This is a genomic window from Phycisphaerales bacterium (genome assembly GCA_016716475.1).
GTDB lineage: Bacteria > Planctomycetota > Phycisphaerae > UBA1845 > Fen-1342 > JADJWG01.
In genome coordinates, this window is the sequence record JADJWG010000002.1 from 402,179 (window position 1) to 1,324,924 (window position 922,746).

The 922,746-nt window shown below is 64.7% G+C and carries 730 protein-coding genes, 11 tRNA genes, 1 other RNA gene, 11 pseudogenes and 1 CRISPR repeat array (1 of these 754 running past the window's edge); of the genes and pseudogenes, 341 read left to right on the top strand and 412 right to left on the bottom strand.

Annotated elements, in window-relative coordinates:
- From IPM18_09360 to IPM18_09400, 9 genes are all read left to right on the top strand, one after another.
- A protein-coding gene (locus IPM18_09360) for a restriction endonuclease subunit S (GenBank protein ID MBK9119791.1) crosses the window boundary here: on the top strand, positions 1 to 1,155 show its 3' portion. It extends 84 nt beyond the left edge of the window; the window shows 1,155 of its 1,239 coding nt (coding positions 85–1,239); its start codon lies beyond the left edge, outside the window; its stop codon occupies positions 1,153 to 1,155.
- The gene (locus tag IPM18_09365; GenBank protein ID MBK9119792.1) at positions 1,122 to 1,271 is read left to right on the top strand and encodes a hypothetical protein; all 150 of its coding nucleotides are present in this window, start codon (positions 1,122 to 1,124) and stop codon (positions 1,269 to 1,271) included. The genes IPM18_09360 and IPM18_09365 overlap by 34 nt, the downstream gene beginning before the upstream one ends.
- A gap of 26 nt (positions 1,272 to 1,297) precedes the next feature.
- Positions 1,298 to 1,510, top strand: coding sequence for a hypothetical protein (locus tag IPM18_09370; protein MBK9119793.1), 213 nt, complete (start codon positions 1,298 to 1,300; stop codon positions 1,508 to 1,510).
- 86 nt (positions 1,511 to 1,596) lie between these two features.
- A complete protein-coding gene (locus tag IPM18_09375) occupies positions 1,597 to 2,511 on the top strand; it encodes a phosphatidylinositol kinase (GenBank protein MBK9119794.1) in 915 nt (304 codons plus the stop codon).
- Positions 2,508 to 3,290, top strand: coding sequence for a DNA-binding protein (locus tag IPM18_09380; GenBank protein MBK9119795.1), 783 nt, complete (start codon positions 2,508 to 2,510; stop codon positions 3,288 to 3,290). Before IPM18_09375 ends, IPM18_09380 begins: the two co-directional genes overlap by 4 nt.
- The gene (locus tag IPM18_09385; GenBank protein MBK9119796.1) at positions 3,208 to 6,342 is read left to right on the top strand and encodes a type I restriction endonuclease subunit R; all 3,135 of its coding nucleotides are present in this window, start codon (positions 3,208 to 3,210) and stop codon (positions 6,340 to 6,342) included. Before IPM18_09380 ends, IPM18_09385 begins: the two co-directional genes overlap by 83 nt.
- A gap of 103 nt (positions 6,343 to 6,445) precedes the next feature.
- The gene (locus IPM18_09390; protein ID MBK9119797.1) at positions 6,446 to 7,078 is read left to right on the top strand and encodes a hypothetical protein; all 633 of its coding nucleotides are present in this window, start codon (positions 6,446 to 6,448) and stop codon (positions 7,076 to 7,078) included.
- Positions 7,079 to 7,254: 176 nt separating this feature from the next.
- On the top strand, positions 7,255 to 7,470 hold the full coding sequence (locus tag IPM18_09395) for a helix-turn-helix domain-containing protein (GenBank protein ID MBK9119798.1): 216 nt from the start codon (positions 7,255 to 7,257) through the stop codon (positions 7,468 to 7,470).
- On the top strand, positions 7,460 to 7,723 hold the full coding sequence (locus IPM18_09400) for a helix-turn-helix domain-containing protein (GenBank protein MBK9119799.1): 264 nt from the start codon (positions 7,460 to 7,462) through the stop codon (positions 7,721 to 7,723). The genes IPM18_09395 and IPM18_09400 overlap by 11 nt, the downstream gene beginning before the upstream one ends.
- A 206-nt stretch (positions 7,724 to 7,929) precedes the next feature.
- Here the strand turns inward: IPM18_09400 and IPM18_09405 are convergent.
- Positions 7,930 to 8,002: transfer RNA gene (locus tag IPM18_09405), tRNA-Thr, on the bottom strand.
- Between the two features lie 416 nt (positions 8,003 to 8,418).
- Between IPM18_09405 and IPM18_09410 the strand changes: the two genes are divergently transcribed.
- Positions 8,419 to 9,951: a DUF3365 domain-containing protein gene (locus tag IPM18_09410; protein ID MBK9119800.1), complete on the top strand. Its 1,533-nt coding sequence runs from the start codon at positions 8,419 to 8,421 to the stop codon at positions 9,949 to 9,951.
- 147 nt (positions 9,952 to 10,098) lie between these two features.
- Entirely contained in the window at positions 10,099 to 10,380 is a 282-nt protein-coding gene (locus IPM18_09415; GenBank protein ID MBK9119801.1) for a hypothetical protein, read from the top strand.
- A gap of 55 nt (positions 10,381 to 10,435) precedes the next feature.
- Here the strand turns inward: IPM18_09415 and IPM18_09420 are convergent, their stop codons facing one another.
- The 6 genes from IPM18_09420 to IPM18_09445 form a co-directional block, all read right to left on the bottom strand.
- A complete protein-coding gene (locus tag IPM18_09420; GenBank protein MBK9119802.1) occupies positions 10,436 to 11,245 on the bottom strand; it encodes an abortive infection family protein in 810 nt (269 codons plus the stop codon).
- A 66-nt stretch (positions 11,246 to 11,311) separates the two neighbouring features.
- A tRNA-Pro gene (locus IPM18_09425) sits at positions 11,312 to 11,386 on the bottom strand.
- 405 nt (positions 11,387 to 11,791) lie between these two features.
- Entirely contained in the window at positions 11,792 to 13,117 is a 1,326-nt protein-coding gene (locus IPM18_09430) for a class I tRNA ligase family protein (protein ID MBK9119803.1), read from the bottom strand.
- Entirely contained in the window at positions 13,069 to 14,820 is a 1,752-nt protein-coding gene (locus IPM18_09435) for a class I tRNA ligase family protein (protein ID MBK9119804.1), read from the bottom strand. Before IPM18_09435 ends, IPM18_09430 begins: the two co-directional genes overlap by 49 nt.
- 146 nt (positions 14,821 to 14,966) lie before the next feature.
- Complete coding sequence (locus tag IPM18_09440) at positions 14,967 to 16,226, bottom strand: terpene cyclase/mutase family protein (protein ID MBK9119805.1); 1,260 nt, start codon at positions 16,224 to 16,226, stop codon at positions 14,967 to 14,969.
- A 94-nt stretch (positions 16,227 to 16,320) separates the two neighbouring features.
- A complete protein-coding gene (locus tag IPM18_09445) occupies positions 16,321 to 16,695 on the bottom strand; it encodes a metallopeptidase family protein (protein MBK9119806.1) in 375 nt (124 codons plus the stop codon).
- 89 nt (positions 16,696 to 16,784) lie between these two features.
- Here IPM18_09445 and sppA point away from each other — a divergent pair, with 89 nt between their 5' ends.
- From sppA to lptC, 5 genes are all read left to right on the top strand, one after another.
- Positions 16,785 to 17,807 carry a signal peptide peptidase SppA gene (sppA, locus tag IPM18_09450; GenBank protein ID MBK9119807.1) on the top strand — a complete coding sequence of 341 codons (1,023 nt, stop codon included), beginning with the start codon at positions 16,785 to 16,787 and terminating at the stop codon, positions 17,805 to 17,807.
- A 24-nt stretch (positions 17,808 to 17,831) separates the two neighbouring features.
- Positions 17,832 to 18,410 (top strand): aminodeoxychorismate/anthranilate synthase component II, encoded by a 579-nt coding sequence (locus IPM18_09455; GenBank protein ID MBK9119808.1) that lies wholly within the window; start codon positions 17,832 to 17,834, stop codon positions 18,408 to 18,410.
- A 53-nt stretch (positions 18,411 to 18,463) separates the two neighbouring features.
- Positions 18,464 to 19,039 (top strand): hypothetical protein, encoded by a 576-nt coding sequence (locus tag IPM18_09460; protein MBK9119809.1) that lies wholly within the window; start codon positions 18,464 to 18,466, stop codon positions 19,037 to 19,039.
- Positions 19,040 to 19,148: 109 nt separating this feature from the next.
- Positions 19,149 to 19,688 (top strand): HAD hydrolase family protein, encoded by a 540-nt coding sequence (locus IPM18_09465; GenBank protein ID MBK9119810.1) that lies wholly within the window; start codon positions 19,149 to 19,151, stop codon positions 19,686 to 19,688.
- Positions 19,689 to 19,740: 52 nt separating this feature from the next.
- Entirely contained in the window at positions 19,741 to 23,004 is a 3,264-nt protein-coding gene (lptC, locus tag IPM18_09470) for an LPS export ABC transporter periplasmic protein LptC (GenBank protein ID MBK9119811.1), read from the top strand.
- A 59-nt stretch (positions 23,005 to 23,063) separates the two neighbouring features.
- Here lptC and IPM18_09475 read toward each other — a convergent pair whose 3' ends face one another.
- Positions 23,064 to 25,982, bottom strand: coding sequence for a hypothetical protein (locus IPM18_09475; protein ID MBK9119812.1), 2,919 nt, complete (start codon positions 25,980 to 25,982; stop codon positions 23,064 to 23,066).
- 458 nt (positions 25,983 to 26,440) lie between these two features.
- Here IPM18_09475 and IPM18_09480 point away from each other — a divergent pair, with 458 nt between their 5' ends.
- The gene (locus IPM18_09480) at positions 26,441 to 27,022 is read left to right on the top strand and encodes a DUF308 domain-containing protein (GenBank protein ID MBK9119813.1); all 582 of its coding nucleotides are present in this window, start codon (positions 26,441 to 26,443) and stop codon (positions 27,020 to 27,022) included.
- On the opposite strand, the gene IPM18_09485 is transcribed toward IPM18_09480, so the two are convergent.
- The 3 genes from IPM18_09485 to IPM18_09495 all read right to left on the bottom strand — a co-directional run bounded on the left by IPM18_09485 (position 27,005) and on the right by IPM18_09495 (position 30,694).
- A complete protein-coding gene (locus IPM18_09485) occupies positions 27,005 to 28,210 on the bottom strand; it encodes a hypothetical protein (protein ID MBK9119814.1) in 1,206 nt (401 codons plus the stop codon). The two genes, IPM18_09480 and IPM18_09485, sit on opposite strands and share 18 nt — an antisense overlap.
- Positions 28,211 to 28,315: 105 nt before the next feature.
- Positions 28,316 to 29,326 (bottom strand): substrate-binding domain-containing protein, encoded by a 1,011-nt coding sequence (locus IPM18_09490; GenBank protein ID MBK9119815.1) that lies wholly within the window; start codon positions 29,324 to 29,326, stop codon positions 28,316 to 28,318.
- Between the two features lie 114 nt (positions 29,327 to 29,440).
- On the bottom strand, positions 29,441 to 30,694 hold the full coding sequence (locus IPM18_09495) for an ABC transporter permease (GenBank protein ID MBK9119816.1): 1,254 nt from the start codon (positions 30,692 to 30,694) through the stop codon (positions 29,441 to 29,443).
- Between the two features lie 175 nt (positions 30,695 to 30,869).
- Here IPM18_09495 and IPM18_09500 point away from each other — a divergent pair, with 175 nt between their 5' ends.
- Positions 30,870 to 32,693 carry a glutamate mutase L gene (locus tag IPM18_09500; protein MBK9119817.1) on the top strand — a complete coding sequence of 608 codons (1,824 nt, stop codon included), beginning with the start codon at positions 30,870 to 30,872 and terminating at the stop codon, positions 32,691 to 32,693.
- Between the two features lie 44 nt (positions 32,694 to 32,737).
- Here IPM18_09500 and IPM18_09505 read toward each other — a convergent pair whose 3' ends face one another.
- The 6 genes from IPM18_09505 to IPM18_09530 all read right to left on the bottom strand — a co-directional run bounded on the left by IPM18_09505 (position 32,738) and on the right by IPM18_09530 (position 39,055).
- The gene (locus IPM18_09505) at positions 32,738 to 32,995 is read right to left on the bottom strand and encodes a transposase (protein MBK9119818.1); all 258 of its coding nucleotides are present in this window, start codon (positions 32,993 to 32,995) and stop codon (positions 32,738 to 32,740) included.
- Positions 32,992 to 33,351: a transposase gene (locus IPM18_09510; protein ID MBK9119819.1), complete on the bottom strand. Its 360-nt coding sequence runs from the start codon at positions 33,349 to 33,351 to the stop codon at positions 32,992 to 32,994. Before IPM18_09510 ends, IPM18_09505 begins: the two co-directional genes overlap by 4 nt.
- Before the next feature lie 79 nt (positions 33,352 to 33,430).
- On the bottom strand, positions 33,431 to 33,811 hold the full coding sequence (locus IPM18_09515; GenBank protein MBK9119820.1) for a transposase family protein: 381 nt from the start codon (positions 33,809 to 33,811) through the stop codon (positions 33,431 to 33,433).
- Positions 33,812 to 34,014: 203 nt separating this feature from the next.
- On the bottom strand, positions 34,015 to 35,757 hold the full coding sequence (locus IPM18_09520; GenBank protein MBK9119821.1) for a hypothetical protein: 1,743 nt from the start codon (positions 35,755 to 35,757) through the stop codon (positions 34,015 to 34,017).
- A 39-nt stretch (positions 35,758 to 35,796) separates the two neighbouring features.
- Complete coding sequence (locus tag IPM18_09525) at positions 35,797 to 36,417, bottom strand: response regulator transcription factor (GenBank protein MBK9119822.1); 621 nt, start codon at positions 36,415 to 36,417, stop codon at positions 35,797 to 35,799.
- A complete protein-coding gene (locus IPM18_09530; GenBank protein MBK9119823.1) occupies positions 36,404 to 39,055 on the bottom strand; it encodes a PAS domain S-box protein in 2,652 nt (883 codons plus the stop codon). Before IPM18_09530 ends, IPM18_09525 begins: the two co-directional genes overlap by 14 nt.
- Before the next feature lie 144 nt (positions 39,056 to 39,199).
- On the opposite strand from IPM18_09530, the gene IPM18_09535 reads away from it, so the two are divergent.
- Together IPM18_09535 and IPM18_09540 are read left to right on the top strand one after the other, a co-directional pair.
- Positions 39,200 to 39,547 carry a winged helix-turn-helix transcriptional regulator gene (locus IPM18_09535; protein ID MBK9119824.1) on the top strand — a complete coding sequence of 116 codons (348 nt, stop codon included), beginning with the start codon at positions 39,200 to 39,202 and terminating at the stop codon, positions 39,545 to 39,547.
- Between the two features lie 90 nt (positions 39,548 to 39,637).
- Entirely contained in the window at positions 39,638 to 42,208 is a 2,571-nt protein-coding gene (locus tag IPM18_09540) for an FAD-dependent oxidoreductase (protein MBK9119825.1), read from the top strand.
- On the opposite strand, the gene IPM18_09545 is transcribed toward IPM18_09540, so the two are convergent.
- The 9 genes from IPM18_09545 to IPM18_09585 form a co-directional block, all read right to left on the bottom strand.
- Complete coding sequence (locus IPM18_09545) at positions 42,201 to 43,646, bottom strand: phenylacetate--CoA ligase family protein (protein MBK9119826.1); 1,446 nt, start codon at positions 43,644 to 43,646, stop codon at positions 42,201 to 42,203. The genes IPM18_09540 and IPM18_09545 overlap by 8 nt on opposite strands.
- Positions 43,643 to 46,105: a glycosyltransferase gene (locus tag IPM18_09550; GenBank protein ID MBK9119827.1), complete on the bottom strand. Its 2,463-nt coding sequence runs from the start codon at positions 46,103 to 46,105 to the stop codon at positions 43,643 to 43,645. The genes IPM18_09545 and IPM18_09550 overlap by 4 nt, the downstream gene beginning before the upstream one ends.
- A gap of 1 nt (position 46,106) precedes the next feature.
- Entirely contained in the window at positions 46,107 to 47,525 is a 1,419-nt protein-coding gene (locus tag IPM18_09555) for an O-antigen ligase family protein (protein MBK9119828.1), read from the bottom strand.
- Entirely contained in the window at positions 47,516 to 48,778 is a 1,263-nt protein-coding gene (locus IPM18_09560; GenBank protein ID MBK9119829.1) for a glycosyltransferase, read from the bottom strand. The genes IPM18_09555 and IPM18_09560 overlap by 10 nt, the downstream gene beginning before the upstream one ends.
- Positions 48,775 to 49,971, bottom strand: a complete 1,197-nt coding sequence (locus tag IPM18_09565) for a glycosyltransferase family 9 protein (protein ID MBK9119830.1) — start codon at positions 49,969 to 49,971, stop codon at positions 48,775 to 48,777. Before IPM18_09565 ends, IPM18_09560 begins: the two co-directional genes overlap by 4 nt.
- Entirely contained in the window at positions 49,968 to 51,182 is a 1,215-nt protein-coding gene (locus IPM18_09570; protein ID MBK9119831.1) for a glycosyltransferase family 4 protein, read from the bottom strand. The genes IPM18_09565 and IPM18_09570 overlap by 4 nt, the downstream gene beginning before the upstream one ends.
- Positions 51,183 to 51,369: 187 nt before the next feature.
- Positions 51,370 to 52,218 (bottom strand): inositol monophosphatase, encoded by an 849-nt coding sequence (locus IPM18_09575; GenBank protein MBK9119832.1) that lies wholly within the window; start codon positions 52,216 to 52,218, stop codon positions 51,370 to 51,372.
- Entirely contained in the window at positions 52,218 to 54,404 is a 2,187-nt protein-coding gene (locus IPM18_09580; protein MBK9119833.1) for a YidC/Oxa1 family insertase periplasmic-domain containing protein, read from the bottom strand. The genes IPM18_09575 and IPM18_09580 overlap by 1 nt, the downstream gene beginning before the upstream one ends.
- Positions 54,405 to 55,460 carry a Gfo/Idh/MocA family oxidoreductase gene (locus tag IPM18_09585; GenBank protein ID MBK9119834.1) on the bottom strand — a complete coding sequence of 352 codons (1,056 nt, stop codon included), beginning with the start codon at positions 55,458 to 55,460 and terminating at the stop codon, positions 54,405 to 54,407.
- 223 nt (positions 55,461 to 55,683) lie between these two features.
- Between IPM18_09585 and IPM18_09590 the strand changes: the two genes are divergently transcribed.
- From IPM18_09590 to IPM18_09600, 3 genes are all read left to right on the top strand, one after another.
- Entirely contained in the window at positions 55,684 to 57,468 is a 1,785-nt protein-coding gene (locus IPM18_09590; protein ID MBK9119835.1) for a proline--tRNA ligase, read from the top strand.
- The gene (locus tag IPM18_09595) at positions 57,468 to 58,733 is read left to right on the top strand and encodes a serine hydrolase (protein MBK9119836.1); all 1,266 of its coding nucleotides are present in this window, start codon (positions 57,468 to 57,470) and stop codon (positions 58,731 to 58,733) included. The genes IPM18_09590 and IPM18_09595 overlap by 1 nt, the downstream gene beginning before the upstream one ends.
- A 254-nt stretch (positions 58,734 to 58,987) precedes the next feature.
- Positions 58,988 to 59,155: a hypothetical protein gene (locus IPM18_09600; GenBank protein ID MBK9119837.1), complete on the top strand. Its 168-nt coding sequence runs from the start codon at positions 58,988 to 58,990 to the stop codon at positions 59,153 to 59,155.
- A 116-nt stretch (positions 59,156 to 59,271) separates the two neighbouring features.
- On the opposite strand, the gene IPM18_09605 is transcribed toward IPM18_09600, so the two are convergent.
- Together IPM18_09605 and IPM18_09610 are read right to left on the bottom strand one after the other, a co-directional pair.
- The gene (locus IPM18_09605) at positions 59,272 to 60,513 is read right to left on the bottom strand and encodes an insulinase family protein (GenBank protein ID MBK9119838.1); all 1,242 of its coding nucleotides are present in this window, start codon (positions 60,511 to 60,513) and stop codon (positions 59,272 to 59,274) included.
- A 138-nt stretch (positions 60,514 to 60,651) separates the two neighbouring features.
- Positions 60,652 to 61,035 carry a PilZ domain-containing protein gene (locus IPM18_09610; protein ID MBK9119839.1) on the bottom strand — a complete coding sequence of 128 codons (384 nt, stop codon included), beginning with the start codon at positions 61,033 to 61,035 and terminating at the stop codon, positions 60,652 to 60,654.
- Positions 61,036 to 61,440: 405 nt separating this feature from the next.
- Between IPM18_09610 and IPM18_09615 the strand changes: the two genes are divergently transcribed.
- The 4 genes from IPM18_09615 to IPM18_09630 all read left to right on the top strand — a co-directional run bounded on the left by IPM18_09615 (position 61,441) and on the right by IPM18_09630 (position 66,051).
- Entirely contained in the window at positions 61,441 to 62,661 is a 1,221-nt protein-coding gene (locus IPM18_09615; GenBank protein ID MBK9119840.1) for a matrixin family metalloprotease, read from the top strand.
- 3 nt (positions 62,662 to 62,664) lie between these two features.
- Positions 62,665 to 63,801, top strand: coding sequence for a hypothetical protein (locus tag IPM18_09620; GenBank protein MBK9119841.1), 1,137 nt, complete (start codon positions 62,665 to 62,667; stop codon positions 63,799 to 63,801).
- A gap of 180 nt (positions 63,802 to 63,981) precedes the next feature.
- The gene (locus tag IPM18_09625; protein ID MBK9119842.1) at positions 63,982 to 65,094 is read left to right on the top strand and encodes a response regulator; all 1,113 of its coding nucleotides are present in this window, start codon (positions 63,982 to 63,984) and stop codon (positions 65,092 to 65,094) included.
- A gap of 273 nt (positions 65,095 to 65,367) precedes the next feature.
- Positions 65,368 to 66,051, top strand: a complete 684-nt coding sequence (locus IPM18_09630) for a DUF1579 domain-containing protein (protein ID MBK9119843.1) — start codon at positions 65,368 to 65,370, stop codon at positions 66,049 to 66,051.
- Positions 66,052 to 66,228: 177 nt separating this feature from the next.
- Here IPM18_09630 and IPM18_09635 read toward each other — a convergent pair whose 3' ends face one another.
- Both IPM18_09635 and xseB read right to left on the bottom strand, forming a co-directional pair.
- Positions 66,229 to 67,056 carry a ComF family protein gene (locus IPM18_09635; GenBank protein MBK9119844.1) on the bottom strand — a complete coding sequence of 276 codons (828 nt, stop codon included), beginning with the start codon at positions 67,054 to 67,056 and terminating at the stop codon, positions 66,229 to 66,231.
- 46 nt (positions 67,057 to 67,102) lie between these two features.
- Positions 67,103 to 67,396: an exodeoxyribonuclease VII small subunit gene (xseB, locus tag IPM18_09640; GenBank protein ID MBK9119845.1), complete on the bottom strand. Its 294-nt coding sequence runs from the start codon at positions 67,394 to 67,396 to the stop codon at positions 67,103 to 67,105.
- Between the two features lie 348 nt (positions 67,397 to 67,744).
- Here xseB and IPM18_09645 point away from each other — a divergent pair, with 348 nt between their 5' ends.
- Positions 67,745 to 69,154 (top strand): hypothetical protein, encoded by a 1,410-nt coding sequence (locus IPM18_09645; GenBank protein ID MBK9119846.1) that lies wholly within the window; start codon positions 67,745 to 67,747, stop codon positions 69,152 to 69,154.
- 79 nt (positions 69,155 to 69,233) lie between these two features.
- Here IPM18_09645 and IPM18_09650 read toward each other — a convergent pair whose 3' ends face one another.
- The 6 genes from IPM18_09650 to IPM18_09675 all read right to left on the bottom strand — a co-directional run bounded on the left by IPM18_09650 (position 69,234) and on the right by IPM18_09675 (position 74,241).
- Positions 69,234 to 69,887: a hypothetical protein gene (locus IPM18_09650; protein ID MBK9119847.1), complete on the bottom strand. Its 654-nt coding sequence runs from the start codon at positions 69,885 to 69,887 to the stop codon at positions 69,234 to 69,236.
- A 19-nt stretch (positions 69,888 to 69,906) separates the two neighbouring features.
- Positions 69,907 to 70,530, bottom strand: coding sequence for an ATP-dependent Clp protease proteolytic subunit (locus IPM18_09655; GenBank protein MBK9119848.1), 624 nt, complete (start codon positions 70,528 to 70,530; stop codon positions 69,907 to 69,909).
- Positions 70,531 to 70,565: 35 nt separating this feature from the next.
- Positions 70,566 to 71,204, bottom strand: a complete 639-nt coding sequence (locus IPM18_09660) for an ATP-dependent Clp protease proteolytic subunit (GenBank protein ID MBK9119849.1) — start codon at positions 71,202 to 71,204, stop codon at positions 70,566 to 70,568.
- 57 nt (positions 71,205 to 71,261) lie between these two features.
- Entirely contained in the window at positions 71,262 to 72,719 is a 1,458-nt protein-coding gene (gene tig, locus IPM18_09665) for a trigger factor (protein ID MBK9119850.1), read from the bottom strand.
- A 130-nt stretch (positions 72,720 to 72,849) separates the two neighbouring features.
- Positions 72,850 to 73,053 carry a hypothetical protein gene (locus IPM18_09670; GenBank protein MBK9119851.1) on the bottom strand — a complete coding sequence of 68 codons (204 nt, stop codon included), beginning with the start codon at positions 73,051 to 73,053 and terminating at the stop codon, positions 72,850 to 72,852.
- 63 nt (positions 73,054 to 73,116) lie between these two features.
- A complete protein-coding gene (locus IPM18_09675) occupies positions 73,117 to 74,241 on the bottom strand; it encodes a hypothetical protein (GenBank protein MBK9119852.1) in 1,125 nt (374 codons plus the stop codon).
- A 292-nt stretch (positions 74,242 to 74,533) separates the two neighbouring features.
- Here IPM18_09675 and aspS point away from each other — a divergent pair, with 292 nt between their 5' ends.
- Positions 74,534 to 76,333: an aspartate--tRNA ligase gene (aspS, locus tag IPM18_09680; protein ID MBK9119853.1), complete on the top strand. Its 1,800-nt coding sequence runs from the start codon at positions 74,534 to 74,536 to the stop codon at positions 76,331 to 76,333.
- A 21-nt stretch (positions 76,334 to 76,354) separates the two neighbouring features.
- On the opposite strand, the gene IPM18_09685 is transcribed toward aspS, so the two are convergent.
- The 3 genes from IPM18_09685 to IPM18_09695 all read right to left on the bottom strand — a co-directional run bounded on the left by IPM18_09685 (position 76,355) and on the right by IPM18_09695 (position 80,019).
- Positions 76,355 to 77,395, bottom strand: a complete 1,041-nt coding sequence (locus IPM18_09685) for a MoxR family ATPase (GenBank protein ID MBK9119854.1) — start codon at positions 77,393 to 77,395, stop codon at positions 76,355 to 76,357.
- A gap of 62 nt (positions 77,396 to 77,457) precedes the next feature.
- A complete protein-coding gene (locus IPM18_09690) occupies positions 77,458 to 78,651 on the bottom strand; it encodes a polysaccharide deacetylase family protein (GenBank protein ID MBK9119855.1) in 1,194 nt (397 codons plus the stop codon).
- 12 nt (positions 78,652 to 78,663) lie between these two features.
- Positions 78,664 to 80,019: a glycosyltransferase gene (locus IPM18_09695; GenBank protein ID MBK9119856.1), complete on the bottom strand. Its 1,356-nt coding sequence runs from the start codon at positions 80,017 to 80,019 to the stop codon at positions 78,664 to 78,666.
- Positions 80,020 to 80,545: 526 nt separating this feature from the next.
- Between IPM18_09695 and infB the strand changes: the two genes are divergently transcribed.
- The 12 genes from infB to IPM18_09755 all read left to right on the top strand — a co-directional run bounded on the left by infB (position 80,546) and on the right by IPM18_09755 (position 96,313).
- Positions 80,546 to 83,341, top strand: a complete 2,796-nt coding sequence (gene infB, locus IPM18_09700; GenBank protein MBK9119857.1) for a translation initiation factor IF-2 — start codon at positions 80,546 to 80,548, stop codon at positions 83,339 to 83,341.
- Positions 83,342 to 83,359: 18 nt separating this feature from the next.
- Complete coding sequence (locus IPM18_09705; GenBank protein MBK9119858.1) at positions 83,360 to 83,641, top strand: DUF503 domain-containing protein; 282 nt, start codon at positions 83,360 to 83,362, stop codon at positions 83,639 to 83,641.
- Between the two features lie 51 nt (positions 83,642 to 83,692).
- Entirely contained in the window at positions 83,693 to 84,223 is a 531-nt protein-coding gene (rbfA, locus tag IPM18_09710; protein ID MBK9119859.1) for a 30S ribosome-binding factor RbfA, read from the top strand.
- A 2-nt stretch (positions 84,224 to 84,225) separates the two neighbouring features.
- The gene (locus tag IPM18_09715; GenBank protein ID MBK9119860.1) at positions 84,226 to 85,332 is read left to right on the top strand and encodes a hypothetical protein; all 1,107 of its coding nucleotides are present in this window, start codon (positions 84,226 to 84,228) and stop codon (positions 85,330 to 85,332) included.
- Positions 85,333 to 85,411: 79 nt separating this feature from the next.
- Positions 85,412 to 89,035 (top strand): hypothetical protein, encoded by a 3,624-nt coding sequence (locus tag IPM18_09720; protein MBK9119861.1) that lies wholly within the window; start codon positions 85,412 to 85,414, stop codon positions 89,033 to 89,035.
- Entirely contained in the window at positions 89,032 to 90,051 is a 1,020-nt protein-coding gene (locus tag IPM18_09725; protein ID MBK9119862.1) for a KpsF/GutQ family sugar-phosphate isomerase, read from the top strand. The genes IPM18_09720 and IPM18_09725 overlap by 4 nt, the downstream gene beginning before the upstream one ends.
- Before the next feature lie 197 nt (positions 90,052 to 90,248).
- A complete protein-coding gene (locus IPM18_09730) occupies positions 90,249 to 91,817 on the top strand; it encodes a DUF342 domain-containing protein (GenBank protein ID MBK9119863.1) in 1,569 nt (522 codons plus the stop codon).
- The gene (locus IPM18_09735; GenBank protein MBK9119864.1) at positions 91,786 to 92,244 is read left to right on the top strand and encodes a hypothetical protein; all 459 of its coding nucleotides are present in this window, start codon (positions 91,786 to 91,788) and stop codon (positions 92,242 to 92,244) included. The genes IPM18_09730 and IPM18_09735 overlap by 32 nt, the downstream gene beginning before the upstream one ends.
- A 55-nt stretch (positions 92,245 to 92,299) precedes the next feature.
- Complete coding sequence (locus tag IPM18_09740; GenBank protein MBK9119865.1) at positions 92,300 to 93,145, top strand: protein-glutamate O-methyltransferase; 846 nt, start codon at positions 92,300 to 92,302, stop codon at positions 93,143 to 93,145.
- Between the two features lie 52 nt (positions 93,146 to 93,197).
- Positions 93,198 to 94,262: a chemotaxis response regulator protein-glutamate methylesterase gene (locus tag IPM18_09745; GenBank protein ID MBK9119866.1), complete on the top strand. Its 1,065-nt coding sequence runs from the start codon at positions 93,198 to 93,200 to the stop codon at positions 94,260 to 94,262.
- A gap of 77 nt (positions 94,263 to 94,339) precedes the next feature.
- Positions 94,340 to 95,119 carry a ubiquinone/menaquinone biosynthesis methyltransferase gene (locus IPM18_09750; protein ID MBK9119867.1) on the top strand — a complete coding sequence of 260 codons (780 nt, stop codon included), beginning with the start codon at positions 94,340 to 94,342 and terminating at the stop codon, positions 95,117 to 95,119.
- 312 nt (positions 95,120 to 95,431) lie between these two features.
- Entirely contained in the window at positions 95,432 to 96,313 is an 882-nt protein-coding gene (locus tag IPM18_09755; protein ID MBK9119868.1) for a PEP-CTERM sorting domain-containing protein, read from the top strand.
- A 171-nt stretch (positions 96,314 to 96,484) separates the two neighbouring features.
- Here the strand turns inward: IPM18_09755 and IPM18_09760 are convergent, their stop codons facing one another.
- From IPM18_09760 to IPM18_09785, 6 genes are all read right to left on the bottom strand, one after another.
- Positions 96,485 to 97,423: a hypothetical protein gene (locus IPM18_09760; protein ID MBK9119869.1), complete on the bottom strand. Its 939-nt coding sequence runs from the start codon at positions 97,421 to 97,423 to the stop codon at positions 96,485 to 96,487.
- Between the two features lie 243 nt (positions 97,424 to 97,666).
- Complete coding sequence (locus tag IPM18_09765; protein MBK9119870.1) at positions 97,667 to 98,050, bottom strand: YraN family protein; 384 nt, start codon at positions 98,048 to 98,050, stop codon at positions 97,667 to 97,669.
- 27 nt (positions 98,051 to 98,077) lie between these two features.
- Positions 98,078 to 98,566, bottom strand: a complete 489-nt coding sequence (gene rplS / locus IPM18_09770) for a 50S ribosomal protein L19 (protein ID MBK9119871.1) — start codon at positions 98,564 to 98,566, stop codon at positions 98,078 to 98,080.
- 22 nt (positions 98,567 to 98,588) lie between these two features.
- On the bottom strand, positions 98,589 to 99,371 hold the full coding sequence (trmD, locus tag IPM18_09775) for a tRNA (guanosine(37)-N1)-methyltransferase TrmD (protein ID MBK9119872.1): 783 nt from the start codon (positions 99,369 to 99,371) through the stop codon (positions 98,589 to 98,591).
- A 34-nt stretch (positions 99,372 to 99,405) separates the two neighbouring features.
- Positions 99,406 to 99,660: a 30S ribosomal protein S16 gene (gene rpsP / locus IPM18_09780; protein ID MBK9119873.1), complete on the bottom strand. Its 255-nt coding sequence runs from the start codon at positions 99,658 to 99,660 to the stop codon at positions 99,406 to 99,408.
- Between the two features lie 273 nt (positions 99,661 to 99,933).
- The gene (locus tag IPM18_09785) at positions 99,934 to 100,908 is read right to left on the bottom strand and encodes an NAD(P)-dependent oxidoreductase (protein ID MBK9119874.1); all 975 of its coding nucleotides are present in this window, start codon (positions 100,906 to 100,908) and stop codon (positions 99,934 to 99,936) included.
- 347 nt (positions 100,909 to 101,255) lie between these two features.
- On the opposite strand from IPM18_09785, the pseudogene IPM18_09790 reads away from it, so the two are divergent.
- The 5 genes and pseudogenes from IPM18_09790 to IPM18_09810 all read left to right on the top strand — a co-directional run bounded on the left by IPM18_09790 (position 101,256) and on the right by IPM18_09810 (position 105,482).
- A pseudogene (locus tag IPM18_09790) lies at positions 101,256 to 101,751 on the top strand (GNAT family N-acetyltransferase).
- Positions 101,751 to 102,980, top strand: coding sequence for an HpcH/HpaI aldolase/citrate lyase family protein (locus tag IPM18_09795; GenBank protein MBK9119875.1), 1,230 nt, complete (start codon positions 101,751 to 101,753; stop codon positions 102,978 to 102,980). The pseudogene IPM18_09790 and the gene IPM18_09795 overlap by 1 nt, the downstream one beginning before the upstream one ends.
- Positions 102,977 to 103,456, top strand: coding sequence for a GNAT family N-acetyltransferase (locus tag IPM18_09800; protein ID MBK9119876.1), 480 nt, complete (start codon positions 102,977 to 102,979; stop codon positions 103,454 to 103,456). Before IPM18_09795 ends, IPM18_09800 begins: the two co-directional genes overlap by 4 nt.
- Complete coding sequence (locus IPM18_09805) at positions 103,453 to 103,860, top strand: EVE domain-containing protein (GenBank protein ID MBK9119877.1); 408 nt, start codon at positions 103,453 to 103,455, stop codon at positions 103,858 to 103,860. The genes IPM18_09800 and IPM18_09805 overlap by 4 nt, the downstream gene beginning before the upstream one ends.
- Positions 103,861 to 103,886: 26 nt before the next feature.
- Positions 103,887 to 105,482, top strand: coding sequence for a citrate lyase subunit alpha (locus IPM18_09810; GenBank protein MBK9119878.1), 1,596 nt, complete (start codon positions 103,887 to 103,889; stop codon positions 105,480 to 105,482).
- 106 nt (positions 105,483 to 105,588) lie between these two features.
- Here IPM18_09810 and IPM18_09815 read toward each other — a convergent pair whose 3' ends face one another.
- Positions 105,589 to 107,229 carry a methylmalonyl-CoA mutase gene (locus IPM18_09815; GenBank protein MBK9119879.1) on the bottom strand — a complete coding sequence of 547 codons (1,641 nt, stop codon included), beginning with the start codon at positions 107,227 to 107,229 and terminating at the stop codon, positions 105,589 to 105,591.
- Between the two features lie 261 nt (positions 107,230 to 107,490).
- Between IPM18_09815 and IPM18_09820 the strand changes: the two genes are divergently transcribed.
- From IPM18_09820 to IPM18_09845, 6 genes are all read left to right on the top strand, one after another.
- Positions 107,491 to 108,369 (top strand): serine/threonine-protein phosphatase, encoded by an 879-nt coding sequence (locus IPM18_09820; protein MBK9119880.1) that lies wholly within the window; start codon positions 107,491 to 107,493, stop codon positions 108,367 to 108,369.
- A gap of 276 nt (positions 108,370 to 108,645) precedes the next feature.
- Entirely contained in the window at positions 108,646 to 108,870 is a 225-nt protein-coding gene (locus tag IPM18_09825; protein ID MBK9119881.1) for a ferredoxin, read from the top strand.
- A gap of 234 nt (positions 108,871 to 109,104) precedes the next feature.
- Positions 109,105 to 109,836 carry a hypothetical protein gene (locus tag IPM18_09830; protein ID MBK9119882.1) on the top strand — a complete coding sequence of 244 codons (732 nt, stop codon included), beginning with the start codon at positions 109,105 to 109,107 and terminating at the stop codon, positions 109,834 to 109,836.
- Positions 109,833 to 111,308, top strand: a complete 1,476-nt coding sequence (locus IPM18_09835) for a RimK family protein (GenBank protein MBK9119883.1) — start codon at positions 109,833 to 109,835, stop codon at positions 111,306 to 111,308. Before IPM18_09830 ends, IPM18_09835 begins: the two co-directional genes overlap by 4 nt.
- Entirely contained in the window at positions 111,305 to 112,540 is a 1,236-nt protein-coding gene (locus IPM18_09840; GenBank protein ID MBK9119884.1) for a glutamate--cysteine ligase, read from the top strand. The genes IPM18_09835 and IPM18_09840 overlap by 4 nt, the downstream gene beginning before the upstream one ends.
- Before the next feature lie 148 nt (positions 112,541 to 112,688).
- Positions 112,689 to 113,399 (top strand): peptidylprolyl isomerase, encoded by a 711-nt coding sequence (locus IPM18_09845; protein ID MBK9119885.1) that lies wholly within the window; start codon positions 112,689 to 112,691, stop codon positions 113,397 to 113,399.
- A gap of 42 nt (positions 113,400 to 113,441) precedes the next feature.
- Here IPM18_09845 and IPM18_09850 read toward each other — a convergent pair whose 3' ends face one another.
- The 14 genes and pseudogenes from IPM18_09850 to IPM18_09915 form a co-directional block, all read right to left on the bottom strand.
- The gene (locus IPM18_09850; GenBank protein MBK9119886.1) at positions 113,442 to 114,785 is read right to left on the bottom strand and encodes a hypothetical protein; all 1,344 of its coding nucleotides are present in this window, start codon (positions 114,783 to 114,785) and stop codon (positions 113,442 to 113,444) included.
- A gap of 141 nt (positions 114,786 to 114,926) precedes the next feature.
- Complete coding sequence (locus IPM18_09855) at positions 114,927 to 116,303, bottom strand: glycosyltransferase (GenBank protein ID MBK9119887.1); 1,377 nt, start codon at positions 116,301 to 116,303, stop codon at positions 114,927 to 114,929.
- Positions 116,304 to 116,519: 216 nt separating this feature from the next.
- A complete protein-coding gene (locus IPM18_09860; protein MBK9119888.1) occupies positions 116,520 to 117,107 on the bottom strand; it encodes a heme-copper oxidase subunit III in 588 nt (195 codons plus the stop codon).
- Positions 117,108 to 117,167: 60 nt separating this feature from the next.
- The gene (locus IPM18_09865; GenBank protein ID MBK9119889.1) at positions 117,168 to 117,578 is read right to left on the bottom strand and encodes a cytochrome C oxidase subunit IV family protein; all 411 of its coding nucleotides are present in this window, start codon (positions 117,576 to 117,578) and stop codon (positions 117,168 to 117,170) included.
- Positions 117,579 to 117,607: 29 nt separating this feature from the next.
- A complete protein-coding gene (locus tag IPM18_09870) occupies positions 117,608 to 118,501 on the bottom strand; it encodes a cytochrome c oxidase subunit 3 (GenBank protein MBK9119890.1) in 894 nt (297 codons plus the stop codon).
- Positions 118,502 to 118,530: 29 nt separating this feature from the next.
- Positions 118,531 to 120,216: a cbb3-type cytochrome c oxidase subunit I gene (locus tag IPM18_09875; protein ID MBK9119891.1), complete on the bottom strand. Its 1,686-nt coding sequence runs from the start codon at positions 120,214 to 120,216 to the stop codon at positions 118,531 to 118,533.
- Between the two features lie 170 nt (positions 120,217 to 120,386).
- A pseudogene (gene coxB / locus IPM18_09880) lies at positions 120,387 to 121,322 on the bottom strand (cytochrome c oxidase subunit II).
- 68 nt (positions 121,323 to 121,390) lie between these two features.
- Entirely contained in the window at positions 121,391 to 122,299 is a 909-nt protein-coding gene (locus tag IPM18_09885) for an SCO family protein (GenBank protein ID MBK9119892.1), read from the bottom strand.
- On the bottom strand, positions 122,296 to 122,718 hold the full coding sequence (locus IPM18_09890) for a hypothetical protein (protein ID MBK9119893.1): 423 nt from the start codon (positions 122,716 to 122,718) through the stop codon (positions 122,296 to 122,298). The genes IPM18_09885 and IPM18_09890 overlap by 4 nt, the downstream gene beginning before the upstream one ends.
- On the bottom strand, positions 122,711 to 123,943 hold the full coding sequence (locus IPM18_09895; protein MBK9119894.1) for a quinol:cytochrome C oxidoreductase: 1,233 nt from the start codon (positions 123,941 to 123,943) through the stop codon (positions 122,711 to 122,713). Before IPM18_09895 ends, IPM18_09890 begins: the two co-directional genes overlap by 8 nt.
- Before the next feature lie 3 nt (positions 123,944 to 123,946).
- The gene (locus IPM18_09900) at positions 123,947 to 125,233 is read right to left on the bottom strand and encodes a DUF3341 domain-containing protein (GenBank protein ID MBK9119895.1); all 1,287 of its coding nucleotides are present in this window, start codon (positions 125,231 to 125,233) and stop codon (positions 123,947 to 123,949) included.
- Complete coding sequence (gene nrfD / locus IPM18_09905; GenBank protein ID MBK9119896.1) at positions 125,230 to 126,699, bottom strand: polysulfide reductase NrfD; 1,470 nt, start codon at positions 126,697 to 126,699, stop codon at positions 125,230 to 125,232. The genes IPM18_09900 and nrfD overlap by 4 nt, the downstream gene beginning before the upstream one ends.
- 44 nt (positions 126,700 to 126,743) lie before the next feature.
- Positions 126,744 to 129,860: a TAT-variant-translocated molybdopterin oxidoreductase gene (locus IPM18_09910; protein ID MBK9119897.1), complete on the bottom strand. Its 3,117-nt coding sequence runs from the start codon at positions 129,858 to 129,860 to the stop codon at positions 126,744 to 126,746.
- A gap of 92 nt (positions 129,861 to 129,952) precedes the next feature.
- Positions 129,953 to 130,624: a cytochrome c3 family protein gene (locus IPM18_09915; protein ID MBK9119898.1), complete on the bottom strand. Its 672-nt coding sequence runs from the start codon at positions 130,622 to 130,624 to the stop codon at positions 129,953 to 129,955.
- 255 nt (positions 130,625 to 130,879) lie between these two features.
- Between IPM18_09915 and IPM18_09920 the strand changes: the two genes are divergently transcribed.
- Positions 130,880 to 131,767 (top strand): hypothetical protein, encoded by an 888-nt coding sequence (locus IPM18_09920; GenBank protein ID MBK9119899.1) that lies wholly within the window; start codon positions 130,880 to 130,882, stop codon positions 131,765 to 131,767.
- On the top strand, positions 131,764 to 132,555 hold the full coding sequence (locus tag IPM18_09925) for an ABC transporter ATP-binding protein (protein MBK9119900.1): 792 nt from the start codon (positions 131,764 to 131,766) through the stop codon (positions 132,553 to 132,555). The genes IPM18_09920 and IPM18_09925 overlap by 4 nt, the downstream gene beginning before the upstream one ends.
- Before the next feature lie 136 nt (positions 132,556 to 132,691).
- Here IPM18_09925 and IPM18_09930 read toward each other — a convergent pair whose 3' ends face one another.
- Positions 132,692 to 134,233 carry a glycosyltransferase family 39 protein gene (locus IPM18_09930; GenBank protein MBK9119901.1) on the bottom strand — a complete coding sequence of 514 codons (1,542 nt, stop codon included), beginning with the start codon at positions 134,231 to 134,233 and terminating at the stop codon, positions 132,692 to 132,694.
- Between the two features lie 74 nt (positions 134,234 to 134,307).
- Positions 134,308 to 134,835 carry a hypothetical protein gene (locus IPM18_09935; GenBank protein ID MBK9119902.1) on the bottom strand — a complete coding sequence of 176 codons (528 nt, stop codon included), beginning with the start codon at positions 134,833 to 134,835 and terminating at the stop codon, positions 134,308 to 134,310.
- Between the two features lie 146 nt (positions 134,836 to 134,981).
- Here IPM18_09935 and IPM18_09940 point away from each other — a divergent pair, with 146 nt between their 5' ends.
- Both IPM18_09940 and IPM18_09945 read left to right on the top strand, forming a co-directional pair.
- Positions 134,982 to 136,517, top strand: a complete 1,536-nt coding sequence (locus IPM18_09940; protein MBK9119903.1) for a SpoVR family protein — start codon at positions 134,982 to 134,984, stop codon at positions 136,515 to 136,517.
- A 128-nt stretch (positions 136,518 to 136,645) separates the two neighbouring features.
- Entirely contained in the window at positions 136,646 to 138,823 is a 2,178-nt protein-coding gene (locus IPM18_09945; protein ID MBK9119904.1) for a hypothetical protein, read from the top strand.
- 173 nt (positions 138,824 to 138,996) lie between these two features.
- Here IPM18_09945 and IPM18_09950 read toward each other — a convergent pair whose 3' ends face one another.
- A complete protein-coding gene (locus tag IPM18_09950; protein ID MBK9119905.1) occupies positions 138,997 to 141,042 on the bottom strand; it encodes an elongation factor G in 2,046 nt (681 codons plus the stop codon).
- A 256-nt stretch (positions 141,043 to 141,298) separates the two neighbouring features.
- Between IPM18_09950 and IPM18_09955 the strand changes: the two genes are divergently transcribed.
- Positions 141,299 to 142,462, top strand: coding sequence for a ChaN family lipoprotein (locus tag IPM18_09955; GenBank protein ID MBK9119906.1), 1,164 nt, complete (start codon positions 141,299 to 141,301; stop codon positions 142,460 to 142,462).
- Between the two features lie 22 nt (positions 142,463 to 142,484).
- Here the strand turns inward: IPM18_09955 and IPM18_09960 are convergent, their stop codons facing one another.
- Entirely contained in the window at positions 142,485 to 143,138 is a 654-nt protein-coding gene (locus tag IPM18_09960) for an HAD family hydrolase (GenBank protein ID MBK9119907.1), read from the bottom strand.
- Between the two features lie 89 nt (positions 143,139 to 143,227).
- On the opposite strand from IPM18_09960, the gene IPM18_09965 reads away from it, so the two are divergent.
- Positions 143,228 to 144,478, top strand: coding sequence for a hypothetical protein (locus IPM18_09965; GenBank protein MBK9119908.1), 1,251 nt, complete (start codon positions 143,228 to 143,230; stop codon positions 144,476 to 144,478).
- 188 nt (positions 144,479 to 144,666) lie between these two features.
- On the top strand, positions 144,667 to 144,906 hold the full coding sequence (locus IPM18_09970) for a hypothetical protein (GenBank protein MBK9119909.1): 240 nt from the start codon (positions 144,667 to 144,669) through the stop codon (positions 144,904 to 144,906).
- Between the two features lie 135 nt (positions 144,907 to 145,041).
- On the opposite strand, the gene pdxA is transcribed toward IPM18_09970, so the two are convergent.
- From pdxA to IPM18_09990, 4 genes are all read right to left on the bottom strand, one after another.
- A complete protein-coding gene (gene pdxA / locus IPM18_09975) occupies positions 145,042 to 146,103 on the bottom strand; it encodes a 4-hydroxythreonine-4-phosphate dehydrogenase PdxA (GenBank protein ID MBK9119910.1) in 1,062 nt (353 codons plus the stop codon).
- Positions 146,100 to 146,786, bottom strand: coding sequence for a riboflavin synthase (locus IPM18_09980; GenBank protein ID MBK9119911.1), 687 nt, complete (start codon positions 146,784 to 146,786; stop codon positions 146,100 to 146,102). The genes pdxA and IPM18_09980 overlap by 4 nt, the downstream gene beginning before the upstream one ends.
- Positions 146,787 to 146,988: 202 nt before the next feature.
- Positions 146,989 to 147,417 carry a hypothetical protein gene (locus IPM18_09985; GenBank protein MBK9119912.1) on the bottom strand — a complete coding sequence of 143 codons (429 nt, stop codon included), beginning with the start codon at positions 147,415 to 147,417 and terminating at the stop codon, positions 146,989 to 146,991.
- Between the two features lie 32 nt (positions 147,418 to 147,449).
- Positions 147,450 to 147,992 (bottom strand): hypothetical protein, encoded by a 543-nt coding sequence (locus IPM18_09990; GenBank protein ID MBK9119913.1) that lies wholly within the window; start codon positions 147,990 to 147,992, stop codon positions 147,450 to 147,452.
- Positions 147,993 to 148,191: 199 nt separating this feature from the next.
- On the opposite strand from IPM18_09990, the gene ychF reads away from it, so the two are divergent.
- From ychF to IPM18_10015, 5 genes are all read left to right on the top strand, one after another.
- Entirely contained in the window at positions 148,192 to 149,253 is a 1,062-nt protein-coding gene (gene ychF, locus IPM18_09995; GenBank protein ID MBK9119914.1) for a redox-regulated ATPase YchF, read from the top strand.
- A gap of 37 nt (positions 149,254 to 149,290) precedes the next feature.
- Positions 149,291 to 152,098 (top strand): DUF2961 domain-containing protein, encoded by a 2,808-nt coding sequence (locus IPM18_10000; GenBank protein MBK9119915.1) that lies wholly within the window; start codon positions 149,291 to 149,293, stop codon positions 152,096 to 152,098.
- Positions 152,099 to 152,887: 789 nt separating this feature from the next.
- Entirely contained in the window at positions 152,888 to 153,655 is a 768-nt protein-coding gene (locus tag IPM18_10005) for a hypothetical protein (protein MBK9119916.1), read from the top strand.
- A 30-nt stretch (positions 153,656 to 153,685) separates the two neighbouring features.
- Positions 153,686 to 154,105, top strand: coding sequence for a YjbQ family protein (locus tag IPM18_10010; protein MBK9119917.1), 420 nt, complete (start codon positions 153,686 to 153,688; stop codon positions 154,103 to 154,105).
- 329 nt (positions 154,106 to 154,434) lie between these two features.
- Positions 154,435 to 155,166 carry a PEP-CTERM sorting domain-containing protein gene (locus IPM18_10015; protein MBK9119918.1) on the top strand — a complete coding sequence of 244 codons (732 nt, stop codon included), beginning with the start codon at positions 154,435 to 154,437 and terminating at the stop codon, positions 155,164 to 155,166.
- Positions 155,167 to 155,283: 117 nt separating this feature from the next.
- On the opposite strand, the gene IPM18_10020 is transcribed toward IPM18_10015, so the two are convergent.
- Together IPM18_10020 and IPM18_10025 are read right to left on the bottom strand one after the other, a co-directional pair.
- Entirely contained in the window at positions 155,284 to 156,693 is a 1,410-nt protein-coding gene (locus tag IPM18_10020; protein ID MBK9119919.1) for a VanZ family protein, read from the bottom strand.
- Positions 156,694 to 156,908: 215 nt separating this feature from the next.
- Entirely contained in the window at positions 156,909 to 157,646 is a 738-nt protein-coding gene (locus IPM18_10025; GenBank protein ID MBK9119920.1) for a hypothetical protein, read from the bottom strand.
- Positions 157,647 to 157,934: 288 nt separating this feature from the next.
- Here IPM18_10025 and IPM18_10030 point away from each other — a divergent pair, with 288 nt between their 5' ends.
- The 6 genes from IPM18_10030 to IPM18_10055 all read left to right on the top strand — a co-directional run bounded on the left by IPM18_10030 (position 157,935) and on the right by IPM18_10055 (position 165,036).
- The gene (locus tag IPM18_10030) at positions 157,935 to 159,359 is read left to right on the top strand and encodes a sugar transferase (protein MBK9119921.1); all 1,425 of its coding nucleotides are present in this window, start codon (positions 157,935 to 157,937) and stop codon (positions 159,357 to 159,359) included.
- 170 nt (positions 159,360 to 159,529) lie between these two features.
- On the top strand, positions 159,530 to 160,381 hold the full coding sequence (locus IPM18_10035; GenBank protein ID MBK9119922.1) for an ABC transporter permease: 852 nt from the start codon (positions 159,530 to 159,532) through the stop codon (positions 160,379 to 160,381).
- Between the two features lie 3 nt (positions 160,382 to 160,384).
- Positions 160,385 to 161,704, top strand: a complete 1,320-nt coding sequence (locus IPM18_10040) for an ABC transporter ATP-binding protein (protein MBK9119923.1) — start codon at positions 160,385 to 160,387, stop codon at positions 161,702 to 161,704.
- Positions 161,698 to 162,615, top strand: a complete 918-nt coding sequence (locus IPM18_10045; protein MBK9119924.1) for a class I SAM-dependent methyltransferase — start codon at positions 161,698 to 161,700, stop codon at positions 162,613 to 162,615. Before IPM18_10040 ends, IPM18_10045 begins: the two co-directional genes overlap by 7 nt.
- 15 nt (positions 162,616 to 162,630) lie before the next feature.
- A complete protein-coding gene (locus tag IPM18_10050) occupies positions 162,631 to 163,677 on the top strand; it encodes an NAD(P)-dependent oxidoreductase (GenBank protein MBK9119925.1) in 1,047 nt (348 codons plus the stop codon).
- A gap of 24 nt (positions 163,678 to 163,701) precedes the next feature.
- Positions 163,702 to 165,036 carry a hypothetical protein gene (locus tag IPM18_10055; GenBank protein ID MBK9119926.1) on the top strand — a complete coding sequence of 445 codons (1,335 nt, stop codon included), beginning with the start codon at positions 163,702 to 163,704 and terminating at the stop codon, positions 165,034 to 165,036.
- On the opposite strand, the gene IPM18_10060 is transcribed toward IPM18_10055, so the two are convergent.
- The 5 genes from IPM18_10060 to IPM18_10080 form a co-directional block, all read right to left on the bottom strand.
- Positions 165,009 to 167,144, bottom strand: coding sequence for a glutamine synthetase III (locus tag IPM18_10060; GenBank protein ID MBK9119927.1), 2,136 nt, complete (start codon positions 167,142 to 167,144; stop codon positions 165,009 to 165,011). The genes IPM18_10055 and IPM18_10060 overlap by 28 nt on opposite strands.
- 243 nt (positions 167,145 to 167,387) lie before the next feature.
- A complete protein-coding gene (locus IPM18_10065) occupies positions 167,388 to 167,744 on the bottom strand; it encodes a PilZ domain-containing protein (protein ID MBK9119928.1) in 357 nt (118 codons plus the stop codon).
- A 219-nt stretch (positions 167,745 to 167,963) separates the two neighbouring features.
- Positions 167,964 to 168,233 (bottom strand): hypothetical protein, encoded by a 270-nt coding sequence (locus IPM18_10070; GenBank protein MBK9119929.1) that lies wholly within the window; start codon positions 168,231 to 168,233, stop codon positions 167,964 to 167,966.
- Between the two features lie 74 nt (positions 168,234 to 168,307).
- Positions 168,308 to 170,341 (bottom strand): BatA and WFA domain-containing protein, encoded by a 2,034-nt coding sequence (locus IPM18_10075; GenBank protein ID MBK9119930.1) that lies wholly within the window; start codon positions 170,339 to 170,341, stop codon positions 168,308 to 168,310.
- Between the two features lie 144 nt (positions 170,342 to 170,485).
- Positions 170,486 to 171,394 carry a DUF58 domain-containing protein gene (locus IPM18_10080; GenBank protein MBK9119931.1) on the bottom strand — a complete coding sequence of 303 codons (909 nt, stop codon included), beginning with the start codon at positions 171,392 to 171,394 and terminating at the stop codon, positions 170,486 to 170,488.
- A gap of 208 nt (positions 171,395 to 171,602) precedes the next feature.
- On the opposite strand from IPM18_10080, the gene IPM18_10085 reads away from it, so the two are divergent.
- Entirely contained in the window at positions 171,603 to 174,623 is a 3,021-nt protein-coding gene (locus tag IPM18_10085) for a hypothetical protein (protein ID MBK9119932.1), read from the top strand.
- Positions 174,624 to 174,679: 56 nt separating this feature from the next.
- Here the strand turns inward: IPM18_10085 and IPM18_10090 are convergent, their stop codons facing one another.
- The 3 genes from IPM18_10090 to IPM18_10100 all read right to left on the bottom strand — a co-directional run bounded on the left by IPM18_10090 (position 174,680) and on the right by IPM18_10100 (position 179,287).
- Complete coding sequence (locus IPM18_10090; protein MBK9119933.1) at positions 174,680 to 176,776, bottom strand: PAS domain S-box protein; 2,097 nt, start codon at positions 176,774 to 176,776, stop codon at positions 174,680 to 174,682.
- Entirely contained in the window at positions 176,694 to 177,920 is a 1,227-nt protein-coding gene (locus tag IPM18_10095; GenBank protein ID MBK9119934.1) for a PAS domain-containing protein, read from the bottom strand. Before IPM18_10095 ends, IPM18_10090 begins: the two co-directional genes overlap by 83 nt.
- Positions 177,921 to 178,135: 215 nt before the next feature.
- Entirely contained in the window at positions 178,136 to 179,287 is a 1,152-nt protein-coding gene (locus IPM18_10100; protein MBK9119935.1) for an acyl-CoA dehydrogenase family protein, read from the bottom strand.
- A 241-nt stretch (positions 179,288 to 179,528) separates the two neighbouring features.
- Here IPM18_10100 and IPM18_10105 point away from each other — a divergent pair, with 241 nt between their 5' ends.
- Together IPM18_10105 and IPM18_10110 are read left to right on the top strand one after the other, a co-directional pair.
- Positions 179,529 to 179,951 carry a YjbQ family protein gene (locus IPM18_10105; GenBank protein MBK9119936.1) on the top strand — a complete coding sequence of 141 codons (423 nt, stop codon included), beginning with the start codon at positions 179,529 to 179,531 and terminating at the stop codon, positions 179,949 to 179,951.
- Between the two features lie 81 nt (positions 179,952 to 180,032).
- Positions 180,033 to 181,904, top strand: a complete 1,872-nt coding sequence (locus IPM18_10110) for a Na+/H+ antiporter NhaC family protein (protein ID MBK9119937.1) — start codon at positions 180,033 to 180,035, stop codon at positions 181,902 to 181,904.
- A gap of 17 nt (positions 181,905 to 181,921) precedes the next feature.
- On the opposite strand, the gene IPM18_10115 is transcribed toward IPM18_10110, so the two are convergent.
- The 4 genes from IPM18_10115 to IPM18_10130 all read right to left on the bottom strand — a co-directional run bounded on the left by IPM18_10115 (position 181,922) and on the right by IPM18_10130 (position 186,039).
- The gene (locus IPM18_10115; protein ID MBK9119938.1) at positions 181,922 to 184,153 is read right to left on the bottom strand and encodes a CPBP family intramembrane metalloprotease; all 2,232 of its coding nucleotides are present in this window, start codon (positions 184,151 to 184,153) and stop codon (positions 181,922 to 181,924) included.
- Positions 184,150 to 184,935 carry an ABC transporter ATP-binding protein gene (locus IPM18_10120; protein ID MBK9119939.1) on the bottom strand — a complete coding sequence of 262 codons (786 nt, stop codon included), beginning with the start codon at positions 184,933 to 184,935 and terminating at the stop codon, positions 184,150 to 184,152. Before IPM18_10120 ends, IPM18_10115 begins: the two co-directional genes overlap by 4 nt.
- 248 nt (positions 184,936 to 185,183) lie before the next feature.
- Entirely contained in the window at positions 185,184 to 185,744 is a 561-nt protein-coding gene (gene amrA, locus IPM18_10125; protein ID MBK9119940.1) for an AmmeMemoRadiSam system protein A, read from the bottom strand.
- A 178-nt stretch (positions 185,745 to 185,922) separates the two neighbouring features.
- The gene (locus IPM18_10130) at positions 185,923 to 186,039 is read right to left on the bottom strand and encodes an LPXTG cell wall anchor domain-containing protein (protein ID MBK9119941.1); all 117 of its coding nucleotides are present in this window, start codon (positions 186,037 to 186,039) and stop codon (positions 185,923 to 185,925) included.
- A 424-nt stretch (positions 186,040 to 186,463) separates the two neighbouring features.
- Here IPM18_10130 and IPM18_10135 point away from each other — a divergent pair, with 424 nt between their 5' ends.
- The 5 genes from IPM18_10135 (at position 186,464) to IPM18_10155 (ending at position 191,265) form a co-directional block, all read left to right on the top strand.
- On the top strand, positions 186,464 to 187,993 hold the full coding sequence (locus tag IPM18_10135) for a hypothetical protein (GenBank protein ID MBK9119942.1): 1,530 nt from the start codon (positions 186,464 to 186,466) through the stop codon (positions 187,991 to 187,993).
- Between the two features lie 64 nt (positions 187,994 to 188,057).
- On the top strand, positions 188,058 to 188,357 hold the full coding sequence (locus tag IPM18_10140) for a hypothetical protein (protein MBK9119943.1): 300 nt from the start codon (positions 188,058 to 188,060) through the stop codon (positions 188,355 to 188,357).
- A 222-nt stretch (positions 188,358 to 188,579) separates the two neighbouring features.
- Positions 188,580 to 189,476 (top strand): S-methyl-5'-thioadenosine phosphorylase, encoded by an 897-nt coding sequence (gene mtnP / locus IPM18_10145; protein ID MBK9119944.1) that lies wholly within the window; start codon positions 188,580 to 188,582, stop codon positions 189,474 to 189,476.
- Between the two features lie 38 nt (positions 189,477 to 189,514).
- On the top strand, positions 189,515 to 190,738 hold the full coding sequence (locus IPM18_10150) for a DHH family phosphoesterase (GenBank protein ID MBK9119945.1): 1,224 nt from the start codon (positions 189,515 to 189,517) through the stop codon (positions 190,736 to 190,738).
- Positions 190,735 to 191,265 (top strand): hypothetical protein, encoded by a 531-nt coding sequence (locus IPM18_10155; GenBank protein ID MBK9119946.1) that lies wholly within the window; start codon positions 190,735 to 190,737, stop codon positions 191,263 to 191,265. The genes IPM18_10150 and IPM18_10155 overlap by 4 nt, the downstream gene beginning before the upstream one ends.
- 32 nt (positions 191,266 to 191,297) lie before the next feature.
- Here IPM18_10155 and IPM18_10160 read toward each other — a convergent pair whose 3' ends face one another.
- Together IPM18_10160 and frr are read right to left on the bottom strand one after the other, a co-directional pair.
- Entirely contained in the window at positions 191,298 to 192,356 is a 1,059-nt protein-coding gene (locus IPM18_10160; protein MBK9119947.1) for a hypothetical protein, read from the bottom strand.
- Positions 192,357 to 192,508: 152 nt separating this feature from the next.
- Positions 192,509 to 193,075 (bottom strand): ribosome recycling factor, encoded by a 567-nt coding sequence (frr, locus tag IPM18_10165; protein ID MBK9119948.1) that lies wholly within the window; start codon positions 193,073 to 193,075, stop codon positions 192,509 to 192,511.
- 179 nt (positions 193,076 to 193,254) lie between these two features.
- Here frr and IPM18_10170 point away from each other — a divergent pair, with 179 nt between their 5' ends.
- Together IPM18_10170 and IPM18_10175 are read left to right on the top strand one after the other, a co-directional pair.
- On the top strand, positions 193,255 to 193,497 hold the full coding sequence (locus tag IPM18_10170; protein ID MBK9119949.1) for a hypothetical protein: 243 nt from the start codon (positions 193,255 to 193,257) through the stop codon (positions 193,495 to 193,497).
- A gap of 147 nt (positions 193,498 to 193,644) precedes the next feature.
- Entirely contained in the window at positions 193,645 to 194,493 is an 849-nt protein-coding gene (locus IPM18_10175; GenBank protein ID MBK9119950.1) for an ABC transporter substrate-binding protein, read from the top strand.
- A 71-nt stretch (positions 194,494 to 194,564) separates the two neighbouring features.
- On the opposite strand, the gene ilvD is transcribed toward IPM18_10175, so the two are convergent.
- From ilvD to IPM18_10260, 17 genes are all read right to left on the bottom strand, one after another.
- On the bottom strand, positions 194,565 to 196,412 hold the full coding sequence (gene ilvD / locus IPM18_10180) for a dihydroxy-acid dehydratase (GenBank protein MBK9119951.1): 1,848 nt from the start codon (positions 196,410 to 196,412) through the stop codon (positions 194,565 to 194,567).
- Positions 196,397 to 197,530, bottom strand: a complete 1,134-nt coding sequence (gene leuB / locus IPM18_10185; protein ID MBK9119952.1) for a 3-isopropylmalate dehydrogenase — start codon at positions 197,528 to 197,530, stop codon at positions 196,397 to 196,399. The genes ilvD and leuB overlap by 16 nt, the downstream gene beginning before the upstream one ends.
- Before the next feature lies 1 nt (position 197,531).
- Positions 197,532 to 199,115 (bottom strand): citramalate synthase, encoded by a 1,584-nt coding sequence (locus IPM18_10190; protein MBK9119953.1) that lies wholly within the window; start codon positions 199,113 to 199,115, stop codon positions 197,532 to 197,534.
- Complete coding sequence (locus tag IPM18_10195; protein MBK9119954.1) at positions 199,112 to 199,684, bottom strand: 3-isopropylmalate dehydratase; 573 nt, start codon at positions 199,682 to 199,684, stop codon at positions 199,112 to 199,114. The genes IPM18_10190 and IPM18_10195 overlap by 4 nt, the downstream gene beginning before the upstream one ends.
- Positions 199,681 to 201,087, bottom strand: a complete 1,407-nt coding sequence (locus IPM18_10200; GenBank protein ID MBK9119955.1) for a 3-isopropylmalate dehydratase — start codon at positions 201,085 to 201,087, stop codon at positions 199,681 to 199,683. Before IPM18_10200 ends, IPM18_10195 begins: the two co-directional genes overlap by 4 nt.
- 11 nt (positions 201,088 to 201,098) lie before the next feature.
- Complete coding sequence (locus tag IPM18_10205; GenBank protein ID MBK9119956.1) at positions 201,099 to 202,715, bottom strand: 2-isopropylmalate synthase; 1,617 nt, start codon at positions 202,713 to 202,715, stop codon at positions 201,099 to 201,101.
- Between the two features lie 114 nt (positions 202,716 to 202,829).
- A complete protein-coding gene (gene ilvC / locus IPM18_10210; protein ID MBK9119957.1) occupies positions 202,830 to 203,858 on the bottom strand; it encodes a ketol-acid reductoisomerase in 1,029 nt (342 codons plus the stop codon).
- Between the two features lie 126 nt (positions 203,859 to 203,984).
- Positions 203,985 to 204,263, bottom strand: a complete 279-nt coding sequence (locus IPM18_10215) for a hypothetical protein (protein ID MBK9119958.1) — start codon at positions 204,261 to 204,263, stop codon at positions 203,985 to 203,987.
- Positions 204,260 to 205,957 carry a biosynthetic-type acetolactate synthase large subunit gene (gene ilvB / locus IPM18_10220; protein ID MBK9119959.1) on the bottom strand — a complete coding sequence of 566 codons (1,698 nt, stop codon included), beginning with the start codon at positions 205,955 to 205,957 and terminating at the stop codon, positions 204,260 to 204,262. The genes IPM18_10215 and ilvB overlap by 4 nt, the downstream gene beginning before the upstream one ends.
- Before the next feature lie 398 nt (positions 205,958 to 206,355).
- A complete protein-coding gene (locus IPM18_10225; protein ID MBK9119960.1) occupies positions 206,356 to 207,726 on the bottom strand; it encodes a metal ABC transporter permease in 1,371 nt (456 codons plus the stop codon).
- On the bottom strand, positions 207,726 to 209,246 hold the full coding sequence (locus IPM18_10230; protein ID MBK9119961.1) for a metal ABC transporter permease: 1,521 nt from the start codon (positions 209,244 to 209,246) through the stop codon (positions 207,726 to 207,728). The genes IPM18_10225 and IPM18_10230 overlap by 1 nt, the downstream gene beginning before the upstream one ends.
- Positions 209,247 to 209,260: 14 nt before the next feature.
- Positions 209,261 to 210,007: a metal ABC transporter ATP-binding protein gene (locus tag IPM18_10235; GenBank protein ID MBK9119962.1), complete on the bottom strand. Its 747-nt coding sequence runs from the start codon at positions 210,005 to 210,007 to the stop codon at positions 209,261 to 209,263.
- Between the two features lie 106 nt (positions 210,008 to 210,113).
- Positions 210,114 to 211,181 carry a zinc ABC transporter substrate-binding protein gene (locus IPM18_10240; GenBank protein ID MBK9119963.1) on the bottom strand — a complete coding sequence of 356 codons (1,068 nt, stop codon included), beginning with the start codon at positions 211,179 to 211,181 and terminating at the stop codon, positions 210,114 to 210,116.
- A gap of 215 nt (positions 211,182 to 211,396) precedes the next feature.
- Positions 211,397 to 212,011: a superoxide dismutase gene (locus IPM18_10245; GenBank protein ID MBK9119964.1), complete on the bottom strand. Its 615-nt coding sequence runs from the start codon at positions 212,009 to 212,011 to the stop codon at positions 211,397 to 211,399.
- Positions 212,012 to 212,224: 213 nt separating this feature from the next.
- Positions 212,225 to 213,052, bottom strand: coding sequence for an indole-3-glycerol phosphate synthase TrpC (gene trpC / locus IPM18_10250; protein MBK9119965.1), 828 nt, complete (start codon positions 213,050 to 213,052; stop codon positions 212,225 to 212,227).
- A gap of 211 nt (positions 213,053 to 213,263) precedes the next feature.
- Positions 213,264 to 213,413, bottom strand: coding sequence for a hypothetical protein (locus IPM18_10255; protein ID MBK9119966.1), 150 nt, complete (start codon positions 213,411 to 213,413; stop codon positions 213,264 to 213,266).
- A gap of 2 nt (positions 213,414 to 213,415) precedes the next feature.
- Positions 213,416 to 215,020 (bottom strand): sodium-dependent transporter, encoded by a 1,605-nt coding sequence (locus tag IPM18_10260; GenBank protein MBK9119967.1) that lies wholly within the window; start codon positions 215,018 to 215,020, stop codon positions 213,416 to 213,418.
- Between the two features lie 327 nt (positions 215,021 to 215,347).
- Between IPM18_10260 and IPM18_10265 the strand changes: the two genes are divergently transcribed.
- The 3 genes from IPM18_10265 to IPM18_10275 all read left to right on the top strand — a co-directional run bounded on the left by IPM18_10265 (position 215,348) and on the right by IPM18_10275 (position 217,532).
- Positions 215,348 to 216,262 carry a DUF502 domain-containing protein gene (locus IPM18_10265; protein MBK9119968.1) on the top strand — a complete coding sequence of 305 codons (915 nt, stop codon included), beginning with the start codon at positions 215,348 to 215,350 and terminating at the stop codon, positions 216,260 to 216,262.
- Between the two features lie 28 nt (positions 216,263 to 216,290).
- Positions 216,291 to 216,668, top strand: coding sequence for a nucleotide pyrophosphohydrolase (locus tag IPM18_10270; GenBank protein ID MBK9119969.1), 378 nt, complete (start codon positions 216,291 to 216,293; stop codon positions 216,666 to 216,668).
- A gap of 342 nt (positions 216,669 to 217,010) precedes the next feature.
- Positions 217,011 to 217,532 (top strand): PEP-CTERM sorting domain-containing protein, encoded by a 522-nt coding sequence (locus IPM18_10275; protein ID MBK9119970.1) that lies wholly within the window; start codon positions 217,011 to 217,013, stop codon positions 217,530 to 217,532.
- A 92-nt stretch (positions 217,533 to 217,624) separates the two neighbouring features.
- Here the strand turns inward: IPM18_10275 and IPM18_10280 are convergent, their stop codons facing one another.
- Positions 217,625 to 218,269 carry a sugar transferase gene (locus tag IPM18_10280; GenBank protein ID MBK9119971.1) on the bottom strand — a complete coding sequence of 215 codons (645 nt, stop codon included), beginning with the start codon at positions 218,267 to 218,269 and terminating at the stop codon, positions 217,625 to 217,627.
- 223 nt (positions 218,270 to 218,492) lie between these two features.
- Between IPM18_10280 and IPM18_10285 the strand changes: the two genes are divergently transcribed.
- Positions 218,493 to 218,564 (top strand) — tRNA-Gly (locus IPM18_10285).
- 238 nt (positions 218,565 to 218,802) lie between these two features.
- Here the strand turns inward: IPM18_10285 and IPM18_10290 are convergent.
- The 5 genes and pseudogenes from IPM18_10290 to IPM18_10310 form a co-directional block, all read right to left on the bottom strand.
- Positions 218,803 to 219,744, bottom strand: a complete 942-nt coding sequence (locus IPM18_10290; GenBank protein ID MBK9119972.1) for a WD40 repeat domain-containing protein — start codon at positions 219,742 to 219,744, stop codon at positions 218,803 to 218,805.
- A gap of 220 nt (positions 219,745 to 219,964) precedes the next feature.
- Positions 219,965 to 220,918 (bottom strand): annotated as a pseudogene (locus tag IPM18_10295) (hypothetical protein).
- Between the two features lie 81 nt (positions 220,919 to 220,999).
- Positions 221,000 to 221,887 (bottom strand): annotated as a pseudogene (locus IPM18_10300) (serine/threonine protein kinase).
- 103 nt (positions 221,888 to 221,990) lie between these two features.
- Positions 221,991 to 222,611, bottom strand: a complete 621-nt coding sequence (locus IPM18_10305; GenBank protein MBK9119973.1) for a sigma-70 family RNA polymerase sigma factor — start codon at positions 222,609 to 222,611, stop codon at positions 221,991 to 221,993.
- Positions 222,612 to 223,542: 931 nt separating this feature from the next.
- Positions 223,543 to 226,146 carry a hypothetical protein gene (locus IPM18_10310; protein MBK9119974.1) on the bottom strand — a complete coding sequence of 868 codons (2,604 nt, stop codon included), beginning with the start codon at positions 226,144 to 226,146 and terminating at the stop codon, positions 223,543 to 223,545.
- A gap of 464 nt (positions 226,147 to 226,610) precedes the next feature.
- On the opposite strand from IPM18_10310, the gene IPM18_10315 reads away from it, so the two are divergent.
- Entirely contained in the window at positions 226,611 to 227,972 is a 1,362-nt protein-coding gene (locus IPM18_10315) for a PQQ-dependent sugar dehydrogenase (GenBank protein MBK9119975.1), read from the top strand.
- Between the two features lie 37 nt (positions 227,973 to 228,009).
- Here the strand turns inward: IPM18_10315 and IPM18_10320 are convergent, their stop codons facing one another.
- Positions 228,010 to 228,696 carry a response regulator transcription factor gene (locus tag IPM18_10320; protein MBK9119976.1) on the bottom strand — a complete coding sequence of 229 codons (687 nt, stop codon included), beginning with the start codon at positions 228,694 to 228,696 and terminating at the stop codon, positions 228,010 to 228,012.
- 362 nt (positions 228,697 to 229,058) lie between these two features.
- On the opposite strand from IPM18_10320, the gene IPM18_10325 reads away from it, so the two are divergent.
- Entirely contained in the window at positions 229,059 to 230,159 is a 1,101-nt protein-coding gene (locus IPM18_10325) for a family 10 glycosylhydrolase (GenBank protein MBK9119977.1), read from the top strand.
- Between the two features lie 16 nt (positions 230,160 to 230,175).
- On the opposite strand, the gene IPM18_10330 is transcribed toward IPM18_10325, so the two are convergent.
- Positions 230,176 to 231,024, bottom strand: a complete 849-nt coding sequence (locus tag IPM18_10330) for a hypothetical protein (GenBank protein ID MBK9119978.1) — start codon at positions 231,022 to 231,024, stop codon at positions 230,176 to 230,178.
- 139 nt (positions 231,025 to 231,163) lie between these two features.
- Positions 231,164 to 233,353, bottom strand: coding sequence for a BatA domain-containing protein (locus IPM18_10335; protein ID MBK9119979.1), 2,190 nt, complete (start codon positions 233,351 to 233,353; stop codon positions 231,164 to 231,166).
- 154 nt (positions 233,354 to 233,507) lie between these two features.
- Here IPM18_10335 and IPM18_10340 point away from each other — a divergent pair, with 154 nt between their 5' ends.
- The 4 genes and pseudogenes from IPM18_10340 (at position 233,508) to dprA (ending at position 236,266) form a co-directional block, all read left to right on the top strand.
- Positions 233,508 to 233,972: a hypothetical protein gene (locus IPM18_10340; GenBank protein MBK9119980.1), complete on the top strand. Its 465-nt coding sequence runs from the start codon at positions 233,508 to 233,510 to the stop codon at positions 233,970 to 233,972.
- A gap of 8 nt (positions 233,973 to 233,980) precedes the next feature.
- Positions 233,981 to 234,388: pseudogene (locus IPM18_10345) on the top strand (alpha/beta fold hydrolase).
- A gap of 25 nt (positions 234,389 to 234,413) precedes the next feature.
- On the top strand, positions 234,414 to 234,857 hold the full coding sequence (locus IPM18_10350) for an alpha/beta hydrolase (GenBank protein ID MBK9119981.1): 444 nt from the start codon (positions 234,414 to 234,416) through the stop codon (positions 234,855 to 234,857).
- A 161-nt stretch (positions 234,858 to 235,018) separates the two neighbouring features.
- The gene (dprA, locus tag IPM18_10355; GenBank protein MBK9119982.1) at positions 235,019 to 236,266 is read left to right on the top strand and encodes a DNA-protecting protein DprA; all 1,248 of its coding nucleotides are present in this window, start codon (positions 235,019 to 235,021) and stop codon (positions 236,264 to 236,266) included.
- 33 nt (positions 236,267 to 236,299) lie between these two features.
- On the opposite strand, the gene IPM18_10360 is transcribed toward dprA, so the two are convergent.
- A complete protein-coding gene (locus IPM18_10360; GenBank protein MBK9119983.1) occupies positions 236,300 to 237,766 on the bottom strand; it encodes a hypothetical protein in 1,467 nt (488 codons plus the stop codon).
- Positions 237,767 to 239,281: 1,515 nt separating this feature from the next.
- Here IPM18_10360 and IPM18_10365 point away from each other — a divergent pair.
- From IPM18_10365 to IPM18_10380, 4 genes are all read left to right on the top strand, one after another.
- On the top strand, positions 239,282 to 243,208 hold the full coding sequence (locus tag IPM18_10365; protein ID MBK9119984.1) for a hypothetical protein: 3,927 nt from the start codon (positions 239,282 to 239,284) through the stop codon (positions 243,206 to 243,208).
- Between the two features lie 275 nt (positions 243,209 to 243,483).
- On the top strand, positions 243,484 to 243,948 hold the full coding sequence (locus IPM18_10370) for a hypothetical protein (protein MBK9119985.1): 465 nt from the start codon (positions 243,484 to 243,486) through the stop codon (positions 243,946 to 243,948).
- Positions 243,949 to 245,364: 1,416 nt separating this feature from the next.
- A complete protein-coding gene (locus IPM18_10375) occupies positions 245,365 to 245,991 on the top strand; it encodes a helix-hairpin-helix domain-containing protein (GenBank protein MBK9119986.1) in 627 nt (208 codons plus the stop codon).
- Complete coding sequence (locus IPM18_10380) at positions 245,960 to 246,943, top strand: class I mannose-6-phosphate isomerase (protein ID MBK9119987.1); 984 nt, start codon at positions 245,960 to 245,962, stop codon at positions 246,941 to 246,943. Before IPM18_10375 ends, IPM18_10380 begins: the two co-directional genes overlap by 32 nt.
- 20 nt (positions 246,944 to 246,963) lie before the next feature.
- Here the strand turns inward: IPM18_10380 and IPM18_10385 are convergent, their stop codons facing one another.
- A complete protein-coding gene (locus IPM18_10385; GenBank protein ID MBK9119988.1) occupies positions 246,964 to 247,977 on the bottom strand; it encodes a 2-hydroxyacid dehydrogenase in 1,014 nt (337 codons plus the stop codon).
- Positions 247,978 to 248,223: 246 nt separating this feature from the next.
- On the opposite strand from IPM18_10385, the gene IPM18_10390 reads away from it, so the two are divergent.
- Both IPM18_10390 and IPM18_10395 read left to right on the top strand, forming a co-directional pair.
- Positions 248,224 to 248,511 carry a hypothetical protein gene (locus IPM18_10390; protein MBK9119989.1) on the top strand — a complete coding sequence of 96 codons (288 nt, stop codon included), beginning with the start codon at positions 248,224 to 248,226 and terminating at the stop codon, positions 248,509 to 248,511.
- Positions 248,512 to 248,586: 75 nt separating this feature from the next.
- Positions 248,587 to 249,069, top strand: a complete 483-nt coding sequence (locus tag IPM18_10395) for a GNAT family N-acetyltransferase (protein ID MBK9119990.1) — start codon at positions 248,587 to 248,589, stop codon at positions 249,067 to 249,069.
- Positions 249,070 to 249,087: 18 nt separating this feature from the next.
- On the opposite strand, the gene IPM18_10400 is transcribed toward IPM18_10395, so the two are convergent.
- Positions 249,088 to 251,583 carry a M6 family metalloprotease domain-containing protein gene (locus tag IPM18_10400; protein MBK9119991.1) on the bottom strand — a complete coding sequence of 832 codons (2,496 nt, stop codon included), beginning with the start codon at positions 251,581 to 251,583 and terminating at the stop codon, positions 249,088 to 249,090.
- A gap of 590 nt (positions 251,584 to 252,173) precedes the next feature.
- On the opposite strand from IPM18_10400, the gene rpmH reads away from it, so the two are divergent.
- Positions 252,174 to 252,308 carry a 50S ribosomal protein L34 gene (rpmH, locus tag IPM18_10405; protein ID MBK9119992.1) on the top strand — a complete coding sequence of 45 codons (135 nt, stop codon included), beginning with the start codon at positions 252,174 to 252,176 and terminating at the stop codon, positions 252,306 to 252,308.
- A 7-nt stretch (positions 252,309 to 252,315) separates the two neighbouring features.
- Here the strand turns inward: rpmH and IPM18_10410 are convergent, their stop codons facing one another.
- Positions 252,316 to 253,059: a NeuD/PglB/VioB family sugar acetyltransferase gene (locus IPM18_10410; protein ID MBK9119993.1), complete on the bottom strand. Its 744-nt coding sequence runs from the start codon at positions 253,057 to 253,059 to the stop codon at positions 252,316 to 252,318.
- A 212-nt stretch (positions 253,060 to 253,271) separates the two neighbouring features.
- On the opposite strand from IPM18_10410, the gene IPM18_10415 reads away from it, so the two are divergent.
- A complete protein-coding gene (locus IPM18_10415) occupies positions 253,272 to 253,823 on the top strand; it encodes a hypothetical protein (GenBank protein MBK9119994.1) in 552 nt (183 codons plus the stop codon).
- A gap of 625 nt (positions 253,824 to 254,448) precedes the next feature.
- On the opposite strand, the gene IPM18_10420 is transcribed toward IPM18_10415, so the two are convergent.
- From IPM18_10420 to bamA, 8 genes are all read right to left on the bottom strand, one after another.
- Positions 254,449 to 257,433, bottom strand: coding sequence for a hypothetical protein (locus IPM18_10420; GenBank protein ID MBK9119995.1), 2,985 nt, complete (start codon positions 257,431 to 257,433; stop codon positions 254,449 to 254,451).
- Between the two features lie 53 nt (positions 257,434 to 257,486).
- Positions 257,487 to 259,304: a glycosyltransferase family 1 protein gene (locus IPM18_10425; protein ID MBK9119996.1), complete on the bottom strand. Its 1,818-nt coding sequence runs from the start codon at positions 259,302 to 259,304 to the stop codon at positions 257,487 to 257,489.
- A gap of 48 nt (positions 259,305 to 259,352) precedes the next feature.
- Positions 259,353 to 259,502, bottom strand: coding sequence for a hypothetical protein (locus IPM18_10430; protein ID MBK9119997.1), 150 nt, complete (start codon positions 259,500 to 259,502; stop codon positions 259,353 to 259,355).
- Between the two features lie 15 nt (positions 259,503 to 259,517).
- A complete protein-coding gene (locus IPM18_10435; protein ID MBK9119998.1) occupies positions 259,518 to 260,780 on the bottom strand; it encodes an AI-2E family transporter in 1,263 nt (420 codons plus the stop codon).
- Positions 260,780 to 261,196: a hypothetical protein gene (locus tag IPM18_10440; protein MBK9119999.1), complete on the bottom strand. Its 417-nt coding sequence runs from the start codon at positions 261,194 to 261,196 to the stop codon at positions 260,780 to 260,782. The genes IPM18_10435 and IPM18_10440 overlap by 1 nt, the downstream gene beginning before the upstream one ends.
- 25 nt (positions 261,197 to 261,221) lie before the next feature.
- The gene (locus tag IPM18_10445; protein ID MBK9120000.1) at positions 261,222 to 262,622 is read right to left on the bottom strand and encodes a hypothetical protein; all 1,401 of its coding nucleotides are present in this window, start codon (positions 262,620 to 262,622) and stop codon (positions 261,222 to 261,224) included.
- A gap of 90 nt (positions 262,623 to 262,712) precedes the next feature.
- Positions 262,713 to 265,526, bottom strand: a complete 2,814-nt coding sequence (locus tag IPM18_10450; protein ID MBK9120001.1) for a hypothetical protein — start codon at positions 265,524 to 265,526, stop codon at positions 262,713 to 262,715.
- A 78-nt stretch (positions 265,527 to 265,604) separates the two neighbouring features.
- On the bottom strand, positions 265,605 to 267,968 hold the full coding sequence (gene bamA, locus IPM18_10455) for an outer membrane protein assembly factor BamA (protein ID MBK9120002.1): 2,364 nt from the start codon (positions 267,966 to 267,968) through the stop codon (positions 265,605 to 265,607).
- Positions 267,969 to 268,152: 184 nt separating this feature from the next.
- On the opposite strand from bamA, the gene IPM18_10460 reads away from it, so the two are divergent.
- Positions 268,153 to 268,902, top strand: coding sequence for a gamma-glutamyl-gamma-aminobutyrate hydrolase family protein (locus IPM18_10460; protein MBK9120003.1), 750 nt, complete (start codon positions 268,153 to 268,155; stop codon positions 268,900 to 268,902).
- A gap of 19 nt (positions 268,903 to 268,921) precedes the next feature.
- On the opposite strand, the gene IPM18_10465 is transcribed toward IPM18_10460, so the two are convergent.
- Entirely contained in the window at positions 268,922 to 269,719 is a 798-nt protein-coding gene (locus IPM18_10465) for a hypothetical protein (protein ID MBK9120004.1), read from the bottom strand.
- A 52-nt stretch (positions 269,720 to 269,771) separates the two neighbouring features.
- A complete protein-coding gene (locus tag IPM18_10470; GenBank protein ID MBK9120005.1) occupies positions 269,772 to 271,175 on the bottom strand; it encodes a methanol--corrinoid methyltransferase in 1,404 nt (467 codons plus the stop codon).
- 294 nt (positions 271,176 to 271,469) lie between these two features.
- Here IPM18_10470 and IPM18_10475 point away from each other — a divergent pair, with 294 nt between their 5' ends.
- The 8 genes from IPM18_10475 (at position 271,470) to IPM18_10510 (ending at position 278,418) form a co-directional block, all read left to right on the top strand.
- A complete protein-coding gene (locus IPM18_10475) occupies positions 271,470 to 272,105 on the top strand; it encodes a corrinoid protein (GenBank protein MBK9120006.1) in 636 nt (211 codons plus the stop codon).
- Between the two features lie 88 nt (positions 272,106 to 272,193).
- Positions 272,194 to 273,318 carry a hypothetical protein gene (locus tag IPM18_10480; GenBank protein MBK9120007.1) on the top strand — a complete coding sequence of 375 codons (1,125 nt, stop codon included), beginning with the start codon at positions 272,194 to 272,196 and terminating at the stop codon, positions 273,316 to 273,318.
- 137 nt (positions 273,319 to 273,455) lie between these two features.
- Positions 273,456 to 274,604 carry a Flp pilus assembly complex ATPase component TadA gene (tadA, locus tag IPM18_10485; protein MBK9120008.1) on the top strand — a complete coding sequence of 383 codons (1,149 nt, stop codon included), beginning with the start codon at positions 273,456 to 273,458 and terminating at the stop codon, positions 274,602 to 274,604.
- A gap of 131 nt (positions 274,605 to 274,735) precedes the next feature.
- On the top strand, positions 274,736 to 275,944 hold the full coding sequence (locus IPM18_10490; protein MBK9120009.1) for a type II secretion system F family protein: 1,209 nt from the start codon (positions 274,736 to 274,738) through the stop codon (positions 275,942 to 275,944).
- Between the two features lie 8 nt (positions 275,945 to 275,952).
- Complete coding sequence (locus IPM18_10495) at positions 275,953 to 277,101, top strand: type II secretion system F family protein (protein ID MBK9120010.1); 1,149 nt, start codon at positions 275,953 to 275,955, stop codon at positions 277,099 to 277,101.
- The gene (locus tag IPM18_10500) at positions 277,098 to 277,508 is read left to right on the top strand and encodes a hypothetical protein (GenBank protein ID MBK9120011.1); all 411 of its coding nucleotides are present in this window, start codon (positions 277,098 to 277,100) and stop codon (positions 277,506 to 277,508) included. Before IPM18_10495 ends, IPM18_10500 begins: the two co-directional genes overlap by 4 nt.
- Positions 277,505 to 278,008, top strand: coding sequence for a hypothetical protein (locus tag IPM18_10505; GenBank protein MBK9120012.1), 504 nt, complete (start codon positions 277,505 to 277,507; stop codon positions 278,006 to 278,008). Before IPM18_10500 ends, IPM18_10505 begins: the two co-directional genes overlap by 4 nt.
- Complete coding sequence (locus IPM18_10510) at positions 278,005 to 278,418, top strand: hypothetical protein (protein ID MBK9120013.1); 414 nt, start codon at positions 278,005 to 278,007, stop codon at positions 278,416 to 278,418. The genes IPM18_10505 and IPM18_10510 overlap by 4 nt, the downstream gene beginning before the upstream one ends.
- A gap of 27 nt (positions 278,419 to 278,445) precedes the next feature.
- Here IPM18_10510 and IPM18_10515 read toward each other — a convergent pair whose 3' ends face one another.
- From IPM18_10515 to IPM18_10530, 4 genes are read right to left on the bottom strand one after another with little or no spacing between them, the layout of a single operon-like run.
- Positions 278,446 to 278,898, bottom strand: a complete 453-nt coding sequence (locus tag IPM18_10515) for an ATP-dependent Clp protease ATP-binding subunit (GenBank protein MBK9120014.1) — start codon at positions 278,896 to 278,898, stop codon at positions 278,446 to 278,448.
- A gap of 42 nt (positions 278,899 to 278,940) precedes the next feature.
- Positions 278,941 to 279,510 carry a hypothetical protein gene (locus IPM18_10520; GenBank protein MBK9120015.1) on the bottom strand — a complete coding sequence of 190 codons (570 nt, stop codon included), beginning with the start codon at positions 279,508 to 279,510 and terminating at the stop codon, positions 278,941 to 278,943.
- Positions 279,507 to 279,770, bottom strand: a complete 264-nt coding sequence (locus IPM18_10525) for a hypothetical protein (GenBank protein MBK9120016.1) — start codon at positions 279,768 to 279,770, stop codon at positions 279,507 to 279,509. Before IPM18_10525 ends, IPM18_10520 begins: the two co-directional genes overlap by 4 nt.
- A gap of 43 nt (positions 279,771 to 279,813) precedes the next feature.
- Positions 279,814 to 280,536, bottom strand: coding sequence for a YggS family pyridoxal phosphate-dependent enzyme (locus tag IPM18_10530; GenBank protein MBK9120017.1), 723 nt, complete (start codon positions 280,534 to 280,536; stop codon positions 279,814 to 279,816).
- Positions 280,537 to 280,636: 100 nt separating this feature from the next.
- On the opposite strand from IPM18_10530, the gene IPM18_10535 reads away from it, so the two are divergent.
- Together IPM18_10535 and IPM18_10540 are read left to right on the top strand one after the other, a co-directional pair.
- Positions 280,637 to 282,493: a DNA integrity scanning protein DisA nucleotide-binding domain protein gene (locus IPM18_10535; protein ID MBK9120018.1), complete on the top strand. Its 1,857-nt coding sequence runs from the start codon at positions 280,637 to 280,639 to the stop codon at positions 282,491 to 282,493.
- The gene (locus IPM18_10540) at positions 282,490 to 283,200 is read left to right on the top strand and encodes an RNA pseudouridine synthase (GenBank protein ID MBK9120019.1); all 711 of its coding nucleotides are present in this window, start codon (positions 282,490 to 282,492) and stop codon (positions 283,198 to 283,200) included. Before IPM18_10535 ends, IPM18_10540 begins: the two co-directional genes overlap by 4 nt.
- On the opposite strand, the gene IPM18_10545 is transcribed toward IPM18_10540, so the two are convergent.
- Positions 283,197 to 283,919, bottom strand: coding sequence for a hypothetical protein (locus IPM18_10545; GenBank protein ID MBK9120020.1), 723 nt, complete (start codon positions 283,917 to 283,919; stop codon positions 283,197 to 283,199). The genes IPM18_10540 and IPM18_10545 overlap by 4 nt on opposite strands.
- A gap of 182 nt (positions 283,920 to 284,101) precedes the next feature.
- Here IPM18_10545 and IPM18_10550 point away from each other — a divergent pair, with 182 nt between their 5' ends.
- Together IPM18_10550 and IPM18_10555 are read left to right on the top strand one after the other, a co-directional pair.
- Positions 284,102 to 287,083 carry a hypothetical protein gene (locus IPM18_10550; protein ID MBK9120021.1) on the top strand — a complete coding sequence of 994 codons (2,982 nt, stop codon included), beginning with the start codon at positions 284,102 to 284,104 and terminating at the stop codon, positions 287,081 to 287,083.
- A gap of 100 nt (positions 287,084 to 287,183) precedes the next feature.
- Positions 287,184 to 287,672: a hypothetical protein gene (locus IPM18_10555; GenBank protein ID MBK9120022.1), complete on the top strand. Its 489-nt coding sequence runs from the start codon at positions 287,184 to 287,186 to the stop codon at positions 287,670 to 287,672.
- 228 nt (positions 287,673 to 287,900) lie between these two features.
- Here the strand turns inward: IPM18_10555 and IPM18_10560 are convergent, their stop codons facing one another.
- From IPM18_10560 to IPM18_10570, 3 genes are all read right to left on the bottom strand, one after another.
- Positions 287,901 to 288,641, bottom strand: a complete 741-nt coding sequence (locus IPM18_10560) for a PHP domain-containing protein (GenBank protein MBK9120023.1) — start codon at positions 288,639 to 288,641, stop codon at positions 287,901 to 287,903.
- Positions 288,642 to 288,829: 188 nt separating this feature from the next.
- The gene (gene nth / locus IPM18_10565) at positions 288,830 to 289,579 is read right to left on the bottom strand and encodes an endonuclease III (protein ID MBK9120024.1); all 750 of its coding nucleotides are present in this window, start codon (positions 289,577 to 289,579) and stop codon (positions 288,830 to 288,832) included.
- A gap of 104 nt (positions 289,580 to 289,683) precedes the next feature.
- The gene (locus IPM18_10570) at positions 289,684 to 290,538 is read right to left on the bottom strand and encodes a hypothetical protein (GenBank protein ID MBK9120025.1); all 855 of its coding nucleotides are present in this window, start codon (positions 290,536 to 290,538) and stop codon (positions 289,684 to 289,686) included.
- A gap of 137 nt (positions 290,539 to 290,675) precedes the next feature.
- On the opposite strand from IPM18_10570, the gene IPM18_10575 reads away from it, so the two are divergent.
- On the top strand, positions 290,676 to 291,812 hold the full coding sequence (locus IPM18_10575; GenBank protein MBK9120026.1) for a glycosyltransferase: 1,137 nt from the start codon (positions 290,676 to 290,678) through the stop codon (positions 291,810 to 291,812).
- A gap of 87 nt (positions 291,813 to 291,899) precedes the next feature.
- Here IPM18_10575 and IPM18_10580 read toward each other — a convergent pair whose 3' ends face one another.
- A complete protein-coding gene (locus tag IPM18_10580) occupies positions 291,900 to 293,096 on the bottom strand; it encodes a hypothetical protein (GenBank protein ID MBK9120027.1) in 1,197 nt (398 codons plus the stop codon).
- 248 nt (positions 293,097 to 293,344) lie between these two features.
- Here IPM18_10580 and IPM18_10585 point away from each other — a divergent pair, with 248 nt between their 5' ends.
- Positions 293,345 to 294,082, top strand: a complete 738-nt coding sequence (locus tag IPM18_10585; GenBank protein MBK9120028.1) for a TVP38/TMEM64 family protein — start codon at positions 293,345 to 293,347, stop codon at positions 294,080 to 294,082.
- A 23-nt stretch (positions 294,083 to 294,105) separates the two neighbouring features.
- Here IPM18_10585 and IPM18_10590 read toward each other — a convergent pair whose 3' ends face one another.
- Positions 294,106 to 295,347 (bottom strand): class I SAM-dependent rRNA methyltransferase, encoded by a 1,242-nt coding sequence (locus IPM18_10590; protein MBK9120029.1) that lies wholly within the window; start codon positions 295,345 to 295,347, stop codon positions 294,106 to 294,108.
- Between the two features lie 304 nt (positions 295,348 to 295,651).
- Here IPM18_10590 and IPM18_10595 point away from each other — a divergent pair, with 304 nt between their 5' ends.
- A complete protein-coding gene (locus IPM18_10595) occupies positions 295,652 to 296,059 on the top strand; it encodes a methyltransferase domain-containing protein (GenBank protein ID MBK9120030.1) in 408 nt (135 codons plus the stop codon).
- 198 nt (positions 296,060 to 296,257) lie between these two features.
- Here IPM18_10595 and IPM18_10600 read toward each other — a convergent pair whose 3' ends face one another.
- Positions 296,258 to 297,865: a peptide chain release factor 3 gene (locus tag IPM18_10600; GenBank protein ID MBK9120031.1), complete on the bottom strand. Its 1,608-nt coding sequence runs from the start codon at positions 297,863 to 297,865 to the stop codon at positions 296,258 to 296,260.
- A gap of 217 nt (positions 297,866 to 298,082) precedes the next feature.
- The gene (locus IPM18_10605) at positions 298,083 to 299,207 is read right to left on the bottom strand and encodes a PA0069 family radical SAM protein (GenBank protein ID MBK9120032.1); all 1,125 of its coding nucleotides are present in this window, start codon (positions 299,205 to 299,207) and stop codon (positions 298,083 to 298,085) included.
- Between the two features lie 335 nt (positions 299,208 to 299,542).
- Between IPM18_10605 and IPM18_10610 the strand changes: the two genes are divergently transcribed.
- On the top strand, positions 299,543 to 301,015 hold the full coding sequence (locus tag IPM18_10610; GenBank protein MBK9120033.1) for a B12-binding domain-containing radical SAM protein: 1,473 nt from the start codon (positions 299,543 to 299,545) through the stop codon (positions 301,013 to 301,015).
- Between the two features lie 125 nt (positions 301,016 to 301,140).
- Here the strand turns inward: IPM18_10610 and IPM18_10615 are convergent, their stop codons facing one another.
- The 6 genes from IPM18_10615 to murQ all read right to left on the bottom strand — a co-directional run bounded on the left by IPM18_10615 (position 301,141) and on the right by murQ (position 312,231).
- A complete protein-coding gene (locus IPM18_10615; GenBank protein MBK9120034.1) occupies positions 301,141 to 302,844 on the bottom strand; it encodes a family 10 glycosylhydrolase in 1,704 nt (567 codons plus the stop codon).
- Between the two features lie 198 nt (positions 302,845 to 303,042).
- On the bottom strand, positions 303,043 to 304,710 hold the full coding sequence (locus IPM18_10620; GenBank protein ID MBK9120035.1) for an FG-GAP repeat protein: 1,668 nt from the start codon (positions 304,708 to 304,710) through the stop codon (positions 303,043 to 303,045).
- A gap of 91 nt (positions 304,711 to 304,801) precedes the next feature.
- Positions 304,802 to 307,891, bottom strand: coding sequence for an N-acetylmuramoyl-L-alanine amidase (locus tag IPM18_10625; protein MBK9120036.1), 3,090 nt, complete (start codon positions 307,889 to 307,891; stop codon positions 304,802 to 304,804).
- Positions 307,892 to 308,117: 226 nt separating this feature from the next.
- On the bottom strand, positions 308,118 to 309,332 hold the full coding sequence (locus tag IPM18_10630; GenBank protein ID MBK9120037.1) for a family 10 glycosylhydrolase: 1,215 nt from the start codon (positions 309,330 to 309,332) through the stop codon (positions 308,118 to 308,120).
- Positions 309,333 to 309,370: 38 nt separating this feature from the next.
- Entirely contained in the window at positions 309,371 to 311,326 is a 1,956-nt protein-coding gene (locus tag IPM18_10635) for a hypothetical protein (GenBank protein ID MBK9120038.1), read from the bottom strand.
- Positions 311,323 to 312,231 carry an N-acetylmuramic acid 6-phosphate etherase gene (gene murQ, locus IPM18_10640; GenBank protein ID MBK9120039.1) on the bottom strand — a complete coding sequence of 303 codons (909 nt, stop codon included), beginning with the start codon at positions 312,229 to 312,231 and terminating at the stop codon, positions 311,323 to 311,325. Before murQ ends, IPM18_10635 begins: the two co-directional genes overlap by 4 nt.
- A gap of 278 nt (positions 312,232 to 312,509) precedes the next feature.
- On the opposite strand from murQ, the gene IPM18_10645 reads away from it, so the two are divergent.
- The 4 genes from IPM18_10645 to IPM18_10660 all read left to right on the top strand — a co-directional run bounded on the left by IPM18_10645 (position 312,510) and on the right by IPM18_10660 (position 318,564).
- On the top strand, positions 312,510 to 313,649 hold the full coding sequence (locus IPM18_10645) for an N-acetylmuramoyl-L-alanine amidase (GenBank protein MBK9120040.1): 1,140 nt from the start codon (positions 312,510 to 312,512) through the stop codon (positions 313,647 to 313,649).
- A gap of 330 nt (positions 313,650 to 313,979) precedes the next feature.
- On the top strand, positions 313,980 to 315,014 hold the full coding sequence (locus IPM18_10650) for a prepilin-type N-terminal cleavage/methylation domain-containing protein (GenBank protein ID MBK9120041.1): 1,035 nt from the start codon (positions 313,980 to 313,982) through the stop codon (positions 315,012 to 315,014).
- Positions 315,015 to 315,228: 214 nt separating this feature from the next.
- On the top strand, positions 315,229 to 316,233 hold the full coding sequence (locus IPM18_10655) for an N-acetylmuramoyl-L-alanine amidase (GenBank protein MBK9120042.1): 1,005 nt from the start codon (positions 315,229 to 315,231) through the stop codon (positions 316,231 to 316,233).
- Between the two features lie 90 nt (positions 316,234 to 316,323).
- Positions 316,324 to 318,564, top strand: coding sequence for a PQQ-binding-like beta-propeller repeat protein (locus tag IPM18_10660; GenBank protein ID MBK9120043.1), 2,241 nt, complete (start codon positions 316,324 to 316,326; stop codon positions 318,562 to 318,564).
- A 39-nt stretch (positions 318,565 to 318,603) separates the two neighbouring features.
- Here IPM18_10660 and IPM18_10665 read toward each other — a convergent pair whose 3' ends face one another.
- The 4 genes from IPM18_10665 to IPM18_10680 form a co-directional block, all read right to left on the bottom strand.
- On the bottom strand, positions 318,604 to 320,676 hold the full coding sequence (locus IPM18_10665; GenBank protein MBK9120044.1) for a phosphodiester glycosidase family protein: 2,073 nt from the start codon (positions 320,674 to 320,676) through the stop codon (positions 318,604 to 318,606).
- Between the two features lie 70 nt (positions 320,677 to 320,746).
- The gene (locus tag IPM18_10670; GenBank protein ID MBK9120045.1) at positions 320,747 to 321,586 is read right to left on the bottom strand and encodes an insulinase family protein; all 840 of its coding nucleotides are present in this window, start codon (positions 321,584 to 321,586) and stop codon (positions 320,747 to 320,749) included.
- Between the two features lie 92 nt (positions 321,587 to 321,678).
- Positions 321,679 to 322,011, bottom strand: coding sequence for a hypothetical protein (locus IPM18_10675; protein ID MBK9120046.1), 333 nt, complete (start codon positions 322,009 to 322,011; stop codon positions 321,679 to 321,681).
- Entirely contained in the window at positions 322,011 to 323,615 is a 1,605-nt protein-coding gene (locus tag IPM18_10680; GenBank protein ID MBK9120047.1) for a phosphomannomutase/phosphoglucomutase, read from the bottom strand. The genes IPM18_10675 and IPM18_10680 overlap by 1 nt, the downstream gene beginning before the upstream one ends.
- 91 nt (positions 323,616 to 323,706) lie before the next feature.
- Between IPM18_10680 and IPM18_10685 the strand changes: the two genes are divergently transcribed.
- A complete protein-coding gene (locus tag IPM18_10685; GenBank protein MBK9120048.1) occupies positions 323,707 to 324,828 on the top strand; it encodes a hypothetical protein in 1,122 nt (373 codons plus the stop codon).
- A gap of 109 nt (positions 324,829 to 324,937) precedes the next feature.
- Here the strand turns inward: IPM18_10685 and IPM18_10690 are convergent, their stop codons facing one another.
- The 11 genes from IPM18_10690 to IPM18_10740 form a co-directional block, all read right to left on the bottom strand.
- Positions 324,938 to 328,171 carry a thrombospondin type 3 repeat-containing protein gene (locus IPM18_10690; protein MBK9120049.1) on the bottom strand — a complete coding sequence of 1,078 codons (3,234 nt, stop codon included), beginning with the start codon at positions 328,169 to 328,171 and terminating at the stop codon, positions 324,938 to 324,940.
- Positions 328,172 to 330,905: 2,734 nt separating this feature from the next.
- On the bottom strand, positions 330,906 to 332,528 hold the full coding sequence (gene groL / locus IPM18_10695) for a chaperonin GroEL (protein ID MBK9120050.1): 1,623 nt from the start codon (positions 332,526 to 332,528) through the stop codon (positions 330,906 to 330,908).
- 332 nt (positions 332,529 to 332,860) lie between these two features.
- On the bottom strand, positions 332,861 to 333,226 hold the full coding sequence (locus IPM18_10700; GenBank protein MBK9120051.1) for a hypothetical protein: 366 nt from the start codon (positions 333,224 to 333,226) through the stop codon (positions 332,861 to 332,863).
- 515 nt (positions 333,227 to 333,741) lie between these two features.
- Positions 333,742 to 334,038, bottom strand: a complete 297-nt coding sequence (gene groES, locus IPM18_10705; GenBank protein ID MBK9120052.1) for a co-chaperone GroES — start codon at positions 334,036 to 334,038, stop codon at positions 333,742 to 333,744.
- Positions 334,039 to 334,356: 318 nt separating this feature from the next.
- Positions 334,357 to 336,411, bottom strand: a complete 2,055-nt coding sequence (locus tag IPM18_10710; GenBank protein MBK9120053.1) for a Zn-dependent oligopeptidase — start codon at positions 336,409 to 336,411, stop codon at positions 334,357 to 334,359.
- 109 nt (positions 336,412 to 336,520) lie between these two features.
- A complete protein-coding gene (locus IPM18_10715) occupies positions 336,521 to 336,979 on the bottom strand; it encodes a hypothetical protein (protein MBK9120054.1) in 459 nt (152 codons plus the stop codon).
- Positions 336,980 to 337,103: 124 nt separating this feature from the next.
- The gene (locus IPM18_10720) at positions 337,104 to 338,384 is read right to left on the bottom strand and encodes a hypothetical protein (GenBank protein ID MBK9120055.1); all 1,281 of its coding nucleotides are present in this window, start codon (positions 338,382 to 338,384) and stop codon (positions 337,104 to 337,106) included.
- Positions 338,385 to 338,430: 46 nt separating this feature from the next.
- The gene (locus tag IPM18_10725; GenBank protein ID MBK9120056.1) at positions 338,431 to 339,789 is read right to left on the bottom strand and encodes a tryptophanase; all 1,359 of its coding nucleotides are present in this window, start codon (positions 339,787 to 339,789) and stop codon (positions 338,431 to 338,433) included.
- A 69-nt stretch (positions 339,790 to 339,858) separates the two neighbouring features.
- Positions 339,859 to 341,445 (bottom strand): hypothetical protein, encoded by a 1,587-nt coding sequence (locus IPM18_10730; protein MBK9120057.1) that lies wholly within the window; start codon positions 341,443 to 341,445, stop codon positions 339,859 to 339,861.
- Positions 341,446 to 341,567: 122 nt separating this feature from the next.
- On the bottom strand, positions 341,568 to 342,464 hold the full coding sequence (speB, locus tag IPM18_10735) for an agmatinase (protein MBK9120058.1): 897 nt from the start codon (positions 342,462 to 342,464) through the stop codon (positions 341,568 to 341,570).
- 79 nt (positions 342,465 to 342,543) lie between these two features.
- Complete coding sequence (locus IPM18_10740) at positions 342,544 to 343,098, bottom strand: arginine decarboxylase, pyruvoyl-dependent (protein MBK9120059.1); 555 nt, start codon at positions 343,096 to 343,098, stop codon at positions 342,544 to 342,546.
- A 572-nt stretch (positions 343,099 to 343,670) separates the two neighbouring features.
- Here IPM18_10740 and IPM18_10745 point away from each other — a divergent pair.
- Genes IPM18_10745 through IPM18_10765 form a run of 5 tightly spaced genes read left to right on the top strand, consistent with a single transcriptional unit; the run spans position 343,671 to position 346,815 of the window.
- The gene (locus tag IPM18_10745; protein MBK9120060.1) at positions 343,671 to 344,513 is read left to right on the top strand and encodes a sugar phosphate isomerase/epimerase; all 843 of its coding nucleotides are present in this window, start codon (positions 343,671 to 343,673) and stop codon (positions 344,511 to 344,513) included.
- Entirely contained in the window at positions 344,513 to 345,397 is an 885-nt protein-coding gene (locus IPM18_10750) for a homocysteine S-methyltransferase family protein (GenBank protein MBK9120061.1), read from the top strand. Before IPM18_10745 ends, IPM18_10750 begins: the two co-directional genes overlap by 1 nt.
- Positions 345,394 to 345,981, top strand: coding sequence for a guanylate kinase (gene gmk, locus IPM18_10755; protein MBK9120062.1), 588 nt, complete (start codon positions 345,394 to 345,396; stop codon positions 345,979 to 345,981). Before IPM18_10750 ends, gmk begins: the two co-directional genes overlap by 4 nt.
- The gene (locus IPM18_10760; protein ID MBK9120063.1) at positions 345,978 to 346,205 is read left to right on the top strand and encodes a DNA-directed RNA polymerase subunit omega; all 228 of its coding nucleotides are present in this window, start codon (positions 345,978 to 345,980) and stop codon (positions 346,203 to 346,205) included. Before gmk ends, IPM18_10760 begins: the two co-directional genes overlap by 4 nt.
- Before the next feature lie 43 nt (positions 346,206 to 346,248).
- Positions 346,249 to 346,815 (top strand): phosphopantothenoylcysteine decarboxylase, encoded by a 567-nt coding sequence (locus IPM18_10765; GenBank protein MBK9120064.1) that lies wholly within the window; start codon positions 346,249 to 346,251, stop codon positions 346,813 to 346,815.
- An 8-nt stretch (positions 346,816 to 346,823) separates the two neighbouring features.
- Here the strand turns inward: IPM18_10765 and IPM18_10770 are convergent, their stop codons facing one another.
- Entirely contained in the window at positions 346,824 to 348,839 is a 2,016-nt protein-coding gene (locus IPM18_10770; GenBank protein MBK9120065.1) for a Cache 3/Cache 2 fusion domain-containing protein, read from the bottom strand.
- 448 nt (positions 348,840 to 349,287) lie between these two features.
- On the opposite strand from IPM18_10770, the gene IPM18_10775 reads away from it, so the two are divergent.
- Positions 349,288 to 352,827 carry a DNA polymerase III subunit alpha gene (locus IPM18_10775; GenBank protein ID MBK9120066.1) on the top strand — a complete coding sequence of 1,180 codons (3,540 nt, stop codon included), beginning with the start codon at positions 349,288 to 349,290 and terminating at the stop codon, positions 352,825 to 352,827.
- A 16-nt stretch (positions 352,828 to 352,843) separates the two neighbouring features.
- On the opposite strand, the gene selB is transcribed toward IPM18_10775, so the two are convergent.
- The 9 genes from selB to IPM18_10820 form a co-directional block, all read right to left on the bottom strand.
- Positions 352,844 to 354,772, bottom strand: a complete 1,929-nt coding sequence (gene selB / locus IPM18_10780) for a selenocysteine-specific translation elongation factor (GenBank protein MBK9120067.1) — start codon at positions 354,770 to 354,772, stop codon at positions 352,844 to 352,846.
- Between the two features lie 69 nt (positions 354,773 to 354,841).
- Positions 354,842 to 356,104: a metallophosphoesterase gene (locus tag IPM18_10785; protein ID MBK9120068.1), complete on the bottom strand. Its 1,263-nt coding sequence runs from the start codon at positions 356,102 to 356,104 to the stop codon at positions 354,842 to 354,844.
- 54 nt (positions 356,105 to 356,158) lie between these two features.
- Positions 356,159 to 357,184 carry an extracellular solute-binding protein gene (locus tag IPM18_10790; protein MBK9120069.1) on the bottom strand — a complete coding sequence of 342 codons (1,026 nt, stop codon included), beginning with the start codon at positions 357,182 to 357,184 and terminating at the stop codon, positions 356,159 to 356,161.
- A 12-nt stretch (positions 357,185 to 357,196) separates the two neighbouring features.
- Positions 357,197 to 358,816, bottom strand: a complete 1,620-nt coding sequence (locus IPM18_10795; protein MBK9120070.1) for an ABC transporter permease subunit — start codon at positions 358,814 to 358,816, stop codon at positions 357,197 to 357,199.
- Between the two features lie 176 nt (positions 358,817 to 358,992).
- Entirely contained in the window at positions 358,993 to 362,076 is a 3,084-nt protein-coding gene (locus IPM18_10800) for a lamin tail domain-containing protein (protein ID MBK9120071.1), read from the bottom strand.
- A gap of 305 nt (positions 362,077 to 362,381) precedes the next feature.
- Positions 362,382 to 363,113, bottom strand: a complete 732-nt coding sequence (truB, locus tag IPM18_10805; GenBank protein MBK9120072.1) for a tRNA pseudouridine(55) synthase TruB — start codon at positions 363,111 to 363,113, stop codon at positions 362,382 to 362,384.
- 40 nt (positions 363,114 to 363,153) lie between these two features.
- The gene (locus IPM18_10810) at positions 363,154 to 363,744 is read right to left on the bottom strand and encodes a DUF192 domain-containing protein (protein MBK9120073.1); all 591 of its coding nucleotides are present in this window, start codon (positions 363,742 to 363,744) and stop codon (positions 363,154 to 363,156) included.
- Positions 363,745 to 363,836: 92 nt separating this feature from the next.
- The gene (locus tag IPM18_10815) at positions 363,837 to 364,673 is read right to left on the bottom strand and encodes a sulfite exporter TauE/SafE family protein (GenBank protein MBK9120074.1); all 837 of its coding nucleotides are present in this window, start codon (positions 364,671 to 364,673) and stop codon (positions 363,837 to 363,839) included.
- On the bottom strand, positions 364,673 to 365,716 hold the full coding sequence (locus IPM18_10820; GenBank protein MBK9120075.1) for a hypothetical protein: 1,044 nt from the start codon (positions 365,714 to 365,716) through the stop codon (positions 364,673 to 364,675). The genes IPM18_10815 and IPM18_10820 overlap by 1 nt, the downstream gene beginning before the upstream one ends.
- 165 nt (positions 365,717 to 365,881) lie before the next feature.
- On the opposite strand from IPM18_10820, the gene IPM18_10825 reads away from it, so the two are divergent.
- The 3 genes from IPM18_10825 to trpE all read left to right on the top strand — a co-directional run bounded on the left by IPM18_10825 (position 365,882) and on the right by trpE (position 369,779).
- Positions 365,882 to 366,523 (top strand): tyrosine-protein phosphatase, encoded by a 642-nt coding sequence (locus IPM18_10825; protein MBK9120076.1) that lies wholly within the window; start codon positions 365,882 to 365,884, stop codon positions 366,521 to 366,523.
- Between the two features lie 158 nt (positions 366,524 to 366,681).
- On the top strand, positions 366,682 to 368,070 hold the full coding sequence (locus IPM18_10830; protein ID MBK9120077.1) for a hypothetical protein: 1,389 nt from the start codon (positions 366,682 to 366,684) through the stop codon (positions 368,068 to 368,070).
- A gap of 134 nt (positions 368,071 to 368,204) precedes the next feature.
- The gene (gene trpE / locus IPM18_10835; GenBank protein ID MBK9120078.1) at positions 368,205 to 369,779 is read left to right on the top strand and encodes an anthranilate synthase component I; all 1,575 of its coding nucleotides are present in this window, start codon (positions 368,205 to 368,207) and stop codon (positions 369,777 to 369,779) included.
- 49 nt (positions 369,780 to 369,828) lie between these two features.
- On the opposite strand, the gene IPM18_10840 is transcribed toward trpE, so the two are convergent.
- From IPM18_10840 to IPM18_10870, 7 genes are all read right to left on the bottom strand, one after another.
- On the bottom strand, positions 369,829 to 370,266 hold the full coding sequence (locus IPM18_10840) for a hypothetical protein (GenBank protein ID MBK9120079.1): 438 nt from the start codon (positions 370,264 to 370,266) through the stop codon (positions 369,829 to 369,831).
- A 105-nt stretch (positions 370,267 to 370,371) separates the two neighbouring features.
- Positions 370,372 to 372,696, bottom strand: coding sequence for a DUF4340 domain-containing protein (locus IPM18_10845; protein ID MBK9120080.1), 2,325 nt, complete (start codon positions 372,694 to 372,696; stop codon positions 370,372 to 370,374).
- 6 nt (positions 372,697 to 372,702) lie between these two features.
- A complete protein-coding gene (locus IPM18_10850; protein ID MBK9120081.1) occupies positions 372,703 to 374,892 on the bottom strand; it encodes a Gldg family protein in 2,190 nt (729 codons plus the stop codon).
- Positions 374,883 to 375,602, bottom strand: coding sequence for an ABC transporter permease (locus IPM18_10855; protein MBK9120082.1), 720 nt, complete (start codon positions 375,600 to 375,602; stop codon positions 374,883 to 374,885). The genes IPM18_10850 and IPM18_10855 overlap by 10 nt, the downstream gene beginning before the upstream one ends.
- Positions 375,599 to 376,348: an ATP-binding cassette domain-containing protein gene (locus tag IPM18_10860; GenBank protein MBK9120083.1), complete on the bottom strand. Its 750-nt coding sequence runs from the start codon at positions 376,346 to 376,348 to the stop codon at positions 375,599 to 375,601. The genes IPM18_10855 and IPM18_10860 overlap by 4 nt, the downstream gene beginning before the upstream one ends.
- Positions 376,349 to 376,549: 201 nt before the next feature.
- Positions 376,550 to 378,661 (bottom strand): thioredoxin domain-containing protein, encoded by a 2,112-nt coding sequence (locus IPM18_10865; protein MBK9120084.1) that lies wholly within the window; start codon positions 378,659 to 378,661, stop codon positions 376,550 to 376,552.
- 259 nt (positions 378,662 to 378,920) lie between these two features.
- Entirely contained in the window at positions 378,921 to 379,790 is an 870-nt protein-coding gene (locus IPM18_10870; GenBank protein MBK9120085.1) for a hypothetical protein, read from the bottom strand.
- A 307-nt stretch (positions 379,791 to 380,097) separates the two neighbouring features.
- On the opposite strand from IPM18_10870, the gene IPM18_10875 reads away from it, so the two are divergent.
- On the top strand, positions 380,098 to 381,435 hold the full coding sequence (locus tag IPM18_10875) for a hypothetical protein (GenBank protein MBK9120086.1): 1,338 nt from the start codon (positions 380,098 to 380,100) through the stop codon (positions 381,433 to 381,435).
- 184 nt (positions 381,436 to 381,619) lie between these two features.
- On the opposite strand, the gene IPM18_10880 is transcribed toward IPM18_10875, so the two are convergent.
- From IPM18_10880 to gltB, 4 genes are all read right to left on the bottom strand, one after another.
- Positions 381,620 to 382,255: a hypothetical protein gene (locus IPM18_10880; protein ID MBK9120087.1), complete on the bottom strand. Its 636-nt coding sequence runs from the start codon at positions 382,253 to 382,255 to the stop codon at positions 381,620 to 381,622.
- A gap of 195 nt (positions 382,256 to 382,450) precedes the next feature.
- Positions 382,451 to 383,062 (bottom strand): hypothetical protein, encoded by a 612-nt coding sequence (locus IPM18_10885; protein ID MBK9120088.1) that lies wholly within the window; start codon positions 383,060 to 383,062, stop codon positions 382,451 to 382,453.
- A gap of 355 nt (positions 383,063 to 383,417) precedes the next feature.
- On the bottom strand, positions 383,418 to 384,917 hold the full coding sequence (locus IPM18_10890) for a glutamate synthase subunit beta (protein ID MBK9120089.1): 1,500 nt from the start codon (positions 384,915 to 384,917) through the stop codon (positions 383,418 to 383,420).
- Entirely contained in the window at positions 384,910 to 389,460 is a 4,551-nt protein-coding gene (gltB, locus tag IPM18_10895; GenBank protein MBK9120090.1) for a glutamate synthase large subunit, read from the bottom strand. The genes IPM18_10890 and gltB overlap by 8 nt, the downstream gene beginning before the upstream one ends.
- Positions 389,461 to 389,951: 491 nt before the next feature.
- Here gltB and IPM18_10900 point away from each other — a divergent pair, with 491 nt between their 5' ends.
- The 9 genes from IPM18_10900 (at position 389,952) to IPM18_10940 (ending at position 399,003) form a co-directional block, all read left to right on the top strand.
- Positions 389,952 to 390,458 (top strand): hypothetical protein, encoded by a 507-nt coding sequence (locus IPM18_10900; GenBank protein MBK9120091.1) that lies wholly within the window; start codon positions 389,952 to 389,954, stop codon positions 390,456 to 390,458.
- A gap of 30 nt (positions 390,459 to 390,488) precedes the next feature.
- Positions 390,489 to 391,316 (top strand): hypothetical protein, encoded by an 828-nt coding sequence (locus IPM18_10905; protein ID MBK9120092.1) that lies wholly within the window; start codon positions 390,489 to 390,491, stop codon positions 391,314 to 391,316.
- The gene (locus IPM18_10910) at positions 391,313 to 392,347 is read left to right on the top strand and encodes an RluA family pseudouridine synthase (protein MBK9120093.1); all 1,035 of its coding nucleotides are present in this window, start codon (positions 391,313 to 391,315) and stop codon (positions 392,345 to 392,347) included. Before IPM18_10905 ends, IPM18_10910 begins: the two co-directional genes overlap by 4 nt.
- Before the next feature lie 43 nt (positions 392,348 to 392,390).
- Positions 392,391 to 393,902 carry a D-alanyl-D-alanine carboxypeptidase/D-alanyl-D-alanine-endopeptidase gene (gene dacB, locus IPM18_10915; GenBank protein MBK9120094.1) on the top strand — a complete coding sequence of 504 codons (1,512 nt, stop codon included), beginning with the start codon at positions 392,391 to 392,393 and terminating at the stop codon, positions 393,900 to 393,902.
- 130 nt (positions 393,903 to 394,032) lie between these two features.
- A complete protein-coding gene (locus IPM18_10920; protein MBK9120095.1) occupies positions 394,033 to 394,662 on the top strand; it encodes an OmpH family outer membrane protein in 630 nt (209 codons plus the stop codon).
- A complete protein-coding gene (gene lpxD, locus IPM18_10925) occupies positions 394,659 to 395,732 on the top strand; it encodes a UDP-3-O-(3-hydroxymyristoyl)glucosamine N-acyltransferase (GenBank protein MBK9120096.1) in 1,074 nt (357 codons plus the stop codon). The genes IPM18_10920 and lpxD (IPM18_10925) overlap by 4 nt, the downstream gene beginning before the upstream one ends.
- Positions 395,704 to 397,014 carry a UDP-3-O-[3-hydroxymyristoyl] N-acetylglucosamine deacetylase gene (gene lpxC, locus IPM18_10930; GenBank protein MBK9120097.1) on the top strand — a complete coding sequence of 437 codons (1,311 nt, stop codon included), beginning with the start codon at positions 395,704 to 395,706 and terminating at the stop codon, positions 397,012 to 397,014. The genes lpxD (IPM18_10925) and lpxC overlap by 29 nt, the downstream gene beginning before the upstream one ends.
- A gap of 41 nt (positions 397,015 to 397,055) precedes the next feature.
- Entirely contained in the window at positions 397,056 to 397,943 is an 888-nt protein-coding gene (lpxA, locus tag IPM18_10935) for an acyl-ACP--UDP-N-acetylglucosamine O-acyltransferase (protein MBK9120098.1), read from the top strand.
- A complete protein-coding gene (locus IPM18_10940) occupies positions 397,936 to 399,003 on the top strand; it encodes a Gfo/Idh/MocA family oxidoreductase (GenBank protein MBK9120099.1) in 1,068 nt (355 codons plus the stop codon). The genes lpxA and IPM18_10940 overlap by 8 nt, the downstream gene beginning before the upstream one ends.
- A 77-nt stretch (positions 399,004 to 399,080) precedes the next feature.
- On the opposite strand, the gene pckA is transcribed toward IPM18_10940, so the two are convergent.
- Positions 399,081 to 400,727: a phosphoenolpyruvate carboxykinase (ATP) gene (pckA, locus tag IPM18_10945; protein ID MBK9120100.1), complete on the bottom strand. Its 1,647-nt coding sequence runs from the start codon at positions 400,725 to 400,727 to the stop codon at positions 399,081 to 399,083.
- A 219-nt stretch (positions 400,728 to 400,946) separates the two neighbouring features.
- Between pckA and IPM18_10950 the strand changes: the two genes are divergently transcribed.
- From IPM18_10950 to IPM18_10960, 3 genes are all read left to right on the top strand, one after another.
- Positions 400,947 to 401,036, top strand: a tRNA-Ser gene (locus tag IPM18_10950).
- A gap of 274 nt (positions 401,037 to 401,310) precedes the next feature.
- Positions 401,311 to 401,913, top strand: coding sequence for a sigma-70 family RNA polymerase sigma factor (locus IPM18_10955; GenBank protein MBK9120101.1), 603 nt, complete (start codon positions 401,311 to 401,313; stop codon positions 401,911 to 401,913).
- Between the two features lie 49 nt (positions 401,914 to 401,962).
- On the top strand, positions 401,963 to 405,823 hold the full coding sequence (locus tag IPM18_10960) for a protein kinase (protein MBK9120102.1): 3,861 nt from the start codon (positions 401,963 to 401,965) through the stop codon (positions 405,821 to 405,823).
- 55 nt (positions 405,824 to 405,878) lie between these two features.
- Here the strand turns inward: IPM18_10960 and IPM18_10965 are convergent, their stop codons facing one another.
- The 10 genes from IPM18_10965 to hisG form a co-directional block, all read right to left on the bottom strand.
- Positions 405,879 to 406,901, bottom strand: a complete 1,023-nt coding sequence (locus IPM18_10965; protein ID MBK9120103.1) for a DUF1559 domain-containing protein — start codon at positions 406,899 to 406,901, stop codon at positions 405,879 to 405,881.
- Between the two features lie 19 nt (positions 406,902 to 406,920).
- Positions 406,921 to 407,508: a sigma-70 family RNA polymerase sigma factor gene (locus IPM18_10970; protein ID MBK9120104.1), complete on the bottom strand. Its 588-nt coding sequence runs from the start codon at positions 407,506 to 407,508 to the stop codon at positions 406,921 to 406,923.
- A 139-nt stretch (positions 407,509 to 407,647) separates the two neighbouring features.
- A complete protein-coding gene (locus tag IPM18_10975) occupies positions 407,648 to 408,439 on the bottom strand; it encodes an amidohydrolase family protein (protein MBK9120105.1) in 792 nt (263 codons plus the stop codon).
- Between the two features lie 167 nt (positions 408,440 to 408,606).
- Positions 408,607 to 409,887, bottom strand: coding sequence for a histidinol dehydrogenase (gene hisD, locus IPM18_10980; GenBank protein MBK9120106.1), 1,281 nt, complete (start codon positions 409,885 to 409,887; stop codon positions 408,607 to 408,609).
- 1 nt (position 409,888) lies between these two features.
- Positions 409,889 to 411,160: a phosphoribosyl-ATP diphosphatase gene (gene hisE / locus IPM18_10985; protein ID MBK9120107.1), complete on the bottom strand. Its 1,272-nt coding sequence runs from the start codon at positions 411,158 to 411,160 to the stop codon at positions 409,889 to 409,891.
- The gene (gene hisF, locus IPM18_10990) at positions 411,141 to 411,929 is read right to left on the bottom strand and encodes an imidazole glycerol phosphate synthase subunit HisF (protein MBK9120108.1); all 789 of its coding nucleotides are present in this window, start codon (positions 411,927 to 411,929) and stop codon (positions 411,141 to 411,143) included. The genes hisE and hisF overlap by 20 nt, the downstream gene beginning before the upstream one ends.
- A complete protein-coding gene (gene hisH / locus IPM18_10995) occupies positions 411,923 to 412,561 on the bottom strand; it encodes an imidazole glycerol phosphate synthase subunit HisH (protein MBK9120109.1) in 639 nt (212 codons plus the stop codon). The genes hisF and hisH overlap by 7 nt, the downstream gene beginning before the upstream one ends.
- Positions 412,558 to 413,148 (bottom strand): imidazoleglycerol-phosphate dehydratase HisB, encoded by a 591-nt coding sequence (hisB, locus tag IPM18_11000; protein ID MBK9120110.1) that lies wholly within the window; start codon positions 413,146 to 413,148, stop codon positions 412,558 to 412,560. Before hisB ends, hisH begins: the two co-directional genes overlap by 4 nt.
- Before the next feature lie 102 nt (positions 413,149 to 413,250).
- Entirely contained in the window at positions 413,251 to 414,387 is a 1,137-nt protein-coding gene (locus IPM18_11005; GenBank protein MBK9120111.1) for a histidinol-phosphate aminotransferase family protein, read from the bottom strand.
- A gap of 12 nt (positions 414,388 to 414,399) precedes the next feature.
- A complete protein-coding gene (hisG, locus tag IPM18_11010; protein MBK9120112.1) occupies positions 414,400 to 415,275 on the bottom strand; it encodes an ATP phosphoribosyltransferase in 876 nt (291 codons plus the stop codon).
- Between the two features lie 403 nt (positions 415,276 to 415,678).
- Here hisG and IPM18_11015 point away from each other — a divergent pair, with 403 nt between their 5' ends.
- Positions 415,679 to 417,208, top strand: a complete 1,530-nt coding sequence (locus tag IPM18_11015; GenBank protein ID MBK9120113.1) for a phenylalanine--tRNA ligase subunit alpha — start codon at positions 415,679 to 415,681, stop codon at positions 417,206 to 417,208.
- Positions 417,196 to 419,052, top strand: a complete 1,857-nt coding sequence (locus IPM18_11020) for a phenylalanine--tRNA ligase subunit beta (GenBank protein ID MBK9120114.1) — start codon at positions 417,196 to 417,198, stop codon at positions 419,050 to 419,052. Before IPM18_11015 ends, IPM18_11020 begins: the two co-directional genes overlap by 13 nt.
- 148 nt (positions 419,053 to 419,200) lie before the next feature.
- On the opposite strand, the gene IPM18_11025 is transcribed toward IPM18_11020, so the two are convergent.
- Entirely contained in the window at positions 419,201 to 420,118 is a 918-nt protein-coding gene (locus tag IPM18_11025) for a rhomboid family intramembrane serine protease (GenBank protein ID MBK9120115.1), read from the bottom strand.
- A gap of 484 nt (positions 420,119 to 420,602) precedes the next feature.
- Here IPM18_11025 and IPM18_11030 point away from each other — a divergent pair, with 484 nt between their 5' ends.
- Positions 420,603 to 423,413, top strand: coding sequence for a DUF1854 domain-containing protein (locus IPM18_11030; protein ID MBK9120116.1), 2,811 nt, complete (start codon positions 420,603 to 420,605; stop codon positions 423,411 to 423,413).
- A 19-nt stretch (positions 423,414 to 423,432) separates the two neighbouring features.
- Here IPM18_11030 and hemW read toward each other — a convergent pair whose 3' ends face one another.
- Positions 423,433 to 424,575, bottom strand: coding sequence for a radical SAM family heme chaperone HemW (hemW, locus tag IPM18_11035; protein ID MBK9120117.1), 1,143 nt, complete (start codon positions 424,573 to 424,575; stop codon positions 423,433 to 423,435).
- Between the two features lie 138 nt (positions 424,576 to 424,713).
- Between hemW and IPM18_11040 the strand changes: the two genes are divergently transcribed.
- From IPM18_11040 to IPM18_11060, 5 genes are all read left to right on the top strand, one after another.
- Positions 424,714 to 425,166 (top strand): FHA domain-containing protein, encoded by a 453-nt coding sequence (locus IPM18_11040; GenBank protein ID MBK9120118.1) that lies wholly within the window; start codon positions 424,714 to 424,716, stop codon positions 425,164 to 425,166.
- A gap of 52 nt (positions 425,167 to 425,218) precedes the next feature.
- Positions 425,219 to 425,923 (top strand): hypothetical protein, encoded by a 705-nt coding sequence (locus IPM18_11045; GenBank protein MBK9120119.1) that lies wholly within the window; start codon positions 425,219 to 425,221, stop codon positions 425,921 to 425,923.
- A gap of 126 nt (positions 425,924 to 426,049) precedes the next feature.
- Positions 426,050 to 427,324, top strand: a complete 1,275-nt coding sequence (gene aroA, locus IPM18_11050) for a 3-phosphoshikimate 1-carboxyvinyltransferase (GenBank protein MBK9120120.1) — start codon at positions 426,050 to 426,052, stop codon at positions 427,322 to 427,324.
- 237 nt (positions 427,325 to 427,561) lie between these two features.
- Positions 427,562 to 429,325 (top strand): 30S ribosomal protein S1, encoded by a 1,764-nt coding sequence (locus IPM18_11055; protein ID MBK9120121.1) that lies wholly within the window; start codon positions 427,562 to 427,564, stop codon positions 429,323 to 429,325.
- Between the two features lie 263 nt (positions 429,326 to 429,588).
- On the top strand, positions 429,589 to 431,166 hold the full coding sequence (locus tag IPM18_11060; GenBank protein MBK9120122.1) for a sulfatase: 1,578 nt from the start codon (positions 429,589 to 429,591) through the stop codon (positions 431,164 to 431,166).
- A 63-nt stretch (positions 431,167 to 431,229) separates the two neighbouring features.
- Here the strand turns inward: IPM18_11060 and IPM18_11065 are convergent, their stop codons facing one another.
- From IPM18_11065 to IPM18_11100, 8 genes are all read right to left on the bottom strand, one after another.
- Positions 431,230 to 432,348 (bottom strand): amidohydrolase family protein, encoded by a 1,119-nt coding sequence (locus IPM18_11065; protein ID MBK9120123.1) that lies wholly within the window; start codon positions 432,346 to 432,348, stop codon positions 431,230 to 431,232.
- A gap of 344 nt (positions 432,349 to 432,692) precedes the next feature.
- The gene (locus tag IPM18_11070; protein ID MBK9120124.1) at positions 432,693 to 434,087 is read right to left on the bottom strand and encodes an amidohydrolase family protein; all 1,395 of its coding nucleotides are present in this window, start codon (positions 434,085 to 434,087) and stop codon (positions 432,693 to 432,695) included.
- Between the two features lie 43 nt (positions 434,088 to 434,130).
- Positions 434,131 to 435,402, bottom strand: coding sequence for an amidohydrolase family protein (locus IPM18_11075; GenBank protein ID MBK9120125.1), 1,272 nt, complete (start codon positions 435,400 to 435,402; stop codon positions 434,131 to 434,133).
- On the bottom strand, positions 435,392 to 438,385 hold the full coding sequence (locus IPM18_11080; GenBank protein MBK9120126.1) for an amidohydrolase family protein: 2,994 nt from the start codon (positions 438,383 to 438,385) through the stop codon (positions 435,392 to 435,394). The genes IPM18_11075 and IPM18_11080 overlap by 11 nt, the downstream gene beginning before the upstream one ends.
- Complete coding sequence (locus tag IPM18_11085) at positions 438,382 to 439,908, bottom strand: amidohydrolase family protein (GenBank protein ID MBK9120127.1); 1,527 nt, start codon at positions 439,906 to 439,908, stop codon at positions 438,382 to 438,384. Before IPM18_11085 ends, IPM18_11080 begins: the two co-directional genes overlap by 4 nt.
- Positions 439,909 to 440,001: 93 nt before the next feature.
- Positions 440,002 to 441,417, bottom strand: coding sequence for an amidohydrolase family protein (locus tag IPM18_11090; GenBank protein MBK9120128.1), 1,416 nt, complete (start codon positions 441,415 to 441,417; stop codon positions 440,002 to 440,004).
- A gap of 122 nt (positions 441,418 to 441,539) precedes the next feature.
- Positions 441,540 to 442,754 (bottom strand): amidohydrolase family protein, encoded by a 1,215-nt coding sequence (locus IPM18_11095; GenBank protein MBK9120129.1) that lies wholly within the window; start codon positions 442,752 to 442,754, stop codon positions 441,540 to 441,542.
- An 8-nt stretch (positions 442,755 to 442,762) separates the two neighbouring features.
- The gene (locus IPM18_11100) at positions 442,763 to 444,217 is read right to left on the bottom strand and encodes an amidohydrolase family protein (protein MBK9120130.1); all 1,455 of its coding nucleotides are present in this window, start codon (positions 444,215 to 444,217) and stop codon (positions 442,763 to 442,765) included.
- Positions 444,218 to 444,493: 276 nt separating this feature from the next.
- Between IPM18_11100 and IPM18_11105 the strand changes: the two genes are divergently transcribed.
- The gene (locus IPM18_11105; GenBank protein ID MBK9120131.1) at positions 444,494 to 446,599 is read left to right on the top strand and encodes a hypothetical protein; all 2,106 of its coding nucleotides are present in this window, start codon (positions 444,494 to 444,496) and stop codon (positions 446,597 to 446,599) included.
- 29 nt (positions 446,600 to 446,628) lie between these two features.
- Positions 446,629 to 447,831 carry a tetratricopeptide repeat protein gene (locus IPM18_11110; protein MBK9120132.1) on the top strand — a complete coding sequence of 401 codons (1,203 nt, stop codon included), beginning with the start codon at positions 446,629 to 446,631 and terminating at the stop codon, positions 447,829 to 447,831.
- A 111-nt stretch (positions 447,832 to 447,942) separates the two neighbouring features.
- Here the strand turns inward: IPM18_11110 and IPM18_11115 are convergent, their stop codons facing one another.
- Entirely contained in the window at positions 447,943 to 450,165 is a 2,223-nt protein-coding gene (locus IPM18_11115) for a hypothetical protein (GenBank protein ID MBK9120133.1), read from the bottom strand.
- Positions 450,166 to 450,920: 755 nt separating this feature from the next.
- On the opposite strand from IPM18_11115, the gene tal reads away from it, so the two are divergent.
- Positions 450,921 to 452,036 (top strand): transaldolase, encoded by a 1,116-nt coding sequence (gene tal / locus IPM18_11120; GenBank protein MBK9120134.1) that lies wholly within the window; start codon positions 450,921 to 450,923, stop codon positions 452,034 to 452,036.
- A gap of 14 nt (positions 452,037 to 452,050) precedes the next feature.
- Here the strand turns inward: tal and pepF are convergent, their stop codons facing one another.
- The gene (gene pepF / locus IPM18_11125; protein ID MBK9120135.1) at positions 452,051 to 453,940 is read right to left on the bottom strand and encodes an oligoendopeptidase F; all 1,890 of its coding nucleotides are present in this window, start codon (positions 453,938 to 453,940) and stop codon (positions 452,051 to 452,053) included.
- Between the two features lie 235 nt (positions 453,941 to 454,175).
- Here pepF and IPM18_11130 point away from each other — a divergent pair, with 235 nt between their 5' ends.
- The 3 genes from IPM18_11130 to IPM18_11140 all read left to right on the top strand — a co-directional run bounded on the left by IPM18_11130 (position 454,176) and on the right by IPM18_11140 (position 457,185).
- On the top strand, positions 454,176 to 455,360 hold the full coding sequence (locus IPM18_11130) for a PQQ-dependent sugar dehydrogenase (protein ID MBK9120136.1): 1,185 nt from the start codon (positions 454,176 to 454,178) through the stop codon (positions 455,358 to 455,360).
- Positions 455,357 to 456,007 carry a hypothetical protein gene (locus tag IPM18_11135; GenBank protein MBK9120137.1) on the top strand — a complete coding sequence of 217 codons (651 nt, stop codon included), beginning with the start codon at positions 455,357 to 455,359 and terminating at the stop codon, positions 456,005 to 456,007. Before IPM18_11130 ends, IPM18_11135 begins: the two co-directional genes overlap by 4 nt.
- Positions 456,008 to 456,117: 110 nt before the next feature.
- Entirely contained in the window at positions 456,118 to 457,185 is a 1,068-nt protein-coding gene (locus IPM18_11140) for a hypothetical protein (protein ID MBK9120138.1), read from the top strand.
- 205 nt (positions 457,186 to 457,390) lie between these two features.
- Here IPM18_11140 and IPM18_11145 read toward each other — a convergent pair whose 3' ends face one another.
- The 5 genes from IPM18_11145 to IPM18_11165 all read right to left on the bottom strand — a co-directional run bounded on the left by IPM18_11145 (position 457,391) and on the right by IPM18_11165 (position 462,931).
- Entirely contained in the window at positions 457,391 to 459,376 is a 1,986-nt protein-coding gene (locus IPM18_11145; GenBank protein ID MBK9120139.1) for a DUF2961 domain-containing protein, read from the bottom strand.
- Between the two features lie 179 nt (positions 459,377 to 459,555).
- The gene (locus tag IPM18_11150) at positions 459,556 to 460,917 is read right to left on the bottom strand and encodes a DUF2029 domain-containing protein (GenBank protein MBK9120140.1); all 1,362 of its coding nucleotides are present in this window, start codon (positions 460,915 to 460,917) and stop codon (positions 459,556 to 459,558) included.
- Positions 460,907 to 461,635 (bottom strand): polyprenol monophosphomannose synthase, encoded by a 729-nt coding sequence (locus IPM18_11155; GenBank protein MBK9120141.1) that lies wholly within the window; start codon positions 461,633 to 461,635, stop codon positions 460,907 to 460,909. The genes IPM18_11150 and IPM18_11155 overlap by 11 nt, the downstream gene beginning before the upstream one ends.
- 50 nt (positions 461,636 to 461,685) lie before the next feature.
- Positions 461,686 to 462,387, bottom strand: a complete 702-nt coding sequence (locus tag IPM18_11160; GenBank protein ID MBK9120142.1) for a glycosyltransferase family 2 protein — start codon at positions 462,385 to 462,387, stop codon at positions 461,686 to 461,688.
- 43 nt (positions 462,388 to 462,430) lie between these two features.
- Positions 462,431 to 462,931, bottom strand: a complete 501-nt coding sequence (locus tag IPM18_11165) for a hypothetical protein (protein MBK9120143.1) — start codon at positions 462,929 to 462,931, stop codon at positions 462,431 to 462,433.
- A gap of 258 nt (positions 462,932 to 463,189) precedes the next feature.
- On the opposite strand from IPM18_11165, the gene IPM18_11170 reads away from it, so the two are divergent.
- From IPM18_11170 to IPM18_11180, 3 genes are all read left to right on the top strand, one after another.
- On the top strand, positions 463,190 to 464,368 hold the full coding sequence (locus tag IPM18_11170) for a rhomboid family intramembrane serine protease (protein MBK9120144.1): 1,179 nt from the start codon (positions 463,190 to 463,192) through the stop codon (positions 464,366 to 464,368).
- 94 nt (positions 464,369 to 464,462) lie between these two features.
- Complete coding sequence (locus tag IPM18_11175; protein ID MBK9120145.1) at positions 464,463 to 465,239, top strand: motility protein A; 777 nt, start codon at positions 464,463 to 464,465, stop codon at positions 465,237 to 465,239.
- Between the two features lie 13 nt (positions 465,240 to 465,252).
- On the top strand, positions 465,253 to 465,996 hold the full coding sequence (locus IPM18_11180) for an OmpA family protein (protein ID MBK9120146.1): 744 nt from the start codon (positions 465,253 to 465,255) through the stop codon (positions 465,994 to 465,996).
- Positions 465,997 to 466,028: 32 nt separating this feature from the next.
- On the opposite strand, the gene nusA is transcribed toward IPM18_11180, so the two are convergent.
- The 5 genes from nusA to IPM18_11205 form a co-directional block, all read right to left on the bottom strand.
- Complete coding sequence (nusA, locus tag IPM18_11185; GenBank protein MBK9120147.1) at positions 466,029 to 467,549, bottom strand: transcription termination factor NusA; 1,521 nt, start codon at positions 467,547 to 467,549, stop codon at positions 466,029 to 466,031.
- Between the two features lie 354 nt (positions 467,550 to 467,903).
- Positions 467,904 to 468,506 carry a hypothetical protein gene (locus tag IPM18_11190; GenBank protein MBK9120148.1) on the bottom strand — a complete coding sequence of 201 codons (603 nt, stop codon included), beginning with the start codon at positions 468,504 to 468,506 and terminating at the stop codon, positions 467,904 to 467,906.
- Positions 468,496 to 469,017: a hypothetical protein gene (locus IPM18_11195; GenBank protein MBK9120149.1), complete on the bottom strand. Its 522-nt coding sequence runs from the start codon at positions 469,015 to 469,017 to the stop codon at positions 468,496 to 468,498. Before IPM18_11195 ends, IPM18_11190 begins: the two co-directional genes overlap by 11 nt.
- The gene (locus IPM18_11200) at positions 469,017 to 471,176 is read right to left on the bottom strand and encodes a PDZ domain-containing protein (protein MBK9120150.1); all 2,160 of its coding nucleotides are present in this window, start codon (positions 471,174 to 471,176) and stop codon (positions 469,017 to 469,019) included. The genes IPM18_11195 and IPM18_11200 overlap by 1 nt, the downstream gene beginning before the upstream one ends.
- A gap of 162 nt (positions 471,177 to 471,338) precedes the next feature.
- Positions 471,339 to 472,355 (bottom strand): LD-carboxypeptidase, encoded by a 1,017-nt coding sequence (locus IPM18_11205; GenBank protein ID MBK9120151.1) that lies wholly within the window; start codon positions 472,353 to 472,355, stop codon positions 471,339 to 471,341.
- A gap of 183 nt (positions 472,356 to 472,538) precedes the next feature.
- Here IPM18_11205 and IPM18_11210 point away from each other — a divergent pair, with 183 nt between their 5' ends.
- Positions 472,539 to 473,591, top strand: a complete 1,053-nt coding sequence (locus tag IPM18_11210; GenBank protein MBK9120152.1) for a tRNA-dihydrouridine synthase — start codon at positions 472,539 to 472,541, stop codon at positions 473,589 to 473,591.
- Positions 473,592 to 473,621: 30 nt separating this feature from the next.
- Here the strand turns inward: IPM18_11210 and IPM18_11215 are convergent, their stop codons facing one another.
- Positions 473,622 to 475,802 carry a hypothetical protein gene (locus IPM18_11215; protein MBK9120153.1) on the bottom strand — a complete coding sequence of 727 codons (2,181 nt, stop codon included), beginning with the start codon at positions 475,800 to 475,802 and terminating at the stop codon, positions 473,622 to 473,624.
- A 149-nt stretch (positions 475,803 to 475,951) separates the two neighbouring features.
- Between IPM18_11215 and dgt the strand changes: the two genes are divergently transcribed.
- Positions 475,952 to 477,004 (top strand): dNTP triphosphohydrolase, encoded by a 1,053-nt coding sequence (gene dgt / locus IPM18_11220; GenBank protein MBK9120154.1) that lies wholly within the window; start codon positions 475,952 to 475,954, stop codon positions 477,002 to 477,004.
- Positions 477,005 to 477,089: 85 nt separating this feature from the next.
- On the opposite strand, the gene IPM18_11225 is transcribed toward dgt, so the two are convergent.
- The gene (locus tag IPM18_11225) at positions 477,090 to 477,653 is read right to left on the bottom strand and encodes a DUF4920 domain-containing protein (GenBank protein MBK9120155.1); all 564 of its coding nucleotides are present in this window, start codon (positions 477,651 to 477,653) and stop codon (positions 477,090 to 477,092) included.
- 229 nt (positions 477,654 to 477,882) lie between these two features.
- Between IPM18_11225 and IPM18_11230 the strand changes: the two genes are divergently transcribed.
- Positions 477,883 to 479,274, top strand: coding sequence for a DUF839 domain-containing protein (locus IPM18_11230; GenBank protein MBK9120156.1), 1,392 nt, complete (start codon positions 477,883 to 477,885; stop codon positions 479,272 to 479,274).
- A 117-nt stretch (positions 479,275 to 479,391) separates the two neighbouring features.
- Here the strand turns inward: IPM18_11230 and IPM18_11235 are convergent, their stop codons facing one another.
- From IPM18_11235 to IPM18_11245, 3 genes are all read right to left on the bottom strand, one after another.
- Positions 479,392 to 480,387, bottom strand: coding sequence for a polyprenyl synthetase family protein (locus tag IPM18_11235; GenBank protein MBK9120157.1), 996 nt, complete (start codon positions 480,385 to 480,387; stop codon positions 479,392 to 479,394).
- A 129-nt stretch (positions 480,388 to 480,516) separates the two neighbouring features.
- Positions 480,517 to 481,407, bottom strand: a complete 891-nt coding sequence (locus tag IPM18_11240) for a universal stress protein (protein ID MBK9120158.1) — start codon at positions 481,405 to 481,407, stop codon at positions 480,517 to 480,519.
- Positions 481,408 to 481,463: 56 nt separating this feature from the next.
- Positions 481,464 to 481,733 (bottom strand): YhbY family RNA-binding protein, encoded by a 270-nt coding sequence (locus IPM18_11245; protein ID MBK9120159.1) that lies wholly within the window; start codon positions 481,731 to 481,733, stop codon positions 481,464 to 481,466.
- Positions 481,734 to 482,093: 360 nt separating this feature from the next.
- Here IPM18_11245 and IPM18_11250 point away from each other — a divergent pair, with 360 nt between their 5' ends.
- On the top strand, positions 482,094 to 483,938 hold the full coding sequence (locus IPM18_11250; protein MBK9120160.1) for a DNA topoisomerase VI subunit B: 1,845 nt from the start codon (positions 482,094 to 482,096) through the stop codon (positions 483,936 to 483,938).
- 75 nt (positions 483,939 to 484,013) lie between these two features.
- Here IPM18_11250 and IPM18_11255 read toward each other — a convergent pair whose 3' ends face one another.
- From IPM18_11255 to IPM18_11285, 7 genes are all read right to left on the bottom strand, one after another.
- On the bottom strand, positions 484,014 to 486,329 hold the full coding sequence (locus tag IPM18_11255) for a glycoside hydrolase family 65 protein (protein ID MBK9120161.1): 2,316 nt from the start codon (positions 486,327 to 486,329) through the stop codon (positions 484,014 to 484,016).
- Positions 486,330 to 486,444: 115 nt separating this feature from the next.
- Positions 486,445 to 487,902, bottom strand: a complete 1,458-nt coding sequence (locus tag IPM18_11260) for a cysteine--tRNA ligase (protein MBK9120162.1) — start codon at positions 487,900 to 487,902, stop codon at positions 486,445 to 486,447.
- Positions 487,903 to 488,117: 215 nt separating this feature from the next.
- Entirely contained in the window at positions 488,118 to 489,116 is a 999-nt protein-coding gene (locus IPM18_11265; GenBank protein MBK9120163.1) for a hypothetical protein, read from the bottom strand.
- The gene (locus IPM18_11270; protein MBK9120164.1) at positions 489,106 to 489,738 is read right to left on the bottom strand and encodes a hypothetical protein; all 633 of its coding nucleotides are present in this window, start codon (positions 489,736 to 489,738) and stop codon (positions 489,106 to 489,108) included. Before IPM18_11270 ends, IPM18_11265 begins: the two co-directional genes overlap by 11 nt.
- A 241-nt stretch (positions 489,739 to 489,979) precedes the next feature.
- Complete coding sequence (locus tag IPM18_11275; protein ID MBK9120165.1) at positions 489,980 to 490,888, bottom strand: hypothetical protein; 909 nt, start codon at positions 490,886 to 490,888, stop codon at positions 489,980 to 489,982.
- A gap of 168 nt (positions 490,889 to 491,056) precedes the next feature.
- A complete protein-coding gene (locus IPM18_11280; GenBank protein ID MBK9120166.1) occupies positions 491,057 to 492,334 on the bottom strand; it encodes a hypothetical protein in 1,278 nt (425 codons plus the stop codon).
- A 248-nt stretch (positions 492,335 to 492,582) separates the two neighbouring features.
- Positions 492,583 to 494,034, bottom strand: a complete 1,452-nt coding sequence (locus IPM18_11285; protein ID MBK9120167.1) for a DUF5009 domain-containing protein — start codon at positions 494,032 to 494,034, stop codon at positions 492,583 to 492,585.
- A gap of 177 nt (positions 494,035 to 494,211) precedes the next feature.
- Here IPM18_11285 and IPM18_11290 point away from each other — a divergent pair, with 177 nt between their 5' ends.
- The 3 genes from IPM18_11290 (at position 494,212) to IPM18_11300 (ending at position 498,646) form a co-directional block, all read left to right on the top strand.
- Positions 494,212 to 495,972, top strand: coding sequence for a sodium:solute symporter (locus tag IPM18_11290; GenBank protein ID MBK9120168.1), 1,761 nt, complete (start codon positions 494,212 to 494,214; stop codon positions 495,970 to 495,972).
- Positions 495,973 to 496,004: 32 nt separating this feature from the next.
- On the top strand, positions 496,005 to 496,886 hold the full coding sequence (ispE, locus tag IPM18_11295) for a 4-(cytidine 5'-diphospho)-2-C-methyl-D-erythritol kinase (GenBank protein ID MBK9120169.1): 882 nt from the start codon (positions 496,005 to 496,007) through the stop codon (positions 496,884 to 496,886).
- Between the two features lie 167 nt (positions 496,887 to 497,053).
- Positions 497,054 to 498,646 (top strand): hypothetical protein, encoded by a 1,593-nt coding sequence (locus tag IPM18_11300; GenBank protein ID MBK9120170.1) that lies wholly within the window; start codon positions 497,054 to 497,056, stop codon positions 498,644 to 498,646.
- Between the two features lie 130 nt (positions 498,647 to 498,776).
- Here the strand turns inward: IPM18_11300 and tyrA are convergent, their stop codons facing one another.
- Positions 498,777 to 499,934 (bottom strand): bifunctional chorismate mutase/prephenate dehydrogenase, encoded by a 1,158-nt coding sequence (gene tyrA, locus IPM18_11305; protein ID MBK9120171.1) that lies wholly within the window; start codon positions 499,932 to 499,934, stop codon positions 498,777 to 498,779.
- Between the two features lie 169 nt (positions 499,935 to 500,103).
- Here tyrA and aroC point away from each other — a divergent pair, with 169 nt between their 5' ends.
- On the top strand, positions 500,104 to 501,264 hold the full coding sequence (gene aroC / locus IPM18_11310; protein ID MBK9120172.1) for a chorismate synthase: 1,161 nt from the start codon (positions 500,104 to 500,106) through the stop codon (positions 501,262 to 501,264).
- A gap of 59 nt (positions 501,265 to 501,323) precedes the next feature.
- Here the strand turns inward: aroC and IPM18_11315 are convergent, their stop codons facing one another.
- The 3 genes from IPM18_11315 to IPM18_11325 all read right to left on the bottom strand — a co-directional run bounded on the left by IPM18_11315 (position 501,324) and on the right by IPM18_11325 (position 503,461).
- Positions 501,324 to 502,175 (bottom strand): hypothetical protein, encoded by an 852-nt coding sequence (locus IPM18_11315; protein ID MBK9120173.1) that lies wholly within the window; start codon positions 502,173 to 502,175, stop codon positions 501,324 to 501,326.
- Between the two features lie 91 nt (positions 502,176 to 502,266).
- The gene (locus IPM18_11320) at positions 502,267 to 503,022 is read right to left on the bottom strand and encodes a hypothetical protein (protein MBK9120174.1); all 756 of its coding nucleotides are present in this window, start codon (positions 503,020 to 503,022) and stop codon (positions 502,267 to 502,269) included.
- A 52-nt stretch (positions 503,023 to 503,074) separates the two neighbouring features.
- Positions 503,075 to 503,461 (bottom strand): response regulator, encoded by a 387-nt coding sequence (locus IPM18_11325; protein ID MBK9120175.1) that lies wholly within the window; start codon positions 503,459 to 503,461, stop codon positions 503,075 to 503,077.
- Positions 503,462 to 503,587: 126 nt separating this feature from the next.
- Between IPM18_11325 and IPM18_11330 the strand changes: the two genes are divergently transcribed.
- Positions 503,588 to 504,727, top strand: coding sequence for an MCE family protein (locus IPM18_11330; protein MBK9120176.1), 1,140 nt, complete (start codon positions 503,588 to 503,590; stop codon positions 504,725 to 504,727).
- Between the two features lie 438 nt (positions 504,728 to 505,165).
- Positions 505,166 to 505,636, top strand: coding sequence for a hypothetical protein (locus IPM18_11335; GenBank protein ID MBK9120177.1), 471 nt, complete (start codon positions 505,166 to 505,168; stop codon positions 505,634 to 505,636).
- Positions 505,637 to 505,667: 31 nt separating this feature from the next.
- Here the strand turns inward: IPM18_11335 and IPM18_11340 are convergent, their stop codons facing one another.
- From IPM18_11340 to IPM18_11350, 3 genes are all read right to left on the bottom strand, one after another.
- Positions 505,668 to 506,066 carry an integration host factor subunit beta gene (locus tag IPM18_11340; GenBank protein ID MBK9120178.1) on the bottom strand — a complete coding sequence of 133 codons (399 nt, stop codon included), beginning with the start codon at positions 506,064 to 506,066 and terminating at the stop codon, positions 505,668 to 505,670.
- A 268-nt stretch (positions 506,067 to 506,334) separates the two neighbouring features.
- Complete coding sequence (gene lon / locus IPM18_11345; protein MBK9120179.1) at positions 506,335 to 508,923, bottom strand: endopeptidase La; 2,589 nt, start codon at positions 508,921 to 508,923, stop codon at positions 506,335 to 506,337.
- A complete protein-coding gene (locus tag IPM18_11350) occupies positions 508,920 to 509,345 on the bottom strand; it encodes an Hsp20/alpha crystallin family protein (GenBank protein ID MBK9120180.1) in 426 nt (141 codons plus the stop codon). Before IPM18_11350 ends, lon begins: the two co-directional genes overlap by 4 nt.
- A 179-nt stretch (positions 509,346 to 509,524) precedes the next feature.
- Here IPM18_11350 and IPM18_11355 point away from each other — a divergent pair, with 179 nt between their 5' ends.
- The 3 genes from IPM18_11355 to IPM18_11365 all read left to right on the top strand — a co-directional run bounded on the left by IPM18_11355 (position 509,525) and on the right by IPM18_11365 (position 513,004).
- Positions 509,525 to 510,415, top strand: coding sequence for an N-acetylmuramoyl-L-alanine amidase (locus IPM18_11355; protein MBK9120181.1), 891 nt, complete (start codon positions 509,525 to 509,527; stop codon positions 510,413 to 510,415).
- 39 nt (positions 510,416 to 510,454) lie between these two features.
- Complete coding sequence (locus IPM18_11360; GenBank protein MBK9120182.1) at positions 510,455 to 511,831, top strand: M28 family peptidase; 1,377 nt, start codon at positions 510,455 to 510,457, stop codon at positions 511,829 to 511,831.
- Between the two features lie 69 nt (positions 511,832 to 511,900).
- Positions 511,901 to 513,004, top strand: a complete 1,104-nt coding sequence (locus IPM18_11365) for an aminopeptidase (GenBank protein MBK9120183.1) — start codon at positions 511,901 to 511,903, stop codon at positions 513,002 to 513,004.
- On the opposite strand, the gene IPM18_11370 is transcribed toward IPM18_11365, so the two are convergent.
- Complete coding sequence (locus tag IPM18_11370) at positions 512,980 to 513,354, bottom strand: hypothetical protein (GenBank protein MBK9120184.1); 375 nt, start codon at positions 513,352 to 513,354, stop codon at positions 512,980 to 512,982. The two genes, IPM18_11365 and IPM18_11370, sit on opposite strands and share 25 nt — an antisense overlap.
- Positions 513,355 to 513,525: 171 nt before the next feature.
- Here IPM18_11370 and IPM18_11375 point away from each other — a divergent pair, with 171 nt between their 5' ends.
- Both IPM18_11375 and IPM18_11380 read left to right on the top strand, forming a co-directional pair.
- A complete protein-coding gene (locus IPM18_11375; protein ID MBK9120185.1) occupies positions 513,526 to 514,740 on the top strand; it encodes a metallophosphoesterase in 1,215 nt (404 codons plus the stop codon).
- Positions 514,730 to 517,774 (top strand): AAA family ATPase, encoded by a 3,045-nt coding sequence (locus IPM18_11380; GenBank protein MBK9120186.1) that lies wholly within the window; start codon positions 514,730 to 514,732, stop codon positions 517,772 to 517,774. Before IPM18_11375 ends, IPM18_11380 begins: the two co-directional genes overlap by 11 nt.
- Positions 517,775 to 517,782: 8 nt before the next feature.
- Here the strand turns inward: IPM18_11380 and IPM18_11385 are convergent, their stop codons facing one another.
- Together IPM18_11385 and IPM18_11390 are read right to left on the bottom strand one after the other, a co-directional pair.
- Positions 517,783 to 519,186, bottom strand: coding sequence for a protein kinase (locus tag IPM18_11385; GenBank protein MBK9120187.1), 1,404 nt, complete (start codon positions 519,184 to 519,186; stop codon positions 517,783 to 517,785).
- A 46-nt stretch (positions 519,187 to 519,232) separates the two neighbouring features.
- Complete coding sequence (locus IPM18_11390) at positions 519,233 to 519,820, bottom strand: sigma-70 family RNA polymerase sigma factor (protein ID MBK9120188.1); 588 nt, start codon at positions 519,818 to 519,820, stop codon at positions 519,233 to 519,235.
- Between the two features lie 246 nt (positions 519,821 to 520,066).
- Here IPM18_11390 and IPM18_11395 point away from each other — a divergent pair, with 246 nt between their 5' ends.
- Positions 520,067 to 521,698, top strand: coding sequence for a hypothetical protein (locus IPM18_11395; protein MBK9120189.1), 1,632 nt, complete (start codon positions 520,067 to 520,069; stop codon positions 521,696 to 521,698).
- Between the two features lie 51 nt (positions 521,699 to 521,749).
- Here the strand turns inward: IPM18_11395 and IPM18_11400 are convergent, their stop codons facing one another.
- The 9 genes from IPM18_11400 to IPM18_11440 form a co-directional block, all read right to left on the bottom strand.
- Complete coding sequence (locus tag IPM18_11400; GenBank protein MBK9120190.1) at positions 521,750 to 522,778, bottom strand: iron ABC transporter permease; 1,029 nt, start codon at positions 522,776 to 522,778, stop codon at positions 521,750 to 521,752.
- A gap of 4 nt (positions 522,779 to 522,782) precedes the next feature.
- Positions 522,783 to 523,475, bottom strand: coding sequence for a hypothetical protein (locus IPM18_11405; GenBank protein MBK9120191.1), 693 nt, complete (start codon positions 523,473 to 523,475; stop codon positions 522,783 to 522,785).
- Positions 523,475 to 524,089, bottom strand: a complete 615-nt coding sequence (locus IPM18_11410; GenBank protein MBK9120192.1) for a hypothetical protein — start codon at positions 524,087 to 524,089, stop codon at positions 523,475 to 523,477. The genes IPM18_11405 and IPM18_11410 overlap by 1 nt, the downstream gene beginning before the upstream one ends.
- 213 nt (positions 524,090 to 524,302) lie before the next feature.
- Positions 524,303 to 524,503, bottom strand: a complete 201-nt coding sequence (locus IPM18_11415; protein MBK9120193.1) for a Flp family type IVb pilin — start codon at positions 524,501 to 524,503, stop codon at positions 524,303 to 524,305.
- Between the two features lie 476 nt (positions 524,504 to 524,979).
- Positions 524,980 to 526,050 (bottom strand): DUF4349 domain-containing protein, encoded by a 1,071-nt coding sequence (locus IPM18_11420; protein MBK9120194.1) that lies wholly within the window; start codon positions 526,048 to 526,050, stop codon positions 524,980 to 524,982.
- On the bottom strand, positions 526,050 to 526,607 hold the full coding sequence (locus IPM18_11425) for an RNA polymerase sigma factor (protein ID MBK9120195.1): 558 nt from the start codon (positions 526,605 to 526,607) through the stop codon (positions 526,050 to 526,052). The genes IPM18_11420 and IPM18_11425 overlap by 1 nt, the downstream gene beginning before the upstream one ends.
- 100 nt (positions 526,608 to 526,707) lie before the next feature.
- On the bottom strand, positions 526,708 to 527,052 hold the full coding sequence (locus IPM18_11430; GenBank protein MBK9120196.1) for a hypothetical protein: 345 nt from the start codon (positions 527,050 to 527,052) through the stop codon (positions 526,708 to 526,710).
- Between the two features lie 18 nt (positions 527,053 to 527,070).
- Positions 527,071 to 527,364 carry a hypothetical protein gene (locus IPM18_11435; GenBank protein MBK9120197.1) on the bottom strand — a complete coding sequence of 98 codons (294 nt, stop codon included), beginning with the start codon at positions 527,362 to 527,364 and terminating at the stop codon, positions 527,071 to 527,073.
- A 56-nt stretch (positions 527,365 to 527,420) separates the two neighbouring features.
- Complete coding sequence (locus IPM18_11440) at positions 527,421 to 527,657, bottom strand: hypothetical protein (GenBank protein ID MBK9120198.1); 237 nt, start codon at positions 527,655 to 527,657, stop codon at positions 527,421 to 527,423.
- Between the two features lie 229 nt (positions 527,658 to 527,886).
- On the opposite strand from IPM18_11440, the gene IPM18_11445 reads away from it, so the two are divergent.
- The 3 genes from IPM18_11445 (at position 527,887) to polA (ending at position 532,869) form a co-directional block, all read left to right on the top strand.
- The gene (locus tag IPM18_11445) at positions 527,887 to 529,227 is read left to right on the top strand and encodes a GTPase (protein ID MBK9120199.1); all 1,341 of its coding nucleotides are present in this window, start codon (positions 527,887 to 527,889) and stop codon (positions 529,225 to 529,227) included.
- Between the two features lie 173 nt (positions 529,228 to 529,400).
- The gene (locus IPM18_11450) at positions 529,401 to 529,862 is read left to right on the top strand and encodes a VOC family protein (protein MBK9120200.1); all 462 of its coding nucleotides are present in this window, start codon (positions 529,401 to 529,403) and stop codon (positions 529,860 to 529,862) included.
- A 241-nt stretch (positions 529,863 to 530,103) separates the two neighbouring features.
- Positions 530,104 to 532,869: a DNA polymerase I gene (gene polA / locus IPM18_11455; protein ID MBK9120201.1), complete on the top strand. Its 2,766-nt coding sequence runs from the start codon at positions 530,104 to 530,106 to the stop codon at positions 532,867 to 532,869.
- 89 nt (positions 532,870 to 532,958) lie between these two features.
- Here polA and IPM18_11460 read toward each other — a convergent pair whose 3' ends face one another.
- The 8 genes from IPM18_11460 to IPM18_11495 all read right to left on the bottom strand — a co-directional run bounded on the left by IPM18_11460 (position 532,959) and on the right by IPM18_11495 (position 539,309).
- Positions 532,959 to 534,587: a hypothetical protein gene (locus tag IPM18_11460; GenBank protein MBK9120202.1), complete on the bottom strand. Its 1,629-nt coding sequence runs from the start codon at positions 534,585 to 534,587 to the stop codon at positions 532,959 to 532,961.
- Positions 534,588 to 534,728: 141 nt separating this feature from the next.
- A tRNA-Arg gene (locus IPM18_11465) sits at positions 534,729 to 534,802 on the bottom strand.
- A gap of 235 nt (positions 534,803 to 535,037) precedes the next feature.
- On the bottom strand, positions 535,038 to 536,345 hold the full coding sequence (locus tag IPM18_11470; protein ID MBK9120203.1) for a type II/IV secretion system protein: 1,308 nt from the start codon (positions 536,343 to 536,345) through the stop codon (positions 535,038 to 535,040).
- A 68-nt stretch (positions 536,346 to 536,413) separates the two neighbouring features.
- Positions 536,414 to 536,785: an STAS domain-containing protein gene (locus IPM18_11475; protein ID MBK9120204.1), complete on the bottom strand. Its 372-nt coding sequence runs from the start codon at positions 536,783 to 536,785 to the stop codon at positions 536,414 to 536,416.
- Positions 536,786 to 537,093: 308 nt separating this feature from the next.
- Entirely contained in the window at positions 537,094 to 537,369 is a 276-nt protein-coding gene (locus IPM18_11480; protein MBK9120205.1) for a hypothetical protein, read from the bottom strand.
- Between the two features lie 537 nt (positions 537,370 to 537,906).
- Positions 537,907 to 538,386: a PaaI family thioesterase gene (locus IPM18_11485; GenBank protein MBK9120206.1), complete on the bottom strand. Its 480-nt coding sequence runs from the start codon at positions 538,384 to 538,386 to the stop codon at positions 537,907 to 537,909.
- A 10-nt stretch (positions 538,387 to 538,396) separates the two neighbouring features.
- Positions 538,397 to 538,759 (bottom strand): hypothetical protein, encoded by a 363-nt coding sequence (locus IPM18_11490; GenBank protein ID MBK9120207.1) that lies wholly within the window; start codon positions 538,757 to 538,759, stop codon positions 538,397 to 538,399.
- Positions 538,704 to 539,309, bottom strand: coding sequence for a DUF134 domain-containing protein (locus tag IPM18_11495; GenBank protein MBK9120208.1), 606 nt, complete (start codon positions 539,307 to 539,309; stop codon positions 538,704 to 538,706). Before IPM18_11495 ends, IPM18_11490 begins: the two co-directional genes overlap by 56 nt.
- Positions 539,310 to 539,630: 321 nt before the next feature.
- Here IPM18_11495 and IPM18_11500 point away from each other — a divergent pair, with 321 nt between their 5' ends.
- Both IPM18_11500 and IPM18_11505 read left to right on the top strand, forming a co-directional pair.
- Entirely contained in the window at positions 539,631 to 540,452 is an 822-nt protein-coding gene (locus IPM18_11500) for a prolyl oligopeptidase family serine peptidase (GenBank protein MBK9120209.1), read from the top strand.
- Entirely contained in the window at positions 540,343 to 541,065 is a 723-nt protein-coding gene (locus IPM18_11505; GenBank protein ID MBK9120210.1) for a prolyl oligopeptidase family serine peptidase, read from the top strand. Before IPM18_11500 ends, IPM18_11505 begins: the two co-directional genes overlap by 110 nt.
- Positions 541,066 to 541,117: 52 nt before the next feature.
- Here the strand turns inward: IPM18_11505 and IPM18_11510 are convergent, their stop codons facing one another.
- Together IPM18_11510 and IPM18_11515 are read right to left on the bottom strand one after the other, a co-directional pair.
- Complete coding sequence (locus tag IPM18_11510; protein ID MBK9120211.1) at positions 541,118 to 541,348, bottom strand: hypothetical protein; 231 nt, start codon at positions 541,346 to 541,348, stop codon at positions 541,118 to 541,120.
- 8 nt (positions 541,349 to 541,356) lie between these two features.
- The gene (locus IPM18_11515) at positions 541,357 to 541,698 is read right to left on the bottom strand and encodes a hypothetical protein (protein ID MBK9120212.1); all 342 of its coding nucleotides are present in this window, start codon (positions 541,696 to 541,698) and stop codon (positions 541,357 to 541,359) included.
- Between the two features lie 46 nt (positions 541,699 to 541,744).
- Between IPM18_11515 and IPM18_11520 the strand changes: the two genes are divergently transcribed.
- Entirely contained in the window at positions 541,745 to 541,942 is a 198-nt protein-coding gene (locus IPM18_11520; GenBank protein ID MBK9120213.1) for a hypothetical protein, read from the top strand.
- On the opposite strand, the gene IPM18_11525 is transcribed toward IPM18_11520, so the two are convergent.
- Positions 541,936 to 543,267 carry a hypothetical protein gene (locus IPM18_11525; protein ID MBK9120214.1) on the bottom strand — a complete coding sequence of 444 codons (1,332 nt, stop codon included), beginning with the start codon at positions 543,265 to 543,267 and terminating at the stop codon, positions 541,936 to 541,938. The genes IPM18_11520 and IPM18_11525 overlap by 7 nt on opposite strands.
- Before the next feature lie 129 nt (positions 543,268 to 543,396).
- On the opposite strand from IPM18_11525, the gene IPM18_11530 reads away from it, so the two are divergent.
- Positions 543,397 to 544,275, top strand: coding sequence for an SDR family oxidoreductase (locus tag IPM18_11530; protein MBK9120215.1), 879 nt, complete (start codon positions 543,397 to 543,399; stop codon positions 544,273 to 544,275).
- Between the two features lie 701 nt (positions 544,276 to 544,976).
- Here the strand turns inward: IPM18_11530 and IPM18_11535 are convergent.
- From IPM18_11535 to IPM18_11580, 10 genes are all read right to left on the bottom strand, one after another.
- Positions 544,977 to 546,236, bottom strand: coding sequence for a serine hydroxymethyltransferase (locus IPM18_11535; protein ID MBK9120216.1), 1,260 nt, complete (start codon positions 546,234 to 546,236; stop codon positions 544,977 to 544,979).
- Positions 546,237 to 546,284: 48 nt separating this feature from the next.
- Positions 546,285 to 546,872 carry a hypothetical protein gene (locus IPM18_11540; GenBank protein MBK9120217.1) on the bottom strand — a complete coding sequence of 196 codons (588 nt, stop codon included), beginning with the start codon at positions 546,870 to 546,872 and terminating at the stop codon, positions 546,285 to 546,287.
- Between the two features lie 102 nt (positions 546,873 to 546,974).
- Positions 546,975 to 548,750, bottom strand: coding sequence for a hypothetical protein (locus IPM18_11545; protein ID MBK9120218.1), 1,776 nt, complete (start codon positions 548,748 to 548,750; stop codon positions 546,975 to 546,977).
- 186 nt (positions 548,751 to 548,936) lie between these two features.
- Complete coding sequence (locus tag IPM18_11550; protein MBK9120219.1) at positions 548,937 to 549,671, bottom strand: SDR family oxidoreductase; 735 nt, start codon at positions 549,669 to 549,671, stop codon at positions 548,937 to 548,939.
- Positions 549,655 to 550,431 (bottom strand): tRNA pseudouridine(38-40) synthase TruA, encoded by a 777-nt coding sequence (gene truA, locus IPM18_11555; protein ID MBK9120220.1) that lies wholly within the window; start codon positions 550,429 to 550,431, stop codon positions 549,655 to 549,657. The genes IPM18_11550 and truA overlap by 17 nt, the downstream gene beginning before the upstream one ends.
- A gap of 95 nt (positions 550,432 to 550,526) precedes the next feature.
- Entirely contained in the window at positions 550,527 to 552,788 is a 2,262-nt protein-coding gene (locus IPM18_11560; protein MBK9120221.1) for a polysaccharide biosynthesis tyrosine autokinase, read from the bottom strand.
- Between the two features lie 73 nt (positions 552,789 to 552,861).
- Entirely contained in the window at positions 552,862 to 557,970 is a 5,109-nt protein-coding gene (locus IPM18_11565) for a tetratricopeptide repeat protein (protein MBK9120222.1), read from the bottom strand.
- Positions 557,971 to 558,013: 43 nt separating this feature from the next.
- Positions 558,014 to 558,844, bottom strand: coding sequence for a hypothetical protein (locus tag IPM18_11570; protein MBK9120223.1), 831 nt, complete (start codon positions 558,842 to 558,844; stop codon positions 558,014 to 558,016).
- A 20-nt stretch (positions 558,845 to 558,864) separates the two neighbouring features.
- Complete coding sequence (locus IPM18_11575; GenBank protein MBK9120224.1) at positions 558,865 to 559,851, bottom strand: exosortase/archaeosortase family protein; 987 nt, start codon at positions 559,849 to 559,851, stop codon at positions 558,865 to 558,867.
- A 51-nt stretch (positions 559,852 to 559,902) separates the two neighbouring features.
- Positions 559,903 to 561,459: a polysaccharide biosynthesis/export family protein gene (locus IPM18_11580; GenBank protein ID MBK9120225.1), complete on the bottom strand. Its 1,557-nt coding sequence runs from the start codon at positions 561,457 to 561,459 to the stop codon at positions 559,903 to 559,905.
- Positions 561,460 to 561,951: 492 nt separating this feature from the next.
- On the opposite strand from IPM18_11580, the gene IPM18_11585 reads away from it, so the two are divergent.
- Positions 561,952 to 562,674, top strand: a complete 723-nt coding sequence (locus IPM18_11585) for an acetyltransferase (GenBank protein MBK9120226.1) — start codon at positions 561,952 to 561,954, stop codon at positions 562,672 to 562,674.
- A gap of 353 nt (positions 562,675 to 563,027) precedes the next feature.
- Complete coding sequence (locus tag IPM18_11590; protein MBK9120227.1) at positions 563,028 to 563,669, top strand: hypothetical protein; 642 nt, start codon at positions 563,028 to 563,030, stop codon at positions 563,667 to 563,669.
- 79 nt (positions 563,670 to 563,748) lie between these two features.
- On the opposite strand, the gene purU is transcribed toward IPM18_11590, so the two are convergent.
- Positions 563,749 to 564,603: a formyltetrahydrofolate deformylase gene (purU, locus tag IPM18_11595; protein ID MBK9120228.1), complete on the bottom strand. Its 855-nt coding sequence runs from the start codon at positions 564,601 to 564,603 to the stop codon at positions 563,749 to 563,751.
- Between the two features lie 104 nt (positions 564,604 to 564,707).
- Here purU and IPM18_11600 point away from each other — a divergent pair, with 104 nt between their 5' ends.
- The 3 genes from IPM18_11600 to IPM18_11610 all read left to right on the top strand — a co-directional run bounded on the left by IPM18_11600 (position 564,708) and on the right by IPM18_11610 (position 569,103).
- Positions 564,708 to 565,274, top strand: a complete 567-nt coding sequence (locus tag IPM18_11600; GenBank protein ID MBK9120229.1) for a GNAT family N-acetyltransferase — start codon at positions 564,708 to 564,710, stop codon at positions 565,272 to 565,274.
- Positions 565,275 to 565,595: 321 nt separating this feature from the next.
- On the top strand, positions 565,596 to 567,668 hold the full coding sequence (locus IPM18_11605; protein ID MBK9120230.1) for an agmatine deiminase family protein: 2,073 nt from the start codon (positions 565,596 to 565,598) through the stop codon (positions 567,666 to 567,668).
- 67 nt (positions 567,669 to 567,735) lie between these two features.
- Positions 567,736 to 569,103 (top strand): 50S ribosome-binding GTPase, encoded by a 1,368-nt coding sequence (locus IPM18_11610; protein ID MBK9120231.1) that lies wholly within the window; start codon positions 567,736 to 567,738, stop codon positions 569,101 to 569,103.
- Between the two features lie 456 nt (positions 569,104 to 569,559).
- Here IPM18_11610 and IPM18_11615 read toward each other — a convergent pair whose 3' ends face one another.
- Entirely contained in the window at positions 569,560 to 571,740 is a 2,181-nt protein-coding gene (locus IPM18_11615; GenBank protein MBK9120232.1) for a VacB/RNase II family 3'-5' exoribonuclease, read from the bottom strand.
- Positions 571,741 to 572,027: 287 nt separating this feature from the next.
- Here IPM18_11615 and IPM18_11620 point away from each other — a divergent pair, with 287 nt between their 5' ends.
- The 3 genes from IPM18_11620 to IPM18_11630 all read left to right on the top strand — a co-directional run bounded on the left by IPM18_11620 (position 572,028) and on the right by IPM18_11630 (position 574,243).
- Positions 572,028 to 572,501 (top strand): amino acid-binding protein, encoded by a 474-nt coding sequence (locus tag IPM18_11620; protein ID MBK9120233.1) that lies wholly within the window; start codon positions 572,028 to 572,030, stop codon positions 572,499 to 572,501.
- Between the two features lie 57 nt (positions 572,502 to 572,558).
- Positions 572,559 to 573,062 carry a DUF2752 domain-containing protein gene (locus tag IPM18_11625; protein ID MBK9120234.1) on the top strand — a complete coding sequence of 168 codons (504 nt, stop codon included), beginning with the start codon at positions 572,559 to 572,561 and terminating at the stop codon, positions 573,060 to 573,062.
- Positions 573,063 to 573,196: 134 nt separating this feature from the next.
- On the top strand, positions 573,197 to 574,243 hold the full coding sequence (locus IPM18_11630; protein ID MBK9120235.1) for a hypothetical protein: 1,047 nt from the start codon (positions 573,197 to 573,199) through the stop codon (positions 574,241 to 574,243).
- Between the two features lie 107 nt (positions 574,244 to 574,350).
- Here the strand turns inward: IPM18_11630 and IPM18_11635 are convergent, their stop codons facing one another.
- Positions 574,351 to 575,445, bottom strand: coding sequence for a tetratricopeptide repeat protein (locus IPM18_11635; GenBank protein MBK9120236.1), 1,095 nt, complete (start codon positions 575,443 to 575,445; stop codon positions 574,351 to 574,353).
- A 158-nt stretch (positions 575,446 to 575,603) separates the two neighbouring features.
- Here IPM18_11635 and IPM18_11640 point away from each other — a divergent pair, with 158 nt between their 5' ends.
- The gene (locus tag IPM18_11640; protein ID MBK9120237.1) at positions 575,604 to 576,503 is read left to right on the top strand and encodes an SPFH domain-containing protein; all 900 of its coding nucleotides are present in this window, start codon (positions 575,604 to 575,606) and stop codon (positions 576,501 to 576,503) included.
- A gap of 102 nt (positions 576,504 to 576,605) precedes the next feature.
- Positions 576,606 to 576,794, top strand: a complete 189-nt coding sequence (locus IPM18_11645) for an Arc family DNA binding domain-containing protein (GenBank protein ID MBK9120238.1) — start codon at positions 576,606 to 576,608, stop codon at positions 576,792 to 576,794.
- A gap of 57 nt (positions 576,795 to 576,851) precedes the next feature.
- On the opposite strand, the gene IPM18_11650 is transcribed toward IPM18_11645, so the two are convergent.
- A complete protein-coding gene (locus IPM18_11650) occupies positions 576,852 to 577,523 on the bottom strand; it encodes an ABC transporter ATP-binding protein (GenBank protein ID MBK9120239.1) in 672 nt (223 codons plus the stop codon).
- A gap of 301 nt (positions 577,524 to 577,824) precedes the next feature.
- Between IPM18_11650 and prfA the strand changes: the two genes are divergently transcribed.
- Positions 577,825 to 578,925 carry a peptide chain release factor 1 gene (gene prfA, locus IPM18_11655; GenBank protein MBK9120240.1) on the top strand — a complete coding sequence of 367 codons (1,101 nt, stop codon included), beginning with the start codon at positions 577,825 to 577,827 and terminating at the stop codon, positions 578,923 to 578,925.
- A gap of 127 nt (positions 578,926 to 579,052) precedes the next feature.
- Here the strand turns inward: prfA and IPM18_11660 are convergent, their stop codons facing one another.
- The 13 genes from IPM18_11660 to IPM18_11720 all read right to left on the bottom strand — a co-directional run bounded on the left by IPM18_11660 (position 579,053) and on the right by IPM18_11720 (position 595,916).
- Positions 579,053 to 581,590: a cytochrome c3 family protein gene (locus tag IPM18_11660; GenBank protein ID MBK9120241.1), complete on the bottom strand. Its 2,538-nt coding sequence runs from the start codon at positions 581,588 to 581,590 to the stop codon at positions 579,053 to 579,055.
- Positions 581,587 to 583,665: a Ni/Fe-hydrogenase cytochrome b subunit gene (gene hybB, locus IPM18_11665; protein MBK9120242.1), complete on the bottom strand. Its 2,079-nt coding sequence runs from the start codon at positions 583,663 to 583,665 to the stop codon at positions 581,587 to 581,589. Before hybB ends, IPM18_11660 begins: the two co-directional genes overlap by 4 nt.
- On the bottom strand, positions 583,653 to 584,495 hold the full coding sequence (locus IPM18_11670; GenBank protein MBK9120243.1) for a 4Fe-4S dicluster domain-containing protein: 843 nt from the start codon (positions 584,493 to 584,495) through the stop codon (positions 583,653 to 583,655). Before IPM18_11670 ends, hybB begins: the two co-directional genes overlap by 13 nt.
- A gap of 13 nt (positions 584,496 to 584,508) precedes the next feature.
- A complete protein-coding gene (locus IPM18_11675; protein MBK9120244.1) occupies positions 584,509 to 585,231 on the bottom strand; it encodes a hypothetical protein in 723 nt (240 codons plus the stop codon).
- 351 nt (positions 585,232 to 585,582) lie between these two features.
- Positions 585,583 to 586,275, bottom strand: a complete 693-nt coding sequence (locus IPM18_11680; protein ID MBK9120245.1) for a Fe-S cluster protein — start codon at positions 586,273 to 586,275, stop codon at positions 585,583 to 585,585.
- Positions 586,272 to 587,468, bottom strand: coding sequence for a cysteine desulfurase (locus IPM18_11685; protein ID MBK9120246.1), 1,197 nt, complete (start codon positions 587,466 to 587,468; stop codon positions 586,272 to 586,274). The genes IPM18_11680 and IPM18_11685 overlap by 4 nt, the downstream gene beginning before the upstream one ends.
- 2 nt (positions 587,469 to 587,470) lie before the next feature.
- The gene (locus tag IPM18_11690) at positions 587,471 to 588,172 is read right to left on the bottom strand and encodes a cobalamin biosynthesis protein (GenBank protein MBK9120247.1); all 702 of its coding nucleotides are present in this window, start codon (positions 588,170 to 588,172) and stop codon (positions 587,471 to 587,473) included.
- Positions 588,169 to 588,954, bottom strand: a complete 786-nt coding sequence (locus IPM18_11695; protein MBK9120248.1) for an ATP-binding cassette domain-containing protein — start codon at positions 588,952 to 588,954, stop codon at positions 588,169 to 588,171. Before IPM18_11695 ends, IPM18_11690 begins: the two co-directional genes overlap by 4 nt.
- 368 nt (positions 588,955 to 589,322) lie before the next feature.
- Positions 589,323 to 589,883, bottom strand: coding sequence for an inorganic diphosphatase (locus IPM18_11700; GenBank protein MBK9120249.1), 561 nt, complete (start codon positions 589,881 to 589,883; stop codon positions 589,323 to 589,325).
- 5 nt (positions 589,884 to 589,888) lie between these two features.
- Complete coding sequence (locus tag IPM18_11705) at positions 589,889 to 592,612, bottom strand: glycoside hydrolase family 38 (protein MBK9120250.1); 2,724 nt, start codon at positions 592,610 to 592,612, stop codon at positions 589,889 to 589,891.
- 271 nt (positions 592,613 to 592,883) lie between these two features.
- Positions 592,884 to 593,864: a D-glycerate dehydrogenase gene (locus tag IPM18_11710; GenBank protein ID MBK9120251.1), complete on the bottom strand. Its 981-nt coding sequence runs from the start codon at positions 593,862 to 593,864 to the stop codon at positions 592,884 to 592,886.
- A 136-nt stretch (positions 593,865 to 594,000) separates the two neighbouring features.
- Complete coding sequence (locus IPM18_11715) at positions 594,001 to 594,555, bottom strand: hypothetical protein (protein MBK9120252.1); 555 nt, start codon at positions 594,553 to 594,555, stop codon at positions 594,001 to 594,003.
- A gap of 119 nt (positions 594,556 to 594,674) precedes the next feature.
- Positions 594,675 to 595,916 carry a hypothetical protein gene (locus IPM18_11720; protein ID MBK9120253.1) on the bottom strand — a complete coding sequence of 414 codons (1,242 nt, stop codon included), beginning with the start codon at positions 595,914 to 595,916 and terminating at the stop codon, positions 594,675 to 594,677.
- A 147-nt stretch (positions 595,917 to 596,063) separates the two neighbouring features.
- On the opposite strand from IPM18_11720, the gene IPM18_11725 reads away from it, so the two are divergent.
- From IPM18_11725 to IPM18_11735, 3 genes are read left to right on the top strand one after another with little or no spacing between them, the layout of a single operon-like run.
- Positions 596,064 to 596,636: a DUF4416 family protein gene (locus IPM18_11725; protein MBK9120254.1), complete on the top strand. Its 573-nt coding sequence runs from the start codon at positions 596,064 to 596,066 to the stop codon at positions 596,634 to 596,636.
- Positions 596,633 to 597,763 (top strand): undecaprenyl/decaprenyl-phosphate alpha-N-acetylglucosaminyl 1-phosphate transferase, encoded by a 1,131-nt coding sequence (locus IPM18_11730; GenBank protein MBK9120255.1) that lies wholly within the window; start codon positions 596,633 to 596,635, stop codon positions 597,761 to 597,763. The genes IPM18_11725 and IPM18_11730 overlap by 4 nt, the downstream gene beginning before the upstream one ends.
- Positions 597,763 to 600,129: an O-antigen ligase family protein gene (locus IPM18_11735; GenBank protein MBK9120256.1), complete on the top strand. Its 2,367-nt coding sequence runs from the start codon at positions 597,763 to 597,765 to the stop codon at positions 600,127 to 600,129. The genes IPM18_11730 and IPM18_11735 overlap by 1 nt, the downstream gene beginning before the upstream one ends.
- A gap of 192 nt (positions 600,130 to 600,321) precedes the next feature.
- Here IPM18_11735 and IPM18_11740 read toward each other — a convergent pair whose 3' ends face one another.
- Positions 600,322 to 600,828, bottom strand: coding sequence for a hypothetical protein (locus IPM18_11740; protein MBK9120257.1), 507 nt, complete (start codon positions 600,826 to 600,828; stop codon positions 600,322 to 600,324).
- Positions 600,829 to 601,197: 369 nt separating this feature from the next.
- Between IPM18_11740 and IPM18_11745 the strand changes: the two genes are divergently transcribed.
- From IPM18_11745 to IPM18_11755, 3 genes are read left to right on the top strand one after another with little or no spacing between them, the layout of a single operon-like run.
- A complete protein-coding gene (locus IPM18_11745) occupies positions 601,198 to 601,347 on the top strand; it encodes a hypothetical protein (GenBank protein ID MBK9120258.1) in 150 nt (49 codons plus the stop codon).
- The gene (locus IPM18_11750) at positions 601,344 to 601,886 is read left to right on the top strand and encodes a transposase (GenBank protein MBK9120259.1); all 543 of its coding nucleotides are present in this window, start codon (positions 601,344 to 601,346) and stop codon (positions 601,884 to 601,886) included. Before IPM18_11745 ends, IPM18_11750 begins: the two co-directional genes overlap by 4 nt.
- Positions 601,789 to 602,433 (top strand): transposase, encoded by a 645-nt coding sequence (locus IPM18_11755; protein MBK9120260.1) that lies wholly within the window; start codon positions 601,789 to 601,791, stop codon positions 602,431 to 602,433. Before IPM18_11750 ends, IPM18_11755 begins: the two co-directional genes overlap by 98 nt.
- Positions 602,434 to 602,964: 531 nt before the next feature.
- Here IPM18_11755 and IPM18_11760 read toward each other — a convergent pair.
- The 5 genes from IPM18_11760 to IPM18_11780 all read right to left on the bottom strand — a co-directional run bounded on the left by IPM18_11760 (position 602,965) and on the right by IPM18_11780 (position 608,432).
- On the bottom strand, positions 602,965 to 603,381 hold the full coding sequence (locus tag IPM18_11760; GenBank protein MBK9120261.1) for an IS5 family transposase: 417 nt from the start codon (positions 603,379 to 603,381) through the stop codon (positions 602,965 to 602,967).
- 135 nt (positions 603,382 to 603,516) lie between these two features.
- Entirely contained in the window at positions 603,517 to 603,741 is a 225-nt protein-coding gene (locus IPM18_11765) for a transposase (protein MBK9120262.1), read from the bottom strand.
- Positions 603,735 to 604,916, bottom strand: a complete 1,182-nt coding sequence (locus IPM18_11770; protein ID MBK9120263.1) for an RHS repeat-associated core domain-containing protein — start codon at positions 604,914 to 604,916, stop codon at positions 603,735 to 603,737. The genes IPM18_11765 and IPM18_11770 overlap by 7 nt, the downstream gene beginning before the upstream one ends.
- A 364-nt stretch (positions 604,917 to 605,280) precedes the next feature.
- On the bottom strand, positions 605,281 to 606,549 hold the full coding sequence (locus tag IPM18_11775) for an RHS repeat-associated core domain-containing protein (GenBank protein MBK9120264.1): 1,269 nt from the start codon (positions 606,547 to 606,549) through the stop codon (positions 605,281 to 605,283).
- A gap of 407 nt (positions 606,550 to 606,956) precedes the next feature.
- Positions 606,957 to 608,432 carry an RHS repeat-associated core domain-containing protein gene (locus IPM18_11780; protein ID MBK9120265.1) on the bottom strand — a complete coding sequence of 492 codons (1,476 nt, stop codon included), beginning with the start codon at positions 608,430 to 608,432 and terminating at the stop codon, positions 606,957 to 606,959.
- Between the two features lie 260 nt (positions 608,433 to 608,692).
- On the opposite strand from IPM18_11780, the pseudogene IPM18_11785 reads away from it, so the two are divergent.
- Positions 608,693 to 609,930, top strand: a pseudogene (locus tag IPM18_11785) (ISL3 family transposase).
- A gap of 584 nt (positions 609,931 to 610,514) precedes the next feature.
- On the opposite strand, the gene IPM18_11790 reads toward IPM18_11785, so the two are convergent.
- The gene (locus tag IPM18_11790) at positions 610,515 to 611,906 is read right to left on the bottom strand and encodes an RHS repeat-associated core domain-containing protein (protein ID MBK9120266.1); all 1,392 of its coding nucleotides are present in this window, start codon (positions 611,904 to 611,906) and stop codon (positions 610,515 to 610,517) included.
- A 526-nt stretch (positions 611,907 to 612,432) separates the two neighbouring features.
- Here IPM18_11790 and IPM18_11795 point away from each other — a divergent pair.
- The 10 genes from IPM18_11795 (at position 612,433) to dnaB (ending at position 619,259) form a co-directional block, all read left to right on the top strand.
- Positions 612,433 to 612,504 (top strand) — tRNA-Gln (locus IPM18_11795).
- A gap of 63 nt (positions 612,505 to 612,567) precedes the next feature.
- Positions 612,568 to 613,536, top strand: a complete 969-nt coding sequence (locus IPM18_11800; GenBank protein ID MBK9120267.1) for an NTP transferase domain-containing protein — start codon at positions 612,568 to 612,570, stop codon at positions 613,534 to 613,536.
- Entirely contained in the window at positions 613,536 to 614,480 is a 945-nt protein-coding gene (locus tag IPM18_11805) for a ribose-phosphate pyrophosphokinase (GenBank protein MBK9120268.1), read from the top strand. The genes IPM18_11800 and IPM18_11805 overlap by 1 nt, the downstream gene beginning before the upstream one ends.
- 58 nt (positions 614,481 to 614,538) lie before the next feature.
- A complete protein-coding gene (locus tag IPM18_11810; protein MBK9120269.1) occupies positions 614,539 to 615,186 on the top strand; it encodes a 50S ribosomal protein L25 in 648 nt (215 codons plus the stop codon).
- A gap of 2 nt (positions 615,187 to 615,188) precedes the next feature.
- Positions 615,189 to 615,812, top strand: a complete 624-nt coding sequence (locus tag IPM18_11815) for an aminoacyl-tRNA hydrolase (protein ID MBK9120270.1) — start codon at positions 615,189 to 615,191, stop codon at positions 615,810 to 615,812.
- On the top strand, positions 615,809 to 616,345 hold the full coding sequence (rpsF, locus tag IPM18_11820) for a 30S ribosomal protein S6 (GenBank protein ID MBK9120271.1): 537 nt from the start codon (positions 615,809 to 615,811) through the stop codon (positions 616,343 to 616,345). The genes IPM18_11815 and rpsF overlap by 4 nt, the downstream gene beginning before the upstream one ends.
- Positions 616,346 to 616,423: 78 nt before the next feature.
- Positions 616,424 to 616,915 carry a single-stranded DNA-binding protein gene (locus IPM18_11825; GenBank protein ID MBK9120272.1) on the top strand — a complete coding sequence of 164 codons (492 nt, stop codon included), beginning with the start codon at positions 616,424 to 616,426 and terminating at the stop codon, positions 616,913 to 616,915.
- An 80-nt stretch (positions 616,916 to 616,995) separates the two neighbouring features.
- Positions 616,996 to 617,244: a 30S ribosomal protein S18 gene (gene rpsR / locus IPM18_11830; protein MBK9120273.1), complete on the top strand. Its 249-nt coding sequence runs from the start codon at positions 616,996 to 616,998 to the stop codon at positions 617,242 to 617,244.
- A gap of 61 nt (positions 617,245 to 617,305) precedes the next feature.
- Positions 617,306 to 617,830 (top strand): 50S ribosomal protein L9, encoded by a 525-nt coding sequence (gene rplI / locus IPM18_11835; GenBank protein ID MBK9120274.1) that lies wholly within the window; start codon positions 617,306 to 617,308, stop codon positions 617,828 to 617,830.
- Positions 617,760 to 619,259 carry a replicative DNA helicase gene (gene dnaB, locus IPM18_11840; protein ID MBK9120275.1) on the top strand — a complete coding sequence of 500 codons (1,500 nt, stop codon included), beginning with the start codon at positions 617,760 to 617,762 and terminating at the stop codon, positions 619,257 to 619,259. Before rplI ends, dnaB begins: the two co-directional genes overlap by 71 nt.
- A 50-nt stretch (positions 619,260 to 619,309) precedes the next feature.
- Here the strand turns inward: dnaB and IPM18_11845 are convergent, their stop codons facing one another.
- Positions 619,310 to 621,952 carry an AMP-binding protein gene (locus IPM18_11845; GenBank protein MBK9120276.1) on the bottom strand — a complete coding sequence of 881 codons (2,643 nt, stop codon included), beginning with the start codon at positions 621,950 to 621,952 and terminating at the stop codon, positions 619,310 to 619,312.
- 175 nt (positions 621,953 to 622,127) lie between these two features.
- Here IPM18_11845 and IPM18_11850 point away from each other — a divergent pair, with 175 nt between their 5' ends.
- From IPM18_11850 to IPM18_11890, 9 genes are all read left to right on the top strand, one after another.
- On the top strand, positions 622,128 to 623,756 hold the full coding sequence (locus tag IPM18_11850) for a hypothetical protein (protein ID MBK9120277.1): 1,629 nt from the start codon (positions 622,128 to 622,130) through the stop codon (positions 623,754 to 623,756).
- 52 nt (positions 623,757 to 623,808) lie between these two features.
- Positions 623,809 to 625,854, top strand: a complete 2,046-nt coding sequence (locus IPM18_11855; GenBank protein ID MBK9120278.1) for a glycosyltransferase family 4 protein — start codon at positions 623,809 to 623,811, stop codon at positions 625,852 to 625,854.
- 137 nt (positions 625,855 to 625,991) lie between these two features.
- The gene (gene gcvT / locus IPM18_11860; protein MBK9120279.1) at positions 625,992 to 627,086 is read left to right on the top strand and encodes a glycine cleavage system aminomethyltransferase GcvT; all 1,095 of its coding nucleotides are present in this window, start codon (positions 625,992 to 625,994) and stop codon (positions 627,084 to 627,086) included.
- Positions 627,087 to 627,248: 162 nt separating this feature from the next.
- The gene (locus IPM18_11865; protein MBK9120280.1) at positions 627,249 to 629,021 is read left to right on the top strand and encodes a hypothetical protein; all 1,773 of its coding nucleotides are present in this window, start codon (positions 627,249 to 627,251) and stop codon (positions 629,019 to 629,021) included.
- A 139-nt stretch (positions 629,022 to 629,160) separates the two neighbouring features.
- Positions 629,161 to 630,885 carry a DUF2961 domain-containing protein gene (locus IPM18_11870; GenBank protein ID MBK9120281.1) on the top strand — a complete coding sequence of 575 codons (1,725 nt, stop codon included), beginning with the start codon at positions 629,161 to 629,163 and terminating at the stop codon, positions 630,883 to 630,885.
- 184 nt (positions 630,886 to 631,069) lie between these two features.
- Positions 631,070 to 632,377: an LPP20 family lipoprotein gene (locus tag IPM18_11875; protein ID MBK9120282.1), complete on the top strand. Its 1,308-nt coding sequence runs from the start codon at positions 631,070 to 631,072 to the stop codon at positions 632,375 to 632,377.
- Between the two features lie 103 nt (positions 632,378 to 632,480).
- Positions 632,481 to 632,660, top strand: coding sequence for a hypothetical protein (locus IPM18_11880; protein ID MBK9120283.1), 180 nt, complete (start codon positions 632,481 to 632,483; stop codon positions 632,658 to 632,660).
- A 129-nt stretch (positions 632,661 to 632,789) separates the two neighbouring features.
- Positions 632,790 to 634,037 carry a hypothetical protein gene (locus IPM18_11885; GenBank protein MBK9120284.1) on the top strand — a complete coding sequence of 416 codons (1,248 nt, stop codon included), beginning with the start codon at positions 632,790 to 632,792 and terminating at the stop codon, positions 634,035 to 634,037.
- Positions 634,038 to 634,141: 104 nt separating this feature from the next.
- Positions 634,142 to 635,326: a hypothetical protein gene (locus IPM18_11890; GenBank protein MBK9120285.1), complete on the top strand. Its 1,185-nt coding sequence runs from the start codon at positions 634,142 to 634,144 to the stop codon at positions 635,324 to 635,326.
- Positions 635,327 to 635,338: 12 nt separating this feature from the next.
- Here the strand turns inward: IPM18_11890 and IPM18_11895 are convergent, their stop codons facing one another.
- The 28 genes from IPM18_11895 to IPM18_12030 all read right to left on the bottom strand — a co-directional run bounded on the left by IPM18_11895 (position 635,339) and on the right by IPM18_12030 (position 663,045).
- Complete coding sequence (locus IPM18_11895) at positions 635,339 to 635,647, bottom strand: hypothetical protein (GenBank protein MBK9120286.1); 309 nt, start codon at positions 635,645 to 635,647, stop codon at positions 635,339 to 635,341.
- A 12-nt stretch (positions 635,648 to 635,659) separates the two neighbouring features.
- On the bottom strand, positions 635,660 to 636,514 hold the full coding sequence (locus tag IPM18_11900; GenBank protein ID MBK9120287.1) for a FliA/WhiG family RNA polymerase sigma factor: 855 nt from the start codon (positions 636,512 to 636,514) through the stop codon (positions 635,660 to 635,662).
- The gene (locus IPM18_11905) at positions 636,511 to 636,822 is read right to left on the bottom strand and encodes a hypothetical protein (GenBank protein ID MBK9120288.1); all 312 of its coding nucleotides are present in this window, start codon (positions 636,820 to 636,822) and stop codon (positions 636,511 to 636,513) included. The genes IPM18_11900 and IPM18_11905 overlap by 4 nt, the downstream gene beginning before the upstream one ends.
- Before the next feature lie 413 nt (positions 636,823 to 637,235).
- Entirely contained in the window at positions 637,236 to 640,424 is a 3,189-nt protein-coding gene (flhA, locus tag IPM18_11910; protein MBK9120289.1) for a flagellar biosynthesis protein FlhA, read from the bottom strand.
- A 302-nt stretch (positions 640,425 to 640,726) separates the two neighbouring features.
- The gene (flhB, locus tag IPM18_11915; protein MBK9120290.1) at positions 640,727 to 641,791 is read right to left on the bottom strand and encodes a flagellar biosynthesis protein FlhB; all 1,065 of its coding nucleotides are present in this window, start codon (positions 641,789 to 641,791) and stop codon (positions 640,727 to 640,729) included.
- 21 nt (positions 641,792 to 641,812) lie between these two features.
- Complete coding sequence (locus IPM18_11920; GenBank protein MBK9120291.1) at positions 641,813 to 642,625, bottom strand: flagellar biosynthetic protein FliR; 813 nt, start codon at positions 642,623 to 642,625, stop codon at positions 641,813 to 641,815.
- A gap of 19 nt (positions 642,626 to 642,644) precedes the next feature.
- On the bottom strand, positions 642,645 to 642,899 hold the full coding sequence (locus IPM18_11925) for a flagellar biosynthetic protein FliQ (GenBank protein ID MBK9120292.1): 255 nt from the start codon (positions 642,897 to 642,899) through the stop codon (positions 642,645 to 642,647).
- A gap of 25 nt (positions 642,900 to 642,924) precedes the next feature.
- The gene (gene fliP, locus IPM18_11930; protein ID MBK9120293.1) at positions 642,925 to 643,779 is read right to left on the bottom strand and encodes a flagellar type III secretion system pore protein FliP; all 855 of its coding nucleotides are present in this window, start codon (positions 643,777 to 643,779) and stop codon (positions 642,925 to 642,927) included.
- Positions 643,779 to 644,519 carry a flagellar biosynthetic protein FliO gene (locus tag IPM18_11935; protein MBK9120294.1) on the bottom strand — a complete coding sequence of 247 codons (741 nt, stop codon included), beginning with the start codon at positions 644,517 to 644,519 and terminating at the stop codon, positions 643,779 to 643,781. The genes fliP and IPM18_11935 overlap by 1 nt, the downstream gene beginning before the upstream one ends.
- A 58-nt stretch (positions 644,520 to 644,577) precedes the next feature.
- Positions 644,578 to 645,444 (bottom strand): flagellar motor switch protein FliN, encoded by an 867-nt coding sequence (gene fliN / locus IPM18_11940; GenBank protein ID MBK9120295.1) that lies wholly within the window; start codon positions 645,442 to 645,444, stop codon positions 644,578 to 644,580.
- A 43-nt stretch (positions 645,445 to 645,487) separates the two neighbouring features.
- Positions 645,488 to 646,018, bottom strand: coding sequence for a hypothetical protein (locus IPM18_11945; GenBank protein MBK9120296.1), 531 nt, complete (start codon positions 646,016 to 646,018; stop codon positions 645,488 to 645,490).
- A gap of 187 nt (positions 646,019 to 646,205) precedes the next feature.
- Positions 646,206 to 646,406 (bottom strand): flagellar FlbD family protein, encoded by a 201-nt coding sequence (locus tag IPM18_11950; GenBank protein ID MBK9120297.1) that lies wholly within the window; start codon positions 646,404 to 646,406, stop codon positions 646,206 to 646,208.
- A gap of 53 nt (positions 646,407 to 646,459) precedes the next feature.
- A complete protein-coding gene (locus IPM18_11955) occupies positions 646,460 to 648,142 on the bottom strand; it encodes a flagellar hook-basal body complex protein (GenBank protein MBK9120298.1) in 1,683 nt (560 codons plus the stop codon).
- 37 nt (positions 648,143 to 648,179) lie between these two features.
- The gene (locus tag IPM18_11960) at positions 648,180 to 648,776 is read right to left on the bottom strand and encodes a hypothetical protein (GenBank protein ID MBK9120299.1); all 597 of its coding nucleotides are present in this window, start codon (positions 648,774 to 648,776) and stop codon (positions 648,180 to 648,182) included.
- Positions 648,777 to 648,861: 85 nt separating this feature from the next.
- A complete protein-coding gene (locus IPM18_11965) occupies positions 648,862 to 650,142 on the bottom strand; it encodes a flagellar hook-length control protein FliK (GenBank protein MBK9120300.1) in 1,281 nt (426 codons plus the stop codon).
- 50 nt (positions 650,143 to 650,192) lie between these two features.
- Positions 650,193 to 650,882, bottom strand: a complete 690-nt coding sequence (locus tag IPM18_11970; protein ID MBK9120301.1) for a hypothetical protein — start codon at positions 650,880 to 650,882, stop codon at positions 650,193 to 650,195.
- Positions 650,883 to 650,925: 43 nt separating this feature from the next.
- Complete coding sequence (locus IPM18_11975; protein ID MBK9120302.1) at positions 650,926 to 651,393, bottom strand: flagellar FliJ family protein; 468 nt, start codon at positions 651,391 to 651,393, stop codon at positions 650,926 to 650,928.
- A gap of 92 nt (positions 651,394 to 651,485) precedes the next feature.
- Positions 651,486 to 652,865 (bottom strand): FliI/YscN family ATPase, encoded by a 1,380-nt coding sequence (locus tag IPM18_11980; GenBank protein ID MBK9120303.1) that lies wholly within the window; start codon positions 652,863 to 652,865, stop codon positions 651,486 to 651,488.
- Positions 652,862 to 653,605 carry a hypothetical protein gene (locus tag IPM18_11985; GenBank protein ID MBK9120304.1) on the bottom strand — a complete coding sequence of 248 codons (744 nt, stop codon included), beginning with the start codon at positions 653,603 to 653,605 and terminating at the stop codon, positions 652,862 to 652,864. The genes IPM18_11980 and IPM18_11985 overlap by 4 nt, the downstream gene beginning before the upstream one ends.
- Positions 653,606 to 653,628: 23 nt before the next feature.
- The gene (gene fliG, locus IPM18_11990) at positions 653,629 to 654,669 is read right to left on the bottom strand and encodes a flagellar motor switch protein FliG (protein MBK9120305.1); all 1,041 of its coding nucleotides are present in this window, start codon (positions 654,667 to 654,669) and stop codon (positions 653,629 to 653,631) included.
- 1,012 nt (positions 654,670 to 655,681) lie between these two features.
- The gene (locus IPM18_11995) at positions 655,682 to 656,452 is read right to left on the bottom strand and encodes a hypothetical protein (protein ID MBK9120306.1); all 771 of its coding nucleotides are present in this window, start codon (positions 656,450 to 656,452) and stop codon (positions 655,682 to 655,684) included.
- A gap of 92 nt (positions 656,453 to 656,544) precedes the next feature.
- Positions 656,545 to 656,853, bottom strand: coding sequence for a flagellar hook-basal body complex protein FliE (gene fliE, locus IPM18_12000; GenBank protein MBK9120307.1), 309 nt, complete (start codon positions 656,851 to 656,853; stop codon positions 656,545 to 656,547).
- Positions 656,854 to 656,885: 32 nt separating this feature from the next.
- Complete coding sequence (gene flgC / locus IPM18_12005) at positions 656,886 to 657,284, bottom strand: flagellar basal body rod protein FlgC (GenBank protein MBK9120308.1); 399 nt, start codon at positions 657,282 to 657,284, stop codon at positions 656,886 to 656,888.
- Positions 657,281 to 657,718 carry a flagellar basal body rod protein FlgB gene (gene flgB, locus IPM18_12010; GenBank protein ID MBK9120309.1) on the bottom strand — a complete coding sequence of 146 codons (438 nt, stop codon included), beginning with the start codon at positions 657,716 to 657,718 and terminating at the stop codon, positions 657,281 to 657,283. Before flgB ends, flgC begins: the two co-directional genes overlap by 4 nt.
- A gap of 152 nt (positions 657,719 to 657,870) precedes the next feature.
- Positions 657,871 to 659,274, bottom strand: a complete 1,404-nt coding sequence (locus IPM18_12015) for a sigma-54-dependent Fis family transcriptional regulator (GenBank protein MBK9120310.1) — start codon at positions 659,272 to 659,274, stop codon at positions 657,871 to 657,873.
- A gap of 15 nt (positions 659,275 to 659,289) precedes the next feature.
- Entirely contained in the window at positions 659,290 to 660,165 is an 876-nt protein-coding gene (locus IPM18_12020; protein MBK9120311.1) for a sensor histidine kinase, read from the bottom strand.
- Between the two features lie 45 nt (positions 660,166 to 660,210).
- Positions 660,211 to 660,678 (bottom strand): hypothetical protein, encoded by a 468-nt coding sequence (locus IPM18_12025; protein ID MBK9120312.1) that lies wholly within the window; start codon positions 660,676 to 660,678, stop codon positions 660,211 to 660,213.
- A 27-nt stretch (positions 660,679 to 660,705) separates the two neighbouring features.
- Positions 660,706 to 663,045, bottom strand: coding sequence for a tetratricopeptide repeat protein (locus IPM18_12030; protein MBK9120313.1), 2,340 nt, complete (start codon positions 663,043 to 663,045; stop codon positions 660,706 to 660,708).
- Positions 663,046 to 663,329: 284 nt separating this feature from the next.
- Here IPM18_12030 and IPM18_12035 point away from each other — a divergent pair, with 284 nt between their 5' ends.
- The 3 genes from IPM18_12035 (at position 663,330) to IPM18_12045 (ending at position 665,919) form a co-directional block, all read left to right on the top strand.
- Positions 663,330 to 664,820: a sensor domain-containing diguanylate cyclase gene (locus IPM18_12035; GenBank protein ID MBK9120314.1), complete on the top strand. Its 1,491-nt coding sequence runs from the start codon at positions 663,330 to 663,332 to the stop codon at positions 664,818 to 664,820.
- A gap of 71 nt (positions 664,821 to 664,891) precedes the next feature.
- Positions 664,892 to 665,668, top strand: a complete 777-nt coding sequence (locus IPM18_12040) for a ParA family protein (GenBank protein ID MBK9120315.1) — start codon at positions 664,892 to 664,894, stop codon at positions 665,666 to 665,668.
- A 177-nt stretch (positions 665,669 to 665,845) separates the two neighbouring features.
- A tRNA-Ile gene (locus IPM18_12045) sits at positions 665,846 to 665,919 on the top strand.
- A 290-nt stretch (positions 665,920 to 666,209) separates the two neighbouring features.
- On the opposite strand, the pseudogene IPM18_12050 reads toward IPM18_12045, so the two are convergent.
- The 6 genes and pseudogenes from IPM18_12050 to IPM18_12075 form a co-directional block, all read right to left on the bottom strand.
- Positions 666,210 to 667,367: pseudogene (locus tag IPM18_12050) on the bottom strand (tyrosine-type recombinase/integrase).
- A 2-nt stretch (positions 667,368 to 667,369) separates the two neighbouring features.
- Entirely contained in the window at positions 667,370 to 667,711 is a 342-nt protein-coding gene (locus IPM18_12055; GenBank protein MBK9120316.1) for a helix-turn-helix transcriptional regulator, read from the bottom strand.
- Positions 667,701 to 667,874 carry a hypothetical protein gene (locus IPM18_12060; GenBank protein ID MBK9120317.1) on the bottom strand — a complete coding sequence of 58 codons (174 nt, stop codon included), beginning with the start codon at positions 667,872 to 667,874 and terminating at the stop codon, positions 667,701 to 667,703. The genes IPM18_12055 and IPM18_12060 overlap by 11 nt, the downstream gene beginning before the upstream one ends.
- Before the next feature lie 578 nt (positions 667,875 to 668,452).
- Entirely contained in the window at positions 668,453 to 668,839 is a 387-nt protein-coding gene (locus tag IPM18_12065) for a hypothetical protein (protein ID MBK9120318.1), read from the bottom strand.
- Positions 668,840 to 668,925: 86 nt separating this feature from the next.
- Positions 668,926 to 669,711: a hypothetical protein gene (locus IPM18_12070; protein ID MBK9120319.1), complete on the bottom strand. Its 786-nt coding sequence runs from the start codon at positions 669,709 to 669,711 to the stop codon at positions 668,926 to 668,928.
- A complete protein-coding gene (locus IPM18_12075) occupies positions 669,708 to 669,929 on the bottom strand; it encodes a hypothetical protein (GenBank protein MBK9120320.1) in 222 nt (73 codons plus the stop codon). The genes IPM18_12070 and IPM18_12075 overlap by 4 nt, the downstream gene beginning before the upstream one ends.
- Before the next feature lie 313 nt (positions 669,930 to 670,242).
- Here IPM18_12075 and IPM18_12080 point away from each other — a divergent pair, with 313 nt between their 5' ends.
- Positions 670,243 to 670,911, top strand: coding sequence for a hypothetical protein (locus tag IPM18_12080; protein ID MBK9120321.1), 669 nt, complete (start codon positions 670,243 to 670,245; stop codon positions 670,909 to 670,911).
- Between the two features lie 48 nt (positions 670,912 to 670,959).
- On the opposite strand, the gene IPM18_12085 is transcribed toward IPM18_12080, so the two are convergent.
- The 8 genes from IPM18_12085 to IPM18_12120 all read right to left on the bottom strand — a co-directional run bounded on the left by IPM18_12085 (position 670,960) and on the right by IPM18_12120 (position 682,201).
- The gene (locus tag IPM18_12085; protein ID MBK9120322.1) at positions 670,960 to 671,490 is read right to left on the bottom strand and encodes a hypothetical protein; all 531 of its coding nucleotides are present in this window, start codon (positions 671,488 to 671,490) and stop codon (positions 670,960 to 670,962) included.
- On the bottom strand, positions 671,490 to 671,786 hold the full coding sequence (locus tag IPM18_12090; protein ID MBK9120323.1) for a hypothetical protein: 297 nt from the start codon (positions 671,784 to 671,786) through the stop codon (positions 671,490 to 671,492). The genes IPM18_12085 and IPM18_12090 overlap by 1 nt, the downstream gene beginning before the upstream one ends.
- A gap of 708 nt (positions 671,787 to 672,494) precedes the next feature.
- The gene (locus tag IPM18_12095) at positions 672,495 to 672,728 is read right to left on the bottom strand and encodes a hypothetical protein (protein ID MBK9120324.1); all 234 of its coding nucleotides are present in this window, start codon (positions 672,726 to 672,728) and stop codon (positions 672,495 to 672,497) included.
- Positions 672,729 to 673,146: 418 nt separating this feature from the next.
- Positions 673,147 to 674,568, bottom strand: a complete 1,422-nt coding sequence (locus IPM18_12100) for a beta-lactamase family protein (protein MBK9120325.1) — start codon at positions 674,566 to 674,568, stop codon at positions 673,147 to 673,149.
- Positions 674,569 to 674,613: 45 nt separating this feature from the next.
- Positions 674,614 to 676,044, bottom strand: coding sequence for a beta-lactamase family protein (locus IPM18_12105; protein ID MBK9120326.1), 1,431 nt, complete (start codon positions 676,042 to 676,044; stop codon positions 674,614 to 674,616).
- 63 nt (positions 676,045 to 676,107) lie between these two features.
- On the bottom strand, positions 676,108 to 678,006 hold the full coding sequence (locus IPM18_12110; GenBank protein MBK9120327.1) for a hypothetical protein: 1,899 nt from the start codon (positions 678,004 to 678,006) through the stop codon (positions 676,108 to 676,110).
- 201 nt (positions 678,007 to 678,207) lie between these two features.
- The gene (locus IPM18_12115) at positions 678,208 to 681,516 is read right to left on the bottom strand and encodes a serine/threonine protein kinase (GenBank protein ID MBK9120328.1); all 3,309 of its coding nucleotides are present in this window, start codon (positions 681,514 to 681,516) and stop codon (positions 678,208 to 678,210) included.
- 61 nt (positions 681,517 to 681,577) lie between these two features.
- Complete coding sequence (locus tag IPM18_12120; protein MBK9120329.1) at positions 681,578 to 682,201, bottom strand: sigma-70 family RNA polymerase sigma factor; 624 nt, start codon at positions 682,199 to 682,201, stop codon at positions 681,578 to 681,580.
- 160 nt (positions 682,202 to 682,361) lie between these two features.
- Between IPM18_12120 and IPM18_12125 the strand changes: the two genes are divergently transcribed.
- From IPM18_12125 to IPM18_12135, 3 genes are all read left to right on the top strand, one after another.
- Entirely contained in the window at positions 682,362 to 683,078 is a 717-nt protein-coding gene (locus tag IPM18_12125) for a hypothetical protein (GenBank protein ID MBK9120330.1), read from the top strand.
- 99 nt (positions 683,079 to 683,177) lie between these two features.
- Entirely contained in the window at positions 683,178 to 684,590 is a 1,413-nt protein-coding gene (locus tag IPM18_12130; protein ID MBK9120331.1) for a DUF1080 domain-containing protein, read from the top strand.
- Between the two features lie 122 nt (positions 684,591 to 684,712).
- Complete coding sequence (locus IPM18_12135) at positions 684,713 to 685,306, top strand: YkgJ family cysteine cluster protein (protein ID MBK9120332.1); 594 nt, start codon at positions 684,713 to 684,715, stop codon at positions 685,304 to 685,306.
- 101 nt (positions 685,307 to 685,407) lie between these two features.
- Here the strand turns inward: IPM18_12135 and IPM18_12140 are convergent, their stop codons facing one another.
- From IPM18_12140 to IPM18_12155, 4 genes are all read right to left on the bottom strand, one after another.
- Positions 685,408 to 685,737, bottom strand: coding sequence for a hypothetical protein (locus tag IPM18_12140; protein MBK9120333.1), 330 nt, complete (start codon positions 685,735 to 685,737; stop codon positions 685,408 to 685,410).
- 186 nt (positions 685,738 to 685,923) lie between these two features.
- Entirely contained in the window at positions 685,924 to 687,267 is a 1,344-nt protein-coding gene (locus tag IPM18_12145; GenBank protein MBK9120334.1) for a Gfo/Idh/MocA family oxidoreductase, read from the bottom strand.
- 88 nt (positions 687,268 to 687,355) lie between these two features.
- Entirely contained in the window at positions 687,356 to 688,294 is a 939-nt protein-coding gene (locus IPM18_12150) for a TIM barrel protein (GenBank protein ID MBK9120335.1), read from the bottom strand.
- A 159-nt stretch (positions 688,295 to 688,453) separates the two neighbouring features.
- Positions 688,454 to 690,475 carry a S9 family peptidase gene (locus IPM18_12155; GenBank protein MBK9120336.1) on the bottom strand — a complete coding sequence of 674 codons (2,022 nt, stop codon included), beginning with the start codon at positions 690,473 to 690,475 and terminating at the stop codon, positions 688,454 to 688,456.
- A 323-nt stretch (positions 690,476 to 690,798) separates the two neighbouring features.
- Here IPM18_12155 and IPM18_12160 point away from each other — a divergent pair, with 323 nt between their 5' ends.
- The 5 genes from IPM18_12160 to fahA all read left to right on the top strand — a co-directional run bounded on the left by IPM18_12160 (position 690,799) and on the right by fahA (position 695,511).
- A complete protein-coding gene (locus tag IPM18_12160) occupies positions 690,799 to 690,957 on the top strand; it encodes a hypothetical protein (protein MBK9120337.1) in 159 nt (52 codons plus the stop codon).
- Positions 690,958 to 691,090: 133 nt separating this feature from the next.
- Positions 691,091 to 691,855, top strand: a complete 765-nt coding sequence (locus IPM18_12165) for a sugar phosphate isomerase/epimerase (GenBank protein MBK9120338.1) — start codon at positions 691,091 to 691,093, stop codon at positions 691,853 to 691,855.
- A gap of 167 nt (positions 691,856 to 692,022) precedes the next feature.
- A complete protein-coding gene (locus IPM18_12170; GenBank protein MBK9120339.1) occupies positions 692,023 to 692,733 on the top strand; it encodes a PTS sugar transporter subunit IIA in 711 nt (236 codons plus the stop codon).
- Positions 692,734 to 692,912: 179 nt separating this feature from the next.
- Positions 692,913 to 694,109 carry a peptidylprolyl isomerase gene (locus IPM18_12175; GenBank protein MBK9120340.1) on the top strand — a complete coding sequence of 399 codons (1,197 nt, stop codon included), beginning with the start codon at positions 692,913 to 692,915 and terminating at the stop codon, positions 694,107 to 694,109.
- A gap of 109 nt (positions 694,110 to 694,218) precedes the next feature.
- Positions 694,219 to 695,511: a fumarylacetoacetase gene (gene fahA / locus IPM18_12180; protein MBK9120341.1), complete on the top strand. Its 1,293-nt coding sequence runs from the start codon at positions 694,219 to 694,221 to the stop codon at positions 695,509 to 695,511.
- A gap of 118 nt (positions 695,512 to 695,629) precedes the next feature.
- On the opposite strand, the gene IPM18_12185 is transcribed toward fahA, so the two are convergent.
- Positions 695,630 to 695,791: a hypothetical protein gene (locus tag IPM18_12185; GenBank protein MBK9120342.1), complete on the bottom strand. Its 162-nt coding sequence runs from the start codon at positions 695,789 to 695,791 to the stop codon at positions 695,630 to 695,632.
- Between the two features lie 196 nt (positions 695,792 to 695,987).
- Here IPM18_12185 and IPM18_12190 point away from each other — a divergent pair, with 196 nt between their 5' ends.
- From IPM18_12190 to IPM18_12200, 3 genes and pseudogenes are all read left to right on the top strand, one after another.
- Positions 695,988 to 697,151, top strand: a complete 1,164-nt coding sequence (locus IPM18_12190) for a hypothetical protein (GenBank protein MBK9120343.1) — start codon at positions 695,988 to 695,990, stop codon at positions 697,149 to 697,151.
- 629 nt (positions 697,152 to 697,780) lie between these two features.
- Positions 697,781 to 699,011, top strand: a pseudogene (locus tag IPM18_12195) (ISL3 family transposase).
- A gap of 75 nt (positions 699,012 to 699,086) precedes the next feature.
- Positions 699,087 to 699,764 (top strand): redoxin domain-containing protein, encoded by a 678-nt coding sequence (locus tag IPM18_12200; GenBank protein MBK9120344.1) that lies wholly within the window; start codon positions 699,087 to 699,089, stop codon positions 699,762 to 699,764.
- A 99-nt stretch (positions 699,765 to 699,863) separates the two neighbouring features.
- Here the strand turns inward: IPM18_12200 and IPM18_12205 are convergent, their stop codons facing one another.
- From IPM18_12205 to rlmN, 6 genes are all read right to left on the bottom strand, one after another.
- A complete protein-coding gene (locus tag IPM18_12205; protein ID MBK9120345.1) occupies positions 699,864 to 700,424 on the bottom strand; it encodes a hypothetical protein in 561 nt (186 codons plus the stop codon).
- A 91-nt stretch (positions 700,425 to 700,515) separates the two neighbouring features.
- Positions 700,516 to 701,676, bottom strand: a complete 1,161-nt coding sequence (locus tag IPM18_12210; GenBank protein MBK9120346.1) for an ABC transporter permease — start codon at positions 701,674 to 701,676, stop codon at positions 700,516 to 700,518.
- A gap of 18 nt (positions 701,677 to 701,694) precedes the next feature.
- Entirely contained in the window at positions 701,695 to 702,756 is a 1,062-nt protein-coding gene (locus IPM18_12215; protein ID MBK9120347.1) for an FtsX-like permease family protein, read from the bottom strand.
- Positions 702,757 to 702,845: 89 nt separating this feature from the next.
- Positions 702,846 to 703,559 (bottom strand): ABC transporter ATP-binding protein, encoded by a 714-nt coding sequence (locus tag IPM18_12220; GenBank protein ID MBK9120348.1) that lies wholly within the window; start codon positions 703,557 to 703,559, stop codon positions 702,846 to 702,848.
- A 48-nt stretch (positions 703,560 to 703,607) separates the two neighbouring features.
- Positions 703,608 to 705,221, bottom strand: coding sequence for an efflux RND transporter periplasmic adaptor subunit (locus IPM18_12225; protein ID MBK9120349.1), 1,614 nt, complete (start codon positions 705,219 to 705,221; stop codon positions 703,608 to 703,610).
- An 862-nt stretch (positions 705,222 to 706,083) separates the two neighbouring features.
- Positions 706,084 to 707,268 (bottom strand): 23S rRNA (adenine(2503)-C(2))-methyltransferase RlmN, encoded by a 1,185-nt coding sequence (gene rlmN, locus IPM18_12230; GenBank protein MBK9120350.1) that lies wholly within the window; start codon positions 707,266 to 707,268, stop codon positions 706,084 to 706,086.
- A 73-nt stretch (positions 707,269 to 707,341) separates the two neighbouring features.
- Here rlmN and IPM18_12235 point away from each other — a divergent pair, with 73 nt between their 5' ends.
- The 16 genes from IPM18_12235 to IPM18_12310 all read left to right on the top strand — a co-directional run bounded on the left by IPM18_12235 (position 707,342) and on the right by IPM18_12310 (position 723,103).
- Complete coding sequence (locus IPM18_12235; protein MBK9120351.1) at positions 707,342 to 708,418, top strand: branched-chain amino acid aminotransferase; 1,077 nt, start codon at positions 707,342 to 707,344, stop codon at positions 708,416 to 708,418.
- A 62-nt stretch (positions 708,419 to 708,480) separates the two neighbouring features.
- On the top strand, positions 708,481 to 708,864 hold the full coding sequence (locus IPM18_12240) for a hypothetical protein (GenBank protein ID MBK9120352.1): 384 nt from the start codon (positions 708,481 to 708,483) through the stop codon (positions 708,862 to 708,864).
- A gap of 514 nt (positions 708,865 to 709,378) precedes the next feature.
- Positions 709,379 to 709,681 carry a hypothetical protein gene (locus IPM18_12245; GenBank protein ID MBK9120353.1) on the top strand — a complete coding sequence of 101 codons (303 nt, stop codon included), beginning with the start codon at positions 709,379 to 709,381 and terminating at the stop codon, positions 709,679 to 709,681.
- 44 nt (positions 709,682 to 709,725) lie between these two features.
- Complete coding sequence (locus IPM18_12250; GenBank protein MBK9120354.1) at positions 709,726 to 710,133, top strand: hypothetical protein; 408 nt, start codon at positions 709,726 to 709,728, stop codon at positions 710,131 to 710,133.
- 64 nt (positions 710,134 to 710,197) lie between these two features.
- Positions 710,198 to 710,998, top strand: coding sequence for a flagellar basal-body rod protein FlgG (flgG, locus tag IPM18_12255; GenBank protein MBK9120355.1), 801 nt, complete (start codon positions 710,198 to 710,200; stop codon positions 710,996 to 710,998).
- A gap of 39 nt (positions 710,999 to 711,037) precedes the next feature.
- Positions 711,038 to 712,090, top strand: a complete 1,053-nt coding sequence (gene flgA, locus IPM18_12260; GenBank protein MBK9120356.1) for a flagellar basal body P-ring formation protein FlgA — start codon at positions 711,038 to 711,040, stop codon at positions 712,088 to 712,090.
- Between the two features lie 24 nt (positions 712,091 to 712,114).
- Positions 712,115 to 712,903, top strand: a complete 789-nt coding sequence (locus tag IPM18_12265) for a flagellar basal body L-ring protein FlgH (GenBank protein ID MBK9120357.1) — start codon at positions 712,115 to 712,117, stop codon at positions 712,901 to 712,903.
- An 81-nt stretch (positions 712,904 to 712,984) separates the two neighbouring features.
- Positions 712,985 to 714,100 (top strand): flagellar basal body P-ring protein FlgI, encoded by a 1,116-nt coding sequence (locus IPM18_12270; protein MBK9120358.1) that lies wholly within the window; start codon positions 712,985 to 712,987, stop codon positions 714,098 to 714,100.
- Positions 714,101 to 714,109: 9 nt separating this feature from the next.
- Positions 714,110 to 714,526: a hypothetical protein gene (locus IPM18_12275; protein ID MBK9120359.1), complete on the top strand. Its 417-nt coding sequence runs from the start codon at positions 714,110 to 714,112 to the stop codon at positions 714,524 to 714,526.
- Positions 714,523 to 715,086: a flagellar export chaperone FlgN gene (flgN, locus tag IPM18_12280; GenBank protein MBK9120360.1), complete on the top strand. Its 564-nt coding sequence runs from the start codon at positions 714,523 to 714,525 to the stop codon at positions 715,084 to 715,086. The genes IPM18_12275 and flgN overlap by 4 nt, the downstream gene beginning before the upstream one ends.
- Before the next feature lie 10 nt (positions 715,087 to 715,096).
- Positions 715,097 to 716,800: a flagellar hook-associated protein FlgK gene (flgK, locus tag IPM18_12285; GenBank protein MBK9120361.1), complete on the top strand. Its 1,704-nt coding sequence runs from the start codon at positions 715,097 to 715,099 to the stop codon at positions 716,798 to 716,800.
- Between the two features lie 18 nt (positions 716,801 to 716,818).
- The gene (locus IPM18_12290) at positions 716,819 to 718,732 is read left to right on the top strand and encodes a hypothetical protein (protein ID MBK9120362.1); all 1,914 of its coding nucleotides are present in this window, start codon (positions 716,819 to 716,821) and stop codon (positions 718,730 to 718,732) included.
- 243 nt (positions 718,733 to 718,975) lie between these two features.
- A complete protein-coding gene (locus IPM18_12295; GenBank protein MBK9120363.1) occupies positions 718,976 to 719,419 on the top strand; it encodes a flagellar assembly protein FliW in 444 nt (147 codons plus the stop codon).
- 202 nt (positions 719,420 to 719,621) lie between these two features.
- The gene (gene csrA, locus IPM18_12300; protein MBK9120364.1) at positions 719,622 to 719,870 is read left to right on the top strand and encodes a carbon storage regulator CsrA; all 249 of its coding nucleotides are present in this window, start codon (positions 719,622 to 719,624) and stop codon (positions 719,868 to 719,870) included.
- A gap of 84 nt (positions 719,871 to 719,954) precedes the next feature.
- Complete coding sequence (locus tag IPM18_12305; protein ID MBK9120365.1) at positions 719,955 to 721,376, top strand: flagellin; 1,422 nt, start codon at positions 719,955 to 719,957, stop codon at positions 721,374 to 721,376.
- 308 nt (positions 721,377 to 721,684) lie between these two features.
- A complete protein-coding gene (locus IPM18_12310; protein MBK9120366.1) occupies positions 721,685 to 723,103 on the top strand; it encodes a flagellin in 1,419 nt (472 codons plus the stop codon).
- A gap of 256 nt (positions 723,104 to 723,359) precedes the next feature.
- Here IPM18_12310 and IPM18_12315 read toward each other — a convergent pair whose 3' ends face one another.
- The 4 genes from IPM18_12315 to IPM18_12330 all read right to left on the bottom strand — a co-directional run bounded on the left by IPM18_12315 (position 723,360) and on the right by IPM18_12330 (position 728,167).
- The gene (locus IPM18_12315; GenBank protein ID MBK9120367.1) at positions 723,360 to 724,484 is read right to left on the bottom strand and encodes a citrate synthase; all 1,125 of its coding nucleotides are present in this window, start codon (positions 724,482 to 724,484) and stop codon (positions 723,360 to 723,362) included.
- On the bottom strand, positions 724,468 to 725,355 hold the full coding sequence (locus tag IPM18_12320) for an isocitrate lyase/phosphoenolpyruvate mutase family protein (protein ID MBK9120368.1): 888 nt from the start codon (positions 725,353 to 725,355) through the stop codon (positions 724,468 to 724,470). Before IPM18_12320 ends, IPM18_12315 begins: the two co-directional genes overlap by 17 nt.
- Before the next feature lie 58 nt (positions 725,356 to 725,413).
- Positions 725,414 to 726,700, bottom strand: coding sequence for a citrate synthase (locus IPM18_12325; protein ID MBK9120369.1), 1,287 nt, complete (start codon positions 726,698 to 726,700; stop codon positions 725,414 to 725,416).
- 114 nt (positions 726,701 to 726,814) lie between these two features.
- Complete coding sequence (locus IPM18_12330) at positions 726,815 to 728,167, bottom strand: MmgE/PrpD family protein (protein MBK9120370.1); 1,353 nt, start codon at positions 728,165 to 728,167, stop codon at positions 726,815 to 726,817.
- 90 nt (positions 728,168 to 728,257) lie between these two features.
- Here IPM18_12330 and rsgA point away from each other — a divergent pair, with 90 nt between their 5' ends.
- Positions 728,258 to 729,430, top strand: coding sequence for a ribosome small subunit-dependent GTPase A (gene rsgA, locus IPM18_12335; protein MBK9120371.1), 1,173 nt, complete (start codon positions 728,258 to 728,260; stop codon positions 729,428 to 729,430).
- 144 nt (positions 729,431 to 729,574) lie between these two features.
- Positions 729,575 to 731,287, top strand: coding sequence for a murein biosynthesis integral membrane protein MurJ (gene murJ / locus IPM18_12340; GenBank protein ID MBK9120372.1), 1,713 nt, complete (start codon positions 729,575 to 729,577; stop codon positions 731,285 to 731,287).
- A gap of 3 nt (positions 731,288 to 731,290) precedes the next feature.
- On the opposite strand, the gene IPM18_12345 is transcribed toward murJ, so the two are convergent.
- The 3 genes from IPM18_12345 to mutM all read right to left on the bottom strand — a co-directional run bounded on the left by IPM18_12345 (position 731,291) and on the right by mutM (position 734,546).
- Positions 731,291 to 731,707: a FliM/FliN family flagellar motor switch protein gene (locus IPM18_12345; protein ID MBK9120373.1), complete on the bottom strand. Its 417-nt coding sequence runs from the start codon at positions 731,705 to 731,707 to the stop codon at positions 731,291 to 731,293.
- 78 nt (positions 731,708 to 731,785) lie between these two features.
- Positions 731,786 to 733,720: an asparagine synthase (glutamine-hydrolyzing) gene (gene asnB, locus IPM18_12350; protein ID MBK9120374.1), complete on the bottom strand. Its 1,935-nt coding sequence runs from the start codon at positions 733,718 to 733,720 to the stop codon at positions 731,786 to 731,788.
- Positions 733,721 to 733,727: 7 nt separating this feature from the next.
- Positions 733,728 to 734,546 (bottom strand): bifunctional DNA-formamidopyrimidine glycosylase/DNA-(apurinic or apyrimidinic site) lyase, encoded by an 819-nt coding sequence (gene mutM / locus IPM18_12355; protein ID MBK9120375.1) that lies wholly within the window; start codon positions 734,544 to 734,546, stop codon positions 733,728 to 733,730.
- A gap of 157 nt (positions 734,547 to 734,703) precedes the next feature.
- Between mutM and IPM18_12360 the strand changes: the two genes are divergently transcribed.
- The 8 genes from IPM18_12360 to IPM18_12395 all read left to right on the top strand — a co-directional run bounded on the left by IPM18_12360 (position 734,704) and on the right by IPM18_12395 (position 741,242).
- Positions 734,704 to 735,570: a hypothetical protein gene (locus IPM18_12360; protein MBK9120376.1), complete on the top strand. Its 867-nt coding sequence runs from the start codon at positions 734,704 to 734,706 to the stop codon at positions 735,568 to 735,570.
- A 30-nt stretch (positions 735,571 to 735,600) separates the two neighbouring features.
- On the top strand, positions 735,601 to 735,801 hold the full coding sequence (locus IPM18_12365; protein ID MBK9120377.1) for a hypothetical protein: 201 nt from the start codon (positions 735,601 to 735,603) through the stop codon (positions 735,799 to 735,801).
- A gap of 70 nt (positions 735,802 to 735,871) precedes the next feature.
- Entirely contained in the window at positions 735,872 to 737,230 is a 1,359-nt protein-coding gene (locus IPM18_12370; protein MBK9120378.1) for a radical SAM protein, read from the top strand.
- Positions 737,231 to 737,298: 68 nt separating this feature from the next.
- The gene (locus tag IPM18_12375; protein MBK9120379.1) at positions 737,299 to 737,895 is read left to right on the top strand and encodes a rhodanese-like domain-containing protein; all 597 of its coding nucleotides are present in this window, start codon (positions 737,299 to 737,301) and stop codon (positions 737,893 to 737,895) included.
- On the top strand, positions 737,895 to 738,524 hold the full coding sequence (locus tag IPM18_12380; protein MBK9120380.1) for a hypothetical protein: 630 nt from the start codon (positions 737,895 to 737,897) through the stop codon (positions 738,522 to 738,524). The genes IPM18_12375 and IPM18_12380 overlap by 1 nt, the downstream gene beginning before the upstream one ends.
- A 27-nt stretch (positions 738,525 to 738,551) precedes the next feature.
- Positions 738,552 to 738,854 (top strand): MTH1187 family thiamine-binding protein, encoded by a 303-nt coding sequence (locus IPM18_12385; GenBank protein MBK9120381.1) that lies wholly within the window; start codon positions 738,552 to 738,554, stop codon positions 738,852 to 738,854.
- An 89-nt stretch (positions 738,855 to 738,943) separates the two neighbouring features.
- Positions 738,944 to 739,444, top strand: a complete 501-nt coding sequence (locus IPM18_12390) for a hypothetical protein (protein ID MBK9120382.1) — start codon at positions 738,944 to 738,946, stop codon at positions 739,442 to 739,444.
- Between the two features lie 94 nt (positions 739,445 to 739,538).
- Positions 739,539 to 741,242 carry a M3 family oligoendopeptidase gene (locus IPM18_12395; protein MBK9120383.1) on the top strand — a complete coding sequence of 568 codons (1,704 nt, stop codon included), beginning with the start codon at positions 739,539 to 739,541 and terminating at the stop codon, positions 741,240 to 741,242.
- Positions 741,243 to 741,352: 110 nt separating this feature from the next.
- Here IPM18_12395 and IPM18_12400 read toward each other — a convergent pair whose 3' ends face one another.
- The gene (locus tag IPM18_12400) at positions 741,353 to 742,426 is read right to left on the bottom strand and encodes a hypothetical protein (protein ID MBK9120384.1); all 1,074 of its coding nucleotides are present in this window, start codon (positions 742,424 to 742,426) and stop codon (positions 741,353 to 741,355) included.
- A gap of 653 nt (positions 742,427 to 743,079) precedes the next feature.
- Here IPM18_12400 and IPM18_12405 point away from each other — a divergent pair.
- The 4 genes from IPM18_12405 to IPM18_12420 all read left to right on the top strand — a co-directional run bounded on the left by IPM18_12405 (position 743,080) and on the right by IPM18_12420 (position 746,369).
- Entirely contained in the window at positions 743,080 to 743,520 is a 441-nt protein-coding gene (locus IPM18_12405; protein ID MBK9120385.1) for a hypothetical protein, read from the top strand.
- A 1,036-nt stretch (positions 743,521 to 744,556) separates the two neighbouring features.
- Positions 744,557 to 745,114 carry a DedA family protein gene (locus IPM18_12410; GenBank protein ID MBK9120386.1) on the top strand — a complete coding sequence of 186 codons (558 nt, stop codon included), beginning with the start codon at positions 744,557 to 744,559 and terminating at the stop codon, positions 745,112 to 745,114.
- A gap of 32 nt (positions 745,115 to 745,146) precedes the next feature.
- The gene (locus IPM18_12415; protein ID MBK9120387.1) at positions 745,147 to 745,923 is read left to right on the top strand and encodes a DUF502 domain-containing protein; all 777 of its coding nucleotides are present in this window, start codon (positions 745,147 to 745,149) and stop codon (positions 745,921 to 745,923) included.
- Positions 745,924 to 746,060: 137 nt separating this feature from the next.
- Positions 746,061 to 746,369, top strand: a complete 309-nt coding sequence (locus tag IPM18_12420; protein ID MBK9120388.1) for a hypothetical protein — start codon at positions 746,061 to 746,063, stop codon at positions 746,367 to 746,369.
- Here the strand turns inward: IPM18_12420 and IPM18_12425 are convergent.
- Positions 746,341 to 747,069 (bottom strand): hypothetical protein, encoded by a 729-nt coding sequence (locus IPM18_12425; protein MBK9120389.1) that lies wholly within the window; start codon positions 747,067 to 747,069, stop codon positions 746,341 to 746,343. The two genes, IPM18_12420 and IPM18_12425, sit on opposite strands and share 29 nt — an antisense overlap.
- Positions 747,070 to 747,226: 157 nt before the next feature.
- Here IPM18_12425 and IPM18_12430 point away from each other — a divergent pair, with 157 nt between their 5' ends.
- The 18 genes from IPM18_12430 to IPM18_12515 all read left to right on the top strand — a co-directional run bounded on the left by IPM18_12430 (position 747,227) and on the right by IPM18_12515 (position 768,596).
- Positions 747,227 to 747,439: a hypothetical protein gene (locus tag IPM18_12430; protein ID MBK9120390.1), complete on the top strand. Its 213-nt coding sequence runs from the start codon at positions 747,227 to 747,229 to the stop codon at positions 747,437 to 747,439.
- 124 nt (positions 747,440 to 747,563) lie between these two features.
- Positions 747,564 to 747,830: a hypothetical protein gene (locus tag IPM18_12435; protein ID MBK9120391.1), complete on the top strand. Its 267-nt coding sequence runs from the start codon at positions 747,564 to 747,566 to the stop codon at positions 747,828 to 747,830.
- 511 nt (positions 747,831 to 748,341) lie between these two features.
- Positions 748,342 to 749,703, top strand: coding sequence for a sigma 54-interacting transcriptional regulator (locus tag IPM18_12440; GenBank protein ID MBK9120392.1), 1,362 nt, complete (start codon positions 748,342 to 748,344; stop codon positions 749,701 to 749,703).
- Between the two features lie 601 nt (positions 749,704 to 750,304).
- Positions 750,305 to 751,633 (top strand): DNA integrity scanning protein DisA nucleotide-binding domain protein, encoded by a 1,329-nt coding sequence (locus tag IPM18_12445; protein ID MBK9120393.1) that lies wholly within the window; start codon positions 750,305 to 750,307, stop codon positions 751,631 to 751,633.
- A gap of 650 nt (positions 751,634 to 752,283) precedes the next feature.
- On the top strand, positions 752,284 to 753,282 hold the full coding sequence (locus IPM18_12450) for a sigma-70 family RNA polymerase sigma factor (GenBank protein ID MBK9120394.1): 999 nt from the start codon (positions 752,284 to 752,286) through the stop codon (positions 753,280 to 753,282).
- A 287-nt stretch (positions 753,283 to 753,569) separates the two neighbouring features.
- On the top strand, positions 753,570 to 755,204 hold the full coding sequence (locus IPM18_12455; protein MBK9120395.1) for a hypothetical protein: 1,635 nt from the start codon (positions 753,570 to 753,572) through the stop codon (positions 755,202 to 755,204).
- Positions 755,205 to 755,514: 310 nt separating this feature from the next.
- Complete coding sequence (locus IPM18_12460) at positions 755,515 to 755,790, top strand: hypothetical protein (protein MBK9120396.1); 276 nt, start codon at positions 755,515 to 755,517, stop codon at positions 755,788 to 755,790.
- 31 nt (positions 755,791 to 755,821) lie between these two features.
- On the top strand, positions 755,822 to 756,076 hold the full coding sequence (locus IPM18_12465; protein ID MBK9120397.1) for a DUF2934 domain-containing protein: 255 nt from the start codon (positions 755,822 to 755,824) through the stop codon (positions 756,074 to 756,076).
- Between the two features lie 64 nt (positions 756,077 to 756,140).
- Positions 756,141 to 756,461 carry a hypothetical protein gene (locus IPM18_12470; GenBank protein MBK9120398.1) on the top strand — a complete coding sequence of 107 codons (321 nt, stop codon included), beginning with the start codon at positions 756,141 to 756,143 and terminating at the stop codon, positions 756,459 to 756,461.
- Between the two features lie 103 nt (positions 756,462 to 756,564).
- On the top strand, positions 756,565 to 757,449 hold the full coding sequence (locus IPM18_12475) for a SpoIIE family protein phosphatase (GenBank protein MBK9120399.1): 885 nt from the start codon (positions 756,565 to 756,567) through the stop codon (positions 757,447 to 757,449).
- A gap of 11 nt (positions 757,450 to 757,460) precedes the next feature.
- Positions 757,461 to 758,606, top strand: coding sequence for an ABC transporter permease (locus IPM18_12480; GenBank protein MBK9120400.1), 1,146 nt, complete (start codon positions 757,461 to 757,463; stop codon positions 758,604 to 758,606).
- Positions 758,606 to 759,445: an ATP-binding cassette domain-containing protein gene (locus tag IPM18_12485; GenBank protein MBK9120401.1), complete on the top strand. Its 840-nt coding sequence runs from the start codon at positions 758,606 to 758,608 to the stop codon at positions 759,443 to 759,445. Before IPM18_12480 ends, IPM18_12485 begins: the two co-directional genes overlap by 1 nt.
- Positions 759,442 to 760,554: an MCE family protein gene (locus IPM18_12490; protein ID MBK9120402.1), complete on the top strand. Its 1,113-nt coding sequence runs from the start codon at positions 759,442 to 759,444 to the stop codon at positions 760,552 to 760,554. Before IPM18_12485 ends, IPM18_12490 begins: the two co-directional genes overlap by 4 nt.
- Positions 760,555 to 760,556: 2 nt before the next feature.
- Positions 760,557 to 761,267 carry a hypothetical protein gene (locus IPM18_12495; protein ID MBK9120403.1) on the top strand — a complete coding sequence of 237 codons (711 nt, stop codon included), beginning with the start codon at positions 760,557 to 760,559 and terminating at the stop codon, positions 761,265 to 761,267.
- Between the two features lie 656 nt (positions 761,268 to 761,923).
- On the top strand, positions 761,924 to 763,183 hold the full coding sequence (locus IPM18_12500; protein ID MBK9120404.1) for an efflux RND transporter periplasmic adaptor subunit: 1,260 nt from the start codon (positions 761,924 to 761,926) through the stop codon (positions 763,181 to 763,183).
- A 3-nt stretch (positions 763,184 to 763,186) separates the two neighbouring features.
- Positions 763,187 to 766,627 (top strand): efflux RND transporter permease subunit, encoded by a 3,441-nt coding sequence (locus IPM18_12505; protein ID MBK9120405.1) that lies wholly within the window; start codon positions 763,187 to 763,189, stop codon positions 766,625 to 766,627.
- Between the two features lie 49 nt (positions 766,628 to 766,676).
- The gene (locus tag IPM18_12510) at positions 766,677 to 767,138 is read left to right on the top strand and encodes a hypothetical protein (protein MBK9120406.1); all 462 of its coding nucleotides are present in this window, start codon (positions 766,677 to 766,679) and stop codon (positions 767,136 to 767,138) included.
- 66 nt (positions 767,139 to 767,204) lie between these two features.
- Positions 767,205 to 768,596 (top strand): alpha/beta hydrolase, encoded by a 1,392-nt coding sequence (locus tag IPM18_12515; GenBank protein MBK9120407.1) that lies wholly within the window; start codon positions 767,205 to 767,207, stop codon positions 768,594 to 768,596.
- A 29-nt stretch (positions 768,597 to 768,625) separates the two neighbouring features.
- Here IPM18_12515 and IPM18_12520 read toward each other — a convergent pair whose 3' ends face one another.
- Both IPM18_12520 and IPM18_12525 read right to left on the bottom strand, forming a co-directional pair.
- Positions 768,626 to 768,955 carry a hypothetical protein gene (locus IPM18_12520; protein ID MBK9120408.1) on the bottom strand — a complete coding sequence of 110 codons (330 nt, stop codon included), beginning with the start codon at positions 768,953 to 768,955 and terminating at the stop codon, positions 768,626 to 768,628.
- Positions 768,956 to 769,071: 116 nt separating this feature from the next.
- A tRNA-Lys gene (locus IPM18_12525) sits at positions 769,072 to 769,144 on the bottom strand.
- 223 nt (positions 769,145 to 769,367) lie between these two features.
- Here IPM18_12525 and IPM18_12530 point away from each other — a divergent pair.
- The 3 genes from IPM18_12530 to IPM18_12540 are packed head-to-tail and all read left to right on the top strand — an operon-like array spanning position 769,368 to position 772,123.
- Entirely contained in the window at positions 769,368 to 770,150 is a 783-nt protein-coding gene (locus IPM18_12530; GenBank protein MBK9120409.1) for a phosphoribosylformylglycinamidine synthase subunit PurQ, read from the top strand.
- Between the two features lie 54 nt (positions 770,151 to 770,204).
- Entirely contained in the window at positions 770,205 to 771,392 is a 1,188-nt protein-coding gene (locus tag IPM18_12535) for a permease (GenBank protein ID MBK9120410.1), read from the top strand.
- On the top strand, positions 771,389 to 772,123 hold the full coding sequence (locus tag IPM18_12540) for a hypothetical protein (protein ID MBK9120411.1): 735 nt from the start codon (positions 771,389 to 771,391) through the stop codon (positions 772,121 to 772,123). The genes IPM18_12535 and IPM18_12540 overlap by 4 nt, the downstream gene beginning before the upstream one ends.
- 144 nt (positions 772,124 to 772,267) lie before the next feature.
- Here the strand turns inward: IPM18_12540 and IPM18_12545 are convergent, their stop codons facing one another.
- A complete protein-coding gene (locus IPM18_12545) occupies positions 772,268 to 772,969 on the bottom strand; it encodes a GPP34 family phosphoprotein (GenBank protein MBK9120412.1) in 702 nt (233 codons plus the stop codon).
- A 231-nt stretch (positions 772,970 to 773,200) separates the two neighbouring features.
- Here IPM18_12545 and IPM18_12550 point away from each other — a divergent pair, with 231 nt between their 5' ends.
- The 3 genes from IPM18_12550 to IPM18_12560 all read left to right on the top strand — a co-directional run bounded on the left by IPM18_12550 (position 773,201) and on the right by IPM18_12560 (position 775,978).
- Positions 773,201 to 773,677 carry a hypothetical protein gene (locus tag IPM18_12550; protein MBK9120413.1) on the top strand — a complete coding sequence of 159 codons (477 nt, stop codon included), beginning with the start codon at positions 773,201 to 773,203 and terminating at the stop codon, positions 773,675 to 773,677.
- A gap of 122 nt (positions 773,678 to 773,799) precedes the next feature.
- A complete protein-coding gene (locus IPM18_12555; GenBank protein ID MBK9120414.1) occupies positions 773,800 to 775,368 on the top strand; it encodes a 9-O-acetylesterase in 1,569 nt (522 codons plus the stop codon).
- A 154-nt stretch (positions 775,369 to 775,522) separates the two neighbouring features.
- A complete protein-coding gene (locus tag IPM18_12560; protein MBK9120415.1) occupies positions 775,523 to 775,978 on the top strand; it encodes a GNAT family N-acetyltransferase in 456 nt (151 codons plus the stop codon).
- 16 nt (positions 775,979 to 775,994) lie between these two features.
- Here IPM18_12560 and IPM18_12565 read toward each other — a convergent pair whose 3' ends face one another.
- The 5 genes from IPM18_12565 to IPM18_12585 all read right to left on the bottom strand — a co-directional run bounded on the left by IPM18_12565 (position 775,995) and on the right by IPM18_12585 (position 781,757).
- Positions 775,995 to 776,348, bottom strand: coding sequence for a YbaB/EbfC family nucleoid-associated protein (locus tag IPM18_12565; GenBank protein ID MBK9120416.1), 354 nt, complete (start codon positions 776,346 to 776,348; stop codon positions 775,995 to 775,997).
- A 43-nt stretch (positions 776,349 to 776,391) separates the two neighbouring features.
- Positions 776,392 to 777,948: a DNA polymerase III subunit gamma/tau gene (dnaX, locus tag IPM18_12570; protein ID MBK9120417.1), complete on the bottom strand. Its 1,557-nt coding sequence runs from the start codon at positions 777,946 to 777,948 to the stop codon at positions 776,392 to 776,394.
- Between the two features lie 126 nt (positions 777,949 to 778,074).
- An RNA gene (gene ffs, locus IPM18_12575) (signal recognition particle sRNA small type) lies at positions 778,075 to 778,172 on the bottom strand.
- A 272-nt stretch (positions 778,173 to 778,444) separates the two neighbouring features.
- On the bottom strand, positions 778,445 to 780,679 hold the full coding sequence (locus IPM18_12580; protein ID MBK9120418.1) for an agmatine deiminase family protein: 2,235 nt from the start codon (positions 780,677 to 780,679) through the stop codon (positions 778,445 to 778,447).
- A 307-nt stretch (positions 780,680 to 780,986) separates the two neighbouring features.
- Entirely contained in the window at positions 780,987 to 781,757 is a 771-nt protein-coding gene (locus IPM18_12585; GenBank protein ID MBK9120419.1) for a prolyl oligopeptidase family serine peptidase, read from the bottom strand.
- 227 nt (positions 781,758 to 781,984) lie between these two features.
- Between IPM18_12585 and IPM18_12590 the strand changes: the two genes are divergently transcribed.
- From IPM18_12590 to IPM18_12600, 3 genes are all read left to right on the top strand, one after another.
- Entirely contained in the window at positions 781,985 to 783,124 is a 1,140-nt protein-coding gene (locus tag IPM18_12590; GenBank protein ID MBK9120420.1) for a Re/Si-specific NAD(P)(+) transhydrogenase subunit alpha, read from the top strand.
- Positions 783,124 to 783,453 carry an NAD(P) transhydrogenase subunit alpha gene (locus IPM18_12595; GenBank protein MBK9120421.1) on the top strand — a complete coding sequence of 110 codons (330 nt, stop codon included), beginning with the start codon at positions 783,124 to 783,126 and terminating at the stop codon, positions 783,451 to 783,453. Before IPM18_12590 ends, IPM18_12595 begins: the two co-directional genes overlap by 1 nt.
- Positions 783,454 to 783,684: 231 nt before the next feature.
- Positions 783,685 to 785,112, top strand: coding sequence for an NAD(P)(+) transhydrogenase (Re/Si-specific) subunit beta (locus IPM18_12600; GenBank protein ID MBK9120422.1), 1,428 nt, complete (start codon positions 783,685 to 783,687; stop codon positions 785,110 to 785,112).
- A gap of 97 nt (positions 785,113 to 785,209) precedes the next feature.
- On the opposite strand, the gene IPM18_12605 is transcribed toward IPM18_12600, so the two are convergent.
- Entirely contained in the window at positions 785,210 to 785,986 is a 777-nt protein-coding gene (locus IPM18_12605) for a hypothetical protein (GenBank protein MBK9120423.1), read from the bottom strand.
- Positions 785,987 to 786,482: 496 nt separating this feature from the next.
- Between IPM18_12605 and IPM18_12610 the strand changes: the two genes are divergently transcribed.
- Entirely contained in the window at positions 786,483 to 787,271 is a 789-nt protein-coding gene (locus IPM18_12610; GenBank protein ID MBK9120424.1) for a UvrB/UvrC motif-containing protein, read from the top strand.
- Positions 787,272 to 787,381: 110 nt separating this feature from the next.
- Here IPM18_12610 and IPM18_12615 read toward each other — a convergent pair whose 3' ends face one another.
- Positions 787,382 to 787,735 (bottom strand): HU family DNA-binding protein, encoded by a 354-nt coding sequence (locus tag IPM18_12615; GenBank protein MBK9120425.1) that lies wholly within the window; start codon positions 787,733 to 787,735, stop codon positions 787,382 to 787,384.
- Between the two features lie 236 nt (positions 787,736 to 787,971).
- Complete coding sequence (locus IPM18_12620) at positions 787,972 to 789,093, bottom strand: LOG family protein (protein MBK9120426.1); 1,122 nt, start codon at positions 789,091 to 789,093, stop codon at positions 787,972 to 787,974.
- 198 nt (positions 789,094 to 789,291) lie between these two features.
- On the opposite strand from IPM18_12620, the gene IPM18_12625 reads away from it, so the two are divergent.
- Positions 789,292 to 790,818: a glycosyltransferase gene (locus IPM18_12625; GenBank protein MBK9120427.1), complete on the top strand. Its 1,527-nt coding sequence runs from the start codon at positions 789,292 to 789,294 to the stop codon at positions 790,816 to 790,818.
- 17 nt (positions 790,819 to 790,835) lie between these two features.
- On the opposite strand, the gene fliM is transcribed toward IPM18_12625, so the two are convergent.
- From fliM to rny, 5 genes are all read right to left on the bottom strand, one after another.
- Positions 790,836 to 791,852 (bottom strand): flagellar motor switch protein FliM, encoded by a 1,017-nt coding sequence (gene fliM, locus IPM18_12630; protein ID MBK9120428.1) that lies wholly within the window; start codon positions 791,850 to 791,852, stop codon positions 790,836 to 790,838.
- 137 nt (positions 791,853 to 791,989) lie between these two features.
- Entirely contained in the window at positions 791,990 to 793,066 is a 1,077-nt protein-coding gene (locus IPM18_12635) for a hypothetical protein (protein ID MBK9120429.1), read from the bottom strand.
- A 118-nt stretch (positions 793,067 to 793,184) separates the two neighbouring features.
- The gene (locus tag IPM18_12640; protein ID MBK9120430.1) at positions 793,185 to 794,597 is read right to left on the bottom strand and encodes a PEP-CTERM sorting domain-containing protein; all 1,413 of its coding nucleotides are present in this window, start codon (positions 794,595 to 794,597) and stop codon (positions 793,185 to 793,187) included.
- A gap of 243 nt (positions 794,598 to 794,840) precedes the next feature.
- Positions 794,841 to 796,154, bottom strand: coding sequence for a xylose isomerase (gene xylA / locus IPM18_12645; GenBank protein ID MBK9120431.1), 1,314 nt, complete (start codon positions 796,152 to 796,154; stop codon positions 794,841 to 794,843).
- A gap of 123 nt (positions 796,155 to 796,277) precedes the next feature.
- On the bottom strand, positions 796,278 to 797,996 hold the full coding sequence (rny, locus tag IPM18_12650; GenBank protein MBK9120432.1) for a ribonuclease Y: 1,719 nt from the start codon (positions 797,994 to 797,996) through the stop codon (positions 796,278 to 796,280).
- A 639-nt stretch (positions 797,997 to 798,635) separates the two neighbouring features.
- Here rny and IPM18_12655 point away from each other — a divergent pair.
- The 3 genes from IPM18_12655 to IPM18_12665 all read left to right on the top strand — a co-directional run bounded on the left by IPM18_12655 (position 798,636) and on the right by IPM18_12665 (position 800,982).
- A complete protein-coding gene (locus IPM18_12655) occupies positions 798,636 to 799,094 on the top strand; it encodes a hypothetical protein (GenBank protein ID MBK9120433.1) in 459 nt (152 codons plus the stop codon).
- A gap of 49 nt (positions 799,095 to 799,143) precedes the next feature.
- Positions 799,144 to 800,064 (top strand): helix-turn-helix domain-containing protein, encoded by a 921-nt coding sequence (locus tag IPM18_12660; protein ID MBK9120434.1) that lies wholly within the window; start codon positions 799,144 to 799,146, stop codon positions 800,062 to 800,064.
- A 102-nt stretch (positions 800,065 to 800,166) separates the two neighbouring features.
- Positions 800,167 to 800,982, top strand: a complete 816-nt coding sequence (locus IPM18_12665) for an OmpA family protein (GenBank protein ID MBK9120435.1) — start codon at positions 800,167 to 800,169, stop codon at positions 800,980 to 800,982.
- Between the two features lie 150 nt (positions 800,983 to 801,132).
- On the opposite strand, the gene IPM18_12670 is transcribed toward IPM18_12665, so the two are convergent.
- The 5 genes from IPM18_12670 to IPM18_12690 all read right to left on the bottom strand — a co-directional run bounded on the left by IPM18_12670 (position 801,133) and on the right by IPM18_12690 (position 806,436).
- Complete coding sequence (locus IPM18_12670; protein MBK9120436.1) at positions 801,133 to 802,476, bottom strand: thioredoxin domain-containing protein; 1,344 nt, start codon at positions 802,474 to 802,476, stop codon at positions 801,133 to 801,135.
- Between the two features lie 167 nt (positions 802,477 to 802,643).
- Complete coding sequence (locus IPM18_12675; GenBank protein ID MBK9120437.1) at positions 802,644 to 803,144, bottom strand: hypothetical protein; 501 nt, start codon at positions 803,142 to 803,144, stop codon at positions 802,644 to 802,646.
- 63 nt (positions 803,145 to 803,207) lie between these two features.
- Positions 803,208 to 804,194 (bottom strand): type II secretion system protein, encoded by a 987-nt coding sequence (locus IPM18_12680; GenBank protein ID MBK9120438.1) that lies wholly within the window; start codon positions 804,192 to 804,194, stop codon positions 803,208 to 803,210.
- A 293-nt stretch (positions 804,195 to 804,487) separates the two neighbouring features.
- Positions 804,488 to 805,687: a hypothetical protein gene (locus IPM18_12685; protein MBK9120439.1), complete on the bottom strand. Its 1,200-nt coding sequence runs from the start codon at positions 805,685 to 805,687 to the stop codon at positions 804,488 to 804,490.
- Positions 805,684 to 806,436 (bottom strand): hypothetical protein, encoded by a 753-nt coding sequence (locus tag IPM18_12690; GenBank protein ID MBK9120440.1) that lies wholly within the window; start codon positions 806,434 to 806,436, stop codon positions 805,684 to 805,686. The genes IPM18_12685 and IPM18_12690 overlap by 4 nt, the downstream gene beginning before the upstream one ends.
- Positions 806,437 to 806,721: 285 nt before the next feature.
- On the opposite strand from IPM18_12690, the gene IPM18_12695 reads away from it, so the two are divergent.
- Positions 806,722 to 808,230: an asparagine--tRNA ligase gene (locus tag IPM18_12695; protein MBK9120441.1), complete on the top strand. Its 1,509-nt coding sequence runs from the start codon at positions 806,722 to 806,724 to the stop codon at positions 808,228 to 808,230.
- Between the two features lie 5 nt (positions 808,231 to 808,235).
- On the opposite strand, the gene IPM18_12700 is transcribed toward IPM18_12695, so the two are convergent.
- Together IPM18_12700 and IPM18_12705 are read right to left on the bottom strand one after the other, a co-directional pair.
- The gene (locus IPM18_12700; protein MBK9120442.1) at positions 808,236 to 809,408 is read right to left on the bottom strand and encodes an N-acetylmuramoyl-L-alanine amidase; all 1,173 of its coding nucleotides are present in this window, start codon (positions 809,406 to 809,408) and stop codon (positions 808,236 to 808,238) included.
- A 49-nt stretch (positions 809,409 to 809,457) separates the two neighbouring features.
- Entirely contained in the window at positions 809,458 to 813,126 is a 3,669-nt protein-coding gene (locus tag IPM18_12705; protein MBK9120443.1) for a PD40 domain-containing protein, read from the bottom strand.
- A 781-nt stretch (positions 813,127 to 813,907) separates the two neighbouring features.
- Here IPM18_12705 and IPM18_12710 point away from each other — a divergent pair.
- Positions 813,908 to 815,581: a Na/Pi cotransporter family protein gene (locus IPM18_12710; protein MBK9120444.1), complete on the top strand. Its 1,674-nt coding sequence runs from the start codon at positions 813,908 to 813,910 to the stop codon at positions 815,579 to 815,581.
- Positions 815,582 to 815,623: 42 nt separating this feature from the next.
- On the opposite strand, the gene IPM18_12715 is transcribed toward IPM18_12710, so the two are convergent.
- Complete coding sequence (locus IPM18_12715) at positions 815,624 to 815,830, bottom strand: hypothetical protein (protein MBK9120445.1); 207 nt, start codon at positions 815,828 to 815,830, stop codon at positions 815,624 to 815,626.
- 479 nt (positions 815,831 to 816,309) lie between these two features.
- On the opposite strand from IPM18_12715, the gene cas1 reads away from it, so the two are divergent.
- From cas1 to cas5u6u, 6 genes are read left to right on the top strand one after another with little or no spacing between them, the layout of a single operon-like run.
- Entirely contained in the window at positions 816,310 to 818,106 is a 1,797-nt protein-coding gene (gene cas1, locus IPM18_12720; GenBank protein MBK9120446.1) for a CRISPR-associated endonuclease Cas1, read from the top strand.
- Between the two features lie 4 nt (positions 818,107 to 818,110).
- Complete coding sequence (cas2, locus tag IPM18_12725) at positions 818,111 to 818,401, top strand: CRISPR-associated endonuclease Cas2 (protein ID MBK9120447.1); 291 nt, start codon at positions 818,111 to 818,113, stop codon at positions 818,399 to 818,401.
- 29 nt (positions 818,402 to 818,430) lie between these two features.
- On the top strand, positions 818,431 to 821,115 hold the full coding sequence (cas3u, locus tag IPM18_12730; GenBank protein MBK9120448.1) for a type I-U CRISPR-associated helicase/endonuclease Cas3: 2,685 nt from the start codon (positions 818,431 to 818,433) through the stop codon (positions 821,113 to 821,115).
- Positions 821,112 to 822,101, top strand: coding sequence for a type I-U CRISPR-associated protein Cas8c (gene cas8c / locus IPM18_12735; GenBank protein MBK9120449.1), 990 nt, complete (start codon positions 821,112 to 821,114; stop codon positions 822,099 to 822,101). Before cas3u ends, cas8c begins: the two co-directional genes overlap by 4 nt.
- On the top strand, positions 822,098 to 823,216 hold the full coding sequence (gene cas7u, locus IPM18_12740; GenBank protein ID MBK9120450.1) for a type I-U CRISPR-associated protein Cas7: 1,119 nt from the start codon (positions 822,098 to 822,100) through the stop codon (positions 823,214 to 823,216). The genes cas8c and cas7u overlap by 4 nt, the downstream gene beginning before the upstream one ends.
- 7 nt (positions 823,217 to 823,223) lie before the next feature.
- Positions 823,224 to 824,756: a type I-U CRISPR-associated protein Cas5/Cas6 gene (gene cas5u6u, locus IPM18_12745; protein ID MBK9120451.1), complete on the top strand. Its 1,533-nt coding sequence runs from the start codon at positions 823,224 to 823,226 to the stop codon at positions 824,754 to 824,756.
- 170 nt (positions 824,757 to 824,926) lie between these two features.
- Positions 824,927 to 826,167: a CRISPR direct-repeat array (repeat unit 36 nt; unit sequence GTTTCCGCGGCTCTCGAGCCGCGGTCCCATTGAAGC).
- 26 nt (positions 826,168 to 826,193) lie between these two features.
- Here cas5u6u and IPM18_12750 read toward each other — a convergent pair.
- The 3 genes from IPM18_12750 to IPM18_12760 all read right to left on the bottom strand — a co-directional run bounded on the left by IPM18_12750 (position 826,194) and on the right by IPM18_12760 (position 828,750).
- Positions 826,194 to 826,499, bottom strand: coding sequence for a hypothetical protein (locus tag IPM18_12750; protein MBK9120452.1), 306 nt, complete (start codon positions 826,497 to 826,499; stop codon positions 826,194 to 826,196).
- 169 nt (positions 826,500 to 826,668) lie between these two features.
- Positions 826,669 to 827,001 carry a hypothetical protein gene (locus IPM18_12755; GenBank protein ID MBK9120453.1) on the bottom strand — a complete coding sequence of 111 codons (333 nt, stop codon included), beginning with the start codon at positions 826,999 to 827,001 and terminating at the stop codon, positions 826,669 to 826,671.
- 93 nt (positions 827,002 to 827,094) lie between these two features.
- On the bottom strand, positions 827,095 to 828,750 hold the full coding sequence (locus IPM18_12760) for an MCP four helix bundle domain-containing protein (protein ID MBK9120454.1): 1,656 nt from the start codon (positions 828,748 to 828,750) through the stop codon (positions 827,095 to 827,097).
- A gap of 97 nt (positions 828,751 to 828,847) precedes the next feature.
- On the opposite strand from IPM18_12760, the gene IPM18_12765 reads away from it, so the two are divergent.
- On the top strand, positions 828,848 to 829,183 hold the full coding sequence (locus IPM18_12765; protein MBK9120455.1) for a transposase: 336 nt from the start codon (positions 828,848 to 828,850) through the stop codon (positions 829,181 to 829,183).
- A 121-nt stretch (positions 829,184 to 829,304) separates the two neighbouring features.
- Entirely contained in the window at positions 829,305 to 829,589 is a 285-nt protein-coding gene (locus IPM18_12770; protein MBK9120456.1) for a transposase, read from the top strand.
- Positions 829,590 to 829,917: 328 nt separating this feature from the next.
- Here the strand turns inward: IPM18_12770 and IPM18_12775 are convergent, their stop codons facing one another.
- Complete coding sequence (locus IPM18_12775) at positions 829,918 to 830,169, bottom strand: helix-turn-helix transcriptional regulator (protein ID MBK9120457.1); 252 nt, start codon at positions 830,167 to 830,169, stop codon at positions 829,918 to 829,920.
- Positions 830,166 to 830,303 carry a hypothetical protein gene (locus IPM18_12780; GenBank protein MBK9120458.1) on the bottom strand — a complete coding sequence of 46 codons (138 nt, stop codon included), beginning with the start codon at positions 830,301 to 830,303 and terminating at the stop codon, positions 830,166 to 830,168. The genes IPM18_12775 and IPM18_12780 overlap by 4 nt, the downstream gene beginning before the upstream one ends.
- 105 nt (positions 830,304 to 830,408) lie before the next feature.
- Between IPM18_12780 and IPM18_12785 the strand changes: the two genes are divergently transcribed.
- On the top strand, positions 830,409 to 831,410 hold the full coding sequence (locus IPM18_12785) for an IS256 family transposase (protein MBK9120459.1): 1,002 nt from the start codon (positions 830,409 to 830,411) through the stop codon (positions 831,408 to 831,410).
- A complete protein-coding gene (locus IPM18_12790; protein ID MBK9120460.1) occupies positions 831,380 to 831,688 on the top strand; it encodes a transposase in 309 nt (102 codons plus the stop codon). The genes IPM18_12785 and IPM18_12790 overlap by 31 nt, the downstream gene beginning before the upstream one ends.
- A gap of 272 nt (positions 831,689 to 831,960) precedes the next feature.
- Here the strand turns inward: IPM18_12790 and IPM18_12795 are convergent.
- Positions 831,961 to 832,034, bottom strand: a tRNA-Val gene (locus IPM18_12795).
- Between the two features lie 468 nt (positions 832,035 to 832,502).
- On the opposite strand from IPM18_12795, the gene IPM18_12800 reads away from it, so the two are divergent.
- From IPM18_12800 to IPM18_12815, 4 genes and pseudogenes are all read left to right on the top strand, one after another.
- Positions 832,503 to 832,913, top strand: coding sequence for a GreA/GreB family elongation factor (locus IPM18_12800; protein ID MBK9120461.1), 411 nt, complete (start codon positions 832,503 to 832,505; stop codon positions 832,911 to 832,913).
- A gap of 162 nt (positions 832,914 to 833,075) precedes the next feature.
- Positions 833,076 to 834,976, top strand: a pseudogene (locus tag IPM18_12805) (DUF4914 family protein).
- Positions 834,977 to 835,036: 60 nt separating this feature from the next.
- The gene (locus IPM18_12810) at positions 835,037 to 836,257 is read left to right on the top strand and encodes an anion transporter (protein ID MBK9120462.1); all 1,221 of its coding nucleotides are present in this window, start codon (positions 835,037 to 835,039) and stop codon (positions 836,255 to 836,257) included.
- A gap of 132 nt (positions 836,258 to 836,389) precedes the next feature.
- Positions 836,390 to 838,012, top strand: coding sequence for a hypothetical protein (locus IPM18_12815; protein ID MBK9120463.1), 1,623 nt, complete (start codon positions 836,390 to 836,392; stop codon positions 838,010 to 838,012).
- A gap of 108 nt (positions 838,013 to 838,120) precedes the next feature.
- Here the strand turns inward: IPM18_12815 and IPM18_12820 are convergent, their stop codons facing one another.
- From IPM18_12820 to acs, 3 genes are all read right to left on the bottom strand, one after another.
- Entirely contained in the window at positions 838,121 to 840,142 is a 2,022-nt protein-coding gene (locus IPM18_12820) for an MCP four helix bundle domain-containing protein (protein MBK9120464.1), read from the bottom strand.
- A 414-nt stretch (positions 840,143 to 840,556) separates the two neighbouring features.
- Positions 840,557 to 841,549 (bottom strand): amidohydrolase family protein, encoded by a 993-nt coding sequence (locus IPM18_12825; GenBank protein ID MBK9120465.1) that lies wholly within the window; start codon positions 841,547 to 841,549, stop codon positions 840,557 to 840,559.
- A gap of 165 nt (positions 841,550 to 841,714) precedes the next feature.
- Positions 841,715 to 843,685 (bottom strand): acetate--CoA ligase, encoded by a 1,971-nt coding sequence (gene acs / locus IPM18_12830; protein MBK9120466.1) that lies wholly within the window; start codon positions 843,683 to 843,685, stop codon positions 841,715 to 841,717.
- Positions 843,686 to 844,038: 353 nt separating this feature from the next.
- On the opposite strand from acs, the gene gatB reads away from it, so the two are divergent.
- Positions 844,039 to 845,517 carry an Asp-tRNA(Asn)/Glu-tRNA(Gln) amidotransferase subunit GatB gene (gatB, locus tag IPM18_12835; GenBank protein ID MBK9120467.1) on the top strand — a complete coding sequence of 493 codons (1,479 nt, stop codon included), beginning with the start codon at positions 844,039 to 844,041 and terminating at the stop codon, positions 845,515 to 845,517.
- Between the two features lie 30 nt (positions 845,518 to 845,547).
- Here the strand turns inward: gatB and IPM18_12840 are convergent, their stop codons facing one another.
- Positions 845,548 to 847,482 carry a hypothetical protein gene (locus IPM18_12840; protein ID MBK9120468.1) on the bottom strand — a complete coding sequence of 645 codons (1,935 nt, stop codon included), beginning with the start codon at positions 847,480 to 847,482 and terminating at the stop codon, positions 845,548 to 845,550.
- Between the two features lie 163 nt (positions 847,483 to 847,645).
- Here IPM18_12840 and IPM18_12845 point away from each other — a divergent pair, with 163 nt between their 5' ends.
- On the top strand, positions 847,646 to 848,746 hold the full coding sequence (locus tag IPM18_12845; GenBank protein MBK9120469.1) for a potassium channel protein: 1,101 nt from the start codon (positions 847,646 to 847,648) through the stop codon (positions 848,744 to 848,746).
- A 17-nt stretch (positions 848,747 to 848,763) separates the two neighbouring features.
- Here IPM18_12845 and IPM18_12850 read toward each other — a convergent pair whose 3' ends face one another.
- Entirely contained in the window at positions 848,764 to 851,754 is a 2,991-nt protein-coding gene (locus tag IPM18_12850; protein ID MBK9120470.1) for an FAD-binding protein, read from the bottom strand.
- A gap of 117 nt (positions 851,755 to 851,871) precedes the next feature.
- Between IPM18_12850 and IPM18_12855 the strand changes: the two genes are divergently transcribed.
- Complete coding sequence (locus IPM18_12855; protein ID MBK9120471.1) at positions 851,872 to 852,489, top strand: hypothetical protein; 618 nt, start codon at positions 851,872 to 851,874, stop codon at positions 852,487 to 852,489.
- 46 nt (positions 852,490 to 852,535) lie between these two features.
- Here IPM18_12855 and IPM18_12860 read toward each other — a convergent pair whose 3' ends face one another.
- Complete coding sequence (locus IPM18_12860; protein MBK9120472.1) at positions 852,536 to 854,152, bottom strand: hypothetical protein; 1,617 nt, start codon at positions 854,150 to 854,152, stop codon at positions 852,536 to 852,538.
- A 276-nt stretch (positions 854,153 to 854,428) separates the two neighbouring features.
- Between IPM18_12860 and IPM18_12865 the strand changes: the two genes are divergently transcribed.
- Both IPM18_12865 and IPM18_12870 read left to right on the top strand, forming a co-directional pair.
- Positions 854,429 to 855,475, top strand: a complete 1,047-nt coding sequence (locus IPM18_12865) for a hypothetical protein (GenBank protein MBK9120473.1) — start codon at positions 854,429 to 854,431, stop codon at positions 855,473 to 855,475.
- Between the two features lie 51 nt (positions 855,476 to 855,526).
- Positions 855,527 to 855,673, top strand: coding sequence for a hypothetical protein (locus IPM18_12870; protein MBK9120474.1), 147 nt, complete (start codon positions 855,527 to 855,529; stop codon positions 855,671 to 855,673).
- A gap of 51 nt (positions 855,674 to 855,724) precedes the next feature.
- Here IPM18_12870 and lpxD (IPM18_12875) read toward each other — a convergent pair whose 3' ends face one another.
- Positions 855,725 to 856,795 carry a UDP-3-O-(3-hydroxymyristoyl)glucosamine N-acyltransferase gene (lpxD, locus tag IPM18_12875; protein ID MBK9120475.1) on the bottom strand — a complete coding sequence of 357 codons (1,071 nt, stop codon included), beginning with the start codon at positions 856,793 to 856,795 and terminating at the stop codon, positions 855,725 to 855,727.
- A gap of 321 nt (positions 856,796 to 857,116) precedes the next feature.
- Here lpxD (IPM18_12875) and IPM18_12880 point away from each other — a divergent pair.
- Positions 857,117 to 857,203 (top strand) — tRNA-Ser (locus IPM18_12880).
- Positions 857,204 to 857,437: 234 nt separating this feature from the next.
- Here the strand turns inward: IPM18_12880 and IPM18_12885 are convergent.
- From IPM18_12885 to IPM18_12895, 3 genes are all read right to left on the bottom strand, one after another.
- Positions 857,438 to 857,956, bottom strand: a complete 519-nt coding sequence (locus tag IPM18_12885) for a hypothetical protein (protein MBK9120476.1) — start codon at positions 857,954 to 857,956, stop codon at positions 857,438 to 857,440.
- 110 nt (positions 857,957 to 858,066) lie between these two features.
- Positions 858,067 to 859,614 carry a hypothetical protein gene (locus IPM18_12890; GenBank protein MBK9120477.1) on the bottom strand — a complete coding sequence of 516 codons (1,548 nt, stop codon included), beginning with the start codon at positions 859,612 to 859,614 and terminating at the stop codon, positions 858,067 to 858,069.
- A gap of 216 nt (positions 859,615 to 859,830) precedes the next feature.
- Positions 859,831 to 861,684 carry a hypothetical protein gene (locus tag IPM18_12895; GenBank protein MBK9120478.1) on the bottom strand — a complete coding sequence of 618 codons (1,854 nt, stop codon included), beginning with the start codon at positions 861,682 to 861,684 and terminating at the stop codon, positions 859,831 to 859,833.
- Here IPM18_12895 and recQ point away from each other — a divergent pair.
- Positions 861,650 to 863,860 (top strand): DNA helicase RecQ, encoded by a 2,211-nt coding sequence (recQ, locus tag IPM18_12900; GenBank protein MBK9120479.1) that lies wholly within the window; start codon positions 861,650 to 861,652, stop codon positions 863,858 to 863,860. The two genes, IPM18_12895 and recQ, sit on opposite strands and share 35 nt — an antisense overlap.
- Positions 863,861 to 863,976: 116 nt before the next feature.
- Here recQ and IPM18_12905 read toward each other — a convergent pair.
- A pseudogene (locus IPM18_12905) lies at positions 863,977 to 865,640 on the bottom strand (NAD-dependent malic enzyme).
- Positions 865,641 to 865,812: 172 nt separating this feature from the next.
- Here IPM18_12905 and IPM18_12910 point away from each other — a divergent pair.
- The 5 genes from IPM18_12910 to IPM18_12930 all read left to right on the top strand — a co-directional run bounded on the left by IPM18_12910 (position 865,813) and on the right by IPM18_12930 (position 875,921).
- Entirely contained in the window at positions 865,813 to 868,299 is a 2,487-nt protein-coding gene (locus IPM18_12910; GenBank protein MBK9120480.1) for a carbamoyltransferase HypF, read from the top strand.
- Between the two features lie 355 nt (positions 868,300 to 868,654).
- On the top strand, positions 868,655 to 872,233 hold the full coding sequence (gene nifJ, locus IPM18_12915) for a pyruvate:ferredoxin (flavodoxin) oxidoreductase (protein MBK9120481.1): 3,579 nt from the start codon (positions 868,655 to 868,657) through the stop codon (positions 872,231 to 872,233).
- Between the two features lie 98 nt (positions 872,234 to 872,331).
- Positions 872,332 to 873,321 carry a dihydroorotate dehydrogenase-like protein gene (locus IPM18_12920; GenBank protein ID MBK9120482.1) on the top strand — a complete coding sequence of 330 codons (990 nt, stop codon included), beginning with the start codon at positions 872,332 to 872,334 and terminating at the stop codon, positions 873,319 to 873,321.
- A 358-nt stretch (positions 873,322 to 873,679) separates the two neighbouring features.
- Positions 873,680 to 874,648, top strand: coding sequence for a hypothetical protein (locus tag IPM18_12925; GenBank protein MBK9120483.1), 969 nt, complete (start codon positions 873,680 to 873,682; stop codon positions 874,646 to 874,648).
- Positions 874,649 to 874,835: 187 nt separating this feature from the next.
- Positions 874,836 to 875,921 carry a hypothetical protein gene (locus IPM18_12930; GenBank protein ID MBK9120484.1) on the top strand — a complete coding sequence of 362 codons (1,086 nt, stop codon included), beginning with the start codon at positions 874,836 to 874,838 and terminating at the stop codon, positions 875,919 to 875,921.
- A 21-nt stretch (positions 875,922 to 875,942) separates the two neighbouring features.
- Here the strand turns inward: IPM18_12930 and IPM18_12935 are convergent, their stop codons facing one another.
- From IPM18_12935 to IPM18_12990, 12 genes are all read right to left on the bottom strand, one after another.
- The gene (locus IPM18_12935) at positions 875,943 to 876,716 is read right to left on the bottom strand and encodes a histidinol phosphate phosphatase (GenBank protein ID MBK9120485.1); all 774 of its coding nucleotides are present in this window, start codon (positions 876,714 to 876,716) and stop codon (positions 875,943 to 875,945) included.
- Between the two features lie 478 nt (positions 876,717 to 877,194).
- Positions 877,195 to 878,493, bottom strand: coding sequence for an AAA family ATPase (locus IPM18_12940; protein MBK9120486.1), 1,299 nt, complete (start codon positions 878,491 to 878,493; stop codon positions 877,195 to 877,197).
- 555 nt (positions 878,494 to 879,048) lie between these two features.
- Complete coding sequence (locus tag IPM18_12945; GenBank protein MBK9120487.1) at positions 879,049 to 879,474, bottom strand: hypothetical protein; 426 nt, start codon at positions 879,472 to 879,474, stop codon at positions 879,049 to 879,051.
- Positions 879,475 to 879,580: 106 nt separating this feature from the next.
- Entirely contained in the window at positions 879,581 to 879,724 is a 144-nt protein-coding gene (locus IPM18_12950) for a hypothetical protein (protein ID MBK9120488.1), read from the bottom strand.
- 50 nt (positions 879,725 to 879,774) lie between these two features.
- Complete coding sequence (locus tag IPM18_12955; GenBank protein MBK9120489.1) at positions 879,775 to 880,023, bottom strand: hypothetical protein; 249 nt, start codon at positions 880,021 to 880,023, stop codon at positions 879,775 to 879,777.
- Between the two features lie 23 nt (positions 880,024 to 880,046).
- Positions 880,047 to 880,376 carry a restriction endonuclease gene (locus IPM18_12960; GenBank protein MBK9120490.1) on the bottom strand — a complete coding sequence of 110 codons (330 nt, stop codon included), beginning with the start codon at positions 880,374 to 880,376 and terminating at the stop codon, positions 880,047 to 880,049.
- 61 nt (positions 880,377 to 880,437) lie between these two features.
- Positions 880,438 to 881,049, bottom strand: coding sequence for a restriction endonuclease (locus tag IPM18_12965; GenBank protein ID MBK9120491.1), 612 nt, complete (start codon positions 881,047 to 881,049; stop codon positions 880,438 to 880,440).
- Complete coding sequence (locus tag IPM18_12970; protein ID MBK9120492.1) at positions 881,046 to 881,999, bottom strand: site-specific DNA-methyltransferase; 954 nt, start codon at positions 881,997 to 881,999, stop codon at positions 881,046 to 881,048. Before IPM18_12970 ends, IPM18_12965 begins: the two co-directional genes overlap by 4 nt.
- Before the next feature lie 183 nt (positions 882,000 to 882,182).
- A complete protein-coding gene (locus IPM18_12975; protein ID MBK9120493.1) occupies positions 882,183 to 882,557 on the bottom strand; it encodes a hypothetical protein in 375 nt (124 codons plus the stop codon).
- A 299-nt stretch (positions 882,558 to 882,856) separates the two neighbouring features.
- Positions 882,857 to 885,814, bottom strand: a complete 2,958-nt coding sequence (locus IPM18_12980; protein ID MBK9120494.1) for a mechanosensitive ion channel family protein — start codon at positions 885,812 to 885,814, stop codon at positions 882,857 to 882,859.
- Between the two features lie 271 nt (positions 885,815 to 886,085).
- On the bottom strand, positions 886,086 to 887,075 hold the full coding sequence (locus IPM18_12985) for an electron transfer flavoprotein subunit alpha/FixB family protein (GenBank protein ID MBK9120495.1): 990 nt from the start codon (positions 887,073 to 887,075) through the stop codon (positions 886,086 to 886,088).
- A 75-nt stretch (positions 887,076 to 887,150) separates the two neighbouring features.
- Entirely contained in the window at positions 887,151 to 887,945 is a 795-nt protein-coding gene (locus IPM18_12990) for an electron transfer flavoprotein subunit beta/FixA family protein (GenBank protein ID MBK9120496.1), read from the bottom strand.
- A gap of 249 nt (positions 887,946 to 888,194) precedes the next feature.
- Here IPM18_12990 and metF point away from each other — a divergent pair, with 249 nt between their 5' ends.
- The 5 genes from metF (at position 888,195) to IPM18_13015 (ending at position 893,541) form a co-directional block, all read left to right on the top strand.
- Complete coding sequence (gene metF, locus IPM18_12995) at positions 888,195 to 889,091, top strand: methylenetetrahydrofolate reductase [NAD(P)H] (protein MBK9120497.1); 897 nt, start codon at positions 888,195 to 888,197, stop codon at positions 889,089 to 889,091.
- Positions 889,092 to 889,209: 118 nt separating this feature from the next.
- Positions 889,210 to 889,596, top strand: a complete 387-nt coding sequence (locus tag IPM18_13000) for a VOC family protein (GenBank protein ID MBK9120498.1) — start codon at positions 889,210 to 889,212, stop codon at positions 889,594 to 889,596.
- Positions 889,597 to 889,732: 136 nt separating this feature from the next.
- Complete coding sequence (locus tag IPM18_13005; protein MBK9120499.1) at positions 889,733 to 891,202, top strand: carboxypeptidase regulatory-like domain-containing protein; 1,470 nt, start codon at positions 889,733 to 889,735, stop codon at positions 891,200 to 891,202.
- A 388-nt stretch (positions 891,203 to 891,590) separates the two neighbouring features.
- Positions 891,591 to 892,670 (top strand): ATP-binding cassette domain-containing protein, encoded by a 1,080-nt coding sequence (locus tag IPM18_13010; protein MBK9120500.1) that lies wholly within the window; start codon positions 891,591 to 891,593, stop codon positions 892,668 to 892,670.
- A gap of 79 nt (positions 892,671 to 892,749) precedes the next feature.
- The gene (locus IPM18_13015) at positions 892,750 to 893,541 is read left to right on the top strand and encodes a hypothetical protein (GenBank protein ID MBK9120501.1); all 792 of its coding nucleotides are present in this window, start codon (positions 892,750 to 892,752) and stop codon (positions 893,539 to 893,541) included.
- A gap of 174 nt (positions 893,542 to 893,715) precedes the next feature.
- Here the strand turns inward: IPM18_13015 and IPM18_13020 are convergent, their stop codons facing one another.
- The 3 genes from IPM18_13020 to IPM18_13030 all read right to left on the bottom strand — a co-directional run bounded on the left by IPM18_13020 (position 893,716) and on the right by IPM18_13030 (position 896,301).
- A complete protein-coding gene (locus IPM18_13020; GenBank protein MBK9120502.1) occupies positions 893,716 to 894,306 on the bottom strand; it encodes a carbonic anhydrase in 591 nt (196 codons plus the stop codon).
- Positions 894,307 to 894,611: 305 nt separating this feature from the next.
- On the bottom strand, positions 894,612 to 895,274 hold the full coding sequence (locus tag IPM18_13025) for a class I SAM-dependent methyltransferase (GenBank protein MBK9120503.1): 663 nt from the start codon (positions 895,272 to 895,274) through the stop codon (positions 894,612 to 894,614).
- 49 nt (positions 895,275 to 895,323) lie between these two features.
- A complete protein-coding gene (locus IPM18_13030; protein ID MBK9120504.1) occupies positions 895,324 to 896,301 on the bottom strand; it encodes an aldo/keto reductase in 978 nt (325 codons plus the stop codon).
- A 153-nt stretch (positions 896,302 to 896,454) separates the two neighbouring features.
- Here IPM18_13030 and IPM18_13035 point away from each other — a divergent pair.
- From IPM18_13035 to IPM18_13065, 7 genes are all read left to right on the top strand, one after another.
- A tRNA-His gene (locus IPM18_13035) sits at positions 896,455 to 896,528 on the top strand.
- A gap of 420 nt (positions 896,529 to 896,948) precedes the next feature.
- On the top strand, positions 896,949 to 897,872 hold the full coding sequence (locus tag IPM18_13040; GenBank protein ID MBK9120505.1) for a prepilin-type N-terminal cleavage/methylation domain-containing protein: 924 nt from the start codon (positions 896,949 to 896,951) through the stop codon (positions 897,870 to 897,872).
- A gap of 287 nt (positions 897,873 to 898,159) precedes the next feature.
- The gene (locus IPM18_13045; GenBank protein ID MBK9120506.1) at positions 898,160 to 898,447 is read left to right on the top strand and encodes a hypothetical protein; all 288 of its coding nucleotides are present in this window, start codon (positions 898,160 to 898,162) and stop codon (positions 898,445 to 898,447) included.
- Positions 898,444 to 898,902 (top strand): PEP-CTERM sorting domain-containing protein, encoded by a 459-nt coding sequence (locus tag IPM18_13050; protein ID MBK9120507.1) that lies wholly within the window; start codon positions 898,444 to 898,446, stop codon positions 898,900 to 898,902. The genes IPM18_13045 and IPM18_13050 overlap by 4 nt, the downstream gene beginning before the upstream one ends.
- A 254-nt stretch (positions 898,903 to 899,156) precedes the next feature.
- Positions 899,157 to 901,487: a hypothetical protein gene (locus IPM18_13055; protein ID MBK9120508.1), complete on the top strand. Its 2,331-nt coding sequence runs from the start codon at positions 899,157 to 899,159 to the stop codon at positions 901,485 to 901,487.
- A 193-nt stretch (positions 901,488 to 901,680) separates the two neighbouring features.
- Complete coding sequence (gene hisS, locus IPM18_13060; protein ID MBK9120509.1) at positions 901,681 to 903,129, top strand: histidine--tRNA ligase; 1,449 nt, start codon at positions 901,681 to 901,683, stop codon at positions 903,127 to 903,129.
- Positions 903,126 to 905,009 carry an aromatic amino acid lyase gene (locus tag IPM18_13065; GenBank protein ID MBK9120510.1) on the top strand — a complete coding sequence of 628 codons (1,884 nt, stop codon included), beginning with the start codon at positions 903,126 to 903,128 and terminating at the stop codon, positions 905,007 to 905,009. The genes hisS and IPM18_13065 overlap by 4 nt, the downstream gene beginning before the upstream one ends.
- 80 nt (positions 905,010 to 905,089) lie before the next feature.
- Here IPM18_13065 and IPM18_13070 read toward each other — a convergent pair whose 3' ends face one another.
- The 5 genes and pseudogenes from IPM18_13070 to IPM18_13090 all read right to left on the bottom strand — a co-directional run bounded on the left by IPM18_13070 (position 905,090) and on the right by IPM18_13090 (position 913,385).
- Complete coding sequence (locus IPM18_13070; GenBank protein ID MBK9120511.1) at positions 905,090 to 906,343, bottom strand: SpoIIE family protein phosphatase; 1,254 nt, start codon at positions 906,341 to 906,343, stop codon at positions 905,090 to 905,092.
- Between the two features lie 641 nt (positions 906,344 to 906,984).
- Positions 906,985 to 907,401: pseudogene (locus tag IPM18_13075) on the bottom strand (ATP-binding domain-containing protein).
- The gene (locus IPM18_13080; protein MBK9120512.1) at positions 907,325 to 908,812 is read right to left on the bottom strand and encodes a UvrD-helicase domain-containing protein; all 1,488 of its coding nucleotides are present in this window, start codon (positions 908,810 to 908,812) and stop codon (positions 907,325 to 907,327) included. The pseudogene IPM18_13075 and the gene IPM18_13080 overlap by 77 nt, the downstream one beginning before the upstream one ends.
- A gap of 454 nt (positions 908,813 to 909,266) precedes the next feature.
- The gene (locus IPM18_13085) at positions 909,267 to 912,242 is read right to left on the bottom strand and encodes an adenosylcobalamin-dependent ribonucleoside-diphosphate reductase (GenBank protein MBK9120513.1); all 2,976 of its coding nucleotides are present in this window, start codon (positions 912,240 to 912,242) and stop codon (positions 909,267 to 909,269) included.
- Positions 912,243 to 912,629: 387 nt separating this feature from the next.
- Positions 912,630 to 913,385 carry an SIMPL domain-containing protein gene (locus tag IPM18_13090; protein ID MBK9120514.1) on the bottom strand — a complete coding sequence of 252 codons (756 nt, stop codon included), beginning with the start codon at positions 913,383 to 913,385 and terminating at the stop codon, positions 912,630 to 912,632.
- Between the two features lie 268 nt (positions 913,386 to 913,653).
- Between IPM18_13090 and IPM18_13095 the strand changes: the two genes are divergently transcribed.
- The 4 genes from IPM18_13095 (at position 913,654) to IPM18_13110 (ending at position 921,161) form a co-directional block, all read left to right on the top strand.
- Positions 913,654 to 914,847: a hypothetical protein gene (locus IPM18_13095; protein ID MBK9120515.1), complete on the top strand. Its 1,194-nt coding sequence runs from the start codon at positions 913,654 to 913,656 to the stop codon at positions 914,845 to 914,847.
- A gap of 46 nt (positions 914,848 to 914,893) precedes the next feature.
- The gene (gene lpxI / locus IPM18_13100) at positions 914,894 to 915,784 is read left to right on the top strand and encodes a UDP-2,3-diacylglucosamine diphosphatase LpxI (GenBank protein ID MBK9120516.1); all 891 of its coding nucleotides are present in this window, start codon (positions 914,894 to 914,896) and stop codon (positions 915,782 to 915,784) included.
- Between the two features lie 330 nt (positions 915,785 to 916,114).
- Entirely contained in the window at positions 916,115 to 919,342 is a 3,228-nt protein-coding gene (locus IPM18_13105) for a hypothetical protein (GenBank protein MBK9120517.1), read from the top strand.
- Between the two features lie 163 nt (positions 919,343 to 919,505).
- On the top strand, positions 919,506 to 921,161 hold the full coding sequence (locus tag IPM18_13110) for a hypothetical protein (GenBank protein ID MBK9120518.1): 1,656 nt from the start codon (positions 919,506 to 919,508) through the stop codon (positions 921,159 to 921,161).
- Positions 921,162 to 921,285: 124 nt separating this feature from the next.
- On the opposite strand, the gene IPM18_13115 is transcribed toward IPM18_13110, so the two are convergent.
- Positions 921,286 to 921,771 carry a bacterioferritin gene (locus IPM18_13115; GenBank protein ID MBK9120519.1) on the bottom strand — a complete coding sequence of 162 codons (486 nt, stop codon included), beginning with the start codon at positions 921,769 to 921,771 and terminating at the stop codon, positions 921,286 to 921,288.
- A 263-nt stretch (positions 921,772 to 922,034) separates the two neighbouring features.
- On the opposite strand from IPM18_13115, the gene IPM18_13120 reads away from it, so the two are divergent.
- Complete coding sequence (locus tag IPM18_13120; protein ID MBK9120520.1) at positions 922,035 to 922,736, top strand: hypothetical protein; 702 nt, start codon at positions 922,035 to 922,037, stop codon at positions 922,734 to 922,736.
- Positions 922,737 to 922,746 lie beyond the last annotated feature (10 nt).

A 922,746-nucleotide genomic window follows, 5' to 3' on the forward strand; every position in this document is an offset into this window, starting at 1 on the left:
CTCACGCCCGACGCATACCGCCCATCAGGCGTTCCACTGCTTCGAGGCGTGAACGTCAATCATGGTCGTTTTCACGATGACGACTTCGTCTTCATCAGCGAGGAAGACGCAGACAGGCTTGCGAAATTCGAGTCGTTCCCTGGGGACGTGCTGCTGGTTCACAAGGGTACACTTGGTCAGATCGGCCTGATGCCGCATCAGCGGCGATATCCACGGTACATCATGGGTAACAGCATGCTCCGCGTACGCTGTCATCCGGAGCGCCTTGTGCCGGAGTTCTTGTACTATTGGTTTTGTTCCCCAGCCGGACAGCACCACCTGTTCAGCCGCGTTTCGCAGGTTGGCGTTCCACAGATACAGCGCCCGCTGAGCACTTTGCGCGAGGCGAGACTGCCCGTCCCGCCGCTGCGCGAGCAGCGGGCGATCGCGCACGTTCTGGGCTCGCTGGACGACAAGATCGAGCTGAATCGGCGGATGAATCGGACGCTGGAGCAGATGGCGGCGGCCATCTTCAAGGCGTGGTTCGTGGACTTCGAGCCGGTCAAGGCCAAAGCCGCCGGCGCGACGCGCTTCCCCGGCATGCCCCAGCCCGTCTTCGACCAGCTCCCCACCACCCTCGTCGACAGCGACCTCGGCCCGATTCCGGAGGGGTGGGAGGTTGTCGCGCTATCCGCGTTGATCTCGCTTATTGGCGGCGGTACGCCCAAACGCAAGGTACCGGAGTATTGGGGCGGGAGCATTCCTTGGTTCTCAGTCAGAGATGCGCCCGACGAGCATGACGTTTGGGTGATCGACACTGAGGAGAAGATCACTGAGGCAGGTATCGACAACAGCTCGGCCAACATTGTGCGGCCGGGCACGACGATTATTTCTGCACGAGGAACTGTGGGTCGACTTGCGCTCACCGCAGTTCCAATGGCGTTGAACCAGTCATGCTATGCAGTCCAAGGTGTGACTAACGTCGGTGACTTCTTCACGTATTTCACGCTTCGGCATGCCGTGGCTGAGCTACAGACGCGAGCCCATGGGTCCGTCTTCGATACCATCACACGGACCACTGTGACACGCTGGTCCGCCTTCGGCCCGGCGACGGCGTGCTTCGGGCATTTGAGGACGTCGTGGTGTCGATCCTTGACCTCATGCGGGCGAACCTGATGGAGGCCCGCACGCTCGCGGCGATCCGCGACGCGCTGCTGCCGAAGCTGATCAGCGGCCAGGTGTCGCTGCAATCAAGTGAGAACGTGTGCATAGCGGGTGGTCAGGGTGACTGACCCGCGACAGACAAAGGAGCTGATGCATGAAGGTCAGGATCAAGGAATTCGACGTCGCGATGGAGCTCAAGAACAAGGGCATGGAACTGGAAATCCGTGACACGAATGACAACTTTCTCGGCGACCTGGTCGTGACGAAGACCAGCCTGATCTGGTGCAAGGGCAAGACCGGCCGCAACAACGGCCAGAAGATGAAGATCGAGAAGTTCATCGAACTGATGGAGCAGAACGGCGCGTGATGAGCGAGGCTGCTCAGCCGAAGCCGATCAGCGGCGCGGTGCGCGTGAACGCCGCCCGCGCGGCGGTCGAGGAGGTGGCGTAGCGGATGTACCCGGTGATCGCCGTCAACCCGGCCTTGGCCGTGAACTTGGAGCCGCTCGGCACCAAGCGGAAGTACTGGTACCGCGACGGCTCGCGGCGGATGCTGTTCAAGGCCGAGGAACGCGGGACGGGCGAGGATTGGGCCGAGAAGCTGGCGTGCGAATTGGCGGCGCTGCTGGCGCTACCCCACGTGACCTACAACCTGGCCGAGGAGCTCGACAGCCAGACGCCGGGCGTCGTATGCGAGAGCTGCGCGCCGCCGCCGAGGTCGCTTCACCTCGGGAACCAGTTGCTGCTGGCGCTCGACCCGAGTTACCCGGCGGCAGAGGGTCAGCGGTACAAGGTGCGCGCGCATACGGTCGGTGCGGTAGCTGACGCCCTGCGACTGATCCAGCCGCCGCCAGAGGCATGGATGGCCGATGTGCCCGCCGGCATCGCGTCGGCGCTCGACGTGTTCACGGGCTACGTCATACTCGACGCCTGGATCGCAAACCAGGACCGACATCACGAGAACTGGGGCGTGCTGATGATCGACAAGCAGCTCCACCTGGCGCCGACGTTCGACCACGGCGCGTCCCTGGCCCGCAATCTGACCGATGAGGAGCGGAAGGACCGGCTTACGACGCGCGACCGTGGCCGGCAGGTCGGCGCGTTCGTACGGCGCGCCCGCTCGGCGTTTTTTGCGGACCCGACGGCCAGTCGGCCGTTGACCACGCTTGAGGCCTGGCGAGCTTTCGCGACAATTGCGCCGCCGGCCGCGGCGACCTGGCTTGCGAGGCTGGAGCAGATCGATGAGGGTATGATCAACGGGGCAGTGGATGAGATTCCCCTGGCCCGTATGTCGCGGATCTGTCGAGACTTCACGATCGCCGTATTGGCCGAGAACCGGCGGCGGTTGCTAGCGGAAGAGGCCGAATGACCAGCGCAGTGTTTATTGCATGGCGAAGCGGCGAGCCGGACGCCGGTCGGTGGGGACCGGTCGGGCGCGTGGAACGCGCCGGGGACGGGTATCGGTTCGCGTACACCAAGGGTGCAGAGTCGCTGGCCGGATTTCGGCCGTTTCCGGAAATGCCGGATCTCCGAGCAGTCTATGAGTCCGACGAGTTGTTTCCGTTATTCGCAAACCGCTTGCTGGCGCGCTCGCGGCCGGAGTACGAGGCTTTCCTGACGTGGGGTGGTTTCGATCCAGGGGATCCGCCGGACCCACTGGCGCTGTTGAGCGTGACCGAAGGACGGCGACAAACGGACTCCATCGAAGTGTTCCCGTGCCCCCAGCCCGGCGCGGACGGCTGCTATGTGAGCAAGTTCTTCCTGCACGGCGTGCGTTGGATGCCGGAGGGGGCGCGCGAGCGTATCGCGAAGCTGCGACCCGACGAGCAGTTGGGGCTGATGATCGACATCTCAAACCCGTTTGACCCGCATGCTGTCGCGGTGCGCACCTGCGACACGGTCGATCGGTACATGATCGGCTACGTGCCGCGCTATCTGGCCAAGGAGGTTTGGGACTTGGCTAGTGAATGTGGCACGCAGTCAATCGATCTGCACGTGGTCCGCGTCAATCCCAACGCGCCGCTGCAACAGCGTGTGCTGTGCCGGATGAGCGCGTGCTGGCCGGATGGCTTTCAGCCGTGCAGCCGCGAGGAGTTCCAGCCGATCGTCGCAGCGCACACGGGAACTCCGGGAGGCCTGCGTGCATGAGCAGGCTGTCGAAAACGCGGCGCTGAGCTGGTTCCAGTCGCTGGGCTACGACCTAAGGCACGGCCCCGAGATCTCCCCGGGGGCGCCGGGAGCCGAACGGCCCGACTATGAGCACGTCGTCCTCGAGCCGCGGCTGCGGGCGGCACTCAAGCGGATCAACCCGCAGTTGCCGGCGGATGCGATCGACCAGGCCGTGCGCGTTGTGGCCCGGCCGCCGGAGCCGACGCTGGAGCAGAACAACCGCTGGTTCCACCGCCTGCTGACCGATGGCATCGACGTCGAGTATCGCACGAAGGAAGGGGAGACACGCGGCGACAAGGCGTGGCTGGTCGACTTCGCCGACCCCGGCCGCAATGACCTGCTCGCGGTCAACCAGTTCACCGTGAAGTGCGGCAACAGCACGCGCCGGCCCGATATCGTCGTGTTCATCAACGGACTGCCGATCGCCGTGATCGAGTTGAAGGATCCGACGGACGAGCAGGCCGACGTCTGGAAGGCGTTTCGCCAGCTTCAGGACTACAAGCAGAACATCCCGCCGTTGTTCTACTACAACGAGCTGATGGTCATCAGCGACGGCGACACGACGCGCATCGGGTCGGTCACGGCGGGCTCGGATCGCTTCGCGCCGTGGAGGTCGATCGAGGATTGCCGCCAGCCGGGGCAGCCACACCTGGAGGCGGCGATCAAGGGGCTGTTCGCGCCGGAGCGGCTGCTGGACTACCTGCGGCACTGCATCACGTTCGAGGAAGACGAGCGCTCGGGCGCGATCGTGAAGAAGATCGCCGGCTATCACCAGTTCCGGGCCGTGCGGGCAGCGCGGGCGGCGGTGAAGACGGCGCTGAAGGCCCCCGCAGGCAACGGCGACGGGCGCGGCGGCGTGATCTGGCATACGCAGGGGTCGGGCAAGAGCCTGACCATGCTGATGCTGTCCGGGGCGCTGATCGGCGACGCCGAGCTGGCGAACCCGACGATCGTGGTCGTCACCGATCGCAACGACCTGGACGATCAGCTCTTCGGCACATTCGCCGGCGGCCGGGCGCTGCTGCGGCAGGCTCCGGAGCAGGCCGAGAGCCGGGATGACCTGGCGGCGCGGCTCAACCGCGCCTCGGGCGGCGTGATCTTCACGACGATTCAAAAGTTCGAAGAGCGCGGCGGACCGCTCAGTCAGCGGGCGAACATCGTTGTTCTGGCGGACGAAGCCCATCGCAGCCAGTACGGCTTCCTCGATGGCGGCGCGCGGTGGATGCGCGACGCGATCCCCAATGCGACGTTCGTCGGCTTCACCGGGACGCCGCTGGAGCGGGATGACCGCAGCACGCCGGCGGTGTTCGGCGAATACGCGGACATTTACGACATCCGGCAGGCGATCGTCGACAACGCCACGGTGCCGATCTACTACGAGATGCGGCTGGTGAAGCTTCTGCCGGACGAAGCCGGGATCGCTGAGGCCGAGCAGAAGCTACAGGCCGCCGCGGATGCAGACCGGGATGGGCGGGCTGTGCCGGACGACATCGAGGTGCCGCTCGAGGAGCTCGTCGGCGCGCGCGAGCGGCTGAAGCTCGTGGCCAGGGAGATCGTCGAGCACTTCGAGAAGCGGCGTGAGGCCATCGATGGCAAGGGGATGGTCGTCTGCATGAGCCGCAGCATCTGCATGGATCTGCACGACGAGATTGTCGCGCTGCGGCCCGATTGGGATGCGGCGGATGACGACGCCGGTTTCGTGAAGGTCGTCATGACGGGATCGGCCGCGGAGGGCGAGCGCGTCGCGCGCCATGCTCGTACGAAGGCGCGGCGCGAGGCGCTGGCGCGCCGCTTCAAAAGCCCGGAGGATGACCTGCGGCTCGTCATCGTTTGCGACATGTGGCTGACCGGTTTCGACTGTCCGCCCATGCACACGATGTACCTCGATAAGCCCCTGGCCGGCCACAACCTGATGCAGGCGATCGCCCGCGTGAATCGTGTGTTCGGCGACAAGCCGGGTGGCGTCGTGGTCGATTTCCTCGGGATTGCCGATCAGCTCCGCGACGCAGTGCAGACGTACACGCAGGCGGGCGGCGAGGGCAGCCCGGTCGTGGAGATCCAGAACGAAGCCGTTCCCGTGATGCAGAAGCAGTACGAAGCGCTGCGGGACTTCTTCAACGGCTTTGACTACAGCGCGTTCGTGGGTGGCGATGAGGCGGCGCAATTGCGGGCCGTGACTGCTGGCGCGGACTACGTGTTCGATCAAAACGAGGGCAAACGCCGGTTCATGACCATGGTCGCGGCCCTGTCGCGGGCCTTTGCGCTGTCCGTCCCGCGGCCAGAAACGGAGGCGATCCGCGATCACCTGGCGTACTTCCAGGCGGTACGGGCCGCTATCCGAAAGCGGCTGGCGGACGACGGGCCTCCGCCACCGCCGGATGCGCGGGCCGCTGTGCGGCAGGTGATTTCTGGAGCGATCGTTTCGGATGGCGTCATCGATCTGTTCCAGGCCGCGGGGCTGCCGGACCCGAACGTCGGCATCCTGTCCGAGGACTTCCTCGAGCGGCTCGCCGCATTGCCGCACAAGAACCTCGCGCTCGAGACACTGCGGAAGCTGCTGAACGACCAGATCCGGGCCCGGGAACGCGTGAACATCGTGCAGTCGCGGACGTTTCGCGAGTCGCTAGAGGCCACGCTTACGCGGTACACCAATCGTGCCGTGAACACGGCCCAGGTGATCGAAGAGCTGATCGGATTGGCCCGCACGATTCGCGAGGCCATGCAGCGCGGCGAGGAACAGGGCCTCAGCGAGGACGAGGTGGCGTTCTATGATGCGCTGGCGGACAATGAATCTGCCCGTGACGTGATGAAGGACGACACGCTCAAGCTCATCGCCCGCGAGCTCGCCGATCGCATTCGCGCCAAAGCGTCCCTCGACTGGACGCAGCGCGAAACGGTACGGGCCGACATGCGGCGCACGGTGCGACGGCTGCTCAGCAAGTACGGCTATCCACCGGATGCGCAGGAAGCGGCGACGCTGCTGGTAATCCGCCAGGCGGAACTGATGGCGGAGAGCGTCGCGAGTGACTGAGCTGCGAATCGCGGCTGTGGGATAGGTTGGCCGCCGACACGGCACGCTTCCCAACGTGCCTTCCCGCGCCGAATCTCCTTGGGACCGGTATGGGAACCGGATTATGGCGAAGGATCCGCAGGTTCATCACGGGCGGCCGCCGGAGACGTGGCTGTGGGATGCGCGCCCGCTTGAGAACGACTCCTGGGGGAACATCCGCGGCTTTGATGATGGCCTCACCGCCGGGGATTTCGCTGACATGCGGCTGTGGCTAAAGCCGGCACCACGTCCGCTGACGAACGAACCGCCGATCTACCGCCCGGCGCACGCGCCGTTGCCGCCGATGTATGGCGACGGCGGCGTGCGGCGCTGTTACCGGCCGACCGAAGATGACGTGGAACTCGTGAAGCGAGTATACCCCGACGTCGGCAACCCCGCGGCGCCGCCTTGGATGCGGATCGAAGCCGACCTGATCGCGACGCGCCGTTCCCCGGCGGAGCTCGTGTCGATGAACGCGCCCGCCCTGTTGCGGCTGCTGCCAGTGCCCGCGGCGAAGCCCGCTCGGAGACGCCGCGGGGCGACGACGAGCGAGAAGAAGCACGACCGGATCATCGAGGCCTGGGCGACCGGCCGCTATCGCACCTATGCCGACTGTGCTCGAGAGCTCGGCGAGGGATTCGACGCTGACGAGGTCCATAACGCCGTCGACCGCGAAGCTGCGCGGCGTCGCCGCGATCGGCGGCGAGGTACCGACTAGCGCGTCAAGCCCGCCCACCTGGTTCGGTCGGTCGGTTCCCCTCTGTTCTACACCATTCCCGTCTCTTTCCGGCAAGCGACCGACGCCCGTCCGACACACGGCGGTCGTCGGTCGGAATCTCCCTTTACGCTCCACGCGACGACACGAACGAAGCTGCTGCGTGCAGGAGGACGGCCATGCCAAGGCTGCTGACATTGCGGGACGTCGCCCGGGCGCTCGGGTTGAGCGTGCGGAAGGTGCGTATGGACGCCGCGGCCGGAAGGTTCGCACCGGAGTTGGTGCGGTTCGGTCGGGCGGTGCGGGTACGCGAGGCCGAGTTGGCGGCGTGGATCGACGCCGGGTGCCCGCATCGAGACCAGTGGCAGAAGAGGGAGAACCACGATGGCAGATGAGAAGACGAATCACGGCGAGCAAGAGCTGGATGTGAACGCGGCGGAGGGTGTGGTGGAGTCGGTTCCGCGGCTGGCGCTGCGGGCGAAAGATGCGGCAATGGCTTTGGGTATCGGCGCGAGGTTGTTGTGGAGCATGACCAACAGGAACGAGATCCCGCACATCCGCATGGGCAAGGCTGTCCTCTACCCGGTGGATGCCCTGCGAGCCTGGCTCACGGCGGGATCGGAGATCAAGAAGGGTGGGCGCCGATGAGTCGCCGGCTGAACGTCGCAAAGCTGTCCCAGTTGCAGTGCGACATCCTGAAGTGGTTGTACGCCCGGCACGTCGAAAACGGTAGCCCTGCCAATGGTGGACGCATCCGCTGGGCGGTCGACGGCGACGCCGACCGGGGCGCGCAAGTCTTTGACACACGCGGAGAAAGGCGACGCCGCGCGAGCGAGCGCGGCATCGGGCGGGAAAGCCACCGCGGGGACTCGAACCCCGAACCTGCGGTTTACAAAACCGCTGCTCTGCCAATTGAGCTACGGTGGCGCGCGACTTAACCCAATCGCTTCGCGGCACTTACGACCACGGCCGAGGCGGTGGTCGCATTTCGACTTCCGGGGTGCCAGCGGAGCTGGGTCGGATGAGTCTACCACCGGAGCGAGCGTGACGACAAGGGCGGTTTGACCCGTGGCAGGAGCGGCGCACCCGAGCAACGGGAGTGCCAATCCACGCGCCTGGGGGACTGAGACGAGCTGCGGTGGCACGGATCGGTTCCCTGGTATGACTAGCTGTGCACCCTTGTGAGGGTCCACCGCCACCCTTGCTCTTAACACGATGGCCTACCACCACTTGCCGCCGACGCACAGGCAGCGGGCCCGTGATGAACCGCGCGCTTCCTGCGTCCGATGATACTGGGGCGATGATGCGCCCGGCCGGCGCATCCCTGGCCCAGGAGGCCGACGATGGATTTTCGGATGAAGGTCGTGCTGGTCGGGGTGGCGCAGCTTGTGCTGCTGGCGGCGATGCTGTTCTGGGCCTACGCGCACCGGACGCGCGCAGCAATTCTTGAGCAGTACGTGTCCAATGCCCGCGGGGTGCTGCTGACCGTTGAATCCACGCGCGAGGAGATGGGCGAAAAGTGGGCCTCGGGAGTGTTTACGATCGACCAGTTACGCGAGTGGGTCGCAACGGGTGAGATGGGTAAGGTGATGCAGGCGGTGCCGGTGGTGACGGCGTGGCGGGCTGCCCAAGCGAAGGCCACGGAGGGGGGTTACGAGTTCCGGGTGCCGAAGTTCAACCCGCGCAACCCGAAGAACGAGCCGGACGCCGTTGAAGCGCAGGTTTTACGCCTCCTCGAAGAGCAAGAGCTCTCCGAGCACTATGTCGTGGACCAGCAATTGAACGCCGTGCGATACTTCCGACCGATTCGGCTGACGAGCGATTGCCTGTATTGTCATGGTGATCCGGCGACCTCAGCGGACTTGTGGGGGAATACAGACGGCCGGGATCCCACAGGCGGTCCCATGGAGAACTGGAAAGCAGGGGAGGTGCACGGGGCGTTCGAAATCGTGCAATCGCTGGACGAGGCGGACCGGGCCATCACGGCGGCCCTCTGGAAAGGAACCGGGATTGTCGCGCTGCTGGTGATCGTGTCGGGTGGGGTATTGTTCCTGGCCGTGACCCAGCTTGTGGTGCGGGCTTTGATCCGTCCTGTGCAGCGAATCGCCTGCGATCTGGACGTCGGGGCGGACCAGGTCAAGGACGCCTCACAGGAAGTTGCGAGCGCGGCAGCGATGCTTGCGGAGGGTGCCAATGAGCAGGCGACGCAATTGGACGAGGCCACGAAATCTCTGGAGCAGGTGGCGGAGATGAGCCGGTCGAACGCTGCGCGAGCAGAGGAGGTGCACTCGCTGAGCGGACAAGCGCGCGCGGCCGCCGTAGCGTGCGATGGGACGATGCAACAGCTCGACGGGGCCATGGGCGGAATCGGCGAATCGGCGGCCGCGATCAGCAAGATCATCAAGGTCATCGAGGAAATCGCCTTCCAGACGAATCTGCTGGCGCTGAATGCGGCCGTTGAGGCGGCCCGAGCGGGCGACCATGGGAGGGGGTTCGCCGTCGTGGCCCAGGAAGTGCGCAACCTCGCGCAGCGGGTGGCGCGGTCCGCCGGGGAGACGACGGCGCTGATCGAGAACGCGATTGCGCGTGCGCGGGAAGGGCAGGACGTATCGAGCCAGGTGATCGCGGCCTTGGGGGCGATTAATGGGCAAGTCGGTCGGGTTTCGGAGCTGGTGGGCGGGATCGCCGAGGCCAGTGCGGGGCAGGCTCGCGCCGTGGATGATCTCAGCCAGTCCGTGCTGCACATGAACGGCGTGACGCAGCAGAACGCGTCGGCATCCGAGGAGTCGGCCGCGGCGGCGGAGGAGCTGTCGGCTCACGCGCTGGTCCTGAAGGGTATGATTGAGACGCTGGTGCGAACGGTGGGGGCGCGGTAGCGCGGTCAGAATGACCCCGCGCCCTGCTCCTCCAGGTTGAAGACGTGGTTGTACACCGCGCCGCCGCTAACCTGTGACCAGCCCCACAACTCGATCAGGGGCTCGGAGGGGATCACGCGGCTGGACGAGGGGGACATCGACCGGGCTATGGCCCTCTTCGATTTTGCCCAGCACGCGGCAGACGTTGGGCGCGGTTCAAACTCGGCCACGCGGCGCGAGATCTTCGACGCGGTGAGTTTGAACCGTACCCTGAGCGACGCAACTCTTTGTATCCAAAAGAGAAAGCCCTTCGACCTGCCGGCCGGAGGGCTCGTTTTGAGCAAGACTCGCGGTGACAGTAGGGCAGTTGAACTCATCGTTCGGGGAATTCGGGCGTGGGAGCTTGAGATGCGGGTTTTGCTGGTTCGTGAAACCGTGAAAGGCGCATGACGACAAAACGCCCGCGGACCGAATCGTGCATCCGGAGTCGGGCAAGCGCACATGATCAGAACGGGATATCGGAATTCTCCGAGCTTGCTGCTTCCATTGCGGGACGTTCGGCGTGATCTACCCGTTGTTCGACGGAGCGGATGAAGTTCACGACAGCTACGACGTGGTTGAAGATCAGGAGCGATTCGTCGTAGTTGAGCATCGGGTTCGGATGCGCAAGGCTCTGGTTATTCCGAACGCGGTTGAAGGCGTCCATCGTGCTTTGGGCGTAATTCAGGATCTTCAAGGTCATGTCGGAATGAACGTGACGGCTACCCTTGAGATACTTCAGGTACTTGCCGAGCACGCTGTGCGCGGGCTCGTCGCGCGTGCCCCGAACGCCTCGCTTCTCGCACACCTGGCGCACGAGCGAAACAAAAAAAGTATGGAGCCGATCAAGCCCAGTCTCTGGCTGGTTGGAGTCGATCGCCTGTCGCACGCACCGTGTCAGCGCCGCAAACGTGGCATCGCTCGTATCGGCACCGACCTGCTCCAGCACGGGGGCGCTCTGCTTTAGCCGAACTGCGATGCGCTGGCACGCGTCCAGCAATTCCGACGAAGGCGGATCGGTGAGGGTGCGGGCATGAGTCACGAGGGCATCGACGAGTGTACCGACCACATGATTCGGCTCGGCCCTGAAGAACGCTCGTAGGCGTTTCGCCTTCGAAGACCCCTTCCTGGAATAGTCGTCGGTGCAGATGTTCCGCGCGACGGCTTCTTGGATGAACTCCCTGAACGTCTCGTTGGAAAAGTCCAAGACGTACCCCGAGCTCATGCGAAAGGCCTGCTCGATTTGCTGCCGCTCAGAATTCGAAAGGTCTGCCATATCGCGGTCACGGCTCTTATGGCGGATGGTCGGCCTTTCACCTTCCCATGAATTCCGTGAAAGAAATCGGAGTGACAGGATTTGAACCTGCGACCTCTGCGTCCCGAACGCAGCGCTCTAGCCAGGCTGAGCTACACTCCGTGCATGCCGCGCGGTCTTTGGGGACCATCGCCGAGCCAAGTATGGTAACAGACCGTTGTGGGGATGCAAGGTGATTCGAGGTCACGGTCAACGTGTTTTCTGTGCCGGGCAGTCAGAAGGGCCCGTTCTTACGTATTCATTATGGGCCTTGGACGTATGAATCGGGTCAGGTTGCGAGTGTCCGCACGGTCGGTGCCTTGCCCACCCTGAGCCCACTCTTTCACGCGACGGTGGTGCCAAGCTGCCACCATCCATGGCGCGCGAAACCGGCAAGCTGCCGGCGCTCCCCGAGTCACGGCCGGTGCGGGTATCCGTCCTGCCCGCGCCACCCACGTTGATGTGTGGGGCAGTGGCCTGCACCCCCCAGGCCAGCAGCACACTCCTCTCGCAGCGCCGGTACCGGGGTCAGGCAAGGTCCGCCACGTTACGTTCGAGGACAGCGAGTTTCTGACGCAATTCGGCGAGGCGGGTGCGTTCCTGCTCGACGACGGCCGCGGGGGCCTTGGCGACAAATCCCTCGTGGGCGAGTTTTCCGGAGAGGCGCTCGATGTGACCACGGAGCTCGTCGACCTCGCGCGTCAGGCGGGTTCGCTCCGCGTTGAGATCCATCAGGCCGGCGAGCGGCACGAAGACCTCCACGCCGACCAGGACCTGGGCGGCGGATTCCGGCGGCTTGGCGACGTCGGTGCCGATCTCGACGTTCTCGCAGCGGCCGAGGCGTTCGAGCACGGTCTGCTGGGATCGCAGGGCCGAGACCAGCTTCTCCTCGGCGCGGATGACGGCGCGCGGCAACTTGCCCACGGCGGGAGTCTTCGCGGCCGCCCGGCTGGTATTCACGCGGGCCAGCAGATCACGCAGGGTGCGGATGATGTCGCGCAAGGCGTCGATCTCGCGCTCGACGGCGGTGTCGCGCGGGAGCTCGGCCGCGACAGGCCAGCAAGTGCGGATCAGGGCCGGAGTACCGATGGTGAGGACGGCGATGCCACGGTGGGGAACACGCGCGTTGAGTTCCTGCCAGAGCGCTTCGGTGATGAAAGGCAGTACCGGGTGGCAAAGCCGCAGGATGTGATCCAGCACCAACGCGAGCACCTGCCGGGCGGAGTCGGCGGAGTCGTCGTGGCGCGGCGCGACATGGCCGTCGTCCCGGCGCGTGAAGAGCCGGGGCTTGACGAGCTCGACGTACCAGTCGCAGAAATCACCCCAGAAAAAGTCGTAGAGCGTGCTGACGACATCGTTGAGCTGATAAGCGGCGAAGCGGCGGTCGATCTCCGCGGTGGCGCTGGCCAGCCGTGAAAGAATCCAGCGGTCCTCGGTCGCCAACGTGGTGGGGTTGAGCGGCTGCGGTGTGGTACCTTCGAGATTCGGAAAGATGAAGCCGGTCGCAACCTGCCAGAGCTTGTTGCAGAACGCCCGGCCGCCATCGAACCGCTCGGAGGTGTTGACCGTGCGCCCGTCAGGCGTGGTGATGGGCTTCACCGGGAGCCGGACGTCCTGGGTTTCGGTGGCCATGCCGGCCATGGTGTAACGGAGCGCGTCGGTACCGTAGAGTGCGATGATGTCGAGTGGGTCGACCCCGTTGCCGAGGGACTTGGACATCCGGCGTCCCTGACCATCCTGGATGACGGGGTGGATGTAGACGTGCTGGAAAGGCACGCGGTTGAGGAAGTACAGCCCGGTGATGATCATCCGCGCGACCCAGAGCGTGATGATGTCGCGGCTGGTGACGAGCACACTGGTGGGATAGAAGTAGTCCAGGTCGGTGAGGGATCACCTTCGGTGATGCCGCGGCCGTAATTGTCGGGCCAGCCGAGCGTGCTGAAGGGCCAAAGCGCGGAGCTGAACCAGGTGTCGAGGACATCGGGGTCGCGCTGAAAGCCGCGTTCTTCGCACCACGCGATAGCGTCGTCGTGGCGGACTTCGCCGCGCTCGCCCGGTGCAGCGCAGACCATGATGCGCACGAGGCGGTCACCGCGCTCGAGCTCGGCGCGCAGGGCGCGCCAACCGGCGCCGTTCTCGCTGTCGAGGTGGTGCCACCGCTGGCCGGTCGCGAGGTCGGCCACAGAGAGGATCGCCGAGTACTCGGCGCGGTCGAACAGCGCGGCGCATTGGGGCGTGGAGGGTGCGAGCAACTCGCTGAGCCGAAGATCGCCGCTCCACACCGGAATCCTATGTCCCCACCAGAGTTGCCGGCTGATGCACCAATCGCGCTTCTCGCCGAGCCAGTCCAGCAGCGTCTTCGCGTAGCGCTGCGGGTGGAACTGCACGCGGCCGTCGCGCACGGCTTCCATCGCCAGCTCCGCCAGGTCGCCCATGCGCAGGAACCATTGCTCGCTGAGCAGCGGCTCGATCGGCGTCTTGCTGCGGTCGCTGTGGCCGACATCGTGCTCGATGCTCTCCACCTTCTCCATCAGGCCCAGGGCTTCAAGATCGGCTACGACCTGCTTGCGGCACTGTTCGCGGGAGAGTCCGGCGTAGGGGCCGCCGTGCTCGGTAATCCGGCCATCGGGTGTCAGGATGCTGAGCATGGCCAGCTTGTTGCGCAGCCCGCACTCGTAGTCGCGCGGGTCGTGCCCGGGGGTCACTTTCACAACGCCGGTGCCGAGCTCCATCTTGGCGAGCTGGCCGTCCGCGATAATCGGGATGGGGCGGTTCAACAACGGCAGGACACAGTTCTTGCCGACTAGGTGGCGATAGCGAGCGTCGTCGGGATGCACGCAGATGGCGGTATCGCCGAGCATGGTTTCCGGCCGGGTTGTGGCAATCACCACGTAATCGATCGTTTCGCGCGCCTCCGGGGCGGATGCATCGTGACCTTCGATCGGGTAGCGGTAGTGCCAGAAATGCCCTTTGACTGTCTCGTGGATGACCTCGTCATCGGCGACCGCGGTCTGGAGATGCGTGTCCCAGTTCACCAGGCGTGTGCCGCGGAAGATCAACCCGGCCTTGAACCACTGGAAGAAGACCTCGTAGACGGCCTTGGCGCAGATTTCGTCGAGTGTGAAGCGCGTCCGGTCCCAGTCGCAGGAGAAACCCATCTTGCGAAGCTGTGCCAGGATGCGACTGCCATAATTCTCCTTCCACTCCCAGATGCGCGACACCAACCCGTCGCGGCCCAATTCGTGCCGGGTGAGATTTTGTTCTTCCTTGAGGCGGCGCTCGACGACTGCCTGGGTCGCGATGCCGGCGTGGTCGGTACCCGGCATCCAGAGGGCCTCAAACCCGCGCATGCGGTGATAGCGGATGAGCACGTCCTGGCATGTTTCGTTGATCGCGTGGCCGAGATGCAGCGAGCCGGTGACGTTGGGCAGCGGAATGTCAATGACGAAGGGTTTCCGGTCGGGATTGGGTACAGCCCGGAAGTGGTCGCCCTCTTCCCAGAAGCGATAAATGTCGGCTTCCAACGTGTGCGGATCGTAGCCACCGCCCGTGCTCATACCGGCTCCCATGGGGTCATTGCCCGGGTCAGACTCTACATCGGATGCGCGTTTTCCCGCGGACACCGCGCGTCCAACTTCCCGGCCGTGCGAAGGTCCCTAGTGTACCTTGGTTCGCACCGTCCGCCAGCCGACGCCACCGCAGCTCAGTTGCCGGTGCCGGCCGAGTCGTTGGTGCGCGGCGCGGCGGTGGGCTGGGTGGTCGGGGGGGGACTCACCGGCTCCACGGTGTGCTCCGCGGGGTAGGCGGCGTGGAGTGCGAGCAGTGCATAGGCGGTGGTCAGCGGCGTCAGCCCCTCCATGTACCGATCGGCTTCGTTGATCCAACTGCCGTCGGGCTGCTGCAGGGTTGCAAGCTTGGTGACCAGTTCATGGCGCCAGGTGTGGGTGCGGCCACGGTTGTCCGTAATGGTGGGTGCGCCCCAGGCGTGCAGAGCGCGGGCGAAGACGTGATAGTAATAGAAAAGACCCTCGCGCGACTGGCGCTCGGGCATGTTAGGGTTGTAGTCGAGCGTCCAGTGCGCTTTCATCCAGTCGAGTGCGGCCCGGACGCGTGGGTCGTCATGCTCCAGACCGGCATACAGCAGACTCTTGAAAGCGGCATAGGTCATGCTGCCGAAAGCACGATGCTCCGTACGACCAGCCACTTCGAGTGGGCCTGCGCGCGTCTCGCCCCCGGCGTGGGGGGAATAGATGAAGCCCCCCTGGGTCGAGCCGCGGGCGAATTCCTGATCATTGTACTCCCCGTGCATCTGGCACCGTTGGATGAAGATCAGGGCCTTCTGAAAAGCCGGATCATCGGGCGGCAGTCCACTGTCATGCAGGGCTTCGAGCAGCATCTGCGTGTTGGAGAGGTCGGGCCGGCCGTGGTTACCGTAACCCGCGCCGCCGTACCAGGGGTGGTCGGAGGAGTAATTTTCGCTCTCATCCCACTGCAAGTCCTTGAGATAGGTCTGGAGGCGCGTGATTGGTTCTGCGTGGCGCGCGTCCCCGAGGGCCGCGAGCATCATCAGGGCCACAGCACTCTCGTAGTTCTTGAGCAGGCCTTCCGCCGAGTACAGGCCCCCCTCCGGGCGCAGGAAACCCAGCACAAAGGTGACGCCGCGCTGTACGGCCGGGTGGTTCGGGCCGATGCGGGGGTCACGCGCGAGGGCTTGCACACTGAGTGCGGTGATTCCGGGGCCGGTACGGCTCTCCCAGCCGCCGTCGGGCTCCTGGGCAACGAGGAGGAAACGGGTGCCGCGCTCGATGAGCCGCCGGGCTTCGTCACGGTAGCGGGCATCTTCGAGATCGGCCATCGGCTGGGTGGTGGGGGCTTGCGCGACGGTTGGCGCTGTGATTGTGGCGGCGAGGCCCAGGGCGAGTATGCATGAAAGACGGCCCGGGTGCGGGAGGTTCAGGAACATCTTTGACCTCACGGTAAGCGGGGTAAGAGTACCGGCGTGGCCGCACGGTGTGCTGAGCGGCGCCGGCGGCAGGTACACAGTGGGGAAACAGGCATCAGGCGTAGCCCAGTTCGTCGAGCCGATCCTCATCCAGGCCGAAATGGTGGCCGAGTTCGTGGAGGACGGTAATCCGGATTTCCTCGACCAGCTCATTCCAAGTATCGCACATTTCGCAGAGGTTGTCGGAGAAGATCAGGATGCGGTCCGGGATCGGCGTGGGAGCAAGATCGGGGCCTTTTTCCTCGAGCGGGACACCGAGGTACAGCCCCAGCAGGTCCTCCGGAACGTCTTCCTCCCGCATCAGGCGTTCCGAGGGGCGCGAATGCACCTCGATCAACACATTTTCCAGGTAGGGCTGGAAGTCGGCCGGCACCTCGTCCAGGGCATGTTGAACAGCGCGGTCGAAATCGGCGGGGCTTACGCGTATCATTCCCGGTTTCCAAGCAATGCGCTTCGGGCGCCGGCCCGAGTCCGAGAGAGTATAGAGTACCGGCCCGGGTGTGCCAGTTGGAGTGAGCCATGGTCCTGCGGTCTCGCAATCGTTCCGTGTATGGCGTAATGGGGGGGGCCGCGCTCGCCCTGCTCGTGCTCAGCACCCCCGGCTGTGGCCCTACCTCGTTCCTGATCACCCCGGTCTCGGCCCGACAGCCGTTACAGGAAGAGGTCGTGATTCGTGAAAGCTTCTGGTCCGGGTCGAAGATCGTGCTGCTCGATGTCGATGGCGTGATCCAGAGTGGCCGGCCGATGTCACTGCTGGGCACAGGCGGCGAAAACCCGGTGTCGCTGTTCGTAGAGAAGCTCGACAAGGCGGCGGCGGACGATCGTGTGAAGGCGGTGGTGTTGCGGATCAACTCGCCGGGCGGCGCGGTGACCGCGACGGATGTGATGCACGCGGAATTACAGCGTTTCCGGGAGCGGACCGGTAAGCCGGTCGTGGCGGCCCTGCAGGATGTGGCCGCGTCGGGGGGCTACTACCTCGCCTGTGCGAGTGACCGCATCTACGCGCACCCGACCACGGTGACGGGCAGCATCGGTGTGATCATGCTCTCCCCCAACTTTGCCGGGACGATGCGGAAGATCGGCATGGAGATGAACACGATCAAGAGCGGCGAGCAGAAGGATATGGGCTCGCTCTTCCGCGAGATGTCGAACGAGGATCGGCTGATCTTCCAGGGGCTGATCGACGCGATGTACCAGCGCTTCCTCACGGTCGTGGCAGCGGGGCGGCCGAACTTGACGGAGGAGGAACTACGGCCCCTGGCGGATGGCCGTGTCTATCTCGGCGCCGCTGCGCATGAGCTGGGGCTGGTGGACGAATTGGGCACGTTGCGGGATGCCTTGCGGGCCGCGCGGGAGCTGGCCGAACTGGGTGATGCCAAGCTGCTGGTCGTGCGGTATGCACGTCCGCTGGATTACCGCCCGAACATCTACGCGCAGCAGGATCCCCCCCCCGTGCAGGTTGGGCCGGTCGGCATCGAACTGCCGGAGTGGCTCCGGGGAGGCGCGCCGCAGTTCCTGTACCTGTGGGCGCCGGGCTTCTGAGGGTGTTGAGGGAGTACGCACGTCATGATCGTGCTGATCGATAATTACGATTCGTTCACCTACAACCTCGTGCAGCGCATTGGCGAACTGAATCTCGGGGTCGAGATGCGCGTCTATCGGAACGACCAGATCACAACCGACCAGATCGACGCGGAAAAGCCCTCCCACATCATCATTTCTCCGGGGCCCTGCACCCCGCGCGAGGGCGGCGTCAGCAACGATGTCATCCGGCGTTTCTCCGGACGCGTGCCGCTGCTGGGGGTCTGTCTCGGACACCAGTGCATCGCCTACGCTCACGGGGCGGAGGTCGTGCGGGCACAACGGCTGATGCATGGCAAGACCAGCATGATTCGCCACGACGGAGCCGGTATTTTCCGGGGATTGGAAAACCCGTTTGAAGCCACGCGCTACCACTCGTTGATCGTTGCAAATGGCACACTCCCGCAGGAATTCGTCGTTACGGCCACCTGCGAGGACGACCCCACGGAGATCATGGCTCTACGGCACCGCACACACCCGACGTACGGCGTGCAATTCCACCCGGAGAGCTTCCTGACGCGCGAGGGCAGCAAGCTGCTTGCGAACTTCATTCGGTTCGGGTAACCGTACGAATCGGCGTAGCCGCGGGATGCGTGCCCGCCACCGGAGGCCTCGGTATGGTGCTCTACCTCCGCTTGTGGATCGTTGCTGGCGTCTCGCTGGCTGTACTGGGAGCGTGCGGCTGCAGTGACCGTCGTACCCGCGTCGGGGTGATTCCTTCGGATGAAATGCCGAACCTGCCGGAGCGGGGTTCCGCGATCGGCTTCCAGGTTGGCGTCGAGGGGGCTTCTGTGCCAACCCGTGACCTTGTGGGAAAGCGCCTGCTCGAGCCGGTTGAGCCCACACCCGAAGAACGCGCCATCCTCGGTGACACAGGGGATCCCTACGCCTTCCTGTTCTTCCCGCCCCCGCCGCAACCCGGCCCCAACGTTTGGGCGGAGACGGGCGGTGCGACGGTCTACGCCGCCGGGCGCGCGGCAGTCTACGGTGTCGGTGACACGCGACGGGTCTCCATGGCGGGCCCCTCCCAGGGAGCGGTTTACCTGGCCAGTCCCAACGGGCGTTCTGTGTCGATGGCGGGCTCGGAAGCGGGAACGATAGTTCACGTTGGGCCACAGGAGGGTGGGGCTGCGGTGGCTTCAGACCCGACCACGCACCCGCGGGTGGGCGTGGAGCGGCGTCCGCACCGATGATGGCGGGGTTGGTTCGGGGGGCCATGCGGCTATCGGTGTGCGCGCCAAGGGCATATACTCTGCGACCAGCGCGGTGAAAGGTCGCCGCCACGACGGAGAGACCGCATTCGTGACTCCTACCCGCGGGCCGGCCGGCATTCGCGCCGTGTGCTTCGACGTTGATGGAACGCTCACCGATGGACGGATCTGCGTGGACGATTTGGGCCGCGGAATGCGGCTCTTCGATGTCCACGACGGGTTCGCCATGGCGTGGTACCGCGACCTCGGCGGAATCCTCATCCTCTGCTCTGGCAAGACCTCGGATGCGGTTGCGGCTCGGGCACGGGAATTGCGGATCACGCACGTCGTGCAGGGCAGCCGAGACAAGGTGGCGGACCTGACACCCGTGCTGGCTCAGCTTGGCCTTGCTTGGGATGAACTGGCGGCAATCGGCGACGATTTGCCGGAACTGCCGTTGATGCGGAAGTGTGGTTATGCGGTTGCGGTGGCGTCGGCTGCCGCGGAGGTGCGGGCCGCGGCGGATTTCGTGACCACACGTCCGGGCGGGCGTGGCGCCGTGCGCGAGGCGCTCGAGCACATCCTGCGAGCTACCGGTCAGTGGGCGCAGGTGCTGCGGCACTACGGGGTCGAAGCGGGCACGCCTTCATAAGTGCGCGGACCAGTCTCCCCACGCGGCCGTCACAACGGAGAGAGCAAGCGCCATGGTGCGACATCTGGTACTGGGAGTTTCATCGGTAGCCGTAGTGGTGCTGTTGTACCTGGGCTACAACGCCATGTTGGGCGAGCCGCAAGTCATTCCAGATCGGCAGGACCTGGTCGCGACCTTGCCCGAAGCGGGCGGCGCGGAGGGCGAGGCCATCCAGGTGCGCGGGGCCACGATTCCCGGTGGTGGGGGCGTGGTGTACCGGCGTTTTGATCCGCGCACCGGGCGGGTGGATGAGATCCTCGAATGTGTCGACTGGCAGGCCGTGCCCGGCGAGCGTAACCAGATTCAGTTGACACGCCCCGAGTTGTCCATGCTGTTGGGGTCGGGCATGGAGGTGAAAGTGACAGCGGCCACCGGGCGAATCATCGGCGACCGCGCCGACGAGCAGATGCGCCCGCGCAACGGCGTGCTGGAGGGCGGGGTGCGGCTGGTGATCGATACGGCGCGCGGGGCCGAAAGGACGCCGGCGGCGGAGCGTCCCGACGACCTGATTACGATTACGATGGAAACGCTGCAATTCGATTTGGAGGGTGGTGACCTGCAAACCGAAGCACGGGTAGTGCTTGACAGCAAACAGGTCCGCATCGTGGGGACCGGCCTGCACCTGGTCTGGAATGAAGATGACAACCGCATCGATGCACTGACGATCCGGCAGGGGGAAGAGTTTATCCTTCGCGGGGGGGATCTGCTTGGCCTGACCGGTGGCCGCGAGCGTGCCGAAAAATCCACTCCAGGCGAGCCGGCTACCGTTCGACTTGATACGCGACGCCGTCCAGAGCGTCCCAGTACAGCGTACGTTTGCACGCTCGAAGGCGGGATCGTGGCGAAGCAGGTCCGGGGAGGAGTGGAAGTCGGCGGGCTCGACGCGGAACGGCTGGAGATTCTGTTCGACGTGGGCTCCGGGCCCGATCGTCTGCTCGGCCGTGACGAAGCTACGCCCGGACTGGGTATGCCGCACAGCACGACGGCGCAAGCGCCTACCACACTGCCGGTCGCGACGCCGGCGGAGAGCGAACCAGGCGCGCCGGCTGCTCCGCTCGCGGCGCGCACCGAGCAGCAGGAGCTGGTGCTCAAGTGGTCCGGGCCACTCAGGATGGTGCCGATCCCGGGCCGACCGGAAGGTGGAACCATGCGGCGGCGCTTCACGGCAAGTGCGGCGCCCGGTGGCGTCGTGCGGCTCGCGCAGCGCGCCAGTTCGGCACTGTGCAGCTCAGTCACCTACCACGAGGATACGGAGCGTGTCTGGCTGCGGCCCACACCGGCGGGCCGGGTCGAATTCACCCTGGGGGATGGTGTGACGGCCGCGGCGCAGAGTGTCTACCTGGAGCGGGCGACCGGGTTGATCAAGCTGGTCGGGGATGTGGAGTTGCGCTCTGAACGTGGGCTTAAGGGGCAGGCGCGGACGGCGCGGATTGTGTGTGCCCTGTGGGCGGAATTGCGGCTCGTCAAGCAGGATGCCGCGGTAGCGGTGCCCGAGGATGCGGAACTGCTCGGAACGCAGCGGATCGAGTCGGCGCGATTTGTCGGTACCGTGAGCATCGAGACCGGTGGGCAGAAACTGATGTCGGACGAGCTGACGGTCGTATTTCGCCCCGGAATGGATGGCCTCGGGTTCGAACAGGCGCTGGAATCGGCCTTCGCCTTCGGCAACGTGCACCTGGCGAGCGCGGATGGACGCCTGACATGCCTTTCCCTGGCACTGGATTTTGCCGTCAGCCCCGCGGGTGAGGTGTTTCCGACGGCGATGGACGCCTTTGGCCGCGTGCAGATAGCGCGGGGCGCGGCGCAGGTCAACGGACAGCGGGTCCTGACGACCATGGGGCCGCCGTTGCAGGGTGCCGCGCGCGGCGGCTTCGTGCTGCGCGAACTGCGTGTACTGGGTGCGGCGGAACTGCTCGATCCCGAGAATAAGGTTGCGGCCCGCGGCGAGACACTGACAGCCACCTTCCGGGGAGAAAACGAGTTGCAGGCGGCGACCGTGCTGGGTACGTCGACCGTGTCCGCTCTGGTGTATTCCGAACCCTATACGGTGCGCGGTGAACTGATTGCACTCGACGGCGTGGACCAGGTGCTGAGTGTCGATGGACCGTCTCGTCTGTCGTTTCGTTCCGAACGAGGTTTGCAGGGTGAGCGCCGCAGCGGTACCCAGCGGGTGGTGGTCACCGCGCAGGAATCGCTGCGCATCGATGGCCGACAAAACCTGATTCGCTTCGCGGGCGACGTGGTGGCCGTGAGTGGTGGTGAGACTCTCCGGGGGAAGACGCTGTCGCTGTTGCTGGAGGACGTCGAAGAAGCGACACCGGTTGCCACGCAACCGCAGCAGCCCCAGAATCTCAGCGAGGTGTGGCAAACGCTCGCGCGTGCGTTGGAGCGATCGCCCGGCCGCAGTGGTGACGAGCCGCTTTCCTTCACGACGGGTGACGGCCGTCGGACGCGCAAGGAACTGGTTCGGATGCGGGCGGATGCGGCAGTCGTCGAGAGTGTGACCACGGAAGCGGGCCGCCCCTTGCCGGTGATGGAGGCGAGCATTCGGGCACCACTGCTTGACCTGGACGTCGTCAACAGGGTGATCGTCACGGAGGGGCTTACGCAGTTGCTGATGCTCGATCGGCGGGCGGGGGTCACCAGTCCGCAGGCCGGCACCACGGCACGTGAAGTGGTGGGCGTGCCCGCGGCACTGATCAGCGACGGCCCAAGCCAGACGGCTATGCAATGCTACGGACGGATGACCTACACACTCGGGCCCGAGGGGCCGGAGCGGCGGGATACGGTGGTCTTCGAGGATCAGGTGCTGTTCGTGCATCGCACGGGTCGCGAAATGATCGAACTGGGCACCATGCTGCCGGCGGTTGTGGAGCAGCCCGAAGTGCTGGACAAGATAGACAGCCGCAGCGTGACGCTTGAGTGTGACCGGCTCGAAGTGTGGTTTCACACGCAGGAACGTGCCAACGGGGGAGTGCCGGCCGCCGGAGGGCTGACCGGCGCGCCGCTGCGGCTGGTCGCACTGAACGCCGACGGCAACGTGTACCTGCGCGACGTACAGGATCCGACAGTACGGGAAGTGAACGCGATGCAGATCGAGTTCGACCGCCCAACGAACCAGATCACGGTACTCGGTCCGCCGGAAAGTGAAGCACGCATTATTGTCGAGGATCGGGCCCTCGCACGGTTCCAGGTCCACTCGGGTCAAAAACTGGTCCTGAATCTCGCGGACGGCACGATCCGCTCGGACCGCATCGGGGGCGAAGTGCGGCAGTAGGGGGGCGCCGCCGCGGGCCTTGCGCCGGGGGCGCAAGGCCAGTGGTGACGCGGGTGCCGCTAGATCCCGAGCAAATCGAACTCTTGCACGGGGTAATCCGCCAGGCGCGCATCGAGTACCAGCACGGCCCGCCCGGTAAACGGCCGGTTGGGTGTTGAACGGTACGTGACCTCTGGCAGGAAGATCACGCCGAGCACACGATCGGCGACGGGACCCTCCGTCGCAGGGGTCTCCGGCACCTCGCGCAGCAGCGTGAGGAACTCATCGAAGTACTCGGGCCGCACGATCAGCAGGTCGCGCGTTTGGCCGTCCTTCTCGTAGCGCAGCGCGGCCGCGGCCTGGCGATCCCAGTTGAGGTAGTTGTTGAATGTGGTGTCATCATCGTCGAAGTCACCTATGAAACGCGAACCGGGCAGGGGTTGGGTGCCGGCCGGCAGTGTCAGCAGGAAACGCTCGGGAGTGCATGCCACGCCGGGGATACCGGTGAGCCGCGCGAGGTCGCTGTTGGAGAGGTGCGGCAGGCGTTCGAGGTAGTCGTCGCGGACCTCAGCCCAGCGATAGTGCGGACCGGCGAGCGGCGGGGTGTAGACGTGCGCCGTGGCTCCGTTCGGAAGCTCGGGGACGGTCTTGAGACCGGCAATGGGGCGGTTCTCGAAGTCGACGATGTGTATGCCGAATCCCCAATCTCCACCGCCGCGCTCCAGCTTGACCGCGAGCGAGTTCCATCCGGCACGCAATTGGGCATGCTGAGCGATCATGTAAGGACGGTTTTGATCCTCCCAGCGTGCCACCGCGTAGTAGCGGCCCTCGGTAAGTTGCCGGCCGTTGCACCAGAGCTTCGCGCGATCGTTGTAACCTGCCCAGATCCGCACTTCCTGATCGGCTGGCACATGGACAAACGCCCGGGCGTACACGACGCACTTCTCGGGGGCGGCTGGCATCGTCGTGCCGAGATCGACAAAGTCCTCGCTGCCAGCCACCATGCGAGTGCTGCCGAAGGTTCCGGCGCGCCCGGCGACGAATGCGTCGGCCTCTGGAATAGCGAGTGATTCCAGTACGGATTCGCGATTCCAGCGGGCGCGCAGGAAATCAAACCAGTCCGGTACGGGTGTCGGCGGTGGATGCAGGGCGATGCGCGGCGGGTTGGCAGCGCGGGCTTCCTGCTGCGTCAGCGCACTCCTCCATTCGCGTTCGATCTGTGCAAGCTGGCGTTCCGTGAAGTGCCCTTGGCCGCGCAGCCATTCCGCGAGTTCGTCTGCGTCGTTCGTATCGGTGTCCGGTGGTGCGAGCAGGGGGGTCACCGTCCAGGTGTCGATAAAGGCCGCGGACTCGACCGGATCACTCGCGCGCCGGCGTTGATACTGGGCATGGCTCACGTAGTAACGCATCGAGGAGCGGTGGCCGCAACCCATGTTGACGATCGGCTGCTTACCGCAGCCGTCGCTGTCGTGTGTGACCGGGTAGCCGGGGCTGGATTCGCTGAAGATGCTGACCCAATCGAATTGGTGGTTCCATTCGTGCAGAAACACTTCCCAGCCGCGCTGGGCACCGATCTGTGCCCCGCCCGCGCCGTCCACGCCACAGTCCACACCGCCAGCGTGACTGGAACCGTACGCGGCCGTACCGATGGAGTACTGGTACTGGCCGGGATGTCGCAACACAACCTCGTCACGAGGCAGAAAGATCCAGCCGGCCTGCATGACCCACGGGGGATCGTCCGGACCGGCGATGTGGTAGGTGGTCTGGAGTCGCCAGGCGCCCAGCGAGGCGCCGTAAACCTGTTGTTCGACGTACCGCCAGTCGCGCTGGATGGCGTCGATATCCTCCTGCGAAAGCGGGCCCGTACCGGGAAAAGTGCCGGTCTCATCCCGCGGCAATGCGTACGGGTAAATGGCCATGAGAACGTGTTCGACATTCGCGTTGCCGTTGTCGCCAAGAAATCCGGCCCGCTCCATCAGGGGGGCCCACTCGGCGATCGGCCGCCGACAGTATTCGAGCGCTTCGGCCAGCCGGTAGGTTGCATCTGCGTGTGTCGGGTTGGCCGCAACCGCGAGACGGAACTCCTCGGCGGCATCGCGCCAAAGGCCCCACGCACCGGCGAGCAGTCCGCGGCGATAGTGGGCTTCGAACTTCGCCGCCGCCGCTTCGGCCGTGGGGGCAGCGGCTTGTGGTGGTGGTGTGGCGCGCAATTGCTTCAGGCGCGCCCAGCGTGTGCCGAAGCGGGCGGAGTCTGCGAGCAGGGGGCGCTTGGCTTCATCCGCCTGCTCCGCGGCAGTCGTGAACTGCGCGAGTGCATCAGCCCATTGATGATCGCCGCACAGCAGCCAGGCATTTAGAAAAGCGGCGACGGCCGGCTCCGTGGCGCGGGCGGCGGCAGCGGCGAGATCACCGGCGTACTCGTCGCCCAGGTCATCCCAACTACGATCGGCAAAGATGCGATAGCCCAGGGAAAGGTGGGGGCGGTCAGCGCGTATGGTAATCCGGAGAGTGCGCGGCGGTTTGCCGTCCTTAAAGAGCGTGCGTGGTATGACGAAGTAGCTGTCGTAGGCGCGCTGCGGCCCCGCCGGTGGGCGGATGCGCCAAGTGCCGACTTCGTGATCGTCGACGCTGACGGTGAGGTCCGGTGGTGGAGCGTTGCTGTCCACCGTGCGGCAGAGGACCAGGTGCGCCCAGGCGGGTCCCGCCCGCCACTCGGCTGGGCGGAGAACGAATTGCTCTTCGCCGGTGACTTCGCGTCCGATGGCAGGACCGGGGCTACCGTCGCCATAGGACAGACTGGTTGTCACCAGCGTTCCCAGGGCCTCATAGGAAACGGCGGCCTCGCTGGCGCGGTCGCCGACGATGATCTCGCCGGAGGGAATCCAGCGAAAATCGCGGTTGAGATCGGCGGGTGCAAGCACCGTCGCGGTGGCGATTCCGACGAGTGCGAGGGTCCGAAGGGTCAAGTGCTTGGGGGAGAGGGGGGTGAAGCGTTTCATTTCGGGTACTCCTAGCGGGCCTCAGATCCCGAGAAGGATAGCCGGATATCGGGCCCGGCGAAAGACTGGAGCGATCCCAGAACCTTTCCTCACTCACAGGGTCGGGTTGGGGTTGTGTCGAGTATCTGCAGCAAGCAACCCCACGCCCGAACTCCCCCGCAGGGGCGCGGAGTATCTGGGATTGCGGCTAACCTCCGTTGGTGATGCGAGGTGCCGGAGACTGCGGGTACCGTACAATGCCCTGCAGGGTGGCTTGGGTCGCCCGTGAATGTGGGAATGTTCTGGTGGGTACCACTGTGGCAGCCGGCCAGTCCTATCCGGTTCGCTGTGGAAACTGTGGCGAGACCAGTCTCGTCTTGCCGCATTGGTGTGGAATGTCCGTGCAATGCCCACACTGCGCGGTCACCTTTAAGGTCCCGGCAGCGACCACGGATGGGACTCCTTCGCTGGCGAGGATCATGCCGCCGGATCTGAGCGGACGGCCCGGTTTTCAGTTTGCATGCCCGCGCTGCGAGTCCGTACTCGAGGCGGATGGATCGCAGGTGGGCAGCACGGCGACTTGCCCAACCTGTGCGGCACGGCTGACTGTGCCGCTTGTGGATCGGGCCGGGCGGGCCGGACCGGTGCAGATACACGATGAGGATGCGCAGGATCCGGTGCCGATGCACGCTTATGCTGCGAGTGGCCAGGATGCTCCGCGCATCGTGCGGCGCGGGGGCGACGTGCTCGAGATCGAGTGTGCCCGTTGCCGGGCGAGTAATTCGATCGATGCCCATCATTGCCGAGCGTGCGGGGTGCCCTTCACGATGGAAGGCGTCACCGTCCGGGGGCGCAGTCTGCGGAGCGACCTCGGCACGCTGTCGGTGCTGCTCGGATTCCTCTCGATCCCGCTGGCGATGTTACTCGTGGTAGGGATTGCGGCCGTCGTCCTGGGCATCGCGAGCTTCGCGCGCAGCGGTCGGCTGCAGCCCGGGGCCCTCTTCGGGATGGTGCTGGGCAGTCTCAGCACGCTGGCAGGGCTGCTACTCCACGGCCTGTGATACGTGGCGCGATTGTCGCTCGGATTCAGAGATGCCCGCCGGCCAGCCCGTGGCGTGGGCAATCCAATCGGCCACACGAGCGCTCGCGTGCGCATTCTCCAAGGGGCGCACGAGGGCATCGAGCTGGGCGCGCATTGTCTCCTGCCACGTCGGATCACGCAGGAGCTGGGCGGCGACGACAGCGATGGGGCGCGTGTCGGGGATCCACGGCATGAACTCGGGCACGATGAATGCGTTCGCGAGGATGTTGACCTGGGAGAAGGGTGGCGGCTTGACAGCCAGCCAGCCGAGCCAGCGATGCAGTCGGCCCCAGAACGCGCCGACGTCATACAACACGATCATGGGTTTACGGTGGTACGCGACTTCGAGCGTGGCGGTGCCGGAGGCCACCAGCACCAGATCCGCAGCGGCAAGCAGTGTCGGATTCTGATCGACCAGGATGTCGGCTGCGAAGCCACCGGCGTGGATGATCCGGCGCAGCAGGGGCACGCGCTCCTGCGAGGTGCTGGAGACGAGCGCGTGGACCCCGATCCCGACGGTTTGCAGTTGACGCAAGACGCGCAGTTGCAGGGGCAGGATGCGCTCAATCACGTGGCGGCGCGACCCCGGGAGGAGGGCGACGATCGGCCGGCCACTCCCCGCGCGGCGAAGCTGCGCAACGATCTCGGGAGTGGGCGCGGTGCGGCGCAGCGATTCGAACAGCGGGTGCCCGACGTAGGTGGCCGGAACCAGCGCGCGGCGAAAGTAGGCCTCTTCAAAGGGCAGGATGCACGCGACGCGTTCGACGTCGGTCGCGAGCCGACGGTTGCGGTAAGCCCGTGAGGCCCAGGTCTGCGGCGCGATGTAGTACAACACACGGTAGCCGCGGCGTCGGGCGAGACGCGCGAGCGGGAGATGCAGAGCAGACGAGTCCATCAGGATGACGAGGTCCGGCGGGAGGCGCTCCCAGGCCGCGATGATGGCGCGGCGGGCTTCCCAGGCACGACCCAGGACTCGGAAAATGCCGCTGAGCATCGCGGCGTGGGCGGCGAAATCGTAGACGGTTTCCACCTTGGCCGCGCGCAGCCGCGGGCCGGTCAGGCCATAGAAATCCAGGCCGCTGAACCGCGCGCGCAGCTCCGTGACGAGAGCGGCGGCATGCAAGTCGGCCGAGTCTTCGGCTACCGAGATGAAGATGCGAACGGCCATGGGCTCGGGCTTCTGAAATGCTGGAGAAGGAAGGATGATCGCGGAGAAGGGGCGCGGCTCGCCGCCCTGGGCGCATTCCTCCGCGGCCGAAGGTCACCGTAACCACTACTTCTCAATGACCTGCTCACCACCCTTGGCGATGTTCTCCTTCGTGTAGACCCGGGTGGGCAGCAGCGTGCGTTTCTCGATCGACTCACTCTTGTCGCCACGGAGTATCCGCACCGCGAGATCGAGCCCCAACTCGCCCGGTGTCGGATAGGCCACGGTGGCCGTCAGTTCACCACGCTGCACCCATGCGATACCCTCGTCCGGGAGCGCATCAATCCCGATGAAGTACAGTTCGTCGGCGCGACCGGCACGGCGGGCCGCCTGGTAGGCGCCGTGGGCCATGGGATCGTTGTGGCCGTAGACCAGGTCAATCTCGGGCGTTGCCTTGAGCGCATCCTGCATGATCGAGAACGCGCGGTCCTTCTTCCAGTCGGCATCCAGCCCGCCGATGATTTTCAAGCCCGGCTCGCGCTTGACGATCTCGTGGAAACCGTCGCGCCGCTCTTGGGCGGGGGTAGATGCAAGGCCCCCGCAAATCTCATAGATCACGCCCTGCGCTTGGCCCGGGCCGCCGAGAAGTGTGACCGCGACGCGTCCGGCCGCGCGGCCGATGGCCTTGTTGTCGCCGCCGACAAAGGCCGCATAGCCGTCCCAGTTCACATCTCGATCGAGCACGATGACAGGAATGCCCGCCTCGGTGGCTTCGCGAACGACGCCGGTGAGGCCGGGCGATTCCTTCGGACTGATGAGGATGGCGTGGACACCGCGGCGAATGAAGGTACGGACATCGGCAACCTGCTTCTCGGTCTTGTCGTCGGCGTCGAGGATGTCGAGTTGTACGTTGGGGTAGTGCTGCTTCGCGTGTTGTTCAAGGCGGCGGTTGAATTCGACGCGCCAGGGCTCCTTCACCGTGCATTGCGAGAAGCCGACGATGAAGCGCTCCCCGGTACGCGGTTGCGCGGGCTGGGGAGCCGTGCGTGTCTCTTGAGGGCCGCTGGCGACGAGGGCCAGCGGCAGGGCGCAGGCGAGTGCGGTCAGGGTGGCTGTGAACACGGGACGGCGGATCATGGCGAACCTCCGGCAGGGTAGTCGTGCCGTGGCCGGTCCGGTCCGGCACTGAGCAGTATTGGAACCCGAAAGGGGGTCGCTGTGAACTGCGCGGGACCGGTTGTCGGGTGGATGTCACAAGGGGCGGCGGGGTCGCAGGTAGCGCCATAGGTTAGGCCCGCTGCCGGACTGCATGACCGCGGCCACAACGATGATGACACCCTTCAGGATGTCCTGGATCTCGCTCGAGACCGCCCGGAGCTGGAGGATGTTGGTCAGGTAGCCGAAGATCATCACGCCGACGAGCGTACCGACGATCGAGCCGCGCCCGCCTTGCAGCGTGGTCCCGCCGATCACCACGGCCGCAATCGCGTCGAGTTCCTTCATCTGGCCCGCGTCGGCTTTGCCCTGTGCGTATTGGGCGCAATACAGCACCGCAGCGAGCCCGGCGAGCAGCCCGCTCGCCGCGTACACGAAGATCTTGACACCGCCGACGGGGACTCCAGCCAGGCGTGCGGCCTCCTCGTTGCCGCCAGTCGCGTAGACGTATCTCCCCAAAGGCAGCTTGTGCAGCAGGAATGCCGCCGCCGCCCACACCCCCAGCATGAAGAGTCCCTGCACCGGCAGGAGTTTCAGCTCGAGCTCCCGGCCGGAGCGCAGCGTCTCCCGTCCAACCGTCAGTATGGTGGCCCCGAGTTGCTCGAAGGACTCCGGTGCGCCCGGGCCCCCGTTGACTGCGACTTGAATCGTGTGCACGCGGCCGCCCTGGCCGGCGACATACTTCGCGAGCCCGACGGCTGCGATCATCATGGCAAGCGTCACGATGAAGGGTTGCAGTCCCGTGCGGGCGATGACGGCGCCGTTGAGGAATCCGAGCAGAGCGCCCACCAGCGGCACCACGATAAGGATGCCCAGAGTTCCGTAAGCACCGCCGAGCAGGCCGCGTCCCGGCGGCAGCAGGAACAGCACTGCGGCCAGCGCAGCGCAGGCCAGGGCCAGCAGCGCCCGAATGCCGGGAGCAAGGCGCAGGGCGCGCAGCAGGCCGAAAGCTGCGAGTCCGGTGAAGAGTGCGACGGCCGGCCAGGCGAGGTGGTGGGCGCGGCCGAGGTGCAGGTCGCTGTCATTCGAATGCATGAGCAGCATCGCGCAAACGACGGTGCAGAGTGACAGCACGCTGCCGACGGACAGGTCGATCCCCCCGGAGAGAATGACGAGGGTCATGCCGACGGCGAGGATGCCGTTGACGGCCACGTTGGCGAGCACGTCCCGTTGATTCGCAATCGTCAGGAACTGCGGGTGTACCACGCTGCCGATGACGAACAGGGACAGCAGCCCGCCGAAGAGGGTTGCGACCCGCAAGACACCAGCCCAGCTCACGCGCTGCTGCATCGTTGCTCCCGTAGCTGTTCACAGGATAGCCGCGGTGCGGCGGTCCGAGAATGCCGTGGGTCGGCCGCTTGGACGCGCGCGCCACTGACCCTACAATGCCGCGTCCGGTCGGCAGCGCGGTGTGTCGGCCGCCCACGGATCGAGCAGAAACCCGGGCAGGTAGGAAACGCCGGTTATGGCAGAGCAGGAATTCCGTACGATTCTCGCAACCGATTGCGGTTCGACGACCACGAAGGCCATCCTGATCGAGCTGCGTGAGGGCGAGTACCGCCTGATCTCGCGCGGCGAGGCGCCGACGACGGTCGAAGCCCCGGCGGAAGACGTCACTCGCGGAGTGTTGAATGCCGTCGGGGAGATCGAGGACCTGACCGGTCGCAAATTCGTGCAGGACGACCGGATCTGGATGCCGCGCGCGGGCGAGAACGGCTGTGACGCCTATGTCGGCACGAGCTCAGCGGGGGGCGGTCTGCAGATGATGGTCGCGGGTGTCGTGAAGTCGATGACGGCCGAGAGTGCCGCGCGGGCGGCCCTCGGTGCCGGGGCGATCGTGATGGATGCGCTCGCGACGAATGACGGGCGGCTCAATCACGAGCGGATCGAGCGCATCCGCTCCATGCGGCCGGACATGATCCTGGTGTCGGGCGGCACGGACGGCGGGACGATCAAGCACGTCGTGGAAATGGCGGAGATCATCGGGGCAGCCGATCCGAAGCCGCGATTTGGGGTGGGCTTCAAGCTACCGGTGATCTTTGCGGGTAATGACAAGGCCCGCCCGGATATCGACCGGATCCTCGGCTCCAAGGCCGCCCTGTATCTCACTGAGAATCTGCGGCCGACGCTGGAACGGGAGAATCTCGGCCCGGCCCGCGACAAGATCCATGACCTGTTTCTCGAACACGTGATGGCCCAGGCACCGGGTTACGGCAAGCTGATGACGTGGACGAGTGTGCCGCTGATGCCCACTCCTGGTGCGGTCGGGTTGATCATGCAGCTCATCGCGCAGCGCGAGGGTATCCAGGTGGTGGGTGTGGACATCGGGGGTGCGACGACCGACGTGTTCAGCGTCTTTCGCGCTGTCCAGGAGGACCCCGGCAGTGAGAAGATCTTCAACCGGACGGTCAGCGCCAACCTCGGCATGAGCTACAGCATCTTCAACGTGGTGGCCGAGACGGGTTTCGATAACATTGTGCGGTGGGTGCCGCTCGAGCTGGACGAGCGTGACATCCGCAACCGCATCCGGAACAAGATGATCCGGCCGACCACCATCCCGCAAACGCTCGACGAACTGATGATCGAGCAGGCGATCTGCCGCGAGGCGCTGCGACTGGCCTTCATCCAGCACAAGCAGATGGCCGTCGGACTCAAGGGGGTGCAGCAGCAGCGCACGATTGCCGACGCATTCAGCCAGGAGCTTTCCGGCCAGACACTCGTGAACATGATGCAGCTTGACATGCTGGTCGGATCCGGTGGCGTGCTTTCACACAGCCCGCGGCGCGTCCAAAGCGCGCTGATGATGCTCGACGGTTTCCAGCCGGAGGGCTTCACGGAGTTGACCGTCGATTCCATCTTCATGATGCCGCAACTCGGTGTACTGAGTACCGTCCACGAAAAAGCGGCGCTCGACGTCTTCGGCAAGGACTGCCTGATTCGGCTGGGGTGGAGCATTGCGCCGCGCGGCACGGCCCGCCGCCAGGGGCAGCCCTGCATGACGGTGAAGCTCGCCGGTGGCGGCCGTAACGAAAGTTTCGAAGTCGCATTCGGCGACCTCAAGGTGGTGCCGCATGCGGAAGGGGAGCGGCTGCATGTGACCGTGACGCCGGCGCGGGGCTTCGACGCGGGCGGAGGGCCGGGCCAGGTCGTGGAGCGTGAGCTTACCGGTGGCACCGTCGGCCTGATGCTCGATGGGCGTGGTCGACCCCTGGCGATTCCGGCAGAAAAAGCCGAGCGGGTGCGGACCCTCATGACATGGAACCAGGCGCTGGATATGTACCCGCAGTAGCGGCTGGGCGGGGCCGCGTCAGCGCAATTCTTCCGGCCTCCTCGCTATTTTGTGTGGGTAACCTGAGCTGCCCAGTGCTTCTTGATCGTCTTGGCCGCCTTGATCATGGCCGGAATCCGGCTGTGGGTGGCCCAGAAGTACCACTGCTTGAGCAGCGGTTCAGCCTCTTCCACGGTGTCGCAGGCGAAGAGATCCTGGAAGACACTCTTCATGTGCGTGGCCCGCACGGTCGCCAGCTTGCTGGAGCGCAACTCGTCAAAGACGCGGGCCTGCTTCTCGGTGCGGTTCCAGTCGTTCTTCAACCAGACGTAACGCGTGCCCTTGAGTTCCGGGTGTGTCCGCTGTTCCTCACGCCGGACCTGATCGACCGCAGCCCCAGCAGCTTCATCAGGTGGAAGTTGTCGAAGGTCAGTTGGGCCTCCGGGAACTGCTCGCGCAGACCGTTGATGAACGCCGCCGACATGTCCAGGCAGGCCTCCTCAATCTGCTCGGCCCGCCCGCCGTGAGCCTCCAGGTCGCGCTTGAACGCCGCGACGGTCCGGGCATCCTTGCCTTCGGTGGCGAACAGCACCCGGCTTGGCTCGTTGCCCAAATCCATGAACACGCTGATGTAGTTGTGGCCGCGCCGGGGGAAGTCGTCCACGCCGATGGCGGTCACCGGCGAGAAGTCCGCCGCGCGCGGGCCCGCTCGACATAGTGCTGCAAGACCCGCCACACCCGCGTGTCGTGCTCACCGATCAGAACGGCCACCTGCGCGGCGTCATGCCGCCCTGCACCAACATCAGGATGAACGCCTCCATCAGCAGCGTAAAACCCGAACCCGGCCGCGACCACGGCACTTCAACCGTCTTGACCCCGTGGTCCGGACACTCGACCCGCGGTTGCCGGGCGTGCAATAGCGTCTTGTGCTGAAAGAAGTTCAGGTGCCGCCAGGTCCGCTCCGTGCTGTCGTAGGCCCCGCAACCGGCGCGTCCGCACTCCGGGCAAGCGAAGCGGCTGCCGGAAGGGGAAGTCCAGCCAGAGTTCCAGCTGCTGCCGGTCCCCGGAAAACTCGATCTTGCTGACGACCCACGGCTCGGCCAGCCCCAATGCCACCCGGAACAGCTCCTGCATCTGATCGCGCATCACTCGGCTTCCTTGCAGTCTGGCCGCGAACTCTCCGGCGGCTTCCTTCTCACCGGAGGGAAAGAAGCCGGGGTTCAGGGGCAGAGCCCCTGGCGGGGGTTTGGGGCGGAGCCCCATCGGATGCCGCTGCGGCCGCCTGATCCGCCGCATCCTCTCCGACCGCCGCCCGATCGAAAAGCGCCAGACCCCGCACAACTTACGTCACCAAGCTCACGGTCTTACCCACACAAAACAGCGAGGAGCCTTCTTCCGCGGGCGTGCTGCTGGGCGATACACCAGCCGGATCGAAGGGAATCGCGTGCAGTACGGCGCGCTCGCCGCTGCGCGGGGTGAACGTCCATTGAATTTCCTGGCCGAGGATGCCGTGCATTTCCGGCCGCCTACGCAGGCGCTGCAGCAGCTCGGCATTCGCGCGGCGCTCGCCCCCATCCCCGGTCTCGATCAGGAGGTAGCCCGGCCGTCCCTGGCGCAATTGCCAGATGAGGTTGTCCACATCGTCTGGGTCCTCGTACCACGGTTCCCAGGCCGCTTGGGTGTAGAACGCGACGCGTTTCGCGCCGCTGCCAGAAATCATTCGCCGTCCGGCCACGGTCGCGTCGATCTCACACAAGTCGCGGGCAATGTGGGGGTACATGCGATCGGCGTAGTTGGGGGTTCGCAGGCCATAGAGCGCGAGCGGAAGAAACAGGAGCGCGCACAGCCCTGCCCCGATCCATGCCTGGCGCAGCTCCGCGAGCAGTGTATAAATGCGCGCCAGCAGCAGGGCTGCAAACGGCGTCAACAGGACGACGATCGGCAGGGTATGCCGCGGTGCGAGGTAGCCGAAGCGTTCGAGCAGCAGCATCAGCACGAGAAAGTGACCGGCGATGCACAAGGTGAGGCCGGCGAGTGGCCCGCGCAGCCAGAGGCGCCGCAGGTTCCACAGCGGTGGCAGTGCCAGCAGCGGAAGCAGCACCCGGCCGCCGCGGAGCGTCTCGTAGAACACCCATGGCGCAAGCAGGTACCAGGGGACCGCGCGGGTTTCGAGCCGGGCAAGTTCGAGGCCCGCGCCGCCGTGCTCATCGAATAGGGCGGAAGTGTGCGCGCCCCCGGCAGCGCCCAGGACATCTTCGATGGATTTCTTCGGAGAGAACTGCCCGACGGTTGCCCAGAATGGCACTGCCAGGAGTGAGAAGCCGAGGAGCAAGGCCGCGGCACGCGTACCCACACGCACGGCGGGCTGTGTGCGCAGGGCGAGCGCAAGAGCTCCCAGACCCGCGAGGGCCGGAATCACGCCCTCTTGCCGCGTCAGGAATGCAAGGCCGGCGCACAGACCGACAAGCAGCGCGGCATGATGCTGGTGGAGTCCGAGCAGTCCCCAGGCGGCGGCGAGAAAGAAGGCAAGGTGGAGCTGGTCGGACATCACGTCGGCCGCCAGGGCAATGTGATGGTCAAGCAGGGTTGCCGCGAGCAGCGCAAAGAGCGCCGCCAGACGCGCGTCGACGGGCAGTTCAAGCCGGCGCACGAGGCGCAATGTCAGGGCCCCGCTGAGCGCAACGACGGCGAGCCCCGCCAGGAGCGCGACAAGCTGTCCGCAGTACTGCCAGGTCCACGGAGAATCCGGTGCTCCGAGCAGGGTGGCAAGGCGGAACGTGCCGAGCAGCAGTGCCGGGTAGAGGGGATGCTGGACCGCTTCTGGTGACCTGAGAAATGCCCAGCCCTCCTGCTGCAAGCCCTGGGCATACCAGCAGAACGTGACACCGTCGCGCGCGATGGACGGCAGGTTCGTGGCCGTGCCCACGCCACGCCGCGGCGAGGAGCAACACCAGCACAACACCACGCCGAAAGGCGGTTTGCGATAGGCCGGGTTGTGCAGTGACGATGTGCATGCGGTGATCAAACCAACAGTGGCGCGGTCGGGGTGGCCGCTCGCGGTGGACCGGCTTGCGGGAATGCCCATCGCGTGGCGCTTGGGTTCTCGCAATCGTGCGGCACGGCGTCAGGTGCGCGCGGTCTCGAGTGCGAGCACGATACGGGTGAGGGCCGCGGCACTGTTGACTCCCATCTTCTGAAGGATCCGTTTGCGATGGACTTCGACGGTACGCTCGGCGATGCTGAGTTCGTTGGCGATGGCCCGATTGATGCGGCCGGTCACGATAAGCCCGAGCACCTCGCGCTCTCGGGGAGTCAGCAACTGCATGCGGCGGACGGTTTCCTGCCGTGCGGCGCGTAAATCACGCGTGGCGCGATCCGCGGCAATCGCTGCCCGGACGCGCTCGACGAGGAGCTGGTCGTTGACCGGCTTTTCCAGAAAGTCGAATGCGCCGGCTTTCATCGCCTGAACTGCCATCGGTATGTCACCGTGGCCGGTCAGCAGGATTACCGGCGGATGCAGGGGGTCGCGGGCGAGGCAGGCCTGGAGCTCGAGGCCGCTCATGCCCTGCATGCGCACATCGAGCAGCAGGCAGCCGCGGCGCTGGACGTCATACGAGCCAAGGAAGGACTCGGCGGACGGGAAGGTGGCTACCTGCAGGCCGGCGGCTTCAAGCAGGAAACGGAGCGCCTCGCACAGGGCCTCGTCATCGTCGATGACAAAAACAGTCGCGTCAGATGGGCGCATCGGGCTCCTCCGCGGCGCGTGGTAGCACGAAGCCAAACGTGGCGCCGCCTTCCGGCTCCGGGCGGGCCCAGATGTGGCCCCCGTGAATTTCCTCGATAATCGTACGGCTGATCGACAGTCCGAGGCCAGTGCCGGTTGTCCGCGTGGTGAAGAACGGTTGGAAAAGATGCGGGCGCACCACATCGGACAGCCCGCTGCCGAAGTCGCGCACCGTGACCTCGACGCCACGGTGGATCACCGCGGCGCTCACCAGTACGCAGCGTTGCGGCGGGGGTGTGGTGCGCATCGCTTCGATGCTGTTGTGAACCAGGTTGAGTACAACCTGCGTAATGAGACTCCGGTCGATGCGGACACGTGGGAGAGTGGTGTTGATCTCCAGCCGTAGTTCGGTGCGTTCGCCGCGCGCGGCAAGGTCGGCGAACCCAAGTGCTTCCTCGAGCACCGGTACCAGCGCGGTGGCCTGCAAGTGGGGCTGCGCCTTGCGGACAAACGACTTGAGACTGCGGACGAACTCGCCGGCGCGTTCGGCCTGCTGGGCGATCCGCGTGAGTGTACTGCGCGCATCGTCGGGATTCCATGGACCGCTCGCCAGGCGCGTGAGAGCTCCGCGAGCGTTGTACAGCACGGCCGAAAGAGGTTGAGCAAGCTGGTGCGCCAGTCCCGAAGCCATCTCGCCGACCGTACTCACGCGGGCGACGTGGGCCAATTGGGCCTGCTGCCGACGGGCTTCGGCTTCGGCCTGACGCTGCTCGGTGACATCGAGTGCGGTGCCGAGCAAGGCAGGATTTCCGTGATGATCGATCGGTGCGGCTGAGAAGTCGAGCCGCCGCTCTTCGCCCGTGCGCGTTACCACCGCGAGTTCGTAACGGTCCACCTTGCCGGGACCAGTGCGCCAATGGTTGATGCGATCGGCCACGGGTTGACGCAGCGCAGGACGTACGTGGTCGATGATCGGGATGCGTAGAAACTCGTCCCGGCTGTAGCCGAGGAGCTGGAGCGTTGCCGGGTTGGCGTACACGGCGTAATCGCCCTCAATGATGACGACCAGGAGCGGCAAGGTCGCGGCGAGCGTGCGGAACATCGACTCACTTTCACGCAGCCGGGTTTCGGTGCGGCTGCGCTCGGCAAGCTCAGCGCGCAGTCGTTGGTTGGCCTCAGCCAGTTCGCGGGTGCGCTGCTGAACCAGTTCTTCAAGCTGCGCCCGGTAGCGTTGCAACTCGGCTTGCGCGAGTTTCTGCTCGTGGATGTCGCGCGCTACGCCTACGAAGCCAGTTACCACTCCAGCTTCGTCACGTAGCGCCTTGGTGTGCCAACCCAGCCAGCGCCAACCCTCAATTGTCCGGGCACGCTCCTCGACATAGCAGTAGTAGGGGGGGTGGCGTGCGGTTTCCAGTCCGGCGAGCGCGGCCGGCAGATCCTCCGGATGAATCAGTCCGAGGTAGCCGCTGGTCAGCAACTCCGCTTCGGTCTTGCCAAAGGTCCGACAGTAGGAGGGGCTGACGTAGACCATTTGCCCGGCCGCATCGAGTCTGACGACCAGTTCCGCCTGGTTTTCCACCAGCAGGCGGTGAGTCTCTTCGCTCACGCGCAGAGCGGCCTCGGCTTCCTTGCGATCGGTGATGTCGAGGCGCGTACCGGTGAGGCGCCGCGCCGTGCCGTCGGGGTTTCGCTCGGCGACACGGCCGCGCGCCAGCACCCAGCGGTATGCACCCGAGCGGGTCCGCACCCGGTGTTCGGATTCGTACTCATCCGGCCCCCCAAAGATCGAGGCATTCATGCGAGCCCCCACCTGCTCGATGTCATCCGGATGCAGTTGGGCTTGCCAGTCGTGCCCGAGGTGCTCGAACTCCGCGCGCGTATAGCCGAGCATTTCGGCCCAGCGGTTGTTAAATACGATCTCGCCGGTTACGAAGTTTTGATCCATGAACCCGAGATTGGCGCCTTCGAGCACCACTTCGAGTCGCGCTTGGCTCTTGCGTAGCGCCTCTTCGGCCTGTCGGCGGGCCGTGACGTCAAGGACGGCGATCTGGATCTTCTGCGCAGAACTGGGCGACCCCGCGACCCCCAGGGCCCCGCGTGCTTGCAGGCAGATCCAGGTGCCCCCCTGGGTACGCACGCGCACCTCGATATCGAAGTGTCGAACCTCACCCCCAAGTAAGTCGGCTTCCACCGCTGTCACGAACGAGATGTCATCGGGATGCACGTACTCGCGCCAATGGACAAGCAGCCGCCGCGTTTCTTCGTGCGAGTAACCAAGCAGATTCCGGAAGCTCTCCGTATAAGTGAGTCGACCGGTTGCGAGGTCACGTTCAATGTAGCCGAGGCGCGCCGCCGCCAGGACGGCGTGGTCGAGGGGGGCTTCCCGGTCGCCTTCAGAGTGGGATGCCCCGGTGACGGTACTGTTCCAGGCGTGAAACGCTGCGGCAAAGACGGCAGTTTGTGCGTCCGCATGGGGTCCGTGCAGGCACGCGCTCGCCAAGTCTCCCACCGAAGCTCCGAGCAGGGCCAATTCGTGCCCTAACCGGGAGGCGGCACGTTGATCCGCGGCAAGGTTCGCCTGGGTTGCCGCCGTGAGCAGGTCCGAAAGGGTGCGGCGGGTGGCGGTTAGGCGCAGGTTGTTGCGATCCGCCTGGTCCATCGGCAGAGATCTCTTTGGCGGGGGAGCAACCCGCCCGGGTGGAAACATAATCGGGGCGAGGAACGAGGGCTATCGTAGGTCAGAATTTCGGATTCGCATTGTGCCTGGTTTGCATATATCATGAGATCATGATACAATGTATGTATGATAGATCTCAACCACTTGGCCCATGAACAAAACACCGGGGGTGAACCGATCCCCCCGGCCCGTCTGGCCGCCGCGGCGCACCTACTGCGTGTGCTTACACACCCGGACCGCTTGCGCATCTGCGAATTGCTTTTGCACAAGCGAGCCTCGGTTGGTGAGCTTGCGCTGCACATGCAACGCAAGCAGAACGTCGTGAGCCAACATCTTAATCAGATGCGGGCTTATGGAATTGTCGCGCCGGAGCGCGCCGGCCGGACGGTCTATTACCGCGTTACGCATCCGGGACCCTCCTGGCTGCTGGCATGTATTCGAGCGCATGACCTGCCACCCGCAGATCAGTCGTAGTGCGTAGTGCTCGGTTGGGGCTATCCCGGAAGAGCAGTTTCAGCACGAAAGCAATCTGCCGCCGGAGTGGCAGCACAGGGAGTACACACCATGAAAATCGTGATTGTTGGTGGGGTAGCCGGTGGAGCCACAGCCGCAGCGCGAGCCCGACGACTGGATGAAGCGGCGGAGATCGTCATGTTCGAGCGGGGGCACGAGGTGTCGTTCGCAAACTGTGGCCTGCCGTACCACATCGGCGGCGAAATACCGCAGCGCGCGGCACTGCTCGTGCAAACCCGGGCGGGCCTGGCGGCCAGGTTCCGGTTGGACATTCGCACACGCACGGAAGTGGAACATATCGATGCCGCTGGTCAACGTGTGCGTGTGAGAGATCTTGAAAGTGGCCGTACATACGAAGAGTCATACGACCGGTTGCTGCTTTCGCCGGGTGCGGCCCCGTTGCGACCACCCATTCCTGGGGTCGAACACCCCGCGATCCATACACTGCGCAACATGGCCGACATGGATCGCATCAAGGGCAGCGTTGATGCGGGTGCGCAGCGGGCGCTCGTCGTCGGGGGCGGCTTCATAGGGCTCGAGATGGCGGAGAACCTGCGTCGTCGAGGCCTGGAAGTGGCGCTGGTCGAACTGTTGCCGCAGGTGATGCCGCCCTTCGATCCAGAGGTCGCGGCCCGGCTGCACCAGGAACTGGCTGCGAACGATGTACAACTCTACCTCGAAGACGGCGTGACCGCCTTTGAGGATGCAGAGGGTGGTGTGCGAGCTACGTTGCGGAGCGGAGCCCGCCTGGAGGTCGACCTGGTCGTGCTTGCGGTCGGTGTACGGCCGGATACCGGGCTAGCGCGGGCTGCTGGGTTGAAGCTGTCGGAGCGCGGCGCGCTCCTCGTGGATGAGGTGATGCGCACGAGCGATCCGTATATTTTCGCGGTCGGCGACGCTGTGCAGGTGGAGGATGCGGTGCTCGGGGGACCCGCGTATCTGCCGCTCGCCGGTCCCGCCAACCGGCAGGCCCGCATCGCTGTCGATGCGATGCTCGGTCGTGCGAGCCGCTACCGTGGCGCACAGGGCACGAGCGTCGTTCAACTGTTCGACGTGACCGCCGGTATCACCGGGGCGTCGGAGAAGGTCTTGCGGCAGCGGGGCGTGCCCTATCAGAAGGTGTATGTCCAGCGCGCACACCACGTGACCTACTACCCCGGCGCACAGAGCATGATGATCAAGCTGTTGTTCGCCCCTGAGGATGGCCGCGTGCTTGGTGCGCAGCTTGTCGGCGGAGCAGGCGTCGACAAGCGCCTCGACGTACTGGCGACGGCACTGGCGGCGGGGTTGACCGTACATGATCTGGAGGATCTCGAGCTGGCGTATGCGCCACAGTTCGGTGCGGCCAAGGATCCGGTCAACATTGCGGGCAACGTGGCCGTGAATGCACTTCGTGGAGAAGAGGAATTCGTCGATCCAGCGGTACTCGACGAGGCCGGCCGCACGGCCTATACGCTTTTGGACGTGCGCGAACAGGCGGAGTTCGAGGCCGGACACATTCCCGGGGCGTGCTGGGTGCCGCTGGCCACGCTGCGCGCGCGATTGGGCGAGCTGCCGAGTGCTAAGCCGCTGGCGGTGTATTGCGGCGTGGGACAGCGGGCGTACTACGCAACACGCATCCTGCGGGCTCATGGACTGCGCGCGTGCAACGTAGCGGGCGGCTTCGCGCTCTGGTCGCTCATCCATGCACCTCGCCCGAAGCCACGGCCATTGCACCGCCGCCCCTTGTCGACCTTGACTGCGAGCACGTCACCGAGCGGTGTCGCAAGCGAGGAGAGCGGCTGCTGCGTCGGACCGGCCACGACCGTGAAGAACAGTGCGGTGGCGGTGGTGACCCGTGCGGCGGCGCGCACGGAGCCGCACACAGCGAGCGTCACCAAGTCACCTGGGCAGATCGAGCTTGACTTGCGCGGGCTGCAATGCCCCGGACCGCTGGCGGCGCTCGCCGCGGCCGCGCGCGCAGCCGCACCCGGGGCACTGCTGCGCGCCCGGGCGGATGACCTCGGGTTCTGCGGCGACGTCGATGCGTGGTGCGCGCGCAGTGGGCACAAGCTCGAGTCGACACACCGGGACGGCCGGGAGTTCGTGGCGGAAATACGCTTGCATACTGGGGCTGATGTCGCACCGGCCGGGAGCCCGGCGGCCGCAAACAGCACCCGGAAAACGTTCGTCGTCTTCTCCGGCGACCTCGATCGGGTCATGGCCGCGCTGGTCATCGCGAATGCAGCGGCTGACATGGGCGACGAAGTGACGCTGTTCTTTACGTTCTGGGGTCTCAACGCGCTGCGGAAAGAAGCGCCGCCGCCGACGAAGAAGGCGCTGCTCGACCGCATGTTCGGCTGGATGATGCCGCGGGGAGCGCAGCGGTTGGTGCTATCCAAAATGCACATGGGCGGCATGGGTACGGCGATGATGCGGCACGTGATGCGCAAGAAGGGCGTCGCGGACCTGCCGACGCTGCTCGCCAGCGCGCAACAGAAGGGTGTGCGTCTGATCGCATGTTCGATGTCGATGGAGGTGATGGGATTGCAGCGCGAGGAACTGATCGATGGTCTCGAGATCGCCGGGGCCGCGCGGTATGTGAATGAGGCGAGTCAGTCGGGCGTCAATCTCTTTATCTGACGCCGGCGTGTGAGTTGCGTTCCTGCCTGGCCGGCTGCGGCGCGGCAGTCACAGGTGAAAGAGTTTCCGGTGTGACGAAGGCACCCGGGCCCAGCGTGGGTGCGACGGCGGAAACGACATACCGTCGTTTGCCGGACGGGTCCGGCGGGATTTCGTCAACGAGTCGCACCTTGGCGCACACGTCGGGTCCGAAGAGCTGGCGATAACGTTGGGCGACGCGGTCGCATGTGGCCGCGTCGAAGCCAGGGCCGGGCACGAGCAGGATCTCAAATTCGGTTAGGGTGTGCTGCCAGGTCTTGAAGGCCATGATCCCCGGCTCGTCGCGCAGTACGTGCGACGTCACCGCGCCGTGGCAGAGCCGACCACCGGGCAGCACGATGAAGCCGGTGATCTTGCCGCCGGTGAGCTGCATCGTCGGGAAAGGCAGGCCGCAGAGGCAGGGCTCAGCATCGAGCTGGCCGGCATCACCGACGCGATAACGGATCAGCGGCTGTGCCCGTGTGTTGAGGGGGGTACACACCAATTCCCCGACGGTGCCGGGCGGAACGAGGGTTCCGGCGCTCAGCACCTCGACAAGGATGTGCGGTGTCAGCAGGTGCATGCGGCGGGCGGGGCAATCGTGTGCAATCAGGCCAACTTCACGGTTACCGTACTCTTGCGCAACAGCGCAACCGAACACGCTGCGCACGCGGTTGAGGTGTTCGGCAGTGGCCTCCTCTCCGGTCAGCACGACCAGTTTCAGATCGGGCCAGACGGGGGCGTGTTGTTCCGCCGTATATTCGGCGAGCACTGCAAGCGCACTGGGGTAGCCGTACAACACGGCCGGCCGAAAGCGCTGCAGGGCGGCGAGGTGCGCGGCGAGATGCGCAGGTGCGAGCGAAAAGGCATCCAGCAGGCGTTCGTTCAGGAAGGCATCGCGCCAATGCCGCAGATGTGAGCCACGACGCTCCAGCGGTGCGCCCCAGAAATGGACCCGCCGTGCACCCACGGATACCCCGAAGCGACTCTGCATGAATAGGCGCGCCGCCCGGTCCTGTGTCTGGCGCTTGCGATCGATGAAGAAGTGCAGCGTGTCACCCGTCGTTCCGCCACTGGATGAGGGTTGCAGGCCACCGGGTACGTTTCGATAGGTCATGTCCGGTGCATGGGTGCGCACCGTGGCCTTGTCGAGCACGGGCAGGCGGGCGAGTTCCGTATATGGATCGTCACCGTGTGGATCCAGCCGACAGCGGCCGAAAAGAGTGCTGTAGTAAGGCAGCCGGGCGACCGCGAACGCCAGCAGTTTACGCAGCGCGACCGCCTGCTCAATGGCGACCGTACGCGGGGCGCAGTCTGCGAGCGACTGGAGGCGGCGCACTTCGCGCAGTGTGTCGCGGCCCTGCAGCCACTCGTGCAGCGGATAGGTCACGGACTCGACAAGCCATGGGGCAAGCTTCACCGGGAATCTCCGATGGGCGCCAAGACCGGTGGGGCGGGTGCGGTGATGGTTGAGCACGCGGCCCGAATTGCACTGCGCTGTGCAGGGTGCGGAACGGTGTCCTCGGCAGGCGACGAGTAAACCCGGGGTGCGACCCCCGGCAGTACCGCTGCATACACCCGGGATAGCGCAGTGGCCGTTCGCGCGGGACCATACTGATCGCGGATGTGTTGATGGCACGCCGCGGCGGCACGGGCACGGTACTTTGGGTTGGTTGCGAATGCTGCCATGTACTTGGCGAGCACCGTCGCATCCCCGGGGGGAACAAGTGGTGCAAGCCATTCACCGTCGTGGGCAGCCAGTGGCGCGAAGATTTCGGGTAACGCGCCGACGGCTGTGGCGACAAGTGGTAAACCCGCGGCGGCGGCTTCGAGCACCACATTCGGTGCACCTTCACAGTGGCTTGGGTGGACGAAGCAGTCTGCGGAAGCAAAGAGCGCCGGACGTTCGGCCGGGGCGATCGGCCCGAGCCAGTGGGTGTGGGTGGTGAGTTCAAGTGCGGCCGCCTGGCGCTGCCAGGCGCCGAGTTCTTCGGGTGTGGCGGGACCGGCGATGAGCAACTCGCAGGGAATGTGGCGCTCCTTGAGCAGACCGCCGGCCACCAGCAGGTCGGTCAGTCCTTTCGCCCGGGTGAGCGGCCCGAGGAACAGGAAGCGGCACGGCCGGTCGGGTGGTGTGGTGGAGGCGCGCGGGGCTGCGGCGAGCAGGGCCGGGTCGTACGCGTTGGGCACAATGTACCAGTGCGCACACGGGCTGTAGCGCCAGAGACGTTTACGCCAACCGGAACTGAGCACGATGACCGCATCCGCCCAAGCGAGGCCGGTGCGCGCCAGCAGTCGGCGCCCGGGACCCAGCGCGGCGAGGAAATCGGCAAACCCTCCACCGCGGATGTGCAGTGCTACGCGCGTGCCGGTGGTGTGTGCAATTGCGACATCCAGCAGGTTGCGCCAGAACGTGAAGCCGCTGCACGTGTGGATGTGGAGTAGTGCGATGGGCTCGGACCGCAAGCGGTGCCACAGGGTGTGCAGCGCCCGGACGTGACGCGCCATGGCCGTGCAACGACCGAGGATCCAAGGGGTACGACCGCTGTCTGTGCTGCGCTGGGTCGTCGGCAGGAGTGCGAGGTCGAAGTCCGCGGACAACGGGCCACGGAGCAGGTTTTGAATCGATGTGACCATGCCGCCGGTTTGTGGGGGCGCAGGGCCGAGCATCAGGATGCGCGCGCGAGCCGGCTGGGTGTTACTTCGGTTCGGACCGCAGCGTGTGAGGGCATGATGGTAGAACGCTTCGTAGCGCCCAACCATCGCCGTGTTGCTGAAACGCGCCTGCGCCTCCCGCTGAGCATGGGCAGCGCGGCGCAAGGCCGCACCCGGATCGCCCAGCGACTGATGCAGGGCGGCCGCAAGTGCTGCGGGGCTCGCCGGCGGCACTAGCAGCGCAGTGTCCGGCGACCGGAGCAGCAAGTCCGTGTGCGGAGCGTCATCCGGCGAAGCGGAGGGCAGCGCGCCGACGTCACCGACGGCTGTCGCAACGATCGGTACACCCTGTGTCATGGCTTCGAGCACGACGTTCGGCATACTCTCGCTACGGCTGCTCAGGCAGAAGACATCGGCGCCCGCGAGGAGTTTCCAGGCGTCAGGCTGGGGTCCGCACCAATGTACGTGTGTTTCCAGTTGGAGCGTCTCTACTGCCGTCGCGACACGTACCGCGTAGGCCCGGTCGATCACGCCGCCGACGAGCAGGAGCCGGGCACGCGGCCAGTCGCGCCGCAGTCGTGAGAATGCGAGCAGCAGGTCAAGCGTGCCCTTCTCGGGCCGGAGATTACCGATGCTCAGCAGGACGGGGCCGTCGAGTGTGCAACCGGCCAGTGCCGCGAGCGCTTGCCGCGCTGGTCCGCGCGGCAGTGCGGGCAGATCCAGGCCGTTGGGGAGGTGCACCGCGCATGCGGCGAGTCGGGGGTGGAGTCGGGTGCGCAGAGCCTGCGAGTTGAGGCCGATACCGGCCACCCAGCGATCGAGCGTGCGGGCCAGCAGGTGGTGTCGTGACGGTGACCCGAGCGGCCAACCGTGCCAGACATGAACCACCGTCCGGCCCTGCCACTTCGCGGGGAGGAAGCTGGCAACCAGGGCGGCACAACTGTGGGCATGCACAAGATTGATACGGTCGGTAGCCAACCAACGGCCCAGTCGCACAGGCAGGGACAGATCGCGGCCCTGACTCTCGGCGGCCCGCACCGTGACGCCGGCCGCCGCCAGCGGGTTGCAGTCGATGCCGGGCGTGCGCAGGCAGTACACGAAGACGGCCTGCCCGCGCGCCGCGAGCCCGTGCGCCAGGCGACGCAAGCAGTGTTCGGAACCCCCGCCCGCCAGGGTATCAATGACAAGCGCGATTCGCAGCGGGCGCGGGTTGGGGGCATTCATCTTAACGGCTCCCGCCCAGGGCGGGCATGGGCGGACACGGGGCGGGCCATGTCGCTGCCGGTGCAGATTTCGAAGTGGAGGTTGTAGTGTCGGACTCGGGCTGCTGCGCATCCGCAGCGCTTGTGGCCACGACGTGCCGTGCCACGTTGCGCAGGCAGAGCGACAGTCCCACCAGCAACCAGAAATCCTCCGAAAAAACGCGCGTCGTGAACATGGCACAGGCGAGGTAACCGAGCAAGGCGGCGCGCAGGGCCATGGCGTGCCAGCCGAGATGGAAACCGCAGCGGCGCCCCAGGAGTTGCACCTCCTGGTAGGGGGGCACCCGGTGGGCGGTGTACCAGACGCGCTGGAGTGCGATGACCGTGGCGGCGATCATCAGTCCCCAGATGGACAGGCCCAGCCAGCCGAACTCGGCCAGGCATGCCGCAACGGTGTTGTGCGCGCTGCGCGGCACCGTCAGCCCTGGTACGTAGCGCTGCACGGTCTCATGGAAGTTACCGACGCCGATGCCGAGGGGATAGTCGCGTGCCATGCGGACGGCGGCGTGCCAGTAGTCGATGCGCCGGATCGCAGATGGATCATCACGCCAGGTGCTGACGCTTGCCATACGGTCCCACCAGGCGGGGTCAGTCAATTGAATCGCGAGCAGGGTGCCGATGCCCACGGCGACCACGCCGCGGAGCCGATAGCCGCGGGGTAGGGCGAGGACGCCCGTCAGTGCGATCACGATCAGTCCCGCAAGCGCATTGCGTGTACGGGTCGCGATCAGGGCATTGACGGCGAATGCGCCGGCCAGCAGGAGTGCCCCGCGTCCCAGCCACGTGCGGGCCATGAAGAAAGCCGCACCGATCAAGGGTAAACTCGCAACGAGATGGACCGCCAGACCGCTTGACTCGGCGAAGTCGGGACCGCCGAGCCCACCGGTCAGCCGGCCGCCGATCGTGCGACCGACGCCGCCGGTGGCCTGGTATCCGATGTAGGCCACCCCCGTGACCCAGGCGAGAATCACCAGTTGGAAATGGGCGGGCGTTTGAATGCAGCGCAGCAGGAGGAACAGGACCACCATTAACTTGAGATACTTCTCGACAAGATACAGACCACGCTCGCTCGTGCTCTGGCCCCAGACGAGACTCCCTACCACCAGCACGCCGAAGAGCAGCGCCAGCAGATAGCCCGGCGGGAACTGCTGCGCGCCGTGTGTCATGCGCGGCTGACGAACGATGACGCCGATGAGAATCGCACAGGCGACGATGAACGAAGTGCGCAGATTCAGCGCGGCTACGCTGGCACCCCACCACTGCGTCTCCGGATTTAGGTGGTAGACGAGGACATAGAGCGCAAGCCCCACCGCCGGCTGCAGCAGGGCGGCCGCCAGCCCACTGAGGTAGCACGCCCAGAACGCGATGGCGGTCAGCGACATGTCACCTCCCGTGCGGGCGTGGGGTAGCGGGACACAGTCGCACTGCAGGTCATGGTCGCCGAGGGCAATGCCGGCCGGCCGGCGGCGTCTCGCAACAACTCGAACAGTGCGAGGCCGAGCATCTCCCAATCATGCGCGCTGCGTACCCAGCGTTGACCACTGAGACCGAGCCGGGCGGCGCGTACCGGGTTTGCCAGCAGATTCTCCAGTTCGCGTATCCAGTCACCCGGACGGCGAGCGACGCGGAACTCGATACCAGGACGACCGGTCAGCCCCGCCACAGCCCGCGGGGAAGCGACCACGGGGCGGCCGGCTGCACACGCTTCGAGCACCTTGTTCTTCACGCCGGAACCCAGGCGAGTCGGTACGACCACCACGCTCGCCCGTGCAAGGTAGGGGCGCACATCGGGTACGTTGGGGTGGATCTCAATCCCGGGATGAAAACTCAGACGGAGTACCTCGGCGGTCGGATCGCGCCCGACGATCAGCAGGCGGCGGGGCGCCTTGGCGGACACGATCTGCGGCCACACGGTGCGCACGAAATGGCCGATACCGTCACTATTCGGGGGATAGTCCAACGCACCGATGAAAGCGAGTGTGCCGGCTTCAGGCGCGACGTGTGTGACATCGAGGTCCGAGTACGTGACGCCGTTCGTGAGCACGTGCAGACGTTCAAGCCGCGCCCAGCGACGACCCCAGAGCGCGTCTACATCTGATGCCACAACAGTCGCCGCACACCGATGACCCACGGCGCTCTCATACCGAGCATAGCGTGCGGCCTGCCGGGCGATGTGCAGCCAGCGCCAGGCGTTGTGCCAGCCCAGGCGGCGCACGGTGGTAACGACCAGTTCATCGACCGGATCCCAGACGGCGGGAACACGCAGGCAATCCACGTATTGCCCGACGGTTGCTCCGCCCAGCAAGGCGACATCGAAGTGGTCCAGGCGGGCGTGCATCTGAAGCCAGGCGGCTATGGCGGTGTTCGTGCCGAAATGTCGCCGCGCGCTGCGGAGGCCCGCGGCCGGGCTCCGCTGCGGTTCGGGACCAGCCGCGCCAACTGCTGCGACCACGGTCACACCTGCCGGCCAGGGAACATCCGGCGGCGGTGCCACCGGCAACAAGACTGTGCAGCGTGCATGGCGCGCCAGTTGTGCCAGGTAGTGGTAGCGGCGCAGGCGGCCGCCGCCGTTGAGTGGCCAAGGCGCATGCCTGGCAACGATCAGCACCCGGAGGGGGCCGCGCCGGACGCTCATGCGAGCACCGGCAGAACGCAGGTGGGTGTCGCAGGACTGCTGGAGGAGGATGCGGTACCCGGCGAAGTCCAGCGCTCGACCGCGTTGAGCACACGCTCCAGTTCGATCCTGTCCATGCAATGGGGTGATATGTCGCACGTGCGGCGGTAGCATGGCGCGCAGGGCGCACTGGTAATGATGGCCTCCCCGCGGCCAAAGAAGTCGATTTCCTGCGCACAGGTCGGCCCGAACAGGGCAATGCATGGTACCGCGAGCGCGATGGCTACGTGCATCGCCATCGTGTCGCCGGTGACGATGGCCTGGCAGCGCTGTAAGACGGCGGCGAATTCCAATTCGCCGTGTTCCGTACCGGTGTCAATCACGCCGATGCAGCGCTCTGCGAGGACGTGGTTCAGCACACGCTCCTCGGGACCGCCGAGCAATGCGACTTTCCAGCCGGGGCGCACAACGAGGTGCCGTGCCAGGGCCGCGAACTGGTCGGGCGACCAGGTCTTGTTGGCGAAGACCTGGCCGGCGCCGGTGTTGAGACCGATGACGGTGTCCGTCGGCTGTACGCCCCAGCCGCTCCAAAGTTCGGTTGCGCGCATCTGCTGGACCGCGGTGGGGTACAGGCGATAGCGGTCTCCGTGGTAAGGGAGGCCCACGGCCGCGTGGATCAGGGCCGCATAGCTCAGCGTGTTGTGCCGAAACTTGAGTTCATCATCCAGCCCAAGGCGGAAGTATTCAGCCGCTTCAACATTCAGCGGGTAGGTTGCCCCGGAGGCACTGAGACCCATGCCGAGCTTCTCAGACGCGCGGACCCGCATGGCGAGCGCCGTCGGGCCCGGTTCCTTGTCGAGACTCAGACATAGATCGAACTGTTCGTACTCGACGTGGCATACGGTCTCCGTGTCGAAGGGCAGAAGCCGATCGATCAGCGGGTGTCCACGCAGCATCCGCACGCCGGCCGGGCGCGTGATCCAGGTGACGTGGCTCTGCGGCCACTGGCGCTTGAGACTCGGCAGCAGCGCGGTCGTGCGGATCACATCGCCGAGTGCACCGAGCTTGAGAATCAGGATTCGATGGCCTTGGGCAGAGTACTGGCGGCAGGCCGGCGGGCAGACGCCTTGAATCCCGACGGCACAGGGTCGATCGCCGCGATAATGGCGGCATTCAAGCCGCAGCGGCAGGTGGAGCGGCGGAGAAGTCTTCACGGAGCGCCCTCCGCGGTGGCGGAGGTGGTGGTGGGCTCCGATGGCGCAGCGCCAAGCAGACAGTGCTCATACACCCTGCAGAGCGCCGCAGCGGTCTGCTCCCAGGCGAACAAACTACTGCGCGCGTGCCCGGCGGCGACCAACTCGGCGGTACGCGCCGGTTCAAGCGCGCGCCTGATTGCGACCGCGATGTTCGCCGGTTCGTCGGGATCACAGAATTCGGCCGCGGCCCCCGCGACCTCGGGCAGACTACTGCTGCTCGACGCGACCACGGGCACCCCGGCGGCAAAGGCATCAAGTACCGGCAAGCCGAAGCCCTCGCAGAAGCTGGCGATCACAAGCGCCGCGGCCCCGCTGAAAAAAGCCGGCAACTCCGCGTGCGGCACGAAGCCGAGCGTGCGCACCTGCCGTGCGACACCAAGTTCATGCGCCAGTTCCTCCAGGCGTTGCCGCACGGGCTCGGGTTCGCAGCCGAGCAATACGAGGTTCAAGTTGGTGCGTAACTCGGCCTGCAGGCGCGCAAAGGCCGCGATCGTCCCGGCGGCGTTTTTGCGCGGTGTGCCCCCTCCGAATGAGAGCAGCCAGCGCTGTGAGAGCTGGTAGGCATCGCGCAGGGCCTGCACGCGCAGCGAAGGCACTCCGAGCGAGAATTCCTTGGCCAGTCGGGCATCGGCTGCCCAGGGCACGACCGACACGCGCTCGGGGGGGACATCGAACTCGCGGCACAGGTCGTCGCGTGTCGCCGCGGAGGGCGTCACGACGTGAGCTGCCCGGCGAATGCCACGCTGCAATCCACGGTGAAACGCCCGCCGTGCTTCGGGTGACAGTTCTTCGGGCCGGAGCAGTGGTACGAGGTCATGCACCGTGAGGACGAATGGCACCGGACACCAGGCCGGAGCCAGGTTGGCGGGGAAGTGCAGCAGGTCGAGGCGGTCCCACCAGGCCGCCATCGGCAAGCGGAGCTGAAACCACGCGTCCAGGCGGTCGCCCCGCAATTCGATTTCCCGCATCACGACGTTGTTGCGCTCCCATACCTCCGGGTGCGCGGCCCGCACCGGCGGGCTCAGGGGACGCTGGTGGTACAGGTGGAATTGCCACTCGGGTCGCAACGCCGACACATGTCGGTAGGCATCAAGCAGATTGCGGCCGGTGCCGCGGGGGCGGTCGGCGGTGAGCGTGCGGGCATCCAGTCCGATGCGATACACGGCCATCGTGGAAGATCCGCTCGCATGAGGGGCGAAGCGAGCATGGCCGCACGGCGCGCGCCTAGCGGTGTGCTCGCGGGAACCTGTACAGGTGTCCTATCGGCAGGGGGATGCGACCCGATTCCGGGTGACTGCCCGTAGCGCGCGAGAGCCGGGCGGGGGCGCAACGGTTGCGCCGCGTGGACCCGGGGCGCTAGGTGACGGATACGTTGGGGAGCAGGGTAGTGGCGGCGGCAGCGGTGGTCGCCAAGGCGGGAAGCTCTTCGCTGCGGTAGGTCGCGACATCGCGCGGGAAGATTGGCAGACCATCCGGTGCGACTAGCAGTCCACCACCCGCGTGGACCAGTACCCACCCGGCGGCGAGATCCCAGAGGCGCGGATTGTCGGCGAACATGCCATCGAGTTCACCCGCGGCGACGTAGGCGAGGTGCAGGGCGACGGAGCCGAAATTGCGGCAGACATACGTGCGATGCCAGTGCTGGGCCGTGTCCGCGTGCGGTCCGGAAGCAGTCGAAGGGATGCCGACTACCGGCCGCGGGTTGTAGCTTGTGGGGCGCGGAGCGGCTGGGGGCTGGGGTGTGCCGTTGATGCACAACGGACCGGTGGCAGTCGCGGAGTAGCAGACGTCGCGCTGCGGGTCATACACGGCGCCGGCCACTGGCAGGCCCTGCGACAGGACGCCCACCGAGCACGCGTAGTGCGGCAAGCCGCGTACGAAGTTTCGCGTTCCATCGATCGGGTCGATGACCCAGCAGAAGCGGTCGTGGGTGGGTGCCGGCGGGGCGTCGTCCTCCCACCGGAGGATTTCCTCGGTCACGAACGCGTCCGCCGGGCGAGCGCGCCGCAGCAGCGCGACGATCGCGGCCTGTGCCGCTTCGTCCGCTTCGCTTACCTCGCTACGATCGTTCTTGAGGTGCACGGCGAGCGGGCGGCGAAAGTAGTCGCGCGCCACCGCGCCGCCGGTACGGGCGGCCTCTTCGGCCAGAGCCCGCAGCAGAGCGGGCTGGGCCGCTTCGTTCTGTTCCAGGTCGACACCGGGCATCAGGGCTTCTTCTTGTTCTTCTTGGGGTTTTGTGTTTCGAGTTGCGTCTTGGAGACCTCGTCGGCCTTGCGCTGAAGCTCTTCGGCCTGTTCCGCGATATGGCGGAAGAAGCGCGAAAGCGGTCCGGCCTTACGGGGCGCCTGGTCGGTGGGCGCCCCCGCGGTGGCGCGCTCCGCCCGGGCCTGCTTCTCCCGGTCGATCTGGCGGCGGATCAGCAGCGATTCGCCGATGCCGAAGATGTTTGTGAACATCCAGTAGAGCACCAGCCCCGAGGGCATGCGGTAAAACATGATCGGGAACAGGATCGCCATCAGGTACGCGATCATCTGCTGCTGGCGAATCTGCTCCTCCGGCGTCATGCCGCCCGCGCGCTTGGGTTGCGGATTCGCCTTGGCGGCTTCCATGCGGGCCTTGAGATGGGGCTTGGGCATGTACTTCTGCTGCAGCCACATGCTGAAACCCATCAGGATCGGCAACAGGTTGAGGGAGTTGAACGTGAAGGCGGTGCCGATGAGTGGCAGCCAGCCCAGGATCGGCAGCGCGACGGGGCTGCCGAAGTCGATCAGGGCATCGGGGGCGGAAAGGTCCGTGATCCAGAGCGTGAACGGCGCATGCCGCAGGTTGACGTTCGTGTTGAGGGCGGTGTAGAGCGCGATCAGGATCGGCATCTGCAGGAAGAGCGGGATGAAAGCGAGGATGCTGCCGAAGGGGTTCACGCCCTCTTCACCCCACATCTTCATCATCTCGCGGTTGAGCGACTGTGGATCGCTCTTGTACTTCTCCTTCAGCGCCTCCATTTTCGGCTGAATACGGGCCATCGACTCCTGCATCCGGAACATCGATTTCTGCTGGAAGACGGTTAACGGATGCAGGATGCCGCGGACGATGATGACGACGAACAGGATTGCCACCCCGTAGTTGTGCACAATGCCATGAATCGCGGCCATCAACCAGATCATCAACTCTTCGAGCCACAGGAATGTGCAGGCGCAGCGCATGTCAGCCGACATGGCCAGGTGGTAATGCAGCCCGAGCTTGTCGGCGTAGACGGGGTTGGCGGCGCCGGCGTTCTTCGCGTCCTTCGGTCCGGCGTAGACTTCAAACGGGAAATGCAAGGTCTGCCCGGGGGCGATTTCCATCGGCCGCAAGACCAGGCGCGCGAGCAGGTCCCCGCTCTCCTTCGCCTGGTGCGGGTCGAGCACCAACCCGAGCGCCCCGATGACAAACGTCGGATCGCCATTCGGCGTCGTGTTCACCGGTCGGGTGAACACGGCAAAATACTTGTTCGCGACGGCGGTCCACAGCAGTGGCCCCTTGTCCGCCTCGAGCAGGCGCAGCGAACCGCGCTCGCGGTCCAGGGTCGCGGTTTTGAGATCGCCCCACGTGCGCGGCCGGCCCAGTTCGACACCCGGCCCGCTGCGGAACGCGGCCATCAGCCGCCGCATGTCCCAGATCGGGTCTTCCCGGCGGATGCCGACGGCGGCATCCTGTTCGATCCGGAAAGACTGTGTCTGTGTGCCTTCGTTCGTGATCGTGAGTTCGACGTCGAACACCGGCTTGTCCGGCCGCAGGCGATAGAGCTTGTTCAGCAACAGGCCACCGCCGTCCGCGGCGCGCAATGTCAGACTGTAGCGGGCGAAAGTGCTGTCGTGCTCCTGCAGCGCCCAGGGCACGTCGAACAGGCGTAGCTCGACTTCTTCACGCGTACCCACCAGTAGACGATTCGTCGCGAACGAGGCCCGGATCCGGCTGCCGTCACTGGCGGGTTGCAACAACTGGTAGGGGGCATCTTCTTGCGGGGCGTTGCGGAAAAGGAAGCGCCCGTCCGGGGCGCGCTGGGTGATTTCCAGCGTGGTGATGCCGGCGCCGAACGGTGTCAGTTCCAAGCGCAGCGCGTTACCCGGCTGTCCGCCCAGGACAACGGTGGGGCTCTCCTGACCTGGTTCAAGGGCGTAGCCGGGGGCGCTCTCCGGCCGCCCGGGCAACGTCGCGAGACCGGGCGCGGGGGCGGTGGCGGCGATGCCGGTGTCCACTTCCCCCCCAGGTTGTGTGCTGGGGGCCGTGGTCGTCTGCTGTTGCGACGGCGGATCAAGGGGGTAGAGGTAGTTGATGACCCACTGGTAGGCGATGAAGACCATCATCGCCGCCAACATGGCAACCACGATACGGCGCGACTCGTCGGACATTTAGGCCTGCCTGCTTGGGGCGGGGGAGGTCGAAGTTGACGGGGCGTAGACATCATCGAAAGCCACAACCTTGCCGGTGGCCGCGGAGCGCCGAATCGCATCGAGCAGGCGCATCAAGCGCAGCGTTTCCCGCGGCTGGACGGCCGGTGGGTTTCGACCCGCGAGTACCGCCGCGACGTTCTGGTAAAACGCCCGCCAGTCACTCGGCAAGTTTTTCACGGGGGTCGAGCGGGCCTTCCCGCGGGCATTGTGGGTGTAATACTGGCTACCATCGGGGTCGTAGCGGAAGCCGCCCTGGGACCCACTGAGCAGCCATTCCACCTGGAGTGGCGGGTGCGCGTTCTGGGAGAACTCCACCTGCGCGACGACACCATTCGCGGTCCGGAGGATGGCGAGAAACTGGTCATCCGCATCGCGCGTCCAGCGCCGTGCCCGCAGGTCGCCGTACACATCCACCACGGGAGCGGGCAACAGCTGCAGCAACTGGTCGAAATAGTGAGCGCCGAAATCGAGCAGCGCACCACCACCATACGCCGCCTCACTGCGCCACCCCGGCCGGTAGCTCTTCACCCCGAAGGTCTGCATCAGGTCGGACCAGAACCACCGCAACAGCCGGATGTTCTGTAGCTCGCCGAGGCGTCCCGAACGCACCATGCGGGCGACGGTGAGAAAGTCGCTGTCCCAGCGACGGTTCTGAAAAGTCAGGAGCTGTTTCTCGGCCCCTTCGGCCGCGGCGAACATCCGGCGGGCATCGGACTCGGTCTGGGCGAGCGGTTTCTCGCACACCACGTGCTTGCCGGCTCGGAGGGCCGCGAGCGTCGGCTCAACATGCGCATGCGACGGGGTGGCGACAACGACGAGATCCAACTCGGGATCCGCGAGGAACGGTTTCAATTCGCCAAAGGCGCGACAGCCGTAGTCCTGCTCTGCGACCGCCCGTTGGGCCGGGGTGATGTCGCAGACACTACGCAGCACGAAGCCACGCAATTCGCGCAGGGTGGCGGCGTGCCAGACGCCCATGGCACCGAGACCGACGATTCCCACCTTGATTGGCATAGTGCGCCTTGTCTCTACCCTGGGGGGTAACTCGTGCCGAAGGTCCCCTCGACTTCCGGCCAGGAACGGGTCATTGTAGGCCAACGGCCGCCCACTGCAATTGGGCAGTTCCGGGGGGTAGCGGCCGTTCGACCAGTTTCACCCGAGCCGTGCGACACCTTTGCAACCCTCCGGACCAGACGGCACAATGGCCGCTTTCGGCCGCTTCCCCTGGAGAATGCCCATGCGCTGGCGGAACTTCCTGATTCCGACGACCAAGGAAACCCCCAAGGATGCGACGGCCGCGTCGCACATCCTGATGCTGCGTGCCGGGCTCATCCGGCAACTGGCCGCCGGGGTCTACTCGTACCTGCCGCTTGGTCTGCGCGCACTCCACAAGGTCGAGAAGATCGTACGTGCGGAGATGGACCGGGCCGGTGCCATCGAGCTGCGCATGCCATGCCTCACACCCCTGTCGCTGTGGAACGAGACCGGGCGCAGCGTGGGCATGGGGGACGTGCTGCTGCGGATCGCCGGACCGGAAGGTGACTGGCGAAGCGGACTGGTGCTTGGGCCGACGCACGAGGAGGTCATCACGGAGATTGCGCGGGCCTATCTGAAGAGCTACAAGCAGATGCCGTGCAATTTGTACCAGATTCAGCTCAAGTTTCGCGGCGAGGCCCGGCCGAAGAGTGGCGTGCTGCGGACGCGTGAATTTCTGATGAAGGACGCGTATTCGTTTCACGACACGAAGGAGTCGCTCGACACCGAGTACGACAACATGTATCGCACCTACTGCCGGATCTTCGGTCGCGCCGGTCTACCTTACCTTGCGGTCGAGGCGGACACCGGGGCCATGGGGGGCGATACCTCGCACGAGTTCATGGTGCTGACCGAGGCGGGCGAGGACCAGGTCGCGCTGAGTGCTGACGGCAAGTACGCCGCCAACCTCGAACGGGCCGCGGCCGCGCCGCCGGCCCCGGCGGACGACGTGCCGCTCGCGCCGCTCAGGGAGATTCATACACCGGGGGTGGGGTCGATCGAGGCGGTCTGCAAGCTGCTCGGCACGCAGCCGGAGCAGATGGTCAAGACTCTGATCTACACCGCGCTGGTTCCGGCGGGGCACGAGCAGACCGCTCGGCAGCAGTGCCTCGTGGTTCTGGTGCGCGGCGATCACGAGGTCAACGAGGTGAAGCTTCACAAGGTGGCCGGCATAGCGCTCGAGCTGGCGACGCCGGCGGTTATCAGCGCGCTCACCGGAGCCGCCGTGGGCTTCGCGGGCCCACAGGGTCTGCTCGAACGGATCGATGGCCTGATCATCGACCGCGAGGTGACCGTGCTGCGGAACGCGATCACGGGCGCCAACAGGACTGATTACCATGTCACCGGGCTGAATCCGGGGCGCGACTTCCCGCTGACGGGTGAGAAGGTGACGGTCGCGGATGTGCGTTGCGTGGTCGATGGCGACTTTGCACCGCATGGCAGTGTCCTGCACCTGCGCAAGGCGATTGAGATCGGCCACGTCTTCAAGCTCGGCACGAAGTACAGCGCTGCGCTCGAAGCGACCTACCTCGACCCGCACGGCAAGGCGCACCCGCTCATCATGGGCTGCTATGGGATCGGGTTGAACCGCATCATGGCGGCTGCGGTGGAAGCCCACCACGACGAACATGGCATAATCTGGCCGGTGTCCATCGCGCCGTTTGAGGCGCTGGTGATCGCGCTCGATCCACGTGACGAGGAAGTGATGCGGATCGCAAGCGAGTTACATGCCGGTCTAGAGGCCGCGGGTGTAGACGTGCTCTTCGACGACCGGGACGAACGCGCGGGGTTCAAGTTCAAGGATGCGGATCTGATCGGTGTGCCGTATCGTGTGGTGGTGGGTCGTAAGAGTCTTGATGCGGGTGGGGTAGAACTCAGCAGGCGGCGCCTCCCCGGTGAACGCACGATCGTCCCCGTGGCGGATGCGCTCTCGCAGGTGCGCGCGCAAATCGCCGCAGAACATGCCCGTTTGCAGGAGTCAGCGTGATGAAGATGCCACCCCGGGCCGGCCTGGGTCTGTCGGGCCTCATTTTCCTGCTGTTGATCAGTTGTGCCGCGCCGGCACCGCGAACGGAGCCGGGGGCGAGGCCCCCGGTGCACACCGACGAACGGGCTGCGACGGTGCCCGCGGATTCGGGCTGGCGCGATGTCAGTGCGCTGCTCGAAGAAATCCGCATGCGCTACGAGCTGCCGGCACTCGGTGCGGCCCTGGTGCGTTCTGATGGGCTGATTGCATTCGGTGTGACCGGCGTTCGCCGGAACGGTGACCCGACCCCGGTTGCACCGGATGACCCGTTCCACATCGGTTCCTGCTGCAAGTCCATGACGGCCACGGTCGTGGCGCGCCTGGTGGAACAGGGTGTGCTATCGTGGGACACGACACTCGGTGAGGTGTTCGGCGAGCAGGTCCCCGATCTGCACGCCGACTACCGCCCGGTGACGCTCTGGCAACTGGTTCGTCATCATGGTGGTGCGCCGCAGGAGCTCACGCTCGATGGACTCTGGGCGCGGCTGCTCGGCCGGGCGGGGTCGCCGACCGACCAGCGGCTGGACCTCGTTCGCACGGTGCTGTCCAACCCGCCGGCCGTCACCCCGGGCACACAACCGCTGTATGCGAATGCGGGTTACACACTCGTGGGGGCCGTGGCCGAAGCGCGCACCGGTGTGCCTTGGGAGGAACTCGTGCAACGGCTCCTGTGCGAGCCGCTCGGCATCACGACGGCGGGTTTCGGTGCGCCGGGCACCCTCGACGGCGTGAACGCGCCGTGGGGGCATCGGCGCCTGTCGAGCAACCTGATGCCCATGCCGCCGTCGCCACTGGCTGACAACCCACCGGCACTGGCGCCTGCCGGCACCATGCATCTTTCGCTGCCTGACTGGGCCCGCTTCGTTGCGCTGCATTTGGCTGCGTACCGTGCAGACTCCCGGGAAACACTGCTATCGCCTGGGGCCGTGCGTAGTCTGCACGAGCCCTTTGACTCCGCGGATGGCAGTTTTGCCGCGGGTTGGGCCGTCACCACGCGTCCGTGGGGCGGCGGCACTGTTCTTACCCATGCTGGCACGAATACGCTGTGGTTCGCGGTGGTATGGCTTGCCCCGCAACGCGATATCGCCGTACTCGTCGCGACGAATCTCGGTGGTGATGAGGCGCCACGCGCCTGCGACGATGCGGCTGCGGCTCTACTCCGGTTATGGAGCGTGGAACTGCTTGCCGCGCGTGGAAGCTGGCACGGGCCACCAGGCCAGCCGTAATGTTGCACCTGCGAAAACACTCATGACGAAATCGCGCACGATTGTGCGCGGCATGCGGAAATCGTCGGCGAATCGGGCGGTTTTTCTTGCTCAGACAGATGCGCGCGGTCTATACTCCCGAACTGGCGGTCACTGTCCGTATCAGCGCCCTGAAATGGACGCCGTATTCCGGCAGCACCGAGGACCGTCGAACACGCAAGCGTAGAAGTTGCGGTCGGGCTGCTAGCACGTGTTCTTTGACTGGAGGTAATGACATGTATCGCACGCAAATGCAACTGGTGAAGCTGATGACCCTCGTCAGTGCCGGCGGAGTCTTAGGCGCATGGCTGCTGCGCTGCGACCGTGCAGCGCTGAATTTTCAGCGTGGGTTTTGGTGGGGACTTGGCGACAGCATCTCGGATGCGATCGTCGCCCTGACCTGAACGCCGGTTCAAAGCCAGTGGAGGGCGAAACCGCTCTCCAGCGCTAGTGACGAATAGCGGCCGGGGCCCGGGGCTCCGGCCGCTGTCGTGAACGGATCACAAGGTGGGGCAGGCCGTTACGCCGGCCAGTCGCGGGGACCACAACTCAGCAGCAGTCCGTCGCCGGTAATAGGGTAGGACGCGAGGTAGCGTTTCAATGAATCCGGTGTGACCTCTGCGACTGCCGCCAGCCGCGCGTCCGGCGTCAGGGGGCGCTGGTAAGTTTCGACATCGTCGATGAGTTGCATGATGCGCGTACGTGGATTCTCCGCTTCCAGTGCGAGTTGTGTACGCCGCTGGTTCTTCACACGCTGCACCTCATCGGTCGTGAAACCATGTTCGGCAACATCCGACGCCTGCGCCCGCAGGGCGGCGAGCATTTCGGCGCAGCGTTCGGGTTCCCCGTCCGCGTAGAGGGCGAGGACGCCGTAATCGCGGTAGGCAATCCAGGCGGCGCCGGCATTCGTACACAGCCCCTTTTGCACAATATTCCAGTAGCACCGCGAGTTATGGCCGCCGAAGAGTCCACAGAAGGCCTCGATGGTTTCCTCGGAGACGTGGCCCCGCGGTACGGCTGGGTACAGCAGGATCAGCGACTGCTGCTTGAAGCGATCGAGCTTGAGCTTGCGCACGCCCGTCGCAAGCGCAGGTGGCGCAGGGCCACTCCCGTTCCCCACCGGGGAGCGCTGCCAATCGGCACAGTGTCGCCCGGCAGCAGCGAACACCTCCTCGGCCTGTGCGGCTCCGGCCACGACCAGTCGCAAGTGGTTGGACGCGTAACGGCGCCGGTGATAGGACACGAGCGTGTCTCGCGGTAGACCGGTGATGGTGGCTTTTTCACCGAGGATCTCGTGGCCGAGCGCGTGGGAGCCAAAGACGACTTCGTGGACGAAGTTCCAGACAAGTCGATCGAAGTTGTCATCGCTCATCGCAATTTCTTCGAGGATTACATGACGCTCGGTCTCGAAGTCGGGCGCTGGCAGACTGGGTCGCATCATGTCCGCGAGCAGTTCGATCTGATCCGCGAGGCGGGGCCGAGGCACCCAGCCGTAGTAGACGGTGTGTTCCTTGCTCGTGTACGCGTTGTAGATTGCCCCGAGTTCGTCGAAGCGCACGTTGATCGCGCGGCAGTCGCGCCGCGCGGTGCCTTTGAAACACATGTGTTCAAGAAAGTGGCTGACACCGTGCTCGTGTGGTTCCTCGTCACGCGACCCGGTCGTGGCGACGAATGCCGCTGCCACCGACCGCACCCGGGGCATGGTTTCGCACAATACGCGGAGTCCGTTCGGCAATTCGTGTTCGGTAAAGCAGGATGACATGGCCGCGGATTGTAGCCGGGGATGCTCCGGCCCGGGAGGGGACTCCACCGCCCGCTGCGTCATACCCCGTGACGGCGTGCCGCGGTTGTCCAGCGCGTGCGGTGTGGCCGCGAGCGCAGCCGCTTCACAGCCGCTCAGCTAGTCAGCGTTGCTTTCCGGCGGGAAAAGGAACTCGACGCCAATCAGGTACCCAACATGGGCCTGGGTACAGTGACGAACGATGGCGTGGCCGTAGCAACTCATTTCCGGCTGGTGGATTGCGAGTGAGATCTTCGTGTCGCGGTCAACCGGTCGGCGGGCGCGCATGGCGAGTCCATGGGGGCTGAGGTTATGCAGGGTCGCGAGGACATGGCGTTCGCCATAGCACTGCTCGGGTAACCAGACTTCCACGGTTCCGGGGAATGGCCAGCGTTCTTCCCGTCGGCTACCGGGCGCACACTTCGGGATCGCCTTGACGCGATTCGTCTCGATCAAGTCTTCAATGACCTGCGGGGAGATCTTCAGAATCTTCTCAGCGTCCATCGTGTATCCTCGGCAGCCCTGGGGCGGGTCCCGTACTGGCGACACTGTTGGTTCTATCGGGTCGTAACCGGGCGCTCATCAGTGCCGACCGGTAGTGGATTCAGGACGGGTCCGGGAGCGGTTGCGGTTGCTTATGGGGCGGGGTGGCGGGGGCGCAAACTCGGACGCAATCGGCGGGCGCGCCGTGTGGCATCCTCTCCAAGTGCTTTATCACCCTGTTGTGGTCGGGAGCCAGGTCAGCGACGGACTGCTCATAAACCCGACGTGAGTGAGCGATACCAACATCAGCCATTTGTCGGCCCCGTATGACGGGCTCCGGTGTCCGCAACTGTACGGCCGGTCCTAGCCCGAAGGAGATTCGACCCCCAGCCGCTGCATGTCTGCACCCACCCGTTGGAGATGGACATGCAGTTACCCCGCTTGGTGAAATGGAGCATCCTGCTGGTCACTCCCGGTGTCCTGCTGGGCGGCTGCCCTGGTAGCGACCTGGGCACGGAGCCCGCGCTTCCGCCGGTCGTGGCCGGTACAACCGCGACCAATCCGATCCCCGTGGGTGATGTCGCCACCGCCCCCATTCCTGTGGGAACGTCGGCCGCACCGCGCCGCGTCACCGGTTCCGTCGGTCCCCTGGGTGACTACCTGCTTTATGACCTCGGTACGGCCCGCGGTGGCGAGCGCTGGCTTGTGCGGCCACAGTCGGGAAGTGCGTCTCTCGCGTTCCTGGTCGTGCTGCTGGATGAGAATTTCGAGCTACTGTATCGCGAAATCGTCTCGCCCGGTACGCCGCTGGAGCACGTCGCGCGCTTTGATACCGGGACACTGTACCTCGGCGTCGCTTCGCCCTACACGAGCCGGGGTGGTGAGTTCGCTCTCGATATCCTCCGGCAACCTGGCGTGGATATCCCAGCGCCGCGGCCGCAAATCGTGTACCTCAATTTTGCCGGCGGCTCCAATGTGAAGGTGCACCGCAAGGATGCCACGTCCTTTACGCCTTTCGATGGGGCGATGCTCGGCAGTGCCTATGCCGGTGCAACCGACCTCATCAAGTCCGAGATCTACACGGCCATGCAGGAGGACTACACCGGCTATCATGTGATCTTCGTGACCTCCGACGATGGGCCGCCACCGGCTGGACCGCATTCGACACTGCACTTTGGCGGTTCGGACCCGCGGTTACTCGGTCTTGCGGACAATGTGGACCAGTACAACGCAGAGCTGCAACAGAATGCTATCATTTACGTGAAAAGCTTTGAGGACTTCTCCGTCATGCGGCTCACCGAAATTGAGATGGCCCGCATGGTGGCGAACGTCGCGAGCCACGAAATCGGCCACCTGCTGGGCTTGTTTCACACTCAGGTGCCGGCAGACTTGATGGATACGACGGGTTCGGCCTGGGACCTCGCCGGCACACAGGAGTTCTCGCAGGCGGCGCTCGAAGCTTCTGTCTTTCCGGTAGGTTTCGCGAACAACCCGCGGCGGCTCGAGGAGACTGTCGGTCGTCAACCGGTGGATCCGGCGGCTAAGGCGAAAGTCATTGCGAAGGCGCAGCGTTTCAAGGAATTGCGGAAGCTGGTCGCGGAGGAACTGCGGTGTCGTTGCGGGACCTGCCTCGACCTGGATGAGTAATGTATGAACACCGCATGGGAGGCGACCAGGAGTCGCCGCGCATCTGTTTTACTGGCGGCTTTGTTCCTCGTGCTTGGCGGGCTGGTGGGTGGTTGCCCGCAACCCGTTGACCCTAATGACAGCGTCGGCGGTACGCCGCCGGTGCTCGACACGGCCAACAACAGTACGATCCGCAGCGCGGTCCCTCTGCCTCTCAGCGATCGCGACTCCTTCCGGTTTCGCGGGAACATCTCGGGACGCAGCGATGCGGACGTATATGCACTCGGAACGCTGGCACCGGGGGACCGCATCGTCATTGATGTTCGCGCGGTCAGCGGCAATCTTGACGCGGTGGCAGCGATTTTTGACAGCCGCGAATTCCTCGTGGCCTACAACGATGACCGCAACCCCGACGGAAGCAACACAAATCCCTATCTCGACATCACACTGCGTGGCGACGAAGGGACGTATTTTCTCGGTGTCATCGGTTATCCCAACACCGACACCTCGGGCGACTATGAAGTGCTGGTGCAGCTTGAACGCAGCGCCGGACTGCCGTCCACGGCGGGTCAAGTCGTCTACCTCAACTGGGCGGGTGGCAGCGATGTCTTCGTCCCCAACGTCGGGACTTTCAACCTGGGACCCTTCAATGCCGCTGACGTCGGCTTTGCGGCGGCATTGACCACCCGCATGAAGACGCGTGTGCAGGAAATCGTCGCCAACCGTTACGCCGGCTACAACCTGGTCCTGCGCAACTCGGATGAGCACGCCGTGCCGGACGGGCCGCACTCGACGATTTTCTTCGGCGGACTCAACTCGCGCGCCTTTGCGATTGCGGAGAAAGTCGACACATTTAATACGGACCCGGCAGACCGGGCGATCATCTTCACGCAGGGTTTCGCCTCGGCTTTTCGGATCAATCCCACCTTCGAAGAGATGTGCCAGGCCATCGGCAACACGACGGCCCATGAGATCGGGCATCTACTCGGACTGGTCCACACGGCCGACTGCAACGACCTGATGGACACGACCTGTTTCAACGAGCGATTGTTGACACCACAGGAGTTCACGACGGCCCGTCTCGACACCTCGGTCTGGCCGTTCGGGTTTCAGCCGGCCGAGGAGATCCTCGGGTGGTTGCTGGGGTGGATCGGATTGTAGCGCACGCAGCGTGCGCGATAAAGGGACCAGATCTTGCCCAGATTCACACAAGTCAGGGGAAACCGCACAATCAGCATGGGTTTCTCTGGATCCAGGTTGTCGCCGGTACTCGGTGATTCGCATGCTTGGTGCAGATGATCTGATTCCGCCCCAAGGTGTCACTCTGATGGGGGCTCGCTCATGGCCAAGCTGAAGCTCGAAGACGAGGTGCTCGACCGACTCCTCGACATCCTCGATGCACATGAACGCAACACGTCTGCGCGAGCTGCCGATCATGAGCGCTTCAGTTATCGCAATCGCGTGCGAATCGAGATCGAGACCGGGCGCGACACGCATATTACTTGGACAGTGCCGTGCCGCAGCATCAGCCAGTCCGAGCTACGGCTGCTGGTGGGTACGGTGGTGAACCAGGCGACCCGCTGCCGTATCGATCTGATCACGGTGCACAATAGTTGGCAGACGGTAACCGGGGTCGTCGAAGATTGTCGCTACATCCAGGGCGCGCAGGGTATCCACGAGATCGCCGTTCGATTCGACCACCTCTTGGATCCCGCCTCGTTTTCACGGAATGCCGTCCGTACCCGTGTCCTGCTGGCCGACGACAGCCCCACGGCGCGCCGGCTGCTGGCACAGTGGCTGAAACCCCTCAACGTGGAAGTGGTGGAGGTCGATGATGGGGCCGCGGCCGTGCATGCTGCCCTGGGTGAGCCGTTCGACGTCATCCTCATGGATGTGGAGATGCCGGGCGTCGGTGGCCTGCACGCCGTGTCGATGCTGCGAAGCAAGGGCTATGTGCGGCCGGTTGTGGCCGTCACCGCGCTGAGTGACCCGGCGGACCGCGAGCGCTGTTTCCAGGCCGGGTTCGACGATTTTCTGGCGAAACCTCCCAGTCGTGAGGAACTCGCACGGGTCGTGCAGCACGCGCGCCCCGAGCCACTGGTGAGCACGCTGTTGCACGAAGCCGAAATGGCCCCACTGATCGACGCCTTCGTACACGATCTGCCCGAGCACGTGGCGCGCCTTGAGTCGGCCCTGGCGACCGCGAACATGCACGACCTGGCGGTGGAAACCCGCCTGCTGAAAGGCGAAGCCGGCGGGTATGGATTTGAGCCCATCACGGTGTGTGCGACCGCCCTCGAGCGCGGCCTGCGGGCGGGAGCCGCCCCGGAAGAGGTGCGACGGTTGCTGAGCCAGCTCGTACGTGTGTGCCTGGCGGCGCGGCCGGCTACGCTCGGGGGTGTCGCCCGCCGCGAAGGAGCATCGGAGGTCGTGGATGCTGGGGCCACGGCCTGATGCGTGGAACTTGAGGACCCAAGCCGCGGTTCTGAGCACGCCGTGACCGGGCACGGTATTGCCGCCACTCGTGGACCCGCTCGTCTTGGCGTCCTGATTCATCGCTCACATTTCTTTGGAAGGGCGGTACTCGCCAACCCGACACCGCGGAGATCTCCGCGCGTGAGAACGGCATCTGTCAGGCCCCCAGAAGTATTTCTTTGCTTGTGATTCTCTGAGCAGGTACGATTGCGGCGTTTCGGGTTCCGAATTCTCTTGTGGAGGATGAATCTCATGGTACGCAACGTTCGTATTGTGCTTGCGAGTCTTGGCGTGCTCGTGCTGACAGCGGCGGCCGTGACCGTCGCCCAGTCATACGGTGATGACAAGCCACGGTCCGGCAGCGGCCAGGAAAACATGCCACTTCCGCCGGGCATGACCGAGGCCGACATGAAGGCGATGATGGAAGCCGCGACCCCCGGACCCATGCACGCCCATCTGGCTAAGTCGCTGGGGGTGTGGGAGGGCCGGTTGCAATGCTGGATGGAGCCGGGTGCGGACCCCACGATCACCGAGTGTACGAGCACGTTGACCGCGCTGTTGGACGGTCGCTTCGTCATGTGCGAGGTCGCGGGCGACATGGGTGGCATGGGTCCTTTCAAAGGCATCGGACTGTACGGCTATGACAACGCGGCCAAGAAGTTCCAGAGCGTCTGGCTCGACAGCATGGGCACCGGCATGGCTTATGGCACGGGTGAGTTGTCTGAGGATGGCAAAATGCTGACCTGGGCGATCTCGTACCACTGCCCGGTGCAGAAGAAGGAGGTCTCGATGCGCCAGGTCGAGCGTTACACCGGCAAGGACAGCATGACGCTGGAATTCTACGGCCCGGATATGAAGACCGGTAAAGAGCACAAGATGATGGAGATTTCATACACTCGTAAGGCCGGTGCACCGACGGCCAGCGCAGGACGCTGATACCCTCAACCGAGCTTCCCAGGCGGACTCTGGTGGGCACCGACGTAACCGGTGCCCACTGTCCATTTGTGCTTACGGACGTAATGCCACGGTCGGAGGAGTGGGGGCGCTCTGAGAATGAGTACACGCGTGCTCGCGCGCAGCTGCAACCCACAGGGTCTCGGCATGCGTGTGTCGCTACGCGGTGCTGGGGGCGGTGCTGCTGCGCGGGTCGCCGGGGGCAGCCGGGCGGGCGACTACGGCGGCATAGATCCGCCGCGCTCCCGCGCGCCGCAGTACCTTGGACACTTCCACAACCGTCGCCCCCGTGACGAGCAGATTGTCGATGATACACACCACACGACCGGACACATCGGGCTTCGGCCAGGGCGGCAGGTACCACGGCGCCGGTCCGAAGCAGCCCCGCACATTCTCAAAGCGTGCGCTCTTCGTCGGCTGCGCGGTCTGGCTGGGCCCATGCTTCGCGCGGCGCACCAACCGGACGACCCGGACCCCGATTCGCCGGCCGAGTTCTACCGTGAGGACGGCGGCATGATCACAAGGCCGCTGCGAGCGGCGCAGCCAGTGCATCGGCACCGGCACAAGTGTGTCGATCTCCGTACCCCAGGGCGCATTTTTCAGGGCGGTCGCCAGCAGATCCACCAGGAATGACACTGGCCGCTCATCCCCGCGGTACTTCAGGCCGGTGAGCATGCTGCGCAACACAGGCGTATAAGGCCCGACGCGCACGACCCCGGCGAGATTCCAGAAGTACTCCGTGCGGCAGCGCGCGCAGCCGTCGGAATGGATCGCCGCGGGGGGCACGGTGCGGCCGCAGTGCGCGCAGGCCGGCGCTGCGAGATAAGCCGTCGCCGCCACACGGCAGGTTGGGCAGACCACCCCTTGCTCGCACGGGATCCAGGCGGCACACGCGGCACAGGTCTGTGGGAGGACCGCATCGAGTACAGCGCTGGGGAACGACCGCAGCCATGGCACACGCATTGCCCAGTCAAACCGCGTAGCCATGTGCCCAATCCCCGTCGCAATGGTTGTGCGCTTGCGGCCGCGCCGCTCAAACGTCGTCCGGCGAGTCCGAATCACCGGACTCGCCCTCTGTTCCCCCCGCATCCGGCGGGGCCACGAAATCGCTGAGTTCCGCCCGCCCGGTGGCGTCGAGCTGGATTTTCTGAATTCGTAGCTCGGCGGTCTCGAGGATTTGTCGACAGTGGGCCGCGAGCTGCATCGCCTCTTCATAGCGTGCGATGGATTCTTCGACACCGATTTCACCGGCCTCCATCGCTTCGACGATGGCATCGAGCCGGGTCAGGGCCTCTTCGAACTTGAGCTTGCGGATGGATTTGTTCATGCGTGCCTCGTGCCGAGCCGGCCGGAAACGGGCAGACGCGTTCGCGACCTCAGCCCGCAAGCCACCATGATCGTGCGGCACCGGTTGGGGTCAAGAGGTAAGTTGACGGGATCGTGGTGCGTTGGGGCCAGGATGACCCTGCGGCATGGGGGATAAGCCTAGGGTACGCGTCCGGACCCGCCGGGGCGAGATTCGGTTTTGACAACCGCCCGGGCTTCTTTCATACTCGCTCGCCGCGACTTGCGCGGGCTTCACGGCCAGTGCGGCTGTGCGTCCCTGCCGGGTTAACGGCCGCGCCGGGTGGTTTCTCTGGCGCGTTTCACAGCGGGCATGTGAAGGAGTTGATGAATGGCCGGTCGTCCCGTGTCGGTGCAGGGCTCATCGAGTGGCCTGCTGTACGGTCTGATCACGTTCGCGATCCTGACCGTGATCGCCCTGGCTCTTTTCATCCTGCAATTCACCGGCAACCAGAAGCTGCGGAGCGAAGCCGAGGGGCTGCGCCGGCAGTTGGCGGCGGCCGGCCAGGCGCCCTCGTACTACCTCAACGAGGCGCAGGCCCGCGGTGTGGGTGCTGTCCAGGTCATGGGCGACGACCTGCGGGCCCTCGCGACGTTGATCAGCGGTAATCCCGAAGACCTGCGGCCGCGGTTGGCGGACCAGGTTCAGCAGACGCTCGTGGGAGTTGCGGCCGCACACCCGGGGCAGATCAACCCGGGCGATACGCTGCTGACCGTGGTGGGCAACCTTGCGACGTCGCTTCGTCAGGCCCGTGACCAGGCGGAGAGCTTCCAGATCGTCATGCGCGATTTAGAAGCGGACAAGGAGAGTTTGACGCAGCAAATGCGCACGCGCGATATGGAGTTCGGCACCGCGGTCAGCACGTTGGGCGCCCAGTTGCAGCAGGCCCAGCAGGAAAAGACCACCGCGCTCGGCCAGAAGGATCAGCAGCTCGCCGCCCTCCAACGCGAGGTTGACGCCAGCAACGCCCAGCTCCAGACACTGATCCGCGAGGGCAACACGCGCGTGCGTGATTTCGAGATTCTGGTGGGCCAGCGCGACACGCAGATCGCCGCTTTGCTCGACCAGATCCGGCAACTCAAAGGCCCCGGCGCGCTCGATCCGCGCTCGGTGCTGACGAAGGCGGACGGCCGCATCGAGCGGGCGATACCCGGCAGCGACATCGTATACATCAACCTCGGATCGCGTGACCGGGTGAAGGCGGGCATGGGCTTCGAGGTCTACTCGCCGACGCGCGGGGTTTCGGACTCGCTGCGGGGGCATGCCTCGCTCGAAGTGGTGACGGTCATGGAGATGAGCGCCGAGTGCCGGGTCACGCGGCGTGATCCGATTCAGCCGATTCTCGAAGGCGACACGGTTGTCAACATCGCGTACGAGCGTAACCGCAAGCCGAAATTCGTAGTGCGGGGTGATTTCGACCTCGATTTTGACGGCAACGTGGACATCAATGGTGTGGACCAGGTGATCGCGATCATCCGTGAGTGGGGCGGTCAGGTCGTCGAAGAGATCGACGAGTCGGTCGATTACGTGATTGTTGGCGTGGCGCCGGGTGGGCCAGACGTGGCCGCGACGGTTGGTGCGAGCGCAGCCGTGCGAGAACAGGCGATCCAGGCGGAGTTGGCCCGCTCTCGATATCGCGGGTTAATCGAGCGGGCACAGAAAACCGGCATCCCCGTGATCACACAGAACCAGTTCCTGTACCTGATGGGGTATAGCGGTCCCGGGTCGGTCACGCCGTAAAGCAGCGCTGAGTCGACGGGCAAAGCCCTGAACCGACAGGAGAGAGTCTGGAAGGGGGGTGCGGACCTAACCGATTCCCCTACGGCGATGGGGGCAATTGGACCCGGCACACGCTTTGCGCCGACACCACCCGTTTCGTGAGGTAGTCGACGAAAGTCACACGAACGGTCACTTCGGGGTTCGCCGGTGGGGCGGCGGGCCAGGGGCAACGGATGGTGTAATGCCCCGTCAGTAATTTACCGTGCCAGTACTTCCCGCATTCGTCGACCGGGATGAAGTACTCACCCAGCAGTTGGCCGCCTGGAGCCGCGAGGTCATAAAGCTGGATGCGGATGTCGCCCGCGACTTTCACGACGTCGCCATCGCGGTCGATCGGGCGGAGATAGACCGTCACACCGTCGTCGCCCGGCTGGCCGTCGTAATTGGCGCCGCCCGTCAGGCGATCAATGACGATTTCCTCGGGGTAGAACACACGCCGCAGGTCGTCTTCGGTTATGGAGCGGGCTACCCGGAGCTGGCTGTGCAGTTCGGCGATGGTCGCCTGCTGAGCGACAAGCTGTTGCGATTGCTGCTGGTTGCGGGTTCGCAGGTCAGCGAGTTCGCGCTGGACGGGATCTTCGCCCGTGGCGACACAGCCCGTGACCAGCCAGGCGGTGCCGCTGGCGAACATGACCCCCCAAGCCAGACCGGACCAGCGGGAGCGCGCCCCTGGGCTGGTTGCCGCCGTGTCCACGCCGAACCTCCTTGCTGCGCTACTCGACCGGGGGGGCCGAAGTCGTTTCGGGCATGGCCTTGAGAATCTTGTCGGCCAGACCGTACGACACCGCCTGCTCCGCGTCCATCCAATTGTTGCGGTCGCAATCGTCGGTGATTTGTTCCAGGGTCTTGCCCGTGTGCCGCGCCAGAACCTCGTAGAGCTGCTTCTGCGTCCGGACCATCTCGTCAATCTCGATCTTAATGTCGGTCGCCGTGCCCCGCGAGCCGCCCAACGGCTGGTGGATCATCACCCGGCCGTGCGGCAACACGAAGCGTTTGCCGGGCGTCCCGGCCGCAGCGAGCACGGCCGCCATACTGGCTGCCATGCCAATGACGTAGGTTGCCACGGGGCAGGGGAGGAACTGCATGGTATCGTAGATGCCCATCCCGCTGTACACCGCGCCGCCGGGCGAGTTGATGTACAGGTGGATATCCGCTTTGCGATCCTCGTTGGCGAGGAACAGCATCTGGGCAATGACCACGTTCGAGAGGTGGTCCGACACCTCGTCGCCCAGGAAGATGATGCGGTCCTTGAGGAGCCGCGAATAGATGTCGTAAGCTCGCTCCGCCCGACCCTCGCGCTCCACCACGATCGGGATTAACGTTTGCGCTCTCGTCATGCTTTGGCCGCCTTTCACTGCCTGCCCCGGGCGGGTCATTTCTTTTTCTTTTCCAGCCGGCTTTCTTCGAGGATCTCGTCGATCAAGCCGTACTCCTTGGCCTCGGCCGCGCTCATGTAGCGATCGCGCTCGATATCCCGGGCGACTCGCTCCTGCGGCTGCCCGGTGTGCTCCGAGAGGATCGCCAGCATGGTCTGCTTCACGCGCATGATCTCGTCGGCCTGGATGCGCATGTCGGCCGCCTGCCCGCCGATGTAACCCCACGGCTGGTGAATCATCACCTTTGCGTGTGGCAGCGCGAAGCGCTTGCCCTTCGTGCCGGCCGCGAGAATCAGAGCCGCGCCACTCGACGCGCCCCCGACGCAATACGTTGCGATCTCGCAGTTCAGGAACCGCATGGTGTCGTAAATCGCCAGCGTGTCGTCGATGTCGCCGCCCGGGCAGTTGATGTACAGGTGGATGTCCTGGTCGCGCTTGATCGACTGCAAGTACAGCATGCTCTTGATCACGTGCGAGCAGACCGTGCTGCCATTGATCGTAATCTGCGGGTCCAGCGGCAGGTCCAGAAAAATAATGCGGTTCTCCAGCAGGAGCTCGTTCAGCCCCATCTGCCGCCAGGCCTGCATCCCGCCTCCCTGGGCCTTGAAGCGCTCGTGGTCCGGCCAGTACGCCATGCGTTCTCCTTGTCCGGCCGCGGGCCCGGTGGGCGCCCACGGCAGCCGACCCGTGACCTAAGCCGGCTCGCTCGCCGGCGCCGCTGCGGCCACGTCCTGAATATCGGCCTCGGCCAATAACTCGGCCACACACTTACCATGCCGCAGCTCTTCAACCAGTTGGTCGAGCAGACCGCGGGTCTGCAGATCATCGCGGATGCGGTCGAAGCGCTGCCCGTAGCTGCGGGCGATCCGGGCAATCTCCGCGTTCACCTCTTCATCGGTCACTTCGATGCCGCGGTCTTCCGCAATCTTGGCCATGATGAAGGCCAGCTTCAACTCGGTTCGGACCTCGTCCTGGGCCGACGTCCGCAGTGCGTCGATCCGCGCTTCCACCTCGGACATCGGGATGCCGCGCTGGTGCAGGTCGATCACCTTGCGCATGACCGCCCGGTCCACCTGGCGGGCGGAGAAACCCTCCGGCAGGTCGAGCTGCGTTTTCTCCAGCAGGTACTGTTCCACCTGCCCGCGCCGCGCGCTTTGCACCAGCCGGTCGCGCTCTGCCTCGAGCTGGTCCTTCATGTAGCTCAGTGCTTCGGCTTCATTGTCGAAGCCCCAGTCCTTGAGAAAGGCGTCGAGTTCCACCGGCACCAGCCGCTTCACCTCGTGGATGCGGAAGGTGAAGGTGCCGGACTTGCCGCGCAGGTCGGTGCGTTCGTAGTCGTCCGGAATCGTGCACTCGGTTTCACGCACCTCGCCTGCGGCCGCACCACGCAGCGCTTCGCCGAGATTCATCAGCGTGACCCCGTCCAGCCGGGACGGCCGCACGCCGAGGACGACGTTATCCTCGGTTTTCACCTCCTGCCCGTCCACGGTCAGCGTCACGTCGGCGATGACCTGGTCGTCCGACTCGGTGGCAGGGCCGCTCACCGGTTCCATGCGCCCCTGGATCTTCCGCCGCTTGAGCAGTTCCTCGGCGGCCATTTCGTCCGTGATCGTGACGGTGGGATTGCGGACCGGGATGCCCTTCAATTCCGGCAACTCGAATTGCGGGCGCAGCTCAACCTCGCACACGTAAGTAAAGTCGCCGTCTTCCGGCAACTTGAACGTCGTGAGCGCCTGGCCGATGTCGACCAGCTTGTCACCACCTTCGGCGGCAATCCGGAACAGCGGATCACCGAGCGGCTCAATCTTCTCTTTGTCCACCGCCGCGTAGAACGACTGCCCGACCACCATGGTCTTGAGGGATTCACGCACATCCGCCCCGAAACGCTTCTCGACGAGTTGCCGCGGCGCGCGGCCCTTGCGGAAGCCGGGCACGAACGCGTCGTGCATCAGTTCGTCATAATTGTGCTGCATGTGCGCGGTGATCACTTCGGCAGGGACCGTGACGGTCAGCTCCTTACGGAGCATACCGACGTCCCGGGCAGTCGCCTGCACGGCGCTCTTCAGCTCCTCGAGCAGCTTCTCTGAGCGCGCCTCGTATTTCTCCAGCGCTTCCGGGTCCACGCCCGGAACCTGGCCGATTGAATCCATACCTGTCTCCGTCTGACTGTTGCGGATTACATCCGCCGATGAGGTCGCGGCTCGGGCGACCCCCGAGGCCGAAGGGGCGACGCGGAGGACTTCCGGTGGCACCCGCGAAATTGTCACGCTGGCGCGAAACTCAGAAGAAACCGCCGCTGCTCTGCAAAGGTTGCAACGCGCCGCCGAGCAGGAGACTGACGATCAGCGACAGCAGAGACGCGAGGAAGCTGGTAAACAGACTCGCGAAGTCCACCAGTTCGAAGCCCTGCAGGATGCCGAGCGTAGTTCCGCTCGAGCAGGCCGCGATCAGCCAGCGCTGTTTCCGATGCCAGAGTGCCAGCATTGCACACACTCCTCGCCGCGGACATTGCCGCAGCGTGTTCGAATCATAGTCCGTTCGCCGGACTCACCGCTTGATCAATTCGACGTTGGCCCGCGGCAGGATGGCCTCGGCGCCGTCTTCGAAACGGACCTTCAGTACGCGTACCTTGGTTTCGCTTGGCAGTCGGACCAGTTCAACCGGCAGATCCACGCACTGCCCGATCCGTCCGAAGTAGGGGTCCCGGATCGCTCGTAATGGTGTACCTACTTGCAGGACGCTGTCCTCTTCCCCACCCACGGCCGCTGCGGCCGCCTTTTCATCCAGTGGGATGATGACTTCGGGGCGGATCACCCCCGCGCGGATCTGCGTCGCCCCGTTGATGCTGGCCGACAGCCCGGTCCTTTTCTTCAACAGCTCGAAGGTCCCGTGTGCCATCCCGATACGACCGAAACCTTCGGTGATGACCAGCGTCACACCCAGCGATTCCTCGCCAGTAATGGCGACACCCAGCTCATAGCCGAGGAAGTCACGCAGATCCGCATCGTTCAGACCACCGCAGACAATTCCGCAAACCCCCGTCTCTGCTGCGGCTCGGACGGCTTCAGCCGTCACCAGACTGCCTCCGACGATGATCTTGCCGGCGTGCTGGGGCCGGATACGGTCTGCGTCCAGGATGTCGTCCGGCGACTCCGTGACGAGCACCAGTTCCCCGTGGGTCTCCCCCCCTATGCCGAAGATGCCCTGAATGAAGGTCCCGGTGATTTCCACCGTGGCCGACTCCTCGGGCTGGACCGCAACCACCCGGCCGCGCGCGAAGGCAGTCTTCCGCAGGGCGGTGGGCTTGCCGCGGATAATCACTTGGCCGGTGATCTTGGAGATGGATTCAAGCGTGCCTTCGATGGGGGAGCGGATCTCGCTCTTGAATAAGCCGAAGAATCCCTTCGTGCGCGCAAACGGCTCATTTTCTCCGAGTGCTTCGCCCTCGCGCTTGAGCATGATTTCAGGCAATTCCTCAGGTGAAATACCGAGTTTGCCAACGACATTGATAGGTCGCACCTCGCCGGGAAGGTCGGTCTGTGCAACCACATCGGTGCCCGCGACCTCCTGGCCGACCTTGACCAGCACCTGTCCCTTCAACGGTAGCCGGCGCACCTTGCGGATGACCGTGCATTCGGCGACGGAGAGACCCGGTGTATACGCGTAACCCATGCTGATTCCTGAAAAGCTGCGGGGCGGCCCGCTGTGCCCGGGCGCTAGGATGCCTGCCACTAGGCCGGGATGTTACGGTAAACGCTCCGTCGGGGGTGTCAAGGTGCCTGCCGGCGGAGCCACCAATCGCCGTGCGCCGGATCGCAATGTGCCGGATTCGAACGGTACGGTGACGGCAACCGGGCGGGAGCGGCCCGGTGGCCCGGTGGCGGGCCGATTTGACCCGGGCGCGCAGCGCTCTGTACGATCCCTTGCTTCTGCGCCGTGAACCCGGCGCAGCGGAGGTCCTCGCGTGCCCGTGCCCTATAACGAACGAACCTGTTACTGCGGTGAGGTCGGCACTGATCGCGTCGGCCACCCCGTCATCCTGACGGGCTGGGTGGACGTCTATCGCGACCATGGCGATCTGATCTTTATCGATCTGCGCGACCGCACCGGTGTGGTTCAGTTGCGCAGCGACCTTGCCACCGACCCGTCCGCCCACGCCGTCGCCAAGCGCGTGCGAACCGAGTTCTGTATCGCCGCGCGCGGTGAGGTGGGCCGCCGCCCGGAGGGCCTCGCGAATCCGAAGCTCAAGACCGGGGCCGTCGAAGTCTACGTGCGCGAGATCGAAATCCTCAGCACCTCAGAAACGCCCGTGTTCGAGCTTGACGACGAGATCGACACCAACGAGGAAACCCGCCTGCAGTATCGCTTCCTGGACCTGCGCCGCGAGCCGATGCAGCACGCGCTGATCCTGCGGCACAACATCACCAAAGCGATCCGCGACTATTTCCACGCCCACGGCTTCATCGAGGTCGAGACTCCGTTCCTCACCAAGAGCACGCCGGAAGGCGCCCGCGACTTCCTCGTGCCCTCTCGCGTGGCGCGCGGCACGTTCTATGCACTGCCGCAGTCTCCCCAGCTCTTCAAGCAACTCCTCATGATGAGCGGGTTCGACCGCTATATGCAGATCGTCCGCTGCTTCCGCGATGAAGACCTGCGGGCGGATCGCCAGCCGGAGTTCACCCAGCTCGACATGGAGATGTCCTTCGTCCAGCCGGAGGACGTGATGAACATCGTTGAGGGCTGCCTCGTGGCCGTCATGCGGGCAGCGCTCGGCGTGGAGATCACGCGCCCGTTTCCGCGCATGAGCTATGACCAGGCCCTGCGCGAGTACGGCGTGGATCGGCCGGACACGCGCTATGACCTGAAGATCCTCGATGTCACCGCGGCCGTAGAGCCGCTGGAATTCCGCGTTTTCAAGGATGTGCTTGCGGCCGGGGGTGTCGTGCGCTGTATCCGCGTGCCGGAAACCGCCGGTCTGACGCGGAAGGACACCGATACGCTGACGGAGGACCTGAAGGGCATCGGTGCCGGCGGTTTACCGCTGGTGAAGGTGGCCACCGAGGGCGGCGCGGTCGTCTTCCAGACGGGCGTGGCCAAGTTTTTTACGCCGGAGGTCACAGCCGCGGTCGTGACCATGACCGGGGCGCAGCCGGGCGACACGCTGCTGTTCGCAGCCGACCGGGAAACGAACGTCTGCAAGTACCTCGGCTGGCTACGGGAGACGCTGGCGAAGCGTAAGGGACTGATCCCGGCGGGACGCTGGGATTTCCTGTGGGTGCATGAGTTCCCAATGTTTGAGTTTCACGAGGAGGACGGGCGCTGGTACGCGGTGCACCATCCGTTCACGGCACCGCGGGACGAGGATGTGGACCGGTTGGAGAGCGACCTCGGTGGCTGTCGTGCGAAGGCCTACGACGTCGTGCTCAACGGGCTGGAAATCGGTGGTGGCAGCGTGCGGATTCACCGCGCGGATGTGCAGCAGCGCGTCTTCCAGATCTTGAACATGTCGCCGGAGGAGCAGGAGGCGAAGTTTGGCTTTCTACTCCGGGCGCTGCGGTTCGGGCCGCCACCGCATGGCGGGATCGCGCTGGGACTCGATCGCATCGCGATGCTTTTGGCCGGCATGAGCAGTATTCGCGACGTGATTGCGTTCCCTAAGACGGCGCGGGCGACCTGCCTGTTGACGGACGCTCCGAGCACCGTGGCTCAGACGCAGCTCGACGAACTCGGTCTACGCATTACGGCGCCGCCGGAGAAGAAGTAAGTAACCCCGGCACGGCGCAGACTACGCTTGTGAGACATCCGCCGGCGGCTTGGGCTCATACCGTGGCACGGTGGGCTCCGGCACGGTTTCCACGAGCTTCTGCACGATGCGAACGGAGTCGAGCCCCTGGGCCTGCGCCGCGAAATTGCAGGCGAGGCGATGCCGTAGCACGGGAAGCGCGACGGCCCGAATATCGTCGAGACTCACGCTGTAGCGTCCGGCCATGGCCGCCACTGCCTTGCCACCCCAGATGAGACATTGCCCGGCGCGCGGACCCGCTCCCCAGTCGATGTACTTCTTTACGAAGTCCGGCGCGCCGGCGTCCGCCGGCCGCGACGCGCGCGTGAGCCGCACGGCATAGTCAATGACGTACTCTGTGACAGGGATGGCCGCGATGAGTTTCTGCATATTGAGGATCTGCCGGTCGCTCAGCACGGTGCGGAATTCCGGCAATTCGCTCTGTGTCGTGCGGGCCAGGATCTTCTGTTCCTCTTCCAGAGTGGGATAATCCACGAAGATGTTGAACATGAAGCGGTCGAGCTGCGCCTCCGGCAGCGGGTAGGTGCCCTCCTGCTCGATGGGGTTCTGCGTGGCGATGACGAAGAAGGGGTTGGGCAGCGGGTAGGTTTCGGAGCCACTGGTGACCTCGCGCTCCTGCATCGCCTGGAGCAGGGCGGCCTGGGTCTTGGGTGGTGTGCGGTTGATCTCGTCGGCGAGCACGATGTTTGCGAAAAGCGGGCCGCGGACGAAGCGGAACTGCCGTGTGCCGTCGGGCAGTTCGTCGATCACCTGCGTACCGGTGATGTCCGATGGCATCAGGTCCGGGGTAAACTGCACGCGTTTGAAGGACAGGGAGGTGATGCGCGCCAAGGCGGAAACCATCAGCGTCTTTGCCAGGCCGGGGACGCCCACCAGCAGGCAGTGTCCGCGTGTCAGCACGGCCGCGAGCATCTGCTCGATCACGGCGCGCTGTCCGACGATGTGCTGGGACAGTTCGGTGAGGATCAGTTCCTTGGAGCGGTGGAACTGCTCCAGCAGGGTTGCGAAGGATTCCTTGGCCATCACCCCTCAGCATAACGGATGACCGGGGTCCTCGCAGCAGCGGGGCCGGTGTTACGCGGAAGTCAGTCGCGGCCGGCACTGCGGGCCCCGACGCGGCCGCGCAGGTTGTCCAGCACGTTCATGAAGTTGATGAACGAGTCGTAGGGGGAGTCGTACGGGTTGAAGTAGCTATGCACCGCTCCGTCGCCCTGGGTCTTGGTGCACATGTAGTAGAAGTGGTCGGAGGTCTGCAAGCGGCGCCAATCGTGCAGCAGGGCCTCGTCGCCGCGCTGTTTAACGAGCGGTTCGAGCCGGTACAGCTCGTGCAAGGCGTTCGACTGCATCGCGTTGCCCAGCCACGCCGACAAATCGCGCTCCGTATCCGCCCACGAGATCATGTGCGGGACGTCGTATTCCCCGGCTGATTCAAACGCCGCGGCACATTCACCCGGCGTGCGGAAATCGTTATCGGGCCGTGCCAGCACGGCGGTCGGCAGTTCACGCAGGAAGTCGAAGATGCCGGTTTCGGCCGACTGGTGCTCGCCGAAAGTCTCGTAGTCGAGGAACAGGTTTACCACGGAGCCGGCCCCGTTCACCTGGTCGATCCAGTGGGCGAATTTTGCGGGGGTCAGCGGCCATTCCGGCCAGGCCCGCTCACTGAAGCGGAAGGCGATGTCGTCCGACAGGCGGTAGTTCTTCAGGAGCAGCCGCACGTCGGGCCGCTGCGGCGGGTGATAAAGGAAAGTCGGCGTGCGATAGCCGAGCAGGTGGTCCGCCCCTTCGCACAGAACCGCCCCGAAGCCCAATTCGGCCGCCACCCGGGCCACTTCGTTGTTGTAGATCAATTCGGTGTTGCGAAAGACACGCGGCTCATACCCGAACAGGCGGCGCATAAGCTGCCGGTGCTGGGTGACCTGCTCCTCGAATTCGGCCCGCGAGTAGAGGAAGCTCAACGAGTGGTAGTACGTTTCGGCGAGGAACTCGACGCAGCCGGTTTCCGCCAGCCGCCGGAATGAATCGATTACCTCGGGCACATGGCGCTGGAACTGTTCTATTGCGACACCGCTGACCGAGAAGGCCACTCGGAACCGGCCCTCATGCCGCTCGAGCGTCTCCCGCAGGACGGCATTCGCCGGCAGGTAGCACCGCGTGGCCACCTTCCGCAGGATCTCCAGATTGGCCGGATTGTCGAAGTAGTCCGCGCCGCGGTCAAAAATACTGAACCGCCGCAGGCGGAAGGGCTGGTGAACTTGAAAGTAGAAGCATACGGAGGCCATCGGGACCTCGCCTCAGTCGCGCCAGGCGCCGGTAGCCGCTTCATACACCTTGATGCAATTGCGCGCCGCGTCGACCCAACTGAAGCGCTTGACCTCGAAGCCGCCGTGGTCGCGCAGCGCGGCTTGGAGTGGTGGATGCCGTAAGACGGCCACAATCTTGTTGGCCATTTCGTCGACATCCCAGAAGTCGACTTTCAGTGCGTGGGTGAGCACCTCGGCCACTCCGCTCTGCTTGGAAATCAGGACCGGCACATCGTTGGAAAGGGCCTCGAGCGGCGTCAGTCCGAAGGGCTCCGACACCGACGGCATGACGTACAGGTCGGCCATGCGATACACCCGCCGTACGTCATTCCCCCGCAGGAAACCGGTGAAGAGCACCTTGTGGCCGATGCCCATTTCCGCGGCCAGCTCGATCATGCGGCGAATCATGTCCCCGCTGCCTGCCATGACAAAGCGGACATTATCCATCACTTCGAGTACCCGCTTCGCGGCGGCGAGGAAGTACTCCGGACCCTTCTGCATCGTGATGCGGCCAAGAAAGAGCACGATCTTGTCGTCCCGCGTGATGGGCGGGAGATCGACGGTGGGCGCATCGCCGTTGTCGTCGATGGCGTTGTACACCACTTCGACCTTGCGCGGATCAACGCCGTAGTGCCGCAGGATGATGTTGCGGGTGAGGTGGCTGACGGCGATCACGTTGGTCGCGGCGTGCATGCCGGCGCGCTCGATGTCGTAGATGCGCTGGTTGACGTGTAACCCGGTGCGGTCGAACTCCGTGGAGTGCACATGCACCACCAGCGGCTTGCCGGATTCCTGCTGTACCGCGATGCCCGCGAGAAACGTCATCCAGTCATGCGCATGAATCAGGTCGAACTGCTCGCCCTCGGCCGCGGCGCACGCGAGGGCCGCGTAACGTTCGATCTGGGCAAACAGGTCGCCACCATAATTGTCGCCCGGACCCCCCCCGAGGGTCGGGTCTGCGACCGTGCCGCGCCGCCGCCGCACACGCCGTGAAGGGGTCCCGCCCGGTGCCATGCGGCCGCCGGGAGTGCCTTCGTCGTCGTCGGTTTCCTCACCTTCTTCCGGGCGGGCATAGGGGGTTAGCCGGGCAGGCACGGCCCGGAACTGGGTGTGCTGGAACATGCTTTCCAACGGACCCACGGCACCGCGCCGCCGGGCGTGGGCTGCCGCCGTGGCCGGCGAAAGGATCTGCACGTGACTGTCGCCGGTATTTTCCACCGCCCGCGGCAGGACGAAGAGTACTTCGATATCAAGCTTGTCAAGCGCGCGAGTCAGCCCGAAACAAGCGGTTCCAAGGCCGCCACTGATAAACGGCGGAAACTCCCACCCCAGCATGAAGACCTTCATCGCGACCTCGCACGTTCCACAGGCACAGCCAGGAGTGCCGGTGTCGTCCTTGCTCCGCGGCTGCCCCCAATGCGCGGGTCGCTTGGGGTCTAGAAACTGTCTGGCCCGAGCGGGGGTTGGCCACCGTGGGCTTGACAACCAGCGTTGGCAGCGTAGCAATGGGGAACCCATGTGTCAACGTGCCGATAACGGACCCACCAGCGGCCTGTACCCGACCTACGTGCAGTCCGGGAGCGGTTCTGAAACACATTTATTCGCATTACCCAGTGCCGGGCGCTAGCGTAACCTCCAAACGGAAGATATGTTATGGACCCAGCGGCTGTGGTTGGCTTGACGGTTACCACGGCCCGCCCCCAAGCAGGGATGTCGTGCGAGGTCGCGGCACACGCGACTGACCGGGTATCGCCCGCGCATTTTCGGTTTGCGGGGGCGAGCATCCTGTGTGGACGTTGAGGACATGATCGCGGTGGTGCCGTGGTTCTGAGCCACGCGCCGCGGAGCCTTTGCCTGTTGGACGGAGTGTTGTGTGGCGTCGACGCTGAGAGTGCACTCGCTAGCGAAGGAACTCGGAGTCCCCAGTAAGGCCATCATCGAGAAGTGCCGCGCTGAAGGTGTGGAACTCAAGAACCACATGGCAGCGATCTCGATTGGGCTGGCGGAGTCGATCCGCGAGTGGTTTAGCGTGGGCGTAGACGTGACCACCGTCGAGGTTGCGCAGCCGGTCGATGTTGAAGAGGCCCGTCGCGCGCGCCGCCGCAGACAGCGCGAAGACGAAGCGGCTGGCATCGAACCCGAAGTGGCTGCGGGCGACGAAGAGAGTGATACGACCGCGATTTCCAGCGCGGAGAGCGAACTCGACGAAGCGGCTGCCATCGAGGCGGAGGTCGCGATTCCCGAAGCCGCGGCGGTGGAACCCGAGGTTGAACCGGAGACGGATCAAACACTTGTTGCTGCCGCTGAAATCCCATCGGTCAGTCCGACGGAAGTATCGGATTCTGAATTCGTAGTCGAGCATGTCGCCGACCAGCCGGTCACGCTTGAAATTGCGGTGGATGAAACCGGACCGGATGAGGTCGATGACTCGACCCCACCCACCGAACAACGTCCCGCCGCGGCTGTTCCGGCGCGCCCGACAGAACCGATCCGTCCGGCGGGTCCACAGGTCGTGCCGCTGCCGGCCGAGCTGCGCGGCCCCAAGGTGGTGCGGATCGAGGCCCCCGAACCGGTGCGTGCTCCACGGCCCCGACCCGTGCCGCGCGGCCCCGGCGGTCCGGCCGCCCCCGGTGTTGCAGCCACTACAACGACTGCCACGCCCCCCCGACGTCGCGGCAAGGGGCGCAAGGCGGAGGAAGAAGAAGCGGCCCGCGCACGGGCGCGAAGCCCCCGGCGTCACGGAGGGGCGACGGATGTCGACCAGCGGCTGCGTGAATGGCGTGACCAGGACCTGCTGGAGCGCAAGGAGCGCTTGGCCAGTGTAACCGGACAGGGGCTCGCCCAACGGCGTGCCGCGGAACGTCGTCGTCAGACCGGTAGTACCACCGGCCCGCAATCACGCAAAGACCCGGTCGTTATCACGGCCCCGCTGAGTCTCAAAGAGTTTTGTTCAACCGCTGGTGTGCCGTTTGCGGCGCTCTCTCAGCGCTTGATGGAGCACACGGGTCAGCTCTGGACGATCAACCAGCAGATCGATGCGGAGACGGCCGAGATGCTCGTGCTCGATCTCGGCCTGGGTGTGTCGATTGCGCGGGCCAAGACCGCTTACGAGCAACTGCGGGATGAGTTTGACAGCCGGGAACGCAAGCACCTTAAGCCGCGGCCGCCAGTGGTGGCCATGCTCGGCCATGTCGACCACGGCAAGACGTCGCTGCTCGATGCCATTCGGCGGACACGCGTCGCGGCGGGTGAGGCCGGCGGCATCACGCAGCACATCGGGGCATATCGTGTCACTCGCGACGGCTGGGACGTGACTTTCGTCGATACCCCCGGCCACCAGGCCTTTACGGAGATGCGAGCCCGCGGCGCCAACCTGACGGACGTGGTCGTGCTTGTCGTGGCCGCCGACGATGGGGTCATGCCGCAGACCGCCGAGGCCATCAACCACGCCAAGGCGGCCGGTGTGGCCATCGTGGTGGCGTTGAACAAGATCGACCTGCCAGGTGTGGATCTGAACCGCATTTATGCGCAGTTGTCGGAGCACGAGCTGACGCCCGCAGAATGGGGCGGCTCGACCGACGTGCTCAAGACCAGCGCCACCTCCGGTCAGGGGGTGGACGAACTGGTGGGCCACCTGAGCACCCTGAGCGAGTTGCTCGAATTGACGGCCGACGCGACAGTCCCAGCCCGGGCTACCGTGATCGAAGCGCAGATGCGGGAGGGCCGGGGCGTGGTCGCACAGGTCCTCGTGCGAGAGGGCACGCTGAAGGTCGGTGATATCGTCGTCTGCGGACCCGGCTCCGGCCGGGTGCGTTCGCTGCGTGATGATCGTGGTCGCACGGTGAAGGCGGCGATGCCCGGCAGCCCAGTGGAAGTCTCCGGCCTGGATGAGTTGCCGATCGCCGGCGATGACCTCTTCCAGGTGGATCAACTGGCCCGTGCGAAGTCGATTGCGGAAGAGGTCCGTGAACAGCGGCGCACGGCGGGCCTGGCTCAGACGCTCAAGCCCAAGACGCTTGAGGATCTCATGCGGGGCGATACCGACACCGAGGTGCCGGCGCTCAATGTCATTCTCAAGGCGGACGTGCAGGGCTCTGTCCAGGTGTTGCGGCAGACGCTGGCGGATTTCCCGGCCGACAAGGCCCGCCTGACGATTCTGCATGCCGCGGTCGGCGCCATTACCGAGGCGGACGTGCAGCTTGCACGCGCTTCGGGTGCGATCGTGATCGGTTTCCATGTGGTCGCGGAGGACCGCGCCGCATCGCTGGCGGATCAGCTCGGCGTCGAAATCCGCAATTACCGCGTGATTTACGAACTGCGGGATGACCTCCACAAGGCGCTGGCGGGCCTGCTCGCCCCGATCGAGAAAGAGGAAACCCGCGGCACGATCGAAGTGCGGCAGGTATTCAACGTCTCGCGTATCGGAACGATCGCCGGCTGTCTCGTGACCGACGGGGTGGTGCATCGCAACCACCGCGTGCGCATCGTGCGTGACGGACGCGTGATTTCGGAGGGCCGCGGGATCGCATCGCTCAAAAGGTTCAAGGACGATGCCCGCGAAGTTCGGGCCGGGTTCGAATGCGGCGTCAAGATCGAGGGTTTCGACGACGTGAAGCCGGGCGACATCCTCCAGGCCTACGAGATCACGCAGATTGCGCAGGAGCTGTAGGCCGCGCGCGGGGCAGGCATGATTGTGGGTGTATTACGGGTTCGGTTGGGAATCCTGGAGGCGCGGTCCCTGAAGGATAAGCGGCGCGTGACGAAAAGTCTCAAGGAACGCCTGGGGGCACGGCACAACGTGTCGATTGCCGAAGTGGCTGATCTTGACCATCGGCAGGCCGCGACTTTCGGAATCGCCCTCGTCGGCAACGAAGCGCGATTTGTCGAGAGTTGCCTGGCTAAGATCGTGGAGGAGTTGCGGGTGTATCCGCACGCCACGCTGCTCGACTCCGACATCGAATTGCTGTAACGCCTGGTGGCCGGGCTGGTTGGGCCCCTCCGCCAAGACCGAAGGAACCTCGTGAGTCGCCGTACCGTACGCATCGGTAGTCTGATTCGCCAGATCATTGCGGAGGCAATCCGCACGCACCTGAGCGATCCGCGGATACCAACCATCACGTCGATTCTGCGTGTGGAGGTAAGCGAAGATCTTTCCGTCGCGAAAGTCTTCGTCAGTGTGCTTGGCACGGATACCCAGCGGAAGCTCGCCGTCGAGGCGCTCCAGTGTGCCGCCGGTCGGCTGCGCCGCCTGCTCGCGCCCGAACTGAGTTTGCGAAAAGTGCCCCAACTCGTGTTTGAGTCCGACACCTCCGTACAGGTGACCTTCGACACAATCAGTGCGATTGATGATGCGATGCGGGATCTGGGGCAGTTGCCGGTGTGGGAAGCGGAAGATGCCGACACGGGTACGGATGGCGGCCCTGCATCGGACGACCCCCTGGTCGGCGCCGATGAGACGGACGCATCCGGTTTGCCGCTGCGCCCGGGGGGAGTGCCAGCGCCAGCCCCGCGGTCCGTCGGTCGCGTGGACGCTGGAAAGGAGGACGTCTGACGATGCGGGGTGCCACCGAATGCGCCAAACGGCTCAAGACTTTCTACGCGGGTCTGCGCTCCAAGCTCGGGAAGGTACGTCCACCCGCGCCAACCGATCCCATCACGGAGCTGATTCTTGGCATCCTGTCGCGGGATGTACCCGAGAGTCGCGCCGCGGATGGGTTGGAGCGGCTCCGTGCCATTGTCGTCGATTACAACGAACTGCGCGTCATCCCGCCGATCGAGCTAGCGGACGTTTTGCATGATTTCGCCGACGCCCGCCTGAAGTGTGAAGACCTTTCCCGCGCGCTCAACACGATTTTTGCCCTCGAGCACATCGTATCGCTCGACCGTGTCGCCACGCTTCCCCGGAAGGAGATGCTTGCCTACCTCGAGCGTATCGACGGGCTAGAACCATATACGCGGGCGCGCATCCGCCTGCTCGGCTTCCAGCAGCCGGCCGTACCCCTGGACGAAGCCATGTGGGCACTCGTCCGCACCGCGGAAATCGTGGATGCACGTTGCCCGCTTGAAGAAGCTCAGCAATTCCTCGAGCGTCAGACCGCCGCCGAGGAGCTGCTCGAATTCGTCGGACTGCTCCGCCGCCAGGCCTGGAGCGAGCATGGAGCGCTGGTGAAAAGCGGCGTTGTTCAGCGTATCCAGAGTGTCCCCCCCGACCGCACCACGCGGAATATGCTCTTGATGTTGACCGGGGCCCCATCCGTGCTCGATGTGGCCCTGTCGGACGAAGATGATTTACTGCCGTCCACACCGATCGAAGATGCGACTGAGGGTGAAGATCCCAAGCCGCCCGGCCGTCCGAAAGGCGCGCGCCGTGCCCGCCAGGAAGTAACGCCCGCAGAGTCCGCTCCGGGTGCGCCAAGGCCGCGCAAGAGTGCTCGGCAACCGACGCCGGCCGAGGGTAAGCCGACGGTTAAGGCCAAGCGCACACCGCGTGAACCTGCGCGCAAACCCGCCGGGACTCAGCGTGCACCTGCGACCAGCACCGCCGTACCGAAAGCGCCCGCCCGAAAGGGGGCGCGCAAGTCGGCGCCTGCGCGGACCGCATCCAAGTCCACCCCCCGCAAGGGCCGGGGGCGGTCGACCGCCAAGGCGCGCGGCTCCTGAGCAGCAGCCCTCACGGCCACACCAGTACGGCTTGCGCCGCCGCTGCTGTGGCCGCATCCCCAGCAGAGGAGTTGGCCGAATGATGCTCTGCGGAGCGCGGTGGCTGGTGGTGCGGGGGCTAGCATTGTGGCGCGGCCGAACGTGCCTGTCCGGGGTCACCGTGCTTGGGCTGGCTCTGGCGACGGGGGGGAGCGCCCAGACCGTGGAATTTGCCGTCGAGGCAGAGCACCGCCTTGTACCCCTGGCGGAAATTCGCCCTCATCCACAACCGGCGTCCGCTCCTGCCGTCGCGCCGGATACAGCAATTGTGCAGCGCCTGGCGCGGGTCGAGCAGGAGATCGCGGCCGGCCGCTTCCTGGAAGCGGATGCCGAACTTGCCCCCTTGCTCGAATTACCCGGCGAATTACGGGCAGAGGCCCTTGTGGTCTGGGCTGAGTTGCGGCGCAAGGCCGGGCGATGGGGTGAAGCTCGCCTGGCCGCCGAACATGCTGTCCATCTCGCTCCGCACCAGGTCCGGGCGTGGCTGTTGCTCGCGGAGTTGGCGCGGGCAGCGCAGTTACGCACGCCAGCCATCGCCTACTACCGAGCGGCCGCTCTGGTCGAACCGCCTGCAAGCCAGGCGAATGGGCCAGAGGCCGCGCTGCGCGTCCGCGCCTGGCTGGATTTGGGGGTCGTACTGGAGGAAGCGGGTTATCTGTTGGCTGCGTCCGAAGCGCTGGAGCGTTTTGATGAGGCGGTACGCGGCGCCCCGCCCGCAGTACAGCACGAGCCCACTTTGATCCAAGCCCTCGAGGCCTTTCCTTACGGCGCCTTGGAGCGGCGGCTCGCCCTCTACCGCAACCTGGCACGGCCGGCCGCACAGGCCACCGCCGTGGAGACGGCGGTGCGCACCTGGCCTGCGGAACCCGCGCTCGAACGCTTGTACGTGCTGACGCTGATGGAAGTCGAGCGGGCTGGTGAGGCCTTCGACTATTGCCGTGAACGGCTCGTAGCGTCGTCTGAAACGGCGGACGGGAGCGTGGATTTCGCTCTACTGCCGCTGGCGGTGGAAGCGGGCCGGGTGGCGAGTAGACTGAATGGCTGGGTCAGTGAACTCACAGCCGCTGTGGAGGAAGAGCGGCACTTGACGTTGGCGGTGCAGGTTGCCTCGCGGCTGGCGGCGGCAGGCGAAGATGAATCAGCGATCCGACTTTGGGCAACGCTAGCACGGGCGCGCCCCGCAGACCCCGAGATTGCGTGGGCCCATGCGACGGCGTTGCTGGGGGCCGGTGATCTGGTGGCGGCACTTGACGCATTGGCGGACCACCTGCGCGCCGCCGGCACCGACGCGGCGTTGCCGCCGGCACGGCTCGCGGCGTGGATGGCCCGCTTCGACCTCGCGACGGCATTCCTAGAGCAGGTCGCGGACATCGCGGCCCGCCCCGACGCCGATGCCCCGCTTTATGCGGTGCTGGGGATGACCGCCACCGCGGCTGAGCAGGTGGAACTTGCCGAGCAGCTCTTTCGTGCCGGGCTCAGCGCGGGGGGGGAGACGGCCCTGGTGCGTGCTGCCTGGGCACAGTCGTTGGCGCGGCATTACCGTTGGGAAGAAGCGCTCGCACAAGCGGAAGCGGCATTGAGCGAGGAACCGGACTTCGCGCCAGCGCACTTCGTGCGTGGATTGGCCTTGCAGGCGTTGGACCGGTTTGAGGAGGCCGAGGGCGCCCTGCGCGAGGCCTACGACGCGCAGCCCCGCGACGCGGATTACGCCCTCGAGTTGGCGCGCCATTACCGGCGGAGCGAACAGTGGCTGGCAGCGCGCTACTTTCAAGAGGCCTGGAATCGCGATCGCACGCGCGGCGAAGTCCTGGAAGAGCTGATCGACAGCTATCTTGCCGGCGGCAAGCCCCTGGTTGCACGCAGCGTGGCGGGCGAGGCCGACGCGGCGGGTGTGGCCGAAGATGTACGACATCGCATTCGGATCCGCTTCCAGTTCCTCGATGCGTGGGGTTCGGCCGCGCATCTGCAGGCCCTGCGCGACCACCAGGCCGCGTTTCCGAGCGACGACCGTGGTGCGATCGCACTCGCCATCCTGTTGTACGAAACAGGCGCGGGCGAGGAAGCGGACGCGCTGGTGGGGCGGCTAGCATTCCAGGCCCCGACGGATGAACGGTACTTCGAGTTGCGCCTGCACCGCAGTTTACGGCGCTTCGAAATCGACGCCGCCATCGCGCTGCTGCAGGAAGAGGTGCGACGGTACCCGCGGCGGCCGGCGCTGTGGCGCTCGCTCGCGAATACGTACCTGCTGGCGTTCCGGTTGGAGGATGCGCGCGGCGCGCTGGAACGTGTGCGGATCCTGAGCACGGCGGGGGAAGAGCGTGTGGCGGCGGGTCTGCAACTCGTCGATCTCGCGCGTCTGCTGCAGGGGGTGGATGCGGCCCTGCAATTGCTCGACGCGCTGGCCGCGGAGGAGCCGGACCTGGCCGTTTGGCCAAGGGCGCGGATACGTCTGCTGCTTGCCGCGGACCGCCACGCCGCCGCAGTTGAGTTGGCGCGGGCGCGCCTCGCAGCGGCCACCGCGCTGTATGAGCAGCAGAGCGCCGACTTGCAGGCCGCGACCCAGGCACTCAGCGCGGCGGATGACGAGACTGCCCGTGTCCGGCAGGTTCGTGTGGTACAGCAGCTTCAGCAGGAGCTCGGACAGACCGTGCGCGTGCTCTACGAGCGGCGGGGCGAGTTCGCGCAGACCGCCATCCAAGCGGGGCAGGCCGCAGTCCTGTTGCCATTGGCGCGGGCCTGGTTATCCGAGCAGCCGGGCCAGTGGCTGCTACAGGTGTGGTTGATCGAAGGATTGCTAGCCGTTGGGGACGTCGATGCGGCGACCGAACAAGTGGGCGAATTAGTGCCGCGCACCACGGAGGATGTGCTCCAGGCACTGATCTGGCGTGGTCGTTGCCTCGCCAAGCAGGGCCGGGGCGAAGAAGCGGCAAATGATCTGCTCGAACTGCTGAACGAGCCCTTCTCGGCCGAGAACGCGCTGCTGCGCGCGCAATTACGCCGTGAGGCGGTCCGCTTGCTCTTGGAGCAGGAGGCGATCGAGCGGGCTCATCAACTTGCCCAGACGTGGCTTGCGGCAGACTCGACGGGCGACCCGACCGAACGGCTGGAATTGCTGGAATTGGCATACTTAACGAGCGCCGGTGCTCCCGAGCGAGACGCCCCCCTGGCTCTGCTGCGCGAGCTGCACAACCGGCAACCGGATCATCCTGGGTGGAACAACGATCTGGGGTATCTGCTCGCCGATCGTGGCGAGAACCTTGCGGAAGCACTGGAGATGACCCGTCGGGCGGTAATCGGTGATCCCTTGAACGCCGCTTTCCTCGACAGTCTTGGCTGGGTCCACTACAAGCTTGGCGAATTCGCTGCCGCGCGGGAGTTGCTCGCCCGGTCGGTGCGCGTCGATGATACGGAATCCGCCGTCGTGCTCGATCACCTCGGGGATGCAGAATTCCGCCTGGGTAATCGGGCCGCCGCGCAGGAGGCCTGGCGCCGCGCGCTCGCGCGGGCGGATGCGGAGTCCGCCGATTCAGTGCCGGACCGGCAGGCCGAGGGAGTTGAGCTGCGCGCGGCGTTGTCGCAGAAATTGGCCGCACTGTCCGAGGGTCGGCAACCCGCAGTGGCGCCAGTGGGCACCGCTCCGAACAAGGAGTCCGCGCTACCGTGAAGACGGCGCTTGAAATCGCCCGGCAGGTCGTGTGCGACGAGGCCGTTGCGCTGCAGCAGTTGGCTGACGGCCTCGGCGCGGAGTTCGAAGAGGTTGTAGAAACGCTGCATGGCCTGACGACGGAAGGGCCGCATGGCGCGGCGGGGCTCGTGCTCGTCAGCGGTCTGGGCAAGAGTGGCAATATAGGCCAGAAGATCGCGGCGTCGCTGACGAGCACGGGCACGCCGGCGGTGTTCATGCACCCGGTCGAGGCGCTGCACGGCGACCTCGGCATCGTAACGCCGCGCCATTCCCTCATCGCCCTTTCCCGCAGCGGGGATACGGATGAGATCGTGCGTTTCGTGGCCTACTTTCGCCGTCTGGGCGGACCCGTCATTGGGCTGACGCAGCGGCGGGTCTCGCGACTCGCGGAACTGTGCCAGCACCTGATCCTGCTGCCGGATGCGCCGGAAGCTGGGCCGCTCAGTCTTGCACCGACAACGAGTTGCGCGTTGATGCTGGCCGCCGGCGATGCACTCGCGATGGGGCTGCTGCACCGCCGCGGATTCCAGGCCGAGGACTTCGCACGGTACCACCCCGAGGGTGCGCTGGGCCGTCGCCTGCTGCTGCGCGCCCGCGATCTCATGCATGGCGGGACCGCGCTGCCCGTGGTCGCGGCCGATTGCTCCTTCGCGGAGCTTGTCATGGAGATGACGCGGAAGCGACTCGGTTTGGCGCTCATCGTAGGGTCCGATGGCCGTTTGCTTGGCACTTTTACCGACGGTGACCTGCGGCGTATTTTCGAGCGTGTTGCGAATCCGCGCGCCCTCGATGCCCGGGCCGCCTTCACGCAGAGCCGCCGCACGGCCGATGCGCCTGCAGTGCATGTCTCGTGGATCCAGCCGGAACACCTCGCCGTGGATTGCCTGCGCATCATGCGCGAAAGCCAAATCACCAGTCTCATCGTGACGGATGCCGAGGAACGACCAGTCGGTGTCCTGCGCTGGACGGACCTGTTGAGCGCCGGGCTGGGGTAAGCCCTCGAAGCACGGATGACGTCCGACCTTGTGTTATCGGGCCTGGCAGGCCCGATCCGCTGCGATTCGGGCAAGAACCACACCCTTTATCCAACACGGGGCGGAATTCAGGTCGATGAATACCCTGAGGCGCGCAACGGCGCGCTCCGAGTGGCTCCCGGGTTGCCGGTGTTTCGGGCAGAACCTGCGAGGTTGCGGTGACAGACGTAGCCCGCCAGAGCAGTACGCTTTTGATCGACGTGTCGGCGGACCGGCTTCACGCCTACATGCGCCTGGCGCTGCCGCCCACGGCCGGTCTGAGCGTCACCCTGGAGGACGTGCTCGCCGAGGTCGAACGGCGCGGCATTCTCGCGGGAGAGGATCTCTCGGCGCGCGCCGCCGAGTTCGTGCAAAGCGTTGCTACGGCCGTGGCCGCGGCGGCCTCGGGCGAGAGTGCTCCTCCCATCGAACCGGTGTTGCTTGCCCAGGGAGTGCCCGCCGTAGAAGCAGTCGATGGTCGCTTCGAACCTAACGAAGAAGTGCTCGGAGGCGGCAAGCCGTGCGAGCAGGCAGATCAGGTGGACTACTTCGCGTTCAACACGATCGTAACCGTCGCGGCGGGAGCACGGTTGGGGCGCGTGATACCACCCGAGCCGAGCCAGGTAGGCCGGGACGTGTACGGGCGCGAACTACGGCCGCGCTGCGCGCGGGGGACGGCCGTGCAGATCGGCAGCGGGATCGTGACCGAGGGTGAAGGCGCGGTAGAGTGCCTGGCCGCAACACCGGGGCGTTTCGTTGAGCGTTTCGGCCGGATCAGTGTCGATCCGGTCCTTGAGATCCCAGGGGATCTGGATTTCGACACCGGCAACATCGACTCCTGTGTAGATGTGCATGTGCGTGGAACCGTGCGGGCCCGGTTTTCGGTACAAACCGAGCGTGACCTGTACGTTGACAAGGTGCTGGAAGCCGCCCATGTTCGCACTGGGGGACAGCTCTTCGTGCGCGGGGGGGTCTTCGGCAACGAGCAGAGCGGCAGCATCGACGTGGGTGGCAATGCCACCGTGCACCTGCTGAACGAAGCGGTCCTGAACGCTGGTGGGGATCTGCTGATTTCCCGGGAAATCCTGAACAGCCGTGTGACGCTCCGCGGCCGACTGGTGGCACCTCAGAGCACCATCATCGGCGGCACACTCTACGCCCGCTGTGGCGGCGAGGTGTGCGTGCTTGGTAGCGATGCCGCCGTCACGACACCGCTCAGCATCGGAATCTCGGTGAACGTCCTGCGCCACATACGCCAACGTGAAATCCAGATCCGCACCTTGCAGAAGTCCGCCGAGCAGATCCGCGAGACACTTAAGCCGCTGATCGCGAACCTGAAGCGGCTCAACCCGGCCCAGCGTGAGCGTGCCACCGAACTGATGGCGCGGGCGGACGAGTTTGAGTTCGAAGTGGACCGGATTCGCACCGAAGTGGACCAACTGCGCGCCCAGCACGCGCCACCCGAACCCGCCACCTTGCTGATCCAGGAGCTCGCGCATCCCGGCGTGACCCTGACCGTCGATGCACGTGAAGTGGCACTCCACGATCGTTTGCACGGCCCGGTTCGCATCGAGATTCGCCCCGTTCAAGGGGCGTCCGAAGTGGTAGCCGTCAACCAGCGGACCGCTTCCGTCACCGTCTTACCAAGCTGCGAGACCGATCTGAACTTGCCTCCGACCGAACCTTTGCCGAAGGAAGTGTCTCAGGAGAAGCCGCATGACGTTGTCGACCGCCCGCCGGCCGCTTGACCGGCTCGTGCTGGATGTGCTCGGTGATCTGGCGTTCATGGTTACCGACGATGGTGCGCCCGACTTGCTGCCCGGCACGGTATGGATGCATGGACGGATCCACTACGCCGGACCGGCTGCTGGCACGTTGGAGTGCTGGTGCACCCGCGAGTTTGCGACGCGCCTGGCTGCGAACCTGCTGGGTCTCGAACCCGGTGACGGGGAAGCACAGGTACGGGCGCCCGATGCGTTGCGCGAGTTCATGAATGTGCTGTGTGGGCAGACTGTGACCACGTGGCACGGCACGGAGCACGTTTTTGACCTGTCGATTCCCGAGGTGACGGAGTGTGTGGACGCCCCGGCGCTGCCGATCGGGGAGCAGTCCGACCGCGGGCGCCTCTCGGTCGAGGGTGAGCCGCTGCTGTTCGTCCACACGGTGACTGAATAGTCGCGGAGCAGGTGCGTACATGCGAAGTCGGAGTCGATCTGCGGAAGTGGCGACGATGACAACGGTTGGAGAACGGGAGCTGTCCCCGGCCGAGTACGAGTTGTTTCGTGCGCTCGTGTACGAAAAATCGGGGATCAATCTTGGTGATCAGAAGCAGCAGCTTGTCCGGGCCCGCCTGGGCAAGCGGCTGCGCGCCGGGGGCTTCGACTCCTACCGGGACTACTACGAGTTTGTCGCGCGGGATTCAAGCGGTGACGAACTCTGCCTACTGATCGATGCGATCTCAACCAATACTACGCACCTCTTTCGGGAGAAACAGCACTTCGACTTCGTTGCCCGTACCGTACGCGGCTGGCTCGACGATCGTCGTTGGCGCCAGGACAACGATACCCTGCGGGTGTGGAGTGCCGGCTGTTCCTCCGGCGAGGAGTCGTACTCTCTTGCCATGACCCTCGACGACGTCCTGGGCAGAACGCTGGCGTGGAAACTTCTCGCCACCGACATTTCCACCAAGGTGCTGGCGCGCGCCAAGGCCGGCAAGTACGAGGCCCATCGGCTTGGTACCGTGCCGCCAGTCTTCCGGCAGCGCTACTTTGCACCGACCGCCGAACGCGACCCGGGCCTCGCGCAGATCGTTCCGGCCCTGCGGGAGCGGATTACCTTCACCCGTCTCAACCTGATGGATCCGACCTTCCCGTTTCGGCGCGGGTTCCATTTCATCTTCTGCCGCAACGTGATGATCTATTTCGATCGCCCGACCCAGGAGGGGCTTGTGCAGCGCTTCGTGCGGCACCTGCGGCCAGGCGGCTACCTGATGATCGGCCACTCGGAGAGTCTTAACGGACTGAACCACGGGCTGCGTTACGTTCAGCCGACGGTGTACCAGCGGGGCAGGGACTGAACCCCACGCCGGATGGGGGCCGCGCTGCCGCCGTCCGCAGGAGTGGTGAAACGTGCGCAGCGCTGGTCCGCTACGGATTCTGGTCCTGGCCGAAACGTCCCTTTTTGCCCGGGGACTGGCGGCCGCCCTGGAGCGCGCTTGTGGTTTGAACGCGCTCAGCGGGCGTGGTTTGCTCTCCGAGCTGCGTGGCCAGCTCACACGCTTCCATCCCGATGCGATTGTGCTCGATCTGGATCTGCGCGCCAGCGACGCGCTCGACCTGCTGGAAAACCTTCAGACCCATTACCCGGTACCCGTGCTGGTCACCGCCGCGGGGGATGGTGCGAGTATCCGGCGGGCGCTCGTTGCGGGCAACCTGGGAGCGGTGGACCTGCTGCGCCGTCCGCCGCGCCTTGACGCTGCCGCGCTCGATGTTTTCGCCGCCGAAGTCGCTGGCCGGCTCCTCGGGGCAGCACGTCACTGGCGACCAGTGCTTCCGACTGCCGGTGGGCGTCCGACCCGGTCGTCGGCACTCGATCCCGCCCGGTACGTAGTGGGCATCGGGGCCTCGACGGGTGGCACCCGCGCCCTGGAAGTCCTGCTTGAAGCGGTCCCTTCGGATTTCCCACCGATTGTCATCGTTCAACATCTACCGGCCAGTTTTACGCGCTCCTTCGCCGAGCGGCTCAGTGCGAACAGTGCCGTCGCCGTCGCCGAGGCCGCCGGTGGCGAATGGCTCGAACCGGGGCGCGCCTTCGTCGCTCGTGGCGATACGCACCTCGTCGTGACGGGTTCCCGCGGCCGTTTTCAGACTGCCGCGGCCGGTCAGAATAAGCACCAGGGTCACTGTCCGAGCGTGGATGTACTGTTCGATTCGCTTGCCAAACAAGTCGGACGGCAAGGGGTAGGTGTGCTGCTGACCGGCATGGGGGCTGACGGAGCCGCCGGGCTCCTGCGCATGCGACAGGCCGGCGCTGTGACGATCGCACAGGACGAGCGGTCCTGCGTGGTCTACGGCATGCCCAAGGCCGCCATGCAGAACGGAGCGGCCCAGTGGGTTGCAACCCCAGCCGACATCCCGGCACTGATCGAGCGGGTGCTCGTGGGGGGGGCCGCACCGATCCCAGCCGGACCGTGACTTGTTCTTTGGGCGCGGGTACTTTCGCACACTGCGTGAGTGGCGGCGCGACCGGCCGCGCTCTATGAATACGGGGCATGGACCCGCAATTACCCCAACCGGAGCCGGTTCAGACCGACGCACCCGCCGTATGGGATCGGGCGGCTCTGCGCGACCCGCACCGCCAGGCCGACAAGCCCGCCCGCGTGGAGGCCATGTTTGATGCGATTGCGCCCACCTACGAACGTGTGAATCGCGTCGCAACGTTCGGGCGGGATGCGGCGTGGCGCCGGCGGGCGGTCGCGGCCGCGCGGGTTCAGCCGGGGGATGTTGTGCTGGACCTCTGCTGTGGGACGGGGGACATGATCCGGGCGTTCGCGGCGGGGGCGATCCGTCCGGCGCGCATCATGGGTGTGGACTTCTCAGCGGGCATGCTGTCTCAGGCGAAGGTGGGCCAACTGGGCCTGCCGGTGGAGTTGATTCGGGCAGATGCGTTGCAGTTGCCGTTGGATTCCGCGTCGGTCGATGTGATCAGTTGTGCATTCGGAGTGCGTAACTTCGGTCACCTGGGGGCGGGTTTGCTGGAAATGTACCGTGTCTCTCGACCTGGCGCGCGGATTGTGATCCTCGAATTCACGACGCCCGCGAATGCCGTCCTGCGCTGGTTTGTGAACACCTACTGTACCCTGGTGTTGCCGCGGATCGGCACGTGGCTGAGCGGAGATCGGACTGGGGCCTATCGTTACCTCCCCCGGTCGATCGAGACGTTCGAGACCACGCGTAGCATGTGCCGCCGGATGGACGATGCCGGCTTCAAGCAAGTCGCCGTCGAGACCCTGAACTTCGGCGGGGTTGCACTCTATCGTGCAGAGCGCTGAACCCGCAGGCAGCCGATAATACAGCCCAATTAGGCCCGAAAAACAAATGTCGTCATCTGGCTGGGACGGGGTGATCTGAAGCAGGGAACAGGGCCGGAGGTGAGTGGCAACGCTGGGGCAAATAGACAGTATCGGGTGGTGAGTTGCCACTTGTTTTCGATGTCTTGGTTCCGCTACGATGTGGAATGGTGTGAAGGCGAACGCCCACTGCTACTGCGTGGTGGCAGATGCGCGGTATATCGTCCCGTACAAGGTCGGTTCCTCGAACTCAATTCGCCGAGGATCCGCGTGGTAACCAGAGGAGAAGGACGCATGAAAAAATTCGAAATCAGTGTGGTGTTGTGCGCGCTGCTTGCTACCCCCGTGGTCGCCTGGGCGCAGGGCATCGTCTATGCCCACGACCTGCGTTTCGCGGCGCAGGCCAACCTGTTCTCGTTTCCGGCAAATGACCCGCTTACACAGACGCAGATCGGACCGGTCGGCGGCTTGAACTACACGACCTTCGCGATGGACTTCAACACGGCCGGTACAGCCCTGTACGCCCTCAATCATTTGCCCGGAGCGAATGCGACACAACTCGGCGTCATCGATATCACCACGGGCGTTTTCGCGGCCGGCCCCAGCATTACGGGCGCTGGTTGGGATACGGCCGGCACGACTCCGACCGGGCTCTCGGTTGACCCCACGAACGAGACCTTCTACGCCTCCAAGACCAATGAGCTCTTCACATTGAACCCTGTTACGGGTGTGGCCACCTCGGTCGGTACGTTTGCCCAGGTCACCGGCGCCCCGATTGGCACGGTCATCGACATTGCCGTGGATAACAACGGCCAGCTTTTCGCGCACGTGCTCGGTTCGACGGCGGGCGTGGGCGGTACGCTCTGGTCGATCGACAAGACGACCGCGATCGGCACGCTGGTTGGCGCCAGTGGTATCGTCACCAACTTCGCCCAAGGCATGGACTTTGACCCCACCACGAACATCCTGTACGCCGCGCTCTACACGAGCGGCGGAGCCGGCAGCTACGGCACCTGGAATACGACAACGGGTGCGTGGACGGAGATCCTGCCACTGTTGTCCTTCCCCGATCCGACGCCGAATGGTCGCGAGCTTGAGATCGCGATTCGGGTGCCGGAGCCGACGACGCTGAGTCTGCTTGTGCTCGGCGCGCTGGGTCTGCTGCGCCGCCGCTAAGCAGTGGCCATCAGCGAGTCTCTCCGCATTCCTGCTGAAGCCCCGGGCCTGATGGGTCCGGGGCATTTTTCATGGCGTGCCGGGCCGAGGGGTGCCGGACAATGAATAGAAAGGGCCCCAGCCGCAGCCGGGGCCCAAGCTTCGATCCATTCGGGTACGCTGAGTTCTGCGCTACCAGGAAATACCGTACTGCAGTTTCAAGCCACCGCGGGCGTTGTCACGCACGCCGTCAAGACCGATCTCGCTCGCGAACCGTACCGTGTGGTTGAACGCGCCCGTACTGCCGAGCTCCTGCACGACACCCAGTTCGAGAATGTTGTGGTTATGTTCGCCGTACAGGTCACTGCTGCGGTGCAGGTAATTGAGGAGCACCAGGGTCGAATCGGTCAACTGATAATCGAACCCGGGTCCGACACCCCACTGGAAGTGGCGCCGATCGAGTCCGTCACGATAGCCCAGTTCGCCATGGGCAGTTTCCACGAAGCCGGCCATATGCGCCCGAAACTTGGGGAAGAGCGTCTTCGTCAGCGTGCCGGTAAAGGTGCCGTCCACACCGCGTGACTGGTACCCAGTCGGAATGCGGATCGTAGCGGACCCGCCGAACGCGGGCAGCCAGTCCGTCTCGTGCCAGAATGTCCCGAACAGCGTTAGTGAACCCTCGGGAGCGCCCCGGCCGCCGTAGCCAAGTGGTTCCGAAAGCCCCAGTTCGAGGTGGAAATCGTCCGTAAGGCCGAACAGTAGCGACTGCTGCAATTCGAAGTGATCCTTGCGTCCCTTCGGGAAGGTGGCCCAGTGGCCGCTGGCGTAGATGGCGACCTGCCCAGCGCCGACGTCGGAGTAGGCCTCACGAATGTTGAAGAAGCGGTTTACGCCGAGGAACGGCCGCTGGGCCCGCTGTGTCGTTGCCGTCGTGGTGGCCGTTGTCTCCTCGGTAATAATGATCGTCTCGTCGGTAACGTCAGAATCGGATTCCTGTGCCGCGGAGTAGTAGGTGTGCGTCAGCGCCGGCCATGTGAACGGGCTGGTCACATCGGCAAGGGTAAACGTTCCGGTTAGCGCTGCGGCCACGCCCACTACGAATACACGAAGCTGCCCCAGATTGGTTTGCATAACTCGCTCCTTACTCAAAAGGCACTCGCTCGACACCCTGCACGCCGTCCGGGACGCTCGTTTGCCCCGTATCACGGCCATGCAGGAACTGACCACCCATCCGACCGCGCCAGGTCAGAGTTGCCAGCCCTCGTAACACGGCGATTTTAGGACCTGCTCCGGGGGCGTCAAGCGTATCCACAAGCTGGTCCGTCATGGCCTTTGTGCAGCACAGCAGGCACTGTGCTGCCGTCGGAGAACGTTTTATGCCGGGTGAAAAGCATCCGGATGATGCACGATCTCGGGTTCGCCCCCCTCGGCCAGGACAACGGCCACGACGTCGAACCGGCAGGGCCGATTCTCCCACCGTTTGTGCCGGAGGAACCAGGCGGCGGTGCGGGCCATCCGCACTTGTTTGGCCCCGCGGACGGCTTCTTCCGGGTTGGAGAGACGACGACTGCGCCGGGTTTTCACCTCAACGAAGACGACCGTGGTGCCGTCCCGCATGATGAGGTCGATTTCCCCCGTCGGCGTACGAAATCGCCGCGCCACAACCCGCAGGCCGGCGCGGCGGAGGTGCAATTCGGCCAGATGTTCCCCCCGGCGGCCCAGTTCGTCCCGGTCGGCCTGTGCAACTTGCCGTGCCATCACACGCCCCGTGGCGTGAAAGTATGCCTAGGACGGTGATCCTGCCAGGGCCGAGTCGGCTGTTTCCCGTTGCCCGCTCTTGGCGGCATCCACCGCATCCTGTGCCTCACGCAGGGCACGGGCCTTCTCCGCCCGCGCTGCCGCCGCCGCCGCCCGGGCCGCTGCCGATACGCGGCGCTCGCGCAACCGACGGGCCTTGCCGACGCGATCACGCAGGAAGTACAGCTTGCAGCGCCGCACCTTTCCGCTGCGGAGGGTGCGAATGGCTGCAATGCGGGGCGAGTGGATCGGGAAAGTGCGCTCGACACCTTCGTTCGCCACGATACGCCGCACAGTAAACATTTCGCTCAACCCCTGGCCGCGGCGTGCGATTACCGTGCCCTCAAAGTCCTGCAGGCGCTCCTTGGTGCCCTCAATGATTCGGATGGTTACGACGACGGTATCGCCGATTTCGAAATCCAATTCGGTACCGCGGCGATACTTGTTCTCAACGACGTCGAGGAGAGGGTGTTGCATGGAACGCCTCGCTTTCTAGGGCTTACCAGCGGGTACCGTACTCCCGCTGCCACTGCGGACCGGGTCCGTTGGCGAGCAAAGGGGTAAGGGCTTCCGCGAACTGGGCACTGACAAGATCGCCGCCGGAATCACCAAGCAGGTCGGGACGCCGGCGGCGTGTGCGCTGCTCTGCCTGGGCACGACGCCATGCTTCAATCTGACCGTGATGGCCGGATAGCAGCACGTCGGGCACGGAGAGGCCGCGGAACTCTCGCGGCCGGGTGTACTGGGGGTATTCAAGCAGGCGGTTCTGGAACGATTCGTCGGTGGTCGCAACCTCGTTCCCCAAGGCACCGGGCAGGAGTCGCACCACCGCGTCAATCATTGCCAGGGCGGCCGGCTCACCACCGGTGAGCACGAAGTCCCCCAAGCTGACCTCAATCGGCTGGAGTAGTTCGATGACCCGCTCGTCCACGCCTTCATAATGTCCGCAAATGAACAGGAGGCGTTCCGTGCCGGCCCAATCCGCTGCACAGGACTGGTCAAAGACGCGCCCCTGTGGGCTCATTATGATCCGCAGGGGACTACGGGGGTCGAGGGCCTCGACGGCAGCGACCGCATCCATCAGCGGTTGGCAGGCGAGAATCATGCCGGGCCCGCCGCCGAACGGCCGGTCGTCGACTTTCTGGTGCGGATCGTTCGAGAAATCGCGGAGTTGGTGGGTGTGGATTTCTACGCAGCCGGTTGCCTGCGCACGGCCGAGGATACTGGCCGTAAAATACGGCTGCAGTGTCTCGGGAAACAGCGTGATGACGTCGATGCGCATCGTCGTAACCAAGCCACAAGAACGATCTTCATGGTCACTGGGCCGGAATGCCCTGCTTCTTGAGCAGACTGGCTACCGTCTCGGTCGGCCGCGCTCCGACACTGAGCCAATAGCGCACCCGTTCGGCGTTGACCGAGAGTTGCGCGGACTGATCCTTGTTAGCGGGATCGTAGGTGCCCAAATCCTCGAGCACGCGCCCGTCCCGTGGATTCCGCGATTCCATCGCACTGATACGGTAGATCGAGCGGTGGACGCGTCCCAACCGCTTCAAACGCAGCTTCACTGCCATGATCTTCTCCGCCGGAGAGGGCTCGTTCGACGGCTGCTGCCCCGCGGGTCTATGCGCAGGGATCCCGGCGCTGCCCCAAAGCAACGCGGAGCCCCGTACTATAGCGACCCCTTCTGCGCTTGCCAAGACCCGTGGGCCGGAAACCATGTGACACAGAAGTGTTGCGCTATGGACGCCAGGCCCGATCCGCCCGCCCCCCCGGTACTGAGACGCCCCCCTGACCCCGACCGCTTGGTTTTCGCCGGTCTCCGGGTTTACCAGCTACGCGCAGGGCTAATGCACGGATTCAGCGGCGGTCACGACCGGCTGCACCCGTAGCGAGTTGGCCAACTCGGTCAATGCTGTTTCAACGGTGAACTGTGGCGACCACCCCAGCTCACGTCGCAGCTTGTCCGAATCACCTATCAGCGCATTCACCCTGGGATGGGCTGGGTCCTGCGGCAATTCCGTGGGCTCAATGCGCACGCCAAAGGCGGCCGCCAGTCTGGTGACTATGTCGCCACACCGCCACCCTTGTCCGCTGGCGATGTTGTACGTCTCGGCCGGCCGACCATCCTCAAGCAGGCGGACATAAGCCGTCGCGACATCGTTCACATGCAGCAGATCCCGCGTACAAGAAAGGTCCGGGAGCCAGAGCTGTGGACCGTGACTGCCAGCGTCCCACTGGGCAAGGCGGCGGGCAGCCGCCCCGAAGTATTGTCGGTCGGGCTGATGAGCACCTATTGCCACAAAGGGACGGGCGATTGTCACGTTAAGGTGGTAATCTCGGTAGAACGTGTGCGCGATAGACTCTGCGGCGCGCTTGAGCGAGCCAAAGGTAGTGACTGGAGCGGCGGGGGTGGTTTCGGGGAGTGCCTTCCCATCGTCGCCGGCCGTGCCGTAGATATCGCCTGCGCTCGCCAGCAACACCTTTGCCCGGGGGACCGTGCGGCGGACCGCATCAAGCACATTCGCCCACCCCGTGACGATGGCTTGGTAGGCGGCGAGGGGCTCTTCAGAGGTTTCGGCTGTGGAGGTGGGTCCGGCCAGGTGCAGAACGGCATCCGGGGCTATGCTGGCGATTGCCCGCGCCACATTGATGGCGTCCGTGACATCACAAACGAGTGCGCGTAAACCCTGTCGTTCATACGCCAATTTACGGGCTCGATTCCGGACACCGGCGACAACCTCGTAGCCACGTTCGCGCAGAAGCGTCAGGACATGGCTGCCGGTGAAGCCCTCAGCGCCGGTGAGAAAGACGGTGCGCACCTGGTAGTCCTCCGCTATCGCGTCCGAGAAACGGGCCGTCGCCAGACGGTGTGCGGGGCATGTCTCGGCCCCGGACGATCAGTCCTATCGGCATCTGCGCGGCACTGGTTGCGGTTGAAGCGCGCACGAGAATGACCTGCGGCGGGAACTTTACCGCTTTGTGTTAAATGACCCGCGCCCGAGTGCAGTGGTTCACGACCCTAACCAACCGGAACTCTGACCGTCTGAATACCGTTCTTTCAACCACGCAATACCCCCTCTGCGGCAGTTTCTGCGCGGAACGGCAGCGAACGCCGCCACTCCTCTGGCTCTTCACGCCGGGCGCACCACGCGAGTAAGATGCCTGCGTGGAGCTTATCACCGCGCACACGCCCGAGTGGCTACCCGTGGTCCGCGACCTGTTCCGGGAGTACGCAGAGTGGCTGGGAGTCAGTCTCTGCTTCCAGGGGTTCGAAGCTGAATTGGCAGAGCTACCGGGTGCCTATGCACCTCCGCGTGGTCAGCTTCTTTTTGGCACGCATGGGGCGCATAATCGTCGGTTGTGGCGCGCTGCGGCCGCTGGACAGGCACACCTGCGAAATGAAACGGTTGTATGTGCGTCCCGCCGCCCGTGGCCGCGGGGTGGGGCGAGCACTGGCGGAGGCGTTGATTGGGGAGGGGCGGGCAGCCGGGTACAAACGTATGCGACTCGATACGCTTCGAACCGCACCGCTTGCAGCGGCAAATGCGTTGTACGATCGGCTCGGTTTCAGCGAGATTCCAGCTTACTACCCGAACCCTTTGCCGGACGTGCGCTATCTGGAACTGGATTTGGAGGCGAGCTCCGCGGGAGGCAACCATTGATGGGAAGCGCAGAGGCGACAGCGGCGGCTGGAAGTTTGTTCGAAGCGGGGCGGCGTGGTGCGGAGGTGCGCTCCGACTGCTGGGTGGGCTTGGAGTTGCGCGGCTCAGGCGGAATCGAACTGGAGTTGCGCTCACGCGTAGCCGTGCTTTACGGTGACTCCCTCCGCGTGCAAGTCCGTGAGACCATGGCAGCGCTCGGTGTGCCGCACGCGCGCATCGAGCTCGAGGACGCGGGTGCGCTGCCATGGGTGCTGATGGCACGCCTGGAGGCGGCGGTTCGCAAGGCACGCGCAGCAGCCGGGCGTCCGCTCTGCGCGGATGACGGCGCGCCACCTGCCATCGAGCCAAGCGTCCGGCCAGTCCCGGAACGAGTGCGGCTGCGGCGCAGTCGGCTCTACCTGCCGGGCAACGAGCCGAAGTTCATGTTGAATGCCGGGCTTCATCGGCCGGATGGGCTGATTCTGGACCTTGAGGACAGCGTGGCGCCGGCGGTGAAAGAGGAAGCCCGACTGTTGGTGCGCAACGCGCTGCGGGTGCTTGATTTCGGCCCGGCGGAGCGGATGGTGCGCATCAACCAGGGGGATCGCGGGCTCGCAGATCTCGACTATGTCGTACCACACGGTGTCGATCTCATCCTGATCCCCAAGGTGGAGTCGTCCGAGGATGTGCGCTGTGTGGCTGAACGAGTGAGGGCGCTCGCGTCCGAGCACAAGTTAGCGCGTCCAGTGTTCCTGATGCCGATCATTGAGAGTGCGCGTGGCGTGCTTCGCGCGGAGGATATTGCGACGGCGGCCCCCGAGGTCGTGGCGTTGACCATCGGCCTGGAGGACTTTACCGCCGACCTCGGCATCACGCGGACCGAGGAAGGCCGGGAGAGCTTTCTGGCGCGGAGCCAGATCGTGCTCGCAGCCCGGAGCGCAGGTGTGCAACCCATCGACACGGTGTACTCCGACGTGGACAACGAGGACGGACTGCGGGCGAGTGTGCGCGAAGCGCGTGGGCTTGGTTTCGTCGGCAAGGGCTGCATCCACCCCCGTCAGATTCGCGTGATTCACGAGACCTTTACTCCGGCACCTGCTGAACTGGAGAAGGCCCGGCGTATCATTGCGGCCTTTGAAGAGGCGCAGTTGCGTGATGTCGGTGTCGTCACACTCGGCAGCAAGATGATTGACGCGCCCGTTGTGGCCCAGGCCTTCGCGGTCGTGCGCGCTGCGGAGGCGGCTCCGTGAGTGACACCGCCATCCGAATTCGCCGAGCCACGGCGGCAGACTGCGGTGCGCTAGCCGAGGTGCTCGCAGCGCTCGGCTTCGATCAACTCACGGCGCTGTCACAGGAGCAGCGCCAGGCACAAGTGGCGCGCCACATGGAGGCGCTGCTCGGCAACGAGTTCAGTGCAGTTTGGGTCGCAGAGGCACAGAGCAGCATCGTTGGCTACGCGGCCGCTCATTGGATTCCGGTCCTGGGGCTCGCCGGGCCGGAGGGTTATGTGAGTGAACTCTTCGTGCGCGCGGATTGGCGCGGGCGTGGTGCTGGTACAGCGCTGCTGGAGGTCGTCGAGCGTGCCGCCCGCGACCACGGCTGCGTACGACTGAGTCTCTTGAATCTGCGGGCACGCGCAGCTTACCGCCGCGGGTTCTACCCGCAGCGCGGCTGGGTGGAGCGAGATGCAGCCAATTTCGTTCGCCGACTGGAGGAGGCGCGGTGAAACGCTGGCTCGTGAAATCGGATCCGGAGGAGTACGCGGCCGGTGATCTGGAGCGTGACGGACGCGCGACCTGGGACGGTGTGAGCAACGCGCTCGCCCAGCAGCACCTGCGGGCCATGTCGGTGGGAGATGGGGTGCTCGTGTATCACACGGGCAAGGAGAAGGCCGTTGTTGCGGAAGCACGCGTCGCCGGTCCACCCGTGCCCGACCCGACGAATCAGGGGGGGAAGCTCGTGGTGGTAGAGCTCGCATTCATGCGCTGGTTGCCGCGGGCAGTACCGCTAGCCGAGATCAAAGCCGACCCGGCGTTCGATGATTTCGCCCTCGTCCGAATCGGCCGCCTTTCCGTGATGCCCGTGACGATCGCGCAGTGGAATCGCATCCTGAAGTTGACCAAGGTGTGAGAGTGAGGTCACCCGTGAAGGTGGAACTGGTCGAAAACGCGGCCGGGCGGTTGGTGCCTACGACGGTGAATGGGCGGGAGCAAGTCCCGTTTTGCGGCGTGGGCAAGCACACCCCCACGGGTCGCACTGCTGCGCCTGCGGTGCGCACCTGCAACAACTACCCTCCCGATGGCCGCAAGGTGACTGCCGAAGCGCGCCGGCTGCCGGGTGCGGAAGCGGAGATACGTGCCGTGGCAGCCCTGAAGGTTGCGCTGCAAACGGCCGGACTGCGCGACGGTATGACCATTTCGACCCACCACCACTTTCGAAATGGAGATCGCGTGGCCGTGCCGTTGTTCCGTGCGGCGGCTGAATTGGGGGTGCGGGATCTGCGCTGGTTTCCGTCGGCTTGTTTCCCATGCCATGCCCCCCTGATCGAACTGCTCGAGTCAGGGGTCATCCGCTATGTCGAAGGCAGCATGAACGGCCCCCTCGGCGATTTCTGCAGCACTGGGCGGATGCGGGGTCTCGGCGTACTCCGCTCCCACGGTGGACGCTGGCAGGCGGTGCAGGACGGCGAAGTGCACATCGACATCGCCGTACTGGCAGCACCCACGGCCGACGCCTTCGGCAATGCGAATGGCGTACAGGGGCCTTCGGCCTGCGGGGGGCTCGGGTTCGGTCTCGTCGATTCGCTCTACGCGGACCATGTGATCGTGGCGACCGACAACCTCGTGCCGTTCCCGTGTGTGCCGTGGCAGATCCAGGGCAACCACGTTGACCAGGTTGTCGTGCTCGAATCCGTCGGCGATCCAGCCAAGATCGTCTCCGGCACGACCCAGCTCACCCGCAGCCCCGACCGGCAGCTGATTGCGGAACTGGCCGCAATATTCGTCCGTGCGGCCGGCCTCCTGCGCGACGGTTTCTCGTTCCAGGCGGGCGCGGGCGGCACGGCGTTGTCGTTCGCGCTCTACCTGCGCGAGTTCATGCGCCGGGAGGGCGTGCGGGCCCGCTTCATCCGCGGCGGCAGCACGCAGTACCTCGTGGAGATGCTTGCAGAGGGCCTGACCGACTACATCCTCGATGGACAAACCTTCGATCTCGCGGGTGTGCGGTCGATGGGCGCGAATCCGCGCCACGTCATGACAAGTCCCTTCACCAGTTACAACTGGCACGGCAAGGGCTGTTTCGCCACCTTTGTCGACATCGTTGTGCTCGGCGCGACCGAAGTTGATCTTGATTTCAACGCGAACGTGGTGACACACTCGGACGGCCGTCTGCTACATGGCATCGGTGGCTGGCAGAACTGTCTGGCGAGTCCCTGCGTGATCCTGCCGATCCCGGCTGTGCGCGACCGTATCCCCGTGATCGTGGACCGTGTCACCACGTTGTGCGGTCCCGGCGAGATGATCGATGTCGTGGTGACGGAGCGCGGCATCGCGATCAACCCGCGCCGGACCGACCTGCTCGACGCGACGCGCAACAGCGGCCTCCCGATCCGCCCGCTGGCGGAGATCAAGGCCGAAGTCGACCGGCTGTGTGGCGGCGCGCCCGCGAAGCCACCGCTGACGGAGCAGGTCGTGGCCGTGGTGAAGTGGGTGGATGGTACGGTGCTCGATGCAGTCAGAAGAGTGGGTGGTTAGCAGGGGGATCGCGGTGTATGGGGACCACGGGCCGTGGCACGGTGCGGTGACGTAGGGCTGGCGAAAATGGGTGCGCGACCGCGGTGGTCACGCTGCATGCGCCGTGCTACAGCTCCGGTCCGCCGTCGTACCGCCCGTACACGCCCACCAGGGTATCCATCATCTCACCCACGGTCGCGTGAGCACGCGCCGCGTCGATCAGTGCTGGCATGACGTTCTCGTCGTTCAGGGCGGAACGCCGCAGTCCCTCCAGCGCGGCCGCGTGCCGCCGCGCGTCGCGGCTACCCTTCAGTGCCCGTACCCGGGCAACTTGTTCGCGCTCCACCTCAGCGTCGATCTTCAGTAGCGGAATGCGTTCGTAATCGCCATCCACATACTTGTTCACGCCGATCATCACGCGCTCACCCCGGTCGAACTCCTGTCCGAACCGGTGCGAAGACTCTGCGATCAGGCGGCGGAAATAGCCCGCCTCGGTGGCCTGCAGAACGCCCCCGAAGGTGCGGTAGGTTTCGTCGATGATGCTCTGTGCCTGTCGTTCCATCTCATCGGTGAGCGCCTCCACGAACCAGCTCCCCCCGAGCGGGTCCACGGTCCGCGTCACCCCGGTTTCTTCCGCGATGACCTGTTGCGTACGCAACGCCACTTTCACCGCCTGCTCGGTGGGTAGTGCCAGGGTCTCATCCATGCTGTTCGTGTGCAGCGACTGCGTACCGCCGAGAACCGCGGCGAGCGCCTGATACGCGACGCGCACGATGTTGACGAGCGGCTGCTGCTCCGTGAGGGAGACACCCGCGGTCTGGCAGTGGCAGCGCAGCCACCAACTGCGCTCCTGTTCGGCGTGGAAGCGGTCGCGCGCAATGCGAGCCCACATACGCCGGGCGGCCCGGAGCTTGGCAACTTCCTCGAAGAACTCGTTGTGGATGTCCCAGAAGAAGCTGATACGGGGCAGGAAGTCGTCGGGGGCCAGGCCGCGCCGCAGCGACTCCTCGACGTAACACATGCCGTCTGCCAGTGTGAAGGCCAGCTCCTGCGGTGCGGTTGCGCCCGCCTCGCGAATGTGATAGCCGCTGACGCTGACCGTGTTCCACTGCGGCATGTGCCGGGTGCAGTATTCGATCGTGTCAATCACGAGTTTCACGCTCGGCGTCGGCGGAAAGACGAACTCGTTCTGAGCGTGGAACTCCTTGAGAATGTCGTTCTGCAGCGTGCCGCGCAAATCCGCAAGCGGGACGCCCTGTTCCTCGGCCACGCAAATGTAGAACGCCAGCAGAATCGCCGCCGGCGCGTTGATCGTCATGCTGGTACTGACCTGGGCGAGGTTGATCCCGTCGAACAGCACGCGCATGTCGTCGAGCGAACTGACCGCCACGCCGCACTTGCCGACTTCACCCAGCGACAGCGGATCATCCGAGTCACGTCCCATCAGCGTCGGCAGATCAAAGGCGGTGGAAAGTCCGGTTTGGCCATGTTCGAGCAGATATTTGAACCGCTGGTTGGTCTGGGCCGCTGTTCCAAAACCGGCGAACTGGCGCATCGTCCACGGCCGCTGGCGGTACATGGTCGGGTGCAGGCCACGCGTGAACGGGAACGCCCCCGGGGTGCCGATATCCTGCTCGCGGTCCCTGCCTGCCTGGTCGTCCGGACCGTAGACGCGGCGGATGGGTAGCCCCGACATGGTCGTGGGATCTCCGCCGGGGCGGCGTTGTGCGGGAGTCGGCGGTAGAGTGGGCGCCACTTCGGTGCTCATTCGATAGGTCTCCTGCGCGCAGACCACACGCGTTCGATGCCAGAAGGGTCAGGGGGCGGAATCGGGACGATCTCGGGCGATTCCGGCTGCTGCCCGGCGGAACATTCCTGCAATATACATTGTAGTGTCGCGCGGGGGGGTCGGGGTAATGTCGGTCATTCGGCTAAAGCCCAATGATGCCCTGACCGGGGCCGCGGAACCGCCGGCCGGTGGGTACGTGGCGGTAGTTGCCGTATACTGTCAATCGATGGAGGTTACGCGATGGGTCCGGTCGCGGCGGGTGCCGTGCCACAACCCGAGGGTGGGGACGCACATGTCGCCGTACCATTCGCGTGCGCGGAAATCTGGGGTGGCAACCGCTCGGTGGACCAACGCTTTGATCTGCCGGGTATCCGGGGGCGGATTTTTTCACAGCCGAGCGATGGCGGCCGGGGAGGCGACCTGCACTACATCTCACTCTGCAACTCCGGGTTGCTTTCCCGCATCTGCCTCGCGGATGTCGTCGGGCACGGTGCGCGCGTCGCACGGGCAGGCGATGTACTGCATCGCCTGCTGCGGCGGTACATGAACAGTGTCGATCAGCGGCGTGTGCTGCGCGATCTCAATCGGGCGCTCGAAGCCGAGCACCCGGATGAGATTACAACGGCATTGGCGCTGAGTTACCTACCCCCGACGCGGTTGCTGTCGGTGAGCTATGCCGGTCACCCGCCGGCCTGGCTTTACCGCGTCCGGACCCGCCGTTGGGAACCGCTCCGGCCCGCTACGGCCGGATTGCCGCGACACGGACTCCACGACCTGCCGCTCGGGGTGGACCCCAGTACACGGTTTACGCGGCGGATGCTGCGCGTCATCCCAGGCGATCGCCTGCTCGCGATCACGGACGGAGTACTGGAGGCGCCCGGGTCGGACGGCACCCTTTTCGGGGTGGCGCGCTTGCAGCGTTTCCTCGAATCTTCCGATGGGGCAGATGCAGACCTGCTGATCGACCGGCTGCGGACAGCGATTGTACAATTCAGCGGGAATCCGGCCCTGTCACACGATGATGTGACGATTCTGCTGCTCGAATTCATGCCTGGGCCGCCAGCCCTGGGAATCTGGCACATGGTTCGCAATCGACTGCTCCGTCGCCTGATGAGCTGAAGGGTCATGGGAAGGGGATCTGGGAACAGTGCGAAAGCGGCTGATCGAGGATGGTGGCGAGGTTGCAACGAGGGGGCACCGCCCAAGCAAAGGACATCACGGTTGACAATTCCTGCGGGTCGGATATCAAGGATTGTTGCAGGTATGCGCAGGGTGGCGCAAAGGAGCGCACCGCGGACCTGACGGAGCGGCCGGCCCTTTTTTACGGGCCCGGCCAGTAGTGGCGGCGTCTGACCCCCGTTCCAGGGTTCGGTCAGTGCGCAAGGAGTTGTGCGGATGTCGAAGTACAAGATTGAGATCGATCGGGACTTGTGCATCGGTGACGGCGCCTGCTGTGGCGAAGCCCCGAACGCGATCGAAATGGACGGGGATAACATCGCTATCGTGACCAACGTGGATTCACACACGCCCGAGGAATTGCTCGCGGCGGCGCAAATCTGCCCGGTCGACGCTATTATCGTGACGGACAACGAGACCGGCGAGCGGGTCCACCCGAAGTAGGTCCTGCGCTCCCGGTTCCCGACATACTCATTGTGAGCCCTACGTGCTTACCGTAAACGGTCACGGGCGCTGCTGTCCGCGGGTAGCCGAGTACTTGGCCGGAGCGTGGCGTCCGTCGTTCTGCGAGTTCGGCGTACGAGGCCGAGCGGTGGACGATGGGGGGGGGCGGCTGGAGTTCGGCCGCCGGTTGGCGGCGCCTGTGGCAAGCGGTGAAGGGCAGGTGTCCCTCCCGTGATGCGCGTCCTCAATCTGGATATCCAACCCCAACCGGACGATACCACCTGCGGGCCGACATGCTTGCATGCGGTCTACCAGTTTTACGACGATCGAATGGATCTGCATGACGTCATCGCGGGCGTACTGAGTCTGCGCGATGGCGGCACGCTCGCGGTGCTATTGGCCTGCCATGCACTGCAGCGCGGCTACCGAGCCACGATCTACACTTATAACCTGCAGGTCTTTGATCCTTCATGGTTCACACCGACGCCGCAGGATCTGCCTGCGAAGCTCCGGGCACAAGCTCGGGTGAAGTCCAGCGAGCGGCTGACCACGACGACCGACGGTTACCTCGAGTTTCTCCGGCTCGGGGGCCTGGTTTCCTTCGAACCGCTGACGCGAGGGCTGGTACTGCGACTGCTCCGGCTCGGCCGGCCGATTCTGACGGGTCTCAGCGCGACCTACCTGTACCAGGAGCCGCGCGAGGTCCCGGCGACGAACAAGCCGGACGACGTGGCGGGACTACCGGCCGGGCACTTCGTGGTATTGTGCGGGCACGACGAGGTGACGCACGAGTTGATGCTGGCCGACCCCTTGCACCCGAATCCGCTCTCCGCGAGCCACTTCTACCAGATGCACGTGGACCTGGTACTCGGCGCCATCCTGCTGGGTGTGGTAACCTACGATGCGAATCTGCTGATTCTGGAGCCGCCACTGTCGGCTTCCGGCCCCGCCGAGGAAAGGCCGTGACCACGCTCGTCGTGGTGGACAACCCGAAAACCTGGCATCTGAAACTCCCCGATGTCGCGGTGGTCTCCGCGCGCGCCTATCTCACCGACCCGCAATACAGCCAGCTCCGCGGCGTGAAGGTGTTCAACCTCTGCAAGTCGTATCGCTACCAGAGTGCGGGTTACTACGTATCGCTGCTGGCCATGGCGCGGCGCCACAAGGTGCTGCCCGGTATCGTCACCATCCAGGACATGAAGGCCCTCTCGATTACCCGGATCATGGCGGACGACGTCAGCCACGAGATCCAGCGCCTGCTCAAGCCGCTCAAGTCCGATGTCTTCGTGCTCAGCATCTACTTTGGGCGAAACCTCGCGCATCGCTACGATGAACTCAGCCAGCGGCTATTCCGGTTGTTCCCGGCCCCGCTGATGCGGATCGAGCTGGAGCGCCGCGACGGTGAATGGCGCGTGAGTAGTGTGCACCCCCTCGCGGCGAGCGACATACCCCCGGCGCATTACCAGTTCGTCGAAGAGGCCGCCCGCGCGTTCTTCCAGCGTAACCGCATGCCCACGCGCCAGCAGGACCGCTCGCGCTACGACCTTGCCATCCTGGTCAACCGTACCGAGCGCTTCGCCCCGTCGGACAAGGTCGCGCTGCGGAAGATCGAGGCCGCGGCGCGGCGCCACGACCTCACCGTGGAGTTCATCGAGCGCGACGACTACGGCCGGCTGGCGGAGTTCGATGCCCTGCTCATCCGCGAGACTACGGCGGTCAACCATCACACTTACCGCTTCGCGCGCCGCGCCGTCGCGGAGGGGCTGGTGGTGATCGACGATCCGGATTCGATCGCCCAATGTACGAACAAGGTCTATCTGGCGGAACTCCTGGGGCGCCACAAGATCGCCACTCCCAAGACTTTGATCGTGCATCGCGACAACGGCGAAGAAGTGCGTGCGGCCGTCGGTCTGCCCTGTATTCTCAAGCAGCCAGACAGCTCCTTCTCCCAGGGCGTTGTGAAGGTTGCCGACGAGATCGAGTTGGCAGCAGCCCTGGAGCGTCTGCTCGATTCCTCCGACCTCGTCATCGCGCAGGAGTTCATGCCGACGGAGTTCGACTGGCGCATCGGTGTGCTGGACCGCGAACCGCTCTATGCCTGCAAGTACTTCATGGCCAAGTCCCATTGGCAAATCGCCAAGAACGAAGCCGACAGCGTGCACTATGGTCCGGTCGAGGCCGTACCGCTCGACAGCGTGCCGCCGGTTGTGCTCAACACGGCCGTGCGTGCGGCACGCCTGATCGGCGACGGGCTCTATGGCGTCGACGTGAAGCACATTGGCAGCCGGGCCTACATTATCGAGGTGAATGACAACCCCACGATCGACGGCGGCAACGAGGACCGCATCCTCGGCGATGAACTCTACGACCGGTTGATCCGGGTCTTTGTGAAGCGGCTTCAAAGCCGAAGCAACGGTGCGTCCCGGAGCCCGGCGTGAGTGCCCCGTACCACCTGTTCCAGTGCTACGGCGTCGAGCTGGAGTACATGCTCGTGGACCGCGCGCGGTTGGCGGTCTGGCCGGGGGCGGATCGACTGCTCGCCGAAGAAGCGGGGCCGGGCGCTTCGGATGCGGAGCGTGGCGCGCTGGACTGGTCGAACGAACTCGTGGCGCACGTGATCGAACTGAAAACCGCCGGACCGGTGCCGGCACTCGCCGGCCTCGTGGAAGCGTTCCAGGAAGAGGTGCGCTACATCAACGAGCGGCTCGCACCGCACGGGGCCTGCCTCTTGCCGACCGCGATGCACCCGACCATGGACCCGCAGCGCGAAACGCGCCTGTGGCCGCACGCCTACAACGAGGTGTACGCAACATTCGACCGCATCTTCGACTGTCGCGGACATGGTTGGGCGAATCTGCAGAGCGCCCATCTGAACCTGCCCTTCGCCGATGATGCGGAGTTCGGCCGGTTGCATGCCGCTGTTCGCGTGCTGCTGCCAATTCTGGCGGCACTGACGGCCAGTTCACCCATCTGCGAAGGCCGCCTGACCGGCTTCCTCGACACGCGGCTGGAAGTGTACCGGCACAATGCGCGCCGTGTTCCGCGTGTCAGTGGCCAGGTTATCCCCGAGCAGGCGTTCACCTGGCAGGAGTACATGGAGCGCATTCTGGCGCCGCTCTACGAGGATCTCGCGCCCCACGATCCCGAGGGTGTCCTGCGTTACGAATGGATCAACGCGCGCGGCGCCATCGCCCGGTTCGACCGCCAGACGATCGAGCTGCGAGTCCTCGATACCCAGGAGTGTCCAGCCGCGGACCTCGCGGTGCTGGATTTCATCGTCCGTGTCCTGCGCGACCTCGTGGCCGAGCGCTGGGCGCCGCTCGACCTGCTGCAGAACTGGGAAGTGGCACCGCTCGCCGAGTTGTTCCTCGCGACGTTGCGAGATGCCGGCGCGACACCGCTGCGCACGCCCGGCTATGCGGAGCTCTTTGGGCTGGATCACGCCAGTGCGCCGACCGTCGGCGCGCTTTGGACACACTTGTTTGAGGCCGTGTACCCGGCCGCCGAGCGGGTTGCGCCGGCCTGTGCTCCGCTCCGGGTCATCCTGTCCGAGGGCTGTCTAGCGGCCCGGATTCGGCGCGCGCTGGGCGCTGCACCCGACGGAGCCATGATCGACGCGGTCTATCGCCGGTTGGCCGAATGCCTGCAAACGGGAAGCGTGTTTCAATAGACGCACAGGCGGGTGGGCGGCTAAACTCTTCCTCGATACAACCGAGTTGAAGCAGTGCGCCTTGGAGCCGGTCGTCCCGGTGGTCCCTAACCCGGACCGGTGAACAGGGTGGCTGCCGCGGAACCCGTGTCCCCCGGAGGAAGAGACGATGCGACAGACCCTGATCCTTGCGGCCGGCGTGGTCGCGCTCGCCATCGCAACCAGTGTGGCCGATGAGCCGCAGCCGGAGCAGAAACCGCAACCCGAGGAGAAGCCGTTGACCACGAACCCCGCCCCCAGCATCGACCAGATGCCGCCCGCCCGCGTGAAGCTGGAGACGACCCTGGGTGACATTGTGCTGGAGCTTGATGCCAAACGCGCGCCGCATTCCGTCAGCAACTTCCTGCACTATGTGAAGGACGGCCACTACGCGGGGACGATCTTCCACCGCGTCATACCGACCTTCATGATCCAGGGCGGCGGCTACGACGCCGATTTACGGGAAAAGGGCAAGCTGCGCGCGCCGATCAAGAACGAGTGGCAAAACGGCCTCAAGAACGTGCGGGGCAGCATCGCGATGGCACGAACCAACGCCCCGGACTCCGCCACGGCTCAGTTTTTCATCAACGTGGTTGATAATGCCGCTCTCGACATGGCTCGTCCGCAGACCGGCAACGCCGCCTATGCCGTCTTCGGCAAGGTGGTCGACGGCATGGACGTGGTGGACAAGATTCGCGATACGCCCACGAAGGAAGACGATCGTCTGCCGATGGGGCCGGTCGTGCCCGTCGAACCCGTCGTCATCAAGTCCGCCACGATCGTAGGAACGTACGATCTCGAAGCGCTGGATGCGGCGATCAAGGCGCAGGAAGCGAAATAGCGCATCCGTTGACGGGGGGGGGGCGGGCGGCAGGGGGATGCGTCACCGTGCAGCAGGCGCTTGTGACGCATCGTCGGGCGGACGGTCCAGATCCACATTGCCACCGAATACGGTGGCCGACAGGCCGGCTTCCTGCGCACGCAACAGCTCTTCTGCCGTATCGACGGGAACCTCAATGGATTCATCCCCGTGGAACCGCAGATAAGCGGCGACGTAGGATGCCGCGGACCACGCCTGGTACGCCTTGCCCATCGGTCGCCCGGTCACGCCATGCGCCCACTCGGTGAACTCCCATTCACGGTCGAGTCCGGTGCGACATAACTGTGCCAGCCGGTGGAGTGCATCCTCCGCCGCCGCGTGGTGACCGAGCCGGTCCAGAAACCGGACCCACAGCCCACCGACGAACGGCCACGTTCCGCCGTTGTGGTAGTGATCGGGGAGATTCTGCAGGTTCACGAGGAAATAGTCACGCCAATCGGGCTCGCCCGGCCGGATCGACGGGTAGAGTACACGCACGGGATAGGGTTGATCGACGCCGACCTGTTGAAGGAACTGCCGGACGCGGTCCGCCCGGTCGGGCGCCAGCACGCCGTATAGCGAAGCGATCACGTTCGCGAAGACATCGCAGCGCCAACTGAAACCGAATGGGGTGATCTGGGCGATCAGATATTGCGCTCGGCCTAGGTTGAACTGCGTGCGGGCGAAGGACTCGACGCTGTCGCGGATGGTCTCCGGCGTCGGCCAGAACTGCTCGTTCAAGATCTGCCGGACGCGGGCGGCGCGATTCAGCGACGCCTCGATGGGCAGGCCGAGTGCGGCGCGCAGGTTGGCGTAGTCCACGTTCGCACGGTACCACAGCACCTCGTCGTACAGCACGTTGTACGAGCGCGGAAACAGGTCCGTCCAATCCGACGCTTCAGGAATCTCGAGCAGGCCGCAGTTGTTTGAATCATGCGCCCGCAACCACCTCATCGTGTTGTCGAGCGCGACAATCTGACGCCGCGCAAACTCGAGGTCGCCAGTGACCCGGACGTAGTTCCACGCCGCAATGACGATCCACATGGCCCCGTCGATGCCGGCGATGTTGCCGATTCCACCGTACTCGGGTCGACCGGAGCCGACATCGACGTAGTTCGGCAGGTGGCCATCCTCGGTCTGGCTGTTGAGAATCGTTTCGAGGGACTGCCGTCCACAGGCCGTCAGTTCAGCGTCCTGGAGGGGCAGTGCCCACATCATGGTCATCGCGGAATCGCGGGCCCAGACGCTGCGGTAATTGCTGGCAGGTTGTTCATCGTGCGCGATGCTACAGGCGGAGAAACCGCGCGGTGTGACGTTCATCCGCAGCACTTCGCGAGCCCGGTCGAAGGCGTCATCAAGCATGGACATGCGGATCGGGCTCCTCTTGCCGCGGGGCACCTCATCGACCCGGGTAGAAAGCACTCTGCTCCGGGTCCCTTCGATCGGTCTCGCGGTACCGGCAATGGTAAGCCGCCCAGGCCGAAGGTCCAGAGCTTGGCCTGGGATCGGTCAGTTCGGCAGTCTGGGCAAGAGCACACCGGCGGAAGTCGCGGCGGAGCCGGCGGCCGTCGGTGTGGTGAACTCCAGACTGCCGATATGCTCCACGCGTGCCCGGCTCTCGCCGGTGCGCATGCGGAAACCCTGCAGCACGGCCAGAACCTGCTGGGCGATGCCCATCCAGGTGAAGCTCGCGCGGGCCTTGTGCGTGCCATAACGGGCGAGCTGGTGTGCAATACGCTCGTGCAGCAGGACCTGGCACAGGGCGTGACCATAGGCCTCGTGGTCGAAGGGGTTTGCGTAGATGGCCTCGAGCCCCCAGATCACCTGCTCCCACAGCCCACCCTCGGTCGTGATCACCGCCGGTGTGCCGCAGGCCATGGCCTCGACCGCCGTCATGCCGAACGGCTCGTACCGGCTGCTCAGCGCGAACACGTCTGCGAGCCGGTAGTAGTCCGCCAGTTCATCGTCGCCGATGTAGTCGTGGAAGTGAATTCGATCCGCGATACCCAGCTCGCTCGCGAGTGCTCTGAGCTCGCCGATCTGCTCCCGCTCGCGCGGTGTGGGGTCGGTCGATCCGGCTGCCAGCAGTAGCCGGGCGTCCGGCACGCGCTGGCACACCGGCACCATCGCCCGAATCAGCAGGTCATAGCCCTTGTTGGCCGCCATCCGCCCCAGCGCGAGGACGATCCGGCCTTCGTACCCGTGCTCGCGCTTCAGCGCTGCGCGACTCGCGATCGAGACGGGGTAGAACCGCGTGTCGTCGTAGCCGGGTGGCACAACGTAGATTTTGTCGCGCGGTACGTCGTAGGCGCCGCGCACCAGGATGTCGCGCTGCTGTGGTGTCGTCGCAATAAGCCCGTCGCACGCATCGTAGATGGCCTTCTCGTCCCGGATGCGCCGCTTGAAATTGTACTTGCGCTCATTCTCCGCCGGATCGCCGTCCATGTTGTCGCGCTTCCACGCGCCGATCGAGTGCGGCACGTGAATGTGGGGAACACCGAGCTGCTCACTCAGGGCCTGCCCGGCGAGCCCGGCATCCCAGTAGTGGGTCACGATTGAGGTGTACTTCAGCTTCTTCGCGTGGACGATGCTGCGCACGTGCTCCACCCATTCGGGAATGTGGTCACAGAGCGTCTCCTTGCCGATGAACGCATTTCCGCCACAGGGAAAGCGCAGAACGCGGCAGCGATCATCCAGCGCCTCGCTCTTGGGCTGCTGTTCGAAGCGGCGCGTCAGGATATCCACCGAATAGCCGAGCCGGGCCAGACATTTGCTCAGTTCCAGAACGTAGACCACTTGACCGCCGGTGTCGGGCTTGCCCAGTTCGGGCACTGCGGATACGTAGCCGTGAGTCGAAATCATCATAATGCGCGGCTTGGCTGACATGGGTGGGAGAACTCCTTATTCCTAGGCGCCCAAACGCAATGTCCGGAAGCCGCGGCGACGGGCCGATGAGGCCTGTGTCGGGCGGATGACAGGCGCCGCACCCAAGCATCGGAGGAGGGATCGAGCAAGTGGGTGCACAAACGGGCTTGGTTTCGAGAACAACTCCTCTTGCGGTGATTATAGCGACATCAGCGGAGATGGCGAGGCGTGGCGCGCTCAGCCGACGCGCAGAAACAGCGCGAACAGCATCAACAGCCACACCACGTCGAGGAAGTGCCAGTACCACGCACAGAATTGCAGCCCCTGCAGCATCGTTGGACGATACCGGCCGTGGAAACCACGCGCCAGCACGATCCCGAGCGGCACCAGGCCGCCGACGATGTGTGCCGCATGCAGGGCTGTCAGCAGGTAGAACGTCGCCGCGTAGAGGTTCAGGCCCGGTGCCAGGTCAGCGGACAGCGCCGTCAGCCAGTTCCACCCCTGGCTGATGAGAAAGCCCACGGCCAGTACGGCGGTCGTCACCAGTAGCATGCGCAGCCGCGGTTGTCGATCCGCGCGCGCGGCGCGCACCGCCGTGTGCAGTGCGGCGCTCGTCGCGAGCAGGAGGGCGGTGCTGATCCACAGACCGACGGCCGGCAGGGGCGGCGTCCCGGGCGGCGGCCAGACTGCGGCCCGCGCCCGCATGATGAAGTAGAAGGCGAGGGCCGCCCCGAGCCCCACGGCCAGCATGGCCACGACCAGCGCGAACAACAGCACGCGGGCTGAACGGTCACGATCATGAACCTGCGGCGAATGCGGATGCACGCCTGAAGGGTTCGGTGTGGAACCGTGTGGTGTCGGGTTGGAAGCCGTGCTCACAGTTCGTCATTCGGCCAGGTCGCGCGCGTAGCGGGCGTCGATCTCGGCTTCGGTGGCGCCCGCGTGGCGGTACTCGGCGATGTAGCCCCGGTACTGACCGCCATCCATCAGTGCGAACCCGACAAAGAGTGCCACGAAGGCCAGTGCGCTGATCAGGACCACTGCGATGAAGGGCTTCTCGTAGCGCAAGTGCATGAAGTAGAGCACCACCAGAGCGGACTTGATCGTGGCGATGATCATCGCCATCCACACGTTGCCGGCGGCACCGAGATCGATCAGCCACACCGAGGCGACCGTGATGACCGTCAGCACGAGCAGGGCCAGCAGCACCACGGCCATCACCCACAGGGGGATCAGGTGCATGACCTGCCCGGCACCGTGGCCGTGGCCGGCGGTCGTGGGGGGGGAAGGGTTCATCACGGGGCTCCTCGGTACGCCGCCGGCGGCTAGTGAATCAGGTACAGCAGCGGAAACAGGTAGATCCAGACCAGGTCGACCACGTGCCAGTACAACCCGACCATCGGCACGGGTGTGAAGTACGCGGGCGTGAAGCGCCCCAGACAAGCGCCCACCAGCAGCCAGCCGATCGCGATCATGCCGGCGACCACGTGGACGCCGTGCAGCCCGGTCATGACGTAGTAGATGCCGAAGAAGATGTGCATGTTCCGCACCTTCTCCTCGGCCGTCAGCCGCACGCTCTCGACGTCGGCCGGCAGGGCGCCCGTGGGGGCTGCCGCCGGCGCGGTAAAGGTTGCGCTGACGGCGTCGGGGTCGGCCGGCGGAGCGGCTTCTGCTTCGACCGGGGCGGCGGCCGGAGCCGGGGGTTCGGCATACGCTGCCACCGCGTCGAGTTCATGGCCATAACTGCCGCTGTAGGTCTTGGGGTTGAAGAGCTTGCCCCAGAGCAATCCCTTTTCGATCTTTTTCGAATACTCGATGTATTTCACCCCGAGGAACCCGGCCGCGCACAGCAGCGTCAGCGTGAGCATGGCGATGAGCGTCTGTCGCCGGCCGGTCTGAGCGGCCCACACGGCAGTGGCCATCGTGAAGCTGCTCACCAGCAGCACAACCGTGTTCACCGCCCCCCAAGATACACTCAGGTAGTGCCGTTTATACGCTTCGGTGAAGATCTCCGGGTGCTGCATCCGGAAGTATGCGTACGCGCAGAACAACCCGCTGAACATCAGGATTTCGGTCGCGACGAACAACCACATGCCGAGCGTAGCCGAATCGAACTGCTGCTGCGGCGTGTCGAAATGGTGCGCGAGGAACGGCGGGTGCGCCGTATGCGCATCGTGCTGCCCGGATGTGGCCGTGGAGGCCGGGGGTACGCTCGCCATGTCGCTCCTCACGCTCACGCAGTTCTTGCTCAATGACCGCCGCGGGCAGTCTTTCCCGGCAGTCGGGCCGTTTTTACATAGCCGTCGATCTGGGGGTCGTACTGGATATCGTCGTAGTCGTAGGGGTCACCGACCGTTGGTGTCGACGCGAAATTCTCGGTCGGTGGCGGCGAACTGCACTGCCAGTCCAGCGTCGCGCCACCCCACGGGTTCGCCGGTGCCCGCCGCCCTTCGAACAGGGAGTGTAGCAGGTAGATGGCTGTCAGGACGAAACCCGCTGCCATCAGGTAGGAGCCCACCGACGAAAGGATGTGCAGGAACTGGAACTCCGGCTGGTAGTGGTAGTACCGCCGCGGCATGCCGTGCGTGCCGAGGAAGAACTGCGGGAAGAACGTCAGGTTCGTGCCGATGAACACCAGCGCCCAGGCGATGATGCCCGCCGTCTCGTTGTACATCCGCCCGGTCATCTTCGGCCACCAGTGGTGGATGCCGGCAATCATCGCCAGCAGCGTGCTGCCCATCATCACGTAGTGGAAGTGCGCCACCACGAAGTAGGAGTCGTGCAGGTGCACGTCGGTCGCCAGTGCACCGAGGAACAGCCCCGTCAGCCCGCCGATGCCGAAGATGAAGATGAACGCCAGCGCGTACAACATCGGCGTCCGCAAAGAGATCGAGCCGCCGTGCATCGTCGCCAGCCAGTTGAAGACCTTCACCGCGGACGGAATCGAAACACTGTACGTGAGCAGACTGAAAATCGCGGTCAGCATCGTCGACTGCCCGCTGACGAACATGTGGTGCCCCCACACGAAGAAGCCGAAGATCGCGATCGCGATGCTGCTGAAAGCGATGAAGGTATAGCCGAAGATGTGCTTCCGGCTGAAGATCGAGATGATCTCGCTTACCACGCCCATGGCCGGCAGGATCATGATGTACACGGCCGGGTGCGAGTAGAACCAGAAGAAGTGCTGGTACAGCACCGGGTCCCCGCCCATCGCCGGGTTGAAGATGCCGATGTTCAACCCGTACTCCACCATCAGCAGCAGCACGGTGATCGCCAGTACGGGGGTCGCCAGGATCTGGATCACCGCCGTCGCATACAGCGCCCAGAGGAACAGCGGTAGCCGAAACCACGTCATCCCCGGCGGCCGCAGCTTGTGAATCGTGACGATGAAGTTCAGCCCCGTGAAGATCGAGCTGAATCCCAGGACGAATACGCCGATCAGGATCGGCAGCACACCACCGCCGATCGTCGTCGTAGTCGCGTAGGGCACGTAGAACGTCCAGCCCGTATCCACACTGCCCATGACGATCGAGACGACGGCCAGCACTGCGCCCAGCACCCACAGGTGGAAACTGGCCAGGTTGATCTTTGGAAACGCCAGGTCCTTGGCCCCCAGCATGATCGGCAGGACGAAGTTCCCGAGCGCCGCCGGAATGCCGGGGATGATCACGAGGAAGGTCATCACCGCGCCGTGCAGGGTGAAAAGCTTGTTGTAGTAGTCCGCGTCGACGATCACGCGCTCGGGCGACAGCAACTCCGTCCGCACCAGGATTGCGAACACCCCACCCAGGAAGAACGCGCCGAGGATCGCCACCAGGTACATCACGCCGATCCGCTTGTGATCGATCGTGAGCAGCCAGGACAGTATCCCGCTCGTACGGTTCAGGTAGTTGTCGCCGTCCACGCGGCCGATGCCGGGATCCATCGCACTCATGGCAACACCTGTCGGTTGTACGTCTGCGTTGCCACCCCGTCGGCCGGCGACGCCGGGTAGGCCGCCGCCGTATCCGGTCCGGCCTCCGCGGGGGCCTCTTCCGACTCCGTGGGGGGCGCCTCCTCCGACGCGCCATCACGCCCGGGCAGCGGCAACGCAGTACGGCCGCTGACTTCCTTGATGAACTCGATCAGGGCGGTGATGTCGCGGTCGGAAAGCGTCGGGAACGCGGACATGACACCCGCGTAGCCCTGGACGATTTTCCGCTGCGGGTACAGGATCGATTCGCGGATGTAGTTGTCGTCGGCGATGGCCGTCGTGCCGTCCGTGAATTGACGCTGAGACTCGTACAGCCCCTTGAAGGTGGGCCCGGTCCCACCCGAGCCGTCCACCGAGTGGCAGGTGGCACAGCGGCGCGTGTACAGCAAACGGCCGATGTCGGCGTAGGTCTGGTAGCGCTGGTCCCCGAACGGGTCCGAGGCGCGCGTCAGCCAAGCCAGCCAGGCGTCGTGGGAGTCATACACCCGTACCATCGCCAGCATGGTTGAGTGACTTGTGCCGCAGTATTCCGCGCACAGGGCCAGGTAATCGCCGGGCTCCGTCGCCTCGAAATGAATGCGGTTGTAGCGGCCGGGCACCGCATCCCGCTTGATGCGGAAGGCCGGAACCCAGAAGCTGTGAATGACGTCGGCGGATTCGAGCGTCAGCCGGATCGGCTGACCCTTCGGAATGTGCAGGTCACTGTCGGAGTGTCCACCGGGGTAGTTGAATTCCCAGCCCCATTTGTAGGCCCGTACGCGGATATCCATGCCGTCGGCCGCGGGCGTCATCATGGAGACGAATCCCTTGAAGCCGGCGTAGAACATGATCACCACGAGGATCAGCGGAATGATCGACCAGGTCAGTTCCAGCGCGGTGTTGTGCGTTGCCCGCCCCGTGGCGGGGGCCCCCGGCGAGCGCATCCGGTAGCGCCAGATGAAGTAGACCATGGCAGCCACGATCAGCACGAAGAAGAAGATCGAGACGCCCAGGATGAAGTAGAAGATGTTGTCGACCACCGGCGCGACCGACGAGGCCTGCGGAGGCATCCAGAGCGTCCGCTCCATGTCCTCCGGCGCGATGCGCATCTGCCGTAGCGCCGGCGTGGTCGCCAGCATGTTGCCCAGCCAGTCGGTCATAGGTCCGCCATCACCACCTTGGCCCGGCGGCGGCGTTCCCGCCACCAGAGCACGGTCAGAAAAATCCCCAAGGACACGGCCGTCATCCCGCCGCCCACCTGCGCCACGCGAAAAGCGGACAACGCATACCCCTCGCCATCGAAGTGGAAGCAGAACAGCATGATGTGGTCGAGCGGCGACCCGACCTTGCCTTCCGACGCCTCCACCAGCGAAAGACGCACGGTCCGCGGCTCATACGTCACGTTCACGAGGTAGCGGGAAATCCGTCCATCCGGTGTGCAGAGGATCAGCGCGGCGGCATGCGCCCATTCACCGCTCGACGGGTCAAAACGCACACCGAAGCCGGTCGTCTCCAGCACCGGGTCAATGCTCTGTTTGCGACCGACCAGAAAATGCCAGCCCTCCACCGCTTCCGGCCGATTGAAGTAGTCCAGGTAAGAGCGGCGCTTGGCGGCCGCGAGTTCCGGTGGTTCGAGCGGGTCAAAGCTGATCGTCAGGATGCGGTACTGCTGCCCGGGCTGCCAGTCCAAATCCCGGAGCGTATCCACCATGCTGTTGAGTTGCAGTGTGCAGAGCTGCGGGCAGCGATAATAGTTCAGTGTCAGTATGACGGGGCGCTTCCCATCGAAGTAATCACCCAGCTTCACAAGTTTGCCGGTGTGATCTCGGAAAGGGAGGTCCAGCGGCAATTGCGCACCGGTGTGCTCCGTGACTCCGACACCGACAAAGACCTCGGGTAGCGGCATGGTCCGATCCGGCGCCAGCCAGCGCGGATCACCCGGTTCTTCCGTTGTGGCGGTGGGCGGCTCGGTTGGCGCGACGTCCGCCGGCGGCGTTTGCGCAAGCAGCGGCGCACCCGCCCCAGCGGCCCATAGCGCCCACGCGAGCATCGGCACGGTGATCATTCGGTATCGGATGGCTGCGTCTCCGGCGCTTTGAGCGCGGCACCTGCTCCCTCCGGCCCAACCGACGTCTCGATCTTAGGTGGGAGCCGGGGGCCGGGATCGTCTTTCACTTCTTTTGCGTAGGCGGCCATGGCCTGCGTGATGGGGATCCGCACCCGGCCGGCCTCCTCGTCGAGCCAGCGGGGTTGGAAGAGTGTCTCGCTCTGGCGGGCCCGCAGATCGAGGATCTCACGCGGCTGCCGGGCGTAGAGCTTGTCCTCGTCCTCCAGTCGCTGGGCGTGGAGGTAGAGATACTGGGCGAACAATACGATCGCCAGCAGCAGCACGGTGCCGATCAGCCCCACCCACAGCGTGGTGCCGGCACTCGGATCCGGGGTCTCGGCCCCGTGACCTTTGGGATTGTGAGCGTGTTCAGACATTGGTAAACGACAAGGCCTCATGCAATCGTGGATCGCGTTCCGGCAGGAGGGAGACGCGGCCCATCGGTCGAACCATCGCACAGACGAACAGTCCGCCCAGCCCCACCAGCAGGGCGAAGTCGGACACGTGCAGCGGGCTGGTGGGGGACTCGGCCCCCATCGGCCGCGGCATGACGAGATAGTAGAGATCGAGCCAATGCATCGCGAGCAGCCACAGGCCAAACAGCATCAATGTGCCGACCCGCCGCTTTGGGTAGCGCGACATGAAGAGCAGGAACGGGGCCACGAAGTGGCCGAACAGCAGTACGAGACTGACGCCGATCCACCACGTGTCACCCTGCCGCGGTCGGTACCAGACGGTCTCCTCGGGGATGTTGGCGTACCAGATCAGCAGGTACTGAGAGAAGGCGATGTAGGCCCAGAACACCACGAAGCCGAAAGCCAGCTTGCCGATGTCATGGTAATGCTCGGTCGTGATCGACCGGGTCAGCAGGCCCGCCCGCTGCACCCAGTACACGACCACCGCCAACAGGGCAAAGAAGGCCACCACGGAGCCCGAGAAGTAATACACGCCGAAGATCGTGCTGAACCAGTGCGGGTTGAGCGACATCAGTGCGTCGAACGAGAAGAACGTCACCGTCATCGCGTAGACCAGCATCCCCCAGGCGCTGACCCGCTCCATCTTCCGCGTCAGGGCCACGTCGCCGCTCTGGTCCTGAGCGACCGAGGTGCGGAAGAAGAAGCGCGCCAGCAGCACGAACGACGCGAAGTACACGATCATGCGGATGATGAAGAACGGTGCGTTCAGGTAGGTCGCCTTGTGCTGCAGCAGGGCGTCCTTCGAGACGTGCTCGGCGTTGGCCCACTCGTACACCCCCTCCATGTGCAGCAGCACCGGCACCGCCAGCGGAATCGCCAGCACCGCCAGCACCGGCATCGTGTTCATGATCAACTCGGCCAGGCGGCGCACCGATACGCTCCAGCCCGCGCGGGTCAGGTGCTGGAGCATGACGAAGAACAGCGCACCGAGCGCCAGACTCAGCACGAAGCTGAAATTCAGCAGGTACGAGCGGAAGAAGACCGTCCAGCCATCGAGCACGCCGAACACGACACCCACCGCCACGCCCAGCAGCCCAACCACGGCCGCACCGCGCAGGACGCCACCCGCGCCGCCGGGCAGCGTTCGCACATCCATCACGGTCGCAGAAGAATTCGCGTGCGCCATCGGCTACCTCTGAATCCGCAGGGCTTCGCGCTGCTCGGGCGTCAGATCATCCGGGGAACCGGCTTCGGCCCGCTGCAAGGCGCGGACGTAGGCGACGATCGCCCAGCGGTCGGCTGGTGGGATCTGGTCGCCGTACGGGGGCATCGAACGTATGCCGTTCGCGATCGTGTTGTACAGGTGGCCATCGGGCCGCGCGACCACCGTCTCCATGAGCATCGAGGTGGGCTGCACCCACGAGTTCGTGTCGAGTTTCTGGGCCCGGGCGTGGACGATGCCCTCGCCTCGGCCGTCGATTCCGTGGCAGGGGGCACAGTAAATCATAAAACGTTGCTGCCCGCGCTCCAGGAATGCCAGATCCACGGCGACCTCTGCCGGGAAGCCGGTTCCGAAATCGGCCCCGATGCGCCCGGTCAGAAAGTATCGGCCGCCGTCCAGATCGCCCCGGGCGATCGTACCGGTCACGATGCCGCGGCTGGCCCGCTGGTCAGCGAAGAAGGTGTTGAGCTGCTGGCTCTTGAAGCGCTCCTGATTGTCCATGTCCTGGATGATGTGGATGCGCGGCTCGGTCGAACGTGAGACGCGCGCCTTCGCAACCACCAGCGGCGGAATCAGCAGCAGCGTCAGAATGAACAGTCCCACCACCTGGAACACCTTGGGAAAGCTCGTGGGTCCGGGCAGCTCCTCGATGCGCTCCGGGGCGGTGCCGCCGAGACTTTGCAGCAGTTGTACCGTTTTCTGCTCGTGAAACTTCGGATCGGCCGTTTCGATCGCCAGGAAAAACCGGTCGTTCGTCACGCGGCGGAAGCGGGCCGAGCCAAAGAGCGGGTTGTGGTGCCACGGCAGGTTGTTCAGAGCGAACATGCCGAAAACCGCCCCGAAGGCCGCCAGCAGCACCGTCGTCTCGAAGATGACCGGGATATTCGCCGGAAGACTGAACTCGGGTTTGCCGCTGACGAGGTAGTTGTAGCCCTGCAGAAAGGCCGGCAGATTGAGCCACGCGAAGAGGTCCGGACTCGTTGCGTTCGTGTACCACGCCAACAGCAGCCCATTCAGACAGCCGAACGCGCCCAGGGCAAAGACGATCCAGGGCAGCCGTGTCATGCGGATGCCCATCGCCTCGTCGATCCCATGCACCGGGAACGGCGAGAAGGTGTCCCACTTCCGGTAGCCGGCGTCGCGCACCTTTTCCGCCGCACCCAGCAAGGCGCCAGGCGATTCGAACTCGACCAGCAAGGCGCGCAGGGGGCGCGGTCCGGTGGGGGGGCCGACCTGGGGGGCGGGCGTGCTCACCGCTTATCCTCCTGCGGGCCGTCGTATTCATCCGGGTTGTAGTCGAACGACCGCGTCGTCGGCACATGGCCGGGTGCGTGTGGGTGCGGGTCGGCGTGTGGCATGATCGTCTTCACTTCGGCCATCGCGACCATCGGCAGAAACCGGCAGAAGAGCAGGAACAGGGTGAAGAACAGCCCGAAGCTGCCGGCCAGTGTCAGCCAGTCGATCAGCGTCGGCCAGTAGTAATGCCAGTTCGCCGGCAGGAAGTCCTCGGAGAGCGACGTCACCACGATCACGAAGCGCTCGAACCACATCCCGATGTTCACGGCCATCACGATGCAGAACATCACGACCAGGTTCTGCCGCGCCCACTTGAACCAGAAGAGCTGTGGCAGGATCACGTTGCACGTGATCATCGTCCAGTAGGCCCAGGCGTACGCGCCCAGCGCGCGGGTCTTGAAGATGTACTCCTCGTACTTGTTGCCGCCATACCAGGCGATGAACTTCTCCATCAGGTACGCGTAGCCCACGATCAGGCCGGTCACGAGGATGATCTTGCAGCAGTTCTCCAGGTGCCGCTTGGTGATGATGTTCTTGAGGCCGAACAGTTCCCGCGCCGGGATGGCCAGCGTCACCACCATCGCGAAGCCGCCGAAGATCGCCCCCGCCACGAAGTACGGGGGGAAAATCGTCGTATGCCAGCCGGGAAGCTGCGAAACCGCAAAGTCGAAACTCACGACCGAATGCACGCTCAGGACCAGCGGCGTCGCCAGGGCGGCCAGCAGCAGGTAGGCCCGCTCGAAGCGATGCCAGTGCCGTGAGGAGCCCGTCCAGCCGAGGGCAAACAGGCCGTAGAAGAACTGCCCCATCCGGCTCTTGGCTCGATCTCGCAGCGTCGCCAGGTCTGGAATCATGCCCACGTACCAGAACAGCAGCGAGACCGTCGCGTACGTGCTCACCGCGAACACGTCCCACAGCAGCGGGCTGCGAAACTGCGGCCACATGCCCATCTGGTTGGGCACGGGTGCCAGCCAGTAGGCCAGCCACATCCGGCCGACGTGAATCCCGGGGAAGATACCCGCACACATGACCGCGAAGATCGTCATGGCTTCGGCGAACCGGTTGATGCTGGTGCGCCACTTCTGGCGGAACAGGAACAGGATCGCCGAGATCAGGGTGCCGGCGTGGCCGATGCCGACCCAGAAGACGAAGTTGACAATTGCGAGACCCCAACTCGTGGGGTTGTTCACGCCCCAGACACCCACGCCGTTGACGGCGAGGTAGCCGATCGCGCCACCGAGCACGGCCAGGAGCGACACCGAGATGATGAACGCGATGTACCACGCGCGCGGCGGATGCGGCGCCTCCCACGGCCCGACGGCGACTTCCGTCAGGGTGGTGTAGTCGTGCCCGCCGGTGATCAGCACAGGCCGCTGCCCGGGGATCTCGCGGGTGTTGTCAAATTCGCCGCTGATTGCTGCCATCGTTCACCTGGAACCTCAGTCTATGCGACCTGTCCGCGTTGCGCTCAGGTGTGCTCCTGGACGTCGCCGTATCCGGTGGCCGGCTCATGCACAGGGTTGCGCAGCCGCGCCAGGTACGTCGTGCGGGGCTTGGTGTTCAGTTCCGCCAGTAAACCGTACGAGCGGCTGTGCGTCTGGAGTTTGGCCACGCGGCTCTCAGGGTCGTTCAGATCGCCGAAGACAATGGCCCCGGTCGGGCAGGCCTGCGCACAGGCGGGCGTGATCAGCCCATCTGGAATGCGTGACCACCCGTGGCGGTTTTTCATCTTGATTTTTGCCCGTGTGATCCGCTGGGTGCAGTAGGTGCACTTCTCCATGACGCCGCGTGTTCGGACGGTCACTTCCGGGTTGAAAACCATCTTCTCCAGGTCGCTCACGGGTTGCTTCTTCAGCTCGCCGGGGAAGATGTTCACGCCACCCTTGGTGGAGCGCTCCGTCGTGCCCTGCGACCGCGGATGATGCGGGCCGTGATGGTTGTAGAACCAATTGAAGCGGCGGACCTTGTAGGGGCAGTTGTTGGAGCAGTACCGCGTGCCGATGCAGCGGTTGTAGACCATCACGTTCAGCCCCTCGGTGTCGTGCACCGTCGCCGCCACCGGGCAGACCTGCTCGCACGGCGCATTCTCACAGTGCACACACGCCACCGGCTGGTGCACGACGCGCACGTTCGGTGCGGTGGGTTCTCCCTGGAAATAGCGGTCCACGCGAATCCAGTGCATCTCCCGCCCCATCGCCACTTCATCCTTGCCCACGACGGGGATGTTGTTCTCCGCCTGGCACGCGACCACGCATGTTCCGCAACCGATGCACGCCGACAGGTCGATCGTCATCCCCCACTTGTGATCGTTGTATGCACGTTCCTGCCAAAGCGATTCGAGTTGCGGCAGATGCACCACATGCGCGGCGAAATCGGGGTGTGACTGGTAGTGTTTCAGGGTCGCCTCGCGGAACAGTTCCGGAATGCGCCGCTGAATCTCCTTGTCGCCCACGGCGGACCGGATCGCGTGGTGATCCTGGGTGCCAACCAGTTTGTGCAGCCGCCCGGCCGGTTCAAGTCGCGCGCCACCGATACTGTACTGGCTAAGCGCTGACCGCAGCCGGAAGGTGTCGAAGCCGACGCCCTCCGCCACCGCCCCGGCGCCCGCTCCGCGACCGTAACCCAGTGGCAGGGTCACAGCCCCGACGGCATGTCCGGGCAGGATGTATGCAGCGATTTCCAGCTCGCGGCCGCCCACCAGCACGCGCACCACTTCGCCATTACGCCGCAGCCCCATCGTCGCGGCATCCGCCGGTGCGATCAGGGCGGCGTTGTCCCAAGTGAGTTTCGTGATTGGATCAGGCCACTCCTGCAGCCAACTGTTGTTGGCGAAGCGGCCGTCATGCACACTGTAGTCGGCGCAAAAGGCGAGCTCGAAGCCGTCGGTCATCCGGCCGGGCGCCGGCAATTCAAAGGACCGCAGTGCCGGTGTTTCCGTAATCCAGCCGCTGTTCGCCACTACGCCATCGTGCAGCGCCTCCCGCCAGGCCTCCTCGGAATCGGCCGCGCCCGCGGCAAGCTCACTCCGAAATGTCGTGCGCACCAGATCGTGTCCGCGGTTCTCCGGCAAGCCCAGCAGCATGGCGAGAACTTCCGCGGGCGTACGGCCGGCTTCGCTGCGCCCCTCGAACAAGGGTGCGATCAGCGGCTGCACGATGCTGGCCGTACCATCCCAAGCCCGGGCATCCGCCCACGCTTCGAGGTAGTGCAGTTCGGGCAAGTGCCACGCACAGGCCTGCGAGGTTTCGTTGTCGTACAAACTGAGGTGGATCGAAAGCGGGATCTGGAGGAAAAGCTCGCGGAACTGTGGGGTTGCCGGCGCATCCGCGAGCGGATTGCCGCCGAGGATCAGCAGAGTTCCGACTTCCCGTGCGATGACCTTGGATGCGAGTTCTTCCCACGCAGCGGCCATGTTCGGCGGGGCGGGTTCGGGCACGTAGGTGACCGTCTTGCCGGTCGCATCCAGCTTGGTATTGAGCGCATGTGCGACGGCATGCACCGCCCCCGGCTGGCCAGTACCAACGAGGACAACGGCCCTACCTTGGTGGCTGCGCAGGTCCGCCACGAGATCGTCGAACCGGGCCGGTGAGAGCGGCAGTTTCACCTCCGGCGCTGGGCCATCTGCGATGACATGATGCAGGTGCCGCGCCAGGGCTTCGATCTCGCTGGGCCGCAGCGGAACGCGCTCATCGGCGACGGAGCCCGTGACACTGTTCGTAGTCTCGAAGCTCCACAAGCGGCTCATCCGCCCATCCGTGGCGTGCCGCCCCTCGGCGAAGTCGGCTGCATACCGCACGGATGCCGGATGCCTGACGAGGAAATCCGCGTCCAGCGAAACGATGACGGCGGCGCGCTCCAGGTGGTGAATGGCCCGCAGCGGCCTTCCGAACGCGAGTATCGCGCCGTCAATCTCATGATCCCGCGCGAGCGGCTGGTACTCCACCCAACGGGCCTCTGGAAACGCGGCGGTAAACTCACGCCGCAACCGGCTGAAGGTCGGGGCTGGGGAGTGAGTCGCCAGCACGAACATGCCGGCCCCCGCGCCGCGCAGCGCCTGAAAATGTGGTCCAACCGCTCCGGTAAATTCGCGCCAGGAACGGGTGATGGCATCCACATTACTGCCCCGCAAGCGCCTTTCCACCAGCCGCGTGCTTCGATCCGGGTCGTACAGCGACAGGATGCTGGCCTGCTGAAACGTGTTGCTCCGCCCGCGGCTGAACGGGTGCTTGTCATTCCCGTCGACCTTGACCGGCCGGCCGTCGTAGCTCGTCGCGAGCAAGCCGGTGGCCACGCCGTCCAGTTCCAGCGCGGTGGCATACTCCACCGGTTCGCCCGGAATTCGGTTAACGGGCTGCTGTGTGGCGGGGACGATCAGTTCTTTGGGCCATCGGCACCCGGTAAGTCCCGCCAGTGCAAATGAAGCGCCCATGACCTGCAGGAACCGGCGACGGCTCGTCGAGGCCTTGAGTTCAGGCGCCAGGCCCGGGAACTCCGCCTCGACAAACTGCCGGAACTCGGGGGTATCCGCCAACTCATCGAGACTGCGCCAGTAGCCGGGAGTGTCATTTCGCGTAACAGCAGGCATGTTCTCGCCCGTTTGGAGACGGCCGGGTCGGCCGCGAGTCACCGGCCGCAGCCGGACGAATCATAAGTTGTCAGCAGTGCGACTCCGGTCGCTCAGCGGTGGCAAACAGAGCAGTTTTGCATGTATTCCAGATCGCGAATGTTGTACTTGTCGATCAGCCGGCGAGCCAGTTCCTGTCCCGCCGCGCCGGAGGGTGGCCGCCACTCCATGTCGGTCGCCGCGATTTCGTCCAGATCACGCAGTCGCGGTCCTGGATTGCGGTGACAGTCCAGGCACCAGCTCATGCTGAGCGGCTTCGCCTGGTAAACCACTTCCATGCGGTCAACACGTCCGTGGCACTCCACGCAGCCGACACCGCGATTCACATGGGCGGAGTGGTCGAAGTACGCGTAGTCCGGCAGATCATGCACTCGCACCCACGGAATGGGCAGACCGGTCTCATAGTACGCCTGTCGCAGCAGGGCCAGTTTGGGACTGGTCTGGCCGATGCCGTGTTGAGTAGAGTGGCAGTTGATGCAGGTTTGGGTGGGGGGAATCGCGGCGTGTGCCGCCTGCTCGACTGTGGAATGACAGTAGCGGCAATCCATGCCGAGTTCACCCGCGTGCAGTTTGTGGCTGAAGGGGATCGGTTGCACCGGAGCGTAGCCGACATCCGTCGCTTCGGTCGAGAAGCCGAACGTCACGATCCCGGCCGCGTAGGCCGGCGCGAGGAGCACGACGCCAAGCACTACCCAGCGAATACGATTGAACCACTTTGGAAACATGTACGTGGCGATGGAGCGACTCCCTTTCGTTTCGCCGCTGCAACCTGCGTGATGGTCCGCACACGGTGCCGCGGAATCAAGCCGCAGCAGTTTCACGAACAGGTTTTGCAAGCACTGAAACCCGGTCGAAACCGGACCTGCGCCAAGGTATTTCCGCTGCACCGAGCCCTCTGCAACGGAACGGCATTTATCGCGGTTCCGCGGGGTTCTTGTCAAGTAGTACGAGCGACAAGAGTAGCGATACAATCGCGTGCCATGTTGAACCGTTGGGTCGGAATATCGTCTGCCGCGCTGATGCTGCTCGCCAACGCGGCGATCTTTCAGCGCGATGTGCTCCCAGACTGGTTCGCCACCGATCCGCCCCGGGCGGATGCCTACACGCTGCAACCGGGTGAAGAGCGGCTGGCGCAGGTGGGCATTTTCGACGAGCGCGGGCGGCTGGTTGGGCGAAGCTGGACCCGCAGCCGCAGGCCGGTCTCGGCCGACATCGTCATTACTTCGACGACGACGCAGCTTCGGCCGGTGGCGCTACCGGGTGGAGTGACGAGCCCGCCGGCCCGTATCGAGACCGAGGTCACCCACAAGGTCGGCGTACGCGTTGTGGACGAGCTCAGTTTCCAGGTGTTCGGACTCGGCATGCCGATCGAATTGCGCGGCGAGACCATGCCCACCGGCGAGTTCCCGATCCTGTGGAAGGTGGGCCCTCAGTCCGGCAGCATCACGCTGGATACCACCGCGCCTGCGGCGTTGGGCGATGTCATTCGGCCGTTCGACCGTTTGCCGGAATTGTACGTGGGGCAGAGCTGGCGGCTGGAGCTGCTGAATCCGCTGAAACATGTCCTGCCGCAGCTCGAGGGCCGTACCCTGGGGCTCGAATCGGTGCTGGTACAGGTGACGGGTGAAGCGCGGATTGAGCATGGCGGCCGGACCGTGGATGTGTTTGTGGTCGAGGGTGGCGGGGCCACGGCCTACGTCGGGATGGACGGTACCGTGCTGCGGCAGGTGGTGCGCGTTCCCCTGCTGGGCCGCCTCGAATTGCTGGATGAGGAGTATGACGAGGAAGCTCGCATTCGCGCCACCTCGAACATTGCAGAGGACACCCGGCCGCACCGCAGGCGGGGGCGGCATGCGGAGCAGCGATGAGTGTTGCCCGGGAAGTCACGGTTCGCATCCGCGAGATGACCAAATCGTACGGGACCAATGTCGCGGTCGCGGACCTCTCGCTGGCGCTGTACGCGGGTGAAGTCTTCGCTTTCCTCGGCTTGAACGGCGCCGGCAAGACCACCACGCTCAAGGCGACAACCGGTCTCCTGCGTCCCGACCGCGGTTCGGTCGAGGTATGCGGTTACGACCTCGGACGTACGCCCGAGGCCGCTAAGCATCACATCGCCTACGTGCCGGACCAGCCCTTCATTTATGACAAGCTGACCGGTCGTGAGTTTATCCGGTTCACATGGGAGATGTACGGCGTGCCCGTGGACGAGGCCGAGGAACGGCTGACCGAGCTGCGGAGGCAATTCACACTCGACGGCTTCATCGATTCACTCTGCGAGACCTATAGCCACGGCATGAAGCAGAAAGTTGCCCTGGTGGCGGCCCTGATCCATGCTCCACGTGTCCTGATCGTCGATGAGCCGATGGTGGGCCTCGATCCTCGCACTGCCCGCACGACCCGTGATCTGTTCCGTGCCCTGGCGGACCGCGGTGGCACCGTCTTCATGAGCACGCATACGCTCGATGTGGCGGAACAGTCGGCGGACCGCATCGGTATCATCCACCACGGTCGGTTGCTCGCGCTCGGTACGCTGTCAGAACTTCGCTACCAGTCGCAGATGGATGGTCGGCTCGAGGACATCTTCCTTCGCCTCACCGACGAAACCACGGACGAGGCCCGTCCGAACGGTGACCCCGCCCATGGCTCTCCTGCGTAGCAGTTCTCCCAATGCTTCCGCGCGTCTTTGGGGAGTACTCGGGAAATTGCCTTGATTCTACAGATTCTCAACCCACCCAACCTTCCCGGCGAGGATGGGAAGGTACTGGGATCACATCAAGCGCATTCCCTTGGGCTCACTCTCCCCGCTCTGTGCTGTTCCCCGCCAGCCGGATTTCCCAGAACGGTGCACTCCTCTCGATGTAAAGTGGCGCTGCCACGATTTGCTCAACGTCCGCCGATGGTATGGCGATGACCCTCCCACCCGCGGCAAGGTGTGCCTGCCAGGCCTCCACCGTCACGCTCGGGAATCCGTCTCTCCCCAGTTCCGTCAATCCCCAGAAGATGCGCACCGCCGGTGCCGCGCCGCCCAGGTGTTGCGTGTTGGCGACCGGAAAGATGGTCGTGGTGTCACCCACAATCCAGCCCGCCGGCTCGGCGGCCGCGAGTGTCGCTCGGGCGAACGTACTTGCCGACATATCCCCGAGACGCCATGGCCGGAAAAAATGTGCGTACTCGTCACGGTAGGGGATGTCGCGCAGCGCCGCTCGCAGCAGGCCGCGCTGCTCGGCTATTCGGGGAAACACGGCATAGACGATCGGCGGCAACAGCGCGCTGATCACGAGCGCAACCGCCGTCGCCGGTGCGCAACCGTGTCGCCGACTCCACCGCAGGACAACATGCGCCCCGATGCCGCTCCACAGTCCAAGCAACGCCGCGACCGGCACGAAATAGGTGTAAAGGTCCACGATGTTGTATCGCGCTACGAACAACGCAATCAGCGCACTCTGCGGGATCAGCACCGCAGCGTAACGCTTGCGCCAACCCTGCCGCCATTGCACCAGCCCGACAACGGCAAGCAGCGCGGCGAGCGATGGAAAACAGTAGCCGAAGGTGAGTGCAACGATGCGCACGTGTCCGCTGGTGAAGCCGAAGTTCAGCACCCGATCACCCCAGCCAGGGTGCTCAGCCGTCCCCCCGAACACGGCCGATCGCAGGGTGAGCAGCACCTCGCCGGTCCGACTCGCCTCCGCAAGGATCATCCAGAGGTAGGGGGCTGCCCCGGCGGCCCAGGTCACACCACAGGTCAACAGCCAGTGCCACGCGATGCGCCCACGGGCAATTCTTTCGAGCAACAGGATCCCGTAGGTCGCGAGTGAGAGCACCCCCAGCATGTGATCCGCGACGTGCAGTCCGTTCACCAGGAACACCGCCGCCAGCCATCCCGCCTGTTGGGTCCGAGCAAAGCGGAGCAGCAGCAACCACTCAAGAATCAACAGGGCCGCGGCAATGGTGTAGGTCTCCGTGACCGCCGACATCTGCCAGTACGCATGCGCCAGCCCCATCGCGAAGGTTCCGCAAAGTGCTGCGAGTGGGCTCGCCGTCAGGCGGACGAGCAGTCCCGCGAGTAGCCCTGCCCCAACCGCGCCGAACACGGCCGACAGCAAGTTCAGCGCGTGCATCGGATGGACGCCCGGAATCTGGAGCGCTGCGCGTCCTAACCAATAATGCAGTGGGTGCGAGAGCGCGAGACCGAAGGGGTGAAACAGCTCCCCGGTAAGGATGCGGTATTGATGCAGCCCGGGATCCTGCCATTCGGCGCCGGGACTGGCGGTCAGCGTGTAAAGCAATAGGAACACAAGCCCGACTGACCCGCCGAAGCGCGTCGCCTGCCGCATGGCCGGCCGAACAGTCCCGGGGAGTAGTTCTGGTTGCCTGCCGCACCTTTGTAGCACGGACCGGATACCGGCTGTCACGGCACGACCTGCTGCTTCTGACGGTCAAAATCGGTGAGCGGCCGTCCGATGTAGGTCATGAATTGTCGCTCATCGACAAGGCCGTCTGTGCGCGTGACCACTTCACCGTCGGCATTGAGAAGCAGCAACAGGGGGGAGTCGCCGAGATTGAACCGCGATGACAGGAGGTCGCCGGGTTGCACGGCGATCTTGACGCGAATCGCCGTTTCGAGGGGCTCGCGTACCCAACGCTGGTTGAAAAGATGCAGCTCGTTGCGCTGATGAAGCGGATCGGTCGGCTTGAAGAGGTAGAGGAAGATCCGTTTGTTCGTCTGCCGGGCCTGCTCCTGGGCCTGCTCCAGCGTACCCTCGAACCACGGGAGTTCCGGCCCACCGGTGCTGATCCACTGGTTGAGCAGCACGAAGCCCGCGAGCAGGCCCAGGAACAGCAGCACACCCCAGGCCGGAGGACCCTTGCGTTTGGCGGCACGGTCGGCCGCCGGTGGGGTGCCGAGCGGGGGATGCTCTTGAACGGGTGCGTTCATGGGGTTGGTTCCTGGCGGCTGCGGACACGCGGCGGGCACGAATTCCGCCCAGTTCGATTAGTGTACCGTGGTTGCGGAAGCGGGCGGAGGAAAACGACGATAGAATTTTCGGACGATCCGCAGGTTCGAGTCCAGAGGAGTTCGTAGTGCTCAAGCCCTTTCCGCCCGAACTGGAGGAACAGCGCCGCATCATCGAAGATGTGGCGCGGGCCGAGGGACTCGACTTCTTCGACACGATCTTCGAGATCATCGATTTTGACCAGATCAACCAGATCGCAGCTTATGGCGGCTTCCCGCAGCGCTACCCCCACTGGCGTTTCGGCATGGACTACGAGCGCCTTCGCAAACAGCACGCCTACGGTCTCGGCCGCATTTACGAGATGGTCATTAACAATGACCCCTGTTACGCCTACCTGCTCTCCGACAACGAGTTCGTCGATCAGAAGCTCGTCATGGCACACGTCTACGGCCACTGCGACTTCTTCAAGAATAACATCTGGTTCAGCAAGACCAACCGCAAGATGATGGACGGGATGGCGAACCACGCCACGCGCATCTACCGCCACATCGACCGCCAGGGCTATGAGCGCGTGGAGCGCTGGCTCGACATCTGCCTGACGCTCGACAACCTGATCGATCCACACCTGCCCTTCATGAAACGATCGGAGGGGCCGCGCCGCCCGAGCCGCCCGACCCTCCGCGAGCAGGTCGAACGCGGTGTGCGCTTTCCTGCCAAGCCGTACATGGATCGCTACATCAATCCCCCCGAGCGGCTCCAGGCCGAGCGTGAGGCCGAGGAAAAGGCCGCCCAGGCCCGTCGGAAGGCCTTTCCCGCCGACCCACAGCGCGACGTGCTGGGCTTTCTGCTGCGCCATGCCCCCCTCGAAGACTGGGAGGGCGACTGCCTCTCGATTATCCGCGATGAGGCCTACTATTTCGCCCCGCAGGGCATGACCAAGATCATGAACGAGGGCTGGGCGAGTTTCTGGCACTCGCGGATGATGACCCGCTACCACCTGCGCGATCACGAGTTGATCACCTACGCGGATCATCACTCCGGGACACTGGCCACCTCCCCGGGCCGGTTGAATCCCTACAAGCTCGGCATCGAACTCTTCCGCGACATCCAGGATCGCTGGAACCGTGGCCGCTTCGGCAAGGAATTTGAGGAGTGCGACTCCATCGAGCGGCGCCGCACCTGGGACACCCAGCTCAATCAGGGCCGCGATAAGATTTTCGAGGTGCGCCGCATCCACAACGACGTCACCTTCATCGACGAGTTCCTGACGCCCGAGTTCGTCGACCGTTACAAGCTGTACCACTACCGCCGCGACCCGACGACCGGCCGGATGGTGGTCGTGAACCGTGACTTCAACACGATCAAGCAGACGATGCTCTTCATGCTGACCAATCACGGCCAGCCCTATATCTACGTGGTGGATGGCAACTACGCGAACCGCGGCGAGCTGTACCTTGCGCACAAACACATCGGGGTGGATCTTGACATGAAGTACGCCAGCGAGTGCCTGCGCTCCATCCAGTTGATCTGGCGCCGCCCCGTCCATCTCCAGGCCCGCATCAAGGACGACATGATACTTTTTTCCTGCCTCTCGGAAGAGGAGGTCAAGCACCAGAAGATCACCGCGGACTTGCCCAAGCCCGCCCATACCCACATCGTCTGATCGCCGGCCCCGCCCCCACACCGTCGGCGCACCGCCGTCGGCTTCTGACACGCCCGGGCGGCCCCTTTCCACCACCACCGGGCGCGATTACCCTCCACGACCAAAGCCCGTTTTGTGAAAGGATCCGCATGGCCGCGTCGCGCAGTTCGCAGACCCCCCCCGCGCCGTACCGTCACCAGCCCACCGGCTGGAATACCTGGGATTTTCAGGGTTTCAACCGCTTGGTGTACCTGAAGGCGGGCCGCACCATCGTCGTGGTGCAATTTTCCATCTGGGATGAAACGGTTCCGGCTCCCAAACCGCCGCCCGATCCCGAGCATCGCAAGATTGGGCGTCTGTACGAGCAGTTCCGCTGGGAGCATGTCACCCGTTTAGGCCCACATGCTCCCCTCGGCCTGCCCGCTGTCCTCAACTTCAAGGCCGGTGAGAGCGAGTACACCGCCGAGGCCCTTGATCGCAACGGCACCCTTGAACTGACCGTCACGCCACGCGTGCCATCGTCCCAGCGGATTGTCTTCCAGTTTCTGGCACCCGTTGGTGAGACCCCCGAACGCCTGAAGCCGAATCACGGCCGCTTTGCCGGTTGCGAGGTACGCTTCAAGGGCTGCCAATGGCCGCTCCGGTACTACGTCAACGTCGCCGAGCCCTATGCGATTGGTGAACCCGGTGCTGCCGCCACGATCTTCGTGAAGCCGCCCGGGGCGTCTGCGAGCAAAGGCGCCGGGACGGTGGCCGTTCTCCAGAAGAGCGCGCTGACCGGTGGTGGCGCCCTCGCCGAAGCCCCCGGCGCGATGATGCAGGCCATCTGCTGGAACACGCTGTACGACACGCGGCGCGGTCTCGTCTCCTCGCCGGTCAGTCGCGACTGGTGCTACGACTGGCGCGGCGTCCTGGTTTTCTGCTGGGATACATTCCTGGTCGGCACCTTCATGTCCTACGAAGCGCCGGAACTCGCCCGGCTGAACTTTGAGTCGGTCGTCGCCGCGATCGACGAACTCGGTCACGTCCCGAATTACTACATGGCCCACGGAGCCGCCTCGCGTGACCGCTCCATGCCCCCGCTCGGCAGCTACCTCATCTGGAAGACGCAGTGCGCCTCCCCGGATCGCGCCTGGCTCAGTCGCATCTACCCGCGCCTCGCGCGCTGGCATGGCTACTGGTTCAAGCACCGCGACGGCAACGGCAGCGGGTTGCTGTCCTGGGGTTCGAACGATGTGCCCTACGAGTTCCCGCAGTTGGTGCCTTACAACAACAAGCTCCAGCACACGCGGCAGTCCGCGATGTACGAATCCGGTCTTGACAACTCACCCATGTTCGACGGCGTGGACTTCGACGCCGAGAGCTGCTGCCTGCAACTCGATGATGTTGCGCTCAGCAGCTACTTCGCGCTGGACTGCGACGGCCTGGCGCGCATCGCCGAATTCCTTGGACACCGGGCCGAGGCCGCGCACTACCGCGCCGAGTACGCCCGCATTACGCAGCGCATCAACGAACACCTCTGGGACGAGCAGCACGGCCTGTACTGCAACCGCCACTGGGACGGTCGCTTCTCCGACCGCTGGTCCCCGACATCTTTCTTCCCGCTGCTGGCCGGCGTCGCCACGCCCGACCGCGCCGCACGCATGGTACGCGAGCACCTGCTGAACGAACGGGAGTTCTGGGGGCCATACGTCCTGCCTTCCATCAGCCGGAGTGATCCGGCCTACGCCGACAACGACTACTGGCGCGGTCGCATCTGGGGTCCGTTCAACTTCCTCGTGGCCGAAGGGCTGCGTCGCTATCGCTTTGATGCGGAGGCGGCCGAACTCGCCCGCCGGAGCTGCGAGATGTTCATGCGCGAATGGCGGAAGGACGGTGGCGTCTACGAGAACTACAACGCCGACACCGGTGAAGGGGCCGACGTCTGGAACGCCGCCCGGCTTTACCACTGGGGCGGCCTGCTGGCGTTCATCGCGTTGCAGGAGCTGGTGGACGTTGAACCGTCGGGTTACCTGCGGTTCGGCTCGCTGGAGTACCCCGCTGCGGAATTGCGCAACGTGCGGCTTGGCGGCAGCACGTTCGATATCGCACTGGGCGACGAGCTGCGCGTCACGCGCGGCGGAAAACCATACTTGCATTGTTCGACCCGTGCACTGGTGCGGCTGCCGCTGGGCGGAACGCCGGATGAACCCATCGAGCTGACCGCGGCCGGTCCGGGCAAGTTAACGCTCTTCAGCCACAAGGGGCCGCGGCGTCCCATGCGCCTGCCGGATGGCCGGCGGATCGAGCCGACTGGCCGCGCGCCGAAACTCGTCTGGAAGTGGTGATTCCGGCGGCAGTGCCACGAACAAAGTGGTCCGTTGGGATGGCACGGCTTGTCCGCCGCTCGAGATGGATGAGGTACGAGCGGTCGAAAGAGCGCGTGCCGCGCAGCACCGCGGCCGCTGCGCTGGGGAACGCCGCGGCCGCGAATGCACGGAGTCGCCGAGTGCGGTGAGGGCTATTCGTCCTCTTCGTCCGCGTGCTTGTACTGGGCGACAATCTGCTGCTGCACGTTGGGCGGCACCACGTCGTAGTGGCTGAACTCGATCATGAAGCTCCCCTGGCCACCGGTGACGCTCTTCAACTGCGAGGCATAACCGGCGACTTCGGCCAGCGGCACCTGCGCACGGACAACAACCTGGTTTCCGGGAAGCACGTCCTGCCCGAGGATCTGGCCGCGCTTGCCCGCGATGTCACGCGTGATGTCACCCATGTTATCAGCAGGGACGGTGATCTCCATGTTGACGACCGGTTCCAGCAGAATCGGCTTGGACTGGAGGAAGGCCTTCTTGAAGGCCTGCCGGCCGGCAACCTGGAAGGCGACGTCCTTGCTGTCCACCGGGTGGGTCTTGCCATCGACGAGGGAGACCTTCACGTCCACGACCGGGCAGCCGGCGATCACGCCCCGCTTCATCTGGTCACGCACGCCCTTGTCGACGCTGGGCCGGAAGGACTGATCAATGACGCCGCCGAAGATCTTGTCGATGTACTCGTAGCCAGCGCCGCGCTCGTTGGGTTCGAGGTCGATGAACACGCGGGCGAATTGACCCGCACCGCCGGTCTGTTTCTTGTGAGTGTACTCAACGTACTTGGCGCTGCCGGCGATCGTTTCGCGGTAGGGGATCTTGGGGATGTGTGTATCGACTTCGACCTTGAACTGGCGCTTCATCTTGCTGAGAAGCACGACGAGATGCTGGTCGCCGAGTCCGCGCATCACCAGCTCGCCGGTCTCCGTATCACGCAGCACCTCGAAGCAAGGATCTTCATCCGCGAAGCGGTGCAGGGCGGTACCGATCTTCTCGGTATCGCCGCGGGCCTTGGGCTCGATCGCGAGGGCGTACATCGGTGCGGGCCGCTTGGGCATCTCGATGGTGCCCTCGTCGGCCTTGCCGAAGATCACGTCCCCGATCTTGAAATCCAGCTTGGAGAAGGCCACGAGGTCACCGGCGGCGGCCACCGGCACTTCGTGGTGCGCCCCGCCGTGGAGCTTGAACAGGTGGCCTGGCCGCTGCCCCTTGCGCTCTCCGGACGTGAAGAACTGTCCATCCGCAGCCAGCGTGCCGCTGAAGACACGGGCAACGGAGTACTTGATGTTGCTCTTCGGATCCGAGGTGATCTTGAAGATCTGGGCGACGAAGTCCGCCGCCGGGTCCGCCGGTAGTGGCACTGCCACGCGATCCGCACCGGTGCCGCGGAGCAGTTCGCGCTGCTTGCCGACCGCGGGTGAAGGAGCGAATTTCACGATCGCATCCAGCAGTTCGGTGACGCCGACATCGCCACGGGAACTGACGAAGAGCACGGGCACGACATGGCCGGAGGCGACGGCGCCACCGATCGCAGGGCCGAGCTTGTCCTCGGGGATTTCACCACTGACGAGGAACTCCTCCATGAGGGCCTCATCCGTTTCCACGATGGCGTCCACGAGGGCCGTATGGCACTCCGCGACATTCAGCACGTCCGCAGTGCCGCCCGCCTTCTCGAGCACATCGATGACGGCCTTGCCGCCGCCGCTCGGCAGGTTGATGGGGTGGCACTCGGGGCCGAAGGTCTCAGTGATACCCTTCAGGAGTTCGACCAGGTCGACATTCTCGCCATCGATGCGCGTCACGACGATCATGCGGGCCAGTCCAAAACTCTTGGCCTGCTGAAACATCCGGCGCGTGTTCACGCCGATGCCTGACGTGGCAGAGATGACCACCGCCGCCGTGTCCACCGCCGCGAGCGCGGAGAATGCGGGCCCGGCATAGTCAGGCATGCCGGGGGCGTCGATCAGATTCAGCAGGTGTCCGTGGTGTTCGAGGTGCAGGAGACTCGAATCGACGGAGTGTTTGCGCTCTTTGGACTCGTCGTCGTAGTCGAGGAGACTGCTCCCATCGTCCACGCTCCCGAGCCGGGTGGTGAGGCCCGCCTTGAAGAGCAGGGCCTCCCCCAGCGTCGTCTTGCCGGCGCCGGCGTGCCCCACGAATGCGACGTTGCGAATCTTCTCGACTGCGAATGCACCCATGCAGTTGCCTCCAATCCAGCCGCAGGACCATGCGTGCTCGGAGATGAGCGAATCAGAGATTCTAAAGAAGCGGGCCGAAGTTGCAAAGGCGGCGGAGGCGGGTGCCGGCGTTTGGGCGCATATCGCACCACGGGCGCCACGGACTCCCGGTGGGGGCAAAGCGGGGAGCGGCCCTGTGTCCCGGTGGTGCTGCGCAGGTACACTCCTCCCCTGGTACCCCAGATTCCGCAGGTTTTCCGGTTCCGAAGGATGCCCCATGCAGTCTCGCACCGTGCTCCGGTTGTCGTTCGGGTTGCTTCCGATTCTGATCGTGGGCTGCACCGCCCCGCTGCCGGCCTCCGTCCGGTATGAGACGCACGGAAACGCAGCGCTGCTGGGCCAGTTCCAGGCCCGGGACGGGCGCAGTGGACGGGCCGTGTCGTTCGCGGAACTCGCGGCCCGCTGCCGAGCGTCTGACGTAATCCTGTTCGGGGAGGAGCACAACAACGTGGTCTGCAATCAGGTGCAGGCGCAGCTTGCGGCCGAATTGGCGGTGGCGGATCGGCCTCTGACCCTCGCGTTGGAATTCTTCGAGACGGACACGCAGGCGGCGCTGGATGCGTACTTGCGGGGACGGATTGTCGAGGGCGACTTCCAGGAACTCACGCGGCAGGGGTCCAGTTACCTGGTCTCGCACCGCCCGTTGATCGAGCTCGCGCGGCGCGAAGGGCTGCCGGTGCTGGCGGCGAATGCACCGCGGCGACTGGTGCGCGGATATCGTCGCTCGGGACAGGAATTCGATGCTTACCGGGCAGAGCTGGAGCCGGAAGTACAACAGTGGTTGCCCTCGGCGAATGATTACCTGCGGGGCGGCTACGAGCGGAACTTCAGTCTGATCATGGGGGGCGACGGGACGATCGCGGCCGAAAGCGACCACGACCGCTTGTACCGTGCGCAATTGCTGTGGGACGAAGCCATGGCTGAGAGCATTGCCCATCATCGGGCGCAGCATCGTGAACGCCGCGTGCTGTTGATGGTCGGCTCCTTCCACGTCGCGAATTTCGGCGGAACGGAGCGCAAGCTGCGTACGCGGCGACCCACCGACCGTATCCTGACCATCGTGTTCCGTGCGACGGTCGATGGACGGTTCCCGTTCGACGAGGAAGATCGCGGCGCTGCGGACCTCATCATCTATGGCATCACACCGCCCCCGGCGCCGCGCGCGCCCGATACCGCTTCACCGCACCCGCCGACCGCACCTGCCCCTGAACAGGCCGCCACGGCTTCACCGGCCGAAGTGCAACCATTGGACGAGGCGGACGCGCTCTATCAGCGGCTGCGCCAGGCATTGTTTGCCACGCCGCGCTGGCTACTGGCGCCACTCGTGCCGGGGAACGATGGCGATATTCCGGAGGCGTCGGAGCGGCCTGGGCCGCGCTGATGCGGTCCAATCGGGGCGGGCGCTAGGCGATCTGCTCGGGATGATCGACGATACAGTTGGCGCCGGCGGCCTCAAGATCCCCACGGGTGCGAAAGCCCCAGGTCACCGCAACGCACGGCGCGCCCGCCCGTGCCGCGGTCTCTACGTCAGTGGGCGTGTCCCCGATGAGCCACAGTTCGGAGGGCTGCACGGCGAGGGCGGCGCAAATTTCTTTTACGTGGTGGGGCGATGGCTTGCGGTGCTCCTCGCGCTCATACCCTTGAATCACCGCGAAGGTATTGTCCGGCCAGAAGCTGCGGACAATGCGGTTTGTGAGGGCGTGGGGCTTGTTCGAGAGCACAGCGAGTCGCAGCCCGCGATGTCGCAGTCGGTTCACCAACTCGGGGACGCCGGGATAGGGGCGGGTATGCCGCAGGATGCGCGTCCGATAGAATACACGGGCGAGTTCGGTCAGCCGCGGTGTCAGATGCGGGTGTGTAGCGCCCACGGCCCGCTGGCAGAGTTTGGGCATACCCTCTCCCACCATGTACCGATAGCGGTCGATGGAGTGGGTCGGCAGCCCGAGCAGTTCAAGGCAATGATTGAGGGCTTCGCCGAGGTCACGCAGCGAGTCCACGAGTGTACCGTCGAGGTCGAAACAGCAGGCGCGTGGTGCCGGGAGCGATTCCGGTGTCATTTACGTGCAACCCTCTTGAGGTCCATCTTTATAATTCCAATGGTTCCGCTGTTTCCGTCGGCCGCTCACTGGCTGTACCGGGAGTCCGCATGATGCAACGATATCGCCTTTCGCGACCGCTTGCCGTGGTTGTGGCGCTTTGGCTGGGAATCGGGGTGTTGGCGCAGGAGGAACCCGCGGCCCGGCCGAGCTATGCGCGGATGCTCAACATCGATGCTCTGCTCGACAACCATGCCCGGTTCCTTTCGCGGCGTTACAACCTGAGTGCCGAGCAGGATGAGTTCACCAAGGCCTACCTCAAGGCGAAAGCCGACGAGTTCCTGGCGCGGCATCGTGAGGATCTGTTCGATCTTGTCGATGCCCTGATGGCGCTGCGGAGCGGCGCGGCGATGTCGCAGGAGGAACTGTTGAACTGGGGTCATCGTGCTCTGCCGATCTTCGAAGAGGCAAAGGGCTTCATCATCGAGGGGAACGAAACGTGGCGCGGCATTCTCACGGAAGAGCAGAAGGTCCGCCACGATGAAGATCTGCGAGACATGTACGAAAACTTCGCGACGACGGAGGTCGCGTTGCAGCGGATTGTGACAGGACAAATGACGGTCGATGAGTTTCGCAGCGGTCCGCGGCCGCAGCCGCGGCCTCAGGGGGACAGCCCTGCGCCGAATCAGCCGCCGCTTACCGCCGGGACACCGACGGCGCCCACGCCGCGCCCCCCTCCTCCGAACACGCTACGTCCGGGCGGAACGGGCGAAACGCGCCCAGTACAACCGGGACCGCCGCGCGGCGGGAACACCGGGCCACCGCGCGGTGGGAATGTCGGGCCGCCCCGGGGACCCGGACCGCAGGCGCGCCCGGGGACGACGAACCTGGACACCTTTGAATCGCAATGGGATGCGTATGTGCGCGACTTTGTGGCGCGGTTTCAGCTGGATGAGGCCCAGATACAGCGTGCTCAGGCGATTCTCGATGACTGCAAGACCCAGGCCGCGCAGTACACCAGCCGACGCGAAGCCGAGATTCGTCGGCTCGATGACCGGCTGGTGGCACTGAACCAGTCGACCGATGCCAATCGCGGGCGCGAAATCGCGCGGGTCAACGAGCAGAAGACCCGGCTACTGAAGCCGATTGACGACATTTTCGAGCGTAGTCTGAAACCGCGGCTGGAACGTCTACCGACCCGGCAGCAGCGTGAGACCGCCGAGAAATCAGCCCAGCGGCCACCGACACCCGTGCAGCGCCCGGGAACCGGTGCAAGGCCGGCGCCCGTACGTCCGGCCCCACCGCCGCCACCGCCACCCCAGGAGGATCCGGTACACGAGGAATCCGGCGGTGAGGGGTAACGGCACAGTTCAGGTTTGCAGTCAGCGCAAACGCTGCGCCCCGTGGTTATGGATTGCTTCCGCCGGGGCAGGTCCGGGCGAAACTCCCGGCCGAATGGCGCCGATAGGTACAACGTATGTGGCGTGCTGGAGGCGGCCTGGAAGCAGGCGGGGTGCCGCATGCTGCACGCCGAGTGAAGGAGAACGTAATGCGCACGTGGTTCACACGCAGCAAATCGTGGTTGGTGTACATGTCTGGCGGCAGCGTACTGGCGCTGGAGGCGTGTGACCCGGCCGTCCGTGAGACGGTGCTCGGTGGAGTGGGGTCGGCGGCGACGTCGCTGGCAGGCAGCTTCATTCAGGCCTTCATCCAGTCACTCGTGACGGAACCCGAGGTTCCGACGACCGTGCAGGTGATCCTCGATCAATTCCAGATGATCGTGGCATAGCCCCACAGCTTTTTCCGCGTCGCGGAGGCGGACGGCGACCTGCTGTCCCACTCCGCGCCGGTGCGGAGTTCTGTGCAACGGCGACCGCGGCGGGTGCCCGCGGTCGCTTTGCTGCGCAGAAGGGGCAAGAGGGGATCAGACCGGGTCGGAGCGGGCGGTCACGGAGCCGGATTGGCGCTCCCGTCGGGCGATGGCAAGTTCGATAGCAAGCTCGATGGCAGCGCGCATGCTGCCGGCATGCGCGCGGTTGCGACCGGCAATATCGAAGGCCGTGCCGTGATCTGGACTGGTGCGGATCCAGTCGAGCCCAAGCGTCATCTGAGCGGCTTGGTCGAACGCGGCCATCTTGACGGGGATCAGTCCCTGATCGTGATACATGGCGACGAGGCCGTCGAAGCGCCGGCAGACTTCCGGCACAAAGGCCGTATCGGGCGGCAGCGGACCCGATACCCGGATGTTCGCGTTCCGTGCCAGGGTCAGTGCCGGCTCGATGATGCGACTCTCCTCATCGCCCAGCAGACCGTTCTCGCCGGCATGGGGATTCAGACCGAGCACTCCGATGTGCGGCCGTGCGATGCCGAACTGTGCGCGCAGGGCATGGTCGAGCAAGTCGATAGGTTGGTGCACAAGGCCGATGGTGAAACGGTTGCGCAGCTCAAAGAGCGGGATGTGATCGGAGGCCAGCGCCACACGCAGCGTCCCGGCCACAAAAAGCATGTTGAGGCGGCGGACCTCGCAGCGGCGCGCCAGATAATCGGTATGTCCGTGGAACCGGTGTTGCGCGAGGTGCCAGCTCTCTTTGCAGATGGGGGCCGTCACGAGGGCATCGATGGCGCCGGCTTGGAGATGGCGCACACCCTCTTCCACGAAGCGAAAGGAAGCATGGCCGGCCTGGGCATCGGGCCCGCGCTGCCCATTGATCCGTTGTGGGGTGAGATCGTCGAAGTCGGCTACCAGGACGCCAGTGCCGACGCGCACCCCTCGATCGAAGGGCTCACGCCACCAGAAGCGATTGAGTTCCGCCTGGTCCGCGACAAGCTCGAGTACGTCATGCAAGCCAAAAATCACGAAACGGGCCTGGGCGCGCAGCGCCGGGTCGGCCAGGGCCTTGACGATGACTTCCGGGCCTACCCCCAGCGGGTCGCCCATGCTCAAGCCGATCAACGGGCGGTCTGAACTGGTCGCGGGCAGTGTCATGGTACGTACCCGCCGGCCCGCAGGGCTTCCCAACTCACCCCGCCCCCGGTTTCGCCGGACGGTGCCTGCCCTGTCAGCCATGCCATGCGCCGCGCCACCAACCGTGCCAGAATATCGGACTCGACATTGAGCATGTCGCCGGGCTTTCGCTGTCCGAGCACGGTGCCATCCAACGTCGTCGGTACGAGCGCCACGGAAAAACGCTCGGCCCCCACCGCGACGACAGTGAGACTCGTGCCGTCGAGCGCGACCGAGCCCTTCTCGACGATCGTCGCGAGCAGTGGCGCGGGCACACGAGTCCAGAGGCACCACTGGCCGCCGGTGCGATCAACTTCGATGACCGTGCCAATGGCCTCCACGTGTCCTTGCACGAGGTGGCCGTCGATGGGATCGCCCAGCCGGGCCGAACGCTCAAGATTGACAGCGTCTCCCGGCCGCAGCCGGTGCAGCGTAGTCCGGGACCATGTTTCCGGGACCACGTCGAAGCCGGTGATTGTGCCGGATTGTGAAGCAGCCGTCAGGCAGGCACCGTTCACCGCAACGCTGGCACCGTGTCGCAGTCCGTCCGCGAGTGGGCCGAGGTCCACCTCGAGGCGATGAGCCAGCGCGCCACTCACGGTGCGGCGGGCGTTGGCCGAAACGGCCGTCACACGCCCGATATGCTGAATGATGCCGGTGAACATCGTGCAACCGCGGTCGGCTCATGAAGTCCAGTGGCGGGCCGCCCCACGGTGGGGCAGATCCCGGTCTGTGCAAAGGATATTAGACACCCCTGTGACAGGAGCGTGAAGCCGTGACCACGGACTTCCTTCAGAAGGCACGGGCCGGGCGCACCATAGATGGTGCGCCCGGCCCGGTGGACTCCAGGAATTGCAGTGGTGCGGCTCAGTTGCTAGTGCCTTCCCAGGCGTCGATGTAGATGCCCGGATTGTCGGCAATGGCGTCGAGCACCTCGCGCACGCTGTCAGGAATCACGATGGAATCGGGGTCCTGCTCCGCCCGTGCGATCAGGTCCTGCAGACTGGCGACGGTCGTAATCCCATTGGCCTTGATGAAATCGACCACCGCTTGGGCTTGTTCATCGGTGGCGGGTGGAAAATTCGCCTCGGTGACCTGCAGTGCGAGATCGGTAAGAATCTGGATGTCGTCGGGGTTCAGTGTGTGGAGCCGATCGCCCGCGATCTTGCCAGCGGCCTGGAGGAGGTTCGTGCCGCCCTGGTTGTTGAGGCGGGGATCCCCGAACGGGCATCCGCCGACCAATGTGCCCAGCAGGGCTGCGGCCGCCACTGCGGGTAGGATTTTTCGCCTGAGCATGAAGTCTCCTTCGTGAGTTGGGCCGTCTTCGGCTACGGCAGAATCGGGAGGATGTCCGTGGGGGTGAAATTGACGAACACCGCCCTGAGGTTGGCAATATCGACGCGCGCGGGGACCGTGTTGTTGGAATCGTCGAGGAAGGCGGCGAGCTCCGTGGGAGTTTGCAGGTCCTCCGCCCGCAGGAACTCAACAATCGCCAGGGCCGCGGTATCGGTAAACGCGACGTTGATGGTGCTCGACACCTCGCTGGCCCCGTCCCCGTAGAGCTGCACCTCGTCAGGGGTGAGTTTGCGGAGATCGGGTTCGACGACCTTGTTGTACGCCGTACGCAGTGTCCCGCCAAACTGGTTGGCCGTTCGCTCGCTGCGGAGCAGGCCATTGATCGTCAGCGGCGTGATGCCGAGGGCCTCAAGCTCCGTTCGTTTTTGCTGGGCGGTGAGACTGGTATCGTTGCGGATGCGATTGATCTCGCGGAGTGTCGCGGGGGTGGTGTCCGGGTAGAGCTCGGGCAAGCAGCCGGCAAGGGGGATTACGATGAGACCGAGTACCGCGAGTGAGCAAAGCCGTTGCAACACGGGGGCGTCCTTATTCGCAGGAGGTCGTCGGAACGCCGCTCGGGGCGTCCCGTGCGCCTGTGCGTTACCATAGTACCTTGTTATCATATATCGGACCGCGTGGCCCACAAGCTCCGGTGTTTCGGCTCGTCGCAGGGTGGTGTCTCCACGGCGCGGCGGGGCGTCTGGTGCCCACTGGGTCCGTGATCGGAGGCAGTTCATGCGCGTCGCGGTCGTTGGCTTCCCGTTTTCCGGCAAGACCTCTGTATTCACCGCACTATCGGGCTTGTCGGGCGCGCATTTGAAGGCGGCGGAAGAGAACCTCGCGGCGGTACATGTGCGTGAGCCCCGGCTGGATGAGCTGGAACGCATTTTTCAGCCGAAGAAGCGGACCGAAGCCACGATCGACTTCGTGGATCTGCCGGGGAGCACGGAAGGGGATATCGAGCGAGCAGGTTTCGAGCGGCATTTGCCGACACTGCGCCAGTGCGACGGACTGGTGGTGGTCGTGCGGGCGTTTGTCTCGGAAACCGTTCCCAAGCATCGGGACCGTATCAACCCGGCCGGGGACCTGCAGGAAATCCGCGACGAGATGCTCTTCGCCGATCTTGCCATCTGCGCGGGACGGGTGGAAAAGCTCGAGAAGTCGCTCACGCGGCCGAGCAAGGACCGCGACCTGCTGAAGCACGAGCTGGAATTGCTGCAACGCTGCCAGGCCGCACTGGAGGCGGGCGAACCGCTGCGCACACTGGTGCAGCCGGGGGCCGAGGAGAAGATGCTCCGCAGCTTCGGCTTCCTCACGCAGAAGCCGGTTACAGTGGTCGTCAACATCTCCGAGGCGGACATCGGTAAACCGCCTCCGTTTGTCGATCCGCACGCCGCGGATACGCTGGCCGTGTGTGCCACGCTCGAAGCCGAGTTGATGCAGATGGAAGCAGACGAGCGCCCCGCCTTCATGGCGGACTACGGGCTTGCAACGCTCGCACGCGACCGCGTGGTGCGCTCGTGTTTCGATGCCCTGGGAATGATCTTCATGCTGACCGCCGGACCGGAGGAGGTGCGCGCCTGGCCGCTCATGAAAGGCATGACGGCCGTGGAGGCCGCCGGCCGTATTCATACCGATCTGGCGCGCGGGTTCATCAAGGCCGAGACGATCGCCTACGCCGACCTGTTGGCGGCCGGCTCGATGCGTGATGCAAAGGCAGCGGGGAAGGTGCGGCTGGAGCCGAAGGGCTACGTTGTGCTGGACGGTGACATCATCACGATCAAGTTCAACGTGTGACAAGTCGGCCGGCGCCGGCGCGGAAGGAGGATTCGGCATGGTCGCGCCTATCCGCGTGTCGTGCATCCTGGCGTTGCTGGTGGCGGGGCATGGCCGCGCAGTGGGGCAGGAGGCGGTGACACAGGCCGAGCTCATCCGGCGGGTGGTCGACCTGGACCGGTTGGCTACGCCGCCGCCGGAGGGGGAGCGCACGCGGATGTTCTCCAGCTACGATCGGCGCTCCCAGATCGACGCTCAGGGTCGTTTCATCGACTGGGACGCGAACCACGACGCGGGGCAGTTCCTGCGGCGCACCGACGACGGTTGGGATGTGATGGCCGAGGTGGACGGACCCGGTGCGATTACCCGCATCTGGTCGGCGAATCCGCATGGGCGCATCCGTTTTGTGCTCGACGGCGAAATCGTCATCGACACGTCCTTCGGCGAATTGCTCAGCGGGCGGCTGGCACCATTCGAAGCACCCTTCACGGAACGTGGATTGAACTGCTACTTTCCCATCGGTTTCGCGCAGAGCGGTCGCGTCTTGGCGCGCGATTCGGGGGCTTACTACCACGTCAACGTGGTGGAGTTTCCCGCCGGTACACCGGTGGAACGGTTTTCGTTCACGCTGTCGGACGAGGCCCGTGGTGCCGTGGCCGATGTCGCCCGCGTCCTGCGTGACGGGTATGACCCCGTGGTGGCGGCCGGCCGACGGTTGATGCCGGTGACCGAGCAGAAGGATCTCGGCCCTGGGGAAAAGCTGGCGTGGGATCTGAAGGGCGGGGGCACGGTGCGCGCGCTGTACGTGGGACTGACGGATCGCACAGACCCGCGCGAGCCGTACGCGCTGCACCAGCTCGTGCTGCGGATGACCTTCGATGGCGCCGCCGAGCCGCAGGTCGAGGTGCCGCTGGTCGACTTCTTCGGCTCCGGATTCGAGCCCGTACCGTTTCGGAGTCTCGCGACAGGGACGGCTGCGAAGCTGGCGTTTCCGCTGCCGGACCGGCCGCTGGAAGAGCAGCGCTTTATGTATTGCTATTTCCCGATGCCCTACCGAGACGGCCTGCGATTGGAGATCGAGAACCTCAGCCGGACGCGGCGCGCCGTGGGGCTGGTGTTCCTGATGCGTGTTGATACGCGGACTCCGGCGCCTGATGCACTGCGCTTTCACGCGCGCTACCGGCGGGAAGATCCGTGCCAGGTGCTGGGCTATCCAGTCCTCGCGGTGCGCGGGCGGGGCCGGATCGTCGGCTGTGTCTTGAATGTCGACTGCCCACGGGCGGAGTGGTGGGGTGAGGGGGATGAGAAGGTGTGGATTGACGGCGAGGGGTTCCCGTCTTACTTCGGCACCGGGACCGAGGATTACTTCGGCGATGCCTGGGGGCTGCACGAGTTCACTCATCCGCTGGTCGGCGTCACGCGGGCGGCACCCTGGGGCAAGAACTCGGCCTATCGCTGGCACGTGCCCGATGCGATCAACTTCCAGAAATCCGCGGCCTTCACGCTCGAGAATTGGCAGCACGAGCGGCAGTGGGACACCTACTACGGGACACTGGCCTATTGGTACGCGACGCCCGATGCCGTTACAGCGGAGCTCTTCCCACGCCTGACGCTGGCGGAGTTGACGCCGCCGGGACTGCGCATCCCGGGGGCGATCGAGGCGGAGGACCACATCCTCAGTGCGAACTGGGGCAACGTCACAAGGCAGCAGCATGCGGGCGGCGCCGAACTTTCGGGTGAGGCGGCGGCAAACATCACGACTTCCGAGCCAGTTACGATCGGCTTACCGGTGGAGCAAGCGCGGACAGTGCGGCTGCAATTGCGGGTGAACCCCCGGCGACCCTTCGAGACGATCACCGTGACGTCGCCCACCGGACGCACAATCGGGACAGTGCAGTACGATCGGCGTCTGAGCGGCCTGTACGACGTGGGCATCGTACGGCTGGAGCCGGGTGTCAACCGGCTGACGGTGCAGTGTTCGCGCCCGGCGATGCTCGATTGCTGGGTGCTCAGCGATATACCGCGCAACCCCCGTGGGCCGGAGGGCGAAGATCTGGAATTGAGCACGGCCGAGGCGGTGACGTCCGAGGTGGAGTACGGGCGGTTGCCCTGGTCGGCGGGCGCGCAGCGGCGGCTTGTCTTTGCACGGGCGGGGGCGAGTGCGACATTTGCGTTGCCTGAGCAGGCCGAGGAGCGCACCGTGGTCCTACGACTGCACATCACACACGGCCCGGACGGCGGACGGTTCGACGTGCGTGTCAATGGTGTGGCCGTGGGGCGTGAACTCGCTACTTACACCGCGGTGGAACGGGTGGAACGGGTCCCCGTGGGAAGCGTAACCCTGCGCCGCGGGGCTAACTCGCTCTCGTTCCACAGCACGATACCCCCCACCCCCTCAGGTGTGAGTGTTTTGGGGCTCGATGCGGTCGACCTGCCACCAGCGGCGGGGCCGCATGTGCTCGAGTTCGAGGACTTCACCATCGCCGCAGAGGAGGAGGCCTTTGCCGAACGTCAGGGCATCGGAGGCGCGAGCGGCGAGGACCACTTGTGGTGCCGCGCTCGGCGCGTCGGGGCCAGCATTGCGTTCGACTTAACGCCGGCCCCAGGGCGGTATCGGTTAGCCCTGTTGCTGACACGCTCGTTTGACTACGGCATCGTGCAGGTGACACTCGATGGCGCGCCGCTTGGTGAACCCATCGATCTCTTCGCGACGCGCATCGAGCCCGGCCTGCGGGTCGAGCTGGGCGAACACGCTTTCGAGGACGGCCGGCCGCGGCGGCTGCGTGTCGAGGTTGCGGGGAAGGCGTCGGCGTCACCCGGCTACTATTTCGGATTGGATGGGCTGCAAATGGAGCCCATCCGATAACGTGAGTGTTCGTATGCTGGCGTCGGGTGGTTGGTGCCCAAGATTGTTGTGGATAAACTGAAAATACCGTGTTGTCCGCTCGGGGTCGTACGGCCGGTCGGCAAGCGGTGAAGAGGTTTTGCCATGTGGTGGTCATGTTGCCTCGGGGGGCGACCAAGCAGACGGGCGCGTACTCTGGGGGTGTTGCTGGGCTCACTGTTTCTTCCCGTTGCGTATGCATGGCAGGAAACGCCCACCGCAACCACGGCGCCGGCGACACAAGCGGCTCCCGCGTCGCAGCCCAGTCAACCGGACTTGGACACGATACGTGCTCTTATCCAGCGTGCGGCCAAAGCGGAAAACGAGCAAGAGCGGGAGGCCGCGTTGGCGGAATTACGGGCCATGTCGCAGCGGCGCAACGCGGAGCGCGGCGTATCGACTACGCCGAGCGCAGGCGTGTCGCCAGTGCCAGTACCAGGCGCGGATCCACAGGCCTCCTCTACCCAGGTGCAGCGTGGACAGGCCGTCACGAGCCCTGGTTGTGGACCAGGCGAAGCGGGGGCGCTCGATTTGACGCCGCCCCCGCCCGATCAGCCGCAACCGCGACTTGTATGTCCCGAACCGAAAGTGACACTGGAGCCCTTGTGGGCGAACGAGACCGCCGTTTTCGCATTCGTAGTTCGCAACGAGGGTGAAGGACCTTTGAACATCCGGCTCCGGGGCGGCTGAGGTGTCCGCATCCGCGGTCAGTCTGATCGCGAGATTGCTCCTGGCGCGGTCGAAACCCTTGAGTTCGAAGCGCGTGTCGGTATGCGTGCCGGCCCATTCACGAAGTCTTTCACGCTGCAATCGAATGATCGCAACCGACCCGGACTCGCCCTGACGGGTACGGTGCAGGTGCGTGCGGCGGTTCATTACGAACCGTTGGCCATCAGCTTTGGTGAACTGCCGCGGCGTGGCGGTCCACAGGAACGTTCCATCCGGATACGCCGGGGGGATGCGGGTCCGTTGAATCCGGAGCTGGTGACAAATCCTTCGCAATCGTTCGAGACCAGTATCCGGGAGATCGAGCCGGGCACTGAATACGAACTGACGGTCCGCGTCACGCCACCATGGCCGCAGGCCGGAGTGCGCGGGCAGGTCGTGCTGCGGACGGGCGTACCCCAGCAACCGCAAATCGCGGTGAGCGTGATCGGGACCGCACGCCCGGTCGCTCGAGTCATGCCGGCCAGTTTGCGCGTGGGGCCGGCGGTTCCTGCCAATGCACCGCGGGCGATTCGTGTGTTGTGGGATCCGGGTGAAGTGGGCACGATTACCGGGGCGCAGGCGACGGACCCGGCGATTGGCGTTCGCATCGAGGGTGAAGGCCTGCAGTTGCGGGTCGAAGTGGACATTCCAGAGGGCTACGCCCCGGCGCAGCCACTAGGGCAGAAGATCATCATCACCACGAATCACGCGGAAGTCCCGCGACTTGAAGTGCCATTGCTGGTTCTGCCAGCGCGTCCGGGAACGCCAGTGCCACCACCGGCATCGGTACGCCCGGCCGGCCTTGCACCGACTACCGCCGTCGATGAATAGAGTGCCGGCCGCGTCGGGAGCATGCGACGGATGAAGTCGTACCGTCAGGAGTTGTGGTTCGAAGTTCCAGCGCGCTGCGGCTTCGTCAATGTCACCGCACAGGTGGAAGAGGCGGTGCGCACGAGTGGGGTGCGCGAGGGGCTCGTGCTGGTCAACGCGATGCACATCACGGCCAGTGTATTCATCAACGATGACGAAGCCGGCCTGCACCGGGATTATGAGCGCTGGCTGGAACAGCTTGCGCCACATGCCCCCACGTCCCAATACCTGCACAATCGCACTGGGGAAGATAATGCTGATGCACATTTGAAGCGTCAGGTTATGGGACGGGAAGTTGTGGTGGCGATTACAGCGGGAAGACTGGACTTGGGGCCGTGGGAGCAGATCTTCTACGGCGAATTCGATGGACAGCGTCGCAAACGGGTCCTGGTGAAAGTGATCGGTGCGTGAGACGCCCAGGGGGCTGGTCGGTCTGTAGACGGTAGCGCTGGAGTTATCGCCCACTGCAGGGGAACTATGCCTTAGTCGTGTTGCGCGTTGACTTTACAACGTCGGGCGGGATATGCTGGGCTGGTGAGGAGTGCAGTAAGCCCTTTTCATTCTAGCATCCGTCGCGCGCCGGAGTAGGGGGGCAGGCGCGTGGGGCGGTGGTTGAATCGAACCAAGGACGGCGAGTTCCTCGCAGCGGGTCTGTTTCCCGCCAGCGGTATGTCAACGAAGTAAGCGCGTGTGCGCGGTGAGCAACCGGCACACCAGGATTTCAGGAGAGGAGCGAAGCGATGAGCAAGTGGCTGGCGATTGCCGTAATTACCGCGCTGACCGGCGCGGCCCAGGCGGCGATCATGTATCAGAATATCAATGAGACCGGCAGCCGGTACAATCCCGGCAATGGGACGCTCGGTACGCCGCGCGTAGCATTTGACGATGTGATGATCCCCGATGCGCGGCTGACAAATCCCGGAGACAATGCGCTGGAAGTAACGCGCATCACTTATGGGATTCGTCGCGCGGGTACGGCGCCCGAAGTGACGCTGAACCTCTATTACTCGACGGCGACGACGGGTACCGTGCTGCCCGATACCGAGCTCGATGTGCCGATCACACAGTTCGGTTCGGTCACCTTGCCCGCGCGGGTGGGCCAGCCGGGCTTTGTAACCGAGCTGGTGACAGTGGGTGATGGTGTGACGCCGCTCTTCACCGTAGCGCTGAACAACACACTGGTCGCCGGGTTCAATGGTTTCTTTGCCGGGCTCTCGTTCTCCAACGCAGACGCGAACAACGGCTGGCGCGTGACGAACGGACCGGATGGGAACATCAACTCCTTCTGGGTCTACGACACGGACGGCCCGTTCAGCGATCCGCCGACGGCACTTACGCGGCGGTTCGTGTTCGGCGGCGACAACCCCCCGCCGGGAACCATGTACCTGGTGGTCGAAGGCAACACAGTTCCGGAGCCCGCCTCCTTGGCCCTGCTGGCCCTCGGTGGCCTGGCACTGCTGCGTCGGCGGTAATTCCACCGCTGAGTTTCCCTGCGAAAAACAAGGGCGCCCCGATCTCCCTGCGAGATTGGGGCGTTCTTTTCATTGCCGTGCTGCTGTGCGTGTGGATACGCCTGCGACGGCTGGTGACTACGGGTGCGGATGGACCATGGAGGGCTGTACCGCGTGGTGGGGAGCGGGATGCAGGGAATCCCAGATACGGCACGCGAACAGCCAACCCAGTAGTGCCAGCACGAGTGGAGTTGTGTCGCCTGCGGCGCCCTGCAACAGCCGCACTGCGTGTACGGTGCCGAGCAGCCCCACCAGCAAGAGCATGGCCAATGCCCGGCCACGCTTGGCATCCAGGAACAAGCATAGCAAAGTCAATCCGACGAAAACCGCGAGCCGTTCACCGGCCTCCGACACGGCACGTGTAAACGAGTGCTCAAACGCGTGTGCGAAGGGTACCCAGGCAACACCGCTTGCAACCAACTTGGATGGCGGGGGTGTGGCGCGCCACTCCAGCACCAGAGTCCAGCCGGCGATCATGACGATGGCGGCCCACGCAAACCCGCGTAGTGCGGGGCAGTGGTAGACACTGCCATACATGACAGGTGACGATGGGACGGTGGCTGATGCGCCGGAGGTTGGCAAGGGGCGGACGAGAAATGTGCCCAGCAGGGCACCGGCGGTGCCTCCACAGGTCTGGATCAAAGCATGTGCACAACTGGAAACGTGGCCGGCAAAGGCGCACTGACTCGCTTCAAGCAGACAGGCGAGCCCACTGACCAGTGCGGCGCTGTGAATGGCCGTAGTGCGTGCGTCCAGCCCACGTACGCGGCGCGCTCCCGCAACCAGGAAACCGACCGCTCCGAACAGGATGAACCGGCGCAGCGTCGCCGCACCGAGCGGTTCGTCGAAACCCCAGACCGCCCGCCACGGCCCGGGCTGCCACGGCAGGGTCATCCATGCCGCGAGGGTCAGGATGGCAGCGGCCGCCAGCAGACTCCAGAGCCGGGCCGGATGATGCACGCGCCGGAAGGCGGCCTCGTGCACGGTCCGCAGCAGACGCTGCACGGGACTGGCCAGCAGCGCACCGACGAAAGCGGCGGCGGTGTTGACGATCACATCCACGGCGTTCGACGAGCGGATCGGCATGGCCTGTTGCAGCACTTCGGTCAAGTAACTCAGCGCGCCCGCGGCCATGGTGGCGAGCAGCAGATCGCTCCAGCCGCAACTGCCGCGGCGTCGGAGCAGCAGCCGCAACGCGATTCCGACCGGCAGATAGACGACGAAATTCGTGAGTAGGTCGTTGGCGTCGGAGCGCTCGAGCGGCAGGGTCCAAGTCCAGGTAGATGGGGGCACGATCCAGGGGCGCCGGCCCAGACCGAGGGGGCCCAGCGTGCCATAGACGATCAGGCCCAGACAGGCGAGGCAGAGGAGGCGAACAGCGCGCCGACTCAACACCGCCGGCTTGATTCGCCCGTCTACGACGCGGCGGGGGTCCGTGGCGCGGTCCCCCCACGCGCAGTTGGATTTCTTTGTATGGGTCGGACTCACCGCGTGCTGTCCCACTCCGGGGCTGCGGCCCATCCGCGGCGTGGGCGCAACGGACACAGCAGCAGTCCCTGAGGAGAGCTTACGAATCGTTGCGGTGAATAGCTACACTTGTTGCAGGATCGTGGTTCGGCCGGCCGGCCATGTATGTTGCTGCATGTTTTCTGGGACGGTCTGACAGACAGGTCACATGAATCCAGCTTTTCCGCGTGCTGGGATCAGCGTCGTGGTGGTGGGCTGTGGGGATCCAGGAACGGCTGATGCCAGCGGTGTGGCTGCGTGGTTGCCGGCTGCTGGTCGCGCAGCAGCAATGCGCGGATACATTCGAGGGTGTGCGACTCAAAACGCCGCTGGGCCTGAAAGAGTGCATCGCGGTTTCGCTGGTCGCCCTTGCTGGCGTCGAGGTCGGGTTCTTCGCCCTCATCGTCGAGGAATTGTGCCGACGCATGTAGTGTGGCGAGCAACGTAAGTGAGTCCACGTCGTATAGCACACCGATGACCGCGGCACTGTTAGGGCCGGTCCGGGTCGGGGCATGCAGCAGCAACAGACGCGCATTGAGCTTGCGGGCTGCGTCACGCACTGCGGTGAGATCCTGACCGAATGGCCGCGTGGCGAACGGATCGACGAAGAGGACATCGCGAATCGCGTCGACGCCGCGGAACTGCTGGGTCCAGTAGGACTGGTCACGCTGCCGGATGGCAACCAGCTCGATGCCGTCCTCAGTCGGGGCATAGCGTGCCACCGCGAGTGAGCAGGTGAAGCGGCCCGTCGTGGGTTCATCCACTAACAAGGTGTATGCGTTGTCGGGCGTGGGCGCGCCGGATTCGAAGGCCGCGACCATGACGGGACGGTCGTAAGCCGCGGGCGGCTTCTCGCCGGTACAGCCGGCGAGGACCAGTAGCGTGACAACAGCCAGCGCTGTGCCATGCGCGGATGTGGCATGTGACAAGGGCATGAGGCGCACTCCGTGCAATCGGAGACCGGGTCTCTCTGCTTGCTTTATCGGGAGGACTTGGGGCAGGCATGCGTAACTTTTCCACCTGGGGCGCAAAGTGAGGTTGTGGAATGTGATGCGCCGCCGCCGGCCGGCCGATAGAACCCGCGACGGTGTCGTTCCCGATCGGGCCACACACCGTTCTTACGGGACGCCATGGAACCGCTTGTGCTGACTTCCGCACCCTCCTCGGACTGCGCTGCAGCGGCAGCGCCTCTGCCGGTACGTCGGGAACGCCGCCAGCCAAGCTTGGCACGATTCCTGTCGGCCATGCCGGCCGGGTCATGGATTGCATTTGACTGGCTCATTATCGGGCTGGCAGCGGCCGCGATGTCCACCTGGCTCGTGAATGCCGACCTTGGATTCGAGTGGCTGGCAAACCGCTGGCTTGTGAGCTTGAGCTTTTGCGGTGGGGTGACACTCGCGGGTCTGGCGGTCGGTCTGTATGACCACGATACGCTGCTGTCGCGTAGCCGTCTGCTGGTGCGCCTGACGCTGGCGTTGGCGTTGGGTGTGATGGTGGCGTTCGCGCTGCTCTCGGTATTCTTCTATGCCTCATCCAGCCGCTGGGTCGCCCTGGCAGTGGTGCTTACCTACCTGCTGGTGGGTCTTCCACTGCGCCTCTGGACGCACGACACACTGACGCGTGCCCGGGTGCGGGTACTGTGCATCGGGGAGGGGGACTCGACGCGTAAGCTGGTGGCCTTGCTGGCTCGCAGCAATCGACCGCACTACGAGATTGTCGGGCATACCCGGCTGGCACAGGGAGCTTTGCGACTCGTGGCGGCCAACGTCGATGCGAAGGCGGCGCCGCGTTTTCGCACTACGGCCGAGCTGGCGTTCTCAGAAACCTGCCCCTACCTCGGCACCATCGACGACATCGAGGAACAGCTCATCGCGTATGAGATCGATGAGGTTGTCGTCGGCAGTGAACTGGCCCACACCGGCGCGGTCGGTCCGGCCGTGGCGACCTGCTTGCAACAACGCTGCCGCGTGACGGACCACGCTACTTTCGTCGAGTCGCTGCTCGGAGAAGTGCCGGTCGAGAACATCACGGCGGAGTGGTTCCTGCGTGCGGATGTGCAAAACCGCGGCAATTTCGAAGCGGTCAAGCGGTGTGGGGATGCGTTGGCAGCCGGTTTCGGTCTGTTGATCACGCTGCCGCTCTGGCCGCTGATCGCGCTTGCAATCCGGCTCGACAGCCGCGGACCGGCACTCTATCGGCAGGTACGGGTCGGGGCGCGGGGGCGCTGCTTCACGATCTACAAGTTCCGAACGATGCGGACCGACGCGGAAAAGGATGGTGTACGCTGGGCGGCCGCGAACGACGGACGGGTCACACGGCTTGGCCGGTTCCTGCGCAAGAGCCGGCTGGATGAGCTCCCGCAGCTCTGGAACATCCTGCGGGGCGACATGTCACTAGTTGGCCCGCGGCCGGAGCGGCCGGAGTTCGTCCACAATCTCGAGCAGTTGCTACCCCACTACCGCCTGCGGCACCTGGTCCGACCGGGGCTCACGGGCTGGGCCCAGATCCACTACGGGTACGGTGCGAGCGTGGCGGATGCGCACCGGAAACTGTGCTACGACCTGTACTACTTGAAGCACCGGTCGCTCGAACTTGACGTTGCGATCCTGATTCGCACGCTCGGGACGTTCGTGCTCGGCGCCCGCTGAGGACACCGCGGGTTATGCGGCGAGTGGCAACACGGCGCACTTATTGCCGGTTCAAGGGGGTGCGCAGGGGGCTCCGATAAGCCGGGTAGCCGCGGCTGCATCGCGGCTGCAGGCGGCGGGCGCGTTGGTCCGGCCGCAGGAGTGGCTTCTTGTCCGCAGTCGCACCACGGATGCCGAGCACTGCCGCTGCGGTGGCGCTGCGCGCTGCACCTGTCACGCACATCCGGCCGCAGCAGGGCTGGGCCGCGCCTGACCTGCCGGAACTGTGGCGCTACCGCGAATTACTGGTTTTCCTCGTGTGGCGTGACATCGCAGTACGTTACAAGCAGACGGTCATCGGGGCGGCTTGGGCAATCGTACAACCGGTCTGCACGATGGTCGTGTTTACTGTGATCTTCGGGGGGTTTGCGAAGCTGCCCTCGGATGGAGTGCCCTATCCCGTATTCGTGTATGCCGCGCTGCTGCCGTGGACCCTGTTCGCGGGTGCGGTGACCGCGTCGAGCCAGAGTCTTGTATCCCATGCGAACCTGCTCACCAAGGTGTACTTCCCGCGGCTCTTCATCCCGGCCGCGAGCACGGGGGTAGCGGTCGTGGATTTCGCGCTGGCGCTGCTGGTCTATGCCGGGCTGATGGCATGGTATGGCGTGGTGCTGACCCCGGCTGTCTTGCTGGTGCCGATCCTCGTGTTGCTGACGGCCGTGACGGCGCTCGGGGTGGGGCTGCTGTTCGCGAGCGTGACAGTGGTATACCGCGACTTTCGCATTGTCGTGCCGTTCGTCGTGCAGATGGGTTTATTTCTGAGTCCCGTGGTCTACACACTGTCAACCGTTCCGGAACGGTTTCGTTGGTTGGCGATGCTCAACCCGATGACGGGGATCATCGAGGGCTTCCGCAGCGCACTCTACGGCAAGCCACTGGCGTGGGGACTGCTCGGGGTGTCGACCGTGCTCGCAGTGCTGCTGCTGCTGGTGGGGGTCCTGAATTTTCGTCGCTCCGAGCGACGCTTCGCAGATGTGGTTTGAAGGATGAGCGTGCCCGCGATCCGAGTCCAGAACGTCGGGAAGCATTACCGCATCGGGACGCGGACCGCGCTGCGCCGGAACTTCGGCGAAGCGCTGCTGCACCTGGCGGCTGCGCCCTGGCGGCGCTGGCGGGCACTGGGCGAAAACGCACCCGCGGCCGAAACGCTGTGGGCTCTGCGCGGTGTCAGCTTCGATGTGCAACCGGGCGAGGTCGTGGGTCTCATCGGATCCAATGGGGCCGGCAAGAGTACCCTGCTGAAGATCCTCTCAAGAATCACGACACCGACCACCGGCGAGATCACTCTGCGGGGCCAGGTCCGCAGTCTGCTCGAAGTGGGGACTGGTTTCCATCCCGAGTTGACCGGGCGCGAGAACGTGTATCTCAATGGTGCGATCCTTGGTATGCGCAAGGCCGAGATCGACCGGCAGTTCGATGCGATCGTGGCTTATGCCGAGATCGAGCGGTTCCTCGATACGCCCGTAAAACGGTATTCGAGCGGCATGTATGTACGCCTTGCATTTGCAGTGGCAGCCCACTTGCAACCCGAGATCCTGATCGTCGATGAGGTCCTGGCGGTGGGGGACGCCGCGTTTCAGGCCAAGTGTCTGGGCACCATGGGCCGGGTGGCCAAGGCCGGCCGCACGGTGTTGTTCGTGAGCCACAACATGGCGGCGGTGCGCAGTTTGTGTTCGCGTGGCGTGGTTCTGCATCAGGGCCAGGTGGAGTACGACGGACCGATCGGCGAAGCCATGGACCGCTACCTTACGCGCGGAACAGCGCTTTCCGGGTGCGCGACCTTCACACCCGACGCAGCTCGCCAGGCGGAGATCGTCGCTGTGGAGGTGCGCGGCCCGAACAACCAGGCGACCGAGCTGCTGGATGCGGCCCGTGGCGGATCGCTGCGTTTGAGATATCAAGTGCGGGACTGGCCACTGGGCGCATACGTCGCCGTTCTCATCAGTACAGCTTCCGGCGTGGACGTCCTGTGGTCGTGCGACACGCGCGCGGTGGCGGCGCTGGAGCGCCCCAGACCGGCCGGCGAGTACGAGGGGATCGTTCAGATTCCCGCTGGGCTGCTCGCAGCGGGGCGCTACGTGGTGTCGGCCGGCATCAATGATCCGCGCCGTGATCGAACGTATGACTACCGCCAACGTTGCGTGCAATTCGAGGTCGTGGACAGTCACTCGTTGCTGGCCCAACTCGGTGTTCGCAGTCCGTGCCCGGTGGCGCTACCGCTGGAGTGGATGACCGAACCTGCCGGGGGCGCCGTCCCGCGCGCCCCATCCGATCGGTGTGTGCCGGTGGAGGTGGCAACATGGTGACCACAGCGGTGGCGGACTGGCGCGATTCGCGCGCCTTCGTGGGCCAACGCACGGATTGCGGTGTCTGCAACGTACCGTTGCGGCCCTATGCACGGATTGATGCTCGTTATCTCGGTGAGACGTTCTATTCCGCTGAGTTGCGCGCGTTGGTACCGTCGCTCGAGTATGCCCGCTGTTCGTGCTGCGGCAGTATTTGGGCCAGTGATGCCCGGCGTGACCCGGAATTGCTCGCGCGGCTCTATGGCGCGCTGCCAGAGGACTACTGGACAGCGCTCGCCCACCCCACGGCACTCTACCACCGGATTGATGACCTGCTGCAGGCGTATGCGCCCGGGCGGATCGTGTGTGATATCGGCTGTGGGGACGGGCGGCTGCTCCAGGCGTTGTCCGCGCGCTGGATCAAGCTTGGGATCGAACCTGGTGCCGTGGCCGTGCAGCGCTGCCGGGCGGCGGGTCTCGATGTGCGGCTTGGAACCCCCGCGCGTAGATCCGATCTGCCGCCCTGTGATGCCTTGACATGCATCGACACGCTCGAACACATGCCCGACCCCGCGGCGGAGTTGCAGGCCATGGTGCGGCTGCTCCGACCGGGTGGAGTACTGGTGCTATTCACGGGCGACCCAAGTCGCTGGACCGCACGCCTGGCAGGCCAATGGTGGGAGTACCTGCATTGTGTCGGTCACATCGCCGTGCTGAGCCGGGCCGCGTTGCGTGACCGGCTGCAAGCGGCGGGCTGCGAGGTGCGCCGGATGGAAACTGTGCCGCACGCGGGCGGTGTTGGCCTTACCGCGTGGTGGCGTCGCTGGCTGGAGAATCACTGGCGCTGCCGTCGTGGGCAGCGCTATCGACCCATGCCGTACTGTCACGACCACCAATGGGTCGTGGCCACCAAGCGTCCGACCGCGGATTGAGCGAAGGAGAGATCCATGCGAGTGCTCGTCACGGGTGGTCTGGGAACGATCGGAGCGGGGCTGATTCAGGAGCTGCGCGGCCGCGGGCGGGACGTCGTCTCTTGCGATCTGCACCATCAGCCGGACGAGGTCGGATTCAGTCTGCGAACGGACGTCACGGCGCCTCAGTACGCGCGCTGCGACGTCGGCGAGTTCCGCCAGCTTGAGCGTGTCTTCGATCGGATGGGACCGTTTGAGTACGTGTACCATTGTGCGGCCGAGTTCGGTCGCTGGAACGGCGAGGATTTCTACGAGACGCTATGGCGCACGAACGCGGTCGGCACGAAGAACTTGATCCGCCTGCAGGAGCGGCTGGGTTTTCGGCTGATTCACTTCTCGTCATCGGAGGTGTATGGCGACTGGCCGAATGTCATGGTTGAGTCGGTCATGGATGACTACGAAGTGAAGCAGCTCAACGACTACGCGATGACCAAGTGGGTGAACGAGATGCAGGTGCGCAACTCGATGGCCCAGTACGGCACCGAAAGCGTGGTGGTACGCCTGTTCAATACCTACGGGCCAGGGGAGTACTACAGCCCGTACCGCTCGGTCAATAGCCGTTTTTTGTTCTGCGCACTGCACGGCCTGCCGTGGACGGTGTTTCGCGGGCATGCCCGGACGTCGACCTACCTGGCCGACACGGTACGGACACTCACGAACATCAGCGAGAACTTCAAGCCAGGTGAAACCTACAACATCGGCGGCGACGCCCTGCACTCAATCGAGGAGCTCTCGAACGCCGTGTTGCAGGTCACCGGTGCCGATCCCGGACTGGTGCGCTACGCGGACAGCGAGATACTGACGACGCGCGTGAAGCGGGTGGATGTCGGCAAGTCCATTCGTGACCTTGGCCACACCAACAGTTACGGCCTGGTTGCCGGGCTGCAGCTTACCGCGGAGTGGATGCGGAAGGTGTATGAACTCCCACGGACTGGGCGGCCGGACCAGGTGGTTCCGCAATTCGTGTCGCGCTTCGATCCGGCCTGCGCCAGCGAGGTCCTCGCGGGGGCGGCCGGGCAATAAGAAGGGCTGCGAGGAGTTTCGCCGATGGCCGTGCCCCGCGTGCTGCTGTTGTCGAGTTCGGTGCCGGGCGCGCACGAGGTCGGTGGCATCATTCTGCGCGACCTGCTGCGGGAGTACCCCGCCGGGCGGGCGGCCGCCTTCCTGCTGGAGAGTCCGACTACTGCGCGGGTGTCGATCGAACCACCTGGGCTTGCTTGCGAGCGGTGGCAGTTGCCGTTCGTGCATGGGGCACCGTGGGGACCGGGGCGCTGGGGCGCGTTGCGCACCGCGCTGCACTATGCCTGGGCAGAGCACCTGGGACTCCGACCGGTACGCCGTGCGGCGTCCGCTTGGGGCCGTCGTCACGGCAGCACAATCTGCTGGGCCGTGCTCGATCATCCCCTGGTATACGACTTGGCCCGGTACGTTGCAGCGGATTTGGGGGTCCCGCTCGTCACGACGGTCTGGGATCCGCCAGAGAGCGTCGGCCTCAATGTGCGGCTGGATCGCTTCAGCCGGCAGCGTGCGCAGAGGGCATTCGACCGTACGCTGCGCGCTGCGCACCGCTGTGCGGTGATGAGCGAGGCGATGGCGGCACGCTACGAGCAGCTTTATGGCGTCGAGACGCTGATCATGCGGCACGGGCTCGCCCCGGAAATGCACCAGCATCCCGCTCCGGGATTGGCTGGCCGAAAGCAGCTCACGATCGGCTTCTGCGGCAGTCTCTACGCGCTGGACGAATGGCGTGGGCTGCTGGCGGCTTTACAGGCGGCCGACTGGACAATCGCCGGGCGCGAAGTGCGCATTCGTGTACTGGCCGGGGCCCTGCCGTTGCAGGTTGCGCATGCCACCCGGATCGAATGGCTGGGGTGGCGACCAGTGGCGGAGACGGTCCGCCTGCTCGCCGAGTGCGACCTGAATTATCTACCTTATTGGTTTGATCCGGCCCGCCGGGTGGCTGTGCAGCTCTGCTTTCCGACGAAACTCAGTACCTACTTCGCGAGCGGGCGTCCGGTCCTGTTTCACGGACCGACGGACGCCTCGGTCCCGTGCTTCTTTGAGCGTTTCCCCGCTGGATTCTGCTGCCCCTCTCAGGAACCGGAGGCGCTGCGTGCGATCTTGACACAGGCGGTAGAGGACGAGGCAGCGTACGCGGCGGCCTGTGACGCCGTCGTGCGCGCGCGGATGACGGAACTATCCCGCGAGGTATTCCACGCACGGTTCCGCACACTCGTCGGGGCGCCGCCCGCGCTTGCGGGTGACCAACAGGAGGAGGGCGGCTGCGCAAACCGGGAATCGGTTCGCGCTGCCGCCCAGGGACTGTCAACGTCCAGGCCTCGTGCCTGTGCCGCTCAGCGAACGAACAGCATTTCCGAATAGCGTGGCAACGTCCAGAGATCATCGGGGATGAGCTGCTCGAGCTGGTCAGATACTTCTCGCGCTTCCAGCATGGCCGGTACGAGTTTGTCACGGTTGTGCCGCGCGTGGTCCACACTGTCCTCACTGGAGTGTGCTTCGGCCTTCTGGACCGCCTTGGTGGCCTTGCGCAGCTTGCCGATCCACTCGGTGACGTCCTTGAGCAGCGACTTCGTGTCGGCGGCATCGATGTCGGCTTCCTTGGCGCCCTCGTAAGCCGCACCGAGTTCTGCCTGGTAACGGATGGCCGCGGGCAGCACTTCCCGATTCAGCATCGAGGTGAGTGTCCGGGCTTCGATCCCGAGGACGTTGTTATAAGTCTCGATCAGGACCGCGACGCGTGCTTCGAGTTCGCGACGTGAGAGGATACGGTGCTGCTCGAGCAACGCGATCGCCTTGTCAGATCCCAGGAGCGGCAAGGCATCGGCGGTCGAACGCAGGTGCGGCAGGCCGCGCTTCTCGGCTTCGACATGCCACTGCGTACTGTAATTGTCGCCGTCGAAGACCACCCGGCGGTGCTTCTGCACGACTTCCTGCAGGAGCTTCTTGGCGGCGACAAGGAGCTGTTCCTCCGAAGCATGCGTGCCGACGGTCTTTTCCAGCTCGTCAGCCATGTATTTCAGCGAATCCGCCACCATCGCGTTGAGGATCGTATTCGGCCACGCCACCGAGGAGTTGGATCCGACCGCGCGGAACTCAAACTTGTTGCCGGTAAAGGCGAAAGGACTTGTGCGGTTGCGGTCTCCACTGTGCCGGGGCAGCTGCGGCAGGGTGTGGGCACCGAGCTCGAGGGCGCCGCCCTTCTTCGTCGAAGTCGGTGCGCCGCGTTCGAGCTGTTCGAGGATGTCGCTGAGCATGTCGCCGAGGTAGATCGAGATGATCGCGGGCGGGGCTTCGTTGGCGCCGAGCCGGTGGTCATTGCCCGCGCTGGCGATACTGGCACGCAGCAGATCGGCATGCAGGTCCACTGCCCGGATCACGGCGCACAGGAACACCAGGAACTGCATGTTCGTGTGCGTTTCGTCCTGTGGGTCGAGCAGGTTGACACCGGTGTCCGTCGCGAGGGACCAGTTGTTGTGCTTGCCCGAGCCATTCACACCCGCGAAGGGCTTCTCATGCAACAGGCAGACGAAGCCGTGATGTTCGGCCGCCGACTTCAGAACCTGCATGACCAGCATCTGATGGTCGCAGGCGACGTTGGCGTTCTCGAAAGTGGGGGCGATTTCGTACTGGCCGGGGGCAACTTCGTTGTGCCGTGTCTTGATCGGCACGCCCAGTTCATACAGCCGCCGTTCGACCTCCGTCATGAAGGCCATCACCCGCTCGGGGATCGCTCCGAAATAGTGATCGTCGAGCTGGTGGCCCTTCGGGGCCGGGGTCCCGAGGATGGTGCGGCCGCAGAGCCGTAGGTCTTCACGTCGCTCGAAAAAGCTGCGATCGACGAGAAAGTACTCCTGCTCGCAACCGAGCGTAGTGATCACCTGCGAGACCCCCGCGTCCGTACCGAAGATGCGCAGGATCCGTAGGGCCTGCTCGCTGATCGCCTGGGTCGAGCGGAGCAGGGGGGTCTTCTTGTCGAGGGCCTCTCCGGTCCACGATACGAAGGCCGTCGGGATACACAACGTGGCGGAATCCGGCGTTTTGAAGATGAAGGCCGGACTGGTGGCATCCCAGGCGGTGTAGCCGCGGGCTTCAAAAGTTTCGCGGATGCCGCCCGAAGGGAACGAGCTCGCGTCCGGCTCGCCTTGAATCAGCTGCTCCGGCGAGAAGCGTTCGATGGCCCGGCCGTCGCCGGTGAGGGACAGGAACGCGTCGTGCTTCTCGGCCGTCGAGCCGGTAAGTGGCTGGAACCAGTGGGTGTAGTGCGTGGCGCCGTGTTCGAGGGCCCAGGCCTTCATCGCGGCCGCAACCACGTCCGCGATGGCCGGATCGAGGGGCAGTCCGCGCCGCATCGTGCGGAGGAGGCGTTCGCAGACATCCTCGGGAAGGCGTTGCCGTAGTGTGTCGCCGGCGAAGGTGAGGATACCGTACGTTTCGGAAAAAACGCTTCCTGATCCGTTCTCTGCACTCATCAGAGGGCCTCTTGTCTAGGGCGATTGCCCGACGCAGCGCTCGACCGGCGCTGCGCCTCATGGACGCCTGCAACAACACCGGGGTGCAGACACTTGCTGCAGCATGCGGAGTCGACCCGCGAACCGGTTCCCGCCCCGGAATCAAAGCGTGACAAAGTAGCGTTTCAGTCCAACCGGGACAAGCAGAATCTTACCACCCCGCCCGGCTAACCGGCTGTGCCGCCCGACCCGGGGCGGGTATACCTACTGGAAGGCGGGGGCTTGGGCCGTCCGCACTCCGATCTCAAAGCCATGTGCCAGCGTACGCCGGCTGTGAACGACCGTTCCGCACACGAAGACGGGGTCGCCGTGGGCGTGGGGCACCAGCGTCTCAACCCAGGTGCCGACCGGGGGGTTGACACTGAGCTGCAGCGAGATGCCGCGCCGGGAAATGTTGAGGGTCTCCCCCAGTACGGTGCGCACGTAGCCGGACTTCGGCTCGACCAGGTGGACGCGGCACGGCACACGGAATGGAACGCGTGTCTCACGGCGCAGCTCATGGCGCGGCTCGCCGTGCTGGGACGGTGAATAAGACGCAGTGGAGGCAGCGTGCGGGAGCATGGCGATCTCCGCCAGATGAGTGCCGACGTCGGGCTGCGTTCAAAGGGGTTCGCACCAGCGTGGACCCGGCTGAGATCGCCAAGTCCACACCGGTTTCTATCGGCGCAGAACAGGCGTGGGAATCAGTAGGGCGGCGGGGTAACGTGCCAGTGCCGGAAAGCACGCCGTCCCGGTGATGAATGCCACGGGCTGCCGCTTGTAGCGGCCGAGTACTTCGTGTCAGTTATGGGCTGTGGTGGTATCGCGGATGAGTTCAAGCGTGGCGTGTGGATCGAGCGCGAGGACGGTGAGCTCGCCATTGTCCTTTCGCAGTGTGATACGCCGCAGCCAGAACCGGTTGTGCTTCGCGTGTGCAAACCAGCTTCCCGTGGTCCGCATTTCCACCTTCTGGACGACGCCTTCGATGGCGTGTTGCCAGTCGCCTTCCCGACGATCGATGGTCTGCTGGATGCGGATCCGCTGGCCGGGCTTCAGATCCTCAAGCTTCATCCGTGATCACCTGCTTGGGAACATCGGGTCGTGGCCGGTCCGAGAACGGTAACGGCTCTCCATGAAGATTCAGCTTAGATCATCACACGCCGGTTGTAAATCCACCACTCGATGAGCAGCAAAACGAGCGCGAGACCCACGAACCAGCGCCACACCTCGGGCGTGGCGGCCTCGATCCCGGCAATCTGCTGGATCGGTACGGCAGCGCTCACATCACCGGCTGCCAACGGTCTGATGTCGCTTTCCCATTCATCTTCGAGATTTACTGCGAAGGTGTCCCGGCCCGGCAGGCCCCCTTCGACTCGATACAGCCCGACGCGGTCCGTGCCATTGAAGTAGGCCGCACCGAAGGTGTTCTCCCGCAGGGTCACGCGCCCGCCGTCCGGCCGAATGAGCTGCACGGTGGTGGCATCCGGCGGCATGGGAATCCGAAGGGTGTCACCGGGGCGGACCGGGCCGGTAGCGTCGGCCTCGCCACCACCGAGAAACCGGATGGCGTTGTACATGAATGTGCCGAAGGCAAGCGTACGCCACCAGCGGCTGCGTTCAACCGGGAAGGTCAGGACCAGCATCTGGCGGCCTTCGCGGGCATAGCGGAAGAGCACCGGCCCGGAGCGGCCTTCGATCAGGACCTGGGCCCCGGCGGGCAGATCCGTCAGGATGGCCTCGTCCACGGTGAGAAAGTCCAGTGACACGTAGCGCAGAATGGGGTGTGTCTCATCCCACCAGATCAGCGGCTGCGGGCCGGAAGTCCCGGTTGCGGTGAGTTCGGCGAACTTAGGCAGGATGCCGAGGAACATGTAATTGCCGAGGGGTAGCTGTTCAGGGGCATAACGGTCGAAGATGACCACATCGTACCGGGAGACCCCATCAACTTCGTGGTCCGCCCGAAAGGCCTCGTACCGTTCCGGGGTGTAGAAAGGGTACTCCTGGAGCGGCAAACCCTTGATGATCCAGTCGAGGAAGGGGTACTTGCCGTCCGTGACCACCAGGACACTCTGGCGCCTCGGCGGCGGAACGGCCACGTAGGCCACATTGTCCGCCGCGAGGGCATCAGCGCGCGACAGCCGGGCTTCAAGTACGGCACCGCGATCAAGTACGAGGTCAAAGGTGAGCGAGCGGGTGGCGCCATCGCCGGATTCGCGTGGCGTTCCATCCGGTTGATTGTAAGCAGCCGGGCCGAGCGTGACTGCGCGGGCCGATTGCAGGAGTCCGTCAATCAGGATGGAGACGTCAGTAGTGACGGTCTCGGGCCCGAAGTTCCGCACGGTGAGGAAGACGTTGAGCTGTTCCGGGCGCTCGTAATTCCGCTGGGAGCGTAGCGCAATGATACCCACGTTATCGGTCGCACTGCCCACCCGCACCAGTTGCAGGGCCGCTGCCCGGGCCGGTAGGTCCGCCAGGCGCGGAATGCGCCCATCGGAGAACAACACGAGCGTGGCAGGGTCATCCGCGGGGATCGGCAGGCCGGCGGCGGGGGCATCCTCCATCCCCGGGGTCAAGCGCGTCGGCGGGGCGAGGAACGCCTCGGCGAGGGTCAGGGCCTCGGCGAGGTCAGTGGGGGCGTCCGAGGGTTCGATGTCGGCGATACGCCCCGCGAGTTCGGCAGTGTTGGTGGTGAAGGGCGAGATGACCTGAGCCCGATCGGAAAAGGCGATGATCATGACTTGGGTATCCGCACGGGCGGCCCCGAAAGTCAGGAAGGAGCGCCAGGAGGAAGTACGCTGATTGAGGGTACGCAGGAAGCGACCGGCCTGTTCCTTGGCGAGTTCGAGGCGGGTGCGACCGTCCTCGAGGGCATTCATGGATGCGGAGCGGTCAATGAGCAGTACGACGCGACTGCTCGTCGGAATCTCAGATTTGACGATGGGACGGGCGAGCGCCAGCAGGGCGGCAGTCAGCACGAGCAATTGGAGCAGGAGGAGCAGGTTGCGTCGCAGGCGCTGAAAGGGGGCGTTGACCTGGAGATCCTGGACGGCGCGGCGCCAGAGCAGCGTGGATGGAACGAGGAGTTCTTTTCGGCGGAGCTTGAGGAAGTAGAGGATCAGCAGGGCCGGGACGACCAGGCCGGCGAGCGCGAGTGCGAACCAGGGATTCAGGAAGTTCACGCGTAACTCCACTCCCGGGCGGTGGGACCACGCCGCGGCGCCGGCGGCTTCCCGCGAGACCAGCGCCCATCATTGTAAATGGCGGGTGCAGGCGCGTCATCAGGGTACGCGCGGTGCCCGGAGCACACCGGTCGCGGCCCGCACTCAGCGGATGAGCCCGCGGTGGCGCAGGTACGACATGACGAGAACATCGAACTCGACGCGCGTGCTGGTAAACAGGTAGGTAATGCCACGGCGCGTGCAGTAGTCCTTCAGCTCCTGGCAGAAGGACTGGAGGTTCACCTTGTAGCGTTTCAGCAGCGCCGCGCTGATTGTCACCTCGGCAAGGTCGTCGTCCTCGACGTCACGCAGCCGCAGGTCACCGGTGAGGCCCGGGTCGACCTCCTCCGGTGAAAGTGTCTGGATGACGTACAGGTCGTAATCCCGACCGAGCAGGAAACGTAGCCCCTCGGCGTAGCCGCCCTTGTCCAGGAAGTCCCCGAGCACGATGACGACGCCCTTGTGCGTAACGCGCTTGGCGAAGCGTTTCGCGACGGCGGTGAAATCCGATGTGCCGCCATACTCGATTCGATCGAGGAACTGGATGACCTGCGAGACGAGGCGCCGGCCGCGGATGCCGCGCATTTCGTGGGCGAGCGTGCTGGAGTAGCCATAGAGACTTACGCGGTCGTAGTTGACCAGGCCTATGTAGGCGAGGGCGGCGGCGACGCGCTTGACGTAGAGCCCCTTGTGGGGCGTGCCCCAATCCATGCTCTTCGAGATGTCGAACAGCACGGTAACGCTGAGATCCTCCTCCTCCTGGAAGAGCTTCAGCAGCAGCCGTTCGAGCCGGGCGTAGATGTTCCAGTCGAGAAATCGCAGATCGTCGCCGACGACGTAATTGCGGTAGTCGGCAAACTCGACGCTCTCGCCCTTCTTCTTGCTGCGGCGTTCGCCCTTCATGCGACCGACGAAGATCTTGCGTGAGAGGATTTCAAGCTGTTCGAGCCGGGTCATGAACTCGGCGCTGAGCAACTCCTCCGGTTCGCGTGTGCGTGCGGGTCGTGTCGCCATCATGGTGATCCTCACCCGGGGGGGGCTGGAGAGGTTGTACCGTCGCGGCGGGTGGCCGGCCAGTCCCCGGGGTGGGAGGGCCGGGCGCGATTGACCGGCGGTGAAGGATGCGCGAGGATGGGGGGGCGCTGTCGGGGGCATGTAGCGGCCGTAGCGGTATAGCGGCTTGCCCTGAAACGGTTCACGCTGCCCGGAGGAGTCTGCCCATGTGGTTGTTGTCGACCTTGCTCGCCTTCGCCATTGCCACCCCGCCATGACTTCAGACGATCCGGCCTACGGTTTCGTCGATTCCTTCGACGCACCCGAACGAGCGACGCGCGATTGGTCGGTCTTCGCCGGCCAGTGGAAGTTCGAATCGGGCGCAGCACACCAGAGCGCTGCGACCTACGACGCGGGCGCTGCGCGGATGGCACAGCCGACCGGTCCCTACTACCTTGCGGTGCGCTTCAAGCCGACCTCGAACTTCAACGGCGGCGGGCTGTTCTTTGCGCTGCCGCAGACCGACCGCAAGCATGGCGGCATGATGGTGCGCTGCGATCCGGGCGGCCGCGTGCTGTGGGGCTGGTTCGACCATGGTGGCTCGTTCAACTATGACGCGGACGCCACGATCCCCGATCTGGGGGAAGTAGAGCAGGAACTGGCCGTCGCGGTGGATCCGACCCGCCTGGGCTTCAACATCTACCACGATGGCAGGCGTATTGCGACGAACATTCGCTCCTTTCATGTCGAGGGCCACGTCGGCATCCAGACCAGCGGGGGACCACACACCTTCACGCGGGTCGAGCTGCGTCCCGCGACGGCCGCGGAACTGGAGGGCATTACCTCCCCGGGGCACTACAGCGGCATCGTCGATCTGGTCGGCAGTGACACGGCCCTGTACACGCTGCGCCGCGGTCCGGATGTCATCACGCGGTTCGATGCACAGGGTACTGCCACGGGTCGACTCGCCGCGACGGACCTCCCCGGGGCGCCGGACGACCTCGCGCCGGTCGCGATCGCCTGGAATGCGCCGGCGGATGACCACGCCCCGGCCGAAATGTTGCTGCTGGTTGGCAATGGCACGACGGTCTATCGCGTGACGCGGGATCTCGCGCCGGTCGGTACGAAACCACTTATCCACGAGCCGGAGATGCTGGGGCGCGGAATTGCGGTCGGCCCCGGTGGGATGATCTTCGTGGCGGATGCCGCCCAGCCGGGGATACGGGTCTTCGCGGCCGATGGGACGCCGCGGCTGGCCTACGGCGAACAGGGTGGCATCGCGAGCTACGACGAACCCAATGCACGCTCGGCCGGAAAGTTCAAACAACCGCGTGGCATCGCGATCAATCAGGCGGGACAGATCGTGGTGACGGATCGGGAGAACTACACGTACGTGGTCTACCGCTACGACGTGGTGGCGAACGAGTTGCAATTCGAATCGAACGGGCCTTGGCTGCCTTATCCGGACGGCGTGCGGTTCGATCGCGAGGGTTACCTGCTGCTGTCCGGCATCTTCGAGTTCTATCGCAATTTCGGCGCGCTGCGTGTGCTGACACTCGACGGCTATGGGCAGCGGGTGTTCATCGGGCACAGCATTCGCGACCTGAGTGACCAGGTGCGGACGTGCGAGGGGCCCGGCGGTCAGTACTACATCGCAGATGCGAAGAAGGATCGCGTAGTGGTCCTGCCGCGCGATTTCGTGGAACCATTGCCGGAGTTCGAGTGGTTGCCGGATGGCGGTGTGAAGCTGGCGATGACGCGCGTGGACGGTACACCGATGGTCACGCTCAATCACTCCCGGCTGTCGGCCGAGGGGGGGCGCGTGCTCGTGCGCCAGAAAGAACCCGTCTGCGTGACGTGGCCGCCTCTGGCGGGTGAGGATCTGCTGACCTACCTGCTGCCACCGACGCCGCCCACCGGCCAACGCTACGTGATCGACATGCCGGTACTCGTCGCGGTCTTTACGCGCATGACGAACGAACGGGGTGAAACGGTCGAAGTCGCGGCCGAGGGGCTCGCCGAGCGGATGGCGCGAGAACTCGAGGTCGATCGTGAGTTCTATTGGCGCAACAGCTACTGCACGCTGAACAAGCAATTTGAGATCATGGTGATTGACGAGGTCGCGCCGCAAAACGTCGGCGCCTGGGTACCACCGACCGAAGGTCGGCAACTGGTGAACCAGGTGCGTCGGCAGCGCGGCGGGAGGGAGATCGACGTGGATCACAGTCTGGTCGTCATCCATCCGATGGCCGGTTATGACCCGGCGCGCACCGAGGATCCGGGCTATGTGGGCGGCGGTGGGCTCACCCCGTACGCGTACAGTGGCTACGCACTCTGGAACTACGGTCAGGGGTGGTTGATGGGACACGAGTGGGGGCATCAGTTGGATGCGTACTTCGAGAAGAGCGGATTCCACGACTGGTGGCTCAACCATCCGGATGGCACGGTGCATATCGGCCGGTACGGAGAACACTGGGACTGCAACGCCTTCCTTTGCCGGCGGGCTGATCGGATGAACTGGCTGCGATTCCGCTTCGGTACGTTGCGGCTGGTGGATGATCGAGACGAGGATGGCTTGCCGGATGACGATGCGACCCTGCCCATGGATGAGAGGAGATTTGGATCCGATCCGAAGAAGGCCGACACGGACGAGGATGGTTTAAGCGATCTCGACGAGTACATGGCGGGGACATTCAGTTCGTCGGATCCGACCAGGCCCGATACCACCGGCAACGGTGTCCGGGACGGTAAGGATCCGTACGCGGCCTTTGCGGTGCAGCCCCGGATCCCGGCCGTCAGCGCTGGCGCGGAGGGCTACCCGGCCGTCGCGACGCTGGCGCCGATCGGCCGCGTGCAGCGCTCGTGGAGTGACACGCGGGTCGCGGCGGGTTACGACACGGAGCACCTCTACCTTGCGCTGTGGTTTACGCAGCCGGTGCGGCATGTGTATGCCCCGTTGGATTGGCGGAACGACGGTTGGTTCATCGGTCGGGACAATGTCTACCACCGTGTCGATCTGGAGTGGGATGACACGGTTCCGCGGGTAGCGCGAACCGAGCGTTGCGAGGCGCGGGTGGTGGTGGAGCGCGAAGAGCACGTCTTGCAGCTCAAGATCCGGCGCGCGGCCGCCCGGGCACCGTTGCAGGCGGGGAGTTCGATCGGCCTGATTCTGCGGTTGGAAAACGGGCAGGGGACGGTCGGCTTCCTGCTCGATCCTTGGCAGATCCTTGGTCTCGAACTGCTGCCGTAGTTGGCCGAAGGCGTGCCCCCCGACCGCGGCGGGGGGCACGGTCGGGAGCCGCCGCGTCACCGCAGGGATGAGCTCGCGCGCTTCCCATCGAGCGCAGCTCGCATGGTTTCGAATAGTGCGCGGCGGTCGATCGGCTTGGTGGCGAAGTCGTCGCAGCCGGCTTGTAGGCAACGTTCACGGTCGCCGGTCATGGCGTGCGCCGTGAGGGCAATGATGGGGGCGTCGTAGCCCTCGGAGCGGAGTTTCCGCGTCGCGTTGTAACCGTCCAGCACCGGCATCTGCATATCCATCAGGATCACGTCGAAGGGGTGTCCCTGGGCACGGGCGGCAAGCGCCAACTCGACCGCGACCTGCCCATTCTCCGCAACCACCACGCGCGCCCCGGCCTTCTTCAGCAGGAAGCTGATCAGGCGCTGATTGTCGGGGCCGTCTTCCACGAGCAGCACGTTGCAGTCGAGCCGGACCACCGGATCACGCTGGACGGCCACATCTTTCGCCGCCTTGCACGACGGGCTTGCTGCGCCCGGCTGAACACGAGCGACGCCAGTGAGGGGACCCGTGGCGATGCGTACCGTGAAGGTGCTGCCTGCTCCCGCCGCGCTCGTGACGGTGACATCGCCCGCGAGGAGCTGCGCCAGGTGTCGGCTGATGGCCAAGCCGAGGCCGGTCCCGCCGAAGCGGCGCGCGGTGGACATGTCGGCCTGTGTGAAGGGTTGGAAGAGCCGGGCCTGCTGCTCTGCCGCGATGCCAATGCCGGTATCAATGATATCGAAACGCAGGGCCGGTGGCACAGATGCGGTCGCCGTTGCGGCGGCGGGCGGCTCTTCCAGTTGCAGAACGATGCGCACCGATCCGTGCTGCGTGAATTTGATCGCGTTGCCGACCAGGTTCACGAGAATCTGCCGCAGGCGCAGCGGGTCGGTGAAGATCCGCTCGGGTACGGGTGTCGCGTACTCGACGTCGAGCCGCAGTTGCTTGTCCGTCGCCCGGGAACAAAGGAGCGTCGTGACACCCTGGACAATCTCGACCGGGTCACAACAGACGCGCTCGATCTGGAACTGCCCTGCCTCGATCTTGGAGAGATCGAGCACATCATTGATGAGCGCCAGGAGATGGCGACCGTTCTCGATGACCGTCCGGAGGTGCTCGCTGGCGCGCTGACAGAGCCCGCAGTTGGTGTGCGTGTCACATGTCGGGCCACCGGTGACTTCTTCCGCCAGTACTTCGGCAAAGCCGATGATCGCGGTGAGGGGTGTGCGAATCTCATGGCTCATGTTCGCGAGAATCTCGCTCTTGGCGCGGGTGGCGCTCTCGGCCCGCTCACGTTCGCGTGTCAGTTGAGCGGCCGTGTGCTTCTCGTGGGCCAGCGATTCAACCAGCATCTTCATGGCTTCGCGGAGGTTCGTTTCGGCCTGCTTGCGCTCCGTGATGTTGTGTGCGAAAGCGCACTGCAGCGGCATTCCGTCATATTGCACGTGGTTCACGGATACTTCGACCGGGATCAGTTCACCATGCTTGCTCCGGTGCTCCGTTTCAAATCGCCGCGCCACGTGGGTGACGTGATCGTCCCAGCGGCGCGGCCAGTCCGCGGCCTGTTCGTGTGGGTCCACATCCCACACGTGCATCTGCAGCAGCTCCTCACGGCTGTAGCCCAGCGAGGTGCTGGCCGCGTCGTTGACCGCAATGAAGCGGCCATCTGGTGCGATCCAGAAGATCGCCTCGGCCGCGTGGTCGACCGTGAACTGTGTGAGGCGCAGGACCCGCTCGTGCTTCCGGATTTCGGTAATGTCGGTTGCTGCTCCCACGATGCCGTTCAGCTTGCCATCGGCATCGTTGTATGTGGCCATGTGAAAGATGACATTCCGGAGGGTTCCATCGGGCGCGTGCAATTCGCTTTCGTAGGTCTGCTGGCCACCCTCGGAGAGCAGGGCGGCGTCGGCGCGCTCATAGATTTCGGCGCTCTCCGGGGGGAAGAGCTCCCGCACGGAGCGGCCGATCGCCTGGTCGTGTGTCAGTCCGGTCCAGTCGGTCCAATAGCGGTTGAAACCGAGGTACCGGCCTTGCAAATCCTTATAGAAAATGGCACTCGGGATGGTGTCCAGCAGCGTCTCGATGAAGCTGAGATAGCCCGCGCTGGACGGCTTCGAGTTCACGCCGGGCTGTGATGTCCGTGAGTACGCCCTGGAGGTGCGTGACATGGCCGTGGACGTCCCGCCGCATCCAACTCTGCTCTTCGACCCAGCGCGTGCGACCATCGACTCCGACGATGCGGTACTCGAGCCGGTAGTGATCCTCATTCTGGGCCATGTAGAATCGCACTTCCTCCGCCACAACGCCCTGATCCTCGGGATGAATCACCGTGCAGAACGGTATGTGGTCCTCCAGAAACATGCGCGCCTTGAGGCCCAGTTGATCGACGTTGGCCGTGACGTATTCGACGGGCCAGCCCGGCTCATTGCGCCACAGGAACACGACCACCGGGCTGTGCTCGATGATCTGCTCGAGCTGTTGCCGGCGCGCCACCTCGGCATGCAAGGCATCCTGGGCGGCGCGTTCCGCGCGCACCCGCCGCGCGCTGTGCCCGGCCCCGAATCCGATGGCGACGACGCCGAGGAGGTACAGTCCGCCATGTGCCAGCAGCAACGCGCTGCGCTCCTGGTCAGCCCGCGCCCAGAGCGGCGCCATGGGGACCTCGACGGCAACCGCGCCGCGCACATCGCCCGAGGGCTGCCAATCCAGGTGGCAGCGGAGGCACTGCGTTTCAGCACGCAGAGGGCGCACCACCAGGAGTGCATCGCCTTCGGTCCGCCAGAGCATTTCGGAGGTTAGTGAACCGCCACCTTCCAATTGGGTCAGGGCGCGGTCCTCGGCGGCGCTGAGCGGCTGATGGCGTCCGATCGCACGTATGTGCGGTTGGAGCGTAGTATTGCCCTGAATCTCTAGCAGCGCGGCCTGCACTTCGGTGGTCATGCGGGCGGGATTCAGCAGGGTGAGTGGACGCCCCCCGCTCGTCATGGCACTGGAGTCCGGCATCCGGGAGAGAATCGGGTGTTGTTCGAAGTCAGGGTCGACGGGAATGTAAACCCCGCCGGGCTGGGTGGCCCAGCAGCGATTGGCGTGGTCTTCGGTCAGCCGCGCTTCGGCGAGCAGGTGGGCGGAATCGATGGCGCGCTCACGCTCGCGTGCGGAAGCAAAGAGAAACGATCCCCAGACCAGGCCAGTCCAGGCGATCAGTGCACCGGCCGTGTAAACCAGTAGGCGGTTACAGGGGTTGGAGGACAATCGCAGAACGGTCACACCCAGAACTCCACAGCGCGGCTTGGAGCAGCTTCGCGCCCCGCACAGGGAGTATCGACGGGGGAGGGGTTGCGCATCACCTGGGATGAAACGCGCTCACGGAGCAGGATGAAGCACGGGGTGTATCGGACGGTAGCAAGGAACAGGGGCGATAGTATGTTCTCGTGCGCCCCTGTGATGGAAAGGTGGGATACAGCGGGTGCGGCGGCGTGCGATCAGTTTCCACCGAGCAGTTCACGCGCGATGACGTAGCGCTGAATCTCGCTCGTGCCTTCATAAATCGTGGTGATGCGGGCGTCGCGGTAAAGCTGTTCCGCGCGACACTCCCGCACAAACCCGGTTCCGCCGTGAACTTGCACCGCACGGTAAGCGATTCGATTGGCGGCCTCGCTGGCGTAAAGCTTGGCCATCGAAGCTTCCTGGGTGAAGGGGCGGCCGTCATCCTTACAACTCGCGGCGTGCTCGACCAGCAGGCGGGCGGCCAGAATCTCCGTACGGCTGTCCGCGATCATCCACTGGATGGCTTGGAAATCCGCGATCGGTCGTCCGAACTGGCGGCGCTCGAGGGCATAGGCGGCCATCATGTCGAGGCAGGCCTCGCCGATGCCGGCGGCCTGGGCGCCGATACCAATACGGCCACCGTCGAGGGCCGCAAGTGCGATGCGCATCCCGTCGCCATGTTCTCCGAGCAGGTGCGAGCGCGGCACGAAAGCGCCGTCGAGATGCATCTCGGCGGTCTCGGAGCCACGGATTCCGAGCTTGCCTTTGATGGGGCGGCGCTGGACGCCGTCCTCGTGCGCGTCCAACAGAAACATGGAAAGGTCGCGGTGTGTCCCGGTCTGCGCGCCGCGGGCTAATACGACAAACCAGCGACCGCTCATGCCGTTCGTCACCCAGAATTTGGAACCGTGCAACCGCCAGCCGTCTGCAACGGGTTCGGCGCGAGTTTTCGCACTCGCCGGATCCGAGCCGGCGTCGGCCTCGCTGATGGCGAAGGCCGCGAGGTTGCCCGGTGTGGCGAGGCGGGCCTGAACCTCGTCCCGCAATTGCTCCGAGGCGAACATGCGCAAGGCCTCACACACCATGCTGTGTACAGCGAGGGTGACGGCTACCGAGGGCGAGGCATAGGCAATCTCACGGACGATGTGAGCGTAGGGCAACATCGGAATTTCGAGACCGCCGCATGTCTCGGGGATGCGTAGACCAAACAGTCCCATCTGGTAGAACTCGTCCAGACATTCGCAGCAGGAGCTTTCCTCAGCGTCCCACCGCCGGTCGCGCTCGATAAGTTCGGCGCGCGCGAAATCGCGCACGGCTTGGATCAGGATGCGGTGGTCATCGGTGAGGATATGGGGTACCGTCGTCATGGCCGAAAGCCCTGCTGAGAAAGGTGGCCGGGGTTCAAGGCACCCCCGTTCGCACAGCAGCAGCGTCACAGACGTCACGGCCTCGGGAGTGCATCACCTGCCGGAAGCATAGTAGCATGGCATATGGCAAGTGTCGTGCCCGCTGGGTGTAAATGCGCGACTGAACCGTTCCAATGTGCGAAATCGCGCGTCGTGCGGGCCCCCATGTCACAATCGCCCACCGAAGTGAGGAGCGCAGAATATGGTCCTAACCCACACCTTGGCTCTCCATACCGGTGGAAATACGGAGGTGCGTGACATCACGGCCGAGGTGACCGCGGCTGTCCGGGAAAGCGGGGCGCGCGCAGGCCTCGTGTGTGTTTTCGTGATCGGCTCGACGGCCGGCATCACGACAACCGAGGCCGAACCGGGGCTTCTGAACCATGACCTCCGGGCGTTTTTCGAACGCCTCGCCCCCGCCGACGGCCGCTACGTGCACGAGGCCACCTGGCACGACGACAACGGCCACTCCCATGTGCGGGCGGCCGCCGTTGGTCCATCCATCACCGTACCACTCGTGGAAGGGCGCCTCACGCTCGGCACCTGGCAGCAGATCGTGCTGATCGACTTCGACACGCGCCCCCGTGACCGCCACGTCGTGGTGCAGATCGTCGGCGAGACCTGATGGGCCACATGGCGCCGTGCCAGCCACGGGTCGTAAGCGTGGTTTGACGCATGCCGTCCCCAGCGTTAGCTTGCCGCCGCCATGCGGCCGAAGCTTGCAATCCCACCACAAACCGCCGCCCACATCAGCAGATGCTTCATCCCGGCTGCGCTTCTGCTTCTGCTGGCAATCCCGGCCGTTTACGGCCAGATCGGCGCTGTGGACGACGAGCCGATCGCGGTGCTCGAAACTCAGCCGTTGCGCATGGAACTCCCGGCGGCCGCACCCGGCGCACACTACGGCCTGCTGGTTTTCGCGCCGCCGCTCGTCGCGATTGTATTTGCATTGGTGGGGCGGCAGGTGATTCCGGCCCTGTTCATGGGGCTGTTCGTGGCTGCCTGGATGCTGGCCGCAGCGCCCACCTACGCCGGCGGTGGCAGCACACTGCTGGCGGCGGTGCGGCTTGCGACGGAGGAGTTCCTGATCGGGGCGCTAACCGATCCGGACCGTGCGAAGATCATCGTTTTCACACTCACGATCGGCGGGCTGGTCGGCATCATTGCAGCGAACGGCGGCACGACGGCACTGGTGGCGCGTGTCGTGCGTCATGCGCGGCGCCGACGGGATGGTCAGGTGCTGGGCTGGTTCTCCGGGCTGATCATCTTCTTCGACGACTACGCCAACTCGATGATCATCGGACCGACACTGCGCCCCTTGTGCGACCGGCTCGGAATCAGCCGCGAGAAACTGGCTTACCTGGTGGATTCCACCGCAGCGCCGGTCGCCTCGATCGCGCTGGTGGGCACGTGGATCGGGGTCGAAGTCGGCTACATTTACGACGGCCTGGCAGCCGTCACGGTACGCCCGCCATTTCTGGCCGATGCCACTCTCGATCGGGGCCTGGCATACAGCATCTTCATCGACAGCATTCCGTATCGCTTCTACCCCTTGTTGGCGCTTGCCTTCGTGTTCCTGGTCGGATGGCTGGGGCGCGACTTCGGGCCGATGCTGGCCGCCGAGCAGCGGGCCAGCTATGCAGCGCGTGGTGCTGCCGATGGGACCCTGCCAGGGGTTGATGACGCCGCGACCATTCCCGTCCTGCACGTGCGCAGCCGAGCCCCCGAACCGACTGTGGGTGTGCCGCCCGTGCGTATGTGGCTGGCGATTCTGCCGATTCTTCTGCTGATTGCGCTGACGCTCGGGCTGCTGTTCGCCACGGGCTGGGCGGCACTCGACGAGGGCGAGAGGGCGCTGACCGGCGTGGCCTGGGTGCGCGCGATCGTCACGAACGGCGATTCGGTCAACGCGATCCTGTACGGAGCGCTGGCTGCCGCGTTGTTGGCGGTGCTGCTTTCGCTGGTGACGGGGGCACTGGCCCTGAGCACGACGATCGATGCGGCGACAGCGAGTATGGCCCGCATGCTGCCGACGATTTGTGTACTCGTGCTGGCATGGTCGCTGTCCGCCGCAGTACAGCAACTCGAACTGGGCCAGGTGGCGCGGGAAGTGCTGCAAGCGGCTTCTTTCGACGTGCGGGCTTTGCCGGCGGTGGTCTTCATTACGGCCGCGCTGGTTTCGTTCGCCACGGGCACGTCCTGGGGGACACTTGGGATCCTGTGCCCGACGGCGATCACGACCGCGGCGGGGTTATTGAATGATGTATCCTCGGCGGAGGCCCTGCCGTTGTTCCACGCGACTGTCGGTGCGGTGCTGGCCGGCGCGGTTTTCGGGGATCATTGCTCGCCGATTAGCGACACCACCGTACTGTCGTCGCTCGCGAGTGAATGCCGGCTCGAGGCACATGTCTGGACCCAGATGCCGTATGCGCTCGTGGTGGCGGGGGTAGCGCTGGTTTGTGGCGAAGGACTGCGGTGGGCCGGCCTCGCGTCCCCGTGGATCGGCCTGCTGGCGGGCTTGGTCGTGCTCGTGGTGTGGCTGCGCGTGTTTGGCCGGCCGGTCGCGGGCGGCAACTGAGGCCAAGGGGGTACGGATCAGGTGGCGTCGGGTAAGACAGCCGCAGATTGCCAGTCGCCTCGCGGGTGACGCGGGAACAGGCAGAGTGCGATTCCGAGGAGGGTGAGTGCCGCCGCAACCACGACCCAGGAATCCGGCAGAAGCCCTTCGGCATCGATGGGGATCTTGAATGCTTCGACCAGCTCCTTGCCCTGAGGATGCGAGGGCAGCAAGCTGATCGCGTTGTGGAGCAGATGCGCCAGCACAGCCGGCCAGACCGAGTGATAGCGGAGGACCAGCAGCGCAAACAGGAGACCCAGCGCGGCCGTCACGACAAGCCGGTGGGCGCTGTGGTGATTCATCGCGAAAGCGACGGTCACGATCAAGACGGCCGCCACCTTGCCAACGCCGCTGCGCAGTCCATTGAGCGCGTAACCCCGGAAGAAAAGCTCTTCCGTGATGGCGGGAACAACAGCCATGAACAGCAGCAGCAATGGCAGCGGCAGCGCCATGAGCGCGGTCAAGAAGACCTCGGCCTCGCGTATGACCTCGGGCGGCAGCGTGAGCCATTGCTGCTGCCAGTTCTGCCAGGCCCGGGCCAGGATCCAGGTGGAGAAGCCGAAGCAGAGGGCCGCGACCCACGCTGCGAGGGGGGCGCCGCCGAGCGAGAACGTCGTGCTCAGCCGCACGCGCGTGTAGAGCGCGAATCCCACCGGCAGCAGGACCAGCAGCACGACCAGCAGGGCGGCAAAGCACCAGAAGAAGGCGGCCGTTCCGGCGATGCCGGGGATCTTAGCGAACTGCTGCTGCACGAGAAAATTCAGCGTGAAAGTCACCGCGAGCAGCAGCATGGCCTGCGCCGCGGTCGGTTGTGCCAGCGGTTTGAAGAAGCGCCGTTGGAAGATCGTCTTGATGGAACCGCTGTCTGCAAACAGCACCGCTTCCTGGCCGAAGAGCTTGGCCGCGATGGTGACGGCGGCCCCGGCGTAGAGCAGGGTCGAGGCGAGGACCCACGCCATGGCCACCACGTCGATACGGTCCATGAAGAGGTCGCGGGTCAGGATGACGACATTGGCAACCGGCATGATCAGGAGCGGACCGCTCAGCTCGGTGCCTGGCAGGATGCCGACCACCGCCGGAATCAGGGCGGCGATCATCACCGGCATGACGTAGTTTTGTGCTTCCTTGAAGCTGCGGGCGAAACTGCACACTGCGAGCAAGGCGGCGCTGAACATCACCGCGAGCGGAATCAGAACGAGCAAAACCAACGGAAGGACATGCAGGGGGATGGAGATGTTGCCACCACGGCTGAGGACTTCGCCGAGGCCGCCGAGGTAGACCGTGCCGCCGATCGAGAGCAGATTCAGCACGGCGCTCAACAAGGCAATCAGTGTTACGACGACGAACTTGCCCGCAATCAGATCGAGGGTCGGAACCGGAGCCACCATCAATGTTTCGAGCGTTCCGCGTTCGCGCTCGCCGGCGGTCAGGTCGATCGCGGGGTAGATGGCACCCGTGATCGTCATGATGATCAGAATCAGCGGTACGATCTGCCCAAGAATGGAGCCGCCGACCTTCTCGGCGGTAGCAACGGATTCCTGCCGCAACTCGAGCGGCTTGATGAAGGAAGGTGCGAGCCGGGCGGCCTCGAGCCGCGCCTGCAGCAGGGCCTGCCCGTAACGGGCCAACACGCCCTGCAACCCGGTGGCCGCGATCTGGCTGCGGATATCGCTGTCGTCGAACAGCAGGGTCATTTCCGTGGTGCGCAGCACCTGTCGCGGGGACGGCACAGGGTCGGCGAGCAGGCCGACATGCAGGTCACCATTGCGCAACAGCGCCTTGAGCCGCTCTGGTTCCGGGATGACCACAACTTCGTATGGCGGCGGCTGTCGTGCGACATCGGCCCGGGCGGCCTCTTCGGCGCTGCGCTCACGCTCGGCTGCGGCGGCAGCTTCAGGAGCCAATTCGCCGCTCCGCTCCGCTTCGAGGATCTCCTCGGCCGTGCGCCCGGTTGCGCCCGGGTGCCGAGCCGTATCCGTGTCGAGCAACGTGCGGAGCCACAAGCGCAGTTCCTCGCTGGGCACGGCGATTATGTAGGTCTGCTGCTTCAGGCGTGAGAATTGGAACTCGAACGCCTGGAGCGAGCCGAGCATTATGGCCGGGTAGAGCACCATCGGCACAAGGATCATCGCGATCAGCGTGCGCCGATCACGCAGCGTATCAATCAGCTCCTTGCGCCAGATCGTATTGATGCGCGTCAGGCGGTTCATGCGGCGCCCTCCCGGCGCCCAGGGCGTAGCGGTCCCGCGAGTACGGTGTCCTCGGCACCGACGAGGTGCAGGAAAACTTCGCTGAGGCGCTGCCGGCCGGTTTGCGCGCGCAGGTCGTCGAGCTCGCCTTCCGCCACCAGTCGCCCGGTATGAATCAGGCCCAACCGGCGGCACATTTTGTCGATCTCATCGAGGGCATGGGTGGAGAGCAGGATGGCCTTGCCCGCATCCGCCTGGGTCTGGATGAACTCGAGGATGAGCCGGTTGCTCAGCACATCGAGTCCCAGGGTCGGCTCATCCATGACGAGAATCGGTGGGTCCGCGATCAGCGCACGAGCGATGTTGGTACGTTGCTTCTGGCCCGTGGAGAGCGCACCGCAACGCAGCTTCAGGAAATCGCGCATGTCGAGCCAGTCGACGAGTTGCGCGATGCGCGCTTGTGCGACCGCACGCGGCAGGTTGTACAGCGTGGCAAAGTACTCAAGCATCTCATACGGCGTCAGGCGAGCATACAAGCCGGTATTGGCGGTCAGGTAACCGATGCGGCTCTTGACACGCTCGGGGAACGAGGTGACTTCCTCGTCCGCAATCCAGATCCGGCCCGCGGACGGCCGCAGCAGTCCACTGATCATCCGCAACGTAGTGGTTTTGCCGGCCCCGTTCGGGCCGAGCAGGCCGTAGATCTCGCCGGCGCGGACTTCGAACGAAATGCCGTTCACGGCAACCTTCTCGGTACCGTCGGGATTGGGGAAGATTTTGGTGAGGTCTTCGACCCGGATCATTGCAGTTCCCGTCGGCGTCGCACGCTTGAATACGGCGCGCCGGCGTCGCGCCCGACAGCCCCTTCCGGGGGGCAGTGCGGGGCATAGCGTAACGGATCGGCGCGGTCGCGGCGATGGTGTTTGTTTCGGCTCCAGCAGACGCGGTGGGCCGCCATGCTGCCGCGCACCTCGGCGATTCTATCGGTTGTGCTGGACCGTCACGCCAAGATCCCAGCAGTGCTCCCACGGATCAAGGCCCCGTGGAAGGGCTACTCCTCGTAGACACGCGTGGTAAAGCGTTGTACCTGCACGTCCGGCCGGCGCCAGGCGTCGGCCGCCAGACCGGCCTTTTCGGTGCAGCAGCGTGAAAGCAGTTCTTCCGCATCCCAGCCGAGTTCGGTGGCCACCTGGGGCAGGAAGAGGCCGCGCTGCGGGCCGCTGCAGATCAGCACTCCGTGCAGTCCGGGTGTAATTTCCGCCAGCGTGTGGACGGGTTCCGGGGGATTGAGGACGGAGACCGTGATCCTCAGGTCGGCGAGTTCATGCGGTTGCAGGGGTGGAAAGCGCGGATCGTGTGTGGCGGCCGTTACGGTGGCGCGCTGGATGGCTGTGGCGAGGGGGAGGTTGGGATCGAGCACACCCATGCAACCCCGCAAACGCGACCCTTTGTGCAGTGTCACGAACACGCCGTGATGGGGGTCGTGCGGTAAGGGCGCTGGAATATCCTCGGCGCGTTGCCCGTGTGCGATCCGGGTCAGGATGGCCCTGGCATAGGCCGCCCAGTCAGATGGAGGAACTGTGGCTGGAGTGTCGGGAACCGGCGGCATCATTAGACGGTCCCGCGAAAACAAGAGCTGCCGCCAGCGTAACGCGGCGGGCAACCGCTGCACCCTGATCCCGAACCTCATCTTCTTTGCAGGGAGGGGTTGGAGGAAGGGCGTAATCGGGCGGGAGTGACGCCCTTCTCCCAACCTCTCCCCCAAAGGGGAGAGGGTCTGGGGCAGCTTATTAGTAGTTTTCCTGCTTCTTCTTGACGATCCAGAGCACGACCACGATCACCAGCAGACCGATGATCAAGCCCCAGTTCCACAGCGGCAGGCCCATGAATTGCGCGAGCGTGTTCATAGACGTTGTTCCTTGGATGTGGGTCCTCAGCCGAATCAATCGGCTTCGGGACCTAAGTAAATCGACCGAAGTGGTGACTGTCAACGGGGGCGGCGTCCGGCACCGGCTGGGTGGCCCCGTGGCGTCGGCGGACCGGTCGTGTGCCTGACCCGCCGGCATCCCCAAGCATGGCACCGGGTAGGTGCCCCGCCGTACAGATGGGTGTAGATCGAATACCAAGTGTGGGAATGTGGGCTCGGGGGCTTGCAATCGGTCCTCAAGGTCCCTATATCCATGGCCGATAATATGCGGGGGGCAGGCGATCTGACCGGTGCCGTGAGCGCTGGTTGCGGTCTGGCCGATAGGAAGTTGGGTAGCGGTGCGGCTCGCACGGACTCCGTGTGTGCGGAGTTGCCGGGCCGGCTGAAAAACTGGAGGCATGTACATGGCGGGACGACGACGGAACGTCGCCTTGAGTCTCCTGTTCCTGATGGCCTGCAGTACGGGGCCGGTACTGGCACAAGAGGATGTGAACGCAGACGCGAACGAACTCGACCGTCTGCGTGCGCTGCTGGATGCCCAACAGGCGCGCCTGGCGACATTGGAGCAGCAACTCACTGCGCAGCAGCACCCGGATGTGGAGCGGATGCGCATCGACGAGATGCGCAAGCAGATTCGGGAGATTTTGAGTGAAACGGAGTTTCGCGAAAGTCTGATGCCGAGCACGGTGCAGGCGGGTTATGACAAGGGTTTCTACATTCGCAGCACCGACGACAAGTTTCTGCTGAAGATCTCGGGCATGATGCAGTTCCGTTATACGTATTACGGAACCCACCGCGACAACCGTTATCTTGCCCCGGGACTCAACCGCAGCCGCAGCCGGTCGGGCTTCGACATGCAGCGCACGCGATTGCGGCTTGCCGGCCACGTTTACTCGAAGGATCTGACCTACCTGCTCGAATTCGACATGAATCCGTCGACGAGCTACGACACACGACTGTTTTATGCGTACGTGAATTATCGCATCGCCGATGAGTTCCAGATCCGGGCCGGGCAGTTCCGCATGGCGAGCACCCGGGCAGACTACGCCTCGACCGCGACGATGCAGTTCGTTGATTACCCGATGATGAACGCCGTGTTCGGCCTGGGGAACGGGCTCGGCGTGCAGCTCTGGGGGCGCCTGCTCGAAGGCCGGGGCGAGTACTACCTGCAAGTGGTCAATGCCCTCAGCAACGCCGGCCGCGCCACGATCACGACCGACGAAACACGTGCCACCGCCGGTCACGACAACAATCCGGCGATTGTCTTTCGCACCGTCTGGCAACTGCTGCAGGGTTCCTGCATGCATCCCGACGATGCGGATCACTTCACGGCGCCGTGCGACCTCGGCTACCACACTTCGCCCGCGTTGAACATGGGCTTCCATTACGCTTTTGCTGAAGATTACGACACCGGACATCTCCGCATCCCCTTCCCGCAGCGCTCGTTTTTCCGCCGCGGCGGCTTCGGCCTGACGAACTCGAAGGGTTTGCAGATTCACCAGTTCGGAACGGATGTCGGCTTCAAGTATCGCGGATTTTCGCTTGTGGGTGAGTATGTGATGCGGTTGCTTGATGTGCGCGCCGGTGACAGCGCGCCCTTCGCGCCTCTTTATCAGCTCACGGGCGACGGTTCAACCAACGCCCAGCACGGCGGCTATCTCCAGGCGGGCTACCTCCTGCCACTGGAGGGCGCCCTGGCCCGCAAGATCGAGATTGTCGGGCGCGTCGGTGGGCTAGCGGCCGTGTCCGGTGGCAGTGAAGGCACCTGGGACTACGGTGCCGGCATCAACTACTACATCAAGGGCCACAAGGTGAAGCTCCAGGCGGACGTAACGAAGATTTACGAGGCGCCCACCACCGCCAGCTCCTACAGTCTCGCCAACGTCAATGACGATGCCCTGATCTGGCGAATTCAACTTCAAGTCGCATTCTGAGTCGGTGGTCATACCCGAATCCATGCTCGCGGCCGCGGGCCGCGCTTAAGCGGAGTCAAGGATCATGCAAACCAATCTGCGACGGCGTTTCACGCTGGGTCTGCTGACAAGTTCGGCGGCTGGTCTGCTCCTCTCGGGGCCGTTCGGCTGCACACTGTATGCGAACAACAGTGATTTTCAGGCGCTCTTCTCGGCCACCGGTGCGGCCGTCATCCGGGCGGTAGCGGGGAACGTCGACCTGGGCACGGACTTCAACGCGGCCGTGCGTGACCCGTTGACGGGCTTCGCAACCAGTGTCTGGAACAACTGGCTCGACAGCCGCATCGTGGACGATTTCCCAAACAACACGATCCTGCTGCGGTAAGTAGGAGAATTCGCGCCGCCCGTCCGTGCACACTTGGTGCGCGGACGGGCGGTGGCGCGCGCTGCACCCGGCGACTTCCCGGTCCTCCAACGCGACACATCTTGCAGGGCGGGCATATCTTGTATAATCCAAGTGACCGCGCCCCTATCCGTTGAGGCGTAGGGTTGGGCGGATGTGATGCCCCGAGACCGGGCCCGCGTTTCGCGCGCTGTCGGCGTCTGTTTGGAGGTGGTGATGCTCGGAATCATTGGCGGTACGGGCTTGGCGGAGGCGCTGTTCGGCGACGCCGACGGTGCCGTACACGATGTCGCGACGCCATTTGGCAAGCCGTCCGCTCCGGTGCGCATTGTCGAGTGGCATGGAATCCGGGTGGCGCTGCTGGCACGGCACGGTGATGGGCACAGCTTCAATCCTTCGCAGGTGCCATATCGCGCGAATATTTACGCGCTCAAGTCGCTGGGAGTGACGCACATTCTCGCCAGCGGGGCCGTCGGTTCGCTGAACCCGGAATACAAGCCGCGGGATCTTGTGCTTGTGGACCAGGTCATTGATCGGACGTTCCGCCGCATTCCCACTTTCTTCGATGACGGGTTGGCCGTGCATGTCGACTTCGCGGAGCCCTTCTGTGCTGAACTGCGATCCCTCCTGCAGGGTGCGGCCGGAGCAGTGTCGGCCACCGTTCACCCGACCGGAACGTACGTGTGCATGGAAGGGCCGGCTTTCAGCACGGTGGCGGAATCACGCCTGCACCAAGGGTGGGATGCCGACCTGATCGGCATGACTTGCATGCCGGAGGCGAAGCTGGCCCGCGAGGCGGAGATCGCCTACGCACTGGTGGCACTCGTCACGGACTTCGACTGTTGGCGCCCGCACGAGTCCGGGCAGTCCAGGCAGGCCTTGTTGGCGGAAATCATTGGGCACTTGCAGGCCGCGACGGCCAATGCGCTCGCGCTCTTGCGCGCGGCCGCAGAGAGCTACGCCCGGGCGCCCCTGGCACCGGGACCGATCCACACCGGACTTGACTTGGCGGTTTGGACAAAACACACGCACATCACGCGTGAAGTACGGTCGCGATACGGCATCCTGCTGGAACGGTTCTCGCAGGTGGCTGGGCGGTAGGTCGCTCCGCGGAGTCGGGCAAAGGGTTGGAGGTGTGGGTGTTGACGGCAGTGCCGCAGGAAACCGAGTGGATCATTCACCCGCCACACCCCGAACGTGATGCGTTTGCGCGGGCGGCGGGCATCCGCCCGCTGTTGGCACAACTGCTGCTCCAACGGGGCGTAACGCGCGCGGATGCGGTCGGATCATTTCTCGCACCGGAGTTCAAGGGCCTGCTGCCGCCTGCCGAACTACCTGGCGCCGTTGCCGCGGGGGCGCGGCTCGCGGCAGCGGCCCGCGCAGGTCGCCGGATCGTGATCTACGGCGACTACGACGTGGACGGCGTCACCGCCACGGCGATTCTCTGGCACACGCTACGTGCGGCGGGTGCGCAGGTCGCCTTTTACATTCCCAGTCGGCTGGAAGAGGGCTACGGGGTGAACGGGGAGGCCCTCGACCGATTGAAGGAGGAAGGCGCCGAGGTCGTGGTCACGGTGGACTGCGGTATCACGGCGGTGGAGGAGGCGGCACGGGCGCGGGCGCTGGGGTTGGAACTCATCATCACGGATCACCACCAGCCGCGCGCGGAGCATCCCGATGCGGCCGTGCTGGTGCATCCGACCGCCCTCGGCCGCTCGCGCAACCCCGACCTGTCGGGTGCCGGCGTGGCGTTGAAGGTCGCGTGGGCCTTGGCGCAGGACTTCTGTGGTGCGGAACGCGTCGCTGAACCATTCCGTACCTGCCTGCTGGATGCGACCGCGTTCGCGGCCCTGGGGCTGATTGCGGACGTCGTTCCTTTGACTGGCGAGAACCGGATTATCACGAGCTTCGGACTGCGGCGCCTGGCTGCCACCACCAATCCGGGGCTACGTGCGCTCATCGCCGTCGCGAAACTGACGGAGCGTGAATCTTTCGACGACTACGATGTCGGCTTCCGTCTGGCGCCGCGGCTGAATGCCATTGGGCGCATGGGCCACGCACGGCTCGCAGTGGAGTTGTTTACCCGCGCCGACGAGCGCCGCGCGCAGGAGATTGCGACGACACTCGATGGAGAGAATCGCAATCGACAGACGGTGGAGAAACAGATCGTCCGCGAAGCGGAGCGGATGGTCTCAGACCTGGGCTTCGACCGGGAGAGCTGTCGCGGCATCGTCCTCGCCAGCCCAACCTGGCACGCGGGGGTGATCGGCATCGTGGCGTCCCGACTCGTGGAGCGTTTCCGCCGGCCGACGGTTCTTATCGCGCTTGATGACGGGATGGGGCAGGGTCCGGCCGCAGCGTGAAGCACTTCCCGCTGCATGAGGTGCTCGCGGCCTGCGACGAACACCTTGAGAGTCACGGTGGCCATGCGATGGCCGCGGGCGTGCGCCTGCGGGCCGAGAAGGTTGCGGAATTCACCCTGGCTTTCCAGCGCGAGGCGAACCAGCGGCTGACGGCGGCCGATCTGAGGCCAAGACTGCGGCTGGATGATGAGGTGGCACTTGCGGATCTCGATGCGGCACTGGTGCGGATGATTCAACAGATGGCGCCGTTTGGTACGGACAACCCCCGGCCGCGGTTGGCCACCCAGGTTGTGGAACTCGTAGACCACCCGCGCATCGTGGGCAAGAGCGGGGCGCACCTCCAGTTCACAGTGCGTCAGAACGGGACGTTTCGCAAGGCCATTGCATTCGGGCGTGGGACGGAGGCCGAGACGCTCGGCGAGCACCGCGCGGTGCGCGTCGCTTTCGAACCGCTGATGAACGAATGGAACGGGCAGGAGCGCGTGGAACTGAAGGTTATCGACTGGAAGCCCGCCGAAGCGCGGTGAGCTCCACGCGTGTCCGGCGGCTCGCCCCTTCCTCAGGGTAGGGTGATTCCGCGTTCGCGGGCCTGGCGTTCGACTTCCTCAAGCTCTGCCGCCGATGCGGCATCCAGCTCGCGCGCCAGTCGTTGAACTTCGGCGACCTGGGCATCGGACACGCGGGCGCGCAGGTCGGGCCAGTGCGCGGCAATCACATCGCATAACTCATCGTCCTGGACGGCGTCGCCGAACGCGCGGCTGGTCAGCAGCGTTCCGAGATCGCGTAGCTTGACTGCACGCCGCAGGCGATCGTCGGCGCGGAAGGCCTCGATGTGCCGAGCGACGACCGGATGCGCGAGTAGTTCGTCGAAAACCCCGGCTTCCACCGCATCCCAGAACGCGGCGCGATCGGCCGTCGCCTCGCTGATGATGGCGAACGTCCGAATGCGTGGGACTGCGGCGAGCGGGTTGCGGTCCGCGACCCAGCGGCCGAACGGGTCGGAGTGGAGCATCAAGTGCCCCAAGGTATGTGCGTAGTAGGCCGCTGAAGCGATGCCCGGCGCGACATGTCGGAAACGCTCCGCAGTCAGTCGCAGCGTGCTGCTGAACAACGCGAACGTCCAGAGCAGGACACAAACCAGCAATACCGCCTCACCAACGCGTCCCAGCAGTCCACCGGCGCGATTGAACACGTACAGGTAGCGGTTTTTCTGCCAGGGGGCGGTGAGTCGCCGGCCCAACCAGCCCCCGAGAGCGGTGGGCGCGCCAAGGACGATCACAGTTGCAAGACCGAGCCCGACCAGTCCGCCGAACGGCAGGGCGAGCACTTGGCTCAGCGGTGTGCCCACGATCGGCAGGAGCGCGACACCGATCAGCAAGCCCGCCAGCCGGGCGGTCATGCCAATCAGTCCGCCCCGGGTAGGTATCCAGACGAAGATCAGCGCTACCAGTGAAGTAAACTTGACGGCCGGCCCTCCAAACGCGAGGGCGAGCAACAGCAACCCCACGAGCACAACGCGGAAAGTTCCAAGAAAGAAGCCCGTCCCGGCGTGTAAGGTGCCGGACTCGACGGACTCGTCCGCGTTCGGTGGTGCGGTTAGCGCTGGAGCAACGGGCATCGGGAGTGCTCCCGGTCATACGTTGGGCGCAGGCCGCACTACGGCGCGGGCGCGCACCTCTCCAATAGGATCGGTGACGGTGACAAATGACTTGATCCCCGCTGGATAGGGGGGTGGGGTGGACAGGTGACAGGGACGAGCTACGGCGGAGGTCAGACTTCCTGGATTTCCTTCGACTTCTCGTCCACGACGGCGTCGATCTTCTTGCAATACTCGTCGGTGAGCTTCTGGACCTGCTCTTGGCCGCGATCGGCATCATCCTCGGGCAGCGTCTTGGCCTTCTTTTCGGTTTCGAGGGCCTTGTTGGCATCGCGGCGGATATTGCGTACGGAGATCTTCTGCTGCTCGCCCAATTCTTTGACCCGTGCGATGAGCTTCTGGCGCCGGTCCCCGGAGAGTGCCGGCACGGGCAGGCGAATCATCTTGCCGTCGTTCTGAGGATTGATCCCAAGCTCGCTTTTCTCGATCGAGCGTTGGATGTCCTTGAGAGTGCCGGGGTCGAAGGGCTTCACAACGATGACGTTTCCTTCGGTGACGGCAATGCTCGCCAGTTCTTTGAGCGTCATGGTGGAGCCATAAGACTCGACCTCGACGCGCAAACTATCGACGAGGCCCGGGGTAGCGCGGCCGGTGCGCACGCCGCGCAGTTCTTGCCGGAGGAAGTCGAGCGCCTTGTCCATTTTGTCTTCGGTGTCGAACAGCACATCATCCAGCGGCATGCGAGTTCTCCTCGTCGAAGCCCGTATCTGCGTGGCAGAGAATAGCCCGCGCGCGAGCGGGACTCAAGCGGTGGCGGCGATTCGAGTTGAACGGAACGCGGCTTGCCGGAAGAGCAGGCAAGCCGGGCGTGTCTCGCGGCGCGGCCCGGCGGATCTTCAGGTGCCCCCGCGGAGGAGTGATGATGTCCAAGCAATTGCGGCGTGGAGACAATCGGAGCGGCTGGCGTTGGGGGCGTCCGCTCCTGGTAACGGTGAGTCTGGTCCTGTCCCTGGGGCTAACCGGCTGTGGGAGTGAGTTGTCCAAGGAGTTTCGAGCAGCCGCTATCGGTGGAATTGAGACGGGCGTCAATGCGATTGTCGGTGGCCTGCTCGACGGCTTGTTCACGATCGCCGATCCGGCGGGGCCGGAGGGTGTGCAATAGCTGGACCCGACCGCGTCGGGCCGGGTTGTTGCTCGGCGGGTTTCAGCTTCTTGGCAACGACCCATGGGCAGGGGATCGCTATACTCGCGTGTGTGGGCTGGCTCATCCCGATCTGGCTCGCCGCGCGGCCGCCCGGGCCGCAGCCCGATGAAGAAAGGCGGAGCGATGCTCGTACGGTTGGCCCACAGCCCCGATCCCGATGATGCGTTCATGTTCTACGGCCTGTCGCGCGGCGGTATCGATCCGGGTCCCTACCAGTTCGAGCACATCCTCGCGGATATCCAGACGCTCAACGAGAAAGCTCATCGCGGCGAGTATGATGTAACGGCCTTGAGCATACATGCGTTCCCGCACGTGGCCGACCGCTACATCCTGACTGCCTGCGGCAGCAGCATGGGCGACAACTACGGGCCCATGGTGGTGACGCCGGCACCGGCACGTATCGCGGACCTGGTCGGAAAGACGATCGCCGTGCCGGGTCTCATGACGACGGCCTATTTGACACTTCAGCTCCTGCTCGGTCCCGGCCGCATTACGCCCAAGGTGATCATGTTCGACGAGATCCCTGCGGAAGTGGCGGCCGGACGCGTGGATGCGGGTTTGTTGATTCACGAGGGCCAGCTAACGTATCGCCAGGCGGGCCTGCATCTGGTCGTGGATCTTGGGGTCTGGTGGATGGAGCAGACGGGGTTGCCGCTGCCGCTCGGTGGCAACGCGATTCGCCGCGACCTGGGCCCGGAACACTGTCGGCGCATTGCCGACATCATTCGCGCGAGCATCCAGTATGGCCTCGAGCACCGCAGTGCAGCGGTGAAGTATGCCCTGCAGTTCGGGCGCGGACTGGATGAGGCGCTCGCAGATCGTTTCGTGGGGATGTACGTGAACGAGTGGACGCTGGACTACGGCGAGCGTGGCCGGGAGGCGGTGCGTCGCCTGCTGCGCGCCGGAGCGGATGCGGGCCTGGTCCCCGATCCGGGCGAGATCGAGTTTCTCTAGACCGGCGGTGGCACCGTGCTGCTCGTGGGGGCGTGGCGGAAGTCGGTACTCCGCTGCCCACCTCCGTACGGCTATTCCTCGCGGAGTACGGCACCCGTTGTCGCTGAAGTCACGCGACCCGCATAGCGTGCCAGCCAGCCGCGGAGTTGCCGGTCCGGTGGACGGTACGCGGTGATGCGCTGCTCGATCTCCGCCGCGTCGAGTGCGACCTCCAGCCGGCAGTTCGGAATGTCGATCGTGATTCGGTCACCGTCGCGCAGGGCTGCAATAGGGCCACCGGCCGCCGCTTCCGGAGAGATGTGCCCGATGCAGGCGCCGGCCGTGCCACCCGAGAAGCGACCATCGGTAATCAGCGCGCAGCGGTCGTCGAGTCCCATGCCCTTGATGTAGCTGGTCGGCGCGAGCATCTCCTGCATGCCGGGCCCGCCGCGCGGCCCTTCGTTCCGAATGACGACGACGTCACCCGGCTGGACCTGCCCGCCGAGGATGCCGTCGCAGGCGGCCTCCTGCGATTCAAAGATCCGTGCCGGGCCCGTGTGCTTGAGCATTTTCGGCTGCACGCCGGCCGTCTTCACCACGGCACCCTCGGGGGCGAGATTCCCGTACAGGATGGAGAGGCCGCCGGTCGGGGCGTACGCATGCTCGACCGGCCGCACACAGTCGAACGGGTCGAACGCCTGTTCCTGAAGTGTGGCCAGGACCACCGGCCCCCGGTGTGACGCGGCGCCAGTGGTTTCGGCACCGCGCAGGGCCGCAAACGTGGCGGCCTGTTCAACACCGGCCGTGGCACGTTGCAGTCCGGTGGTTTGTACGGATCGGCCGTGCCGGCGCAGGTCGTGAGCGGCGATGTTCTCGTGCAGTGTTCGCCCAGTGACCGTCGGGCAGCCGGTTGCAAGCAGGCCCGGCACCCCGCGTTCGAGCTCGCCGAGCAGTGTCATGATGCCGCCCGCCGCCTGGAGGTCTTCGATATGATAGATTCGGCCTTCTTTGCCGGGTGAAGGGGCGATCTTGCAGATATTGGGCGTTTTCCGGGAGAGCTCGTTGATCCGGGCCAGGTCGTAGGGCACACCGGCCTCACGGGCAATCGCAGGGATGTGCAGGACGGTGTTGGTCGAACCGCCGATGGCCATGTCGAGGACCATCGCGTTGTCGAAGGCGGCCCGAGTCAGAACATCGCGCGCCCGCAGGTTGGCATGCACGAGCGCGACGATGCGCTCGGCTGCGGCACGGTAGAGCGCCTGGCGGTCGGCACTGGTTGCCAGGATCGTGCCATTGCCCGGCAGCGCGATCCCCAGGGCTTCGCACAGGCAGTTCATGCTGTTCGCCGTGAACAGGCCGCTGCACGAGCCGCAGGTCGGGCAGGCGGCGTCTTCGATGGCCTTGAGACCGGCGGCGTCGAGCTTGCCGGTCTGGAAGCTGGCAACGCCGGAAAAGGCGTCGATGAGATCGACCTTTCGACCATCGGGGAGTCGGCCGGCTTCCATCGGTCCGCCGGAGACGAAGATCGTGGGGATGTTGACCCGCGCGGCACCCATCAGCATTCCGGGCACGATCTTGTCGCAATTGGGGATGCAGAGCAGGCCATCGAAGCAGTGGGCTTCGACCATCGTCTCGATGCTGTCGGCGATCAACTCCCGCGAGGGTAGCGAGAACTTCATTCCGCCGTGGCCCATCGCGATGCCATCATCGACGCCGATGGTGTGGAAGACGAAGGGTACGCCTCCGGCAGCCCGGACGCACTGCTTGATGTACTGCCCGACCTCGGCGAGATGGGCGTGGCCGGGGATGATGTCCACATGGCTGCACGCGATCGCGATGAACGGCTTGTCGAGATCACCGTCCAGGAAGTTGCCGGTCGCCTTGAGCAGACTGCGGTGGGGCGTCCGTTCCATGCCCCGCTTGATCACATCCGAGCGCATGCCGATACCTCTGAAGTCACATTCCTTGTACCGGTGTCTCTGGTGCCGAGTGCCGCAACCACCATTTCCCCCAGCACAGTGGTAGAGAGACTCGGTTCCCCGGGTTGCGCGAGGTCCGCGGTACGGGCGCCGGATGCCAACACCGCCGCAACCGCCGCTTCGATCAATTCAGCCGCCGCGGTGCAATGCAGTGACCAGCGGTATAGCAGGGCGGCGCTGAGGATGGTGCCCAGTGGGTTCGCGCAGTCACGGCCGGCGATGTCCGGCGCGGAGCCGTGAATCGGTTCGTATAAACCCGGCCCGCTGTCGCCCAGCGACGCCGAAGGCAGGAGGCCCATCGAGCCCGCCAGCACAGAGGCCTCATCCGTCAGGATGTCGCCGAACATGTTCTCGGTGACGATAACATCGAAACGGGTCGGCTGCTGGATCAGGTACATCGCGGTTGCGTCCACCAGCAGATGTTCAAGCTGTAGATCGGGAAACTCGTGGTGGACGACGCGTTCGACCGTGGCCCGCCAGAGCCGTGAAGACTCGAGCACGTTGGCCTTGTCGACAGAAGTGAGCCGGCCGCGGCGCTGCCGTGCGAGCCGGGCCGCCACCCGGGTGATCCGTTCGATCTCCCCGGTTGAGTAAATCATCGTGTCGTACGCCTCGGTGCCAGTCGGATGGGGCCGTCGGCCGCGCGTGCCGAAATACAGGCCACCGGTGAGTTCGCGGACGACGAGCAGATCCACACCGCGTACACGCTCCGGGCGTAGCGGTGTGGTGTGCAGCAGGTCCGGATGCACGGTCACCGGCCGCAGGTTGGCAAACAGGCCGAGTTCCTTCCGCAATCCGAGCAGGCCCTGCTCCGGTCGGACGGTCGCGTTAGGGTTGTCCCAGCGCGGGCCGCCAACGGCGCCGAGGAGCACCGCGTCCGCGGCGCGGCAGGCGGAGAGTGTTGCCGGTGGCAGGGCGGTGCCGGTGGCATCGATGGCCGCGCCGCCGATCAGCTCTTCGCGCAGTTCGAGGCGCAGTCCGCACTGCTCGGCCGCGGCGTTCAGTACCTTGCGAGCTGCCGCCACAACTTCCGGGCCGATGCCGTCGCCGGGGAGCAGGACGATGTGGTGTGTTTTCATCTCAGGCGGCCTCCTCGGTTGTGCGGTTGTGCTCCCGGGTCCGCAGCAGGCCATGTTCGAAGCTGTCGTAGAGAGCCCGCCAGCTTGCTTCGATGATGTTGCGCGAGGCGCCGACGGTGGTCCACGTTTCGTGGCCGTCGCTCGTATCAATCAGCACGCGGGTCAGTGCGGATGTGGCGCTGGTGCCGTCGATGATGCGCACCTTGTAGTCCACGAGGCGAAAGGCATCGACGGCGGGGAACACGGGTTGCAGCGCCTTACGCATGGCTGCGTCCAGCGCGCCAACCGGACCGACGCCGTCCGAGGCGGTGTGAAAGACCTGTTCGCCGACACGGATCTTGACGTTCGCTTCGGCGATGTGGCCGCGCCCGGCGCGGTGCTCGACGACTACGAGGAAATCAATCAGCTCAAAGAGCGGGCGGTAGTCAGAACGTTCGCGGCGCATCATGAGCTCGACGGAGGCCTCTGCGGCTTCGAAGGCAAAGCCCTGGTGTTCGAGCTCCTTGATGCGCGAGAGCAGGCCCGCCGCAGATTCCTCATCATGGTCGCCGAGGCCGAGCTGGGCGGCCTTGAAGCGCAGGTTGGCACGACCGGAAAGCTCCGACACCAGCACGCGCCGCCGATTCCCGACGGACTCGGGCGAAACATGCTCGTAAGAGGATTCCACCCGCCGGATTGCGGACACGTGCACCCCCGCCTTGTGGGCGAAGGCGCTGCGGCCGACGTAGGGCGCCCACTGCGGTGGGGCCATGTTCGCGATCTCGCTGATCGTATGGGCCAGGTGCGTGAGACGGCTGAGCCGGCCGGGCGCCAGCACTTTGCGGCCGAGCTTCACTTCGAGGTTCGCGAGGACCGCGCACAGGTCAGCATTGCCGCAACGTTCGCCGAGTCCATTGATCGTGCCCTGCACGTGCGCGGCTCCGGCCCGTACAGCGGCAAGCGAATTGGCGACCGCGCAGCCGCTGTCATTATGAGTGTGGATGCCGACCGGGCGGTTGAATCGGTTGACGACGTGGCGGGTGACGTCCTCGACCTGCCAGGGGAGCTGCCCGCCGTTGGTGTCACAGAGCACGAGGCAGTCCGCGCCGCCTTCGGCCGCGGCGTGCAGCGTGGCAAGGGCATACTCGGCATCAAGTGCGTAGCCGTCGAAAAAGTGCTCGGCATCGTAGATCACCTCGCGTCCGGCGGCCTTCAGATAGCGCACACTCGCAGAGATGATCCGCAGGTTTTCTTCACGGCTGGTCTGGAGTACCTCCGCCACATGCAGGGGTGAGGACTTGCCGAAGATCGTCACCACCGGGGTTTCCGCGGCGAGCAGCGCCTGGAGGTTGGAATCCAGCGCTGGCTGTGTGCCCACGCGGCAAGTGCTGCCGAAGGCGGTAATGCGGGCGCGCTGCAGGCGCAGTTTGCGCACCTGGGTGAAATACTCAACATCCTTCGGATTGGACCCCGGCCAGCCGCCCTCGATCAAGGCGACGCCGAAGTCGTCGAGCAGTGCCGTGATGCGGAGCTTGTCCTGCACCGTGAAATTCACGCCTTCGCCCTGTGTGCCGTCGCGCAGGGTGGTGTCGTAAACGGTGATCACGAGGTCTCCTTCCGCGTCGGAACCAGCCCGGTGGCCCGGGCATACGCAAACAGGCCACCCGCGGCGACGACGCGCGCTGCTTCACCGAGCGGCCCCAATCGCACCGGCGCGCCCGCGGCTGGGCGCAACTCGTAGGCCTCGAGGTTGAGCTCGACCTCGTCGCCAGTGCGAAACCGCTCGCAGAGGCGCTCGGCGGTCTCGGCCGGATAGAGCTCACCGGTCGCAATGCAATTGCGGAAAAAGATCCGCGCGTACGATTCCGCCACGACCGCCACGACCCCCGCCGCGCCCAGCGCGATGGGTGCGTGCTCCCGGGAGGAACCACAACCGAAGTTCCGTCCCGCGAGGATGATCGGGTAACGCGTCGTCTCTGCGCCCGGTGCAACCAGTCGTTCCGGGTATGCGCTGTGTGGTAAACCGCAGAGGGCCAGCGAGCCAAGACGGCGGTACTCGGCCGGATTCGTCGGTACCAGGGCGAGGTGTTCCGCCGGAATGATCTGGTCCGTGTCGATGTTGTCACCGACGACGTAGACCGGCCCGCGGATGCGCGTGGGCTTCCGGGCATTCATGCGGCGTCCTCCATCGCGACGGCAACGAGCGCATCGGCACCGAGGAAATCCCGCGGGTCAGTTATGCGGCCCGTCAGGGCCGACGCGGCGACCGTAAAGGGACTCGCGAGATACACGCGACCCTCGGAGTGACCCATGCGGCCCGGGAAATTGCGGTTGGTCGTGCTGATGCAGTGGAGGGGTTCGTTCAGACGGCCGAACGTATCCGCCGGGCCGCCCAGGCATGCGGCGCAACCGGCGTTCTCCGTCATCCGCACGCCGGCCGCGAGGAGGATATCCCAGAGCGTGCGTCCGCCGAGTGTACGGATCTGCAACTGGCGGACAATCTGGGGCGTGGCAGGCACGCCAAAGGTATTGATCGCGACGGTGCGATCGCGGACGACGGCGGCGAAGGCCGCGAAGTCGCTGAGTTTCCCGCCGGTGCACGAACCGATGTAAGCGCGATCCAGGCGAATGCCGCCGCAATCGGCTGCCCGCGCGCGGTTGCCCGGGTCGGGATGCCGGGCCACCGTCGGTTCCAGCGTACTGAGGTCGATCGTCATCTCGGAGTAGTAAGCGGCGCCGGGATCAGCGGTCAGGCATTCGTAGGGGCGTGTCGTGCCATGCTTCCGCATGCGGGCGTCGACAAACGCGCGCGTCACGTCATCCGCCGCAAACACCCCGTTCTTCCCCCCACACTCGATGGCCATGTTCGCGATGGTCATGCGGTCTTCCATCGTCAGGCCGGGGACGCCGTCCCCGTCGAACTCGAGGGCCTGGTAGGTCGCTCCATCGAAACCGATTTCCCCGATGATGTGCAGGATCAGATCCTTCGCCATCACGCCGGGTTGTAATGCCCCCGTCAGTCTGAACCGCCGGGTGACCGGGACGCGCAGCAGGATGCGCCCGGTGCCGAGTACGAAGGCAGCATCCGTGTTGCCGATGCCGGTGGCAAACTGGCCGAAGGCCCCTGCGGTGCAGGTGTGCGAGTCGGTACCGAGGAGAATTTCGCCGGGCCGGGTGTGGCCACGTTCCGGCAGGGCGATATGGCAGACGCCGGCGTACTGCCGGCCGTACTGGGCATGTAACGGCCCGCGCGCGGGATCGAAGCGCCACGCGCTGCCGTCATCGACTACGTCGTAGAAATAGCGGATGCCCTGTTCCTTGACGAAGGCCCGAAGCACGTCGACGTTGCGGTTGGCGAGCAGGTCGGTTGTGAAGATGTAGTGGTCGGGGATGATCACGATGCGGTCGGCGTCCCAGACCCGGGCATCTGCGCCGAATTCGCGCTTGAAGACACCGATCGTGCCGGGGCCGCAAACGTCATGCGTCATCAGCACATCGACGCGTGCCAGCACCGTCTCGCCGGGTTCGACCCGGGTGCGGTCTGCTGCGCGTGCCAGTAGTTTCTCGGTCAGCGTCAGTGCGGGCATGGTCATGCGCTCCCGACCGGCTGGGCGACGTCGGCATCCGGTCGGGCTGTGCCGCAGTCGACACTCTGTGCCGACTTGCGCCGCGCGCCCGCCGCCAACGCCGCCTTGTTGAGCGCCGCGATGTAAGCCCGTGCGCTGGCGACAACGATGTCGGTGTCGGCCCCGTGACCGATGAAACGCCGCGGCTCGTGGCCGGTTGTCACGATGCGCACCGTCACTTCGCCGAGGGCGTTCACCCCGCCGCTCACCGCATGCACCATGTACTCGGTCAGCTCAACTGCGAGCGGCACCACCTGGCTAATCGCGGAGAACACCGCGTCGACCGGGCCGGTGCCGGTCGCCGTGCCGGTCAGGTAATCGCCGTCCGGTGTCGCCACGGCGACGCTCGCCGTAGGAATCGACGGGCTGCCGCACGAGACATGCACGCCGTGCAGGGTATAGACATCCTGCGGCTGGTAGACCTCGTCGGCAATCAGGGCCTCCAGGTCCGCGTCACTGATCGCTTTTTTACGGTCGGCCAGCGCCTTGAAGCGCTCGAAGGCCTGCTCGACCTGCGCTTCGGTGAGGTCTTCGTAGCCCAGTTCACGCAACCGTTCGCGGAAGGCGTGCCGGCCGGAATGTTTGCCCAGGACGAGCTTGTTCTCCTTCAGACCGACCGTTTCTGGGCGCATGATTTCGTAGGTGAGCTGGTGCTTGAGCACGCCGTCCTGGTGGATGCCCGCCTCGTGTGCGAAGGCGTTCGCCCCGACCACGGCCTTGTTGGGCGGAACGCTGATGCCGGTACGGCCGGCGACGAGGTGGCTGGTGCGAACAATCTGCGTCGTATCGATGCGTGTGCCATAGCCCAATGCCTGGCGACGGGTATGCAGTGCCATCACCAGTTCCTCGAGCGAAGCATTGCCGGCCCGCTCGCCGATTCCGTTGATGGTCACCTCGGCCTGGCGCGCGCCTGCCCGGATAGCAGCGAGTGTATTGGCGACCGCGAGACCAAGGTCATCGTGGCAGTGGACCGAGACGATGCACCGTTCAATGCCGGGGACGTTGGCGATGATGCCGCGGATCAGGGCGCCGAACTCATCCGGAAGCGCGTACCCGACCGTGTCGGGGATGTTGACCGTAGTCGCACCCGCTGCGACCGCCGCAGCCAGCACCTCATGGAGATATACCGGATCAGTCCTGCTGGCATCCTCGGGGCTGAACTCGACGTCCTCGCAGAGGGAGCGCGCCAAGGCGACCATCTCGCGGGTACGCCGCAAGACCTCCTCCCGGGACATGCGCAACTTGTACTGCAAATGGATGTCCGAGGTCGCGATGAAGGTGTGGATGCGCGGGTGGGCCGCTGCCCGCACCGCCTGCCAGGCCGCTTCGATATCACGCGGCTGCGCTCGGGCGAGTCCCGCCACGATCGGCCCGTTGGCGGTCCCGACTTTGGCTGCGACGCGGCTCACGGCGTCAAAGTCACCGGGCGAGGCGGCCGGAAACCCCGCTTCGATGACGTCAACGCCGAGTCGCGCGAGCTGCTGGGCGATTTCCACCTTGTCCTGAGCATCCAACGTGGCACCCGGCGACTGTTCGCCGTCGCGCAGGGTCGTGTCGAATATGCGTACGTGCTGCTCCATGGGCGCGTCTCCGCGTGGTGCGGCGTCCCACCGCCGCAGACCCCCGTCTGGCTCTGACTGTCCCGGGAACGCAGCGCGCGCCGGTTCACCGCCCGCGCGCCGCTGACGGCCGCGTCAGGCCCGCCCGGCGAGGGCGGGACGGCTGGCGGCACCCTTGTCCACCAGCCACGGCATGAGCGCTCGTAGTCGCTTGCCAACCTGTTCCACGGGATGTTCGGCATCGCGGGCGGCGGCGGCGGCCATGTTCGGCTTACCAGCGGCGCACTCGGCCATCCACTCGTCCGCGAATTTGCCAGTCTGGATCTCGCTCAGCAGCTCCTTCATGGCGGTACGGGCGGCGGGGCCGACCACACGCCGGCCGCGCGTGAGATCACCGTACTCGGCCGTGTTGCTGATCGAGTCGCGCATGCCCGTGATGCCCCGCTCGTAGATCAGGTCGGTAATCAGCTTCACCTCGTGCAGGCACTCGAAGTAAGCCATTTCCGGCGCGTACCCGGCTTCTACCAGCGTTTCGTAGCCCGCGCGGATCAGTTCGGTCAGGCCGCCACACAGCACCGCCTGTTCGCCGAAGAGATCGGTCTCGGTTTCCTCACGGAAGGTAGTTTCCAGAATACCGGCGCGCCCGCCCCCGATCGCGGCGGCATAAGCAAGTGCCACTGCCCGTGTGTCACCGGATGGATCCTGCTGCACCGCCACGAGGCAGGGGACGCCGCTCCCGGACTCGTACTGGCGTCGCACAAGGTGACCCGGACCCTTGGGCGCGACGAGGAAGACGTTCGCATGCGCCGGTGGCTGTATGCGGCCAAAGTGGATGCAGAAGCCGTGGGCGAAAGCGAGGTATGCGCCGGACTTGAGGTTGGGCGCGATATCGCGCGTGTAGGTTTCCGGTTGGAGCTCATCCGGGATCAGCACCATCACGATGTCCGCCCCACGTACCGCCGCGGCGGTGTCGCAGACGGGCAGGCCGGCCGCCTCGGCCGCGGCGCGTCCGCGACTTCCCGGGCGCAGACCGACAGTCACATCGTGGCCGCTGTCACGCAGGTTGAGCGCGTGGGCATGGCCTTGTGAACCGTAGCCGAGAATGGCAAGCCGCTTGGGGGACAGGACCTCGCCACGTACATCGTCGTCACGCCATACCTTCACGGCGGCCATCCTTTCCTGCTGAGCCCTCGTTACCTATGCAACGGAGGACATTTCTCTCGTCTCGTGGTCGCGCCCCGGAATACGCCTTCAATCTCGGGGAGCGCGCGGGGGTCGAGCCACAGCTCCTCAGGCCCGCTTTTCCTTGCGTTCGACCAGAGCAGCCGGGCCATCGACCGGCGCTGCTCCGACAATCCGCAGCTCCGTCAGCTCGGTCACATCAATCACACGGCGGAGTTGCGGCGCGAAGCGATGCGCCACGTTCGGGGCCGCGGTGACCACGATGGTGGCCCGGCCGTCAGCAGCCGACAGGTACGTCACATTTCCACCCAGCCGGGCAATCAGGAGCAGGATGCGTGGCAAGGCACCCATCCGGCGCATGGTCAGGGCAAAGGTCAGGATTTTCATCGACTTGCCTCCAGCATATCTCCGACGGCCGCGTTCGGTGGCACCATCGGGAACACATTCTCATTCTTGGGACATTCGACATGCAGCAGCGCCGGACCATCACACTCCCACCATTCGCGGAGGGCGGTGTCGATCTGGTCCGGCCGGTTCAGGGTCACACCGGTCAGGCCGTAGACGCGGGCCAGCGCGGCGAAATCCGGATTATCCGAAAGGTCCACGGCGCTGTATCGCTGAGCAAAGAACATCTCCTGCCACTGGCGCACCATGCCGAGGTACTTGTTGTCGAGCACGAAGATCTTCACCGGCAGGCGGCAGCGCCGGATCGTCGCCAACTCTCCGAGGCACATCTGGAAACCCCCGTCCCCGACGATCGCGACCACCCGTTGGTCCGGACACGCACATTGGGCGCCGACGGCGGACGGCAGCCCGAAACCCATCGTCCCCACCCCCCCGGAGGTGATGAACTTTCGCGGGTGCGTCGGGTGATAGCGTTGCGCTGCCCACATCTGGTGCTGGCCGACGTCCGTGGTCACGATCGTATCACGACCGATCAACGCAAACAGCGCATCCAAGGTGTCGATGGCCGCGACCATGGTGGATCCCGGGTCTTCATCGTGGTTCTGCAGGCCGTCCCCGATGGCCACGAGTTCGTCATACCAGGTCCGCGGCACGTGGACGGGTTCGGCTTCGAGCAGTCGACACCAGGCCTCCAGTGCCGTTCGCAGGTGTGCGTGGACACCGACGTCGGTCGCGATGATCTTGTTGATCTCCGCTTCGTCGATGTCGACATGCACGATCCGCGCATTCCGCCCGAATTCGTCGACCTTGCCAGTCACACGATCGTCGAAGCGTGCCCCGCAGGAGATGATCAGGTCGGCGGTGTCGAGAGCTCGATTGGCCCGCCGCAGCCCGTGCATGCCTACCATGCCGAAGTAGCGCGGGTTATCCGGGTCGGCGCAGCCGATACCGTTCAGCGTCGTCAAGACCGGAATTTCGCTCAGCCGGCACCAGTGCCGGAACGTGTCAGTCGCATTCGCCAGCTTACAGCCCCCGCCCACCAGCACGACCGGGCGCTGCGCGTGGCGGAGAAGTTCGTGGGCTGCCGCAATTTCGGTGGGGTTGAGCCGTGGTTCGGGGTGATAACCGGCCACTTCGGTCAATGGCGGAGAAACCCGATTCGTGGTTCCGGCAAGCACGTTCTTGGGAATGTCGACGAGGACCGGACCGGGGCGGCCGGTGCGGGCGATGAAAATCGCCTCTTCCATGATGTCCGGCAGTTCGCCGACGGAACGAACGAGATAAGCGTGCTTGGTGACCGTCTGCACAATGCCGAAAACGTCAGATTCCTGGAAACCGTCAGTGCCGATCATCCCGGTGGGCACCTGTCCCGTGATTGCAATCAGGGGAACCGAGTCGGCCATCGCGGTGGCGAGTCCGGTGACAAGGTTGGTGGCGCCCGGACCTGAAGTGGCGATGCAGCACCCCAGCCGCCCGGTGGCTCGGGCGTAGCCATCGGCGGCGTGAATCCCCATTTGCTCGTGCCGCACGAGGATGTGGCGGATGGGCGAATCGAGCAGCACGTCGTAGAGCGGCATGATCGCGCCGCCGGGATAGCCGAAGGCGAGATCGACCCCGGCCCGTTGCAGGGCGTCGATCACGATCTGCGAACCCGTTCGTGTGTGAGCGTCGGCCACGTTCTATGCTCTCCGCGTGCCCGCGCTGCCTGTACGGGCACAAAAAAACCGGCATGGCTTTCGCAGCGATGCCGGCAGAGTTTGCTGAACCAAGTTGGGGTTTACAGCCCTCGTGCCTCACCGCTGTTGCGGCTGATAATTAGGGATAGCCGTACTACTACCGGGCTATGCAGGTAGCCGCGGAGCAGGGGGGCTGCCGGCGCAAACAAGCCAACCGACAACGGCCCGGGCGGGCAGGGATCAGCGACGGCGTCGTGGCAGCGGCTGCGATGAGACGTCAAAAAATCCATATCCGGTGAAGACTATCGAACACTGAAACGTTTCGCAAGAGAAATCTGTGAACTTTCTGCGCTTCCGCCTGGCAAGGCCGCAAGGAAGGCATGCCCCCAACGAGGCCGCTACGGTGGATTGGGTTGCGTCGGGATCGACTTCCCGTGTGGGTCGGAGTCGGGGTGGCCAAGACTCGCAGCCAGGCGGCGTTGGAGGGCGGGATCGGTTACGTGTTCGAGTTGTTCAGCCGAATCATGCCCGTGGTCGGCCGGGCCCCACACGTGCTGATCGAGGTACGTCTCCCACAGGCGGTGTGACCGCACGAGTTCGCGGGCGGCCTCCTGCCCGGCGGCGGTCAGAAGTAGTTGGCCATCACCCAATCGTACCAATCCCTCTCGGCGCAGCCCCCGAACGGCGAGTCGCAGGATCAGACTCGGGCTCTGCACCGTGCCGCGCAACTGACGGAGCGCAACCGCGGTCCCAGGGTTGTTTTCCTCCAACCGATAGAGCCGCCCGATCACGTCTTCCCGCGCGACCCGCAAGGCAAGTCGGGTCTGGTGCCAGGCCCGGGTCAGCAGGCCTTGCCGTGGCGCGCAGAAAAGTGCGACGACAAACAGAGCACCGGCGGCGACTCCCATCATTCCCGAGGTGCTTGTACTGAAATCCCCGAAGCCCAGCCAACTCGGTAGCGTAATTGCGCCGGCATGCCCGAGCAGCGCTGCCGCGGCACCGAGCGCCATGCTGAGGACGAGCATGACACTCAGACGGTCGGTCAGCAGCCGGGCGGTGGCCGCGGGCACAATGAGCATCGCAATGACCAGGATGCTGCCCACGGCTTCGAACGCGACGACGGTGGTCATGGCCACAAGCGTCATGAGCAGATAGTGCAGCAGTTGCGACGAAAAGCCGAGTGCCGTCGCGAGCGGCGCATCGAAGGTGCAGAGCTTCAATTCCTTGTACAGCAGGCCGATGAACAGCAGGTTCACCAGCAACAAAGTGCCCGTCGTCAGTGCGGCGCGGGGTACCGACGGGCCCAGGAGCGGAGCGAGCGCCGCCGGCAGGGCGACGTGATCCAGCGCCACGGTCTCGATGTAGCCATGCAACACGCAGTCGGGGTCGAGGTCGGTGCCATGCGCCGCGACCACGATCAGCACCAGTCCCAGTGCGAACAGCACTGTGAAGACCACGCCCATCGCGGCGCCCTCCTCGACCTTGCCGTAACTGTGCACGAGTTGGGTGAGCAGGGCCGTGCCGATGCCGACGATGGCGGCGCCGAGCAACATGGCCACGCCGGTGCGGTCGGCTGTGATCAGGAAGGCGGCCGCAAGACCTGGCAGGACGGCGTGCGACAGGGCATCACCCATCATGCTCATGCGGCGCAGGACGAGGAACACGCCCAGCACGGCGCACGCCATCGAAGCGAGTATGCCGACGACCACAATATCCGTATCGATCGGCTTCCAGCCGGTGGCCTGAAACAGTGGTGTGGCGGCGAGCATTACGCGGACTCCTGCGGGGGCACGAGATCTATCCGGGCCGACTGCCCGGCTGATGCCAATTCAGGGGCTTCGCGGGTGAGAGCGGCCTCCAGCTCGCGGACGAGCGCCCGGTCGAGAACGTGTTCCACCTCGTCGGCATCGCGGTCGACATGCGCGGGGGCGACGTCCGCGTGCGTGATCAGGTACAGCTCCCAGAGGCGGTGATTACGGGTACAGCGCCACGCTGCGAGGCGACCCCGCGCAGTCAGTCGGACGGCAGAGGTACCCGGTACGGGTTCGATATGGCCGGCGCGCTGCGCGCGCCGCAAGGCGCGCCGCAGCGCGCGGAGTGTCCAGGAGCGTTGCGCCAGGAGAGCGGCAACCGGCACGGTGATTTCTGCCACTCCGGCCGGCTGAATCTGCCCCTGGGTCTCGGCGATTTCAAAGAGGGCACGCAGCAGATTCTGGCGCTCGACTTTGCGGCGCAGGCGGCGCTGTTGCAGCCCGCGCTGCACCAGGCCGCGCTGGCGACCGAAGACCAGACTAAGCGCAAACAACGCACCCGCGACGAGCACGATGACCGCACCGGCCGGCAACCGTGGAAACAGCGCGCTGAGCGCTGCACCCAGCAGGCAACTGACACCGCCCAGGAGCGCGGAGCAGCCCACGAGCGTAGGTAGGTGCTCGGTCCAGAAGCGCGCTGCGGCCGGTGGAATGATGAGCAGCGCAACGACCAGGATGAGCCCGACGGCTTGCAGGCCGATCATCGTGACCACGACGATCAGTATCATCAGGCCGAGGTCGAGCCAGTGGATGGGCCAGCCCTGCGCTCGTCCGAATTCCGGATCGAAGCACAGCAGGGTCAATTCCTTGAAGAGCAGTGCGCAGGCCGCCGCACACAGCAGGGCGACGATCACGATGGCCCAGGCCTCCCGGGCAAGCATCGAGGCCGTCTTGCCGTAAATGAACGATTTCAAACCGGCTGCGTGGCCCGTGCCCATGTTCTGAATGAGGATGAGCAGGACGATTCCGACCGCGAAGAACACGCTCAGCACGATGCCGAGGGCCGCATCCTCTCGGATGCGCGAGTTTTGCAGGATGAACTGCACCACTAGGACGCCGAGGACCCCCGTAATCGCGGCGCCGAGCAGCAAGCCCGGCATCCACTTACCCGTGCCACCGAGCATGGTCATCAGGATGAAGGCCCCACCCACACCCGGCAGCGTCGCGTGGGCGAGAGTATCGCTGAGCAGGGCCCGCTTGCGCAGCAGCAGGAAGGTCCCCACTGCTCCGGCCGCGAGTCCGAGGGCGCCGACGCCGATCACCACCACGCGCGTGTTGTAGTCTGCCAGGGTCAGAACCCGCACCACCTGTTCGGTCGTCGGCCACTCCAGCACGGGCGGCGCGAGTGTCCGTGGTGCCGACCCGGCCCAGGCGGAACTCGCCGTCCCCACGAGCAAGAGCAGTAGGCCACTGGTCCGCAGGAGCGCGGGCCGGACATAGGCGCGCGTCCACGCGCTGGGGAAGGGCAAGCCCGCCATTCGCCCGAAGCCACTCACCGCGGCGGTCCTCCGCGGCTGGCGCCGGCCATCGCATGCGCGGCTTCTTCGAGCAGCGTTAGCCGCCCCCCGTAGGTCTTTCTCAGGTTGTCCGCGGTAAAGACCTCTTGCACCGGTCCTTGCGCCACGATGCGCATGTTGATGAGTAGCACGTAGTCAAAGTACTCGCGCACCGTCTGGAGATCGTGATGGACGCACAGGACCGTACGTCCGGCCGTGCGCAGGTCGTGGAGGATGCGCACAATCGCACGTTCGGTGGCGGCATCGACCCCCGCGAAGGGTTCGTCCATGAGATACAGGCGGGCGTCCTGCGCCAGAGCCCGTGCGAGGAAGATGCGCTGCTGCTGACCGCCGGAGAGTTGGCTGATCTGCCTGCGGGCGTACTCAGCCATCCCGACGCGCCCCAGCGCGTCGCGCGCGATTTCCCTGGCCGCCCGCGTGACGGGGCGAAACCAGCCCAGGTGCCCATAGCGCCCCATGGTGACAACATCGAGGGCGCTCACCGGAAAGTCCCAATCGACACTCTCACGCTGCGGGACATAGGCAACCAGGTGCCGCTGGCGGCGATAGGACTCCCCGTAAATCATCACGCGGCCGGAAGCGCGCGGCACAAGATCAAGCACGGCCTTCAGGAGCGTGCTTTTGCCGGCACCGTTCGGACCGATGAGCGCGATGAGCTGCCCCTCGGGTATGTCGAAGTCCACATCCCAGAGCACCGGCTTGCGATGGTACGCGACGGTCATATCGTCCACGGCCAGCGGGGCCGTCGGCGGGTGGGCGGCATGCTTGATCGTCGTCGTACTCGGTGGTGTTTCCGGGTTCGCGGATTCCGTGTGGGGGGCAGTCAAGTCACTCTCCCGTCGCGAGCCGGCCGCGCCAGCCGCGCGCGGGTGCATCGCCGCCCAGCGCACGGGCGATGGTCGTGGCGTTGTGGTCGATCATGCCGACATACGTGCCTTCGTAGGTACCGGGGGCGCCCATGGCATCGGAATACAGCGTGCCGCCGAGCCGGACCGTCGCGCCGCGGGCCCGGGCACCCTCCAGCAGCGCGGTGACGTTCTTGTCATCGACGCTGGTTTCGACGAAGACGGCCGGCACCCGCTGTGTGACGATGAGGTCCACGAGCCGGCGGATGTCCTCCAGCCCGGCCTCCGATTCAGTCGAGAGGCCCTGGATTCCCAGTACGCGCAGGCCGTATGCCCGTCCGAAGTAGTTGAAAGCATCATGTGCCGTGATCAGCACGCGGTGCTCGGTGGGAATCGTTGCCGTGACCGTGCGTACGTACTCGTGCAGTTCCGCCAGCTCAGTTTCGAACCGGGACGCGTTGGCCTCGTAATGTGCGCTGTTCTCCGGGTCGAATTCCGCCAATGCGACGGCGACGCGCCGCACGGCGGCCTGCCAGGCGGAGACATCCATCCAGACGTGCGGGTCGGTGTGTCCCGCGAACGCTTCGGGCTCGAGCAGCGTATCTTCGTTGATCAACTCGGTGACCGCATAGACCGGGCGGCCACCGCGACTCATCCGCAGGAGTACATCCGTCATTTTCCCTTCGAGCATCAGCCCGTTGTAGAAAATCACATCGGCGGCCTGCAACAGCGCGACATCATTTCGTGTCGGCTTGTAGAGATGCGGGTCTACGCCGCTGCCGATCAGGCCGCGTACCTGCGCGCGCTCTCCTGCGACCTCCGACACGATGTCGGTGATCATGGCGACCGTGGTGACCACGGTGTACGGATCGCTGCGTGGTCCTGTAGCACCGCTGGTTTCGGCGCTGGAGCGCTGACAAGCGCCGGTCCAGGCAGACACCAGCGCAAGTGCCAGAATGACCCCGCCTCGTGTCCAGGTGCGGGCGCGGCAAGCCGGACGGCGTACGGCCGCACCGGCTTGAGGCCGTCCCCTTTCGTGCAATCCGGGCATGGTAGTGGCCTTGTCTGAATGTCGGGACACTGCGCCGGCGGAACCACCGCCGGTCGAAATGTTGCCTCGACTACTTTTCGTATTATAACCAACAAATCGAGCCGTGTCAGGGGCGCGGGCGAAGTGGCGTAAGGGTGCGCATGAAGGGGCCCCACGCCTCCGTGCGCGGGGCCGACCTCAACTCTCCCCGCCGATGCGACTCGGGGATCGCCCGGCTACTTCCTGGCCGAAGCGTAAAGGTCCGCAACGCTGTCCCAGTTCACCACGTTCCACCAGGCGGTGATGTAGTCTGGACGGCGATTCTGGTAGTTCAGGTAATACGCGTGCTCCCACACGTCGAGTCCCAGGATGGGAGTGTGCCCCTGCATGTACGGTGAGTCCTGATTACCGGTGCTACTCACCGCCAGCTTGTGGCTGGGGTCCAGCGTCAACCACGCCCAGCCGCTGCCGAAGCGTGTCGTGGCGGCCTTGGTGAACTGCTCCTTGAACGCCTCAAAACTGCCGAAAGTCCTGGTGAGATCGTCCGCGAGTGCCCCCTTGGGTTGGCCGCCATTGCCCTTGCCCATGATCTGCCAGAACAGGTTGTGATTGGCAGTCCCGCCGCCATGATTGATGACGGCCTGGCGGATGTCCTGTGGGACTTGCTCAATCTCGCGTAGCAGTCGTTCGAGCGGCTTGGCCGCCAGCGCGGCCTGGTTGTGCAACGCGTTGTTCAGGTTCGTGACATAGGTTTGATGGTGTTTCGTGTGGTGGATTTCCATCGTGCGCGCATCGATGTGCGGTTCGAGCGCGTCGTAGGGGTAGGGGAGCGCAATCAACTCGTGAGCCATCGAGGCATCTCCTTCGCTCTGCGGCGTGCATTGGGAACCGGCTGGCGGCCCGAGCGCCACGGCCGGATAACTTCTGTCTTAGTCAATGCTAGTAGGCACACAAGGGGAGTCAATGCACGTCAGGCGCTGCCGCCGGCACGGTTGCCTGACTGTACCCCCTGGGCACCGAACTGCGTGCGGCCTGCAAACCCTTGCCCTGGGGCTCCACAGCACTCAATCCCCGCTTTCGGTACGCCCCGCTCCGAGCAATTCCCGCAGAGCGCGCCCCGGATCGCCGCTTCGCATCAAGGCCTCGCCGATGAGCAGTACGCGGGCCCCGGCTGCGTGCATGCGTTCCACGTCCTGGCGCGTGCGGATGCCGCTTTCGGACACGATTGGCAGGCCGGGCGGTACCAGGCGGGCGAGCTCCTCGGTCGTCGCGAGGTCAATGTGTTGGGCGCTCAGGTCACGGTTGTTGATTCCCAGCAATACGCCGCCGCGCTCCTGTGCTTGCAGAATACGCAAGGCGGCCAGCAGTCGCTCCCGTGAGTGCACCTCAAGCAGAACCCACAGGTCGAGGGAACGGGCCAGCGTGACGAGCTCCAGCGCGTCCGACTCTTCCAAGGCATCGGCGATGACCAGCACGGCATCCGCGCCCGCGGCACGGCTCTCGTGTACCTGGTAGGGCTCGACGAGGAAGTCCTTGCGCAGCACGGGTAAACCGCAGGCCTCCTTGACCAGGGCGATGTGGTCGAGGTGCCCGCCGAAGTAGCGCTCATCCGTCAGGACGCTCAGGGCCGCGGCACCGGCCGCCTCGTACGCGCGGGCCGTTGCGACCGGGTCGAAATCCGGTTGAAGCACCCCGGCCGACGGACTGGAGCGCTTGATCTCTGCGATGATGTTGGGTCCGCTGCGGCGCGGCGCGGTCACGGCCCCGTAGAAGTTGCGGCGCGGCAGAAAATAGCCGGCGGCGGCCTTCAACTCGGCGAGCGGGCGCGTACGGCGGCCGGTCTCCACCTCGGTGCGCTTGTGGGCGAGGATTTCAGCGAGGACGTTGGCCACGACGGGTGGGCTCCTTCCGTTCGCAGGTATTCAGCGGCACGGAACATACAGTCGGGAGGATAGCACGAGTTGGGGGGTGTCGTCTGCGGGGGGGGGAGCGGGTGCTTTCGGAGTTCGGCCGACATGCGGCGCGCGGCCGCCACACAGCGTGGTAGCACAGTGCACGTCGATTGCGGCTTTGGCGCAGCACGGCTCCAGGTTCCCGGTGCCCTTAATCCTTATCGCTATCCTCGTTGGGATGAAAGGGATTGGGGAGCCCGTCGGGCGCGGGCGCGGTCAGTACGCGGTAGTAGCAAAAGCCGACCAGGGCAACCACGAACGTGATCGAAGTCAGCATCACGATCCAGCCGGCGGGTTCCATGGTTAGTTCTCCGTGCGTACCGGGAAGCCCCGGTCCTTGTCGGCGGCTTCAGCGCGCCAGCGCGGACCGGCGATCGCTGTGAGCAGGGTGAAGAAGATGGCAACGGCGATAATGACACCCAGCGACATCTGGGCAACCGGGCTGTCCGCGATCTTCCGGGCTGATTCGGGCAACTGATGATAGGACCAGAGGGCGAACACGATCAGCAGGAAAGTGGGTGTGATGTACTGGATCACGAACACGAAGGCGCGCGGCAGGTGGAGCTGCGCGCCCTCATTCGCGAACGCCCACCCGCGTTTGGCTCCGAAGACCCATGCGAAGAGCACTACCTGGATGGTCGCCAGCACGAAGATCAGGAATGTGCCGACCCAGAAGTCCATCGTGTCGAGGGCGGTCAGCCCCTCGCTGAAGTACAGCACGAAGAACGAGCCGAGTGCCGTGATGACGCCGAGGATCGTCACGCTCGCCTTGCGCCCGATGCCGAGCGCCTCCTCGAGGAACGCGATGGCCGGCTGCAGCATCGACAGCGAACTCGTGATGGCCGCCAGGAACAGCATGAAGAACCACAGGAAACCGAAGATGCGACCACCGGGCATGTACTCGAACACAACGGGCAGTGTGTTGAAGCCGAGGCCGAACCCGCTCGCCATCACACCGGCCGTGCCGAGGAAGATGAATGCGGCCGGGATGGTGATGAGCCCGCCCAGGCAGACCTCAAAGAACTCGTTGGTCGAGGCGCCGGTGAGTCCGGAAAGCACCACGTCATCCTTCCGTCGCAGGTAGCTGGAATAGTTGATGATCACCCCGAAGCCGACCGAGAGACTGAAGAAGACCTGGCCGGCGGCCGCCAGCCAGACCTGCGGATTCCAAAGGGCCGCCCAATCGCTGCCGCCGTCTGTGCCCTTGGGGTTCCACATGGCGCCCAGGCCGTTGATGACATTCTGGTCGGGCAGGTTCGGGTTGGGCGTCCCCAGCGTGAGCACGCGCACCAGCACGCACAGCGCACAAATCGCCATGAGTGGCATCGCGATCATGCAGAAGCGCTCGATGCCTTTCGAAATACCGCGGTAGATCAGGATGAAGTTGAGCGAGAAAACCGCGATCCAAACCCACACACTGTAGTGCAGGGCCCCCTGAAACATGAGGCCCTGAGTTTTATCGCCGGTAATGGAGCTGAAAAACCGGCCGCTCTCCTCCGCGTACTTCGACGGATCGTTGCCCAGGTCGACCCCCCCGAACAGGTAGGTCAGGGCGTAGCCAAGGCACCACGACTCGATCAGCACGTAGTACATGTAGATGATGACCGGCACGAGCAGGCCGAGCACACCCGCGAAGCGCCAGAACTTGTGCCGCCCCAGAACCGCAAAGACGGCCGGACACGAACGAAAGCCGTGTTGCCCGGCGTACTTGCCCATCGTCCACTCGGCCCAGCAGATCGGAATGCCGAGCAGCAGCAGAGAGATGAAGTACGGGATCATGAAGACGCCGCCGCCGTTGGCTGCGGCCTGGCCGGGAAAACGCAGGAAATTTCCGAGGCCGACGGCGGAACCCGCAACGGCGAGAATGACGCCCACGCGGGTCGCCCAGCGTTCCGTTCCTGGAGCCATGGGGGCTCTGCCTCCGCTCGTGATGGGACGCGCCGCCGACAGCCGCGGCGCGGAGAGGCGCTCGGACACCCGAAGCGATCGGGCGGAATCGTAGCGGTCACGGAGTAGGGGGGCAACCGGTCATGATCAGGAAACCTGCCACGCGGCGGGGCCGCTTCAATGCCTGCTCCGTGGCGGGTTCCCGGGATGCGGTCAGCATGCCATGACGCCGGCTTCCGTTCTCGTGGCGCGCTCCCCGTTACCCCGCCGCTTGCTACTCGGCCGCCAATCGCTATCGTCTGCCTGCTTGTGGCCCGCGTAGGCCGAACGTGGTGAGGGAGTCGCAACGTGGCTGAGCAACCGTCTGAGACGCCTGGGTCGGATCCGAAGTCGGACCGCGGCACAACCGCCGGGTTCAGCTTGTGGCGGCTTCTGCGGGGCCGGATCACGACCGGCATCTTCACGATTCTTCCGATTCTCGTCACGCTCTGGGTGGTTCGGCTGATTTTCGTATGGATGCGCGATTCATCCCAGTGGATTGTGCGGAAGTGGCTGTTGAGTTACGTCGAGAGCAACAGCCGTGAACCTCCGCCTTTCTTCAGGCGGATTTCCTTCGACTGGGAAACGTGGCAGGCGTGGGAGCGCGCGCGCATGCCCGACCGCTACGACTATTTTCTCGACCTGATGCCTTGGTACTGGCGGCTCAGTGTCGAAGTGACATGCGTGCTGCTCACGATCTTCGTCCTGTACCTGATCGGGCTTTTCGCTGCGAACCTCTTCGGACGTCGCATCATTGAAGCCATCGAGCGGTTGGTGGATCGGCTGCCACTGATCAAGACTATCTACCGCCTGCCGAAGCAGGTCATCTCCACGTTCCAGGCGCAGCAGGCCCAGAGCTTTCGGAAGGCAGCGCTCATCCCGTTCCCGCAGGAAAAGATGCGCTGCGTCGGCTTCATCACGAACACCTTTGTCGACTCCATCACCGGGGAGGAACTCTGCACCGTCTTCATTCCGACGACCCCGAACCCGACGACCGGCTACCTGCAGGTGCTGAAGCGGCGTGACCTTACCGAACTCAACTGGACGATCGAGGATTCGATCCGCATGATCATGTCGGGCGGCATTCTCAAGCCGGATTTCGTAACCCTCGTTCCCAACAAGAACCTCCCGGACGACGTGCCCGAGGGCGTAGGTGCTAGCGCCCTGCCACCGCCGGAGGCACCACCGCCGCCGCCCGGCCCCTTGTCTGCCCCTGGCGCCTAGCGCCGGGGCTCCGCGAATGGAGCAGTTCATGGCCGATGACCATACGACCGTGGCGGCGCTGCGCGAGCAAGTCGCGCGCTTCGTTGCCGAGCGGGAGTGGCAGCCCTATCACGACCCGAAGAATCTCTCCATGGCCCTCGCGATCGAGGCCGCCGAACTCATGGAGCATTTCCAGTGGGTTCGCAGTGACGAGCTGTCGGCGGTGGTGGCCGATCCGGCGAGACGCGCCGAGATTGCGGATGAAGTGGCGGACGTGACCTGCTTCCTGCTGGCCTTCGTCAACGCCCTCGGCGTCGACCTCTCTGCGGCGGTGGACCAGAAACTGCGCAAGAACAAGGTGAAGTACCCCGTCGAGCAATTCCGCGGTCGTTATTACAAGCCAGGCCGTGAGCGCACGGATACCTGAACCCGACCGCGCCTGCTTGTAACCTTCAGGTACCTGGCGCCATGGCCGTCAGCGGAGCAAGATTAATCGAGAATTCTCCCGGGTTCGCACGGTCACGTCCGGAAATGCGCGACGCGCTATCACATTGTGCTGTACATTATAGGCGGAGCATCTGCGAGCGGTTTCAGTGTTGCGGTTCTCCTTAATTCAACGTTGATTCACGCTGCCGAATGAGCTATCAAAGAGTGGTGTCGGGGGAATTGCTGTGTGCGGGATTGGTTGCCGCCCCTGTGCAGACAGCGTGCGTATCAGGTCGATGGTTCGGCGGCATCATTGCAGGAATCCTTGCAGGAGGAGCAGAGAATGCGGAAGCTATTGCTTTCACTGGTATGCGCGTCGGCGGTTGCGACCGCGAACGCGGCGATCATCAACATTGATCTGGCGGGCTGGGAGGCCTGGGGCGGCTACGGCAACGTGGACAATACGACGTTGTCGATTCCTCTGCCTGCCGGCGCCGAGATCGTTGCGGCCGAGTACATCGACCTCGTCTATACAGCCGAGGGTGCGAGCTGGCGCAGTGAACTCGTCTTGTCGCTGAACGACGGTCCGAGCGGTGATTTCTGGGATAGCGATATTGCGGGCGCTCCCGGCAGTCCCGGCGCTTTTGGTCCGGTCAGTGGCCCATTCGCGAACCCGGGTCTCTTCAGCAGCGGTCCCTTCACGGTCTCGACCGGCGAACTGTTCGTCACGGTCTATGACACCTTCAACGACGCTGACCGTGATCAGCTCATCACCTCCGGCACGCTGCGGGTCGAGTGGGTGCCCGAGCCGGCCAGCTTCGCGCTGCTCGGTCTGGGCGCGCTGGCGCTGTTCCGCCGCCGCTAGGCCGAACTAAGCAAGCATGGTGCTGAGAAACGTGGAACGCCCCGGCCGCGCATTTGCGACCGGGGCGTTCCCCTGCATTGTTAGGGGTGAGCTCACCGTGACTCCGGTGGTCTCTCCGGCGGTCCCTCCGACCCACTGTCGCCGCGCCGCTCCCGCTCCTGGGAGTACCGGCGTTCATAGATATCCTGGCGGCGGAACACGCCCAGCACCGTCTCCAGCAGGATGCGCAGATCCAGCCAGGGACCGGCCTGCTCCACGTACTCCACGTCGAGCGCCAACTTTTCCTCGATGGTCAGACTACCCCGGCCGCGCACCTGCGCCAGTCCGGTCAGCCCGGGTTTCATCAACAGCCGTCCCCGCTGCCGAGGCGTCCATTCCGCGATTTGTTGGAGGTAGAGGGGCCGGGGTCCGACCAGAGACATCTCCCCGCGGACCACGTTGACCAGTTGAGGCAGCTCGTCAAGACTTGTTTCACGCAGCCATCGCCCGACCGCGGTGATGCGCGGGTCATCGCGGGCCTGGGGCGAGTCCCCGTAGGGGTCGGTGTCGACCCGCATGGTTCGAAATTTGAGCAGATGGAAGGGCCGAGCCCGCAACCCGGCTCGCACCTGGCGGAAAATGGCCGGGTGGCCGTCGCGGCGAATACGCCATGTGATCCACAGCATCAAAGGTGCGAGAAAAAGCAAGACGACCGCGGCCGTCAGCCGATCGCAAAACCCCTTCAGGGCAAGGTACATGGGACTCGCTGAGCAGGAGACGGGTACAGCGGACAAATCCGGTGGTGAAATCGGCGGTATGCTGGGCGGCCGGGCCATCGGGCGGGAGTGTACCGGCTGCGGCAGGTGGCAGCGACCGCACTGCGGCACACGGTGCTGCAAGGGGGTTGCAGGGCCCCCTTGCCAAGGCCCGCGGGTTGGGATATACCTTAAAGCCCGGTTGCTGAGCGACCGGCAACCCTACGCGGGTGTAGCTCAGTGGTAGAGCGTCACGTTGCCAACGTGAATGTCGTGGGTTCAAGTCCCATCACCCGCTTTTTTCTGGGCTTGGTACCGGGCGGTGCCGGGCATTGACTATTGCCTGCCATGTCCTGCTGAATTCATAGCTGCGGCTGCGACCCTTTCTTCAAATCTGGGACCAAGGTTCCATTTTTACAGGCACACCTTTGGCCGGTTCGCGCCAGGTCCGCGGTGTTGTCCGGGTCAAGCCCTTTGAATCGATGTTCACGGAATGGCCCGGCTGGCGACCGAAGTTTACGACACCGGGAGCACCGTCAGGGCAGTGGTGAGCCGTCCCAAATCACGATCGTGCCCCCCTCCAAGCAACCGAGCAGGCGTTTCCCATCAGGGCTGAGGGCAATGCGGAAGCACGATTGATCGGTCAATTTGAGTACTTGGCGGCCGGTGTGGATGTCCCAGAGACGCAGGTCGTCCCCGGCCGAGAACAGGTGGCGGTCGTCGGGTGCCAAGGCCAGATGCCGCAGTCGAAAGCGCGCGCCGCGCATCGTCTGGAGGCCCGCGCCGCTGTGCAGATCCCACACGCGCACGGTGCCGTCGAGCGAATTGGAGATGATGCGATCCCCGGAAGACGTGTAACACAAGCCCCCGATCGTATCTTCGTGTCCGGTCAGAGTGTGCAAGAGTTGGCCGTCGTCCACGTTCCAGACCCGAATGGCGCAGTCGCGGGCCGATGCTGCGACCTGCCGGCCGTCGGGGCTGAAGGCGATCGCAAAGAGGGTACCCATGACGACCTCGCTCGTTCCGACGAGGAGCTCCAGCAGCATCGTGCCGGTCTCCGGCTCCCAGACACGCAGGAACTGGTCGGTGCCGAGACTCGCGAGCTGGCGGCCATTCGGCGACCAGGCGATCCGGCCGGCACGGCCTTGGTGCGTGTAGATGGCGCTGATGATCTCTCCGGTTGCCACGTCGCGGAACTCGATGTCTGTGCTGGCACCGGAACAAGCGAGCACGCGTCCATCTGGGCTGAACGCGAGGTCAGAGGCCCACTCGCGCGGGGATGCCACGCGCTGTTCCCAAATCGGTTTCTCGGAAGCGGCGTCGTAAAGAACGAGGCGTTGGTCCTCGCCGAAGGTCGCGAACTGATGGCCGTCGGGAGACCACGCGACAACACCTGGACTGTGGCCCACTTCCCGCCGCCCGCGGCCACCACGCAGATTCCAGATCCGCACGTAGCCGTCGGCTGACATGCCCGCCACCCGGGTGGAGTCCGGCGAGAACGCCGTAACGACAGTTGTCGTGGTGGCCCCGAGCAAGCGGCGGGTGCGCTGCCGAGAGGCGCGCGTCCCAGAGCTGAATCCACAGGGAATAGCACTGTGCCAGGTGGCGGCCGTCGGGTGAGTAGCGAAGGTCCCACATCCGGGTGGCCGTATTCGGTTGCGCCTCTGAGACAAACCGCAGCGTGCCGCTCGGCAGTTCCCAACCGCGCAGCCGGCCGTCCCATGCAGCCGTGACGATGTGCGTGCCGTCGGGAGCCAGTGCCACGCCCCGCACTTGCGCGCCATGGCCGCCGAGCGTGAGCAGGTGCATGCCGTCCTCCAGGTTCCAGACGCTCGCGGTGCCGTTGAGGCTACCGAACACGATCAGCCGGCCATCATTGGAGACGTCAGCGGCCACCGGCATCGGCGGCCGAAGTTCGCGTAGGAGAGCACCGGTAGCTGCATCGTGGACGAATGCTCCGTCGCGATATCCGTTTGCGATGATTAGTTTCGTCGAATCGCCGCTGAAGACGATCAGCGTGGTGGCCTGGTCCGGGGACCTGCCGCCGCGGTCGACCTCGTACAGTTGTTGCCAGGTGTCAGTGGCATAGACACGGAAGCGGAAGCTGCGGCCGCCGACGGCCACGCGCGTGCCGTTCGGGGAAAAGCAGGCAGCACCCTGCAATGCGATGTTGCCGACGTCGAGTATTCTCAGCAGTTCGCCGGAATGTGCATCCCAGATCTTCGTCGTGCGTTGAATCGGCGGGAAGCGCCGCAACTCGCACCCGGTCGTCAGCAACAGGCGACCGTCCGGCGAGAAGGCCAGCGGGATCGCCGCTCCGAGATATTCGTGGGCTTTCCAGGCCAGTTCGGACTCGTCTGTAAGACGCTTCAGATGCCAGTATTCCCAGCCGCGCATGTCGGCCGGACACTGTTCGAGGGCCGCGTCCATTTCGATCGGGTTGCCGGTCTCCAGCGCCTTTTCCGCAAGACTGATCGAATTGAAGTACAGCTCCGTGCGCAGGTGTTCGGCCCGTTCCGTCGCCAGGGCCGCACTGTGCTCCGCCCGGACATACAGGAATCCAAGTGCGATCGCCGCGGCGAGAACGATCACAAAGATGGCCGCCGCGAGCCCGACCACAGTGCGGTTTCGTACTACAAATTTATGCAGCATGTACCATTGGCTGTCGCGCCGGGCGGAGATGGGGCGACCTGCCAGGAAGTTGCGCAAGTCGGAGGCGAGTTCGCCCGCGTTCTGGTAGCGCCGCGCCGGATCCTTCGCGAGGCACTTGCGCAGTATGGTCTCGACGTCGAAGGGGACGTGCTCCGCGCCTGGCCGACGGGTGCGGATGGGGTCCGTCGACACAATACTTGCCAGTACCCGGCTGAGGTCACCGTCGACCGGGTACGGAAACGCCTCGTGGAGCGCGCCCCAGAAGACCACCCCCAGCGTGTAGACGTCGGTGCGTACATCGATTGCGCTGGTCTCACCCCGGGCTTGCTCCGGTGCGGCCCATTTGAGCGAGCCCATGAACTGGCCCGTGGTGGTCAGCGTGGCAACGGCCGCCTCCGGATCGAGCAGCTTTGCGAGACCGAAGTCGAGCACGTGCGGCGCGCCCTCCGCATCGACACGAATATTCAGCGGCTTGAGATCGCGATGGATGACGCCGCGCAGGTGGGCGGCATTGACGGCCTCCGCGACACGGGCGCACAGTTCGACACGCTCGCGCAGTGTCAACCGGTTCGCCGTGATGTAGCTGTCGAAAGGCACGCCCTCGATGTAGTCCATGACCACGTAGGAGAGGTTGCCGCTGCGGCCGCTGTCGTGAATGGTTACGATGCCCGGGTGTCGGAGCTGGGCTAGAATGCGCACTTCACGTTCCAGCCGCGCCTGCTCGCTGCTGGTTGCGAGTAGCCCGTGCCGCAGCACTTTGATCGCCACATGGCGACCCGTCGAACGCTGCACGGCCTGGAAGACAATGCCCTGCCCGCCACGGCCAACCTCACAGATGAGGTCATACCCGTCCATCGCAAGCGGCATCGTGACTGCGTCGCGCGAGGCGCGCGGCCCCTCAGTAGCACCGACCGCTTCGCGCGCGCGGCTGATCAGGGCGAGTTCGCGGCGCGTGCTGTCGTCACTCATGCCTGCACAGCCCTTGACGTGGAGTGGCCGAGAGCGCGGACCATATGTCCGTCAGCGACACTCTCCCAACAATTCAGGCGCCTAACCGCGGGTGGGTGTAACGCTAGAAAAACCGGGTTGCGCTCCCCAGCAGCTCCCGCAGGCGCTCGCGGGCCCGGCCGGCCAGCATGTGCACCGCAGCCCGGGAACGACCCATGCGCGCGGCGGTTTCCACGCCCGAGTGGCCCTCCAGGTCCATCAACCGGATCACCTGGGCGTAGTCCGCCGGCAACCTTTGGATGGCAGCGTCGATATGGGTTCGAAGTTCCTCGCGTGACACCGTGCGGCTGGGCGTGGAGGTCGACCCACCCAGCAACTCGCAAAGTTGGACGTAGGAGTCCCCGTTGCTGCCCGATGTAATGCGCCGGGTGACGGGGGGTCGCTTATCCGCCTCCAGGCCGCGAATTGCGTCCAGGAGGTTGTGGCGGGCGATCTGGACCAGCCAGGCCTGAAAGGTTGCTTCGTGTTGGGCGACGCAGCTTCCGATGCGGAGGAACGCATCCACATAGGTGATCTGCATGACATCATCGAGGTCGATTTCGCCCTGCCAGCGGGCGGCGAGCTTGAGTTCGCCACGTGTGGCGGGGCCGAACCGCTCCAGCAATTCTGCGAGGGCATCATCGTCCCCCACCCGCGCCCGACCCAAAATGCACTCGAAGTCCGGCATCGTGCCACTGCCCGGCATGATTTGAGATTCCTCGTTGCGCAGCGGCCCGTTGCTACGCCCTTGAGGGTAAGGCAAGTAACTTTCGGCCCGACACCTCAGATTGTGCCAAATTCCACGCTCGGCGGCAAGCCCCGCGTGGGAAATGAGTGTCGTGCGCACGGGTGGGACTGGTGATCGCACGTATGAGACCGCGGGCTGTGTTGGGGGAGTGTAGATCGCGGAACTACGACGTCTACCGGGAACTGAAGGAGTGGCGCTGCACTATTCCAGCGGCCGCATGTGAGGCAGTTCAGCAAGTGGTACTGAGTTCTAGCGCCACTACGGGTTCCTGCTTGCACCTCGGTACGACTTCCACCGTCTCGAAACAAGTACACCACCCACGGCAGCCAGCACGCTTCCGAGCAGTATGAAGTCATTGCGTCTTGAGGGTCTTGGTCGCTGGAGCGCCGCGAGCAGCGCTGTCACATCCTCGGGCAGGTCAGTCCCGTGGTGCCACACCGGCCCACTGCGAAGCCCGTACCAAGCGTAACCATCCATGGTTTGCAGGAGTATGTTGCGGTCATCAACAGCATATCGAAGTACATGGCGGACTTCTGCCTGTGACAGCCCTCCCGCACCTCCCGTGGGAAGTTGCACAGGTGAAATTCGATTGACGGTGAAGGTGTCGCGGCGCTGTGGATCGTTGCCGATCACCAATTGATGCGGCAACTGCACTGTCCAATCCCCGGCCAGTCGCGTTAACCACGCCCCAGGGCCAGGTGCGGGCTCAATGGCCGCCCCCCCGAAGGCGGCGAGTGCGGCGACGATGCAGAGTATGCCCACGATCGTGTTTCGAGACATGACTTTTGGACTTGCACCGGATGACTCTGAAGCCAACATCTTCCTTCTAGATCAACGCGTGGATGCCACCACCCAACCTCCCCGCCTGGGGTGCAGCCCGTGAAGCGTTTCACTGATTGGATGGCGAGTATGCCACCTGGAGCAGTGCCATGTCACCTAAATCCGTATCTTCATCGCCGTCGAGATCGGCATACAGACAGGGGCCCGGCACGGTGTGATCGGGGCCGGCAAAGCATGCGATGAGAAATTCCACATCGGCGAAGTCGACGATCCCATCACCGTTGAGATCGGAGGGATCGAGTGGCACAAGTGCGACAGTCATCGTCACCATCAACTCGGGCGGTGACTGGCCGTGGTTGAGCCAAAGGTTGTATAGCGTGGAGCCGGCATCGGTGGTGACGTTGTGATCGCGTAAAAATTCAATGTATTCGCGCGTCGTGCTCTGGTAATAGAGCATTACCTCGGCCGTCGCCGCGCTATCTGGAATACCATACGGTGTCACGTCCCAGTGCTGCCCGTCCGCATATGTTGCTCCCACCGGCGAGCCGCCAAACGTCGCGTACGCCGCATTCGTGAACCCGCGTGGCGGAATGCGGTTGTCCTTGTAGATGCGGTTGTTCAAGACGAAATGAAAGGACGGACCGGGTGTCGTACCGGCCAGCGCGGCGACCGTCTCATCCAGCCCCGGCTTGCACTCGTAGACCTTGAGCTCGGCATCGGCGAGAAGCGTCGCGGTGTCCAGGTCGTAAACGCCCGATTCTCCTACAGTGTTCAGGGCCGCGTCGCGGAAACGCACGCTCAGCCAGACCCTCCGTCCCTCCGGGTAACCCGTTGGTAGCTTGTGCCCGCTGTCGTTCGTCACGGTCACTTGCAGGGTACGACCCACCTGCACCGCCTCCAGGCGAGCCGCGTTCTGGAGCATGTACCGGGCGCGAACCACGCCGTCCGCCAGCGCAGCCGCGTCCACCTGCGGATCGGTGGGATAGAGGACCGGGAGCACGGAAGCCATCCACGTGCTGCCGCCGGTCATGTCGTGCAACGGCAGATCGTTGCGGGTCTGCGCAGCCGGAAAGTTGCATCCCTTCCCGGTCACCGCGCGCATGTGGCAATCCTGGCAGGCGGCCACGAACGACCGATTGCCGCCGAACTGCGGCGCGTAGACGCCGGTGGGCGTGTTGTAGTCGCTATGCAGCCATTCGCTGTAGGTCCTTTCGATCGGCATTAGGACTTCAGGAGATACTTCAACCGGTGGCGTATCGAACACATTCGGGTCCCAGGTGTGGTTCGACGTGCGGTGGAACGCACTGTTACTCACGTCGTGGCACGTGCCACACAGCGCGGCCCGCCGGTGGAACGGCGAAACGATAATCTCGTGTCCAAGCGCCGCATCCACGAATGGTCCACGTCGCGACGGCTCCGGGTCGACCACAAACATTCCATTGCCGAACGAAGTCGGCACAGCACCGAGATTGGCGAGAATCTCCGCATCAACTGCTGGACTCTGGCCAGGGACATACACGGGGTCCACCAGTCGGTGGCACAGGTCGCACGATACACCGTGCATGTCGCTGAACAACATGGCGTGGCCGTTGGTCGGAATGGAGCGTCCACCCAGCCAGCCACCGGGAATATGGCACCGAAGGCACAGGTCGCCACTGTCGGGCGCGTCCTGGTTCGCGATGGACATGCAGGCGAGAAAGAGGGGGTCGTGCGAAGCCATGGCCATCATGCTGCCTCGCCAGTTGCGGTACGGCTCGACGGTTGGGGCATAGTTTCCGTGACATGCCACGCAGTTGTCAGGGTGGTTAAGAGGTGCGACTTCCAGTGGCTGCGTGCCAGGCAGGTCGAAGTCGCGGAGTGTAGTCGGGACTGTACCGCCTGGCGGCGACACGACCGTGAACGGTTGTGGGCTGTCGGCCGTACCCACGTTGAGCGTGTTGTCCGTGGCGACGACGCGCACGAGGCCCTGTGTCGTCGGGCGGTTCGGCACGAAAATCACTTGGCTGCCAGAGTTTGTCAGACCGGCCGCGATTGGCCGGAAATTCGCGCCGCCGTCATCTGAGAGGAAAAGGTCGACACGTGCGATGCCGCCCAGATCCGTCGCGGTCCACTGGACCTCGAATGCGGCGTTACCGCTGAGAACCTCGCCGCCCGCGGGTGCCAGCACCGTCACGTCTGGCGGGGTAGTGTCGTCGCCACTCGAAGGGGTGAGGGATCCCATGATTTCGGTGATTTCGACGGCACTGACCTGCTGGATGTTCACCAGTGACAAGCCCGGAAACGTGGGAGTATTCGGGTATGCCGTAGAGGTAACTTCAACAACCGTCGTGTAACCGTCAAGGTCGGCATCGATCTCCTGAACCGAGAAGATGGCTTGCCGCCGCCCGTTCGGGTTGTTCGCGAAGTTCGGCAGCGCCGCCTCCACCCGCAAGCCGTAGGGGTTGCGGGCGCCGCCACCGGAAAAGGAGTAGTGGCATACACCGCAGTGCACCGGACGGCTCGGCACTGTGTCAATCGCGGAGCCCACGGCGTTTGGGTACACCGAAAAGAAGGCATCACGGATGTTGTTGCGGGCTTGCGCCGTCTGAGCGCCAGCCGCGAACAGCGTGAGGCTGGTTGCAACGAGTGCAAACGCGCTGCGGTGCGGCCTGGCGGGCCGGTTGGCCGTTGGTTGGAACTTGATTCGGACGCTGAGGTGTGTTCTGAGCAACATGGCGCACTCCACCATGCGACGTGTCCCAGTTGCAGAATAGCAATAACTATGTGGACCTGTAAAGCGGAAATAAAGACTTTCCGGCTGTGGATACGGAGCTGCGAGATGCTCCTGATCATCCGGTGTTCGAGAACGCGGTCATTGAAGGTTGTTCCGGTCCTCGGATGCTGACCACCCATCGCAGCTCACGAATTCAGTGGGCGCTGTTGTGACTCCGCTGTGAGAAGCTTCGCGAGTTCCGTTACGGCGCGGACGACGAGCACATCCACTCACCGGCCGCACCGACAAACTCCGACCCGGCCGCCTTCTGCCTCCTGTCGCCAGCAAACGCCCCGCGCAGATCTGTGGTATGAATCAGCGGGCGCGTACGCCACGCATGTCGGGGGCCCCTTGACGCCAGCCCTACAATCCCGCGACGCCGGTCGGGCTCCGATCACGCGGTGGCCGGCGAGCTGTATTGGAGGATGGTTCTCGTGGTTCGTATTGATTCATCGCAGATTCGCACCGGGGGATTGATCGTGGGGCTGGCAGCCGTCGCGCTTGGCATCGTCGCGGGTTGCCCACTGCCGACGCCTCCCACCCCCAGCGGCCCGTTGCTGACCCTCACCGAAGTTGCGACAGGGTTGGGTTCGCCCGTTGCGCTGGTCGCGCCAACCGACGGTACGGGACGGCTCCTGATCGTTGAGCAGCGCGGCTTGATTCGCATGGTTGACAGTGCCGGACAGTTGCTCGCAACGCCCTTTCTCGATCTTCAGGACCGTGTCCAGAGCAGCAGTTCGCCGGCGGAAGAGCGCGGGCTACTCGGGCTGGCGCTGCATCCCAGTTATGCCGTCAACGGACGCTTCTTCGTATTCTTCAACACAGCCCCCAGTAACGATGCGCCTACGGGCAGCGCGACCGAAGTGCGCCTGTCCGAGTTTCGCTTGCTGGCCGGAGACGGCAATCGTGGCGACCCCGCCAGCGAGCGTATCCTTCTGCGCATTGCCAAGCCGCAGAACAATCACAACGGCGGCCAACTCGCATTCGGGCCCGACGGCTACTTGTACGTCGGTCTCGGGGATGGCGGCGGTGCGGGCGACGTCGGCTTCGGCCACACACCGGATCTCGGCAACGCGCAGGATACGAGCAACCTGTTCGGCAGCATTCTGCGTCTCAACGTGGACAGCGGGAATCCGTACGCGATCCCGCCCGACAACCCGTTCGTCGCGAGCGCAACCGCCCGTGGGGAGATCTATGCCTACGGCCTGCGGAATCCGTGGCGGTTTTCCTTTGATGTCACGGCGAGCGGCACGCGACTCTTCGTCGCCGACGTGGGCCAGAACCTGATGGAGGAAGTGAACCTCGTCCGCGCGGGCGGCAACTACGGCTGGAATCGTAAGGAAGGCACGCTCTGCTTCGACCCTGCCAATCCGAACAGCCCGCCCGAGATCTGCCTCGACAACGCCCCCGATGGCGCGTTACTGGAGGCGCCCATCCTCGCTTACCGCCACACGGACGCGCTCGGCCGGGCTTTCGGCGCCGCGGTGGTGGGTGGGTACCTGTATCGCGGAACGGCCCTCCCTGGGCTGCGCGGGCGGTACGTGTTCGGCGATTACACCTCCGGTCTCACCGGACCCAACGGCAAGGTCTTCATTGCGTCCGAGGCCGTCGATGGGACGTGGTCGTTTGTGGAGGCGCGCATTGCTGATCGGACCAACGCGCGGTTGGGAGCAGCCGTGCTCGCATTCGGACGAGATGCCCACGGGGAGTTGTATATCCTGACACGCGGTGCACAGGGACCGACAGGCACAACGGGCGCTGTGCATCGCATCGTCGGTTTCGAGTAGCCCCGCCACGCATTGGAGAATCGGCGCCGGACCCGGGCTACGCCACGTGGCAATCGCTCGCGTCCGGCGCTGCGCCGGGCGCTGTGCGGCGGCCACCGGTAGCGGCGGCCTGAATTGCCGCGAGCGGGTTGTCATTGGCCTCTAGCATTACGCTCATTCGCACCAGTTCCGGCAAGGTTTCGGCCCCCATCTTACGCATGGCGCGGGCACGATAGGCCTCAACCGCTTTCCGCGTCAGTCCCAGGCGGACCGCCGTGGTCTTGTTCGGCAGGCCGCTCACGACACACTCCATGACAGCGCGCTCGCGTGCTGCCAGTGTGGCATGACGTGCGGAGAGAATCTGCAGTTGGGCGGCGCGTTGTGACGTATTTCGATCGTGCTCGCACGCCGCGTAGATCCGTTCCAGGACCTCCTGCTCAGGCGCCGGTTTCCCGAAAAAATCGAAGGCCCCCGCACGCATCGCGGCCAGTACGGTCGGGACATCCGGGGCTGAAGTATGCACGATTACGGGTGTTGCCGCCGGTTGGGTCCGCCAATGGCGCAAGAACTCGATCCCGGTCATCTCCGGTAAGCGCATTTCGATCAGAAGGCAGCCGCGTGGGGGTGATTTGCCGGCGGCCAGGAAATCACGCGGCGTAGCAAAGTCGTGACTGTTCAATCCCACCGTGCGGAAAAGCTTCGTCAGGGATTGACGCGTGGCGCGATCCGGGTCTATCAATGACACAGTCGGAAGGAACTCCATGGACGGACGTCCTCCGGGTACGCAACGCTGGCCAACAGGATGGAGTGGAACCCAAGCGCCCCGTCGAGTCGGTCGAGGAATCCCTTCGCGTTCCCCGGTCAGACTCGACCTGTAGTGCCCCAGCGACGCCGGAAACCGCTCATGCTAAAGCACAGTCTACCTCATGGGGTGTGGTCTTGAATACGGGTATTTGCCCCTATAACCATTCAGAATTGCCGGGGATTCCCCGTAGTGCCGGCCTGCTCATGACTGTCCTGCTGCTGATTTCCAGCGCCTGCGATGCACCTCGGAACGTTTCTCCGGGCGAAAATTCCGATCAGGCGACGCACAGCCGGCGCAGTCCGATGCCTCTGCCGCCCCAGACGCGCGCCGTGTGGGTCGCGCGCTTTCACTACGACGATGCGGCGTCGATCGAGCGTGTGCTCGACAACTGTGTCGCGGCCGGCTTTAACACGGTTTACTGGCAGGTACGGGGCGATGCCTCCGTCGCATATCCGTCACGGCTCGAACCCTGGACACGCGAGTACCGCCGTGATGATCCGGGATTTGACCCGTTTGCGGTCGCCGTGGCGGGTGCCCACACCCGCGGCCTGCGCATCGAGGCGTGGGTGAATACCTTGACCGGTTGGGCGGGTCAGGTCCCGCCACCGGAGAACCTCGAGCCACCGCACCTTTACTGGGCGCGGCCAAGTTGGTTCCTGCGCGACGCCACCGGTGCACCCCAGGCCCTGAACTCCCACTACGTGGGGCTCAACCCCTGCCTACCGGCGGTTCGCAATCACATCGCCGCACTTGTTCGCGAGATCGTGACCCGCTACGACGTGGACGGTATCCACCTCGACTACGTGCGCTACGTCTGGGATGACCAGCCCGGAGCGCTGACACGCTATCCGCAGGATCCGCTTACACTGGCACTTTACGCCCACGAAACCGGGCGCCGCCCCACGGACAGCCGAATCGCCTGGGACGCTTGGCGCGCGAACCAGATCACACGCTTGGTTGCGGCTGTGCGGGACGTGATGGACGAGGTGCGCCCCGGCGCCACGTTGACTGCCGCGGTGTGGCGGCATCCAGACGTGGCCTATCGCGAGTATTTGCAGAACGCTGCCCACTGGGTTCGCAGTGGACTCGTCGATGCCATTGCCCCGATGATGTACACCCGCACCACGCCACCGCTTGCAATTTATATCGCGAGCTATGCAGCCGCAGCACCCGGTCAGCGTGTCATCCCCGGCCTGGGGGTCTACATGCTCGAAACCGCGGCCGGGTTGCGTGAGCAGATGCAGCTTGCGAGCGACACCGGCCGCGACTTTGCATGGTTCTCTTACGAATCGATCTTTGACCTGCGGGCTGCGCGCACATCGACCACCCCCGGGGAGCGACAGGCGGCAGAGTTACGGGCCATGCGGCGCAGTGTACTGGCGGAGTTCATGCCGGTGCCGTAGCGCCGCGCGTTGATCCTCAGCGCTGCTCGTTTGCGGAAGATGTCACGGCTGTCGGGCTGTCCACCGCTGTGATACCCGGCAGGCGTGCGAAGCGCTCGAGCAATTGTTCTTCCAGCAGGGCATCCCGCCCGAGTGGTACCCAGATGCGAGCATTGCTGCGCGCCCCACGATCTCCGCGTACGGTCGGGGTATCCTCGTCGAAGATCCGAAGCGCACCGGAGGCCGTGGTAATCTGCCGCTCTGGCACGCTCAAACGGAACTTCTCCACTTGAACACGCACGGTGAACACGGTGTTCGGTGTATCTGTTTCATGATCCGCAGCAGGACGCCCGGCGTCCTGCGACTCCGCAGCGGTCGAGAAGTTGTCCGGCACGGAGGGTGGGCCGAAACTCAGTTCGCGAGCCAGCACCTCGACAGTTACGCGCCTTTGGATGGTGTGCAGACTCGATTCGAGGGCCTGGTATCCGCCCGGTGCGTCAACGCGCCAGAACTCGAACCATTGCCCGCTGGTCGTGGGGGTCGTCACGATCAACCCGCTGGCTCGATCCACATATTCCGGCAGCAGGTCAATCTGTCGCAGGACCGATACCGCGTCGTCGACAAAGATCGGCACGTCCGGGATCTGCAGGGTCCGCTGCGTAGGACTGGTGGGCGGCAGGGGCGCCTGGCAACCTGCCAGCAAGATCAGCAGGCCACCGACGGACAAGTAGCGGGCTCGGTGGGCCACGCGAATGGCGTTGGAGACGAACCTCGGGGCGGAGGGGCCGAATACACCATCTTTCACGTGAATTTGTGTGCGCATGCCGCGATAATAGAGTGGGTAACGGGTCACTGCCAAGCGCGACCGTTGCATGTCGGTCCGCATGCCAGGAATCTTCACAAAAATTCGTCCCGCGCTTACCCCGCTCCGCGGACATATTGCATCCTTGGAGATGGAAGCTGTCGTGTCCCCCTTCGGGAACCCGCGTCATCGGGTGTGGTGACGCGGGTTCTTTGCTTTCCGTCTATGGGCGCTCCGTGTTGGGGGCCCGCTCCACACGGGTCCGTGTACGTGCCGTGAGCATCTCCAGCAGGAACAGGCCGAACAGGGCAGTGGCGAGGAGCATGGCCAAATCGGGTGAGCCCCGGCCGGATTGCCGGCCCACAACGTCATGCACGAATCCTTCTGTGACCGTAACGATTTCCACATCCTCATGGCCGAGCAGGGTACGAAGCTCTGCCACGGTGATCGGTGACGAATCGAACTCGTCGGTAGGCCAGTTCACTGCATAGACCACATCGGGCGCGGCTCTGCTCGTCATGCTCACGCCGTAGAGGCCGGCAGCATCCGTCGGCCAATTTGATTGTGGAACACCATGCTCCAACCGGATCCAGGCGACAGACTCACCCGACTGGTCCAGGCGAGTGACACGGACCAGGCCCGTGGTAGGCAGGGCCGTGAACACGTCGCGCGCCACTGCGTGTGCCAGGAAGGCGGCTGTCGCGGTTGGGGGGCCCACCAACGACTCCACCTCTCGGTGCAACCACAGCAACAACGGTGCAGCCAGGGTACCGAGATCACTCCACTCGGGGTCTACCCCGGTCGCCAGGAGTGTAATGCGACCGGCTCCGAGGGACCGGTACAGCACCGCCGGCAATCCATCCCGAAATGTCGCGGCGATCCGGGTCTCGGGAACGGGCCCCGTGATGCGCAAACGCCGGTGGGCTCGGACCCACTGAAACATGCCCTGTTCTTCCGGTGAGAGCGGCAACGGCACACGTGGGTCCCAATACCAGCCGGTGGCCGGCGAGAGGAGCTCGGGCTGGGGTTGTTCCTCTGCGACCAAGCTGCGCAACCCCGGCCACTCCCCGTCTGCCTCGGCGGGTACCAGCCAGAGGGAGGCACCACGCTGCACCAGAGCGATGAGACCCTCCGTTATAGTGGGATCCCACTCCTGGCCGGCAAAGAGTACGAGCAGCGTTGGTATCTCTACCTCGCTGTAGTCCTGATTGCCGCGCGCAGCGGCTCCTGACTCTCCCGTGACGGCGAAGAGTCGCGCCGAGACTTCGGGTAACGTGAGTACTTCAGCCCGGACGCGCTGCCGTCCTTCCGGAAGTGTCTCTGGTGCGAGCATGTTCTTCAAAATTGCGGTTGCGGGATGGGTATCGTTCGCTCCTGACGGGGGGACAATCCAAACTTCAGGCGTCCGGGCACGCTCAAGGGCCACAAAGTACTGCTGATCGAATGGTTGTCCGTCCTCGGGCTCTGCCGCCACAACCAGCCCGTGTGGGCCGGTGCCGGCAGGTGGCGCCAGCAACGTGACGGTGGCGACCGAACCTGGCGGGACCTCAACAGGTGGGCTGCGGTCTACCGCCGCACCGCCAAAGTGTAAGACCAGGCGTGCGGTCGTGGCTGCGCCGCTGCCCCTGACACTCGCCAGCACCGGTACCTGTGTCGAGCTGGCATGCCGTCGTGTTGCCGCTTCCGCACGGACGACACCGATGTTCCCCGGCAAAGGGGTAGCAGGAATCACGACCCTCACCCGCACCTTCCGCAAAGAGGCGAGTAACGCCGGCTCGACTTCACGCCAGGCCCCGCGCCCCCCGTCTGTGAGAATCAGTAGCTCTGCCACCCCATCGGGTTCGGACAGTGCCAGCCGCGCCGCCGCTCGCAAGGCCCCCGTGAGGGGTCGCGCATGCGGTGGCAGGGGATGGGGGGCGCGCAGCTCGGCGGTAAGGACATCGATCGCGCGGGTGAGCACAGCGCCGACCTGATCGCCGCTGTAGAGCACGGCCAAGCTCCGCGAGGGTGGCCCGGAGCCGAGTTGAACCAGGGATTCCATGACTTGGGCGCGGGCCTCATCGAGAAACGTCCGATCTGAGGAGTACTCTGGGCGGGCCCGCATGCGCACGGCATCGTCGATGATCAGTAACTGGGGACCTGACCTTCCATCAAGGGTGTCCGTTCCCGCCGTGCGACAATTAGGGCCGGCGAGCAGCAGTACCGCCGTCGCCAGCAGTGCGGCACGGGTAAACAACAGCAACAGGTTGCGTACCCGATGTGCGCGTTGACCGCTGGTGAGCGCCGTGCGCATCAGTGCCAGCGCGGGGAACCTCAGCGGGCGCGGCTGCGGCCGCAGCAGCAGATGCACGATCGGCGGCAACGTCAGGGCGAGCAGCCCCCAAAGCAGCATGGGGTAGGCAAATTGGATCATGGCACCACGGGCTCAGCGCCCGCACGAATGATAACGTGACCTCCGAGCTTGTAACGCCATCATCATTTTCCCCTGTACAGGCCGGAGCCGGGTTGCTACCCTCGCAGCTAGAGGATCCGTTCACAATCCCTTGGTCCGGCGGCGCGAATTCAACATGAATGTCGAACCCTTTCAGACGGCCGAAGGCAGCGAATTTCCACATTGTCGCCAGCTTTCGATTTTTCTTGAGAACCGTGTCGGACAATTGCTGCGGATCACGCGGCTGCTGGAAGACGAGCCCGTCCATATTCTCGGGCTCTCGGTCGATGCCTCGGTCGATTGTGCGATCGTGCGCCTGCTGGTTGATCATCCTGACCTGGCTCAGCAGATTCTCAGCGACGCCCGTTTTCCACTGAGCGAGAGCGAGATCCTCGTGGTCGAGCTGCCGACCGGTAAACGCGGGATTCTGACCATCTGCAGTGCCCTCATCTCCGCCGAGGTCAACATCAACTACGTGTATACCGTCTACGTACCTCGCACCCAGCAACCGTGCCTTGCGATCCAAGTCGACAACCTGCCAGCTTCGATCCCGGTTCTGCAGGCCAAGAAGTTCCGCGTGCTCGATCAGAGCGAACTGTAGAGCAAGCGATGCGCCCACCTCGCTTGCCGCCCGAACTGCACGCATGGCGTATGTCGGACGGCTACACCCTGCACGGCCGCCTCTGGCAGCCACCGCCGGATGTCCCGCTACGCGGAGCGGTACTCTATCTGCATGGCATCCAATCGCACGGGGGTTGGTTTGAGCCCTCTGCCGCTGTACTTGCCGAGCGCGGCATCGCCGTCCTCCTGCCGGATCGGCGCGGGAGTGGGCGGAATGCGCCTCCACGGGGGGACGTACGTTCCGGGCAGCGCTGGCTCGCTGATCTCGACGAGTTGTACAGCGCGCTCCAGGCACGCTGGCCCGGCGTCGAAACGGGAATCGTCGGAGTGAGTTGGGGGGGCAAGCTGGCCGCGGCCTGGAGCTTGCGCCGGCCTGCGGCCTGTGCGCCTGCTATTGGTCACGCCCGGGATCTTCGCGGCCGTGGATGTCGGCTGGGCAGTACGCCTGCGAATTGCCACGGCGCTGTTGTTTCGCCCTGCGGCGCCCTTCGAGATCCCCCTCTCAGATCCGGCGCTCTTCACCGCGAACCCGGCTGCTCAGGAGTTCATCGCCGCGGACACCGACAAGTTGACCCACGCCACAGCGCGTTTTTTCTTTCACTCCCTGCAGTTGGATCGCGCGGTGCAGTCCGCGCCGCGCCGTGCGTTGGCGCCCGAGGTCACACTATACCTCGCCGAGTACGACCGCATCATCCGCAACGAGCCCACGGTTGCGTGGGTGCAACGGGTTGCAGCCCACGCCGCACGCGTCCATCTGTTTCCCGGTACCAGTCACACGTTGGAGTTCGAGCCGGAACCGGCGGCATTCCTGGATGCGGTGGGGGGCTGGGCAGATCGCTTCGGCGCCCCGGGCGGGTGCGCATGATCCATGGCCGGCCGGCTGGCCGCCAATGTGCGGTTTTTGGCCATTCTTCCGGGCGGAGTTAACGCGCAGCGGGGCACCGCGCTTGCAACGCAGTCGCCGTGGAGCCATGCTGCCGACTAAGCAGTGACTTTGAACGGAGGCGCCAGTTCCGGGAGGGACGCATGAGCGTCATATCCGCGGCGGCCCGCACACACCTGCGCTGGGCGTTGATCGACGGCATCGGACCGTTGACCTTCGGCCGCCTGCTCATCCAGTTCGGCGACGCCGAGCGCGCCGGTGCGGCTACGGCTTCCGAACTCCAATTGGTACCAGGTATTGGCCCGGGTAAAGCGGAAAACATTCTCCGGGCCCGGGACAACGCCGTGGTCGAACAGGAACTGGAGGCGGCCGAGCAACACGGCGTGCGGATCGTGTGTCGGGCGGATGCGGACTACCCACCCGGGCTGCGGCAGATCCCCGATGCCCCCATCGTACTCTTCGTGAAGGGCGAGTTACGGCCGACGGATGCCATCGCGGTAGCAATTGTCGGCAGTCGCCGCTGTACCCTCTATGGCAGCGAGCAGGCGCGCCGGTTCGGGGAGTTGCTTGCCGGTGCGGGCTTTACCGTCGTGAGCGGCCTCGCCCGGGGGATTGATGCATTTGCCCACCACGGGGCTGTGGATGCGGGCGGCCGTTCCGTGGCGGTCATGGGCCGCGGCCTGGATGCGATTTATCCGCCTGAGAATGCGGCACTGGCCGCGAAACTGCTCGACCACGGCGCCTGGATCAGTGAACTGCCCATCGCGGCTTCCGTACGGGCGGAGAACTTCCCCGGCCGTAACCGGATCATCGCCGGGATGACGCTCGGAACCATCGTCATCGAGGCCGGGCACCGCAGCGGCGCCCTGATTACGGCGCGCTTCGCGAGCGAATACAACCGCGAAGTCTTCGCCGTACCGGGGCGGGTACAGGATCCCATGTCGATGGGAACCAATGCACTGATCCGCGACAGCGGCGCGAAGCTGGTGACCTGCCTCGAAGATGTGCTCGCGGAGCTTGGTGACGTCGGCGTGCATATGCGGCCGGTGCTGGATCTGCCCGAGTCCACTTATTCCGCCGCGCGGGCCGCCCGATCGGGGCGGTCGACCGACATCACGCCGTCACGGATGGACGAGAAGACCACCGGAACGGATGCACCCGCAGGTGCGGCGCGGAAGTCGCCACCTGGTTCCGGTCCGTCCGTGCCACTTTCGGTGGCGGAACAGCGTGTCTTCGACGTCCTCGGGTTCGATCCGCTCTTGCAGGACGCGGTGATCCGGCTGGCCGAGTTGCCAGCGGGCGAAGTCCTGGCAGCACTGACGACGCTTGAGTTGAAAGGGCGTGTGAAGAGACTGCCGGGCAACGTGGTTGTACGCCACGGCGTGGCGTAGGATCACGCGTGAATTGCCTCTCCCACTTCAACTTCAACCACCTTGACTGCGCAACGTTGGTGTCGTGCCGGAGTGTTCGGCATCTGGGGCCCCCGGCTCCTGCAAGGCAGTGCGCAGAGCATCGAGCAGCAACGTCGCACCCGGCAGGGGTTCGTCCTGGGCGACGGGCGCGGTCGTCGGGTGCTCGTTTCCCTCACTCTCCGGGGCAGGATGAAAACGGAATGTCGTCAGTTGCCCGATGAGTTCTGGCCCGGGCCGCAGTGTGCCTGCGAAGCGGTCCCACTCCCCACGCTTCTCGGCCGTCAGTCCCGCGTGCCACGCGAGATAGGTGTGCAGCGGTTGGCCGGTCAGCACGGTGCGCCCCAGATGGGCAGACTGCCACGCCTCGTCGGGCTGTACCCAAAACGCGTAGAGGACCCGCGGTGGCAGGGCTTCGGGTTTTGTGGGACTTGATTCCCACACGAGCGTGCCGGCTGTATCGCCGGGTTCCCACCGGCCGTTGTGCGCCAATGGTTCGACCGCGAGTTCCCACTCGATGCGCACCTGCGGACCGAACGAGAAATCCGGTTGAACAACATTGAAGGCGGCCACCAACGCTTCCTCGGACAGGCCGAGCGCAGTTCGCCCTGGTAGCAGAATCTCATCATCGAGTGCGCCGGGATTGTGGCGCAGCCGATCCAGCCACGGGGGGTAGGGGCCATCCGCTGAGTGGCCCAGAGCGACGGCGGCCTTGCGCACGGCGCCACAGAGCAGGGTCTCCCAGAACTGGTCCTGGTTGAGGTTGAGGCGGGCGGCCTCTTCCGGGCGCAGGTAGCCACGGTCCAGCAGCCAGAGCATGGCGCGCGCCAGTTCGTGATCGGCGATGCGTCCACCGGGTGAGATGCTGTGCTCAGCCAGTACGCCGTCGTTTTCAAAGCCCGCATGGGCGAGTGCAATGAGATGCCCGAAGCCATCGCGCAGCAGGAGCGTGGCGCTCAGCAGGTCGTCGGTGAATTCGGTCTCGATCCACCGGATCAGGCGGTCGCGGGCCGCGGGTTCGTCGGCCAGTTCCGGATGGGCTGCGACCCCCGCTTTCAGGATGCGTACCGCGAGATCGAGCGCCGCCGTGAACTTCTTCCACTGTGCCCCCGGATCATCCACGCCACGCATGCGCTCCATGTAATGCAGCGTCGTGCCGCCGGGTGCCGCATGGCGCATGACGAGTCCGCGATTGATGCGCTCGGAATTCCAGATGTCGCCTGGGAGTTCGGACGCGAAACGCGCCTGAATGCTGGCGCCGTCGGGACGTACAACGGGTTCCGTGCCGTAGGCCGCGCGCAACCGTGGCGCTACGCGCTCGCCGGATACCGGCTCGTCTTCCCCTTCGCGCGACCAATCGAGTCGTCGTTCCACCAGGCCATCCTCCACGCTGCGCATGCGGATGACGTATCGATCATGCGGGCACGAGCCCGCCATCAGCAGGGGAACCACGGTCAGGAGCAGGAACCAGCGTGGCCGCATGTGGCACCTCCCGGCAGCTTGTGATCACTCTCACCGGTAGCGGGTGATCATTCTTGCGCCAACCATGGTACCGAGAGGTGCGAGCCCGGGATGCAAACCCGCGCGTCGGGAGTTGTGCCTCACAAGTGGAAAGTATTGCGCCATCCCGTCAGCGCTGGAGAACCTCGCACTGAGTGGGAGAGATCCCGCTGCGGGCCCTGAAACGTCTCATGAGAGCGTTCTCGTCGCCTTCCATGCAATGCGCAAATATTTATTATATAACGTATTATGTAAATATGAGGAACGCGCTTGCTTTCTGTGTCGGACCGGTCTACACTTCCCTTGCTCAAGTGGCGCGCGGCACGTACAGGTTTCCCCCCCGGCCTGTCGGCCCCACACTTGAGCATTTTTTTGCGCACTTCGTTAGAGTCCCATAACCAAAGGTCGGCTCAAGATCGAAACTACGGACGGCGGGAATCCAATGCTGTTGCCGGAGTGACTTTGCAATACCGTGGACATCCTGCGAAAGTCATTTGCCACCCGTAATTCGGAATTTCTCAGACGCGGATTCCGATCGCCGGGGAACCCCTGAGATCACCACCGCGGTGTGCGGCCGACAGCGCTGCGTGCTGCGGTTGCAGCGCACTGTACGGTTTCATTCACGAGGTATGAGTGGAAGTTATCGGCTGCCACACGGCACGGTGCTTGGCATCCTCCGCGCTTCCGGTCGCACCTTCAGCAAGCAACCTCGTCCTTGCACTTTCGTCCTTAAAAACACGCTTGGATTGACAGCGGCGACGGGTCCGCGTAATAGTAGTGGTATGCGAGGTTTGCGAAGCATCTTGGTGCGCAAATCCGCTTGCACGCGGCGGCGACCGGCCACGGTGCCAGGGCGAAAGAAGCGACACCTGCTTTAGCTGACGCTGCATGTCCTGCAAATCTTGCGCTTTCAAGCGCCGTGCAGTTGTTGGCGGACATTGACGTAGGGAGTGGCTTCTGACGGTACTGGCGGTGCTCATGCGAAGTAGGGTCGCACGGCGCCGGTCGCAGGCGGCCTGAAGTTTCTTCGGGCGGCAGGCGATGAGAAAGAAAGGCCGTCCGGCGACGTTGGTAGCTAATGGCATGTGGCCGGCGTGAGTTCGGTGCACGGCTTACGCCACATCGTCGTCGATGTCCAATGCCAAGTGCACTACGCAGGGCCTGTCCATAAGGGTTGTTCGTGCAGAATTTCCTGGTTGCGTGCCGCAATGCCGGGGGGCTCGCTTCGGTGGAGGCGGTTAATCTGCCCTTGCCCCGGTACGCCAACCCGGCAGTCACAGGTTTCACATGCTTGTGTCGGGGTGACTTATTGCAACTGAGTTTGCCAATGAAGCGGGTCGGCGTTCCCGGATGGGTGCGCAGGCCCGTTTACTTAGGGCCGCAGCGGGAGGAGCCCGCCCGGTCGAGTGACAGTCGTAACGAGGGCCCGTCGCGGTCGCCGATCTCGGGGTCAGCGCTCGCGGGGCATTGGGAAAGGGAGAAACGCGGATGAGTCAGATGAGGAGACTAGCCCTGTTGGGCACCGTGCTCTGTTGTAGCACGCTCGTCTTCGCCGACGTACCCGGCGCGTCCACAGCGCGGCGGGCCCCGGCGCAGCCCGGCGGCGTTGATGCACAAGCCACCCGCAACTCGCCGGATTTCAAGGACCGGGAAGCCGACGTGTGGCAGTCCAAGCCCGGGGAACCGGTGCTGTTTGCGGCTCCGAACGCGACTGCGCTGTCGGTCCCTGAATACAGCGCGCGGGCCGGCGGCTTCGTCCAGTTCCTGACCGGGAGCAGTGGCGCTGACCCCCGGCCGGGTGGTGACCGCGCCTGTAATCACCGGATCGTGCTCGAAGACTCCTACGGCGATGGCTGGACGAATGACAGCGGCGTGCCGGTGAATTTCGTCGAGGTCTTCGTCAACGGGAATTCGGTCGGTTCGTACACCATGACGGTCGCCGACGGCCGCGGTCCGTTGTTCATCAACTTCAGTGCGGATACGGGCGACACGATTACGACCGTGTTTACCCCGAATGCCGCCGGCTACCCCAGCGAGTGCTCGTACTACATCCTGGACACGTTTGACAACGTGCTCTGCACGCAGGGCTTCGGCGGTACGGTGCCGGGTGACTGCAACGTCACGGGCCAGTGCACAACCAACCCATGCACGCCACCGGCCAACAACTCGTGCGCTACGGCGACGGCCGTGAACGGTCCGTTCCCGCAGGTGGTCGCGGGCAACAACACCTGTGCTGCGTACCAGTGCCCGGGCGTACTGAACTGGAAGGCAACCTGGCTGGCGATCAACCTGCCGTACGCCTCCAACAACGTGACGCTCGATTTCTGCCAGCCCGGCAGTCCCCCGGTCTGGGGCACGGTCGGAATTGCCTATTACACGAGCTGCGCGGACTGCAGCGCTTTCCAGACATTCACCGCCGCCTTCCCGACCTGCGGCGGCGGCACGGCCCCCCGGCTGACGGCCAGCAACCTTGTCGGACCGGGCACGATCTATGTCCCGATCTGGGGCAAGACCGACACCGGTTTCCTCGAGGCGTACGAGGTCGAAGTGAACGTGGTCAATGCGGCCACGTCTTACTGCGCTTCAAACGCGACGAGCACCGCGGATTCGCTCATCGAGCAGGTCACCGTCGGCAGCTTCGTCAACTACAGCGGGATTAACCCGGTCGCCTACAGTGACTTCACGGCCATCGGCCCGATCAATCTGACGGTTGGCTCTCCCACAGCGGTCGAGGTCATCACCAACAACGCGACCACGTCGGGCTGCTACGCCAAGCAGGTGAAGATCTGGATCGACATCAACAAGAACTTCGTGTTCGATGCGAACGAGCTGGTGTACAGTGGCGGCCACGTGGGCGGCACAGGTAACTGCCCGTTCATCCTCTCGGGTACGCTGACGGTGCCCCCGGGAGCGCTGACCGGAACGACGCGCATGCGCGTGGTCTGCCGTGAAACCTCGGACGCGAGTCTCGTATTGCCCTGTGGTACCTACACCTGGGGCGAGACCGAGGACTACACGGTCAACATCGTCGCGGCTGCTCCGCTCGGCGCCTGCTGCCTGGGTGCGACCTGCGACGACAACAATGGTGCCGGCATTACGGAAGCGGCCTGCCTCACCGCAGGCGGTATCTACAAAGGTGACGGCTCGCGTTGCGATCCGGTCAACCCGTGCGTGGGTGCCTGCTGCCTGCCGACCGGTGGCTGCGTCGAGACGACCCCGGCCGACTGCGGCGCCTCCTCAGGCACCTACGGTGGCGACGGCACGTCGTGCGCCAGTACGCCCTGCCCCTATGCGTCCACCTGCGATACGGCCATCGCCATTCCGGCGGCTCCGTTCAGCTACTTCTTCAACAACGACCTTGGTCCGCCCAGCCCGCCGTCCCCGAGCTGCAACAGCACCTCGGCCACGGTAACGCAGAATGCGGCCTGGTTCGTCTTCACGGCGACCGAAGCCGGTCTCGCGACCGCGAGCATGACGCAGAGCTACGACGCGTTGATCGCGGCGTACACCGGGCCGGACTGCAACAACCTCGTCGAGCTTGGCTGTGGCGACATTTTCATCGGTGGCGTCAACACCGAGTCGGTGACGTTCGGCGTGTCGGCAGGCCAGACCTACTGGCTGCTGCTCGGTGACTGGGGCGTGAGCGAAGGTGGCGGACCGACCCTGTTTGAGTTCGACCTCCAGTCCGGCACTGGTGGGTGCTGCCTGCGGATTGGGACCTGCGTGGTCACCGACCCGGCGGACTGCCTCGCCCAGGGTGGAACCTACCTCGGTTCAGGTGCCGGTTGCGAGCCCAATCCCTGCCCGCAGCCCAACGTCGGTGACATCTGCGATCTCCCGATCGAAATCACCATCGACGGCAGCTTCAGCGGCTATGCCGACACCAACCAGACCACCTGCGGCCGTGGCAACGACATCGACGATTCGTGCCTCGGTTCGTACGACGGCGGCGAGGACATCGTCTATCGCCTGACTGTCACGCAGCCGACGTGCGTGGACATTCTCATCCAGTCGAACGTCGCGTCCGAGGGTTGGCTGGGCTTCGCGATCAATGATCAGTGTCTCGGCACACCGTGCCTCTACGGTGCCACGAGCGGCAGCGCGACACAGGCCCTGTTCGAGGGCGTGGGGCTGCCGGCCGGCACGTACTACCTCGTCGTGGATACCTGGCCGACGCCGAATTGCCTCGCGGACTTCGACATCTACATCGTCCCGTCCGGCCTGTGCGAAGTCGGCGCCTGCTGCCTCGGCGGGAACTGCACCGATGCGGTCTTCCCGGTCGACTGCTTCCTGCAGGGTGGCACATACCTCGGCACCGGCACGTCCTGCGCCGGTTTCGACTGCAACAACAACGGCCTCGATGATGCCTGCGAGATCGCCGAGAACCCGGCGCTCGATTGCAACAACAACGGCATCCTCGACGTGTGCGAGATCGCCCTCGACCCGACGCTCGACGCGGACGGCAACGGCGTGCTCGACGAATGCGATCTGGACTGCAACGGCAACGGCATTCCGGATGGCTGCGATGTGAACGCGACACCGCTGTGCCAGACGAAGTACGGCGCGGCGAATGTCGGCCTCAGCAACGATTGCCAGCCCGATGGCATCCCGGACGAGTGCCAGCTCGGCGCAGTGCCGATCCAGAACGTCGTCGCGGACGGTAGCTTCGAGGGTGGTTCGCCGAATGCTTCGTGGGCGGAAGCGTCCTCGAACTTCGGTTCACCGCTCTGCACGCGGGCGCTCTGCACGTCGAATCCGGCCTTCAACCCGCAGGATGGCCTGTGGTGGGCCTGGTTCGGCGGCATCGAAGGCGTATCGGAGACCGGCTCGCTGGAGCAGGTCGTGACGATCCCGGCCCAGCCGCCGGCGCTCCTCACGTTCTACCTCCAGATCCCGAATGCCAGTGGCAACGGTGTGGACTTCTTCACGGCGTCGATCGACGGCAATGTCGTATTCTCGGCACTCGAAAGCGACGCACCGAGCTACGCCGAGTACACGCTGGTCACCGTCGACGTGTCCGCGTACGCCAACGGCGGCACGCACACGCTGCGGTTTGACTCCACTACCACCGGGACTGGTCTCACGAATTTCTTCCTGGACAATGTTGCACTGGGCGTTGTGATCGGCCCGCCGGCCAACGACCAGAACCAGAACGGCGTCCCGGATGATTGCGAGAGCGCCCCGCAGGTCTGCCCGGGTGACTCGAACGGTGACACCTTCGTGAACTTCGCCGATATCTCGCCGTTCATCGCGGCGATCAAGGCAGGGAACGCGGGCAACTGGACGTGCAACCTGGCGGCCGGTTTCGGTCCGTACCTCAACAGCGATGCGAATGGCGACGGCGTGGTCAACTTCGCCGACATCTCGCCCTTCATCGCGCTGCTGAAGGCCCCGCCGGCACCGTGCGTCAGCGTCTGCCCGTAAGGGTGTGACCTGGAAACGGTGACCCTGTCGCATCGGCGACGGGAGCCCTGAAGATCGTGCAGCGGGCCGGTAACCCACCGTGGGCTGCCGGCCCGCTGTCTTTTATTACCCAGACCCGGGTGCGGTCCTGCGTCTGAAAGAGGGGCAAGGAAATGACTCGGCAGGTCAGTCGGTGAACAGGGTGACCGATAGGATCGTCAGCACAGGTCCTGAAGGTGTGATCGCGCTGTGGCGTGGCGGGATCTATGCCGGGGCCGCGGAACCGGAGACCTGGGATGACCACCCGATGGCAGATGGCGGCAAACTTGACCCTGGCACTGGTAGCGGGGCTCGCACTGCCAGGCGGTTGCCCTTTCGTCCCCCCAGACCCAGACGTCGCGCAAATTCGGCATGGTGAGGATCCGCTGCTGCCTACGCTGGGTGACATTTTGCGGGCTATTGCCAGCCAGCCACCCCATGCGTCTGCCGAGGTCACACCAGCGGTCGTTGCCGGCCAGCGTGTGCTGCTCGATGGCAGTCGTTCCAGTCACCCCGAGGGCGACCGCCTGAGCTATCGCTGGATTCAGACCGGTTTCGGCCCCCGTGTTACCCTTGAGCCGAGTCCATTTGGCTCCATCGCCGAATTCACCGCCCCGACGGTTACCGAACCCATCGAACTCACATTCCGTCTGGTCGTGTACACAGGATTCCGGGCGCAATCGGCGGACGTCAGCGTGCTCGTACAGCCCGCGGCGGAGTAGCCGTCTCCTTGTGCCGTTCCTGCTTCCTCCGTTCCGCGGGGGTTCGCCCCCCGGCTTTGAAGCGAGTGGCTCAAGGCCGTAGAATGCGCCTGCGTCGGCGCGGCCGCGTAGTGCATCCGCGCCCAGTGCTGGTCGGAGGCAGGTCGCGGTGCACAGGTTTGTCTGCTTCGCATCGAATGGACGAAGGGTTCCGCCGGACCTGCAGGGGGCTCATCTCGTCGGTGTGGATGGGTTACCGGTGCGCGCCGAGATCCGCTGGGACGACGGTTTCCTGCGCTGCACGCCGCGGACGCAGGACCCGGTGGGCTTGTCGCTACTCTGGCCGGTGCCGGGGATCGGCACGGTGCAGCTCCAGACCACGCGCTTGCCGGCGCGCGAGCGCCCCTACAACCTGCATCTCGAACTGGCGCGGCAGCAATTGATGCGGCTCACGGTGAAGCGCGAGGAGTGGGGTTTGTTTGATTACTCCGGCATGGACGAGATCTCCGGTCACATCGAGCAATGCCGGCAGGCCTTCGTCCAGGCGCTGCAGACGACCGACGACCCACCCATCGCGGCCGGCCATGCGGACACCTCGCTCGCCGAGGGGTTACGCGCTGCTGAAGAGATGGCCGTATTCCACGCCCATGTGTTCCTCGGGCGGCGGCAGCAGACCGGAGGATTCGCGAAGCCGTTCCTCGGGGCGCGCCTCCCGGCGGGGCCAGTTAACGCGGCGATGCTCAAGCCGCTTGCGGGTGTTTGTGATTTTGTTGATCTGCCGTTTGTATGGCGCCAGATTCAACCCACCGAACAGGCCCGCAACTTCGAAGCTCTCGAAGCGTGGGTCGCGGCGTGTGCGGCGGCGAAGCTGCCGGTGCGCGGCGGCCCGCTGCTGGCGTTTAACGTGAGCTCGGTGCCGGACTGGCTCTACATCTGGGAAAACGATTTCGAGTCGATCTTCGAGGCCGCCCGCGATCACATCGAGCGAACGGTGAAGCGCTTCGCGAAGCAGGTGTCGAACTGGGTCGTGGCAAGCGGCTTGCAGGCGGACAACGTCTTCGGGTTCAGCTACGAACAGACCATGGAACTGACGCGCATGGCGGTCGCGATCACCAAGCAGTCCGCTCCCCGCGCTCAGATCCTGCTCGATGTGACACAGCCCTGGGGGGAGTACTTTGCCCGCAACCAGCAGACTGTGCCCCCGCTGTTGTACGCAGACATGGCCGTGCAGAGCGGCCTGAACTTTGACGGCTTCGGCCTGCAATTTCTCTTTGGCATCGGAACGGACGGTTATCACCTGCGCGATCCGTTCCAGGTATCCGCACTGATCGACAAGCTGGCAAACTTCGGCAAGCCGCTGCATGTGACGGCCCTGGGCGCACCGGCGCAACCCGCCGCACACGACGCCGTTGCCAGTGGAGGAGAGTGGGGTGGTGCATGGTCGGAAGAAAACCAGGCGAAATGGCTCGAGACCCTCTGCCAGGTGGCCTTGTCGAAACCCTACGTGGAAACGGTGAGCGTTCAGCCCCTGGTGGATGGTCCCGACAATATCCTGACCCAGGGCGGCTTGCTGCGGCCGGATCTTTCACCCCGGCCGGCGCTGACGCGTCTCGGGGCAATGCGCCAGCGGCTGATGAGCCCATCGAAATAGGGCGAGTGCGCTGCGCGGACCGGGCGCGATACAGGGCCGCCGTGGGGGTCGTGGTGCTGCTCCTCGGGGCACACTCCGCATGGCAAGTAGCAGCGTGGCATGGGCGCGGGAGGGTGCCCACACCGCTGGCACCGCTGCTTACACTCCGGCTGGACCCCAACACGGCGACGGCGGCCGAGCTCGAACTGCTACCGGGCGTAGGGCCGACCCTGGCGGCGAACATCATCGCCTATCGTGCTGGCATCGGGGGGCGACGCGCCTTCGAGCGTCCCGCCGATCTCGACGCTGTGCCGCGGATCGGCACGGTGACGATCGAACGGCTCCGACCGTTCCTCTGGTTTCCCGAAGATGAAGATGCGGGTGGAACTGAGGATGTGACTTATGCCGATCCGTCCGCAACCGGTGATCTTTGAGCCGTTGTTGGTGCCCAAACCCTGGGGGGGGCGGCGCCTGAACACCTGCCTTGGAAAAGCGCTACCCCCGGGCGAGTTGATCGGCGAATCCTGGGAGGCCGCGAGTCTTCCGGAAGGTGAGTCACACGTTCGTAGCGGGCCTCTCAAGGGGGTTACGTTGCAGGAGTTGGTGACGCGCTGGGGGACCGGGTTGCTCGGAGCCGCACCGCCCGCCGCCGGCCGCTTTCCGTTGCTCATCAAGTTCCTCGATGCGCGCGAAAACCTGAGCGTGCAAGTGCATCCGAAGCCGGCGCCGGACGGGGCCTGGCGGCCGGGCATCAAGCACGAGGCATGGTACGTGGTGCAGGCGGACCCGGGCGCGAAGCTCTACGTGGGGTTGCGCGACGGTGTCGGCCCGGAGGAACTGCGCCGCGCCGCGAACACACCACAGATGGAGGAAATACTACGGGTGTGGGAGGTAGCGGCCGGGGATTGCTTTTACCTGCCAAGCGGCACGCTGCACGCGCTCGGCGCGGGATTGCTGGTGGCCGAGGTGCAGACGCCCTCGGATGTCACTTTCCGCGCGTATGACTGGGGCCGGGTCGGCCGCGCGCTGCACATCGATCAGACGCTCGCGCATACGCGGTACGATGTTTCGGAAGCCCTGGTGCGACCGTCGCCGTGCATCGTGTCGGGGGTGACGGGGCGCGGTGAGCGCATGGCGGCTTGTCCGGCGTTCAATCTGGACAGGTACCGCAGCACCGCAGGCGCTGGCGGCATGCTGCTAACTGGGCACATGGAAGTGTGGATGGTACTGGAAGGAACCGGGCGAATGCGTGGCCCGTGGGACGCCGAGTTGGTGTTTCAGCCCGGGGATACGGTGCTGATACCGGCGGACTGTCACGGTGGTGAAGTGATCTTGACAGCGGACACCCTCTGGCTGCGCGCGACCGCGGGGGCGGAACGGGACTGAGCACCAGAGGCACTGCCGCGTTATCCGTGGAAGTGCTGCGACGCGCGTACTTCGTTCTCGGCAACGATGTTCCCCTCTTCGAATTGTGTCAGGTTCTCCATCGTCGTTTCGGCGATGCGGCTCAGGGCCTCCTCCGTGAAGAACGCCTGGTGGCTCGTAATCAACACGTTCGGAAACGTCAGCAGCCGGGCGAAGACATCATCCTGAATCACCGTGTCGGACAGGTTGCGGAAGAACAGGTTCGTTTCCTCTTCATACACATCCAGCCCTAACAGACCCACCTTGCCGGATTTCAGCGCCGCGATGACCGCCCGCGTATCGAGCAGTTCGCCGCGGCTCGTATTCAGCAGTACCACGCCGCGTTTCATGCGCCCCAGCGCTTCCGCGTCGATCAGGTGCCGCGTGTCGGGCGTCAGCGGCAGGTGCAGCGAGAGGATATCCGCCTGCGCAAAGAGGTCATCCAGCGGAACGTATCGACCCCCCGCGGCTGTGAAGGCCGCGCCCGGATGCGGGTCGTACCCCAGCAGCGTGCAGCCGAATCCGACCAGGATGCGGCCGACGCCCAGGCCGATCTTGCCCGTCCCGATGATGCCGACCGTCTTGCCGGCCAGCTCGAAACCCAGCAGACCGTCCAGGGCGAAGTTGCCCTCGCGCACCCGCAGGTACGCCCGGTGAATTTTCCGGTTCAGCGCCAGCAGCAGGGCCACCGTGTGTTCCGCTACCGCCGCCGGTGAGTAGGCCGGCACCCGCAGCACCGTCATGCCGAGCTGCTCGGCCGCCTCGACATCCACATTGTTGAAACCGGCGCAGCGTAGAGCGATCAGCCGGGTCTTCTGCCGCTGCAATTCCAGCATCACACCCGCACTGAAATCGTCGTGTACGAAGCCACACACGGCCGGAAACCCGGCGGCGAGCCGCGCGGTATTTCGCCGCAGGGCGGGCTCGAAGTAGATGAGCTCGTGGCCGTGGCGGGCGTTGGCGGCGTCGAGAAAAGAACGCTCGTAGCCGGTCGCACTGAAAATCGCGACACGCATGGGCTGGCCTCACGTGGGCTAAGCGGTGTGGCGACGCGCGGGTACGCGCCCGGGTTGCCATGCCATCCGTTCGCACAGTCTAACCAGCGAACAGCCGATTTCACGCCCGTCGGCGATTATAGACGCGCCCGGCGCTCGGCTGGCTGGGAGGCAAGCTACTGGGCGGGTAGAATGCCGGGTCGTAAGGATTGCGGCGGTTGCGTGGCGGGTGCTGCGCGGGTTTCGCGGCCTTGGAGGAGCAAGGTGATGCACAGGCGCATGTGGAAACAGGGGTGGTGGGTGTGTCTTGGGGTCGGGCTGGGTTGGACCCTGGCGGGGTGCGGGTTGCCGATCGCGCAGGAAGACGATTTCCGTGACCTCAGCGGTCCGGCTAGGGCGGCGATCGTGGCGCTGCATCCGCTGGGTACCATCGATGATGTGGACTACGACAATGATACCCGGACCTATGAGGTCGAGGTCGATTACCGTGATGGTACTGAGTACCGCGTGATCGTCACGCGCACGGGCATCGTCCTGCGGAACCAGCGGAAGTAGGCACCGGAGGCCCTTTCGCGGTGGGGTGGAGAACGGTACGCTTCGCGGGCTTCCGCAGCCAGCCGAGGTATCCGCATGTCCTTTCTCTCCGTTCGTGCCGTTGCGCCCGACGATCAACCCTGGGTGCGTCGACTGCTCGTTGCGCGGTGGCGGGCCACCCGGATGGTCTCCGCGGGCCGCGTGCATCAGGCGGATGAACTGCCCGCCTTCGGTGCGTTTCGCGACAGCGAGCCGATTGGGCTTGCCACGTATCACATCGAGGGAGCGGCGGTGGAGATCATCACGCTCGACAGTCTTGCGGGTGGGCAGGGGGTAGGTTCGGCTCTGCTAGATGCGGTCGTGACGGCGGCGCGCGCCGCCGGCTGCCGGCGCGTCTGGTTGAACACGACCAACGACAATCTTCCAGCGCTGCGGTTCTACCAGAAACGCGGTTTCGTGCTTGCACAATTCCACCGTGACTCGGTGACGCGCGCCCGCGCGCTCAAGCCGGAAATCCCGGCGCGCGGGTACGAGGGCATCCCGCTCCGCGATGAAATCGAACTGGAACTGACGCTCTAAGCGCTGCGGCTGACTCGCTCAGGGTACCGAGAGGCACGGCACCGGGTTCGGGGTTTTGATCGCGGCGATGAAGCCACCGATGTCGCCGAAATCCACGCTGCCGTCGCCATTCATGTCACCGTTGTGGTACAGGCACTGACCGGCGTCCGGATCGAACACCCACCCGCCGGGGCCGGGGAGCTTCACCGCCTCGATGAAGCGCGCGATGTCCGCGAAGTTCACCACTCCGTCGCAGTTCATATCACCCGGGCAGAGCTTCGGCGTCTCACATTCGTCGGGAATGCCGTTGTGGTTGAGGTCCAGCGACGTCCCGCTCGCGAGGTCGCACCCGTCGTCCACGTCGTTGCGGTTGCAGTCGCGTGTCGGCCGCAGACTCTCAGAGGGGATGAGAGTGCGCGGGCGACCGGGCGCCTGCCAGCGCAGTTCCGCAATTGCGCTGCCGGAACTGTCGAAATACTCCATCCTGAGTGCGTATTCGCGGTCGCCTGCGAGTTCGATGCCCCCGGTCCATTCGGTCGTGGACTGGTCGACCCACTTGTCGATGAGCAGTTGACCGTCGACCCACAAGCGCACGCCATCGTCGGTACGCGTGAGGAACGTGTACACGCCGCTGTTCGGTAGCGTCCGGACGTAGCCGGTCCAGCGGACACTGAAGCCGTCGCGCGGGAAGCCGGGCAGCGGGGCGTTGCTGCCCCAGTTGAAGGCGATCATCGGATCGCTGCGACCGACCGGTACCCCCGATAAATCCACGCTGCGATAATACGCCCCTGCCAATCCGGCCGTCGCGGACTCGCAGTCGTCGGCGATGCCGTTGCCATTGCAGTCCTGGCATTCATCAGGGACACCATCCGCATTGCAGTCGAGACTGAGGCCCAGCGCGATATCACAGGTATCCGGCCGTCCGTTGTGATTGCAGTCCAGCTCGGGGTTGGCGAGGATCTCGGTGCCATCGGGAATCCCGTTACCGTTGCAGTCGAGCAGCAGATCGTAGTCGAACGTCATCACGGCGCCGGAAGCACTGATGTTGCTGAGCGCGAGGCCGGAGTCATCGCCCACCCACCAGCGTGAACCCGGCGTCGTATCGACCGCAAACCGCCTGAAGACTGGCGCGCGGTAGAGGTCTGAAGCGTCGCCCTGGTTGGCTTTGAGCTCAAGGTCGAAGCGGCCATCGGCTTGTTCGAGGGAAACCTTGTAGTGCTGGTTCGGCAGCATTTGCTCGTGATCGTTGCTGCCGGCTTCGTCAATGTGCCAGATCGCCAGTCCTGCACCGGGTAGGCCGATGTCGCGGCCGAGCTTCTGCCGGTTCTCGATGAGGAAGTACTCCAGCGGGTTGAGTGGATGGCGGAAGCGGTAGACCACATTCCCGGTGTGCGGGACGGGCTGGGCCGTGGCCGGAAGGATCAGGTCGATCACCTGGGCCCACCCCGCCTGCACCTTCATGAACGCGCTGGGGTGCTGGGGATTCGTGGCCGACGTGCTGGAAGCCATGATGCACCACTTGCCGACGCCGTACGATTCGCCGCCATAGTCGTACAGGTCCGGCCACCCCATCAGCATGTGGCCGTTCTCATGGCAGAAGGTGGCGAGCCGCAGCTCGTTGCGCATGTCGGTCATCTGGTAGCGTTGTGTCCGAACGCCGTTGGCCTGGAAGCTGATCGTCCACGCGTGCGGCCAGAGCCCCTGGGACCAGGCGCTGTTGCGCTCACCCGCGTAGAAGCAGTTGAGTGCATCGACGATGCCGTCCCCGTCCGCATCGTACTGGCTGAAGTCAAAACCGGTGGCGGCGAGGTGCTCAAGGGCTTCGCGAACCAGTTCGCGGGCGCGTGTGCCGAACGAGATCTCGGGGTCGGTGTAGTACGATTTCGGGTGAAGCGCGCGGTAGTAAGCCGGCATGACGTAGTTCGTATAGTTCAGTCGCCCGTCCGAAACCTCGGAAAAGTAGTCCCGCACTGAACCGTGGTTGCCGTAACCGGTGTATCCCAGCTCGTTGCAGTAATTCGTGACCGTGGCCGGCGCGATCGTGCCCTCATCGTCCACGAAGTCGATCAGCAGCGTGATTCCGATGACATCACCCTGCGACGGACCGCGGGGGTTGCCGTCGCGATCCGCGGCACCGATCTCCGTGCGCCCCTCCTGCTCAAAGCGCGCTCGTGCAGCCAGCGCCTGTACTGCCGCGGCCTGCGCGGAAATACGAATCCCTTTGGGTAAGGCGCGGTCGAAGGGTAGAGGGGCATCGGCTCGCAGGCCAGTAGACTCAAGGGCGGTGCCGTCCGTGCTCAGCGCGGCGTAGCAGATGACCTGCGTACGCGGGTCGCGTACCAGTGTGTAGCCGTCGAGCGACTCCACCACCGAGTAGAACTCGTCGCCCCAAATACGTACCGGGAGCGCCGCGCCGTCTGGTTGCCGCAGGGTAAAGATCTCACCGTAGACCGGGTCGGCCTGGGCGATGTGACCGGCGGACAGGCATAAGACTGCGGCGACCAGTAGAAGGTGTAGGTGGGCCCTGGGGGGCATCGTCGGGATCTCCTTGGCCAGTCGTACCCATAATGGCTGGCGGCACACGTGCTTCCAAAGCTTCCGTCGCCGCCTCGCGGGGCCGCCTATTCATCGTACAACACGATGGCACCAAGGCGAACGCCTTCTCAGGTTTCACACCCAGGTTTCCGGGAGTCACGGCGGAGGAGGTCGTTGTGGATTTCACCATTCACCGCCGGGCATGGACCTTCACAAGAAACGTGCAGCAGTCCAGTCACGGACCGTGTGAACGGCCTGTCAATCAGGTTTTCGGCTCAAAAGTACGCTCCCAGGCAAGGATCACGCCCAAGCCGACCTTGGTTGGGTCAGGGGTGAGGAAGGCAAGTCCCCGCGAGGTCATCAGCAGTTTGGTGGGCGTAAATCCCCCCGCCGACTTGGTGCGGCTAATAACGGTCTTACTGGAGAGTATCCACGCTCAGGCATTCGACGTGTTCGCGGATGGTCGGATTCTGAGCGTCCCGGTGCCCGCTTGGCGCCGGACGGTGGTTGCGGCATAATCAACGGTCTTCGCATAGGACCCGTGCGGTACCGGAGGTCCCGGCCGCCGGCTGGCAAAGGATAGGTGACGTATGCATTACCCCCATCGCATCAGCAAGATCAAGCGGAAGCGCAAGTGCGGCTTCCGGGCCCGGATGCGTACCCACAACGGTCGTAAATTGATCAACCGCAAGCGTCGGGCCGGCCGGCAGGTCAGCGTGGCGTAGGTCGTGCTTAGTCGCCAGTGAATGTGTGGAGCGGGCTTGCGTCTGCCGGCGCACCGGCAGATCCGCATGGCGGTTCGAGGCGGCTCATATAAGGGGGGCGGGGTTCGGGTACGAAACGCGAAGTCGTATGAGCCACGGCCGGTACGCCGCCGACGGTTGCGTGCGGGGGGACATCCCGAATGACAACCGCGCCGGGCAGAACCCTGGACCAGTTACCGACCGAACGGCCGGGGATCACACAGGCACCAACCCCCAGCGTTACGTAGTCGTCAATGTGTACGCCCCCGGCGAGTCGTACGGCGGGTTCGAGGAATACACCACGTCCTATAACGTTGTCGTGCTCAGCGATCGATCCGGCAGATAAAACCGTATGAGGACCGATGTGCGCGTGAACGCAGACGTTGACCCGAGCACCGACGATGACATGCTCGGCAACCCGGGACGAGAGTGCAAAACTCGCCAACGGATGAATGGCAGATACGAGTCTCATGCCACAAGCGGCCAGGGCCTCTGCGATGGCGACTCGGGCAACGTTGTCACCGATGGCAACGATGGCATTGTGTACGCCACGCCGCAGGAATTGCGCCACGGCCGCAAGATCCCCGACGATGGGCAGTCCAGCGGCTTCCGTACCATGTTTCCGAACGTCGGAATCCAGAAATGCAACCGGACGATACCGCCCCGCGTGTTCGAGTATGTCGACCACGACCGAGCCGAGTCCCCCTGCGCCATAGATGACGACGTCTTCCATGTCGACTACGCTATTGCCTGGAGGTTGTCTGCCGCGAACCGGCCTGCACTGGTAAGGCGTCCGCCACGGCGCACCGCGGGTTCTATCGGTCAGATCGACGATGGTTCTGCGAGTGGGTCGCTTGGGTGTGGCCATCGTGTGCGGAATGACCTTGGCAGCGGAACGGTGATGAGCCGGTACGGCAGCACATGAGCCCAGTGGAGCGTCTGAAGATGAAGCGACCAATACATTGGATCGGGGTAGGGGTTGCGAGTTTGTTAATCGTCGTATGGGCGGTAGGGGCCCAGGAGACCGTCAATCCACCACCGAAGATCGAGCCGCCAACGTCGACCACGCAGCCAGCACCTGCCGACGCCCCGGGCAACCAGCGCCCGGCACAGGCGGAGATGATCCGTCGTCTGCTGGACCGTGATCGAAGGCCACCGGCGATCTCCCCCGAGGGTGGTGTGGCGTCGGATGCCCCCGCGGTTGATCCGGATGGGAATCCGCTCTTGCCCGATGGGGCGATGGTCTTTGAGCGGAGTGGACGGCTGGTGCGGGAAGGGGAGCGCTCGCGGTTTGTGTTCCAGTTGCAGCCGTCGGACCCGAAGCTGCGTTCGATGGAGATCCTTCCAAATCAATTGCGAGAAGCGATGGAACGTGAGGCCGCCGCAGGATTTACGGAATTTATCGTATCGGCCGAGGTGACCCGGTACGACGGGCGGAACTTCCTGCTGCTCAAGAAAATCCTCCGGCGGGTGAGTCATGGCAATCTGGGTCCATGACACTTAGAGGATACGCTAATGCATTCGCGGGATAAAAATGTAAAAATAGGCAGGTGTAAAGCAGGATTGAAAAAAGATGTGATACAACATCATCTCGTGTTATGAAGCGATAGATTACCGATTTGTAGCGGTCCAACAAACACGAACAACCCATATTTCCTTGGTGACGCCCCAATCATGTGAAAATTGGTAAGCATCACCACTTCCTCCCATAAGAATTCGTGTTAATCTGCACCTGTCGTCGTAGGCGTTTCGGACGTAACGACGGGTGGCAGGTGTAAGGCACCCCGTCGAGCAGCCCTGAGTGGATCCCGGTCGGCGACGCTGCTCAAGGATGGGCTGTGAACGACCGACGCGCGTCGGCAAAGCACGGAAGCCATGCCGACGCCTCTTCGTACCACGCAACGGAGAAACTGCGGACCCGAAGCCAAGCATTAAAAACCCTGGGTGACACTCGAATCTGACGTCTCCAGGCCATCAACAGGATTGCTCGTAATCGTTCGTCCGCGTTTGATGGCCCCTCGCTCGAAACCCAACCCCCCTCCCCTGTAGGCGTCAATTCCGTGTCACCCATTTTCTTTTTCCCCTTCGAGTACTGGTGGCGCGACTGGTACTGCTCACACGCCTACCGCTCGTTTTTCACCACAGCCCACCGAAACCCCGTGGTCACCCCCGTACCATCCAAGCCGCGTCCCCAGTGGAGACGAACGGCTGGGAACCCGTCCGCGTCATCGTCGCTGTAGGTTGTTGCGATCAGTAGCCGATCGTCGGCCATCCATGGTTTACCGAACTCGTGTGAAATCGGAAGGTTGAGTTGTACCACCCGGAAGCCGTCCGGGGCGTCCTCTGCCGTGATACGCCAGTCAGCGAGCAGTGCCGAGGGTGTGCCATGCACGGCCAGGATGCTCGGTGTGCCCGCTACCGTAAGGCGGGCCTCGGTGTGTTGCGGGTGGCCCTCGCGTGCCAGCCCGACGAGGATGAAGTCGCCGCGGGTGCGTCCATTTTCGTCCACGGCGAACGGAATCAGACGGTCGTCCTTAATCCTCCAGGCCAGTAAGAGTCGATCGCCCTTGAACGCCGCATGCAGAGTAACCTCTGCGGTGGGACGCAGCCCCGCCGCCACAGGTGCCAGCGCGTCGAGGCGGTAGCGGGGGTCGCTCAGACTTGTTTCGGCAGTGAGGGCGCGCACCTGTGACAATGGACGGACCGTCAGCGGCACTTCAACCGTTTGCCCCTCGATCGAGGCGCGCAGGGTGAGTTCCACGTGCTCGAAGCGCTGCTCTGCCCGGGGGGCCAGTGTGATGCGTTGGGTCAGCGTATCGCCCGCATTGGCACTCAGTGAGGCCGATTGAAACGACGCCTCGATAGGCGCCTCGCGCCCCAGCCGCACCTGCAGGAAACTGCGACGAAGTTCTTGGAGCGCGTCCAACTCGACGTTGAAGCCGGTATTCTCGCCGGCGAACACGATGCTGGGGGCCCGTAACCACGGCTTCCTCAAGGTCAGGTGCGGTTCACTCTGGGCACGCTCGAGTGTCAACACCACGAACAGTGGCCGCGGTGCCGTGACAAACAGCGTGGGATAGCTCGAAGTGAGCACGGGCACTGCCCGGCGCTCGAAATCCGTTACGGTAAAGGTGCCGGCGGCGCTGCTGAACGGTGCAAGCACAGCCGGGAGAATCCGGTTCGCGGGCGGGAGCAGGACACCGATTTGCTGGGTACTGCCCACGAATAGCGCGGAGTCGAAGCCCTCCGGCGTTCCCGGAACGGGACCGGTCCCCCGCAAGCCGGTCAGCAATCCGGCGGTCGACGCGTAGCCGATCATCGTCGTGCGCGGACCGAAGTCGCGCCGGATCAGCCCACGCTGCTGTGCCGGTCTGGCTGGGTCGTTGTCGTCATCGCGCAGATCCGACCACAGCAGACCGCCCACACCGGCGGCGGCGGCGGCGACGTAGTGCCGCAGCACGGCTTCGGCATCGGCGGTCTGGCCGGTTCCCGACACAGCGGCAGCGTGGTGCAGCCAGAGGTCCTGAGATTGCCAACGGTACGCGGTGCGGGCTTGGAAGGCCTCGAGGTCACGCAGCGCCGTGGCCGTATCACCACGGGTCTGGAAGACCCGTGGCAGATCCGGTGCGCCGCTGCGCAATGTGCCGATGTCGAGTTGTGCCGCCGAGTCAATCACCAGCAGGGGACCATAAACCACCGTGTCGGGGTGACGCTGTAACAAGCGCGCACGTATGGCGTCCAGCGAGGCGGCGTGTGCGGCCGGGTCATCCTCTCCCAGGGTTTCCCGTGTTACGAGCACGTTGCGAAGTCCGGCCCCAAAACGTGTCAGCGTTGCAGAGAGGGCATCGCTGATCGCGAGCAGTCGTTCCTGCGGGTCGGTCGGAACCCAGTCCGGCGGCTCGGTCAGTACCAGCAGCACGGCCATGTCGCGTTGAATGATGGTCTGGAGGGGAGTGGCGAGCGTATCGAAATCAAAATTGCCGCGTTTGGGTTCGAGCGTTTCCCAGGGTACATCGAGCGCCAGCAAGTTGACGCCCATGTCGCGCGCTACGCTGATTTCGAGGAGTTGATCCTGCAACGGCTCACGCAGCAGGTTCGTGCGCACCCCGAAGAAAGTTGAACGCCCGCGCGCTACGCGCCGATTGCTCGGTGTGACGGCGATCGTCGTCTCGAAGACATTCGTGGTCGGCCACCCGGGGGCATGCACCTCGGCCACCAGGCGATAGAGTCCCGCATCGGTCACGCGCTGGGAGAAATCGAGCTTGCGGGTCGAGCGGTAGTCGATCCCGCTGACGGGCAAGCTGATATTGGCCTGCTGCGTCTGGAGGACCGAACCGTCGGCCCGCGTCCATGCGAGCTTGACAGTGGTGTTCAGGGCAACTTGTCGCGAGCGATTTTCCAGTACCACCGCAGCGCGTACCGTAGAGCCCGGTTCGTAGAACCTTGTGGGCTCATCGAAGCTGAATGTGCCCGCCACGAGGTCCGGCGCCGCGACCCGGTGCTCCATCTGAAGATCGTCGATGACGACCGTCTGACGACCTTGGCGTGTTGTTACGATCCGCAGGGCCTCTAATTGAACGGGGAAGGTCAGGGCCGTGCTGCCTTGCAGCCGCTCCAGTGCGGTTGGTGTCAGATCGCTGGCTACCTCGACCCACCGGTTTGGAAGCGTGACGTTCTGAGCGGGCGTTTCGAAGAGCTGGCCGGCACTGTCACGCAGGCGGAAGGCCACTCCGATCGGGGCATCACCAATCCAGCAGTACGCCGCGATGCGGTTGGCTTGCGAAAAGCGCATCGGCTCACGAAAGACGAGGTCCACCACCACCGCCACGCGGGGTTGTGTGGCGCCAATTTCGACGGACAGCGCCCCTTGTCCGCGGGCCGGAATCGCCACGTTGCGGACGCGACAATCGCCCGGCGCTACAGCGTGCGTGTCGCCGATCCGAGCCGCCACGGTGGAGGACTCGAAGTCCGCGAGGACTGTAACCGCCGTCTCCTGCCCCCATACCGGCAGGCATCCAAGCAGCACAGCCAGCCCGCCGATCAGCCACCTAGCCACCGGATGAGCGGTTCGATCTGTGAGGCCGTTCCCGACCAGCATGCGCGACATGGAACTCTCCTTACCCACGCGCATCGAGCGGGAAGTAGTACCGCAGCGGGCCCCTACGATCCGGCCCTTATGCTGCGGAGCACCTCGGCGAGACACTCAAGGCGTTGCGTGAAAGAGTGCTTCGCGGCGACGTGCTGTCGCGTGCGGTCGGCCCGTTGCCGGACCTGCGGCGACCCATCCCACACCCATTGTAGGGCTTCCTGAAATTCCGACAGGGTATTGAACGGGGCAAAGTGCACGTCCGGGGTCAGCACTTCACCGAGCATACTGCTGTAAGACACGCCGCCCAGTCGTTGAATCAGCAGTGGCCAGCCGCGGGCGGCGGCGAGCAGGAGTTCGGGGCCAAGCGGGTCCAGCCGACCAGCGGCGACACACACGCGGGGTGCGAAGGCGCGTTGTGCCCCCAGTGACGAAGCGTGTTTCGCAACGATCTTCAACTCGGCACCGGCAAGCCGTTCCCAGCCGCGACCGACGGCGGCCACACGTAAACCCCCGCGCAGACAGGCGCGCACGAGCGTCACCTGAAGCACGGCCGGTATCAACCGGTCCTCGATTAGTTGCAGCAGGGCTGTACGGAGACCGTCATCGTCGATACGCAGCCCGGTGCGTCGTTCAGCCGCCACGAGTAAGCCCCCAACCGGCAGGAGCTGCGGGCTTTGCCACTGTTGAGCGATGTCGGCTGTAATCGCCTCCCACAGCCGCTGGTGGGCCGAGTTGCGCAGCCCGTACGTTTCTGGTGTCTCTGCGGGCAGGTCACCCAGAAACAGCACGACCTCCTTCGGCTGGGCTGGTTGCAACTTGCTCCAGGCGGGGTCACACGCCCAGTACCACGGCGTGACCTGGGATGGTGTTACGCCGGCTTGTTGCAGTGCGGCCACAATGCGCGGTGAAGCTGCGAGGTAGACGTTGGAATCTGGCACGGAGTTAGGTGGTGGGCTCTCCAGGTGCCAGATGAAGGGCATTCCCGGCAGAGGGCGTGGGAATAGTTCTGGACCATGCTCCACGCACACCGTGACCTCGGGGGTGTCGGCCAGCACGGCTGCACAGTGACTCGTGACATCGACCGTGCGCGGGTCCGTGACGATGGCCGGTGTGATGTGCCAGCCGAGCGTAGTGGCGTGTTCGGCGAGGGCGTGCAGGTACGGTGCGTGGATGCTCGGTCGCAGCGAAAACAGGGCGAGGCGCGGCCGATCCATGACCGGGGTGATGGCGCGCGGTGTGATCGTGGCGAGGTTAGCGGCGCGCTGCTCGGCGATCTGCCGGCTGATTCGCATCCCCAGCGCCTGAAGTGTGGTGATGTGCTCCGGCGTCGTGAGGCAGGGAACCAGAATCTCGCCTGGCGGAAGCAGCCCGGGCAAGGTGGTTAGCAGTTGTTGCAGTGCCACCTCGGCGTTGTCGGGCCGCAGGAAGTAGCACCGTCCGCAGGCGAGCGCGCCGCTGAAGTCACGGCTGTGGAGCACGGCTGCGAGGGTCGCGTCATTCTCCGGGAATACAAAGACGGCAATATGGGCCGGCAATTGGTCGAGTAAATGGTGCAGTTCGGCGCCGGCTCCGAGGCGGGGCAGGGCGACGTTCTTGCCGTGGACAACGAGTCCATCCAACAGTCCCGCGGCGCGCGTGCCCGGCGCAGCCGTCCCACCGAGCCAGCGCGGTGGCTCCCCCGGCTGTTCCAGGCGCCACGTGGGAGTTTCATCAAGGCCGTATACCGCACGCCATGGTGACGGCAGCACTACTCCGGCGAGCGTCTCCGCCAGTTCTGGCTGGTGCCGGGTGAGAGCTTCCAGGTTGTCAGACCAGACCTGCGGATCGAGCGACAGCGGCCGCTCCCGATCAATGTCACCGAAGTGCGGCGGCTGTCCAGAGTCGTTCAACGGGAGGTCTCCGCGCACCGTGGCCATGCCGCCGGATCGGCCTGCGGATCAGCGCCCGGGGTAGCTGAGCGCGAGCCACACGAGAAACGCGAACCATAAGGCAAAGGCCGCGCTCCAGATCAGCAGGGGGCGGCGCGACCGGTGTGGGTCGGCGCCCAGCGGCAGTTTGTCAGAGGATTGCGGGTTGGTTCTGGTCATGAGAGCTCCGCGAGTTCACGCATCCCTGGGCACGTCTGACGAGGCATCGTTACCGGCGGTGTCAGCGTGGGCAGCATCGTCCGCGGGGGTGAGCCGGTAGGTCACATGCTCATCCGTCAGCGGCTCGCGGACTCCGGCGAGCCGCCGTACCTCAGGCAAGACATATTGCGCACCGAGGACCTTGAGCGTACTGGTCACTGGAATCGCGAGCAACATCCCGAGCAGGCCAGCGAGCTGTGCGCCGATCAGCAGGGCGACCACGATCACAAGCGGATGCAACCCCGACGCCTGCCCCTCGATCGCCGGACTCAGCAGGAAGGACTCGAGCGCCTGCACCGCGAGGAAAACCCCCATCGTCAGGATCAGGGGTACCGTCCAGGCGGTGCCGGCATCCAGAGCGCCCGCGTAAGCCGAGAGCAGCGCGAGCGGCAGCGCCAGGATGCTGAGGAAGGGCACGAGATTGAACAGTCCTGCAAGCAGGCCCAGTGGCACGCTATAGGGTACGCCCACGAGCGTCCAGCCGATCGCGCTCAGCAGGCCGACCAGCAGACTGACGATCAGCCGCCCACGGAAGAAATTGGCAATCGCTTCATCGGCGGTTTGGACGATGTGCACGATTGTCGGGCGGTAGTCCACGGGCAAGTGGTCGCGCACCGCAGCCATCATGTCGTTGAAGCGCCAGAGGAAATAGAACGCGAACATGGGTACGAGCACGAAGAGGGTTGCAATGGTCGCAATGTTGGAAAACACGGTCTGTACCGTGCGGATGGCGGTGCCCGCCACGGCCGTGCCGTGTTCTTGGAGATATGGGCGGGCGGCCTGCCACCAATCGAGCACGTGGCCGGGCGGTGTAGTCGGTCCGGCTTCAGCACTGGCGTCCGGAGCGGTCGTCGGGGCACCGATCCACTCGCCCTGTGGCAGGTTCAACTCAGTAAGGAAGGTGCCGATGCGCTCCACATAGATCGGCAAGCGGGCCTGGAAAGTAATGAGTTGCCCCATTGTGGCCGTCACGGCGTAGATCCCGCCTCCGGTGAACAGCAGGGCGGCCAGCGAGAACACCACGATCGTGGTCGTGAGACGCGCTACACGGTGGCGCTGTTCAAACCAGGTGACCACCGGATTGAGGATGTATGCCAGCGCGAAGGCCAGAAGCAGGGGGGTCAGGACGGGGGTCAGGCCGTAAAGCAGCCCGAGCAGCAGCACCAGCCCCGTGACCAATGCAGCGAAGCGAACCCAGTGCCACGCGGTCGGGGGGAGCTTGGGGATGTAGCGGTCCATCAGTCCCCTGTGCCCTCATCGGCCGTATCAGGGCCCAGTTCGATCTGGTAGTGGCCGAAGGCGTGGTGGAAATCATACACGTCGTCGAAATCGGTGATGTCGTCCGACTCTTGCTTGCCCATCAGGCCGATGCCGATCATCAGGTAAACCATCTCGCCGAAATCGCGGGTGCGATGGATGTTCCAGCGACGCAGAACCTCCCGTGCGAGCGGTCCCCACTGCCGCACCGCAAGTATGCGCAGGGCTTCGGCGAGCTCCTGTCCGGTGACATGGTGCCCGACCCGGTCGCTGCCCTCGCCGAACTTGCACTGCGTCGCGAGGTCGAGACCGCGGTGCAGGAATTCATAGGCCTCCGCCGGGTAGCGGCGATCCTGCCGGATGGCGCGCTCGAATCGCTCCAGAAGGGTTGATTTCATCACTGTGCTTCCTATGCTCCGCCGGCTAACTTGCGTCCGGCGCAGGACCACGCTCACCAGGGCCATCGGACCGGGGACGCTGCCGCCGTCCGCGCCGTCGCTTGCGGCGTCTCTGTTCCTGCCCGGAGCCGCTCTCCGCTTCGGACCCGGACGCGGGGGGGCCGGTCTCCGCCGAGTGCTCCGGAGGCATTGTATCTTCCCGGTGTGGCGCGCCGCCACGACTCGGGCTGTCCCCATCACCGGGCCCGTGCCGCCGCCGCCGGCGTGGTCGCCGCGCCCGCTCGACTTCGCCTTCGGGCGCAGGTCCGTGTGCCTCGCCTGTGGGGGCGGGCGGTGGGGTGGGTATGGATTCGACCGAGGGCGGTGGTGCGGAGGTCTCTGTGTCGCGCTCGGACCGCGCATCCGGTCGCCGTCCCGGCGGGGGGCGCCCTCCAGATCGGCCCTGTGGTGCCTGGGGCAGTCGAACGCCGGCGCCGCGTTCGGGCCGCTCGAGCCGCCGATCGGGCGGCAGGCCGTCCAGCAGTTCCTCATTGGGAATCGCTACCAGCCGATCATCATCGTCCATCTGCACCATCAGGAGGTGCGTCAGGATCTGGCGATCGACGACGGTGCCACCGCCCAGTTCGGTCAGGACACGCGCGCCGACGCGCGGCAGCGTCCGTTCCAACTCCTCGTACCCCTCCTGCTCATAGCGCAGGCAACAGCGCAGCCGGCCGCAACGCCCCGATACCTTGCTCGGGTCCAGCGTGGATTTTTGCAGCTTGGCCATCTTCATCGTGACGGGCCGCAGCTTCTTGAGGAAACTCTTGCAGCAACACTCCCGGCCGCAGACCTCGTAGTCGGCAACAAGCCGCGCTTCGTCTCGTGCGCCGACCTGTCGCATCACGATCCGCGTGTGGTAATGGTGCGCCAGTTCCCGCACGAGCTGGCGGAAATCGATGCGGGTGGGGGCACTGAAGTAGAACACGATCTGCTCCCCGCCCAGCAGGTGCTCCGCAGTCACGACACGGATGTCCAGACCCAGTTGATCGGCGAGCGCGGCGCAGTGCTTCACATCGTCGTTGATGTGCGCATTCAGGTGCTCGTGCTCGTTAACGTCCTGGTCGGTGGCCGCCCGGAGGATGCGTCCGGAACGGGGCTTGCAGAACTCCGGACCGCTGTTCTTTACGTATTCGTCAACGCGCTCCTTGGGCATTTTCCGATCACAGCCGCAGACCCCGACCGGCTCGCCCAATTCAATGCCGCGATCGGTTTCGACCACGACCTTCTGGCCGCAGTTGAGCTTGAGAGAGGGCCGCGCGCTGAACTCGCCGAGGACCCGCATGGCGCCATAGCGCACGGGGCGCACGAATTCCGCCGTCGCGGTACCGCCGCCTTGCTTCGCGTTGACCTGATCATTGCCGCTATCTTCGGGCTTGGAAGCCATGTGAGATTCCTGTCGCAGTCCCCCCACGGTTTCGACCCGACGGCCGCCGCGCCCTGACGCAGCACACCTTCGGCCTCTATTGTGCCCTCTTCAGGGCACTGCGACAAGTTGGTCGAGTTTGCGCGGACCGCCGATCTCCTGCACACCGGTCCAGAGCTGCTGTCCTGCGAGGTCGCGTGCGGCCGGGAAGCGGTACCGTTGCAAGCGTCGGATCCCGGGTGAGACGTTCAGGAGTACACCCTCCTGAAGGGCGAAGCGTGGGGCTTGGCAGAACGTGTTGAAACTCACCGGCTGGGAGGTGCGATTCTCCAGCGACTGTTCGATTATCAACGTGTCGCCCTCCCACCACGCGGTGGAGACGATGTCGAGGTCCGTCAGCCCAATCTCGATCGGTACGTCGAAGTGCAGGGCGGCCGTGTGCGGCCGCTCGATGAGTAATGCCACGTGCAGGTTGCGGGTCTCGGCGACCTGCCGGGGTGGAATCGCAAACGTGAGGGGCTGCTCAAAGGCCGCGCCCGGCGGGACGGAGATCCGCAGCGGGGCAGGTTCGACCTGCCAGCCCTCGGGCGCGGTCAGCTCGATCTGTGCCTGCAGCGCCTCGCGCCAGGGATTGCGGAGTCGCAGTACGGGCCGGGTCGCGGGGTCGTGCAGTTGCAGAAAGGAGGGCTGCACCGCGAAGCTATGGTGCAACCAGAGCAAGGGGGCATCCACGCCCGTCAGCAACAACGGCTCCGGTGCAACCGGCACCCGAACACGGTCCCCATCGTAGGACAACGCGGGTGAACTGCCGTCGAGCGCGGTCGCCCGTGTGCTTGCGCCGAGATAAAGGTCCAGCGGCGGGGTGGTGCCCGTTTCGTCCCAGGTCCAAACCGCGAGTGTATAGGAGTCTTCGCCTTCGAATAGCACGGCCACGGTTGCGGGCTCGAAGTGGAAGGTGTCGATGGCGCGCCGGCCGGAAAGCTCGTGAAGTAGGGTGCGCAACGGAATGTAGCGAATCGTGGGCTGCCACGCGCCGCGTCCGGACGTATGCACGTACTCGAATGGGGCGGGCACGAAAAGCCGATCGGGTTGCGCCGTTGCGGCGAGCACAACGCGCCGTGCCAGATCGATGACCTGGGCACGCGGGTCGAGATTAGTCGGCGCGTCGATGTGGAGCCAGAAAGCCGGGCTGCGCCCACTCTCGGCGGTCGGCAGGGCACCGCCCGCGGCGATCCATGGCGCGAGGTGCCACGGGACTAGGTGCGCGGGGACATCGCCCGGCAGCCAGAACGAAAACGCGAAGGGTCGCAGGGAAGGTACATCGAGTGAAGTCCACGGGTCGGTGACGGGTTCGGGCGCAGTGCCGACTTCCGCCTCGAACAGCGTGCCGGCGTCGCCCAAGTCGAAGATGGCGCGCGGCACGACCAACTGGGGAATGGTCACGAAACGCCGCAGTCGCTCGCGGAGTTCCATCAGGGCGGCAGGGGTCCAGGCGCGCGGTCCGTCCAGCTCGCCGGACTCTTCCCCGAGCTGCCAGGCCGTGATCAACCCGCCAAAGCGCGCGAAAACCGGCCCGACCCGCTCGATCCAGCGCGGATCCTCAAGTAACAGACCATAGGTCGCGGGGCGCTGCGCGGAGGTCATCGCCGGGTGTCCGGCGAGGAGGACTCCGGTGGTCTCGATTTGCGCGAGCGCGAGCTCCCGTGTCAGTTCATGGGCGCGCGCCAGGTATTCACTCTCAATGTCGTCCGCCGCTGTCCCGGAAGTCGTCAGTCCGACTTTCACCGCTCCGCCACCCAGCGTCGTGACGAGGTCGACGGCACCTGCCGCGGTTGCATCCGGCCAGCAGCCGAGATTGATACCCAACTCGGGGTAACGCACCCGCCGCTCGAAGCGGAGGGGCAAGACCGCGAAGCGCAGCTCCCGCTGCAACAGCTTGTCGGTGGCTCCTGCCACCAGTGTGGCCCGGGCCGTGTACAGCCCGGGTGCCAGTTCCGGCAGCGGCTGCTCGAAGGTGGCATGTTCCTGGGCTGCCAGCGGAAACCGCTCGAGCGCGATCCGCGCGCTATCCTGATCGAACAGCTCGTAGACCGTTTCCACCTTCGTGAGAGTCGTGTTGTACACCTCGATGATGCATGCTTCCGGTCTGCCCGCGTGCACGAGCCCGCCCGGATGCGTGTGCAGCAGGCGGACGCGTGGCACACGCACTAGCGCGAGGTCGTCGAACCACACTGCGGCATCAACTTCCTGCCTGACAATCGGAGCGGGGATGTGGGCAGACGTCTCGTCGAGAGCCGTATCCTGCAGCAACCAGAGTTCCACCTGGAGGTGTACGGCGCGCGGATCATCCACCGTGACGGGGATTTCGAACCGCTGCCACGGCTCATCAGGCGCGTCGGGCGTGCGCGAACGAAGGCGTGCACTGACGCAGCGGGTGGCTTCAATCGGCGTGCCGGTGTCGTCGATCTGCACGCACAGAACCAGCGCACTGGCATACTCGAGTCCGACGGCCCGCAGGTACCCCTCCAGCAGATAATCTGACCCGGGCACGAGCGGCAGGTCGTTGTGAACGTAGCGCCAGGCGATGTTCCCACCGCGCAGTTGCAGGCCGAAGGAAGGGGGCGCCCGGTGGCCGGTGGTTTCGTCCAGGAATCCATCGGTCAACCCCGCGGCGAAACGCGGAAAGCCCGGTCCCGTCAGTGGCTGCCAGTACATCGGCGTCCGACCGAAGTTGCCCAGCGGCCGCTCGTCGAAGTCGAATAACTTCACCTGCCGGTAGTGCTGGCCGCGCCAGGCCGCTGTGCTGAGGTCTGATTCGCCGGCTTGTCCGGCGGCCAGCGCAGTGATTGCGCCCACGGCTGCCAGCGCAACGAGCCGGCCCGCCGCGCCACGTCGAGTCGAGGGCGCGCGGAACGAGCGTGTCATGGTGCTCCGGCAGTGGTTATCGGTGGGCAGAGGGGCCCGGTTGAGCGGGGTCGTCAGACGGCCCCGCACGGGGCGGTGTCAGAACGAGGCGCCGAAGGCGAAATTGAAGACCTGGGTATTGTCGTCGCCCTGTTTGATCAGCGGGAAACCGAAGTCAAACACGATTGGTACCGGTCCGAAGAAGTCCACCTGCAAGCGCACGCCGAAGCCGGCCGCCACGCGCCAGGCGGAAATGCCGAAGCCCTCCTCGACCGTGCCCATGTCCACGAAAGTTACACCGCGCAGGTTCTGGCCATACAGCGGGAAGGAGTACTCCGCCCCGGTGAGGACGATGAAGTTGCCACCGATCGCGTTCTTGTAAACACCATTGCGAGGAGAGATGCCGCGATACGCGAATCCGCGGAGCGACCCAAAGCCGCCCGCGTAGTACGCCTCGAACATGGGGTAATCACCGAAGATGTACGCCACGTCCGCCCGCACGGCCAGCACACTCTTGCGATCGAGGATGTCGGTTTGCAGCGTCTTGTACCACGCTGCGCTGAAAGAGGGCTTGCTGAAGGTGAAGTCACCACCCAGCAGTCCCGCCTGCTCCCATGCGAAGCTCAGGCGGTACCCCTCGGTCGGGAACAAGCGGCTGTCGGTCTGGTCACGGACGATCGCCCCCTTCAGCGTCGCGAGCGTGTGGTCACCGCGCTGCTCACGGATCTGCCGCGCCGCGAAGACGTCGACATCCATGATGTCGATCAGCTCGAACCGTGTCGAACCCTCGATGGCCCAGCCGTCGAGAAAGCCGCCGTCGAAACGCCGACTCAACGCCAGACTCAGGCCAAGTCGTTGTTCGTCGTAGCCGTCGCGACCACGCTGGAACAGGTAGGCCGACGAGTCGAACCGGATGCGCTGATCGAAGAGGTACGGCTCGGTGAAGGAGATGCGAAAGCGCGTGAGCTCGGTGCCGGGTTCAAATTGGATCAGCAGGCGCTGTCCGTCACCTTTGAACGACCGGCCGCGGAAGAATTCTCCCCAGGTACGTGGTACGGCGAAGAGATCGAAGTTCCGGTTGTCCAGCGAGATCGACCCGACCAGGCCGCTGTCGGTGCTGACGCCGAAGCCGACGAGGAACTGCGTCGTCTCGGTCTCCTCGATCGTCACAAGGGCCTCGCGTGTATCGTCGATCGGTTCGAGCGGCACGATCTCGATGCTTTCCGGGCGGAAGAGCCCCGTCTCGCGGAGGCGCTGCGTTGCGCGGCGCACCTCGTTCGTGTTGTAGAACTGCCCGGGATAAAAGCGCAGCTCGCGTCGGACAACCTCGTCCTTGGTCTGAAGATTCCCCCGGATCGTGATACGCCCGAACCGATACTGCTCGTCCTCATCGATATCGTACCGCAGGACGACCAGACCTGGTTCTTCGAGATAATCGAAGGTGGTCTGGATCCGGGCATCGATGTAGCCGTTCCCGCCGTACAGGTCGCGCAGCCGCTCCGTGTCGCGGCGGACCAGCTCGTTGCGGGCGGGGCGCCCCGGCAGCAACTCCATCTCTTCACGCAGCCGCGTGGTGCTGAAGACTTCGTTGCCGCGTACCACGATGTCCTGCACGGTGTAGCGCGGACCCTCTTCCATGACGAAGATGAGCCGTACATCCGCCCGCGCGATCTCGTCGAAATCGAGCCGGTAGCCCACGCGGGCATCCAGGTAGCCCTCGTCACGGTAGAGCTGCTGCAGTGCGAGGGTGTCGCGCTCGGCCTGGTCCTCGTCGAGCGCACCAGCTCGGAAGATCCAGATGTACGTCTGCGACTGCACCAAGGCCCGCAGGCGGCGCGTGCCCAAGGCGCGGTTGCCTTCGAAGTCAATGTCACGCACGCGCACGCGCGGTCCTTCGGTGATCCGGTAGATCACCCGGCCCTCGGACTGCAGCGCCAGCTCGTCGATCGTGACCGTCGCGTAGTAATAGCCCGCCTGGCGGTACTTCTGGAGAATGTCCTCGCGACCCCGGTTGACCTCCCACGCATCCAAGGGCGTATTCGGGACCGGCGTGAGCTCGAACAGCTCCTTGTCCTCGAAGCGCTTGTTCCCTTCCAGTTCGACCGCGAGCACCGCCGGCTTCTCTCGGACGTTGTAGCGCACTACGGCCTTCCCCTCTTCCACCGCGGTGGTGGCGAAGGCCGCGAGGAATTTCCGCGATTGCAGCAGTGCCCGAACATCGTCCGCGACCTGCCCGCGGTTCAGCGGCTGGTCTGGGCGGGTTCGCACCAGTCGGCGTACGAATCCTTCCGAGATCGTCTCCAGACCGAGGAAATCCACCCTTCCGACGGTCATGCCCTCAGGGGCTTCGGACTCCTGTGCTGCAGCCGTAACCGCGCCGGCTACACCGACCAGGAGCACCCACCCCGCGAGGACTCCGTACGCCCACCGCTCCGCGGATTCGAGTCGCGCTGACGCTGCCACCAACAGAACCTCGCTTCCGTCCCGGCGACCGAGGGGCCGCCGCAGGAATGGGAGGGTACCCCGGGCCGGGAAGGCCGGGGACCGCGCCGAAACCGCGCGTTACTATAGCGGCACCCGCGCGCGGTGCAACGGCCGGCGTGAACCGGGTCCGCCCGCGGGGCAGGCCGCAGCGAAAGGACCGTCCGTGCGCCCTATCATCGGGATCAACTGCAGCTTTGGGTTCGATCATGACGCCGATCCGCCACGTGCGCGTGCCACGCTCAGCGCGGCCTACAGCGATGCGGTCTTGGCCGCGGGGGGGCTGCCGGTATTATTCCCGGTGCTGCTCGAGCCGGACACGGCACTGCTCGACGAATTGCTCGCGCGTGTCGATGCCATCGTATTGACGGGGGGCTACGACCTCGATCCGCGCCACTACGGCGAGAACCCCCATTCGCAGACCGAAACGATGCATCCGCGCCGTGAAGCGTTCGACCTTGCGCTCATCCACCGCCTCGAAGAGTTGCGCAAGCCGACGCTCGCCATCTGCCTCGGCTTTCAGATGTTGCATGTGCTTCGCGGGGGCAAGCTCGTTCAGCACATCGACGATCTGCCTACGCAACCGCGCATCGTCCACCACCTCCCGCGGGAGCAGAGCGCCTTCCACGAGGTGCAGATCGCGCCGGAGTCACTCCTGGCGGAGATCGTGGGGATGTCCGTGCTCGAGGTGAACAGCCGTCACCACCAGGCGGTTGCGCCGCTGCACCAGGGAAGCAACTTGCGCGCGGTTGCGCACGCGCGCGATGGCCTCGTCGAAGCGTCAGAAGATACGCGCGACGGCCGCTTTCTGCTCGCTGTGCAGTGGCACCCCGAGAACCTGATCGACCGCTGGCCGCACCGACGGCTTTTCGAGGCCGTAGTCGCCGCGGCTGGCGGCCGAGGAATCCGATCGTGAGCGCGGGCGGGTGGCGCGGTCACTGAGACGGCAGACAAGTGTCGCCGATGGCGCCCTGTGCCTGGCACGAACCCGGCGGAAGCCCCACGAACGCCGCCCGGCGCTGCATGCAATCGTCCAGGTCGCACCGTTCACAGGGATAGCCGCCCGGACCGACCAACTCGCGCGGTCCGAGCCCGATCAGCCCGGAGACGGACTTGATCGGGATCATCAGGCAACTTGGCTTGAGGCGGACGTTGATTTCTGCGGCCGGCAGTGATCTGAAAAGGGGCACCTGTTCCCGCACCGACATGCCGCAATAGCCGGGGCTGTAGCGCGGGGTGATCGCGAGTCCCACCGCGTGCGCGTAGGTCTGCACTTCCGTCTGTACCCGTTCAGCACAGGCCTCGGCACTCTCGGAGGCGATCGCGTCGACGATTGTGGCAGGCATGACCTTGCCGGCACGCATCCAGCGGTGGCTGAGTCTTTCTAGCCCGGAGCCGACGGTGACGATGAAGGTGGCGATCTTGACCGAGTGTTTGAGGAATGCGCCGACGGCCCCGTGAAAGACCACGCCGTTTGACAGGGCGATGTGGCCGGGCTTCAGTTCGACGACGTCGTCCACGCGGAAAACCGCCCGTGGGCGCATCAATCGCGGCAGTTCCGCCAGCAGCTTGTCGAGCAGGTCGAACCAGCGCTGATGTCGTTCGCGCCCCGGTTGCAGTCCGACGAGGCGGGCGATCTGGCCGCGATCGGGGGTGACCTCATCAAAGCGGACGAGGCGCGGCGCACCGTTCTGGGCGGTGGCGTTGGGGCTGTGGTGGTGGGGGGGCAGCATACGGCTCCTCGGTAGCGCGCGGCACCCGCGCCGGCCCGTCTCCGCTCAGATTCTAGGCCGAAAGATCGTAGGCCTCCGGGCTGTAAAGGGCGCCATACTTCGGTTGGATTTGGGCTTGGAGAGTCGCGGCATCCTCGGGCAGGGCGTCGAAGGCGGTCCGCAATTTGTCGTACCAGCGGGCCTCGCGCCCATCCATGCGGAGTGCTTCCGAGGCGCGGGCCTCGTCGAGCAACGCGAATGCCGTGCGTCCGGCCGCCAGCGCCCGACGATAAGGGTCGGTTTCGCTCGTAATCGCGGCGGCCAATTTCAAGGTGGCCACAGGGGTCATGAGTGCGGCCTGGGCACTGTGCGGAGCATCGCTTTCAACATGCAGATCCCGCAGGGTCTTCTCGGTGCCGCGCTGCAGGGCCACATTGAAAAGTCGGCAGTCGTAAGCGAGCGATTCGAGTGAGGCGATCGGAGCCGGTCCGGATAGCAGTCGTACGTCGGCCACGGACTCGTTGCTCCAAAGGTCGCAGGCCGCGCCGGCAATGTTGCCGATGGGCGAGAGGTGTGCGCAAGTAGCGGAACGGCCCTCCATGCTGATCGGTACGCCGGCGATGGCCTTCATCACCGGACCCTCGTAAGCACAATCCTTCGACGGTCCCACGGCGCCGCGCTCGTACGCCACAAGACTCCGCACGCTGGACAGCGCCCGGACGACGGCGGCAAGTGTATCCGGCAGCATTTTCTGGCCGACGAGCTGCATGGCGGTATTGGCGAAACCGCAGGCCGTGTCGCCGCCGGCCAGCACGTTGTGGGCATTGCCGACTTCGACGAACTGGTCCCAGAGCCAGCTCATATCACGCGGGGCGAGCACGCCCAGGGCAAAGATGATCCCGGGAATGTCCCCGCGGGTGAGGGCGAGGTCGTGGACCTCTTTGCCGCCCGTGGATTCGATCGATAGGAAGTCCGCACCGCGCGCCGCACACTGCTCCAAAGAGGCGCGCATGTGGTCCCATGGTTCACCCTTGCGACGCGGCGGGGGCTTTTGCTCCTCACGCAGATCGACGATCGTAACGCGCAGCGCGGATTTGAGGCCAAAGGACTCCTGGGCTTGCCGGAGCTTCGTCGCGAGTAGTTCGGTCAACTCGGCACCCCATCCGGGCGTGGCGGTCATGGGCGGAAGCTGTTCAAACTCGACAACGAGGCCGGGCAACGCGAGGTCGTGTGCACGGCCAAGCAGGGCGTCCATGAGCTGCGAATAAATCTCCCGGATCTTGGGCCAGGTCTCTGACGTGATCGGCATGGGAGGAAGTGTGAAATTTATCTCGGGGTACACCTCGCCGGCGCCAAGAGTGAGACCCGAACGCGTTCGCACGGGCTCTGGACAGCGTCCGAACATGAGAAGGTCGGCGGTCGCGAGCGCGGGCTTGCGATAGGTGCGGGTTTGAGCGTTGCGGGAGGTGGGAACCATGGCGCGGGCTCCGGATAAAAGGTTTCATTGTCGTCGGATTCGGAATGATACCATGCCGGGGTGGGGTGGGGCGAGAGTTCATCCGCTAAAATGATAAAAATGTTCTCATGAGCGTGGCGGTGACCTTCAGCAAGGGCCGCAGAACACTGTCAGTGGTCGCTTATCGGGAGAAGCTCACGGGAGCAGGATAAAACGGTTTATCCTGCCCCTTGTACCACCTACGGGACCTGCCATATACTAACGCATCCGAATATTCGACGCGACGTTGCGTCAATGGAACGTCTGGAGTCAACGATGTCCCTACTCGAAAAGATCGCGAAGGCCGTCCTTGATGGCGACGAGGATGCTGTACCCGGTCTCGTCCGGCAAGCCGTCCAGGAGGGCAGCGCCCCGAACGACGTTCTCCAACAGGGCCTGCTCAAAGGCATGGCAGAAGTCGGCCGCCTCTTTCGCGACGGTGAGTATTTTGTTCCCGAAGTACTGATTTCGGCTGAGACCCTGAAGGCGGGCACGGCCGTCCTGAAGCCGCTGCTTGTTGCGGCGGGTATCAAGCCGGAGTTCACTGCGATCGTGGGGACCGTCAAGGGCGATCTGCACGACATTGGCAAGAACCTGGTATCCACCATGCTCGAAGGCGTCGGTTTCGAGGTGATCGACATCGGTGTCGACGTGCCGGCCGAGCGGTTCGTGAGTGCCTGTCGCGAGCACAAGGCCCATATCGTTGCGATCAGCGCGTTGTTGACCACGACGATGCCGGCGATGGAAGAGGCCGTGAAGGCCCTGCGCGCTGCCAATTTGCAACCGACCCCCATGGTTCTCGTCGGTGGCGCCCCAATCACGCAGGACTACGCCGACAAGATCGGTGCGAACGGCTACGGCAAGGACGCCGCGACCGGTGCCGAACTGGCACGCAAGCTGGTCTCTCGATAGGCCTGAAGCGCTGCCGCCTGGCCCCCCGCCCGCCCCACCCACCCTCTGCGAGTGGGGGGGAGTGTTGCCGTGCGGCTTCGGAGTTGCCATGCCCGCTACGCTGACTTCGTGTGAGCGAGTTGCGCGGATGCTCGCCCGGCAGCCGCACGACCGCGTACCCATGTTCGACTGGTACTGGGCCGAGGCGGAACAGACCTACGTCACCGCGCTCAACGATCCACGACTGGCCTGCGGCATTCACGCCTCCCGGCCGGACAACTACGACCGGCTCACCCTGTGGGAGTATTTCGACTTCGACCTGATGCAGGTGGGCTGGCCGGACCAGCGCCTGCGCATGGTGCCGCCCGAAGTGCTGGAGGAGAGCGAGGAGTGGATTCTGCAGCGCGACGGCAACGAAGCCGTGATGCGCTGGTGGAAGCACAAGATGGGTACGCCGGAGCACGTCAGCTTCGGCATCGACACGCCGGACAAGTGGCGGAAGGTCAAGCCGCTCCTGCAGGCAGCGCGCAACCGTGTGCGGTGGGAGGAGTTCTGGCCGCGCTACCAACGCGCGAAGGCCGCGGGCAAGTTTATCTGCTTTGCCGGGGTGGAGGTAATCGAGTCGGTTAAAGACGTGCTTGGGCACGAGACCATGCTCAAAGGGATGCTGAAATGGCCGGAGTGGATCCAGGACGTCTTTGAGACCTACACACAATTCGAGATCGACATGTTCCGGCTGCTGGAGGCCGAGGGCATGGTGTGCGACGGGGCGTTCATCTACGGTGACACGGCCTACAAGAACGGGCCGTTCATGAGTCCCCGGCACTACCGGCAGTTCTCGAAGCCGAGCCACACGCGGTTCTTTGCAGAGTTCAAGCAGCGCGGCATGCCTGTGATTTTCCACTCGGACGGTGACATTCGGCTGCTCCTGAATGACCTGATCGAAGCCGGCGTGGATGCGATCAATCCGCTCGAATCGCGCGCAAGCATGGATGTGCGCGAGTTGGCGCCCCAGTACGGTCAGCGGCTCGGTTTCGTGGGCAACATCGACGTCACGGTACTGGCCACGAACGACCGGGAGCAGATCCGGGCCGAACTGCACAGCAAGATGAAGGCCGGGATGGAGCAGCGTGCTTACATGTACCACTCCGACCATTCGATCCCGCCGGGGGTGACCCTGGATACCTACCGATGGCTGCTCGACGAAGTGCGGCGGGTGGGGGTATACGCGTAAGCGGCTGAAGGGAGCACCGCAGGGGGCACGCGGTTGCGGCGGGGTCATCCTGGGGTATCGTGGGCCTGTCGGCGGCGGGGCTGCGACCGCCGGCCGCGGTTGGCGTACTTGTCTTGCGCGGGCGCGGGAGCATCACCATGGATGCGGTCGTAGCGCTGGTGGATGACCTGCTCGAACGGGCGTTTCGCGCCGGTGCGAGCGATGTGCACTTCGAGCCGCAGCCGGCGGCGAGCGCCAGTGCACTGCGTGTCCGCTTTCGGGTGGATGCGCTGCTGCACGAAGTCGAGTTGCTGCCGCCTGCGATCACACCGAACGTCATCGCCCGCTTGAAGGTGCTCGCAGGGCTGCTTACCTATCGCGTTGATGTGCCGCAGGAGGGAGCCATTCCCGCCGGGGCGCAGTGTCCGGGCGATGTCCGTGTGGCGACTTTTCCGACGTTGCACGGTGAGCGTGTCGTGCTGCGGCTGCTGCCGGCTGCGATGGAAATACGGGGCCTGGACGAGTTGGGCCATGCGCCGGAACTCGTGGTGCGGCTCCGCGCGCTGCTCGAACTGCCGCAGGGGTTGCTGATCGTTTGCGGACCGGCGGGTAGCGGAAAGAGCACGACTCTGCACGCACTGTTGGCTCATCTTTCGCAGGTGCGCCAAGGGGCGAGCATCCTGACGCTGGAAGACCCCGTCGAGATTCGGCACGCGGGCATTACGCAGATCGAAGTGGTACCGCACCGCGGCCTCACCTATGCCACGGCGCTGCGGAGTCTGCTGAGGCAGGATCCGGAGATCCTGATGGTTGGCGAAGTACGCGATGCGGAAACCGCCCACCTCGTGATCGACGCGGCGCTCACCGGCCACCTGTTGCTGACCACGCTGCACAGCGGATCGCCGGCCGAGGCACTGACGCGGCTACGCGAGATGGGCGTAGCTCCCTACCAGTTGACGAGCACGGTCGCGGCAGTGCTTTCCCAGCGGCTGCTGCGCACGGTGTGCCGGACCTGTGGCGGCACGGGGGTGACGGAGCGGGATAACGGACGTTGTACGGGGTGTCTCGGTTCATGCTACGCGGGGCGGATGGCGATCGGCGAGCTGGCCGAGGTCACATCCGACGTGCGGTCGGCCTTGCTCGCCGGCGGTGATGCGGAGATGCTCGCGACCGCTTTTGCGACGGCGCCGTCGTTGCGCGGGGACGCGGGGCGGTTGTTGCAGATGGGGCGCACCACGAAGGTGGAGGTGGAGCGCGTGCTTGGGGTGCTGAAGGGCCGAGCCGTGGAGCCCGACGGATGTGCGTGAACCCAAGGGCATGGCTCGCGATCCTGCCAGAGCGGAATTGTTTCCTCCCGTTGCGACGCCCCCATCCCCCCGCCGTAGTTGATTGTTGAGCACTCCCGCGCAGCGGCGCGACGTGGAAAATTGAGGTACGCATGCCACACTTCGACTACGAGGGACGGTTTTCGGCCGGTGGTGGTCTGACGGGCACCATTGAAGCGAACTCTCCGGCCGAGGCGACCGCAACGCTTGAACGCCTGGGTGTGCAGGTCCACACCGTCCGGCCCACGCGGGGCGCGGCGTATTTCATGCCGCTCACGCTGGATGAGTTCACCTTCTTCAACGAGCAGCTCTCGGTGCTGACGCGCGCCGGCGTGCCGTTGGACGAGGGGCTGCGCCAACTCGCGCAGGATGTCGGTTCGCGCCGGCTGCGCCGGCTGTTTGTCGACCTGGCGGATGAGTTGCACGCGGGCACATCGCTCGAAACGGCGCTGGAGAAACACCGGCGACGATTTCCACCTGGGTACGGCGCGGTGGTCAGTGCAGGGGTGCAGACGGGGGATGTTTCAGGCGTACTCTACAGTGTGATCGCGGCGAGCCGTCGCACAACGGCCTTCCGACAGTCACTCACGGCGGCGCTGGCGTATCCACTGACTGTACTGCTGTTGACATGGGCGGTTCTCAGCTTCGTGATGCGCACGGTGCTGCCGCAGCTCGAGGGGGCTTTCCGTGACATGGTCGAATCAGGAATTGGGCGGGGCGTATCTGTGTACCAGGAGGTCGTGTTTTCAATCGCGCGCATGTGGTCGGCTGTCGATCTCACACTCGCCCTCATGTTGGCATTGGTGGTACTGGTCGTGATCCTGCTGGCGCTACGGCCGTTGGTGCACGTTCGCGACGCTGTGCTGCGCAGCGTTCCGGGCATCCGCGGCATGTACCGGAACAGTGCGCTCGCACGTTTTACGCATGTTGGGGCACTCGCGGCCCTGCGTACGGCACCGCTGCCCGATCTGCTTCGTACGGCTGGCGCGGCCTGCGGCAGCAGCGCGCTGCGAGGTGCGGCCGAACGGCTGGCCGGCCAACTGGAGCAGGGTATCGACCTCTCCACAGCGGCGGAGCGCGAGTCGGCGTTACCACCGACCTGGGTGATGGCGGTGCGCGTGGCGGGTCCGCGGGGTGATCTGCCCGGCGTGCTGGCGGATCTGGCGCGGTACTACGAAGAGTCGGCCGAGCGGGCCGCGCAGTTACTGCGGATCGTGCTTGCACCGTTGATCTTCGGGGTTGCGATCGTCGCGCTCCTCGGCGTGGCGGGTGTCATCCTGACGGTGGTCGCCGAGCTGCTCCGCGGCCTGACCTGGTTCTGAGAGGCATCTTGATGGGAACGGTAATCGCCTACTTACTGATGGCGGCCGTCGTGGTCTTGATCGCACTCGCGTATGTTTCGGCACAGGCGAACGCGCGCCTGCGCCGTGTGCGCTCGACGGAAGTGCTCGAGCTGCTGGCCATTGTTGTAGGTCGTAATCTGCCCTTGGAACGGTCACTGGGGGTGCGGTCGAACGCGGGCGACGCGCAGGGTTGCTATGCCCGTTTACAACGCAGTCTCGAGGCCGGAACAACGCTTTCCTACGCGCTCCAGCGCGGGCGTTTCGGGGTGGAGTCGAGCGTCCTGAACGCACTGCAAGCCGCGGAGCGCGCCGGATCATTGCGAACCGTCCTGCCGGCGCTGGCCCGTGATGCCCGTTGCGATCTGCGGGCGCGCATTCAGGGGCGAGCCCTGCCGTTGTGGTACCCGATCCTGATGCTTGCCGTGCTGACGGCGGCGCTGACGTACACATTTGTTTTCGTCATGCCTAAGCTGGCGGAAATTGGTGCGGATTTCGGTATTGCAATGCCGACCATCACTCAGCGGGTGACCGAGATTGTTGGGTGGTTGCTGGGGGTCGCTCCGCTCGTCATGGGCCTGGTGCTTCTGCTGGTCGCGGGGGAAGTGGTGGTACGCCTCGTGCGTCAGAAGCTGCGTAGGTACATGCCGACGCCGACGGACCTGTTGCGATACGGTCTTGGCCCCCTGCGCAGGATTGCGCTTCCGGGGCGGTACGCGACGTTGGCGCGGCAACTGACCGTGCTGCATGCCGGTTTGCGGGCGGGACACACGCTCGATGCCGCCGCCAAGCAGGCCGCTGCCGTAGACGCCTACGGCCGGCAGGGTGCCGTCATGGCAGTCTGGGCGGAGCGTCTGCGGCAGGGCGTGCCGCCGCGAAGTGCCGCGTCCGCAGCAGGTTTACCGGCGTCCTTCGTGCGGGTGCTGGTCCAGGCGGAACAAGGCGGTGATCTGGAGAGTGGGCTGGAGTGGTTGCAGGGGTACTACCAACGGCTCAGCGTTCACTGGCGGCAGGTAATCGCGGGCGTGCTGTCGCCCGTGCTGGTGGTTGCGTGTGCGCTGCTGGTGGCGGCCTGCGCGCTGGCGTTGTTCATGCCGCTGATTGCGCTGCTGGAGGCCACCGTGGAGAGTGTGCAATGAGCGCTGTGGTCAAACACGGCCAGGCGGGGCGTGGTGCGCGTGGCTTCATGATGGCTGAGATGTTCGTGACGATCGGCATCTGCCTTTTGCTGATCATACTCGCCACGACTGCTGTGCTGAGCTACCGCCAGGCGCGGCAGTTGACCGATGCTCAGCGCCTGCTGCGGGCGCTGGCGGAGACGGAACTCGTACGTATCCGGTGTGGGGGCGAACTGCCGGCTGCGGAGCGCATGGTGCAGGAGGTGGGATTGGGGTCCATCACGCTGCGCCGCGTCGAACAGCCCGGCGCAGGTCCGTGGCAGGGGTGCCGACGGGTCGAAATTACGGCCACGATGGCACGGGGTGAACGTCTGCTGGCGCGCGTGACGTCGGCCGTCTACATAGCCGACTCGGAGGACCGACCATGAACCATCATCGTGGCCACACGCGTGGTGGGTTCCTGTTTGTCGAGGCGATCGCGATGGTCGCGATGGGATTGCTCCTGGTGGCGGTGCTGGGGCGTGCGACCCTGGCGCTCGTGCAAATGGAACGGAGCGCGCGCGAACATTCCACCCGCATCAGCGTCACGACGCACTTGGCGGAACGGCTGCACCGCGATCTCTGGCAGGCGGCGGACGCGCGGTTCGCCGACGACCGCCTGGACATCAACACCGGGGCTCCTGATTCACCCGCGGTGCGGTACGAGTTCACGCCCGATGCCGTGCGGCGCCTGGTCGCGGGGGAAGAGCGTGGGATCTGGCAGGCGAAGAACCTCAGCTTCGCGTGGGATTCAGAATCGGGATCTGCGGGCACCGTGTTGGTCCTGCATGTGGTAACGGTAGCGCGGCCGGGTCGCGATCCGGTCCCGGCGCGCGTGGTGCCGCTCGCATTCGCATTGCCGACGCGCACCGCGGAGGTGCTGCCATGAGCCGGAGTTCTCAGCGCCGCGGCATCGCCGTGGTGCCCGTGATTACGTTCATGGTGATGATTATGCTGGCGGTCGCGGTGCTCGCGCGCCATACGCTGCACTTGTCGAGCGTGGAGCGGCAGGCGGATGAGGTCACCTGGCTGTGGCGGGCGGCGGAGAGCGCGCGCAGTTGGACGGAGGTTCGGCGGGGGGATTGGCACTCGCAGGAATTACCGCTCATCGAACTGCTGCCGTCTCACTATACCGGCAAGCTGCGGCTTGAACGGGTCGTGCAGGCCGATGGCGCGATCCTGATCCGGTGCGAAGTCGCCCTTCAACGCGGGAGCCGGAGCATTCAGCGAGTGTTCGAATGGAGCCGGGGGTGGGGCCCGGCCATGGTCTGTGTTGAAGGGGAGAGTCTGGTGCGCTGAGGGGGGCTCCCGCCGCCCGCTGGGCCGCTACTCGGTTGCCGCGGAGAAGTGCCGGAGAATTTCTTCGCGGCAGCGTTTCACGGTGATGCCGAGGGCGCTGAGGGTGCGCTGCGCCGTACTTTCCTGGTCATGGAACAGGCCCAGCAGCAGGTGTTCGGCGCCGATCTCGCGTGAATCAAGCTGGTCGGCGATCTCCATCGCGCGCTCGATGACATTGCGATAGTGTGGGCTGCCCGGCAGGCGGCCAAAGACCCAGGTGTCCTCCTTGGCACGCTGGTAGAGGTCTTCGATCGTAGCACGCAGGCGGGGTTCGTCGGCGCCGAGTTTACGCAGCACCAGCGCTGCGGCGTTGTCGCCGTGACGAACGAGCGCGATCAGCAGGTGTTCCGTGCCGACATACTCGAGCTCATACTCGTGTGCAATTTCGTTGGCGAGCGCAATGACCGCTCGGGCCCGCTCATCTAGGCGGCGCATCGGCATGGGTGCAACTCCTGAAATCCTCCGTTGCGCCGCAGCGCGGCGCTAGGAAGCGAACCACAAGTTTGAAGCCCATTTGTACACCAGCGAAAGCGCGGCGACAAGGACGGTGAAGACGAGCGTAATCTTAAGCAGTCGCAGGCGGTGGCGGAGCTCGGCATCGCGAAGCTGGGTGAGTTGCTCGTGTAACTCGAGGATCTTGCGGTCAATGCGCTGCTCGATGTGGTCGAGCTTGACATCGACCCGGGCCTCGATCTCGTCGAGCTTCGCTGCCACGTAGGTGTCGGCGGCCCCGCGCAACTGCTCTGCGACGCTGTGCAGCATGCCGACGCGCCGGCGTTTCTCCGGTGCGAGGGGGTCTTCCACAATGGCGTCGTCCTCAGGCGTGTGCGTCTCGGCTTCGCGGATACGCCCGAGCACCACAGACGCCATGTCGCGCCCCATTTGACGGACGCCACCCAGTACCCCGCGCAGCAGGCCACGCAAGGGTTGGTCGCCCGAGTCGGAGGTCGCGGCGCGCTCCGGATCCGGGGTTGGTGGGGGGGGTGGATCGCCGCGGGGCGGTTGCTGCGCAGGCGGACCCGGGTCGGGGATTCCGGAATTTGGATCGTTCATTGCCACAAGTGCATTCCATACAGCAGGAACAATACGGCCGTCCACACCAGGATCTGGAACAGCTCGCTCGCAAGGGGGCGCACACGGACCGTCAGGAGTTGGTACGACAAATAGGCCCTCACCAGCCGCGTACGGGGGTCGTGGCCAAGGAGCAGTCGCACGCCCGGGAAGCACATCACACCCATGGTGATCGCGTAATACAGGGTGAGTGCAACAAACAGAGCTGTGCGGAAGACGGCAAAGGGGTCCAGTTCCAACATGCGTGCAACCGCTCCGGGGCGCGCCGCCTGTTCGGGGGGCCGTTCAGCGTGGATCCGTGGTCGGCAGACCCTCGAACAGTGTGGCCCCGACACGGATGTGCGTGGCACCCTCTTCGATGGCTACGGTGAAGTCCTGGCTCATTCCCATCGACAACTCCTCGCAGTGGTGGGGGGCGATCAACTGCGGACGCAATTCGTCCCGGAGGGCGCGCAGCCGGGTGAAATGCGGCCGGGATGCCTCCGGGTCCTCGTCATAGGGTGCCATCGCCATCAGGCCGCACAGGCGCAAATGAGGGTGGCGGGTCACCTCCAGCGCGAGTCCGGCTGCGGCCTCCGGCGTGACCCCGTCCTTGTTGGCCTCGCCGGCCACGTTCACCTCGATCAGTACACCGACCACACTGCCCGCGGCGGACGCAGCGGCATCAAGGACGCCCGCAAGGCGCGGATTGTCCAGCGAGTGCAGCCGGTGCAGGTGCGGCACGACAAGGCGGGCCTTGTTTCGCTGTAAGTGCCCGACGAGGTGCCAGCGGGGGCGGGGCGTCGCCCCCCCGGCGGATGCCAGCTCGGCCGCCCGGGCGACCAATTGCTGCGGGCGACTTTCGCCGAGGTCGGTGACACCAAGATCGAGCAGCGCACGACAGAGCGCCGGTGCGACGTACTTGGTGACCGCGATGAGGGTTACCGCAGCCGGATCCCGTCCGGCGCGTCCGGCGGCGGCCGCGATCGCCGCGCGAACCCGGTCCACGTTGTGACGCAGGCCGTCCAGCTCTTGCCGGGATACCTCCACGATGCCACTCCGCAGGCGTCCCGGTGTTCACCGCGTACCCATAGTGCGGAACGCGCCCGGATTCTATACTGTGCCGCACATGTGGGAAATCTTGAACGTACTGCCGAGCAGCGGCCCGGACCTTTGGGCCGTGCTCATCGAACTGGTCCTGATCGGACTGTGCGTCAACTGGTGTGCCGGCGTATTGCAGGGGACACGCGGCACACGGCCGTTGCGCGGCGTCATCCTGATCCTGCTGGTGGCCACGCTCCTGGTGCGTATCCTGGCAGTGCGATTCGAATGGGACCGTCTCGCGCTCCTGTATCGTTACGTGCTCTATGCCCTGGCGTTCATCGCTCTGGTGGTCTTCCAGCCGGAATTACGACGAGCAGTCATTCGGGTGGGCGATGTGCGCCTGCGGCGGCGCCGTGGGGTGCAATCGCAGGTCGTGTCCGCGCTGGTGAAGTCGGCCGGTTTCCTGTCGCGGAACAAATACGGCGCCTTGATTGCGATTCAGCGGGGGGTCGACCTGTCGGGCTGGGCCGAGAACGGCACGATGATCCGTGGTGAGGTGTCTGCAAACCTCCTCAACACGATCTTCTTTCCGAACAATCCGCTGCACGACCTGGGCGTGATCGTGCGCGGCAACCGGGTCCTGGCCGCGAATTGCCAGTTTCCCGCGGCTGATAGTGACGAGGTCGACATCGCGCTGGGCAGCCGGCATCTGGCGGCACTCGGCATGAGCTACGAGACGGATGCGCTGGTGCTCGTGGTGTCGGAGGAGACAGGCGTCATTTCACTTGCCGACAATGGGAAGCTGACGCGCTACCTGTCGCTCGACGATCTGTCGGACGAACTCGAGCGACGGCTGGCGGGTCGCTTCTTCCAGGGTGAACTCGGTGGGGCTTCGATGAACGAGCAGCTCTCGCAGGTATGGCGTGCGCTGCGGCGTGTGCTGGTAGTGGTTCCCATCACGGTGATCGTGTGGTACGTCGCAGATCAGGCGACTTACGCGACCGACGGCTGTCGGATTCGGCTCGATGTGCGTCCGCCTGCCGGACGGGAAGTGGTCATGGACAATGTGCCCTTGACCTTCGAGGCCAGCTTCAGCGGACCAGGACGAGCCATCAAGCGGCTGCGCGACACCTACTCGGCCGAACCGCTGACGGTGACCTGGAACCTGCCCGAAGATTTCGTACCGCGCGCAGAACCATACGTGCTCAGCGCGCGGGAGCGCCGTTTGCAGCGGATGATCGCGGAGAGTCCGGAAATCCGCGAGCGGGGAATCACCCCGGTTGAGTTCTCGCTGTCCGAGTTGCGGTTCCATGTCCACGAGCGCATCACGATCCCCATGCCGGTCGAAGTGCGGACTGAAGGGGGCGCAGTGCGTGTGGCGGTGGAGCGAGTCGATCCGGCGCAGGTGCAGGTTAATGTGCGTCGTGAAGATGCTGCGCGGTTGCAGGGCCAGGGCCACGTCGTGGCGTTGCTGCGGCGCGAGTTGGAGGGCTTGGCGCCGGGTGACGTGCGGCAGTTCGAGGGTGTCAGTGTCGTGGCGCCATCCGGCCTGGTGGGTTCTGCCCGTATCCTGCCGGAACGTGTGCAGGTGAACGTGCGGGTGTTGGCGCTGGCGCGCACGGTACCCAACGTTGGTGTACGCCTGTATGTCGACCCTGAAGTGGCTGACCGGTACACGGTACAGCGAACCGATCTCAACGAGTGGCGGGTGGAGGTCGAAGTGCAAGCCGACCAGGCCGTGCTCGACGCCCCGGGGGCACTGGACATACGCGCTTTCGTGCTGGTGGACAGCAGTCTCATGCCGCCTCCGGGAGCCGCGGCCGAGGAGATCGGTCGTACGCTGGATGTCGTGTTCGTCACGCCGCGGGGGGTGTCGATTGTGGGGCAGCGCACGGTCCAGGTGCGGTTGGTGCCGCGGCCGCGCGCCCTGGGGGCGCCATGAGTCTAAGACTACCCACGTTGCTGGCCCTCGCAGGTGATATTGCGCTGCTGGACAAGCCGCCGGGTCTCACCGCGGACGGGGATGAAGCGGAGTGGCGCGCTGTGCTGGAGCGCGCCGGTTGGACAGCGCCGCCGGCTTGGCAGGTCGCCCTGCGGTTGGACCGTGATGCCAGCGGGGTCGTGGCCTTCGCGCGAACACCGGCTGTGCGCGAGGCCTTCCTGGCCCAAGACCCGCCGCCACAGCGTGAATACCTGGTGCTTGTCGTGGGCTACGTGCCGGGTGATGGAGTGGCGAACTGTCCGGTCGGATTCGACCGTCGCACGCAGCGCCTGCGCCCCGCACGGGGGCGAAAAAGCACGGCCGTGACGCATTATCGGATCGAAACGCGTCTGCGGGGTCATACGTTGCTCCGTTGTGTTACGGAACCGGATCACCCCACGAATTTGCGGGTACATTTACAGCAGGCCGGTTTTCCACTGGCCGTCGATCCGTTGTACGGGGGCGGAGAAGCCGTGTTTCTTTCACACCTCAAGGCCGATTACCGGGCCAATCGGCGGCGGGATGAGCGGCCGTTGATTGCCCGCCTGAGCATGCACGCGGCGTGTGCCCGCTTTATTGACCCGATGACGGGTGTCCCGCGCATCGTTGACGCGGAACCGGCGAAGGATTTGCGGGCAACGGTGCAGCAGTTGGCCCGCTTGGTCTAGCGGCGGTTGCGAGCGGCAGACGGGTCCGGGAAATCCAGCTTAGTGGCACGCATGGCCGATACAGGCATTAGAATGCAGCCATGCGACGGGGCCACGGACAGCGCGCGCTGTGCCGCCGGGTGCCTGGCAGACACGATTTCGTGAGTATGATGACGCCACGGGAAAACCAGCGTCGAACGTCGGACGATCTGCCGGGTGGAATTGCGCCCCTCGGCGCCGAAATGGATCGCCGGGGGGAATCTCACGTCGATGATCTCGTGCGGGAAATTCGCGAGAACCTGGCCGCGATTTCGGCCAAGGAACTGGAGCTGCGCCGGCGCGAGCAGGATGTCTCGCGTCAGTTTCAGGATCTGAAGCACGCCGCGGCGACCGCGGCCGCGGAGGAACTCGAGGACATCCGCGCGCGCCTCGGGCAGCAAGCAACAGAATTGAACGCGCAGGCCCTGGAAGTCTCTGCCCGGCGGCAGCAGATCACGCAATTCGCGGAGCGGTTGCGGGCGCGGCAGATCGAACTCGAGCAGCAGCGTGCCGATCTTGCCCGGCAGTCGCAGCGGACTCGCCAGCAGGCGCAGGAAGTGCAGACCTGGCGCGAGCGGCATCGCGGAATCTTGCGGCGTCGGCTCCAGAAGGTGCGCCGGCGGCAGCAGGAGTTGCGGGAACGGCTTGAGCAGGCCCACGCGGACTTGCAGGCCGCCCGCCAGGCGATTGCCGAACAACAAGGCCGCCTGCAGGCCCGCGTCACGCGGTTACAGGATGCGGAGCGGTCCCTCGAAGCGCGGCAGGGTGAATGGGAGCAATTAAGGTCTCAGCACGTCGCCGGGGCGGGGGGCAGCGGCTCTGCGATTGCTGCATTGGCTACGCTGGATGAGCAGCGGGCCAAGCTGGAAGCATTGCGCGGCACTTGGGCGAGGAGCGGACGCAGATATCGCGCGAGTGGGACCAGTTGGAGGGAGCCACGCAGGCACTGGACGAGGAACGTGGACGGATCGCGGGCGAGTGGCGGCAGCTCGAAGCCACGACGGAATCGCTGGAGTCCGAACGCAGCCGCATCGCAGGCGAGCAGAAGCAGATCGATCGGGAACGGAGAGCGCTGATCGCGCGCGAGGCCGAGTTGGAGCGCATCCTCGCAGCGCAGCAGCAGGTCCTGGCCCAGGCCCAGCGTACGGCACAGAACGCGCTCGCGGATGAAACCGCGCAACAGCGCGCCGGGCTGGAGCGCGAGCACGAGCTGCATAAGGCCCGCTTGGCGCGGGAGCTTGAGCAAAGTCGCCAGGCGGCCGAAGCCGAACTCGAAGCAGAACGCACACGGGCCTGGGCCGAAATCGAGGGGGAGCGCGCTGCTTTTGACGAGGAGTTGCGGGCGCGGAAGCTGGCTTTTGAACGGGAATTGACCGCACACCAGATCGAGGGTGACCGTACGGTGGAGCGCGTCCGGTACGAGCTGGAGCGCGAACGCCGCCAGGTGCAACAACGGATCGAGGATCTTGAGCAGGCGCAAACGACCTTGGCGGCCGAGCGGTCGGCCTGGGAGGCGGCTCGCAGCGAGGCAGCGGCGGCTCTGGAATCGACACGAGCGCAGCACGTGGCGGAGCACCAGCGCCTCGCTACCGAGTTACAGCAACGTGCGCAGCACCTCACCACCCTGGAGGCGCAACTCGGCCAGCGGGTTGAAGCTACCCGGAGTCAGCGGCGGAACCTTGCGAAGCAGGCCCAGGAGATGGAGTCGCGACAGCACGAGCTGGCCGCCCGCGAAACCGACATCCGTGACCGCGACCGCGCGCTCGCGGAACGCGAGGCAGACCTGCTTGAACGTACGGCGGCGCTCGCGGTCGACAAAGATCGTCTCGCGGAAGCGCAGGCACATACCCAGGCCGTGCAGCTCGAAGCGCAGTCATCTGCCCGGCAGGCCCGCTTGCTGGAGGAGGGCGCCCGGCAGGAGCACGCGGCCGCCCTGGCGCGGCGTGATGAACTGGACGCTCGCGAAGCCGAAGTACGGCAGGCGGTGCTCACGCTGGAGGTTGAGCGGAGGGCGCTTGAAGCGGGCGTGGCACAGTCATCGGCGAGCGAAGAGCAGGCACTCGCCCTGGTTGAGAGGGAACAGGAACTGGCCCAGCGCGAGGTGGCTCTCACCCGGCGCATGGCAGAGACGGCCCGCGCTGCGGCGTCCGGAACCCCGGGACGGTCTGGGACCGGTTGGACGCCGTGGCAACGGCTCCGCCGGTGTGCGGTGGTGGCTGTGCTTGCGGCACTCTGCGTTGGGGCGACGTGGCAGTGGGGTCGGCCACTGGAGTTCGGCGGCGCGGTGGAAATCGAGGTCGCCGGGGGGCCGGCGGCCACCGCGCAAACCCAGGCCGAATGGTGTGCCGCCCTGGAGGACACGGGCCTCCTGCAATTCGACGCGGTACGCGCAGTGTCCTGGGCGGAAGCGGTACGACAGGGCCGTGTACGGGCAACGTTTGGGGGTCCGGCCATGGTGCGTTTGCAGCTTTCCGGTCGGGGTGCAGCCGAAGTGCGGGACCTGCTGCAAGGTGCCACCGGGGCTTTCACGGAGCGCCTGTTACGCGGTCCGGTCGGATTGGATCCCGCGCTGGCGGATCTCGTGCAGCGGTACGAACGGCTTGGTGCCGCGCTGGCAGCCGGAGAACAGGCCCGAGCCCAACTCGTTGCCACACTGGGTGAAGATCTACCGCGGATCGAACGCGAAGCGGTCACGGCGCAGGTTGATGAACTGGAAGCGCGCTACGCACAGATCTCGGAGCGCCTGGCGAGCGATCGCGCGGACCTGGCGGCGCTCGTGGCGGGCGACGTGCCGCGCGGCACGGTCGCCACGGAAGAATTGGTGGCGGCGTTGGCCGGTGATGCGCTGTACCAGGAAGACTGGACGGAACAGCGGGCGGTGGCGCAGCAGTATCGCACCGAGCTGGTCGTGGCCATGTTGATGCTGGTTGATCCAGCGCGCGAAGCACGGCGTGCGTTGCAAAGTTTTGCGGCGACGCTCGATGAGCAGCGGGAACTGGCTCCGCCGGCCGACGTCGCGGCGGGTATCGAAGATTGCTCGGTGCTGGTCGAGGCGGCCCTGGCGGCGTGGACCGGTTTTCCGGAGCAGTGGCAATCGGAGGCGCGCGGTGTGCAGCAGCTCGACGTGCGCGTGAATCCTGAGCCGCTGCTCGCGGCGCAGGCAAAGGCCTCGGACGAAGCGCGGCGCTTCGGCGATGCCCTGCGCACGCTCATCAACGAGTTGGGCCAACGCCTCGAGGCGTTGGCCGCCGGTGAGGGGAGCACGCGCGAAGTCGTGGTTTCAGCTCTCTTGCGCGGGGAACACACGGCACTGGTGGGGGTAGTGGATACCGTCACGGCCGCAGTGACCCGCACTTCATTGGCGACGAACATTGACCTTGACGCGGTGGATCGCAAGGTGCGCGGTTTGCGAACCCGTCTCGCCAATCGCGAAGAAGCAGTCCGGCAGCAGTTGCAGGCGTTTGCGGATGAGGGGGCGCGACGCAGCCATGCGGACCGGCTGGAGGCGACGCGGGTGGCGGTGCGTGAACTTGAGCGCGAGCGCGAGACTATTGCCGGTGAAATGCTCGCGGGCCTGAAGCAGTTACGAGTGCTGGAGGAGACTATGCGGCGGCGTGGTGCTGCCGAGGTGGCCCTCACGCAGCGTGACGAGGAGCTCGCCTGGTTGCGCCAGCGCAGTGCCGAACTCGAAGGCGAAATCAACGAATTGCGCGCTCAGCAGCAGCCGCCTGAGCGAGTGGCGGTCGGACCGATCGTGGTGGCGTCACGGGAGCCGCAGCGCCCACAGCAAGCGGTAATGGTCGGTACGACGGCGTTCTTCGGCGTACTGCTCGGCGGCCTTTGGCTTACGCGGCCGCGGCGCTAGGTGTGTGCGGGTGTTCGGGCCGGGGCGGGCTGGAATTCGTCGGGTCGAAATGGCACCGGCTGGGAACGGCGTCCAAGGTATCAACCAGGGAGACATGCAGATGTTGTCCGAACAGGCCGCGAGACAACTGCGGGTGGGACAGAGCGCTGTGATGGCCATGTGCAGCGGCGTGGTGATCCTCACGGGGCTCTTTGCTTATCTTGCGACGCGCGGAGACGAGCCCTCAAATCCACAGCTCGCGATCGTGTTCTACGTGCTCCTGGCGGCGTTGCTTGTGGGTGTGCCTGCGCTGCGCATCGTGGCACAGCGCGCGACCGTGCAGCGGCTGCGGCGGCGCTGGGCCGGGCACCCCCCCCGACCGGAGGATGCGGACATCTTCGTGAGCCGCGCTTTTGTGCAGATGACGATCATTGTGGCGGCCCTGGCCGAAGGCGCTGCCCTGTTCGGTGCGGTCGGGTTGTATCTCACGGGCCAGTGGCCGTTGCTGGTTGGAAGTGTGTACGCTTTGCTGTTGTTGGCGCTGGTTTATCCGTCGCGGCCGAAGCTAAGTGCCCTGATGCGCGAAGTCACCGGACAGGATCTCACTTGAGTTCTCACATAACCATAGCCGGGGTGCGACGGCCTTGCCAGCCATGGTCGCCACCCAGATGATCGTCACTCCCACCTGTTCGAGTTCAGCTCGCGGATACGGGGTTGACGCATGTGATGGCCTCTGACGGAAGCGGTTTGGTTGAGCGTCGACCGTACACTCTAAGTCCCCAGCTACAATCTTCCCTGCACGGTCAACACGGGCGCTGGGCGCATCAGATTGTTCGGATTATGGCGCGACCGGGGTCGGTGGCCGGATCGTGTACGACGGTGGGAAACTGCGCTCCGGCGTGTTCAACGCGAAGCCCGGCAGCGGTCGGCCGGCAAATTTGTCCCAGACGTGTCGGGCACCCATGGCGGCGAAGTACGAGGGACCAAAGCGGCCGGGTCGCAAGCGGGCATCCTGCAATGCGCGCAGGAAGTCCGCCGGACCGTCGAATTCGCGTACGAGCTGGTAGCACGCGGCGAGGTATCCACGAATGTGTGTATCCGCGCCGACGAACGAAACGAGCCCGTGACGCGCTGCGAAGCGTCGGGCGCGTTGCTCTTCCCACGGCAGCAGATTCTGGGCGTTGTTCACTTCGACCGCATGAAGCCACGGCAGCAATCGTTCCATGGCGGGACCGAGACTCCCCTCACAGAGGATGGAGAACGGATGCGGTGCGAGTACCAGTCCGCCCTGGTCATGGATGCGGGCACAGGTTTCTTCGGCCGACAGGCCCGGCGGGATCCGCTCCTGCAAAAAAAGGCCGATAATATGCCCATCCTGGGAGGAAACTTCCTCTCCGACGATGACACGCACGCCCCCAAGAGCGCGTACGGCCAAAGCGCCTGCGATCTCGTCATGATCCGTAATGGCGACGCAATCCACGCCCTGAGCCCGCGCCGCCGCCACCAGCGCTGCTGGCGGGGTGTTCGAGTCGAACGAGTAATCGGTGTGGGCGTGAATGACCGTCTTGAGGGTGGCCATGCGTGCCGTGCCTCAGTTCCCGTCCATTGAGTATGCGGTGACCCGTCGGCGAAGTGCCGAAGCGGCTACTTCTTCCATCGTATACAATAGCCACTTCGGCCAGCCGGCAGAAAAGAATCTTGCGCGTTCACACGATTCTAACGCTTGTGGGCTGTGATTAGCGGAATCGCAGCATGCTCAATTGCTTGTTAGACGGGTTCGCGCCCGGAATTGAAACACCCTGCTGAAGGGCAGTCGGCCGCCAGTGGGCAAACCTGGCAGTGTGGTTTACGGGCCGAGCAGATGCGGCGACCATGAGCGATCAGGGCGTGGGAAAGCCAGGTCCAGGTCTCCTGTGGAAACAGCGCCATCAGATCGTGTTCAATCTTTTCGGCGTCCTTGTCGTCCCGGGCGGAGGGGGCGAGGTTAAGTCGTACTGCAAGCCGGCCGACGTGAGTGTCGACCACCACACCGACGTTGCGCCCGAACCAGGTTCCCAGCACACAATTTGCTGTCTTGCGTGCCACTCCGGGTAGCCGCAGCAGATCCTCCATGCGATCAGGCACCACACCCCCATACTCGCTGCGCACCAGGGTTGCCATCCCGCGAAGGTTTTTCGCCTTATTGCGGAAGAAGCCGGTGGAACGGATGACCTGCTCAAGCGCATCCTGCGGAGCATCTGCCAGAGCGGCGACATCGGGGAAGCGCGCAAAGAGTTGCGGGGTGACCTGATTGACGCGGTCGTCCGTGCATTGCGCGGAAAGGATCGTGGCGACGAGCAGTTCGAGGGCGCTGCTGTGGCGCAAGGCGCAATCGGCCTGCGGGTAAGCGTCCTGCAAGCCAGCGAGAATGCGTACTGCGCGGGCGCGCCGCGCGGCAGCGGACTCACGCTTTCCAGTGGATGCAGTTCTAGCAGCGCGGGGCGCGGCAGGCGGGGGCTTGCTCTTGCGGGTGGGCACGGTGAATCCTCAACGCTGTCTCCGGTAGGATGATCCCGCCTACCGACCGGACCTGGCAAGGCCGTCTTGAAATCCGGAAACGGATGGCCCACGACGACGCGTGCCTAAACCGGCCCAAAGGGCTGTCGTGGGGCCGGAGCACCGGGCTCCTCATCCTCTTCATCCGCATCGTGTTGTGGCGTGTTGTCCTGTCGCTCAGGCACAATGCCACCTACGGGCACGAGGGCGTGGCTGAGTTCAAGGTCGATATTGAATTCCCCACCTGGGGGGTCCGGAAGCTTGTCGCGCGCCGGGCCTAGAAACATCTGTTCCCACGCATCCCAGCGATAGCGTGCGACCTCCCTGGACTCAACCTGCAACGCCATGTAACGCACCCTCCCGCGGCGCTGCAATGCGAAATGTGCCGGCGCGCCGCTCTCCAGTACGATCGCTTCGATTACTTCACCTTTCGCTGGAACGATCAGTACATACTCCGGGAGTACGGCCACATGCGGGAAGATGTCCGGGTCGGGTGCGAGGTGGAATTGCAGCAGTTCCTCAGCGGGGCCCAGCGCGATCGGCTGCACTGTGCCGTCCGCATCGATCAACACCGCCGCCCTGAGTACGTCATCGGCCGAGCGGCTCAACAAACCAAGCACCCAGCGCTCCTCAAACAGTCTTACGGCAGAAAGGCGACGCACATGCTGATCATCCAGGGTACCGGGCACGAGCAGTGTATCGAGCTCGGCCAACTGCACGAGCCGCACGGCAGCGCTGAGCATGGTCGCAGGATCGGGTAGGGCGGCCACCGCCTCGTCGCGCGTCCATTTCAGCGCCTCCGGAGAAATCAGTGTCAGCACCGGGGCATTGCCGGCCTGCGCACCGCCGGACGCGTTGTCTACCGCGCGCCGGCAGCCGGCCGGCACCAGCATTACGACCAGCACCACGGCAGCGATGTTATCGCGAAGCAGCGGTCCCATGCCCTGCCCTCCATCCGAGTGCCAGCCGGCATCGTCTCTCCGGGCGTCCTCGGGTAGTGTATGCTCAGGCTTCGGTCGGTCGTAGTCCACGAGAAACGGAGATTCTGCCACCCCCGCCGTGCCTAAGGGAGTTGTGATTGACCGAATCCCCGCTTGATATGACGGCCGTACTCACGCACCACTGGCTCGTGCGCGTGCGGGGTGGCGAGAAAGTGCTCGAGGCCTGCGCGGACCTGGTACCCGGAGCGCCTATCTATACGCTTGTGCACGACATGGTCGGGATGGCGGGTTCTCCGCTGGAGCGGCACCCAATCCACACCTCCTGGCTCCAACGCATCCCCGGCGCAGCGCGGCACTATCCCAAACTCCTCCCGCTACTGCCAGCCGCCGCCCGCAGCATCCACCTGCCACCCGTCGACCTCGTGCTTTGTTCGGACGCTGCGATCGCGAAGGCCATGACACCCGCTCCTGCCAGCGTTGTCGTCTGCTACTGCCACTCGCCGATGCGCTACGTCTGGGACCTGGCGAAAGACTACGGCCGGACATTGCCAATGCCGCTACGCCCGCTGTGGGGCCCGCTCGGCATTCGCCTGCGGCGCGCAGATCGTGCGGCTGCGGACCGGGTGGACGTTTTCATCGCCAATTCGCGCCATGTTGCCGAACGCATCCGGCGGCACTACGAGCGCGAGGCGGTCGTGGTTCATCCGCCGGTTGACCTGCCGGAGTCTCCCGCTACCGGGCCGCGGTCTGAGGAGCTGCTGTGTGTCGGTTATCACACGCGGTACAAGCGGCTTGACCTGGCGGTAGCGGCAGCCCGCAAGCTGGGCCGCAAGCTCGTCGTGATTGGCGAGGGGCCGGATGTGCGCGCGCTGGATCTGCATCATGCTCCGCATGTGGAGCTGCGGGGCTGGTGCGGGCGGGAGGAGATCGCAGCGGCGCTACGACGTGCGGCGGCGCTGCTCTTTCCGGGCGAGGAAGACTTCGGCATTGTGCCGGTCGAGGCAATCGCACATGGTTGCCCGGTCGTGGCATATGGTGTGGGGGGGGCGACCGAGACCGTTGTGCCCGGTGAGTCGGGTGTATGGTTCATGGAGCAGACGACAGATGCACTGGTCGAAGCCGTGGAACGCTGCGCACGAATGCGTTTCAACCCAGTGGCGATGCACACGTATGCGCAGCGGTTCTCGCGTGACCGGTTCCTGGCGGAGTTGCGGGCGGTGATCACCGGCGCCATCGCACACGGGCGTACTCCAACTGCCGCAGCACGCGCGTAGCGTAATGGTCTTACACCGGGCGCCCGCCCCGCGCTCCCCCCCCGCGCTCCCCCCCGGAGGTGAGGATTCGTCTCACCTGCTTACGCCTTACGGCCTCGGCCCGGGCGGGGGCATGTCTTCCGGCAACACGAAGCGTGTCAGGTCCTGCAGTTCGAGCTCCGGCAGATCCTCATCCGTGTTCGCGATGTAGACCCACCAGTTGTTGTACCCGTACTCCGTAGACCCCGGGAACTTGGGCACACGCTCGCAGATCCACTTCATATACCCGAACTGGTTGTTGCCCCACTCGTCCGCAGATACCAGGCGCGGCGCGCCCCGCACATCGGGGTAGCGCGTCCAGTTGTCGGCCCAGGAAAGAGTCCGGCGCTTGTTGTTATAGTCGTAGCCCGATTGTCCGTTTGGCGGCACGTGGCAGTTCCCGACGTGTGACGGCGTGCCCACGTGGTCCATCTCCAGCCAGGAGAACACGTTCCATGGGTCCCGCCGGCCGTGCGTATCCCAGATCCCGTCGGACACCGCCAGCAGCGCCTGGCTCTCGATCCGGTGCACATAGCTGTGGATCATGTTGTCAGCCCCCACCTCGTAATTGAACCCCATGACCCAGGTGGTACGCCCCAGCTCCGGCGGGATGTCGTACGGGCGGTAGAGCCAAGGATTGTCGGTCGGACCAAAGCGGGCGTAGCGATTCGGAATGAAACCGGCAAACTCGTCGAAGTGCATCCCGCTGGCGCCCCAGACCCACAACTCCGTGATGCCTTCCTGCTGGAAGCGCTCGAGCAATCCGTTCTCCTCGAACATCAACCGGTACGAGCTGGTGGCCGGCTGCCATTGCTGTGTCCGGCGGACTTCCATGAAGGTCTCGTCCGTGTAGCGGAAGCCGTCGACTTTCTTCGGGTAATTGTCGACCTCGATGATGTCCACGATGTCGTAGTTGATGTAGCCCCAGCTCGCCTCACGAATCACGTTGGCGAGGATGTATGAATACTCGCGAGGATCGTTGGCATTCAGGTGCTCGATCAGACTCTTGCCGCCCTCGCTCTCGAGAATTGGGTTGTAGATCAGCACGACGACCTTCGCGTGCTTACGCCCCGTGGCGACGCGCTCGTGGTACTGAAACGGCGGGCGTTCCCACTCCATCTGCTCACGGTTGCGGACGATGTACGCACCGGTATTGGCAACACGGCCCTCCGGCGCAACTTCGTGTAGGGCCTGCCACGACGGGGTGCTTGAAGTACAGCCGGGCAGCAGGAAGGGGAGTAAAATCAGTGGAATGATACGTTTCATTTTGAGACTCCTGTCGGGGCGGTGTTACGGCCGACTCCACGGCTAACTGGCGTGGGGGGGCAGCGGGGCACGGTACAGTGGTGCAGAACTCACTGGGTGACCATGGTAGTCCGTAACCCGGTCACCGCACCAGTCCCGCCACCGTGTCAGATTCGGTGGGCGACTGGCCTGCGAGCCGACTATCATTCGCCAACATGGTTGACTCCCAGAGGAACGCAGAGGCGACGTCGTCGGCCCCGGTTGGATACGTGGCTGAGTGCCCCGTACCTTTGAGTTGGCGCACCGTCTTGCGCCGGCTCGGCCCGGCCGGCCCGCTGGCCGTCGTTGCGGCAACCATGCCCGCAATCGGCGGGATCGTGCTATTGCTGACGCTGGAACCCGTGGGCCAGTGGCTCCGCGGGCACCAGGAATGGGGAATCCTGTTCTACATCCTCGGTTTCGCCCTATTTGCAGGGCTGGCGCTGCTGCCGACTTACTCCCAGGCCGTGCTCGGTGGCTGGGCCTTCGGCTTTGTCGTGGGCTTTCCAGCCGCAATGGCCGGTTTCGTCGGTGGGGGGCTGCTGGGCTACATCGTAGCGCAACGGATGACGGGGGACCGTGTGCTGGAGATTGTGCGTGAGCGGCCGAAGTGGCTGGCTGTTTACCAGGCCCTGCTTGCAGGTGGCTTCTGGAAAACGCTCGGCATCGTGATCCTGATGCGGTTGCCGCCAAACTCGCCGTTCGCATTCACCAACCTGCTGATGGCAGCGACCCGGGTTCCGCCGCTCGTCTACGCACTCGGTACACTCATCGGCATGGCGCCACGCACCGGTGCGGCCGTATTCATCGCCGCAGGACTGCGCGAGATTGCGATCGGCGAGGCCACCGCGGTGCCGCGCTGGCTCTGGTTCACGGGACTGGGGCTTTCGATCGTAGTGGTGATCGTCATCGGTCAGCTTGCCCAGCGAGCCATCACGCGCGTGGCGGGTGGGGTGAACACGGCGTAACTGCGCTTCCCGGGTGGAGGGGGCTACAGCACGCGCAGCCAGACCGCCTTGAGGTAGAGCGACTCAGGGCAGTTCAGCATGACGGGGTGGTCGCCTCCGGCCCCGGTACGATCCACGAGTTGCAATTGGCGCCCGGCTCGTTGCCCCGCGCGGTGAACCGCGTCGAGGAAGGTCGGCAACGGCACTCGCCCGCTGCACGTGCACGTCAGCAGCAGGCCGCCGGGACGCACCAGTTGGATTCCCAGGTGGTTCAGGTCGTGGTACTTCTGAAGACCGGTCTCCATCTCTTCGCGATAGAGTACGAACTTCGGCGGGTCGAGCACGACGACGTCGTACTGCCGCCTATTCTGGATCATCTGGCGCAGGTATGCGAAGGCGTCGGCGTGAACCAGGTTCAGGCGGCTCTGATTCAGGTTCGCATTCTCGCGGGCGAGGGCGATGGCGTCCTCGTCCAGGTCGACACCGGTTACCTCACGCGCCCCGCCGAGTTTCGCGGCGCACAAACCGAACCCGCCCGAGTAACAGCAGACGTCGAGCACCTCAGCATCTCGACAAAAGCCCGCGAGCCGCAGGCGATTGTCACGCTGATCGCAGAAGAAGCCGGTTTTCTGGCCACGCAGCACATCCACGCGATAACGGATGCCGTGCTCACGGATCACGAGGCGCGGCGGCGGCTCGCCCGCATGTGGCTCCGCGGGAATGTGGAAGCCCTCGAGCTTCTCGATGCGGGTATCCGCACGCAGGGCGACGCGCCAGGTCGGGGCGGCACGATCGGGGCGATCGAGTTGTGTTGGCGCCCCCAGCAATTCACCGAACAACCGTGTGAAGAGCGCGGCGCGGCGGTACATGCCGAGTGAGAAAAACTCGAAGACGAGGCAATCGGCATAACGCTCGGCAATCAGGCCGCTGAGCCGGTCCCCCTCGGCGTGGACCAGCCGATACGCGTCCGTCACGTGGTCAAGCTGCATCGCGCGCCGCAGGGCGACCGCGGCACCGAGGCGGGCGCGCCAGAAGTCCTCGTCGACCGGTGTCGGATCGCTTGTCAGCACTCGGATCGTGATGGTTGAACGCGGGTTGTAAAGCCCGCGCCCGATGAGTACACCGGCCTTGTCATAGAGCTGCACCACGTCGCCCGGGCGGGCGGTCGGATCGACCTCGCCGACCATCTTCTGAAAAATGAACGGATGATTGCGCACGGCGCGCAGTATCACCCAGGGGGACTCACGCCCGGTGGGGGCATCAGGGGTCGGCGTGACAACGGGCACGCTTGGAGCTTATGCGTTGCAGGGAACGAGAGCAAACGGACACGGCCAAAGCGGTGATCGGTGACAGGGCATATCCAGTCGCTCCTGTCAATGGTCGCATGTGGCGGACGGCCATTTTGCGGTTTCACGCAGCGCCACATGACCGGGTTCCAGCTCCCGGCCGCTCTAGGTATGCTCACCTTGAGGTTGCGGTATGTCGGTATGCGACGAACTGGCTGAACGCTGACCGCTCTGCGAGGGCGCACCCGCTCCGCAGCGGCTCAGCGCCGCCGGTCGCAAGTATCTGCAATGTGGCCACTGCACCTTGATTTATCTTCCGCGTAACGTGCGACTCTCCGCGGCCGATGAGCTCACGCGTTACCGGTTGCACCGCAACGACGTCCATGATCCCGGCTATCTGCGGTTCCTTGCCCCCCTCGCGGACGTGGTTCTGAGAGCGACAACTGCTGCTGCGCGCGGACTCGACTTCGGGTGCGGTCCGGGGGCGGCGTTTGGACGAATGCTGGAGGACGCGGGGCGTACAGTGAGATCGTACGATCCATTATTCGCACCGGATGAACAGGTCTGGGCGCGCACCTATGACTTCATCGTGGCTTCCGAGGTTTTCGAACACTTGTATCATCCACGCGACGAGTTGAACCGACGGTTCGGTGTGCTGCGACCCGGTGGCGTACTGGGAGTGATGACGAGCTTTGTGCCCGTGTGCGGCTGACTTCGCCGCATGGCACTACCTACGCGACCCGACGCATGTGTGCTTCTATGGCCGAACCGTATTCGAGCATATTGCCCGGCACTGGCAGGCCCGCGTCGAGTTTCCCACGGCCAATGTCGCGCTGCTGACGCGCGCTTTGTAGCTTCCGCCAGAACCCACGGCGCCACGCGGCTGGCAACACCCCTCAACGTTTCTTGTTCAGGGATTTGCTGCCATCCCATCATCGGGATATGGCACATCGGCCAGGGGAAATCCGGGATGTTTCGACTGGAAGTAGCTCAGGTCCCAGTCGCTGCAAAACAGTGCGACACGCTGCCCGTAGGAATCGGTTGCCAGTGCCGACCGGCTCGGCAACACTGCGGTGTGCATCATTTCCGGATCGATGCGCGGATCGATCCACCGCAGACGCTCCCAGGGGGCGGGCTCGAGGCGTGAGGCCGCGCCGTACTCCGACTCGAGGCGATACTGCACAACATCGAACTGCAGCGGCCCGACGGCCCCGAGAAGCGGCGCGCTCTGCCGGGCTGCATCCAGTTGCAGTACCTGCACCACACCTTCCTGGAGGAGTTGCTGCAGACCTGACCGAAAGCGCTTCTGCTGAGCCGCACCCGGAGCGTGCAGGAAGGCGAAGCACTCGGGCGGAAAGCGGGGAATCTCATGGTAGATGATGCGGGGATCTTCGGTGAGCGTGTCCCCGACGCGGAACTCCGGGTGACCGACGATTCCGATCACGTCGCCGGCATACGCGACGTCGACGGTTTCGCGTTCGCGCGCGAACAGCTTGTGTGAGCTCGACAAGCGGAAGCGGCTGCCGGTTTGCTGATGCAGCACGGTCATGCTGCGATCGAACCGCCCGGAGCAGATACGGACGAATGCGATGCAGTCGCGGTGCTTCGGGTCCATGTTCGCCTGCAATTTGAAGACGAAGCCCGAGAAGGGGGTGCTGTCGGGCGCGATCAGACCGCACTGCGCACGGCGCGCCCGGGGTGGCGGTGCGTACGCGAGGTAGCCGTCGAGCAGCAGTTGTACCCCGAAATTGTTGCTCGCGCTGCCGAAGAATACCGGCGTCAGTTCTCCTCGCAGCACGGCCTCGGCCTCAAACGCGGCACCAGCCGCATCCAGCATCGCCAGCTCCTCGACAGCCGTTCGGTAGGCGTGCTCCTCGACGCATGACCGGACCTGGGGATCGGTCATGGACGATACGGCGACCGGGGCACGGTAGGCGCCACCCGGTGTGGCTTCGAACAGGTGCAACTGCTGACGGAGCCGGTCGAAGAGGCCGCGGAAGTGCGGACCATTGCCCAACGGCCAGTTCACGGCGTAAGCATGCAGTCCAAGTACTCGCTCCAACTCGTCGAGCAGGTCGAGGGGGTCGCGCGCCGGCCGGTCCAGTTTGTTCATGAAGGTGAAGATCGGCACGCCACGGCGGCGGCAGATCTCGAACAGCTTGCGGGTCTGTGTCTCAATACCCTTCGCCGCGTCGATGACCATCACCACCGAGTCGACCGCTGTCAGCACCCGATAGGTATCCTCTGAGAAATCTTTGTGTCCAGGGGTGTCTAGCAGGTTGATGCAGTATCCACGGTAGTCGAACTGGAGGACGGTGGAGCTGACGGAGATGCCACGCTGGCGTTCGAGTTCCATCCAGTCCGAGTTGGTGGCCCGCTGGTTTTTGCGGGCCGTGACCGAGCCGGCCAGTTGCACAGCCCCACCGTACAACAGGAACTTCTCGGTTAGGGTCGTTTTGCCGGCATCCGGGTGCGAGATGATCGCAAAGGTGCGACGGCGATTGTAGTGGTCGAGCATGGCCGGTGTTATCCAAGTTATGAGCGGACGGCGGATGGTCGGTGAATCTATACTCAGTCCGGTGATGAAAGCGCAAGCGGCGGGTTGCCGCCGGTTCAAGGTGGCGTGCTGGGTGTGAGCATGAATGTGCTGCTGGGCGTGTGCATGCCGGCATCATAGGAGCATCAAGTGACTGTGTCACGGCAGTAGGACGCCCGCGCCTTGGCCCCCCTCCGCTTTACTCGAACAGCCGCCCCTGTCCTTGCCCCCGGGGCCGGCGAAAGTGTGCCGAGGATAACGGTGGTGCGTCACGGCACAGCCCGTAGCGGCGTGTGAACAAGTCAAAAGTCTGAGCGATCTGCTCGGCCCGCGCGCCGCGGCCACGGTGGCGGGCGACAGATGCATCGTACAACTTGCCGCCGCTGGCCCGACGAATGAGTGCTTCCACCTGCCGTGCTCGTGCGGGCTGGAGTGACCGTTTCAACCAGTCGAGAAACAATGCCTTGATCTGGTATGGCAGCCGCAGCAACGCCCATGCCGCACTCCGGGCGCCGGCCTCCGCGGCTGCCGCCAGGATCTGCGGTACCTCCGTATCCGTCAGGCCGGGGATGATCGGCGACACGATCACCGAAACGGGTACGCCGATTGCGGTTAATTCCCGGATGACACGCAACCGGCCGGTTGGCGATGACGCTCGCGGTTCCAGTTTCGCCGCCAGCTCAGCGTCCAAGGTGACAAGCGTGACACAGACCCGCCCGGCGTTCAGCGCCGCGAGTCGTGACCATAAATCAGCATCCCGCAGGATAAGGGCGCTCTTGGTCAGCGACGTCACCGGCTGAGCGCAATCTGCAAGCACTTCCAGGCATTGGCGGGTGAGGCGGAGCTGGTGCTCGATCGGCTGGTAAACATCCGTAATCGCGGACATGACGATCGGCTCGGCCTGCCAGCCCGGCGCCGCCAGTTCCGCTCGCAGCAAGCGGGCGGCTTCGGGTTTCGCAATCAGCTTCGTCTCGAAATCCAGGCCAGAACTGAAGCCGAGATACTCGTGGTACGGCCGGGCGAAGCAGTAGATGCAGCCGTGCTCGCAGCCGCGATACGGATTCAGGGTCCAATCGAAGGGGACATCCGAGGTCGGCGCAACGCGGTTGATGATCCGTTGCGTGCGATCGGCGAAGACCTGCCGCGCGACCCGCGGCAAAGCGCCGTCGGGACGCTCCTCGTCGATGAACTGCCGATCGAGCTCCTCGCCGAGGATGTGCAAGCGGACGGGCTCGAAGCGGTTACCGGGATTCAACCCGGCCGCACGTCGGTGTGCCGGCCCGCGCAGGAGTGCGTCACGGTACGTAAAATCAGCATCTTCCATGGTCGAACATAATACGAACATAGCAAGCCGGGTCAAGCTGCAGAACCTTGCACTGCCGCTGTTGACCATCGGGCTCACCAGCCCATATTCGTACCCCTTTGACCATCGCCACGGTACACGTTACGCTACGCGCCGTATCCACGGGTCCCCCCACTGGAACACAGGCACCGATGGCTCAGGCGGACGCATGGCGCGGCCGACACATCCTTGCCTGAACCGCCTCCGAAATCGTCAGATGCGCTTTGTGGGTTCGCGGTGGGATGCTGCCGCGCGCGGCGGGCAGCCACCCGCGGTGCGCCTTCCGCCCCGCCCATTCGGACCCGCGCGAGGACATGATGAACATCCTGCTCATTTCACCCACGGTGCCCGATACCTTCTGGAGCTTCCGGCACGTGCTTCCGTTGGCCTCGAAGAAGGCCGCTTTTCCCCCGCTCGGCCTGTTGACCATCGCGGCGATGCTGCCGCCGGATTGGCAGTTGCGGCTGGTCGACCTGAATGTTGCAGCGCTTCGTGATCGCGACATTGCCTGGGCCGACTACGTGTTCGTCTCTGCCATGCTGGTCCATGAGGAATCTACACGCCAGGTGCTGAATCGCTGCCAGGCGCACGGGAAAACCGTGGTGGCCGGCGGCCCGCTTTTTACGACAGCCGCGGAGCGCTTTCCCAGTGTGCCGCACATCGTGATCGGTGAGGCCGAAGCCATCATGCCGCACCTCATTGCGGACCTGCGCGCCGGTAACTTGCAGCCGCGCTACCACGATGAGCGCAAACCTGAGCTCTCGGCAACGCCGGTGCCCCGCTGGGATCTGATCCGCCTGCGCGACTACGCGACGATGGCGCTGCAGTTTTCGCGCGGCTGCCCCTTCGATTGTGAGTTCTGTGACATCGTGGCCGTCTATGGCCGCACTACGCGCACCAAGGAGCCGGAGCAGTTCGTGCGTGAGCTCGATGCGCTGTGGACGGCGGGCTGGCGGGAAGGGGTGTTTGTCGTCGACGACAATTTCATCGGCCACCGCCCGAAGGCGAAGGCGTTGCTGCGGCGGTTGGCGGAGTGGCAGGCCGCCCGGCCACACCCGCTGCCGCTGCTGACCGAGGCCTCGCTGAATCTCGCCGACGATCCGGAATTGCTGCACCTGATGGTGGCGGCGGGCTTCAAGAAGGTATTCGTTGGCGTAGAGACGCCGGATGAGGAGAGTCTCTCCGAGTGCGGCAAGGTGCAGAACACGCGACGAGACCTGGTTGCTTCTGTGCGGATCATTCAACGTGCCGGGCTCGAGGTCATGGGTGGCTTCATTGTCGGCTTTGACCACGACGAACATGGGATCTTTGAGCGCCAGTCGCGTTTCATTCAGGATGCTGGTGTTGTCACGGCCATGGTGGGCGTGCTCAATGCGCTGCCACGCACGCGCCTTTTTGAGCGTCTGAAGGCCGAAGGTCGCCTGCTCTGTGAGAGTACCGGCAACAACCTCGATGCGGTGCTGAACTTCATCCCGAAGATGGACCGCGAGATGCTCCTGGCCGGCTACCGTGAACTCGTGCGGCGTCTTTACGCTCCATCAGCGTACTACCGACGGATACATACATTCCTGCGTACCTACCGTCCGCAAGGACCGCGACCACAGCGGAGCTGGAGCGAAATCCGGGCCTTTGTACAGTCGTTTTGGGTTCTCGGGGTACGACACCGCGGACGGCGGGCGTACTGGTCCTTCATGCTGCAAGCGGGGTGGCGCTATCCCCGGGCCTTCGGCGAGGCGATGAGTCTGGCGATTATCGGCCACCACTTCCGGAAAGTGGCGGCACAACTGTAGGCCCCGCGCCCGGGGCCGGTTCGCGCGGTGAGAGACGTGAACACCACCGCCAATTTCGGTGCGTGAGCGCGATGCTCATCTACGAGGAGCGTCGTTCGGTACTCAAGTAAGTGGGCGCGGACAGCTCACCGGGCGAATAGCTGCTGAAAAACGGCCAGATCGGCCAGGTCCACAGTCGCATTGCCGTCGGCATCTCCAGCGCGACAAAGGGTGCCATCACCATAACCCAGCCCAGGACCCTGCAAGCAGAACAGGTACAGCGGCAGGTCCTGCAAGTTGACGAGTCCGTCGCCGTTCATGTCGCCCGGTACGAAACTGCTGCACAGGCCCATATCCTGTACACTGATCGTACCTGGCCAGACGACCACGTTGTAAAGCGTGATCTCCGGACAATCCCACCGTACCCCTGAGACCTGGTAAACGCTGCCGCCCGGTGCTGCCGGGATCATCGTGACCACGAAGTATCCGTTGCCGTCGGTTTCGACGGCCGGCAGGTGGCCGACCTGGATGAGGGCACCGTCGATCGGAGTGCCGGTTGCAGGATCGGCGGCACGCCCGAAAAGGGTCCCCTCGGTAGCCGTTGCCGAATGCCGCCACGGCATGCCGGGGGTTGGGGCCGTCTGCGTGAAGAGATTGCCGCTGATGTAGCTATACCAGGTCCAGTCGTTCTCCCAGTTGCCGTCCATATTCTCGTCGGCCGTCCCCACGTAGGAGTAGGTAACCATGCCGTTGGAACCTGCTTGGCGCGCGTAGAGAAGCTGCGCCACGCTGTCGGCTTTGGGATTCAAATAGGTGGCCTGCCCCTGGAAGATGTGGCGCTGATAACGCCAGTTGACCGCGGCATCGACCCAGTTGCGGTACCAGGTGGCCTGGGTGCTGATATAGTCGCGCTTGTAGTTCATCGGGATGCCGGCATCCAGCCAGCCAAGCTCCAGCCACATCCGCCAGTTCTGGAACAGGTTGTAGGCGTCGGATGAGGTGAAGTTCGCGGGTGCATTGCCGAAGCAGATCAGGTCGGCGGAGAGGCGAACGGGCTGGCGCGGGTTCTGGGTGATGAGTGGAATCTCGGCTCGCAGTCGCCGCACAAACTCATCAATACCGCGGCGCCGAAAGTCGTTCCAGGCCACGACACCGGTGGGTGGGGGGGTACCGACGAACCAGCGCAGCGTGCGAAAACGGGCGAGGGAGGAGGCGTTGTAGTTCGCGTCCGCAGGATAGCCGGCGTCGGTCTGGACATACCGGACATAATCGAGGTTGATGCCGTCGAGGGCGTAGTTGCTGACCAGTTCTCGTACGATGCTGACAAGGTACTCCTGAGCATCCGGAGAGCCGGCGTCGAGGGTGTAGTAGCCGCCAACCCGCGCGGGTCCGTTTCCCATGTCGCCGCTCGGCACCATCAGCCACTCGGGGTGGGCGGCGAGCAGAGCGTTCCCGTTGGGGGGCCATGTAGAGCTGACCCGGAACGGGACGAGCCACGCATGCACTTCCAGCCCATTGGCATGGGCTTGGGTGATCAGGTAAGCGAGCGGGTCAAATCCGGCTGGAATGTCTGAAGCGCGCGGCACAATGCTGGAGTTCCAGTAGGCCCCGCGGCCATTGCCGCCAGTATCATGAAAAGCAAGCACTTCGGCGATGATCGCGTTGTAGCGACCGGCGACCGCGCGGTTCACCAGCGCGTTGATCTGGGAAGTGCTTTTGAATCCGACCTGGAAGGCATCGGCCCAGAACGCTCGAAACTCGGGCGGGTCGCTCGCTCGTGCCGCGGTCAAGCCGCTAGCGAGCAGGATTCCGCCCATCGCCAGTATCCACCAAAGTGCTACCTGCTTCACACGACACCTTTCAAGACCTGGTCCATCGGCAAGGCCGTCCAACGGCAATCCGTCTGATAACCCACGTCAGGCGCGGGTGATCACCTCTACCCCAATCTTAGCTCCGGACTGTGGCGGGACACCACGAATGGCCTGCTCCCCGAGCAAATGGCGCGGCGCCCTCACAGGGACCGCGCACTCGGTCAGCCCGTCGAAAAACTACCGGACCGGACCGGCAAGGCGGGCATCGAAACCGGTCAGGTCCGATGCGGTGATGGCCTCATCAAGGTCGAAGTCGAACAGTGCGCAAGGCAGTCCCCAAGCTGGGAGAGCTTCTGTTGCGCAGACCTGCATGAGCGCGAAGTCCGAGAGATCCACGGCACCATCGTGGTTCCCGTCGCCGTGTACGTAAGTCAGCACGGCGACTTTGCCGCGGTTGCTGTTCGCGAAGGGGGAACCGAAGACCAATTCGCTCACCCCATCGGCATTGAGGTCGGCCGCCGCGAGCACGAAGCCGATCCGCTCCTGGGGGCCACCCAGGATCCGGAGATCGGTGTCCACGCCCGCGTAGAAGATCGCACCGGGTTGCAGGTGGTGCCCGAACACGATGTCGATCGTGCCGTTTGTTTGCCCGCCGGAGAAACGCTGGGCGGCCGCGAGGTCCGGCGTGCCATCTCCGTTGAAGTCACCCACCGCGAGCAGCGTACCAAGATTTTGTTCGGAATTTCCGATGAGGCGGAAATCCGCGCTGGCGGTCGCGTAGTTAATGGAATGCACGCCGGTCTGGTAGGCGGTCGATCCAAACAGGCCGTAGATGATGCCGTCGCCGCGCTGGGTCGTCAGGGCGCCCAGTTCGGCCCCCGGTGCGGCCGCGGCCAGGTCGAGAATACCGTCCCCGTTGAAATCCCCGACCGCGGCGGCGGCGCCGAGCTGGTCATAGGTGCGCGCACCGAAGAGTGTGATATCCGCCGGGGTGGAGGCCAGGCCGATGAACGTCGGCCAGAGGGTGCGTCCGCGGAAGATGTACACGGCGCCCTCCGAAGTAAAGACGCCGCGGCTCTGCCATTCGGTCGGAATGATGAGCTCGTCGATCCCGTCGCCCGTGAGATCGCCGGTCAGGACCACGGTGCCGAGTTCATCGGAGCGGGCCCGGCCGTCGATCCGCACCCCGTAGTTCGAGGCGACCGCCAGATTGAGGGTGAACCCACTCGGGTAAGGGGCGCCGAAGACTACGTAGACACGGCCGGCTTCGACCGCCGCGCCCGTCGCGAGGTGCACGCCGAGGACGATATCACCGTAGGCGTCACCGTTGAGGTTGCCGATGGCAGCCGCCTGCGAATCCAGGCCACCTAGCAGGTTGGACCCGCCCATGTCACCCCCGGCCACCGGACCGAGGATACGCAAGTCCCAGTTGCCGACTACGCTCAGGTCACGGACAGAGGATTGAAAAAAGGTGGGACCGCCAAAGACGACATAAGCGATTCCGCGGCCGTTCACGCCGCCCTCGCTGGCGGTCGAGGCACACATCAGCAGGTCGGCATAGCCATCTCCGTTGACGTCTCCGGTCGCGAGTGAAGCCCCGAGGTTGTCGTCGAGAGTCGCTCCCAGGATGACCTGGTCGGCATTGGTGCTGGTAAGGTCGACGAAGCCCTGTGCATGTCGGCCAGGGCCGCCGCGAAAGACGAAAACGCGACTCAACACGCCCCCCCAGCTTCGGCTGTCGCCGATGATGACGTCATCGTAGCCATCGCCGTCGAGATCGCCGATGGCGACTGGCCGGCCCCAGTCGAGGCCGCCGAAGGGCCCCCCGTAGACGGTGGCGGCGGCGGCGGCGGGAAGCACCTCATGGGCGTTTGCGAGGTTGGGAAAGAGCACGAATGACGCCATGCATGCGCAGGTCATGAAACGAAACAATGTGGCTCCCTTCTCGTGCCGGTGCCGCCGGGCAGAATCACGGCGGCCGTGCGGCGTATGCGTGTTACGGCTGCGGCGGGCCGGTGAAGACCTGCTGCATCAAGGCATAGTCAGCCAGATCGACGTCAAAGTCCCCGTCTCCGTCCATCTCGAGGCAGATCTGCCCTGGGGGGTAGACGAGGTTGGGCCCGCGGAAGCAGAACAGGAATATCTGGAAGTCCTGCCAATCCACATATCCATCGCGGTTGAAGTCGAACGGCAGCGGGCCGGCGGCGGTCGCCAGGAACTCGACGATGCGCGCCATGTATTCCGCCCGCAAGGTTGCATCGCCGATGGTTTCGAACGGAAAACCGAAGCTCACCACGTTGTAGACGGTGCCGGTGTACTGCACCCCGGCGGCACCACCGCTGGCATAGGTGAGGCAGGCGCGGGAATCGGGTCGTGGGCCCAGCACGTCCGGACTGCGCACCGCGTACGGGGCGCCCGCGGCTAGGCCGAAGTCGACCGGCGCGAGACCGGCGAAGATCCCATCCCCGGTGGGGACGGCTACGGTCGAGGCCGCAGTATTCGACACGTAGTTGATCTGGAGCGTGTTCTGCGCAAAACTCGTACCGTTGCCCGAGCCGATCAAATCGAAGCCAAGATCGGCTCCGCTGACGAAGAGCGCGCCGCCGTTGCCGAGAAACTGTGTGACTTTGGTGCGCTCGTTGGCATTGAACGTCGCGCCGGCTGTGCTTTCTGTACCGAGCATCCAGACGACGATGTCATAGTCGCCGAGCAGAATCTGCGAGTTGATGATCGCGTCGTTCGAGCACGAGTCGAAGCCGTAGCCGCTGGCCGCCAACGCTGCGGCGTGCTCGATCACATAATCGAAAGCGTTGGTGCGGCGCCAGACCTGACGCTCCACGAACAGACCAGCATAGGCCGACGGCTGCGAGAAGCTCTGCCGCGGGGTGGTATGGCGGTCGCTCCGGTCAAACCCGTTGACGATGAGAATACGCGGGTCATTCGCCGGCGGGCGCCGTACCGCGAGCAGTTCGCTCGGCATGGACTCACCCCCGGCATTGCGGGCAGCGAGGCGGAAGTAGCGCGTTTCCCCTGCGGCGAGGTCCGTGATCTCCGTCGTCAGGACATTGCCGAGTACGATCGGATTACCGAAACCATAGCCGTTGTTGGATTGGTAAACTACGTAGCCGGTGGCCGGACCGCCGCGGGCGGCATCCGTGAGCGGCGTATCCCAGGAGAGCCGGACGTTGCCATTCGGGAGCTGCACGGCACGCACCGAGCGCGGCCGATCAGGTGCGAACACCAGTGGCACCTGGCTCCCGGGGAGTGTGTGCAGGAACCGGATGATGCCATGCACGCACGCACGCGCCATGGCCTCACGCACCTTCGGATCGCGCAACAACTCGGCATCCTGCGGATTGTCGTGGAAGGCCAGCTCGACAATCGTCGCGTCGAACTGGTCGCCGTTGGCGGCCGCGGCGATGGCACCGTATGTACCGGTCAGCGTCGGCGAAGGGCGGTCCACCCAGGCGTGCTCGAAGGTGCTTGACAGGAAATTCATGTGCGCGTCGACCTCGTTCGAGAGAATCGTCGCGTACTCGGGTGCGTAGGTTGTGCCGCCCAGGTCGGTCAGCAGTGTAATCTGTCCACGGGCGCCCCCGTTGAAAGCGTTGGTGTGGAACTCCAGATAGATGCGCTGCCAGCGATTGACCAGCACACCACCCTCCGGAGTGACGTTCATCTCGCGGGCCCACTTCGCCCCGGTCCGCACGTTGTCGCTGATGTCATCGATGCCCACGACATCCCAGATTTCACTGTCGAAACCGACGGCATTGAATCCGAGTTCGCTCTCCGCCCAGTACCGCTGGGCTTCTTCGTCGCGCGGGAAGCCGCTGACTGAGCCCGGCCCCGGCCGCACAATGTCACCCGTCCCCGAGCCCCAACGGATGGCATCCGCAATGATCGCGCCACCAATGGCGGACTGATTGGTGATTTCGACGTAGTTCTCGCTGCCCGCCTCCAGGTAATAGTCACCCAGCCAGATCCAGCCGTTCCCGACCCGCCGGTGATCGATTTTCACCTCGGAGATGCCACCGCTGTGACGGATGCGATAGGTCTGCACCGTGCGATTCGCCCCCGCGATCGTAAAGCAGTAGACCGGATAAAAGTCTGATACCGGGATGACGGGGGTGTAGCGGGCCGTGGCTGTTTCCACAGCGGAAGCGGCGATCGCCTGGTACACAACGCCGGAGAGCGTAACGCCGTTCTCGTAATACTTGCTGCTGACGCCATTGACCCAGGCGCCGGTGAACACAACCCCCGGATCGTCGTTGTCGAGCACCACCTCGAGGGACTGCCAGCCGATCGGCCGCAGGGGCACAACCACTCCGCCGGCATTGAAGACATACTGCGCAAACAGGTTGAGCTGGTCGAGGTTGCCATAGTCCTCCGCCATTTCGAGCAGCACCGGTCGCTGGAGGACCCAGTTCTGGCTGCCGGCCGACCAGCCGTGGCCGGCCGCGGCGAATACGACGACATTGGAAAGGGCGCCGGCGGGCTGTTGCGCCGCCTGCGTGATCGGTCCGCGCGGACCGCCCCAATCGTCTTCGTCGGTCGGCAACAAGGGCCGACCATCGACCGGAAACGCGGGATCAGGCCTGGGGGCAGGCAAGCCGACCGGGGCCTCAGGCAGACCAAACTGAGCAAGGGTGTCATAGGCCTCACGCACGTCCGTCCGCGCGCGGATGCGTGTGCCGCCGAAGGCGGGGTCTTCCATGAAGGGACGGGCGAATGCGACACTCAGGGTGCCCATGTCCACCGGGGACAGGAACCATTGTCCGCGCACCGGTGGGAGGGTGAGTTCGATCTCGAGGACGTTTCCGTTCCAGCGAGTCGCATCGACCACGGTGGTCGGGGGGAGCAGCCACTGATCAAAATCGTTGTGGATTTGTGCCGCCAGGATGGCCATCAACTGCACAGCTTCGTAGGCCCGTTCCGACCCCACGGCATGCCGCTCACCCACGTAGCCGTAGTTGATGATCCGCTCGGCCAGCGGGTTGGCTGTGTGGGCCGGTGCTAGGCGTACTGGCCACAATAGCAGGATGGTCGCAACAAGCATCCGCAGGGCGAACGTGGTGGTTGATGGCATGGCGGCTTCTCATCCCTTGGCATCGGCAGAGTCGCCCTCCTTCGCCACATGCGGAGGGGGCGCGCAGCTCAGAAACAAGTCCGGCCACGGGCGCCCCAGGTGGTACCCGCCAGCCATCCCCGAATATGCGCAGTGTACTCCGCGCCGTGCCGGCGGTTCAACCGCAGACCCATGGCGCGCGTGGCTGGCGAAGCGGCCGTGACCGATAATACGTCCAGTAAGGCGGTTATTTTTCCAAGGACTGGAAGTAGGGGATCAGAACTGCACGCCGCGTTGCTCGCATGTTCTGTTGGGCTTCATTCTGACGCGCGAGGTCCGTGTCGTCGCGCGAATCAAACAGCGAAGCATAAGCAAATACGCAGAAATGGCCCGTCAGTTCCCGAGCAATCTCGACCTGTGCCCGCACGGCCTCGGCGGCTTCCGTCGGTGTTTTCCCGGCGTGGCGACCGAACCACAGGCCCGGGACGACCTCTGCCGGCAACTGGGTCTCCGGGCCTTTGGGCAACCAGGCATTCATCCGTTCCCGGAAAACCTGCGGATCGTCGGTGTAATTCATGATGAAGGCGGCGTCGAGCAGGCCTTCCTGCACCCAGCGCCGGCTGTCCTGGAAGTAACGCTCCCTGGCACGGTCGGGGTTCGATGTGACGGCTGCGGTCAGTGCGGCGCGTGGGCGGACTCGGCGCAGCATGGCATGGATGTCAGTGACCAGGGTGGTGAGGCATTCCGCCCGCCATGCAACCCACGCGTCGGCATCGTCTTCCGGGTTTTTGCCTGTGGCCGCCCTGAATAGCGCGCGGGTGGCGGGGTCGTGCGGATAGTCGATGTCGCTGCCCGCGGGTGTGGCCGGTGGCTCATTGGGAAAGCGGATGTAATCCATGTGCAGGCCATCGATGGGGTAACGCTCGGCGATCTCCTGGAAGACGGACACGAGGTACTCACGCACTTCCGGCAGGCAGGGGTTGACACTGACATAAAAGCTGCTGAGCTTCTGTCGCTCACCATGCTGGTCATACCAGAACCAATCCGGGTGCGTATGGTAGAGTTGCTTGGGATGGCTCGGTGGGTTGGTACCGCGCCAAGCAGGCATCACATTGACCCACGCGTGCAGCGCGACGCGACGCTCGCGGGCCTGAGCGCAAGCCGTCGCGAGTGGATCAAAGCCCGGATCCTCGAAGCCGAACTGCTCCGCCCAGGGCTCGAGGTTGGATGGGTAGAACACCGTGGCGTTGCCCCGCACCTGGAAGAGGACGGTGTTGAAACCGGCGTCAGCACACTGGTCGATAATGCGTTTCACATCGTCGGCCGACTTGAAGTCGGACCGCGTGACCCAGATGGCCCGGATTTCCGGATCGAGGCGGGCGCCGGCGCAGCCGGTACCGAGCACGAGCAGCGTGAGCGCTGCGGTCAGGATCCCCACGCGGGCACATCGTTTGAATTGCATGGTACTCCTCCTCTGCATGCGCCAGCCCGACGGAGTTGTCAGGTGGAAGCCGTTTCAGATTCCTGCGCCTTGGGGCGCGCCAGCAGGTAGCCCCAGATGAACGTGATCAGACTGCCGAGCGGGACCTGCCAAGGCCAGGCGAGGGTCAACTTCACGGTCTCGCCGCGATCGTTGGTGCCTTCCCACTGGCCGTAAAGTTGCAACATAAGCATGAGGCCGATGCCGAGCAGCAGCAACACGCCCTCGCGCAGCACGCGGTTGAGGTTCTGAAGGTGTTGGGGCTGCTGGGCGATATCGAGCATCCACGCAAGAAGCAGCGCGGCAGCCAGTCCGATGCACGCGTACAACGTCCAGTCCTGGTGCCAGATGACCGCGAAGACACACATCACGCCGAGCGGGCCGGCATACATGAAGCCGCGGCCGTCGATCTTCAATGGCAGGAAGGCCAGCAGGAAACCCGCGAGCAACGGGCCCTGTGCGTAGCCCGCCATCGCGAGGGCGAGATCGAGAATGGACGGGTACTCTTTGGCCGCCGCCTGCGCCAGGAACGCCGTGCCCGCGAGCACCGCGCCCCAGCACAGCACGAACACACGGCTGACCAGCACGGAGCGGCGATCTTCCGCGTCGGATTCGATGGGGGGGGGCACGAATTTCGGAGCACGGGCATACCTCAGCGGTTGGGCGGCCCGGTCATCAGGTACGCGGGGGGGCGCGGAACCTGACAGCGTCATGCGAGCGGCGAGAAAACGTTGCCGTAACGGTTGGTAGAACGCGGCCATGGTGGTCTGACTCAGCGCCGCGAGGATGCTGGTCAGACTGGAGACGGCGGCAGCGAAGATCGCTGCGATAATCAGCCCACTAAGGCCGGGGCGGATGGCTTCGACGATGAAAATCGGAAAGATGCGGTCCCCCTTCTCCTGGTACTTCATAAACGCTTCGCCCCGCAAGCGAGGAAAGTCGGGATGGGCGAGTGCCTCGGGCGCCGCGGCGATTTCGGCTGCGCTGGGGGCCTCCCGGTAATAGGCGTACAACGCAACACCGACGAGGGCAACGGCAATGGTGACGAACTGGCTCGCGGCACTGCTGATGATGGCCCAGCGGGCGGCCCGTTGCGTCTTGCAGCAGAACATGCGCTGGGCGAGGAGTTGATCCGTGCCGTAGGCGCCCAGGCCGCCCCAGGTGCTGGCGATGACGGCCGTCCAGATCGTGAACGGCCGGGCCGGGCTGGGGTCAAAGTTGAAGAAGGTGAACTTACCCCACGGCCCGGAGTCCTTGGCAGCCCAACCGATACGCAGCAATTCGCCGAAATCCCCCTGCAAGGCGAGCGTTGCAGTGACTAAGGCGACAATCGATCCGGCGAGAAACACGAGAAAGAGAATTGCGTCTGTCCAGATGACGGTAGCGATACCGCCAATGAGGGTCCATACGACCGCTACGATCGTAATACAGATCACGGCGACGGCCAGTGGGGCGAGGTGGGTCGCATCGGCGACGACTTGCAACTGGTCTCCCAAAACAACGAGCAGGATCTCCGCGGTGAGGTAGACGCGGGCCCCCTGCGCGAGCATGCCACCAAGGATGAAGAGCGCGGTGGTCATGCCCCGGACAGGGCTGCCGAGTTGGTTGCCCATGTAGTCGTAGGGGCTGTAGATCTCGCGTTTGTAATAGGCCGGGACGAGCACGTAGCCCACGATGATGCGGGCGAAAAACGAACCGAAAATCCCGAGCTGCAGGTACTCCATGTTGCCGCCCGGGCGGAAAACGAGGAACGGTACGATCACAAAGGTGACAGCGCTGATCTCCGTCGCGATGATCGACGCGCTGACCGCGTACCACGGCAGCTTGCGCCCGCCCAGGAAGTAATCGCGGATCGTCGCCTGTTTCCCCGCCATCAGTGTGCCGATCAGGGTCGTCACGAGGAGGTAGGCAGCGACAATCAACCAGTCGAAGGCGGTGAATTGCGCGCTTAAGCTTGCCAGGAATGGTTCGCTCATGCCTCGCCAGCTTCCAGAATGGGTGTCACGTGCCCCCGCGCCGCCACCAGCAACGCCTCGGCAGTGCTGCGATCGACGCCGCGCACATGCATCACCAGCGCGGTCTTTACGTGTCCGCCGGCGGCCTCCAGCAATGCTACAGCCGGGGTCCGCTCAAGGCCCGTGACCGCCATGATCATGCGTGTGCCACGGTCAACCAGCTTGCGATTGGCGCGTGTATTCACGTCGACCATCAGGTTCTGGTAAACCTTGCCGATACGCACCATCGCGATCGTCGTGATCATGTTCAGCACGAGCTTGGTCGCGGTTCCGGCTTTCATCCGCGTACTGCCTGTGATCACTTCGGGTCCGACCAGCACCCGGATGGATACGTCGGCATCATCCGGCACATCTTCCGGCTTTACACAGCCGAAGAAGATCGTGCGGGCCCCGCGTTCCTTGGCGCGCTGTAAAGCGCCATGAACATAGGGTGTCGTGCCACCGGTGGTGATGCCCATGACGACATCGCGCGCCTCGACCCCCAGCTCATCCATCGCCCGGGCGCCGTCGTCGGCGTGGTCCTCCGCACCCTCAACGGCGCGCCGCAGGGCATCCCACCCGCCCGCAATCACACCTTGTACCATGCGCGGCTCGGAGAGAAAGGTCGGTGGGCACTCCGACGCGTCGAGCACGCCCAGTCGGCCGCTTGTGCCGGCGCCGACGTAGATCAGCCGCCCGCCGGATTCAAAGGCAGCGACTACGAATTCGATCGCGCGGCAGATCTCGACCTTGGCGGCCGCGACCTTGGCTGGAATCGTCGCGTCCTCGCTATTCAGCAGATCGACGGCTGCGGGGATGGACATCCGATCAATGTGGGTCGAATGGGGATTACGCAACTCGGTGAGCAGATGGCCGCGGTCCTGCATGCTCGATGGCTCCGCGCGACGAAAAGACTCGAAACCCGCCAGCGGCGGGGAGGCCGCTTAGTTTGGCCGAAGTGGGCAGGGCGTGCAACTTGCGTGCACGGTCGTGGTGCCGGAAGCGCGGAAATACCGGGGGTACCGGCGGGGGTAGACCGGGGCAGTTTTGCCCAACTGCCCCCGGTCCGTTGGATGGTCAGCGAGCCCATTCTCGCATTGAAGGGATGTCGCTGTTAACCTCTCAACGCCGCTAGCCGTGCAGGGCTGCCGGGAAGGAGTACGTGATGACCTTACGGGATAAGAGTGTCGTGGGACTGTTAGTTCTTTTGGCGATTACCATGACGAGTTGCCGTACACCAGCGGACACCCGATCGCAGGTCGCGACGCACGCGGAAGAGGCCCCCGCGGTGGTCGATCCGCAGCTCGCGATCGACACACTCTATCCCGCGCCGCCGGATTATGCGGAAAGACGCATGGCGGAGGGCGACTACCCGATCCCGCTGTACGCGAAGTTCCTGCGAGGTGTGCGTATCTGTCTTGATCCCGGCCATGGCGGGGATGCGCACCAGCGCGGCTTCAAGCGCGGCCCCACGGGCGTGCGTGAGGCGGAGATGAACCTGCGTGTCGCCCAGTATCTGCGCGTGTTGCTGGAGGTGGCCGGGGCGGAGGTGCGGCTGACGCGTGAGGACGACGTGGATTCAACGCTGCGCGAACGGGCGGACGTCGCGAACGAATGGAACGCGGACTTGTTCATCTCGCTGCACCACAACGCGATCAGTAACCGCCCGCAGGTGAACTACACGACCGTCTGGTATCACCGCGACGTGGATTACCGGCCAGCCAATCTGGACCTGGCGCGGTACCTGTGCGATGGGCTGCTGGATGCGTTGCAACTGCCGCAAATCACGGATGTACCTCTCAAGAGCGATCAGCTCATGTACGAAGCCGGTTTCGGGATTCTGCGGCACGCCCGCGTAACGGCGGCGCTGACGGAAAGCTCTTTTTTTACCAACCCGGAGGAGGAGCAGCGCCTTCGTGATCCGGAGTACAACCTGCAAGAGGCCTATGGACTGTTCCTGGGGCTGGCGCGGTACACAGCCGCGGGCCTGCCGCGAGCTTACTTGCGTATACCCGAGGATGGTGTGCTGCCGGCGGATAGCACACAGACCCTGGTTTTTGAACTTGACGATGGATTGCGGTCGCGACGCGCGTGGGGACACGACCGGCAGATGATCTTGAGCGACACGATCGTGGTGCGAGTAGCGGGCCAGGTCGTGCCGCACGCCTTCGACAATGACGGGTACACGCTGGAAGTGCCCTGGCCGGAAGGCCTGCCTCCGGGTGAGTACGCTGTGGAAGTGCAGTTCATGAACAATAACAAGAATTCGGTTCTGGACCCGCATTTTCAGGTGACGGCGGAATAGTGACCAGGCGAACCCGGGGTGTCGTGGACTGCCATGAAACGGTTCACGACAATGATCTCTACGGCCCGTCGGCACATCCTGTCCGATAGATTCTTCGGACGGCGTGCATTGCGCGGTTGCGCCGCCGCGTGAAATTCGCGCAGCCATTGAATGTCAGCCGTGGCTGTGCTAGCTTATATAATGTAGAGCGCGCGTTGCCGGACGGTGTACTGGTCTGGCGCGCTTGAGCTTCCATGCGAGGCGGTGTCTCGCGCATGTCTCTCTTGGTGCAGTGTAATGGTGATCATAGTGAGCGCCGCGAAATGTGCGGCGCGCGTACGGGGGCGCGGGATGATGATCATGCCTAGGAATTGTCGGCGGACACACGCGTTTACCCTGATCGAGCTGTTGGTCGTCGTGGCGATCATCGCGCTCCTGATCTCGATTCTGTTGCCAGCGCTCAGCCAGGCGCGCGAGCAAACCCGCTCCGTGAAATGCCTGGCCAACTTGCGCACCTTGGGACAGGGCGTTGTAACCTATGCGGCTGAGGAGAAAGACACGCTTCCTGGCCCACTGCACCCCGCGGTGTACCGCAACCAGGGCATCAAGGCGCTGACTGACCACCCCCATTATCCGATCTCGATTGCGCAGGCCACCGCTTACCAGGAGCGCTACCTGACCTTCAAGCTGCGGCGTTCTTTCAGCGACAGCCACGAGTGGGAGAACAGCGTCAGCGATCAGGTTTCGACCTGCCCGGCTTCCGCCGGCCAGAATCCGGATTCCAACTTCACGAGCTTCTGGCAGAAAACCAACCGGCAGGTTTACCCCACGCACTACGTGATTAACAACGTCTGGCCGAACGGCGAAACCGCCGCCGACGTGGGCTCGGGCGCAGTCGGCAATGTGCGGGCTACGAATCCGCCGTGTTACTTCGGACTGAGCCCGGCGCCGGGCAGCTCGGCCGCCACGTATGATCGGGCGGCTCGTTTGTATCCGCCGCAGAAGATCTCGCGTATTAACCGGGCCTCGGAGGAGTGGATGATCGCCGATGCCTGGCACCGTGCCCGTACGCAGGCCGGCTACCCGGGTCTGCAGCAGGAAGGGCCTTACCAGGTGGGGTGGACCGGAGAGTCGTTGCCGAACTACGCGCCGCACTTCTCCCGTCGCAGCTATACTTTCAACTCCACCAACGAGCGCAATTCCGAATCGGATCAGATTCGCCGTTCCAAAAAGGACGGTCGCACGAATACCGTATTCTTCGATGGCCATGCGGAGTCCGTGCGTTCGAAGACGTTCACGGCTAACGGCTTCGAGCTGCTCTATGGTTTCCCCGGTACGGTGAACTACAACCCGGCCGAGATGCCGCCGGTGGGCGCCTGGAAGTAAAGGCGGACGGCTTCCGCCGCAGTCCCGAAAGCTCTCGACGCCCTGCGTGGCCTGCGCCGCGCAGGGCGTGCTGTTAAGTGCAGGCCGTTGTGCGCCGCGATGGGTGCAAAGGCATGTGCGGGTAGACGGGGGCTTCCGTCGTCGGTACGCTCCGCCGTGTTGCGGATCGCGAGGCCGCATACGCACTGCACGCCTGCTCGGAGGCCGTGTTTCCATGAAACCATCGTTACCCATTCATGCGTGCCTGCTGCTGTGCTTGTGGGGAATTGGCCTGCTGGTGGGCTGTGCCGCCCCTGGTCCCTACGGTCAGCCGGGCGAACCCTTGCAGCGGCTGGGGGACGAGATCGTTGTTTGTGGCCAGTTCTTCCACACCGGGGCTCCGGTGGTGCTCTGGCTGGATGCGGGCGGCTACGACGCGTACCGCGCACACCGTCACTTCAATCCGGCGGAGGAACTGCCGTCGGATCCGGTGAGCAAGTCGCCGGTCCGCTTTAGCACGTATCGGCGGCACCTGCCGGAGGATGTCGCCGCATATGTCCGGACAAACGGCTGGGATCTGCCGCTCTTGCAGGAGTGGGTGGATTTGTTCGTGATCCACTATGACGCCTGCGGGACAGCGCGACGATGTTTCGAAGTTCTGCACGATCTTCGTGGCCTCAGCGTGCATTTCATGCTGGATGTAGACGGCACGATCTACCAGACGCTGGATCTCAAGGAGCGCGCCTGGCACGCCGGCACCGCCAATGATCGCAGCGTGGGGATCGAGATTGCGAATATCGGTGCGTACCGTGACACCAAGGTGCTGGACCAGTGGTATACGCAGGATGAGCAGGGCCGTACCGTCATGCAGTTTCCGGCAGGGCTTGGCGCGACGGGCATCCGCACGCCGGATTTCGTCGGCCGGCCGAGCCGGAATGAGCTGGTGCGCGGCGCGATTCACGGCCGCGAGTTGATGCAGTACGACCTCACGGATGCGCAGTATGAGTCGCTGATCAAGCTGACGGCCACGCTGTGCCAGGTGCTGCCGCGAATCGCCGCGGAGTATCCCCGGGACGCGGAGGGCCAACTGCGGCTCGATGAACTGACCGCGGATGAAATCATCGCATTCAGCGGCCTCATCGGCCACTGGCATATTACGGCGGGCAAGGTCGATCCTGGGCCGGCGTTCGACTGGGATCGCGTCTTGCACGGGGTGCGCGTCGAAATGCTCCGACGGTAGTAGTGCGAATCGGGAGCAGTTCATACCGGGCGTCGGTAGCCGGCGTGAGGAGCGTGCAGGGCGACTCACAACGTGCAGAGGGAGCAGGCGATGAGAAAAGACGCAGTACGGCACGGAATGGCATGGGTGTGGGTGGCGCTGGGGCTCGGGCTGCTGCTACTGCCGGCGGCGGGGGCGGCGGAGATTGAGGACTTCGCGTTTATCCACTTCAGCGATTCGCACCTGGGGCCACAGGTAGCGGGCCAGCCACCGGTTCCGCTACGGGAAGGCGAGAAGATCGCGTGGCTGGTTGAGCAAGCGGTCGGGCCGCAGGCCGGCTTCGAAGTCGGCCCAACCCCGGCGCCGTCGTTCGCGCTCGTGACGGGTGATCTGACCGAGTACGGCGTAATCGACGACACGTGGGCGCTTTTCGAGCGGGCGTTCGATGCGCTGCCCTATCCCGTTTACGTGCAGCCCGGCAACCACGACAACACCTGGGTTGCGATGTACCACATCATGCGGGCGCGGCACGGTGGTGAGAATTACTCCTTCCAGAAACACGGTTGCCACTTCATTGGTCTGAACTCAGCATCGCCGCAGGAACCCGTGCCGACGATCGACGGCAAAACGCGCGCCTGGTTGCGGGCCGACCTCGCGCAGGTTCCGCCGGGAACTCCCATCTTCATTGCGCTTCACCATCCTCCCTACGGTGGCGAGTTCTCCAATCCGGCCGAGTATGACACTTTCATGGACCTGCTGCGGGATCACAATGTCGCACTGGTGCTGTACGGCCACGGCCACGGTGTTGCCCACCGCGATCTCGACGGGCTCGACGGCACAATGGGTGGCAGCACCTTCGGTCGCAACGCGGGCTATGCGGTGGTGAGCGTGCAGGACGGTGCGCTCCGTGTGGCCTATCGCTTTCACACTCCACGGCCGCCGGCGGCTCCGGCTGGGACCCAGCCGGCCGAGGCGCAGGCCGCCGCAGCCGATGACGGAACGTGGTTGACGGTACTGAGCAAGCCGCTTGCTCGGGCGGTACCGGCGCGGCGGTTCGAGATTGTCGAGCCGGCTGCCGGTACGGCGCTCACGGGGGAATTGCTGACCGTGAAGCTCGCGCTGGCTGGTGAACAGACAGCCCGCGACCTTCAACGAGTCCGGCTGCACATCGACGGAGTGCCACTCGAGCCCGAGCGTAATGGCTTGACGTGGACGGCCAAGCTTCCGCCCGGTCCACCGGGCTGGCGGCATCTGTCAGTGCGCGGCACTCTGCGTGATGGGAGCAGCGACCTGCGCGCGGTGCCATTCCGGGTAGGTCCGGAGCGCCCGCCGTGGCAGTGGCGGCTGGAACTTCCGACCGCGATCAAGGCCACCCCCCTGGTCGTGGGTGAGCTTGTGATCCTCGCCCGAACGGATGGATTGCTCACGGCCCACGAACGGACAACCGGCCGCGAGGTGTGGCGCTTCAAGACCGGGGGAGAGATTCTCGGTACGCCCGCCTGGGATGGTGAGCGGTTGATCTTCGGTTCCGGTGACCAGCACATCTACGCAGTAGATCGCGCCGGTAAGGAGCGTTGGCGCATCCCTGTCGGGGTACCGGTCTATGCGCCGCCGGTGGTAGCCGATGGGATCGTGTATGTCGGTGACAACGGGGGTCGCTTTCATGCGCTGCGGGCCGAGGACGGGCAGCGCGTGTGGATTTTCGAGCGAGCGAGTTTTGCGATTGAGGCCGCCGCACACGTGTGGGGTGATCTGGTCGTGTTCGGCGCCTGGGATGGTTACCTGTACGCCGTGCAGCGCCAGACGGGTGCACTCGCCTGGAAGCAGTGGGGCCCCAAGTCGAGCGAGGGTGGCGCGGCGCGGTACTACGCTCCGGCCGACTGCGCACCGCTGTCGCTTGGCGATCGGTTGTTCGTGTGTGACCGCGGCTACCTGCTCGCGACCTATGCACAGGATGGGGAGCGCGGGTCGACGCTGGCAACTTCGATCACCGCAATTTCGGCGGATGCGCGTGGCACGGCGTTGTTCGGCCGGTCGAGCGAAGATCGATTGGTACGCTGGAATGCGCAGGGTGAGGTCGTCTGGACTGCGGACGTTCCTGCCGGGCGATTCCCCATTCCGCCGACTGTGGCGGGTGACACGGTCTATGTCTGTTCAAACCGTGGGTTGCTCAGCGCACTGAACGCGGAGAGCGGCGATATCCGCGCACAGATTCAGCTCACGCCGGGTTTCTTCGTGATGGCGGGCGTGGGTGTCGATGCCGATGGGACGTGCTACGTTGCAGGTATGGATGGCAGCGTGACAGCGATTCGGTTTCCCACGGACACCGTCACCATGTCGGTTCGCAATTGAGGTATGCTGGGAACACGGGCACATTCTAAGGACGATGGCTTACTCATGCCGGTAGCGTGCGACGGCAAAGCCGGTGTAGTGCCGTTTGCAGAGCGCGGGGACGTGTTCAACCCTCGGCGCGCCGCGTCCCGGCTCATTACAGTTCCGCAACTCTGGCGCCTCAAACACGCGCTGGAACCACGCCACGTCGCACAAGTCGACGGCCCCGTCGCCGTCGAAGTCGCCGGTGCGGCAGACTTGGCCGAGCGGGTAGTGGTGCGCCGGACCACGCAGGCAGAAGAATAGTTCCGGGAGGTCGCCGGCATCCGTCTGGTCACTGGCGTTGAAGTCGCCATGCGCCCGCGTCACCTGAAAGTTGTCTATCCACGCGCCGTGGCTACCCACTGGCGCCAGGTCGAAAATCTGGTGTCCGGCACCGAACAGACCGTGCGACCGCACTTCGTCCTGCACTGCGGCGATCAACTGGCCATTGATCCAGAAGCGAATCCGCGCACCCCAGCAGTCGATCCGGAAGCGCCGCCAGGCCGTGCCCGGTAAGTGCAGCGGTTCGGTGGCACGGAAATCCGTCAATACACCCGCGTGGATCACACCTGCGATAACACGTCCATCATGCGAATCCCAGGTGAGCACGTAGCTGCGGCCGCGCGTATTCGGGCGGGTATCGAATGTCCCGAGGCCGGCATCGCGCGCGAAGATACCGACGCGCTCGAAGCCCGGTGCCGCCTCGGGGCGGTACGCGCAATACACATCGGCCTGCACGCTGTAGTTCGTGTCACCGTGTGTCCCGCGTCGTACGAACTCCGCCGCAGCGTCCGTTGCCCGAATATGCAAGGCGGTGCCGTCGCCCTGCGGGGCGGCCGGGGAGTGTGGTGCAACATCATGAAATACACGGCCATCATCCCAGCCCGGGCTGCGACCGACAGGGGCGAACGGATCCGCGAATGGGAGAGCGGTGCGTTGTGGTCGCTGTACCAGCAGGACGGCGTTGGATACCGCCCGTTCGTTGCCATCCGAAGGCACATTGCGAACGGTGCTGGCGGCGACCAGCGTGGTGGACCCGCCACCGTCGAGGTTGACGGCCTCGCGGGCGCCAAGGTGGTCGATCAGGAAGGTCGCCATTTCCGCGAACGTCATGCCGATGCTGGCTGTTGAGCGGCCATCGACGGCCATCAGGAACCAGTGGGTGTCATTCCAGGCGAGCACGGTGCGCGGATGACGTTGCGTCGAGAACGTGTACTGCGACCAGTTGCTCGTGTGAGCTGTGCCGTTTCGCACGAGCCAGCCGATACCGGTGATGGCAAAGTGCGCATGGGCCCAGTCGGGCTGTGGGGCCTCGAACTGAAGCGTCACGCGGGCACCGGTGGCGAGATCGGCGACGGCCGTGTGAAACCCACCGGTTCCAAGCACCACGACACCGTCGGAGGGTACCACGAGTGGGACGGCGTGGGGGCCAAGCAGGCGCGCCGTGACACGGCCGGAAAGTTCCTTGCCCGGCCGGAAGGGATAGTTCACATCGCGAACGACCAGCGCGGCAAGGTCTGCCGGCGCGTCGCTCAGTGTCACGGTCCCCCAGGTGCGCGTGTACACCATGGTCTGCGGCGGTGTGAGGGTCCGGTTGTAAGCGGTCAGAGGTAGTGCTGTGCCGGACTCGAGCCGCAAAGTGCCTTCCGCGTGGGGAATGTCCTCCACGATCACGGGCTGTCGATCTGTCTGGATCAGCACGGTGTCATGTTGACCGCTGGCCTGTTCGAGCAGTTCGCCCTCGGAGGCGGTGGCGCCGATGATATTGGGAATCGGGCCGTAGAAAGAAGCATTCACAGCGGCAAGCACCGTCACCTGCGGCGGCTGGTGGTAATGTGCGGCAATGACGCTGGTGCGCGCGCGGGCCGAGAAGTTGCGGACGCCCTGCGGCCAGCCCACCAGGAGCTCGTAATCGGTGTGTTCGCGCGGCGCACTGACCACATAGACGAGACGTGGTCCGGGCAGGGCATACGTGCGATACGTGACGCCCGGGGCGAGGGTTTCATCCGCGTGCGAAAAGGGAAGCGCAGCGAGCACCAGGAGCGTGAACGGACCGAGCGGAGGACGGCGTAGTCCGGAGAGCATTTTCACCGGCAGCGCTCCTTTCTGCGCAACAGGTTCCACAGCAACGGCAGTCGAGTTGTACCCCAGTGAGGATGGGCTACAGCTCCAGCGGCCGCGGCCCGAGGGTCGCCACGCACACGCGGTCAAGCGGGAGGCGGCTGGCATAGGAGCGCGCGCGGGCGAGCGTGACGCCGCGCAGGGCGGCGAGTTTCTCCTGGCGGTCGATCGGCCGGCCGAAGTGAACGAGGTCATCACTCAGACCGGCAGCGCGGGCACGTGTCAGGTCGTCGGCGGTTTCGAATTGTGCGATGATGCTGTCGCGGGCGCGGTGCACCTCCTCGGCACTCAGATCTTCAGCCAGGCGGCACAGTTCGCGCCGCAGGGTGCGGTAGGTCTTGTCGCAGCGCTCCGGGGTGGTACTCGCACCAAGGTATATGACGCCCGCGCCGCGCGGTTGCTCATGCCACGCCCCGACCCAGTACACCAGACCCTGCTTCTCACGGACCTCGGTGAAGAGCCGCCCGCTCATGCCGCCGCTCAGAACACCCAACAGCACGGTCTCGACCGGGAAGTCCGCGGCAGTCTTCGGCAGCCCGGGCAGCGTGAGTGCGAGGTGTTCTTGCTCAAGCTCCTTGGCCTGGTGAGCCGTCTGCGGTTGCAGGTCGAGCGCTACCGGCTCGCGGCCGGCCCACTGGGGGCGCCCCCAGCCAGCAAAGGCGATCTCAACCTGGCGCGCGAGGACTTCGGCTGCAATCGGCCCGGCTGCGGCGACCTGCAAGCGTCCGCTGTGGTAGTGTTCCTCCCAGAAGCCGCGCACACGGGCCGGCGTGATCAAGCCGAGTGACTCGGGTGTACCAAGCACCGGGCGACCCAAGCGCGGTCCGAGTGTGAGTTTCTGAATCAGTACGCGCAGCAGGTCCTGCGGCTCATCCTCCATGGCGCGCAGCTCCTGCCGGGCGAGTTCCACCGCAACGGAACACGCCTCATCGGGAAAGGTCGGGTAGCGCAGCAACTCAATTGCCAGTGTGATTACCTCGCCGACGAACTCGGGAAGACAAAGTACGCGCAGGTGGGTCGACTGCCGCCCCGAGGCGGTACTCCACTGTGCACCGATTCGATCAAATGCATCTGCGAGCCCGCGCCCGTCGTACGACCTCGTCCCCTTGAGAGCGTCCGCTCGACCACGTAGGCAAGGCCCTCGGTCCCGACGGGATCATCACTGGACCCGACCAGCACGCGAAAGAAGAGCGCGACCGTATTGCGGCCCGGCAGGGGATCCACGGCCAACTCCGCGCCGCAGGGCAGCGTGAGGTGTGTGTAGGGGGTCTTGCCGGCCAGAGCTTGCGACGTTGTGCGGGGCATCAGTGATCCACCGCCGTGCCGAGCAGGGGGGTCAACGCCGCCAGCTTCTCCTGCAACAGGGCCGGTGTAGCGGCTTCCATATTCAAGCGCAACAACGGTTCGGTGTTCGACGGCCGCACGTTGAACCACCACTCCGGATACTGAATGGTGACGCCGTCAAGGTGGTCGATACGGGCGTCACGAAAGCGATCCGCCAGCTTGCGCAGCGTGCCGTCCTTGTCCTCGTTCTCGAAATTCTGCTCGCCGCTGCTGGCATACACATTCAGCGGCGCCACCAGTGTGCCCAGCGACTTTCCGCTGCGCGTCAGCGTGTTGAGGACGGCGATGAACGCAAGGAAGCCCGAGTCGCAGTAGTAGTAGTCGCGAAAATAAAAGTGACCGCTGAGTTCTCCCCCGAAGACCGCGCCGGCCTCCGCCATGGAGCGCTTCATGAAGACGTGCCCGACGCGCTCGCGACGGGGGACGCCGCCGTTTTTCTCGATTGTTTCGGCCACGATGCGACTCGAGCGCAGATCGTAGACGACCGTCGCGCCCTGGCGTTCCCGCAAGTACTCCTCGGCAAGCAGGGCGGTCAGGATATCACAGCGGACGATTTCGGCGTGCTCATCGACGAACACGCACCGGTCCGCGTCGCCGTCGAAACAGGCGCCAAAGTCGGCCTTGCACTCGCGCACCGCGGTGCGGAGCTGGTCGAGGTTCGCGGCGACGAGCGGATTCGGCGGGTGCACGAACTCGCCATCGTGCTCGAAGTTCAGCGGAATAACCGTCAGATTCGGAACCCCGTTGAACAGGATCGGGAACCACCGGCCGGCCATACCGTTCGAGGCATCGACGACGATCTTGAGCGGGCGGGGCTCGCGGAGGAACTTGTGCAGGTATGCGCGGTAGGGTTCGGAGAGGTCGAGCGTCTTAATCGGCAAGGCGTCGGGGACTTCGTGGCGTGAGATGGCCTTGGCGATACGCTCGATTTCCTTCAACCCGCTTTCGGACCCGATCGGTTTGCCTTTGGGGCCGCAGATCTTGAAGCCGTTGTAGTTTGCGGGGTTATGACTGGCAGTGGTTTGCACACCCCCGCAGCACGGCATGTAGTTGGCGGCGAAATAGAGCTGCGAAGTGTCGATCAGGCCGATATCGACGACAGGAGTTCCAACGGCCCGGGCGCCGTCGATGAAGGCCTGGCATAAGCGCTTGCTGTGCTTGCGCATGTCGCGGCCGACAATCAGGGTGTTCATCTTCGAGTCGCTGCGGTCGTAACCGGTAAGCAGTGTTCGCAGAAACTGGGCGGTTCCGTTGCCGACACGCCAGGCGACGTCCTCGTTCAGTGGCTCGGGTACGGTAGCGCGGACATCGTAGGCCTTGAATACCTTCTCGATCATCAGGTGTTTGTCCATTTCCAGGAGCGCAGAAGTTACCGCCCGGGCGCCCGTGGGGCCCGAGGGTGAGTAATAAGGCCGGCGACCTTTCTCGTCGTCATTAAACTGGCAGCCGGGACATTTGCGGAAGTTGGCGCGCCGTCGTCCGATGCAAATGGCTTCGGAGATGATGATGTGCTCCTCCCCCGGGCAGAAGCGCTGCACATCGTTCTCGTCTTTTGGCACTGTCATGCTCCGCGGTGCGCCAAGCCACCCCTGCAAGGCATGCTAGCAGACCCCTGCCGGATCGGCTACTCTGCGGTGGAACCCCGGGAGCAGCGTGATGCCCGTATCCTTCGGCCTGGTGTACCCGCTTTGGACCTTTGCCGCAGACGGCGGAGCGCTGCTCGAGCGGGCCGTCGGGGAGGTCGGCATTGACCATGTCACTGTCCCAGCGATCACGGGGCCGGTGACTGCATTTCGTCCAGTGGCCGCCCCGGATGCCCCGTACTTTCACTCCGACGGCGGCTGGCATTACCCACCCGAGGCACGTTGCTACGGTGGGCTCACGCCGCGGCCGCCAAGGGCCCGCTGGCAGGGGACCGCTGACCCGCTGGCACGTCTCGCCACGCTGGTCGAACGGCTGGGTATCGCACTCGTGCTGCGTGTGGACCTGCGGGCGGTGACCCCATTGGCCACGGCCGCCCCGCACCTGGCTCTACGCAATGCATGGGGACAGGAATGTACCGAGGCGGGCCTGTGCGCAGTCGGAGTCGAGACGCGGGACTGGCTGAGAGCGGCACTGGAAGACTTGCAGCGCTACCAGCCGGCACGGCTTGAACTCGGGGATTGGCGCGTGGATGTCTCGGCACACCCCGTGATGTCGCCGCAACGCTGGTCGTCGAATGTTGCAGAGCTAGGCGCGCTGTGTTTCTGTCCCTCCTGCCGCGCGGTGGCATCCGAACATGGGCTGGACGTCGAAGTGCTTGCACGGAACGTCCGCAGCGCTGTGGCAGCTTGGTGCGCGGGCGCACCGAATCGTGATGTACCCTTACCTGAGGGAGTCGTGGCTTACCGCGAGGTACGGCGGGCCGCCGTAGCGGCTTGGTTGCGGGGCTTACTCGATATCCATGCCGCCGCACCCGGTTACGTACTTACTCCGTGGGGGTCTGGGCAGCCGCCCGGCTTACTGCCCGACCGTTCTGTTTTGCGCCTGGACGGGGAGCAGTCTGACCTGTTCGCACCATCGGTGTTGCGGCACTTGGAGGGTGCGCTGGCTATGGTGGCCGGCGTCTGCATTCCCCTGCCACGACCGGCCGTTACAACAGGTGAGGAACTGGTCGTAGGGCTGCGCACCCTGGCACAACGCACGACCTGGATCGAGTTTGAAGGACTGGACGAGGCAGCGGCCGAAGCGTTGATCTGGCTGCGACAGGCCGTTCGGTACGCCCGGCGCGAGCAGTAATAGCACACGACGTGCCGAGCAGGGGCTTTCAATCTTGGAGTCAAAGCACGCCGGCCGGCGCCGTGGGTAAAACGGCACCGGCCGGATGTGGTTTCACCTGCTGGCGACGTCAGCGGCGAGGGACACTGCGCCGCGGACGCGTGCATGCGAGGCCCGCGAGGACGGCGAGCAGCAGCCCGGCGCCCGTAGCGCCGCACAGTCCGCCACCGTTCAGCGGCGGCTGGTCCTGACCGCTATCGGTGTCATCGTCCAGCGGTGGAGGCGGAGGAGTCACCTGGCCGCTGTCGTCACCCGGCGGAGCCACCGCGAACGCCGTCTGGAAGGACCAGACCGGTCCCGGCGTTGTATCCGCCTCGTTCTTGGCCTGGATCCGCCAGTAGTACGTCGTACCGAACTCGAGACCGGTGATCGGCCACGCGCTCGTCAGTGTGCTACCCTCGAAGCGAATCTGAGTCAGGGCCGGGTCCGTCGCAACCAGCACCTTGTAGATGACGGTGTTCGACGTATCCGCCCAGTCGAGCACGATGTTGACCGGCACACCGGTCGCACCATTCGCCGGGGTCGGACCGGACGGCACGCCCGGCAGTTGCGGTGTTGTGCGGAAGGACCAGAGGGGTCCCGGCAGCACAAGGGAACTCGTGCGCGTCACGATCTGCCAGTAGTAGACCGTGTCGAAGTCGAGGCCGGTCACTTCCCAGGCCGTCTCTACTGTCGTGGTGAGGAGCGCCGGCGAGGTCGTCGTACCGAAGTAAACCTCGTACTGCACCGCACCCGCGACCGGCTCCCAGGCCAGACGAATCGTCAGTGGCACGCGGACGGCGCCATCCGGCGGGCTCGGACCACCCGCTTCACAGGCATCGCCCACACCGTTGCCGTTCGAATCCAGTTGGTTGGGATTGAAAATGAACGGGCAGTTGTCCACGTCACCGCAGATGCCGTCACCGTCAATGTCGTTCTGGGCATCGAACGGGCACGGATCACAGGCGTCGCCCAGCCCGTCACCATCCGAGTCGAGTTGGGTCGGGTTGAACACATCGGGGCAATTGTCCAATTCGTTCGGAATGCCGTCACCGTCGCGGTCCGGGTCGCAGGCGTCGCCGATACCGTCGCCGTCGAGGTCCGCCTGGCTGGGGTTGGGCACGAATGGGCAATTGTCGCAGGCATCACCAATACCATCGCCGTCACCGTCGAGCTGGTTGGGATTCCACGTATCCGGGCAGTTGTCACAGGCATCGCCGATGCCGTCCCGGTCACGATCTGACTGGTTGGGGTTGAAGGCAAACGGGCAGTTGTCGCAGGCATCGCCCAGTCCGTCGCCATCCGAATCGAGCTGATTCGGGTTAGGCAGGGCGGGGCAATTGTCGCAAGCATCGCCCACGCCATCGCCATCCGTATCCAACTGGTCGGGGTTTGAGACAAACGGACAATTATCGCAGGCGTCGCCAATCCCGTCGCCATCGGTATCGAGTTGATTCGGATTCCAGACCGTCGGGCAGTTGTCCAGGTAATCCGGAATCCCATCGCCGTCGATGTCGGAGACAGCGAAGACGATCGTCGCCGTGGCTTCACCCACGCGCCCGGTCTCCGGGTTGGTCACGACCAGCCGCACGATGTTGCCCAGCGGCGGGTTGCTGTAGGTGTAAGTCACAATCGGTCCGGTGGCCGTCGGACCACCTGGTGCGGCGGCATCCAGGAACCACTGGTACAGCAGGTTGGGGTTCGTGAAGCCGGTTTCGTCGAGCGACTGTGAACCGTCGAACCGCACGGTCAACGGAATCTCGTTGTTCGGGTTGGCGACCTGATCCGGGTAGCTCACGTCGATCGCGGCGGTCACCGTCGGCACAACCTGGCCGTTCTGCACCGTAACCGGCAAGCTGTAAGGCGTGCGGCCGGTGGTGAGGAATTGGAAACGGTCGGGCTTGCGGCCGAGGATACTGCTCTGGTAGCTGAACACACGGTACTGTAATCCACCTGCGCCGGCGGTATCGCCCGGATCTACGTCACCGGCCAGCCGCAACTGCTTCGTAGTGGGCACACTAAGGATGCGGTAGTAGCCCGGTGTGGCCCCCGGCCCACCGAGGATGCGGACATACTCACCCGGCCGGAACTGGCTCGCGACGAAGTTCGCATCCGGGTCCGTGAGCAGGTAGCCGTTCGGGCCCGGGCCGACGTTCGCGTTCGCGCCGCCCTGTACCAGTGCGGTCGAGTTGATCACGAAGCTGACGGCGCCGGTGTTCGACGTATAGGGTACGCCGGTGGTGGCATTGTTCTGGAGGCCCGAGATCGAACCCCGCACTTCCCACACTTCCGCACCGGGCACGGAGTCGTCGATGCAGGTCAACGTCCAGCTTTCCAGGAAGGACAAGGCAATATCGACATTCGTCACATCGACTGTGCCCTTCCCCCGGTTCTCGAAAGCGGGGCGGGGCGTGGAGCTTGATGGATCGGTGATGTCATCGGCACCCGGACCAGGGACCAGCCGGGCGTAGAAGTAATACCGACCGTCGCCCGGCAGACTGTTTACCGGCGCGAAGAAGACCTGCTGTGCCAACCCGGCCGGCTTGGCCGAGGTGCCGAGCAGCACACCGGAAGCCGGATAACCGCTCCCCACGGTGTCGGCATAGAACTCGATCGTCGTGCCGCCGTAGAAGTCGAACGCTTCGTAGGACAGAGGCAGGCCGCCTGCAACCACCTCGACCGCCGGGGGACGGTCGAACTGGAGCGAGGGTACTGAGCGTGGCTTCCACACGAATGTCACAACCGACTGGGTCGGCTGTTGGACGATGTTGGTGATCTCGATATCGCTGCGAACCTGGCCCCACCAGTTGGAGCTCGGATCGGTGAATGGGCCGAACGACGTGTTGCCGGTGCTGCCCGGGAACGGATCGCCGTCGTCGCCATTGTTCTCACCGTTCTGCAACTGCGCGAGCCCGTCGGCCTGCACCACCAGGAAGCTCGGCCGGGTCCCGATGCGCTGTTGGAGCGGGAAACCCTCGGGGAAGTTCACGCCGAAATCGGTCTGCATGATCATCAGGCCGTTTCCAACGGCAGCACCGGGGGCATTCTTCGAGAAGTTGATGATCCGCGGATTCTCCGGGCTCGGCGCGGTGAGGGTGTAGAAGTAGAAGCGCTCACCCTCGTTGTTCTGGTTCTCAAAGTAAAACGCGGAGCCCGTGGGGTGGAACGCGAAATCGCGGATAATGACTTCCTGCTCGACGAGCGGGTTGAGCACATCGCGCAGGTTGATTGGCTCCATCCATGGCGTGTGGGCCGTCCCCAAATCTTCGCTGCCGAGGTAGAACTCCTTCAGAACCGGTGACGGATGCACAAACCCACCCGCCATGATGTCCCACCCGGCCACCGGCCGGTTGACGTACCCGCCGGTGTACTCGTCGTAGTCGTACAGGTCAGGGTAGCCCTCCCAGACATGCAGCCACTCGTGCGCCATCAGCTCCTTTGCAAAGGTCTCGGTCTGGGTAATCTGGCCGGCTTCACCCGTTGCGTTGAGGGCCGTGGCGAAGTCGGAGAAGAAGATGGGCGACAGCGGATTGCCGGGTTTCTCCAGGACATTGATGGGTAAATCCATCGCGGGGGCGGGCAACTGGAACAGACCACGGCCGCCGGCCGCCAGCCCGTCGGGGTAGAGGTCACCCGGCAGCAGTACCGTGGAGTGGAGGAAGTGTGTCACACCTGAGATCGGGTTGCCCTGATCGTCTTCGTCCTCCCAGGGGACTGACATGACGAAGTTATCCCAATTAATCGTCGCATCCAGTGCGGCCACCGCGGCCTCAGTCAGGCGGCGGCGGTTGAATGGGTAGTCATTGCCGGGACCGCCGTCGTTGGCGGTCTGCGGGTTGCTGTCGATGGCGTAATTTTCGGTGCCGATGTGGCGCACTTCGCCCTGATCGAGCAAACCGTCAAGGTTGAAGTCACGCCGGAAGATTGTCGCGGGGATCTGGACCGAAATGGGGTCGCCCGTGAATGGATCCACAAGTGGGGTCCCTTCGTTGTCGACCGGTTCGATCGGATCCCAGTCCGCGACGCTGTTGGCGTTGCTCATCCACGTAATGACTTCGAGAGAGAGCACGTTACCGCCATCCATACCGTTTGCGCCATGGACGAGGTACGCCATGGGGCCGCCGGCGGAGATGAACCCATCCGGGCTGGTCCCATTGGGTGTGCCATCACCGACATCGTGCCCGTAGTATGAGAAGTTCTGGGTTGAAGTAACCTCACCCAGCCGCCCATCACCCCCGTAGCCAAGGCCGGAAGGGCGGTTCGCGTAGTACATCGAGGACGGCAGATCTTCGAACTCGGCTCGCCCGTCATAGCGACCGTCCGCATCAGGACGAATCACGGCTTCTGTGGGGATGGAGTAGCCCGGCGGGAACGAACCGTCGCCGAGGGACGCGGGCTCAACCGGTGGCAGGGCGCAGTCGGTTTCGGGGTCATAGTCGGCCGGAGTCCACTCCTCACCGGAGCGCGCGGTCGGTCCGCCCACGTTCGGCTCGAACGGCGGGAATGCATTGGCATGTTCCAGGTCGTACGGCACATAGTTGGGAATCAGCGGATTCCATGTGGGTGCGTCGAGTTCCGGGCGCGGCGGGATCGGCAGCGGCGGTGCCGGCGGTGGGGCCTGTAGTCCCGAGACCAGGAAGAAGATCCGCCAGAAGTTGTCCCAGCGGTCGCCATAGTAGGCATCCCACCACGTGATGCCGCCCTCTTCCATCGGAATCGCGTAAGGCCAGCGCCCTTCGTCGTCCGGGCTCAGTGTGAGTGCGGTCTCGACAAAAGGTGTCCCCGGCTGCTGCCACATCTTCGAATTGCCGCGCTCGGTCCAGGAATCGGGACCGTCGTAGATGCCGTTGCCGAAGCGGCCCAGGAAGCCGGAGCCGTCATTGACGTTCGGGGCCGAGACAATTTGCCCCACGTCGCCAGGGTAGTTGCGTCGGATGTAGGCCTCGGCCCACGCACGCGAGCCAGGCGTGTTCTCATCGCCCTCGAACTCGTTTTTCGGGCTGGGATCCAGCCGAATCCAGGGCGGGTTGGCCGTCGGCCAGTAAATCCACATGAAGTCTTCGAACGGCTCAGGGTAGTTCCACTCGTCACTGTTATCGATGTCCCCAAACTCGCCGTCCTCAATCACGCCATCCACGGCGCAGTCCTCACCGGCGAGCCCATCGCGGGTGTCTTCCAAGAGCCCGTCATAACGGCTGTTGTTGTTCAAATCGTAGAAGCGCTCACCGGGAGTCCACCAACCGTCAATCAGACCCGGCGGTGGATCGGTTGGGCCGGCAAGATCACCGTTCATATCGATGACGTACCTCTGCCGCGATTCGTCAAAGGCCTCTCCGGCGAACGCGTCGAAACGGCCGTTACCGTTGAGTTCAATGTACGGCAGGATCGCTTGTGACATACCGCCGGCGGTGGTCGGGACAGTCCAGCCCGTCGGAACCTGGTCCTGGAGTGGCATAATCGGCCATGGCAGTTCCGCCCAGCCGAACGCATCACCGGTTACGGTAACGCGGCCATAGGAGATTTCGCGCCAGAACTCGGCGAAAGAGTCGATGCCATTCGCGGGGTTCTGGTCGAAATAATGGCGGAAAGCGTTCACGGGGTTTGGCAGTGTCTGCCCGGCGGGCAGGGGCCACTGCGGGAAGGACTTGGGCGGGGCAGCCATCATGACCACGAACTTGCGCTGCTGCTCTGCTTGTTGTGCCCAGCTTGTGCTCACCGCGCCCGCGGCCACCACACAGCAGAGGAGCAGGCGCCGCGCCGTCATTACGTCGATACGCATGTAGATGCCCCTTAGCGCCCTGCCCACTGGGCAGGCCATAAACGTACAAATTCCTCAGACACCTCTCATCACCCTAGCCCCTGCTATGTGACCAGTCAACGGAATTCGCGCGGCGAAACAAGCGTTTCATCCGTGGTCGCACGCAGCAGTCGGAGGGCGTGCCGCCCGCGAACAGGGACCAGTAACGAAAGGAGCGCCGGCCGGCATGGGAACACACCGACCGACGCCCTTGTTTATGGGAAGCCGACTCCCGCAGGAGCCGGGTTGGGCTCTTATGCGCTTACATGCCGGGCATGCCGCCGCCCTTCTTCTCGTCGTCCTTTTCCTTCAGTTCGCTGACGGCCGCATCGGTTGTGAGCAGGAGGCCCGATACCGAAGCCGCGTTCTCGAGCGCGACACGTTCGACCTTGAGCGGGACGATGACGCCCATCTTGACGAGGTCGCCGTACTCCTCGGTCAGCGCGTTGTAGCCGAAGTTGCCCTTGCCTTCGAGGACTTTCTGGCAGACGATCGAACCATCCAAGCCAGCGTTCTCCGCGATCTGGCGGATCGGAGCCCGAAGGGCGCGGCGAATGATGTCCACACCGGTCTTCTGGTCGCCGCGGGCCTTCTTGTAGGCCGCGTCGAGCGCCTCTTCACAGCGCAGGACCGCCACACCACCACCCGGAAGCACACCTTCCTCGACCGCCGCACGGCAAGCGTGCAGCGCGTCCTCGACGCGGGCCTTCTTCTCTTTCATCTCGATTTCGGTCGCAGCACCCACGTTGATCTGCGCGACGCCACCGGACAGCTTCGCGAGGCGCTCCTCGAGCTTCTCGCGGTCGTAGTCACTCGTGGTGGCGTCGATCTCGTGCTTGATGGCCTCGATGCGGCCTTTGATCTTCGCGGTTTCGCCGGCCCCTTCGATCAGGGTGCAGGTCTCCTTGTCGACGATCACCCGCTTGGCCCGACCGAGTTCATTCAACTCGATCTTCTCGAGACTGATACCGAGGTCCTCAAAGACCGCGGTGCCGCCGGTGACGATCGCGATGTCTTCCAGCATGGCCTTGCGGCGGTCGCCGAAACCGGGGGCCTTGACGGCGGCGCACTGCAGGATGCCACGGAGCTTGTTGAGCACAAGCGTGGCAAGCGCCTCACCGTCCACCTCTTCGGCGATCACCAGCAGCGGCTTGCCGGCCTTGGCGATCTTCTCGAGCAGCGGCAGCAGATCCTTGACCGACGAGATCTTCTTCTCGTGGACAAGGATGTAGGGGTTGTCGAGCACGACCTCCATGGACTCGGGCTTGTTGACGAAGTGAGGTGAGATGTACCCCTTGTCAAACTGCATGCCCTCGACGAGATCGACGGTGGTCTCGAGGCCCTTGCCCTCTTCGACCGTGATGACGCCATCCTTACCGACCTTCTCCATGGCCTCGGCAATCTTGTTTCCGATCTCGGTATCCTGGTTGGCGGCGCAGGTGCCAACCTGGGCAATCTGCTCCTTACCCTTCACCGGCACCGCGAGCTTCTTGAGCGCTTCGATGACGGCGGTCACGCCGAGATCGATGCCGCGGCGAAGCTCCATCGCGTTCGCGCCGGCCGCCAGGTTCTTCAGCCCCTCATCGAAGATCGCTTCAGCATAAATCGTGGCCGTCGTCGTGCCGTCACCCGCAACGGTCGAGGTCTTGCTGGCGACCTCTTTGACCATCTGGGCGCCCATGTTCTCGTACGCGTCCTCGAGTTCCACCTCTTTGGCCACCGTGACACCGTCCTTCGTGACGGTCGGCGCGCCGAAGGACTTCTCGATCACGACGTTGCGACCCCGGGGGCCCAGGGTGACCTTCACCGCGCGGGCCAGTTGCCGCACGCCGCGGCGAATGGCCTCGCGGGCTTCCATGTCGTAGGCGATCTGCTTGGCTGCCATCAATAAAGCTCCTGTTCCTCTGGGCGGGAGCGGACTAGCCCGCAAGCCCGGCTTGGTAACTCGATGGTCCTTGGCTCAGCCAGCCGCAGGGCCGACGGAAATGTCAGGCGCACTGCAACCAACCCCGGCCACGGGTTTAACTGGCAAAATGCGCGCCACACAGCCGTTATGTGGCAACCAAGTCTCAAGTTGTTTTATTATAAAGACTTGTGAAGATAGGGCTGAGGTGGAACCCTGCGTGTGAAGTGGATCGGCGCGCTGTCATTTCGGCAGGTGGCTGTCACCGCGCGCCCGGGCTGCCTGTCGGCCGTGTGCGTGTGGTTGAACCCAGCTTAGCTCGCGGCGGTGACGGTGGCGGCGTGGTCGCAGTCACTCGTATGTGCGGCGGCGTGGCTGGATTTCAGCAAATCTGCCGCACCAGCTTCGCCGAGGTGATGATGAAAACGGCGCGACAGCACCTCGTCGCTGTAACGCAAGACGCGGGCCGGAACACCAACGGCGACCGCATGGTCGGGCAGGGAGCGTGTCACTACGGATGCGGCTCCGACCAGGCAGTTTCGACCGATCCGCACACCTTGGCGCCCGGCCACGATCGTAGTGCGCATCCCGATGTATGTGCCGTCACCGATTTCGATCGGTTGCGAGCCGTCCTGATGAATCCCATGCACCGCAAAGTAAACGCCGTAGGATATTCCCACGTAATTTCCGATTCTCGTGAGCCCAGGATTCACATCATCGAGATAGCAGCGCATCCCGATGAAGACATGCTTTCCGATCTTGAAACCCAGCAAGCGGTAGAGGCCGATGCGCAGGTCGTTGAAGGAATCATGGGGATGACAATGACATTGAGGAACTTGCGGATCGGCTTCCAGAGCAGGAGCAGCGGAGAATGCCGCCGCCAGGGGGCTACATAACCACCGCGTCGTGCCGTCAATCGTTGCAGAAGTCTCATGCCGGGACCTCGGATCAGCGCATATTCCTGCCCCCACGTTATCGGGGCGCACGGGTTCAGGGTGCAGTAACAAACCTTGCACGCCGGAATTGTAGCGCCGGAGAGGGGCGCAGGGGGGGCCCAGGGTCCGGGAATGCGAAAGGCACGCCCCGTCACCGGTCCACCACGGGGCCGACGACGGGGCGCGCCACACCCCCCCCGAAACGGTGAATTCTCCCTTGCGGGAGCTGGCGTCGCATGGATGGGAACGCCAGTGGCGGGTCAGTCGAGCACGGCCAGAATGTCGCTCTCGTCCATGATGATCATCTCTTCGCCGTTGACTTTGACCTCGGTGCCGGCATAGCTGCTGAACAGTACCTGGTCACCCTTCTTCACCTGCAGCGCCTTGCGATCGCCGGTGTCGAGCAACCGGCCTTCGCCGACACTGAGAACCGTACCGCGGCGGGGCTTCTCGCGTGCAGAATCGGGCAGAACGATGCCGCCCGCGGTGCGCTCCTCCGCCTCCAGACGCTGTACCAGGACCTTTTCACCCAGCGGACGAATCGAGAACTTGCTCATGAATGCTCCTCTGCATGCGCCGGAATCGGCGGCGCGAGACTGCGATACCTCAACCTGCGGTGCGCGGGATTAGCACCGGCGCGCGCATCTTCCGCGACCGAATGGAATGCAAGGTTCGTGCCAGAACGACGGAGCGTGACCAGGTTGTCGTAACCCATCCCGCCCTGCATGCACTAACCGCAGTCAGTACGCGGGCTTGCGCGCTGGTGAGCAGAGTGCGGGGCTGTCCCGTGGTTCAGTCGTCAGACTCGTTGGAATGCCCGTGGATGACACAGCGCTGTCAAACTGGCAGGTGGCGCGGACCTCCCGATCCGGTTCCTACTGTGTGGAACTCACTGCGTCCATGCCGAGGTGCTCCAGGAACGGCTCCAGCCGGGGCTCACGGCCGAGGAACGCCTTGAGCATTTCCATCTCGTCCTGCGCTCCACCGCGTGACAGCACATGCTGCCGGTAGAACTGCCCTGCGTCCGGGTTCAGGAGACCGTGCTCCTGGAAATACGCGAACATGTCCTGGGCATATACCTTTGACCACAAATAGCCGTAGTACCCGGCGTGGTAATGCATAAGGTGACCGAACCCCGCCTGGAAATAGGTTTCAGGTACAGGCGGGAATAGTTCCGTCTCGGCCCAGGTCGCAAGCCCGAGTGCGGTTGAATCAACCGCACCATCGGCAGATAGGTGGTAACGCAGGTCCGTCAGGCCATACAGCACCTGCCGCTCTGCCGTGATCCCGGAGCCGACGTTCCGGGCAGCGAGCATGGCAGCGAGTACATCATCCGGCAGGGGGTCGCCGGTTTTGTAGTGGTGTGCGAAGGTTCGGAGCACGTCACCATCCCAAACCCAGTTTTCGAGCATCTGAGACGGCAGTTCCACGAAATCGAGCGCGGTGGCCGTACCGGAGAAGCTGCCATATTCGACGGCGGTGAGAAGACTGTGCAGCGCGTGGCCGAATTCGTGGAAGTATGTTTCCACGTCCGAGTGGGTCATCAGCGCAGGACGTTCCTGGCTTGGTGGGGGGAAGTTGCAGACCAGTGCAACCAGGGGTCGTTGCACGCTGCCGTCCGCCCAGACTTTGCGCGGGAACAGCCCGAACTGGGCGAAGTGGCCGTACTTGTTGTCCCGGGGATACGGGTCAAAATAGAATTCGCCCAGCAGCTCCTGCTTGGCGCGGTCCCAGACTTCATAAAGCTTCACGTCGGGGTGCCAGATGGGGCGGCCCCCCGCCGCGGCCGTAGAAGTGACATCGCGATATTCGAGGCCGAACAGCTCCTGCGTGATGTCGAAGACCGCTTGCACGACGCGGTCCATGGGGAAATATTCCTGAACCTTTTCCCCGTCAACCGCGTAGCGCGTGCGCTTGAGCCAGTTTTCATAAAAGAACTGGTCCCACGCTTGCACCTGGGCTTCCGGGTTGCCGGTGTGCTCACGCTTGGCAGCGGTGAATTCGGCGAAGTCGGCGGTCGCCTTCCGGCGAATCACGGGCCGCAACTCCTCGTAGAACTTCAGCACCGTCTCCGGGGACTTCGCCATGCGCACTTCGGTGACGTACGCCGCGATGTTGGGGTACCCCAAAAGTTGGGCCTGTTGGGCACGCAGCTTCAGGATGCGTTCCAACAGGTCTACATTGCGTTTTCCGCCCAGGCGCTTGTAAGAGACGTAGAGCTTCTGCCGCGTATTCTCGACTTCGCCGAAGGTCTGCACCGCCATGTAGGTCGGCGAGTCGAGCCCGACCAGGAAGAGGTCGCCGCTGCGGGGCAGTCGTGTGAGAACCGCCTCGGGCACCCCGCGCAGCTCGTCACCGGTAAACGGCAGACGCGTCTCGTCGTCGCGGAGGTTCTTCTGGAATTCCAGTACGAGGCGGTTTTCCTCGAGCTCCAGCTCCTGGAGCCGCGCCCGCTGCTCGGCCGGCAACTCCATGCCGGCCCGGCGATAGTCCCGGAGCGTGTGCTGGAGCAGCCGGGCCTGCTCGCCGGCGAGTTGCGGCTCGGTGGCAGCATACGCCTTGACCGCTTCATACAGGTCCACGCGCTTGCTGAGCGTGATGAGCCAGTTCTGCACATGCTCTTCAGCCAGCCGACCGCGCTCGCGTTCGGCGGCGTCGGTTGAAACATAGGCCATGAATTGTGTGAACTCGGTCTCGAGCCGCAGGCGTACCAGCAGGTCATCGATCGCGCCGACGGTATTGTCGAAGGTGCGATCCGCCGCCGGCACGGACACGATGGCGGCGACCGCCGCTTCCGCCTTGCGGAGGGCTTCTGCGACAGGCGAATCGGTGGGCACGTCGTTCGCTAGTGCCGGCAGGGCAGCCGCGAAGCCGAATGCTGCCAGAGTCGGAAGTCCGAGCATCTGAAGGCAGCGTCGTAGTACGGTCATTGCTCCACAACCTCCGGGGCGCACGGGGCGCCGCCCATGCCAGGTACTCCGCGCGGCCATTCCGCTGGCGCATGACTCGGACGCCACCGCTGTGGTTGGCCGGGCGTTGTTACTGTCCCCCGAGATCCTGATTGAATGCGAACATCACGATCATGTTCTCGCGCTGCTCGTGCTGCCCCACTACCGCGATGTACCGCAGTACACGCGCACACGCATCCGCCACCAGCACGCGGTCCTCCGGCCGGGTGGCGGCAAGGTCATTGCGGATGCCTTCGGCCATTCGGAGCAATTGTGGGTGCTCGGCCTTGATGAATTCGACCTGCTTAGCGAGGGTGGGACGTTGGCCCAGGATCGTTTCCAGGTAACCGTCCCGCACCTTCATTTCGATCGTACGTTCGATGTGGGCTTGCAGGCGCTCGAACGCAGTCCGGAGACCATCCAGCCACGCGCCCAGGTTGACACTCGGCTGGGTGGCAATGTGCTCACGGAGGACTTGCGCCAGTTGGTTCAGGGACTTGTGCTCTTCCTGCAGCCGCAGGGCCAGTTCCTGTTCGCGATTCTCGTCCATCCGGTTACCTCCTGTGCCAAGGTCCGCACGCCGACATGCGTACGACATGCGTACGACACGGGCGTCGCAGGATGATCATCCTAAGGCCGGGCAGGAATGGATGCCAGCCAAGCCGCCGGTCGCATCACACATTGAAATAGAGCGCATACTCGAATGGGTGTGGCCGCCGCCCCAGCGCCAAGATGTCCTTGCGCCTCTCCGTGATCCAGGGTAACAGCCACTTGTCCGGGGTGGTCCATTCCGCACACAGACGCCCGGCTCCAAGCTCCAGTCTCTCCAGGGCCGCTCCCAGGTCCGGCGGCCAGGATGGCTGAGGGGGTGGGCCGCCAGCTGCGGTGGCGGAAAGCAAAAGCGCGCCCGTGATGTAGGGATTGCACGCGGAGTCAGCGACCGACAGCCGAATCGCAGGACCCTGCGGTGAATCCACTGCGGTGAGCAGATGGCCGCCAGCTCCAACGTCGAACTCGTCCGCGAGTCGCCGGTAGCTGTTCGTCGTCGGGCACAGTACCGCCAGCAACGCGGGCAGCCACTCCCGCAGGTGCAAAGCGGTTGTTTCCGCGGCCGCGGTCGTGGCCCACGCGGGTGCGCCCCCGCGCCACGGGCAGAGTTGCAGAGTGAGCCCGTTGCCGGCCTCGCCATACAGCGGCTTTGGCATGAAGGTGGCAACTTTGCCGTGTCGTGCGGCGACGCTGCGGATCGCGTACCGAGTAATCTGGACCCCGTCGGCAAAGTCCACGAGAGGCATCGGTCCGAGCAGCAGGTGACCATGCCCGCCCGTGCCGCGTCCATGTCCGTGGCCCGTCACGGTGGCGCCGAGGGTTGTGGCGGCGGCCACCATCTCGGCGCGGAGGTTGTGCAGGGTATCCATGGGCGGCACGACACCACTGCCGCCCGCACTCGGAATCTGTGTACCGAGATTGTCGGGACCATCACCGCCGCGCCGCCAGGCGCCTTCGCGTGAATCCACCTGATAATGACTCCTGTGGCAGCCGGAATCGAAGCTGGCCTGATCGAAGAGATAGAACTCCAGCACGCCCGTTACCCATATCCGGTCCCACTCATGCAATTCTTCGATCCGCCGCAGTGCGAGACGCAGCAGGGCGCGTGGGTCGTCAGCCAAGGCAACCCCGGAAGCGATGTCGGCCCGTTCACAGAGGATTGTCAGGGTAGGATGCTGCGCGAATGGGTCGAGGGGCGCATGTTTGCCGGTGGGTAGCAGCATTTCGCCGCGCGCCTGCCAGTCTGGTGACGCGAATCCCGATTGCAACCACAGGGAGTCGAGGGCAGGTGCCGTCGTCGTACAGCTTGCCTGGAGCCAGGTACCACCGGGTTCGGTGTAGCGCAGGTCCAGAAACTGAGCGCCACTGCGCGTGATTTCGTGTTGCAGGGTGTCGCGTAGATTCACGCGCGGGACTCCTTCTGCGCGGGCTCCGGCCTGCGGGGGTAGAACCTTACGACATTTCCCGAAATCGGGCCGTGAAATGTCGCAGTGAGGGTGGTTCCGTGACGATCTCCAGCCCGCGCAGGTGATCGCGTTGTGCGAACAGTTCGACAGTTGCTTCAATCACATAGTCGATGTGACTCTGCGTGTACACCCGTCGTGGGATCGCCAGCCGGACCAGTTCCATGGGGGGCGTACGTCCGCCTTGGCCGAACATGACGCTGCCGATCTCCACGGCGCGGATGCCGCCCTGCCGGTACAGCCCGCACACCAGCGCCTGCCCAGGGAACTGGGCGGGCGGAATGTGAGGGCAAAAGTGCTTGGCATCGATGTAGATGGCATGGCCGCCGGGGGGCTCGACTATCTGAATACCGGCGGCAAGCAGCTTTTCACCGAGGTATTCGGTGCTGCGAATACGATAGTGGAGGTAGTCCTCATGGACGACTTCCTCGAAGCCCTGCGCCATCGCCTCCAGGTCGCGCCCCGCCATGCCGCCGTAGGTCAGGTAGCCCTCCGTCAGGATGAGCAGTTCGTCGGCCTTGCGGATCAGTTCAGCATCGCGCACCAGCAGCAATCCGCCGATGTTCACGATACCGTCCTTCTTCGCGCTGATCGTGGCGCCGTCTGCAAGGTCGAACATCTCGCGGACGATCTCGCGGATAGGGCGGTTGCCCTGACCGGGTTCGCGTTGTCGAATGAACCACGCATTCTCGGCGAATCGGCAGGCGTCGAGGAAGAGCGGCAGCTTGTACCGATCGCAGATGGCCCGGACCGCGCGCAGGTTCTCGAGACTCACGGGCTGCCCACCGCCGGAATTGTTTGTCACGGTGACCATCACGAGGGGGATGCGGTCGCGGCCGACGTCCCGGATCAGCGCTTCGAGCCGCGCCAGATCCATGTTGCCCTTGAACGGGTGGCGCACCTGCGGGTGCCGGCCTTCTTCGATCACCAGGTCAACCGCCTCGGCGCCGGTGTGCTCGATGTTGGCTCGGGTCGTGTCGAAATGGTTGTTGTTGGGCACGACCTTCCCCGGTCCGCCGACGATTTCAAAGAGGATCCGCTCGCTTGCGCGGCCCTGGTGGGTCGGCAGCACGTGCTCGAAACCGGTAAGTGTGTGGATCCGGTCGCGCAGCACGAACCAGCTCCGGGCTCCGGCGTAAGACTCGTCCCCGCGCATGATGCCCGCCCACTGCAGACTGCTCATCGCCCCGGTGCCGCTGTCGGTGAGCAGATCGATGAGGACATCCTCGGCACGGATGAGGAAGACGTTGCAGCCGGCCGCGGCGAGTAGGGGTTCTCGTTCCGCGCGTGTCGTCATGCGAATCGGCTCGACGACCTTGATCCGGAACGGTTCGATGATGGTCTTCATCAGGTGCTCCTGATGGCCCCATTCGGGGCCGCTACTCTTGATTCTCCCCGCGTAGCCGTCGGGACAGCGCTACGGGGTCCAGGCGCGCACCGGTGCGAGCATTTCGGCGCTGGAGGCGAGTCCCGGTAATTCGGCATAGCGGGTCGGAAAGTCGGCGATGACTCGTTCCTCGTACGCGCTGCGGGCGCGGTCCAGCGCCTGGCAGGAACACAGCAGCGCGATCGACAGTAACAAGGTGGCGGCAGTTGTGCTGCGCACAGCAGCCGTCGCCCGCGCGACCGGATCACCCCGGGCCGCGAGCACGACGGCGCCGAGCAGCCCGATGACTGCACCCACCGCGCCAACCCAGGGTGTCCGGGGCGGCTCCAGCGGCAGTCCCGGCGTGGGTAGCGTGCGCGGCACAGCCCGCAGTTGCTCGGCCACCCTTCGCGCTTCGTTGCCACCATGAGCCGGCGGTTCGAACGCTCCCCAGGTCACCCAGGCGCCAAGTACCACCAGGCCGACACCGAGGCCCAGCCACCAGGCCCGTCCGAGTGGCGTGACCTGCGGTCTGCCCGGCCTGGTGACGGAAGAATCCATCGCCACACTCAGCATTGAGGTGCGACGGGCCAGGAATTGTGCGGCGCCGAGCCATAACCATATGAGAAACAGCGCAAGGCCGGAACAGCGCAGCGCGCCGCTCCATAACATCGCCTGAACGGCGGCAATGTCAGCGGTCACATGCAGATCGGTGTAGGGGCAGAGGTGCTCGGAGGTGGTCAGGAGCGCGCTGCCGGACGTCCAGCGCAGCGCCTCCTCGCGGTAAAGCGCGCGCCAGTTTCGCAGAGCGCTGACCACGGCCAGCTCCGGTGCTGTGGCCGCCACGGTTGTCGGTCCCGCTGTCAGCCACGCGCGCTGTGCGAGTCCCTCGGCGAGGAGCTCCGCCGCCAGGAGGCGGAGCGCGAGCGGACCCGGAGTCAGCACCCAGTGCCGGAGGAGCTGCAGGGCGGCTCGTTCGCAGGCCTCCGCTTCGTCCAACTTCCCCGTTGCCGCGAGGTCGGTTGCGAGTATCAGCATTGCGCGCGTGAAGTACTGAAGGAACGGGCCGTGGGCCGCTTCGGACATCTGCTCGATGAGTTGCGGCGCGGACGACGGTGGAGCACCGACTCGCAGCAGAACTTCGGTTTCTGACTGCGTGTAATCGGGCAGGAAGTGGTGCAATTGAGGGCGCGGCAATCCACGCAGGAAGGGTTGCACGAGCAACCAGCGTGCCTCGGTCGACATACCCTCACGTTCAGCACGGAGCAGTTGAAGGGCAATGGCATGGTAGGTGCCGACGTTCGTGCGTGTAAGTTGCACCTGGGCACGCATGGTGGCCTGGTAGGTGTCCTCAAGCGAACGCCGGCCCATCCACACATCTGTGAACGATTCACTCAGGATCGCGAGTAATTGCCCCTCGGCTGCCAGCCCCGCGCGCGGCCGGCCGGCTTCACGATAGGCCTGCCATCGAATCTGGGACTGGCGCGCCGCCGGCAGGTTTTGCCAGATGCCGGCGTTGTGCCATAGTACGGCTGACGCCAACACCAGGGTCGCAGCCGCCAGCCAGTGAGGGCCCCAGTTCCGGTGTGGCCCCTGCAATGCGGCGGGTGGAGATGAGCGCGCCTTCGCTTGCTTCATGTCGCGCAAACTACGCTTTTGCTGCCGCGCGGACAAGCGTTACTTGGCGGCTTTGCTGCCGCGCGGACAAGCGTTACTTGGCGGCACGGTCCGGTCAGTTGCGGTATGGGCGGTGCTGGAAGTTACGTCTTCTTGCGGATCGCGCCCGGCATGGTAGTGACCAGCCCGATGAGGCGGTAAAGCAGCTTGGCGGCCAGGAACTCTGTGACCGTGCTCGGAGGCAGGGGGCGCACCTCGACGAGATCGACAGCCACAATCGTATGTTTCCGGGCGACGGCCTCGAGCAGGTCGACAACTTGGTACCACGTGAGCCCGCCAGGTTCGGGAGTGCCCGTGCCGGGGGCGTACGCGGGGTCAAAGCCGTCGATGTCGATGGTGACGTAGACCTCCGCGCTGAGCCCGGCGACCACGCGCGGGATCCAATCGGGAGAGGTGTGGCACGCGCGGGCTGTGAAGATCGGCTTGTTTTCTGCGGCAATGAAACGCGCTTCGTCGGCGGAATAATTGCGAATGCCAACACCCACGGCCGGGACGCCGAGTTCGTGAATACGTCGCATGACCGCGGCGTGGCTATGTGGCGTGCCCTGGTAACTGGCTCGCAGATCGGCGTGAGCGTCGATCTGGAGCACACTGAGGCGCTTATGGCGCGCCTGTACGGCACGGACGAGCGGGGCACTTACGCTATGCTCACCACCCAGCGCGATCAGGAACTTGCCATCGCGAATGACTCGGCGGGCGGCTTGGAAGATTCGCTCGGTCATCGCTTCGGGGCCACGTGCGTCGGGTTCGAGCGGAGCGAGAGTCGCCACGCCGTGCCGTAAGGACTCGCGCCCGAGTCGCACGTCGTAAAACTCGACCTGCTGCGAAGCGGTGATAATGGCGCGCGGTCCTTCGCGCGTGCCAACTCCGAAACTCGTGGTTGCGTCGTATGGGATGGGGAGAACGGCAAAATGGGCTGTGCGGTAGTCGGAGAGCTTCGGCTCCAGCCCCAGGAAGTTGTCGTATACGACATGTGCCATGGCACTCCCCAAAGTTAACAGGGCGAGCAGTGGTCTGCCCGCCCTCCCCAAGTCCATTTACCGAACGGCCCGTCGGAACCTATTCGAACTGGAAGATGGCCGCGGCCACGACGGTCGTCCACTTTCCGTTCTTGTCGCCTTCGGCCGTCTGGACAATGGCACGGGTAGTGACGATCTGGTCGCTCATCTTGTAGACCTCGCGACGGGCGTCGTAATCCGCCTCGACATCGAACGGGATGTCCAGGGTCGTCGCCAGCATGCTGGCTGCCATGTCTTCTACGTAGTCGGCGGTCTTCTTTTCCGTCATGCCATAGCCATGGTGCTCGGAAATATAGCCGAAGTGGCTGCCGTCGCGCGGGACCGCCAGCCCAATGCCGGCCGAGACTAGCCGGTTGGGCTCATCGGTCCGGGCCTCGGCGAGCACGCAGTAAGTGATCTGGCCGGGCAGTAGCTTGGCAACGCCTTCGCGCTTCGAAATGAGCTTGCAGTTGGGGGGGAAAATGCTCGAAACCTTCACGAGATTGCACGCCGCGATGCCCGCGTCGCGCAGCGCGGCCTCGAACGATTCCAGGTTGTTGCGGTGTTTTCCGACGCCGCGGGTGAACCAGATCTTCTTCGCTACCAATGGGTCCATCACGAACCCTCCGTTCACGCTCTGCGTGTAGCAAGGTGCCAGAGGATTGGTGCGCCGTTCCGGCCTACGAAGCCGGTCACCCAGGCCGACGCCCTTTCCGCCAAAGGGCGGAGAGTATAGCCACTGCGAGTTGATTCTCAATGGACCACCCGCGGTAATTTGTCAGCGGCTGCCGTCCGGCTGGGGACTGCTACTGGTCCTTCGCCCCCTATCGGGCGTGCGAAGTTTTTTGAGTGGTTTTTTGGAGAACCCGGCCGCGATTCGGATACTTCTGGTTGGAGTCGGCGTTGCAGGCGTGCGTTGCCTGCAACGACGCGTTGGGAGCCTCTCGAGGGCGATGCTCCGGAGGGAATCGGAGCGATCCCTCCGCGGGTCGGTGTCCACCGGGGACACCGACCTGTTTTTATGCGCACACGTCCGCATGTTCGCCTGCACTGCCCACACCGTTCTCAACTTCTAGCCGTACTTGAGTCTGCCGCCGGGTTCCCGATAATGCATCCGCCGCGGTAGCGCATTACGCCGGTAGCCCCTCTGCCGGGAGATGCGCCGACCGCAGTGCCGGAGGAGGCCGCGTGTACGCTGCCGTCAATGCCTGGACATTCCCCCATCTGACCACCGTCGAGGACAAGTTACGAGCGGCGGCCGCAGTGGGCTTCCGCGGCTTCGAACTCACGCTGGACGCCGATGGGCCACTTACGACAACGACCCCGGCGGCCGAGTTTGCCCGGCTCGCGGACTGCGCCGACGGGCTGGGATTGCAAATCACAAGTGTGGCCAGTGGCCAGTTCTGGCAGCAGCACTACGCTTCGCTCTCGGGTACCGACCGCCAGCGGGCCAGCGAACTGACTCTTCGACTGCTGGATGCGGCCGCAGCGGCGCGGGCGGAAGCGATTCTGGTGGTGCCGGCGGTGGTTGGGCAGAGCGGTGAGCCCAAGGGGCAGGTTCGATACGCGGATGCGTTTCATCGTGCGGTGGACGCGCTCCTGCATCTCCGCACGGCAGCGGAGGAACGTGGCGTGGTGATTGGTGTCGAGAACGTATGGAATCGATTCCTCCTGTCCCCGCTCGAGGCAGCGGACTTCATTGATCGCATCAATTCGCCGTACGTGGGTTTCTATTTCGACACCGGGAACGTACTGGCATTCGGTTATCCCGAGGACTGGATCGAGGTGCTCGGTGGCCGGATCATACGCGTCCACGCCAAGGACTATCACGTGGGCCGGCCCGGTTTTGCGGGTTTCTGTCCACTAGGCGAGGGACATGTCGACTGGCCAGCGGTGATTGGAGCCCTGGGGGCTGCCGGTTACGACGGTCCGCTCACTTACGAGGGGGCCGATGACCCGCCTGAAATGGCTCGGCGTTTGGCCCGGATCGTTGCTGGGCAGCGCCCCCTGGAAACCGAGGTGCCGACGTGATGGCCGACCCTGTCGCGCTGCTTGGCGGTGTCACACTTGCGGACGGAGGTTGGTCCACGCAATTACAGCGGCGTGGCGTACCGACAAACGTTCCGGCGGAAATGGCGAACATCACACATCCGGACATCGTGCGTGGACTTGTGGAAGCGTACCTTGAAGCCGGGTCGCAGATCATTCTGACTAACACCTTTTCAGCCAATCGCTTGGCATGTACGCGGCAGGAAGTGCCGTACTCGGTGACCGACCTGAATCGGCAGGGGGCCGCACTGGCGAAAGAAGTCGCCGCCGCTCGCGCGGTGGTGGCAGGTTCCATCGGACCGAGTGGCAAAATCCTGGCGGTGCGCGAGACGACCGAGGAGCAACTGGCAGAAGTGTTCGCTGAACAGGCGCAGGCCCTGGCGGCGGGCGGGGCGGACTGGATCGTGCTGGAAACCTTCTCCGAACTGGCGGAGATTCTGCTCGCCCTGCGGGTCGTCAAGGAAACCACGGGCCTACCGGTTGTTGCGAGCATGTCTTATGACGCCGGACCTCAGCGGACGCGCACCATGATGGGGGCTCGTGCGGAGGAATGTGCCGCCACCCTGGAGGAGGCGGGAGCGGATGTGATTGGTATGAACTGCGGGAGCGGGATTGAAAACGCCTTGCCAGTAGTGGTGACCCTGCGGGCGCACACCGCGCGGCCCCTTTGGGTGAAACCCAACGCGGGTATGCCGGAATTGGAAGATGGCCGTGCGGCCTGGAAGCAGACGCCGGTCGACTTCGCCGGATTCGCGCGACCCTTGATCGAGGCGGGGGCGAATGTTTTGGGCGGCTGCTGCGGGAGCGCTCCTGAGCACATCCGGGCGCTGGCGGGTCTGCTTGCCAAGCGGGGAGGGCGCTCATGAGCAGGGATCAAATGCCACGTGGGCAACTCGTCGTCATCAGTGGACCATCCGGCACGGGCAAGAGTTCGATCTGTAATGAGCTCCTGAAACGGATACCCGGCAGCCGCTGGTCGGTTTCAGTTACGACACGCCCACCCCGGCCCAACGAGATTCCGGGTGAGGCGTACCACTTCGTCAGCGTGGCGGAGTTCGAGCGTATGTTGGCCGAAGAGGCGCTCCTGGAGCATGCCAGATATCTCGACCACATGTATGGCACCCCGCGGAAGCCGGTGGAGGATGCCATCGCCGCTGGCCAGACGGTCATCATGGAGATCGACGTGCAGGGGGGGGGACAGGTTGCCCGGAAGATGCCGGATTCGATCCGGATCTTTATCCTGCCCCCCACGATGGAGACTCTGAAGGCGCGCCTGGAGGGTCGACAGACGGAAAGCGCCAGTCTGCAAGAAGCTCGGCTGGCCAAGGCGGACGGGGAAATCGCCTTCGCCCGCAACAGCGGCTACTATCCTTACTTCGTGACCAACGATATACTGGAGGATTCCGTTGCCGAGGTCCTGGCAATCCTCAGGAGCACGCAAAAAGCATGATCGAACACCTGCGAAACGATGATGTGATCCAGAAGGTCGGCGGCCGATTCAAGCTGACCGCCCTGGTGCAGAAGCGCTGGCTCGAGCTGATGCGCGGTGCGCGCCCGCTCGTCAAGAACACCGCCGGCAAAACGGAAATGGAGATCGTCATGGAGGAAATCCTCCAGGACAAGGTCGGCATCGACTACGAGGCCTCCAACATTGCCCCACCCAGCCAGCGCTGATTCACCTGGGGGAGCGCCCGGTAAGCCCGACCCGGCGCGCCCACTGGTCGGTTACGAGTTGCTGTTAGGCGTGACCGGGGGGATTGCGGCCTACAAGGTGGCGGCGTTCGTCTCCCGCGCGGTGCAGGCCGGCTGTGGTGTGACTGTCGCCATGACCCGCAATGCCCGGCGGTTCGTGGGCGCAGACACTTTTACCGCACTTAGCAATCGGCCGGTACTGACCAGTCTCTGGGCGCGTGGCGGTTCCGACACTTATCTCCACCTGCACCCAAGTGAGAGTGCTGACCTGATCCTGGTGGCCCCCGCCACTGCCAACGTGCTCGGGAAGCTGGCGAACGGGATTGCAGATGATTTGGTCAGCACGCTGCTCCTGGGAGCCGCTTGCCCGATCCTACTCGCTCCGGCGATGAATCCACGCATGTGGGCTCACCCTGCGGTGCAGCGCAACGTTGCACGGCTGCACGCTGACGGTTGCCGGATCGTCGGGCCGGACACCGGCTGGCTGGCCTGTGGTGATGTCGGCGCCGGGCGGATGTCCGAGCCGGAGGTCTTACTGGCAGCGGTCACCACTGAATTGCGCCAACGCCCCCCCCGTTCTGCGGGCGCCTGATGCCACCGCTACCCGGCTAGGTGAACTCCGTTGTGCGGATGCCGGCGAGTTTCGTCAGATCCCGCACCACACCCTGCATTGTCTTGGCCTGAGCAGTGAGTTGCTCCGCCGCCGAGGCGGCCCTCTTCCGCAACGGCTGCACTGGCCTGGGTGGCGCTGTCCAACTGCGAAATCGAGTTGTTGATCTCGTTGACGCCCTGAGACTGTTGTGCGCTGGTCGTGGCGATCCCGTTCAACATCTCGGCCACTTCCGTGACCGATTTGCCGATGCCGGTGAGCGTCTGCCCCACGGTGCCCGCCACGCCGGTACCTTGGCGGGCGCGCTCGACAGCCGCTTCGATCAACGTGGTGGTCTCTCCCGCAGCGTCACGAGCGCGACCCGCAAGATTCCGCACTTGCTCAGCCACCACCGCGAAGCCCTTCCCGTGATCTCCGGCGCGGGCTGCTTCGACGGCCGCATTCAGCGCCAGCAGGTTGGTCTGGAAAGCGATATCCTCGATCACCTTGATGATCCGGCGGATGCCCTCGGCCGAGGTGTTGATCGCCGACATGGTTTCGTTCAGTTCCCGGGTCGTACCATCTCCGGCCGCCGCGGCACGCTGCGCGTCGTGTGCCCGTTCGTTTGCCTGGGCAGCACCATGAGCGTTCGCATCGGCGGCCTGGGTAATCTGCCTCAATGCACTGGCGGCGTGCTCCAACGCGCCGGACTGCTCGGCCGTGCTTTGCGCCAACTGCTGGGAGGCGGAAGCGACCTGCGAGGCGGCGCTGTCCACCTCGGCAGTTCCGTCTGCGAGTGAAGCCACAATCCGCTTGACGGGCAGCGTGATGGACCTTGTCAGGAGCAGTGCGCTGATCGTGGCGAAGACCGCCGCCGCAAACCCCGCCCCTACGCAGGCCCAGATTACGCCGGAGCGGGCCTGGGCACCGCTGGCAGTAACTGCGGTGACGGTCTCCGCGGCCTGAGCTTCGACCTGTCTGGCGGCGGAGAGGAACTCGTCTTCATAGGAGCCCACGCCGATGACCCAGTCCCAGGGGGCGAAATAGGAGAGCACGGCGATCTTGGTGCGTGGCTGGGGGTCATTGGGGTTTTGCCATGCGTAGCGCACTGCCGTCGTCTCGGAGCCGCGCAGTTTCAGGGCGGCATCGCACATCTCGGCGATGACGAGTCGACCATCCGCATCCTTTACGTTGACGATGTTCTCACCGTCGCGTGTGCCATTTTGTGAGATGACATAATGGCCGCGAGTTGAGCCCGCCGCGTTCAATACGAATACGTATCCGGTGTCACCAACCTTGAGGGATTGAATGGCCCGGCGCAGCTCGACGGAGCTTTCCTGCGGCACACCGTTGTACAACATGCCCACGATTTCCCCCGCCGCGTTTCGTAACGGAGCGTAGGAGGTGATGTACCACCGGTCGACGACGAAGGCCCGGCCGACAAACGTTTCCCCTGCAAGTACTGCCCGAATCACGGCATTCGGGTTGCCGCTGGGCTCGACGGCGGGAATATACGTGCCGACGGCACGCTGGCCGTCACGGGTGCGGACGTTGGTGGCGACCCGCAGCATGTCGCCCGCGGCATTCATGCGCTGGAAGATGGTGCTGGTACTACCGACCAGTTTCTGATGGGCATCGACGAACAGGCCGTCTTCAGCACTTTCCGGCGTCAGGACGAGATCGCCCCAGCTCAGGGCCGGCAATTCGACAGCCCGGGCATTTTCATTGAACTGATTGGTGGCGTTCCACGTGTAAGTCTGCGTGGTCAGGGCGACGGTACCATGGTGCTGGACCAGATCGGTGAAGACCTGCAGATTGGAGCGCACCACGCTATCAAGCAACTCCTGCTGAGCTACGCACATGGCACGGATGATGACGGCCTGGTGTTCAAGGTCGGTCTGTGCAGCGGATACGAGCGCGTCGCGGGAGATGTTGCTGTTCTCTGCGAGTGCAGTCTCCACCTGGGCGATCGTGCGCGTAAAGCCGGCCGTCACCTGCCAGGCGGCAATGCCGGTTCCGAGCGTCAAGGGTCCAACTCCTTGTCATGTAAGTCTTGGCTGGGGGGGGGCGCTGCGGCTGTATCACCGCCGTGTCCGCCGCTCTTAACTGAGGGCCAACCGTTTCGGGGGATATCGACCATGGTGGCGTTGTGGTGCAGTAGGGCATGCGGTCGCACACGCTCCCGGAGGATAATCCGCGAGGAATCTGCGGAATTGCCCCTCCATCAGTTGGTCAACAGCAGTCGGGGAGCAACGGCTTGCCGTGCGTGTGGGTATGGCAAAGGAAATTACAGCCGCGTACTACACGTAGTAGTCCTCAGGCGGTCGGGGCCCCGTATAATGCCGCCATAAGCGGGAGAGTTCATGCGGAGTCGATCAATGAACGGTTGGCTTGGGTGTTGCAGCGGGCGGTGACGTTGCTGATTGGGGCGCATCAACGAGCGATGGCGCCTCGGAGCGGATGGAGGGTGTAGCGATGAGCACCTGCACCGGAGAAAGTGTGGCTACGACAGCCGCGAGTTCGTTCGTTCACTTGCACGTCCACAGCGAGTACTCACTGCTGGATGGGGCCTGCCGGGTGAGCGAATTGGTGAAGCGGTGCAAGGCACTGGGCATGCCGGCCATCGCGTTGACCGACCACGGCAACCTTTTCGGCGCCATCGACTTCTATACAGCCGCGGTAGCTGCCGGGGTGAAGCCGATCATCGGCTGCGAGGTGTACATGGCGGTCGGCGACCGCCGCGATCGTGAGCTGAAGGTTCACGGCGAGTCGAGCCATCACCTGCTGCTGCTGGCGCAGAATTTGACGGGCTACCGCAACCTGCTAAAGCTCGCGAGTGCGGGCTATCTCGAGGGGTTCTACCGCAAGCCGCGCATCGACAAGGAGATCCTGCGAGCCCACGCCGAAGGGTTGATCTGCACGAGCACGTGCCTGGGCGGCGAAATTCCCCAGGCCTTCTGCCGGGAGAACGCGGCCGAAGCGAAGGCCATCGCTGAAGAGTACCTGCGGATCTTCGGGCCGGAGCGTTTTTTCATCGAATTGCAGGATCACGGGATAGCCGAGCAACGCGTCATCAACCCGGAGCTGGCGGGCCTGGCGCGCCGGATCGGTGTGCGCACCATTGCGACAAACGATGTGCACTACCTGACCCACGACGACGTGGAGGCGCACGACGTCCTGTGCTGCATCGCAACGCGCGCCCTGGTCAAGGACGAAAACCGCTTCAAGTTCGAGGGTGATCAGTTCTTCCTCAAATCGCCGGAGCAGATGGCCGCTGCCCTGCCAGACTTTCCGGAGGCGCTGGCGAACACGCGCGTGGTTGCCGACATGTGTGACGTGACCTTCGATTTCACGCAGCGGTTCGCCCCGCGCTATGAACCCCCGGCAGGCAAATCGGACGACGTGTACCTGCGCGAACTGGTCTACGCCGGCGCTGCGGAGAAGTACGCCGAAATCACCGCGGAACTGCGGGAGCGTATCGACTACGAACTGGACGTCATCAGTGGCAAGGGCTTCAGCAGCTACTTCCTGATCGTTTGGGATTTCGTCAACTACGCCCGCGAGAACAACATCCTCGCGCTGGCACGCGGCAGCGGCTGCAGCACGGTGGTGGGTTATTGCCTGGGGTTCAGTACGGCCGAGCCGCTGCACTACGGGCTATATTTCGAGCGCTTCATGGACCCGGAGCGCGACGAGATGCCCGACATCGACATCGACATCTGCATGCATCGGCGGCAGGACGTGATCGAGTACGTCCGGCAGAAGTACGGGCACGTGGCGCAGATCATCACGTTCGGACGGCTCAAGGCCCGGGCGGCGGTGCGCGACATCTGCCGTGTGCTGGACGTTCCGCTGAGCGAAGCGGACCGCGTGGCCAAGCTCGTGCCGGAAGAGCTGAAGATGACGATCGCGAAGGCCCTGGAGCGCGAACCGGAGCTGCAGCGCCTGTACCGCGAAGATCCGACCATCCGCAAAGTGCTCGACATCGGCCGGCGCCTGGAGGGACTGGCACGGCACGCGTCGGTGCACGCGGCCGGTGTGGTCATCGCGGATGTGCCGCTCGACACGCTCGTGCCGTTGCATAAGCAGAGCGAAGGCAAGGAAGTGACGACACAGTTCGAGGGGCCCACGGTCGAGAAAATCGGCCTGTTGAAGATGGATTTCCTGGGACTGCGCACCCTATCGCAGATTCAACTGGCCTGCGAGCTTGTGGAACGCAACCACGGTGTGCGCCTCGACCTCGACCAGCTCGACCTCACCGATCCGCGCGTCTACGAGATGCTTGCCCGGGGTGAGACCAAAGGCGTGTTTCAGTTCGAATCCGGCGGCATGCGTGATGTCCTGCAGAAAATGAAACCCAACCGGATCGAGGATCTGATCGCCGCGAACGCGCTCTTCCGGCCCGGCCCGATGGAGTACATCGACGAGTATGTGGCTCGCAAGCACGGTCGCAAGAATTGGAGCACACCGCACCCGATCATGACCGATGTCCTGGCCGAGACCTACGGCATCATGGTGTACCAGGAGCAGGTTTCACGGCTGGTCAACCGCTTGGGGGATGTGCCGCTGCGACGCGCGTTCCGGCTGGCCAAGGCGATCTCGAAGAAGAAACAGTCGATGATCGAAGCGGAGCACGAGCCGTTCCTCGCCGGCTGCGAAAAGAACGGTGTCTCGCGCAAGATCGGTGAGCAGATCTTCCAGGACATCCTCAAGTTCGGTGGTTACGCCTTCAACAAGGCCCACTCCACCGGGTATGCGCTGGTGGCCTTCAAGACGGCTTATCTGAAAACGTACTTCCCGGCCGAGTTCATGGCCGCGGTGATGACGTACGAAGCCGGGGATACCGACAAGATCGCCCAATACATCGAAGAGTGTCGGCGCATCCGCCACCCCGACGGCACCGTGGGCATCGCGATCAAGCCCCCGTGCGTGCAAAGCAGCGACGAGCAGTTCACGGTCGTGTATGACGAGCCGGTGGGTGGAAGCGCCCGGAGGGGAGCGATTCGCTTCGGACTGGCGGCCATCAGCGGCATCGGTGAGAAGGCCGTGCGCGCGATCCGAGCGGCGCGCGATGCGGGTGGACCGTTTCGCGACCTGTTCGATTTCTGCGAGCGGGTGGATCTGGTGGCCGTGAACCGGGGGGTAATCGAGGCGCTGATCAAGGCGGGGGCGTTTGATCAGACCGGCGCGATGCGCAAGGCGCTGATGAACGTGGTTGAGCAGGCGATCGAGCTGGGGCAGGCCGCCCAGCGCGACCGCCGCTCCGGGCAAATGTCGATTTTTGGCGAACTGGACACGGTGGTGACGCCTCCGGCCCCCCACGTCGGCCGCGAAGAGTGGAGTGACACCGAGATGCTTGCATACGAAAAGGCAACGCTCGGTTTTTTCATCACGCGGCATCCACTGGCGCAGTACGAAACCGTCGTGCGGCGCTTCAGCACACACGATACCAGTGATCTCATGCGGCTGTCGGATGGTCAGCAGGTTGTGCTCGGCGGTTTGGTCACCAAGATGCGCAGCGTTCCGATCAAGTACGGCCGCCAGGTCGGGCGCAAGCTCGTGCTGGTGACGCTGGAGGACTTTGCCGGCTCGGTCGAGGTGATCGTGTTCCCGGCTCAGCAGGAGCAGGCCGTTCCGTTGTTGAAGCCCGACGCGGTGGTGTTCGTCGATGGCGAAGTGGACCGGAAGCGCGAGGAACCCAGCGTGCGGGTGACGCGCATCGTGCCGCTGTCAGACGTAGTCAACCTGTATTGCCGCGAGCTGATCGTACGGATTCGCAGTGCCGGCGCCAGTGGCGAAACGATGACCCGGCTGCGCGACCAGTGCCAGCGGTACCGCGGGGCCTGCCCGGTATACCTCGAACTTGCCACGCCCGAGGGCTACCTCGTCACGGTGCAGTCACAGCAGTCCGGTCGTGTCCAGGCCACCATGGACTTCGCATCGGCGGTAGGGCAGTTGCCGGGGGTCGAAGGCGTGTACTGGGTCGGTCCGCGCGGCCTGGCGCGGTGCGGGTGAGCTGTACCGCGCAGGTTCACTGCTTTTCGGCCAGCACGCGCTCATCACCACGGCGGCGCGTAACGCCGGCGGCATCCAGCCGCTCCACGAGTGGCACGACGTACTTTCGCGACGAACCCAGCAGTGTACGAATCTCCGCGACGGTCAGCGCACCCCTGGAATGCAGAGCGGCCGAAACCTGTGCGACAACCCGCTGCCACGCTTCGACATGCAGCCAGAGTCCGTCGGCCAGGCGCACGAGTTGTCCCCGGGCTTCGGCCAGGCGGAGCAACTCGCGGAGGCGTCGCTCGTTCTTCGGGGTACGGGCGACCAGGTGGCCCCAGTCGGGCGGTTGTGCGCCCCCGGCCGCGATTTCGTGCAGGGCCTGCTCCAGCAAGGCGGCATCCGCGGCTGGCAACGCCTCGCGCTGTCGTATTGGAACGATAAACTCCCCCGCGCGCACGACGAAACCACGGCGCAGCAACTCCTCTGCGAGCGCGGGTCGATACCGTGCGGGGCAGGCGCGCGGCATCCACATCGGCCACTGGTTGCACAGGATGCCGGGTGAACGGGGATTGGCCTGGTTGTACTGTGCGAGGCGCGCCGCAAGCTCCTCCCCCGTCTGCCGGATGAGTTGGGTGTGGATGAGCAGTGGTACTTCACCGCCGGGGAGGGCCTGCAACGTGCCGACCGCCAACAACGCCGCCGCGACGGCGCTCGCCGCATTGCCGTCCGGCAGGCCGGCCGCCGTGGCGAGCAGTGTGGCCGGTGGAGTACGCCAGCCGAAGGCCTGCACGGCCGCTACGAGGCGAGCGGCGGGTGTGCCGGTACGAAGCGTCTCCAGCAACGTCGGTTCGGTAGGGTGCCGTGAATTCCAGCGCTGCGCGTTCGGAAGCACGAAAACACCACCTCCGAGGGTGTACGTGGCGCTTTCGTCGCGGAGGATGAAGCGTTGCCCCCACGCGGCAACAATGGGCTCTGCGGGGCGCAGTTGGGCATAGCCGCGGTACCGCGTGTGCGGCTGAATCGGTGTCGCCAGGAGCAGTTCCGCCAGCACTTCGCCGGTACCGCAATGGGCGCGTACCCGGAACTGCCCGCGGGTGGCCTTGCCCAATGGCCGAAAGCGTGGCAACCAAACGTCGGCGCATACGGTCGGCACGAGTGCCCCGGGCGTCGCCAGTTCGCACCCGCGCGGGACATCCGCGACCGCGATTCCCGCTAGATTCACCCCCAGGCGCATGCGCCCGTGGGCCGCCGCGCGCGTGTCGCGATGGACCTGGAGGTCGCGGACACGCACGGTTTGGCCGGCCGGCCAGAGTTCGAGCAGGGTGTCACGGGTGAGTGCGCCATGACTTACGGAGCCGGTCGCAACGGTGCCGCGCCCCGCAATCGTGAAGGAGCGATCGATGGGCAGGCGGAACCACCGGTAGGGGGCTTCCGTCGTGCGCGGCCGAGCGGCAAGTGCGACGAGCAAATCGCGCAACTCGGCGATGCCACGGCCGTTCTCGGCCGAGGTCCAGACAGCGCCCGCGACCGTGAGCCCGATCTCGCTGAGCAGGTCGCGGACCTCCCCTTCAACTTGCGCGGCCCACTCGTCATCGACGAGGTCCAGCTTGGTCAGCACGAGCACGCAGCTATCGACGCCGAGCAGTGCCAGCACTTCAGCGTGCTCACGGGTCTGCGGCATCACGGAGTCATCGGCGGCCACCACCAGCAAAGCCACGTCGATGCCCGTGGCTCCCGCGACCATGGTGCGGATAAAACGTTCGTGGCCGGGGACATCGACGAAGGAAAGATCAACGTCAGCATGCGAAGTGTGTGCGAAGCCCAATTCGATCGTCATGCCGCGGGCTTTCTCCTCAGGCAGGCGATCGGGGTCGGTGCCTGTGAGAGCCCAGACGAGGCGACTCTTGCCGTGGTCAATGTGACCGGCGGTTCCGATGACGAGGGTGCGGGCAGGTCCCATGCCCGCATTGTAGGGCGGACATTGGTGGGCATGCCGATAGCGCCTGGGCAGAACCGTGGTCAGCGACCGTCATGGTGCGACGGGCAGGCGGACTGGCAGCGTGTGAACACCCTGCTTGACGACAGTTTGCTGAAGCATGCCGACGGAAGTGGTCGTTCCCGTATCAGCAGTCGCGTACCACTCGTAAGCCCGGCCCGGCTCCAGCCCCGTCCATATGACCGCACCTTCCTGTCCGGGACGCAGTACGATCTGGCCGAGCTCAGCGAACGGTGTTTCGTCGCCACCCATGTCGTAGGGCAGGGCAAAACGATGTTCCGAGACCACCAGCCAGGCGTCGCGCGTGGGTGAATAGGTTGTGACGAAAATGGTGTTCCGCGCCGGTGAGAAATGCAGCAGCCGCAGCCAGCCGTCGCCCCCGTTGGGACGACACTGGTAATCCGAGAGTACGGCGTGGACGATGCGACCGTCATGGTTCAGCGTGCGCCGGTTGGCTTCGCACATGTGCCCGCCCAGCATCAGGAACAGGTTCTCATGTTCGCGCAGACGCGTATACAGGGCACGGCCCTGCGGCGAGAAATCGCCGCCGAAGACGGGGGGATCGAGCAGGTGATGCGTGCAGACGATGGCCCGGCGGTCGGGGTGCGCGGCGAGCACGGCATCGGCCCAGTCCACCACGTCCAAATTCACGGTTGGGTCGTACTCCAGGAACAGCGCGATGAAATCGAGCCCGCCGCTGCTGAAGAGAATGAAGTGGTTATCGTTGTCGTCACCGAAGTGGCCGCCGTACCACGACTGAGTGGCGAAACGTTCGACGCCGAACCAGGTATTGAACGCGGCCGTCCCAGCGGGGTGGCCGTGGGGAGACTGATCGTGATTGCCGACGCACAACCCAAACGGCAGGTCGGGTACGCTCTCCAGCACGCGGACGGCTTCATCGGCAAACCCCATCTGCAACGGCGTCGGGCGATTCACGATGTCGCCGAGGTGCAGTACGGCGGCGATGTTCAGAGCATCACGCTGTGCCGCGATATAGCCGGCCTGTGTGCGGAAGATGTGCGTGAAATTCTGGGAGTAGTATTGCGTATCAGGTAGTGCCACGAGGTGAAAATCCGGGCCGGCAGCGGTAGCCGGTCGGCCAAAGAAGCGCACCTTCACAGGTCCGGTGGTGCGCTCCAGCGCGAGGCGCAGTTCCAAGGCGACTTCGGACTCACCGGTGAGGCGTGCGGACTTGGTGAGCTGCGGCAATAGCCCTTCACCGCCGCAGCCACCCAGCCAGGCACACACACCGACGATCCACACGGTGCTGAGACAACGCCGGAAGTTCCAATGCATACCCGCTCCTTGACGCCGGCGGACCGGATCCACCGAAGGCGCTTACGCCGTTATTTATGGGGCGAGAAATTCCTTTTCGATGTACCGCGCGGCCTGTTCGAAAGCGGCGGCGGCGGCGGTGAAGTCCACTTCCATCTGTTTCAGAGTCACACCAGCAAGAATACGTGAAGTGACGCTGGCCTGTTTGTGCAATGGAATCTGCGCGGATGGACTACGGGCAAGTTGCTCTTCGACCGCGGCGGTCAGCAGGAAATCGGCCAATTTTTCAGCATTGGACGGGTTCGGGCTATCCTTGAGCAGTGCCAGCGTATTCGGCAGGAGCAGGGTACCCATTTGGTCGGGGCCACTGTCGGGGAAAACGACGACAACCGGCCGCCCCGCTTCGATCTCGATGATCGCATCGTCGGTATCGGTCATGCAGAAAGCGACTGCACCGCGTCCGACGGCTTCGGCCGCGGTCTTGTTTCCGGCCAGTACCTGCACATCATTCGCCTTCAGACTCGCGAGATAGGCCTCGGCCTCTGTGGCGCCCAGCTTCACATACAGGCAGGCAATGTGCGAGGCGGTCATCCCGAAGAGCGGGCGGGCGATGGCCGCCTGCCCCTTCCAACGGGGATCGGCGAAGTCGTAGATGGACGTGGGGCGGGCATCCGCGGGCACAAGGTCTGTATTCACGAGGATGACGCGTGCGCGCGTGGCGAAGCCGTACCACTGCTGGTCCGGGTCGCGGAAGGCCGCGGGAAACTGGGCCGCCTCGGCGGGCTGAAAGGGCCTCAGCAACCCTTCATTCTTGAGCCGCAGCGTGTTCAGGATCTCGTTGTTCCAGAAGACGTCGCACCGCGTGCGGCCGGTCCGGCCCTCCTCGCGGATGCGGTTGGTAAGCCCGACGGTCTTGGTCGACTCGGCATCGTACACGGCCTCGACGCGGATGCCGGTTTGTTGCTCGAAAGCCCGCAGGATGGGCTCGGAGAACTGCCGGTCGAGCGCCGTGTACACGACGACGACTTCCTGTGGCGGACGTTCGCAGCCAACGGTGATGATCAGCATAAGGAAGCTTGAAAGCAGGGAGAATAATCGCATACGCAACCCCTCTCAGTACCGTTGGCCCTGCGACGGCCGGCCCGCGACCCGCTCGACGCTGCCCAGATACGATAGCAGCAGGGCGGCCGGGAGCAAGGCGCAGAGCCCCGCCAGAATCGCGAGCACGGCGAGGTCGCGATAGACGCCGTAGTGAATGTTGTTGGCGGCGTAGACGTACACCGTTTCCCACGCCGGCGGTGCCAGTAACACGGTCGCCGCATCACCGGCAAACGCGAGCACGAACACGACCACTCCGACGAGTAGCAAGTCGCGCCGCAGCAACGGTAGCAGGATGTGAGCATACAGGCCGGTGCGCATGCACCCATCCACTCGGGCAGCCCAGATCAATTCCTGCGGAATCCGGCGGATTGCCGGCAGTAGCAGCACGATGCCGACGGGCAATAGCCGGATCACAGCGGCAAGCACGAGGATCACTGGACTGTCGTGCAGGTCGCCGCGCCAGTCGGGGTGGTTGAACAGGTGGATGAGGCCGATGCCCAGTACCGGGGTCGGTGTCGCGAGCAGCACAACCACCAGCCCCACCAAGATGGCACCGGCCCAGCGGCGCCAGCGGATGGTGGCGGCATAGCCCACGGCGGCCACGGCCACGAACACCCCCGCGGCAGCCGCGACGCCCACCGATCGCAGCAACGGGGGGAGTAACGCCGCCGCGGCGTGGCGCACCGCGTTCGGGTCGTCAAAGTATTTCAGCAGCGCCGGCCCCAACACGGCAACGGGGGTGAGCAACAGCGCGAGACAGGCCAGCGCCAGCGGCCAGCGCCACGGTCCGAGCCGTAGGCGGTCGGGCGACTCGGCGAATCCCGCGAGGGCGTGGGTGCCCAACTCACGCAGCAGTGGACGCGCTACCAGCAGCAGCACGGCGAGGATGAGCACCATGGGAAGCGCAGTCAGCACCGCGCCGATGCGGCGCGCCTGGGCATACTGCGTGAAGACTTCTTCGGCGAACGTACGGATTTGCAGCGTATTGGCGAGCATGAACTCGGTGGCGGTGAGCAGCAGTACTAGCAGCCCCACCGCAAACACCCCGGGTCTGGCTTGCGGCAGGGTAATTCGCCAGAGCACCTGGGCGCGGCGGGCATCCAGGAGGGCCTGTTCTTCCACGGCGCGCTCCGCCGCGGCGAAGATTCCTCCGAGCAGCAGGGTTGCGAGAGGTGTGAACAGCAGGCCGTTGAGCAGCCCGCACGCCAGCAAGGAGCCGCGCCATTCGAAGATCGGGACGCGCGCAAAGAGGAAGACAAGCGTCACATAGGGCGGGATGCAGAAAGCCACGACGGAAGCCGCGATCAGCACACGTCGCAGCGGCAGGTCCGTGCGGAACGCGAGTAATCCCAGTGCGGTGCCGAGCGTGAGGGCGGTCGCCACCGCGAGGCCCCCGACCCGCAGCGTGTTCACCAGCAGGTGCTGCCACCGCCCCAGTGCGACCAGCTCGTGGGCATGGGGCACATGGCCGGTCACAAGAGCAACGACGGCCTCCGTGAAGACGTAGAACGGCACGCTTGCCACGAGCACAAAGAGCGCAACGTGAACGCATACCACGGTGGCGTCCGACCATGCGGTCCGGCGCCAGGCCTCGCGAATGAACTGTCGGCCCGCGGCCCGCTGCGGCTGCATCGCGATAGGAGAGTACCATCCGCGGCCATGCACCGGTACTCGGGGTGGGGTGCGAATTCCTGGGCAGGCCCGCGGGGCTGGCGAAGCACGCGGGGCGGAGCGCTGCAGTCAGCACTCCGCCCCGCGAAGGATCTGGCGGTCACAGGGGTGACCAACCGGCTACTGTCCCAGGGCCACTATGGGCACGTACTCACGCACGGTGCCGGTGGGGCCTTCAGAAGCGCGATGAAGGGCGAGATGTCGGCGAAGTTGACGACGCCGTCACCGTTCGCATCGCTGTTGAGGTACGGTCCGAAACCGCCGGCAAGGTTGCACGTCCAGTTGGCTGCGCTACCGGCCTTGATCGCCGCGATGAAGGGCGAAATGTCCGCGAAGTTGACGAGCGTGTCACCGTTGGCGTCACCCGGGCACGTCGTGGGTTCGACGATCTCGGCCCCGTGGGCGACATCCAGGCCGAGGAAGCTCGCGGTCGGGCCATTGTAGTAATCCACGGAGCTGTCGTCCGTCAGTGCGGCAATGTCACTCGCATTGATCACGCTGTTACCGTCGACGTCGAGTACCAGCGTGTCGATGTCGCCGCCGAACTGGCTCAGGTAAAGCAGCCCGTCGGGGCCGAGCGCGATTTCGCGCGCGGTGTCGAGACTGTTCGCGAGAGAAAGCTGGCGCAGCAGCGTCCAGTTACTGGGATCGAAGACCATCAACGTGTTGTAGCGGACGCCGCCGGTGAAGGTGGAATGCACGCCAAACACGAAGGGGGCGATGCTCGGATTGTAAGCCAGCGACATGACCTGGCTGCCAGCCGTCACGGGCACCAGCACATCGACGCGCTCAACCTGGTTGAACGTGCCATTGACGGTATCGAAGTCCACCGTGCTCAGAGTGACGAGGCCCGGGATGAACTGCGTGGTCAAGGTCAGGATCGTGCTGTCATTCAACCAGGCGGTGCCCTGTGTGAGCCCGGCGTTTGCAAAGGTTGCGCTGTGGGTCCAGGCGTTCGTGATCGCGGCACCGCTGCCGGTTCCTGGCGTTCCTGCGTGGTAGGCCAGCACGTGGACGGCCGTCGTATCGTAACCCCAGGTCGCGATGTACTGGTTGTTCGGGCTGACGCTCAGACCGGCGATGCGGGTCAATGCGCCTTCCATACCGTCCCAGTTGTAAAGCACCTGGCTGGCGTTGCTACCGTTGGTGGCATAGCTGTAAAGCTGGCCACCACCGGCCGTCGTGCCGAAATTCAGCGCCAACAGGTTGCCCTGGCCGTTCTGCCGAATGCCGTCGGTGCTGTCGAACGCGACCGACTGCACGAAGCGCTGGCTCGGCCAGCGGGCGATGCGGGCACCGTCGCGGATGTGCTCGAGCGTGGTCAGCGCGTTGCTGAAGTTCAGTCCGAGCGCGATGTCCCCGCGCGTCACCGGCAGCGGGCAGACCTGATCGAGGCAGGAGGTGCCACCACCGAGATAGTCGCCGGCACAGTCGGCTGGCGTGGTGACGGTGCAGGCGCCGGCCACGCAGCAAGCGCCAACGCACGGGTTATTCGCGCAACTGGTCCCCTCGCCGACGAAGATTCCGCCGGCCGTCGCACAGGTCGTATCGTTGTAGCCAATTTCACACGTGGCGCCGAAGCAGCAGGCGCCCGTCGGCGGGCCGCAATCGTCTTCGGTGTCGATATCCGCAAGCGAGCGCAGCAGCAACTGGTAGCCGCCGACACCGGAGGCACTGAACTGGCTGACAATACCGGTCACCGTCACGGCCTCCGTGGGAATCGCCGTTCCGACGAGGTCCTGGTCCGGCCGGCTGATGCGTGCAATCGCTTCGCCGGTTGCGTCCGTGACCGGGTAGTTCACACCCGAAGCGAAGTTGCCCGCGGAAGTGAAGGTGACACACTCGATGGTTACGATTCGCGACTCGTAGCTCTCGGCCGTCGCGCTGCCATCCATCAATTCACCGGCCGTAATCACGATCGGGGCCGGAACGCCGACGAACCCATGGTCCACTACCACCTTCAGCGAACCGGCCAGCAGCCGGCCGTCCAGTTCGAACAGACCGTTGAACTCGTTGGTCAGGCCGACGATGTCGATGCGGTGTCCCACACCCGAAGCCGCGAGGAGTTCGGCGATGTTGCTGGTGTCGCCAAAGACGTTGGCCGCGCTCGTGTCGTCCTGGATCCACATGCTCGAGGAATTGACACTGGCGGTTTGATCAAAGTCGGAGGTGACGATCGCATTGCAGATCCGGACGGCCGAGCCGATCGGGAGAGCCCGTGCCTCGGCAATCGTCGTGCAGGCGGTAATGCAGGGATACGGATCGCAGCTCGTGCCGTTGCCCTGGTACACCCCACTGGCAGACAGGCAGTCGGCCTCGGTGCGAATCTCGCAGATGATGCCGCTGAGGCAGCAGGCGCCATCGGCGGCGCCGCAGGGATTGCCGTCACAGTTCGTGCCGGTGCCCTGGTAGAGGCCGCCCCCGAGCACGCAATCGAGTTCGGTCGCGATCGTGCAGTTCGTACCGTTGCAGCAGGCCCCGCCGAACAACGGCACACACGGCTCAAGGGTGCAGTTTGTACCATCACCGAGGTACGAACCACCGCTGCCCGTGCAATCCGCTTCTGTCGCGAGGGTGCAAGTGATGCCATTGCAGCAGGCCCCGGTCACCGGTGCGCCGCACAGATTCAAGGGCGACGCGGTGTTGCGCGGGTTCGGTGCCCCGGTCTCGAAGTCCGTGGCGTTGCTGTCCGTGTCCTGGCAGCCGTTCAGCAGCCGGAGCGCTGCCAGCGTGTTCGTGAGAGCCGGTGTGGCGCCTGCGCCCTCAAAGCAGTTTGCGGTTCCGAATCCGACGAAGTCGGCAATCGTGGCACTGGGCCACGGGCAAGTGCCGGTGAGCGCCACCGTTGTGGTCACAAGTGCAACCTTGCCGTTGGCGGCTGCCATCGCGATGGTGCCCACCGCATCGGGCGTCGGCAGGTCTACGGTTCCGCCCGTGCCCTGCGCCTGCTGCACCAGGTAGTACTGCCCGGGCTGAATCGTGCCGGCGAGCGGTGTGATCGCCCAGGTTGAGCCCGCCGAGGAAGCGTATTGCACCGACCAGCCATCGACCGAGACGGCCGACGCGCCGGCGTTGAACAACTCGACGAAGTCGTTCTTGTAGGTGGCTCCCGCGTTGCCCCCGCCCCCGTAGACCTGGCTGATGACGATGTTGGCCGACGCTGCACTGACGAGTGCTAGCGCCACCCATGTGGCTAGTCCGATGCGACAACACTGCTTCATCTTGGCTTTCCTCCTGCGTGCCTCACTTGGGGACACTGTGCGAAACGATTCACGCGTGCGAAGCCGCCTTCAGGGTGCGGCACGAATCACATGGCCCCCGCGCGATCCCCGGCTGCCCATTTGACCGCCACTCGCGGCCAAGTGGGGAGTGCGCTGGTGGCCGCGTTGCGGAACCGGCGCAAACTGGACAACAGGGATCGCTCCTTCTCCACCAACCGCCGGACAGTAGAACCGAGAATTGTGAAGATTGCGCAAGGCCCGGTGTGAAAATTGCGCAGGGTCTGATAAGAACGCTGGCGAACCGCTCACGGTTGCGTCGGTTTCGGCGGAATCGTATCGCGACCGGCAGCGATCCACTCTGCCGCCTTGTCCAGGGGTACCACGGCCTGCCCGACGGCGTGCGCTGCAGGTAAGTTCTCCAGAGTGTGGGCTTCGGCCGACGTGAATGGGCCGATCGCCGTGCGAGTCAGCGTCTCGAGGCAGCCGCCCGTACCGAGCGCGCTCCCCAAGTCACGAATCAACGCCCGTATGTAGGTACCACGCCCGCACGCGACGGTAAAGTCGACCCGTGGCCACTCATACTCGTGCAAGGTGATCCAGTGGATGAGGACGATCCGTGGCGGCAGTTCCGGTGCTATGCCGCGCCGCGCCAGGGCGTACGCCGGCCGGCCGCCGACCTTAAGCGCACTAATGACTGGAGGCACCTGCTCAATTAGTCCCACCAGGTTTGAAAGAGCGGCTGCAACGTCCGCGGTGGTGGGGGGGGAGCAGGGCACCGGTGTAAGTTCCCCCTCGGAGTCGAAGCTCAAACTCGTGACGTCGAGCCGCGCGGTTGCGTGATAGACCTTCGGCAGATCCATCACCCTTTCAACCAACTTGGTTCCCCTGCCGAGGCAGATGAGCAGCACGCCGTCCGCGTGCGGGTCGAGCGTGCCGGTGTGGCCGCTCTTGCGCTGGCCCAGAATCCGGCGTACACGATCGAGGGTGCGGGCACTCGTCAACCCAAGCGGCTTGAAGACGTTGACGACGCCATCCACCGGCGTGCTCCCAAGTCGGACGGACGGAATCGGGCCGCTCTCAGCGTGCCGCGCGTGCTTCCTGGGGGACTGTGAGCGTGTCACCCTCGCGGATGCCGAGGCGTTCGAAAGTGCCCTGCTTCACCTCCAGCGCAAAGAGGGCCGGCTCAACCGAGCTGAAGTTTTGCAGCGTGAGCGGGGGCATCTGCCAGATCTTCACGATGCGTCCGTTGGCGCGGGCAAAAGCGATATCGAGTGGGGCGATAGTGTTCCGCATCCAGAAACCCAGCACGCGCTCGTTCGAGAAGACGAAGAGCATCCCCTGGTCGTCCTCAATCTCCTCCGTCGGCACGTACATCAATCCTTCCTGGATGATGCCGGGTCGCTGGCGGTCGCCGTCACGGGCGAGCCAGGCCCGAAAGGTGTGCTCGCCGATCTGCACGCTGGTGGTGGGCAGGGAGTCGAGCGGATATACCCGGCGGTCATCGCTCACGCGGCGGGGGGCCGTGGGAGCGGCCGGTTCGTCGTCATCGGGCTGCTGTGTGCCGTTGTCGTTCTGAGGGGGTGTTGGGCCGACACATCCGGCCAGGAGGAGTAGCAGTACGCCGGCCAGGGCTGCGGCTGCCGACCGAGGGCGACGGGGAAGTTTCATTGGCACTCCAGGTGCGCCATAGAGAAGTATATAGGCAATAGTAGATTAAGCTTAGCCCGAATTAGGCGTTGCTGCCAAGACGTCCTGTGCGGCTACGGGAAGAACGCCAAGCGGATGCCGAAGACGCCGAGCGTGAGATGGAACAGGAAGCGCAGCCAGTCGACCGGCATTCGGTGCGTCAACCCGGCGCCCAACCATCCGCCAAGAATCGCACCGGGCGCGAGCACGGCTGCGATCCCCAGTCCCAGGCGGGGATCGATGCGCTCGGTTTCGGGCAGGCGTGTCATGGAGTAGGCCAGCAGGACTGAGGTCACGATGGAGATGAAGACGATCATCACGGACGAGGTCGCGATGGCGTTGCGGATGCGAATGCCGAGCAGTTGCCGCTGCGCCGGCACTGCCCAGACGCCACCACCCACGGCGAGCAGTCCCGCGATGAAGCCGGCCGGCAGGCCGATCGTCACACCGATACGCACCCAGCGTTTGGGCATGGGGCAACTTTTTTGCACATGCCGCTCGCTCGGGTGGGCGCGCCACTGCTGATATAGATTGGTCCCTGCGACCAGGAACAGAAAACCACCGAAGATTTGCCGGAGTGTGGCCGTGTGCGGGCCGACAAATTGCATGGAGAGTATGACACCCAGCACAATGCCGCCAAAGGCGAAGGGGATTATGCCGCGGAGCAAGCCGACGATCACAGCCCGTTCGCGCAGGTGCCGCAGAGCCGCGATGATCGAAAGGGCGACCGACGCGGTGATCGCTGCGAGGCGGTAGACGTGGAATGAGTTTACCCCGTAGCGCTCGCCCAGAAAGAGCACAAGGGCGGGGATCATGAGGATGCCGCCCCCCACACCCATCAGGCCCCCGATGATGCCGGCGGCCCAACCGAGCAGCAGTAGCTCGATGACGTCCCACAAGCCAAAGGGCATCAGTGCAGGTCCACCCCGAGCAGTTCACGACCGACGGCCTGAACACGTTCCGGCGTCCCAGCATAGCACCAGGTTCGGCTGACATCCCGCACCTGGAACAGGTTCGCGGTGCGGGCCGCGGGGGAGTGGTACTCCATTTCGCCAAAGCTCTCCGGCCCGTTGGCATCGTTGTAGAACTGCAATGCGATATCACGCCGCGTCGGCTGATGTGCCGGGTAGTCGGCGTGCGTGGCACCGGCGAAGCTGACCGCCTGCCGCACGATGAGCGTCGCCACACCGGCGCTTGTGATGCGGTAATATCCCATCGTGCCGCCCGTATCGACACTGCGTAGCCCCAGTTTCTGCTTTTCGGTGCCCGTGACAGGAAACTCGACGTGGCCCGGCATTACGGTGCAGTGGCGGGCAACGTTCGTCTGGAAGTAATCCACCAATTCCGGTGGGCGGCGGACGGGGATGAAGATCCGCCCGCCGGTCGGGACCTGCATGAGCTGCCAAAGGCCGTATTGGGCATCGTCCCGATCAGGAGTGACGATCCGCAGATCGGACGACAGGACATACCCAACATAACTGACACCTTCAGTGGCGACAGGCGGCGGCGCAAGACTGATCGTCCGCGCGGTCGTGAAACGGAACGGAGCGCCGTGCAGCAGGTTTGTTACTTCCCCCTCGGCGGCGAGGATGACCGCGCTGTCAGACTGGCGGGTACAGACATAGTTGCCGGGGTCGACCGCGGCGGGCACGAAGTAGTTCTCGTGCGATGGGGCCTGCGCATTGCGGAAATGCAGTTCCAGTTCCGGTGAGAGCCAGCAGCGGTCGCCGCCCAGGTTCCATTCACCGGCTGCCAGGAAGGCGCGGGCGGATTCGGAACTGCGCAGTGCAGCCGAGACCCAGAGGAGGTTTTCCTGCGTGTCGCGCAGGAAGATCCCCAGCACCCGCGCGCCACGGCAGGTGACCAGAAGACCACCGGAATCACCATCAAGCGGGATGGGATCGAGCCCGGCGGCGGCAGCCGTGCGGAGAAGTTCGCTGTTACGCGCGTGCATCACTGCCTCCTGTGTGCCAGTCGGCATCGTAGCGCGACGGGCGCCGCACTGCAAATCTGACGTGCGACGAAGCCAAGGCGCGCCTATCATGTGGACCACAGGTGGTCGGGCTGCACGCCAACCGCCGCTGCTCAGTCGATGACACGAACCGCCGGAGTATTCTGCTTGTCTGTGATTACCACGTCTGCGGCCCGTCGCCGCCACGCTACGCGTGTGGTTGTGCCCGTGGTGTTGATGTTGCTCGGGACGGCAAGTGCCGCAGTCTGGTGGCAGTCGCAGCGGCTCCCGAAGCGTTTCGACACCGTCATCACCGGACAACTCTACCGCAGTGGTGTGGTCACCCCCAGCCAACTCGAGCGGGTTCACCGCATGTATGGCGTGCGCCGTGTCATTTCGTTGCTCGACCCCAGCGCTCCGACCAGTGTGGCGGAGCACGCCGCGGCGGTGCGGCTCGGTCTGGAGTGGCACAACATCCCGATGCGCGGCAACGGCGCCAGCACCCCCGAGGCGCGCGATGAACTGCGCGCGTTGTTGCTGGTGGGGGAGGCCCCGCCGACGCTTGTGCACTGTGCGGCCGGTGTGAACCGCACCGGGCTTGCGGTCGGGATGTACCGGCTGCATGTCCAGGGGTGGACGCTTGACGAAGTCATGGCGGAACTCCGCAACACCGCGTTCGAGGACCTGCCCAAACATGAGAACCTGCGCCAGGCACTCGCATCCGAAGCGGCCTTGGCTGCGGCACAACGAGCAGATACCCCGGAGCACGTTTCCGGAGAGGCCGCTCCGGTGAATTCACCCGGCCGTTGATTCAGTGAATAAAGTCGCCAGAGAGGTTTTATCAGACGCATACAGGAGATTCCTTGGGGCGAAACCGGGCTACGTATTGAATAGCGGTCGGCGGGGGGGAAGAATGCAATGGATTCCGAGTGCACGGAGGAGCAGCGGCGCTGCCCGGAGGTCTTGGTATGCGAACGGTTTCTGACGCGGACCGGGGGATGCGGACGCGATACGGGTATCGCTGGCTGGTTGTTGCACTGCTGGCCGGCGGGCTGCCCGTGGGTGTGGCCTTCGCGGAGGAAGTCGTCGTCAAGAACGACTCCCTGGTAGATGGTGGGCAAGCGATAATCGTCGGGAATTTCGTGCCAAACGAGCGCGCCGGCGTGGTACTGACCTCGCCTTGCAACGGCAATATCGTGGCGGTGCAGGTGCTCTGGCTCTCCGACCCGTTTCAGCCCCTGCCGATTGCCAGTCTCGAAGAGGACATCACGATCAACCAGTTCGTATCGGGGACTTTCCCGACTCCCGGAGCGGAGTTGGCCCTGCTGGAAGCCCCCCTCCTTTCGCCCGGTTTTCTGAACGAATTCCGATACCTCGACGAAAACAACACGCAGCCCATCCTCGTACCGATCACGCGTGATGAACGTTTCTACGTGATTCTCCGCTATGCAAACCCGACGGATATCACCGGCAACCCGCCCACGGCCAGCGTGGTGCGCGACCTGGACGGGTGCCAGAGCGGGCGCAATGTGCTCTTCGCGATCCCCGGCGGCTGGATCAACTTCTGCTTCTTCCTCGGAGGAGATCTCGTCATCCGCGCCGTGGTGGACTGCGAGGGCTTTCCCGGGGCGTGTTGCTTACCGAACGGGCAGTGCATCCAGACCACCTCACCTCAATGTGCCCAGCAGAATGGGGTGTGGCAGGGCAACAACTCGATGTGCGCCCTCGTGCAGTGTCCCCAGCCGACCGGGGCCTGCTGCTTCCAGGCGACCAGCGGCTGTCTGACGTTGACTCAAACGAACTGCAATCTGGCTGGGGGGGTGTGGGCCGGTGCGGGAACGAACTGCCAGACGTACGCGTGCTTCCCCATCGGTGCCTGCTGTCTACCGGACGGTACGTGTGTTGATAACATCAGCCCCGCGGGGTGCGCGAATCTTGGGGGTGCCTTTGCGGGCAACGGTACGGTCTGTTCCCAGTTGTTCTGTCCCGATCCGGAGGGTGCGTGCTGCCTGTCGAACGGCAACTGCCTGTCGTTCATTGAGAGCGACTGCGCCATCGTGGGGGGCACCTGGGCCGGACCTCTGACGACCTGCCCGGATGCCTGTACCGTGCTGCCGCCCACCTATTGCCCGGGCGATATGAATTGTGACACGCTGGTGAATTTCGGAGATATCTCCCGCTTCATTGAGGCCATTAAGAACGGCGGCCCCGATGGTTGGACGTACGATCCTGGTGCTGGCCGCTGCGCGTACCTGAATGGCGACATGAACGGAGACGAGATGGTGAACTTCGCAGACATCTCCGGGTTCATCGCCGCGATCAAGGACAACCCCCCGGCGTGCGTGACCCAGCCGTAACAGCGGAGGCTGGCAGCTTGGCAAAATACCGGCGTGGAGACCACGCGGCCTGCTGAGATAGGTCGCGGCGGGTGGCGGAGCGTCGTGTATACGCCCCTCCCCGGGGGGGATGTGGATCGGTTACACTCGGGCCCATGAAAGATCTGTACCCGACGTACGAGCGTTTCGAGGCCCTCGCGACGCGCTACACCAGCATTCCACTGGTCGCGACAATCGCGGGAGATGACCTCACTCCCTTGAGCGCCTTTGGCCGCCTGCAGGCCGACTCCGCGCACGCTTTCCTGTTAGAGAGTGTGGTTGGCGGTGAAAACGTAGCGCGGTATTCGTTCCTGGCGGCGGACCCGGCCCGGTCGTTCGAGACGGTGCGCGAGCGGGTCCGCATTGTCGACCACCGGACGGGTGCGGTCCGGGAACACGAGACGAGTGACCCACTGGCCGTGCTCGAGGGACTGCTCCAGCGGTATCGCACCCCCGTGCTGCCGTCGCTGCCGCGGTTCTCAGGCGGGGCGGTCGGTTACGCGGCGTACGATACCGTCCGCTACTACGAGCACCTGCCAAACGCGCCGGAAGACGACCGCGGATTGCCCGATCTGCTATTCGACATTTACGAGACAATGGTCATCTTCGACCATGTGCACAAACTTGTCATGATCATCGCGCACGCGGACGTCCCCGCGGATGCGGATCCCGCGCAGCGCCGCGCGGCCTATGAGCGCGCCGCGGGAGAGATTGACGGACTCATCGTGCGACTGAGCCGGCCGATGGTCTCGCCGGCGGTGCGTATCTCGCTCCCGGTGCCGCTGTGCGAGCGCTGGACAAGCAACCTCTCACGCGAAGCATTCGAGCGGACCGTCGAGAAGTGCAAGGAATACATCCGGGCCGGCGATATCTTCCAGGTCGTCCCTTCGCAGCGGCTGCTGGTCGAGACGCACGCAGATCCGCTCAATATCTACCGCGCCCTGCGCGTGATCAATCCCTCGCCGTTCATGTTCTACGTCAAGACCCCGCAGGTCATCCTGGTGGGCGCCAGCCCGGAGATCATGTGCCGGGTTGAAGATGGCGTGGTTACCAACCGGCCACTGGCCGGTACACGGCAGCGTGGTGCCACCGAGGATGAAGATCGCCGCCTGCGCGAAGAGTTGATCAACGATCCGAAAGAACGGGCGGAACACGTCATGCTCGTGGATCTGGGCCGCAACGACGTCGGCCGGGTGGCTAAACCAGGCACGGTTCAGATCAGTGACGTGATGATGATCGAGTACTACAGCCACGTGATGCACATCTCGACCAATGTGACGGCCGAGCTGGAGGAAGGCAAAACCGCATTTGATGCGCTGCGTGCGGCGCTCCCGGTCGGAACGGTATCCGGCGCGCCGAAGGTCCGGGCGTTGCAGATCATCGACGAGTGCGAGCCGACGCGCCGTGGTCCGTACGCCGGCGCGGTGGGCTATTTTGATTTCGCCGGAAACATGGATACCTGCATTGCTCTCCGTACGCTCGTGGCGCAGCCGCAACCGGGTGGGGGCTACAAGACCTACGTGCAGGTTGGGGCCGGTATCGTCGCTGACTCCATCGCGGCGCGTGAGTGGGAGGAGACCATGAACAAAGCAGGCAGTCTGCTCAGCGCGATCCGGCTTGCCGAGGAGCGGTTCGAGCCGGCGCAGGTGGCCCGCACGGGTACGGAGGTGGAAGTCCGTAGTCAGAAGTAAGCCGTCACAGCGAACGGCCTTAGTCATCTGGATCTTGAACGGCTTCCGCTCAGGGTGCAACTGCCGAGAAGGTCGCATTGAGCGTGGTCGGGACTGCGGGGTGCGTAAAACTGTAGCGCAGGATCTGGCCGCAGGTGAAGTCGGTATCGCGCCGTACAACACCGGTGGTTGTGCTGCGGGGAAACGTACCGGGGATGATCAACAGCGCTTCGTCGATCAGCATGCTGCCCAGTGCGTTGCAGGCCCTTTCGATCTTGGCCGTATCACCGGCCGGGATCGTGACCGCCACGCGCGTACCGCTCGCGCGCAGCTCGTTCGCTGTTGCCGAAGTGCTGCTGCCATAGATCAGTACGGCCTCCACAGTGAAGTCACCGTTGTTCCGCAATTCGATCGTGGTGTTCGTCGCGGGAACCTCCGGACCGAACAGCGGACAGCCGGCCAGCAGGAAGATGAACACGAACCCGGTCCACGGAAACGCGCGTTTCATGAAGAACTCCTAACCCCGCGGATCGGCGGGGGCCCGAATAGCAGCATCATTCTATGCTTGGCAATCGGCGGCGTGTAGGGGGCGCTTTGTCGTACCGGCTGGGGCTCAGGGCTGACCGCTTGCAGGCCCGGCCGGCGCCTCCGGTTGGGCCAGGTAGTAGTCGAATCCGCGGATGAGCCGTTCGGTGTCCGCGGCGGAGAGCCGGAAGATCCGGTTTTCCTCGACCAGGGCCGCTAGTCGGGGAAGCTCTCCCGGGCTCTCTGGCCGCAGGTGCAATTGAAAGTCGTGGCCGTCGGCTACCCGGATGCGTACCCGGAAGGGCGCAGCGTCCAGTTCCCAGGTGGCGAGATTGGCTTCGCGGTACACCAGGTAGTGCTCCACTCTGAGGCCGGCGAGCGTGTCAGCCAGTTCATGGAGGCGCTGCAGGTTCAGTTCGACATAGGGGTCGGGTCCGAACTCCCAGGTGTTATGGCGGCGTACGAAATCGATCGTGCCGGTGGGGGTCTGGATCTCGATCTGCGTGATTTCTCCGGCCGGCAGCGAGAATAGCCGGGTCTCGATCAACTCAGCGGTCAGCACCCGGTAGATCGTGGGATCAAGCTCGTAGATATGTGGATCGTCGTTGACTTGTGCATAGGCCATGCCATCGACCGTGGCCACCCGCAGTACGTGCTCGACATAGGGCGCTGGGGGGGGCGGGTCAGCCGATTCGTCTCCAGGAGCAGGTGAGACGGCCAGCCGCAGCCGCAGCGAAAGCGCAACTTGCTTGAAGCCATACGTATCCGTGGCGTCCCGCGCGACAACCCGCGCAGCCCGCAGACGCGACAGGTCATTGACCAGGGTGGTTACATGGGTGCGGTCCGGCGGGGCGCCGTCGGGTTCGAGGAATCGCCATTCCTCGTCCTGACTACGCTCCAGCTCATACACAATCCCTCCCCGTTCAACCGAGAGGTTCCGGAGCTGCCCCGGCAGAAACGTAAAGATTGTCCGTGAACGCAGCGCCAGGGGACCATTTGCCAGCGGCGCGGTCTGTGAATCGGTGACCACGGCAACCGCGGGGTTCCCGACCACCTGCACGTAGACATGTCGGCCGGCGGGTGTGGTCGCCCCGACATGCAGCGTCTCCGGGGTCGCCCGATCGTTGGAAAAGAGCCGCACCGTGGCACGGGGTGCGTCGAGGCCATAATCGGCGAGTGCGGCTGGCTCGTCCTCGAAGCTCGTAGCCCGTAGTTGCTCACATCCAGCGAGAAACGCCTGCACTGCGGCCGCGTCAAACTCGGCCAGTTCCCCGGTGCCGCTCCAGAGCCCGTCAGAGCCACGTTCGAGGCGGGCAGCGATACCACCCGCTTCGAGCTCGATGGCCCGCACATTCGCAGCCGCAGTCCGCAGCAGGCGAGACTCGCGCAGCGTGTCAACGTTGGGAATCAGGCCGACAAGCTGCGCTTGGTCGACCAGCGCGACCGTACCGCCGGCCGCGCGCACATAGCGCCGCCGGCCATCCAGGTCGGCCTTGCCGCCCGCAACCAACCGCACTACGCGCGCCTCAGGTGGCGGGGCAGCGTCTTCGTCGTCCGGGGAAGGATCTGGCGCAAGGGTCAACTCCACCAAGAGGTAGGGAGTGTGCAATTGATACCGCTCGGGCTCGGCAACGCTGTCGGTCACGAAGTCCACGGCCGTCAACTGGGTCAGCGGCGTCAGCAATTGGGTGCGCACGCGATCGGCTTGCGCATAGGTGGTCAGTGGACTGTTGAAACGCCATTCCCCTTCCGCGCGTGAGAGAGAGTAGTTGCGGCCCTCGTGCTCGATCCGCACGCCCACAATGTCCTCGGTGCGGACATCCAGCAGGCGGTTCGAGCGATAGTCCCGCAGTTCGGTGCGGATCTGGGGCGAAAGATCGCGCCGCACCACATGGATCGTGTCCGTGCCGACTACACGTACGTAAGTATCGTTGGTGAGCACCACCTGGCGACCGATCTCGAGTGCAATCTGGGTTCCCGTTTCAGACGTCAGCGTGATGGTGGCTTGCGGTGACGCTAGCCCGGCCTCTTCGGCAGTGACACCACCGGTGCTGCCTGGCCTGAGGACTTCGCGCGATTGCAGGCCGAGCAGTGTGTTGATCAGCCCGACCACCTTGGTTCCGTCGGCGTTCGCGCTGAGAGGGGTCACGATTCGCCAGGTGGACATACGGCCGGAATCGGCATCGGCCTTTGCGTCGCGTTCGAACACCAGCACCGGACGCTGGGGGCGTTCGACCTGAACACGCGTGATGTCGTCCGCTGCGGGCCGTGGATCCAGCACGTAGCGAGTGTCATCCTCGGGAGTCGTGGCTGTCGCGGGGGGCGTGTCCCCGTCCCCGCGCGGAAAGAACAACCAGGCAGCGCCGACTGCCAGCACGAGCAAAAGGAGAACCGCTGTCGTCCGGAAGTTCATCGGCCGTTACCTCCGCCGAACCAGCCACGCCCCCACACCAGCGAGCAGCGCGGTCGCCGGCCATACGACCACGAGGATCCAGGGCAGCACCCGCGTAGCAGTGTACTCGTCGAGCCGTTGAAGACGCGGTACGCTCGCAGAACGTGGTCCGACTGCGATGCGGTCGGCCTCACCGGCCAGCCAATGCAAGCTGTTGAGCAGGAAATCGACATTGCCCGAGAAGAGTGGCACCTGCACCAGCAGCGCCCCCACCTGCCGCAGGGCGGCCTGGTTGGCAAACTGATCGTCGAAGACCCGTTGCGCACTCAGCACCACAAGGCGCCGGTCCTGCGGTCCTTCCGCGGCCACGGCGAGTGGGAAGGGGGGCGGTATGAGGTCCGTCCCGCGCTCCAGGCCCTGTTCCAACCGACCAGGACTCGCCAGCAGCTCCTGCAACCGATTCAGGTCGGTTACAGCCCAGATGCTCTCGGTGTCCGGCACGGATAGCAGCGGCTCGATCCGCAGGTTTGCCGGACGAGACTCCGCCGGGAGGAGGCGTAACGGCGCGGCCAAGGCAACCGCAAATGTTTCTCCGGCAAGCGGTGCCATGATCGGATGGGTGCCGAGCGTGAGGTCCCGCGGGCTGGTCAACTGCAACCCCCGCCGGCGCGGCAGCCAGCGGCCTGGACGCTCCGGGTGCGGGTCAAAGCCCACCACACAGTTGGTATAGAGCGGTTCAATTCCCCAGCTTGTCCGCAGGTAATCCTCGTACTCGTACACCGCGGTCGCGAACGGCAGCGGCGACAACGATTGGATGTAGCCGGTGACGAACAGCGCGCGTCCGGACTCGGCCACCGCATCGAGCACCAGCGTGACATCTGCGGGCGTCATGGTCTGCGGAGCACCGGGTTGCAGCGGGTTCGGATCGCTTGGAGTCGGCGGAAACACGACGTAGATGGTGCGTGCGGCTTCCGCGATGTCGGGCGCTTGTTTCTCAGTGGCGACGTCCCACTCCGCGGTTAAAAAATTCGCCTGGGTCAGAGTCTGGTTCAGTTCCTGGAAAGGGGCCCGCGGCAGCGACTGCGGCATCATCGGATTGAACTGATTCATGTCCGGCTCAAGCAACGGGGGGCCGCCGAACCGTGTGAATACCACCGCCGTGCGTTCCTTTTGTGTGAGTCGCAGGACTGCGGAGGAAAGGGCGGCCTCACCTGCAAAGACGCGCCCACCGCCTCCGGCCTGCAAGCCGCGCTGGTCGAAGGGCCAGACCTCGTAGTGCGGGATGACAAACGCTTCCCGCGCGCTCTCTACGAGAATCGGCGGAGCACTGGGCCAGCGTTGCAGTTCCGCGTACAACGACTCAAGTGCCACCGGCCTGAGCCCCTGAGACTGTTGCAGCATCTCCCGGGCCTCACCCAGCAGCGGAGTGTAGTGCGAGCCAACGCTCAGAAAGTACGCTTCCGCCGCAGCGTTGCCCGCCGCCAGCACGTGTCCCTCACGCTGCAGGTAGCTCAGGGCCGGCTCCAGCGATGCAACGATTTCGGTCAGGCGCTCGCGCACAGCCACCGCTGCGCGGCCGTACTGCGGCAGGTCCGCCGCGGACCAGTCCACGAGTTGCTCGGCAAGCTCGGCCGCGGTCTGGGCGAGCGTCTCGAAGGTGTAGCGCAGGATGTTGAAGTTGTTCTGTTCCGCAAGCGTGGTGTCGGCCTGACCGAGCTGGGTGAGCGACTCCACATCGCCGGTGGTGAGGTCCTGAAAACGCCGGTTAAATTCCGCGAAGCGTTCGAGCAGTTCGCGGTGCGGGCGGGCCTCGTCCGCGTAGGCCGGCAAAGCCCGCAGATCCGCCAGCAGGTTGCGCGTCTCCTGTTTCTGGGTGCTGGGATCGAGCACGCGGGTTGTGACCCGCGCGCCACCAGCGGCATCATAGAGGTCGAGCAGGTCCTTGATCTGGCGGCGCTGCTTGAGGGCCTCCTCGTTGCGACGATCCGGCTCGGCAAAAATCGCCGTGATACGGATGTTCTGGTCCAGCCCGCGCAGGAGCTGGACCGTACGAGAGCTGAGACTGTTCTGCCCGGTGCGGGTCAGGTCGGCACGATACGAAAACCGGCTGCCCGCCCACAGGACAGCCGCAACCGCGAGCAGTGCGAGCGCGATCTGCAACGCGACGTTGAAACCGAACAGCACCCGCCGCTGGGGGGCGTCAAGCACTACCGCCATCGGCGCGACTCCACGACTTTTACGGTGAGAAACAGGAAAAGCAGGGCCAGGGCGAGGAAGAAGACCACGCCGTCGGTCGGCAACTGGCCACGCGCGAACAACGCAAAGCGACCCATGATATCGAGGTGCCGCAGGGCCTCACGCAGGTGGCCCTCCGTGGTGCTCACGAAATACTGGGCTCCAAAGACAATCAGCATCAGCGGAATCGCGCTGAGGATCCAGGCCACGGCCTGGTCGCGCGTCAGACTACTGGCAAACACGCTGCACGCCACGTACAGGCAGCCCAGCAGCAGAAGGCCGAGGTACAGCGCCAGGGTCTCGCCCCAATCAAGCTCACCGAAGACCTGCATCAGGATCGGCAGTGGCAAGGTTCCGGCGAGCATGAACAGGTAGAAGAGCAGAGCCGCAAAATACTTGCCGAAGACGACCTGCCCGTCGGTCACGGGCGCCGTCATCAGGGCTTCGAAAGTCCCGCTGCGATACTCCTCGGCGAGGGTTCGCATCGTCATTGCCGGGACAACGATCGCCAGGATGAAAGGCGACCAGATGAAGATGTCCCGCAACGTGGCCAGGGCCCCCGGCATAAACGTGCTCTGCATCAGCGCCATGACGCCGATCACAAGCCAGTAGCCCGCCACGACCACGTAGCCGATCGGCGAACAGAACAGCGCGAGCAGTTCCCTCTGTGTGATGGCCGCGGACACTCTCATGCCACCGCTCCTGACTTCGCCGCACGGGCGCCACCGCGCGCCGCGAGGATCGCGGACACGAAGTAATCCTCCAGCGAGGCGTGTTTCGCCCGGAGTTCTTCAACGGCGCCGGACGCAATGATGCGCCCCTCAAACAGGATCAGGATCCGGTGGCAAACGGCTTCGACTTCAGCCAACGTGTGGCTGGAGAAGAGGATCGCGCGGCCCGGCGCCAACCCTCGCAGTAACTCGCGCGTCTCGCGGACCTGCGTTGGATCGAGCCCCACAGTGGGTTCGTCAAGAATCAGCACCTTGGGATCATGCAGCAGGGCATCCGCAAGACCGACCCGCTGGCGAAAGCCCTTGGAAAGCTGGCCGATTGGCCGGTGCTCCACCTCTCGCAACCAGCAGCGCTCGATGACCCGCTGGATCGCGACCTCCCGGGCCGGAGCTGCCATGCCGCGCAACTTGCCGCGGAAGTGCAGGTACTCGCGCACGCGCATCTCCGGGTAAAGCGGCACGGACTCGGGCAGGTAGCCCACGGCACTGCGCACCGCCAGGGACTCCTGCACGACGTCGTGCCCGGCGACACGCGCGGCCCCCGAGGTCGGCGGCATGTAGCCCGCCAGGATTCGAATGGTCGTGGTCTTACCGGCTCCGTTCGGACCCAGAAAACCGAAGATCGTGCCCGCGGGTACATTGAACGAAATCCCGTTCACCGCACAGCGGTTGCCATACCATTTCGCGAGGTTGCGAACTTCGATCACCCGTCACTCCTCCCGCGGGGGCACGCGGCGCCCGCAACATGATTGGCAGGTGGTCCAGCACCTCCGCAGGCCGGCTTCATCCGCTGCGGGACAGCACCCGGGATGCCGGAGCAGGCCGGACTGCACTTCATCATCGCCCCGCCAGCCGGCCAGCGCGACGGATTCTACGTAGCAGGTTCCGGGAGTCAAGCCGCGCGGCAGCTACGTCAGCAGTGCCGCGAGCGCCGCGGGTGTCGTGACCGGCGGCGCGCAGGTGCCGCGGCGGCACACGTAGGCGGTCGGCTGCCCGTCCAGTGGCGGCCGATTTGCCAGCATGGGGAGGCGTGTGTTCGGCTGCGCCGGGTCGTGCCAGGCGAGCACGCGGTTGGGAAGGTAGCACGCATAGACGGTTCGGAGCAGGGCCTGAGTACGTTCATCCGCGCGGGGACCCACGACGGCAATTTCAACCGGTCCAGCCGTGGCGAATTCGACGCCGCACAGGAAACGCTCCGACGACCACGGGGATTGGCGCACCGCGCGTGCAAACGTGACCAGCATCTGTGCGGCGCACTTCTGCGCGGCGTGATCCCCGAGCAGCGCCCCCAGCCGCAGCAAGTTCAACAGATGCACCGAGTTGCCCGAAGGAACGGCTGCGTCACGCAAATCCTTGCTCCGCGCGATCAGTGCTTCATGATCGTCGGCCGTGAAGAAAAAGCCGCCCTCCCGCGCGTCCCCGTAGTGCTGCTGCGTAGCGGTGTGCAGCGTAGCGGCCATGTCGAGCCAACGGGGTTCGAAGGTGGCCTCGTACAGTTCGAGCAAACCATCGATGAAGCAGGCATAATCGCTCAGGAAGGCCACCGGCAGCGTGCGGCCATCATGGTAAGAGCGGTGCAAGCGGCCAGCGCACCATTGATGTTGCAGAATGAAGTCGGCGGCGCGCGTGGCGGCCGCTACATAGCGGGGTTCGTCAAGCACGGTACCCGCCCGGGCCAGAGTTGCGATCATCTGGCCGTTCCACTCGCAGAGAATCTTCTCGTCGCGGGCCGGTGCCACGCGGCCAGCGCGCAAGGTGAGCAGTTGCCGGCGTGCCCGGCCGAGACGCTCGCACAGTTCGGCCTTGTCGACGGAGAGCATCTTGGAGCAGCAATCAACATCGCGCAAGGCGCGCAGCACGTTCTTGGGCACCTGGGGGTGGTGCGGGTCGCGCCAGTTGCCCGAGTCGCGCACATCGTAATGCGCGCAGAACAGAACACCGTCTTCCTCGCCCAGGGCCGCCAGGACCTCGGCTCGTGTCCAGACGTAGTAACGGCCTTCCTCGCCTTCACTGTCGGCGTCACGTGTGCTGTAAAATCCGCCCTCCGGCGCTGTCAGGTCGTCCAGCACGTAGTCGCAGATCTCGCGCGCGATGCGGGCGTAGAGCGGTCTCGCGGTGTACTGGAACGCATCGAGATAGATACGGGTGACCAGCGCCTGGTCATAAAGCATCTTCTCAAAATGCGGTACATGCCACTCGACGTCGGTGCTGTAGCGGTGGATACCCCCCCCGAGTTGATCGTAAATGCCGCCAGCGGCCATGTGGTCGAGCGTCAGTGTCAGCATGTGCAGGTAACGCGCCCGGGCCTTGTCTTCAGCCGGACGGCGGTGGGCGGCCCGCAACAGAACTTCGAGCGCCATGCTCGGCGGGAACTTGTTCGTCGTGCCGCTGAGCATCCCGCCGCTGACGGTGTCGAATCCACTCGCGAGCGTCTCCGCGGCCTCGTCCACGGTGGCAAGTGTAAGCGCGGCGCCCGGCACGCCGCCGGGCTGCAGCCCTTCGCGGACGACTTCCGTGAGCCGCTCCGCCTGGGTGACGATATCCGTCCGATGCTCACGCCAGGCCTTCGCGACCGCCTCACACAACTCCACGAACCCGGGCCGACCATAGCGCGCGCGCGGCGGAAAGTACGTTCCGGCAAAAAAGGGCTTCAGGTCCGGCGTGAGCCACACGCTCATCGGCCAGCCGCCCTGCCCCTGGTTGAGGGCGAGCGTGGCTTGCATGTAGATCTCGTCGAGATCGGGCCGCTCTTCGCGATCGACCTTGATATTGATGAAGTGATCGTTGAGGATTGCGGCGATGGCGGGGTCTTCAAAGCTTTCGTGGGCCATCACGTGGCACCAGTGGCAGGCCGCATACCCGATGCTGAGGAAAATGGGCTTGTCACTCTTCCGGGCGGCAGCGAGCGCGGCCGGGCCCCATTCGTGCCAGGCAACCGGATTGTCGGCATGTTGGCGCAGGTAGGGGGAGGTCGCGGTACGTAGAAGATTGCCGGATGCGGTGGCGCTCGTCGACGTCATGGCGGTGCTTATCGCTCCATCGAAACTGCAGGGCCGCGCCACGGATAGTGCGCTGCGCGACTGCGCTGCGGATGCGGCGTCCTGCCGCCGCTGCGCCTTCGACCCTCTGAACGGGTGATTGTTTGCGCGCCGAGGGCCGAATTCAAACCGGCCCACAGAACAATGTGCGGCACGCAGGGCATTGCGCATGCAATACGCCCCGACGGGGAGACCATCGGGGCGCTAATGAATATCAACAGATTGCCGGACGAGAGTGCGGCTAGACGGCGCGGCGCTTCAGCGCACCAACCAACCCCAGCCCGAGCAAACCAAGCAGGGCGGCGCCGGGCGCCGGCACAATCTCGAAATTGTAGGTGGAGATGTTCTGGCCGAAGCCGATGGTTACATTGTCGACCGCACCACGGAAGTTCCCCGTCCAACCGGACCCCACACCCGCACTGATCCCCATGACGTGGAAGTTCCCATGGGTGCTGATCCAGTTGCTCAGCCGGATGTTCTCCGTGTAATACTGCCCGCCGTTGGGCAGCGTGTTTGTCGACCACATACGGTAATTGCCACCGAGGACGTCGTCCGTGATCCACGTATCCGTGGGTACACTGGCGGCGAAACCGTTGTAAACGCGCTCGAAGACGACGTAGCCCTGGTTGCCGGTGGACGAGTCCCACAGGTAAAGCCGTAGCACGGGATGCAGATGTCCGGCCACACTCGAAGCCCCATCACGATACCAGTCGTAGCTGAGGGCGCTGAGGTTCCCCAGCAGACCGAGACTGTTCGCGGTGTTCAATGCGGCCGAGCGATTGCCGGTGAGGCCATTGATGGTCGGGTTCAGATAGTACTCGACGTCGGCCTTACCGGAGTTTGTGCTTGTGTCAAAGAACGCAGACGCATTACCCGACCTCGGCAGGTTGTTGCGAATGCCGACCACCGTCGAATCGGTCCGAACATTGTTGTAGGACCAGCCCGTCGATCCGAGGCCGGTTCCACGACTCGTAGTTGCGAACGGGGCACCGTAGCCGCTAAAGCTGTCGCCGGCACCGGCGTTGTTCGCATACACCACGCCGGCCTGGGCCGCGGTGCCGAGCGCTCCAACCAGCACCATTCCGAGCGCAAACCCTCTCATACCACCCATTAACCTGACCTCCATTCGGTTTCCTGTGACCGTCCGGCAGGAGTCACTCCCTGCGACCCGCACCGGTACCGATCTCTATTTTCGGGGAAATGCACCCACCGTTCGGCGCCTTCACCCTCTCCACCGGGAGCGTAACCGAATGAAACCCGTTTGATCAAGTAGGCCAGGGGGTTGGGACGAATTTTCTTTCGCGGGGATGTACATTCCCACAGACTTGCGGTCGGGCGACAGGGGCCACAAAATGCACATGTGTATCCGAATTTCCGGTGCGCCACTGTGCCGGTTCGCGCTGTAAGGAGAGGTACTCATGCTGAATCGCTTCAGTCTCGCTGTTGCGACCCTGTTGATCGCTGTCGCGGTCGCCATGGCCCAAGCCCCCGAACCCCGCGGCCGCGTGGTCGTCATCGTCGACAACTCCGCGTATCCGGAATTGAAGGAGGGGCTTGATAAGTACGCTGCCCACGTGTTGGCGAGCCACCGCATCGTGGTCGAGCCCCGGCCGGACGACTACTACGAAATGCAGCCCCCCGCAATTCGCGACCGCTTGCGGAGCGAGTACCAGCAGCGGCGCCTGCCGCGGCTGGTGGGCGCCATCATGGTGGGCCCGATCCCGCACGCCTGCCGGAGTCACGATCCCAAGCAGATCATGGTCCCTTTGCCGCTTTACTACGAGGACTTCGATGCGGTGTACGAGGACCGCAACGGCGACGGCGTGTACAGCGATGACGAGATCACGAACGACCGGGTCCACAACCCGACCGAAATCTGGACGGCCTGGTGGGTGCCACCGGCACTGGAGCGCGAAGCGCAAGTCCGCCTGCTGAAGGGCTTTCTCGACAAGCTCGACCGCTATTACCGGGATGAAATCACCGGTCGCGACCAGATGCTCTGGACGGCCGGCAATGTCGTGAAAGTTGAGGACGTCGAGGGCTGGTCCGTGCTGCTGAAGGACACGATGAAACCGCTGGACCAGCAGCTCCGTACGTGGGCCAAGATCGGCCAGGACACGGGCACCTTCCGCCCGTTCAAAATGAAGGACGAACACGGCCCCACGGACTTTGTGAAGGCCTTCACACTTCAGCCGTGGCAGCATGCACACATCATCGCCCACGGGAATCAGCGCGGCTGGTATTGGGACAATACCGGTGTCTGCGTGGCGCGCGCCGCCGGTGACAAGCCCGAGTGGAGTCTGCTGATGGACGTGAGCACGTTCGGCGGTACGGCGGCGAACATCGTGACGACGTCGGGCTGCAGCAATGGCAACTTCCGTGGGGATTACGTCGGCGAGCACTATGATCGGGCGCTGGCGAATATCCTGTTGTTCTCACCGGAGACGATCACCATTGCGTACTACGGCGCAGCTTCACCGCAATCCACCAGCGGTTTTGCATCCTATTGCACGGAATTGATTGAGTCGCTACGCGCCGACGGTGACAGCTACCTTGCCGAGGGCTACTTCAAGAAACGCAACCACGACTATTCCTGGGGGACGCAGCACTTCTTCTTCCGCGGGGGCGATGAGAAGATCCTGTCCGGCGATCCGTTCGCGCGCTACCGCGATTCGAAGCCCTGGCCGGCGGACAAGCTGAAGGAGATCGAGGACAAGATCGCGGCGGCCAAGTGGATCATCACGCCGGAATGGTAGGCGAATCGGTTAGCCGACCGCGGCTATGCGGAACAGGGATGATGGAGGGCGGCGTACGGCACGACTCTGGGCGGGTGCGATCTGAATCGGGGGGGAATCGGGGGAATCAGCGCCGCACCGTATGCGGTTGCCACGCGGCATGCGTTGCCGACACGAAGGCCACAGGGCCCAGGGGAGTCGTGCATCAGCCCCCGACGATCAGGCGAAACACAAAGACGTACGCATTGCTGAACGGCTCGTCGCGAAAGAAGCTCGTGGGGGCGTCCGGCACACCCACGAACGGCCGCAGAATCCAACCCATCTGGATACCGACGAAGGCGTAGAGTGCGAGCCAGGAAGCCAGGGCGACGCGGTGAAGCGCGTTGCGGCGAATCAGCTCGCCGTAGTAGCGGCGGATGACGACCTGCCCGCCGAGCGTGGCAAGCGTGAAGATGCCGGTGTTGAACAACAGAGCGCTGCGATAACTGGTTTCGCACCAGTACCAGAAGTGTGTCAAGGGTGCGAGGCCGGCCAGCGTGATGCCAAGTGCGGCCTGGCCGGCGAGGATCGCCTGCACCGCGGGACGCAGGTCATCGCGCAGACCGAGGACGGTGTTGATGGCGAAGAACGCGGGCAGGCAGAGTGCGGTCGTCGCCAGCAGCAGCAGCGGGACCTTGGTCGCCGAATACAGGACCTGCAACCAGCGCTCCGGTGGATCGAGCGTGAAAGTGCCCATCGCAGCACCGTAGAAGGCGCCGAAAGCCAGGATCATGAGCACGAGCCACCGACCGCGGCGCTCATGGGGACGGGCCACATGGAAGGGGCCCGCCCCCCGCAGCAGTTGGTCCGTAAGCAGCAGTCCGGTCTGAAACATGCCGTCTTACTCGATGAGCTTCTGCAGGGCGGAGTACAGGCCCTGGAAGAAGTTGCCGCTGCGCGGGCGAAACCACATGAAGGGCAGGTCGGGATGGCCGATGAAGGGACGCAGCAACCAGCCCATCTGCGCCCCGACCAGGCCGTAGATGATGACCCAAAGCTAAAAGACAAAGCGCGCCTGGCCGACGGCTTCGTCCATATGTACCGGGGGAGTGTCTTTCATGGAGGTAGGTTCCCGCGCCGGGGACTCTGCCGGGGTGTCTTTCATCTGTCGAAGTGCGGCACTGCGGAGCACGTTGAGCGGGAAGCCGAGCGCGACGGCGCCGGCCAGACCGAGCAGAATCACGTTCAGCAGGACCATGAAGTGATAGCTTTCAGTGCTGAAAGTGAAAAAGCCCAGAATGGGGCCGAAGGATGCCGCCACGGCGAGGTTCACGACGATGGCACCGACGAGCAGGCGCAGGGTCGTGGGCAGTGTCAACCGGCAGCCGACGAGGGCGTTGAATACGTAAAGGGAGGGGAAGGTCACCACCAGCGTGAGCAGAAACAGGGCGGGCAACTTCAGCATGCTGGCAAGCAACTGCCAGTAGTTCGCGGGGTCGCGGCTGAAGATGGCGTACCAACCCATGAAGAAGCCGTACCCGGCGCCTAGGATTACGGCGAGAAACACGAAGAGCCGCAAGGACAGGCGCAGTCGTCCCTGAACGAGATCCTCCGCCTGGGTTGCCCGTCCGCGCAGCAGATCATCCAGTTCGCGCAGACAGGAGAGCATGGTGGCTCCTCGGTGTGTTTGTGTCGGTCACGGTACCTGCCGGGATGAATTGCTATCCTGATGCGCGCAGCATATCCCGTCGGAACGGGTGGTCTCAAGGGCAGGCGCGGCTCTCAAACCGGAAACAAGCACAAGTCCCCCGCGCCACTTCGTTGCAAGATCGAGAGAGGGGCCATGTTCAGCAGATTCTCGACCCTTCCCAATCCCTCCCGGCGAGCGAGGGGAGATGCCGGGATAGCTTCAGTACAGTTCGCAGTGCGCCAACTTCGGCCGTGATCAGCCCATCACGCGCGCAGGTTTCGGCTGACCACCACGGCTCGTGACCACGGCCCGGTGGCGGGAAGTCCAGTGAGCATCAAGCTCTGCGGTGGGCGGATTGCAGCCACCTCTCTACTCCCACTGCCACAGTGCGGCCCGCGTGGATAGCTTGTACGACAAGCGACGCCCCGAGTACGCAGTCGCCCGCGGCGAAAATGCCGGGCGCACTGGTCTGTCCGGTGGCGTCGGTCTCGAGCCGGCCCCGTGCATCGCGGGCGAGATCCCACTCGGCGACGGGGCCACCCGGTTCGGGGTGCTTGAAGCCACACGCGAGCAACACGAGGTCTACGGGCCAGATTTCGTCGGTGTTGGGGACGAGGCGCATCTGGCGCGCGCCGTTCTTGGGGTGGCCGTGGGCTTGGCCGGCGTGGGAACCTTCCAGTGGCTCATCCGCGCTTCCCGGGGTGCGCCACTCTGTCTGTGTGACGCGGAGGGCGGTGACCCAATCGTGCTTGAGAATGAACCCAGTCGTGTTCACGCTCCAGCGCCGCTCGCAACCCTCCTCGTGCGAGCTTGAAGTCTGCAAGGTGGGCGGCCAGGCCGGCCAAACCACTAGCGGATTACACGCGTCGGGCGGCTCCTCGTGGTAGTTGAGTTGCAGTACGCGCTGAGCACCCTGGCGAATCGCCGTCCCCACGCAGTCGCTACCGGTGTCGCCGCCGCCAATGACGGCGACAATCTTGCCGCGGGCATCGATGCGAGTTTCGGGATCGAGTGTCGCACCCGCATTTTCACGATTCTGTTGCGCCAGGTATTCCATGGCGAAGTGCACGTTGCGCGCGTGCTCGCGGCCGGGGGCGTCGAGATCGCGTGGCACGCTGGCACCAATCGCCAGCACAACCGCGTCAAACATCCGCCGGACATAGGCAGCCGAAAGGTCTCGGCCGATCATCGCACCGGTTTGGAACTCGATCCCTTCGGCGACGAGCTGCGCGAGGCGGCGGTCGATCGCGAGTTTGTCGAGCTTGAAGTCGGGGATGCCGTAACGCAGCAGACCGCCGATCCGATCGGACTGCTCGAAGACCACGACGGAATGTCCGGCACGACGGAGTTGCTGCGCGGCTGCGAGTCCCGCTGGTCCGGAACCGACGATGGCGACGCGTTGGCCGGTCTCACTCAAGGGCGGTTGGGGTACGATCCAGCCCTCCGCCCAGGCACGCTCGACGATTGCGTTCTCGATGTTCTTGATGGTGACCGCGTCGTCATTGATCGCCAGTGTACACGCCGGTTCGCAGGGCGCCGGGCACGTGCGGCCGGTGAATTCCGGAAAGTTGTTGGTCGAGTGCAGATTCTCGCTGGCCTCGCGCCAGCGGCCGAGGCGCACCAACTCGTTGAACTCAGGGATACGGTTCTGGACGGGGCAACCGTACGCATGGCAGAACGGAATGCCGCAATCCATGCAGCGGCGGGCCTGCTCCTGCGCCTGGGTGCCAAGAATCGGCAGCTCGACCTCGTGATAATCGCGGATGCGGTCCGGGGCCGGGCGATAGGGCGCCGCCGACCGTCGCACTTCCAGAAAGCCGGTCGGTTCAGCCACGGAACACCTCCTCGGTTGCGGGGAGTGCATCCGACGCCACGGCTTCCTCCTCGCTCTGACGCGCCAGTGCCCGCCGGTACTCGATCGGCACCACCTTGACGAAGCGGCCCACCATCTCCGGCCAGTCGTCCAGGATGCGCCGGGCACGTTCGCTGCCGGTCCAGCGTCGGTGGTGGTCAATCCAGCGGCGGAGTTGCACCTGCTCCGCCGGCAGATGCACGCTCTCGAGATCCACCATGTCGAGATTGCAGAGCGTATCAAAGAGCTGGTGTTCGTCCAGCACGTAGGCCGTTCCACCACTCATGCCCGCGGCAAAATTGCGGCCGGTGGGGCCGAGGACGACAACCGTGCCACCCGTCATGTATTCGCAGCCATGGTCGCCCACGGCCTCAACCACCGCCGTCGCACCGCTGTTGCGCACCGCGAAGCGTTCGCCCACCGCACCGTTGATGAGCACTTCACCGGACGTCGCGCCATAGAGCAGCGTATTGCCTGCAATCACGTTCTCGTGGGCTTCAAAGCCGGCGTCCTCGGGTGGTTGGACAATGATTCTCCCGCCCGAGAGCCCCTTACCGAGATAGTCATTCGCTTCGCCGATGAGTCGAAAGAGAATGCCCGGCGCGAGAAAGGCCCCGAAACTCTGGCCGGCGGACCCGCGGAACAGGCACTCGACGGAGTTCTCCGGCAGTCCGGCCGCACCGTGTCGCCGCACCAGGTGATGGCTGAGGGTGGCGCCGATCGTGCGATGAACGTTCCGAATGGTGAACTCGACCCGGACCGGCTCGCCGCGATCCAGCGCCGGCGCAGCCGCCGCCAGCAACTCGGCTTCCAGTGGGTCGGCCGCGTGGATGCGGCGTGGGCCGACCCGGCGAATCGGGCGATCCGCGGGGACGTCGGGACACACCAGCAGGGGGGTAAGGTCGAGGCCGCGGGTCTTCCAGAAATCGGCGGCGCGCGTCGCGACCAGGCGATCGACGCGACCCACCAGTTCGTCGATGCGGCGAAATCCGAGTTGCGCCATCCAGCGGCGCACATCCTCAGCCACGAAGCGGAGGTAGCGCTCGGCGTGTTCCGGCTGACCGGCAAAGCGCTCGCGCAACCGCGGATCCTGCGTGGCGATGCCGACGGGGCAGGTTCCGAGGTGGCATTTGCGCATCAGGATACAGCCCTGCGTAACGAGCGCCGCTGTCCCGAATCCGAAGCGCTCGGCCCCCAACAGTGCTGCGATGATGACATCACGCCCGGTGCGCAAACCGCCATCCACCTGCACACGAATCCGCCCGCGCAGATCGTTGAGTACGAGGGTTTGCTGCGTCTCGGCCAGGCCCAACTCCCAGGGGGTCCCGGCATACCGGATGGACGACAGCGGGCTGGCGCCCGTGCCGCCCTCATGACCACTGATGAGCACTTCATCGGCGGCGGCCTTGGCTACGCCGGCCGCGACCGTGCCCACGCCGGCCTCGGAGACGAGTTTCACCGAGATCTCCGCGATCGGGTTCGCGGCCCGCAGATCATGAATGAGCTGCGCGAGATCCTCGATCGAGTAGATGTCGTGGTGGGGTGGTGGTGAGATGAGAGTGACACCGGGCGTCGAGTGCCGCAGGCGCGCGATTTCGTCCGTGACTTTGAAGCCCGGGAGTTGGCCGCCCTCGCCGGGTTTGGCGCCCTGGGCAACCTTGATTTGCAACTCGCGCGCCGCGCTCAGGTACTCAATCGTTACGCCGAATCGGCCGCTGGCAACCTGCTTGATGGCGCTGTTCGCCGAAGCGTGTCCGGGTTGCGGGTAGTAGCGCCGGGGGTCCTCGCCGCCTTCCCCCGTATTGCTGGCAGCCCCGAGTCGATTCATGGCGATGGCGAGCGATTGGTGGACTTCGGCGCCGATCGAGCCGTGTGACATGGCCCCTGTACAGAAGCGCTGCATGATGGCCGCGGCGTTCTCCACCTCGTGCAATGGGACCGGTGTGGCGGGCACGAAATCGAGCAGCCCGCGCAACGCTTGCAGATTGCGTGTCTCGGTGTTCGCACGGTCGGCAAAACGCTCGTACAAACCGTAGTCGTCGCGCCGCACGGCGTGCTGCAGCAGGTGGACTGTCTGGGGATTCCACGCGTGCTGCTCGCCGTCGGCGCGGTAGTGGTACTCGCCCCCGAACTCCAATGGCAAAGTCCCGGGGCGCGGTGGTTCGAAGGCCGTCCGGTGCCGCGCGTGGTATTCCTCAGCCAGGGTGGCGAGGCCGATCCCGGAGACCCGCGACGGCGTCCCGGGGAAGTACTTCTGAGTAATCTCCGGCGCCAACCCAACGATCTCGAAGAGTTGCGCCCCGCGGTAGCTCTGCAGCGTCGAAATGCCCATCTTCGAGATGGTTTTGAGGATACCTTTCTTGATTGCCGTGATGGTGTGCGCAATATATTCGCCCGGCTCGCGCTCGGCGGGCAGGTCGCCCTGGCGCTGCAGCTCATACAGGGTCTCGAAGGCGAGGTACGGGTTGATCGCACTGGCCCCATAGCCGCACAACAGGCAGAAATGCATGACCTCGCGGGGTTCGCCGCTCTCGACGATCAGTCCCACGCGATCGCGCAGACCGCGTGCTAACAGACCATGATGAACAGCAGCAACCGCAAGCAGAATAGGCAGCGGCGCACGGTGCGCATCGGCCGCCCGGTCGCTGATGATCAGCAGGAAGAGGTCGCGCCGCACGGCCTCCTCCGCGGCGGAGACAAGCGCTGCCAAACCGCGTTCGAAGCTGCCGGCCAGGTCGCCGGCATCCGGCTGCCAGACCGCGTCGATCGTTGCCACGCGCAGGTCGGGCCGGTCGATGCCACGCAGCCGGTCGAGATCGTCGTTGGTCAGGATCGGGTGCGCCAGCCGCAGTTTGCGGCAGTGTTCCGGCGTCTCGTCGAGCAGGTTGCGGTCACGGCCTGCGAACGTCGTCAGCGACATGACGAGGCCCTCGCGCAGCGGATCGATCGCGGGATTCGTCACCTGGGCGAACTGTTGCCGGAAGTACTCGAACAGCAGCTTGGGACGTTGCGACAGGACCGCCAGCGGCGTGTCCGTCCCCATCGAGCCGACCGGCTCCTGTGCATGGCGGGCCATCGGCACCAGGATGAGCTGCAGTTCTTCGCGCGTGTACCCGAACATCCGCAGCCGCGGCATGATCGTGGTGGTGTCGTGGGCAACGGGCTGACCCGCGGCAAACAGTCCACGCAGTTCGAGTCGATTCTGCTCCAACCAGCGCCGGTAGGGCTGCTGTCGTGCGATGCGGCTCTTCAACTCGTTGTCGCCCACGATCCGCTCTTCCTGCAGGTCCACCAGAAACAGCCGTCCGGGTTGCAGGCGGCCCTTGCGCTGGATCCGCTCCGCCGGAAACTCCACGACGCCCGCCTCGCTCGCCAGCACCACCAGGCCGTCATTCGTCACCACATAACGCCCCGGCCGAAGTCCGTTCCGGTCCAGCAGGGCGCCCACGTAGCGGCCGTCGGCGAATACGACCGCAGCCGGCCCATCCCAGGGCTCCATGATGGCGGCGTGGTAGTCGTAGAACGCACGCTTGTCCGCGCTCATGTGATACTGCGGTCCGTAGGCCTCGGGGATCAGCATCATGGCCGCATGCGGCAGTGTGCGCCCGGCACGCACGAGCAGTTCGAGCACGTTGTCCAGCGCGCCGGAGTCGCTCGTCCCCGGCATCACCACCGGCCGGAGATCGGTCAAGTCCTCCCCCAGCAGCGAACTGGCCAGGTGCGGCTCGCGGGCCCGCATGCGGTTCAGGTTCCCGCGCAGGGTGTTGATCTCGCCATTGTGCGCAAGCAACCGGAACGGCTGGGCCAACGGCCAACTGGGAAAAGTATTGGTGCTGTAGCGCTGGTGGACGATCGCGTAAGCGGTACGGACAAGTTCGTCGCTCAGATCGGTGAAGTACTCGAAGAGCTGCGGGGCCATGAACAGCCCTTTGTAGACGATATTTCTGCAGCTCAGCGAGCAGATGTACATCGAACCGGGGCCCCCGTGCGCTTCGCGGTCGAGGCGCTCGATCCGGCGGCGAACCAGGTAAAGGCGCCGCTCGAGCTCCTCGCCGCGCAACCCGCCCCCGTCGAGAAAGAACTGCGCGATGAGCGGCTCGCTGGCCAGGGCGGTATCACCGAGCACTTCGGATTTCACTGGCACCGGTCGCCAGTGACGCAGGGGCAGACCGTGATGATCGGCTGCGGCCGCCACCAGCGTACGGACGCGAGTCAGATCGGCTGTGCGCTCGACGAAGAGCATCCCGACACCGTAGGTGGCCGGTGCGGGTAACGTGACACCGGCTTCGGCCACGGCGGCGGCGAGGCCATCATGGGGCATCTGGAGCAGAATACCGGCACCATCACCCGTACAGGCGTCCCCCCCGGTGGCCCCACGGTGCAACAGGTTGGTCAGGACCTGTCGCCCGAGTTCGACAACGGCATGCGAACGTCGGCCATGGAGATCCACAACCGCACCGACACCGCAGTTGTCGTGCTCGAATTGCGGGTCATAGAGCCCCTGGAGGGGCAGCGTAGTTTGCATGGGCGAATCCTTCGGGCGGCTTCGTTTCGGCCGCCACACATCCGAACAACAACGCGGCCCGCGGGAGGATGACCGCGGGCCGGAACACATCGCACGAAAACGGAGGTTACTGAGATTCAACCCGTCCAGCGTGTGCCCGGCTCATGCCCGGCCGGTACGTGGCCGGCTAGGCGAAGAGTGGTTAGAGGTACACGCTCACGCCTGCGGATCATGGGGCACCTGGAAGAGCCGACAAGTGGCACGGGGCCGAAACAAGACTGTAGTGTGCGAGCCACGGCCCCTCTATGTCAAGAGAAATTCGAGCGGTGCGCGTCGGTTCCCCGCCCCGCGACCGTTGCCTGCGGACGTCCCTTCCCGTTGCCGAGGGGCGGTTCGCAGGCCCCGCGCAACCAACTGCTCCAGCGCGCGCCGCATGGCCTCCAACCGTTTGACGCCGATGGGTCGTGCGGCGAGAATACCCCGTTTCATCAGGCACTTGGGAGAGCACGAGTATGACGACAGCGGTACGCAAAGGAGTGCGGTCGCGACTGTCGACCGGAAGCGTGTGGGTTGTGGGACTCTTCCTCACCGTGTGTGGTTGCCAGTCACCGATGAACGGAGCCGAGGATCCCGGACGGCAGGGTGGCCGGCCCCCCTCAGGCGCCATGCAGGACCCGCTCCTGCCAGGAATTCCATTGCCCAATGGGCTGCGTTTTGTGCCGGAGCGGAGTTCGGGGCGCACCAGTGGGCAATCACGCTTTGTGACGCACCATTACGTTGGCGGTTACACGGTGTCAGCGCTGGTGACCTGGTTCCGGGAAAATATGCCCACGGCGGGTTTTACGATTGTCACGGATTATTTCCACGGGCGGCAGCATACGCTGCGCTTCGTCAGCCGCGAGGAAGAATGTAACATTGAACTCGTTCGTGAGGGCGATCGGGTAGGCGTCACCGTGACGGTAGCGCCGGTTCCCAAGGGTTCCTCCGAACGTGACCTGCAAGCGCCTGCCCCACGCTGAGACCCCCCGGGCAGAACCAGAGGATCGTGAATGGATGCTGAAACGCGACATCAGTTGAAAACGAACGATCTCGCCGAAGCCCTGGCGCGCCTGCGGGATTTCCGCGACCCGCGCCTCACTTACGGGCTCGTCGCGATTTGTGCCATCATCATCGGCCTGGCGGCCTGGTACGCCTTCAATGCCTATCGTCGGCATACCCTGGAGGGGCAGTGGCAACGCCTGGGGGCACTCACGGAGCCCCTCGCAGCGCAAGATGCCGCCAAGCGACTCTCAGCCCGTGATGATCTGGAGGCGTTGATCAGCCAGGCATCCCATCCAACATTGCTCGGCTTTGCCCGGCTCAAACTCGCCGACGCCTTGGTGCGAGAGGCCGTCCAGGATGAGTCGCAGCGGCCGGGGAATTTCCCGCGGGCCGCGGAAATTCTGGAGGTGATTCGGCGTGATCCACGGACCCCTCGTGACCTGTACGCCGCCGCGACTTTCGGCCTTGCCTCCGTCAAGGAGTCGCTCCGCGACTTCGCCGGAGCACGGACGCTGTACGAGGAACTCACGCGCCCCGCGGCCTTCCCCGGTTCACCCTATGAAGAACTGGCCACCGCCCGCTTACAGGACCTCGACAAGCTGGAGGACCTGCCGGAACTCGTGGCGGGAGAGCGGCCACCGGTGACACCGCCGCAATTCACCCTCCAACCCCCCGTACTCACCCCGGCACCGCCAGTAACGCTGCCGCCGGTTGAAGCACCTCCGAGCGAGCCAGCCGCACCTGAGAACACACCACCCAGCGTCGACGAGCCCGCTTCTGAGCCCCCGGCAGAGGAGCCCGCCGAGCCCGCCACGGAACCGGGCGAGGTGCCGTGAGCGCCGAGTCCGAGGACATCCTTGAGCGCCCGGTCCCCATCGATGACGACTCGGCTGAGCGCGTGACCTTGCATGTGCGCCGCAAGCTTCCCGGCCGGCGGCTTGACAAGTATTTGCACGGGCGTTTTCCGCGGCTGTCCCGCACCACGATTCAGCGCCTGATCAAGCAGGGGGCGATCACCGTGAACGGCGCGCCGACCAAGGCGAGCTATGAGATGGCCGGCGGTGATGTCGTTGACCTCGTCATGCCCGCGCCCGAAGCCCGCGAGGTGATCCCCGAGGACATCCCGCTGGAGATCGTCTATGAGGACGAGCACCTCATCGCACTGAACAAACAGGCGGGCATCATCTGCCACCCGGCCCGGGCCGAGCAGACCGGCACGCTGGTCAACGCGCTGGCTTTCTACGCCCATACACTGAGCCACGGGGAGGATCCGTTCCGTCCGGGGATCGTCCATCGTCTCGACAAAAACACGACGGGTATCATGCTGGTTGCCAAGACGGATGAAGCCCACTGGCGGCTTGCGTTGCAATTCGAGCGTCGCACGACGCAAAAAACCTACGTTGCAATCGTGCATGGTGACCCGAATCTCGACAGTGACACGATCGACGCCCCCATTGGAGTCCACCAGGTCGTCCGCGAAAAGTTTGCCGTCTTCCTCCGCGAGAACAAGATCGACATCACCAAGGACGCCGTTACGACCTACGAGGTGCTGGAGCGTTTCGGCACTTATACGCTCATGAAGTTGATGCCAAAGACCGGCCGGACGCACCAGCTTCGCGTGCATATGTCACACCTCGGCCACCCCATCATCGGCGATACGCTTTACGGTGGCCGGGTTGTCAGCGCTTACGACCTATCCGGCGGAGCTGAGGCCGACCGGACCCCGCTGTTCATGCACCAGGCCCTGCACGCCTGGCGGATTGCATTTCGGCACCCGATCGAGGAAAACCCCATGGAACTGGAGGCGCCGTTCAGTGCGCCGCTGAAGCGCGCAGTGCAGCTCTTGCGGGCTGGGCGACCAGTATAAGAGTGGTGAATGAGTGTGCCGCGTGCGGCCGGAGGAAGAACCCATGGCAGGGAGGACTGGGGTGCGTGGGATAGTCTGGGGATTGACGCCGGCGCGTGCGGCGAGCGCCGCTACGCGGTGGGTGAGCCGTATAGCAGCGTGGTTGCTCCTCGCATTGCCAGGGGCGGCCGCGCTGTACGCGCAAGCTGCCTCACAGTCGGATGGACTCGATGCGGCATTGCAGCGCGCGCTCCGTCCACTGGTAGCGAGGGTTCCTGCGAATTCCCAACTGGGTCTGGTCATTGCCGATGCCGCAAGCAACGAGACGCTCTTCGTTCATCAGGGCGACACCCTGCTCAAGCCGGCGAGTGTTTTGAAGATCTTCGTGGCTGCCGCCGCGCTCGAACACTTCGGCCCTGAATTCGAGTACCGCACGGACGTCTACCTGCACGAACGGCAGCTTTGGGTGCGAGGCGGCGGTGACCCGGGCTTGGGGGATGGCCGGATTGCCCGCAAGTACGACCGTAATCTCAATCACCACTTCGATGAGTGGGCCGCGGCCTTGCGGGCCGCGGGTGTCACCGAACTGGAGCGCGTCGTTCTTGACGACTCGATCTTCGACGAGGAGTGGACCAACGCGGCCTGGCCGGTGTCCCAGGCGGACCGCTGGTACCAGGCCCCCGTGGGCGGCCTGAACCTCAACGATAACTGTCTCGACGTCGTGGTCGTAGTGCGCAACGGTCAAGTCGAGGTCCAGTTGCAGCCGGACCTGCCGGCAACGCTCCTTCGAAACGAACTCACGGCCGGCGGAAAACACGGCCCCACGATACGGCGGGCCGCGGATAGCGATGTGTTCGAGCTCCGCGGGGCGGTCACGCAACGTGGGGAACTGCGCGCCGTGGCTGTTCGCCAGCCGACCATCTTTTTCGCGCACGCCCTCAAGCAGGCGCTCGAAACCCGCGGCATTCGTGTCGCGGGGCCGGTGACGCGCAGGACCCTGACGGTGGCCGAATGTGCCGCGGCCCGGCCCCTGGCATCCAATCGTACACACCTGCGCGATGTGCTTTGGCGGGTGAACACCTTCAGCCAGAACATGTTTGCCGAAGCCCTCCTGAAGTCGCTTTCGGCCTACGCTCCGGACGGACGGCGAACCGGAACACCTGGAAGTTGGTCCGGCGGCGAACGCGAACTTCGCGCGCTGCTCGGGCGCATCCGCTTGAACGTTGATTCTGCGGTCTTCGTGGACGGCAGCGGCCTCAGCCATACCAACCGCGTGACTGCCGGGCAGATCGTAGAACTGCTGGTGCGTATGCACTCCCACCGGTACGCGAATGCATTCCGTGAGAGTCTTGCGCGGGCGGGGGAGGTTGGCTCGATGCGGACGCGCTATCGCGACCCGGCCCTCGTGGGGCGCATGATTGGAAAGACCGGCTCGCTGTCCGGTGTCGCCACGGTCGCCGGGTATCTCACCCGGGACGATGGCCGCGTGCTGGCGTTCGCTGCGCTCATCAATGGTCCCGCCCCGGACGACCTGCTGAGGAACATCGCCAGGGCGATTGTGACTGCCAGTCCATGATGACCGAGATCCGCCCCCTACCCCTTGTGAGGGGCCGTGGAGTGGGGACAATGCTGCGAAGTTGCAGCTTGATACGCCGGCTGGGATCCGGCCGGCTACGAATCCGCAGTTCTATCGCAGGAGTCGAAGGATGAATCGATCATGGTGGCTCGGCATCGTGACGGGAAGTGTCGTGGCCTTGGCGGTGCTGGCCGGCGCGCGGGAGTTAGGCGCTTACCAGGCGGCCGGCCCCAGCGGCCGGGTGGCGGTGGTTGACGTCATCCGCACGCTGAATGAATTCCAGAAACAGAAAGACCTCGTGCAGCAGGTCACCGCGCAGCAGCAGGCACTGGAGGCGGAGAATCGCACGCGTCGCGAAAAGATCGACCTCCTGCAAGCCGAAATTGAACGGCTTGACCCGCAGGACCCGACCTTGCCTCCGCGGATGCGGGAACTGCTGGCGATGCAGGTCGACTACAAGAACTGGGCCGAGCTTTCCCAGCTCAACCTGGCACGTGAGTTCGGCCTCTGGTCCATCCAGATGTACCGGGATCTGATCGCGGCGGTGAACGCGATCGCCCAGGCCGAGGGCTACGATCTCGTATTGTACCGCGGCGAATTTGAAGCGATCTCCATGGATCCCGAAGTCGTCCGGGACCAGATCCGCGGCAACCAGGTGCTCTACTCGGCCACCGGCATCAACATTACCCAGCAGGTGCTCGACCGTATGAACACGGACTACCGCGCCCAGGGCAAAGTGCAGATGGTTCCGAATCCATGACGATTACGGCCTCACTCCGCTGGACACCACCGCGGCTCTCGGCGGCCGAACTCGCCGAGCGGCTGGCGGGTACTCTGGTCGGCAACGGAACGGTCACGATCTGTTCCGTCGCGCCGCTGGCCGACGCCGGTCCTGATGCGCTGAGCTGGATTGGCGACCGCAAGTACGTCCCCAAGCTGGCAACCACGCGCGCGGGCATCGTGCTTGTCTCCGCGGAGATCGAGGTTCCGCCGGGGCTTACGGCGATACGTGTGGCCGACCCGGATCTCGCGCTCTGCGTCGTATTGGAAGCCCTGCGGCCACCTTTGCCGGTTGTGCCTGTGGGTATCGATCCGACCGCCACCGTTGCGGGCGATGCCGTAGTAACAGACGCCTGCATCGGCCCGCACGTCACCGTGAGCGCCGGTGCGGTGATCGGCGCGGGCACACAGTTGCATGCGGGTGTGTACATCGGGCCGGGGGTCACGGTTGGGTGTGCTTGTGTTCTCTGGCCGAACGTCGTCGTCCGAGAGTACGCCTCCTTGGGCGACCGGGTCGTGATCCACCCGAACGCGACGATCGGTGCGGACGGTTTCGGCTACCATCAGCGTGGCGGCGAGCACCGCAAGATTCCGCAGATCGGCCGGGTGGTCATCGAGGACGACGTGGAAATCGGCGCGGGCACCTGCATCGACCGTGCGCGCAGTGGTGAAACGCGGATCGGCCGCGGCAGCAAGATTGATAACCTTGTGCAGATTGGGCACAATTGCCAGATCGGAGCCCACTGTATCATCGTCAGCCAGTGTGGGTTGTCGGGCTCGACGGTCCTCGGCGATTACGCGCTGCTCGCCGGGCAGGCCGGGGTCGCCGACCATGTCCGCATCGGCAGCCGGGCCGTGATCACAGCCCGAGCGGGCGTGATGACCAACGTCCCCGACGGCGCGGTCTTTGGTGGCCAGCCGGCGCTAGATCACCGGGACGAGTTCCGGCAGTATGCCGCGGTGCGGCGGCTGCCCAAGCTCGTCGATCAGGTTCGTGAACTCACGAAACGCGTGCAACAGCTTGAATCGGCAAACAACCATCCAGCGTGAAGTCGAGCTGGCAGGCCGTGGCTTGTTCACCGGCTTCCCCGTGCATGTGCGCTTCCGACCGGCCAGCCCCGGAACGGGCGTTACGTTTGTGCGCACCGATCAGCCCCAGCCCGTGCGCATCGCAGCCCGGGTGGAGAATCTGGCCAAGCGGGCGCGCCGCACGACGCTACGGAATGGAACGGCTGCCATCGAGACAGTGGAACACTGCCTCGCGGCGGTGCGGGGACTCGGCATCGACAATGTCATCATCGAGATGAACAACGCCGAACTGCCCGCCGGTGACGGCAGTTCCATGCCTTTCGTGGTGGCCCTGCAGTCGGCTGGCCTGCAGGAGTTTGAGATCGAGCGGAATGTGCTGCACGTCACCGAGCCGGTACGCGTGCGGGAAGATGATGCCGAGCTGGTGGCGTGGCCCGGGGAGCCCAATCGCCTGGAGGTCATCTATGAGCTCGATTACGGCCCCCAGAGCCCCATCGGGCACCAGATTTTCAACTTTGGACTGGAGCCGGAGCGTTTCCTGGAGCAAATCGCACCAGCTCGGACTTTCGTGTTGGAGGAAGAAGCCCAGGCCCTCCGGGCCGCCGGCCTGGGCACGCACCTGACCTATGCGGATATCCTCGTCATCGGGCGTGAGGGGCCGATCGAGAACCAGTATCGCTACGAGAATGAATGCGTCCGCCACAAAATACTCGACTTGGTCGGCGACCTGATGCTGGCGGGCTGCTTCGTCTGTGGCAAGATCTACGCCCGCAAGTCAGGGCATCACCTGAATCACGAGCTGATTCGTAAACTGCTCGAAATCCGCACCCGGCAACAACTTCGCAAGCGACTGGTCGGCGCTCCCGAGTTGGATATTCGGGCGGTCTCCCGCATCCTGCCGCACCGCTTTCCGATGCTGTTGATCGATCGTGTGATCGAGATGGATGCGGATCGCCGCGCGGTCGGCATCAAAAACGTCACGATCAATGAACCCTTCTTCCAGGGACATTACCCGCGGCAGCCCATCATGCCCGGGGTGCTGATTATCGAGGCGATGGCACAGTTGGGCGGCATTCTGCTTTCGCAGAAGCTCGAGCACACCGGCAAGGTTGCCATCCTGCTAAGTCTCGATCGTGCCAAGTTCCGTCGCCCGGTGGGTCCGGGCGACCAGTTGGTGATTGAAGCACAATCAGTTCGCGTGAAAGCGCGTACCGGTCAATGCCAGTGTAGTGCCCATGTTGGTGGTGAGCTGGTGGCCGAGGCCATGATTCGTTTTATGCTGGTCGACGCCGATCCGACTTGAGAGGATGCCGCCCGAAGGATGGCGGCAGAATTTGGATGCCCATGATTCATCCCACCGCCTACGTTGATCCGCAGGCCGAACTCGGCCGCGATGTCGAGGTCGGGGCGTTCAGCTACGTCGGACCAGGCGTCGTGCTCGGCCCGGGATGCATCCTCAGTCCGCGTGTCACATTGCTGGGACCCGCCAGCTTCGGTTCCGGAAACGTGTTCTACAGCGGTGCCGTGCTCGGCGCTGCGCCTCAGGATCTCAAGTACAAGGGCGGCCCGACCGGCCTGGTCGTCGGCGACGACAACGTCTTCCGCGAGTTGGTGACCGTGCACCGCGGCACCGAGGTGGATCGGCTGAGCCGGGGCTTCACACGCATCGGGGACAAGAACCTGCTGATGGTGGGCGTGCATGTCGCTCACGACAGCGAGGTGGGCAGCCAGGTTCTGATTGCCAACGCGGTACAGATCGCCGGGCACGTTCGTATCGAGGATCGGGTCGTCATCGGCGGTGCGTCCGCGATGCACCACTTCGTCACGATCGGGCGTAACGCCTACGTCGGCGGGATGACCCGCATTACGCATGACGTCCCGCCGTACATGAAGGTTCTCGGTTACGATCAGGCGGTCCGTGGGGCCAATGTCGAGGGCCTCCGCCGCTGGCAGTTTCCACCAGAGTCAATCCAGTGTGTCAAGCGTGCGGCCCGCGTGCTGTACGCCCGGCGCGGCGAGCGGGCACCGCTCCGCACAGCCGATGCTTTGCAGGCCATCGAGTCCGACGGCCTGATGCAGGACGAACACGTGCGCTACCTGGTCGATTTTCTGCGTCGCAAAATGGCAGTCGGCATCTTCGGGCGCGTACGTGAGCACTATCGCAACGATTCGGACCAGGATCGCGCCGGCTACTACGGCGCTTCCGCGGATGGAGTATCCTCAGTTGGCTGAGCCCCTTCCAGTCGCCGTGATCGGCGCCGGTCACATGGGCCGTCACCATGTCCGCAAGTACGCCGAGATGCCTGAGGTCCGGCTGGTGGCCGTCATCGACTCCAATGAGCAGCGGGCCCGCGAAATGGCGGAGCCGCACGGCGCTCGCTGGGGGACGACGCTCACGCCCGCACTGGGCACGGTGGCCGCTGTCACCGTGGCTGTGCCGACCATTCACCACCTTGCCGTCAGCCGTCCGCTCATCGAGCGTGGCATCCACGTGCTGATCGAGAAACCGCTGGCACCCAGTGCGGCCGATGCCGAGGCCATCGCCCGGCTGGCGCGTGAGCACCGCGTGGTGGTCGCCGTCGGCCATACGGAGCGCTTCAACCCGGCCGTGCGGGCGGTGGCCCGGTTGGGCTTGCAACCGAAATTCGTCGAAACGCACCGGATCAGCCCGTTCACGTTCCGTTCGGCCGACGTGGGCGTGGTCTTTGACCTGATGATCCACGACATCGACATCATGCTCGACCTGGTGCGCGCGAATGCCCAGCACGTTGATGCGGTTGGGGTAAACGTGCTTGGTCCGCATGAAGACATCGCCAACGCGCGCGTGCGGTGCGCGAACGGGGCGGTCGCCAACCTGACGGCTTCGCGGCTAGCGCTGAAAACCGAGCGGAAGCTGCGGGTCTTCGCCGAGAACGCCTATGTCTCGCTCGACTACCAGAAGAAAGTCGGAATCGCGGTGACGCTCGATCGAAATCTCGACGTGCTGAAGTTCGCGCGCGAGCGGAACATTGAAGACCTGTCGCAAATGGCCGGACTCGATTTTGGCAAGATGGTGCAGGTCGAGCCCCTGGAAATTGACGACAAGGATCCACTGCGCACTGAATTGGAATCATTCATTGCGGCCGTGCGTACCGGCGGTCGCCCGCCGGTGAGTGCCGAGGATGGCGTAGCCGCGGTGCGCCTGGCGGAGCAGCTTGTGGCTTCCATCCAGGCCCACCGCTGGGACGGCGAGTCGGGCGAACGTGTCGGATTGAAAGCGGATATCTTCGGTCACGCCGCCCAGCGGTCCTGACGGCCGGTTCCGGGTATCACAGCACCCGGGGATAGCGCCATGATCTGGAACCGTGGCGGGGGGCCGCTCCGACCGGGCTAGTGGCGCCGCTGTGGCCCGGCCTCCAGTACCTCGCGCGGACAGCCCTCGGCATACAGCTTGAAGTTGTCGATGAAACGCGCTGCGAGTGCGTCGTACCGGTTCCAGTACTCATCGACACTGTTCCAACTACCGGCCGGGTCAAGAATCTCCGGCGGTACATCCGGGCAGCTCAGCGGCACCTCGAAGCCGAAGAGCTTGTCACGTCGATACTCCACCTCCGCGAGCTTACCGTCCAGCACGGCGTTCAACAGGTTACGCGTGTGCCGGATGCTGATGCGCTTGCCGACGCCGAACGCGCCCCCGGTCCACCCGGTATTCACCAACCAGCATGTTGCGCCGTGTTTGGCGAGTTTCTGCTTCAGCAGGGCTGCGTACACGGACGGGTGATGCACCATGAAAACCGCCCCGAAACAGGCGCTGAACGTAATCTGTGGCTCTTTGCCGAGCCCGATTTCCGTGCCGGCGACTTTTGACGTGTACCCGCTGATGAAATGGTACATGGCCTGCGCGGGGCTGAGTCGGGCGATGGGGGGCAACACACCGGAAGCATCACAGGTCAGGAAAATCACGTTCTTCGGGTGCGTGCGGACCATCTTCTCGGGTACGGTGTTCGGGATCATTTCGAGCGGGTACGAAGCTCTGGTGTTCTCCGTGATGCTGTCGTCATCGAGGTCGATGCGGCGCGAAGAGGGGTCGTAGGCGACGTTCTCGAGAATGGTGCCGAACTGCCGTGTGGCGGCATAAATCTGGGGCTCACTCTCGGCCGACAGGCGGATTACCTTGGCGTAGCAGCCGCCCTCGAAGTTGAACACGCCGTCGTCGCTCCAACCGTGCTCATCGTCGCCGATGAGGCGTCGTCGGGGATCGGCTGACAGCGTGGTCTTGCCGGTGCCGGAAAGGCCGAAGAACAGGGCCACATCACCCTGGTCGCCGACGTTCGCCGAGCAGTGCATGGCCAACACGCCCTGGTTGGGCAGCAGGAAGTTGAGCACGGTGAAGATGCTCTTCTTGATTTCGCCCGCGTAGGCCGAGTTCGCGATGATCGCGGTACGCTGACCGAAATTGAGCAGGATCGCCGTCTCGCTCCGCGTGCCGTCGATACGCGGGTCGCACGGAAAGGACGGTGCGGCGATGATCGTGAAGTCCGGCGTGTGTTCATGCGCGGCATCGCGCGTTGCAACGGGGATGAACATATTCCGCGCGAAGTGGCTGTGCCAGGCCTTGTCCGTGATGATCCGGATCGGCATGCGGTACTCGGGGTCGGCCCCGGCATAGCAATCCTGCACGAACAACTCTTCGCCCTGGAGGAATGCCAGCAGGCGGCCCTGCAACGCATTGAACTTGTCCAGCGCGAAAGGCCGGTTGTACTCCCCCCACCAGATCTTGTCCGCGGTCGAGGATTCGTGGACGATGAACTTGTCGGCCGCAGCTCGGGCGGTGTGCTTGCCGGTGTGCGCCACGAACGGGCCGCCCTCGACGAGGTGACCTTCCCCACGGAAAATCGCCTCCTCCACGAGTGCGGGCGTTGGCAGATTCCAGTAGACGCGCTTGAGGTGGCTGAGGCCATGATTGCTGAGGGTGTGGGCGCTGACCCATTCCCCGGCATGCGGGCTCGCGGGCGTCACGATCTCGACATACTTCATCGTCGCTCCCTTCGCAGATCTGAATAAGTCGCGGAGTTTACGACGCCCTCCGCAGGGCGGCAACGGCTCGCGCCCCGGGGCCGCGGGCAGGCCGCCGTGCCAGGCCCCGATTGTCTGCCCCCCCGGTCTCCCATCGCTCCCCCTGCAGTTGGCTCGCCACTTGCCGTAAATCTGGTATACTATTTGCATTCTCGCTGGCGGCCCGCCCGGCCGCGCGTGGGAGAGGTGGCCGAGCGGCTGAAGGCACCGGTTTGCTAAACCGGCGTACGGCGTAAAGCCGTACCGCGAGTTCGAATCTCGCCCTCTCCGTGCCCGGAGTGCGTATTCGCGGTGCTTTGGTGGGGGTGTTTTCTGTTGATGAATTGGGGGGGGGAACGGACGGCCCCGCCCGAGCTCTCCAACTCCGACCGCCTCCCCAACATTGAAAACACATCGGAACCGCTTGTGCGCGGCGTTGTGCAAAGGTTAGGATCGAGGCACGCACCGGACGGCGATTCTGCGGTGGCCGAGGGTCACTCGCGGGCCTGCGAACGTCGATCTGCACTTCTTACTCGGCCGGGGCGCACACATCAGGGAGGCGGCTGTGGATGCTCGACAAGGCCAGATCACGTCACTGTTGGCCGCGGTGCGTAACGGGAATTCCGCAGCACGGGAGGAGCTTTGGCACACCGTGTACGCGGAACTCCACCAGATCGCGCAGGCCCGCCTGTCACGGGAGGTTCGGCACCCCGATCTTCAGACGACGGTACTGGTTCAGGAGGCGTACCTGCGGTTGGCAGGTAGCAACGGAACCGTGCTCCCGGAGGACCGCCGGCAACTGCATGCTTTTGCGGCGAATGCAATGCGCCAATTTCTCATCGATCACGCACGTAAACGTAGAGCCCTGAAGCGCGGTGGAGGCCGCGTTGCCCTTGGCGCGATGGAGGCCGTTGAGGCCCCGGGTGATCCGGCCGACATTCTGGCCGTGGACGAGGTGCTGGAGCAGCTCCGGCGCAACGACCCGCGCAAAGCCGAGATTGTGCAACTCCGTTTCTACGGAGGGTTGCAGATCGACGAGATTGCGGAAATCGTCGGCCTCTCGCCGCGTACGGTTGACAACGAGTGGCGCTTCGCACGAGCGTGGATCTTCGGTCAACTGGCCGAGGAGGCACCCGCAGCTGGCCGCGCGGATCGGCAGGTAAAGTGAGTGTGCCGCGACTGCACCACTGCATCTTCTGCACCAGCGAGGAGCACCGGTGGTGGACACCCAATTCTGGCAGCGGGTACAGGAAGTCTTTGAACACGCCGTTGCAGCTTCCGGGCAGGAACGCGCTGCCATCCTCGATCAGGAGTGCGCTGGGGATCCGGAGTTGCGGACGCAGGTGTTGGCCCTCCTCGACTACGATGCACGTGCCGGCGCGGACTTTCTCGCGCCGCCACGGGTCGAGCTGCACGCCATTGCCGCGGACGCGACGAAACCGCTAGTTCGGGGCCGTACCTGCCAGGATCACGTGACTCGCATGGAAGATGCGGCAGCGTGGGTGGCCGAGCTCGTCGGTTGCAAGCTCGGCCGCTATACGTTGGTACGACTGATCGCTACCGGGGGGATGGGGGGTGTATTCGAGGCCCGGCAGGACCAGCCCGCGCGTGCGGTCGCGGTGAAAGTCCTGCGGCCGGGCCTCAGTGCCCCGTCCACGCTGGCCCGCTTTCGGCTGGAGCCCGAAGTGTTGGGTCGCCTGCGGCATCCGAACATTGCGCAGGTTTTCGAAGCCGGTGTGCATGCCGACGCGCAGGGGCCGGTGCCCTATTTCGCGATGGAACTGATTTCTGACGCGGAACCTCTGAACACGTTTGCGGATGCGCACCAGCTCTCGACAGCACAGCGGCTCGAGCTGTTCGCCAAGGTTTGTGACGCTGTCCATCATGGCCATCAGAAGGGGATCATCCACCGCGACATCAAACCGGCGAATATCCTGGTTGGTCGTGACGGGGAACCGAAGATCATTGATTTCGGGGTGGCCCGGGCGACGGACGCCGACATCGTCATGACCACGCTACAGACTCACGTGGGCGAGCTCGTGGGCACGGTGCACTACATGAGCCCGGAACAATGTGAAGGTGATCCGGCTGCGATCGACACGCGCACCGACATCTACTCCCTGGGCGTCGTGCTTTTCGAACTGCTTACCGGCCAGGCCCCCTACGACATGTCAGGAACCTCGGTCTATGGCGCCGTACGGATTATCCGCGAACAATCCCCGCGCCGCCCGAGCACTATTGACCGCGCCCTCCGTGGGGACCTTGAGAGTCTTTTGCTGCGCACGTTGGAGAAAGAGCCGGCGCGGCGGTACGCCTCGGCCGCCGACCTCGGCCGCGACATCCGGCACTTCCTTGCAGGGGAGCCCTTGGAGGCCCGGCGCGACAGCGGATGGTATGTACTTCGCAGCACGGTGCGGCGCTACCGGGGTATCGTCGCCACGGGAGTTTCCATCTTCTTGTTGCTTGCGATCTATGCCGTGTCCACGACAGCACTCTGGCGGAATGCTCAGCAGCAGGCCGACCATGCCGCCGCAGCCAGGGCCGAGACCCTGCGGACCTTGTACGCAGGCAGCATCTCGGGTGCGCTGGCAGCCACCGCGAATGGGGACCACCGGCGGGCCACCCAGTTGCTGGAAGAGGCGCCGCCGGAACACAGGGGGTGGGAGTGGCGATACCTGTGGGGACGGATCGGGCAAAGTCTGAAGGATTTACATCCAGCAGAATCAAGGGGTAAAGCCGCTGTGGTGGTATTGAGCGCGCGGCAGCAGGCATTGGCGTTGGCTCGTTCGCGGGCTGACCAGGCACTGGAGATCTACCGCACCACGCCCGGCGCAGAACCATTGGAAATCCCATGGGAACTGCTTGGTATTGACCAGGAGGAAGCACGGCACGGACACGTCGCCGTCAAAGCGATTGCCTTCCACCCCGACGCAGCTTTTCTCGCGATCGGGACGATGCACGAGCGGGAACCGCAGTTCAAACAATGGGTCCACCTGCTCGGGCAAGACGCGGATCAGTACTGGCTTCGAGTCGCATGGCCCGTACGAAGCAACACCGATCAACCGGTTCATCTCGCGTTCGATCCAAGCGGAGAAATGCTTGCTGTGACCTGCGAGAAGAACCGCGCAATCAACGTGTTTCGATTGTCAGACATTCTTGATCCCCAAGTCGCTTCGGAGGATCCCGTCCCGATTGCGACCGCGACGGGACTGGCTCAGTACAGCGGTGGGGTGCGGTGGTCGCCGAACGGCCGCTGGCTGGGATCCTGGGGTGCCGGGGCGGGCCGCCTGTGCGAGCTTTGGGATGTGGACGAACTACTTCGACACGGCTCCGGCGATCCCGTCGCGCGGCTGGCAGGGCATAACCACTGGGTCTGGGCGGCGGATTTCAGTCCCGATAGCACGAGACTGGCGACCGCATCTTCGGATGGAACGATCCGAGTGTGGGATCTCGCGGCGAGTGTCAGGGCGGCCGCGGCGCAGCGTTCCCGTCGGGTGCGTGGCAAGCCGGCCGAAATCGCTGTATTGACCGGCCACGACGGGCCCGTCTGTGCGGTGGCCTTTGACCCTTCCGGCCGCTTGCTGCTCTCTGGTGGGGTGGACAAAACACTGCGGGTCTGGTCGCTTGATGTAGGGCAGATCACACCCGATGGCGAGCAACAGCCACTTTTGGCGTGGTCTGAACGAGTCGTGCTGCGAGGTCACGATGCGGCGGTCTACGGAGTGGGGTTCGCGCCCAGCGCCCGGGCCGTGTCAGTCGATGAACTCGGGGAGATCAAGCTCTGGGACTGGCGCGAGAGCCAGCACGTACAACTGCGGGGACTGCGCGCCAGCATGCACGTCGCGTTGTTCGGCCCGGGTGGGAATTGGTGCCTGGCGGCAAGCGCATACGGCGAAATTTTCGGTTGGGAAATTTCGGATACTGCGCCGCGGTTGCATGCCAAACTGGAAGGTCGCACGGAAAAAAGCGTTCAAGTGCGCGACATGGTGATGTGGCGACAGGGCCACCGGGCGTGGCTCGCGGCGGCCCTGGAAGGCCCCGGCCCACCCATAGAGCCGTATGGTGAAGCCGTAATTTTCGAAGTGAATGCCCTGCGCAACACTTGGCATCATCATCAACTAGCGGATACCACCGGGGCAACTTGGCAGGAACGACCGACCAGGTTGGCCCTCAGTGCGGACGGCAGCCGCCTTGTAGTCATGGGGGAATCGGGTTGCGCCCGTGTCTGGGACCTGGCTTGGAATGCGGACAACAACACTTTGGAATCCAAGTGGCTGCGGAACCTGGAGACCGGGCAGGTCGGAAACAATCAACTGAAATTCGTGGGCGGTGGCGGGCGTTGGCTGGTGACGGCAAGGGATGCCGTGAATAAGCAGTACGACCGCACAACGCTGGTATACCTTTGGGACGTGGATCGCGGTGAACTTGAAAAGTGTTTCGAGACGGAAGGGTTGTTCGAGAGCGGAATCAATGACCTGGCGCTTTGCCCGCAGGGGTCTTGGTTGGCGGCCGCTGGTGCCGACGGCACGATAGCGCTATGGTCGATCCACTATGAGGAAGGGCGTGTACCGGAGCTACAATTTCGTGCGCGGCTGGTAGGGCATACCGACTGGGTCCAGGCGCTGGCGTTTCACCCCTCGGAACCACGGTTGGTTTCCGGCGGGGGTGACCGCTCCATTCGATTCTGGGATCTGACGTCGCTACAGCCGGTGTCAACGCTCCATGCTCCGCTCGGGGCGATCACCGATCTGGCCTTTGATCCCTCTGGCCGCATGCTGGCTGTGGGCAGCAGTGGCTACTTTGGCGTTGATAACGTGGTTTATCTCCTCGACGCGGACGTCACGCCGGCAGAACGGACGAGACGCGCGGTTACACGTGAAGTCTATCGACATTACGACCAGTGGCGGGATGATCAGATTGCAGCGGATGCCACCTCAGAGGAGCAGGTTGACCGCATACGAACGGCCGCCACGGCCGACCTCGCCGCGCTGATCGAGGCCCAGCAGTGGTCGGAGGAGGAGCGCGCCTGGGCGCTCGCCGTGCGCGAGCGGATCCTGCTCATGCGGGCGACGCGCTGACCTGCGCGCCGGGGTCTGTGTCCGGCCGGGGGACTGCGCCGCATGTTCAAGCAGACTACTTCAGGAGGTGCGCGTCGTCCGCTCGTTGCGGCCCTTCGTGACCGGTGTAGACTTGGACGTTCTCCAGGGTCCAGATGTTGTCACCGTGCAGTCCGGCGAAGGGCGTGCGACTCCAGATCACCTCGCCACGCAGCGTGAGAATATTCTGGCCGGCGCTGCGGTGGGCGCGGGAGTTCTGCGTTGCCGCGTCGCGTCCCGTGAAGCGCCGGGCATCGAAGAGTGGGACGCCATCAGCAAAGAGCGGATTCTCATCCGCCATGATGGGCAGGCGCGGATCATCGTTTGCGGAGGGCCGCACGCCAGCCATGTTCTGGTAGGCATAGCTGACGTTTCGCGCTTCGAGAAAGTCGTTGCTGCGCCGCACTTCTTCGAGCGACATGGGCATGTGCGGCTGTGACGGGCACACGAAGCGCTGCGGCTCGGTGACATAGGCCTGCACCAGCAGGGTGTATACATGTCGGCGGTTCGGAACATTCACCGCGCCCGGCTCGTCCGTCGGTTTCCAGGAGGCGCGTCCGGACCATCCCGCAAACGGTAAGCTCGAACCAAAGCTGGAAGCGTATTGCTGCATTCCGATCCCGAGTTGCGCCAAGTTGTACGAGCAGCCCACCCGCTGGGCCCGATCACGCATATGCAGCATGGTCGGCACGCCCACCCCGACTGCGAGCACGATCATCGCCGCCACTGCGACGATGTCACGCAGGTTCCCCAGGCGAATCACGCGTTCGCTGCGTCGCTCGACGGCCGCTGTCAGCGCGTCCGCGGGACGGACGATTCGCGGGACGGGGCCCGCCTGTCGCACGCGTGTCGTGGTGCGGGCGACGAGGTCTCGTGGCATCGGTACTTCGGCCGAGCGCTGGAGGGCATCGAAAACAGCCGTCAGGGCGCTGTGCTGCTCCGCAAGCCGCGGTTCGGACAGGAGTCGTGCTTGAAGGGCCGCCTGCTCGGTCTCGGACAGGTGGCCGAGATGCAGGTCGAGGAGCTGAACGTCGAACTCGGGCGTGGGCGCGTGGTTCATCAGGACAGGCCTCGTACACCTAGGAATCGGAGTCTGCGGCGCCGGTTCGTGCAAGCCAGAGCTTCGCGAAGTGGTTGACCGCGGCGTGCAGTCGGGATTTGACTGTGCCCACGGGTATTTGCAGAACTTCGGCGATTTCCGCGTAGGGCAGCTTTTGGAAGTATCCGAGGATCAGCACCGCCCGCTGGTGCTCCGGCATCTCTGCCACGAGTTCCCGCACTTGCTCCCGCTGTTCCTGCGAGGCCACGTGTTCGGCCGCGGTGGGCTGATCCGCTTCGAGCAGTACCCCGGGCACTGGTCCGTCGTGGTCGCCCGGCAGACCGTCCAGCGAGTGTGTTGCGCGCCGCCGCCGCGATCGCATGAAATCGCGGGCCTTGTTGGAGGCGATGGTGTATAGCCATGGTTTGAACTTCCGTTCCGGATCAAATGACCCGGCCGAGAGATGGACCTGCAGGAACGTTTCCTGGACCAAATCATCCGCCTGGGACGCGCTCCCGACAAATCGCTGAAAGAAGCCGAACAGGTCTTCGGCATAGCGCGCGACGAGCCGCTCAAAAGCGTCTGCCCGGCCGGCTACATGGTCGGCCAGCAGATCCTCGTCTCGCATCCCATCCACTCGTTTCGTCTCCCACCAGTACGCCCGGCTCGCGGAAAGGTTCGTTTGCCGGAGGGATCTTCCTCGGCGAGGGTCGACGACCGCGGAGCCGATAGCCCCGCCTCAGAGAACTCGCCGGCGCCCACGTTGATCAATCGCTGATACTATTGGAAAGTCCGAAAATGCGGCCGGCCGTACCGCTCGTGATCTGGTCTAACTCCTTCTCGGAAAGGAGGTTCTGCAGTTCAGAGAGAACGGCCTGGCAACGAGTTCCGTGCTCGCTTCCATAGGCCGGGGCATCACTCCCATAGACGAGTCGATCCGTCAGTCCGCTGCGCGCTGCGGCCACAATTTCCGCTTGGGAGGCATGGGCAGTGTCCACATAAATCTCAGCTACGCCCAGCCGTTGCGCCCGGCGGCTGGTCTCGAGGGCTGCGTCACGAAGTGCGGCCTCGTGTGCTCCGATACAAAGTACGAAAGTGATTTTCGGGTGTCGGCGGGCCAGCTCGAGTACACGCGGCGGCGCCGACCGGGCATCGTCACGCACGATAAACACCGCCGGACGCCCCACAGTGGCGAGTGCTGCCAGGAAGGGGTCAAGCTGGCGGGAATCGGCTTCGTACTCGTTGTCAGCCGGCGAAAACACCACTCCCCGGAACGGCTCGCTTTCGAGCGCACCGACGAGTGTGTGCGGATGGCTGTCGGGTGTCACCACGCGTGCCCAGTAAAGCGGTTCCAGCCATGGCCGCGTGCGGCAGAGAGCAAGACAGGCGGAATTCGCTTCAGTTTCATCGAGGGCACAGCCCGGCGGAAGGTTTGCGGCCGCACGGTTTGCGACGAGAATTCTGTCGATCGCCGCCGTATCCCGATGGGCCTCCAGCGCACCCAGGACTGGTGCTCCCGGATCCGGTGCGACGATCCATCCGTGTACGTCGATCCGCATGGCGGTCCATCCGTCGTGTAGCCCGGAGTCGAGCCCCAGTGTTGTGGGGCGATGCTAATCGTAGAATTGCGGTCCCGCAACGTAGGTGGTCGCTGGGTGGTGTGATGGGCTGGTACTCGAAGAGCAGGTCTGTTCCAGCATGTCAGCACACGGGCGGGTTCTAGTGCTTACGAACTGCGACGCGCGGCGGAACGGGCATGTGCCTCCAATCCTTCGAGTCGCGCCAATGCTTCAGCATCCCTGATCACTCCGCGCAGCTCCGCGCCATCCGGATCGGTCACTCCGAGTGTCCCGAGCCATGTGCGGACCCGCAGAAAGTGGAAGATGGATAGCCCACCCACAATTCGCGCGGCACCACCGGTCGGAAGGACATGGTTCGGGCCGATGCCGTAGTCGCCAAGAACCTCGGCCGCCGCCGCACCCTCGAAGAGTGCGCCATAGTGCCGTAACCGGCCACGCCAACCTTGCGGGTCCTGCACATGCAGGGCCAAGTGTTCCGGAGCGATCCGGTCGCTGATTTCGGTGGCCTCCTCGGCATCACTGACGATTACGGCGATCCCGTTCGTGAGCGCCTGCCGCGCCGTGTCGGCGGTCGGCAGGTCTGCCAGTTGCGCCGCCAATTCCACCTCGACCGCTGGAATCAGCGGCCGGTGCCACGTCACCAGCAGTGGCCGTGCATCGGGATCGTGCTCCGCCTGTGCAAGCAGGTCGGCGGCAATCATGGCTGGATCGGCACCGGCATCCGCGATGACCAGCAGTTCGGACGGGCCCGCCAGCATGTCGATAGCGACGGTGCCGGCAATCAGTTGCTTTGCGGCTGTGACCCAGCGATTGCCCGGACCGACGACCACGCTGCAGGGCGGCACCGGCGGGGCGCCGTAGGCGAGTGCCGCAATGGCCTGTGCGCCGCCCGCGGCCAGCAGCATGTCCGCGTCGGCCACGGCGGCGGCCGCGAGGGTAATATCGGTCGGACGCGGTGAGGCCACCACAACCTGCTCCACGCCGGCGACGCGCGCAGTTACGGCCGTCATCAGAACAGACGAGGGCAGCGGGAAGCGTCCACCAGGTGCATAGCACCCGGCACTTTCCATGGGTGCGACGGTGTGCCCAGCTCGTCCACCGGGAACCGCGACATCGAGGTCGCGGAGGCAGTGGCGCTGGGCCGCTGCGAAGTTGCGAATGCGGTCTGCGGTTCGTTCCAGCAGGCCACGCAGTTCCGCCGGTTGCCGAGCGAGCACGGCCGCCAGCATTGCACGGTCGTACACCAGTGGTGCCGCGGGTGCGAGGCCGTCATACTCCTCTGCCAAGCGGCGAAGTGCAGGCATACCGCCCTGGCGCACTGCAGCGATCAAGACACCGGCTGCACGCAGGGTCTCCTCGTCCAAAGCAGATTGCGTGGACGGCAAGACGTCCTGCGGCTGGACGAGTCTGAGCAGGCGATCGTCCATCTCACAACTCCCTGGGGGTGGGCTTGGCGTCCCCGCGACGCCGCGTGACCGTGCGGGCCCGCCGGTCCAGCTCGCGCTCAACATCCGCGAGTGACAAGCCGGACCGCGCGAGGGCGACCATTGTGAAGTACAGCACGTCGGCAGCTTCGGCACATACCTCCGCGGGCTGCTCTGCTGTGGCCAACTCGCCCGCTTCCTCAACCAGTTTACTGCGCAGCAGGGCGGCATCGTTGAACAGTCGCGCCGTGTACGAGCCCGGCGGTGCCTGCGTCCGCCGCGTCATAAGCGTTGCCGCCAACCCGCCGAGACCCGTGGCTGCGCCCCAACAGCTCTTGGTCCCCAGGTGACAGAAGCCCGTACCGCGTTGCCGCACCGTGAACCGGAGTGCGTCACGATCGCAGTCCAACGCAATGCGCAGCAGTTGCTGGGTCGCGCCGCTCGTGGCTCCCTTGTGCCACAGTCCGCGCGTTCGGGACTGATATACGCCCGTACGGGTCTGCACTGCCGCGCGCAGACTCGCCGCGCTTGACCACGCGAGCCCGAGCGCCACGCCGCACTCGTCCGTCACCACGGTCGGCCACAGATCGTCGGTCCGATCCGAGGTGAGCGGTGCGGCGATCGCATCAGCGAGTTCCAAGCGGCCTGTGTAGAGTGCCATGCCGACCTGGGCGTCGACGCCCAAGCGATCGAGTGTGGCGATCTCGTCCACCGTCGTCACACCGCCCGCGACAGTAAGTCGCGCAGTGCCGGCAGCCGACACGAGCTCGGCCGCCTGCTGGGGATCGGTGCCCTGCATGCGTCCCTCGCGCTCCACGAACGTCACGAGAAACCCGGCCACGTAATCGCGGAGTTCCTCCATGCGGCTGCGAACATCCCGACCGGTGCGCGTTTGCCACCCCTCGACCACCACTTCTCCCTCGACCGCGTCGAGTGCGGCAATCACGCGGTCCCTCGGCAATTCGCGCAGCACCTCGGGCGTGGCCGCGGTGCCCAGCACGACGTGGGCAGCGCCGGCATCAAGCCACTCGATTGCGCGTTCGACCGATCGAATGCCACCGCCGACCCGGCAGGGCGCGAGCTGCAGGAGTTCACGGATGAGTGCCGTGTTGTCACCTCGCCCGAGTGCGGCATCCAGGTCGACCACCGCAATATCGCCCGCGAGCGCGAAACGCTCGGCCAGCGGCCGGGGATCACCCGCATCCAGTGCGTGCTGCTTGCCACCGATGAGCTGTACGGCCTGCCCACCCATGAGATCAATCGAGGGAATGATCATCGGCTCGCTTTTCCTCCAGCCGTACCCGCATGCCATGGCGGGCCAGGTAACGCTTTACATCCCCGACCGTCAGATCGCCATCATGGAAAATCGACGCCGCCAGCACCGCATCCGCCCCTGCTCGAAGCGCGGCGAGTAGATGCTCCGGACCTGCCGCTCCGCCGGATGCGATCACCGGTACGCGCACCGCCGCCGCAATCGCAGCGCAGAGCTCCGTGTCGTAACCACTCCGCGTGCCGTCGCGATCCCAGCTTGTGAGCAGAATTTCACCCGCACCGCGGTCTGCCGCCTCGCGCGCCCATGCGACCGCGTCGCGGCTGGTCCGTTCCCGTCCGGACAACACCACCACTTCCCAGGTGCCGTCCGCGCGCCGTGCAGCATCCAACGCGAGAACCGTGCATTGACAGCCGAACTGTGTCGCCAGCGCGCTTAGTAACTCGGGTTCGCGGACCGCCGCCGTGTTGACCCCCACTTTGTCCGCGCCCGCTTCCAGCAGCCGTGCGGCGTCAGCCACCGATCGCACACCGCCTCCGACGGTCAACGGGATCGACAGGGCTGCCCGCACCGCCCGCACGGTATCGGCCGCATTCGCCCGCCCCTCGGGCGTGGCCGACACATCGAGCACGACTAGCTCATCTGCCCCCTGGGCTTCGTACTCGGCGGCCCGTTCCGCCGGTGTACCCGCGTCGCGCAGGTCCTGAAATCGCACCCCTTTCACAATGCGTCCGGCGCGAACATCGAGGCAGGGGATGACGCGGGCGGTCAACATGCGTTCCCCTCGGGCTCAGGCGCGTATTCCAGCCAGCGCCGCAGCCAGGACAACCCCCACGGACCCGAAAGCTCCGGGTGAAACTGGCAGGCCAAGACCGGACCGCGAGCCAATGCCGCGACAAACCGCCCACCGTAATCCGCAGTGGCGACGCTCCAGCCCGCCGGTGGTGCGTCGAGCTTGTACGAGTTCGCGAAATAGGCGTGGCCGCTCGCCAGCAGTGGGCTCACTCCCTCGGAAGTCACCAGATTCCAACCGAGTTGGGGCACACGCAGGGGGTCTGCAAAGCGCGTGATCCGCGCGGGTACGATCCCAAGGCCGTCGCTGCCCGGTGATTCTTCGCTCTCACGACACAGCAACTGCAACCCGAGACAGACTGCCAGCGTCGGCCGACCTGCGGCGATGCGAGCGCACAATGGCTCAACGAGATCGAGATTACGCAGGTGTGCCATCGTGGCGCCGAACGCACCCACCCCCGGCAAGACGAGGTACTCGGCCGCTTCCGCTTCGGCTGCGGTCTCCACCAGTAAGGGTGTCAGCCCCAGGCGGCCGAAACCAGCCAGAACCGAGGCGATGTTCGCCCGCCCCGTACGGACGATACGGACATCACGCAGCACGATGGCGGAGCTCACGCCAGCACCTCCTTCGTACTTGGGATGCGGTCGTCTCCGGTGCGAGTCACGGCGGCCCGCAGCGCGAGTGCACAGGCCTTGAACGCCGCCTCGGCCCGGTGGTGGTCGTTCTCGCCGCGCAACACGTCCACGTGCAGATTGCAGGCAGCGCTCATTGCCAGTGAGTGCAGCACGTGCAGAATGTTCTCGCACGCTAGTTCGCCGAGCATTTCGCGCCGGAGCCCCAGCTCAAGCGCGGCAAAAGGGCGGCCGGAGAGATCCACCACCGCTCGCGCCAGAGCTTCATCCAACGGGGCATAGGCCGATCCGAAGCGCGCAATGCCCCGGCGATCACCGACCGCCTGTCGCAGCGCTGCTCCCAGTACGAGCGCGCAGTCTTCAGCGGTGTGGTGATCATCCACGACCAGGTCACCGCTGCACACGAGATCAAGATCGAAACGCGCATGCCGCGCGAGCGCATGCAGCAGGTGGTCGAGGAAACCGATGCCGGTGCGCACCTGGACACTGCCACAGCCGTCCAGGTTCAGTGTGGCCGTGATTTCGGTTTCGCCAGTCTGGCGTGTAATCTGAGCCATTCGGGGTTTCATTGTTACACCTTCAGAAGTCCAGGCGGCGTACATGGAGCCCAGGCCATTCGGAGGACGGATCGTCCCGATGGCGTGCTGTGTGTATGATCAGTGCGTCGTCAGTCATACCATGCCTCCGGCCGTTGGTGGGTCTTCGTCTCCGGGCGAGAAGGCGGTCGCATGCTCCTGAAAGACCCGCCCCAAAGCAGCCCGAAGCCGCGCGAAAACCTGCGGAACTCCGGGACAGGTGATGCGCAGGGCATTCTCCAAGCCCGAACGCCCCGGGAACACACGCACCGAGATGCCCTGTACAGCCAGCGCCTCGCGGATCTGCAACGCATTGCCGAAGCGTGCGAAGACGAAGTTCGCTTGCGAATCCGGCACGCGCGCTCCCCAGCTTCGCAGCAGTGCCTGCAATTCCAGTCGTTCCGCGCGGACACGCGCCACAAACGATGCCAGATCAGACTGCCCGGTCGCCAGACGGTCTGCCGCCAGGGCGAGCGAAGGGCCGGCTGCGGCGTACGGATTTCCAGCTGCGCGCAGCCACCCGATCAACTCCGCCGGCCCCAGGGCGTACCCGATGCGCACCCCCGCGAAACCCCACGCCTTGGAGAATGTTCGCACGACCACCGCGTTCGGCAGGGCCAGCGCCGTCGCGGTTAAATCCTCATCCGCGAATTCAACATAGGCGAGATCCACCAGCAATAGTGCCTGCGGAGCGACAGTCGACAGTCGGCGCAGGTCAGCCGCGTGAATCACCGCCCCCGTCGGGTTGTTCGGCGATACAACCGCGATCAGGCGCGTACGCTCGGTCAATACGGACTCGACAGCCGCCGTGGGATACGGACCATCGGGCCACCCCACGCGCTCAAGCTCGGCGTGAATCAGGCGACCATAGCGCTCCAGCATTTCAAAAGTCGGCACCGGCAGGACCATGGCCCGCCCCGGGCCGAGCATCGCCCGGCAGGCCCGGTCGAGCGCATCGTCGCCCCCACCGGTCACGACCACCTGCTCGGGCCGCAATCCATAGTGAGCGGCGAGACTGGCCTCGAGAGCTGCGCTGCTGGGGTAGCGTCGCAGGACCTCCGGCCCCTGGCGGGTCAGCCGTTGGAGCAACTCGGCCGGAGGTGCTTCCCCCTCGTTCCCGTCGAGGTAGAGGTCGATCGGCGCGCATGGCCGCGGCACGTGGTACGCGACCATGCCGTTGAGTGCCGGCGAGGGTTCGAGTCCGGTCGCGCCGGGGCGGGCAGTCGTACGCATGTGCGGACTCCTCTACGGCACGATGTTCGACAGATTCGACACCACGATGTCCGAGCCGCCCTGCGCCTTGAGACGCGGCACGATGGTCGCAAGCTGCTCACGGGGAATCGCCGCCTTGACGGCGTACCCGGCGTCCCCGTGGAGCGGGGCGATGGTCGGTTCGCGCATGCACGGCAGGATCGACACCACGGCTTCCAGGCGGTCCCGCGGTACGTTCACCTCGATCATCACGCGCCGCCGCGCATCCAACACCGATCGCAGCAGCAGGATCAGGGAATCGACCGCCGCGCGCCGCTCACGATCCTCCAGGACGGCGGGGTGAGCGTAGAGTCGCGTCGAGGACCGCATGACATCGTCCACGATCTCGAGGCCATTCGCGCGTAGTGTGGAACCGGTGGCCGTGTTGTCGATGATCAGGTCGGCATCTTCCGGGGGGAACACCTCCGTTGCGCCGAACGATCGGATAAAACGCGCGTCGATGCCGCGGCGGGCGATCCAGTCGCGACTCAGGCGCTCGTACTCAGAGGTGAGCACCAGCGGGCGATCCGGCAGTTGCCCGTCGAGCAGCAGTTCGGCCGGGGCGGCCGCGACAAGTCGCACCGGGTCGAGACCGGTGTCGAGCAGTTCGACGACTTCGCAGCCAAGTTCGGCCACCCAGTCAGCGCCTGCGAAGCCGATGTCGCGTGAGCCCGCATGCAGCATTTCGAGAATGTTCTGCGGCTTGAGGATTTTGGCGGTGTAGCCGGGGAGCGAGACCGTCGGCCGATAGTCGCGCTCACCGAAACGCAAATGAACGCCGGCATCTGCGAGCAGCGTAACGACCGCGGAGTGCATTCGGCCCTTGGGGATCGCAAGGCGGAGCGTGGGTGCGTCGGATTCGGGGGACATCGGGCATCCTTGTGAACATCACCGCCCCGACCGGCCTGCCTTGTCCCGAAACAAAGCGACGCCGACCGAGGCCGGCGTCGATGGTGTCATCTCAAACGGACGCGCACACACCATCAGCCAGCCACGCACTCCGCGTGGTGATGATGATGGCGATGCTGTGCCGGGAACCGTTTCATTGATCACAGTATAGCCGGGTGGGCCGTGAATGCAACGGGCTACCGGAGTGTGGGGCGCGGATCGACCCGCCAATGGGCACTAACTTTCCCCGGAAGGTTGGTAAGGTCCGAATCCCGTGATACCCCCTCACTGCCATTGCGGTAGGGGGGTGCGCCGTCGACCGGTCTTGAGCCCACGCACCGCTTCGGCTACACAGGAGGGCTCACGACGGTAAGGAGAGCCCACGATGGAACTGAGTGAGCAGCAGGTCGCCGTACTGCGTCAGCTTGCGGAGCGTGGCAGTGCCGTCACGTTGCTCGAACTCGCCGCAGCACTCGGCGTCGACCAGTCACCGGTCACGGCGGCCTGCGGGGGGCTACGGGAAGGCGGGCTCGTGGACATCACCGAGCAGCCCTATGAGGAACTCCGGCTCGGCCCAGAGGGCACAGTGCACGCCACGAAACCTTTGCCGGAACGCACCGTCGTCGGCGTCCTGGCCGCGCAGCAGGGACGTTGCCGGTTGACTGAGATTCCCAATCACTGCCCTCTTTCGGCGGCGGAGGTGGGGGGCACGCTTCGGCTTCTCGGGCAGCGGGGCTGGGCGCGCAAGGACGGCGAGGTGCTTGTGCTGGCAGATGGTGTCGGGGCCGACCCACCGCTCCAGCCGGATGAACTCCTGCTCCGGGCGCTGGCGAACGGACGCGTGGCGAGCCGCAGCGAACTGGAAGGGGAGGGTGTCGCAGTGGCGGAGGCCCTGGCACTGATCGGCAAACGCAAGGGGTTCGTAGTGACCAGGGAGCGCACCACCCGCTTTGTGGCGCTCACCGCGGCCGGACAGCAGCGGCTGGCGCATGGTGTACAGGCCCAGCGGCGCGTTACGCAACTTACACCTGAATTGCTGGCCGACGGTGGCTGGCGTGACGTGGAACTCCAGCCCTACGACGTCACGCTCGCTGCGAAGAAGCTGCACCCCGGCAAGGAACACCCATTCCAGCGGACGCTCGACCAGGTGCGACGGGTATTTCTCGAACTCGGCTTCACCGAGATTGTCAGTCCGTGGGTGGAGAGCAGTTTCTGGGACTTCGACGCCCTGTTTCAACCGCAGGATCACCCCGCGCGCGACATGCAGGACACGTTCTACGTCGCCCGACCGGATCGCTGTCGAATCCCGGAGGATGCGCTCGTCGACCGGATCCGCGCAACACACGAGCACGGCGGCGACACAGGTTCAACCGGCTGGCAGTACCGCTGGAGCCGGGAACTGGCGCACAAGCCGGTGCTCCGCACGCACACGACCGCGGCGACAATTCGTGCCTTGGCGCAGCACGCCGCCGGCCGGCCCGGTAAGTACTTCGTCATCGGCCCCGTCTTTCGTCGGGAGACGGTAGACTACAAGCACCTGCCGGTCTTTCACCAGGTGGATGGCATCATCGTCGATTCGCAAGCGAGTCTCGCGAATCTCGTGGGGACGCTGAGTGCCTTCTATGGAAAAATGGGCTTCCCGAAGGTGCGCGTCGTGCCGAGCTTCTTCCCATATACGGAGCCGTCGGCCGAAGTGCATCTGTACATGGAACGCCGCCAGGACTGGGTGGAAATGGGCGGCTCGGGCATCTTCCGGCCGGAGGTCACGCTGCCGCTGGGTATCACGGAGCGTGTCTTGGCGTGGGGCTTGGGACTCGAGCGGCTGGCGATGTTCGTACACGACGTGAAGGCCATCGGGGACTTGTTTTTTGCCACGATGCCGTGGCTGCGAGAGGAGCCGCTGTGCCGACGATAGATATGCCCGCCGGGCTGCTGCTCAGCCGGATCGCGGCCGGGGAGGAGGGTGCGAAGCTTTCTGTGGCAGAGCTCACGCAGCTCCTGCCGAAGCTGGGCTGCGAAGTCGGTGAAGTCGCCGAGATGCGCGAGTATGCGTGCGGTGTTTGTGGCAAGCCATACGATCGGACGGAGGCGCAGGGACCGCCGTTGCACTGCGCGAGCTGCGGCACGGATTTTCGCGCCCGGCCCGAGCAGCTCCAGGTGCTCGGCACGAACCAGGTGCTGCGGCTCGACATGCTGGCCGTGCGGCCGGACCTGTTCGATCCCGGCGGGATGGCGCGCTACATCCGTGGCTATCTCGGTGTACAGACGGGCCTGCCGGAATATACGCTGGCGGCTCCGCGACTGCGTGTTCAGGTGGACCCGCGGCTGAACGATGAACACAGCTACCGGCCCTTCATCGCATGTGCGGTGGTGCGTGGCGTGCGGCTCGATCATGCGCTGATCAAGATGCTGATGAACCTGCAGGAGGACTTGCACTGGGCCCTGGGGCGCGACCGGAAGCTGGCTTCGATCGGAGTGTACGACCTCGCTACGCTGTCAGGCGAGGTGTTTCACTATGATGCAATCGATCCGGAGGAGCTGCGCTTTGTCCCGCTGGGTTTTGATCCGCGCGATCCGGCCAGCCGACTCACACCGCGTGAGATCCTTGAACGCCATAAGACCGGGCAGGCCTATCTGCATCTGCTGAAACCGCTGGAGCGCTACCCACTGCTTCGCGATGGGGCGGGCACCGTGCTCTCGATGCCACCGATCATCAATAGCGAGGCCACCCGCGTCACGATGCAGACGCAGCAGATGTTCGTGGATGTCACCGGCATCTCGCAACGCTCTGTCGATCGAGCGCTGAATATCGTGGTGACGAGTCTGGCGGAGTTGCTCCCGGGCATCACGGTGGAACAGGTCGTTATCGAGCACGGTGCCTCCACGCACGTGACGCCGGACCTGGCGCCCGTCGAAATGCGGCTGAGTGTCCGCCAGGCCGCCGAGACGATCGGGGCCGATTTCAACACGGCGCAGCTCGCCGAACTGCTGGAGTCGATGGGGCATGGCGTGGAGGAGGACGGCCGCGCCGATACCCTGCGCGTGCTTGTGCCGGCTTATCGCAATGATGTGATGCACCCGGTGGACCTGATTGAAGATGCAGCCGTGGCGTATGGTTACGACAGTCTGAGCCCGACCCTGGTGCCCACCTTCACGGTGGGGACGCCACGCCTGATCGAAGAGCAGTCGGCTACGGCGCGCCGTGTGCTGACAGGGCTTGGATTTCACCAGGTGATGACGCTGGTGCTCACAAGCCCGGCTGCGGCGTTCGAGCGCTGGCGGAGCGCGCCGGATCCGCGGGCCGTACTGATCGATAACCCGATCAGCAGCGAGCAGACGATGTGCCGTGTCGCCCTGCTGCCCGGGCTGTTGGAGACGTTGGCGATCAACAAGCAGTACGACCTCCCGCAGTCGTTGTTCGAGGTCGGTGATTGCTGCTTCGTGGACCCGGCCGCGGAGACCGGCGCGCGTGAGGAGCGCTTCGTGGCGGTGGCGCTGATCGGCACGCACGTGGGCTATGCCGACATTCGCGCCGTGGCGGACGCTTTCATCCATGAGTTGGGGGCAACCTACCTCGTAGCGGCACACGAGGATGACGCCCTGATCACCGGAAGAGCTGCCCAACTGCGGCTTGCGGAAGGCACCGTCTTCGGCCGGATGGGCGAACTCCATCCGGAAGTCATTGCGGCTTATGGTCTCCGACACCCGGTGGCGGTGCTGGAACTCAGTCTGGCCGCGCTGCTCGCAGCAATGACCTGATCGGCCGGGCGCCGCGGTGCGGCACGCATAGCATGGATGCCGCCGCAGCGGGGGTGACTGGTCCGCGGCCGGTGCGAAAGGCCACCGCCAACCAGCGCGTTGTCGATGCTCACCGGTACTTGGGATGCGGCTCTCACGAGTCGATGCGCTAAGTCCGCGTGAAACTGTCGATGCGGGCTTCCTCCGCGCGCCGGCGGCGTGTGGCGGCCTCGAGTGCATGCCGTTCCGCCGTCGTCAAGCTGTCGAGCCCCTCGGCCTGTACCTTGGCGAGCAGGCGGTCGATTAACTCCTCATCCGCCTGCCTTTGCGCCATGCGTCGCTGCCAGGTCCCAGGGGCCGCAGCCCGTGGCCGGACGGAGAACAAATCGCGCAGGGCTCCGAGCTGCGCCCGGACGTGATGCCGGCCGGAAAGGGAGATTCCGCCCGTATAGGCCCAGGCAAGCCCGACGAGCAGGCCGCCGACGTGGCAGATGTCACCCCCATAGTTTCGACCTTGCGTAAAAATGTTGATGACGAACCAAAGGCCGTAGAGTAGCACAAACGTGCGGATCTGGATCGGGAAGAGGAAGTAGAGGTAGATTTCCGCCCTGGGGAACAGCACGGCACAGGCACCCAGCAGGGATAGCACGCTGCCCGAGGCACCCAGTCCGGGAACCTGGGGCGGGATGAAGTGCACCAGGCCTGCCAGTGTCAGCAGCACGTTGCCCGCCACTCCCCCGAGCGTATAGACGAAGAGAAACTGTCGCGCACCCCACACTCGTTCCAGTGCCGGCCCGAAAAAGTAAAGGCCGAGCATATTCACGAAGAGGTGAAACAGGTTGGCATGCAGGTAAGTCGCGGTCAGCAGGCGCCAGACCTGCCCGTACAGAACCGCCTCGGCCTGCATCAAGCCGACGCCCAAGATTAGATCGCCGAGGGGCTTCATTGCCGAGAGGAAAAAAATGGCCGTGTTTGCGATGAGCAGCAAGCCGCACACACTGCGCCAATTCCAGCCACCCTGGCCGCCGCCCCCCGTCGCGTATTGGGCGGTTGGGGATTCGTAGTAGGTCCGATCGTAGATTCCCATGTGCTCTCCGGGCGGGCCGTGCCTTGGGCAGCGTAGCGTCCGAGACGCCCGTCCCATAGTTACTGTAGCCGCGAAACCCTGTGCGGTGACATTGTATGGCTACCCGCTACACCATCGGACGAGCGGCGTGGAGGGACAACTAGCCGACACCGAGTCTCGCGGGTTCGTGTCCGCAACCGAGATCCGTACGTCGGTGCTCCGGGCAGGATCACACGCCACGATTCCCGACAACCCCGTCGCCAGCGGCGCCGGATGCGTTAGCATACCGGGACTCGGCTTCTGCGGTGCACGCGGACGAGAACCCGGTGACGAAGATACGTGGTGTGCCGTGTGGCCACGTTCCCGCAGAATTTGACGTATCCACATGCCCGACTTCCCGCCATCTGATTCCCGCACCGGCACGTTCACCGGCACCCCTGGTGACGGAAGCACTCCCGCCGCGGACCGCCCACTGCATGAGCCCCTGCCAGCCACTGTAGTGAAGGTGCTACGCGACCGAGGAGTGGCGCCCGAAACGCTCGTAGCGAGCACCTGTACGGATATTGATCTGGTCGGCCGATACCGCGAGCTTTGGCTCGTCGTGACGGCGGATCGGCTGCTGGTCGTATCACACGACGAGGCGACCGCGGTTGACCTCGACATGGCGATTCGTGCTGCCGAGGAGTACCGCACTCAGGGGGGTGTCGGCGCGGGCTTGTTACAGGCGCGCGTCAATGGTTCCTGGGTAGATGTCTTGCGGTATAGCAACCGGCGGGCCTACCGGTTCGAAAAACTTGCCCGCCGGCTCGATCGCCATGCACAAGGCGAACCGCTGGAAGTACTTCCGGACGACGGTGTCGATCCGCGGCGCTGCCCGCGCTGCGGGTTGCTGCGAGAGGGGGGCGGTGGAGGGTGTCCGCGGTGCGTGAACCGCGGTGCGGTGCTGCTGCGCATGTGGGGATTGATGGGACCGTACCGCGGCGCGGCGACCGGCATGATGCTGCTGCTCGTCGTGGGCATCGCCCTGGACCTGGTCTCTCCGCAGCTCACCCGTTTCCTTGTAGATAACGTGCTGCCAGGCAGCCCCGCGGAAGCCGCCGCGCTCCAGGCGGCGCCGGGGCAGGCGGCTGCGAACATCCAGTTGCTGCTGCAGGTTGTGCTGATTCTGGCGACGGTGCAAGTTCTTCGGATGGGGGTGAACCTGATCAATGGGCGCCTCAGCAGCCGTATCGGCACGGCGATCACCTTTGATATGCGCGGGCGACTGGTTGGCCACCTGCAGCGGCTCTCCGTGGGCTACTACGACCGGCAGCAGGTGGGCTCGCTGGTCGGGCGGGTGGCGTATGACACGGAATCTCTGCACGGCTTCGTCCACCAGTTGACGGGCGGGTTCCTGCTGCAAGTTCTGATGCTGATCGGTGTCGGCATCATGATGTTTGTCACCGACTGGCGCCTGGCACTCTTCACCCTGATTCCGGCGCCCTTTGTCGTGACAGGTACGGTGATCTTTTGGCGACACATTTATCCGCGGAACTACCGGGCCTGGGATTCTTCGAGCAAGCAGGCGGGACTGCTGGCGGGTCTGCTGAGCGGGATTCGCGTGGTGAAAGCTTTTGGGCAGGAGGATCGCGAGTTCGAGCGCTTCGGGCGGGCCAGCCAGCGGTTGCGCGATACGCGCATGGGAGTCGAACTTGCCAGCGCCACCTTCAACCCGTCGATGGGAGTGATCTTCCAGTTGGGTGGCTGGATCGTGTGGTACGTCGGCGGGCGCGATGTGATCGGCGGACGGCTGACACTGGGCGAACTGATGGCGTTCTTCGGGTACTTGTGGATGTTTTACGGCCCGCTGGCGACGCTGCCGCAGTTCACGAACTGGCTGACCACGTTCGTCACGCAAGCGCACCGCGTTTTCGAAATCCTCGACACCCCGGCACAGATTCGCGAAGCGGAGCGGCCGATTCATCTCGCGGAGATGCGCGGCGAGATCGAATTCGACCGTGTTTCCTTCGGCTACCAGCGGCATACACCGGTGCTGCGCGACCTCAGTCTGACGATTCGCCCGGGTGAATTGCTGGGGGTGGTCGGGCACAGCGGCTCCGGTAAAACAACGCTGGTGAACCTGCTCTGCCGCTTCTACGACGTGGACGAGGGCTGCATCCGCATCGACGGCGTGGACGTACGCGAATTGGCTCGTGAGGACCTGCACGGCCGGGTTGGGGTCGTGTTGCAGGAACCGTTTCTCTTTCGCGGCAGTGTCTGGGACAATCTGGCTTACGGCCGGCCCGGCGCCACACCCGAGGAAGTCATTGCCGCGACACGGGCCGCGAACGCCCACGACTTCATCCTCCGTCAGGCCCATGCCTACGACACATGGGTCGGCGAGCGCGGGGCGGGCCTGAGCGGCGGCGAGCGCCAGCGCGTCGGCATTGCCCGTGTGCTGCTGATCGACCCGCGTATTCTTGTCCTGGATGAGGCCACCAGCAGTGTGGATACGGAGAGTGAAGCCGCGATTCAGGCCGCCCTGGCCGAGGTCGTGCGCGGCCGAACCACGATTGCCATCGCGCATCGTCTGAGCACACTGCGGCATGCACACCGAATCATCGTGATGGATGCCGGCCGCATTCTGGAGAGCGGCACGCACGCCGAGCTGCTGGCCCAGGACGGCACCTATGCCCGGATGGTTCGGATGCAACAGGGGGTTTCGACCGGTGGCAGCGTGGATGCGCTGCATGTTCAGTTACAGGCCGAGCGCGCCGCGCAGCAGGCCGCGGAGGAAATCACGCGGGGCTCATTGCCACCGCTCCGCGGCCATGAGCCGCGCTGGCTCACGCCCGACGTGGCCCGCGTTCATCTCGGCACCTACGAAACGCTGCATGTTACAATCCGCGACGAGCGCATCTATGGCGGGGTGTTTGCACTGCGCTGCCTGCCGGTACGCTACCCAGCGGAGTTCATCTCCCTGCGGTATCCGCAACCTGACGGCCACGATGTCGAAGTCGGCCTGATCCGACGGCTGGAGGATTGGCCGGTAGACGCCCAGCGCTTGATCCGGGCCTCGCTGACGCGGCGTTACTTCGTGCACACCATCGAGGCCCTGCACCGCATCGAGCTTGCGAACAATTACCTCACATTCGATGTGGACACCGACCTCGGACCCCAGCGTTTTACGATGCGCTGGCAGACTGACCGCGCGCTGGAGTATGGCTCTAACGGTCGCATGCTCTTGGATACGGACGAGAATCGCTACCTGATCCCCGATGTCATGAAACTCCCGACACACGAGCGGCATCTGTTCCAGCGCTACATCTACTGGTAGGGGGGCGCAAGCGACGCGTTCAGAGAAAAGCGGCCATGATCCGATCGCCGACCAGTCGGCCACGGCGGGTTAAGCGGAAGCCGCGCTCATCGGCTTCGAGCAGTCCATCATCCAGCAGGGGGGCCATTTCGGCGGCGAACCACGCCTGGGGATCGCGTCCGAACCGCTCCATGAACAGGGCCTGATCCACACCGGCCACAAGGCGCAGTCCAAGCATGATCGTCTCACGGGCCCGCTGCTCCGTCGACAAAGTCTCTTCCGACTCCCGAACGGTGGTTCCCGCCTGAATGGCGGCCACGTAGCGCGCTGTGTCGGGCACGTTCTTGTAGCGTACGTCGTCGAGGTATCCGGCGGCTGACGGACCCAGGCCGAGGTACGGCTGATTGCGCCAGTACCGTAGGTTGTGGCGACACTCGGCCCCGGGCCGGGCGAAATTGCTGATTTCATACTGGGGCAGGCCGGCCAGCGCCAGCGCATCCATGGTGTACTCGTACAGGTCGGCTTCGAGATCCTCGTCCATCCGCTGAATGCGGCCGAGTTCGAGTCGCGCGCGGAGCGGCGTCTGGGGCTCGTAGGTCAGGCCATAGCAGGAGAGGTGTTCCGGGCCAAGGTCCAGGGCGGCCGCCAGACTTCCTTGCCAAGCGGCGAGTGTTTGGCCGGGCACGCCGAAGATGAGGTCGAGACTGAGGTGCGGCAGGCCGGCGGCCCGGCAGATCTCGAGGGTACGGGGTACGTCGTCGGGGTTATGACGCCGGTCCAGAATCCGCAAGTCGCCCGGGTCGAAGGACTGTGCGCCGAGAGAGACGCGGTTCACACCCGCAGCGCGCAAGGCGGCGGCTTTCTCAGGGGTCACTGTGGCGGGGTTCGCCTCGACAGTGAACTCGAGTTCATCTTCGGTACCGGCATGACGACGCAAGGCGACCAGCAGACGGTACAGGTCAGTGGTGGCGAGAATCGTCGGGGTGCCTCCGCCGACAAAGATTGTGTCGAACCGCCATGCGCGGCCGCGACCGGCGGACTCCAGTTCGCACAAAAGGGCGTCGACGAGCGGGCCCCCCTGCTGGGGGTCGTAGACGTCTCGGTAGAAGTCACAGTAGCCGCAAATGGTGCGGCAAAAGGGGACGTGGACATAGAGGGAGTGGCAAGCGGTGGTCGTTGTCATGCTTGAAGCTTTCGCGTAGCATACTTGGCACCAATCGTGCCTCGGGATGATAGGCGACAGTTTCCTCAGCGGATGGCGTGACCGGGGATCCTGGCACGCCGGCCTATCCGAGTCGTGGGAGCGTAGAGGGCGTCGGTGATGAAGGTCGTCTTGGTCATGTTCAAGGGTACGGAGCGCCGTGAGTTTCCGATTACGGCGCTGGAAACCGTACTGGGACGGCGGCAGGATTGCGGTCTCCGGATCCCCACCAAAGACGTCTCGCGGCAACACTGTGCACTGGTCGTGGATGGACAAAAGATCTCCATCAAAGACCTCGGCAGTTCCAACGGCACGTATGTCAATGGAAAACGCGTGGCGGAGCACGATCTTGCGGCGGGAGATCGGCTTCGGCTCGGACCTGTGACGTTCATGCTCCAGGTGGACGGGAAGCCCGCGAACATCAAGCCGAGTGATCTGAAGGCGGCGGCGGCACCACCAGACACGGAACCGTCCCTGGGCGGCGATGACGAAGAAACCTTCGAGATTTCCGATGCCGATTTCGATATCGACGCCGTCTTTGACGATCTCGATGACGAGAAGGACATGCCCTGAGCGGGTTCTGTGAGGTTTGCGGCCAAGAGTGGCAGGGCCGTTGAGGGTCAGCATGGTCGCGGCCGGCAGTCCCGGAAAGGGTAGGCGCAGGGGGTGGCGTGCGGCCCTCACGGCAGGGGGGCTCATACTGCTGAGTGGCCCTCTTGTCCTGTTGCTGGGTGCGACATGGCGGCCGAGCTGGTATCGCCCCGCCTCAGTGGACCATGTGCTGCTGCGCACCGACAAAGCTGCCCTCTTTCAGGTACAGGATGAGATCAGCGCGCACCTCAATGCCGAAGAGCCGTTAGTGGTCGAACTGCATGCGGCACAACTCAACCGGTGGCTGGCCGCAGAAGGCGTCTGGCGGGAACTGGGTGCGCCGGCCGGTCCGCTTGAGCAGCCCTTCGTCGAACTGGATTCAGCCGGTGTTCGGATCGGTGGGCTCGTACGCTGGGGCTCTGTGGCCGCCGTTGTAAGCGTACGCGCCACCCTTCGGGCCGAGGGTGATGAACTCCGCTGCGGCATCGACGAGGTCCGGCTGGGGGCGTGGCCGGTTGCCAGGAGTTGGTGGCAAGGGTGGGCGGAGCGGGCCACCCGGCGCCTGGCGGGCCATTGGGAGGGTGTGGATTTCGTGCACGACAACCGGTTTCTCTGGGAGAATGGTCGCCGGCCTTACCAAATAGAACACGTCGAGTTTGGCGACGGAGTTGTGCGTGCGAGGATCACGCCGGTGCGGCTCGGGTTCGTACCACGCGCGCATGAGGCCGGTACCCCATGAGACAGAGGTACCATTCGAAACCGATTCGTCAGGACACCTTGAGTGCTGTGGGGACGTGCAATCGGCGGGTATCACCCGCGTGAGGCGACCGGCGTGGCGATCAGATATACAGAAACTGCTGCGCATATCAGCCCGGCGGGTATTGCACGGGGGGTGGCGCGGTTACCAGGATCGAAAAGTCTTACGAATCGCCTGTTGGCCTGCACAGCGCTGGCGAACGGTACCAGTAACCTAATCGGTGTATCGCTCTCCGATGATGCGTGGGCCATGATTCGCGGCCTCGCCGCGCTAGGTGTACGTGTTTCGGTGGACGATGGGGCTGGCGTGCTGCATGTGGCCGGCACCGGGGGGGTGCTGGTATCGGACGATGTCGAAATCGACGTCGGGCACGCCGGAACCGCGATGCGTTTCCTGACAGCGGTGGCGTGCCTCGGATACGGGCAACGGCACCTCGACGGCTCGCCGCGCATGCGGCAGCGACCGATCGGTGCTCTCGTGGAGGCCTTGCAAAAGATCGGGGCACGGATTGGCTATGCGGGCGAAGAGGGCTACCCACCACTGGACCTCTACGCGCAGGGACTGAGCGGGGGGGAGGTGCTATTCACCGCGCCCCCCTCGAGCCAGTTCCTGAGCGCCATGCTCATGGTGGCACCTTGTGCCGCAGGGGATGTGCTGCTTGCGGTTGACGGTGTGCTGCCGAGCCGACCCTACGCGGAGATGACACTCGCCATAATGCGGGACCTCGGGGTCGAGGTGCTGGCTGGTGAAGAGCCACGTTTTATCGTACCAGCCCCGCAAAGCTACCGGCCTGGGACTTACAACGTCGAGCCGGATGCCAGTGCGGCCACGTACATGTGGGCAGCCGCGGCCCTGACAGGCGGCCGCGTGCTCGTGCGCGGGTTGACCCGCGCAAGTCGACAAGGCGACGTGGGTTTTGTGGATGTGCTTGCGGCGATGGGCTGCGAGGTTACAGAAGTGCCTGAGGGCATTGAGGTCGCGGCACCGGCGGATGGGCGGCTGCAGGGCGTGCGGGTGGATCTGAACCTGATGCCGGACACGGTACAGACGCTCGCGGTAATGGCCCTGTTCGCCGAGGGGGCGACGGAAGTACACAACGTCGCGAACCTGCGGGTGAAAGAAACGGATCGCCTGGCCGCCTTGGCGACAGAGCTCGGCAAGCTTGGTGCCCGTGTGGAGGTACGGGCGGACGGCCTGACGATCCATCCGCCGTCCGCGGTCCGCGCGTCCGAGATTTCAACGTATGACGATCATCGTATGGCCATGAGTTTCGCGCTAGCTGGTCTGCGCGTGGAAGGCGTTGTGATACACGACCCGGGTTGTGTGTCGAAGAGCTTTCCAGGGTATTTTGAAGCATTGGAGGGTTTGTTTGTGGCGCGGTAGCCAAGCCCCCTCCACGCGTCGGAGTAGCGCGATACCCCTCCGTCGTGCAGGCGCACGGATCGGCCGGGGGGTTTACAGGCGCCGCCGGCCGTAGGTATACTCACCGATCCTGTGCTTCAGGCGGCTCCGGATGGCCCGGGGCGAGGCGCAAGTGTGCCCTTACCGTTCCCCCCCTCTATCTAGAAATGCCGCCTCGCACACCGGGCACGGTGCGCCGCGGACCCGAGGACGCGTCTGATGCTGGATCCCGCTCTGTGGAAAGAGATTGACGTTTCGGAGGCCGACCTGGATGCCGAGTTTCAGAAGGCGTTCGGCCAATCATTGAATGAAGAACTGCTCGAGAATGCCGTCGGCAACCAGTCTGGTGTGGGGCTCGACTTCAACTCGATCCTGAAGGCGCGGATCGTCGCCCTGTCGGGGAATGAGGCCGTGCTTGACATCGGCCTCAAGAGTGAAGGCATTGTCGGAATCGACGAGTGGGACAATCCCGCGGAAGTCCAGATTGGGGCCGAGGTCGAGGTGCTCGTCGAGGATATCGACGAAACCGGCATGATCATCGTCTCCAAGCGGCGCGCGGACCGAATCCTCAACTGGCGCCGCATCGTCGAGACGACCCACGAAGGTGACGTCGTCAAGGGACGTGTATTGAAGAAGATCAAGGGCGGATTGCTGGTTGATATCGGCGTACCTGTTTTCCTTCCGGCATCGCAGGTCGACATCCGTCGGCCGGCGGACGTCGGGGAGTACCTCGGCCAGGAGATTGAGGCCAAGATCCTCAAGATCGACACCGAACGGCGGAACATCGTCATCTCGCGCCGCAAGCTGATCGAGGAGGAGCGCACCAAGGCCAAGTCGAAGCTGCTTGAAGAAATCGCGATCGGCCAACTGCGCACCGGTGTCGTGAAAAACATCGCTGACTTCGGCGCGTTTGTCGACCTCGGCGGCATCGACGGCCTGCTGCACATCACCGACATGTCGTGGGATCGGATTGACCATCCCAGCCACATGGTCAAGGTGGACGAAGAGATCGAGGTCAAGATCCTCTCGATCGACCGAGACAAAGAAAAGATCGCGCTGGGGCTGAAGCAGAAACAGGAGAATCCGTGGGAGAAGGTCGCCGAGCGGTACCCGGTCGGCGTGCATATCTCGGGTGAAGTCGTCAACATCATGAACTACGGCGCCTTCGTGAAGCTCGAGCCGGGCATCGAGGGGCTGGTCCATATCTCCGAGATGAGCTGGACACGGCGCATCAACCATCCGTCCGAGGTTGTGAATGTCGGCGACAAGGTCGAGGTGGTGGTCCTCGAGGTCGACAAGGACAAGCAGGAGATCTCGCTCGGCATGAAGCAGACCGAGATCAATCCCTGGACGACCGTGGCGCAGAAGTACCCGACGGGTACCGTGGTCGAGGGCATGGTGCGCAATCTCACCAACTACGGTGCTTTCGTCGAGATCGAGGAAGGCATCGACGGCCTGCTGCATGTTTCTGACATGAGCTGGACGAAGAAGGTCAGCCACCCGTCCGAGGTTGTGAAGAAGAGTGACCGGGTGCGCTGCGTGGTGCTGAGTGTGGACCAGGAGAAAATGCGGATCGGGCTCGGCCTCAAGCAGATGACCGAAGATCCGTGGCTGCGGGCCGTCCCTGATCGCTATCAGCCGGGCATGGTCGTTCGTGGAAAGGTCACCAAGATCACGAATTTCGGTGTATTCGTCGAGCTGGAGCCGGAGCTCGAGGGGCTGCTGCACGTCTCCGAGCTGGCCGACCACAAGGTCGAGAACCCGCAGGACGAGGTGCAGATCGGCGACGAGGTCGATGTGAAGATCCTGCGCGTCGATACGCTCGAGCGGAAGATCGGCCTTTCGAAGAAGCGCGCCGAATGGGCCACCGACGATACCACCGCCACCGCGGACGACCAGCGGCGCGACCGAAAGGAGCGGCGCGGCGGTCTTGGTGACGAGTTCGGCGGCGGTTTTGGAGATCTGCTCGGCCGACGCGAGTAGTCACCAGCCACGAGGATCCGACTGAATTCCGGCCGCGCCTTTTACGCAAGTGAAAGGTGCGGCCGTCTTGTTTGAACATCCGCCGCACGGAGCGGCGCCTAGCGCAACCCCGTTATGACCGGAGTCGCCGCGCCGCGCTCGCCGTCCGCCGGCAATGTGACCGCGCGCGGTCGTCATCATGTTGCATGCGCGCGGCGGGGCGTTATCGTACCGGCGTCACTGGCTACTCTGCGCTGCCCCCATGCACATCAAGGAGATTCACCATGTGCCCTACACGTTTCGCCGGGCTCTTGCTCATCCTCCTGACCCTCGCCCCCTCTGCACGCTCCCAACCCGCGCCCACCCCTGCCGACCGCACGGCGTCCCGTCCGAACATCCTGTTCGTCTTCACGGATGACCACACCGCCCAGGCGATTGGGGCCTACGGCTCCCGGCTCAACCGGACACCGCGCATCGATCAACTTGCCATCGAGGGAGTGCGTTTTGACAATTGCTATGTCACCAATTCGATCTGTGGACCGTGCCGGGCCGTGGTTCAGACCGGCACTTACAGCCATGTGAACGGCGTCTACCACAACCGCAACGCGCTCCATCCATCACAAGCGGTCATGCCGCGCTTGTTGCAGCAAGCCGGCTACCAGACGGCACTGATCGGCAAGTGGCACCTTCAGAACGATCCGGCGGGCTATGACCACTGGGAAGTGCTCATAGGGCAGGGGCCGTACTACAACCCCCCCATGATCCGCAACGGCCAGCGCGTCCAGCACATCGGCTATACGACCGATGTGATCACCGACCTCGCTCTCGCGTGGTTGCGCGACCAGCGTGATCCCGAGAAGCCCTTCCTGCTGATGTATCAGCACAAGGCGCCGCATCGCCCGTGGGACCCCAGTCCGCGCCACCTGCACCTGTACGAGGATGAGACAATCCCGGAGCCACCGACGCTCCTCACACATTACGGACGCCGCGGGACGGCGGCGCGCCAGCAGGACATGACGATCGCAGAAACACTTGACGAGCGCGACCTGAAGCTGGTGGCTCCGACCGAGTTAAACGACGAACAGCGCGCGGCCTGGAACGCGGCTTATGAGCCGCGCAACATTCGCTTCCGCGAGCATCCGCCGACGGGCGTTGACCTGGTGCGCTGGAAGTACCAGCGCTACATCAAGGACTACCTGCGGTGCGTCGCAGCACTCGATGAGAACCTGGGGCGCCTGTTGGATTACCTTGATGAGGCCGGGCTGGCGGAAAACACGATCGTCATCTACACGTCCGATCAGGGCTTCTACCTGGGTGAGCAGGGCTGGTTTGACAAGCGCTGGATGTACGACATCTCGCTGCGCATGCCGCTGCTCGTACGATGGCCGGGTGTGGTCGCACCGGGTACTTTCCAGGATGCGATCGTCTCGGTCCTCGACTTCATGCCGACCTTCCTGGAAGTGGCCGGGGCGGAGATCCCCACGCACCTGCACGGTCGTTCGCTGGTGCCACTGCTGCGAGGTGAGCGTCCGGCTGACTGGCGCACGACCTTTTATTACCACTATTACGAGTACCCCGGTTGGCACTATGTGCGCAAGCACTACGGCGTCACGGACAGCCGCTTCAAACTGATGCACTTCTATGAGGCCGATGTGAACGAGTGGGAGCTTTACGACCTGAAATTCGATCCCGACGAAACACACAACCTCTATGGGCACCCGGTCTATGGTCCTGTACAGGAACGGCTGCTCGCGGCGTTGAAAGAGTGGCGCACCAAGCTGGCGGTACCGGAGAGCGACCCGCCGGAGTCCGAACTGCGCGACTTCCCGCACCGCACGCGGATACGCACGACGATGCCTTGAAGCAGCCGTGACATTTGCTGCGGCGGCCCGTGGTCGTGGTTGCCGGACCTGCCCCGCGGACCGCTACTCCTGGGGCCATTCCAGACGACGAGGCCACTGGTCATCGAACTCTGGGAGCGTGCGCTCGCCCTGTGGCCGGATGTGGGCAAACAGAGTCTCGTCGGCCTTACGGTAGGCGACGCGGCCATGGACCACGGCGATGTGGACCTGTGTCATGTAATGCAGGATGTCGCCGTCGGTGATGATCAGGTCGGCATCCTTACCGACTTCGAGCGACCCGAGGCGATCATCGACGCCCAGGATGCGGGCGGCGTCGATCGTCAGGGACCGCAGTGCATCCTCGTTTGGCAGGCCGCCGCGGACAGCGAAAGCGGCCTCCATGTTGAGATGCAGTAAGTCCCTGCCGGCGAGCCCCCACAGCGTAATCGTGGAGGTGCCGGGCAGAATGCCGAAAAGCACGCCGTGGTCGCTGAGAATGCGGGCGTTCTCAATCGTGGAACCGGTCGGGCGGTTGAAACGCAGGTCCGGCGGGCGGTCGTCGCGCGGCGTGAGTATCACACGGGCGCCGGCGCGGCTGAGCTCTGGTGCGACGAGCCAACCCTCGGCGGCACCACGAATCACCAGCGCGAAGTCGTACTGCCGCGCCAGCGTGGCCAGGTCTCGCAGCGCCTGGGAGTCGTTCGCAGTGGCCACGGCAATGGTTTCGCGTGCGAGCAGGCGGCGATACTGCTCAAACTCGCCCCGCAGCCAGGTCCGATCTGGGGCTTTCACCTCCGGATTACGCTCCTTCTCACGCTCGTGGCGCTGCACCTCGCGGAGGTAGTTGCGAACGCGCTCGAGACCCGCACGCAGTTCGGCACGTTGAATGGGGTTCCGGGTGGAGTAGTTGAGGTTCCAGTAGACGTTGCGCTTGACGAGCAGTCCATCGGTCGTGCCAAAGGTAAGCTTCGCGACATCGTTGCCGGAAAGGACTGCGGTGATACCGCCGGCAAGGGCGATGGTCATGTTGAGACCGAACAAATCGGTCGTATCGCGCGGGTCGCCGGATCCGAAGATCCCAGACGTACCGGGCGCAATCAGGCCGGGGTATACGAAGCGTCCCGCCGCATCGACCACCTCGCAATCCGGTGGTAGCGGCACGTGGGTTCCGATCGCGCTGATCACGCCATTCTTGGCAAGCACCGTAGCCCGTTCCAGGACGGGACCAGTGACGGTATGCACGCGTCCGTGGAGCACTGCCAGATAGCGGTCCGGCTGCGTGGTAGCGGCCGACGTGACGGTGGTTGTGGTGGGAGCTGAAGCCGGGGCGGTGTCAGTGGCCGGTCCGCGCCGGGGACGTGTAGTCGGCTGCGTTTCAGCGGGCCGGGTTTGGGCAGGTTGAGTTTCGGTGGGCTGGGTTTCGGCCGGCTGAGTCTCGGCGGGCTGGCTCTCGGAAATGGGGGCATCGGCCACCATTGCGATTGCAATGCACGGACCCAGGACAAGCGTAAACAGGAGGAGGCCGCATAGTGGTGATGGGTGGAGCTTCAACGCACGTCCTCCGAAGTTGCGCGGTGCACGATCTCCCCGGCAATCATAACTTCACGAACACGGGCACCGGGCGTGAACGGGTCCACATCCAGGAAGATGAGATCGGCATCCTTGCCCTCTGCGAGAGTGCCGAGGCGGCTGCCAAGACCGAGGAGCTCGGCCGGAAGGAGCGTGATACTCTTGAGTGCCATCTCGCGTGGCCAACCCTCCGCGACCAATTCGGCCACGCGCGCGAGGTATTGAACGTGTTCCTCCGCGGAATCATTCAGCGGAAGAAGTGTTACGGCACAACCGGCATCGGTGAGCATGCGGGGCAAATGCAGTCGCTCGGCAGAACCGGCGCGGCGTGTGATACGGGCCTGCAGCGCAATGCGCGGCTTGACCTCCGCAAACTGAGCGAGGACGAACTCGAAATCCGTGTCAAAGAGGAATCGGGCGATGAAATCGTGCGCGATGTCGTATTCTTTGACGACATCGCGCATGTGAACGAACGACGCTGCGCCGTCGAGTTCGATCAGGGCCCGCACGCCCTCCTTCTTCTGAAGCAAATCGACCAGTGGTTGAAGGGTGGGGTCGACGGGGGGGGGCTGAAACTGGGCCGCGGGCTGGGTTGCGGGTTGTGTCGCGGGTTGTGTGGCAGGACTAGCCGCGGCTCTCTGTTTCTCTTCCTCCTGCTTTTTCTCAAACTCCTCGCGGGCCTTGTCGACCTTCTCGATTTCCTTTTTCGCGCGTTCAAGAGCCCCGCGGAATGCTGCCTTGTCGCTGGGGACTCGAATGTACGATGGGCTGACCAGGATTTGCTGCTCGGCGGGACCACCGGTGCGCACCACGGCCGCACGGCCAGGCAGGCCGACTCCGGTGGGCGCCAGCGCCACGGCCGTGAAGCCCGCTGCCCGCAGCTCCGCGAGCGGATCAGCGGCCGGGATGAACTCCTCGACCGTGTTCCAGTTCGTTTGCACGCCCGACCGGCGAAAGCCGGTGAGGCCGTGACGCGTCTGAATGTTGATCAGGCCGGGCATGACGACACGATCGCGGGCGTCAATCACGCTGGCGTTGAGCGGGTACTCAAGGCGGCGTCCGATCTTCTCGATCTTGCCGCCCGCGATGACGATGACGGCGTCGCGGATGTCGTCGCCGGTGTTCGTAATGGCGCGACCGGCGCGGATGACGGTGTAGCGCTCACTCGCCGGTACCGGCGGCGGGGGAGTAATGGCGGTGCTGGGGGGCTCCGGGGGTGCCGGCGCCGTCGTCGTCTCTTGGGCGACGGCGGCGAGCGCAGTGACTAGCATGAGGGTGAGCCCAAGTCGCCGGTTGCGCACCTGCCGGGAGGAACAATGATGCCGGGGGACCGCATGGTGATCCACGGCCGTTGACCATGAGGTTGCGTTCATACGCTGATATTCCGTGCTGTCGGGCGCTGGCTGGGTGATGGCCTTAGAAGCGCCGCGCGGTTTCGGTTGTGCCGTCGTAGATAATGCGGCCCTTGACCATGGTGAGTAGGCAGGCCGAGCGTGGATCGAGCGGATCGCCGGACCAGATGGTCAAATCGGCCTGTTTGCGCGGCTCGATCGAGCCATGGGTTGCGCCCAGGCCAAGCGCTTCGGCATTGATGCGGGTGATGCCGCGCAGCGCGTGGTAAGGTAGCCAGCCGTACCAGCAAGCCATGGCGGCCTGGTAGCTGAGTTCCTCCTGCGGGATCACGGGGGCATCGGTATTGATTCCGAGGCGCCGTACGCCGTTCTTCCACCAGCCGCTGGCATTGCCGATCATGCGGCGAGCCGTGCGGTCGTAGTGGTACTGCCGCGGACCGTTGATGGCCCACGCATCACTCTGCGCCACGACCGGGCCAAGCTTCCACGCGTCGAACGTGCAGTGGTCAAGGACCGTCCAGAAGTCGAATCGGTCGTACATGGTGTCCATGGTCGCCAGCAGCACCTGGTACATTTGCGTGTGCATGGTGACCGGCATCTCGCGGGTGAAGAGTTCCCGGAAACCAGCCCAGGTGGGATCGAACGCGGGTTGCGGCCCCGCGCCCTGCTCGAAGCGGCTCCAACTTTCGTGATAGAGGCGGGCCTTCTGCAAAGTCTGCCGCGTATTCCAGTTCATGAACATCCGGCCATTGCCCCCGAAGTACCACTCGGGATTGCCGGCCTGCGCGATCTTGAGGGATCCGGGGGAACGGATGAGCATTTCGTTGGGGTCGCGGCCGGCGGTGTCCACGAGGGTGCCGAAGCCGGACATGTTGGTGCCGCTGCCGGGGATCATGATGACGGTTGTGACGCCACCGGTGCGGGCCTGCAGGATCCAGGGGTTGTCGGCGCGGGGCACGGAGCGCGTGTCGAGGCCGGGATTCGCCTGGTAGACCATGTCGTTGAGGTCAAACCAGCCGCCGGCAGCACTGTGGTTGTGGGGGTCGGTCAGGCCGGGGACCAACCAGTACTGCGGGAATTCGCGGACGACATAATCCGCGGGAATTTCAACTTCGTCGACCGGGCCGACCGCTTCAATGGCTGTGCCGCGCACCAGCACGACCGCGTTATTGATGACACGCTCGGCATCATCAAATGAGACCACCTTCGCGACGCGGAGCGCATAGCCCGGCGGGGTATTCTCCTGTTGGGCACCGGCGGGCATTGCCAGCAACCCTACCGCGAGGACAAGCGCGACGGTAGCCGAAAGGCGCATTCCAGACCGCTTAATCATCATGCGGTACCTCCTGCCCCCGGACGAAGACGTGCGCCAGTCGACTGGGGCCGTCAAACGGGTGGCCGGTAAAGACCAGCAGGTCCCCATCGCGGCCCGGTTGCAGCGATCCGATGCGGTCATCGAGCTTGTGCATACGGGCGGCATCAAGAGTCAGCGCTCGCAGCGCGGCATCGCCGCCGAGACCCTGCTGCACGGCAAAGAGGGCCATACGCGGCAGGTCACGGGCGGCGTCCTCGGCGGCGCTCTGGAGCGCGATTCCAAAGCCGTTACGACTCAGATCAACCGCTGGGAAGTACGGCTGGCGCGCTCGCTGCTGAATCATTTGAGGCGAAACGATCACACCGATGCGATCCTGGTGCGCGCGGAGTTCATCCATAATGTCAGCCGCATCGTCGGCGCCACGAAGCACGAGTGCGAGCTTGAATTCCTCGACAAAGAGCTTCACGGCAGCGCGAATCTCGAGTGCGGTGCGGACATCAACGACGGCGGCGATTTCACCGGCGAGCAGTGTGCGAATGGGCTCGAGCCGCTCGTCAACCTTGGGCGGGGTGGGGCGGCCGTCCTTGGCCTGACTGCGGCGGCGGGTGACACGGAACTCCACAGCGGACTTGTCGACGCGCGTCGCCTCGAATTGAACCGCGAAACCGGCCATTTCGATCTTGCCGACCATGTAGTCTTCGCGCGACAGCGTGGCGCGGATGATGGGCTTGCCGACGGGAGTCTCGAGGTCGATTTCCAGCAAGACCTGGTTACCGTCAAGGGTGCCGGTCACGCGGACCTCTTCGCCGCTCAGCGGGTCGCTCAGGCGGGCTTCGATGCGGTTGCCGGAAAGGCGCGCCATGATGGTGCCGCTGACGGGTTCAGGCAGCGGGTCGCCGCTGACGGTGTACTCCCACTTGCCCGTAATGGGGTCCGGCTGGCCGTCTTCGATCACCTGATCCGTAGTCGCTGGCCGGGCGTCCGCCCCTTCACCCTGGCGCCACTTCTCGAGGTCGGCGGCGTACTTCTGCCACTGCTCGGCATACTTCTTTCCGGCCTCAAGCTGCTGACGGATGGGCTGTACGCCGGTCAGTGGGTCGCTCCCAAGCAGCGAGAAGCGCACGCCCGAAAGTTCGCGTGTGACCAATTCGGCGCGCGTAGCGCCCCAGGTCTTGATCGCAGCCAGGCGCGCGCCGCGCTCAGACAACCGATACGGCGCGAGCAAAACGGTGGTGACGCCTGCTTGTGCAACCCGGCGGAATTCCAGCCCGGCAACGGCGACGGTGCGATGGATAGGCAGTTCGGGGCCCACGGTGGTGGCATCACCGGCGAGGCCGAGGTGTCCGTGGGCATCGATGAACCCCGGCGTGACGAACGCCGTGGGACCGGCATCAACAATGCGGCTGCGCGGGGGAACGGGCACCCGCTGCCCGATGGCCTGTACGCGACCGTCCTCGATGAGCACACTGCCGTTGTGAATGACTTCCCCGTTTCCTACCCAGATGGTGCCAGCGCGGACGACGATACTACGAGGCACCGGCGCGCGATAGACCTCAACTCCGCCGATATAGGCGCGCAGTACGTGGCTATTGATGTCGAGCGGCGGTCCGCTGAGCACGAGCAGGTCGGCGTCCGTCCCCGGAGCGAGTGAACCGACGCGATCCGCTATCCCGGCAATTTCGGCCGGCACGCGTGTGATGGCTGCAAGCGCCCGCTGCTCGGAGACTCCGGCCCGCACGGCGGCGATCGCCGCCAGGCGGAGATCCTCAATCCGGTCACCGGCTGCGCCGGCGAGCGCGAAACGCAAGGTGGGGTGGAGCGCAAGTGCTTGCAGGGCGGCCTGGGCATCGCCGTCCACTTCCGGATCGAATCCCAGGTTGCCACCGGGCGCGAAGAAGCCACCGGGAGCGCGGACCACGAGCGGCACCGCAGCGTCGGCGACGAACGACGCGACGGTGTACCAACCCGCCGCGTCTACCAGGTACCCCGAGCGGCCAGTGGTGGCCAGTAGTTCCAGCGCGGCAGAGACGTCGGCGGCTTCACGCGCTCGGATGCGCAGCGGCAACGCGGCATGCCAGGCCGCGGCAAAGCCGGCGGCGTGGGCGTCGAGGGTGCCGTCGGCCCGACGCGGGCGCCCGCCTGCGGCAGCGTCCGCTATCCGTTCGCGCAGCTCGAGCATCGTGCCGAGTCGCGTTTGCGTCCGCTGGACAAGCGCGGGTTCGATCTCCACATCGGAGGATGCGTAGAATGGCGGGCGGATGAGCAGCGGTGGGTCAAATACGCCCAGATTGATGCATAAATCCTGTGCGGCGCGCAGCAGGCGCTGGTCTGGTGGTCCGGCGACTTTGGCGAGTGCTCCAACTCCGCTGACGAGGCGATGCTCACCGGCCGAAAGGTGGCTCGTTGTGGTGCCGCGCGCCAGAAGTTCCTCATTGCGGGCGTAGCGGTCGAGTGTGTCGGCGGCCTGGTATAGGCCACTGACACTCTCGGGGCCACGATGCGCGTTGCCGAGGGCGCCACCGAGCGAGACGAAGCCGGGACACACCACCGTGTCCGGCAGGTGAATCTCGGGCAATTCGTGCCGTGGCGGTTCGCCGAAGCCGAATTCGTGAATGCGACCGCTGCGTACGACCACGTAGGCGGGCCCGGCTGGAGTGGGGCTCCGGTTGGCCGCTAGCAAGTTGGCATCCATCAAGCCACCCGTGCGAAGCACGAATGATGGTGCGGTGGCGCTGGGTTTCGCTTCTGCGCGTGGTGATACTTCCGCGGGGCTGGCGGTAGCCGGAGCACGAGCAGTCTGCACGACCGCGCCCGCCTCGGTGACAGCCGCGAAATCAGCGGTGTTGATGATGTCAGGCGCACCGAGAGCTGCCGTAGCCGGGAACTGCAACCTGTCCGGGCTGAGCGGCACAAGCAGCAGCGCACCGGCAAGCAGCACCCCCACGGGTATACGCCGCAGGATGACAACCGCGTGCCGGGTACGGGGAGGGCGGGAACCGGTCACTCGCTTCCCTCCTGGGGCGCCGGTGTGGGTTGCGTTTCTTCGACTGGCCTGGTCGTGCGAGCGGTCTGTGGGCCGGTAGGTGCGGACGTCTGGGGTGCCTCCACCGTGGCCGGGCGCGGGGCGATCAGGCGTTGCAGTCGCACATCCTTGGCGCGGTCGTAGGCAGGAATACCCTGGATAAAGACCTGCTCGACGACACTGTCGAAATCGAGCGGATCGCCGCTGAAGACCACGAGATGGGCATCCTTGCCCGGTTCGATGGAGCCGAAGCGCTGGCCAAGCCCCAGGACCTCGGCGGGATGTAGCGTGATGGCGCGCAGGGCGACATCCCGCGGGATGCCATGACGCACACACTGCGCCGCCCGGTACACGAGCATCCGCTCGGGGAAGGAGTCGTCCTGTCCCGGGACCAGCGCGAATTTCAGGCCGGCATCAAAGAAGACTCTGGGTACGAAGGTTTCGCTGATGTGGCCAGTCAGGGGGTCGACTTCGCGGTACGTCAACTCCTCGGGCATCACGAGGTCGCACCCGGAGTTGCGGACATCTGCGATGGCTTTGAAAGTTTCACCGCCGAGTACAAGGACGGTACGCTCGAGAAAGCCGTGCTTCCTTGCGAACTCAACGGCCGGAGCCACATCCATCGCATCGCCGCAATACATGAAGGCGCCCAGCGGCGGCAGAAGGGTGGCGCTCTCCTGCTCGTCCACCCGCACCCGACCACCGCGCAGGCGTACGAGATTGCGGTATCTATCCTCAAGGTCTTCGGCGCGGATCAGAGGCAGGCCGCGACGACGGGCCTCGGCTGGACCGACCTCGATCTCCTTCTCCTCTTCCTTGAGTTGTTCCTCGTAACGACGCTCGGCAAGCTGTGCCAGGGCGTCGTCGAGTTCGAGAAAAGTTTCGCGCAGCAGGGCCATCTGCATCATGCGGTCAAAGCCCGGTCGCGGAGTCACGGACATCTTGAGGAACTGACCGTCGTCGAGCGTCATCTCAGGAACCGTCAGGCCGATCGGGCGGACGACCTGTCCCATGCCGCCGATGACTGTGTTGTTTGCCGGAATGACATGTACCACGGTGTGGCCGAGTCGGAGACAGTCCTCGAAAAAAAGCTGCGAAGGGTCGAGCGCGTCGTACGCATCGAGCTGCGGCACCACCGGGCGTTGCTCGTTGGGAATGTCGAGGCCGCGCCAGGTGTGTGCGTTGATCATGCCGGGGAGGACGACTTTCCCACGGAGGTCGAACACCCGTGCGTCGTAAGGAATCTCGACTTCCGCACCCACTGCGACGATGCGGCCATGCTCGATCAGCACGGTGCCGCGCTCGATGGGCACGCCGACGATGGGGATAATCTTTCCACCGGTAAGGGCGACACGCTCCGGCGGCGGGGGCGGCGGACCGCCAGGTCGCGGGCCGGGTTGGCCGAGAACTGCGCCGCTCACCCCCAGCCATACGGCGACCACCCAGCATGCGCGGCAGCCGCCAGGGACAGAGGGGCGCGGGGTCCGGTGCTCATGATTCCACATGACGCTCGATCCTTCCACTAGGTCCGCAACGGGGCACGCTGAGGCCATGGGCTGGGGCATCGGCCCCTGTTGGGGCTAGCGAAGCCGCGCGAACTATTCCTGATACACAATGCGGCCGCCGACCAGCACGAGAATCGGTCGACTGGTGGCGGAGAACGGTTCTTCCGACCAGACGACCACATCGGCGCGGGCACCGTGGGTGAGCACACCCACTTCACCTGCCAAGCCAAGTAACTTCGCCGGTGTAGCCGTGATGGCCCGCAAGGCGTCCGTGGGACTGAGACCCTGCTGAATGGCGACCATGGCCTGCCGCACGAGACCCTCCTCCTCCCGCAGTTCCTGTGCGGTCAGCGCGAAGGTGATACCTGCTTCCGCGAGCAGAGCGGGGGTGTTCAGACGGGGCTCGCTGACCTCGTCGGTATTGGCGCGCCAACCCTTGGCCGTCATGTACAGTGGCCCAAAGATGACGGGGATGCCCTCTTGCTTCAACAACGGCAGGCAGCGGTAGGCCTCCGTCGCCTCCTCCAGCGTGAAACGCAGGCCGAACTCCTGTGCGAGTCGTACGGCGGTAAAGATGTCGTTCTGCATGCGGGCCTGGATACGCACGGGAATGTCGCCCGCGAGGATCTGCTGCAGCGCGGGCAGCGCTTCGGCGGAGGGCGTATCCGCTCCCCCGATCGGCAGCCCCTCTGCCGCACGGCGCGCATCGTAGAAGGCCTTGCGGAAGACCCAGTCGACACCCATACGCGTTGTCGGACGCCGGGTCAGGAGAGTTGGTTGAGGTCCACGGAAGGGCGGCAGGTAATTCGGCTGGCCGCGCCGACTCGGGTCCATGCCGAGGGAGACTTTGACGTCGGCAGCGGGACGCACCATGCGTTCGGTGATCGGACCGGCAGTGCGCACGATGGTGCCGCGCGGACCGATTACGTTCGTGGAATCCGGCGATACATAAACAAGCGTGACACCACTGCGGGCCAGGTGACGAAAGTCACTGGCGAAGAGGTTCACGGAGTCGTTCATCGAGCGGTGCGGCGTGACCTCGGAGGACTGTTCTGACCAGGTGCGATCCGGCGGGACGGCCGCAGAGAGTGTATCCGTGCGCGACCATGGCGCGCCCATGGCACACATCGGGCAGCACATGTGCCCACTGTTTCCGTGCAGGGGGTTGTCGATCGTCCCGCCGCATTGGGGGCCGCACGTGTGCTCCAGGGCTCCCGGTGTAAAGGCGGTGACGGTGGTCATCGCGGCGACGCGCTGGAAAAAGCCCTCGTCAGGGGCTTGGCTGGCCCAGCGACGGGTGGTTTGTGGCGACTCGGTGTCCACCGTGCAGCAAGCATCGATCAGGCCGGGTGTAGCCACGCCATTGCGCAGGTCGAGCACCCGCGCACCGCTTGGAATCTCGAGGTCCGCCCCAACTGCGAGAATGCGCCCCGCCTGAATCAGAAGGATGCCACCGTCGATCGGCGGCTCGTCGACGGGATAGATGCGGGCCACACGCAATGCTAACACTTCCGCTTCCTGGCCGGCGGCAGACGGAAGAATCAGGCCGAGCAAGCCAGAGGCGGTGGCGAGCACCACTCGCGCGACGATGGGTCGGTGATCAGAGCACAAAGTAAGCATCCAAATGGCCTCTATCTTGGGGTGACCGCATGCTCGGCCGCGGGAGGCGCCGTGTAGACGCGTTGTCCTTCCACATAAACCGCGAGCACACGGGATCGCAGGTCGAGCGGGTCTCCGGAAAAAACGACGAGATCGGCGTCCCGACCAGGGACCAGAGCGCCAACCCGGTCCGCGATGCCCAGCAGAGTGGCCGGCGTCGCAGTGATCGCGCGGCGCGCCGCCGCCGGGGTGAGTCCGTATCGGGCCGCCTGGGCGGCTGCCAGTCGCAATGCATCGGGCGCGGCGCGCGGCAGATCAGCCGTCAGCGCCACCGGCACACCAGCGCGCTCAAAATGAGCAGCGGCTCCGGCAGCACGTGGACCGGCTTCCGCGAGTGGACCGACCAGGACGCCGGCGATTCCCGCGGCGAGTTCCGCGGCATCGCGGGCTTCCTCCTGGTGGATCAGCACGAGTCGAAACGAGTGTGCCGCGGAGAGTTGAGTGAGCGTAAGCACGTCGTTCGCGGTCGGTGCAATGGCAAAGGCGGGGGCACGCCCGGCGAGCAGGTCGGCCAGTGCCCCAGTAGCGGGTTCCTTCGCGGCCTCTGTTAGCGTATCGCGCAACAGGCCAACGGCCCCAAGGCGCGAGGTCGGCTCGCGATCCACACGGAATACCGCCGGCGCGAGAGAGAACTTGTAGGGCCCCGCTCCACGGAGTAGGTGCGGACCGGAGACGCCGCCGGTGCGTACGATTGCGAAACGCCCCGCGATGAGATTCTGATCATCGGGTGCGAGCGCGACGGTGGTGATGCCGCCGCGCAGAGCGGCAGCGAGTTGCGATGTATGCTGGTTGAATGCGTCGCTGGCGCGCAGCGCGGGTTGCACGGCGGAATGAAGCTCTGCCCGGCCGCCGAGCAGGGCGAGTGCCGCGTGACCATCGATCAGCCCAGGCGAGAGAACGGCGCCGGCGGGAAAGCGATCGATCGGAATCTGCACCTGATCAGGCCGTACACCGTCCGTATCACTGTCGAGTGCGGCGATCTGGGCGCCTGCCATACGGAGTACGGCGCCCTGGGTGAGGGTCCCATCCGGAGCGACGAACGCATCCGCGATGATGATACGAGTGACCGCGACCGGATCCTGTGCGTCCGCCGACGCTATCAGGGTCACCACACCGACGGTGAGCGTGATGAACCGGCAACCGATCCGCCGCCAGAGATGCGCCCTGTCACAGCGATGTGTGCTCATCGCGTGTTTCACTCCTTACCGCTCAAGGCCGGATCGCGGCCCACCCGGTACACTTCGAGGCCACCGACGTAAACGCGTTCGACGCGGCTGCCGGGGAGCAGGGGGTGTCCGCTCCAGACGACCAGATCGGCCCGGAAGCCGGGGGCGATCTGGCCGGTGTCCTGCTCCAATCCGAGCAGTGCCGCTGGTCGCGATGTCAACGTCGCGATCGGATCAGCCGGCGTATATCCGTGTTGCATGGCACGTGCCACGGTGAACAGCAGTTCTGGTGCGCTGGCGGGTGTCACGGAGCCACTTCCCCAGTACACCTCAACACCGGCATCCTGAAGTACACGGGCGAGATCGGTCCGGGCGAAGCGTTTTTGCACATCACCCGCCGCTGCGAGCGTCGGTGGCTCACCGGTAAGGATGACAGGGATGCGCCGTTCTGCCAGCAACGGCGCGAAGTAGTGTGCTGCGGTCGCACCCTCGAGCATCAAAGCCACGTTGTACTCGTGGGCTGCATCCAGTACGTTTTGAATGTCCGCCGGATCGTGGGCTTCGACGCGGAGGTGCAGTTCGCCGTCGAGCACGCGCAGCAACACTTCCGCGTCGCGGTTGGGAGTCGGGGGCTGCGGTTTCTTGATTTCATCGGCCTGGGGACCACGGGCAGCGGGAGGGCGCTGCGGGCCGCCGACAGGTGGCCGGGGCGGAGCGGTGGCCGGTCGACCGCCGGTCGCGGGCCGCGCCGTACGCGGCGCGGGCTGGGTCTGGGGGGTACCTTCGGCCGTTTTCTTCGCACGTTCTTCGAGCTTCTGCTCGTACTCTTTCAATTCCTCTGCGTACGTTTCGAGTGCCTCGCGAAAATCAAGCGCGGCGCGGAAGCGTGCCCGCAGATCCTCGGCTGTGCGAACGCGTTCGAGCGGGCCTTGGCGACCGGCGCCAACGGCGGCAGAGAGGGCCGCGGCGCGTTGGACAACAATGGTTTCAGAGGGTGCGCCGGGATGGAGGCGCACAATACTCCCCAGCCCGCCGATGCCGCCGCTGGTGCGGGCAGGCAGGTAGACGGTGGTGATACCGTGCCGGAGTGCGCTGGTGAGTTCGGGTTCCGCAAAACGGTCAAAGGCATCGACTGCAATGGCCGAGGGCCCGGCGGCGTTAGCGCCGGCCCGCAGGGCGAGAGTCCCACAGGCGTCGATGAAACCGGGTGTGACAAACTGGCCACGGGCGTCAAGAGTCATGTCGAGAAAGGACGACCCGCTGCGGGTGCCGACGCCGGTGATCTTGCCATTGTGGAAGGTAACGGCGCTGTCGGTCAGCGTTTGTCCATTGCCCGTAAGTACCGTCACATTCTGCAGCGTGATCGGGCGGGCCTGGGCCCAGGCGGAGCTTGGCAGCAGGGCGATGACCCCGATGGCGATCCAGAAACAACGCCTTTCCGAACCAATGCGAAAGCGATGGACGAATGCGGTGAAAACGGGCATAGGGCATCTGCTTCAAGATTGGACCGCAAGCGGCGCGGCACCGGCCAGCACTCCCCGTGCCAGTATTGATGCAGCAGCCCCCCCGTGTCAACGATGATCCCGCGACATCTCCATGGGTGTCACGAGTTGACAATTCCCGACGACTCCAATTTCTGAATGTTGGGGTACTCGGACGCGACGCTTCAAGGCCGGACCGGTCCACGGTAGCTTCACGGTGCGCCAGGCCGCCGGTGGTTGTGGCGGTGGTATGTCCGGGCGCAGCCAGTCGGAGTGAACATGCAGTCTATTATGCCGGTGCCGGCGCAATCCCATGAAGGATGGACTGGACCGTGGATCGAATCCGTCGCACTATTCGTCTTCGGCATCGTGCTGATGAGTTACATCTATGCGGCGTCGGCGCCATCCGCGGGGTTGGAAATCGGCGCCCCGGGTCATGACTCGTTCTATCACATCCGCATGGCGGCGCTGCTGCCTGAAGTGGGGCTGGTGCGCGAGTTCCCCTGGCTCCGCTTCGCATATTTCACACGCACCGGTTCCGAATTTGTCAGTCACCATGTCGGTTTTCATGTTCTGCTGCTCCCCTTCGTGCGGTTGGCCGAGCTGCTGGGAGCGGACGAGTTGGCGGGCGGACGCTGGGCGACGAGCGCATTCTTCGGTGGGAACCTGGTGCTGTTCAACCTGCTGTTGCGGGCGGGCAGGGTGCGGTACCGTTGGTTCTGGCTCGCGCTACTGCTGCTGCTTCCGGTACACTTCTATACGCGGCATGCGTTTGTCCGCGCGATTGGACCTTCGCTGTTACTGATGCAGGTGCTGTTGCTGTTGCTCGTGCAGCAGCGCTACTTGTGGGCGGGTGCCGCGTGTGTGCTGTACGTACATCTTTATCTCGGTGCAGTGACGTACATTCCGGTTCTCGTCGCGCTGTTTGCCGTGGCCGAACTGGCGGCGCCGCGCGATGAAAGACGCTGGCCGTGGCGGCTGGTATGGTCGTGTGCCGGGGGGTGGCTGATCGGCGTCTGCACATACCCCTATGCGCGCGGGATGGCCGAGTTCCTCGTTCTGCAGGTTACGGGTACGGGACTGACACCCGACATCGAGGTGGGGACCGAGTGGCGGCCGTACAGCAGCATCGTGGCGTTTGCGACCATCGCGCGGGTAGCGCTGGGGGTGTGGGGGATCGCGCTGGTAGGGCGATTGAGCACCGGGCCGCGGCTGCGTTCCGGAGAGCTGGGGTTGTTATTGGTGGCGATCGCGTTCCTGCTGCTGACGCTGAAGGCCCGGCGCTTCATCGAGTACTGGCCGCTGCTGGCGGTCCTGAGTGCGGCCTATCTGTCGCGGCCGTTGCAGGAATATGTCGAAGCCGGGTGGGCGCGAATCCTGGCGCAGGGGGGCCGAGGACCGTGGCCGGCGGCAACGCTGGTGGCAGTTGCGGGCGTGTGCGGTGCAGTGATTCTTATGTGGGCGGCGCGCGTGGACATGCTGCGGCCAGTGCTGGTGGAGTGGCGTGTGTGGATTCCGGTGCTACTGCTGCTGATTCTGCCAGCATTGTGCCGTGCCTGGCGCGGAGCAGGGTATGCGGTCTGCGGGCGCTGGGGACAGGGCGGTGGCGTCTTCGTGAGCGGCGTAGTTGGGGGTGCCTGGCTCTATGCCACGGCGTGGTTGGGTGGCGTCACGGGGGAGAGTGGGCGCCTGCAGGGAGCGGTATTTCTGTGGAGTATGACAACCGCGTTCTACGCGCTTACGCCGGCTGTCATGTCGGCGCGTCGCAGCGCTGCGCGCCTGACTCAAAGCGTCGCCCAAACCACCGGCGCATTCGCGGCAGTCTTGGCACTGGCGGGCGGGATTGTCCTGTGCGGAGGAGCCGACCTCGCCACGGTTGCGCGACAAACCACCTGCCGCTACGACCTCGCGGCCATCCGTGCACTGATGGCATTCCTGGAACACGATTCTCAGCCAGGGGATGTCATCTTCACGGACGACTGGGATGTGTTTCCGGTGTTATTCTTCCACAACACCCGCAATCATTACATCGTCGGGCTCGATCCGAAGTTCACGCACGAACGGCGGCCCGACTTGTGGGAACGCTTTGTCCGTATCACCCGGGGGCAGACACCCTACCGTGCCGTGGTGCCGATGCCCACCCCCGACGGTGGGCGTGAGAAAGTGACGATCGACATCGCACTGGAGGACATACGCGATCATTTCGGTGCCCGCTATGTCATCACGGATCGCGACCACCACCGCCTGGCGCAGCAGTTGCGCGCGACCCCGCAGTTCGCGGAGCTCGTCTTCCCAAGTCGCTCATTCGAGCGGGTATCGGAGGCCCCGTATCTCCTGTTCCGCGTGCGTACCGCCACCGGTGAGCAGCCAGCCAGCGATTTGTGAACCGCATCCGGTCGCGTGATAATACCCCCATGCTGCCGGAACCCCCACCCTTGCATGCAGCGCGCGTGGTCTTCACCGGGCGCCTCGCTACGATCGCTCCGCGCATCGCCCGGCAACTCGTCGTGGCCGCCGGCGGTCGGGTGCAGGAGAGCGTCTCCCGCCGCACGTCCTGTGTCGTCGTGGGCATGGGGGGCTGGCCGTTGCGTCCTGACGGTCACGTCAGCGTGCGCTTGCAGCGCGCGGAGACGCTGATCGCTGCTGGGGCCCGCATTCGGATTGTGAGTGAAGCGGAATTCCTGGAGCTGGTTGGCCGTCGGCCGGCGACCGCGCGCGGGAAGGCGCGGTATACCGCTGAAGAGATTGCGGCGCAGGTGGGTGTGCCAGAGGAGACGTTGCGCCGCTGGGCGCAACTCAGTCTGCTGCGCGCGATCGACGGCGGCTATGACTTCCGCGACCTGGTTTCACTGCGGGCGATCGCTGAACTGGTGGGACGCGGTGTGCGGCCGGAAGTGATCGCACGGAGTCTTGTGGGACTGGCGCGGGTCCTGCCGGAGGTTGAGCGGCCCCTGGCGCAATTGCGAATCGTAATGGATCATCCCGGGCGCCTGCTTGCGGAGCTGGACGCCCGCCTTGTTGCCGCAGATGGTCAGTTGTTCCTCAACTTCGATGCCTTGGAAGAAAGTCCACGTCAGATCGCCTTTGATGCCGTCGCGGCTAACGCGACGGCCTGGTGTGCCCGGGGGGCCTGGTTGGCGGAGCAGGAGCGCTGGGCCGAGTCGGCCGCGGCCTACGACCAGGCCCGGGCGCTCGATCGACGCAGCGCTGCGGCCCATTGCGGACTCGGGTTGGCGCGGCGGGAACTGGGACAGCGGGCTGCGGCCGCGGAGGCCTACCGCATGGCGGCGGCCCACGATGCGGAATGTGTGGAAGCATGGCGGGGATTGGCCGAGATTCGGGCAGAGCAAGGACGCTTGCGCGAGGCGGTGGATGCGTGGTGGCAGGTTCTGCGCTGCGCTTCGCAAGATGCGGACGCTCATTTCGACATGGCCGTGTGCCTCGAACAACTCGGCGAACGCGATGCCGCGGCCGAGCACTGGCGCCGCTTCGTGGAGTTGGACCCCGATGCCCCGGCTGCGGAGCTGGCGCGCACGTTTTTTCTGAGTTTACCGGTCGATCCTGCCGAGTCCGACAAGCCAGTGGTGTGCCAGCCGAGTGACGCTGATCCCGTCTGACCGGTGCGTGTTCACTCGCATACCGTGTTCGTACTCACGGCGGGAGTTCCAGTTGGCCTGGGCTAGTGAAGGGGGGGCGCCGGCACGCACCGGCGCCCACTGGAGATCGAACTACATTCCGCCCTTCAGAATCGCGATGAACGGGCTGATGTCTGCGAAGTTGACAGTACCGTCACCGTTGGTATCGGCATTGAGATACTGGCAGTTCGGATAGGCGGCTTCGTACGCGGCCTGGCTCTTGAGCGCCGCGATGAAGGGCGAAATATCGGCGAAGTTCACCAGGCCATCACAATTCATGTCACCGGGGAAGAGCAGGTTCGGATTGATCGCGGTGAGTCGAAGTCCGTTCGGTGAGTAACCCACGATCCACACGAGACCGCTTGGCAGCGTTGGCAAGAGTAGGGGGCTGAACTGGCCGGTGTGCGTCCCGTAGGTCACGATGTCGAAGCTGTCCCCGTGTGCCGGCATGAAGCCGAAGGCCAGACGCACATCGAGTTTGCCAGCCAGGTTGGCATGGCCCTGCACCGTCAGGCGATCGTAGGAATCTGGGCTGGTGCCCCAGATGCGGATGCGCAGCTCGGCGGTGGGGGTGGAGGTGAAGTCGCCATTCACGTGCAACCGACCCGCTGCTAGCGTACTCAGGCACGGCAGCAGGTAAGAATTGTTCTCCAGGTTGCCATGGATGCGGACGTGATCGGTGCCGGGCGCGCCCGCGTACAACACGCCGTTGTTGACGAGCTTATTGCTGCCAAGCTGGAGCTGGCTGCGCTGTGCCATGGAGAGTGTGCCGCTGTTCTCGACGCCGTTGGCATATCCGGCGCCCGGAGCGGTCACCGTGCGGTCCGCCGGGATTGCAAGAGTGGCTTGATTGAGGATGCGGCCACACGAGAAGTCGCCGTAGAGGTTGACGGTCCCCTGGTTGGTGAGCGTGCTGTTGCCCAGGGTCCCGCGGTAGTAGTTGAACGTGCCGTTGTTTGTCAGGTGTCCGCCGAACGTTCCGCCCTCAGCCGCGGGGGAGCCCATCTGGAACGTGGCGTTATTCGCGAAATTGCATGCGAAAAAGGTACTGGGTGGGAACGCGAGGCGGCCGCGCAGGCGGGAAGTGTTAAACATCTGGAAAGTGCCGGCGTTGTGGGTGAGTGTGTTGGTACGAATCTCACCGGTATTGGCGAGGTATATGCCCTGTGGGGAATCGTTCGTCAAGCTCCCGGCGGTCATCAAGCCGCCACGCTGGCTGTAGTAACCGGTGTGATTGAGGACCTGGCCGAGTACCGTCAGGGTGCCGGCGTTCGTGCCGAGATTGACGGCGCTGCTACCCGTATCGCTGCCTTTCCAGATTTCGAGGTTGCCCGTGACCGTGCAGGTGCCGCCATCCTGCTCGTACTTACCGAGCGTCTGCGGACCGACGTAGAGGTTTCCGCCGACATTGAGCACGGCGGGGCCGTCTGCTTCGCTGAGCTTGTACCAGGTCTGCATCGGGTGCGTACCCTGGCAGCCGATGTTGATCGAGCCCACCGTGTTCACGGTGCCGCCGGTCTGGGTGAAGTAGGCGTCGCCGTTCCAGGCGAGTGAGATGTGGTGGATGTTCAGCGTGCCCCCCTTCATCAGGTAGGTGCCGACGCCGCCGGTATTCAGGCCCATGATCAGGCCGTTCGTCCCGACCTGGTTAATTTCGCCGCCCAGGTGTTCAAAGTTGCCCACGTTGCCGTTGCCCAGCACGAATTGGGTGGCAAGCTCAATCCAACCATTACGCAAGTAGTAGTTGCCGAGGGCACTCTGGCCGACATACAAGCGCTGCAGCTCGGCGCCGCCGCCGTGATGGTCAAAGGTACCGGGCGCTCCATAGCCGACATAGCACAGGTCCCCGACCCAGACCCCGCTGATCGTAGTGTAGATGGTATTCAGATAGAACAGCCCCGGACCGTTCCCCTGATATCCGATGTAGAGGATGTCGGAAACCCACAGAAACCCTGTGCCTTCAAGCCAGTACCACGCCGGGCCCACATTCCCGAGACGCACGGTGTCGGCCTCGAGGATGTTCGCCTGCTGGAAAATTCTGCCGTAGTAGCCGGCGCCGCTGCCGTCGATCGTCACGACCGGATACTCGCTGCTGCCGGTCCAGTTGTACGTAACAATCTTGTTGGCGTTACTGCTGACGGCGATGCGGGGAGATTCGGTGTTTGTGGGGCAGTGGCCGAGACTCCAGTTGCCCGAGGTGCTCCAGTTGCCGCCGGTGTGAGGTACGTAGGAGTTGTCGGTGGCGTACGCGGAGTCCACGGACAGAACTGCGAGTGCGGCGACGAGTAGGGAAACATTCAATCGCTGCGTAGACATGGTGCTTCTCCAGGCCCCGATTCCAATTTGGATTGCTGAAAAGGTGGTTGTGGGTTCGTGGTAAGAAGAGCGGCATAATCGTGCGCTGCGTGGAGAGCGAGCGAAGTTATGGTGGAAAGCCCACGGTTGGTTCGGACCGGTCATTTTCGCTCAGCCCCGTTCAAGCAGAAATTGGTTGAGAACGACGTGGTCCGCGCCGCGGCGGGACCGCACACGGTCATTGTACCTGGAGACCGCGATGATTACGACGCGCCTTACAGTTTCCATTGCAGTTTCCAGAGCGAAACACTGTGTTGCGGTTACTGAATTAGCGGAGAGAGCGGTGTTGGTAGTGCCGTGAATTGTGCTATTTGATGGAACTATTCTCATCATCGTCCCGGTGGCCAAACACTCGTATGTCATGCTCGCCAGCGTTAGCAGTGAAAGCAGAACGGCATGTGGGCGGAGTCGCTGGACATGGGCAACGGTCCGCAGCGGGGCTTGGTTGTGGGGTCGGAGTGAGTCGAGGACACTCGTTAGTACTGCTTGCGTGAATCCCCGTGGCCCGAGCGGTAGGGGGGCTGTTCTTCCGCAGGATTGCTGTCGGTCAGCTCTGCCGCTCGAAATGGCACCACCTCACCCAGAAGTGGAAGCGAGCGGGGCGGTTGTCGGGAGCGGCGCCGGGCGGGGCTGACAGCCAAACGACCGCCGAATATAGTACGCGGCGCCTCTTCGGCAGGCCCGATTAGCTCCGGCGGTATTGGAGTGATTCGTAAATGAACCGCATTCAACAGATCTCGCTGCTAGGCCAGGCCATTTGGCTCGACTTCATCAGCCGCGATTTGCTGCGTTCCGGGCAGCTTGCGGATCTGGTGCAGGAGGGTCTTACGGGTGTCACGTCGAATCCCACGATCTTTCAGAAAGCGATTTCGTCCGGCGTGCTGTATGACGACGACATCCGGGCGCTCGCAGCGACCGGTCGGAAACCGCTCGAAATCTACGAGCACCTCGCTATTGAGGATGTGGGGGGGGCCGCCGATGTGTTGCGGCCGGTATACGAGCGCACGCAGGGACGTGACGGCTTTGTGAGCATCGAGGTGAACCCGCACAAAGCCCACGATACGGCGGCGACAATCGAGGAAGCGCGGCGGCTGCACGCGGCGCTGGGCCGGCCGAACGTGATGATCAAGGTGCCGGCGACGCCGGCGGGCCTGCCGGCGATCGAGGCCCTGATCGCCGACGGCATTCACGTCAACGTCACATTGATTTTTGCGCTCGCACGGTACGAGGAGGTAATGGACGCGTATATCCGGGGGCTGCTCGCACGGCGGGCAGCAGGACTGCCGGTGGACCGGGTGGCGTCGGTGGCGTCGTTCTTTGTGAGTCGGGTGGACACCCTGACGGACAAGGTGCTTGAACACCGGATGCAGCACGGTGAGCCGCACCTGGAGCCGTTGCTGGGTCTGGCAGCGGTGGCGAACGCGAAGTTGGCCTACGCCCGCTATAAGGCGGTCTTCGGGGGGTTGCGTTTTGAGCCGCTGCGGGCGGCAGGCGCGCGGCCCCAGCGCCCGCTGTGGGCGAGCACGAGTTCCAAGAACCCGCGCTACGCGGATACCAAGTACGTGGATCCGCTGATCGGCGTGAATACGGTGAACACGGTGCCGCCGCAGACACTCGATGCGATCCGTGACCACGCGGTGACAGCGCAGACGATCGAGTATGAACTCGACCAGGCGCAACGCGTGATGCAGGAGCTGGCCGGAATCAAGTGCGACATGGAATGGGTGACGGCCTGCCTGCTGGAGGAGGGGTTAAAGGCGTTTGTAGACTCCTTCGACCAGTTGCTGGCGGACATCAGCACCAAGCGCGACCGGCTGCAGGCGGTCGTGTAAAACGACCTGCGGCGCTACGGCGCTGCAGACCGGGTCGTTTCCAGCTCATCCAGCAGGCGTTCGAACCGGCGGAGCGCTGCCGTGATGTAGGCAGGGGTTGTCAGATCCACACCCGCGCTACGCATGATCTCAAGTGGATACGCCGATGAACCGGCCCGCAGGAATGCGAGGTAGTCCTCGCGCGCGCCGGGCTCCTCCCGCAGGACGCGCTCCGCGAGCGCGGCGGCTGCACAGTAGGAGGTGGCATACTTGTACACGTAGTGGTTCATGTAGAAGTGCGGGATCCACGTCCAGTAGTCCGTGACTTCCGCGTCGCGAGCCAGCTCCGGACCCCAGTAGCGATAGTGGGTTTCGGTGAACAGGGCGCCGATCCGATCGGCCGTCAGCGGCTCATCGGCGAGGCCGGCCTGGTGCAGGGCATGCTCGAACTCAGCGAACATCACCTGTCGGAACAGCGTGATGCGGGCGTGATCGATCTGCTCGTCGAGCAGCGCGAGACGATCTGCCTGCGACGTGGCACGGGCAAGCTGGTACTCCTGAAGCAGTAGCTCGTTGAAAATCGCCGCCACCTCGGCCACGAACAGACTGTAGTCGCCGTTCACGCGCGGCTGGGTCGTGTGGGTGTAGTAGCTGTGCAGCGAGTGGCCCAATTCGTGCATCAGGATGGACACGTCACGGGCCGTTCCGTTGTAGTTCACGAGGATATAAGGCGGTGTGTCGTACGACCCCCAGGAGTAGCCGCCCGGGCGTTTGCCCTGCGACTCAAGGGCATCCACCCAACGCTCGTCAAACGCGCGGCGGGCGAGTGCGACGTACTCTTCGCCCAGCGGTGCCAGCGCTGCCACGATCATCACGACCGCTTCATCGTAGGGAACCAGGCGCGCGCCACGCTCGAAGAGCGGCTGGTACAGGTCGTAGCTGTGAATCGCGTCGAGTCCCAGGATCTCCCGGCGCAGACGTGTCCAGCGATGCAGCAGGGGCAGATGTGCGCTGACGGTCTCGACCAGGTGACGATACACCGACTCGGGTAACTGATCGGGAAATTGCGTGGCTGCCAGCGGGGTTGTGAAGCCGCGGGCCCGGGCGTGGAAGATGTTCGCCTGCACCCCGGCACTCAGGGCGGCGGCAAAGGTGTTCCGCATCGCGCCATAGGTTGCCATCGTCGCCCGAAAGGCCGCCTCCCGCTCGGTACGGTCGCTGGACCGCATGGCCTGATCGAAGCGGCCGTGGCTGAGTGGTCGCATGCTGCCGTCGGGCAGCGTCATGCTGCGCCACACCAGGTCGGCACCGCGGAGCGTGCTGTAGAAATTATAGGGTGCGGCGGTCACACGGCTGGCCATTGCAAGCAATTCTTCCTCGCGTGTAGACAGCTTGTGCGGGCGCTGCCGTTCGAGATTGTTGAAATAGTGCCGGTACACGGCCAGACCGGCATGCTGCTCAGACCAGCGAACGAGTTCGCCGGCCGGCAGGCGGAGCAGCGTGGGCTCGATCCAGGCGGTGGCCTCGGCATACGCGACTTGCAGTGCAGCCGCCCGTTGCTTCATGGCCTGGGCGGCCTGGTCGCGCGTGTCCTGATCGGAGAGCTGGTGGGAATAGACGACCAGCTTGTCGACACGCCAGCGGACCCCCTCGCGCAGTTCGAGCAGGGTGTGCCACTTGTCGAGTTCCGCGACGTTAGTGACAGGAGTGGCGGCCGAATCCGCAACCGCCGCACGCAGCGCCGCGATCTGCTCTGTGGCGTGACGAAAATCGGTTTCCCACGCGTGCTCATCTGCATAGGTGAGGGTCAGGTCCCACGTATAACGCGTTGGAATCTCGCTGCGCATCGGTACGCGGTCCTCCGTCGCGCTGACCAGCGCAGTCGGCATCAGCAGGTTCAGCACGGTGATTGCCAGTAAGCGCATCTGAAGTGTCCTCGCACAGATCGGCCCGATCGTGACGGATGCAGTCTCGCGTGGACACTGTGCAGCGCGCCAGTGCGGAGGTCAAGTGACGCGTGACGTCAGTGGGTGGCAGTTTCGCTCCGCACCGCTGGTCCGTCGCGGGTTGTGCCCTACAATAGAGACCTGCGAGTGGTGTCCCGTCAGCGGGCGCCCAACGCCAAGTTCCGTTCGGGCCGCTAATGAAGGAGATTCACGCGTGCTTGGAAACAGAACCACGTTCGGCATATGCGCGGCCATGGCCGGGCTTGGGCTGGTGAACGTCGCGGTTAGGGCCGCAGACGAACCTGGGCGGCGCGTGCCTGAGGGCGTCTGGGTGCGACCGGGATATACGCTGAGCGTGGCGGAAGCGACGATTCGCGCACCACGATTCATGGCCTTCGGAAACGACGGCACGCTGTACGTATCACTGCCGAACGCCGGCGAGATCAAGGCGTGCCGGGACACGACCGGCGATGGTTACTTGGATTGGGTGACGACCTTCGTGCAGGGGCATCGGTCCGTGCATGGACTTTGCTGGCACGAGGGCTGGCTCTGGTTCAGCGAGAGCGGGGCGATCTTCCGCGCGCAGGATCGTGACGATGACGGCACCGCGGATGTGACAGAACCGATGATTCCGGCCGGGCGCCTGCCGAGCGGTGGCGGACACTGGTGGCGATCTCTGCTGATTCATGGCGACCGTCTCTACACCAGTATCGGCGACAGCGGGAACATCAATGATGAGACCGACACGCCGCGGCAGAAGATTTGGACCTACGCGCTCGACGGCACCGACGAGCGGCTCTTCTGTTCCGGGCTGCGGAATACGGAAAAGCTGGTGGTGCGCCCAGGCACTGATGAGATTTGGGGCATGGACCACGGCAGCGATTGGTTCGGTGGTGTGCTGGAGCGCAGAGCGCAGGCCGGCCAGCCCATCACGGATCTGAATCCGCCTGACGAGATGAACCGGTACGAGCAGGGGGGGTTCTATGGTCACCCGTTCATCGTCGGGAAACGCATCCCGCGCTACGAATTCATGGACCGGAAAGACATCGTCGAACTGGCCGCTCGGTCGATTTCGCCGCAGTGGCTGACCGGTGCGCACTGGGCACCCAACGCGATGGTGTTCTACGACGCGGAGCAGTTTCCCGGCGTCCGGGGCAGTGCGTTCGTCGCTTACCACGGCTCGTGGAATCGCACCGATCCGGCGGGCTACTGTGTCACGCGGGTTCTGTTCGAGGATGGCAAACCCTACGGCGAACAGGTCTATGTGCGTTTCCTCTCGGCCGAACCGAAGGTGCTCGGCCGGCCTGTGGACTGTGTGGTGGCCCCGGATGGCTCCCTGCTGATCAGCGATGATGGCGGGCACCGCATCTACCGGTTGCGCTACACGGGGACCCCATGATGAAGCGGCTGTACCTCCGGCAACCCCGCTGCGGAGTTCCGTTAGGCGCGCTGCTCACCATCGTTGTACTGGTGGCCTGCGCGGGTTGCGGCGACTCCGGGGCGCGCTCGGACGGCTCGTCCCAGGACGCGATCGGGAAGCCGCCGGCCGTAGCGCGACCGAAGCTCGCCCCCGAGGGATTCCCTGACCTGACGCTGACTCCGATCAACACCTTCGAGCAACGCTGTGCGGGTTGTCATGGTCCGGAGGGACTCATGTTCACGCCTGCGTTTCGAGAACGCAGCGCGGGAGAGTTGCGGACATTTGTTCGTGAGATGATGACGCAGAATGCCCGGTTGCGGCCCGGTCGCACGGAGGAAAACGCGATGGTCGCTTTCCACCGGGCATTGCAGCAGGAGTTACCCTTCGCGGTTTTGACGAATGCGGAGTCCTTCGGGCTTGGGCTGGCGACTTCGCTGCGAGGGGAGGTCACGGCAGGTACCACGGTGTTGTTGCGGGTGGGGGACGAAGAGCGAACGGTGGACGTGGTCGGATCGGCTTTTGAACTGCATGATCTGCCGGAGACGCGCTTCGAACTTGTGCTGCAACGGGGGGCCGCTTCGGCCCTGCTACGCTACCCCGATGCGTTGTGGTCGGACGTACCCTGACGAACGGCACATGCGAGTTGCGCCGGGAGGTTTCGACGGCAGCGACGGCACGCTACACTGTCGGGCACGCGGCCCGCAGCCGGTGGCGCCGCAGTTCGTGAGCAGCCGTGATGCACCCAGCCGTTCGAAACTTGCCGACCCCGGATCCGGATTTCACGACGTTTCTTCGTGTACTGCGCCGAGAGCCGACCGACCGTGTACCCCTGATTGAACTCGCGATTCATCCGCAGATGGTCGCAGCGCTCCTGGGCGAACCGCTACCCGCAGCGGGAACCGTGGACGGTGCCGCCGCGCTCGTGCGACAGAACGTGCGGCTGCACCATCGGCTTGGGTTCGACGCGGTGAAGGTATCAGCTCCCATTCCCTGGGGGATCACGCGGCTGCATGCGACCGATCCGGAGCCGCCCAGCGGGCGCTTGGCCTGGGCCGACGAGCACGCGGGTCCGATCGCAACCCAGGCGGACCTGGACGTTTTTCACTGGCCGGATCTGGCGGAGGTTGACTTTGCGCCGGTGCATACGGCCATTGATGCTTTGCCGGCCGGGATGAAGCTGCTGGGCTTCTGCGGCGGAGTACTCGAATTCGCGATGGACTTGATGGGGATGCAGAACTTTCTCGTGGCAACTCGTAAACAGCCGGAATTGGTACGGGCGGTCGTCGACGGGGTCGGTGGACTGCTTGAGCAGGTGTTGGAGGCGTATTGCCAGTTCGATGCGATCGGTGCGCTGTGGCTGGGTGACGATCTAGGTCACAAGCATGGTCCGTTGCTGGCCCCACGCTGGGTACGCGAGTACCTGGTGCCGTGGTATCGGCGCTTCGCCGATGTCGCTCATCGGCACGACCGGCCTTTCCTGCTGCATACCTGCGGCCATACCGCCGGGTTGATGCCGGACCTGGTAGGTGCGGGAATCGACGCGAAACACAGCTTTGAAGACGTGATCGAACCGGTGGAACAATTCTACGATCACTGGCACGCGCGTATCGCGGTGCTTGGGGGCATCGACGTCCATCTGCTCTCGGTTGGTACGCCGGAGGAAGTGCGTGCGCGGGTTGAAGCCGTACTTGCCCAGACGGTGGCCGGTGGCTACATGTGCGGCTCGGGCAACAGCATCCCGAACTATGTTCCACCTGAGAACTTCCTCGCTCTGGTTGCCACGGTGCATGCGCACAACGCGTGATTCCCATTTCGCACAGAATGGCCCCCGAGTGGTCATGACGGTATGGAACTTCACCGACCCACAAGGTGAGTGCCGGCGCCGCTGGGCGGACTGACATCCGATGATGCCGCGTGCCGCATCCGCGCGGGGCAACAGACAACGGGAGCCGATGCCCCAGCACCAACCCCATAGGCCCCGTGTGCGGTTTGCGTCGATGCCCCGGCCACTACGGCTGGGCGACGGGCTCCAGCCGCAGGTAGTCCAGCCCAAACATGTACTGCTCCGCGGCGGCCTCATTCCGGCCGACGATTTGCGTCGAGAAGCGGTTCTCCCCGGCACGAAGTGAGAACGCGCCCAGCAAGCGCTCCTCCGAGGCCACTACCGTTGGGTTGTACAAATCAACCGTGTCGGCCACATCCTCACCGTTGATCGCCAGCCGGAACACCCCGTAGTCATTCGCCTTGACGAACCGGCCAAAGACCTTGTAGCGGCCAGGGGCCGGTGGTTCGAACGCAAGCTCGAGAACATCACCCGCGCGGCCGCCGCGCCACCAGAGGTGCCGATTGCCACTACACCCGGGGACGTCCTGCGGGAACAGTGTTCCGGTGTGGGATCGCACCGCGAGGCGCTCGCCTTCCAAGGCCCCGGTGACGGTAGCCACGGGCAGTGAACGGGTGTGCAACTCGCCGCTGGCAAGCGGGGCGTGATTACTGGTGGCGCCCGGCCGGGCGTACCAATACGTAGCGACGGCCAATTCCTCGATCACGATGTTGTCGCGCGCGTGCCAGATCTCCATATCGAAGCGGAAACTGCGTGTGAACGGAATCTTGTCGAGCAGGTGCCAGCGATTCACGGCGCTGGTGTCCTTGTTGCCCGGTGCGTCGGCCCGCGGTTGCGCGTGGTACGCATGCTCGAACGGCTCGTTGCTGCACCAGGCGTATCCAAAATAGTCCTCGGTGCCCGTGCCGAAGTGGCTCGGGAACTCCTCGTCGTCGACGTAGATCTTCTCGTCGCCCTCACCCCACCACTGCACCACGGGATTCACGACCGAGAACGCCGCACCGACAAACACGCCCTGGCCGCGGATGCCGACGTAATTCCAGTCGATGAAGGGACGCGCCGGCACATCGCGCGTAACGCGCCAGCCCGCATTGAAGTACAGTGAACGATTCGTCCACGGACGCTCGATCGGGCGTGCCCGCACACCCAGCCGCACCGTTTGCCGGCCGAAATTCTGAAATTCGAAGATCGCTGAGTTGCGGAACGGCATCGGCCAGCGTGACCAGAAGATTCCGTCGGATGTGACGCCCAGCGGCAGACTGTCGTAGGGGTTGATGCCGGGGCCCGCGCCGAAGAAGTCCCCAACCGGCACGGCGACCGTGGTGTGGCCGTCGAAAGTCATGGTCAGCAGCGTCTCGCGCAGGGCGGCGATGCGGTCCTCCGCCTCGACGACCAACTCGAAGGACTCGACCGCAGCCGGAAAGGAAGTGCTCAACTCATGCCTTTCGCGATGGCCGGGCAGCAGTTCAATGGCGACCTGCGGTGGGGGTTCGGTGGTCCGGCCGACGTTGGCGAGTGCCGCGCACACGGCCGCGATCAAGGATGCTTCCCGGTCAAGATCAGCCACGGTGAAGGTGCGCACGGCTGTTCCGGGGGGATAGGTACGATAGTTCACATGGTAGTAGAACCCACCGGCGTCGCTGGTGATCTTGCAATGGCGGGCATAAGGCAGCGGAAAGTGCAGGTTGAAGCCGCGCGCACGCACGCCGGCCAGCGGTTCCGGGAAGCGCGGATCGCGGCCGCTCAGCAATACGTCCATCGGCCCTTCGAGGGCCGGCGTCGGGTTGTGGTCAAGGTAGACACGCAACGTGCCCTTCGGGTTGGCCGACCAGATACGGACGACCGTCCCAGGACCGGCGACGTCCACCAGCACATGCTCCGTGCGGCCGTCGCGTTCCTCGGTGGCGACGAACTGGCCGTAGTCGGCATTGGCAAACCAGCCCTCGTAATCGTCCGGGGTCGTCGACTTACGGTCGTAACTGGAGGCCTGATGGCAAGTGAAGGCCGGGTTAGGCAACTGGGTGAGTTGGGTGAGATCCGTCATCTCGCGGAGCAGCGTGCCGGTGTGCACAGCGGTGAGCGAGCAGCCCGGGGCAGTAAACAGCAATGCGGCAATGGAAAGCAAGGAGATGGCATGGAGCGCGCGTTTCATCGGGGCCTCCTCACGGCGCACGGATGCGAGCGAGAGCGTTCCGGCCTACGCACCGCCGCCGCGTGGTAGGGTATCGTCCCGCGTGCACAGTGACCAGTGTGTGGACAACCTAGCGAAGGTGCGTGGAACCTCGTGGCGATTGGGCCCCAAGGCGGGCCGACCACCGCTGTGATGGGCTTTCAGGGCCGTGCGTCGGTGTCGTCGGCGAGCGTGACGCGTGGCATTCGCCGGTCGTCGCGGTCCGGCCGTGTGGCCAGCCACAGGCAGGCGCCCCACACCACAAGGATGCCGGCAAGCGGCGCGCCCGCCGCCCGTGCGGCTGGAATGGCGAGCGACACGATCGCCCCGCCCCACAGCAAGAGCGCCCCCAGCGGTACTACAGCGATCCGGTGTGTAGCGCGCCGCACACGCTCAACCCGGTCGGCCAGCAGGGCCAGCACCCAGTAAACGAGCGGCAGGTAATGTGTCCAGACCAGCGGTGCGGCCAGCAGCAGCACCGCGCACCAGGCGCCGAACACCGCTCGCAGGCGCCGCACCTCGGCTTCGGAATCCGGCGGCCAGCGCAGCGGCCCACGAAACGTCACGGCCAGTGTCGCCCCGCCGATCAGCGCTGCAATCAGGATGTACACGCCAACCCGCACGGGTGGCGGGACATCCATGATGTTCACCAGGAGCGGTGGATTCTCCGCGCCCTTCTTCGAGTCCGTCGGAGTCAACAGTCGCCGCACCACCATCGGAAGGGAGGTGTTGCTGTACAGGGTCTTGAGCGGCTCGGCCGCGGTGAGCGTTTCCACCGCGGAGTGTTCGTGCAGCGCGGATCGCAGGAAGGCCGCGTGGCCGTCGGCGGTCTGCCGCCAACTGAGCGCGATCGTTGGCAACACAATCCCGAGCAGCAGCAGCGTCGCGAGCGCCCCGCCCCCGACGCGCCAGCGCCGCCGAAACAGCAGGAAGAGCACGATTGCCAGTGGCAGCAGTTTGATGAGCGCACCCAGCCCCAGCAACGCACCGGCCTCCCACTCGCGTTCGTGTTCAATGAGGTACCACGCCGCCACCACCAGGAACAACAGCAGCAGGCCGAGATTGCCCACCACGAGGCAGGCATGCACATACGGCAGCGCCAGCAGCACGGCCGCCCAGGTAGCCGGGCGCGGTCGACCGAGCCCATTGCCGAGGAGGGCTTCGACCAGCACGACCGTCAGCGCAAAGAGACCCAGCGACATCAGGGTGAATAGTCCGGCCGCCAGCGGCAGCGGCAGGAAGCTCCACGGCAACATGAAAAGCGTGAAGAAAGGCAGATAGTTGTGCACGCCGAATTCGTCGGTGAGCAGCCCGTAGTTCCGCAAGTGCCTTGCGGTGAACCAGAAGTCACGGAAGTCGCTCGTGCTGGCGGCCTTGACGTCTTCGTAGTCGGTTAGGTGGCTGATGCCGGAGGTGCGTTTCGCAGCCACACCCGCCAGGAGTGTGCCGTAGAGGATTGCAATGGTGATCAGCGGCCCCCAGCCGCGCCACCAGCGTGCTGACCATGGCGTGTCAGCACGCATGGCGGTCCCGCCGTCGCTGCCGCAGTACGAAGACGTAAAGCCGCGCCAGGTGCTGCAGGTAACGCCACTGCTCGGCGAAGTTCAGCTTGGTCTGGCCGGCAGCCCGGTCCGCGAACGCAATCGGAACTTCCACCACGCGCTTCCAACCATGCCGCACAATCAGTTCGAGCGCAATCTTGTAACCGATCGGGTGCAGGGTGTTCAGGTTCAAGTCGTCGCGCCGCACAGCGAAAAAACCTGACATCGTGTCGCGTACAGGCGTGAGCGGCCGCGCCAGCAGCCGCCCGCCCCAACTGTTGAGCCGGCGATACCAAGGCCATTCGAGGTCAACCCGCCCGCCCGGCGTGAAGCGGCTGCCGATGACCATGTCGGCATGGCCGGCGCGGAGCGGAGCGACCAGGGCAGGGATGGACTCCGGTGGATGCGAGAGGTCGGCATCCATGGACACGAGATAGCGCCCACGGGCGGCACGCAATCCGGCGATTACGGCTGTCGCAAGACCCCGCTCACGCATGCGTACCAGGCAGCGGACGGGCAGACGCTCGGCCAGTCGTTCGGCCTCACCACCGGTGTCGTCGGGTGAATTGTCGTCGACAATCAGCAGTTCGCTGTCGCGCGCGTCGAGTGTGGCGAAGATGCGTTCCGCCAGCGGCGCAAGATTCTCACGCTCGTTGTAGGTCGGCACGATCACCGAGATGTTCACGGGCGTGTCGATCATGACCAGGCCGCGTACGGCGGTTCGGTGCACGCCTTCCCGCGGAAGGCGAATCAGTCGGCGAAGGCGTACCGGAAGATGGTGTACACGGCTTGTACACCGTCGCGCCAGGTAATCTTTTTACCCTCGGCGTACGAGCGGAAATTGTAGCTGATCGCTACTTCGTACACACGCCAGCCACCGCGCGCAATCTTCGCGGTCAATTCGGGTTCGATCCCAAAGCGGTTCGAGCGCAGTTTCAGGCCGTGCAGCACCTCGGCCCGAAACGTCTTGTAGCAGGTCTCCATGTCTGTCAGGTTCAGGTTCGTGCACATGTTCGACAGCGTCGTCAGAAAGCCGTTCACCCGGGTGTGCCAGTATGCGAGGACACGGTTCTCCGTCCCGCGCAGGTAGCGCGAGCCATACACGACATCGGCCTGACCGGAAAGGATCGGGCGAAGCAGCTTTGGATAGTCGGCGGGGTCATATTCGAGGTCGGCATCCTGAACGAGCAGGATATCACCGCGGGCCTCCGAAAAACCGCGCCGAATCGCTGCACCCTTGCCCTGGTTCACCGGTTGGCGGAATACGCGGATGTTCGCCCCGGGAAACTCGCGCTCCAGCAGCGGGTACAGGTCGGGGGTGCCGTCGCGGGAGGCATCATCGACCAGCACCAGTTCCCGTTCGATCTCGAGCGGCACCGCCAGCACCCGGCGGATGATCTCGAACAGCGTCCGCTCTTCGTTGTACACCGGCATCACGACCGAAAGCAGCATTTTACCCTCGCACCCCGCCGCGCGACTCCGTCATCGAGTTCTGTCAAACCGTCGCCGCCAGCAACGGGAACATCTCCACGTCGCGCGTGTCAAGAGCCGCGCGCAATTGCGCGCGCAGCGTCGCCAGCGGCAATCGCCAGAGCCGTCGCGCTAATGCGGGCAGATCGTCCCGGGTGGAGCCCTGGTCCGCGAACGCGTCCAGCAGCCGGCGCTCGAGCGGGTAGCGGTCGAAGAGGGGCCGGCGAAACTCCTCCCACGTCTCCAACACCACGCGCAGGAGCGGTGATCCGGGTTGGCTGGTCCAGTTGAGACCCGCGAACGCCAGTAAAGCCGCTGACTCCAGGTGCGGGTCGGCGTGGTGCGCGATCATCATATGACGTACCGCGGTGGCCGGCCGGCCGTGATCAAAGCCGCTGCAACCGGCCAGGTAGCGTGTCAGCGCACAGCGCGGGAAGTGCGCCAGCCGTTCCTCGAGCAGCCGGAGACGCTCCTCCGGAGCGCTGTGAGCGTAGCTGTGGATCAGTTCCGCCGCACGGCGCGCCATGCTGAATCTCGTGCGAAGTAGGGGCTCCGGCGCTTGCGAGCGCACACCAATGGACACGCTAATGGTGGTCGCGACCGGAGTCAATCGGCGGCCCACGCTGTGCTTGCGAGGGTTCCTTCTGCGGCCGGCCTGCACCTCCGGTGCCCGTAGTTCCGCGGGCTGCCCGGAAGCACCGCCCGCGGTAGAATCCAACCTGCGCCTTCGTCCGCGCCCGGTGGTTCCGCGCGTGGGACGACGTGCGACGCGTGAAGGGAACGCATGCTCATCCCGATCGGAACCGAATACCGGCCGCGCCAGGTACCATTCGCCAACTACGCGCTGATCGCTCTCAACGTGCTGGTTTTCCTTGCAACGCACGTATTCGGGGGGCGCCTCGGGGAGCAACTCGTCGGCATTTTCGCACTCGACGGTGCCCGCCCCAACCTGTACCAGTACGTCACCTACCAGTTCCTCCACGGTGATCTTTGGCACCTGTTGGGAAACATGCTGTTCCTGTGGATCTTCGGCAACGCGGTCTGCGACCGCATGGGTTGGCTGGGCTACCTGCTTTTTTATCTCGGCGGCGGCGTCTTCGCGGGCGTGGCGTTCACCTGGGAGGCGGACAATCCGATGGTCGGTGCTTCCGGTGCGATTGCGGCCGTAACGACCGCGTTCCTGGCGCTCTTTCCGCGCGTCCACATCACGATGCTGGTCTGGATGTTCTTCATCTTCACATTCCAGTTGCCGGCCATGCTGCTGATTACATTCAAGCTGATCCTGTGGGACAATGTGCTCGCATACATGCTTACCCAGCAGGCGGGCGTCATGTCCCAGGTGGCTTTCTCGGCCCATCTCGGCGGCTACGCATTCGGCTTCGTCGTCGCCTTTGTACTGCTTGCAGCGCGCATTCTCCCACGGAACCAGTTTGACCTTGTCGCGCTCTGGGATCGCTGGCGCCGCCGCCAGGGATTGAAAGTCACCGGTGGCAATCCAACCGCAGTCCTCGCTCGTCCGATCGTGATGCAGGAGATCGGCTCGCGCCCACTGGAGCAGGTGCCGCTGACACCGATCGAGCGCCTGCGCGAAGAAGTCGCCACCGCGTTGGGAAAACGGGATACAGCCGCGGCCGTCACGGCTTACCTGCGGCTGTTGGAACTCGATGAACGGCAGACTCTGGCTCGCCCGCAGCAGCTCGAAATCGCGAATTATCTGGCCCAGGCGGAGCGTTATCGGGAGGCCGCCGGTGCTTACGAAGCATTCCTCTCCGCCTATCCGGGCTCGTCGGACGCAGGGCCGGTGCTGCTGTTTCTCGGACTGCTCTACAGCCGTTATCTCGGTGAAACGGAGACGGCGACGGAGCGCCTCCAGCACGCCCTGGGCGTGCTGCAAAGCGCGCCCCAGCGAGCACTGGCGGAGCAGGAACTGGCCGCGCTGGGTGCGCACCGTGCGGGCAACTGAATGGGGGGCACCTGGGGGTCGATACCCATTGTGATGCGCAGCCCTGCAGCCGGAGCGTGCCGGGCTGGGCAAAGTGCAGGGTATCGGACCCAACATGGATATCGCGACCACCGTCGGCATTCTGGCGTGCCTGCTGCTGCTGTTCGTGTCCATCTCGCTGAACGGCAGTGTGCTCACGTTCGTGGATCCGGCCTCGATGATTCTCGTGTTCGGCGGGGCCGTGGCGGCGACGCTGATGTGTTTCCCCCTGCGCAACATGCTGCGCATCCTGGCGGTGGTGAAGAAGGTCGTCCTAACTCGAGAGCAAGACCCGGTCGAGCATGTGGCGACCCTCGTGCGGTTGGCCGAGGTGGCCCGTCGGGACGGCATTCTGAGTCTGGAGAATCATCTGAACGACGGGGCCTACGACGATTTCATGGTGCGTGGCTTGCGAATGGCGATTGACGGCCAGGATCCATCCGTCATCCAGGCCGCCATGGAGCAGGAAGTCGAGACCCTGATCGAGCGGCACGGCAACGGCAAGGCCCTGTTCGAAACGCTCGGCAAGTACGCCCCCGCCTTCGGCATGATCGGAACGATCGTCGGCCTGATTCTCATGCTGCGCAACATGGATGATCCGGCCAAGCTGGGGCCCGGCATGGCTCTCGCCCTGATCACGACCTTCTACGGCTCGTTTCTCTCGAACGTGTTCTTCCTACCGGTTGCCGACAAGCTCGGCGTTCGCAGTTCAGAGGAGGTCAGCACGCGCCTGCTGATCATCCGTGGTGTGATGAGTATCCAGAGCGGTGATAACCCCCGCATCGTTCAGCAGAAACTGATGGCCTTCCTCGACTCCCGCCAGCGCCAGCGCCTGGCGAGCGAAGAGCGGTGAGCGGGAGCGGTCCATGGCGCTCAAAAAACGCATTCGCAAGGAGCTGAGCTGCCCACTCTGGCTAGCCACGTACGGTGATCTTGTCACCAATGTGCTCGTCTTCTTCGTGCTATTGCTCTCGATGAGCGAGATCAAGAAGGATGATCGCTTCATCGACTTCATGCAGGCGATCCGCGAAGCGTTCGGTTACGTCGGGGGGCTCGAATCCGTCCCCTACGAACAGGTGCTCAGCCCCAAGAACGTCGAACTGGCCAAGATCCTGATCGTCCCGGTGCAGCCGAAAGAGTGGGCGAAGGCCCCTGACCCCGGGATCCGCAATAAAGAACAGCGCGTTACTTACATCCGCCGAGAGGACAAATTCGCGATCGGCGGCAAGTTCCGTTTTGAGGAACTTTCAGCCACCCTTGGTCCCGACAATCAGGCCCTGCTCGCCGAGTATATTGAGAAGCTGCGCGGGTACGAGACGCAGATCGAACTGCGCGGGCACTCCAGCCGCTTCCCGGTGGCAGGCAGCCCGTTTCGCGATCACTTCGATCTGTCACTGGCACGGGCCAGGGCGGTGGCGGAGGCCCTCATGGCCCAAGGCGTGGCGCCCGAACGCATCGTAGTGGTTGGGGTCGGGACGAATGAACCCGTCCGGCCTTACGCATATAGCGCGGCCGAACGCAGTGAGAACGACCGCGTCGAAGTGCTGCAGGTGCATCGCACGCTCACGGAGCTGGCTCCAGGCGAGGGGGAGCCGACCGGCATAGAGTAGGAGGTGCAGGCGCCGGGCAGACGGCGGAGCGCTCAGACCGAAGGGGATTCGCTCCGCGGCTCAGGTTCCTCCTCATCGCCGACGGCTGCCGGTGCACTGGTGTCAGAGTCGGCCGCGGAGCGGGGTTCCTCGGTCGCACCGTCACCAGCTTCATCCCAGCCCCGTTCTGCCTGGGCGGGCGGCGTGGTGTCCGTCGTCAGCGCCTCTATGGAAGAACCATTTGGACTGTCGGTGTGTGCCTCCCACGGGTTGCCCACGGTGTCGTTCAACGTCGTGGGCTCCAGAAACGGCTCAAAGTGCGACTCTGCGGCGCTCGCGGGCTTGCCATCGTCACCCGCAGCAGGGGGGTGGTGCGGGATCCCGAGTTTGTCAGCGAGGGCCTTCGCCTTGGCGGCCGCTTCCTTCTCCTCTTCCTGGCGTATGCACTCTTCTCCGGCTTCTTCGATGATGCGCTCGGCCAGCGCCGCGTCGAACGACAGACCGTTCACCAACGGCTCCGGGCCGATTTCGTCGAGATCCTGCACCGAGATGCAGCCGAACGCCACGAGTTTCTCGATCACGACATCGTCCACGCCGTCCACGGTTTTCAGGACACGCTCCATCGTCTCGACATGCTTGGTGTATTCCGCCGGCGTGAGAATGTCGATATCCCAACCCGTGAGACGCCACGCCAGACGCACGTTCTGCCCACGTTTGCCGATGGCGAGCGAAAGCTGGTCTTCGGCCACGACCACGGTGGCCTTTGCAAGCTCGAAGCACAAAGCGATTTCCTGCACCTCGGCCGGCTTGAGCGCATTCTGAATCAGGATCTGACTGGATTCATTCCAGCGAACGATGTCGATCTTCTCCCCGCCCAGTTCCTCGACGATGCTCTTGATGCGGCTGCCGCGCACGCCTACGCAAGCGCCCACCGCGTCGACTTTGGAGTCGATGCTGCTGACGGCGACCTTGGTGCGGTATCCGGCCTCGCGGGCCAAGGCCCGGATCTCGATGATCTGTTCGGCCACTTCGGGCACTTCCAGCTCGAAGAGGCGCATGATGAAGTCGGGTGCGGCCCTGGATAGGATGATCTTGACCTGGTTGGGCTGTTCCCGGACTTCGAGGATCAGGACACGGATGCGGTCACCCGGCTGGTGCGTCTCGCCCGGAATCTGCTCGCTGCGCGGCAGGAAGCCCTCCGTGCGTCCGATATTGACCAGCAGGTTGCCGCCCTCGCTCCGCACCACGCTGCCCGTGACAATCGTGCCGGTTCGGTCTGTGAAATCCTCGAAAATACTGGAGCGCTCACGCTCACGGGTCTTCTGGATGATCATCTGCTTGGCCGACTGTGCGGCGATGCGTCCCAGCAGGTGCACATCCACCGGAGCGCCGTCAACGGTGGCGTGGAACTTCCCGCTGAGCAGGTCGAGTTGCACGACAACGTCGGATTCTTCACCGTAGTGTTTGCGGATGGCACCGATCATCGCCGCTTCGATGTCGGCGATCAGCGAATCCCGATCGATGTTCTTATCGCGGGAAATACTGTCGATAATCCGGATGAGATCGGGGTTCATGCCTTCATCCTCGCGAACACGGCAGCACAACGTGCCACCCAAGGTACTTCGTCATGGCCGCGCTCCACCCGCGGGCGCGCAGCCAACAAAAAAGGGCCGCCTCAGCGACCCTCGGCCCGCGGACGGGCGTAGATCGGAATGTACCTCGGGCCGCAAGACCCGGAAGCCCGACGCGGACACGGTGCCGCGGATAAACCACGACACCAGCTCGCTTCAGCTTGGATTATAGTCTGCTGCCGCGACCCTGCCTAGGGAGTCCGGCCAAGAGTTCCGGAGATCGCATGGCGAGCTGTAGTCCACCCTGCCGTCCGTGCTAAGCAAGCTTTCCGAAAGCGGTTGCGGTCGCGAATCGGACTATTCTTCTTCTTCTCCCGGCTCATCGTCGTCCGCGTCGTTCGGCAGAGCTTCGTGCTCCGCCAAATCGGGCGCCGTGTCCTCCGCACGGCCGACGGCCTCGGCCGCCTCTTCCCGGGCAATCTGCTGAGCCCGCTCGGTCGCGCGCACCACCGTTTCGAGCGGCAGGATCAAGCCGCCCCCCCGGGCCATCAGATTGGAGGCGCTGCCGCTCGTCTCCTCCTCGTCGGGACGCTGGATCGTCACGACACCGAGCACGCGACCATCGGCCAGAAAGACCGGAAGTCCATAATCGGTGTCCGGACCGCCACGGACCACATACAGCTTTCGCGGCCGGTCTGTTACGCCGACGATCCGTCCACCTGAAACGAGCACGTGCTGGCCGAAGAACTTGCCCATCACGCCCAATCCGATCACCGGGTCGCCGAGCCGTGGTTCGATGTGTGCGGCCGCCGCGGTCGCGAAGTCCACGTGTGCAAACTGTTCACCGTCGGCGTCCTTGATCTGGAGCCAGGCCAGGTCAAGCTCAGAATCGCGTGCGATGAAGCTCGCCGGTCGCCCCTCGGTGTCATCACCGATCAGCACTTTGATGTCAGTCGGCACCGTGCGACCGCGGAACCGGCCCCCCCAGCCCAAGTGCGGCATTTGAACACAGCACCAGACCGTTTGGCGAAATGACCACCGCGTTAATCTCATTCTCACCGTCGAAGCTGCCGAAACGGCCCTGCGTACGCTGCACGTACTTCACCGTGACGAATGCCGGCCGGTACTTCGCGAGCAGTGCGGTGTAGACTTCTGCGGTATCCTGTGAGGGGGGGGCCTGCGCTGCCTGCAAGGCCGCAAGCTGAGATTGCTGCTGCGTCACGACCTCCAGCAGAGCAAGGCGGGCCTTCTCCATCTCGTCCAATTGCTGCTTCAGGCGAGCTAACTCCGTTTCCGCGGAGGCCAGCGCCGCGCGCAGGGCGGATTCCATTCTATCCAAGGCCGTCTGCAGCGACGCCACGGTGCCCGGTGTTGTATCATCTGTCGCGGGGGCGGGTTGAGCGCGGACGACCGGCACGGCAAGCAGCGTAGCCAAACCCGTCAACGCGAGGCGTGCAACCAGGTTTCTCATCAGTCGGTCTCCTTGCTCGTCTCGCTTTCGGTAACGGTGGGCAGCCACTCGGGTTCTACGAAATGGAAATGGGTGCGTACGCCGCGCAACACGACAAACACCACGCGCACCGGCTCGTTGGCCGTCACCTCAGCCATGATCTTGCGGTAGGTGGGCAGGCCACGCACCGGCTTGCCGTCGATGCGAAGGATGAGATCCCCGGTCTGAATCCCGGCCAGTCCCGCCCAGCCCGCGGCTTCCACCTGCTCGACGATGACGCCCTCGATCTCCTCGGTCCAGCGGTTCTCATCGCGGTCGAAGAAGGTCACCTCGCGGACGGTCAGTTCGAAGTCGCGATTACGATCACGCCGGGCTTCCTCGCGTGGCAGGCGAGTGGGTTCGAGCTTGACGGAGACATCCAGCACGCTGCGATCCCGCAGTACCTGCAAAGTTGCGGCGTCGCCGATCTCCATGCGGCGCAACTCTCGCGACAAGAGGGCGCCGTCCTCGAGGCCGCGCAGGCGGAACGGAGTGCCGTTGAGTCCGACGATCACATCACCGACCTGCAATTCCGAGCCGGCCGCCACGGTTCCCGGATAGACCCGCGTAATGCGGAAGCCGGTCTGCTCAGGATGTCCTAGCTGGGCGGCGAGATCGCGCAGCAGCGGCTGAGTCGCGATGCCGATCCACGCCTTGGGCACTTCACGCGGCAAATCGGGGTCGTCCTCCGGCTTGGGCTTGAGCAGGGTGACGTGGTTGCGGCCTTGGTGGTCAAATTCAACGAGCACGAATTCGGGCAGCGGCTCCTGCTGCATGATTTCACGGTAGCGCGTGGTGAACTGTTCGAGATCCTGCACCGGTTGTCCGTCAAGCGCCCGGATCACGGCCCCGCTCCACGGCAGGGGGGGCTCTGCCGTCGCGGCCGGCCCGCCGGAACGAATGCTGCTCACCAATACCCCGGCAGTACCGTCGAGGCGCCGATCGCGCGCCATCTTCGGCGTGATTTCCATGGCCGTCAGCCCCCACGCGCGGAAAGCCGCTTCATCGCCGCGGTCACGCTGCATGGGCTGCGTGACGATCGTGGTCTCGTGAGCTTCGCCCTCGCGTTCGTAGCGGACGCGCAGCTCGGTGCCCACCGGAACCTGGGCGATTCGCTTCATCAAAGGCGGAACCTGTTCGAGGAAGCGGACTGCGAGTTCCTCTCCTTCCACGGCGACGAGGATATCCCCCGCCTGTAACCCGGCGCGGTCGGCCGGCCCACCGGCGACCACCGAATTCAGCAGCACACCACGCTCGCGACCGGCGCGCTGCAATGCTTTGAAGCTCACACCGATCTCGCTGCGCGGGACCGCGCCGTGGGCGATGAGGTCCGCCACGACCCGCTGTGCAAGGTTGCTCGGGATCGCAAAGCCCATGTTCGAACCACCCAGCGCATTCACGCCGATGACCTCGCCGCGGAGGTTCACCAGCGGTCCGCCGCTATTGCCGGGGTTGATCGCCGCATCGTGCTGAATCCAGTTCGTGAACAGCCCGGTGCGCTGGCCCGATTCAAACTCCAGCTCCTCGACTTCGTCGCCGCCGAATTCCCCGCCGAAGACCCGCTCCGTGTTCGAAACGATGCCCAGTGTGACCGAGCGCGACAGCGAAAAAGGCGAGCCCATGGCCATGACGTAATCCCCGACCTCCAGCACATCCGAGTCGCCGAAATCGGCCACCGGTGCATCGGGGCCGAACTCGGCCGGGTCGACCTGTAGCACCGCCAGGTCCGTCAGCGGATCCTCGCCGATCAGCCGCGCATCCAATTCCCGCCGGTCCGTCAGCGTGACGCGAAACCGCCGGCCGTTGCTGGTCACATGCTGATTGGTGACGATATGACCATCGCGCGAGATAAGCGTCCCGCTGCCGACGCTCGCCCCCTTCTCCTCTTTGCCGCCCCAGTAGTTCACCGTTACGACGTGAATGTGGACGAGCGCAGGGAACACGCGCTCCCGGGCCTCCGCGAACATCACGCGGGCCTCGTCGCGCAGCGCATCGGCGCGGCGCTCGGTTTCGGGTGCAAGCGACCGGTCGCTTCGGCCCGTTCCGCACCCGGGCAGACCGAGTGCGAGGCCCCCGGCCATGCTGCACAACAGGGCGCCGACGATGCGGAGACGGATGCGAACTGTGCGTGGGGTCACCATGTTACCTCCCGAGCGGGGTTTCGCGCGTCCAATGCTTCACCCTGCGTTTGCGGGACGCGTTGGGGCGTCACCTGACCCCCAAGCAGTGTGCGTGCGTGATACCTAAAGTTGTGCAGCCCGGCAAGTCGCCGCCGTGTCGAAAGGTGTGCGAAGCCGGTTACGTTACAGCGAACGCCGACGGGTGTTGTGCGCGGCAACGCCCGCAGCGTCAATCCACACTTCGCGACCGCGCGTCCGCAGTGTCACCGGGCGATTCAGCAGCACCGGTACGAGGGGCCAGACGTGCCCGACATTGCGAGTTGTCACCACGGGCAGTTTCCGCGCCTTTGGGAGGTGGTATTTCAGCAGTTCAAGCACGGCCGGCTGCGTATCCTCGTGCAGCATGTGGAAATCCCCGATGATCAGCCCGGCGCAGCGGTCGAACCAACCCGCCAGCTTGAGGGCCGCGAGATGCCGGTCGATGCGGTAGGGAGATTCCTTCACGTCTTCCAGCAGCAGCCATTTCCCGTCAGGTTTCAGCCGCTTTCCGACCGTTCCACCCACCGCCGCCGCCAGGACCGCGAGACATCCGCCGGCGATTCGGATGCGCCCGGCCAGTGCCCGGCCGCTCTGCACCGTCCCCGTGATCGGGCCAAACGGTACATGCTGTGTCTCCGTCGGAACACGCCCGGCGAAGAGCTCTGGCAGGACCCGCCAGAATTCCGCCAGCGCCGCCCGGGCGGCTTCCGGCGGCGTCAGGCGCCAACCCATCCAGTTGGGACACAGCCAATACATCCCGTGGCCGCATCGGTAACTTGCCACCAGGTTCACCAGCGTCGACATCTCACTGAAACCGAGGGCCCACAAGGGCGCCGTCCGCTTGGCCAAGACATCGAATCGCAGGTGCGGCAGCAGGCGCGAAAAGTAGGCGCCGCCATTCGCTGCCACGAGCGCCACCGTCCGCTTGTCCCCGAGGGCCCTCTGAAGATCGCGGACGCGGGCGTCATCGTCATTACGGCCACCGTGCCAGGGTTCCTCGACGGCCTTCAGCACCTTCAAATCGTAGGTCAGCGAGTACGGTGCGGGGAGGTGCTGGGCGACGAAGGTGACGTAGTCCTCGACATCCTCGAAGCCGAAACGCACAACCTCGGGCCCGAGCGGATTCCCGTGGGACAGCAGGTGGATGCGCAGCGATGCCATGGAGATGCCGTGCCTCCAGAAGTGTACGCAGGACGCGGGCCGGACAGCCACTCGCTGCAGACTCGCGAATGTGCCGGAAGGTAGCGTCTCCGGCACGGATTTGCACGGGGGTCGGCAAACTTCAGAAAGCACCGCGGCCGCTTACGAGCGGAACTGACGCGCCGGCTTCGCTACAATCGCAACATGCTGCGCATTGGACCTTTCAGCTTTGAGTTTCCCGTAGTGCAGGCGGCGCTATCGGGCTACAGCGACCTGCCGATGCGGCTGCTGGCGCGGCGCTTTGGTGCGCCGTACTGCCTGCACGAGGTCGTTCTCGATAAGTCCGTCGTGTTTTCAGCCAAGGTGCGCAGCAAGATCCTGGGGCCCATGCACCCCGATGATCACCCGGTAGCGGGGCAGCTCATGGGAGCCGAGCCGGAGGTCTTTGCCGCCGGTGCGGTACACCTGGTCGAGGCCGGCTTCGATGTCGTGGACATCAACTTCGGCTGTCCGGTGCGTAAAGTCCTCGGCCGCTGTCGCGGCGGATACCTGCTTTCGACCCCTGACACTGCCGTCGAAATCGTGCGGGCCGTGCGGGCCGCGGTGCCGCCCACGGTCCCCGTCACGCTCAAGATGCGGCGCGGCATGGACCATACGGCCGAGAGCGAGCGGAACTTCTTTCGCATTTTCGATGCCGCCTTTGAAGCGGGTGTGGCAGCGATCACGGTCCACGGCCGCACCGTGCAACAGAAGTACGTAGGTCCGAGCAACTGGGACTTCCTCGCCGCAGTTAAACGGCACGCGGGAGACCGGGTCGTGCTCGGCAGCGGTGACCTTTTCACGGCGCGCGACATTCAACGGATGCTGGAACACACCGGTGTCGACGGTGTGACCGTGGCACGGGGCTGTATCGGGAATCCGTGGATCTTTGCCGAGTCCCAAGCGCTGCTCAGCGGCCGCCCGCTGCCGGAACCGCCGTCGGTCATGGAGCAGGGGGCCATCATCCGCACGCACTTCGACCTGACCGTCGCGGTTTACGGCGAGCGGACCGCGGCCCTCATCCTCCGGAAGTTCGGCATCAAGTATGCGGAGCTGCATCCGCACACCAAGGCCGTGCGCATGGCCTTCGCGGCGGCCCGGAATTGTGAAGAGTGGCGCGCTGTACTGGCGGAGTGGTATGACCCCGCACGGGCGTGGCCGACAGTCGTTCGCAAGGAGGGCCCCGGCCTGCTGGTGGCTGCCGGGGCGTGCGAATGAACCGTTCGCACGCCTGCCCCCCCCCCGGCTTCAACGCACGCGATAGAAACGTGTCTCGCCGGTTTCCAGCTCCACTTCCAGCGCTGCGGTCGGGGCTTCCTCACTCCAGCCATCCGCCTGCTCGCTTAGCGGTGCGAGCTTCTCTCCCGCCGGTGGCCTGACGGCAAAGCGGCCGGCGCGCGTCGCTGTAAGAGCGACGAGCTGCCCGCGCTGCACCACGGTGGCACCATCGTCGGACCACGCATGCACGCCGTTCGCCAGCGCCAGATGGCGCAGCAGTGCACCGGGCAGCAGGGGGGCGCCACAGTACACACTGTGCCAGCCGTCGCGGCCGACTCGGGCCAGGCCCACCCCCCCGCCGGTCACGTAGTGCCCCATGGGTTCAGCTTCCGGATCCACCACTTCGAACAGGGGTGTGGCCCGCGTTTCCCAGCCCCGCGGATTCACGGCGTTCAGGGCCTGCTGCCGCTCCAGCGAAAGCGGCGGGCCGAACCGTTGCGGAACACCTGCTTCCGCGGCGAGGTGCGGCAAAAGATCGATCTGGGGCACGAGAGGATCATGGTGCACCCGTACAGTGACGCCGGTCACTGCAGATACACCGGCATCGTCAACGCCATCCATGCCGACGAACCCCGCACCGTAGAACCACACGCTCAGCACGCCCGGCTGTCGGACCCGCGCGTGCAGGGCTGCGCGCCGTGCCGCGTCGGCATACCACGCGTTCAGGAACACATAGACCCGGTAGGGGCGTACTTCCGACACCTCGTCTAGCATGAGCGTGTCGACCGGGAACCCCAGCGCGCTCCACTCGAACTGCCGCCCCAGCGAAGTGAAGTAGGCATTGAGGTCACTGCGCAAGTCACAGTATGCGTAACTGCGATCATCGATGACCCAGGCGACTTCGGCGCGCGAGGAGCACGGCCAATCCGCTATATGTCGCGCCAGCGCCTGCATGCTGCGTAACGTGGACTGAATCGCCGGGTCGTCGTACCAGCGTGCGTGGATCAGGTCCATCCACCACGCGGCGCCGGTGCCAAGGGCGTAAGCGCCGTCACGCTGTAGCATCCGACAGCTTTCCGTCGCCGTGGGCGGTATGCGTGACCACAAGCCGGCCGTCTCGCGCAATTGGACGAGGTGTGTGAGTGTGTCGATCTCGTCGACGTGCAGCTTGCCCGCTCGTTCAATCGTAGCGGGCACGGTCTCCGCGTGATGTACACCGTCCACGTAGCGATTGTCGTAAGCGTAGGGGGAGCTGATGTAGTCGATCTCCGAGGACGCCAGGACGCGCCGTAATGCCAGGTGCCCGCTGCGGGCTGGGTTCTGCGTGTTCCAGTGCGGCCAGAAGTATCCAAAGAAGGAGCCCACGAGCTTTTTCCCCCCACAGGCACGTTTGGCAGCGGCACAGAGCGCCAGCAACTGGTCGGCACTTGCCTGGTTCAGGAATGTGAGCCAGTCCACGATGTCGCGTTCTGTTGCAGGATTGCGGAAGAAGCCGGCAGTGGGGGTATGCAGGCGGGCCGGATGTGGAACCTTTGCCGTATCGAGGGTGACATCGCACCGCCCCCACGCGGCTTGAAGCGTTTCAGTGTTACCGTAAATGCTGGCCAAATAGGACCGGAAACCCCGCTCCGCCACCGGTGAGGCATCCTCGTACACCTCTTCGATGAAATTCCACCAGCGGAACCATTCCGCCGAGATTCCCGCCCCCACCTGGTATCCCGCGATCTGATTCCCGTTTCGTTGCTCGAAATGGCGCACGAAATCCGCCATGGCCTGCGATGCATCGCGCGTCCAGACCGTAGACGCGGCCGAGTGCCAACAGTCGATCGGCTGCACCCGGACGGCACGGAAGTCGACAGGCCGGCCGTCAAGCCCGTGCCCAACCGCGAGTTCATCCGGATGCTGGTCGGCCCACCAGCCCTCACCCGCGTAACCAAAATTCACGCGCGGAATCAACAACCAGTCTGGCGCGCGTGCCAGAAACTCATCAATCAGGCGCTCGATCGGGCTGAAGTTGTACTGCCCGGAACCCACCCACCAATGCTCGCCATTCTGATAGGGCACATGGAACTGGCAGATGCGGCAATCACCCGCCACAAAATCCGGCACCGCATTCGGCAGCCCGTAGCACCAGAATTCGTTCGTCGGCACGCCATTCAGAACGAGCATGGGACGCCCGTTCACCTGTTTCACCGCGGCGGTCAAACCCATCGTTACATCCTCACGAAAACGCGAGAGACTACCCGCCCCACGCCACCCGGGAAAGCGGTGGCCCGTCCAGAATCACCTGAAACAGCGGTACCTTTCCACCGGTCGGCTGCCCGGTTAGCTTGGCATCACTCAGAAGAAGAGCACCCACCATGTACGACCTGCGCCGCGACCATCCCGAGCCCACCACCACCATACTTTCTCCGCTGGCGCTGGATCGGCAGCGGATTGTCCACTCGGCCGCCTTCCGGCGGTTGCAGCACAAGACCCAGGTCTTCGTTGCTCCGGAGAGTGATCATTTTCGGACGCGCCTTACGCATACGCTCGAAGTGGCGCATCAGGCGCGCTGCCTCGCGCATACGGTCGGACTCTCGGCCGACCTGGCCGAGGTGGTAGCGCTTGCCCACGATCTCGGGCATCCACCCTTTGGGCATGCGGGCGAGGTCGCACTGGCAGCTTGTCTCCAGGCGTGCGGGGGCTTCGAGCACAACCGCCACACGCTCAGGATTGTAGAGGAGTTGGAGCACCCTTATCCGGCCTTCCGAGGCCTGAATCTCACCCGGGCTGTGCGTGCTTGCCTGGCGGGTCACGGGACCCCGTTCGACCACCCCGATACACACCTGCTCCACGCTGTGGGTCCGCCGCCGCCTGAGTCGCGCGTGGTGGACCTGGCCGACCGCCTCACCTTTGCGCTGCACGATTTGCAGGATGCGCTTTACGCCGGTTTGCTCCAGCCGTCGGATCTGCGTGGGCTGGTGCTCTGGCAGACCCATTTCGCCGGTTCCGCCGGAGACGCACCATCCGTCTGGCGTAGCTGCCTGCGCTCTCTGGTGGACGGGATCCAGGCGCAGGTGTTGCAGGAGGTCGGCAGCCGATCCGTCGCCGTACGCGCCGGGAATTCAGGCCTGTCGGCCGGGCTTGAGGCGGACCTTGCAGCATTGGAGCAGCTTTTGTTGACCCGCGTCTACCGAGGGGAACTGTTGACGAGCGCCGATGCCCATGCCCAACTCATTCTGCGCGACGTCTTCGTCGCCCTCGTTGCGGAGCCACACCGCATGCCGCCGCGCTTCTCACAACGCATTGCATCCGCCGGCACGGAGCGCGTCGTCGCGGACTATGTCGCCGGTATGACAGACCGCTTCTGCATCGAGGAGCACGCCCGGCTGTACGGCGACGGAATGGCCCGCGCGGCCGGTGAGCAATAGTTCGTACGTGACGCAACGGCCGGCACTCCCGCTGTCGCGCAAGCACCGGCCGTCGAATGTCATGGTAAGCAAACGGGGTCTGGACTCAGCTCGACTGCGCGTCGTGCGTATCGTGATCGTGGTCGTGCGGACAGGCATTGACTTCGGCCTTTTGCACGCCTGCAACCTCAATCGCCGGGCAATCGATGGTCACGCGCTTCTTCGAGCCCTTGATCAGCGCGATTTCATCGGCCGATTTTCCGTCGACCTCGGCGTAGTGCTTGCGCTCATCTTCGGTGATCACACGGAACTTCACCTTGCCTTGAAGAATGGCGCGCTGCCCCTTGGCTTCGCCGGGGACACGGCCGTGCGTCGCTTGGTCATAGATGAACATCGCGACGATCTGGTCCTCTTCCGGATCATCGGGGTTCTGGGCGACCTGCACCCAGCATCCGCTGCCGGTGCACATTGCGGTGATGGTCCCTTTGACGAGAACCGTCTGACCTTCGTACTTCTCCGCGTTGGCGATCAGCTCGCCGACGGTGATCGGTGTTTCGGTGGCGGCAACCTGCATCGGTTCGCCAAAATGGGTCATGGACTGGTTCGAGGCACAACCCGTCCACAGCGCTGCTGAGGCGAAGATCACAAGCAGGGGAATCATGCGTGGCATGTCGGTGTTCTCCTTGTATCACAGGGAATAGCACAGCAGCGCCGCACCCGGCGCTGTGCATCGTCACATTATCCAGTGTGGGACAGCCCCACGCAACCACTGGGCCACATCCGCTCCGTTGAAGTGACACGTTGTCGTGGTCCGCTTCACTCCGCTACAATGCTCACAAGGTGCAGGCGCGCGGCGGTGACGCCGCCGCAAGGGTCGACTTTCCATGGAAGCTGCTCCTATGGCCGTTTCTCGCCGTGATTTTCTTTGGGCCGCCAGCAGCATCACCCTGGGTTTCAGTGGCCTCGCGCGACTCGCGCTCGCTTTCCGTTCAGACGATGTGCCGCCCGGTTCCGGTACAGTCCCGGGCTATGGGCCGCTACGGCCCGACCCGGAAGGCCTCTTTGATCTGCCTGCGGGATTCTCCTATCGCGTGATCTCCCGGGTAGGCGACGAAATGGTCGATGGCTTACGCGTTCCGGGGTTGCCGGACGCGATGGCCACTTTTCCAGGGCCCGGTGGGCAGGTCATTCTCCTGTGCAATCATGAACTTGACGCGGCGGACCATCGCCGCGGCCCATTTGGCCCGCAGAATCACCTTTTTAAGCGTGTTGATGCGGCCCTGCTTTTCGACGCGGGGCGTGGCAGGCAACCCTGCCTGGGCGGCACTACTACACTGGTGTGGGATTCGGCCCAGCAGCGGGTCATTCGGCAGTACCTCAGTCTCGCGGGTACCGAGCGGAACTGCGCCGGTGGGCCGACGCCGTGGGGCACGTGGATCACCTGCGAAGAGACGGTTCGCCTGGCGGACGATAATTACGAGCACAACCACGGCTACAACTTCGAAGTCCCTGCACGAGCCGAGGTGGGCCTGGCGCGCGCGACGCCCCTGCGCGCCATGGGACGCTTCAATCATGAGGCCGTCGCGGTTTCACCGGAGACTGGCATCGTCTACCAAACCGAAGACCGCAGCGATGGCTTGCTCTACCGCTTCCTGCCACGCGAGCGCGGTCGGTTGAACGCAGGGGGGATCTTGCAGGTGCTGGCCGTTCGTGACCGTGCGGGGCTCGATACGCGCAACTGGGAGGAGGCCACGATCCACAGCGGTACGCCGCTGGCGGTACGTTGGCTTGCGATCGACGAGATCGAGGCGCCGCGCGACGACCTGCGTCTTCGCGGGCATGCGGCCGGTGCGGCGCGGTTTGCCCGTGGTGAAGGGATGTGGTGGGGCGAGCGCGAGTTCTATTTCGCCTGCACGAACGGTGGCCAGGCGAAAGCGGGACAGCTCTGGCGTTACCGCCCAAGTGCGGCTGAGGGCACGCCCGAAGAGGATGCTGCACCACCCACGGTCGAATTGTTCTGCGAGCCGAACGACCGTGGACTGATCGATAACGCGGATAATCTTACAATCGCACCGTGGGGTGATGTGATTCTCTGCGAGGACGGGCAGCGGCCCGCGCACCTGGTCGGCGTTACGCCTGCGGGGGGTATCTACACCCTGGGGCGCAATGCCCTGAGCAATTCGGAACTCGCGGGTGCCACGTTCAGCCCTGATGGGGCGACTCTCTTCCTGAACATCCAACACGATGGCCTGACACTGGCCATCACCGGGCCCTGGGCAAAGCGGGGTTGATGCTGTCGGCGGGCTGCCGGTGTCAATCGGCGGCCAATGTGGCTGGTCAGGGTGATCTTTTTCGCTCCCCTGATGGTTCAGGCCTGAAGACGCCTCGGTCCAGGCCCTACGCTGGTGTTACTGTCGCCGGGCCAGCACGAATCCCGCCATGGCTGACAGACTATTCCGTGCCGGAGAAGGTGGTAATACTTCAAGTGCCTGCTGGGCCAGCTCGATTTGCTCGCCGGCGGCGGCTTGCGCGTAGGCGATGCTGCCAGCGGCATGCAGCCGCGCACCGATCTCGCGCTGCGCGGTGGCCCCGTCACTTTGCAGCAAATCCAGCATGGCCGCCCGATCCGTGGGGCCAACCTCGCGCAGATAGTGAATCACGGGCAAAGTCACCTCGCCTTGATGCACATCCCGGCCAAGGGACTTGCCAACCTCCGCCTCATCGCCCGTCAGGTCAAGCAGATCGTCCACGATCTGAAACGCCACGCCGATCGCATTCCCGAATGTCCGCAGTCGCCGCACCCAATCTTCGTCCGCCTCGGCGTACACGGCGCCAAGGTGGCAACACGCCTCCACCAGGGACGCCGTCTTTCGCGTGATGATGTCAAGGTACTCCGCTTCGGTCAGCTCCAGATTGCCCCGGCTTGCTACCTGCATCATCTCGCCTTCACAGACCGTCACCGCGGTCTGGCCGATGACGCGGCTTGCATATTGCGAGTCCAGACTGCTGCACAGGTGGAAAGCATGGCTGTACAGGAAGTCGCCCATCAGTACGGCCCGCTCATTGCCCCAAAGGCGGTTCACGGTCGCTGCGCGCCGGCGGATGTCAGAGCCGTCCAGCACATCGTCATGGACCAGGGTGGAAATGTGAACGAGCTCGACGACGGCCCCCAGCACATGGTGCGACGGCCGGACGTCGCCGATCGCGCGAGCTGTGAGCAGCAGGAGGGCGGGGCGCAGCAGCTTCCCATGAAACTGGCGCACATGCTGGCATAGATCGCTGATAAAGGGCTGATCGCAGATCAACTCGTCCGCAAGGACCCGTTGCGTGGCGCCCAGATCGGCCTGGATCGGGGCGTAAAGGTCTGCCAGCCGCAGGGTTCCAATTTCGCCGTTGGTTCGCACACGCAGTCTCCGACGGTGCCTTGACACCATGGGATAGTCAGGGGCGACCGGGCGGGTGTCCAGTCTTACCAGAACCTTTCACACGAATTGAAACGCTTGCAGGATAGCGCCGGTGACCCGTTGGAAGGTTCAGCGCGTGCCGAAGAGACCGTCGAGGATCGAGAGTGTTTCACCCTTCTTCTTCACGACCAGTACTGGCAGACCGGCCGCATGCACCAGCCTCTCCACAGTCGACCCGATGAGAACGAGTGAGCCGGTTCCACGGCTGCCGGCCATGATCAGGTCCATTTTGCGGCTCATGGCCGCATCGAGCAAAGCGCGCTCGTTGTGTGGTCCCGTCGTGACGAGGGTCTCGATGGACAGTCCGCTGAGGTCGACATCTTCCATGAAGTTCCGTAACTGTTCGCCGATGACGCGTTTGCGATCCTCGATGGCCTGCTCAAGGGTCATTCCGAGCTTGGCGTAGCCGTAACCGATTTGAGAATTTGAGACCAGCAGGAGTTGCCCCGGGCGGCCGGTCTTGTCAGCGGCGGCACGCGACAAAGCCGCCGCCTCCTCCAGCGCGAGCAGCGAATGCGGGGAAAAGTCCACCCCTACGACTATACGGCTGAGGTGAGTCCGGCCGCCTTCCGGCACGACCAGTACGTCACACGGCGATTTTCGCACCAGGCGCGCGAAGGGCATCGCCACGGTGGGCTCATCCGAAGGCATGCGCCGTCCGACTGCGACCAGGTCGAGTTCCAGGTGGCGTGCCGCGGTCAGGATGTCCTGGATGCCACCCCCGGGGTGGATGTCGAATTCGAGCATGCTATGCACATCCGGTGGCAATTGCTGCCGCACGCTCTCACGAAAGGCCTCGACTGCGCCGGGGCCGCCGTCGACTTCCTCCGGCGTCTGGGGATGCACGCAGTAAATCATCTGGCTGCCGGCAAGCTGCGCAATTCGCCCTGCCGCGGCCAGTGCACCCGCGAAGTGCTGTGGATGAAAGAGGAACACGCCGATCTTCTGGAACCGCTTCATGGGTTACCTCGCGCCACGGCATGGGGGCCGCCCGTGCCGCCACGCTGCGCCACGACTCACTCCTCCGGCCGATACAGCAGCACAACCCGGCCAATCCTGCGTACGACTTCGCACGGAACACGCCCTGCGAGATCCCGAGCGGCCTCGTCACACGCTGCCGCGCACTCGGCATGCACCCGCACTTTGAGCAGCGCGCGCCCGGTAAAGCACTGTCGGACCTGCGCCACAACCGCGTCCGTCACGCGGCCTGCAACCAGGGTGGTGACGGGCTTCAGCGGGTGACTGCTTGCCACGAATTGGCGCCTTTGGTCCGAATTCAAGGCCATGCTGCGTGCTCCCGGAGCTACAACTACTGTACACAACTGAGCGATCTGCTACCATGCCTTGGGTTGGCAGGATCGGCGTGGGCCGCGTGCCCGGACCACCGTCCGCAGACTGCCCCCTACCGGGAGCCACGGATGGCCGCACGACAGTCTCGCCGAACGGGCGCCACCGAGCCACCGACGTTATTCGACGTACCCCCCGCGCGGGTCATTCCTGTCGGGAAAGTGACCTTGGCGGAATACACGCCCGACTATGACCTCGAAACCGACCACCGGTCGTCGGTAGACGAGCCAGACATGCCCCCAAGCGCGCCCGTTCCCGCAACAAAGCCCACCGCTGTGAACGGAAGTGACCCCAAGCCCATGAAGACGCCCGGACGTCCAAGCCCCCCCGCCCGCGCTTCCCGCGCCGTTGCCAATCCGGAGGAACACCCATCCTCTCCCCAAGCACGGCGCGGCGGTAAACCGCGCGTCGTGACGGCCGAGGAACTCGCTACGCGTCAACGCGACATCTCGGTCTCCGAATTCTTCGCGAAAAACCGGCACCTGCTCGGGTTTGATAACAAGCGCAAGGCCCTCCTCACGACCGTGAAGGAGGCCGTCGACAACAGCTTGGATGCCTGCGAGGAGGCCGGCATCCTGCCAGAGTTGCACCTCGCCATCACGCAGCTTGCGGAAGAGCGGTTTCGCGTCACGGTGCGCGACAACGGACCCGGCATCGTCCGCGCGCAGATCCCCAACATCTTTGGCAAGCTGCTCTACGGCTCGAAGTTCCATCGCCTGAAAATGTCCCGCGGTCAGCAGGGTATCGGTATCTCGGCAGCCGGCATGTACGGCTTGCTCACCACGGGCAAGAGCGTACATGTCACCTCACGGACCAGCCCGAAAAAGGAAGCCCACCACTTCCAGATCGCCATTGACACGACCAAGAACCGCCCCGACATCATCAAGGAGGAACCGGTCGAAGTAGCGTGGGACCGCGGCACCGAAGTGAGCATCGAGCTGCTCGCCAGCTACAGCAAGGGCCGGCAGTCCGTGGACGAGTACATCGAGCAGACGGCCATCGCCAATCCGCACGCGCTCATCAATTACACAGCCCCGACTGGCGAGCACCGCGAATTCCCGCGCGGCAGCGATGAACTGCCGGCGGAGACCCGCGAGATCAAGCCGCATCCGCATGGCATCGAACTCGGCGTGCTGATGAAACTGCTGAAAGAGGCCAAGGGCGTAAAGCTCGCCGGTTTCCTGCAGGAGTCCTTTTCGCGTGTTTCCGGCTCAGTCGCGCAGCGCATCTGCGACGCCGCCAAGCTCAGCACCCGCGCCGCGCCGGGGACGATCAGCAACCCCGACATCGAACGCCTCTACCAGGCCATGCAGGCCGCCAAGGTGATGGCCCCACCGACCGATTGCCTCGCACCGATCGGAATCCGCGCCCTGCTTGCCGGCTTACTCAAGGAGGTCAAGGCCGAGTTCTTCACCGCTACCACGCGGAGTCCAACCGTCTACCGCGGGAACCCGTTCCAGATCGAGATCGCACTCGCCTACGGCGGAAACCTCCCGGGTGACCAGCCGGCCCGCATCATCCGCTTCGCCAATCGCGTGCCATTGCTCTACCAGCAGTCCGCCTGTGCCGCTTTCAAAAGCGTGCTCGAAGTCGACTGGCGCAACTATTCGCTCAGCCAGCCCGCCGGGGGCCTGCCGGTCGGTCCGCTGGTTGTCATGATCCACCTGGCCAGCGTCTGGGTGCCCTTCACCAGCGAGAGCAAGGAGGCCATCGCCGACTACGACGAGATTCGCCGCGAGATGAAGTTCGCACTGCAGGAGTGTGGCCGCAAGCTCGCCAGCTACGTCCGCCGCCGTCGAAAGCAAAAGTTGGAGAGCGAGCGCCGCAACATTTTCGAGCGCTACATTCCCGACGTCGCACTGGCGCTCACGAGCTTGGCCGGCGGCGATACACAGCGCCTGATGGAGGACCTGCACGCCATCGCACGCGTTCGTACGGCCGACGCCGATGTCGAGTTGGACGAGGACGGCAAGCCGATCGAGAAGGATGAGCACGGTGAACTCGAAGCGGCCTTCGAGCACGACGAAAGCACGGTGGTGATTCCCGAGAACGAGACGAGCACCACGGTTGACAACCTGTTCGAAGCCCCGGCCGGCGGCGGCAGTGGTCCCGCCGGGAAGAAACGCCGTCGCAGGACGCGCTGAAAACGGGCGCGGCGCTGCTCGTGCCAAGTCCGGGCTTGCAGGTCCGTGCACTCCGGGAACTTCGGCCACGGAGGGCTAATCCCGGTAACGCACTGTGACGGCCTTTCCGCTTTCCAACAGGACCTGTTTCCCGGCCACGACGATCGGCAGCTCCAGCTTTGGCTCCGCCGCAGCCGTCAGTGTGACCTGCTGCCGATCGATCGCCACATGCACCGGTGTGTCGTGCAGAACGAGGTGGAAACGCAGGGCCGTCCATGGCTGCGGCAGGTTCGGCGTGATGCGCAGACCCTGGGCCGAGTGACACACGCCGCCGAAACCGAACACCGCCGCCATCCACGCCCCGCCGGCCGCCGTACCATGCAGTCCGGCGTAGGTGTCTTTCCGCCCGGTGAGGTTCTCATCCAGATCCATCCCGGCTGAGATCACGAAATCACGATAGGCCGATTCCAGATCACCGACGTCAGCCGCCATGATCGCGTTGAGCACGAAGCTCATCGATGAGAAGTTCATGCTCTTGTCTTTGTAGAACTGCCAGTTCGCCCGGTGCACCTCCGCCGGGAAGTCGTCGCGCAGCATGACCAGCGCCATCACCACGTCCGGCTGGTTCAGCGCCTGGTAGGGGAAGACCGTTACAAACCACACTTTGCGGTCTTCCAGCAGGTCCGGTGGGATCGGCTTGAGCTGGTAGAAGCCCTCGCACTGCTCATACACGTGTGTTCGCGGATCGAACAGCAGCGTCAGGCCCTCGGCGACGGTGCGCCACTTCTCCGGTTCCGCCGCGCCGACTGCCAGCCGCCGGAGCGCCGCCGCATGCGCGGCCGGATCGATCGTCTGCAGGTGCTCGAGCATGTCCGCGGCGGCCCGCAGGTTCCGGATGGCGAGCACATTCGTGTAGAAGTTGTTCGTGCTTTCGCAGTGCCCCTCGTCGGGGCCGGCGACATCGTGCAGGTCATACCGACCGGTCGTGGCGTTAGGCACGGCACGCGCGGCGAAAAAACGGGCGGTTTCTACGAGCAGGTCGATTCCGCGCTCGGCGAGATAGCGCTGGTCACCGGTAACGCGGAGATACTGCATCAGCGTATAGGCCGCATCACAGTTGATGTGGATATTCGTGTGCGTGAAGCGCCACCACGGGCCCAGGCACTCCTCGCCATGGGGTCCGGCCTGCCAGGCGAGCTTCGCTCCTTCGTAACCCAGCGCGCGCGCGATCTCCCGACCGTGGCGCAGCCCCTCGTACCGGAAATTCAGGCAGGTCCGGGCGATCTCGGGCAGCGTGTAGGTGTAAAACGGCACGATGTACACGTCCGTGTCGTAGAAGGTGGTGCCCTGATAATACTCCCCGGTCAGCAATTTGACGGGCACGCTCAGCCGATCCGTGAAACGCGGTGCGGCCTGGAGCAAGTGAAACAGGCAGAAGCGCAATCCGAGCTGTGCCGGATCGTCGCCTTCAATCTCCACGTCGCACCGCCGCCACAGTTCCTCCCACGCCAGGCGCTGCTCCGCGAGCGCCAGATCGTAACCTTCGGCGGCCGCACAGCGCAGCTCGTGGTCCACATCCGCGACGATCCCGTGCCGTAGGTCCTCGCTGCACGCGAGGATTACCTGCCGCTCCAGAGTGATGGGCTGTCCGCGCTCGGAATTGCAGATGAAGTAGCTGTAGACCGTGTCGTGCTCGATGATTCCCACGGCTGGCTCCACCAGCGTACCGGCCCGCAGGACGTGGGCAACCGCCATCTTCACTTCGTGTTCACGGGCGGGAGTCTGTGCAACAAGGCGGCAGGTCTCGGCCGGGCTGGTCCACACCTCGCGCACCTTGAACTGCCGCTCACCGGTCGTGTTGGAATGCGTTCGCCCGGTGATCCCGGAGCGGATCCGGATCGGCGCCGCGTGGTCGAGAGGGGTAACCGTATGCCGCACAAACACACGGTGGGCGTGCCGCAGACAGGCGAAGCGTTCCATCGCAATGCGCGTCGTCCGTCCGTGGCCATCGCGGAAGTCGTAACCGTACCGGTATACCCCGGTACGCAGGTCCAGCGACTGCTCGAAATTCAGTACCTCGCCACGGCCGAACGACACCTCCCGCTCGCCGACGAAGATCTGTACGAACAGTGGATTGGGCAGGTTGGCGACGGCCGGGCTCTTGCCCGCGGTATCGAAGTAGCGGGCGTCGAGATAGCGCCGCTCCTGGTTGGACGCCCGGATCTGGCTGAACATGTCCAACTCGTCGAAAACGCCGTGGATCAGGGTTACGGCGCTGTAGCCGTCCCGCTGCTCACCGACGTTGCCCTTGAGCCCCAGGTAGCCGTTCGAAATCGTCGCGACGCTGTTCCACTGTCCGAGGGTGTGCGGTTGAGCACTGGTATTGACGACTTTCCATGTGTCATAGGCCATCGGTTGCATCCTGCTGTGTGATCAGGGTGGGGGGGGAACAGAAGTCTCCATAGGCCGGCGCGCGGTGCGGGCCACCTCCGACCGGGGCGAGCGGGCGGCATGAGAGCACCGCGCGCTACCAGGTTGTGCCATGGGGACCGTCTTTCAACTCGACATCCAGGGTCCGCAGGCGATCGCGGATCAGGTCGGACAGCGCGAAATTTTTCGCCGTGCGGGCCTCCTTCCGAACCTCGACCAGAAGTTGGATCAAGGCGTCCCGCTCTCCGGATGTGCCGGCTTCGGTCGCGTGCCAACGCAGGCCGAGCACGTTGCCCGTCAGCGTGTGCAGGAGCGCCTCCGCTGCGAGCAGGTCTTCGCGCCCGGCCCCCTCTCGTGCCCAGCCGCCCACTTGCCGTGCCAGTTCGAACACGCCGGCCAGGGCGGCGGCCGTGTTGAAATCATCGTTCATGGCCTCGGCGAAGCGCGTGCGCGTCTGATCCAGTGCGGTGCGAATTGTCGCGCGCGGCGTGGCTGAGGCGGCGCGGGCGGCCGCCCGTGTCAACTCGGCCAGCGTGTCGCGCAGTTTGTATGACCCGGTTTCGGTCGCCCGCAGCGCCTCGTTCGAGAAATCGAGCGGCGCGCGATAGTGGCTGGTCAGAACGAAATGACGCACCACCGCCGGCTCAAGGGTCTGCTCCAGCAACGGATGCCCTTCGGCGAAGATCTGTTTCAACGAAATCGCGTTGCCGAGACTCTTGCCCATCTTCTGGCCGTTGAGGGTGCACATGTTGTTGTGCAGCCAGTAGCGCACGAAGCACTGTCCCGTCGCCGCTTCGGCCTGGGCGATTTCGCATTCGTGATGCGGGAACTGGTTCTCAAGACCACCGCCGTGGATGTCCAGCGTCGTCCCGATGTACTTCTGGCTCATGACCGAGCACTCGAGGTGCCATCCGGGATACCCCTCTCCCCAGGGGCTTGGCCAGCGCATGATGTGCCCGGGTTCGGCGCGTTTCCACAGTGCGAAATCCGCCGGGTGCCGTTTGTCGTCGTGTACCGCCACGCGCGCGCCGGCCTCCAACTCCGCCACGGTCCGTCCGCTCAGCTTGCCGTAGTCCGGCTTCGACGCTACCGAGAAATAAACCGATCCGTTCGCCTCGTAGGCATGCCCGCGCGCCAGTAGCGCCTGCGCGCATGCAATCTGCTCCGGAATGTGCGCAGCCGCACGCGGCATGATGTCCGGACGGGCGATATTCAGGGCGTCCATGTCCTCGAGATAGCTGCGCAAGTAGAGCTCAACGACCGCCATCGGGTGCAGGCCGCGGCGGCGGGACTCGGCCACCACCTTGTCCTCGCCGGCGTCCGCATCATCGGTGAGGTGGCCGACATCGGTGATGTTCTGCACATAGTTGACCAGGTAGCCGGAGTGCCGCAGCCACCGCACGATGACGTCGAAGCTGATGTAGCTCTTGGCGTGTCCGAGGTGACTATGGCCCCAGACGGTCGGGCCGCATACGTACATACCGACGCGGGGGGGCTCGAGGGGCTCGAAAGCCTCCATCCGCCGGCCGAGCGTGTTGAAGACGCGTAGTCCCATGGTGCCGCGATCCTCGTGAAGCTGGAACAAGCCCCGCATTCTAACAGACATCGCCGGAACTGGGGAACTGTGCGCGCATGCAGATCCGCGGGTTTGAGGGGCGCAGTGACGGCGGGTACGAGCCGGCTTGCTCGCACCCGCCGTCGCGCGTTTTCTACTACTTGCAGGGGGACGGCAAAAATTGTTTCCGCCAGCCCCGTTCCGATGCTGTGGGCCTACGGGCAGTGCGGCCACGCCTTCAATGCGGCGATGAACGGTGCAATGTCACTGAAGTTCACCACGCCGTCGGCGTTCAAATCACCACTGGCATACGGGCACGGCCCTGGCCAGTGATCCGGCCCACCCGCTTTGATCGCCGCGATGAACGGCGAGATATCCCCAAAGTTAACCGCTCCATCACAGTTCACATCGCCGGGTATCACCACTGGCAGGCCGAGGGTCCCGTCGGCGTTCACGTTCTGTACGAGGATATCACCGGCGCCGCTGCGGCTGTCAGACCACGCCAGCAGGGTGGTGCCGCCGCGGGTCCGCGCGGCCTGGAGGCGTGACTTGCCGCTGAGTGTGGACGACACCACCAACGGCGCACCCGTCGGCGCGCCGTTCCCATCCACCCGGATCCCGACGAGTTGGGCAGCGCCCGAACGGTCAGAGTAGACCACCATGGCGCCGTCACCAGCCAGCACCACCTGCAGGTTGCTCGGCTGGTTCGCGCTGAAGGGAACGTACTCCACGCCCGTGTCGCCCCACGCCCGGGTACCATCCGCCAGCAGTTTCTGGCCGTACACGGCCCATTGGCTCTGGTTCGAGTTGGCCATCGGCCAGAAGAGGAAGGTTTCCCCCGTGGCTGCGTTGTACGCTGCCGCCGAACCAATCGCGATCTTTCCGGGGTCGGGGACTGCGCCCGACACGCCCCCATGCGGCCAGAGCTCGATCCCGTCGGTGTCAACGCGTTGCGCGTAGGCGAGGCGGCTGCCGCCGGTTTCGTACCAACTGAAAACCGCGCCACCTTCGCTGTCACTCGACCCCGTCGGAAAGTAACCGTTCTGCACGCTGTTGGCGTCGAACACGACTGTCGGGCCGGCGCCTTGCAGCGTTCCGTCCGACAGGATCTTCTGCGCGTACAGATGCTTGTTGCTGAAAATCTGCGTGCCTGTCCAGCGGACCCAGTAGGCGATCACGCTGCCGTCTTCGGCGGGAATGAGATCACTGAGCACGTAGCGGCCAGAGGGCGCCCGGCAGGAGGAGGCCGCCCGCAGGCCATTGCGGAACGCCGGCCGGATTGAGCTTCTGGAGGGCGATGTCGTTGTTCTGGCTCCAGCCGACAATCGCATCGCCGGTCGTCGTCGCGGCGACGTAAATGTTGCCGATGAACTGCGCCGTGTTGGTCAGCACGACACCGCCAGCGCCCCAGACGAGCGTACCGTCCGGCGCAACCCGGTTGGCGCCTACCTGTACGCCTCCCAGGCGGTCGTCGCGGTATACGATCACCGCGTAGCCCGCGCTGTCCACGGTCAGATCATAATCCTGGGTCGAACTGAATGATCGATCGGCGATGAGCACCCCGTTGTGGGGCCACGCCTCGAAGCCGTGTCCGTCGAGCCGCTGCAGGTAGACGTCGTACCCGCCGGTGGCGTTGTCGAACCAGCTTACGTACGCACCGCCGTCGCACGTCGCGACGATCTTCGGCTGTACCTGCTCGCCCGTCCGGTCCGCGAGGACAAAGTTGCTGGCGGCATCATCCGACCACTGCCCGAGCGCCCCTGTGCTGAGAGCCAGTGCAAAGCTCAGCGCGAGCGCCGCAAGCATGGTTACTCCCGGTGTTCGTTTCTCTACCATCGCAACCACTCCTTCATTCCCCGTGGGCCCGCGGCATGTTGGAGCGCGACGCACCGCAACAGCGCGGTCGCCGGCCGCGGGCTCGGCCTGCTGCGGAAGTTGGCAAATCATCTGGAACTCGGCGTGGCCGCACCCATACCGCCGGACTCGTTCCGCCTCCGGTGATCAGGTATACCACGTCAGAGGCGGTGAAGAAAGTGAAATCTTGCGGACGGTTGTAGGGGCGCGCGTCATCGAACGCCTATCCGTCCTCGTCATCCTCGAACTCGACTCCGATGGATACGGCGGTGCGCTCGAGAATCTTGTCGAGCTGCTTGCGGATCAGCGGCAGAAACATCACATGCGGAATCCGGCGGAGTTCACGCGTGCCGCTTGCATTGAAGACAATCAGGGTTCCGGCGAGCCCCAGCAGCAGCTCGAAAACATCGGGGTAGTCGGTGCGGATCGTCTTGGCACCACGGCCGAGCGAGTCATTCATCTTCCCGAAGGAGTAGTGCTCGAATTCGTTGTGCGTGATACGCCAGTAGTCGTTCAGTCGCGCCCACAACAGCATGACGGTGTAGGGCACCAGCAGTATCACGCTCAAGGCAAAGCCGAAGGTGCGGTTGTACTGCACGTCGAGCGCGGCGAACCAGGTGTACAACTGGCCAAAGAACGTAAACCCCTGCACATCGCGCAACCACAGCCCGAGCACATAGCTGCCGCCGAGCAGCACGATGAAGAAGGCGGCCCGGTTGCGATCCACATCAATCCCCAGTGTGAGAACGACTAACACGATCGTCCAGAGGTACAGCCAGCCAATCCACTCAAGCCGTGGATTGATGCGTGCCGGCTGCGGTGCGCTCGTCGAGCCGCCGACAACCGGGTCTTGGGGTACACCGGTGCCCGTGTCCACAGCGGTTGCGGCGGCCTGTTCCGCAGCGGTGGCGGTGGGGACTACCCGCGGTGGTGCGGAGAAGGGGTAAAGCACAAACCCCAACAGGATCAGCGGCCATACGAAAAGCAACTTAGGGTAGGCGACGAAACGCACTTCTCGGACCGACGGGCGTGTCGCACTCCGCCGGCTGTCTGTGGGTGCCTGCGAGGCAGTGGGTGCCTGGGAGGGTTGTGCAGGTGTGTCCGGCACCGGTGGTTGCGGGGAATCGGCCATGGTTACCTCCTGATGGCCGGGGCGGGTGCGGCGGCCCCACCGCCGAACGTTCCGCCATCGGGCAGGGGCATACTGTAGCCGATCCCCTTCCGAGGTTCACCTGCCAGGTCGGTGTCCTGCGCGGGACGCGGGATACTGACCTGGCTGTTTACGGTTCCCTGCGCCGTTCTACAGCTCGTACAACTGCTGGAAGAGCGCCGCGTCGGCGAGGTCGACAGCCCCGTCCCAGCTCAGGTCGCTGGCGAGAGACCGGGCCGGATCGCACGCGCCCGGTGCATCGGGGCCGCCGAGGCAATCGAAGAAGAAGAGCGCATCAGCACCTTCCACTTTGCCGTTAGCGTCCAGGTCGGCCGGCAGGGGGTAGATCGCGATCTGTCGGATGTCTGTGACCAAGCCAAGCGTGTTCGCGAAGAAGGTGGTGCGCTCGCCAGGCCCCGTGAAGTTGCCGTCGCCATCCAGGTCGGTCAGGCGGATGACGACTTTGCCGCTGTTGTCCGTCATGAGCACGGAACCGTCGTAGAGACTCACAATGTCGATGGCTGTGAAGTTGGCTTCCGCAGTTGCGAAGACGAGCGCGGCTTCGCCGACATCCTGCGCATTGCCATTCCCGTTCAGGTCCTGAACTCGCAGCAGTTGATCGACACCGCCCGTTGCCACCTGCAACGTGTACATGGCGTTCGGACGCACACGGTCGGGCTCCAGCGCGAAGCCCGCGAGCAGGGGGACACCGGACGCGTTAGTTCCGTCGAAGAAGAGGGTGAATTCACCGGGGCCATCTGCGCGGCCGTCGCTGTTGAGATCCTCAAAGCGATAGATGCCCCGAGTGTTGGTCGCGGAATCGCGCAGGAAACCGACCCCGTTCGCGTCGAAGAACAACTCCTGCGGGCTGAAGGGGCCGTTTCCGGGACCAAAGGCGAACTCGCCCACGTACTCCGTGATCTCGCCGGGGCTCTGTACCCGCCAATCACCATCCAAGTCCTCAAGCCGGTAGATCATGTCGGGGCCAAAGGCATTACCCGCGTTAGTCACGTAGGGTACACCGCGGGGATCGAACTCGACGCCGGTCGGGAACGCAAAGCTTGCCCCGGAACCATTGCTCGCATCGGCAGCAACGATGCTCTCACCGATGCCCTGCGCGTTGCCGTCGAAGTCGTGGTCGCGCAGAAAATACACGGCACGGTTCAACTGATCGCCGAACACCACCCAGCCGCCAGGTCCCACCGCCAGGGAGGTGGGATTCTGAGGTCCGAGTGTCCCATTAGAATTGGCCCCGCTGAAGAAGGTCCGGACCTCCTCGGGCTCGTCGATGACGCCGTTGCCATTGACGTCGTAGAGCACATGCAGGGCGTCCTGGTTACGGTCTGCGATGATGAATCGTGATTGCGCCGATGCGGGTGCGATGGCGGCGAGGAGCACGACTCCAAGCGAAATGCGTACAGCTAACACGGCTCTCTCCTCCTGAACTATCCTGGAATGTGACGGTTCCTTGCGCTGCGCAGGTCGTCGACACACTGTCGTCGATGGGAGCAGCTTCTCACCCGGGCCCGAACACGCTGAATGGCCGCCCGCCACTTGCCCGCGCGATGCCGTCCGAATCAGCGGGAATGAAACGTATCAGTCGATCAGGTCTTTGTCAATAACGGGGGCGAGATTTATTATTGCTTCTTTAGTATTATTACTAATACATTTCTCCGTCAAGTCCGCCAGATCAGGCGCAAGCGGGTAAACATTGCCACAAGAGCCGCAAGGAAGAGGGTCTTCAGGATCCCGCGCAACGCCCCCAGCCACGGTGTCCGCGTCCAGCTCACGAGCCACCCTTCCAGGCCGCTGAGGTGCAACAACGGGGGGGCGAGGTTGCGGATTCCGAGGTAGGCGAGCATCGGGTTCTGTCCATTGGCAATGAGCAGAACGCACGGTCGGCGCAGTCCGCCGTGGTCGATCAGCACGAAGAAGAAGGCCAGCGCGTAGGTGGCCAACCCCGCGGTGACGTAAAAGTAGCTGATCGTGGCGCGGTCCTTACGTATCCCACCTTCGTACGGTTCAAAGATGAGACCGACTACCAGCCAGAGGGTCGCCCAGCCGCAGAGACTTCTCAGGAGCCGGCTGGTGCTATCTGTCGGCCGGGCAAACAGGGTGATGGCACCTGCACAAAGGGCCAGTGTGAGTACAACGGTCAGTGTGACTTGTCGACTTTGCAGACCGCCTAGCAGTACGCCGTGCAGTGCCAGGATCAGGAGCGCAAGCACACCAGGTCGGCCCAATAAAGCGCGGGGTGTTGGTGTCTGGGGTCTAGCCGGCGGCTGTGCCGGACGTAGCCACTCACGGAGCACATCACCGGCGAGCGTTCCGGGGATCACGACCGCCAGGTATTGCAGAAAGTAGAACTGGTACTGGCTCGGCAGGGGGGACCAGTTCCACACGGCCCGCGACCAGCCGTCAGAACCGGCGGCGAGCCGAAATCCGAGCAACGCGACCAGTAGCCCCACCCGCAGTCCGACATGATTTCTGGTAATCGCCCACAGCAAACCGCCCGCGACTGCCACGTTACTCAGCACCGCCAGGATGGGATCGGTCCGCTTCAGATCAAAGGTCGTACCGTCCGGTGGGTGCGGCAGCATTGCCAGCAGCGTGATGGCGGCCGCCCAGCCGGCAGCGCGGCAGCCGCCGCGAAGGTGCAGCGACCAGCGTGCTGGCAGCTCCACAAGGATTGCGAATGGAATTGCGAAAGCAAGCAGGACAACGAGCCACGTCTGTGTGGTCGGGGGGTTGCTCAGTTTCCACGGCTGGACATGCTCGGCGTACAAGGCGAAGAGGGCAATCAGAGCACCCCGCGACAGGAGGTACGCGGGCAGGCGCCACCAACCGCCGGGGACTTCGAGGCGGCGACTGAGCGCGAGGGGCATCGCAGCCCCCATCGTGAACAGGAAAAACGGGAAGACGAGGTCCACCCAAGTCAGCCCGGCAAGCGTGCCATCAAAGAGGTGTGCCGGCGGGGGCGTCTGGGCGTGGTACATCCACGTCGGGAGGGTGCCGCCGTCAGGCAGCGTTCCGAACGGCAGCATGCCCGAGAGCGCCATGCCAAGGATGGCAAGGCCGCGCAGGGCGTCGAGGGCATCGGCTCGGCGGACGGGCGTCGGGGCGGACATGGTGGGCGGTATCCTACGCGACCACTGAAGCTCGCGGAAAGGAAGTGGGCCACCGGGTGTTGTCGTGCCCGCGTTGCTTGACACCGGCATCTGCCGCGGGATGATCCCCGGACCGCGCTCGCCGCACGGCGCACATCCTGGGCCGGGCAGAGGCCCGGCGACCGCGAGGTCACGGGCATGCACTGGATCGATCTCAGCATCCTTGCTGCGTACTTCGTCGGAGTGTTTGCACTGGCCATCGGTCTCTCGCGACGGGCCGGGCGCAACATCGACAGCTACTTCCTGGGCGACCGGAAGATGCGCTGGTGGCTGTTGGGTGCCTCGGGAATGGCTTCGAACATCGATGTGGCCGGTACGCTGCTGATCGTCTCCCTGATTTACACCTTCGGGCTCCAGGGGTTTCTCATCGAGCTGCGCGGTGGAATCGTGCTGACGATGGCGTTCTTTCTCGCTTTCATGGGCAAGTGGACGCGTCGCTCCGGCTGCATGACCGTCGCGGATTGGATGACCTTCCGGTTTGGGCCGGGGACCCAGGGTGCCGTCGCACGGCTGGTTGCAGCCGGGTTCAACCTGGTCTTCTTCGTGTGGGCGCTGGCGTACTTCCTGAAAGGTACGAGCGAGTTTCTCTCGGTCTACCTGCCCGTGGAGTGGGGGGGCAGTCCCGAAGGCGCCGCGATACTGCTGATGCTCTCGGTCATGGTGTACACGTCTCTTGCGGGCCTGCACGGCGTCGTGTGGACCGATGTGGTGCAGGGCGTGCTGATTTTGCTGCTTGCGCTGGTGGTGACCTGGAAGGCGGCCGTAGCAGTCGATCCTGGCACCCTCGGCGACGTGATCGATGCCGACTGGCTGCGACTCCTGCCGCCCGCGCGGATCGAACCGCCAGCGGGGTACGAAAGCTTCTCCCTGCTCGCGCTGAGCATCGGCTTCTACTTCTTCAAGACCGTGATTGACGGGTTCTCGGGCGCGGGCGGCTACATGGCACAGCGCTTCTTCGCCGCCCGTGACGAACGCGAGGCCGGGCTCATCTCACTCATCTGGATCGTGCTGATGAGTGTGCGCTGGCCCCTGATCATGGGCCTCGTGCTGCTGGGACTCACCATACCCGATCGAATCTCCAGCCCGGAGGCGGTCCTGCCGATCGTGATCCAGGAGATGATGCCCGTCGGCTTGCGCGGTCTGTTGCTTGTGGCACTACTGGGGGCTGCGATGTCGACGTACAGCTCGTTCATGAATGCCGGTTCGGCCTTCTTTGTGCGTGACATCTACCAGGCGCATCTGCGCCCGCAGGCCGGCCAGCGTGAACTCGTGGTGGCGGGATACGTGGCAACCATCGCGTTGGTGCTGTGCGGAGTCTGGTTGGCACTCGGCGCGGATCGCGTCAATGATCTTTGGAGCGTTCTCACCATGGGTGTCGGGGCAGGCCTGATCGTGCCCAACTGCATGCGCTGGTACTGGTACCGGATGAACGGCTACGGCTACGCGGCCGGGGCGGGCACCGCGATGATTGTGGCGCTCGCGATCGAGGGGCGAAACCGGGTACTGGGGGCCGCTGGGCTCACGAAGTTCTCGGAGTGGCAGACCTTCGGACTGCTGTGCGCTGCCGCGGTGCTGGCGATCATCGTTGTGTCCTTGCTCACCCGCCCGGTGGACCGTGTCGTGCTTGCGAACTTTTTCCGCACAACGCGCCCGTTCGGCTGGTGGAATCCGCAGCGCGCTGACCTGCCGCGGGACGAGGTCGCAGGGATCCAGCGCGAGAACCGGCGGGATCTCCTGGCGTTACTGCTGGCCGTGCCCTGGCAACTCGTGCTTTTCCTGCTGCCCATGGTGGCGTTGTTACGGCAGTGGCCACTCACAGCGGGTTTGGCGGCGGCACTGCTGCTCCTGAGCATCGGCCTGTACATCGTGTGGTACCGGCCATTACGGGCGTTGGCTTGACGTCTGCACAGTCGCCCCCGATGCTGCGCCCCATGTCGACGACGCCGACCTACCGCCGCAGCGCGCCTGCCAAGCTCAATCTCACGCTGCGAATCCTGGGTACGCGCCCGGACGGCTTCCACGAGCTGGAGTCGCTCGTCACCCGGATCGACCTGTGCGACACCCTCGAAGTCGTTCCGCAGGAAGACGGCCGTTACCAGTTTGAATGCGACGATCCGACCCTGCCGGCCGACGGTACAAACCTCGTATTGCGGGCGGCAAGAGCCCTCGCGCGCCACGGCGCGACGAATCATGGAGCGGACTTTCGGCTGTACAAACGCATCCCGGCCGGTGCTGGACTGGGCGGCGGGAGCTCAGATGCAGCCGCGACGCTGCTGCTGCTCAACGAGGCCTGGGGCCTGGAGTGTCTCCAGGCGGACCTGATCGAACTTGGTGCGAAGCTGGGGTCCGATGTTCCGCTCTTTTTTCACGGGCCGCGGTGCCTGGTGCGTGGACGTGGTGAGATCATTGACGAAGTGGCGGTGCCGTTGTGCGGCTGGGTAACGCTGCTGTTGCCGCCCTTGTGCTGTGCAACCCCAACGGTCTACCGCGCTTGGGATTCGCTTGCGACGAGCACCGCGCACCCGGCCGCCGACAGGGTCCTCGCGGCTTTACAGACCGCCGGGGGATCTGCGGCTGCCCTGATGCCGCTGTTGTTTAACGACCTCACGCCAGCAGCTTATGCGGCCTTCCCGGAACTGGAGCAGTGGGCAGTACGCGCCGCCGACACCGCGGGCGGCCCGGTTGGCATGAGCGGCTCGGGGGCCGCACTGTTTCGTCTATACGACACCGAGCACGAAGCGCGGGAATTCGCGGAGCGCGCGGCAGCCAACCTGGGTGTGCGCACGGAGACCGCGGCCCTGGCCATGATCTGAGCGCTGGATAGCGTGACTTTTTATACCGGGATGAACCGGTATAATGCCCGGCCCAAGAGACTTGCGTCGCCCGCAGCACCCGGTCGCACGGCTGCCCAAGCGCCGGACATCGTCGTCCGGCCCGGCCCACCACCGGCGTCTCCGGGGGATCCCCAACGAGGTTCCGCATGAGCACCCGCTTGCAGATCGGCGCCTACGCCCTCGATCTATCCGTGTACACCTGTGAGGGCACATTCTACCAGCCACACTGCTGGGAGGCCGAGGGTGACTGGCACGTCTGTCGGACGCTGGTGAATGGTGAAGACGGTGAAGCGCGGGAGGCGTCGCACGGCGAATTGCGGGTGCGGGTACTGGCGGACGAAGGGGAACGCATCCGGATTCGCCTGGCTGCGCGGCATGAACATGCCATCAAGGGCATCAAAATCGCGCTCGATCTACCCTATCTGCCGATGCTCGCGCCGGAGGAGATCACGCTCGACGACGCCACCTGGCGCGAGTGGCACTTTCCTCGTGATTGGCGCACGGGTTTCGCCGTGTGGCAGGCACAGCAGCGGTTCTTCACGGTAGTAACCCACGAGAATCCGTGGCGGTTCAAGCGACTCCGCGCCCTGCGCACCGGTGGTCGCATGCGCCTGGAAATACTCCAGGATGCCTCTTTGCGCGAGCGTACGCACCGGTTCGAGTCGAGCGAATGGGAGATCGGCTACCGGTCCGAAATCGACACCCTGCTCGACGACTACGCGCGCTTCGTCGGCCAGGCCTTCGGCGCAACCGCCTTCGACCGCCGGACGGACATGCCGGATTGGACCCGCGGGCTCGGACTGGTCGTGAATCTGCACAACACAGATTGGAACGGTCGCGTACACCTTGACTTCGCCGGCATGACGCGGGCCGTTGAAGCGCTCGCTCAGCAGTTCCCCGCCGAGCGCACGCTGCTGTATCCAATCGGATGGGACGGGCGGTACATGCGCGACTATCCGACGTACGAGCCCTCCCCCGGTTTGGGCGGCGCGGAGGGCTTCAAGGCCTTCTGCGCGCGAGCCCGTCAACTCGGCTTCCACATTATGCCGCATCTCAACGCCATGGCCGTGAACATGTGTCATCCGCAGTACCTGCGGCACTTGAAGGATTACGTAATCCGGGATTGGAACGGACTCTACCGGCACAGCTATCACATCGACTGGGATCACGACGGCCTGGGGGATGCGGCCCACGCCTACATCGCGCTCGAGCCGCCGGCGCTGCGGGAGATCTTGTGTGAGGCGACCGATCGCCTCGTGCGCACCTACGGGCTCGACGGCATCTTTCTCGACGAGACCTGCAACGTCTTCTATAACGACCCGGCGTGGGACCAGGTCCAGGGCGTCCGCCGGCTGATCTACGACCTGCACGAATGCCAACCCGACATTCTGATCGCCGGCGAGGAGTGGAACGAGATGCTGCTCGGTCTCACGCCCGTGGTACAGATTTGGGAGGAGACACAGGACGGGCGCGCCGGATTCGGCCGCGTCAAGTCGCCGCTGGTGCGTAAATGGGCGGGACGCTTCGTGCGGGCTTGTGGCTATCTCGCCCTGGCATCGCCCGACGGCGAGACCGGTGTGCATGAGTGGCCGGATAAGCCCTGGATCGACGAGCAGGAGAACGAGGCCTTCTACCTGCCGACGCTGTCATTGACACGGCACAGTATCGAGCGCGGTCAGGTCGGCATCGCGGCAACCGTGAAAAGGGCGCGGGACTATGTCGCCCGCTTCGTGCGGTGATGTCCGGTGCCCACGGTGGTCCGCAGCCGAAGATCATGGCGCGTCCGCTCCTGTGACGGACGCAGGGATCCAAAGACGGACTTGGCCTGCGACGTCGGACGCGGGGGGCCGCTGTTGCTGCTGTGGTCGGCTAAGCGCGCTCGACGAGCCGGTCGATGAGAAAATCGCTCTGCTCGAGGGCGCGTGTGCGGAAGTCGCCGAAGAACGCACCCACTTCGGCGAACATGCGACCGAAGGCGTCGCGATCACCACGGGCCGCGATGTCACGCAACTCCTCAGCCGCCTGCGCAAACGCATTCGCGACCGTGGTGGTCCCGGGGTTTGCCATCTGGATCGAGGCGTAAAGGTCGGGCGACTGGGCGAAGTGTCGTCCGGTGAGCAACAACTGCATCAGGTAAATCGGCGAGGTGTATGCCAGCGTGTGTGCCAACGGCACACCGAGCGCGGCCAGTGTACGGCCCATGACCTCCGTCGCGAAATGGACGAACACCTGCACAATGCTCATCGTTTCATCGTGCGCGATTGGCGTGGTTTCCACGATCGCAAGCCCGCGGGCCCGCAGCATCTGCCGCACCCATTCGAGCCAGGCCTCGCCCCGGCCGGGCGTCACGACGACGCGCTGACCTTGCAGCGAATGCACCGACGGGCCGAAGAGCGGGTGTGTACCGACCACGCTGGCCGTGGAGTACTGCAACATGGCCGCGACCGGCGCGGCCTTGATCGAGGTCACATCCATGAGCAGCGCATCGTCCCGGACGCGCGGCCCGAGTTCGGCGATGACCTGCTCGGTGACGTTGATCGGCACGCTGATGACCACCACGTCGGCGCAGGCGGCCGCCTCGGCCGGTGTGAGGCGCGTGTCCAGGTCCGCCGCCAGCACGGCATGGCCAAGGTCCCCGAAGAGTTGCAGCAGGCACCGCCCCATGCCACCCGACGCGCCGATGACCGCCACGGTACGCGGTTCAATTGTGGGGGGGACTTCGGCCTTCAGGGCGGCCTGGCGGTCCCGGCTGGCCCACATGATCAGCCGCCACAGCGACTCCACGAGTTCGGCATTCAGGCCGAGGGCCTGCCCGCGCGAACGGCGATCGGTGATAATCTCGTGCTCGCGCTCGGCGTCGCGGATCGGTAGACGGTGCTCGCGTTTATGCTCGGCGATGTCGGCAATCAGCCCGTTGCGGCGGGCCAGCAGTTGCAGAATTTCGCGATCAATCGCGTCAACCATCGCCCGTAGCACGGGTAACGGGCGAATGGCAGGATTCCCGGATGTCGGTGGCGTGGTACTCATATGATCACGTCATCGGTCCAGTAGCGCGCCGCGGCGCTGCCGGGTTGGCCGTGCGGCCCCCGGGAACATTGTGCGAGCCCCCGGCGGGACCCGCAAGCAGCGCTGGGTTTGGGTCGATGAGGATGCGCAGCCGAGGCCGCTGGCCGTACGGCTGTTGCTGGGAGCACGTATGGCAGCGTTGAGTTACCGGACGGCGGGTGAGTCTCACGGGCGCGCGCTGACGATCTTCGTCGAGGGCCTGCCGGCTGGTCTGTCGGTGGATACCGCGCTGATCGACGGGGAACTGCGCCGCCGACAGGGGGGATATGGCCGTGGGGGACGGATGAAAATTGAGAAGGACGCGGTGGCGGTGCTGAGCGGTGTCCGCCAGGGCCGGACCATCGGTGCGCCGCTCGTCATGCAGATCCCCAATCGCGATTTTCGCATTGACGATGCGCCTGCGATTCACCGCCCACGGCCCGGGCACGCGGATTTTGCGGGTGCTTTGAAATGGCTCACGCCCGATTGCCGGGAAACGCTTGAGCGCGCCTCGGCCCGCGAAACGGCGAGCCGCGTCGCGGCCGGCGCCCTGGCGAAGTGCCTGTTACGCGAATTCGGGATTGCGTGCGTTGGTTTCGTCGCCGAGCTCGGGCCGGTGCGGGCGGTTGTGCCGGATACCTTGTCGCCGGTGGAACTGCTGGCAGCGCGCGATGCGAATGAGGTGTACACGCCGGACGCCGCGGTGGTGGATGCGATGATCGGCGTGATCCATCGTGCCAAGGTCGAGAAGGACACCGCCGGCGGCATCGTCGAGGTGCGTGCGTTCGGACTCCCGCCGGGGATCGGCTCCTGTTTCAGTTGGCATGAGCGGCTGGACGGCCGCCTCATGCAGGCGGTGGGCTCCATCCAGGCGTTCAAAGGCGCGGAAATCGGCCTTGGATTCGAGGCCGCACGCCGGCCGGGCAGCCAGGTGCATGATGCGATCTATTTCGACCCAGCGCAGCGTTCCGCACACAACTTCGGCTTCGTGCGACACACCAACCGCGCCGGCGGGCTCGAAGGCGGCATCACGAACGGACAGCCACTCATCGTGCGCGGCGCGATGAAGCCGATTTCTACCCTCCTCCAGGGCATGGACAGCATCAACCTCAAGACACTGCAACCCGAGCGCAGCGACTACGAGCGCAGCGACGTCTGTGCGGTGCCCGCAGCCAGCGTGGTGGCCGAGAATGCGGTGGCGTTCGAACTGGCGCGGGCGTGGCTGGAGAAGTTCGCGGGCGACACGCTGCGCGAGGTACACGCTGCGTACGAGTTCTACTGCCACGCGGTGCGAACCCTAGGAAACGAGTAACCTCCCGGTTGCAGGGGACATCGCGCCGAGGCCCCCCCCCCGCCAGGAGCAGCGCTGCCCTAGGGTAGCGCAACGCTGGTCAGGTCGATCGGCAGGCGGATTTCTTCCACCTTCGGATGCACTTCGAACACGAGCTGGATCTCATTGTTGATCTGGCCCACGTCAAAGTAGAACATCGTCGCGTTCTGCTCATCCCGCGTTTGCACAACGGTGTCACGCGCCGGAAGCTGCCGCATCCAGCCATCGTAGAACAGCGCGCTCTTCACCTGTTCCGGCCGGGATTTGTACTGAAGCACAATTGTCCGGTTGGCTGGTGGCGTGGATTGGAGGCGCTCCGGTGCGACGACTTCAATCTCGATTCCGAGCTCTGCCAGGCGCGGGTGCTCCACAATCCGTCCGACATATTGAAACGGGTTGACGATCGTCACCGTCTCCGCCTCGTCTGCGAGGAAAAGCTGCACCTCGCCGCGTAGCCGTCGCAGTTCTTTCGCCCCGCGCTGACTGACTTCGCAGCGCGTCGCCAGCAACAGCCCCTCCGACTGCAACCGCGCCAGCGGAATCGCCTGTGGACGGGTCGTCGTGCGATCGGCCTCGGAATAGGTTTCGTCCGTCACCAGTGCGTGGCCCGTGTCGTCCACGACTTCGGTCAGCAGCAGGTTGCCGTGCCGCACGATGCGCGGAAGGGGGGTGCCGGCCACACGGACCTGGAGCGCCAGTTCGGAGCGGAAGCGTCCCGCCATGGCCGGATCATCAATGCTGAAGCGCATCTCCCGCATCGCTGTGATTTCAGCCCGCAGCTCACCCTGGGTGTAATCGACGGCGGGGGCGGCCGGTTGTGCACCCTGCTGCGCAGGGATGGTCTGGATTTCCTGTGCGAACAGAAACAGCACTGGGAGTACGATGGAGAGCATTTCCGCCTTCCTTGCATGCGTGGAACATGACGATGCCGAACAAGGGGTCGTCCGGTGCGTAGTTCTCTCAACTGCGCGATGGAGCGCCCGCTCATAAACCGGCGATATATTCTCGGCCACGGCGCAGGGCGTCAACAGCGCGCGCGCTGTCCGCGCGAATCACCAACCCTGGCGCAGCTTCCGCCCCCGCCAGTTGGGCCAGCCAGGTACGGAAGTCCACATCTCCCTCGCCAAAAGCCGTTTCTTCGAACCCGTCGCCGTGCCGGCGCACATCACGCAGATGCACCGCCCCGGTCAGACCCAGCGTGGCCACCTCGGCCGGGGGGGTTACATCGCGCGCCGTATCGACTGCCAGCAGCATCGTCGGGCAACGCAGCGCACGGATGCGGCCGGCGGTCTGGTCGAGGTTGGCCGCCGGATCATGCACGGCCACCGGCATCGCGAACCGATCAGACCACTCCGCAAGCGTGGCCAGCAACTCGGCCGCGAGCCCGTCGTGCCGCGGATCGTCGAAGCCGGAAAGGTTAACGGTCAGGCGCGGTACCCCCAGCGCCACCCCCAGTGTGAGCGTCGCCCGCAGGTGTTCCATCCGCTCGGTGGCGTAGCGCGGGTCGGCGAGGCCCGCGCCAGGTGTCAGCAAAGCGAGTCCGTCGAGTTGCAGCCCCAGGTCGCGCAACGTCTTGCGTAGATGTCGCTGCGCACTGGCTCCGAAGTCCGATGGATCGAGGAATTCGCGCGCTACGGCCGCATCCACCGCGTGGAAACCGTCGTCGGCCGCCTGTGCGAGAGCACTGCGCAGGTCCCGGCGGTAGGCGTTGAGCCAGGCAGATGGGGCGATCGGCGCCATGAGTCTGCGTATTCCCCTTGGAGCACGGGACTACCCAGCAGGGCAGGGGGCGTCAGTCCTGCAACAGCTTGTGGGTAACTTCCAGCAACCGGTCCATTCGGAATGGCTTGTTGATGTACTCGTCCACGCCGAGCGACTGCGCGTACTGCTTGTGACGCTGACCCTGGTTCCCGGTGATCATGACCACCTTGGGGCCTTCTTTACGCGGGGTTTTCTTCCGCAGGCGCTCCAGCACGAGAAAGCCGCTCTGCTTCGGAAGCATGATATCCAGGATCACCAGGTCCGGCTTGAGCTGCTCGGCTGTTTGCACGGCGGCGTTGCCGTCGGCGGCGGTATGCACCGTGGCGCCGGTGTCGGCCAGTCCCGTCGTAATGGCGGTCAGAATATCGGGATCGTCGTCGACCACGAGGATCGTTTTCCCGGCCAGTTCGTCTGCCATGGGATTCTCCTTGCGCGTCCCGCAGTGTACTATCCGACGGGTCGCCCGACAATGCGGCCGCCTGCCGGCAACAACGACCACGAAGGGCCGCGGTTCACGCCGGTAGCGCCAGCGGGAGCGCTGCGTATGAACGAAACTCGCCGTAATGTGCTGGTTGGCGTTTTTGTCCTCGTTGGCATCGGGGCCCTGGGTGCCCTGATTGTCCTTTTTGGCCGTATGCCGGTCTTTTTTCAGACCGGAACGTATGCGCTCGAGGTTGAGTTCGACGGTGTGACCGGCGTCCGCGCCGGAAACCAGGTCATCTTCAAGGGCCTGGAGATCGGCCGAGTTGAGGGGGTGAGTTTCGCCGAACCCGGCGCTCCGGTTCCCGAGCTGGACAGTGAAGGCAAATTGAAGAAGTCCACCGGCCCGGCACAAGTCCTGGGAGAGCGTACCGCCGTGGTGGTGCGCCTTTCGATCGACCAGAAGTATCGCGTGCCGGTCGGCAGTACAGCCCGCACGATGACGCCCATGCTGGGACAAGGGCGGCCGCCGATCGAGATAGTGCCAGGACCACCGGGTACGGGAGTTCTTGAACCGGGTGTGCCGATTCCACGGATCAGTGGCCGCGTGCAGGGGGCGCTCGATTCCCTGATTCCGGAGGCCATGGTCACCACGTTTGAGACCACGGCCCGGAACATCGGGGATGCGGCCGAAGCACTGACCCCGGTACTGGACGAACTTCGGCTGCTGCTCAAGCAAACTTCGCCGGAACTGGTGGATGCACCAGGTGGCCCACAGGGCAACATCTCGAGTGCCGTGGCACGGCTCGACGCGGCCGTCAAGCACTTCAACGAGGTGCTCGGGGACCCGAACGTGAAGAGTCGCCTGCGCGAAATCGTGGACAACGCGCACCAGATCAGCGTCGAAGGCAAGGCCATGGTTGGCGATCTCAAAGGGGCGGCCGAAGAGGCACGTGCGCTGATTGCCGATGCACGTGAGTTTGCCCAGAAAGCCGACGGCACGCTCGAGAACGTTGACCAGCGTGTGACCGAGGTGGGCCGTGCCCTGGTCAATACGCTCGACCAGGCCGACCAGTTGTTGACGTCGCTGCATGGCATAAGCGCAACTGTAGCGCGTGGCGAGGGCAGCGTTGGGCGTTTCCTCATGGAGGACAAGTTCTACGAATCGCTGCTGATCACGACGGAGCGCCTGACGATGCTGCTGGACGAGTTCCGCGCGCTGGTTGAGGAGTGGCGGAAGGGCAAGATTCGCGTGGCCCTCTAGGTTGGCACGTCCCAAGGCGTGCCTGGCCCAGCCCGCCGCTGTCCCCGCGCCCTCGGCCGTTCGCGCGCTGGTTTCAACGACAGGGGACCCACGTGCCTGCGCCTGCCGCTGACAACGCGCCTCTATCCGGCGTGCCATCAGAACTCGATTCACGGCGTTGCCGCGCGTGTAACTACCCTCTCATCGGCCTGTCCGAGCCGCGCTGCCCGGAGTGCGGCACCCGCTTCGACCCAAACAAGCCGTATTTTCCCGAAACTCCTCTGTTCCTCCTGCCCGACGGCCGCCCCGCCGGCTTATTCCACTTGCTGTGGATGAGCTACTTTCAGCCCGCACGGCTCGGACGCGGCCTGCGGCCCGATCGCATCCGGGCGCGGACCTTCGTATGGCTGTCCGCCCTGTGGGTTGCCATTCCAGCGACACTCTTGGGCTTTACCTCGGATGGCGGAGTGTTCGCGGCCGGCGGGGCCGCTCTGCATCGGCATTGCGGCCCTGGTCGGTGCGCGGTGTTGCGAGTGGAGCTGGTCAAGCGCCCTCATCACCTCTGCCCCGCCACCGCGCCACGACGAGCCGAAGGGGCGGCCCGCCATTTGGCCGGTGTTGCTCAAGATGGGGGCCGGGCACCAGGCGGTGACGCTCACCGCGGCTACCCTGATCGGGGTCGGGGTACCCGTGTTTGACACTTCGTGGGTGGACCGATTCCGGCCACAGGGCTTCTGGCTGTGCTTGGCTGTGGGCTATGTGTGGTGGGCGGCTGCGGTCCTTCGCATGATCGCGGGGCGCTTCCCCGCCGAGGGCTCGTGGGGCGGCGCAATTTCGGGATTGCTGCTGGGCACGATTGCTGGCATTGCAGTTGCGGTGTTCGCGATGCTGCTCATCGCGTATGTGGTGCTCATGCCGCTTTACATGTGAGCTGCTGCCCCCCCGATTCGCGACTCTCCCGCTAGACCGAGTCCGCCGCGGGCTGCGCGGCCACCGCCGGATGGGCGGCGACACTGTGACGAGCGTGCACGTGGCCCGCCGTCACGCCGGAAGCGGCCATTGGGGCATGTTTCGGACTGAAGAGCCGCTGCTTCATCAGCCGGCCGACCTTGAACTTCACGGTGCGCTTTTCGGGGACAGGGACTTTCTCCATTGTCTTCGGGTTCTGAGCAATTCGGGCGGCGCGCCGCCGGATCTCAAACACACCGAAATCCCGAAATTCCAGGCGGTTCCCTTCGCCGAGTTCCCGGACGATCTCATCGAGAAACTGCTGAATGACGCGCTTTACAAGCACACGCTTGTTGCCCGTCTTCTCGGAAATTCGGTCGACCAGGTCTTTCTTCGTTATCGTTGTCTGCATCGCCTTCCCCAGCTCACCGTCCAATCGGGGGACGGGCCAGTCATTGCATTCGATAGTGCGTAGAGATTCACGCCGCGATTGATGCGTATTTCGAGAGTCCCATGACCGACGGCCATGATACGGCATGCCCCGCCCATCTTCAAGCGGAATTGTTTTGTGGACAACGGGTTAAGTCGGCGCCCGCATCTCCGAATCGGGGACTTTTCCCCACCGGCAGGGGGACGCCCACCGGATGCGGGGTTCGCCCCGGTGGGCACAACGGGTGCGCTCAGCGCGTCCGGGCAGCCGCGGCCGAACGTGTTGTGGACCGCCGGTCGCCATTGGCACGCCGGCCACCGCCCCCGTTCTTCGGTTTCGACGGTGCCAAGGATTGGCGCGGTTTCTTGCCCGTCCGTGCGGGGGATTTTCCGCCCGGAGGGGAAACGGGCTTGCGGGGCGGGCGCTTTTGCTTGAGATCCGGAATGGCGGCCGCAAGCACATCCTCTACACGGCGCGCGAATATGAACTGCATTTCTTTGCGGACATCCGTAGGGACATCCACGAGGTCGGGCTCGTTGCGCTGGGGTAGGATCACGGCCCGCGCACCGGCCCGATGCGCCGCGAGGACTTTTTCTTTTACCCCTCCGATCGGGAGCACCTGGCCGCGCAGCGTGATTTCACCGGTCATGGCGACACGAGCATCAGCGGGGTACCCGGAGAGCAGTGATACCAACGCCGCGAGCATCGCCACGCCGGCCGAAGGGCCGTCCTTGGGAATGCCACCGGCGGGCACGTGAATGTGAATGTCCGTCTCCCGCAGATTGAAGGACTCAAGTCCCCAATCGGAGGCGCGCGCGCGTACGAGCGACAAGGCGGCCTGGGCGGATTCGCGCATCACGCTGCCGATCTGGCCGGTCAGCGTGAAGTTGCCGCTGCCGGGCATGCGCGCTGCCTCGACAAAAATGACCTGTCCCCCGACCGGGGTATACGCCAGGCCGGCGACGATGCCAACGAGGCCATCGGCGAGCTCGGTTTCCGGATCGAAACGGGCAACGCCGAGGTACTCCTCCAGATCCGCAACACGCACAGTGCGGCGTACCTTCTCGTCGCGGGCTACCTTGGCAGCCACTCCGCGGCAGACGGTGCCGATCGTACGTTCGAGATTGCGCACCCCGGACTCGCGCGTATGTGATTCGATGATGAATTTGAGCGCATCGTCAGTCAAAGTGAGCTGGCGCGACGCCAGCCCGTTCTCCGAAAGCTGCCGCGGTACAAGATAGCGCCGTGCGATTTCAAGCTTCTCGGCAGTCGTGTAGCCGCCGAGTTCGATCACTTCCATCCGGTCGCGTAGTGGCGCAGGCACCGGCTCCATCTGGTTGGCCGTCGCGATGAAGAGCACCTTCGAAAGATCAAAAGGGACGCCGAGATAATGGTCGGTGAAGGCGTGATTCTGCTGCGGGTCGAGTACTTCGAGCAGGGCGGCGGCGGGATCACCGCGAAAGTCGGACCCGAGCTTGTCGAGTTCGTCCAGCATGAAGACCGGGTTTCGGGTGCCCGCTTTGCGGATTTCCTGCACGATACGGCCGGGAATGGAACCGATGTAGGTGCGGCGGTGTCCGCGAATGTCAGCTTCGTCGCGCACGCCGCCGAGCGAGATTCGGATGAATTCGCGTCCCAGGGCGCGCGCGATGCTCTGTCCGAGGGAGGTCTTGCCGACACCCGGGGGGCCGACGAAGCAGAGGATCGGGCCTTTGCCCGAGGGTTTCAACTTCCGGACGGCGAGGTACTCTAGAATGCGCCGCTTGATCTTTTGCAGTCCGTAGTGGTCGGTATCGAGGACCTCCGAGGCACGATTCAGGTCGAGGTTGTCAGCGGTTTCACGCTCCCATGGCATCTGGCAGAGCCACTCGAGATAGTCGCGGATGACACCCGTCTCTGGCGAACTGGCACTGAGTCGCTGGAGGCGGCCGAGTTCACGCTCCGCTTCGTGCCGCACGTGCTCCGGCATGCCCGCTTCATCGACCTTGCGGCGCAGGTCCTCCAGCTCGGAGGCGCGGCTGTCCCCTTCACCAAGCTCCTTCTGAATCGCCTTGAGCTGCTGCTGGAGGTAGTACTCGCGCTGGGATTGGTCCATCTGTTCACGGACCTGCGACTGGATCTTGCGTGAAAGCTGCAGCACTTCGAGCTGGTTGTTGAGCGTCGCGGTAACCTTGCGCAGACGGTCGGCGACGTCGAAAGTTTCGAGCAGCTCCTGCTTCTGCGCGAGGCCCAGCGAGAGATTGGCCGACAGGTAATCGGCAAGGGCGCCGGGCTTCTCGATGTTGTCGAGCACCACGCGGGCCTCTTCGGGGACGTTCGGGCTGAGCTCGATGACCTGTAGCGCCGTCTGGCGCGCCGTGAAAGCCAGCGCGTCCAGCTCCAGCGACTTTTCCGGGGTGTCGTCCTCGTGGGGATTGATCACCGCCTGCCAATACGGATCGCTGGAAACCCACTCGACCAGTCCGACGCGCACGAGGCCGTGGACGAGCAGACTGTTGGTCCCGTCCGGCATCCGCAGCAGCTTGAGGACTGTGGCCGCGGTGCCGATGCGGTACACGTCGTTGAGGTTGGGATCCTCGATGTCCGGGCGGCGCTGCGTACACGTCACCAGCAGCTTGTTCCCCGCCAGAACAGCATCGATCAGGCGGCGTGACTTCTCACGTCCGACGGTCAGCGGAACCACCGTACCGGGAAAGACGACCATGTCACGGACCGGCAGCACGGGCAGGCGTTCGGGCAGTGGCGGATCACCCCCGGGGGAACGGCCCGCGGATGGTGCGGCATTGTTCGAGGTGGGCGTGGCATTGACTTTGGAGGCATCCGGGTCGGGGGTCGTCATGGTGTTGCGATTTTCTTCAGGGTGATCCACAGGTAGCCGCGGTCGTAGGCCATTTCGACGGTCTGGGCATCGACAGGCAGAGCGAACTCGACTTCTCGCACAAAGGGGCCCTCGTCGATCTCCATCATCTCGATGCTGTGCGGTTGCTGTAAATCGCGGTTGATGGGGCGGGTGCGCTGACCGGCCAGTGTGAGTGTGTGTGGCTCCGTCTGCTCGACGGTGATGGACTCATGATCCAAGCCCGCGAGCTCGACGCAAATCAGGTAGCCGGTCGGCAACTCATACACATTGATAGCGGGGGACCATGTGCCACTAGGGCGGTAGGAGCAGAAATTCCGGTTGAGCATTTCGTCCATGATGCTGCGGACGCGCTGCGTCCACCGCTGCATGTCGTCATCCGGTCCGAATCGGTTGGCATTCATGCGGTGCAGTTCCATGATGAGCTTGTCTGCACGCCGCCGCGCCTACCCTCCAGCGTCGGCACACCGGCTGCAAGTATAGCATCCCCCGGTAGTTTCGGCGATCGGGCGCACTTTACAGCGCGCCACCTGCGGATATAGTGCGTCCCTGCGGCACATGGAGGTGCCGGGAGGTAGTCGCCATGCAACGGATTGCGGCCGTCTGCGCCGGGGTGTTCTCGTTGTTGCTGCTGGGCTGCGCCACGCCCGTCCCGCAACATACGCTCGGTCCGCCGCCTCAGCCGACCTGGGAGACCCGCGCTCCGGCCACCATAACGCCGCTCGTGCCACCCTCGGCCCCGCCACCACAGGCGCACCCTCCCGGCAGCACGATTGCTACGACCATTCGGGCGGTGCCCGGTGGTATCCAGCACAGTCGTTGGCAGGCCATCGTGGTGCATCATTCCGCCGTCGCGGAGGTCTCGCCCCAGAGCATGGATAGTGCGCACCGCCAGCGCGGCTGGGACGAACTCGGTTACCACTTCGTTATCGGCAACGGGATCGGCTATCCCGATGGCCGGCTCTACATCGGCGGGCGCTGGCTCCGGCAGAAGCACGGCGCGCACTGCAAGGTTGGGCCCGGCCGGTATTTTGGTGTGCAGCGCCCGGACAATTATTTCAACGAACATGGGATCGGGATTTGCCTGATCGGGAACCTGGATCGGACACATCCCACGGCCCGGCAGATGCAGACTTTGCGCGAACTGCTGGCGGCTCTGTGCCGCGAGGGTGCGGTACCGGCGTCCGCCATTTATGGCCACGGTGAGGTAACGGGTCGCACCGCGTGTCCCGGACGTCACCTGAGCATCCCGCAGGTGCGGCAAGCCGTTGCGGCGGTGCTCGACTCCAGCGGTGCTGTCCCCCTTGCGGACCGGCACTCGGCATCATCGGCCGACGGCGCAGCACATGTACCGGCGGTTGTCGTACCGGTCTCGACTGAATATGCCATCGTGCCGCGTGCCGCGCGTCTGCGCCGTGTCCGTGGGGCCGTGCTCCCGCCCGCCCCTTCGGCGGGAAGCTGGGTCGCCGCCTAAACTCATCCCGGGTCGCGGAAGGCGCTCTCGGAGAAGCACGTGCTACAGCCAGCGGGTTCACACCGGATCGTGTCCGTACTGCTTGTCTGTATTCCTGTGCTGCTGGGCGGTTGCCACGCCACCTTGCCCACCACTAGCGAAGCGCAGCTCGAGCGCTGGATCATGGGCGAGACGCTGCTGGGATCAACCTTTGCAACCGACTTGCGCGCCCTCGCGATGACCGGTGGCCGGCTGAGTGGTACGCCCAACGGTCGTCGGGGCGAGGAATACGTCGCCGCCCGTGCGCGGGGCTATGGTCTGGAGCGCGTCTGGTATGAGCCCTTCGAACTGGACTGCTGGACTTCCGGCGCAACCACCGTCACGCTGCTCGACGCGGAACCGCGCGTATTGCCGGGGGCTCTTGCCCTCGGACGCACCATCACCACGCCGCCGGGGGGCATCGAGGCGGAAGTAGTCGCGGCGGGCGGCGGTACGGCCGAGGATTTCGCGGCCGCTGCAGAGGCGCTGCCCGGGCGTTTCGTACTCGTTCGCGACGGCGGTCCCTCCCGTAGCGCAAAGACACGCTTGGCTCTGCAGTACGGCGCGGCGGGGCTCCTGATCATGCGACCGGAAGGCCGTGTGCCCATCATCGGCAACGCCCATGACATGGCGCGGCCGGAGCCCGTCGTGAATGTCGCACACGATTCCGACCTCCTGGCGCGACTGGCGGCCGGCGAGCGTCCGCGGATACGGATCGAGCTGACAGCCGAGAATTGGCGCGGCACGGCGCGCAACGTGGTCGCAGAGATTCCTGGGAACGGTCCACAGGCGGAGGAGATCGTCATCCTCTGCGCTCATCTTGATAGCTGGCATCTCGCCGAGGGCGCGCTCGACAACGGTGCGGGTTCAGCGGTCGTGCTCGAAGCAGCACGCGTGCTGGCCGCCGCCGACTGGCGCCCGCAACGCACCGTTCGCTTCCTCTGGTTCATGGGCGAGGAACTGGGGCTGCTCGGCAGTACGGCCTACGTGGCGGCGCATTCCGAGGAATTGCCGCGCATCGTGGCGGTGATCAACACCGACATGCCGGGTGCGCCGCAGTACTTCGGCCAGTTCACTTGTCCGGAAATTGAGCCGGTGCTTGCGGACCTCATCGCCGACCTGCCTGGCCTCGCAATTCGCCCCGAGATCCGGGCATGGTCGGGGGCCTGGAGCGATCATGCCCCATTCGTGGAGCGCGGAGTGTGCGCCTTGTCACTCGGCGGCGACCAGGGGCCGGGCGCCATGTACTACCACACAGCCGCCGATACTTTCGAAACAGTGGATGTACAGCGCACCGTGCCCACCGCGGGAGTGCTTGCCCTGCTGGTGCGGCGCCTGGCCGATCTCCCGGAACGGCCAACAGGGCACCGGGCGACAGGCACCGAGAGCACGGAATAGCCCACGGGACAGATGGGGGTGCTTACGATGGTACACGATGCGCGTGCGGCATCCCGCGAGGAGCAGACGGTGGCAAGAAAATGGATACGGGTGGCGGCCTGGAGCCGTGCGTTGTCCTTCGGGGTGATGTGGTGCTGCCTGGCGGGTTGTGATGGCGTGGAGTATGTACTGCATGTGGCCGACGGCCACTTCGGGGCACAGGGGGCAGCCGAACCGATTGTGGATGTCCTCGCAGCGGGACGGTTGTCAGAGAAGGATGCCGAGCAATTGCGCCTGGCCGTGCGTGCCCGTACGTTCGCGGTCGAGCAGATGGGTCTGAGCGCCGGCGCGTCGTACACCACCTTCTTTGATACCTCCGGTGCGCCCCTGGCATGGAACCTGTCTGCGGCGCGCCAGGACGCCCTGGTTCCGTATACATGGGCATTCCCCATCGTCGGCACGGTTCCTTATCTCGCGTTCTACGACGATGGCTACCTGCGGCGCATCGAGCATCAGATGCAGGCGCAGGGCTATGACACGTACACTTACGAACTGGACGCTTACAGCACGCTCGGCCTGTTCGATGACCCGGTACGGTCGCCGATGCTGCGCCGTGGCACGCTCTCGCTCACGGAAACGATCATCCACGAATTGCTGCACAACACCATCTGGCGCGCGAACGACACCACCTTTAACGAGTCGCTCGCCACGTTTGTGGGACGCCAGGGTGCGATCGAGTTTCTCGCGGTCGAATTCGGCGAGGCGTCCGGCTGGCCGGATGTGGCGCGGCAGTTCTACGCCGACTCCGACGCCATCAACGGCCTGCTCGTCGATCTATACAATGCCCTTGCCGTGCATTATGCACAACCCCTTTCGCGCGCGGAGAAGATCGCAGGACGCGAGGCAATCTACGCTGCCGCACGCGAGCAGTTCATTCAGCACGTGCAACCGGCCCTGCATTTTCCCGATTCGTTTGCCTTTTATGCCGCATTACCTGCCAACAACGCCTGGCTGCTGGGCAACCAGCGCTACAACTATGACCTGACCGTGTTTGCCGAGGTATATGCGGCTGTCGGGCAAAACTGGGCCGCCGCACTGGACGTGTATCGTACGGCCGCGCTGGCCGCGGGCGATCCGTTTGAGCACCTGCGGCAATGGCTCGCGGATTCTCAGGCCGGCAACCCGGGCTCCTGATACGTGACGCAGCCCAGCGACCCATCCACGGGCATCATTGCGATCGTGCGGCTGTCCACGTGCCGGAGCACCTCGGGCATGTCATCGAAAAGCACATCGATCTCAAACTGCTTGCACAACGCACCTTTCCACCGATAGTAGCCGTGCTCGTGGATCAACCGCGCTGTGGCGACGTGCAGCTCGTCATACGGAATGCCCCATTCCGCCAGTTCGCTGCGCGTTTCGTCCACATCCGTGCGAAATGACATGATGTAGACACGATGACCCGCGGCGCGCAGCGCAGCCGCCAGGAAGCCGAAGAATTCAGGGGCACGGGTGATGGTCCCATCGATGTCGATTGCAATACGCATGCCGGTTCATTCTCCCATGTCCGGGCCGCGGCTCAACATGCGGTCCGTGCCCACCAGTATAAACTGGCGCGCGTGGTGCGCGTTGCCACGATGTAGCAGGCGCGTCCGGTTGCGCTGCGGTGCTCCCGGACCGGCGTTTAGAATGACAGACCCGAAAATGAGGAGAGTGCCTTGGCTGTGCGATTCGTCCAGATTTCGGATCTGCATCTTGGCCGCAACTGGGGAGCCGGGCGCCTGCCAGCCGACTTGCAAGCGGCGCTCGCGGCAGCGGCACTGGGGGCCCTGCACAACGCCTGTGACCTGGTGGCAGAAGTCGACGCGGCCGCGCTGCTGATCGCCGGTGACCTCTTCGATCGACCGGAAGTCGAGGAAGAGCTGCTTGTTGCCGTCCAGCAGGCGCTGGCGCACGTCGCCCGGCCGGTGCTGGTTGTACCGGGGAACCACGACGCCCTCGGACCAACCAGCGTCTGGAACGCGGCACTGCTGGGTGAACTCGATCTGCCACCATGGCCGGCCAACGTGCACATCTTCACGAGTCGTGCATTCACACCCGTGTCCGTTGCCGACGGGGCGGCGCAGGTCTTCGGCCACTGCGTGGCGGGCTACGATAGTGCGACCGACTCTCCGCTGGCCGCTCTGCAATTACCAGCGCGGCCGCCGCTGCGTATCCTGTTGTTCCATGGGGCGCTGCTGGCACGTGCGGAGCAGCGCTCCACGCTGCCGTTCACGCTGCCGCAGTTGAAGGATCTCGATGCCGATTATGCGGCCGTCGGGCATTACCACCGGGGCCGCGCGCTCGAGGTGCCTGGGCGAATACTCGGCGCGTATGCGGGCACACCCGTTCCCGGTGACGTGGGTGAGGATCCCCACGGTGGAGTGCTGGTCGCGGAGGTCGCGGAGGGCCGTGTCGCGTTGCATTGGCATCTTCCCCATCCCGGGCGCTTCGTACGCCTTGACGTCGTGCCGAACGAACCGATCGACTCGCCGGAACAGGCCCTGGCAGCGGTGCGCACGGCGGCCGCGCATGCCGCGCTCGGCCCGGAGGACATCGTTTTCGTGCGAATGGGGGGAGCAAGCACCATACCGCTCGACACGACAGCTCTCACCAGCGCACTTGCGGCTGACTTTCGCTTCGTTGAAATGATTGACGAGTCGGAGCCGTTGCAGGTCCGGCCGGGGGGGCGCGACACGATCGAACGGCGTTTCTTGGAACAGCTTGAAGCTCGACTGCAGCAGACCGACCAAGCCGCGGAGCAGGAGCTCCTGCGAGCGGCGCGACACTACGGGCTACTGGCACTGCGCGGCCGCGATGTGCGTCCGTTCGCGGCGCAGCGCTCCGCAGAGGAGTCTGAGCACCACAGGGGGTACGTTGACGATGCGCATTGAGTCTCTTGAGATCAGTGGGTTCGGCACGCTCGACCGGGTGCAAATGGCGCTGCCGACGGATCGGCTGGCAGTGCTGGTGGCGCGCAACGAAACAGGGAAATCGACACTGCTTGCGGCGCTCGAAGCGGCGCTTTACGGCTGGCCGGAGGCCCAGCGTGCAGAGGGGCGTGAACTTCGCCAGCGTTTCCGACCCTGGCGTGGCGGCGCGTCGCAGGTGGCGCTTACGCTACACACCGGCAGTGCACGCCTGCGGATCGTCTTCGATAATCTTGACTCGGCCGGTACCCGTATCGAACGCACCACGGTCTACCGCGACGGGCAAGACGTTACGGATGAACTGCGCAGCCGTGCAGGTTCGCCTGGCGAGTGGCTACTCGGCCTCTCGCGCGACGACTTCGCCCGGGTCGCATTGGTGCGGCAGGGGGATGTCGCGGCCGTGGCCTTGAACCGCGCCACGCTCGTGCAGCAGCTTGAGGCCGTCGCCACGTCGGCGGTCGCTGGCGCATCGGCAGCCGGGGCGGTACAACGTCTACGGCAAGCCATCGAGGAATACCGAGACCGGGCCGGCCTGCTGCACTGGTCTGACGGCGTGCTTCGCAACGCGAAGCAGTGGCCACGCGTGGAACGGAGCTTGCAGGCGGCGTCCGATGTACGGCGGCAGGAGCAGGACGACCTCGAGGTCGAGCGTGTGCGCCTGGCGGCGGATCTGGTCGAGCTTGGTGCGCAGGAAGAGGAAGACGACGCCTGGCGCGCCGTCCGGGTGGCGGCGGAACGCCTGGCGCAAGCGGCCGCCGAACGCACGGTGTCCGCCCAGCTCGCCGAAGATGACCGGCGCCGGGCCGAGCTCGCCCAGCAGCGCAGCCAGGCCGCCACCTACGCGGACGTCGCGAACTATGACGCTGCCGCCGTGACGGAGATTCATCGTCTGTTCGAACGGGAGGCGCAACAGCGGCGCGAGCTGGCGCTGGCCGCGGAGGAGTTGCGCGACGCCGAACGACACCTGGCGGAGTGCGAAGCGCAACGCGCCGCCGTACAGGCCGTGCGTCCACTGGTCCCGCTGCTGGCTGACCTGCGCCGCGCACTGACGCTCTTGGAAGAAGATGAACTGGCGTGGCGCGAGAATGCGGATCGCCGGGCCGCCACGGAGGCAGCCCTCGAACGGAACGGGCTGGCACGGGCGACCCTTGCGGCGTTGCACGCGGTTCTGCAGGCCGAGACGCTGCCCGCCGGTGGTGGCGAGGATGCGTCGATCGTGGAGGTGTGGTTGCGCGGCACCGCGGGTGAACGGGCGGCGCAGCGCATGGCGAGTCTCGACGCTGACCTGCAACGGGTGCAGCGCGCGCACATCCGCGGTGTACGTCGTGCCCTGGTCGTCGCGGTGAGCGGAACACTTGGCGCGGCCGTGCTTGCGGCAGCACTCGCGTGGCATGGCAACGTTGCGGGTGCGCTGTCTGCGGGGGGGCTCGTGGCGCTGCTGGTCGTGTGCGTCACCGGAGCGTTGTGGTGGCGAACCGCGCGTTGTACGAAGGGGAACTTATCCACCTTGCAACGGGAGAGGAACAGCGCGGCTCAGCAAGCCGAGACTTACGCGGCCGAACGCGCCCAGATCCGACGCGAATTGCTGCCGTTGCTACGGGCCTGTGGTGATTCCGACGCGGTGTCCGAGGGGGTCTGGACAGAGGATGTCGAGACCCTGCGGCGCCTCGCCGCATGGCGCACGGCCGCGCTCGCGGAGCACGCGGCCGCCCGGCGGCTGGCGGAGCGTCAACGACCGTGGGAGTCATGGCTGGAACAGATCGGCGCCGCGCCGGCCGAAGGCACAGTGAGCGGTCGTATGGCGCGACATGAGGTGGCGCGCATCGAACAGGCCGCCTTGCTTGACGAGTCTCTGGCCGGCGCCACGCGCGCGACGGCGGCCCAACGGGCACGCAGCAGGCAGCGCCGCGATGATGTACGCACGGTACAGTTGGCCGTAATCGCACGTTTGGCCGCCGTGGGCATCCCGGTGGCTGCGCCCGTGGGTCCGGACGCCTTGGTTCCGCCGGAGGAATTTGTGGTTGCGCGGCAGGCGCTTGCTGCCCGGCACGCGCGCTGGACCGAGCGGCAGAAGGTGCTCGCAGCGTGTGATGTGGCCGCGGCCCGGTTGCTGTCTGACGAGGCGCGGAACACCCTGGAAGCACAGCGGGCGCGCCTCGCTGCAACCGTTAGATTCACCGCAAGTCCTGACCCCGATGACACTCCCACGCTGCGGGCTGCGCTACAAGCGGCTCGCAACCACGCTGCGTTGAGCGCGACACTCGACCGGCTTTTGGGCAGCCAGTCGTGGCATACGGACAGTGCGGCACAACTGGCCGCCATTCCGTCCGATCGTTGGGAGGCAGTCACTCGGGAGCTGCGCGAGCAACTGGAGCAACGGGTCGTGGAACGCGCGCGACGGCGCAGCAGCGCGCGTGAGTTCCGCCAGCGCTACGCGGCCCGGATCCCTGTACTCACCGCCGAGCTCGAAACGTTCCAGGCCGAACTACTGCGCGGGCAGAGGTTCTCCCAGGCGATTGACATCACCGTAGACGTACTCACCGCTGTGCAGGCGGACAGCTATGGTCTGTGGGCCCCGGTGTTGCACACGGCCCTCGCGTCTCTGCTCGCACGCTGGCTCCCCGATTATGATCTGGCTGAAATCGGTCGCGGGCTGGAGCCGCTGCTCGTACACCGTCCGACGGGCACAACACTTGATCTGGGAACGCAACAGCGCCACCTGTCGCGCGGGGCACTCGACCGGCTGTATCTCGCGCTGCGGCTGGCCCTCGTCGAAGTGTTGGAGTCGCCGCGCGGTGCGATGCTGCCGCTCTGGTTGGATGATACGCTCGCGAATTGGGATGATGTCGCCCTGGTGGAGGGTCTGCGCCTGCTCATGGAGCGAGCGCGACGCAGAGCGACAGTACTGCTGCTGACCTGTCAGGGGTCGCGGATCGATGCGGCGCGGGCGGCACTTGGCGCGGAAGCGGGGGCATTGGAAGTAGTGCCTTTCGAGTAGGGTCATCCTCAAGGTGCGGTCGTGCTTCCCGGGGTCTGGACCGGCGTGTGTGTCTCCGGTTTCTGTCTCTCCACCCCAAGGAAGCCCGCCGCCCCGAGTTCGGCGCGCAGCGCTTCCTCGAATGAAATTCCCCCGCTTCCCGCCGCCCCTTGCAGTGTCTGCCTCACGATTTCCAGCCAGTGGGCCTGCCGGGTGAGTTGCCCCTCCGCCTCCTGTAGAGCTGCCCGCAGCGCAGCGATCTGCTCCGCATCATGGGCCCGGGCCTGCCGGCCGCTCAGCCACAACGCGAAGATCAAGCCGATGGTCGTGGTGGCAAGCATCAGCACGAGCACCGCCGCCCAGGCCGCTGCCCGATAGCGCCGCAGATTTTTGCGCAGCGTGTAAAGCAGACTATCACGCTTTGCGTCGATGGGCTCGCCCGCGAGGTAATGGCGAATATCGCGCCCCAACTCTCCGGCCGTCTGGTAGCGCCGTTCGGGTTCCTTGGCCAGGCATTTCAACACGATCGTGTCGAGTTCGTCGTTCAGGTCCCGCCGGAACGTGCTTGGGCGGTGCGGCGGCGTCTGCTGGATATGATCCAACACGGTGCGCAGTGGGCCCATGATGGGGTAGGGGAACCTCCCGGTGAGCAACTGGAAGAGGAGCACCCCGAGCGAATACACATCCGACCGTACATCGGCCAGTTGTGGATCTCCGGCAATGGCTTCCGGGCTGGCCCAGGGCAACGACCCCATAAACTCGCCGGTGCGGCTACGCAAGCCGGAGGCGTCCGGCGGTGCTTCGCCCGCCACCTTGGCCAGGCCGAAATCCAGTACGTGCGGCTCGCCGTCCGCATCTACCCGGACATTGCTCGGTTTCAGGTCGCGGTGGATGATGCCGCGCTGGTGCGCATAGTGCACGGCCGCGCACACTTTTGCGAAGAGTGCGAGCGCATCCGGCAGCGGCAGCAGGGGGGCGAAGTGCTCGTCAATCGGCGCGGGGACGGCCGCCGTTTCACTGTTGGGGTCGAGGAGGCCATCGGTTGCCCACGCGCCGCTGCCGACCAGCTTATCGAGCCCGATGCCGTCGACGAATTCCATCACATAGTATGGATGGCCGGTCGGTGTCACACCGCTGTCGTACAACCGTACGACATTGGGATGGTCGAGTGCGGCGATCAGTTCGATTTCACGCTCAAACCGCCGCCGTTGGACGGGTGCCGCCCAGGCCCCATGCTGCAGAATCTTGATCGCGACGTTGCGCCGGGTGGACTGCTGAATCGCGTTGAAAACCACCCCCTGACCACCGCGTGAGATCTCGCGTAATTCCGTGTAGCCCGGTATCACCGGGACGGAGGGCAGCTCTCGGTTCCCCGCACGCAGGGCCGCGAGCAATCCTTCCTGATCCTCGTACCAGACTGTTTCCTTGGGCATGGTATTGCGCGCCGGGCGCCTGGGCGGGTCCCGCTAACGGCCGGGATCAGCCCTCTTCGCGGGCCTGGTCCGCGATCAATTCGGATAGTCGCTTGAGGATTCGGGACTTGGCCCGGTAAACCTGATCCACACTGATCTGCAGCGCTTCCGCGGTCTCCCGCGCATCGCCACCTTCGATCGCATAGCGCTGAAACGCTTGGCGGTCGAGCGTATTGAACTCGACCGCGATGGTCCGCATGGCCTGGCGCAGGTGGTAATCGCGCCACTCTACTTCCCAGGCCTGCTCCGTGGCCTGATCGCTGCACGCGGCCTTCGACGCCTCCTCAATGTGCTCGAGATTGACCTCGCCGCGTTGGCGCGCCAGCCGCTTGCAAATCGCGCGGACCGTCACCGTCATCAGGTACGAACGGAACTTACCCTTGGATGGATCGTACTGGAAGCCGGGCAGCCGCCGGGTCAGCGACATCAGCACTTCCTGCAAGATGTCATCACAGTCCGCGGGTTGCAGCCCCTTGCGTCGCACAAATCCGGTCACGAGCTGGGCGTAGCGGTCATGGAACTCCTGCCATGCCGCCGGATCGTCACCCGCACTCACGCGCCGGAGCAAGTCGGTATGGGTGGTTTGTCCAAACACGCCCAAAGTATAGCGAATAGCCCGGGTTGCGCGTCCAGCCCGGCGGTACGAATCTGTGCCTTTGACAGGGATTTCGCCCGCAGAACACCCCCTCCCGGCGCAGCGCAAGCGCCTCAGGCAACCCCAACACGCCCATCCTCGGCTATCATGGTCCCCGATGTGGGCAATCCAGCCCGCATCGCGCGGGCCCACGCGACCGTCACGCTCGCCACGGTCCCCGCAACTCAATCCGGAAGGAGATTGACGATGCGTTTGCGATGGGCGGCTTTGCTGCTGGCAGTGGGCACGGGGAGTTGGACATGGGCAGCCGACGAGATCATCCCAATCGGCAAGGATAAGCTCTGGAACGCCCCCCGGCCCGACAAGGCCGACCTATCGGTGCAGTACATCTCTCGCACACCTCGTTTCCCGGGCTTGCAGCCGAAGTACGTCAATATCAACGACCCCGTCCTGGGAGTCGGCGAAACGGGCCCGGTCCAGATCCTCAACGACGGTGCCCAGCGCTGGCCGCGGGCCGGCCAGACCGTGCGCTTCACGGCCGTCCTGCGGAATGCGGGCACGCAACCGATCGCGCGGTTCGACTGGCACTGGCTTTTCGACGGGAAGGACATCGCGTCCGGCTGGCACGAGCAGCCGCTCGCACCCAATGAAACCGTCGAGTTCATGCTGGAGCGGCCTTGGGAGGACGGTCGCCACTTCATCGCCTTCGAAGTCGATCGCCATCGGCTGCTTGACGAGATCACCCGCGAAAACAATTGGGTCATCGACCGGACCGACGCCCTGTCGTACGCATTCTTCGTCGAGGAGAGTGTGCATGCGGCCTTCAAACAATACCGCAACGGCCTGGGCAGCTACGACTGGGCGGATTGGGCGCAGTTTCAGGTGCGCCAGTCGAACAAGGAGTTCCGCGACACGATCTACCCTTCGACTCCGGATGGGATTGAGGAGCGTGTGCGGCTCGACCGCGTCTACATAATCCCCGATGGTTGGGGCCATACCGGTGGCATGCACACCCCCGGTGTGCATGTGCCTGTCGATCTCGACAACCCGCAGTTCTATAACGCGAACGAGCCCCCCGAGGGTCTCGCTGAGACCGAGGTGTTCAACAATGTCAACGGCGGTGTGGACGGCGTCTGGGGCTTCACCGTCGATCTCCTGAAGCCCGACGAGAACAAGGGTGGGAAAAATTTCTACGAGTTCGCCCCCCGCTGGCTGACCAGTTCGGAATGGCCCCTGCACCACGAGCTCGGTCACCAACTCGGACGAAATGACCACTACCTGATTGTCGCCGAAGGGCGCGCGAACCTGGCGATTCCTGGGCTCGGCTATCGGCCTCCGGCGGACTACCGCGACGGCATGATGTTCCACGGCAACTACTCGCACGATCGCGCGATCGGCATGAATCACGAGCGCTGGGACTCCACCTACCGCTTCTACTGTGAACATAGTGCGCGGTCACTCAATCGAGACAAGGGCGTCCGACGCGGCCTCTTTGGGGAGTATCTCTTCGACGTGCCCCGAACCAACATGTTCACCTTCGTCGGTGCCGATCGCCGCCCCGTCGCCGAAGCCGAAATTGAGCTGTTCGTCGGTAAGGGCCGGGGCTACACCGGCGGCGGATTCAACGCGGAGCCGAATTACCGCGGCCGCACGGATGCCCGTGGCGTGTACACCCTCAATCGCAGCCCCTGGCCGCACGTCTTCATCTGGGGAAACAATGGCGTGCTGATGTTTCGCGTCACGCCGTCCGAGGGTGCGGCCCAGGTCGGCTTCCTTGATATCAGTCACTTCAACCTGGCGTACTGGCGCGGGCACGAAGAACGCGCTGAGCACGTTGTGCGCTTGGAGACGATTCCCGGTGCTGCGGCAGGGGAGTAGCACCGCACACCGTTCGGGTGTACCCCCTCGGCCGGGGTCGGCGGTGCGGACTCAGTTCCGCGCCGCCGTGTGTACTACGTCCCGCGTCGCCAGCAGGTAGAAGAAAAACGCCGCACCGAGCACGTTCGTCACAACACCGACGGGCAGGTCCGCCTGCGGCAGCAGCCGCGCCAGCCCGTCACACAGGGAAAGGAAAGCCGCTCCCAACAGGGCACCCCCCAAAAGCAGGGGCAGTGTCCGCACCCCGAACAATGCCCGGGAGATATGCGGGATCATCAGGCCCACAAACCCGATCGGGCCGCAGTTCGCCACAATGACGGCCGTCAGTGTCCCCACCAGCACGTAACTACCCCACATCACCCGGCCAACTGAGACGCCGCGGGTGGCCGCCACATCATCCGACAATGCCAGCAGATCCAGCGCCCGGTGTTTCCACGCCACGAAGACCAGCGTCGGCACGAGCACCAGCAGGATCTCGAAAATGGCCTGCGGCCGCTGCCGTCCCAGGGCACCCATCATCCAGAAGACCGTGTCGAGTGTGACCGCTCGGTCGGAGAAGAAGAAGATGAGCAGCACGCCGGCGGCGCACAGGTACGCGACACACACACCGGCGAGCAACAGGCGGTCGGTATCGCGTCCGGCCCGAACGCGGCTCAATCCGTAAACCAGGGCCATGGCTCCGGCTGCGCCCAGGAAAGCGCATAGCACGAGCGTGGGAATGCCCGCAAAGTTGCCCCGCACCCCATCGGGAAGGAACAGGAACCCGCACGCGGCCGCCAGCGAGGCACCGCTCGCCAGGCCGAGCGTGTAGGGCTCCGCCAAGGGATTCCGGAACAGCGCCTGCAGCACGACACCGCCGATCGCAAGGCCGGCACCGGCGACGGCACCAAGCAACGTCCGCGGCACACGAATGTGCCAGAACACCTGAGTGGGGGCCTCACCTGTGAACCAAGGGCGGACAGAGACTTGACGAATATCCTCCCAGCTTAGCGGGGTAGGCCCTAACAGCGTCGCGGCAACTACAACTGTGGCAGCACCGGACGCGAGCAGCGCGAAGCGCGCCAGGGAGCGCGGCGGCATGACGTTACATTTCCCGCGGGGGCATTTCTTCCCGATCGAAATCGTAGAACGGCAGCGCCGCCCACCAGGCGGTTGTACGGGCGAGCTTCCGTAGTTCCGAGTCCAGTACGCTTGAACTGGTGGCTTCGATATGGTGGCGCCCCACTCGCAGCTCGTGGCCCCGGCGTTTCTCCATGGGTGGCCAGACCCGAGGATCGCTGCTCGGCTTCAGCGGGCTGATGACGGTCAGGTGCATTTGAACCTGCGGTTGCAGCAGCGGTGAACCGGGTGATTCGTACAGCACAAGCTGGTCGATGAACACGTACAGCACTTCGTCGGCCTTCAGGGCGCGCCCGACTTCCTGTACACCCCATTGGCGGAAGTCCGGATGCTCACGGCGCAACTTGGTGATTTCCTCCTGCGCAATCACCGTGGCGCGCAGATTCGCACGTTCCTTCAGGTACTTGACCAGTTGCTCATGAAACGCGTTCACGAACACCGCATTTTCATCCTGCGGCCGGCCGGATTCGATGAGGATGGCGAGTCGCCCCGTGGTGAGCCGGTGCTCGGCCGGTGTGATCTGGGGCGGTTGGGCGAAGAACAGCAGCGCGCCAACAAACTTGCAGCCGAACAACGGCACACAGAGCATGGCGAGGAGGGACAGGAACAGCCGGCAGGGGGGCCGGGTGGCCGGCGTGTTGCATACGGACACGAGCATCAGCGCTCCTCGATTGTCCGGTCATAAAACAGACCGGCGACATCCAGCCCAAACGTTTCCATGGTGGCTGCGCGGATTTCCCGGTCGGTGGTACCCCACGCACCGGGACCGTCGGGCGGATGAATCGTACGTACTTCCTTGCGGAATGCCGGCTGTGCCCGGAGGTACGCCACGTTGTAGACGCGCAGGGCCGCGGTAATGTGCCCGCGGTACATATAGGGGCTCTCCGGTTCGCGCGTCGTGTACTCGGTAAGTTGCACCTCGATCAGGCGATCAACCCCGAGGTCTTGTCCAACCCGGGCCGGGTCCCGGCTGGCCCAATCGGTATTCTGCCGCTGGTATTGGGCGACCTCTTCCGGATCGATAACCGTGATGCCACGCACGTTGGCCTGCAAAGCAGTCCGGACGTGATCTGCGATTTCCCATTGCACATGGGGGTAGACCGCCAGCGTCTCCTGCTCGGTGTGTACGACGACCGCGACTTTCTTGTTGTATAAGTAGGGATACTCAGCCGGTACGTCCTTCACGATCGGGGGCAGGATCAGCGCGAACATGCGGCAACCAGTCAGGAAGATCAGCACGCACAACACGATCGAGCTTAGCAGGCGCTTCATGCGAACTCCTGAGGGTGGCGTCCGTTCCTTTCTGTCGGCAGGCCATGGCCACACCGACCGAAAGTGACGCCGGGAAGGATAGCAGGATCAGTGTTGATTGGGTAGCAGGGGAGGGTGCACGAAGGTGCAGCGTATGCGTGCTGGGGCTATAAAAACGAAGGTCCCGCGGCGCGCTCGGGCCACAGGGGTCCGGGCGGCCGGGGACCGGCGGCGTCAAGGTTGGTTGGCGTCGTCGAACACTTGCTGCACAGCGCCGAACATCGATTGAAGCCGGGCCGTCAGTTGTGTGATCGCTGCGATCGCACCAACCACAATCAGTGCAAGCATCACCGCGTACTCGGTCGCGGTTGGACCATCCTCCTCATGGCACAGGCGTAAGAGCCCGCGTAACCAGGCGGGCTTGGTGTTTGACATCGCTTCTCTCCCACCGGAACCTCACTGTTCCTGACCGGCGGTGCTATCTTCTCTCGCAACTTCAAGCATTCGATATCTTTGCGCCCAGCGGCAACCGCGCACGGTTTGAAATTTGGTGCCTGCACACACAAGTGGAATAAAACAGGGAGTCCTACAGCGACCGCATGGTGATCGGGTTGCTTCCGTGGCAGGCAACTTTTTTCCGGCCGTGACTATCATTCCAGCGTTCGACCGCACCTGCGAACGCCAAGCGGTACGCAGTGCGCTCTCGAGACGTCCGGATGATCGCCGACCGGGAGCTGTTGCCTGGCCAGCAGGTACTGGCGGCACCTTGGACGGAGCCGTGCCAGAACGGATGAGGGGGGCTCAGGCGTGCCAGCGGGAATGATCATCCGAGACACACAACGTCCTATAACATGTATTATGTTTACTATTATACCATGGCCCGGTTACGGGAAGACCTCTCAATGTTCGCGCTACGACGGCTCTCGTTCCACCCGTGTCCCACCTCGGCGGCGGCGACAGACAACCACCGCCACCAAGCTGGCCAACACAACCCACCAGATCAGCCCGCCCACCGCCACTTGTACAACGACGGCCACGCTGTCGACCAGCCAGTACAACCCCGTTCGCCACGCATCTGCGAGCCGGGACGCCAATCGCTCGCCCAGCTTCCATGTCACCGGCGCCGGAGTCTCCGGGCGGACGATGACGTGGACCTTGGCCAACCGAACTTCGTTGGTCAGCCGGGACTGCTGCGCATCCAGGCGCTCGATCTGCTCACGAACGCGGTCGATCTCGGCCTGAACCCTGAGAACATCGGTCAACGGCGAGTTCGGTCGAACGTCGAGCAGCTCGATGAGCTCCGCCTCAACGCGGCGCGAGTTTCGGATGCGGGCATCGAGATCTACGACCTGGTCCGTCACATCGAGGCCTTCAATCCGCTCATCGACCACACTCCCCAGTTCACGCAGCGTATTCAGGACTTCCGGCAGTCGCTCTGCTCGAACCCGCAACGTGAGGTTGGCGCTCGCACTCGTTCCGGAACCGAGGAGGTGGGAGTTCTCCGTGTACTCCCCGAGAACCTCCCTCAGCAGCATCCCAACCTGCAAGAACGTCGCACGTACGTCGTCGGCCGCCAGCGTGACCGTGGCCGTCTGGATGACCTGCCGACCCGTAGTCTCCCCCGCAGCGTGCAGGCCTCCGGCGATCGGGATGGGCGGTGATGTGGACGCGGTTGTTTCGACCCTGTTGGCCAGCGCAGCAGCAAGTGCCTGCGGTCCGTGTGAGGGTCGCAGTGTCCGTGCCCGCGACAACGTCGGGCTTGTGATCGAAAGAAGCAGCAGCACCGCGGCAACGCCGACGCTGCCCACGAGCGCCATACGCAGCCAAGCCCGCCGCCTTGCCGGCGCCGGCGTCGCCAGTCCGCTCGCAGATTGCGCGCCAGTCTGCGCTGCAAGCACCCGCTCCCATGTGTTGGGTACGGGAGCCGTCCAATCGGTGAGCCGCGCGAGTTCGCGCGCCAAATGCTGTTCTGAGTAGCTCATCAAGATTGCACCTCCGCAGCCAATAGGGCCCGGAGCCGTCCGAGCGCAGCATGCAGCCGCGACTTGAGCGTACCGAGAGGAATCTCGAGGATGACCGCCGCCTCGGAGTGAGTCAGGTCCGCGTGGTAGCACAACAGCACGACGTCGCGTTGCTCAGCCGTGAGTGCCGCCACCGCACTCCACACCGTGGTCGCCTGCTCAGTCGCAAGCAAGCAGCCATCGACCGGCCGCGCCCCACTCTCTGCAGTCGTGGGTGCAATTTCCTCCGGCGCGCTGAGTTTTTGCAGGCCGCGCAGGTTGTAGCATTGGTTGACCGCAATGCGGTAAATCCACGTCTTGAAGCTGCTATCGCCTGCAAAGCCAGGCGCGAACCGGATGACCCGCACCCAGGTCTCCTGGACTGCGTCGCACGCCAGTGCTGCATCGCCCAGCAAGCCCTTTGCCAGCCCCAGGAGCCGGCGCTCGTAGCGCTGCGCCAATGCTCCGAGCGAGAACCGGTCGCCGTTGACAAATCGCCGGAGCAGCGCTTCGTCCGAAAGAGTTTCATGTGCTGACATGGTTGTGCATCCGGGAGATTGGACCGCCCTGCCCGCGCTTTGGTTCGCGCAGCGCGGAAAAAAACCGGAATGCATGCGACCGGTCGACCCCCCCCCACTCCTAGTTCCTGCGCCGTGGGGCTTCGTCCCGCACCGGCGGCTTCGGCAGATCGGCGAGCGGATAGAGGTTCGGCGGTACGATCATCTCCATATTCCGCCGGTTGAAGTCGAACTCGTACACGATCATGCGTCGCGCCGCGCCATCGATCACGACCAGCACTTCCTTGGTCGTCGAAACCTGCATCGTCAGCATGATGTAGTCGCCGGCGCGGTCGTGCTGGAACGCCGCCCGGGCGGGCTGCGGCCCCACCATCAGCAGGCCCACGAACAGCACGCACGCCGTCACACTGAGCACGCCGATCGCGAAGGTTCGGTGGTCGATGGTCTGTGAGTGTGAGCTTGTCATGACTGCTCCATTCCGCGCTTACGGCAAGTTGTGGCGGAAGTCCCGCTCGAGACTGCGATAGCCGGCGTATTGCAGATTCGCGCGCCCCCGCTCGAAGTAGAACACATGCAGCGTGCGCTCCCGTGTGTCAATCATGTAGAGCACATCGAAGTTGGCCTGCACCTGTCCGGTGACCACCATGTAGTTGCCGGCCAGGCCGGTGGCCGCCCCCTGCGCGTGCGCCGTGCGGGGCGGAGCGCCGAAAATCACCAGTGCGGTCACCAGGAACAGGTTCACGCAGACGAGCAGTGACAACAGTGTGTTGCGCTTCATCGGGCACTCCTGGGCCGGTGCGCAGACCACCGCCCCCACCCTGCCGCGTCACACCGTCAATCAAGGTGCGTGCGGTGCGGATTCTTGAACGCAATCGCGAGCACACCCGCGATGATCAGTGTGCCGGCCAGCCACTGGATGTACTGGCTCTGGGTGGGGAGAAAGGTCACGTTCGGCTCGCGGAACTTCGGCTTCTCATCACTCTGCGCGTAAACCGGTGTTGCGAAAGCGCTTAACGCTGTCAGCAAACACAGGGCTGCACGCAATACCCACCTTGGTTCGGCGTGTTTCATAAGGGGACGCTCCCGGCGTACCAATCTGGTCGCGGGCGAATCGTAACACCCCCCTACTGCCCCAGCAAGGCCACTAACCCTCCTCAAAAATTGAATAATGCACTAATTTATGCTATGTTTCTGGTACGAGTCGTAGGAGGTTCGGCCAAGAGCTTCCCGACGCGCTTGCCGATCGTTTCGGCCGGCCGCCAGTGCCGGCAATCATCTCACAAACCCCGGAGGCACATCGATGGCCACACCGGTGCAACGCGTCATCATTCTCGGGGCGGCGGGGCGGGACTTCCACGACTTCAACGTGTACTGGCGCCAACGTCCGGATGTCGCGGTGGTCGCCTTCACCGCCGCGCAGATTCCCGACATTGACGGGCGTGTGTATCCGGCAGCGTTGGCGGGCCCGCGTTACCCGCAGGGTATCCCCATCCATGCGGAAGAGGAACTCTCTGCGCTGATACGTCGTTATGACGCGGACCTTGTTGCGCTGGCGTACTCAGACCTCCCCTACGAGGCGGTCATGCAAAAGGTCGCGCTCATCAAGGCCGCCGGCGCTGCGTTCACGATCCTCGGCCATCGCCAGACGACGCTGCGCAGCGTGCGCCCGGTGATTGCCGTGTGCGCCGCACGCACCGGCTGCGGCAAAAGTCAGACGACGCGCGCCGTAACCCGTATCCTGACCGCGGCGGGCTGTCGCGTGGCCGTTGTGCGTCACCCGATGCCGTACGGCGATCTCGCGGCTCAGGCGTGCCAGCGTTTCGCCGACTTTGCCGACCTCGACCGGCACCAATGCACGATCGAAGAACGCGAGGAGTATGAACCGCATCTCGCCGCGGGCACGGTAGTTTTTGCCGGTGTTGATTATGCGCGGATCCTCGCTGCGGCCGAGGCCGAGGCGGATGTCATTCTCTGGGACGGTGGCAATAATGACACCGCGTTCTACGACGCGGATCTGTACATTACCGTGCTCGATCCACTGCGGCCCGGTCACGAACGGAGGTACTACCCAGGCGAAACGAACCTATACCTCGCCGACGTGCTGGTATTGAACAAGCTCGACAGTGCGAGCCCTGCCGACGTCACCATCGTGCGCGCCAACATCACCGCCTGCAATCCGCGGGCCACCGTGATCGACGCCCGCTCGCCTGTACAACTCGACCATCCGGAAATCGTGCGGGGCGCCCGCGTGCTGGTTGTGGAGGACGGACCCACCCTGACGCACGGCGAGATGCAGATCGGCGCCGGCTACGTCGCTGCCCAACGGGCCGGTGCGCGTGAGATCGTCGACCCGCGGCCGTATGCGATCGGCAGTCTGCGTTCGACTTTCGAGCGTTATCCGCACGTGCAGAAGGTGCTGCCCGCCATGGGCTACGGCACAGACCAGATCCGCGACCTTGCCGCAACGATCGCGGCTGTGCCCTGCGATGCGGTCGTAATCGGCACGCCCATCGACCTGGGACGGCTGATGCGCATTGCGCAACCGGTGACGCGGGCTACGTATGAACTGGAGGAGTGCCGGGCGGGACAGTTGCAGGAGGCCGTGGAGCAGGTGCTCGCAACGACACTGCGCTCGGGATAGTCTTATACGACGTCATTGGGAGGCGCTCTGCCGACATCTTTTTACAGGGCCCGGCTTCGCGGACTCTCGGGGCCACGGTATCCTTGACCGTGGCCGAAGGAAATCCACCCCCTTTTTGCTGAAGCAGCGCGTCGCGCACGCGGCCGGCGTCGCGCGCCCACGAGGAGCCCAACATGACCGTCAAGCCCATCCCCGAAGGCACACACACCCTGACTCCACATCTGATCGTAAACGGCGCCGACCAGGCGATCGCGTTCTACAAGTCCGCACTCGGCGCTGAGGAAGTCATGCGCATCGCCGCGCCGGACGGCAAGGTCATGCATGCTGAACTGAAGATTGGCGACTCGCTGCTGTACCTGTGCGACGAGTTCCCGCAGTGGGGAGCGCTCTCGCCGAAATCCATCGGCGGCACACCCGTCTCCGTGCATGTGTACTCCGCGGATGTCGACAAGCTCTTCGCGCGTGCGACCGCCGCTGGGGCGGAACCGCAGATGCCGCCTACAAACATGTTCTGGGGCGACCGCTACGCGAAGATCCAGGACCCCTTCGGACACTCCTGGGGCCTCGCCACACATGTCGAGGATGTGAGCCCGGAAGAATGTGAACGTCGCATGTTGCAGCAGTTCGCACCATAACGCGCCCCCACGGTGTGAGTCACGCTGCGCGACCCGCCCGCCCGTCGACGGGGCGCACCAGGAGGATCATCGTCGAGCAGGCCCGCGCGCCCCGGTCCCGACCGATCCTTCGTGTTTGCTCGCAGGGTGAGCCGTTCGGGCACATCCTGCCGGAAGCATGCACCGTGATCAACATGGCAGGCAACCGGGGGGGGTTCTTCCCGCGTTCCCCCACGCCAGCCCGCCCGCGTATCATGCCGACATGCCGAAGACCCTCTACCTCATCGATGGCCACGCGCAGATCTACCGCGCATACTACGCCCCCTTTCACAACCTCACCTCGCCGACCGGTGAACCCACACGTGCCACCCATGTTTTCTTCCAGATGCTGCTCAATCTGCTGCGCGACCGACGGCCCGACTACCTTGCCATGGTACTCGACGCCGACGAGACCAAGCTTCAGCGCCGCGCGCTGTACCCGGCTTACAAGGCCCAGCGCGAGCCCTCCCCTGAGGATCTGCACCCGCAAGTTGCCCGCATCATCGAGATTCTGACCGCCGCCCGCGTGCCGCTGCTCCAACACGAGGGTTTCGAGGCGGATGACCTCATCGCCACACTCGTCGAACGTCTGGCCCACCCGGACCTCGAGATCGTAATCGTCAGCCGCGACAAGGATCTCGACCAGCTCCTGCGCCCCGGCGTTTGCCTCTATGACCCCATGAGTGACAAGACACTCACGGCCGAATCTCTCTTCGCCGAGAAGGGCTGGCATCCCCACCAGGCCATCGACGCTCAGACGCTGACCGGCGACACCACCGACAACGTGCCCGGTGTACGCGGCATCGGCCCCAAGAAAGCGGCTGCCCTGCTACAGAAGTATGGCACCGCCGCGGCGGTCATGGCACACGCCGATGAGTTGACACCCAAGCAGCGTGAAAACGTGCTCGCGTTCGCCCCACTCCTGGAGCGTACGCGCCAGCTTGTAACCCTCGTGCGCGACGTGCCGTTGGAGTTCGAATTGACGACTGCGGCGACCGCCTGCTTCGCGTGGAGTGCGGTGGCCACTCTCTTCTCCGAGCTCGGCTTTCGTCGCTTGCGGGAGCAGCTCCCGCACTCCTCTGATCCAGTCACTAGCCCCGCAGCCCAGTGCTTACCTGACGCTGCGAATACGCCTGAGACCATCGCGGACGCGACACCTGCTACCGAGCTGCGGCTGCCCGATGGCGGCGAGTACGTGCTGGTGAATACGCCGGAGCGTTTCGCGGGGTTGGTTGCCGCGCTGCGCGCCCAGCCGGAATTCGCCTTTGATACCGAGACAACGAGCATTCAACCCGTGGACTGCGACCTCGTCGGGCTGTCGTTCTCCTGGGAAGTCGGCCGTGGCTACTACGTCCCGGTGCGCAGCGTATACGGACCAGTCCTGCCGCAAGGCGAAGTCCTCGCGGCCCTGGCGCCGCTTTTTGCCGACGTACGGGTGCGGAAGGTCGGGCAGAACCTCAAGTACGACCTCAATGTACTGCGTGGTGCCGGTCTGTGCGTCGCCGGGCCACTTTTTGACACGATGATTGCCGCGTTCCTCTGCGATCCCGGCCGCCTGTCCTTCGGGATGGATCGGCTCGCCTTCGACCTGTTCGGCCATGCGATGATTCCGATCTCGGACTTGATCGGCAAGGGCCGTCAGCAGTTGCGAATGGATCAGGTGCCGCTCGAGCACATTGCTGAGTATGCCGCCGAAGATGCCGACTACACCTGGCGACTGCGCCAGCACTATGCTCCGCGCCTCGCGGTCGCCGGGGTAGCAGAGCTCTTTATCGACACCGAGATGCCACTTGTCCGTGTGCTGGCGGATATGGAGTGGGAAGGTGTCGCGCTGGACGTCCCCTTTCTGGAGGAACTCGCGCGTCGGTTGGCCGCCCGTGTCGAGGAGCTGGGCGACGAGGTGCATGCAGCCGCCGGACAAACGTTTAACCTCGACTCACCCAAGCAACTCGCAGAGGTGTTGTTCGACAAGCTGGGCTACCGCGTTGTGCGCATGACCAAGACTTCACGCTCGACCGATGCCGATACCCTTGAAATCCTGGGGCGCGAGAATCCCCAGGCGTCCATTTTCCCCTTGCTGCTGGAGTATCGCGAACTTCAGAAGCTGCGCGGAACCTATGTCGATGCCCTGCCGCGCTCCCGTGCCCAGCGAACCGGCCGTGTTCACACCAGCTATCACCAGACCGGGGCGGTGACAGGGCGCCTGAGCAGCAGCGAACCGAATCTTCAAAACATCCCGATCCGGACACCGCTGGGGCGCGAGGTGCGGCGCGCCTTCGTGCCGCGCACGCCGGAAGAACGGCTGATCGTCGCAGATTACTCGCAAGTTGAGCTACGCGTACTCGCCCATTTCAGCGGTGACGAGGCCTTGCGACAGGCGTTTGTGGAGGACCGCGACATCCACGCCGTTGTCGCCGCACAAGTGAACCACATCGCTCTGGAGGAGGTTACATCCGAACAGCGCAGCCGCGCGAAAGCCGTAAACTTCGGAATCGTATACGGCCAAACCGCCTTCGGACTGGCCCAGACAACCGGGATGGAACGAGGTGCGGCGCAGGCGTTCATCGATGCCTATTTCGCCCGCTATCCGCGCATCCGCGCCTTCATGGACGCGTGCATTGCCGATGCGAAGCGGGCCGGTGGTGTCCGGACACTGCTTGGACGCTGGCGGCCAATCGAAAACCTCGACTCGCGCAATCCGACCATCCGCGGGCAGGCCGAGCGTTTCGCTGTGAATACCGTGATACAGGGCTCCGCCGCCGACCTGATCAAGACGGCGATGTTGCGTTTGCACGAACGTATCGCGCGCGATGCGCTGCCCCTGCGCATGATGTTGCAGGTCCACGACGAACTGGTATGCGAAGCGTCCGCCGCCGCCGCCGAGCGGCTCGCCGGCGTGGTGCGTGAGGTCATGTCGGGGGCCCTGCCACTGAACGTCCCGCTGAAGGTGGATGTCGCATGCGGCAAGAACTGGCTCGAGGCGAAGTAGAGCACTGAGCGCGCGTCCCGCCTGTATTAGTGCAGGGCTGGACGTATGCGCCTCTGGCCTGAGTCCGCCGGTGCGGTTGAGGCGGCGCTTCAGGCGGGTGAAACAACGTCGAGGTGGAAGGCCGCGAAGTCGCGCAAGTCGATATCTTGGTCGAAATCGTAGTCGAAGGGGGCGCAAGGGTCTGGGTGCGGTCCGACGTCGGGTCCCGTCATGCAATCGCTCCAATGGGCGAAGTCGGCGGGGTTGACGGATTGATTGCAGTCGAAATCGCCAAGGCCGAATTCGAAAGCGCCCATGTCGATGCGGTTGCAGAGGATGCGGGCGTGGCCGTCGAAATCGGGCTCGTTGAAAGCGGGGACAGCGGCGGGATCGCCGGTATTGATGCAGGGCGAACCTGGTCGCAGTCGGAGATTGTCGAGCATGGGGTCGGCGCCCGTGTTGCCCGTGCCGGGCCATGAGTGGGTGATCGCAGAGTATGAAAGGGTGACCGATGCCGAGCCCGTGGTGACGATTTCGTTGCCACCGTTGGCGAGGATGGAGCTTATGAGCGTGGTGGTGCCGCTGCCGCTGTGGTGGAGGGCTCTGCCGACGTTAGCGTGCTGGCCGACGAATGTGCAGTTTTCGAGGGTGATGAGAGTGTCATCGGCCTGGGCGATGGCGCCGCCGTAACTGATGCCGGGGAGAGTGGCGTTGGCGACGTTGAGGTGGAAAACGCAGGATCGGAGGGTGAGTTGGGTAACGTCCTCGCAAAAGATCGCGCCGCCCAGGGCATCAAACCGGGAAAAGAGGGTATCAGCGCGATTCTGGCTGAAGAGGCAGCGGGCGAGGTTGACCTGGGTCCAGCCCCCGTTGGCTAGGGCGCCCCCCGCAGAAAGGGCGAGGTTGGCCGTAAACGAGCAGTCCATGATGTCAACGAAGCTTCCATAGTTCCGCATGGCGCCGGCGTAGCCCTGGGCGGAGTTGTTGCTGAAAGTGCAGTTGGCGAAGGTTGGCGGCGGGTCCCAGGTGGCGTTGTAGTTGTAGACGCCGCCACCGGAGCCGGAGGCGACATTCTGGGTGAAGGTGGTGCCGACGAAGCGAGGGAAGCCCTCGCCATTGAAGACGCCGGCGCCAAACACGGCATGGTTGTCGCGAAAGATGCAGCTTCGGATGGTCGGTGCGGCGGTGAAGAGAAGCATGCCGCCACCCTGGCGGTTGGCGCCAGATCCGTTGGCGTTGCCGCCGGTGATGGTGACAGACTGGATGACGGTGCTGCTGCTGACACCGCTGCCCACAAAGACGTGGTAACAGTTGTCGGAATCGAGGTTGGGGGTGCCGATGTCACCGGAGAGCGTGGTTGTGTGGATGGCCGCGTCGTTGAAGTCGGGGTTGGGAGCGCCGCAACCGGCGAATCCACCGGTGATGGTGACGCTGGGGAGGAGTGTGAAGGTGGCTTGGCGAGGGTCACCGAGCCCGGTGGGGTCGGGTCGGTAGACACCTGCGGCGATGCGGATTTCGGTCCCCGGGGTTGCGACGGCCAACGCCTGGTGGAGTTCGGTGAAGGCGTGGCACCAGTCGGACCCGTCGTGGGGTGCGTCGGTGGCGTGGGCGTCGACGTAGAGGATGTTGGGCACAGCGGCGGCGGGGACGGAAATAGCGAGCAGGTTTAGCAGCAGTGCCAGGAGGAATCGGGATTGGGGGCGATGGGTCGAGTGGGTTACGATCGAGGAGGGGTGCATGTCGGATCTTCTCGTCGACGATGGCGACGGCGGCCGGGATTGACCGTGCGCGCTCATGATCTCAGTGTAGCGTCACCGGGGAGTGTTCCCCAAATGGGAGTGGCGATGAGCGCGGCGGCGTCATCAGTGTTGGAAGGGAAACGTTCCCGGCGGGATTCGAACCCACAACCTTCGGCTCCGGAGGCCGACGCTCTATCCAGTTGAGCTACAGGAACTTCGCTCGCTCGGGGCGGCCTCCGCCGCACCGCGGAGAATCAGTCTACGCTCCCCTGCCGCTACGTCAAGCTGGAACCCCCGGAGACCCAACGCCAAGCCCCCCGGTATGCACGCCCCCGGCCGCGCAAATTTCAATTCGTCCGCCAACCGAACCTGCCAAGCCGAATGTGACACCACTGAAGGGGTATCGAAAAGACGGTCCGACCTGTGCAATGCGACCATCGTAATCGACAGCTATCTCTCGCCGGTCCACATCTCCGAGACACTCTGCATCAACTCCTCGATCGTGGTCAGGCCCCGCAACGCCGCCAACTTCCCCGCCTGAGCGATCGTCAGTAATTCGTTGGCCGCCGCCCAGTCATAGATCGTCCGCGCCGTGGCCCCCTGGCTGATCATCCGCCGGACATCGTCATCGGCCACCAGCACCTCGAAGATACCCGTGCGTCCCCGATACCCTGAGAAGCGGCAGTCTGCACACCCGCGCCCAAACGACAGCATCGGCCGCTCTCCGGGCTCCAGGTGCCGCAGCACATCGTCGAGCAGCGTAACGTCGGCCGTCTCTTCCAGCGTCACGGTACAACTTGGACAAAGCTTCCGCAGCAACGTCTGCGCCACGGCGCCACGGAACGACCGTGCCACGAAGTGCGGATGTGCCCCCAGTGCAATCAGACTCTCCAGCGCGGCCGCACAGTGAATCGCGTGTGTGGTCGCAAAGACCAGTCGCCCGCTGTTGGCGGCCCGCACTACTGCGTCCGCCGTCTCTGCGTCGCGCACCTCACCGATCATGATCACGTTAGGGTCCTGGCGCAGTACGCTCCGCACCAGCGTCGGGAAGTCCAGCCCGATCTTGCGGTTCACCTGCGCCTGATCCACGTGTGGCAGGTCGTACTCAACCGGGTTCTCCACGGTCACGATCTTGCGATGCTCCCCGGATAGCGCATTCAGCATCGCATACAGCGTCGTCGTCTTTCCCGCCCCGGTGGCACCCGTCACCAGGATCAAACCACTCGGCGACTGGATCAGGTCGTGCACCGCCCGCAGTTGCTCACCACTCAAACCGAGCTGTTCCAACTGTAGCCGCCCCGCGTCCCGATCCAGCAGCCGGATCGCCACCGCCTCGCCGTGGTTCGTCGGCAGTACTGAAACACGCAGGTCGATCGGCCGTCCGTCGATTCCGAGCGTGGCGTGGCCATCCTGCGGGCGCCGGCGATCGGCGACATCCAGCAGCGCCATGATCTTCACGTGATTCGTCAACCGCTGACCGAGTTCCGTCGGCAGCACCCCCTGCCGCCACAACCGCCCATCGATGCGCACCGCGATGTGCAGCCCGTCGGCCTGATTTGTCAGGTGGATGTCGCTCGCCTGCTCCCGCACGGCCGCCGTCCCCAGCCGGTCCCAAATGTCCGGACCGTCCAAGCCACGCATCATCAGCAAGGGGATATCGATCAAGCGTCCCGGCGAGGCCGGACGCCCATTCGCCGTTGGGGCGAGCGCCGGCACCAAGGATGACTGCGGGGTGGCAGTTGCGGTCATCGTCGTCATCGCACACCTACTCCCATGGGCGACCACATTGGTAGCACCGGGCGCAAACATGAACAGGCCGAAGTTGGTTACGGCAGCCGTGCCGCCAAGCGTGGCCGCGGCGATGGATTCGTGGACTCCCAGTTCGGCCCACGCCCCCGGAGTGTGGGCGCAGCGGCATCCTTTCCGGTTTCCGGCGGCGTACCTGCCAGCTCCGCACACGCACCAAGCACGGTTGGCCCGAGCAGCGCCAACCGGTCGAGTCCGACGGCTTCGAAAATACGTACGATTCGCGTCGGAACCTGTGCGAACGCAACAGCCAATCCCCGTGCCCGAGCCGTCTGGATCAGCAGGAACAGGGCTCCCACACCCGCCGAGCTGACAAAGTTCACCGCACCGAGATCCAAGATGATGCCCGCCGGCGTCGGTCGTTCCTGGAGCTGTCGTTCGACCTCCGGCACCAGCGTGGGCGCGGTCCTCCCAGCACAATTCACCCCGGCACACGATCAGGAAATAGCCGTCGGCCACATCCTGGAACTCGAATTTGGGGAGCCGCCTGCTGCATATCGCCTCCAGATCACCATGGGCACCCCCGCCGGCATGCTCGCGTTGGTGCTTCTACACTCAGCGGTACGCGACCGCGGTACTACCAGTATCGGTCGAGAGTGGGTGTTGCTGCGGCTGGGCGGCGGAATCGCGCCCGGTTACCGATAACGTTGCGTAAAAAGGGAATGTTGCACCGGCACAGCCCCGGTGCGAAAGTCCTCTGCTAGGCCCGCTCCGGCGCACTCCTGGGAACGGCCGCGGTCGAGCCATCTTCCATGACAGGTTCATCTGTAAGGCGGACAAGCGCAAGCACGGCTGTAAGGCCGGAACTGATCGAGAGGAGCAGTGGGAAGAGCGACACCGACCCCACGTCGAGCATGGCCACAGTTAAAATCGCCACCAGCAGAGTTAACGATAACCACAGCGAGCCGCGCAGCCCCCAGGCAACCCGCCGCCAGATCAGCATCGCCAAGCCGATATACACCAGTCCCGACAGCACTGTGAAACTGCTTACGGCAAAGAGCTCAATTCGCGGGGCTGATTACTTGTAAGGCGGTGCAAAATAACGGGCGCAAAGCCCCACGCCAGCAATGACACGCCGAAAACCAGCGCAGACATGTGGGCCAGAAAGATCGCATGGGCCAGTGGCAGCAAGGCTCGCGTGGGATCGCGCATCGCACCATACCTCCCACATCGTTTATCGAGCGCTCCGGTCGCGAACTTACGCCGCCTGCACGAATTCCGGACAATCCGCACATCGAAAGCGGGTACGGACGCAGTGCGTTCATGCTCCGTCTACACCCTTCGTAGCGTGTTCCTGCACCGTGGAGAGCAAGTCCGGTACTTACATTCACCTGGTTCGATTTCTTGGGGGTGTGGTGCCACCAGTCCCCCAAAACGCAATCTCACTCAAACGACCTGGTGCCCCCGCAGGAATCACCATGCAGTGGTGATCGACCCTGGCTGTGTACTTCAACACCGCTGGTACCGATAACCAGATCCGTTCCCAACACCGACCGGCGGCGCCTCCTCGGGGTCAGATCGGTGTGCACCCCTGCGCCGTGCTACCGTCCACCACCCCGTAGAAGCTCGCCTTCGCCGACGCACACAGCTCACGCTGTTGCCGCACCTCGCTCTCCAGAAAGTAGATCGGGGCACGACCGTCACATACCCACGCACGCACTTCCGCGCACTGATGAAGCAGCACCGGCCGGTGATACCGGATTTGCAGGCGTGCTGTGAATCCCCGCACACCCCGCGCGAAGAGGCAATGAGTCATCGCGGCGTCGAGTAGCGTTGCCACAATGCCACCGTGCAACCGATCAGGGTAACCTTGGTAGGCGGCGTCGCAGGCGAACTCTGCGACCACGAAACCGGCATCCTCAGCGACAAAGCGCAAACCCAATCCACCCGCCTCGATGTCTTTGCATGCGACACACGCCGGGTGACAACTCGCACTCGCGGCTGCCAGGATGTCCGACCCGGCCTGGTACGAAACTGGTTCTGAACTCATCATTACCGCCCGCTCATCCACTGTGCCGCCCGCAACCACTCCCACACGCCTTCGGCAAAGCGCCGGCTGCGTAAAGCTGCGCCGCCTCTTCGACCCCATCCACTCCGCAGACGTACGCATCAATATCGCGACCGGCCAAATCCACCACGAGCCGGGGTCCAAGCCCCCGCGTCACGAGTACGCGGCAGTCGCCCAGCGCAGTCAGCAGCGGTCCATGGGCATGATGCTCACCGGATCCGCCATGTTCATGCTCACCATGACACTCCCCCCGCGCGTGCGCCGTGAATGTGTTTTGCCGATACCCAATGCGTATCGCTGTGTTACCCATCAACTCGTAGACCACGAACCCAGCACACCTTCCCGTATGTTGTGCCACCCGCAATCCGTCGTCTGAGGCCACCGCGATTCTCATCCCTTTGTCTCCTGCACCACCCCGTCCGTAACCTCCCGACTTGTGCGCCCAACCGCGCGCGCCGTCGGCAGCGCCGGCCGTCGCCACCGCGGTGCGGTTCACGACCCGCATCCACGCGATGAATCTGGCTACTCTTGCAATGTGGACACTCGCCTGGCCACCCGGTCCCGAACGGAACCTCGAACCGGCCAGTACACGCCGCGCACTCGAACGTGCGCTCGGAGGCCGTCATCACAGCACCTCCTTGAATTACTAGCATCTTCGTCTCGCACAGCGCCGCAGCAACCTTGTGCCGCGCACGCTCCAGCACCCGCCCGAAGGTCGGACGCGAAATCCCCATCCGATCGGCCGCTGCTTCGTGATAGAGCCCCTCGAAATCCGCAAGTCGCAGCGCTTCCAGCTCGTCCAGCGCCAACTCGACCGTGTCCAGTTGGCGGCCTGGCACACCCGCCGGCTTGAACCGGCAGATGCTCGGCTGTTGTCCAATCAGTCGACATTTGTGGGGTCGCGACATGACCTGCATTCCTCATCCCTAATTATGGACATATGCTCATAATAAGTCAAGGTCGATTCCGGGCTGTCCTGATGCCCATCGCGGTGGGCAACTCTTCGCAGGCGCTCGCCGCTCTCGAACCGGCCCGCGCAGACCGCCTCCCAACCCCTCCGCTACAATGTCTGCCTGACTGAAGTCGCAATCCATCTGATTGGCTCACCTGCGGAGCACTGCATGTCTCGACAACCCGGCACGCATCCCGGGCGCGTATTCCACCCTGCCGCCGGCCTCCTGCTGGCGCTCCTGCCCGTCGCCTGTCACCAGCCGCGCCTGGAGCCCGCCATGCAGACCGTTGACGGCCACAGTTCCCAGCACTTCGAGCGCACCATCCAGAAAACGCTCGCGATGCAGTACCTGCTGTATTTCCCTCCCGACTACACCGCCGACGCAGGCCGCCGCTGGCCCCTGCTCGTCTTCCTGCATGGCTCAGGCGAGCGCGGCAACGACCTGCGACGAGCTGCTATCCACGGCCCGCCGAAACACATCGCCGCCGGCCGGCATTTCCCCTTCATCGTCGCCACCCCCCAGTGCCCTGCCGACCGCTGGTGGGACCACGAAGTCGTTTTTGCGCTCATCGACGAGTTGGTTCTGCGCCACCGCATCGATCCCGACCGCATTTATCTCACCGGCCTGAGTATGGGCGGCTTCGCCACCTGGGGAATGGCCATGGAGCGGCCGGATTACTTCGCGGCCATTGCCCCCGTCTGCGGCGGCGGGAACCGCCACCAGGCCACCCGCCTGAAGGACCTCCCCGTCTGGGCTTTCCACGGAGCAGAAGACATGGTGGTACCGCCGGAGCGCTCCCAGGAACTCGTCGAAGCCATCCGCGCCGCCGGCGGGCAGCCCCGCCTTACGATCTACCCCGGCGTCGGTCACAACAGTTGGGAGCCCGCCTACGACGACCCCACGCTCTACACGTGGCTACGTGCCCAGCGCCGCGGCCAGCCCCTGCCCCGGAGACTCACACACCATGACCCGCAGCCCCTCAAACCTCATGTGCACCTGGTTCGCGGCGAGTTGTGTTCTCGCTACGCTCATCGGCTGCGCGCCACGTACCCAACCCGGTCTGAACATCAATCAATTCACGGGCACATACACTCGTAAGGTCACGCTCGACTACCTGCTGTACCTGCCGAGCGACTATGTCGCCGACTGCTGCACCTATCGCCCGGTCATTGTGTTCCTGCACGGCGCCGGTGAGCGCGGCCACGATCTCGAACTCCTCAAGCAGACCGGCTTGCCCAAGCAGCTCGCCGCCGGCCGGGAGTTTCCATTCATCATCATCGCGCCGCAATGTCCGCCAGGTCAGTGGTGGCGGCCCGACGAGGTAATCGCCCTCCTCGACCACGTCCTGAACTGGGTGAATGGCGACCCTGACCGCATCTACCTCACTGGGCTCAGCATGGGGGGTACGGGGACATGGCTCACCGCGGCCGAGTACCCGGACCGCTTTGCGGCGATTGCCCCGATCTGCGGCCGCTCGCTGCCGATCCGGGCACCGGCCGTGAAGAACCTGCCGATCTGGGTCTTCCACGGTGATGCTGACACGGTGGTACCACTCGATCATTCACAGCAGCATGTGGAGCGCCTGCGTGCCGCCGGTGCAGAACAGGTCCGGTTCACGATCATCCCGGGAGGCCCCCACAACGTGTGGGACGATGTCTACGCGGGAGAAGATCTCTACGCATGGTTCCTGCAGCACCGCCGGAGCCCCTAGCTCTGCGCGACATCGCATTCAAACCGTTCGAGCAGGTGTTGGCACCCGCTTTCTAGGGCTGCGGGGAAGGTCGTGGCCAGAAACGCAGATTGCCCTTGCCGCTCGGGTCATGCTCTCCGCCGTGGTCAACGCCACTCTCGCCCAGGGCATACAGCTCGAAGCCGTTCTCCGTCAGCCGATAGCGAAAGGGCTGCTCCGTGAACGGATCCACTGCGAACCGCCCAACCTCGAGTGCTTCGAGCGAGTCCGGATAGACCCCGTAACGCTGTCGGTACGCTTGCACCTGCGAGATCAGGACCGTGGCGCGTCGTGGCCTCGCTCCGTGTGCGGATGGCATGCACACGGCCAATCGCCGGAATCAACGCGCAGCATCGGGTTGGTGCTGGTCTGGTGCGCCTCCACCTCGGCGATCAGCCCCGACCCCACCGGAAACGACTGGTCCAGCCCGGACTCGAGCGCTTCGTAGAAGCTCTCCGCCTCGCGCACCATGGCCTCATACTCCTCCGGCACCATCTCCTCCAGGAGTGCGGAACGCGTGGACAAGGCCGTGTCATCGTCAACCAGCGGTACGATGGCATCAATCACCTGGTAATCGGGAATGAATGCATCGCGCCCGACATCGTACTTCCACACCCGCTGGATCGTGTCGCGAAAGAACGCGCTCTCCCAGCAGCGCTAGTTGCCCCTGGCCCGCCCGCTCGGCCGTCGATACGAGTCGCTCCGCAACCGCCGTGTAATCGAAGGCGTCGCCGGTGTGCTCGTACAGGTCCAGGATGCTGCCATGAGCCAGCGACTGCATGGCCAATCCCACGAGGTCCTCGATCAACGTCGCACCGCCGCGCAGGTGCCCCCCTGCCGCCGCCGTGTCGATCAGTAACTCAGCGGCCTCGCCCGGGCGGCCTTCTGCCGCGAGTCGACGACTCTCGAAAACTGACAACCGGGCGAGTTGCCGCATGGGTGCCAGTTCCGGCAAAAGCACGCTGATAAGCATGCCGTCCTCGCTCTGACGCTGCCAACTCCGGCGGGTAACTGCGCGCCGGCCCGGAACATTTCCAGTGCCGCCGTGTTGGCATCCAGAAAGGACTGCATTTCCGGCAGAAAGAGCGCCTCATCCTCGCGCGCCGCGCGCTCGTAAAGCTCTGGATCGCCATTGTAGTCCTGATACGCGGCAATGGCCGCATTGTACAAGGGAGCGGCATCGGGCCCCGCGACCTGCCCGAGCTCGTTCATCCATGACACGTAGTCCACACGCTCGACAGGGTTCGGCCATGGCAGGGCCACACCATGGTGATAGGTCACAAGGGGTAGTTCTGCCTCCTGCGGTTCCACCGCGCTGCCGCTCTCCGTCACCACCGTATCCTCTTGTGCCAGTGGCTTGGACTCCAGGGTCGAAGCATCAGCGCCCACCGAATCGTCGACATCCTGCGTTTCGGTCTCTTCGCTTTCGGCAGACGCTTCCGCCAGCATGGCGGGATCCAACTCCGCTGTTTCCTGCACATCCGGACTCAGCGCCTGCTGAACTGCGGCAAGATCCTCCAGTGCCGGCGGCGCCAGGTCGGCCAGCCGCTCCCCGATGACGCCGTCGCCACCTCCCTCATCACCCCACGCTTGCGCATGCACGGCGGTCCCTGCTTCAACCGGCACGCCCCCGGCTGGCCGGTGGGCCAGCGACAAGGTCTCCAGTTCGATCCGAATCGTCCGCCCCCACTTCAGTCGAATCTCAAACACGCGCCCTTCGTCCACAAATCCGCAAGCCGCCCCGTCCAGCCACCGTAAGCCGTCTCCCTCTTTTCGCACGTGCTTCCAGTCCCCCTCTGCGAGCACGTCAGCTAGCAGGAAGTGCCGCAGCAGCGTCCCCCGCGGCCCGTAGATCACGATCGTGTGCCTTGCACCACCGGCCCCGTAGTCATCCAGCGTCACGATACAACGCCCGTCATCCCGCACGTACACGTGCTGCGGCGACACCACGTTGACCAACTCGCGCTCCCACACGCGCCGCCCCTGCCGGCTGCCTTCCCGCGTTTGCAGAAGCATCGCCCGACACGCCCGGCCATAGGTTCCCTCCCGGCCGGCATCCAGCCGCAACTGGAACTCCCCGTTCGTGCTCACCGCCTCGCGCGGCGGTCGTACTCGCTGTGCCTCCGCCACCCCGTTCACCAGCAGCGCCAGCAGAAGCGCTGCGACTCCAGTCCACGTTCGCATGCGCACTTCCTCACACCTCCCCGTAAGCACCGATCTCCGCTTTCAGATCAAGCCCGTGTATGGTACTACGGCAGGCGTTCGACAAAGTCGCATTCCCTTGCCACCGGGCGCCTCAGCGGAGTTTCCCTCATGAACGAGAGATGGCTCATTACCGGTGCCTCCGGGCAACTCGGCGGCCATGTGATCCTGCGCTGCCAAGCGCGATCGGCCACGGCTATTTGTACCATCGCTACCAGGGCCGTGACCGCTCCCGGAGATCTTGAAACTGAATCTGTGGATCTCGCAAACGAGTCCGAACTCGTGTCCTGTGTTCGCCGGTTCCATCCCAACTACCTCATTCATCTCGGGGCCATGACCAGCGTCGCTGACTGCCACACGCAACCTGTCCGAGCAGCGGTCATCAACACTTACGCAACCGCGATCCTCGCCGACATCACCGCGGAAATTGGTGCCCGGCTGGTATTCGCTTCGACCGACATGGTCTTCGACGGTGAGCACGCCCCTTACGACGAGGTCGCCACCCCCGCTCCGCTCAGCCACTACGGCCGCACCAAGGCCGCCGCCGAAACTGCACTATACGGAAGGCGGCATGTTGTAATCGTTCGTCTGCCGCTCATGTATGGCTGGCCCGCGACACCGCGCCGAACCACTTTCGTGCAGCAAATGGAGGCGCTCCGTGCCACTCAGCCCGTGCAACTTTTTGCGGACGAGTTCCGCACGCCCATCTGGCTGGGCGATGCCGCTACTGCACTGGTCGCGCTGGCCCGATCCGACTTCTCCGGCGTGATCCATTTACCCGGCCCGGAACGCCTGTCACGTTTCGAACTTGTTGCGCGCTGCGCCGCCATCCTCGGGCTTCACAACAAACAACTCATTCCTTGCTCGCGTCATGATGTCGCGAGCTCTGAGCCGCGCCCGGCGGACCTGTCGCTGCACAGCAACCTGCTCGCCAAGCATTTTCCGCAAGTGCTGCCCGGCCCCATTCGTCCGGTCGCTCTCGCGTCCTGACCAGCGATGCCACCGCTTGACCGCCCAGCTCGGCGCACTTGTCGGTTACGTCAGGTCGCGACGGGGGCGCGTGCTGTGACCCCGGGGTGGGAGCCGGTTGTGTTACAGGCGCCTGGGTCGGCGGTCCGCTCCGCTGGCGGTCGATCGTCTCCGTCGCCGCTGCCAGCGCTGGTCCGGTGCCGTCATCCCGCACACAAACCATGTGGCCGGAGATGAGATAACGATTGGGCCGCCCCCAGCCGCCAAGCAACTGCGCCCCCTCGCGCGCTCCTTCCATTCGGAAATGCACCCGCAGATGATCGCTGCCGTCCTGATACACTGCCGCGATTCCGCGCAGGGAATGGTAACGGGCACCGAAGCCACTGAGATCGGCCACTGCCCGCCAACTGTCGGCATGCAGCACATACTCACGTGCGCGGCCCGCCGGCAGGCCCTCCAGTCGCAGTGAGGCCAGCCACACGAACTTCAAGTCGGGGAAGAGAGGCACGGATTGTCGCCGTTCGGCCACGATCCACAGCCGCTCATGTTCATCAACCCACCAGGTCGCCCGATCCAGATCGAGACCCTGCGAGCGCGGTCCTGGGGGATCGATGGTGCGAAAATCGAGCGAGGCAAACTCAATCCGGCCGGAACCGCGACAGCCCAACAGCCCGACCAGCACCCAACCCACTACCAGCAGCCCTTGCCATCGGCCCACAATATCACGCGTGTGGCAGGGGGAAATGGGCGCACAGCGCCCGCACCTCTGCGGCCACGCGCGCTCGAATCTGCGCATCCTCGCCTGCGGACAGCACACGGTGCATGAAGTCCGCGACACAGCGCATCTCGGCCTCCTTCATGCCGCGCGTGGTCAGTGCGGGCGTGCCCAGGCGCAGCCCGCTGGTCTGCGTCGGCTTGCGCTCGTCAAAAGGCACCATGTTCTTGTTGCAGATGATGCCGGCCTCCTCCAGCCATGTTTCTGCCTGCTGCCCCGTGAGATCGGGATGGACAGCCCGCAAATCCACCAGCATCAGGTGATTGTCGGTACCGCCCGAGACCAGGCGATAGCCCCGCGCCCGCAGGGACTCTGCCAGGGCCTGCGCATTCGCCAGGATCTGCTGCTGATACTCCTTGAAATCCGGCCGCAACGCCTCTCCGAAGGCCACCGCCTTGGCGGTGATTGTGTGCATCAAGGGTCCGCCCTGGGTCCCGGGGAAAATCCACTTGTCCACCAGTTTCGCATCGGCCGCACTGCACAGGATCAGTCCCCCGCGCGGACCACGCAGCGTTTTATGCGTCGTTGTTGTCACAAAATCCGCGTGCGGCAGCGGTGAGGGGTGCAGCCCGGTCGCAACGAGCCCTGCAATGTGTGCAATATCTGCCATGAGCCGGGCACCCACTTCACGCGCCACTTCACCAAAGCCGGCGAAGTCGACTATGCGCGGGTAAGCCGAGGCGCCACAGATCATCAGCTTCGGCTTGTGCTCGTGCGCCAGCCGTCGAACCGTATCGATGCTCACACGCTCAGTCTCACGTTCGACTCCATATGACACGATGTGATAGAGCGCGCCGCTCAGGTTCACTTTCAGCCCGTGCGACAGGTGCCCGCCGTGCGAGAGGTCCAGCGAAAGCACGGTGTCCCCCGGTTGGAGCACGGCCATATACACAGCCGTGTTCGCCTGGGCCCCCGAGTGCGGTTGCACGTTCGCATGCTCAGCACCGAAGAGCTGACAAGCCCGTTGCCGGGCCAGTTCCTCGACGGCATCCATGTTGACGCAACCGCCGTAGTAGCGTTTACCCGGGTAACCCTCGGCGTACTTGTTGGTGAAGACCGAACCGTTCGCCTGACGTACTGCCACCGAGACGTGATTCTCGGACGCGATCAGCTCCAGGGTGTGTTGCTGACGCTCTTCCTCTTGGTGAATGATCTCGGCGATCCGCGGATCCACCTCGGCCAGCGGCTGTGACAAGTGTGTTTGCATGCGGGATCCTTCTTCAGGCACGGCGCCGGGGAGCACCCCCGGAAGTCACTACTCCACCCCGGGCACTTCCGTCCCGGTTTCAACCCCAGTCTCAACCACCGGCGCAAAGTACGTGCGCAACTCATCGAGCAGCGCTCGTTCGAGTTCGGCATCCCGCCGAACGAATGTCCACACCGCGTTTTGGCTGACTGTGGTCGCGGCATCGTCGTCGATCGGTGTGAGTTGCCCGGGAGAATCGCCCAGGCGATGCGCCCGTGGCTGCATGGCAGCTTGTCGTTCCGTGTCTCGCCGCTCGACGTCGATACGCAGCCAGGCCACTGTCTGCCCCGCGCTGCGCCCCACGACGCACGTGGCACGCCGCCGCATGACCGAACGCCCGCGATACAGATCCCGGGCGGTGCCACTCTCGCGGGCCGTGACATACTCCACCGGCGCGGTTTCCACCCGCCCGCGTTCCCGATCCACGGCGACGCGCCCGAACTCCCGCTTCAGCAGCAGGCCCACGGCTTCGACGACTTCACTCGGGGTGGCCTCGGGAATGGTCCGCTGTCGCATCTCAGCGACGCGGTCACCTCCGGCGCAGCCAGATAGACAACTGAGCACCAGACACGAACAGCACCATCCGAAACGGGTCATGCTCTATCCTTCGCAGAAGCTCGTACCGGACAGCCGCTCACAGCACCAGATGCGGTACACCCGCGGGCCCCCGAATCCACACGTGCCACCGCTGCACTCAATTTACTCGTCGCTGGGTGGCACATCGACGGCCTCCACCGGCGTGTATACCGAGGTTTCGGGTTGCGACTCGGCGGGGAGCGCACTGCGCGGCAAAGGCACAGTCGCACCACGCTCCAGCAGACCGGGGTACCGCGCGATCACGGCACTCGCCCGTGGATGGCGCGCCGCTTGCCGCAGGTTCTCAAGCCCGCGCGCCCCATCACCGGAATGATACTCCAGGTAGCCCAGCAGGAAACGGAGCTCCGGATCTTCGCGCGCTTCAAGCGAGTTCATCAGCGCCGCCCGCCGGATGTCCACGATCTCACCACCTCCCATGAGCGCCTTCAGGTCCAACCGGCTCAGCAACAATCCCGCCACGCCGCCCGGATACCGGTCTGCCAGGTCGATCGCCCGTACCAGTGTCGTGGCTGCCGACCAGTAGTGTCCTTGTGCCAGGTATGCGTGCCCTTGCCCAAGCAGCGGCAGCGGATTCCCTGGATCGAGCACGGCGGCCGCTCCGAAACGCTCGGCCGCCTCCACATAGCGACCCAGTTCCATCGATGCTTCCGCACGGAGCAGTTCGTCATTCACCTGTGAGGCCCCACGCCCGGTCATCGTGCGAACCGGCTGTGCCAGGATCTGAGTCGCGAACTCACCGCCGTTAAGTGTGGCCGCTTCACCCGCCACTTCCTGTAACACCGGATCATCACGGACAGCCGCCTGAATCTGGTCGAACCAGGTCGCCTGTGGATCGACCGCAAGCGCCGAGGCCATCCGCAGATCGTTGAACACATCGAAGCCCGGCACGATTCGTGGGTCGATCTGCGGCGCGGCTGGCAGCAACCCAGCCAAAGCCGGCGACGGCTGCATTCCAGCCGGTGCCTCCGTCAGCAGGCCTGCACCTGCGACGTCACTGGCCGGTGCCCATACGACACCAGGCAATCCCGTCCCCACCCCGGAAGCATCGGCCGCGCTGTAGAGATTGGAGCGTAACAGCGTTCCGACCGGTTGCGCGAGCGTATCGAGTGCGGAGAGTCCGTAGCCCGTTCCAACCGTGTCACGGCCCGTTAGGCGCGCCAGTTCAGCGGCCCGGTCCACATTGACCTGGGGCCCGGCGATGTCAAATTGAGGGGGCGGTGGGATCGGCGTCTGTAGACTCATCCCAGACAGCGGGCCCCGCCGGTCATAGGGCGTGGCCCCGGTTGCCGGGCCGGTCGGTCCGGCCGGGGCTCGCAATCCGATTGCAGCAGACTCTCCCAGGCCTGGCAACCGCGCGCGCAGATCGGCGCGATCACGCGATCCGCCGACAAGGCCGGCTCCACTCACGTACCCGCTTTGGAGCAGACCCACACTCGGAACCGTGCCACTGGCATCGAAGTATGGCTGGCTGTACGTGCCTACGCCGAGTGGAGTGGACAGTGGACTTACCGAGTCACGCCGGAAGTTGGAGAGCGCGCTACTCCCCAGAGGCGCGCGAAATGCCGTCGGCGACGAGATGCCCGAAGGGGAACGCAGCGACATCCCGCGCCCCGCGAGGCCGCTTGCGTACAGGTTTCCACCCATCAATGACGCGCCTGGCCGCGCCATGTTGTAGCCGCTGCCACCCAGCGCCGGGTTGGCATCGAACATGCGGCCGGTCTGGCCCGTGCCGAAGTTCGCCCGCATGTCCACCGGCCCCTGGGCACGGGCCGTCGGCGTCGCCCACCCGAGCGCGAGCACCGTGGTACACCAGGCGAAAGTGAGCACCGGACGCAGATGCGGTTGCACAGAACTGCACACGGGTTTGTCATACCACATGATGGCACCTCATCAACCGGCCGTGTCGCCGGTAACGGCTCCGGTCGGGAAAAGGATCGGGTCGTGTTTCCCGTCCTCGACGGCCCGTCCGAAGCGACCTACGGATTATATCGGATGCCGTCTCCTCATGACCCCTGCCGGTCATGAGCATGGAATCTCTGACTGTCCGTACCCCCGTGCCGTACATCAGCGAATGTGCCGCCCCCCGTCCACCGGCAGAATTGCGCCCGTGATGTAATCGCCATCCGCCAGCAGAAAATGAACCGCCGCCGCGATGTCGGCTGGCGACCCCGCGCGGCCCAAAGGCACCCGCCGCAGGAGGCGGGCCCGCAGCGCCTCGTCATAGTGCTCAGGCCACTCCGCCACGCCCGGCGCCACCCCCACCACGTTGACCTCAGGTGCAAAGGAGCGTGCCAGCACCTGGGTCAGCGTATCCAGACCACCCTTGGATACGATATATGCGAGATAATCCGGCCATGGCCGTTGAGTAGCGACGTCACACAAATTCACGATGCGCCCCTGCGCTGCTCGTAACGCTGCCCGAGCAGCAAACGCCAGCGCCATCGGCGCGGTCAGGTTCACACGCATCGTCCGCTCCCACGCATCCCACCGGAACTCGTCGAGCGTCATCTTTTCGAAACTGGATGCGTTATTTACCAGCACATCCAAGCGCTGAAACCTTGCCAGTACCGTGCCCACCAGGTCTTCCGGCCCGCTCACTGTGGCCAGGTCGGCCTCAAACGCTTCCGCCAGTACCCCCTGTGCGCGACAGGCCGCGACGACCTCCAGTGCGGCATCGGCCGATCTGTGGTAATGCACCGCGACGTGACACCCGGCCGTGGCCAGCCGCTCGGCGATTGCCCGGCCGACCCGGCGCGCGGCCCCCGTGACAAGCACAACCCGCTCACGCAGTTCCATCATCGCACTCCCATGGCAGGGCACACCGAATCCATTGCAGACACAACCCGTGCGCCGGAGCCGTCGGCCCGGCCAGTGCCCGGTCGCGCCGTGCGAAGATCTCCGCCACACGCTCGACAGGCCAGTGCCCGCGCCCGATCTCGATCAAGGTCCCCACCATGTTGCGCACCTGGTTGTAGAGGAAGCCATCACCTTCGACGTCACAATGCAGTTCACTGCCTACCCGCTGGATTCTAAAACGCCACACCGTGCGAACAGTAGTCGCCCGTGGCGCCCCCGCGGAGGCAAAACCCGCAAAGTCATGCGTACCCTCGCAGGCCCGCGCTGCGGCTCGCAAACGCTCCTCGTCGAGAGGAACCCACACATGCCAGGTATGCCCTTGGACGAGATCTTCCACGGGCCGCCGTGCTCCGTGAAACACGCGGTAGCGGTAGAGCTTGTGCCGCGCGCACAGCGACAGGTTGAATGCCTCGGGTACCGTGCGAACCGCGACCAGCGCCACGTCCGTCGGCAGGTGGTGCCCGATCGCTGCGGCCAGACGTTCCACGGGGATCGGTGTCGAAGTGCGCACCGTGGCCAGTTGGCCACGGGCATGCACCCCCGCATCGGTTCGGCTCGCCCCGCGCACATCCACCGGATGTCGCAGCACGCGGCGCAGCACGTCCTCCACCGCGCCCTGCACCGTACGCTGTCCGGGCTGACGCTGCCAGCCGTGGAAACCTGTGCCATCGTAGGCCAACCGCAGGAGTAAATGCCGATCCATCGGAGCGATGGTAGCGGCCGGCGGCGCAGCGCAGCAAACAGGGCGGCCAACCAGACCGCCCTGTCACCCTCTCCGTGCCTGGAACTGGAGGCAGTTTACTCGGGCTTGCCGCCCTCGATCTCCCGCTTCTCACCAGGCAGTGCCTGCGGCACGACCTCATCGCTGGTGTAATCGTAGAACTCGCGGTACTGCTGCCGGAAGTACCCACCCGGCCGCGCCCGCACACCGTTCAGCACTCCGCCGATGACACGGGCACCGATCCGCTGGAACTGGTCCCGCGCCCGGCGCAAGGCGCCGCGCGAGCCGCCCCCGGCCCGCGCCACGATAATGACGGCATCCGCCTGTGCCGCCAGCAGCAGCGCATCGCTGATCAGCAGGCACGGCGGACCATCCAGCAGGATGCGGTCATAAGTCTTCTTGGCGTTCGCCAGCAACTCGCGCATCGCTGCGGATCCGAGCAACTCGGCCGGGTTCGGGGGCATCGGCCCCGGCGAGAGCACGTCGAGGTTGGCGAGACTTGTCCGGGAAATGACCTCGGCCGGCGTATTGCGCCCGACCAGGATGTTGCTCAATCCGTCGCCGCGCATGTTCTCAAAGGCATTCCGCAAGCCGGGACGCCGGAAATTGCAGTCGATTAACAGGACCCGCTGGTTACCCTGTGCGAAGGTAACCGCGAGGTTGGCCGCCACGGCCGTCTTGCCTTCTTCCGGCCGCGCGCTGGTGATGAGCAGGACCCGCTGCGAATCGAGCGGACCGCTGAAGACCAGGTGCGCGCGAATCTGGCGGAAGCTTTCCGCAACCAGCGACTGCGGCGCCTTGCGGGTCGCCTGCTCAATTGCGTCCACGACGGTGTCGCTTTCGTCATCATCCAGCAGCGGTACGCTCCCGAGCACGGAAATGTGCCCGTACCGCGCGATGTCCACCGGGGTGCGGATCGACTGGTCCGTCAGTTCACGCAGGAATGCCAAGCCCACCGAAATCAGCAGCGCCAGCACAAAGCCGCCGCCGAGGAAAACCAGGTAGTTCGGTCGCGACGGGCGCAACGGTGCCCGCGGTGCCAGAACCGACTCCAGCAACCCACGGCTGCGGTCCGCCTCGAGCGTACTGGATGCGTCCGTCACTTGCCGCTGCACCGCCTCGAGCTGGTTCGAAAGGCGCTGCTCCTCATTCTTGAGATTGTCGAATTCGCGAATCGCGGCATCCAGTTCCCGCAATGTGGATTCGGCTTCGGCGAGCTGATCCGTCAGTGAAAGAAACATGTTCTGCACACGGGCCAGCTCGGTCTCCATCGACTCGACCTGCCGCGTCTGGTAATCGTCCACCAGCTCCTGTCGGCGCGCGGTCTCCTTGGAGAAGAACTCGTCGCGCTGCGTCTTGAGCCGCAGCATGTCGCGGTGCTCCTCGCCGATCGAATGCTGCCGCAGGACTTCGATCTGGATGTCCAGGGCCTCGACCTGCTGCCGGTAGTAGCGCAACGTCGGGTCAGCTTCGATGAACAGCCGCACCTCGGCGGACATGAGGTTGCGCGGCGTCACGCTGCGGTAATACTCGAGTTGTGCCTCGACATCCGCACGCCGGGCCCGCAGCTCGGCCATGGTGTTGTTGAGCACCGCGATGGTCTGCGTCGTGGTGGTACTCTGCGATTCCAGTGCGGGCATGTCCTGTCGATCGCGCACTTCCGCCTGCCGCTGGCGCAAACTCCGCAGTTGTGTCTCCAGAGCCACTTCCTGGGCCCGCAGGGCCTGCAGGCGGCCCTGCCCGCTGACGCCTTCCTCCGACTGTCGACGGCTCACATATTCGCGCACGATCGTGTTCGCGATATCGCGCGCTTCGCGCGGACTCGACACGGTGACTGCGACGCGCACCAGCATGGTGTCACGCAGCGGGGCCGCCGACAGGGCCTTCTGCAGCCCGAGCAGCGCCTCGTCGAACTTCTCCTCCCCGTACCACTTGAAGAACTCCGTCTCGCGAATCTCCGGCATGGTGAGCACCTGCTGCAGCAGCACCGGGCTGCGCAGGTCCGCCGCGATCGTGGCGAGCTGCGCCTGCACGTAATCGCGCGGCAACTGCTCATCCCGGATCGATCCCTGCCGTCCCGGCGGCACCAGGCGAATGCCCGCGTCACTGGTGTAGGCCGGCGCAAACCGCGCGATGGCGAACGTCGCCCCCACCGCCAGCCCGTACAGTACGACGAAGAGCAGCACGATCATCAGGCGCCGCTGCTTCAGGATGCGCAGCACATCACGCCCGGTGATGCCGCTCGTCGGTTCGCCGACCGCGACACTCACCGGACCCGGCAACGCTGCCATACCCGCACTGCCCGGCAATACGCCCGCCGCCTGCGGTTGTTCCGCCATGCTCATCACGCACCTCTTACTCAGAGTCGCGGACCCGGGGCCCGCGCCAACGACTGCCCGATCCGGTTCGGACCTAGGGCAGTTTCTGAATCAGGTCTTCCAGCTCACGCACCTTCGCGGCGTCGTTCGACGCCCGGGCCCGTTCGACCGCTTCGCTCCACACCCGCCGCGCATCCACCGGCCGCCGCAGGGCTTCGTAGACGTACCCCAGACGCCGGTTCACGTCCACACTTACCCCCCCCAGTCGCCGCGCATCCTCCAGCAGCGTCAGCGCCTCCTGCATCCGGTTGTTCTTGAAGTACACCCAGCCGATCGTGTCGAGCATCGTCGCCGTCGCCGCCGAGGCCCCTACGCGCGTGCGCAGCCGTTCCGCATACTCCAGAGCTTCGGCCAGCGCCTGGTTCGGCGGCTCGGCTGTCACCAGCAGAAAAGCCAGATTGTTCAAGGCGACGGGGTGATTCGCATTCTGCGCCAGCACCTGCTCGTAAGCCGCGCGCGTCGCGGCCACATCCCCCAGCCGCTCGTAGGCCAGCGCTGCCGTGAGTAACGCCGCCTGGTGCTCGGCCGAGTCCGGTGGCAGTTTCTCCAGCACCGGCCGGAGCAGCCCAAGCGCTTCCTCGGGCTCACCGCGATCCAGTGCGAACTGCCCCCGCATGGTCTGCACGCGATCCACCCCGATCGGGGCAAGTCCATCCATCTGCGCCGCCGCCGCCAGCACACCATCCACTTCCGAAGCCGGAAGTGCCTCCTTGACGGCACTGATCACCTCGCCCAGGAGGCCCAATTCAAGTCGCCCGGCTGTCGCTACGGCCGCCGCCCAAGCCCGCCGCGCGCCGTCCGCATTGCCGAGTGTACCTTCTGCCTTGGCGCGCTCCACCAGCAGTCGTGCGCTCCAGTCGACCGCAACCTGTGCCCGCATATTCGTCGAGATCTGTGCCCGCAGGGAGGCCGGCAACCGCTGGAGCAGTGCATCCAACTCGAATAACAGTGAATCCGGCTTGTCTCCACGCAGCCCCTCGGCTTCAGCCGCCAGCACCTGCAACTGCGCCAACGTATCACGTGGCCGGCCCGCCCGTGTCAGCGCATTCATCTGCGCCAGCATCGCACTCGCCGCCAGTTGCAGCGAAGCTCCCCGCGCGCCCGCGATCCGCGCTTCCTCCATGGCCAATTCGGCCGGCATGGTGAAGATCCGGTCGGCCGCCTGCCGGTAGTACCCGGCCGCGCTGTTGTAGTCTTCCGTGGCGCGCGCTGCCGGAGTATTTGCAGAACGCGCCCGCTCCTCGAAGAGTCGCCCAAGTTCGAACGGCCACAAGGCATCGTTGGGGTTCCGGGCCATGGCCTCGCTAATCAGCCGCTGTGCACGCTCAAAATCGCGCCGCGTCTGATACAGGAAACGTACGATCCGCTGCACCGCGGCCTGTCGCATGAGGGTGGTCGCTGTTGGCAGCTTTTCGATGGCATCCAGCATCGCCATCCACTGCGACTCGGCGCGATCGTGCTCCACCGCCCGTTCATACAGTTCCGCGAGGGTCTCGTGCACCACCGGCGCTAGTTCCGGTGTACGTACCGCCAACTCCGCGGCGCGCTCCAGTTCGCGGCGGGCTTCGTCAAACTGTGCCAGGTCCCGGAATAACCGGCCGCGCGTAAAGAACGCCCAGCCATTCTGCGAATCAATTTCCAGAATCCGCCCCAGGGTGGCCAGCGCCGCATCGCGCGCCCCACGCTGAATCTCGATCTGCGCCTTGAATCCCAGGCCCGCAAGATTGTCCGGTGACTCACGCAGCAGATCCGCGAGATCCTGCTCGGCCTCGGCCAACCGCCCGTCCCGCAGCAATGCATCCACGAGTCGACCGCGCACCGTCGCGAGTTCGTTCGGATTGACACCGCGACCGGAGGTCCGCTCGAGTACCCAGCGGCAGGCGTCAATCACTTTGTTCAAGCGGCCGATGTTGCGATAGTGCTCGATCAGCTCACGTCCGACGAACAGCTCCAACTGCCCCGCCTCGTTCGGATCACTCGCGTGTGTCGCAATGGCCTGCTGCGCCGCAAGGTACTCGCGCTCGGCGGCGGCCTCGTTGTCCTGCAGGGCATAAAGTTTGGCAAGCAACACCTGCATTTGCAGGACCGCCACGCCGTGCTGCTCAGTCATCAACCGTCTCAGCAGCGCCTCGGCCTGCGGTGCTTGGCCGGTCACAAAGTGGAAATTCACCGCCTCCTGCACCAGCGGCACGAGCCCTTCGGCCGGTACCCGCGCCAATTCGGTTGCGAAGAACGCTTCGCCACGCGCACGCAGTTCCGCGGCCGCCGGTGGCAGTGTGTCCAACCGCGCGTACAACTGGTCCCACGCCGTGGAGTACAGCGCAGCCACGCGCAGGAGATCTCCCAGGTTGCCCGGGTCCTGTGCCAGCCGCCGTTCGCGTTCTGCAAGTGCGGCCAGCGGATCGCTCAGCTCGCGCTCCCGCTGTGCCCATCCGAGCACCCGCGGATGGTTCGGATTGATCCGCCGCACCTGCGTCCGAATTTCGCGCGCCCGACGCTCGTACTGCGTTTTGTCCGCCCCCAGGGCCGCCCCGGCCATGCTGTCGTACGCCCGCTGCAACAGGTCGGCTATGTCCACATTCTGCGGACTCGCCGCCAGCGCCCCTTCGAGCGTTTCCGTGGCCTCTCGGGCCCGGTTGGCACCCAGGAGCGCACGCGACAACAGCAGTGCCAACTCGTCAGAGGCCGGCAGTGCCCGCTGCGCCTGCCGGAACTCGCGAATCGCGTCGTCAAACTTCCCGCGCGCCAGCGCCAACTGCCCACGGTAGGTCGCGCCACCGGCCTGATCCCAGCCACGGCGATCACCATGCGTCGCAAGCTGCGCCGCGAGCGCTTCGGCGCGCTGCTCATCCGCGACCCGCCCGTGCCGCTCAAACAGCGTCAAGCGCAACCGGAACTCCTGGTCGAGCAAGCCCATATCAACCGTCCCGGCCTGCTGCTGCAACCGCCCCAGGATTTCAAGAGCACGTTCCGCATCGAACTGGCGGTATACGTTGTAGGCCGTCTGCTCCCGCCGAAGCGGATCTTCGATCAGCGCCAGTACGTCGTTCAGTTCGGCCTCGGCGGCCGCCAGCTCGGCCCCCTGCAGACGACCCGGCTCGCGGTGCCGCAAACCCCATCGCAATAGCGCCAGACTCGGCCGGACCGCCGGCCGCTCGTCCTTCGCCAGCAACTCGTCCGCCAGTCGGAGCGCCTCATCGGCATTCGTCAGGAGCGCTGTCGCCTGCTGTGCTGCGACTACGAACTCCTCATCGGAGCTGTTCCCGTCATTGAGCACGTGCTGGTACAGCTTGAGCGCCTGATCCACCTGGTTCGAACGCGCCGCCACCTGGGCCATGTACAACCGCATCGACGGCGTGTCGGCTTCGCCCTCCCGCGGCGCAGCCGTACCGAGCGCCGTACGGGCCAGCAGGGCTAGCCGCTCCCAACCCTCGCGCTGCCCACCCCGCTCCGCCGCCGCCTGCACCACCCGCAGCAGTTGAAGCGCTTCTTCGGGCTGATTGAGTTGGAGGCGCGCCTGCGCCAGCATCAACATGAACGGCACCGGGGGTTCGAGACGCGCCTGTTCATACTGCTGGCGCGCCTGCTGACCAAACTCGACGACCTTCCCGAGCTGCCCCTCCTCGTAGTAGCGTGACGCCAACTCCTCGCTTGGCAAGCGCGGCACACCCGCCGTTTCCAGCCAGAAGCCCGCGTTGTCGATGTTTGCCGCCGACGCAGTCTGCCGCGCCTCCTCGAACGCCAGGATCGCGGCCTTGTTGTTCCGCTCGAATGTCAGGTATTGCCCGCGCATGTAGTGTGTCAGTGGATGCTGCGGGTACTTGACCGCCGCGTCATCCAGGAAGTTCTTGGCCTCCCGCATCGCCGTGGCTCGAGCGGCCTCCTCCGTCTGCACCTCACGCCTCTGCAGCGCCAACTCGAAAGCCCGCCGCAGCAGCCGCAGCCGCTGGTCCGCCTGGATGACCGCCCGCAAGGTGCGCAGCGTCTCGGTCGTGCGCTGGGCCTCGCGATACACCCCCAGCATTGCTTCGGCGACCGCATCCGGCGACACGCGCGTTCCATCCGCGTTGAAGCGGAACCGGGTCATCTCCGCGCGCAGGTTCCACGCATCGTAAAAGGCCGGAGCCAGCGCGATGGCGCGCTGCAGCAGTTGATCGATGACACCTACCTCGGACTGCACGGCCGTCATTTCTTCCGGCGTCAGTGCCGGCCCCTCCATGATGCGATCCGCCCACCGCTGCAAGAGGGCGTCGCGGGACACGACCGCCATAGAAAACGCAAGCTCCGGGCTGGTGAGCTGCCCGTCCGCGTCCGTGTGCGCGGTACGCGCCGCTTCCAGCCGTGCGACCGCTGCCTTCAAGTGTGCATCGGCTTCTTCAGTGGCGCCGGCTTCACGCGCCTGGTTCCGCAGGAATCGCAACAGGTCCACATAGGTTGCGACGATCTGGACGTCATCCGGATGCGCCGTCACCGCCGGTTCGAGTGCGACAAGAACCCTGGCCAGGGCCTCAGGTCCCAACATTTGCCCGGCCGGGGCCTGTCGCTGCAGATACCGCAGGTAGGTCTGCGCCACGCGCGGGTCCTGTGGCGCGAGCTCGTACGCTTCGCGAGCGAGTTCGTCCCCCTCGCTGTGCCGGCTCGGGTCGGGGTCTTGCCAGAGACCTTGCGCCATCGCGGCCGCGGCTTGCCCATCCTGCGGATCAAGACGGCGCAGTTTCTCACCCACCTCGCGCCACTTCGCGGGATACCACACCTGCCGGCTGATCCATTGTAACCGCAACAAACCGGCCAGGTGTATCCGCAGGATGTTCGGATCGTTCGGCCGTTGGGCGTTCGCCGTGGTCAGTTCACCGTTCCAGACACCCAACTCCCCGAGTTCCAGCAGGCAATCGGCCTGCTTGGCAAGGTACGCTACGTCGGCCTCACCCGCGCGGGCGCTGACCCGGTATGCTTCCTTGTAGAAGCGACTGGCTTGCAGCAGATCGCCGGCGGCCGCACGGCGCGCCGCCATCTCAGCCAATGTCGCCGCGTCACGCTGGGTCTGTTGCTGCAGGATCAGTGCGAAGACGGATAGCACGAGCAGCATGCCCATCACGGTCAGGAAGGCCACCAGGTTCTTGTTGAGCCGCTTTTGCTTGGCCATGGGGCCACATCCTTATGAGTCTCGGGGGCGAACGCCGCTGCGGTCAGTGATCGGCCGCCGAATCAAACTTGCTCAGGTCCAGGTGGTCCTCCAGCAGCACGGGCAGCAACCGTTCGAGCAGGGGCTGCACTGCCGCGATGGACTCGTCCCGGGAACCGCCGCCCCTTCCATCCGAGAAGAAAATCTCAATTTTGGCATAGTAGGCGTAGCGCTGCCCCAAGTTGGCCGACGAGAGCCGCACCTGGTCCCGCGTCGTGGCATACCGTCCATTGGCATGGAAGAAATACATCACCGCACGGGTGTCCTTGTCCATGGACAGGCCATCCCGGCGGGCCACAGCGAACTCGAGCACGCGCACCGGTACTTCGTCCTGGGGGGCACCCACACCACGTACCGGAACCCGCACGGTATCGCGCCGTAACAAGTCGTAGCCACCCGCCAGGTAGCACTCATCGGGCACGTGCGGCACCTTGCTCTCACCCGTGTAGTACGTGATGAACACGTTAGCCATGCGGGTCCTGCTGCTCGGGGGCTGGGTCGTGTCCGTCACGAAAAACTGCGTGAACTCACGTGTCCCAAGACTCTGGATCATGTCCTCCGACATGGCCGGAATCGCGTCCGTCAACGGGTCCCGCACATACCGCGGGCCGAGCCGCGTGGTATCAAAGTTCAGCAATGGCGACAGCAGTTCCACCGGTTCCTTGCGAAAATACCAGCCGAACCAGTTCTTCGCCGCCGAAAGTCCCAGCGCCGCGCTCAGCAGGAATACCACGCAGATCCAGTAACGGACGCTCGAGCGGCGGACCACGTCGGCGAACAAGTTGCCCACCGGGGCCGCCAAGGCGCGTTCCTGTTTTGCGGGCGTCGTCGCCATATCGCTGCCGTTTCCTCGCATTACGATTGTGTCTTGGCGGGGGTCGCATCATCGTCCACTTCTTCTTCCACGAAGAGGACGTCGAGCAGGCGACCCAGCCCGGCGAAGATCGCAAAAGCCAACCCAATGACAAGGAGCCCCAGCATCGTGTGATAGGTGCCAGAGGCATATTTCGGATCCACGAACACATGCAGCCAACACGTGACGGTTACGCGGATGAAGTTGCAGAAGGTCGCAATCGGCACGCAGGCAGCCACCAGGACCAGGCGGTGCCACATGGGCCGTTCCGACATGAACGCCACCGCGACCCCCAGCGCGCACAGCGTCACCGTGCTGCGCATCCCGCTGCACGCATCCGCGACGCCGATGACCCCATCGTGCTGCAGTCCCGGTCGCAACGGTGTCGGTGGGTGATAGGAATATTCGAGATTCGATCCCAGCCGCCACACGTCGAGGTGCGGCGAGAGGTTCAACACCGCCGCGGCCACTGTCGCAGCCATGCGGCGCAGTGGATCAGTCAACTCAAAGTACAGCCGTTGCGGCATCGGAATCGCAAAGAACAGGAACATCCACGGCACCCCGAGATAGCGCAGGTTCGGCACGCCGCACAGGAAGATGATCGTGCCCAGTAGCGTGATCATCAGCCCCAGCGGCTGCGCGTAACCGAAGGCCAGCAGGCCGCTCAACGACCACACATACAGCAGAAATCCGCCCACCATGATCGGCAGTCCCACCCAGGCCTGCCGCACAGGCGTCTTCCGAATCTCGTCCCACCGCTGGTACACCAGGTACGCGCTGAAGAGCGGAATCAGCGGGCCGTGCGACCAGTCGGGCTCGTGCAGCCAGGCATGCACAAGCTGTCCCCAACGCGGCGCCACGAAATCGAGCAGTTCCCAGAACACCCCGATGAACAGTACCAGCAGCAGGCCGAACTTGAGCTGCGCCAGCCGGTCAAATTCCGGCCGCCCGCCGTCCCGCATGGATGCCTGCCACGTACCCGCCGCCACATTCGTCTCCACTGTGACCCGTAACCGTGGACCCCGCGGCCCGCGCGCCGCCTAGAACAACAACCCGCGCGACGATCGCTGTTGCAACCGCACCGCCTCCGGATTGGGCCGGCCGCCGTACGCATCCTGATCCGCGAAATTCCGGTCGTAGACGAACCCGAACCCGTATGTGAATCGGAACGAATTGCGGATGACGAACAGGAACGGCGCCACAATACTCGTGCCGACGTTCAGGATGTCCTCATCCCGCATAAAGAAGTCCTCCTGTAACCCGGCGAAAATCGCATCGAGGTTCACCGGAATCGTCGTCTGCTTATCGGTCCCGGGCTCGCGTCGAATCACCTCGGCCCGCATTGGCCAGGCCAGCGGCGACATGCCACCGGCGATCGCAATCGCTTGTTTGACCGTGATTTGCCGGCCGCCGAACGCGTACACCCCCGGCCGGACTACCTCGCCCATAATGTAGAATACGCCTACGTCGACCGGAACGTTCACCGTGTCCCGGTTTTGCAGGACGATGTTGAAGCGCTCCGCCCCCGCCTTGAGTTGTGACAAGTCGATCTCGATCACCCGCTGACGAAAACCGATGTCCGTGATGGCGTCCCAGTCGAACGGCTGTTCGTAATTCTCCTCGGTGATCAGGGCAGGCAGGGCCGGGGCCAGCGCATCCTCGCGCCGCATCGTCGGTGCCGAGAGAACTTCCCCTGTAGCCGGGTCAAATACGAATGGCGTGATTCCTGGTTCGGGAGCGGTACCAGTGGGCTGGGTATCCGTCCGCACCCGCGGCTGGACCATCAAATCTTCCAATTCCTCGCGCCGGGGCGGAGCGGGCTCGGTCGGCGGCGGCTGTCCCGCACCCTCCTGGCTCGCCAGTGACACAGGCGCAAAAATATCCTCGTCCGGTGGTTCAACAAGCAGGCCGCCGTCGTTCCGGATGGGAGCCGCGGGCTCCGTGCGCGGTGCGGCTGCGTTGGAGGTCTCACGCCGAATGACGTAGGCCCGGCGGGCCGATGGATCCACATCTCCCGCCATACCCAGCAGATCCAGCATCCGCATGTTCGGATCCGTGATGGGGTACGGACCCGACTGTCGGAATGCTCCAATGGCCATGACGACCCGGCCACGTCGCACCTGGGAAAACACCGTTACGACCGGACGCGGCAGGATGCGTGCCTCCACGAGCCGTGCCCGCAACTCCTGCTCCACCTCCCGTTCTGTCAGTCCTTCGACGCGTACAGCACCGACCTCGGGAAGTCGAATCTCCCCGAGTGGACTCACCTCGTAGACTGCTTCGTACGGCACACCGGCTGTCAATAAGTCCAGGATGCTGATCTGCAGTGTGTCGCCCGGCGACAGCCGGTACTCGTCGTACCGTGCCACCAGGTCCTCCGGCCGGGGCTCGTTCGCTCCGACAATGCCAGGCGGCGTTTCGAGGGGGCTCAGGACCCGGAGAATCTCCGTCTCATGCGGTTCCAGCCAGAACCGACCAACCTTGGTCGGGTCCAGAAAACTCTTCGGCGGCACCATCGCACAGCCACCCAAGCCCGCCAGTGCGATTACCCCCAGGGCAACCGCTGACGTGACCCGCAGCGTCCGACCGTCTGCCATACTCAGTACTCCTTCGCGCCCCACGGCCACGGGGTGCCCGGTTCGGCTGGACCGGTGGGGATTTGCGGCGCGGAACACGCCGGGCTTTCTCCCGAAACTACAGCGCGGCCGAGACTGTAACTGGCGCGCGGAACCACTGTCAAACTCACTCCGGCTCAGCAGTTATTCGTCACTGCCATGCCGCCTCGGCCTGATGGGCAGGACCAGCACCCGCTCAGGCACTTCCGACGTGACATTTATCGGCGCATTCACGCGCACGGCTTGGGGCCACTTTCTTCGGCCGCCCTGACTACACCGCTCCGTGCAGCCCAATTCCAACGCGCACCGTCACCGTCTCACAGTCCGAAAACGCTGCCTGCGGTGGCAACCCGTGCGCTTCCTTCGCCCTATCGACCGAATGCCAGAGCGAAACACCCCCACAGACCCGATAGTACGCGGGGAAGTCGGCTCCGCGCCGATCTGCCTCAGGGTCCGTGGCCCCGGATGGACAATATGCTCCCTGCTCCACACGCCGATTCCCGCCGGACCCCGCCACTGCGAGTCTTCATTCTCGGCGCCGGCGGCCACGGCCGCGTGGTGCTCGATATTCTGCTCCAAGCCGGTCGGTACGAAGTCGCTGGACTGTTGGATAACAACGCGGACATTCATGGCCGGAGGATCGACGGCTTCCCCGTCCTGGGCGCCATCGACGATCTCGTTCCGCTGGCGGAGGCCCACGGTGCTGCCGGAGTCCTCGTCGCAATCGGCGACAACGGCGTCCGTCGCGGGCTGGCACGCCGGATCGAGGCCGCCGGGCTTGACCTGATCTCCGCAATTCACCCCGCCGCAACGATTGCAAGGAATGCGACGATCGGGCGAAACGTGGTGATCGCGGCCGGCGCGGTCGTTTGTGCACACTGCCAAGTGGGAGACTCCGTGATCCTCAACACCGGCTGTATCGTGGATCATCAGACCATGATCGGCGAGGGCGTCCACATTTGCCCCGGTGTGCGCATCGCCGGGCGGGTGAAAATCGAATCCGGCGTGTTCGTCGGAATCGGAGCGACCATCGTGCCCAAGGTCACACTGGGGTGCGAATCCATCGTCGGCGCCGGCACCGTCGTCATTGAGGATGTGCCCGCGCTTGCGACCGTCGTCGGCGTGCCGGCACGCCGTGTGAAGCTCGCCGCCGCGAGTGAAGATATCGCTGCCATGCTGTTACCTGCTCACACCTGACGCCGGCTGTTCCACCCCATCGGATACAACACACGTCTCTCACCCGCGCGCATCATGGGGACTGCTGCGCGCTCCACCGGTTGCAGCGACACACCGCGAGCAAAGGGGTGGGACGGTGCATGGCACGAAGCTCCCCGCATTGGACAGTGGGAAGGTACGAAGAATGTGTGCAGTCATAGCCAGGGCGTATGTCCGGTAACAGGAGTTACCGTTTTTTCTGTTCTGAAGCGAGAGCTGGGCCATTCAAGGGGGCTATTGTTTAGCAGGGTGTTCTTTCGTACCGCGCCAACTGCGGCGCTATTGTCCCGGGCCCGGGTGCCTCGCCGCCCTCCATTTCACACTCGGAGCATGCCATGTCTCGACTTCGCATCCGCGTCTGTGCGGCCACACTTGGTGGCGGGCTGCTGTTGGTACTGGTGCTCGGTGGCTGTCCGGGCCCGGGTGAAACTGCGATGACTGCAGCGAATAACGAGGGATCGAGCAACGACAGCTCAGCCGTTGGAGGGGTCGGAAATGCCGATGGCGGCAACGCGGGAAACTCGGGGGGCGCAGGCGGAGCAGGCACCGACAACGCGGGTGATGCCGGCAACTCGGGCTCGGCTGGCGCCGGGGGTGCTGGTGGCGGACCCACCGGGGCACTGGTCGGGGTCTGGCGCGCACAATTTGTGGATCCACTGTTCGGACCGGGGCAGGTTGAGCTGGTACTGATGGCGAACGGCACTTTCTCGCAGCAGACGATTTACCAGGCCGGCTCCCTGGTCACCATCTTCGGTACTTTCCGCGTGTTTCCAACGGAGGCGCTGCTGCGGCTGGACATTCAACGCGGAGAACCGGCGGAGACTTGCGGTCCGCTCGGTTGCACACCGATCCTGTACCCGGCCGGGGAGAGCTACGGTTTCACCCTGCTGAACAATGGCCAGCTTGTGCTCCAGAACATCAACTGCAATCCTGCGGCGGGGTTGGTGTGTGTGTTCAACTTCGTGCGCGTGGTCTGAGTACCGGCGGCAAGTAGCGGCAAGGATACCGAAGCGGCTCACGGATTGCGAGCCGTCCCGCGACACCGTTCAGACCGCATCAGTCAAACACGACCGTCTTGTTCTGACTGACCAGGATGCGATCGTCGATATGCAGTCGCACCGCGCGCGACAGCACCATCCGCTCCAGGTCGCGTCCCTTGCGAATCAGGTCCGTCACCGTGTCACGATGCCCCGTTGCAGTTGTATCCTGCACGATGATCGGTCCGCCATCCAACACTTCCGTGGCGTAGTGGCTCGTTGCCCCGATCATTTTTACCCCGCGTGCATACGCTTGTTGGTAGGGGGCTCCGCCCGCGAACGCCGGCAGAAAGCTGTGGTGAATGTTGATGATCCGCTGCGGCCAGCATCGCACGAACTCCGGTGATAGCACCTGCATATAGCGCGCCAGCACGACAAAGTCGGCCCGCGCATCGGTGAGCAGCTCCTGTAATTCCGCCTCCTGGGCCACGCGTGTTTCCGGTGTCACGGCGCACACGGCAAAGTTGACCCGCGCATCATGCACGAGGTCGCCGGCGTCCGGATGGTTACTGATCACCAGCGGCAACTCGACATCCAGTTCGCCCGCCTTCCAGCGGTATAACAGGTCCGACAGGCAGTGCGTCTGCCTTCCCACCAGGATCGCCATGCGCTTCCGCGGCAGGCCCCAGTGAGCGCGCCACTGCATGCGAAAACGCTCCGCCAACGGCTTCCACGCGGCGGCAAACGTGTCCGGTCCTAATCCAAAACCCTCCCGCTCCACCTCACAGCGCATGAAGAACTCACCGTGCTCCTTATCCGTGTGTTGATCAGAATCGAGCAGGTTGCCACCATGCTCCGCAAGAAAGGTCGCCACTGCGGCGACGATCCCGCGAGCATCCGGACAGGCGATCAGCAGACGGGCGGTGTTGCGCATGGCTGCGGAGAATACTCCCCGACCGGCCAATCGCAAGCCGGTCTGCGCGTATACTCCGTGACGACGACAGACTTTCACCGGCCTGGCCGCGGGAGACCCCGGCGATGTATGCAACCCCTGCGCTTGAACCCAACCATGGCGCGCCGCGCCTGCGGACAGCGCGGCTCGATCTGATCGCGGGCACTGCGGCGATGAACTGCGCCGATGCCGCACCGGATCGGCCTCAGCTTGGGGACCTCCTCGATGCCGATATTGCCGAAGACTGGCCGCCGGAACTCATGCGTGACGTGCTGTCCACCTGGGCCAATATCGCAACCGAGCGTCCCGCCGAAATCGGCTGGTGGAACTGGTACATCATCCGCGATGAAGCCGGCCCGCACGACCGCATCCTTGTCGGGGGGGCCGGTTTCAAGGGACCGCCCGATGAAGACGGATGGATCGAGGTGGGCTACAGCATCCTGCCGTCGTGGCAGTGCAAGGGCTTCGCCACGGAAGCTGTTGCCGCCCTGCTGGCCTGGGCTTGGCAGCATCCGCAGGTCACGTACATTGCGGCGGAAACGCTCCCGTACCTCTCGGCAGCGCTACGCGTTCTTAGCAAGCTTGGTTTCGAGTACGCCGGTGACGGCTCAGAGCCCGGCGCGGTGCGCTTCAAGCTCGCACGGCCTCGGTAACACCGCAATTCAGCGTGGCGTACTTCACAGAAACAAGCTGGCATCCCCTGCCGACACGTTGGTATACTCGTATTCGGGAATATCTGTAGCGTGTCCCAGCCGTCGGATCGAAGCTCCCGGCGGCCCCCTTTCGCCGGAACCGAACATAACCCTTGCGGGGAGAGGTACGTGGCCTTGTGGCACACACGATCGCTGTACAGTCTGATTTTGCTGGGGGTGTTACATTCCGGAGTGGTCAGGGGCTGGGTGGCGGAGCCACCCACACCGCGGACATCGCAGCACGGGCCACTCCCGGCCTTCCTCACCAAAGAAGAAGCTCTGTTGCCGCTTCCGGCGGTAACCGGCGAACGACTCGTTCCGACGGGCTATGTTCGCACCCCGGCCGAATACGAGCCCAACGAGGGGCTCTTGTTCAGTTGGGTCTCCACCTTCGACACCGTACTCACGAACATCATCGTCTATACCACCACCGGTAACCCCGGCGGACACGCCTGGGTCCTCGTACCCAGTGCGGCCACGCAACTCACGGCGACGAACAAACTCAGCGCGGCCGGCGCGAACATGGCGCGCGTCGAGTTCATCATCCGCAGTCAGAACAGCGTGTGGATTCGGGACTATGGCCCCCGTTTCATCCAACAGGAAGGCACGCGCGCCATCGTGGACCACACCTACAATCGCCCTCGCCCGCTGGACAACGGCCTTCCCACGTACCTTGCAGCCGCCTGGGGCGAAATGCGCTACGCACTACCCCTCGTGCACGGCGGCGGCAACTTCCATCTCTTTTCGAATGGGGACGCTTACCTCACTGGTCTTATTCTCAACGAAAACAGCGGCGTTAGCTCGAACGAAGTGCTCACCTACTTTGGCGACTACGAAGGACTGGATGTCACCATCGTAGAGCCCTTCCCCAGCAGCGTGGACGCCACGCAGCACATCGACATGTGGTTCCTGCCGATCGGTGACAATCGTGTCATCATCAATGAGTATGCCGGCGCGGATACCTACGCACCGCGCCGCATCACGAACGAAACTGCGAACACACTCGCGAGCCACGGCTACGAGGTTCACCGCGTCCCCGCGTGGAACAGCGGCAACGGCGGTGTCGGCGGCACGCACTACACCTACACCAATGCCATCATCATCAATGACCAGGTGCTGATTCCCTGGTACAACGATCCGCGCGACGCCCAGGCCCTCGCCGTTTTCGAGGCCGCCCTGCCCGACAAGACCATCCGACAGATCGACTGTCGGCAGATGATCAACTATGCGGGTGCGTTGCATTGCGTCGTCATGCACGTGCCCGAGCTGATACTGCCCGCGGCACCCCAGGTGCGGATAACTTCCCCGCGCCCCGGCGATCTCCTTCTCGGTGGCGAGACCCGCGTCATCACATGGACCGCCTACGACCAGAACACCGTCAGCCACGTGGACATCTGGCTTTCCACCGACGGCGGCGCGACGTTCCCTTACGTGGTGGCCGAGCAACTCCCCGATACCGGTTGGTTTGCCTGGATTGTGCCCAGGGTTGCGGCTGAGGATTGCCGACTGCTGATCGCGGCGCATGATCCCCTCGGAAATGTGGGTACGAACGTCACCCGTCGGGGCTTCCGCATCGCACCACGTACTCCTGAACAGGTGTACGCCTTCTGGCTCGACATGGATCCGGGCTGGGCCCGCACCGGGCAGTGGCAGTTCGGCACGCCGCTGGGCCAGGGTGGCAGCTCGAATGGTTTCCCTGATCCGACTTCCGGTTTCAGTGGCAATAAGGTCTTTGGCGTCAACCTCGCTGGCGACTATGCAACAACTCCCGGCGGGCCTTATTACCTTACGACCGAGCCACTCGACCTGCGCGGCATCATCAACCCAACCCTCCGCTTCCAGCGCTGGCTCAACACCGACCAGCGGCCCTACGTGGAAGCGACGGTCGAACTCTCCATCGACTATACGAACTGGACCATCCTCTGGTCGAACGGCACTTCCGCGGTGACCGCTAATCAGTGGGCGAGCGTCACCTATGCCCTGCCCGACTGGGCCGCCCAGCAGCCCACCGTCTATCTCCGCTGGAGCTACCGCGTGAACTCCAGCGCCTGGGCCTTCAGCGGTTGGAATATCGATGACATCGAGGTGTGGGGGATTCCGGCCATGACGCCCTTCCGCTGCCATGGCGACATGAACTGCGACGGTTTCGTGACCTTTGCCGACATCGGTCTCTTCATTGCCGCGCTCAAGGCCGGCGGCCCAGGCAACTGGCCCGCCCCCGATCCACCCAACGGCATTTGCCCCTATGAGAACGGTGACTTCACCGGCGACGAACAGGTCACATTCGCCGACATTTCCGGTTTCATTGCCGCGCTCAAGATCGCTGACCCGGTGCCCTGCGTGACGACACCTTGACCGTACCGCGCGGTATCACTCAACCTCCGTACTGGAGCCCGGCACCGTCCGCGGCCATGATCTCGTAATGCACTATTCATCCACCGCCGATACGATCGTGGCGGTCTCCTCCGGCTGGACGCCGGCGCCACTTGGTATCGTTCGCCTAAGCGGGCCCGAAAGCCACGCACTCGCGCTCGGGCTTGGTGCCGCGCCGCCCAAAGCGCTGTCGCCGGCGCCGGCGTGGTCGCATGCATGTCTCGGCCCCATCCCGGATGTTCCCGACGTGGTGTGGCCCGCTACCGTCTACTGGTTTCGAGCCCCACGCAGCTATACAGCGCAAGATATCGTCGAGTTACACATGCCCGGTGCGCTGCCACTGCTCCGCGTGGTTGCCGACACACTGCTTGCACGAGGGGCACGCCGTGCCCTCCCCGGGGAGTTCACCGCACGGGCATTTCTCGCCGGCCGAATCGACCCCGGCACGGTCGAAGCCGTTCTGGCATTACTCCAAGCCCGGCAGGACGGTGATCTTCTGCGCGCCTCCCGTTTGCTCGGCCTGCGGGCGGCCACCGATCACGAAGCACTCCGTGCCCGTGTCCTCGCGCTACTGGCACGGATCGAAGCCGGCATTGATTTCTCCGACGAGGACGATGTGCAGTTCATCACGCCGGTCGATCTGCAATCGGAACTCGCTGTGCTACGGCAAATGGTCGGGGCTGCCCGAAATAAGACCGAGTGTGGTGTGCAGACGCGCCCACACGTCGCGTTGGTCGGAAGACCGAACGCCGGCAAAAGCACGCTCTTCAACGCGCTACTGGGCACCCAGCGGGCCATGGTCTCCCCCGTCCTCGGTACTACGCGTGACGTGCTTGCGAGCACGGTCGAGTTCGCGGGGATACAAGCGATCTTACAGGACTGTGCCGGTCTGGGGGACACCACCGATGCGCTCGAGCTGGCCACACATCGCGCCACGGAGCGGACTGCCGCACAGGCCGACCTCGTCATCTGGGTCCACGCGCTCGACACTACGTGGACGACAGCCGAGCACACCCTGCTGGAACGCCTGCCCCCCACACGCCGGCTCATGGTGTTCAGCAAAGGAGACCTGATCCCCGCATCTGCTCCTCCCCCCCCCGACGTACCAGTTCCTGAAGTCATCGTGTCGGCCGAGTCCGGTAGAGGTCTGTCCGAATTGCGAGCAGCGGTTGCAGCACGACTCGCCCGGAGTGCCGGCGGGGAGTCTACGGCGGGGACGGTGCCCTGGCCCGCAGTGGAAAGTGCCCTGGAACGTGCGATCGCCTTGGTGCCACCCAGCGCAATCGAGGTTCCGTCGCTGGAGTTGGTTGCCTTGGAATTGCGGATTGTGGCTGAATGGTTATCAGACTCTCAATCGCCACCCACCGATGAAGCGGTCCTCGACCGCATTTACTCCCAATTCTGTCTCGGTAAATAGACCGAGTGATCAGATTCAAACCCAGCGCCCCAGGTAGTCAGAAATTTCTCGTCTAAATGACAAAAGATGGTCCTATAATAACATTATTAAATAACATCATGCCACAGAATCACGCGTATGAACCGTGACCAAGGTATTTTTCCCCCCCAACTCCTAATCTTTCTCTCGAAAGTAGCCGATCTCTCTCTCAGCCGCGCATGGTGGCCTCTCGTAACCGCTGGTAAATAAAGGCGTTACTTGACCCACAGCGATTATCGGCGCTATACTTCAGGAGGCAGTCCTAGCGGATTCCTGCTTGCAGGAGTCCATGAAGTACCTGGCTTCTTTCCCCTCCGGAGAGCACCGGGACGCCCGTAGGGCCCCTGGTGCCCTCTTTTTTTACGGGCCTGCACCCACCACTACGCTTATGGGTCCGTTACAGAAACGTATCCTTACGAACGGTTGTCACCTTGTCGCTTACTTCCGCTTGCTCCGACGCGCAGGAGCGCCCGGCTGTGGTGACCGCCCAACAGTCGCAACTCCCAATACAACCCCTGGGACTGCTGCCAGGCGGGCTTCCTGCCGACGCATATCGACCTCAGCAAGCTGCACCTGCACCGGTAGTCCCAGGTGAATGACGCGGCCCCCGCGCGCCGCGGTAAAGGTGGCCGTTCGCCGGTCATACCACCAATCGTCCGGTCCGAACTCCCCGCGCGGCAGAAATGCGTCTGCGAGTGTAGGTTGAAGTTGCACGAAGACCCCATTCGGCACCGCGCCGCTCACGATACCAGCGAGTGTGCTACCCACCTGCGGCCGCAGCGCCAGGAGTTGCAGCGCCTGACGTGCTTCGCGCTCGGCTTGCTGGGCCTTGCGTTCCGCCCGGCTGGTCTCTGATCCCAACTCCGCCAGTTCCGCATCACTTAGGGCCGCCGCCGGCGAGCGCTTCCTCTTTCCTGCCGGCTTGCGTCGGAGCAACAGGTCGAAGAGGCGGTGAACGGTCAAGTCAGGATAACGACGGATCGGCGATGTGAAGTGGCAGTAATCGTCGCTGGCGAGGGCAAAATGCCCGGTCGTCTCGGGCCCGTAGTACGCTTGCGAAAGCATGCGCAACAGCAACAGGTTCACGGCTGTGGCGCCGGGGCGGCCGCGCACCTCATCGAGCAGTTTGCGAAGCGTGGTGCGTGAAATGTGCGTCGGTATCCGCGTACCCAGGAGCGGTGCGAGTTGCTGAAGCGTCTCGCCCGAAGTGTCATCCGGGGGCGGATGCACCCGTCGGAGATGTGGGAGGTCCGCGGCGCGCAGCGCACGCGAGACCGCCTCATTCGCCTCTACCATGAACATCTCGATCAGCGTGTGCGAGAAGCTGGTATCCGCCGGACGCACTGCCGCCACACGATCCCGCTCGATCACGATGTCCGTCTCCGGCAAGGCGAGCACCAGCATGCCGTCGGCTATGCGGCGCTGGTGGATGCGGCGCGCCAGCGCCTCCGCCCGGCTCAGGAGAGTACGAATGGCCGACGGCAATGTTGTGGGCTCACCCGCGAGCACCGCCGAGGCCTCTTCATACGTCAGCCGTGCCGCCGAGCAGATCGCGCTCTTCGCGAAGCGGGTCGCCACCACGTGGGCACCGCGATCGTACGTGACAAAGACGCTGCGGGTATACCGCACCACGCCTGGTTGCAGACTGCACACACCGTTCGAGAGCCCCTCGGGCAGCATCGGCACAACCCGCCCTGGAAAGTAAACGCTCGTGCCGCGCCCGCGCGCCTCTCGGTCAAGGGGACCGCCGACAGGCACGAAATGGGCAACATCGGCGATGTGCACACCCAGCCGCACGTGCCCTTCCGCGAGGGACTCCAAGCTGATTGCGTCGTCGAAATCACGCGCGTCCGGCGGATCAATCGTGATCGTCAGGAGCTTGCTCAGGTCTTCGCGGTCGCTGAGATCGGCAGGGTCGAATCGGGTCGCGGCCCGCTTGGCGGCTTGTTGTACACCGGGCGGAAAGCGTTCGGGCAAGTCGAAGCGCCGGATGGCTGCGAGCACCCAACTGCTCGCCTGTTCGCTACTGCCCAGCACCTCGCGGATCGTGCCACGCAACCGCCCGCTGCGCAACGTCTGCTCCGAAATCTCCACCATGACCAGTTCGCCGACCTCCGCGGGATGTTGACCGTCGACTGGAACGATCTCAACCCACGGACCCGCCTCTTCGGTGTAACTGCCCCCAACCACCCGCCGCGGCCGCACTGGCAGTTCGTCGCGCAGGTGCCGCTCCAGTGGCAGGACTACCAGTGACCCGGCGACCCGCTCGACCAGTCCGATCCAGTGCAGCGGAGCACGCTCGATGATTTTGACCACTTCGGCCGCAGGACCGCGGTCATCTCTCGGGCGCACGCGACGTGGCCGAAACGCCACCCGGTCTCCGTCGCGAGCCCCAGCGCGCTGGTGACGCGCCACGAACCAGCGCGGTTCGCCCGGTTGCTCGATGAAGCCGATACCGTTCCGACCAGAGCGGAATGTACCAATCTTCGTTCCAGATTCTTCGGGGATGCGCAGGGTACGACCGGCACCGAGCAGCAGCACCCCCTCCTCCAGGAGACCCGCTATGAAAGCGCGGAAATCCGGATAGTCCTCCTCGCCCACGGCGAGGGTCCGGGCCAAAGCCCGAATTTTGAGCGGCCGGTCGCGAAACCTTCGTACGGTATCAAGAACGGCTCGCTGCCAGTCCGGCCGGCCGGTTGATCCGGAACGGGCCGCCACGAACGGAGTATGCCGAGGTTTAGAACGCTTGGTTCGGGTTTCGTTCTTGCGAGTGCGCACGGAAGATGATAAACCTAGTTCAGCGACACTTCCATAACTGATCGACGCGATCCGGTCGGGCCGGGATCGTCGCGTCTTTTCGGACAGGCGGAACCCGGCCCGTGCGCCGCTGGAAGAAGGAGCCCCTCATGAAGGCGGTTACCAACGGGACGACGAAGACAGACACGCAGTTTTCCGTGTTCCTCGCCAACAAGCCCAAGATTCTGGCGCAGGTATGCCAACAACTCGCGGATGACAAGGTCAACATCCTCGCCCTGAGCATGATGGATGCGAGCGAGCACGGTGTGCTCCGCATTGTCGTCGCGGACCCGGTCCGTGCTCGGCAGAGTCTCGCGTCACTGAACGTTCCCACAACCGAGACTGTCGTCATCACAGCCACTTTGCCGAACCGCCCCGGTGCCATGGCGGACGTCGTCGAGCGTCTCTCGACCGCTAACGTCGCTGTGAACTATGCCTATTGCACAACCGGCGCTCCCGGTGGCCAGTCGCTGGGCATCTTCCGCGTCTCTGATCTCAAGAAGGCCATGAAGGTCCTGGAGGAGCGCAAGCCACAGCGAAAAAAAGAAACCACCGCGCGGAAGGTCAACCGCCCGACGCGTTAAACTTCCGCTGTGGACCATTCCGAGCTTGACAACCCGGCGCAGTCTTCGGGAAGACCCGTGCAGGAGTCGCACGCAGCGGCCCGGCCGTCGGACCTGCCACCTCTGGCACCGACGCCACCGGCAACCGTACGGCTGTGGTCCGCCGGGGTCCTGCTCGTTTGCCTGGCACTGCTCGGCATCGCCGTGTGGCTGCAACCCGATGCACGTGGCTATGGTACACACGAACAACTCGGGGCCGCCCGCTGCGGATCTTTCAAGCTCACCGGTTACCCCTGCCCGACCTGCGGCATGACGACCGCGTATGCCTACACTGTTCGCGGGCAGTTGATTGCTGCTTTTTGGGCACAGCCGGCCGGCCTCCTCATGGCGCTCGGTACCATCATGCTGGCACTCACATCCGCTGGGGCGATCCTGCGTGGCCGGTGGCCGGAGCCGCGCTGGCTGTGGTACTTCACACCGTATCGCCTGCTGCTGGCCTTTCTCGTGTTCTTCGTGGCCGGCTGGGCATTCAAAATCATTGTCGGCGTGCTACGGGGCGATTTCCCTGTTCCTGCGGAGTAACGTGCCGCCGACAGCTTGTCGGAAATCTGGCAGAGGGATACACTTCGGCGAGATTGGGTTCCTCCGTCGGCCCGGCACGCTTCCGTGTGCGGCGATGCTGTTACCCCGGCGGATCGACACACAAGGAAGTTGGTATGAAGCACGTTCTGTGCGTTGCGCGGGTACTGCGAATTGCAGTCGGGGTGTCTTTGGGCCTGTGCCTGCTGCCGGCTATGACCGGTTGCACAAGTGGCGGAGCGAACACGCTCGACATCTTCAGTCCCCTCTTTCCGCCCGCGAGCGGCGGTGTAATCGTCGGCCCCGTCGGTACCGGGCGCACTCCCGGTTCCAGTGTGGGTACCCCGTCCTCCGGCTTTGTGGACCCCTGTGACGAGACACAGCAGCGGAAGTTCGTCCGCATCACGATGCGGAACAGCAGTGCTGACTTCGTCCACTACTTCCTTGCTTTCGTGGCCTTCGTCAATAGCGAAGAATACCCCGATGGCGCCGTCTGCCCCACCGACATCGCTCTTTACACCTCTTTCGGCTATCAATCGATACCAGCGGGTGCGGTGCGCGAGTTCGGCAACTACTGCATCGTGGGCCCCGCTTTGCTCTATTTTCACCGCAGCGGCCAGTTCCGCGGCGCCGGTGCCGGATCCACGAGCGGCCTCGGCTCGGCCATCGCGCCCGCACAAGGGGCCACATCAACCTTTGACACTTTTTTCAATAGCGCGGGCGCTACAGTTCCCGTCCCGGACCTGATCTTGTTCCACAATCCAGGCACCACCGCGGGCGGGCAGGCCCTGAAAGTCAGCCGCAGTCTCACTTCCCCCTGCAGCGAGGCGGTGGTGGTCGCAGCCGACCCGGTATGCCAACAGGACGCTTTTTATTACGTTGACGATACCGATCGCGTCACGGGTTCAACAGCGCTGGGGGTCGGTTCCGGCCGCCGTGTTCCTTCGGAGATCCAGGGGACCGGCTGCGAGTGCCTCGGGCTCAGTGTGCCGGCTCAAGTTCTGGCCCCGTCAGGCCGCACCGCAATCACGGCCCAGTGCAATGAGTTTTTCCGCGGTGGCCGCATCGAGTACGTGTTCTTGCGCGAAGATCTCGACCCCCCCTATCCCCAACTCGTGTGGCGCGTCACCGACTCCTCCGGCGCCCGTGCACATGACTTCGATCCGCGCTCCGGCGTTCGCTGAACGTCAACCGGTTTTGAAATTATGGATTGTCGGTGTGGGCCGTCCACTGCAGGGCGGCCCACTTTGCCTAGTTGAAGTCCAATACTTCTTACTCCCCCAAGTCCGCCTCAGCGTTCCGCATCCAGTTCTGCCAGGACACATGTCGCCTCGGTGTCATCCGGTGCCAACACGAGCAACCGCTGGCAAGCCACCCGCAGTTCGCTACCCAACCGGTCGCACCGGTCGCTCCCCTTTGCGCACGCACCCCAGAGCCGTAGGCCCATGCGCAGCATGCGCCGCCACGCGAGCTCAAGCTGGGGATAGTCTGCGCAAATCTCACGCAGCCGGGTATAAGCCGCCTCTACCGCGCCACTCTCCGCAAGCGCATGAGCCAGGTTCAGTTCGGCCTCGACCGTAGCCGGCTCCCGGGCTAACACCGCCTCAAAATCGGCCACCGCCTGTTCCCACAAACCCAGGTCACTCAACAGTTCCCCGCGGCGAGCCAACGCCTCCGCCGTAGGTGCAAGCTGAATGGTCGCATCCCATGCGGCACGCGCGGCTTGCAAGTGTCCGACCTCCTGCCGCGCGATCGCCAAGTTGAACCACACCCTGGCATCCTGTGGGCGCCGGGTGGTCAGCTCATCGAATACTTCTGTAGCCGCCAGCCAACGCTTGCTCCGCACCAGAGCCGCTCCAAGATCAAATCGTACCTCGTCATCTTCGGGCAATACGTACCGAAGGCGCTCCAGGGCCTGTACCGCGACGCTCCAATGCCCGGCCGCCGCACTCGCGTTCGCAAGTTCACGCAGCGCCCCTGCACTGAACGGGTCCGACTGGAGCGCCGCGCGGGCATCACGCAGGCGACGGCGCAGCTCGGAGGCCTCATCGCGGGCCCATACCACCGGCCCGAAACCTTCCTGCGCAGCAGGAAGTTCACTTTCTGGGGCTGCGATCGGCTCAGGCGGCCACGGGGCCTCAGAGGAAGCAACCTCCAGGCCGACTTCCGCAGGGGCCTGCGGCTCGGAGTCTACGCCCCCCGCCCCCCCCTCCTGCGAACGAAGCTTGGGGGTGGCTGGCGGTTGGGCGTGTAATCCTTCGGGCTGCAGGCCGCGCCAGGTTGACCACGCAAAGATTGCCAGCATGAACAGCGCGAGACCGAGCACGAGAAAGAGCACCCGCATGGCTGCAAGGATATCGCGGCGGCAACGGGCTGGCACCTGCATAGGCCGCCACCGAGTTCCTGGGTTGATTGCTCCGCCAGCCGCTGGATGTCGGAATACGTCGATTCCAACCACATTGTCGATTTATAATATCTCTTAAATAACTATGTGATACTATATTTATATCACGCGAGGCGCGTGCCACAGAGAAGGAGACCGGCATGACGCAGGAACACGAATTTCGCACGTTCAGTGGTTGGCCCATTCTGCTACTGATGATCGCGTCTACTCTACTGGTGGGATACGGCTACTACTACTTCGGGCGGGCGTTGAGCGAACACACCCTCGACACGTTCATGCATCCGGCCTACGGCATGGTCGCCAATATCTTCTGCTCTCTCATCCTGTTACTGCTCTGGTGCGGCTTCTTCACCCTCCAGCCCAACGAGGCCGCCGTGCTGCTGCTGTTCGGTGCCTACAAGGGCACCGTCCGGCAGCCCGGGTTCCACTACGCCAATCCGCTTATGACCAAGCAGAAGCTCTCGCTCCGTACTCGCAACTTCAACACCGAACGCCTCAAGGTCAACGATCAGCGCGGCAACCCGACGGAGATCGCAGCCGTGGTGGTATGGCGTGTACACAACACGGCACAAGCCACCTTCGATGTGGATGATTACAAGGACTACGTCCACATCCAGAGCGAATCGGCCTTGCGTCACCTCGCCAGCCGCTACCCCTACGACAGCGGGGCAGAGAACGAACTGTCGTTACGGGGCAGTATGGACGAAGTGTCAGGCGACTTGCAGCGTGAATTGCAGGAGCGTCTCGACAAGGCCGGAGTGGTGGTGGAGGAAGCCCGGTTGAGCCACCTCGCCTATGCCCCCGAAATCGCCGGTGCGATGCTGCGACGCCAGCAAGCGGAGGCGATCGTGGCAGCCCGCCTGCGTATCGTCGAGGGGGCCGTCGGCATGGTTGAGACGGCCCTCGAGCAGCTTGAGAAGAAGCGTACCGTGCAACTCGACGATGAGCGCAAGGCCGCCATGGTCAGCAACCTTCTGGTCGTGCTGTGCGGCGAGCAGGCCGCCCAGCCGGTCGTCAACACCGGCACTTTGTACAGCTAGGCGCCCCGTGTCCTGGAGGGCCGAATCCCCTGCCGACGGACAGTGGGGTTCGGCCTGGGACCACCCGCGACAAAGGTAGCCGAGGACGGTCGAAAGGTTTCGATGGCCGACAAGAAGAAAGCTCTCTTGCTGCGGATTCCCGCCGATCTCGCCGACGCACTGCAGCGCTGGGCTGCCGACGATCTGCGCAGCGTCAATGCCCAGATCGAATACCTCTTGCGAGAGGCGGTCCGGCGACGCGGACAGCGGCTGGAACAGGATCCCCCCAAGCGTCCCACCCTAGATTCCTAATGCACCGCGGTGCCCCATCACTTGCGCCAATTCCTACAGCCGCGGATCTCCCGCCCCCTATTTTCGCAGCGAAATCAGCCCGTCCCGAATCTCGACAATTCGCTGACACCGCTCGGCCACATGGAGGTCGTGTGTCACGATGATGATGGTCCGCCCCTCGGCGTGCAGTTCATCGAGCATGGAAAGGATGATCTGTCCCGTGCGGCTGTCGAGGTTCCCGGTCGGCTCATCCGCCAGCACGATAGCCGGGTCGTTCACGAGCGACCGAGCGATCGCCACGCGCTGCTGCTGCCCGCCCGACAGCTCATGCGGACGGTGATGAATGCGATCGGCGAGACCCACCTTGTCGAGCAGGGCGAGCGCCAGATCGCGGCGCTCTCGTGGCGGGCGCCCCTGGTAGAACAGTGGCGTCTCCAGATTCTCCAGCACCGTCTGTGTCGTGATCAGGTTGAAGCTCTGAAAGATGAACCCGATCCGCTGCCCCCGCACGTCCGAGAGCGCATCGTCGTCCATCTGCGAGACATCACGCCCGTCGAGCCAGTAGGTCCCCGAAGTCGGCCGGTCGAGACAACCCAGGATGTTCAGGAGCGTAGATTTGCCGCTCCCCGACGGCCCCACGATGGCCGCGTACTCCCCGCGTTGAAAGGAGAACGAGACTCCCCGGAGTGCGGGGACCTCGACCCCAATGGCGGGACGGTACACTTTCACGACGTTGTCCAGGTGGACGATCTCCTGCGCGGACGGGGGCATAGCGCTTCCTGCGGCCGGGGCCGAGCCGGGGTGGAACGAGTCACCTCCCGGACCAGGCGCGCGGGCCATTGCCAAACTTTCCCCGCGGGAGGATCATAGGAGCATGGGGACAGGCACGGAAGCCCCCCGGTTGCATGAACCAGACTAGGATTGCACGCTCGTGAACCCGCTTCGTCATCCACCCCATCGTTAGTCGGCCCCACGTTCAGGCAGTACGTCCGCGACCTTCTGTCCGCGCGGCCGCAACCGTATTCCGGTTCCACACGTTGGGAGACCCGACATGTCCGTCAAGCAGGTGCAGGAGCCCGCATGGCTCAAGCGCGTTGAAGAACTCGTGGCACGCAGCGATGAAATTTCCGCTGAGATGAACACCCCGGCAGTCGCCGCCCATGGTGCCATGATGACGCGCCTCGCCCGCGAGCACGGCGAGCTTGAGAAGATTGCCCGGCATTTCCGCGAGTATCGCCGTACGACCGAGCAGCTGAACGAATCACTCGAGCTCATGGCCGACGAGTCCGAACCCGAGCTGCGCCAGCTTGCCGAAGCCGAAATTCCCGGGCTCGAGGCGAAGCGCGAGCGGCTCCTGAAAACCATGCAGGAGCGCCTTGTCACCGGCAACGAAGCCGCGATCAGCTCCATCATCCTTGAGATCCGCGCCGGCACCGGGGGCGATGAAGCCGCGCTCTTCGCGGGGGATCTGTTCGGCATGTATACCGCCTATGCGCAGCGCCAAGGTTACAAGGTGGAAGTCCTTTCGCTCAGCGAAGGCGAACAGGGCGGTCTCCGCGAAGCCATCCTCAACATCACCGGAGAAGAAGTTTACCTGCACTACCGCTTCGAGGCCGGTGGGCACCGGGTACAGCGCGTCCCCAAGACCGAGGCCCAGGGCCGCATCCACACTTCCGCCGCCACCGTCGCCGTCCTCCCCGAACCCGAGGAAATCCAGGTCGAGATCAACTGGGAAAAAGACGTCATCGAACACGTCAGCCGTGCGGGTGGCCCCGGCGGCCAGAACGTCAACAAGGTTTCCAGCGCCATCAAACTGGAGCATGTTCCGACCGGCATCACCGTCTCCATGCGGGACGACAAGAGCCAGCACAAGAACCGCGCTAAAGCGCGCCGCATCATGCTCTCGCGCGTCTACGAGCACTTTCAGTCGCAGCAGCAGAGCAAGCTCGCCAGCGAACGCAAGACGATGGTCGGCTCCGGCGACCGCAGCGAACGCATCCGGACCTACAACTTCCCGCAGAACCGCTGCACCGATCACCGCATCAACAAGGACGTCTACGATCTTGAGCGTATCCTGGTCGCCGGCGAGCTCGATGAATTCCTGCGCGACCTGCATGACCGCGACTTGCGGCTGCGACTCGAAGCCCTCTGACCCCCCCGGCACCACGGGCGCGCCCCGTCCAGCAGAGCGCCGCAAAACGGTTGCCGGGCCCGAGAGTTTGTGCAGTCCAGTGCCAGTGTTGCGCGAGGGGTCGTACGGTGTACAGCACGTCGGTCCGCTACCCGGCCACGGGCGCCGGCTGCGTCGACAGGGGTGTCTCGTGGAAGTACAGGTACTTCGACCGGGCATCTTCCCCGTGGCAAGCCGTGCAGGCGTTCGGCGCTACAAACGGCCGCACCTGCGCCCGTACCGCCTCGCGCTGCTCCAGCGTAAGCTGATCCATCTGTGCGAGCAGGTCGAAACGCCCATGCGAAAGATGGCACGTGCGACACACGACCTGCCCCTGCGCATCCTCGTGCCCGTCCGCATCGAAGAGCGGCAGGTAGCCCGGATCCGTCGGCTGGTTGATGTTCATCATGATCACGGGGGGGTGTTCGGAGTAGCGCCGCACGGGTGCCGGACCCTCCGCATGGTGGCAGGCCAGGCACGGTAGCCACCGGCTGGTAGCCATGGGCAGGTCTACCGGCGGTGCCGGCAGGAAGCGCGGTGACAACGCCGTGCCCCAACTTTCGCCCGGCCGTGCATGCATCGCATGACAGGGCTTGCATGACTCGGTCTCGAACCCGGCCGTGGTGAGCCGTTCCGCTGAGTGGCCTGTATAGCGCATCAGCTCCTTGTCGACATGGCACCGAAGGCAGAGGGCCTCGGAGTGCTCACCCGGTTCCACGCGCGCCAGGTGCGGGGGGCTCGCCGCCCCGTGCGGATCGTGGCACGTACGGCAACCCATGCGCTTCTCGCCATGCTCATCCGTAGGAACCAGCGCTACATTGATGCGTAGATGTTCCGCGGTGACGCGCTGCGGGTGGAGTGCCGCCACGCCTGAGTCCGCCTGCCACGTCGCATCGGCATGGCACACCAAACACACATCATCGTGGTTGCTGCTCGGCACCGGCCCGCCGAACCGGAACAGGTCGGTGCGCTTGCCTCCGTGCGGTACGTGGCACGGCAGGCACGCCCCGGCATGGTTCAGCGCCTCCGCCGGCCACCTTTGTGATGGGTTCGACCGCCGGTCATGCGGGCCACCCGCCAGGCGCGCGTAGTCGCTGTGGCACGACTTGCACAACCCGTCTGCCGCCATGGTGAGGAACTGACCGTGCATGGGTCGGTGCGGATCGTGACAGTCTGTGCACGTAGTGCCCGGATGATCCGGCGTCCCCGCCAGGTGCGCCGCCGCCAGGCCGTCCGCCCGGTGACAAGTCACGCACTGCCCCAACGCGTCCCCCGCGGTGATGACGCGCTCGCGCGGATAGCCATGCGCCAGGTGGCATGCACTGCACGCTCCATGAGCTGCCGGCGAGTGGCCGCGGGCATTCGGGTCGTTCGGGAAGTTCGTGCGCAGGTCGTGGCCTGTGCCGTACAACGCGGCCGACTGCGGATGGCACGCGACGCACGTTTCGCCGTAGTTGGGCGCTGCGGCCAGCAATTGGGCCGCCGGCACCGCGCCATGTACCCGGTGACAGGATAAGCACAACAACTCGCCGTTCGGCCCAGCCCGCGTACCCCACTGCGCCACCACGTCGCGCTGGGTCGCAGCCATGGGCGGGCTCTGACCGTGCCGCGGCAGATCACCGTGCAGCGTACCTGCCGCCAGATCGGTGGCGTGACACCCCAGGCAAAGGTCGTTCGCATCCGGACGCAGCCGCAGCAGTCCTGCGGCCGGTGCCTGGTGTACTGCGTGGCATGTCAAGCACGTAATCTCGTTCGCCGTCGCCCCCTCGGCGGCCGACGCCACAACGAACTGCGGCGGCAGCGGATGTTCCACCGGGCCCAGCGGATGCATACCGGCCGCAACCCCTCCACCGAAGCCGCCGTGGCAATCGAGGCACAGGGTCGACGCCCGTGCGCGCAAGAAACTGCCGTACTCTGCATTGTGTGGGTTGTGGCAGGCGAGACAGTGTGACTCCGGGTGCTCCATCGTGTCGCGCGCATGCGCGGCGGCCACCCGATAGTCGGCGTGGCAGCTTACACAGTATCCGTCGGGGTCGAGCGGAGACGGCACGATCTCCCGCGCGAAACTGTGCGCGAGATGGCACGCGCTGCACGGACCACCCTGCACCGCGGTGATCCCGAGACGGTTCGGCTCGTCCGGCGCGGTCAGGCGCAGATCGTGGGCCGTGCCCTGGGCATAGTGCCCAGGGTGGCAGCGCTGGCACAACGCGCTGTCGACCAGCGAATCGGCCAGCATGTAGGCCCCGGCCGCGCCTTCCAGCTTGTGGCAACTCATGCAAATCAACGTATGGCCCGGGCCGGTGACCGTTCCCAGGTCTGCGACGGCTTGCGTCTGGACCGGGTTGAGCGCCACGTTCTGCGAGTGCCCGCGCGTGACGTCCAGGCCAGCCATGGCCGGTGCCACCTGCCGGTGGCACGCGATGCAGTAGATGCTGCTTTCAGGTGCATGCCAATCGACCGCCTCCATCGTCGGCGGCAGCACCGAAGGTTCGAACTCCCGCGCCGCGCGGTACCACGGGACAATCAGGGCGACCAACGTCACCCCGGCGACCACCAGCAGGATCCCCTGCAGCGTCATCGCAGCGTAGCGGAGCAGTGTCGCCGGCCCACTGGCATGGGCGGCCTGTTCAGAGACGGGGCGGCTCATTCGACGGCCTCCGGCGGCAGCGGAATGGGGGGGATCGGCGCAGGTTCCGAACGGGGTTTCATCCCGGTGGTCTGCGTGTGCCCCGGCGGCATCGGCACGTAGGGCGCCATGCGCCGATGATCGGTGTCACGGAACTCCCGATGACATACGTCGCAGCGGTCGAAATGCTCATATCGCACCGGTTCGCGCGCCGCGATCTGGCTGTGACACCGGATGCACAACCCATGCATCGCCTCGTAGTAGCTCGGGGCATATCCGACTAGCAGTTCCTCGTGTGGGGGCACGATCGAGCCACTGACCACCATGTCGCCGTGACATTGCCAGCAGGCCAGCGCATTCGAACGCGACTTTCGTCCGCTCTCCTGTCCATGGCACACCGCACAACTCCGGTTTGCCCCCAGGCGATACACATGCAGCCCGTGATCGAACGTATCGGTGCGCTCGTACATGTCGCGATGACAACTCGCACACGACGACTGCTGGTCAAAGCTCAGGTTCTGATGATGACACAGCCGGCAGGAATCGGCGCCGCCCAGCACCGTGATATGGTCGTCATGTGGAAACGGCACAAACCGCCAGTCGCGGTTGCCGTCGATGATCATCAAACGTACGGCCGCTGGCTCGGCTGCCGCGGGGACATTGCCCGCCAGCCCGGCCACGTGAAAGTCGCGCCTTAACGGCGCGGTTCCGGCCGTTGCCAACGCTTCAACATTCCGCGATGCCGTGACAGGTACCGGCCGCGGGGACGGTCCGAAGACGGCATCCTCGGGCAGACAACCGATCGCCACCGCACCAGCTATCACAAACACCAGCGAATGCCGGCGTAGCGCCGGGCTGAACGTGCCCGCCAAGCCCGCCGCCGCCGCTGACCGAACCTTCTCCGCCACTTCCGCGGCATGGGCCTCGGCTGGCGCAGTACCCGGATCAGCACCGTGACCGTCGGCATGGTCCTCCACGATGCGCAGGTTCTCGTTCAGGAAGATGAACACCAGCGCCGCGGCGGCCACGATACCGGCCGAGACACCCAGTTCCGTCCAGGTGGGCCAGTACGCCATGCCCTCGGGGCGCTCGAACGCGACGATGCACACGTTGAAGCGGTAACCGATCACGCCCAGCACCACCATGACGGAGCATGTTGCGAGCCCGGGGATGCTGCGCCGGACACGCGGGAGCGCCAGCAGGATGGCCGGCAGAATCGCGCTCACGAGCAGCTCGAACAGGAACAGCCCCGCCTGCCACGATCCGTCCAGCGCGCCGGGCAGAATGCCGCGCGCCCAAAGGTCGTAGATGCGCAGCAGCGCGTAGCCGGGCAATATGATCGAGGCGAGGAAGCCCAGCCCCGCCAGCAGGTCCGTTCGCACCCGGTGTCCGAACAGCCACGCGGACACCAGCGCCTCGAGCGTGACCATCATCAGTCCCAGCGCCATCGCCGAGATGAAGAACAACACGTACATGATCGGGCTGTACCACAGCGGATGAACACGGAACGGCTGGATCAGAAACAGCGAGCCCAGCGACGACTGATGCAGCGTCGACAACACGATTCCGAAGATCACCAGCGGAATCGTCAGCTTCTTGATCAGCACCAGCAGCTTCTGGAAGAACGGCCGGTGAAACAACGGGTGTTCCAGCACTACCGGCGAGAACTCCAGCGACAGCACCGTCAGGTAGAGCATCACGCACATGGCAACTTCGAACAGCACCGAATGGTGTTGCGGAAAGATCATCGGGTGCCAGATGTGCCACGGGATGCCCAGGTCGTACAACAGGCCGACTGCCACCGCGATGTAGCCGAGCAATGCGGTCAGAATGGCCGGGCGCGCCAGCGAATGGTATTTCTCCATCCCGAAGATGTAGACCGCTGCCGCGATGACAAAGCCACCGGCCGCCAGCGCCACCCCGGCCATCACGTCGAATGCGATCCAGAAACCCCAGGGGGCCACGTCTGTCAGCCCCGTCGTGGCCCCCATCCCGTGCGCGAAACGCGCCACCGTCACGACCACCCAGACGCCCATGATCGCCCACAGGATGGTTTTCACCCGCTCCAGATTGGTGCGGCCGATCACTCTGTGCATGGCGGCTCCACGTCATGCTTGACCGCCCCCGCCGCGTGCGCGGCTTGGGCCTCGGCCTGCAGCTTCATGCGCCGGCCAATGATCCAGTACACGGCCCCCATGGCCACTGCGACCCCGCCAGCGATGGGCGGAACCTTTGACAGCGCCGCCCACGTCAGCGTGGGTAGCGGTTCGTTGCCGAGATTCGGCCGCCACGGCAACACCTGTCCGAGGTCGATATCAGAAAGGTAGAACACCGCCGTTCCACCGACCTCGTGCTCGCCGAAGATGGTGGGATCGTCCTTGGGGAAATAGCGCCCCGGCTCGGCCGCGATCCTCCGCCGGGCTTCCGCCAGCATATCGGCCCGCGTACCGAAGACCGTCGCGTTGTACGGGCAGGCGTCCGTACAGGCCGGTCGCAGACCCTCCTTCAACCGGTCGTAGCACAGAATGCACTTGCGGACCAGGGGAACCTGCTCCTCCCACGAGTACCGCGGGATGCCGTACGGGCACGCCATCATGCAGTAGCGGCAGCCCATGCACTTCCGCGCGTCGTAGATCACGGGGCCAAGCTCGGTTTTCTCCAGCGCCCCCACGATGCAGGCCGATGCACACGCCGGCGATACGCAGTGCCGGCACTGCTGCCGCACGTAGCGCCCCCCCGGCCGGCGGATGATAGTAGTGAAGCGCGACGAAGACAGGTCGTCGATGCGCTCCTTCCACCGCCAGGCCCGGTCGTTCCCAAGCTGGTACGTCTGCACGCAGGCCCCGACGCACGCCTCGCAGCCCACACAACGGGTCGTATCGGTCAGGATCGCATACGTTTTGTGATCGTCCAGAAGCGGCAGCATCAGGTTTCTCCCGTCAGGCGGTGGCGGTCACGGGGGGCGCCGGCTCCGGCTGCCAAGCGACATCAGGCACCACGCGCACCAGCGGGGTGTGCACCGTCGCCAGCGGGCGGATAAATGGCAGCAGCGCCAGGATGAACGCCGCGCTATAGGTATGCAGCACCATCATGACGTAGTAGTCGACCGGGCACCAGGCGGGATGCCGCGCGAGCACACCCGTACCGAACGGAATCAGTACCAGGAGCGGGTTCAGAAACGACCACGGCGATTCGATCCCCCGCAGCACCGGCGAATACAACCGTCCCAGGAACAGCACGAACCCGCTGACCAGGACCACGATCGAGAGTCGATCGGCCAGCCGGACCGGCAGCGTCGGCCAGGCCAGTCCCAGCCCCCGCTCCCACAACGTCACGTGCGCCACCATGAACACCGGCACGAGCACCGCTGTCACGCGGAACACGATCCCCACGAGCATCAGCAAGGCGTGGTAGCTCCGGCTGGCAACCGTCGGCAGGTGCCCGGCGCGTGCCAGGATCGTCGTCGGTGCCAGCCACCACACCCACCGCAGCCGCAAACGGCGACGGAACTCGGACCGGTCGGGCATCGAGACCCAAGCGCCGACCGCGTCCGACAACCGCAGCAACAACGCGCGCGCCAGCCCGAACAATGCCAGGGCAATCGCGAAGCGAAAAAGCGGCCCCTGCCCGACCCATAACGCGATCTCGATCGTCGGATCCATCGCACGTACTCCGCTGCGCCGGTGAGCCCTCGGTACGCGGCCCTGTGGATGTCATCGGCCAGTCCGCAAAGACCCGGCAAGGGTCTCCGAGCCGCGCCCGAACAGTGCGCGGCCCGCCAGTGCGAACGGTCAAGAATATAATGGGATATCAAAATCCAGACAAGCGTTATTCTGCAGAAATGGGACGTACCTGCGGACGCAGTTCTTGCGCCTGGGCCGTCAAATGGGACTACATAATTTCAGATTGGCCGTGCAACCCAATGGGGGAGCCGTGGAGCCGGCGACACCGCGGCGTACACCCCGCAAGCGCCCGAGCATACCGGTCGAAACTACCCGTGACCGCGGGTGACCTCAACCAATCCACAATCCCTCCAGCCGCACCTGAAGTCCATCGGCGGTGCGGTTGATGTAATTCACCAGCCCGCTGTGGCGCCACTGCAGCATGCACATGCGCGGTTGGAAGTAGTAGCGCATGCCGATCCGTACGTCGGCCCGCGTCTTGCGGATCAACCCGTCGTAGGCCTCGGCAATATAGTAGCCAAGATCCTTGAAGCCCTGCTCGCGCGTCCGCAACGGCCCCGTGACGCACCAGTTGATCAGTCCCGTCCGCTGGTCGACATCCATCGCAACCCCGCAATGCGTAATCGGGCAGCCGCAGGACATCCCGAGCGGCCGACCAATCAACAGGTCGCCGGCTCGAATATCCATTTCTCGCGTGATCATCGGGTTGTGCGGCAGGATCGCCTCGCGTGGCCCCGGCTCCTCGGGAAAATGCTCGAGGTAGAAGTCAAAGTCCCGCCCCAAACTGTCCTGCCAGGTGGGCTCGGACTCAGCAGGGTCAAGTACTGGCAGCGGTCGTGAAGCCACGACGGGGCGCCCGGATCCCGTACCCGCCGCGAGTTCCGCCGGCTTGCCGACCGGGCTGAGGTGGACACAGCGCTCCAACCAATCGGGGGTGGTTTCCAGACGTTTTGCGAAGTCGTCGCAGCGGCGGAAACCGCACAGCCCACAATCAAGGCCCGGCAGAGTCGTTCCGGTCGTCATGCCATCACTCCCATCGGTCGCATTGTGCGTTGTGTGATCGGGCGCAGGCGCTTCACAATCGCCGGCAAGGTCTCAAGCAGCCGCTCCACCTCCGCAGCCGTGTTGTAGCGTCCAAGCGTAATGCGCAGAGCCCCGCGAGCCCGAAACGCGTCGAAGCCCATCGCCTGCAGGACGTAGGAGGGTTCACTGGCCCGGTGTGCACTGCACGCGCTTCCCGTGGAGACCGCGAAACCGGCTTCATCCAGGGCCAGCAGCAGCGTGATGCTCTCGCCCTCCAGACCGGCAAAACCCATGCAGAGATGCCCAGGCAACCGGCGAAAGGGGTGGCCGATGAGGTACGCCTCGGGGAGCACGCGCCGGATCCCGTCGGCCAAGTGATCCCGCATGGCGATGAGCCGGACGGATTCGTCACTACGCTCGCGGAGGACGATCTCGGCAGCGGCACCGAAACCCACGATCCCGGCAACGTTTTCGGTTCCTGAACGCAGGCCGCGTTCCTGACCCCCGCCGTGGAGCACCGGACCCAGGCCGATATCTGCGCGCGCGATCAGCGCGCCCACCCCCTGCGGACCATGGAGCTTGTGCGCCGAAACCGATAGCAAGTCGAAACCATCGCGCTCACAGTTCAACGGCAGCTTGCCGACCGCCTGCACAGCATCGGTGTGAAAGAGCGCACCGTGTGCATGGGCGACCGCTGCGATTTCGGCGACTGGCTGCAACACCCCCGTGACGTTGTTGGCAGCCATGACGGAAACGAGCCGCGTCTCGGGTAGCAGCGCAGCGCGCAGCGCCTCCACCTCAACCACCCCGTCCGCATTCACCCCTGCCGTCATCACTTGGGCAGCGCCCCGTCGCACGAGTGCCCGCGTCGTTGCGAGCACGGCGGGATGCTCGATAGTGCTCGTGACCATTCTGAACGGCCGGCCGGCCGCACCCGTCAATACCCCTGTCAGCGCCAGGTTGTTGGCCTCCGTGCCGCCGCTGGTGAAGACCACCTGGTCCGGCGATGCACCGACCAGCGCCGCAACCTGGGCGCGGGCGCGCTCCACAGCGGCCCGCGCCGTGCGCCCTTCTGTGTGCAGACTGGAAGGGTTCCCACAGCCGTCGCCCAGGAATGGCTCCATGGCCGTCCGGACGCGCGGATCGAGCGGGGTGGTTGCGGCGTGGTCGCAGTAGACGCGCACAGCGGACACGTTTATTCCCCCCGGTAGAACGTCTGCGCTTCGAGCGGGCGTACGACGCCGAAGTGCGCCTGCCAACCGATGTTCCGTTTGCCAACGCAGATGGTGCAGGTGCCGACCGGGGGGCTGCCACGGAGCAGAAGGTCCCCGGACACATCCGCCGTCTGCAACACGTAACCGACAAGCGGATCGATGCCGATGCCATGCAAAGCATTTACTTCGCGCACCCGCACACCGGGCGCGGCATCGAGAATCCGGGCCCGGAACACTTCCCGCTCGGCCTGAGAGACGCGATCGATCTTCGTCACGATGGCCACGTCCGCCAGACTCAGCATCGGACCTATCTTACGCGGCAGATTCATCCCGCTCGTCGCCTCCAGCACCACCACGCCAAGGCCGCCGTCGACGTAGGGTGCACAGCGCAGACACAAGCCCGCCGTCTCTACCAGCAGAATTTCTGCCCCCTGCTTCTCAGCCCAGGTCAACGCCTCACCCAGGACCATCACACTGCAGTGGTCGGGACAAAGCTCCCCGGAATAGACCTTCTTGGTCGGGATGCCAAACTCCCGCGCCAGCTCCGTATCCTCGTCCGCGTATTGCACGTCAATCTTCAGGAAAGCCACCGCGTGATCCTGCGCGCGCAGTTTGCGGATGATGTGTCGCAACACCGCCGTCTTGCCGCAAGTTGCCGGTCCCGCACAGATCGCGAGCTTCATGCCACCTCCTCCAGCTCTTTTAGGGTAAATTCACCGCCGCTCCGGATGCGCTCCCTGAAGCCCGCGATCACATCGTCCGCCGCGCGCACCCGCTCGGCCAGACCCCGCTCGGCCGCACCGCTGTGGATGACTTTGGTCATGGCACCACCAGCCATCACGATGCGATAGTCCGAAAGCAGCGGAATATAAGGATCGTGGGTGACAAATACGAAGATTTTCCGGTAGCGCCGGAGCAACTCCAGGGCCCGCATGCGATGAATCCCCGCGTTCTCGATCTCATCCAGCAACACGATGGGGGCGTTTCCGATAATGACGGCATCGGCGATGAGCAGCGCACGCGTCTGGCCACCGGAGAGTTCCGTCATACCCACATCGCGACGTACCGGTTCGCCCGTGAGCTCATTGGCAAATGCCAGCGTCTCGTCGATCACGGCTGTCGCCGCACCGTTTCCGGTGTGGCGAATCTCAGCGTGAATGCGGAGAAAGTCAGCCACCGGCAGGTCCGACAGGAAACTCGTATGCTGGGTGATCAGTGCGATCGGGTGCCGCGCCGGATCTTCACGGAACACTGGATCGGGTGGCGCTCCGTTCACAAACACCCGCCGGCCGGAGGGTGTCGAGCCGTCCGCGAACAGCTCCAGATCGTTGATTAACGTCGTCTTGCCGGATCCCGTCGGGCCAACGATGCTGACGACATCGCCCATCCGCAGCGAGACCGCCGTAACTGCCTCCGGTGACCCGTTCTTGCCCCGCCCGCCCAACAGGTGCAGTGACTCGATCATAAGGGCTCCTGAAAGCCAACCTCCGCAGGACGCTCGGCTGAATGCCTCCAGGGCTTAACCGATCCGACGGCGGCTGCCGAATCACACCTAGCATTTTCTGCGCCTGTTCAATAACAGGCCAGTTATTTCGATATAAGCCAATCCCTTTTAGTAAGTTATGATCTTCACCCGTGCTCTGCTAACTGTCGGAGCAACTCAGCTAAGCTGTAACTTGTGACTGAATTTCTGTTGCATTTGTCAGATTATCCGTGATTGCGACCTCTCTCCCGCTCAAGTGTGCCCCTCCTCGGTGGATGATCTGTATGCCCGAACCGCGCGCCGCACCGCTGGCAGCGGTCAACCGGATCTGACTGTGAGGCCCCCCGCGGCTACCCCAACTGGCTCTTCGCGCGTCGCGACAGCTCCGCCATGAACCGGTCGACCGACGCATGCACCTCCGCGCTCGCCGCGGCGGCGTTGTCCCAGCCGAACGTCTCGGTCGTGATGCCCTCGAGCAGCTTGTACGTCGCGAAGAAGTGCTCCACCTCTCGCAGGAAGTGCTTCGGAACATCCCCCAAGTCGCGGAACTCCGCAAACAGCGGGTCCGAGTTCGGCACCGCCAGAACCTTGTAGTCGTTCTGGCCGCGGTCGGCCATCCGGAACAGTCCTACGACGCGCGCCTGGATCAGGCACCCGCTGAACGTCGGCTCGTTCACCATGACAAGAATGTCGAGGTTGTCGCCGTCCTCCGCCAGCGTCTGCGGGATGAACCCGTAATCGCCAGGGTAGTGGCTCGACGAGTACAGATAGCGGTCGAGGCGCATCAGCCCGGTACGCAGGTCCACTTCGAACTTGCTGCGCCGCCCCTTTGGAATCTCCACGATTGCATTCACCGCTGCAGGCAACTCCGTCCCAGCCGGCACCTGCGCATACACGCCACGGTCAATCATGGCGATTACTCCTTCGCCACGCGCGGAGGCAGCGTGAGCAGCACGGTAGCAATCTTCCGGGGTCCCACCGTGACCCGCACTTCACCAGACGCACCGATCGGCAGCGCTTCGACCTCCTGGCCGTCCAGCCGCGTCCGAATGGCCGCCACGGGCCGCTCTGCCAACCGTACCTCCTCAGTCACGGTCTCAGCCGCCACGTTCGACAGCCGCAGCTCAAGCTGGTCGGTCTCCGGGCGTCGACGAAATGAAGTCACAATCAGTTTTCCCGGCGTCAGCTTCAACTCCCCGTGGGTCCGCGGAAGTGTCCGCTCCGCGGCGGGCGGTTGCTGCTTGCCCAGTACCTGGGAAGTCCGCAGACCACCGGCGACCCGCTGCGCGTGGATCGCCAGGGCCGTCCGGTCCGGCGCCCCGGCCAGCGGCACAAGCCGATACCTGAACTCGTGCGGACCGTAGCTTTGTGCGCCCGTCTCTTCGCAATCCGTGAAGATGGCGCGCCGGAAACCGCGCAGCAGTGTAAGTGCCAGGGTGCGCTGCGGCTCATCACGGACGCCCGTTTCAAAGAGACCCGGCGCCACGATCGCCAGCCCGCGCTGCCGGTCATGCACGGCCGTCCAACTCTGCTGCGGCCGTGTCTCGGTCGCGAGTTCCCGATACACATGGTTGTCCGCCGGCAGTGCGATCGCCCGCTCCACCACGTCAAACGGTGAATCCGCCAGGTACGTATCCGTCTGGGCACCGCTCTCGAACAGCACCCGAATACGGTGGTCCCGCACCTGGTTGTCGATCAGGGTCCGCAGTTCGACGTAATCAGCACCGGCGCGCAGCGTCACGTCCGTCTCGATCACCAGTTCGCGCGTCTCCGGGCTGCGCCGCATCTTCGTGTCAAACTCGAACCGCGCAGGCACCCGCATCCGGTTCGTGATCCGCAGGGTAGCTTTGAGCGCCCCCTGCTCCACAACCGCCACTTCGGCGTGCGCTCCCGCTGACGAAATGATCTGGTCGTTGACCGCTACCCCGTGGTACCAACCGTCACCGATATCCGCCCGCTCCTCGAACACCAGCAGCCGGTCGTAGGTCTGGCCCGTACGCTTGTCATACAGCGCCAGCACACCGCACGCCCCGGCTGTCACCCGCAGGTGCTCGTTCTCCAGCATACGATCCCCCCGGATGAGCGTCCCCACTGGGTGCCGAGTCGGCGCCGCCACCGGCTTGCACGTCAACGTGGTGTAGCCGAAGGCCGGGATCTTCAACGGCACCGCCACCGTCACCACGATGCACTCCTGCCCGATCGGAATCCGCCTCCAGGGCCGGTAGAAGCGCCGCCGCTGCGGCCGGTAGGTCAGGTAGTCAAACGGCAGCTCGACCCCCTCCGCGTCGTACAGGCGGAACCCCACTTTTGCCTCGTATCCGAAAAATTCCATGAACCGGCTTGGGGTTTTCTCATCAAACCACAACTCCAGGTCCACCGGTCCGTTGATCTCCGCCTGAGTCGGGTTGCACACCAGCAGCGCGAATTGCTCGCCTTCCTGGTCCGGCAGATCGACGCGCGTGGCAACCGCGTCGAGTGCATGCCGCAGTACGTTGTCATTGATCAGCCGCGCCTGGTCGAACCGGAACTCCATATCCTTGTGGATCTGGTCCGGGCTGCAGCCACAGATCGAGTCGTGTGCGTGGTTTTCCAACACGTAGCGCCACGCGCGCCGGATGTAACTGTGTGGATATGCGTATCCTGTCAGCCGTTCCGCCATGTGCGAGAACGGCTCGACCCACGCGCACAGCTCCGTCTCCCGCGCCCGGTTGTCCTGCTTCAGCCGCACCCGGCTGCTCAACACACCCGGAATCACCCAGTTCCCATCCGTCAACTCGAGCCCGGCATTCCGCAGTTCACCTTCGAACACCTGCGGGAGGTCAGCGCTGCGGACCGCCAGCGCCGCTGCAAATTCCTCCAAACCCGTGTGCTGCATGTCGATGTGCGGTGCGAGTGCCCGCACCTTCGCCAGCAGGTCGCCGGTCTGCGGCTCGATCGGCATGTGGTCGCCGCCGTCAAACAGCAGCGCCAGGTCCAGCCCGGTGCGGTCGCGTTGCATCGCCGTGTAGGCGACGAGTTCCTGTGCGGCCGTGTCGAGGTCGAACGGCACATCGTGCTTGAACGCCTTTCGGATGTTTGCACCGTAGTCGAAGTACCCCTCGCGCGGACCGAAACGGTACGTTGCCAGTTCGGTGCCGTCGGCACCACGCCAGCGAAACGCCCCCCCGTGCGTCACATCGTTCACCCCGCGGAAAATGAAGGCGCAATCAAACCCGAACTCGCGGAAAAGCTGCGGCACCTGCGACACATGGCCGAACATGTCGCAGATAAAGCCCACCCGCGACATGTTGCCGTAGTCCGCCGCAACCCGCAGCCCCTCCTCCAGGTTTCGAACAAAGGATTCACCGCTGACCAGATTTTCGTCCGGCATGGTGTACCACGGGCCAACCCGCAGCCGCCCCTCGGACGTGAACCGCCGCACCTGCGCCGTCCGCTCCGGACGGATCTCCAAGTAGTCTTCGAGGATGATCGACTGCCCGTCGGTCTGAAAACACCGAAACCGCGGATCACGCTCCATCGTGTCCAGCAACTCGTCCATCAGCCGTACCAACTGGTAACGAAACCCCTGGAACGGCTCGTACCACTCCCGGTCCCAATGTGTGCTGGCTACGTAGTACGCCTTGATCTTCTCGGTCGCCAAGACCGCCTCCTTCGAATCGCATGACGCCGGCCACCCGGCCGACACCTGACACCGCTCCAGTTGGCCACAGGGCGCCTACGCGGCTCCCCCGGCGCTGCCCGCGGCGGGAAAGCGGGCAGTGTAACCGCCCGCGCCCGGAGCGTCGTCCCCCCGGCTTGCGGGCGTATCGTCACTCGCTCCCCAACTCCGAACTGCACCTGCAAGCCCGGTGGGAACGCAGTACCGCAGGGGTTCGGCCGGCCCGTACTTTGCCCCCCCCCGGCAACTCGCCTCAATCCTGCATGGTTCCCCGCCCGACTTCGTTCGGGGGCGCGCGCCCGCTGAGCACAGCCAGCACGTTCTCCGCCACCATCCGCGACATCCGCTCCCGCGTCGCCGTCGTCGCGCTCCCCAAATGTGGCAACAGAACCACGTTTTCCAACCCCGTCAGCCCCGCTGTCAGACGTGGCTCCTGCTCGAACACGTCCAACCCTGCGGCCGCAATTTGTCCGGTCTGCAGCGCCGTAACCAATGCCACCTCGTCCACCACCGCTCCGCGTGCCGTATTGACCAGGATCGCGGTGCGCTTCATTTGCCTGAACTCAGCCGCCCCGAGCAGATGCCGGTTCTCCGGTCGCATCGGGATGTGCAAGGACAGCACGTCCGCTTCCGGCAACAACTCCGCCAGTGTGCACCGCAGCGCCCCGGCCGCATCCAGTTCAGCATTCGGTCGCGGATGCACGTAACGGATCCGCAGACCAAAGGCGAACCCGCGCCGCGCCACCGCCGTGCCGATGCGACCGGCCCCGATCAACCCGAGCGTAGCCCCCTGCAACGACAACCCCAGGTATTGCGTGGGAGACCAGCCGCTCCACCGCCCGGAACGTACGAAACGATCCCCTGCCACCACGCGGCGCGCCGCCCCGAGCAGCAGCGCCCACGTCAGATCCGCGGTGGCATCGGTCAGTACGCCGGGCGTATTCGTCACGCGGACCCCGCGTGCCGCACAAGCCGCCAGGTCCACGTTGTCGATCCCGACCGCGAAATTCGCGACCACCCGCAGAGCGGGCCCGGCTGCGTCCAGCAGTTCCGCTTCAATCCGTTCGCTCAGCATCGCGATCATGGCATGGACACCGGCAACTTGTCGCAGGATTTCCGCGCGCGTCGGTGGCTCTTCCTGTTCAAACGATTCCACCGAACACCCCGCCGACTGCAGTAGTTCAACCGCCGGCGGCGGCACACGCCGGGTGATCAGAACGCGCAGTGGAGCCATCAGATGATCCCTCGCGCCCGTTCCTGCCACGCAGGCGAACTCCGCGCTGCACTGTCACGAGCTTACGCCGTGCCGTCACGACCCGCGTCCCCCCCGTATGCCCCCCGCGCGGTGCCGGGTTTTTAGTCGCAGCGGGCTACTTCGTCTCGAAATAGATCTGCGCAGTCTCGCTCTTGTCTGCTTTGACCGTCAGGACCAGCATGTATTTCTTCCCGGGTTCAAGCTGCACTCCGCTGACCTGTTCGTTGCGGTAGTTGATGACTTGCAGCGGCGCTTCCGGCGCTCCCAGGGCATACGGTGTCTTCGGCTTCATCTGTGCCTCGGGGCTCTGGTCGCTTGAGTACACTACAAACTCGGCTTGGTGCGAGTAGTCGGCCTCGAATTTCTGATGAATCTGGATCGTCACCATGGTGATCCGCCCGAAGCGATCCGGTTCGTCGATCTCGAACTCCAGCGTCGGCGAGGTGCTGACGCCATCCTTCACTTCAAAGCGCGAATAACCCGTCGCGGCCTTCTGCGCCGTGTTCTGCTTTGCCGCGTGGCCATCCAGCATGATTTTCAGGTAGCTGTCCTTCTCCGAGGCATTCTTCCCCAGTCGCAGCGCGGTCATGGCACCGCTCGTAGCACTGCACCCCACCACCACCACCAGGAACCCTGCGGCCAACGCCGCGATCGCCAAACGAGTCTTCACGCGCGGTCTCCCTTCGTATGCCCGCTGGCCGCCGACGGGCGCACTGCGCAACCCACCACTCGGCAGCCGTGTAATGGCTGCTCACTCTATCGGTATTGGCTGGGCTCGCAACCCGTTCTTCAATGCACCGCGTCCCAACCGAAGCGTTCGACATGCCGGGCCTCCGAGGCCACCCTTTTCAGCAGTCCCGCCTCGACCACGTCCAGCTCCACCTGCCGGCGCCCCATCACCGTTCGTGCCACCTCCACGGCCTTGTCCACGCGATAAGGCATCAGACCCTCGTCTGTCAGCCACGCGAATGACGGCACGAACTTTGGAACGCGTCCCGCGGTAAACACGTTCGCAGCAACCCCCACCACGCAGCCCGTTGGCAACAGCGTGCCGATGCCGGTTTTGCTGTGGTCACCGATCGTCGAGCCGATGAAACGCTGCCCGCTTTCAACTCCCTGGCCGTTCAGGAATACGCGAATTGTGCCGTAGGTGTTCTTCAGATCACTTGTCACGGTATCCGCACCGAGATTGACCCACTGCGCCACGTAGCTGTGACCCAGGAATCCGTCGTGCTGCTTATTGCTGTAGCCCAGTAGGATGCTGCCTTCAACCTCGCCCCCGACCCGACAAACCGGCCCCAGCGACGTACCACCCCGCAGCACCGCCCCCGGCCGCACGATCGTCCGTGGGCCAATGAAGCACGGCCCCTGCACCACGGCGAGCGATTCGATCAGCGCACCCTCACCCACGATGATCGGGCCGTCCTCCGCATCGAGCACGGCTCCCGGCTTGATGCGTGCGGTGGGGGCAAGCCGTATTTCGGCGGGGTTCACCAAGTGCACCCCGTTGGGGACGGAAGTCGCTACCGCGAATTGGGCCGCCTGCCGGCGCAACTCGGTCGCGTTTGCCTGCACAAGTTCCCATGGGTATCGCAACAGCGCGACCCCGGCGGGCGGCGCCTCCGGCCTCAAAGTCTCACACCATGCGGCCAGCCGGTCCGGTCGCGTGAAGACCTCGCCGTCAAGCTGCGATATAGCCGCGCCAGCGACCCCCGCCGCAACCACTTCCCCTTGTGCAACCCACACGACACCTGGCGCCGGCACAGCTACCGGCGCCGACACCAGCGCCCGGGCATTCCACAGGCACCACGGGGCGGACGCATCCGGGGGCTCCATGGGCAACCGCCGCGCGACCACGGGCGCGAGGTCTGGCCGTACCCACAGGCGCGCCAGCGGGCCGGGGACTGCCGCGCGCAGCTTTTCCAGCAGTGTATCGCAACCGCAGAGCAGCTCGCAGCTTGCCCGCAGCCACGTCAGGGGCAAGAGTTGTGCGTAACCCGCATCCTCAAACACACCTAGATTACAGTGCACCGTTCATTACTCCTGTGCGCGGCCGCCTGCACTTGCGAGGTGGTAGCATCCATTCACTCACCCCAGCCGAAACTCAGCGCACCACAACCAACCTGCCAGCCCGCGGCACTCTCGCCGCCATGGTAGCCCCGTAGTACACTGGCCACCATGGCCAAGGCCCGTACCGCGCCCTCCGTACTACTCACCGTTGCCCTGCTCGGTGCCGACGAGGATCTGATGCGCCGAGCGCGGCAACTGCTTGTCCGCCGCTACGGTGCGCTGGCCGATGAATTGGCACCCTTCGACTCGGCCGATGGCACACTTTACGAGCACCAGATGGGAGCCCCCCTGCGACGTTGTTTCCTGCTCTTTGCCCACCCGCTCCGCCCGGGCCGACTCGCGGATGTCAAGATCGAGACCAACGCCCTCGAAGTTCAGATTACCGAGGATTCGCTGCTGACAGACTACGTGCGGGCGCTCAACATCGATCCGAGCTACGTGACGCCGCATAAGCTCGTACGGGCGACGACTCGCGACACCCCGACCGCCGTATACCTCGATGGCGGTGTGTACGGCGAGGTGTTGCTCGTGCACAGCACAAGTGGCTGGGAAGCACTGCCCCACGCACCCGCTGATTACGCGACACCAGCGAGCTGCGCGCTGTGGAACCACGCCGGGAAGCTCGCAGAGCGCGCCGTGGCCGATGCGACGGTGGATGCTTCGGAGCCGCAGGACCCATGAGCACGCTCGCGAACGTGTCCACATCGTTGCCGGCGTACCTGCCGGGGCTCTTTGTTCTGGCCGCGGCAGGGGTCTTTCTTGTCGCGGCCGTCATGACACCACTCGCGCGCCGCGCGGCGTTGTGGCTCGACTTCGTAGACCATCCGGGCGGGCGGAAAACGCATGCTCGCGTGATGCCCTACGGCGGCGGGACGGCCATCCTGCTCGCCGCCTGGCCGGCGCTGGCCGGTCTGCTGGTGCTGGCATGGACCCTCCCCGATGACTGGCTCGTCGCCCGTTTCGGCGAGACGCTGCGGGACTACGTGGGCGGCGCCCGCGACAACACACGCATGCTGCTGACCATTCTCGGCGGTGGACTCGCGCTGCACCTGCTCGGACTGCTGGACGATCGCCGGCCACAACCACCGCTGCTGAAGCTGGGAGTTATTGTCGCAGTCGCGCTGCTGGTCGGAGTGGCGGGCAACGTGCGACTCGGCTTGTTCCTGGGCGAAATTGGGGCACTGCTGGCGACAACGGCGTGGTTCATCATCATCGTGAATGCCTTCAACTTTCTCGACAACATGGACGGCCTGAGCGCAGGCGTGGCGGCCCTGTGCCTTGCCGCCCTGGCCGTCTGCGGCGCGCTGGCCGGGCAGGTGCTGGTGCCGCTGCTGGCGTGCATCTTTTTCGGCGCGGTGACGGGCTTCCTGTGGTTCAACTTTCCGCCGGCACGAATCTTCATGGGCGATGCCGGCAGTCTGCTGGTCGGTTACATGCTCGCGGTTGTTTCCACGATGACAACGTACTATGACAGCACGACCGGCATGCCGCCCTACACGCTCGCGATGCCGTTCGTGATTCTCGCGATCCCCCTCTATGATTTCATCAGTGTCGTCGTGATTCGCCTGCTGGAGGGGCGCAACCCGATGGTCGGTGACCAGCGCCACTTCTCCCACCGGCTGGTGGAGCGCGGACTCACCCGCCGCTTCGCCGTCTTGACGATTTACCTCGCCACGGCCACCACCGGCCTAGGCGCCACGCTGCTCCCGGGTGCGGACCTGCTTCGCACAGTGACGATCGTCGTCATGGTGCTCATGGTGCTGGGCATCATCGCGATTCTGGAAGCACCGCTCCGCCCGAACACCTGATGCGCGCGACGCCTGCAACTCCGGCCCCCCAACCGACGCCACACGGCGACATGTTTGACCTCGCCGCGTGTCTGGTACTGATGGCTGTGCTCGCGGGGCGCATCCTGCTCGCGGAGTTGTTCGAGCCACTCACGCTTTCGCTGTTGCGCGGCACCGGTGATCTGCCCGGACCCACACCCGCAGCTACCGCGTGGCTCGACGCCTGGCTGCTCGCGGGCGCGGTCGCCATTCTCGCACGCTACCAACGCTGGCGCGGCCCTCCGTGGGTCATTGCGGGTGTCGCGCTCCTGTCCGCCGGTGTGCTCGTATCGAGCTGGGTGGCCGAACAACCACGCCTCGCGCTGCTGGCGGGCGGTAACCTCGTGATCAGCGTACTTGCGGCCCTCGCCCTGGCCGTCGCGGTCCGTACGCCGTGGTTGCTGCGCGCGCTGCTTACGATCTGGCTCGCGGTCGGTACGTTGACGGCCGTGAAGTGCATCTATCAAGTGGCGTATGAGCTGCCTGAGACGCGTACCCATTGGGAGCGCGAGATCCGCCCCCGGCTGCTGGCCGAGGGTCGCGCCGCCGATGACCCGCTGCTGGTGAACTATGAGCGCCGCATGCAGTCGGGTGAGGCAACGGGCTTCCTCGCGCATGCCAATATTACAGCATCCGTGCTGGCGGCCTGGCTCGCCTGTGTGGCCGGTCTCTTTGTCGGGGTTCTCCGTGGTCTGTTCGTCCAAACCACGGCCACACCGCGCGGCCCACCGGTTGCCGCCCTGCTGCTGGTCACCGCGATCCTCGGCCTGCTCGGTACTGGGCTCGCCTTGACCGGCAGCTTGGGGGCGCAGGTGGCTGTCGTGGCCGGCATCCTCACCACTGCGGCCGCCGGGGTGCTGACAATGTTCTTGCGGCGCCGTCCCGCGCTGGTCGTAGCCGCGATCGGCGCTGTCACATTCGTCGGCATCCTCGTGACCGCCACCTATGGCATGCAGCGTGGCACCTTGCCGCACGTGTCGCTCGCCTTCCGTTGGTGGTACTGGGACGCTGCCGCGCGGGCCTACGCCGCAGCGCCGTGGACGGGCATCGGCCGTGAGAACTTTCAGGCGCCTTACATACGGCTCAAAGCCGCCGAGAGCACCGAGGAAGTCCGGAACCCCCACAATCTGTGGGTCAGTCTCCTCGTCGAGACGGGGCCACTGGGGCTGCTGGGCGGCTCGGTGCTCTGGATCATTGTGCTCCTCGCAGCGGTGCGTAATTGGGGTTGCCGCCTGCTGTGGCAGGCCCGGCCGCCGCCCGCGCGCTTCACCCTGACGCTGACCTTCCTGGTCGCGATTGGCGCACTCGTCGTGCAGGCCGCATGTGGTGGTCTGCCGCTGGGAAATCCGCACGTCCTGATCATCTGGCTCATCGACGTGGGTGCGATTTTCCTGGTCGCGACCTTGGCCGTCGGCTGGGTGCTGGATCGCGTGCTCGGGACGGACCCGAACTGGGTGACCGCCGGTCTGCTTGGGGCGCTGCTGGTGACCTGGGTTCACGCCCTGGTCGACTTCGGACTGACGACACCGGGCGGGCTTGCCGCCTTCGCACTCGCAGCGGCAGCCGTCGGCGCCTGGCGCAATGTGGCCGCCGCTGACGAGTGTGCGGCTGTCGCGGCCAGCCCGACTAGCGCCCCCCAACCCTGCGCGGGTACGCGGGCTCTGCTTACCCGCTGGGTCGCACCCCTGGGCGGCATCGCCCTGGTGGGCATCTACATCTACGGCGTGGCACAGCCGGCCGGCCGCGATGCCCAATTACGGGCCGACCTGCAGCGCGCCGAGCATGGGGCTGTACACAGAGGTGATCTGCCCAATCTTTGGCGTGCGGCCAGATTACTCGCCGAACACGGCCCCTCGGCCACCGCACCCCGCGATGCCGCCAACAGCGTCTTCGGCGCTTCGAGCGCGCCGGGACTGCTCCGTGCGGAGCGCATCCAGCGCCTTGAGGAGGCACTTGCCTACGCACAACGCGGTGTCGAACGCCTGCCGGGGCACAGCGAGAGTTACGCCACACTGGCCCGCATCGAGGAGGAACTCGCCCGCCGCTATCGGGCGGAGAACAACCCCGCGTCTGCCAGCGCCATGCAGTTGCGCGCCGCCCGTTCCTGGGATGAGGCCCTGCGGCGCCACCCCACCAGTCCGCGTTATGCGGCTGCCGCCGGTGCGGCTTGGCTTGAGGTTTGGCGCGCATCCCGCGACCCAGCGGCTGCGGCCCGGGCGACGGCGCACTTCCAGGCCGCCCTCGCGATCGATGCCGTACGCCCCGCAGAGAGCCCCGTTCGCTTACAGCCGACCGAACTGGCCACGATCACAGCCGCCCTGGCGGAACTGGCCCCGGCGAGGAATTGAACATCCATGCCAGCACCCTGGAAGTTCTTCCGGTGCTTGCTATCACAGTATTACGGTACTCGTAGTTCATGGCCCCGAGATTCGACGATTGCCGCTCCCGCCGTGCGGAAGTACGCCGAACCGATAAACCGCTCCCGCCAGGAACACGCAACCTCACGTGACTCTGCGACCGTGGTTGCTCACGTTTCCTGTTCATAACCCCGGCTTCACAAATCCCCAACGCAGTGTGATGACGGAGTGCGTTCCATGCTCACAGCCAAGTACCGCTTTCTTGTCCCCGCTGCCGGGGCTGGCCGGTGCGACCTCGACCAGCCGGTTCTCGGCGTCGTACACCAGTGTCAGGTCGCCGTCTCCGGTCATGTTCCCGTCCGCGTCGTAGCCCAGCGACTTGTTCGGGCTTCCCGGAGGACAAGTGTCGGCGTCATCGATCGTTAGGATCTGGTTGAGCGCGTTGGTGCAGTAGTACTCCGGCGAGAAGCCCGCCAAGGCCTGCGTCGCCTGGCGGCGATTCCCGATCGGGTCGTAGTCGAAGCCGTGGTCGCTCGCGCTCACGTGGTTCGTCGCCGGGTACACGGCCGCGTGGTACTCCGCACTCGTCAGTTCCCCGCGGTCATTATACCCGTAGGCCTCGTAGAAGGAAGGGGAATAGCCTTCGCCGCTGCGCTGGGCGCGCGCTATCCCGCGATTACGCATCCACACTCTGGGCACCGTCCGCTGACGTTCCCTGTGAGGTCGTATCCGCACTTGCGACACTTCGTTGGATCAACTCGCCGGCCTACGTACCTATGTCCTGCAATGCACCCAAGCACGGCTACACCCGCGCACACCGTGAGGCACGGATCAGGCTGCCATTGTGCACCACCTCCATACCGATCAAAAACTACACTGTTGCCGGTCCACAGCGCCACGGTGACATACGCAATGGTCCGAAGCCCTAGCCGATTGAGACTGGTCATGTCCAACACTCGGCCCACCGCTTAGAGGTAGCCTGAAATCTTGTGGAAATTGAGAACGTGGGGCATCCTGCTGGTGCGTTTGAAACGAGAGTCGTTTCCCAGGAGGAGCCCGATGGCTACTACAACCGGACGAGGATCGAGCGTCAAGCGGCGGGACGAGGCGGGGGCGGACGAGGCCGTGCAGGTGGTTCGGGACCAGGTCGAGGAACTGGCCCGGCTGGGGCCCGGCAGATGCTGCTGGCGGCGTTGGAGGACGAGGTGAACGTCTACCTCCAGCGCGACCGGTATCAGCGACAGGGCGAGTTCCGCGGCTACCGCAACGGGACCACGCCGCGGCGGCTGACGCTGGGCAGCGGCACGGTGCCGCTGGAGGTCCCGCAGGTGCGCGACATCCCGCCGGGCCAGGAGCCGTTCGAATCGAAGATCGTGCGCAAGTACCAGCGTCGCAGCGACACGATCGAGGAGACGTTCATGCGGCTGTTCATCGAAGGCCTGGCGACGCGGGACTTCGAGCCGGCCTTGCGGCTGCTGGCGGGGAACGACGCGCCGCTGTCGCCCAGCACGATCAGTCGGCTGACACAGCGGTTCCGCGTCGAGTACGCGGCGTTCGACCGGCAGGATCCGAGGCGGCCGGAAGTTCGTCTATATCTGGGCGGACGGGATTTACCTGAAGGCCGGGCTGGGTACGGAGAAAGCCTGCCTGATGGTGCTGATCGGGGCGGATACGGAGGGGCAGAAGCACTTGCTCGCGCTGCGGGAGGGGTATCGCGAGAGCGCCCGAGAGCTGGGGCGAGTTGCTGAAGGACTGCCGGCAGCGGGGTCTGAACGGGCCGGGCTGCTGGATCGCGGACGGGGCGTTGGGGCTGTGGGCGGCGGTGAACGAGCAGAGTCGAACTCGGCCCAGCAGCGCTGCACGAATCACAAGACGATGAACGTGCTCGACAAGCTGCCGAAGGCCGAGCAGCCGAGGCGACCCCGCGACTGCGGGCGATCTGGCAGGCGGAAAGTGAGGTGGCGGCGGAAGCTGGCGGCCGGTGTGATCGCGGACTTCCGTCGGGCGGGCTACGACCGGGCGGCGGACTGTCTGGGGGACGATCTGGATCGCTGCCTGACGTTCTACGCGTTTCCGGAGCCGCACTGGTCGCACCTGCGGACGACGAACGTGATCGAGTCGCCGTTTGCGGGCGTACGGCTGCGGACGAACGCGGCCAAGCGGTTCAAGAAGACCAAGAGCGGCGTGTACCTGGTGCATCAGGTGCTGATGCGGCTGTCGCAGAACTGGCGGCACTTGAAGGCGCGCACCTGTGTGCCCAGATACCGCTGCCGGAAGGAAAGAACCGCCGGGTGAAGACGAAGGTGAAGGCGAAGGCGAAGACCCATGCGGCGTGAACGAACGTGACGGATGCCCCAGATTCAATTTACACAGGACTTGACACTACCTCACCGCTTACGATTGCGGCGCCCTCTAGACGAGACAACCGGTAGCGCGCCTAAGCGAACGTATTTCGCAGCACATTCTGAGCTGTGTCGTCCCAAGACTCAGATTGCACCACAGGTTGCCACTCCTCGACAGCTACAAGCTCCAGCACCTGGCGCTTAGCGCTTAGCCACCCGGTGGCGATGGGAATGTGGGAGTCGGTGCCGTTGGCCGTGGCGTAGACTGGTATTTCGGACAGGCCTCCTTAAGCGTATTGATCCACATCTCGTCGTCAAATGCCGCGAGCACAGCCGGATCATTAATGTCGCAGTTGTGCGATAGGCACGTCGTTATCATCGTCTTGAGAAGATTCTGGCGAGCGTACATCGCATCGAGTCCGTCCACCTCGCCAGCGACAATCGCTGCTGCAATGCATCGCGCCTCCCTAGTATAGGCATGAGGCTATCTCAAAACCTCTGAAAGCAAGAGAAGCGTACAGGTCATATGCAAGAAGCCGCTGAACAGGCAGCTCGACTTCTCCCAACGGATGCAGAGCCGACGGTAGTTCTGGATCCAGGAGATCGTCCGCTCCACCGTCCAGCGCCGCTTGGCGCGCTGCAGCGGCCGGCGGTCCTGTGTCACATTCTCCGGCTTGCGGTTGCCGCGATGCGGCGCGATCATTTCCATGCCGCGCTGTGCGAGCTCTTCGTCGAGCTTGTCGCTGTCGTACGCCTTGTCGCCGATCACGCGCGGCGGCGTCTCGCGCGTCAGCACGAAGTCGAACAGCGCCTGCACGCAGCGGCTCTCGTGGGCGTCCGCCGGCGCGGTATCGATCGCCACCGGCAACCCGCGAGCATCGACCAGAACCATGATTTTCACGCCTTTTCCGAGGTGGCCGCGCCGATCCCATCACCGCCGCCCCGGGCCTTGGCGAAGGTGCCGTCGATGAAGCATTCGTACACGCGGTACGCGCCGCGCCGTTCGACCAGGCGTCCGGCGGCCCGCATGGCCTGCTCAAAGAGCCCTTCGCGCGTCCAGCGCTGGAACCAACGGTGCACCGTGGCCCGCGCCGAACTCGCGCGGCAGGTCCTTCCACTTCGCGCCGTTGTCCAGCATCCAGAAGATGCCGCGCAGCGTCCGCCGCTTGTCCGCGACGGGCCGTCCGCCCTTCGGACTCTTCGGCCGATCCGGAATCCTGTCCGCCAGCCAATCCAATTGCTCATTCGTGAGTGTCAACATGCATCATTGTACAAAGTCAACAGGTGTCCCGGTTTTGAGATAGCCTCATCACACTCGGACTTCTTCCGATACCCCTCACCACAAAGGAAGCCGCCTCGATAGCCAAGGACGCGCACGCCATGCGCGTTCGGAGGTAAGCACGTCGAGCAGAAATCGGACCTGTCCTGCTGCACATGCACCTCTTCGTGCTCCAGCAGGCATCGAAGTTGAACGTTGTCCGCTGTGCCGGGCGGTCCGCCGGGCACCTTCGGCGAATTCGCGCATGCACACCGACACTTGCCCTCACAGATCACCATACCCAAATGGATCTTGTCTTCGAATGTCCGAGCCACTTCGACAGACGAACAAACGCGCGGGCAGATGGTACTACAGTCCTCGTCCTCTTCGTCGTCGTACGCGGCCGGGCACGCCATCAGGCCGATACGATCGATGCGGAGAGTCGCGGCGTTCGCGACATACCCGTAAAGATTGCTGCCGCCACGTTCCCCAATCGGATCCCGATTCACCCAGCGTCCGTACTCGGGGTGGTAGAAGCGCTCGCCCCAGTAGCCCAGCCCGCTCTCGGCCTCGAACTGCTTCGTGCTGAACCGGAAGCGGTTGCGCTCGGCGTAGCCTCCGCCCGCGGCCGTCACGTTGCCGTACGGGTCGTACTCGTACCGCGCCGCCAGGATGTTCACCGGCTGCCACGTCGTCAGGTACAGGTCGACGAGCTGCCCCACGTTGCCCAGGGCGTCGTACGCGAAGATCCACTTGCGGCCGGTGAGCTCCTCTTCAAGCAGCCCCTCGGTTTCGGGCTCCTCCTCGTAATCCTCCGTGGCCGTGCGGTCCCACACCGCCAGCAGCCCGCCGATACCCCCGGCCGCATCGCCCGGCCGGCCGCCGCGCTGGCCCGCGAGGTCCAGCCCCCACCAGAACGTCCGCAGGGGCGCATTGCTGTCCAGCCCGTCGAGCTCGGCGATCAGCAGCCAGCCGTCCCACACGTAGCGCGTACGCGCGACCGGCGACCCGCCCCACGCCGACCCGTTGTGCTCGTAGACTGTCCTTTGCACCCGCCGGTTGCGGTAGTCGTAGACGAAGACCGCCTTCTTGTCGCCGCTGCCGGGGCTGGCCGGCGCGACCTCGACCAGGCGGTTCTCGCCGTCGTACACCAGCACCAGGTCGCCGTCGCCGGTCATGTTCCCGTCCGCATCGTACGTGAATTCCCGCGTGAACGGGGTTTCGCACCCGGCCGCATCGTCGAGCGCTTACTCCCGCTCCTGCACTTCATCTGCGCCTCTACAGGTGTGCTCTACTCCTGAACAGCGGAAAAGCTGTCCTGTCGTGTGGCACCGCCAGTCAATAGCAATCACATCACTGAAGACGAACGCCACAGCCACCGCGGCGGGAAGGCGCCACACGTTGCCGGACGTTCTCGCAAGATGGACGGCTGCGCTCGAGCCGCAGCACGGACAGGTCGGCGGATTGAAGGCTTTCATCACAAATCCTCTGTGTCGTGGCCTAACGCATCCCTTGTATGTCACGAGAAGCGCTTCGCCACTGTCAATGCTTATGCCACAGTAGCGGGCTGCCACCGACTGGGCCCGTGGGCCCCCACGCACTGTGCATGTTGGTAGGTGGGCAACCAATATAATCCTGCGCCCATTGCACTGGATCGCCAACAAGAAACGCACAAGCTCTGCACAGCCAGCGGGTTGCGGAGGATGACGCCAATTGCTCGCAGACGCACGCGGCCCATGTCTCATCGTCTTCTGCATAGAGCGAGCATGTTGCAATATGAATGTCAATAGCGGCAAGGCAACCTGCACATCGTACAAGGGCAATGAACCCACCGGTCTTAATGAGTTTCGACCAGTTGATCTTCCGCTTGAGGCCGAGGGCGTCGATGCTGCGGGCCGCTTGATTCTCCACATAGCTGTACAGATTCGTTCCCCCCGCCTCCCCAATCGGATCCCGATTCACCCAGCGTCCGTACTCGGGGTGGTAGAACCGCTCGCCCCAGTAGCCCAGGCCGCTCTCGGCCTCGAACTGCTTCGTGCTGAACCGGAAGCGGTTGCGCTCGGCGTAGCCTCCGCCCGCGGCCGTCACGTTGCCGTACGGGTCGTACTCGTACCGCGCCGCCAGGATGTTCACCGGCTGCCACGTCGTCAGGTACAGGTCGACGAGCTGCCCCACGTTGCCCAGGGCGTCGTACGCGAAGATCCACTTGCGGCCGGTGAGCTCCTCTTCAAGCAGCCCCTCGGTTTCGGGCTCCTCCTCGTAATCCTCCGTGGCCGTGCGGTCCCACACCGCCAGCAGCCCGCCGATACCCCCGGCCGCATCGCCCGGCCGGCCGCCGCGCTGGCCCGCGAGGTCCAGCCCCCACCAGAACGTCCGCAGGGGCGCATTGCTGTCCAGCCCGTCGAGCTCGGCGATCAGCAGCCAGCCGTCCCACACGTACCGCGTCCGCGCCGCCGGCGACCCGCCCCACGCCGACCCGTTGTGCTCGTACACGGATTTCTGCACCCGCCGGTTGCGGTAGTCGTAGACGAACACCGCCTTCTTGTCGCCGCTGCCGGGATTGGCCGGCGCGACCTCGACCAGCCGGTTCTCGCCGTCGTACACCAGCACCAGGTCGCCGTCGGCGGTCATGTTCCCGTCGGCGTCATACGTGAACTCCCGCGTGAACGGCGTCTCGCACCCGGCCGCATCGTCGAGCGCTTCGTACTGGTTCAACTCGTTCGCGCAGTAGTACACGGCCGCACTCGTCCCCGTGGTGCTCTCCGTCCGGTTGCCGATCGGGTCGGCATCGTCAGTGCTCGTCGATTCCAAGCATTGTCATCAAGGCGACAACATCCACAGAACGACAGGAGTCTTTCAGTGGTGCTCCGAGTAACACGGCGCGATCGTCCTCGAACAGTACTATTCGATGCATCTGTCCAGTCTTTAGCTGAACAGACAACCTCGCGACTATAGCCCCATCATTCCACGACCAACCCTCCGCGCACGGTCGCGCGCCGTGAAGCATGGTCGCGACCACGGCCAGCGTCTCAGCATCCTGAGTTCGAGCGATCTCGACGCCACTCTCGCCGTAGAGGACAGCCTCGGAATAGGGACCATCGCCTGCGGCGTATTGCACTCCTTGACTACGTGCACACGTCAGAGATAACAGGCCAACAGCCGCGATGGATAGTACTATTATGAGCGCAGTCAATGTCCTCATTGCACCGCCTGGATCATCAGTATGGAATGGGCGTCCAGCTACAGCATGCGCCACCTGCATTACAGGCCACGTATGACATCGTGCATGCCGCCGAACATGCGGTATTCCCATTCGGCCAATACTTGTCTTCGCACGCGGCCATACAGCAGTTCAGGCAGTTGTGGCAGTAGTGTCTCAAGCACGTGAGAGGTGCGAAAGCGCAGAGACACCGCCCCCAAGCTGTGCTCGCTGGATTCAAGGACGCTGGGCAAGAGAATTGATTGGTTCCCGGTGCCAGGCCCGGAGAAATGTCGCTCGCCGAGCAGGCGCGCAAACCAGCTTGAAGGATGGTGCCGCCTCGCACCTGCCGCGCACGACCCTTCGGTGAGTCCGATGGCAAAGCATCGTCGCTTTCCGCAGGCCGCTCGTCCGGCTGCGTCTCGAGCTCGGTGAGTGCGCACTGGAGTGCGACCAGTCCACGTGCGTCGATCAAATGGCTGGGCCGGTTCTTCACATAGCTATACAGATTCGTTCCACCTTCCTCCCCAATCGGATCCCGATTCACCCACCGCCCGTGCTCGGGGTGGTAGAACCGCTCGCCCCAGTAGCCCAGCCCGCTCTCGGCCTCGAACTGCTTCGTGCTGAACCGGAAGCGGTTGCGGTCGGCGTAGCCTCCGCCCGCGGCCGTCACGTTCCCGTACGGGTCGTACTCGTACCGCGCCGCCAGGATGACCTCCGGCTGCCACCGCTCTGGGAACAGGTCCACCATTTGGCCGACGTTGCCCAGGGCATCGTACGCGAAGACCCACTTGCGGCCATCTTCCAGACCTCCCCCCATCTCATCGTAATCCTCCGTGGCCGTGCGGTCCCACACCGCCAGCAGGCCGCCGATGCCGCCGGCCGCATCGCCCGGCCGGCCGCCGCGCTGGCCGGCAAGGTCCAGCCCCCACCAGAACGTCCGCAGGGGAGCATTGCTCGCCAGCCCATCGAGCTCGGCGATCAGCAGCCAGCCGTCCCACACGTACCGCGTACGCGCCACCGGCGACCCGCCCCACGCCGACCCGTTGTGCTCGTAGACTGTCCTTTGCACCCGCCGGTTGCGGTAGTCGTAGACGAACACCGCCTTCTTGTCGCCATTGCCGGGGCTGGCCGGCGCGACCTCGACCAGCCGATTCTCGCCGTCGTAGACCAGCACCAGGTCGGCGTCGGCGGTCATGTTCCCGTCCGCATCGTACGTGAATTCCCGCGTGAACGGGGTTTCGCACCCGGCCGAATCGTCGAGCGCTTCGTACTGGTTCAATTCGTTCGCGCAGTAGTACACGGCCGCACTCGTCCCCGTCGTGCTCTCCGTCCGGTTGCCGATCGGGTCATAGGCATACGCCCGGTCGCCGGCAGCCGCGCTCGTCCCGGCGCTGCGCGTGCCGAGGAAGAACTCCGACCCGGCCAACTCGTTGCGGTCATTGTACCCGTACGACTCGAAGAAGTCGCCCGAAAACGGCGCCGAAGCGAACAAATGGGGCTCCTCGCTGTTTTGTGTGGGTAAGACCGTGAGCTTGGTGACGTAAGTTGTGCGGGGTCTGGCGCTTTTCGATCGGGCGGCGGTCGGAGAGGATGCGGCGGATCAGGCGGCCGCAGCGGCATCCGATGGGGCTCCGCCCCAAACCCCGCCAGGGGCTCTGCCCCCTGAACCCCGGCTTCTTTCCCTCCGGTGAGAAGGAAGCCGCCGGAGAGTTCGCGGCCAGACTGCAAGGAAGCCGAGTGATGCGCGATCAGATGCAGGAGCTGTTCCGGGTGGCATTGGGGCTGGCCGAGCCGTGGGTCGTCAGCAAGATCGAGTTTTCCGGGGACCGGCAGCAGCTGGAACTCTGGCTGGACTTCCCTTCCGGCAGCCGCTTCGCTTGCCCGGAGTGCGGACGCGCCGGTTGCGGGGCCTACGACAGCACGGAGCGGACCTGGCGGCACCTGAACTTCTTTCAGCACAAGACGCTATTGCACGCCCGGCAACCGCGGGTCGAGTGTCCGGACCACGGGGTCAAGACGGTTGAAGTGCCGTGGTCGCGGCCGGGTTCGGGTTTTACGCTGCTGATGGAGGCGTTCATCCTGATGTTGGTGCAGGGCGGCATGACGCCGGCGCAGGTGGCCGTTCTGATCGGTGAGCACGACACGCGGGTGTGGCGGGTCTTGCAGCACTATGTCGAGCGGGCCCGCGCGCGGCGGACTTCTCGCCGGTGACCGCCATCGGCGTGGACGAGACTTCCCGCGGCGCGGCCACAACTACATCAGCGTGTTCATGGATTTGGGCAACGAGCCAAGCCGGGTGCTGTTCGCCACCGAAGGCAAGGATGCCCGGACCGTCGCGGCGTTCAAGCGCGACCTGGAGGCTCACGGCGGGCGGGCCGAGCAGATTGAGGGGCTATGCCTGGACATGTCGGCGGCGTTCATCAACGGTCTGCGCGAGCAGTTCCCGGAGCCCAACTGACCTTCGACAACTTCCACCTGATGAAGCTGCTGGGGGCTGCGGTCGATCAGGTCCGGCGTGAGGAACAGCGGACACCCGGAACTCAAGGGCACGCGTTACGTCTGGTTGAAGAACGACTGGAACCGCACCGAGAAGCAGGCCCGCGTCTTTGACGAGTTGCGCTCCAGCAAGCTGGCGACCGTGCGGGCCACGCACATGAAGAGTGTCTTCCAGGATCTCTTCGCCTGCGACACCGTGGAAGAGGCTGAACCGCTGCTCAAGCAGTGGTACTTCTGGAGCCACCCACAGCCGGATTCCGGCCATGATCAAGGCGGCCAAGACGATCAAGAAGCACTGGGCGGCGTGCTGCGGCTGGTTCACTTCGCGAATCAGTAACGGACCGCTGGAGGCGATCAACAGCCTGATCCAGTCGGCCAAGAGAAAAGCCCGCGGCTTCCGCTCGACCCACTACCTGATCACCATGGTCTACCTGATCGCCGGAAAACTCGACTTCAAGCTGCCGGCCATCGCTCAGGTTACCCACACAAAATAGCGAGGAGGCACAAATGGCCCCGTTGTTGCACCCAAAGCTGTCCTGACCCGCGGATTGCACTGGGTACGTGAAGGTCGAGCTAACCTCTGCGTAGGACGAACTCGGCAATCCCAGCGACCATTCCGGAGCCGCATATGAAACCACCCGCGAATGTAGCCAACAACTTCACGAACTCCACGCTCGGCTGTTGCGATAGGTGAACAGCGAAACCTATGATGGTCCCGAGCGAGCACACCAAGAGCCATAGGCCGAGGGCGCGGATCACCGGCCGGTGTCTATCATGCATTGCGTCAACTCCGTTCGCGCGCAATCTCATGGCGCGAAGTTGCTAAGTTGTTCCGCCTTGTGGACGGGTTGCAGTTGCATCGTATGGCACCAACTTAGTTGGTCACACGTGCCCGTCGATAGGACCATCCCAGTTGCGCAGCTCTCTGAAGCTGGATGACGCTCTGCCAGAACTCGCCCGGTCGAACCCTGCCAGTATGTCACTCCAAGCGGTGCATGTACTATACGCACGCGACATCCACAAGAAACTAACGCTCGCGAGGTGTACGTCATTTCAGGAGTCCGGTCGGGGTACACCTTTAGAAATAAAGGCTCAGGCAATAACTCCATGTCGCACAGGCGGCTGCGCACGGTGTCAGCTGAAACGCGAGCGCGCAGCCCGGCGCCGCCAAGCCGCCGGATCCGGTCAAAGCTAGTCCTATTGCGGCGAGGCATCCCCCGCAACTCGCTGCTGCACTAACTTCCACCCATCCGGGGCACAAGACACGTGGGGGTGGCGGCGGAGGGCCCAAGGGCGAACGGTAGTTCGACCCATGCTGGCATCCACTCAAACAGGGGTCCCAATCGGCCGAGTTCATGCTCCAGCAGTTTCCGACACAGTCTTCCCACCCTTGCGTCGCAGCATTGACGCATGCCTTTCGGCATGTATAATAGGAATCTCCGGGCTGGTCACAGCCCTGTGCGCAGTATACTAACATATCTGGAGTCACAGTAGGGGATTGTGCAGGAACTGGCGGCGGGGGTTCCGGCATGGGTCGGACCGGCACGGGTCGGTCCGGCGGAAGCGGACTGTGTCGCAACGGATCGATCTTCGGGATGGGGCTGCAACCCTGCATGGACCAGCCATAGGCGTCGAAACCGATCGTCGTGCGATTCGAAACGTGCGAATAGAGATTTGTCCCGCCCGCTTCCCCAATCGGATCGCGATTCGCCCAGCGCCCGTACTCGGGGTGGTAGAACCGCTCGCCCCAGTAGCCCAGCCCGCTTTCGGCCTCGAACTGCTTCGTGCTGAACCGGAAGCGGTTGCGCTCGGCGTAGTCCCCGCCCGCGGCCGTCACGTTCCCGTACGGGTCGTACTCGTACCGCGCCGCCAGGATATTCACCGGCTGCCAGGTCGCGGGATACAGGTCGACGAGCTGGCCCACGTTGCCCAGGGCGTCGTACGCGAAGACCCACTTGCGGCCGATTTCCTCAGGCTCCGCCTCGCTCTCCTCGTAATCCTCCGTGGCCGTCCGGTCCCACACCGCCAGCAGCCCGCCGATGCCCCCGGCCGCATCGCCCGGCCGGCCGCCGCGCTGGCCCGCCAGGTCCAGCCCCCACCAGAACGTCCGCAGGGGAGCATTGCTCGCCAGCCCATCGAGCTCGGCGATCAGCAGCCAGCCGTCCCACACGTACCGCGTACGCGCCACCGGCGACCCGCCCCACGCCGACCCGTTGTGCTCGTAAACCGACTTCTGTACCCGCCGGTTGCGGTAGTCGTAGACGAACACCGCCTTCTTGTCGCCGCTGCCGGGGCTGGCCGGCGCGACCTCGACCAGCCGGTTCTCCGCGTCGTAAACCAGCGCAAGATCGCCGTCGCCGGTCATGTTCCCGTCGGCGTCGTGGGTGAACTCGCGCGTGAACGGGGGCTCGCACCCGGCCGCATCGTCGAGCGCTTCGTACTGGTTCAACTCGTTCGCGCAGTAGTACACGGCCGCACTCGTCCCACACGCGAGGCCGACCCAGCGACCCCGGCGCCTCCAACCTTACCCCGCAGCGGCCGCTATCTCCAGTACAATCCGCCCACCTGCCGCGGAAAACCACCCGGTTCCGATCGCTCGTGGATCACCTTCATGTTCTCACCCTCCCCCTGCCCCTTCCCTGAGAAGGAGGGGAGTAAGTGCCACACCGCTGCCTGCCCCGGCCGGTGCGATGCACACACCCGCCCCCTCCCTGAGCGGAAGGGGAGTGAGCGCCACCGGGGGCGCGGGGGCGGCGAAAACCGGCCGTTGACAGGCCGGGCCGCCGTCTACTATGCTGCTGAACTCCCGGCGTCGTCGCAGCCGGGGTCAGGTAGATTGCCCGCACGCAAGGGGCGAGTGACGGTCGCGGTGCGACCGGTCACGGTGGGCCACCCGGTCACGGCTGGTGGTTCAGGCCTCCGCGCGGGTCCGCAACCGTGCTTTCATGGTTTCTCGCGACGAGCGTAGGTCGGCGAAGCGCCGGTCGGCGTGCCGTTACCCGGTGGTGTAATTGGCAGCACACAAGGTTTTGGTCCTTGCAGTCCTGGTTCGAGTCCAGGCCGGGTAGTGACCTGCCCGGCGAGCGTCCGACGGTGCAGGGCGTGACCGGCTTCCGAACGGAGTTTTCCGCATGGCTCAACCGCGCATCGGCGCCGTCGTTCTCGCGGCCGGAAAGGGCACGCGCCTCAAGAGCGAACTGCCCAAGGTGCTGCACGAGGTCTGCGGTCGGCCGATGCTGGCGTTCGTGCTCGACGCCTGCCGGGCAGCGGGCGTGGAGGAAGCGGTGGCGGTGGTAGGACACGGGCAGGAACTGGTGCGGGCGGCCTTTGCACACGACGCGGGTCTGCACTGGGTGGAGCAGTCGCCGCAGCGTGGCACGGGGCATGCGGTCATGGTATGCCGGGAGGAAATGGCCCGCTTCGAACATGTGCTCGTGCTGTGCGGGGATGGGCCGCTGATCCGGTCGGCGACCCTGAGCGAGCTGCTCGAACGGCATCTGGCCGAAGGCAACGCGGCGACGCTGGCGACGGCTGTGCTGGACGATCCGGCGGGCTACGGACGAATCTGGCGCGACGGTGAGGGGCGTTTCCTGGGCATCGTCGAGCAACTTGACTGCACACCGGAGCAGCGTGCCATCCGCGAGGTGAACCCGAGCTACTACTGCTTCCGGGTGGCCGATCTACTGATCGCGCTGGACCAGCTTCAGCCGAACAACGCCAAGAACGAGTATTACATCACCGACACCTTTGCGCTGTTTCGCGCGGCGGGGCGCCCGGTGGGCGCGGTGACGTCGGTGCCGCCCGCGGATATCTACAGCATCAATTCGCGCCATGATCTGGCGATGGTCAACGCCGTCATGCGAGACCGCATTCTGCGGCGGCTGATGGACGAAGGCGTGACGATCGTCGACCCCGCCACCACGTGGATCGACGCCCGGGCTCAACTCGGGCGCGACACGGTGGTGTATCCCTTCGTGGCGCTGACCGGACCGGTGCAGATCGGCGCCAACTGCCGCATCGGGCCGTTCGTGCATCTCGCCGGAGGCACGTCGATCGGGGACGGCACGGTACTGAGCGGCGCGCTGTCGGGAGGGGCGTGATGACCGGTTTCCGCATCTTCTCCGGGCGCAGCAACCGCATCGTGGCCGACCAGATTGCGCACTACCTCGGCTATCCGCTGGGGCGTGTGGCGCTGGATACTTTTCCGGACGGGGAAATCTCCCTGAAGCTGTTTGAAGACGTGCGCGGCCGCGACGCGTACATCGTGCAGTCCACCTGCCCGCCGGGCAATGAGCATCTAATGGAGCTGCTCATCTTCATGGACTGCCTGAAGCGGGCGTCGGCCAAGCGGATTACCGCGGTGATTCCGTACTTCGGCTACGCGCGACAGGATCGCAAGGACGAGGGCCGCGTCCCGATCACCGCCAAGCTGGTCGCGAACCTGCTGACGACGGCAGGCGCCGATCGGGTGCTGACGCTCGATCTGCACGCGGCCCAGATCCAGGGGTTCTTCGACATTCCCGTCGACAACCTGTCAGCGGAGCCGGTGTTCTCGGCGTACATCGCGTCGTTGCAGGTGGGGCCGGTGGTGCTCGTGAGCCCGGATGTCGGCAACGTGAAGCGGGCCCGCGTGTACGCGGAGCGGCTGGGCGGCGATCTGGCGATCATCGACAAGCGCCGCGTCAGCGGTACGGAAATCCTGACGCAGGCGATCATCGGCGATGTGCGCGACAAGACCGTCGTGATGGTGGACGACATCATCGCCACGGCGGGCACGGTCGCGCGGGCCAGTGAGCTCGTGCGCGAGCAGGGCGCGAAGCGCGTCATTGTGGCCGCTACGCACGGGGTGCTGTGCGGGCCGGCCGTGGAGCGGCTGATGGCAGCGCCGATTGACCACCTGGCGGTGACCGACACGATTCCGTTGCCGCCTTCCGTACGGGAGCGCTTACCGAATCTGACGGTGCTGTCCGTCAGTGAGCTGCTGGGCGAGGCGATTCGGCGCATTCATCGAAACGAGTCGGTGAGCAGTCTGTTCATGAAATAGGTTGCCGGGGTATCCGGCCACGCCGGCCGGCATCCCGCGCTGACCACGGAGTGCAGGTATGGAGATTACGACAATCAAGGGTGAAACGCGGCAGCCCGGCAGCCGCAATGCAAATGCGCGGTTGCGCAAGAGCGGGCTGCTGCCGGCGGTGATCTACGGTCACCAGTTGCCGCCAGAAACGGTCGCGGTGTCCCAGCACGACCTGGAGTTGGCGCTGCAGCACAACCAGCAGGTGGTGAAGTTGCTGGTCGACGGCAAGGAGACACAGTATCTCATCAAGGAAGTGCAGTACGACCACCTCGATGAGAAGCCGCTCCATGTCGACCTAGTGCGGGTCAACGCTGACGAACGCGTGCGGGTCACCGTCGCGATCGAGTTCCGCGGCGACCCGGTGGGCCTGCAGGCCGGCGGCACGCTGACCCAGGTGCAGAGCGAAGTCGAGGTGGAATGCTCGTTGCTCAACATTCCCGAGCGTCTGCGGGTCCGGGTCCAGCACCTGAACCTCAACGAGAGCGTCTTCGTACGCGATCTCGAGGTGCCGGAAGGTGTGCAGGTGCTCGACGAACCCACCACACTGCTCGCGATCGTACATCCGCCGCGCGGCACGACCGAAGAGGAAATTGCCGCAGCGGTCGAGGGTGAAGGTTCTGCCGAGCCCGAAGTGATCAAGAAGGGCAAGGAAGAGGATGCGGACGCGGGAGCGTGAGGGTGAAGCTGATCGCCGGCCTGGGCAATCCGGGACCGCGTTACGCGGAAACGCGTCACAACGTCGGCTACGACGTGGCCGACGAATTGGCGCGCCGCTGGCGTTGCGACCTGAGCCGCTTCGACCGGGACTTCGAGGGCCTGGTGGGCGAAGCCCAGGTGGGTACCGAGCGGGTGCTCCTGCTCAAGCCGCTGACCTTCATGAACCTCAGCGGGCGCAGCGTCGCGGCCGTATGCCGGTTCTACCGGCTGCCGCCCACGGAGGTGTTGGTGGTACACGATGACCTCGACCTGCCGGTCGGGCAGCTCCGCCTGCGAGCGAGCGGCAGCGCCGGCGGGCAGAAAGGCCTCGCTGACATCCTGCGGCACTTCGGTACGCAGGAGGTCGCGCGGCTGCGCATCGGCATCGGCAAGGCCCTGCGCGCCCCTGCAAGCGACTTCGTGTTATCCCGCTTTCTGCCGGACGAACGACCGGTGATCGACGCGACCGTGGCGCTGGCGGCCGAAGCGGCCGAGGCGTGGGTACGGCGTGGCATCGCGACGGCTATGAACGAGTTCAATCGCAGACGCGACGAAGAGCGCGGCAGCAGCCCCGCCGGTGGCGCGTCGGAAGGAGAATCATCTTGAAACGCTACGAAGGCCTGTTCCTGTTCGATACCGCCGTCGTGCGCGACTGGGCGGCGATTGAGGAGGAGATCAAGCGGCTGCTGGAGCGCATCGGCGCGACGCTGCTGGTGTGCGTGAAATTCGACGAGCGCAAACTGGCGTACGAGATCAAGAAGCGCAAGCGCGGCACGTACGTGCTGACGTACTTCGATGCCCCCACCGACCGAATCGCCGATCTGGAGCGCGACGTGCGGCTGAGCGAGGTTCTGCTCCGCGCGCTGCTCCTGCGAGCGGAGAACCTGACGGCCGAACGCCTGGCCGAGTTGCAGGCCCATCCCGCCGAGACGCCCCTGGCCCCGCTCCAGGGTGAAGGCCGTCGTCACGATGACGACCGCCGCGACCGGGGCGAGCGCGGTGACCGGGGTGAGCGCGGTGACGGGCGGCGTGGACGCGACTGGGATCGGCCTCGTGGTGATGACCGCGAGCATGGTGGCCGCGGACCGGGCGATGCCGGTCATGAGCACATGGACGAAATCGCCGAGGAGACCGTCTAGCAAACCCCCGGGGGCCGTGGTGCCGGGATGTCCGGGCCACGATCCCGTGGGTGTCGGCACGGGTTGAAGGGAGAGACCATGGCGAGCTTCAACAAGGTGATCCTGCTCGGCAATCTCACGCGCGACCCGCAGTTGCGCTACCTGCCCAGCAACGTCGCGGTCTGCGACTTCGGGTTGGCGGTCAACCGGCACTGGCGCGATCGTGACGGCAACCAGAAGGAGGAGACCTGCTTCGTGGATGTCTCAGCTTTCGGCAAGCAGGGTGAGACGATCAACCAGTACATGACCAAGGGCCGGCCGCTGTTGGTCGAAGGCCACCTGAAGTTCGACACGTGGACCGGCCAGGACGGACAGAAGCGCTCCAAGCTCAGCGTCATTGTCGACGGCTTCCAGTTCGTCGGCGGACGCGAAGGCGGCGGTAGCGCGCCGGCCGATCGCGGCCATGCGGCGCGCGACGACCAGGGCGACCGATCCGGTGGCCGCGGCGAACGCGCGGCGCCGCCCGATCACTACCCCCCCGACCGAGCGGAGGATTTGCCACCCCCAGCCGGAGATGACATTCCGTTCTGACCTGCCCCGCCGCGGGTCGTGACCGGACAAGGGACCGAAACAGACTCCATTCTCAGGAGAGTGCAACGATGGCGAAGTCGATGTTGAAGCAGGCCCGGGCGAAGCGACGGAAGGCCCGTCGCGCGGCCGAAACCCCGCGTTTCCGCGGTGCGAAGCTGAACGCGGAGCAATTTGATTACAAAGATGTGGCAACCTTGCAGCGGCTCACGACCGCGCAGGGGAAACTGTTCTCACGGAAGCGCACCGGACTCGACGCCGAGGCGCAGCGGCGGGTCGCGCTCGAGCTCAAGCGGGCGCGTTTCATGGCCCTGATGCCCTACGTAACGTGAGTCGAGCGGCGGGCGCGCGGCTGTGGCCGGGTGCCCTCCCCATAGAATGGAGAGTGTACACATGCGCTTGCTGTTGCTTGAAGATGTGCGCAAACTCGGTCACGTGGGTGACGTGGTCGACGTGAAAGCGGGTTACGCCCGGAACTACCTTCTGCCCCAGCGGCTCGCCACCGAGCCGACCGAAGCGAATCTGCGCGCGATTGAAGATCGGAAGCGGCAGGCCGCGGCCGAGCGGGCCGCCCGCCTGAAGCAGTACCAGGATCTCGTGGACCAGATGGTCGATGTCTCGATCACGATCGAGGCGGCCGCAAACCCCGAAGGCACCCTTTACGGCTCCGTGAGCGCCCGCGATATCGCGCACGCCTTGCAGGAGCTGGGCTACCCGGTGCAGCCCGACCACATCGCACTGGACGCACCGATCCGCAATCTTGATAATCGCATGGTGCGCGTGGAGTTCACTGACGAGGTCGCCACCGAGGTCAAGGTCTGGGTGGTGCGTGAGGGAGGCGCCGCGGATGTCAACGACACCGGAGCCGAAGACAACGCGGCTGAAGACGGAGATTTCGACTCCGACAGCGATACCTAGCGGCCGGTCGGGGCCGGGGCTCGAGCGCCTGCTGCCCCAGGACATCGACGCCGAGCGCGCGGTGCTCGGCGCGATGCTGCTGGAGCGGGAAGCGATTGCAGAAGTGATCAGCGTCCTGCGCGACGCCGGGGCGGCGGCTTTCCGGCTGGAGCGGCACCAGGCGCTCTACGACGTCCTCCTGCACCTGCACCAGCAGGATGCGCCGATGGATGAGCTCGTCCTGCGGGAGGAGCTCCAGCGACGTAACCTGTGGGAGTCGCTGGGCAAGTTCGAGTATCTGGGCCAGTTGCTGAGCACTGTGCCATCGGCCGCACGGGCGGCCCACTACGCCCGCATCGTCTATGACAAGTATCTCCTGCGGCAGCTTGTCAACGCCACGTACCGGGTCGCGGATCGCGCGATCGACGAAGAACTACCGGCGCGCGAGGTGCTCGACTACGCGGAGAAGGAGATCTTTGACGTCACGGAGCGGCGCGTCTCCGGGGAAGCACAGTTTCTGACGGTCTTGATCGAAGAGGCCTTCCGGACCCTCGAGAAACGCGGCAAGGATGCGCTCACCGGCGTGCCAACCGGGTTCCCCCTGCTCGACGCCCTCACCTGCGGCTTCCAACCGGGCGAACTCATCATCGTCGCCGGGCGCCCGTCCATGGGGAAAACCGCCCTGGGGCTCAACATGGCAGAGCACGTCGCGATCGTCGAGCGCGCGCCGTGCCTGTTCTTCTCGCTCGAAATGAGCCGGCAGCAACTCGCCCAGCGCATTCTGTGCAGCCGAGCGCGGGTCGATTCTCACCGGCTACGCAGTGGCCGGCACTCCAACCAGGACATGGCTCGCTTGCAGAGCATCGCTGCCGACCTCGCGGACGCACCGCTGCTGGTGGATGACACCTCCGACCTGACGATTACCGAGCTGCGCGCCCGGGCCCGCATGGCCTGGCGACGGCATGCGGTGAAAGCCATTTTCGTCGACTACCTCCAGTTGCTGCGGGTGCCCAAGAGTGAGAATCGACAGGTCGAGGTCGCCGCGATCTCCCGCGGCCTCAAGGCGCTCGCCAAGGACCTGCACGTCCCGGTCATCGCGATGGCTCAGCTGAATCGCGCCACGGAGGACCGTTCGCGCAAAGGCAATCGGCCGCGCATGAGTGACCTGCGTGAGTCCGGCGCCATCGAGCAGGACGCCGACGTGATCGCACTGCTCCACCGTGAGGCGTACTACCGTTCGCGGGAGGCCCGTGGTGACGAGGACGAACCCGTCGCGGTGGGCGATGATCCGGAAGAGAACGTCGCCGAGTTGATTATCGCCAAGCAGCGCAATGGCCCGGTGGATACCTTGAAACTGCACTTCAATAAGCAGTACACACGCTTCGATAGCCACCGTCCGGGGGGCTACGACGGGTATGTGCCGCCGGGCGACGCCGACGCCCCGTTCTGACTTCCGCACAGGTGCGCGGCTCGTCGTTTCCGCCAGTTGCAGCTACAGCGCTACTGGCCCGGTTGGGTACGGAGGTGCTCGCGCAGCGCCCGGTAGTCCGTTTTCCCTGTTCCCAGCACGGGTATCGTTTCAACCCATTCGACCCGGTTCACGTTGTGCAACGCCGAAAGTCCCGCCGTGCGGATGCGCTGGTTCACTTCCGCCCGGTCGAGCGGCTGCGTCGTGAAGAGCACGATTTCCGCGTGTTCTTCAGACGGTGTGGCCTCCACGGCGAGCGTTGGCCCCTCATCACTCTCGCGACCATACTGCTCCAACAGCACCGATTCGATGGCTGGCAGCGAAACCATCTCGCCACCGAGCTTCACAAAGCGCTTGAGGCGCCCGCGGAAAGTCAGCACACCATCCTCAGCAGCGCTGACCAGGTCGCCGGTGCGATACCATGATCGGCCCTCAAACTCGACGAAAGGGGACGCTACCTCGTCGCCAAGATATCCGCCGAAGATGCTCGGCCCGCGCACCAGCAACAGGCCGGTGGTTCCGGCCGGCACGCGCTGCTGCTCGTTGTCGGGATCGACGAGCACCCATTCCACCGACGGCAGCGGCAGGCCGATCGTGCCATGCCGCGGATCCTCGACGCGGTTCACGGACACTACCGGCGAGCACTCACTGATGCCATAGCCCTCGCAGATAACTGCCTGCGGGCAGCGCTCGGCCAGAGCCGCGTAGACGCGCTCCGGGCACTTCTCAGCACCCGTCACGCAAAGCCGCAGCGTGGCCAATTGTTCCGCGCGCGACGCTCGGACAATGCCATTGAGGAAAGTCGGTGTTCCGCAGAGCAGCGTCGCGCCGTAAAGCGAAGTTAGCTGAGCCAGGGCCCACGCCTCCGTGGGACTCGGGTGATAGACCGCCCGGGCGCCGGCCACGAGCGGTAGAATCGTCGTGATGGACAGGCCGAACGAGTGGAACGGCGGCAGGAAGCCCAGCAAACAGTCTGAATTGTACAGTTCGACAACCTGCAGCAGATCGCGCAGGTTCGTCAGGATGTTGCCGTGGGTGAGCGGTACCGCCTTCGGCAGCGACTCCGAACCGCTCGTCAGCAGCACGACGGCCGTATCCGGAACCCGCGCGCGGTCAAGTTCGCCCCACCAACACCACGCCTTCACGAGTGCCGCCAGTTTTTCCCACTTCGACAAGCCGGCCGCGAGGTCTTCGAGATAAACCAAGCGCGGGTGCAGAGCCGCAAGATCGGTCCCTTGCGATTCGATACGTTGCACCAGCGCGCGGGCCGTCAGGATGCGCTCGACGCCGCAGAGCTCAAGCGCGTGCTGTACATTGCGCGCCCCCGTGGTCCAGTTCACCATCACTGGAGTCTTACCCGCGAAGAGTGCTGCAAAATACGTGACGGCGGCCCCCGTTGCCGCCGGCAACATGATGCCGATGCGCTCGCCCGGCAAAGCGGCGAGGCGCGGCCGCAGCGCGAGGATGCCCGTCAGCAGGTTGCGGTAACGGAGAGCGCCGCGCACCTGGTCCGCAACGACATAACGTGCGGGTCCGCGCCGCGCTTGTGCGAGGAATACGGCCGTCAACGTGTTACCCGCGGGCAGCGTCGCGCGTGTGTTCCCGCCAGCGCCGTGCCAGCCGGCGGGCGGCGGCCGCAATTCCACCGGCCGCGTGACCACGGACTCCCCGCGAGCCGCGAGCAGCACATCGCCAACCGTCTGAAGGGCGTCGACATCACCCTCGCCAAAACCGAATTCCCGGCCGAGCCACAGCATCAACTCCGCCTTGGCGAGACTGTCGAGGCCGAGATCGTGGGCAAGGGTGGCATCGTCATCGAACTGCTCCACGCCTGAAAGCTCCCGCAGGTAGTCACAAACCCGCGCCCGGGTGCTCTCAGGCAGTCCGGCGAGTGACCCGCTAAGTCGGTTCCAGGTCGGTTCGGGCAGTTCGCGGGGACCGCCGCGCTCCCACCAGCCGTAGGGCACATGGCGCGCAGCCGGCGCTTCGGCGTTGTAGAAATCCTGCAGAAAGCTGTTGAGAGCCGTGCGCCCGCCCTCGCGCGGCAGGTCTTCCGGCTCGACGAAAGTCAGCTTGACCGTGCGTCGTGGCAAGCCCACGACGAAATTGGCGAGCAACAGCCCGGCGTACTTCCGCAACAGGTGGCCGACATCGGGTACCGCACCCCGCGCCATGCCGAAGCTGCTGCCCCAGAGGCCGGTAGTGCGTACCAGGACGACACGTGTCTCGGGCGCCGCGCGCAGAATCTGCTCCACCGAGCTCGTGCTGCCGATCACCTCGTACCGGCTGCGCATGATCTGTCCGGCCGGATAAAGCAGGATGTTGTCACCGGCTTGCAGCGCGGCCGTACAGACAGATACGACTTGCTGGACTTCCTCCTTGGCACCGGGACCGTAGCGCCGAATGTCGGGCAACCGGATCACGCGAACTCGCTGCGCAAGCCAGCGAATGAAAAAGCGGTCGATCTGGTCCTGATCCGCGAGCGGGCGTACCGCGAAACGGTGCTGCAGTGTCGCGGTCATGATGATCGGGTCCATCAGGGCGGGATGGTTTGGCAGGAACAGGATGCCACGTGTTCCGCGCGCCGCAACTGCATCCAGTCCGCACACCTGAATGCGGTAGCGCAGCCGCAAAAGTGCTTGGACAAACCACCCGAGCAACGTGTTCAGGAACAAGGGACACCTCCGAACAGCCAGCCACGTACCCGCACCCAGGGCGCGCCGGATCATAGTGGAACCGGAAGGGCGAGACGAAGGGTCCCCGTGGTACCCGCGTGGCATCGCCGGCCGGTCACCCTACAATGCCCACGCGGCGTATGTAGCGGCAGGTGGCGCCTCTGAGCTGGAGCTTATGTCCGAACCGTCAACCAAGCCGGCCATTCCACGGCACCCCGCCGCGCCGGCCCTGCGTCCGCTCGCGGACCAGGTGCGTGATCTCACCAACGAGTTGCGTTACCTGAAAGCCCGGGCGACCTACCGGTGGGCCGAGCGGCTGCGTCGCAGTCGTGCCTGGGCTGCCCTGCGGATGCTCCACGGCGGCTCGCAGGATCTCGTTGTCGTCGAGGCGCTGGGTGAACGTCACGCCGACGCGCTCGGCCAGGAAGTGTGGCTGCTGGAAGCACGCCCCCAACCCGACGCCGACCCCCTGCCCTGGACGCTTGTGGATCGCCGTGGAACCTGGCACGAAAGCCCCGCCGCCGATCGTCCCTGCGGCTATTGCCTGGTCTCGGAGCATGGCCGAGCCGAAGTTCCGTTCGCGAGCGAGCCGGTCCTGACTTTCTTGTCTCACGCCTGGAGCGGTCGAGCGGCCATCACTTATCGTGGGCGCCGCGAAATCATCGATCTGTATGCTCCTGAAGGCGGCACGCTGACGGTTTATCCAGCCCAAGCGCCGATGCTTCCTCCCGGTTCCAGGCGCGGGCCGTTAACAGGCCCCCCGGCGCGCGGCGCAGCGGGCGGATTCAGTGCGGGCGAAGAGCAGTTCATCCAGCGTGTGCGGGCGGCACAGGGGCGGGCCGTCGCCGTACATGTGCCACGCTGGCTTGGGGTGTCCAACTCCACCCGCGCGCTGTTCCCCCACACGTACGCCCTCCCCCCGAGCCCCGCGGTGGAACCTGCAATCATCGATCCAGCCGAACTACCCCACCATGCGGACGTGCTGCTCGCAACTGGTGCGCAGCACTTCATCTTCTCCGGCGGTGACGAGTTGCACTTTCTGCTCATGCAGGAGCTGCATTGTCGCGATGCCGGTTTGCGACTCGACCTGCTCTGGCATGGCGGCTATGTCTTTTTTGCGAAAGACTACGACTGGCGTGTCCTGCGACTCTGGATCGATGCCGCCCGCGCCGGACAGGTTCACACGATTGGTACGGTGAAAGCCGGGATGGAGTCCTTCTTCCAGGCGGCGGGCGTGCGGTCGCACCTGCTGCTCAACTACATCGCAGGCACACCGGAGCAGGCGCCGGACGTACCGACGGACCACTGGGAAATCGGCATGTGGATGTCGGATAACCAGTGGAAATCACCACATGCCATGCTCGCCGCCCTGCGGATGATCCCACGCGCCCGGCTGCACGCGGCCGGGTTGGGTCCACGGGCGCGCGAAGTGGTGGATTACTTCGGTATCCCGGTCGCGGAGTTCCACGAGCGTACCATCCCGGCGGCTGACCTCGCCGCGGGACTGCGCCGGACACACCTGACGCTCTATGTGACTTTCTTTGAATGTTGCCCGATGCTGCCTCTGGAGAGTTTCCAGGCCGGCATACCTTGCCTGATCGGCCCCAGCAGCCACCTGTTTGAGGACGATCCCTATCTCGCCGAGCGGCTGGTGGTGCGATATCCCGATCGGGCCGAAGTGATCGCCCGCTATGCGCAGCGCGCCCTGGAGGAGCGCCACGACTTGCTGGCTGCGTACCGCGCGTATGTCCCACGCTACAATGCCGCGGCGCAGCGCTCGCTCGCGGAATTCCTGGCCCAGTAGAGGCAGTGCCGCGGCGACAGGCGCGTGACGATCCAGGTACCGAGAGGACCGCGTGGCAACGATCTGCTTCGTAAGTTACGAGATCTACCCGACTACACCGGGCGGCTGCGGTGTACTGTTGCGCAACGCCGCCGAACTGCTCTTGGCTCGCGGGCACCGCATCGTCTTCCTGTTGGACGTACCGCACTCTGATTTCAAGCGTTTCCAGGAGCACGACCGCCTCCAGATGCCCAACGCGGAGCACTGCTGGGCCTACGAGGTGCAGGCGCTGGTCGGTGAGCGGGCCGGGTCCGAGCACGACGTCACCAGCACCTTCGCGCACCGCAGCCTGCGCTTCGCGCTCGCACTGCGGCGCGTGCAGGAGCACGAGTCCCTCGATTATGTGGAGTTTTTCGACTACTGCGGTCCGGCCTATTACGCCTTGGCCACGCGACTGTTCGAACCCAGCGGAGTCCCGACGGCGGCGCCGGTGATCGGCATCCGGCTGCACGGCTCGATCGAGCTCATCGACGAGGTCGGAGCAACCCATGATGTGAACCGTGACCGTTACCGGCTCTATGCCTTGGAACGCGGCGCCTTTCGGCTTGCGGATGCTATCCTTGCCCCGTCCCGGTCGTACTACGAAGCCACGGCTGCCCAGCGCTATGGCCTGCCGGCTGAGCGTGTCGCCGTCTCCCAATCCCCACGCCAGGATTTTCCACGCGTGACGCAGCGCCCTGCGCTCGACCGACACTTCCGGATCCTGTTCCTCGGCCGCATCTACCATCTCAAGGGGGTCGACCAGCTCGTACACGCCGCCTTGCTGCTGCTCCGGCGGCGCCCGCAATTGCGCTGCACTTTCGATCTCATCGGCCTTGACAGTGCGGAGAGTCCGTTCGGCACAAGCAGCATCGCGTATCTCCGCGCGCAGATTCCCCCGGCTCTGCGCCCGCGATTTGAGTTCCCCGGCCACGTCGAACGGGCTGCCATCGTGCGCCGCCTGGACGAAACCCTCTTTGCCGTGTTTCCCAACCGGTTCGAGTCCTTTTGCTACGCGTTGCACGAAGTCTACGACGCAGGTGTGCCGGTCATCATCAACAACTTGCCCGCCTTCCGCGCATTCTTCGAGCATGAGCGCAACGCCCTATTCTACGACGGGACGACCGAGGGCCTGCTGGCAGCGATGGAATGCCTGCTCGACGATGATGCCCTCCGTGAGCGCATCACCCGGCCTTACGCGGTCGCGACCGAACCGCTTGGCGTGTTCTATGACCATCCGCGACCGCTGGGCGCACCCGCGCCGGACGTCACTACTCCCACCGTGCTGGTGGTCGTGCTCGCACCCAAGGGTCTGGAATCCGCTGCAGAGACCCTCGGTGACTTGGCGGCACAGACCGCCCCCCCGGCAAAGATCGTGTGCCTTTTGCCGGCTGGCGACGAGGCAGACACCATCGTCCCGTGGTTGGGCCGACCATGGCGAGTTGTAGACCCACACGGTACCCCACAGGCAACTGTGGATTTCCTGACGCGTGATGCGCTGGTGACGCTTTGGGCAGGAGATCGCGCCGCGCCGGACTGGTTGGCGCGCTGTACCGCGGCTCTTCAACGGTGGCCGGCGGCAGCGTTTACCGGCACTTGGGCGCAGCGCGGTGGTCAGCTTGTGCCTTCGTTCCTCGACGTAGCGCCCGATCTGCACCCCTTCGACCACGGGGGCGAACTGACCCGCGTCCTGCTGCGCACACAACCGGGTCGGTTGGCCGTGGACCTGCTGGATGCGAATCTGGGTGCGCTCGGGGAACTTGGCGCGCTCTGGCGCGCCATCGGCCGGTGGGGCCCGGGTGTACTGCTGCCTGAACCACTGCTCGAACTCATCGACGATCGCCAGCCACTCGACCCGGTCTTGTTCCATTACCTACTTCTGAGTGCCGGCCGGGCGCTGCCGGATGGCTGGCAACGGGCCGCGGGCTTGCTCGCCACGCGTGTCACCGGGCACGACAGCACGAACACTGCCGCTTATGCAGAGCTGCTCGAGTTACGTCGCAATCTGCGCCGGCCGGGCTTCTACATGCGTAAAGCCGCTCAGAAACTGTTGGGGCGACTCCGCGGGAATCGCGGTTGATCCCATCTGAAACGCGTTCTACGAATCGTATAAACTGCACAACCCACGCGTCACCACGGCTTCTCCACAAACGAGTCGGCATCGAGTATCCTGCCTTGTTTCACCGGCTGGCTCGCCGGTGCCCAGGGATAAAAATCATGCTCCAGACACCGCTGCTTGACCTGCATCGCGATCACAACGCCCGTCTTGTCGATTTCGCCGGCTGGGAAATGCCCATCATGTACACGGGCATCGTCGAGGAGCACCAATATACGCGCCAGCACTGCACCATGTTCGACGTGTCGCACATGGGACGCGTCGAATTCCGCGGCCCGGACGCGGAGCGTTTCCTTGAATGGCTTAACACCCGCAACATCGGCACCAGCCAACCCGGTATGTGCCGCTACAGCCACATGTGCCGGGAGGACGGCGGCATCCTGGACGACGTGATCGTCTCGCGGGCTGCCGACCACTTCCTCGTGGTCTGCAATGCGTCGAACCGCACCAAGTTGCTCGCCTGGTGGGAACAGCATCGCAGCGGCTTCAACGTCGACATTACGGACCGCACGTTTGAAACCGCGATGGTTGCTCTCCAGGGGCCGGAGGCCCTCAGCACCCTTTCGCGCGTGTTGCCCCTGCCGCTCGATCTCGCCGGTTTACGCAACTACCGCTTCCTCGCCGGTAATGCCTTTGGGCTGGAGTACTTCATCGCCCGCAGCGGCTACACCGGCGAGGACGGCTTCGAAATCATCCTGCCGGTCAAACTGGCGCTCTCCGCAGCGCGCTTGGTCCTCAGCCAGTCGGCCGAAATCGGCGCCCCCATCCGGCTTGCCGGCCTCGGTGCCCGCGACACACTCCGGCTTGAGGCGGGCATGCCGCTCTATGGTCACGAACTGAGCGAAGACTGGGACTCCCTCTCCGCCGGCCAGGGCTGGGCCGTCGATCTCTCCAAGGATTTCATCGGCCGCGACACGCTTGCCCGTCTCAAGGAACAGGGGCCCGCCCGGCTCATTGCCGGCCTCGAACTCTCCGGCAAACGCATTGCCCGCCAGGGCGCGGCGGTACTCAGCGACGGTGAAGTCGTCGGCACCATTACCAGCGGCACGCAAAGCCCAACACTCGGCCGCAACATCGCGCTGACGCTCATCCGCAGCGATCTCGCGGTCCCTGGCACAGCCGTCGAGGTTGACATCCGCGGCCGGAACGAGGCAGCGGCGGTTGTGCCGCTACCGTTCTACAAGCGGCCGCGCTGAGCACAACACCGCGCACACGTTCACGGCCCCCGTTCCTCCGAGCGGTCGTTACACGCCTTTTACAGCACTCCGTCGCATTCTCGTGCATGCTAGTACCTATCCGGTCCGTGGTGGTAGCGTCGTCACGCTGTCGGCTGGCCGGACAGTACGAAGGAGCTCCGCATGTCCCGGATTGCAGTGCTGACAGGATGGATGATGTTGTGCACGGTCGGCAGCGCCGCCGGGCAGATCAAGGGTTCCGGCCACGGGGCGATTGAGCGGCTCCCGATCGCGGCGGCGGCGCTCACCTCGATGCCAATCAAGGAGTTGACCGTCTTCAAGGATGGTCATGCCATGATTGTGCATGAGGCAGAGATGCCGACGGAGGCCACGGGCGACGTCGTGCTCGATACGCTCCCCGCGCCGGTGCTCGGAACCTTCTGGCCCTACCTCCCGGATGACCGCGCACAACTCCGGGCGGTTGTAGCCGGCACACGGACTGTGACAACGGAGCACCGTGCAGGCCACCTGCGGGCACTTCTGACAGCCAACCCCGGGGCGCACGTCAGGATCACGGAAGTCACGGGCGACAGTTATTCCGCGATTGTCCTCGGTACAGATGCATCTTGCACACCGGATGCGGCCACCCCGCACACGGCTCCCCCCGCACCGGAAATGGAAGTGCTATTGCTAGAAGTGCAAGAGGGCGTCCGGGCCCTGCCCTTTGCGCATCTCCGTGACGTGACGTTTCGAGAACCTCCGCATCGCTCGATTGAAGTGCAGGAGGAACGGACACTGCTGACCTACAAGCTGGATTGGGGTACGGGCGCTCCCTTCCCGGAAGCAAAAATTGGTCTGACCTACGTCCAGCGCGGGGTGCGCTGGATTCCCAGCTACCGTGTATCCATTGATGGAAAGGGGCAGGCGCTCATCCGACTGCAGGCCACCCTCATCAATGACTTGGCGGACTTTGAGAACGCCGTGGTGAACCTCGTGGTGGGTGTCCCTTCGATTGGCTTCGCGAACACGACCGACCCGATGTCGCTGCAGGAGACCCTCGTGCAGGTCGTGCAGCACACCCGCGCCCGGCAACAGCAGGCCGACTACTTCAGCAACGCGATCATGTCTCAAACCGTGGCTTCCTACGGCTTCGCCGAGGCCGTGCCGGGCGGAACTTCCGATGGGCTGGACGCACTGGCCACCGACGCAGCGCGGTACGAAGACCTGTTCGTATTCACGCTGCCCGCCCTGTCGCTGCGGAAGGGTGAACGCATGGTCGTGCCTGTGGCCGAATACCGGCTTGAATATACCGATGTGTACACACTTGACGTCCCTGCCACACCACCCCTGGAGTGGATTTGCCAGGTCGACGAAGGCGCCAGCGCGGCGGTCCTGCAGGCCCTGCGGACGCCCAAAGTCATGCACCGCATTCGCCTGAAGAACAGCGGGCCCTATCCACTCACCACCGCTCCGGCCGTGGTACTGTGGGGTGATCGCCTGCTTTCGCAGGGGCTCATGACATATGCCCCCGTCGGCGGCACGGCCGATGTTGAAGTGACAACGGCCGTGGACATCCTCGTATCCAAGAGCGAGACCGAATCACAGCGCACGCCGAACGCGCTTAACTTGAATGGCACGCAGTACTCCCTGATTGAACTCGACGGAACAATCCTGCTTACGAACCGCCGGGGCACCCCGATCGAGGTTGAAGTGCAGCGCCACGTGCTCGGAAAAGTGACCGCCGCGGACCGCGAAGGCACTTCAGTGCAGACGAACTGGCTTGAGTATGACGGACCGGCCAGCACCTGGCGCGGTTGGTGGCGGGCCTGGGCCGCGCGTTATGGCGGGTACGGACCGCTCCACCTCAACGGCCTGGGGCGCGTGTCCTGGCGTGTGGCACTCGCCGCGGAGGAACAGGCCACCCTGACTTACGCCTGGTCCTACTACTGGCGCTGAGTGCTTCAGATGCGCGGGCGGTGGCGACACGGGGGACTCCGGGGCCGCCGCCCGCGCGCTTCTGCGCACCCGGACCGCCGGCACTTTGCCATTCCGGGGCACATTGCGGCGCACCCGCATGGCCCGCAGAATGGCTGCCATGCCGAAGGAACCTACAACCAAAACTGCGCGTTTCTTCCTCCTGGGTTCTTGGGCCGTGCTCGCGGCCGTAGTGCTGCCCGGCTGCGTGCCGCTCCCTGCCAGCGAACTCCGCACTACGGGAGACGTGCTCGCCGAGCAGCGCGCCGCCGCTACACCGCCTGACCCGGCGCGCGCCGATGTCGGCCTCACAAGTCTCGCTGACCCCACCCCCCTGCCCACCTTCGGTCCATGGCAGTACGAGCAGTTCGCCAGCCACAATCGCAAGCCCGACCGCGGCCTCTGGAATCCCGGCGGCAAGGACTTCAATAACTTCATCGCTCGTTACGGGGGGGGGCGTCTCCTGCTCTTCGAAGATCTCGACGGACCACCCCCGGATACCGTCAACCTCGGCGGCTACTTGCTCGCCGCCGTCGATGATGGTCCTGGCTTTGTCGGCCGAATGTGGTTCACACGCTTTACCCTCGCCGACGTGTTCAGTCCACGACTTCTGACCGGCGAGGGTCTCGGCCGTTTTGAGCAGGAGCGGCTGCGCATCTATGTCGACGACCTTCGTGCACCGGCCGTCGACGTACCCCTCGCGGCGTTCGGACAGACGGCCCCATTCAACATGCCACTGGCGGGCCCGAACTCCTCCGCCGTACTCAGCTATGTGCCAATCAGCTTCGAGCGCCGCCTGCGCATCGTTCTCGCCGACGCCCAGCCGCTCGCGGGTTACTTCTATCACGTAAACGTCCAGCGAACCGCGACACCCACGCGTCCGTTCTCGGTGCGGTTGGCCGACGATTCCACCTATGACCGCGCCGTTGCGACGTTGACCGCCCGCACCCTGCCCGAGATTGGCCGGCCGCGCGTGGTGGTCGATCATCTCCCGGTTACCCTCATGCCGCAGATCTCAACGACACTGTTCGATCATCTCGGTGCCGGCACCGTGACCACCCTGCGGCTGCGTTCCACGGTCAGTGCCGCCGCGGCGTGGCGCGACGTGCGCCTCCGGATCACCTACGATGAAGCGATCGACGCCGCCATCGACGTTCCGCTGTCCGCGTTCTTCGGCCTGCACGAGGCCGTGGCCCCCTTCGAGACGCTGCCGCTTGCCGTTACGATCCAGAACGACGAACTCGTAGCCACTTGCCGCCTGCCGATGCCATTTCGCCGCAACGTACATATCACGCTGCATCACGACGGCCCGAGCCCCGTGCCCCTCGTGGTGGATGTCGCCCTGGCAGATCTACTACCGCCTGAACCGTTCGGGTACCTCCACGCGCGCTTCCACGAGGTCGCTGGCCCACAGCCACGCGGCAGTCGACACGAGGTTGTCACGCTCGTTGGCCGTGGGCGGTACGTCGGAACCTTCGCCTTCGGAGTTGGCCGCCCGGACGAGCGGGTAACGGAAATCTCGGGCGCCCTGAATCTCCTCGAAGGAAACGAATCCGGTACGATCGACGGCCGGCGCCGAATCCCCGGAACCGGTACCGAAGACTATTACAACGGCGGGTTCTACTTCGGGACGGGCCCCTTCGATCATCCCCTTGCGGCGTGCAACCATGTGGCCGGCGGCCCTGCCGATGCGCGCGGATCGTTCTCAGCGGTGCGTTGGCACCTCCTCACCGACACCATCGACTTTACAGATTCGTTCGCGCTCAACTTCGAATACGGTGCCAATCATCCGCGCCTGGTCGAGCGCTACGCGACGGTCGGGTATTATTATCTGGACCGGCCGTAGGCGTGGTCCGGCCTGCCGCCACCCGTTTGGTGGTCGCCGCGGCGCACCCGCCGGTACGATGGCGAGCGGACTAACCCCCGGGCAGGCCCGCTGTCTAAGCCAAGCGCTACTCGGCGGAAGGCCCGGCCGAGCGGCGCTGCGGTGCCGAGAGAGCTATTCACCCGGGAAGAAAGGGAACAGAGCGATGCGCAGACTCAACGCGGTGACGCTGGTAGTCATGCTCCTGAGCGGGGTCCTGTCCGCCGGAGCGCAGGGGGTTTCACCGGAGCAGAACAAGCTCCTTTCGAAGCGCGCAGCCGAAGCTGATGCGTATCGTAAACTCGCGGAAGCGGTCTACGGTTTGCAGATTAACTCGACCACCTACGTGCGCGACTTCGTAACGGAATCGGATGACATCCGAACCAGCGTGGACGCCTTCATCAAGGGTATCCGGCTGGGCGAGCCACGCTGGTACGAGGACCTTTCCTGCGAAGTACCCGCCGAGGTCACAGTTGCAAGCGTGATCGAGACGCTGCGCTCCAGCCATGAACGGCACTACAAGGGCAACAGCATCCGGACGGAAGACTTCGTCAGCATGACCCAGCGCATCGAGAAGAAAATCATCAAGGTGACTGGCATGGGGGCGCCACGCCCGGACTTGCCGCCGGATCTCCCGATCGGAGTCGAGGAATATCTCACGCCCCCACCGCCGGAACTTCCGCCCGCCCCGATACCCGACATCTGGCGCCAGGTCGGTCCCCAGGCCCGGCTCATGGCGATCCGCGCCGCGCGCGTCGATGCGATTCGGAAACTCGCGGAGCGCATCCGCGGGCTGCGCCTGACCTCGACTACGCAGGTGCGCGATTTCGTCACCGAGAGCGACGAGATTCTCACCGAGCTCAACACAGTCATGGCCACGTCCGGCGAGGAAATCCGCACCTACCTGCATCACAATGAGCTGATCGCGGAAGTTACCATCCGCATTCCGACTGAGCAGGTCATCACCACAATCAAGAAGCTGCACAGCCGGCACTACAAGGGCGGCGAGGTGCGCGGCCACGATGTCGAGAACATCGTCAAGACGGTCGTCAAGCGCGACTTCGAGGCCACCGGCATGGGCGTACCACCGGCCCAATACGTCCAGCGCGCCAACCAGAGCGCAACGTTCCCGGCACCCGACTGGTCACTGCGGCCGCTGCAGGCCACCGGCCAAGGCACCGACCCCGAGATTGAGACACCGCAGGGGCGGCTCAAGGCCGTTCGGGCAGCCGAGCTCGATGCGAAGCGCAAGCTCGCCGAGCAGGTCGTGGGGCTTCAGATTCGTGGCACGACCTATGTCCGGGACTTCGTCACCGAATCCGATGAGGTGCAGACGCTGGTAGATGCGATCATTGTCGGTGCGGTCATCACCCGCACGGAGATTGCCGACGGCGTCGCGAACGTGACGGTCGCCGTACCCGGCATGGAGCTCTGGGCCATCCTGCACCGGCAATTGATTCGCAGCAGCCGTTAGCCCGGAACTGCAGCCACGCTTGGTTTTTGGCCGCTGTGCTGTCGTGCCGTGGGTAGCATGACGCCAGCGGCCCTTCGATCCGCAGATTCGTGGAGAGGTACACATGTCCAACAAGTTCGTGCATCGACTGGGATGGATCGCCGGCACGCTGGCGGCTTTGTTCATCGTGTTTGGCAGCACCGGCTGCGCGAAGAAGGAGCGGCGTACGGTCGTGGTCGAGGAGCGTGAGCACCACGGCGAAGTGCGCGAGGTGCCGCCCGGCGACGAGATGATCGTCGAGTAACTCCCGTTCGGCTGGACGGACGCGATGCTGCCACCCCCTTGTCATCTCCCGGGCTGCCCTCGCCGGTTTCGCCCGGCGAACGCGTCGCGCTGCGCGGGCCGGCCATCCTGCCCTGGGGCTGCGCTCGTCATGGCACTGGCCGGCACGTGCCTCGTGCTCGCCGGTCCGCCCGCCAATCCGGCTGAGCGCACGGCGCTCGAGCAGGTTGCGTTGGCCCGGGCCCGCACGGCCATGCTTGCGCAGTTGGGCCCGTTACCCATGGGACAGGGGTCACTGCAGGAATGGCTGCGTGAAGACGTGGACCTCGACCGCGCCGTACGTTTCTGGGCGCGCACCTGGCCGCAGCAGGGCCGCTTCCGTTGGTACAGTGATGGCGTCTGCGAAGTCGATGTTCGCGTCACGCCAGAAGACTTGCGGGCAGGTCTGCAACCGCTCTTGAGTGAGTATCCCTTGGCCTCGGAGCGCCGTGGAGTCGACGAAGAACGGCTTCGCTCGATAGCTCGGGCCTGGCCGGTACTTTGGGCGACCGGCGCAGCCGGAGAAAGTGGACCGCTGCGGAGCCCGAATCCGTCGGGTTGGGAAGATGTAACGCGTGACGGTCTCGAGTTGGCCCGCGCCGCTGCGACAGCCGACGCCGTGTACGCCCTGCTGGACGAAGTCAGCCGTCTCAAGATTTCGAACGCGCGCCGCCTGCGGGACTTTCTGGCCAGCGGTTCGAATGTGCGCGAGGCGACGCGTGCCGCCTTGGCGCGTTCGGCGAGCGTCCGCGTGCGGTTCGAGCCCGACCAGGTCGCCGTAGCCGAGGCCAGCATCGACATGCGGACGCTGCTGGGGATACTCACGGAAGTGTGTGCAGCACACCCGGAACGCGGGGAGTACCAGGCCGCTGACTTCCGCGAAATGGCCTTGTTGGCGGAGCGCGAGACCCTGACCGCCCGCGGCCTGGCGCCGCCTCCACAGGCGGAAACGCTCCGCACCCGCTATCGACTGATCGAGTATGACGCGCCGGCCTGGAGCCACACCACGGCGCGGGCGGTGGGCCGGGCCGAGGTCACCTTGGCCGAGGCGGAGGAAGACGTACGGCTCGAGGCCGCGCGACTGGATGGGATTGACCAGTTGCGCCGGGCGCTTGATGCACTGGAGGTTCGTCCGAATGTCACGCTCCGGTCGATCCTGGGCTATCACACCGAACTGAAGGGGGACTTGGCGCTGCTGTTGGGTAGCGCCAGGGTCATGGGTACGCCTGTCCGCCGTGCGGACGGTGTGCTTGAAGTGCGTGTGGAACTGCCCTTGCGGCGCGCCTGGGAAATCGTGCGGCGGGTGATGGAGATCGAGGAAGTGGAGCCGTCGGCTGGAACTGGAACGACAGGCGCCTGAGACGCGGCGGACCGCGGCAGCGATTGTTCCGCGAGGATACGAAGATCGTCGTCCCGGGTTCAACAGGGCACTGCGGTGCCCGCTGTGAAAGGAACGAAGTACCCATGCGAGCATTCACGCTGATCGGAATTCTGCTGGGCGGGAGCCTGCTGGTTGCACCGCGCAGCTTGGCACAGGAAGCCGCCTCGCCGGGAGACGACGAACGCCGCACCGTGACCGTCGAGGCCGAAGGTTACAACAAGGACGATGCCGTGCGGCAGGCGCTGCGCAAGGCGCTTGAGCAGGGTGCCGGCGTCTGGATCAGCAGCCAGTCGGAGGTGCGCAACTTCGAACTGCTGCGCGACACGATTTACAGCATGGCGAATGGCATCGTGACCGACTACCAGATTCTCGACCAGCGCGAGGTTGCCGGTGGCACCTGGAAAGCCCGCATCCGTGCCACCGTGAGCCGCAGCACGGTCGTGCAGCAATGGGGCGAAATACGAGCGACGCTCGAGCAGATGGGGAATCCTCGCATCATGATTCTGATCGACGAGCGCATCGACGAGCGTCCGCAGCCCGCGTCCATCGTGGAACGCCGCATCGCCGAGATGTTCACGAAGGCCGGTTTCAACGTCATGTCACGCACCGGCTTCAACGACCAGCAGCGTCGTGAGGCGGATGCCGCGCTCATCAAGGGCGACGACGCCAAGCTTCAGCAACTCGCCAAGGACATCGGTGCCCATGTCTACATTCGCGGCTACGCGCGCGCCGATTGGGCCGGCCTGCGCGAAGTCTTCGGCAACCCGGTCGCCTTCTACAACTGCACGGTGATGGCCGAGGCCTATCGCACGGACACGAACACCATGCTCGCGAGCGAGTCGATTCCCGCCCGCGAGCGCGGCGTGCGCGGCACACGCACCAACAGCCCTCAGGCCGCCATGCAGGCGCTCGTCGCGGCGACCTTCCCCGACACCGATCGCCGCGAGCCGGTGCTGGCCATCAAGCTCTTTGAATCCGTTATGGAGAAGTGGGCTCGCGAAATCGGCGGCGGCGGCGAGATCGTCTTCGAGGTCGAGCGGATGGATTTCGCCAACTATGTCCGCCTGCGCCGGGCGCTCGAGCAACTCCGGGGCATTCAGAGCGTCCATGGTGACTTCAGCGACGGCTACGCCACCTATCGCCTGACGGCCGACATCAACGCCCAGACGTTCGCGGAATTGCTGCTGGATCCGCCCCTCAGCGAGCTGGTCGAAGTGCGTGACGTGAAGCCGAACCGCGTCCGGGCTGCGGCAGTGCGGGCCAACTGAGTGCCCTGTGCGCTATGCGGTCAGATCTATGGCGCCCCCGGCCGGCTCAGCGCCGCGCGTTTCGTCCGCGGCGCGCGGCGTATGCTCCTCGGCCTCGTCGTCGGCGGGCCGGCCCTGGCTGCCGCTGCCTTCGGCATCTGCGAAAACCTGGGCGTCGCGGTCACTCGCTTCAATGATGTCTTGTAATTTATCGGCGAAACTACCCCCGCTCACCCGATCGGCCTGGGCGGCATCCGTCCGACTCTTGTCCGCCGCGGCCCGCTGCTGGGCGCCTTGGATCTGCGCAATCGAGCCGAGCCAGCCGGGGGGAATCGCGGACATGGCAGTCTGTCCTCACGAGGCGTCGGCCGGTTGCGGAGCGGCGGCCTCGGCGCGGGCCTGAAGCTGCGCGCGCAGGTTGGCGAGGATCGCAGAATGCATCTGGCTGACGCGGGACTCGGATAGATCGAGCGTCTGCCCGATCTGCTTCATGGTCATCTGCTCGTAATAGTACAGCACGACGATGAGCTGCTCGGCACGGCTTAAGCTGCGCGTGAGCAGTTCCTTCAGGTCCTGCTTCTGGGCTTCGGTCACGGGATCAGTGCCACGCTCGTCGGGCAGGACGTCAATCTCGAAGATGTCCCTCTGAGAATCGGGATCGGTGAACTTGCGCGAAAGTGACACCAGTGAGACCGCGCTGGCGTCACGGAGCAGCTTCTGAAACTGGCCGCGCGACATGTTCAGCCGACGGGCCAGTTCATCGTCGCTTGGAATCCGACCCAGTTCGACCTCCAGTGCACGTGTCGCACTGGCGAGCTTCTGCGCCCGGTGTCGCACCAGCCGCGGCACCCAATCCATGCTGCGCAGCTCGTCGAGGATCGCGCCGCGAATCCGCGGGGCGCAATAGGTCTCGAACTTGACTCCGCGCTCCAGGTCAAAGGCGTCGATCGCATCGACCAGCCCGAAAATCCCCGAGCTCATCAGGTCATCGACATCAACCTCATCCGGCAGCTTCGCACCAATCCGTTCCGCGTTGTATCGCACGAGGTAGAGATAGTGCTCGATCAGCTTGTTGCGGAGCGTATCGCCCCCCGTCGCTTTGAATTCCTGCCAGACCTGCAGAACCGCGGCCGCATCCGGTAGCGACTGAACGCGGTGTTCACGACTGACGCGGCGCAGCCGGCCGCGGGGATTACGTCCGCGTGTCATGCGACAGCCCCCTCGTCCTGTGCCCCGGTCTCGTGTTCCTCAACCTCGTCCGACACATCTCCGGGTGTCAGGATGGCCTGCACGGCCGCTTTGTGCTCCTGGTCGATCAGCAATTTGCGGCGTTGCAGGTAATCTCGCAGCACCGTCTTTGCGGTCCACGCCGCGGCCTGCCCCACCCCGGCTCCCACCAGGAGCGCGACGATGGCGCGCAGCAAAATGACCGTTGCCGAGTTACCCGCCAGGAGGCCCGCCACAACGGCGACCGCGAAAGCGAGCAGCCCGATCTGTGCTCCGGTTGTACCGACCAAATCGACACCTTCCTTGGTGGTTCCTATCGGTTGCGTGGTACGCGGTCTTGCAGCGCGGTCCATTCAGAAACATGCCCGCCAACCGCTTGCAGACCGCACCGCCGCTAGCCGGGACAGCGGCGGCTGAATGGGCAACGCTGAGCACCTCCCCGACCACATGCAGAGAACGTCCTGGAAACTCGTGCATTGCACAGCGCTTACCGTGGATCGCCAACAATCCCATGGGTCCGGTAACCAGCAGATCCTCCCCGGGCTGGCATCGCGATACCAAGATCACGTGCGGGTATTATCCAGCCCTCGCCCCTTTTCGTACTGACGACACCGCTGCCCCCCCGGAGCCGGGTAAAATCCACCGGGCGGCGGGTGCTGGGCTCCAGGCGACGCACCATGGCGTCGTCCGACCCACTGACACCCTAGGGTCGCGAATCGTCTGATAACAACAAAAGCTCGGCCACACGTCGCCCGCAGGCCTCCTCAATGTCATCCGGAACGCTGTCCCCATGGGTCAGGTAGGACAGCCGCAGGTTCAGCCGTTTGACAGCATTGAGGATTACCCCAAGACCGACGGCATCGTCGAGGCGGGTGAGAACGACACGGTCGATACCCAGCGGAGCGAAACTCCCGGCGGTCCGCGCTTGCACCGAGGGCAGCAGCGTCGCGGGAAGGACGAGGTGCTGTTCGTCCGGGCGGGCGGCCCGCAGCAGGGCCGCGAGCCGCGCAAACTTGCCCTGCTCGCGCGGACCGAGACCCACCGTATCGATCAGCAGTAAATCCACGTCAGCCGTGGCGCGTAGAGCGTCCTTGACCTCGGAGATGTGCTGGGCCGTATGCAACGGCACATCGAGTACATCCGCATAACGGCGCAACTGATCTGAGCCGCCGATCCGGTGGGTATCAAGCGAAAGCAGTGCCACGCTCCGCCCCTGCCGGAGTTTGAAGTGTGCGGCGAGCTTCGCAAGCGTGGTGGTCTTGCCGCTACCGCTCGGGCCTACCAGCGCCACGCGTCGGGTACAGCCAGCATTCAACTTGACACCGCCGGCCTCGGGCAGGGTGTGGGCGATGTAGGCCCTTAATGCGGCCCGCAGGGCGCGATCCGGATGGTCGCCCTGTGGAAGCCGACGGGCGGCATCCTGCAGCAAGGTCGCAGCGAGTTCCTCGGCCACCTCGGCCTGCACAAGCTCGACATAGTAGGGATAGAGGTATGCCGGGACCGACGCCCCGGACGACTCTTTGACAGGTGGACTTGTCGCACTACTGACCGCAGGTGGCGATTGTGCTCCGACCGTGAAACCGGATTGCGCGGTGTTCGCACGGGCGGGACGCGGTCCCCTGCCAGAAACAGTCGATTCGGCGCTTGCGCTACCCGGCCCGGCAGCCGTAATCGCGACGCAACGGCGCGTCGGGTCATCGCCCGCGAGGGTCCGCGTCTGCAGAATCACCGCGTCGGGGCCCAGGGCGCTCTTCACGAGCGCCAGGGCTTCACGCGTGGACGGGGCTCGAAAGGTCCCGCGTTGGATGTCAAGACTGATTACTCCGTGGGCCTGGACGTCGATGCCGCGCACCACTTCGTTGAGTGCGAGGACCGGTGTCTGGGGCAGAATCGGTTCAATGATGCGACGCACCCAGAGGCGTACCTGCGGGGAAGTCAACACGACCAGTGTGGCGCCCCCGGCAGCGCCAGCGGCATTTTCGACCTGCCGACGTGTGCGCAGGGCGAGCTCGGACTGGCGCTCGGGCGGCAGCGTGAGCGTCGATCCCAGCTCGAGACGCTGGACGTTGGCCTGCACGTAATCCTCGGTGGCTGGGTCGAGAGATACGACGTGGATGGTGCCGGCGGGGTCCTTGTACTGGCCGCAAATCACCCGTGCGAGACTATTGCGGACATACTCGGTGAGTACTTCGAGGTCTTTCGTGCGCGGGCCATAGTCGCCGAGGGTCTCCAGGATGATCTCGAGATCGCGGATGGGCACACGCTCGCGCAGCAGGTTTTGCAACACTTTTTGGACATCACCGACCTTCAGGACGTTGGGGACGACTTCGTCCACAAGACCGGCGTTGCGTTCCTTGACGTTGTCCAGCAATTTCTGCGTGTCGGCCCGACTGAGCAGGTCGGCGGCGCTGCGGCGAATCAGTTCCGTGATGTGCGTGGCCAATACGCCGGAGGGCTCGACGACCGTGTACTGGAGCCGCTCGGCCTGGTCGCGTATTTCCGGCGAGATCCACCAGGCCCGCAGGCCAAAGGCCGGTTCGCGGATTTCGAATCCGTTCAGGGGCTGACTCGCAACACCCGAGTCGATCGCCAGCAGCCGGTCGGGGTGGAGCTCACCCCGGGCAATTTCCTGGCCGCGGAGCAGCACGGCATACTGGGTCGGCTGAAGTTCGACATTGTCCCGTATGCGGACGGGCGGCACGATCAGGCCCAGGTCGATCGCGGTCTGCTTCCGGATGGACTGGATGCGGTCAAGCATGTCGCCCCCGCGACTGCGGTCGATGAGGCGCACGAGGGCATAGCCGACCTGGAGCTCGAGCGGGTCGACCGAGAGGTGCGACTCGATCCGCTCGGGCTTCGCCCGGTCCTGCTGCTGAGCGGCAACCACTTGTTCGCGCGTGGTGTCGCGTTGTGCCCGGTTCAGGAAGTAGGCAATCGTGGCACAGCCGAGGGCCAGCGAGAGCAGCGGCACTTTCGGCAGCGGCGTCAGCATGAGCACCGCGAGGAAGGCCCCGGCGATTGCAATGGCAATGGGCTTGGAGAAGAGCTGGCCAAGGACCTCCTCGCCGAGGTTGGTCTTGCCCGTGCTGCGCGTGACCAGCATGCCGGCGCCGACCGACAGGACGAAGGCCGGAATCTGGCTGGCGAGACCGTCTCCGATGGTGAGCTTGGTGTAAAGGGCGAGCGAGGCCATGAGCGTCAATCCGCCTTCCACCATGCCGACGTAGAGCCCGCCGAGGATGTTCACAATCGTGATCAGGATGCCGGCGACCGCATCGCCGCGAACGAACTTGCTGGCACCGTCCATCGCCCCGTAGAAGTCGGACTCGCGGGAAATTTCCTGGCGACGACGCTTGGCCTCGGCCTCGTCGATGATGCCGGCGTTGAGATCGGCGTCGATGGCCATCTGCTTGCCGGGCATGCCGTCCAGGGTGAACCGCGCGGCAACTTCCGCGATGCGCGTGGCACCTTTCGTAATGACCACAAACTGAATCACCGTGATGATCAGGAAGATGATCACGCCGACGGCCAGCGAGTTGGCTGCGACGAAGATGCCGAAGGCCTCGATCACATGGCCGGCCGCATCGGTCCCCTGCGCCCCGTTCGCGAGAATCAGGCGGGTAGTGGCCGTATTCAGCACCAGCCGGAAGAGCGTCAGGGCGAGCAGCAGTGAGGGAAAACTGGAGAACTCCAGCGGCCCACGGATGTACATCACCGTCATCAGGACGATGGTCGTGGTGAGAATGTTGATCAGCAGGAGAAAGTCGAGGAACTGGGTCGGGAGCGGGATCAGGATGACGAAGATCAGCGCGGCGGCGCACGCGGGAAAGAGCAGCCCGCGGTGTTCCGCGAGGAAGCGCAGCGGCGGCCACTTGTCGAGCGTCCCTGCCAAACGGATTCTCCCGGGCACCCGTGGAAACACCGGTGCAACCGCAGGGCGGTGGACCGGAACACATTCCCAGGGCGAGCCGGCTCCGCCGGCTGATCTTTCTTTCGATCGGACACGGGGCCGACCTGAAGCGGGAACGGGTGTCACGGGCGAATCGTGCGGGGCGCTGACGACGGGCTGGATGAATCAGGGTGCCGCGGTCGGACAGGTCCCCGCGCAGCAGGACATGCCGCGCGCCCTGCGGATGCCCCACGGGGTAGTCGTTCCGGCTGTTGCCGTCGGTCGTTGCGCCGTCTCCCAGACGCTTATCCCGCTGCCCGGCCGGCGAGGCGGTACACATACGCGAGCACTTCGGCCACCGCCCGGTAAAACGCCGGCGGCACGTCCTGCCCCACTTCCACACCCGCGTAGAGCGCCCGCGCAAGTGGCGGTCGCTCGACAATGGGTACCTGGTGCTGCTGCGCCAGCAGGCGAATGCGCTGCGCCAGCAGATCCTTGCCCTTGGCCACGACGCGCGGAGCCCGCATGGTGCGTTCGTCATAACGGATGGCGATGGCATAGTGCGTCGGGTTGGTGACAACCACGTCGGCGCGTGGCACCTCGGCCTGCACACGCTGCATCGCCAGGCGCGCCTGCATCTGCCGGCGGCGCTGCTTGAGCAACGGATCGCCCTCCATTTTCTTCAGTTCGTCGCGCACCTGCTGCTTGGTCATCATGAGCTGTTGCTCGAGCCGCCAGCGCTGAAAGGCGTAATCGAGCAGCGCCAGCACCAGCAGTGCGAAACCCAGTCGTAGCGCAAGGTCGAATACCACACCCGCGCCCCGCCCCAGGAAGCCGGCCGGGTGCAGTCCACCGGTGGCAAGCAATGCCACGATCTGGCTCGAAATGAAAAAGTATGCGAGGGCTCCGACAATCAGCACCTTGAAAAGGCCCATGCCGAAGCGCACGAGCGCTTCGCTCGAAAAGACCCGCTGCAACCCCTTCACCGGGTTGATGTGCTCTGGTTTGAAGCCGAGTTTCTTCGGCGTCAGCATCAACCCCGCCTGTGCCATCCCGGCTCCGGCCGTGCAGACCACCAGCAGTGCCAGCAGCGGCAGACAGGCGGCAGCCACCCCCATGCTGACCCGGCGAATCCACGGCGCAAGTGCGTCGGCCGTCAATTCGGGGGGTTCGCCCAGTGCGGTCAACATGTCGAGGAAGCTGTCGAGCAGACCCGGTCCGAAGAACCGCAGCAACACCAGGGCGGCGAGCAGCGAGGCCGCGGCCGTCAGGTCCTGACTGCGGGCGACCTGGCCCTCCTCGCGCGCTTCCTCGCGTCGACGCGCGGTCGGCTGCTCAGTCCGATCGCCACCATCATCCTGCTGGGCCATCGTCTCTGCTCCACCAACCACTCAGGACTGCGGCACCGCCGCAAGCAGGGTGTCGATCCAGCCATAGGCCTCCTGCACGGCCGCGGAGAAGGCATCGATCGCGGCCGGTAAACCGACCGCCATGAGCAAGAACGCCAGCCCGGCCTTCAGGGGAAAGCCCAGCAGCAGGACGTTGAGTGCCGGCATGCTGCGCGAGACGAAGCCCAGCGCGGCATTCACCAGAAAGAGCGTCAGCAGCACGGGGCCGGCGACTTGGATCGCGAGACTCGTACTCAGCACCAGCGCACTGACCAGCAGGTCTCCACCGAGCAGCGCTGCCGGTGTGGCCGCGAGTAACGGCACGTCGCCGAAGGTGTCGAGGCAGGCACTCAGCAGAGCGCGGTGCCCACCGAGGATCAGGTAGACGACCAGTGCCAACTGCAGATAGAACACGCCGACCACGGTGTCCTGCTCCTCGTTCGTGGGGTCAACGATCTGGCCGTAGGCGAGCCCGGACTCCTGCGCGATGAGCAGGCCGCCGAACTGCATCCCGAGGAAGCAGAGCGAAGTCACCAGGCCGAGCAGCAGGCCGAGCAGCAGCTCACCGAAAATCGCCAGCAGGACCCCCAGCGGCGTGTCGGGCGCATCCGCCGGCAGCGGCACGAGCGGTGTGATGAGCGCCGCGAGCGCCAGCACGAACAGAACCCGCAGCCGAATGGGCACGGAAAGCGCCCCGAACACGGGCTGGAACATCAGCAGTCCGCCCAGGCGGCCGGCTACCAGCGCAAAGATGGGCAGCCGGAGCAGGACGCCCAGCAGTTCGGTCGGCAGTGCATCGGCCGCGGGGAGTGGCACGGGTCAGGATTTCCTGTGGTTACTGCAGCGCAAAAAGGGCTTGCGAGAACTCAAGCAGATGCTGTGCCAGCCAGGGCACGAAGAAGATGGTTGCCCCCACCATCGCCACAATCTTGGGAACAATACTGAGCGTCTGGTCCTGGATTTGGGTCAGCGTCTGCAGCAGCGAGATCACGAATCCTACCAGTACACCGACACCCAGTACCGGCCCGCTCAGCAGCAGAACCGTCAACAGGGCGTGGCGTCCAAGATCGGTGGCCGCAGCAACATCCATGCGCAGCTCCTTGACAGGCCCGCGCTCAGGCCACGCTCGCCATCAGCGCCCCGGCCACGAGGTGCCAGCCGTCGGCCAGCACAAAGAGCAGAAGCTTGAACGGCAGCGAGATCAGCACGGGGGGCAACATCATCATGCCCATGGAAACCAGTACGGTCGCAATGACCATGTCGATGACCAGGAACGGCAGGTAGATCTTGAAGCCGATGATGAACGCCACTTTCAGCTCACTGAGCAGAAAGGCCGGGATCAGCGCCGTCATCGGCACATCGCGCTCCACGAGAAGCTCGTCACCCGTCAGCGGGCGGCGCTGGGAGTACTCGTACATCAGGTAGACGTCCTGCTCGTTGCCGGCGTGGCGAATCTGGTCGAACATGAACGCCCGCAACTCCCCGCCGGCCCGTTCGATGGCCTGCACCTGGCCGAGTTCCTCGTTCAGGTAGGGCTGCACCGCCCCGTGGTGAATGCGTTCACCGGTCGGCGCCATCACAAGAAAGGTCAGGAACAGGGCCAGGCCGACCAGCACCTGCGACGGCGGCAACTGCTGCGTGCCGAGCGCCTGTCGCAGCAGCACGAGCACGACCAGCATGCGCACAAAGCAGGTCATCATGAGCAGGATGCTCGGCGCCACCGTCAGGAGCGTAAGCATGATGAGGATCTGGAGCGAATTGCTGAGCGCCTCGCGGCTGTTGGCCTTCGGGACGAGGTCGCTGAGCGCCGGCACGTAGAACGGGTCGCTGCTGCGCGCAGTTTCCTCCCCACCGGTGGCCGCTGCCACGGGCGTGGCCGACGCAGCGGGAGGTTCCTGCGCCAGCGTGGCAGTGGGCAGCACCCACAGCGCGGCAAAAAGTCCCCACCAGGCAAGGATCGGCAAGCGCATCACGCCTCCCCGAAACGTGTGCGCAGGCGCCCGAGTGCGGCCTGCAACTGGCCTCGCACACCTTCCAGCCGCTGTCCGTCGGGTACCGGCGGCTCCGCACCTTCCTCCGGTGCGGCTTCATTCCGAGCCGCTTCCTCGAGCCAGCGCTGAAACGCGGCCGTCTCGCTCTCCGTGCGGCCGGACACCGCCTGGCCCAGCAGTTGTGCGCAGAGGTCGGCATCCTCGATGGCATGCAGTGGGCGCAGGGCTTCCCCGCTCGCCCCGATGAGCACCAGTCTTGGACCCACCCGCACGAGGTAGAGCACCTGGCGCGCAGTAAGTGTCGTGCGCGTCACAACCTCGAGCAACCCCGGGTGTCGTGGACGCGCTACCAAGGGGAGTCCGCGCTGCCCGAGCGCGGCACGATACCCCCAGGCGAGCAGCAGGATCAGGGCGACCACGGCGACGAGCGCCGTGGTGGTGCGAAACCACGATCCCAGATTGCCGGAAGCGGTTGGCACTGCCCCCGCACTGCGGACGCCACGCTCCCGCGTCACCAGACGCTCGCCGCGCTCGTCCAACACGGTCGGTTGCGCAGCCGCGCTCTCAGCTCCCGGCCCTGCCAGCAGGTCCGTTGTCTGCCAAAGCTCATCCGCCAGCAGTACGCCGCCAGTGGGTTGGGCTAGTACATTGTCGCCAGCCGCAACCGCGGGAACGCCACACCACAGCGCAACGACACACAGAGCAGCCATCCTTGGCACTGGGCACTCCCTTGCGAATACCGCATGGCCTCCAGGCCATGGTCCGTCAGTCGCAGCACTACGCCTGCCCGAGCTCCGGGACCGGGCATTGAATGTCGTTGATACGCACACAGAAGTTGTCGTTCAGCACAAGAACCTCGCCGTGTGCAATCAGCTTGCCGTTGACGAAGATGTCCACCGGGTCACCGGCCAGCTTGTCGAGTTCGACGACCGAGCCGACCCCCAGCTTGAGCACATCCTCGATGTACATGTGGGCCCGCCCCAGCTCGATCTGCACATCGAGCTGCACATCGTCCAACAAATCAATCGGCGCCTCCTCAGCCGGCACGGTATCACCCAGTTCCGGGGCTTCAAAGGCCTGTGCTTCGTCCGCTGACACACGCACCGTCGTCGCCCCCACGACCACGGGAGCGGTGCGAACCTGCGCGGCAGCGACCGCGGCCTCTTCTGCAATGGCGGCAGCCATGGCCTGGGCGATCGGATCATCTTCGGGCGCCGCGCTTCCAACCTGTGTTCCAGCAGTCAAGGCCGCGAGTTCAGCCTGGCTGAGCTGCTTGACAGGTTCGACGGGCTTGGCCGCACGCGGTTGGTAGGCGGCGCCGAGTTGGTCCGCGAGCGCGTCGAGTTCGGCTTGAACCAGTGTATTGCTGTGAACGGGGGGCGGTTCCACCGGCGGTGTTTCAGCGGCGGCCACAGAAGGCCGCTCGGCGTCTGCGAACACAGCGTCGCCCGGATCCCGGGCGGCTGGCTCGGCCGCCGGCACCGCTTCCGCTTCTCCAGCGAGTTGGCTACTGAGCGTGGCGAGGTCTTCCGCCGAAAGCTGACCACTGTCGACCGGGACCTGCGGGTCCAGCGGCGGCTCCGTGGCCGACGAATCAGACGGCTGTTCTGCGGTGGGTGGCTGGTTTTGTGGATCGTCGGTCATGGCCTGCTCAACATCCTTGTCGTCGGGCGCGGCGCCTTGCACATCAATCGGTCCGCATCGGTACGAAACGCGGGATCAGCACGCGCAGAATCAGCCGGTCGTCGCGGGCAATCTCCGCCAGACCGAGTGCCACCTGTTGCCGCAGCGCCCGCAAGTCATCTTCGCGGAGCATGCGGTCGTGTGCCCCTCGGAGTATCTGCGCGAGGCGGTCACCGATCTCTGCCCCGCGCTCGGCCACCAGTCCTTCCATCCGGGCCTGGTCCGCCCGCGGCACCAGCACGCTGATGTCCATGTCGTACAGGAACAGGATGCCGCTCTTGTCGTTCGGGACACGGAAGCCGCGCACCACCTGCACCTCGACGGTACCGGCCGGCTGCGAAGCCGCATCGCCCTGCAGCGCCGGATTGTGCTCCCCGTGCGCCGGCTGCGGCCCCCCCGCGAACATCTTGAAGATGATCAGGAACGCCGCCGCTTCCGCCACGGTCACACCGAGCACCAGCAGCAGCGTCTTCGGCACCTTGCGGGGCGGCTTCTGGCCGGCTTCGTTCTCGTTCTGTGCGATGTCCTTGGGCATACCACTCCATCCGCCTGCAGGGCGCCGCAGCACCGATTCAGGTGCAAGCGCTGGCTCTGCTCTTATCGACCCGGCAGACGGCGGCCTTCATCGGCGGCGCCGGAACGGCGAGTCTTCAGGCCTTTTATCAGCCGCTCCGGCCGGCAACGGCGGTTTGTGCGCCACCGCGCAAAGCGTGCCGCGCTGCTCACGTGACCGGTATTGGGAAGGCCCGCACGAGGCGGCCATACTCAATCGCCCGTCGGACGACTTCCTCCAGCGACTCGCGTACCACGTACTGCTCCCCATTGAGCAGGTGTACCATCGTGTCGGGCGTCTGCTCGATGGCCTTGATCTGTTCGCTGTTGAGTACGAATGGCCGACCGTTGAGGCGCGTCAGTTGGATCATGGACATCACCTTGAAGCAGGCCGGTATCAAAGGCACTGCCGTTCGCGCAAGGTTTACCGCAGCGCGACGAGCAGACTGTCGAGCATCTCATTCGAGACGCTGATCACGCGACTGTTGGCCTGAAAGGCGGTACTCGACGTGATCAGCCCAATAAACTCGCGGGAGAGGTCGACGTTGGAGCCCTCCAGGGCTCCGCCACGCACCAGTCCGGCGCCCAGTGTGCCCGCCGTCACGAGGGCCGGCGGACCCGAGTTGGGGCCGACGGAGAACAGGTTGTCGGCCTCGGCGACGAGCCCTGCATTGTTCGCGAACCGCGCCAGCACCACCTGTCCGAGGGGGCGCGTGAGCCCGTTGCTGAAGATGCCACTGAGCGTGCCGTCGACGCCGACCGCATAGCTGGTCAGCGTGCCCGCCGGATAACCATCCTGGTCCGCAAGAACCACATTGGAAGTGCTGGTCGCCTGCCCGTTAATGCCGGCGAGATTGAGCCGGAACGTAATCGGAGTCGCGGCTCCGGTCATGTCACGAGGCAGCGTGAACTCGTTCCCGGACGCATCGACGAACGTGCCATCGGTGTTGAACCGGGCAATACCGGAGCCCAGCACACGCGTGCCGCCGGTCGCTCCGGGCGAATCGAGCAGGTACCGCCAGACCGGTCCGGTGTTGGGCGTGCTCTCAAGTGTGAAAGTCGCGTTCACCTGGACGGGGTTGCCAAGCGAATCGTACACCGTGAAGGAGGTATACACGCCGGTTCCCTGTGCTGTAGCCGTCTGCGAAAGCGTAAACGGCAGCGCCCGGGAGGCGTTGGAGCTGGTCAAGTGGTTGCTGGCGATCTGGATCGCGTTGGGCTCGCCGGCGTTACTGCGGATGACCAGGGCACCGTTATCCACGAAGACACCCGGGGCACCCTGGAGGCCCGTGCCCGTCTGAATGCCGAGCTGGGTCTCGAGCCAGCGGGCAAAGTCGCCCAGCGTCGAGCCGTTCGTGCCGACGATGAATTCCGCCGTGGGTACGACTCGTTCTCCCCGCGCTGCCCCCGCAAGGCGAATCACGTCACCCTCCGCAAACTGCACTCCGCCCGGATCGGTGCTGCTGCGCAGATCCGTCAACAGTGTGCCCGCCGTCGCCGCGCCGCCGCCGCCATCTACCAGCAACTGGGATGTTTGGATTGATCCACTGAGCGCGCGCTGCTCCGCCGCACTGAGATCACCATCGAGCGCCACGTTCTGCGTCGCACTGGTGATGTTGAGTCGCCCAAGCGGTACCTCCAGTGGCCGGAGCGCGCCAGGGGTGACGTTGAACTGCTGATCCACTCCGTAGCCCATCAGGTGATAGCCGTCGGCCGTCACGAGCTGGTTGGTTGCGTTCAGCGCAAAGGCACCATCACGGGTGTAAAACGTCTGGCCGCCCGCGGTCCGCACGACGAACAGGCCATCGCCCTCAATCGCCAGGTCGCTTGGTTGCCCGGTCGTCTCAACCGATCCGCCACCGAAGAGGCGCTGCGTCGTGCCGATGGCCACGCCGCGACCAATCTGCATCGGGTTGGTTCCACCGCTCGCTTCGCCCGGCGGCGTACCCATCGACAACAGCTCGGAGAACTGCGTCTGGAACAGGGTGCGCGAACCTTTGAATGCAGTCGTGTTCACGTTCGCAATGTTGTGACCGATGGTCTCAACCCGCGTGCGGTTCGCGTGCAAGCCGCTCAGGGCGGTATACATCGCCGACGTCAGTGCCATGCGTGTGCCTCGTACGTATCAGGCGACCAGTTCGGGGCTACAGCCGGAAGCTGCCTTCCAGGGAAAGCCACGGGAGCAGATCGATGGGCTGCGGTGCACGTGCAGTCTGCGACTGCTTGTCCGCCGCAACCGGGTTCGCCGCCCCGACCGCATCTCCTGCCGCTGTCTCAGTGGATGATTGCGGCGCGACGGGTTGACCGGCTCCGACGGCCTCGGGGGTGGTGATGTGGGTCACCGCATCGGCAGCAACAGTTCCACCCGTATCGAGTTCAAGGACGGCTTTGCCATCCGAGCCGATGCGTACGCCGGTCACGATGCCCTGTACATCCTGGGGGGCGCCCTCGGCCGTTGCGGTGCGGGCCGTGATGAATTTGCCGATGAGCTCGCTCACGCCGCTGGTGCGCTGTTGCTGGCTCATCTGGGTCAGGGCGCTTGTGAGTTGCTGCGAGAGCTCAATGCTGCGGATCTGTGAAATCTGGTTGACCATGTCGGCAGTCTTGGCCGGCTCAAGCGGATCCTGCTGCTGCATCTCCGTGATGAGGAGCTTGAAGAACTCCTCGGACTGCATGGTCCCGAAACCACTCGCTCGTGCGGTGCTGCCGGTCGTGCCGACACCGATCGCGCTGGTCTGCATGACAAACGCCCTGTCTGTCGCAGGCGATCGCGGCTTCAGCCCGACCACCTGCCTGGCATTTGCGAACGGGACGCTCCGCGTCACGCTACGCGAGTACGTTCACCAGCGACTCCGCCGCCGGTTCCGGGAAGGCCGTCGCCGCTGGCTCCGCCATCGTCAACTCGGGAACATCCTCGTCTTCGACCCAGCCACGCTCCGCGGACCAGGCCATCCGGCGGTCGGCCGCTTCCTGCTGCGCCGCACCGCCACCATCCTGCATCTGCGACTGCCCCTCCTGGGCCGCACGCTCCGTGGCCGCCGGTGCTCGCACTTCCATGCGCTCGAGCTGGATACCGGCGGCTTCCAGCCGCTGCCGCAGATGCTCCACCTGCTCCGTAAGCAATCGCTGTGCCACACTCGTTTGTGTTTCCACTTCGAGGATCAAGTGCGACTGGTTCATATCCATGCGGACACGCATCGTCCCAAGTTCCGGTGGATCCAGCCGCATAGTCGCGATGGAGCGGTCGTGGCCGAGTCGTGTTTGCACAAGACGCACCAGCCGGGTGACATTCACATCCTCCTCGGCCGGTTCAAGCGTGAGCTGCGCACTTGGCGCAGGATTCGCGCCGCGCAGACCCGCCCGCAGTGCGCCTTGAGGCCCCACACCGACAGTTGCCGTACTACTTGCCGCCCCACTGGGCTGTCCACTTCCTGCTCCACCAGTGCCACTGGCGGCAACCACGGCCGTCACTCCGCTCGTCGTTGATCTTGCGGAGCCCGGGGTGCTCGTCACTCCGGATCCACCGGCAACCATCGCCGGCGTGTGCACTGCTCCAGCTACTGGCACTGCCTGTGCGGGAATCACTGGCGTGGCGACCGCATGTGCAACCGGGTGGGAGCGGGGGTTGGCAACCGCTTCAGCGCCGGGGACGTGCATGGTTGCCACCGCGACACTCCCCGTGCCGGCTTGAGTGCCGTTCGATACCGCCGAGGAGGGAGAGACCCCGGCGGGCGGACGGCCTTGGGCCTCGGCCAGGGCCTGCCGGAACGCACCACCTTCTTGGCGCTCACCCGAGCGAACCGCATTCTGTGGTGGCTGCTGTAGTGCGTGGGCACGGGACGTCGCGCGGCCGGTACCTGTTTTTGCTTCCTGACGTTGGACATCGACGGGGCGCATACCCTCGGCGTGCGCCGCGGTGAGCTCGGCACCATGTTCCTCACGGCGCCGCTGGCGGGCGTCACGCGCTTCCGACAGCAAAGTACGGCGCTGGAGCGCCGCGGTGTCATGCGTAAACGCGCTCAGTAGCTCGGGGAGCAGCAGCAGCCGCGCCGCATTCGTCGCGCGCTGCGCGGTGGGGGCGGCGGGCACGACCGTCGGTACCGACATCGCACAACCTGCACAGGCACCGGGCGCGGCACAACGCCACGAACCCGGTGCTACTGGGGTGCGGCGGCGCCGGCGGTCGTCCCTGACACGTTGGCGGAGCCGGGGGTTCCTTGAAGGCGGACCCGCTCCAGCAGGTCCGTTAGGGCCGCAACTTCTTCCGGTGTGCGAAACTGTGTGAAGATGCGCTTGCGGGCAGTTTCGTCGAGTGCGCTCAGCAGACGTACCGCATCGGCCGGCTGCTTCTGCCAGACGCGCAGCAAATGCTCCTTCGCAAGCCGCGGTTGCAGTGCCAGCACCATCTCCAGCTCTTCCTGGAAGCCGGTGTCGAGGGCGGCCGTTTGCTCCGCGGCCATCTGTTCGCGGAACTCGGCCTGGCGGCGGTCGAGCCGTTCCTGCTGCGTCACCACGTCCGCGAGGGCCTGGTGCAGGAGCTGCCGCTGGTAGCCGTAGTCGCGCGCGGCGCGCTCAGTGGCGAGCGTCGCGAGATAGGCCTGCTCCTTCATGGCGCGCACTTCTTCAACAGTCGAAGCTCGCGGCGGCTCCGGTGCCGGGGGGGGCGGGGGTGGGGCCGGCGGTGGCTCGGCGGCGGTGTCGTATTCACCGCGCAGCACAGCCGCAAACTGGTCCATGCGCGCGCTGTTCAGCCGCCCGACGGCAAACAGGTAGCCGGAGAAGCTCCCGGCCGCGAGTAAGGCGGCCAGGGCAAGTCCGGCCATGCCATGATACAACTTCCAGAACACCTGTGCTCACATCCCTTGCTACCCAGGCGTGCTCCACGGGGAGTCACCCCTGCGGGCATTCATCCTGGCGAAACCGTTGCAACTGCTGTGCCAATTCGTCCGCGGTGGCCTCGGCAGCGCGGTCCTCGGCCTGCCGGTGGGCGTTGAAGCGGCGTTCACGCAACTTCTCAAGCACGCGCGTTTCGCGCCGCGCTTCACGGAGCACGTCCAGTAATGTGCGCAACTCACGCTCGAGCTCGCCGCGTCGTTGCTGTTGTGTACCGGTCTGACGCCGAAGATGCGCGACCCAAGCGCGGCCCCGCTGGAGCGAAAGCGGGTCGAGATCACCCTGGGACTGCAAATCGCGCAGCAACACCTGTTGCCGCTGGATCTCGTCTGCGAGTTGGTGTTGAAGCTGCTCCACACGGGCAATCTCTGCGCGTTTTGCACCGACGTTGCGCTCAGCAGTGCGCGCGCGCAGCGCACGCACACGCAGTAGTGTCTCAAGCCGAAATGTGAAGCGTTGTGCCATGACTGTGCTGCGGTCTTGTCCACTAGCGACTTATGGTCGTGCGACTACCCGGCAGAGATGGCAAGAACGACAAGCAGCCAATCCGAGGCCACTTATTTCCGCATACCCGCCGTGCCTTTACCGAGTCTTTGCCGCGTCTGCTCTAGCAGTTCACCGACCTGGCACAACGCAGCGATGTTCTGTTCATAAGGCGTGTCATCCTGCAGCGTCTGTGTAAGGAATCCGGTCAGCACTTCGCGGGTCTGCACTGCGATGTCATAATCGACATTCGCCCCGGGCACGTACGCCCCAATGCTGACAAGATCCTCGATGTCGCGCCATGTCGCGAGCGTTCGGCGCACAGCGCGGGACGCCTGCTGTTGCTCAGGGGCAGTGACATCCGGTGCTACTCGGCTGATACTGTTCAGCACATCCACGGCCGGAAAGTGCCCTCGATTTGCCAGGTCGCGCGAGAGCCAGACATGGCCGTCGAGAATCCCCCGCACCGCGTCCGCCAGCGGCTCGTCAATATCGCTGCCTTCGACCAGCACGGTGTAGATGCCGGTGATGCTGCCATACGCCGTGCGCCCGGCTCGCTCCAGCAAGCGCGGTAATAACGCGTAGACACTCGGCGGATACCCTTTCGCAGTGGGTGGCTCGCCGGCGGCAAGGCCGATCTGCCGCTGAGCCATCGCCATGCGCGTCAGCGAGTCCATCATCAGGAGGACGTCGAGTCCCTGATCGCGGAAATACTCCGCGATGGCCGTAGCGTGCAGGCAGACGCGCACACGCAGGGCGGCCGCTTCATCGGAGGTACATACGACAACCACGCTGCGCGCCCGGCCTTCAACCCCTAGATGGCGGTCGAGGAAATCCCCGACCTCGCGTCCGCGCTCGCCCACCAGGACGACGACATTCACATCGGCTTGCGTTCGGCGGCAGATCATGCCCATCAAGACGCTCTTGCCGACCCCGGTGCCGGCAAAGATGCCGAGGCGTTGTCCGCGACCGGCCGTGAGCAGACCGTCGATCGCGCGAATACCGAGCCCGAGCGGTGCATCGACCGGGCGACGCTCGAGCGCCGGCGGCGCAGGAGCGTAGAGCGGGTAACGGACATTAAGCCGCGGTGGCGGTCCGCCGTCCAACGGGCGGCCATATGCATCAATGACCCGGCCGAGGAGGTCGTACCCGACGGGGACTCGCGGTGGACCGGACGTGCATTCGACACGATCATCCGGCGCAATCCCGGTGGCCTCGCCGAATACGGACAATAGGGCGAGCCCGTCACGCAGGCCGACCACTTCGGCTTCCACCGGTCCGTGACGCCGTGTATGGACCCGGCAGCGCGCCCCCACCGGCACAGGCAATCCGGTCGCGTGAATCAGCAGCCCGTTGACGGCCCGCACACGGCCTTCGAGCCGCTCGGTCAGCAACGTGGCAACCTCCTCGGTCGCCGCCGCAAAAACATTGGCGCGCGGCGCGGGCTGGTTCACGCGGACGACTCCCCACGGTCAGCCACGGATCCGGTCGCCAGTGTCTCCTGACCGTCAGTGACCAGACTCTCGGCGACCTGGCGAAGTTGTGTCTCGAGCGTGGCATCTACCGCGCCAGCACGCGAGTGCAGCACACAACCACCGCGACCGATGGCCGTGTCGGGCACGATTCGCACATGGTCCGCCCCGGCGATCTGCTGAGCCAGTTGCGGCAGCTCGTCGCGCAGCAGCGCAGCTTCTTCGGGGTGCAAGTGAAACTCAAGATCATGCTGGTGACGGACAAGTTCCAGCAGCGCCCGCACATTCGCCCGAGCCACCGTGCCGCTGTGTAACGCGGCGGTCTTGCAAACACGCTCCGCAATGGCCACCGCAACCGCCAGCAGACCGGTCTCCGCCTCGGCCAGCAGCGTGTGGCGACGCTGCTCATAGTCCTGTAACGCACCGCCGAGGGCCGCGGTCAGTTGTTGCAGATCGGCTGCCGCCGCCGTGCGAGCGGCCTGCCGACCCTCCTCCAGCGCCGCGGCTCGTCCGGCCGCCTGCCCGGCGCGGAAACCCTCCTCATATCCGTTGCGACGCTGCGATTCGCGCTCGGCTGCAAGGTGCTTTTCCGTGGCTGCCCGCAGTCCCTCGGCCTCGCGCTGCGCGCGTGCCAGGATGCGGGCCGCCTCCGCCTCGACATCCGGGAACCGAAAAACGGTTGGACGCGGCCCCGCTTCGCGGCGAATGATGTTGCTCGGCACCACCCACGTCCTCCAGCGGCTGGTCAGACGACCAGCTCGCCCTCACCGCCGCGACCGGCAATGATGACCTCGCCGGCATCTTCGAGCCGGCGCACAATGTCGACGATCTTCTGCTGCGCCGCTTCGACGTCCGATACGCGCACCGGGCCCATGAACTCCATCTCCTCGCGGATGAGCTGCGCCGCACGCTCCGACATATTGTTGAAGATCTTGTCCTTGAGCTCGTCGCTGGCCGTCCGCATGGCCATCGCGAGTTCCTCGTTCTCGACCTCCTTGAGAACCGACTGAATGCCCTTGTCGTTGACCCGAATGATGTCCTCGAAGACAAACATGAGCCGCCGGATCTCTTCGACCAGTTGCGGGTGATCGTCCTCCAGGCCTTCGAGAATCGCCTTCTCGACTGCACGCCCCGACATGTTGAGAATCTCGGCTACCGCTTCGACGCCACCAACACGCTCGAAGCGCTCCGACACCAATCCGGCCAGTCGCTTCTCTAGTCCACGCTCCACTTCCTTGATCACGTCGGGGCTGGTTTGGTCCATGTTGGCGATGCGAGCAACGACCTCGATCTGGCGCTCGGTGGGCAGGGCGGAAAGAATGTCCACGGCCATGCCGGCCGGCACGTGCGAGAGCACCAACGCGATGGTCTGCGGGTGCTCCTCCTGGAGGAACGTGACGAGGTTCTCCTTCTCGGTTTTCTGGAGGAAGCTGAAGGGTTGTTCGTGGACCTGGTGCTCGATGACCGACATGATCCGCCGCGCTTCTTCGGGTGGCAGCGTCTTCATCAGCAGGGTGCGCGCCCACGACATACCGCCTGCGTCCATGTATTGTCGCGCCATCAGCAGGTTATAGAACTCGCGGATGACCTGCTCACGCACTTCCGGTGCAATCGCGTCAATCGCGGCAATCTCGCGCGAGACCTCTTCGACCCGCTCGCGGTCGAGCGCCCGCATGATGCGGGCTGCGGTGTCGTGCCGCAGCGCCACCATCAGCACGGCCGCCTTGCGCACACCGGTGACGTCCTCGATACTGCGGATTTCGGAGCGGTAGGTGCTGCGCGGCATGGGCGACGGTCCTCAATTCTCTTCGCGGTATTGCTCATTCCGCTGGATCCACTGCTCGATCAGGGCGGCCACCGTCTCCGCGTCCTCGTCTACCATCGTGGCGACCTGCTCCAGCATCTTGCGCGTCTGCACCGTGCCGGCGTCGACCTCCTGTGCCACCAGCACCCCCTCGCTCAGCGCCGCTTGCTCAATGAAGTTGGCGGGCTCTGCGTCGAGATACGTGTCCTCCGTTGCGCCCGGTGCCCGCGGCCCTACCCTTCGCACGGCCGGCCGGTTGCCTGCCCGCTGCATCGCCGCGGACGCCAGGGAGACGTCCGCCGCCGCCGCCTTGGCGGCCTCGATCGCTTCGCGCGGCAGCCCCAGCTCGAGTCCAAACGCCTCTCCGCCGTCGGCGCGCCGTGCCATGCGAAGCATGAGCCCCAGTGCCATCAACGCAAGCAGCGCGAGCCCCGACTGCGGGCCGTAACGCTGCACCAGGTCCACACCAAGCTCCAGCGGCGCCGCGGCCGCCGTAACCGGCGCGTCCAGCGGCTCGTCGTAATAGCGCGATACCGCCACATTTTCTTCGCTCTGCGGCCGCAGGAGCTGGGCCACCTGTGGCAACAGGCGGGTGCGTTCCTCGCGAAAGATCTCCTCGATCTGTTCATCCGTCGGCGCGCCCTCCGCCTCGGGATGGCGTCGCCGGTAGACATTTTCAAGGTAGCTGTGCGACAATGAGATGGCCGCTGTGACCTTGACCACGTCACCGGGCGGCGTGCTGCGCGTCTGTTTCGCGTACCCGACGCGCGATTCCGTCTCGCTGGTCTCCTGCCGCTGGCTCTCGCTGATACCACTCCCCCCGCGGGTCATCGCCGTATTCGGCCGCACGCCGGGATCACCGGCCGAACGGTCCCGCACCGTCTCCTGGACCATGGTGCGTTCCGTGGCGGGTACGGCTTTCGTGGGGGTGTCGGTCTCGATGTGATCCGCGGTGCTGTTGAGCTCGACCTGTACGCCTACGATGGCGCGTGGGTCAAAAGGCAGGATGATCTGCTGGAGGTTGGCGAGGAAGCGCTGCTCTTCCGCGAGCACCTTGCGATCGAGTTGCGTGCTGAGATCTCCCTCGGCATCCCAGTCCAGTGCCCGGCGGCCGTTCGCATCGACGACTTCGACGTTCCTCACGGACAGCCCATCCACGGCTCCCGCCACGAGCCGCGCCGCGGCAATTGCCAGGGAGCGCGGCACCTGGTCGCCCCCCCGCATGGTCAGCCGCGACGCTGGCGGAGCTGGGAGGTGCGGTCCGCGCGAAGACCCGCTTCTGAGTGCCATAATTGAGCAGGACGCGCGCGTTGCGCACGCCGTTGAGTTCGCGGAGGACGCGCTCGAGTTCCCCCTGGAGGGCGAAAGTCCAGCGCCGCCGGCTCTCCTCACTCGAGATCCAGGGGTCGGATTCCTTGATGAGTGCGGCGAACCCGACGCTCGTGTCGGAGGGCAGTTTCTCTTGCTGCTGTAATTGCGCGTAGAGTGCAGCGCGATTGCGCGCCGCGCGCACCAGGATGCGATCCCCGCGAATCTCGTAGTGCTCTCCCAGCGCATCAAGACCACTGCGCACCAGCGCCAGGTCCTCTGCCGCCAACCCCTGGTCGATCAGTGGCACCATCTCGGGCGCGGCGGCCCACTGCACCATCCAGATCAGGGCCACCGCGACCAGCAGACCGCCGAGGAAGAGCGCCACCTTCTGCGATGTGTTCACATCGCGCAGGCGCGTCAGGATCTCGCTCAGCCGCTTTTGCAGTGCCGCCATCCTGGCTGCTCCGGGCGGCCTCCGCCGCCGCTTCCATGCCCCCACGTATTCCGGTCAGGCCGCGACTCCACCGCCTCCCGACCGGCGCTGTCCTAGACGCGCAACTGCTTCAGCTCGTCATAGGCATTCACCAGCTTGTTGCGAATTTCCATCAGCAGACTGAAGGCAACTTCCGCTTTGCGGGCTGCCGTGAATACCTCGGTAATGTTGTCGCTGCGCCCCGTGACGAGACTCTCGATACCTTCGTCGGCCTCGGCTTGCATGCGACTGACCTCGGCCAATTGGCTGCGCAGCAGGTCGGCGAAGTCTCGCCCTTCCGCGAAACCCGGGCGCCCAGCCGGGGCGGTGGGCCGGGCGGGCCCGAGCGGAGTCAAGCCGGCGGCGGCGATCGGTTCAGGCATGCATTCCTCCAGGGGCAGGCCGCAAGCCCGACTCAGGCGAAGAGTCGGATGGCCTGTTGTACCATGCCGCGCGTCACATTCAGCATTGCGGCGTTGGCTTCGTACGCACGGCTGGCCGCCAGCGCATCCACATACTCCATCGTGATACTGACGTTCGGCAGTTGAACGTACCCACGCTGGTCGGCGTCGGCGTGGCCAGGATCGTACTTCTCGCGAAACGGAGATGGGTCCGGCCGTATCTCGTCAACGCGAACTCCGGGACCGCCGTGGGCGTCGCCGGTCATGAATGTGACGTACCGGCGGCGGTACGGCGCAGGTGTCCCATCCTCCTGCCGAGTCACCTCGGCATTCGCGATATTGCCTGCGATCACGTCCAGCCGCGTGCGCTGGGCGACGAGAGCGGAGGTGCTGATGTCAAAAGCACGAATCATTCCACGCGTCCCCGAATGGCCCGCAGCAGGTTGGTGAACCGACCGCGCAGCAGACTGGTCGCGAGTTCGTACGTCATCTGGTTCTGGGCCGCATCGGCGAGCAACTGCTCCAGTTTCACGTTCGTACCGTCGTGAAAAAGCACATTTTGCGCCGGCTCGACTTCGGGCTGTACGGCCAGTCGCCCCTGCGTATCCGTACTGAACTGGCGGCTACCCCGCAGTTCCAGCGTGGAACGGCGGTTGGCTCGGGCATCATCCAGTGCCGTTCGCAACGACCGGGCAAAGGTCTCGTGATCCAGCAGCTTGGCCTGGAAGCCCGGTGTATCCACATTAGCGAGGTTCTCACTCAGCACCTTGTGACGCTGTTCGGCATATTGCGCCGCGAGCGCCACCGCGTGGGTCGTACGCGAAGCTGTCAGTCGGTCGATCCACATGGCAATCTCTACTCCGACCTGTTACTGAGCAAGTTGCGCGCCGCACACGTGCCCCGCCCGGACATCAACAGGGCGCTCGTTAGGCCTTGGCCGGAACGGCCGCCGCCGCGCAAGGGCTGCCACATCCGGATGCTGCTTGCGCTTACTGGGATTTACACCAGGACCGCGGAGCGCCGCTGCCGTTCCTCCTGGAAGCTGCCTTCTTCGCGCCACTTTTTCAGCTTGAGCCCAAGCGTGCGCAGACCGATGCCGAGTGCCCGCGCCGTCCGCTCGCGATGGCCCCCGAAGCGCTCCAGCGTCCGCAGGATCAGATCACGCTCAGCGTCATCGAGAATCTGCCCATCGCGGTAGCGCAGCCCCTCGGCTGCGGCCGTGGCGGTCTTGATCGGACCATTCAGCAACGGAGCAATGCTTGCCGGTGTCACCTCGCGGCCCGCCTCCAGTACGCAGACGCGCTCGCAGAGGTTCTCCAGCTCGCGGACGTTCCCCGGCCAGCCGTACTCCGCCAGCACCTTCAGAGTCTCCGCGGTGAAACGTGGTCGCTCGCGCCCATCGCGGGCGGCACAGGTTCCGAGGAAGTGGTCCATCAACAACGGGATGTCCTCGCGACGCTCCCGGAGCGGCGGGACTTCGATCGGCAATACGCTGAGACGATAATACAAATCCTCACGGAAGCGCGCCTTGGCGGCCCAGTCGCGCAAATTGCGGTTCGTAGTCGCGATGACGCGTACATCGACGCGCCGTGTCACCGAGCTGCCGACGCGCTCGAATTCACGCTCCTGGAGGACGCGCAGCAGCTTTGCCTGCAACGCCGGGGCGATCTCGGACACCTCGTCGAGCAGCAGCGTACCTCCATCCGCCAACTCGAAACGTCCTTTACGCATGCGGTCCGCACCGGTGAAAGCGCCTTTCTCGTGGCCGAAGAGTTCGCTTTCGAGCAGGGTCGGCGAGAGGGCCGCACAGTTCACGCACAGCATCGGTTGGTCCGCCCGTGGTGAGGCGGCATGCACGGCCCGGGCGATCAGCTCCTTCCCGGTCCCGCTTTCACCCGTGATCAATACGGTCGCCGCGCTCTGTGCGACGCGCTGCACCTTCTCGAGCACGGGGCGCATGGTGGGTGCCTGCCCGATGAGATGACGGTCGCGACGCAGATCCTCGATGGTGCGCCGCATGATTTCGTTGTCACGCAGCAGGGTCCGCTCCCGCAAGGCCCGTTCGAGCAGAATTTCGATCTCTTCGCCGTTGAACGGCTTCTGGAGATAGTCAAACGCCCCCAGCTTCATCGCTTCGACCGCGTTCTGGATCGAGCCATGCGCCGTCATCAGGATCACGGGCGTGTCGATCCCCAACCGCCGCATCTCGCGCAACAGGCCGACCCCGTCCAGGCCCGGCATGCGCAGATCGGTCAGTATGGCGTCGAACGACTGCTGCTTGATTCTCGTCAGGGCCTCCTGGGCGTTGTCGAATGCGCAGACCTGGTGGTCTTGCGCAGTCAGAGTCGCCAACAGGGAATCACGCATCATTGCCTGATCGTCTACTACGCAGATCCGTGCCATGGGGTCTCCTTGGCGCTAGGCCACGCCAATCCGACGTACCTTTGTGACAACCGGGTCCACCGTGGCCTCGGCACACGGCAGGGAAATTACGAACTCAGCGCCCCCTTGCGATTGGTTCCCCGCCCGCAGTTCACCGCCGTACGCCTCGATCAGGCGGTGTGCAATCGTCAGGCCCAGCCCTGTACCATGTTCCTTCGTCGTGAAGAACGGGTCGAAAATGCGGTGCCGAACTTCGTCCGGAAGGCCCGGTCCCTCGTCGCGCACACACACTTCGACACGTCCCGCACGGACGGTCTTCACCGCCACCTCCACCGTGCCGCCGCGTGGCGACGCCTCGGCCGCGTTAACCACCAGATTCACGAGGACGCGCTGCAGACCTTCGCGCTCTGCTCGTACGGCCGGCAACGGCTCCGGACCTCGCACGAGGAGCGTGACGGCACAATCAACCAGCTTCCGCAGGGTGGCATCGCGCACGCGGTCGAGCAGTTCCCCCAGGGGACAGTTCGTGAACTGACGGTCCCGTGGTGCGAGGGCCAGCGTGTCCTGGACGACCGCTTCGATGGCGTGGATGCCCGCTTCGATTTTCCCGATCAGGTCGAGCGCGGGCTCCATCTGCTGCTGCCGACATTGTGTCCTCAGCAGGTCGCTGTAGAGCTGAATCGCACCCAACGGATTGCGGACTTCGTGGGCGACCCCGGCAGCCATTTCACCCAGTGCCGCCAAGCGGCGGCGCAGCTCCAGTTCACGGTCCTTACTCGCCAGTTCTTCGCGCAGCCGTACGACTTCCTGCTGGAGCACCTGGTGCGTCTCCTGCAGGCGCGCGGTGACATTGAGATATTCGCGCAAGACATTGGAGAGTTCCGCTTCCGGCGGTGCGGCGGGTGCAGGCATCGCGTCGACACTCCTCGCAGTGCGGGTCCACACTCTCGGCCAGACCTAACCGGAGACGTCCGCCGACGCATTTGCGCCGGCCGATGACGTCTGGCGAGCGTATGCGGCGTTCGCCGTGCGGCCCCCGGCCAGACCCGTCAGCTCGTTCGCAACACCCTGCTTGCGGGCCGACAGCAGCGCCGTGTCCTCCTGGTCCGTACGCAGGATCACGCGCAGAAGCCCATTGATATCCTGCAACAGGCCCGAGGCGGTGATGCGGCGCGACTCCGGCAATCCCGCGTACATCTCGTCCCAGTTGCGTCGATAGGGCGCGAGCTGGTCGTTCAGCCGCGCGAGTGCCGCGACGAGGTCTTGGCGATCGCGCAGGATGGTGAGCAGCATCTCCGGCCGATCGCCGGAAATCAGGGCGCGCTGCCGGTCGCTGAGCTCGCGCAGCTTGCGATAGAGGTCGCGCTGCTGTTCGAGCAGCCGGATCAGTTCCGCCGGGTCGAGAGTGCCTGGCGTGGGCGTCATGTCCGAGACTCCTCTGTCAGATGGCCGCTACGGCGCGGCGGCGAACACGTCCTCAAAAAGCCGGGATTGGGAGACCACGTCGAGAAATCGCTCCCACTCGTCACGATCGAGACCGGCGAGTGAGGACTGGGTAAGCGTCGGCATACTGCGGAGCAACCAGCGGGCCCGTTCGATCGCGCGCCCCGCCTCGGTCACATCACCCAACCGCAGATGCACGTTGGCGATCTGAAGGTGCGCCATCAGCGCCGCGGGCTGGTTGTTGTAGCGCGCCGTGACCTGGCGGTAGATCCGCAGCGCCGTGTCCAGGGCGGCGGGTTCATTCAATTCGTAGTAACAGTCCGCGCGGTATTGGAGGGATAGCCGCGTCAGCAGCGCCGTCGCCGGTGTCACGGCCTGGACAGACTGGGCATCCAGGTCCGTCAGCAGGGCAGCGTACAGGTCGGCCGCACGTCGGAAGCGCACCGCACTTTCGGACAACGCCGCTTCGGGCGCTACGCCGGGCCCGGCCCCCGTCCGCAATTGGTACGCGCTGCGGCGATACGCATCCGCCAGCATGAATCGCGCCCGCAGGTGATCAGAGCTTTCGGGATACAGCCGGAGGTAGTCTTCCAGCCGCCCGATCTCATCGGCATAACGCTGCTGGTAGTCGTAGAGTTCGCACAGTGTCAGCAGGGCTTCACGGTACACCGCCGCATCGGGCGCCACGGTGCCGTCGGTCAAGAGGGTCACGAGGCGCAGTTCGGCCTCGTCGAAGTGCTCCGACCCCAGCCCGACCAGCGCCGCCGCACTCATCAACCGCGCCCGGGCAGCTTCTTCCAGCTTGGGATACTCCGCCGCGACGCGCTGGTACCAGGCGAGCGCATCCTGTGGCCGGCGGTGGGCCTCCGAAACACGCCCCAGTTGCAGCAGCGCCGCCGGCATGCGCGGATGATCGCTCCGGCCGTCCACGAATGCCTGGAGCACCCGCTGCAGCGCTCCCAGTCGTCCGGCACGGTCGTACGCCTCCGCCGCAGTCCAGAGCAGATCGGCCAAGCGCGGCTCGTCGAATCGTGCATACACAGCGGCGTGTTCCAGCGCGATCCCTCCGCGCTCATCGAAGTCTCGCGCGGTTTCACCCGCCGAGGCCGCCGCCGCAGTCAGGCAAGCCCTTCCCAGACGCTCATACCAATCCAGCCGGGCGGCCTCCTGGCTGGTCGGAGTCAGTTCTGCCGCGAGCGCCAGGTAATCCAAGGCCGCCCCGTAAGAACCCAGTTCCCAGGATGTCTGGAAAAGTCGCGCCAGTGCCGCCTGCAATTCACCGACGGCGTGCACTCGCCGGGCGTTGTGCAATCCCGGCACTTCGAGCGCAGCGCGAAAAGCCGCCATCGCCGCTGCCTCGTGGCCGAGAGTCCCCAGCGCCAACCCCCGTCCGATTTCGGCCGCCACGTGCAACCCGGGTTCCGGCTGATACGCGAGTGCGGCTTCGAAGCTCGCCAGGGCATCTTCCGGCCGCATCAGTTCCAGGTCGATACGCCCCAGCAGCCAGCGGTTCAAGCTCGGCAAGTGACCGAACTCGTCCAGCCCCAGCGGTACCCGCGGGGCATCGGTCAGCCAGTCATCGACCCACCGTGCCACGGGTGCAGCGGCGTCCGGTTGCCCTTCGTACAAGGTCACGAGGGCATCGAGATGCTCGCGATAGCCGCGCAGATCGGACGTGGCGAGCGTCCCGCCGTGCGCATCGAGCAACTCGCGCGCCCGCAGAGTATCGCGCTCGTCGAGTGCGTCTGTGACGGCATACCGAAGTGCCCACCATAAGAAGGGCGCGGTCGCCCCCGGGTCATGCAGCACATGATCGAGGATGCGGCGACGTTCGAAACGTGCTTCCGGCCGTTCGGCCAGGAGATCCACGACAGCCCGCAAGGCGGTGCGCCGATCGTCCGTGGGAAGCCCCGCATCCAACGCCGCCCGGAAACTGCCAAGAGCCGCTTCCTCGTGCCCCAGCCACAAGCGCGCAAACGCCACCCGGAGGAACATCTCGGCTGTATCCGGCCGCCCCAGTTCTTGCGCCTGCCGCGCGTGTTCCATCAGATTTTGCAGGTTGAGCGGCTCGTGCCGGTGCGCGCGTTGCTCCGCACGGTACAGCACGCCCGTCATGCGCTCGTGGAGCATGCCGCGTTCGCCGGGCGGCAGCGGTGGTTCCAGCGCCAGCAGGTTACCGATGGCATCGGCCGCGGCAGCGAAATCCTCGGCTTCCTCCAGCAGTGCCAGGTCCGCCAGAGCGACAGCGAAATCCACCTGCGGTGGCGGCGGCACCATACGGTACAGGGCCACGCCGACCGCGGTCGCCGCGATCAGCGCCACCGGCACCTGCCACCGGCCGACGAACATCTCTCGTGCTGTGCGGGGAATGCCGCGAACGCTCATCCTGAGCCCTGGAGATCGCTTCCAGCGAATCACCGCGACCGGACCACCGTCGGCCCGCCGCGGTCACCTTGTCTATCGGTCGGTTTCCTGGCACGGCTGCATCGAAACTGCGCGTCGAAGTTGCGCGAAGTCGCGGGATCACACCTACAGTTAGAATGGACTCCGCCCCGATAGACTGGCGCAGCCCAGGACCCGTCGCCTGCGGACAGCGCCTGCTCGACAGGTCCGGTATACAAGCGAACCGCCCCATGGCCGCGGTCCGAACACAAGTTGTTCTCGTTACGGAAGATGCCGACCTCCGCCGTGCGGCGGAACGGACGCGCCCGGGGAGTGCCGATCTCCATCTCGTGGCCCCCGCAAACTGGCCCTCAGCCGGTGTCGGCCTGGTGGGTGAACGCTGGCTGGATCTCGAAACTGTCGCCGCGGTCCCCCCCTGCAGTGGTCGCCGTGTGTATTTCTATACCGATCCCGCGGCCACAAGTGTGGAGCGGCCACCGGGAATCTACATCCGCAAACCGTGCAATGAAACCACCTGCGCGGTGCTTTGGACCGGAGCGGACCTCGCCGAACGCCCGGCGGGCGCGCCGTTCTTGGGCTCCGGCAGCGACCTTCCGCCGGCTTCACTGGTTGACCTGCCCGGCTGGGTAACGGCCTTCCACGACCTCGATCTCAAACGCCTCTGCCGCCGTTGTGTGGTTGAACTGCCAGGGCGACTCGGGTTCTCCGCTGCTTCGTTGTACCTGCATGACTCCGACCGTGGGTTGCTGACCCTGGCAGAAACAACGCATGTCCGGCCCATCGACCTCGCGGTGCGCGTCGCGCCAGGCGACCGGCTCATGACCCAGGTGGCCCGCGACGGCCACCCGCTTTGGACACGTTCTGCCACTCAGGAGCGCGCCCTGCGGGGACTGCCGGTACCGGCCGCAGAACTCTACCCGGATGATGCCTGCCTCGTGGCACCGCTCGGCTGTGACGGCCAACTCACAGCGATACTGAATTGTTCGCAACCGGTCGCGACGGACCCGCCACTGGAAACGAGCGAGGTGCACGCGGCCCTTGATTTCGTCGGGCGCTGTCTCCAGCATGCCCGGATGCATGATCAGGCCCGCATCGAAGCCCGTGTCGATGGGCTCACCGGCCTGTTCAACCAACGCTGGATGTACGAGGCCCTGGCGCGCGAAATCAGGCGCGCCCACCGCTTCAATGCCACGCTCTCGGTGCTGCTCATCGACCTCGATGACCTGAAGCATGTCAACGACCAAGCCGGACACGCTGCCGGTGACACCCTTCTGCGTCATGTGGCCGGTCGCATCACTTCAGTCTTGCGCCAATTCGACTGCGCCGCGCGCGTCGGCGGTGATGAGTTCATCGTCATGCTGCCCGCTACGGATCTGCGCGGCGCGCGGCACGTCGGCAAGCGTCTGCTCGACGCCATTCGTGCACAGCCGGCGTATTTTCGCGACACCCCCCTACCAACGACCGCGAGCATCGGGGCCGCTGAGTGGGAGCCGAGCTGGTCCGCGGCGATGCTGCTTGAAGCGGCCGACTACGCCATGTACCGCGCCAAGTCACGCGGGCGTGATCGGCTCGTGTGCCGGGCGCGCGGGCTGCCGTTGCCCGAGGCCCCCCCCACAACGACCATCGCGGGCTCGGAGTCCCGCTTTGCCGCCGAAATCTCCGACCTGATCCTGGCGCCCCGCCCGACACCCGACAGTTCAGTTCCGCCGATAGCACGATAGACACAACGCTGCGCGTCAGTGTCCTCTAGGACACTCGCAGCGGTTTGGCCCCAGCGCAGGGCCACGCCCGCATGATCATCGCGTTTCTCAACAGCAAGGGCGGTGTGGGCAAGTCCACTCTCGCGGTTCATGCCGCGACCTGGCTGGCCACACACACGCCCGGAGTGGTAGTGGTCGACGCGGACGCCCAGGCCACGAGCGCCGGCTGGCTCGCGCGCGCCGCGCCGGAACTGCGCGTCGAGCGCTGCAATACGGCCGAGCGGCTGCGGAACGAGCTCCCCCTTCTGGCGGAGCACTGCCCGCTGGTTGTCTGCGATGCGCCGGCCACGCTGAATGCCGAAACCGTACTGCTCGCGGCGCTGGCCGACCTGGTGGTGCTGCCGATCGGACCCTCGCATGTGGACATCGAGGCGTCGTACCGCACTGCCCGTTTGCTGTACCAGGTTCGCCTGCGCGGCGGGCGCGCCGGCCAGCCGGACGTAATCACGGTGCTCAACCGGGTGCAACCGCGGATGCGGCTGGCGCAGGTCGCGCTGCAAGCCGTGCGGATGTACGGTTTCCCCGTCGCGCAACAAGTGGTGAATGCCCGGGCGGCCTATGCCGAAGCCGCCGGTGCCGGCACGGTCGTGAGCCGCCTCGGCCCGCGCGGGCGACCCGCGGCGGAAGAACTGGAACGCTTATGGCACGAGGTACTCGGCCCGTTCGTACCACAAGCCCTGGTCATCGCGCAACGCACCTGCCCGGCCACCGATCTGGTTATGCCCACACCGCTGTCCGCACCGGCGCAGAACGCTCACAAGCCCGCGCTGACTACGCGGCCCATTCCGCTAAAGTCGCACTCCCCGTAGAGGGGCCGCATCCGCTGCCGCAACGCAGTGGTGTTGAGCAGCTCCCAGAAAGGATCCCCGGTGTCCCAATCCTCAACGGAGAATGCGCCGAGGAATCCGCCCCCCCAACACTTCGTCCTCGAAGACATTTGACAACCGCTTCCGAGTACAATTCGATATTGTCGGTCAGAAACTGCCGGGCCCATAGCTCAGTCGGTTAGAGCAGCGGACTCATAATCCGAGTGTCGCAGGTTCGAGTCCTGCTGGGCCCATCATCGAAATGATGCGCAGTAGCGTGCAATTCAGCGCGACGTACTAGGCGATTTTCGCGATTGTCACCCGCGCTACCTTTCTTTCCCGTCGTGCAATTGTGTGCAGTGTTGCGCGACGAAATGCGCTCCAACCGTCGGGGGTACCGTCGGGGGTCCGAATGGGCCGCGGGCGGGATTGTCGGCGTTGTGTCGTCCGTGCCGGTCGCCCGTAACCGTTCAGATTCCGGCTTGTCCGGTCTGCCGAGTTTGGGCAGTACGTCGAGTCCGGCCGCGAGGTCCGTCACGCCCAACCGCGAGTAGACGTTCAGCGTGAGCTTGGGATCGGAGTGCCGCGCGAGGGTTTGCGCCGTCCGCACGTTCACGCCGCCGCGCACCAGCTCCGTGATAAACGTCACCCGCAGTCCGTGAAAATCGGCCAGTCGGCCCGCGGCGTCCTGATCGGCCAGGAAGCCCGCTTGCCACGCCTCGCGCGTCGCCTTGCCGCCGCCCGTCTCGCGAAACCACGCCCACCGCGCCCGGCGCAGGTCCAGCCGCAGCATGTGTGCGGAGCGTTGCGACCAGGTGCCCGGGAATGCTGCGGCGCCCGCTGGCTTGCCTTTGAGCCACGTCCGCAGCACGTCGGCCAGGTCGTGCCGGATCGGTTGCGTCGTTGCGGTGCGGTTCTTCGCCGACCCGGCCGCCAGCAGCACGGCGGGCCGGTCGCAATCAAGTTTGAAGTCTGCAACTTTCAGCCGCGCCAACTCGCCCGCGCGGAAACCCGTGCCCAGCGCCGCCTGATACACCACAGCGCGCCCGGGTCCGCTCAGCCCCCGGAAGTCCCGGCCCACCTTCGCAGCGTCCACGAGCCGCGCTACTTCGTCGGCGGAGAACGCACGCCGCTCATATCGCTTGTCGGCGTCGAATCGCAAGCCGCGCAGGTGCGCGAGCGGATTCTCCGGCGCGAGCTTCTCACGCCAGAGCCAGCGTCCGAACGCCTTGCAGTCGCGCAGGTAGTAATGCGCTGTTCGCAGTGCCACGCCCTCGGCCACCAGCTCACCCGCGGCCGCCTGTACGCGCGCCGCCGTGACTTCGGCGAGCTTCGTCGCCCCAAGCCGGGTGAGAAGTATTTCGCTCACATGCTTCCGCAGTGAGAGCGTGTGCCTCTTTGTCGCCCCGGTCGCCGCCACGGACGCAATCCATGCGTCAATGTGTTTTGTGAGCAGAACGCGCGCCGCGTCGGCGTAGCGCTCTTCGTTCAGCTTCACGATGCCCGCCTTGCGCAGCGCCTCGGCCGAAATCCATCCTTGCAGAATCCGCTCAGCGTCCTTGCGGTCGCGCGTGCCGGTTGAGCGCTCCGGACGGCCACCGTCGGCCGCAGTCCACTTGGCGTACCAGCATCCGCCCGCGGTTCGCTTGAAGAGCGAGCCGTGATTCTTGCCGCGTTGCCGCTCTCGCGCTTGCCGCGCCATGTTCAAGCCCCTTTCTCGTAGCGCCCGGCTTTGCGCCGCGGCGCTTGTTGCGTTCTACGGGTCCGCCCCATATCAACCCCCTCGCGCGGGGTCCGCGTCGCGTGGCGCGGCGTTTCTGGCCGTTCCATGAGCACAAGATTGAGCTCGGCCGCGAGCTTGTCAACGGCCGGAAGTGTGAGCGTGCGAAGCTCGCGGGCGAATCGCGAAATCTGCGCCACGTCCACGCCCGAAGCAGCGGACAACGCAAGGTAGGTGCGCCCGTCCGCCGCAATTGCCGCTCTAAGTGTCTCTGATATGTTCATGTGTTTACGATACGTCTGCCACCACATTTTGTCAACGGGCATTCTCACCCGTCCCCTGCACCTTGCGGAGCAGTCGGCCGAGTTCAGCCACGCTCGCGCCAGCCCGTGGGCTAACTCCGAGCTTGCGTAATGCCTCCAGTAGTTTGAGCCGGAGTTTGTCAACGTCCATGCCCGCGGCCGGGTTTGCGCTATTACGTTTCATCATTGCACGCCCTCACATGTATGTTCTTCAATTCTCGCCAGCACCACGCCGCGCTCTCAAAAGCGGCGGGGTGCGCTCTTCTCTGTAAGAGAAGTCTTGGGGCGCGTACTGCCCCTTACGCAAACTGCCCGTAGAGGGCGCGTACTGCCCCTATGTGATTCGCCCCGTAGAGGGCGCGTACTGCCCCTTACGCAAAACACGGATGCGCAACAGTGTTGCGGCCCTCTTTGTGCCCACCGTCACCGGGACATGGGATCGCCGAATCCAGCCAGCCGATTCGAGCACGGTGAGCGCAGCCGACACAGTTTTCAGTCGCCGTATGCCCGTTGCGTCGCAGAGCGTTGCGCGCGTCGGCGTACAGGTAGATGCACCAGCAGCCGCTTCTAGCAGTGCCAGGTAGACCGTCGGCGCGGCCCAGCACGCTTCCGATACCCGCCGCAGCGTCCACGGCTCCGGCTTCCGCCCGCGCCGCTTAGGTCCTCCCGCTGGCGCCCCATCCGTTTTAGGCGGCTTGGGAGCCCGCTTGCCGGGCACCATGCCCAGGTAGCGCGCCTCAATCTCGGCCGCAGTCTCGCCCACGGTCAACCACCTTTCGTCATCGCCCGCGCGCCGGGCACGAGCCGCAGCAGGCCGAGTCCGCCTAACAATTGCGCACCTTGCTCCACGTAGGCCCGCCCATGGCGCCGCTTGAGCAGCCGGAGCAAAAGTGCCGGGTCCACAGTCTCGGGCGATTCGTTTTCGTCGCGCACCAGTGCCAGCAGCGCACCCGCCAAGCTTGCGAACCGGGCCGAGCCGCGCGGCGCAGCAATATCAAGCGCGCCCGGCTTGAGCGCCGTCTTGTTGAGCTCGGCCACCAGCACCGCCGCCGTCCCTGTTTCGCGAAGTGCGGTTTGAATCTGCCCAAGAGCGGTATCAAGCGCACTTACAGGGTTCTCGCCCGCGAGCTCCAGCAGCCCTACATGGTCCACGACTAGAAGCGCTGGCCGAGTCGCCAGCACTGCGGCCGCGATTGCGGACCCACTGGTAAGGTCCGCGCGGAACGTCCAGCGGCCGCCTATTTCGTGATGCAGCCGCGCCCCCGTCTCTTGCGTCCTCGTGAGCGCGGTAGGCGATATGCCGCCGCGCAGCAGCCCCCCACCGCCGTTGCATCAGCGTCGGCCCGAAGTACGCCCAGCGTCAGCGCGTCGGCCAGCAGCGTTTTTCCTACGCCCGGTGAGCCCACCAGGCCCAGATATTCGCCGCACGCAAGCCCGCCGGATTCGTCAAGTAATTCGCAGCCAGTAGCCAGCGTTTTCACCACTGGCCGTCCAGCTTCGGCCGCGTTGAGCAGTTCGCCCAGCACGTCGGCGAAGCTCGAACCAGCCCTGCGCGGCGCGGCGTCCGCGAGCAGCCGTTGCAGCTCCGCGGCTTGCTCGGCGCACGCCGCAAGTGCATCGCCCGATTTCGCGCTCGAGTCCGCCGCCGCCCGATGCGCGTGCCAGGCCAAGTTTGCAGCTTGGCGCTGCAGCCAGAGCAGGCGGACGCGCTCGGCGTACACCGGCGCACGCCGCCAGTCAGCGCAGCAGGTTGTCAGTCCGCCTAGTCCAACGTATCCTTTGATTTCATCCCATAGACCCGCCGCGGTGAGCCACTCTTTGATCGTGATTTCATCCCACGCGGCGCTCTGGTCGCGCAGCTCGGCGAGCGCGTTCCACAACTTGCCATGCAGATCACGATAAAACGTGCGCCCACCTTCCGGCAGCGCCGCCCGGCCAGCATCCAGGCCAGCCGGGTCGAGCACAGCCGCGCCGAGCAGGGCCCGCTCGGCGTCAAGATCGTGCGGGAGGGTCCGCGCGGTCACGGCCGCGCGCCCTCGTCGTCGGCGCCCACGCCGGGCAACGGGGGCAGGCCGTCCAACCACCTCTTCAAGTCCTCGACAAGGACCAGCACGCGCCGTCTGCCGGTTGGGCGGACCACGCGCAGCCGCCCACCCGCAATTTCCGCCCACAGCGTCCTAGTGCTCACCCCTGTCGCGCGTGCCGCGTCCGCAAGTCCCAGTGCAATCCTATCCGTTGCCATAGTGTGCTCCATGCAGCCGCACTATTGCGACTGTCATAGAGCACCGGAACCGGACAATCGGACACCCCGCCCGGGGGGTGAAAATGCAGTTTCTTGCGCGCTAAGCGTGTTTCGGAATCCGAAAAAATCCGCTTTTGTGTCCGGTTTATAGCTCGCCGAAGGCCACGGCCGACCGGAGCGGACCGCGAACGGCGCCGCCGCGCCGCTTGATGCCCGCAGCGCGGCAGTAGCGAGCAAAAGTTTGAGGCGAGTCCGGCACGCCGTCTGCGTGTTCCGCGCAATGGGGCAGGTTGCGAACCGCCAACAGAGCCCGATGCACACTTTTGAAGTCGCCAGCGCGGGCAGCGGGCAGATTCTCAACCGCCCACCTGTAAGCGGCCGCGGCCGCTTCAGCGGCGGGTCGTTTTGGTGGGTGAGTTATATCTGGCGTTGGTGCAATTTCAATTTCTGCCGCTTCAAGGTTCAGCAATGGCAACAGGGCGTTCACTGCCTCAAAAGTGCGGTCAAGCTCGCGCCTAAAGTTCCACCCACGCAGCCCAGCCGCCGCGCTGGCCAGGCCAGAAATGGCACGCTCGACACTGGCAAGCGCTGGCAGCACCACGCTTCCCGCTGGCGAGTCTACAAACATCGCGACCACTGGACGGACGGCGCGAGTAAAATTAGCGCTCACCGCGAGCGCGGCACCCATTACCGCGGTGGGCACGTCTGCAACATCGTCAGCCCGAAACACCAGCGCTGGTTCCACCCCAGCTTCGGTGGCGAAATCGTGCCTTATTTTGCACAACGTGTTGAGGGCGTCCAGCGCCGCGCCCCGGATTGCTCTAATTGTTTTCATTGGTGTGAACCTCAAAGCCACACCGCGAGGCGCCGGGTTCACAGTCGGCGCCAGCGCGGTTGGCGTGGTGGGCGGGAGCTACCCGCCGCACAAAAATATAGCATTCTGGCGACAGACTGCCAGCACAAAAAAACGCGCCCGCGGTGATGGACACACACGCGGGCGCGCCAGGGCAACAGCCCGAGCCAATGCTGTTTAGTTGGTCGGCTGGTCGGCGAGCGCCGCGGCAAGCTGCGGGTGACGCGCAGGCCATTTATCGAGTTCGTCCCGGGCGGCTACCGCCGTTTGCTTGCGCGCGCTTGCTACAACAGACTCCTTCTTCAGTCTGGCCATTTCAAGCGCGGCAGTTCTGTTGAAATTCACCACGGCCGCCGCAGCAGCAGCCCGCGCGTGTTCGAGCGCGTCAACCTCGCCGGCAATCTTGGCCAGCCGCTCGCGTTCGCGCAAGGCATCTGCCGCGGAAGCAAGGGCAGCATCGTCTAGTGAGAGGTGGGCAATCGCATCGGCCGCGGCCGCAGAATCAGCAGTTTTGCCAGTGAGAAAGGCCACTACAGCGTGCCACGCATCGCGCGCCGCAGCGCGTTCTAACTCCGCGTCGATTCGCGCGCACTCGCGTTCGTGCGCCGCGTGCGCTCGCAGCGCCTCCAGCGGGTCGATCGCCACGGGCGCCATGGTGGCAGGTGCCGCCGACGCGCGCCGTTTCGTGGGGGCAATAATGTTGGTCATTAGGCACCCCGCTCGAAGTACCGCAGCGCCGCCTTGATTCGCCCGTCGCCACCGTTTTTGTTCAGTGTTCGGCGTTGCTTGTCGGTCAATGCGCGCATTGCAGTGCGTGCCGAAGCGCCATGGGCTGCTTCGCGCGCGAGGAAGTCTGCTAGCACTGCAATCGGGTCAACTGGTTGCTTTGTCATGACACTTCCCTTCTCTGCCCCAACTGGCTTTACTGCGCGCTCTGAAAATAGCGCGCCAGTAGTGGCATGAACCACGTCGCCGTCAGCGTTCAGCTTGTACTTTTCTCTCACTTGTTACCTTTCTCTGCCGCCCCACTTTTGCCAAAATATGCCAACAGTTTTTCACCGGTTGCGACTGAACATCCCCGGCCCTCTAGCAGGCGTCGCAGCGTAGTACGCGAAACCACAGCACCACGGGCCACCCGGGCGAGGGGTTGCCCCTTGATTCGCCGCACTAGCCATTCTGTAATAAGCGTTGCCATGGCCAATAATGTACACCCCGCAAGGTGTACCGTCAACTACCGTATGTACCAGACGCTACTACCCCCTGATTCTGCCGCTCGCGGTCGAAAATGATAACGGAAGTGTAGCTCGCGCTACCAATGTCTAGACGAATCCGCGTTTTCAGGCCACCAGGGCCGATTATTATTTCGGACATTGCGCCCCCTTTTTTGTGTGCAAGTTTGCACCACTTGTTCGCAACACCCGGGGGGGGCTCTGGAAGAACCTAAGCGCCGGAAATTTTGCCCCAGCGCGCTTCGCCCTGTATGCGCGCGAGCCGTTCTTCCTCCGACCAGGACGCTTGAATCAGCAAGCAGGCCGCGGCAATTTCCATAGGCGTCGGGTCGCGGTGGGCTGGCTTCCTGGCAGTCCAGCCAGTAACTTTCTCCCGCCTGAGCTTGCCCGCGCAGTCGGGGGAGCACGTTGCCCGCGGGTTCTGGCAGGGTTGTACAAAAAAATTGCCGCAGACCGAACATCGCCGCGGTGGGGTCGTGGTTGTCACCGGCCGTCCCCCGTTCGTACCGACCGCACCAGGCCCAGCACCGCCCGCCGGATCGGTTCGGCCAAGCTCGGCCACGCGGTGAGCACTTCGGCAAGCTCGGGGTCGGCAACCGTCGGCATACCGTCGGGAGTACCGTCGGGCCGCCGCTCGGCCAGTTCCGTGGAACGCTCATAAGTGCTGTCCCCGTCAGCACTAACGCCAACTTCGGCGGAGCCCGACAGCGGACTCATAATCTGCCGGTCGTTGGTTCGAATCCAACTGGGCCCATGAGGAATTGCGTCTCAGCGGCGGGTGTATTCACGCGACGTGCTAGGCGTTTTTCGCGATTGTCACCCGTGCTACCACACTCCCCTTGTCGTGCACGCGCGCGCAACGCCGGGCGCTGAAAAGCGCCCCTACCAGCTACAGTACTGGCTATAGCCCCCGCGGCGTTATTCGGGATTGCGTCGTACGTCCCGGTCGCCCCAAGTCGATCAGCACGATCTCCTTTGCGATGGTCACTCCCGCAATCACAACGCGCCACTGCGATACCCCTTGCGCACTCGTCCAAGCGCCGCCCGTGATACCGCACTCAGCTCTGAACCTGCGCGGCACCCCCCTGACCACTTCGCGGCTCGGCAACGATCGTTCCGAGCGTCCCGACGGCTGCTACTGCTGCCCGATACGAACCACCCCCGCAAGCGGCGCCCGCAGCCGCACACGCTGATTCAACACACCGGTCCAGACTGTCGTACCCGGCTTGATGTTCAGCGTGGCCTCGGGGGGACTCGCGGCCAGTGCGGAGGACATTGCACCAAAAGGGATTTCAAACGAGCCCTCGCCCGGGAACGCTCCAGCAAAATCGACCCACTGCCCATCGACTCCCTGGGTTGGCCAGGTGAAGCCACCGGCGTTGATCTGCGCGTCCATCAACGCCTGGATCGCGAAGTGATAGCTGACGGGGTTCGATGGATCAGGGCTATTCACATCCGTACCGTTCTTATTGAATACCGCGAGGTAGTTCACGCCGTCCGGGCGCTGCACGAGCATCGACATCGTTCCCCCGGGCATGGACCCGTTGTGCCAGCGATACTGGCGGTTACCGTTCACCAGCGTGCCGTAGGTCGTGTTGCCGTTTTGTTGATCACTGATGTAGTACAGCTCGGCGAGGTGCAGCATCGCGGTCGTGCTGGCTACGAAGCCGCCCTGACCGACCCGGGACTCGTGATCCCAGCCACCATCTGGTCGCCGCACCGGGTCGCCGTCCGGATCGAACACGTTGGTTACCAGCGTATCGTCGTCGTACCACGGCTCACGTGGATCACGGTTCACAGGAAATGTGCGGCCACGCACCACTTCGGTCACCGGTAGCCACTCGGCCGGTCCAAAGACATTCTGCCGGACATAATCGAGATGGCTCTGGCCGGTGACCTGCTCCACCAACAGGCCCGCCGCGAGGAAGCCCACATTCGAGTAGCTGCGCTGCACCCCCGGATTACTGCTCAGGGCGCGGTTGCCCATGATCCAGCGCATCGTGTTCACCCGGCCGGGTGGACTCGCAATTCCCAGATCATCCGCAATCATGACTTCCTGATAGGTCGGATCCGGCGGCTGATTACTCGGTAGCCCGCTGGTGTGCACGAGCAGGTGCAGCACCTGGATCTGGTTGTAGCGGGCATCCGCGAGCGGCCCAATAGGGGGCAACGGCAGAATCCCACCGCCCGGCTGACCCAGGTCGAAGACATTGTCCGTGCCGGCAATCGCGTTCGAAGCGATCAGCCGCTGAACGGCTGCGGCTGTAATCGGTTTGCTGCAACTCGCAAGCCGCATCAGGGCGTCGTGGCGCAATGGAACTGTGTTGTCCTGATCCTGCCATCCAAAGCCGCGCTGGTAAACAATGACACCGTTCCGCATGATGCCCAGCAGACCGGCCTGAATATCATTGGCGGCCATGAAGTTGGACATGAGCTGGTCGAAGATCGCCAGTTCGGGGACCGGCATCCCCTGGATGGGTTGTGCGCCAGCCGGGACAGTGGCTGCAACCGGCAGCAGTGCGACCATGACACCGGCCAGAGCGGTTCGAGTTTTCATCCGGGCATACACAGAGAGCTCCTCGTGTCTCGGAAATGATTGGTTCTACTGCTGTCCGATGCGCGCCACACCGTTCTGCGGGTTGCGCAGCCGCACCCGCTGATTGATGACGCCGGTCCAGTCGGAGACGCTGGCTCTGAGATTGAGGGTGGCCTTCGCAGGGCTGCTCCCAAGCGCGACCCCCAAATCCGCCCAGGGAAACTCGTACGATCCGTCGCCCATCCCGGCGGAGAAATCCACCCACTGCCCATCCACGCCCTGGTCCGGCCAGGTGAAGCCACCCCCGTCGAGCACACCGTCCAGCAGATCGCGCATCTGCCCCCCGAAATTGGTCCCCGGCCCGCCAGCGTTGAAAATCACCGCGAAATTTACTCCGTCCGAGCGTTGGCGTAGCGACGTGTCGGTGCCCCACAACAGTCCGCCGTGTGAACGCGTGGAGCGGACACCATTCGTAAGAGCGCCGTAGGTCAACGCGCTCCCACCCCCGAAATTCTCCGCCTGCACATAATAGTTCTCGGCCAGGTGCAGCAGTGCCGTCGTGCTCGTGGCGAACGCACCACTCGCGAAATGCAGCTCGTGGTGATAGCCGCCGTGTGCCCGGCGCACCTGGGGACCATTCGGATCGAACACGTTGGTGGCCATCTGCGTGTTCGCGTAGTACGGTTCGCGCGGATCCAGTTCGACCTCGAAGGTCCGGCCGGCCACGACTTCCGTGATGGGTAACCAGGCGATCCCACCGAGCACGTTGTTGCGCACGTACGTAAGGTGATTCGTTCCACTAACGGCCTCGATCACCTGTCCGAGCACCATGAAGCCAAAGTTTGAGTACGCGACCGTGCCACCCGGGTCACTCGCCAGCGTCAGTCCCAGCACCCATTGGGTATGTCGCGTGCGTCCGGGCGGGTTCCCGGTCGGCAGGTCGGCATCATTGAAAGCGTTGGCGATGGTGATCTCCTGGAACATCGGGTCGGCCACCGCGTTCGAGGGCAATCCGCTGGTGTGAGAGAGTATCTGTTGCACGGTAATGTCCTGCATGCGGCTGTCCGGAATATTCGGGAACTGCACGAGTCCGTTACCATCGAACGCGGCGTACGACAGCAGGCCGCCACCGGGCTGGCCAAGGTTGAATACGATGTCGTCGGGATCGAGGTGGCCGGTGCTATACAGGCGCTGGATGGCCGCCGCCGTGAATGGCTTTGTAATGCTCGCGATACGGGCCACCGCGTCATGTCGCAGCGGGATCGTCTTGTCCGCATCCTTCCAGCCGAAGCCACGCTGGTACACAATGACGCCATCGCGCATCACCGCCAGCAGGCCGGAATGAATGTCATTGTCTTCCATGAACTGCACCATCAGGTTGTCGAACAGAGCCAACTCGGGCACGGGCATGCCCGTGACGGGGGTATCGGCCTGGGCCATGAACAGGCCGCCGCAGGTCACCCACAGGCCGCACAACAGGGCACGGGAAGCACGCATCTTTGATCTCCTCGCATGCAGGCCGGCGCGCCCAGCGCGCCGGCCGCACGTCGCGTTTGTCGTCTACTGCAGGTTCACGAGCACCAGCACGAGCCCGTCTTCACCCTGGGGCAGCCGACTCATGGCCTTGCCGATGATCGCCCCGTCGGCCTGAGCCCGGTTCCCAACCGGCTTGGCGAAACCCGCCAGGTCGGAGGTCGTCAACAGGTCGCCGGGCTCGACACCTTGCATACGAGTGTCACACCGGACCCAGACACGCCCGGACATGGCCACCGGTCGATGACGCTCGCCGGCCGGACCGTCACCGAGCACGATGCCGGCCTGAAGGTCGTTGGCGCCGCTGATGACACCAGCGACTCGCTTGTTGTACGCCGTGCGTGAGACTCGCAGCTTGCCGGGCTGATCGGGATCGATCTCGACGACCATGCCGGCCTCGGCCTCCTCATCGAACTCGAAGCGCTCCGCAAGGTCGGCGCCACCCATGATCTCCAGTACGTTGACAGACAGCGTCCCATCGACCTCTGCCCGGCCGTCAACATGCAAGGCGGTTCCACCGCCGGGATTCGCGAAAGTGCCACCCACGCCCGTCGGGCTCCAGGTGATGCCTCGAACACCGAATTCGGTACCTTCACCCTCAATCGCGCGCCCGCCGATTGCATAGACGGCCGGACCGTTGCCGCCATCGGCTCGCAATGCCGGCTGGTTCAGCCGCCCGCCCGCTCCGATAGCCCACACGCCATAAGTCGAACCGTTTCCGGCTTCCCCTACCACACCCGCACCACCGTCATTGCCCAGACCCCAGACGCCATAGGTTGCCTCAGCACGCACACCATGGCCGCCCGTGTTGCTGGCCGTGGCGAAAACACCCCGGTTTTGCCCAATGCCCTCGACACCTGTGCGGCCCTGACCTCGCACTCCGACACCCATAAATGCGGCACTCGTACCGAGCACTCCGTAGGTCCGGGTGCCAGCCGTATGATCTGAAGTGGCCCGGCCACGGACACCGGCGGCACCGTCCGAGGCGGAATTGGTGACGCCATCGACACCCGGAGCATCACCGACGAGGGCGGGGTGAATTCCATACACACCGATACCCATCAGGCCACCGCCACTACCGTAGACACCAAATCCGAAATCACTGAGGGTTTCGCCGAACACCGCCCGGCCGCTGAGACTTTGGCCGTGCACGCCGGTACCGCTGCCTGCACTGGTCGCCCACACGCCGGTCGTGCCCGGCTGGAGCGAGAGGTTCAGGGCTCGCACCGCCGTCGCCGGCGCCGGGGCCGCGGCCGAAAGGATGCGTGCATACACCGCCCGACCACTGAATGACTCGGCACTCACCGCATCGGCGGTTCCGATCGCGGTTGCGCTCAGTGCCAGACCGCCGCCATCGTTGAGGAACTGCCCGGCCGGCCCCCCCATGGACGTAACGTTCAACGTCGCGTCGGTATTGGCCGGGTTGTTATTGCGGAACACGCCCGCCCAGCCCAGATCGTTGTTGACGATCTCAAACACGCTGCCGAGATTGTCGTCGGAAACGCCAAGGAACGGGAGACTCAACCCACTGGCATAGGGCGCGGGGGTCAACTCCTGGCGCGGGGACAGTGTCGTGAACACACCCGCGCCCGATGGCGATCGCACGGCAATCTCCAGGAAACGCGCCTTCCCATCAAACGGCGACGCACCGAACTGGTCGGCATCGTTGAGAAGCACCGTCACGCGCCCGCTCACAACCGCCACGTTGTCGAGCGCGTGCATCGCGCCGACCTGCAGTCCGCCAACCGCGGCATCCCACAACCTGAACTGAAAATCGCAGTTGCCGTGGACCGGCACACCACCCTGTGCCAATTCTCCCTGGTAGGTAAACGCGCGGCCGACAGGGCTGTCCGCCTGTGCCGCGATCGTGAGCGCGCTCACGGCACACAGGGCCACCGCCGCTTGCATTCTTCGCATCCGCATCATCTGCTGCTCCTTGGGTTGCACCATTCATTTAGGGCCCGAACATGCCCCCGGAGGCCTGGTCTCCAGCACCCGGCCCACTCCTGAAACGTGAACCACGAGCAACCCTTTCGCGCGAAATGGAGGAAATTTCCGGCTGTTCCGGCCCAATCGGTTGGAGGGACCCCCTGAAGAGTGGAGGCCCCCCCTACTGCATCTCTGTTCTCAGTGCGGGATTGGGGCTCCGCCGTGCCCCCGGCGCGGCTTGGCTCGCCAAAGGCGGAGCGAGGTGTCGTTACTGGCAGATACGAGCCAGTGCCCGTCCGGCGAGAATGCCAAACCCAGAATGCCCCCGCTGTGTGCCCGGAATGACAGCGCGATCCTGCCGTACCACGGATCCCAGAGACACAATTGGCCGTCGTAGCCCCCTGAAGCCAGCCGCCGACCATCCGGAGAGAAGGTGAGACTCTGCACGTACCCCCGGTGCCCCCTCAACAGATGTGTCGCCGCACCGCTACACGCATCCCAAATACGCACGGTCCGATCATGACCACCTGTGGCAATCATCGCCCCATCCGGCGAGTACGCGACCGCTATGACGATCCCCTCGTGACCTTCGAGCCGTCCGACCTCCTCCCCTGACACCGGGTCCCAGAGATGTACCACGCCATCCGATCCCGCCGCTGCGACCTGTGCTCCATCCGGTGAGAAGGTCACGCGATATAACCGTTCCGAACCGCTGAAAACACGGCGTACGATTACCCCGCGATCGGCATCCCAAAGCACAATCTCGCCGTCGAAACCGGTGGAGGCAAGCAGGTGGTCATCCGGCGAGAAGGCCAGGCCGAAGATATTCTGGCTGTGCCCCTCCAAGCGATGCAGCAGGGCGCCCGTATCCATGTCCCAGACGAAAACCTTGCCGTCAAAGCCACCGGTCGCGCTGCGCCTTCCATCGTGACTGAGCGCCAGCGCATCGATGTTTCCCAGCGGCTGACGAGCAATCCGGCGCGATTCGGTACGCTCCACATCCGTGGCGCGAATGGCGCCGTCGCGTCCTGCGGAGATCACCTGCTGGTTATCTGGCGACACCGCGACACCACGCACGAGATCCGTATGCACCTGTAATCGCGTGGATGGCTGCGAATCCGTGGCCGACCACACCCTGACGGTGCCGTCGGCGCTGGCCGAACACAGCCACGCTCCATCCGACGAGAAGGCCACAGCATGAACAGCCGCAATGTGGCCATAGTGGGTCGCGACGAATTGCCGCTCCTCCAGGTCCCACACACGAATCACGAGCCCCAGGCAAATCGCCAGGTGCCGCCTGTCCGGGCTGAAGGCAATACCACCGGGCAATTCGGGGTGACATGCAATCACGTCGACCTCCGCGCCTGTGGCCGGATTCCAGAGCCGGACACTCGTATCGTTGCTGCTCGATGCGATGAGCTGTCCATCGGGGCTGTACGCCACGGCCCGCACTACGCCGCCGTGGCCGGCAATGGTTCGCACCTCGTGACTGCCAGACACGGACCACAGCCGGACCGTCGAATCCTCACCCCCCGAGACGAGGTAGGCACCATCGGGAGAGAACGCGATACACCGGATTCGCTCTGTATGCCCAGTTAGCGGGACGCCGGATTCTCCAGTCGCAGGGTTCCATAGGCGTATGGTCCCGTCGCTGCTGGCCGATGCGATGATCCTGCCATCCGGAGCAACGGCGACGCCGTTGACGTTGGCCGTATGCCCGCGCCACGCTTCGAGCAGCTCACCTGTTCGTACATTCCACAACCGGACCGTATTGTCATTGCTGGTGGAGACAACCCGTTCGTTGTCCGGTAGAAATGCGACGGCGTTCGCACTCATCTCGTGGCCGGTGAGCAGCCGAAATTCCATCCCGGTCGCCGTGCTCCAGATCCGAATCGTGCGATCTACGGCCGCCGATGCAACCAGGGTGTCATCCGGTGAGAACACTGCGGCGCGCACCTCCAGCGTATGCCCCAGGAGAGTGCCCACACTGGTATCGGTAAACCGACGAAGGTAGTGCCACTCCCAGTCGCGCAGGTCCTCGGGGCACTCCTCCAGCAGTTGGCTCAGACGCAGCGTGTTCTCCGCCTCAAGGGCCGCCTGTGCCAGGGCGATGGTGTTGAAATAGGCGGTTCGGCGGAGCTGCTCGGCCCGGTCCTCCGCAAGGCGAAAGCCGTGGTCCGCGACCTGGTACGCCCGCTCTGCCCGTACTCGTTCCCGGGCGGCCGATCGGTACAGCAGGGCGAACGTGGTCGCCGCCGCGACGGTAAGTACGAAAAATGAAGCGGCCACCGCTGCTACCGCTCTGTGCCGCGCAAGTGTCTTGCGGAGCACGTACCAGCCGCTATCGCGTTTCGCATCGATCGGTGCACCAGCAAGGTAACGCCGCAGGTCGCGCCCCAGCTCACCCGCAGAGCCGTACCGACGCTCGCGCTGCTTGTTCAGGCAGGTCAGCACGATCGTCTGCAGCTCGTCGCTGATGCCCGTGTGCAGGGAGCGTGGTCGCCGCGGCTCCACGGACAGGATGTTCTGGATCACTTCGTGGAGTGGGCCACGCACTTCGTATGGAAAGTGACCGGTCAGGGCCTGATACAGCATGACTCCCAGTGAATAAACGTCGGTGCGCACGTCCAACTCGTGACGCCGCCCGGCCGCCTGTTCGGGGCTTGCCCACGGCAGTGACCCGACAAACTGCCCGCTGCGGGTCATCGTCACTTCGTCCGTCGCCTCGGCCTGCGTGCCGGTTAGTTTCGCCAGGCCAAAATCGAGCACGTGCGGCTCGCCATTTTCCGTCACGCGTACGTTGCTGGGTTTGAGATCCCGGTGAATCACACCGCGCAGGTGCGCCGCTTCCACTGCGTCGCAAAGCTTGCCAAACACGGCCAGGATGTGCTCGCTCTCCTCCCGCTGCTGCCGCGCGGTGGGCAGCGTACCTGCCTGCGCGGTGCGCTGCTGCACATATTCGTCGAAGGGCAGACCCGCGATGTAGTCCATCACGAAGTAATGTCGACCTGCCACACTACCGCTGTCGTGAATGGTCACGATGTTGGGGTGTTTCAGCGTCGCAAGGATCTGCACTTCGCGCTCAAAGCGCACCCGCTCATCAGCCCCGGCGAATGGTCCCTCGCGCAGCACCTTGATGGCCACTTCACGCCGGGTGGCCGCGTGCATCGCCAGGTACACCACGCCTTGGCCGCCGCGATGAATCTCGCCCAGCAGCGTATATCCCGGCAAGGCGCCGATGAATCCCTCCACGTTCTCATCCGGGTTCGTGCCCGTCTCCACCGCCGACGGGACGCGTGGCAGGGCGGCGCGCTCCAGGGCCCCTTCGATCGCCGCCAGCTTGCGCAGTTCAATTTTCAGCTCCGGCAGGAGATCCGCGTGGGCGGCGAGAACTTCGTCGTCCGAGAGGGTGTTTCCGGCCGCGCGCTTTCGAATACACTCCCGCGCCACGGCGCGCACACGTGTGGAGCGCTCAATGGGATCCGGCTCGCTCCGCGGTGCATTCATCGACTCGCCCACCATCCGCCGCGCGGCACAATCTACCTGGTGGTGTCCGCGTCCGTGACCATCACGCCTTGCGACTCAGGTAGCTTGAGTCCGGCCCCAGCAAATCCCGCATACGCCGCAACGCCCGGTGGCACAACATCTGCGCCGCCGCTTTCGTGAGCCCCAAGCGCTCCCCGATGGCGGCCACCGGCAACCCCTCGACATAGCGCAGGCGCAGCACCGTACGGTAATCTTCGGGTAGTTGTTCGAGTTGTACCTGAACCGCTTCGACCGCCTCTTGCCGCGCAGCCGTATGACTCGGCGTCCGTTCGTGACCCGCCAACTGACCGAGCAGGTCCACGAGTGAAGTCTCCCATTCGGCCGGTTGCGCCGCAGCCCGGCCGCCACCGCGCTTCGCCGTTCGTTGTGCGCGCAACAGGTCGATCAACCGATGCTCAGCGATCCGCGCGAGCCACCGGAAGAACGCATCCGGACCCGCCGGCGCGAACTGCGTGATCCCCTGTGCGGCCCGCACGAAGGTTTCCTGCAGGACATCTTCGACCCCTACACTGCCGCGCAACTCCGGTGGCAGCTTCGGCACGATGAAGCGTGCCAGCCGGTCGTAGTGTGTCAAGAGCAATTCCTCGAGCGCAGCCCGCTCTCCTCTCACCGCTGCATGCAGCAGATTCTCCTCACGCTCATCCATGGGATCAACCTGAGAGCGGACACCTCGGCCACTCCCAATCCTACGCGTCCCGCTGGTTGCTTCAAGCGCGGCTCCCGAATTGACCGGACCGATCTCGTCCCATCAACCTCGACCAGCGGGTAGAATGCCACCCGTAGCACCTGCCCCCGGGAGACCCGCCATGCGCCATGATTGCCTACTGCTGCTGCTCGGCCTGATGATCACCCCCGCCTTCGCCCAGCGCGCCGCGCTTTTCGATGAGCTGGACATCCTTTACCCCGACACGGACGCCACCACCGGTACCCAGCGGTTGGCGAGTAACACCCCGCGGGGCGTCCCGGCCGGCGTGCATGCGCTCGTGACAGGGCTTTCTCCGGATGCCACCCTGACCTGGCAGCTCCGGATCGATGGGACACCGGTCCCGGACGCCCGCGCATTCCAGCTTCTCGATGTTCCCGTGGAGCAGAATACCGGTCTCAGCAGCCGTACCGAGAGCTGGGACAAGAAACCTAACCCGCACGTCATCCGCAGGGCGCCGTTCCGCGTATTTGAAGTCCTCCGCCCCATCGATCAGTCTCTGAAGGTCGGCACGAGCGGCGTGCTGGCCCTGCGTGTCGAGGTGCCGCTCAGTCCGGAAAACGCCCCAGGCACGCGTAACTACACGCTGGACATTGCATCGGGAGGTTGGCGCCACTCGTTGCAATGGGAACTGACCGTCCACCCCGTCACCGTTCCGCCGCTTCGCGCTCAGCAGCACGGCTACACCAATTGGTTCAGTCCCGCGGTCATCGCGGAACGCCACGGACTCGAACCGTGGAGCGAGCCGTTCTGGAACATGCTCGGCCGCTATGCCGACCTGATGGCCCGTGGACGACAGAACACGTTCTGGGTTCGCTAGAGTGATTTCACCGCGCGCACCGACTCGGGTGCTCCACAACTCGACTCCAAGCGCCTCGCACGCTACGTACAAATTTTCCTCGATCGCGGCTTCACCTGTTTGGAAGGCGGCCACCTGGCTCACCGACACGGTGGCAACTGGGATTCTCCTCGGCTCGACTTCTTTCTGACCGGCAGTGATGTAACCAGCGACGCCGGGCGCGCCGAACTCGCCGACTTCCTCGTCGCGCTCCGGAGCACCCTCGCGGAACTCAACCCACCACCGTCTGTTCGCTACCTCCAGCACCTTACGGACGAACCCACCGACACCAACGCCACAAGTTACAAGGCCCTGGCGGAGCAAGTGCGAACCCACATGCCGGGTGTACGGATCTTCGAAGCCACCATGTCGCTCGCTTTGGTCGGCGCGGTGGACGTCTGGTGCCCGCAGGTTCAGGAGTACCAGCGCAACCGTGCGTTCTTCGACGCCCGCAGGCAGGCCGGTGATGGCGTGTGGATCTACACCTGCCTGATTCCCGGTGGTCCGTGGCTCAACCGCCTCCTTGACCAGGAGCGGTTGCGGCCTGTGCTGCTCGGCTGGTCGCTGGAGGCGAGCGACCTCGACGGCTTCCTGCACTGGGGCCTGAATCACTACCGCCCCGGCGTCGACCCCTTCGAACAGAGCGTCGTGCCGCATGGCGATGGTCCGCCGAACTTCCTGCCGGCCGGTGACTCGCATGTCCTTTACCCTGGACCGGACGGCCCGCTCTCCGGTCAACGCTTTGAAGCTCATCGCATCGGTCTGGAGGACGCCGCCCTGCTGCGTATGCTGAAAATGCATCACCCGCAACGCGCGGCCGAACTCGTCCAGGCCGTCTTCCGCGGCTTCGACGACTACGAGCGCGACGTCACCGCGTACCGCGCAACCCGGCGGCACCTGCTCACCGCGCTGGACTCCAAGGAGCCGGCCGACACCGGCGTGCTGTTGTTCAATGGGCGCGACCTGGCCGGCTGGACAGCTTACTTCCCCGATGGCACGAAAATGGAAGACGTTTGGCGCGTCGAAGACGGCATCCTCATTTGCAAGGGACAGCCGGCCGGCTATCTCCGTACGAAAGAGCAGTTTACAAACTTCCGCCTGACACTGCAGTGGCGCTGGAATCCGGCGACCCAGCAGGCCGGCAACAGCGGCGTGCTGCTGCGCGTCATCGGCGAGGAGAAGGTCTGGCCGCGCTGTGTCGAGGCCCAGCTTCAGCACGGCAACGCCGGGGACTTCTGGAACATCGGCGATTTCCCGATGCAAACCGAGCCCGACCGCACGCAGGGCCGCAACACGCGGAAGCTGGTCGCAGCCGAACGGCCGGTCGGCGAGTGGAACGAGTACGACATCCTCGTGGACGGTGGGCGCATCGCTCTGAGAATCAATGGGCAACTGGTCAACGAGGCCAGCGACGTGCTCGAGGTCCCGGGCTGGATCGGACTCCAGTCGGAGGGCACGGAGATCCACTTCCGGGAGATCCGCATCCAACGGTGAAGCGGCCAGTGCTTCTGGACAGCGGTAGTCTCGCGGGGCACCGCACCGCGCGCGAGGCGCGCCGGTCAACGTGCGTGGTATACTCCCCCGGAACGATCCTGTGCCCGAGCTTGGAGGTTAGCATGCCCGGGATTCTGTGCGAGCACTGCACGGCCGCGTGCTGTAACTACATCGCGTTGCCGATTGACGAACCCGAAACCCACGCGGAGTTCGAGGATCTGCGCTGGTTCCTGATTCACGAGCACGTCAGTGTCTTCGTCGAGGACGGTTCCTGGTTCATTGCATTTCAGACCCGCTGCCGACACCTGCGCGACGATCACCTCTGCGGCATCTACGATACGCGACCACAAATCTGCCGGGACTACTCAACCGAGAACTGCGACTATCACTCGGGAGATTACGGCTGGGAGCAGCACTTCACGGCACCGGAGCACCTCGACTCGTACATTCGCACCCACGGTCCGCAGGACGCGCGCAAGGGGGCCGCGGCGCGCGCGAAGCTCAATGGCCACAGCACCGCCCGCAATGCAAGGCCGGGCGCACACCGGAAGTCCGGCGACCGGCAGGTCGAGAACGGTGACGAGTCCGGCCCGCAGCGACGCCGCGGACGAAAAGTTCCACGGCGACTGCTCATGCCCCCGGCACAGTTCGCGCCCAACACACAGACCGACCGCCGCGGAGTGCCCCTGCCGGTACTACCGTCGCGCGAAGGATAGGCCACCCTACCGCCGGCCGCGCTGCTCCCCCCACAAGGAGAGCTCGCCCGTGCAGTGCGTATTGCACACTCCGCGCAGGATCGGAAGTGCACACGGCCGGGCTACTTCGGCTCGGCCTTGGCGTAAAATGTCCGTGGCGCCTCGCGGTAATAGCGGAACAGCGCCGGACAGAGCCACCCTTCCTGCTCGAGCTGCTCGCAGAAGTACCAGTTGCCACCCTGATCGGCCCGTAACCAGGTCAACTGATGCGTATGACCGGGGAACGGCTGCGCTGAGAACAGCAGGCGAAAACCCGCGTCCGCGTCTGGAATGCTCTTCACCATGTCGTCGATAATCGCGGGAATGCCGGACACAAATGGCTCCCGCGTAAGACCTACGGCGGCATCATCAAACACCCAGGTTCCCGCGTGCCGATACGGTGCCAGGACCATGATCGAATTCGTGGGACGGTAGATCCCGAACGGTTGCAGCACCCCGCGGTAGTATGCGACAGTGGCGGATACGGAAACGATGGCCAGCACTGCGACCGCAACACGCCAGAGCTTGAAAGTCTTCTTCATCGGTCCACCTGTACGGCCAGCCAGTGGGCCCCCGTCTTGCGTACCCGCGCGGTAGACCTACAACAACTTCGTCTGGCCGGGGTGGGCAATCTCCTCGACCGGCAGTTCAGCGAACTCGTAGTGCGGCGGCGTAAGATCGAGCTGCGAGCTGTTCAGCACCCATTCCCAGCTCAGCTCGCGACCGGTGTAGGCCGACATACGGCCAAGAATGGCCGTGAGGGTACTTTCAGCTACCTGACGGCCCTCGTTGAGCGGAGCGCCGCGACGGATGCTCGCGATGAGGTCGGCGTGCTCCTGCACGTAGGGATTCACAGGTGGGTCAGCGTCCTCGAAGCGATATGCCCGCGGACCGAAGATCTCGCCACTCGGATCCGCCGTGCCAGCAGTACCAACCAGGCGCTCCGAAACGCGCGTGGACGTGCCGTCGATCTGGCGGCACATGCTCAGCACGCGGGCGCCGTTGGCGTATTCGTACTCGACGGCGAAGTGGTCATAGACATTGCCATACTCCGGGGAGGTGCGACACTGCCGGCCACCAGTTCCGAGTGCCTTGACCGGCGGGCCGCCCATAGCCCAGTTCATAACGTCGAGATTGTGCATGTGCTGTTCGACGATGTGATCCCCCGAGAGCCACGTGAAGTACAGCCAGTTGCGGCACTGCCACTCCATGTCGCTCCATTCGGGCTGGCGCGCGAAATTCCACAGGCCGCCCTGGTTCCAGTAGCACTGCCCCGCAACGAGTTCGCCGATCGCCCCGGCGTGGATGCGCTGCAGCGTTTCGACATAGCTTGGCTGGTGGCGCCGTTGTGTCCCCGCGACGATCGCCAAACCGCGCTCCTCCGCCCGAGCCGCTGCCGCAAGGACCTTCCGCACCCCGACCGGATCCACCGCCACCGGCTTTTCCATGAAGACGTGTTTACCCGCTTCAATGGCGGCCGCGAGGTGCAACGGGCGAAAGTGTGGCGGCGTTGCAAGCAGCACGAGATCGATGTCGGCCGCAAGCACCCCGCGGTAAGCGTCGAAACCGATAAAGCAAGTTTCGTCCGTCGCGACAAAAGCCGGACCGAGCTTCTCCGCCAGGTAGCTGCGACTGGAAGCCAGTCGGTCGGCGAAGAGATCACCCATGGCCACAACGGTGATGTCTGGCGCAGCCATGACACAATCGAGCGCGGCCCCGGTACCACGTCCACCACAGCCGATCAACCCGACGCGCAGCGGCAGCGGCTTCGGATCAACATGGATCACGGCCGCCCGGGGCGCGGTGGTGGCGGCACGGTCGGTACGGGAAGTCGCCGATGATGCGCAGCCGCCGGCAACGGTGGCAGCCGCAGCCGCCATCGAAGTGCGCAGGAAATCTCGCCGCGAGAGCGGACTCGCCGCGGGTGTCGATCCGGGATTCATGATGTGCTCCACAGCGTGGTATCTCTCTGGCATCCACGGCCCGCACCAGTGCGGGGTGACGCCAGGAGTTGGCGATTCCGACCCACCGTCACTCATCGAACGCATCACACTGTCGGTAGGCCGTGATTACCGCCCGTTCACCCGCGCGGCCACCGCCGGACTTGCCATGTTCCATGCCGACGACACCGGCGAACTCCTTGCGGTGCAGGTGTCGGAAGATGTTGCGGTAGTTGATTTCGCCGGTAGTGGGCTCCTTGCGGCCGGGGTTATCACCGACCTGGAAGTAGGCGATTTCGTCCCAGGCGCGGTCGATATTGGGGATGAGATTCCCCTCGGTGACCTGCTGGTGGTAAAGGTCGTCGAGGATCTTGCAGGCGGCACTGCCGACGGCGCGGCAGATCGCGTAGGCCTGCGGGATTCGCGTGAGGAACAACCCCGGATGATCGCGCGGGTTGAGCGGCTCCAACACCATGGTGAGACCGGCCGGCGCGCACACCTCCGCACACGCCTTGAGATGGTCCACCAGATTCGCAGTTTGGTATTCAAACGCCTGTCGAGCGTCGTACGGTCCGGGGACGACGGTACACCAGCGGGCGCCCACACATTGCGCTGCCGCTACGGCGGTGCGCATCTGGGTGATGAGCATCTGGCGGATGTCGGCGTCGGCCTTCACCATCGTCGGCTGGCTCCACTCTGCGTAGGCCACGAAGACTCCCATCGTCATGTTCAACCGGGATAGTTCCGCGCCAATACGCTCCTGAAGCTCGACCGGACGTCCGAGTAGCCCGTTATCCTCCAGGGCCAGAAAACCCTCGTCGGCCATGAAGCGGAGTTGGTCGAGCAGATCATCGCCGGCATGCTCCGTAAACATGCCGAAGTGTGGTGCATACTTCAGCTTGAACGGAGTTGGCGGCGCGCCCTCGGGTTCGTCGGGCGCCACGGGTCCCGCGGCCAGCGCTGGCACGACCTGCTCTGATACGGCCGCCAGCCCCGCAGCCCCCAGCGCCAGAAATGTGCGTCGATCCATCCGGCCACCCTCGCGAACGGGCAGCGGCGAGTACCCGCGCCGGGTGCGCGGGGCGGCCTTCACCGCACGCTCCAGCGGCACGATAGGGCGGCCGCGCTGCGCGGTCAACGAGCAGCGCGGCCGCCTCAACGGAGGGCCCTTTTCACAACGGATCGTGGACTACTTGTCCTCGGTACGGAACGCTTCGAGCGCCGCGCGGAGCCCTGGCACACCGCCGGCACCACTGGGAATCTGGACGCTCGAGCCGGCGAAGGCGTCACCGATCGGCTCAAAACGGCCTCCGAGGTGCTCGGCCAGGAAGGCCTCAGCTACCGCGTTGAATGCCAGCCGGTTCTCGGGGCGGGCGAAGCCGTGGCCTTCGTCGGGGAAGAGCACATAGGTCACCGGGATGTTCTTCGCTTCCATCGCCTGCACGATTTGGTCGGACTCGGCCTGCTTGACACGCGGATCATTCGCACCCTGCCCGATGAGCAGCGGGCGCGCAATCTTCTCCACATGCGTAAGCGGGGAACGCTCGGACAGCAGCTTGCGCCCTTCCTCGGTGCGTGGGTCGCCCACACGGCTCATGAACATGTCAAGCAGTGGCTTCCAGTACGGCGGGACCGACTCGATCAGCGTGTGCAGGTTGGATGGGCCGACAATGCTGACGCCACAGGCAAAGCGGTCCGGGGTGAGAGTCAGGCCGGCGAGGGCCGCATAGCCCCCGTAGCTGCCGCCCATGATCGCGATCCTGTCAGCCGGCGCGATGCCCTCCCGCACCGCCCACTCCACCGCGTCGATCAGGTCGTCGTGCATCTTCCGGCCCCACTCGAGGTCGCCGGCGTTGACGAAATTCTTGCCAAAGCCCGTGGAGCCTCGGAAGTTCACAGACAGCGTCGCGTAGCCGCGATTGGCGAACCACTGGTGGTATGGGTTGTAACCCCAGGAGTCACGGGCCCAAGGCCCCCCATGCACGAAGAGCACCAGCGGCACGGGCTGCTGCGGGCGGGTCGTGCCTTCGGCCGCGCTGCCCGCCGGCAAGGTGAGGTAACTGACCAGTTTCAGGCCATCGCGCGCGGGAATGACCACCGGGTGCATCTGTACAAGCGGCAACCCTTCCAGGGCCGCACGGTTCGTGAAGAGGAAGCGGGCCTTCTGCGTGCCGCGGTCGTAGTGGTAGTACCGCACCGGGCCGTTGTCGAGCTCGTAGGCCACGAGCCACTGCCGATCGTCGAGTGTGCGGCTGACGACGTCGAATTCGCCATCAGCCACCCGGGCCAGCACTTCAACGTCAGCATTGATCCCCGCGTCGAGAATCTGCCACTCGCGCCGCTCGTACTCCACGGCGACCGCTTCGATCTCTTTACGCGTCGGGTGGATCATCACGTCACTTACGTCAGCCCGCGGATCCTGGGCGATGAGACGCGCGCTGCCGTCCGCCAGTTGCACCGCCATGAGCGCCGCAGTGTCCCGTCCCCGGCTGTCGATCATGTAAAGCACATCACCGGTTGCGTTGAGGCCGACGGGGTTCGTCGTCATGCTGTCGGCCTGGCTGATCTGCGCGAAAGAGGACCAACCGTCAGTACCCCGCTGAAAGAACTCGCTGCCACCGTCGGGCGTCATGCCAATGGCGAAACGCACGGAGTAGTCGTCGTCCGTGAGGTAGCCCACGTAGCCGGCTTCGTTCTTCTCGACCAGTTCCCGCGCCCCGGTGCTGAGGTTGACGCGATAGAGATCGTGCAGTTGTGGGACCCGATCGTTCAGCCCGATTAGAATCGCCTCCGGGTGTTTCGGCGAAACTTCCTGGATCCGGGCCTGCACGCCGCTTTCAGGAGTGAGGTCACACACCTCGTTGCTGCGGAGGTCCACCACGTAGATCCGCCAGTTCTCGTCACCATCGCGATCCTGGAGGTACACCACGTGCTGGTTCGTGTACGCCCAGAAGTACGCCCGTATGCCGCGGCCCTTGTCGCGCGTGATGGCCCGTGCGGCCGCAAGGTCGTCCACAGGCGCGACCCACACGTTCAACACCCCGTCCAGCGGCGCGAGATAGGATAGCTGCTTTCCGTCCGGGCTCAGTCGTACACTGGCACGATCGGGATTACCGAACAGGACAGACCGCGGAATCAGCGGTGTTTCGGCCACCGCACTCCAACCCCACGCGAGAAGGCACACCGATAGCACAAGCACTCTACGACGCATACGCTGACTCTCCTGTGTTTTTCCGTAGCCCCGGCCACGGTCGGCGGTCACGCCACCCCCGGTCGCGCGTTGTTCCGCCCAACGGTGCGGGTTGCACCAATCCAATCGACCCAGTACCCCCATTTGGTATCACCGTCGTGTGGTGCTGTCAAAGAACGCTATTGGTCGTAACTTGTCAGCGGCAGCCACCACGGGGTCCCCACTGCCGTCTTGGTCCCCGGTTGACGGAAACGCCGCTGCGGACAATAGTTTGCGCCACAGCGGGCGGCGCGGCCGCCGTTTCATCCTAGTTCGTATCCTGTATTCGGAAGTGAGACTCGAACATGCGCAATCACCTGACGAAATTCGCCTATGCATTTCTGAGTGGCGCCGTCCTCTTCCAGGCCCCGGGCTGCGCCGAAACCGCTTTGGGGATCACGACCCTGTCATCGGCGATTACCGCAGGTGCAGTTGTGTACCTCGTCTTCCGGGTCGTGCGCTAGCACGAAGGAATCGCGTACCCCGGCCGCTGCGCTGGGATATAACCGCGACCCCGCGGGTGTCGGCTGCGTGCCGCACGAGCCACCCGCGCCGTCGGGGGGGATTGGTTGGACTGGGGGGTCAAGGAGCCCGCCGATGTCACCCAGTGTGATTGCCTGCCGTGTTCCAAGTTACGCACCATTTGAGACCATTGCCTACGAACACCTGGCGGGGCTCGGGCTGCGGCATGTGGAAATCCCGCTGCCTGCATTGGACGACGTCGCCGCCACACGCGCATTGCTACTCCGCCATGGGCTTAGCGCTTCGTCCCTGCACGGGACGTGTGATGTCAGCTTGCCGGATGTTCGTGCGCGCGTGGCTGCCCAGATGCCCGTATGTGCTGCCCTGGAAGCAAATATTCTCTTCGTGTCCGTGAAGGCCGGTGAGACGCCGAAAACGACGGTATATGAGCGGCTGCACGCCGCGGGCGAGGTGGCGGCAGAACACGGCGTCACAATCGTGTTGGAGACGCACCCGGACCTGGTGACGAATGCCGCGGAAGCCCTCGCCACCATGCGCGGGGTGAATCACCCCCATGTACGGATCAATTACGACACGGCCAACATTTTCTTCTACAACCATCAGGTGGATGGTGTAGCGGAACTGCAACAGATTGTGGAGTACGTCGGAGCAGTCCATCTGAAGGAGACGAACGGCGGTTACCGTAGCTGGCATTTCCCTGCTTTGGGCCGTGGCGTGGTTCGTTTCCGTGAGACTTTCCAAGTGCTTGATGACGCTGGCTTTACGGGACCGTGCACGCTGGAGATCGAAGGAATTGAAGGCGAGACGAAAACCGAACGGCTGGTCTGTGACCGGATTGCGGAGTCGGTTGGTTACTTGCGGGGTCTGGGGCGGCTCTGAGTGCTGGGCTGGAATCCGGGCGCGGGCACGGTAAAATCTACGTAAGGGGAGACAGAGAAAGTACTTGACGTTGCATCGGTTCCGGTGCCGATAGCAGCGCAGGTTGGTTCTGATCCGAGTACGCTGCAGGGAGGTGGCGTGCGGCGGGAAGTGTACAGGTTGACGGCATGCCATTCGGCAATCTCAGCATTGAAGAACTCTCGCGCCACATCGGGATGGATGCGCGCATCGTCCGGAAATGGGCCGACAAGGGCGTGTTGCCCGGTCAGTTGGTAGGTGGGCACTGGCGTTTCAACCGGGCTGAGATGCTTGAATGGCTGCAACAACAGATGCACGGGCTCGACGAGGAACACGTTCGTAACCTCGAGCGTGCCATGCGAAGCCACGAATGCGATGATGAACTTGCAATTTCCGTCCGGCTGGCCTTGGAAGCCATCGAGTTGAACCTCGCGGCACGCTCACGCTCCTCGGTGCTGAAGGAGCTAGTTCGGGTTGCCGAGCGCACCGAGTTGGTCTACGACAGCGGGGAAATCACTGCTGCACTCGAGCAGCGCGAGGCGCTCGGCTCGACGGCCCTACCCAAGGGGATCGCGTTCCCCCACCCGCGCCGGCCCCTGCCCTACGCGACCGCTGAACCGCTGGTGTGTCTCGGCCGCATTCCGGCCGGGCTACCATTTGGCGCTCCGGACGGGCGTTTGACCGACCTTTTTGTCCTGATCGTGGCGCAGGATGAGCGTCAGCACCTGGGGCTGCTGGCACGGCTCGGAATGATTTTCAACACCTCGCTCCCGGACCGCCTACGGATGGTAGAGAGCGCTGCGGAGGCCCTGGAAGCAGTTCGCGAGGCCGAAATGGCCTTTGTGGCGGGGCGCAGGTAACGGTTCGGGGCGGGGGGTTTCCACGGAAGCACAATCGGCCGTAAGATTCCCGCCCGGCGAGTCTGTTCCGACCCCACGGGCTGGGTGTCCGAAACTCGCCCGATCATCGCCCTGATTGGCGATGTGCTGCGCACGCGCAGGCGCGCGGTGCGCAAGGTTCAACGCGAGGAGTGTTTTCCATGCAGAAGTTCTTCCGGGTGTGCGTGTGGCTGTCTTGCGGGCTGGCGCTGGCGCCGGCCATCGCCCAGGATGGCACACCGGCCCCCACCCCCACGCCGCCGGCGGGTGCGCCCACGACGGCTCCGGCACCAGTCGCCGGCGCGCCGACCACCAACGCGGCGAGCGAAGTCGCCGTGCGGGTCAACGGTGAGATTATTACCGAAGCCGCGGTGCGGGTCTTTTTCGAAGATCGACTGAAGGCGCAGGGTATTGACCCCGCGATGATGGAGCCGATGTTCGCGCAGGTGCACGACCAGATCGTGCAGACACTGGTGGTGAACCAACTGCTCGATGCCGAGGTCGAAAAGGCCGAGATCAAATTCACGGACGACGAGTACCGCGCGCGGATGGAACAGGACCTGCAGAAATACATGAAGGCGCAAGGCCTGACGCGCGAGGAAATCGCCGACCGCATCCAGCAGCAGACCGGCAAGAGTCTGGACGAGTTCATGGCCGAGCGGTCCGCCGCCCAGGATGTCCGGCAGAACTTCCGCTACGCCGCCCTGGTCGAGAAGCTCTTTCCTGACCGGATCAAGATTTCGGATGAGCGGGCGCGCGAGTTCTACGATGCCGAGCGCGACACGCGTTATACCCAGCGTGAGGAAGTGCGCGCCAGTCACGTGCTGGTGAGCACGCAAGGCATGTCACCGGAGCAGAAAGCTGAGGCCCGTAACAAAGCGGTGACGATCCTGGCCAACGCCCGTGCCTCTGGTGCGGACTTCGCAGCGCTGGCCCGAGATAACTCGGACTGCCCATCCAAGAGCCAGGGTGGCGACCTGGGTTTCTTCCCCCGGCAAGGGGCCATGGTGGAGCCGTTCGCGGCTGCGGCCTATGCCCTGCAGGTGGGCGAGATCAGCGATCTCGTTGAAACGGATTTCGGTTATCACATCATCAAGACCACGGAGCGGCGCGAAGCCCGCGTGATCCCCTTCGAAGAAGCCCGCGATGGCATCAAGACGCAATTAAGCGAGATGCAGCTCCAGGAGACGCTGCGGGAGTTCGCGGAGAAACTTCAGCGCGAGGCGAAGATCGAATACCCGCCCGGCAAGGAACCACCACCCCCACCGGCTCCACCGACACCACCGACGCCGCCGAGCCCGCCGGCCGAGGATACTCCCAAGTCGGAGTCTGAGCAGCCGAAGCCCGAATCGGAGTAATCGCTCCGCGGTTACCCGCTGCCGCCGCGTCCGCTGGAACGCGGGCGCGGGGGTCGGGTCGCGGCCCAGCACACAATCCACCGCACGTGCGACCCGCTGCGAGGCCACGATGCAGAGTCCACCCGCTCCGGCGCTGCGATCGTTTATCGACGTAGCGCCGGATTCGCATTTTCCGATTCAGAACCTGCCATACGGGATCTTTATCCCCCAGCCGGGGGAGCTGCCGCGCGTCGGCGTCGCAATCGGGGAATACGTACTCGACCTCGCAGTCCTGGCGGAGCGTGGCCTCCTGGACGGTCCGCAGCTACGTGGCCAACGCGTTTTCGACCAAGAGACACTCAACGCCTTCATCGCGCTGGGCCCGGCGGCCTGGAACGAGGCGCGCGCCCAGATCACGCACGTGTTGCGACACGACGTCGCGCTGCTGCGTGACGATGTGGCGCTGCGCGACATGGCCCTGATCCCCCAAACGGCGGTGGAGCTGTGTCGCCCGGTACGTCCCGGCGGCTTCACCGACTTCTACGCCTCGCGCGAACATGCCGAAACGGTCGGCCGACTTTTCCGTGGGCCCGAAGCGAAGCTCCCGCCGCAGTACCTGCACCTACCCATCGGCTACCACGGCCGTACCAGTTCGATTGTCGTGAGCGGTGCGCCGATTGTTCGTCCCACCGGTCAATTCCTGCCCGCTGACGCTACCGCGCCAACCTGTGGACCTTCACGGCAACTCGATTTCGAGCTGGAAGTCGGGGTGTTCGTCGGACGGGGGAATGCACAGGGACGCCCCATCCCGATGAACCGGGCACCCAATCAGATGTTCGGACTCGTGCTTGTGAATGACTGGAGTGCGCGCGACATTCAGGCCTGGGAGTACGTACCCCTGGGCCCGTTCCTCGGCAAGAACTTCGCCACCACGATCTCTCCGTGGGTGGTCCCGCTGGCGGCCCTCGAACCATTCCGATGCGAGGCCCCTCGCCAGGATCCGCCCCCTCTGCCTTACCTGCAAACCCGCGGCCCCCAAACGTGGAACCTGCACCTCGAGGTGAGGTTGCAAGCCGCTGGTGCAGCCGCACCCACAACCATCAGCCGGACCAACTTCCGCGGAATGTACTGGACGCTGATTCAACAGCTCGTGCATCACACCGTTGGCGGCTGCAACCTGGAGCCGGGGGATTTGCTCGCCAGTGGGACAGTCAGTGGTTCAGCGCCGGACGCACGTGGTTGCCTGCTTGAACTTACGGAACGCGGCACACGGCCATTGCAGTTGGCCCCCGGGATCACGCGCACGTGGCTCGATGATGGTGATACCGTGACACTGACGGGCTGGTGTGCGGGTGACGGCTACCGGGTAGGATTCGGGGAATGCCGCGGTTCCATAACCGCAGCCGCACCCCATGAAGCATGAACGCGGGCTGACCGCCTCGACCTGCGACCCATCACGCGTATTGCGCATACGACGACCCCGGGCAGCGCGCGGGAAAGCGCGGTGCGCGGGGTCGCCCACTATTCTCATGCCCGGCGGACTAAGCCGTGCCTGTCCCGGCTGCCACGCCGGTCAGCAGTGCGCTGACGACCTGCGTTGCAAGGGCCTGGACAAGGTAGAAAGTGAGGTCGGTGGCGCAGGCCGAGAATTGCATGAGCACCGCACCGCTCGCCATCAGCGTGAACCACTTGAACTTCTTCATGCGTACACTCCCACGGGAGGCCGCGGCGCCGTACGCCGCCCGACACGGTCCGGCCTCGCGAATCCTATCGGACAATATACCCCACGAGCCGGAGCGCACAAGTCGCACCCTGCGGGCGGCTTGTCAGCGGGCGACGCGCCGCGATAATCGGAAGCTTGGCGTAAACACGTTGCCTACCGCGAGGGACAGGATGCGTATGAATCGACCACGTTCCCATTCCGCCTCCCGCCGACCTGCCACGGCCCACACGCTGCTGCTGGCACTGCTCGGCGGCTTGGCGTTGGCCGTCGTCGCACTCCTGTGGGCCGGAACCAGTGGTACAACCACGGTCGCTGCGAATTCGACCGCCGTAACCTGGCAAACCAACGACATGCAGATCCCCTTCCGTGGGATGGCCATTCAACTTGCTTCCGGCTGGAAACCGGTCGAAACGTACGGCCCGCTGATCGACGAAGTCGCGGCCCTCGGTGCGAACACCGTGCTGCTGAGCGTCTCGGGCTATATGGAGCATGCCCGTTCGCAGGCGATCTACATCGACACGCGGAAAGTCCCTTCTGGGGACGATCTCAAGACGCTGATCAGCCGGGCGCGCGAACGCGAACTGCACGTGATCCTGATGCCGATCGTGTTGTTACGCAATCCGCGGGGCAACGAGTGGCGTGGGATCATCGAACCGCCAAGTTGGGATGCGTGGTGGCAGGAGTATGAAGAGTTCATCCTGCATTTCGCCGATATCGCGCGCGAGGCGGAAGCCGACGCGCTCCTGGTGGGCTCCGAACTGCTGAGTACGGAGAAGTTTGAAGCCCGCTGGGAAAAACTGATCGCCGCGGTGCGTCCGCGCTTCCATGGTGGCAAGCTCGGGTACTCGGCCAACTGGGACCACTACCGCCCCATCCGCTTCTGGCAGCACCTCGACTTCATCGGACTGACTACCTACAACACGCTCTCCGATCGCAAGAATCCCACCGTGGACGAGGTGGCTGACAAGTGGAGGGAGATTCGCGCCACCATCCTGGATTGGCAGCGGCAGGTCGGTAAACCACTCGTCATGACCGAGGTGGGCTGGTGCAGTCAGGAGGGGGCGGCGATGGCGCCCTGGAATTACTACCAGAACCAGACCGCCAGCCCCGAAGGCCATGAGGAACAGCGGCGGCTCTACGAGGCGTTCTTGCGGGCCTGGGCCGATACACCGGAATTGCTTGGTGTCGTCTGGTGGGAATGGAGTTCGGCTCCGGGCGGCGCCGGCGACTTCGGGTACACCCCGCGTGGCAAGCCGGCCGAGGATGTCCTCAGATCGTGGTTCCGGGCCGGACGAAGCCCGCCCACGACCCGCCCCCACGACTCCTCCGAATCGAAATGACTCGGGCAGAAGTCGTTCGGAATCGCTCCCGGTCACGTGCGGCATAGCAGTGTGTGCCGTGACGAACTTCGACAATTTCCGATGCACCACACCGTGGTAGCCGAGTATAGTAGCTAGAGTGTGGGAGCCGGCTTGCGACCTGCGGGGCGGGCCGGTGCATGTCCGATCGATCGTCCTCACGAGGGAGTGCATCATGCGCAGTCGCCTGCATCCATGGCTCCGGCTCAGTCTCGCCGGTCTTTTGTTGACAGGGTACTGGGGAAGCACCGCCGCCCATGCACGGCCGGTGGGCGAAGGGCAGGAGTTCCCGAATTTCGAAGGCCGGTGCGTCCGTACCGGCAAACAGATCAACCTGAACGAGCTGCGTGGTAAAGTGGCTCCTCGCTGTTTTGTGTGGGTAAGACCGTGAGCTTGGTGACGTAAGTTGTGCGGGGTCTGGCGCTTTTCGATCGGGCGGCGGTCGGAGAGGATGCGGCGGATCAGGCGGCCGCAGCGGCATCCGATGGGGCTCCGCCCCAAACCCCCGCCAGGGGCTCTGCCCCTGAACCCCGGCTTCTTTCCCTCCGGTGAGAAGGAAGCCGCCGGAGTTCGCGGCCAGACTGCAAGGAAGCCGAGTGATGCGCGATCAGATGCAGGAGCTGTTCCGGGTGGCATTGGGGCTGGCCGAGCCGTGGGTCGTCAGCAAGATCGAGTTTTCCGGGGACCGGCAGCAGCTGGAACTCTGGCTGGACTTCCCTTCCGGCAGCCGCTTCGCTTGCCCGGAGTGCGGACGCGCGGTTGCGGGGCCTACGACAGCACGGAGCGGACGGCGGCACCTGAACTTCTTTCAGCACAAGACGCTATTGCACGCCCGGCAACCGCGGGTCGAGTGTCCGGACCACGGGGTCAAGACGGTTGAAGTGCCGTGGTCGCGGCCGGGTTCGGGTTTTACGCTGCTGATGGAGGCGTTCATCCTGATGTTGGTGCAGGGCGGCATGACGCCGGCGCAGGTGGCCGTTCTGATCGGTGAGCACGACACGCGGGTGTGGCGGGTCTTGCAGCACTATGTCGAGCGGGCCCGCGCGGCGGACTTCTCGCCGGTGACCGCCATCGGCGTGGACGAGACTTCCCGCCGCGGCCACAACTACATCAGCGTGTTCATGGATTTGGGCAACGAGCCAAGCCGGGTGCTGTTCGCCACCGAAGGCAAGGATGCCCGGACCGTCGCGGCGTTCAAGCGCGACCTGGAGGCTCACGGCGGGCGGGCCGAGCAGATTGAGGAGGCCTGCCTGGACATGTCGGCGGCGTTCATCAACGGTCTGCGCGAGCAGTTCCCGGAGGCCCAACTGACCTTCGACAACTTCCACCTGATGAAGCTGCTGGGGCTGCGGTCGATCAGGTCCGGCGTGAGGAACAGCGGACACACCCGGAACTCAAGGGCACGCGTTACGTCTGGTTGAAGAACGACTGGAACCGCACCGAGAAGCAGGCCCGCGTCTTTGACGAGTTGCGCTCCAGCAAGCTGGCGACCGTGCGGGCCACGCACATGAAGAGTGTCTTCCAGGATCTCTTCGCCTGCGACACCGTGGAAGAGGCTGAACCGCTGCTCAAGCAGTGGTACTTCTGGGCCACCCACAGCCGGATTCCGGCCATGATCAAGGCGGCCAAGACGATCAAGAAGCACTGGGCGGCGTGCTGCGCTGGTTCACTTCGCGAATCAGTAACGGACCGCTGGAGGCGATCAACAGCCTGATCCAGTCGGCCAAGAGAAAAGCCCGCGGCTTCCGCTCGACCCACTACCTGATCACCATGGTCTACCTGATCGCCGGAAAACTCGACTTCAAGCTGCCGGCCATCGCTCAGGTTACCCACACAAAATAGCGAGGAGGCGGTAAAGTTGTCCTGATCGACTTCTGGGCAACCTGGTGCGGACCATGCAAAGCGGAAATGCCGCACGTGAAGAAGGCGTACCAGGCGTACAAGGACCAGGGCTTTGAGATCATCGGTATTTCGCTCGATCGGCAGGAAAACGCGCTCAAGAACTACATCGACACCGAGAAACTGGACTGGCTGCACATCTACGACAAGGACGGCCGGCTCGCGAAGAAGTACGGCGTGCAGGGCATTCCCCAGATGTACGTCATCGGGCGTGATGGGCGCGTGGTGTCGGCCAACGCACGCGGCGCCGGTATCGAGGCAGCCGTGAAGCGGGCGCTTGCTCAAAAGGTCGAAATCGAGAAGCCGATCGACGACGAGATTGAGCGCGGCCTGCGGACCAAGCTCGCCGATGCGGACATACTGCGCGGCCAGGGTAAGTATGCCGAAGCCATCCGGTTGTATGACGAGATCGGCCTCGCCCATCCGGGTCGCCCCACGGGTAAACTGGCGAACGAGCGGGCACGGGTCTTGCGCGAGGATCCGGAGGTGCGCAAACAGATCGAAACGCAATCCTCGGAGAAGTACGAACGCGAGGCCGAGGAAGGCAGCGCCGAATGGCTGAAGGTGGCGCGGCAGATGCGCAACACCGGCAAGCCGGATCTGGCGCGGCGTTACTACCAGCGTATCATGGACAACTATCCGAACTCGCGAGTCGCCAAGACCGCGGAAGAGGAGATGGCGAAGCTGCCGAAGTAACCCCCTTGAGATGGCAGCCCGCGCGGCACACCGGCATTCGCCGCATACCGCGTGGGCGGCCTTGGGATCAGTGCGCCTGATCCGTGGGCGGGGCAATGCTCATTTCACGACGAAGATGCGCTCGGCGTTGATCACCAGTACGCCGCCCTCGGCTCGTTCGGTGATACGGCCGGCGATCACGAGTTCCGCCAGTGGCTTGAGGCCGGCCGCTTGCTGAAGATCCAGACGCAATGGGCGCCCATCCTCGCCCACGACCTGTATCGTGGCGGTGTTGGCCAGCACGACTTCGCGCGGTTCGCAGCAGTAGTCCCAAGGCGTCGGACAGCCGTCGTTGTGCTTTTCGCTGCACGCCACCAGAGACAAGTCCGCGAAAGTGAAGGCCGCACGACCGAGGACGAAAGGTTCGGCGCGGCCACCGATGCGGCCGCGCACGACAACCGCCCCCTCTCGGGCGATATCGGCCTTGACCGCACCCAAGGGCTCGGCCCCCGTGGGTTCCTCGTGGATCAGGACGCCGGCAGGTAGACCGCTATCGGTCGGCCGGCCGGCGGTAGCGCTGTTCTTCGCCGCTTCTTCATGCGCCGGCTGCACATTACGGTCACACCCCCAGACAAACACCATGGCGCCGAGCGCCGTGAACCAAGCTACCCATCGCATCATCGCATACTCCCAATTCGAGTCCAACGAGCTTTCACGTGTGCATTCGATGGATGCCCTGCTTCCACAAGCTCCATCCCATGTCCCAGTTTTTTTACGCCGTCCGGAGCGCTTCGACAATCGGCAGACGCAGACAGCGCCACAGCGGTGGCAGGACCCCGATGATGGCGAGCATGGCGCCGGCCACCAGTCCTCCGAGTACCACCGGGCCGTCCAGCAGCAGAGCGAATGCGCCCATCGAGAAGCGCACCGCAACGCCATCGAGCGTCGCAAGCGCCAGGAAGGTTGCCAGCAGCGCGCCGGTCGCAGTCGCGAGCAGCGATTCCTGTAGAAAACTCACTGCAATTGCCTGACGGGAATAACCGAGCGTCTGTAGCGTACCCAATTCGCGCACGCGGGCGGCGAACGCCGCATACATGGTGTTAAGGCCGCCGAAGAGCCCGCCCAGCCCGATGAGCAGCGCTGTGGCCCAGACCATCGCACGCACAGGGCCGTAGAACTTCAGCAAACTGCCGTAGTAGTCACTCTCCCGGATGGCCGTCATCTCCAGATCGAGTCGCTGCGCTGCGAAGATGGCGACATCCTCAAACTCGGCGGTATCCAGCGTGACCACTACACAGGAGATGCTGTCTCGCTTTGTGGCGATCTGCAAGTCGGTGAGGGGGACCCAGATTTCCGCGTCCATCACCGTATGCGGCGCCTGAAAACGACCCACGATCGTCCAGGCGTGCTGGTCGAACCAGAGCGTGCGACCGAGCTCCAGCTCCTGAGGCGCTAAACCTAGGCGCGTGGCCACGAGCTGGCCAACCACCAGCTCATACTCGCCGGGGCGCGGTGCCCGGCCGGCGACGATCTGCACCTGCGGATGAACGAGGAACGCGGTGGGGGTCACGCCGCGCAGGATCGCGTCCAGTTCACGAGGGTCCTCCGGGCCGGTCTTCACGACCAGCGCCATGTGGATTTCGGGGGAGACGTAGGGCACGCCGAGTCGCTCGCGGATGCCCGCCACGCTACCCGCCACCATGGTGCTCGAGCCCGCGGCGAGCTGGCTGCGCTCAATGCTCTCCTCGCTGCCGACGCGAATCAGGATGACGTTGTCGGGACTGGCACTGACAGAGAGACTGCGCTCCATGCCGCGGACAAAGCCGCTGGCCGCGAGCACAAGCCCCACAACCAGCGCGCTGCCCAATACGCTTGCGAAAAGTCGCAGCGGGGAGCGGCCGAGATTGCGCACAGCGTATTCGAAAGGCAACAGTCGCATACGCGCATCCTCCTAGACAGCCCGGAAACAGGCCACAATTTCGCGTCGCGAGGCCTGCCAAGCCGGAATGAGACCCGCTACGACACCGAGCGCACAAGCGATCCCCAGGCCGGTCAGAAAGACGGCCGGACTGGCCTGTACAGGAATGCTGAGGCCGTCCACCGACATCGCCAACCCCCGCCAGCGTAGGAAACCGACTGCCAGTGCACTGCCGACCAGTCCACCACTGAGACTGACGAGCAATCCCTCGCTCACGATCAGGCGCGCGATGAGGTGACTTGGGTAGCCAAGCGTCTGGTACACCGCGTGCTCCCGGATACGATCCTGCACCGACAGAACAATGGCATTCCCGACGAGTGCCAGGACCGCCAGCAGGCACCCCCAGCCGAGCCAGCGCATAAAGCCAACAATCTCGATGATGTCGCTTGCGGCCCGCGCCACGAAGGCCTTTTCGGGGCTGGTGTGGGTCGGATCCTGATCCACGGCAAAACGGTCGTCGATGGCTCGGGCAACATCGTCGAGGTACTTGGGATCCGCGACCTTGACGTTGAACTGTGTCACGATGCCGCCCGAACGGCTCCCGGACTGGAACTGGAGGAAGTCGAGGTGGGTATATGCCACATTCCAGTCCTGGGGTTCGCGGGAGCGGATGATGCCGGCGACGTACACGTTGATGCCGGCGGCTTCGAACCGGTCCCCGACCCGGAAACCGCGGCGGCGGGCCAGGGTCTCACCGATCAGGACGGCATCGCTGCGCCGTTCCCAGTCCTGGACGGAGCCACCGAGCAGTTCGAACCCTGGTACAAAGGCCGCGACGAAGGACTCACGCTGCACTCCACGGAAGGTCACCACGTCAAGACTCGCGCGGCAGTTGCTGACCACGATCTGGACCGGTACGACACTTACGACACCGGGAATCTGGCCGATCTGCTGCTCATACGACTGTGGTAACCGACTCGTGAAAGGACAGTAACGATCCTTGCGATACACGACGAGCGTCGTGTCCTCGGCGCTGGTGCGGGTGGCGGCTTCGACACCGGCCTGCATGGCCTGCACCGCGGAGAACAGGAACATGGCGACTGCCACACCGAGCACAGTCAGGATCGTGCGGGTACGGTGCCGCACGACCTGTTTCCAAACCAGCGGGATGAAACGCGGTGCGATCAAGAGGGCACCTCCTGGCGAATGGGAGCGGAACTTGCCACGGCTTCCACCAGACGGCCTTTCTCCAGGTGCAGCACCTGGCGAGCGTACTCCGCGCTGTGCGCATCGTGCGTCACCATGATGAGCGTCTTGCCAAGCTCCTCGTTGAGGCGGGCGAGCAACCCGAGAATCGCCTTCGCGGACTGGGCATCGAGATCACCAGTCGGCTCATCGGCCACGATGATCTTCGGGTCGGTCACGATGGCACGGGCAATTGCGACGCGCTGCTCCTGCCCACCGCTGAGTTGGCGCGGGTAGTGATCGTGGCGATCGGCCAGGCCCACGAGCTCCAGCGCCAGTGCGACCTTCCGATGCCGGTCACGGCGGCCGAGCTTATGCAGCAGGAGCGGCAGCTCGATGTTTTCGTAGGCAGTCAGTGTCGGGACGAGGTTGTAGAGCTGGAAGATGTAGCCGATGTACTCGCTGCGCCAGGCGGCGAGCTGCGAGCGCGACATCCGGGTCAGCTCATGCCCGGCAATGCGCAGACTGCCCGCGGTCGGGCGGTCGATGCCGGCGATCAGGTTGAGCAACGTGGTTTTGCCGCTGCCGGACGGACCCATCAGTGCGAGGAAGTCGCCTTCCTCGACATCGAGATCGAGCTCCGCAAGCGGCTTGATGAGGTTTTCGCCCTTGGTATAGGTCCGCGTCAGTTGTCGGCATTCAATTAATGGCATGCGGAATAACTCCGAAAGTAAGGGGCGCGCTGGGCTGGTGCGTGCATCTCAATGCCTCCCCAGTGGTCGGTGCTCGCGGCGCGGACCGGTGTCCGGCCCATGGCGTGCAAGCGCCGCCTCGCCCGTCACACGTATCCGCTGGCCATCGCGCAGTCCCGTCAAATTTGCGATCAACCGGTCACCGGGATGTAGTCCATCCACCACCGCTACCCAGCCGTCCTCCTGGGTCGCCCCCAGTCGCACGAGCCGTTGTACGGCCACGTTCCGACCCACGTCGGCCACCCAGGCATGCGCCATGTCGTCACCCATGCGGTGCAACAATTCGAGCGGCGCGTACACGGTCAGCCCCGCGCTTGCCACGGTAGGGGCGCCGGCGACGCTACCGTAACTCAGGAACCGCGCCCGCGCGAGCATCTCGGGTTTCAATTCCGCGGCTGGCTGCTCAATTGCGACTTTGACTTGCAGTGTATTTTTCGAAATGTCTGCCTCGTTCACCATGCGTGTCACCCTTCCGCGGAACGAACGCTCGGGCAGCACATCGACGACGATCTCCGCCGGTTGCCCCACCCCGACCTTGGCGGCATCGACCAGCGGCACATCCACGCGCACCTGCAGCTTCGCAGGATCGTAGATCCGCACGACCTGCGCCGAGCGGGGCTCATCGCCGCCCAGCATCAACTTAGAACCCGGTTCCTTGAGGCGATTCATCACGATGCCGGCGGCCGGCGAGCGCACTTCCATGCGTTCGAGTCGCAGGGCGGCCTCATCACGCGCGACTAGGGCGGCATCTCGTGCGGCCGCCGCCTGTGCGGCCATGGCACGAGCTTCCGCGACGTTACGCGTGTCCGTGATGCGGAGACGCAGATTCTCCTCCGCCGCCCGCAACTCGGCGGCAAGCCCTTGTAGTTCCGCTTCGAGAATCGGGCGGCGGGCCTGCATCATCGCAACCGCGGCCTGTTGGGCGGCATGCGCCTGCTGGACACGGATGAGTTCGATGTCACTGGCACGCCCGGCGGAATGCAACGGCTTCACACGCTCGTACTCAGCCGCCGCATACTCGGCCTCGGCCTCGGCCTGCGCCAGCTCGAACGGCCAACGATCCAGTTCCGCCTGCTTCTGGACGTACTGTGCCTGCGCCGTCTCAAGCATCCGGCGCAGTTCGATCGGGTGCTCCCAGTCGGCCTCGGCCGCCGCCAGTTGCGCGGCGGCGCTGGCAACCTGGGCCTCGGCCGCAGCCAGTTCGGCCACCGCGCGGCCAAGTGCCAGCCGAGCATCGTCGTCCACAAGACGGGCGACCACTTGCCCGGCGCTGACGGATTGCCCCTCCAGCACGAGCAGTTCCGCGATAATGCCGTCGGCCAGGGCCGTTACGGCAATTGAATACGGATCGGCCTCGATCCAGCCGGGGGCTTGGACCGTGGCCCCCCCGGCGCTTGGGACAGACGGCGCACCGCTGTCCGCCGCCGTGACCCCGGCGGGCTCTTCCGACGCCACCCCGGAGCGTTGCAGTACGGGCACCACTTCAACGGGCGTCGCCGGCCAGAGCGCTGTACCTGCTGCATAGAGGAGCGCCAAGCCGGTCGCAGCAAAAACCGCCCCCGGTAACAGAATGCGTGTCCGCCAGCGCGCGCGTGGCGGTGGTACCAGGGTATGGGAACCCACGGGGGTTTCCGTACCTCCGCGCACGAGGGCGGAAAGATCATGACGGTTGCCTCCGGATGGCGGCTGGGTACCGGACGAAGATGCATGCGCGGGCCCGGCCCGGCGATGCTCCTGCGTGGTCATTGGGGATGCTCCTGCGAATGAAGCCACACTCTGCGCGGTGGCGCGATCAACCCGCTTCAACAGCCAGAACAGCAAGCGTATGGGAACGGACGATTGGGAGGGTGCTACCCACCAGCGCCAGTGCATACGCCAACAGGGATTCGATCCTGGGGGGGCTAGGCGCGCGGCGGGTGAAAGATGTCGCAGGCGACGCGTGAAAGTGGCGTGAATAAGGAATGGGGGCGCAGGCGCTGCTCGCCACGGAGCGCTAGGTCGGTGTGCTCAAGGCCACGATCCAGCGGTACTGGTGTTTTGCTGATCGCACAGGGTCCCTCGCAGCCAGGCGGGCAACTGCAGGGCCGCTCGTCCGCAGGGGTGCTCGAGTCGCTCGATGTCGGCGTAGGCAGGGATGCTATCGGCACCAACGTTCCACCGCAGCAAGAATGCGGTGTACTGGTGGCTGCGGTTTCAGACTCATCCACATCATCCGCCACCTGCCCTACCGTCTGCTGCGGGTGGTGCGAGCACAAGCACGTACTACCCGTCAGGGCCCGGGCCGGGAGCAAAAGCGCAATCGCCGCGAGCACGGTAAACAACCGCTGCGTCGCGAACAAGTAATTGTGCCGTTGCGAAATCACACGGTCTCTCGAATCCAGCCCTACGGAGGTAACCACGGCCTAATGGACTATATTTCGGCTACGTGAGAATGCCAAGCCAAACTTTGCCGGCGTGCGCGTGAACGATTAAAATTCAACCGGGATCAGTTTTCGGACGTGCCCCCCAAGCCGGCACCGGCGACGACTCTACGGCGAAGCTGGCCACAGGCGGCGTCGATATCCTGCCCGCGGGAGGTTCGGATGTGGGCATTAACGCCGCGGTCACGCAGTTGGCGTTGAAACTCGTAGCTGGACTCGCTGCTTGGACGGCGAAACGGCAAGCCCTCAACCGGATTATACCGCAGCAGGTTCAGGTTGCAGCGCAATCGGCGGGCGATGCGAGCGAGCGCATCGGCGTGCTCGGGGGCCATGTTGACGTCATCCAGAAGCACATATTCCAGTGTAATCTCGCGACCGGTCTGGTCGAAGTAGTAAGCACATGCGTCGAGCAGTTCGCGAATGGGGACCTTCCCCCACGGAATCAGCTCCAGACGCAGATTTTCTTCGGGCGCGTGCAGCGACAGCGCCAGGTTGAGTTGCAGCCCCTCATCCGCAAGTCGGCGGATCTGCTTGGGCAGCCCAACGGTACTGAGCGTAATCTTGCGAGCCCCGATGTTCAGCCCCCAGGGAGCATTGATGGTCCGCACAGCCCCAAGCACGGCATCATAATTCGCGAGTGGCTCGCCCATACCCATCAGCACAATGTTCGAAAGGCGGGCATCGGATGGGATCTCCTCCGCCTGCGCAGCAGTGTTGACGAGGCGACGCACGCGGAGGGCCTGTTCCACGATCTCGCCGCGGGTCAGGTTGCGCTGCACGCCGTTGATGCCGCTGGCGCAGAACCGGCAGCCAACCGGGCAGCCGACCTGCGAGGAAATGCAAGCGGTATGCCGTACGGCCTCGGGAATCCAGACGGATTCTACCGAGCGGCCGTCGGGCCAGGTCAGCAGTAACTTGCGCGTGCCGTCGGTGGAAATGGTCTCGGCAGTGACCGTACCGCTGTAGAGCAGGCAGTGTTCGATCAGGTGGCCCCGCAGACCTTTCGAGAGGTTGGTCATCTCTTCGAAACGTTCGATACCTTTCACATAGATCCAGTCGAGCACCTGGTCCGCGCGGTAGCGCGGCTCACCCCAGGTCTCGAACAGACTGCGCAGTCCGGCTGGGTCGAGGTCGAGCAGGTGGACGCGCGACGGAGACGTCGTATCCGTGGGTGGCACATCGGCATGGTCCATGGCGGGATTATACGACGGAACCAGTCGTTCGGCGGCGCGGCCACCCGTGCGAGACACCGGCGCTCCAAGGAATCCCGTCAGTTGCCACCCCTGCCGGCCCGGCCTATTCTGCCTATGGAAGGAGGTTGCCATGACCGCCATCACCGGACCCTGCGCCACCGATCGATCAGACGCTGGTCTCCCCCGCGCCGATTTCGATTGGAGCACGCTGGCGTTTGGGTACTATCGGACAGACTACAACCTCCGCTGCCTGTTCCGCGATGGGCACTGGGACCAGGGCACTCTCACGCCGGACGAAACGCTCCCAATCCATATGGCCGCCACTTGCCTGCACTACGGTCAACAGTGCTTCGAGGGTCTGAAGGCGTTCGAGACGCGCACCGGAGAGGTGGTCGTTTTCCGGGTCGACGAGAATGCCAAGCGGATGGAACACTCCTGCCGCAAGATCCACATGGCCCCGGTGCCGCACGAATTGTTTATCTCGGCGATTGAGCGTGTCGTTGCGGCCAACCGGCGGTTCGTCCCGCCCTACGGTACCGGGGCAGCGCTGTACATCCGCCCGCTGGTGATCGGTACGGGGGCCCAGGTCGGCGTGAAACCGGCGTCCGAGTTCCAGTTCATCGTATTTGTGACGCCGGTCGGGCCGTATTTCAAGAGCGGTTTCAAGCCGGTCGACCTGATCGTCGAGGAGGAGTACGACCGTGCCGCGCCTAACGGCGTCGGGGATGCCAAGGTGGGTGGAAACTATGCTGCCGGGCTGCGCGCCTCGCTCCGGGCCAAGGAACGCGGCTATTCCGAGGTGCTCTACCTCGACGCGCGCGAAAAGAAATACATCGACGAATCAGGACCCGCGAACTTCTTCGCGATCACGGCCGAAGACCAGTACATCACGCCCGAAAGCGGGTCCATCCTGGCGTCGATCACGAACAAGTCGCTGATTGCGCTGGCCCAGGAAATGGGACTGCGCCCACAGCGGCGACCGGTCGCCGTCGAGGAATTGCTCGGCTTCCGCGAAGCAGGCTGCTGCGGCACCGCGGCCGTCATCACGCCGGTAGGATCCATTACGTGGCGCGATCGCAAGATCGTCTACTCGCAGGATGGTCATCCCGGACCGCGTTGTGCGGAGTTGTACGACAAGCTGCGAGCCGTTCAGGTGGGTGATGCGCCGGATACCTACGGCTGGCTGCGGCGTATCCCGACGTCGTAACCATCTCAGTTCCGCTCAAGCGCCCATCGGGAGCAGCGATTGCAGAGAGTAGCAGTTGCAACATGGAAGAACTGTCCGTTGAGCGCCGCGGGGAGTTGATCGAGCGGTGGGCGCATGCGCTCGTGCGCAGGGGCTACGGGGCGGCCGCCCTTTTCATACTTGAAGGCCACAAGCCCCTCGCCCCCCTTGGAGCACAACTCGCCCTGCTGATCGAACCTTATGCTTTCGGCCGCGGGCGCGGCACGTTGCGCGAGTTCGCATCCTTCCTCGATCAACCGGAAAACGTCGAAGCGCTCCTGCGACGCATTGAGGAGCTGGACGATGCGGCCCGCAGCGCGGCCGCAGCCGTAAAAGCACGGCGCAAGGAAGTGCGCCGCCGGGCTCGACGTTGGCGACTGCTCCGCGCGAAACGGGTACTCACACCGCCGCCGAGTACTTCTGCCTGACCACACCCGCTTCTGCCCCTGCAGATCCTGCAAGGCCGCGCAAGCGCCGCGCGAAAGTCCGACTCGTGGACACCCATTGAAGAGCACCCCGAGACGCTGTCACTCTGCATCTTAAGTCATAATCTTACAACTATTTAGCTATCTTCCCGTGCCGCTCTCCGGCGGTCTCCACTCCTCTGGCATGCCCCCTGCCCTAGTGCCTTGCACGCGTTGGGGTCGCGGCACATGGATGTGCCTCACCTGACGCGAACCGAGTCGGGAGCAGCTTGATGCGACGACAGCTTCCCAGGACGTGGGTGGCAGAAAGGTGGTCGTCATCGGCCGCGCACGGTGGCCCCATGCCCCAGGAGCATACCACGCCGCCGGACGCGTCCGCTTCCTGCTCGGATTGGAGCCATTTGGGACGGCGGGTGCTGGCCGAGGCGTGGCGACGCTTCACGGAGGAACAGGTCGCTGGCCAATTGCCACCGACCACACCCGCCGTTCCGGCTCCGCACACACCGGAGGAAACCGCGTGATCTTCGGTCTGTACCACTCCGCCGCAGGGATGATGACGACCGAGTACCGGCAGTCGGTCCTGGCGAACAACCTCGCAAACGCTGAGACCGTCGGTTTCAAACGCGACGTGGCGACGTTCGCGGAGCGCCTGCCGGCCACACTGGCCGGCTTGCAGCAGGGCGCGAGTGCCGTAGATCTCGAAGGACTTTCCGGGGGCTGTGGCTTGGTACGACACACACGGATTTCCGCGAAGGACCGAAGCAACCCACCGGCAACTGGCACGATGTCGCGCTCCATGGGCCCGGTTTCTTCGCAGTAATGGCGGAGGGCCAGACCCAGTTCACGCGCGACGGACGTATGCAAATGCGCTCCGATGGTCTGCTGGTCGCGGCGTCCGACGGCGCCCCCATCCTCGGTCCGGGCGGCGTGCCCATCCGGTTGAATCCACACGCCGCCGATACCGCGATCGACGAGCACGGACAGATTCTCCAAGACGGCAGTGTGGTCGCGCGGTTGGGGGTAACAGATGTGGCGAACTACACCGCACTGCGCAAGACAGGCGCTGGCCGCTTCATCGCGCCGGAGGGCGCAGCGACCGAGGCGCCGGCGACACTCGTGCAAAGCGGCTATGTCGAAACCTCGGGGGTTGAACCGATCGCGGAACTGGTGGACCTGATGACGGCCTCGCGCGCCTACCAGGTCAACGCCCGGATGATCGCGCTGCAGGATGAAACGGTCAGTCGGCTGATCTCTTCCGCACTGCGCGTCTAGCAACAGTGGAAATTGGCCGAGCCCCCGGCCCGCTGAGGGTCGCGGCATCAGGAGTTGAACCCCCATGGCGATTACCGCACTTCACACCGCCGCGACCGGCATGCAGGCGCTGTCGACCAAGATCGACGTGATCGCCAACAACATTGCGAATGCGGACACCGTCGGTTTCAAGGCCGCGCGGGCGAACTTCCAGGACCTGCTGTACCAGTTGCGGCAGCAGCCGGGCGTGCAGACCAGCGACGAAAGTGAATCGCCACTGGGTACGCAGATCGGCCTGGGTGTGGCCTTGAGCAATACCCAGACGCTATTCAAGCAGGGTTCGGCGATCCCGAGCGGCGAACCCCTCGACGCGATGATTCAGGGGGATGGTTTCTTCCAGGTCGAGTTGCCGGGCGGCGGCACGGGCTATACGCGGGCCGGCAACTGGATCCGCAATTCGGAAGGTGAGCTCGTGCTGGGTCATAGCTTCGGCTACCGGCTGAAGGATTCGCCCACGATTCCGGACGATGTGCCGCGTGACCGCATCGGTATTTCGAGTGACGGCCGGATCATCGCCACGATGCCGGACGGCACCGCCCAGGAACTCGGTCAAATCGAACTGGCGCGCTTCGTGAATCCTTCTGGCCTGCTGCACGAGGGAGCCAACATCTTCACCGCCACGCTGGCTTCCGGTGAACCCATCGAGGGCACCGCCGGTACGGACGGGCGGGGGCAGATCATGGGCGGCCACCTCGAGCAAAGCACCACCGAAGCAGTAGCCGAGCTGGTGGAGCTGATCAAGGCCCAGCGCGTCTTCCAGATGAACTCCCAGACGATCCAGGCCGCAGACGAATCCCTGCGCACCATCGCGAGTTTGCGGCGTTAACGCGGCTGACACCGGCGGCGGAGCCGCGGAGGTAGGAACATGAAAATGAGGAACGCACTCATCCTGCTCACGGCGCTGCTGGGGACCGGCGGCGCCGCCTGGGCCGAGGAGGGGTTGCAGCGCCTGCGACTCATGAGCCGGGCTGAAATCAGCGGTCCGATTCCAACGCTCGCGGATGTGCTGGTGCTCGAAGTGGCGCGTGAGGAGCTGCGCACAGCGCTGGCAGCCGCTCCGCTCCTCCCCGGCACGGGCGAGCAGATGCCGCCGCTGATTACGCACGCCCAAGTCATGGCCCGGCTGGATGCGATCGGAATCAACCTCGCCCGTGTCCTTGTCAGCGGTGCCATGGAGTGCACACTGGTGCGTGTCCGCCCGGTGGATGCTACCGGCAATGTCACCGCCCCCCTGCTTCGCAACCCGCGCGAAGACGTGGGCGACCTGGACATGCCGACGCTCGCAGACGTGCTGCGGGCACACGTCGACGCGGAGCTGCGGGCACTCGGCGGCCATGCCGACCTGCGCTTCGAGGGTGCCAGCCAGCAGTACCTGCGCCTCACGACACCCCCGTGGGAGTTCTCCATCAGTTCACGAGACCGCAGTCCACTCGGCTTGCGCACGTTTCGGGTGCTGATTCGCCGCGCTGGCCACGCCCAGCGCCGCATCGAGATCCTCGCACACGTCCGCCTGGTTCGGCAGGTGGCGGTAGCGGCCCGCCCCCTGAACCCGGGAAACGCATTGCGGCGGGAGGATCTCACCCTGAAACCACAGACCTTCGATGACGCCACGGCGCTTGGTTTTGCCACGCGCGAGGAACTCGTCGGCCTGCAGATTCGCAAATTCACGCCCATCGGCGAACTGATCACTGCGGACGTGGTGAAAGCGGCGCCGCTGGTTGCACGCTCGCGGCCCGTCACCGTCATGAATGAGTCGGGTGGCGTGCGGCTGCAACTGAGCGGGATTGCGCTCGACTCGGGCGGTTTCGGCGACGCGGTCCGGGTCCGGCTCGGCCACGAGCGAAACAGTCGGCGCATCGTAGACGGCGTGGTCACAGCGCTGGGGACCGTGCGGCTGGTTTCTTCCAACGACTCCTGAGCACCAGCAGGGAGCAGCAGACCTATGAACGCTTCACCTTGGATCACAATGTCGGCACGTGTCGCTCTCGCCCTCCTGGTGCTCGGCCTTGCGGCGCCGGCCCTTGCCCAGCGGAACTCCCTCTTTGGCGGTCCGGCGCCCGAAGGTCCGCGGCCGAGTCCGACGACCCAGCCCGCGCGCGGCCCGGGCGGTACCAAGGAGCACGCCACTTGGCAGGCCTCGCTCGCGGCGGAACGGATCAAGCCCCGTCCGAACGGCACTCTGTTGCGCGTCTCACCGTTCGCGGTAGAAGTGCCCGAGCCGGAGAAGGTCAAGGTCCACGACCTGGTCACGATCATCGTGCGCGAGAGCAAGAGCGCGACGACCGACGGCAAGATGGAATCAAACAAGAACTGGAGCTTTGACACGGAGCTGTCCAAGTGGATCCGCCTCAGCGGCGTAGCCGGACTCGTCCCTGCGCAGTTTCCCGAGGGCAACCCGGCCGCACTGTTCGACTTCAAGAACAAGTACGGCGGTGATGGAAAGTACGACCGCAAGGACGAGCTGACGACGCGGGTCACGGCGCGGGTCGTGGACGTAAAGCCAAATGGCAACCTCGTTCTCGAAGCCAGCAAAGTCATTGAGATCGACGAGGAGGGCTTCACCATCACGCTTACGGGCGAGTGCCGCGCCATCGATATCACGCCGCAGAACACCGTGTTGAGTACACAGATGGCGGCGCCGGAGATCAAGGTCAAGCACGCGGGCATCGTCCGCGATGCGACCCGCCGCGGTTGGCTGATGCGGGGATTGGACCTGTTCCGGCCGTTCTAGTCGACGAGGGCCGGGAAGCCCCCGGGCACCGAGGTTCAGATGAGACGTGGAAAGGAACAGCAGCCGATGAGGAAGCCCAGCATGCACGCGCGATCGACCGTTCCACGGGCCGCCGCCCTGCTCGCTGTGGGTCTGTTGGTCGCTGGCGCGGTCGCCCAGGTTCGTGTGCAGGATGTAGCCCGTCTGCAGGGGCAGCGCACGAACAAGCTGATGGGCTTCGGCCTGGTGGTGGGTCTGCCCGGAACCGGCGACGGTGAAAAGTACGTCCCGACCATTCGTGCCCTGATGAAGCTGCACGAACGGCATCATGCCCCCGTGCTGAACCTCGACGAGGTCAAAGGCAACAAGAGCATCGCGCTCGTGGTTGTGGAAGCCACGATCCCCGAGTTCGGCGCGCGTGAGGGCCAGACGATCGACGTTACCGTCTCGACTCTGGGAACCGCCACGCGGCTCACAGGCGGGCAACTTCTCACCACACCACTGCAGTATGCCGCGCTGGATCCCGAAGATCCCGGCACTTGGACTATTTTTGCGCTGGCCGGTGGCCGTGTGACAACACCGGATGCCAGTACCCCGACGCGGGGCCTCATCGCCGCCGGGGCCGTGCTCGAAGAGGACGTGGTCTACAACTTCCTGCGGCAGGGCGTCATCACGCTGGTGCTCGACGACACGCACGCCGACTTTACCTGGGCCAATCTCGTGGCCCGGTCGATCAATCACGAACTGAGCGGCCCACTCGCGCCGACGCTCTCGGGCGACACACCCGACGAGGGTGGCCTCATCCCACTGGCCCACGCACTCGACGCAAAAAACGTGCTGGTCCACGTCCCGCCGTATGAGCAGGGGGACCTGGCCCGCTTCATCAGCCGTGTGCAACAGGCCCCGCTTTTCGATCTGCCCGAGCCGGCCGCGCTGGTCACCATCGACCGTGCCACGCGGAACGTTGCATTCACGGCTTCTGTCCGCGTGTCACCGGCGGTGCTGCAAATTCCGGGTCTCGGCACCTTGCGCATCGGAGCACCCCGGGAAGGTGAACCGGAGACCGCGCCCCCCGACACCACCGCCGCCCGCACCGTCGGCTTCGATGAGCTCTTCCGTACCTTGTCCGCGATTCAGGCCACCCCGGACCAGATCATCGACGCCATCGAGCACCTGCACCGTGCCAAGGCCCTGCACGCGCGCATCCAGTATCGCTGAGGAACCACCGTGCTGCACGCAATTTCAGCGTTGACCTCCGCACTCTACCCTCCGGCGGCAGCAACCCCACGCCCAGCCGCGCCCACCGAGTCGGACCCGGCGGTCCGTGAGGCGGCTGCGCAATTTCTGACGGAGCTGTTCTTCGGACCGCTGTTAGCGGAGGCCCGCCGCGCACCGTTCAAGGCGGACTGGATCGACGGCGGACAAACCGAATCCATTTTCGGTGAGCAGCTCGACCAGCGTATCGCCGACCGCGTCGCACTGGCCGACCGTGGGTTGAACGACCACGTCGTCCGTGAGTTGTCGCAGCACGGGAAAGTGCGCACCGCGCCGCCACGGACCGCACCTGCGGGCCCAGGTGCCGACCGGGTCGCCTGGCCCGCCACACTCGCTACTCAGCGCCTGACCGAGGAGCCCGCCGCATGACACGGCCGACCGCCACCCATCCTGCGGCGCCCCGCCCGGGAGCCGGCCTCAGTCCGGCAGCCGCGCAGGTCCTGCCTGCGCTGGCGCAGGAGCTGGCCGAGTTCCAGCAGGTTCTCCAGCAACTTGCGCAGCTCGCGGGCAGCAAGATCACGGCCCTGCGGGCGGCGGACACGCCGGCACTGGAGGCCTGCGCCGCGCGCGAAGAGCAGTTGCTGCGCGAGGTCTTCCGGCGCGAGCAGCAGCGCAAGGCGGTTCTTGCGCGCGCCGCGCAGGCCCTGCACGTGGCCACCGACCAAGGCGTGACGCTCGGCGACCTTGCGGCCACCTTGCCCGAGCCGCTGGCATCATCTCTGCGGGCTCGCAGTGCGGGTTTGCAGGCCGCCGCCGAGGAATTGCAGCGGAAGAACCAGCTCGTCGCGCTGGTGGCACAGAAACTGCAAAGTCACATTCGCGGCATTTTTGCCGAGGTGGCCGGTGTCACCACCGCCACCCCCCTGTATGGGCCTGCTGGCCAGCGCGACGCACGGGCGACGCGCACCTGGGTCGACGCCGTCGGTTAAGAGGTTTGCCGTGTTAGGTTCAGCTTACAGCATCGGCCAGAGCGCTCTCGCCGCGTACCAGGCGGCGGTGGCGGTCACGGGCCAGAACATCGCGAACGTCGGTAACCCGAACTACACGCGGCTGACCGGCCGGCTCGAAGCGCTGTACGGCGGACATGCGGGTGTGGGCATCGCGCCGGGGCTGGGCGTCAATCTCACCGGGTTGAGCCGCCACATCGACGAAGCCGTCGAAGCACGGTTACGGCAGGCGCTCGGCTCACGCAGCGGGGCGGAACTCCGCTACCAGACCCTCAGCCGCGTCGAGGGGCTCTACAACGAACTGACCGAGACCGACCTCTCCACCCAACTGACAAACTTCTTTGGATCGCTCGGCAATCTGCAGACCGATCCGCTCGAGACCACAGCGCGCGATCTGGTACTCGCGAATGCCGATCAGGTCGTGCAATCTCTCCAACGGCACCGTTCCGGACTCCTGGAGCACGTGGTCGATCTGAACACGACCGTCGCGCAGATGACACAACGCGCCAACGGCATCGTCGATGAAGTGGCCAAGCTCAACGAGCTGATCGTCACCACCGAGGCCCGCAGCCCCGGCGGCAGCGCCGCCCTGCGCGACCGCCGCGACACGCTCCTGCGCGAACTCGGCACCATGATGGACATTCAGGTGCGCGAACAGCGCGGCGGCGTGGTGAACGTTTACGTCGGAAGCGAGCCGGTCGTCGACTTCACCCGCTCCCGTGGCTTCACCACACAGGTTGTCAACCGCGATGGATTGGCGCGACTCGAGGTCCGCTTCGCCGACAATCAGGGCACGGTCCGCATCCGTGACGGCCGGCTCGGCGCCGTGCTCCAGACCCGCGACGAGCACATCGGCGGACAGCTCGAGCGGCTGGACGGCCTCGCCCGGGGCCTCATTTACGAAGTCAACCGCGTACACAGCAGCGGGCAGGGTCTGCGGGGCTACACCCAGCTCACCGGCACTTACCCGGTCCGCAATCCGAGCGTACCTCTCAACAACGCCGCTGCCGGCCTCGCCTTCTCAGTGCAGAGCGGAACTTTCCTCGTTCACGTCCGCGACCAGACAACCGGCAGTGTCACCACCACGCAGGTGGAAATCGATCTGGACGGCCTGCGCGGCAACGACACGACGCTCCTCGGACTCGCGGCCGCCCTCGGCAGCGCCCGCCAGGTCGGCGTCGGCTTTACGCCCGACGGCCGTATCGACCTGCAAGCCCAGGCCGGTTACGAGCTCTCTTTCTCCGAGGACACCTCCGGAGTGCTCGCGGCCCTGGGACTTGGCACATTCTTTAACGGCACAAATGCCAGCACGATCGCGGTGAACGGCACATTGAAGGGCGATCCGCGCCTGCTGGCGACTTCGCTCGACGGTGCCCCCGGCGACGGCCGCAATGCCGGTCGTCTGGCACTGCTGGGCGAACGCACATCCGACCTGCTGGGCGGGGTCAGCATCGAGCAGTTTCACCAGTCCACCGTGCACGGGCTGGGTGTGACGGTGGCGGGCGCACTGACCTCCTACGAAGCCGCGGACGCGGTGTACAGCAGTCTGTTGGCACAACGTGAAGCGGTCAGCGGCGTGAGTCTCGACGAAGAGGCCATCAATCTCGCGAAATTTGAGCGTTCGTACCAGGGGGCGGCCCGCTTCCTGTCGGTGCTCGACTCGCTCTCGAACGAAGTCCTGGCCCTGGTGCGATAGGGCAGCCGAGCAAGCACGATGGCAATTTCAGCGATTAACCTGGCCCGCGTAAGCTTCAACCAGCGGACAACCAATCTGCTGGAGGCACTGCGTTCCAACCACCTCGCGCTCTACCACCAGCAGACACGAATCGCCACGGGCCTCGCCTTCCTGCGGCCCAGCGAGGACCCGGTGCGCTCCGCCAGCGCGGTGGTGCTCGAACGGCGTATCGATTGGATGAACCAGGTCAAGAGTAATCTCGACCAGGTCAATGCGACGGTCTCCGAGATCGACAGTGCCATGCAGGAAGCCCTCGCGATCTTCAGCGAGTCGCAGGCCCTCGCCGTGCAGGTCGTCGGCGACACGCTCAGCGAAGATGAGCGCCAGGCGCTGGTCACCGTTGCCGACGGTCTGCTCGATCGCATGTTCAGCATTGCGAACCGCCGCTACCTCAATACCTGGTTGTTCGGCGGCCAGAGCGGCACCCAGCCCTTCACCTGGCACGGGACCGGGGTGCTTTACCAAGGTGACGATCAACGCCTCGAGACCATGGTCGACTCAAACCTTACGGCCGACTTCTTCACCGTACCGGGCACCGAGTTCTTCCGGGCGTTGTCCAGCGAGGTGCGCGGGGCGGTGGATCTCAACCCGGCCGTCCGGCTCCACACCCGCCTGAGTGACCTGAATGGTGCGCTCGGACGTGGCGTGACACCCGGGCGGATCGCCATCGCGACCGCCGCCGGTAACCATGAAATTGACCTGCGGGAAACCGCCACCGTAGGGCAGGTGGTCGATCGACTCAACGCCGACTTTCCGGCCGGCCTGCGTGCGGAACTGACCCCCGTCGGCATCCGGCTGGTGCGCGACCGCGTGGAGCTGGGCGAGGTCACGATCACCGATGTCGGGGGCGGGAGTCTGGCCGGCGATCTCGGCCTGGCCGGGGCATTCGACCAGCCGATCCGCAACGCTGTGGATCTTGACCCGCGCCTGACCCTGCAGACGCGGATTTCCGACCTGCGCGCCGGCGCCGGACTTCAGCTCGACGCGCCGCTGAGCGTGCGTAACGGGCCGGATGTCGTGACGATCGGGTTGCGCGAAGCCCAGACCATCCAGGATGTGCTTAACCGCTTCAACGAGTCCGGAGCCGGTGTCTGGGCACGCATCAACGACGACGGCCGTACGCTCAACGTCCAAAACCGAGTCTCCGGCACCGCCCTGTCTATCGAAGAAGACGGCGGCCAGACTGCCACTCGCCTGGGGTTGCGTTCGCTGCACGGCGGTACGCGGCTCGCGGAAATCAACGGGGGCGGTGGTGTCGGCACCGGACCGGGACACGACCTGCGCATCACGACCGCCGACGGAACCAACGTGCTGGTCGATCTGAGCGGCACCCTGACGCTGGACGACGTCATCACGCGCCTGAACAACGCGGCCGGGGGCGCAATTACCGCCTCTCTCGCGCAAAACGGGAACGGACTGCAGCTCACGGACCACACGACGGGGGCCGGGACGCTGACGCTGACTTCGCCCAACAACACGAGCGTGATTCGCGACCTCGGCCTCGACGAACCCCCCGTTGGTAACCGGATTACGGGGCGGGACGTGCATCCGCACCGTGTGGACAGCCCATTCACCGCGTTGCTGGAGCTGCGCGCCGGCATGCTGGCGAACGATCGGCTGGGAATGCAGGCGGCCGCAGCGCGTCTGGAACGCGTCATGCAAGGGATGCAACGTGTGCAAGGCCAGATGGCTTCACAGGCGCGGTCCCTGGCGGACCGCTCGGAACGAATCGAGACGGAATTGTCAGCGACCCAGATCCTGCTGAGTGACGTACGTGACACGGACATCGCCGATGCGGCTGTGCGTTTCTCCCAGTTGCAGACGGCGCTTCAGGCCAGCATGCAGACATCCGCGCAAATGTTGAATCTCTCTTTGCTGGACTATCTGCGCTGAGGCCGCCGGCACGGCTCGAACGCCGCGCCGCAGCAAGACTTGGATCGGGAGAGAAGCTTGGAGGACGCGGGTGCGACAGTGCCGGCCTGGCTCGGCCGCTTGTCGCCCCGGTTGGTCCGCGGAGTGCGGACCGGACGGTGGAAGCGTCCGGTTCGGCGGGTGGCAAACTGGAGTGTCGGCCGACGCCGGCCGGCCCCCCCGCCGGGCAAACCAGATGGAAATCCGAGCCGCAGGAGCCGTGTGATGCTCATCGAAACGACGCGCTTTGGCACGATTGAAGTGGACGAAGGAAAACTCATGACCTTCGCCGAGGGGCTGTTGGGATTTCCACAGCACAAGCGCTTCGCCCTGCTCCAGACTGGACCGGACCCGGTGTTCTTCTGGATGCAGTCGGTCGACGATCCGCATCTTGCGTTCGTGGTGTGCGACCCCGTGCCGTTCGTGCCGGACTACCAGGTGCCGATCCGGAAGGATGACCTGGCGGCCCTGGGGATTGCAGACCCGACCGACACGCAGGTGCTGGTCATCGTCAACAAAGTAGGTGCGGACCTGACGGCCAATCTCCTCGGTCCACTTGTGATTGGCACTCGGGTCCTGAATGCCCGACAGCTCGTGCTGTCGGACAAGCGCTACGGCACCCGCCACCGCCTGCTGGACGCCCCGGCGGCGGCGGTTCGCACGGCGTAAGGCGGCAGTAGCTTTCTACCGGAGAGGCCAGCTATAATGGACGCGGGTCGTAACGAGAATCGTGGAGACTGGGACGCCCACAACGGGCACCACGCTGCACGCGTCCGGGGCGCAACCGCAGCAGGTACCGCCCTCTGCGACCTTGCGATTCCCGCGCCGCCTGTCCGGCCCGGCATCGGCATCATTCAGGAAGGAGCCGCGAATGTTGGTGCTTTCGAGGCAACGCGACGAATCCATCATCATCGGCGACAACGTGCAAATCACGGTCGTCGACATCCGGGGGGACAAGGTGCGGCTGGGTATCGAGGCACCCGCCGAGATCAGCGTGCACCGCAAGGAAGTCTTCGACGCGATTCAACGCGAGAATCGCAGGGCAGCCGGAATAACGACCGAGGATCTGGCGGCTGTGCCCGCAGCGCCGCCGGCCCCACGGCCGCGCGCCAAGAAGTAAGCGTAACATCCCGCCCCCGTCCCCGGTCGTTCCTTTCCCACCAGAATCGTACCTCAGCCACGAACCGTTCAAGGAGGATGGCTAATGGCTCGCATTAACACCAATGTCAGTGCGCTTACGGCGCAACGGAACCTGAATCAGGCCCACCGTGGGCTGAACACGACCATGGAGCACCTGAGCACCGGCCTGCGGATCAGCCGCGGCAAGGACGATCCGGCCGGGCTCATCGTCTCCGAGCGCCTGCGGGCCGAGATCAGCGCCGTCGGCCAAGCGGTCTCGAATACCCAGCGCGCCAAGCTGATCGTCGCCACCGCCGAAGGCGCGCTCGACGAAGTCGCCGCACTGCTCAAGGACATTAAGGCCAAGATCGTCGAGGCCGCCAACGAGGGCGCATTTTCAAGTGAAGAGATCGAGGCCAACCAGCTCCAGATCGACTCCGCGATCGACAGCATCACGCGCATCGCGAATACCACCACCTTCGCGGGCCGCAAGCTGCTCGACGGCTCACTGGCTTACGAGACCAGTGGTGTGAACAACCAGCATGTCAAGGATCTGCAGATCCATGCCACGCAATTCGGTTTGCAGTCGAGCGTGGCTGTCAACGTGAACGTGGTTGCGCCGGCCGAGCAGGCCCGTATCGCCTTCCCCTACGCGGCACTCTCGGCCGGAGCCAGTAATATCACCATCGAATTGCGCGGCCCCAACGGCGTCGTCACCATGGCGTTCGCGAACGGCACACCCGCCTCGCAGATCGCCCGGGCCATCAACTCGGTCTCCGACGCCACGGGTGTCAAGGCGAGCTTGTCCGCCGGTGGTGCGAGCGGCCTCACCATCCACACCGAAGACTATGGCAGCCGCCAGTTCGTCACGGTTCGGACCCTCTCAAGCACGGGCGCTTTCCCCACGACGACCAACGACGACCGCGGGGCCGATGCCGTGGCGCTCATCAACGGCAGTTTGACCCGCAGTGTGGGCAACCGCGTCTTCATGAAAAACTCGCTGCTGGATCTGGAAATGACCGTGTCGGCCTCGACCTACACGACCAATTTCAACATCACCGGTGGGGGCGCGCTCTTCCAAATCGGGCCCCGTGTCGACACCAATCTCCAGGTGAACATGGCCATCGACTCGGTCCATGCCTCGCAACTGGGGAACGCCTCGATCGGCTACCTCTCCGATGTCAAGACCGGCGGCAACTACGCCCTGACGACGGAATCACCGCAGTTCAACCGCGCGTCGCGCGTTGTGGACGAGGCGATCACCCGCATCTCCGTGCTGCGGGGCCGGCTGGGTTCATTCGAGCGCAACACGCTCGACACCACTGCCAACCAGCTCAACATCACCATGGAGAACCTGACCTCGGCCGAGTCGACCATCCGCGATGCCGACTTCGCGCACGAAACCTCCCGACTGGCCCGCGACCAGATCCTGGTGAACGCCGGGACAACCGTCCTGACGCTCGCGAACCAGACCACACAGTCCGTACTGCGGCTGCTCGGCGGCTAAGCCCCCGGTGTCCGCAGCCAGGGGACCTCACCGGCCGGTGTTCGAGCGATCTCCCGCTCGGGCGCCGGCCGGGCCGTTTTTATGCGACCCCGGCCGGCGGGTGGTTGAAAATCCGCAGCGTCCCTGATTCCCGCGGCTCCCTTAATCAAGCTGGCGTATCTTCCGGACGATGCCCTTGGTGTCTTGGAAAAATGGTGCTCGGTCGGCGCTGACCGGCATCGGCTTCGGAACAGTGTCAGGGTGCCGCCGCCCCACCAACGCATGTGCGTCGGGGCCACCGGCGAAGTCGCCCACGGAGGCGCAGGACTATGAGTCGCATCAACACCAACGTTACCTCGATCGTCGCACAGCGGGTCGTGCAGATGCAGAACAGCAATCTGTTCACGACACTCGAACGCCTCAGTACCGGCTTGCGGATCAACCGTGCCAAGGATGATCCCGCCGGATTGATTGCGTCCGAGACCATGCGGACGGAGCGCCGCGCGCTCGAAGCCGCCATGTCCAACATCCAGCGGGCGACCAACGTCATCGCCGTCGCGGAGTCGGGCCTCGGCGAAATTGCGAGCATGTTGAACAATCTGGAGGAGCTCATCGACAAGTCGGCCAACGAAACCGGCATCAGCAACGATGAGCGCCTCGCCAACCAGGCCGAGATCGACAACATCCTTGAGTCGATCAACCGGATCGCCGCCACCACCGAGCTCCAGGGCCGCAAGCTGCTGGCCGGCGGACTGGCCTACCAGACCTCCTCGGTGTCGTCGTCCAAGATTGCCCACCTGCAGCTCAATGCCGTCCGCATCCCGGACGGCGGCAAGCGCACGGTCGCGGTCGACGTCACAACCGCGGCGTCGCAGGCGCGCCTGCTCTATTCCGGCGGTTCGATCGGCGCCACCCCGGTGACGATCGCCATCACCGGCAACAAGGGTACCGAGCGCATCACGTTCGCCTCGGCCAACGTCGCGAGCATCAAGGAAGCGATCAACCAGTCAACCGATCTCACCGGCGTGTACGCATCGGGCACGTCAAACCAGGTCTACCTCTACAGCAGCGAATTCGGTTCCAAGCAATTCGTTCGCGTCCGGGCCCTGCAGGGCGACTTCGGTACCCTCACCGCCGGCAACGAAGTCTCGGACGACGGCCAGGATGCCATTGTGACCGTCAACGGTGCCACCGTGCGGGCCGACGGTCTGCGGGTCAGCGTCCGTAACGGTACGCTGGACGCCGAGATGCAGCTCACCTCGGCCTTCGCCGGTGTGACCAACGGCGGCGTCGCCCAGTTCGCCGTAACCGGCGGCGGTGCGCTCTTCGCCTTGACGCCGCGGCTCGACCTCATCGGCCAGGCCTCGATCGGAATCGACGGCGTGGACGTCACCAGTCTCGGGAACGGCCAGACCGGCCATCTGTGGACCCTCGGCTCCGGTCAGGCCAACGACCTGAGCAGCGGCCGTTACAGCCAGGCCCAATCGGTCGTGCGAGCAGCCGTCACGCAGGTGGCCACACTGCGCGGCCGGCTCGGCTCGTTCGAGCGCAATATCCTCGATACGACCCACGCGTCGCTGCAAGTGCAGTACGAGAACCTGGCGGCGGCTGAGAGCTCGATCCGCGACGCAGATTTCGCGGTCGAGACCAGCAACATGACGCGGCAGCAGATTCTGGTGCAGTCGGCCGGACAGGTCCTGCGGCTGGCCAACGCGGCTCCGCAGAGCGTGCTCCAGTTGCTCGGGTAAGACCGACAGCGCCGGACACACACCCGACACCGAAGCCAGACCAGCGCCCCCGCACGTCGGTGGCGGCCCGCCCTTCCGGGTGGGCCGTCACCGCGGCATTTTGAACCGGGCGTCAGGAATCGGGGCACAGCGCGTGGTCAGCCGGTATGAACGGGGCACCGGCAGACCGCCGGTCCCGTACCAATCCGTCTGAATCTGCACGCGAGCCCCCGACTGTCCGTAGCCACCTGCAACTCGCCTTTCCGCCACTTCCGCATTAACGCTGTGCCAGCGGCACGAACTTACGCTTCGGCGGACCGATATACCTGCTCCGTGGCCGGATCAGCCGGTTGTTTTCCACCTGCTCGATCGCGTGCGCACACCACCCACTGACCCGCGAAGCGACGAAGAGTGGTGTGTACACATCCAGGGGCAGCCCGAGCAGCAGGTACACCATGCCACAGGGGTAATCGAGATTCATGTGGATTCTCTTCGCGTTCCAGACCGCGTCCTTGATCGCAAAGTAGGCCGCCACGTGCCCCGTGGCCTCGCGCTCCCGGCCGAGCGGTTCGATGAAACGCTCAAGAATGCGGGCCCGGTGATCGCCCTCCCGGTACACCCGGTGACCGAAACCCATGATCTTTTCACGCCGCGCCAGCGCGCCGCGCACCCATTGCTCTGCGGCCTCGGCCGAGTCGAACTGCTGAAAGAGCTTGGCGGTCTCCTCGTTGGCGCCGCCGTGCAATGGCCCCTTGAGCGTACCGATCGCCGCTACCGTCGCGGAATACAGGTCGCTGAGCGTGCTCATGCACACCCGTGCGGCGAAGGTTGAGGCGTTGAATTCGTGCTCCGCGTACAGGATCAGGGTCAGGTTGATGATCCGCTCTTCCAACTCGGTGGGCCGGCGCCCGAAGGCCTGCCACCAGAACTGGGCCGCGTGCGACAATCCCGCTTCGGGCTCCACCAGCGGTTGCCCCGCCTGCAACCGCAGCCGGGCCGCCACCAGCCCAGGAATCACGGCCAACAGGCGCGTGGCGCGGGCGCGCCGCGCCGCGCGGTCATCTCCAGTGATGGGGTCAAAATGCGCCACCAGGGAAACGGTCGAGCGCAGTACGTCCATGCCGGGTACCCCGGCCGGTATGGCCGCCACGGTATCCAGCACCACCCCCGGAAGGGCGCGAAACCCGTTCAATTCGTTCCGGAAGCGCAGCAGTTCCGCCGCGGTCGGCAGTTCCCCCAGGAGCAGCAGGTACGCGCACTCCTCGAAACTCGCCTGTTCGGCAAGCTCGGCGATATCGTAACCGCGGTACTGCAGGCCGCCCTGCTCCACCGTGCAGATCGCGGTCTCGCCGGCGATGATGCCTTCGAGCCCCGGTCGATACAGTTCATCGGTCGTCGTCATGACGAAGCTCCCTGGAGGGTGGCGGCGCCACCTGGTAGTCGAGCAAGTCATACAGTTGCTGTCTGGTCTGCATGCGCTCAAGCAGTCCCTCGGCCGTGCCGGACCGGCGCAGTTCCTCCAGGCCATCGAGTACCGCCCGCATTGCAAGGCGCTGCAATGTGACCGGAAAGATCACCAGCCGGTAGCCGAAGTTAGCCAAGTCAGCCACCCGCAGCGCCGGGGAACGGCCGAACTCGGTCATGTTGGCGAGCAGCAGTGTGGGGACATCGCGTGCGAACCGCTCGAATTCCGCGCGGTCCTGCAAGGCCTCGGGGAAAATCGCATCCGCCCCAGCGGCCAGGTAGGCATGGGCCCGGGCGACGGCATCGTCGTAGGAGGTAACTCCGCGGGCATCCGTGCGCGCGATAATCATGAAATCAGGATCACGCCTGGACGCCACGGCCGCGGCGAGCTTTTCGCAGAACTCCGTCACCGGCACGAGTTGCTTGCCGGGCAGATGGCCGCAGCGTTTGGGAAACTCCTGGTCCTCGAGGTGCAGTCCGGCCAAGCCGGCGCGCTCAAACTCGGTCACTGCGCGGGCGGTATTTTCCGGGGCGCCAAAGCCCGTGTCCGCATCGGTGATGATCGGCACGGTCGTCACCGCGGCACAGCGTGTCGCGTGGAAAGCCGCTTCCGACAGCGTGGTCAGTCCCACGTCGGGCACACCCAGCATGCTGTTCGCCAGCGCCGCACCAGACAGATAAAGCGCCTCGAAACCCGCCCGCTCAATCGCGCGCGCCGTCAGGGCATTGAAGGCCCCCGGCAGCACGACCGTGCGTTCCCGCACGGCCGCGCGCAACCGCGCAGCGCGACTCGGTGAACTGACAGACATGCCACACCTCTGGCCCATCGCCGGCAGCCCGACGCCGGCGCACAGCGGCACTGCGGGATCAGGTTCGCGCAGCGAGGGGCGCGTACGGCCGCTGGGTCGGACCTGTGTAGACCTGGCGCGGACGGTAGATGCGCGCCTTCGGGTTCATGTGGACCTCGCGCCAGTTGGCGATCCAGCCGGGCAGCCGGCCGATGGCAAACAGGACCGGGAACATGTCGACCGGAATACGCGCCGCACGCATGATGATCCCGCTATAGAAGTCCACGTTGGGGTAGAGCTTCCGCTCCACAAAGTACGCGTCCTTCAGCGCCACTTCCTCGAGCTGCATAGCAATATCAAGCAACGGGTCATTGATTCCCAGGGCCTGCAATACGTTGTCGCAGGCCTCTTTGATGAGCTTCGCGCGCGGGTCGAAATTCTTGTAGACCCGGTGACCGAATCCCATCAGCCGCGTGTTCGGATCGGTCTTGACCTTCTCGACGAAGTCAGCCAGTGAAGTTCCGCTCGCACGAATCTTCTCCAGCATGCTGATGACGGCCATGTTCGCTCCGCCATGCAGCGGCCCCCACAACGCGCACACCCCAGCCGCTACCGAGGCATACAGATTGGCCCGGCTTGAGCCGACCATGCGGACCGTCGAGGTGGAGCAGTTCTGCTCGTGGTCTGCGTGCAGAATGAAAATCTGGTCGAGTGCCCGCACGAGCTCCGGTGCCGGCTGGCAGGGCAGGTTCGGCATGCAAAACATCATATGCAGGAAATTGGCCGTGTACGAAAGGTCGGCACGCGGGTAGTTCAGGGGCAGGCCGTGCGCCTTGCGGTAGCTCCACGCCGCGATGGCACGCACCTTCGAAAGCAGCCGCGCGGACGCATCGATGAAGTGAACATCATCACTCGGCTGTGTTAGGGTGGGTTCAAAACATCCCAGCGTGTTGATCATGGCCGAGAGGATCGCCATGGGTGCCGCCGTCGAGGGGAAGCCCTCGAAGTGGTGCCGCATGTTCTCGTGAATGAACTGGTGCTCGATCAGACGCCGCTTGAAGTCCTCGAGCTGCCCGGCCGTCGGCAGCTCGCCGAAGATCAGCAGGTAGGCGGTCTCGGGAAACGTCGAATGCTCGGCGAGCTCCTCGATCGGGTAACCCCGGTATCGCAGTATGCCCTGCTCACCATCAATGAAAGTAATGCTGCTCTCGCACGAGCCGGTGTTGCCGTACCCGTCGTCAAGGGTGATGAGCCCCGATTCGCTCCGCAGCTTTGTGATATCAACCGCGCGCTCGTTCTCCGTGCCGACCACTACCGGCAATGTGTATGGTTTGCCAGCGTACGTTAGCGTGGCCTGTTCGCCCATGGTGTAACCTTCCATCCTCGCGACCGGGGACCGTACCTTACCGCAATGATAGCCGCAGGGCTCCGCCGACCGTACCCGGCTCCGGAAGGAGCCGCGGGGGCCGCTGGCACGACCCTAGCGTGTTTCGAATTCAAGCAGCGGCGCCACGTCATCCAGCCGGTCCAGATTGAACGCCAGTTCAATCAGCCGCTCAGCCGTGGCACTTGTCACGACCTCGTCCGCCTGCCGCCGGAACTTGGCCACGACCTCATCATCGGTCATGGGGTTCCCCGCGTGCCCGCGCGGATACTTCACAAGTTTCTCCAGTTTGCGCCCGCCCGGCAGCGTAACGATCAACTTATTGGGGATGCCGTCGGGATAGCCCGCGTTGCAGTCCTCCGTCTCCACGATCCGGATGCGATCGAGCAGGCCCAGTAGTTGAGGATCGCGGATGTTCGCCTCGCTGAAGCTACCGCGTGTCACGTCGCCGTCACGCAAAGCCGCCGCCACGCAGAAGCCCATGCTGTGGTCCGCCGTCTCGCGGCTCGTGGGGCGCCACTTTTCCGGCTCGCTGCCGATGATGCTGACCGCGGCTTCGAAGCTCTCGATCCAAAGCGCTTCGACCTGATCGATCCCGCCGATCTGTGGCCGTAATTGCAGTGCCGCGTCAATCGCCGACTGCGAGTGATACTCGGCTGGCCAGAACTTGATGTAGGTCCGGGTGATCATCCAGTCGTCCGGGCCGCTGGCCCACTGCAGCTCGAATGGACCCGTGACCATTTTGAAGAGACCCTTGGGGCCTTCAAAAATCTCGTGCGGTCCGGTCAGCCCCTGCCGCGCAAGGTTGGCCGCGAACACGCCGTTCCGGGCCGCGTTGGAGAACGCACAGGCCTTCCAGTCCGAGATCTGCCCCGTACGGGTTTGGCGCGTCGCGAAGTTACACACCCCTGCGAGTCCCAGTGCATGGACCGTCTGCTCTGCGGTGAGACGGTAGAGCTTGCTTGCCAGCAGCGCGGTCGAAAGCGCCCCGTAGGTCACGTGATCCCAGCCGTGTGCCCGCAAGGACGCGGCGTCGCAAAGCCGACACTGCAGTTCGTAACCCAACGCAATCGCCGTGATGATGTCCCGCCCTGTTGCTCTGGACACCTGACCTACCGCCAGAGCGGCGGGGATGTTGTCGCTCGGGTGCGCCGGTTCTCTGCTGAGATACGTGTCGTTGAAGTCCAGGTAGCGTACCAGGGCCCCGTTGGTAAACGCAGCCAGATCCGGCGTGGTCCGAGCCCGCGAACCGAGGATGCTCGCCCCGCCACTGACCGGGACGGCTTCCGCCACTGCACGCGTCACGCGAGCCGGCCGGCTCGACCATGCCCCAAGCGCACAACCCAGCGAATCGAGCACGCGGCGCTTCACCTCATGCACCACGCTCGCCCCAAGCCGCTCGAACGCCGACTCCTGCGTACGCTCCGCCAGTTTTTGCGCCATCGTCATTCGAACACTCCTGCCATCGAGTGGACCGGCATTGTGGCGAAAAGCCCCCCTACCCGCAACGCCCCCTCCCCAGCCGCTAGAATCCCACATATGGCGAAGCGCAAGGGCCCGAACCGCAAGATCCTCCGCGTCGAATTCCGGCAGAACCGCCAGGTGCGCCGGAGGACCGACGAATGGACCCAGCGCTACCACGCCAGCGATGGGGAAATCGACGACGCACAACGTAACGAGTCGATACGCGCAAAGGGTGAACTCTCACGTAAACGCACCATCATCGTCGATGAGCACAACCTCCCCATCGTGGACGAATCCGCCTGGCTTTCGGGCGTCGTCACCAAGGTGCACGGCCACTTCTGTTGCGTTCATGTGTCCGGCGGTACCACCTGGGAATGCACTGTCCGCCGTGTCTTGCGCACGCGCTCCATTGCGGGGCGCTCACCCGTGACGGTCGGGGACCGCGCCTGGTTCTCGGACCATGCCCGGCTGCACGGCGGCCGGCCCATCGGCGTCATCGAACGCATCGCCGAACGCACGACGCGCCTCTCCCGCCGCGACCGTCGTCAACGTGAGCATATTCTCGTTGCCAACGCCGATCGCCTACTCGCCGTCGTCAGCGTCGCCCAGCCCCGGCTCCGGCCGCACCTCGTCGACCGGTACCTGGTGGCGGCGGAAAAGGGTGGACTCGAACCACTCCTCTGTTTCAACAAGATCGACCTGCTCGCCCCGGACACGCGCACCGAGGATGACGATGAGCGGCAGGGCGGACTGGAGGTGACGGAAGTCATCGAGGAGTTCCGCCAGCTTGGCTATCGCTGTCTGTGCACCAGCGTGGTCACCGGAGCGGGCATCCATGAGCTTGGTGAGCTGTTGCGTGACCATATTACGGTGCTCTCCGGGCAAAGCGGCGTCGGCAAGAGTTCGCTGATCAACGCCGTGGATCCCGGGCTCCACCTCACCACGCAGACTGTCAGCACGGAGAACGAGAAAGGCCGGCACACCACCACCCTCGCGGAACTGCTGCCGCTCGCAGGCGGGGGCTATGTCGTGGATACTCCAGGCATCCGGGCGTTTGACTTGTGGGGGGTGGCGCGGGGCGAACTGGAAGCTTGTTTCCGCGAGTTTGTGCCACTCGTACCCCGGTGCGGTTTCAGCAATTGTGCCCACCGCGATGAGGACGGGTGTGCCATCCTGGCGGCGGTCGAAGCGGGTGTCATCAGCGCGCGGCGGTATTTCAGCTACCTGAAAATGCTCGAAGAGGTGTAAGGGGCTGCTACCCGAGTGCGACTGCCGCAAGAATCTCCCGTCCAGGGCACACGCAAACATCCTTCCCATACCCTGCGTGTATCGCCGGCAACGCTCCAGCTTCCACTTTTCACGAGACGCACCACCGCCGCTATCATCCGCTCCATGCCCGAGCCCGGTTCGCCGCCGCCGGTTCCACCTGCTGCCGAGATTGGGCAGCATGCGCCACCACCCGCACCGGGCCACAACGTCGTGCGATCCGCGAAGCTCATCGCGGTCTGTACGCTGTTGTCCCGCGTGACCGGCCTCGTGCGGGACATGTTCCTCGCGAGCGCCTTCGGGCTGGCTTGGATCCAGGATGCCTGGGTTTACGCCTTCCAGATTCCGAACCTGTTCCGGCGGTTGTTCGGCGAAGGGGCGATGGCCGCGGCCTTTGTGCCTACGTTCACGCGCGTGCTCGAACAGGACGGCCGGGCCGCGGCGTGGAAACTGTTCGCCCGGACGCTGGCCCTGCTCACCGTGGCGGTCTCGACGGTGATTCTGCTGATTGGCATGGTGCTCGGACTGATCGCCCTTTTCCACGGCGGCCCCCCGGAGGCAACCGCGGCTCGTCAGCTCCTGCTCACGCTGACAGCCGTGATGCTGCCTTTCATGTTGACCATCTGCGTACTGGCACTGTTTTCAAGTCTGCTGAATTGCCTCGGTAGTTTCGTGCCGGCCGCGCTAGCACCGGTGGTGCTGAACCTCGCCATGATCGGTGCGATCCGCTTCGCGGCTCCGACCTGGTTTCCCGGTCGGCCTGAGGCGCAGGTCTACATCGTCGCGGTGACGGTGGTCGCGGCCGGTGTGCTGCAACTGCTGTTGCTGTGGCTGGTGTTGCGGCAGCACGGCATTCCACTGGGTTGGGAGCTCCATTGGAGCGATCCGGCAGTGCGAAGGATGCTGGGTCTGGTAGGTCCGGTGCTGCTGGGCCAGGGCGTGCTCGCCTTCGGAGTCTACCTCGATGCGCAGGTGTGCATCCTGTTGACGCAGCGCGCGGGTGGACCGGCGGTGGGTTCCTGGTTCGGGCTCGCCTTCGAGTATCCCCTGCGCGAAGGTGCACTCTCCGCCGTGACCTATGCCCAACGGCTCTACCAGTTTCCACTGGGAGTGCTGGTGATCTCGCTCGCGACGGCGGCGCTGCCCGCGTTCAGCCGGCTTGCGACACACGCGCAGTGGCCGGCCTGGACCGGTGAGGTGCGGCAGGCCCTGCGGCTCGCGGTCTTTGAGGGCCTGCTGGCCGGCATCATGATGGTCGTGCTGTCCGTGCAGCTCGTGCGACTCCTGTTCGAGTACGGCCGTTTCGGACCGGCGGACTCGCTGCGGGCTGGACAGATTGTGGCGATCTACGGCCTGGGACTGTGGGCGTTCTGTGCACAGCACATCGTGATCCGGGCCTTTTACAGTTTGCAGGATGTGCGCACCCCGTTGTGGATCAGCATCGGGCTGTTGCCTCTGAACATGGGCCTCAACCTCATGCTGATCTTCGTGCCGCGCATCCGCGAGCAGGCCTTCGCCTACAGCACATGCCTCACAGCGCTGTTGCTGGTGGTCATCGGCCTGTTCCTGCTGCACCGCCGCACCGGGATGCGGATTCTGAATGGCTGCACCTTGCGGGGAATGCTCGCGATGGTGGTGGCGGCGTTGGGCGCGGCGGCAACCGTGCTGGCTCTGCAGCCGCCGTGGGAGGGGATCACCAACCGGATTCCATCCGTCGTGGCGGGCAGGGCCTTCAACGTCTTCGGGCTGCTCGCGGTCGGAACACTCGTCTACCTGCTGCTCGGCGCACTACTGCGGCTGCCGGAGGTGCGATTGCTGCTCCCGCGACGAAAACGCTGAGCCCTATTCCCCCAGTGTTCGCACGCGATCCGCGGGGCTGATCACCGCACTGAGCCGCAAGCCGAAGTTCTCGCCTACCTTGACACATTGTCCGTGCCCGACCAGCCGGTTGTTGACCAGCAGGTCCAGGCGGTCTTCGACAGACTTCTCAAACTCGATGATCGAACCAACCGAAATGTCGCGAACGGCGGAAATCGGCATCGGACGCTGCGCGAGGCGCACGATCACCGGTACGCGTAATCGCAAAACGCGCTGCAAGGCGGCACTCAAGCCGGTACTCACCGTGCGCCGGGGTGGCGCCGGCCGTGCTGGCGGGACCACCGGAGCTACGGCCTCGGGCGCGAACGACTCCGCCGCGGATGCCGCCAATTCACCGGCCTCTGCGAGCAGCGCGTCGATATCCGACTGTTCGATGATCATGCGCAGAGCTTCCTCGGGGCGGGGCCGGGCAGACCGACCCCTTTCACTCCATCGGATGGATGGGCAACGGGCGTAAGGTCAAGGCAGGTCGGCCAAGTCGAGCGGGGCCCATTGCCGTTGCCAGTATTCGAGCATCAGCAGTGCCCAGAGCGCATGCTCGTAGTTAGCACGTCCGGATAAATGCCCTTCGACGAGCTGGGCTAGCCATTCCGGCCGGAAGATACGCATGGAAAGTCCATCTCGGGCCAGCAAGTGGGTGCGGAGCGTATCCCGCAGTTCGGCGCGGAACCAACGCCCCACCGGAACCCCGAAGCCCATCTTCGGGCGGCGCAGCACCGCCGGAGGAAGCTTGTCCGCAGCCCAATCCCGCAGAATGTGCTTGCCGCCGCCTTTCAGCCGCCATGCCAGCGGAAGCGCGGCCGCGAAGGATGCGAGTTCGTGATCGAGGAACGGGGCGCGGCATTCGAGCCCGCAGGCCATGGAGGCAATGTCAACCTTGGTCAGCAGGTCGAACGGCAGATAACTGGCGAAGTCGGTGCGGATCGCGCGGTTGGCCGCGGGTCCGGGCGCGGCTTCATAGAGCCCGCGGAACCAATCCAAGGGTGCGTCGAGCGCAAGTGTCGCGGCAAACTCGGGTCGGTAGCCGGTTGCGAGCAGCGCCGGAGGGAATACATTGACCCAGGAGAGGTAACGATCCGCGGGCGGTGCAGCGAGGGCCTGTGCGAAGCGATAGGTACGGTGCCCCCACGAACGCGGCTGCGCATGAGGCAACCAGCCCGCCAGAGCCGCGAGAACCCGCCGCACCGCGCCCGGCACCAGATCGAACCGCTCGGCCAGCGCTGCAGCCCGGTAGCGATCGTATCCGGCAAAGAGTTCATCGCCCCCGTCGCCGGTGAGCGCAACGGTTACGTGCTGACGTGTCCAGTGTGAGACGTAATAGGTCGGAATCGCGCTAGAGTCGGCGAAGGGTTCGTCGTAGTGCCACGCGAGCTGTGCCAGGATCGTGTGTGCCTCAGGCACGACAAGGTGCTCATGGTGCTCAGTGCCGAAGTGCGCGGCCACCCGGCGGGCAAAGCGGGTCTCGTCATACTGCGGATCCGTAAAGCCCATGCTGAATGTGCGCAGGGGGCGTACGCCGAGCTGCACCATCAGTGCCACCACAATCGAAGAATCCAGTCCACCCGAGAGAAACGCACCCAGCGGGACGTCGGCCACCAGCCGGCGCTCTACGGCGCGCCGCAGCAGTACGTTCAACTGATCCAGGGCTTCAGCGTACGAGCCATGAAAGGGTGCCGGATCGAGGCACCAGTAGGCCCGCGGGGTGAGGTCGTCGATGCGCGGCGTGGCGGCCGCACGCGACGTTGTCACGGGCTCAATCTCGAGCAGGTGGCCCGGCGGCAGCTTGCGAAATCCCGCATAAATGGCGTGTGGCGCCGGCACGTATTGGTAAATCAGGTACTCATGCAGGGCCTGGGGTGCCAACCGCCGCGGCATGCCGGGAAGCGCGAGAATTGCCTTCAGTTCACTGGCGAAATACAGACGGCTGTCATGCACCGCGTAGTGCAGCGGTTTCTTGCCGAAACGATCGCGCACCAGGATCAGCCGGCCACGCTCCTCATCCCAGCACGCGAAGGCGAACATACCCGCCAGCTGCCGGCAGCCATCTGCGCCATACTGCTCGTAGAGATGGACGAGCACTTCCGTATCCGATTGCGTAGCGAAGTGGTGTCCGACCCGCTCCAAGTCGCTGCGCAGCGCGCGGAAGTTATAGATCTCGCCATTGAAAGCAACCCAGATACGGCCGCTCTCATTCGCCAGGGGTTGCGCGCCACTTACCAAGTCGATGATGGCAAGGCGCCGAAAGGCCAGCCCGCAGCGCCCCTGCGGGTCCACGTACACGCCGCTGCCATCCGGCCCGCGGTGGGCAAGCTTGGCGGCCATAAGCTCCAGTTCGGCCGCCCTGACCGGGGGCGCCGCGGGTCGCAGATTGAGGATACCGGCGATGCCGCACATGGTGGGATTATCGACGCCCCGGGCGCCGCGGCAACGGTTGGCACCGGGGGCAGATGTGGGTACCGCGCTGCCCAACCCGCAACGCCTGGATTGGCGTGCCGCACGCGCGGCATAGTTCACCTGTGCGGCCATACACTTGCAGGTGCTTCTGCATCCACCCGTCGGGGTAGATCCAGTCGAGTGATGTGCCGTGCTTGCGAATGGCGAGCCGCAGCACATCCCGGATGGCCGTGTGCAGACGTTCGATCTGTGGCGGTCGCAGGTGCTCTGCAACGGTGAGCGGGTGCAGACCGGCGCGAAAGAGTGCTTCATCCGTGTAGATGTTGCCTAGCCCGGCAACGACGGACTGGTCCAGCAGGAGCGGCTTGAGTTGACGCCGGCGAGTGTTGAGCCGGGTAGCCAGCACTGCCGGCGTGAACGATCGGGCGAGGGGCTCCGGGCCGAGACCCGCAGTCGCCGCCGCGAGGTCGTGCGTGTGCATGATGCGGCCGAACTTGCGGGCGTCACAGAACAGCAGGCGATTGCCGTCGTCGAGGTTCCACGAGGCGCGGACGTGCGCCGCGGCGGGCTGCTCCGCTTCCCATTCGAGGCGGCCGCTCATGCGCAGATGAACGAGGACCGCGGTTTCATCCGAAAGCTGGATGACGATGAATTTCGCGCGGCGTTTGAGGGAATCGATGCGGCGCCCCAGCACGGCGGCCCGCAGCACAGCGACACTGGGCTGAACACCCTTGGGCCAAGAGGAGTCGAAACCGACAATGGTGCGCCCGACCAGCCACGGGCGGAAGGTCCGGACAATGGTTTCGACTTCGGGCAATTCGGGCATCGCCGCATTATAGGTGCGGTGGGGGTGACGCAGGGACAGCCACCGGGCCATGATTCCCATGGGACACCGTTGACCCACCGGGTAAGGCACGGGTAGTTTGTAACCAATGACCAATTCCACGACACCTCCTGGCACGCCATTGGGCTGGTGGTTGCGCTTGCGGTTCTTCGCGGCCGCACTGCTGATGTGGCTCGCGCTGCACTACATGGTCGGGCCGCTGCTGCCGAGCGGTCACGAGCGCCCCCTGGTGCTTTCGAGCAGTGCCCTGGGCGTCGTGGCAATGCCGCTGGCAGTACTGATCCTGTGGGTCGGTGTGGCGATTGCAGCGCGGTGGCTCACCCCGGGGGACGCGCGGCACCCGCTGATGGCGATGGGGCTCGCCCTGGCCATTTGGGCCGCGGAGGGTGGACGAACCGGCGGCGTGCTCGACCACTGGCTACTGGCGGCGAACACTACGCAGGGCACGCCACGCGGTGCGCCCTACGCATGGCTGCTGTGGGAGTATGCGTGGCTGATCCCGGCCGTCCTCGGTGCCTGGGTCATTACGATGTGGAACCGTACAGCGTCCTCCCAACCGTGGCCGGCACGCATCCGGGCAACCCTACTGCCCCAGGGAGCGGCGAACACCGTGCAGCGGGGCTGGCTGGTGCTGCTGATTACAACCGCAGCGGGTGCGCTGGCCATGCACCTGCTATGCGGCCCGGCGGGCGCTTGGACCTTGCGCGGTCAGGTGTACTTCGCGGTGGGTGTGGGGCTGTTCACCGGAGTATTTGTCGCGCGGCAGTGCTTCGCGGTGCACGACCCGCGCTGGTTCATCGGGGCCCCATTGCTACTGGGCATACTCGGCCTGCTGGTGGCGGCGTTGCGCCCGGCCCTGAACCTGCCCCCGGAACTCGCCCACCTGGATACCATACCGGCGTGGGCGCTTGCCCGGCCGCTGCCACTGGAAATGGTTGGTGTCGGCCTCGTGGGTGTGCTTTGCACGCTGACACCGCCGGAAGGCAACGCTACAACCACGCAGTAGTATGGGCCCGGCACCTCATGGAAGCGCGGGATGGAGCGCCGCTACCGTAAACATCGCGACGAGACTTGGGAGGAAACACGCGCGCGCATCATTGGCGAAACCGAGGTCTTCCTGAACGAAGCCCTGCGTTATCCCGAGTTGGCGACGCGGATCCCCACCATCCAAGCCGGTACGGGCCACTTTCCGCGTTCGCTCGCCCGTGCCTTCTGGGACCGGGTGTTGGTGGAGTGAGCAAGACCGGTGTTAGAATGCCGCGGCGTAGCTTCGCAGCGTCGTTGGACTCTCAGGCACCGCCAGCCACATGCGGATCCTCGTCCTCCAGTTTACACCCGCGACCCGTGGGCGGCGTCTCCCGCGCTTCGAGCCGCAACTCGCAACCCTGCTGGCGCTGCTCGAAAGGCGCGACCACCAGCTCACCCTTGAGGGCCTGGCACGCTTTGATCTGGAGCGCAGCAAAGCGGCCCTCGCCCGGGCGCTGCCCCAACTGATCTACGCCGACGTGTCACCTGTGTGCGTGGATGCCGCCCGCCGCACTTTTGAGCACATCGAGCGCCGCGAATTCCTGCCCATCGTGGTAGGTGGCCTGTATGCCACCGTCGACCCCGCGGCGGCCCTGAGTCTGCCCGGGGTTCGCGCAGTGGCGATCGGCGAGCCGGATGCCTCGTTGGTTACGTACCTCGAACGTCTGCAGGACCCCACTACCGCCCAAGTGGTCTCCGGGGTATGGCTGCGTGACGAGCAGGGCACCGCGCGGCCCGCGCTGCCGCCACTGGTCGAGGATCTCACCTCGCTGCCGTTCGCGCACCGGACGTTGTTCGGCTACGCGGAGTGGCTGCGGCAGACCGGGGAGGTCGAAATCGCCGTCGGGCGCGGTTGTCCGCAACAATGTGCCTACTGTCCGAACGCCACGGTCGCTGCGCTCTATCTGGGCGGCGGACAATGGGTACGCCGACGCCCCCCGGCCCATATCTGTGCAGAAATCAAGTTTCTTGGGGAGCACTATGCGAACCTTACACGTGTGCGGTTCCTGGATCACGCCTTCACTCTCGATGCGGATTGGCTCACGGAATTTCTGCCGCTCTATCGGTCCCGCTGCGGCCTGCCGTTTCGCTGCCATGTACGGGCGAACCAGCCCCCGGACACAGTCGTGCCGGCCCTTGCAACCGCGGGCTGCCAGACGGCCGATATAGAAGTCATTAGCGGCAGCGACTTCCTGCGAAACGAGATCTTCAACATGGACCTCAGCGCGGAGCAGCTCAGCGCGGCCTTTGGCGCACTGCGCTGCGCGAACATTCGTACACGGGCCATCGTTTACCTCGGCGCGCCCTACGAAAGCGAGGCAGCACTCGACGAGACGCGGGCTCTGCTGCTTCGGCTGCGCCCCGATGTGGTGGACGTTCGGCCGTACTACCCCTGGCCGGGCACCAGCGCCCGCGAAGTGGCGCGCGAGCACGGCTGGATCCACCCGCGTGGCGAGGAAAGATATCATCGGGACCAGGTCGGCATCCAGATGCCGGCGTGCCGACCGCCAGTCGTGCTGGCCTTCGTACGGCGACTCCGGCGGGAGTTCCCGACCACGTGGGATGAGCCGTGGTGGCGTCGTTGGACAAACCATTCCCGGGCGGCCCTGGAACGCGTCCTTGAGCGCCGCTGGCTATAATTGGCTGCTGCGTAGCGATGCACCGGGTTCCTGCCGTACTTTTGTCCGGCTGTGGGAGTAGTTCAGGCATGCGTGAAATCTGGCGCACGCTCTATGGGGCGTTCTTCCTGCTGATACTCGGCTGCGTAGTGGGGCTGGCGGCCAATGGCGCGCGCGGTCGTGGCCAGATCAACCTTTTCCACTCCTATATGCCTAGTGTGACGCCGGCGCCCCGTCCGGCGCCCGCCACGCAAACGGCAACCGACCCACAAGCCGCTTCCGAGCCAGGTCATGGTTCAGCGGCGCAGCCCGACGGGGCGCTGCTGGATGCACCCTACACCCTCCTCGGCTTCGACGAGGTCAAGGCGATCTACGAAGACGAGGCGCGGGTCGGCATGCTCGATGTCTTCTTCGATGCGCGCGACAGCGCCCCCTACCGACGCAGCCACATCCCCACCGCGGTGCAGTTCTTTCCGTATGATTCCGGCTTCTTTGCGGATGTAGCCCTGCAATACCTCGGAGCGGAACGCATCATCATCTACTGCAACGGCGGGCAATGTGAAGACAGTATCCTCGCGGCTCAGGAGCTGGAGCGCCTCGGCTTCCTCCGCGCGCAACTCCACATCTACAAAGGCGGGTGGGAAGAGTGGCACGCGGCCGGCATGCCACTGACGGAGGGGCCGTAATGGGTTCCAACGATCGTCCGCGGAGTCTGCTGGGAAAGATCGACCGCTCCGGGGTGCCACTGTTGCTCGCCCGTCTCGGCGTGGGTGGTTGGTTCGCCTACCTGGCGATCCTGAAGATCATGGCTCCGGCGAATTTCCTGAAGACCCTGCGCGGTTTCGAGGTGCTGCCAACCGAACCGCCGTTCCTGATGCATGCCGTCGTGATCGTGCTGCCGTGGCTGGAGTTGCTGTGCGCAGCCGCGGTGGTGCTGGGCATCTGGCGGCGCGGCGCGGCACTGCTGATCAACGGCATGCTGCTCTATTTTACACCCCTGCTGGCGCTGCACGCCGCGACGCTGCTGAGCGACCCGGCCCGCGCGGGGGAGTTCGCATGGTACTGCGCGGTGAAGTTCGACTGCGGCTGCGGCACCGGCGAGACTTACATCTGCACGAAGCTGGCCGAGAACCTGGCACTCCAGGTGGGAGCGCTCATCATCCTGTTCTCGCGCTCGCGCCTACTCGTGATCGAAGCCCTTTGGCAGCGCCGGTTGAAGAAGGAACGGCGTGCTGAAGCCAAGCGGCAGACCGCCGCTGAGGCGTCCGCACAAGCGGGCGTTCCCCCCTTGTCTCCGCCCGCCCCGGCGGAGTAACAACCACGAGTCGCAAGGAGCATTCCCATGCAAGTCATCGTGGACCTCTGCGTGATTCCACTCGGTGTGGGCGTGTCCGTATCGGCCTATGTCGCCGCTTGCGAAAGGGTTCTGCAGGAGGCAGGTCTCAAGACCCACTTGCACGCCTACGGGACCAACATCGAGGGCGAGTGGGACACTGTCTTCGCCGCCGTGAAGCGTTGTCACGAGGTCGTCCATGAGATGGGGGCCCCGCGGGTTTCCACGACCCTCCGGGTCGGCACGCGTACCGACCGCGCCCAGTCCATGGCGGACAAGGTACGCAGCGTCGAGCAGAAGCTGAAGTTGTAGCCGCCGGCCCGAGCGACCCGCCATCACCGAGTTGCGGTATGCAAACCGGGCTGTGTAGGATGCCCGTCCGGGGGAGCGTGGAAGAATCGATGCGGCCGAACTCGGTGTTACCCCCCGAAGTGCTCGAAATGCCCACCGGGGCCCTGCTTCCCATCACGCGCGGCAGCGTGGACCTGTACTTGCGCGAGACCGCCTGGGGAGTGGGCCGTTATCCGCAGAACTGCTCGGTTGAGTTCCGCCTGGGGGTGTGGGACCTTGATCCCGCGTTCATCGTGATCCTGATGGCACGATTTGCGGCCGACGACGCCCGCACATTTGACCGCCGCCTGGATGTCGAGAACCCGTTCGGTGTGCAGATGCTGCGCGCCCTCGATGCTCAGAAGGCCATCAACACCCATCTCGTGACAGATCGCATCGCGCGGACTTTACGAGCGCCTAACACGTTGCGCGGGCGCCTCGACCGGCTGATCCAACGGGTACACTCCCGGCCGCCACCGACTCGTGACCAGGCCGATACGGCTTACCGCAGGTTCGCGGCGCTGTACCCGACCGCTCCGCTGCTCTGGTGGAACTGTCCGGACGCGCTGTGAGGTAGCCGGATACGTGAGCGTGGCAACAGCGCGGGCCCGAGCGCATCCGGGCGCTGCCCCAGAGACCGAACACCACCGTGAAGGAAGGAAACACATGACCACACCCCAGGCGCCCGAGTTTCCACGGCACTTTGTCCCGCCCGACGCCCGGTTCGACGAGTGGGCCGTCGCCGAACCCTACTACCGCCTTTTGGCAGAACGCCCCATCGGCACCCTCGCCGAATTGGAGCGCTGGCTGATCGATGCCTCTGAGCTGGAGGCAGCGCTTGATGAGGAAGGCGTGCAGCGTGAAATCCTGATGACCTGCCAGACGGACGACGAGGAGCGCAAGCAGCGGCATCTGTACTTCATCGAGCATATTGCACCGCACGCCGAGCCCTGGCGCGACAAGCTGCTGCGCAAGTTCGTGGTGGCGGCCGAGTCCCTGGCCTTGCCGCCCAGGCGCTACGAGGTGCTCGAACGCAGCGCAATGAACAGCATCGCGCTATACCGCGAGGAGAACATCCCGCTGCAGGTGGAGGATCAGAAGCTCATCACCGAGCATCAGGGCATCACCGGCGCAATGACCGTGCCATATCGCGGGCGCGAGCACACCCTTCAACAACTGGCGCGCTACCAGGAAGAGCCGGACCGGAAAGTGCGCGAGGAGACCTGGCGGCTCGGCGCGGACCGCTTCTTCACCGACAGCGCTGCCTTGGACAAGCTTTACGAAAAGATGGTTCGCCTACGACACCGGATGGCCCAGAACGCCGGCTTTGCCGACTACCGCGCCTACATGTTTCGTCGGCGAGAACGCTTCGACTACACACCGGAGGATTGCCTGCGGTTCCACGAGGCGATCGAACAGGTCTGCGTGCCAGCGGTCGCACAACTCGCCGCTGAACGGCGTGCCAAGCTGGGCCTTGAGACACTGCGGCCATGGGACTTCGCCTGTGATCCGGAGCAGCGGCCACCGTTACGGCCCTTTGAGACGGTCACGGAACTGGCCGAAAAGTGCAGCGGGATATTCCACCAGGTGGACCCGGAGCTCGGCGAAATCTTTGACATCATGCGGGCGCGCGATCTACTCGACCTCGGCAGCCGCAAGGGCAAGGCACCCGGCGGATACCAGGCCACCCTCGCCGAGCGCCGCGTGCCGTTTATCTTCATGAACGCCGTGGGCACGGACGGCGATGTGCGTACGCTTCTGCATGAAGGAGGCCATGCGTTCCACGCGTGGGCCTACCGACAGGAACCGTTCCTCCCCTACCGCAACTCACCCATCGAGTTCGCCGAAGTCGCCTCGATGAGCATGGAACTGCTCACGATTCCATACTGGGAGGCGTTTTACGGTGCGGAAACCGGTCGCGCCGTGCAGCAGCAGTTCGAGAAGATCATCGGGTTCTTTCCTTACATGGCTTGCATCGACGGCTTCCAGCATTACGTGTATACGCACGTGGAAGCCGGGATCGAAGCTTGGAAGGATCACTGGCAGCAGCTGACGCGGCGGTTCATGCCGGAGGTCGACTACGCCGGGCTGGAGGCCCACGACCGCATCGGCTGGCAGAAAAAGCTGCACGTGTTCCAGGTGCCGTTCTACTACGTCGAGTACGGCATCGCGCAGCTTGGGGCACTGCAAGTGTGGAAGAACTCGCTCAAGGATGCGGCGCAGGCCGTGGCTGAATACCGGGCCGGCCTGGCGCTGGGTGCGTCCCGACCATTGCCGGAACTGTTCCAGGCCGCGGGGGCCCGGTTCGACTTCTCCGAGTCCACACTGCGTCCCCTCATCGACGCGGCCATGGCGGAAAGGGCCAAGTAAACCTGTAACCGCATGGCAGCAGGATAGGCGCGCGATAAGTGGCGCTGCTGCCCGGACCTGGTGCGAGAAAGAGTTCTCGCACCAGCGGTTGGCCGGTTTCGGACAGCCGTCTACGCCGTCGCGTCGGCCGCACTGCTCGCCCGGCCCCACGAATGTCCCGCGGCCACACCGCCGGCCTTGGCGCGTGCGAGAATGTCGCGATAACCGGGGTATTGCCCGCGCTCCGCGAAGGCCTCGAACATCACGTAGCGCCGGTCCACGGTCACGCCGATCGCCTCGGCATCGTTGTAGTCGCTGGCAATCAGACCACCCTGTGGAGTGCCGTAGTAGTCGTAGATGTCGTGGGCCTGCTGTCGAATCTCGTCGTACGTTCCCCGGGGCAACGTGGACTGTGTATCGACGATGGCCTCGAAGCACACCTTGCCTTGGAACTCTGCGCCAAACTCACGCAGCCCAACTGTATTCGGCTGCTGGTTGTTGATCACTTCGAGTCCAACCTCGATGAGATGCGGCAGCAGCTTGTTGATCTTCCCACAGGAATGCATCCACGTATGCAGGCCCAGCGCCTTGATCTCCCGGAACCAGCGCTCGTAACGCGGCTTGAAGAACTCCTCAAACATCTTCGGGCTGATGAACGGGCGGTCCTGCACCCCCCAATCATCGGCCATCGCAGCCGCGTCCAGCCGCCCACCGGCGATGGCGTGGGCCTGCCTGAGGACACCGATGTGATGGTCAAGCACGCGATCGAGAATTTCGTGGACCTCTTCTTTGTGCCGCAGAAAGGCCAGCATCGCCTTGTCCATGCCGAGGAGCATGTGCAACCGCTCCCAGATGCCTTGTCCAAAGCAAAACATAACGAACCGCTCGCCCGCGCCGCCCATTTGCCCGGCAAAACTGGCGTAGCGGCGCGGGTCGGCGACGTTCGGCCAGGCGAAGGATTTGAGCTTGGTGAGGTCGCCAAGCGGATGTTCGCGCACCTGCCCGGTGTTCGCGACGTCGGTCGTGCCCCAGCCACAGTGCCACTCGTCGTAGGTCAAGCCGGGGCCCATCTGCCAGGACCATCCGGTGGGATCATCGGTCCAGACATCGTAGCAGTCGTTGACGCCCACGATGTCGAATTTCATCGGCAGGCGCGGCGGGTTCTGGAAGGTGATAGCGCGCTTGACGATTTCACGCGAGGTCATGGTAGTTCCTCAGGGGCTGGCAGATCCCAACCGACGCCGGTTGTGGAGGTTACGGGCGGGCGTGTGCCGGCCGAACTGGCGTGGCTCGCCCACCCCTGCGGAGGCCCGGATGGACCGTTTCATATTAGCCGAATACGTTCCGGCTCTGTAACGGATATTCTTGGCCACTTGTCCGCCGAAAGCAAGCCGCCCAATCGGAATTCTGTGGCTGCCCGGCTCCCCCTTTCCGCCCGGCATCGGACTTGAAACCGGTACGGTTTGGCATGTCTGAATTTCTGAGATATACTTCTTCCAACTCGAGAGGAGCGGTGGGTGTCTGACCGCGGAGTGTAGACCCGGCTGCTTTTCACACCCCTCCCGAAGTTCTCCAAACGGTTTGGGTCGACGGCCGAAACCTGATCCCCCACAAGATGAGTGCGAACGTCCCGCGGATATCGGTGGTCGCGTTCTGCGCCCCCCGAGCCCGCGGCGGGCTGCGAATGCATTCCGGCTCATCCTGTGTGTCCGGCTGCGTCCCCGAAGGAGATGAGACTTTGCGCTGATCTTCGCTGACCTTTGGTAACACGGACACATTATTCAAGTGATCGAATTGGAAATCGAACCAGCATGCGCGGCACGGCGAGTCCGTGAACCGCGCAAGGGAGACTCCGCAGATGCATCGCATGAATCAGAAGGTCTGGCTCACGGGCCTGGCGGCACTGGTCACATGGTCCACGGTCGGGGCACTCTTCGCGCAGGAACGCGCCCCGGCACCGGCACCCGTCGGCAAGGAAGTCACTCTCACCGGCACCATCGTCGACCTGCACTACTACCTGCTTGGTGGGTACCCCGAGAACAAGGAAAAGTGCACCTCGGACTGCATCAAGGCGGGTGTGCCCGTCGCGCTGGCGACGTCTGAGGGCCTGATCATCCTCGGCCAGGGACCCACGGGACCGGCCAAGAGCTGCATGCCGCTCGCGCTGCAAGCGGTCGAAGTGCATGGCAAGCTCTACGAGAAGCAGGGCGTGAAGTACCTCGACATCATGTCCGTGAAGAAAGTCACCCCCAAACCGGCGGCGGCGGCGCACCCAGCCCCACCAGCCGAGCGCGGATAGCGGGATAACCAGACGGAGTGGAAAGAGGAGTACAGGGTAGTGTGCGCCCGCGCCAGCGCTCTACGGGCACGGCGCGGGCCACGCCCCGTGTACCAACGAGGACTTGCTGACCATGAATGCTCTCAAGCGCATCCTGGCCCTGCTCACGCTGGTGGCGGGCGGTATCTTCGGCGCCTGGCTGATCACCGGATTGCTGTTCGGCTTCGCTTCGGTGAGCTGAACGCGCTGCACAGCCGGTCGCATTTTCTTCACTGCGAGCACCCGCTCACCCACGGGCGGTTCTTGCTTGCGCGTCGGGCCGGATACTCCCTGAACTCGGACTCTTGCCATGCTCCTGAACACAAGTATGAAATGCCCGGCGTTGCCGTATATGCATTCCCGTACAAGCCGGGGCCTCCCGGTGTAGCGCTGCAGGTCACCGGGGGCGCTCCCTCACCGGCTGCTGTCCGCTTCTTCTCGGGCGGTCCGTGGCGGGCACGACCGGTGTGCTGGCAAGACCATGTAGGAACTGAGGATGGTCACTGTCTCTCGACACGCCCAGGTCACGCTCGTTGCACTCGTTGCGGTATGGCCATGGCCCGCGCTGCTGACGAGGTCCGATCGTGCGCCTGGGGCGCAGTCGAATGCGGTGATTTTGACCATTTGTACGTATGACTCATCTTCCAAGGTTTGGGCTTCCTTGCCTGGCGAACGCAGGCCGGCTCTGAAAGGTGAGCACCGCGCGGGTGCCACGCCGTCACTGGCTGAGACCGCGTGGCACCATGCGGTGAAGAGGCCGTTCGACATACGCCAAACTGCCAGCCCCCACCAACACTGCACGTGCGTCACCCCCCATTGCGCATTGCTCTGCAGGTTCCTCGTCTAACCACCCCGGCACGCTGCAAGTTCCTTCCCACAAGCTGACTCGATTCGTAGTGGCCGATTGTGGTCCGCAGCAACGGCTGCGTGGAGCACGCGCGTGGATTCCGACCAACCCGTCAAGACACAGTCACATGCCGCGTGGTGGCGACGCCCGCACCGTAGACTCTACGACTGGATGTTGCACTGGTCTGAGACGCCGCATGGGGCCGTCGCGCTCTTCGTGTTGGCGTTCGCGGAATCGAGCTTCTTCCCAGTGCCCCCGGACATCCTGCTGATCGCGCTGGTGCTCGGCGCGCGGCAGCGCTGGTGGCAATTGGCGTCGACCTGTACGATCGGCAGCGTGCTCGGTGGAGTGGCCGGGTACGCCATTGGAGCAGGTCTGATGGAGGCGCTCGGCCGTCCGATCATCCGCTGTTACCACGCCGAGACTTACTACCTGCATGTGCGAGCGTTGTACGCCGAGTACGACTATTGGGTCGTCTTCACCGCCGCATTCACGCCCATCCCGTACAAGGTATTCACGATTGCATCCGGCGCTTTCGGCATGAATCTGCTTGGCTTCGTGGGTGTCTCGATGATCGGGCGTGGGACCCGGTTCTTCCTGGTGGCGGGCCTGCTCTGGTGGTTTGGCCGGCCCATCCGAGACTTCATTGAGCGGTACTTTGACCTACTCGCGGTGCTCTTTCTCGTCCTGCTGGTGGGTGGATTCGTCGTATTGAGATGGGCGCGATAACGGCGCGACCCCCCTTACTTGGAGGTGACACCATGATCGGCGCTGCCCAGGGAACGGAGCTCAAGCCCGTCGAAGACCACGGCCGCGCGAGTTTCAAAGCACGGCTACGCAATCATCTGGTGGCCGGGCTTGTACTGGTCGTGCCGATCTGGATCACGATCCTACTCGTCGGATTCGTCTTCGGAATCATGCGTGATGCCTCGCTCTGGATCATCGAGGGCTTGCTCACCAGTCCGTGGACAGCACAACTCCTCGATCGCATTGGTCTTTCGTCACAGGCCGTCCAGGCAAACGGCATCGATGCCTTGCCGCCGGCCGTGCGCTGGGGTCTGAGTGGTGTTTCGGCGTTGCTTACGGTTGTGGTGCTCTATGTGTTGGGGATGGTCACCACGAACATCGTGGGACGTCGCATCGTGCAGATGGGAGAAGCGGTTGTGAACCGCTTGCCCCTGGTGAAGACCATCTACCACGCCTCCAAGCAGGTGCTCGAGACATTCGCAAGAGAATCCGGTCAGACATTCCAGCGTGTCGTCTCCGTACCATTTCCAAGCCCACACGTGCGGACCGTTGGGTTTATCACCCGTGTAACGGTTGACCCGCAAACCGGCGAAGAGGCGTGTGCCGTCTTTGTCGCCACCGCTCCAAACCCGACGACTGGTTTTGTACTCATGGTCAAGCGGGGCGATCTGATCGACTTGGACTGGAGTGTCGAGGCAGCCGTTCGTGTGATTATGTCTGGAGGGGTGCTATTGCCCGACGGCCTTGGTCCACCCGCTAGCGTACCTAGGATACCTGGATGTAAGCCCTGAGATCGAAAGTCCGAACCAGCCGGGCGAGGATCCCCAGCGGACATCGCTTCCGGCGTTGCACCGGCTCACACGGACACCCGTGCACCGCGTCTGTACGAGCACCTTGCATCACTGGAAAGCATTGAGCGCACCTCGGGATGCACGCCGTAGCCGACGATGTGCCGCCAGGAGCGGGCGAGCAGTTCCTGGATAGTGAGCTGCTCGGGTGCGGCGGGCGCCTGTCGCCCGGCCGCGAGCCATTCGGCGATGCGGCGGAATCGCCGGTGACGCGGCCTGCCGCATCCAATCAGGACCCTGACCGTCGCGGCATCGAATGCCCGCGCTGCGGGTGCCGGCACTTCCGCGTGATCTACACCCGCGCCGCCTGGGGTGGCCGGATTGTGCGCCGGCGCGAGTGCTGCCACTGCGGGCGGCGTATCACGACAGCGGAGCGAATTCACGGCTGAGCTGATGGTGCGGCGGCTGGACGACCTCGACCCATCCTTCACCCTCAACAACGGGGATCATCTGGAATAGGAGCACCGCCGGAGCACACAGCAACCACAGGATTCGAGCTTGAACGGTGTACAGCTTGTCCAGCAGCGGACTGCGTATGCGCCGGCGGGCGATCTGTGACGGAAAGCGTCGCTTGCGGAACGATGCTTGTGCGGACCGGGTCGTGCGAAGGTCAGCGAAAGTGCGAAACGGCGCGATTCGAGTTCTCTCAATGTCCGCATCGCCGGTCTTCTCGCTGCTGTAGTGAGAAAGCGCCATTGAGAGAAGACCAAATGGAATGGACACGATGAAGAGGTGCCATCCGAACCCCGTTGCGAGCGCGACAGCGATGAAGCCGGCGAACAACGCTCCGGCGACAGCATGTTTCCACTTCCAGACGCGGTGAGTCCGCTCGTGCCATTCAGCGTCCGAGCGGAGAACCAGCAGCAGACGCTGAAAAAAGCCCCACTGCGCCTTCGACAAGATGACCCTATGGTCAGTGCAGTCGTCGTAGTGGCACCAAAGCTCGAACGCGAACTTCTGCACGGTGCCGTCGCTTGTTCGCCCCGCGATCTCACTGATCTGTTCGTCGAACTGAAAGGCCGTGGAGCGATCGTCGAGGTACGTCTCGATGGCAGCTGCCAGTTCATCCCTCGCGGTACGGTCAATCATGATCTCGCTCCCTCACGCTGTAGGTGCCATTATCGGGCAGCGCGTTCTCATCGACAACCAGGGGGGCTGGCGAGGGGGCAGGTCCACCCGTGGAACAATCTGCCGTCCTTCCTCCCCACGCACGTCAAATCTCCCGTTCTCGTGTCGGTACAGGTGAATGAACGCAACGCTGCCACCAGTGTGCACGGCGGACCGGCTCAACCTTGAGCTGCGCCTGGTCCCGCACGCATATCGCGAGGACGCGGTGCAGGAGGCGTGGCTAGCGTTCCTCTCCGGCCACGATCCGGCCCGCGCCGTGAACACGTACGCACGGCGCGAGCGGCGACTCCGCCGCCGGATGGTCGGTGCGATCCGGCCGGAGCTGAACTGAAGCGGGAGGCGCTCCGGCAAACACGTCGGCTTCATGCGCCGGCACTGCAGGTTCGACCCCTGCTACCGCTAATCGCGCCGCGGTGTTCGCGGCGGCCTCACCCTCGCACGACACGGAGACGCTCATGTCATTCGGTCCGGTCACGATCTTCACGGTCGACACCATGGGTGTGCAGGCGCCCGGCGCGCCGGGACTCACGGCGGTGCAGCTCTCGAACCGCGCCAGCGAGTTCACGCTGACGCCGCCCACCACGGACGCCGACGGCTCGCCGCTGTCCGGTCTCACGTTCGGGCAGGCGGTCGTGATCCAGGCGGACGCGGTCGAGGCCGATCTGTCCGGAGGCGCGCAACGCAGCGCGCCATCGGACGCGCGACGCAGCGCACGAACGTGATCGGAGCACGGATGCTGAAGCAGCTGCGGGCATAGATGCTTGCCAGACCTTCTGGGCGGCGGTCTAGATCTACGCCACCTCGGCCGACGACATCACTCTGGGCAACCGTTTATTCTCAGCGGCCGCCTATTCCGGCGCGGGAGTGGTCCTTTCCCTGGCGGGCCCAAACGGGCAGAATAGTCGGCTAGGCGGATCCAGTCAGGTTGCTTGTAAGTCCTGCGGGAAATGATGCTTGCGGGCACCCGAGTGGAACAGGCAACAAAGGTCCGCCCACGTGTGAGACACGCGGCGGTCGACCGAGACTGTCGTCGAATAGGAGCGAATCGTGTCAACTGCTCACTCGGATGGCCAGACGACGGAGGACCGGTACCGTGCATTGCTCTCCGTTTCGGAAGCAATCGTCTCCTACCGGGGTTTGCCGGCGCTGCTCAACCAGCTAGCAGGCCGGCTCCAGGAGGTGGTGTGCTTCGATGGTCTCGCCCTGACGCTTCACGAGGCCGCAACCAACACCATGCGCCGGCACGTCTTGGCAACTCCGAAGCTCGACCTACCCGCGGCGGTTTTGGTCCTTCCCGTCGAGGACGACCCCGCGGGGTTGGTCTGGCAGACGCAAAAACCCCTCATCGCTTCGCGCGCGGACGAGCTATTGCGCTGGCCACGATTGTTGGAGCAGGTCCAGCAATATGAGGTCCAGAGCTTCTTCTGGCTGCCGTTGACAACCAGCCGACGGCGTCTGGGGACGCTCGTGTTTGTATCCAAGCGGCCGTCCGCGTACGACGAGGCAGAAACAGGATTCCTGCAGCTCATCGCCAATCAGGTGGCGGTGGCGGTCGAGAACGCGCTGGCGTTCCAGGAAATCGAGGGGTTGAAGGACAAGCTCGCCAAGGAGAAGGCCTATTTGGAGGAGGAGGTGCGCACCGAGCACCGTTTCGGCGACATCGTCGGCGAGAACGCGGCGCTACGCGTCATACTCAAGCAGGTCGAGACGGTCGCTCCAACCGATTCGACGGTGCTTATCCGCGGCGAGACCGGCACCGGCAAGGAGTTGATCGCCCGAGTCGTGCACGATCTGAGCCCGCGCAAGGTCCGCACGTTCGTCAAGTTGAATTGCGCAGCCATCCCCACGGGGCTGCTCGAAAGCGAGTTGTTCGGCCACGAGCGAGGCGCCTTCACCGGCGCGATCGGCCAGAAGATCGGACGGTTTGAGCTGGCGCATCAGGGAACACTCTTCCTTGATGAAGTGGGCGATATACCGTTGGAGCTCCAAGCGAAATTGCTGCGCGTACTACAGGAGTACGAATTCGAGCGCCTCGGCAGCACGAAGACGATTCGAGTGAACGTGCGCCTCGTGGCTGCCACCAATCGCGACCTTGCGGAGATGATTACCGCGGGTAGCTTCCGCAGCGACTTGTACTATCGGCTTAACGTGTTCCCGATCACGCTACCGCCCTTGCGTGAACGTCCGGATGACATCCCGCGCTTGGTCCGCCATTTCACGCAGGGCTTCGCGCGGCGCATGGGTCGGCGGATCGAGACCATCCCGTCCACGGTGATGGATGCCCTGGTTCGCTATACCTGGCCCGGCAATGTGCGCGAGCTGCAGAACATCATCGAGCGCGCCGTGATACTCTCCAAGGGCCCGACGCTCCAGGTGCCCGTTGCTGAGTTGCAATCGGCAGTTCAACCGGCCGCGGCCACAACCGCTACTGATTCCCTCACGTTGACCGACGCCGAGCGCGAGCACATCCTTCGTGCGCTGCGTGACACGAATTGGGTCCTCGGCGGCCCCGATGGGGCTGCAGCCCGACTCGGGATGAAGCGCTCGACACTGCACTGGAAGATCAAGAAGCTCGGCATCTCCCGGCCTGATTAGCGCGTCAACCTACTGGCGCGGGCGCCAAGCCGTTGACGCCGGAGCGCTGACGCGCTGCGAGATCCTCGACCGTACGGTCACCTCCAAGTCCTTCCACTTGCGCCGCTTAGAAAAATACGACCCTCACATGCGCCGCTGGCGCTGCCCATGCTACTCCCTTGCCAGACGAACGGGACCCGCATGAATGGGCCCGGGTACGGAAAGGAGTGGCGTGCAGGCAGCGCATACAGGCACAACAGCGGCCGGTTAGTGAAGATCATCAGCCACCCGGAATACGCGGGTGCGTAACCCGCGGGCCGGCCGCGCCAGAACGGGCGGCAGGGTTACTGCGAAAGGAGAGCTGGATGGACGGCATCTTCGGTTCGCTCTTCAGCACGCTGTCGGAGACGATCATGGGTTTCATTACCCAGATTCTCGCGCTGCTGTTCGGCGGAATCCTTGGCTAACGATGTAGCCGAGGTTGCCGGGGGCGCTCGCGCTCTGCGTGAGCGCCCCCATGCACAAAGTCGTTACCTCTCGCGCAGTGGCATCGGCTTTCTCGCTCGGGCAAGGCGGCGCGCGTAGAGTCTGTCGTGAGGCCGATATGGTTGCGGAAGCCCCAGTGGCAGATTGCCAATCCAGTGCCCGGTACTCTTACCCGCGTGACTTGGCACTATTCGTGCACGAGCGCTGGAACACAGTACATCCCACGATCGACACTGGCTTGTTGCCCGATGTGGCGACGCTGGAGGAGTTCTTTTCCGCCTGCTACCACGCGAGCGTGCTGCGCGAGGAGGATCGCCCCGTCACCTTCCGCGCCACTCTTGCCCCGCCCGAGCTATTCGCCGTCGAGGCCCGGCCGCCCGACTGCGTGCAACGGATTGATTTCGCCCGCCCGCTGCCGTTTCATCCCGATGAACTCCAGCGGCTCGCGGTCGCTACCGATCCACAGCGGACGCTCATTGGCGTGCACACGGATCGAGCAGCGGAAAGCGGCTTGTCCATATGGGGGCTGATCCATTCGGGCACCCGCTGGCTGCGGGACATCCAAGGCGGCCGGCGCGCCGCGGCGCCACTGCCGCCAGTGCCTGTCGTTCATGTCCACGCGCCCGGGAATGTCGAAGTATACAAGGCCTACGGGCTGGTTGGAAAGCTCCGCGGGGGATGCCTCTCGGGGACTCGGGTCAGCCTCTTCGAATCACAATGGCTGCCTGCGCAGTTCAGTCAGATTCACGAAGCGGTCATGAAGCGGCACGAGGTCGCCCGGCAACGAGCACGGGAGACTTGGGGCGAGCATTGGGCACCGCTCGACACCACGCTGCCGCGCAGGATTGGGGAGCGCATGCTCAAGCGTGTTATCTCCGTGCTGCGCGACGCGCGCCACGGCGGCATGATTATCTTCATCCCCGAGAAAGCCGCCGCAAGCTCGTCCGACGATGCCCACTACCTTGACTGCAAATACGTTTTTGAAGAGGGCCGACCCTCATTTCAGTTACCCGACCTTATCGTTGATATCCTCAATCGGCTTACCCGGCTCTACGGCGCGCCCTACCCGCATGTACCGCGGCCGGTCGGTTGGCACGAATTCGAAGCGACGACCGATGAGGATCTCGCGACACTCGATGAGACGCTGTTCGAGATTGCTCACCAGATCGCAGGACTGGCGTCGGCCGACGGCGCCGTCGTCCTGAGCAACAGCCACGAACTGCTGGGCTTCGGCGCCATGATCTCCGGCCGGCTGCCGGATGTCAGGAGCGTGGCACGGGCGCTTGACCTTGAAGGCGCGCGAGTCGCCGAAGAGGAGACCGCTAATGTGGGTGCGCGCCACCGCTCGGCCTATCGCTTGACCGATGTGCTGCCGGGAACGTTGGTTGTCGTGGTCTCGCAGGATGGCGGCGTGCGCTTCGTGAGCAAGAGAAGCGGGCGCGTCACCTTCTGGGAGCAGGACTGAAGCCCGGCCGTCTGTTGATGGCAGAGAGAACAAGCAGGGGCGCACTGCGAAACAGCACACTCGAAGTCTGCCCCGGGGCCTTGAATGCACAGATCTCTGCTCCGGCTCCTGCCCGTTTGAGCATTCGAAGCAATCACACTCCATCGACTTCTGACAATGGTACACCGCTTCATTGCCTTTGGCTTCGACCTTGAGCCTGCCCGGACTCGCCCAGTACCAGTACACGCCCTGATGGCTCGGCGTGAGAGCAGACGGGTTCGCGGTGTTCTTGTGCACACCACGCGACAGCAGACCGATGAACGGATGACGCGTTTCGGCATTCTTTGTCTCGAGTAACGCGCCAACCCGCCGGCGCAGGCGCCAAGAAATTGGCGCCTAAGCACGGGCGCCGCACGGCGGGCCCATCACATCGAAGTCTCACTAACTCCTTTCTCCGGAACGTCTTAGTAGAAATGGGGCTGCGATCGTCAACGTTGGAACGGCCGTTGCACATCGGATCAGCACATGATGGAAGCAAGACGGCCACGAGAGCGACGAGCGCAGATGGACGCGACTGGGCGCTCCGTTGGGCTCGAGAGGATTCACCGAGGCAACTTCGAGGTTGCGAGTCACCGCAAAGCCAGATCAAGTAAGGCAACAAGGAGACAAGTATGATTGCCGTCCGTAGTCAACTCGAAGCAACTGTGAGCCGTGCCGACAATCTGCGCCGGATTCAGCCAGCCGTCGGGTATCCTGACGAGAGCGTCCTGGGAGGTCTGTCGAGCACGGAGCGCAAGCACCTCCAGCAACTGGTGTCCCGCCCTTACGAGTACGTTTGGCATCCCGACTTCGACGACATGAGCGAGTCCTCCGGTTTGCCAGTGACGCACGAGCATCGTGAAGGCACTCCGACCCCGCAACTCGCCAACGCGGCGCGGCATCCGGGTCGGGGGAATACTCTGACCCCTGAGCAGGAGCGTCGGCATTTCATTCAATTCAACTACGCTCGCTACCGCATATTCTGCCTGCTGCGCCGGAATTGCAATCGGCGCCTCGGGCTATTCGCGGCACGCGCGCTGCTGCATTGGGCGAGAGTTGCGCAGGAGGTGCGCGCCACGATCGTGAACGCTAACACCCCCCTGGTCGTTGCGTTTGCGTCGCGTGCGAGAACGTGTGGGGTGGAGTTGCGCGAACGCATCAGCGACGGCAACCTGGCCCTGCTGAGCTGCGTCGACAAGTTCGACTGTTCCCGCGGCCACAAGTTCAGCACCTACGCGGGCCGCGCGATCTTCGCAAGCTTCTCACGAGCCATCAAGAATCGGACGCGACACTGTGCCCATTATCAGACCAGCCGTGAGCGGACCATTCACCATCGCCTCTGCATGGATCCGAGAGAAGACTTCCTTGAAAACGAAGACCTTCAGAACCTCCGAAGGGTTCTTCTCGAGAACACCGCCGATCTCAGCGCGGTCGAGAGATGCGTTCTGGACGCCCGCTTCTCTCTGAACGTCTACGGCACGGCCGACCCGGAAGAGCCCCGCACCCTTCGAGAGGTTGGCAGGGTGCTGGGAGTCAGCAAAGAGCGCGTGCGACAGATTCAGAATCGAGCGATCGGCAAGCTCCGAACCATGCTGGAGTGTCGCCAGCGCGTGGTGAGTGCGACCGCGTGACGGTGACGCGGTCAGGGCGCGCAAGCCGTGAGCCGCATGGTTGTTGCAGGTCCGAAGTTCCATGGATAGGTGGCACTGCCGGGTGTCGCCGCACCGGACGGTCCATCGTCGGAGTTCGGATACTGGGGCTTGAAGATGAGTGGACTTCCCCACTCCGTATCCACAGCGCTAGAGCACGAGTCAGGCCATGGGGATCCGCCGCCCGGGGCGAGGACGTGAGTCGCGTTCGCCTTGGTTCACGATCAGGGAGTCAGTCCGTGAGCACCGCGTGTGCAATGGAGCATCCGATGGCCAAGCGACCCCCCCAGTCTTGTCCCACGGCGATCGCACTGCTCGGCAAGCTGCCCGACGAGCAGCGCGCGTACCTCGACGCCTGCGTGGCCGTGGCCGGCGGCAAGCTTGTCCCACAAGACTCGGCCGCTTCCTTGGGCAAGTTCGTGTCGGAGCATGGCCATGGTCAGGCGGTCGTCCTGCTCGCGATCAAAAACGACATCGCCGGCGTGATTCGTATCTTGATGCAGTTGCGCCGGATGGACGCGCGGCTGCCGGTGGTGTTGCTGACCGGCAACGGTGGCCAGCGTTTCCTGCCGCTGTGGCGGGAACTGGGCGTCCATCCGGTTGAGGACCGCGAGCTGCGCGGCACGGGACTCGCTGACGTGCTGCGCGCCGCGCTCGCCGACGTTGGGGCGCCCGCACCGGGACTGGCGCCAGCGCTCACCGGCGACGAGCAAGGTGTCAACCTTGAGGAGCTGGCGGGCAACTTGAACGAGCGCATGCGCTGTGGGGCTGGCAAGGGCCAGGTCTTTCTGCACGCCTTCGTGCGCGGGAGCGGACAGAAGACGCCGGCGCGAATCACCCTGCGATGCCCACTCCGGTCGGAAATCGGCCTTCATGACTATGTCTACTACGAGCACATCCGCGGTGTGTGCTGCGGCGCCGCGGAGGGTTGCGCCGTGCTGCGCGCCTACACCGCCATGAAAGACCAGCCGATCAGCGCGTACCTGCGGGAGTGCAACAACCAGGAGCCGACGATGAACGATCATGCACATGCGCCGAGTGCCGACGCCGGGTGTTGTGAGGCAGCACCGGGCGCACGGCCGCAATCCGTTACGCATGCCCGCCCCCGGCGAGGCCTGATGGAGACCGACAACTTCCTTCTAGCGGTCGCCAAGCTGGGGGCATCCGATTTGCACCTGAAGACCGGCGCGAAACCGCGTGTTCGCGTGGGTGGAGTGCTGCGGACCCTCGATCTTGACGTTCTGCCGAACGAGGAATTTGAGGAACGGTTGTTCGAGTTCCTTTCGCCGGAACAGCAGCGGCAGTTGATGGACGATGGTTCGGTCGACCTGGCCTACGATGTCCCCAATTCCGAACGTTTGAAGCGCCTCCCGGCAGCCCACCTCGGCCGCAAGCGTCACAAGACTTCATCAAGGATGAACCCGGTTCGGCGTCTCGCATTCCATACTGCGCGCCAATCAGCCGGCGCGGGCGTCAACTGGTTGGCGCTGGAGCGCTGCCACACCGCACGGCACCGCGGCAACGCCAAGCGCAAGTTGTTGTACCCGCGACCTTTAGGGGAAACACGCTCAGCGACTATCCGCGTGGCACGTCCTGTGCTCTGCCTTTGCTCGCATGGATGCGACGAACGCCCGCTGGGTGGTCCAGCGTCAAGGGTCGCAGGCCAGATAAGGAGACTCAAGAATGAGAACATGGCGCGTTTGGTCGATGGTCCTGGTCGCAGCCGGTGTGCTGTCGGTGGGCATTCTTGGAGGATGCCCCGCCTTGCTGCCGGGTCCGGAGTCGGTGCTGGAAGGCACCTGGGAACTGGTCCCAAGCGAACCTTTGAACTCACAGCTTCTGCATTGGTACCTCACGTTCGATTCCAACGGCGACCTCACTCAGGTGAAGTACGTTTTCGTTGACCTGCCGGCAGTCACTTGGAGTCGTCCATCTGCCTCGGTTCGCGTCGATGGAAGTCGGGTCCGCATTTCGGTGCCCCCCAAAGGAAGCGGCATGCGGTTCGACGGCACCCTGGATTCCGAGGCCGATCCAACGGTTGCCATCGGCAGCCTGACCGGGGACATCGTCCTGCCAGGACTTCAGATCAGCGTATCCGAGCGTGAGGCATCACTCTTCAAGCAGTAGGGGCCGGCGTGGCTGCGAGCTCGCCGACCAAAGATGTGCACGAGTCGGCGATCCGCGGCCTCAGTGCCATTACCCGAGGTGATTTTGATGTTGCGAATCACGGCGAACGACAATCCACGCTATCTGATCTTCCGGCTCGACGGGAGACTGGAAGGTCCATGGGTCCATGAGCTGGACCGATGCTGGCGCAGTCTTATGGACAGCGCGAGCCAACCCACGATCTGTGTGGACCTCACAAACGTGACATTCGTCGATGCCGCGGGGAAGGCGCGGTTGGCCCGCATGTACGAGCAAGGAGCGCAGTTCATCGCCGGTGACTGCCTGACGAAGGCCATCGTGGCCGAGATCCTCGGCGATGAGTAACGGTCAGTTCCGAAGCGAGAGGAGATATACGATGACTTTGCGACATGGCAATCGAGTACGCAAGAACGGCGGGGCGCAGGTGGTGCGTGACTTGGAGCACGCCGACGCCATCGAGATGGGAGTCCGCGGCCCCAGCGAGGATGAAATTCGACGGCGTGCCCACGAGATCTACCTGAGTCGCGGTGGCGCGCCGGGTAACGCTGATATTGATTGGCTTCAGGCGGAAGTCGAGTTGCGCGCCCGTAAAGCCCAGGGGCGTCCCGATGGAGTCATCGGTTTGGTGTGAGCAGTTCCCCGGCCCAGGGAGCGGTCACGTAGAGCAGGCGAATGAGTGCACCAGGAGTCGAAACATGAATATTCGAGTTGTGACGCGTGTGCCGTTATCAGGCGTGGTGCAGGAGTTGGTGGAGCTGCGGCTGGGGCGTGCCCTGCGCCGCTGGGGGCAGCGGGTTGAGCAGGCGGCCGTGACCTTCGAAGACCAGAACCGACCGGGCGGTGGCGCGGGAATCCTGTGCCGGATTTGGCTGCGGCTCAACCCCCGCGGCGAGATCCATGTCTCGGCGGTCGCGGCTTCGCTGGGAATGGCGCTCAGCGCGGCGACCATGCGCGCCGGCCGATGCATCGAATCCTCAGTGCGAGCGTCCTGGCTGGAGCGCCGGCGACCCGCATGAAGGAGAGCAGGTCATGAGTACCCAGGTGCTGAAGAACGTGATCGGACTTCAGATCGAGTGAACGAGGGGGTAGTCGCGGTCCGCCGCGCAGCAGGAACGAGCCATGTCGACCTACAAACGCTACTGCCAGGCCCAGGCCCAGAGTGATGGACAGTGGTTCGCCAACCTGGTCGATCGCGTCCTCGAGCTGCATGAGGAGCTGCGCAAGGCGCGCAGCCAACTCGCGAACTACAGCGAGATGCTCGTCGCGATTCAGCGCTCGATTCTGCCGCAACAATTGCCCGCCGTTCCAGGTCTTGACTTGGCCGTGCATTTCGCCGACGCCGACGCCGAGGGCGTGGGCGGCGATTTCTATGATGTGCACCCAATTGGGCCCGACCGCTGGGCGATTCTCATCGCGGACGTGGCTGGCCACGGTCTGGCCGCCGCGGCGATCCTCGCCCTGGTTCATGCACTCGGCAGCGCCGTACAGGACGAAGCTGCGAGTTCACCGGGTACTGCCTTGGCGCTCGTCAACCAGCAATTGGCGACCCGTTACCTGGCCAACACGGGCCAATTCGTGACGGTATTTGCTGGTTTGTACTCCGCGCAGGCCCAAACACTGACCTATGCAGCGGCAGGACATCCTCCGCCGCGGCTGGCTCGCGGCAACGAGGTCCGACGGCTCGGCGACTTCTCCGGGTTGCCGTTGGGAATCGACACGGCAAGCGTGTACTCCGAACAGACTGTGCAGCTTCTACCCGGTGACCGCCTGGTCCTTTTCACTGACGGCATCACCGAGAGCAAGTGCGCCACGCACGACCTGTTCGGCGACGAGCGATTGGATGCGGTTCTTCGGGCCCCGGCGAGTACGGCCACGGCCCTGCTGGCCCGCGTTGTGAATTCTGTGCGCCGTTTCCGCGGGGGGCGACCAGCGGAAGACGATGAAACGTGCCTCGTCGCAGTTGTGAATCCCGTGCAACAGACCACTGAAGCGCGACAGGCGTGAGGTAGCACGTCATGAAGGGCCGAAACGTGGACAACTCCATCGCAGAGGTCGAGACGACGGCCGGCCAAAAGGCGCGGGTCATCCTGCGTGGCCGCCTCGATGCGGACAGCATTGCCGCGAACTGGGGCCGCGTGGTCGAACCGCTTCGGCAGGCGCGCGCTACCGCGGTGCACATTGATGCATCCGGCGTCGACTATTGCGACGGAGCCGGGGTGGGCCTGCTGATTGAACTGCGGCGAATTGCAGCCCGCAACGGCGGCCAAATGACAATCCAAGGGCTGCCGGACGAGCTTACGCCACTGGTCGAGATGGCTTCCCTGGATGATCCAACGGTCCGGGCCCTGGATCCTCCGCCTCCCGTGCCCGTTCTGGTGCGGGTCGGTCGGTCAGTGAACGAGGTTCTCCGCGACTTGTCGCAGATGATCACCTTTACGGGCGAAGTTGCCGTTGCACTCGCCTGGGCAATCAGCCATCCCCGGCAGGTCCGCTGGCGAGATGTCCGCATGGTGGCCGAGAAGGTCGGCGTCAACGCGCTGCCCGTAGCCGGTCTCCTCGGCGTCCTCGTCGGCGCCATTGTGGCCTACCAGACGGCGGCTCCGCTGAGGAACTTCGGGGCGGACGCCGACGTATACGTCGCCGACATCATCGCCGTCGCTGTTCTGCGTGAGCTGGGTCCGCTGATCACGGCCATCCTGGCGGCGGGGCGGACGGGGTCGGCCTTTGCGGCCGAAGTCGGTACGATGAAAGTCACGGAGGAACTTGACGCACTGACGACCATGGGGCTCTCGCCGGTGCGCTTTCTCATTGTGCCGCGCGTGCTGGCGGCGGTTCTGGTTCTTCCGTTCTTATGCGTGTTCGTTGACCTGATCAGTATCGCCGGTGGCTACGCCGTATTCGCCACGCTGGGTTATCCGCTGGCGACCTTCTGCCGGCGGACGCTGGAGGTCGTGAACTACGTCGACCTACTGGGTGGGCTCTTCAAGATGCTGGTTTTCGCGTTGTTGGTTGCCGCCATCGGCTGCCAGCGTGGCTTGGTCACCCGGCAGGGCCCAGGGGCGGTCGGCGATTCGACCACGCGGGCCGTGGTGGCCGGGATCATTCTGGTCATCGCCGCCGACTACCTGCTGGGCGCCGCGTACTTCCATCTGGGAATCTGATGTACGCTCGGGCTGTAAATTCCGCGGAGGGGCCGATCATCCGGGTCGACGAATTCGTCGCCGAATACGATGGATCGCCGGTGTTGAACCGTGTCACGCTGGAGATCCGGCGGGGCGAGGTGTTCGTGATTGCCGGCGGTTCGGGTTGCGGCAAGACCACTCTCCTCAAGCACATGATCGGCTTGTACGAGCCGGCTGGCGGCCGAATTCTGATCGATGGCTGCGACATCGGTCGGGCCACCGGTGCGGAGCGTCACCGCATCCTGCGCAGCATTGGCGTGGCCTACCAGGGCGGGGCCCTGTTTGGCTCGCTCACGGTGCTCGAGAATGTGCGTCTGCCGCTGGAAGAACATACGGACCTCCCGGCCGACGCCATCGACATGATCGCGGTTTCCAAGCTGAAGCTGGTTGGACTGGAGGACGCGGTCCACAAACTCCCGGCGGAACTCAGCGGCGGGATGACCAAGCGCGCCGCGCTCGCCCGGGCCATCGCGCTTGATCCGCAGATCGTGTTTCTCGACGAGCCGTCGGCCGGGCTCGATCCGATCACGTCCGCGGAACTCGACGGCCTGATTCTGCGCCTGGCCCGGCTGCTGCACACCACTTTCGTCATCGTGTCGCACGAGTTGCCGAGCATCTTTGGCATCGCCGACCGAGCCGCCATTTTGGATGCGACCACAAAGACCATGGTGGCGCTGGGGCCGCCGGCTGAACTGCGTGATCACTGCCCCAACGAGTGGGTGCGCGCCTTTCTCACGCGTCGACCTCCAACCGCGACCCACCTTGCGCCTGCGCAAAGTGAATCCAGCGGTTTGCAGGTCACCGGAGACTACTCATGAGCGTCAAGACTGGTTACTTCCGGCTGGGGCTGTTCGTCATTGGGGGAAGCCTGGCGCTCGTTGTGTCCGTGGTGTACCTGGGCGCGGGCGAGTACTTCGTCGATCGCATTCAGGTGGAAACCTACTTCAAGGATGCGGTGCAGGGTCTGGATGTCGGCGCGCCCGTGAAGTATCGCGGTGTGCCGGTCGGCGTGGTGCAGCGCATCACGTTCGTTGGTGCCGAGTACGGTGCGCCGGACAGTGCATCCGTCGACGAGCGTATGTACGTGCGCGTGCTGTTCGGCATCGACCTCAAGGCCTTCCCCGGAATGACCCGCGAGCAAATCACCAGCCACATTGAAGAAGCGGTCGGGCAAGGGTTGCGCATGCGGCTAGCTGCGGCCGGACTGACCGGCACGGCTTTCCTCACCGCCGAACTCCTCGACCCGCGGGATTTTCCCGCCATCGAGGTTCCGTGGACACCACACAATCTCTATGTGCCGTCCGCGCCCAGTTCCTTCGGAGCGATGGTTGCTTCGCTGGAGAAGTCCATGCGCGAGCTGGGTCAGGTCGACATCGTGCAGCTCGGCGAGGATCTGGGTGCCTTTCTGGATAACGCCAACAAAACGATCCAGCAGGTCCATATCGATGAAGTGCAGCAGCGCGTGATCGCGCTGCTGGACGAATTGCGCGACAGCAATGCGAAGCTCCATCAACTGCTCGCCAAGCCGGCGCTGGAGAAAGCTATCGATGACGCCGGCGCCACCATGGCGGGACTGCGCGAGGTTGTGGACCACTCCAAAGACGACGCACAGAGCGCCCTGAAGAGTCTGCGCAGTGCCGCTGGACGAGTGGATAACCTGCTGAACGACCAGCGCGTCGAGACAATTCTCACCCAGGTCGCTGGCACCGCCGAACAGCTTCCGGCGACCATGGCCCGCCTGCGCGGCACGCTCAAGACCATCGATGAACTTCTGCGCGAGGAGCAACCGAACCTCCAAATCATCATCGAGAACCTGCGGGTCGCTTCCGAAGACCTAACGCGGCTGACCGGCGAAGCCAAGGACTACCCAGCCCGCATCCTATTCGGTGATGCGCCGCCGCGCATCACACTCAAACGAGGACAATAACCATGCCTGCATCCCAACGGCTAATCGTTCTGGCTGGACTCAGCGCCATGATGGCCGCGCTGGCGGGCTGTGCGGCGTTCAATCGCCCGTACCCGGCGAAGCGGTGCTTCGCACTGGATATCGCACAGCGCCCCGAGCCATTGCGGCAACCCACCGTCGCTACGATGCGCGTTCGACAATTCCGCGTCGCGCCGCCCTACCACCAGCAGCAGTTCGTGTACAAGCTCGGGGAATCCGAGTTCACGCGCGACTATTACCACGAATTCATTGCGCCACCCGCTGCGCTGATCACGGATCAGGCCATCTCCTGGTTGGGCGAGAGCGGTGTCTTTCGCGCGACCTGTCACGGAACAAGCGCGGCCGACCACGACCTCGTACTGGAGGCCGTGGTCACCGGTCTCTACGGCGATTATACAGACGCGTCCAATCCAACGGCCGTTGTGGCCATCCACTTCTTCGTACTGGCGGAGGAAGGTGCCCGTACTAGCGTCGTGTTCGATCAAGCGTACTCCGAGCACATTTCACTCGGCAGCCACGAACCCGACAGGTTGGCTCACGGCTGGAGCGAAGGTCTCCAACGCATTCTCGCATGTCTGGAGACGGACCTGCGCCCGGCCCCGAGCGTGAGCATCTCTCTTGCGACACCGGGCACCGAACGCGCATGGAGCTCGGGTGTGGCGCGCGAGAGATCGTCCGATGGCGAGCACGAATAGCGAGTGCTCCCGGTCTCAAGCGAAGCAAGGCGAGGCCCGTCCGAAGCGTTGATGGTGTCAGGGGTGAACGGCCGCCCGGCGTGACGTCCATTGAGTGTGCGCGTGTCCGGGCGCGCTGCTGGCTCCAGCCGGTCCCGTTCTCGGCGCACCGCCCGCATTGCGCACCCGCTGAATAAGATGGCCAAACTTCACCTCTTGGGGATGACACCTGAGCGGGACCTGCCGCTGCAACCAATCGTGCGAGTGCCGGCCCGTGTCGAGTTGGGGCGCGCCGACGGCGACCTGGGCCTGGCACCCGCCTGCGCGGGAAGTGTCTCGGCAATCAATGAGCTTGACGATGGGCCAAGCTTGGTGCCTCGCGTCCCAACCGGCGCGCCAACATACCGGCGCGGGTGTCAACCTGTCGGCAATGCGCCACTGACATGATATGCGTGCCTTTACGACGCCGCAAACCGTAAGTTTCTTGGCGGGAATAGGTTAGGAAAAAACTGGCCGGCGATTCTGGCGCTGGAACGGCCGTTGCCCATTGGCATCCCATACGAAGGAATTCAACCGCCGTGGAGTCGCCCGCCAAGAACGAATGCGCGTCGGCGATCCGTGGCCTGGTGAAGCCCGCTCCGGCCGCAACTCCTGGACCCTGAAAGTGAGGAAGTCCGATGCAGAGTACCCGTTCATCCGTACGTAGGGCTCAACCTTCTCCGGTTGTGCGCTACATCCTGCCCGTCGCAGCGCTTGCGGGCCTGGCTTGGTCTGTGGGCTGCCGTCATCAGGAGGAAGTCGCTTCACCCTCACCACCGCCGGTCGTCAGCGTCAGCCACCCCGTAGAGCGCGAAATCACCGACTATACGGAATTCACCGCTCGAGTCGCCGCTGTCGAATCCGCCGAGGTGCGGGCGCGTGTGAGCGGGCAGATCGTGGCCGTGCCGTTCGAGGCCGGGACTTTCGTCCAGGAGGGGGATGTCCTGGTCGAGATCGACGTGCGTCCGTTCCAGGCGGAACTGGAGGCCCGCATCGCTGAGGAAGCCCGTGCCGCGGCCTACCTCAACCTGGCCAAGGTTGAATTCAGCCGGATCGAGGGTATCCCCGCGGGCTCGCGCACGGCATTCGAGTACGACACGGCGTCCGCACGTCTTCAGGAAGCGCGGGCGGCCAAAGCGGCCGCCTCGGCGGCGGTCGAGCTAGCGCGACTGAACGTGGAGTGGTGTCACGTCGTCGCGCCGATCTCGGGGCGGATCAGCTACCAGCATGTCACGATGGGCAATCTCGTTACGGGGGGGACGGGCAGCGGCACACTCCTGACCACCGTTGTTTCGGTGGACCCGATCTACGCCAACTTCGACGTAGATGAGCGCACCGTTCAGCGCATCAAGCAACTGATCCGCGAGGGCAAGCTCGCGTCGAATGAGGAAGCGGAAGTCCCTATTTGGCTGGGCCTGGCGACCGAGAACGGATTCCCCCACCACGGCACGATCAACTTTGTGGACAACCAGGTCAATCCGAGGACTGGGACTCTGCGCGTGCGTGGCGTACTCCCGAATGCGGACGGCGCACTGTCGCCGGGCTATTTCGCCCGGGTCAGGGTGCCGGTCTCCACGCCGCACCAAGCCCTGTTGGTATCCGAGCGTGCGCTCGGCACCGATCAGGGCCAGAAGATTGTCTTCGTCGTAGGGGCCGACAACAGGGTTGCCGTCCGCCCGGTGCATCTTGGCGGGCTTCACGATGGTCTGCGCGAGATCATCGACGGACTTAGGGCCGTTGATCGCGTGGTGGTGAATGGCCTGTTGCACGTCCGCCCGGGACAGTCCGTCGCGCCGCAGCTAGTAGAGATGGCGACTTCCGCCGGCAGTAATGCCCATGCCAACACGCGGCCGACGAGTCTCGCATCCAACCCCCAAGAGGCAAGCTCAAAGGAGTAGACCATGCTCGCCCGGTTCTTCATCAACCGCCCGGTCCTGGCCTGCGTGATCTCGATCGTGATCGTCCTGCTCGGGGGCATCGCGGCGGGCCTGTTGCCCGTCGCGGAGTACCCCGACGTCACGCCACCGATGATCCGCGTCAGCGCTTATTACCCCGGGGCCAACGCCCAAGTAGTGGCCGACACGGTCGCCGCCCCAATTGAGCAGCAGGTGAACGGCGTCGAGCGGATGATGTACATGTCGTCGCAGAGCAACAACGACGGCTCGTACACGCTGGACGTGACGTTCGAGATCGGCACCGACATCAACATGGCCCAGGTGCTGGTGCAGAACCGCGTGGCCATCGCCCAGTCCTCGCTTCCCGAAGTGGTCAAGAACATCGGCGTGACCACGAAGAAGCAGGCGGCGGACATTCTGCTGTGCGTCAGCGTCTACTCCGAAGACAACCCGGAAACCGGTCAGCCGTTCTACAACCAGCTCTACCTGAGCAATTACACCACCATTCAGCTCAAGGACGCGATCGCCCGCATCGAGGGCGTCGGCGACGCGTTCGTCATGGGCCAGCAGGACTACAGCATGCGCGTCTGGCTGGACCCGGACGAGCTCCAAGCGCGGGGCATGACCGTCGGCGATGTGATCCGTGTGCTGCGCGAGCAGAACGTGCAGGTGGCCGCGGGGCGGATCGGCCAGCCGCCCGTGCCCACGGGCCAGGACTTCCAGCTCACGCTCAGTACGCTCGGCCGACTGGTTGAGCCGGAGGAGTTCGCCGACATCGTCGTCAAGACGGACACCAAGGGAGAGATCACCTACCTCCGAGAAGTCGGCCGGGTCGAAATGGGCGCGCGAAGCGAGGACCTCATCGCGCGGCTGGACCGCCGGCCGTCGTCGGGCCTGGCCATCTACCTGCTGCCGGGCTCGAATGCGCTGGACACCGCCGATCGCATCAAGGCCGCGATGCGGGAGCTGGAAACGCGCTTCCCGCCCGGGCTGAAGTATACCATCGTCTACGACACCACGCCCTTCATCCGCGAATCGGTCACTCAGGTGTTCCACACGCTCATCGAAGCCATCATCCTGGTGACCATAGTCGTGCTGGTGTTCCTCCAGGACTGGAAATCCGTCCTACTACCCATGATCGGCGTGATCGTGTCGCTGGTCGGCACGTTTGCTGTCATGAGCGTGATGGGCTTCACGCTGAACAACCTGACCCTGTTCGGGCTGGTGCTCGCGATCGGCATCGTGGTTGACGACGCCATCGTCGTGCTGGAGAACATCGAACGCCACCTCGAGCTGGGCAAACCCGTCCGCGAGGCCACGATCGACGCCATGAAGGAGATCAGCGGGCCGATCCTGGCCATCACGCTCGTGCTCAGCTCGGTGTTGCTGCCCAGCGCGTTCCTCAGCGGGCTGGTCGGGCAGTTTTTCCGACAGTTCGCCGTCACCATCTCGGTGTCCATGATCATCTCGGCCGTCAACGCCATGACGATGACTCCGGCGCTGGCCGTGTTGTTCTTCCGCAACCGCAAACCCGGGCACCACGGGGACGAGGGCAAGGAGGCATTGCCGTGGTGGAGCTTCGCCCTGTTCGGCGGACTGGCGTCGATGTGGCTGCTCGCGCCGGTCCTCGGCCTGTGGCTTGGGCTGCCAACCGATGAACACGGTGGCGAGGCGGCGCCCGGTGGCTTGGGTGCAAGTCTGCGAGCCTTGGGCGCGAACCTGCTCCTGTTCCTCCCAGGCGCCGTCGCCGGCGGCCTGCTCGGCCGACTCCTGATCCGCCCCGTGAACTGGGTGCTGGGTCGTCTCTTCCGCGGGTTCAACTGGCTCTTTGAGCGGGCGACGCGGGCCTACGGCACGACTGTGGGCTGGTCCCTCCGCCTCAGCGCTGTCGTGCTCCTGATCTACATTGGGATGATCGGCCTAACCGGCTTCGGGTTCAGCCGCATCCCTACCGGGTTCATCCCCATGCAGGACAAGGGCTATCTGGTGACGAACGTCGTGTTGCCCGACTCGGCCTCGCTGGAGCGAACGCTCGCTGCAACCGACGCAGTCGAACGGATCGCGCTGGAGACGCCGGGCGTTGCCCACACGCTGGCACTGCCGGGCATGTCGTATGTCCTGAACGCCAACAGCTCCAACTACAGCAACGTGTTCGTCATCCTCAAGCCGTTCGACGAACGCCTCGATCACACGCTCGGCGCCGAGGCCGTCGCGGCACGAATCCGCGAACGCCTGGCGCGCGAGGTACCGGAGGCTCAGGCGCTGGTCTTCGGTGCACCGCCGATCTCGGGCCTCGCGAAGTCCGCCGGCTTCAAACTGATGCTGGAAGGTATCGGCGACGTGGACTTCGACGAGCTGCAGACCCGCGCCGACGAATTGGCCGCCAAGGGCAACCAGCAGCCCGGCCTGGTCGGGCTGTTCAACAGCTTCCGCGCCCGCACGCCCCAGCTCTATGTGGACATCGACCGCGAGAAGGTCAAGTCGATGGGCGTACCGCTCAACGACGTGTTCGACGCGCTCCAGGCCTACCTCGGCAGCTACTACGTCAACGACTTCAACCGCTTCGGTCGCACCTGGCAGGTCAACGTACAGGCCGATGCGCCGTTCCGCACTGATGCGGAGATGATTCGGCAGCTCAAGGTCCGCAACCTCGACGGCGACATGGTACCGCTGGGCGCGCTGGCCGAGGTGCGTGATTCCACCGGGCCGGTCCAGGTTACGCGCTACAACATGTTCCCGGCCGCCGCGATCACCGGAACGCCGTTGCCCGGGACCAGCATGGGCGACGCGCTGGCAATGATGGAGCGGCTCGCCCGCGACCTGCCGCGCAACATGGCCACGGAGTGGACCGAAGTGAGCTACCTCCAGAAGGAGGCCAGCAGGCTCGAGCAGTTCCGTGACCTGCAGAAGAATCCCTTCAGCGCGTTCGCGCTCGGCGTGATCCTCGTCTACTTCGTGCTCGCCGGGCTGTACGAGGGGTGGTCGTTGCCGTGGGCGGTGATTCTGGTCGTGCCCATGTGCCTGCTAAGCGCGCTGGTGGGGCTGTTCCTGGCCGGCATGGACGTCAACATCTTCGTCCAGGTCGGCTTCGTCGTGCTCGTCGGCCTGGCGGCCAAGAACGCGATCCTGATCGTCGAGTTCGCCCGTGACCAGGAGGTCCAGGGGGCCAGCCGCTTCGATGCGGCCGTCGACGCCGCCTGCGTGCGGCTGCGCCCGATCCTCATGACCAGCTTCGCGTTCATCCTGGGCGTGTTCCCGCTGGTCATCGCGCAAGGCGCCGGCGCCGAGATGCGGCAGACGCTGGGCATGGCGGTGTTCGCCGGCATGATCGGCGTGACCCTGTTCGGCATCTACCTGACGCCGGTCTTCTACTACGTCGTTCGCTGGTTCGTTCGGAAGCCGCAGCGCTCCAGTGAGCCGGTTCAACTGCAGGTGGCGCCCCAGTGATGGCGATTCCCGACAAAGCGGCCGACACCCCAAGCGGAGTACACACCCGATGACGCCGATCGCTCAAGGAACCGCCAACTCGCTCGCGACGGAACCACACGTGGCATCAGCCGCGTTCGTCCAGGCCTGGGAGAACGTCCGGCACATCCGCAACGAGCGCATCTGGTTCACCAACGCGTACACGGCCGTCGTCGCCGGCGGCCTTGCGCTTCTCCAGCGGGACGTCGGCACATCGGCGAACAAGTTGCTGACGTGCACCGGGTTCCTCGTGCTGGTGATGTTCTCGCTCGCTTCGCTGATGTCCAGCATTCGGCTGGTGGCCGAACTGCGGCACTCCATCGCGAACCTCCAACGCGTGGTCACCCAGAACGGAATGGGCTCGCTTGTCGGAATGATCGAGCCGCCGCGCGGCATCACCGCGAGTCTGCCGATGCGCTGGGTGTTTCCGATCTTCTTCTGCCTGACGACCATGGCACTGGCGGTGCTGCTGGTTGCGAACGTGCTGCGGTGAGCGGCAGAACCGGTTCGTGTGACTCTGCAAGCACCATTGGAAGCGCTTCCGCCTCGGAGAGTAGCGATGGCGATGGCCTCAATGAGCTCAGCCGCGGAGTGCATCGCCGGAGCCGTCAAGACGCACACGACTACAGCGTGGCTCCAGTGTGTCAGGAGTGTAGTCGCGATAAGTGCGATTACGGTTCTCGCAGGGTGCGCCACCACTCCAACCGACATTCCGGCGCGATGTGAGCGCGGTTACGTCTATTATCTTGACGGTGCCGGCGGTGGCCGCCCGCTGAGCAACTGGGCATCCGGAGTTCGCGACGGACTACGCACGGCGGGTTACCCCGGCTGGGGAGAGATGTTCACATGGCAGACGGGCCTGGGCGTCGCGCCGGACCAACTCGCCAGCAACGAATACAAGCGTGCCAAGGCGGCCCAGCTGGCCCGGAAGATCGTTGCGTTTCAGCAGACTCACCCGAACACACCGATCACCTTGGTTGGACACTCCGCGGGCACGGCAATTGCGGTCTTTGCGCTGGAAGCCCTGCCTGAGCGGCCAATCATCGAGAACGTGATCCTGCTCTCCGGCTCCTTGAGCGCCGACTACGACTTGACCGTGGCGCTGATGCGGGTGCGGCAGAACATGTATGTCTTCACCTCCGATCGCGACGTCATCCTGACCGTCCTTCTACCAATCAGCGGACCGGCGGATCGTGGTGCGGCCAGCAACCATGTCACCGGCGTGTCCGGCGCGATCCTGCCCGCGAATCCGCGACCGGAGACGGCGCATCAGTACAGCAAGGTGGTCGAAGTGCAGTGGAATCCGTCGTTTCGGAGCATCGGGCACGTCGGCGGCCACCTCGACGCCCTCAGCGAGCCGTTCGTTCGGGCGTTCGTCGCGCCGCTGGTTTTCGCGGCCCCCACAAGCCAGGCGGACGGTTACCCTCCGCAGGGCACAGTTCGCAATCCGGATTATCAGTGCTGGGCGGCGTTCCCCCCCGGCTCGTGGGCGCTCTTGGAGGGCACTTGCACGCGCGATGGCCGTACGGATGTCTGTCGCGTCAAGACCACGCTCATCTCGAAAACCGTTGACAGCGCCATCATCAAGCACGACCTGACGATCAATGGCCAGCGACCGGTTGAAATCCAGATCACGCAGCGCTCGATCGTGATGGCCAATATCGATCCGCAGGACCATCCGATCACGCATCCGGCCGCGGATGTGGCCCGGGTCAGGCAGGTTGAGATCCCGATCGTGGGCGAACGAACCAAGTGCGACGTTACACGGATTGCCGTGCCGGGCGAGTTCGACTTCTGGGGTGACAACATCCGCGCCGAGATCTGCACCGCCAGCAACGTGCCCGGATATCTGGTGCGTCTCGATCTCAGGACCGTGCTCGACGGCAAGCGATACGAATTCGCGCTGCGATTGAAGAGTCTCAGTGTAGCATCATCCCCGGTTCATTTCTAAAGAGCACACGGCGCTCTTTGAGAACCAGTTCACGCCGCGGCACAGTAGTAGTGCCGCAGCCGGATGGCGCTCTGCTGGGTGGTAGGGCGGCCATCGGGATGCACGTAGTAGCTGGCGACGTGCCGCCAGGAGCGGGCGAGCAGTTCCTGGATGGTGAGCTGCTCGGGTGCGGCGGCTGCCTGTCGCCCGGCCGCGAGCCATGCGGCGACCACCTGGTGGTAGCGCTCGCTGGCGGGGTCGTCGGCCCGGCCGAAGTAGCGGGCCTGGCCGTTGAGCACAACGTAGCCCTGGCCGCTGGCCTTGTGGAGGCGGTACTTGGGGACGCGCGGTTTGGAGGTGGAAGCACTAGCGGGCGGCACGACCGTTTCTCCGTTACGGCGCGAGTAGTACTACGCGCGCCAGAACCCGGGTTACGGCCGCTCCGCCCGTCGGGCGGGTCTTCGCAACTCGCGAAGTCGGCGATAGTTACGCTCGATGCCTCGGCCAGGGCTCGAACCTGGGACCCGCTGGTTAAGAGCCAGCTGCTCTGCCAACTGAGCTACCGAGGCGCTGCTGCACGGCCGGAGCCCTGCAGTCATGGAGCATCTTAGCACATGGCGCGCGACTCGCAACTGGGTGGGGCAAAAAGGTCCGCGGGCCAGCGGCGCCTTGCCCCGGCGACGGCTGCGGATACAGTCCCACACAGCAGCAGCATTGGCCGGCGCATGGTGTGCCGGCACGGCGCCGTTTGCCGGTCGGGTGTGCCCGACCCTGTGCGAAGGTGGATCGCTCTTGCCCAGTCCCCGAGTGTTTGTCCTGCGTGCCGCTGGCACGAATTGCGACCTCGAGACCCAGCATGCCTGGGAACTCGCCGGCGCCACCGTTGAACGCATCCATGTCCTGCAACTCATCGAGCGGCCCGCATTGCTTGATCACGCCCAGATTCTCACCCTGCCGGGCGGCTTCAGCTATGGCGACGACATCGCCGCCGGCCGTATTCTCGCCGACCAGCTCGAACGGCATTTGTCCGATACTTTGCGCGCCTTCGTTGACCGTGGCCGTCTCGTTCTCGGGATCTGTAACGGGTTCCAAGTCCTTGTGCAGATGGGGCTGCTTCCTTTCGCGCCGGAGCCAGGTCACCCGCGCGCCTGCACCATCACCGCCAACATTCCACCGGGCTTCCAGGTCCGCTGGGTACACCTGCGCGCCGCGAACGACCGTTGTGTTTTCCTCGATCCGGGCCGCCACTACGAAATGCCGATCGCCCACGGCGAAGGCCGTGTACTTTGCGCGGATGAAAATACGTGGCAACGCCTGCAGGCCGGCGGTCATGCCCCCCTGCTCTATACCGCGGCACCGCAAACATCGCCGGGTGCCACCGCCCCTGCCAATCCCAACGGCAGCCAGGGAGATATTGCGGGCCTGTGCGATGCCACCGGCCGGGTGTTCGGCCTCATGCCCCACCCCGAGCGCTTCGTCGACTGGACCCAGCACCCCGCGTGGACCAGCCAACCCGAGCGTCCGGCCGGCGATGGACTCGCCCTTTTCGAGCGCGCCATCCGCGGCGTGGCCTGAGCATCGCACAGCGATTCTTGGTAGATCCCGCGCATCTACAGCGGCGACGCTACAATGCGACAAGGCGTTCCGAACCCGCGATTTGCCCAGGAGGTTCTTCTGGACAAGCCCCTGCCCGTCAGTCCCACCGCTGCCGTCGCAGCGCCGACGCAGCCCCGGATCCAACTCTGGCCGTTGCTCGGCTTGGTTTTCGCGATCGGGGCCGTCATCTTTCTGCTCGCGTTCCGGTCCGACGGCCGCGTTCACACGCTTGGTTCAAAATTTACCGGCATCGTGCTTGAAGCGCTGCCCTTCGTCATGCTGGGCTCGCTCATCGGCGGCTTCATCGAGGTCTTCGTCTCGCGGGACCGTCTCACGGCACTGCTGCCGAAGCGGACTTTACCGGCGATTTTCGCGGCCGGTTTGCTGGGTATCGTCCTGCCCGTCTGCGAATGCGCCGTGATAGTGGTGACGCGCCGCCTTGTGCGCAAAGGCGTGCCGTTTTCGGTGGCGGTCGCGTACCTGCTCGCAGGTCCCATCGTGAACCCGATCGTCGCAGCGTCGACCGCCGTGGCCTACACCGGCGACATGACCGTCGTCGCCACACGTCTCATCGCCGGATTCGCGATCGCAGTTGCCATCGCACTCATCGTCGATACTTTCTTCCCCGGCCAGCGCGCCCTGCTACCCGGCATCGCGGAGACCGGACCCCACCACGACCACGGCCATACCCATAGCCACTCCGACGATCCCTGCTGGGCTGCTGACACTGTGGCTGGAGCCGAACCGGGTGCAGCCCCCACGGTAGCGACCCACGCAACACCGCGGCCTAAGCCGCCGCTCTTCGGCCGACTTGTCCACAGCGTCGAGCACGCCGCGGACGACTTCCTGCACATCAGCCAGTTCCTGATCGTGGGCGCGTTTGCCGCCGCGATCTGCCAGACCTACCTGATCGAGCGCCAGTTCTTTATGGACCTCGCCAACACACCGGCCGCGGCGATCGGTGTGATGATGCTGCTGGCGATACTGCTGAACCTCTGCTCCGAGGCCGATGCGTTCGTCGCGGCCACCTTCCGCTTCACGCTGCCGCTGTCCGCCCAGATGGCTTTCATGGTGCTCGGCCCGATGCTCGACTTGAAGCTGGTCGCCATGTACCTGAGCTTCGTCCGTCGTCCGGCATTGATCCTCATGATTGTGCTTATGCTCGCTTTTGTCTTCGCCATGATGCTGGCACTTGACGCACTCGCCTGGAGCCAGCCATGAACACGCACTCGACCTTCTCACTCACCACGTTCCTGCGCCTGGCGACGCTCGCGGCCTGGCTCATGGGCTTTCTCTGGCTGTTCAGCAGCACTGCCGCGGGTGGCGCACTGCGCTACGAAGCTTTTCTCAGCGAACGGCTCTGGCCCCTTATCGCCGGCGGACTCGTGCTGACCGTGTGCTTCTTTGCCGCCACCTACGCCCGCATCGGCCGCAGCCCGAGCCACGGCCACACACTCCTGCGGTGGTCGCAGACGGCGCTGCTGCTGCTGCCGCTGATCTACATGACGGCCATCGACCCAACCCGCGCGCTGGGCAGCGAGCATATGCGGCGGCAAGCGGGTGCGGGCCTGGGGCTGCCCGGACTCAGCGGATCGCTCAACTTCCAGCGCGGCGAATTGACGATCCTCGATCTGCTGCAACAGATCGACCGCTTCGAAGGCCAGGAGGTGACACTGCTCGGCCAAGTGGCCCACCGGGATGGCGAGGATGTTTTTGACCTGTTCCGCTTCGTAATGGCGTGCTGCGTGGCCGATGTGATTCCCGTGTGGGTGGTGGTGCCGTTCGACGGGGATGACCTGCCGGAAGACGCGTGGGTGCGCGTGTCGGGCATCCCGCGCAAGGTCACAATCGCGGGCGAGGAGCAAGTGGTGCTTGAGCCCAGCCACAGTGAAAACGGGCCTGGGCCAATCGAGCGGGTCCCCGCACCGAGCAATATCTTCATCCTGCTATGAACACGCAGCAGACCGCGGGCATTCATCGAGGTTGTCAGTGACGATCTGTGTCCCGTCGCCCTGACGCTGCAGGCCGCATGCAAGAAAGTACTGCGACCCCCCCAGTCGCAGTACCGGAGCGAACTCCGCACAACCCGGCGTCATTCAGCCGGCTGCGGCCGCCGCGGCAGCGGCCGCTGTTGCCGCGGCAACTGCGGCCGCAACGGCTTCTTGCGCCGCGCGGGCCGCGCCCGCCAGCACGTTACCCTCTCCCAGGGACTTGATCCGCTGCCGGTGCTCCCGGACGAACGGCCGTCCAAACGCCACGGTCAGCAGACCCGCGGTATGCGCCAGGGCAATCAAAAAAACGGTCCGCTCATCGGGTGCGGGGCCGGTCTGCTTGATCGCACTTTCAATGCGAGCGCGAAGCGCACGCTCGCGCCGCCCGTCGAGTTCTGGATAAATGCGACGTCGAAAGATCCACAGCACGCGCTCTTCGGCAACCCGTAGCGCACCACGCTCGACGAGTTGCAGTGCGATGCGTTCAATGAGCCGCCGCGTTCCACCCAGGCGTGCGACCCAGACCCGCAGGCGCTGGCGCCGCTTACTGGCCGCAATCCGCACCATGGTCTCGGTCAGCAGATTATCCCCCCACGGTGCCGCGCGCAGGCCTTCCACGAAGTGCTTGCGCTCGTCCTCGAGCCGAATACCGCCGCGCAGCAGGAGTTCACCGAGGAGTGCACCTGATAGGGCAAAACGCAACCCCTTGGCGCGCCAGTCCACCGTACCGCGCTCATCGTGCAGTGCGAGCAGCAGCAACTCCTCGTGCAGGCCCAGCGCGTCTGTAGGTGTTCTCTTGGCAGCCATGTCTCCCTCGCTTTTCTGCCGCTGTTCGCTTGGGGCGACTCTCACCGGTAACGGCCACAAGGCAACTCGGTACTCGTTCAACGGGGCGCGTGGTTCAGTCGCAGGCGACATAGCCCACGGACCGCGTGTCTACTGGTAAGATAACCTTGCCTTGTCTAACTGGCGATTAGAATGCCCCATGGTGTTTGTACCACATTCGGCCGGGCATTCCGTAACTGCGAGGGCAACTTGGTGAGCCACGAAGACGAATGGAAGCCGGCAGGCAGACCAGACCCGGCCACCGAGCTACTCCGCCACTACCTGGCTGACCGCGATGAGCCGTGTCCACGCTGCGGCTATAACCTGCGCCAGCTCCAATCACTGCGCTGCCCCGAGTGCGGCGATGCACTGCGGCTGCGCATCGCATTGGTCGAGCCGCGAATGGCGGCCTACCTGACACTTCTTGCCGTCTGCGCAATCGCCTTGGGTGGGGCGTTGCTGATGTGCCTGCTCGCAGTTTTTCAAGCCCCGGGCTCCTGGTGGACCGAGTTCAGTGCTCGCATCCTGCTGTGGATGCTGGTTCTCGCCGGTGGTGCGTTGGCATGCGTGCTGAGATTCGGGCGGTGGATCCGGCGCCGATCTACATTGAGGCAATGGTTGTTGGTCTCAACAGCAGTGCTAGTCTTCAGCGGCTTGGCCACGGCCTTCATCCTGGAGTTTGACGATTAGCAGCCGGCCCGCCGTCCATGGTGACCACCCACCACCGCACGTGGACATACTTGCGGCCGGGTGCACTCGTTACGCCGGATGCGCGGTACGATGCGCGCGGTGAATTCCCAAAAGGAGAACCCATGCCTACCCGCCTGTCGAACCGGCATACGACCAGCCGCTTACTGACGTGCGCCCTTATGTTCACCCTCGCGACGACGGCCGGGGCCGCGGTGCGTCTGCCGCACATCTTCGGCGCGGGCATGGTCGTTCAGCGCGATCAACCGATCCCGGTCTGGGGCTGGGCCGATTCCGGTGAAACCGTCACCATCGAGTTTGCGGACTCGACGGTCTTCACAACCGCAAACGATACCGGGCAGTGGTCGGTAACGTTGCCGCCGCGCGCTGCCGGCGGACCACACACGCTCACTATCCGCGCCACCAATACGCTGAAGCTCGACGACGTCCTCGTCGGCGAAGTCTGGCTCTGTTCGGGCCAGTCCAATATGGAGTGGGGGCTGCGCTCCAGCTCCGACCCCGACACGACGATCGCCGCCGCCGACTACCCCCGCATCCGCTTCTTCCGCGTTCCCCACCGTGCGACACCTGAGCCACAGGATGATGTTGAGGGCGAGTGGCAAATCTGCACACCTGAGAATGTCGGCACTGGCGGCGGATGGAACGTGGGGTTCTCCGCGGTTGCATATCATTACGGCCGCATTCTGCATACTGAACTTGATGTTCCCGTCGGACTCATCCTGTCCGCGTGGGGTGGCACGAGGATTGAGCCGTGGACACCCTCCGCCGGCCTGGCCCTGTTGCCTACCCTGGGTGACATCCTAACTGCGACAGAGCAAGCCCAATCCAGCCACCTGGCCGCAACGCGGGACGCGCTCGCGGCCTTCGAAGCGTGGCTCCCGAACGCCCGGGCGGCCGTGGAGCGCGGCGCACCACCAGCGCCACCGCCCGCGTGGCCGGTACACCCGCTGGAGCAACCGAGCGGACCGACGGCACTGTATAACGGCATGATCCATCCACTCGTGCCGTTTGCGCTGCGCGGCGTGATCTGGTACCAGGGTGAATCGAACCATCCTGACGGCATGCTGTACCGTGACAAGATGGAGGCGCTCATCCGCGGCTGGCGGCTGGTCTGGAACCAGGGCGACTTCCCATTCTACTATGTGCAACTCGCACCTTACGGGTTGATCTACACCGGTGAACAACTGCCGCGCATCTGGGAAGCACAGATGGCCGCACTCGCCCTACCCCAAACCGGGATGGCGGTCACGGTCGACATCGGTGACGTCCACGACATCCACCCCAAGAACAAGCACGATGTCGGCCACCGCCTGGCGCTGTGGGCCCTGGCAAATACCTACGGCCGTGCGGAACTGGTGTACTCCGGCCCGTTGTACGCGGGGATGACGGCGGAAGATGGCCGGGTGCGAATTCGGTTCCGACACACGGGCGGCGGGCTGGCGACACGTGATGGCGCAGCGCCATCGCACTTTGAAATCGCCGGTGTGGATCGCCGTTTCGTACCCGCACAGGCCGTGCTCGACAGCGACACGGTGGTCGTGCATAGCGAGGCGGTACCAGAACCGGTCGCCGTACGGTACGCGTGGAGCCAGCGCGCGGAGCCGAACCTGATGAACCGGGAGGGCCTCCCGGCGTCGCCATTCCGGACAGACAACTGGCCGGTGGAACGGTAGCGCCAGCAGCCCTTCGCGAGTAGTCCTGCTTTCACACCTGGTCACTACCCGGCACTGCGCTCAAGTGCCAGGTCGGCATTCGTCGTACCCGCAAGGGTAGTGAGAATCGGCCGCGCGTCCTCGAATTGCATTCCTGTGCAACAGGAGCTGCAAAATGCACTGCCGCACACTCATGCACACGGACACCACCCAGGCCGAGGAGGTTCGCCGGCTATTCTTTGAAGCGTATACGGTTGAGGCCGCGCTGATCGGCGTGGCGGACTTCCCACCCTTGCGGCGCAGTGCGTCCGACATTGCCAGGGCCCCGTCGATCTTTTTCGGCTGTGAACGGGACCAAGAACTCGCGGCGGTGGCGGAAGTCGAAACCACAAATGGCCCCACCGCGAACATTGCCGCCTTTGCCGTACGACCCGCGTGGTTTCGCCACGGCATGGGTACGTTCCTGTTGGCACACCTGCTTGCGCTTCTGGACAAAACAACCGTGACGGTCTCCACGGCGTGTGGCAACATTCCGGCGCTAGCGCTCTACGAGAAATTCGGTTTCCGCTCGTCGCGGCACTGGCGCACGGCTTGTGGAATCGACATGGTTACCCTCGCGCGCGAACCGTAGTGTGCCGCCGCAGCGTTTACAAACCGGGCAAACCGCCCCCAAACATCTTTTCGATACCTGACAGGTCCATTCCGCCGGTGAGTTGCTGCATTTCCTTCTGCACTGCCTCGCGGCTGCGAGCCACAGCATCACGGACGGCCGCAGCCGTCAGTTCCTCGAGCAGTTCAACGTCGCCGCTTTGGACAAGTGCCGGCTCGATCCGCAGGGAAACCACTTCGCCCCGGCCGTCGACCGTGGCACGCACCTGCCCGCCGCCGGCCTCTCCGACGATGCGGGCCGCCCCAAGCCGCTCGTTCATCGCGCGCATGGATTCCTTGATCGCACCCGCGTTTTTCATCAGGTTCATCAGTGAACCGAGATTGCCGAACATGCATCACTCCCAGCAACCGGGGCACTTAGGCACACCGGCAATATTACTTCTTCTGCGATGGCGTGAGGGCAGGCGGGCCCTCCGGCGGGCTGCGCTCCACACTCACTACGACCCCGTCGAACAGTTCGATGGCCTGCCTGACGATGGGATCCTCCTCCGCCCGGCGGCGCTCCTCATTGGACACCTCAATGCCACGTGACCGCTCGGACGGCGCCCCCTCAGCGCCGCTCCGGGTTGTCGCAGCGGCCGACGGGGCAACCGCACGAACCAGGGCGGCCTCGGTTGATGCCGGAACGCGGGTCTCCGCAGGAATCGGTCGTAACGGCGCAGTTTCGGAGGGAGCTACGTCAGCGAGTTCCCTGATCCGCGGTCGCGCTGCAACAGGCGGTGCCGGCTCACACGTCGCCAACGACTCGGTGGTCTCGTCAGCTACGCTCTTTTTTTTTTGATCCGCGCCGTCACCCTCCGCAGGTAACTGTCGCAGGAGCTGCTCGATGGCGGTCCATTCGCGCAGCCGGGCAAGGCGCAGCATCGTCACCTCTGCGAGGGCCCGCCCGGCACTGCTGAAGCGTACGTGCCGACGGAGTTCCTCAAGCATCGGGATCATCTGTACGTAATGCGAGAGCTCGAATTTCTGCGCCAGTGCAACGTAACTTGCACGGGCCGCGGCCGGCACATCGACCATGCCCGTATCGGCGCCGCAAGTGCGGAGCAACAGCAGTGTCCGCGCAACATCGATCGCGTCCTGGCAGAACAGTTCGATACCGCGACCGGCGCCGAGGATCGCATCCAGCCCCCGGAGTACTCCGGCGACGTCACCCGCACCGACTTGTTCGAAAAGGGCGAAGACCTGCTCGTTCTGGGCCGGCGGCAGCAGTTCATCGAGCACCCCGGCGTCGAGCTGCGACGGAGAGACGGAGAGCAACTGATCAAGGATGCTGAGGGCGTCGCGCATCGAGCCGTTTGCGAGGCGAGCGATGCGCTGCACGACGGCCGACTCAACCTGGGTACCCTCGGCCGCGGCGATCTCGGTCAGGCGGGCGGCGATCGGCTCGGGGCCGATATTGCGGAAATTGAAACGCTGGCAGCGGCTCTGGATGGTTGCGGGAACCTTCTGAATCTCAGTGGTTGCGAGGATGAATTTCACATGCTCAGGGGGCTCTTCGAGGGTCTTGAGCAGCGCGTTGAACGCGCTGATCGACAGCATGTGGACCTCGTCGATGATGTAAACCTTGAAACGCGCGCGTGCCGGACGATAAGCGGTATTGCTGCGCAATTCGCGGATGTTCTCCACGCCGGTATTACTGGCAGCGTCGATCTCGAGCACGTCGACATCCTGCCCCTCGGCAATCTTGCGACAGGCATCACAATTTCCGCAGGGGGTGGCAGTCGGTGTGTCGTAGGAGAGGCAATTCAGCGCTTTCGCAAGGATGCGGGCCATGCTCGTCTTGCCGACCCCGCGGGTGCCGGTGAAGAGATAGCCATGGTGGATGCGACCAGTCGCAATCGCATTGGTGAGCGTGGTTGCGATGGCTTCCTGGCCGATGACCTCGACAAAGGTCTGACTGCGATACTTGCGCGCGAGGACGGTATAGGCCACGGCAATACTGCGCTTTGTGACTCAGAGGCCGCCGTCGGGATCGCTCACGAGACCGCATCCCGCCGGTGCCGACGCCCACTCAGTTGACAGCGCCCGCGCGGGCGCTTTCGAAGAAAAACCTGAGGCTTCGACCAGGTGATCGTTGCACGTGGGCCACACCGGGTGGGCTGCTCCCGTCAAGGCCTGACCCGTTATCCGACGGACGCACTGCACCGGCCCAGCCGTCGCCTCAGGCGAAGCGCCATGCTAACAGCAGAGGGGCAATATCACCAGCGCGGCGAGATCGCGGCGACGGGTTCTGGGAGCTGCGGCTGAACATGGTCAGGAGCGCCCTCCGGCCTGCTCTGTAAGGCGGCCGCAGTTGCCCACTTGGAACCTTGACACCACCAGTGGGGGAAGAGCGGTTCGAAGCAAGCAGCAGGCGGCCGACGCATGGATCATGCGCCAGCCGCCCTGGAAACTGCACTGGGACTCCGTGGGGCAGAACGCCCGACTGCTAGGGAATCATCGTCTCACACGGTTCCGGATTCGTCTTGATCGCGGCGATAAAACCGGAGAGGTCGGCGAACGTGACGAGGCCGTCCCCGGTGAAATCGCCATTCTCATAGGCGCACACCCCGCCCACGGGATCGAACGGCCAGTCGGCTGGGTCGGCCGTCTTGATGGCCGCAATGAAAAGTGAAATGTCGGCGAACGTGACAAGCGTATCACAGTTCATGTCGCCGGGGCAGTACGTCGGCAGCGGTGGCTGGGTGGTGACGACCGCGCTGAGGTAGTCATGCCGCGTGCGCACCACGGTTCCCGAGAAAGTGCCGCGCTCGGCGTAAACCAGCAAGGTCATAACGCCATTAGCATCCACGTAGCGCTCGAAGTCCGTGCGAATCGTGCCTGTCAGGAGACCGTCGCGGTTGCCGGCCCAGTTGTCGAAGAAGCGATTCTGTCCGAGCAGGCCCTGCCCGTCGCCCCAAGTGTTGGCCACGTTGTCCCAGACATAGAGTTCAACCTGAGTGCAAGCGTCGGCATAACCCCGCCAGGTCACGTCGATCTTGAGCAACTCGGCCGGATTCTCGTTGATCTGAAAGTCGAATACGTGCGTCGACTCCCAGCCGGTCGACGGTGACAGACTCGTGTACCAGACGTTGTCACCCGATTGCGCGATCCCATTGGCGATCGCCAGCCCAACCGAGGTGTTCACCGGCCGGCGCTGGATCTGGATCGGGATCCAGTTCGAGGTCTGGTAGCCGAAGGCGGCGATCGCGGTGGGCGTCACCGCAAAGTCATAGCGGGTCTGCGGTGCATTGACGATCTCGAAGGGCATAGCACTGGTCGCCATCCCCACCGCGCCGCCGGCACTCTGAGCGGTGACACGGATGCGCGCATCGGCACTGGGTTCATCAGGCACGGTCCAGATGAACTTGCCTGTATCGGCTGGTGAGGCAATCCACTCGTACGACCGCCCACCGTCCGCGGAGTACTCCAGGTCGATCTCCGCGAGCGGGGCGTTGTTCGTATCGGTGGCAACCCATTCGATCGTGATCGTCTCACCGGCGACAAGCAGTTCGCCGCCACGCGGATAGATCACCTGCACGGCCGGCGTCGCGCCCGTGTAGCGCGGCACCTGTTTGACGATGCAGTGGATGGCGCCGGAGGCGGGGATGATGTCCCAGCAGTTGATCGGCACAATCTCCACGCCCGGGCCGGCAGCTTGCTGCCACACGGCCAGCGCAGCGGCATCATCGGCGAGGTAAGCCGAACTGCCGGCGCCGTACGTCGGGATGAAGATACGATCATTCACGCGAAAGGCGTTCGTGTAGCTGTAGTGCGCCCGGGTATTGTGCCAGGCCGGCACCCGGTGCACCGTATACCCAAGGTTTTGCATGTAGGGGACGGCGTTCTCCGTAATCGTGACGGCCGTCGCGTTCGAGCCCGGCTTGAACTGGGCGATGATCACGTTCTGTGGATCGACAATGTAGAACCACATGTCGATGTGGCCGGTGCCGTCGACGCTGAATGGCAACTGCGGCATGACGTGCAACTCATCGATGCCGAGGTAGGCCTGGTACAGCTCGGCGATCAAGTCCGCATTGAAGCCCTCGCTCGCCGGGTTGTCGAGGTTGATCAGGGCCGTGACAAAGCCAGTGCGATTCGGACCCGGCATAAAGTTTCCGCCCGAAAAGTACAGGGGCAGATCGTCGGTCGGCATGAGGAAATAATCGTCGCCCACCAGCGTGGGGATGAAATTGTCGCGCGAGCGATTCGGGTAGTAATGGCTGTCCGAGATGCCCAGCGCACCGTCCCGCCAGATGAAATGCGGGCCATAGTCGCGGATCCACAGCGCATCGAGCGGCGCGAGGATGAACTGCACCTTGGAGAGATTCGCGCCGGCTGCGGCGAACGCCGAGGACGCTGCACTCTGCACGGCCGTGCTGGATACGACCACATAGGCGATTTCGTCTCGGTTGGCGGGCGCTGTCAAGGTGGCGACGAGGTTCACGACCACGCTGGTCCACTGCCCCGGCACGTACGAATAGAGCACACCGCGGACAGGTGCATATTCCGGTGCCGACTCGATCAAACCCCCGGGTTGATCGCGTTGCGCCCGGATTACGTACGGCGTCAACGGTTGGTTGGGGTCGTACGGCGTGCCACCCTCACGGGTAGCGGGCAGCGGTGGCTGTAACTCGATTTCGGCACTCAGACCGTCCGCGGAAGTTTCTGTCGGAGGTGCCACCGGCACATCCGCTCCTAAGGCCATCGTCCCCCAGCACACCAAGACCCCCGTAAGCATCCAGCCTAGCCCCGCAGATTGCATTCCGACCTCCTCATCATGGTCCGAGTGAACGGCCGTGCGCGCAAACAGCACGCCTCCTGAATTATTCACATGGTATCATGCCCGGACAATGGTTGCACGCCAATCTTGCCGTAGCCCGATGTTCGTTTATATACGCGTAAACAACTGCCAATAAACATGTTACGTTAGATCTAGCGCCTGGGTTTTCAAGCGATCGCACTCCAATCAAATGATAACCGAACAATCATCACCCTTTGGCGGGTTCAACAGCCGGTACCGGTCGACGCTGCTCGAAGAGCCATGTCCAGAGTGCCGCGTCACTGTAAACCCGGTCCCAGATCGCGTGGGCCCCATCCTCGTACACGGTGTATTGCACTTCCCCACCCCCGGCCCGCAAAAGTGCGACCATGTCACGCGACTTCTGTACGGGTACGTTGCGATCGGCCCGGCCGTGAAAGACCCAGGTCGGTATCTCCACCAGTTGCTCTGCGAGGCGGCGGTCGAGGCCGGTGCTGTCGCCCAATTCGGCGAAGCCGCAGACGGGCACAATCGCGGCGAAAACGCGCGGGTGGCTGGCGGCGAGCAGCCAGGTACCGTGGCCGCCCAGCGACAGCCCGGTGAGGTAGAGCCGTTCGCGGTCCAGACGGTAATCCTGTGAGGTCTGTTCTACGCAACGGACGGCGAGTCGCGCCATTGCGCCAGTCCAGCTCTGGCCGCTGCGGCACTGCGGCATCACGACGAGGGCGGGAATACGGCGGTGGTCGAGGCGCAGCGCGCGGCCGATACCTACCTCGGTCTGCTTGAAGCCGTCGGAGCCGCGCTCGCCGGAGCCATGCAGGAAGTGGATGCAGGGCCACACCCTTTCGGGCGTGTAGTCGGGTGGGACGAAGACGGTGTAGGCGTAGCGTTCACCATCGAGCTCGAGGGTCTTAAAGAGGAAGCCGGTCGCGATGGGCACGGGCGGGGCGGCAGTGGGCTGACTGGCGATCATGAGCAGGCCGGCGAGCATGACGAGCATGAGTGGGCACTCCTGAGGATGGTGGTCTACTGGAGGATAGCAGGAGCCGTGCCGGTATGGGGGGTATAGGTGGATATGCTGCCAGACTGTCGATGGGCTGAGAGATCGGAGGCGAGCGCCGCGCTTTACCAACGGACACGGAGGGTTACAATGCATTCCCTTTACGGCTCGTCGGCGCGTGGTCGCGCGGCAACCGGGCGCCGTAGCAGGGCAACAGCGAGGAACCCATGAAGATCGCGGTGCCGAAAGAGACCCGCGCCGGTGAACGGCGGGTCGCGCTCGTACCGGAATCCGTCAAGAAGCTAAAAGCGAAAGGCATCGAAGTCGTGATCGAGGCCGGGGCGGGGGCGAACGCGTACTTTTCTGACGAAAGTTATCTGGCCCAGGGGGCAACCGTGGCGTCGACCGCTGCGGAGGCGTTTACCGCCGCGGATCTGATCGTGGGGGTGCAACCGCCGACACCTGCGCAGGTCGAACAGTTTCCCCAGGGCGTCAAGCTGCTGACGACTCTGCAACCGACAGTGAACTCCGAGGCGGTACGCGCGCTGGTGGCGCGCCACGTCTCCGCCTTCGCGACTGACATGATTCCGCGAACCACCCGCGCGCAGTCGATGGACACGTTGTCGTCCATGGCGAACATTGCCGGCTACAAGGCCGTGTTGATCGCGGCAAACGAGTTTCCCCGCTACTTCCCGATGTTCATGACCGCGGCGGGGACGATTTTCGCCGCGAAGGTCTTCGTGATCGGCGCGGGCGTCGCGGGACTGCAGGCCATCGCTACGGCCCGACGGCTGGGGGCCACCGTCACCGCCACGGACACGCGCCGTGCGGTCGCAGAACAGATTCAGAGTCTTGGCGCCAAATTCGCGGGCGTGGAGAGCGACGAGGATGCCCAGACCTCCAGCGGCTACGCAAAAGAGCTTTCCGCCGACTTCTACCGCCGGCAGGCGGAATTGATCGGAGCCCAGTGCGCGGCGCACGATATCGTCATCACGACCGCGCTGATCGGGGGGGTGAAAGCACCGAAGTTGATCACGGCCGCCATGGTTGACAAAATGCAGCCGGGCTCGGTGATTGTGGACCTGGCGGCCACCGCGGGAGGCAACTGCGAGTTGACGCAACCAGGCACGACCATCGAAGTGCACGGGGTCAAGATCTGTGCCCCGCTGAACCTCCCGTCGGACATGCCGGTCCATGGCAGCACGCTGTACTCGCGGAATCTGACAACTTTCCTGCTCGAGTTCTGGAAGGATGGCACGTTCCGGATGGACCTGGAAGACGAAATCATTGCCGGCGCGCTCGTCACGCACGCCGGTGAAGTGCGCCACGAGCATGTCCGGAAAGCGCTGGAAGGCGGTGTGGCATGATGGAATGGCTCGACGTTTTGGCCGCCGGTGGCGGCGGTTCCACGGTGGACCTGAAGACGCTTACTCTGAGCGTGGTGGCCTTTGGGCTGGCGATCTTTCTCGGATTCGAGGTCATCACCAAAGTGCCGGCGACGCTGCACACCCCGTTGATGTCCGGCGCCAACGCGATCTCGGGTATTACGATCGTCGGTGCCCTGCTCATCGCGGGCGGCACCGACGGCTGGTTTAGCGTGATCTTCGGGTTCCTCGCGATGGTGTTCGCCACGATTAACGTCTTTGGCGGGTTTGTCGTCACCGACCGCCTGCTGGCCATGTTCAAGCGGAGGTAGCATATGTCGCATTCGCATTGGCTGCCGCGCGCCGGCCTGCTGGCTGTGCTCCTGCTGACCCCCGCACTGTCCGCACAGGAAACCCCGGCCACAGGACCTGCGGTCACAGCCGCAGCGCCGCAAGCGGTTTCCCCGCCCTACATGGCGGCCACGCACGAGCACTCCACCACAGCGCCGACGACTCCGGCCGCGACAAGCCCACACAAGCTGAGCGACGAGGCCGTCTTCGTGATGGACCTCTTCTACCTGCTGGCGGCGCTGCTGTTCGTCTTCGGACTGAAGATGCTGTCGTCGCCCCGGACGGCACGGCGCGGGAACCTCGTCGCGGCACTAGGTATGTTGCTCGCGGTGGTGGTCACCCTGGCGTTCATGGGCCAAATCGGTTACGTGACGATCGTTGCGGGACTTGTCGTCGGGGCACTCATCGGCACCGTTGCGGCGCTGCGCGTGCCGACTACCGCGCTGCCGGAAATGGTTGCGCTGTTCAATGGTTCGGGCGGATTGGCGTCGGCCGTCGTCGCGATTGCCGAGTACTGGCGCTCCCCGGGTGCACAGGCATTGGATGCGTCGATCAGCATCGGTTTCGCGGTCTTGATCGGCATGGTGACGACGACCGGCAGTCTCGTCGCCTGGGGCAAGCTCTCCGGGAAATGGATTCCCCTCTGGTGGCATGGCAAGGAGGTCAACAAGAAGGGCGTACTGGAGTGGAAGGCCTACCTGAAACTCGGCAACCCGCTGACCTTCCCCCTGCAGCACGCGCTCAACTTCGTCCTGTTGGTGGCCGCAATCACGCTGGGCGTCGTCGTCGCCCTGAACCCCGGCGCGGCGTGGGCGGTGGTGCTGTTGATTCTGCTGGCGACCGTGCTCGGTGTACTGCTCACGATCCCGATCGGCGGGGCCGACATGCCCGTGGTCGTCTCGCTCCTCAACTCCTACTCCGGCCTGGCGGCCTGCGCGGCCGGCTTCGTGCTGGGTAACGTGGGTCTGATCATCAGCGGTTCGCTGGTGGGCGCTGCGGGCTTGATCCTGACGCAGATCATGTGCAAGGCGATGAACCGCAAACTGCTGGCGGTGCTCGCGGGCGGCTTTGGGCAGGAAACGGCGGGCGTCGGTGGAACCTCAGTGGAGGGCAAGACCGTCCGCCAGATGGATGCGGAAGAGGCGGCCATGGTCTTGGAAGCCGCTCAGAAGGTCTTCATTATCCCGGGCTACGGGATGGCCGTGGCCCAGGCCCAGCATGCCGTGGCAGAGCTGGCTCAGCAGCTTCAGAAGCGCGGTTGTGACGTGCGTTTCGGCGTGCATCCGGTCGCGGGACGCATGCCGGGCCACATGAACGTGCTGCTGGCGGAGGCGAACGTGCCCTACGAGCAGCTCGCCGACCTCGATCTGAACAGTGAGATGGAACAGTGCGACGTGGCGCTCATCATCGGGGCGAACGACGTCGTGAATCCCGATGCGCGGCGCCCGGACAGCCAGATCGCCGGCATGCCGATCTTCGATGTCGACCGGGCCCGCACCGTGATGGTCTGCAAGCGCAGTCTGAATCCCGGTTTTGCCGGGATCGAGAATCCGCTCTTCTTCCTCGACAACGCGGTCATGCTGTTCGGGGACGCGAAGAAAATGGTCAGCGGCATCGTTACGGAATTGAAGAGCTCGTAACACCCACCCCCGCATCCAAGGGGCCCGGTGGGCACGCACACTCGCGAGCCCACCGGGATACCTTGCCACATCAAGGCCGCACCCCCAACCCACGCGGCTATTCGATCGGCACGACGCGTTCCGCGCAGTTGTGTAGTTTGCCGGGAATATTGCGGCCGTCCGGCGTAACGATCACGCAGTCCATCTGGTCGAGCCCCAAGCACTGATTTCCACTCGGATAACAGGGCGGCCCGCAGGGGAACGTGTGCTCCTGCTGATGCTGCCCGCCCTCGTCCATGCAGACGCACACGCAGACCACGGTATGCGTCTCCGCGTCGGGTACCGGCCCTTCAAGTCGCTCCCCTTCAACCATCCCGGCATCGGCGGGGTGGCGCACGATGCCGTAGAAATCCGCGCCGATGTAGAACGCGTGCCGCGGCCCGAGCTGCACCAGCGATCCGTCGGAGAGCATGACCCTGATTTCGTGCCCCGTGGCATTCTGTACCGCCCCATGTTCGACCAGATCGCCGATGCGCAAATGCTCCCGCCCCTGCGCTCCCACGACCGCGCCACCCTCGAGCGTCACACCCCCCAGGGTCCGAAGCATCACCTGCGGCCGATCATTCGCATCATCACTCTCCAGATTCATGATCATTACGGGCTTCTGCCGGAGGTAGCGGAACACGACCTGGCGGGCCTCGGGCACGGGAATGTGAATACCGATGCGTGCATCGCTCGCGGCCGCCGCGCGCTGCACGCGTACAACACGTACGGGGAGCGTGAGCAGCACGTCCGCATAGCGCGGCGGGGCGACCGGAGCAACTGCACTGGTTGCGGGTGCATCCGCTGACTGTGCATACAGCGCGGCCATCACACCGACCAGCATGCTGAGCATCTTGATACCCCTTTTGCAGCGCCTAGTGGGCCCGGCTCGCGCCCTGCTGGCGTCGCCCCGCTGGCGTCGCCCCGCTGGCGTCGCCCCGCTGGCGTTTCCCCGAGTGCCCACCGGTAATTCTCAGTCTAACATGCAATCGTCGCAAATGCCAATAAAAAGCGCAAAAACGCATGAATGCTTGAAATGTCAAACGGCCTGCTCATGTAGCTTCGCGGCGCCGGCAGCTCGCTGAACCCACGATCCGCGCGCATCAAATCGACAAGGCGCCATGCACATCTCATATTGCAGACAGATGAAGCACGCGGTTGCAAGCGCTGCTGCTTCCACTGGCGCGAGATTTCGCTGTTGCGAGAAGCCCTTCGCGGGCCTGGCAATCTCTGCCCGCGCCGACAGCGTGAACCGGCCAATGCCATTACCGGACACCATGCTCCTATTCCAGATCCCGCCGCCCGCGGCCGATCTGCCGGACAGCACTCGCCGAGTGCCCGGAGACGCAATGACGCTCGACCTCGACGATCTCATCACCGGTTGGAACTGCCCGACGGGCGAGCTGCGTGCCCGGGCGGTCGGCGGTCGGGACGGTGCGCGCCTGCTGCAATTGCGCGTTGACCTCGGCGTCCTGCAGATGTTCACTGCCGGACGACCTGACGGAGAGCGTTACCAAGATTCCCCCACGGTCCGGGCCTACATCGCGCGTGCCCTGCAAAACCGCCAACGGCCGGCGGAAGAGCACTGGCGCGCCCTGGAACGGGAATTGCTCCAGTTCAATTACCGGCGGATGGCCTTCTCCGCGGCGGCCGAGCGCGCGCTGGACGAGGGGCGTGAAGGCAAGGCGCGCCGCTTCATGCGTGGCGCACTCGGCGACATCCGCACTTGCCTGGCGATCCTGCGACTGCTGGGGCGCTGCGGGCGGCACGATCAGGATTTGCATCCCAGCATGCGGCCGACACTACTGTTTGATAGCGCGCGGCTACGAGCCCAGTTGCGCGTGGTGGAAGGCCGCTACGAGGAAGCGGTGGAAGTGGCCGATACGGGGGCAGCGCGGCTGGAGCAACTGCTAGCGGACCTTGGTTACGAGCATGAGCAACGCGAGGGGGACGCCGGGCTGCGGTACCTGCGGACCATGAGTCTGCGCCTGAGACACAACTACGGCATCACGCACACGTTGCGGGAGCAACTCGACGAGGCGATCGAGCGCGAGGACTTCGAAGAAGCAGCCCGCCTGCGGGACGAACTTGCCCAGCGTGCGCAGCGCCGCCCAAGCTCCAAGCGGCGTCGGGCGTAACCGTACAAGACAACAGCCGGTGACGCCGCCTGCGTGGCATGGCATCACCGGCTGTCGCGTTGTAGGTCAGCTGGGCCGCGGCCCGGACGGGGCGAGTGGCCCGAATCTGGCTAGACCATTTCCTTCAGGTTCTTGAGCGGACGGACCTTGACGACCTTGCGGGCCGGCTTGGCCTTGACCTGCATCATCTCGCCCGGGTGGAATGGATCGGGTTTGGTGTGGGCTTTGACGGCAGGACGCTTCTGTACGGTGATCTTCATCAGACCGGGGACGGTAAAGACACCGGGACCCTTGCCAAGATCCTTGCGGATCAGGCCGGCCATCTCGTCGAAGACGCCAGCAACCTGCTTGCGAGTCAAGCCGGCGGTTTCGGCGAGGTGGGCATAGATCTCCGACTTGGTGCGGGCCTTGGTGACCGACTTGGCGGCGGCCGGCTTGGCCGCCTTCTTCGCTGCCTTTGCCATGGACGTTCTGCCTCCAGCGGGGTGACGGCCGGCGCAAGCCGGCCGGAATCCCAGAATTCCGTCCGCGGGCTGCCGGGCACGCGGTGAACGAGCCGTGGCGCTGCGCATGATTGCGCTGGATGCCGTTCACCGCAGCACGTGCGGACGACCACGTCCGCCGCAAACCGCGTAGCACTGTTTTGTCGCAGAACGGCGCAGACGTCAAGAGGGTTTTGTACTTCGAGGCGAGAAAATCCCTATTTTTTCGGCGTTTCCTCGCCGGCGAGGTCCGTCGGTACGGCCACGAGCGTTCGCGGTGGGGCCTGCCACCCCGGTGGCGGCGGTGCAGTGTTGAGCAGGTCGATGAGACGGCGCAACCGCCCGCAACTCCGTCGGTCAAACCGCAGGCAGACACGGGCGAGTTCGGGCAGTTCGCCGCCCTCCTGGGAGAGCGGGGGCGAACTCGTAATACGCCCACCGGTCAGGATCTGGCCGAATTCGTCGTTCAGACGGGTCAGCAGGTCCGTCGACGGCGGGTATTGCAACCGCAGTACGAGGTCGTCCCCGACATACCGCATGGAGTGGTACACACGATAAAAATCAGTCACCTCGCGGACGGCTACGTCGACATCGTCGGTGATTCGGAACAGGTACATGTCTTCGGGACTGATCATGCCGGCGCCGAGCAGCTCGCTCTTCACGTACGCCCGCCACTGGAGCCAATAGGTGCCGCCGGGCTGCTCAACCATGACGATCGGAACGATAGGCGCTTTACCGGTCTGAATCAGGGTCAGGGCCTCAAAGCCCTCATCCTGCGTGCCAAAGCCGCCCGGGTAGAGGGCCACCGCCGAGGATTCCTTCATGAACATCAGCTTGCGCGTGAAGAAATAGCGGAAGTTCATGAGCTTCGCGTCGTCCGCGATGATGGTGTTCGTCTTCTGCTCAAAGGGCAGACTGATCGCGACGCCGAAACTCGCTTCACGCCCTGCCCCACCATGGCCGGCCTTCATGATGCCGTCCCCCGCCCCGGTGATCACCATCCAACCCACCTCGCTCATGCGCCGGCTGAAGGCCACGGCCGACTGGTAATCGGGGTGGTGTTCGGGGGTGCGCGCCGAGCCGAAGATGCTGACCTTGCGAATGGCACGATAAGGGACGAAGGTCTTCAATGCATAGCGCAGCTCGGAGAGCGCTTTGGTCAGGAGCATCACGTCGCCGCGCTCGGCATCTTCGCGCGCCAGGCGCGTCAGCGTGACCAGCATCTGCTCGAACAACTCCTGGTTCGGGCCACGCAGGAACTCGCCGGCGAACGCTGCAATGGTCTCCGAGCGCCGCCGCCGCCATTCCGTATCGTTCCGGGCTGAAACACTATCACTCACGATGGGTTGCTCCTCTCGACGGGCAGCGACACAACCGCGCGCCACCGCGCGCAGACGCGCATACTATCCTGATACGACGTACCTGTAACCGCCCGACTCCCGGGATTTGACCCGCGCGCGGGTCGGATTTACGATTCCCTGTTTGCCGGGCACCACGAAACTTGTGTGCAACGTGCCCGGGTTCGGGTGACTGGTTCGATGCAGACGGAAACGCTGGCCGAATTCTCCATCGCCGCTTATCTGGCGGTTCTGACGCTGATCTGCGTGTACGGTGCGCACCGTTACTTCCTGGTGCTGCTGTACTGGAGCGTTCGCCGACAAGCTCCTCAGCCGGCGGGGCGTTTCGCCGAACTTCCACCCGTCACCGTACAACTCCCCATGTTCAATGAGCAGTACGTGGCCGAGCGCATCATCGCCGCCGCGACAGCACTCGACTATCCCCGGGATCGCCTGCAAATCCAGGTTCTCGACGACTCGACGGATGATACCCGGGTGATTGCCGCCGACGCAGTCGCGCGGCTGAAGGCCGCCGGGTACAACATCGTGTACCTGCATCGCACCGACCGCACGGGCTACAAAGCCGGCGCGCTCGAAGCCGCCACCGCCACCGCCACCGGCGACTTCATCGCCATCTTCGACGCCGATTTCCTGCCGCCTCCAAACATCCTGCGCGACACGATCGAGTACTTCACCGATCCACGCATCGGCATGGTGCAGACCCGCTGGGATCATCTCAACCGCGATCTCTCCGCCCTGACCCAGGCGCAGGCCATCCTGCTCGACGGGCACTTCGTGATCGAGCACACCGCCCGCAATCGCACCGGACGGTACATGAGCTTCAACGGCACGGCCGGTATCTGGCGTAAAACCGCGATCGCCGACGCCGGCGGCTGGCAGCACGACACACTGACGGAAGACCTTGATCTGTCCTACCGCGCACAGCTCCGCGGCTGGCAGTTCGTCTTTCTGCCTGCCTTGACAGCACCGGCCGAGCTTCCCCCGGAAATGAACGCCTTCAAGGCACAGCAGCACCGCTGGACCAAGGGTGGCGCACAGACCTGCGTGAAACTCCTGCCGCGCGTCCTGCGCAGTACCCTGCCGTGGCGGGTCAAGCTCGAGGCCTGCTTCCATCTCACCAGCGGTGTGGCCTACATTCTGGTCGTGCTGTTGAGTCTGCTGATCGGTCCGGCCCTGCTTGGCAAGGTCGTACTCGACCGTCCACCAAGCCCGTGGGTCCTTTGGTTTGAACTGGCTCTGTTTCTGATCGGCTTCGGTTCCACCATCGCCTTCTACCTCGTCAGTCAGACGGCGCTGCTGCGAAGCTGGTGGCGCACGCTCACGTTCGTACCCGCCTTGATGGCGGTCGGTATCGGCATCGCTTTCAACAATGCGCTTGCAGCCCTGGATGGCTTTTTCGGTCGTACCGGGGAGTTCGTTCGGACGCCGAAATTCGGAGATGCAAGTATCCAGAATGGGGCATGGCGGAGTCGGCTGCGCGGCCTGCGAATTCGCAGTACCTGGCGGGCGTGGGCCGAGATCGGCATGGGTTTCTACCTGCTCGGCTGTTTCGTGGCGGTGTTCTTCTTCGAGCACTGGGTTGACCGCGTCTCGATGGCCCTCCCCTTCCTCGCGATCTTCGTGGTCGGCTACTTCTACGTCGCCCTCCAGACCTTGTACACCCAGTGGCTTTCCCACCGTGGGCCCGTCTCGACCCTCACAACGTAAGGGCTGACCGCGGCCGGTTAGAGCACTTCGTCGGCCTCGGCCGTCCGCGTGATACGCAGGGCGCGGCGCCCGCGGAGTTGCCCGGCCTTGCCCGCGAACTTGTTCTTCCCCTCGACCCGTAGAATGAGATCCTGTTGCACGTGCTTCTCAAGCTGGATGATATCCCCCGGCCGCAGCGACTGCAGATCACTCAGCGTGATCTGGGCACGTCCGAGGTAGGTGGTGAGACCAACCTTCGAATGCGTCAGGTTGCGGACAATCCGCTTGCGCACCGATTCGCTCGACGACTTGCGCGTGTAACCGAACCAGGACTGCGTCGTGAGCTTGCTGAGCACCGACTCAATCGTATTGAACGGGATACAGATGCTCATGGTTCCCGCACACTGCCCCATCTTGATTTCGAACGTGATGAAGACCACCACCTCGGTGGGCGCGACGATGTGAACCAGTTGCGGATTGCTCTCCGTTTCCACGACATCGAAGTTCGCATCGACCAGGTTTTTCCAAACCTCGGAGAGGTGCTCCAGCGCCTTGTTGATCAGCCGCCGCATGAGCCGCCACTCGATCGCCGTCAGCGGCCGCTGGGGGATGAACATCTCGGCACTGTTGCCACCGAGCAGGCGGTCGATGATGGGGTAGACGATCAGCGGGCTGATCTCGACGCACATCTGCCCTTCAAGCGGCGGGGCATGCATGATCACGAAGCAGGTCGGATTCGGCAACGAGTGAATGAACTCGCTGTACGTCAGTTGTTCCACACCCACCACGCGGACGTCGATGATCGTTCTCAGGAAGCCCGAGAGTGTCGCCCCGAAGTTGCGGGCGAAGCCGTCGTGGATCGACCCGAGCGCACGGATATGATCCTTACTGACGCGCTCCGGCCGCTTGAAGTCGTAAGTGCTGACGTCAAGACGCGTCGGAGTTTCGGGAAAGAGCGCCGCGGTTTCGACGGCGCGGGCGGGCGCCGCCACCCCTTCCTGCGCTACGGAAGCAAGCAGCGCATCAATCTCGCTCTGGTCGAGTACGTCGCCCATCCATCTCCACCACGAAGCACCGGCGGCGACAGCGCGAACGGCGCCGGCCTGCCAGACTCCTGATGGAAATATCGGAACGCGCGCGGGGGTGCGCTCAACCTATCATGCCCCCTCATCCGTTACCGCCCCTGACCGAGTCAAGGTCCGGTAAACACCGCTTGCACGAGAGCCAAGTCGGCCAGATCGACATCGCAATCGCCGTTCACATCTGCTGCGCGGAAATCATATTCATCTGCCTCGTCAGGACGCGGTTGATCCGGGCCAAACCATACGGCAATCAGACGCTCCAGGTCCGAAAACTCCACCATGCCGTTGCGATCCAGATCGCCCGGGGCCGGCCGCAATCCGTCCACATGCGCGATCAGTGTCCGCACGGTGACCTCCGTCGCCAGCACGGCTGCGGCCAATTGCGTGCTGGCACCGACGTGGATGTGTCCGGCCGCATAGCAGCGGTACGGGTCCAGGGGGTCGGCAAACAGGTCGCGGTACCAGTTCCCGTGATAGCCGATGTAATTCGACAGGAAGCGGCTGCTGTCGATTGGCTCGATGAACGGCGCGACGTTGGCACCGGAAGCGCTGACCTCCGCGACGATCAGATTCATCGGCAGACTCGACCAGCGTACATTCAGCGCGGGTTCGTTGTAGATCGGCAGTTCCGGTGTGGGGCGCAGCGGCACAAGGTAATCGGCGGTCCAGGAAGCCGAGGGATACGTTCGGTTCCCCCCTTCCATTTCCCAGCCGTTTACGGTGTTGGCGCGACTGAACGTGATGAGGGCCGTGGGGCGCAGCTTCTCCACGAGCGGCCACCAGTGGTTGGACGTGACCTGGTAATCAACTTCGAAATCCCCGTCGCCCTTGGGATTCACACCGGTGCCGCCTGGGAACTCGGGGAAAAAGGCGTAGATGTTGTAACCGCGCCCTTCCCAGTTCTCCCCCACCCAACCGCCGGGATTTTGCGCCAGGTTCTTGCTGAACTGGCGCAACATCTCGTTCGTGGGTGGCCAATAGCCGGTAAGCAGAATATTCGGCAGACAATTCGGCGCCAGTTCAAGGCCATCGGCCGGCCCGCGTCCGAGGAAGACGGCGGGATCGACGTATTTCGGGGGCGAATCACCACCGGCGCCTTCCGGTGACTCCTGCGCCGGCGCGAGCGATGATCCCAACAGAACGAGCAGTACCACAAACTCCCGCACGCACGCAACCTGCTTCAGCATCACATCTCCCCACACACGAATCGCGCTCGCGCCAGGGGCGTGAGCCGTTGATTGCAATGCGACCGTCGGCGCGCGCCCCTGCGCGCGCCGACGATCCCATGAAACCCAAGTGCTGTAACTAGCGGCGGCGGATCAGCACACCCGCGAATCCAAGCAGCATCATCGCCGTCGGCTCGGGCACCAGCAGCACCAGGTACGCCTGGCCAATGCTCTGCCCGGCGCCATTCTGCAGGTCCGCCGTGAAGTAGAACCAGCCGTCATCCGTGAGCACGGCATCATCGTTATTGAAAACGCGGATGTAGGCGTCGTCGTCGAAGAGACCGTTGCCAGAAACGTCGACCGGATCACCTTCGCGTACCAGCACGAACTCGTTGTTGTAGACCAGCACCGCGTCCCGGGTGTCGTCAGGACTGTTTGTCAGTCCGCCGATCACAAAGTCGCCATGACTGTTGACTACGTTGAGGAAATACCCGGGGGCATACCGGGCATCATCCCAGACCTCCGTCGCGCCGGGAAAGATCGGGGCGCCTTTCGTCGCCACAACCTGGCCATCGAGATACACCCAGTCCGCGTTGGTGCCCTGGTTTGAACCGCGGAAGATGTAGTGGCCATTGTACGGTGAGATCTGCTGGCTGCCGTTGTCAGCGCTGAAGGTGGAGACGTTCTCAGCAAAACCGGAGTTGGGCAGAGGTACACCTTCCTGCGCCACGACATCGCGATTCACGATGATGAACAGGTCCGTCGTGGTGGGGCCGTTGAGGTCACCGTGGTAGATGAAGTTCGCACCCGTCGCATCCGAACGGAACCGGTTGGCCGTCAGGAGGTCGATCGTCTGCGGCGGCGGCACAAGCTGGCCGGCCGGTACCGTCACGTCGGTTTGCGCAATCAGTGTGCCGTTGTTGAGATCCACCGCGTTCCACAGCAACTGCTGCGTGGTCGCACCCGGCAGCGTAGCCGAACGGAAACGCACGTCGCCATTCGCAAGAATGTGGATGGAGTCGTTCGCCGAACCCCAGGAAAGACTATCGGGGTGGCCGGGAATCGGGCTGCCTTCGCGGGCGATCAGCTCCCACCCGCCACCGCTCCAGCGCACCACCACATCATCCATGGTGGTCGCAGCCGTCGTATCCGCGGTGAAGGCGAAACTGCCGGAATCGTTGATACCCATCGCGGAATCAATCGTGTTCCAGTTGATGCTGCCGTCGAAGAAGGTCGCCGTCCCCTCCCGCAACACCACGTTGGCACCCGCACCATTGGTGCCCCCACCGACCACGATGATCTCGTCAGCGGTGAGCGCGGCACCCTCCAAACGCGCTCGGAAGATCCACCGCGAACCATCCGGACTCAGGTACGGCCGCTCGAACATGTTGCCCGTACCCGTACGGAACTTCTCGCCGGGCAGGCCCGGCACATCCGATGTCGGAGACGTCTGAATGTTAGAAAAAATCACGGTCGGACCCGCTGTTGCGACCGCGGCGTACGTACCCAGAAACAGGGCTGCCACGCCAGCCCACTGCCAGTTTCCACGCATCTTAGAACTCCTCCTCTTGAGACCCACTACACGAACTTGCTAGGACCACCGGCGGCTGCACCCAAAGCACCCACCCCCGGAGCGGCAACCCTGCTTCCACACCGGCACAAGTCGGGAGTCGCGCCCCTCGCACATTGCACCCGATGGATCGGCAGGCCCGCTAACCCGGTAGGATCAGTCTACGGGTTCGGGTCACAGGAAACAACTCTAAAAAACGGACGTAGCAGGGACGCGATCCAGACACTAGCGAATGTACTCATTCAGCATGTTTTCGAGCAGTTCCTGGCGCCCGCTGACAACCGGAGGTTCACCATGTTGCAGGGTGTACTGCTCCAACTCGGCAAAACCGATCGCACCGCGCTCGATCTTCTCCCCGAGGCCGCTGTCCCAACCGACATACCGTTGTCGCACATGGTCCGAGAAGTAGCCGTCGGAAAGCATCCGTGCCGCGATTTTCAAACCCCTCGCAAAGGCGTCCATGGCACCAATATGGGCATGGAACAGGTCGACAGGATCGATGGATTGCCGTCGCACTTTGGCGTCGAAATTCAGACCGCCGGTTTCGAAGCCCCCGCCCTTGAGAATCGTGTACATCGCCAAAGCCGTGTCATACAAGTCGGTCGGGAACTGATCCGTGTCCCATCCTAGCAACAGGTCGCCCCGGTTGGCGTCCACCGACCCCAGCAGGCCATTCGCCACCGCGTACTCGAGTTCATGCTGGAACGTGTGGCCCGCCAGCGTTGCGTGATTCGCCTCGATGTTGAGCTTGAAATCACCCGCCAAGCCGTACTTTTGCAGGAAGGCATGGCAGTTTCCGGCATCAAAGTCGTACTGATGCTTGGTCGGTTCCTTGGGCTTCGGCTCGATGTAGAGCTGACCGCTGAAACCCAGTGTCTTACGATAGTCGACCGCCATCTGGAGAAAGCGGCCGAGGTGATCCAACTCGCGTTTCAGATCGGTGTTGAGCAGCGTGTCATAGCCCTCACGCCCCCCCCAGAAGACGTAGCCCGCCCCCCCCAGGGCATGCGTGCACTCCATCGCCTTTTTCACCTGCGCCGCGGCATACGCGAAAATCGCCGGATTGGGGTTGGTCGCGGCCCCGGCCATGAACCGCCGGTGAGAAAAGGCATTCGTCGTGCCCCAGAGTAACTTGACGTTGTGGTCGTTCTGCAACTGCCCGGCGAGCTTGACGATCCGGTCGAGGCGCTTGTTTGTCTCGATGAGGGTGTCGGCCTCCGGCGCAATATCGCGATCATGAAAGCACCAGAACTCGACGCCGAGCTTTGTGAAGAATTCGAACGCCGCCCGCAGCGTTTGTTCGGCTATCGCCAGCGGGTCGCTGCCGCGGTGATAGTCACGGAGGATCGACCCCGGTCCAAATGGATCACCACCCAGCCCCTGAAACGTGTGCCAGTAGCACACTGCGAAGCGCAGGTGCGCCCGCATCGGCTTGCCCGCAATGATTTCGTCCGGCTGGTAGTGCTTGAACGCAAGTGGGTTACGCGAATCCGGCCCCTCGTACACGATACGGCCGATCTCGGGGAAATACTGCGTCACGATGGACTCCGCTCCTCATCCTGGCAACAACACCGCAACACGAGCGTCACGGTTTGAGTAGAACCGATTTTCGCAGCGCGGTTGGCAGTCGGCAACCTGGTGCGCAGCGCCTCGGCCAGCGGATCAGGACTCGGTGGCTTCTTCCGGGGCCGGATCGGCGGCCGGCGTCTCGGCCTCTTCCGCTTCGAGATCATCACTCGAGTACTCGTACTCGATGCGGTCGCCATTGCGGTGCCGCCCGCTGATCGCGTATTCCGTGGCACGTACCTCGCGCAAAACGGTCACTTTGATCTCGCCGGGGAATTGCCCGATGTCCTGCTCGATTTTCAAGGCGACGTCGCGAGCCAATTTCAGCGATGAGCGGTCGTTCACGCGATCCGCATCCACGATGACGCGCACCTCACGCCCCGCTTCAATGGCATAGGCCTGTCGCACGCCTGCAAACGAGGTTGCGATCTGTTCCAGTTCCTGCAGGCGCTTGATGTAGCGCTCGATCGACTCGCGGCGCCCACCCGGCCGGGCGGCACTGATCGCATCCGCGGCCGTCACCAACGGCGTGTACGGGGAGGTTGCGGCCACGTCACCGTGGTGGCCGAGAATCGCGTTAAGGACCTCCGGCCGCTCGTTGAGCCGCCGCACGAAGTCGTAACCGACTTTGGTATGGGCCCCCTCCTGCTCATGACCCAGCGCCTTGCCTATATCATGCAGGAAGCCGCAGCGCCGTGCCAAGGCACCGTCGAGCCCCAACTCATCCGCCATCAACCCGCAAATGTAGGCGACTTCCACGCTGTGTTTCAGCACGTTCTGGCCGTAGCTCGTGCGATACTGGAGCCGCCCCATCACGTCGAGAATCTTCTTGTTGATGCCGTGCAGATTGGCGGTGGCGGCCGCCTCTTTGCCCGCAACGGAGATGCGCTGTTCAACCTCCTTGGTCAACTCGGCCACGATCTCCTCGATCCGGGTCGGATGAATGCGGCCGTCGCGAATCAGGCGATCGAGCGCAAGGCGGGCAATCTCCTTTCGTACCGGGTCGAAACAAGAGATCTGCACGATTCCGGGCGTGTCGTCCACGATCACGGTCACACCGGTCGCCTTCTCAAACGCCCGGATGTTGCGGCCTTCGCGGCCGATGACACGGCCTTTCATTTCATCCGAGGGCACATCCACGGCCGCTACGGTCGTCTCGCAGGTGTGCTCCGCCGCGTAGCGCTGAATGGCCGAGATCGTGATGTAGCGGGCCCTCTCCTTCCCGTTGTCCTCGGCCTCGGAGATAATGCGATCGACCAGTTGCCCGGCCTCATGTTCGACATCCTGCTCGATCCGCTTGAGGCAGAGGGCGCGGGCTTCGTCAGCAGTGAGGCGGGCGATGCGCAGAAGTTCCTCCCGTTGCCGGGCCGCGAGTGCCTCGGCCTCCGCCAGTTGCACCGCCACCTGCTTGGCCTGCTCCGCAACCCGGCCCTGTTCGACCTCGATTTTGCGCTCCTTGGTGGTGAGCACATCCTCCTTCTTGACCAGGGTGTCTTCTCTTTTTTCCAGCCGGCGTTCGATCTGTCGGAGTTCGTTCCGGGTTTCGGCAGTTTCGCGCTCGAACCGTTGCATGGCATCGAGTGCGAGTTTTTCCCCCTCCACCTCGGCCGCCCGTATCCGGTCGTTGGCACGCTGCTGCGCATCTTCCAGCAATTGGTGGGCGGCTTTCTCACGTTCCGCCCGTTCGCGCCGGAACATGATCATCTGGAAGGCCAACACCGCCCCGCCACCGACAACCGCTCCCAGCAGGTAGCCAATCACCTTCCCGTCAAGAAGCCCCCCTTGCGCCAGCAAGGCCGTACACGCGCTGAACATGATGAATTCCGCCTTTCAAATCGCAGGCGGCGCGTGAAGCGTACGCGCCCCGAACACGGGCGCGATGGCAGGCGGCCAACGGAACAGACCTCGGACTATGCGTTCTACAGCAACACCGGCCCCGCACCACGCCGGATCCCGTGAGCAACAGCCCTTTCAGCACTGAGTCGCTTGGCGCACACGATGAATGATGATGAAGGTATGATGAACTCGTGCGCGTCTGGCGTCCCGATCCAACTGGGCCTTTGCGGGAACGCGCCGCGGGGCTGCGTTCCACTCTCCCGAGGTACTCCAAACAGCCTTGTCGTGACACCGTGAGGGTAGTCAGACTCCCGCCACAGCGTCACGTTGAACCATCGTCACCCTAAGTCTCACAATGGGGCAACATTATACGGTCACAGAACGCAGCACGCCAGAGCGCGACGGCCACCCGTCGTCGCGGCAGGGGAAAATTCCGCCGAGTGGCAAGAAAGGATCCACCCTTTCTCCGTGAACGGCAGAAACACGGATCCGCGCCGCAAATGATTGACCGGCAGACCGGTCTTGCACGCCCCGCACACGGGGGCTAGCATCCAGCGGATGGGCGAGGATTTGAGTTCGACCCTCGGATCGCCACGGATCCCGACGAGCAAGCCAGCCATGACCGAAGTCGCTACGACCACCAGTGCCCACCCGACGCGACGGGGACTCGCACAGTGGGTCATCGCCTTCCTTCTCGGTGTGATCGCAGTCGGCGTTTGGCAGCGGACCGCCCCCCTGCCGGTATCCGCGCTGGCCCAGGGGCAACCGATGGCTGGCGCTCGCGGTGTGTACGCCTTCACGGGCCCGCTCGCCCGGGACCAGTTCGGACTTTTCATGCTGGATATCGACCAGGGCACGCTTTGGTGCTACGCTTTCGATGATGTCGCCGGCACCCGTAAGCTGCGGTTGATCGCCGCGCGCACGTGGATGTACGATCGCTATTTACAGGATTTTAACTGTGCTGCTCCGGACTTCCGGATGGTGCAGCAACTGGTGAATCAGCAGCGGGCGCAGCCCGGTGGCGCCGCGCTCGATCCGGCGGAAGATCCGTCGGAAAGTCGCCCGTCGGCACCGTGACGCGCGGTGTGCGTCTAGCAGCAGGAACCGCTCCCGAGGAGTTTCGTTGATGGCCAGCAAGCCGTTCTACTCGATTGAAGAGGTCTGCGAGAAGCTCGGCAAAACCGCGGACGACGTGAAAGCGCTCGTGCGGGCGGGCGAGCTTCGCGAGTTCCGTGACGGGGGCAAGGTTTACTTCAAATCCGACGACATCAAACGACTCGCGGGATCAGGCGATTCAGGCGAACTGTTGAGTCTCGAGGATTCCGGCGAGATTGAGCTCGAACCGGCCCAGGACAGTGGCGACGACGATGGACTTCCCAGCATCGGCGAGGCCGGGGGCGGCACCAGCATCATCGGTCTGGAGCCGCTCGGTGACGACTCTGCAGACGAAGCCAGCAGCAAGAAAAAGGAAGACACCGTCATTACCAAGAGCGGCATCGGAGTTTTCGACGACGACGAGCTCGAGATCGATGCCGACCCGATGGCCAAGACGCAGATTACCACAGGCGCATCCGACCAGATTTCACTAGAAGGTGCCGGCAGCGGCTCAGGCCTGCTCGACCTGACGCGCGAGGCGGACGATACCGCACTCGGTGCCGAGATTCTCGACGAAATCTGGTCCGGCGAAGATGAAGCCCCGGCGGAAGCAGAGCCCGTGGCGCCCACGCCTCCCCCGCGGCGCGAGGTACCCAAGCCAGAACCCTTGGCGGAGGCGGACGCCGGCGAAGTGGTGCAGCCGGTCATCGTCGCAACTGGCGATCCGACCGAAGGGATCTTCGGCGGTGTACTCGCAGGCGGACTGGTGCTCGCGGCATTCGCCCACATCATCGTGGCCAGCGCGCTGCAGGGTTTTACCCCCGGCTTCGCGACTGCCCTCGCGAGCGGCACGATGTTCTGGGCACTGCTCGGCGGGTCGATCGGTGTCGTGGGCCTCGCGATTGTCATCGGCTGGCTGCTCGGCCGGGCCTTTGCTCCGCGTCGCCGTTAACCTCACCGGGGGTTTGCCGTCGCGCGCTGCGACACGCACTCCCCAGGTGCCGGTGGCGGCCTGCGCACAGCGCCGCTTGTCCACTTCATGAGGAGAGCTCGTATGCTGCACCGTTCCGTTTCGGTCGCCATGCTTCTGACGGTTGGCCTGCTGCTGACCGGGTGCGCCGCCGAGCAGCGGCAACGCGAGCTTGAATTCGAGTTGCGGAAGGTGACCGAACAGCGCGATGATCTCGCCGCGCGCCTCGCCCAATCTGATGCGCGCGGTACCGAACTGACCCGCCAATTGGCACACGCTGAAGATACGCTCAATACCGCGCGGGCCGAGGTCGGCAGTCTCAGTAGCCGCATCCGCGACCTGGAACGTGACAAGGAGGATCTGGCGGTCCTCGTGCAGCAGCAGGCCGTCGCAGAGCTTGCGCGCCCCGCCGTGCCGACCTCCACACTGCCGCCGGTCATCGACAATGCCCTCGCCGCATTCGTGCAGCGTTTCAGCGGACGTGTCGCTTACGACCCTGGCCGCGGTGCCGTCAGTTTCGCAAACGATCGATTGTTCGATGCCGGCAGTGCCGAGGTGCGCAGCGACGCCGGTGCCCCACTGACAGAACTTGCGGGTCTCCTGGCACTCCGCGAACTCGAGGGGTACGAAGCGATTGTCGTCGGTCACACGGACAATAGCCCGATTACCCGGCCAGAGACCTTGGCGAAACACCCGACCAACTGGCATTTGTCCGTACACCGCGCGATCGCAGTCAAGGACTTGCTGGTCAACGCAGGCGCTCCTGCCAGCCGTGTCGGCGTGATGGGCTATGCCGATCAGCGGCCGGTGAGCAGTGATCCAGCTCAGAATCGCCGGATCGAGGTCTTCGTGATTCCACAGGGTGGGTTGAGGCCGTTTGAGGCAGTGCGGCCCAGATAAGCCCTGGGCTGAGTGTCCACAGCTCCAGCGTAGTCTCGAAGGTGCCGCGCATGCTCCGCACATAGGCGATGACGCGCGGAGCGGTGGGAACGCCGTGCGCGGGGGATGCGACACCCACACCCCCCTCCGAATCCGACAAGCCGCGGCTACTCATGGCTGCGGCTCTGCGGATTGCGGTTCCAGCGCCTGCAACTCCAGTAGCGCTTCCCAAGTCGCACGTTTACCGGGATTCTGCACGCGCTTCCAATCGAGGAAGACTACCGGCATCGCACGCAATCCCAGCTTCCCCGCGAGCGCCACGTCTTCAGCCACACGCTCGGTGACAGCGGCACTTTCAAAGGCCGCCTCAAACGTCGTGCGGTCCAACCCCAGCTCGGCAGCCCACTCTGCAAATCGGCTACGTTCCGTATCTGACAATTCTCGCCATGGACGCCGCGGCAATTGCCGCTGTCGCTCGTAGAGCAGTCCCCGCAGGGCGTGAGCACCGGCCGCGCCGCCCGTCACACGGGCGGCCTCGACCGCCCGTGCGGCCGCACAAGCCGACGGGTGCCCCGCCGCACGCCAATTCGGGTCCGGATTGCATTCGGCATCCTGGGGGGCATGGCGGTAGGCGACGCGGAATTGATCCGGGTGTTCGGCCAAGAGACGCGCCAGCGTGCGATGGACTTCCGCGCAATGCGGACAACGAAAGTCGCTGAAGACAACCACCGTACGCGCGGCCACGGGGTTGCCGTCGAACAGCTCGTCCGCGCGCAGGAAGGGCTCGACCGGGATGCGGCGATCATAATCCCAGCGGATGAACTCCGGATCATCCACAATGCGGACGAGTTGTTCCTGGGCCACGTTCTGGAGGCCGGCGACAAAGAGCATGATCAGGATCGCGAAGTGCAGTAGTCCGAGCAGTGTGCCGCAGGTGAGTGTGGCCATCGCCAGGCGCGCCCGCGGATGTACGGGCTCATCCGCCCGTGCCGCGCGCCATGGAAATGCCAGCAGCGCCAGCGTGGCCAGTACCCCGTTCAGCCCATGCGCCACAGCACAGCCGCCACACCATTGCTGCAACTCGAACTGCATAATGTACAGGTAACCGATGGATTGCCCTACACCGCCAATCACGAGCAGCAGGACCGGGATGTGCCACAGCCACCCGCGCGCCCCGGGTGGCCCGACAAACAGAAACCACACCAGCAGGAAACCGAAGTAGATCATTCCTACGCCCGCGGCGGGCACGCGCAGCGCACTGGGTGCATCACCAAGGGCAATGTAAGCGTAGGATGATTGCAAAACGGCCGAGCAGGGATTCGCGGCCTCCCCAAGATCATTGCCGCACACAGCGCGCAGAAAGGGCGGCGTGCCGCCGGGGTTCAGGGTTTGCTGGAGCAACTCCAGGGAAACGAACCAGCCCGCTGCTGCCACAACGATCGCCAGCCAGCGGATCATCGGCCGGGGCTGCCGGAAGCCATCCTCGGCCGCTATCACTCTGGGAGCTCTGCGCATGACAGATCCTCGAACTAACCCCTGGGTGCGTCGTCGCGCCGCCTGAGTAGTATACGTGGATCCACAGTTGGAGGGAGAGATCCGGGCCGTGCACAGCAGCCGGCGCGCGGCACGGGCCGATCCCGTGGGACCGGCCCGTCATGCAGGGTCAGGAACGCTTTGCATCGCTACGGCTGCTGATCGTCGGGCGGCGGCTCGGGCTGCGGATCACCCTGCTTGGCAGGACGTACACCTTCTGCCGGATTCATGATACGACCCGATTTCGGATCCACGATGCCGAAATTACCAGATGCGGCGTCCACATAGGGTACCCACGGTCCGTCGGCCACCTTCACCTGCGTGGGGCGGAAGGTCTTCGGATCGTAGTTGAAATATACGACATAGGTTCCACTATCACCCGTAAAGCGGACGGTGGAATAGAACTCCTGCTTGCCGCACTTCGGGCAAGTCCGGGGGCCAGGCGCCCCCGGGGCATCTTCGGTCGAGTCGCAGCCCGGCCCCAGGCAACGCCACGTCACCATGAAATCCGCAGCCGACTGAGTCTTGCCCTGACCCAGATTCTGGGTAGCACGAACCCGCATGTTCCAGATGACTGATCCGACCAGCAGAACGATGATACCTGCCAGCAAACCAACCCGGATCAACTGCTTGCGTGCTTCGTCGGACATTCACGACCTTTCTGCCAACATGGACCTGCGATCAGAGCACAGCGGACTCTGGTGGCCGACGGATCAGTACTTGATCTCGCCGGGGTGCCCCGTCCACCACCACAGCTTCTGATCGGAGAAATCGTAATGCGGTGTGCTCTCGCGGCACAAGTAGCATACGAAGGTTGTTTGCCCACCGACCACGGCACGGCCGAAGCACTGGTTCCGACGCACGATCGGGCCGGTCCGCAGCACACGCGCCGAGTTCACGGCCCGCACCGAACCATCCATCGCGGTCATCGGGATGCGACCGCCGTAGCGTGGCGTCAGCCAGGTCGGGCCGGGGTACCACGAGCGGTTTCCATCATCCCACAGTAGGCGGCCACCATCTCGCCACGGGCGCCCAACCTGCATGGGATCGGCGGAACCGAAGAGCGGCATGACCGGCAATTCGTCATCCGGGCCCACCTCGGACATGAGGATGGTTTCGTTCGGACGGGAAGGGCCGTACCGGGTTACGTTGAAGAGACGACCGTAGGGCGCCTGAAGCGGGGGCCGGCCAAAGTCTTCAGCGCGGCGATGTCCTTCCCAGTGCCGGAGCCCGTAGTTCATGCCGTAGCCGCAGGCAAAGGCCTGGGTGTTGGTGCGAACCGCGCCGGTGCCACCAATGCCATCGAAGCGCGATTCAAAGTCGTACTGCTGGCCGTACGGGTCACCCGCCGGCACAAAGACGCGCTCATCCGGCACGGTCTTGGTGTCGAACAACGTGTAGAACCAGAGGTCGGCCTTCTTGACACCCCAAGCTGCCTCACTCCACAGGTTGCCCCAGGTGCCGGTTTCAGTGTTCCGGGCATAGGGGAGATACCCGGCATTGTCTTCGGAATAACTTGCGTTTCCAAGTGCAATCTGTCGGAGATTGGACATGGAGACGACGAGCTGGGCTTGCCGGCGAGCTTGGCTCATGGACGGCAACAGGATCGAGATCAGCAGCGCGATGATGGCAACCACCACGAGCAACTCGATCAAGGTAAAACCTTTCATCCCTGATTTACGACAGCGACCTGACCGCATGATGTGAACTCCTGTTCCTGACCGGCTCGCGTAGCTCCATCCGCCGGCGGCAGCAACACCGGGGACCACGCAGATGACTTGTTGGTAAACTATTCTCGCACATTCCCGGGCGGGCTTCAAGCCCGTCACTCACTCCTGCGGAGAAAAAATTTTCACGATCTAAATATCCGCCAAGAAAACTGTCATCTTGATGAAAGTGTCTCATTAAGAGCATAGGCCCAATTGCGGCTATCGGCAAGAGACAACCCGTAAGAGCACACGATTCGACAACCGTTTATCGGCACCCTGCTACTTCAGAATTGAAGGTTCCGGGGTGGCCCGGCCGCCAAACGATGCAATAGAGCTACATCCACTGTGACCCCCAGCCCCGGCTCTGACCCCACTCGCACCCGTGCACCCAAGCCCACCCGTACCGGCCGACGGGAAATATCTCGCTTCAATAACAACGTCCCATAACCACCCTCATAAAAGCGGACCTTGGGACACGCCTCCAGGAACGCCACACCGGCCGCTGCCAATACACTCGTCTCCCCCACCAGGCAGCCCAGTTGCACATCCCGTCCTGCCGCCAGCACCAGGCGAGCGATACGCAAAGCCGGTAGCAGACCCCCGTTCTTCGCCAGCCGAAGATTGAATACACGCACTGCACTGCCATTCAGGAGCCGCTGGGCGTCTTCGATTGTGATCAATGATTCGTCGGCCACGAGATCGCACCGCGTCTGTTCTGCGAGATAGGCGAGGTCTCCATCTTCCGCATCCGAGAGCGGCTGTTCCAAGGCACACACGCCGAAACGCTCGAGTGCCCCGCATGCTTCGTTTGCCTCAACCAGTGTCCAGCCCGCGTTCGCATCTACCCGCAACGTCGCCCGGCCAGCCGACATTGCTCCCCCGAGCACCTCGTGGGCCCACCGCAGCCGCTCCTGCCACCCTTCGACGGCGACTTTGAGTTTGAAATCTCGCACGCCAGCAAGCCGTTGCATGCGCAGCAGCCATTTCAGCTTTCGTTCGCTGTGGCCGAGCACGAAGCCCGACACGCGCGCGGTCGCTCGGCAGCCCGGCGCCCCGAAGCCGGGTAACCCCAACCAGCCGGCAACATCGGCCGGACGCCTTCGGTACACCCGGCAGACCAGGTCGAGCAAAGCGAGTTCAAGCGCGGCGCGGGCGGCCGTAATGATTCGTCCATCGACTTCCAGTGGCAGCGCCTCGATAACCTCCAGGGCCTCCGCGAAAGTTGTACTGCGCAGCGCCTCAAGCCGCGGCGCCAGGATGTGGACGAGATCCTCGACCACCGATGCCGGTGATTCACCGGTGACATAGGGGCGCGCCAGTGTCTCTCCGAAGCCGACGTACTGGGCGTAAGGTGCCGCGGCGGCGAGTTCTACCACGATCGGATCGGCCACGGCCCGCGTGGCGGCGGCATGCTCGAACTTCACACGCATCGGAATAGCAAGTCGATGAATCCGCACACCACGGATCTGGAGGGGCGGGTTCATGGCGCCGCGTCCTCCTGACCGGCCTGATGCGGCTCCCCCGGTCGTGCCATGGGCAGATCGCGGCGCTCCGGCGCGATGGGCCACAGGTCCGTCGCGATGATCGCGGCCGCGCCGGCCGGGCTGGCGAGGTACTCCATCGCCGCACGCACCGCTTCGGTGGGGGGCGCGGCGTGGTAGATGTAGATCATGCGCGCCAAGCCGTAACGCTCCTCCTCGATCGCCTCGATACTAGGCAACACAGCGGTCCCGTCCCGCGTCATGCGCAGGCCCAGGTAACGCACATCGTCGCCGTCATACCCCAAACCCGCGAGGCCGAGCCCCAACGGATCGCCTGCCACCGCCGCCAGGACCGCCTCGTCATTTGCGCATACTTGCCACGTGGCCTCGGCGACTACGATCCCCGCGAGCCGACTCAGCAATTCGCCCGCGCGCGTGCTTTTGGCAGTTCCGTAGACGCGAATCGGTCCAACATAGTCCGCCCCCGCCGCCCCGGCGACCTGCTTCCAGTCGTTGAACTGCCCGCGGAGAATCGCCCTCAGGTGACCCGTATACATCGCATCGGTCGGGTTGGCTGGGTGGACGTAGAGCCCGTAGCCGTAGAACGCGAGCCGCCGACCGACCGGTGGGTGGGCGCCAAAATCAGCCATTTCGCGCCCGCCCAGGGGCCGGTCCGTACAAGCGAGATCGCAGTTCCCGGCACGCAGCGCCGCGAAACCATCCTGCGAGTAGCGCACCGGGTCGATGCGCATGACGGCGAACCAGGGCCCGCGACTTTGTTGCAACCAGGGCTCGACAAGTTCTACGGCGACTTGGGCCCCAGCCAGGCGAACACGGTGCGCGGGCTCCGGTACAGCGCAGCCCAAGAGCAGTATCGCCGCAAGCCCGACAGACGCGGGCAGGACAAGCGCGCGGGCTAGCCGCAGCAGGGCTGGCTGAGATGGATAGCCCAGAACGGTGCCTTTGGCATGACCGGCTACGGGGCGTACACTGCGAATCGAAATCGGGGACGGCCGACATGAAAGGAATGCGGCGCGATGGCAACGGCAACAACGGTGGCGGAACTTGGGCAGCATGTCGGGCAGACGGTAACACTCCGCGGGTGGCTCTACAACAGCCGCTCGAGTGGGAAGCTGCTGTTCCTCATCCTCCGGGACGGTACGGGTCTCTGCCAGTGTGTTCTGGAAAAGACCGAGGACGGTGCGCACGCATTCGAAGAAGCCAAGCGACTGGGGCAGGAGTCGTCACTGGAAGTCGACGGCACAGTGCGCGCTGAGGAGCGTGCCCCGGGCGGACATGAACTGGTCGTGGCCGCCGTCCGGATCGTGCAGAATGCCGCCGGTTACCCCATCACCCCCAAGCCCCACGGCATCGAATTCCTGATGAAGCACCGGCACCTCTGGTTCCGGTCCCAGCGGCAATGGGCGATTCTGCGCGTACGACACACGATCATCGAGGGCATCCGCGAGTACTTCAACCGGAACGGCTTCATCCTGGTCGACACACCGATCTTCGCCCCGGCCGCGGGCGAGGGTAGCCAGACGTTGTTCGCGGTTGATTACTTCGGCGAGCCGGTGTACCTGGCACAAACAGGGCAACTGTACGTCGAATCGGCGTGCCTGGCCCATCGCAAGGTGTACTGCTTCGGACCGACCTTCCGCGCAGAGAAGAGCAAGACCCGGCGGCATCTGACCGAGTTCTGGATGGTCGAACCGGAAATCGCGTACGCCGATCTGGACGATGTGGTCGCCCTGGCGGAGGACTTTGTCGAATACCTGGTGCAAAAGGCGCTGCGCGAGCGGCGGTTGGAACTGGAGCTGCTCGGACGGGATCTCCCCGCGTTGGAGCGCATCCGCAAGCCGTTCTACCGGCTGACTTACAGCGCGGCGGCCGAAATCCTCCACAGCGAGCGCGTCAGGCAGATGCTGACGGAGGATCTCGCGCGGGCCGAGGCACGGGTGGCGGAGCTCCAGAAATGGATCGCGGACAAGGAGGCCGAAAGGACGGCTCCAGGCACCAAGCAGTGGAAGGCCGACAAGCTCGCTCAGGAAATCATCGACCATCGGGAGGAATTGGCCGACCAGGAGGAAGCGGTGCGGAACACCCCGCACCACATGGAGTTGGCGGCGAACTTCGAGTGGGGTAGCGATCTGGGTGGAAGCGACGAGACGATCATCGCGCGGCTGCACGACAAGCCGGTCTTTGTGACGCACTACCCGCGCGGGTGCAAGGCGTTCTACATGAAACAGAACGCGGCGGACCCGCGGGTCGTCAACAATCTCGACCTGCTGGCGCCGGAGGGCTACGGCGAGATCATCGGCGGCTCACAGCGCGAAGATGACCTCGATGTCTTGCTGGCGCGCCTCCGTGAAGAGGGGTTGAACGAGGCGGACTACGACTGGTACCTCGACCTCCGCCGGTACGGCAGCGTGCCACACGGTGGCTTCGGCCTTGGCGTGGAGCGCACCGTCGCGTGGATCTGCGGCTTGAAGCACATTCGCGAAACGATTCCGTATCCGCGCATGATGGGGAAGATCTACCCCTAGCGCCGCTACGGCCGGTATTCCACCGCGATCCGCGGATGCAGCACGTGTTGCCCAAACACGTTCGCGAAGTCCACGAACAGTTCGTGCTTGCCGGCCGCGAGACCGCGCGGCGGTGTAACCCGCACCTGGCTCTTGGCCGCGTCGTGGCGGAACTCAACCGGCCGACCGCCCACGCGCACGGAGAGCGTGCCTTCCAACAGTTGTGGCAATTCGGCCCCCCATCCGCGCCGCCCACTCAGGCCGTTGTCCAGCGCCACCACCCACGCACCCCGCGATCCGATCACCCCGTTCGCCGGTTCCACCAGCCGGATGCGCGGCAACCCCGCCTGTGCCCACCGCGCCAGCCCGACAAAGAGGCCGTACGCCTCGCGCCGGTTGTATACCGGGTCGCGCAGCCGCTGTTCCTCGTCCGGGTGGGTGAAGAACGATGCCTCCGTCAACACGGCCGGCACCTGCGCGTGCCGCAGTACCGCGAAACCGGCATTTGGCGTCATGGCGTGATCGCTGAGCAGGGCGCAATCAATGTGCCGCTCCAGCCGCAGCGCGTCCTGCAAGCCCTGTAAAACAAAACGCCCCGCCGCGACACTCGCCGGGTTATCTTGTGGGCGGCCATGGTAGAACACGACGGTATAGTTTGCCCGCGGGTCGGCGGCCGCATTGTGGTGAATCGAAAGAAACAAATCGGCGCGCAGGTCATTCGCCACGGCCGCGCGGCGACGCAGATCCTCCACGTCGGGCAGATCCAGACTGCGATCCACTTCGCGCGTGAGTACGACGCGTGCGCCGACCGCCTCGAGGAACTCGCGCAGGTAGAGCGCAACGCGCAAGTTCACCTCGGCCTCGCGCAGACCGGTTGGTCCGCGTTTCCATGTGCCACCCGGATCACGCTGGCCGATATGGCCGGGGTCGAGAACGATGGTCGTTCCCTGGAGAAAACGCGCGTAAGGGGGTAACGGGAACTCCGGCAACGGTGCCTGTGTCCACGGATACTCCGCCGCCGTGGTGCGGAGCGGGTCCGGCACTCCCACAGGCCAGTTCGGCGCAGGCGCGGCACGGATCACATACGACGCCACGACCCACGCGACACCCGCACCGAGCACCACCCACAGGGCGCGATCCACCCACAGGTGCCAGTCAATTGGCGTCGCTTTTCGTACCGTTGAGCGCTTCCGCGCCACCGTTCGTGCCTCCTTGCACTTCTGCGCCGCACCTGCCACTGCACGGTGTTCAGGGTGTGCCCGCGATCTGTTCGAGCGTCGCTTGGACGGCGGCATCGAGCTGCGGCCGACGACCGCGCAGCTCATCCTCGGGTGTAACCAGCTTGAGGATATCCGGCACGGCGCCTTGATCCTCCATGTTGACGCCGTCGGGGAGCGTAAACCACCCGCGCCGCGGCATGCGGACGAGGGCATTGTCAATCAGTCGATAGCTGCCGGTGCTGATTACACCGCCATGTGTCGTGTTCCCCACCAACGGACCGCGCCCGAGGTTCTTGAACGCATGCGAGACAATCTCCGCATTGGAGAAGCTTTCCTCGTTGCACATCATCGTCGTGGGCTTCGTCCAGGCATAGAAGATCAGACGGTCTTGCGGATATCCCGGCACGCCGCCGCGCGGCACCGTGTACGCGTGTCGGCGCACCATCAGCGTCTGCATGACCCAATCGGCCGTCCAGCCACCTCCGTTGCTGCGCACGTCGATGATCAGGCCGTCGCGTCCGCTCGCCGCGGCGAACAGGTCACGCTCAAACTCCTCGAACGACTCCGCATTCATGCTGCGGATGTGCACATACCCCACGCGCCCGTCCGACTGCTCGTGTACGTAACGCTCATTCTCGCGCACCCACGCGTCATAACGCAGGTTCGCCATGGCCTCGAACGAGATCGGACGCAGCACAAGCTCGCGCAGCTTCGGCGCATCGGTGGACTGCGTGGTCGTTGGTGCGGAGTCCTTGAGCGGCGGTTCGGCTCCAGCGACAGGCGCCACGACTACGGGGGGATCGTCTTCCCATGCGCTGTCGTCCCACCGGCCATCCGGGTCGAGAGGCGCCGGAGGTGGGACCGGCTCCGGTTCGATGGGTGGCTCCTGGGGCAGTGTGGCGGGTTCATCGGTCGGCGCCGGCGCCGACGGTGCGGGGGTAGGGGGGGGCTCCGGTTCAGGCCCCCGCGTGGGCGACGGCAGAAACTCGATGATGACGTCATCACCGACCGTGCCGAGCAACGCCTGCTCCAGCGCGAACTGGGGTCCGACCGCCACGCCACCGATGCGGGTCAGGATGTCGCCCGGTACGAGTCGGCTCGCGGCCCGGTCGGCCGGGGCATTGGGCAACACGCGCGCAACCTTCAACCCCGGACCCACATACGAAGTGTCGATGTCCACTCCGAGATAACCGACGCGCTCCAGGCCGCCACTGCCCGGTCCGAAAATCCCCATGTGTGAGGCGCTCAACTCGCCAAGCATCCGGTTGAAGACCTCGTTGAACTCATCCAACGTGCGGGTCCGGAGCGCCAACTCCCGGTAGCGCGCCGTCACCGCCGGCCAATTCAGGCCTTTCAAGGTCGGGTGGTAAAACTGCTGTGCGATCTGCCGCGCGCCGTCGTCGAACTTCTGCGCCGCTTCGGCCCGCCGCGAAACCGCCAGCCGAGCGCGGTGACGATGCGTCTTCGGATCGGTACCGGTCGCGGTGCAGGAGTTGGCAACGCCACTACGCAAATAAAACAGCCGTTTACCGTCGAAGCTCCAATGTAGTCCGCCGGCGGCGCCAGTGAGAATGCGACGGCGGTTCTCGCCATTCCAGCCGACGGTAAAGACCGCGGCACTGCCCTCATGCGAAGAGGTGAAGGCCAGGGTCTGACCATCCGGGGCCAGCGCAAAGCGGCTCTGATCATCAGGCAGCGTGGTGACACGCCGGATGCGCCGGTAGGCGGTCTCGAGTTCGTAAGGATACGGGTCCGGGGGTGGCGCCGGTTGGGTGGTGGCGGCAGCGGCCGGTTTGCGGGCCGCTTCCTGCTCGGCGAGGTAATCCTTGATCCAGCCGCGAACCTGCGCGCGCAACCCGGGGTCGTCCGGCTGCGTCGTGGCCGCCACGACTTCGGGTTGTGTGTCCGGCACAGACGTTACCTCTTCCGCCGCAGGCGATTTCTGTGCCGGTGCCGGTTGTGGCCGCGTGGTAGTGGCCGGCTCCACAAGCGCAATCTTGCCGCTGGCGACGACAGACGCTGGTGGCTTGCGCTTCTTGAGGGCCTCGCCCTGCTCGCGGAAATAGGCCGCCAATTCCTCGGGGTTCTTCTCATCGAGCACGCGCGCGAGGAACACGATGTAGAGGTCATGATCAAAGCCGTGCCGCCGCGAGGTAAATGCGAGCATCTTGCCGTCGAGCGACCACTGGGCACCGCCATCGTAGTCCGGATGACGCGTGATGTTGATCGCCGGCTGTGAGCCGTCAACTGGTACCACCCACACATCGGAGTTGTGTTCGTGGTCCTCGAGCTCGTAGGCCATCCACGCGCTGTCCGGTGACCAGCGAAATGCGGGCTGAGCCCAGCCGGTGAGCAGCGCCCGCTCCGCACCGGTCTTCAGATCGCGCAGGATCAAATCGCCGCGATCACGCAGAAACGCAAGCGTCTTCCCGTCCGGCGAGAGTTGTGGCAGCGTCTCAGGCAAAGTGGACGACGTGACGCGCTCCACACGAAACCGCAGCGATTCGCTCAGCGGCTTGGCCGGTTGCTCGGCGGACGTGGCCCGGTAGACATCCTCCTGCCCGTGCAAATCAGAAACGAAAAAAAGCGCTTTGCCATCCGGCGACCAGGTGAGGTGCTGCTCACGCGCGACGGTATCGGTCACGCGCCGTGTCGACCGGCCCTCCTCCGTCGAAACGACGAAGACCTCGCCGTACACGATCAGCGCCACTTCCTTGCCGTCGGGCGAAACCTCGGCTTCGCTCGCATCGCCCGTAAGCACCCGTAAGTCGAGGTCATTCTGCACGTCGTCATCCCCGGCCGTGATACGGAGCGCGCGGGAACTGCGTTCCTGGAGATCGAGCACGTACACATCGCTCCAGTGCGCGAATGCGAGCCGCGCGCCGTTCGCCGCGACGGTGAAGTCGCGAACATCCTCACCGGTCATGCGCGTCACGGGCTCCGGCCCACCGCCCGCGAGCGGTTGAAACCAGACGTTCATCGGCCCGTCGCGGTCCGACAGGAAGTACACACCGCCGCCGTCGGCCGACCAGATCGGCTTGCGGTCGGCTCCATCGAAGTTCGTCACTTGGCGAAAGCTGCCGGCCGAGAAGTCATGCACCCAAACATCGTGGTTGGCACTGCCGCGGTAGTGGCGCCGCGTGAAATCCGGCGCACTCCCACGCTCAAAAGCCAGCGCCTTGCCATCCGGACTGACCCGGCCTGCGCCCCCGAGGACATCCGTGACACGCTCGACCATGCCGCCGGCCACCGGCACACGGTAAATCCGCGGTTTGCGCGAAACATCGCCTTCACGGCGGGCGTGAAACAACACATAGGCCCCATCCGGCGTGAAGTCCGTCGGCACTTCGGCACGGTCGGAATAGGTGAGCCGCTGCACCCCCGTACCGTCGGCCGCCATGATGAAGACATTGTCGGAACCGTGCCGGTCCGAGGCGAACGCAAGGTACCGTCCGTCACGTGACCAGACCGGATGACCATCGCCCGCAGGGTGTGCAGTCAGGCGCCGGGCCTGGCCCCCGGCCGCGGAAACCGTCCACACGTCTCCGGCCCAGGCAAAAGCCAGCGTCTGACCGTCCGGTGACAGCGCCAGGTGCCGGGCATAGGCGACTTCTTCCGCTCGAACAGACGCGGTCGCGCCCAGGCCGAGGAGACCCCACAGCCACAGTGTCTTCCGGGTGATTGCCAGTAAGTCCATGCCGTGATCTTCCTTTCCGGATTCGAGCGACGCTGGAGGGCGACGAGACGCGCATTGTCAGCCCGTGGGAGCCCGCGATTGTACGCGTTCAATCCGTTGCGCCCACCACTCAGACATGGTACTCCCCCCAACAATGGGCTTCGTGGCCCACACTCCGTGGGATGAAAACTGCTCTATCCGCTTTACGCCCCCCTGCTGCCCCCCCAACCCGGCGCCTCTTTCAGCGCGAATGGCACACATGGTGAACACGATTTCAATGTGACTGCACGCCAGCCACTACGATGATGTCCGCCAAGGGTTCCAGGCGTTCGGCGAGCTAGGCACGGCCGATCTGGAGGCCTGTCATAGTAAGGTCAGCCAGGCCACGGCCACTTATATTACGGCAGGGACTGGCGGGGACCGTCGGTGAACGCAGAATCGCAAACTACGCTTTGTGCTGTGCGATATCCACGCGCGGCGGGCCGGACCCAACAGCCCCCATGAGTCTGTATGAGCATCTCGCAAGTATCGTTTATGTCGAAACTTACGGGATTGGGCGATACTGGGCTCGAACCAGTGACCTTGTGCATTGTCGATCTGTTCTTGTCGCTGGCTTCGATCCGTAACCCTTTGTCAAGACGATACCTACAAAGTCGGCTATTTTGCCTGTCGTGCGTTCAGAAGTACCTAACTTCGCGTCATTTCGAGTAGACTACTCGCGCGCGTTTCACATGGGCGCGCGAGAATCACGCTGCCGCGGCCGTATCGATGCGCCCACTGCGCGTCGCGGTATACTCCCGCCGTGATCGCGTCCCTGCTTGGTGGTCTGGGCATCTTCCTGCTCGGCATGGTCCTCCTTACCGACGGGCTGAAGGCCGTCGCCGGTGAGGCCCTGCGCCGCATCCTGACACGCTACGTCGCCACGCCGCTCGCCGGTGTGGGCTGGGGAGCCCTCGTCACCGCCCTCGTTCAGTCCTCCACCGCCACGACGCTCACGACCGTCGGTTTCGTCAGCGCCGGCCTGCTGACGTTCACCCAGGCGGTCGGCGTCATCTTCGGTGCCAATCTCGGCACGACGAGCACCGGCTGGATCGTCTCGCAACTCGGCTTCAAGGTCTCCCTCGGCAGTCTCTCGCCGCCGCTCGTACTCGTCGGCGTCGCACTCCGCCTGTTGTGCCGGGGGCGTGCCGCACATGCCGGCACGGCCCTCGCCGGCTTCGCGCTGTTGTTCATGGGGATCGACCTGCTGCAGGCCGGGATGGCGTCGTTCGCGCCGTCGTTGGGCGTTTCGCCGCTCGCCGCCGGTGCCGGTACCACTCCCCTTGCACTACTGCTCCTCGTCGCGACCGGCTTCCTCATGACTGTCGTCATGCTCTCGTCGAGCGCGGCGATGACCGCCACCCTCGCGGCCGTCGCTTCCGGGGTGCTCGGACTGGAGCAGGCCGCGGTGCTGATCATCGGCCAGAACATCGGCACGACGCCGAAGGCCGTCGCCGCAGCCATCGGCACCCCCGCCGCCGCCAAGCGCACGGCCCTTGCGCATGTGCTCTTCAACGTCGTCACCGGCGCGATTGCACTCGCGATCCTCCCATGGCTGTTGAAATTGAGTGTCCGGGTAGGTGACGCACTCGGCGCGGGCGATGCTCCGACCGTGCTCGCCGTCTTCCACACCGTGTTCAATGCCCTCGGCGTGCTCGTCCTGTTCCCGCTGATACGGCCGTTCGCGGCGCTCACCGAGCGCCTCCTGCCCGAACGCGGGCCGGCAGCCACGCGCTACCTTGCCCCCGCCGTTGCCGAAGTCGGCCCCGTCGCCCTCGAAGCCGCCCGCCGCGCGATGATCCACGTCCTTCGCGACATCGTGGCACTCATCCCCCGTGCCGCCGCGCCGGCCGGTCCCCCCGCCGACGCACTCGCCGCCGCCGGCGCGGGGCGGCAGGAGATCGTCCGCTTCGTGCAGCGTTTGGGCCTCGCGGGGCAGCCCGCCGGTGAACTCGCGCGGGTGCAGTCACTCCTGCACGCGGCGGATCACCTGGACCGGGCTCTGGCTGCGCTGCGCAGCCCACGGGTCGATGCGGCGCTCGTCGCATCCGATCCGATCATCGCGCCCGCCTGGGAACTCGTGCTGCGGCCCGCTCGCCGGCACACCGAATTGCGCACCGTCCACGAGGAGACCACCGCCGCGGCCCCCGATCCGCTACTCGAAGCTGCCGACGACTGGGCCCAGGCGTCGCGCGCGATGGCCGATGTCCGCCGGCTGCAACGGCGCGAGATCCTTCGTCTCGCGGCGGCGGGCGCGCTGGCACCCGATGCCGCAATGGCTCACATCGATGCCCTGCTGTGGCTCGACGGAGTGGCCTACCACCTCTGGCGGGCCACGCACCACCTCCGGCGCGAGCCCGAGCCCGAGAATGGTGACCCCACGCCGCAACCGCCCCCCGACCTCCCCGCAGAACCGGCCCGCGCCGCCGGCGCCTGAGACCCGCCAACCGAGCCCCCGCGCTGCCGTCACCAACCCCACTCAAGCGCAGCGCTTAATGAGATGCAGTTGACATCGTTCCAGGCGCCGGAGGTGCGGTGCGGTGGCCGGGGCGTCGGCCTGGCCGAGGTAGCGGGCCTGGCCGTTGAGCACGACGTAGCCCTGGCCGGTGGCCTTGTGGACGCTGTACTTGGGGTCGCGGTACTTGGGGACGCGGATACTGCTGGGCGTGGCAGCGGAGGAGGGCACGGCCGTAGTCTCCCGTCGGTGGCGCGAGGAGTACTACGCGCGCCGGGACCCGGGTTACGTCCGCTCCGCCCGTTGGGCGGGTCTACGCAACTCGCGAAGTCGGCGATAGTTACAATCGATGGGCGATACTGGGCTCGAACCAGTGACCTCGTGCTTGTCGATCGCAATTTTGCACGCCAAAAGCGCCAAAAACCGCGTTCTCGATAGCGCCACGCTGGTTTTTATCTCGCGTAGCGCGGCCACTCGTTACTAACATCGCACGAAATTTGCCGGGTAGCGCGGCCTGGCCGCGCTACGATTTGCCGCAGCAGGTTGGCTTGTACGCGTCGGTGTCATCCGGTATGGCACGCGCACCGTATGAGTAAGGTGCCACTAAGAACCAGAGTTTCATTCCGCATCATGTCGTGATTCCCACGCTTCCTTGGGCACAAATCGGCACATGCCAACAGGACCGTCTCTGTGGAGCCGATAATTCCCGTATGGACGGCACCTATTGGCCATGCCGTGGCGTGGCCGAGCACGCCTATTGTCCGCGCCTGTTCTACTACATGACGGTCGAGGGTGTCTTTCTGCCCAGCGCTGACACCGAACTGGGTGCCGGCGTTCACACCCGTGTTGATCAGCCGAGCGAGGCCCCGCCAACACTCGAAGGCAATGGCAGGAGTGGCCGTAGTAAGAAGAAAGTCGAGAAACTGGAAGAGTCAGACTCCGATTCGGATCGCCCACTTTCCGTGCGCAGCCTCGCACTTACCAGCGACCAGCTCGGCCTCACGGCCAAGCTCGACCTGGCCGAAATCAACGGCACGACTGCCATTCCCGTCGAGTACCGCAAAGGCAGACCCAAGCGCTGCGGGGAGGTCAGCGAACCGGTTGACGAGATGATGGAGCAGGGCCGACTGCTACCTGGTCCGGAGCCGTGGCCGACCGACCGTGTACAAATCGGGCTCCAAGCAATCCTATTGGAAGAGGCCGGGTATACCGTCCCCGAAGCGTACTGTTACTACGCCGCCGAGCGACTGAAGCTTCGGATACCGGTAGACGATTCGCTGAAATGCGAAGCGCTTGCAGAACTTGAGGCCGCGAAACGCACCGCGGCAGGAGAACGCCCGCCGCCGCTGGTGAACGATCCGAAGTGCCCGCGCTGCTCACTCCAACCGATCTGCCTGCCTGACGAAATCAATCAGCAACGATTCACAACACTCGCCGCCAACGGCGAGCCGGCCGACGAGCAACTCACGCCACGGAAGCTCTGGCCGCCGCGGGACGAAGGTATTCATGTGGTCATTCAGAAAGAAGGTGTCCGCGTAGGTGTGCGCGGCCAGTCCGTGCGTATCACCGACAAGGATGGCGGCATCGTTCGCGACCTGCCGCTGGCGAATGTCGAATCGCTCGCTGTGCTCGGGGGCGTGCAGGTCTCGACGCAAGCGCTCGCCGTCTTTGCCGATCACGAGGTTCCTGTCGCCTATCTCACTGCCGCTGGACGTCTGGTTGCCATGATGGACCCGATGGGGCCGACCAGCGCTGCCGTGCGCGCCGCACAGGTTCGCGTACTCGACCGGCCCGAGAAAGCGCTCGAACTCGCCCGCGCCGTCACCGTCGCCAAGATCGCCAACCAGCGCACGCTGCTCATGCGCAACCATGCCGCGCTCCCGTCACGTGTCGCGGCAGACCTTCAGGACAGCATCGCCGCCGCCGAGCGGGCGACCACGATGAACGAACTCCGTGGCCACGAGGGAAACGCCGCCGCCATCTACTTCCGCCATTTCGCCGGCATGTTCAAGGAGGGCGTCAAGGAGATCGCCGTCCGATTCGAGAGCAGCGGCCGCCAGCGCCGTCCGCCGCCTGATCCTGTCAACGCCGTGCTGTCATTCGCCTATTCGATGCTGACGAACGAATGCACCGCCGCTGCTCGTCTGGCCAGTCTGGAGCCAGCGCTCGGCGCCCTCCACGCCACGCGCCCCGGCCGGCCAGCACTCGCGCTCGACCTTATGGAGCCGTTCCGGCCGCTCATCGCTGACTCCATCGCCGTGTCCGCCTTCAACCGCGGCGAATTGACCGAGGGCCATTTCCTCGACACCGCCGCCGGCTGCGCCTTGACCGACGCCGGGCGCAAGGGCTTCTTTTCCGCCTACGGTCGGCGGATGGATACCGAGGTAACCCACCCGGTTTTCGAATACCGGCTGTCCTACCGGCGCATGCTCATGCTCCACGCGCGGCTCATTGCGGCGTGGCTCCTGGGGGAAGTTCCCTCGCTCGCTTTTCTGACGACGAAGTAATGCCATGCGCCGCTGCTACCTCGTCTGCTACGACGTGCGGAACGACAAGCGCCTCCGCCGCATCCACAAGCTGATGAAGGCGTACGGAGAGCCGTGGCAGTACTCGGTCTTCTACTGCACACTCAAGGCCATTGACCGCGTCCGACTGGAGAACGCCGCCCGCGAGATCCTCAACCTGAAGGAGGACCAGCTCCTCATCGTGGACCTGGGCAGCAACGAGGAGGCGGCCCGGGAGGCGGCCACCACGCTCGGCCCGGCACCCCCTCAACAGGAAGGCGGGGTTGTGGTAATCTGATCGCCATGTCTGGGGACTCAGCCAGCTTCGTGAGAGTGTTTCATGCGCTGTTTTCGGTGCACACGCCCTTTCGCTGGCAATGCAGACTGTTCGACGAGCTTGCAGCGGGCCGTATTCCTTTGACCGTTACCCTGCCCACCGGCCTCGGCAAGACCTCCATCATCCCGATCTGGCTGATTGCCCTGGCACACTCGGCCGACAACGGCCTGCGCTTGCCGCGCCGGCTGGTTTACATCGTGAACCGCCGAACCGTTGTGGATCAGGCGACCGAAGATGCCGCCCGGATTCTCAGCACACTGAGTGTCCTCGACAGCGACAACGGGCCGCTCGCGCAATTGCGAAAGGCGCTCGCAAGGCTCGCTGGGGGCGATTTGCAGGTGCCACTCGCCGTCAGCACCCTCCGCGGCGAACTGGCCGACAACGGCGAATGGAAGAAGAACCCCGCCCGCCCCGTGATCATCGTCGGCACCATCGACATGATCGGCAGCAAGTTGCTGTTCTCCGGTTATGGCGATGGCCGCTACGGCCGGGCTCACCACGCGGGGCTGATCGGACAGGACACATTGATCGTCCACGACGAGGCCCATTTGTCGCCGGCTTTTTCGCGGTTGTTGTGGAAGATCGAGCGCGAGCAGCGGGAGGCGAACGAACCAAGACCGGTGCGCGTCCTGGAGTTGACCGCGACCTCACGCGACGATGCCCGAGAAGATCGGGAGGCCGTCCGCCGACTGCGCGGCGCGGAGGCCAGCGCCGACTTCACACTCATCAAGGAGGACGATGCGGACGCCATCGTCACGCAACGGCGTACGGCCAGCAAGACGCTGACGTTGCAGACATACGACGCCGGCAAGGGCAACTTGGCGCAGGCGATCGCGACCAAGGCGCTTACGTACCGCGACTCCAAGGAGCGGATTCTGATCTACGTTCGCTTGCCGGAAGATGCAAAGGCCATCGCGGATGCCATCAAGAACCCGAAGACTGGGCTCGGCAAAGACGGGGACGGGCGCGTTCGCCTGCTCACGGGCACGATCCGCGGGTTCGAGCGCGATCAACTGGCCAACAGTGAGCTGTTCAGGGCATTCAGATCGGACCCGGCTCGTCCGCCTAAACTCGAACAGGCGCTTTATCTCGTGTCCACCTCGGCCGGCGAAATCGGGGCCGATCTCGACGCCGATCACCTCGTTTGCGACCTCAGCACTCTCGACAGCATGGCCCAGCGCATCGGGCGCATGAACCGACTGGGAGGAGGCAGCCGATCGGCCAAGATTTCCGTTGTGGTGGCGCCCATCGGCGACAAAGATCCGGTTCGACCGCAACTTGAGATGACCGGCGAGGCGTTGCGCGAGCTTCCCGCGAAGAACGACGGATTCGATGTATCGCCGGAGGCGTTATCCAATCTGTTGAACACGGACGACGCAAAACTCGCGTTCTCGCCACCCCCGACGATCCTACCCGCGACGGACATCCTGTTCGACGCCTGGGCGCTCACGTCGATCACGGGCGAACTGCCCGGCCGGCCCGGAGTCGAACCCTACCTGCACGGAGTCGCCGAGTGGGAGCCGCCCGAAACGCACGTGGCGTGGCGAGCCGACATCGGCGAATTGGGCCGCGCGGGCGTGGCAGAGGATGACCTTGCCGAGATGCTCGAAGTCTTCCCAATCCGCGCTGCTGAGCGGCTCAGGGACCGCCGGGACCGTGTACAAGAGCAACTCGCGCGTATCGCGGCACGCCAAAACGACGTGAAGGTGGTTCTCATCAGGAACGGCGAGCCGCGCTGGGTCACGCTCGCCGAGCTCGCCCCGGCGGATAAGACGGACAAGGCGAAACTGAACGAGGCGCGTCGTCTTCTCTCCTACGCCACAGTGCTGCTGCCGACTGAGGTTGGCGGCCTGAAAGCCGGCATGCTGGACGGCAACGAAGAGGCACCGAAGCAACATCAGGACCTAGACGTGGCCGAGGCGGCGCTCGCCGACCAGCTGGCGCGGCAGCGTCTCCGCGTGACAGATGACGAAGTGAAGCCGTTGCTCGGCGAGCAGGTCAACACGACGCTCGTGGAGCGCTGTAGGCTGGCGCTGGCAGCGTCGGACTCAGCGAACGAGGACATCTCGCCGGCGACGATCGAGTACCGCGTGGCGAAGGCGGAGAGCGGCGAACCGGGTACACGTGTTCGACTCGCCGATCACTCGGGCACGGTCGTGACAACGGCCAAGAGGATCGGCGCGGCGTTGGGGTTGGAACAGCCGGTCTACGAAGCGCTGGCGCTGGCCGCGCACTGGCACGACAGCGGCAAGAACCGCCCCATCTGGCAACGCTACGCCCGCAAAGGTGATTCCTCGGCTCCGCTGGCGAAGTCCGACCGTTACTTGCACTGGAAAGCGCTCAACTTCTACCGCCACGAGTTCGGTTCTCTGCTCGACGCGACGTTCGGTGACGCCGACGGCAACCCGGTGTCTGAGGTCGCCAGCCACGCAGAACGCGATCTGATCCTCCACCTGATCGCGGCCCATCACGGTTGGTCCCGGCCACACTTTGAACCGATGGCATTCGACCGCGAGCGCCCGACCAAGGACAACGAAGCCGCTCTCGTAGAGGCCATGCAACGCTTTGCCCGTCTCCAGCGCCGCTTCGGCCGCTGGGGGTTGGCGTGGCTGGAATCGCTGCTACGGTGTGCGGATGCGCTGGCATCGGCGGACCAAAATGGGGGTGGCGCATGACCGGCAATCAAATCTGCGTCCCCGTGGACCCAGCGAACCCCGGTCAGTTCTTCGCGTGCTGCGGGCTGCTGGAGTTGGCGGCGCGGACGTGGCCCGGCGCCACCGGGAGGTTCATCGACAGTCACATCGAAATTGGCGGCATACCGGACGACGCGACCATCTTGACCCTCATCCAGCGCCTCCAGAAGGTCGGCCTTGCCGGTGCTCTCACTCCCGAACTGAAGTCCGAGCTCGATCAACTGGAGGAGGCCAAGCGGGAGGCCAAGCAGAACGGGAGCGCCCTGACGGCCGAGTGTGAGGCTCGGCGAAAGCAACTCGGCGGGCTGCTCAGATCTGGCCGTGTCACTATCGGGTCGCCCTTCGAACTTGACATGGACTGGTGGCAGGGCGATAGCGACGAGGTTCCTAAGCCATGGGCGGGCAGCATGCAAGTGCGCCGAGTAGCAGCCGCAGCACTCGCCGAATGCGTCTGCGCATTCTCAAAGCTACACCCGTTCGACTTCGCATGCGTTTTGCGGCCGACCGATGATGAAGAGAGCGACGAAGTCGCCGAGGGGGAAGGAGTCGAGGAAGGCAAGGCCGAGCCGTTCTACTTCGACTGCACGCGCGGATCGAACGCTCATCCGGTCGATCAGGGGTTCAGCGCGAACAAGCTCTCGGTATGGCGAAATGGGCCGGCGAGCAAATCTGGCAAGATCAAGCGGAAGCAAGTGAAGATGGAGAGCGCCGCCTTCCCTGCAGTTGAGCTGTTGGCACTCATTGGCCTCCAGCGTTTCCGCCCGATGCCGACCAAGCAGCCGCGCGTGTTCGTCTACCGTGCCTGGACGGTCCCGCTGCCGCCGGCCGTTGCCGCTGCTGCCGCGTGCGGCCTGCTTCCAGGCGGCGGAGGCGACTTGTACCGCTTCGAGAACGCGTTCCGCACTGATCAGCGCAAGCACAAGGGCTTTCTGCCCGCCATTCGCATTACAGAAGGAGACACTCCATGAGCGACGTGTTAACCAAATACGACGCCTGGCTCAATGACGACGGCCCCGCGGCCCTCGTTATCCGCGAGCACCTCATGCCCGTCGAGGGCCGCGACGGCGTGGTCTTCCCCGCGACCTTCGCCGCCGAACAGGGGAACGACCCGAATCGGTTCCGCGGCGGCTACAACATCGACGGACCATTCAACGGCCAACCCGATGGAGAGAACGTCTGCCTCATCGACTCCGTCGGCTCGCAGGCCAACCGCGTCGAGCCGGAGTTCGCCAAGGAGAAATACCGCACTCTGGTGCCGCAGATCACGATCAAGGCGGGCAACGAGAAGGAGGTAAGCATCCTTGACGCCGGGCACCGGGCCGGCGACGCGCTGCTGCGGTGCACTGAACTAGCGCAGGAATTGAAGGCGTCCTTCGAGAGCGTCGGCAAGGGAGATGCACAAGCACTAGCGAGGATCGCCCCGACTTCCCTGGTCTTCGGCGTCTGGGACTCGCGCGACACTCAAGCCAAGCTCCCTCGCATCTTGGGCTCCACCATCCGCGCGTTCAACGTCCGAAAGCTCACCCGGGGGGCGGTCTACATCCCACCCTTGGATTACTCGGCCCTGGAGGTCTTCAGCAAAGAGGACAAGGAAACGGCCGAGGGCGACAAGAAGAGCCCGCTGGCCCAGCGAGGCTTCGTCCACAACCCCGCGTCCGGCTCGCACGGCGGCATTATCGCGACGGGCGGCATCCGGCGCGACGCCACGCTCAATCTCGCGGCGCTCCGGCTGCTAAACGCCGGCAAGGACGACCCCGCCCCGCTACGTCGCTACATTCTCGGCCTTTCCCTTGTGGCCTTCACCCATCCCAGCGCGTTCGTCGGGTACCTTCGACAGGGGTGTACGCTCGTCCGCGACCCCGACAAGAAGCCCGAGTTCGTCGAGGTTCATCCCGATGGCAAACGCGCCCCCGCCGGCATCACGCATGAAGCGGCGCTCACCTTCGCCGAAACGGCGGCCAAGGCGTTCGGCGTTGGTGAGTCCAAATCCGTCACCTTCGACAAGAACGCCGCCAAGCAGGATGTGACCGAAGCTGGCAAGAAGAACAAGAAGACCAGGAAGACAGAGAAAGCGGAGGCATAGGCGCCCCATGCCCTCTCACCTCCACATCTCCGTCACCTTCCTCCAGCACACCTGCCACGCGCGCCTGGGCAAGGAAGACGCCGCGCCCAACGAATGGCCGCCCTCGCCGCTGCGGCTCTTCCAGGCGATGGTCGCGGGCGCCGCGGCGCGCTGGGCCGGCGATGACGGCTCAACCCGCGCCGCACTCACCGCCCAGGCGCCGGTCGCTGCGCTGGGATGGCTGGCGAATCTATGCGCCGCGACGCCTCCGACGATCCTGGCGCCGCGCGCCGTCACGGGCCAGACCGTGCCGCGCTACGTCCCCAACAACTCCGCCGACCTCGTCGCCGCGAAGTGGTCCCGGGGCGATGTGCTCGCCATGTTCGAGGACCGCACGAAGAAGGTCTTCCGCCCGACGCACCTGCTCGACGGCGATACGGTCCACTATCTGTGGCCGCTCGACGAGACGAGCGAGCGCCAAGCCCGCCAGAACGAACCGACCATCGCCGCCGCCGCGCGCTGCATCGTTGCGCTCGGCTGGGGCATCGACGCCGCCATTGGCGATGCCCGCATCATCGACGAACCCCAGGCCGCCAGGCTATCTGGCGAGCGATGGGAACCGGGGCGCGTCGGCACGCCCGGCCTGCGCCTTCCTGTCTCGAACACACTTGACGCGCTCATAGACCGTCATGCAAAGTTCCTCGATCGCCTGAAGGATGGCGTGTTCCACCCCGTGCCGCGCTTGCGCGCGTTCAGCACCTCCGCGTACCGCCGAGCGTCCGACGTGCCCCCCCGTCCCTTCGCGGCTTTCGCCCTCCGCCGGCTTGACGATCCCGAAAAGTCTCGGCCGTTTGGCGTCGAGAACGCTGCCAAGGTCGCTGCTATGCTCCGCCACGTCGCCTGCAAGGCCACCCAGAAGGATCGTGACTATTGGGCCGCCGTCCCTGGCGGCTCGAACATGTATGTCGCTGGCCATACGCGCGACGATCCTGCGCTCACGCGCGGCCCCACGCCCCCACGTTTTTCCTACTTACCGCTGCCCTCGATCGGTAGCCCGTACGCTGACGGCATGATCCGGCGTGTCCTCGTCGCCGAACCGCACGACGGAGACGGGCGGCACGCCAAGTGGGCCGCGATGCGCCTCGCAGCATCGGACTTGATCGACGAGGACACCGGTGAAGCGGTCGCGACGCTCGAACGGCTCGACCCGACCGACCGCGTGCTGCGGATGTTCACGCAGCGCTCGCGCGCGTGGATCACCGCCACGCCGATCGTCCTCCCGGGCTACGACGGGCTCAAGGCCACCAAGGCGGCGAAGCTGCTATCCCGCGCCTGCGACCAGGCGGGCCTGCCATCGGGTTCGGTGGAGTCGTTCGAGTTCATCGGCCCGCCGGCGCACACGGGCGGTGCCGGACGGTTCTTCGTGCCGAAATATCTCCGCCGGTGGCCGCTCCGCTGGGCCGTGCTACACTTCACGGAGAAAGTTGAGGGTCCGCTCGCTCTGGGAGCGGGCCGGCATTGTGGCCTGGGTGCGTTGTCGGCGATTGACCCGCGAGCGTGAAGGTGGTGCAGGGGAGTGCCGGGTACGCTCGCGTCGATGCAGGTGTTTGACAAGTGAAGAGTTACATCCAGCCGACCCGCTGCGCCAACCCGACCGGGAACCTAACTCGCTGCTTGCGCTCGCTATGTGGACTGCAAGTGGCACGTTTACCAAATGTTGCGAGAGCGGGAGTTTCCGCGGCTCTCGAGCCGCGGTCCCATTGAAGCGGGGAGACCGCGTTCGATCTGAAGCGGCACACCGGGTTTCCGCGGCTCTCGAGCCGCGGTCCCATTGAAGCTCCTTCGTGTCATAAAACTCGACCACGCCCTGCGCGTTTCCGCGGCTCTCGAGCCGCGGTCCCATTGAAGCCGGCCACTCCTGCCAGACCTGCGCCGCGGCCGGGGTTTCCGCGGCTCTCGAGCCGCGGTCCCATTGAAGCCTTATTCTACCGGGTGGGTCCGAGTGTGCCACGAGGTTTCCGCGGCTCTCGAGCCGCGGTCCCATTGAAGCCCTTGGCGCGGTTTGGTCCCGACTCGCACCGGCTGGTTTCCGCGGCTCTCGAGCCGCGGTCCCATTGAAGCCTTATTCTACCGGGTGGGTCCGAGTGTGCCACGAGGTTTCCGCGGCTCTCGAGCCGCGGTCCCATTGAAGCAGCATGTCTCGATTCACAACCAACCCGGCCCGGCTGGTTTCCGCGGCTCTCGAGCCGCGGTCCCATTGAAGCTCTAGAACTTCTGCGTTTGGGGCACAACATGGCCGTTTCCGCGGCTCTCGAGCCGCGGTCCCATTGAAGCACGCTCCTCATGTTGTCGAAATGGGGCACCGGCGGTTTCCGCGGCTCTCGAGCCGCGGTCCCATTGAAGCTGTAGACGACTACGCTTCTTCGGCGGCCTATGGGGTTTCCGCGGCTCTCGAGCCGCGGTCCCATTGAAGCCGGCCACTCCCGCCACACCTGCGCCGCGGCCGGGGTTTCCGCGGCTCTCGAGCCGCGGTCCCATTGAAGCCTCCTCAGGCCACTCGTACGCCACGGCGGCCGGGTCGTTTCCGCGGCTCTCGAGCCGCGGTCCCATTGAAGCACTTCATCATCGTCGTCGTCACCCGGTAGGCCAGCGTTTCCGCGGCTCTCGAGCCGCGGTCCCATTGAAGCTCTGTACGCGGATGAACAGGTATTACCCTGCGCGCCGTTTCCGCGGCTCTCGAGCCGCGGTCCCATTGAAGCTAGGCGTTCGTTCTCGCGAGCGCGGGCTGCTTGCTCGTTTCCGCGGCTCTCGAGCCGCGGTCCCATTGAAGCGCGATTGCCAGCCGGGACTTTGCGCCATTCGAGAGGTTTCCGCGGCTCTGATCGGCGGACACATGTCTCCGCGACGCACGGCCTCTAGCGTGTCGTGCCGCGTCGGCCGACGCGGCTCTGATCGGCGGACACAATGTCATCGCCAGCCCCCAGCTCGCAACCGAGCCCTATCGCAGGCCAACCAGACGGCCTTCGAGCTCCCACCGATTCAGCGCCAAGATCAGCGATTCGATCGCGGCATTCTGAACGTCTGGCGGTGGCGGCGGGTCATGCAGCCACTCGAGTGTCCCGACCACGCCGGCGACTCGCAGCCCCTCGGAAGTCTCGACATCGCTCAATTCCGGCGACATGTCGCGAGTCATCAGCCGGGCCAGAACCATGGCCCGGTTGCTCGCGGTGCCGAGCACGTGCGGTGACGAGCCATCATCCGGGATGCAGATGTACCAGCGGATGTTGGAAGTCGCATGTGGCATGGAGGCAGCACCCCTTTCAACTCGATCTACGTGAGCGGCACGAGCGGGTTGGTGGCGCCGCTGACTCCCAAGTGTGCGGCCGGATTGAAACCATCATTACTCCCGCATCCTTGCTTGCTTGACGCATTCGACTCGGCCACGTAGCCGCAACTGTGTCGCGGAAGCGCAACTACTGCTGTGTTTCGCTGCGCCGCAAGTCGGCGAGCGTTTCGGCGACGTCCTCAAGCAACAGTGCGCGCTTCGCCATGGCATACTCGAGTTCCGTCGTTGTGGTCGCGAGCGTTTCGAGCTTGTTTCTTAACAGGTTGACCGTAGCCGGCAAGGCCCCCTGGCCTTGCGTGAACGGGTCGCAGTTGCGTGCCACCGCATCGATGTCGTCGCGCAGTGCCGCACAGATACTGGACGTGAGGGCCATGTCCGCGAGCGCAGCTCGAAGCGCCGGGCTCAAATCATCGACGATGGTCTCGGGGGAGTCATATTGGGGCTGTTGGTCGTTGACCATGTGCTCCTCCATGGCATTAGCCGATAAGCGAAAGCCGGCTCGTCGGGGCGCCCACGGGGACCGCCGCAGGCGCCCCTTATGACGAGCACAGCACTAGAACTCGTTCAGGTTCGGATCAGTCGTACCGGTTGTCGCCGCGGCCTTCACCGGGGCCGCTTGTAGCGGCACGCGCTTGGCACGGGTTCTACCGACCTTGGATTCCACGAGTGGCGTATGGGCCGCATGAACCGTGTTCAGCAACCGGCGTGGCGGCACGCTGTTGCTCGTCGCTGTGGAGGTATTCTCGACCAGCGCCAGGAGCTCGCCGACGAGACCCTTGACGGAGGCGGCCTGCGCCGCGAGTTCCTCCGCGGCGGACGCGGCCTCCTCGGCGCCCGCGGCATTGGACTGGGTGACCTGGTCCATCTGCGAGACGGCCGTCGTAACCTGCTGCACGCCCTCGGCCTGCTCGTCGCTCGCACTTGAGATCCCGCTGACGAGTTCGGACACGCGCGTGACGCCGCTGACGATGGCCTTGATCGCGGAGACGCCGTCCCGCGATTTCGCGACCGACTCCTCGATCAAACTGGTCGTCTCCTTGGCCGCTCCGGCCGCACGCTGGGCCAGGTTGCGGACCTCCTCGGCCACGACCGCGAAGCCCTTGCCGTGTTCGCCGGCCCGGGCGGCCTCCACCGCCGCGTTCAGCGCCAGCAGGTTGGTCTGGAAGGCGATCTCTTCGATGACCTTGATGATCTTGCTGATCTTGTCGCTCGCCTCGTTGATGCCACTCATGGTCTTCTCGCCGTCCTGGGCCGCGACGTTCGCCTCGCTGGCCACCTGGTTGGCGTCCTTCGCGTTGGTGGCATTCTGCCGCGTCATCGCGGAGACTTCTTCGAGCGCGGCCGAAGTCTCCTCGAGCGAAGAGGCCTGCTCACTGGCGCCCTCGGCCAGTTGCTGGGAGACGGCGGAGACCTGCGCCGCGGCGTCGTTGACCTGGTCGGCGCCTTCGGACATCCCACCGATGATGCGCAGCAGCGTCTGGCCGGTTTCACGCAGTTCATGCGTGCTGCAGGTCTTGAGACCCTTGAAGGTGTTCCGCAGCGGCACCGTGATGCTGCGAGTAATGAAGATGCCGAGCGTCAACGTGACGAACACGGCCGAAGTCCCGAGAATCAGCATCAGCGTCGTGAGCCACTGGGCACGGGCCTGGCTCTCGACCACCTCCCGGTGGCAGATGTCGACGTTAACCTTGATGAGGTCTTCGAGGATGCGGCTGCAGGTAGCGAACGAAGCGCGGATCGCGACCAGCTTTGTACGTCCTTCTTCGTAGGCGGCGCGCTCCGCCTCTTCATGACCGCTGGCCAGCGCGCGTTCCCACGCGTGGTTCACCGTCAGGAATTCACTCGCCATCTTCTTCCATTCGGCGAAGGCCGGCTGGAACTCGCGCCAAAGAGCGGTTTCTTCAGGCGTATGCGGCAGCGACTCGTACTCGGTCCAGGCGGCCTCAATGTCACGCCAGACGCGCGTTAGATCGCCGCGCATCTGCTCACGCTCGGCCGAGGTGAAGCCGGCGTTCATCAAGGTGTTGTTGATGGCCCGGATTTCCATCTGGGCGACGGACAGGTGCAGGATGCTATTCAGGGTGGGCACACGTACTTCGCCAATCTCGTCGATGTCAGCGGCCGTGGTGGTGATGGCGTAGTACCCCGTGCCACTGAGTGCAAGGGCGATCGCGCCCGACAGGAAAAAACCACCCACTAGTTTGCCCAATAGGCTCATTCTGGCGAACATGAGGCTATCTCAAAACCGGGACACCTGTTGACTTTGTACAATGATGCATGTTGACACTCACGAATGAGCAATTGGATTGGCTGGCGGACAGGATTCCGGATCGGCCGAAGAGTCCGAAGGGCGGCCGCCCGTCGCGGACAAGCGGCGGACGCTGCGCGGCATCTTCTGGATGCTGGACAACGGCGCGAAGTGGAAGGACCTGCCGCGCGAGTTCGGCGCGCGGGCCACGGTGCACCGTTGGTTCCACCGCTGGACGCGCGAAGGGCTCTTTGAGCAGGCCATGCGGGCCGCCGGACGCCTGGTCGAACGGCGCGGCGCGTACCGCGTGTACGAATGCTTCATCGACGGCACCTTCGCCAAGGCCCGGGGCGGCGGTGATGGGATCAGCGCGGCCACCTCGGAAAAGGCGTGAAAATCATGGTTCTGGTCGATGCTCGCGGGTTGCCGGTGGCGATCGATACCGCGGCGGACGCCCACGAGAGCCGCTGCGTGCAGGCGCTGTTCGACTTCGTGCTGACGCGAGACGCCGCCGCGTGATCGGCGACAAGGCGTACGACAGCGACAAGCTCGACGAAGAGCTCGCACAGCGCGGCATGGAAATGATCGCGCCGCATCGCGGCAACCGCAAGCCGGAGAATGTGACACAGGACCGCCGGCCGCTGCAGCGCGCCAAGCGGCGCTGGACGGTGGAGCGGACGATCTCCTGGATCCAGAACTACCGCCGGCTCTGCATCCGTTGGGAGAAGTCGAGCTGCCTGTTCAGCGGCTTCTTGCATATGACCTGTACGCTTCTCTTGCTTTCAGAGGTTTTGAGATAGCCTCATGAGTCGCTCCCTTGAAGGTCTCTTGTACTTGTAGCTGAAGGAATTTGCTGTACGGCTCGGTCCAACCGTACAGCAAAGTGTAATCCGCTACGCAAACACCAATAGCGTTGGCGTCTAGGTCGATTATCGACCACCCCGATATCCGAAATCACATTATTCGCGACTTTTCGTCGTTTGGGCGATATATAACGCACAGATATCAGACGTGCCGCCTACTGAGACATTGCCCATCTGCAACACTGGGAGCGCACGGCTCACTATTGCTCTTGGGGGCAGGTCCCACCTTGGACTGCACGCCGTCAGGCACAGGGAAACGGGTGACTCACTCTTGACGGTGGGAAGTGGCATCGAGCGCCGCCAGGATCGCCGGCAGGCGTTGCGGGTCCAGGCCGCTGCCGCCGCGCTCCCAGCGCGCGATCGTGGGCTGCGGGCAGCCGAGTCGAGCCGCCAGCTCGGCCTGCGAAAGTCCGGCCTCGCGCCGGGCCGCCCGCAACATTTCTCCGAGACCCGCAGCGATGACACTGGCGGCGGCCAGTTGATTTGCGGCGCGTTGCAGTCGGGCCTTGGCGGTCATGGTTCCAGATCCAGTTGTCCCCGGATGGCCCAGTGGTGTTCCAGCGCCTCTTGCAGAGCCGGGAGGAGTTCCTTGGGATCAAAGACCGGATCGTCGAACCAATCGATCGCCGCGAGAACCTCGGTGTCACTCACGGAGAGCGTGACGCCGGGAGGTAGCCTGAAATCTTGTGGAAATTGAGAACGTGGGGCATCCTGCTGGTGCGTTTGAAACGAGAGTCGTTTCCCAGGAGGAGCCCGATGGCTACTACAACCGGACGAGGATCGAGCGTCAAGCGGCGGGACGAGGCGGGGGCGGACGAGGCCGTGCAGGTGGTTCGGGACCAGGTCGAGGAACTGGCCCGGCTGGGGGCCCGGCAGATGCTGCTGGCGGCGTTGGAGGACGAGGTGAACGTCTACCTCCAGCGCGACCGGTATCAGCGACAGGGCGAGTTCCGCGGCTACCGCAACGGGACCACGCCGCGGCGGCTGACGCTGGGCAGCGGCACGGTGCCGCTGGAGGTCCCGCGGGTGCGCGACATCCCGCCGGGCCAGGAGCCGTTCGAATCGAAGATCGTGCGCAAGTACCAGCGTCGCAGCGACACGATCGAGGAGACGTTCATGCGGCTGTTCATCGAAGGCCTGGCGACGCGGGACTTCGAGCCGGCCTTGCGGCTGCTGGCGGGGAACGACGCGCCGCTGTCGCCCAGCACGATCAGTCGGCTGACACAGCGGTTCCGCGTCGAGTACGCGGCGTTCGACCGGCAGGATCTGAGCGGCCGGAAGTTCGTCTATATCTGGGCGGACGGGATTTACCTGAAGGCCGGGCTGGGTACGGAGAAAGCCTGCCTGATGGTGCTGATCGGGGCGGATACGGAGGGGCAGAAGCACTTGCTCGCGCTGCGGGAGGGGTATCGCGAGAGCGCCGAGAGCTGGGGCGAGTTGCTGAAGGACTGCCGGCAGCGGGGTCTGAACGAGCCGGGCTGCTGGATCGCGGACGGGGCGTTGGGGCTGTGGGCGGCGGTGAACGAGCAGAGTCCGAACTCGGCCCAGCAGCGCTGCACGAATCACAAGACGATGAACGTGCTCGACAAGCTGCCGAAGGCCGAGCAGCCTGAGGCGACCCCGCGACTGCGGGCGATCTGGCAGGCGGAAAGTGAGGTGGCGGCGCGGAAGCTGGCGGCCGGTGTGATCGCGGACTTCCGTCGGGCGGGCTACGACCGGGCGGCGGACTGTCTGGGGACGATCTGGATCGCTGCCTGACGTTCTACGCGTTTCCGGAGCCGCACTGGTCGCACCTGCGGACGACGAACGTGATCGAGTCGCCGTTTGCGGGCGTACGGCTGCGGACGAACGCGGCCAAGCGGTTCAAGAAGACCAAGAGCGGCGTGTACCTGGTGCATCAGGTGCTGATGCGGCTGTCGCAGAACTGGCGGCACTTGAAGGCGGCGCACCTGTGTGCCCAGATACCGCTGCCGGAAGGAAAGAACCGCCGGGTGAAGACGAAGGTGAAGGCGAAGGCGAAGACCCATGCGGCGTGAACGAACGTGACGGATGCCCCAGATTCAATTTACACAGGACTTGACACTACCTCTCGGCGCGTTCTCGGGTGACCGTATCGAGCAGGGTAACGTATGCGAAAACGGCGTTTCCCTTGCGTCTTTTGCGGTATTTCGGGATACCCGGTATGCGTGGCATAACACCCCCCAGTGTAACGTAGCGCGGCCAGTGGCCGCGCTAAAAAGCCAGAAATAAGAGGGTCACAAGTTCGATCGACGCCCGTAAACGATTTGTTTCCAACGGCTTACAAGATTGGGCGATACTGGGCTCGAACCAGTGACCTCGTGCTTGTCGAGCACGCGCTCTAGCCAACTGAGCTAATCGCCCGGGTGCGGATCGATACTCACATATGGGGGAGTTTCGCCGCCTGTGCCGGGGATGTCAAGGCCCACTATAACAAGGCAACCTACGGCCGCTCAGCCCGTTATGACACCTCAGCAATGGAGCTGCGAAGCCGAACGAAATGCCGCGCAAGCCCAGCGGGATGGTACCTGGAAACGACCCTGGCATTGTGCCCGGGGACCGCACAAGCAGGCACGTACACGCACGCTGGGGAGGCCTTGTCGCTCGGCACCAAGTCGCATAACATTCGGTCTCCGGGTACAGCAGGCGTACCCGTTGCCAGCGTGAATCTCGTGGGTTCCGTTTCCAAGGCCCGCTTTGGCGCTACACGATGAACCGCGGCGAGAGTCGCGGTTTTCTTGTTTCCGCCCATGCGGGCAGGCGTGTGCGGATCGGGAGCCCGAGTTGATCCGGCATACGCCTGTGGCAGCCGAAGACTGCGAGGAGAGCACTGTGGCGGAACGTCGCATCTGCATGACGGTTGACGACATGAACCGGCTTGGTCAGTTGCTGCTCATCGCCATGGGCGAACAGCCAGACGATGAGTCCTTGCGGCTGCTGGAACAGGAGTTGGATCAGGCCGAGGCCGTCCGCCGTGAGGACATTCCGCCTACGGTTGTGACGATGAATACCAAGCTGCGCATGACCGACCTCGCGACCGGCACTCAGCGCATCGTTACGCTCGTGTACCCGGAGAAGGTGACGAGTGACGAGCACGTCTCCATTCTCAGTCCACTCGGGACAGTCCTCCTCGGTTACCAGGCGGGTGACGAGATTCGCCGCGAGACCCATGGTGGAACCCTGCATCTGCGTGTCGATGAAATCCTCTACCAGCCCGAGGCCGCCGGCCACTACCGGCTGTGACAATCCCTCCCTACGTACCTGCACCGATCACAACGATGCCCGCTGCCGCCCTGGTAGCCGTCCCCTGCGGCAGTGGAGTGCAGGGTGACTATGATCCGGGCAGTATCAGGCGTGGGTGCCTTGATCGGCGTACGCTCGTTGGTTACCCCGAGAGGTTGAGCAATGTCCGAGCTTGCTTTTGAGAAGTGGAAGGGGCTGACGATTCCCTCGCAGTTGGCGGATGTGCTGCGCGCAGCGCCACGCGTCGTCCTGCCCGAGAGCCGAGCCGAGCTGGTGGCGCTCGCGCTGGGGGGCAACCCGGACCGCTACGAAGTGGCCTACGAGGTTCCCGGCAAGGGTCGCATCGTCGAAGTGGAAGTCGTACGGGCGCGGAACGGCGTGGTGGCCAACTATCCCGAGCCGTACATGCGCCGGCGGGACCCCGACTGCATGGTCATTTCCGATGAGCTGCCGTCGGACAAGCCGCGCTACGAGGACCGTTTCCAGACTCCGTTTGCAGAAGTCCGCTCGGAAATTCTCGCGTGGCTGGCAGCGCAGGAGTTGATCGTCCTGCCCTTTGAAGCCGGCGGTAGTGATGCGGGATTTGCCTCACTGCTCGTGTGCCCGCTGAACGCGGCCTTCTTTGCGACCGGGTTGGCCGATCTGCAGCGCATGCTGTCCGCGTCCCAGGTGTCCGGCGATTTCAAGCCCCGCGCAGTCATCTATGTAGCCCCCCCCTTCCGGCATACGCATTGTGATGGCCGGCAACTCGTCGTGCACAGCCGCCAGCGCGAGCTGCATGAGGTCTATGCGCTCAATCTGTATCCCGGGCCGAGTGCCAAGAAAGGTGTCTACGGAGTGCTCCTGTCACTGGGGCGACAGGAGGGCTGGACCACCGTACACGGCTCCACTGTTCAGGTTGTTACCCCTTACGACCTGGTGGTGACGATCCTGCACGAGGGGGCGAGCGGTGGCGGCAAGAGCGAGATGCTCGAACTGGCGCACCGCGAGCACGATGGCCGGCTGCTGCTGGGCGAGAATGTCATCAACCGCGATCGCCGGTATGTCATGCTGCCCCGCGGTTGCGAGCTGCGACCGGTAACCGACGATATGGCACTCTGCCATCAGAAGTACCAGCAGCGCGGCGACAAGCTGATCGTATCCGATGCGGAAGACGGCTGGTTCCTGCGCGTGAACCACATCCGGCACTACGGCACCGACCCGCAGTTGGAGCGGCTGTGCACGCAGCCGGAAGAGCCGCTGGTCTTCCTCAACATGCATGGCGTACCCGACGCGACCTGCCTGATCTGGGAACACACCGAGGATGCGCCCGGCAAGCCCTGTCCTAATCCGCGCGTGATTCTGCCGCGGCGACTTATGCCAGGAGTCGTGGATCATCCCGTGGAGGTGGACATCCGCAGCTTCGGCATTCGGACGCCACCCTGCACACCCGATCAGCCCAGCTACGGCATCATCGGACTGCTCCAGATCCTGCCGCCCGCCCTGGCGTGGATCTGGCGGCTCGTGGCGCCGCGCGGGTTCGACAACCCGAGCATCACGGCTTCGGAGGGTCTCGAGAGCGAGGGGGTCGGCTCCTATTGGCCGTTTGCGACCGGCCGACGCGTCGACCATGCCAACCTGCTGTTGAACCAGGTGCGCTCCACGCCGCGCACGCGCTACATTCTCGTCCCGAACCAGCATATCGGCTGCTGGCGAGTGGGATTCATGCCGCAGTGGATCGCGCGCGAATACCTGGCGCGCCGCGGAGGCGCGCAACATTCCGGCGCGAGCAGATCGAACCGGCCCGCTGCACGCTGCTGGGTTATGCGCTGACGTCGATGATGGTGGAAGGCACGAACATCCCGCCGTGGATGCTCCAGGTGCAACTCCAGCGCGAAATCAGCGACGTGACTTACGATGCCGGCGCGCAGCAACTCCGCGATTTCTTTCAGCGTGAACTGCGCGTCTACCTCGACCGGAATGGCCCCCAGCTCGACCCGCTTGGCAGGGAGATCATCGAATGCTGTCTGCGCGACGGCTCTCTGGAGGAGTATGAATCTCTGCTGCCGGTCGAGAAACGGTAACGCATAAGCCCGGCGCGGGCCTGTGGATGCCGCAGCGCGGCACGGTATGACATCGCACCAATGGACCCGATCATCTGGCTCGTCTTCGCAGTCGTCTACGTCGGCATGGTGCTGGGAGGGTTGCCTGGCCTGGCCATCGACCGAACGGGCATCGCGTTACTCGGGGCCATTGCACTGCTCGCAACCGGACGCCTCGATGCTACCGGGGCGTGGGACAGCATCGACGTCCCCACGATCGCGCTGCTGCTGGGGCTGATGGTGGTTTCAGCCCAGTTTCGATTGGGGGGGACCTACGCCGCTCTGACGCGCCATCTGGCTGCGGCGGAGGTTGCGCCACCGGCCCTGCTCGCGCTCGTCATCGGAGCGGCCGGTTTGCTTTCCGCACTCCTGGCGAACGACATCATCTGCCTTGCCATGACACCCTTGCTGATCGAAGGTTGCACGCGGCGCGGGCTGCACTGCAAGCCGTTCCTGCTGGGGCTGGCGTGTGCGGCCAACGTCGGGTCCGCGGCGACACTGATCGGCAATCCGCAGAACATGCTGATCGGCCAGAAGCTGCAGTTGTCGTTCGCGGGCTACCTGCTGGACGGGGTCGTGCCGGCGGTTCTCGGTTGTGCGGCGACCTGGCTGGTGCTGGTCTGGTTGACTCGTGGCAACTGGCACGAGCAGTCCCAACCGGTCACCGTGGAGGCCCCGCCATTCCATCCGTGGCAGACGCTGAAGGGTGCGCTGGTTTTGTTCGCCATTGTGGCAGCGTTCCTGTTCGCGCCATATCCGCGCGAGATCGTTGCGCTGGCGGGCGCCGGTGTGCTGCTGCTCAGCCGTCGCATGCACACGCGCGGCATGCTCGGCCTGGTAGACTGGCCGTTGCTGGTGCTTTTCTGCGGATTGTTCGTAGTGAATCACGCCCTGGCGATGACCGGAGGCGTCGAGCGCGCCCTGATTGGGCTGCGCGGCGCCGGCGTGGATCTAGAGCATCCCGGTTGGCTTTTCGGCGCCACAGTCGTGTTGTCGAACCTCGTGTCGAATGTTCCGGCCGTCATGCTGCTGCTGCCAGTGGCGGAGCAAGCCCCGTTCGGGGGACCGATCCTCGCACTCGCCAGCACGCTGGCGGGGAACCTGTTTATCGTGGGCAGCATCGCGAACATCATCGTGGTCGAGCAGGCCCGGCTGATGGGGGTACGCATCACCTGGCGTGAGCACGCCCGCATCGGCGTACCCGTCACGGGACTGACGCTGCTGATTGCGTGCGGGTGGCTGGCTGTACGTGCGTATGCCTGACTCACGGCAGTCCACCCCGAGCAACCCGAATCATTCTTGAATCAGGGTGGGCGAAACGGTACCGTCAAGTTGTGTTCTGGCCACCCGTCACGCGGGCGCATCGGCTTTCATTTACCCGCAGGAGATTCTCTCATGCTGTGTCGGAAACCGCGCAACGGAATCAATGCTGCGGCGATCACCGCGCTGCTGCTTGCTTCGACCCTGGCCGTTGGCCAGGTGAACACGCTCATCACCTACCAGGGACACCTTCGCGAGAACGGACAACCGCTGACCGGCACGGTCGAAATGTCCTTCAGACTGTACTCCGCGGAGTCGGGCGGCAGTCCACTCGATATCCTGTGGGCACTGCCGGTGCAGGTGGTCGATGGGCTCTTCACCGCCCAGCTCGATTTCGGGATCGATGCTTTCGACGGGGGCACCCGGTGGCTGGAGGTCAGTGTACAGGGTACGCCGCTCACGCCGCGGCAGCTCCTCGCCGCTGTACCCTACGCGCTGCAGACCCGCGGTATCTACGTCAGTCCGGAAGGCCGGGTCGCAATTGGCTCGACCAGTACACCGGGAACCTTCAATGTAACCAGCGACACCGACAATGCCGTCGTTGCCATCACGAGCTCCAACGACGCTTTTGCAGCACTCGACTTCCGCGCGGACAACACCGCCTACTGGGGGATCGGCAAGTCACCCACCAACGACTTCTACATTGACGAAAGCGGGATCGGACGCCGCTTCACCGTAAGGCATGGCACGGGTCTCGTCGGGATTTCCTCCTCGACACCACGGCAGCAACTCAGTATCGGCCCCAACCTGGACCTTTACAGCGGCCCGGCGAACTCCCCGACGCAGCCGTCCATTCGCGCCTCGGCTACGAACAACCTGATCCTCAACGCGATCGGCAACGGTGCAACCTACCTGAACTTTGACGGCGGTAGTGGCGGTGTCCGCATTCACGGGGGTCTGGCGGCAAACGAAATCGCCCGATTCACAGCCAATGGACGGCTGGGCCTCGGCACCACGAATCCCGCAGTGACGCTCGACATCCAGGGACCCGGAGAACCAACCGTGTATCTACGCTCCGGGAGCGGAAACGAGCGCGTTCGCATACGCGGCGCCGACGGGACAGGATACCTCGCGACATACTCCGAAAATGGTTCGCTCAACGTACAAATCACGAATGCTGCCGGTATTCCGAACCACGGCGCCTTGGGTGTTTATAACTCAGCAAACGCAGTGAAGGCGTTCATCACGATCGACGCTGTGGGCCAGGGTGTGGTTCAAGGCGATATCAAGAACTTCCGCGCTGCGGATGTCGATGACCCCACCCGCGACTTCTGGTACGCGTCGATCGAAGGCCCCGAGGCCGCCATGTACGTCCGCGGCCGCGCCCAGCTCAGCGACGGTCAGGCCGTGATCACTCTGCCGGACCATTTCGTCGCCCTGGCCGCACCGACCGGCCTCACGGTTCACCTCACGCCGCGGTCGGCGGACTCGTTCGGGCTGGCCGTCGTGAATGATTCCCTGCATGGCATCGAGGTGCGTGAGCTGCTCCGCGGCACCGGCACTTACGAATTCGACTGGGAGGTTAAAGCCGTTCGCCGCGGCTTTGAAGATTACCAGGTCGTGCGACCGTGGAACGATCTGCGGTTGGAATCTGAACGGACGGAAGACGAGGAGTGGCAGGCCCGACTGGACGATGTAGAGCGGCAGCGGGCGCGACGCCTGGGGACCACACCAGCGGCGGGCCATACAGGCGGATGAAACAGCGATGCAGCGCTGCTGCGAGGTTTCACCTTGCACCAGCGCTGCATTGGGTCCTGATGGAAGCGGGCCGATACGCATACCGGCACGCGAACGGGTCACGCCGAATTAGAATTCCGACAAGTCCGCACTTGTGCCGGTGGGCTCGGGAGCTTGCATCGGGGTTTTCTGCGCGGGGGTGGTCGGCACGGACTTCGCACGCGTCGGCGTGGACTTGTGCCCGAAGTGGTACTGGTGCCCGGTCTTCTGCGGCGCACTCGCCTTCTTCGCCGGTCCGGCCGCGTACGCGTGCGTATCACGCTCGGCCGCCCCACCCACCATCACGACCAGGTCGTTCACCAGCGCCTTGACCGTCTGGGCCTGGGCGCTGAGCTGCTCCGCGGCACTGGCGGATTCCTCCGCCCCGGCCGCGTTCTGCTGTGTCACACGGTCCATCTGCGACACGGCCGTGTTCACCTGGTCCACACCCTGGGCCTGCTCATTGCTGGCGCGGGCAATGCCGTTGATGAGGTCGGAGACCTGCGAGGCCTGTTGCACGATCGCCGCGAGTGACTGGCCAACTTCGCCTGCCACCTGCGTACCCTGTCGCGCCCGGTTCACGGCATCTTCGATGAGACCCGTGGTCTCCCGCGCGGCCTGTGCCGCACGGTGTGCCAGGTTGCGGACCTCCTCCGCCACAACGGCGAAGCCCTTACCGTGCTCACCGGCCCGGGCCGCCTCGACGGCCGCATTGAGTGCCAGCAGGTTGGTCTGGAAGGCGATCTCCTCAATCACCTTGATGATCTTGCTGATCTTCTCCGACGATTCGTTGATCCCGGTCATCGCCTCGTTGAGCTGTTCCATGCTCTGGTCGCCGGCGCTGGCGGCCTGCCGCGCCTCGCCGGCCAGCTTGTCGGCTTGCGTCGCGTTGTCGGCGTTGGTGCGCGTCATGGCCGCCATTTCCTCGAGCGCGCTCGACGTCTCTTCGAGCGAGGAGGCCTGCTCACCGGCTCCTTCCGCGAGCTGCTGTGAGGCGGTCGCGACCTGCGAGGCCGCATCGTTCACCTGGTCGGCCCCCTCGTTGAGCTGGGTGGCGATGCGCGTCAAGGCGCGGTTGATGCCACGCGTGATCAGAACACCGAGCGACATGGCAATCGCTACACCGATGACGGCTGCGGATATCATCAGCACCTGGAGCATGCCGGCCTGGGACTGGCTCGATTGGACCTCGGCGGCGGCGCCTTCACGGTTGACAGCAACGACCGCATAGAGTGCTTCAAGCGCTTCGCGCTGCCGTTGTGCGACCGGTCCCATCAGTTGCTGCTGCGCCGCACTCAGCGCTTCGTTGGCTGTATAGGCAACCGCAATCATTTCTCCTATGTGCTGAGTCACATCAACCTGAGTAGGAAGAAATTCCTCACGATAGAGTGCCTCGGCCTCGGTGGACTTGCCTTCCGCCGCAAGTCGCTTGATCTGCGCTACCGTCGCATGAAGTTTGCGGTGCGGGGTATCGATCTCACGAATCAGTGTGGCGATTTCGGGATTGTCGGTCTGGAAGCTTGCCAGCCAACGCCCGATGTTGCATCCCGTGGGGTCCTCACCACCCTCGAAACTGGCATCTTCCAAGTGCAACAAGTGCAGCAAGCGCTGCACCAGGATGTAGTGCTCTTTCGCGCTCCGCTCGAGCTGTCCCACCAGTTCCGTCGGATTGATGATGCCGACTTCATCGAAACGCTTGCACAGCTCCATCAGCTTGTTATTCTCGGCGCGCCACGCTTCCCATTTGGGTACGAACTCCCGCCACAACTGGGCCTCTTCTGCGCTGTGCGGCAGCCCCTCGTAGACCTCCCAAGCGGCCTGGTAACGTTCTCGTTGTGCGAGCAGGTTCGCATACTGCTCTTGGCGCATCTCGCGCGAGAGCCCCGCGATGCCCAATGCACGATTGATGCCGCGGATGGCCTCGGCGCTGCTTGCGATGATCATCAGATTGTCAACGCGTGGCAGTGCTTCTTCTCCAACGATGTCGATGGCACGCGAGCCACTGTTGACGGCGTAATAACCCACGCCACCCAGCAGCGCCGTCACCGCGCTCACCAGCAGGAACGCCCCCATCAACTTTCGTCCGATCGTCCAACCGGTCCGCGCTTTCATCTGTGCTCTCCCATGCGTCGAGGCGCACCTCGACAGTCGAGGCAGGACAGCCGTACACAAATTGGCTCGTTATGGGCACGACCTGCTACACGCGAGCAGGTCCTGCCCGGGGCCGCTGCCGCAGCCGGCCCCAAGAACTGAGGAACTCGCGTTTTACCGGGGAAGCGCCACCTAACTCCGGCAGGAATCCACGGTCACTGCGCTCATCGACGTGGTGCCCAGTGGGCTTGAAGAACGTCCGCGCCGCGCACGGTGTGGTCACGTGCGGCACACTTATCCCCGACCGTCCTCGGTCCGAAAACACCGCCTCGGAACCGCCGACAGTGGGCACGGTGTGCCCTTGTCGCAGCAGCGTTGGCCACCCGGCCCCCCTACCCTCATTTTCGGCATTTTTCTTACCTGATCCTGAATGGATCAAGAGTATCCGAGTCGCTCCGCATTCCCTCGATAGAGCTGCATGAGCACTTCGGCCGGAAGATCCACCCCGGCCAGACGTGGTGGTGGTGCGGCGTCGGGGTCCTCGATCGGACTCTCGCCGCGATACACGCTTTCCCACATCTGCACCTGGCACCAGTACCGACTGGCGTAGTGGTCGAAGTCGTAGTGATCGGCCACTACCAGGTCACTGCCGAACAGGATGCGGGTCGGGTGGCGCAGCAGCAGCGCGCGGACTCCCTCAGGTTGTGCCGCGACGGCGCGAACGATCCACTTCGTCGCACTGCTGTCGAGGTAGAGGTTCGGATACCGGTCGAGCAGACGCGCGAGAAACCCTGGGTCTTCGCAGTTCCCTCCCATGTGGGCGGCGATGACATTCCGCGGCGCCACCCGTTCCAGCAGATACTCGAGCTGGTCGTACTGGGACTCCTTGGTGCCGAATCTGGCCGCGTCGGCGTACTTGCCGCCCGGTGCAAACCAGGCCGTCGGATCGCCCGCGTGGATCATGAAGTCGAATCCCAGCGCGCAGCCCTGCTCGAGCACCGGCGTGAAGAAGTCGTCCCGCAACAGGCGGGGAAACTTCTCGCGCATGGGCGGCGCCATCCAGAACTTCATCCGGCGTGCGCCGCGCCCCGCGAATGCCTCCAGGTCCGCCAGCCACTGCCGCCGGAAATCCTCCGTGCGGTCTTTCTGCCGCCAGTTCGGGATCGCGATGAACCGCAGCCGGTCACCGTACTCATCCTGCAGCGCGGGCACCTCGTCGAGCGGCGTCATCGAGACCACGGTCCCCACCCCATAGAGGTCAGCCGCCTCGAAGAACTGCGGCAGGGTCGGCGAACGCCGGACATGCGTGTGGATATCGATGCTGCGGCCGGTGAAACGGCGCGGCGGCACGGTGTGGTAATCGAGGCCGAGGCGGTTCGCCGGGGACCGCCCCCCGTGTACCGGGGCATCCTGATCGTGGTGCGACATGCGGAAGTATCCTGTGGGCTGCCTGTAAAACCGAACCCGTGATGATAGGAGCGGCGCGTGACCATCCGCCGCCAAGCCGCGAGGACCGCAGAAACGATGCCGGCGCGCAGCCCGCGGCATGCCGCGCGCTGCGCGCCGGACCTGTTTCACCCGGAGTTTGCCGGCTTACTTGTTGTGGATGAGATGCTCCACGACGGCCGGGTCGGCGAGGGTCGTCGTATCGCCGATCTGATCAGACTGGCCCTCGGCAATCTTGCGAAGAATGCGCCGCATGATCTTGCCGCTGCGCGTCTTGGGGAGGCCGGGTGCCCAGTGGATCACGTCCGGCGTCGCGATCGGGCCGATCTCCTTGCGAACGTGCTGCACGAGTTCCTTCTTGAGCGCATCCGTGTAGTCCAACCCCACCTTGAGTGTCACGTAGGCGTAGATGCCCTGACCCTTGATCTCATGGGGGTAGCCCACAACAGCGGCCTCCGCCACGGACGGATGGGCCACGAGGGCACTCTCGATCTCAGCCGTGCCCATGCGGTGCCCGGAGACGTTGATGACGTCGTCAATCCGTCCCGTGATCCAGTAGTACCCGTCAGCGTCGCGCCGGCAGCCGTCGCCGGTGAAATAGAAACCAGGCACCCGGCTGAAGTAGGTCTCCTTGAAGCGCTCGTGCTGGCCGAACACCGTGCGCATGATTCCCGGCCACGGTTCGGAGATGAAGAGCGCGCCCTCGGTTGCGCCGTGTTTCTCGTTCCCCTGCTCGTCCAGAATCACCGGCCGGACACCGAAGAATGGCAGCGTAGCGGAGCCGGGTTTGGTGGGGATGGCGCCCGGGAGCGGCGTGATCAGGATGCCACCGGTCTCCGTCTGCCACCAGGTGTCGACGATCGGGCAACGCTCGTGACCCACGTATTTGTGATACCAGAGCCAGGCTTCCGGGTTGATGGGTTCGCCGACGGAGCCCAGCAGGCGCAGACTGGTAAGCTTGCGCTTCTGCACATGCTGTTCGCCTTCACGCATCAATGCGCGGATGGCCGTTGGGGCGGTGTAGAACTGGGTGACCTTGTACTTGTCGACGACATCCCAGAACCGGCCGGGATCGGGGTAATTCGGGATGCCCTCGAACATGATCGTCGTCGCACCATTGCAGAGTGGACCGTACACGATGTACGAATGCCCGGTGACCCAGCCGATGTCCGCGGTGCACCAGTAAATGTCGCCCTCGTGGTAGTCGAAGACGTACTTGTGGGTGATGCCGGTAAAGACCATGTAGCCCGCCGTGCTGTGCAGCACGCCCTTCGGCTTGCCGGTTGAACCCGAGGTGTACAGGATGAAGAGCGGGTCCTCCGCATCCATCCAGGCCGGCGGACAGTCGGAGGATGCATCGGCCATGACCTCGTGCCACCAGTGATCGCGACCGGGCCGCATCGCGACCTCCAGCTTGCCCGGCAGGCGCTGCGCGACGATGCAGGTCCGGACCTTCACCCCCTGCCGCAAAGCGAGATCCATGGCTTGGTCAGCATTGCCTTTCAATGGCACGGGCTTGGGGCCGCGCATGGCACCGTCGGCCGTGATGACATACTCGCACTTGGAATCCACGATGCGATCGGCCAGCGAGTCGGGGCTGAAACCGCCGAACACGATCGAGTGCACGGCACCGATGCGCGCACAGGCCAGCATCGCGATCGCCAGTTCAGGGATCATCGGCATGTAAATCGAGACGCGGTCGCCGCGCTTCACGCCAGTCTGCTTCAGCACGTTGGCGAACTTGCAGACTTCGCGGTGCAGTTCGCGGTACGTCAGCTTGCGGTCCTCACCTGGATCGTTGCCCTCCCATTGAATCGCGACCTGGTCGCCGCGGCGCTCCAGGTGGCGATCGAGACAGTTGTAGCTGATGTTCGTCTGGGCGCCGATGAACCACTGGATCGAGATCTTGTCGCGGAAATCGTACGTGCGCACCTTGGTCCACGGCTTGTGCCAGTGGAAGTTCTCCTGGGCGATGTCCGCCCAGAACCCCTCCGGATCCTGTATCGACCTCTCGTACAGACGGCGATACTCCGCCAGCGACTTGATGTGCGCCTGGGCGGCAAAAGTCTCACTGGGGGGAAAGGTGCGTTCCGCGGTAACGGTGGTTTCGGCAGTCATCATACTCTCCTGCCGGGCGGCGCGATTCGAACCGCCACCCGTGTTCACGGGGATGTGAGTTGAGTGCTGCGCTGCTTAACAGCGCAACCCGCCGTGTGGTTACGTGCCCCCCTGGGCGGCGATCGGACCCGCAGCCGGCGCCGCGTTCTGGTCGCGGCGATACTGCTTCGCCGACCGGAGCGCGCCGGACGGCACGGCACCACCTGACTCTTTCGCTTATAGCATGCCCACCTGCGCGTCGCAACTGTGGCCGAACTGTCCGCACGTAAATGGCGCAGACCGACCACCAAAAGGGTACTATATCCAGGTCGCCGTCACCGCCTGCAGCGGCCGGGCCGCTCTGAGGAGGTTGCATGCTCGAAATTCACGGCTTGCGCTGCGACCCGATCATCGGGCTCGAGATCCACGTGCAACTTGCAACCCGCACGAAGATGTGGTGCGGCTGCACGCTGGCCTTCGGGGCCGAGCCGAATACCCACGTTTGCCCCGTGTGTCTCGGCCTGCCCGGCGCGCTGCCGGTTGCCAATCAGCGGGCCGTCGAACTGGCGGTACGTACTTCGATCGCCCTGGGCTGCCACATTGCCCAGTTCACCCAATGGGACCGCAAAAGCTACTACTACCCCGACCTGCCGAAAAACTACCAGATTTCGCAGTACGATCACCCGCTGGCGGAACGCGGAGTGTTCGAGTTTCCCAGCGACGGCGGGTTCGCGCGCGTCCGTATCCGGCGGGCGCACCTGGAGGAGGATGCGGGGAAGAATGTACATGATTTCCCTGGCTACACCGGTGTCGATCTCAACCGCGCGGGGACCCCGCTGCTGGAGGTCGTCACAGAGCCGGACCTGCGCTCCGCCGATGAGGCCCGCGAGTTCGCCGTGCAGCTCCACCGCCTGGTGCGTTACCTCGGGGTCAGCGAAGCCAACATGCAGCAGGGTCAGATGCGCTTCGAGCCGAACATCAACCTGCGCATTCACCGTGACGGACAAGTGTATGTCACGCCCATCGTCGAAGTAAAAAACCTGAACTCATTCAAGTCGCTGCATGGCGCGATCGCGTACGAAATACCGCGCCAGGTTGAAGAATGGCTGGAGACCGGCGCCGTCGCCCGTTCCGGCAACAAGGGCAACCGCGGCTGGGACGACCAGCGTGAGATCACGGTCGTTCAGCGGGAAAAAGAGGAGGCCCACGATTACCGCTACTTCCCGGATCCCGACCTGGTGCCGGTGACGCACGAACCTGCGTGGATCGACGCCCTGCGCAACGAGATGCCCGAGCTCCCGGTCCCCCGCGCAGCCCGCTTCGTGCACGGCTTTCGTCTGCCTGAGCGCGATGCGCCCGCACTCGTCGACGATCGCGCCACCGCCGACTTGCTCGACGAGGCCGCGGAGGCGGGCGGCGACCAGGTCACCTTGGGGAAGCACTTCCTGAGCTTCTGGCAGCGCTACGCGAATGAACGCCAGACCACCATCGCAGGTCTCGGAGTTGCGGCGCCACGCCTGGCGGAGTTGGCCAACCTGGTTGTCGCCGGTGAGATCAACGCCACCGCGGCCGTGCAGATCGCGGGTGAGATGCTTACGGACTCCGCCCCGCCACGGGCGATTGCGGAGCGCCTCGGGCTCTTGCAGATACGGGACAGCGACCAGATCGCGCGCTGGGTCGCGGAAGTCCTCGTCAACCACGCCCAGGCCGTGCGTGACGCCGTAGCGAATCCGAAGAAGCTCAAGGCGGCGCGCGGCTTCCTGCTCGGCCAGGTCATGAAGCTGTCCGGCGGCACCGCAGACCCCGAGTTGGCCGGCCGGCTGATCGACGAACAACTCGCGCGCGCAACCTGACTACCGACAGGTGGCGTGGCCAGCACCGCGTTAGATGTCCTCCAGCCCTTCTTCGCGTAACCAGCGGTGCGCGCGGGCCACCAGCGGCTCCGGATAACCCTCCAGCTCCAGAATACGCAGTGCGTTTCTCGTGCGCGCCGGGCCCGCGTGCAGGCGATAGTCGAAAACCATGCCGCTTTCGCCGAGATTCTCGCGGAAATGGAAGTTCACCACCGTGACACCATCGGCCAGGCGTGTCAGGTTTCGATCGTGTGTCGCAAGTAGAAACATCTGTCCCGACGCCAACAGATGCTCCAGCACGGCCACACTGGCGGCGGATTGGTCCTGCGAATTGGTCCCGCGGAAGGGCTCGTCGATCAGGCCAAGCAGCGGGATGGCACCCTTGGGCGGATGAATCATCCGCCGAAGATGCCGCACCTCCGCGAGAAAGTAGCTCTCCGCTGCGGCGAGACTGTCACGCGCCCGCAGATCGGTAATGAGCCGCAGCGGGGACCAGGTCAGCGCCTCGGCCGACACGGCGCCGCCACTCTGCGCAAGCACCACATTGACACCCACCATCCGCAGGAACGTGCTCTTGCCTGCCATGTTTGAACCGGTGATCACCCACACCCGCTGTCCAGCGGCAGCCAGGTGGGCGTCGTTTGCCACAATCCGTTCCGGGGCCACGAGCGGGTGTCGTCCTCCACGAATTTCGAGTGCCGCAGCAGTGGCCAACTCGGGCCAGCAATTGGCGGGCTGCTCATCCGCGAAAGCCGCCTGCGCACACAACGCATCGAGCTCCGCGAGAGCCGCGATGGCCGTGAGCAGTTCAGCGCGGCGTGGCCCCGTGGCTCTGGCCACGCCGGCTGCCACATGCACGTCCGCCAGCAATGCGAGATTCAGCAGCAGCCAGAGCGGTCCGCCGCGCTCCGTGTACTGGACGCGCCGCACCAGGAACGGGAGGGCCTGGGGCACGGTGGCGCGCCGACAGGCCGTCCCCAGGTCCGCGAGTTCTTCTATCTCGGGGGGGGCGGCGCCCGCGGCCCGGGCGGCCCCCAGCACCGCACGCGCTGCCCAGGCCGTGTCAGTCCACGGCGCGAGAAACGCCACAATCGCCGGCCGGTAACGGGCAAGCAAGGCCGCATTCACCAAGGTAAGTACCAGCAGCGCTGCCAACGTCGGCCCGACACCTTGGAAACCGAGAATGGACAACACGACAATCAGCAAGCCGCTGAGCCAACCCCAGGCACGCAACCACGTCGGTGCCGGACCGGTCGGTGATGCCGGGGCCTGTGCGAGAGCGGCAATCAGGCGCGCCAGCCGGGCATCCTCGTCCCGCAGCATCCGCAGACCCGCCATGAGTTCAAGTCGCGCCGCACGCTGTTCGGCCAGCACGCGCACCAGCGTCTGACGCTTCCGGATCCATGCCGCATCGATGGACGGCTGCTCGACCAAATCCCGCAAACGCAGCGCCCCCAGGCGCGTCGAGGTGCGGTTGAGCAGCCCGAAGATTCCAACCGGCGGCGCAAACAGGTCGAGATCGTCACGCTCCTGGTCCGTCAGCGCCCAGACTTCTCCGCGCGGCAGGAGCACCGGGAGCTGCGCCAGTTCCGGGGCATCCTCCGGCCGGCGCCAATCACGCAGGCAGACGACCGCCCCTCCGGCTCGCTGCAGCGCCTCGTCCACGGTGTCGAGCCGCCGCTGGGCCGCATCCCGGATGGCCAGTTCGAACAGGTGTCGTCGCACGGTCAGCACAAACCCCACCAGCACCAGCGCTGAAGCTACGGGGGCCCACAGGAGCCGTTCACCCGTGAAGACAAACCACGGCACCAGCGCGAGTGTGAAAACCGCCAGGCGTACCCACGCCCAGCGCCCTTCCCGCCCGCTTGCCACTGCCAGTTCGGCCGCGAGCCCAGCGCGCTTCTCCCCCAGCCAGGCCGCGGCCGTGCCACCGGACCGGGGTTCGTGCTCCGGTTGTGTGCTCACCGATCCTCCTTGTTGAGTTCGACCGGACCCAAAAGGCACCGGCCGGGCATTGTACGCATGCCACGGCACGACGGCGCGGGCGCTTAGCAGTGAATCCCCAGGTGGCGGCTTGCCGCGGCGCAGCCGTCCGCAGACACTGTTGCCAGTTGTCACGGGAGTGGTGATGCCCCAGGCCGACTACGAGAACCTGCGCGTTCGCGTCCGCAGCACCCCCCCGGCCCTGGTGCACCTCTGGCGCGAATGGTGCTTCTTCCGGGTGATTCTCGTGCACTTTCGCGTGCGTTTCGCGGTGATGATTGGCATCCTGCTGACGGGTGGGCTCCTTTTCAAGTACCTCGATCCGGCGCGCGACCTTTCCTTGCCCAAGGCGATGTACTTCACCTGGTCGCTGGTGTTCGGCGAGCCGCCTGAGGAGTTCCCCGATCACGTCGTCCTTCAGTCGCTCTTCTTCATCATCCCGGTCCTCGGCCTGTTGGTGATCCTCGAAGGGCTCGTGGATTTCGCTTTTATCCTGCGCGACCGTCGTCGCCACGAACGGAGCTGGTGCAAGGTCATGGCTGCCGCACTTCGCAATCACATCATCCTGGTCGGGCTGGGGAAGCTCGGTTACCGCGCTTATCGCCTGCTGCGTCAGCTTGGCGCGCCGGTCGTCGTCATCGAGCGCAATGGCGACAACCAGTTTCTCGACGAATTGCGCCGTGACGGCACGCCCCTGCTGATCGGCGACGCCCGCCGAGAGGCCCTGCTGGTCGACGCCCACGCCGCGGCCGCCCGCAGCATCATCGTCGCTACCAACGACGACCTCGCGAACCTCGAGATCGCCCTCGACGCGCGCCGCATCCAACCTGGCATCCGCGTCGTATTGCGGATGTTCGATCAGAACATGGCCGACAAGATCCGGGGCGGTTTCAACTTGCAGGTGGCCATGTCCCAGTCGGCCATGTCCGCCCCGGCCTTCGTGATGGCGGCCCTGGAGAGTTCCATCGTCAGCAGCACGGTCATCGGGCAGGAGCTGGTCGTCATTCAGCGCTGGCGAGCCCATGCTGGCGGTCCACTCGCTGGTCACAACGTGGCGGAACTCATGCGGACCTACGGTGTTGTCGTGGTGGAGCGCAGTGCACCGGGCTCGACTCCACACATCATGCCCGGCCCGGATACCGTGATCGCGGCGGGCGATCAATTGCTGGTGCAGGGCACATTCGATCGGCTGCGCAACCTGGCGGACGAAGTGCAGGGACTGGCTGCTGCCGCCGCAAGTACGTGACCGGCCGCACGGTCCCGCTAGGTTGCATCCTTTACGGCGAGCGCATCCGCGACGTACTCGATCACGTGCCGCGGTCGCACTTCGGTATGATGCTCGATCTGGTGCCGGCAACTGAAGCCCGAGATCGCGATCTCCGCGTCGCCGCGCCCCCGCACAGCCGGAAACAGCCGCTGCTCCCCGACCGCCCGCGCAACTTCGTAGTGCTCTAATTCGTGGCCGAATGAGCCCGCCATGCCGCAACAGCCGCTGTTGATCTCGCGGGCCCGCCCGCCGGTACACGCCTGCAGCAGCGCCACAGCATCCACCGTGCCGGTGAGCGCCTTCTGGTGACAGTGCCCGTGGTACAGCAGGTTCGGCGCATCTGGCCGGAAATGCAGCGCGTCCGGCCGCGCCCGCAACTCCGCAGCCACGAACGTTTCGATGTCCTGCGCCTGTGCCGCGATGCGCCGCGCCGTCGCTGTGCGCACCAGTTCCGGCAATTCATCGGTCAGCGCCGAAATGCAGCTCGGCTCGGTCCCGACAATGTGCAGTCCGCGCTCCGCCAGCGGCCCGAGTACGGCCGTATTCGCACCGGCGAGATCCTTCGCCGCCGACAACAGCCCTTTGCTCAGCAGCGGTCGGCCACAGCACTGGGTCGGCAGCACGAGGACTTCGTACCCGAGCGCCTCGAGCACCCGCACCGCTGCGCGGCCCACGCCCGGCTGGTAGAAATTGGTCCAGGTATCGACGAAGTAGATCACCTTGCGATCGGTCGCCGCAGGAGTCGGCTCGGCCTGATGGCGTTTGCTCCCAAGCCGCTCCCAGGTGTGCCGTTCGAACCACTCGCGAAAGGTGGGGTGCGCAAAACGCGGCGGCGGGACGCGGCGATCGAGTCCGAACAGGTGCTCCATGATCACACGCGTGACGCGGGACTGGAGCACCCAGTTGCTGAGCGGTGCGAAGTGGCTGCCCCAGCGGGCCAGGTCGACCGAGGCCGCGATGAGACGGCTGCGCACCGGTGGACCACCGCTGCGCTCATGGCGGTGATGGAGCCATTCCGCCTTGAGCTTGGTCATGTCGGTCCCGGTCGGGCACTCGGTCTTGCAGGCCTTGCAGCTCAGACACAGATCCATGACCTCGTCCAGGGCCGGGTCGTCCAACCCGTTGAGCAGGCCCTTATTCGACAGCGCGGCGCGCAGTGCGTTCGCCCGCGCCCGCGTGGTGTGCCGCTCATCGCCGGTCGCCATGTAGGATGGGCACATGGTGCCTACCAGGCGCTGGCGACAGACCCCCAGACCGCTGCACATCTCCGCCAGGTCGGCGATCCCACCGTGCGCACTGAAATCCAGCAGTGTCGGCGGCTGCTCCGTGCGATATCCGGCGCCATAGCGCAGCGTCCCGTCCATCGGCAGCGGGGCGACGATCTTACCCGGGTTGAACAGGTTCTCCGGGTCGAACGTCTGCTTGATCCGCTGGAATGCCGCGCTGATCTTCGGGCCATACTGCTTTGCCAGCCACTCCGACCGTACGATGCCATCACCATGCTCGCCGGTAATCGCGCCACCGTATTCAACGACCAGCCGCGCGACGCGTTCGGAAATCCGCCGCAGCCGCTCCACATCGGGCGCCGTTTTCAGGTTCAGAGCCGGGCGCACGTGGATCACGCCAACGCTCGCATGACCATAATAACCCGCCTGCTCGGCCCCCTCTTCCACCAGCAACTGCCGCAGTCGCACCATGTAGGGCCCGAGCACGGCGGGGTCAACGGAGGTGTCGTCGATGAAGTCGTAGGGTTGCGCGTCGCCCGGGCGCGACATGAGCAGCCCCGTACCCGCCTTGCGAACCGCCCACACGTCCTCCTGCTGGGCCGGGTCGGTCAGCACCGGCCAGGCGTAGGCGACGCCGCGTTGCGCCACGTCCTCCTGCAACCTGGCAATCCGCCGCGCCAGCCGCGCGGGATCATCCTCGTAGAACTCGACAGTCAACGTCGCGGCGGGATCGCCCTCCAGGAACCAGCGCTTGCGCAACATGGCGGGATTGTCGAGGGCGGCATCAAGGATGTATTTGTCTACCAGTTCAATCGCCGCCGGCTTGTGTGCAAGAATATGGGGCACGGCATGGAACGCGGCTGCGAGTTCAGCGTAATGCAGCACCACCAGCGCCTTGCAGCGCGGCAGCGGCTCGAGGTTCAGCGTGGCGCCGACGATGAGCCCCAGCGTCCCCTCGCTACCGGACAGCAAACGCTCGGTCGTGATCCGGCCACCCTCGCGCCGTAGGCGGTCGAGCGCGTAACCCCCGTTGGAACGAAGCACCCGGGGGAAACGCTTCGCAATCTCATCCGCGTGCGTGGTGAGCAATTCTTCAAGCATCGCGTCGCAGCGTCGCGCGAGCGCATTCACCCCGTTTACGTCCCGCCCCCAGGTGTGCCGTGAGCCGTCCGACAACACCATGTCCAGCGCCAGCACATGATCGACCGTGCGGCCATAGAGGATCGAGCGCGCCCCACAGGAATTGTTGGCAATCATGCCGCCGAGGGTCGCGCGGCTGCTGGTGGCCACGTCGGCGGCGAAATGCAGGCCGTAGCGCTTCAACTCGGCGTTGAGTTCGTCCAGCACGACCCCCGGCTCGACTCGTGCGATGCGTCGCTGTGGATCAATTTCGAGGATGCGATTCATGAAGCGGGCGAAATCGAGCTGCACCCCGCGGTTCACCGCACCGCCGTGGAGTCCCGTTCCGCCACCGCGCGCGGTGATCGGCACACCATACCGGCGACAGACCTCGACCGTCGCTACAACATCGGCGATGTGTTTGGGTTGCACAACCGCGTCGGGCAGGATTTCGTAAATGCTCGCGTCGGTGGCGTACAGCGTACGCGTAAGGACATCTTCGCGATACACACCCGCGAGCCGCCCGGCCAGTTCGGCGCGCCACGGACCGCGCTCCCGCCCGGCCGGTTCTGGTGCGGCCACTGCGTCCTGGAGGGCTGGATCGTGCGTAGTTGCAGAGCTATCCGCCTGTGGCAGGTGCATCGACGTGTTCCTGTACTACCGGGTCTGAGCCAGGACCCGTATACACTTTACGGCGCTGAGGCCCCCAGCGTCGACCCCTCGGTGACCACCACGCAACGCGCGTATAATGTCGGCGTCATGGCACACGACTCTTTCGACCCTGGAGTGATTGCGGGACAGCTCTACTGTCCGCATTGCGGCTACCTGCTGGTCGGACTGCGTGAACCGCGCTGCCCGGAGTGCGGCCATCGGCTCGATGAAGATGCACGACTGCAATCCGCACTGCGGCGGCGGCCGCCCCGCTTTACAGGCGCCGAGCGCCCACTGCCGGATTTTGACCTTGACTGCAAGCAATGCGGGGAACCCCTGGTTGGCGCCCCCGAGGATGCCTGTCCCCACTGCTCGGCCCCGTTCGACCTGCGGGCCTTGCCGCCGAGTTCCGTCTGGTTTCGCCTTGCGTCGCTTGACCTCCACGGCCTGACCTTGGTGGCGCTCCAGCCGCTGCTGTGGGAGGAGGAGATTCCCTACCTGACGCAAGAGGGCAAATCGCTGCGGCACCACTACGGCGGGGGAACACTTGCGATCACCGATATCACCGTGCCGACAGAGTTCTACTTCGACGTTTTACACCTGCTGCGCACGCAGGAACTGAGGCGGCAGTCCGCCGGTGACACCGAATGGCAGTGCCCACATTGCCATGAAATGTCACCTGCAACCTTTGACATCTGCTGGAACTGCGAGCGACCGCGGCCCTGAGGAGGCCTGGCACGCTGAGCAGGTCCCCGGCACGGGTGCCACCCGCTCACATCAACGCCAGCATCAGTTGCGCACCCACCGTCATCGCCACCAGCGCCAGGGGATAGACGGCCGCATAGGAGAGCGCGGGGACTTCACTTTCAAATTGTGCACTCGCGGCGCCCAGGCCAGGCGTGCTGGTCATCGCCCCGCATGTCAGTCCCATCGTGCTTGGCGCCGTCTGCTTGCACACGAGGTATGCCAAACCGGCGCCCAGTCCCAGACCTGTCACGAGTGTCAGCAGCGTCAGCACGAGCAGTCCCAGCCCCTGGGCCTGTAGCACCGGCCACAAATCCGTTCCCACACCTGCGCCGGCACTAACCAGAAACAGCACCAGGCCAAGTTCGCGCATCAAGTAACGGCCCGCCAGTGGTACATGCACCCGAAACTTGCCGATGCGACCGAAGTGCCCGAGCAGCAGGCCCATGAGCAGAGGGCCGCCTGCAATCCCCAATTGCACGGTGCCGCCCCCCGGCACTGGAAACGGCAGATAACCGAGCAGCAGACCGAGCACCAGCCCGAATGCGAACGGCGGAATCGCGGTTTCATGCAGGCGTCGCTCGTGAATGCCGGCCTCTGTGCTGAATGCGCGGACGTCGTGCTCGTACCCGACGATACGCACAAGGTCCCCGACTTCCAGTACGAACTCGCCGCGTGGCACAAACTCTACCCCGTCGCGCCGCACACGCGTGATGACTACGCCGAACTTGCTGCGGATGTGCAGAGCCCGCAGGGAGCGCCCCGCAAAACGCCGCTCGGTGATGAACACGTCACGCACAATCACGTTGGGAACGTCCGCCATCTCAATTTCAGCCGGCACGGGCGGACCGATCAACAGGCCCAGCCGGTCGAGTTCGTGATTCGTCCCCACGGCGAGAACCACGTCGCCGCGCTCCAGCTTCGGATTCCGACTCGAGGGAATGATCTCCGAGCCGCGCGCGATCCGCGAGACGACTGCACTGACCCAGTCGTGCAGACGCAGCTCGCTCAGCGTCTTCCCGATGCAACCCGGGTTCTGCACAAGGAAGCAGCGCTGCCGAACCTCCTCACCCGGGGTGGTATCCGCCTGTTCGTCCTGGCGCGCCGGCCGGCGCGCCAGCCACTTCGGCACAAGTTGCGCAAAGAGGACCACTCCCACCACGCCGAGGGGGTACGACAATCCATAGGCGATCGAGACAAGTTGTGCCTGCTCCACCCCAGCTGCTTCCGTCGCCGCGGCCAGCGCAGGTGTGCTGGTCAGCGCGCCGGCAAAAACCCCGGCAATCGTCTCGCGGGGCAGGCCAAGGATGTACCCCCCGAATCCTGCCACCAGGCCGGCACCGCCGACCGTTCCGAGCACGACCACAAGCGGAACCGCCCCTTTGCGCCGCAGGGTTTGCACAAAGCGCGGTCCGGCCTGTAATCCGATGGCGTAGACAAAGAGAACCACCCCGAACTGCCCCAACTCGGCCGTGTAATCGGGCTTCAGCAGCCCGAACTGCGCCATCGCGAGGGCCACGAACAGCACACCGGAAGAACCCAGCGCAATCTTGCGGAACTGGAGCTGCCCCAACCCCAGACCAAGCACGATCGTCACGAATACGGCCGTAAGCGGAAACTCGAACAGGTTTCGCAGGAATTCCATGCCGCAGATCCCTCCACCGGGAGTACCACTGCCCGGTGCAGACCAAATTGTGGAGCATTATATCCGAATACCGTGCTTCGCAAGCCCGCCCGTACCGCGCAAACCTTGCGCCCACGCCGTTCTCTGACGTCTTGCTCTCGTACGGGCCCGACGGGCTGCCAGACGCATCCCGCAAACCTTTTCACGGCATTGACCTATTCTCGCAAGCTCACCCACTCGATCAGGTATAGCGGGGGGTAGCAGCGGTCGCGGTGGGCCGCGACCGGAGGTACGTCGATGCGCCCGTGGCTCTTCGTGATCTGCTTTTCGCTGGGTGTCACACTGATGCTGTTGAGCGGCTACCTCCCCCAGTCCGCCAGCGCACACGGTAGCGGTGGTCGTCATGCGGACTACCCGACAGTCTTGGAGCCCACGCCACGTAGTCTGAGCCGCGCCTTGGCCACGCCCGACCATGTGTATACCCCCCGTGAAGACTGGCGCAGCCCCGATCTTGCCGTGGAACCCGCAGAAGACCCCGTTCCTGCGCCACCCAACGATACGGCAGTACCCGCAGACGCGGTCGAGACACCCACACCCGAGGACAATGCGGCCACGGGTGAAACCCCCTTGGTCACCACACACTCCAACAATCCGGCCTCCGAGCTCGCAAACCCCCTCGACGAGGTCGTGGAGGAAACTGCGAACTCGGCCGGAACCGCCACGCTCACGGCCAGCGCCGGCGCCGACCGTGTCGTCTGGATCGGTTGGAAGGAACTCGTGCTCGACGGCTCCGGCAGTCGCGACGCTACCGGCAGTCGGCTCCGCTACACCTGGCGTCAGACGGCTGGACCGGTCTGGCTGGAGATCGAGGGAGCCGATCGACCGAAAGCACGTGTCACGGGATTCTCAGCCGACGACCTGTGGGACTGGCGCGACGCGGTGTACGAGTTCGAGCTCACCGTGACGAATGCGGAAGGTGCGGAGGCGACCGACTCCGTGGCCTGCACGGTCAAGGTGGCTCCGCCGCTGAAGGTATCCCCGCGTGCCGAGCGCTTTGTGCAGGAACGCGACGGCTACCGATTGGGGCATTATGAGGCCTGGCAGAGCAACTCCGAATCGTACGCAGCCACCTTCGAGGTCCGCTCCGAAATCGCACTGACCTTCACGCGTGTCGCCGGCAACAGCTTTGAACTCGTCGGTGAAGAACAAGATCGTCAGTTCATCTACCTCATCACCGTTTACGGTCAGGCGGGAGAGGCCGCGAGTTTCGTCGAGTTCCTCGTCGACACCGCCGATCGAATACCCGGCGTCCTGGTGCTGAATGTAACCTGGGAAGGACGCTAATCGGTTGTTACTCAGGAGCACGGACACGGCGTTGCGGAAAGGAACTTGATCGTGGGCACGCTGATGTGGTTCGTGGGTTTCGCACTGATGATGGGCAGCTTCGCGTTCCTGTTTGGCCGGAACGAAGAACCCCATGAGGCCCGCATCTCCGTCGAGCCCTGGTGGCCGGACGGCGATTCCCGCACGCGGCGAAATTAGCTCGCGGGTGATTGCGCAACGGCTGGGTGCGCCCCCACCCTCCTCCTGCTCTTAGCCCTTTGCATCGCGCTCCGCGAGCCGCGCCTCCAGGGCTGCCAACTGCCGCTCAAGTCGCTTCACCGTCTCGTTCAGTTCCGGCAGACGTTGCACATAGATCACCTGCCGCTTCATATCATGGATCGGGATCGCGGGGGCTCCAAGCACCGTCTCTCCATCAGGGACGTTGTGGGTCACACCGGCCTTGGCACCGATCGTCGCGTTGTCGCCCACCCGGATATGTCCCACAACGCCCACCTGCCCTGCCATCGTGACGTGATTTCCCACCTCAACCGACCCGGCCAATCCCGTCTGGGCCACGAAGAGGCAATCCTCGCCGATGCGCGTCCCGTGCCCAATTGCGATCAGGTTGCTGAATTTCGTGCCACGGCCGATTCGCGTTCGTCCCAACGTGGCACGGTCAATAGCGCAGCTCGCCCCAATCTCAACATCGTCCTCGATTTCAACGGACCCGATCTGCGGGATCTTGAACCACTTGCCGCCCAGCGGAGCATAGCCCAGGCCATCCTCACCGATGACAGTGTTCGCATGAATCGTTACGCGGTTCCCGAGCACGGTATCGTCATACAGCACAACATTCGGGTAGAGCACTACGCCCTCGCCGAGGCGGCACCTTGGTCCGATATAGCAACCCGGATAGATGACGGCGGCTGTCCCGATGACGACCTCCTCGTCGATCGTTACCCCCGGGTGGATCGTCGCCCCTTCGCCGATCTGCGCGCTCGCGTGGATGAATGCCTCGCCAGCCGTAGCTCGCACCGGGCGGTGCTTGCGGTAACCGTGCAGCGTGACGATCAGGGCCGTGATCGCCCCGTAGGGGTCATCCACCCGCAGGCGATCGAAGTGCGGCGGAGCCGCCACACTCGGCCGGAGAACAACCGCGGTTGCGGCGGTTGTTTCCAAGTGCTTTTCATACTTGGGGTTAGATAGGAACGAGATGTCACCAGGTCGCGCGTCCTCGAGCGTAGCCACACCGCGGATGGGGCGCTCAGGATCGCCCTCGAGGAGTGGTTTGAAGCCGTGCTGGTCCAGCACGCCATGCAGTTGGCCAAGGGTCGCTGGCATCGTTCCTCCGAAGTAGCGCGAGCTGGCCGCGGCACCGCGCGCCGGTCGGATTGTAAGAATTCGTGAGACCAAGTGAAAGGTGTCGAGAGAACTCGAGTTTGTACGCTCGACCGGCCCCCGGAGCCCGTGAACCGTTCGAAGTAGTGCCGTGCAACGCAGCGAACACTCGAATCCGCAACCATGGACTAACGGCGGGCCAGAAGGTACGCTCGCTCCCCCGCGGCGCATAAGCCGCTGGGAATCGGGTACTGGCACCGGTTGGGGTGTCCCAGAATGACAAGTCGGTTCATTCTGCGGAGACCTACCGCACAGACCACCGTGGGAGAGGTGTCCGAGTGGCCTAAGGAGCCGGTCTTGAAAACCGGTGTACCCGCGAGGGTACCGTGGGTTCGAATCCCACCCTCTCCGGTCCCCCGAAACGCAGCGCCGAAAACACTTGATTGAACCGTGTTTCCAGCGCTGCGTATCATTTCGGCAGCCGGTTGTGATAAGTTCGGCTGGCCCACTCCCCACGGAACTACCAATCATGAAACGGGGCAACCGCAGGCAGCGCTGCGGTACACCCGGGGGGCAGATCGCCTGCGAGAAGGTCGAACGGATCGGCAGGATCACAATTTACCGGCGCGAAGGCACGTAATCCCTCTACTGCGGCGAACACGGCGAGTCCGTACGACGTCCAAGCGACGGCCGCCTCTCGACCGCTCGGGCTACCGCCCCGCACGTCAACGCCGACTTGGAAGAACGCCGATCCTCCGCCTCGAACTCCACCACGGGCGTGAAGCCGGCCACGATGTGCCGCGTGTAGACCATCACCACCTGCGCATCACACGGGTCCGGGTCGCCGCCATGGTCGCGCGTGCCGACCCGCCGGCCCAGCGCATCATACTCGATCTCCAGCACCGGGCAGCCCTGGATCGTCGTCACCGCCACCAGCCGGTTCTCCTCGTCGTACGCGTAATCGTACACCGGCGCCGTCGTCCCCTGGATCAGGGCAATGAAGCCGCTCTGGTCGGCGATATCCACGAGCCCGTCACCGTTCACGTCACCCATCTCGTACGGACAGTTCGGGTACACCGCCGCGAAGGCCGCCGCCCGCTCCTCCGGCGTCCCCGTCAGCCCGCGCGCGAAGATGAACGCGCTCAGGTCGGAGAAATTGGCCACGCCCAAGCCGCGCCCGCCGGCCGCACCGCATCATCCAGCACGCTCTCCGGCCGCCCGCGGTCGTCGAAGCTCGCCGTCACCTGCCGTACCGAATACCACCCGGTACAGGGTCAATCGTCTGACAACTCCCAAAGCGCCACCGGCTTCCCTCCGACGATCCGCGTACCCTCGTCGTTGCGCTTCCCATCCGTGATGGGTATCCACGTCACTCGGGCGTCGCCGGCCGCATCCTTGATGAGCATCGCACGATCCACGCCGCCCACGTACACGCAGCCGTGGATGTCACAGTCGGAGTAGTTAGGCCCTGCTCTCAGGTGCGCTATCTCCGTCAGCAGCCCCGAAGCCAGGTCAAGGCGACAGATGCGTCCACCCGCCAGGCCAACCACAATGAACCGAGGCAACGGCGCTGTGACCGTCGTCGCCGGTTCTGGCATGTCTGCCAACGACGTGATCTCCCCCGTAGCACCATCATACCGAGCCACTGATGTTCCGCGGCACACGACAAGTCCCGCACTATCCGGTAACCACGCCCAGCAATCGATCGGCCGCCTGAGCAACATCGAGGAGCCACTTAGTGCGCAATCGTCAAGCTCCCGAACCCACGACACGTCGTAGTTGCTCGCGCTGAGCACGCGAATCTGATGACTCAACAGCAACGCGAGATGCCTCTGATCCGGTGACACGATCACTGCTAGGCTCTTATCGCCACCGACAAGATCCGTTGCCAGTATCCTGCGATAGTCAGCGGTACGGGCATTCACGATGGACACACCCTCACCCTCGCAGGCCACGATGCGTTCTGCCCCTAAACGCGCATCGACCCGTGTGATCGTGGCGTTGCCGACAACAACCTGGTTCAAGATTTCGCCGGTCGGACCATGCAACAACAGCTCATTCGAGACAGCCACGCTGACCAGCGTTCGATTGTCAGGGAGAAAGGACACATTCAGAAGATCTGTATCGATGTGAACCTCGCTCATGCTCAAGAACTCGTCGATCACACGCGCGTACTTGCCAGTCGACACAAGGCATGGGAACAGATACTCCGCGGGATGGAGCGCTGAAATGTCGGCCTTGCAGCGCGGCCAGCGCGCGATCACCCGCTCCGTCGCACCATCGAGCAGGGTGACCTCTTGGATGTCTGCAAGCGTGAAGATCAGCAGGCGGCGATCAGCAGGCGATCCCGCCACACCCCAAAGGTCGCGCACGTGCCGTCTTCCCACATAGCGGAGTGTCGATCCATCATAGATGTTAAGCCCATCCTCCCAGTCGGCCGCATAGACGCGGTTGTCGGCAGCAACGGCCACAGTCCCTCCAGAATCGAGCAATTCCGGGCACTGTACGATTGCGTTCGGTCCGTCCGCACTCATGTGGCAACGCACGATACGCGTCTTGCTGTGAAGCAGTATCGACTTGCGATCCGGCATGCAACAAAGGCCTAACACATCCTCGCCTTCAAGCCCATGTGTGACACTGCGCAGCAGCGTGCCGTTGGCCGAGTCGAATTCAAAGAGCTGCTCTGCGGATGCTGCCAGCAGCGCGCCGGACCCCGTGTCAAAGATGCAGTGGCTCAATGCGTTGTCGCATCCCACCTCGAAGGAATGATCGCGGGCCCAATCCCACACGGTGAGCACGCCATTGGGCTCTACAACTGCCACCCTGGTGCCCGTACGGTCAATCGAGCACTGTCCTGCGTCCAAGTCGCGCCTAACTGCGATCATTCTATGGGGGTTTGTGGCCCAAACGAAGACCGCAGCATGAGAGACAACGACAAAAATCTCACCATGAGCGGCCATTGCAGCAGCCCAGATCTGGTCCGCGTGCCCGGCCAGTTGACCCATGAGTCGCAGCAACATATCTCTCACAGTGACTGATCAGTTGTACAGGATGTTGGGGCCAGCGCCCTGAGCGGGCCCACTCGGCTCGTATCTTGTTGCACCAGTCGGAATGGGTAGACCGTCAGAAATGGGCAGGTCCAACCCCTGCGGCCCGCGTGGCGTCGGCGGCCAGGTGGAAGGAACGGGCGATGTGGCCTGATTCCCATCCGATGGCCCTTCACCACTGTCACACACTTCCGGCTCCACCGGCGCCCCAGCCTCGGTATCGGGCGAGGGATCGCTGCCACCCGCAGCATCGCAATCGTCATCGGGACGGCTCTGCCGCGCCCGCTCGGCGACCTGTCCGGCAATCCACGTTGCGTGCTTGTGGAACCACAAAGCGGCATCACGGAGGCCAGCATTCATCAACTCGTCATAGCACGCGTCCTGCAAACGTTCCATCGTTTGGTGATCACCTGCCACCCCGGCGCGGTACCATTGCCCGCACGCGCCGCTGCTGGTCGCCATGTGATCAAGTGCCTCGGCAGTCTGGCCAGAGACGCCAACGAGGATCCCCGCGCCAATGGCACGCGCACCCCTCGCTCCCTTAGGCCCAGCTTTGCCACCTCCGTCCGGTCGCTTCACAGCCTTCTGCTGTTGCCGGAGAATTTTGTTGCGCCTCTTGAGATTACCGAGCTCTTCCTCCTCCCCGGCCGTCCGGTGCGCTCGTTTCTTCTTCTCGATCTCCATAATCCTCTTCTCATTGACCTTTATCTCGTCATCGATGGCGCGGGTGTCCTTGCCTTCCCTTGCAGCTCCGTCCTTCCCGGGGTGACTATGATGCCCGCCGCGATCACGAGGCCCACCACGTGAAAGCCCCAGCGGATCGCGCCACATGGACGGCGCGCTGGCGACGTACTCGTACAGGTTCACGCCGTCCACGTACCCGGCCGGGTCGCGCTGGAGCCAGCGGCCGAGGTCGACGTGATAGGCGCGCAGCGGGAACGTGTACAGCCCCACACCCGGCTCCCAGCGCTGGCCGGTCCAGGCGTAGGGGTTGCCGAAGCGGCTGCGGTCGGCCGGCACGAAGGCACCCACCCCGCCGCCGGCCGCCGGGTCCCACACCGACACGTACGTCGCCCCGTAGGGGTCGTAATCGTAGCGCTCCACCACCTTCGGCGGGAGCGGGTCGGGCTGGCCCTGGCCGTCCAGATGGTCCGGGTCGCCCGCAACCGTCAGCGCCACCACGCTGCCCAGGGCGTCATGCAGGTAATGCAGCACCTCCGGCGTGCCCGCGGCCACGTCGCCCGCATCCGTGTGGTCGATCAGCGCCAGCGGCTCGGGGAAGCGCGGGCCCCACAGGAACTCCCGGGCCAGCTCAAAGTCCGCCCGCCCCGGCACCGGCCCACCGGTGTAGTCGTCCGCCTCGAACTCCACCACGGGCGTCAAGCCGGCCAGAATGTGCCGCGTGTACACCATCTCAACCTGCGCATCACACGGGTCCGGGTCGCCGCCATGGTCGCGCGTGCCGACCCGCCGGCCCAGCGCATCATACTCGATCTCCAGCACCGGGCAGCCCTGGATCGTCGTCACCGCCACCAGCCGGTTCTCCTCGTCGTAGGCATAGTCGTACACCGGCGCCGTCGTCCCCTGGATCAGGGCAATGAAGCCGCTCTGGTCGGCGATATCCACGAGCCCGTCACCGTTCACGTCGCCCATCTCGTACGGACAGTTCGGGTACACCGCCGCGAAGGCCGCCGCCCGCTCCTCCGGCGTCCCCGTCAGCCCGCGCGCGAAGATGAACGCGCTCAGGTCAGAGAAATTCACCACGCCGTCGCAGTTCATGTCGCCCACCAGCCGGTTACCCTGCGCAGCTATGACGCCGCCCATCACACCACCGGATCGCGCCATCCTCGATGTACTCAAGCGGTACTGGGGCTACGACACCCTGCGCCCCCTCCAGGCCGAGGCCATCGCAGCGGGCCTGCATGGCCGCGACTCGCTCGTCGTCATGCCAACCGGTGGCGGGAAGTCCCTTTGCTACCAGATACCGGCCGTACTCGCCGGACGACTCGACGTCGTCATCTCTCCGCTCATCGCGCTGATGAAGGACCAGGTCGACGGGCTGCGAGCTTGCGGCTACCCGGCGGCAGCGCTGCACAGCAATCTCACGACCGGCGAGCTGCGAACGGTGGAGGGTGCCGTGCTGGCCGGCCAACTTCGGCTGCTGTTCCTCGCACCGGAACGGCTACAGAACCCATACATCCAGGGCATGCTGGAACGCGCCCGGGTCCGCGCGTTCACCATCGACGAGGCCCACTGCATCAGCCAATGGGGCCACGACTTCCGCAAGGAGTATCGCCAGCTTGCCCGCTTGCGCGCGACCTTTCCCGAGGCGAGTCTGCACGCCTATACCGCCACCGCCACAGCGCGCGTCCGAGCCGACATTGCCGAACAGCTCCAGCTCCGCGCCCCCACCCTGCTCGTCGGCCGGTTTGACCGTCCCAACCTGATCTACCGTGTTCTGCCCAAGACCGAGATCCACAGTCAGGTGGCGAGTGCGCTCGCCCGGCACGCCGGCGAGGCCGCCATCGTCTACTGCCTCAGCCGGGTCGACACACAGGACATGGCCGCATACCTCCGCGGCCGCGGTCTGCGTGCGGCGCATTACCACGCCGGCATGTGTGCCGAGGCACGGCGCGCAACGCAGGATGCCTTCGCGCGTGAGGAGCTCGATGTGATCAGCGCGACCGTGGCCTTCGGCATGGGTATCGATCGGAGCGATGTGCGCTGCGTCATCCATGCCACCATGCCCAAATCCATCGAGCATTATCAGCAGGAGACCGGCCGGGCCGGTCGTGACGGGCTCGCCGCGGAGTGCGTGCTCTTCTACGACTACAGCGATCTCACCCGTTGGGAAGGGCTGATCAAACGCAGCGCCGCGCAATCGGAGTATCCGACCGTGGTCACCGCCGCCATGACCGCACTGCTCCAGGAGATGCAGCAGTTCTGTGTCCGTGGAGAGTGCCGTCACGCGGCCCTAAGCGCCTATTTCGGCCAACGGCTCGACGTCACCAACTGTGGCGCTTGCGATGTCTGCCTCGGAGAGGTCGCAGGCCTGACCGACGTGACGGTGACAGCCCAGAAGATCCTCTCGTGCGTGGCGCGCGTCGGTGAGCGCTTTGGGGTGGCGCATCTCGTTGATGTTCTCACCGGCCGGGCCACGCCGCGGGTCCAAGCGCTGGGTCATGACCAGCTCAGCACCTTCGCGCTGCTCAAGGATGACGAGCCGGATACGGTGCGGCAGACGATCTACCAGTTACTCGACCAGGGTCTCGTGCAACGCAGCCCCGGAGAGTATCCGGTCCTCCAGCTCAACACCCGCTCGTGGGAAGTCCTGCGTGGGCAGCGCCCGGTGCGACTGCGCGAGATCACGGGACCCCTCCGCAAAACGCGGGTCGAAGCGGACGGGTGGGCCGGTGTGGACCGGAAGGTGTTCGACGCGCTCCGCGCGCTGCGCAAGGAGATTGCCCGGGAACGCGGGATTCCGGCGTTTACGATTCTGCATGATGCGACGCTGCGCGAGCTGGCCCGGATCCGCCCCACCACCGTCGAGCAACTGCCGGGCATCCGCGGGCTCGGCGAGCGTAAACGGGCGGAGTTCGGCGCGCAGCTCGTGGAGTGTGTGCGCGGCGCGAGCGGCGCGTCTGCGCAGCCCGCACCCTCGGCCCGCCGCAAGGTTCATTCCGCGGCGGAACTGTCCGTGAGCGGCAGGCGACGCAAGCCGAGTCTGGCTCAGCAGCGGGCGTTCGAACTCTTCCGTGCCGGCCGGCCACTGTCCGCTGTCGCTGAGGAGATCCAGCGCGCCCACGCAACCACTTGGCAGTACCTGCTGGCCTTCGTGGAGCAGGAGCCGCCGGCCACGCTCTCGCCCTGGGTCGATGAGGACATGTTCGCCCGCGTCACCGCGGCATTCGCAACCGGCGGCGACGAACGCTTCGGCACAATCTTCGAGCGCCTGGGCGGTCGTGTCCCCTACGAGGTCATCCGGTTGGTCGCCGCCTTTCGCGGGCAAACCAGCACCTAGCGACGTGGCCGCCCGTGCCTGCGGAATCGCTGAAGCCGGCCTGTTCCACGCCGCAAGGAGCGGGCTGCGATGCCCGCCCCCTGCACCCGTCGCGGCCACCCGCGGAGCGGAAGGTCCTAAGGCGCGGTGTATTCCAGGTAGTCGGGGAACCACATGGAGCTGCGCACGAGTCCGTCGATTTCATCATCGGGGATCATCCGCCCGATGTTGAGCCGTTTCGCTTCACGCACCACGTTGGCTGCAATGCGCACGCTGACTTCGCGCAGCAGGCCCTGCTCGGGATAGAGCGCGTGGCAGTCGAGCCGGTCCGGCGTGATGCAGTCTGCCAGCGTCTTCGCAGCAATCATGAAGAACGACTCGGGCACCTCCTTCGCCTCGGACAGGATCGTGCCCAACCCGACGCCCGGGAAGATGAATACGTTGTTGCCTGGCCGATGACGTGCTTCTTGCCCTGGTACTCAACCGGGTCGAAGGGACTACCGGTCGCGACCAGCGCCCGCCCGTCGGTCCAGCGGATCGCCTCCGCGGGTGTACACTCCGCCTTGGACGTCGGGTTGCTGAACGCGTAGATGATCGGCCGTTCGCAATGCTTGGCCATTTCGCGGACGATGTCCTCTGTGAAGGTGCCCGCCCGGGCGGTCGTACCAAGCAGGATGGTGGGCTTCACGCGCTTCACGACCTCAAGCAGGTCGAACGGTCCGGCACCTGTAAAGCCGTAGTCCTTCATCTCCGCCTTCGTCATGGCGTATTCACGCTTGTGGGGATCGCTGATCTCCGTGCCTTCATGCACCAGCCCGTGCGAGTCGAGGAAAACCTGCGCGCGGTGAATCTTCGCCCGATCCTCACACTCCAACGCCATCGCCCCAGCGACCAGGCGACCGATACCCACACCCGCCGCACCGGCCCCGGCGTAGACGATCCGCTGATCCGGCAGTTTCCCGCCGGTGATGCGCAGCCCGCCATACAGCCCGGCCAGCGCCACGCCGGCCGTACCCTGAATGTCGTCATTGAAGCAGCAAATCCGCTTGCGATAGCGATCCAGCACCATGAAGGCAATGTTCTTGTGAAAATCCTCCCACTGGACGAGTGCCCGGGGGAAGACCTCCTGCACGCCGTTGACGAAGGCCTCGACGACGCGCTCGTACGCTTCGCCGCGCAGGCGACGGTGGCGCCAACCCATGTAGAACGGGTCGTTGAGCAGGTCGGCATTGTCCGTGCCGACATCCAAACTGATCGGCAGCGTCTGGGCGGGATGGATACCCGCTCCGGCACAGTACAGTGCGATCTTTCCGACCGGGATGCCCATGCCGCCGGCACCCTGGTCCCCGAGTCCGAGGATGCGCTCATTGTCCGTGACCACGATGAGTCGCACGTCGCGGTGGCCGGTGTTCCGTAGCAGCTCGGGGATGCGGTCGATGTCGTCCGGCGTGATCCAGATGCCGCGCGTCTGCCGGAGGATGTGGCTGTACATCTGGCACGCCTGCCCGACCGTCGGCGTGTACACGATCGGCATCAGTTCCGTGATGTTCTCCACCAGCACGCGGTAGAACAACGTCTCGTTGCGGTCCTGCAGTGCGGCCAGGCCGATGAATTTCTCGAGGTCGGTCCCCTTGGCGCGCAGGTGTTCCAGCTCGAGCATCACCTGCTCCTGGATGGTGAACTGGCCGCTCGGCAGCAGACCCCGCAAGCCCAGCGCATCGCGCTCGGGTGGCGGGAAGGCCGCCCCCTTGTTGAGCAGCGGGTTACGCAGCAGATCGCGGCCGGTCTGCGTGACACGCATACGACCTTCTTTCCACGTGATGGGGGGCAATGGAGTGGGCGACATCGAGAGGGCTCCGTAAACTGGACGGGAGTGACGTTCCCGTAAAAGTCGATTATTCGAGTAAGATAGCGGGAATACCGCCAATTGCACAGTCCTCCGGACCCGGATTCCGACCGCTCGGAGCACCGCCGTGAACCCGCCTGAACCCCGACTCCGCCGCCGCCTCGATGTCCGCGGACAAGTTCAGGGGGTGGGATTCCGCCCCTACGTCTTCCGACTCGCGCAACAGCACGGACTCGGCGGGTGGGTGGCGAATGACGGTCGTGGTGCCCGGATCGAGGTGGAGGGTCCGGCGGCCGGCATCGCGGCATTTGAGGCCGCACTGCCCGTCGAGCTACCACCCCTCGCAGTGCTTACGGCCTGCACGGCTGCGGATCTCCCTCCCTTGGGCGAACGCGACTTTCGCATCGTCGCCTCTGCCGCAGCCGAAGGCAGCCGACCCACCGTAACGCCCGACGTGGCCCTCTGTCAGGACTGCCGGCGCGAGCTTTTCGACGCCGGAGATCGACGGTACGGCTACCCTTTCATCACTTGCACCAACTGCGGCCCGCGCTACTCGATCATCCGCGATGTACCGTACGACCGGCCGAAGACAACGATGGCCCCCTTTGTCCAGTGCCCACCCTGCCAAGCTGAGTATGACAACCCTGCCAGCCGCCGGTTTCACGCCCAGCCGAACGCGTGCCCGGCGTGCGGCCCGGCACTGCGGATGGTCGTGCCGTCGACTCCCCCGACGGAACAACCACCTTCATCAGCCGAGCGAGATCGCCGGGCCACATCACACCGCGCCTGCCACCCGCCTCACACGCCCCCACTGAATGTCGTCCGTAACGCGGCGGACCGCTTGCGCCGCGGCGAAATCATCGCCATGAAGGGGATCGGCGGTTACCACCTCGCCTGCCGTGCTGACAGTTCGGCTGCCGTTGGTCGCCTCCGCGAACGCAAGCTCCGCGATGGTAAGCCACTGGCGATCATGGTGCCCGATTTAGACACCGCACACCGACTCGCATGGCTTGCGCCGAGTGACGAAGTTGCCCTGCTCAGTACGGCTGCGCCGATTGTGTTGGTACCACGCCGCGACTTAGCCCGCTCCCGTTTCGGAGGGGAGCCCGGGAACCGTGTTGGCAGGGATGCTTCGGATCAGGCGCACCGCTTAGACTGCAACTCGGTTGAACCTGCGGCCCCAGCCCTCGCACCGCTCGTTGCCCCCGGCTGCCACACGCTCGGCCTGCTGCTCCCGTACACACCGCTCCATTACCTGCTCTTCGCCGAGGGTCTTGGCCCGCTGGTGATGACTTCCGCAAATCTGTCCGGCGAGCCACTCTGCTACCGTGATCACGATGCGATGAATGGGCTCCAGGATGTCGCCGACGCTTTTCTCCTGCACGACCGCGAGATCTGTCGGCCGATTGACGACTCTGTCGTCTACTCATGGCGGGAGCGGATTGTTCCCCTGCGCCGCGCCCGCGGCTACGTACCGCAGCCCATTTCGGTACCCACCCTTGCGGGCGCTCCACCGATCCTCGCTCTTGGTGGTGATCTCAAGTCCGTTGTGGGCTTACTGCAGGACGGCGAGGCCATCCTGAGTGAGCATTTGGGCGATCTCGAACACCCCGCCGCGTACCGCAATTTTCTCGCGGCGATCGCCCGCCTGCGACAACTGTTTGACTTCCACCCACGGTTGCTCGCGTGCGATCTCCACCCGCGCTACCACAGCACGCGCTACGCGGCCGAGCTGGGCCTGCCGCTCGTGCCGGTGCAGCACCACCACGCTCACGTCGCCAGTGTCCTGGCCGAGCACGGCGAGACCGGACCGGTGATCGGCCTGGCGTGTGACGGCACCGGCTACGCCCGCGACGGCACCATTTGGGGAGGCGAGATCCTGCTCTGTGAGCGCGGTGCATGCATTCACCTCGGTGGGCTCGAACCGTTCCCCCTGATCGGTGGCGATGCGGCGGCGATTGAAACCTGGCGCCCGGCGGCCGCGCTGGTGGCCAGGGTATACGGTAACAATTGGCGCACGGTGTGGGAGCGCTGGGCTGCGGACCGGCACACCATTCCGGAAGCTGCTCAATCCGTTTTGTTTGCACGGCAATGGGAACAGGGTGCCGGTGTACGCACGAGCAGTCTGGGTCGCGTCTTCGATGCGATCGCGTACCTGCTGGGGCTCTGCGACCGCAATCGGCACGAGGCCGAGGCAGCATTGGCCGTGGAGGCGGCAGCGGCCTCGTGGCCCGAGCCGGTTTCGCCTCGGCCCTGTCCACCCCGCGACACGGATGGCCTGATTCAGATCGATGTCGCCCCGCTCGTCCGCGCACTCGTCGAGCAGCAGGCGCCCCAGGGCCTGGAGGTTGCCAGGTGCGCGGCAGAGGCGCAAGCAACGTTGGCGGAAGCGCTAGTCGGCGGAGTGCTGGTGGCAGTGGCTCGGACCGGCGTACGCACGGTTGCGCTCTCGGGAGGGTGTTTCGCGAATCGACTGCTACTGGAGGGCCTTGTCGAACGGCTAGAGCAGCGGCAACTTCACGTGCTCTTCCACGAGCGTACCCCACCCGGAGACGGTGGGCTGGCACTGGGACAGCTTTGGGTCGCGGCCTGGCAACAGCGCGGTGATCGCTGAGATGAGAGGTGCACGTGAGCAAATTCGCGCACGGTCCGGGAAATTCGCCAGGAAATCGCACCTGCCAGAACCGCATTCGAACCCCACCCTCCCGATTTACGGATAAATAGCGGCATAAATACTCTTGCACAAATATGCGTTTGTCGCTACACCATGTGTCGTACGTCGCAGCAACCGCGCAGCCACGCGGGCGAAACTCGTGGGGTGGCCGCGGCTGGCCACACGGCTGGCACGCTGCGTGCCGGATACCGATAGCTGGGTGTGCATCCACCGGCCGAACCGTCCGCGAACGGGAACTTGCCGGATGCCGCAACAAGCCGGACCCAACCCCCCGGCCTTCAGGAGTGCAGTTGCAATGAGTGAACGTCGCATGGTCACGATTGATGGCAACCAGGCCGCCGCCCATGTCGCTCACGCGTTGAGCGAGGTGATTGCCATCTACCCGATCACGCCCTCCTCCAACATGGGAGAGTGGGCGGACGAGTGGTCCGCGCTTGGACGAACCAACCTCTGGGGAACAGTCCCGCACGTCATCGAAATGCAGAGCGAAGGCGGGGCCTGTGCCGCCGTCCACGGCGCAGCCCAGACGGGCGCCCTGACCACGACGTTCACCGCGTCGCAGGGCCTGCTGCTCATGATTCCGACGATGTTCAAGATGGGCGGACAGCTCCTGCCGACCGTCTACCACGTCAGCGCTCGGACGGTCGCGACGCACGCACTCAGCATCTTCGGCGACCACAGCGACGTGATGGCTGTGCGCCAATGCGGGTACGGCATGCTGGCGAGCGGATCGGTCCAGGAAGTCATGGATCTGGCCCTCGTGGCACACGCCGCCGCACTCGAGTCGCGGCTGCCTTTCGTCCACTTCTTCGACGGCTTCCGCACCTCCCACGAAGTCTCCAAGATCGAAGAGCTGACGCACGCCGACCTGTGCGCGATCCTCAGCGAGCAGGCGCTCGCCGCGCACCGCAGCCGGGCGCTGACGCCCGACCGGCCGCAGCTCCGTGGTACCGCACAGAACCCGGACGTCTTTTTCCAGGCCCGCGAAACGGTGAACCCCTTCTACGCGGCGGCGCCCGGCATCGTACAGGCGGTCATGGATCGCTTCGCGAAGCAGGTGGGGCGCCAGTACCACCTGTTCGACTACGTCGGCGCCCCGGATGCGGAACGGGTGATCGTGATGATGGGCTCGGGCGCCGAGGCCGCCCACGAAGCGGTGGACTACCTCACCACCCGAGGTGAGAAGGTCGGGCTGATCAAGATCCGCCTTTTCCGCCCATTTGCCAGCGCGACGTTCATCCGCGCACTGCCCAAGAGCGTGCTGGCTCTCGCGGTGCTCGACCGAACGAAGGAACCCGGCGCCCCGGGTGAGCCCCTCTACCAGGATGTACTGACGGCCTTTGGCGAGGCCGTAACCGAAGGAACCGCTCCCGGCGGACTCAAGAAGATCGTCAACGGCCGCTATGGGTTGTCGAGCAAGGAATTCACGCCCGCGATGGTCAAAGCGGTGTTCGACAATCTCAGCGCCGCCAAGCCCCGCAACCACTTCACGATCGGCATTCACGAAGACGTCACGCACTCCAGTCTGGAGTATGACCCCGCCCTCTCGACCGAGGACGACAAGGTCTTTCGCGGCCTGTTTTATGGCCTGGGGGCGGACGGCACGGTCGGCGCAAACAAGAACAGCATCAAGATCATCGGCGAGGACACGCCGAACTTCGCCCAGGGCTACTTCGTGTACGACTCGAAGAAGGCCGGGTCGATGACGGTGTCGCACCTGCGCTTCGGCCCCAAGCCGATCCGCTCAACCTACCTGATCAGCACCGCCAACTTTGTCGCCTGCCACAACTGGGCGTTCATGGAGAAGTACGACATGCTGGGGGCCGCCCTACCGGGCGCCACCTTCCTGCTCAACAGCCCGTTTCCCGCGGACGAAACCTGGGACCGCATCCCGCGTAAAGTTCAGCAGGACATCATCGCCAAGAAGCTGAAGGTCTTCACGATCGACGCTTACAAGGTCGCCAAGGAAACCGGCATGGGCGGCCGGGTGAACACGATCATGCAGACCTGCTTCTTCGCGATTTCCGGCGTGCTGCCCAAGGACGAAGCCATCGCCGCGATCAAGGATGCGATCAAGAAGGAGTACGGGCGCAAGGGTGAGGAAATTGTCAAAAAGAACTGGAGTGCTGTCGACCAGACGCTCACGAACCTGCATGAAGTGAAGGTTCCCGCCCAGCCCACCGGTACGCTGGAGATGCGGCCACCGGTGCCGGCGGAGGCGCCGGGTTTCGTGCGCGATGTCCTGGGTCCCATGATCGTGTTCCGGGGTGATGAGCTGCCGACCAGCAAGCTGCCGTGCGACGGCACTTTCCCGACCGACACAACCCAGTGGGAGAAGCGGAACATCGCATTGGAAATTCCCGTCTGGGATCCGGACGTGTGTACACAGTGCGGCAAGTGCGCGCTGGTCTGTCCCCACGCGGCCATCCGTCTCAAGGCCTATCCGCAGGAGCTGGTCGCCAACGCCCCACCCACCTTCAAGTCCGCCAAGTATATCGGCAAGGAGTTCGAGGGCTGCGTCGCGACCATTCAGGTTGCCCCGGAAGACTGCACCGGCTGCGGCATCTGCGTCGAGGCCTGCCCGGCGAAGAACAAGCAGGAGGCCCGCCTCAAGGCCATCAACATGGCCTTCCAGCCCCCCCTCCGCGAGTCCGAGCGCGAGAACTACAAGTTCTTCCTCGCGATTCCCGAGGCCGACCGCAGCAAGCTGCGCATCAACTCGGTGAAAGGGTCGCAGTTCCTCCAGCCGCTGTTCGAATACTCCGGCGCCTGCACCGGTTGTGGTGAGACGCCGTACATCAAGCTGCTCACACAGCTCTTTGGTGACCGGGCGATCATCGCGAACGCCACCGGTTGCTCATCCATCTATGGCGGCAATCTTCCCACGGCCCCTTGGGTGAAGAACGCCGACGGTCGCGGCCCGGCCTGGTGCAACTCCCTGTTCGAGGACAACGCCGAATTCGGCTTCGGCTACCGGCTGACGCTCGACAAGCACGCCGAGTACGCCGCAGAGCTCGTCACCCGGCTGCGCGATCCGCTGGGGGCCGATCTCGCCGACGGGCTGCTCAACAGCTCACAGCGCGACGATGGCGAAATCACGCTGCAGCGCAAGCGGGTTGTCGCTCTGCGGGAGAAGCTCGCCGGGGTTGACACACCCGATGCCCGCCACCTGCTCCAGATCGCGGACGCGCTCGTCAAGAAAAGCGTCTGGATCGTCGGCGGTGATGGTTGGGCCTACGACATCGGTTACGGCGGGCTCGACCATGTTCTTGCCAGCGGCCGCAACGTCAACGTACTCGTGCTCGATACCGAGGTCTACTCCAACACCGGCGGTCAGTGCTCCAAGTCCACGCCGCGCGGCGCCGTGGCGAAGTTCGCCGCGAGCGGGCGGCCGGCAGGCAAGAAGGATCTCGCCCTGATGGCGATGACCTATGGCAATGTATTCGTCGCCAAGGTCGCGATGGGTGCCAATGACGCCCAGACCGTCAAGGCCTTCCTCGAAGCCGAAGCGTACACCGGCCCCTCACTCATCATCGCCTACAGCCACTGCATCGCGCACGGCATCAACATGCGGCAGGGTCTCGACACGCAGAAGCGCGCCGTCGACAGCGGGCACTTTCCGCTGCTGCGGTACAATCCCGAATTGGCGACCGCCAGCAAAAACCCGCTGCAGCTCGACTCCAAGAAGCCGACACTGCCGTACGAGGAATACGCTTACCAGCAGACCCGCTTCAAGATGCTGACCAAGAGCAAGCCCGAGCTTGCCAAGGAGCTGCTCGAACTGGCCCGCCAGGACGTGCAGAATCGCTGGAACCTCTACGAGCAGTTGGCCGCCATGCACGTGGCTACGACCGGCGGCAACGGCCACGGCTAACGGCGGCCGGGGCGCCGGGTCGCGGCCCGGCGCCCCGCTTTCCCCCCGCGGGTGCAACCTGATGTGGACACCCCTGGCTCTCAGCAAGGAACCGACGCATGGATCTCTCGACCGAGTATCTCGGCTTGAAACTGAAGAACCCCCTGGTGGCCGCGGCCAGTCCGCTGACGGCCGATCCGGACTCACTCAAGCGCCTGCGCGATGCCGGCGCCGCCGCGGTGGTGTTGCACTCCCTCTTCGAGGAGCAGTTGCAGCACGACGCCGAGGAACTGCACCACCACACCACGTTCGGCACCGAGTCCTATGCCGAAAGTCTCAGTTACTTCCCCGCACAGGAAGAGTACCGTCTCGGCCCGGACGAGTACCTGGATCACATCCGCAAAGCGAAGGACGTGCTGGAGATCCCCGTAATCGCCAGTCTCAACGGCTGCTCGCCCGGTGGCTGGACCCACTACGCCGCCCTCATGCAGGAAGCCGGCGCTGACGCGATCGAGCTCAACGTCTACTACATTGCCACGGACTCGGCCCTCAGCAGCGCGCAGGTCGAGGGGCTCTATATCGACGCCCTCAAGGCCGTGAAGCAATCCGCAACCGTCCCGGTTGCCATCAAGGTCGGCCCCTACTTCAGCGCCATGGCCAACATGGCGACCCGCCTGGACCTGGCCGGTGCCGACGGGCTTGTTCTTTTCAACCGTTTCTACCAACCCAACATCAACCTCGACACGCTCGAGGTGGAACCGGATCTGGTGCTGAGTTCGCCTGCCGAGCTGCGCCTCCCGCTGCGCTGGATCGCTGTGCTTTACGGACACATCAAGGCGAACCTGGCCGCGAACAGCGGCATCGCCACCGGTACCGACGTGCTCAAGACGCTGATGGCGGGTGCAGATGTCGCCCAGCTCTGCTCGGTGCTCCTCCGCAAAGGTCCGGAAGAACTCGCGAACATCCTGGCCGGGATGCGGACCTGGATGGCCGAGCACGATTATGAGTCGGTCACCCAGTTGAAAGGTAGTCTGAGCCAGAAATCGTGCCCGAACCCGACGGCCTTCGAGCGCGCGAACTATATGAAGGCCCTCAACAGCTATACCTAACCCGAGCTTCTCTCCCCTCCTGAAGCCCCGGTAACGCCCGTCGGTTCGCCGGCGGGCGTTGCCGTTTCCAGTCCCTTTCTCGACCGCTCGCCGGCATGTTTCACAATCGGGCGCGATCCCGGACCGGGATTGACTGGTACGCCCCGCCTTCGCTATGATCGCGATACAGAGGAGTAGAAGCAGCCAGAATTCAATTCTGTGATGCGTGCGCGTTCTCGCCACCAGTTGATTCCACCCTCTGGACGGCCATTCTGAGGGCCAAGCTTGGCGACTTTCCCCTCTCTGAGCGCGTGGTCGCTCGACCGCCAGGCCGCTTGGCCGTGCAAGGGCAAAATGCTCTGAAACAGGAGGCGAAGCTATGAAGAGGATTCTCTGGGTCGCGACGCTCGCGTTGGCGACGACACCCGCTTGGGCGGACTTCACGTTCTCCCCGTTCAGCCCGGGGAACGTATCTCCAACGTGGACGGGCCAGGCGCTTACCGGCGCACCGGCCGACACCTATGTCGGCTTCGAGGTGCTGGCGGACTGGTCGGCCGTCAGTGGCAACCCCTGGTCGAATGAATCCCGGGTATTCTTCTCCGATGTGATTGGTGGTGGCAGCGCTACCCTCCCGACCGGGATCGGCGTCTCCTACACCACCGGTGCTGTGTCTGCCGCCAATGGCGCAAGCAATGGGAACCCCCTGTTCAATTTGCGGTTTGCCGGCGGCTTCGCCACCGCTTTCAACGGCACTGATCCGCTCGCCCTTAATTTCCGGCAGACCTTCGGTGGTAGTGTTGCGGATTGGCAGAATGTGCGCGTGACACTGAAGACTATGGTCATCCCGACCGCGACCGATCTCGGTACGCTCTCCGGACCGCTCAGCATCACGGGCTCGCTCGCCGCGGGCGAGGTGAAGTGGTACAAGTTCACGATCGATCAGGCGATCGACAATGCGCTCGGCACCTTCCTCGACATCGACACCGAGGGCTCGCTGCTGGCACCCTCGAACGACACCGAGCTCGGCCTGTACGCCGCGAACGGGACGTTCATCACCACGGACGATGATGACGGTACCGCCCTCCTGAGCCAGTTGACCTACGGCGAAGTCGGCCCGCGTCCGGCGCCCGGCGACGGTCTGGCGTATAATGGTCGTGACGGCTCTTTGGCCCCCGGTACGTACTACATCGCACTTGGCGCCTTCAACACCGCCTTCAGCAACTTCTTTAGCGTCTCCTCGGCGTCGCAGAACATCGGTGACTACGCGCTGAACATCAACACCAACGTCCCCGAGCCGGCTTCGCTGCTGCTTGTGACCCTGCTTGGCGCGCTCATTCGCCGCCGCTAGGCCACGTTCATATTGCAAACGCAATCATTACTGCAGCGCGGGGAGCGCGTGACAACACGTGCTCCCCGCGTATGTTTGCGCACCCCCCACCGCACTGTGCCCCACCATCCCATTTGTGTTATCCTTGCGGCCTCGGCCGTGATGCGCTGCGCCCAGGACACCGCACCGGCACCTTGAAAGCCAACGAATGACCAGCAAGGAACGCCTGCTCTGCGCCCTGCGCCGCGAACGGCCCGACCGGCTGCCCGCCACCGTGCATCAATGGCAACCGTATCACCTCGACAAGTACCTCCACGGGATGTCGCCGCTGGACGCCTTCCGGCACTTCGGTCTCGATGCGTCTCTGCCCGCGTTGCCCTGTAGCGAGCAGCCCTCTCCGGACTGGCGTATAGAGGTTTTCGAAACCACCAGCTTGGCCGGGCATCGTGTCAGGCAGCGTCGCTACCACACTCCGGAGGGTACGCTCAGCGATACCTGGGAGTTTCGCCCGGCCACGGCGTGGCTGATCGAGCACCTCGTCAAGCAGCCCGAAGACGTGGACCTGATCGACCGCTACATGCCGGTGCCGCGGCTCGACCGCGCCGCGGTTGCGCGCACATACGCCGAACTGGGGGACGACGGCATCCTGCGCGGCTTCCTGTGGGGCAGCCAGGGTGGCTGCTGGCAGGATGCGTGTGAGCTGTACGGCCTCCAGCCGCTGATCCTCCAGTCGAAGCGCGACCCCGCGTGGGTGCATCACTTCCTGCGCGTACTCCAGAAGAAGAAGCTGCGCTTCATCGCGGAGTCACTGGCAGGCGCCCGATTCGACCTGATTGAGACCGGCGGCGGCGCGGCGTCGAGCACCTGCATCTCGCCGAAGCTGCACGCCGAGTTCTGCCTGCCCTACGACCGCGAACAGCATGCGGCCCTGCACGCGATCGGCCTGCCGGCGGTGTACCACACCTGCGGCGGCATGATGCCAATCCTCGACCTCATCGTGGCCAATGGTTGCGACGCGAGTGAGACGCTGACGCCCGTGGGCATGGGCGGCGACGCCGATGCGCCCGAGATCAAGCGCCGCATCGGCCACCGCGTGGCCCTGATCGGTGGCGTGAATCAACTGCAAGTGCTCGACCAGGGTACGCGGGACGACATCCGTGCGGAAGTCTTCCGCCTGTTTGAGACGCTCGGCGCGGGCGGGGGGTACATCCTGTCGCCCAGCGACCACTTTTTCGAAACCCCGCCCGAAAACCTGCGGCACTACGCGGAAGCGGCGCGGGAATGCATGTACTGAGCAGTCCACACGCAGCCGGATTCACCCCCGCAGTTTCTCCAGCACCGCCGCCAGCAGTGCCCCGTTCGTCGCCAGCGCTTCCGGCGCCGTGTGCGTCGGCCGCCCGCTCCAGTCCGTCAGTGTCCCGCCCGCTTCGGTCACTACCGGCATGAGTGCTGCCGTGTCCCAGATGCTCATCACCGGATCGAGCACCACCTCGACCCGCCCGGTCGCGAGCAACGCATAGGCGTACGCATCCGCCCAGCCGCGATCGGTGTAGCTGGCCGCCCGCAGCCGCTCGTATGCTGCCCACCGGCCCGTGTCGTGCAGCAGCTTGCTCGAGGTCGCGCTGATGCGGGCCTCCGACAGCGCCGTCACCCGTGAGACCCGCGCCGGCCGGCCGTTCCACCGGCACCCGAGCCCGCGGGCCGCGTACACCGTCTCCCCCAGCGCCGGCAGGTGAATCACCCCCGCCAGCATCTCACCCGCCCACTCGAAGCCGATCAGCACGCTGAAGAGCGGCACCCCGCTGAGGAATGACATCGTGCCGTCGATCGGGTCGAGGATCCAGCGGGCGGACGCGGTGCCGCGCTGCTCACCGCCCTCCTCGCCGAGGATGCCATGGTCGGGGAAGGCGGCCGCGATGCGCTTGCGCAGCAGCTCCTCCGCGCCCCGGTCGGCGACCGTCACCGGCGTGCGATCGCTTTTCCACTCGAACCCCGTCCCGCAGTTGTAGTAGCCGAGCGTAAACGCCCCGGCGAGCTGGGCACTTTCGACCGCGAAATCGAGGATACGCTGGAGTTCGTTGGCGTGCATGGCGGGCATCGCGGGGGTCTCCGGCTCGGTCGGCCCCGGCGGGCGGGCCGGACAACAGGGCGCCAGACGACAGAGTAACGAGCGGGACCGCGGGCGCACACCCCGGCCGCGACCGGAGTATAGCGGCATGCCGTTGGTCGCAGACCGCGGGGAGCGGAGGGGTGTGAAGATGGGGGGAGGGGTTGGGGGCGGGGTAGCGGGATGGCAGAAAAGTGCGGGAGATTCCGCCAAGAATTTCAAGAATTCGCGCCTGTCGCGCGCCAGAAGTGAGACTCTTGGAAAATGGAGAAGATCGTGGGGAGGCGGCGGCGGAGGGAATGAAGGCGGCATGTGCATACAGGGAGGATGAACGCTGGGCGCGCCTTGGCAAGGCGGATTTGACAGGCGTGCCGGCGAGCGACCGTGGGCGGTGCGGGGTGGCGGTGGGCGGATTTCGCGGCGGGCGCGCGCCGGGCGTGACGGCACGGGAGTGCGGCGGCTACCGGGGCACGGTGGGAATCCAGAACCAGGCGTGCCCGCGCCTTTGAGAGGCGACGTTGAGCAGGCGCTTGGCGCGCAAGAGGTTAAAGCGGGAGACGCCGGCTTCCTGTGCCGCGGTCAGCAGCGCGCGGGCGGGGACGGGCTGCCCGGCGAGGAAAGCGGTGAGCCAGTGGCAGGCCTCGGAGAGGGCGGCGTGCGACTCGGAGGAGAGATCGAGCAGGCCGGTGGAGAGGCGCCAGTCGCCCGCGTCCGGGAGGTCCCACAGGAGGCGCGGGCCGGGGCCGGTGGGGCTGGGGCCCATGTGCGGACAGGGGTAGTGGGCCAGTGGCGGCGCGGGCGCGGGACAGGGCACGGGCGCCTCTGGCCCGGGCGCATCCAGCGGAGACGTGCGGAACGTAAGCTCTCCCGGCGGGGGCGGCACGGGCGCCAGGGGGAGCGGGGTGGCGGTGACGATGCGGAACGCGAGCGGCGGCGCGTGGTGGGCATAGGCGGATTTGAGCTGGGTCAGGATGCGGCGGTTGGGCTGGTCGGGGTCCGCGGTGAGCAGGAGAATCGAACGGGCAGCGGCGATGAGACTGAGCGCGCCCCGGATGCGGTAGATGGCGCGACGGGCGGAGCGCTTCGTGAAGTGGCCCACGGCGAGGATGGCGAGGTCGTAGCGGCGGGCGATGGCCGCGAGGCGAGCGAGGAGGTGGGCCTGCAGGTCGGGGCTGGCGTGGACGCCGTCGTCGAGCAGGAGGTGGAGGGGGTCGAGGACCACGAGCCGCGTGTGGTTGTAGGCGCGGATGGCCTGTTCGAGCTGGTCGGCGTGCGTGGGCAGGCGCAGCGGGAGCAGCTCGTCGGAGCGGGGCGGACTGACGCCGGCGAGCGTGGCGACGTGGGCGCGGTGGGCGCCGGCGGCCGCGAGGCGGGCCGGGAGGGCGTCGGCGTCTTCGGGTGATGCGAAGAGGGTGTCGAGGATGGGCAAGCTGCGCGTGTGGACGCCGCGGATGGTCGGAAAGGAGCGCTCGAGGTCGGCGTCGGAGGGTTGGGGGGGAAGGGGCGGGAGGGTGGCGGGGTCGGGTCGTTCGTCGGGGGGGTCGTCGGGCCAGGGGTAAGGGGCGGAGAGGCGGGCGGCGAGGTCGGCAGTGAGGAGGGATTTCCCGGCGCCGGGGTCGCCGATGAGGAGGGAGAGGGCGCCGACGGGTAGACGGAGTGGCCAGAGCCAGTGGAGGGTACGGCTGGGCGGCGTGGCACCGTGCAGGATGATCGGTCGTGGGCGGGCGGCGAGGGGCAGGTCGGGGTCGCGGCGGGTCATGGTATAGATAGTATAGCACAGCTAGTGAGGCAGGGAGGGATCGCGGGAGGGCGGCAGCGGCGGACCCGGGGGTGGGCTGGCAGGGCGGGCCGGCATTCCGGGTGCCGCTAGTCGGCTTCCAGCACGTCGGGCAAGATCGGCCAGATCGACGGCAACCGCCTGAAGTTCGAGCCCGAAGCCGCGGACGAGGGCGTCTTCTTCGTGCGGACGGCCGGCGGCGCCGCTGGCCCGCGTTGAAGAGCGATCCGCGGTGCCGCGCCCCGGCCCGGAGTGCGCGCGTTCCCGGAGGTCCCGCGGGCGTTATCCGGACCGCAATTAGCGCGACCCCATTGAGGAAGGGTCCCGACCCAACCCTTGGGACGGGTCCCATCCTCAAGCTTAGGGACGGGACCCGTTTCCAAGTAAGGGTCGACACTCTGCCCGCCGCGGGCAGACATTCTACCCGCCGGGGGGCGCGCCGCGCCCCCCGGCGGGCAGGGACCCCGCCCCGCCCGCCGCCGCTCCGAGCCCCCGGCGGGCGGTCTTCCCGGACCGGGTCACAATATCCTCCGGCGGTTACTGCGGCGCGGGCGGTGGGACGGCGGAAAGCCGCCGGGCGTACTCGGTGCGTATCAGCCTTTCGGCGAGATCGTGTGCAAAGTCGGCGAGGTACGAAGCGAGCTCCACGTATGCGCGCGCGAGGGTCGGGTGGATTCCCTCGTCTCGCATAAGACGTTCCAGTCGGTTTACGTCGTCAGGCAGGGCGCGGCACGCCGCGGCAAACTCGTCTGCGATCCACAATATGGCGGGATCGTCGATGCCGGCGCTTCGGAAAAGGGCCGCGTAGTCGGCACCCGCGGTCTTCATGCGCTCGAAGATATCCACGAGGGCGGTATAGAAAGTTTCGTCCGCCATAGCCACGGAGTCTTTCGGCCCCTTCGAACCGACCCCGACTGCGTGGGCCAACAAGCTCAGTTTCCCGATGGTGAACCGATGCTCCATGTGGATTGCTTTTGCGCCAGCGGAAACCCTCTCATGCCACAAGCGGACGGCGAGCTCGTCCGTAAACGCGCGAACGCTCTCCGAGCGCATCGAACTCAGCTCACGCTCAAGCTTCCCAGCCCGGACGTGTGATGCGGCGGAGGAACGGCAAGTGCCGAGCGTCCCTGTCGTAGCACACGAACCAGCCATTGAGCAGACCGGCGATAGTGAGCCCCGCAATGGCGGCGACGTACAGCGCGGCCGTGTACACAGGACAGCCCTCCACGCGCGTAGGTGCATCCGTCGACGCAGGCTCCTGCCTCAGCGATCGCCGAGCACCCCTACACGGCGCATGGCAGCCGCGAACCCGTCCAAAAAGCTCTTTGCTTCGTTGGGTGAAAACAAGGCAATGTAACGCACTCGGTCGTCTTGGGCCGCCGGCTTCATCTCAATGTGCACGAACCCTCCGAACTCCAGCACGCGCACGTCGAAGCCCGCCGTCTCGCGGTCAGTCGGTTCGCCCCAATCTGAGCCCCGCAACCGCTCCTCGAAATACGTGATTGCGCCCATCGCCTCGTCCTTTCTGGCTGGCCTCACGCCAGCCGCTTGGCTAGCTCCTCGTCCAGAATCTCCCGCACCGTGAGGGCGACGATGACCTTGCCCGACTGGCGGAAGAAGCGGTCGATTTCCCGCAGGGCGTCGGAGGAGTACTCGAACGCGACGAAGAAGCCCTTCGGGCGGTCCTCGCGCATCATCATCGCCTCGAAGCTGTCGATGTCCGGGCGGCCGACCTTATCCTTCTGCTTCACCTGGATCGGGTACCAGTGGTCGAGGAACTCGCCGAAGACCTCGGTGCCGTCCTTGCCCTTCGCGGGCCGCGTGGGCGTCGCGGAGACGGGGAAGATGCGGCCGTCGATGCCCATGTCGCCGACCTGCGCCTTGTTCGGGATGCCGCCGAGGGCGATATCCTGCGGCTCTCTGGGCTCATGGGACTACGCCGATGATCACGAGCGGCACCGCCGGAACCCCACGGCCCTGCCGCGCAATGTCGTAGAGCGCCCCCTCGTAATAGCCTGGCCCGGAGGACATACTCTCCTGCATTGCCTTCATGGGCAGCACTTCGACACCAACATCGATCTGGTCGCCGACGTAGAAAGCCAAGTGTTTGACGAACAGGTCGTAAGCGATGAAGCTGTACTTGCCGAACTGAACTTCCACCGCGACGCGACGCTTGACGAAATCGGTCTGATTGTAGGAGCGAATGGGGCGCTTGCCGGCCGCCACAATCTCGGCCCGCTGCTCCGCTGCCGCCATGTGCATGGTCTTGCGGATGAGCATATAGTCGTCAGTTACCCAGTATTGGGTGCGGCTTTCCTTCCACTGGGCCGCGCCGAACGACTGCTTCATCGCGTTGTTGATCTCGATCGGCGCATAGAGTGCCTTCCCCTGCATCGTCTTCTCTTTGCTGATTTTCGTCCTGAACTGATCTGCATCAACCGATCGAACGATTGCCTCGATTTCTTTCCATATGCGCCTCTCATGGACAAGCAGCCACTCGTAGCCGTTGAGATGGGAATGTAGCGCGGCGATTCTCATCGCGCATCGCCTTTTGCCGAGCCATCTGCGAAGGGACTCTTGGCGACCGTCTCATTGCCGGGCTCGTAGACCGGCCTTCCCATCGGCCGCGTAACGAGTTGGCCGCGCGCTTCGAGTCGCAATCGCTCTAGAGCGATGCGATGGAAGCGCCTCATCAACTCAGCGCCAGCGGCGCGCCGTCCGTGGCGCACAGCGGCGATGGCCGTGCTGCCAACGCCGACAAATGGATCAACAACCAGGCTTCCCGGCATTGTCATGCTAAGCACCAGTCGCTCGATGAGTTCGACTGGAAACTGGCATGGGTGCTCGGTCTTTTCAACATGGTTGTGCTTGACATTTGGGATTGTCCAAAGGTCGCCGGGGTTCTTGCCAAGTGGATTGCATGAATACTCGCCAGCTCTGGCGCCCTTGAAGTACTTCTTGCCCGGGTATTTCTGGGGCACCCGGACTGCATCAAGATTGAAAACGTAGTCATCCGACTTGGTGAACCACATTACAACCTCGTACCGTCCCGAGAACCGCCGTGAACAATGCAAGCCATGTCCGAAGTGCCAGATAATCCGATTGCGCATACGCAAGCGAAAACTGGCGAAGACGGGATATAGAACGCTGTCAAGGGGAATGATCGCACCCTTCTCGACGAAGTTCCCGACCTGCCAGCAGACGCTGCCCCGATCGCTCAGGATTCGAACGCACTCGCGGATAATCCCGGCTTGCTGGGCGACATAGTCGCCGAGTTCGAGCCGCGTCTCGTACTCCTTGCCGATGTTATATGGCGGGGACGTCACGACCAGATCGGCACAACGATCGGGCATGGATCGAAGGAGCTCCATGCAATCCCCGGCGTAGAGTGTCACATCGTTGGCGCCGTCGTAACTGCGGCGGATGCGCAGCTTCCCTAGCGCATCAAACAAGCGCGGGTGTTCTCCGTCTGATCGATGTCGAATCATCTTGACCTCCTCGAGCGGTTCAGCCCGCCTCTGGATGCAGTTTCTCCACGATCTGAGCCCATTCAGCCGAGTGGTCCTGCTGAAGGATCGCAATTGCGTGCGTCCACTCGTGGACCTCATTAGTGGCCGGTGATGGACTTTGGCAAACCGGCACGAATCCGCTGCCTCCTGTGCGTCCGTACTTTATCCGAACATCCGTTCGCCGGCCAGTCCCTCGTGCGATATGCAACTGCGGCACAGTGGGGTGCGAGTGGCGAGCGCGACGGAGCGGGGGCGCATGGAGTCGATGTAGGCGGCGTTGCTGGCGTGGCGGTCCTCGAAGGCGCGCTTCTCCTTGGCCTCGCCCCAGAAGACCTCGTAGTTGCGGTTGGAGTTGAACGGCGGGTCGATGTACACGAGGTCGACGCAGGCGTCGGGGAGCTTGCGGAGCTGGTCGAGGCAGTCGCCGCAGTAGATGATGCGGGTGTCCACGAGCGACGACGGCCGGCCGGCGGGGGCGGCGGATGCGGGCGGCGTGTCGGCGGACGGTGCGGCGGGTTTCCCCTTCTTGCGAGCCATGCGGGAAGGATGCCGCACGGCGGCGGGGACGTCAACGGTGTTGTGCCGCACAACCCTCCCCCGGCCCCTCCCTGAGAGGGAGGGGGGTAACGCCCGCGCGGCGCGGTGTCGCCGCCGGGCAGGCAGGATGCCTGCCCCACCCGTTTCAGGCGCAGGCAGGATACCCACGCCAGCGCGGGCGTACTGTGTGCGGCGTCGGCCACGGGGAGGCGACGCAACGGGGTTGTGGAGCGGAACCCTCCCCCTGCCCCTCCCTGAGAGGGAGGGGGGTGAGTGCGGCGGGACGGGCGCACTTCCCCCTACCCGTCCGACTCCTTGAGCAGCGCCTCGGCCTGCTCACGGCCGAACTTCACGGCGTCGTCCGACACGGCGGGCACCATCGGCGTACCCGGGGGCAGCGGCTCGTCGCTGCCGCGGAACAGGTGCAGCGTGCGCGTCGGGAAGGCGAACTGCACGCCGATGCGCCGCGCCAGCCGGATGATGTCGAGGAACAGCCGGTGCCGCTCGCGCAGCTCCACGGCCCAGTCGGGGCACTCGTGAAACACGTACAGCATCACGTCGATCGACGAGTCGGAGAAGCGACTCACGTACACCTGGTAGTAGTCCTTCCGTGTGTAAGGATGCTGGCGGATGATCTCGCGAATGCCTTCGCAGAAGGCCTCGAACTGCTCCGGTGCGGTGTCGTACGTCAGCGACAGGTGTGTGAACGTCCGGCGATAGCGCCGCCGTCCCATGTTGTCCACCCGGGCGTTCATCAGCTCCGAATTCGGCACGGTGATCTGCGAGTTGTAGAACGTGCGGATGCGCGTGCTGCGCAACCCGACCGACTCCACCGTGCCCTCGGTGTCGTTCACTTTCACCCAGTCACCGACCTGGAAGGGCCGATCGAGCACCACGTTGACCGAGCCGAAGAAGTTCTTGAGCGTATCCTGCGCCGCCAGACCGAACGCCAGGCCGCCCACACCCAGACCGGCGAGCAGCGGGGTCACCGCGAGCCCCAGCGTCGTCCCGATGAACACGAGCCCGCCCACCGCGACCACGATCTTTGCCGTCTTGTTCAGCAGCGGAATGAGAACATCATCCACGCGCGATGACCGCAGCGCCGATCGGCTGCGCGTGTAGCTGGCCGCGACATCGATCAGCCGGTACGCCGCCAGTACGCCCGCCACCGCCAGCAGCACCTTGAGGAAGAACCACAACCAGCTCATCAGCGGCGCGCCGAGGTCCAGGAACTGCAACCCACCCCACCAAGCCAGCAGCATGAGCAGCGTCGCCACCGGCTTGAAGGCCCGCCGGATCGCCTGCGCGGTATCCTCGTGGCTGGCGCTGCGCAGCACGAGTTGCCCCAGTCCGGGCAGCACCAGCACCGCGACCCGCCGTACGAGCCACCCCAGTCCGAGCACCGGCGCGATCCCGATCCACTGCCACACGCGCAGGCGCAGCCAACTGGTTCCCAGCCAGCGCGGCCACACCCCCGGCTGTTCCACCTCCACCACCGCGCCGGTCGCCGGGTCCTCCCGCTCGACGATGCGGTCGTTGATCCGGGTGTTGATCAGCTCACGCAGGTACAGGGACGGCAGCTTCAAAAACGAGACCTGGGCCCCCTTCCAATCCCGGTGGATCGGCCGCGCCTCGAGTGCATCGTAAAGCTCCTCGATGTCGCGCACGGTACGGGCTGTGAAGAGCCACTCCTCGGCCCGCCCGGCCGCAAACTGCTTGTCGATCTCAATGCGCCCTTCCGGCCGCGCGAGCAATTCGTAGGCCTCACCGTCGGGGTCGTCCGGAACCGTCGACAACGGGACACGCTCGCTACGGGTCAGCGTAAGCCATAATTTCCCCGCCAGCGTGCCGGCCAGTTCCCGCTCCGTGTCGCTCAGACCGCTCAGGTCGAGACACTGGACCGCCGTGTCGAGGTCACCGCGCTCCATGGCCTGGCGGAACGTCCCGAGCGTGGCCTGGGCTGAGCGGAATTGCTTGCTGGCCCGGGTCGTACGCCGCGGGCTCGCCGGGGCTGCCGGTGCCGCGGCCACGGCTGCGGGCGGCGCCACCCCCGGGGCCGCGGTCGTGGGTGGTGGCGCGGCGGGCTGCGGTGGCGGTGTTGGCGTGGGGGGCGGCGACACCACCTGGGTAAGTTCGAGCATGCGCGGCACGTCGCGGACGGTCGTCGCGCCGAAGCGCCACAACCCATCGGGCCCGCGCACCAGCAGAATCTGGACCGGGCTGGCACCGATCGCGTAGAAGCCCTTGTGCTCCGGGGGCAGGGACCGAGCCAGCTTCTCGAGATCGATCACGCCGCGATTGCGGGCGGCGCTGATAAGCTGCGCCAGCCCGTCCACGTAGCGAATGCCGTTGTCCGTGATGAACTTGCGGACGAAATCCGGACCGAGACGCTCCAATTCGGCCTCGATCAGGTCCGGGGCGTCGAGCCGCCGCTCACGCGCGATGTTGGTGCGGACGGCGCCCGCGAAATCGAGGCACGCGAAGGCGCTTTCGTACAGGCGTCCGCTCTCCTGCGCGGCCCGCCAGGTATCGAGGAAATACGTCACAAGCGCATACGGCGAGCTGAGCGCGGCGCCTTCCGCCGGTGGAACGGACAGCGCCAGCCGCGGCGCATGCACGCGCTCGATCAGCAGATCAAGCTGTGCATGCCACTCCGGAATGAGTGCCACGCTGGTCCGCGCCAGGCGCCACTCCTGCAGCGTCTGCTCTTCACCCGCGTCATCACGCACAACGCGCGGCATGCGTTCGAGGATCATCACGATCGGCAGTCGCCCGAACGATTGCAGCACGCTCACTTCCAGGGCCGGCACATCGGGCAACTGCACCTGGTCCTCGGGATCAAAAGCGGCGTCGGCTTCGAGCCGTTGCAGGATCTCGTCGAGCAGCCGTACCAACTCCGGTCCACGCACCGCCCGCACGTCCGCATCGAGCGCGCCGAGATCCAGAAAGCCGGTGGCCTCCTGGAAGCGTTCTTCGCCCCTCTCGGTGTCACGCACAATGGACAGAAAGTGCTGCATCGCCTGGTATGGCGTGCGGAGCGGATTCCGCAGCGCGGGCCGCGCCGGGGGCGTGGTGGGTTGCGTGTCCGCCGGCCGAGTTTCTGCCGGCCGGGTCTCAGCCGGTGCAGTCGCAGCGCCTTGGGTGGTGGTCGGCTGAATGGGGGTCGCGGCTTCGGCCGCCCTGGGGGGCGCCAGCGCGCAGAGCCCAACCACGATACCGGGAACCCACCATCGTACGAAACCGTCGGAATGCTGCATGCCCACTTCCAGGAGTCAGGGCTGGCCAGCCAAACGCCGGAAAAGCCGGTTACCCCCGCGCGCCTGCCCTAATCGTACGCACGCGGAGCCGCAACGCAACGCGCGCCTCACATTCGGGTTGGTGAGTCTGGGAGGTGGGCAGGGTAGATTCAGCCGGAAGCGGCCGGGTGACGGCCATCGTCAGGCCTGTTGCCAAGCCGCAAGCAGACCTCTGCGCGCGGCGCTCGCGACTGGGCATCCGGAAGCGGCCTGGCTGCCATGCTTCGCCCGGCTACGAGCGCGCGTGCAGCTCCTTCACCGCGGCCGTCAGCGCCGGCACGACCTTGAACAAATCGCCCACGACGCCGTAGTCCGCGAGCTTGAAGATCGGTGCTTCGCGATCCGTGTTAATCGCCACGATGACCTTGCTGCCGCGCATCCCCGCGAGGTGCTGAATCGCCCCGCTGATACCACAGGCGATGTAGAGCCGCGGCGTCACGGTCTTGCCCGTCAACCCCACCTGCCGGCTGTGTGTCTGGTACCCCGCATCACAGGCGGCGCGCGAAGCCCCGACCGCACCATCCAGCTCCGCCGCCAACTCGTACAGGATTCGGAAGTTCTCCTCGCTCTTCAGCGAACGCCCGCCGGACACGATGATGTCCGCCTCGGCCACGTCCTTGATCCCGCCCCCCGCCTTCGCCACACTTTGCACCGTGATGCGCTCATCGCCCGCTGCCGGTGAGAAGGGCAGAATCTCGGCCGTGACGGCCGAACCGCTGCTGCGCGGCGCAGCGAACGCGTTGGGCCGCAGCGACACGATCGCCAGCCGTCCGGCGGGCAGCGCTACACGGCACGACGCCTTGCCGTTGTACACCGGCCGTTGCACCACCAACTCTTCCCCCTCGACTGCGACAGCCACCGCATCCGTCACCACGGCCGCGCCGAGCGCGGCCCCGAGCCGCGGCGCGAGATCGCGTCCCATGAATGTCGCCGGGAGCAACAGCGCGCGTGGCGGCTGACTCGCTACTGCGGCACACAAGGCCGTGCGATAACGAGTCACCGAGTAGTGTTCGAGCGCCGGGTCGGAGATGACGAGTAGCCGGTCCACGCCGGCTCCGCCCAGGGCTTCGCTTGCGGCACCGACCGTGCTCCCCACGATCACACCGACGACCTGATCCCCGGTTTGCTGAGCCAGCGCCCGTGCCGCAGTCACGGCTTGAAGTGCGGCCGGGTGCAGGCGATCGTTACGCTGTTCACCGAATACAAAGACATCGGCTGGCATCACATCATCCTCAAGCAGGGCCGCTGCGGCGCAGCGGGCGATTCCACGGTTCGCCACCAGTCACGACGGCGCAGTTCAGATGACCTTGGCCTCGTCACGCAGCAACTGGACCAATGCACGGGCCTGCTGGTCCGCTTCACCCTCCAGCAGCTTGCCGGGCGGACGCTCCGGAGGCGGCTCATACGTGACCACGCGGGTGCCACCCAGACGCGCCACCAGGTCCGCACATCCAGGCACGTCCGCGGCCGTCAGCACCTTGACCGGTTTCTTCTTGGCCTTCATCAGGTTGGGCAGCGAAGGGTAGCGCATCTCCACAAGACCCTTGTCGATGGTCACGAGTGCCGGCAACGGCACCGCCACCACCTCTTCCGCCCCCTCGATGCGGCGGCGCGCCGTGAACGTTCGGCCGTCCGCCGCCAATTCGAAAGCCGTGGTCGCCCCGATATGGGGCAGGTCAAGCAGTTCCGCCAACGCCGGTCCTGTCTGCCCGCTGTCGAGGTCGATCTCCTGCTTGCCGAGCAGAATCAGGTCATAACCACCCTCACGTACGACCGCAGCCAGCACCGCGGCGAGCTGTAATTCGTCGAGCGCCTCAAACGCGGGATCTTGCAGATGCAGACCCTCATCACAGCCGACCGCCAGCGCGGTTCGCAGTGCTTCGGCAGCGCTCGCCGGGCCAGCCAGCACCGCGACGATGTTCTCCACGTCGGCGCGCTTCTCGCGCAATTGCACCGCCAACTCGATCGCGAACTCGTCAAACGGGTTGACGACCATCTTCACGCCGGCTCGCTCGATGTCCTTATGATCCCCGCGCAGTCGAATGGTGGCAGTGGAATCCGGAACCTGGCGAACGATAACGAGAATCTTCATCCGCGCTCCCTTGCTGACCGATGTGGACCTGAACGTGCCTTGGATCATAACTCACGGAAGCGCGCTCGCAAGAGCGGCCGACGACGGGTGCCCGTGTTTCGTGGACCCGTACGACGCCCCCACGGACACAGCGAGTTGCCAACCTCGGCGGCGCCCGGTATGAAGCAGGAGTCGCTGCGCCACTGGCCGGGCGGGCAGCGCGTGGCCGACGCGGATACACACTGTTCGATTCGATAGGTGAAGGGTTTCATGCGCATTCGTGAATTGCTGACGACGGGCAAGCCCAGCTTCTCGTTCGAGTTCTTCCCTCCGAAGGACGACCAGGGGCTCTCGGATTTGCGCGCCACCATCGCCGGTCTGCGCGATCTGAAACCGACCTACATCTCTGTCACATACGGCGCCGGCGGCAGTACCCGTCAGCGCACGCTGGAGCTCGTCACACACATTCGCAAAGATTACGGTCTCGAAGCCATGGCCCACCTGACCTGTGTCGGAACTTCGCGCAGCCAGGTGCTCAGCGTGCTCGAATGCCTCGACGAGTCCGGCGTCGAGAACGTTCTGGCCCTCCGCGGTGATCCACCCAAGGGCGACGACAAATTCAAGCCCCATCCCGAGGGCTTCAACTACGCCAGCGAACTCGCCGAGTTCGCCCGGCGGTACTTCAGCTTCTGCCTCGGTGGGGCCTGCTACCCCGAGGTCCACCCCGAATCGCCCAACCTCGAAGCCGATCTCCTGCACCTCAAGCGGAAGATCGCGGCCGGCATCGAGTTCCTCATTACGCAACTCTTCTTCGACAACCAGAAATACTTCGACTTCGTCGGCAAGGCCCGCGCAGCCGGAATCGGCGTCCCAATCATCCCGGGCATCATGCCCATCACGAACTTCCGGCAGGTGGAACGCTTCACCGATATGTGTGGCACATCCATTCCGGAACCGCTCCTGAGTGAATTGCGTAACCTGCAGGACGACCACCACGCCGTGCTTTCGCTGGGCGTTGCCCATGCCACGGCCCAGTGTGTGGAGCTGCTGCAGCGCGGCGCTCCGGGGATTCACTTCTACACGCTGAACAAGTCCCCGGCGACGCGCACGATTCTTACGGCACTTCAGACCGTCTACCCGCCGGCGCGTGAGCCCGCGGGAAGTTGATCGCCTTACAACGGAGAGCGTCACGTATGGCCTGCCGTGGGTGGACCCGGGACGCATTGCGCTCCGCTTTTCGGGCCGGAATGATTTCCGAAAGCGGTTACATGAAGAGGTGAGAGCCATGGCAGATACACAGTCCCCGATGCCGCTCTTCTGTTGGCACGAACTCATGACACGCGATCCGGCTACCGCCCAGCGGTTCTACTGCGAACTACTCGGCTGGGGCACGCTGGAAGCCAACATGGGCGGCACCACCTACACGATGTTCACGGCGCCGACCGCACCCCAGGGGGCCGCCGGAATGCTGGCGATGACGGGTCCCCAGTTCGAGGGGGTACCCGCGAATTGGCTCGCCTACATCGCGGTAGAAGATCTCGATGCGACGGTCGCGCGTGTGACCAAGCTCGGCGGCCAGGTCCGGGTCCCGATCACCCCGATTCCCAACATGGGTCGCTTCGCTGTGATCGCCGACCCCACAGGTGCCGTCGTAGCGCTGTATCAGCAATAAGGCGCAGTCAGGTTGCATTCCTGCGATGTTGTGGCTGGTTTCCTGGGAGTCGCGAATAATCGGGGGGGAGATGCGTTTGGGCTTGTAACGAGACCGGATAGGAGAACCGACCCGTACGGCCAAGAGGAGGTACAACATGCGTGCGTGTTTTGTTGCCCCAGCCACAGTCATACTCCTTGGTACAGCACTCGCATTTGCCCAGGGACGAGACCCGAAACCGGAGAATGGCGGGCCACCCAACATCGGGCCCACACCATGCGCACCTTTCACCATCGCGAAGGGGGATCTCAGTGGGTTCGGTCTCGGCGACCAGCCCGAAGGTGGCACGCTGATCCTTCGCAGCCAGCCGGCCTGGGCCCAGTTCTGGGCCTCGCACACGCGCTTTGTCGAGCCCCGCCCGCCGCTCCCTGACATCGACTTCGGGCGTGAGGTGGTGATCGCGGCTATCCTTGGCCCCCAGCCGACCACCGGCTCTGCGAATATCGCCATTACATCACTCGAACGCGTCGGGACGTGGGTTCGCATCGGCATTCTGGAAGACCGGCGGCCGAGCATGTTGCCGGCTTTCAGTAATCCCTTCCACCTTGTCACAGTGCCGAAAGGATGCCTGCCTCCGGACGCGAACGTGCTCATCCAGACCTACCGACCGGTCCCCGGGTCGGCCACGCTCGACGGCCGCGTCCTGGGCACGATTCCCGGCACCGATGCCCAGACCCGGCCACTGGCCGGTGTGCTCGTGCAACTGCTCGACGACGAGGGTGAAGTGGTCGCCCGTTCACGCAGCGGAGGTGACGGTACATACTTCTTCGTGAACGTTCCGCCTGGCGAGTACCTGTTGCATGCGCAGGCCCCGGGTTTTCATCCTTATGACGAACTCCTGATGCTGCCACCTAACGCAAGAATCCGTCATGACATCGTGCTCTTCAAGATCGAGCCACAGCCCAGTTCACTGAGCGGTCGGGTATTCAGTCTTTTGCAGTCAACGAACACGCCCCCAACGCCACTGGGCGGCGCCCTGGTGCAGCTCTTCCGCGACAACGCTTCCACCCCGGCCTACGAAGTCTCGTCGGCCAACGACGGGACGTATGCGTTCGATGTCCTGCTGCCCGGCCCTTACCTCGTGCGCGTCTCGCTCGATGGCTACCAGACCCACACCGAACCCCTATTGATGCCCCCAGGACAGGATGTGGTGCGGAATTTCTTTCTGCGCACCGTTCCGCAGGCGAGCGCGGGCGTTCTGACGGGCCGCGTTTTCGGGCACGGAGCAACTCCGACAAACGTCCCGCCGCCGCTGCCCGGTGTGCGGGTGGCCGTTGTGTCAAACGGCGCGATTCTCGGGCACGCAATGACTAACCAACATGGAATCTACCACCTACAGAACCTGCCGCCCGGGACATGGAACGCCGTCGCCAGCAAGCTCGGATGGTCCACGGCACAGGCCGAGGTTGTGATCGTCGGGGGCGAAGTGACCATGCAGAACTTCGTGTTGAGCCGAACGAACATCCCACCAGGAGAGAACAATCCGAGCCAGAGTGATGAGTGGCTGCCGGAAGACGCGGAGTTCGAGGAACTCGATACGGCCGAGGCCGTTTTGATTCCGTTGTAGGCCGCAGTTCTTCGGGAGTACCGTGACACGCCGTGTTCCCACCCCCACTTCCGGTGGGGGCACGGCTTATCACTTTCCTGTCACGGCGGCCTGGCCCCCATCAAAATCCAATGGGTCTGGGGATGCCTTCGCCCGGCCGCGGCACCGGCGCTCTTGGTGTTCGGGGAAGTACGAAGCGGATGCCAGCCCATTCGACCAGTGGTTTCGTGGTGTCGATCGTGACGTGCAGCACTTTCGGCGTAAGCATCACCATCGGGAGAAGGAAATCCGCACGTGACAGCACCGGATCGAATCACTCGAACGGTGCCCGGAAGTGATGCCGCGTGCCAACACGGCGCTCCACCCGGCGCGCTTGCTCACGGCCTGAAGCGCCGGCATGATGCCCCGCATGGTGTCGAACGCCCCATCCTCGGTTGCATCCGCTCCGCTGCTACGTGTGGAGGATCTGCGCACCTGGTTTCGGCCGCGCCGTCGCCGGCTCTGGGAACCTGCCGGAATCCTGAAGGCGGTAGATGGGGTGAGTCTCGAGATCGCCGCGGGTCGTACCCTGGGCGTCGTCGGCGAAAGCGGCTGCGGCAAGTCGACCTTGGCGCGCTCAATTCTCCGCTTGATTCCCGCGACGAGCGGGCGCGTGCAGTTTGACGGTCGCGATGTGTACGCCCTACGCCCCCGAGCGTTACGGCAGCTGCGCCGCGACATGCAGATGATCTTCCAGGACCCGGTCGGCAGTCTCAATCCGCGCCTGTCCATCGAGACGCTCGTCGGTGAAGCACTAGGTGTCCACGGACTCGCACGGACCGCGCCGCAGCGGCGCGACCGTGTCGTCGAACTGCTGCTGCGCGTCGGCCTGCCAGCAGATGCGCTCACACGCTACCCGCACGAATTCTCCGGCGGGCAGCGGCAGCGCATCGGCATCGCCCGAGCGCTGGCCCTGAATCCGCGGCTGATCGTCTGCGATGAACCCGTGTCCGCGCTCGATGTCTCGATCCAGGCCCAGATCCTCAACCTGCTTGTCGACCTCCAGGACGAGCTTGGCCTCTGTTACCTGTTCATCGCGCACGATCTCGCCGTCGTGCGCCGTCTGAGTCACACCGTCGCGGTAATGTACCTCGGCCGTATTGTCGAGCATGCCGCTACCGAGGCGCTCTTTCTCGGTCCGCGCCACCCCTACACCCAGGCCCTACTGCACGCCGCGCCGACCATCGCTCTGCACGTCCAAACGGCGGGCCGGACACTGTCGCAGCCGCGTTCCGCGTTACCGCTGCTCCACGGCGAGCCCCCCAGCCCACTGAACCCACCCGTCGGCTGTGTGTTCCACCCGCGCTGCCCGATGGCGGAGGAACGCTGTAGAAGCGAACGGCCGGAACTGCGACTGCTGTCTCCCGGCCACGAAGTGGCTTGTCACTACATGGAGCAGACCGCGGCTTCCATTTGGCATGGCCGGCAGGCGTACCCGACTACGATCTGATTCATTCCTGGCCTTGATAACGCGGTTAAGAACGCGCAGGCATTTACTTCCCGACTGCCAGCCCCTAGAGTCAGGAAGCATGTCTCCCGAATTGATCTTACTGGCGATCTTTTGCGCAGGCGTCGTGGCACACGCCGCTTGGAGTACGTTTGAGCACTTCGGACCTACCGTCGCCGAGGAAGGTCCCGATGAAGCCGGCATCCTCGTCTTCGTCGAGTCCACCCGCTTTGCCGGAGTGTGCTGGGGGCGCCGCACAACCGCCCTCGGCGTGCGGCAGGCCGGCTTCCGGGGCCGCTTCCTCTACTGGCGTTTTCATGCCACCTGGCGCGCGTGCCTGCTGGTACCCCTGATCGGTGACCGCGGCCTGCTCGAACGCGAGGCGCGACGCTTGGCCGCTTACCTGGCCGCACAGCGGCACGGCGCGCCGCACCGCGCGTTACACGTCATCGGCTACTCGGCTGGCGGATTCGTCGCCCTGCGTGCGCTTGAACTGTTGCCGCCCGACGTGCGGGTCGACAGCGCCATCATCGTGCAAGGCGCGTTTTCACCATGGCGTGACCTGCGACCCGCTGCAGCGGCGGTACGGTCCCGATTGGCGATCACATGGTCCTTCGGAGACTGGCTGCTGTTGGGCCTGGGAACCACGCTGCTGGGTACGTGCGACCGCCGACACACCCCCGCGATCGGCATGGTCGGCCCGCGCGGCGCGGGGCGCGACGTCGTGCGGTCAATCGGCTGGACCCCGGACTTGCTCTGGCGCGGTCATACGGGCGGCCACTTTGGTGCCACAGCGCGCGAGGTCATCGCGCACTCGATCGCGCCCGCCCTCGGGGCTCGCGGGGACTGGGCTGCGAAACCGTTGGGCGCCTAACCCTTCGCGGCTGTGGGGGAGATGGGCACCACACATGCGATTGTTCCCCCGGTGCGCGCACCACGCGTTGCGCAAATCGCAACTGCGTGGCACGCGCTGCGTCCTCTCCAATTCGTGGGGCGGGCCAGATCGGTACGCCAGCGGGACCCTGTCGCGCACGGGCGCCCCCACCGCTTACCCGCGTCCCATCTGCTGCGATGTATTCACCTGCTCACTCAGCCGCCTGCTCGGCGGCCGCAGACGGCGATTCTCAACCTCCCAGACGTAGCTGTGAATCGTCACCTCCTTCGGAATCAGGGGGGAGGCGCGCAAGAGCCGCACCTGCTCGATGCTTACCGCATCGACATCGCGAAAGGTTTTGATCCACTTGCCGAAGCCGCCTTTTTCGAGCTTCAGCTCCGGCAGCCCGGGGTCAAGCTGGACCGCGTCGGGGTCGATGCCGCGTTCACGTAAAGCCGTCGCAAGCGCATCACCCGTAGCCGTCATCATGCCGCATTCGGTATGGTTAACCACGATGATCTCTCGAGTGCCGAAGAATTGCGTCGTCAACATTGCCGAACGAATGGCATCATCCGTGACGAGACCACCGGCATTGCGGAAGACGTGGGCGTCCCCTTCACGGATGCCCAGCGCCTGCTCAATGGGCAGACGTTCGTCCATGCACGCCAATACCCACAACCGGCGATTGTTGGGTATCCCCTTCTGACGCCGCAGGGCCCAGGCCTCCTGCTCGGCATACTCCAGGTCGATCTGCTGATGCACCATCACGATACTCCTGTGCATGGATTCACGAAATCCGCAACCGATGCGGGGTTCAAAACGAAGAATTGTTCAGAGGGAAGCGAAACGGGTCACGCTGGAGCCGGGCTCTAACAGCCGCAACAGCACGAACACGCGGTGTGACGGCAACAAACGGTGCTGCTGCCGCGAGGTTCACAGGCGAATTGCATCTGACCTACGCACATGCGAGCTCTCATACCTCTTACGAGGCGTGGCCGCGTGGACTCACGCCATGCAGATGTTAGGCGGGTGCCGCGGCCAGTCAAGCCGGCCGGGGCACGGACCTCGTGTCACCGCTTGCGCGCCAGCATCAGCCCGTCGCCAATCGGCACCAAACTGCACGAGACGCGCTCGTCCGCGCGAATCTTCCGGTTGAGTGCATCAATGGCACGCACGTTGTCCCCCGCGGCTTCCGGCGCCACGACCCGGCCGTCCGACAAAGCGTTGTCGATGGCGACCAGGCCACCCGGTCGCAGCAGGCGCAGAGCCCGTTCGTAATAGGCGTCGTAGCCAACCTTATCCGCATCCAGGAAGGCAAAATCAAATGTCTCGGTCGCACCGCCCGCCAGGAGCGCGTCCAGCGTCTCCAGCGCCGGAGCGAGACGCAATTCTATCCGTTCAGCCACACCAGCCGCCGCCCAGTAGCGCCGTGCGATCGCGGTCCACTCCTCCGACACATCACAGCAGAGCAGGCGCCCATCCGGTGGCAGCGCCCGCGCCACGCATAGTGCGCTGTAGCCCGTGAATGTGCCGACTTCGAGCGCCCGACGCGCACCAATGGTCTCGATCAGGAGCGCCATGAATTGCCCCTGCTCAGGCGAAATCTGCATTTCGGCATTCGGCAGCCGCGCCGTCTCCTCCCGCAGTTGCCGTAGCAGCTCCGGTTCACGCAGCGTAGCCGTCACAAGGTACTCGTGCAGTTCACCCGCCAGTTGCAGCGTTCGACTCGACACGGCGACTCCTTCCCTGCGCGGAGGGTCCGGCTCCGACACCGATCCGATCTTAGGGCGCCGGATCCAGCTCCGCGAGCAACGCCAAGTCGTCGGCCGTCAGCGGCCCGAGGTCTGCGGCCACCACATTGTCGGCTACCTGTACCGCGGTCTTCGCCCCCGGAATCACCGTGTGGCAGGCCGCATGCGTCAGGCAGAAACGCAGTGCTACCTGGGATTGGGTCTGCGTGGGATAGCGAGCAAACAGCGGCTGCAGCGCTTCGAGCCGAAATAGATAGCTTTCCAGCTTGTCAGGTGACAGGTTCATGCCGCGATGATCGTCCGGTCCGAAGCGCGTGGCGCGCGTGAACTTGCCGGTGAGCAGGCCGAACAGCAACGGAATGCGCACGATGATTCCGAGGCCGTACTGCCGGGCCTTGGGGAGCAGCACCTCCTCGGCCGCACGCTCCAGCAGGTTATACCGCACTTGCAGGACATCCAGCTCGGCATGATGTGCATCGAGCACGGTCGCCTGCTCCGTTTCTTTGAACGACTGCACACTCAGCCCCGTGTAACGCACCTTGCCTTGGCGTCGCAGTGTGGCAAGCGCGTCCCAGGGTTCGTCGCGCTCCAGGTGCTCCAGATCGGGGCTGTGCAACTGGTACAGGTCGAGGGTGTCCACTCGCAGTCGCTGCAAGCTCTGCTCGGCCGCGAACAGCAGGTAGTCCTTCGCGTAATTCTGCCGGATGGGTCCGTAACCGGTGTCGTGGTCCTGGGCCGCAAAATAAAAATCGTTCCCGCCCTTGGTCGCGACCGTCAACGCCGGCCCACCGCGCTCCGCCAGAACCGCGGCAATCAGTTCTTCGGAATGCCCGAAACCATACGTATCCGCCGTGTCGAGGAAGGTCACGCCGGCATCGAGGGCGGCGTGCAGGGCTGCCTTGGAGACTGCGTCATCCGTCGGGCCCCAGTGGCTGCCACCGATCGCCCAGGCCCCGAATCCCACTGCGGATACCTGCGGGCCGCGAGAGCCCAATGGCACGTATTGCACGGTTACCTCCGCAATCTCTTGACGGTCGCGATCAACAGAACCAGCATAGTTACTTCCGGCCATGGTCGCCAAGGTAGGCCGATTTGACAGGCGCCCATGCCGAATCTAAACTGCCCCATCTACCCGTAAGTGGGCGTTGCGGCGCCCAAGCGCGCCGGTGTAGCTCAGTTGGCGAGAGCGCTTGACTGTGGATCAAGAGGTCCCGCGTTCGAATCGCGGCGCCGGCAATTTCCCCCTTTCTATTTGCGCTAGCCGCGATCGCCTGCCAACCGCCATTGGTTGAAGACGGCCGCGCAGCGAGCATTTGTTGAACGTCACCGCTACCTGCGGACCAGCCGAGGGTACACTGAAACCGTTCAGTTATCTCCTGTCCTCGACCGTCGGGTTTAAGGAGTAAGTGCGCCGAATGGCGCAGCAGAAAAACCCGCTCGGGTCGGGAAAACCTGCCTAATTCCCTTGCCTACCGATTCATTTCCGGGCATGATAACAGATGGATATATAATCCTGCTCTTCGGAGCGCCGCCGCAGTGCGTGTGCAGACTCACGAAATGTGTGGTCTGCGGTGATGCTTCGCAATGGGTCGTTCGATTGGCATCACCAAGCTCACTTCTTCGCCTGCGCAGCGCCACAGATTGCGAGGAACCATCATGCCCAGTGCTGCTTCTTCACGTTGCCCGCGCGTCCAAACCGTTTGCGGCTTCACGCTGATCGAGTTGCTCGTCGTGGTCGCCATCATCGCACTCCTCATCTCGATCCTGTTGCCCAGCATGGCCGCCGCGCGTGAACAGACCCGTTCCGTGAAATGCCTGGCCAACCTGCGTTCTATCGGCCAAGGCATCACGATGTATGCTCAGGATCAACGTGGCGTATTGCCCGGCCCGCTGCATCCTCCCATTTACCGCAATACGGGCTCGGCCATTCCGGGCGAAACGACCGTCGATGGCTTCCCCGTCATGAACCCCAATACCGAGCGACCATGGTTCCTTTTGGCGCGCCTCGCACCCGTGATGGCGAGTGGCCCGGATGATCTCCTGAAGTACGTCGACCTCGTAGGAACGTGCCCAACGGCGAAGCAGAAGAACACCGATTCCAATTTCCTGCCGAACGTGAATCAGAATCCGAGTTGGAGCCGGCCCTACAACTACCTGGTCAATTCCTGGAACAATACCGAACCGCGTTTCTACTTTGGCTGGACCAACATCGGCGTGACATGGGAGGGCTGGGTCAACGCTTATAACGCCAATCCGAACGGTACGGCGCAGCCGCCGAAGAAGTTGGATGCGGTGCGGCGGTCTGCCGAGGAGTGGGCAGTTGGGGATGCCTGGTGGGACTTCCGCCGGACTTTCATCGCTCCCGGCCAGTTCGCCGACCGAATGCTCGGCACCTGGCAACTCCTGACGTCGAACCCGACCACTTCAGCAAATATGTCGCACAACCCGCTGCCGCGGACTCCGTACCACCGTAATAACCGCGGTACGAACCTGGTTTACTTCGACGGGCACGCGGCGACGTTCGTCGGGATCGACGAATGGGCGCAGAAATTCCCGGCCAACCAGCCAACCCCGCCCTAGGCGGCCGGCAATGTGGTTCATCACTGCGTGCACGCGCACGCTTGCATTCGGCGATCGAGTGAGGTAGAGTGAGGCGTGGAGAAGGGAAAATGAACGGGGTCTCGACGGTCCCGTGAAAGTTGCAATTCAGCACCACATTCCCTTCCTGGTCCTGTGTGTATCGGCGTCCGTATGAGCCAATTTTGATGTCGTGACAAGGTCAGAAGTGGGCACTGCGTGGCAGCCACCGTGGAACGGTTGGGCTGTCGGCAGGCCGGCAATTCGCAAGAGAAGAAGGAGGCACGGAAATGAAGTCTTTCCTCGGTAGTCTGGCAGCGGTGGCCGTGTGCGCGACGATCGCGGTCGCGGACATCCCTTCGCTGCAAATTTCACTCGCAATCCGCGAGACCGGCACCGCCGCCGGCATCGGCGAGAATGGTGGCACCGCTGGTGGCATCGAGTTCGTCAATCTCGACGGCCAGACACTTTACCTGGACGGCACTTGGCAGCAGTTCTCGTGGCACCTTCCTACAGCGACGCTGACCGCGTTTGCGGCGCAACGGCGAACGGCATTCTCGAAGGATCCGCCGGGGTGATTGAGCACCTGCGGATTCGGAGCACGGGCGGTGCCGGGCCGTTCACGCTCTGGATGGATGACATCGCCAACTCGTACCGTCCGAGCCCCGTGGTCCCGCCGACTACCGTGAACTTCGGTTCGTTCGAAGGGTATGCGGACGGCGCGGAAGTGATTTTCCAGGAGCCGAGCTTCTCCGGTTCGACCTCCGGAAACGTGCTGCCCGGCAGCGTATCGGGTGTGGACAACACGGTGGCATACACCGGCAACGCCTCTTACAAGGTGGAGTATGGCTTTGTGGACGCCGACCCGAGCCGCTGGGTTCGCTTGACGACCTTCAACACACCGAACCTGCCGAATCCCACGATCTACTTCGATCGGGACAGCACGGTGACGATGTGGATCAAGGGCGTGCCCGAGCCAACGTCGCTGCTGCTGCTGGGACTGGGCGCGCTCGCGTTCATTCGCCGTCGCTAAGGACGACGGGCTGACCCCGCCGCGCGGGGAAGCGGGACGTCCGAACTTCGCCTGGGACTCCGCTCTGCCCGCGACGCGCTCTGCCGCGCCGGGCAGTGCGGGGTCCCTTGTTTTGTACAGCCGGATGCACCGACCAGGCCCGCAGGACGGGCGGGTTGAACGGGCCGGCCGTAGTGGCAGTAGAATCAGACGCAACTCGATTTCGCGCGCTTGGCCCGCTGGGCCAGCCACGCTCGCTATCAGGAGGTTTCACGATGCTGACCCGACTTTGTCGCGCGCTGCTCGTGGGCGGGGCCGCATGTCTGGCCGCGCCGGCAACCGCGCAATTCACTACCCTCGTCACCAACTTTGAGGTCCCGGCCTGGGATTTCCAGACGGAAATCCTCTTCCTCAATCCGGCGAATTCGACCTCTACGACTGGCCTGTCGCCCACGGACGGGAACAGTTCGTACATCTCGGTTGCCGGGCTGGATCCGTTTGTCGTCGTGAGCAGTGGCACGCGCGCCGCGGCTGTGTTCTGGGGGTTTACGAATCCCGGTGACCCGTCTTCGTGGGTCCGTCTGAGCACTTTCAATGCCCGCGAAATTCCCAATCCGGCCGTCCACCTTGAAGGCAAGGTGCGCTTCCGGCTCGCGGCCCGTGCATTCACGAGCAACACCTTTGCGACCCAAGTTCCAACCGGCAAGCTGCACCTGGGTATCGGCCTCCGCGAATCGGGTCAAGGCGTCCGCCTGGGTGGCAATGGCGGTACGGCTGGTGACGTGGAACAGGTTCTGGAGAGCCGCCTGCCGCTCATCTTCGCCGGCACCAACGGCCTCTGCGACACGACCATCGCGCCAGACAGCGACGACGTTCAGCTTGTCCCCGTGGGCAGCCCGGCCACTCCCGGCCAACCGGTCGTTGGCCCCGGTCCGGATGGAATCCTCCAAACGACGGCCCAGGGTGATGATGTCCTGCGAATCACGCCCATCGGCCTGTACGAGATCCCAACCGACGGCGTCATGCGCCTGTACGAATTCGATCTTGCAGCATTGCAGGCCTCAGAAAACATTTTCGGCCTGACGGGCGACGGCGACCTCGGAGCCACGCCGAACAATCGCGGCACACTGGATCATCTCGTGTTGACGAATGATCCCGGCAATGGGGCCGTGAATGCCAAAGTGTTTTACCTGAGCATCGACGATGTCGAGTTCGTGTCGCCGGTTCTCGATCCGCCGGCCATCGTCACGAACCCGGTCGCCCCGCAACCGCTGGCTGAAGTCGTCACGGTGCAGTTCGTGAAGGAAGCCGCCACGCTGGTCGAGATCGTACGGCTGGACAGCGCGCAGGTGGTCGGCAGTATCGTGCCACAGGGCGCCACCATCGTGGATGTGCCGACGACGCCGCTGCCGCCGCGTGTCAGCATCGTCGCGCGTCAGACGGTCGGTGGCAGCGTCAGCGACAATTCGGTGGCGGTGCCGATCGTCTCGCCCGGCAACGGTCCGCTACGTATCGCGATGGCGATTCGTGAGACGGCTCAGTATGACAATGGCTTGAACTGTGGCGATGATGGCACCGGCTTTGACCCCGATCAGCCCTCCACGCTCGAGTTCATCGGTTCGCAGACTCAGCAGGGCTTCGGAGTCCCGACCCCCCCACGCTTCGTACCGTCCCCGGAGTGGTTCGAGATCACCTTCGACCCCTGCGACGAGGTGTATGGTGTTGCGCAGTTCAGCGGCAACGGCGAGATCGATTTGCGTCCGGCACCCGAGCACACCAACGGCGTGTGGGAGGGGCTCTATTTCCGCATCGATGCTCAGAACCCGACGGTCGGGCCCTTCACGGTCTACCTTGACGACTTGGCGGTTAAGGATCGCGACGGCAACCTGATCTGCCTGGTTGACGACTTCGAAAGCTACGACGCAGGTGACTACATCATCGATCGCATCCTCAACGGCAACGGCATGGCCGATACCGTTGCAGCCGCTACGGACATCCAGGTTGTGCCGGTCGGCAGCCCGACGTTCCCCGGCCAGATCATCGTCGCTCCGGGTCCGGACGGCACACTGGAGACCATTCCCCAGGGCGACGACATCATTCAGCCGCTGCACGCCCGTTTCAGCTTCCCGGGCGTGTCGGGTACCAGTATCGGCCTCGCCGCGACGCCGAACCGCACGGCCGTCACTACCGAGGATGCATTCAGCGGGTCACAGGCGCTGCGGATCGATTTCGCGTTCCTCAGCGCGTCCAATCTGAGCAGCGTGCTGCGCCTGACGACGAACGGCTCGCTCGCGACGAATCCGCCGGAGCCGTTCGTGAACCCCGACTCGGTCATCCCGCTGAGTCTCGACGGCACGCTGTGTGACAATCCCAACAACCTGGTCTACAGCGTGATGGTGCGCCTGGCACCGCCACCGGTTCCGGCCGACTGCGATAGCGATGGCACGGTGGACATGTATGATGTGGCCTGCCTCCAGTTGTGCTTCCGTGAGTCGCCGCTGTCCGGCGGTTGCGCGATCTTTGACATCGCGCCGAACGGGGCACCTGATGGCGTGGTGAACGCCCTCGACTTCCAGTTGTTTACGTTCCTGCTGGTGGGTCCGTAGTTCTGCGGCCACCTGGCACACCAGGATCTTCGCCGGCCGTCCGACACCTGCCACGGTGCCGGGCGGCCGACGTGTTGGGGGGTGGCCCGGCGCGATCCCACCGCCCCTATTCGTTTCCCGCGCCCGCGCCGCTACGATTGCCGCTTCGGCCGGGTGGATAGTCTGCCGGCCTGCGTGCAGGAGGATGTGTACCGTGGGTGGATTGGTCGAGCCGCGGCTCATGCGGGGACTTCGCGACATCTTTCCCGAGGACATGCACGCGCGTCAGTGGATCATCGACACGATCCGCGGCGTGTACGAACTCTACGGTTACGTTCCGCTCGGTACTCCCGCGCTGGAGTTCTACGATGTACTCACCGGCTCGACCGGCGCTGAGAGCGAGAAGCAGCTCTTTCGTGTGCAGGGGCCGGAAGGCGAGGAGTTGGGGCTGCGCTTCGACCAGACCGTCGCACTGGCACGCGTCGTGGCACAGTACCCGGACCTCCCGCGGCCATTCCGCCGGTACCAGGTCGCACCCGTGTGGCGCTCCGACAACCCCTACGAGAAGCGCGGCCGCTTCCGCGAGTTTCTCCAGTTCGACATCGACGCGGTCGGCGTGGAGTCCGAAGCGGCGGACGTCGAGATGATCACGGCGATGTGTGACGCACTGCGGGCCTTGGAACCGGGTTCATTCCGCGTGCGCGTATCGAGCCGCCGGGTATTGAATCTCGTATTGCCTTATACCGGTATCCCTTCCGATCGCAGCCACGAGGTCTTCCGCGTGCTCGACAAGCTGGACAAGCTGGGCCCGGAGAAGGTGCGCCGCGAGCTCACCACCGGGTACGTGGATGAATCAGGCAGCCGCGTTCAGGGGCTCGGTTTCACCGACGACCAGGTCACACGACTGGAGCGTTTCCTCGCTGTCCGTGACCCTGCACGGGCCGGCGTGCTCGCGCAGCTCGGCGCGTTGTTTGGCGACTCGGCGGAGGTGGCCGCCGAACTCGCTCCGCTGGCACGGATTGATGCCCGGTTGACACGCCTCGGCTACGACGATGCCATCGTGCAGTACGATGTGAGCATCGCGCGTGGACTCGCCTACTACACCGGCACCGTCTTCGAAACGGAGCTACTCGACCTGCCGGAATTCGGCTCCATCTGTTCCGGCGGGCGGTACGATGACCTTGTCACGCGCTTCCTCGGCGAGCGGGTCCCGGCGGTCGGAACCTCGGTCGGCGTGGATCGACTGCTGATCGCCCTGCGTGAACTGGGACGGATTCCACCGCAACACCTCCCGAAGTCGACGGCCCAGGTACTGGTCACCGTCTTCGATCAGGAACTGCTCGATGGCTACCTGGCGATGACTTACGAACTGCGTCGCGCCGGTATCCGCACGGAGCTCTATCTCGGCACACAGAAACGCATTGGCAAGCAGATCCAGTACGGCGACCGTTACGAAGTGCCTGTGCTGGTCGTCTATGGGTCGGATGAGTTCACACGCGGCGAGGTTCAACTCAAGGACATGTCGGTCGGGCGGCAGCGCACCGCCCAGGTAGCCGCACGTGACCAGTGGCGCGCGGAGCGCCCGGGCCAGTTCAACGTGCCGCGTGCCGAGCTAGTGCCCGCCGTTAGGAAACTGCTTGCCGAGATCGAGGGCCAGCCATGACGACCGCCACTTGCCCCGCGGTCCCCGGACCCATCGTCCTCGATGGTGCATCGCTCACCCTCCCCGACCTCATCCGTATTGCCCGCGATCCGCGGGTGCCGGTGACTTGTGCGCCCGAGGCCCTCGCCGCCGTCGCCCGCGGCTGGGAGGAGATTGAACAGATCGTGGCCGCCTATCAGCTCGCGCTCGCCAACCAACAGCCGCTGCCGCGCGTCTACGGCGTCACGACCGGTTTCGGCGAGTTCAAGCACACACGCATCGAACCCGAGCACTTCGAGGAAATGCAACGCAACATTCTCCTCAGCCACTCTGTCGGGGTGGGTGAGAACGACGACGCGAACGATCCGATCAACTACTTTCCCGCCGAGGTGGTCCGCGCCACACTCGCCCTCCGCCTCAATGCGTTTCTGAAGGGGCATTCCGGTGTGCGGCCCACGCTCGTCGAGTGCGTCGCCCGCATGCTCAACCGCGGCATCGTACCGCTCGTGCCGATCCGCGGCTCCCTCGGCGCCAGCGGCGACCTCTGCCCGCTCGCGCACCTGTTCGTCGTCCTGCTGGGTGTGGGGCGCTACTTCATCGTTCGCGGTCCTGAAGATCTCGAGTACAAAACCTACGCGGGCGTCGAGCTGCGTGCTGCGGCCACGCAACTCGCCGCGGACCTTGGTTATGACATCCTGCCGACCCCGAGCTTCAAGGAAGGACTCGCACTCACCAACGGCGCCAACGTCTCCGCCGCCCTGCTTGCCCTGGCCGTCTTCGATGCCGAACGCCTCGCGAACAGCGCCGACGCCGCCGCCGCGCTCACCCTGGAGGCCATCTGCGGCCGGGCGCGGGCGCTTGATCCGCGCGTGCACGCCGCGCGTGGACTGGACGGCCAGTGTGACAGCGCCGCCAACCTGCGTGACCTGATTGGCGGCAGCCGCCTGATTGACGCCGCCGACGATGTGCAGGACTGCTACTCTGTCCGCTGTACGCCCCAGGTGCATGGTGCCACCCGCGACGCCATCGCCTTCGCTCGTATGATTGTGTCCCGCGAGTGTAACGCCGCCACCGACAACCCGCTCTTCTTTCCCGGCACCGGCGAACCGTGGGACAAGCAGACCTTCTTCGCCAACCGTCCTGGCAGTTTCGGCGATTTACACGCCTACTCCGCCGGCAACTTCCACGGTCAGCCGCTGGCACTCGCGGCCGACTTCCTGACCATCGCCGTAGCAGAGCTGGCGAATATTGCGGAACGGCGAACCCAGATGCTGCTGGACGCGCGGCACAATCGCAACCTGCCATCCAACCTGATCGCGCGCTGTGGCCTGAATTCCGGCTACATGATCGCGCAGTACACGGCCGCGAGCGTCGTCTCCGAAAACAAGGTTCTCGCGCACCCGGCGTCGGTCGATTCGATTCCTTCTTCGGCGAATACCGAAGATCACGTCTCCATGTCAACGATCGCCGGGCGGAAGCTGCGCACGGTACTGGGGAATACGCAGGCCGTGTTGGCGATCGAACTACTCGTCGCGGCGCAGGCGATTGATTGGCGCGTCGGGATGAAGCGCGACCCGAATCCCCACACGCCCGCCGACGACCAGCCCGGCTTCGCCCGCGGAAGTCTGAGCACGACGACCGAGGAGCAGGTTGCCTTCGAACTTGCGACGGCGCCAGCCAAGCGGGGGGAGATCGTCGCGTTTCTGGGGCGGGGCACGCGCGGGGCCTACCTGGCCGTTCGCGCAGTCGCCGAACCGATGTTGCGCGATCGCGTCCTCGAACCCGACATCCGCGCCGTGCGGCGCATCCTGCACGATGGACGATTTCTCGGCGCGGTGGAAGCGGACCTCGTCGCACCGCTGCGCGCCATCCTCCCCCTCAACCGTTCACCTGTGACGTAACCTGCGGGGCCTACTCGCCTGTGTCCCTATCGCATCCGCTGGGCGGTACGATTCCCCATGCCCCCATGCAACCCGTGGGGTCACTTGCCGCCTGGTTCCCGCCGTATCAGCACCGCCGTCAGGTCATCCGCCTGCGGCGCGCCTGCACTGAACCGGTTGATCTCCCCGTGCAACCCTTCGATGAACTCCTGCAACGGCACCGCTTGCCACGCCCCCAACAGCGCGCTTACACGCTCTTCTCCGAATTGCTCACCCTCCGGTGCGCTCGTCTCGTAGAACCCGTCCGTCAGCAGGATCGCCGCATCACCCGCCCCGAACTCGAACGACTCCGCGTCAAACTCCGCCCCATCCACCACGGCGAACGGAAAGCCGCCGGCTGGCCGCACTTCGATCTCGCTCCCACGTTGGAACAACAGCGGCCCCTGCCCCGCCGAAACATAATCCAAACGCTGCGCGTGTGGGTTCAGAATCCCCACGAAGGCCGTCACGAACCGCCCGTCCATCAGGTCCGCACACAGAATCCGGTTCACGTGCCGGGCCACCTCGGCCAGATTCGTCGTCACGGCCAGCAACGCGCGGATCAAGGAACGGCACTGGGCAATGACCAGTGCGGCCCCGATACCGTGCCCGGTCGCATCCGCCAGTAAAACCGCGAGTCGCCCGTCGGCGAGCGGGATGAAGTCGTAGCAGTCCCCGCCGGTCTCGTCGGCGGATGCGTTCCAGCCCGCAATCTCGTAACCTGGCAGCACCGGATTACCTTTCGGAAACAGGCGCTGCTGAATCTTCCGCGCGAGTTCCAGGTCACGGGCCATCCGCTGCTTGTGGGCATATTCCTCGAGCAGCGCGTAGCGATGAATCGCCACACCTGTTTGCGCGCTGAGCACGCGGGCCAGCTCCTCATCCTCAACCGTAAATGGCCCGCCATGTTTATTGAGCGCCTGCAACACGCCCATCAGCTCGCCGTGTGTATTCTCCAGGGGGAAGGTTAACAGGTTACGCGTCCGGAAGCCGGTCTGGCGGTCAATCTCCGGATTGAACTGGGGGTGTTGGTACGCATCCATGACTTTGACCACGGTTCGCAGCCCGGCGGCGGTTCCCGCGATACCACGGTCCGCCGGGAACCGAATCGACTCCGCACCTGTCGCCACGCGACTGTAGAGCTCGTTTTTCGGCCGGTCATAAAGGAAAACCGTGGCCCGCTCGCAATTCAGCACCGCGCAAGTCGCTTCGATGATCGTGCCCAGCAGTTCTGTGAGGTCGGTGGTCGCTCCCATCTGCCGGGAGATGTCGAGCAACCGTTGCAGGTCGGCGATTTTCGGGGACACAGCACCCATGGTGGGTAGCGTACGCAGCCCGCGCACAGGCGGCAAGGCGAAGCGGGCCCAGCTTTCGGACGCCGGGAACCCGGTTGGCAGGCGGTAACCTGCACACCCCAGCGATCTCACCCCCCGCCGCGCTCCAGCCGTATGATCGGCGTCAGCTCAAGAATGAAGGTGCGCTCACCGTGGCCGGGGAAGTGAACGCACGCGCGGGTCTGGCCGGGCGCCGGCCGGAGCCAGCGGATCTGCCCGACACCATAGGTCGTGTGCGCGACGATCGTCCCTGGACCCCACCCGAAATACGGCGAATCCGCCGGGGGCGCCACGCCCTCCGCCTCCGGCTCAGCCGCGGGCGCGCGCCGCAGCCGCGGGCGCCGCTTCAAGCGCTCAACCGCATCCGGCTCCACTGCCAGCGATTCCTGTTCGTCGGCCGTGCGTGCAGCGAAGCCCTTTCGCCGCGGCACCAGCTCCGCGGCCTCTTCCGGCGGTAAATCGTCCACGAGCGGTACGAAACCATCTGCGGCCGTCAACCCGCGCCCACCGAAGCGCAAGTCACTGTGTTTTTTCCAGCGCAGTGTCCCGTCATCCAGCTCATGCAGGAACTGGGAGGCCGGAAACGGCGTGTACCGCCCACGGATTTGCCGTTCCTGCACACGCGTCAGGTACAGCAGCTCACGTGCCCGTGTGAGCCCTACGAAGCACAGCCGGCGCTCCTCTTCCACATCGCCGTCGAGCTTCAGCGCGCGCTCATGCGGCAGCATGCCCTGTTCCAATCCGACCAGGAATACGACCGGAAATTCAAGCCCCTTGGCCGCATGGAGCGTCATCAGCATCACGCAGCCGGCCTGCTCGTCGACCGCATCCTGGTCACTGACCAAACTCACGTGGTGCAGGAAATCTTCGAGGGACGGCTCCTCCGCGTCGGTCTCGTAGTTCACAGCGGCCGTTACCAGTTCCTGCACGTTGGCCAGCCGGTCCTCGCCGCCGGAGTCGTGCTCAAGCTTGAATAGTTCCTCGAGCCCAGTACGTCGCAGAATCTCGCTCACCGATTCCGAAACTGGCTCGACGACCATGGGTTGCAATTCGTCCAGCAGCGCCACAAAGCCGCGCCACCTTGCCGGCCGCGGTCTTGAGCGCCGGGATTTCGCTCGTCCGGCGGCAGGCGTCCAACAGGGTGCACCCGGCTTCGTTCGCGAAAGTGCGAAGCCGCTCGACCGTCGTCTTGCCGATGCCGCGCGCGGGGGTGTTGATGATGCGCTCCAGAGCCACGTCGTCGGCCGGATTGAGCAGCAGCCGCAGATACGCGAGCACATCGCGGATTTCCTGCCGGTTGTAGAACTCCACCCCGCGCGCGATCCGGTAAGGGATTCGTTGCCGGCGCAACGCCTCTTCCAGCCCGCGCGAAACCGCGTTCACTCGGAAAAAAATGGCGAAGTCCGCCCAGGGGCGGCCGCCCGCCCGGGCCTGGGCGATCGTCGCAGCGATGCGCTCGGCCTCGCTGCGACTGTCGGCGAATTCCCAGACCTGCACGGCCTCGCCCGTTGGGTTGTCGGTCCACAACGCTTTGGCTTTGCGCCGCTCGTTTCGGGCGATGAGCCGGTCGGCGACGCCCAGAATCCGGCCAGTCGAGCGGTAGTTCTGTTCCAGTCGGACGATGCGGGCGGTGGGGAAGTCCCGCTCGAACTCGAGGATGTTGCGAATGTCCGCGCCGCGCCATGCATAGATGCTCTGATCCGGATCACCGGTGGCGCAGATGTTCGCGTGATGCCGTGACAGTGCTCGCGCGATGATGTACTGGGCGTAATTCGTGTCCTGGTACTCGTCGATGAGCAGGTACTGGAACCGGATGTTAAGCCGTTCCGTCAAGTCGTCGTGCTTCTGCAGCACCAGCGCCACGCGCATCAGCAGATCGTCGAAGTCGACCGCATTGCGCTGCCGCAAAAGCTGTTCATACGCGTCATACACGCGTGCCAGCACCTGCTGGTCGAAGAACTCGCTGGCGGCCTCCGCTTCGGCCGGTGTGCGCAGGCGGCTCTTGGCAGTGCTGATCTTCTCGCGCGCATCGGCCGGGCGCAACACGGCTTCGCTGACGCCTTCGAGCTCCAGCGCTTCCTTCACCACGCGCAAACTGTCACGTTCGTCGTAGATCGTGAAGCCGGGCTCGACACTCGCTAAGGCGCCGAACTCACGCAGCAAGCGCACACCGAGGGCGTGAAACGTGTACACCCACATGCCGCGGTCCACGCCGAGCTCCGTGATGCGGCGGCGCATCTCGCCGGCGGCCTTGTTCGTGAACGTAATCGCCAGGATGTGGCGCGCCGCAACGCCGCTGTGAACAAGGTAGGCCGCCCGGCGGGTGATGACCCGGGTCTTGCCACTGCCGGGACCGGCAATGACCAGCAGTGGGCCGTCGCGGTGCTGCACCGCAGCGCGCTGGGGCTCGTTCAGGTCGTGTAACAGACTGTCCGGACCGGGGCTGGGCATATCGCTTCCTATACCCGCGTGCGCGAGAGGCGTCCAACCGGCACGCGGCCGCCGGCCCAACCTGCTCCTGGCAAACATTTACACAGCCGTCCGCACTTCGAGCTTGAGCACGGTGACCTATCGATCTTGACGGCTGAGGAAAGCACCGATTTCTCCTGCCGCAGGTGTCAGGTGAGAAGGCCGCACTGCCGATATTATCTCTGGAACTACGCTGCCGGCCTTGGGGTCGGTGGCACACCCGTAAGGAGGCGCTCTATGTTCTACGGATTCCTGATCCTGTTGCTCACCGCCCTCTTCGGCGGACTGTTTGCCTTCGCGTAACGGAACCTGACGCGGCTGAAGCGAAATCGGCCTGTCCCCGCATTTCGTTGCGGAGACAGGCCGGTACACGTTCTGACCTGACCAACTTACTTAAGCGGGCGTTTGCCAGTCGTGGCCAACATTCAGCCGCGCCTCAGCACGCCGCCCAGCCACAGCTCGGATTCGAGCACTTCCGGCATCCTTCCTGCAGCATCAGCACGCTCGCGCACTCCGGGCAGCTCAGCTTGTAGTGTGTCGCCGCATCGTGCCGGTGCGTCACGCCATTCGTCACTTTTGCCACCTCGGCCGCGAGCAGCGCCCGCTTCTCCGCAACCGAAAGCAGTCCGCCCGCCACGGAAATCTGGGCAACCACCTGCGTTTCCGCGGCATCGTCGACGGTCGCAATCTCAACGACATCCACGAACTCGTCGACGCCGTCCTCGGGCTCGGCAAGCGCCACAGCGCCGTCGTCCCGCGGGCCAGACACAGCACCGCCGACGGTCGCAGACAACCGCATCGTGCTGGCACTGCCAGTGGTACGCGCCTCACGGGGTAGCGCTTCGGATGAGGCCCGGCGCGCCCGGACTTCCGCCGCGGCAACCTTGGTTACACTCTCGGCCGCCTGGCTGGCGGCGACCACGGCCGGTCCATGGATCGGCTCGGGGCCATGCCCGCCATTCCCATTGGCCCGATCCACGGTTGCGCCAGGAGGAGCAGCGGGCTGATCCAGCACACTCAGGTCGATCTCCCCGAGCAGCAGACTTCGCAGACCGAAGCGTTCTTTGGCGCGCATGTACTTCTTCAGAGCACAGGCGAGGCCGTCGCCGAGCGACATGATGCGGCCGGTGCGCGTCGGAATTTGCAGCGAGGAACCGATGCCTTCGAGCTGCTTGATGACGTGCTTGAGCGTGCCTCCGGACCGCAGCCAGAGCGAGATCATCCGGCAGATGGCTTCAAGGTCGCTGTTGGCGACGTCGCCACCTTTACCGAGCTGGGAGAAAACCTCCAACTCGCGATTGCGCCGCGGGTCAACGGTGATCTTCACATGCATGTTACCAAAGGGTGTCATCTGCCGGATACGCAGACCACTGACGATCTCCGGCAGGTCGAGCGGCTCGATCACGCGGTTGGCCACCGGAACGGCTTCGGGTGCGGCCGCCGGCAACGCTGCGGGGGCGGGGGCGGTCTGGGCCTTGGGCTCGTCTTTCTTCAGGGCCATCGGCTGGAACGAACGGCAGCCGTCACGATAGACGGTCACGCCCTTGCACCGCAGGGTATAGGCCAGTGAGTAGATCTGCTCCACTTCGTCGCGTGTGGCGGCGTTGGGAAAGTTGATCGTCTTGCTGATCGACGCATCGCAATGCCGCTGGAACCCGGCCTGCATCTGCATGTGCCATTCCGGCGTAATGTCGTGTGCACAGACGAACACGCGCCGCACATCCTCCGGAATGCCATCGAGGTGGGCGAGAGTCCCCTCACGGGCGAGCTGCTCCATCAGGTCGTCCGTGTAGAAGCCGCGCTCTTTGGCCACGGTGCGGAAGAGCTCGTTGACCTCGACCAGCGGCCGCTCGCCCTGCTTCTGCCCGCGCAGCACGTTGCGGATGAAGGCCAGCGAGAACATCGGCTCGATCCCACCGGAGCAGTTCGCCAGGATGCTGATCGTACCGGTGGGCGCCACCGTGGTTACCGCGGCGTTACGCATCGGACGGTTGTGCACAGTCTGCCAGCGGCTGCCTTCCCAGTTCGGGAACGAGCCCCGCTCCCGCGCCAACAGTTCGCTGCATGCGTGTGCTTCATCGTTGAGGAACTGCATGAAGCGTTCGCCCCACTGTACGCCTTCGGGGCTGTTGTAGGGCACTCCCAGCTTGTAGAGCGCATCGGCAAAACCCATCACCCCAAGACCGATCTTGCGGTTGGCCTTGCAGACCGCGTCGATCTCGGGCAGCGGGTAGTTGTTCGCATCGATGACGTTATCGAGAAAGCGCGTCGACTCGTGAATCACGCCGCGCAGCCCCTCCCAATCCACCTCCGCCTCCGGCGTGCAATCGTTTCGCACGAAAAGACCGAGGTTCACGCTGCCGAGATTGCACGCCTCGTAGGGCAGCAGCGGCTGCTCGCCACACGGATTCGTCGCCTCAATCCGGCCTACGTGCGGTGTCGGGTTGAACTCGTTGATCCGGTCGATGAACACGACCCCCGGCTCACCCGTCTGCCACGCATTGGCAACAATGATGTTCCAGATATCGCGCTTGGTGTACACACGGCCGCGCAGCTCCGCGGGAATCTCACCCGTGAGTCGCGGGGTAGTGTAATACGATTCACGGCTACCATGGGCTGTCGGTTCGACACCATCGATGACCGCCAGGTCGCGAACATCGTACTTCCAGATTTCGAGATCACGCCGCAGGACCGCGGCTTTGCCGGTGCGCGGATTGCGAACGACGTGGGGTGAATCCGGATCGGCGAGAAACTCCTCCATCCACGCATCCGTGACCTTCACGGAAATGTTGTAGTTGGTGAAGCTGTCGAGATTCTGCTTGGCGTGCAGGAATTTCAGGATATCGGGGTGATGAATGTACATCATCCCCATGTTGGCGCCCCGGCGGAAGGCACCCTGCTGAATCGCATTGGTCGCTTCGCTGAAAGCCTTCCAAAACGTGATCGGGCCGCTGGTCGTTCCACCGCTCGACTGAATGAAGTCACCCGTGGGGCGCAACTCATCGAAGGCGAAACCGGTTCCACCGCCAGCTTTCTGTATGAGAGCCGTGTGCTTGATGCTGTCGAAGATGTCATTGATCGAATCGCGGACCGGCAGCACAAAGCACGCTGAAAGCATGCCCATTTCCCGGCCGGCGTTCATCAACGTCGGGGAGTTAGGCATATAAGCACCGCTCACCATCAGCCGGTAGAAGCGGTCCTCCCAGGCCTGGCGCTGCAGCTCGTTCCCGCCGTAGCGCAGCTCCACCGCAGCAATGGTGCGAGCCACGCGGCGGAACAACTCTGCGGGCTTTTCAATGCATTCGCCCTGCTCGTTCTTCTTCAGGTAGCGTGCTTCCAGAACCTTCCGGGCGTTCTCGGTCAGGACGGGCTCATCCATGAGGTTCAACGGCGCAGACGTCGAAAGGGGCATCCGTGGTCTCCCATTCGAGGGGGGATCTATGTGATAACGTCCAATCAGATGTGGCGGGCGCTGGTGCCGGAGCTACCAACCACGGTGCCCCTCACTGGCACCACCCACATTTTGAGGGGCAATCCGAAGTATAGCCCAAGATGTAGTAGGCGTCAAAGAAAAACGCGGCACTCAGCAGTTTCGTCGTAACCCTATCATGCATATTGGCTTACCACCTGTGGGATAATCGCTACCCGCAATCCCTATTGGTAGTAGTTGAGTCCGTGATCAGACGCAGTCTGGCCACCTCAGAATACCTAACTATAATAGAACATAGAACCGAATTGCAAGAAAATTCCCCGTGTAGATGTCGTAAAACGACCACCGGCCAACCGTCTGGCCCGCCCCCTACTCCATCTCGAAAATCACCAGCACACTCGCATGGATCTCGATCGACTCTGGTCCGAGCCACTCGATTTCGAGTTCGTCGGAATCGTGATGCTCATCAACGGCATCCTGGTTCTGCCCCTGCCCGAACAGCCCGCCTCCCTGGCCCGACCCATACCAGTCCGGATTCCCGATCTTGAGCGGCCGCCCCAGCCGCACGCCTAGTTCCGCGGCCATCCGCTCGGCCTGCCGCCGCGCATCGCGGACGGCTTCCAGTTTCGCCCGTTCAACAAGTTCCTGCCGATTCTCGTGCGTTACGAAGTCGATCGATACACGGTTGGCGCCGGCCTTGAGCACAGCGGCGGTCAGTTTCTGCGCCTGGCTCGTATCCGCCATGATTACAACGGTGGACTGGCTCGCATCGTAACCAAGGAATGTACCTTCACGGTCATGTTCGGGCGCCACCGTGAACGCGTCGATACGCGTACGACCCCGGTCGATCGGATAGGTCTGCACCGCGGCGCTGATTTCGCGCCCGGCATCGACCACCCGACGAACGGCCTTGTCGACCTCCATATCGCGCGCCCATACCGCCGCGACGAGTTGAAACGCCTGAGGTGGCACCCGCACCACACCTTCACCTCGCACTGCAATGGTGCGCGGATTGGCGGGTACTACCGCGCCTGATTGGGTTGTACCGGGCGCGGTGCAGCCGACCAGTAATGCAAGTGTGCTTAGCATCAGTCCTGCGACCCAGCGTTCTTGAGGTACACCCATGGCTTGCTCCCGGGGCAGCAGGCACATCGCACGCAACAAGGCCGTGCTTCGGGCGAACCCGTGCTGTGCACCCCAGACTTGGACGCGCAAGCGCCCGGGAAGGTTCCCGGCTCAAATTGCCAGAGCGAACACCCGCCCGATCCAGAAATCCTGTTATAATTCACACTGCAAATGAACCGCTTCAACGTAATGCACGCACTGGGGTTACGTATCGCCCCGTCGCGATCTTGTTTCCGCGCGCATTGAATCCCCTAGGAGTTTCGCAGTCATGAAGAAGTTCTCCCACCCGCTCGTCGCCGTCATCATCTGCGCTCTTACGCTTCCGGCTGTCGGTATGGCCAACAGCGACATTGAGAAGCTCCCCGCGGACCAGGTACCCAAGATCAAGGCACCCTCCGAGACGCCCCACGGCCAGAAGCCGCTGCGTGTGAAGGTGCTGGCGCTCTACTTCAACCCATTCATACCTGGGAATCTCCACTCCCCGGACGATGCCGACGCCAAGCCGAAGTCCATCCAGGAGCTCGGCGGGTGGAACGATCCGCTCCCGCTCACCGCGGGCTACATCCAGGACATGTGTGACGCCAGTGGCGGATTGCTCCAGTATGAGATCGTCGAGTGGCTCACCGTTCGCCGCTTCCAGAAGAAGGTGGATGGGTACACCTACACGCCTGAGGCGTACATGCAGGGCTTGCGGGCCGGTACCGGCCGGGCGGATGCGTGGCACCGTCCCGACGGTCTCGATTATCCGCACATGATCAAAGAGTTCGACATTGTTCGCCGCGTGGAATCCGGCGAGATCGACGAAGTATGGATGTTCGGCGCCCCCTACTTCGGTTATTACGAAACCTGCATGGCCGGCAAGGACGCTTTCTGGATCAACGGCAAAGCATTCACGGAAGTGCTGAGCAATCGCCGCTTTGTCATTGCGGGCTTCAACTATGAACGCGGCGTCGCCGAGATGATCCACAACATGACCCACCGGGCCGAATCGACCATGTCGCGGATCTACGGCGGCTGGAAGGTCGACCAACTCACCAACAACTGGGCCAAGTTCGCGGCCAACGAGCACCAGTCCGGCACTGCCGCCGTCGGCACCTGCCACTACCCCCCCAACGGCGAAAAGGACTACGACTACGCCAATGAGCGCTATGTCGAGAGCACGGCCGACGACTGGAAGCACTTCCCCGACCTGCAGGGTCGCAGCCGAAAGTTCAACCGCGAAGAATGGGCCGCGCCGCACAAGAATCGCAACGGCAACCCGGACTACCATCGCAATTTCCAGATCTGGTGGTGGTCACACCTGCCGAAAGCGCCCGGCGTCAACGAAGATGGCCGTGTGAACAACTGGTGGGAGTACCTGTACAACTTCAATGCCTACGACGAGCGCGGTAAGCCGCTGCCGGACGTGAAGCCGGCGACCGACTCCGACGCGGAGAAACAGGGCTACCGCCGGCCGGCGTAGTTGCGGTGGTATCCGCGGGCGGCACAGCGTGCGGTATCATGCCGCCATGCCGCCCGCGCTCCATCCCGATACCGCTCCGCTCGGCCTGATTGCCGGGGAGGGTGAGCTACCGCGCCTGGTGGCCCGAAATGCCCGCGCCGCCGGCCGGCGCGTCTGCGCAGTGGCCATTCGCGGCTCGGCCGACCCCGCTCTACGGGAGCTGGTCGATCGGTTCTGCTGGCGAGGGGTCGTCCAGCTCGGCCGCTGGATCCGCGTCTTCCGCCGGGCTGGGTGCCGCGAGATCGTCATGGTCGGCCGTGTGCGCAAGGCCGACATGTTCGCTGGTCCACGTTGGCTGCAATGGCTGCGGTACGTACCCGACCTGACCAGCATCCGCCTCTGGTATCGACACGTACGCGACAAGCGCAACGATTCGCTGCTCGGCGCCGTGGCGGACGAACTCAGCCGACGAGGTCTAACCTTGATTGACTCCACCCGCTACTGCCCCGAAGCACTCGCTACCGCCGGCGTGCTCACCCCGTTCCCCCCACCGCGCGGTGTGCTCACGGATGCCGAGTTTGCATGGCCGATTGCCCGTGCCATCGGCGCGTACGACATCGGTCAATCCGTCGCCGTGAAGGAGCGCGAGATCATTGCCGTCGAAGCCATTGAGGGCACAGACCAACTTATCGCGCGCGCGGGTCAACTCTGTCTGGCCGGCGGCTGGACACTCGTCAAGCTCGCCAAGCCGGATCAGGACATGCGCTTCGACGTGCCGACCGTAGGCCCGCAGACCCTCGAGAATCTCCACCATCACCGTGCCGCCGGTCTCGTCATCGAAGCGGGTCGCACGATCGTACTGGAACGTGAGAAGCTGCTAGAGCTCGCTGCGAAGTATCGCATCACTGTCATCGGTCGGGGCAACGAACCACTTACCACAACACTGGCCCAGCGCTAAAGACCAGCTCCGTGGCGCAACGGTTTCAACTTCGCAGAGCTGCGCTGCGGCATTGAAACGGTTACGGCGAGCACGACTGCCTCTCTACGAATGTGGTGGACACCGACTGTATGCGCGTGCAATACTTCTACTGGATGTAGTTCGGCGCGCGGCAGCGGTGTCGGGACCTTCGCTCATTTCTTGTCGGCCCTGAGCCACTCGACAGCACGCCTACCGGTCGAACGTGCTTCTAGACCTGCATGGGTCACACGTCCTGCCGCTGTGGCACTTGCGACAACTCCATCCAGGACCGGTAGAAGTGCGCGGACCGGCGCTCCAGGAGGACATGTGATGGAACTGCGTACGAAGGGGTGCGTGGTCGCGCTGGCGGCTGCGCTGCTAATCAGTTGGTGCCCACCGGTCCAGGCCGTCGAGGTGGGCATTACTTTTGAGATCCACCAGGACATCCTCGATCCGGCCTTCTGGCCGAATGACTTCCACCTAGTGGCGATCGTCTGCACGCAAAATCCCAACCTCTTGCTCGTTGATCACCTCCCGGGGCCATTCGATCCGGCACTGTTTTCATTCCAAGCGCTCAAGTTGTCCCCCGACCCTGACAACTGCTGGTGGATGATCAGCGCGCAGTGGGCCCGGCCGCCGGGGATCGGCTACCTCCCTTACTGCACCGTGTTGCGTTTGGGGCTGCTGCTCGATGTTGGCGATGCGAACGTGATCATTCACGCCTTCGGCTGGTGGACGCGTGACGGGATTCCGGTCGGCATTCTGGGACCGCAACTGCTCAACATGGGCTTCGTCCCGCTGCTGGGCTTCGACGTACAGGACCAGCAGGCGATCCAGGTGCTGAAGATCGGTAATGGGTTGACCCCGCTTGCACCGCACCCGCCACCACCGCCGCCGCCGGGCCCGGCACCGATGTGGCCCCCGCCTCCTATGCAGATTGAACTTCTGCGTATGGACGTACTGCCGCTGCCCCCGGGCACAACTCCTCCATTCCATGAGTTGTACGCGGGTGGTCCCCAGGAGCAGTATCCCTGGGTGCCAATCGTGCATCCGTCGGGGGCGCCGATCTCCCCGCTTGAGCCGCTACCCATGCCAGGGCACTCGCACATCGAGGTGATTCTGAATGCGCTCATGCCCGGCGCTTTGCGACCGCAGATTCCGACACCGATTGAGCCGGGCGGTTTTCTGCTGGCTCGGCAGTGGGTGCGTTTCCGGAACAACAGCGGCTCGTTCGAGGAGCGCTGGTTCTTCGAGATTCACGGGGCGGAACTGCGGGAGGCCTGCTGCCTGCCCGATGGCACCTGCGTCGATGTGTCCAGATTTCAGTGCTTGCAGTTGGGTGGCGATCCGCAAGGCCCGGGCACCGTCTGCGCCAACACGATCTGTCTCACACCCATGGCTTGTTGCATGCCTGAGGGTTACTGCCTGATGGCGATCTCCATGCAATGCATCTCGATGGGCGGAAACCCCGTCGGTGGGCCGTGCCTGGGCGACTCGAACGGCAACGGAGTCGATGATGCGTGCGAGTTGCCGGAGGCCTGCTGCCTGCCGGACGGGACCTGCCTCGATGTACCGCCCTACCAGTGCCAGCAGCAGAACGGCCAGCCGATGGGACCGGGGACCCAATGCTCCCAGACCATTTGTCCGCAGCCGGAGGCCTGCTGCCTGCCGAACGGCTCCTGTGTCGACGTGTTGCCATCGCTGTGCATGCAGCAGGGCGGCAGACCCATGGGGCCGGGTACCAACTGCATGCTCGTCGCCTGTCCGCAGCCACCGCCAAACGACAACTGTCCACAATGGATCCCGATCGGCGAGACGGCTGGCTCTTTCTTCGATACGACCTGGGCGACGCTCGATGGGCCGAACCACTGCCAGATGGTGAAGAACATCTGGTACTGCTATACGGCGACCTGCACCGGAACGGCCACTATCAGTCTTTGCGGCAGCAGCTACGACACCAAGCTGGCGGTCTACCACGACTGTGCCTGCTACCTGCCGCTGTCCATGATGATGTGCTGCGACGACAACTCCTGCGGCCTGCAATCCCAGTGCGTCATCCCGGTCAACGCCGGTCACCAGTACCTGATCGAGATCGGCGGGACCACGGCGCCGTCACCACTGCCGCCCTTCGGACCGGGTGTGCTGACGATCACCTGCGTCGGTGAACCGGAGTCGGCCTGCTGCTTGCCGGACGGTTCCTGCGTGCTGGTGGGGCCGGCGCAGTGCATGATGATGGGGGGTCGGCCGGTGCCGGGGCAGGTGTGCCTGGGCGACTCGAACGGCAACGGAGTCGATGATGTGTGCGAGTTGCCGGAGGCCTGCTGCCTGCCGGACGGGACCTGCCTCGATGTACCGCCCTACCAGTGCCAGCAGCAGAACGGCCAGCCGATGGGACCGGGGACCCAATGCTCCCAGACCATTTGTCCGCAGCCGGAGGCCTGCTGCCTGCCGAACGGCTCCTGTGTCGACGTGTTGCCTTCGTTGTGCATGCAGCAGGGCGGCAGACCCATGGGGCCGGGTACCAACTGCATGCTCGTCGCCTGTCCGCAGCCGCCGCCAAACGACAACTGTCCGCAGTGGATCCCGATCGGCGAGACGGCTGGCTCTTTCTTCGATACGACCTGGGCGACGCTCGATGGGCCGAACCACTGCCAGATGGTGAAGAACATCTGGTACTGCTATACGGCGACCTGCACCGGAACGGCCACTATCAGTCTTTGCGGCAGCAGCTACGACACCAAGCTGGCGGTCTACCACGACTGTGCCTGCTACCTGCCGCTGTCCATGATGATGTGCTGCGACGACAACTCCTGCGGCCTGCAATCCCAGTGCGTCATCCCGGTCAACGCCGGTCACCAGTACCTGATCGAGATCGGCGGGACCACGGCGCCGTCACCACTGCCGCCCTTCGGACCGGGTGTGCTGACGATCACCTGCGTCGGTGAACCGGAGTCGGCCTGCTGCTTGCCGGACGGTTCCTGCGTGCTGGTGGGGCCGGCGCAGTGCATGATGATGGGGGGTCGGCCGGTGCCGGGGCAGGTGTGCCTGGGCGACTCGAACGGCAACGGAGTCGATGATGTGTGCGAGTTGCCGGAGGCCTGCTGCCTGCCGGACGGGACCTGCCTCGATGTACCGCCCTACCAGTGCCAGCAGCAGAACGGCCAGCCGATGGGACCGGGGACCCAATGCTCCCAGACCATTTGTCCGCAGCCGATCGGGGCCTGTTGCTACGCAGGGTTCTGCACGCAAGTTCCACGTCCGCTCTGCGTAGCGCTGGGTGGCACCTGGTTCGGTCCGGGTTCGCAATGCACACCGCAACTATGTGTCTGCCTGGGCGATCTGAACTGCGACACCGTCGTCAATTTCGGCGACATTTCGCTGTTTATCGCGGCGATTAAATGGGCCGCCCCACCACAGACGTGGCCATACAACCCGGCCGCAGGGGTTTGTGCCTATCTGAACGGTGACTTCACCGGGAATGGCATCGTGGCGTTCGAGGACATCTCACCGTTCATTGCAGCGATCAAGAACCCACCGCCACCTTGTACGACACCCTAGTGGCGGGGTTCGGAGCGGGAACGAAGCAGCGGATTACGGCTCCGTGCGACCGTACGAGCAAGCGGCACACGGAGCCGTAGCGGGATGTGGCGTAGCCATCCGGCCTATGTGAAGCCAGCCGGCACAGATTCGCAGCACCTTGCGGGGGATGTGAGGACGACTGATGAAACCGAGTTGTCTTGTAGTCCTGGCGGTCGGCTCGCTCATGCTTCTGGGTGCGATGAGCGCCCACGCGACCGTTGATTACGATCCCGGCTGGTTCTGGGACAGTTACAAGGTTCGGAATGGGCCGGCCTCCACCGGCTACAAGGTGCAGTTGTGCTATCGGTGCCGCTCCTGGCGCACCGTATCCAGCGGCACTACGAACTCTTCCGGCAACGCCTCGGGGCGGATCATCCGCTGGGGACCAGGACATGGTAAGCAACCCGGCCACCTGCGCGTACGCGTAGTCTTCAATAACGGCGGCACCCAAGGCGGTCGGTTTGTCGGTCTGACGGGAACGGGTAACCAGCATGTGACGGCTTCGGTATCCGATCACATGGTGGGTTTACCGGGGGTGAGCGGTGCGCAGTTGATCGTAGTTTCACAGAATTCGGCGAGCTTGGTCGTCGAGACGGGCGAGACCGCCTGGTTCCTGGACGGAAGCGCGGTCACCCTGCGCCTGCCCGAACATTTCGTGTTCGCCGAACCCCCCATCGCGATGCCGACGGTGCCGGGCGATTTAATCCTCGGGCCGGCGTTACTCATCGAAGGTGGGCGCGCGGTGCAAGTGCCGGTGTTCGCCAATGCACGGGCCGAGCCCACCAGCGGGATTGCTTTCCTGAATGTCTGGATCGCGTACGACGGCCTCACGCCGGCGGACTACTACTGGCCGAGTGTAACGGCGCTGGCTGCTCGGACCCCATCCGGGTCTCCCTTCGACACGTTGGAGCAGGGCGAAGTGCGGGGCCACTTCCGCGGCATCCGGGTGCAGGCACCACAACCGGCCGCGTGGTTCGATGAGACGGGCGGCGGGTTGTGGTCCACGTTCGGTGAGCTGCAGAATGGATTCGCGGCTTGGCTGGGTAGCCCGGATCGGGAGATCGGGTTTGAGGAGTTCCCGCCGGGAACCAAGATCACAGATGAGTACGACCCGCAAGGCGTCTGGTTCAGCGGCGCGGAGGGTGGAAACTACGACGAGTTGACCGGGGTGCGCCCCGAAGGCGATCCCAATCTCGTGCAGAACTTGACCGGGTACGACGGCTCGTATCAGCCCGACGGGTCGCACGTCTACATCCGCTTTCAGAACACGCTCGCCAACCCGGCCGCTCCAGTGACCTTCACCTTCGACAGTCTGCAGCGACGTGTCGGTGGATTCATGGCATGTGGTGTGGAAGGGCCGGAGCACAGCTTTACGGTGACCGCATACGATGTCTACGGCGAACCGCTGGCGCAACGCTTGCAAGTGGCGCAGGTCTGGGAACCGGATCCGACCGGACAGAATGCGGAAACGTTCTTTGGAGTCGAGGCCCCTTATCCTTGCATCCAGAGAGTCACGATCAGCAACAACGCGTTGCTACCGTTTGCCGACACGTTGATCTTTGACAATCTCGCGTGGGCCGCGTGGCCGACACGCGCATTGGGCGATCGCGACCTCGATGGAGATATCGACGGGGACGACTTCCTGCTGTTCGCGGAATGCCTGACGGGCCCGGATGCACCGCAGGCGGGTCTGGCCATGACCGACGAGTGCCAGGAGGCCTTCGAAGCGGTAGGCGATTTCGACATCGACCTGGAAGACTTCGCCGTGCTGCAACAGGCCTGTACCGGGGTGCTCTAAAGTGAGCGTGGCTGCACCGGTCTCCTGATCTCAACGCCGCACGCGGAGGGACCGCCGCGCAGCGCGCAGGCCAACCGGGGTAAACCGGTCGCACCTGCGTACTGCGCACAAGCCCGGCGCCGCGCTACTCCGCCGCGGGCGGACCACTCTCAAAAGACTGTAGCGCAAGGTAGTTCAACCCGAAGCGCTTGATGTTGTCGAGTTGCTTGTCAAACGTGTCGAAGTGCCCCTCCTCATCCGCCACGAGGGCTTCGAAGATCTGCTTCGATACCGCGTCCGCATTCGCGCTGCAAGCCAGCGCGGCCTTGTTGTAGTCCTGCGCTGACTGCTGTTCCATGGCTGCCGCCCGCGCGAGAATATCCGCCGGCTCGGTGATTGCTTCCACCGGGCCTGCCAGGGCCATCTTGACGTCGCCCTTGAGGAAGAGGATACGCTCGGCCAGCTTCTCGACATGCCCCATCTCGATGACTGCGATGCGCTTCAGCAGCGCCGCCAGCGGATTGAAGCCCTGGTCGTCGAGATGAAAGTGCCAGTACATGTACTGATGCACCGCCTGCAATTCATCGGCCACGGCCTCATTCAGCAACTCGATGCTCTTCTGGGTGTCCATCACAACTCCTTCGCTGCGGCCACTTCCCGGACAGCGCTACATTGCCACACCCGGCCCGGCACCCGCGCCTGTCTGATGCGCGAACTACGAAGCGTCAACCTACGACTTGGCCGCCACAACGTCAACGGCAGGGCCATGACCCCACCGCCGGTACGGTCGCTCCCTTGCCCACAGGCGACTCGCCGCTACAGTTACCGGTGAGCCGATCGCGCGGTGCGTCACGAGGCGTGCTGCCAATCACCTATGTACGATGGGAGCCACACATGACTGTGACCATGACGCGCGCCCGCGCCCTGTGCTCGAAGTCCGAACTGGAACTGGTGCTCGCCAGCACGCCCGCGCAGCGGAATCTGTTATCGGCCAGCCGCTTGCGCAGCAAGGTAACCCGGGCCCGCAAGTTGCGCGACAAATACCGCGACCTGGCCGCCGGTCAGCGCCGCGAAGCCCGCGGGAAGCAGTCCCCGCGGTCCGCGCGCCCAGCACGGACCAACGCCAACACGGCGCTGAAAGCACAACTCTTCGACGAAGTGCTCACCCGCTTCCAGGCACAGCTCGAACGTGTCGAGGCCGGCTCCGCCACACCGACACCCAAGCAAGAACGCCAGGCCACGAAGTCTGCACGGAAGGCCGCCAAGCAGGAACGCAAAACCGAGCGCCGCGAGGATCCAGCCGTACCGACCCGTGCGGATGACGTTCCGGCGACGCCAGCCGCTGCGCGGCCGACCAAGGCACCTCCCCGCCGGAGTCGCAAGAAGCCCACGCTCAAGGGCAGTGCGCTACCACCCGCCGCGCCCCGCAAGAAAGCCGCCCGGAAGCTGCCCCGTGCCACGGCACGCCGCGCACAGAGCGAGGACTCGGCCGCGTTTCGCGTGCAGGACACACAGAAGCGCAGCGGGCAGAAGAAGGTGCAGGGACACATCGCCGCGCGTGGACGACGCAATCAGGCCAAGCGTGATGCGCGCTAGCCGTCATGAT

Bases quoted from the DNA above. Each gene is read 5' to 3' on its own strand.
- IPM18_09370 (MBK9119793.1), top strand. From the start codon at position 1,298: ATGAAGGTCAGGATCAAGGAATTCGACGTCGCGATGGAGCTCAAGAAC.
- IPM18_09375 (MBK9119794.1), top strand. From the start codon at position 1,597: ATGTACCCGGTGATCGCCGTCAACCCGGCCTTGGCCGTGAACTTGGAG.
- IPM18_09380 (MBK9119795.1), top strand. From the start codon at position 2,508: ATGACCAGCGCAGTGTTTATTGCATGGCGAAGCGGCGAGCCGGACGCC.
- IPM18_09385 (MBK9119796.1), top strand. From the start codon at position 3,208: ATGGCTTTCAGCCGTGCAGCCGCGAGGAGTTCCAGCCGATCGTCGCAG.
- IPM18_09390 (MBK9119797.1), top strand. From the start codon at position 6,446: ATGGCGAAGGATCCGCAGGTTCATCACGGGCGGCCGCCGGAGACGTGG.
- IPM18_09395 (MBK9119798.1), top strand. From the start codon at position 7,255: ATGCCAAGGCTGCTGACATTGCGGGACGTCGCCCGGGCGCTCGGGTTG.
- IPM18_09400 (MBK9119799.1), top strand. From the start codon at position 7,460: ATGGCAGATGAGAAGACGAATCACGGCGAGCAAGAGCTGGATGTGAAC.
- IPM18_09410 (MBK9119800.1), top strand. From the start codon at position 8,419: ATGGATTTTCGGATGAAGGTCGTGCTGGTCGGGGTGGCGCAGCTTGTG.
- IPM18_09415 (MBK9119801.1), top strand. From the start codon at position 10,099: ATGGCCCTCTTCGATTTTGCCCAGCACGCGGCAGACGTTGGGCGCGGT.
- IPM18_09420 (MBK9119802.1), bottom strand. From the start codon at position 11,245: ATGGCAGACCTTTCGAATTCTGAGCGGCAGCAAATCGAGCAGGCCTTT.
- IPM18_09435 (MBK9119804.1), bottom strand. From the start codon at position 14,820: ATGAGCACGGGCGGTGGCTACGATCCGCACACGTTGGAAGCCGACATT.
- IPM18_09440 (MBK9119805.1), bottom strand. From the start codon at position 16,226: ATGTTCCTGAACCTCCCGCACCCGGGCCGTCTTTCATGCATACTCGCC.
- IPM18_09445 (MBK9119806.1), bottom strand. From the start codon at position 16,695: ATGATACGCGTAAGCCCCGCCGATTTCGACCGCGCTGTTCAACATGCC.
- sppA (MBK9119807.1), top strand. From the start codon at position 16,785: ATGGTCCTGCGGTCTCGCAATCGTTCCGTGTATGGCGTAATGGGGGGG.
- IPM18_09455 (MBK9119808.1), top strand. From the start codon at position 17,832: ATGATCGTGCTGATCGATAATTACGATTCGTTCACCTACAACCTCGTG.
- IPM18_09460 (MBK9119809.1), top strand. From the start codon at position 18,464: ATGGTGCTCTACCTCCGCTTGTGGATCGTTGCTGGCGTCTCGCTGGCT.
- lptC (MBK9119811.1), top strand. From the start codon at position 19,741: ATGGTGCGACATCTGGTACTGGGAGTTTCATCGGTAGCCGTAGTGGTG.
- IPM18_09475 (MBK9119812.1), bottom strand. From the start codon at position 25,982: ATGAAACGCTTCACCCCCCTCTCCCCCAAGCACTTGACCCTTCGGACC.
- IPM18_09480 (MBK9119813.1), top strand. From the start codon at position 26,441: ATGCCGCCGGATCTGAGCGGACGGCCCGGTTTTCAGTTTGCATGCCCG.
- IPM18_09485 (MBK9119814.1), bottom strand. From the start codon at position 28,210: ATGGCCGTTCGCATCTTCATCTCGGTAGCCGAAGACTCGGCCGACTTG.
- IPM18_09490 (MBK9119815.1), bottom strand. From the start codon at position 29,326: ATGATCCGCCGTCCCGTGTTCACAGCCACCCTGACCGCACTCGCCTGC.
- IPM18_09495 (MBK9119816.1), bottom strand. From the start codon at position 30,694: ATGCAGCAGCGCGTGAGCTGGGCTGGTGTCTTGCGGGTCGCAACCCTC.
- IPM18_09500 (MBK9119817.1), top strand. From the start codon at position 30,870: ATGGCAGAGCAGGAATTCCGTACGATTCTCGCAACCGATTGCGGTTCG.
- IPM18_09520 (MBK9119821.1), bottom strand. From the start codon at position 35,757: ATGGGCATTCCCGCAAGCCGGTCCACCGCGAGCGGCCACCCCGACCGC.
- IPM18_09525 (MBK9119822.1), bottom strand. From the start codon at position 36,417: ATGCGCCCATCTGACGCGACTGTTTTTGTCATCGACGATGACGAGGCC.
- IPM18_09530 (MBK9119823.1), bottom strand. From the start codon at position 39,055: ATGGACCAGGCGGATCGCAACAACCTGCGCCTAACCGCCACCCGCCGC.
- IPM18_09535 (MBK9119824.1), top strand. From the start codon at position 39,200: ATGATAGATCTCAACCACTTGGCCCATGAACAAAACACCGGGGGTGAA.
- IPM18_09540 (MBK9119825.1), top strand. From the start codon at position 39,638: ATGAAAATCGTGATTGTTGGTGGGGTAGCCGGTGGAGCCACAGCCGCA.
- IPM18_09550 (MBK9119827.1), bottom strand. From the start codon at position 46,105: ATGAATGCCCCCAACCCGCGCCCGCTGCGAATCGCGCTTGTCATTGAT.
- IPM18_09555 (MBK9119828.1), bottom strand. From the start codon at position 47,525: ATGTCGCTGACCGCCATCGCGTTCTGGGCGTGCTACCTCAGTGGGCTG.
- IPM18_09560 (MBK9119829.1), bottom strand. From the start codon at position 48,778: ATGAGCGTCCGGCGCGGCCCCCTCCGGGTGCTGATCGTTGCCAGGCAT.
- IPM18_09570 (MBK9119831.1), bottom strand. From the start codon at position 51,182: ATGGCCGTGTATCGCATCGGACTGGATGCCCGCACGCTCACCGCCGAC.
- IPM18_09575 (MBK9119832.1), bottom strand. From the start codon at position 52,218: ATGCCCGGTGTCGACCTGGAACAGAACGAAGCGGCCCAGCCCGCTCTG.
- IPM18_09580 (MBK9119833.1), bottom strand. From the start codon at position 54,404: ATGTCCGACGAGTCGCGCCGTATCGTGGTTGCCATGTTGGCGGCGATG.
- IPM18_09585 (MBK9119834.1), bottom strand. From the start codon at position 55,460: ATGCCAATCAAGGTGGGAATCGTCGGTCTCGGTGCCATGGGCGTCTGG.
- IPM18_09590 (MBK9119835.1), top strand. From the start codon at position 55,684: ATGCGCTGGCGGAACTTCCTGATTCCGACGACCAAGGAAACCCCCAAG.
- IPM18_09595 (MBK9119836.1), top strand. From the start codon at position 57,468: ATGAAGATGCCACCCCGGGCCGGCCTGGGTCTGTCGGGCCTCATTTTC.
- IPM18_09600 (MBK9119837.1), top strand. From the start codon at position 58,988: ATGTATCGCACGCAAATGCAACTGGTGAAGCTGATGACCCTCGTCAGT.
- IPM18_09605 (MBK9119838.1), bottom strand. From the start codon at position 60,513: ATGTCATCCTGCTTTACCGAACACGAATTGCCGAACGGACTCCGCGTA.
- IPM18_09610 (MBK9119839.1), bottom strand. From the start codon at position 61,035: ATGGACGCTGAGAAGATTCTGAAGATCTCCCCGCAGGTCATTGAAGAC.
- IPM18_09615 (MBK9119840.1), top strand. From the start codon at position 61,441: ATGCAGTTACCCCGCTTGGTGAAATGGAGCATCCTGCTGGTCACTCCC.
- IPM18_09620 (MBK9119841.1), top strand. From the start codon at position 62,665: ATGAACACCGCATGGGAGGCGACCAGGAGTCGCCGCGCATCTGTTTTA.
- IPM18_09625 (MBK9119842.1), top strand. From the start codon at position 63,982: ATGGCCAAGCTGAAGCTCGAAGACGAGGTGCTCGACCGACTCCTCGAC.
- IPM18_09630 (MBK9119843.1), top strand. From the start codon at position 65,368: ATGGTACGCAACGTTCGTATTGTGCTTGCGAGTCTTGGCGTGCTCGTG.
- IPM18_09635 (MBK9119844.1), bottom strand. From the start codon at position 67,056: ATGGCTACGCGGTTTGACTGGGCAATGCGTGTGCCATGGCTGCGGTCG.
- xseB (MBK9119845.1), bottom strand. From the start codon at position 67,396: ATGAACAAATCCATCCGCAAGCTCAAGTTCGAAGAGGCCCTGACCCGG.
- IPM18_09645 (MBK9119846.1), top strand. From the start codon at position 67,745: ATGGCCGGTCGTCCCGTGTCGGTGCAGGGCTCATCGAGTGGCCTGCTG.
- IPM18_09655 (MBK9119848.1), bottom strand. From the start codon at position 70,530: ATGACGAGAGCGCAAACGTTAATCCCGATCGTGGTGGAGCGCGAGGGT.
- IPM18_09660 (MBK9119849.1), bottom strand. From the start codon at position 71,204: ATGGCGTACTGGCCGGACCACGAGCGCTTCAAGGCCCAGGGAGGCGGG.
- tig (MBK9119850.1), bottom strand. From the start codon at position 72,719: ATGGATTCAATCGGCCAGGTTCCGGGCGTGGACCCGGAAGCGCTGGAG.
- IPM18_09670 (MBK9119851.1), bottom strand. From the start codon at position 73,053: ATGCTGGCACTCTGGCATCGGAAACAGCGCTGGCTGATCGCGGCCTGC.
- IPM18_09675 (MBK9119852.1), bottom strand. From the start codon at position 74,241: ATGGGTTACGCGTATACACCGGGTCTCTCCGTCGCCGAATGCACGGTC.
- IPM18_09685 (MBK9119854.1), bottom strand. From the start codon at position 77,395: ATGGCCAAGGAATCCTTCGCAACCCTGCTGGAGCAGTTCCACCGCTCC.
- IPM18_09690 (MBK9119855.1), bottom strand. From the start codon at position 78,651: ATGGCCTCCGTATGCTTCTACTTTCAAGTTCACCAGCCCTTCCGCCTG.
- IPM18_09695 (MBK9119856.1), bottom strand. From the start codon at position 80,019: ATGAAGGTCTTCATGCTGGGGTGGGAGTTTCCGCCGTTTATCAGTGGC.
- IPM18_09705 (MBK9119858.1), top strand. From the start codon at position 83,360: ATGATTGTGGGTGTATTACGGGTTCGGTTGGGAATCCTGGAGGCGCGG.
- IPM18_09715 (MBK9119860.1), top strand. From the start codon at position 84,226: ATGCGGGGTGCCACCGAATGCGCCAAACGGCTCAAGACTTTCTACGCG.
- IPM18_09720 (MBK9119861.1), top strand. From the start codon at position 85,412: ATGATGCTCTGCGGAGCGCGGTGGCTGGTGGTGCGGGGGCTAGCATTG.
- IPM18_09735 (MBK9119864.1), top strand. From the start codon at position 91,786: ATGACGTTGTCGACCGCCCGCCGGCCGCTTGACCGGCTCGTGCTGGAT.
- IPM18_09740 (MBK9119865.1), top strand. From the start codon at position 92,300: ATGACAACGGTTGGAGAACGGGAGCTGTCCCCGGCCGAGTACGAGTTG.
- IPM18_09750 (MBK9119867.1), top strand. From the start codon at position 94,340: ATGGACCCGCAATTACCCCAACCGGAGCCGGTTCAGACCGACGCACCC.
- IPM18_09755 (MBK9119868.1), top strand. From the start codon at position 95,432: ATGAAAAAATTCGAAATCAGTGTGGTGTTGTGCGCGCTGCTTGCTACC.
- IPM18_09760 (MBK9119869.1), bottom strand. From the start codon at position 97,423: ATGCAAACCAATCTGGGGCAGCTTCGTGTATTCGTAGTGGGCGTGGCC.
- IPM18_09765 (MBK9119870.1), bottom strand. From the start codon at position 98,050: ATGGCACGGCAAGTTGCACAGGCCGACCGGGACGAACTGGGCCGCCGG.
- rplS (MBK9119871.1), bottom strand. From the start codon at position 98,566: ATGCAACACCCTCTCCTCGACGTCGTTGAGAACAAGTATCGCCGCGGT.
- trmD (MBK9119872.1), bottom strand. From the start codon at position 99,371: ATGCGCATCGACGTCATCACGCTGTTTCCCGAGACACTGCAGCCGTAT.
- rpsP (MBK9119873.1), bottom strand. From the start codon at position 99,660: ATGGCAGTGAAGCTGCGTTTGAAGCGGTTGGGACGCGTCCACCGCTCG.
- IPM18_09795 (MBK9119875.1), top strand. From the start codon at position 101,751: ATGGGAAGCGCAGAGGCGACAGCGGCGGCTGGAAGTTTGTTCGAAGCG.
- IPM18_09815 (MBK9119879.1), bottom strand. From the start codon at position 107,229: ATGAGCACCGAAGTGGCGCCCACTCTACCGCCGACTCCCGCACAACGC.
- IPM18_09820 (MBK9119880.1), top strand. From the start codon at position 107,491: ATGGGTCCGGTCGCGGCGGGTGCCGTGCCACAACCCGAGGGTGGGGAC.
- IPM18_09825 (MBK9119881.1), top strand. From the start codon at position 108,646: ATGTCGAAGTACAAGATTGAGATCGATCGGGACTTGTGCATCGGTGAC.
- IPM18_09830 (MBK9119882.1), top strand. From the start codon at position 109,105: ATGCGCGTCCTCAATCTGGATATCCAACCCCAACCGGACGATACCACC.
- IPM18_09845 (MBK9119885.1), top strand. From the start codon at position 112,689: ATGCGACAGACCCTGATCCTTGCGGCCGGCGTGGTCGCGCTCGCCATC.
- IPM18_09850 (MBK9119886.1), bottom strand. From the start codon at position 114,785: ATGTCCATGCTTGATGACGCCTTCGACCGGGCTCGCGAAGTGCTGCGG.
- IPM18_09855 (MBK9119887.1), bottom strand. From the start codon at position 116,303: ATGTCAGCCAAGCCGCGCATTATGATGATTTCGACTCACGGCTACGTA.
- IPM18_09865 (MBK9119889.1), bottom strand. From the start codon at position 117,578: ATGAACCCTTCCCCCCCCACGACCGCCGGCCACGGCCACGGTGCCGGG.
- IPM18_09870 (MBK9119890.1), bottom strand. From the start codon at position 118,501: ATGGCGAGCGTACCCCCGGCCTCCACGGCCACATCCGGGCAGCACGAT.
- IPM18_09875 (MBK9119891.1), bottom strand. From the start codon at position 120,216: ATGAGTGCGATGGATCCCGGCATCGGCCGCGTGGACGGCGACAACTAC.
- IPM18_09885 (MBK9119892.1), bottom strand. From the start codon at position 122,299: ATGATCACCGTGCCGATGCTCGCGTGGGCGCTATGGGCCGCTGGGGCG.
- IPM18_09890 (MBK9119893.1), bottom strand. From the start codon at position 122,718: ATGTCTGAACACGCTCACAATCCCAAAGGTCACGGGGCCGAGACCCCG.
- IPM18_09895 (MBK9119894.1), bottom strand. From the start codon at position 123,943: ATGGCGCACGCGAATTCTTCTGCGACCGTGATGGATGTGCGAACGCTG.
- nrfD (MBK9119896.1), bottom strand. From the start codon at position 126,699: ATGGCAGCAATCAGCGGCGAATTTGACAACACCCGCGAGATCCCCGGG.
- IPM18_09910 (MBK9119897.1), bottom strand. From the start codon at position 129,860: ATGCCTGCTGTTACGCGAAATGACACTCCCGGCTACTGGCGCAGTCTC.
- IPM18_09915 (MBK9119898.1), bottom strand. From the start codon at position 130,624: ATGTTTCCAAAGTGGTTCAATCGTATTCGCTGGGTAGTGCTTGGCGTC.
- IPM18_09920 (MBK9119899.1), top strand. From the start codon at position 130,880: ATGTTGAACCGTTGGGTCGGAATATCGTCTGCCGCGCTGATGCTGCTC.
- IPM18_09925 (MBK9119900.1), top strand. From the start codon at position 131,764: ATGAGTGTTGCCCGGGAAGTCACGGTTCGCATCCGCGAGATGACCAAA.
- IPM18_09930 (MBK9119901.1), bottom strand. From the start codon at position 134,233: ATGCGGCAGGCGACGCGCTTCGGCGGGTCAGTCGGGCTTGTGTTCCTA.
- IPM18_09935 (MBK9119902.1), bottom strand. From the start codon at position 134,835: ATGAACGCACCCGTTCAAGAGCATCCCCCGCTCGGCACCCCACCGGCG.
- IPM18_09945 (MBK9119904.1), top strand. From the start codon at position 136,646: ATGGCCGCGTCGCGCAGTTCGCAGACCCCCCCCGCGCCGTACCGTCAC.
- IPM18_09950 (MBK9119905.1), bottom strand. From the start codon at position 141,042: ATGGGTGCATTCGCAGTCGAGAAGATTCGCAACGTCGCATTCGTGGGG.
- IPM18_09955 (MBK9119906.1), top strand. From the start codon at position 141,299: ATGCAGTCTCGCACCGTGCTCCGGTTGTCGTTCGGGTTGCTTCCGATT.
- IPM18_09960 (MBK9119907.1), bottom strand. From the start codon at position 143,138: ATGACACCGGAATCGCTCCCGGCACCACGCGCCTGCTGTTTCGACCTC.
- IPM18_09965 (MBK9119908.1), top strand. From the start codon at position 143,228: ATGATGCAACGATATCGCCTTTCGCGACCGCTTGCCGTGGTTGTGGCG.
- IPM18_09970 (MBK9119909.1), top strand. From the start codon at position 144,667: ATGCGCACGTGGTTCACACGCAGCAAATCGTGGTTGGTGTACATGTCT.
- pdxA (MBK9119910.1), bottom strand. From the start codon at position 146,103: ATGACACTGCCCGCGACCAGTTCAGACCGCCCGTTGATCGGCTTGAGC.
- IPM18_09980 (MBK9119911.1), bottom strand. From the start codon at position 146,786: ATGTTCACCGGCATCATTCAGCATATCGGGCGTGTGACGGCCGTTTCG.
- IPM18_09985 (MBK9119912.1), bottom strand. From the start codon at position 147,417: ATGCTCAGGCGAAAAATCCTACCCGCAGTGGCGGCCGCAGCCCTGCTG.
- ychF (MBK9119914.1), top strand. From the start codon at position 148,192: ATGCGCGTCGCGGTCGTTGGCTTCCCGTTTTCCGGCAAGACCTCTGTA.
- IPM18_10000 (MBK9119915.1), top strand. From the start codon at position 149,291: ATGGTCGCGCCTATCCGCGTGTCGTGCATCCTGGCGTTGCTGGTGGCG.
- IPM18_10005 (MBK9119916.1), top strand. From the start codon at position 152,888: ATGCGTGCCGGCCCATTCACGAAGTCTTTCACGCTGCAATCGAATGAT.
- IPM18_10010 (MBK9119917.1), top strand. From the start codon at position 153,686: ATGAAGTCGTACCGTCAGGAGTTGTGGTTCGAAGTTCCAGCGCGCTGC.
- IPM18_10015 (MBK9119918.1), top strand. From the start codon at position 154,435: ATGAGCAAGTGGCTGGCGATTGCCGTAATTACCGCGCTGACCGGCGCG.
- IPM18_10025 (MBK9119920.1), bottom strand. From the start codon at position 157,646: ATGCCCTTGTCACATGCCACATCCGCGCATGGCACAGCGCTGGCTGTT.
- IPM18_10035 (MBK9119922.1), top strand. From the start codon at position 159,530: ATGCCGAGCACTGCCGCTGCGGTGGCGCTGCGCGCTGCACCTGTCACG.
- IPM18_10040 (MBK9119923.1), top strand. From the start codon at position 160,385: ATGAGCGTGCCCGCGATCCGAGTCCAGAACGTCGGGAAGCATTACCGC.
- IPM18_10045 (MBK9119924.1), top strand. From the start codon at position 161,698: ATGGTGACCACAGCGGTGGCGGACTGGCGCGATTCGCGCGCCTTCGTG.
- IPM18_10050 (MBK9119925.1), top strand. From the start codon at position 162,631: ATGCGAGTGCTCGTCACGGGTGGTCTGGGAACGATCGGAGCGGGGCTG.
- IPM18_10055 (MBK9119926.1), top strand. From the start codon at position 163,702: ATGGCCGTGCCCCGCGTGCTGCTGTTGTCGAGTTCGGTGCCGGGCGCG.
- IPM18_10060 (MBK9119927.1), bottom strand. From the start codon at position 167,144: ATGAGTGCAGAGAACGGATCAGGAAGCGTTTTTTCCGAAACGTACGGT.
- IPM18_10065 (MBK9119928.1), bottom strand. From the start codon at position 167,744: ATGCTCCCGCACGCTGCCTCCACTGCGTCTTATTCACCGTCCCAGCAC.
- IPM18_10070 (MBK9119929.1), bottom strand. From the start codon at position 168,233: ATGAAGCTTGAGGATCTGAAGCCCGGCCAGCGGATCCGCATCCAGCAG.
- IPM18_10080 (MBK9119931.1), bottom strand. From the start codon at position 171,394: ATGGCGACACGACCCGCACGCACACGCGAACCGGAGGAGTTGCTCAGC.
- IPM18_10100 (MBK9119935.1), bottom strand. From the start codon at position 179,287: ATGACGACGGTACCCCATATCCTCACCGATGACCACCGCATCCTGATC.
- IPM18_10105 (MBK9119936.1), top strand. From the start codon at position 179,529: ATGGTCCTAACCCACACCTTGGCTCTCCATACCGGTGGAAATACGGAG.
- IPM18_10110 (MBK9119937.1), top strand. From the start codon at position 180,033: ATGCGGCCGAAGCTTGCAATCCCACCACAAACCGCCGCCCACATCAGC.
- IPM18_10115 (MBK9119938.1), bottom strand. From the start codon at position 184,153: ATGAACCGCCTGACGCGCATCAATACGATCTGGCGCAAGGAGCTGATT.
- IPM18_10120 (MBK9119939.1), bottom strand. From the start codon at position 184,935: ATGATCCGGGTCGAAGACCTCACCAAAATCTTCCCCAATCCCGACGGT.
- amrA (MBK9119940.1), bottom strand. From the start codon at position 185,744: ATGATGCCGCCGGTTCCCGACACTCCAGCCACAGTTCCTCCATCTGAC.
- IPM18_10130 (MBK9119941.1), bottom strand. From the start codon at position 186,039: ATGAACACGCTCGCGCAATTCATGGGCCTGCCGCTGTGGAACTGGGGC.
- IPM18_10135 (MBK9119942.1), top strand. From the start codon at position 186,464: ATGGCGGGACGACGACGGAACGTCGCCTTGAGTCTCCTGTTCCTGATG.
- IPM18_10140 (MBK9119943.1), top strand. From the start codon at position 188,058: ATGCAAACCAATCTGCGACGGCGTTTCACGCTGGGTCTGCTGACAAGT.
- IPM18_10160 (MBK9119947.1), bottom strand. From the start codon at position 192,356: ATGCCCGTTGCTCCAGCGCTAACCGCACCACCGAACGCGGACGAGTCC.
- frr (MBK9119948.1), bottom strand. From the start codon at position 193,075: ATGCCGCTGGATGATGTGCTGTTCGACACCGAAGACAAAATGGACAAG.
- IPM18_10170 (MBK9119949.1), top strand. From the start codon at position 193,255: ATGATGTCCAAGCAATTGCGGCGTGGAGACAATCGGAGCGGCTGGCGT.
- IPM18_10175 (MBK9119950.1), top strand. From the start codon at position 193,645: ATGAAGAAAGGCGGAGCGATGCTCGTACGGTTGGCCCACAGCCCCGAT.
- ilvD (MBK9119951.1), bottom strand. From the start codon at position 196,412: ATGCGCTCGGATGTGATCAAGCGGGGCATGGAACGGACGCCCCACCGC.
- leuB (MBK9119952.1), bottom strand. From the start codon at position 197,530: ATGAAAACACACCACATCGTCCTGCTCCCCGGCGACGGCATCGGCCCG.
- IPM18_10195 (MBK9119954.1), bottom strand. From the start codon at position 199,684: ATGAATGCCCGGAAGCCCACGCGCATCCGCGGGCCGGTCTACGTCGTC.
- IPM18_10205 (MBK9119956.1), bottom strand. From the start codon at position 202,715: ATGGAGCAGCACGTACGCATATTCGACACGACCCTGCGCGACGGCGAA.
- IPM18_10215 (MBK9119958.1), bottom strand. From the start codon at position 204,263: ATGAAAATCCTGACCTTTGCCCTGACCATGCGCCGGATGGGTGCCTTG.
- IPM18_10225 (MBK9119960.1), bottom strand. From the start codon at position 207,726: ATGCTCGCCGCCACACCACTGTTTCAGGCCACCGGCTGGAAGCCGATC.
- IPM18_10230 (MBK9119961.1), bottom strand. From the start codon at position 209,246: ATGGCGGGCTTGCCCTTCCCCAGCGCGTGGACGCGCGCCTATGTCCGG.
- IPM18_10235 (MBK9119962.1), bottom strand. From the start codon at position 210,007: ATGACCGTCGCGTACCATCGCAAGCCGGTGCTCTGGGATGTGGACTTC.
- IPM18_10240 (MBK9119963.1), bottom strand. From the start codon at position 211,181: ATGCCCGGATTGCACGAAAGGGGACGGCCTCAAGCCGGTGCGGCCGTA.
- IPM18_10245 (MBK9119964.1), bottom strand. From the start codon at position 212,011: ATGGCTCACGAGTTGATTGCGCTCCCCTACCCCTACGACGCGCTCGAA.
- IPM18_10255 (MBK9119966.1), bottom strand. From the start codon at position 213,413: ATGGAACCCGCCGGCTGGATCGTGATGCTGACTTCGATCACGTTCGTG.
- IPM18_10260 (MBK9119967.1), bottom strand. From the start codon at position 215,020: ATGGCTCCAGGAACGGAACGCTGGGCGACCCGCGTGGGCGTCATTCTC.
- IPM18_10270 (MBK9119969.1), top strand. From the start codon at position 216,291: ATGGCCGATGACCATACGACCGTGGCGGCGCTGCGCGAGCAAGTCGCG.
- IPM18_10275 (MBK9119970.1), top strand. From the start codon at position 217,011: ATGCGGAAGCTATTGCTTTCACTGGTATGCGCGTCGGCGGTTGCGACC.
- IPM18_10280 (MBK9119971.1), bottom strand. From the start codon at position 218,269: ATGTACCTTGCCCTGAAGGGGTTTTGCGATCGGCTGACGGCCGCGGTC.
- IPM18_10305 (MBK9119973.1), bottom strand. From the start codon at position 222,611: ATGCCGGGCAGTGGCACGATGCCGGACTTCGAGTGCATTTTGGGTCGG.
- IPM18_10310 (MBK9119974.1), bottom strand. From the start codon at position 226,146: ATGTTGCTCAGAACACACCTCAGCGTCCGAATCAAGTTCCAACCAACG.
- IPM18_10315 (MBK9119975.1), top strand. From the start codon at position 226,611: ATGGTTCTCGTGGTTCGTATTGATTCATCGCAGATTCGCACCGGGGGA.
- IPM18_10325 (MBK9119977.1), top strand. From the start codon at position 229,059: ATGCCTCTGCCGCCCCAGACGCGCGCCGTGTGGGTCGCGCGCTTTCAC.
- IPM18_10330 (MBK9119978.1), bottom strand. From the start codon at position 231,024: ATGCGGACCGACATGCAACGGTCGCGCTTGGCAGTGACCCGTTACCCA.
- IPM18_10335 (MBK9119979.1), bottom strand. From the start codon at position 233,353: ATGATCCAATTTGCCTACCCCATGCTGCTTTGGGGGCTGCTCGCCCTG.
- IPM18_10340 (MBK9119980.1), top strand. From the start codon at position 233,508: ATGAATGTCGAACCCTTTCAGACGGCCGAAGGCAGCGAATTTCCACAT.
- dprA (MBK9119982.1), top strand. From the start codon at position 235,019: ATGAGCGTCATATCCGCGGCGGCCCGCACACACCTGCGCTGGGCGTTG.
- IPM18_10360 (MBK9119983.1), bottom strand. From the start codon at position 237,766: ATGCGGCCACGCTGGTTCCTGCTCCTGACCGTGGTTCCCCTGCTGATG.
- IPM18_10365 (MBK9119984.1), top strand. From the start codon at position 239,282: ATGAGGAGACTAGCCCTGTTGGGCACCGTGCTCTGTTGTAGCACGCTC.
- IPM18_10370 (MBK9119985.1), top strand. From the start codon at position 243,484: ATGACCACCCGATGGCAGATGGCGGCAAACTTGACCCTGGCACTGGTA.
- IPM18_10375 (MBK9119986.1), top strand. From the start codon at position 245,365: ATGGTCGGAAGAAAACCAGGCGAAATGGCTCGAGACCCTCTGCCAGGT.
- IPM18_10380 (MBK9119987.1), top strand. From the start codon at position 245,960: ATGCCGATCCGTCCGCAACCGGTGATCTTTGAGCCGTTGTTGGTGCCC.
- IPM18_10385 (MBK9119988.1), bottom strand. From the start codon at position 247,977: ATGCGTGTCGCGATTTTCAGTGCGACCGGCTACGAGCGTTCTTTTCTC.
- IPM18_10390 (MBK9119989.1), top strand. From the start codon at position 248,224: ATGCACAGGCGCATGTGGAAACAGGGGTGGTGGGTGTGTCTTGGGGTC.
- IPM18_10395 (MBK9119990.1), top strand. From the start codon at position 248,587: ATGTCCTTTCTCTCCGTTCGTGCCGTTGCGCCCGACGATCAACCCTGG.
- IPM18_10400 (MBK9119991.1), bottom strand. From the start codon at position 251,583: ATGCCCCCCAGGGCCCACCTACACCTTCTACTGGTCGCCGCAGTCTTA.
- rpmH (MBK9119992.1), top strand. From the start codon at position 252,174: ATGCATTACCCCCATCGCATCAGCAAGATCAAGCGGAAGCGCAAGTGC.
- IPM18_10410 (MBK9119993.1), bottom strand. From the start codon at position 253,059: ATGGAAGACGTCGTCATCTATGGCGCAGGGGGACTCGGCTCGGTCGTG.
- IPM18_10415 (MBK9119994.1), top strand. From the start codon at position 253,272: ATGAAGCGACCAATACATTGGATCGGGGTAGGGGTTGCGAGTTTGTTA.
- IPM18_10420 (MBK9119995.1), bottom strand. From the start codon at position 257,433: ATGTCGCGCATGCTGGTCGGGAACGGCCTCACAGATCGAACCGCTCAT.
- IPM18_10430 (MBK9119997.1), bottom strand. From the start codon at position 259,502: ATGACCAGAACCAACCCGCAATCCTCTGACAAACTGCCGCTGGGCGCC.
- IPM18_10435 (MBK9119998.1), bottom strand. From the start codon at position 260,780: ATGGACCGCTACATCCCCAAGCTCCCCCCGACCGCGTGGCACTGGGTT.
- IPM18_10440 (MBK9119999.1), bottom strand. From the start codon at position 261,196: ATGAAATCAACCCTTCTGGAGCGATTCGAGCGCGCCATCCGGCAGGAT.
- IPM18_10445 (MBK9120000.1), bottom strand. From the start codon at position 262,622: ATGGCTTCCAAGCCCGAAGATAGCGGCAATGATCAGGTCAACGCGAAG.
- IPM18_10450 (MBK9120001.1), bottom strand. From the start codon at position 265,526: ATGACACGCTCGTTCCGCGCGCCCTCGACTCGACGTGGCGCGGCGGGC.
- IPM18_10465 (MBK9120004.1), bottom strand. From the start codon at position 269,719: ATGCTGCCCCCCCACCACCACAGCCCCAACGCCACCGCCCAGAACGGT.
- IPM18_10470 (MBK9120005.1), bottom strand. From the start codon at position 271,175: ATGGTTCCCACCTCCCGCAACGCTCAAACCCGCACCTATCGCAAGCCC.
- IPM18_10475 (MBK9120006.1), top strand. From the start codon at position 271,470: ATGTCCCTACTCGAAAAGATCGCGAAGGCCGTCCTTGATGGCGACGAG.
- IPM18_10480 (MBK9120007.1), top strand. From the start codon at position 272,194: ATGCCCGCTACGCTGACTTCGTGTGAGCGAGTTGCGCGGATGCTCGCC.
- tadA (MBK9120008.1), top strand. From the start codon at position 273,456: ATGGATGCGGTCGTAGCGCTGGTGGATGACCTGCTCGAACGGGCGTTT.
- IPM18_10490 (MBK9120009.1), top strand. From the start codon at position 274,736: ATGCCACACTTCGACTACGAGGGACGGTTTTCGGCCGGTGGTGGTCTG.
- IPM18_10500 (MBK9120011.1), top strand. From the start codon at position 277,098: ATGAGCGCTGTGGTCAAACACGGCCAGGCGGGGCGTGGTGCGCGTGGC.
- IPM18_10505 (MBK9120012.1), top strand. From the start codon at position 277,505: ATGAACCATCATCGTGGCCACACGCGTGGTGGGTTCCTGTTTGTCGAG.
- IPM18_10510 (MBK9120013.1), top strand. From the start codon at position 278,005: ATGAGCCGGAGTTCTCAGCGCCGCGGCATCGCCGTGGTGCCCGTGATT.
- IPM18_10515 (MBK9120014.1), bottom strand. From the start codon at position 278,898: ATGCCGATGCGCCGCCTAGATGAGCGGGCCCGAGCGGTCATTGCGCTC.
- IPM18_10520 (MBK9120015.1), bottom strand. From the start codon at position 279,510: ATGAACGATCCAAATTCCGGAATCCCCGACCCGGGTCCGCCTGCGCAG.
- IPM18_10525 (MBK9120016.1), bottom strand. From the start codon at position 279,770: ATGTTGGAACTGGACCCCTTTGCCGTCTTCCGCACAGCTCTGTTTGTT.
- IPM18_10535 (MBK9120018.1), top strand. From the start codon at position 280,637: ATGTGGGAAATCTTGAACGTACTGCCGAGCAGCGGCCCGGACCTTTGG.
- IPM18_10540 (MBK9120019.1), top strand. From the start codon at position 282,490: ATGAGTCTAAGACTACCCACGTTGCTGGCCCTCGCAGGTGATATTGCG.
- IPM18_10555 (MBK9120022.1), top strand. From the start codon at position 287,184: ATGTTGTCCGAACAGGCCGCGAGACAACTGCGGGTGGGACAGAGCGCT.
- IPM18_10560 (MBK9120023.1), bottom strand. From the start codon at position 288,641: ATGGCCACCCTCAAGACGGTCATTCACGCCCACACCGATTACTCGTTC.
- IPM18_10570 (MBK9120025.1), bottom strand. From the start codon at position 290,538: ATGGGACCGCTGCTTCGCGATAACATCGCTGCCGTGGTGCTGGTCGTA.
- IPM18_10580 (MBK9120027.1), bottom strand. From the start codon at position 293,096: ATGAAACGTATCATTCCACTGATTTTACTCCCCTTCCTGCTGCCCGGC.
- IPM18_10600 (MBK9120031.1), bottom strand. From the start codon at position 297,865: ATGCTCGACCACTACAATCGCCGTCGCACCTTTGCGATCATCTCGCAC.
- IPM18_10605 (MBK9120032.1), bottom strand. From the start codon at position 299,207: ATGGAAGATGCTGATTTTACGTACCGTGACGCACTCCTGCGCGGGCCG.
- IPM18_10610 (MBK9120033.1), top strand. From the start codon at position 299,543: ATGAACATCCTGCTCATTTCACCCACGGTGCCCGATACCTTCTGGAGC.
- IPM18_10620 (MBK9120035.1), bottom strand. From the start codon at position 304,710: ATGGCGTCATTCGTGCTCTTTCCCAACCTCGCAAACGCCCATGAGGTG.
- IPM18_10625 (MBK9120036.1), bottom strand. From the start codon at position 307,891: ATGCCATCAACCACCACGTTCGCCCTGCGGATGCTTGTTGCGACCATC.
- IPM18_10630 (MBK9120037.1), bottom strand. From the start codon at position 309,332: ATGCAATTCAAACGATGTGCCCGCGTGGGGATCCTGACCGCAGCGCTC.
- IPM18_10635 (MBK9120038.1), bottom strand. From the start codon at position 311,326: ATGAGCGAACCATTCCTGGCAAGCTTAAGCGCGCAATTCACCGCCTTC.
- murQ (MBK9120039.1), bottom strand. From the start codon at position 312,231: ATGCAGGACCGCGGCCATCTGCTCACCGAGTTGCGTAATCCCCATTCG.
- IPM18_10645 (MBK9120040.1), top strand. From the start codon at position 312,510: ATGACCTTACGGGATAAGAGTGTCGTGGGACTGTTAGTTCTTTTGGCG.
- IPM18_10650 (MBK9120041.1), top strand. From the start codon at position 313,980: ATGATGATCATGCCTAGGAATTGTCGGCGGACACACGCGTTTACCCTG.
- IPM18_10655 (MBK9120042.1), top strand. From the start codon at position 315,229: ATGAAACCATCGTTACCCATTCATGCGTGCCTGCTGCTGTGCTTGTGG.
- IPM18_10660 (MBK9120043.1), top strand. From the start codon at position 316,324: ATGAGAAAAGACGCAGTACGGCACGGAATGGCATGGGTGTGGGTGGCG.
- IPM18_10670 (MBK9120045.1), bottom strand. From the start codon at position 321,586: ATGGAGGATGAGCCGCAGGACCTGCTGCGCGTACTGATTCAGAAACTC.
- IPM18_10675 (MBK9120046.1), bottom strand. From the start codon at position 322,011: ATGCCCCGCACAACGTCGCAAGCTCTGGCCGGCAAGACCCCCTACACA.
- IPM18_10680 (MBK9120047.1), bottom strand. From the start codon at position 323,615: ATGACAGTGCCAAAAGACGAGAACGATGTGCAGCGCTTCTGCCCGGGG.
- IPM18_10685 (MBK9120048.1), top strand. From the start codon at position 323,707: ATGCCCGTATCCTTCGGCCTGGTGTACCCGCTTTGGACCTTTGCCGCA.
- IPM18_10690 (MBK9120049.1), bottom strand. From the start codon at position 328,171: ATGGCGGGTGGGTTTGTGCATCCGTCACCGGTTCTGAAGGAGTTCTAC.
- groL (MBK9120050.1), bottom strand. From the start codon at position 332,528: ATGGCAGCCAAGCAGATCGCCTACGACATGGAAGCCCGCGAGGCCATT.
- groES (MBK9120052.1), bottom strand. From the start codon at position 334,038: ATGAGCAAGTTCTCGATTCGTCCGCTGGGTGAAAAGGTCCTGGTACAG.
- IPM18_10710 (MBK9120053.1), bottom strand. From the start codon at position 336,411: ATGACCGTACTACGACGCTGCCTTCAGATGCTCGGACTTCCGACTCTG.
- IPM18_10715 (MBK9120054.1), bottom strand. From the start codon at position 336,979: ATGGACGAGAATCGCGAACAGGAACTGGCCCTGCGGCTGCAGGAAGAG.
- IPM18_10725 (MBK9120056.1), bottom strand. From the start codon at position 339,789: ATGAAGACCATCATCGAACCGTTCCGGATCAAGGTCGTCGAGCCGATT.
- IPM18_10730 (MBK9120057.1), bottom strand. From the start codon at position 341,445: ATGAAGCAAGCGAAGGCGCGCTCATCTCCACCCGCCGCATTGCAGGGG.
- speB (MBK9120058.1), bottom strand. From the start codon at position 342,464: ATGGCACATGTCGTATACGACAACTTCCTGGGGCTGGAGCCGAAGCTC.
- IPM18_10740 (MBK9120059.1), bottom strand. From the start codon at position 343,098: ATGGACCCATTGGTAGCGAAGAAGATCTGGTTCACCCGCGGCGTCGGA.
- IPM18_10750 (MBK9120061.1), top strand. From the start codon at position 344,513: ATGGCCGACCCTGTCGCGCTGCTTGGCGGTGTCACACTTGCGGACGGA.
- gmk (MBK9120062.1), top strand. From the start codon at position 345,394: ATGAGCAGGGATCAAATGCCACGTGGGCAACTCGTCGTCATCAGTGGA.
- IPM18_10760 (MBK9120063.1), top strand. From the start codon at position 345,978: ATGATCGAACACCTGCGAAACGATGATGTGATCCAGAAGGTCGGCGGC.
- IPM18_10775 (MBK9120066.1), top strand. From the start codon at position 349,288: ATGAGCACCTGCACCGGAGAAAGTGTGGCTACGACAGCCGCGAGTTCG.
- selB (MBK9120067.1), bottom strand. From the start codon at position 354,772: ATGGGACCTGCCCGCACCCTCGTCATCGGAACCGCCGGTCACATTGAC.
- IPM18_10785 (MBK9120068.1), bottom strand. From the start codon at position 356,104: ATGCATTGGAACTTCCGGCGTTGTCTCAGCACCGTGTGGATCGTCGGT.
- IPM18_10790 (MBK9120069.1), bottom strand. From the start codon at position 357,184: ATGCGATTATTCTCCCTGCTTTCAAGCTTCCTTATGCTGATCATCACC.
- IPM18_10795 (MBK9120070.1), bottom strand. From the start codon at position 358,816: ATGCAGCCGCAGCGGGCCGCGGGCCGACAGTTCATTCGCGAGGCCTGG.
- IPM18_10800 (MBK9120071.1), bottom strand. From the start codon at position 362,076: ATGAAGCAGTGTTGTCGCATCGGACTAGCCACATGGGTGGCGCTAGCA.
- IPM18_10810 (MBK9120073.1), bottom strand. From the start codon at position 363,744: ATGAAACTTCCCCGTCGCCCTCGGTCGGCAGCCGCAGCCCTGGCCGGC.
- IPM18_10815 (MBK9120074.1), bottom strand. From the start codon at position 364,673: ATGCCCTTTGGCTTGTGGGACGTCATCGAGCTACTGCTGCTCGGTTGG.
- IPM18_10820 (MBK9120075.1), bottom strand. From the start codon at position 365,716: ATGCACGCGCGTAACAGCGAACTTCTCCGCACGGCTGCCGCCGCCGGG.
- IPM18_10830 (MBK9120077.1), top strand. From the start codon at position 366,682: ATGCGAACGGTTTCTGACGCGGACCGGGGGATGCGGACGCGATACGGG.
- trpE (MBK9120078.1), top strand. From the start codon at position 368,205: ATGAAAGATCTGTACCCGACGTACGAGCGTTTCGAGGCCCTCGCGACG.
- IPM18_10840 (MBK9120079.1), bottom strand. From the start codon at position 370,266: ATGAAACGCGCGTTTCCGTGGACCGGGTTCGTGTTCATCTTCCTGCTG.
- IPM18_10845 (MBK9120080.1), bottom strand. From the start codon at position 372,696: ATGAACTTCCGGACGACAGCGGTTCTCCTTTTGCTCGTGCTGGCAGTC.
- IPM18_10850 (MBK9120081.1), bottom strand. From the start codon at position 374,892: ATGGCGGTAGTGCTTGACGCCCCCCAGCGGCGGGTGCTGTTCGGTTTC.
- IPM18_10855 (MBK9120082.1), bottom strand. From the start codon at position 375,602: ATGAGAGTGTCCGCGGCCATCACACAGAGGGAACTGCTCGCGCTGTTC.
- IPM18_10865 (MBK9120084.1), bottom strand. From the start codon at position 378,661: ATGACGTCGACGAGCGCCACCGCATCCGGCAATCTTCTACGTACCGCG.
- IPM18_10870 (MBK9120085.1), bottom strand. From the start codon at position 379,790: ATGGGTGGTATGAGAGGGTTTGCGCTCGGAATGGTGCTGGTTGGAGCG.
- IPM18_10875 (MBK9120086.1), top strand. From the start codon at position 380,098: ATGCTGAATCGCTTCAGTCTCGCTGTTGCGACCCTGTTGATCGCTGTC.
- IPM18_10885 (MBK9120088.1), bottom strand. From the start codon at position 383,062: ATGCTCTCCTGTCTGCGCGAACTGGATGATCTGCTGCGCGGACGGGCA.
- gltB (MBK9120090.1), bottom strand. From the start codon at position 389,460: ATGCAAACTACGCTGCCCCTCCAGGGGCTCTATGACCCGCAATTCGAG.
- IPM18_10900 (MBK9120091.1), top strand. From the start codon at position 389,952: ATGACGACAGCGGTACGCAAAGGAGTGCGGTCGCGACTGTCGACCGGA.
- IPM18_10905 (MBK9120092.1), top strand. From the start codon at position 390,489: ATGGATGCTGAAACGCGACATCAGTTGAAAACGAACGATCTCGCCGAA.
- dacB (MBK9120094.1), top strand. From the start codon at position 392,391: ATGGCAGGGAGGACTGGGGTGCGTGGGATAGTCTGGGGATTGACGCCG.
- IPM18_10920 (MBK9120095.1), top strand. From the start codon at position 394,033: ATGAATCGATCATGGTGGCTCGGCATCGTGACGGGAAGTGTCGTGGCC.
- lpxD (MBK9120096.1), top strand. From the start codon at position 394,659: ATGACGATTACGGCCTCACTCCGCTGGACACCACCGCGGCTCTCGGCG.
- lpxA (MBK9120098.1), top strand. From the start codon at position 397,056: ATGATTCATCCCACCGCCTACGTTGATCCGCAGGCCGAACTCGGCCGC.
- pckA (MBK9120100.1), bottom strand. From the start codon at position 400,727: ATGAAGTATGTCGAGATCGTGACGCCCGCGAGCCCGCATGCCGGGGAA.
- IPM18_10965 (MBK9120103.1), bottom strand. From the start codon at position 406,901: ATGAACCACGCGCCCACGCCCGAGTTCGACGTTCAGCTCCTCGACCTG.
- IPM18_10970 (MBK9120104.1), bottom strand. From the start codon at position 407,508: ATGCGAGACGAGGATCTGCTGGCCGACCATGTAGCCGGCCGGGCAGAC.
- IPM18_10975 (MBK9120105.1), bottom strand. From the start codon at position 408,439: ATGCGGATCGACGTACACGGATGGATCGTCGCACCGGATCCGGGAGCA.
- hisD (MBK9120106.1), bottom strand. From the start codon at position 409,887: ATGGACGATCGCCTGCTCAGACTCGTCCAGCCGCAGGACGTCTTGCCG.
- hisE (MBK9120107.1), bottom strand. From the start codon at position 411,160: ATGATCATTCCCTCGATTGATCTCATGGGTGGGCAGGCCGTACAGCTC.
- hisF (MBK9120108.1), bottom strand. From the start codon at position 411,929: ATGTTGACCGCCCGCGTCATCCCCTGCCTCGATGTTCGCGCCGGACGC.
- hisB (MBK9120110.1), bottom strand. From the start codon at position 413,148: ATGAAACCCCGAATGGCTCAGATTACACGCCAGACTGGCGAAACCGAA.
- IPM18_11005 (MBK9120111.1), bottom strand. From the start codon at position 414,387: ATGCGTACGACTGCCCGCCCCGGCGCGACCGGACTCGAACCCTCGCCG.
- hisG (MBK9120112.1), bottom strand. From the start codon at position 415,275: ATGTCCCCCGAATCCGACGCACCCACGCTCCGCCTTGCGATCCCCAAG.
- IPM18_11015 (MBK9120113.1), top strand. From the start codon at position 415,679: ATGGAACTGAGTGAGCAGCAGGTCGCCGTACTGCGTCAGCTTGCGGAG.
- IPM18_11025 (MBK9120115.1), bottom strand. From the start codon at position 420,118: ATGGGAATCTACGATCGGACCTACTACGAATCCCCAACCGCCCAATAC.
- hemW (MBK9120117.1), bottom strand. From the start codon at position 424,575: ATGACAACGACCACCGCTTGCCACTCCCTCTATGTCCACGTCCCCTTT.
- IPM18_11040 (MBK9120118.1), top strand. From the start codon at position 424,714: ATGAAGGTCGTCTTGGTCATGTTCAAGGGTACGGAGCGCCGTGAGTTT.
- IPM18_11045 (MBK9120119.1), top strand. From the start codon at position 425,219: ATGGTCGCGGCCGGCAGTCCCGGAAAGGGTAGGCGCAGGGGGTGGCGT.
- IPM18_11055 (MBK9120121.1), top strand. From the start codon at position 427,562: ATGCTGGATCCCGCTCTGTGGAAAGAGATTGACGTTTCGGAGGCCGAC.
- IPM18_11060 (MBK9120122.1), top strand. From the start codon at position 429,589: ATGTGCCCTACACGTTTCGCCGGGCTCTTGCTCATCCTCCTGACCCTC.
- IPM18_11070 (MBK9120124.1), bottom strand. From the start codon at position 434,087: ATGAACGCAACCTCATGGTCAACGGCCGTGGATCACCATGCGGTCCCC.
- IPM18_11075 (MBK9120125.1), bottom strand. From the start codon at position 435,402: ATGATGATTAAGCGGTCTGGAATGCGCCTTTCGGCTACCGTCGCGCTT.
- IPM18_11085 (MBK9120127.1), bottom strand. From the start codon at position 439,908: ATGTGGAATCATGAGCACCGGACCCCGCGCCCCTCTGTCCCTGGCGGC.
- IPM18_11095 (MBK9120129.1), bottom strand. From the start codon at position 442,754: ATGAGCACACATCGCTGTGACAGGGCGCATCTCTGGCGGCGGATCGGT.
- IPM18_11100 (MBK9120130.1), bottom strand. From the start codon at position 444,217: ATGCCCGTTTTCACCGCATTCGTCCATCGCTTTCGCATTGGTTCGGAA.
- IPM18_11105 (MBK9120131.1), top strand. From the start codon at position 444,494: ATGCAGTCTATTATGCCGGTGCCGGCGCAATCCCATGAAGGATGGACT.
- IPM18_11110 (MBK9120132.1), top strand. From the start codon at position 446,629: ATGCTGCCGGAACCCCCACCCTTGCATGCAGCGCGCGTGGTCTTCACC.
- IPM18_11115 (MBK9120133.1), bottom strand. From the start codon at position 450,165: ATGTCTACGCAGCGATTGAATGTTTCCCTACTCGTCGCCGCACTCGCA.
- tal (MBK9120134.1), top strand. From the start codon at position 450,921: ATGAACCGCATTCAACAGATCTCGCTGCTAGGCCAGGCCATTTGGCTC.
- pepF (MBK9120135.1), bottom strand. From the start codon at position 453,940: ATGCGCTTACTGGCAATCACCGTGCTGAACCTGCTGATGCCGACTGCG.
- IPM18_11135 (MBK9120137.1), top strand. From the start codon at position 455,357: ATGATGAAGCGGCTGTACCTCCGGCAACCCCGCTGCGGAGTTCCGTTA.
- IPM18_11140 (MBK9120138.1), top strand. From the start codon at position 456,118: ATGCACCCAGCCGTTCGAAACTTGCCGACCCCGGATCCGGATTTCACG.
- IPM18_11145 (MBK9120139.1), bottom strand. From the start codon at position 459,376: ATGAAACGCGCGCTCCATGCCATCTCCTTGCTTTCCATTGCCGCATTG.
- IPM18_11150 (MBK9120140.1), bottom strand. From the start codon at position 460,917: ATGCGTGCTGACACGCCATGGTCAGCACGCTGGTGGCGCGGCTGGGGG.
- IPM18_11155 (MBK9120141.1), bottom strand. From the start codon at position 461,635: ATGATCGACACGCCCGTGAACATCTCGGTGATCGTGCCGACCTACAAC.
- IPM18_11160 (MBK9120142.1), bottom strand. From the start codon at position 462,387: ATGCTGCTTTCGGTCGTGATGCCGGTGTACAACGAAGAGCGGACGCTG.
- IPM18_11165 (MBK9120143.1), bottom strand. From the start codon at position 462,931: ATGGCGCGCCGTGCGGCGGAACTGATCCACAGCTACGCTCACAGCGCT.
- IPM18_11170 (MBK9120144.1), top strand. From the start codon at position 463,190: ATGCTCATCCCGATCGGAACCGAATACCGGCCGCGCCAGGTACCATTC.
- IPM18_11175 (MBK9120145.1), top strand. From the start codon at position 464,463: ATGGATATCGCGACCACCGTCGGCATTCTGGCGTGCCTGCTGCTGCTG.
- IPM18_11180 (MBK9120146.1), top strand. From the start codon at position 465,253: ATGGCGCTCAAAAAACGCATTCGCAAGGAGCTGAGCTGCCCACTCTGG.
- nusA (MBK9120147.1), bottom strand. From the start codon at position 467,549: ATGAACCCCGATCTCATCCGGATTATCGACAGTATTTCCCGCGATAAG.
- IPM18_11195 (MBK9120149.1), bottom strand. From the start codon at position 469,017: ATGAGAAACCTGGTTGCACGCCTCGCGTTGACGGGTTTGGCTACGCTG.
- IPM18_11200 (MBK9120150.1), bottom strand. From the start codon at position 471,176: ATGGTGACCCCACGCACAGTTCGCATCCGTCTCCGCATCGTCGGCGCC.
- IPM18_11205 (MBK9120151.1), bottom strand. From the start codon at position 472,355: ATGGCATCGCTGCGCATCCACCTGCTGTCCCACGGGAATCCGCTCGGG.
- IPM18_11210 (MBK9120152.1), top strand. From the start codon at position 472,539: ATGCTGCGCATTGGACCTTTCAGCTTTGAGTTTCCCGTAGTGCAGGCG.
- IPM18_11215 (MBK9120153.1), bottom strand. From the start codon at position 475,802: ATGGGTTTGACCGCCGCGGTGAAACAGGTGAACGGGCGTCCCATGCTC.
- dgt (MBK9120154.1), top strand. From the start codon at position 475,952: ATGTACGACCTGCGCCGCGACCATCCCGAGCCCACCACCACCATACTT.
- IPM18_11225 (MBK9120155.1), bottom strand. From the start codon at position 477,653: ATGCCACGCATGATTCCCCTGCTTGTGATCTTCGCCTCAGCAGCGCTG.
- IPM18_11230 (MBK9120156.1), top strand. From the start codon at position 477,883: ATGGCCGTTTCTCGCCGTGATTTTCTTTGGGCCGCCAGCAGCATCACC.
- IPM18_11240 (MBK9120158.1), bottom strand. From the start codon at position 481,407: ATGAAGCGGTTCCAGAAGATCGGCGTGTTCCTCTTTCATCCACAGCAC.
- IPM18_11245 (MBK9120159.1), bottom strand. From the start codon at position 481,733: ATGGCCTTGAATTCGGACCAAAGGCGCCAATTCGTGGCAAGCAGTCAC.
- IPM18_11250 (MBK9120160.1), top strand. From the start codon at position 482,094: ATGAAGACGCCCGGACGTCCAAGCCCCCCCGCCCGCGCTTCCCGCGCC.
- IPM18_11255 (MBK9120161.1), bottom strand. From the start codon at position 486,329: ATGGCCTATGACACATGGAAAGTCGTCAATACCAGTGCTCAACCGCAC.
- IPM18_11260 (MBK9120162.1), bottom strand. From the start codon at position 487,902: ATGGGACTACGCGTCTTCAACACGCTCGGCCGGCGGATGGAGGCTTTC.
- IPM18_11270 (MBK9120164.1), bottom strand. From the start codon at position 489,738: ATGGTAGAGAAACGAACACCGGGAGTAACCATGCTTGCGGCGCTCGCG.
- IPM18_11275 (MBK9120165.1), bottom strand. From the start codon at position 490,888: ATGGCCGATTCCCCGCAACCACCGGTGCCGGACACACCTGCACAACCC.
- IPM18_11285 (MBK9120167.1), bottom strand. From the start codon at position 494,034: ATGTCCGCCCCGACGCCCGTCCGCCGAGCCGATGCCCTCGACGCCCTG.
- IPM18_11290 (MBK9120168.1), top strand. From the start codon at position 494,212: ATGCACTGGATCGATCTCAGCATCCTTGCTGCGTACTTCGTCGGAGTG.
- ispE (MBK9120169.1), top strand. From the start codon at position 496,005: ATGTCGACGACGCCGACCTACCGCCGCAGCGCGCCTGCCAAGCTCAAT.
- IPM18_11300 (MBK9120170.1), top strand. From the start codon at position 497,054: ATGAGCACCCGCTTGCAGATCGGCGCCTACGCCCTCGATCTATCCGTG.
- tyrA (MBK9120171.1), bottom strand. From the start codon at position 499,934: ATGAGTACCACGCCACCGACATCCGGGAATCCTGCCATTCGCCCGTTA.
- aroC (MBK9120172.1), top strand. From the start codon at position 500,104: ATGGCAGCGTTGAGTTACCGGACGGCGGGTGAGTCTCACGGGCGCGCG.
- IPM18_11315 (MBK9120173.1), bottom strand. From the start codon at position 502,175: ATGCTCTCCATCGTACTCCCAGTGCTGTTTCTGTTCGCACAGGAAATC.
- IPM18_11320 (MBK9120174.1), bottom strand. From the start codon at position 503,022: ATGGCGCCGATCGCCCCATCTGCCTGGCTCAACGCCTACCGCCGGGAC.
- IPM18_11325 (MBK9120175.1), bottom strand. From the start codon at position 503,461: ATGGCAGACGAACTGGCCGGGAAAACGATCCTCGTGGTCGACGACGAT.
- IPM18_11330 (MBK9120176.1), top strand. From the start codon at position 503,588: ATGAACGAAACTCGCCGTAATGTGCTGGTTGGCGTTTTTGTCCTCGTT.
- IPM18_11335 (MBK9120177.1), top strand. From the start codon at position 505,166: ATGGCGGAGTGTTCGCGGCCGGCGGGGCCGCTCTGCATCGGCATTGCG.
- IPM18_11340 (MBK9120178.1), bottom strand. From the start codon at position 506,066: ATGCAGACAACGATAACGAAGAAAGACCTGGTCGACCGAATTTCCGAG.
- lon (MBK9120179.1), bottom strand. From the start codon at position 508,923: ATGACGACCCCCGACCCGGATGCCTCCAAAGTCAATGCCACGCCCACC.
- IPM18_11350 (MBK9120180.1), bottom strand. From the start codon at position 509,345: ATGAATGCCAACCGATTCGGACCGGATGACGACATGCAGCGGTGGACG.
- IPM18_11355 (MBK9120181.1), top strand. From the start codon at position 509,525: ATGCAACGGATTGCGGCCGTCTGCGCCGGGGTGTTCTCGTTGTTGCTG.
- IPM18_11370 (MBK9120184.1), bottom strand. From the start codon at position 513,354: ATGCGTATTGCAATCGACATCGATGGGACCATCACCCGTGCCCCTGAA.
- IPM18_11380 (MBK9120186.1), top strand. From the start codon at position 514,730: ATGCGCATTGAGTCTCTTGAGATCAGTGGGTTCGGCACGCTCGACCGG.
- IPM18_11385 (MBK9120187.1), bottom strand. From the start codon at position 519,186: ATGCCCAAGGAAACAGTCTGGTACGAGGATCAGGAAGGATTGCTCGCG.
- IPM18_11395 (MBK9120189.1), top strand. From the start codon at position 520,067: ATGCGTTTGCGATGGGCGGCTTTGCTGCTGGCAGTGGGCACGGGGAGT.
- IPM18_11400 (MBK9120190.1), bottom strand. From the start codon at position 522,778: ATGCCGCCGCGCTCCCTGGCGCGCTTCGCGCTGCTCGCGTCCGGTGCT.
- IPM18_11405 (MBK9120191.1), bottom strand. From the start codon at position 523,475: ATGCTCGTGTCCGTATGCAACACGCCGGCCACCCGGCCCCCCTGCCGG.
- IPM18_11410 (MBK9120192.1), bottom strand. From the start codon at position 524,089: ATGAAGCGCCTGCTAAGCTCGATCGTGTTGTGCGTGCTGATCTTCCTG.
- IPM18_11415 (MBK9120193.1), bottom strand. From the start codon at position 524,503: ATGTCAAACACCAAGCCCGCCTGGTTACGCGGGCTCTTACGCCTGTGC.
- IPM18_11420 (MBK9120194.1), bottom strand. From the start codon at position 526,050: ATGAGCTACTCAGAACAGCATTTGGCGCGCGAACTCGCGCGGCTCACC.
- IPM18_11425 (MBK9120195.1), bottom strand. From the start codon at position 526,607: ATGTCAGCACATGAAACTCTTTCGGACGAAGCGCTGCTCCGGCGATTT.
- IPM18_11430 (MBK9120196.1), bottom strand. From the start codon at position 527,052: ATGACAAGCTCACACTCACAGACCATCGACCACCGAACCTTCGCGATC.
- IPM18_11435 (MBK9120197.1), bottom strand. From the start codon at position 527,364: ATGAAGCGCAACACACTGTTGTCACTGCTCGTCTGCGTGAACCTGTTC.
- IPM18_11440 (MBK9120198.1), bottom strand. From the start codon at position 527,657: ATGAAACACGCCGAACCAAGGTGGGTATTGCGTGCAGCCCTGTGTTTG.
- IPM18_11445 (MBK9120199.1), top strand. From the start codon at position 527,887: ATGGCCACACCGGTGCAACGCGTCATCATTCTCGGGGCGGCGGGGCGG.
- IPM18_11450 (MBK9120200.1), top strand. From the start codon at position 529,401: ATGACCGTCAAGCCCATCCCCGAAGGCACACACACCCTGACTCCACAT.
- polA (MBK9120201.1), top strand. From the start codon at position 530,104: ATGCCGAAGACCCTCTACCTCATCGATGGCCACGCGCAGATCTACCGC.
- IPM18_11460 (MBK9120202.1), bottom strand. From the start codon at position 534,587: ATGCACCCCTCCTCGATCGTAACCCACTCGACCCATCGCCCCCAATCC.
- IPM18_11470 (MBK9120203.1), bottom strand. From the start codon at position 536,345: ATGACGACGATGACCGCAACTGCCACCCCGCAGTCATCCTTGGTGCCG.
- IPM18_11485 (MBK9120206.1), bottom strand. From the start codon at position 538,386: ATGATGAGTTCAGAACCAGTTTCGTACCAGGCCGGGTCGGACATCCTG.
- IPM18_11495 (MBK9120208.1), bottom strand. From the start codon at position 539,309: ATGTCGCGACCCCACAAATGTCGACTGATTGGACAACAGCCGAGCATC.
- IPM18_11500 (MBK9120209.1), top strand. From the start codon at position 539,631: ATGCAGACCGTTGACGGCCACAGTTCCCAGCACTTCGAGCGCACCATC.
- IPM18_11505 (MBK9120210.1), top strand. From the start codon at position 540,343: ATGTGCACCTGGTTCGCGGCGAGTTGTGTTCTCGCTACGCTCATCGGC.
- IPM18_11525 (MBK9120214.1), bottom strand. From the start codon at position 543,267: ATGCGAACGTGGACTGGAGTCGCAGCGCTTCTGCTGGCGCTGCTGGTG.
- IPM18_11530 (MBK9120215.1), top strand. From the start codon at position 543,397: ATGAACGAGAGATGGCTCATTACCGGTGCCTCCGGGCAACTCGGCGGC.
- IPM18_11535 (MBK9120216.1), bottom strand. From the start codon at position 546,236: ATGCAAACACACTTGTCACAGCCGCTGGCCGAGGTGGATCCGCGGATC.
- IPM18_11540 (MBK9120217.1), bottom strand. From the start codon at position 546,872: ATGACCCGTTTCGGATGGTGCTGTTCGTGTCTGGTGCTCAGTTGTCTA.
- IPM18_11545 (MBK9120218.1), bottom strand. From the start codon at position 548,750: ATGTGGTATGACAAACCCGTGTGCAGTTCTGTGCAACCGCATCTGCGT.
- IPM18_11550 (MBK9120219.1), bottom strand. From the start codon at position 549,671: ATGATGGAACTGCGTGAGCGGGTTGTGCTTGTCACGGGGGCCGCGCGC.
- truA (MBK9120220.1), bottom strand. From the start codon at position 550,431: ATGGATCGGCATTTACTCCTGCGGTTGGCCTACGATGGCACAGGTTTC.
- IPM18_11560 (MBK9120221.1), bottom strand. From the start codon at position 552,788: ATGGCGGAACAACCGCAGGCGGCGGGCGTATTGCCGGGCAGTGCGGGT.
- IPM18_11565 (MBK9120222.1), bottom strand. From the start codon at position 557,970: ATGGCCAAGCAAAAGCGGCTCAACAAGAACCTGGTGGCCTTCCTGACC.
- IPM18_11570 (MBK9120223.1), bottom strand. From the start codon at position 558,844: ATGGCGACGACGCCCGCAAAACAGGAACGCGCCTTGGCGGCCCCGGTG.
- IPM18_11580 (MBK9120225.1), bottom strand. From the start codon at position 561,459: ATGGCAGACGGTCGGACGCTGCGGGTCACGTCAGCGGTTGCCCTGGGG.
- IPM18_11585 (MBK9120226.1), top strand. From the start codon at position 561,952: ATGCTCCCTGCTCCACACGCCGATTCCCGCCGGACCCCGCCACTGCGA.
- IPM18_11590 (MBK9120227.1), top strand. From the start codon at position 563,028: ATGTCTCGACTTCGCATCCGCGTCTGTGCGGCCACACTTGGTGGCGGG.
- purU (MBK9120228.1), bottom strand. From the start codon at position 564,603: ATGCGCAACACCGCCCGTCTGCTGATCGCCTGTCCGGATGCTCGCGGG.
- IPM18_11600 (MBK9120229.1), top strand. From the start codon at position 564,708: ATGTATGCAACCCCTGCGCTTGAACCCAACCATGGCGCGCCGCGCCTG.
- IPM18_11610 (MBK9120231.1), top strand. From the start codon at position 567,736: ATGCACTATTCATCCACCGCCGATACGATCGTGGCGGTCTCCTCCGGC.
- IPM18_11620 (MBK9120233.1), top strand. From the start codon at position 572,028: ATGAAGGCGGTTACCAACGGGACGACGAAGACAGACACGCAGTTTTCC.
- IPM18_11630 (MBK9120235.1), top strand. From the start codon at position 573,197: ATGAAGCACGTTCTGTGCGTTGCGCGGGTACTGCGAATTGCAGTCGGG.
- IPM18_11635 (MBK9120236.1), bottom strand. From the start codon at position 575,445: ATGCAGGTGCCAGCCCGTTGCCGCCGCGATATCCTTGCAGCCATGCGG.
- IPM18_11640 (MBK9120237.1), top strand. From the start codon at position 575,604: ATGACGCAGGAACACGAATTTCGCACGTTCAGTGGTTGGCCCATTCTG.
- IPM18_11645 (MBK9120238.1), top strand. From the start codon at position 576,606: ATGGCCGACAAGAAGAAAGCTCTCTTGCTGCGGATTCCCGCCGATCTC.
- prfA (MBK9120240.1), top strand. From the start codon at position 577,825: ATGTCCGTCAAGCAGGTGCAGGAGCCCGCATGGCTCAAGCGCGTTGAA.
- IPM18_11660 (MBK9120241.1), bottom strand. From the start codon at position 581,590: ATGAGCCGCCCCGTCTCTGAACAGGCCGCCCATGCCAGTGGGCCGGCG.
- hybB (MBK9120242.1), bottom strand. From the start codon at position 583,665: ATGCACAGAGTGATCGGCCGCACCAATCTGGAGCGGGTGAAAACCATC.
- IPM18_11670 (MBK9120243.1), bottom strand. From the start codon at position 584,495: ATGCTGCCGCTTCTGGACGATCACAAAACGTATGCGATCCTGACCGAT.
- IPM18_11675 (MBK9120244.1), bottom strand. From the start codon at position 585,231: ATGGATCCGACGATCGAGATCGCGTTATGGGTCGGGCAGGGGCCGCTT.
- IPM18_11680 (MBK9120245.1), bottom strand. From the start codon at position 586,275: ATGACGACCGGAACGACTCTGCCGGGCCTTGATTGTGGGCTGTGCGGT.
- IPM18_11690 (MBK9120247.1), bottom strand. From the start codon at position 588,172: ATGAAGCTCGCGATCTGTGCGGGACCGGCAACTTGCGGCAAGACGGCG.
- IPM18_11695 (MBK9120248.1), bottom strand. From the start codon at position 588,954: ATGATCGAGTCACTGCACCTGTTGGGCGGGCGGGGCAAGAACGGGTCA.
- IPM18_11700 (MBK9120249.1), bottom strand. From the start codon at position 589,883: ATGATTGACCGTGGCGTGTATGCGCAGGTGCCGGCTGGGACGGAGTTG.
- IPM18_11710 (MBK9120251.1), bottom strand. From the start codon at position 593,864: ATGGCTCCACTGCGCGTTCTGATCACCCGGCGTGTGCCGCCGCCGGCG.
- IPM18_11725 (MBK9120254.1), top strand. From the start codon at position 596,064: ATGGCCAAGGCCCGTACCGCGCCCTCCGTACTACTCACCGTTGCCCTG.
- IPM18_11730 (MBK9120255.1), top strand. From the start codon at position 596,633: ATGAGCACGCTCGCGAACGTGTCCACATCGTTGCCGGCGTACCTGCCG.
- IPM18_11735 (MBK9120256.1), top strand. From the start codon at position 597,763: ATGCGCGCGACGCCTGCAACTCCGGCCCCCCAACCGACGCCACACGGC.
- IPM18_11745 (MBK9120258.1), top strand. From the start codon at position 601,198: ATGGCTACTACAACCGGACGAGGATCGAGCGTCAAGCGGCGGGACGAG.
- IPM18_11755 (MBK9120260.1), top strand. From the start codon at position 601,789: ATGGTGCTGATCGGGGCGGATACGGAGGGGCAGAAGCACTTGCTCGCG.
- IPM18_11765 (MBK9120262.1), bottom strand. From the start codon at position 603,741: ATGTTGACACTCACGAATGAGCAATTGGATTGGCTGGCGGACAGGATT.
- IPM18_11770 (MBK9120263.1), bottom strand. From the start codon at position 604,916: ATGACCGGCGACGGCGACCTGGTGCTGGTGTACGACGGCGAGAACCGC.
- IPM18_11800 (MBK9120267.1), top strand. From the start codon at position 612,568: ATGGCTCAACCGCGCATCGGCGCCGTCGTTCTCGCGGCCGGAAAGGGC.
- IPM18_11805 (MBK9120268.1), top strand. From the start codon at position 613,536: ATGACCGGTTTCCGCATCTTCTCCGGGCGCAGCAACCGCATCGTGGCC.
- IPM18_11810 (MBK9120269.1), top strand. From the start codon at position 614,539: ATGGAGATTACGACAATCAAGGGTGAAACGCGGCAGCCCGGCAGCCGC.
- IPM18_11825 (MBK9120272.1), top strand. From the start codon at position 616,424: ATGGCGAGCTTCAACAAGGTGATCCTGCTCGGCAATCTCACGCGCGAC.
- rpsR (MBK9120273.1), top strand. From the start codon at position 616,996: ATGTTGAAGCAGGCCCGGGCGAAGCGACGGAAGGCCCGTCGCGCGGCC.
- rplI (MBK9120274.1), top strand. From the start codon at position 617,306: ATGCGCTTGCTGTTGCTTGAAGATGTGCGCAAACTCGGTCACGTGGGT.
- dnaB (MBK9120275.1), top strand. From the start codon at position 617,760: ATGTCAACGACACCGGAGCCGAAGACAACGCGGCTGAAGACGGAGATT.
- IPM18_11850 (MBK9120277.1), top strand. From the start codon at position 622,128: ATGTCCGAACCGTCAACCAAGCCGGCCATTCCACGGCACCCCGCCGCG.
- gcvT (MBK9120279.1), top strand. From the start codon at position 625,992: ATGCTCCAGACACCGCTGCTTGACCTGCATCGCGATCACAACGCCCGT.
- IPM18_11865 (MBK9120280.1), top strand. From the start codon at position 627,249: ATGTCCCGGATTGCAGTGCTGACAGGATGGATGATGTTGTGCACGGTC.
- IPM18_11870 (MBK9120281.1), top strand. From the start codon at position 629,161: ATGCCGAAGGAACCTACAACCAAAACTGCGCGTTTCTTCCTCCTGGGT.
- IPM18_11875 (MBK9120282.1), top strand. From the start codon at position 631,070: ATGCGCAGACTCAACGCGGTGACGCTGGTAGTCATGCTCCTGAGCGGG.
- IPM18_11880 (MBK9120283.1), top strand. From the start codon at position 632,481: ATGTCCAACAAGTTCGTGCATCGACTGGGATGGATCGCCGGCACGCTG.
- IPM18_11885 (MBK9120284.1), top strand. From the start codon at position 632,790: ATGGCACTGGCCGGCACGTGCCTCGTGCTCGCCGGTCCGCCCGCCAAT.
- IPM18_11890 (MBK9120285.1), top strand. From the start codon at position 634,142: ATGCGAGCATTCACGCTGATCGGAATTCTGCTGGGCGGGAGCCTGCTG.
- IPM18_11895 (MBK9120286.1), bottom strand. From the start codon at position 635,647: ATGTCCGCGATTCCCCCCGGCTGGCTCGGCTCGATTGCGCAGATCCAA.
- IPM18_11900 (MBK9120287.1), bottom strand. From the start codon at position 636,514: ATGACACGCGGACGTAATCCCCGCGGCCGGCTGCGCCGCGTCAGTCGT.
- flhB (MBK9120290.1), bottom strand. From the start codon at position 641,791: ATGGCCCAGCAGGATGATGGTGGCGATCGGACTGAGCAGCCGACCGCG.
- IPM18_11925 (MBK9120292.1), bottom strand. From the start codon at position 642,899: ATGGATGTTGCTGCGGCCACCGATCTTGGACGCCACGCCCTGTTGACG.
- fliP (MBK9120293.1), bottom strand. From the start codon at position 643,779: ATGCGCTTGCCGATCCTTGCCTGGTGGGGACTTTTTGCCGCGCTGTGG.
- fliN (MBK9120295.1), bottom strand. From the start codon at position 645,444: ATGACCGACGATCCACAAAACCAGCCACCCACCGCAGAACAGCCGTCT.
- IPM18_11945 (MBK9120296.1), bottom strand. From the start codon at position 646,018: ATGCCCAAGGACATCGCACAGAACGAGAACGAAGCCGGCCAGAAGCCG.
- IPM18_11950 (MBK9120297.1), bottom strand. From the start codon at position 646,406: ATGATCCAACTGACGCGCCTCAACGGTCGGCCATTCGTACTCAACAGC.
- IPM18_11955 (MBK9120298.1), bottom strand. From the start codon at position 648,142: ATGGCACTGACGTCGGCGATGTATACCGCCCTGAGCGGCTTGCACGCG.
- IPM18_11960 (MBK9120299.1), bottom strand. From the start codon at position 648,776: ATGCAGACCAGCGCGATCGGTGTCGGCACGACCGGCAGCACCGCACGA.
- IPM18_11965 (MBK9120300.1), bottom strand. From the start codon at position 650,142: ATGTCGGTACCGACGGTCGTGCCCGCCGCCCCCACCGCGCAGCGCGCG.
- IPM18_11975 (MBK9120302.1), bottom strand. From the start codon at position 651,393: ATGGCACAACGCTTCACATTTCGGCTTGAGACACTACTGCGTGTGCGT.
- fliG (MBK9120305.1), bottom strand. From the start codon at position 654,669: ATGCCGCGCAGCACCTACCGCTCCGAAATCCGCAGTATCGAGGACGTC.
- IPM18_11995 (MBK9120306.1), bottom strand. From the start codon at position 656,452: ATGGCGGCACTGCAAAAGCGGCTGAGCGAGATCCTGACGCGCCTGCGC.
- fliE (MBK9120307.1), bottom strand. From the start codon at position 656,853: ATGCCTGAACCGATCGCCGCCGCCGGCTTGACTCCGCTCGGGCCCGCC.
- flgC (MBK9120308.1), bottom strand. From the start codon at position 657,284: ATGATTCGTGCTTTTGACATCAGCACCTCCGCTCTCGTCGCCCAGCGC.
- flgB (MBK9120309.1), bottom strand. From the start codon at position 657,718: ATGTGGATCGACCGACTGACAGCTTCGCGTACGACCCACGCGGTGGCG.
- IPM18_12015 (MBK9120310.1), bottom strand. From the start codon at position 659,274: ATGGCACGGATCTGCGTAGTAGACGATCAGGCAATGATGCGTGATTCC.
- IPM18_12020 (MBK9120311.1), bottom strand. From the start codon at position 660,165: ATGCCTGCACCCGCCGCACCGCCGGAAGCGGAACTCTCCAATGTCTTG.
- IPM18_12025 (MBK9120312.1), bottom strand. From the start codon at position 660,678: ATGACGCCCACGCCAGGCACTCTCGACCCGGCGGAACTGATCCGGCTG.
- IPM18_12030 (MBK9120313.1), bottom strand. From the start codon at position 663,045: ATGTTCGTCGGCCGGTGGCAGGTGCCGGTGGCGCTGATCGCGGCGACC.
- IPM18_12035 (MBK9120314.1), top strand. From the start codon at position 663,330: ATGGCCGCGGTCCGAACACAAGTTGTTCTCGTTACGGAAGATGCCGAC.
- IPM18_12040 (MBK9120315.1), top strand. From the start codon at position 664,892: ATGATCATCGCGTTTCTCAACAGCAAGGGCGGTGTGGGCAAGTCCACT.
- IPM18_12055 (MBK9120316.1), bottom strand. From the start codon at position 667,711: ATGCCCGTTGACAAAATGTGGTGGCAGACGTATCGTAAACACATGAAC.
- IPM18_12060 (MBK9120317.1), bottom strand. From the start codon at position 667,874: ATGATGAAACGTAATAGCGCAAACCCGGCCGCGGGCATGGACGTTGAC.
- IPM18_12075 (MBK9120320.1), bottom strand. From the start codon at position 669,929: ATGGCAACGGATAGGATTGCACTGGGACTTGCGGACGCGGCACGCGCG.
- IPM18_12080 (MBK9120321.1), top strand. From the start codon at position 670,243: ATGCACACTTTTGAAGTCGCCAGCGCGGGCAGCGGGCAGATTCTCAAC.
- IPM18_12085 (MBK9120322.1), bottom strand. From the start codon at position 671,490: ATGACCAACATTATTGCCCCCACGAAACGGCGCGCGTCGGCGGCACCT.
- IPM18_12095 (MBK9120324.1), bottom strand. From the start codon at position 672,728: ATGAGTCCGCTGTCGGGCTCCGCCGAAGTTGGCGTTAGTGCTGACGGG.
- IPM18_12100 (MBK9120325.1), bottom strand. From the start codon at position 674,568: ATGAAAACTCGAACCGCTCTGGCCGGTGTCATGGTCGCACTGCTGCCG.
- IPM18_12105 (MBK9120326.1), bottom strand. From the start codon at position 676,044: ATGCGTGCTTCCCGTGCCCTGTTGTGCGGCCTGTGGGTGACCTGCGGC.
- IPM18_12110 (MBK9120327.1), bottom strand. From the start codon at position 678,006: ATGATGCGGATGCGAAGAATGCAAGCGGCGGTGGCCCTGTGTGCCGTG.
- IPM18_12115 (MBK9120328.1), bottom strand. From the start codon at position 681,516: ATGAATGCACCGCGGAGCGAGCCGGATCCCATTGAGCGCTCCACACGT.
- IPM18_12120 (MBK9120329.1), bottom strand. From the start codon at position 682,201: ATGGATGAGCGTGAGGAGAATCTGCTGCATGCAGCGGTGAGAGGAGAG.
- IPM18_12125 (MBK9120330.1), top strand. From the start codon at position 682,362: ATGCGCCATGATTGCCTACTGCTGCTGCTCGGCCTGATGATCACCCCC.
- IPM18_12135 (MBK9120332.1), top strand. From the start codon at position 684,713: ATGCCCGGGATTCTGTGCGAGCACTGCACGGCCGCGTGCTGTAACTAC.
- IPM18_12140 (MBK9120333.1), bottom strand. From the start codon at position 685,737: ATGGTCCTGGCACCGTATCGGCACGCGGGAACCTGGGTGTTTGATGAT.
- IPM18_12145 (MBK9120334.1), bottom strand. From the start codon at position 687,267: ATGAATCCCGGATCGACACCCGCGGCGAGTCCGCTCTCGCGGCGAGAT.
- IPM18_12150 (MBK9120335.1), bottom strand. From the start codon at position 688,294: ATGGATCGACGCACATTTCTGGCGCTGGGGGCTGCGGGGCTGGCGGCC.
- IPM18_12155 (MBK9120336.1), bottom strand. From the start codon at position 690,475: ATGCGTCGTAGAGTGCTTGTGCTATCGGTGTGCCTTCTCGCGTGGGGT.
- IPM18_12160 (MBK9120337.1), top strand. From the start codon at position 690,799: ATGCGCAATCACCTGACGAAATTCGCCTATGCATTTCTGAGTGGCGCC.
- IPM18_12165 (MBK9120338.1), top strand. From the start codon at position 691,091: ATGTCACCCAGTGTGATTGCCTGCCGTGTTCCAAGTTACGCACCATTT.
- IPM18_12170 (MBK9120339.1), top strand. From the start codon at position 692,023: ATGCCATTCGGCAATCTCAGCATTGAAGAACTCTCGCGCCACATCGGG.
- IPM18_12175 (MBK9120340.1), top strand. From the start codon at position 692,913: ATGCAGAAGTTCTTCCGGGTGTGCGTGTGGCTGTCTTGCGGGCTGGCG.
- fahA (MBK9120341.1), top strand. From the start codon at position 694,219: ATGCAGAGTCCACCCGCTCCGGCGCTGCGATCGTTTATCGACGTAGCG.
- IPM18_12185 (MBK9120342.1), bottom strand. From the start codon at position 695,791: ATGAAGAAGTTCAAGTGGTTCACGCTGATGGCGAGCGGTGCGGTGCTC.
- IPM18_12190 (MBK9120343.1), top strand. From the start codon at position 695,988: ATGAATCGACCACGTTCCCATTCCGCCTCCCGCCGACCTGCCACGGCC.
- IPM18_12205 (MBK9120345.1), bottom strand. From the start codon at position 700,424: ATGATGCGATGGGTAGCTTGGTTCACGGCGCTCGGCGCCATGGTGTTT.
- IPM18_12215 (MBK9120347.1), bottom strand. From the start codon at position 702,756: ATGTTCCTGTTCTCCGCGGTGCAGGCCATGCAGGCCGGTGTCGAAGCC.
- IPM18_12220 (MBK9120348.1), bottom strand. From the start codon at position 703,559: ATGCCATTAATTGAATGCCGACAACTGACGCGGACCTATACCAAGGGC.
- IPM18_12235 (MBK9120351.1), top strand. From the start codon at position 707,342: ATGACCGCCATCACCGGACCCTGCGCCACCGATCGATCAGACGCTGGT.
- IPM18_12240 (MBK9120352.1), top strand. From the start codon at position 708,481: ATGGAAGAACTGTCCGTTGAGCGCCGCGGGGAGTTGATCGAGCGGTGG.
- IPM18_12250 (MBK9120354.1), top strand. From the start codon at position 709,726: ATGCGCTCCGATGGTCTGCTGGTCGCGGCGTCCGACGGCGCCCCCATC.
- flgG (MBK9120355.1), top strand. From the start codon at position 710,198: ATGGCGATTACCGCACTTCACACCGCCGCGACCGGCATGCAGGCGCTG.
- flgA (MBK9120356.1), top strand. From the start codon at position 711,038: ATGAAAATGAGGAACGCACTCATCCTGCTCACGGCGCTGCTGGGGACC.
- IPM18_12265 (MBK9120357.1), top strand. From the start codon at position 712,115: ATGAACGCTTCACCTTGGATCACAATGTCGGCACGTGTCGCTCTCGCC.
- IPM18_12270 (MBK9120358.1), top strand. From the start codon at position 712,985: ATGCACGCGCGATCGACCGTTCCACGGGCCGCCGCCCTGCTCGCTGTG.
- flgN (MBK9120360.1), top strand. From the start codon at position 714,523: ATGACACGGCCGACCGCCACCCATCCTGCGGCGCCCCGCCCGGGAGCC.
- IPM18_12290 (MBK9120362.1), top strand. From the start codon at position 716,819: ATGGCAATTTCAGCGATTAACCTGGCCCGCGTAAGCTTCAACCAGCGG.
- IPM18_12295 (MBK9120363.1), top strand. From the start codon at position 718,976: ATGCTCATCGAAACGACGCGCTTTGGCACGATTGAAGTGGACGAAGGA.
- csrA (MBK9120364.1), top strand. From the start codon at position 719,622: ATGTTGGTGCTTTCGAGGCAACGCGACGAATCCATCATCATCGGCGAC.
- IPM18_12305 (MBK9120365.1), top strand. From the start codon at position 719,955: ATGGCTCGCATTAACACCAATGTCAGTGCGCTTACGGCGCAACGGAAC.
- IPM18_12310 (MBK9120366.1), top strand. From the start codon at position 721,685: ATGAGTCGCATCAACACCAACGTTACCTCGATCGTCGCACAGCGGGTC.
- IPM18_12315 (MBK9120367.1), bottom strand. From the start codon at position 724,484: ATGACGACGACCGATGAACTGTATCGACCGGGGCTCGAAGGCATCATC.
- IPM18_12320 (MBK9120368.1), bottom strand. From the start codon at position 725,355: ATGTCTGTCAGTTCACCGAGTCGCGCTGCGCGGTTGCGCGCGGCCGTG.
- IPM18_12325 (MBK9120369.1), bottom strand. From the start codon at position 726,700: ATGGGCGAACAGGCCACGCTAACGTACGCTGGCAAACCATACACATTG.
- IPM18_12330 (MBK9120370.1), bottom strand. From the start codon at position 728,167: ATGACGATGGCGCAAAAACTGGCGGAGCGTACGCAGGAGTCGGCGTTC.
- rsgA (MBK9120371.1), top strand. From the start codon at position 728,258: ATGGCGAAGCGCAAGGGCCCGAACCGCAAGATCCTCCGCGTCGAATTC.
- murJ (MBK9120372.1), top strand. From the start codon at position 729,575: ATGCCCGAGCCCGGTTCGCCGCCGCCGGTTCCACCTGCTGCCGAGATT.
- IPM18_12345 (MBK9120373.1), bottom strand. From the start codon at position 731,707: ATGATCATCGAACAGTCGGATATCGACGCGCTGCTCGCAGAGGCCGGT.
- asnB (MBK9120374.1), bottom strand. From the start codon at position 733,720: ATGTGCGGCATCGCCGGTATCCTCAATCTGCGACCCGCGGCGCCCCCG.
- mutM (MBK9120375.1), bottom strand. From the start codon at position 734,546: ATGCCCGAATTGCCCGAAGTCGAAACCATTGTCCGGACCTTCCGCCCG.
- IPM18_12365 (MBK9120377.1), top strand. From the start codon at position 735,601: ATGGAGCGCCGCTACCGTAAACATCGCGACGAGACTTGGGAGGAAACA.
- IPM18_12370 (MBK9120378.1), top strand. From the start codon at position 735,872: ATGCGGATCCTCGTCCTCCAGTTTACACCCGCGACCCGTGGGCGGCGT.
- IPM18_12375 (MBK9120379.1), top strand. From the start codon at position 737,299: ATGCGTGAAATCTGGCGCACGCTCTATGGGGCGTTCTTCCTGCTGATA.
- IPM18_12380 (MBK9120380.1), top strand. From the start codon at position 737,895: ATGGGTTCCAACGATCGTCCGCGGAGTCTGCTGGGAAAGATCGACCGC.
- IPM18_12385 (MBK9120381.1), top strand. From the start codon at position 738,552: ATGCAAGTCATCGTGGACCTCTGCGTGATTCCACTCGGTGTGGGCGTG.
- IPM18_12390 (MBK9120382.1), top strand. From the start codon at position 738,944: ATGCGGCCGAACTCGGTGTTACCCCCCGAAGTGCTCGAAATGCCCACC.
- IPM18_12395 (MBK9120383.1), top strand. From the start codon at position 739,539: ATGACCACACCCCAGGCGCCCGAGTTTCCACGGCACTTTGTCCCGCCC.
- IPM18_12400 (MBK9120384.1), bottom strand. From the start codon at position 742,426: ATGACCTCGCGTGAAATCGTCAAGCGCGCTATCACCTTCCAGAACCCG.
- IPM18_12405 (MBK9120385.1), top strand. From the start codon at position 743,080: ATGCATCGCATGAATCAGAAGGTCTGGCTCACGGGCCTGGCGGCACTG.
- IPM18_12410 (MBK9120386.1), top strand. From the start codon at position 744,557: ATGTTGCACTGGTCTGAGACGCCGCATGGGGCCGTCGCGCTCTTCGTG.
- IPM18_12415 (MBK9120387.1), top strand. From the start codon at position 745,147: ATGATCGGCGCTGCCCAGGGAACGGAGCTCAAGCCCGTCGAAGACCAC.
- IPM18_12420 (MBK9120388.1), top strand. From the start codon at position 746,061: ATGCACGCCGTAGCCGACGATGTGCCGCCAGGAGCGGGCGAGCAGTTC.
- IPM18_12425 (MBK9120389.1), bottom strand. From the start codon at position 747,069: ATGATTGACCGTACCGCGAGGGATGAACTGGCAGCTGCCATCGAGACG.
- IPM18_12430 (MBK9120390.1), top strand. From the start codon at position 747,227: ATGAACGCAACGCTGCCACCAGTGTGCACGGCGGACCGGCTCAACCTT.
- IPM18_12435 (MBK9120391.1), top strand. From the start codon at position 747,564: ATGTCATTCGGTCCGGTCACGATCTTCACGGTCGACACCATGGGTGTG.
- IPM18_12440 (MBK9120392.1), top strand. From the start codon at position 748,342: ATGCGCCGGCACGTCTTGGCAACTCCGAAGCTCGACCTACCCGCGGCG.
- IPM18_12450 (MBK9120394.1), top strand. From the start codon at position 752,284: ATGATTGCCGTCCGTAGTCAACTCGAAGCAACTGTGAGCCGTGCCGAC.
- IPM18_12455 (MBK9120395.1), top strand. From the start codon at position 753,570: ATGGCCAAGCGACCCCCCCAGTCTTGTCCCACGGCGATCGCACTGCTC.
- IPM18_12460 (MBK9120396.1), top strand. From the start codon at position 755,515: ATGTTGCGAATCACGGCGAACGACAATCCACGCTATCTGATCTTCCGG.
- IPM18_12465 (MBK9120397.1), top strand. From the start codon at position 755,822: ATGACTTTGCGACATGGCAATCGAGTACGCAAGAACGGCGGGGCGCAG.
- IPM18_12470 (MBK9120398.1), top strand. From the start codon at position 756,141: ATGAATATTCGAGTTGTGACGCGTGTGCCGTTATCAGGCGTGGTGCAG.
- IPM18_12475 (MBK9120399.1), top strand. From the start codon at position 756,565: ATGTCGACCTACAAACGCTACTGCCAGGCCCAGGCCCAGAGTGATGGA.
- IPM18_12480 (MBK9120400.1), top strand. From the start codon at position 757,461: ATGAAGGGCCGAAACGTGGACAACTCCATCGCAGAGGTCGAGACGACG.
- IPM18_12485 (MBK9120401.1), top strand. From the start codon at position 758,606: ATGTACGCTCGGGCTGTAAATTCCGCGGAGGGGCCGATCATCCGGGTC.
- IPM18_12490 (MBK9120402.1), top strand. From the start codon at position 759,442: ATGAGCGTCAAGACTGGTTACTTCCGGCTGGGGCTGTTCGTCATTGGG.
- IPM18_12495 (MBK9120403.1), top strand. From the start codon at position 760,557: ATGCCTGCATCCCAACGGCTAATCGTTCTGGCTGGACTCAGCGCCATG.
- IPM18_12500 (MBK9120404.1), top strand. From the start codon at position 761,924: ATGCAGAGTACCCGTTCATCCGTACGTAGGGCTCAACCTTCTCCGGTT.
- IPM18_12505 (MBK9120405.1), top strand. From the start codon at position 763,187: ATGCTCGCCCGGTTCTTCATCAACCGCCCGGTCCTGGCCTGCGTGATC.
- IPM18_12510 (MBK9120406.1), top strand. From the start codon at position 766,677: ATGACGCCGATCGCTCAAGGAACCGCCAACTCGCTCGCGACGGAACCA.
- IPM18_12515 (MBK9120407.1), top strand. From the start codon at position 767,205: ATGGCGATGGCCTCAATGAGCTCAGCCGCGGAGTGCATCGCCGGAGCC.
- IPM18_12535 (MBK9120410.1), top strand. From the start codon at position 770,205: ATGCGACAAGGCGTTCCGAACCCGCGATTTGCCCAGGAGGTTCTTCTG.
- IPM18_12540 (MBK9120411.1), top strand. From the start codon at position 771,389: ATGAACACGCACTCGACCTTCTCACTCACCACGTTCCTGCGCCTGGCG.
- IPM18_12545 (MBK9120412.1), bottom strand. From the start codon at position 772,969: ATGGCTGCCAAGAGAACACCTACAGACGCGCTGGGCCTGCACGAGGAG.
- IPM18_12555 (MBK9120414.1), top strand. From the start codon at position 773,800: ATGCCTACCCGCCTGTCGAACCGGCATACGACCAGCCGCTTACTGACG.
- IPM18_12560 (MBK9120415.1), top strand. From the start codon at position 775,523: ATGCACTGCCGCACACTCATGCACACGGACACCACCCAGGCCGAGGAG.
- IPM18_12565 (MBK9120416.1), bottom strand. From the start codon at position 776,348: ATGTTCGGCAATCTCGGTTCACTGATGAACCTGATGAAAAACGCGGGT.
- IPM18_12585 (MBK9120419.1), bottom strand. From the start codon at position 781,757: ATGCTCGTCATGCTCGCCGGCCTGCTCATGATCGCCAGTCAGCCCACT.
- IPM18_12590 (MBK9120420.1), top strand. From the start codon at position 781,985: ATGAAGATCGCGGTGCCGAAAGAGACCCGCGCCGGTGAACGGCGGGTC.
- IPM18_12595 (MBK9120421.1), top strand. From the start codon at position 783,124: ATGGAATGGCTCGACGTTTTGGCCGCCGGTGGCGGCGGTTCCACGGTG.
- IPM18_12600 (MBK9120422.1), top strand. From the start codon at position 783,685: ATGGACCTCTTCTACCTGCTGGCGGCGCTGCTGTTCGTCTTCGGACTG.
- IPM18_12605 (MBK9120423.1), bottom strand. From the start codon at position 785,986: ATGCTCAGCATGCTGGTCGGTGTGATGGCCGCGCTGTATGCACAGTCA.
- IPM18_12610 (MBK9120424.1), top strand. From the start codon at position 786,483: ATGACGCTCGACCTCGACGATCTCATCACCGGTTGGAACTGCCCGACG.
- IPM18_12615 (MBK9120425.1), bottom strand. From the start codon at position 787,735: ATGGCAAAGGCAGCGAAGAAGGCGGCCAAGCCGGCCGCCGCCAAGTCG.
- IPM18_12625 (MBK9120427.1), top strand. From the start codon at position 789,292: ATGCAGACGGAAACGCTGGCCGAATTCTCCATCGCCGCTTATCTGGCG.
- fliM (MBK9120428.1), bottom strand. From the start codon at position 791,852: ATGGGCGACGTACTCGACCAGAGCGAGATTGATGCGCTGCTTGCTTCC.
- IPM18_12635 (MBK9120429.1), bottom strand. From the start codon at position 793,066: ATGCTGAAGCAGGTTGCGTGCGTGCGGGAGTTTGTGGTACTGCTCGTT.
- IPM18_12640 (MBK9120430.1), bottom strand. From the start codon at position 794,597: ATGCGTGGAAACTGGCAGTGGGCTGGCGTGGCAGCCCTGTTTCTGGGT.
- rny (MBK9120432.1), bottom strand. From the start codon at position 797,996: ATGTTCAGCGCGTGTACGGCCTTGCTGGCGCAAGGGGGGCTTCTTGAC.
- IPM18_12655 (MBK9120433.1), top strand. From the start codon at position 798,636: ATGACCGAAGTCGCTACGACCACCAGTGCCCACCCGACGCGACGGGGA.
- IPM18_12660 (MBK9120434.1), top strand. From the start codon at position 799,144: ATGGCCAGCAAGCCGTTCTACTCGATTGAAGAGGTCTGCGAGAAGCTC.
- IPM18_12665 (MBK9120435.1), top strand. From the start codon at position 800,167: ATGCTGCACCGTTCCGTTTCGGTCGCCATGCTTCTGACGGTTGGCCTG.
- IPM18_12670 (MBK9120436.1), bottom strand. From the start codon at position 802,476: ATGCGCAGAGCTCCCAGAGTGATAGCGGCCGAGGATGGCTTCCGGCAG.
- IPM18_12675 (MBK9120437.1), bottom strand. From the start codon at position 803,144: ATGTCCGACGAAGCACGCAAGCAGTTGATCCGGGTTGGTTTGCTGGCA.
- IPM18_12680 (MBK9120438.1), bottom strand. From the start codon at position 804,194: ATGCGGTCAGGTCGCTGTCGTAAATCAGGGATGAAAGGTTTTACCTTG.
- IPM18_12685 (MBK9120439.1), bottom strand. From the start codon at position 805,687: ATGAACCCGCCCCTCCAGATCCGTGGTGTGCGGATTCATCGACTTGCT.
- IPM18_12690 (MBK9120440.1), bottom strand. From the start codon at position 806,436: ATGCGCATCGACCCGGTGCGCTACTCGCAGGATGGTTTCGCGGCGCTG.
- IPM18_12695 (MBK9120441.1), top strand. From the start codon at position 806,722: ATGGCAACGGCAACAACGGTGGCGGAACTTGGGCAGCATGTCGGGCAG.
- IPM18_12705 (MBK9120443.1), bottom strand. From the start codon at position 813,126: ATGGACTTACTGGCAATCACCCGGAAGACACTGTGGCTGTGGGGTCTC.
- cas1 (MBK9120446.1), top strand. From the start codon at position 816,310: ATGGACGGCACCTATTGGCCATGCCGTGGCGTGGCCGAGCACGCCTAT.
- cas2 (MBK9120447.1), top strand. From the start codon at position 818,111: ATGCGCCGCTGCTACCTCGTCTGCTACGACGTGCGGAACGACAAGCGC.
- cas8c (MBK9120449.1), top strand. From the start codon at position 821,112: ATGACCGGCAATCAAATCTGCGTCCCCGTGGACCCAGCGAACCCCGGT.
- cas7u (MBK9120450.1), top strand. From the start codon at position 822,098: ATGAGCGACGTGTTAACCAAATACGACGCCTGGCTCAATGACGACGGC.
- cas5u6u (MBK9120451.1), top strand. From the start codon at position 823,224: ATGCCCTCTCACCTCCACATCTCCGTCACCTTCCTCCAGCACACCTGC.
- IPM18_12750 (MBK9120452.1), bottom strand. From the start codon at position 826,499: ATGCCACATGCGACTTCCAACATCCGCTGGTACATCTGCATCCCGGAT.
- IPM18_12755 (MBK9120453.1), bottom strand. From the start codon at position 827,001: ATGGTCAACGACCAACAGCCCCAATATGACTCCCCCGAGACCATCGTC.
- IPM18_12775 (MBK9120457.1), bottom strand. From the start codon at position 830,169: ATGACCGCCAAGGCCCGACTGCAACGCGCCGCAAATCAACTGGCCGCC.
- IPM18_12785 (MBK9120459.1), top strand. From the start codon at position 830,409: ATGGCTACTACAACCGGACGAGGATCGAGCGTCAAGCGGCGGGACGAG.
- IPM18_12810 (MBK9120462.1), top strand. From the start codon at position 835,037: ATGGACCCGATCATCTGGCTCGTCTTCGCAGTCGTCTACGTCGGCATG.
- IPM18_12815 (MBK9120463.1), top strand. From the start codon at position 836,390: ATGCTGTGTCGGAAACCGCGCAACGGAATCAATGCTGCGGCGATCACC.
- IPM18_12820 (MBK9120464.1), bottom strand. From the start codon at position 840,142: ATGAAAGCGCGGACCGGTTGGACGATCGGACGAAAGTTGATGGGGGCG.
- IPM18_12825 (MBK9120465.1), bottom strand. From the start codon at position 841,549: ATGTCGCACCACGATCAGGATGCCCCGGTACACGGGGGGCGGTCCCCG.
- acs (MBK9120466.1), bottom strand. From the start codon at position 843,685: ATGACTGCCGAAACCACCGTTACCGCGGAACGCACCTTTCCCCCCAGT.
- gatB (MBK9120467.1), top strand. From the start codon at position 844,039: ATGCTCGAAATTCACGGCTTGCGCTGCGACCCGATCATCGGGCTCGAG.
- IPM18_12845 (MBK9120469.1), top strand. From the start codon at position 847,646: ATGCCCCAGGCCGACTACGAGAACCTGCGCGTTCGCGTCCGCAGCACC.
- IPM18_12850 (MBK9120470.1), bottom strand. From the start codon at position 851,754: ATGCACCTGCCACAGGCGGATAGCTCTGCAACTACGCACGATCCAGCC.
- IPM18_12855 (MBK9120471.1), top strand. From the start codon at position 851,872: ATGGCACACGACTCTTTCGACCCTGGAGTGATTGCGGGACAGCTCTAC.
- IPM18_12860 (MBK9120472.1), bottom strand. From the start codon at position 854,152: ATGGAATTCCTGCGAAACCTGTTCGAGTTTCCGCTTACGGCCGTATTC.
- IPM18_12865 (MBK9120473.1), top strand. From the start codon at position 854,429: ATGCGCCCGTGGCTCTTCGTGATCTGCTTTTCGCTGGGTGTCACACTG.
- lpxD (MBK9120475.1), bottom strand. From the start codon at position 856,795: ATGCCAGCGACCCTTGGCCAACTGCATGGCGTGCTGGACCAGCACGGC.
- recQ (MBK9120479.1), top strand. From the start codon at position 861,650: ATGACGCCGCCCATCACACCACCGGATCGCGCCATCCTCGATGTACTC.
- IPM18_12895 (MBK9120478.1), bottom strand. From the start codon at position 861,684: ATGGCGCGATCCGGTGGTGTGATGGGCGGCGTCATAGCTGCGCAGGGT.
- nifJ (MBK9120481.1), top strand. From the start codon at position 868,655: ATGAGTGAACGTCGCATGGTCACGATTGATGGCAACCAGGCCGCCGCC.
- IPM18_12920 (MBK9120482.1), top strand. From the start codon at position 872,332: ATGGATCTCTCGACCGAGTATCTCGGCTTGAAACTGAAGAACCCCCTG.
- IPM18_12925 (MBK9120483.1), top strand. From the start codon at position 873,680: ATGAAGAGGATTCTCTGGGTCGCGACGCTCGCGTTGGCGACGACACCC.
- IPM18_12930 (MBK9120484.1), top strand. From the start codon at position 874,836: ATGACCAGCAAGGAACGCCTGCTCTGCGCCCTGCGCCGCGAACGGCCC.
- IPM18_12935 (MBK9120485.1), bottom strand. From the start codon at position 876,716: ATGCACGCCAACGAACTCCAGCGTATCCTCGATTTCGCGGTCGAAAGT.
- IPM18_12940 (MBK9120486.1), bottom strand. From the start codon at position 878,493: ATGACCCGCCGCGACCCCGACCTGCCCCTCGCCGCCCGCCCACGACCG.
- IPM18_12945 (MBK9120487.1), bottom strand. From the start codon at position 879,474: ATGGAGCATCGGTTCACCATCGGGAAACTGAGCTTGTTGGCCCACGCA.
- IPM18_12955 (MBK9120489.1), bottom strand. From the start codon at position 880,023: ATGGGCGCAATCACGTATTTCGAGGAGCGGTTGCGGGGCTCAGATTGG.
- IPM18_12960 (MBK9120490.1), bottom strand. From the start codon at position 880,376: ATGGGCATCGACGGCCGCATCTTCCCCGTCTCCGCGACGCCCACGCGG.
- IPM18_12965 (MBK9120491.1), bottom strand. From the start codon at position 881,049: ATGAGAATCGCCGCGCTACATTCCCATCTCAACGGCTACGAGTGGCTG.
- IPM18_12970 (MBK9120492.1), bottom strand. From the start codon at position 881,999: ATGATTCGACATCGATCAGACGGAGAACACCCGCGCTTGTTTGATGCG.
- IPM18_12975 (MBK9120493.1), bottom strand. From the start codon at position 882,557: ATGGCTCGCAAGAAGGGGAAACCCGCCGCACCGTCCGCCGACACGCCG.
- IPM18_12980 (MBK9120494.1), bottom strand. From the start codon at position 885,814: ATGCAGCATTCCGACGGTTTCGTACGATGGTGGGTTCCCGGTATCGTG.
- IPM18_12985 (MBK9120495.1), bottom strand. From the start codon at position 887,075: ATGCCAGCCGATGTCTTTGTATTCGGTGAACAGCGTAACGATCGCCTG.
- IPM18_12990 (MBK9120496.1), bottom strand. From the start codon at position 887,945: ATGAAGATTCTCGTTATCGTTCGCCAGGTTCCGGATTCCACTGCCACC.
- metF (MBK9120497.1), top strand. From the start codon at position 888,195: ATGCGCATTCGTGAATTGCTGACGACGGGCAAGCCCAGCTTCTCGTTC.
- IPM18_13000 (MBK9120498.1), top strand. From the start codon at position 889,210: ATGGCAGATACACAGTCCCCGATGCCGCTCTTCTGTTGGCACGAACTC.
- IPM18_13005 (MBK9120499.1), top strand. From the start codon at position 889,733: ATGCGTGCGTGTTTTGTTGCCCCAGCCACAGTCATACTCCTTGGTACA.
- IPM18_13010 (MBK9120500.1), top strand. From the start codon at position 891,591: ATGGTGTCGAACGCCCCATCCTCGGTTGCATCCGCTCCGCTGCTACGT.
- IPM18_13015 (MBK9120501.1), top strand. From the start codon at position 892,750: ATGTCTCCCGAATTGATCTTACTGGCGATCTTTTGCGCAGGCGTCGTG.
- IPM18_13020 (MBK9120502.1), bottom strand. From the start codon at position 894,306: ATGGTGCATCAGCAGATCGACCTGGAGTATGCCGAGCAGGAGGCCTGG.
- IPM18_13040 (MBK9120505.1), top strand. From the start codon at position 896,949: ATGCCCAGTGCTGCTTCTTCACGTTGCCCGCGCGTCCAAACCGTTTGC.
- IPM18_13045 (MBK9120506.1), top strand. From the start codon at position 898,160: ATGAAGTCTTTCCTCGGTAGTCTGGCAGCGGTGGCCGTGTGCGCGACG.
- IPM18_13055 (MBK9120508.1), top strand. From the start codon at position 899,157: ATGCTGACCCGACTTTGTCGCGCGCTGCTCGTGGGCGGGGCCGCATGT.
- IPM18_13065 (MBK9120510.1), top strand. From the start codon at position 903,126: ATGACGACCGCCACTTGCCCCGCGGTCCCCGGACCCATCGTCCTCGAT.
- IPM18_13070 (MBK9120511.1), bottom strand. From the start codon at position 906,343: ATGGGTGCTGTGTCCCCGAAAATCGCCGACCTGCAACGGTTGCTCGAC.
- IPM18_13080 (MBK9120512.1), bottom strand. From the start codon at position 908,812: ATGCCCAGCCCCGGTCCGGACAGTCTGTTACACGACCTGAACGAGCCC.
- IPM18_13085 (MBK9120513.1), bottom strand. From the start codon at position 912,242: ATGCCCCTTTCGACGTCTGCGCCGTTGAACCTCATGGATGAGCCCGTC.
- IPM18_13090 (MBK9120514.1), bottom strand. From the start codon at position 913,385: ATGGGTGTACCTCAAGAACGCTGGGTCGCAGGACTGATGCTAAGCACA.
- IPM18_13095 (MBK9120515.1), top strand. From the start codon at position 913,654: ATGAAGAAGTTCTCCCACCCGCTCGTCGCCGTCATCATCTGCGCTCTT.
- lpxI (MBK9120516.1), top strand. From the start codon at position 914,894: ATGCCGCCCGCGCTCCATCCCGATACCGCTCCGCTCGGCCTGATTGCC.
- IPM18_13105 (MBK9120517.1), top strand. From the start codon at position 916,115: ATGGAACTGCGTACGAAGGGGTGCGTGGTCGCGCTGGCGGCTGCGCTG.
- IPM18_13110 (MBK9120518.1), top strand. From the start codon at position 919,506: ATGAAACCGAGTTGTCTTGTAGTCCTGGCGGTCGGCTCGCTCATGCTT.
- IPM18_13115 (MBK9120519.1), bottom strand. From the start codon at position 921,771: ATGGACACCCAGAAGAGCATCGAGTTGCTGAATGAGGCCGTGGCCGAT.
- IPM18_13120 (MBK9120520.1), top strand. From the start codon at position 922,035: ATGACTGTGACCATGACGCGCGCCCGCGCCCTGTGCTCGAAGTCCGAA.